Genomic DNA, 865984 nt, shown 5'->3' on the forward strand with positions numbered 1-865984 from the left:
ACCTTCACGCCGGTGTAACCCTTGGCCGAACTGCCCTGGCCAACAAAGTCGGTCCAGGCGGGCATGATCAGAAGCGTTGAATCGGGCGCATCGCCCGGCCGTTCGATGGTGTGATGATGGCGCAGGGGTGCGATTGGCGGACGCCTGAACGTTTCGCGCAGCGTCTCCACCAGGTCACGAAAATCAGCGACTTCGGCGATATCAGCGGCTGTGATGATCCGCATGGTCTAGTCGCCCGTCAGTTCAAGGACGACGGGAGCGTTAGCGCAGGGATGCTGGGCTCGGTAAGGCACGGGCGCCGGAAAGCTTGTTCAGCTGTTCTTTCTGCACATCGCGTTCGCGGGCGAGTTTGGTGGCTTCCACCTTCTTCTGGCGGGCTTCTTTGCGGTAAGCGCCCTGGGTGAACCAGGTTGCGATGCCGCCGATCAGAACGCCGAGAATGAGCGCGGCAAACAGCGCCACGAACAAAGGCACATTGACGGCAAACCAAGGTGCGTCGGTTGCCACAGGATCGAGCGAAATTTGCACCGACTGACGGTTGGCAACGCTGAAGACAATCAGCACGACCGCGAGCGGCAGAACGATCAAGACAGTCCAGAGGCGACTGGCAAGCTTACCCAGCATCAAGCGCCCTCATCGCCGGGGTTGAGTCGCTGGCGCATTTCTTTTCCGGTCTTGAAAAACGGTACCGCCTTGGCATCCACCTGCACTTGTTCGCCGGTGCGTGGGTTGCGGCCAACACGCGCCGGGCGATGCTTCACCGAGAACGCGCCAAAGCCGCGCAGTTCGACCCGGTCGCCACGTGCAAGCGCATCGGACACCGTATCAAGAATAGCTCCGACGACGTTTTCAATATCGCGCTGGTAAAGATGGGGATTACGCTCAGTAATGCGCTGAATAAGCTCTGATTTGATCACACCATCATCCTCGTGCCGCCTCAAAAAGCCCGGTATGCCCGGAAATCTGCGTCATCGACCGTGCCAAAGCGACAGGATGCCGTCAAGCAGCATTGCATCGCGCATGGCATCGCGAATGCCTTCTGCATCGACGGTCACTGCGCCGCCTTGACCAAGCGCAATACGCGCCAAGGCCGTCGGTCCTGCAAAAGACATGGGCCGTTCAGGCGCCCGATCGAGCACATCCATCTCACTGTCGATGTCATGGTTGGCAGCCAGATAGGCAATGGCCTCATCTTCCCCGCCGACAGTATCGACAAGACCGACCTCGACGCCGCGCGCACCAGTGAAGGTCGTGCCTTCAAACCCACGGATGACCGCGCCATCAATGCCGCGTCGCTCTTCGATCTGGTCGACAAACCAATCGAAGTTGTCGGCGATCAGCCGCTCTAGTTCAGCGAGCGCTTCCTCGCTTGGCGGCGAAAAGATCGAGGGCTGCGCTTTCAGCTCGCCAGACCGCACCTCATACATGTTCACACCGACCGTATCGAGCAGTTGGGAGACATCAGGAAACTGCGCGACCACGCCTATCGATCCGACGATGGAACCGTTGCGGGCGACGATGTGTTCGCCGGCACTGGCCGCCAAGTAAGCAGCCGACGTGCCGATGCCTTCAATGACGGAAACCAGGGGCTTGGCTTGGCCAAGTTCACGCAGATGTGAATAAATGGTCTCGCCGGCGACCGCGATACCGCCGGGCGAGTTGATCTCTAGGATGACGGCTTTGACGTCGTCATCGTCTTCCAAATCTTCCAGGAGATCGACGAAAGCATCGTCAAAATCGATGAAGCCGTCGAGCTCAACGCGGGCAATGTGTTCGCCTCGTCCGTCAAGCCGCTCGAACAGCCCGGTGGTTTGACCGATGACCGCGAGCACCAAACCAACCAAAAACAGCACCGCCAAGACTCGCCAAAAGCTGCGCGAGCGGCGCAGGCGGCGACGTTCCACCAATGCTTCAGCGGTCAAGCTGTCCATGCTCATAGGTGATGAACTCCGTATGCGATGGCCGACAATTGGGATGGTGTGCGTTGGCTAGCAGCTTGCCATGGCCGCAACAAGACCGTGGCACTGCGCAAAAACCGCGCAAGAAAAAAGCCGGACCACACGGGCCCGGCCTTCAAATGCATTGTCAGACCAGCGAGGCTTAGTCGTTCTTGTCGTCGTCGCCTTTCAGCGCGGCACCGAGAATATCGCCGAGCGATGCACCGGAGTCCGAAGACCCGTACTGTGCCACGGCTTCTTTTTCCTCGGCGATTTCCAGCGCCTTGACCGACACCGATACGCGGTGGGTCTTGCGGTCGAACTGGGTCACACGCGCATCGAAGCGGTCGCCGACCGAGAAACGGTCCGGACGCTGATCGTCGCGATCGCGGGCCAAATCGGAACGACGAACGAAGGCGGTCAGATCGGTATCGACGATCTTCACTTCCACGCCATTGTCCTGAACCACGGTCACCTCACAGGTCACCACAGCGCCACGGCGCACCGTGTCGGACGCGGCGTCGAACGGATCATCGCCAAGCTGCTTGATGCCAAGCGAAATGCGCTCTTTATCGGTGTCGACATCAAGAACCTGGGCACGGATCATCTGACCGCGCTCATACTCTTCGATGACGTCTTCGCCCGGACGGTTCCAGTCGAGATCCGACAGGTGGACCATGCCGTCAATGTCGCCTTCCAGGCCAACGAACAGACCGAACTCGGTCTTGTTCTTCACTTCACCTTCAACGATCGAACCGGCGGGGAATTGCTCAGCGAACGAATCCCATGGGTTGGACAGGGTCTGTTTCAGACCAAGCGAAATGCGGCGCTTGTTGGGGTCGACTTCCAAGATCATGACATCCACTTCCTGGCTGGTGGAAACCAGCTTGGACGGGTGAACGTTCTTCTTGGTCCAGGACATTTCCGACACGTGGATCAGGCCTTCAATACCTGGCTCCAGCTCAACGAATGCACCGTAATCGGTGACGTTGGTCACGCGGCCTGTCATACGGGCGCCAGCTGGGTATTTGGCTTCGATGCCATCCCACGGATCGGCTTCAAGCTGCTTCATGCCTAGCGAGATGCGGTGCGTTTCGTGGTTGATACGCACGATCTGGACTTTGACGGTCTGACCGATGGAAAGAACTTCCGAAGGATGGTTCACGCGGCGCCATGCAATGTCGGTGACGTGCAAGAGACCATCGATGCCACCCAGATCGACGAACGCGCCGTACTCGGTGATGTTTTTCACGATACCATCGATCACCTGACCTTCGGCCAGATTCTGCACCAGCTCCTGGCGCTGTTCGGCACGGCTCTCTTCGAGCACCACGCGGCGGGAAACGACGATGTTGCCGCGACGCTTGTCCATTTTCAGGATTTGGAACGGCTGCGGCGTGTTCATCAGTGGCTGGATGTCACGCACGGGACGGATATCAACCTGGGAGCGGGGCAGGAAGGCCACGGCGCCATCGAGATCGACGGTGTAACCACCTTTGACCACATTGAAGATCTGACCGGTGACTTTCTCGTTGGCGTTGAACGCCACTTCCAGCTTGTCCCAGCTTTCTTCGCGGCGTGCTTTGTCGCGTGAGAGGACAGCTTCACCCATCGCGTTCTCGACGCGCTCCAGGTAAACTTCAACTTCATCGCCGACCGACAGGCCGCCATCTTTGGCGGTTGCGCCGAATTCTTTCAGCGGCACCCGGCCTTCGGTTTTCAGGCCGACATCGATGACGGCGAGATCTTTCTCAATGCCGATCACGGTGCCTTTGACAACGGAACCTTCAAGGACGTCGTTGCCGTCAAAGCTCTCTTCCAGGAGAGCTGCAAAATCTTCGTTCTCGAACGCGGCTGCGCTCGTGTCTGTCATAGCCATGTATGTCTTTTCTTTCCTGCGCCCGTTCGGCCCAAAAGCCGAAAATGGTTGGTGTTGGTTTCAGCCCATCCCGCAAGCCAGGACCCGACAATTTTCGGGCAACTGCACGATGCTAAGCGGTGGATGCGATGAAGCTCCAACCGGCTGGGGCGCGATAGGTGCAGGGCTTAACGGTGTAGGCCAGTGTATCGTTCGGTTAGCTTAGGCGTGTAGCTTGGTCGCCACAAAAGCCCGCGCGGCCTCGAACGCGGCGTCTATACCCAAGTTTGTGGTATCGAGCAACAGGGCATCGCTTGCCTGCGCCAAAGGCGCTTGTGCGCGGCCTGCATCGCGTGCGTCGCGCTTGGCGAGATCAACCTTGATCGCATCGAGTGTGACCGAGGGGTCTTTTTGCACGGCCTGGGCATGGCGGCGCTGCGCACGTGCTTCCAGGCTGGCGGTGATGAAAAGCTTGGCCGGCGCGTTGGGGCAAACCACGGTGCCGATGTCGCGGCCATCGAGCACGGCACCGGGATGGGTGCCAGCAAACGCGCGCTGGGCGTTGAGAAGCGCGGCGCGAACCGGTGGATGCACCGCCACCTTCGAGGCTGCCTCGCCAACATGGTGCTGCGCCAAAACGTTGGGATCGAGCTTTGTAAGGTCGAGCGATTTGGCGACCGTCTCGCAAGCCGCCCGATCGTCTAGGTCGCCACCGGATTCCAACATGGCAAGCCCGACCGCACGGTAGATCAGGCCGGTATCCAGGTGCTTCAGGCCGAAATGCTGCGCCAACTGTTTGGAAATCGTGCCCTTGCCGGACGCCGCCGGTCCGTCAACGGCGATGACGAGTGGGTCAGCCATGGTCAGTCGGCCGTGAGAAGGTTGCACCAAGGTCGCTCATCAATCCCTCAAAAGCTGGGAAGCTGGTGGCTATCACCCGTCCATCGTCAGCGGTGACGGGTTGTTGCGAGGCAAGGCCCATGACCAGGAAAGCCATGGCGATGCGATGATCGAGATGGGTCACAACCGTGCCGCCACCCGGCACGGCGCCTGCCATACCGGTCACCGTCAGCCAGTCTTCGCCATGCTCGGTCGCAACGCCATTCGCCCTCAGCCCGTCAACGACAGCGGCCAAACGGTCGGATTCCTTCACCCGCAGCTCGTGCAAGCCCGGCATATGCGTTTCGCCTTCGGCAAAGGAGGCGGCAACGGCAAGCACTGGGTATTCGTCGATCATGGACGGCGCGCGCTCAGCCGGCACGGTGATGCCTTTCAGCTTTGACATTCGGGCGGTGATGTCCGCCAGTTCTTCGCCGCCTTCGGTGCGGCGGTTGGTGATGGTGAGGTCGGCACCCATTTCCTGCAGCGTGGTGATCAGGCCGGTGCGCGTTGGATTGAGCATGACGTCTTGAATGACGACCTCGCTGTCCGGTGCAATCAGAGCGGCGACCAGGGGGAAGGCCGCCGAAGAGGGGTCAGCGGGTATGGTCACGTCTTGCGCTTGCAGCACCTTGCCGCCCTCAACCGTGATCGTCCGCGAACCGTCCGCATTCTCCTCAACGGTCAGATCACCGCCGAAGCCCTTGATCATCCGTTCGGAATGATCGCGGGTCGGGATCGGCTCGATAACGGTGGTCGTGCCTTCGGTGGAAAGCGCCGCCATTAGAACCGCCGACTTCACCTGCGCCGAGGGCATCGGCACAGTGTAAGTGATCGGCAAGGGCGTTTCGTTGCCACGGATGGTCAAAGGCAATAGCCCGCCATCGCGCGCCAGCACCTGGACCCCCATCTCCTGCAACGGATCGAGCACCCTTTTCATGGGCCGTTTGCGCAAGGATCCATCGCCGGTGAACGTGGACGCGAAGGGATAGGCAGCCGCCATGCCCATGATAAGGCGCACGCCCGTGCCGGCATTGCCGCAATCGATCACCTGTTCCGGTTCGAGCAAGGCTCCGACGCCAACGCCATCGACGGTCCAAACACCATCCTCGCCGCGGGCGATCTTTGCGCCGTACTGGCGCATCGCATCGGCGGTAGCGAGCACATCTTCGCCTTCCAGCAGACCGGAAATGCGCGTTGTGCCGCGCGCCAGCGTGCCAAGGATGAGGGCGCGATGTGACATCGACTTGTCGCCGGGCACGCGGACCGAACCGCGCAGGGCATTGGCGCGATGCGCGCGAAGGGGTTGCGGGCCGCCGGATGCGTCCATGAAAAAGCCTCGAAGGTTGGCAGATCAGAGTCTTGACTTGGCCTGCAATGGCAAAGCGCGAGGCCTTATGACAAGCCTGATCGGCCGGTGCAATTGTCTGGCAGAGATTGATCTTGCACTTTTCGGCTTTGACTTGGCGTGTAAACCATGTCTATCACGCCGTTCCATTCGGCGGGCGTACAGCCCAGCACACAATAACACTTAGCGACATACAATGAGGTTCTGGCGTGGCCAAACAACAGCTGGGCACAAAACGCATCTGCCCTGAGACCGGCAAGAAATTCTATGATCTCGGACGTGATCCGGTGGTCTCGCCCTATACGGGCACCTCTTATCCGCTTTCGGCCTTCGATCTGACGAAAAAGACGACCAAGCCGGCAGAAGAGGAAGAGAAGACCGAAAAAGAAGAAACTGAGACCGTCGACAGCGAAGATACCGGCGACGTTGAAGTTGTATCGCTGGAAGAAGCAGAGCCCAAAGGCACGCTTGATGACGACGATGATGACGATGATGATGACAATGCCGACGTCATTCCCGACATCGACACGACCGACATCGATGGCGATGATGCCGTCAGCGAAGACGATGACACGTTCCTGGAAGATGACGACGATGACGCCGATCCGGCTGTCGCCGTTATTCCCGGCCGGGACGATGACGACACCTAGGTCGGCTGCGCACTGTCCTTGACGAACGGACCAGGTTGGGGTGGCGAAAACTGTGCCTTGCGCTGTGCATTGGCCGGTTGACCACCCTTAAAGCCTGACGTAAAGACGCCAAATACGCCCGCGCCGGAATGCTGATTGGCAGTCACTGCGCGGACCCATATGGGGCCATAGCTCAGCTGGGAGAGCGCTTCGCTGGCAGCGAAGAGGTCAGGAGTTCGATCCTCCTTGGCTCCACCATTTTCCGTAGACCATTCGACTCTCCTGCCGTCCGCTCTTTGCGTGGTCAGCGCTCGCCGCGTCGGTAGGGTACCATCAGGGCTTCGGGGACTTGTGCGCGGCGGGCGACCAAGATGAGCGCGGCGATCGACAGCAGATAAGGTGCCATCAGGAACAGCTGGTAGGGCACGCCTTCGACCACGGTCTGCAAGCGCAATTGGAAGGCGTCAAAGAGCGCGAACAACAGCGCGCCGATCAGCGCTTTGCCAGGTCGCCAGGACGCGAAGACCACCAACGCGATGCAAATCCAGCCGCGACCCTGCACCATGTCAGGGAAGAAGCTGTTGAACGCTGCCATGGTCAAAAACGCGCCGCCGACCGCCATCAGCGCTGACCCGGCCATCACCGCGCCGATACGAATCATCAAGGGGTCCAGGCCCTGCGCATCGACGGCATGGGGGTTCTCGCCGGTCATGCGGATCGCCAGGCCGAGCGGCGTGCGTGCCAGGACATAGGCCATGATCGCCACGCAGGCGAGCGCCAGATAGGTCGGCGCGCTTTGCTGAAAAAGCACCGGGCCAACAAACGGCAGTTCTGAAAGCCCCGGAATAAAGATCGCTTGAAAAGGCTCAATGGTCGGTGGCAGGTCGCCGACCTCCACGATCAAGCGGTAGAGGAAATAAGAGAGCGAAGCCGCGAAGAGCGTGATCCCCAGACCCGAGACATGTTGGGAGAGACCAAGCGGCACCGTCAGCATGGCATGCAACAAGCCCATCAGCGTGCCCGACAGCGCGGCTACCAACAGGCCCGTCCAAAGGTCCGCGCCGAGAAAAACCGTCAACCACCCAACCATGGCTCCCATGGTCATGATGCCTTCAATGCCGAGATTGAGGACGCCGGCGCGTTCGCAGAGCAGCGCACCGAGCACGCCGAAGATCAATGGCGTGGCGATACGCAGAACTGCCGCCCAAAGGCTCGCGCTGGTGAGAATGTCGATGGCCTCGCCCATGCCGCCTACCTCCTGATCCGGTAACTGGCGAAAAGCAGCGCCACCAGCATGCACAAAAGGCTGACCGCCATGATGACGTCGGCGATGAAGCTCGGTACGCCGGTTGCCCGCGCCATGGCATCGGCGCCAACAAAGATGGTGGCGACGAAGACCGCTGCCGCCACCACGCCTATCGGATGCAACGCGGCTAGCATCGCGACAACGATACCGGAATAGCCAAAGCCGGGTGACAGGGTGGTAGTGACATTGCCGGTCACGCCGAGAACCTCAACGGTGCCGGCAAGCCCTGCCAAGCCACCTGACAGCAAGGCGGTGCCCATGATGGTGCGTGGCAGCGAAATGCCGGCGAAGGATGCAGCCCGGGCATTCAGGCCAGCAGCTTTGCTTTCCATGCCGAAAACCGTGCGCTCAAGGACAAGCCAGACAATGGCGGCCGCGGCGATAGCGATCAGCAGCCCGACGTGAAGGCGGGAACGGTCGACAAGATCGGGCAGTCGCAAGGATCGTTCGACTGGCACCGACTGCGGCCAACCGAAGGCAAGCGGGTCGCGCATCGGCCCCTCGATCATCAAGCCGACGAACAGCAGAACCACAAAGTTGAGGAGCAGCGTGGTGACGACCTCGTCGATACCGAAGCGCAGACGCAGAAAGGCTGGTCCGGCAAGTAGGGCCGAACCGGCCAGCATGCCAAAAAGGATGATAATGCCAAAAGCGAGCGGCGTTGGAAGGCCGACAACGATCGAATGTCCGAGCCAAGCGGTCATCAACGCGCCGAGATAGAATTGGCCCTCCCCGCCAATGTTCCAAAGCTTGGCGCGAAAGGCGACGGCTGCGGCCAGACCGGTCAGGATAAGCGGCGTGGCGCGGGTCAGCGTTTCAGTGATGGCAAGGCGCGACCCAAAGGCTCCATCCAGCATGTGACCATAGGCCGTCAGCGGATTGACCTCTGCCAAGGCGATCAGGCCGGAGCCAAGTATCAGGGCCACGAGTATCGCAGCCAATGGCGCCGTCAACACCAAGCCAAGCGGCACATCGGTGCGTCGTTCAAGCCGCATCGGCTTCGCCCCACATGCCCGCCATCATCAGACCAAGCCGCTCGGCACTGGCCTCCTCGGCGGTGATCGGCGCTGAAAGCCGGCCTTTCAGAATTGCCTGAATGCGATCCGACAGCGCGGTCGCCTCCTCCAATTCCTCGGAGATGAGAAGGATGGCCGCACCCTCCTTGCGGGCATTGAGCAGATGCTCGTGCACGGCGGCAATCGCACCTTCATCCAGCCCCCGCGTCGGTTGGTTGGCAATGATAAAACGCGGGCCTGCAGCCAGAACGCGTGCCAGGATCAGCTTTTGCATATTGCCGCCGGATAGAAGCCGTGTTCGCGTCTGCGGTCCGGCACCGCGCACATCGAACCGCTCGATGAGATCAGTGGCATGGGCTTGACCTGCCCCGCGTCGCACAAAGCCGCGCCTGGCGAAGCGGTCGGTCTTGATTTGCTCAAGCACCATATTTTCCCAAACAGCAAATTCGCCGACCATGCCTTCGGCGTGCCGATCTTCAGGAATGCGGCCAATGCCAGCCTCGACAAGCTGGCGCGGGGTAAGCGTTGCCATGTTGCGCGGCGCATCGCTATCACCGGCATAGAGCACCTCGCCGTCGCTCGGCGCGGTCAGGCCCGATAGGAGCGCCCCTAGCGCCGACTGGCCATTGCCGGAGACGCCGACAATGCCGAGAATCTCGCCCGCACGAACCTCGAAATTGATCGCGTCCAGCGTCCGCTCGCCCGGCGGCCCAAAGCTGACATTGCGGGCCGATATCACTGGCGCGCCAGCGGCCTGACTTTCGCGTTTTGGCCGTGCGACTTGGCGCCCGACCATCAGCGCGGCCAGTTCAGCAGGGTTGGTTTCAGCGGTCTTGCGCTCAGCGACAACCTTGCCGCCACGCAACACCGTCACCCGGTCGGAGCCCGCCATCACCTCGTGGAGTTTGTGCGAGATGAAGATAATCGAGAGTCCTTTGGAGGCCATGTCGCGCAGCGTGAAAAACAGGCGTTCGGCCTCAGGCCGGGCAAGCACCGCTGTCGGCTCGTCGAGAATGAGAATGCGCGCATCGCGATAGAGCGCTTTGAGAATCTCCACACGCTGGCGCTCACCCACGGACAGGTCGGCGATGCGAGCGTGGGGATGAACTGGAAGACCAAACCGATCGGCTAGATCTTGCAGCTTTTTCTCTGCCGCTTCACGCCCGCTGGTTAGCTTGGTCAGTGGCTGCGAGCCGAGCATGACGTTTTCAAGCACGGTCAAATTACCGGCCAGCGTGAAATGCTGGTGGACCATGCCGACACCAGCTTCGATGGCAGCGCGAGGCTTGCCGGGCGGCAGGGTTTCGCCCAACGCTTTCACAGAGCCTTCATCGGCGGTGTAGTGGCCGAAAAGGATGTTCATCAGCGTCGTTTTGCCGGCACCGTTTTCACCAAGCAGGGCGAGAATCTCACCCTCACCGAGCGTGATCGAAATCGCGTCATTGGCGACCAGCGGGCCGAAGCGCATGGTGATATCGGACAGCTCCAGGACCGGCGTGCCTTTGTGCAGGTTCATGACAGGCCCGCGATCGGATGGGGGAAGGCAAGCATCGGTGCCGCCGCCTCGAACGCGGCCGCAACGGCCAAAAGGTCTTCGTCTGACCCTTGCGGACCAAGAAGCTGCACGCCAAACGGCATTTCGTTAAGCATGCCGAACGGCAAAGCGATCGCTGGCAAACCACCGGCGTTTGCAAGGGCCACGTTGGGCGCGATTGCCTCCATCTGATCAAACCGCTCCTCTGGGTTCGTCTGATTGGGATCGAGCGCGCCAACTTTGGGCGGACCATCTGCGAGCACTGGGCAGAGGATGGCATCGACGTCGTCAAACAGCTGGTCGGCCAGATAAGTGAACCGCGCAATGTCCTTACTAAGCGTGTAGATATCTGTTGAGGCCAGCGCGCGACCTTCTTCGGCGATGGCGAAGGCGATGGGTGTCACGGCATCGCGTCCAAAGTCTTCAAGGGCAAACCAGTTGGCAAGACCCACCCGGAACACGGTGCGGGCCAGGCTATGCGCTTCAAGGCCGAGGCTATCAAGACTTGGGCTTACAGTGGTTTCATAGCCGAGCGACGTCAGAAGCCTGGCTGCGTCTTCGGTCTGCGCGTTGGTGGCGTCAGAGTAGCGCGAAGGTGTCGCTAACGCGATGCGTTTCACCGAACGCTCGCTGCGTCCGCGGTTGGTTTTGACCGCATTGAAGGCGGTGGTGACATCACGGACACTTCGGGCAAGCACAAGTTGCGAGGCAATACCCATCAGATGATTGAGGAACGATGGCCCGCCAGGACTGCGATCGCGCGAGGGTTTCAGGCCAATCAATCCGCAGCAGGCAGCGGGTACGCGAATGGAACCTGCCGCATCGGTGGCATGGGCGATGGCGACGATGCCGGCCGCTACGGCCGCCGCCGCGCCGCCCGACGAGCCGCCGGGTGAATAGTCCAGATTCCAAGGGTTGCGCGCCGGTACCGCCTCTGGTGGCTCGCTGGTCAGAGCCAATCCAAACTCGGGCACCGTCGTCAAGCCGAAGGGCGACAGCCCGGACGCACGAAACCGGACGAAAAGATCATCATCCTCGTCGGGATCGCAATTGCGTTCGCGCAGCACGGGATTGCCCGCTGCTGGCGCCAGGCCACGGGCATGGGCGCCGAGATCTTTGGCGAGAAACGGAACACCGTGAAAGGGGCCACGCCGCTCGGGAGGGCAAGCGTCGGCCAGGCGGGCAGCCTCTCGCCCAAATTCGGGTTCGATCCTTGCGACAGCGCCGAGCGCGGCGTGCGCCTGCGCAGCTTCCAGCGATGCTTCCATGCAGGCCGAGGCTGAGAGGGTCCCCGCCGCAATGTCTGCGGCGAGGGATGTCGCATCGTTCAAGACGAGAAACCTTAGGACGGTTCGTCTGCGTCAATCGGCACGTCGAAGTCACCGGCAACGATCATCGCCTGTTTCGCTTCCATCGGCGGGATGGCCTCGGCCGGCACCATATCAGCGACATAGATAAGCTCATTGCCGCCATGCTTCATGAACGAGAACTCGGTGTAATCCTTGCCGACAGGATTGCCAGCGATCACATCGGCGACGATCGCATCGATAGTCGGACCGTAGTTCCAGATGGCGTTAGCAAACACCGTCTCGGGGTAGCGCGGCGTGTAGTCGATCAAGGATCCGATGGCCTTGATGCCGCGCTCTTCGGCGGCGTCGGCGGTACCGATACGCTCGCCGAACAGAATGTCCGCGCCAGCGTCGATCTGTGCAATCGCCGCTTCCTTGGCGCGTGCTGGATCGAACCAGGCACCAATGAAGCCATTCAAGAACGTTGCGTCCGGGTTCACTTCGCTCACACCCATGCGGAAGGCGTTGATGAGCAGGTTGACCTCAGGAATCGGGAACCCACCAACAGATCCAAATGTGTTGGTTTCCGACATCGTGCCGGCCAGCATGCCGGCCAGGTACGCCGCCTCATGGTTTCGTGTGCCGAAGACGCCGAAATTGTCGCCAACTGGCCCGCCGGACGAGCCCATCAGGAAGGCGACGTCGGGATAATCGGCGGCCACTTCGCGCGCTTCGTTTTCCACTGCATAGCTCTCGCCCCAGATCAGCTGAACGCCGGACTCGGCATATTCGCGCATGGCGCGTGGGTAATCGCTGGGCGCGACAGATTCAGAAAACTCATACGTGATCTTGCCGGCTTCAGCCGCCTGCTGAAGCGCCAGATGGATGCGCGAGTTCCAGGCGTTCTCGACCGGGCTGTTGTGCACACCGGCAACCTTCACCGGGTCCATGGCGTAGGCGCCGCGCAAGATGGCGGGCATGGCAAGCGTCGACGCCGCACCAAGAAGCGCCGTGCGGCGGGTGATTTTGAAGGTCATGAGGTTTCCTTTCGTTGGGAGCAAGTCAGACAAATGGGGTCAGGACGGCGTGCCGTTTGCCGCTGGTGGGGCATAGGCGGCAGGGTCGAGGCTGGACGGACGACCAGCCAGATTAAGCGTGACCAGGCGTGGCGGCGTTTTGGAAATCACTTTGCCGTCGCGAATGACAACAAGCCGTGTCGGTTTCATGCGCACCGCCTCAATCGGATCGGTTGCTTGCAGCAGGACGCAGCTAGCCGTGCCGCCGACGCGCAATGTCGGGTCAGGCAGACCTATGGCAAGTGCGCCACCTCGGGTCACGCTGTCGAACGCCCACGCCATGCCTTCGCGCGATGTCATCGGAAGAGCATGCACGGCCATGTGAGCGACCTCCAGCATGTCGCCGGAACCGAGCGGATACCAAGGGTCCATGCAGCAATCCTGCCCAAAGGAGACATTCACGCCAGCAGCGCGCAGCTCAGGCACACGGGTAAGGCCACGGCGCTTGGGATAGGTGTCGGAGCGGCCTTGCAGGGTAATGTTGATCAGCGGATTGGGCACGATGTGCATGCCGCTTTCGGCGATCAGCGGAATGAGCTTGGAGACGTAGTAATTGTCCATCGAATGCATGGATGTGGTGTGCGAGCCAACGACGCGGTCGCCAAGCCCGAGACGCGTTGTCTCGGCTGCCAATGTCTCGATGTGGCGGGAGTTCGGATCATCGGTCTCATCGCAGTGGAGGTCGACGGGCAGTCCTCGCTCCGCGGCGATCTCGCAAAGCCTCGTCACCGAGGCGGCGCCATCGGCCATGGTGCGCTCGAAATGGGGAATGCCGCCGACAACATCGACGCCTTTGTCGAGTGCGCGCAGCAGATTTTGCTCGGCGTTCGCAGAGCGGAAGAGCCCGTCTTGCGGAAAGGCCACAAGCTGCAGATCGATGTAATGGGCAACCTCGCTGCGGACCTCAAGCAAAGCATCGACCGCGGTCAGGCTATCGTCGCAAACATCGACATGGGTACGGATAGCCAACAGCCCTTGCGAAACCGCCAAATCGCAGTAGCGCAGCGCGCGCTCCTTGACCGCTTCGACCGTCAGTTGCGGCTTCAGCTCGCCCCAAAGCGCGATGCCTTCCAACAGGGTACCGGAAACGTTGAGCCGCGGAATGCCGAGGCTAAGCGTCGCGTCCATATGGAAATGCGGGTCAACGAAAGGCGGTGCCAGGAGGTAACCGTTTCCGTCGATCTCGTTCTCCGCTTCGACCTTAAGGTCGGGCGCAATCTCGACGATGGTGCCGCTCTGGATCGCGACATCGACCAGTGTGTTTGGGCCTGCGTCATCACCAGCGATTGCGGAAAAGTCGGTCGGCTTGTGGAGCCGCGTGCGGCGCACGACAAGATCTAGCATTCAGCACCTTTACGGGTGGGTAACCGGCTAAGGGTCGCGCTTGGCGCGGGTGCTGTCAACTGCAGGACGCAGGGAAACGTGCCTAGTGCAAGAGCATGCACAGGGAATAAGCAGGGGCGCATGAATGGCCGTCAGACAACTGCTGACAGGGTACCGAACTGACTGCCTTCGAGAAAATGGGCAGCCAGGATCGGCTGGTAGGCCGCGCCCATCGCCGCCGCCGATCGACCGAGCTGACCGGCCTGGACCGCGATCGGCGATATTTCCTGCGTATCCAGCTCTTTGAGGGCGCTGCGCATGCGCGCGATCATCTCGTCCTTGATGGCCTGGGGAAAGCCACCATCGACCACGGCTTTGGCCACATCAACGACGGCGGCGGCCGAAACCGCCGCAGTGGCGAGTGCCCGCGCGGTGTGCGTGACCCAGGCATCGACACGCGGATTTGCCAAGCCCCACTCAGCGGAGTCGCTGCGCAGGCGTATGCCTTCACCGGCTTCAGCTGATAGGTCGCGCTCCAACATGTAGATCGAGGCGCTGTGGACTAGCTGGTTCGGCTGGGCATCGATATTGTCGACCATCAGCGTGCCGAATGCACCGGCATTGCCTGTCTTGCCAAAGAACACCTGCCCGCCAAGCACGACTCCACCGCCGACAAAGGCGCCGACATAAAAATACAAAAAGTCAGAAAGCGCCTGCGCCGCGCCGAACATCAATTCGCCGCTGCAGCCCATGCTCGCATCGTTGGCGAGCAGAACAGGCAGATCGGTGAAGGCCGCAAAGCTGGTTGCGAAATCATAAGCCCGCCACGCCGCCATCATCTCTTCGGGCGCACCGGCTGCATCGGCCTTTTTCCAAAGGCCAAACGGCGAGGCAACCCCGATGCCCACGATCCGGCTGCGCAAGTGGGCCGGCAGGGCCTTTCCAATGGACGCAATGCTTTCGTCCACGAAGGCGTCAATCATCTCCGGCAGGGGGTAGGCGTAGCGCGTGGCGCGGGTTGCGACGACCTCGCCAACCATGTTCATCAAGATGAGATCGGCGCCGCGCCGGCCAATGCGAAGCCCATAGGCGAGCGCACCTTCAGGGTTCAGCGACACCGGAATGGAAGGCTTTCCGACGCGTCCCTTTTGCGGGGTGCCGCGCAAAAGCATGCCGTCAGCTTGAAGCGATCGGGTGATGATCGAAGCGGTCTGCGCCGACAGTGACGTCAGGCGCGCGATCTGCGAACTGGCGACCTGCCCTTCGTTCTTCACCACCGAAAGAACCAGGCGCTCATTGTGGTTGCGCAACCGCGACGGGTTGGCCCCGTCGCCGCTGGCGGCGCTACGGCTCGGTGCTGTTCGCGGGCTTTGTTCCATTGCTTCCTCTGGACCCAGCCTAGGCAGTTTAATTATTAAATCAAGTTTACTTATTTATTGACGCGGGCCGGACCGTCTGCTTACCTTGGCGCTCATCTCGCGCCCAGACCGCCAGTTTGGTGCGGTGCGTGGTGGACCAAAAGGACCCAAGAAAAATGATCCTCGGGAGGAACCTATGAAGAACCTAATCGCAAGCACCGCCCTTGTTGCTGTCGCTGCCGCCGGTTTGGCTGGCACGGCGTCCATCGCATCGGCCGACAATCATGGCGATGTTTCGGCCTGCCTGATTACCAAGACCGATACCAACCCGTTCTTCGTGAAAATGCGTGAAGGTGCATCGGCGGCCGCTGAGGAGCTTGGCATTGAGCTGTCCTCCTTTGCTGGACGCATTGACGGTGACCATGAAACGCAGGTTGCTGCCATCGAGACGTGCATCGCCAACGGCGCGAGCGGGATCTTACTCACCGCGTCGGACACCTCAGCCATCGTGCCGGCCGTTCAGCAGGCGCGCGACGCGGGCATCTTGGTGATCGCGCTCGATACACCGCTGGAGCCGATTGACGCCGCCGACATGACGTTTGCAACCGACAATTTTCTCGCCGGTGAGTTGATCGGCCAGTGGGCGGCAGCCGCCTTAGGCGATGATGCTGCCGATGCGCGCATTGCCATGCTCGATCTTGCCGTTAGCCAGCCGACCGTTGGCGTGCTGCGCGATCAGGGCTTCCTGCAAGGCTTTGGAATCGACCTTGGCGATCCCAACCGGTGGGGTGATGAAAACGATCCCCGCATTGTTGGCAACGAGGTGACCGCCGGTAATGAGGAAGGTGGTCGCCGCGCGATGGAAAGCCTGCTGGCTGTCGATCCCACGATCAATGTTGTCTACACGATCAACGAGCCTGCTGCCGCTGGCGCCTTTGAGGCGCTGCGCGCCATTGGCCGCCAAGATGATGTGCTCATCGTTTCAGTCGATGGCGGTTGCCCAGGTGTCCAGAATGTCGCTGACGGCGTTATCGGTGCGACATCGCAGCAATATCCGCTACTGATGGCATCTCTCGGTATCGAAGCAATCGCCGAATGGGCGGCCAATGGCACGGCCCCGGCTGCGACCGAAGGCAAGGACTTCTTCGACACTGGCGTTGCACTGGTTACCGACAATCCTGTCGATGGTGTGGACAGCATCGACACCGCCGAGGGCATGGACCGCTGCTGGGGTTGATCTGACACCTGCCTTTGCAAGACACTTCGGCAAGAAGGCGGGCTTCGGTCCGCCTTTTTCAAACAAGCCAGGATCAACCTGGCATTGAAATTTAGGAAACGTGGGAGCTGGGATGTCACAGACCGACGACTACGAAGCCGCCGCCGGTGGCGCCGATGCGCAAGTTGCCGCCTTCACCGATGACCGCCGCGGGCTGCTGGGCACCATCCAGCACGCTCTGCACACCAACCCGGCTTTGGTGCCGCTGATCGTTCTGATCGCATCGATCATTATTTTTGGCATGCTGCTCGGGCAGCGGTTTTTCTCGCCCTTTGCTCTAACGCTCATTCTCCAGCAGGTGCAGATCGTCGGCATTGTTGCGGCGGCGCAGAGCCTTGTGATCCTGACCGCTGGCATCGATCTGAGCGTCGGTGCCATCGCGGTCATTTCCTCGGTGATCATGGGCCAGTTCGCTTTTCGCTATGGCCTGCCGCCGGAGATCGCAGTCGTCTGCGGCCTGGTGTTCGGCACGGCGATTGGCACCGTCAATGGCTGGCTTGTCGCGGTGATGAAATTGCCGCCCTTCATTGTCACGCTCGGCATGTGGCAGATCGTGCTTGCGGCCAACTTCCTTTACTCAGCCAACGAGACCATCCGCAGCCAAGACATCGCCGCTGACGCGCCCGTGCTGCAGTTGATGGGCAGCAGTTACAATGTTGGCGGTGCCATCTTCACGCTCGGCGTGATTTTCATGATCGTGCTTTTTTTGCTGCTGTCCTATGTGCTCAAACACACCGCCTGGGGACGGCATGTCTATGCCGTTGGCGACGACCCTGAGGCCGCACAACTGTCCGGCGTCAACGTCACCAAGACGCTGATCTCGGTCTATGCCGTCGCAGGCCTCATCTGCGCCTTTGCCGGATGGGCCATCATCGGCCGCATTGGCTCTGTCTCGCCCACATCGGGGCAATTGCTCAACATTGAAAGCATCACCGCCGTGGTGATCGGCGGCATCTCGCTCTTTGGCGGTCGCGGCTCGATCATGGGGGCATTTTTCGGCGCCTTGATCGTTGGCGTGTTCACGCTTGGATTGCGGCTCCTCGGCGCGGATGCGCAATGGACGTTCCTTCTCATCGGGGTGCTCATCATCGCCGCCGTGGCGGTCGATCAGTGGATCAGAAAGGTAGCCGCCTAATGGAACCGATCCTCAAAGCGCGCGGGCTGGTGAAGCGCTATGGCAAGGTCACCGCGCTCGACCATTGCGATTTCGATCTCTTGCCTGGCGAAATTTTGGCCGTCATTGGCGACAACGGCGCCGGCAAATCCTCGCTGATCAAAGTGATCTCCGGCGCCGTGGGACAGGACGCGGGCAAGGTGATGCTGGAAGGCAAAGAGGTGCGGTTTTCCTCGCCCATTCATGCGCGTGAGGCCGGCATCGAAACCGTCTACCAGACCCTTGCCATGTCACCGGCGCTCTCGATTGCCGATAACATGTTCATGGGCCGCGAGATCCGCAAGCCAGGAGTCATGGGCAGCCTGTTCCGTCAGCTTGATCGCAAGCAGATGGAAAAACTCGCCCGCGACAAGCTGTCGGAGCTCGGCTTGATGACCATTCAAAACATCAACCAAGCGGTAGAGACGCTGTCTGGTGGTCAACGCCAAGGCGTGGCCGTGGCGCGGGCTGCCGCTTTTGGGTCCAAGGTCATCATTCTGGATGAACCAACTGCGGCGCTCGGCGTGAAAGAAAGCCGCAAGGTGCTTGAACTTATCCAAGATGTGCGCAGCCGCGGTATCCCGATCATCCTGATCAGTCACAACATGCCCCACGTGTTCGAAGTGGCCGACCGCATCCATGTGCACCGGCTTGGCAAGAGATTATGCGTGGTGAAGCCGGATGACTTCACCATGTCGGACGCCGTGGCCTTCATGACGGGCGCCAAGAAACCACCTGAAGACGCCGTACCGCAGGCTGCCTGACTGGCCGCACCTGCTCGCTCAAGAAAGACCGGCTATGTCGGACGTGATCACCCGATTTGACGATTTGGTGGATGCCCTTGGCGATCCAGCGACCGACAAGCGGCGCCTTATCGCCATCGTCGGGGCGCCAGGCGGCGGGAAATCGACGTTGAGCGAGGCCCTGGCTGAGGCGCTTAATCAGCGCGACCCTGGTGCGGCGTCAATTCTACCCATGGACGGCTTTCATCTCGACGACGATGTGCTGCGCGCGCGAGGCCGCCTGGAACGCAAAGGCGCGCCTGACACCTTCGATGTTGGAGGCCTCGTTCATATGCAACGACGCTTGGCTACCAATGAGGAGGCCGAGATCGCCGTCCCGCTGTTCGACCGGACGCATGAGGTGTCACGTGCCGGCGCGCGGATCATTCCTAATTCGGTGAAGACCGTTCTGGTCGAAGGCAATTACTTGCTGTTGGCAGAACCCCCTTGGGATCAACTCGCCGCGTTCTACGATCTGACGGTACAAATCGATGTGTCGGAGGAAGTCTTACGTGCCCGTCTGGTTGAGCGTTGGCGCGAACACAAACTGCCAGAAGAGGTGGCGCGGCGGCGGATTGAAGACAATGATTTGCCGAACGCGCGCCTGGTGAAAGCAGCCTCTCGTCCGGCTGACATTGTTTTTCGGGAGGCTGCCACAGCCTTTGGAGCAACCGCCAGGTCGGTCGGTTGAGCGACAGAGCCGCTAGGCTGGACGACGTAAAAGAGCCGTCATCACCGCATCACGATGCTGCTTCTGTTGTTCTGTCGGATTGAGTTGGCGAAGCATACTCAAGGCTTCGATCCGTGATGCTTCCACAATCGCCTGCTCGGCACGCTCAGCCTTGCTGAAGAACCAGCCCTGGACGCCATGGCAACCAAGCTGGCGCACAAGTCTTAGCTCATCTTCAGTCTCGACGCCCTCGGCAATCACCCTCAAATCCAGTCCCTTACCAAGGCTGACAATGCCGCGAAGAAGCTTGCGTTTCTCAACGCTCTGGTGCGCCGAGGAGACGAAGGTACGGTCAATCTTCAACGCGTCGAATGGCAACTGATTGAGATAGCCGAGCGAGGAGTACCCCGTGCCGAAATCATCAAGCGCCAGTTGGATGCCGCGCTCTTTCAACCGCGTCAGTATTCCATTCAATCGGTCGATGCTTTCGGCCGCGAAGACGCTTTCCGTCAGCTCGATGCAGAGCAGTTTCGGATCGAGCTTGGAGCTTTCAAGAGCGCCGTCGATCACTTTTTCCAAGTCACCATGCCAGACCTGCGCGGCGGACACGTTGACGGCGATTGTGCGCGGCGGCAGTCCATCATCGATCCAGGCCTGCGCCTCGTTGCACGCGGTCTGCAGAACGAAGGCGCCGAGATCGGCGATGAGATGCGAGCTTTCGGCGATCGGCACGAACTGGCTGGGTGGAATAAAGCCACCGCCCCCCTTCGGCAACCGCAGCAAGGCTTCAAAGCCACCAACTCTGCCCTGTCGAATGTCAACCACGGGCTGGTAGTGCACCTCGAAACGCTCTTCATCGAGTGCTGATCGAACCTCGGTTGCCAGCGACAGCCGGGCACTCAGCGCCTCGCTGTAGCTGTCATCATAATAGGTTGTGCGCCCTCGGCCGCTTTCCTTCGAGGCGTAGAGTGCAAGGTCAGCGAACCTCAACAACTCATCGGGATCGTCGGAATGGACGGGCATGAGCGCAACGCCAACACTGGCGTTGGTGCGCACCGTGCCCAGCGACAAAGTTGCCGGATGACCCATGCTCTCAATGATGCGCGCGCACAGACAGTCGAGCGCCTGACGGCTGACATTGCCTTCCACAATGACCGCGAACTCATCACCGCCGAGGCGCGCGACGAAGTTCTCTTCGCGCACCACATTGGCAAGCCGGCGACCGACAATGCCAAGCAATTGATCACCGGCCTCGTGGCCAAGCGTGTCGTTGACCTCTTTGAAGTGGTCAAGATCGAGAAGGATCAATGCGGCGGTGTGATCGGCATTGCGCGCCGCATCGCTGATCCGCTTCAACTCGCGGGTAAACAGCGTGCGGTTGGCCAGCCCCGTCAAATTGTCGAAATAGGCGAGCTGCTCCAGTTCACGGGCCGCGGCGCGTTCTTTGGTGACATCCTGCATTGTGCCAAACAGCGCAAACGGTTCGCCCTTGGCGTCCCGCTCCAACGTGCATTGCAATTGCAGGTCGATTTGCGTGCCATCGCCTCGTTCCACGCGGAACGTATCGCTTTGGCGTGTACCGGTTTCGATCGCGCGATTGCGAAACTCTGCCAAGCGTTCACGGCTGCCGTCTATGTAACAGCGGCTGACATTCTCCACGGACATATCAAGTTTTTCGGGGTCAAAGCGCATTAGCTCGTAGCCACGTTCGTCCCACTCGACGGTCATGGTTTCGAGGCAAACACGCCAGCTGGCCAGCTTGCCAAGCCGTTGCGACTCCATCAAATCGCGCGACTTATGCTCGATGACGGCATAACTTTCTTTCAGGGCGCGATCAGCTTCTGCTTCGGCCGTGTCATCCTTGATGACGCCAACGACGCCAACAACTTCACCATCTGGCCCGAACTCAGCCTCCATGTGCACCAGCATGTCGATGATATCGCCGTTTGGCTTGCGGTATTGCGAGCGCGCTACCGTCGGCTCACCTTTCTGCCAAGTTCGCTTGAAAGCAGCGTGCTGCAGATTGTCTTCAATCGAAGTGCCCTCTGGCACGACGTCGCCTTCCTGGATCACCGACAAGGGTACGAACCCCTCTCTGCGATCCATGTCGTACATGTCGATGAGTTCCTGTGACATCCACAGGGGATCGGCCTCGGCATTAATCGCGCGCCAATGTCCCATCTTGGCGATCTTAAAAGACCTGGACAAAAGACCGGCGCGCTCATCCAGTTCCGCGCCAATACTGCCAACCGCCTTGGCCGCATCACGAGCCAGTGGACGAAAGATGAAGATCGCCACCAGAAGCACGAAGCTGAGCGCGATGAAGACCCAGATGCCGTGCACACGCATGGCCAAAGCCATCTCTTGTTCGGCGGTTTGGGTGTAGAGTTCAACGGCCTGATCGAGCCGAACAAGGAGCCCATTTTCTGCGTTCATACGCTGAAATTCAATGGCCTCACGGAACTCCTCCGGCGCGTTGGCAAACGCCTCATAGGTTCGAATGAAGCTCGCCACCATGTTTTCCAGCCCACGACCAGCGGGTGCGTAATGGTGGCGCAAAGCAGCGGTTGCTTGGGCAGGGGCCGGTTCGCCATCGCGGCCCTCCGTCAGATAGACGTGTGCCTCACGCATGCGCTCGACAGCCAGGCGAATATCGCGCAACGCGCGATTACGGCGATAGGCGTTCGTTTCAGAAAGAACGCGATCGGGAAGCAGTGCCAAGCGCTGCGATAACATGCGCTGCGAGGCAGCAACATTGATGATCTCACCTTGCTGGCGATTGACGTCGAGTATTTGATTGACTTGAAATGCGCCGATGATGATCGAGGCGGCGACCAAAGCCATGGCGGCAATGTATTGCCACGTATAGCGCCGGCGAAGCGCCACTTCATCATACGCAGAATCATCGTTCATGAAATAACGCCCTATTGTATCGCGCGGATACAATAACGTTATTTGTGTTGATCTAAGAAATGGTGAAGCGTCTCAACAATCAAAAATAAGGTTAGCTGATTTAGCGTTTAAGGTAAACAAATTCTTGTCTTTGAACTATCCAGAGTAGGTGCCGACGCTCTCGTCGAGAAAAGCATTGTTGGCCTTGCGGATTTCGGCCGCTGCGTCGTCGTAAAGGAACGGCAAGAACGCAAATCGCTGGCCACCCGTGATTGGTAAGGCCTCGTGTAACAATGAGCAGGAAAAGATCAGCGCGCCGCCGGTTGGTGGATTGTAGACCGTGTCGGAGTATTCAGGGAAGGTTACACCACCGCCTTCAAAGTCTTCAGCGTTGAGGTTGATCGAAACAGCGAAGCGACGATGGGCCGTCCCTTTGGTGGTGTTGTCGCGATGAGCCTTGAAATACCCGCCCGTGTCCGCGTCGTAGCAGCACACAATATACCGTTCCATGCGTGTCACTTTGAATTGGAACGCTTTTTCGATCTGCGGTGCAAGGCGCCAATAAATCCGATGCATCGCCGCCTCTCGCAGGCGCTCATCCTCAACTAGGCAGTCAAATCGCTTCTTGGCGGAGTTATCGAGTTCAACCAGCGTTTTACCGTCACGCTCGCGGGTAACGCCGGAGGCTTCTCCGCCATTGGCCCGGTAATAGTCCAAAAGCGAGTCACAAAAGTCCGGCTCAAACACCCGCGGCACCATCAAAACCGGAGCTGGCGTGGCAACACCGGCATGGTGCAGGGGGTCGCCGGTGGCCTCCAAGGTTGCCAGCGCCTGCTCGGTGTCGCTCGGAGCAAACGTTGCCATCACCCGCATAACCGGATCGACCAGAAACCACCCGGCCGGCATCACGCCGGCCTGTGGTTCTTGCGCTGCACCGGTGACGCCAAAAATGTCATGCAGGCCATTGGATTGATCGTGGAACACCAAAAGCGCCCCATCCAAAGCGATCAGAGCGCGCGTCTGCCGTGTCTCGGCGGCGTTGCTCGCCAGGGCGATGACGCGCTTCGCCGGATCGAACAGAGACTGCGCGCTTTCCATGGGAGCCAGCATGGCAGCGCAGTCTTTGGTGCCTTGTGGCGGCAGGAAGCCAACTAGGGTGTAGCGCCCTCCGAGCGACCCGAATGCAAACCGATCATTGGACCGGGTTGCCGAATAGCAAAGTGGCACGGCTTCTCCAAAGCGCAGCGTTCGCAGGCGCTTGGCTGGCTCGGTTTCAACGGATGGTTCGAGGGGACGGGCTGTCGCGGCGGCTGTCATTGGCGGGTCTTGGTCGCAAGGGTCAAAGGGATGGCCGAGGCCAAGCCTGACGCTAGCGAGTGGCGCCTAATGTATGGTTAACAAGCCATGAACAAACGCTTCGGGGAGGCGGAGCCCCAGACGTCGACGCCCTAGGCGGCGTCTGATTGCGCGCCGCCGGTCAATACCGCGTAGATGCCCGTGGCATGATCTGTGGATCGGATCTTCTCGGCCAGAACTTCATCGCGCAGTACGCGGGCAATGCGTGCCAAGGCCTTCAGATGATCGGCGCCAGAACCTTCTGGCGCTAAGAGCACGAAGAGCAGATCAACCGGCTGGTCGTCGAGCGCCTCAAAGTCGAGCGGGTTGTGGGCGCGGGCGAACAGGCCAACTACACCGTCCAGCCCGGGCAGTTTGCCATGTGGGATCGCCACACCATGCCCAACGCCTGTCGAGCCAAGCCGTTCGCGTTCCAACAGCGTGGTGAAGATGTCGCGCTCGGCAAGACCGGTCAGCGATGCGGCTTTGGCCGACAGCATCTGAAGGGCCTGTTTCTTCGACGTTGCTTTGAGCGAGGCGATCACACCGTCCGGCGCGACCAGATCGCTTAAGTCCATACCCATAATGGCTCCATCCGCGCCGCACCAAGCGATCGGGTGATCGCAGTTCAAGGTGACGAGGCGCGTGAGAAAAACGTTTCAGGGCGTCGCGTTACCCTACGCGGCGGGATCAATCCAGCCTATATTTCCATCATTGCGCCGGTAGACGACGTTGATTTGGCCAGTCGCGGCGTTCTTGAACATGACCAAGGGCGCGCCGGAAAAATCAAGATCAAGCACTGCGCTGGCGACCGTCAGCGTCTTCACTTCGGTCTCTGTTTCCGCAACGACTGTCGGGGCAAAGTCCTCCGAAGGCTCCTCGTCTTCATCAGGGCTGGCGAAGGTCACGTAGCTCGCTGCCGCCATCGCGGCGCGTTCTGATTTGTCCTGATGATGATCTTTTAGGCGGCGCTTGTAACGACGCAAACGTTTTTCCAATCGGGCCGAGGCTTGGTCAGCGCTTTGGTGTGGATCGACCGACAGACCGGTCGATTGCATGATCGCGCCCGAATCAAGGTGGATGGAACAATCGGTGCGAAAACCCGAGCCCTCGCGCTCCATGGTGACATGGCCTGAGTAACCGCCGGAGAAGTACTTTGCCACGGCGTCGGAGAGCTTGTCTTCCACATGCCCGCGCAGGGCGGTGCCGATATCCATGTTTTTCCCGGTGATTCGCAGGCTCATGGCCATCCTCCTTCTTCGAAAAACGCGCAATCAGCGCATTTTGCCGTGGGTTCTTGGAAAAGCAGGCTGACACGCGGTGCGCCCTTCGCCAAGCCCCCATAAGGTGTGTTGCCAGCGCACCCATCCACCAGTGATGGGTTGGCCATGATCGGCAATCGAGCGTTAGGCCGGCATGGCGGCGCGTTTTTCCCGGCGGCGCTGAACGGACGATGATATGCGCATCGACTCGCGATATTTCGCCACGGTGCGACGGGCGATATCAACGCCATCATCTTTCAGCGCTCTGACCAACTGATCATCGGAAAGCACCTTTTTGGGGTCTTCAGCGTCGATCAGTTTTTTGATCCGTTGACGCACGGCCTCAGCAGCATGCGCATCGCCTCCATCGGCGGACTGGATGGCGGCGGTGAAGAAGTATTTCAGCTCGAAAACGCCGCGCGGCGTGGCGATGTATTTGTTGGACGTCACCCGGCTGACGGTCGACTCGTGCATCTCAATCGCTTCGGCAACCTGACGCAGTGTCAGCGGCTTCAAATGATCGACGCCGCGCGCGAAAAAGCCATCCTGCTGACGCACAATCTCTTTGCCAACCTTGACCATGGTGCGGGCGCGTTGGTCCAAGCTTTTCACCAACCAGCTTGCCGATTGAAGCTGCTCAGACAGATAGCTCTTTTCGTCAACCGAGAGCGTCGCCCGGTCGATCTGCGCATAGTAGGTGCGGTTGACCAGGACCCTCGGCATGGTCTCCGGATTGAGTTCCACGCCCCAAGTGCCGCCTTGCTCTTCGCGCACAAAGATGTCCGGAATGACGGTCTCAACTGGGCTGCTGGAAAAGCCACGGCCTGGCTTGGGATCAAGGGCGCGAAGTTCCGACAGCATCTCGGTGATGTCGTCGACATCGACGCCGCATTTGCGCCTCAGGCCGGCGAAATCGCGTTTTGCCGCCAGCTCCAAATGGTCGAGCAGTGCCTTCATGGCGGGGTCGAAACGGTTCTTCTCGAGCAATTGCAGCGCCAAGCATTCGGCCAATGAGCGCGCGCCGACGCCCACCGGATCAAAGCCCTGAATGACGCCAAGCACCGCCTCGACCATTTGGACGCTCGCGCCAAGCCGCTCTGCGACCTCGTCAGGCGTTGCCTGCAGATAGCCGTTTTCGTCAATGGCATCGATCAGCATGCGGGCAATCAGGCGTTCCTCGGGCGCGGTGATCGCCATGGTCATTTGTTCACTCAGATGCTCATGCAAAGACGTCTCGCGCGTGACAAATGCGTCGATGTCGGGACGATCTTCCAGCGCCGCCCCATTGCCACCCGGAAGGGCGAGACTTGGCGTCAGCGGACCGACAGGCGCGTCTTCGGGAAAGACATTGTCAGCGGCAGTATCGAGATTGTCGGCAACCGTCTGGGCACTGGTTTCCAACTGATCGGACGTCCAATCGGGGCGCTCATCGTCCCGAGCCAAGTCAGGGCCATCGTCGCTTGGAATTGGATCTTGGACGTCCTCGCTGGCGTCATCGCGTTCCAACAAGGGGTTCTGCACAAGTTCGCGCTCAACAAATGCCGAAAGCTCCAGCGAAGAAAGCTGAAGCAGCTTGATCGCCTGCATCAACTGCGGCGTGATCTGCAGCGATTGGCTTTGGCGCAGGACGAGTTTCGGCGACATACCCATGCGCCGATGTAAACTGCTTCGCCATGGGCAAGCAAGCCTCATGCCAAGCAGGAGTTAGGAGAGGTTGACAGGCCTTAAATGTTGCCGGTTAAAGCGAGAAACTTTCGCCCAAATAGAGCCGGCGGGCTTCCGCGTTGGAGACGATCGCATCCGGTGTGCCTTCGGTGAGCACCGTGCCAGAATGGATGATCGTCGCACGGTCGATCAGGCTGAGCGTTTCGCGCACATTGTGATCTGTGATCAAAACACCGATGCCGCGCGTCGTCAGATGACGGACCAAGGCACGAATGTCGTTGACGGCGATCGGATCGACGCCGGCAAAGGGCTCGTCTAGCAAAATGAAGGCCGGGCGGGACGCTAGCGCCCGTGCGATCTCACAGCGTCGGCGCTCACCACCCGACAAGGCGATGGACGGCGTATTCCGCAGTGCTTTGATCTGAAATTCATCAAGCAGGGATTCCAGATCGGCCTGGCGCTTGTCGGCGTCCGCCTCAACCAGTTCGAGCACGGCCATGATGTTCTCTTCGACCGTCATGCCGCGGAAGATCGAGGCTTCCTGTGGCAGATAGCCAATGCCCAGGCGCGCCCGCTGATACATGGGCAGCTTGGTGATCTCATTTCCATCAAGATGGATCTGCCCCGCATCGGGCAGAACCAGACCGGTGATCATATAGAAGATCGTCGTCTTGCCGGCACCGTTCGGTCCAAGCAGACCAACGGCTTCGCCGCGCTTGACGGTCAGCCCGGCGTCACGCACCACAACGCGGCCCTTGTAAGCCTTTCTCAGGCCCTGAACGACCAAGGCATCGCCAATAACCGGGTGTTCGTAGACTTCGTAGGGCTCAAACGGCAAGGCATCCTCGTCGACCAAATCGGTCCCGTTCTTGCCCCCATTGGTACGTCCGTTGGCACTTCTATCGGCCACGGGATTGGCTGTTTGCCCAATCAGTCTGTCAAAGTCATGGCTGAGCCGGTCAAGCGGATCGCGTGGACGCAAAATTCCCCAGCGTACAAGCATCGCCGACGGGTCGGAAAACCCATCGAGCGTGCGCCCGAGTTTGGCAAGAGACTGATTGACCAAACGCATGGTGCGCCTATTGCCCCCCACCCGGCGAAAACACACCGGTGACGCGCCGTGAGCCGGAGTCCAAGCGGCTTTCCCGCGTCGTCAAATCGACCACCAATTCCTGCCCGCGCACCAAGTTCTCGCCTTGCTGCAGAACAACGCTTCCCGTCAGCGTGATGATCTCCGTGACAAAATCGAAACGCGCTTGATCGCCAGATGCGTACTGGTCTTCGGAGCGGATTTCGACAGCGCCTATCGCTTCGAGCAGACGCAGGCCTTGGTTGCTGGTCGGCCCAATCGCGCCATCTTCGCCAGACTGGTAATGCACGCGCAATTCGCGTGTCCGCAGAGTCGCCGTGCCCTGAACAACTTCAACGTTGCCGCGGAAGATTGCTACGTTTTGCGCGTCGAGCACTTCAAGATTGTCGGCCTCGATCTCGATGGGATCGTCGGATTCCTGGGAAAAGCCGCTCAAGCCGTCGGCGAGCGTTTGCGCATGGGCCAGGTTGGCGCCCAGTGCAATCGCAGCGAAAGCCATCAAGGCCAACCAAACTAAGCCAGCGATGCGCATACTCACGTCCCGTCCTGCGCCCCATCCGACGCACCGTCTTGCGCCGGTGTGAACACCATACGCACGCCATCGGTAAACAGGAGCCGTTCACCGCCGTCAAATCCTTGAACGCCGCCAGCATCGAGTGTGACTTCATTGTTGGCGATCCGCACCGGCTCTTGTGAGCGCAATGTGCCGTTTTCAAGATTGACTTCACTGACGCCCAAAAAGGCCTGGCCACCGGAGGAAAGGCGCAATTCCACGCCGCCTTCTTCAAACACCATAAGCTGCGTTTCGCTATCAAACCGTGCCTGAGGCGCGACGATGAAGGCTTGCTCATCGTCATCAAGGGTCATCTCGCCTTCGAGCTGGCGCATCGTGATCACCGGGTTCACCGATAGCGATTGAAACGCCTCGGCGGCGCGCAACTCATAAGGTCGGCCGTCATCATCCTCGCCGCGAAGCACCGGCGCGTCCATCGCGATGCCTTCATCAGTTACCGTCACATCGGTGATTGTAAGCTCTGGAATGGTCGCCGTGGAGTACCACCAGCCAGCAAGCACCACGACCACACTGACCACGCCGGCGGCAGGCACAAGTAGGCGCAAAGCGCGCACTCTGGCTGAGTGGCGCCGCGCGGCGGTGAAAGCATCGGCCCGGTTTTCGGGCGCGGTGACGCGTTCACGAGTGGGCGAAGATATCGCTGTCACCCCACCCCAACAGATCGAGTTTGGCGCGTGTCGGAAGGTAGGCGAACGATGCTTCGGCAAGCGCACGGCGCTCTTCCCGGTCGAGCAACTCGTCGAGTTTGGCCTTCAGCGCGTGCAGATGCAGCACATCGGAGGCTGCATAGGCTTGCTGGGCCTCGGTCAAGGTCTCCGCACCCCAGTCGCTTGATTGCTGTTGTTTGGACATGTCCACGCCCAAAAGCTCCTTGGAAATCGACTTCAGACCATGCTGATCGGTGTAGGTCCGGGTCAGTCGAGAGGCGATCTTGGTGCAGAAAACGGGCGTTGTCATGACGCCGAACGATTGAAACAGCAGCGCCACATCAAAGCGGGCGTAGTGGAAGATCTTGGTGCGCGCCGGATCGGCCAGCAGTGCCTCAAGATTGGGTGCCGATGTCTGGCCCTTGGCGATCTGAACCACGTCAGCGGACCCATCGCCGGGCGAAAGCTGCACCACACAGAGGCGATCGCGATGCGGATGCAGCCCCATCGCTTCGGTGTCGATGGCGATCTGGTGGCCATAGGCGTCCAGCGAGGGCAAATCGCCCTTGTGCAGTCGAATGCTTGTCATGAAATCGGCCCGGAAATTGGTGTGCGTGCCGGTGTGCATAGCAAGCCGGAGTTAACGGGTCCAATACGCGCAATGCCGCGTGCTCCCTTGATGCTCGGTTTGGCAGGCAACTGTCTTCAGAGGAAGTGGGATAGCAATGGTGCTGCCGGAGAGATTTGAACTCTCGACCTCTCCCTTACCAAGGGAGTGCTCTACCCCTGAGCTACGGCAGCATTTATCAAGGCGCGCGTGATGCCACAGCCCATACGGGCGTGCAAGGGGGCCGGTCAAGACACTTTCGCATCCGACTACGGGCTGTATCAGGGTTGCATTGGGCAAGCGATCTTGGCGAGGACTTCGGGCGTCCCTATACCTTGATGCCAAACCAACAGAACGGTTGGACGCGATGAAGGATACATCCCAAAAGCCAGCGAACGCCTCGGGCGAGTCCAAAGACGACGATGACCCGCGAGCGGCGGCGCTACGCGCCAATCTGGCCAAGCGCAAACAGCAGGCGGGCGCCCGGCGCGGTGGCAAGGCGGTCGGCAAAAAAGAGCCCTCGGTGTTTGATCGGTTGAAAGACGGGCAAAGCTAAACGCCCCAGCCATTTACTCTCGTTCCGGTCAGTCCGCCTTGTTGATGCCCGGTTTCTTGTGTCTTGCCCCGATTGGCCGTAAACGAGCGGCTTGCTTGTTAAAAGAGAGCTCACCATGGACAAGATCCGCATCGTCGGCGGCAACACGCTGAACGGCACCATCCCGATCTCCGGCGCAAAGAACGCCACATTGCCGTTGATGATCGCGAGCCTGGCCACAGCCGAAACCCTGACGCTGCACAATGTCCCGAATTTGCAAGATGTGGTGACGCTGTCGCGCATTCTCGGCAATCATGGCGTGGACTATGCCGTGGCCGGTCGTCGCCCTGGCGCCAAGCGGGCCTTCGGGTCGACGGTGAACCTCACCGCCAAAGAAATTGTCGATACGACGGCGCCTTATGATCTGGTGCGCCGGATGCGGGCGAGCTTCTGGGTGATCGGACCGGTCTTAGCCCGCATGGGCGAGGCGCGTGTGTCACTGCCTGGCGGTTGTGCCATAGGCACACGTCCCGTTGATTTCTTCCTCGACGCGTTGTCCTCGCTCGGCGCTGACATCGAGATCGAGCAGGGTTATGCCATCGCCGAAGCCCGCAAGGGGCTCATCGGCAACCGCATCGCCTTTCCAAGAGTCTCTGTCGGCGCCACCCATGTGGCTATGATGGCGGCGGCGCTGGCCAAAGGCGAAAGCGTGATTGAAAACGCCGCCCGCGAGCCCGAAGTCGTCGATGTCGCAACCTGCCTCAACGCCATGGGCGCCAAAATCGAAGGCGCCGGAACCTCGACCATCCACATACAGGGCGTTGATGTGCTGCACGGCGCGGAACATTCGGTGGTGCCCGACCGCATCGAAACGGGCACCTACGCCATGGCCGTGGCGATAACCGGCGGCAAGGTGACGCTCACTGGCACGCGCGCGGAACATCTGGGCGCAGCGCTCGACACACTGGAAGAGGCCGGCGTTTCGATAACCCGCGAGAAAGATAGTCTGACCATTTCACGCAATGGCAATGGCATCATGCCGGTCGACGTGACGACAGAGCCTTTTCCTGGCTTTCCGACCGATCTACAGGCGCAACTGATGGCGCTGATGACCATGGCGCAGGGCACGTCGACGATCAAAGAAACGATCTTTGAAAACCGTTTCATGCATGTGGCCGAACTGGCGCGGCTTGGCGCCAATATTCGCCTGGATGGCCAAAACGCCTATGTCGAAGGCCAACCGTTTTTGACCGGTGCTGAGGTGATGGCGACCGATTTGCGTGCATCGGTCTCGCTGGTGATCGCCGGGCTTGCGGCCCAAGGTGAAACCACAGTCGGCCGCGTCTATCATTTGGATCGGGGCTTCGACAATTTGGAAGAAAAGCTTTCCGCCTGCGGCGCAGAGATCGAACGTTTGGCGGCCTAACCACCGATGACTGACACCCCCCAGCTTCTGAAGCTTACCGCCTTCGACAACGAGGATTTGGCAGTTGTTTCAGCCGCCATGCAGGACGCGATCGTGAAGACCGGCGAAATGACGTATCTGCCAGGCGAGAAGCGTTTCGCGATGGTCGCCAACCGGTTCGCCTGGGAGGTGAATGCGGAGCGCGACAAGCCACCCTATGAACGCCGGCGCACTGGCTTACAGGTGACGCGGAGCTTGAAGGCAGAGCTGGCGGGCCTTGATCTCAGCCGTCCCGATGACGTGCTGGAGCTGCTTTCCATCGCCTTTGAAGCATCCGATGATCCGGCAGGCACGGTCACGTTTGCCTTTGCTGGCGGCGCCACGGTGCGACTTCATGTTGAGTGTTTGGAGCTTGCCATGGCTGATCTTGGCGGTGCATGGACGACAGACGCTCTGCCGCAGCATCCCGATAGCGACGCTTTGGCCGACGCTTAGGATCCGGCCTCCAGGCCAGAACCCTACCTGACCACTTGATTTGTGAGACTGCCTCATGGCCCAGCGCCTCGACACGCGCGATGACACGTTCGAATCCGACTTTGCTGCCCTTCTTGGTGCCAAGCGCGAAGAAGCGGCCGATGTGCGCGAAGCGGTTGATACAATTCTCGCCGATGTGCGCGCGCGCGGCGACGAGGCTGTTTGCGCGCTGACCGAGCAGTTTGATCGTCTTGCCCTCACGCCCGACACAATAAGGGTGAGCGAGGATGAGTTGGAAGCCGCTGCCGACGATGTGGCCGTCGATGTGCGCGCGGCGCTTGATCTGGCGGCGCAGCGTATCGAAGCGCACCACACACGGCAAATGCCGAAAGATGACAGTTACACGGATTCACTTGGCGTTTCGCTGGCCTCGCGTTGGACGCCAATCGATGCCGTCGGGCTATACGTGCCAGGCGGCACGGCGAGCTACCCATCCTCGGTGCTGATGAATGCCATCCCCGCCAAGGTGGCCGGTGTCGAACGCGTCGTCATGGTCGTGCCAATGCCAGACGGCGAAACCAACCCGGCGGTGCTTGCCGCAGCCAAACGCGCCGGCGTTGATGAAGTCTATCGGATCGGTGGCGCGCAGGCGATTGCCGCACTCGCCTATGGCACCGACACCATCGCCCCGGTGGCCAAGATTGTCGGGCCCGGCAACGCTTATGTAGCTGCCGCCAAACGCGCGGTGTTCGGCACGGTCGGCATCGATATGATCGCCGGCCCTTCAGAAGTGCTGGTGATCGCCGATGAAACCGCCAACCCGCAATGGGTGGCCGCGGATCTGTTGGCACAGGCCGAACATGATGAAGCGGCACAATCGATCGTCATCACGCTTGACGATGATCTTGGTGATGCGATTGCTTTGGCCGTCAGCGCGCAGGTCGTCGAGCTGCCACGGCGGCCCATTGCGAGCGTCAGCTGGCGTGACTATGGCGCCATCATTCGTGCCGATGACCGCGAGGAAGCGGTCGCGCTGGCCAATCGAATCGCCGCTGAACATTTGGAACTTGCGGTCGATGACCCTGAGGGCATGATGGACGGCATCCGCCACGCCGGTGCCATCTTCCTTGGCCACCACACGCCCGAAGCTATTGGCGATTATGTCGGTGGCTCCAACCATGTGTTGCCAACTGCGCGGTCAGCCCGGTTCTCCTCCGGCCTTTCGGTGATGGATTTCATCAAGCGCACCTCAGTGCTCTCCTGCACACCCGACGCGCTGGCCAAACTCGGTCCGGCGGCACAAACTCTGGCGCGGACGGAGGGGTTGACGGCGCATGCCCGTTCCGTTGCCATACGCTCCAACCAGGCCTAAGTCCGGCGAGCGAGCACCATCCTCGGCCGATCATCAATGACTGCGCACAAAGGCCGTTAAGAGGACGTCATGCTACCCGAATCCGGCCTCACCACACCCAAAAGCGATGCGTCTGAACAAGGCCCAAACCGGCTTGTTTCAGTGAACATTGATGAGGTGTCCATCGGCCGGTCGAGCCCAAGCATCGATCATGAACGACAGGTCGCGATCCACGATCTTATCGAGGAAAATTCCTTCGCGTTGCCAGGCCATGAACGCGGCCCCTACAGCCTGAACCTTGCGGTTGTGGAGCGTCGTTTGGTGTTTGATGTGCGCGAAGCTGCATCCGGCGAACCGGTGGCGGCGCACATGCTGGCGCTGTCGCCGTTGCGGCGCGCGGTGAAAGACTATCACCTTATCTGCGACAGCTATTATGAGGCGATCAAAACGGCCAGCCCCAGTCAGATTGAGGCCATCGATATGGGTCGGCGCGGGCTGCACAATGATGGTTCGACACTTTTGATGGAGCGCCTTGAGGGCAAGATCGAGATCGATTTTGAGACCGCGCGGAGGCTTTTTACGCTCGTCTGCGTGTTGCACTGGAAAGGCTGAGGCCGACCGGTGGTCGAGGATGCGCCCGGCGGTCCCTCTCCCGACCTGCCTCCAGGTTCGCCGGGCCAAACCATGCCGGGCCAAACCATGCCCGGCTCTGTTCTGTTCGCCTGTTCGATGAACGCTGTGCGCTCACCGGTTGCCGAATTGCTGGCCAAGCATTTGGTGCCGGGCAAGTTCTACATTCAATCGGCCGGGGTCCGGGCTGGCGAACCCGATCCGTTCACGGTCGCGATCATGGATGAGATGGGGCTCGATCTTGCCAAACACCGTCCACGGACATTTGAAGATATCGAAGACAGTTTTTTCGACCTCATCATCACACTGGCGCCAGAGGCCCATCACCGCGCCTTGGAGATGACGCGCGACCAGGCGGTCGAGGTTGAATATTGGCCAACGGTCGACCCAACCCTTGTTCAGGGCTCGCGCGAGCACATCTTAGAGGCTTATCGCGCCATGCGCGATGGTTTGGCCCTGCGCATCAAAAAACGGTTTGTGCAGGATTAGACGGCTGCCAGTCGGACGCCAATCGCAACCCAACGCAAAGCCAACCGCAAACCAGCCTGCAGCCTTGCAGGCGCAAAGCCTTCACTTGTTGCCGCTTTTCGGCTACATCGCCCCGCACCAACGCATGTTGACGGGCGTCGCGCCGTGCGCCCTGGCAGGGCACATGGCCCGGCTTGCCCACCTCACAAACAGGAACCGTATGACCAAAGAAGAAGTTTTGGAGTTTCCCGGTGTCGTCACCGAACTCCTGCCCAACGCGACGTTTCGCGTTAAGCTTGAAAACGACCATGAAATCGTCGCCCATACCGCTGGCCGTATGCGCAAGAACCGCATTCGCGTGCTTGCCGGCGACAAAGTGCTTGTCGAAATGACGCCCTATGACCTGACCAAGGGTCGCATCACCTATCGCTACAAATAGCTGGCTGCTGCGCCAAACGAACCAGGCCGCCACAACTGGGGTTTGGCCGTGACCACCCACACAGGATCGCCACCTCGTGCTGTCGCTTTCGCAAACCTCACGCCCCAAACTCGTGCTTGCCTCGGCCTCGCCACGCCGATTGTCGATGCTTGAACAGATCGGGCTGATCCCGGATCGGTTGGAGCCGGCTTATGTGGATGAGGCGCCGCAGCGGATGGAACTGCCGCGCAATCTGGCAGTACGGCTGGCGCGCACCAAGGCGCTGACCGCACAGCGGCGGATGGCGGTTGAGGATGATTTTCGTGGCGCGCTGGTGCTGGCCGCCGACACGGTTGTCGCGGTCGGACGGCGTATCCTGCCGAAAGCCGAAACACGCGAACAAGCGCAGCGCTGTCTTGAGCTTTTGTCCGGTCGCGCCCACCGGGTCTATACGGCAATTGCGCTGGTCGACACCAAAGAGAATTTGCACAGCCGCCTGGTGGAGACGCGGGTTCGGTTCAAGCGCCTCTCGCGTGCGGATGTTGCCGCGTATCTCACCACCATGGAATGGGACGGCAAAGCCGGCGGCTACGCCATCCAGGGCAGCGCCGGCGCCTTCGTCGTGCAGTTGGTCGGTTCCTATAGCGGCGTGGTAGGCCTTCCGCTTTATGAGACCGCGCAAATGCTCACCGGAAACGGATTGCCTGTAATCGATGCCTGGCAGGAGACCGCGCCTGAGGCACAATCGGCATGATGTATCGCGCAACGCTGGAAGGCGCGGCATGAGTACGGGCCCCGCAAGCAAGGACTGCCCGGTATGCGGCAAACCGATGGTCAAAGACCATGCGCCCTTCTGCTCAGCACGCTGCAAGGACGTTGACCTCAACCGATGGTTGAGCGACGGCTATTCCATCCCAGGGACGGTGGATGATGACAGCGAAGGTACTGAAAATCCGGACTTCGCGGAAAATGCGAACAATAATTTCCCAACTGGAACAACCCGCCATTGACGGGATTATACGTACGTAATTAACCAGTTCTTAGCCTTACTCCCCGCATGGTCGCCGTCACGACACGCATAGGTTGCGTTATTGACTGCTTATGCAATGGGGGATGATTGCAATGAACAAGGTTCTTTCGCTTAAACAGATGATCTTTGCCGGGTTTGGATTGGTCCTTGCCCTTTTGATCGTCTTGTCCTTGGTATCGCTACGCGGCACCAACACGATTGGTCACGACTTTACTGATTACCGACAGGCAGCCCGCGAAAGCCTGTTGGTCAACGAAGCTGCCCAAAATCTGCTCTCAATTCGGTTGGGCGTGATGCAATACCGCATCAACAACAGCCCAGAGTTTGCCGATCAGGTTCATCAGGGTGTCGCGGCGCTGGGCGTTCTCAAGAACGAATTGGCCGACTTCATGGTCGACGACACGCAGGCACAGCGGATTGTCAACCTATCGGGATTGCTGAACGCCTATGAGGCTGGTTTCGACCAAGTCGTGGCCGCTCAAGGACAGCGCAATGAACTGGTGCCGATGCTCAACGCAAGTGGTCGAGACGCACGTTCGGTCATGAGCGAACTGATGGGTGAGGCTTTCAATGGAAGCAACGCGGATGCGGCTTACATCGCAGGTGTCGTGCAACAGCATCTGATGCTCGCCCGATATTATGGCGAGAAGTACCTTCTGGAGAACCGGCCTTCAGATCAAGAACGCACGCTCGAAGAGCTTGCTCTTGCCGACGCCTCTGCGCAGTCGTTGGAGCGCTTTACGCGCGGTTCGTCGCTTGCCGATCTTCTAGAACAGTACCAGGCGCACGCCGATGAGTTTCAACGCCTGTTCGTTGCGATCACGGAGATCATCGTCCAGCGCAATAACATCCTTTCCGACCAGCTCGACACCATCGGGCCGCAATTGGCCGCGGGCTACACCGAAGCCCTACAAACTGTGGTTGACACGCAGAACACCGTTGGCCCTCGCGCAGCAGCCGAAGTTGCCAGTGTTGGTCGCACCACGATGATCATTGCGTTGGTAGCGGTGCTTCTGGGTGGTGCGGCAGCCTTCTTCATTGGTCGTCTGATCGCTCGGTCGATCGCCAATGTGGTGGCTAGCATGACCGATTTGGCTGATGGTCGCCTCGATATCACCATCGAAAGCGCAGATCGCAAGGACGAGTTGGGTGACATGGCCCGCGCGCTCCTCGTGTTCCAGGAGAATGGCCGGGAAAAAATCCGTCTCGAAGCTGATCAGGAAGAACAGATCCGCTTAGCAGCAGACGAAAAACGCCGGACGATGAATGAGATGGCCGACACGTTTGAAGCCAATGTCAATGGCGTGGTGTCGGCGGTTTCGAGCGCGGCTGAGCAGATGGTGAGCCTGTCGAACGCGCTTTCCGAAGCGGCAGGCCGTGCCGGCGAACGCTCAACCGCCGTGGCAGCCGCCTCCGAAGAAGCCTCCACCAACGTGGAAACTGTCGCTGCTGCATCCGAAGAGATGACCAACTCCTTGTCGGAAGTTTCCGAACGCATCGGCCAGTCAGCTTCGAAAACCGACGAGGCGGCGCGCGGCGCCGAGCACACCACGACAACAGTGGCCAAGCTCTCAACCAGTGCCCAGACGATCGGCGATGTCATCTCCATGATCTCCGACATTGCCGAACAGACCAACCTCCTGGCGCTTAACGCGACCATTGAGGCGGCGCGCGCTGGCGAAGCCGGCAAAGGCTTTGCCGTCGTGGCCAGTGAGGTGAAGAGCCTTGCCAACCAGACGGCCAAGGCGACCGAGGAGATTTCCGCCCAGATCACCGGTATGCAGAGCGACACCGACGCAGTTGTCGATGCCATCGACAAGATTGGCGGCATGATCCAGGACCTGAACAGCACCTCCTCCTCGATCGCGGCGGCGGTGGAAGAACAGCATTCAGCGACACAGGAAATCGCTCGCAACACACAGCAGGCGGCCGATGGAACGCGCGAGGTTTCTTCGAACATCACCGAGGTTTCGACCGCTGTTCAAGAAACAGGCCAGGCGGCCAGTGAAGTGCTCAGCGCCTCGTCGCAACTGGCCTCAGAAGCCGAACGGTTGCGCGAAAGCGTGGGGGACTTCCTACGCAATGTGCGCGCCGCCTAGGCGCATATCCAGACCAACATCACCACGCCGCCGCGCCCCCGGCGCGGCGGTTTTTTCTTGGCCGGAAATGTTGATCACAGGCGTCTTGCGCTGACCCGGGCCATTGCCTATAAGGCCGCTTCGTGATGCACCGCAGCGGCGCCTTAGCTCTGCCTCCATCGCGCGCCCAGGTAGCTCAGTTGGTAGAGCACGCGACTGAAAATCGCGGTGTCGGTGGTTCGAACCCGCCCCTGGGCACCATATCTTCCCCGCGCCGTTCTTTCAGAACAACCGCATGGTTGCCCCTGATCTGGTCCTTCGGACCAACCGCTTGGTTTCTCCTGCTCCGTTCGTTCCGCCCGCGCTTGCGCCAAAGGCACAGAGCAACAAGAGTTCTACCCAGCTCCGGATCACGTAATCGGATCATCCGACGTATCGACGATCACTGAGACAGGTCGATGGTCGCTGGTTTCGCCCTCACCGGGCTTGAACACACGGTTGGCGGCCACATGATGCTTGTGCTCAACGAAGCCAGCCTTGGACCGCACGCGCATCCCGGTGTTGTGAAACGCGTCGGCGCCGACCACCCCTTGGGTGAACATGATGTGGTCGAGCAATATGCGATCGGAGCGGTGCGGGTCCCAGACATCATCGAACTCGGCCGACCAGCGCATGTTCTGCTCGCCCGCCGGTGAATAATCAAACAGTGCATGGTTGAGGAACCGATTGGCGAAGAACACATCGCCCTGGAGGTTCGAAACAAGATCGTGCAGCAGATAGCGCCGCTCGAAATACTCCTTGCCGATCCCGTCGTTCAGGTCGCCGACCAGAAGGACCGCCGGGTTCGGCTCGTTGCGGAACCTATTGTCGATGAAGTAGCGAATGTTGGTCGCCTCGGTCGAGATCTTCATCCGGGCGTTGATCGCCAGAAGCTCGAAATCACGGATGCGGCGCCGGTCGCTTCGTGATTTCCTCGGCTTTTTCTTTAGTCGGGCAACGGCGCGCACAATCGAGTCCCGCGCGACATATTTCGATTTCAGATGGGCGCCGATGACGTCAAACTGATGACCATCGCGGGTGCAGGTGAGAACCTGCGGCCAGCGATAATGGGTGTGATCGCCGTCTGGAATGTCGAGACTGTCCTCTTCATCGTCAGCATCATCCTCGGCCTCAAGCTCAGCACGCAATTCCTCTTCGATGCGAGCTGTTTTTCGCCGTTCCATCCAAAGCGGATTGTCGATCGGCCAGGTGTCCTTGTGTTCGCCTGAATCGGTTGCGCCAACATCAACCCGGCTTTCCTGCTCGGTCGCCGCAATCCAGTTGTCGCGCGGCAGGATCGTCGGCTGAAGCTCGTCCCAGCGATCAGTCTTCACCATGAAACAGATCGATTGACTGCCACGCGCCTTATAGTCACCATCGTCAGCGCGTGGAACAAGGCGCCATGTGTCGCCAAGATCTTCCTCACAGAACGTGACAAGCTTATCGAGCGCCTTCACCGATGGTCCTTCCTGAATACACAGAATATCGGGATTCATGAGTTCGATTTGGCGGGCGATCTGCGCACGTTGCTTGGCGAGAATTTCTTTCTCTGTTGGCTCAGTGATCACCCGTCCAAGCATGGTTCGCTCCATGCCGTGCAGCATCTTGTGCATCCAGGCGATGTTCCAGGTAGTGATCTTGATCGACATCAGAACCTCCGCAAAAGGTCAGCCTAAGACCAAGATGATGACATCTCCAAGACAGCTCAACGCGCCAGACTTTCTATCCTGTTCTTTAGAGATCGTGAGATCACATCGTCGAACCACCGATGGTTCGCAGGGCGCAGCATGCCGGCTGAGTTAAGGACGTTGACAAAAGGCAACCGGTCTCGCCCCCGCCCAGCCATAAGAACAGGCTAATCGATTGCCGCATCCCCTTTGAACCGGCTAAGGTTCTCGGGTGTGGCCATTGCAGCAGGTTCGGGGGTGCTCGATGACTTGGCTCCGCTACTATTATCAGGCCGTTATCCAGGCGATAGCGATTGTGGCGCTCAGTTTGGGTGGCCTTGCTCTTTGGCTCGTCCCGACGATTGTGTTTGCGCTAAACGGCGTCGCTGACGAGGTCGTGCCCAATTACGACGGCGTTGAGCGCACAATGCCGTTTGAGGACGGACCGCTCTACCTGTCCTCGGCGTTGATCGTCGTGGTAATGGCCCTTTGGGTCGGCATGGTCGCCCTCACCTTTGGTACACTTTCCACCTCAGCCGGTTTTCTGGCCGGCTTGGTTGAGGCCCAACCTTACTGGGCGTTGATCGGCGGGGCCTTCGGCGTCGGCATGTTGATCGCTGCGGTTGCCAATGTGGCGCACGAATTCTGTCACCGGCTCGACCGCCCCGTTCATCGATTTCTCGGTCAGCTTTTCTTGGCGCTGGCGCTGCATCCCAGCCTGCCGATCGAGCATGTTTTTGGTCACCACCGCAATGTCGGGACTCACTGTGACCCGGCGACGGCCCGGCGCGGCGAAGGCTTCTGGCGCTATTTCGTGCGCTCGGTTTCAGGGACTTTCATCAACGCCCATCACTTTGAGCAACGACGGCTGCGCAAGGACGGGCCGATCGGTCGCTTCATCTACAACCGGACCTTTCAAGGCTATGGCGTTCTCACCGGCTGGATGCTGACAGCCTTTGCGCTCGGTGGCTTGCCGGGCCTACTCGCATTTCTGCTCGTGGCGGCCATCGGCTTGGTGATCGTGGAGCTGTTTCAATATATCAGCCATTACGGCTTGGTCCGGGTGCCGGGCACGCCGGTGCGCGCCGATCATTCTTGGGAGTGGTCACGGGTGGCGACCTCAAGCTTCATGCTCAATCTGCCACGCCACTGCGCCCATCATCTCAATGGTACCAAAAGCTATTGGGCGCTTAACGTCACGGCACAGGCGCCGACCTATCCGCTCGGACCGAACCTGATGGCCTTCGTGGCGCTTCTGCCGCCGCTCTTCCATCATCTGGCACGGCCATCTTTGGATGATTGGGACCGCCGATTTGCCACGGCGGCCGAAAGAGCCTACGCCACCGATGGCTTGCGACCGGCGCTTCCAACCAGGGGCCATGTTGAGAGCCGTTCCTGACGCCTCGCGCTGACCTGATCGATGCGATTTCTGCCTCTCCTGGCGCTCCAGCGCCCTCTGGCCGCGGCGCTGTGCGTGGCAGTTCTGGCATCCCTTGCGGTGGCCGGTCTGCTGCGCCTCGGATTCGACGACGGCATGGAAAGTGCATTCGCTGGGCAAACGCAGGCCTTCCTGGATTTCAGCCTCAATCGTGAGCGTTTCACCCCGGCAGAAGGCGATATTGCTGTCAACATTCGTGCCGACGCTGCACTCATGGGCACGCAGCTTGAAGCGGTGCGCGGCTTCACGCTGGATGCCGCCTTTGCACCGCATGTGGATTCCACGGTTTCGGTGTTTGCGCTGCGCTCCCCACCGGTTTCTGGGTCGCCGTCCCAGCCTTTGCTGCCGCTTGATTTGGCAGGCGCCGACGATCTTCCAGCGCTGCTTGCGAGCGCGCGCGACCATCCCCTTGGTGGTGACCGCCTGGTCTCCGAAGATCTGAGCCAGACGCTCGTCCTTGTGACCCTGCGGCCTGGCGAGGCCGATCTGGAAAGCGCGCGCGAAACGATCACTGAGCTTGAAGCGCTTACCGCCGACCTTTCCAACGCCGACCAAAACCTGGATGTCGCAATCACCGGTATGGTGCCGATCCGGCAGATCGTCATCGACGGCCTCTTGCGCGATCTCTTGGTGCTCAACGCCATTGGTATCGGCATCGGGTCGCTCATCTGCATCATCGCGCTGCGCTCGGTGCTGCTGTCGCTTTTGACTGGCCTGCCAGCGGCCTTGGCCCTGCTTTGGGTGCTCGGCGCGATGGGCTGGCTGGGGTTGGAGATCAACACTGTCACCAATGCCATTCCGGTGCTCATCCTGGTGCTCGCGCTCTGCGATAGCCTGCATCTGACCTATGAGGTTAGACGCCAGGCGCCGCTGCACGCAGACCTTGCCGACGCCATCAAGGAAGCTGCCGTCCGGGTTGCGCCGGCCTGCGCGCTTACGTCATTCACAACCGCCATTGCCTTTGCTGCCCTGCTGATCTCGCCCTCTGAACTGGTGCGCAGCCTTGGCTGGTCCGGTGTTGCAGCGACTCTAATCTCGCTTCTGGCCATACTGCTTGCCCACCCGTTGGTTTTCCTTGGCGCCAGCCGCACGCCCGTCCTCTCCATGCACCTTGAGGCGTTGCTTGCGCGCCCGCCTGTTCGCAGGTTCACAGCCTTTCAGGGCCACGGCATGTGGCGCTTCGCGATGCGCCGCCCGCGCCCTGTTGCGGCCGTTTCACTGGTGGTGCTCGTCGCGGCGCTTGGCCTCTTCAGTCAGGCGCGGCCGGAGTACACGTTCCTTGAAAATGTCTCGCCGCAGAACGAGGCCTTTCAGGCGCTGCGCCAAGTAGACGCCGCAATAACGCCGACGGCAGCTATCGATCTGCCCGTTCGACTGACCGGCGAGGGTGACCTTCAGCGGGTTGCAAGCGCTGTCGACGCAGCCCGGGTTGCCGTTCCCGATGGCAAAATCTCGTCCTTGTTGGATATCGCATCCTGGATTGGCGCGCCTGTCGCGAGCGCGACGCTTGAGGATCTTGAGACCGTCTTGGACCGGCTCAGCCCGACGCAGCGCCTGCGCTATGTCTCAAGCGATGGCGCCTGGGCTCTTGTCCGCCTTTATGTGCCCGACCAGGGCGCCCAGGCGACCCAGATTTTGCTTGATCGCTTGCAGGACCGTTTGGAAGATTTGGAGGTCCCCGCCGATGCGGTCGGGCGCCCAACCGGCCTGCTCACGATGTCATCAACGTCGAGCCTAACCATGATCGGTCACCTTAATATCAGCTTCACGGTCGCCGTTCTCGCTGCAGGGCTGTTCGTCGCGGTGTGGTTTCGCAGCCCGCTTTATGGGCTGGTGGCACTGGTGCCCAACATCCTGCCCATCGTCTGTGTCGGTGCCTGGCTGTTTCTCAGCGGAAACGGCCTACAGTTCTCAAGCGCCATCGCGCTCACCATCGCGTTCGGGATCGCGGTCGATGACACCGTTCATGTGCTCAACCGGCTTCATCTGGTCGCTCCTCGTGACAGGCCCTTCGATACGCAGAGTGTGCGACAGGTCTTTGACGACCTAGCACCCGTGTTGGTGACAACCACCGTGGTGCTCGCGTTCGGCATGCTCGGCAGCCAGTTCAGCGCGGTGCCGACGATTGCCTATTTCGGCATTCTTTGCATCGTTGTCTTTGCTTTGGCGCTGATTGCCGTGCTTGTCGTTTTGCCTGCGGTCATGCTCGCGCCAAACAAGTCGTCCGTTTCGGAGACGAGCGCTTGAATGTTTGCATCCGGCCCTCATGATTCACGTGTGCGCCTTAGGTTTAGGCGTGGGATCCTCTAGGTCGATCAATCTTGAACCGGTCCCCAGCATCGCCATATCGCGGTGATACGTTTCATCCACGACCCGCGATCCAGAGGAACCCCCATGCGTGATGCCAAAGCCCTTCTTGACCAATTTCTCGGCCAGGTGGACCTATCGAGCGTGACCGGCCAGGCCGGCGGCGGGCAGCAAGACGCGCCAGCCCAACAAGGTGTTGCCGCTGGTGGGCTTAATCTTGATAGCCTGCTTTCTGGCCGTGGCGGCTTGGCTACCAGCGCAGTAGCAGGCGGACTGGCCGGGCTGTTGCTAGGTGGGAAAAAGGGCCGAAAGATTGCTGGCGGTGCGCTAAAAGTTGGGGGCGCCGCGCTTGTTGGCGGCCTCGCCTACAAGGCGTGGAAAGACTATCAAGCCGGCCAGGCGCCAGGTGCCACTCCGCCGTCCAACCCTTCGGCAGGAACAGGTGGCGGATCAGCCGCGCCGCTTCCCATTGAAGACGCTTCCGGCACTGGCTTTATGCCGAACGATAGCGATGCGCAGGAAAGGCTTAGCCAGTCTTTGATCGCCGCGATGATCGGTGCTGCTAAAGCCGATGGCCACGTGACCGCCGAAGAGCGCGCGCGCATTAGTCAGGCACTTTCCAAGCTCACCATCGAAGGCGATCAGCGCGCCTTTATTGAAGAGGAACTCGCCAAGCCGCTGGACGTTGGTGCCATCGCCGCCACGGCATCGTCGGAAGAGCACAAGGTGGAGATTTATGCCGCCTCGCTCATCGCCGTCGATCCAGAAGGACCGGCCGAGAAAGGCTACCTTGCGATGCTTGCTGCGCGCCTTGGGCTCGACCCGAAGCTCGTGGAACATCTGCACGCCAACGCTGACCGGTTGCTCGCCGAAGCCTGATGGGTGCTTGTTAAATGGCCTTGCATGCCTTCAACGCCCGTGAAAACTACGGCGTGTTGATCCGCGTACAAGGCCGTTTTCATGGAACTTCTCACCCTCGTTGCCCAAACCGTTCTGGTTGGCCTGTTGGCCGGTTGGCTGGTGATCGGTGCTTATGAAAACATCCGCGCGCCGGAGGTGAATTTGGCGCTGGTGCGCGACGTGTTTTCCATGGATGCCATCGCCGAAGAGATGCCAGGCGTTTACGAACTGGTGAAACGCAATCGTGTGACGTCCGAGGCTTTGCAGACTGGGCTCTTTCGGCTCATCGTTGCCTTCGAGACCCTGGTCGCCGCCGGTCTGGTTTTTGGTACGGCCATGCTCGGATTGGCGGTGTTTGGGGCTGTCGATGTCGGCACTGCGCAGCTCTTTGCCGGCTGGGCGGTGCTCGGCTTCATTCTGATCTGGGGCCTGTTTCTGGTGGGCGGCAACTGGTTCCACTATTGGGTCTCGCACAAGAGCACCCAGCACACCCATTACTTCATGACATTTTGGGGCATTCTGACTTTGGGATGGCTGGTATGAAGTGGCTGTTAGCCCTGGTCATGAGCGTGTTCGCTGGGCCGGCCAGCGCCCAGGAATGGCAGATCACCTCGCTTGGCGCGACCTCCCCCACCGCCCTGGTTGAGCGGTGTCGGCGTGCCCCGGAAGGCTTACCCGATGGCTGCGTTGCCTCCGGTTCAGGAGACGTGCAAGCAGCGTGGTACACCCGACCAACCGGTCGTTATGCACATGCCATTCTTGGCGATGGCATCGAAGCGGGCGCATTTCGCGTGCGGCTGGCAAACGGAACGCAGAATGAGTTCATCTTGCCCGACAGCCTGGTGTTTGAAGACCGAACGCCGCGTCTAGCTGACCTGGATGGCGACGGGCGCACCGAAATCATCACCATTCGCGCCTCCACCCGCCAGGGCGGATCGATTGCGATCTATGGCGTGCGCGGCGAACAGATCGTCGAGCTTGGCGCCACACCGTTTATCGGGCGATCCAATCGCTGGCTGAACATTGCCGGCATTGCTGATTTTCTAGGGCGTGGCGATCTGCAGGTGGCGTTTGTCGAGACGCCACATATCGGCGGCACGCTGAAGCTCGCCACGTTTGACCCAAACGGCATGCGCGTTGTTGCCCGGCAAAGTGGCTTTTCCAACCATGAGATTCGAGCGCGCGAGCAACGCCTATCCGCCGTCGCTGATTTTGACGGTGACGGCGCGATGGACCTGCTGGTACCCGATGCGCGTCGGCAGCAGCTTTTGGCCATGAGTTTCGCGCCACAACTCACACGCCTAACAACACTCGATCCAGCCGGCGGTGTGCGGCGCATCGTGCGGTCGTCCAGCGCCATTCTAGTCGAGCGGACCGACGGAGCAGTCCTGCAAATCACCTGGTAGTGTCATCGCTCCTAGATTTTGCAACCGGTTGCAAAATCGTGTCAGGATGCGTAACAGAGCCCCTGTCGGGCCAGCTGGCTCAAAAGCGCGCCGCGCCGCTTCACAGCACCGGCACTGACGTGTACCAAATGGTCAAAAATCGCGACGAGCGTCGCCGAATGGAAACCGGGGAGAGAGGCATCATGGAAACGATTCAGCACTATATCGCAGGTTCGCTGACCGAGGGCTCAGCGGCTGGCCATCAGCCGGTCTTCAACCCAGCGACCGGTGAAACGCCAAGCCGGGTGGTGTTGGGCGGTGCTTCGGATGTGCAGGCGGCTGTCGATGCGGCCAAGGCCGCGCTTCCGGCCTGGGTGAAGACGCCAACGCTGCGCCGTTCGCGCATACTTGATCGATTCAAATCGATCCTTTGGGAGCGCACCGACGAACTGGCCCGTGCCATCTCCGCCGAGCACGGCAAGACTCACGATGATGCACTCGGCGAGGTGACCCGTGGCATCGAGGTCGTGGAATTTGCCGTTGGCGCGCCGCACCTGATGAAGGGCGAGTTTTCCGAGGCCGTGGGGACCGGAGTCGATAGCTATGGCATTCGCCAGCCGCTTGGCGTGGTGGCCGGCATCACGCCGTTCAATTTTCCCGCCATGGTGCCCATGTGGATGTTTCCGGTCGCCATCGTCGCCGGCAACACGTTTATCCTAAAACCCTCAGAACGGGATCCGTCTGCCTCACTTCTGCTGGCGAAATGGCTGAAAGAGGCAGGCCTGCCCGATGGCGTCTTCAACGTGGTGCATGGCGGCAAACCAGTTGTTGATGCGGTTCTTGAGCATCCCGACATCAAGGCGGTCTCGTTCGTAGGTTCCACGCCCATCGCGCAGTACATCTATTCGACCGGCACCGCGCACGGCAAACGCGTGCAGGCGCTTGGCGGGGCGAAAAACCATATGGTGATCATGCCCGATGCTGACCTGGACATGGCGGCTTCGGCGCTGATGGGCGCAGCCTTCGGGTCGGCAGGCGAGCGCTGCATGGCCATTTCCGTCGCTGTGCCGGTCACTGACGCCGTCGCCGATGCGCTGGTCGACAGACTGGCGCCGAAAATCGCCGAATTGAAGATCGGCCCGTCCACCGACAACACGGCCGAGATGGGCCCGGTCGTCACCAAAGAGCATCTGGCCAAGGTGAAGGGCTATGTGGACCAAGGCGAAGCCGAAGGCGCGAAAATCGTTGTCGACGGTCGCGGCTTCCAACAGTCCAAGCAAGGTTATGAGAACGGCTTCTACATGGGCGGCACGCTGATCGACCATGTGAAACCCGACATGACGATCTGGAAGGAAGAAATTTTCGGGCCGGTGCTTTCGGTCGTGCGCCGCAACTCATATCAGGATGCCGTCGACCTCATCCACAATCACACCTATGCCAACGGCGTTGCGGTGTTCACCCGCGATGGCGACGTGGCGCGCAGCTTTGCCCAAGACATTGAGGTGGGCATGGTCGGCGTCAATGTTCCGATCCCGGTGCCGATGGCGTTCCACTCCTTTGGCGGCTGGAAAGCCTCGGTGTTTGGCGACCATGGCATGTACGGGATGGAAGGTTTTCGCTTTTACACGCGGCTTAAAACGGTTACAGCGCGCTGGCCCACCGGCATGCGGACCGATCCTGAGTTCACCATGCCGACGCTGGGCTAGCCCGGTTTAAACCCGACAACAGTTCCAAGTATCTGCGTACCCATGACTTCGCCGACCGTGTCCGACCTGATCCTCACCATCTCCTGTCCGGACCGCAAAGGCATTGTCGGGGCCGTCGGCAATTCGATCACGGCACAAGACTGCAACATCGTGGAAAGCGCGCAGTTCTTTGACGACAAGTCCGGCGGGTTCTTCATGCGCATCCGCCTGACCCCGCCCAACGGTCACGGGACGGATGGGTTCAGCCGCGCGTTTGAGCCGGTCGCCACGGCCTATGACATGGCCTTCCAGGTGAGCGATGTTTCGGTCAAACCGCGCGTCATTGTCATGGTTTCCAAGACCGGCCATTGCCTCAACGATCTGCTCTACCGCTGGCAGGTCGGCCAGTTGCCCATGGAGCTGGTGGCCATCGTTTCCAACCACGAGACCTGGCGCAAGCGGGTGGAGAGCGAAGGAATTCCCTTTCTCCACATGCCGGTCGACAAGGACAACAAGCCCGCCCAAGAGGCTGAGCTGGAAGCCTTGATCGAGCGTGAGCAGGTCGATCTGGTGGTTCTGGCCCGCTACATGCAGATCCTGTCCGATGGGCTTTCCAGCCGGCTGGAAGGCCGGGTGATCAATATCCATCATTCGTTTCTGCCGAGCTTTAAAGGCGCCCGTCCCTATCACCGCGCCCATGATCGCGGCGTGAAGCTGATCGGCGCCACGGCGCATTATGTGACGCCGGAATTGGATGAAGGTCCGATCATTGAGCAGGATGTGATCCGTGTCGATCACGCCATGACGTCCGATGAACTGGTGGCCGCCGGCCGCGATGTGGAAAGCCAGGTACTGGCCCGCGCGGTGCGTTATCATCTGGAGCGGCGTATTCTGATCAATGGCATGAAGACCGTCGTCTTCAGCTAGCCCTTTGCCGAGCAGCGCCTGAGTTACAGCCGCGCGGCGCGATCCTTGCGCCTTTTGGATACATTAGATAGTCATTGTTGCGCCATTTGAGCAGATGTGCGCATCTGCGGTCGACAAATTGTGCAATGCAGCACAAATGCTGATCTAGATCATGTTTCTCATCGAAGTGGTGCGGCATGGAAGGGATCCGCGAACCGGTTTGTGTTCCGGCAAACCAAACGTCGAGAGAAAGACCCGTTCATGGATATCCGCAAGGTCACGGACAGTTTTGCTGTCAGTCCACAAATTCGACCCGAGGATCTCCAAACGCTGGCCGATGAGGGCTACACGACCATCATCTGCAACCGACCAGACGATGAAGAGTTTGGCCAGCCGCTTTTTGAGGCCGTCGCCGCGCAAGCAAACGCGCTCGGCTTGGCCATTCACCACCTGCCTATTGCGTCGGGCATGTTCGGGCCACAGCACATCTCGCAAATGGCCGAACTGGTTGAAAACAGCACCGGCAAGGTCTTTGCCTATTGTCGTTCAGGCACGCGCTCGATCATGCTCTGGGCGTTCCAGGAAGTGACCAAGCGCCCGCGCGATGAAGTCTTGGCCCTTGCCGACGCTGCGGGCTACGACCTGTCGCAACAGATTTAGCGGCGATCGGCACGCTCCAAGTCGCAATGCTGGCGAATCTTGGCGTTGTGCGCGGCAATGTCGCGCAAGAATCGATCATATCCCACCGGCACCTCGCCGGCGACAATCGGCATGCGTAGATACTCACGCACGGGCTCGTTGACGGTGATTGGTTGCAAGGAACAGAGCGGATCGTTTTGAAGATCGAAGGGCTCCACCCCTTGGCTCTGGCAACCGATAAGCGCGCTAGAGGCGATCAATAAGGGCATCAAGACTGCCTTCATCGGCAATATCCTTGTCGATCGCGCGATTGATCCGGTCCACCTCCAACCGGCGCTGAAGTCTGGCGAGATCGAGCCTGTTGGCATCACTCCGACGTGCCTTCTGCCAAGTGGCGATCCTGTCGAGAAGGACGCCAACGAGCGTCGCTAGAAGGCTGATCAGCAGTTCGCTCATTCTGGCTGTGGGGTGGCCGGGGCGGAGACCGCTGACGCATCCGCCCAGTGCAGTAAGTCAGGCCCGAGATAGGCGCGGATCAATCGGTCGAGCGCTTCGTCGGTCAGACCAAAATGGTTGAGCGCATCGGGCATGAGCCTTTCCAGATAGATCGCTGTTTCGGCAATCAGGCGGCTTTCGACATCGACCTTAGCCCGCTCCTTGGCTTCGCTGCGGACCAGTGAGACGGCATGGCGGACGCCACGGGCAATGGCCGCGTGCAAGGCTTCCGCGTGATCGCGTTCGATCTCAAGGCCGATCCAGCGGCCGAGGCGCGAGATGAGCCACCCAACCAACGCTGCGGCAAGGCCGATGACGCCGGTTTCGATGAAAGGGGCGACCAGATCGACGGTCCAACCGAGATCGATCGTCGCGGCATGGGCAGGTGTTCCGTAGCTGAGGCCAGCTGCGAAGACGGGAAGCGCGAGTAGCATTCTATCAGTCATGAGGCGGTCTTTCGGTTGGAGGATCAGGAAGCGGAAGGCCAGCGCAGGCCGAGCAGCTTGGATCGCGGGTAGCCGGCCTTCGTAACGGCGTTCGACTGGTTGCCGCCGAGCAGGATGATGTGCGTTGCGTCCGCCTCAAGCACAAAGCCCACATGGCCTTGCCAGGTGGATAGCCCACGCCGGAAAACAGCGATGGCACCGCGCTCGGCGCTGCTGATTGGTTTGCCCCAGTTTAAGAATGATCGCGCCGTCAGCTTGCCAGTCGTTGGAAGATGAATGTTCGCCAAGACGGCGTTGACGAAGGCCGCGCACCAAGGCGTTTCATCATCGCGAATGCCGGCAAATCCGGCCTTGGCAAAGAACGTCACAACCGAGGGATTATGCCGGCGACCCGGCCATTCGCGCGTTCCAAGATGACGTTCTGCTTCGCGCAACCAAACTGGATCGGCCATGCCGGTCTCCCGCATCGTTTCGCCAGACGCCAAAGCGGCGCTGGTCCATGCAGGTCAGTGTTGGGTTAGAAGGGAGTAGCGTGGATAAGCGGTTGTCTTATCCCCGTTGGAATATGTGACGGGAAGGTCATGCTCTGCGGTCAGTCGACGGCGGCGATGGCATCTAAATCGATCGCTCCGCCTGCAGCGGGTCCCGTCGATCCAACACCTTCAGCGGTAACGTCCAAATCCAACGGATCGCTTTCTTCAGGGTCGAGACGCGGCTTAGGGCCAAAGTAGTCGGGAGAGCGGATAAAGGGCCGAGGTTTCAGAACATTATCGGCGATACGCGCGTAGAGTGCCTGCGGCGAGAAGGGCTTGCAAAGCACATCGTTCACACCCAACGCCAGCGCTTCCTGGGTGCGCCGATAGGTTGAATGCCCGGTGATCATGATGATCGGCGCGTAGCAGAAAAGGTGATCGGGATTGCGAACCAGGCGCACAAAGTCGGCACCATCGAGAACCGGCATTTCCCAGTCCACAATGAGGATCTCAAACTGTCCCTGCTCCAACCGTTCCAAGGCTTCTGCGCCGTCGCTCGCGTCAGTCACATGCCGCATTCCAAACGCGCTGAGCATGGTGCGCACCAGGCGGCACATATGGACATTGTCATCGACAACGAGAACGCGCAGATCTGAGAAATCGAAACGTGACATACGCCTTCAGCGCCAACACCGCCGGTTGCAGGAACGTAGGCTTACGACCCTAACGTCAACCCTTGAACAAACGGTTATGGGCGCAAGCGGGCTAGCCCGCGTTGGATTTTGGTGCCGACAGATCGAACCAGCGGACAACAAAAGGGGCCGCGAGCGCGATGAGAAGAAAGCGGACCAGGTGGTGAGCCGCGACGAAGGCCGGATCGAGGTCCATGGCGAAGGCAAGTACCACCATCGCTTCCAACCCGCCCGGCGCAAAGGCGACGATCAGCTTCAGAACGGAGAAGTCCGTTAATGCAGCGCCAACCAGCGCCATGACGACAGCGATGGACGCGCCAATGACAAAGCTCACCAGGGAGACGCTGAGAACCTCAGCCAACTCCTTCCAGCGCGTCCCGGCGAACCGTGTGCCGATCAATGTGCCCAGGGAAACAAACCCAGCGATGGCCACCCATTCAGGCGGGCGACCTTCAACAAGACCCGAACCATGCAATACCGCGCTGACGAACAAGCCGCCGACGAGCAATCCAGCCGGTACGCGCACGAGATAGGCAAGGATCGCTCCGCCAACGCCCCCGACGAAGAGCAGGATGGCATCGTCCCATCCGCCAAGCGGTACAATGGCCGCCGGTGGAACGGGGTCGGACAACCAAAGGGCAACAAGCGGCAGAACCGCGACAAGAATGGCCACCCTTAGGGTCTGCAATATAGCGACGCGCGGCACATCAGCTTTCGTTTCCGGCGCCAAGGCCATCAGATAGCTTAGCGCTCCGGGCAACGAAGAGAGCAGCGCGGTCGCGCGGTTCCATCCGGCAACGCGCATCAGGAACCAGGTCAAGGTGCCCGCGATGAGCGGAATGGAGAGGATGACGAGTATCAGCGTAATGGGCCAACTGGAAAGGCGCGACAAAGCCTCTGGCGTCACGCCCGACCCCATGGAGATGCCAACGGCAAGGAAACCGAGATTTCGCAGCGCTGGTGTTAGATTGACCTGGACGCCCGACAGTGCGGCCATGGCCACGGCGAGCATGGAACCGGCAATCCAGCCGCCTGGGATTCCCGCCAGACCAAGCAAGGCGCCGCCGCCCGTGCCAAGAGCAAGGCTACGCCACGTGATGCGATCAAGGCTTTGAAGACGCGCCAAGGGGCGGGCTATTGGCGCAAAGGAAGGCGATTTGGCGAACGCATCTGATGTGTCTAGCCGAACACCCGACAGGCTGCCAAGCGGCCATCGATGACCCATCGATGACCCATCGATCTCGGTTCCATTGGCCTTGGACATCGGCAACAGCGAAATGGCCAATACTTGATTCCCATCAAGAACGGTTGCGCCGAAAGCTGAGACAAGAGTGACACGATGGCATCATCATTGGTGCGCAACAGAAGGCTGAGCCAGCCATGCCTGTCCACAATATCAGCCGCTATGCCACGGTGACCGTGCCGCGCTACACGTCTTATCCGACGGCACCGCACTTTTCGGACGATGTTGATCGCGCAACTTATGAAGACTGGCTTGCGCAGACCTCACCAAACGACAGCGCGTCGCTCTATTTCCACGTTCCCTATTGCCGGTCGATTTGTGCCTACTGCGGCTGCTTCACAAAGGCGAGCCGCAAAGACGGGCCGATCCTGTCCTATGGCAAAACGATGGCCAAGGAGATCGAACTGGTGGCCGATCGCTTGCCGGAGCGTATGGGGGTCACGCACATGCATTGGGGTGGGGGCACGCCCAGCCTCATGCCACGCGAGGGTTTGGCGGCGCTTTTAGAAACAGTCGACCGTCGCTTTGATCTAAGCGCCATCACCGAGCACGCGATCGAGCTTGACCCGCGTGTCGTCGACAGTGCGCTGGCCTTTGATCTGAAGACCTATGGCGTGACGCGCGTCAGTCTTGGCGTTCAGGATCTGAATGCGCGCGTGCAGCAGGCGATTGGGCGTGTGCAGCCGCTTGAGGTTGTCGAAGGCGCCGTCAATGCGTTGCGCAGCGCCAATCTCGACGCGATCAATATGGATGTGATGTACGGCCTGCCCCAGCAATCGCTGGAGGATGTGGTGCGTTCGGTCGCCGCTTGTGCCGCGATGGGCGCGGACCGGATCGCGCTGTTCGGCTACGCCCATGTGCCATGGATGAAAAAGAACCAAACGCTGATCGATGAAGCGCAGTTGCCGAGTGCTGGCGCGCGCCTTGAGCAAGTTCGTGCGGCGCACAAGGCGCTTGAACATCTGGGCTATGTGAGCATCGGCTTTGACCATTTTGCAAAGCCGGATGATTCCATGGCCAAGGCGATGCGCGGCGGAACGCTGCGGCGCAATTTCCAGGGATACACGACGGATACTGCGACAACCCTCATTGGGTTCGGCGCCTCCTCAATCGGCAAACTTCGCCAGGGCTATGTCCAAACGGCGGCTGATATCGGCGCTTGGACGCGCAGTGTTGAAGCCGGCGAACTGCCGGTGGCACGTGGCTACGCTTTAACGGCCGAAGATCGGTTGCGCGGCGCGATCATCGAAGCCTTGTTGACCGGTTTCAGTGTTGACCTTGCCGCGCCACGATTTGGCGTCGTGCCTGGCCAGACGTGGGTAAACGAGCAATTGATCGGCCTGGACGATTTGGTCGAAGACGGGCTGTGCGAAGTGATGGGCACGAAGGTTCACATTCCGCATGATGCTCGATTCCTGGCGCGGCTTGTCGCATCCCGCTTTGACGGGTTCATGGACCGCAACAAGGCCCGACACTCGGTCGCCGTTTAAGCTGTTAAGCCAAAGGGGCCATCACGGCCCCTTTTGTTTGCTTGCCTGTTGTGAATCTGTCGAAACCTAGTCGGCGTGGGCGCCGGTCAGTTGGCACAGCGAGCAGATACGGTTGATGATGACCTTGTCGTGCTTTTCCAGGCGAATGACGCCCTTGCGCTTCATGTCAGAAATCACACGACTGACCGTTTCGATGGTCAGACCAAGATAGTCGGCCATCTCTTGGCGAGTCATATTGAGTTGGACAGTGCCTTCGTCACGATCTTCGTCATCAGGCCCTTTGCAATGGGTTGTTCCGCGATCAGGCACGAAGCGCATAAGGAAACTGGCCACACGCTCATAGGCTGATTTACGACCGAGCAGCACAGCATGGTCATGCATGGCATAGACTTGCTGCATGGCGCAGCGCGTCAGATGGGATTGCGCAGCGGCGGACGCCTCCACGTCACGACGGCTGAACACAAGCGCGGTCGTCGCGACCAACGTCTCAGCCGAGCAGTCATGGTAGGTGTCCATGTCAAAACCGAACAAGTCGCCCGGCCCAAGAACCTCAACAACCTGGCGGCGGCCATCGGGAAGAAGCTTGTAGAGCATGGCGGCGCCAGAGACGATCTCGTAGAGATTCTTGGCGTCATCGCCTTCAAAGTAGATCACATCGTGGGCGGCATAGGTTTGGCGACGGGTGCCCTGAGCATTGCGCAGGCTTTCCCACGCTTCATCGCCACGTGGCGGCGTGGATGACGGGCGTTGATCGGCCATTGCCTGACGCCGGTGCGTGCGGTCATCGTCAAAATTGGTGTATGCCACGTCATTCCCTCCAACTCTAAGACGGTTGTGGTCCGCCTCTTCTGGTCACCCCGGCCTCAACCGTTGACCAGCTGCTGCCCGCTCCGCCGACGCCACACTGTAGCGCCCAATCGAATAAGGCGAGCCTAATGCCCGTTTTGACATAAATCACCTCCGCCTGTTTCCGCTCCGTTCAACCACTTAGGGATCATGCGGCAGATTGAAGCGGTCAACGATGCGCCGAGGTTTGAATAGGCGTAGGACGCCTATCACACGGCCTGTCACGACGGAACTTGGATCAAAGGTGGATGGCGAGTTCGGTCGCCGAGAGCGGCTTACGCAGGAGTTCAGTCGAGGGCATGCCCTCCAAGAAGTCGCGGATCATCGTGTGTGATTGGCCGGTAATCGCCAGGACACGAGGCGCATCGGCAAGGGCGTTCAGCCAGGCGATGACGCTGGTCCCATCGATGCCAGGCAGCCCAATGTCGATAATGACCGTGTCATCGCCGCTTGGCACGCCAACAGAGAAAAAGCTCTCCGCATCGTTGAAGCTGCGCACCACATGGCCAAGCTGTTCCACGAACAGGCAGAGCGCATCGCGGACGGCTGCATCGTCTTCGAGTATATAGACCGTCAAAAATCAGGTGCCTTTGCTTGGACTGCGCCACCATTCGGCGGCGCAAGACCTTGTCCTACGCTCTTTAGTATGGGGCAGATCACTTGTGGGCGGTATAAGCACGAGCGCGTAACAGCAACCGCTTACACGGCCGCCGAAAGCGGTTTTCCTGCCAATCTGCCACGCGTAGGCGCTAACGGGCGTCCATTTCTCCTGGTCCCGACAAAACGATCCGCACCAAGTCTGCGGCGTTTTTCGCGCCGAGCTTTTCCATGATGCGCGCCCGATGCACCTCGATCGTACGCGGTGAAATCCCGAGCGTGCGGCCTGCTTCCTTGTTCGATGCGCCTGCCGTGATCTGCTCAAGCACTTCGCGTTCACGCGGTGTGAGCAATTGAAGATCGGGATGTTCGGCCTGGCCTATGCCATCGCCGTCCAGACGGCGCTGCATCGTGGCTATGCCTTCGCGCACCCGTGCGACCACCGTTTCGGCGTCAAAAGGCTTCTCAATGAAGTCGAAGGCGCCTGCCTTGACGGCCGCAACCGCCATCGGGATGTCGCCTTGCCCCGAGATAATGAATACCGGCGCTGGGTAGCTCTCTGGATTAAGGGCTTTGAGCGTTTCCATGCCCGACCGCCCCGGCATGTGGACGTCGAGCAGCACACATGCCCGCGGCAGGTTGGGCAACGCCGCAACGAAATCATCGCCGTTTTGGAAGGTCTCTACGTCAAAACCCTCCAGTGAGAACACGACCGATAGCGCATCGCGCACGGCCGGATCGTCATCGACAATAAACAGAGCCTGATCGGGATTCATAGAACGGGCCATCATTGGCGGCCTCCTTCATCATAGTCGGGTGAGGGGTTGGTAGGCTGCGGCATGGTCTGCTTACCGGAACTGACAAGCTCGCCCACCGACAGGTGAGGCGTTGTCGGCAACGTGCCGCGCGGCAGGGTTAGTTTGAATGTTGCACCTTTGCCGTCGCCGCCCGGGTCAACACTCAGATCGCCGCCATGGTTCTGGGCAATGGAGCGACTGATCGACAGGCCAAGGCCCATGCCTGTGCGTTTGGACGTGGAAAAGGCCTTGAACAGGCGCTCATGCACTTCCTGAGGTATGCCGGGCCCTGAATCTTCGATGCTGATCGTGACGGATTCGGATGAATAGGCGGCGCGAACAACCACTTGCGGATCGGTGCTGCCGCGAACGGCTTCAAACGCGTTGCGCAGCAGATTGACCAGAATTTGCTGGACTTGCACCGGGTCGGCTTCAATCGATGGCAAGTCTTCAGGCAACTCAACCGATGTCGTGATGCCTTCAGAATTCGTGCCGACGCTGGTCAGTTCCAGCGTGTCATCCACCAAGGGCCCCAGGTCGATCGCCCGGCGATCGGGCTCGCGCTTTTCCACGAAATGCCGCATGCGCTGAATGATGTTGCCGGCGCGTTCGGCTTCCCGTTTGGCCTTGTCGATCGTGTCAATGATCATGTGGTCCTTGGGGCCGTCACCGTTCAACACGCTGATCCGACGAGTGACCGCCTGGAGATAAAGCATGACGGCGGTGAGTGGTTGGTTCAACTCGTGCGCAATGGCAGAGCCCATCTCGTCCATGGCTGAAACGCGCGCCAAGTGAACAAGTTCCGCCTGCAGTTGATTCAAACGGCGTTCAACGGCCTTGCGCGGCCTTAGGTCGCGAACAATGCCGACAAACTGGCGACCGGCAGGGGTCAGCGCCTCGCCGACCGAAAGCTCCAACGGAAAGTCGGACCCGTCACGATGCTTGCCGCGCACCTCACGGCCAATGCCGATGATCCGGCGCTCGCCGGTGTCCATATAGCGGTGCACGTAGCCATCATGCTCATGCGCATATTCGTGCGGCATGAGAATGGAAACGTTTTCGCCAATGACATCGTCGGCTTCATATCCGAACAGCTGCTCACAGGCGGAATTGAACACAAGGATCCGCATAGCGTCGTCAATGAGGATGATTCCATCGACCGCAGTATTGAGCAGGCTATCAAGCCGGACTTCTGAAACTGTTTTGGGCATTTATGCCCTTTCCACGCTAAATTACGTAGAAAATGACATATTCAAACCGGTTTGAAAACACGTTCCTAGGGAGAAACCGTTAGGCACTTGTGCTTATCCAACCGGCAATGCGGTCGGCAACATCTGCGATTTGCTTCGGATCTCGAGCAAAACACAGGCGCAAAAACTGCTCGCCACCAGCGCCGAAGGCGGTGCCTGGCGCAAGGCCGACGCCCACTTCATCCACCAGCCTGCGCGCCAGTTGCTTGGTGTCTGTTTCGCCAAGCACTTTGAAAAACAGATAGAAGGCGCCATCGGGCGAACTGACCTGCAAGCGATTGAGCGGCGCGAAGGTCTGTGCCAAAAGATCGCGGTTTTCCGTGGCGCGTTCGATCTGTTGATCAACGAACCAATCGCCCTCCTCAAGCGCCCTGATCGCCGCGCGCTGCATGAAGGCAGCAACGCCTGATGTTGAGTACTGAATCAGGTTTTCGATGATCTGCCCAAGCTCAACCGGCGCCTCAAGCCAACCAATCCGCCAGCCGGTCATCGCCCAGTTCTTGGACATGGTGTTCACATAGATGACGCGCGGCGACAGCGGATCGACATCCTTGAAGGACGGCGCGCGCTTGGGGTGCACACCAGGAAGCGCCGCCTGCCCATAAACAAAGCGCGCGTAGATCTCATCGGCGATGATCCAAAGATCGTGACGTTCGGCCAGATCGTGGACGGCTTTGAGCGTTTCAAGATCGGCGACCCAGCCGGTCGGGTTGGACGGTGAGTTAATGAAGATCGCCCGGGTTTTCGGGTCTTTGGCAGCCTCTTCGATCGCTTGCATGTCCAGCGTGAAACGACCGTCAACAAATGGCATGGCCACCTCATGCACGCTCGCCTGGCGTAGACCAGCGGCGGCGACGATGTTCGGCCAGGCCGGCGAGGGAACGATTATCCCATCGCCCGGGTCGAGCGCTATCTGCAGCGCAATCTGAATGCTCTGCATGCCAGACCCGGTGACGAAAAAGCGCTCAGGATCAAGCGACTGGCCGGTGAGCCTTTGCGTATAGGCAGCAAGGGCCTCGCGAAGCTCAGGCAGTCCACGTTGCCAGGTGTAAAAGGTCTCACCTTTGGCAAGGCTTGCACTGGCGGCCTCAGCGATAAAGGCCGGCGTTGGCAGATCGCCCTCACCCGCCCAGAGCGGCATGACATCGCCCTTGCGCCGACCATAATTCATGATGTCGACGATACCGCTTTCTGGGGAACGCAGGGCGATGTCGGACGGGGTGGGCGTTGACGCTGTCATGGCGCGGGACCTTGTTTGTTGGAACCTGCGCAGTCTCGGCGCCAGGTGCAAACAAGGCGAGACACCGTGCACCGTGACGTGGCTCGCCTTGCTGATGGGGATGGTCACCGCGCTGCGGCAACACTCCCTCTGTCTGGCAGTTCGATTATTTTTTCAAGAGGTCGCGAATTTCTTCCAGCAGGACTTGCTCGCGCGGCACCTCAGCGACTTCAGCCGGCTTCTCCTCTTCTTTTCGTTTCATCTGATTGACGCCTTTGACCACGAGGAAAAGGATAAACGCGATGATGGTGAAATTGACCACCGCCGTGATGAACGATCCATAGGCCAAAACCGCGCCCTGCTCGCGCGCGGCGTCGAGCGTGCCGGCATCAACGGAAGACGACAAGCCTAGGAAATAGTTGGAGAAATCCAGGCCGCCGAAAATCGCGCCGATGATCGGCATGATGACATCATCCACCATCGAGGAAATGATCGTACCGAAGGCACCGCCAATGATCACACCGATGGCAAGATCAAGCACGTTGCCCTTCATGGCAAATTCTTTGAATTCCTTAAACATTGTGAGCGCCCTCCTGCAGGCGTGAGCGAGCGCAAAATGGCGCTGGCAATAGGATTGGTCCTGGGGCGTTTTGCATACGCTCCCATCGCGAGAGGTAACCCAGGGTTGCAGGGATCGAAAGCCTATAGTGCAGGCAGCAATGCCCCTCCTTGCAGCAGCGCTGGCAAGTGTTGCTTTGGCCCAACAGATTATCGCTCCAAACCGACCTCCCAACCCCGGTTTGCACCAGCCACATTGCCCAGCTTGCAACACAGGCAGTCTCGGCGCTAGTGTTCGCCGCCCAGTCATCAAGCAAAGGCGTCAGAGCAGGAAGGTCGCGGTTTGGTTCCAAGTTGGCTCGCGCTCGGCGCAGCCCTCATCTACATCGCGGCTCTATTCTGGATTGCCAGTTACGGCGATCGCCGGGCCATGGCGACGCCTGTGCGCCAGCCGCGCCCGACGCTCTATGCGCTGGCGCTGGCCATCTACTGCACAAGCTGGACGTTTTTTGGCTCTGTCGGATTGGCCGCTGTCAGCGGGCTTGATTTTTTGACGATCTATATCGGACCGATCTTAATTCTGACGCTCGGCGCGCCGCTTCTACGGCACATAATTGCGCTCTCCAAAGCCGAGCGCATCACGTCGGTCGCTGACTTTCTATCGGCTCGCTATGGCAAGAACGAACGCGTGGCGGCACTTGCTGCACTGATCGCTGTGGTTGGCGTCGTACCGTACATAGCCCTGCAGTTGAAGGCGGTGTCAAGCTCAGTCGAACTGTTCGTTGAAGCACCAACTGTGCCGCTCAACCCGACCTTTGTTGCCGATATCGCGTTCCTTGTGGCCATGGCGATGGCGGCGTTTGCGGTGCTCTTTGGCACGCGGACCGTGGACACGAGCGAGCACCAGGACGGGCTGATGTTGGCTGTGGCGACTGAGTCCGTCGTCAAACTTGTGGCCTTCATCATCGTCGGCTGCTTCGTCACCTTCATAATGTTCGATGGGTTTGGCGACCTTTTCACCCAAGCAGCGCAGGTTGGCGCGCTCGACGCGATCACCGGGTCGATCAATGGTGGCACTTTCATCGCCATGACGCTGCTTTCAGCGTTCGCGATCATTCTGTTGCCGCGCCAGTTCCACATCCTTGTGGTTGAGAACAATCACCCAGGCGAACTCAGCCGGGCGCGTTGGCTGTTCCCGGCCTACCTTCTCGCCATCAATGTGTTCGTCGTACCGATTGCGCTTGCCGGCCAAGTCCTGCTGGGCGGTCAGGTCGAGCCTGACACCTATGTGCTGCAGCTACCGATGAGTGTCGATGCTGGCGCCATCACGCTGATCGGATTTGTTGGCGGTCTGTCGGCGGCCACAGCCATGGTGATCGTCGCAAGCGTTGCTCTCTCGATCATGGTCTCCAATGATCTCATCATGCCCTTCATCGTGCGCCGCCGCGCCGATGGCGCGCCGGAAGAACTCGGCCGGCTGGTGCTCTACATCCGCCGTGTCGCGATCTTTGTTATACTGCTGATGTCCTACCTCTATTATCGCGCTGCTGCGGGAACGGCAGCGCTGGCCGAGATCGGGTTGTTATCCTTTGCTGCGATTGCGCAAATGGCGCCAGCCTTCTTCATTGGACTGATCTGGAAACGAGGCACGGCTCGCGGTGCCGTGGCTGGCATGCTGGCAGGGCTTTGCGTGTGGGCCTTCACGCTGCTTGTCCCCAATCTGATCAAGGCTGGCGCACTGCCTGCCGATCTTTTGGCTGACGGGTTGTTTGGAATTGTGCTGCTGCATCCAGAGCGACTGTTTGGTCTAGATTTTGATCCGCTGACCCACGGCGTCTTCTGGAGCCTGGTTGCCAATGTCGCTGCTTATTTCATCGTTTCGATTGCGCGCCAGCCGGAAGCCATTGAACGGCTGCAGGCGCAAGTGTTCGTACCCTCCGACCTGACGCCGACACCGGCGCTGCGCATGTCGCGCACCCGCGTCACCTTCGCTGAACTGCAAGGGGTGGTCGCCCGTTATCTCGGCGAGCAGCGGACCGACCGGTCCTTCCAGCGCTTTGCGCGCGAGCGCGGCGAACCCATCAAAAGCCACGGCGAGGCGGACATTCACGCGCTACGCTTCGCCGAGCAACTTCTGGCCAGCGCCATCGGCGCGGCTTCCTCGCGCCTGGTGATGACGCTGATGCTGCGTCGTCACCAGACATCCTCGCGCGAAGCGATGAAGCTGCTCGACGAGGCATCCTCGGCGATCCAGTACAACCGCGATCTGCTGCAAACAGCGCTCGATCAGGTGCGGCAGGGGATCAGCGTGTTCGACCGCGATTTGAACCTCATCTGTTGGAACCGGCAGTTCCGCGACCTGCTGAATTTGCCCGCCGAGTTTGGGCAGGTGGGCACATCGCTCCACACGATCCTGCGTCATAACGCCGAGCGTGGCGCCTTCGGCAAAGGCAGCCCGTCCGGTCAGGTGGCGGAGCGTGTGGAGCGGATGGTGGTCGATATGTCCACGTTCACCGAAACGCTGCAGCCTTCCGGCCTCGTACTTGAGGTGCGCACCAACCCGATGCCGGACGGCGGCATCGTCACGACCTACACGGACATTACTGACCGGGAACGCGCTGCCGAAGAGCTTGCGCAGATCAACGAAGAGCTGGAACAGCGCGTGCGCGAGCGCACCGAAGAGCTAACGCGGGTGAACCAGGAACTGGAGCTGGCGCGCCAGGTGGCCGAGAACGCCAACATCTCCAAGACGCGGTTTCTGGCGGCCGCGAGCCACGATATTTTGCAGCCGCTGAACGCTGCGCGGCTCTATGCCTCAACGCTCAACGAGACGGAAATGCCGCCCGACGCCACGAAATTTGCCGGCAACATCGACCGCTCATTGGAGGCGGTGGAGGACATTCTCGGTGCGCTGCTGGATATCTCCCGCCTTGATGCCGGCGCGATGAAACCCGAACCATCGGTTTTCGCCCTGCAAGAGCTTTTTGAGCAGTTGCAAGTGGAGTTTGGACCGGCAGCCGCCGAGAAGAGCCTTTCGCTGCGCTTTGTGAAGACCAGTGTCACGGTGCGGTCCGATCGCAAACTCCTCAAACGGTTGCTGCAAAATCTTGTGTCGAATGCGGTCAAATACACACGCTCCGGCGGGGTCGTGATCGGCATGCGGCGTGATGGCAAGAGTTACCGGGTCGCGGTCTATGATACCGGCATCGGCATGGGTCGGCGCGAGCAGCGCCAGGTGTTCGATGAGTTCAAGCGCCTTGATGATGGCGCGCGCACCGCCGGCGGCCTTGGCCTCGGCCTATCGATCGTAGACCGGATCGCCGGCGTCCTTGGTCTTTCGGTCAGCATTGCATCGCAGCCAGGCTCGGGTTCCTGCTTCAGCGTGGCCGTTCCGCATGTGGCGCGTGCCAGCGTCGATGCCGCCATGGCGATCGAGAACGCTAAGGCTACCCGTCCGAGCCGGGCGCACCAAACCGATCTCACCGGCGTCATTGTCTGCTGCATCGACAATGAACCGACGATCCTGGAAGGAATGAGCGGGTTGTTGTCGCGCTGGGGTGCCGTTGCCGTAACCGGCGCAACGGCCGCCGAGGTGGGCAAGGCATTGCAAGTGCGAGGGGCGGCACCTGAGATGGTGCTGGCCGACTATCATCTGGATGACGGCACTGGCATTGAAGCGGTCAAAGAACTGCGTTGGAAGTTCGGTGCCAACCTGCCCGCTGTGCTGGTGACAGCCGATCGTTCGGTGGAGATGCAAGAGCGCGCCGAAGCCGCCGGTATTGCTATTCTCAACAAACCGGTGAAACCAGCCGCCCTGAGGGCGATGGTGGCGCAATTCCGCGCGGTGCCCGAGGCGGCGGAGTAAGACATCAAACCCGTCATAGCTATAGCCGGCCTTGATACGGCCATCGATTTCTCAAGGTTTGGTTATGCAAAAGGTGCGGCCATAGCCAGCAACAGAGCTGGATGGCCGGGTCAAGCCCGGCCATGACGACCTAATTTAGTGCGCCAGTTCGGCGACCGCTTCTTGCCAATTGCCCATTTCAATGCGCGAGGCGGCGATAACGGCCTGGGTGCGGCTTTCCACGTTGAGCTTCTGCAGGATCGCCGAAACATGCGCCTTCACTGTCGCTTCGGACACGCCAAGTTCATATGCGATCTGCTTGTTGAGCAAGCCTTGGCTCAGCATCATCAGCACACGGACTTGCTGCGGCGTTAGCGATGACAGACGCTTGGCAAGGGCGGCAGCTTCATCATCATCGGGCGCATTGGCCAAGTCCATATCGGCGGGGGTCCAGATGTCGCCATCCAGTATCGCTTCGATGCCCGCCGTGATGTCATCAACGGGCAGCGACTTCGGCATGAAACCAGCAGCGCCAAAGTCGAGCGCTCGGCGGATGATCGCCTGGTCTTCGGTCGCCGAAACGATGCAGACCGGAACGCCAGGATATTGCGCGCGCAAATACATCAGGCCGGAAAACCCACGCACGCCAGGCATGTTGAGATCAAGAAGGACCAGATCGACATCGGCGTCGGTCTGAAGCTGGGCCGTCACTTCGTCAATGTCGCCGGCCTCTGAGACACGAGCGTGTTCGAACCGGGACGCGACGATTGTCTTGAGAGCATCGCGAAAAAGCGGATGGTCATCTGCAATGATGAAATGATGCGTTGAAGCCATGGATGCACTGCCCTCTTTTTGTATCCCCTGCCCAAATGATGGGCGGCTGCAGGTTCCGCTCCCGAAACCGGTATGGGCATACTCAGGATTGTGACAGTTTTTTCAAGTCATATACGCCGTTGGTAGGTGTATCCCTTACGAAAAAGGCGCCCAAGAGTTTGGCTCTGCTATCAACAAAGCGCAAATTTCAGGCAGCCTTTCCGGACAAACGCTTCACCAAAACCGGCCAGCGCAGCACAAGCCAGATCACCGCCAAGACGTTGCCAAGAAACATCAAGGCAATCACCCAGGCGAAGCTTGCCGGGCGGGCGCCATCAACCAAGAACACAAAAACTGCGAAGATGAGAAAGCCGAGGTAAAGATCGGCAAGTGAGACGATGCCCCATGGGTCGGCCGCGATGGCGGTGAAGCTTTCGCCAAAATTGGCGTTCATCGACGCCCAGATGATGAGAGCTGCGAAACCGACGCCCAAGGCACCGAAGAGAACGCGCCACATTGAAGAGGATGAAGAGGGATTTTCCACGGAACGAGGCCTTTTGCCGGTTTTCGATGGGCGATGCATTGGCTACGAGTGAGCGGGCGATTGGTTTGCTTGGCAAACGCCCGCTCTGGTGCTGACCATTTGCTGCCTTCCGCCTTGGAGTATCGATGACGCCTTCCTTCTTTACACCCTACCACGCTGCCCATGGCGCCGAAGCGGCGATCAACCCCTTCGATCCGGCGCTGGTGCTGCCGGAAACCCAGGCCTTGAACGAAGATATTCTGGCGCGGTTTGCCAAGCTGCCCGACAGCTGGTCGGTGCCACCGCATGTGGTGCGTAAGGCCAGGGCTAAGGGCGAGGGTCCGTTCCCGCTGGGACCCAAGCTCGACTATGCCCGGTGGGAAGAGCATGAGGGTGTGCGGCTTCGCGTTTTGGAGCCGCAAACCCGGGACACGCGCGGGATCTTTCTGCACATCCATGGCGGCGGTTGGATTTATGGGCAGGCCGATTTCCAGGACCCGATGCTAGCCCGCCTCGCCGAGGCGACAGGCCTTGCCACTGTCAGCGTCGATTACCGATTGGCGCCGGAGCATCCCTTTCCCGCCGGTCCGAGCGATTGCCTTGCCGCAGCCAGTTTTGCTTATGCGCAGGGCGGACCGGTCGTCCTGGGTGGAGAATCGGCCGGCGCGCACCTCTCGCTGCTGACCGCTCTGTCGCTGCGTGATGCCGGGATTGAAACGGCAGGCCTTCTTCTGATTGCCGGGTGCTACGACCTGACGCTCACGCCATCGGTGCGCAGTTGGGGGTCGGAAAAACTGATCCTCAACACCCGCGACATCGCCAACTTCGTTGACCACTGCGTGCCTGGTTTCATGGACGCGCGCGCGCCGACCGTATCGCCGCTCTATGCCCATCTGGATGGGCTGCCGCCCTGCTTCCTCAGTGTGGGGACCAAAGACCCGCTGATCGATGACAGCCTGTTCCTGCACCAGCGCTTGCTGGCCGCCGGGGTGCACAGCGACCTGGCCATTGCCCCTGGCGGCTGTCATTTTTTCCAGGCGTTCGATACTCAGATTACCCGCGAGGCCGAAACTGCAACCCACACGTTTCTCAACCGCGTGCTCGATGGTGACCTATGATTGGCCCGATTGAATCCATCCGCGACACAGCCAACAGCTGGGAGTGCGATGAGAACGACCACATCAATGTCAAAGCCTATGCGGCGCGGTTCGACATCGCCGTGCGCAGTTTTCTCGTCGAGGCCGGATGGCAAGTGCCGCATCGGCTCGGTCGCCTGATCCGCTATCACGCCGAATTGCGTGGCGGCGAGCCGGTGCATGGGACGACCGGTATGGTTGCGTTGGAGAACGGCCATGTGGCGCTGGAACATCGGCTTTATGCGACCCAGCGGCCCAGATCGCCTTTAAGTGCAACGGCGCTTGATGTGCTGCCCGACGTTTCGCGGGAGGATTTGTCGGCTTTTGATCTGCCGGCGCCAGGTTCTGATGTTCTGCCAAAATCAGGACCCTTGTCGTTTGCGGCATCTGTCGATCTGGCCTCGCTTGAGGGTTTGGCGACCACCTATCGCGGCGTTATCCCACCGACGGCGTTTGCCGCGGACAATGAAAGCACCAACGGACCAATGCTGCGCGATGAACATCTGGTCGGCATGATTTCCGATGCGGCCACCCATGCCTGGGCGCTGGCCGGCGCCGATGATGCCTGGCTGCGGTCTCGCGGGTGGGGCCGGGCGGCGGTGCAGTTGAACCTGACCTATGGCAATAGGCCCGTCGCCGGCGACGTGGTGGTGATCAAGACGGGCTTGCGCGCACGCTCAGACAAAACGATCAGCTACCGCCACCATGTCGTGAATGTGATGCGCGAGGAACTGGTTGCCGTTGCCGACATCACATCCTTGATGCTCAATCTCGACACCCGGCGGGCCATGGCATGGCCGGAAGAGAAGCTCCCAGCGCTGGATGCTCAGATCAAGGCCTTTGAAAGCGCCTTGTGACGAAAGCTAAAGGTTGCGCTCGGCTTCGATGTCTTCGCGCAGCCCCTGAACCATGTCGAAGAACCGGCGCATCACCTCTTCGGCCGTGTCCATGACGGCGTCTAGTTCCTCGTCAGTTGGCAAGTCAAGACGTTCGCGCACTGATGGCTCGTTCACGCCATCTTCAGGAATCAAGGACAGATCCTGCTCGTCCGCCTGGAGTGCCTCACGCGCTGCCAGCAGTTCTTCTTCGAGCCGCTCAACCTCGGCGTCCAAGCGATTGATCTCTGCCTCATAGGCCAAGCGATCGTCAGCCGTCAGACGGCAAATCCACCCGTTCTGCGTTTCCTGGCATTCGCTGATGTCGCCGGATTGCCGATCAATCCGCAGAACGCCATCGTCGACTTCAACAATCAAATACTGATCACCGTCCAGCGGATCGGTGACGAGTTGGGCGGATGCGGAACCAACCGTCAAGCAGGCCGAAGTGAGAAGGGCGAGGGCAAGGCGCATGTCAGTATCCCTTGTGTTCACGCAGGGTGGTGCCTTTACTTTCATATCCGCACGGCAAAGGTATGACCATTCGACTTGCAAGGTACGGTACTGCTTGAACGTTCAACCCAGCTTCCCGGTTCCTGAGCTTCCACCAGCCTTTGCCACCTGGTTCAGCGGTAAGGGATGGCAGCCGCGCGCCCACCAGTTGGAACTGCTGGCGCGCGCCGAAGCACAGCGTGACGCATTGTTGATCGCGCCCACCGGCGCGGGCAAGACTTTGGCAGGGTTCCTGCCTTCGCTTGTCGATCTGGCTGGCAAGACCACATCGCGCCGATCAAATCGGCCTGGCGGGTTGCACACGCTCTACATCTCGCCGCTTAAGGCACTGGCGGTGGATGTGGCGCGCAATCTGACCACACCTGCCGAAGAGATGGATTTGCCGATCCGGATCGAAACACGCACCGGGGACACGCCGCCCTCGCGCCGTCAGCGGCAAAAGCGCAATCCGCCAGACATTCTGTTGACGACGCCCGAACAGTTGGCGCTGCTGCTCTCGCACGTTGACGCCAATCGCATGTTCGGCGGTGTGAAGCGCGTGATCTTCGATGAGTTGCATGCGCTGGTGACGTCTAAGCGTGGCGACCTTCTGGCCCTGGGACTGGCGAGGTTGCGCAAACATGCGCCCGACTTGGTGGCGACGGGGCTTTCGGCGACGGTTGCCGATCCGCAGGCACTGGCCGGCTGGCTCGCACCGCAGAATACTGACGCGCGCGACCAAGCCGACATCGTGACGGTTGCCGGCGGCGCGCGTCCGGACATCACGATCTTGGAAAGCGAAGAACGCCTGCCTTGGTCTGGTCACATGGCGCGCTACGCCTTCCCAGAGGTCTTGCAGGCCATCGCCAAGCACCAAACGACCTTGGTTTTTGTCAACACGCGGGCGCAAGCCGAACTGGTGTTTCGCGAGCTTTGGTCTATCAACGAGGACTCGTTGCCCATCGCTTTGCACCACGGCTCGCTGGATGTCGGTCAGCGTCGCAAAGTCGAAGAGGCGATGGCGAAAAACGCCCTTCGGGCCGTCGTGGCAACATCCACGCTCGATCTCGGGATCGACTGGGGCGATGTGGACCTTGTGGTCCATGTTGGTGCGCCGAAAGGCGCCAGCCGTCTGGCGCAACGGATTGGGCGCTCCAATCACCGCATGGATGAACCGTCCAAAGCCATTCTGGTTCCGGCCAATCGGTTCGAGGTGCTGGAGTGTCGGGCGGCACTGAAAGCTAATTATGACCGCGCCCAAGACACCGCAACCATCCGCGATGGGGCGCTCGATGTGCTTTCCCAACATGTCCTTGGCATGGCCTGCTCGGATGCCTTTGCCAGCGATGATCTTTTTGCCGAGATTCGTTCGGCCTACCCGTACCGTTTGCTGACGCGTGAAAGCTTCGGCCGCGTCGTGCAGTTCGTCGCCACTGGAGGCTATGCGCTCAAGAGCTATGAGCGGTACGCTCGCATTCGCCAGCGCAAGGACGGTTTGTGGCGCGTGGCCAATCCCGATGTCGCGCAGCAGTACCGGCTGAATGTCGGCACCATCATCGAAATGCCCGTTCTGACGGTACGGTTGGTTTCGGCCAAACAGGCGGCGCAGCGTTCATCCGGCGCGCTTCGTGGTGGACGCATTCTTGGCCAGGTCGAGGAGTATTTCCTGGAAACGTTGGTGCCAGGCGACAGCTTCTTGTTCGGCGGCGAGGTGGTGAAGTTCGAAGGCATTCGCGAGCAAGACGCGCTCGTCTCGCGCACCGAATCCGGTGAACCCAAAATCCCCTCCTATGCCGGCGGCAAGTTTCCTCTTTCGACCTATCTGGCCGATGGCGTGCGCGCGATGCTTGCCGATCCGGAGAGCTGGGGTGAACTGCCTGATCAGGTGAGCGATTGGCTGCGCATGCAGCGCGACAAGTCCGCCCTGCCAGGCCGCGATGGTTTGCTGGTCGAGACATTCCCGCGCGGCAATCGCCATTACATGATTTGCTACCCCTTCGAGGGCCGGCTTGCGCATCAAACCCTTGGCATGCTGCTGACCCGCCGCATGGAACGGGCGCGCGCTAAGCCGCTCGGCTTCGTCGCGACCGATTATGTTCTCGGCGTTTGGGGTCTGGCGGATTTCGGCCAGAAGATCACCGACGGCTCAATGCCGCTGGATGATCTCTTCGCGCAGTCCATGTTGGGTGATGATTTGGAAGAATGGATGGGCGAGAGCTATCTTCTCAAGCGCACGTTTCGCGCTTGCGCCCTCATTTCCGGGCTGATCGAACGGCGGCATCCTGGACAAGAAAAATCCGGACGGCAAATGACCGTTTCCTCAGACCTCATCTACGACGTCCTGCGTCAGCACGAGCCCGACCATATTCTGATGCAATCGACCTGGGCCGATGCGGCATCCGGGCTGCTCGACATCGCTCGCATCGGCTCTATGCTGGCGCGGATTGAAGGGCGAATCACCCATCAAAGGCTCGATCGCATTTCACCTCTCGCCGTGCCCATCATGTTGGAAGTCGGCAAGGAGCCAGTGTTCGGCGAGGCGCGCGATCAGGTTTTGGAAGATGCCGAAAGCCTGCTCGAAGAAGCGATGGGCGGTTCCTAAGCCCCGATCTGAGGACTGAAAACGAACCGTGTCTGCCTGGCTTAGCCAAACCGCCCCAGCGAACGAAGAAGCCACCAGCGCGACCATAACCTTGGCCGGCGAAACGCTGGTTGCTGACCGCTGCGGCGCGCTCTATTGGCCGGACGAAGCGACACTTGTTGTTGCCGACCTGCACCTTGAAAAAGGTTCGTCTTTCGCGCGTTTCCGCAATCATTTGCCGCCCTACGATACGGCCGCGACGCTGCGCCAACTGGCCGCGATGGTTGATGCCTATCGGCCGACGCGACTGATCGCGCTCGGCGACAGCGTGCATGATCGCAGCGCCTGGGAACGCCTATCGGACTCTGATCGCCACAGCCTCAGCGGCCTTTGTCATCGGGTTGAGGACTGGATTTGGATCGCAGGCAACCATGACCCCAAACCGCCAGTCGGCGTTCCCGGACGGAGCGCCCAAGAACTGGTGATTGGATCTTTGGTATTTCGCCATGAGCCGGGCGGCGAGGTCGGTGCAAAGCAGGCCGAGGTCGCAGGTCATCTGCACCCAGCCGCGCGAGTGATTGGCAAGGGTGGATCGGCGCGCCGTCCGGCCTTTGCCCATGATGGCAAACGGCTCATCTTGCCGGCCTTCGGCGCCTATGCCGGCGGGCTTTGTCTTTCCGCTGAGCCTTTTCGGCACTTGCTCATCAAAGCAAGCATGCGGGCGTCGGTCTGTGGACGCACACGCATGTTCACCGTGCCTAGTAGCCGTATCTTGGGCTGGCGCTGAATATCTGATTTAGACGATCGTCAGCACCGCCATGACGCTGAGCAGCGAGCAGACGAGTGCCGTCAGCATCGTGCGCAAATGGCCAAACCAAGGCGGGGCACCATCATCTTCAGCGTCGCCGACATCCCACGCGCCTTGCGCGGCGAATGACACAGCCAACATGACCAGTGCGGGAAACGCCGGCAGAAGGACTGCGATCCAGCCGATCAGCGACGGGATCACCGACAGCGTGAAACGTGCGTCGCGCGTTTCCGGGTTAGACAGCAGCAAGCCCATGCCCCACCGAACACCGCCAAGAAAGGACAGGATGACCGCGCCATAAACGACCGTCGAGCGCAGCGCCAAGTCGGCGCTCACAAGCCAGAGGCCACCAAGCGCGAAGATAATCACGCCGGCAACAAACGGTATGGCGCCGGTCAGACCGAGCCAGAGCGGCGCTTTGGGTACGGTTTGGAGGGCAGTGAAAACGCGCATTGGCCGTCCTTAATTTGTGGTCACGATCGGCGGAAGACCACGGATCCCAACCATCCGGTGAACAGGGCCAGGACCACAGCAAGACCGCCATACATCAGTTGATCACGCTGGGACATGCGGAAGATGAACTGTTCGAACCCCGTCTTGCGCACCAGAATGCCCACACGCTCCTCGGCGAGCAAGACGCCACCGGAAAACAGGTAGACATTCACGTCAAAAAGGCCAAGCGGCACGTCGGCGGGAAAGGTGGCGCGGGCACGGAACAGCGTGTTGTCGATGACGGCGACCGCGTTGGGATCTTCCTGATAGACGCGCGCTTCGCGTTGCAGCCGCAAAAACGCCCGCTCGAAAACCCGTGGATCGATCCCTTCGGTTTCCGGCGCGTCTGCCTGGCTGTCATTTTCGCCTTGGCTGTCATTATCGGTGGACACGGCATTGTCGTCCTCCTCTTCGGGCGACAAAACCTGCTCGATACCGATCTGAAACCGGCGGAGCAGCGAGGAATGCGCGATCTCCGAAACCGGCCGATTGGAAAGCACCGTGTAGGCGCTGGGCACGCCCTCAAAGGTGCGCGCGCGGGTGTTCACCCAAACACCCAAAACCCGTTCCTTCAGACGCGTCACACGATCTGATTGCGGGCCGGTGACCGTCACAACGACATCATAGTCGGACGCCCGGGGCACAGTCGCCGCGTCACGGCGCACCGCGCCAAACACGGTGATCGCTGAGCCGGTGAAGTTGGAGGTGATATCGACCGTGCGCTCCGACAGCGTCACGATGAGCGATTCTGCCCGCACTGGTAGAGCGACCAGAAATGTCAGCAGGAGGATCAGAGCTATCCGCATCATCCGCCGATCTCCGTCACGGAGAAGAGTTCTGCCGGTTCGATGGCCAGATCAAACAGGAACCTCGCGCCGACTGACAGGATCAGCAGCGCCAGCAGCAAACGCAATTGTTCGCCTTTCAGCTTTTGCCCCGCCGAGGCACCGAACTGCGCGCCAAGCACCCCACCAACCATCAAGATCAATCCCAGGATGATATCGACGGACCCGGTGGTCAATGCGTGCAGCACGGTGGCGACTGCCATCGTCACCAGAATCTGCACCAGCGAGGTGCCGATCACCACATTGCCAGGAACCCGCAGGAGATAAATCAGCGCTGGCACCATGATAAAGCCACCGCCAATGCCAAGAATGGCGCCCGCGAAACCAATCAGCAGCCCCAGCGTGACAACTGGAATGACAGAGATATAGAGACGAGATTTCTTGAAAGCCGTCTTCAGCGGCAGCCCGTGCACCCAGGTATGCTGACCGGGTTTGCGGTTCGACACCGCCCGACCGCGTGCGCCGCGCCAGACCGAGCGCGCGCTTTCGAAAAACATCATGCCGCCAATCGTGCCCAAAAACAGCATGTAGGAGACGGAAATAATGAGATCGAGCTGGCCGAGGGCGCGCAAAATCGAAAACAGCCAAACGCCGAGTGAAGAGCCGATGACGCCGCCGCATAAGAGGACGCCGGCCAATTTGAAATCGACGCCGCCTTTGCGCCAATAGCTCAACACACCGGAGGTTGAGGAGGCAACAACCTGGCTGGTCACTGTGGCCACAGCAACGGACGGCGGAATGCCGGAAAAAATGAGAAGCGGCGTCAGCAAGAACCCGCCGCCCACTCCAAAAAGACCCGAGACGAAACCCACCGCGCCGCCCATGCCCAGAATGAGGAACACGTTGACGGCCAATTCGGCAATGGGCAGATAAATCTGCATGGGGTGGGCTGACTTTCGGGCAGGCTACAAAATGCCGGACGGCGCGAACAAACACGGTCTGGCTGATCGTGTATGACCCCGGCATTGGTCGGGGGTCAATCAACGCAGGGCGTGTTGTCGCCTGCCTACGACTAAAGGTGTGTGCGTTCGCGCCCTACCGGCGAGTTTCGCCGTCAATGACTAAAGGCTACGGCCCTGTCGCAGGGCATCCAAGAGCGCCTGGTCGATGGTATCAGAGTCACCAAGCCCGACCGATTGGCGGAAGGCACGCACCGCTTCGTTGGTTCTCGGACCGAGCAAACCGTCTGCTGGACCTGGATTATAGCCGCGTTCAGCCAGCAGCGCCTGTGCTTCTGCGATGAGGCGCTGCGTCGGTGTCGCGCTGGCGCTTTCGGCTGAATCATCCCAGCCACCGGCTGGACCTTGAACGGCAACTGCCGCGGTTTCCACCGGAACGGGCCGCCAATTATCGACCCGGGCACGCGCGAGCGCCAATGCTTGCTCGCCCAACACGCCGGCAACCTCATCACGGCGCGCGACGGCTTCATTGTCGCCGGCGTTGGCGGCAAGGGCGAACCATTTGTAGGACTCCATCAGATCGCGTTCGACCCCCATGCCGCGCGCATAAAGAACGGCAAGGTTGAACTGGCTATCAGCTAGGCCGCGATTGGCGGCGGGAATGAACCAACCGGCGGCGCGGGCGAAGTCAGGCGCTTGTCCGCCACCTTCGGCGGCCATGACCGCCAGATTGTGCATCGCGCGAGGATTACCGCCAAGTGCCGCGCGCTCGTACCAAGCGATGGCGCCGTTGCGATCTCGATCGACGCCGCGACCCTATTCGTAGAAGCTTCCTAGACGATAAGCCGCCGGGATGACGCCCTGGTCTGCAGCGCGGCCATACCAATGGGCGGCAGCGCCTAGATCCTGCGACACGAAGCGGCCTTCCATGAACCGCGTAGCTATTTCGAACGCAGCGGTAGGGTCACCGCTGGCAGCAGCGACACGCAGTCGAGGCGAGCCAATCGCTTCAGGCAATGCATCAGCGGTTGCCGCCGGTAGCGATGGCGTCGGGAGGTTGAGTAGAGGCCCGAGATCGTTGGCTGGTGGGGGTAGCGCTGACTCCTGCGACGCGATTTGCGGCGCCGTTGGCTCCGGACCATCTTGAATGGCGGCGAGCTCGTCTGTTGCAGCTTCGGCCAATTGGGGTGTTTCGGCCATAACAGGGCCACGATCGCGCTCAAAGCCGCTGCCGACGACGCCGTCGCGCGCCAGGCTGTCTTCTGAGACACGTGGTGAATCGGCAGCCAGTTCAGACCCGGCTAGCGTGCTTGCGTCCGCAGCGCTATCGGCGTCTTCAGTTTGTGACGGCTCTGCCGGCAGGACATCATCGCTGGTCGCTAAGCTTGCGCCCTCACCCACGGCGCGCACTGATTCTTCCGGCGCGGCGCTCACATCAGCGTCCGAGCCATCGGAGACGGGTGCTTCAGCGGGTGCGATCGGCGCGATCACCGTGTCGGCAGCGCGGTCGCCCGGCATGATCAGATTGACGACAAAAAGACCAAGGCCAAGGGTGAAGAGCACCAGGGCAAACAGCATAGCGCGGGAAAGCACGCGCTGGCGTTTCTCATCCTTTGCCTTGCGCTCGGTTTGCTGCTTGCGCGCGGTTTTAGCTGCACCACCCAGGGCGTTCATCGGATTGTCTGTTGGGTCGGCGGCGGGGGTGGTCGGTGAGGATGCCGGCTCGTTCAACGCTGGTTTGTCTAGCCCAGGCTCAATCCGAGCGTCGTCCTGCTGACGACCTCTCGAGCCTGCCAGGTTGGGGCCCGACATGGTGTCTGCGCCGCCGGATCCCTGCGGTGCAGCACCCACTGATGATCCGCCGCCAGCTTGCAGGGCTGCAGCCTGCGCAGCGCGGCGCGCGGCGGCGATGAAGCTTGCACGCTGATTGGCGGTGTCACCTTGGGCGTTGGCGTCCTGGGATCCCGTAGCTGCCGACTTGGCGCGACGCGACGTGCGGGCCGGACGTTGCGGGGCCGCATTGATGGCGCCTGAAAGCTGACGCAGCAGCGTTTGCGCATCGCCGGGCGCCGGGATCACGTCGGGCGCGTCAGCCTCTTCAGCCTTGTCGTCTGCGAACTCATCGTTCGACGCGTCGCTGCTCGCGGCCATCGAGGATAGGTCAAGCGGCGGAAGCTCATCTTTTTCCGGAAGGCTTCCCTTTGGCAGGAGATCATCAAGTGGCGAAACTGTCTGAGCGGGTCGCGCGTCAGCTTCAGTCTCTACCGGTTGCGGCTCTTGTGCCGACTCCGACGGCCGGTCGAAGGCATGCGCCATCTCTTCCAATGATGGCTGAGGCTTGGGTGCTGGCGTTTCAACCGTCGCCTTTTCGGCAAGGTGGCGCGCGGCCAGATCGTCCGTCTCCAACGCATCGATACGGCCGATGACCGTTTCCAACGCGCCTTGAACGCTTTCCAGCGTGTCCAGCATGCGCTGGTCCTGGTCGCTGGCGTGTTCGCGCAGGGCAACCAGTTCGCCTTGCAGCGCCTGCATACCCAACGCGTCTTGCGTTTCAGCCTGCGGGTCGAACAAGCCCAACGACTGAACGCGGTTGGCAAGATCGTTTATCTCGCTCTCGATCTCTGGCAGGATCCCGGCATCGCCGGTGGACCGCGCGGTGTCGAAGCGGGCCGCCAGATGCCGGACCTGATCAACAATGGCGCGCTGCAAATCGCGATTGGAGCCCAGTTCGACGCTGGCGCGGGCGCGGGCAAGTTCTGCGTGCAAACGGTTCACATCATCGCGGGAGATGATGCCGGCCTCTGAATGGCGCTTGTTAAGCTCAACCAACTGGCTTTCCAGCGAGGCCAGAGCAACATCAGCCAGCGGCGTTGGCATTGCCTGGATAAGACCTTCCAGGCGGTTGGACATATGATCGATCAACGGTGCATCGGCGGCTGAAATCGCACGCTGAATGCCGTCCAAGCGCTCATCAACGGTATCAAGACGGGAAGCCAGGGGGTCGATGGTGCTCGACAGACGGCTGTCGATCTTCGCTTCGACCGCCTCGATAATCGCCTCGGTCTTGGGAATGGATTTCAGGCAGGACTCGACCCGCTCGCCAAGCTCGCGCACGGCCATGCCAAGCCGCGCTGTGCCATCATCTTCCTGCAAGGCGGTGACGCGGCCGGTCAAGTCGAGCAAGGCATGCTCAATCTCGCGCACCGGCATCGTCGAGCTGAAGCTATCCATCTGGCGCGAGAGCGCAGCAACCTCACGCGCCATATCCGATTGATTGGCAAGACGATCATCGAGCGCGTTCAGCCGTTCCGACAGGCCAGCAACCTGCGCGGCATAGCTCCCGGTCATCTCTTCAATGCGATCGAGCGCGGAGAAGCGTTGATCGATGCCGGCTATATCAATGGCAGGTGCGGCGTTGCGCATCTCTTCGCGGATCGTATCCAGCGCGCTCGTCAAACCACGGGCTTCGTCCTGGAAGGTGGAAAGACGCGCCATCTCCGTTTGGATGGCATCCAGACGCTGGGTGACCGCGCTGTCGTCGGCGCCGCTCGCCAAGGCTTCGATGCGCGCTTCGAGCGCGACCAGGCGCTCAACAACCGCACCGATCGCTTCGTTGACGACGTTCGGCTCCTGCGCCGCGTTTGCTGCCATCGCCTTGACGCTTTCCAGCGCCTCGGTGATGCGATCGGCACCATTGTGGGGGTCGTTTTCCAATTGCGCGATCATTGAGCGCATTTCGCCGACCAACGCGCCGGTGTTGTTCTCGCTAAGGTTGTCCAGCACCTCACGCAAGCTGGTGACCTCGCCATAAAGCGCGTCGATTTTTTCATCATGCGCGCCGACATCTTTCAACGTGTCGAGGCGGGAGAGAACGTGGCGATAGCCGTCTTCCAGAGACTGGATCGCCTCGGGTTTCGGCATTGCCGCAATTGTATCCTGAACAGCGCGGATCTGATCGCTGAGCTGCGCCAGATCGGGTCCAGTGACCACTTGCGGTGTGTCAGTGGCGGTTGCGGACGATGAACCATTGTCAACGCGCGCCTGGAGTGCGGCCACCTGTTGATGGAGCCCGGCTTGTTCGGCAGCGCTCGATTCGGCGATGGATCGAACGTCAACGACTGCGTCGGTCAAACGGGAAAACTGTTCATCCAGTCGGCTGATGAGTTGGTCCAATCCCGACGACTCGGCAGGTGGGGCAGGTTCTGGCGACGTCGCGCTGGGCTCTGGAACATGGACCGGATGCTCTGGCACTGCAGGCGGGGCGGCGGGTTCGGGCGCAGCCTGCGGGGGTGCGGCGGGGGGTTCCATCGGTGCAGGAGCCGCATCGGGCACATGCCCGTGCTCGAGCTCATGTTTGCGGCGGCGCAAAGCCTCCAATGGATCAAAGGCCCGCTGCGGGCTTGGCACTGAGGCTTGTTTAGCGGTCGTAGCCGCCACGGGTGCAGGCGCAGCCGATCCACCCGAAACTTTAGATTCAAGCGTCTCGATATTCTTGGCGATGGCGGCAAGGCGCGACTGGAGATCGTGAGCGGGCTCGGCTGCTCGCGCTCGGCTCTGCGGTTGCTGGGGCGATGCGGCGGCGGGCGCCAGCGATGCCTGGGGATCTGGTGCCTGCTGTCCAAGCACGTTTTGCATCCATTCACCGACAGTTGGCTGTGCGGCGTGAACTGCTGCGCCATGCGAGGTCGTCTGACCTGTGCCATGGTCGGTTCGATGAGTGGGTTGTTGCCACGTGTTTTGGGACTGTTGAGCCATCCCGACCCCGATTACTCTATGGTGCGTACGCTCAAGGCACGGCGCACCCCGGCCCTTTTCGCTTTGCGCTACAGTGAACCCAACATGGTAAACGAGCCGTAAAGATAACCGGTTTGTAAATGCCCCGACTTGGCATCGCCTGGATCTGAGACAGCAGCCGGAGGCCTTGACGAACCGGTGAACAAGACACGTTTTGGATAGCGCCTGACGTTAATACAACCATAAGTTGCTAAGCGCTTGCACTTGCGATAGATTTGTTGGCAATCGTGATGGAAAAACGATTCGTCATACAGTGTAATGGCGCGGCGCTAACCGGCAGAGGTACTGATGGATACTGCAACTCGAGAGACCGAATACAGCATTGGCGAACTGGCCCGCGAGTATGGTTTGACGTTGCGAACACTGCGTTTTTACGAAGACCGAGGGCTGTTGCGGCCGCGCCGGGTGGGCATGCAGCGCATCTATTCGCGCCGCGACAAAGCGCGGCTCAAACTCATCGTGATGGGCAAACGGGTTGGTTTCTCACTGCAAGAAATCGGCGAGATGCTCGACCTTTACGATTTAAAAGACGGTCAGGCCGGTCAGTTGAAGGTCGCCCGCAGCCGGTTTTTGGAGCAGATTGCGGTGCTCAATCAGCAAAAAACCGACATTGAGCAGGCCATCGTCGAGCTTGAGCGGACGGTGGAAGTTGTCACCGGCATGCTGAAGGAAAAGCAGCAGGACTTGGACGGTGGCGGCGAGGCCGAAACGCCACCTTTGGCCGCCACCGGTAGCGATTGAACGGCGCCTCGAGCGTCTCACGCCCACTCACGAACACGCGATAGACCGTGTCCAGCGCTTGCGCGGCACGGCCTAGCAGCCTAGATCGGGTTCCTTTGATGCCTTGGGCAGTCGTGCCCACACGCAAAGGATGCTGCCGATGGCGCCGACGATCGATTATTACTTCACTCTGATTTCGCCTTTCTCCTACCTGGGTCACAAGGCGTTCTTGGATGTTGCCGCCAAGCATGGGGCGGCGGTTCGCTACAAGCCGATGAACCTTGCCGGCGTCTTTGCGACTTCCGGTGCGGTGCCCATTCCCGAGCGACCGGTGTCGCGCCAGAACTACCGATTGATCGAACTTCAGCGTATCGCCGACATCCGCCAACTGCCGCTAACCCTGCGGCCGGCGCATTTCCCAACCAACCCTGCTCTTGCCAATGGTGCGGTCGCGGCGATTGCGGCCTCAGGCGGCTACCCCGCGACCTTCATGTTTGCCGCGTTCCAGGCCTGCTGGACGGAGGACCGCGACATCAGCCAACCCGAAACGGTGCGTGAACTGCTGGAAGCGACAGGACACGATGCAGCGGCCATCATGGTTGCAGCAACCTCCGATGAAATCATTGCCGCAATGGCACAGAACACCGAAGCAGCCATCGCTGCAGGCGCGGTTGGCGCTCCGGTTTACGTTTTGAACGGCGAGCCATTCTGGGGCCAGGACCGCGTGGACTATTTGGACCATGCGCTCACCTCAGGCCGCGGCCCGTACACACCCGACTAGGCCCTCGCCCCGCCCAATTGGGCAGGTTTTACGCGCAACCGGTTTTTGAGCCACCGAACGGAAGCCCCCCATGTTCCATTCATTCTTTCCCAAACCGAAGCTGTTTTTCCTGTCCTTTGCGATCTACGCCATCGTGATGGTAGTGCTTTGGCAGGTCGCCGGCGACAGGCTGCAATTCCTGTCACTTGGACCGGTCTTTGGCGTGGAAAACGCGGCTACGGTTGAACCTGGTATTGCGCCGGACGTCGAACTGCCCGGCAGCGAAGCGGTCGCCACGCAAGAGGCGGACGCAGGGTGGGCCGACCCACAGACCTTCTGGTTCTACCAGTATATGCTCACATCCATCGCGCTGTTTGTCGGCTTTTGGATGTGGTACGCGCCGCATCCCTGGCAGCTGTGGTCGGTCGCCGGCTCGGCGCTCATCTTCTTCACCAACTGGTTCCTGGTGCAACTGGATGTGATGATCAATGAGTGGTTCGGGGGATTTTACGACCTGATCCAGCAGGCCTTGGCCGAACCCGGATCGATTGACGGGCGCGACTATTATCTCGGCATCGCCACCTTCCTTCAAATCGCACTGGTCTACGTTTTTGTGGCGGTGATGTTCCGCTTTTTCGTCAGCCACTATGTGTTCCGCTGGCGCACAGCGATGAACAATTACTACACCAGCATGTGGAAGCGGGTGCGCAAGATCGAAGGTGCATCGCAACGGGTGCAGGAAGACACGATGCGCTTTGCGTCGATCACCGAGAGCCTTGGTGTCGCGCTGCTTGACTCGGTGATGACGTTGATCGCCTTCCTGCCGTTGCTGTGGGGTCTCTCAGCGGCGGTGACCGAACTGCCACTCATTGGCGAAGTGAGCCAAGGGCTGGTGTTTGTGGCGATCGTCTGGTCGATCTTGGGAACGGCTCTGCTGGCGGTGGTGGGCATCAGACTGCCCGGCCTGGAGTTCAACAATCAGAAGGTGGAAGCCGCCTACCGAAAAGAACTCGTCATGGGCGAGGATTTTGTTGAACGTGCGCAGCCGCAGTCGCTGACTGAGTTGTTTTCCGATGTGCGGCGCAATTATTTCCGGCTCTATTTCAACTACATGTACTTCAATGTGGTGCGGATTTTCTATCTCCAGATCGGCAATCTGGTGCCATTCATTGCGCTGGGTCCGACCATCATTGCGGGCACCATCACTCTTGGCACCATGCAGCAGATCATGCGCGCATTTAACCGGGTTGAAGGCTCGTTCCAGTACCTGGTGAACTCCTGGACCACGATTGTGGAACTGATGTCGGTCTACAAGCGCCTCAACGCCTTTGAGAAGGCCGCGCTGGCTACACCAGAATCCGGCCCAGAGACAGGAAGCGGCACCAAGGTTCCCTCGCCCGCCGAGTAGGCGCTTGGAATAGGCCAATCTTGACCCACATTGTGGGCATGATCACCCGCGCTGACCAGTTCATGACCATTCGCCCGGAAGGCCTCTATTGCATTCCGGGCGATTTCTATGTCGATCCAGTGCGCCCCGTGCACCGCGCCGTTATCACCCACGGACATGCCGACCATGCACGCCCTGGCCATGGGTCGGTATTGGCAACAGCCGAAACCCTGATGATCATGGCGGTGCGCTATGGCGCCGATTTCGCCGGACGAACGCAAAGCGCAGACCTTGGTGACGTGATCACGCTTGGCGATACACGGGTGAGCCTTCATCCGGCCGGCCATGTGCTTGGTTCAGCGCAGATACTGGTAGAGCATGGTGGCCATAGGCTGGTGGCCTCGGGTGACTACAAACGTCATGCCGACCCCACTGTGATGCCGTTTGAAGTGGTGCCTTGCGACACCTTCATCACAGAAGCGACGTTTGGGCTGCCGGTGTTCCGCCATCCGCCCGGCGCGGATGAAGTGGCAAAGCTTCTCACCTCGCTCGCGACGTTTCCGGACACGCCGCATCTGGTTGGCGCCTATTCACTGGGCAAAGCCCAACGGGTGATCGCCGAGGTCCGCGCGGCGGGCTATGATGCACCGATCTACCTGCACGGCGCGATGGAAAAGCTCTGCGCATTTTACCAAAGCCAAGGCATCGACCTTGGCGACCTGACGCCTGTTGCGGGCTTGAAGGCGAAAGATATGGCCGGGAAGATCGTGCTTTGCCCACCCGGCTCCATGGCCGATCGCTGGTCGCAAAAATTCGGCGAGACAATCACCTGTTTCGCTTCGGGTTGGATGCGGGTGCGTGCCCGTGCCCGGCAACGCGGCGTGGAACTTCCACTCGTGATGTCGGACCATGCCGACTGGGATGATCTCTGCGCGACAATCCTCGACACCGGAGCGTCGGAAATCTGGGTGACGCACGGCCAAGAAGACGGACTGGTGCATTGGTGCGGAACGCAAGGCATCGACGCCCGCCCGCTCAACATGATCGGCTATGGCGACGAAGGCGATGAGGCCGCTGTGCAGGAGAGCGCGGCGTGAAAGCCTTCGCCGAGCTTCTCGACCGCCTGGCCTATGAGCCGCGCCGCAATGGCAAACTGCGGATGTTGGTGCAGTATTTCAGCGCAACGCCCGATCCCGAACGCGGCCTTGCGCTTGCGGCCATCACCGGTGGACTTGACTTCAAGAACGCCAAACCAGCGCTCATTCGCGGGCTGGTGGAAGCGCGCACCGACCCGGTGCTCTTCCGACTTTCCTACGATTATGTGGGCGATATGTCGGAGACCGTGGCTCTCCTCTGGCCTGCTGATCACGGGATAAACAGCCCGCCTCCAACTCTAGAAGATGTCGTTGATGCGCTGGCAACAACGGGCAAAGCAGAGATGCCGGCGCTGATCACTCGCTGGCTCGACACGCTGGACGAAACGGGCCGCTGGGCGCTGTTGAAGCTGATCACCGGCGGTCTTCGCATCGGGGTGTCGGCTCGCCTGGCCAAGACGGCCGTCGCTGGCCTCGGCGACCTGAAACCCAATGACGTTGAAGAAGTCTGGCACGGCCTGTTGCCGCCCTACCAAAGCTTGTTTGCTTGGGCGGAAGGCAAGGGCGAGCGCCCAGAGAATGACGACCCTGCGCCGTTTGCACCCGCAATGCTTGCGCATCCTATTGAGGATGGTGATTTCGAAAAGCTGGAAGCCAGCGAGTTTCTGGCCGAATGGAAATGGGATGGCATCCGTGTGCAGGCAGCCAGCGGGATGGGCAAAGATGGCCAGCTGGTCCGACGGCTTTATTCGCGCACTGGTGATGATATCTCGCGTGCCTTTCCCGATCTCGTGGAGGCTCTACCCGAGAACGCGACTCTGGATGGTGAGTTGCTGGTGCTGATCGATGGCCGCGTTCAGACCTTCAACACGCTGCAACAACGCCTCAACCGCAAGACCGTGTCAAAGAAGCTATTAGAGAGTCATCCGGCCCATATGCGGGTCTATGACGTGCTGAGACTTGGTGGCCAAGACCTTCGGCCTCTGCCATTTGTTGAAAGGCGCTCGCGCCTTCAGGCGCTTGTTGATGAGCATGATCATCCGCGCCTCGATCTCTCTCCGATGGTAGCATTCGAGGATTGGCACACCCTTGAGGACGCGCGCGCTGACCCTGCCAGTCATGGGGCAGAGGGCGATGCCGATGCTGTCGAAGGGGTGATGATCAAACGCATCGACAGCGCCTATGTGCCCGGACGTCCGAAGGGCCCTTGGTGGAAATGGAAACGCGATCCGATGTTGATCGACGCTGTGCTGATGTACGCGCAGCGCGGTCACGGCAAGCGCTCAAGCCTTTATTCCGACTACACGTTCGGTGTCTGGAAACCTGGCGAGGATGGCAGGATGCTCGTGCCGGTCGGCAAAGCTTATTTTGGCTTCACCGATGAGGAGTTGAAGAAGATCGACAGTTTCGTGCGCAAGTACACCGTCAACCGGTTCGGGCCGGTGCGTGAGGTGATCCATGGCGAGGATGCCGGCATGGTGTTCGAGGTCGCCTTTGAAGGGCTGCAACGCTCCACCCGGCACAAGAGCGGTGTGGCCATGCGCTTCCCGCGCATCTCTCGGCTTCGCTGGGACAAGCCACCGCGCGAAGCCGACACGCTGGAAACGGTGATGGCGCTGCTGCCGGAAAGCGAACGGAGCTGAATGTAGGTGTTGTCAGCCTAAACTGGTCGCGTATCACAGCCTCGCCTCCCGCCACATTCAAACCCAGCCATTGTCTATGCCCATCATCACCCGACCTGCCCGCCGAACCGATGCACCCGGTATGTGCGACCTTCTCAACGCTATCATTCGTGAAGGCGGAACGACCGCGCATCGTGAACCGTTCTCCGGAGACAAGATGATTTCCCTCTACGTTGAAGCGCCGCTTGGCATCGCCTGTGCCGTGGCTGCGGAGGGTGAGAGCATATTGGGGTTTCAGTCGCTGGAATGGTGCGATCCGAACTGGACCGGTGATCATGCCCTGCCCGCCGACTGGACGGTTATTGCCACCTATGTGGCACAAGCTGCCCATGGCCGGGGCATCGGTCGACTGCTATTTGGCGAAACAATCAAGGCCGCCAAAGCTGCGGGTGTGAAAACGATCGATGCCACTATTCGCCACGAGAACACAGGCGGCCTCGCCTACTACAGCCGCATGGGATTTGTGGACTACCGGCAGTACGATGAAGCGTGTGCGAAGCGGTTTGATCTGACTTGATGCAAGGTCCGTTTTAACCTCGGCGACGTTGCACCAAGATGGTTCCAACGACAGCCAGCAAGACCGCCGCTAGCCCGTACCATGTGAGCATGTATTCAAAGTGCCGGTTGGAGAAGGTGAACTTTGTTTCGCCAGCCTGGGGCAAACCACCCGCGGCACTCGCTGGCATATCGACGGTGATGGGCAGGGCGTCGCTCACACCAGCGGCTTGCATCAATTGGTCCACGCTGCGTCGATAGAGAATGCCTTCCTCGAGATCGGGATCCGGCGTGAAATAGTCCGGCGGATCATCGGGCCGGACTAGCCCTTCAAAGCGCACGGTGCCGCTAGGCGCCGGACGCACAATGGCGTCTGGCAACAGGTCGAAGGGAATAAACCCACGATTGATGAAGACGGTTATATTATCCGCCGCGAGCACAAAGGGCTGCATCAGCCAATAGCCAGGCCCTTCATAGGGACCATTGGGGTCAGAAAGCGTGGTGAACACACGCACCGGCTCTCCGATGAACCGACCGACCAAAAGCGCACGGCGATAGGCAAGATCCTCGGTTCCCTGATCGACAAGCTCCGGCAAGGGTACCGCTGGGAGGGAGGGCCGGGTCTCCGCCTCGGCGATCAAGCCTTCTTTCCAGGCCAGGCGCTGCATCTGCCACGTTCCAAGGCCCAGCAGCGTGATGAAGGCGCCAAAGATAAGGGCAATCGCAAAGATGCGCTTCATCACAGTTTACTCTTGGTAGCCGCCGGAGACATCATCGTTGCGCACTTCGGTAGCATCCATCTGAAACTGCCGGGCGATCAACCACCCCTTCAGCGGGCGCAGCGGCACCAGGCAGGTGACCAGGATGATGGGTAGCGAAACCAGCCCATGGATCCAGAAGGACGGCTGGTAGGCGATCTCCAGCCACAGGGCCGCACCCACTGCGATGAAGCCAGCAAAGAAGGTGATGAAGACCGCTGGGCCGTCTCCGGAATCAGCAAAACCATAGTCCAGATCGCAGACGTCGCAGGACTCGCGCAGCGTGATCCAACCGTTGAACAGCTTGCCCTGACCGCAGCGTGGGCAGCGTCCATGAAAGCCGGCGTGCAAGGGTTCGGAGGTTTGGGGAACGACGCTCATGGCGATGGCTTTCTTAAAAAGAGAAACGGGCGATCCTACCGGACCGCCCGCTGATGGCATTGCGGCAAGGCAGCCGGCTTAGAAATTGCCGCCGCCGCCATAACCCCAGACATAGATGGCGGCGAACAGGAACAGCCAAACCACGTCAACAAAGTGCCAGTACCAAGCGGCGGCTTCGAAGCCGAAATGCTTCTCCTTGGTGAACTGCCCTTGCAAGGCGCGGAACAGGCAGACAGCGAGGAACACGGTTCCAACGAACACATGGAAACCATGGAAGCCGGTCGCCATGAAGAAGGTCGCGCCGTAAATGTGGCCGGAGAAGTCAAAGTGCGCGTGGCTGTACTCGTAAATCTGGAAGCCGGTGAACAGGATGCCCAGGAGGACGGTCAGAATGAGGCCGTTCTTAAAGCCTTCCCGGTCGCCATGGATGATCGCATGGTGCGCCCAGGTGACCGTCGTGCCCGACGTCAGCAGGATCAGCGTGTTGATCAGCGGCAGGTGCCAAGGGTCGAAAGTCTCGATGCCCTGCGGTGGCCAGACGCCGCCCAGAAGCTCGGCGCGCATCGGCTGCTCGGCTGGACCTGGGAAAAAACCGGCGTCGAAATAGGCCCAGAACCAGGCAACGAAGAACATAACCTCCGAAGCGATGAACAAGATCATGCCATATCGCAGGTGCAGAGAGACCACTGGCGTGTGATCACCGGCGATGCTCTCGCGGATGACATCGCGCCACCACATGACCATGGTGTAGAGCACCCCAAGAAGGCCGAGGCCGAACCAAACCCAAGCGCCTCCGTGAAACCAAGTGACGGCGCCAATTGCCATAACCAAAGCCGAGATCGAGCCGATCAGCGGCCACGGGCTTGGCGGGATAATATGATAATCGTGATCTGTTGCGTGACCTGAGGCCATCGTTGATCTCCTGAAATGCGATGCACCAGCGTCTGCCGATGCGTCCCCCTAAAGTCTAGTTCGTAGTGTTTGCCGCAACTTCTGCCTCGGCGGGCGCGTCAGCAGCAAACATGGTGTAGCTCAGCGTAATCGTACCGATGCGTGCACTGTCGGGATCGTCGAGAATGTCCGGATCGACAAAAAAGACGACACCCATATCGACGCCCTGGTTCGGTTCCAGGTGCTGCATCTCAAAACAGAAGCAGTGCATCTTATGGAAATAGATGCCGGCCTGTGGCGGTGAGACATTGAACGTCGCCGTGCCATAGGTATCAGCGTCGGTCAGATTGTCAGCGCGATAGAAGACTTCGGTGACCTGGCCAATCGCCACTTCGATCTCGTTGACACCTGGCTCAAGGTCCCAGCCAAGACCGGCAGCAACATTGCCATCGAACCGCACTTTGATCGTCTGGTCGGAGACTGTGTCCGGCGCCACATCGGCGACCTGTGTCGTGCCGCCAAAACCGGTGACGCGGCAGAAGAGTTCATAAAGCGGCACGGCAGCGTAGGCGACGCCAACCATGCAGCCGACGAAGACGCCCAGCGCCATCGCGGTCTTCACAGGCCTTGAGAAGGTGCGTGTCTTTTGCGCGTCGTGCTGCATCAGTAGGGCCTTGAGAGGATGCCGGGGCCTTGGATAAGGCTGACCACATAAAACACGACTACGACTGCTCCGAGAGCCAGCGCCAGCGCGATGGAACGTGACCGACGCTGTTTGGAATAGAAGTCGCGATCTTCAGCCGACATCTTCACCTCTTCGGTGTTGGTCGGGACGGGCTTGGGCGCTTCCGGCGCGGATCGAGCCATCGCTAGCCTCCAACCGCAAATGTCAGAGCCTGCGGCATCGCGAGGGCAAGGCCGGTCGAGCGCTCGACGATGTCCTCGCCAAGCATCACCGCGAAGACGGCAAACAGGTAGAGGATGGAAAAGCCGAACAGTTTGCCAGCAGCTTTGTTGCGGGCCGGCAAGTCGCCAGCGCGCGACAAGCGCAACGCATTCTGGATGAAGCCGAGGCCACCGACGATGGAGACCAGCGCGTAGAGCACACCAGCATAGCCAAGGAAAGCTGGCAGCACGGCGAGCGGCGCGAGCAGGACTGAATAGAGCAAGATCTGCTGGCGGGTGGTTTTGTCGCCGGCCACATTGGGCAGCATCGGCACACCGGCGCGGCCATAATCTTCTTCTTTGAGGATTGCCAGAGCCCAGAAATGCGGCGGCGTCCACATGAAGATAATAAGAACCATCAGAATCGGTTCAAGCGTCAGCGAGCCCGTCACCGCGAGCCAGCCGATGGCCGGTGGGAAGGCGCCCGCAAGGCCACCAATGACGATGTTTTGCGGCGTCGAGCGCTTCAGCCACATCGTATAGATGACGGCGTAGAAGAAGATCGTGAAGGCGAGCAGCGAGGCCGATTGCCAGTTGACCAAAAGCCCGAGCGCGCCGACTGAACCAACCGACAAAAGGATGCCGAAACCAAGCGCTTCACGCGGGGTGACCGCACCGGAGGGAATCGGACGCAGCGCCGTGCGACCCATGACGGCGTCGATATCGGCGTCGTACCACATGTTGAGTGCGCCTGAGGCACCAGCCCCGATGGCGATGCAGAGCACGGCGGTGAGCGCCACGAACGGATGGATGGCACCGGGCGCGGCGATGAGGCCGGCTAGCGCCGTGAACACCACCAACGACATGACCCGCGGTTTCAGCAGGTTGATGTAGTCGCGCGCCGACGCGGTCGACAGTCCAGCCTCGCGCAGGGAAGCGCTTGGGTTGGTTACGTCGGTCGTGGCGTCGCTAAGGCTCATCAGATGTCCGTTGGCAAGTTGAAGGGCGCGGCGAACATCCGCCGCGCCTTATCTGTTAGTGCTTGTCGAAGGTGACGCGCGGCAGTTTTTCAAACTGGTGGAACGGCGGCGGCGAGGACAGCGTCCACTCCAGCGTCGTTGCGCCTTCACCCCAGGGGTTGTCGCCAGCTTTGCGCTTGGCGGCGAAGGCATGCGCCACACCCACCAGGAAGATGATCACACCGACAGCCGAAATGTAGGAGCCGATCGAGGAGATGTAGTTCCAGCCGGCATAAGCATCGGGATAGTCTGCATAGCGGCGCGGCATGCCGTTGAGCCCAAGGAAGTGCTGCGGGAAGAACAGCAGGTTCACACCAATGAACGTGACCCAGAAATGCAGCTTGCCGAGGAACTCAGAGTACATGTAGCCGAACATTTTCGGGAACCAGTAGTACCAGGCCGCAAAGATGCCGAAGACGGCACCGAGCGAGAGCACGTAATGGAAGTGAGCGACCACGTAGTAAGTGTCGTGGAAAGCACGATCCAAGCCAGCATTGGCGAGTTGCACGCCGGTGACACCGCCGACGGTGAAGAGGAAGATGAAGCCCAGCGACCAGATCATCGGCGTGGTAAAGCGGATCGAGCCGCCCCACATCGTCGCGATCCAGGAGAAAATCTTCACGCCCGTCGGCACCGCGATCACCATGGTGGCGAACACGAAGTAGGCTTGTGTCTCAACCGACAGGCCGACGGTGTACATGTGGTGTGCCCAGACGATGAAGCCGACCACACCGATGGCCACCATGGCGTAGGCCATGCCGAGATAACCGAAGATTGGCTTCTTGGAGAAGGTGGAGATGATGTGGCTGACAATGCCGAAGGCCGGCAAAATCATGATGTAAACTTCAGGGTGACCGAAGAACCAGAACAGGTGCTGGAAAAGGATCGGATCGCCGCCGCCAGCCGGATCGAAGAACGTCGTGCCGAAGTTACGGTCGGTCAGCAGCATGGTAATGGCGCCAGCCAGAACCGGCAGAGCCAGCAGAAGCAGGAAGCCAGTGACCAGGATTGCCCAAGCGAACAGCGGCATTTTGTGCAGCGTCATGCCAGGCGCACGCATGTTGAAGATCGTCGTGATGAAGTTGATAGCGCCCAAAATCGACGAGGCACCTGCGATGTGCAGCGAAAGGATCGCAAGATCGACGGCAGGCCCAGGATGGCCGGACGTTGAGAGCGGCGGATAAATTGTCCAACCGCCTCCAACGCCGAGGCCACCTGGAGGGCCCTCGACGAACATCGAGATAACCAGAAGGATCAGCGCCGGCGGCAGCAGCCAGAACGAAATGTTGTTCATGCGCGGGAACGCCATATCCGGCGCTCCGATCATGATAGGCACCATATAATTGGCAAAGCCACCGATCAGCGCTGGCATGACCACGAAGAAAACCATGATCAGGCCGTGGCCGGTCACGAAGACGTTGTAGGCGTGACCGTCGGCGAAGATCTGCATGCCCGGCTCTTGCAGCTCCAGGCGGATACCGATCGAAAGCGCACCACCGATGATGCCGGCAATGATCGCGAAGATCAGGTAGAGGACGCCAATGTCCTTATGGTTGGTCGAATAGAACCAGCGAGCCCAAAAACCGGGGACATCGTCATGCGCTGTGGCATCTGCGTAGCTTGCCATGGTGCGTCAATTCCTCACGTGAAAATCACCAATGGCCGCGGCGCACCGCGACCGAAATCTGTCTTAGTTCTGCGCCAATTCGGTGCTGCCCGCATCGTCGCGGATCATCTGTGCCAGCATGTCATTGGCAGCGCCAAGATCGTTGGCGGCCATTTCCACCCAGGCATCGAACTGGTCCTGACTGACAACGCGAATGGCGATCGGCATGAATGCATGGTCGGTGCCGCAAAGCTCCGAACACTGGCCGTAGAAGATGCCTTCACGCTCGGCGCGGAACCAAGTTTCGTTGAGGCGACCGGGAACGGCATCCATTTTTACGCCAAAGGCTGGCATTGCGAACGCGTGCAACACGTCAGCGGCCGTGACTTGCAGGCGGACCGTGGCGTTAATCGGCACAACCAAATCATTGTCGACGGCCAGAAGGCGCGGGAAGTCCTCTTCGCCACCACCTGTCGCCTCCATCCGTTCAAGACGCTCGTCGTCCTGAAGCATGATCTGAAGAATGTCGAAATTGCCATGGTCTGGGTACTCATAGCCCCAATACCACTGATAGCCGGTGGCTTTGATGGTGATGTCGGAGGGCGGAACCACGGCCTCTTCGTAGAGGAGGCGGAAGGACGGCACCGCAATCACGACCAAAATGATGATTGGTACGACCGTCCAGGCCACTTCGAGCATTGCGTGGTGGGTCGTCTTTGACGGTGTCGGATTGTTCTTTTCCGAAAAACGCCAGCAGACATAGACCATCAGCGCCAGCACAAAAATCACGATGGCCGTGATAATGATCAAAGTAAAAGTTTCAAACCACTGTATGTGCTCCATCACCACCGTGGCGGCGTCCTGGAAGCCTACAGCCCAAGGGGTCGGCTGAGCGGCCGACGCAGGGGTCACGAACGCGACCAATGCGGCTGCCATCGCGGTGAAAAGTGCGGCGATGCGTGGTGCTATCGTCATGCTAAGTCTGGTCTCCGAGCGATCAGGGCATGATGTGTGCGGGCGCGCTTTAAAGCAGCGGTGGCGCGACCGGGTTCCGGCCGAGCGCGGGCGCACGTATGCCCTCCTCCTAATCGAAGCTCTACCTATCCGACTGGCCTTGGGATGGGAAGAGCACAGTCTTGCCTGAAATGCGTCATATTAGCGCCGCCGATCTTATCCCTTTGTCTAGGGCGAGCGCTTTGCCCGCCGGTGACGCTAGGACACAGGCAGTGTTTTGGTTTTTCGCACGCGACTTAGCACACACGGTCTATGCGCCCAGACTCAGCCTCGTCATACCGCCGCCCCATTGCTAGAGTTTGGCCATCGCACCCCGCGAATCACCGAACCGCTCGTGCCCATGATCCAGTTTCTGCGCTTTTCTCCGCTTTTCCTCCTGCTGGCGGCTGCCTTCATTCTGCCAACCAGTACCTCCGCCCAGCCTGTGGTGCGCGAGAGCTTTCAGGCCTGGCAGATCCAATGCGAAACGCCGACCGGCTCGCCAACCGAGCTTTGCGCCCTGGTGCAGAACGTTGCCGCCGTTGATCGACCGAACGTCGAATTGCGGGTGACCATCGTCAAAACGCTGGATGGCGGTGCACACATTTTGCGCGTCGCCGTTCCACTCGGCGTGTTGCTTGATGGCGGTCTTGGCTTGCGCATTGACGATACGGACATCGGCACCGCTGATTTTGCACGCTGCCTGCCATCGGGCTGTTATGTGGAAATGATCATGGATCAAGACCTGGTGAACACCTTGTCGAGCGGGCAAACGGCTTGGTTCGTGATCTTTCAGACGCCGGACGAAGGCATTGGCATTCCCATCGAATTGCCCGGCTTTGCCGAAGGCTTTGCTGAGCTGAACTGATCCTCGATTAATGGTGCAAACCCCGCAAGCACTGTTCCGCAGTTGACGGACAGGCAGTGAAGGTCCACTTGCGCGGGCATGGACGACATGCCCGCCTCGCTTGAATCCCTCGCCGACAGCGTCGCTTACGCCTCCGATCCGATTGTTCTGGTGCTTGTGCTGTTGGCCGCCGGGATCGTCGCGGTGCCGATCTTTCAGCGCTTCAAACTGGGCGCTGTGCTTGGTTATTTGGCTGCCGGCGTTGCCATCGGCCCGGCAACCGGCCTGGTATCGGATATCGACTCCGTCGCCACCGTCGCTGAATTTGGCGTGGTCCTCTTCCTCTTCATCATCGGTCTAGAACTTAAACCGACCACGCTTTGGAGCCTGCGCCGCTCAATCTTCGGGTCGGGCAGTGGCCAAATGCTTGGCTCGACGCTGCTCCTATCCGGCGCTGCCATGCTGATGGGCTTTTCCTGGCAAAGCGCGCTCATCATCGGCTGGGCTTTGGCGCTTTCCTCGACCGCCATCGCGCTGGCCATTCTTGATGAGCGCCGCGAACGCGAGACGCCGCACGGCAAGGCGACCTTCGGCATTCTGCTCTTCCAAGACCTCACGGTTGTCCCGCTGCTTGCTCTGGCATCGATCCTTGCGCCACGCGGCGGTGGCGGGATGGGGCTGGTGGAAGTTGGTATAGCGCTGGGCGCCGTCGCAGCCTTGGTGGTTATCGGACGGTTCGCGCTCAATCCGCTGTTTCACTTCCTTGCCAAAACAGGTGTGCGCGAAGTGATGACGGCCGGCGCCCTAATGATTGTGCTCGGATCAGCCTTTGTGATGGAGCAAGCCAACCTTTCCACAGCGCTAGGCGCGTTGATCGCTGGCGTGATGCTGTCGGAGAGCGATTTTCGCCATCAGCTGGAAGCCGATATCGAGCCGTTTCGCGGCCTTCTCATGGGTCTCTTCTTCCTAGCGGTTGGGCTTTCCATCGATCTCGGTGTGCTCACCGATCAATTCGTCCTGATCGTCGCGATCACCGTCATTGGCCTCATCATCAAGCTTGCTGTGACCTATGGTGTGGCGCGGATGATGGGTGAAGATCATCCGGCCAGCATCAAGACGACGGCCTATGTTTGCCAGTTCGGCGAGTTTGGATTTGTCGTGTTCGGCGTGGCGTTGGCCGGCGGGCTCTTGGATGGCCCCACGCAAAGTGTGCTCGCCTGTGCCGTGGCGCTTTCCATGGCCATGACGCCGGTTCTGATCAACGTCGCCTACGCGCTGACCAGCGGCAAGAAGGCCGAAACGATGGACGAAGACTATTCGTCTGCTCAGGCTCGGGTCTTAATCATCGGGTTCGGCCGATTCGGCCAGTTTGTCTCACAGACCATGCAGGCTGGCGGTGAACGCGTCACGGTGATCGACACCGATGCGGATCGTATCCGCGACGCTAAACGGTTCAAGGCACGCATTTATTATGGGGACGGGACGCGGCTCGACATTCTGGCTGCCGCGGGTCTCGCCCGTGCCGATGTTCTGGCCGTTTGCACCGACGGTCGCGCGACGACGACCCGCATCGTGGAAGCCGTGCGCGAGGCGTATCCCAATCTGCCGATCTACGCCCGCGCCTATGATCGTGGCCATGCGCTGGAGCTGCTCAAGATCGGCGCCACGCAAGCGATGCGTGAAACGTTTCATTCCTCGATCGAGATGGGCCGGCAGATGTTGATGGAAATCGGCATTCCCGAAGAAGAGGCCGATTTCCGCGTTGCCGACGTGCGGGCGCGCGATGAACGGCGGTTCGCCATGCAGGCCGAGGATGGCATTCTGGCAGGCGTTGACCTGGTCTACCCGACTGGCCAGGCGGTACCCAAGCCTAAGCCGATGTTCGAGCCGATTCCCGAGCCGCTGACCGAGACCGAAGGTGAGGCCGAACCCCTGTCTCCGGAAACCGAAGCTATCACCAAGGACGAAAACTGATGGCGACCGCCAAGCAAGAGGACGACACGACACCGCGGTTCGTCACTGGCCCGACCATGCGCCACACCGTCGTCATGACGGCGACCGGCTCCATCGGTCTGGTCGCGATCTTCATCGTTGATTTCGCCAACCTATTTTACATCGCCCAGCTCGGAGAAACCGAACTGGCTGCCGCCATCGGTTATGCCGGGACGCTGATGTTCTTCATCACCTCAGCTGCCATCGGCACAACGATCGGAATCACGGCCTTGGTTTCACGCGCGCTTGGCGCGGGCGACAAGGAGCGCGCCAAGCAGGTGGCAGGGACCGGGCTGGTGTTCATTTTTGCCCTGATCAGTCTGCTTTCGATTCTCAGCCTTGTCTTCCTGGACGGCCTGCTGACCGGTCTTGGCGCCACCGGTCTGACGCTTGATGTCGCTATTGGCTTCCTACAGATCGTGTTGCCGTCCATGCCTCTGCTGGCGCTTGGCATGGCGATGTCTGGCCTGCTGCGCGCGGTCGGCGATGCCAAACGGGCCATGTATGTGACGCTCGGCGCGGGAATCGCCGCGGCAATCATGGACCCGATTTTCATCTTTGCGCTCGACATGGGCGTCAACGGCGCTGCGGTCTCCACAACCCTGTCGCGCTTCGCCCTGCTTGCCATGGGAATCTATGGCGCGATGAAGGTGCACGACCTTGTCTCGCTTCCAAGCCGCGAGGCGATGCGTACGCACTTTTCGGCGCTGGTCGCCATCGCCATTCCAGCGATCCTCACCAATGTCGCGACGCCTGTCGGCAACGCCATCGTCACCCGCGCCATTGCGCCTTATGGCGATGATGCGGTGGCCGGGTGGGCGATTGTCGGGCGGATCATCCCCGTGGCGTTCGGAGCGATATTCGCGTTGTCAGGTGCCGTCGGTCCGATCCTCGGCCAAAATTATGGGGCGGGGCGGATCGACCGTGTGCAGCGCGCCTTCATGGACGCCCTGATCCTGATCCTTGGCTACACGACGTTGGTCTGGGCGATCCTGTTCGTTGCCCGTGACCCGATCGTCGCCCTGTTCGATGCGGACGGCGATGCGGCCGGCTTGGTGATCCTGTTCTGCACCTATGTCGCGGCAAGCTTCATCTTCAATGGCGCGCTGTTCGTCGCCAATGCATCGTTCAACAATCTCGGCTTTGCGACCTATTCCACAGTGTTCAACTGGGGCAAGGCGACCATTGGCACGCTGCCGTTCGTTTGGATTGGGGCGCAAATGGAATGGGGTGGCGGCGGCGCGCAAGGTGTTCTGATCGGACAGGCGCTTGGCTCAGTCGTCTTCGGACTTGCAGCCGGTGTCACTGCTTATCTCGTCATGCAAAAGCTCGAACCGCCGGACGCTGACACGCATGTCGTCCCACACCGCCCCGAGCCTGCTCCTTTTGCCTCAGGTAAGGCCGCGACTTAGGCGCGGGCTTCAGGCGCCCTTGTTGACCGGCTGGCGTTTGCCGCCGCCGAGCACCAGGACATTGCCGCAAAGCGCGAAGACCACACCGATGGCGGCAAAAACCGTCCACTGGTAGCCCTCAAACAGTGTCGAGGAGGCCAGCGCAATCAGCGGGAAGATGACGGTCGCATAAGATGCACGCGCGCCACCGATCCGGCCTAGCAGTGTCAGATAACTCCAAAAGGCGATCACCGAGGAAAAAACAGCAAGCCAGACGAGCGAGCCGATATAACCAGCGGTTGGCTCAATGGCGAAGGTGTGGCCTTGCGCCATAGCCAGAACGAGCAACCAGATCACACCGTAGAGCATGCCCCAGGCATTTGTTGCCAAGATGGGTAGCCCGCGCTTTTGCGCCCGTGCCGACAACACATTTCCGGTGCAGAAGAAGAGCGTGCCGCAAATGCACAGCGCCAAACCGATCAGGACGTCGCGGTTGAGCGTTGTGCCGGCGATCTCCGGCCAAAACAGAAAGCCGATACCCAGCGCGCCGAGACCAGCACCGGCCAAGCGCCGCGGCTCAGCTTTTTGGCCCATAAAGGTGATGCCGATCAGAAAGTTGATGATCGAGGCGAGCGAGAACACGACCGCCAGGAGGCCAGCGGTGATCTCGATGCCGCCATAGTAGAAGAACAGAAAATTGGTGGAGAAAATGAAGAACCCCATTGCCGCAAACAGCGCGTGATCGCGCAGCTCAAAGCGCATCCTTTGGCGCGCCCACCAAGCCCATGCAAACACCAAAACGCCGGCAAGCGCGAAGCGCCAAACCAAGGACACTTCCGGCGCGATCGTGCCCAATTGCATGCGCAGGGCCAACCAACTTGTGCCCCAAACGAAGCAAGTGATCGCGTACAGGCTGTAGTCGTAGCGCTCCATAGCCGCGTCGCCAGGCGCGATGGCGGGCGTGGCCGTTGGTGAAGCAGACGAGGTGGATTGCGTTGTCACAAAAAGAGACCACATTGAGGGAGAATTGGCCCTCCTTCTCATGAAAGCGCCAGCATGACCACCCGATCCTCAACCTCCGACCTTCCCCAAATTGGCCTGGCCTTGGGCGGAGGTGGCGCGCGCGGTTTGGCGCATATCACGGTACTCGAAGTGATAGAGGAACTCGGCCTGCCCATCGCCTGCCTTGCCGGCACGTCGATCGGCGCGATCATGGGTTGGGGCGTGGCGTCGGGACTGTCGGGTCGGCAGATGCGAGAGATCGCGCTGGAAACGTTTCTCGACACTCGCGAGGTTGCCGCGCGTGTATGGAAGATGCGGCCGAAGAATTGGCGCAACTGGCGAAGCTTCGGCGTTCAACTGGACTCGCAGGCGGTTCTAGCCGCCTTCATGCCCGACGGGCTTGCGCGCACCTTCGATGCGGTCACGGTCCCGCTGACGGTCGTGACGACGGACTATTATGGCTGGCGCTCGCATGCCGTCCGCAAAGGGCTGATCCAGCCGGCCGTCGCGGCGAGCATTGCCATTCCCTTTGTGTTCAAACCGGTGCTGTTTGACGGCCGCGTCCATGTCGATGGCGGCGTGGTCAATCCCTTGCCGACAGGGGCCCTTGGCGACTGCGATTTGGTGATCGGCGTGGACGTCATGGGAGGGCCGGAACCAGAAAACAGAGAACAAACCGCACAAGCGCCAGCGCAGATGGAAAGCATTCTTGGCGCGACTCAGCTTTGTATGCAGACCATCACCAAGGCGCATCTGGCGCAACATCCGCCAGACGTTCTTATCCGACCACCCATCGCCAATTTCCAAGCGCTCAATTTCTTGAAAGCGCGAGAGGTTCTGTCGGCGACCGATGGCGAGCGTGACGCGATCAAGCGCCAGCTGTCAGAGGGTGTCGAGGCATTCCTGCGTCGCTAGCTGTGGCGACTAGCGCACACGAACTTTGCGAACGCTTACTTTTGAAGCGACTTTTCCCCAATCGGCGTTAAGCTATAGACGCCGCGCTCAACCCGTTCGAACCAACCATAGTAATCGTCAGCCATCATCCGCGTTGCTCGCGCAACACCGGTTGCTTTGGCAACGTCGGTGCCACGGCATGGGCCATGGGCCTGCAAATGTTGAGCGCAGCGTATCGCATCCTGCCGATAAGCCGTGACGAGCGTGGTCCGTGTCGATCCGCCGGTATTAGGATCACCTTTGCGGCGCGCAAACTCGCGCAAAAGCTGATCCCGGCGCGTCTTGGATTGCCTTGGCTTGTAGGGCGCCGGGTCGAGATGCGGCTCGACGAAACCATCCGAAAGCCGAACCGTCAGCAGACCCAGACCAAGCCGTCGGGCGAGCGCGATATTGCTCTTCAAGGTCAGCAAAAACCGACGGCCCGATCCACGCGGCACGGAGATGTAAACAGCATCCGTGATCGATTGTCGTGCAATCGCCTGGTGAAAAAGGGTCAGCGAGAACGCCGCTTTGAGTTCGACAATGACGGGCTCTTCATCGCCGCGACAGGCGACGATATCGGCTGCGCCCACCTCCGCCTTAACCTCATAGCCCTGGGCAACGAGAAACTCTTTGACTGGCTCATAGAGTTCGGTTTCCAGGACCCGCGTCACGGCCGGCTACACTGCCAGGATCACTTCGTCCCGAACATGCGGTCGCCGGCATCGCCGAGACCCGGAACGATGTAGCCATGATCGTTGAGGCGCTCATCGATGGCGGCAGTCACGACTGGCACATCGGGATGGTTTTTCGTGAAACGTTCAACGCCTTCTGGCGCGGCGAGCAGGCACACAAAACGAATGTTGTGCGCACCGCGTTCTTTCAGTTTCGTCACCGCCGCTGACACAGAATTGGATGTGGCGAGCATGGGGTCGAGGACGATCACCAAACGGTCTGATAGGTCTTCCGGTGCCTTGAAGTAGTATTCAACCGGCTGAAGCGTTTCCGGGTCGCGATAAAGGCCTATATGGGCAACGCGGGCTGCCGGCACCAAATCGAGCATGCCTTCCAGAAGCCCGTCACCCGCACGAAGAACAGACGCAAACACCAGTTTCTTGCCGGAAAGCTTAGGTGCCATCATCGGCTGGATAGGCGTTTCGATCTCGACCTCTTCGGTCTCCAGATCGCGTGTCGTCTCGTAGCAAAGTAGGTGGGAGATTTCGAACAACAACCGGCGGAAGGAGGCGGTGGAGGTGTTCTTGTCCCGCATCAAAGTGAGCTTGTGCTGGATCAGCGGGTGATCGACAACGGTGACGCCTTGCATGCGGGGCTCCTTTCGCTCTGCGCGGCCCTGTTCATGCCCAACCGGTCAGGCGCTGGCAAGCGCGCTATCAAGTTTGCCCAAGAGTTTTTGCCGCGTCGGTTCATCGACGAAGGCCGCCTCCAACGCGTTGCGTGTCAGCATGGCGCGCATCTGGCGTTCATCGCCGCCAAGCAACTCGACCATGACGTCCGTGTCCTTGGCGAGGTTGGTGTGGAAATGCGGCGGATCATCGGAACTGGCGGTCAGTTTGATACCGGCATCATAGAGCGTCTTGGCTGGGTGCGCGGCCTGGCTTTTCACCGCCTGCAAGACGATGTTGGACACCGGACACACTTCCAACGTGATGCCTTTCTGAGCCAACTCTGCCATCAGCGGCTCATCCTCAGCGGCACGGATACCATGGCCGACGCGGGTGACACCCAATTTCAAGGCGTCGCGGATGGTTGGCGGGCCGGTCCATTCGCCGGCATGGGCGGTGAGACCCAGACCTGCATCCCCGCAGCGTTCGAACGCGGCTTTGGCATCAAGAAGCGAACCTGCCACTTCGCTGCCTGCAATCCCAAAGCCTGTGATGAACGAGTTGTCCCTGGCAGCCTCAATCGCGATGACAGCGGCGCGGTTGATCGCCTCCGTACCGAAATGTCGAACACCGGTCGGGATGAGGCGGCTGATGATGCCATGGTCCGCTTCGGCTCGCTTGATGCCATCGGTGAGCGCAGCCAGATAGGCCATCGGATCGACGCCAGCGCGTTCGGCATGGTCCGTCGATGCGAAGGTTTCTGAATAGATCGCGCCCTTAGACGCCAAATAGGCCGCGTAGGTGTAAGCGAGCGCGCTGTAATCCTCAGGGCGCGTGAAGACGCTGGCTGCCTTGTCGTACGCGCTCAAAAAATCGTCAAAATCCGTCCAGACGTAACCGCCATCCTCATCGATCAAGCCGGTGATGTCCTGATCGTTGCGGTGGGCCAGTTCGCGGACAAGCTCCGGTAGAGCGGCTCCTTCGATATGGCAGTGCAGTTCGGCGAGTGGGATTGCGGTCACAAGATCGACGTTCCGTGTTTGCCCGATGGCAAGCCGAGCCATTTGGCGGCTGTTTCGCCGATATCGGCGAAGGTGGTGCGCACGCCGGCCGAGCCCGCTTCCAAGCCTTTCGCCGTCATCAGCACCGGCACCCGCTCGCGGGTGTGGTCCGTGCCGATCCAGCTTGGATCATTGCCGTGGTCGGCTGTGAGGATCAGGAGATCACCTTCCTTCATTGCGTCTGTGAAACGAGGAAGTTGGCGGTCGAACCGTTCCAGCGCATCGGCATAGCCTGGGATGTTGCGACGGTGACCAAACTCGGAGTCAAATTCCACGAAGTTGGCAAATACAAGATCGCCATCCTGTGCGGCCTTATCGCCCTCCAACGTGCCCATCAGCACATCGAACAAGGCCTCGATGCCCGGCACTTTGCGCACCTCATCGATGCCATGCATGGCAAAGATATCGCCCAGTTTGCCGAGCGCGATGACGCGGTTCCCTGCATCCTGCACGCGATTGAGTACCGTCGGCTCAGGCGGCGGAACGGCATAGTCCTTGCGGTTGGCCGTGCGCTTGAAGGTCTCGACCGTTTCGCCAACAAAGGGGCGTGCAATCACGCGGCCAATGTTCAGCGGATCGATCAGTTTTCGGGCGACCTTACAGATCTCATAGAGCCGTTCGAGACCAAAATGTTCCTCATGCGCAGCGATCTGAAACACCGAATCCGCCGAGGTGTAGACGATCGGTTTGCCGCTCGCGATATGCTCAAGACCATACTCAGCGATGACCACCGTGCCCGATCCGTGTTCGTTGCACAGCGTGCCGGGCAGACTCGCTTGGCTGATGAAGGCCTTCATCAAATCGTCAGGAAAGGCCGGCTTGGAGTCGGGGAAATAACCCCAATCAAAAGGCACGGGAACACCGGCGATCTCCCAATGGCCCGACGGTGTGTCCTTGCCGTTGGAGACTTCGGTCGCCGCTGCGTAGCGCCCGGTTATGGTGTCTGATTCTAGATTTGGCAGTACGGCGTCAGATGCCAGTTCGACCGCCTTGCCAAGACCCAAACGTGCAAGGTTTGGCAAGTGGAGCGGGCCAGAGCGCAGGCCGTCTTGATCGCCATCGCCACGCGCGCAGGCTTCGGCGATGTGGCCAACCGTGTTGGCTCCGGTGTCTGGCGTGTCATGGTTGAAAAACAGATGCGCGTCGGGTGCGCCGCCAATGCCGACGCTATCAAGCACCACAAGAAACACGCGGGGCATCAGGCGTCTCCAGCAGACAGGGCAAGCGTGGGCGCCAGCCGCCGGTAGATGTTAGCGCGCGGTTCTGGTGCGTCACCCAAGGTGATGGCAGCGGTGACCCTTCGGGAGGCCTCCTGGGCGGTGGCTTCGTCGCGAGCGCGCACGCGCGCCAAAGGATCGCCCTTGGAAAGCGTGGTGCCGACATCGATGATATGCGTGAGGCCAACCGCGTGGTCGATTGGGTCCGCCGGGTTGGTGCGTCCACCACCCAGAGCGACGACGGCGTTACCGATGGCGCGTGTGTCCATAGCGTTCACCGTTCCGCTGGCGGGTGCTGGGACATCGATGGTGATGGGCGCATCAGGCAGATGGTCCTGATAGCGCTCAACGAAATCAGATGGCCCACCGAGCAGCGTCACCATCTCGCTAAACTTGTCCGCCGCTTTTCCGGAATCGAGCGCATTAGCAACCTTTGCCAAGCTCTCGTTTTCGCTTGCCAAACCACCGAGCACCAGCATGTCGGCGCACAGAGCCAGTGTGATCTCACGGACCCTGGGGTCTTGAGCTGCCCCGGTTAGGAACTCCACCGCCGTTGCGACTTCCACGGCATTGCCCGCAGCGTGGCCGAGCACTTCGTTCATGTCGGTTAGCAGGGCCGATGTCTTGGTGCCTGCGCCATTGGCAACCGCAACCAGGCTTTCGGCCAATGCTTCAGATTGCTCGTGGCTAGGCATGAACGCGCCGGAGCCAGATTTTACGTCGAGAACCAGGCCATCAAGACCGGCGGCCAGCTTTTTGGACAAGATCGATGCGGTGATGAGGTCAATGCTCTCCACCGTCGCGGTGACATCGCGGATGCCATAAAAGCGCTTGTCGGCAGGCGCCAGCGATGCCGTCTGGCCGATGATCGCGCAGCCACAGGCTTCGGTTACCTTGCGAAAGGTCTCATTGTCCGGTTGCGTCGTGTAGCCAGGAATGGAATCCATCTTGTCCAGCGTGCCGCCGGTATGGCCGAGACCCCGTCCAGAGATCATCGGCACATAGCCTCCGCAGGCGGCGACAATAGGTGCCAGCATCAGCGAGAGATTGTCGCCAACACCGCCGGTGGAGTGTTTGTCGAGTGCCGGACCGTCCAGATGCGACCAATCAAGCACGTCGCCAGAGTCGCGCATGGCAAGCGTCAACGCTACACGCTCATCCATCTCCATGCCTTTGAAAAAGACCGCCATAGCAAACGACGAAATCTGCGCGTCGGTAACGTCGCCGGTCGTCATGCCGTCAACAAGGAAGGCGATTTCTTCGGCTGTCAGTGTGCCGCCATCGCGTTTCTTGGCGATGAGTTCCTGCGGAAGAAAGGCCATGCCTAAGCCTCGGCCAAATCGGCGACGAGCGCACGCAGAAGCGTTGTTAATTTGGGCACGATGGTCGCGCCGACATCCTTGGTCTCGTGATGTGACAAGGCCTCGCCGGTCATACCGGCGCCGAGATTGGTAATCGAAGAGATCGCCAGCACCTTCATGCCGTGGAAGCGGGCCAAGATGGTCTCCGGCACCGTCGACATGCCGACGGCGTCCATGCCAAGCGTGCGCGCCATGCGGATTTCGGCCGGGGTTTCGAAACTTGGTCCCAGGAACCAGCCGTAAACACCTTCGTGCAGTTCCACGCCTTCCCGATCGGCGAGCGATTTGGCCCGAGTGCGCAACGCTGGATCGTAGGCATCAACCATATTGGCAAATCGCGCATCGCCATCGACGCCAATTAGAGGATTGCGACCGGACAAATTGATGTGGTCGGTGATCAACATCAGAGCGCCAGGTGCCATCTCCTCGTGCAGACTGCCGGCAGCGTTGGTGAGGATCAAGCTTTCCACGCCAAGGCCTTTGAGCGTCGCGACCGGTACTGACATGGCATCGGCTTCGCCGGTCTCATAGGCGTGCACCCGCCCGGCGAGCACCGCGACCTCAACGCCCGCCAGCTTTCCGATCACCAAATCGGCGGCATGGCTGGACACCGTGGAATGCGGGAAGTGCGGCAGGTCGGTATAGGAAATCCGCACGGCATCTTCGATTTCGTCCACCAGCCCGCCCAGACCGGACCCCAAAACCAAACCGAGTTTGGGCGCAGCGTTTGGCAAGCGTGCACGAATGACGGAAACGGCGTCGGACATGCTAATCGTCTTTCAGATTGAAGGCGTGCGGCAGGAGATCGCCAATGGTCGTTTCCAGCATGACGTCGTGCGGCGTCGCGATGATAACCGGCACAGCTGCGTTGGCCGCAAACTCGGCAAGGCGCTGGCGACAGCCGCCGCAAGGGGATGCCAGTCCCCAGGGTTCGCTCTCGGCCTGCTTGTCAGTCTTGCCGCCAACCACAGCAACCGCCTTGATGGTTCTTCCGCCAGCAAGAGCCATGGCGGAAACGGCGCCCGCTTCGGCGCAACTGCCCAGCGGGTAAGCCGCGTTCTCGACGTTGCAGCCGGGATAGATCGCCCCTTCCTCGGTCAGTACCGCTGCACCAACACGATAGTTGGAATAGGTGGCATAGGCGGTTTCGCGCGCTTGGCGTGCCGCCTCGATGAGCGCTGATTTTTGACTAACATCCATAACTAGCGCTCTTTCACATAGGGCACGCCGCCTGCCTTGGGCGGATCAGCGCGGCCGATGAACCCGGCGAGCAAAACCACGGTCAGGATGTACGGCAGCGCCTGAACAATCTGTACGGGCACTTCCCCGATGAGCGGCAGGTCGCGGCCTTGCAGCACAATGCCCAAGGCTTCCAGGAAGCCGAAGAGCAAGCAGGCATATAGCACCGGTATTGGCTTCCACTTGGCAAAGATCAACGCGGCCAGCGCAATGAAGCCTTTACCGGCCGACATGTTGGGCACAAAGCTTGCGGACTGTGCGGTGGAGAGATAGGCGCCCGCCAAGCCGCAAAGCAGCCCGCAAATGATCACCGCCTGGTAGCGCATCAAGGTGACGGAGATGCCTGCGGTATCGACAGCGGCGGGGTTTTCTCCAACCGCGCGCAGCCGCAAGCCGAACCGTGTGCGGAAGACGACGAACCATGTGACCGCAACGGCCAGAAACCCGACATAGACCAGAAGATTGTGACCTGAGACCAGATCGAAATAGATCGGCCCGATGATCGGTACATCCTGCAGCGCTTCCGCCGCCGGCCAGACGATCGGTGTGAAACGCGCTTCATCATCCAGCCCAGGTGTGCGCCCGCCGCGCTGGAAATAAGCGTGGCCAATAAGGGCCGTGAGACCAGCGGCGAGAAAGTTAATGGCCACGCCCGACACGATTTGATTGCCGCGCGCCGTGATGCAGGCAAAGCCATGCACCAGCGCCAAGAGGATCGACACGGCAATCGCCGACATTAGGCCCAACCAGACATTTCCGGTTACGGCTCCGATGGCTGCGGCAGCGAAGGCGGCGGCGAGCATCTTGCCCTCAAGGCCGATGTCAAAAATGCCGGAGCGCTCCGAGTAGAGGCCAGCCAGTGCCGCAAACAGCAATGGCATGGACAGTCGCACCGTGGAGTCGAGGAGCAAGATGAAGCTCTGAAAACTCTCCATGTCCCTACTCCGCCGCCTGCATGCGCTCACGCGCCTTGCGGCGATCGTAAAGCGCGTTGAAAAAGCCGACGATGGCGGGGCGGAACAGCCCTTCCAACGCTCCCGCAAACAAGATCACCAGACCTTGGATCGCGATGATCATGTCGCGGGTGATGGATGGCATAGAGAAAGCAAGCTCGGCGCCGCCCTGATAGAGTGCTCCGAAGAGAAGCGCCGCCAACACAATGCCGATTGGATGGGCCCGGCCCATCAGCGCTACGGCAATGCCGACAAAGCCTGCACCACCGGCAAACTCCAAAATCAGGCGGCCATGCACGCCCATGATCTCATTGACCGCCATCATGCCGGCCAGACCGCCGGAGATGGCCATGGCGATCATGATGAGGCGCGGCGGGCGCATGCCAGCATAAACGGCGGCGGTCGGGTTCTGCCCAAGCGTGCGCATACGGTAGCCAAGGCGCGTACGCCAGATGAGCATCCAGACCAGAAAGGCCATGATGAGCGCCAGGAACAGCGAGATGTTGGTCTGCGCACCGCCGAGATTCATGCCGAACCAATCGAACAGCCAGTCGATGCGCGGAATGCGGCCACCTTCTTCAAAAGTGCGCGATTCCGGCGCCATCGAGCCGGGCTGGCGGAAGACGTTGACCAGCATGTAGGTCATCAGCGCGGCGGCGATGAAGTTGAACATGATCGTGGTGATAACGATATGGCTGCCGCGCTTGGCCTGCAGATAACCCGGAACAAAGGCCCAAAAGGCTCCAAACGCTGCGCCTGCCATCACGGCAAAAGGCGCGGTTATCCACCAGGGCACCAGGCGGTCGAGCGTCAGGCAGACAAGTGCGACGCCAAGGCCAGCGACATAGGCCTGCCCCTCGCCACCGATGTTGAACAAGCCAGCGTGGAAAGCGACGGCGACGGCAAGGCCGGTGAAGATGAAATTGGTGGCGTAGTAGAGCGTGAAGCCGAGGCCCTCGCCGTACCCAAACGCGCCGAAGAGCATAAGTTCAACGGCTTCCAGCGGGTTCTCGCCAACCGCGATCACAACCAATCCGGCGACCAAAAAGGCGGCCGCCAGATTCAACAACGGGATCAACCCATACTCGACCCAGCGTGGAAGTTCGCCGCGCGACAGGCTCATCCTTTGCCTCCGCCGTTGGTGGTTTCAGGCAAATAGCCTTGGCGGACAAGGTGACTGCGCAGGAATGCCACAAATCCGACCTCGCGTTTGTCGGCGTCGGCGCATTCCCAGACCGAGCCACCGTCGGTGCAGATCTCATAAAGTGAGTCGCTGGCGGCGTTCATCTGCTCCAGTGTGGCCAGCGCTTCCTCGCCGCGCCCCAGGCGCGCCTCGATCCCAGCCCATCCAGCGAGGCGCCCCGGCTCGTCGATCATTGCCGAGGGGCTATCAAAGCGCTGAAGTTGGCTTTGATAGGTGGGGTAGAGGTCGGGATTGTCGGAGATGTCCACAGGCTCCCCGTCGCGCAGCGTGAAAAACCGTGGCGGCGGGGCGGAGCATGCATAGCAATCGAAGGTGTAAAGGAAGCTTTGATCGGCGACCTCGATCTCTCCAAAACCATCCTCATCGGCATCCCAAAGCGTGTAGCCACCATCAAACAGGCCAAGTTCTTGCACCTGCCAGGTGCCATCCGGCGAAAGCGCTGCGATCTGTATCCGATCGCAGCAGTGCGCGCCGCCGGTGTAGCTGGAGGCAATCAACTCCGGCTCCGGTGTGGAGCGGTCTATGTTTGCCAATCGCATCGATGCAGGAAGAAACGAATAGAAACTCGGCTCGCCTTCAAAGCGGAGCACTTCCCCGCTCGCGTCTTCGATCACAAAGACAGGCGTTGTTGTGTCGTCATTGTTGGCCTGCGCTTCGATGCGGGCGGTGACGCCGCCAAGGGTCAGTGTGTTGGGGCCGGCTTCGCTGAACTCATCAAGCGTGACGCCGCGCACGGGATCAGGCCCGCTGTTAGGGTCTGCGCTCGGCCATTTTTGCGCAAGCGCCGGTGTTGCGATCACACAGACAGCGCCAGCAAGCAGAAACGCACGGATCATTGTGCAGCCTCCACGGCGACTTGATCCTGATTGGCGGCGCCATCGATACCGGCCATCATCAAGCCAATCTCGTTTTCATCGGTCTCATGCGGCAGGCGCTCACCGACGATTTCACCACCGCACATGACCAAGATACGGTCAGAAAGCCCAAAAATTTCGTCCAACTCCACCGACACCAGAAGCACGGCTTTGCCAGCATCGCGCATGGCGATCAGCTGTTTGTGGATGAACTCGATCGCGCCAATGTCCACACCGCGCGTTGGTTGTCCGACAAGCAACACGTCGGGGTCCTGCTCCATCTCGCGGGCAATCACGATTTTTTGCTGATTGCCGCCGGAAAAGTTGGCCGTCTTCAACCGGCAATTGGGCGGGCGAATATCGTACTTTTCAATCTGCGCTTTGGCGTGATTACGAACCGCATCGACATCGAGAACGACCTTGCCGCCAATATCATCATGATCATGGTAGCCAAGAACGGAGTTCTCGTTTTCCTCAAAGCTTTTCACCAGCCCCATGCGCAAACGGTCTTCGGGTACATGGCCCATGCCGAGATGGCGCGCTTCGGCTGGGTCGCCGGTGTGAGAAAGCGTGGTGCCATTGATCACCACCGAACCGGAAGCCGGCGGCACGATGCCTGAAACAGCCTCCAGCAATTCCGACTGACCGTTGCCGGAGACGCCGGCGATGCCGACGATCTCACCGCGCCGCACAATGAAGGAGACGTTTTTCACACGGTCGACGCCGAACTTGTCGGTGACGGTGAGGTCCTTCACCTCCAGCGCCGCGTCGCTGGGCTTGGGCTCGCCCTTATCGACTTCCAGCAAAACACGGCGGCCGACCATCTGCTCGGCGATTTCCGCCGGACTGGTGTTCGCGGTTTGCAATGTCGCGACCATCGCGCCGCGTCGCATTACGGAGACCTCATCGGTGACGGCCATGATCTCGCGCAGCTTGTGGGTGATGAGCAGGATGGTTTTGCCTTGATCGCGCAGCTGGCGCAGGATCCGGAACAAATTGTCGGCCTCTTCGGGCGTCAGCACGCCGGTCGGCTCATCCAGGATCAGAATATCGGCGCCACGATAGAGCGCTTTCAGGATCTCCACGCGCTGCTGCAGCCCAACGGAAAGCTCGGAGACGATGGCGTCCGGATCAACGGTCAAGCCGTACGTCTCGCTGAGATGCTTCAGGTCCTTGCGAACCTTCTCGCGGCCCGCTTGCAGGAGGGCTGCGCCCTCCGCGCCGAGCATGACATTCTCGATGACGGTGAAGTTATCAACCAGCATGAAATGCTGGTGGACCATGCCGATGCCGTGGGCGATGGCATCGTTGGACGAGCGGATGGAGACTTTCTTGCCGCCAACGAAAATGTCGCCCTCATCGGCTTCGTAGAAGCCATAAAGGATGGACATCAACGTCGATTTTCCAGCGCCGTTTTCACCGACGATCCCGTGGATCGATTGGCGGGCGACCTTCAGATCGATGTGCTTGTTGGCGTGGACAGCGCCAAAGCGTTTGTCGATGCCGCGCAACTCGATGGCGAGCGCATCTGCCCTGGCCGGCGACGCATGGTCGGTCGGCGTTTCGTCGTGCGCAGCAGTTACTGTTTCCGTCACGGCTTATTACCCTGCCGATTACAAAAATAATGGCCGGCCCCGGATGCGGGACCGGCCTTGATTTCTAGACCTTAGTTGTCGGTCGCTGGGCAGGTGTTGTCGGCCATATAGTCATGGACAACAACTTCGCCGGAGATGATGGCCTGTTTGGCTTCTTCAACGATGGCGCGCATCTCGTCGGTGATGAGGCCTTCATTGTTTTCATCCAAAGCCCAATCAACGCCGCCTTCGGCAAGACCGAGGACTTCAAAGCCATTGGTCCATTCATCATTCTGTGCGTCGGTGAACGCATCAGCGACGGCAACATCCACACGCTTGAGCATGGAGGTCAGGACGGAGCCCGGCTGCAAGCCGTTCTGGTTGGAGTCCACGCCGATGCCCAAAATGCCAGCGTCGGCAGCTGCTTGGAGCACACCGATGCCGGTGCCGCCGGCGGCATGGAAGACGACGTCAGCGCCAGCCGACACATGGCTTTGGGTGATTTCGCCGCCACGCACGGGATCATTCCAAGCCGCGCCGGTGGTGCCTGTCATCGCGGTCAAAACTTCCGCGTCCGGCTCGACCGACAGCACGCCTTCGGCATAACCACAGGCAAAGCGGCGAATGAGCGGAATGTCCATGCCACCCACGAAGCCAACGGTGTCGGATTCTGAGGCCATCGCAGCCAGCACGCCAACCAAGTAGGAGCCTTCATGCTCCTTGAAAACGATGGAGCGCACGTTCGGCTGATCAACAACCATGTCGACGATGGCAAAACGCGTGTCAGGGAATTCCTGGCTTACCGCTTCAACAGCCGACCCATGAGAAAAACCGATGGCAATGATCGGATCATGTCCGCGGCGGGCAAAGTTGCGCAGCGCCTGTTCGCGCTGGCTGTCGTTCTGGATTTCGAAATCGACGAACTCGATGCCGGTTTCTTCCTGAAACGCCTGAGCGCCGGTGTACGCGGCTTGGTTGAAGCTTTCATCGAACCGGCCACCCAAATCGTAGACGACAGCTGGGTTGATGTCGTCGGCAAAGGCAGTGCCGGTCAGAAGAGCGCCAAGCGCAGCTGTGGCGAGCAGTTGTTTGATCATGTATTCACCTCCGTTGAGACCCGTATGGGCCTGCCCTTGCCGGTGGTTTTGTTGATTTTTGCAACACCGGCCGAGCGTTAAGCTGATTAGCTTTGAAAGCCGCCCTTCAGGCTGACTTCCAAGAAGCTGGCAGCGACCCTAAGCCATTGGGCGAAGAGAGCAAGAGTTTCCGACATGTGACGCGAGGTGATGGCGCCGACAATCTGCGGGCTAAGTATGGGTCCCGACCCTCGGTTTCAGTGGCGGGGATGAAGGCTGGCGCCAGACTCAGCTGCCAGGGTCAAAGCACCGCGGGTCGAATGGCAGATCGCCCAACTGCCGCTGATCCATGGCCCGGAGCGCGGGATGGGAGAGCGGATCAGCACGATAGTCTTGCGACTCTGAACGGTTATGTTGGCAAGGCTTCTGTTCGGAGGGCGTCGATGCCGACGTTGTGGCGTGCCCCAAGATGTTTTGAATGAGTTTTAGCATAGCTATAAAGCTACGCTCTTTTTCTCCTATTCCAATGGATTTCTTCAGGCCATTGTTTTAGATTTTCTATATGAAAATCCTGAACACGATCCACCTGAACGGCCTGCGCGCAGTTGAAGCGGTCGGACGACACGGCAACCTTTCCGCCGCTGCCGAGGAGCTTGGTGTCACGCCGGGTGCGGTCAGTCAGCAGATTCTCAAGGTTGAGAAACAGTTGGGCCGTCCGTTCTTCGACCGCAACGCTCGTGGCCTGGAACCCACAATTTTGGGTGCGAGGGCGTTGCCGCATCTAACCTCTGGGCTGCGCGACCTTGCCGCAGGCGCGGCGATGATGCGCGAGGCAGACGATGACCGGCTCATCCTCTCCGTACCACCGGTCTTTGCGGCCAAATGGCTGGTCTGGCGGTTGGGACGGTTTCACGACGCCCACCCCGACATCACCGTGCGCGTGGACGCGACCATGAAACTGGTGGATATGCCCACCTCCGATGTCGATCTTTGTATCCGGGTCAGCAACCGCAGATGGCCGCGATTGAAGGCGACACATCTGCTGCGACAGCGGGTTTTTCCGGTCTGCAGCCCCGCAATGGCGCAGCACTTGAAAAGCCCGCAGGACATCACGCGCTTTTCCGTGGTGCGCGACCGGCTTTCCATGTTCGATTGGGATCTCTGGTTCAGAGACGGAGAGCCGCGCGATGCCGACTTACACGATGGACCGACTTTCTCCGATGCCTCGCTTTGCCTGGATGCGACGATAGCAGGCCAGGGTGTTTTCTTGGCCTGGGACACGGTGGCCTCCGACGCCTTGGCCGCAGGCTCATTGGTAGCGCCCTTTGACCGCAAAGTTGCGACGGAGTTCACCTACACTTTGCTGGAACGCCCTGGTGCGTCGAAAGGCAGAGCGATTCAACAGTTCAAGGCTTGGTTGGTGGATGAGCTGCGGCAATCGCTCGGCGATCCCTTGCCCTAGCGATCTACACCCAAAAACTACTTCTGCGCTTTGGTCCTTGCCCGGAACCTGCTAAGGCGCGGCGATGAAAAGCCCGTCCGACCCCGTCCTCACCCTCGCATTTGTGGCGCATGACGCCAAAAAAGAGCAGATGGTGGATTTTGCCAAACGCCATGCCGAGCGGCTGCGCGGCCACAGGATCGTCGCCACCGGCACCACAGGTGGGCGCGTCAAGGACGCGGCGCCACATTTACCGGTTCAACTTCTCAAAAGTGGCCCGCTGGGTGGGGATCAGCAGATTGGCGCACTGATCGCTGAAAGCGGAATTGATGCGCTTTTCTTCTTCGTTGATCCCTTGTCCCCCATGCCGCACGATGTGGATGTCAAAGCCTTGATGCGATTGGCGCTTGTCTACAATGTCCCCATGGCGCTCAACCTGGCGACGGCGGAAGCGCTTTTGACGGACCTTGTCGCCACTGTCCCTGACCGTTAAAGCGGTTTCAAATGCGGCGCTCTGCCGCCCTCTTCGCTGCTTCCTGCTGGTATTCTTTTCAAGGCCCATGCCATGGCTGAACGTCGTCGCCCAGAACTCGTTACCCCTTTCCCCGTCTTGATTGCGGACCTTGGGGGCACTCATGCCCGCTTTGCGCTGGTCAGCGATGCTCATGCCAAGGAACAGGGCTTCGCGCAGGTTCGCACGCGCGAGTTCAGCGATGTGGAGTCGGCCATTCAGGCTGGCGTTCTCGATCAGACGTCGCTGATCCCAAGGTCGGCGATCCTGGCCGTGGCCGGCCCGACCATTGGCGATACGTTCAAGTTGACGAATGCCGATTGGGAAATCGATCCCAAGCGTATCATTGATCGACTTGGCTTCGACTGCGTGATTGCGATCAATGATTTCGAAGCCCAGGCGTTAGCCCTGCCCGACCTGCAGCCTGATGATTGGCATGTGATTGGCACCAAAACACCGTCGCGGCGCGGCACCAAACTGGTACTCGGTCCTGGCACGGGTCTTGGCGCATCGACCTTGGTCGACTCCATGGGGATGTGGATCACGGTCCCAGGAGAAGGCGGTCATGTCGCGATCACGCCAGAAAACGAAGAAGATGACCGCCTCTTTGCGCATCTGACACAGGGTGGCCAGCGCCGTCTTGGTGGTGAGCAACTGGTTTCCGGCGAAGGTTTGGAACGGCTTTACCATGGCCTTGGCGCCATTGATGGTGTGGATGCGCCGCTCGTGAAAGCCGCAGATATCACCGAAGCCGCCAATGCCGGTGATAAACTGGCCACCAAAGCGGTCGAGCATTTCGTTGTTTATCTGGCCCGCGTTGCCCGCGAGCTGGCGCTTGCAGTCATGCCAACCGGCGGCGTATTCATCGCTGGCGGCATACCGCCACGCATCCTGCCGTTTATCGACCGCTCCGATTTCCGCGCGGTTTTCGAGGCGGGTTATCCACACGAGAAAAACCTGCACGAGTTTGCCACCGTGGTCGTAACCCATGAGCGCCCGGCGTTGGCGGGTCTTGGCAGTTTCGCCCGAACACCGACCCGCTTCATGGTGGATGTCGGTGACCGCATGTGGGTTCGTGAGGGCGCCGAGGTCTAACTGCCTCTGTTTTTGGATTGCTTTGTCGGTCCCTTCCAGGGTTCTTCCGGCCAATCGTGTTTGGGATGGCGGGCGCGCATATCCTTGCGCACATCTTTCCAACCCTTGCGCCAGAAGGCTGGCAGATCGGCAGTCAGCGCGATCGGACGTTGCGCGGGTGAAAGCAATTCAATGAGCACCGGCTGTTGGTCGGCGCCGAGCGTTGGATGATCATCGCGGCCGTAAAGCATCTGCGGGCGCACGGATATCGTCGGGCCAGCGGGATGATCGTAGGCAATGCGCGCGCGCTGATCACTGCCAAGCGCAACAGATGCCGGCCATTGCTTGTCGAACGCCTGCGCTTCCTCCCAATCGAGTGCCGCGCGCCAGGCCTTTTCCAAAACGTTGTCGGGAAAGGGCGGCGCTTCGCCACTTTCCAGCAGGGTCGGCAACCAGGCTTCGAGCCGCGTAAGCAGCGCGTCGGACTCACCGCGCGATGCATGAAAGGCTTGGTGGCGGGATAGGAGCGCGCCAGCAGCCTTGTCCCGTGCGGTGAGGCTTTCCAAGTCCTTGCTCCGTAGATGGCTTGCGATCTCAGACAAAGCGTTGAGCCCGGTGCGCCTTGGCCGTGCATCCGCCGCAAGCATCAGAGCACCGATCCGGGTTTCGTCACGCACGCGCACCGACCAGGTAGCATGATCGAACGTCCTGGTTTCAACCCTTGTGATCAGATGGCCGAGCCCGTCGCGCAGTTGGTCTTCGGACAAGGGCAACGCCAGACGGATGTCTGGCACGCGGGCGGCCCCGCTCTTTCGCCCGCCACCCAGATCCAGGACCAACAAGAATGGTTCGCTGGCCAAAGGATGATGGGTTTCCATCCCAGCCTGCATGCCTTGCGCCAGTTTGTAGATGGCGCGTTGGCCGTCATCCTTATCGCGTTTGGCGATGAGGTCGGGATAGGCGTGCAGCAGATGGTGGACCAGCACCGCATCATTGGGCGGTGGCTTCGCTTCAGAGCGACCAAGAAGCCGCGTATGCAGTGTTTTCAGCGCCTTGGCTTGTCGCCGGTCTTGTAGGGCCGCCCGCAATCGTTCCGCACCATCCAATGGTCCACGCTCATTGAGCTCCCCGGCAAGCAACGCCGCCCAGGCCGCATCGCTTTTCCCACCTGCGTTCGCCCGCTCCAGCAGCGCGGCCAGGCGTGGATGTGTCGGAAGCTTGGCCATCCGCGCACCGAACGCTGTTGCCGCCCCTTTGGCATCCAAGGCACCCAAGCTTTTGAGCAATGCTCCGGCTTGCTCCCAGGCGCTTTCCGGCGGTGGATCGAGAAAAGGAAGGCTGGTTCGCTCAAGCGCGCCCCATAGCGCCATATCAAGGCGCAGCTTTGCCAAATCGGCATCGAGAATTTCCGGCCGATCCTCGGCAGGCCGACCGCCCTCTTCCTCGCGCCGCCAGAGCCGGATGCAATCGCCAGGCGCCGTGCGTCCAGCCCGCCCGCGTCGTTGATCGATTGATGCGCGGCTGGCCGGTTTGGTTTCCAGCCGCGTGATGCCACGTACTGGATCGTAGATCGGGCGTCGAGCAAGGCCGGAGTCTACCACGAACTGCACACCAGGAATGGTGATGCTGGTCTCCGCAATCGCACTGGCGACAACGAGCTTGCGGCGGCCGCTTGGGTCAGGCCGCAGCGCCTCATCCTGGGCGCTGCGCGTAACCGCGCCGTAAAGCGCATGGATAGCGACTTGGTTCCCTAACGCCTCACGCAACAGACCGCAGGCGGTCTCAATCTCGCGCTGGCCGGGCAAGAAGATGAGGCCATCGCCGTCAAACCGACGCAGCGCATCCAATGCGACTTCGGTGACAGCCTGAGGCGCAGGCAGGCCGGAGGGTTCGTGGTGCGTTGCGACAGGAAACATCGAACCGTCGCTCTCGATTCTCTGGCACCCGCCGTGCGGCTCGAGCAACACTTGAAATTTTGCGCCATCTACCGTCGCCGACATCGCCGTCAGCCGCAGGTCGGGTCGCAATGCGCTCTGCGCTTCGAGCGCAAACGCCAATCCAAGATCGGCAGCCAGCGCGCGTTCATGCACCTCATCGAACATCACACAGCCAATGCCAGCGAGTTCCGGGTCATCGGCAATCATCCTGGTGAACACCCCGTCGGTGACCACTTCGAGCCGGGTTGCCTGGCCCACCTTGGTGTCGAAACGAACCCGGTGGCCGACAGTCTCGCCAACGCCCTCACCCAGTTCGTTTGCCATCCGACGTGCCGCACCAAGCGCGGCGAGGCGCCGGGGTAAAACCAACACGATCTTTTTCCCTGCAAGCCAAGGCTCATCGACCAACGCCAGCGGCAAGCGCGTGGACTTGCCGGCGCCCGGTGGCGCGATCAGCACCACATGGCCGCCTGCCGCCAGCGCTTTGCGAACAGCCTGGATACTGGCGTCGATGGGCAAGGGAGAATGAGGCGGTGTCGTCATACGTAGCGTGCCATTCGCGCCAGATCAGGCTTTGTCAACCTTAACCCAGCGTTAAACGGCAAGCGCTAAACCGGTCCGACCCATGCGTTCAGTTGGGTGTGTTGCTTTGAGTAAGTTTTCTTGTGGGAGTTGAAGCTATGGCCCGTCGCGATGAAACGCTTTCCATGCGCGCGCGCCTGCTACTCGCTCGCCCCATGCTCCTGCGTGCAGGGTTGCTTGGCCTGTGTATTGGGCTGGTCGTTATCGGCTTGATGGAGAACGTTACGCGTTTTGGATCGCCGGAGGCCTTGCGCTCTGATGCGCGCGTCTCCCCCACAGATCCCAGCGAACTTAGCGATTCGCAACCCTTGCGCGAAGACCGGCTCGACGTGGCCATTCGCATCGATGACGCCAACTACATTACGCTACGGTAGACAAATCCCGTCGGCCGCTAGCGGTCTGGAAACGCACCGTAGTACCCCTATTGGGCAATAATATTGTAGTTTATTTCCAAAAATGCGCTAAGTTGGGGCTAGGAGCTCCATCATGTCGCGCATTCTAGACCAACCGACACCGCCTTTGCCCAATCGCCGAAACGCTTCCAGCAACGCCAGCGAACCTGGATCGCACGCGGTTGATTTGAAAGCGCTTGCGCAGCATTTGGGCCTGTCAAAGGGCACCATCTCGCGGGCGCTCAATGGCTATCCCGAGATCGCCGACCGCACCCGTGCCCGCGTTTTGCAGGCTGCCGCCGAGCTTGGCTACAAGCCGAACCGGGCCGCAAGACGATTGGCGACCGGGCGCAATGATATGGTCTCCTACATTGGAGTTGGCTCCGATTGGATGACGGTCGAGCGGACTTTTCTTGGCGCATTGTCGACCACGCTCGCCTCGCGTGGCTATGGATTGATGGTGTCGCTCGCCGACCGGATGGATCACGCCGAAGACACGATGCGCCAACTCATCGAAGACCGGCGTACTGATGGCTTCGTTTTGAGCGCCGCCTTTCCAGCCGATGCCAGGATATCGTTGGCGCTGGAGCATGGCGTTCCCGCAGCCGTGATTGGGGGAACGTCTGTGCGATCCTCCCACACCGGCGCGCTGCCGACCATTGGGATCAATGACAGCGCGGTGCTCGACGGCCTGGTCGATTATCTCAATTCGCTCGGCCATATGAGCTTTGCCTATTTCGGTTGCGATGCACCTCAGGCGATCCAAGCGCTGCACAGCGAAACGCTGGCAGCGTCCTGTGGTAACCGCAACGCGCACTTCATCAGTAGCACGCGCATAGGATCGGAAACCGATTCCGTGGGAGGGCTACCCCTCTATGACACGGAGACGGCAATCTCGTTGACCGAGCGTGCAACGCGCATTCTCGATAGCAAGCCCCAAGGCCCGACCGCTGTCTTCTGCGGCTGTGAGCGGACTGTCGTCGCGCTCTACATGGCTGCGCGCGATCGCGGGCTTTCTGTGCCGGAAGAACTATCGATCATCGGCATTGGCTCAAGCCAACTCGCCTCGTGGCTTTCCGGCGGGCTATCAACCGTCAGTTGGTCGCTGAGCGAAGCCGGACGTCTTGCCGCTGACTGCGTTCTTGCGCAGGTCGAAGGCACGGACTCGCCGGACCTCAATGCCGGGATCGAGGCAGAATTTGTGGCTCGTTCAAGCCATGGCCCAGCACCGCGGCCAGTGCTCTAACCCGACACGCACGTGGCAGCCTTTGCGCCGCGCCAACCTCTCCTATCTATCTCAACCATTTGTGATGTGCATGTGTGCGTGTCGCCGGGCATGAGTGCGTTCTCGCCCGCCCCGTCTTACGGCTCACCGTTCAATGAAGGCCCAATGTCATGACCGGATCAACCGCTCTTCGCTCTCTTGTTCTCTCCGCCGCACTTCTCGGCGCTGCACCGGCATCTGCCGACAGTCTGGCCGATTTTGACGCCTTGGCAGATGCCGCACGCGGCGAGACCGTGTTCTTCCATGCCTGGTCGGGCGACCCGACGATCAACGCCTATATCGAATGGGCGGGCGATGAGATTGAGGCCCGCTTCGGCATAGAGGTTGAGCATGTGCGGGTGACCGATACGGCCGACGTGGTCGGCATCGTGCTCGCGGAAACCGCAGCAGGCCGCGACAGTGGCGGTTCGGTCGATCTGGTGTGGATCAACGGGGAAAACTTCATTGCGCTCAAAGATGCGGGCCTGCTCTACGCCCCGGATGACGAAGGCTGGGCGCATCGCCTGCCGAACTGGGAGCTTGTTGATGTGGCCGGCAACCCGTCGCTGACCACCGATTTCACCGTTCCGGTCGAGGGCTTTCAAGCACCCTGGGGCACAGTTCAGTTCTCCTTTTATTATGATAGCGAAGCGATCGACGAAACGCCGTCGAACCTGGACGAGTTGCTCACCTGGGCAGAGGCCAATCCAGGCCGTTTCACCTATCCGCAACCGCCAAACTTTCTCGGCTCGACCTTCTTAAAACTTCTGCTTGCCTACACCATCGACGACCGTGATCGTCTTGGTGCGCCTCTACCTGAGCAGGAAGCCGAAGAAGCGTTGGCGCCGCTTTTCGCTTATCTCGATGAGTTGCACCCGCACCTCTGGCGCTCCGGGCGAACCTTTCCTGCGAACCAGGCCGCGCTGCGCCAGCTCTTCGGCGACGGTGAGATCGTCATCGGCTTTGCCAACAATCCAGCCGAGGCTTCCGGCGCGATTGCTCGCGATGAGTTTCCAGCCTCGACGCGATCCTTCGTCCTGGATGATGGCATGATCGCCAATTCCCATTTCGTGGCGATCCCGTCCAATGCCAACGCGCCGCAAGCGGCTTTGGTGGTTGCCAACTTCCTGATGTCGCCGATTGCCCAGTTGCGCAAACAGGATCCGGCGGTCTGGGGCGATTTCACCGTCCTCGACATTGCAGCGCTTGATCAAAACATCCAAGACGGTTTCGCCGCGCTTGATCTAGGTCCGGCGACACTAACGCCTAGCGAGCTTGGCCCAGCAATTTCCGAGCCACACACCAGCTGGTTGACAGCCATCGAAGCCATGTGGGCGGCTCGTTACCAGGGCGGTTAGGCGTCTAGGCTGAGGCTGACTGGGTGCCGAACTGGCTACGCCTTGCGCCGGGCCTGACGATTGCTCTGTTGATCGTGCCGGTGGCCGCCGGGCTGATAGCAGCCCTCCTGCCAGCCTTCGGTTACTTTCCTCCGCTGGGCGGTATGGGCCTGTCGCTCGACCCGCTACGCGACGTGCTGTCGGCGCCTGGCATCTGGCGGTCGATCGGCCTTGCCGCGCTAGTTGGCCTGCTTTCTCCGCTGATCGCCCTAGCTCTTACTTTTCTGCTGCTTGCCTGCGTGTGGGATACCAAAGGCCTGTCGGCCGTCCGCCGTATGGTCGCGCCGCTTTTGTCCGTGCCGCACGCCGCAGCTGCCGTCGGCCTTGCCTTTCTCATCGCCCCCTCGGGTTTTCTATTCCGGCTGATCTCGCCAGAGTTCACCGGCTGGGAGCGACCACCCGATCTCTTGATCGTCAACGATCTTTGGGGCCTCTCCATGGTCGCGGGGCTGGTCGCTAAGGAGATGCCGTTTCTCCTGCTCATGGCGCTCGCGGCCTTGCCAGCGCTGGACGGTTCGCGGCGACGCATGGTGATGGCTTCCCTCGGTTATGGTCGCGGCACCGGCTTTTTTATCGCCATTGCGCCGCAGCTTTACCAACTGATCCGACTGCCGCTGTTCGCTGTGATCGCTTACGCTTCCTCTGTTGCCGACGTGGCCATCGTGCTCGGACCGACAACGCCGGCGCCCTTGCCGGTGCGCATTTTGGAATGGGCGTCCGACCCTGAGCTTGCTACCCGCTTCACAGCTGCCGCGGCCGCGCTGATCCAAATCCTTTTGACCTTGTCCTTGCTCGGCTTTTGGATGCTCGGCGAGCGGGTAGCGGCCCGATTATGGATGCGGGTCACGGCGTCTGGCATTCGCTCCGGTGGTGGCGCAGTGCCAAGGGCCGTCGGCTTGGTGGTTTCCTTGCTGCCGATGCTCGCTATCGCGCTTGGCCTGGTACTTCTCATCCTCTGGTCCTTCGCCGGCCGGTGGCGCTTCCCCGACACCTTTCCCGCATCATGGACATTGCGCGTCTGGGATCAGCTCGGCGGCGGCGCTATGGAGCTCGCTACCACGTCGCTGGTCGTTGCCGTGGTGCCGACTCTGATCGCGGCCATCCTGATCGTCGGCTGCTTGGAAGTAGAGCACGCGACCGGGCGCACCGGCGGCAACCGCTCGCTTCTAATCCTCTATGTGCCCCTGCTGGTGCCGCAGGTGACTTTTCTATTTGGCTTGCAGTTTCTTGGCGTCGTGCTTCGCGCTGATGGGTTGATGGTCTCGGTGATGTTCGCCCATTTGGTCTTCATCCTGCCCTACATGTTTCTCTCGCTCGCCGATCCCTATCGCCGATTCGATCGGCGCATGCTGCAGGTGGCGGCGGGACTTGGCATGGGATACTGGCGGCGCCTGTTTCAGGTTCGGCTGCCCATGATGGTCGGGCCTTTGCTAACGGCGCTGGCGATCGGCATCGCAGTTTCCATCGGTCAGTATCTGCCGACCCTGCTGATCGGTGCGGGACGTGTGCCGACGCTGACAACCGAGGCCGTTGCTCTCTCCGCGGGGGGTGATCGGCGGGCCTTGGCTGTGGCGGCTAGTCTGCAAGCGCTGCTGCCGTTCGTTGCGTTCTGGATCGCGCTTGCCGTGCCGGCCTTCCTTGCGCGCAGCCGCCGCGGCATGCAAACCCGATGAGAATGAAAACGCCGACCACCGACACACTGCGCCTAGATGCAGTGACCATCACGCTTGAGGGTCACACGCTGATCGAAATCAGCGCCGAGGTCGCGCCCGGCGATGTGCTGACCGTGATGGGGCCGTCCGGCTCCGGCAAATCGACGCTCTTGCACGCCTTGGCAGGCTCGTTGTCACCGGTGTTCGAGCTTTCCGGCTCGGTCTTCCTTGGCGACATTGATGTGCTCGCCCTGCCCGCCGAGACGCGGCGCATGGGGCTATTGTTCCAGGACCCGCTGCTCTTTCCGCACCTTTCGGTTTGCGGCAACGTTATGATCGCCATTCCGCGTGCGGTCTCCAAGGCGCGTGGCGAGCGTCAAAACCTTGCCGAGGAGGCGCTGACAGCGATCGGGCTGGAAGGCTATGGCCCGCGCGACCCGGCGACCTTGTCGGGCGGGCAAGCGGCGCGGGTGGCTCTGCAACGCACGCTGCTCTCACAGCCGCGCGCACTGCTGCTCGACGAACCTTTCTCCAAGCTCGACGCGGCGCTGCGCCAAGAGATGCGCCAACTGGTTTTCGATCACGCAAAGGCGCGCAACTTGCCAGTGGTTTTGGTCACCCATGATCCGGCGGACGCTGAGGCGGCTGGTGGCGAAGTCTTCGTCCTAAAGTAAGGCCCCGCGCGCCTGGCTCGGCAGCGCATCGAGCACACGGACAAGTGTGGCCAAGTCCTCATCGCGCGACAGCCTGTGATCGCCATCCTTGATCAGTGTCATCACCACATCCTCGCCGGCCAACACATCCATCAGTTTTAGCGCGTGGGTGTGCGGGACATCGGGATCGGCAACGCCTTGCAGGATGCGCACCGGACAGGCCGTTTCGATCATGCCGTCGAGAATCAGATGGTTCTTGCCGTCCTCGATCAGGGCGCGCGTGATGATGGTGGGTTCAGGGTCATAAGGGCTGGGCTCGACCAGTTGCCCTTCATTCATAATGATCTGCTGCTGGGTTTCTGAAAATTTCGGCCACATTAGCTTTTGCGTGAAATCAGGCGCAGGCGCGATCAGGACGAGCGCCTTGATGCGGCTAGCACGCCCTTCGGCTTTGGCTTTTTTGGCTTCCTCAATGGCCAGCAACAGCGCGATCCATCCACCCATGGAGGAACCGACCAGAATCGTTTCGTCGGACGCTTCGGCCTCGATCATGGCTGCCGCATCCTCGCGCCAGGATCCGATTGTCCCGTCGGTGAACGCACCGGAAGATTGGCCGTGCCCGCCATAGTCGAACCGCAGGCAGGCCTGGCCGCGCTCCTTGGCGTACTCTTCAACCTTCATGGCTTTGGAGCCCGTCATGTCGGAGCGGAAACCGCCGAGCCAAACAAGTGTTGGCGCGTTACCATCGGTTTTCTCAAAGGCAAGCCTGTGCGAGCCACGGTCGAAGAAGGAAGGGGACATGGGATTGGACGCTCCGCGTTTGCATTTTGCGTTTCGTTAATCGGCGGTATAGCAAGCGCCCATCGCTTCGCCAGCCCTGCTGGCCGTTAGAAAGCTCTATGCCTTGCGTGTCCTGCAAATTGTTCCAGAACTTGAAACCGGCGGAGCGGAGCTGACCACCGTCGATATTGCCCATGCACTGGTCGATGCAGGACATGAGGCGTTTGTTGTGAGTGAAGGTGGGCGCATGGTCGCCGACCTGCCAGGCGCCGCTCGGCACATCACTTTACCCGTCGCGTCCAAAAACCCACTGACGATTGTCGCCAACGCCCGGCGGGTTGGTGCGCTCTGCAAACGCGAGAAGATCGATCTCATCCACGTTCGCAGTCGCGCGCCGGCCTGGTCAGGTTTAATGGCGGCGCGCTCTGCCAAAATCCCGTTTGTCACGACATACCACGGGGCCTACCAGGCCTCGAACGGTCTCAAGCGTTGGTACAACTCGGTAATGGCACGCGGTGATGTGGTAATCGCCAATTCGCAGTTCACCGCCGACAGCATTGCCGCGCGCTATCCATTTGCGAAGGATGAACTGACAGTCATCCATCGCGGCACCGATCTGACCCTCTATGACGGTTCTGCTGAACCCTATGATTGGAGCCTGCCCCAAAACGCTCACGTAGTGGTGCAGATCGCCCGCCTCACCGAATGGAAAGGGCAAAGCGTTGCCATTGGCGCGCTGGCTGGTCTGCCGGAAGACGTGCATTTGGTTCTGGCCGGTGATGATCAGGGCCGCACCGACTATCGTGACAGTCTGATCCGCCTCGCCGATCGGGCCGAAGTCGCCCACCGCGTTCACCTGGTAGGCCATGTCGATGCGCCACGCGCGCTCGCCTCGGCCGATGTCTGCATTGTACCGTCAACACAGCCGGAAGCCTTTGGGCGCGCCGCGGTCGAAGCGCAAGCTGCTGCGGTGCCGGTGGTCGTGTCAAAACTCGGCGCTGTGCCTGAAACCGTGCTCGCGCCACCACTTGTCGCCGACGAGGCGCGCACCGGTTGGCATGTGAAGCCGGGCGACCCGATGGCGCTCTGCAACGGTATTCGTGAAGCCCTTGCCCTTGAAGGGGCAGCGCGCGATGCCCATGTCGGGCGGGCAAGAGAGCATGTTCATGCTCGCTTTTCGCTGGACGCCATGTGCCAGGCAACCCTTGCCGTTTACCGCCGATTGGTGCCTTGAGCATCCGATCAGCGGTAAAAAGCGTCCATTCACCCGGAAACCACGATCAAACCCGCTAACTTTGCCCTGTGCAATCTTGCCACAGGCGCGCGCTTGCGGCACAACTCCTCACCCCAAAAGATCAACGTCCTAGGAGACATCACCATTCGCCGTCCACACCGTTCACAAGCCGTTGTCAAAGAAGGCCCGCGCATCAATGACAAAATCCGCTCATCATCCGTTCAGCTGATCGACGCTGAAGGAGACAATCGCGGAGAAACCGATACCCGCGAGGCTCTGGAACTTGCCCAATCCGCCGGGCTCGACCTGGTGGAAATTTCGCCCAACGCCAATCCTCCGGTCTGCAAGATCATGGATTATGGGCGCTTCAAGTATCAGCAGCAAAAGAAGGCCGCTGAAGCGAAGAAGAAGCAGAAGACGGTTGAGGTGAAAGAGGTCAAGATGCGGCCGAACATCGACACGCATGATTACGACGTGAAGATGCGCAACGCCCGCCGCTTTTTTAACTCCGGCGACAAGGTGAAGTTCACGCTGCGCTTCCGTGGCCGCGAAATGGCGCACCAAAACCTCGGCATGGATGTCTTGATGAAGGTGAAGGCGGAAACCGAGGAGTACGCTAAGGTCGAAGCCCATCCGAAGATGGAAGGCCGCCAGATGATGATGGTTTTGGCCCCGATACCGGCCATGGTCGGCAAGATCGACGTCAAAGGCGAACACGAGCCTGAAAATGACGGGCCGGATGACGGCGAGGATTAGAGATTGGAAAAGCCCCGCTTCGGCGGGGTTTTTTGATGACCAGTCGATGAAGGCATGATCAACACCGACCGACTTGTCCTACGCCGTGCGCGTCTTGAGGATGCGCCCGCGCTTTTCGAGGTCTTCGGCGATCCACAAGCCATGGCTTATTGGGACACGCTTCCGCATGCGGACATCACGATTACGGAACGTTTTGTACGGTGGATGGCGACCTCGGACGGCGTCACGAGTGATGATTTCGTCGTCGAACTTGAAGGCACGGTCATCGGTAAGGCCGGCTTTTGGCGCAAACCGGAAATTGGCTACATCCTGCACCGCAATCACTGGGGTAAGGGTCTGGCGAAAGAGGCTTTGACCGTGCTGATCGCCCGCGCTTTCCAACATCATGGCTGGGACCACATCACGGCGGAAATTGATCCACGCAACGAACGCTCACGCAGACTTTTGTTAGGCCTTGGGTTTGCCGAAACGGGTTTTGCGGAAAAGACAATAAAGGTGGGTGATCAGTGGGTCGATAGCGCCGATTTTCACCTCGATCGGCCTTAAGAACCGTAACGCGCCATTCTGCTGCCCAACCCCTTGCCCCCTTGGTTCTTTGGCGGTATAGCACCGCCTTCATCAGCGGGCCGGCCAGTGTTGGGCTGCCGTGTTTGCTGAACCGCTCACGCCAGATTTTATCAGGCTGCGTAACCTTCGCCCGCGCATCTCTTTCGCTCGGGCCAACATGAGACGAGCAAAATGCCCAAGATGAAGACCAATTCGGGCGCGAAGAAGCGCTTCAAACTGACTGCCTCCGGCAAGGTCAAAGTTGCCCAGGCCGGCAAGCAACACGGCATGATCAAGCGGAGTAACAAGTTCATCCGCCAAGCCCGTGGCACCATGGTGATGGCCGAACCCGATGCACGGGTTGTGCGCAAGCACTTCCTGCCGAACGGCTGATCGCCCTTTCTTTCAAAATTCAGTTTGGAGCCTGACCCATGTCACGCGTTTCTCGCGGCGTCACAAACCACGCCCGCCACAAAAAAGTAATCAAGCAAGCCAAAGGCTATTATGGCCGCCGGAAGAACACGATCCGCGTTGCGATGCAGGCCGTGGAAAAGGCGAACCAGTACGCCTACCGCGACCGCCGCAACAAAAAGCGCGCCTTCCGCTCGCTCTGGATCCAGCGCATCAACGCTGCGGTTCGTGAGCAGGGCATGACCTACGGCACGTTCATCAACGGCCTGACCAAGGCTGGTGTTGAAGTGGACCGCAAAGTGTTGTCGGACCTTGCCGTACATGAGCCGGCAGCATTTACAGCGCTGGTCGACCAGGCCAAAGGTGCGCTGGCTTAGGGGCAGGTGGGCTTAAGGGCATTTGGGCCTAAGCCAACCTGGCATTCGATCAAAAGCCCCGCCAGCGCATCGTTGGTGGGGCTTTTTCGTCTCGTCGTGCATCTTGCCAATTTCCACCCCAGCGCTACAACGCCCGCAACCTCCAATCCGTCGGACATCTGACCCATGAGCGAAGCCGCCACCCTTTCCGCCATCGACACGTTGGAAGCCGACGTCATGGGCGCGATCCAATCGGCCGAAGATGAAGCCGCGCTCGAAGCCGTGCGTGTCGGCGCTTTGGGTAAAAAGGGCTCGGTGTCCGAGCAAATGAAAACCCTCGGCAAAATGACGCCGGACGAACGCCAGGTGATGGGCCCTGCGCTCAACGGGCTGAAGGTGAAGCTGACCGACGCGATCAATGCCCGTAAGGCTGCGCTGGAAGACGCCGCGCTTGATGCCCGTCTTGCCGCTGAGACGCTGGATGTCACCAAGCCGGTTCTGGTCGGCCCAACAGCGGAAGGCCGCATTCATCCGGTGACCCAAGTGATTGATGAGATCACGGCGATTTTCGGAGATATGGGTTTTGCGGTGGCCGAAGGGCCAGACATTGAAACCGATGAGCTCAACTTCACCGCGCTCAATTTCCCCGAAGGCCATCCGGCTCGGGACATGCACGACACGTTCTTCTTCAATCCAAAGGAAGACGGCGAACGGCTGCTACTGCGCACGCACACCTCACCGGTGCAAATCCGCACCATGCGCAGCCAAGAACCACCGATCCGCGTGATCATTCCCGGGCGCACCTATCGCCAAGACAGCGATCAAACCCATACGCCTATGTTCCATCAGGTCGAAGGCCTGGTGATCGACAAGGAAAGCCATATCGGCCACCTGAAATGGATTCTCGAAGAGTTCTGCAAGAGCTTTTTCGAACTTCCCTCGGTCACCATGCGCTTTCGCCCGTCCTACTTTCCGTTCACCGAACCGTCGATGGAAGTTGACATCGGCTGCGACCGGTCCGGCAATGAAGTCAAGCTCGGAGAGGGCGACGACTGGCTGGAGATTTTGGGCTGCGGCATGGTGCACCCCAATGTGCTGCGCAATTGCGGGCTCGACCCCGATGTCTATCAAGGCTTTGCCTGGGGCATGGGCATCGACCGCCTTGCCATGCTGAAATACGGCATGCCGGATCTCCGCGCCTTCTTTGAGGCCGATGTGCGCTGGCTAAAACATTACGGCTTTCGCCCGCTCGACATGCCGAGTCTGGTCGGCGGCCTGAGCCGGTAGAGACGGTTGACGAAACCTTTCTGTCCTGTGGCGCATTGTTCAGGGCAGATTGGCAGAGGTTCAAGCCCTTCGCATTAAACTTCCCCTTCAGTTTTCTCGGAGGGACGGGCATGCATTTGGTGATCATGGTGGTTGTGGCGTTTGTCACCGGATACGGTGTAGCGCTCTTCAATGTATCCGAGCACGACCAACGCACTGAACACCTGGTCAGCGAGTTGGCACAGCCGGCGCCGCAAGCAACCCAGGATACGACACGATTTGCGCCCGATGAAGTGCTCCGGCTAGACCACAATGGCCATGCCTTCGCCGACGTCGAAATCAATGGACGGACTATGTCGGTTCTCGTCGACACCGGTGCCACGACCGTGGCCATTCGCGAAAGCGATGCGCGCCGGGCCGGCTATCGGCTGCAAGAGTCTGACTTCACCGTCGCCGTGCGCACCGCCAATGGCATCAAGTACGCTGCGCCGATCATCCTGAGAGACGTGGAACTCGGCTCCATTCGCGTGCGCGATGTTCCGGCACTCGTCAGCCGCGACGACGCGCTTGGCACAAATCTTCTTGGCATGACGTTCCTGAGCCGTGTTGACGGTGTTCGACTGGAAGAAGGCCGTTTGATCCTGGAAAACTGATACACACCGGATCAACCATAACCGCGCTTGGAACCGTCATGCTCGCGGGCTATTGAGTAAACGTTCCGTTTCCTCCCAATCGCGAGTGCCTATGCTTTTCCCAACGCCAGTGCCCGACCTTGAGCCGAACACCGACGCGTTCGAAACCACGCCTTTGGTGAAGCCGACCGGGTTTCGCGAGTACGACGCGCGCTGGTGGTTCGGCCATTCCGCATCCGACGTTCCCGCTGAGCTGAATTTGATGGGCGTGCAGGCGCTTGGCGCTGGGCTCGGCACGTTGATGCACGAGCAGGGCACGCGGCCTGAGATCGTGGTCGGCCATGATTTTCGAAGCTACTCCGCGTCGATCAAGTACGCGCTCATTACCGGCCTGATGGCCTCCGGTATCAAGGTTCACGACATCGGCATGGCTCTGTCGCCAATGGCCTATTTCGCCCAGTTTGAACTGGATGTGCCGGCGGTCGCGATGGTCACCGCCTCGCATAACGACAATGGCTGGACCGGCGTGAAAATGGGCACCAATCCGCCCGTCACCTTTGGACCGGACGAAATGGGGCGTCTGCGCGACATCGTGCTCGGCAACCTCTCTCAAGGGCGGGACGGTGGCGGTTACACGTTCGTGCCGCAGTTCGCCGAGGTCTATCTGGACGACCTGTCACGCGGGGTGATGCTGCAGCGGAAGCTGAAGGTTGTTTGCGCCTGCGGCAACGGCACGGCTGGCGCCTTTGCGCCGCATCTTTTGAGGCGGATCGGCTGCGAGGTTATCCCGCTTGACGTTGAGCTCGACCACACCTTCCCGCGTTACAATCCCAATCCGGAAGACATGGAAATGCTGCACGCCATGGCTGATGCGGTGAAAGAGCATGGCGCCGACGTTGCGCTGGGCTTCGACGGCGATGGTGACCGCTGCGGTGTGGTGGACAATGGAGGCAATGAGATTTTTGCCGACAAGATCGGCGTGATGCTCGCCCGCGACCTTTCCACGCAGCACCCGAACGCGACCTTCGTGGCTGACGTTAAATCCACCGGCCTTTTCCTCACCGACCCTGTGCTTCAGGCCAATGGCGCGCGCGCCGATTATTGGAAGACCGGGCACAGCTATATCAAGCGCCGCGTTGCCGAGACCGGTGCGCTTGCCGGATTTGAAAAGTCGGGCCATTTCTTTTTCAACGAGCCGATCGGGCGCGGTTATGACGATGGCCTGGTGACGGCAATCGCTGTCTGCCGGATGTTGGAGAACAACCCTGAGCGCTCGATGGCCGAGCTCTATCGCGATCTGCCCAAAACCTGGGGCTCGCCGACGATGAGCCCTAAATGCCCCGACGAGACCAAATATGGTGTCGTCGAAAAGGTGGTGGCACGCTTTAAAGCAATGGACGCCAATAGCGAGCAGGTTGCCGGACAAGCGATCCGCGAACTCATAACTGTGAACGGCGTGCGTGTCGTTAGCGAAGATGGCACCTGGGGTCTGATCCGCGCATCCTCCAACAAGCCGGAACTGGTCGTGGTGGTCGAAAGCCCGGTTTCAGAAGCGCGCATGCGCGACATGTTCAAGGCGATGGATGACGTCCTGCGGGAGAATCCCGAGGTCGGCGCGTACAACCAGACCATCTAGGCGGAGCAGGCACAATGCTGACTGTCTTCTCGCCCGATCATGCGCGTCACGACCCGCAAAAGGAGATGGCCGATGGCAAGCTCGTACCCGCGGTGGAAATTCCGCGACGCGCTGAGATGGTGCACTTTGCCGTCACTGAAGCTGAGCTTGGCGAGATCATTGCGCCAGACCCGCTCGACCGGGCGCTCGTCGAGCGCGTCCATGACCCGGCCTATGTGCAGTTCCTTGAGAGCTTTTGGCAGCGCTGGCTTGATGATGGGCGCGACTCGGAGACGACCGATGCTTTTCCCTTCATCTGGCCTGTGCCCGGCCTTCGAAAACTGGAGACCCGGCATCTGGATGGCCTGATGGGTCACTATTCTTTCGATGCCGGCACGCCGATGGGTCCAGGCACTTGGGCAGCGGCCTCCGCCAGCGCAGCCACGGCCCAGACAGCTGCGTCCCGCGTCTCAGGCGGTCTATCCCATGCGTTCGCGCTTTGCCGACCCCCCGGCCATCACGCGATGCCTAATGCCTATGGCGGCTATTGCTTTTTGAACAATGCGGCCATCGCGGCCGAAGTTCTGCGCAAAGGCGGAGCCGGCAAGGTCGCCGTACTCGATGTCGACTATCATCATGGGAATGGTACGCAGGCGATCTTCTACGGCCACCCCGATGTGTTCTTCGCCTCCATCCACGCCGATCCGATGGACGAGTACCCCTACTTTCTCGGTCACGCCGACGAGATCGGCCAGGGCGAGGGGGAAGGGGCAAACCTCAACATGCCGCTGCCCATCGGCACCTTGTGGCCGGACTACGCCAATGTGCTATCCCATGTCTTGGCGCAAATCGAAGCGTTCAGGCCCGACGCTGTGGTCATTTCGCTCGGTCTCGATACGTTCGAGCGCGACCCGATTTCGCAGTTCCGCCTGCGCAACGAAGACTTCTTCACGCTTGGTGCCGCCCTGGGTGGCGTGACCGTTCCAACGGTGATTGTGTTTGAAGGCGGCTATGCCGTAGAGGATCTGGCCGTTAATGCCATCAACACGCTGACGGGCTTTTTAGACCGTCACACCACCGGGTAGGGCAAAGCCCCTCAGCGCCTCGCGCAAGTCCGACGGGGTGGTGAAAAGGATGGCATGCATGCCGACGGCACGCGCACCCTCCACATTCTTTGGACTGTCATCAATGAAGACCGTGCGATCGGCGGGCAGTCCAGCGCGCTCCAAAAGCAGGTGATAGATGGCAGGATCGGGTTTAATGATCCTCTCTTCACCAGAGACCACCGTCACGCCGAACTGGTTGAGAAACGCAAAGCGCTCGCGCTCCCCTGAAAACTTCTCGGCGGAGAAATTCGTGATCGCGTGAACAGGCACGTTCTCGTCCACCAGGCGCTGAAGGATTCCGACCGAGCCATTGATCGGACCTGAAATAGAATCGATCCAGTGGGTGTGATACCGCTCGATCAGTGCGCGATCGTCCGGGAATTGCTTGGCCAGTGCCTCAACGCCTTCCGCAAAAGGGCGCCCGCGGTCCTGCTCCAAATTCCAGGCGTCGAAATCTACGCGCTCAAAAAACGCCGCAATCTCATCGTCACTCATGCCCAAAGGGCGGTAGACCCGGCGCGCATCCCAATCGAGGAGAACGTTGCCGATGTCGAAAACGACAGCATCTATCTGAGGTTCGGCCATGGAAATCTCTCTCCCTTTTGCTAGGCTGGCGCATGTGTTGCGGTGCAGGTTGAACCCGGCGTCTTGCCCGCGACAGATGGGTAGACCAAACCGGATGGCAGTTTCGTGACGATGGCTCAGAAGCCTTTGAAAAATCTGGCCTTTGGCGTTGTCTTGGTGGCTTTTGTATCTTTCTTGGGATCGGAACTTGCTGTTGCGCAGAGCGCGGACAACAGCGTGACCACCCGTCCGCTCGGCCCACCACCGGCCAGTATCACCTTAGACGTTGACCGACCCTCGGCGCCAGGGGGCGAGGTGTTTCGCGCGGGCTTTTTGGCCGATGCGGCTCCCGGCCATCAACGACAGCTTTATCGTCCGTTTCGCGATCATATGGAGGCGGTTCTGCAGCGCCCGGTCGAATTGGTTCCCTTCCGCGATGCGCGCTCATTGATGATGGCCATGCAGCGCGAAGACATTGGTTATGCGATGGCACCGGCCAGCATCTTCGTCGCCACGCATCGCTTGTGCGGCTGCGTGAGGCCGCTTGGCAGCCAACCCAATCGCGATGGGTCCGATGGTGTTTTTGCAGTCATACTCGTTGCTGAAAATGCGGAAGTTGGCGATCTCGGCGACCTTGCCAACAAACGCCTCACACTTGTTGGCGACGGCAGTGTGGTCGCGCATCGCGTGGGGCTCGCGGAGCTTGACCGCGCCGAGCTTGGCTTCGAACCCGATCAGATCACCTTTGCGGCGACATTGGTGGAGGCTGTCGGACGTCTTGAAACGGGTGACGCCGACGCGATCCTGAGCTGGACGCGCCAAGCCGATGGCGCGATCCTCTTCGACCGCGAGCCAGCCAGTGCGCTTTCCGATGAAGCCCGTGCGGACCTACGGATTCTCTGGCGCTCGCGGCCGATGCCAGGGTCAACGCACTTCATCCACACCGGTCTACAGGAGCCAGTGGCCGAAACGCTTCAAGCGATGCTGATCGGGCTGACAGGCACCGATGGCGACGCCTTCGACGCCATCGACCAGGGCAGCGGCCGAGGTTTTGTCGCGCGCCAGATGGTGGACTATGCACCGCTTCTCGACGCGTTCGACTATTGGGATCGCCTGGAGCAAGCCGCCAGATAAGTCTTTTCGGTCAGGCTGAGTGCGCCAGTTTGAAATCGGCCTCAGTCATGCCGATCGGCTTGGCACCTTTGAGGGAAAAGGTCACCTTCACCGCGCCATCGCTTGTTTCCATACCGACGAATGCACCGCCGGCCTTCTTCAAAGCACTCTGCAGGGCTGCACGCGGTAGGGTTGGATCAACGTTCTTTGGACGTTTGGTGACACCTACATTGTCACGCTCCGCCGACACATCGCTAATCGTGAAGCGGACGGACCCGTCGGACGGCTTGCCGGCATCGACTTTCAAGACTGGTTTTTCAGCCTCGGTCTGCGAATAGGCGAGCAGCATCGCCTGCCGCAAGACATTGCGAATGGCCATGCGGTCGCCAGACAGAGGCGGCAAAAACCCGTGCTCAAGATTGCCGGCCACCAACTCGTCGTTCGAGGCTTCCTGGTACCAGCCATTGAGAATGCGATCCGGCAGAAAGCTGAACTCGAACGTGTCGTCGCCGCCCGATGGCGGCTCCATGAGGCAAAGGCAGGATTCCAGCAGGCGGCGCATTTCCTGCGCTTCGACCTTGGCCAGACGCAGGGCATTTTTCGCCTTTTGCGTATCGGTTATCGCGCGCCGCGATTTGTCCAAAATGTCGTCCATCGGCATGATCGCAACAAACCGGTGATAGACTGTCCCATCAGGTCGTTTGACGTTGGCACAGTAGGACATGGAGGTGAAAAAACCGGTGTCAGTGTGTAGCGTGAGCAGCATCGGTTCTCGGGTTTCACCCAGCAGATCGACAATCGGCTGCGGGCGCTGACCGCGCGTGCCAAGTGCCTGGGCGCAGTTGCGGTTCATCCGGCGAAGGCCATCAAAATCATCCTGTTTGAACAGCTCAATGGCCATCGCGTTTGCTGCGATTAACCGGTCCTCGTGGTCATATTGCAAGATGCCGAAACCGAAGTCGGCGATAGCCTTCTTCAGCGAAGAGAGTTCGTCCTGAAAAACCACGGAAACGGAGGTCAGGAGCATGTTCAGCGAACCTGAAATCTGGCCGATTTCATCACGGCGCATCATGTGCAGTTGGTAGGCGTCGGCCCGGTCGGGGTTTTCCACCGCCTGCCGCAGTGCCTTGTTGATCGCGCGAAGTGGTCGGATCACCAGCAGCATCGACGCAAAGATGAAAAGAACCGCCGTCAGACCGGCGATGAACAAAACGCTGAGCCCGAAATTGCGCAACTGGTTGAAGGTCGCCGCTTCGATCGGTTCGGTCGGCAGCCGAACAATCATGTGATGGGCAAGGCCGGTGTCTTCCGGCGAGAGATGCACATCGATCGCTGGCGCATTGGGGCTGGCTTGCACGCCAACGCCAGACAATCGAGCGATGTTAAGATCGAGCGCCGGTCGCTCACCAAAAACCGAGAGCGGCCCCCCGGCGCTGTCGTAAACCACACCGCCCAACAGCAGACCGTCACGGATCATGCGTTCGCCAAGCCGTGTCTTGTGTTCAGCGGTCAGAAAGGCGGCAGGATCCGATGCGTGATACCAGGCCATCCGCACGGTTTCGACGGCACGACCTTCGTTGGCTTTGTGCCAGAAATAGGCGGCAGGGATGAGGAAGATGATCTCGGTGATAAGTACGGCTGTGCAGACAGCGACACCGAACCCCAGCGTCAACCGTTTTGGCCACAATCTTGCAAGCCAGGAGACTTTGCTACGCTTGGCAGCAGTCACAGGCGTCCTCACGAACCATTATCACGCCGTACTCTTACGCGCGATTGGTTAAGGAACGCTTGTAGGCATTCGTCGTGACGACCTAAACACCATGAAATTCAGATGCTTAGGGATGCAACACAAAGACAATGATGATCAACCCAGGTGCCGCTTGACTAGGGCGTGTAGGTGATGGTTTCAGAGCGACGCGGGCGCAGGTAAAAATCATCACTGAGTTCGATGGTTCCGGTGATGGTGTGAGAAGTTGCCGGCCTATGGCTGTAAGTGAGATTGGCCACCACGAGGAAGCTGTCTGGGATCAAGAGAGGCCCGGGAATGGTGTAGGAACCACCAACTGATGGCGCTGCGCCGTTGCGCGATTCTGACCACATGACCTCGGTCGCACCCTGATCGTCGATCTGAACGCCAGCCACCTGAATGGACAGGTTGGCCACATCAAACGGCGCCAGAATCGCTTGTGTGGCATCCATGATGTCATCCATCTCAGCGCCGGTCAGGTTGGTCTGTTGGGTCACAAGATCGGCCAGGGCACTGGCTGCATGCGAAACCTTACGATCAGCGCTCACGCCTTGGCTCAACTCCAACGACCCCAACCATAGCGCGATCATGAAAGGCGCAATCATCGCAAATTCGATGGCCGCCACGCCGCGTTTTTCGCGGCGAAATGATCGGATCCGCCTTGCTACCTTTAAAAGACCAAAGCGGTCGGCTTGGCGCGATTGACTGTCTTGCTCATGCATGGTGATCAAACTCGCTAAAATGGCTCGTTTCGGAAGGCGGTGGTTGCGATAAGAAGCCGCTGCCGTCCGGCAATGTCGGCAGCGTCGAGGCCCATAAAGTTGAAAAGCAACGGCCAGCGATAGAATGCCCGCACAATCACGGTCTCGCCGCCAACGCCTGGCTCGAAACCAAAAGCACCGTTGAAATTACCGGCGCCATCGACGGGTGGCCGCGCAAGATCAGCGGCATCAAAACGTACAACGCGTTGCACGTCGATCGCCAAGCGTTCGTCGCAATCAAACAGGACGCCGATCTCATTGCACATCAGGGCACGGAAACCGGCTTCGTCGATGCCTTGAGACTGGACCTGGCCGGTGCGGATTTGCCGACCGGCCTCCGAGACGCCAGATTCCAAAAGTTGACCGGCCCAAAATACCATCGCCGTTTCGATGATAGCCATCTTCAAAAAGAAGAATGGCACGGCGATAATGCCGAACTCGACCGCCGTCGCACCGGACGGTTGGCGGATAAAACGCTGCGTCAGCGCTCCTATGCCGCGCACCTTGTTGCCAAGTGCCTGAATCATGTTGCCAGCCTCATACAGTCGCTCCGCGACAGCGCACCGAAAGGCACGCAAAGCATCGCGTTGCCATGAGAGTAGGCATGGAAAAGTAAAGCCTTACCTCAGCGAGACGGTAAACAGATGCTCTGCGTCGGCATGAAAAAAGGCTTAAGCGGCGTTAACCAAACGCGGTTGTCATTAAAGTCACGCGCGCGCGCGTGCGGGACAGCATCTCATAGATTGGTCTATTCGCCGCCGCGAACTGCTTCGAGCGCCGCCCGGTTTCGCGCTTGGAACGCGTTCAGGCCGGCTTCGACCATTTCCGGTGCATCGCCCGGTGTTGGTCGAATTTCACAGGTCGGAGCACAAGAAAGCGTTGTGCGTTGAACGCCGCGATAGACCGATACCAGGCTTTGACCACGCACCGTCACCCGCAACGTTTCCTCAGCCAGGACCGCGCCTTCTTCGTCCAACATGACCAAATTGGTTTCGCCGTAGCTTTTGCCGGTCAGAATGATCGTTCCGGGGTCCGGCATCGACGCATCGGCAATAGCGGGATTGCCAATAACAATCGTGGACACGTCACCGACAACGCGCATCACGCGCGCATGATCAAGTGCGAGCACAATTCCACCGAAACTGGATGCCTCGCCTGACATGGACTGGGTCAATCCGCCATCCTGAAAATCGTCCAGGGAGGCTGCAGCGATTTCTGTTTCGATCGGTGTGTCGACCAACCCCTGGACAACGATAGAATCGGCATCAGCGCCAAGCGTAGGCTCTTCCATAGAAGAATCGTGAACAGCAGTTGACGCCGCGCCCTCTGGGGAATGGGGTAGAATCTGGCGAGGAGTGTCGGTGGTACTTGCTGCCAGCTCGGAGGGAAGGTCGGTCCGCGTCGGCTCGCTAGTGTCCACCTTGCTGGTCGACTGCGTAATGATGGGGTCCACGCCATTTCGCGTTACGTCGGTGGCAATGGACGGCAAGGCCGCCGCAATGCCGAGCCCAGCAAGCGAAACGCTCGCCAAAACAACGCGAAATGGAACCGAACGGGAGCCGAAACGCACGATAATTCCTCCAAGAACAACTGGTTTGGAGGATGCAGGGTTTTGGTGAACAGCGCGTTAAGCCCTTCGCGAGAACCCGTTGGCAATCGAAAAGCAGCGCCTTTTCAAGATTTTAGATGACTAATGAACCGTTGCTGACCTTACGACCACAACGCGTTTGGGAAAGTATGAACGGAAATACACACAATGTGCGGCTTTTCGAAAACCCTGCCTTAAGGGGTCGCGCCTATTGTCGAGATCGTTCCGAGCAACAACGCATCGGAGCACATAAAACACAGTGTGTATGGAGTCTGGACATGAAAAAGTTTCTCTCGCGCTTCGTCAAAGACGAATCTGGCGCCACAGCCATTGAATACGGCCTGATCGCTGCTGGTATCGCAGTTGTTATCATTGGTGCCGTTCAGTTGGCAGGTGATAACCTCAACATCACTTGGGGTCTGATCGCCGCTGCAATGCTCTAAAGGCATTGCTGCTAAATTCAGCTTTCAAGAAGGGTGGCGCGTCACAACCGACGCGCCGCCTTTTTTCTTAGGTCGAGGGGAGATTCTGGGGATGGTGTTACAGTTCTTGGTGTTCGGTGTTTTTCCCGGGCTCGTCCTCTTGGCTGCGACGATGGACATGTTCACCATGACCATCCCGAACAAGCTTTGCCTTGCTTTGGTTGCAGCGTTCTTCGCCGCGGCGCCGTTTATTGATCTTTCTTTATCAATCGTCGGTTGGCATGTGTGTGCCGCACTTATCGCGCTTGCGATCACGTTCCTGTTGTTCGCCTCTGGTGTCTTTGGGGGTGGGGATGCGAAGCTGACCGCCGCCGTCGTTCTATGGCTCGGACCGAGCTTGGCGCTTGATTTTGCACTATTGGCCGCCCTGTTTGGCGGCATCCTGACCGCTGGCTTGATGGTGCTTCGCGCCTTCCCATCCTACACAGTGAGTGTCGAAAGTCCTTGGGCGGCGCGTTTGCTTTCCACCGAAGTCGGCATTCCCTATGGGATTGCACTCTCCACTGCGGCAATGATCGTCTTCGTTCAAAGCCCCTGGTTTGCTGCAGCGATCACCCACTAAAGAAAGCAGTGTTTGAGGCCCGGACAACCAATCGCTCAATTCGCTCACCTTCGGTTAACCTTACCTATACCTTTACGGCGCACTCTACGCTCGAGTTTTGCGTGCCATTGGTCGGAGTCTGACCCCATCAGCTGATGCGTGGCGCGCCCTTGCGTTGAAGGGATAGCGTTATGAAGTCCTCGCGAGTGATCGTGTTTGGCGTTGCTGCGGTGGCAGGCGGTCTAGCCTGGCTTGTGGCGGGAAACATTGCCGCACCGCCACCACCTGAAGTCATCGCTGAAGAGCCGTCGATTCCTTCTACCCGCGTGTTGGTTGCGCGTTACGATCTGACAATCGGCGAGCGGCTCAGCCCGTCAGCCATGGAATGGCAGGAATGGCCTGCCGCCAACGTTGCCCAAGCCTTTATCTCTGAGGACACCGACCCAGACGCCTTGCGCGAGTACGACCAAGGCATCGTCACGGCGCCAATCTATGCGGGCGAACCTATTCGCTCACCGGTGATCGCTACGTCAGGCCGCGGGTTCATGTCGGCTATTCTTCCATCAGGTCGGCGCGCCGTGTCGGTGCGCGTTGAAACGGAATCGCGCGCGGCCGGTTTCATCCTGCCCAACGATCGGATCGATGTGATCCTGACGCGCGTGCAGCGCGGAACTTCAAGCGATGGTGGCGATCTCTTCTCCTCTGAGACAATTTTGGAAAATGTCCGCGTGCTCGCCATTGATCAAACGTTCGAAGAGCGGGACGGCGAGAAGTTCGTTTCCGGTGAGATCGCAACGCTCGAGCTATCGCCTGGTGATGCGGAACTGATCGCGCTCGCTGATGAGATGGGCACGCTTTCTTTATCGCTGCGCTCGATCGCTGATTTGGAAGAGGGCGACGGCACAATTGACGAGGATGTCGCCCGCCGCTTGCGCGGTGGTGGTGGTCAAGGCGGCTCGATCCGCATGATCCGCTTCGGCATTCAGGGGGGTTGAGGACAATGACCACACGAACTGAAGGCCCCTACTCAACCGTTTACAAGGACCGCGCCATGCGCGCGATGCTTATGGTTGCGCTCGCTCTCGGTCTGACGATGGCCATCCTTCCGGCCACCACAGCGCGCGCGACCGGCATGGATGCGCTGACGATTACAAGCTTTGGCGAGACCCGCACGCTTTCACTTGGGATCAACAAGTCGATGGTCATCGAGTTGCCCGCTGACGTTCGTGATGTGCTGGTTTCCAATCCAGCGGTCGCCGATGCCGTGGTGCGCACCGCGCGCCGGGTGTTTGTGATCGGGATGGCAGCTGGCGACACCAACATCTTCTTGTTCGACGGCGCTGACCGTCAGATTGCTGTTCTCAATCTCACGATTCAACGCGACGTAACTGGCATCCAAGCGACGCTGGCAGACTTGATGCCGGGCGCTCGAATTGGCGTGGAACCGGTCAATGACGGCGTCATCTTGCGTGGTGTGGTGGAAAGCGCGGCGCAGGCGCAGACCGCCGTTGATGTCGCAACGCGCTTTGTCGGCGAAGCGAGCCGCGTGGTGAATGCCCTCCAGATCGCTGGTGGGGAACAGGTTCAATTGCGCGTCACCATCGCCGAGGTTCAGCGCACTGCACTACGCCAGCTTGGGGTCAATATTGGTGATTTCACCGGCGCAACAGCGCAGCCAGTGACCGCCGGCATCGGCGCTGCGACGCTGTCGGCACTGACATCTAACCCCTTCTCTTTGTCGGGTCAGGCGATTTCCAACTCCGTTCTAAACATCACCAGCAATGGCATATCTGCCCAAATTCGTGCGCTTGAACAGGATGGGATTGTGCGCACTCTGGCCGAGCCAAATCTGACAGCGGTGTCCGGCGAAGCGGCGAGCTTTTTGGCTGGCGGTGAGTTTCCGGTGCCCATCAGCCGGGACAGCCAAGGCAATGTGATCGTTGAATATAAGCCCTTTGGTGTTGGCCTCGGCTTTACGCCGATCGTGCTTGCCGGTGATCGTATCTCACTACAGATCGAAACCGAAGTGTCCGAGCTGACGGCTGAAGGTGCCTTCACCCTGCGCAGCGACAACGGCAATGATCTTTCGATCCCTGGCCTACGGGTCCGACGTGCATCGACCATGGTCGAGCTGCCGTCCGGCGGGTCGATCGTTATGGCCGGACTTATCGATCAACGACTTGCCCAAAACATCGACGGTATCCCAGGGCTCATGAGCCTGCCAATTATTGGTCAGCTGTTCCGATCATCAGATTTCCAACGCTCGCAAACCGAACTTGCCATCTTCATCACCCCCTACCTGACTCAGGCCGTCGCGCGTGATGATCTGGTGCGTCCGGATGAAAATCTGCGACCTGCAAGCGACCTTTCCACTTTGTTTTTCAACCAGCTGATCGAGCAGTACGGCGTGCAGGGTCAAGCGCCTTCAGGCCGGTACCACGGTCATGCTGGGTTCATTGTCCCCTAATGGGCGACATCGTGTGAGGATGTATGCGTATGACCGACAAATCCCTTAACAAAGCCGGACAGAACAAGGTTCTGCGCCTTGGCCTGTTGGGTGCCGCGGTGTTGGCACTAGGAGCGTGCAGCAACATTCACAGCAGCACGGGCACCTATGATCCACGCTTCATGAATTACGATCAGCGCCATGCGCTTAGCCTTCGTCAGCAAGAAGCGACACTGCCTCTGCTCGTCGGCGCCAACGCGACCGGGCTGACGAGCGGAGACCGAACCGCGCTGTCGGGGTTCATGCAGTCTTATTCGGCACAAGGTGAAGGCGCGCTTCGTATCCGCGTCCCGCAAGGCTCGGCGAACGCCCATGCGGCCAGAACTGCTCTTGGCGACATTCACGATGTCGTTTCGCGGTCCGGTGGCAACCCTAGCGCGATCCGCGTCGAGCACTACCAGGCGGGCAACGTGGATGCCCATGCACCTATCATTGTGATTTACGATCGGCTCGAAGCTGTCACGAACCCTTGCGGAACCTGGGCTGATCCGTTCAATCCGGCGCTCGAGCAATCGGACTTCTACAACTTCGGTTGCGCCAGCCAGGCTAATCTCGGCGCGTCCCTTGCTGACCCCCGCGATTTGGTCCGTCCACGCGGCATTGGAAGCCCCGATGCCGGCCGACGTGCCGAGGTCTTGGCCGCGTATCGCCGTGGCGAGCCGACGGCCACCCAACGTTCCTCCGAAGCTGAAGCTGCCGTCGCGCAGGTAGGTGAGTAATGCAGGACGACTATCCAGGCCAATTCCCTTCTGGACCGCCAGCGTTGCCTGAAGGGGCCGACGCCGATGGGTCTCTGGTCGACACCAGCGATATTGCGCCGGTGCCACGGATCACCATTCAAGCCTTCTGCGAAAGCCAGGCCTTGAGCGAAGCTGTCCAAGAGGCTTCCCGTGATCGGCGTATGGCCAAAGCTCATGTTCGCGCCTACCCAGGCGGCATCGCTGCGGCACTGGAATTCTACGCGTCGTCGCCGACGCCGAACCTGTTGATCTTGGAAAACCAAGCGCCAGCGGACCGGCTTCTCGATCAGCTGGGAAAACTGGCCGACGTCTGCGACCCTGGCACGGAGGTCGTCATTGTCGGGCACGTCAATGACGTGCTGCTCTATCGCGAGCTGATCCGTTGTGGCGTGCGTGATTACGTTGTCGCTCCGCTTGGGCCAATGGACGTTGTTCGCCTGATCTCAGAGCTCTACGCGTCGCAATCAGAGAAGGTCATCGGGAAGACTTATGCCTTCATCGGTGCGCGTGGCGGGTGCGGCGCATCAACCATCGCCCACAATGTGGCGTGGACGTTGTCGACCTCTCTGGAAACCAACACGGTAATCGTCGATTTCGATTTGCCGTTTGGCACCGCCAATTTGGATTTCAATCAGGATCCGCCCACGGGCATTGGCGATGTGGTCAACGCACCCGACCGCGTGGACGAGACTTTTGTCGACCGCCTGCTTGCGAAATGTTCAGATCGGCTGAGCCTGCTGGCAGCGCCTTCAACGCTCGACAAGGTGACGGATTTCCCGGAGCATCAGTTCGAACAGGTCACAGACTTCCTGCGCGCATCGGTTCCCGCATCCGTATTCGATCTGCCCCACCATTGGTCCGGTTGGGTGCGCAAGTCACTGATTGATGCCGACGAGTTGGTGATCGTTGCCGCGCCGGACCTTGCGAGCTTGCGCAACGCGAAAAACCTAATCGATGCGGTTAAACAGGCTCGTCCCAATGACGGTCCACCGCGTTTGGTTCTCAATATGGCGGGCATTCCCAAGCGCCCGGAAATTGAGGCGAAAGACTTTGCCGATGCCTTGTGCATTGAGCCGCTGGCCGTGGTCGAATTTGACGCTGAGGTCTTCGGCAATGCCGCCAATTCCGGCCATATGATCGCTGAAGTCGCGCCCAAGCACGAGGCGGTCGCCGCGTTTGAGGCCATAGCCTCAGCCATCACCGGCAAGGATTCGGGCCGGCGGAGCAAGAAATCGGCGTTGCCTTCCATCATGCAGAAGTTTCTGCAGCGCAAAAAGGCGTCCTAAGTCATGTTCGGCCGTCGCGGCACATCGGGTCCAACTTCCACACCTGGCTCCGTCGGGGGCAGCACTTTGCCGCCCGATCCCAGCCCGGCGCCAAGCCCTGCTCAGGCGCCGCGACCTTCCGATTCAACGTCGGCGGCGCCCACAGGTCAAACCGCTGCGGCCACTCCTGATCCGGTGATGCCAAAGCCGGAGCCTGTCCAGGCGACAGCTCCACAGGCGGAACCAGCCCCTAAAGCCCGTCGAGCCGACTACTACGACATCAAGACCGACGTTTTCTCAGCGATGATCGACACGATCGATCTGGCTCAGCTGACGCGGATGGACAACGACTCCGCACGCGAGGAAATTCGCGACGTCGTCACGGAAATCATCGCGCTGAAGAACCTCGCAATGTCGATTGCGGACCAGGAGATGATCCTGGAGGATATCTGCAACGACGTGATGGGTTTTGGCCCATTGGAGCCTTTGCTGGCGCGTGATGACATTGCCGACATCATGGTCAATGGCGCCGACAACACGTTCATCGAAGTCGATGGCAAGGTGCAGCAAACCTCGGTCAAGTTTCGCGACAACCAGCAACTGATGAACATCTGCCAGCGGATCGTGAGCCAGGTCGGCCGCCGGGTGGATGAAAGCTCGCCGATATGTGACGCGCGCCTGCTCGATGGGTCTCGTGTCAATGTGATTGCACCGCCACTGGCGATCGATGGGCCGACGCTGACCATTCGTAAGTTCAAAAAGGACAAGCTAACCCTCAAGCAGCTGGTCAATTTCGGTTCGATTACGCCTGAGGGCGCACAGGTTCTTGAAATCATCGGCAAGGTCCGCTGCAACGTAGTCATCTCAGGCGGCACAGGCTCGGGTAAAACGACCCTGCTGAACTGCCTGACCGCGTTTATCGAACAGGATGAACGCATCATCACCTGCGAAGATGCCGCCGAACTTCAGCTGCAACAGCCGCATGTGGTGCGCCTGGAGACACGCCCGCCCAATCTGGAGGGTGAGGGCACTGTGACGATGCGTGACCTGGTCAAAAACTGTCTGCGCATGCGCCCGGAACGGATTATCGTCGGTGAGGTTCGTGGACCAGAGGCTTTCGATCTTTTGCAAGCCATGAACACTGGCCATGACGGTTCCATGGGTACGCTGCACGCCAACTCGCCGCGTGAAGCCCTCAGTCGCATGGAATCGATGATCACAATGGGTGGCTTCTCGCTGCCCTCGCGCACCATCCGCGACATGATCACATCGTCGGTCGACGTAATCATTCAGGCTTCGCGTCTGCGCGATGGTTCGCGCCGCATCACGCACATCACCGAGGTGTTGGGCATGGAAGGCGACATCATCACGACTCAGGATCTCTTCGTTTATGAAATCCTGGGGGAGGACGCGAACGGCAAAATCATCGGCCGGCATAAATCCACCGGCGTTGGCCGCCCCAACTTCTGGGATCGTGCGCGTTATTACAACGAAGAGAACCGTCTTGCTGCCGCACTTGATGCGTCGGCTATTGATGATGAGCGTTTGTCCGCATGATGATGGGTGCGCGCCATGTTTGATCCTCAAACTGTGACGATGGCAGTCGGTATTTTGGCGGCGCTTTCGATCAGCGGCCTGGCCTATGCCTTGCTCTCGCCGCTGATGGATCGACAGGACAAAAAAGACCGGATCAACAAAGTCGCGGTCGTCGATCGCCGAGCCGTCCATGCCCGCCAAGCATCGGCCGAAGACGCGGCCAACCGGCGTAAAAACATCGCCTCCAAGCTGAAACAGCAGCAGCAACTTATAGACGAGAAAACAAAGAACGCTGGCTCGAGCAAAGCAACCTTAGAAATGCGCTTAAAGCGGGCTGGCCTCACCTGGAACAAGCGGTCCTTCTTGATGATCAGCGCGACCTGCGGTCTCGTAATCGTTGGTGCATTGATGAGTGTTGGCGCTCCGCTTTATGCCTCCATTGCCGGCGGCATTGCAGGCGCCTTTGGCCTGCCGAACTGGTATGTGAACTTCAAAGGCAAGAGCCGCATGAAAAAGTTCTTGCTCGAATTTCCCAACGCCATCGACGTGATCGTGCGCGGCATGAAGGCTGGCCTGCCGCTCAATGATTGTATGCTGATCATTTCGCGCGAAGCTGCCGAGCCGGTGCGCGGAGAGTTCAAACAGCTTGTCGAACAGCAGCAAATGGGCGTTCAGCTCAATGATGCGGTCGCCAAAATGTACGAGCGTGTCCCACTGCCGGAAGTGAATTTCCTTTCGATCATGATGGCCATTCAAGGTCAGTCAGGCGGCAACCTGTCTGAGCCCCTTGGCAACCTGTCTCGCGTGGTGCGCGATCGTAAAAAGATGAAAGCCAAAATCGACGCGATGTCGATGGAAGCCAAATCGTCCGCCGCCATCATCGCCTGTCTGCCGGTCGCAGTGATCACACTGATCTACCTTTCGACGCCCGACTACATCACGCTTCTATTCACCGAACGGCTCGGCAATCTGTTGCTGGGCGCGTGCGGCATCTTGATGCTCACTGGCGTGTTGGTGATGCGCAAGATGATCAACTTCGACATTTAGGCGTGAGACGGACCGGCCGCCATGGATGAGTTGCTCTACACGCTGACGAACCCGCAATTTCTGTTTGCGATGCTCAGTGCAATCGCTGTCGCCGCCACGGTTTTCACCATTGCGGTGCCGCTCCTGGCGAAAAACGATCTGGACGCGCGCAAGAAGCGCATGGCGGTGGAACGGTCGGCCATTCGTGCACGCGAACGCGCTGCGCTTGCGCGTGAAAGCCAGCGCGGTCCGCGGCCGACGCTGCGGCAGCAACCCAAGCAATACATGCAGAACATCGTCGATCAGTTCGACCTCAAACAGCGCCTGCTGGCCGATGGGACGCGGGACAAACTGGCCCAGGCAGGCGAACGCGGTGAAAGCGCCGTCGTGCGCTACATCTTCCTGCGGCTTGTTATCCCGGTCATTCTCTTCCTATTTGCCCTGGTCTACTTGTTTGGCATTGGCAACTTTGAGCAGCCGCCGCTCATTCGCATTCTCATTGCAATGGTGATCGGCGGCATTGGCACCTACGTGCCCAATGTCATGCTGAAGAACAAAATTCAGAAGCGACAGATCTCTATCCGCCGAGCTTGGCCCGATGCCCTCGATCTCATGCTGATCTGCGTGGAATCGGGCATGTCAATCGAGCAGGCCTTCAAGAAAGTAGCTGACGAGGTTGCGGTCCAATCCATTCCACTAGCCGAAGAGCTGGCGCTGGTGAATGCTGAGCTCGCCTATCTCAACGACCGGCGCAAAGCCTATGAAAATCTCGGCAAACGCACCGGCCTTGAGCAGGTCAAAGCGGTGATGACGTCGCTCATCCAGGCAGACAGCTACGGTACCCCGGTCGGACAAGCGCTCCGTGTGCTGGCGCAAGAGAGCCGTGATATGCGCATGGCGGAAGCGGAAAAGAAAGCTGCCGGTCTGCCGCCAAAACTGACCGTACCGATGATTGTGTTCTTCCTGCCCTGTCTTTTCCTGGTCATCATCGGCCCGGCGATTATCCAGGTGATGGCCCTGGATTAATCTCGCCGCACTCAACGGCGCGGAATATCTGAGACAAAAAAGGCCCGCCGGTTTGGGCGGGCCTTTTCTACGTGGCGTCGAAGTTGCGTTGATCGCCTGGCATCGCCTTTGTGTATTTTACTGATCCACCGCAGCCACTTGGCCCCAGCGGTCGGCCTCTGACAGCATTTGGCGCAGATAGGCGATGTTGGCCTCTGCCTGTTGCGGCGGCAAATCTTGCTGAGCGATTTGCATCGCCTCATCGAACCGACCTTGTAGGCCAACGACCAACGCAAGATTGCCGCGCACGCGTGGATCGACCTGTCGACCTCCTGCGAGCGCTTGGCGAAGCGTGCGCTCAGCCTCAGTCAAGTTTCCTTCGAGCACATAGGACATGCCTAGATTGCTAAGGATCGTCGGCTCGTCTGGCACAATGCGCAGCGCGCTGGCATAGGACTGACGTGCTTCGGCGTGACGGCCAAGCTGATCAAGGATCGTGCCTTGCGCGGACAACAGGCGCCAGTCAGGACGCGCTTGCGTGTGAGCCTGACCTATGACTTGCAAAGCCTCTTCGAAGCGACCTGCAGACGTGAGCGCCTTGGCATAAGCGGCCTGAACTTCGCGGTCACCTTCATTGGCGATCACCGCTCGGCGCAGAACCGCCACCGCCTGCTCGTGCCGCCCAAGCCCTCGCAAAGCGGCTGCATAGTTGAGGGCGGCCGTGCGATCGTTGGGATCGCGGTCATAGCGCTGCTCCCACTGGTTGGCGGCACGGCGCAACTGATCATCGGAAAACAATTCGGCGCGCCCTTCCACGGCAGTGCCATGGGTCGAAACAGCAGATGTGCTGCACCCGGCGACCACCAGCGCCGTGCCCACAAGAGCAAGGCTTGCCAGTTTGCGCCATTGGCGGGAGGGTGATCTGTGGGAAAACGGAACGTTGTTCATGACCAACTGCGCACAAAAAGCGTGGCGGTAGGCGAGCAATACGCGCATCATCCCTTGCCACATGGTTGTCTGCAGCAATACTCCGTTAACCCTAATGAACCCTTAAATCCGCTCGAAATCAGCGCCTTACCTTTGCTACAGCCGCTCCCCCTAAACCAACTCGACTGAGGCTCTTTTGACCGTATCCCTGCCCGATCGCACGGCGCTCGCCGCCCGTCTCCCACTGCCCGACAGCCTTGATGATGGCGCCCCCACCATGCCGCTCTTCTGCGTCACGTCGATGGACCAGGCGCGCGAAGCTCTGGGCGACAAGGACGCGGCGCTGCACAATTGGGCCAAAGCACAAGGATTCGAGGCCAAACCTGGGCAGGTGCTTGTATTGCCGGACGGTGACGGGGCAATCGTCGCGGTGCTGGTTGGTTGCAAAGCCAATGCGGCCGGTCTTGCCGATCCAGGTTTTGCGCTCGGCGCGCTTCCTGGGCAGCTGCCGGCGGGGACCTACACGCTCGAAACACCCATCGCCAATGCCGACATGGCGCTCACGGCATTTTTGCTTGGCACCTACAGTTTCACAACCTTCAAGCCGGCCAAACGCGGCGAGGTGCGCCTTGCCACCGCCGACGCCGCTCGCGAACGCGCCATCACCCAAGCACGCGGCGTCATCTTTGGGCGCGATCTCATCAACACACCGGCCAATCTGCTTGGCCCTGCCGCTTTGGCGGACAGCGCGCTTGGCATGGCCAAAGAGTTCGGTGCGGAGACCATTGTGATTGTGGGCGAGGACCTCCTTGATCCCAACAACCCCTTTCCAATGATCCACACTGTGGGGGCAGCCGCCAACAACGCACCGCGACTGTTCGATATGCGTTGGAACGGCGGCGCAGACGATGCGCCACGCCTGACACTGGTCGGCAAGGGCGTGTGCTTCGACAGTGGTGGGCTCAACATCAAGCCAGGCAATTCCATGGCGCTGATGAAGAAGGATATGGGCGGGGCCGCCGCCGTGCTCGGGCTTGCCCTGATGATTATGGAAGCCAAACTACCGGTGCGGCTGCGCGTGCTTATCCCTTGCGTTGAAAACGCGATCGCCTCGCAGGCCTTCCGGCCAAGCGATGTGCTCACGAGCCGCAAGGGCTTGACGGTGGAGATCGGCAACACCGATGCGGAAGGCCGTTTGGTGTTGGGCGATGCACTGGCGTTGGGCGATGAAGAGGCGCCCGACCTGATGATCGATATGGCGACCCTGACAGGTGCAGCACGCGTAGCACTTGGCCCCGATTTGCCTCCCTTCTTTACCGATCACGATGCCCTGGCAGATGCGATCATGGAAGCAAGTGAAGCGCAGGACGACCCAGTGTGGCGGATGCCGCTATGGGACCGCTACGACAGCGCCATAGCTGGCAAGGTCGGTGACATCTCCAACACGGGCAACATGCCTTTTGCCGGTGCCATTACCGCGGCTCTCTTCCTGCGGAGGTTCGTTGAAAAGGCAAAAAGCTGGGTGCATGTGGACATTTACGGCTGGACACCCTCGTCCCGGCCCGGTCGCCCAGAAGGTGGCGAGGCGCAGGCCATTCGCGCACTGTTTAACCTTGTCGCCAAGCGCTACGCCAAAACCGATTGATTCCAAGGCCCAAAAGGCGGTATCAATTGCGCTTCCGAAACAATTGTCGTGCGGAGCGCGTGTTGCGTTGAGTGGGTTCGCATCAACAGGGTATTCGCCAAGCCGAGGCGTTGGCTTGTCGCCGCAAAAAGCGTTGCGGCTCTGGCATGATGTCGCGCTGACGCGGGTCCGCGGCAATGTCGGTGACCTTACCGAACGGCAGATGTTGATCCTGCTGACAATCTATCTTGAGAACCCACCGCACACGGTGCGCGGCCTAGCCGCCAAACTCGGGGTCACCAAACCGGTTATCACGCGCGCCCTCGATACCATGGGTGCGATGGGCCTTGTCAGCCGCAAACGCGATGAAGCCGACAAGCGTAATGTTATCATCCAGCGCACGGTTGATGGAGCGCTATATGTCGAAGCGCTGGCCGAAACTATTGTTGGTCACGCCGAGGAATTGCGCTGATGCCTGATCGAGCGGCTCCGGCACTTGATCCGCGCATACATCCCTACAAACACGACATCGCCGCCGCCCATCTGAAAGGCGAGGTGGAGGCAGACATCTTTGTTGAGGGCAAACCGCACCGTGTCACCGAACCGCTCACAGACGTTTTGAGCGATCAAATGGGTGAGGCACGAACGAGCCAAGCGCTCTATGGTGAGACCTTCATGGTCTACCAGACCGAGGGCTATTGGGCCTGGGGTCAGTTGATGACCGATGGTTATGTCGGGTGGCTGAGCGCGCTTAGCCTGATTGCCAGCGACGGAACCGATCCAACGCACGTGGTTAGTGCGCCGCTCACCCGCGCGACCGACAAAAGCATCAAGGTGCTTGGCAATGGACCGATGCCCATGGGCGCGCAGCTTCGGGTATCTGATCCGTCAATTGAGATTGGCGGATCATCCGCCAGATTTGCCCAAAGCGATGCCGGCGCGCTGCCCGCCGACCATCTTCGCTCGCTTTCCACACCGGTCCACGATTGGGTCGCTGTGGCCGCACTTTTCACCAACACGCCCTATGTCTGGGGCGGACGATCAGCGCTTGGCATCGACTGTTCGGCATTGGTTCAACTGGCCATCCAGCAGGCGGGCATCGCCTGCCCACGCGACAGCGATATGCAAGAGGCACGGCTTGGCCATCAGGTCGAACGGTCAGATGGTCTGCAGCGTGGCGATCTTGCGTTTTGGCCCGGCCATGTCGGCATCATGTTGGATGATGCCACGCTGTTTCACGCCAACGCCTTTGCCATGGCCACCGTCGCGGAACCGCTCATCGATGTTGAACACCGCATCGGCGAAGCTCGGACAATCAAGCGGCTCGATCAATAACCGGCCTGTCGATCCACCAGATTGTCGAGCGTTTGACCTGATGCGTAGGCGATCAGATTTTCCACCATGCGACCAAGCAAGGATTCTGGCGCACTCATACCGGCCGTATGCGGCGTGATCAGAATGTTCGGCGCCGTCCACAGCGGGTGATCGCATGGCAAAGGCTCTTGATGGAACACGTCGATGGACGCTCCCTTCAGGACGCCATCTTGGAGCGCTTTGAGCAAATCATCTTCGTTTTGATGGCCACCGCGCCCGCCATTGATCAGAAACGGTCCGCCGGTCACGCCATCTTGCGGCAGCTTGGCAAAAAGATCAGCGTTCAAAATCTCGCGGGTTGCCTCAGTGAGCGGCAGCAAACAGATCAGAATATCGCTGCGCGCCAGAAACGCGTCGATCTCATCCAGCCCTGCAAAAACGGGGATTGACGTGTCCGGCTTCGGGTTGCGCGCCCACCCAGCTAGGTCGTAGCCCAACAGGTCGAGCACCGCCGCAACGGATTGGCCGAGCTCGCCAAATCCCATGATCCCAACACGCACATCGGGCGCTGACGTCTGCGGTAGCGGTTTCCATTCTGACCGCCTTTGCGCATCCAAATAGGCAAGCGCCTGGCGGTGGTGGGCGATGACGTTCATCACTGTCCACGCGGTCACGCGGCCCGTCAAATCTGGGTCGATGACACGGATGATGGCGACATCCTCGGCCAAGTCCTGGCGGCGCACCAAATGGTCAACGCCGGCGCCGGTTGAGAGAATGGCCTTCAGATTGGGAAAGTTGGAAAAGAAGCCGTCCGGTGTGTGCCAAGCAACAGCATACTTCACCTGCTCGCAAATCTCGGGCGCTGGCGGCGTCATGCCGTCTGAAAAGATCACATCCTCGCGCGGCACATGATGTTCCAGATGCGCGATCCAGCCATCCGGCGACCAATCGCCGACGGTCAGAACGATCTTTCCGAGGTCAGGCTTGCCCATGTTCTACACTCCCGGCGAGGGGCGCAGCGCCCGGTTTTCTTCTGGCTCCAAAATGTAGGCCCGGTAAGGGTGCGCGGCGAAGGTGCCGAGAATGCGCAGCTCCGCAGAGAAGAACTCCAATTCCTCCATCGCCAGGGCCACATGCTTGTCGTCCGGGTGCCCGTCAATCTCAGCGTAAAACTGAGAGGCAAAAAACTGTCCGCCCGTTTGATAGCTTTCCAGCTTGGTCATGTTGACCGAATTTGTGGCGAAACCCGACAGCGCCTTGAATAGGGCCGCCGACACGTTGCGCACACGGAAAATGAAAGCCGTAACGACCGGACCGTTACCTGCCGGAACACTGATCGGCTCGCGGGCGAGCGTGATGAACCGCGTGGTGTTGTGGTCCTCGTCTTCGATGTCCTCGGCGAGGACATCAAGGCCATAGACCTCGGCGGCCAAAGACGAGGCAATGGCTGCCTGGGTCGGATCATTGCGCTCAGCAATCTGGCGCGCCGAGCCTGCCGTGTCGGCGCCGATAACGGCTTCCAGCCGGTGCTCACGGAGGAATTTGCGGCACTGGCCGAGCGCCATCACATGGCTTTGCGCACTTTTCACTTGGTCGAGCCTGGTTCCTTTGATTGCCACTAGCTGGTGGTGAATCGGAAGAAAATGCTCTCCGGTGATATGAAGCGGCGATGTCGGCAGCAGATGATGAATATCGGCGACACGCCCGGCCACCGAGTTTTCGATCGGGATCATGCCAAGATCAGCCGAACCGTCCTCGATCAGCTGGAACGCGTCTTCAAACGTTGCGCAGGGCACAGGCTCAGCGTCGGGATAGGCTTCTTTGCAGGCGATGTGCGAGTTGGCGCCAGGCTCGCCCTGGAAAACGATCTTCATTTTTGTTTTGCGCAAGGCGCTCTGGTCTTTCAGACCAACCGCTTTGTTGCGCTGTTCCTTACATGTTGCTTGGGGACAGTTGCCGTCTGGCTTCGTCCAGATGCTCCGGCGTATCGACGCCCAGCGGTACACCATCAACGATAGCAACATCAATGCGCATTCCCGCTTCCAGCGCGCGCAGTTGCTCAAGCTTCTCACGAGTTTCCAGCGTCGATGGCGGCAAGCCGACAAAGCGCTCCAGCGCGGACCGCCGATACACGTAGAGACCGATATGGTGAAACAGCGGGCCATCGCCGTGCGGCGCGGTAGCGCGTGTGAAGTACAGGGCGCGCAAATGCCTGTCGCTGAGCGGCGTGCCAACGACCTTGACGACGTTTGGGTCGGTGCGCTCATGGTCGACTGTGATCGGGGTGGTGAGCGTCGCGATATCAACCGCCGGATCTTCCATCAGCATGGCTGCCTTTTGGATGATCGCGGGATCGAGCGTCGGCAAATCTCCCTGGACATTGACGATCAGGTCCATCTGTCTATCGGGATCGAGCGTTTGCAGCGCTTCAAAAATCCGGTCGGAACCCGAGGGATGGTCGGCCCGTGTCATCACCGCCTTGCCGCCATGCGCCTCGACCGCACGCAAGACATCGGCGTCATCGGTGGCCACGACCGGCTCACCCAATCCGGCCTCTCGGGCACGATCGACGACATGGACGATCATCGGTTTCTCGCCGATCATCGCCAATGGCTTGCCCGGTAGCCGAGTGGAGGCCATCCGGGCCGGAATCAACACCAGGGAACGGGGCAATTTTTCGCTCATAGGGGCAGGCCTTTGGATGCGTTCTTGCCATTTACCCCCAGCGGATCGGGCAAATGGTCGCAAGACCCCCCTGTCATCCCTTTGAACTTATTGCAAGGCGGCGGCTTATAGGGTTATCACCGCGACCAATTGCGGGCGCGCACGCGCCTGATCTTTCCGTCGACCACAGCATAGATTGGGATTTTTCGACATGGACGGCTTTGAGCTCAACAAGATTGTGGGCGCGCTTCTGGGATCGGTTCTTGTGGTGATGCTTGTCGGCTTCATCGCTGAGCTCCTCTACCATGTCGATGAACCGGAAGTTGCCGGCTACTCGATCGAGGTGCCTGAAGAGGAAGTCGCCGACGCCTCCGCCGAGGAAGAAGAGATGGTCTCGGTGCTTGATCTGCTGGCGACCGCCGACGTGGCTGCTGGCGAAAGCGCCGTGCGTCGCTGTGCTTCCTGCCACACGTTTGAAGAAGGTGGCGCCGATGGCGTTGGTCCGCACATGTGGGGCGTGGTCAACCGTCCCAAGGGCTCCGTTGACGGCTTCAACTATTCTGATGCCATGGCCGCTGTTGGCGAAGCCGGTGAGGTTTGGGGTTTTGAAGAGTTGGACGGCTTCATCGCCAACCCGCGTGGCTACCTTGAAGGCACGACGATGGGCTTTGCCGGCATTCGCGACGTGGAAGATCGCGCCGACATCCTGGCCTATCTGAACACACTGCAAGCCGAGCCGATCGACCTTTCCACGGTTGCGGCAACGCAGTAGCGCGCCATTCTGGCTGCTCGACATTCGACACGATACGCAAAGCGCCGGCAACAACCGGCGCTTTTTTGCGTTCCTGCGCCAAAAACTCCCTGATCAACGGCGCGTGATCAAACACCCGCCCTCGCCGCCATGCCGCAACTGCGCCATATTCCCCATCACGTTTGGTTTCGAATCATGATCCCAGGTCAGTGGCTGGCACCCTCTTTGCTTTGCCGAGCCTTTGAAGTGGGTCAGGAGCCAATGGAACAACGCGAGAAGGTAGTGCCTCGTGATTTTTGCTAACCGCGGTGGCCTGACGGCCGCTGTCACCAAGTTCGGGCTGGTCGTTGGCGTCGTCGGCAGCCTTGCTTTGATTGCTGCCATTGGCGCGACGGCGCAAGGCGCATCAACCGACAACACTGTTTCAGAGACGCCTGATCCAACTGTTACTGAGCAAACGCTCGAATTGCCTCCGGCGACGTTCGATGATTGGCGCCACGCGGCAACGCTCAATGAGACAGCGCCGAAATACCCCGAGGGTTTTGCGCATTTCGATTATGTCAATCCGCAAGCGCCGAAGGGTGGTGCGGTTCGGATGGCCGATCTTGGCTCCTTCGACAGCCTCAATTTCCTGCCGGCGCGCGGCGAAATCCCGCTCGGGCTTGGTCTTGTCTATGACACGTTGATGACGCCCTCGCTCGACGAGCGCTCGACCGCCTATGGATTGCTTGCCGAAGCGATGCGCTACCCGGACGACTATTCTTACGTCACCTACCGCTTGCGCGAAGAAGCAAGGTGGCATGACGGGGTTCCCGTCACGCCGGCGGATGTGGTGTTTTCGTTCAACGCCCTGGTTGAACACAACCCGCAGCAGGCGGCCTACTATTCCCATGTAACCAGCGCGGTCATCAGCGGTGAGCGCGAAGTGACCTTCACCTTTGACCAGACTGGCAATCGCGAACTCCCGCATATTGTTGGCCAGTTGATTGTCATGCCCGCCCATTGGTGGACGGAGAGCGATGGCGACGACAATATCCGCGACATCACCCGTGGTACGCTCGAGGCGCCGCTTGGCTCAGGGCCCTATCGGATCGCCGAGGTCAATGCCGGTCGCAGCATCACCTATGAGCGGGTGGAGGACTATTGGGCCGCTGATCTCAACGTGAATGTCGGCCACTATAATTTCGACCGGATCACCTATCTCTATTTCCGCGACAGCGACGTGGCGTTTGAGGCGTTTAAAGCCGACGCTTTCGATTTCCGGGTCGAAAACCGGGCGCGCAACTGGGCCACTGGCTACGATATCTCTGCCGTCGAGGACGGTAGGATCGTGATGGAGGAGTTCGAGCAACCCTATCGCAGCCGTGGGCTGATGGTCGGCTTCATCATGAACGCCCAGCGGCCGCTGTTTGCCGACAGGAACATCCGCAGGGCGATGAACTATGTGTTCGACTTTCAGGCGATCAATCGTGGCCTCTTCTTCGACAGCTACCGGCAATATGACAGCTACTTCACTGGCCTCGACGAGTTGGCAAGCTCCGGCGTACCGGAAGGCGCGGAGCTTGCCCTGCTGGAAGAGCTGCGCGAGGACGGTAAGGCGATCCCCGATGAGGTGTTCACCACCCCTTATTTCAATCCGGAAAACGCTAGCCCAGAAGATCGGCGTGAAAACATCCGTACCGCCTTGGAGCTTTTCGAGGCTGGCGGCTGGACGGTGCGCGAAGAGGTCGATCCGGAACAGGCGGGCACCGGCTTCATCCACCGCATTCTGGTTGCCATCGGCTTGCGCTCAGACCCGACGCGACGGGTGATGCGCGATGCGTCCGGCGCGCCGGTGGTGATTGAGCTGCTACTCAACGGCCCAACCCAAGAACCAGCGGCCAATCAACTGGCGCAATCGCTGGAACTTGTGGGCATTGAGCTGGTCGTGCGCATCGCCGACTCCTCGCAATACACCAACCGCGAGCGTTCGCGCGACTATGACATGATCTATTCCGGCTGGGTGCAGTCGACCTCGCCAGGTAACGAGCAGCGCGACTTTTTTAGTTCACGTGCCGCGTCGGTTGAGGGGTCGCGCAACACAGCAGGCGTTGCTGATGACGCCGTCGATGCATTGATCGAGCGGATCATCTTTGCTGAAGATCGTGAGGCACTGGAAGTCGCAACACGGGCGATGGATCGTGTGCTGCTTTGGAACCACCACGTGATTCCAGGATGGGGCGTGCCGGCCGCGCGCATCGCACGCTGGGACCGGTTTGATCATCCTGACGAACTGCCCACCTACGCAATCGGCTTTCCGACGATCTGGTGGTACGATGAGGAACGCGCGGCGATCACTGGGGAGGCCGACGAATGAGCCTTAAAACGCCCACTCTCATTTCGCGCTCGGTGACGCGCCGAACCGTGCTGAAGACGTCCGGCGGCTTGGTGGCAGCAAGCGCGATGCCTCTATCGGCCTTCGGGCAAGGCTCGATGACACGCAGCCACGGCCTTTCCTCCTTTGGGCAGTTGGCGTTACCTGTCGATTACACACATTTTCCGCATGTGAATGTCGACGCACCCAAGGGTGGCACGCTGAGCTTTCAGCCCGGCACGCGGCTCATGAATCAGAATTTCAATACCTTCAACACGCTCAACGGCTTTGTGAACCGAGGCGATGGCGCGTTGCGCATCGAGCTGACGTTCGACGGCCTGATGACCGTGACAGGCGATGAAGTGGATTCCTACTATGGGGTGCTCGCCGAGTGGGTTGAGTTCACCGATGACGGCCTGATCTACGATTTCAAAATCAGGCCCGAGGCCCGCTTTCACGATGGCAGCCGCGTGATGGCGTCGGATATCGCTTGGTCAATGCAGACACTCGCCGAGCAAGGTCATGAAACCCTGAAACCGGCGCTTGCACCGATTGAAAGTGCACAGGCGCTGGAAGAGGATTTGCTGCGCGTCACCTTTGCCGAAGGACGTCCGCGTACCGCGCATCTGGCGATCTTGGGCCTACCCACGTTCTCGCAGCGATTCTGGGACGGCAAAGACTTCGAAGCCTCCACCCTTGAGCCCATCCTTGGCTCCGGTCCCTATCGCGTGGGAGATTTCGAGGTCGGGCGGTACATCGAATACGATCGCGTGGACGACTATTGGGCGGCTGACATGCCCTTTACCCGTGGCACCAACAACTTCGGCACCATCCGGATCAATTTTTTCCGCGACCGTGATGTGGCATTTGAAGCCTTCAAGGCCGGTGAGATGAATGTGCGGCGCGAGTCCGTGTCTCGCCTTTGGGCGACGGCGTATGATTTCCCACGCGTCGAAAGCGGCGAGGTTATTCAATCGACCATCGAAAATGAACAACCCGGCGGGGCGCAAGGGGCTTACTTCAACACCCGTCGCGAGAAGTTTTCTGACCGACGCTTGCGCCAAGCAATCGGGCTCCTATTCGATTTTGAGTGGACGAACGAACGGATTTTCTTCGGGCTCTACAAGCGCACGCAGTCCATGTTCCAGAATGCGCCTTATATGGCTGAAGGACTGCCCAGCGAAGCAGAGCTGGCCATCCTTGAACCCTTCCGCGCCGATCTGCTTCCTGAGACGTTTGAAGAGCCTTATATCCCGCCGACCTCTGACGGATCGGGTTCTGACCGGCAGTTGCTTGGCGAGGCCAACCGTCTGATGCGCGAGGCAGGTTGGAGCCTTGATGGCGGACGACGCGTCAATGCCGATGGCGAGCAGCTTGCCGTGGAGTTTCTGCTCGCTTCGCAGGCCTTTGAACGCATCTATTCGCCCATGGTTCAGAACATGCAGCGGCTTGGCATCGACGCTTCATTACGCATTGTCGACCCAACCCAGTATCAGTCCCGCATCAACAGTTTCGACTTCGACGTCGTCGGGCTCAACCTCGCACCCAATCTCACACCCGGCAGCAGCATGCGCGCCATCTATGGGTCTTGGTCAGCCAACCAACCAGGCGCCTGGAATGTTGCCGGCATCGCCGTGCCAGCCATTGATGCGCTGATCGAGATGGCCGAGGCCGCCGAAACACTCGACGAGCTCTACACAATCATGAGCGCAATGGACCGTGTCTTGCGGCCCTTCCACTTCTGGATTCCGCAATGGCATTCCGGCGCGCATTGGATCGCGCACGAGTCGCGCATTCAACGCCCAGCGACGGTGCCGCGCTTCACGCTGCCTATTGAAACCCATTGGTGGATGGAGAGCTAACGCCGCATGCTCGCCTATATCGTCCGCCGCGTGCTTTTGATGGTGCCCACGATTTTGGGCATCATGGCGCTGTCGTTCGCGGTGGTGCAGTTTGCCCCCGGAGGACCCATCGAGCGGGTGATCGCTCAGCTCCAGGGCACAGACGTCAGCGCGACCGAACGCTTCACCGGCGGCAGCGGCGACTTTTCCGGACAAGAGCAGGATTTCAGCGGCGAGGATGGCAGCGTCTATCGCGGCGCGCAGGGCCTCGATCCGGAGTTCATCGCCGAGCTTGAGCGCCAGTTTGGTTTCGACAAACCTCCACTGGAACGCTTCGCATTGATGATCTGGAACTATGCGCGGTTCGATTTCGGCGAGAGCTATTTCCGAGACGTCGAGGTGATCGATCTCATTGTCGAGAAGCTGCCGGTCTCGATCTCGCTCGGGCTTTGGATGACGCTGCTTTCCTACGGCATCTCTATTCCGCTGGGCATCGCCAAGGCGGTCAAAGACGGCACACGCTTTGATATTTGGACCAGCGCGGTGGTGATCGTCGGCTACGCGATACCCGGGTTCCTGTTCGCGATTCTGCTCATCGTTTTGTTCGCCGGCGGATCGTTTTGGGACCTTTTCCCGCTCACAGGCCTCACCTCAGAAAACTGGGATGAACTGTCCTGGTGGCAGAAAATCCTCGACTATTTCTGGCATCTTACCCTGCCCTTGATCGCCATGGCGGTCGGCGCCTTTGCCACAACGACGCTGCTCACCAAAAACTCGTTCCTGGATGAAATCCGCAAGCAATATGTGACGACAGCGCGCGCCAAGGGCCTGGATGAGCGCACCGTGCTTTACGGCCACGTTTTTCGCAACGCGATGCTGATCATCATTGCCGGTTTCCCGGGAGCTTTCATATCCGCCTTTTTCACCGGCGCGCTGCTGATCGAGACGATCTTCTCGCTCGATGGGCTCGGTCTGCTTGGCTTTGAGAGCATTTTTGGTCGAGACTACCCTGTGGTGTTCGGCACGCTCTATATCTTCTCGCTGATGGGGCTCATCGTCGCGCTGCTGTCTGACCTTGTCTATATGTGGGTTGATCCGCGCATCGACTTTGAGGCGCGGCGAACCTGATGGACGCGCGCAACCCCGCCATTGACGTAGACGTAGAGCCTGCGACGAGCGATGCGCCGGTGCAGATGAAGCGCAAAGGCTTGTCGCCGCTCAATGTGCGCCGCCTTAACAATTTCAAAGCCAACCGGCGCGGCTGGTGGTCGCTTTGGATTTTCCTGGCGCTCTTTCTGCTCACCTTGTTTGCTGAACTGGTGGCCAATGAGCGGCCGCTGATCGTCTCCTACAAAGGCGAGCTGCTTTTTCCGGTGATTGTCGACTACCCGGAGGAAAAATTTGGCGGCTTCTACGCCATCACCCGCTATTACGACCCGTTCATCCGCGAAGAAATCGAGGCCAATGGTTGGATGATCCATGCGCCGATCCGCTACGATCACACCACCCGCTCCTATGCTTCACAGATGCCTTACCCCATCGCTCCGACCTGGATGCTGGAGAGGGAAGAGGCCTGTTCCAATCTTCCCGACGGGCCTGAGGACGCCTATTGCGGGCCAGGCGGTTGGCATTGGCTGGGCACGGATGATCAAGGGCGCGATGTGCTCGCCCGGCTTATCTACGGTTTCCGGCTATCGGTGCTCTTTGGCCTGACGCTGACCATCATCTCATCGGTCATCGGCATCGCAGCGGGAGCTGTCCAAGGTTATTTCGGCGGCTGGACGGACCTGTTGTTCCAGCGCTTCATTGAAATCTGGACATCGATCCCCTCGCTCTATCTTCTGCTGATCTTTTCGGCTTTCTTCGTGCCTGGCTTCTGGACCCTACTTTTCATTCTGCTGCTCTTCAGTTGGGTGGCGCTGGTGGGGCTGGTGCGCGCGGAGTTTTTGCGTGGGCGCAACCTTGAATATGTGCGCGCCGCGCGCGCTCTGGGGCTTTCGGACGTGCGGATCATGTTCCGCCACATCCTGCCCAACGCGATGGTCGCGACCGTCACTTTCCTGCCGTTCATCTTGTCCGGCTCGATCACCACGCTGACCGCGCTTGATTTTCTAGGCCTCGGCCTGCAAGGCGATGCGCCCTCGCTGGGCGAGTTGCTAGCGCAGGGCAAGGAAAACCGAAACGCGCCGTGGCTTGGGCTCACCGGCTTCATGACCATCTCGATCATGCTCTCGCTGCTCATCTTTATCGGCGAGGCGGTGCGCGATGCCTTCGATCCGCGAAAGGTTGAGGGATGAGCGCCCCGTTGCTTCAGGTGAACGATCTCTCGGTGGCCTTTCGCTCCGGAGAGGAAGTCAACACGGTCGTTGATCGCGTCTCCTTCGATGTTGCCATGGGCGAGACCGTCGCCCTGGTCGGCGAGTCCGGGTCCGGCAAATCGGTGTCCGCACTCTCGGTCCTGCAACTGCTGCCTTACCCCGCCGCCTCACACCCCTCCGGCTCCATTCAGTTCGATGGGCAAGAGCTTCTCGGCGCTGACGACAAGCAGTTGCGGTCCGTACGTGGCAATGACATCTCGATGATCTTTCAGGAGCCGATGTCCTCGCTCAACCCGCTGCACAGTGTGGAGCGGCAGGTGGGCGAGGTGCTGAAAGTCCATCAAGGCATGCGTGATGAAGCCGCCCGGGTGCGCACGCTGGAACTGCTTGACCGCGTCGGTATTCGCGATCCGGAAAGCCGCCTGCGCAGCTATCCACACCAGCTCTCCGGCGGCCAACGTCAGCGCGTGATGATCGCCATGGCGCTGGCCAACACGCCCAAACTGCTGATCGCTGATGAGCCGACCACGGCACTTGATGTCACCGTTCAGGCGCAGATCCTGCGGCTGCTGGTGGAGCTCCAGCAGGAGCTTGGCATGGCAATGCTGTTCATCACCCATGATCTTGGAATCGTGCGGCGTTTGGCGAAAACCGTGAACGTGATGCAAGGCGGCCAGATCGTTGAAACAGGGTCCGTCGCCGAGGTGTTTTCCAACCCGCAGCACGATTACACGCAGATGCTGCTTTCCACCGAACCCTCTGGTGCGCCGCTCGGCAAACCGGACGAGGGCATCACGTTGGCCGCCGATGATCTCAAAGTCTGGTTCCCGATCAAGAAAGGCGTGTTGCGCCGCACCGTCGATCACATCAAGGCGGTCGATGGCGTCGACCTTACGATCCGCCAAGGCGAGACGTTGGGTATTGTCGGCGAGTCCGGCTCGGGCAAGACGACGCTGGGTCTAGCGCTCCTGCGATTGACGGAGTCCAAAGGCGCGATCCGCTTCAAGGACATAGACATCACCAGCCATGGCACCAAGCAGATGCGCCCGCTGCGCAGCGAGCTTCAGGTGGTGTTTCAAGATCCCTTTGGCTCGCTATCACCGCGCATGTCGGTCTCCGATATCATCGAAGAGGGGCTGCTGATCCATCATCCGAAGATGGGCTATTTGGAGCGCGACCAAGAGATTATCGCAGCGCTGGAAGAGGTGGGTCTCGACCCTGAAACCCGCTTCCGCTACCCGCACGAGTTTTCCGGTGGCCAACGTCAACGCATCTCGATCGCCCGCGCGCTTGTGCTGAAACCGCGCGTGATCCTGCTGGATGAGCCGACATCAGCCCTTGATATGAGCGTGCAGGCGCAGGTGGTCGATCTACTGCGCGATATCCAGAAAAAGCACAATCTGGCCTATCTCTTCATCAGTCACGACCTCAAAGTCGTGCGCGCCCTCTCGCACCGGATTCTCGTGATGAAGGATGGTAAGGTGGTGGAATCGGGCACACGCGAGGAAATCTTCGACAACCCCAAAGAGCCCTACACCCGCGAACTGATTGCTGCGGCGTTCGACGAGACGATGCTGGCGGCAGAGTAAGCGCAGCTCCAGGCGCAACGGCGGCGTTACGGTCACATCGACCGCTCTGCATCACCGACCCAAAGCTGGCTCTGACCCTAACCGCTCGCGGTCGATGACAGTGCGCTCAATATGATGACCCCAGCGATGATCAGACCAATGCCCAGATAGGCAAAGCCGTCTAGCGACTGACCAAAGGCCAACAGGCCGACCACCGTTACCCCAGCGATACCGCCGCCTGCCCAAACCGAATAGGCAATCCCAACTGGCATGGTACGCACGACAAGCGACATGACATAAAAGGCCAGCCCGAAGCAGACCAGAGTCAGGCCAGCAAAACCGAGTTTGGTGAAACCGTCCGACAGCTTTAGCGACGTCGTTGCTAGAATTTCAATCGCGACTCCAGTCGCGAGTAGGGCCCAGTGCACGGCACGTTCCTTTGTCTTATCGCAGCTTCTGGAAAACGCGCGGATCAACGGCAGCTGCGCCAAACATGCCACCTGCAAGCGCACCGGAAATTCCTGGGCACATCACGTCTTGACCCGACAGGAACAATCCCGGGATGGGCGTTCGCACATTGAATGCCTCCGACAACATGCGGCGCGGCGTGGTTTCGATGCCATAGAACCCGCCATTGTTATGCCCGGTGTACAATGCCGTCGCGAGAGGCGTGCCAAGTTCCTGATAGGTAATTAGAGGCGCAAGCGCTGGAAACTTGTTGGTAAAGAACGCCAGCATTTGGGCTTCAACGCGCTGCTTCAAAGCGGTCCAATCCTCAGGTCGATCCGCCGCACCGCCATCGGCAAACTCGGCAACGGCTGACCAATCTGCCAAGACCATGATGTCGCCGGTATGCTTCTCGCTCGGGCCAGGTTCATGGTCGGGGTCCTTAAGCGAAGGGAATGAGACAAACATGGTGTGGATCGGATCACCCTCGGCACCTGACCAAATGCCATTGCCGTTGTCCCAGGTCTCGAAAAACCAATGGTTGGAGCGTGTCGCGCCATGTTTGGAGATATCGCCCTCAAAACCGAGATAGAGCTCAAAGTGGCAGATCGAAGGCTTGAAGGCAGAAACCTCTTTGGCCCAATCGCTTTGCGCCAGGTCTTCCGGCAGCAAATGCTTCACCGTCTCCCCGGCACCGATCGCTGAAACAATGGTGGGCGCCCTGAACTCCTCGCCCGTGCTTGTCTGAACACCGACCGCTTTGCCATCGTCAACAATCAGCTCGCTGACAGGCGTTGCGGCCCTGGCGCTTCCACCAGCTGCTTCAATAACGGGAACAAGACCCTGTGCGATCGCCCCAGCGCCACCCACCGGATAGGAAGCCCCCTCAAGGTAGTGGCCCATGACAACGCCATGAATGGCAAAACTTGCCTCCTCAGGGCGACCACCATAGGTGCCCCACTGCGCTGACAGGACAGCGGCCAGCTGCGGATTGGTGACCAGGCTGTCGATGACTTGGCTGGTGGTGCGACCGCACCAGCGCTCGAGTTTTCTTCGGTTCCACCAATGGTGCGCAGAACGGAACTGATCGGGCATAGCCCGTTCGGCCCCGACCATCTGCCCGGCCTCCTCGGCGGCCAACAGCGCCTCGAAATAGGCGTCAATCTCCGCTGCATTGTCCGGAAACCGTTCTTCGAGTTCCATCTTGTACGCGTCGGCGGGACGACCAACAGCGATCTCGACATCGTCAGGGAAATGAAGCGTGTCATAGACCGTTCCGACAGAGCGAAACTCGATGGTCCCGCCGCTCAGCCAGTCAAGAATGCCACCGGCAAACTGATCGGGTCCAAACGTGCCGCAATAATGCAGGCCAACATCCCAGGTGAAACCATTCCGGCTGAATGAATGGGTTAGCCCACCGATCGCCTGGGCCTGCTCCAAAAGCAGCACCTTGTGGTCGAAACGGGCTAAAGCCGTAGCGGTTGTCATGCCGCCCATGCCTGAGCCGATGACAATGACGTCGAAGTCGGCTGTTGATTGTGCGTTTTCCATAGAAAACGCGGTAGGCGGTTTTGCGACCCCAACTGTTGACCATTGTCAATGGACCAGGAGCGTAGCGGCAAGATTGGCCACGTGGGCCGTCAGGCCGATACAGCGGTGAGTTGCTCCTGATCAGCCAGGATCTCGAAGGTTAGCCCAGCATGCTCCCTGATCCGTTCGCGCAACAGCTCACCCATGGCAGCAGCTGGTGTCCAAAAACCGCCACCAACAGCGATTTTGCCTCCATCCTCGGCCAGGCAAAGCGCTGCTTCGGTGAGCATCAGCGTTGTTGAGCGTACGCCAGGATCGCCTTGCCCTGTGATGCGCGCCATCAAGACTGTTTCATCTGGCAACTCTCCCACCAGCACCAACTCATATGAGCCGCCCTCGCGGACCTCTTTGCTCGGTCCCTCGCCGGGTTTCGGCAGCACATGGCGTTGAAGCAACTTGCGCGTCGCAGGGATGGCCATGGCGGTCAGAAACAGGCGGCCAAAAACCGTATCGCGCGCCGCCGCCGCCCAGCCGCCGATGCCAGCGCGGGTTAGTCCAGTCTCCTCGTAGCGGAAGTCGCGGCCATACGGGTAACCCAAAATCGCGTTGGTGCGGCGTACCACCTTGGCGTTCATCGGCCCCATGAAATAGGGCTTGGTCCACGCGTTCAGATGGGCATCCCAGGTCACCTCAATCGGCATCATAAGGTCGGGACCGTCCGGTCCCTGGCGCTGGCTTTCGGGGCAGAGAGCGTAAGGGTCTTGGGATAGTCGACCGAACTCAGGGTCGGTTTCACGCACCCGCATCGCGTTGAGAAAACTGGCAGCCGTTCCGCCGCTGAAGCCGCCCTTCATCCGCGTTACACGCGTTGCAACGCGCTTGCAGGGCTGGCCATGCCTCGCCAGAGCCGACTCTTGAAGGAACTGCACGCCGAGATCGGACGGGATCGAGTCATGCCCACACGCATGCACGATACGGGCGCCAGTTTTTCTAGCGGCCAGCTGATGCGTATCGATCATCGCACGCATCCATTGGGGTTCTGCCGTCAAATCGCAGTAGTGCGTGCCGTTTGCCACACAGGCGGCCACCAACGCGCTTCCGTAAAGCGCAAAAGGGCCGACCGTCGACGCAACCACCCGCGTCTGTTTTGCCAGGGCATCCATAAACGCAGCATCGTGGCTGTCGCCAAGCAGCACTTCGATACCGCGACCGGCATCGGGCAAGTCGTTGCGCACTGCTTCGAGTTTGACCGGGTTTCGACCCCCGATGGCCAGCCTCAGGCCGCTTTCCTTGCAGCGCCTTGCCAGATGGTGCGCAGCGCGGCGCCCTGTAGCGCCCGTGGCACCCCACAGAACGATGTCATGCTGGCGCTTGGCCATCACTCCAGCGTCTTCAGGTACCGGTTTTCATCGGTTCCGCCTGCTGCCAAGTGGCGCAACTCGCGCTCGGTCATAGCGTCGACGATGTCGCTTCTATCGGCCAGCACGAAGACCCGTAATCCGTGCAGTACAACTGCGAAGCCCCAACCGATCAATGGCCAGATGAACCAGATGAAACCCGGATCGGTCACCACGTTGATGACAACCAACAACACCATCACTGCGGCATAAACGGCCGCGTGAACAAAGAAACTGTATTTGGCCTCAGCACGCCTTCTGGCCTTGGCGTGGTCCATGGTCTGCGTCATCCTTTTGCCCTCCCGTGGCAATCACATGCGATCGCAGGCGACCAAGCAGTCCTTAGCGGTCTGCATGATGACTTTGGTCAATTGGCGAGCCGGTCGGAAGGTGCGGACTCGCAAATCGGTCGCGTGGGTGCAGCGTGGGTGAAGGCAATGACCAGAGTGAGTCTGCCTCCACCCTGCAGTCTACCCTAAGCTGGTACGGCCTCGGCAGCATATTGCGCCAAGAACTCCGGCGATGGCGGGATCGGCTTGATCACATCGATCAGCACGCCATTGGGGTCTTTGGTGATGAAGTGGCGCTGGCCGAAGGGTTCGTCGCGCAGGGTTTTTAAGATCGGCAGCTCGGCCTTCTGCGCGCGCTCATAGACGGCGTCCGGATCTTCAACTTCGAAGTTCAAGATCAGACCAGTGATGGTGCCGCGACCCTCTTCAGGGATCGTCTCATGGTCGCCGCGCAGCACGGCGATGTTGACCTTCTCATCCTCGCTGGACTGCAAGTGAACGTACCAGTCGCTCTCAAACGTCGGTTTGAAGTCAAGATTCTCGACATAGAAGGCGGTCGTCCCGGCCACATCCATGGTTTGGATGACGGGATAGTACTGAGTGCTTTTCATGGCTTGTCTCCTTTCGCTTTAAAACATACAGTCTGCATGTATCTTTCCTATAAACATACAGGCTGTATGTATGCAAGAGAAAAATGTACGCCGCTCCCGTCCTGTCCGCTCTAACGCCGCCCGCACCAAGGCCACGCGCGAAGCGCTAATCAGTGCTGGGCGGGCGCTCTTCGTGGAGAAGGGCTATGCCGACACCGCAACGCCCGAGATCGTGAAGGCGGCCGGTGTCACGCGCGGCGCGCTCTACCACCACTTCGACGACAAGACCGCCCTGTTCCTGGCGGTGGTGCGGGCCGAGTACGAAGCGGTGGAAGCGGAGATCACCGTGCGGGCAACCAGCGAACCGAAGGACACGATCGATGCGCTGATGCTCGGAAGTGAAGCCTACATGGAGGCGATGCGTGCGCCCGGTCGGGTGCGCCTCTTGCTGCTCGATGGCCCGGCGGTGTTGGGTCGATTGACACTCGACACAATCGATAAGGAAACGTCCGCCGACTCGCTTCGGCTCGGCCTGAAGGCAGCCATGGAGGCTGGCGAGATCAAGCCCCTGCCTTTAGGACCGCTGACAGCGCAGCTCTCGGCCATGTTCGAGCGGGCGGCGCTCGGCGTTGCCAATGGTGATGACGAATCGGAGCACCTTGCAGTTCTAGAGGCGCTACTGACCAGTTTGAAACCTTAGTTTTCCGGCTCAGTTTCGCCGGCAACAATGGAGGCTCGCCGTTAACCTTAACAATTCATCAACACCTGCTATTCTCTTTGTCCTATACCGGCGTAGGGAATAGGGTGGGGACATGAGCGAGCACACGACAGACAATCCATCCTGCATTCACCCAGGCATCCTCCTGTTGGAGGAATTCCTGAAACCGCTTGGCATCAGCCAGAACCGCCTGGCGCGCGATATCGACGTGCCGGTGAGCCGCATTGCGGCGATCGTGGCCGGCCAACGGGCGATCACGGCGGACACGGCGATGCGCCTGTCGGCCTATTTCGATACCAAGCCTGAACTGTGGATGAAGCTGCAGGCGGCCTACGAAATCGCAGTGCTACGCACCGGCGACTGGCCGCGCATCGAAGCGCGCATTCGCCCCTATGAACCAGTGGACGAGCCGCAGCCAGCGCGCCGAGAGGGCGAAGCACAGATGCCACAGGTCGATGATTTCCGCGTGACGGCAGTCAGCTAGAATCTGAGCTAAGCAAGCCTGCGCCGGTTTTAACCAGCGGCAGCGGCTGCCTTTTCGCGTAGCCGCGCAGCCTTCTTGAATTTGGTCATCACGCGCGAGCGCTTCAGCGTCGACAGATAGTCGATGAACAGCTTGCCATCGAGATGATCCACCTCATGCTGGATGCAGGTGGAAAGCAGTCCATCGACCTCCATCTCCTGCGTCTTGCCGTCCAGATCCATGAAGCGCACCCGAGCGTTGGCAGGCCGCAAAACCTCATCATAGTAATCCGGGATCGACAGGCAGCCCTCCTCATAGGGCACGTCTTCGCCTGACAGTTCCAGAATTTCCGGGTTGATCAGCGTCAGCGGTTCGGCCTCGTCTTCGCGCGGCGAGCAATCCGTCGTCACCACGCGCAGTGGTACGCCGACCTGGATCGCAGCCAGCCCGATCCCTGGCGCATCATACATCGTCTCGTACATATCTTTGACGAGCGCGCGCACCTCATCGGTGATCTCGGTGACGGGTTTCGACACCTCGCGCAGCCGTTTGTCAGGGATCACCAAAATCTCGCGAATAGCCATGCAGGGCACTTAAGGGCGAGGCGGCGGCTGGTCAAGCCGGGCACGGGTCAAGCCCTTTGCAAGGCCCGCCCTCACCTCACACCATGGCGTTTGTTCGCGCTTTGATCTAGGGTCGTAACGGACCCGATTCGACCAAAGATTCTTGTTTTGGACCTCACTTTCGAGACCATTCTGTTCACTGTTCAAGGCACGCCCGTCACGCTCGCCATGTTGCTATGGGGCGTTGGCGCGGTGGTGGCGCTGCTCGTGCTGTGGGCGTGGACGGCAACGGCCCGTTTGAAACGGCGCACAGCTGAGATTGAAGCCAAAGCCGAGGCGGAAAAAGCAGACCTCACCCGGCAACTCTCCACCATGGCTGGCGCACAGGCGGAACTGACGGGACGCGTTCAGTCCATGACCGAGATGCTCGGCAACCGGCAGGCGGAGCTTGCCCGTGTCATGTCGGAGCGGATGGACGGGCTCGGTCACCGTCTTGGCCAGTCGATGAGCCAGCAGACCAACCAGACCCACGAAACGCTGCGCAGCCTGCACGAGCGGCTGGCCGCCATCGACACGGCGCAGAAAAACATCACCGAGCTTTCGCAGGGCGTCGTCGCGCTGCAATCCATCTTGGCCGACAAGCAAACGCGCGGCGCCTTCGGTCAGGGGCGCATGGAAGCCATCGTGCAGGATGCCCTCCCGCGTGGCGCCTATTCGTTTCAGCACACGCTCACCAACGGCAAACGGCCCGACTGCGTGATCTATCTGCCCAATGGCGCGCCGAGCCTGGTCATTGATGCCAAATTCCCGATGGAAGGCTGGAACGCGTTTCGCGATGCCCCGGAAGATCGTATCGCCAACCAGGCCGCACAGCGCTTCCGCCAGGATGTTGGCAAGCATGTACAGGATATTGCCGCGAAATACTTTCTGCCCGGCGAGACCCACGAGACGGCTTTCATGTTCGTGCCGTCAGAAAGCATTTTTGCCGATCTGCACGAGAAGTTTGAAGACGTGGTGCAAAAGGCCGCCCGCCAACGCGTGGTGATTGTCTCGCCCTCGCTGCTCACGCTTTCGATTCAGGTGGTGCAGGCTGTTTTGCGTGACGCCCGCCTGCGCGAACAGGCCCATCTCATTCAAGATGAAGTTGGGCGCCTGGTGGACGACATCACCCGGCTGGATGATCGCGTCGCCAAGCTTGCAACGCACTTTGGCCAGGCCCAGCGTGACATTGAGCAGATCCAAACCTCAACCGGCAAGATCACCAAACGCGGCGACCGCATTGGCAACCTCGACGTCGGTCCCGGCGACGCGCCGGAGCGGGAAGTTGGAGAGGTGGAAGCACCGGAGCCAAGACTGCCATTGGCGGGGGAATGAATGAGCGAAACGTTTGCTGATCTGGTCCGGTGCCACGGCATCATCCTGTTCACGGAGCGTTTCGATGCGTGTGTCGCCTTCTATCGCGACACGCTTGGCTTGCCCGTCTGGTTTGAAAAACCTGGATTGGTCTGCCTGCGCTTTGGCGACGGCTATTTGATGGTCGAGACCGAAGGTGTTGCAAACCAAGACATCCCAACACAGGCCAAGCCGGTCAGCCAAAATCCAACGAAGCTGCGGTTTAATGTGAAAGACGTTGAAGGCGCCGCCCGCCTCTTAGAAAGCAAGGGCGTGAGTGTTGAAATCAACACATTTGATTGGGGGACCACAGGCACGTTCCTCGACCCTGATGGAAACATCTGCGCGCTCAAAGATGCTGATGATCCGTTTTTTGCGTGAGATGGTGGTGATGCGAGGGAAGAGCTTATGAAGCAGATAGGCGCCTTGATCTTTCCATGCTTTGAGCTGCTCGATCTCTACGGCCCCTTGCAAATGTTCGGGATGCTCAGGGATGATTTCGAGCTTCACCTGGTGGCCGAGAAGCAGGGCGCTGTGGTGAGCAATCAGGGGCCGTTGTCGATGGCCACCGAAGCGTTCGACGGCAGGCCAGGCTACGACATCATCCTTGTTCCCGGTGGGGCTGGCACGCGGCAAGAGGTGCATAATCAAACCCTGCTCGCATGGCTGGCAGGTCAGGCTGATAAGGCCGAGTACGTGCTGAGCGTCTGTACAGGCAGCGCATTACTCGCCAAGGCAGGCCTCTTGGATGGGCGGCGCGCGACCACCAATAAGTCAGCCTTTGCGTGGGTAACTGACCAAGGTCCAAATGTGGATTGGCAACAAAAGGCGCGCTGGGTGGAAGACGGCAAGTTTATCACAGCATCAGGCGTTTCAGCCGGCATGGATATGACGTTGGGCGCGCTTTCCAAAATGCTGGGTGAACCTGTGGCCCGCGATATCGAACGGTGGTGCGAATACACCTGGAACGACGATCCAAATGAAGGCCGGTTCGCGGCGCATTACGGGTTGGGCTAACCCTCCACCTGCGTGCGCGCCTTCATCGCTGCCGCGAGCGTTCCCTCATCCAAATAGTCCAACTCGCCACCCACCGGCACGCCATGCGCAAGGCGGGTGACCGAGACGTCGCATTGGATCAACCGGTCGGTGAGATAGTAGGCCGTGCTCTGGCCCTCAACGGTGGCATTGATGGCCAAGATTACTTCGTGCACATCGGGCGCGGCAGCACGCTCGACAAGCTGCTCGATCGAGAGGTCATCCGGCCCGACGCCATCCAGCGGGGAGAGAACACCGCCTAGAACATGGTAGCGACCCCGGCTCGCTTTGGCGCGTTCCAGCGCCCAGAGATCAGCGACATCCTCTACGACCACCAGCACAGAATTCTCGCGGCGCGGATCGGTGCACACCGTGCAAGGGCTGACCGTATCGATATTGCCGCAGCGCGAGCATTCCATGACATTGTCGCGCGCAACCGCCATCGCCTCGGCCAGAGGGCCGAGCAACTGGTCTTTGCGTTTGACAAGATGCAGCGCAGCGCGGCGGGCGGAACGCGGGCCTAGGCCCGGCAGTTTGGCGAGCAGCTGAATCAGCCGCTCGATTTCCGGACCGACGGTATGATCGCTCATGCCTGCAAGATCACATCCCCGGCAGCTTCATGCCCGGTGGCAGACCAAGGCCAGACATCATGCTTTGAGTCTTCTCCGCCATCATCTGGTCGGCCTTCATTTTCGCGTCATTGTGCGCGGCGATCAGCAGATCTTCCAAAATCTCAACATCGTCGGGCACCAGCAGCGACGGGTCGATCTTCATGGCCTTTAGCTCGCCCTTGCCGGTCAGTGTGACCGTGACCATGCCGCCGCCTGCCGTGCCGTCGATGGCCTCGTCGGCCATCTCAGCCTGCATGGTCTGCATTTTGTCCTGCATGTCCTTGGCTTGTTTCATCATTTTCATGATGTCCATGGCGGGTCTTCCTCGTCATCTGTGTCGCTGCGTGTGTCGTCGATATCGGGTCCGTCGGTGGTGTCTTCAAGCGCGTCTTCAACCGGCGCGGCGTCCGCGTCCTCCTGGTTGATGCTGCGCACACCGGTGATGGTTGCGCCAGGAAACGCCTGCAAAATCGCTTGAACGGTCGGGTGTTGGCTGGCATCGGCCTTTTTGGCCACCTCACGTTCAGCAGCCAACTCGTTGAGCGTCTGCGCGTCAGCCTGGCTGTTCACAGAAATCATCCAACGCGCGCCAGTCCAGCTTTTCAGCGCTTCGGCCAGATCACCGACAAAGGCCTGCGGCGCACCGGCGGCAAGGCCGATCTCCAACTGGTTATCGCCGAAAGAGACCGGGCGGATGTAGGCGCGGATCAGCGGTGGCAAGGCGCGATTGCCGTTCTTCTCGGCCAGCGCGATCAGGGCGTCCAGATCGCGAAGCGCCACTGGTTGTGGTTTCGCCTCGGCTTTGGGAGCCTGTGTTGGTGCGGGTGCCGGTGACTCGCTTTGCGGTGCCAGAGCCAGTGATGCACGCGCGCCACCGCCATTCGATGGTGAAGAGGAAGGCGGCTGCGGTGTGCTTGTGGCGGTCCTGGAAGGTGCGCCCTCGCCCAGTGCCTTGATGGCCTCATCGGGCGTTGGCAGGTCAGCGACATAGCATAGCCGCACCAGGATCATCTCTGCCGCGATTAGCGGCTTAGGCGCACGGGAAAGTTCGTCGAGGCCCTTCAGGAGCATCTGCCAAGTGCGCGAGAGAACCTTCACCGAAAGGTCTTTGGCCATCTCGGAAAGGCGCGCTTGATTATCGCCGGTCAGAGCGTCGGAGGGATGGTCGGGCATCACTTTGGCGCGGGTCGCCGCGTGGACGATCTCGGCGAGATCAGCGATCAAGCCCGCCGGGTCTGTGCCGCGGCCATAGGCTTCTGCCAGTTGGCCGAGCGCAGCCTCGCTGTCGCCCTTCATGACGGCTTCAAACAGCGAGAGCGTTGCGGCCTGGTCGGCTAGATTGAGGAGATCATGCAGGGACTCCGCCGTGATCGGCGTGTCTTCGCTAGCACCGGTGTGGGCAATCGCCTGATCAAGCAGCGACAGCCCATCGCGCACCGAGCCCTCCGATGCCCGAGCAATCAGGCGAATGGCATCCTCTTCGGCTGACGCCCCTTCGGCTTCGGTAATTTTGGCCAGATGCGCCATCATCAATGGCACTTCCACGCGCCGCAGATCGAAGCGCTGACAGCGCGATAGAATGGTCACCGGCACTTTGCCGATCTCGGTGGTGGCGAAGATAAATTTCACATGGTCGGGCGGCTCTTCCAGGGTTTTGAGCAGCGCGTTGAACGCCGCCGTGGAAAGCATGTGCACCTCGTCGAGCAGGTACACTTTAAACCGCGCGGACACTGGCGAATAGCGCGCCGCATCGGTGATTTCGCGAATGTCGCCGACGCCATTGTGACTGGCGGCATCCATCTCGATCACATCGACATGGCGGCCTTCCATGATCGCTTCGCAGTGGATGCCCATCTGATCGCCCAGCTTGGGAAGGTCGACAGTGGGCGCGCCGTCGCCAGCCTCGGTTTGGAAATTGAGGCCGCGGGCAAGAATGCGCGCCGTCGTCGTTTTGCCGACGCCGCGCACGCCCGTCAGGATGTAAGCCTGGGCGATGCGGCCGATTTCAAACGCGTTGCGCAGCGTCTGCACCATCGGCTCTTGGCCGATCAGATCATCGAACGTCGCGGGGCGGTATTTGCGGGCGAGGACGCGGTAGCCGCTCTCATGCGTGTCAGCGGTGGTGGTGCTGTCGGCCATGCGCGCGCGGTGGTCCTGATCCTGCAAGGAATAAGGGTGGGAGACTGGAACGGCAACCCGAACCGGAAAACTCGTTGGGGCTGCTTCCTTCCGGACCTGACCCGGTTGGCGAGCGGCTCGTCCGCCGCCAGCCTCCCGTCTTCTATATCGTCATCCTGATGGGCTTTGTCCAGTAATCCATGGTGGACGACGGGCATGAACCTGTTAGAGAGCGCCAATGAATGATTTCTACCTCGACGAGCGGCTTGCCGCCGATAGCCTCCCCCTTTGCCAAACCGAGATGAGCCTCTTGCGCGTATCCTGCGATGCGCGCTTCCCATGGCTAATCCTTATCCCGCAGCGCGCGGGTCTGGCCGATCTGGTGGATCTTGTATCCGACGATGAGACCCGCGTGATGGCAGATGTGCGCGCCGCCTCGCTAGCGCTTCGCCAGACAACCGGGTGCGACAAGCTCAACGTCGCCTCGCTTGGCAACATGGTGCGGCAGTTGCACGTCCATATTATCGCGCGCTTTGAGAGTGATGCCGCGTGGCCGGGCCCGATCTGGGGTGCGGGTGAGGCGCAGCCGCTTACCGACCTGCCAGACTGGGCGCTGGACGTGCGCTCGCAGCTTGGGTGGTCGGCATGAGCAGTGTCGCCGCCCTTTTTGCCAGCCTGCCGCGCTTAGAACTTGCCGCCAAAACCGGCTTTTCCGGCGGACGCACCGATCGCCATGGCGACCGGCGTGACGACGCGACGTTCCTGGCCGCCCAAGAGGCCAAGGCCCGCTTCATCCTGTTCGATGGCGCGGCTCTGGTGGAGGGCGATCACGGCCCGAACGGCATGTATCACGCGGCTCTGTCTGATAAGGTTGACCCAGAAACCCGCGTCTATTGCGGTGAGGATGTTGGCGGTCCGGTCTATGCCTACACACTGATGGCCAGTGAGGGCACCGACGATGTCGGCGGCCTGGCCACGACGCCGCCCGCCCAACAACCGTTGCGCCCGTTTGCCGAAACGTTCGACATTTTGGACCATCATCTTGGGCTGCTCGCGGAGGCGGCCTCGCTGACCGGCTGGCATCTGCGCCACCAGTTCTGCGCCAAATGCGGCGGTAGCACGCGCAACGAGCAGGCCGGCTGGCGTAGGCGCTGCGGCAGTTGCGATACGATGCATTTTCCGCGCACCGATCCGGTGGTGATCATGAATGTCGTCGATCCGAAAACCGGCGACGTTTTGATGGGCCGACAAGAGAAATTTGCCGCGGGTATGTTCTCGTGTCTGGCGGGGTTCGTGGAGCCTGGTGAAACACTAGAAGATGCGGTGCGGCGCGAGGTGCTGGAGGAGGCGGGCATTCCGCTTGGCCGCATCACCTATAAAGCCTCGCAGCCCTGGCCCTTTCCCTCGACGTTGATGATGGGCTTTGAAGGCGAGGCGCTGGCGCGCGAGATCACGCTGGATGAAGCCGAATTGGTTGAAGCGCGCTGGTTTTCACAAGAGGAATTGCGGGCGATCGCGCCGAACCCGCGCGATACCGGGCTGATTTCCATTCCGCCGAAACTCGCCATCGCCCGCGCGCTTCTGGATGACTATTTGGGGGTGTAGTTGGCCCTTGTAGAGTCGCAATGCTTCGGACGCGAAGTTTCGGTTGAACCTGTCGAGTGCGTGCTCTGATCCCGGATCGGAAACCTTATTGGCGTCAATGATCGCCTAGCCTCAATCGATTGAAGCAGATCTGATGCTTTGTCTTTTGAAAAAGGTTTTGATGTTGTTTCTGATCAAAACATTCCAAATGAGGACGGGCAGGCTGTTGAAAAAGTCAGCCTTTGAACCTGTTCCGGCGCGATTGACGGTGCTCAATACGATCTTGGGTTTTGCTGGTTTAAAGTAGCTTTTGAAGTTCGCCGGCCTTCCAGCCAATACAGCATCGAGCGCCTTGCGTGTTGTGGCGGAGTTGTTCCATGGCGCCTTGAATCGAACGATGCCTTCCTTGTCGATGATGTAGATGGCGTTGGGCATGCTGCCATAGGCCAAGTGGGCTTCCCCTTCGAGGCCATCGACAAATATCTCGCGCGGGTCATTCAACTCGCTGCTTAGTCGACCGGCGACGGCTTTTTTCTCATCCATTTCAGTATGGGCAGGAATTTTTGCACCGGGGTGAGCTTCTCGTACATAGAGTACGGCATGGGGTAGCCCTTAGCGATGTCCTTCATGCTCTCATGCCGGGTTAGAAACAGTGGGCACGTGATGCTTCCAAGCTCCAAAACAAGGCATTCGCCTTCGAAGTCCAGGAGATTTCGTCTCTTGCCCTCATATGTTTCCAAACTAAAATTTGGAGCCTTTTCTCCGACCTCCGGGCCGTCGGCACTTTGAAGATTGTAATTGTCGGGAGAAAAGGAATCGTAGTTATAGTCAGACATTGTGATGGCTTCCTCGCACGTTGCAATGACCTATTGAGCCACGAATGAACCGTGGGTCATTAAATGACCGGACGGTCATTCAGTGTCAAGCCTCCTGCAGCAGAACAGAACCTAAAGCAACCATCGGACGACAAACTTGAAACAAACGGAAGCGGAGAAGGCACTATCTCGTTCCCAGCAAAGGCGGCGAGACGACATCATTCAAGCAGCGTTGAAAGTCTTTGAAGAACGGGGCTTCCAGGCCGCAAAAATGGCGGAAATTGCCGAGCAGGCTGATGTCGCCAAAGGCACATTGTATCTTTATTTCGACAACAAAGCTTCGCTTATGGAGGGTGTCATTGAAGCCTCTATCGCTCCAAGTCTACATCAGATTGCAGTGGTAGCCGATGAACACGATGGCAGTGCAAGCGAACTGCTCAAACAGCAAATCAAGATTGCCGCTCGTCGTATGGCATCTCGAGAAATGAAGATACTCCTTCGGCATATGATTTCGAACGGCTCTCAAAGCAGCGAAATCATCTCAGCGTATCATGACAATGTCCTGAAGAAAGGTGTCGAGCTCTTTCGGCAAACGTTGAAGCTTGGTGTGGAAACGGGGGAGTTTCGCAAGGAAATGGCGAACGTCGATCCTTTGGTTCTAGTGGGAGGCCACGTGTATATGGCGGTTTGGAAGTTATTGTTTGAAGACATCTCTCCAATCGATGTGGATGCTCTGGTCGAAGATCATTTGGAGATAATTCTCAATGGGCTTCTGAGCCCAAAGTGAACCACGGCGGATGACCATTTCGTCCGCATGCGAACAATCATTCGGCAAGTTTCAACCAAGAAAGACTTTCCTGCTTGGGCAGTGGGTCATCTGTCGCCCTACCAAAAACCACATCCGGCAAAAAATTGGGCCGCCAGAAAAAATGTAGTGTTGGCCTTACCTGGGTGAGAGCCGGCGTGGTCGCGTTTCTACAGGGGAGGCCGGCGGCTCAAGGCGATCCAATCTCGTAGAACAGACGGGGCGCGTGCGGGTCGTCGGACTTCACGCCTAGGGCTATCGTTCCAGCACCGCTGAGGACGACGGTACGACGCAACACAGCCAGTTGCTCGCCAGATTGGCTTACCACCAGGCTTCCCGACGAACTGTGGTCTTCGAACTCCACAAGGCCGTTTGCCAGTCGGATCGTGGCATGCTGTCGAGAGACAGTTTGAACAAGCACCTGAAGGGCGTTCTCAGGCAGACGCCCAACACTCAGAGGCTCGCTTTCGCTGATCTCCCAATGCCGTCCTTGATAGTCGATCACGGCTTTGGGCGCCGCATTTTCCGTGTGATCCTGATCGAGAATCTGGGTTCGATCCCCATCGCCTACAATCTGCAACGAGTAGACGCGCGATGCCTCACGTCGTCCCTTCAGACGAAAAGGCGAGATGCTGACATAGTATCGCTTGCTCGCCAGAGCCAGATTCTTGAAAGCGGCCTCGCCAACCAGCAACTCACGGGGATTGGATAGTGCGCACAACCTGGCTGCTGCGTTTACGCAGTCACCAAAAATGTCGTTGTCGAGGCAAACAAACGTACCCGACTCCAAGCCCGCATGCACTTTTAGGCCGCCCTCGCCTGTGGCCTGGATCATCTCATAGGCGGCCAGATGAGCGTCATTGGGTAGGGCAAACCAACACAATAGGTCATCGCCGGCTGACTTCACAAAGGTGCCCCCATGGCGCGCAACGATGGCCTTAAGGTGCTCCTGAAAGGCGCCGATGATGTTGGCCGCCTGTTGATTGCCCATCTCTTCGTAAAGCGGCGTGCTTCCCGATACATCGGCGAAAAGAACAGCGCCGTTCTTGCTGTCAGGGGTATTGGGCCCAGCGTTCGCCAAGGTCTCGCAGTCCTCGTCCGTCTTCTCCATCAAGCTTGAAAAGGCTTTGCAGGTTTGATCGAGAATGGAAAGAGCCGGGCAAGGTGCCCAATCACCTGTCTGTGATTGGAAAAGGTTCGCCGGTATGGACGCCACGCCCGCCATCACTGAAATAGTGGCTGATGAAATCATGACTGGACCAACCCGCGCCGTTGTTGGTCACACCCTTCAAGACGACGTTGATGTGCTCCGCGATCTCTAGCTAGTTGGGCTCTGTCGTACATCTACAGCCTGGCGCATCTCTGGGATGCCCGGTTGGTGGCGGGTTGTCCCAGGCAAACAGTTTGCCATCGTTCTCGGCATGAGAGGGGCGCACGCGTCCGTCGCGACGAGTCCGCCAATCATAATGTGTTGTTGGGCGCGCCTGCTTGAAGTCGAGCGTCGTCGGCGCGCTCGGGTGGATGAGCCCATAGCGTAGATAGTTGTCAAAGGCTGTTTTGGTCAGGAAGCTGCTGCTGCGCACAGCGATCTCACGGGCTGAGGGACAAAGCCCGATGGGACCACGACCTGCGAGAACGGGGAAAAACGACTGGAGCGTTCCATCGCCATTGCGCTCTCTGAACGGACCGAGGGCATGCTCTGGAGAAAGGCGCAGCCCTTTGCCTCCAACAACCACTTCCTTGGGATGCTCCCTGCTCACCTAGCTGACCCCGGTGAGCAAAGGTGGCTATTGATGGTAGCGCGCGGTAACGCTTTGCCCATGGCGTTTGGTGCAGCGCGGTCAAAACTACGCTGAAGCGCCGGGCAAAAGGCGTAGTGGGGAGATATCAGGCGTGGATGTTACCGTTTGGATAGAGGCCATTGGGTGGATGGCCTCGGCGATCACAATAGCGACCTATGCCATGAACACGATGGTCCCGTTGCGTGTTCTGGCCATGGTCTCATCGGTGCTGTTTATCGCCTACGCAATGATGCTCCAGCTTTGGCCACTCCTGGTCATGGAAGCCATCCTGCTGCCGATCAACGGATTTAGACTTTGGCAAATCCTTTCGCTTCGCGGTCGTCTGGAAGCGATGTCCGAGGATGACCAACCAGACTTTTCCGTTGTCAGACGCTACGGCAAGAAACGCCGGTTCCAGGCTGGCACGCAAGTGTTCGAGAAGGGCGATGCCGTCGACAAATTCTACTTGCTGGAAACGGGACGCGTTCTGATCGAAGAGCTTGAAACTGAGTTGTCCGAAGGCTCCATTTTCGGCGAAATTGCCTTTTTCACGGTCGGGTCAAGACGAACCGCGTCGGCGCGATGTCTTGAAGACGTGCTCGTTTATGAACTGGACAAAGAACGATTTATGCGGCTCCAGTTTGAGGATCCAAGTTTTGGACTAGCCGTCATGCGCATCGTGACCAGTCGTCTGATTTCCAACGGGGCGGCACCTCAAGCGCACGCGATCTGACGTAGCGCTCGACCTCTCCGTTCGGTTCAATCAAACAGGTTTTCCTGCTTGGGCGTTCGGCGGGCATCAACGACACGTTTGGGTTTGGCCAATTTGGGCTTAGCGGCCTTGGGTGATGAGCCATCTGTTCCGCCACCAACAACCGCATCGCGGGTGCCATCGGCCAGTTCGATTTGAACCGCACCGGCCGCATCAAGCGCTGCGACTTGGCGCAAAGGGGTACCAGCGGTATCGCGGATAACGGCAAAGCCGCGATCCAATACCCGGCGGTAGTTGAACGCATCAAGAAGCTTGGCGCGCTGAGCAACCTGATTCTTCCGTGCATCAAAGTGCTGGCCAATAGCCCGCAGCAAACGGGCATCCAATTGGCCAAGGCTGCGCCTGCCATCGCCCACCAGCCGTTGAACAGCACGCGGTGAAACGCGGCTACCAAGGTTAGCCAGGCGGTCCAGCTGCCGCTGACGCCGTTGATCCAGGGCGCGGGTGAGCTTGTCACCTTGGACATACACAGCTTGGCGTCGCTCAGAGAGTCCTTGGGTGATGAGGCGTGGGGTGAGCCGGCCTGCCACACGATCCAGCCTGCCGCGCTGGGTCATGGTTCCGCGTGTGAGAGCCTGAGCCAGGCGCAAACTTGCCTGGTCGAGCCGCTGGCGCGGCGTGGTCAGCAAGGCATCAGGTTGTGGCAGGGCGCGGGTCAAAGCGCGCAGGTCGCGGCGGCGGGTTTCGACCCCTCTCAGGGCTGAGGCGGTAAGGCGGCGCGCGAAATCATCCACGGTGAGCACCAGATCGGCCTTCACCGGCACCACCATTTCCGCCGCGCCTGTCGGCGTTGGTGCTCGCACATCGGCGGCGTAATCGATCAGCGTCCAGTCCGTCTCATGACCGACCGCAGAAACTAGCGGGATCAGGCTTTCCGCCGCTGCGCGCGCGACAATCTCCTCGTTGAACGACCAAAGATCCTCCAAGCTTCCGCCGCCACGCGCGACGATCACCACATCCGGCTGGGGGATCGGTCCGCCCGGCTCCAGTGCGTTGAAGCCGTGGATGGCGTTGGCGACTTCCTTGGCGCTGGTCTCGCCCTGCACCCGCACCGGCCAGACCAGCACATGCGCCGGCGTGCGGTCGGACAGGCGATGCAGAATATCGCGGATCACGGCGCCCGATGGTGAGGTCACCACGCCGATGACCTTCGGCAAAAAGGGCAAAAGCTGCTTCCGCTCTTCGGCAAATAGCCCTTCTGCGGCTAGCTTTTTCCGGCGCTCATCCAGCAGCTTCATCAGCGCGCCGACGCCCGCCGGTTCGATCCGGTCGATCACCAATTGGTAGCGCGACTGGCCTGGGAAGGTGGTCATGCGCCCGGTGGCGATGACCTCCAAACCCTCTTCAGGCTTGAACGTCAGCTTCTGCGCCGTGCCCTTCCACATGACCGAAGAGAGCACCGCGCGGTCGTCCTTCAGATCGGTGTAGATATGCCCCGATGCCGGTCTGCTGACCCGTCCCAACTCGCCACGCACCCGCACATAGCCAAAGGCATCCTCCACGGTGCGCTTGACGGCTGAAGAAATCTCGCTGACGGAGTATTCGGGCGTGTTGGACGGGGTTTCGCTCATGGGATCACCCTGCCGCGCGCAAGGATTCGGAGCAAGGGTCGCGCGACAATGCCCCCCAGGATTGATTTCAAAAGCCAGCGGCTGTTCGTAGCGCATGACCTGCAAGAGGGCGCGGACAATGCTCTGTCGGAGGCGCATGCGCACTACCTGCTGACGGTCCTGCGCATGGAAACAGGCACTAAGCTGCTGGCGTTCAACGGAAAAGATGGTGAGTGGCGGGTTGAGGTGACCCGAGAGAATAAGCGGGCGGGATCGCTGAAAGTGCTTGTCCAAACCCGCCCGCAAACACCGCTCAACGATCTCTGGTTTCTCTTCGCACCGATCAAAAAGGAGCGGATGGATTGGATGGTCCAGAAAGCCGTGGAGATGGGCGCGGGCGCACTTCAGCCGGTGATCACCGAGCACACGCAGAGCCCAAAACTGCGGACCGACAAGCTGGAAGCAAACATCATTGAGGCGGCGGAACAGTGCGGCGTACTGGCGGTCCCCTGCCTAAAACCTCTGCAGAATTTGGCCGAGTTAGTCGCGACTTGGGACCAGAATAGGGTGGTATTCTGGTGCGACGAGCAGGCCGAAGTCGCGACTCCGACCAGAATACTGGAACTTAGTCGCGATAAACCGAAAGCCGTTCTGGTCGGTCCGGAGGGCGGCTTCTCGCCAGCCGAGCGCGAACTGCTTCTCGCCGCGCCCTTCGCCAAACCGATCGCGCTCGGGCCGCGCATCTTGCGTGCCGACACGGCGGCGGTGGCTGCATTGACCGCGGTCCAAATGACCGTTGGGGACTGGCGTTAGGCGGGGCCGAAGGTAGCGTCCATCCGCCTGGGCAAAATCATCCCGAGGGTGATGCCGCGAATGCCGAGGAACAGCAAAAAACTTAGCCAGAGGCCGGTGTTGCCCATCGCCGGGGTCAGCGTATAGGCGGCCAGCAGATAGAGCGCCAGCGAAGCGAGCATCATGTTGCGCATGTCGCGCGACCAGGTGGCGCCGATATAGACCCCATCCATCAGGAACGCGCCGACCCCGACCACCGGCGTCAGCGCGGCAAAGATCAGAAACTCACGACCCAGCGCACGCACATCCTCGGCCGGCGTCATGAAGTCGAGGATCGGCCCGCCAGCGACCAAAAAGAACAACGTGGCGAGCCCGGCAAGCACCGCCGACCAGAGCGCGCAGAGCTTGACCGCCCGGGCGAAAGGCGCGCGGCGTTTGGCGCCGACGGCGCGGCCCGCCAACTGTTCAGCGGCGGTGGCGATGCCATCCAGAAAGTAACCGGCGAGCAAAAAATATTTTTCGAGGATCGCGTTGGCCGCCAGCATCACCTCGCCCTGTTGGGCGGACAGCCGGGTGAAGGTCGCAAACGCGAAGAGCAGCGCAAACGAGCGGATCATGATGTCGCGATTGACGCCCATCATGCGGACCAGTTCGGCGCGGTCGAGCACCTCAGCGCGGGTCGGCCAGGGTGAATTTCTCAGGCGCAGCCAAACCAGGAACAGCCCGAGCAGCACCGCCACCAGTTCACCGAGCACGCTGGCGAAGGCGACGCCGGCGACGCCCCAATCGAAGACCAGGACGAACAGAATGTTGAGAGCGATGTTGGTGAGGTTGAGCACCGTTTGCAGCGCGAGGCCTGTCATCGCCTCGCCGCGGCCCAAGAAGTAGCCGAGAATGGAATAATTGGAGAGCGTGAGCGGCGCGGCGAGAATGCGCACCAAAAAGTAGACGATCACCGCCTCCTGCACGCGTTCCGTGCCGCCGATGAACCAGAGGCTCGCCTGCAAGACAGGGGTTTGGAGGAGGATGGCCATAACCCCGATGCCGACGGCCAAGATCAGTGCGCGGGCGAGGATGGCTGCTTCCTCGCGCTTGCGCCCCGCGCCGAAGGCCTGTGCCACGAGGCCGGTCGTGCCGGAGCGCAGAAAGTTCATGGTGGTGAACAGGATGTCGAAAATGATCCCGCCGACGGCGATCGCGCCGATCAGCGCGGCATCGCCCAGCTGGCCGATGGTCCAAGTGTCGGCAAGGCCCACCAGCGGCGTTGAGATGAAAGCGAGCGTCATCGGCGCAGCGATGGCAAACACCGAACGGTGGGTGACGGGAAAGTCAGGGGTCATAATGGCCTGTGGCTCGGACCGTTCAGCCATGTGGAGCGGTGCCGACGCTTAGGTTTTCTTCTGCGGCAACATACGCATCAAAAGCCCGTCTTTGAGAAAAAGCTGATGGCGCAGCACAAGACCGACATGGCCGATAATGGCCGCCAGAAGGACATAGCCTGAGATGATGTGGACCCATTTGGCGATGAAGGCCAGTTCTTCCCATTTGCCGATGGGGTTTGGCAGACGCCAGACGCCGAAAAGGTGCACGCCAAAATCGCCCGCCATCACGTAGAGATAGCCGGAGATGGGCATCACAAACATCGCGGCATAAAGCACCTGCTCGGCGCGATGGATGAACCGCTGCTCGCCTTTTGATAGGGTCGGCGCCCAATCGGGCAACTGCCCGACCCTGCGGTTGATGAGCCGCGGTATGGCAATGACCAAGGCCAGGAGACCCAAGGATTTGTGCCAGTTGTAATAGACGGCCTGGGTCAGTCCAAGAACGAGTTCCCCGCGCGCCATATCGGTCATGATGTTGCCGCCCACATATTGGAGCGCGAACAAGATGACGATCAGCCAGTGGAAGAGCTTGGTGAGGGCGCCATAGCGCTCCTGTGTGTTGCTAAGACCCACCTTCTCACCCCTTCACTCAGATACACGGCCAACCAAAACCCGGACGCTATATCGGAATGGGAAGGAAGGGAAAGGGGCTTTGGGGCTATCTGGCTTACTCGTGAACGGCCGCCGCTCGTTGAAAGACTTGGCGGGGGACAGCACCACCGAGCCTAGCCGGATCTAAGGCTTGCGAAATGGCCTTGTGCATGCTCGGCGATCAGACAGCGACAGAAATTGTCGCTGCAAGCGGCAATCAATCAAGCCGCAGCCATTCTCCGGCACACATGCGCCGTGACACCATTCTCAAGTGCTTCCACCGCAACGGATTTAAGCACCATTGGCGGATGCCCTCCTTCAAACAAACGCTTGCCGCTACCCACCATCACAGGGAAGGTCCATATGCGAAACTCGTCGATCAGGTCATGCGCCAGCAATGTCTGGATCAGTTGTGCGCTGCCGTGCACCTGCAACAGCAAACCATCCTGCGCTTTGAGCCTGCGCACCGCATCCACGGCGTTGCCCTCCAAAGCTTGGGTGTTGTTCCAAAGCAGCCCTGCCGAATCGTGCGTCACCACATATTTGCGGGCACGGTTGAGACGCTCTGACGCGCCAGAGGGTGGGGCATCCGGCCAGTGCCCCGCGAAGCTATCATAAGTCTTGCGCCCCAGCAGAATGTCGTAAGGCTCCTCCATTGCCGTTTGCAGCACATGCGCCATCACGCCCTCCCAAAAGGGTGTGGCCCAGCCACCTTGATCGAAGTCGCCTGAACGGTCTTCATCTGGGCTGCCAGGCGCCTGCATGACGCCATCGAGCGTGACGAAAGCTAAAACAGCCAGATCACGCACGTCAGGCACCCGCCTTGGCCAAGGAACGGCTAAGGTCAGCCAATTTGTCAAACGCTTGGTTCCAGCCACCGGCGCCCGCGGTTCCTTCGGCCACACCGACATGGACCATGACCATCTGCGTTTTGTCGTCAACCTCGCTCAGCTCAACGATCACCTCGGTGATGTCAGGAAAATCATCCGGCATTCCCATGCTTTGCGGCGGAATGATCGTGCCGGCCTCGTTGCACATGCTTTCGGTGTAGACGAGACGGTTGGGGGCCTTGATCTCTTTGTAGACGCCAGTGAACCACATCGTCATGGATCGCTGTGGGGTTTCCATGGCCATTGAGATCTTGCGCACACCGCCAACGGTCACATCCATCTGCGCCGTAGGGACGGACATGCCCTTGGGGCCGTACCACTGCTTAAAGAGCTCCGGATCGGTCCACATTTGCCAAACCAAGTCGATTGGAGCGTCGAATTCCCGTTCAATGCGGACCCACTCTTGCTGGTCGCTCATTGTTGTCTGTCCTTCTTAGCGTTCAACAGTGTTTCCATCACATCGAAGCGCGCCTCCCAGATTGGGCGGTACTGCTCCGTCCAGTTGGACACGGCCTCCAGGGCCTCCGGTTGCAGGGTGCAAGGTCGAAACTGCGCATCTTTTTCGCGCTTGATGAGGCCTGCCGCCTCAAGCACGTGAATGTGTTTTGAGACAGCGGGCAGCGACATTTGAAAGGGTTCAGCCAGCGTGTTCACCGTGGCTGTTCCCTCTGCCAACCGCGCCAGAATGGCTCTGCGTGTCGGATGCGCGAGGGCCGAGAAGAGCGCATCAAGTTTGGCGTCATCGATCATGCGCCATGTAATAAACTATATTGTTAATTAGTCAATACGTTAAATACAAAGCGGCGATGCCCTCTGATTATGCAGCCCGTCGGCATCGCTTTCCGATGCGCAAGTTCGGGGCGTTGGGACAACTCAGCGCTTCGCGGCACAAAAAGCCCGCGCTGACGTCCGTTAGCGCGGGCTTTTTCGTTTGACGATATCGTCGGATGGTTTCGATGGCGTCGCCTACTGCCCGATCAGACCGGCGGCGTAGGCAATGGCGCGCTGATAATTGCCGCTATCGTTCCACGCCGACAAAACACGGAAATTGGCCGATCCTTCCGCGAAGGAACCGCCAGCCTGCCAACCATTGCGGCGCAGCATGTTGGCTGCGGTGGCGAGTGCGTCGGACGCATTGTTGGGGTCAGCGCGGCCATCGCCATTGCCATCCACGGCAAAGCGGACCCAATTGCCGGCCAAAAACTGCATGTGCCCCAGTTCACCCGAGGGACCGCCGCGGCTGCTGCCAGAAATGAGCCCGCGATCGACAAGTTGCAGGGCCGCGATCGCATCATCTTCAAAGCGAGGATGACGACGGCAGTAGGATGCCAAGGTAACGGCACCGCCGACGATCGGCGTGTCGCCAGTATAGCCGCCCCAATTGGTCTCATAACCCCAGATCGCCACCAGGATCGAACCGGGCACGCCGTAGCTTTGCTCAATGGCCTGGAAAAACCCGGCGCTTTGCCGCAGCCTTTGTTGGGCGCCTGAGACAAAGGAACTCACACTGGAAAACCGGCTCGTCAGAAACTGTTCTGGGCTGCGATGGCGCGTACCAGATTGCGAGGCTGGGTTTGATTCAAACCGCCAGGTGATGCCTGAAAGCCGCGCCTGCTGAAGCGCCTGCAGACCGCTCTGCCCGACGCCGGACGTGGCCGCCTGTTGCGCCAGCTGCTGTTTGTAGGCTTCAAACTGCCCCTGGTTGGTGATGCAGGACGCCGCCAGAGCAGGTGTGGCTAACAAGGCCCCGGCAGCCAACGCCACAGCAGCGAGTGTGGTCCGTTTCGGTGTCATTCCCATCTCCATCAATCCGGATGATCCACGATCAAACTGACCACCACCTGTACTTCAAATCCAACGGTTCATCGATACCCTATTTGAACCCCGTCGCAGCGCACCAGCCCTTCGCTTTCCGGCGACCTCCGCCTATATCGGCGGGAATGTCTTCTCCCCTCCCCATCGTCCATCATCCCGGCTATGTCGCTGAGCTGCCAGACGGCCATCGCTTTCCGATGCGCAAGTTCGGAGCGTTGGCGGAACATCTGCGCGCGGAGGGCCTCGTCCCCGATGGCTTTCACGAGCCGCGCGAGGCGCCCGATGGCTGGCTGCGGCTGGCGCACAGCGCGGCCTATGTGGATGGGGTCAACAACGGCTCGGTGCCGCGCCAGATCGAGAAAGATATCGGTCTGCCGATCACGCCGGAGGTCGGGCGGCGCGGACGGCTCGCCACGGCAGGTACGGTGCTCGCTGGGAAACTCGCGCTGGAATATGGCATGGCGGCCAACACCGCCGGCGGCTCGCACCACGCCCGCTATGAGCAGGGGGCGGGGTTCTGCGTCTTCAATGATGTGGCCGTTGCCGTGCGCGTGCTTCAGGCTGATGGCGATATCAGTAAAGCGCTGATTATCGATCTGGATGTGCATCAGGGCGATGGCACGGCGCGCATCTTTGCCGAGGACCCAAGCGTGATGACGCTGTCGGTGCATGGCGCGCGCAACTATCCCGAGGCCAAGGCGCAGAGTGATGTGGACATCGCATTGGAGGACGGCACCGGCGATGGCGCCTATCTGGATGTGATCGGCGCGGCGATCCCACGCGCGCTGGATGGGTTTCATCCCGACATAGTGTTTTACAATGCCGGCGTCGATCCGCACCGTGAGGATAAGCTCGGGCGGCTCAGCCTCTCCTCAGACGGGCTGATGACGCGTGATCGTTTCGTGATTGCGGAGGTGCGGCAGCGCGGCCTGCCGCTGGCCGCCGTGATCGGTGGCGGCTACGGGCCCGACCATGACGCGGTCGGTGAGCGCCACGCCACCATCCACAAGGCGATGGCGGGGTATCTGATGGATGGCTAGCGGTTGCTACGATCCATGAGCCGCATGATGAACCAAACGGGGATCACCAGCGTTGCGCCAAGAAGGATCCAATCGCCGAACTGGCCGAGCGCCTCGAAGCCGAGGTTCCAAATGCGCTGGAAGAAATCGACAACGAACTCCACCAGACTGAGCGGCGTCAGGCCAAGCGCGGAAAGAACAACGCCAACCAAAAGCGAGATCAGGAGCAGCTTGACGAACACGCCGAGCGGCGACCCTCCAAGGAAACGGTTGACGGCGTTGGACATGTTTGGTCTCCCAATCGGGACAAAGTGCGCTTTTGCATGTGGCAAGCGCCGCACCAACTTGCAAGTCGGGCAAACGATGGCGGGTACATGGTGGCGGCAAACGATGGCAGGTCGATGATGCGGATATTGGTGATTGGCAGCGGCGGGCGCGAACACGCCCTGGTCTGGGCGCTGCAGCGATCGCCAAGCTGCGAGGAGGTCTGGTGCGCGCCGGGCAATGGCGGCATCGACTGTTCGGTGGATCTGGACATCGACGATTTTGAGGCGGTGACCGATTTTTGCGCCATCGAGGCGATCGATCTGGTCGTCGTCGGCCCCGAGGCGCCACTGGTGGCCGGGCTCGTCGATGATCTGGAAGGCAGTGGCACGGCGGCCTTTGGACCGAGCCAGGCGGCTGCACAGTTGGAAGGTTCGAAAGCCTTCACCAAGGCGCTGTGCGACGAGATGGGCATCCCGACGGCGGCCTATGCACACTTCACTGACGAGGCGTCGGCCTTGGTCTATATCGGCAACCGGTCGGCGCCGATCGTGGTGAAGGCCGATGGGCTTGCCGCCGGCAAAGGCGTGACGGTTGCGCAGGACATGGATGAAGCCCGCGAGGCGGTCATGGCCTGTTTTGAGGGCTCATTTGGCGAGGCCGGGGCGAGCGTCGTGATCGAGGACTGTCTGGTAGGCGAGGAAGCAAGCCTCTTTGCGCTCTGCGACGGCGAGCGGGCGGTTTTGTTCGGCGCTGCGCAAGACCATAAGCGCGTCGGCGACGGCGATACCGGTCCTAACACCGGCGGCATGGGCGCCTACGCGCCCGCGCCGGTGATGAGCGAGGCGATGACCGCGCGGGCGATGAAGGAGATCATCGAACCCGCCATGGCCGGCATGAAGGCACGCGGCACCCCGTTCAAGGGCGTGCTCTTCGCCGGACTGATGATCACCGCAGACGGGCCGCAACTTATCGAGTTCAACACACGGTTCGGCGATCCGGAATGCCAGGTTCTGATGATGCGCTTCGCCGGTGATCTTGCTCAGGTTCTGATGGCATGCGCGCAGGGTGACGCCTCGGCGGCGAACTTTCTGTGGCACGATGATCCGGTGATGTCGGTCGTGATGGCGACCAAAGGCTATCCGGGCAGCTACAAAAAGGGGTCGTTCATCGGCCTGCCTGACCAGATGGATGAGGATGTCATGGTGTTTCACGCCGGCACCAAGCGCGATGAAGACGGCACGTTGCGTGCCAATGGCGGACGCGTGCTCAATGTGACCGCGCGCGGTACGACGTTGCAGCAGGCACGCGACAAAGCCTACGCCACGGTCGATGCCATCAATTGGCCGGACGGATTCTGCCGGCGCGACATCGGCTGGCGGGCGCTATCCGACTGATCGTTATCCCGGAGCCGACGGTGATCCGGGACCTGAGAGTGACGTGACGGTTGCAGATCCCGGACAGCGCGCGGCCTTGCTCTGTTCCTTCGGAGCAATCGCCAGCGCGCTTCCGGGATGACATGCTGAATGCAACGTCTAGTACGCGAACTCTTTGAACACGCGATCCAGGTCGCCCTTCCAGCTACCGTGATAGCGCTCCAGCAGGACATCGGCCGGCGTGCGGCCGGTCTCGACCACCTCTTCCAGGGTTGAGAGAAAGATCGTCTCATCATTGCCGGACGGGTTGAGGCGGCTGCGTGCCGTTAGGCCCTTTTTGGCAAGCGCCACCATCTGGTGAGCCAAATCCTGCACGGTGCCATCGCGGAACGGCGCCTTCAGCCCGTGCACCGGCACCTGCTCGCGGATCGATTGTCGTTCCTCGGTCGTCATGTCCATGGCCAGCGCTTCGGCCTCGGCCAACACTGCCTCATCGTAAAGCAGCCCAACCCAAAGCGCTGGAAGCGCGCAGATGCGCGCCCAAGGCCCTCCATCGGCGCCACGCATTTCGATGTAACGTTTCAGCCGCACATCTGGGAATAGGGTCGAAAGATGGTTGGTCCAATCCGACAGCGTTGCTTTCTCGCCAGGCACCGCCGCGTGGGTGCCTGCCATCAGGTCACGGAAGCTTGAGCCGGTCACATCATGATAGGTGCTGCCGCGCTTGATAAAATACATCGGCACGTCCAGCGCCCAATCGACATAGGCCTCGTAGCCGAAACCTTCGTCGAACGCCTGCGGCAAGGCGCCGGCGCGGTTGTTGTCGGTATCGAGCCAGATGTCGGCGCGCGCTGATTGCATGCCGTTCACCTTGCCGTCCGTGAAGGGCGAGTTGGCAAAGAGCGCCGTTGCGACAGGCTGCAAGGCAAGCCCGACACGCATCTTGCGCACCATGTCGGCCTCGTCCTTGAAATCCAGATTGACCTGGATGGTGCAGGTGCGGAACATCATGTCGAGCCCGCGCGTGCCAACCTTGGGCATATAGTTCGCCATAATCGCATAGCGCGATTTGGGCATTTGCGGCGTCTCCGCCAGGGTCCAGGTCGGCGCATGGCCGAGACCCAAAAAACCGATGCCCAGCGGCGTTGCGATCTCGCGCATTTGGGCAAGGTGGGCGTGCACCTCCGAGCAGGTCTGGTGGAGATTTTCCAGCGGGGCGCCGGAGAGTTCAAACTGGCCGCCAGGCTCCAGGCTGATGGCTCCGCCGCCGGTTGGGTCGGCAAGGCCAATGATCCGGCCCTCATCGAGAATCGGCTCCCAGCCAAGCAGACCTTCCATGCCACGCAGCAATTGCTCGATGCTACCATAGCCGCCCTCCGGCGCTTCATAGGGCACCGGGCGATGGCCATTCAATGTAAAGGGGAATTTCTCGTGTTCGGTACCAATGCGGAAAGCGGAGGGAGGTTTCTCGCCGCCTGCCAGATACGCCACGAGCGCATCGCGTCCGCCCAGCGGAGTCGCGTCGTCGCTATCACGTGCCAATGCAAAAAGCCTTTTGGGCTGTGTCTATCGTTGACCGACGATTAAGCCGCTTCGCTGGCTCTGTCGAGACCGTCCATAATTTCGCCGATGAGACCGGGGCCTTTGAACACATAGCCGGTGTAAAGCTGAATCAGATCGGCGCCTGCCTCCAGCTTGGCGCGCGCCGAGGCCGCACTGTCAACGCCGCCGACACCGATCAACGCTTTGCTATCCCCAAGCGCGGCCTTCACCTTGGCCAGCATCGCCGTGGACGGATTGAAAAGCGGTTTTCCGGACAGGCCGCCGGTCTCGCTTTTCTTGGCTGAGCGCAGAGACGCAGGCCGGGCGTTCGTGGTGTTGGACACGATCATGCCCTCAATTGCGCTGTCGCTGATCACCTCAAGCGTATCGGCGAGACCTTCCTCGTCCAGATCGGGGGCGATTTTCACAAAGATCGGGGATATCTCGCCACCGCTAAGCACTGTCTCCCGCGCGTCCAAGGCCTCGGAAAGCAGGCGCGTCAACGTCTCTTTGCCCTGTAAATCGCGCAAACCAGGTGTGTTAGGCGAGGATATGTTGATCGTGATGTAGTCGCCAAGGCGGGCGAACCTGCGAACACCGGTCACATAATCGGCGATGCGGTCCTCGGCGTCCTTATTGGCCCCGATATTGACGCCGATGACACCCGGTCGCCCTCCTTTGGCCGGTAGCGCCTCGAGTCGCCGGGCCATGGCATCATGGCCCTCATTGTTGAAGCCTAAGCGATTGATCAGTGCTTCATCTTCGACCAACCGGAAGACACGCGGTTTGGGATTGCCGGACTGCGGGCGGGGCGTCGTGGTGCCAACCTCAGTGAAGCCGCAGCCCTGCGCCAGCATCTGCATCGGGACCTCGCCGTTCTTGTCGAACCCGGCGGCGATACCGATCGGGTTCTTGAAGGAGAGGCCTGCGAACTTGGTCGCCAAGCCAGGTCGATCTTGCGTGGCCTTTGCGGAAGGGCGCACGAGACCGGCGCGCAGACCCTTCAGCGCCAGCGTATGCGCTTCCTCCGGCGGGCGGGTGAAGACAAGGCGGCGGGCCAGCGGCCAGGGGTCAAAGCTCAAATCTCGATCCCCCAATCGGCAAAGCCGACCAGATCATGCGAATCCGGAATGGGGCGCAGGCCGATCGCCAGGTCGGGCTTCAGATCGGCATAGAGATGAGGGAACAAGGCGCCGGCGCGCGAAACCTCCCAATGCAGATCAGAGCCAAGGGCGTCAGCGTCAAAGGCGATCAGAACCAGGCCGGTGCGTCCGGCGAAATGCTTCTCCAACGTCCCGGCGATCTGATCGCCCGCGGAGAAGTGGATAAAGCCATCGGCCTTATCAACGGGAGCCCCGGTGTAGACGCCGGCGGCTTCAGCGGCGCGCCAGACATCGGCCGATTCAATCTTGAAAATCAGCGTTGTCACGCCGCACCTCGCCTCATTTGGTTCGGCCACGGCGTAGGCTCCACGTCGAAACCGGTCAATCCCAAGCCGGAATTCGGTGATGCGGTTTTGCATAGGTGCGAGGAAAAGTGGAACGTTTCAGGAACAAAGAGGTGCACGCGCAGCCATGATCCCGTTAAGGTTGTATTCCTAAATCGTGCAATTTTACCGACGTGGACAGGAACACATGCCCAGAATACGAAAAAATAGGTCTTCTTTCCTATTCAAGGACCCCATCACCATGTCGCACAATCAGATCTGGTCGGCCATTGATGCGTTGGCGAACCGCCATGCGCTTTCGGTTTCGGCGCTGGCCCGTCAGGCCGGCCTTGATGCCACCGCGTTCAATCGCTCCAAACGGTTTGCACAGGACGGGCGGCCGCGCTGGCCATCAACGGAGTCCTTGTTCAAGGTGCTCGACGCGACCGGAGAGGATTTCGACAGCTTTGCCCAACTGTTTGGCGGCAGTGCGCTGGAAACCAAAGGCCGATCGAGCCGCCGAATCAGCGAAGTTGTGCCGGTGATCGGTTTTGCCGAGGCTGGCGATGGTGGCTTCTTTGATGATGCCGGTTTTCCAGCCGGGCATGGGTGGGACGCCATCCCGGTTCCTGATTTGGAAGATGATCAGTCTTACGCCTTGGAGGTTTCCGGCGATTCCATGCTGCCGCTTTATCGCGACGGGGACATCATCGTTGTGTCGCCGGGGGCGCTGGTGCGCCGTCATGACCGGGTTGTGGTGCGCACCAAATCCGGCGAGGTTCTGGCGAAGATCCTCCAGCGCAAGACCAACAGCCATGTGGAGTTGCACTCGCTCAACAATCAGCATCCCGATCGCAAGATTGCCTTGTCGGATATCGACTGGATGGCGCGTATTGTGTGGGCAAGCCAGTAGGCGTGTGATCGTTCGACGCTGGTTGATTGCCAGTGCACTGCTTGTGCTCGCGGCCTGCTCGCCAGAGGGTGAGGATGCCGCTGATGGTGCGTTAGAAACCACGCCTGTTCCCACGCCGCCTGCGCCAGTTGTTGCTACCGAAACGCTCCCAGAGGTGCGCCAAGTGATCCCTGGCGCTGCCATTCATGCGCCCGAGGCGGGGGCCACGCTGGAACGCCTGCCAGCGCCGGTTGTCGCCCCGCCACCACCGCGTCCGGTGAACCTTGGTATTGTCGTGGTGGAAGAGGCCAATCGATTGCGCACGCGGCGCGGCATGGTGACCTTGGCCGGAACCGAGGCGGTTGCGCCGGATGCTATCTGCCGGTTGGAAGACGGTCGCACGCCAAGCTGTTCGGTCCTCGCCCGCACCGCAGTGCGGCGTCTGGTCGGCAGGCTATCAGTGTCCTGCACGCTGACCCTGCGCGAGGATGCAGGCGAGGATCACCAGGCGTCCTGCACTTTGGGGGAGCGAGATCTTGCCTTGTTGATCGTGGCGCAGGGGTGGGCCTATGCCAATGCTTCAGCCACGGCGAACCTGCGCGCGGCAGAATCAACAGCACGCACCGAAGGGCGCGGCCTTTGGGCCTTTGCGGAGAGCCGGTGATGGCAGAGATCCCGATCACACGATCCATCGCGCTCTATGATGATGAGTTGCACGAAAGCTTTGTGCGGTCGAGCGGGCCGGGTGGGCAGAATGTCAACAAGGTCGCCACCGCGGTGCAGCTGCGATTTGATGTGCGCCAGTCACCCAATCTGCCTGAACGGGTGCGCGAGAAAATCCTGACCTCAGGCGATAGTCGTCTGACAAAGGACGGCGTTTTGGTGATCTTGGCCGAGCGTCACCGCACGCAGGAGATGAACCGCAAGGATGCGCGCGACCGGCTCTTCGACCTCATTCGCAAGGCGGCCCATGTGCCCAAGCGGCGCATCGCGACCAAACCCACACTTGGTTCGAAAAAGCGGCGGCTGGAAAGCAAGACCAAACGCGGCGCTGTGAAGAAAGCGCGCAGCGGCAAGATCAGTTTGGACTGAGAATTTCTGCGACGCCAAAGCGCAGCGAATAAGGCAAGAATCTCAGGCGATCAAAGGTGCTTTGATTTACTCTGGCAGCCACCCCTTCACCTGCACACTTTGGACCCCCATGCTCTACCAAACCGCCTTCACGCTGCTCAATCTGGCCGTTGTCCCGGCTTGGCTGATGCTCCTGCTCGCACCGCGCTGGCAGGTCACGCGGACGCTGGTCCATGGTGGCACCTATCCGGTCCTTTATTGCGTACTGTACGCGGGGTTTCTGTTTGGTCACCTCTTTCTGGGCGCTGCATCAGCTGATGCGAGCTTCACCTCTCTGGAAGGTGTGATGGGTTTGTTCGATCATCCCAATGGTATCTTGCTCGGGTGGACTCACTATCTGGCGTTTGACCTGTTCGTTGGTGCTTGGATTGGCCGCGATGCGCTGCGCCGTGGCATCACGCACTGGTTGGCGGCCCCGGCCATGTTGCTGACCTTCCTGCTCGGACCCTTCGGCTTGCTAATCTATCTGGCGATCCGCTTTTTCCAGGGGAAAGAGCGCTTGAGCTTGGTTGAGTAAGGGCCAGTGGCGCGCTGCTTACGAGCGCTATTGAAACAGCACCTCAAAGAGCAGCTTCACCGAGACCAGCCCCAAGGCGATCTCGATCAGGAGAAAGAAGATCTTTTCGGGCAACAAACGGCTGATCTGGGCGCCGCTCCAGGCGCCCAAAAGCGCAAATGGGGCGAGCCATAGTGCCTGTTGAATGCTCTGCCAATTCATCTGCCCGACATAAATGTAGGCTGGCACTTTCATCCAATTCAGGCAGGCAAAAACGATGGCGGTTGTGCCCAGATAGCTCATCTTCTCCAACTTTTGCGGCAGCACATAGGCTTGGTAGGGCGGGCCGCCGGAATGGGCGATGTAACTGGTGATACCGGCGAGCGTGCCCCAAAAAAGACCACGCGGCACATCGGCTGGCTTCGGCTCGACCTCGCGCTGTGCCAAGCGTTTGCGAATGGTGTTGAAGAGGTAGGAAAAGCCAATAAGGGCCAGCAACAGCTTCACCCCGTCAGCGGGAACCGATGACACCGCAAAGGTTGCGATCAAGACACCAACACCCACGGCAGGGATGAGGATTTTGAGGTTGCGGACGGAAAATGCCTTCCGAAAGAGATAAAGAGCGTAGCAGTCAGCGATGAGATAGAGCGGCAACAACAGGCCTGCCGCCAGAGCTGGATCCATCAAAAGTGACAAAAGAGGGACCGAAAGGATCGCCACAACCGGCATGCCGCCCTTGGACAAGCCCAAAATAAAAGCCGCCAATCCAGCGACAATCCAAAAGGTCATGTCAGGGCTTACCAGGCACAGCTTGCGCGCCGTTGTCGGAGGTGCTGGTGCATTGGACTTCGTTCGAAAGCGGAAAACGCAGGTTGGGATACAGTCCAAGGCAGTGACAGCTTTGGCAGGCGATATCAAATGGTGCGTGGTCAGCAATGCCCCGGTAAGGCTCGGTTAACCACTGTTCGTCTTAGCGGCCGCTAATGCAAGGTCGTTAATCCAGCCCATACGTAGAGTTGCTAAGCCCTCGGCCCGGAACAACCAGAGGGTGCAGGTCCATGAAGGGTATCGTGTTCACTGAGTTTCTCGACCACGTCGAAGCGACGTTCGACGCGGATATGGTGGACGCCATCATCGACGCCAGCGATTTGCCTAGCGGCGGTGTTTACACCGCGGTCGGAACCTATGATCATGCCGAGATCGTCGCGCTTGCCTCTGCGCTTTGCCAGAGAACCGACCAGGCAATGGCCGACGTCATCCACAATTTTGGCGTTTACCTCGGCGGGCGGTTCACGGAGAAGTTTCGCCCGTTTTTTGAGGAGCAAGGTACGTTCTTCGATTTTCTTGGAACTGTCGAAAACTATATTCACGTCGAAGTTCGTAAGCTCTACCCCGATGCTCAGCTGCCGAGCATCGTTCTTCTGGAACATGACGGCACGCGCGGCAAAGTTCTGTATCGCAGCCCGCGCGGCATGGATGATCTTGCGGCAGGGCTGATCAATGCGTCGGCAAGCTATTATGGCGATGACCTGGTCGTTGAGCGGGAGCATGGCGTCGATGACCAAGGTCCGTTCACCCTATTCAGCGTTGTTCGCCTAGCCAAGGACCAAACTTCAGTCGATTTGCTGGCCGGTGACCTGACAGAACGCGACGCGGCCTAACTTCTTCCCTTCGACTCCCTTGGCCAAACCTCTAAAGGCAAGCAAACGGTCACTCTGCATGACAACGCAATTGGACAATGCTAAAAGCTTTGATGACGGTATGCAGGAACCATGCGATCGCTGCGCGCCACAGTTGGAAGCGCTCGAGCGTCGCGCTAGGCGGCAGAAACTGGCGCGCCTGGCAGCCGAAAACCTGCTTGAGGAAAAAAGCCTTGAGTTGTTTCAAGCCAATCGACGTCTGGAACAGCTCAACGATGTGCTTGAAACGCGTGTCTTGGAGCGCACACATGAATTGGAGGCAGAGCGCGAACGTGCTGTTGAGCTTTCTCGGCAGGATCATCTGACGAAACTCGCCAATCGTGCCGTGCTTGCCGAAGAAATGGCCGTTCTTGCGGAATCCGAGCAAGCCTTCACACTCATGCTGATCGATCTGGATGGCTTCAAACAAATCAATGATACCCACGGACATGCCGCTGGCGACACGGTCTTGTGCGCCGTGGCACGGCGACTGCGCGAGACCGCCCCTGACTCGGCTCTGGTGGCGCGGCTAGGCGGCGATGAATTCGCGGTTCTGCTGCCAGACTTGAAAGGTTTCGACGCCGCACAAGGCCTGATGGAGAGACTGCTTTCTGCGATCGGCGCACCGATCAGATTTGCCGAATCTAGCCTGATCTGCGGCTCCTCAATTGGGAGCGCTTCCTTTCCCGATCAGGCTGACACCGTCCGGGACCTACAGATCCATGCCGACTTGGCTCTTTACCAGGCCAAATCGGACTTCGGGCCAAAGGCCGTTTTGTTCTTTCCCGAGCTCGCCCGAATACACCATGAACGCAAGATGCTTGCCCGTGATCTTGGCCAGGCGCTCAACGACAGATCGCTCGCCACGTTCTACCAGCCGATCATCACCTACGCCCACCGCAGCGAAGTGGCCTGTGAGGTTCTCTTGCGCTGGCACCATCCTGACAAAGGCTGGATCAGCCCGACCGAAATTGTCAGCATCGGTGAGCAAACGGGACAGGCGGGACGCCTCACCCGGTTCGTCATTCAGCAAAGCTTTGAAGAGCTTTCGCCGCTTATGCAAACCGACGTCCTTCGCACAGTGACAATCAACCTTACCGCCCGCGACCTGCGCGATGAAAGCCTGGCAGACTTCATTCTGGAGCAGTGCGCTTTCTGCAAGATATCGCCGCAGCGGGTGAAATTTGAGATCACCGAGCATTCGCTTGTTACTGACACCGAGGCAGCACGTGAGAGGATGACCATGCTCGTCGATCACGGTTTCTCTTTTGCGATTGACGATTTCGGAACGGGTTACTCCAACCTTGAGACGCTCCATCGCCTGCCGTTTCGCGTCATGAAGATCGACCGAAGCTTCGTCTCCGGCCTGTTTAGCGACGCGGACAGCCGGACGATCGTCAAGGCGATGATCGATCTTGCACACGCTCTGCGGCTACGTGTGGTTGCCGAGGGGGTGGAAACGCTACAGGAAAGCGAGACCTTGCGGGCCATGGGCTGCGATTATGGCCAGGGCTATCTGTTTGGCCGCCCGCAGCCTTTGGACGCTTTCCTAGCTTTTGTTTCAGGCTATCAAGGCAGCGAACCAACCCTTCCCAACCACGAGGCCGAACAGGGCTCGTTCAGATTGGCCGGTTAAGCAGGGCCGTCTAGCAGCCTAAGCAACCGCGTCAGTGTCGCGCGCCGCACGACGGGCCTCTTGATCCATCTGCTGCTGGCGCTGGCGGAATCGGGCGCGATCCTTCTCTGTGTATTCATCAACGCAATGTTGGCACTGCACGCCCTTCTCATAGGCAGGGTGGTTGCGCTCCTCTTCATTGAGCGGGCGACCACAGGCGCGGCAGAGTATGTGCGCGCCTTCGACCAGTCCATGCCCGACCGAGACGCGCTCATCGAACACGAAACAATCACCGCGCCAGAGGCTTTCTTCGGCAGGCACAGTTTCCAGGTATTTCAGAATGCCGCCCTTGAGGTGATAGACCTCTTCGATGCCCTGGCCGATGAGATAGCCGGTGGATTTCTCGCAGCGAATGCCGCCGGTGCAGAACATAGCGATCTTTTTGTTGTGGAAGCGCTGGGCGTTCTCCTCCCACCAGGCGGGGAATTGCCCAAAGGTGCGCGTGCCAGGATCGACGGCGCCTTCAAAGGTGCCAATCGACACTTCGTAATTGTTGCGCGTGTCGATGACGGCAACGTCGGGCGAGGAAATAAAATCGTTCCAGTCTTCCGGTTCGACATAGCGCCCCACCGCACAGGTCGGGTCGACGTCCGGCTGACCCATTGTGACGATCTCGCGTTTCAACCGTACCTTCATGCGTTTGAATGGCATGTCACCGGCTGTGCTTTCCTTCCACTCCAGATTGGCGAAACCGGGGAGTGCGCGAATATGGGCAAGCACGGCGTCAACGCCAGCGCGGGGACCTGCAATGGTGCCGTTGATGCCCTCCGGGGCCAACAGCAGAATTCCTTTTACTCCCGCCTCATCGCATCGCTGTTTCAGCGGGCCTTGTAGCGCGGCTGGATCCGGCACTTTGGCGAAATGATAGAGGGCGGCGACAGTATGCATGGGCAAGTTCCGTCACGTACGCAGTGTGATGTTGGCGATCTTGTCATCGCGAAACTGAAACTCCGCTGCCGCCGGCAGCGTTAAAGCTTGACCCTCCGTCCAACCATTGGACAGGTCTTTGGCCACGACAGCGTCAAACTGGGTGGTCAGCACGGTGCTGCCCAGCATGGTCACGGATGTTTTCACCAACTGGGTGCGCTGCTTGAAGGCGCTTAAGTCGTCGTGCAGGGCTGCTTCAAATTCGCCCTTGTCTCCGGCTTTGAAGAGCACGCCCGCATCGCAATAGTGCCGATACACAACATCATCGGTGACGTCAGCCATCATCCCCTCAACGTCTCGGGCGTTGTAGGCCTCGATGAAGTCCACCACCATGGGCGGCAGTTTGGGGCCTTTGCGCAGTTTGGGCAGTTTTATCAGCGGCATGGCTAGCCCACCAACTCACCAGCGAGCGCTTTGGCGATCAAAGCGCGGGTTTCCCGCACACCGTAAAGCTCCACGAAGGAACCGAAGCGCGGGCCCTTTTCTTCGCCCAGCAAGATCTGATAGAGCGCGGCGAACCAGGCAATCGTGACGCCGGGGGTGCCATCCTTGTTGGGCTTGTCGTGGTCTGGGAAGTGCGCGCGACCGACATCGTAGACCGCACTTTGCAACGTCTGAGCGTCGGCACCGTCCAGCCCGGCGAGCTTTGCATCAAGGTCTTGCAAGGCCAGACGCTCTTCCTCGCTCGGCGCGCGGTAGCGTTTGTTCGGCGCGACACGATCTTCAAAATAGCGCACCGCCGAGGCGACCAGCGCATCAAAGGTCGGGCTGTCGCCCTTATTGAGCCCATGCGTGTAGCGCGAGATGAAACCCCACAGCACATCCGCGTCATGGGCATTGGCCGCGCTGGCAAGGTTCAGCAGCATCGAGAAGTTGACCGGCAGTTCCACCGGCTGCGGATCGCCTGCATGGATATGGTAGGCCGGGTTGCCAAGCTTCTGGTTCACATCCTGGCGCGGATAGGCGTTCAGATGCTGAAAATACTCGTCCACCGCTCGCGGGATCACATCGAAATAGAGCCGCTTGGCCGTGCGCGGTTTTTGAAACATGAACAGGGCCAAACTTTCAGGCGAAGCGTAGTTCAGCCACTCGTCAATGGAGATGCCGTTGCCCTTGGTTTTTGAGATCTTCTCGCCTTTATCGTCCAAGAATAGCTCAAACACGTAGTGCTCAGGCGGCGTGCCACCGAGCGCCTTGCAGATGCGATCATAGACCACCGCGTTGGTCTGGTGATCTTTACCGAACATCTCAAAATCGACATCCAGTGCTGCCCAGCGCATGCCGAAATCCGGCTTCCATTGCAGTTTGACGTTGCCGCCACGCACATCTAGCGTGACGTCGCGGCCATCCTCGTCCTCGAAAGTCACGGTCGCGTCGGCGGCGTTCACCTCCTTCATCGGCACGTAGAGCACTCGGCCTGTGGTCGGCGAGATCGGCAGGATCGGCGAGTAGGTCGCCTGACGCTCCGCGCCGAGCGTCGGCAGCATGATGTCCATGATCTTCTGGTAGCGCTCCAGCGTGCGCACTAGCATGTCATCGAACTTGCCGGACCGGTAATAGTCGGTGGCCGAGGCGAACTCATAGTCAAATCCAAAGCCATCAAGAAACGCGCGCAGCTTGGCGTTGTTGTGATGGGCGAAGCTCGGTTCACTGCCCTCAAAGGGGTTCGGCACCACCGTCAACGGTTTGCCCAGATGTTCCTCCAGCATGGCTTGGTTGGGCACATTGCCGGGCACCTTGCGCATGCCATCCATATCATCGGAGAAGGCAATCAGCCGCGTTTCCACTTTGCCGCCGGTCAGCACGTGAAAGGCGTGACGCACCATGGTCGTGCGTGCGACTTCGCCAAAGGTGCCGATATGCGGCAGACCCGAGGGGCCATAGCCAGTTTGAAACAGCACCGGATCGGTCTTGCCGGACTTTTCGATCCGCTTGACCAGTTTGCGCGCTTCTTCAAACGGCCAGGCTTTAGCGCGCGCGGCAGCGTCCAGCAGGTCAGGATCAAGATCGTGGGCGGAAAGAAGCGGCGGCATGGGCGGGCCTTTGGCCAAAGGTTGAGGGAAACGCGCGCGACAAACACCTTGTAGGCGCGCGTCGGCGTTCCTAGCTTGGCACCTGACGAAACACAATTGGCAGATCGGGAAACGTTCCCGTCCCCGCTGCGACGCTTGAAGGATCGACGATGTCGGACATTACCGCCCAAGATGCCCTTGTTATGCTGATGGTGCTGGTTTCAGCATCCGATCGGGCGATGAAGGACGAAGAGCTGGCAAAGATCGGTCAGATCGTTTCCTCGTTCCCAGTCTTTGATGGCTACTCGCACGATCGGCTGGTGGCGACATCGGAAACAGCGAGCCTTGCATTGTCCGAGGAAGGTGGGCTGGACTCGGTCGTCAAAGCGATCGCAGAGGCAATCCCACAACGCTTGCGCGACACGGCCTATGCCTGCGGCGTCGAAGTGGCCGCCGCCGATCTGTCGCTGCGCCAGGAAGAATTGCGGGTGCTGCAAATGCTGCGCGACGCTTTGGAGCTCGACAAGCTCACCGTGGCTGCGCTGGAGCGCAGCGCCATGGCCCGCTACCGAGGCCTATAGGCGGGCGGTCAAAGACCTTCGCTCAACCCACCAACTGTGCATCGCCTCGAAGGCAGGCTTGAGCGCCAGCGCGTCATCGCTTGCGCTGTATTCAACGCGTGGTGGCACCTCGGCATAGATGCGGCGCACCACCAATCCATCCTCCTCCAAGGCCCGCAACTGCTTGGTCAGCATGGTTTGCGTAATGCCGTCGATTTCGCGGCGAAGCTCCCCAAACCTCTTTGTCCCATGAAAGATGAGAATCTGAAGGATCGAGAGCTTCCACTTACCGCCTATCATCGAAAAGACGAGAGGGGCTGGGCAGAGGTCGATTGGGCTTCTTTGGTCCATGAAAACCTACAATAGTATCTTTTCGATACTTTAGTACAAAAAAACTGCCTACTTTTCAAACATCATGCATTGGGTAGTCTGCCGGCGCACAAGGAGAACTTTCGCCATGCAGACCAAACGGGACACCAGCCCACTCAACTACGCCGCCGCAATTGATGTTGCTGCTTCGCCGACTCGCAGTTTCGACGCCGTCGCCAAGCAAATGAGCCAGTGGTGGACACGGACCACCGAGGGGCAGATCGAGACTGTTGGCGATCGGGTGAAAGTGATCTTCCCTCCGCATTTCGGCTTCTGGACCTTTGAAGCGGTCACCATCGAACCGCCGCACCTGATTTCCATGCGCTGTGTTGACGCCCGACACAGTGTTGAAGGCCAACCTGAGACGATTGAACAGGAATGGCTGGGCACGTTGGTCCATTGGCAGTTCGATGCTCTGGACAGCGGCACGCGTATCTGCCTCACCCACGACGGTCTGACACCACAGCTGGATTGCTGGGAGATTTGCCAGGACGGCTGGGATCAGTTTTTCAAAGGCAGTTTGAAAGCGCTCTTAGACCGTGGAGAACCTAGCCCACACAGAGCCCCATAGCGCAAACATGCAGCATTCGGTCCCACCTTAGAGGATATTGTGGTGGATGTTCAGTGAGCCAACAGCTTCAACGCGCTGAGCAACAGGCCGAGAGCACCGGTGACCGCCGCGCCCACCAGAACGGCTACAACTGTGCCACGAACGCGCCAACCTATATGGCCGCCGAAATAGACCAGCAGCGCAAGGGCGAGCCATTGGGCAAGCAGCAAAGCGGTCTGGGCGCTGTAGAGCCCCAGCCAGGCTAGAAAAAAAGCGGCGGCGGGCGCATTGGCCGCAAGCAAGACCGTGCGGCTGTGGTGCCAGGTCTTCACCGCATCAGTGAGGCTTAGTTCCTGGCCAGTCCTCAGCATCTGCTCGCAAAGCTCGGCGAAGGCTTTTGCGAATGCCACAGCAACGACGGTTGCGACAAGAACAAGCCCCACGCGACCCGCGTTCTCCACCGGGGGATGCAAAGCCATCAACACGGCCATCACCGAAATCGATCCATACACGACGCCAAACGCCGCCTCATCGATGGCACTAGCCGCTTTGATCGCTATCGGTGTCGGTCCATTTGGCGTCATAATGGGACCCGTCGCAGAATGGTTTGTTCTTCGACAATCCACATCGGCAGAGCGAGTATTTTGCCTTGCTTGCGCCAACACCGTTGAATTCGGCTTCAAGAGCAACATTGGTCACATGGTAGGGGCCGTTCGGCTCAATTCTGATCGATACATCGCCGGTGGTCAGATGCTGTTCAGGCCTGTTGCCAACCGACACGCGCAGCGCACCTGATGGACAAGCGGCTATTACATCGAGGATCTCATCAAGCTTGCCGCCATCGGGTTGAACCCAGGGCTTCTTGCGCGGATTGAAGACGGATGCAGCGCGGGCCTGGCATTGGGCGGCGTGCGTGCACAAAACCGGTGTGTAGCTGATGGTGACATCAACGCCATCAGCTAAACCAGAATAGGTGACCGCGTTGTTGCGCAGTTTGCTGTGATCGGGTGCGCTGGTGAAACCGCCTTTGCTGTGGCTGCCATCGCAAAAAGGTTTGTTGGCCGATAGACCACAGCGACAGAGCGCCATCATCGGCTTTGGTTCAGATACCTGACCCTGCGCGTCAGTCAAACCTGGTCCGTTGGCAACCAGAAGCGGGCCATCCTCTTTCATGGATATGGTTGGGGTGTCGGCCATCGCGCTTCTCCGCTGCTGATTGCTTTATCCGGCCGTCTTGGGCCGGTTGATCCACCAGAGCGGCACACTGAGAAGTATGGTTGAGGCCGAGACAAGTGTCATGACGGTGCCAGGGAAAAAGTTCACGAAACCGCCCAGATCCATAAAAATGAAGTAGCCGACATCGGTAACGCCACCAACAATGGCGGCCGTCCAGATAGCGGTCAGGTTGGCCCGCCAAATGAAGATGGCGGCGATCAGCGTGTACGTCCCAATCCAGAGCAGATTGAACCCGTGCTGGTTAAGGACGGCGCCGACGGCGGGTTGGTAGTCACCCGCCAAGAGCGCTGGGTCCACCGCATCCGCGATGCCAGCCACTGACCCGGCGGTATCCTGCGAAATCGTCATCACGCCAGCGAACATATGCACCAGACCCCACACCACCCACAGAACGGCGGCGATCTTTAATGCTAGCGTCTGGTTCTTTGTCATGATCAAAAACCTCTGAAGTGATGCCCAACCACCGTGTGGCGGGGCTCGAGATGGCGTTAGTTGATATCATCAACTATCATTAAGTGGATTATGTCAACTAAATAGATCATGCCAGATATTGAAACCGCACAGCTGACCGACCGTTTCATGCGCCGCATTCATGCCCAGCTGGGTGCGCGTGCTGGGCAGTTTGACAACCACAAGGTTGGTCCATCAGGCGGCATCTTGTTGTTGACGTTAGCCGACATGGCGCCAGTGAAGATGCATGCCCTTGTGAACGCCATGCAACGCGATAAATCGCAGATGACGCGGGCTGTTCAGGGGTTAGAAGCCAAAGGTCTGATTGAGCGGCGGGACGACCCCGACGATGCACGGGTGAGCGTGCTGGACCTCACGCCACTGGGGCAGAAGGCGGTGTTGTGCATACAGGAAGCGGTTGCGCAGGTGCTGGCAGAAATTCTTACGCCACTATCGGCCGACGAGCAGGAAACGTTGCGAGCGCTGCTGCGGCGCTTGTAGTGCGTTCTTTACGGGATCACTGCGACATCCTCGCCGCTCACAGACCTTTGAGGCGACGGTGAAGGCGCGCTAGCCTATAGCGGTGTGAAACCACACCAGCACGAGGGCCGTGTGCCAGAGTTTTCAGAAGCCACCATCCGCCTTACCGCTTTCATTGGCATCTTCACCGCCATGGCGGTGTTTGAGCAGTTCTTGCCGCGCCGCGAACGATTTCCGGCGCGTGGCCGTCGCTGGCTGACCAATTGGGGCATGCTGATCGTCGACTCCATTGTTCTGCGCATCCTCTTCCCGGCGGCGGCGGTCGGTGTCGCACTATGGGCCGAAGAAGCCGGGTTCGGCCTGTTCAATATCATCGATGTTTCACTGATCTTCGTGGTGATCTTCGTGATCGTGTTTCTCGATTTCGCGGTTTGGCTGGAGCACGTTGTCTCCCACCATTGGCCGCTGCTTTGGCGCATTCACAAGGTGCACCATGCAGACGTCGATCTGGATGTCACGAGCGCCCTGCGCTTTCACCCGCTGGAGATCATCGTCTCCATGCTTTGGAAGGGCGCCTTGGTCGCGCTGCTCGGCGCACCGGCGATCGCCGTTCTGATCTTTGAGATCATCTTGAACGGCATGGCGATGTTCAACCATTCCAACGTCAAGCTGCCGCTCTGGCTAGATCGGCTATTGCGGCCTGCCGTGGTGACGCCGGACATGCATCGCATTCATCACTCGATCATCGAACGGGAGACGAACACGAATTACGGCTTCAACTTGTCGATCTGGGATCGCCTTTTTGGCGTCTACACGCAGGATCCCGTGATGGGTCAACAAGGCATGACGATTGGGCTGGCTGAGCATCAAAACCGGGAGCCGACCGGCCTGGTGTGGAGCCTGGTGTTGCCGTTTCGGACCTATCAGAAGGTCCATGCGCCAGATCCCTTGATGGATGGCGAGGCCGCTAAAGCCCCAGTGGGTCGAGTGGAAACGCCGTCAGCATAATTGTTTCCAAATCGCCTGAGGATTCCAGGCGAATGAGCGCGGCGTTGAGCGCCTGAACGAGTTGTGATTGGCCGCGCGGCACCGCAAAGGCCAAACCCTCGCCAAAATAGGTGACAGAGAAGATCGGCGGACCGACAAACGCGCAGCAATCGCCGGACTGGTCGCTGGCGAGCCAGAACGCCAGGTCGATCCCGTCGCCAAAAGCGTGGCTGATATCTTCGTTTCGCAAGGCGCGGAACAGGTCGGCGGCGGCGGGAAAGGTTGCAATCTCTGCATCGGCATACGCATCGCGCAGGAAGGCCGCGTGGGCCGTGTTCTCAACGACGCCGATGCGTGCGCCATTGACCCAATCAGGGTTCCCAGCGTCGGCGCTGGCGCCGACAAACCGGGCCGCGAAACGGTAATAGGGCAAGGAAAAGGTGAAGCGGTCGGCGGTGTCACGGTCGACCGCCAAGCCCGCCGCCAGCACCAAATTGTTCGGGTCGTCCTGAACGGCTGCGGCAACCTGATCGAAACGGCGCGCCTGTAAGGTGCAGGGCAAATCCAACGTATCGCAGATGGCGCGGATCAGATCGATATGCACACCGGCAAGACGGCCCGTTCCATCCAGAAAGGCGAAGGGCGGGAAATCGTCGGCAACCACGAACCGCAGCACCGGCCCAGGCATCGGCTCGGGCAGCGCGATGCGCGCGCGCGGGTTTATGAAACGCAGATTCGAGAGGCCCATCGGTGCGTTCTCGTCCTGAACGACATCACCCTCTGACGCTGTTTCGACCTGCTGCGCCATCGCAGCCTGGGGAAGCAGGGTCAGCGTGAGGAAGGCTGGAACGAGGAGGCGTAAAAAGTTGCGCACGCGTGCCTGCTTGACTTGTGTGATGGAAGATCAGCCCCCTATAGCGCCCCGCCTCAGAAGCTCCAAGGGCGAATTGAGACCAGAATCTAGGTCGACCTATTAACATCTCTAGGCACTGCCACCGATGCGCAGGTCAGCCAAAGCCGTCAGTGTAGCTTTGGACACGTTTGGTGAGCCTCGCCGCTTGGCAACTTTTTGCGGCTGAGTTTGTGGCGTAGGGGGTTGAGTATGCGGGGGCTTTCGGGCGCTAGCGAAGCAAAGGGGTCGCGTGTATGGCCGTCTAGAGGCTTGGCGCCGGCAAGCTTGGCATCGGCTAGCTTAGCGTCGAAAGGAGCGGCACAAAGCCAGGCGCTCAAAGCCAAGCTCGTCATGCCAGGCAAACCCAAATCCTTTGCCGGCAAGCATCGCGCGCCGCCAAAGCCGCAGGTCAAAAGTGCCATCCCGCCAGGTTGGTCATCGGCTCTTTTGGACCCTGATGCCAGCTTGCGGGCGCTCGCCAACAAAGCGCGCTACATGCCGCTGCGGCGAGCCGATGGGGCGCGCGGCGCTGTCTATGAGGATACGCCAAATGCGCGAGCGACCGTCACGCGGCTGATCGAAAGTCATCCCAAGGCCGCGGAGCTTCTGTTTCTTGCGCCACGCGGCCATGTCCATGCGCTTTGGGCCGATCATCTCGCGCCGGACCTGACCCAATTTTCGCAAACTCATCTCGCCACGACCCAGCCTGAAATGAGTGCGCGCGAAACGCTGGCGCGCCGCCAGACCCTGGCCCTCGTCGCCATCTCGCTCTGCCTGGCGTTTTGGGCACTGCTCGCCGCTCCCAGCTTGGTTGTGGTGCTCAACCTCCTGTTTGGCTGCCTCTATTTTACGGTCGGGGCGGCGCGCATCCTCGCCGCTCTCAGCCCGGTCCCAAGACGTGTGCGTTACAGTCCGTTGGCCCACCGGATGGCAAAAGCGGACCTGCCAATCTATTCGGTGCTCGTTCCGATCTACGATGAAGCGGCGATGGTGCCGCAATTGATTGCGTCGCTTCGCGCGCTGGATTATCCGCCTGATAAACTTGAGATTTTTCTGCTTGCCGAGGCCGATGATCAAGCAACCCTCCAAGCGCTATCGCGCCAAAATTTGCCCGGACACATGGCCGTCATACGCGTGCCGCCCAGCGAACCGCGCACGAAACCCAAGGCGCTCAATTACGCTCTACCGCTAACACGCGGTGCATTCCTCACCATCTATGATGCCGAGGACCGGCCTGAGCCGGACCAGCTGCGCAAAGCGGTGGCGGCGTTTTCCAAAGACAGAGGCGGAGGCGGGGCAAAACTCGGCTGCGTCCAGGCCGCACTCAACGTTACCAACGGACGCAAGACCTTCCTCTCGCGACACTTCGCATTGGAATACATGGCGCTGTTCGATGTGTTTTTGCCGGCCCTGTCACGCCTTGATTTACCGATCCCGCTGGGCGGAACATCGAACCATTTCCGTCGTACGGCTCTGATCAAGGCCGGCGGTTGGGACCCCTACAATGTGACCGAAGATGCCGATCTCGGCATCCGATTGGCGCGGCTTGGCTACACCACACAAATGATCAACTCGACGACCTATGAGGAGGCGCCGACGCGGTTTGGCCCGTGGATCAAACAAAGGGCACGCTGGTTCAAGGGCTGGTGGCAGACCTGGCTGGTGCATATGCGCCACCCGTTGCGCTTAATGCGCGAGCTTGGCGCTCCCGGGTTCTTCACCTTTCAAACCATCATGCTCGGTGTCCTGATCTCGGTGCTGATCCATCCGTTCTTCTTGCTCATGACGCTGTGGGCGATGAGCGGGGTTGGCGGGCCGCTCTACGCGGCGGCCAGCGGTACTGGGCAGGTTCTGATCACGTTCAATCTCGGCAATTTCATTATCGGCTATCTGGCAACCGCCATGCTCAGCGGCGCTGGCGCGGATCGGCGCGGCGTCAAACACATTCTGCCTGTGCTGCTCACCATCCCACTCTATTGGGTTTGCCTATCGGCGGCCGGGTTCCTGGCACTCTGGGAATTGATCCGCCGCCCACACCATTGGAACAAGACGCCGCATGGGGTGGGGTGACAGGATTGGTGTCGGCGCTCTCGGTACTTGCTGCGCAAACGCCTGTCGCTTGTTCCGCCATTCGCTTCGCGATTGGCATGATGGCGGTTGTGCCGAAGGCACAGAGCCAATGCACTGAGGACTTAACTGAATCGACGTCTTTCAATGCGGGCGCTCTCGGCATTTGCTGCGCAAACGCCTGTCGCTTGTTCCGCCAATCGCTGCGCGGTTGGCTATGGAGCGGGTGAAGGGAATCGAACCCTCGTCGTCAGCTTGGGAAGCTGCTGCTCTACCATTGAGCTACACCCGCACGCGATCGCTATGTGACAGAGCCTGATGGTTGGCGCAAGAACGCCGTGTTGGCCTTTTCGTGGACCACCTGATTTGTTCATTATATGACGACAGTCAGTCGAATATTGGCGATCTTATTGATCACAAAAACCAGAACTATATCTGCGCTCAACACGAACCTATGCTGGTAGAGGAGCCGGATATGATCAAAGAGATCAAAGGTCTGCATCACGTCACATCGATGGCCACCGATGCGAACACCAACAATCAGTTTTTCACGCACACGCTCGGCCTGCGCCGGGTCAAGAAGACGGTCAACTTCGACGCGCCTGAGGTGTATCATCTTTATTACGGCGACGAGATCGGAACACCGGGCTCGGTGATGACCTATTTTCCTTTCGGCCGGATGCCACGCGGTGAACGAGGCGCCGGCGAAGTGGGCGTAACAGAGTTTGCGGTGCCGACCGGATCGCTCGCCTATTGGAAAGAGCGGCTAGGCAAGCATGACGTTGTCGACCTGACCGAAGAAACCGCCTTTGGCGAACAACGGCTTGCCTTTGAGGGCCCTGATGGCGACAGCTTCGCGTTGGTGGAAAGTGATCCGCAAGGGCGCACGCCTTGGACTGGCACCGATGTGCCGGAGGATGCCGGCATTTTGGGCTTTCGCGGCGCGCGTTTTCAACTGCGCGATGCGGATGCCACGGGCGAGCTTCTCTCATTCATGGGCTACCAGACAGCTGAATCGGACGGCGACCTCACCCGATACGTGGTCGAAGGTGGCAATGCCGCCGATACAATCGACCTACACGCCGTCGCTGGCGCGCCGTTGGCAGACCAGGGTGCGGGATCGGTGCATCACATCGCCTTTGCCGTTGAGAACCGCGCCGCGCAGCTTGAGGTGCGCAAGGCGCTGTTGGACACCGGCAATCAGGTGACGCCCGTCATCGACCGCGATTACTTCTGGGCGATCTATTTCCGCACGCCGGGAGGGATCCTGTTCGAGGTGGCGACCAACGAGCCAGGCTTCGACCGCGATGAAGACACCGCTCACCTCGGCGAGGCATTGAAGCTGCCGACCCGTTACGAAGACCATCGGGCAAAGATCGAAACGTTCTTACCGCCAATCGAAGACTAGGAGCGCTCACGATGTCAAAAGATTCCTATCACGCGCTCACCACGACGCCGCAGGATGGCAAACCGCTACTGTTTGCCTTTCACGGCACCGGCGGCGATGAGCATCAGTTCTTTGACCTGGCTAAATCGTTGGTGCCGGGCGCTGGCGTCGTCTCGCCGCGCGGCGATGTGTCGGAGATGGGCGCCAACCGCTTCTTCCGGCGGACCGGCGAAGGCGTCTACGACCTGGACGATCTGGCAAAACGCACCGCGCAGATGGCCGCCTATGTCGAATCCTTCAAGGCCGAGCATCCGGAAAGCCCGGTCTATGGATTTGGCTATTCCAACGGGGCCAACATCCTCGCCTCGGTCGTGCTGACCCGCCCTGATCTATTTGACCGCATCGGTCTGCTGCATCCCTTGATCCCTTGGGATCCGGACCCGGTCGAGGGTTTGCGAGGCCGCAAGGTGCTGATTTCGGCCGGTCGTCAGGATCCAATCACGCTGTGGCCAGCCAGCGAGCGTCTGATCACCTGGTTCCAAGATCAGGGCGCAGAGGTCAGTACTGCTGTCCATGAAGGCGGCCATGAACTGCGCGAAACGGAAATCGAGGCGTTAGCCCAACTCCTAACGGGCTAGAAAGCCAACGCTGGCGCGGGTTGATCCCGCGCCGGTCATCCTAAGATGGCACTTCGGTTTTTAGAGCCCACGATCCATGAGCTGCCGGATGTCGGTGGCTGAGGTTCCCGCTACTATGCGGCCAAGCTCCTGATTGCCGCGCAGGACAAGTAAGGTCGAGCGGCGCGGAATTGAGCGACGAACCGCCACCTCGTGCGTCCGATAGGTGTCCCAATCCACACGCACAAAGGTCATCGCCTGATCGTAGGCTGGGTTGGTGGCACGCAAATTGTTGACCACGCGCTCTTGGCGACGGCAGGTCCCACACCAGGTGGCAGAATAGTCGACAAACACCGTCTTGCCTTCATCCAAGGCGCTCTCAATCACGCCAGGCGTATACTCGACGAAATCGGACGCCGAAGCGGCGTTAGGGCCAACGGTTGGGGCCAGCACCAGGGCCATCGCAGACGTGAGAAACAGGCGGCGGTTCATGGCAAATCTCCTCGCATCAAAGGGAAACGGACAGGTCTTGAAGCCAGATCGGCATCACATCCAGCGCCCAGCTTTCGACATAGTGGTGGACGCCAAGCAGCAACATCAGGCCGACGGCAAAGAAGGTTGCGCCAATCGCCGGTTTCGCGCGTTCGGCCAAGGTCCTCAGGCTGTCAGCGCGGGCGCGTATGGTTTCGCGCGCGCCATAACCGATGGCGAGGATCAGCGTCGAAACGCCAAGGGCAAAAAACGTCATGATCAGCGTGACGTAGACAAGGTTCTCGCCCTGCGAGGCGAGCGCGATCGCGCCACCGAGTGTCGGGCCAATGCAGGGCGACCAAACCATGCCGAGCAGCGCGCCCCCCAGGAACTGACCCCGCAAATCGGACGTGTCCATGTCGGCCATGCGGTTGCCGGCGCCAGCGGCCGCGCCAGCCGTCGCCAGTTGGAACCGACGCGAAAAGGCCGGCACCAGCATGACCAACCCGAACGCCATCATGAGGACCGCGCCGATCTGCGCCAGCGATTCCTGGGTCAGCCCAATGGCGCTGCCAAAGGCGGTCACCGTGACACCGAACAGTACGAAGGACAGGCTCATCCCAGCAGCAAGTGCCAGCGGCCCGAAGCGGCTGGCGTTGAGTGCGCCGACCAGCACGATCGGCAGCACTGGAAGCACGCAAGGGTTGATCAGCGTCAGCAAGCCGGCAGCGTAAGCGAAAATCAGGTCCATCATGCTGCATTGCAAGCCAAACGCCGGTCGATCAAGCGTTTGCCGGTCACGATTGGTTTACTGCCACTTGGTGCGGCGGGTGGACAGGCGGCAGGCGAGGCTTGGCAAAACCGCGCGAAAGGAACGCCTGCGAGGCCTTGAAGCGACCGGCGTGCTTACCCATAAGGCTTCAGACAGATCCCGTGCCGGCAAGGACCCAAATGCGCGAACAGGTTGAAGCCTTCATCACCAGCCGCCGCTTTGAGGTGGCGATCACCGCCCTCATCATCGTGAATGCCATTACGCTTGGACTGGAGACGTCCGAAGCGGTCATGGCGCGATTCGGACCGGTGCTTTTGTTCATCGACCGGGCTGTGCTTTGGGTGTTCGTGGTGGAGCTTGCGCTGCGGTTCTACGTTTACCGAACGAAATTTTTTCACGATCCTTGGCGCATCTTCGATTTCGTCATTGTCGGCATCGCGCTTATGCCAACCACCGGCAGCCTGTCAGTGTTGCGGGCGCTGCGCATTCTGCGCGTGCTGCGCCTTGTTTCCATGGTGCCGTCACTGCGTCGCGTCGTCGGTGGGCTCATCGCCGCTTTACCGGGCATGGGTTCGATCACCGTGCTTTTGACGCTGATCTTTTACGTTTTCTCGGTGATTGCGACCAAGCTTTACGGCACCGGCCAGGGCGCCTGCGAGGCGGTAGAAGGTCGGTGCGCGGAGCTTGTTGAATGGTTTGGCACCCTGCCCGCCTCGGCCTATTCGCTGTTCCAGGTCATGACGTTAGAAAGCTGGTCGATGGGCATCGTGCGCCCAGTGATGGAGGTCCACCCTTATGCCTGGACGTTCTTCATCCCGTTCATTCTCTGCACGACCTTTACCGTGCTTAATCTGTTTATCGGTATCATCGTCTCGGCCATGCAGGCCGAGCATGAGGCAACCGCCGAACAGGAACGCGCCGATCTGCACGAAGAGCAGAAGGTGATCTTGACCGAGCTGCGCGCGTTGCGGTCAGACGTGGCGGAGTTGAAGAAGGGATAGGCGCCACTCCCATGGGGCGTCACTCTCGGCCTTGTGCCGGGGGTCCATTTCAATGAGCGCTGGGCACCCGAGTAGCTGCAGACCGATCTAAGGAATGGATCCCTGTGACAAGCACAGGGATGACCCCCGCGAAATTGCTATCGAAAATGCTTCGAAAGCTTCAGACCCTGCGCCTGGTAGTTGGAAACGCCGCCCGCGCCATAGAGCGTTGTTGGGCGCTCGCGCATCGTCTCGAACACCAGCCGGCCGATCATTTGGCCGTGCTCGACCAGAAACGGCACTTCGCGCGAGCGCACTTCAAGCACCGCGCGGGCGCCTTTGCCATCGGCTTCCGGCGCGCCGAAGCCAGGATCGAAGAACCCGGCATAGTGCACACGAAATTCTCCGACGAGCGGATCGAAGGGCACCATCTCCGCGGCGTAGTCCGCTGGAACATGCACCGCCTCGCGGGACACCAAGATGTAGAACGCGGTCGGATCAAAAATCAGGGATTGGGATGCGTCGGCAAAAAGCGGCTCCCAATAGGCCTCGCGATCTAGACCAGCCTTGTCATCGACCTTCACCAGGCCGCCTGGGCGTTTGGCGCGGTAACCGATCAAGCCGTCCTCGCCGCCTTTCAGGTCGATCGAGACCGCCAGACCATTCTGGAATTGCGCTCGCGCGCCTTCAACCAAACCAAGGCGCTGGTCGAGGCTTTTCAGCTCCTTGTCCGAAAGCAGCGTGTTGCCGCAGCGAAAGCGGATTTGCGACAACCGTGAACCCGGCTTCACCAGGATCGGGAAGCTCTGCGGCGCGACTTCCAAATAAAGTTTTCCGGCATAACCCGCGGGGATCTGATCGAACACCGCCCCACCATCGGTGATCACACGGGTGAAGATATCAAGGCGCCCAGTGGAACTTTTCGGATTGGTCGCGGCGCTCACTTCCGGCGGCAGCGCCAGCGCTTCATTCAGCTCCACAAGGTAGATGCAGCCGGTTTCAAGCACCGCACCTTTCTCGAGCGGCATCTGGTGCAAAGCGATCTCGTCAAGTCGTTCAGCGACGGTTCGACCTGCGCCCGGCAGGAAACTCGCCTTGATGCGATAGGCCGTCTGACCGAGGCGCAGATCAAGACTGGCCGGTTGAACCTGATCGTCGTCCAGCGGCGTGGCATGGGAGATCGCACCCGCCGCGACCATCGCGTGGATGTCGTGGTCAGGCAGGATGCCATCGTGGGGGCCAAAGGAGGGAAGTGTGGCGCTCATCGTGCCTGACTGTTTTCGCAAAGCGCCGCGTGAGTCCATCGCGCGAGGGCCACCATACACAGCTGGTTTGTGCTCTCGGGCTCCGGTTTGTTCGATAAAACGGACAAACGTTCGTCTTGACGAACGATATGGCTGTGATAGTCGGTCAGGCAGCCCATGAGGAAGCACCCGATGACCGATCCATCACGCCCTGCACACGCTCTGCGCCCGGAAACCAACCTTGTCCATGGTGGCACCCTGCGTTCGGGATTTGGCGAAACGTCCGAAGCGCTCTTCCTGACCCAAAGCTTTGTCTATCACAGCGCCGAGCAGGCCGAAGCACGGTTTCAGGGCGACGAACCGGGGTTCATCTATTCGCGGTTTTCCAATCCGACGGTGAAGATGCTGGAGGACCGGCTCTGCCTGCTTGAAGGCGCCGAGGCCTGCCGTGTGACGGCCTCGGGTATGGCGGCGGTGACGGCGGCAATGCTCTGTTCGCTGTCCGCTGGCGATCACGTGGTAGCCGCTCGGGCGCTTTTTGGTTCTTGCCGCTATGTGGTCGAAGAGTTGTTGCCGCGCTTTGGCGTCGAAACCACACTCATAGACGGACGCAATCTGGAGGCCTGGAAAGCCGCGCGGCAACCGAACACCAAAGCATTTTTTCTCGAAACGCCCTCCAACCCGACGCTGGAAGTGATCGATTTGCAAGCCGTGGCCGACATCGCCCATGACGGCGGCGCCAAGCTCTATGTGGACAATGTCTTTGCCACGCCGCTCTACCAGCGTCCGATGCAGTTTGGCGCCGATGTCGTGATCTACTCGGCCACCAAGCACATGGATGGCCAGGGCCGCTGTCTTGGCGGCGCCGTGCTTGCCTCGCAAGACTGGATCGACGAGCATCTGCATACATTTTTGCGCCAGACGGGGCCGAGCCTTTCGCCGTTCAATGCCTGGGTGATCCTGAAAAGCCTGGAAACCTTTGCGCTGCGAGTGAACCGACAGACCGATAATGCGTCTGCCTTGGCGGATCGGTTGGCAGAGCATCAAAAGGTGACGCGGGTGTTCTTTCCGCACCGCGAGGACCATCCTGATTACGCCATCGCCTCAAAACAGATGGCACGCGGCGGCACACTCATCGCGTTTGAAGTAGCCGGCGACAAGGCCGAGGCCTTTGCCGTCCTCAACCGGCTGAACATCATCAAGATTTCCAACAATCTGGGTGATGCGAAAAGCCTGATCACCCATCCCTCAACGACGACGCATCAGCGTTTGGATGAGGCCGACCGATTGGATCTCGGCATCCACCAGAACCTGCTCAGGCTCTCGGTTGGCCTTGAGCATGCGGATGATCTTTGGGACGATTTGAGCGCAGCGCTCGGCTAAGGCTTGAACGTCTGCCAAGCCATCAAGATGCGAGCGATGGCCGTCAGCATCACCAAGACGGTGAAGCCATAGGCAAGCCAGGGAAACCAGGCCGGCGCGAGGCAAGCGACAACAAAAACGGCAATGGTCTCGGTGCCCTCGGCCAAACCGCCGGTGAAATAGAGCGATTTGGAGCCACGCCGATCGGTGCTCAGGCCATGCTTTTCCGCCAAGATCGCGTAGCCCAAGAACGATCCACCGTTGATGTAAAAGCTGAAGAGCATCGCGCAGGCGGCAACAGCGTTGGCGGAGGGATCGGCGATCGCAAAGCCCAGCGGGATCGCAGCGTAGAACGCATAGTCACACACGATATCCAGGTAGCCACCGCGATCCGTCTTTTGGGTGGCGCGGGCGACGGCACCGTCCAGTCCGTCGGCAAGTCGACTGGCCAAGACCAAGCCGAGACCGATCCAATAGGCCTGGAATGCGATGGCCAGACCGGCGGCCAAGCCAAGCACCAAACCTATCAGTGTGATGTGGTCAGCCGTCAGTCCCGAGCGGGCAAGACCACGGCCCAGCGCGTTGAGTGGCGGATCGATAAGGGTGCGCATTTGGCCATCAAGCATGGTGGCGAGCTTTCGGTGGTGGCGATGGCTCTCGGTTAGGCGGTCACTGGGCTTGGCGCAAGCAACGCCAGACGCGGCTCCTTGGCTTGTGAACAGGCGTGACAGGCCCTGCCCCGTGTGGGAGACTGACACCTAGCAGACGTGTGAGCCGAGAGGCAGAGAAAGGCCCGGTTGGGTTGGCGCAATGTACCAGGCGGTAACGAAGAACATCCAGGTGACGGTGGAGCCGCAGTTTTTGCCGGATGAGTCCGACGTGGATGCGAGCCGCTTTTTCTTCGCCTATGGCGTGGAGATCGCCAATCTCGGCCGCTCGATCATCCAGGTGCGCACACGCTACTGGCACATCACCGACGGTCTTGGCCGGGTGCAGGAAATCAGCGGTGCCGGTGTGGTTGGCGAGGAGCCCATCCTGCATCCGGGGGAAAGCTATCGCTACACATCCGGCTGCCCACTCGACACGCCGACCGGTATTATGGTTGGTCATTACGGCGTTGAGACGTTGGAAGGCACACGCTTCAAGGTAGAGATTCCGGCCTTCTCGCTCGATGCGCCGTTCTTCGAGCGCACGCTGAACTAGGTCTCCCCAGCTCTCCATGTTCAATCCCGGACCGATCTTTTTGATCATCGGCGCATTGTTGGCGACGCTAGGCGTTGCGATGATGATCCCGGCGCTGGTCGATTTAGCACAGGCCAACAATGATTGGGTGGTGTTTGCGGCGAGTTCACTGGTCACAACGCTGGTGGGTCTTGGCCTGGCACAGACGGGGCGCGGCAGGCCTGCGATCCTATCCTCACGTCAGGCGGTATTGATGACCGTCGGCGCCTGGACTGTCTTGCCGGCCTTCGCCGCCTTGCCTTTGCTCTGGTCGGGCGCCACCCCCACCTACACCGATGCATTTTTCGAGGCGATGAGCGGGATCACCACGACCGGTGCGACCGTTGTGTCTGGCCTCGATGCTCAACCACCAGGCGTCTTGGTGTGGCGGTCCATGCTGCAATGGCTCGGGGGCCTCGGCGTCGTCGTGATGGCGGTGTCGATCCTGCCGATGCTACGCGTTGGCGGGATGCAGCTGTTTAAGACTGAAGCCTTTGATACCCCGGACAAAATTCTCCCGCGCGCGACCCAGATTTCCGGTTCGCTGATTGCCGTCTTTTCGGTTTTCACGCTGCTTTGCGCGATGGCCTACACGGCCGCCGGCATGACCTTTTTTGATGCCATCAACCACGCCATGACAACGGTTGCCACCGGCGGTTACTCCACCCGCGATGCCTCGATAGGGTATTTTCAGTCCGGCGCCGTTGAGTTGACGGGGATCATTTTCATGATCCTCGGCTCGCTGCCCTTTTTGCTTTACGTGCAGGCGCTTCAAGGACGGCCCATGGGCTTAGTGCGCGACAGCCAAGTGCATGTGTTCCTTGTCTTGTTGATCGCCTTTTCCCTGCTCGTCGCGCTGGCGCTCGATCCGCTAACGGCTGAGCGCGGCGTTCTGGCCGATCTGCGTGTTGCGACCTTCAACGTCGTCTCAATCATGACTGGCACCGGCTACGCCTCGGAGAACTACGGCCAGTGGGGGGCCATGCCGGTGATGGTGTTTCTGGTGCTGACGCTAATTGGCGGATGCGCTGGCTCGACCGCCTGCGGCATGAAGATTTTCCGCGTTCAGGTCGCGCTGAAGACCGTTTCTCAGCACGTGCGCCGCCTTGCCTATCCGCACGGCGTGTTCGTCATGCGATACAATGGACGACCGGTGGATGGCTCGGTTGTCTCCGCTGTGATGAGCTTCATCTTCCTCTATTTTTTGCTCATCGGTGTATTGGCCGTCGCGCTGATGGCCATGGACCTTGATCCGCTCACCGCGTTCTCTGGTGCGGCCACTGCCATCGCCAATGTCGGGCCGGGCCTTGGTGACGTTATCGGGCCGGACGGCAATTTCTCGACTTTGCCGGATATTGCCAAATGGCTGTTGGCGCTCGCGATGTTGGTTGGTCGCCTGGAGCTCTTCACTGTTTTGGTGCTTATCCTGCCACGCTTCTGGCAACGCTGACCGCCAGCGGCAGTCGGCTGGAGTTTGGTTTTGTCGTGACTGGATAGATTGGCTGTTTATTCGGCTGGCGTGAGCGCCTGGCTGTTGCTTTCGCCATCATCGGCTAATCGCCGGCCAAAGAATGTGCGCAGCACAATCCCAATATCATCGCCGACCTTGAGCAGCGAGGGCACCAGCACCATGACAAACAGGGTCGCGGTGGCGAGGCCAAAGGTGATGGTGATCGCCATTGGCAGCAAGAACTGCGCCTGAAGCGATGTCTCAAAAAGCAGCGGCGAGAGCCCGCCCACGGTGGTCAGCGACGTTAGAAGGATTGCGCGGAAACGATCTTGCGTCGCCTGTACGGCAGCTTCGGCAACGCCCATCCCTTCCTTCAACCGGTCGTCAAACCGGGAGACTAAGATGATGGAGTTGTTGACCAGGATGCCCGCCAGCCCGAGCAAACCGATCATAGATAGAATGGTGAGCTGGAAGCCCATCACCCAGTGGCCCATGATCGCGCCAACAATGCCAAAGGGGATGATCATCATCACCGCGATGGGGCGCCAATAGCTGGCAAACACCCAAGCCAGAATGATGTACATGATGCCAAGGGCCAACATGCCGCCAAGGCCGAGATCAGCAAAGGCTTCCTGACGCTCTTCGGCACGACCGGAAAAAGTGAAGTCAACGCCATAGGTGTCGGCAACGCGCTGCAAGTCTCCAGCGCGCAATGCAGCCTCAATCTCACTGTTGGTGGTCACTTCGATGTCGACGTCGGCGGTGACGGAAACCGTCGTGCGGCCATCTCGGCGCTGGATGACCGAGAAGCCCTGCCGATCCTCCAGGTTCACCACTTCGGTCAGCGGGACATAAAGGCCAGTTGGTGAGCGCAGTTCCAAGGTTCGCAGCGTCCCGGTTCCGCCCTCGCCTAGGTTTTGGCGCACGACGATGGCGATTTCCTCGTCGGGGAACGGCAGATTGCGTGCCGTGCGACCGCCAACGGCATCACGAATCTGCGCACCGACACCATCGAGAGTGAAGCCCAGCGCCTCGCCACGTTCGGTAAGCGTCAAGATGATCTCCGGTTTGCCGTAGGGCAGATCATCATCGACGCCGGACACCCCGGGAAACTGGGTGAGTGCCTCTTGCAGGTCGGCTGCGGCGGTTTTCAGCGTGGCGGCATCGTCGCCAAGCAGACGGATATCCAGATCGCGTCCTGGCGGACCGCCGCGGCGTTCAAAGATCGAAATGCGTTCCACTCCTGGCAAATCGGGCACGGCGCGTCGCCAAGCACGGACGACTTCGGGTGTGCGGATCGATCGGGCCTCGGACGATGTGAGTTCCACATCGATGGACGCAAAATTGTCGCCGCGATTGCGTCCCGACGAGCCGTAGGTTGCATAGGATGACAGCACCAATGTGTCTTCGTCGGCAAGGTTTGCCGTCAACTGTTCATCGGTTGCGCGCAGCGCTTGATCGACACGCGCCAGTGTTTCCAGAGCCGCCGCTTCGGAAACGCCCGGCGTGAACGTGATCGTGGCGGTGATGTTCTCCGCTTCCGGCGAGGGGAAGAACACAAAACCCACATGGTTGCCGCGAATGACGCCGACGACCAGGATCAGCGCCGAGACGCACAAAGCAAGAGTCACATAGCGCCAGGCTACAGCGGTCTTAACGATTAAGCGGAACGGGTTGTCGCGGACCCAGCCAAAGCCGGTATCGAAACCGCGACGGAACCAGCTCTTGGCATTCACATCGTGGGTAGGACTGGTGCGGTCGCGCTGGCGTTCACCGCGCAGACGCCACAGCTCAATCAACCCGGCCAGCGCAAAGGCGGCCAGGGCAATCGCGACGGCAAGCGCTGGTGTTTGGGCGAGCGGGTGGGCGTTGATGATGGCGGCGATCGCACCCAGACCTACTGCACCGGCCAGCGGCGCTTGGTAGAGCACCAAAACCATAGGAGCCGCGAGGATTAGCGCCGTCAGGATCAGGCGCGTCCAGTTGGTGCCGCGTTTCGGCGTCGCGCCAAGCGAATGCGCCAGATGACCTGGCAGAACGAAGAACACTTCAATGAGGCTTGCGATCAGAACCGCGACCACGACCACCGGCAGCACGCCCATGATCTGCCCGATGGTGGACCCAACCAGCAAGATCGGGCCGAAGGCAGCCGTTGTGGTGAGCATGGCGGCAATCACCGGCATCATCATGCGTGTCGCGCCGTTTTCGGCTGCCTCATAGGGTCCATCACCCATATCGAGGCGCGTGGCGGTGTGTTCGCCGACCACAATGGCATCGTCGACGATGATCCCCAGCGTCATGATCAGCGCGAACAGGGAGATCATGTTGATCGACTCGCCGAACACAAACATTAGGCCAAGCGTTGCCATGACGGCGGTCGGAATGCCGACCGCCACCCAGAAAGCGATACGCATATTGAGGAAAACAAATAGAATGGTGACGACCACCAACAGGCCTGTCAAGCCGTTGGTGACGAGCAGTTGAATGCGCTGCTCAACGGCGGTTGAACGCAGATCGTAAATCGCGAGGTTCAGCGACTGGGGGTACTCCAATTGAGCCTGCTCAACCGTGGCCACCATCGCGTCGGCGACGGCCAAAACATCTTGCGAAGCCGAGCGCGACACATCCATGCGGATAGCCCGTTCGCCCTCAACAAACCCTTGGCTCTGACTGCTGTCGTAGGTCTGGCGGATATCGGCAATGTCGCGCAGTTCGATGCGCTCGCCGCTGGCCTCGCCGCGCACCACGATGTGGCCGAGCGACTCGATGCTGTCGGCCTGACTGAGCGCGCGGATTTGGCGCTCTAGATCGCCATCAAGATTGCCCGATGGCAGATCGCGGCTGTTTTGTCCGATACGACCAGCCACATCGCCGATGGTCAGATCAAGCCGGCGCAGCGTTTCTGGGTCGATGGTCACCTCATATTCGGTGTCGCGCATCCCAGAGAAGCTGACCAAGTCGATATCATTGGCGATCAGGCGGTCGCGCAGATCGCGGGCGAAGCTTTTCAGCGCGTCTTCGGAAAAAGGACCGGATATCGCGATACGGCCGACGCGATCAGCGAAATTGCTGGTGGTGATGACAGGCGTTTCGGATCCATCGGGGAGCAAGGTGATGCCGGCAACAGCCTGCTCGACATCGGCGCGAGCCTCGATCATGTCGGTGTCGTCGGTGAAATCGAGCCGCACCGAGCCAGAGCCTTCGCGGGCGTAAGACACGATCTCATCCACCCCGTCGATGAAGCGCACTTCTGGCTCAACAATGGTCAGGATGTTGCTCTCCACATCCTCCGCGCTGGCGCCCGACCACGAGATGGAAATCGTGATGTTCTTCGTTTCGATATCGGGGAAGAACTGGGTGTTGAGATTGGCCAGCCCATAGATGCCAAAAAGCACCATCAGCGCCATGACGAGGTTGGCGGCGTTGGGATGACGGACGAACAGGCTGATCACACCACGCGCGCCAGTTGGGCCTTCATTGAGGCGATTGGCTGCTGTGATGCGCGTTTGTCGCAGGCGCGAGAGGGGCTGTTTGCTCATCTTCGCGCCCTCTAAGAGGCCGGCTGGACGCGGCGGACCGCAACGCCATCACCGGCATCGGTCAGCCGCGAGATCACGATCTCAGCGCCGTTCAGGCTGTTCTCCCCGACCGAGCGCACCAGGGCATGGGCACCATCCCAGGCGACCAATTCTACATCCCGCCGCTGCAAACGGTCCTCAACCACAATGAAGACATGGTCGGTGTTGTAGAGCGCGGTTTCTGGAATGCGCACCGTGCTGTCAAAGGCCTGATCAGCCAACGACACCGAAACGAAGGCGCCAGGGCGGAGGTTGGCCGTCGTCTGCTCGATTTCCAAGCGCCCGAAGAGGGCCACGCCACCCGACGCCGCTGAAATGTCCGCGTCCAGGCGGTCGATTGTGCCGGAAATCTGGACATCCTCACCGCCCGTCGACCAGGTGACGGCTATCGGCCGGCCGATCAGCGGCTCGGCCTCGCCGGCCAAGCGGCCAAACTGGCTATCGGATAGCGTGAAACGGACGTTGAGCGCGCTGTCATCGTAGATTGTGGCGACGACGTCATTGACCGACACCAGGCGACCGATCTCAACGCTTTCGGAGCGAATGACGCCGGTGAAAGGGGCGAGCAAGGTTGTGCGTTCCAAATCCCGCTCAGCTTGCTGCAAGCGCCACTCCAGCCGAGCGATCTGGGCACGCTGTTGTTCCAGTCGCGCTTCTTCGATGCGCAGATTGGCCTGGCGCTGATCCACTGCCTGCTGGCGTTGCGACAGGGTCAGTTGGCGGGTTTCGAGGTCACGCTCCGTCAGCTGTCCGCGCTCGGCAAGCTGGCTGGCGCGTTCCAGATCGCGCTCGGCCAAATCGACCTGTTCGGCAGCGCGCGTCAGCTGATCGCGCTCCAGCGCGGAGCGGGCTTCGGATTCTGCAGCGCGGGCGCGCGCTTCGGCAAGGTTGGCCTGCGCTTCCACAACCGCGCCTTCATAGGAAAAACGATCAATCTCAACCAGCGGCGCGCCAGCATCGATCCTGCGCCCGGCTTCAAGATTGGGATGAACGGCCGTGATCTCGCCAGCGACGAGGGCGCGTAAGTCAACCAGGCGACCTGCTACCACTTCGCCGAACACCTGAATGGTCGGGCTGTGGGTTGCGACCTGGGCGGTCTGCGTCAGGACCGGCACTTGGCGCTCAACCGCCGGTCGTTGAGGCACCTCTGGTCGACTGTCGATCAACCGCTGCATGGCCATGACAGCGCCAGCGATGATGGCAACAGCCAGGAGCGCGGAGATCAGGGTCTTGCCGGCCACCCACCAGGAGGACGGGCGTCGCCGTATTTCCGCATCCTCCAAGGTGACAAGATCAGTCTCGTTATCACGGGTCGGATTGGGATCCGGGTTCAGCATCGCTATAGCTCATGGCGTATCGGGTGGGGGGATACCCTTTTACGCGCCACACCCTGTCATAGATGCGGCAATGGTTTGAGTTAAAGATTGGTCATGTTGTCGGAACAAAAAAGGGGCCGACCATCTGGCCGACCCCATTATTCAGGTTTCTAGAGCGATTCGTAGGTCTTCGGGTCGAAGCGATACTGCTTGGAACAGAAGTCGCACGTCACCTCGATGGCGCCGTTTTTGATCATTCCTTCATCGGGATCCTCGCCAAAGGTTTTCACCGTCGCGTGCACCCGCTCGGTCGTGCAGGTGCAGCGCTCTTGCACCGGCAGGGCCTCGAAGACGCGCACGCCGCGCTCGTGGAACAGCCGGAAGAGCAATTGATCGGATCCGGTTTGTGGATCAACCAGCTCTGCGTCTTCGATCGTGCCAATCAGGGCTTCTGCCTCGCGCCAATGATCGTGCTGATCGACGTCGCCCGTGCCGGTGCCGTCCGCATTGGGATCATCGCCCGGATGCAGATCGCGCACAGGAATACGGCTGGTGTCGCGCGGCAGATATTGCGCGAGGAAACCACCGGCCCGCCATTTGGCCCTGCCGCCATCACCGCGATCCACGCTCTGGGCAACGGCAAGCCGCACCAGGGTCGGGATCTGCTCCGATTGCAGGAAGTAGGCCTGCGCCATTTCCTCAAGGCTTTTGCCCTGCATGGCCACCACGCCCTGATAGCGGTTCATGTGGGCGCCTTGATCGACGGTGAGCGCCAAATGGCCTTCACCAAGAAGCTGCGCCGGATCGGTTTCTCCAGCAGCGACAGCTTCATCCAGGCGTGCATCATCGAACCGGGCCATGGCGCGCACGCTGTCCGGCGTTTGAAAATCGACCACCAAAAGCGAGACCGGGCCGTTGCCCTGGGCCTGGACGATAAAACGGCCATCAAATTTCAAGGAGGTGCCAAGCAACAGAGTCAGCGCGACCATCTCCGCCAAGAGCCGGGCAACGGGCTCTGGATAGTCGTGGCGATCCAAGAGATCGTCGATGGCGCCGCCAAGGCGGATCACACGGCCGCGGACGTCCAAGTCTTCTACCGCAAACGGCATGACGTGATCATCGTCGCCGCCATGAAAGCTTGCCGGCGCGCGCGAAGTCGCTACCGTCGGTGTTCCAGAAAGCCGGGCGGGATCGGTCCCGCCGTATGAAGGGGGGTTCGGTGTCATGGGATGTCTCATCGCTTAGGAGGGAAGGCGCGTTGGAGTACTACGCGCTGTTGCTCCATAAGATAGTATGGCGTGCCTGGAATCCAAGCCGCATCGTCCATGCTGTCGGCCAGCGACGCTAACCCACCAGTCCAAAGCACCAGGCGAGCACGCCTTTTTGTGCATGTAGCCGGTTTTCGGCCTCATCAAACACCACCGATTGCGGTCCGTCGATGACGCTTGCCGACACCTCTTCCTCGCGGTGAGCCGGCAGGCAGTGCATGAACAGCGCATCCGGGTTGGCGCGGGCCATCAGGCGGTCGTTCACCTGGTAGGGTCCGAGCAGATTATGACGACGCTGCGCCTGATCATCGCCCATGGAAACCCAGGTATCGGTGATGATGAGATCAGCGCCTTCGGCAGCCTGATCAGGATCGGTGGTCACCTCAAGTTTCGCGCCAGCGGCCTTCGCATTGGCAACAGTATCCGCATCGAGCGCCATCTCCGGCGGCGCGGCCACCGCGATGGTCATGTCGATATGGGTTGCCGCGTCGATCCAGCTCTTGAGGACATTGTTGGTGTCGCCCGACCACATGATACGCTTACCGGCCAGCGAGCCACGATGTTCCTCATAGGTCATGATGTCCGCCATCACCTGGCAGGGGTGTGAAACCTTGGTCAGGCCGTTGATCACCGGGACCGTGGCGTGTTCAGCAAGACCCTCTAAAAGGTCATGATCGAGCGTGCGGATCATGATGCCGTCGACCATGCGCGAGAGAACTTTGGCCGTGTCGTGAACGCTTTCGCGCTTGCCAAGCTCAATTTCCGCGCCGGTGACCATCAGTGTTTGGCCACCAAGCTGACGCATACCAACGTCAAAAGAGACGCGGGTGCGCAGCGAGGGTTGCTCGAACACAAGGGCCAGCACCTTGCCGTCCAGCGGCTTGTCGGCGTTGCCCGCCTTTTGTGCCTTCTTGCGCGTGTGCCCGTCGGCCAGGATCGCCTGAAACGTGTCGGTGGACAGGGTATCAATATCAAGAAAATGGCGGGTCATGTCGGTCAGCCCGAATAGTAAGAAGCAGGATTGGTGAATCGGTTTGGGCGCGGGCCCTAGTCGCCACGTCGATCGTCGAGGTCGCGCGCGGCCTCTTCCAGCGCGTCCATCGCAAAAGCGATGTCCTCGCGGGTGACGATCAGCGGTGGCAGAAGGCGCACCACATTGTCGCCAGCGGCCACCAAGAGAAGACCTTTATCGCGCGCCGTAGCCACGACCTCGCCAATCGGGATGGCGCATTTCAGCCCCATCAACAGACCCTCACCGCGCACCTCGGTGAAAATGTCGGGGTAAAGATCGATCAGCGCGCCCAAACTCTGCGTCAGGTCGCGGGCGCGGGCCTGAACGGTGTCGAGGAAACCTTCTTCCAGAACAACATCGAGAACCGCATTGCCGGCGGCCATGGCCATGGGATTGCCGCCATAAGTCGTACCATGGGTGCCGGGCACCATGGCAGCTGCGACATCGGCCTTGGCAAGGCAGGCCCCGAGCGGGAAACCGCCTCCAATGCCTTTGGCCACAGCCATAATGTCAGGCTCAAAGCCGAGCCGCTGGTGAACGAACAGATGGCCGGACCGGCCCATGCCGGTTTGAACCTCATCGAGGATCAACAGCACGCCATGCTTGTCGCAGGCCTCGCGCAATCCACGCAGGCACTGGTTGGGCACTGGACGCACGCCGCCCTCACCCTGAATGGGCTCGATGAGCACGGCGGCGCAGTCCTCCCGGGCTATGGCCTCGTTCAACGCGTCATGATCGCCGAAAGCGAGGTTCTCAAAACCCGGCGCCGCTGGGCCGAAACCTTCCAGATAGGATGGATTTCCGCCAGCAGCGATCGTTGCCAGGGTGCGACCATGAAAAGCACCTTGAAAAGTGATGATACTCACCCGTTCCGGTTGGCCCTGATCATAGTGGTAGCGCCGCGCCGTCTTGATCGCGCACTCCAGCGCTTCGGCGCCCGAGTTGGTGAAGAATACCTTGTCGGCAAAGGTCGCATCGCACAGCCGCTGGGCGAGTTTTTTGCCACCGTCAATCTGAAACAGGTTGGAGGTGTGCATCAGCTTGTCGGCCTGGGCCTTGATGGCCTCCACCAGATGCGGATGGGCATGGCCAAGCGCGTTGACCGCAATGCCGGAGACAAAATCCATGTAGCGTCGCCCATCCTCATCAAACAGCCAAACGCCTTCGCCGCGCACAAAGGTCTGCGGCGTGCGGTTGTACGTCCCGTAGAGCGGATTGCTCTCCGGGTCGGTTGATGATGCGCTTGGCTGCGCGAGCATGGATTGCGCCATGGCGGGATGCCCCCTTTGCGGGCTGTAGGCGGATCGGCCTGCCCAGATGGCAGCGCCGATGCCGCGACGGTGGTAAATGCGGGGCCGAGCCCAAAACGGCTTAACTCTAGGGCAGGCTCGGCAATGGCCCAAAAATAAACGGCCCGCAGCGGGCCGAGAGCTTTTCGTCTAACATTTTTTTTGCCCGGACTGTCAATTTCTAAGTCCTTCAAACGACTCAGGAAACCTGAGCTTTTCCCCGGAACGGCTGGAACTTGTTCACTTTTTTTTAACCCCTGACTCTTGTCACCGATTCAACCGCTAGTGTAGCTCTACTGGCGAGGGCCACCAGATATGGTGGCTGGCATTCACCGATCCGGCAAATCGTGGGCTCTGCCCGCAACGGCTCAGCGCACCCTGGCGTGCGCGTGGACAGGCTTTGCCTTCAGGCAATTTGGTGATGCGGAATTGAATTTGAGGCTGGGGCAGGTCGGCGAGCGCTCGGATTGAGCGCCGCTTCGTGTGTGGAGGATGCAACCGATGGCATGGACTGACGAACGCGTTGAAGTACTGAAGACGATGTGGCTGGGCGGCTCAAGCGCCAGCCAGATTGCTGCCGCCCTAGGCGATGTCACACGCAACGCGGTGATCGGCAAAGTGCACCGTCTTGGCCTTTCCGGTCGCGGCAAACCGACCGCGACCGCGACACCTCGCGCCCGCAAACCACGCACGCCGTCGTCAGGCGCGTCACGACCAAGGCGCAGCACCACGTCGACGCGGGTCAGCGGCGGGTCCATGTCGGTGGGCGCTACCGCGCTGAAGACCGATGAGATGGCGGTTGCCGAACTCGATCAAGCGCCGGTTGCGCGCGGCCGCGTCGATCTGGTGCTTGTCGGCGAGAGCCCAAAGCTCTCCATTCAGGAGCTTAACGAAGACACCTGCCGCTGGCCGGTGGGCGATCCTCTGAACGATGATTTCCACTTTTGCGGACGGTCCGCTCTCGAGAACCAGCCCTATTGCGAATATCATTGCGGCGTGGCGTTTCAGGCGCCTAACGAACGTCGCCGGGATCGCAACCGGTAGGTTATCAGCCCACTGGTTCAGGCGGACTGGCGGGCCTGGTTATCCTGAAAACGATCATCGAACGCATAGCCCGCGCCACGCACGGTCCGGATGGGATCGCGGGCGCGGCCCTTGTTGATCGCCTTGCGCAGCCGGCCGATGTGAACATCGACAGTGCGGTCATCGACATAGACGTCGTGCCCCCAAACACCGTTGAGCAGCTGCTCGCGGGAGTAGACGCGCCCCGGGGTGCGCATCAAAAACTCCAAGAGCCGGAACTCGGTCGGTCCGAGGTGGATTTCACGGTTCTGCCGCTGAACACGGTGGGTCTCGCGATCAAGTTCAATGTCACCAACGACAAGCGAATTTGTGATCAATTCCGGGCTAGACCGGCGCAGCAGCGCCTTGATGCGAGCGGATAGCTCCGGGATCGAGAACGGTTTGACGACATAGTCATCGGCGCCCGTCGTCAGCCCCCGAACCCGCTCACCCTCTTCGCCACGGGCTGTCAGCATGATAATGGGCGTTGTGCTGGTTTCGGCGCGCGAGCGAATGCGACGGCAAAGCTCGATGCCCGAGAGGCCGGGGAGCATCCAATCGAGAAGGATTAGATCGAAGGTGCGCTCGCGAAGCCGTGTCTCGGCATCGTCTCCGCGCATGGCGACATCGACATCAAAACCAAGCGCCTCGACATTGTACTTCAAGAGCTCGACGAGCGGCGCTTCGTCCTCAACGATCAGAATGCTCGGCTGCACGGCTTACCTCACCTGACGCTAATTCGGTCGCGGCGTTGTTTCCGGCGTCGCATCGCCCAACTCATCCTGTTTAGGACGGTTGGTCGCCACCATCTCGCCAGTGCGCGTGTAGATCGCGCGCTCGGCAATGTTGGTGGCGTGATCGCCAATGCGCTCAAGATTCTTGGCACAGAAAAGCAGATGCGTGCAGGAAGAAATGTTGCGCGGATCTTCCATCATATAGGTCAGCAACTCGCGGAACAGCGAGGTGTAGAGCGCATCGACTTCGGCATCGTGGCGCCAAACATCTTCAGCTTTGGTGGTGTCGCGCTCAACGAAGGCTTCGATGGACCGCTTGAGCTGGCCAAGCACCAAACGCGACAAGCTATCGACACCGTGGGCCAGCGTGCGTTGATGGATTGAACCATCGATTATGAGAGCCCGTTTGGCGATGTTCTTGGCCAAATCGCCGACCCGCTCCAAATCCTGGCTGACGCGCATGGACGAGACGATGACGCGCAGATCGTCGCCCATCGGCTGACGACGGGCGATCAGAAGCACGGCGTCGCTCTCTACCTTACGGTCGGCGTCATCGATGCGGTCGTCGTTGGAGATGACGCTTTCTGCTTCGTCCGTGGCGCCAGTCATCAGCGCATCCACGGCATCTTCGACAGCCCGCTCGACCCAGCCTGCCATTTGCGCCAGTTCGAGCAGAAGGTCGCGGAGATCGGTGTCGAAGGCGGTGACGATATGCTTTGTCATCGAGGTAGTCCTCTAACGATGCGTGCGTCGCATCCTTTGTATCACGAGCGCCAAAGCGCGATCAGCCAAAGCGGCCGGTGATGTAATCACGGGTGCGACTATCGGTAGGATTGGTGAAGATATGATCTGTGGCGCCGACCTCGACCAAGATGCCGAGGTGGAAGAAGGCGGTGCGCTGCGAGACACGAGCAGCCTGCTGCATGGAGTGGGTGACGATCACGACGGTGAAATTCTCGCGCAGTTCATCAATCAACTCTTCCACCTTGGCAGTGGCAATGGGATCAAGCGCCGAGCATGGCTCATCCATCAGCAACACTTCGGGCGAGGTCGCAATGGCGCGCGCAATGCAAAGCCGTTGCTGCTGACCGCCGGAAAGGCCGGTGCCTGGCGCATCAAGACGGTCTTTGACCTCTTCGAAAAGGCCCGCCTTTCGCAGCGAGGTGACAACGATCTCTTCCAGATCGGTCTTGTTATCGGCGAGCCCATGAATGCGCGGGCCGTAAGCGATGTTTTCAAAGATCGATTTGGGGAATGGGTTCGGCTTTTGGAAGATCATGCCGACCCGCGCGCGCAGTTCAACCACATCAATCGATGGGTCATAGATGTCCTGCTCACCGATGGTGATCTTGCCTTCCATCCGGGCGATATCGATGGTGTCGTTCATCCGGTTGAGACAGCGCAGGAATGTCGACTTGCCGCAGCCCGAGGGGCCGATCAGTGATGTGACCTGGCGCTCACCAATATCGAGATTGATGTCGAACAGAGCCTGTTTGTCAGCATAGAAGACGTTGACATCAACGCCCTTCATCTTGACGTTTTCCGGTGGCGCGTCGGTGATGGTCGTTCCTCCAGGCGTTATGCTTGAGCCCTCTGACGGCGCCGCTGGGGCCACGGGAATGGCGGTGTTGCGTTCCATGGTCTGCGTGGTCGACATATGCATGTCTCCTTGGTGCCGTTTACTCGATACGAGGCGCGCTTACCAGCGGCGCTCAAAGCGCTTGCGCAGGATCACGGCAAGAGCGTTCATAGTGATAAGGAAGGCCAGCAGGACCAAGATGGCTGCTGAAGTCTTCTGGCGGAAGAGGACTTCCGGGAAATCGGCCCACATGAAGATCTGGACCGGCATCACGGTGGACGGATCGAGCGGGGTGGAGGGCACATCGACGATGAAGGCCACCATGCCGATCATCAAGAGCGGCGCGGTTTCACCCAGCGCTTGCGCCATGCCGATGATGGTGCCGGTCAGAATGCCAGGCATCGCCAGCGGCAACACATGGTGCAGAACGGTTTGCAGCTTTGACGCACCGACGCCAAGCGCGCCCTCGCGGATCGACGGAGGGACAGCCCGCAGCGCGGCGCGCGACGCAATGATGATGGTCGGAAGAGTCATGAGCGCCAGCACCATCCCGCCGACCACCGGCGCTGAACGCGGCATGCCGAAAACGTTCAAGAACACCGCCAGACCGAGCAACCCAAAAACGATGGACGGCACAGCAGCGAGGTTGTTGATGTTGACCTCGATGATCTGCGTCAGGCGGTTCTTCGGGGCGAACTCTTCCAGATAGATCGCCGCGGCCACGCCCAGCGGAAACGCCAGGGCCAACGTGACGACCATGGTGAAAAACGAGCCGACGACTGCGCCCCAGATACCGGCCAGTTCGGCCTCGCGGCTCGCACCAGAGGTGAAGAACACGGTGTTGAAAGTGCGTTCAACGCGATCCTGATCGGCGAGCAGATCGAGATAGACGAGCGAGCGGTCATCGAGCTGGCGATTGCGCTCTGGCAATATGATCTCACGGATCGACCACTCATCACCCACCGCATCGGCAGTGCTTTGCAAGGGAATGATCACGTCGCCCTCGATCCCGCTTGCGCTCAATCGATTGGCTTTGACGACGCCACCATTGATCTCCACGAGGATGGAAGGCAGTTCCCGGGAGAGTTCCTCTTCGGCGCCTGGTGCCTCTGACCTGGCGCGCAGATCGGCCAGCTCCGCCGTCAGGTTTTCGATATCGCGACCCAGCGAAACAATGCCGCGTTCAAGAATATTGATCTGCGATTGGAAGAAATCGGTACGGCCTTCCGGCGCGTTCGGCAGGCGCGTACGGTAGGAATCCAAATCCAGGATGGCCCGCTCCAGCGAGCGCTCCTTGGCAGCGAGTTCGCGCGCAACGCCATCGGCCTCCTCAGAGAGAAACTCTTTTACGTCAGCCAGCAATTCACGAAAATCATTGGCTGTGGAGAGAACCTGGATCGTGCCTTCGGTGCCGGTCGGTGATGCGATGCCAGTTGGAACAAAGCGTTGCTCGTCGGAGATCAGGTCCTTGAAATAGAGATCGGCAACATCGTCCAGCGGCACGGTGAAGCTGGTTTGGCCCATCATCGCTTCAGGGTCATCCAGCACAGCTTCACGGACCCGAACCGCCGACCCGGACGAAATCAGCGAGGAGACAGTCCGCTGATCATCGCGGCTTTCGGCAAAGGGATAGAGGCTGCGGATGCCATTGCGCACCACCGCATCATAATTGGCGCGGCGCAGGACGCTCTCGCCCTCATTGTTCGGATCCAGCGTTTCCTGGCTAAGGTCGACCGGGATCGTCACCTGATGCGACACGAAGGCGGGCAACGCCTGGCCGACAATGGTGGACAGCAGCAGCACCAAAAAGAGACCGGCTGTGACAACGGCTGCGATTCCACAGAGCTTGAAACGGAACTCAGAGGCGTAACGCGCCTTCAGCCGGCGGCGTGCCGCCTCGGAGGTGTGCAAGTCGGTGTCGGCAGACCCGCCTGAGGGATCAGAAGCAATATCAGTCATATTGTTCCCTGTACTTTTGCACCACACGCAGAGCGATGAAGTTGAGCGTGAGCGTGACGCAGAAAAGGAGCAGGCCGAGGGCGAACGCGGCGAGCGTCTTGGCGGTGTCGAACTCTTGGTCGCCGACCAGCAATGTGACGATTTGAACCGTGACGGTGGTCACCGCTTCCAGGGGATTGATGGTGAGATTGGCAGCAAGGCCAGCGGCCATTACCACGATCATGGTTTCACCAATGGCGCGCGAGATGGCGAGGATCATGGCCGAGACGATACCGGGCAGCGCCGCCGGCAGAACGACGCGGCGAACGGTTTCGGATTTGGTCGATCCAAGCGCCAACGACCCGTCGCGCAGCGATTGCGGCACGGCGGTTATTACGTCATCGGAGAGAGACGACACGAAGGGGATGATCATGATGCCCATGACAACGCCTGCGGCCAGCGCCGACTCGGAGGACACATCAAGGCCGAACCCCTCGCCGGTATCACGGATAAAGGGCGCCACCGTCAGCGCGGCGAAAAAGCCGTAAACCACCGTTGGCACACCGGCGAGGATTTCCAGAACCGGCTTGGCAACCGCACGCACCGATTTCGAGGCGTAATCGGACAGGTAAATGGCGGCGAAGAGGCCGATCGGCCCAGCGACCAGCATGGCGATGAAGGTGATGAAGAGCGTGCCGACGATCAGCGGGATCGCGCCAAAAACTTCTGGATTGGCATCCACAACCTCACCAGCGCCAGCAAAGGCCGATTGCGGCGACCAGTGCAGACCGAACAGGAAGTCGTGGATCGGGATCATCGTGAAGAAGCGGATACTCTCGAAGATCAGCGAGAGAACGATGCCAATGGTGGTGAAGATCGCAACCACTGAACAGGCGATCAGCAGGATCATTACCGCCCGCTCGACGAAATGACGGGTGCGGCGCTGCGGCTCGATGTTGCGATATCCGGAACGGAACCCAAGGAAAGCGAGCGTCGCCATTACCGCGACCATGGCTATCAATGAGATTGTGTGAAGGTTGCCGTAGACTTCGGCGGCGGCCTCTTTCACCTCATCGGTGAAGCCGACAATGCCGCCAAAGGCGATTGCGCGGGCATCGCGCAAGAACGCTTCACGTGCGGGCAGTGACAGTTCAGCGACCTCATCGGCAAACTGTCCAAGGACGATCGAGTCGAGGATTGGGCCTTGCGCGATCGACCAGATGATCAACACACCCAGCGCCGGAACTGTCGACATGATGGCGAGGTAGCCGCCGTGATAGCTTGGCCGCGAATGCAGCACGCTCGTGCTGGCGCCAGCCACTCGGCGAGACCGCATTGCGCCGATGTAGAGCGACCCGACAAACAGGGCCATCAGCGCCAGAAGAAGCAACCAAAACACGAAAACGCACCACCCGGTTGGAGACCACGCGCGGGCGCGGCAGGTAAGGCATGGGCCTTGGGACCAAGACCGCGGCGCATCTTCAAGGACATGGTCCAGACACGCCAAAAACATTGGAAAGCAGCACGCACCGAGGTGATGCGCGCTGCTGCATTGGATGTGTGGATTACATGGCCGTGAACGGCGTCATCGACTGGACTTCGGCAGCCGCTTCGGCACGGGCATCAGCAGGAAGCGGGATCAGACCACGCTCAGCCAGATAGCCTTCATCGCCCCAAGCGGCCTCAGACGTGTACTCGGCAACGAACTCTTCCATGCCTGGGATCACGCCAACATGCTCAGCCTTCACATAGACGTAGAGCGACCGCGACACTGGATAGTCGCCAGAGGCGATGTTTTCAAACGTTGGGTCAACGCCATCGATGCGAGCACCTTTCACCACGTCGCCATTCTCGGCGAGGAAGGAGTAGCCGAAGATGCCGACGGCATCCGGGTTGGCCTGCAGACGCTGGACGATCAAATTATCGTTTTCGCCTGCGTCAACATAGGCGCCGTCTTCGCGCAGTTCTTCGAAGATGGCTTCGCACGTGTCGCCTTCAAAACCGGCCTCTTCGCAGCCTGGTTCCATCACGAGTTCAAGGAAGGCATCACGGGTACCTGAGGTCGGGGGAGGGCCGAGAACTTCGATGTCTGCTGATGGCAGACCTGGGTCAACGTCAGCCCATGAGACGTTCGGGTTGTCCATCAGAGCGCCATCGTCACCAGGGATCTGTTTGGCCAGCGCGAGGAACAGCTGAGCGCGGGTGAGGTCGAGGGTCGGACCATCGATGGAGTCAGCGACCACGATTCCGTCAAAGCCGACGCGCATTTCAACCGGCGTCACGCCGTTGGCGGTGCAGGATTCCAGCTCCGACGCCTTCATGCCGCGCGATGCGTTGGTGAAGTCAGGCGTGTCGGCGCCAACACCGGAGCAGAACAGGCGCATGCCACCACCGGTGCCGGTGGATTCAACGACTGGCGTTGCAAAATCCGTCTGCTGGCCAAAGCGCTCGGCGACAGCCGTGGTGAAAGGGAACACGGTGGACGAGCCAACAACTTGGATCTGGTCACGAGCATGGGCCGGTGCAGCAACCATGGCGCCGGCCATGGCAAGTGCAGCAACACTGGTGAGGGTTGCAGTTTTCACGATTCAATCTCCCTGATTGATGCTGAGGGCCGGATCGACGCGTGGATTTCTGCATGAAACCCATCAATAAGCGCGCCGCGCGACCGCAGGTGCAAAGCTTGAATGCGGGCGGACCGTAGCCCCTGCGCATGAGGGTTCTATGACAGTTATGTATCAGTCTTGTGACAGTTTAACCGGCTGTTTTTTCTCGTCTTTTATAGATTCGATCGAATCTTTGTGACGCTCGGCCATGTAAGGAAGACGCACGCTAAAGCTCGCACCTTCGCCAGGCTCGCTTTCAACCAGCAGGCGCCCACGATGACGCGCCACAATGTGTTTGACGATGGCAAGTCCAAGGCCCGTGCCACTGGCCAGCGGGTTGCTGTCCTCATGCGCGCGGTAGAAGCGCTCGGTCAGGCGCGGCAGATGTTCCGGCGCTATGCCCGGGCCGTGGTCGCGCACCTGCATCTCCACCATCCGGACGCCGCCTTCGACGGCATCGCGCAGCGCGATATCGACGCTGCCACCGCTGCCGCCATATTTGATAGCGTTCTGCAACAGGTTGATGGCGATCTGGCGCAGCTCACTGGCATCACCGCGCACCGTAGCTGGCGAAGTTGAGGGTTCAACCGCGATGGACACATTTGCGGCTTCGGCGTTTGGGCGAGCCAGATCGACAGCCTCGCGCACCGTGGTTTCGAGATTGACGCAATCGGTTGGCGTGCGGTGGGCGCGCATCTCAATACGGTTGAGCGACAGCAAATCGTCGATAAGAGCTGTCATGCGATCAGCTTGCTGGCTCATGATCGTCAGGAACCGCTCCTGACCAACCGGATCGTTTTTCGCCGGGCCTTGCAGCGTCTCAATGCAGCCACTGATCGAGGCAAGCGGCGTGCGCAGTTCGTGGCTGGCATTGGCGACGAAATCTGAGCGCATGCGTTCGGAGCGATAGGTCGCGGTGTCGTCTTCAATCACGATGACAACAAAGCGCGCCGTCTTGCCTTCGCGCCTGTCGCCAAGATCCGGCAATCCCGAGGTGCCGGTATAGGAAAAGGGGCGGATATGCAGTTGCAGCATCCGCTCCGACGGCACTTTTTCAAGAATCGGCTGGGTGCTGGCCCGACCCTCGTCGAGCGCGGCCTGAACGGCGGCCAAAACATCCGGCTCGCGCAGGCGGAACGAGAGCGGATCGCCTGGCTTGCGGATTTCCATCAACTCAGACGCCGGCGCATTGATGGTGCGGATGATGAGCCGTTGGTCGACCAGGATGACTGGTTGAGGCCAGGCGCGGATCAATTGCTCATAGCTTGGGCGCTTGGAGGTCTTAGGTTGTTTGACCGTGCGGGCCAGGGGCGAGCGCTGAGCGGCCACGGTCCCGGTCACAATCGCCGTCAGGGCCAGAAAGCCGAAGGTGAAGGCTGCTTCAGCACCATCGATCCGGCCGGACACGAGCAACACACAGACAACAACGCCGATCGCGACAATCATCCAGCGCACACGGCGCATCTGCGCCATGAACCGCTCGACCATGCTGATCGGCAGGTCGAGCGACGCCGAATCCGGCGCGTCGCTAGATGTCTGCCAAGATTGATTGTCGGGCGTAGCGGCCATTATCTTGCGTGCACTTGTCACTGTCGCCGCCCATCAACGGGCGAATCAGACCATCGGGTTCTGCTTGAATTTACTTAGCTTCTAGTCGGTGACAGGCACGTGACGCAAATGCGGCGTTTCTGGCGCCGGCGCTTGTCATGGCTGTCGCGCGCGGGCAGTCTGGCACTTTCCCGTTTCTCGCGGTGCGTCTGCGCTGCCCTTTCTGGATCACGATCATGGACTATCCCAGCGATGTGAAAGCCGCGCTTTCCGCCTTCGACCTCGACGACCCAAGCTTTCCTGAAGCGTTGGCCGACTATCAGATGCAGGATGGCGGTTACCCCTATCAAAAAAAACTGAAACGCTCCAAATACGAGGCGCGGCTGGAAGACTTGCAGATCGAGCTGGTCAAACTCCAGCGGCACATGCGCGAAACTGGGCAACGCTTGGTCTCGGTGTTCGAGGGGCGCGATGCCGCTGGCAAGGGCGGATCGATCTTCAACTTCCGCCGCTATCTCAACCCACGCCACACACATGTGGCCGCACTTTCCAAACCAACCGAAACTGAGCGCGGTCAGTGGTATTTCCAACGCTATGTTTCGCACCTGCCGACAGAGGGCAATATGACGCTCTTTGATCGCTCCTGGTACAATCGTGCCGGTGTCGAACCGGTGATGGGGTTTTGCACGCCTGAGCAGCATGCTCAGTTTTTAACAGAAGCCCCAGCCTTTGAGCGCGCCTTGGTGCGCGACGGCATGGTGTTCGTGAAATTCTGGCTGAACATTGGCCGCACAACGCAGATCAAACGCTTCCATGATCGTCGCCATGATCCGCTGAAGGTTTGGAAACTGTCCCCTATCGATCTCAAAGCGCTGTCGAAGTGGGAGGACTACACCAAGGCGCGCGATGAAATGCTGGCCCGCACCGACACAGAGCACGCACCCTGGACGATTGTGCGGATGAACGACAAACGTCGTGGACGGCTGGAGATCATTCGCCACGTTCTCACGCAGTTCGACTATGAAGGTCGCGATGATGGCGTGCTCGGCGCGCCGGATCCTGCCATTATCGGTCTGGAACCCTCCGATCTCACTGACGCCTAAGGTAATTCCATGAGTTTTAAAGCAGGTCTGGTCGGCTATGGCGCTGGCGGGCGCATCTTTCACGCGCCACTCCTTCAGGCGGCAGGTATCGATCTTGCCGCCATTGCCTCCAGCCGAGGCGACGAGATCGCGCGCGACTATCCTGGCGCAACAGCCTATCCGACTGCGCAAGACTTGTTCGGCGATACATCGCTCGACCTTGTGATCATCACAACGCCGTCACCAACGCACGCCTCGCTGGCCATCGAGGCTCTGCAGGCCGGACACAATGTGGTGGTCGACAAGCCCTTTGCCGGGTCGGTGGACGAGGCCAATCAGGTGATCGAGGCGGCCAAGACAGCCGGCAAACTGGTCAGCTGTTTCCAGAATCGGCGCTGGGACAGCGACTTCCTAACGCTGAAGGACCTGATCGCACGCGGCGTTCTTGGCGATGTGCACCACGTGCATTCCAGTTTTTCGTTCTACAAACCCGAACCGCCGGCCAGCTGGCACAATCAAGCCCTCAACGCTGTCGGCATTCACTTCGATCTGGGCACGCATTTGCTTGATCAACTGGTGCAGCTCTTCGGTATGCCCGACTGGGTCGAAGGTGAGGTGCTGACCCGACGGCCCAAAAGTGGTGTGCCTGACCGGTTGCATGCGCGGCTCGGCTATCCGGGCGTTCGGGCCATTGCTGAAGCCGATATGTTCTCGCCGGAGCACGCGCCACGCTTTGTCGTGCAAGGCACCAAGGCCGGTTGGCGCAAGGACTTTATGGATGGCCAGGAAGCGCAGTTAAAAGCTGGCATGAAAGCGCATGAGCCTGGGTTTGGCGTTGAAGCGCCGGAGAATTATGGCATGCTGACGACCTACCCCGATGGGGTCAAAACCGCAGAACGCGTGTCGCTTCTCAATGGCGAGCATCACACCTTCTATCGTTTGGTGCGTGAGGCCATCCAAAACGACACGCCGCCACCGGTGACGGGCGAAGAGGTGCGCGACGTCTTGAAGGTCATCGAGGCCGTGGTTCAATCGGGCGTAACGGGTCAGCGGGTGACGCTGTAGCTTGCGCCTGCGCCCATATGCGCTAAACGAGCGGCATGACCAAAACCACGTCCCCTTATGCCGACCAGATCGAGCAGCGGCGCACCTTCGCCATCATCTCGCACCCCGATGCCGGTAAGACCACGCTGACCGAAAAAATGCTGTTCTTCGGTGGCGCCATTCAGCTTGCCGGCGAGGTGAAAGCCAAGGGTGACCGTCGACGCACCCGTTCGGACTGGATGGATATTGAGCGCCAGCGCGGCATCTCGGTTATGACCTCGGTGATGACGTTCCGCTACGAAGGCAACATCTACAATCTGCTTGATACGCCGGGCCACGAAGACTTTTCCGAAGACACTTACCGCACGCTGTCGGCCGTTGATAGCGCCATCATGGTGATCGACGCCGCCAAAGGCATTGAGGCGCGCACGCGCAAGCTTTTTGAAGTCTGCCGCCTACGCGACATCCCGATCATCACCTTCATCAACAAGATGGATCGGGAGAGCCTGCACCCGTTCGAACTTCTGGAAGACATTGAAAACACGCTGGCGCTCGACCTGACGCCGTTCAACTGGCCCATCGGGCAGGGCAAGACCTTCGCCGGGCTTTACGACATGCGTCAAAGCGCGATCCGGCGGATCGACAATCCTGCCGGCGAACTGGAGAAGGTGAACGGTCCGGAAGACCCCAAGGTCGCCGAGCTTTTCAACGAGCATGAGCGCGAGACAGGCGTTGAAGATCTCATGCTCGCTTTAGAAGCCTCCAAACCCTTTGACGCCGACGCTTTTAATGAGGGCCATTTGTCACCAGTGCTATTTGGCTCGGCACTGCGCGAGTTCGGCGTCAAAGACCTGATCGATACGCTGGGCGCCATCGCGCCACCACCGCAAGGCCTGGAAGCTGACCTGCGGGAAGTCGCGCCAAGCGAACCGGCCATGACCGGCTTCGTCTTCAAAATTCAGGCGAATATGGACCCCAATCACCGGGATCGAATCGCGTTCATGCGCGTGTGCTCCGGAAAGCTGTCACGCGGCATGAAGGCGCGTTTGGCGCGAACCGGCAAGATGATCGGTTTGCACACACCGCAGTTCTTCTTCGCACAAGACCGAGCATTGGCTGAAGAGGCCTATGCCGGCGATGTGGTGGGGATTCCGAACCATGGCACGCTGCGCATTGGGGACACGCTGACCGAAGGTGAAGTGCTGGCGTTTCGCGGGGTCCCAAGTTTTGCGCCGGAGATTTTGCGCCGTGTGCGGTTGGAAGATCCGATGAAGGCGAAGAAACTGAAAGAAGCGCTGCAACAATTGGCCGAAGAAGGCGTCACGCAAGTGTTCACGCCTGTCGATGGATCGCCGGCGCTGGTCGGGGTTGTTGGGGCGCTTCAACTTGACGTGCTCAAAGACAGGCTGATGGCTGAATACAAACTGCCGGTCGATTTCGAGATGGCACGCTTTTCGCTGGCCCGCTGGGTGGTTTGCCAAGACAAAGCCGAATTGGCCAAGTTCGAGAACCGCCACCGCGCCTCGCTCGCCACCGATCTCGATGGCGCGTTGGTGTTCCTTGCGGCCTCGGAGTTCGACCTCACCTATGAGGGTGATCGATTTCCCGGGGTTTCGTTTGTCGATGTGAAGGATTACCAGCGCGAAGGTATCGCCGCCTAACGGTCCGCAGTTACGCGTAATTGTACCGACACATTTAACGCTTTTGGAACCACCTTCAATTACCAGTTGCACACCGTGATTACTTGGTGTGCGCCAATTGTCGATGAGCCCAAACGGCCCAAATCTTTCCAGCCTCGTGTCGAGCCATGCGCTTGCCGATGCCCATCGGCGAGCCTTGGAGTCGCATTCCATCGTTTCGATGAGCGACACCAAAGGCGTCATCACCTACGTCAATGACCGGTTTTGCGAGGTTCTGGGCTTTGCCCGCGAAGACCTGATTGGCCAGAGTTATTCGGTCATCAACAGTCGTCGCCAATCGCCAGAGTTCTTTGCAGAGCTTTGGTCGACGGTGAACTCCGGCGAGAGCTGGGAGGGCGAGGTCTGCAACCAGACCAAGGACGGTCGCTTCATCTGGTTCGACAATATTGTGGTGCCGCTTTACGACGATCACGGAAACGTTACCGGTCACTTCAGTGTTCGCAGGGACATCACCAAACGCAAAGACGCCGAGGCGGAACTGCAGCGCAATGAGCAGTTCCTGTTGGATGTGTCTGAGATTGCGCAGGTCGGCGGATGGTCACTCGATCTGCAGTCGGGATCACTCTATTGGTCCGATCAAACCAAGCGCCTGCATGATGTTCCACTGGATTACCAGCCGAAGATCGCGACGGCCATCGAGTTCTACGCCCCTGAAGCCCGGGCTGCGATCACCAATGCAGTGGAAGCCGGCATAGGCTCTGGCGAAAGCTGGGACCTTGAGCTGCCGATGATCACGGCGACAAAGCGCTCGATCTGGGTACGCGCCGTTGGCCATGCGGTGTTCGAAGACGGCCAAGCCGTGCGCCTCCTTGGTGCATTCCAGGACATCACCAAACGGAAATTGGCCGAGGATGTTCTGCGTGATGAGGTCACGCAGCGCCATTCAGCCGAACAGCTTTTGCGCGATGTGTTGGAAACACTGCCTGACGCCGTGGCCGCCTATGACGATGATGATCGGTTGATCGTCTGCAACTCGGCTTACTTGGAAACCTATGCGGCGTCCGCCGAGGCCATCGAGCCAGGCGCCACATTTGAGAGCATTTTACGGTTCGGCCTGGCGCGCGGGCAATACAGCGATGCCGGTCGTACGGCAGAAAGCCAGGAAGCCTGGCTGAAAAAGCGTTTGGAGAACCATCGCAATCCCCCCGACCAGCTCACCCAAAGACTGCATGACGGAACGTGGTTGCAGGTGCGCGAGCATATTTCCTCGGCTGGAACCACCGTTGGCGTTCGCACCGACATCACTGGCTTGAAGCGCGCCGAAACCGAGCTACGTCGGTACGCGGAAACCGACCAACTGACTGGACTTTTGAACCGCCGCAGTTTCAGCCTGCGCTTGGACGCGCTGCTTGATGAGATGATGCAAGGCGGGCGGACCAGCGGCTGCGTGGCGCTGTTCGACATCGACCATTTCAAGCCGATCAACGATGCCTATGGCCACGATGTGGGCGATGAAGTGCTTGTCGAGCTCGGCCGACGCCTGCGTGCGGTGCTTGGGCCGGACGATTTCGCGGCGCGCCTTGGTGGCGATGAGTTCATCTTCGTGCTCGCCGACCGACCAGACCGCGCTTCGTTTGAGGATGTGGTCATCCGCTTTTTTGAACGTTTGGGCGCACCGATCATGACCTTGGCCGGCAAGGTATCGGCGAGCGTTTCGCTTGGTCTGGTGGAGCTCAACGACGCGGATCTGACCAGCCGCAGCCTGATGAAATATGCTGACCTTGCCCAGTACCGCGCCAAGCAGGAAGGCCGTGGGCAATGGTATTGGTTCTCCGGCGATGATGCCGCCGACCATCGCCAGGAAGTTGAGCTGGCCAAAGCGCTTGGCGCTAACCTGCGCGAGATCGCATTCAATCTGATGCCGATCGCGGGCGCTGATGACGGCGCGGCGCTTGGTTTCTCTGTCGATCCATCCTGGTCGCATGAGGGCAAAGTATACGACGCCGATGCTCTGTTCCGCTTGGCGCAGAAATCAGGCCAGGTCGCAAACCTCTTCACCCAAGCCATGGAAACGGCGATGGCGGCCATTGGCGATGCCCAGGCGCGTGGCGCCGAAACCGGCCAGTTGTGGATCAGTTCAAGCGCCGACCATATGAAACTGGAGCCGTTCGTCTCCACCGTAGAACGATTCCGCACGCAAAACGGTCTCGATGCGCCCTCGCTCACGTTTGCCGTCGATGAGGCTGCGCTGACCGACCGGTCGGCTACAGCTATCGAGAAGACCTTCCTTACCCTCGGCGAGCATGGTTACCGCGTGGCGATCGACCACTTCGGCTCGCATGCCTCATCCTTGGCGACCATGGAACGCCTTGGTGTGCACGCTGTTCGGTTTGATCCAACGCTTACCGATGCGCTTGCCGATCCTGAGGCCGATGATCGTTTGGTGCGCGGGTTGGTGGCCATGGCGTCCGCGCTCGACATCGATATTTTGGCCTGCCACGTTGCCGATCCGCGCCACGCTGCGCGCCTTGCCGATCTCGGATTTGCCGCCCTTCAGGGCCCGCTCATCGGTGACCCTGTCGGAACCAATGATCTTGCGATGCATCTTGTCGAGACGGCGCGCCGTCGTCTCTCGTCGGTGCTAGGCGATCGCACCATGGGATCGGACAAAAGCGCTGCCTAGCGGGCGCTGCTTCTCGCCCTCGCTTCGGCGGCCTTCAGCGTGTTGGCCATCAGCATGGCAATGGTCATCGGGCCAACGCCGCCAGGAACCGGCGTCAGAGCGCCGGCAACAGGTTGAACCGCATCGAAATCAACGTCGCCAACCAGTTGGCTGGTTCCAAGGTTTTGATCTTCGATGCGGTTGATCCCAACATCGATGACCGTCGCGCCAGGCTTCACCCAATCGGCGCCAACCATTTGCGGGCGCCCGACAGCCGCCACCAAAATGTCGGCACTGCGTGCCAAACCGGCGATATCCTTGGTGCGGCTGTGGGCGACGGTGACGGTGGCGTTCGCGGCCAAGAGCAGATGGCTGATCGGTCGACCAACGATGGTGGAACGACCGAGCACGACGGCCGATAGTCCTGACAGATCCTTGCCATGGACAGTGCGGATCATGTGCATGATACCCGCCGGGGTGCAGGGGATCAGTGGGTTGTCGATATCGCCGGAGGCCAAGCGGCCGGCATTGACCGGATGGAAGCCGTCAACGTCCTTGGCTGGATCGATGGCGTTCAGCACTGCATCAGCGCTGATATGGTCCGGCAAGGGAAGCTGAACCAAGATGCCGTCAACGTTGTCGTCGGCGTTGAGCTGATCGACGGTCGCCAATAGTTCCTCTTGCGACAGTTCGGCAGACTTGCGGATGGTGACTGAATGGAAGCCGCATTTGGCCGCCATTTTGCCTTTCGAGCGCACATAAACCTGGCTCGCGGCGTCCTCGCCGACCAACACCACGGCCAGGCCCGGTTGGCGCTTATGCTCCTGCGTGAAGCGCGCCGCAACGTCGGCGACGGCATCGGTCACGCCACGGGCAAGCGCCTTTCCGTCAATGAGATTTGCTCGATCGGCCAAGATGTTAGTCCTTATCCAACAGGGCTTCGATCAGGCCTCGCGTTGAGGGGTCGAAGGCGGCTGCGAGGCGGCGATCGGAAAGCGCCGGCGTGATTTGTTTCGCCAACTGCTTACCAAGTTCCACACCCCATTGGTCAAAAGCGTTGATGCCCCACAGCACGCTCTCGACGAACACTTTGTGCTCGTAAAGCGCGATCAGTTTGCCAAGCGTCTCTGGGTCCAGGTGGTCATATACAATCGTCGTGGAGGGCCGATCGCCTGGGAAGGTGCGGTGCGGTGCCAAACGATCGATCTCATTCGGTGCAATGCCGTCTTCGACCATTTCCGCACGGGTTTCTTCTAGCGTTCGCCCAAGCGCCAGGGCACGGGTCTGCGCCAATGCGTTGGCGAGCAGGTGCGTGTGGTGGACGTCGGCGCGACCTGGCACGGCCTCACCAACGACCGACGTGCCGACCAGAACGTCAAGCCCGACGACATCGTGGCCCTGATGGAACAGTTGGAAGAAAGAGTGTTGGGCGTTGGTGCCTGGCTCGCCAAAAACCAGCATACCAGTCGCATCCACTGTGGCAGTGCCATCGATCCGCACGCGCTTGCCATTGGACTCCATGTCCATCTGCTGAAGGTAGGCCGGAAAGCGCGCCAGACGCTCCTCATAGGGAATGACGGCATGGCCAACCAGCCCTTGGCCGTTGCGGCGCCAAACGCCGATCAAGGCGAGAATCGCCGGCAGATTGTCGGCAAGCGGCGCCTCGGCGAAATGCAGGTCCATCGCATGGGCGCCGGCCAGAAAGGCCTCGAAACGGTCGGCGCCGATTGCGATGGCCAGCGGCAGCCCGATGGCCGACCACAGCGAATAGCGTCCGCCAACATAGTCCCAAAAGCCGAAGACTCGCGCCTCGTCGATGCCAAAGGCTTTGGTTGCCTTGGCATTGGTGGACAGCGCGGCCAGATGCCCTCCAACGCCCTCCTCTCCTACCGCTTCAACCAGCCAGGCGCGCACGGTTTCCGCGTTCGTCAGCGTTTCCAGCGTGGTGAAGGTTTTTGAGGCGACCAGAACCAACGTGCGCTGGGGATCGAGGCCCTTCAGAACGTCCGTCGCGTGTGCGCCATCGACATTGGAAAGAAAATGCACCTGAGGCCCATCGCAAAATGGCGCCAGCGCTCGAACCGCCATGGCCGGTCCAAGGTCCGACCCGCCGATCCCGATATTGATTACATGGGTGAACGGTTCGCCATCCGATGCTGTAATGGCGCCAGATCGCACACCCTCGGCGAACAGTAAAAAGCGAGACTTTTCAGCGGCGATTTCATGCCGAACGTCTGACGGCGCTGCTTCGCCGCCGCGCAAAGCTGTGTGCCGCACCGCGCGGTTCTCGGTGGCGTTGATCGGGTCGCCACGCAGCATGGCATCGCGCATGCCTGTAACGTCGCGATCTTGGGCAAGTGTCAGCAGTTGATGCCAGGCCTCCTCGTCGAGCTTCTCCTTCGACCAATCGATCAAAACGCCGCAAGCAGTTCGGCTGAAACGGGAAAAGCGGTCCAAATCGTCCTGCAGAAGGCTGCGAAGATGCGTTGCGGCCATCCGCTCGGCATGCGGAGCCAGCAGGTCAGACAAGGATGTTTGCTCAGACATCGGAGGTCCGTTTTTTCGGAATTTGGAAGTGCTCCGGGCGTGTTTGCATGGCCGGTTCCTGAGGGCAAGCGACAACACGATTGGCTCAACGACAGACCGCGGAAATGGCAGCCGGCTCACTAGAGAACATGCCGCTGCGTAAACCTATGAAATCGCCGCCTTTTTCATCCGCCGTTCACCAGTCCCTAAGACTTGTGTGGAAAAGCTGGTGAGCTGATGGAGGACACTTGACCGATACGCTCGTCTCGCTGGTGCGGCAACTGGGGCCACGCGACCATCTCCGATTCCCGGAGCTGGCACGGATCAGTGCGTGCATTGACGGGTACGCGGACGGCGCTCCGCCCTCCTTGGAAACCTTCATCGCGGCCCTTGGTGATCAAGCTGAACAAGTAACGATCGCCTATGAACGCGATGATGGTAGCTACCAGTATCGGCACTTTGGCGAGCATTTGGCGAGCGATGCCGGGTTCGACATGACCGGTAAGTCGACCGCCGATTTCGACACCATTACACGCCATCACATCGAAGCCAGCTTCCAAGCGACCAAAGAGAGCGGTGTCGCTTTAAGCACCATCATGGAGGCGGCCCCCGGTTCGCTGGTGAACAGTTGGCAGCGCGTCGTTTTCCCCGTCGAACTCGACAGCGGTCAGCACATGCTCACTATGGTCAAGCCGCTCTTCAAAGCACTGGACGCTATCCATGCGCGCCGCGATGACGTGGCGGTGTGCGTGGTGCCGCTGCGCGCATCGGCCGACGAACGCGCCTACTCGTTGGCGACCACTGAGCCACTTGAACGCTATCTCGGCGCCATCGACCTCTCGCCGATCGAGGCCTTTGTCACAGGCGTCGACATGCCGGCAGAAACGCCTGCTGTCGGCACACTGATTGCCACTCAGTCGCTTGAACTGACCGATGCAAAGAGTCATCCGCTGGCGCTCGTGCTCGACATGGTGCACGGGTTTACGACACCGTTCCTGGTGGTTCTGAACGCGACGGGGGCGACGCAGACCAACGATCAGCTTCGCTCCACCACCCATCTGCTGAAGGCCAGTTTCGAGCTCGGCCGGCTTGGTTCGTGGATCAACTCTGGGCGCGAAGACGGCCGGTTCCGGATCGCCCAGGAACTGGCAACCATGATGGGCGTGACCATCGATCGTGATGGGCTTGTCGACCTGGAAGAGTTGCGCGCGCTCTACGACGATGATTTGCGCGAGGCGACACAGAAAGCGGTCGAAGATTGCTGGGAGAACGGCACCAGCTATGTGCTTGAAGGCGGGATGACCCGCACAGATGGCGAGAAGATCCAGGTGCGCATCTCCGGCAGCCCGATGCGCGACGAGGCCGGTCGCATCATCAGCCTGTTCGGCTTGGTTCAGGACATCACAGCCGAACAGGCGGCGCGTGACCAGTTGCGCGAAAGCGAGGAACGTTTTCGCGATTTTGCTGCATCGGCCGGCGACTGGTGCTGGGAAACCGACGAGAAACATCGGTTTGTAGATTTCACCCAAAGCATTGATCCGGCGAGCCGTGAACTACAGGCGAAATATGTCGGCAAGACGCGTCTTGATTTCCGCGTCGTCGAAGAAGACCGGCACATCATCGAGGCCCATTTCGAGGATCTGGAAGCGCGCCGCGAGTTTAGCGACTTGGTCTATCGGATTCACTCCGAAGCCAATGACGACCAGATCTATACGCTGCAAATCTCCGGCAAGCCCCGCTTCGACGATGACGGCACCTTCCTTGGCTATCGCGGTACGGCCCGCAACATCACCGACAAGGTCGAGGTCGAGCACGAAAACCGAGAAAACCAGCTGGCGCTGAAAACCGCGCAGTCGATCGCCAAGCTTGGGCACTGGATCACCGACATGAACAGTCGGACGACACGTTGGTCGGACGGGCTGATCGCCCTACTCGGGTTTCACACCGATCCAGCCAAGGCTGAGCAGGAGGCATCAGTCAACGCAGACATTGACCCTAACCAGTTTCAGATGCCGTCCTGGCGTGAGCTCCTGTCGCGCATTCACCGCGACGACCGCACCGCCTTTAACGCCTGCCTACGTCGCGCCGCCGATGGCGAACGGGTCGAGCCGCTTGATATTCGCTACTTCCTGCCGGAAGCCCGTTCAGCCCGCCATTTTCGCATCATGATGCGCTTGAAAGAGGCGACCTCCAGCCACGGACCGCAATTGATGGGCGTGGCGCAGGACATCAGCACGCTCAAGCGCGCCCAGGAGGAACTGGAAAAGCGCAGTGCCACCCTCTCCGAAGCCCAAGAGATGGGCGGCATCGGCGATTGGCAGTTTGAGCTCGCAACCGGAAAGGTGACTTGGTCGAAGCACCTCTACACTATATTAGGTCTTGATCCGGAACAGTTCATTCCGACGCCAAAAGCCATTTTCTCGCTGTGTGGACCGGAGGACTGCGAGGCTATACGCGCTGAACACAGCGCTGCCTTGGAAGGCAAACCGTCCTCCAGCATCGATGTGCAAGCGCGACGCGGTGACGGCACGTTCGGCTACTATACGATGATGTCCAAACCGCTTTTCGACGAACATGGCGCGATCAGCGGCCTGTTCGGCACGGTGCAGGACATCACCGACCGCAAGCATTCTGAAAAACAGCTGCGTAACCTTGCCTTTTTCGATCCGCTCACCGGCCTTGCCAATCGCGCGCTGTTCTCGCGCGAGTTGCGCGATGTGATGTTCGGTGTGCAGGCCAAAGGCGGGTCTGCGGCGCTGTTTTTGCTCGACCTTGATCACTTCAAAGAGGTCAACGACACGCTCGGCCATGCCGCCGGCGATGAGCTTTTGCGCACCGTTGCCCGCATCTTGAAAGAGCATGTCGACGATCGTGGTTTTGTTGCCCGCTTGGGTGGCGATGAGTTTGCCGTCATCATTCGCAATTATCGCAGCTATGATTGCCTCAATCGCTTTGCCAACAGCATCGTCGACCGGTTGATGGGCGTTCTGAAGCTGGAGCGTGGCGAGGTGCTGACCGGCACGAGCCTTGGCATCGCGCTGATCCCCCAGGATGGTGGCGATGCGGAAGCTGCCCTGCGCAATGCCGATTTGGCGCTCTACATGGCCAAGGATGAGGGCCGGGGCAAAGCGCTGTTCTTCACACCCAATATGAGCCATTCGGTTCAGGCGCGCCTCAACCTTGCTCGCGATCTGCGTTTGGCGATCGAGAATGATGATCTGGAAACGCGTTACCAAGGGCAAATTCATCTGACGACCGGCAAGGTGGTTGGGTTTGAGACCTTGGTGCGTTGGAAACATCCGGTGCGCGGCTACATCTCACCAGCCGAATTCATTCCTGTGGCCGAAAGTTCGAGCCTCATTTGCGATATCGGGCTTTGGGTGCTGCGCGATGCCTGCCGCACCGGCAAGGCATGGCTCGACGCCGGGGAGCCCGAGCGGATGATTTCGGTGAACGTTTCAGCCGCCCAAATCTGGCAGTCGGACTTTGAAGATGACGTCATCGCAATCATCGAAGAGACCGGTTACCCGCCACGGCTGCTTTGCCTGGAGCTGACCGAAAGTGTGTTCGCCGACCATGGCGAAGGACGGGTGCGCAAAGCCCTGGCCCGCTTTAAAGAAGCTGGCATTCGACTTGCCGTTGATGACTTTGGCACCGGTTATTCCTCGCTGGGCTATCTCAACGACCTACCCTTTGATGAGCTGAAAATCGATCGCTGCTTCGTTGCCGGCGTGCATCAAGCGCCGGAAAAAGCACGGCTCCTGCAAGGCATCATCGCGCTTGGTCGCGGCCTTGGCATGAGCGTAATCGGCGAAGGCGCTGAGGAGGATGGCGAGATCGCGATGCTGCGCGCCTATGGCTGCGACCTGGTGCAGGGCTTTGCCTATATGCGCCCTGAAACCGCCGAGGAAGCGTTGGGCTGTGCCGAGCAGTTGGAGTTCCGCCTCGCCGAAGCTGCCAACCAGCTAACGGTTGTGGGCGAACCGCTCAAACAAACGGGTTGAGATCGCTGCTTCAAGATCGCCGGCCGCTGGAATAACCGGCCCTCGCTGGGCACAAATGCGTGCGGCAACCGCGACGGCAGCTTCAGCGATATCCACCAGAGCCTCGAAGGCTGCTGTGCGCGCTCGCAACGCTTTTGCGTTTTCCGGTCGCGATGCCCAAGCGATCAGCGTCGCCTGGAAGGAGTCACCGGCGCCCACCGTGTCGACGACCTCGACCTGCGGCGCGACGATTGTCTGCCGCCTATCGCCGCGAATGACCGTCACGCCTTGATGGCCCAGCGTCAGGTATACCGGCGCACCGGTGAGAGTGGACAGGTCGCGAGCATAAGCCTCCGGATCAGCGCCTGGCGCCAGAAACGCGATGTCTTCATCGGACAGTTTGATGATATCGGCGCGCCGATAGAGCGGATCGAGACGCCGACGCCAGACCTCGACATCGGGATCGACCATCGGGCGCACATTGGGATCGAGCGTCAGCAGGCTGTCGGCGGGCAAACGTTCCACCAGAGTTGCCAACGTATCGGCCAATGGCGGCGTCACCAGGCTGTAAGACCCTAGGTGCAGCAGGCTCGGCAGTTGCGGCAGAACGGCCAGATCCTCCAGCGTGATGTCCACATCCGCCGTCGATTGGCCGTAATAGCTGTAGGTCGGCTGACCATCCTCAGCGAGCGCGATCAGCATCAAGGGCACGAGGTTTGGCTTACGGACGATGGCGTCAGCGCGCACGCCAGCGGCGGTTAGGATTTCCGCTTGGCGATCGCCCATTTGACCTTCGGCGATCCCACCAAAAAAACGAGGTGCGAATCCTAAACGCCCAAGCCCGCACGCGACGTTGAAGGGTGATCCGCCGGTGACCGCATCGAGCCCAATCTGCGAGGCTTCTGCTGCGCCCATCTTGGGGAACACATCGTAGAGTGCCTCGCCAGCAATCGTAATCAAGGGAACGCCTCCTTTAGCCGACCATGCGGGCAGGTGGCAGACCTTCTAAACGTCGCACCACCGAGCGCAAGGCCCTGGCGCGCGGGATTGACGACTGACTGGGCTTTTGGCTGCCAGGTCGCTAGGGTCGCGTCAAAGATTCCCCAGGAGCCAAACTTTGACATCCTCCACGCACACGCTTTCGATCGTCTCCGATTTCGTCTGCCCATGGTGCTACATCGGCAAGGCGCGCCTTGACGCGGCGCTCGACAAGATTCCCGCTGAGCAACGGCCGCAGTTGCGCTATCTGCCGTTCAAGCTGAATCCGGCTATGCCCGATGAAGGCATGGCGCGGGCGGACTATCGTGAGCAGAAATTTGGCTCGCTTGAGCGATCCGAAGAGCTGGACGCGCAGGTCCGTCAGGCCGCCGAGGAAAGCGGCGTCGCCATTCATCACGACAAGATGGAACGTACGCCCAACACGGTCAAAGCGCACATGCTGATGGCGATGGCATCGAGCCTAAAGGGCGAGAAGGGTGATGCTTCGATTGCCCTGGCCGACCTGCTCTTCAACGCCTATTTCACCGAGGGCGAAGATATTGGCGAGGATGAGGTTCTCTTGCGCCTTGGCGAAGAGGCCGGCCTGCCGCGCGAGGTTGCCTCGGCAGCCCTAAACGATCAGGAACTGCGCTCAGCCACCGACAATCTTGCAGATGGGCTCGCCGGCCAAGGCGTAAACGGCGTGCCGACGTTGCTACTTGATCAACATTTTTTGATTTCCGGCGCGGTGCCGAGCGATGATCTTGTGCGGATCATTCCCGAAGCGATTGGGATCTTGGAAAAAGCCGGCACGTAGTTCTTGCCGCAACTGTTTTACCACCCACATCCGCCAAACATGCAACGCGCCACGAGGCCTTTATGACCAGCAATCCGTTTCTTCAAGACTGGCAGACCCCGTTTGAGGTTCCGCCCTTTGCCGACATCACGGCGGAGCATTATGGCCCAGCACTGGACAAGGCCTTTGAAGACCATCTGGCCGAGGTCGAGGCCATCGCCAGCACCACCGATCCGGTGACCTTTCAGAACACCATCGATGCCCTGGAACTGGCCGGTGAGCTGCTGCGCAAAACCTCGGCTGTCTTCTACAATCTGGCGGGATCGCACACCAACGATGCGCTGCAAGCCCTGGAACGCGAGCTTGCCCCCAAAATGGCCAAACACAGCCAGGCGGTCAGCCTGCACGAAGGCCTGTTTGCGCGCATCGAACAATTGTGGGCGACCAAGGACACGCTTGACCTGTCCGGCGAACAGGCGCGGGTTCTTGACCTGACGCGCAAAGGCTTTGTGCGCGCTGGCGCTCTCTTGGAGGGCGCGGAGCGAGAACGGATCAAAGAGATCGGCCAGCGGCTTGCGGTGCTTGCCACCCAGTTCTCCCAGAACGTACTCGCCGATGAGCAGGTTGAGGCCCTCCACCTCACCGACAAGGTCGATCTGGCTGGCCTCGCGCCGTCGCTCGTGGCTGCAGCGGCTGAAGCGGCCAAGGAGCGCGGCAAGGAGGGGTGGGTGATCACCCTCTCACGATCCTTGATTGAACCATTCCTCATTCAATCGACGCGGCGCGATCTGCGCGAAGCAGCTTTCGCGCAATGGACGTCGCGCGGCGAGCGCGGCGGCGAGACCGACAACCGAGCGATTGCCCAGGAGACGCTGGCCCTACGCCAAGAGCGGGCAAAACTTCTGGGGTATGAGACTTACGCGCACTACAAGCTTGAAAACGAGATGGCCAAGGATCCGTCGGCTGTGCGCAGGCTGCTCGATAATGTCTGGGAACCGGCGCGCGAGATGGCGCTTGCCGACCAAGCCAAGCTCGAAGAACTCGCCGCTAGCGAAGGCGCCAACATTCAGTTAGAGGCCTGGGATTGGCGTCACTTCAGCGAGAAACGCCGGCAGGCGGAGTTTGCGATTTCCGACGATGAGGTGAAGCCCTATTTCACGCTCGATGCGATGGTCGAGGCTGCTTTTGCGACGGCCAATCGTCTGTTTGGTCTCTCCTTTAAGCAGCGTCATGACATCCCGACCTATCATGAGGACGTGCGAACCTATGAGGTTCTTGGACCGTCCGGCGAGCATGTGGCGGTGTTTTTGGGAGACTATTATGGACGCATGTCCAAGCGCTCGGGCGCCTGGATGAGCGCCTTTCGCGGCCAGCGAAAACTGGGGGAAGACGTCCGCCCGATCATCGTCAATGTGATGAACTTCGCCAAGCCGCCGGCAGGCGAGAACGCGCTGCTGACGCTCGATGATGTGCGCACCTTGTTCCACGAGTTCGGCCACGCGCTTCACGGCATGCTGTCGAATGTGACTTACCCCTCGGTGGCCGGGACATCCGTCGCGCGGGACTTCGTCGAACTGCCCTCTCAGCTTTACGAGCATTGGTTGATGGTCCCCGACATTTTGCGCGAACACGCGCGCCACGCGCAAACTGGCGAGGTCATTCCCAACGATCTGATCGAGCGTCTGACGGCGGCGTCTAAATATGATCAAGGGTTTGTCACGGTGGAATATGTCGCTTCGGCCATGGTCGATCTCGACATGCATGATGGAACGACTAACGGGGCGACAGATCTTCTGGCCGCTGAGGCGCAAACGTTGGAGCGCATCGGCATGCCGCGCGCCATCACCATGCGGCATCGCAGTCCGCATTTTCAGCACATCTTTTCCGGTGGCAGCTATGCGTCAGGCTATTACAGCTACCTCTGGTCGGAGGTGATGGATGCCGATGCGTTCGCTGCCTTCAAGGAGGCCGGATCGCCGTTCGACGCCAATGTGGCCGACAAGCTCAAAACCTACATCTTCGCTGCCGGCGGTGCGACTGACCCTGCCGACCTTTACACCGCGTTCAGAGGGCGGATGCCGACGGTGGATGCGTTGCTGGCAAAGCGCGGGCTCGACAAAGCCGCTTAGCCTGCTCGGCTAATAAAGGTGCGGCCAAAGAAAGAACCATCCGGTGACGGTGGCCGCCGATAGTACGGTGCCGACCGTCACGCTTTGCGCCATCAAAGGCGCGTTGCCGCCAAGCTGTCGAGCAAGGATGTAGGACGATGTCGCGCCCGGCACGATCGTGGCGAGAAGCCCCAGCGCGGTCAGTTCACGCGGCAAGCTGACAGCGAAAGCAAATGACAAGAAGAGCGCCGGCATCAGCAGAAGCTTAATCACGCTCGACGTGGCGATGGCGAACACCGATCCTTTGCCGGAGATGGGGCGCAGCCCCGCACCAACGGCAAACAAGCCCATGGCGATCGCGGCGGTGCTGAACCAACCAAAAGCGGTGTCCACAGGCCCCGGCCAATCGATCTGCAACGGGTTGATCGCCAGGCCAGCAGCGCAGGCCAGGATCAGCGGATTTGTCGCCAGCGCCTTAACCAAGGACGGCGCCTCGACGCCCTCTTCCGGAGCCCCATAGCGCGCAAGAATCGACACACAAAGAATGTTGATGGTGATGATCATCAGCGCCATCGGCACGGTGATGTTCTGCACGCCTTCAGCGCCATAGACCGCAAAAGCGAGCGCCAGGACGATGTAGCTGTTGAAGCGCACCGCGCCTTGAAACCCGCTGGTCGCCGACGGACCATCCAGACGCGAGCGCGTGTAGAAGATCCAGGCCAGGATCCCAACGGTCAGGTGCGTGCCGGCGAGCAGCAGCGCCAGTGTCCAAACCGAGGGATTATCGAAGCTCGCGGTTGAAAGGTTAGAGAACAGGAGTGTCGGGAAGAACACCACATAGGTGACGCGCTCAACGCCCGCGACATGAGCGTCGCTCACCAATCCAACCCGCCGAATGAGGAAGGCGAGGGCGATGACCAAGATGACAGGAAGGAGGGCCGAACCGACCACGGCAGGTGACATGGCTTCGCCCTAACCGATGCGCCCGGTGGGCGCAATTGCATGACCGTTAGGGCCACCTTTACTCCGCCTGCCTACCGTCACGTCATCACGCACTTCACCACGGGGACTGGCGATGCTTGGCACGCGCACACCTTTTCAATGGGTCATGCTGGCCTTAGCCCTATTGCTCGGGCTGGCGCTGGTCGCGGTTCTTGGCTTTCGCACGCTCACCGAGGCAAGCGGCACCAACTCCTATGCTCTGATCGCTGAAAGCTTTCTGACCGGCACACCCTGGGCCTCGGCCTGTTTCGACATTGACTGCGCCCAGTTCAAAGGCCGCACCTATATCGTCTTCCCACCCTTTCCGGGTGTCATGGCGATGCCGCTGGTGGCGCTCAATGGGATTGAAACGACCGGCTTTATGCTGATCGGACTGGCAGGGCTTATCCTCTCATTGTTCTTATGGAAGCGCATCTTCGATGCCTTCGAGATGGAAGGTGAGGTGCAAATCTGGCTGTTGATCGCGCTCGCCTTTGCCAGCCCGCTTTTCTATGTCGGCCTGCGTGCCGACGGCGTGTGGTTTTTCGCACAGATTGTCGGGTTTCCGCTGCTAACGCTGGCGCTGCACGAGGCGATCTATGGCCGGCTAGTGACCGCTGGAATCGCGCTCGGATGCGCCCTGCTTTGCCGGCAGATGTCGGTGTTTTACGCCCCGCTCCTGCTTTTGATCGCAATTGGGCCGTCGGCGCCTCTCTTTCGCATGGACTGGTACGATGTGCGCGAGCGGTTCGGCTGGGTTCTGCAGATTGGGATTCCTGTTGCCATCGGCCTCGCCGGCTACTTTGCCTACAATTATTGGCGGTTCGGCGATCCGTTGGAGACCGGCTACAGTTTCATCTTTTACGATTTTGCGCCCGATCCGGAGACCGGCGAGACGCCTGTGTTGACAGCGCGCGTGCGCGACCATGGGGTCTGGTCGTCGGCCTATGTGCTTTACAATGCGGCCTATCTGCTGGTGCAGGGCTTCGACATCACCTTCGACGCCGCCAAGAAGCTCAACATCACCGGGCTCGACAATGGCGGGACAAGCGTTTTTGCCGCCAGCCCTTGGCTGTTGTTCCTGGCCTTCACGCCATGGCGGCGACTGGCCCTGTTCTGCCTGCTGATTATCGCCGGGTTTGCGACGATGCTGCTCTTCTACCACTCCAACGGGTTCACCCAGTACAACACGCAGCGTTACATCTTGGATTGGCTGCCAGCGGCGTTGCTGATGCTGGCGTTGGCAAAAGACAAGCTTGCCGAACACAAGGATGTTCTGGCGCTGTTGGTGCTCTGGGGTATGGCGCTCAATGTGGTGACCGTTACCGTACTCGCGCTGACCGTCGGCGCCTAACCAATCAGCCTTTACGTGCGCTGCGCTTTGGCGAATGTGATGCGGCTGTGGCCAAGATAGTTGGCGACGGCGCCGACCGCGATGGCAGTGCCATGGGCAAATGCTTCCACATAGGCTGAAGGGCCAAAAATCCCGGCGCCAAGGCGTTCAAGGCCCATCGCCGTGCCCAAAACAACGCCTGCGCCTACAGCATTGACCAGCAGGAACGCAGGCACCTGCGCCTTCCAGTCCATGTGCTGACCCGGCCAAACTAGATGACGGTAGAGCAGGAAGCCTGCGGTCATGCCGATGGCGTACGCAACGATGATTGCCGGCTCAAAAGGCATGACGAACGACAGCCCAATACGCGCGAACCAATTGATGGCGGCGGCCGTGCCGCCGCAGAGCAGAAACCGGACAATGGCAGACGACTGGATGAGATGCGTCAGGCGATCCACGGCAGCGCCTCCAGTGCGAACCCGCCAAAGATCGCGCCGCCAAAGGCGAGGCCGAGCATCAGGCCAAGGGCGAGGCTTGCCTTGTCGTTGAGGGCAAAAGCGACAGGATCGTCGTCCAGCTCGCCGCGCTGGGACACCAACCAGATGCGCCCGAGCCAGAGAAAGAGCAGGATCGGCGTTGCCCACAAAAAGCCCGGCGCGGTGTACATGGCCGCGTGGAAGGCTTCTGCGGTGAGGTAAAGCGAGAAAAGCACGACGGCCGACATGGCCGCCGCCAGACCGAGCGCGAGAAGCATAGGCTCGTCGCGGGCAATGTAACCACGACCAGCCGTTTTGGTCTTACCGTGCAGCGCCATGCGCACCACTTCGGTATGACGCTTGGCGGTGGACAGTGATAAAAAGAGTGCCATGGAAAACACAAACAGCCAGGGCGAAATGACCGCGCCGATGGCAACAACGCCGAGAAACAGGCGAAGCGTGAACAGGGTCGCAAGGACCGCGACATCGAGGATCGGCACGCGTTTGACATGGAATGAGTAGGCCAGTGTGATCGCCGTATAGAGCGTGACCGTGGCGAAGACTGCCCAGCCCGCGGCAGCGGCAAGCGCGAACCCGGCTAGGGCAAGGACCGGCACAAGCATCAATCCTTCCCCAATGGGCAGAGCGCCTGAGGCAAGCGGACGGTTTCTTTTGGTCCAGTGACGTCGGTCGTCAGCCAGATCGAACAGATCGTTGAGCAGATAGGTCGCTGAGGCCACAAAGCCGAGGCCGAAAAAAGCAAACAGAGCGTCACGCCATGCCGCCAAATCGGTAGCCATGCCAGCTAAGAAAAGCGGAATGAAGATAAGGGCATTTTTCGCCCACTGCTTCACGCGCGCGGCCTTGATGAGCACACGGGCGGGATGCTTGGCGTCGTTGAGGAGCAACATGGGCTTGCCAAGCTGTGCTAAGGCCTTTGCGGTCTTCGGCTGCAAATTGACGCCTACGGCGCTTTGCGCGCGCGCCCAGACGACAAGATCGGCCTTGCTGTCGCCAGCATAGATGAAGCCTTGCGGGAACCGTTCGGCGAGGCGTTCAGCTTTTGAGGCACCCTTCAGGTTCTTGGTTCCATCGGAGGCGAAGACCTCGCCAATGAAGGCGAAGCGTTTGGCGACGCGTCGCGCCATCAACTCGTCCGACGCCGTCGCCAACACCACGCGGCGGCCACGGCGCGCCTCGCGTTCGGCCAACTCGACCACGCCATCGTGGGCCGGAATGGCATCCAGATCGTCGGGCGCATAGGGCGCAAGCTTTTGCTTCAGATAGGCTTTGCCGCGCGCCAGCCAGAGAATGGCTTGGAACAGGATAAACGGGTTACGGCGCAGCGCCGCCACAAAACACTCCACCAAGAGGTCGGAGCGCAAGAGCGTCTGGTCAAGATCAAGCACAAGCGGCTGATCGAGCGGCGCATTGTGCACCGAGCGACCATCATGCAGCGGGTCGTTGGCGGCCGCAGGGCGCAAAGATACGCTTTCAAGGGTGACCATTGTGATCCTGTCCCGGTCAGAAAAACCTAGCGGCACCCTGCCACGCGACACCCCAGCATTTGCCTGACAGGCAGCGTTAAGATCGCCCTAATCCGAGCTAGGGTTTCCGGTCGGTTTCCAGCTTCCTTCAAATGCGAGAGATCGGACTCAATCAGGTTCGACGAAAGACGTAGGTTAAGTTTCCGGAAGCGCTACCGAAACTCTTTGACAGTCGTACCTGCTTGCCGCAGGTTCGCCTTCTGCGCCGGGCTGGCATGACCTTTCAGCCCGCACGACTTGCTTCTCTTCGGATTGGAATCGCCGATGTTCGTTTCACCCCTTTCCTCCAGCGTGCACACCCGTCGCCAGCTTGGCGGCGACCCGGATTGGTGGCGCGGCGGCGTGATCTATCAGATCTATCCGCGCTCGTATTTGGACGTGAACGCGGACGGCATTGGCGATCTGTCCGGCATCACCTCACGGCTCGACTACATCAAGAGCCTGAACGTCGATGCGATCTGGATTTCGCCGTTCTTCGTCTCGCCAATGGATGATTACGGCTACGATGTTGCCGACTACAAGAATGTCGATCCAATGTTCGGCTCGCTTGAGGATTTCGACGCTCTTCTGCAAGCTGCACATGACCGCGACATTCGCGTGCTCATCGATCTGGTGATTTCGCACACCTCCGATCGTCATCCCTGGTTCCGCGAAAGCCGGGTGGATCGCAGCAACGCCAAAGCCGATTGGTATGTCTGGGCCGACCCGAAACCGGACGGCACACCGCCGAACAATTGGCTGTCGATTTTTGGCGGCTCGGCCTGGGAGTGGGACTCACGGCGCCGGCAATATTACTTGCACAATTTCCTGACCTCGCAGCCAGACCTCAACTTCCACAATCCCATCGTCCAGGAAGCGGTGCTCGACGCGGCCCGCTTCTGGCTGGAGCGTGGCGTGGACGGCTTCCGTCTCGACACGGTGAACATGTACTTCCATGACGCGGAGCTGCGCGACAATCCGCCCGTCGAAGAGGGGATGAAGGTCAACGGCATCCCGGAGCAGAACCCCTACGGTTTGCAGCAACCGATCTACAACATCACCCGGCCGGACAATCTGGTTTTCCTGGAAAAGATGCGCACGCTGCTGGACGAGTATCCAGCGACGACGACCGTCGGTGAAGTGGGCGCCGTGCTCGACATGTACGACACGCTGGCCGACTACACCGAGCAGGGCAAGCGCCTGCACATGGCCTACTCGTTCGATTTTCTGGATCGCCAGTTCTCAGCGGATTTCATCCGCCAGGTTGCCCAGCGCATGGAGAGCAACCGCAACAGCTGGCCGAGCTGGGCCTTCTCCAACCATGACGTCGAACGGGTGCTTAGTCGTTGGCAGCTTGGCCATGAGCAGGATCGGGCCGCGCCGCTGCTGATCGCGCTGCTGACCTCGCTTAAAGGCACGCCCTGCATCTATCAGGGTGAGGAGCTTGGTCTGACCGAGGCGATCGTGCCGTTCGAGAAACTGCAGGACCCCTACGGCATCCGCTTCTGGCCGGAGTTCAAGGGCCGCGACGGCTGCCGCACGCCGATGCCATGGAACCCCGCCGCGTCGAATGGCGGCTTTACAGAAGGCACGCCGTGGCTGCCGGTGCCGCCGGAGCATGTCGCGCGCGCCGTTTCAGTGCAGGAGGCCGATGATCGGATGCCGCTGCGCCATGTGCGCCGGTTCCTGGGCTGGCGCCGCGAACAGATGGCGCTGCTGCGCGGTTCGATGACGTTCCATGACACGCAAGGCGACGTCCTGGCCTTTACCCGCGACTATGAGGGCGAGCGCATCTTGTGCGTGTTCAATCTCGGCACGGCGCCTGGCAGCTTTGCCACCGGCGGCTTCGGCCCGATCAGCCCGATTGGCGGGCACGGCTTTGGCGGAAAGCTCGACGGCATGGGCATCTCGCTTGATCCGCTGGACGCGTTCTTCGCCACCTACACCTAATTGGTACTGGTTCGGCTGGCTAAGCCGTCAGCCGGCTGGTGCCGAACTGAAGATCGTGCAGCGCGGCGTAATGACCGCCATGGGCCATGAGCTCGTCATGGGTACCCTGCTCGACGGCGCGGCCCTGTTCCATCGCGATGATCTGATCAGCGCCGCGCACGGTGGAGAGCCGATGGGCGATGACCAGCGTCGTGCGGCCTTCGGAAAGCCGGGCCAGCGTCGCCTGGATTGCGTCTTCAGAATGCGCATCGAGTGCCGAGGTCGGTTCGTCGAGCAACAGGATCGGCGCGTCGCGCAAGAAAGCCCGGGCGATGGCGATCCGCTGGCGCTGACCGCCTGACAGCAAGGAGCCAAGTTCGCCCACCGGCGTCTCATAGCCGTGCGGCAGCGCAGTAATGAAGGTGTGGGCTTCTGCCCGGCGCGCGGCTTCTTCGATAGTGGATTGGTCGATATCCGGCAGACCAGCACGAATATTGTCGGCCACCGTACCATCGAACAGATACGCATCCTGCCCGACATAGGCCATGGACGCGCGCAAGGAAGACGACGAGAGGGTTTTCAGGTCCTGCCCATCGATGGTGATTTGCCCACCGTCTGGATCCCAGAACCTTAGCACCATCGCCATGACAGTGGATTTGCCGGCGCCCGACGCACCGACCAGCGCCGTGGTCTTGCCGGCAGGTGCGGTGAAGATCAGCCCCTGCAGGACAGCGTCCCCGCCAGGATGGTAGCCGAAGCTCACCTGATCGAAGGTGATCTGCCCTTTCTCAAGCGCAAAGGGCTTGCCAGTGCCGGCCTCACGCTTCGATGGCGGACGGTCGAGGAAGCCATACATCATACGCACGCCGACTAGGCCGGCTTCCAGCGGAACGCGCAGATTGGCGAGCTTGCGAGCTGGCTCGTAGGCGAGCAGCAAGGCCGTGACGAAGGAGAAGAACTCGCCCGGAGACTGGCCCTGTTCGATAACCCGGTAACCGCCATAAAAAATGACGATGGCGACCGCGATGCCGCCCATGGTTTCAACCAGCGGCACCGGCCGGGCCTGATAGATGGCGATCTTGTCGGCAGTCTTGCGCAAATCATCGATGGTGCCGCCGATGCGTCCGCCGAGTTCGTCTTCCATGCGGAAGGCTTTGACGATCCGGAAACCTTGGGCGGTTTCGCGTACATAGTTGCCTATCTCGGCGGTTAGCGAGACCTGGCGCTTGGCAATGCGGCGCACGCGACCCATCATTTTCTCGATCAGGAAGGCCATGATCGGCAGGGCCACGATCATCGAGAGCGACATGATCGGGTCTTGGATGATCATGACGATCAACAAGCCAATCAGCGACAGCACATCGCGTCCGGCGCCGGTGACAATGAGATTGAGGACTTGGCGGGCGGCGTTGGCATTGTTGGCGAAGACGGCGGCAATTTCCGCCGAAGGCTGACCCTGAACGAAGCCGACATCCTCTTCCAGGAGCCGCTTGAACATGCGGTTCTGTACATCGGCGACAATCGAATTGCCGATGCGGGCCATGATGACCATCTGGAAATACATCGACGCGCCCTTGGCGAGGTAAATCACCACCACCGCCGTGCCGATAAAGATCAGCCATTCGCGCGAACGGTTGATGAAGACCTCATTGATGAGGTCGCGCATCATGTAGGCGGTGAGAGCCGTGGCCGCCGCCGCGACGGCCATGAAGAAGAACGCTAACGCATAGCGCCCGACATAGCGTTTGCCGGTGTCGAGCAGCAGACGCTGCAAGACCTTCTGGCCGTCATCGCTGGCGACGGATATGCGCGTCGGCGCAGACGCTGTGCCAGGCATAGTGCCAGACTTGGTACCAGACATGGGGTCGGATGCGGTCATCACGCCCGCCTTAGGCCCCTGCGCGGCTCAGCGCAAGTTGGGGCAGGCCTTATCACGGTCACATGATGTATCAGAGCGTGGCGTCTAGCTGCTCATCGCCGGGCAACGCCACGCGCCACGTTCGCGCTTATTTGTAGAGGAAGCTGTGACCGTCCGCGTCGAACAGGTGCATCTTGTCGAACGCGCCAGTGAGGTTCAGCGTTTCTCCCTTTTTCACATGGGCAATGCCAGGGATCTTGGCGATGATGGAAGCTTCGCCTTGCGCGGCAGGCTTAAGGTACACAACCGTCACCTCGCCCAAGCGTTCGGAGTAAAGCGCTTCGCCGGAATAGATGACCGGGTCGCCTTCCTGGGCCACGACAAAATCTTCCGGGCGGATGCCGAAGGACACGGTTTCGCCGGCTGACGCATCGGTCTTGATCGGCACCACAACTTCCTCGCCATGGTCGAGCTTGATGGTCGTGCTGTCGCCACCGCTGATCACCTTGGCGCTCATCAGGTTCATTTTCGGCGAGCCGATGAACTGGGCAACGAAGGTGTTGCGGGGTTTCTCATAAAGCTCCAGCGGCGTGCCAACCTGACCGATGGTGTGCGTGACGTTGTTGAGCACAACGATGCGTGTAGCCAGCGTCATGGCCTCGACCTGATCGTGGGTCACGTAGATCATGGTCGAATTTGGCATGTCCTCTTTGAGCTGCGCGATCTCAATGCGGGTGTCGACACGCAGGGCCGCGTCGAGGTTGGAGAGCGGCTCATCGAAGAGATAGACCTTCGGGTCCCGGACGATGGAGCGACCGATGGCAACGCGCTGGCGCTGACCACCAGACAAGGCCTTGGGCAAGCGTTCCAGATACTCGCCAAGTTGAAGGATGTTGGCAGCCTTTTGGACGCGCTGGTCGATCTCATCCTTGGGCATTTTGGCAAGGGTCAACGCGAACGCCATGTTGTCGTAGACCGTCATGTGCGGATAGAGCGCGTAGGACTGGAAAACCATCGCAATGCCGCGCTTGGATGGCGGCACTTCGTTCATGCGCTCGTCGTCAATGTAGAAATCACCGCCGGTGATGCTTTCCAGCCCAGCGATCATCCGCAGCAGCGTGGACTTGCCGCAGCCCGATGGACCAACGAACACGATGAGTTCGCCGGTCTTGATATCGAGGTCGATATTCTTGAGGACTTCAACCTTGCCGTAGGATTTGGCGACGTCCTTTAAGAGTAGCGATGCCATGGTACTCTTCCCCCTGAAACTTTCTTATCGTTTGTTACGCAAACGCTCAGTGAGCGCGCTTGGGACTTATTGCCGGCGGCTTCCTCGCCGCCGGCTATTATTTGACCGAACCGGCGAGTAGCCCGCGGACGAGATATTTCTGCATCGCAAAGAACACCACGAGCGGAACGGCGATACTGACAAAGGCAGCCGTCGCGAGAATTTCCCAATTGCCGCCACGTGTGCCCAAGAGCTCCACGATCTGGTTGGTCATCACCGTGGTTTCACCCGTTGCGTCGATCAGGAACACCTTGGCGACGAGCAGGTCATTCCAGGTCCAGAGGAACTGGAAGATGGCGAAACTGGCGAGCGCCGGGAAGGACAGCGGCAGAATGATCTTGGTGAAGATCTGGAAATCCGTCGCGCCATCCACTTTGGCGTTCTCAATGATGTCCTTGGGCAGACCCACCATGTAGTTGCGTAAGAGATAGATCGCCAAGGGCAGCCCGAAGCCGGTATGGGCAAGCCAGGTGCCGAGATACCCCTTGCCAATACCGATCTCCAAATGCAGGCGGAGCAGCGGGATCAGCGCCAGTTGCAACGGCACCACGAGCAGCGCCACGACCATGGCGATCAGCAGCGCACGGCCGGGAAAATCCATCCAGGCCAGCGCATAGGCGGCAAAGGCTGCAACGACGATCGGGATGATCGTTGCCGGAATGGTGACGGTCAGCGTGTTGAAGAACGCTTTGGCCATGGAGTCGGTGCTGTCGCCTGACAGGAGAACCTGCTCATAATTGTCCAGCGTGAAGTCAGGTGGCGCGGTAATGGTCGCGAAGATGCGTTGACCGCGACCAGAGATTTGCTCGTCATTGCCGCTCCAGGCATAGTTGCCTTCAGCGTCGACGGTGATGGTTTCACCATCGCCGAGGTCGGCGGTGTCGCCCGCCTGGTACGTGTCGATCGCACGGGACGACACGCCCCATGCGCCAATGGTGGCTCCTGATGCTTCGTCATCAAAAACATTGCCAGCAACCAAAAATGTAGTGCCATCAGCGCCGCCGGCGACCCGGTTCTCATCGGGATCAGCGGTGCGGAAAACCACGTTTTGCTCAGCGGCGGTGAGCGAGGCCCACCAGCCGGACGAGTTGATCTGGTCGACCGTGCGGAAGGATGAAACAAGCAGGCCGACGGTTGGGAAAATCCACAAGAGCACGAGTGCAAGGGTGGAGAGTTGAACGGCCCAGGTAAGGCTCGATTTGGTTCCGGCAATAGCGGCCATCAGCGCATCTCCTTACGGGCGTTGTAGACGTTCCAAATGAGGATCGGACTGACGAGCAACATAATGATGATGGCACTCGCCGATCCAACGCCCCAATCATTGGCGCGGAACAGCTTGTCGAACATGTAGTTGGCAAGAACCTGCGTTTCCCATTGACCGTTGGTCATGGCGAAAACGATGTCGAAGATCTTCAAGACGACCAGCGTGATCGTCGTCCAGACCACCACGATGGTGCCCATGATCTGCGGCACCTTGATTTTGAAGAAAACCTCAAACGGGTTGGCGCCATCGACGATAGCCGCCTCAACGGTCTCCTCAGGAATACCGCGCAAGGCCGCCGACAAGATGACCATCGCAAAGCCGGTCTGGATCCAGATCAGAACAATCATCAAGAAGAAGTTGTTGTAGAACGGGATGGTGAGCCATTGCTGCGGTTCGCCATAGGGCAGTTCAGCGCCGAACAGGTTCAGCGTGGCGCCCAAGGCCTGAAACGCCAAAAACGCGCCGCCGACCACGAAGATGAGCCGGAGCAGCTGCATGAGGATGCCGCCGGTCTTGCCACCGGTGAAATAGGGTTTCACCAACAGATAGGCGACGTAAAGGCAGAGTCCGGCGAAACAGAGCAGGATGATCGCGGGCAGAAGCTTCAACATGATGAAGCTGCCCGAGCCGCCGTCAAACTGTAGCCAGACCGCGTTGAGCACACCGATCTGCGCCTGTTCTTCAGGCCGGGCGACGTAAATCAGTCGGAAGATCACTGCGGCACCAACGAAAGAGATCGCCATCGGCATGAAGATCAGCGATTTGGCAATGTTCCCCCAGGCGAGGCGATCGGTCAGCTGTGCGGCGAGCAGCCCAAAGGCCGTCGAAAAAGCCGGCACGACCAAGAGCCAGAGGAAGTTGTTGGTCAGCGCTTCCCAGAATTTCGGCTCGCTGAACATCTGATTATAGTTGGCAAGGCCGACGAAAGCGCCGCCGGCGTCGCGATCCGTCAGAGAGAGCCGCAGCGTCTCCACGACCGGATAGGCGAGATAAAGCCCCAGCGCGAAAATCGCCGGAAACAGAAACAACCAAGGCCGGACCATATTGGCGCGCGATATATTGCGCCCAGCATTCTTGCCCGTCGCCGGGAAGATGACTTTGTCCAGAAATTGGTTGGAGAAATAGAAGTAAGCGACGCAGCCGCCTACCCCGACAATGATCGTGATCAGACCCTGAATGGCCGGATTCATGGCTCCCCCTCCCCTTTTGATTTTTGGTTCTTATGGGGGCTGCCCAGCGGCGGATTGATGCCGCCGGGCAGTCCAAATGCGTCAGGCGTTAGCGAGCCTTAGGCTCGGCGCGCTGTCTTATTGCAGCGCTTCCCAGGAAGCCTGGATTTCAGCAGCAACCGCCGCCGCGTCGTCGCCGCCGGCATAGTCAACCATGCCGGTCCAGAACGAACCAGCGCCGACACCACCTGGCATCAGGTCCGATCCGTCGAAGCGGAAGGTGGTCGCCGAGAGAAGAATGTCGTTCATCTTGGCAACGGTCGGGTCGACGAACACATCGGTGTTCACGCCGGTGTGCGGTGTGAGGAAGCCGCCTTGGGCCATCCATACTTCGTGCGCGATCGGCGTCTGCATGAATTCGATCAGACCGTGGGCAGCAGGCGAGTCGTTGGTGATCGCCCACAGCGTGCCTGCGCCGAGAACCGGCGAACCGAGATCGGCTTCTTCATACGCTGGGAAGTAGAAGAAATCGACGTCTTCACCCACTTCGGTGCCATCAGGGAAGAAGGCCGGGATGAACGAAGCCTGGCGATGCATGTAGCACTGCGGCGGGGAGTCGAAGAGACCCTGCGGGCTGTCGCGGAAGTCGGTGGAGGCAACGGCGCCAGCACCACCAGCAACATAATCATCGTTGCGGGCGAAGTAGCCGAACTCTTCAATGGCAGCGACGATGCGCTCATCATCGAACGGAATTTCGTTGCTCACCCACTGGTCGTAGACGTCCGGTGTCTGGGTGCGCAGAAGCATGTCTTCCACCCAGTCGGTTGCCGGCCAGCCGGTTGCGCCGCCTGAACCCAGACCGATGCACCAAGGAGTCTCACCATCGGCGACCATCTGGTCGGTCAGCTCTTTGAGCTCTTCCATGGTTTCGGGCACTTCGTAGCCGGCATCTTCGAAGTTTTCCGGCGAGTACCAAACCAACGATTTCACATCGACTTTGTAGAAGAAGCCGAAGAGATTATCCTCGCCGCTGGCGTCGGCATAGGTGCCCAGATCAACCCAGGACTGACCGGCGGCATAGTTCTCGCGGATCCATTCGCCGGTGCCATCAGCCAAAGGTGTCAAGAAACCACGCGAGGCCATGTCGGAAGCAAGGCCGGGCTGCGGGAACACAGCAACGTTCGGGGCAGAGCCGGCTTCGGCGTCCACCATGATCTGCTGCTCAAAACTGTCGGAACCGACATAACGCACATCAGCACCGGTCGCTGCCGCGAAGTAAGCCAGAACGCTCTCTACAACAGCTTGGTCAGGACCAAGCCATGGGCCGAAGACGGTGAGCTGTTCGCCGGAAAAGTCGGCAGACGCTGAGAATTCTTCGTAACCGCCCCAGCTGAAGTCGCCGGAACCCGGTGCAAAGGTCAGGTCTTGTGCCGATGCTGATGTTGCGCCCATCACGGACAGGGCCACACCTGCAAGAAGCAGTTTTTTCATTGGTCTCTCCCTTTGTGCCGGGTCTAATGTCCGGCTTTAAATCCCGCCCATTCAGGCGCACTGAAAGCGCTTCCGGAATAGGTTAGCTCACCATCACCGTTCCTTCCTCATTCTGTCAAGCGATTTGCGCGAAACAAAAGCTGCGCCCTCTTCCCTTTGGGAAAGAAACGCCGCCAAGCGCCAAAGCGGTTTCAACTGTTGATCGCCTAGCGGCGCCCGGTTTTGTTTGCGTTTGGACCTTGGGCGCCCTATGGGCAGCGTGGTTTTGCCCACCCGACGCGCAAGGACGCTTCACCCATGACCTTTCCGCACGCCCGCGCTGATTTTCCCGACGGTTTTGTATTTGGCACCGCCACATCGGCTTATCAGATCGAAGGTCACCGCTTTGGCGGCGCCGGCCAAACACATTGGGACACGTTCGCCGCAACGCCGGGCAATGTGGTGCGCGGCGAGAACGGTGCGGTTGCGTGCGACCACTATCACCGATGGGCCGATGATCTTGACTTGGTGGCCGGTGCCAATCTCGACGCCTATCGGTTCTCCACCAGTTGGGCGCGGGTGATGCCTGATGGCGTGACGCCTAACCCTGAAGGCCTGGACTTTTATGACCGGTTGGTGGACGGGATGCTGGAACGCGGCATCAAGCCGATGGCCACGCTCTACCATTGGGAACTTCCCTCGCCGCTCGCCGACCAAGGGGGGTGGCGCAATCGCGACATCGCCGACCGGTTTGCCAATTTTGCCACCTGCATCATGGGTCGCATCGGTGACCGTATGCATAGGACCGCGCCGATCAACGAGCCCTGGTGTGTGGCTTGGCTTTCGCACTTCATGGGCCATCACGCGCCTGGCCTGCGCGACATCCGCGCCGCGGCCCGCGCGATGCATCACGTGCTGCTCGCCCATGGCAAGGCGACACAGGCGATGCGCGCTCTGGGGATGTCCGGGCTCGGCGCGGTGATGAACCATGAATATGCCCAGCCGGTCGACGAGAGCGAGCGCGCGCAAGAGCTCGCACAGCTTTATGACGGTTTCTACAATCGCTGGTTTCTCGGCGGCATCTTCAAAAAGGCCTATCCGGACGATGTGCTGGCCCATCTGGGCCCGCATATGCCCGAGGGCTGGCAGGATGATTTTGAGACGATTGCCCAGCCGCTCGATTGGGTCGGCATCAATTACTACACGCGCAAGCTGATCGGCCCGGACGGGTCCGACCAGTTTCCGTTTCTGGAAGAGCGCGATGGGCCGCTGGAAAAAACGGCGATGGACTGGGAAATTTATCCCGACGGCCTGCTGCACTTCCTGCGACACACGGCAAGCTACACCGATCTGCCGATCTACGTGACCGAGAACGGTTTGGCGTCCTACGATGTACTCAAAGATGGCGCAGATGGGGAGAAGGTGGTGCAGGACGATCAGCGCATCAGATACCTATCAGATCATCTCGACCGCGTAATACAGGCACTCGCCGAAGGAATCGATGTGCGCGGTTACACGATCTGGTCGCTGCTCGACAATTACGAATGGGCGCTTGGCTACGAAAAACGGTTTGGCCTGGTGCATGTCGATTTCGAGACCCTCGACCGCACGCCCAAAGCCAGCTGGCACACGCTGAAAGAGGCTTTGGCTTAGGCTCAGCAGCTAATAGCGATAAGACAGTCGTGCGCGCACCACGTCTTGGCTGTGCTCGCTTTGAAACGACGCGCCGAGAGTTAGGTTTTCCTTGGAAAAGTCGTAGCGCAGAAGCTCTCCGCCCAGGGCAATGTTGCGCGTTAGGCCCCACTCCACGCCAGCACCGATCACGTGGCCGTAGCGCGTGTCCGATGAGCTCGCCGTCGCCGAGGTCGTTTCGACACCGGCCACCGCGAGGCCGCCGGTTCCGTAGATCAGAAGATGCCCGAAAGCGTAGCCGACTCGGCCGCGTACCGAAGCGGACCAGGGAATGGAAATTTCCAGCGATGTTACGCCGACCCGCGGGCGGGTGAAGTTGGTCAGCGACGCATCACCCTCGATGCCCAGCACGACGTTGCTCACCTGCAGCGATCCGCCGGCGTGGACACCGCCCAAGAAGCTTTGTTTGTCTTCCAGCAAACCGTCGACATTGTCCCAGCTGTCAACAAAGCCAAGTCCGGCATGCACCCCGGAGTAGAACCCCGTCCAGCGTGGCGGTCCATCGCGCACGATTGTCGGCTGGGGTGCGGCCTGTTGGTAGGCGAGCTGGTCAGCAGCGAGCGCTGGCGTCGACAGGCAGGCTGAAGCAGCCAGCGCAAGCGAAAAAAGTGAACGATGCACGGTTGATGGCCCCCACGGCTTCGCTGCGCTCAGCGCGCAGCAAGTGCCCGTGATAAAGCCTCGTTCACCTTGATGGACCGTTCAGACCGTCAACAGCGCCCGTGCCGTAACGGAACAGGACGCTCCTACAACCCTTCTACCACCTGCTGCATGGCCGCGCTGAAGCCCGTTGTGGTGGGTGATCCACCCTCGGTGCCGCGTCCGCCGCCAAGGCCATGCCGCTGCAGCGCGTCGGACACTTCATTGAACCCACGTCCAGCATAGTCGCGCACCTGCCCAGCGACGTGGTTACGCCCGCTCTCAGCCAGCTGCTCAGCGTATTGCCGAACCGTCGAATCAGAGATCCAGTCGGTCAAATTGTTGCCGCCAAGCTGATCGCTGATCCAGGCTGGTACATCCGGCGGACCGCCAAGGCCTGCGGGGTGATCTCCACATCGCGGCTGCCCTTGGCCATTAGCCCATCAATGTGGAGATACCAAAAGAGACTGGCGGCTTGCGGGTCGTGGCGCCGCGAGTGACCATCGCCGGCGATACTGGTGAGTCGAAGTTCTGTACCGTCCTGTTCGGTCCTATTCGCGCCCTGGGCAAACGCTGACGTGAGGTTGAGCCGATCGCGGAGCAAGCATACTTCGGCGCCATCGAGAGCCAATCCCTTGCGCGCCACATCTTCGTGGATTGCCAGTCCACCTAGGAAGGTCAATCGAGCCTGGACATTCAGCGTGGTGGCAAGGCTCATTTCGCCGTCGGTCTGATCAACCAAATCTGAAAGCAGAAGTGCCGATTGATGGCCGCTATGGCCCTAAGGTCAAGGGCACGCTAGTCGGTAGATCGACACCACTCTGTGATGACCGTCACGGTTGCGCGGCACAAGCGAAGACAAGGGCGCCAGGTGCTAGGCTTGGGACTGGCCAGCCATATCGTTGAGGATTGGACAATCGGGACGATCGTCGCCCGCGCAGGTCTCTGCCAAGGTCGCAAGCGTGGCGCGCAAGGCCTGCATCTCGGCGAGCTTGGTGTCGATCTCGCTGATCTTTTCCAAGGTCAGCGCTTTGACGTCGCAGCTCGCCCGGTGGGTGTCGTCGTAGAGGGAAAGAAGCTGGCGACACTCATCGATCGTGAACCCCAGACCGCGCGCCCGCTGCAAAAAGGCCAGGCGATGCACGTCCTTTTCGGCGTAGTCGCGATAGCCATTGTCGGCGCGACCTGGACGAACAAGGCCGATTTCCTCGTAATAACGGATGGTTTTTGGCGGCAGCTGCGTGCGCTCTGCCGCTTCGCCAATGTTCATGGTGCAGTCTCCGGTTCGGCCGCAATCATGTCAAAGCCATCGTGCGGGAACAAGGCGCCGCGATCGCAAGCGATGGTGCACGCGCTGGGAAAGGTCCGACTTTTACAGTTGTCGCTCTCGGCGATCGCTTCGCAATCACCTGTCGCTTGTTCCGCCAATCTCAGGCGATTGGCTATGGCGCACCCGAGAGGATTCGAACCTCTGACCTCTGCCTTCGGAGGAATTAATAGCACCTATCCGAAACATGCGATAGAGCACGTCTTTATGCGATAATGCGTTGAAAGACGTTGTTTTTCTGAAGCGCTCCGCCGAAGTCTCTATCCGAATACAGGTCGCGATTTCCGCCCTACTGCTTACGCAGTGCTTACGCGGGACCGGCCGGAAAGGTGCGACTTCTCATGCCAAAACTCACCAAGCGCGTCGTGGACGCCGCCGAAGTCCGAGAAATGGATTACGTCATCTGGGATGACGAACTGCCCGGCTTCGGGCTGCGTGTCTTCAAGTCAGGAAAGCGCAGCTATGTTCTCCAATACCGGGCTGCCGGTCGATCGCGCCGCTATAGTATCGGCCTTCATGGCATCTGGACGCCGGATACGGCGCGGAAGGAAGCAAAAGTCCAACTTGGCAAAATCGCACAAGGCGAGAATCCGGCGGAGGCCAGGCAGGCAGATCGCAACGCGATTACTGTCAGTGAACTTGCCGAACGCTACATCGAAGCGATGGACGCGGGCCTTATCATGGGCAAAGGCGGTCGCCCTAAGCGACCATCGACGATCTACGTGAACAAAGGCCAGCTGCGTGGCCACATAATACCCCTCATAGGACAGCGCCGCGTTCAGGATCTGACCAAGGCCGATGTGACGAAAATGATGAACGACGTCATCGCCGGGAAGACTAAGGCGGTTAAGAAAACGAAGAAGCGTGGCAAATCCGTCCTGCGCGGCGGCCGAGGCACGGCCAGCAAATGCGTAGGTCTCACCGGCTCGATGCTCACTTATGCGATCAGCATGGGGATCATCGAACACAATGTTGCTCACGGGATAAGGAAGCCCAAGGATCAAGTGAGAGATCGCAGGTTGAGCAAGGACGAGTATCACAAACTTGGACGAATGTTGAAAGAAGCGGAGGAAAACGCCGACCTTGCTTGGACTGTCGGGATCACCCGCCTCCTAGCTCTAACTGGTTGCCGCCGCGGTGAGGTCATCGCCCTGAAATGGAGCGAAGTGGATTTTGAGAACAGCTGTTTGCGCTTGGAAGACTCGAAAGAAGGCGCTTCCGTCCGACCAATTGGTTTGCCGGCAATCGAGTTGCTGGAAGCCCGTCGCAAGACAGCGACGAGCGATTTCGTCTTTCCGGGCAAACGTGGGGCGGATACCTATGGCGGCCTGCCAAGGCAATGGCGGAAGATGTTCGGCGATTCCGAACTGTCAGACCTCACAGCTCACGTCTTGAGACACAGCTTTGCTAGCATCGCGAACGATCTCGGGTTTACCGAGAGCACAATCGCCACGCTTCTTGGCCATGCGACCCACTCAATCACGAGCAAGTATATCCACTCCCTCGATAGCGTACTCATCATGGCGGCCGACACAATCGCCGGTTACATAAATGGATTGCTCGAGGGAAACGAGTTCAAGCAAACCGCCTATGCGTTGGATCGAACATCCAGAACACAGGCCTTGGATCGTTTCTTGGCGCAAGCAGAGAGGCGTGAACCCAACGACGAGGCAGTTGCGATTTAAGACTTGGCCTTAATTCGCGCGCGGTGTTGCGCCAGTCTCGATCGGTGGTCATCTGTAAGCGGAATTTGCGAATGCCATCGCAGTTCATCACGTCCACGCTCGCTAAGGTTGGGAGAAAACTCCGGCGTTCCATCGTCTCCAAACGTTACAAGCCCTCGGTCAAATGCGGCATCCCAGAGGGCCGACAGCAACAAGCCGTTGTGGACGTCAAGTCGATCTGCATCGCTTTCGCATTCGCTCCAGGGAACGATGTGTGAAGCGCGAAGCAGTGCGGGGTCTGTTATTCCCGTCAAAGGACAACGGCCTTGCCAGTAGTCCATTAGGCTCTCTCTAAAGATGTTCTGTCCGATGCGCTGAACGACCAGGCGCTCCGCCTCTGTCGAGCGTGGAAGGTCCCTGACTTTTGTCTGAAAGGTGCGCAGCGGCCTATCCGGCAAACTCGCCGCCAGCCCGTAAACCTGCGGAAGAACCTCGTATAGCTCGCGAAGATCCTCAAATTGGAAACGAGCGAGGCCCGGACCGTCGACCGGCACTAGATTCAGGCGGATCTCCTCGATCACACCGCCATGGTCAAGCGCCAGGAACCAAGGACCTGACGCCCCTCTTGAGGCTAGCCAAATTGTTCCCTGCGCTGTCGTCGACTGAAATGCCGTCCATCCGTTGTCCTCTTCAAGCCGACGCCGAAAGCCGTGCCGCTCGGCCGCCTTCTGGCATTCGGTTGAGACGATGAAGGATTGTGGGCTTTCGATCATTTTCTCACAATGTCACAGGTCGCGCCGCAGAAGGCGGGCCGAACCGGGTGCGCCCCGCAGCACCACCCGACGCCAGGGATCACAATTGACTTCTTGCGGCGGTTTCGTCGTGGTCGTCACGACGTACTGAAAAACAGCACCCGCAAGCTCTTCCTCAAGCTGTTTCAGAAGCTGGAAATACTCATCGTAGATTGTTTGACCCAAGTCGGCTTCACGCGGACTGTCGTGGATCAGAAACGCAGGAATGCGCGTTCGCCCCTCAATACTCAAACACAGGCAGGAAAGATCGAAGGCGAGCACCTTCAATGACTCGATAGCCGCAGTCCGTCGGTCTCCTCCTGCCTCGACGCTGATTTCAAGACCCTTGCCAGTTAAACGGATTGTGCCTTTGACATCACCACCAAGAAGACGGCGAACAATTGCTGAGAACTTCTGCGAAATCGCACCAATGGTCTGCGCCTGCTTGTCCTCGAAGCCGCGCACCTGCTCCCGCACACGCTGCAGCTCACTATCAGCGGAGCTAATCGTCGTCTTCGCGGCAGCAAGCTCATCGAAAAGTTCTGCGCAACGTTGTGCGTCTTCGACACTGCGGGTCGCGGTTCGCCAAGTCGTATTGCGGGCGTCTGCCGCCTCTTCTAGCCTGCGCACGCGTTCTTCTGCTTGCTGAACATTTTGGACGGCGAGCGCTATCTCAGGTTTTGTGCTTTCGATCTCTGTTCGCACACCGGAGACAACTTGCGCTTGAGCCTCAACCTCTTGCCGCTTCGCATTCCACCGCGCTCGACATTGCGCAGCGTCAGGAAGCCGATGGGACAGCTTACAGCCTTCAGCCAAGGCTGCATCGAGCGGAACTTCGCAGATCGGACAGATTGGACTTGCGGCTGTTTGTGCGGCCGCAGACAGCCCTGGAATTTCGCTGTTCAGTTGACTGAGAATCTTTTCTTCCAGCGGCAGTTTTACCTCAAGACCTGCTACTTTGAGTTCTGCCTCGCGCAGCGTCGCTCTTGCCGCCTTAAGTGAGTTCCGTGCCTCCGATAGTTCGGAAGGATTGCCGGCAGGCAACTTGGCGGCGGCCGCGAGTCGCTGCCTCGCGGCTGACTTCAGGGAGTCGAGACGAAGAGGCATCTCCGGGAGTGACGTATCGCTCAGGCCAAGATCGCTCACGAGCCGATCAACGCGGCGGGTCTGATCCCACTCAAGAAATGAGCGCTGCCGTTTCGCCTCTTCCAATTGTCCTGAGATCTCCTGCTCCCGGCGTCGAGCGGCTTGCTCGTCCTCGGTGATCGCCATCAGAAAGGCGCGCATCGCAAGAAGGCGCGGTCCCTTCGCATCCCCACTCGCCGGCTGCGGCGCGTCGGACCCCGATGCGGGCGAGCGCCAATCCAGCACGTCGTCGAAGCGGCATTCCTGATCGCGAGACGCCCAAGCGAGCGCGATAGGCCAAGCGTGTTGGCCTGAGGGCAACCTCGCTAACTGTGCCGTGCCTTCACCAAGTACTGCGGCGTCTATGGCTTCGATAAGCGGCTCAATGCCGGTTGCCGCATCTTCCATCGTCGCGACGGCATTAAGATCGCCGTCCTTGATTGCGAAGTGTTTGCGTTGGGCGCCTAGCGGCCGCACGACCGCCCAACAAGCCCCGTCTAGGATCACTTCGGCGCCGACGACTCCATTCAATAACGTCGTCGAGATCGCATCCCGCTGCACCTCGTCAGCAAAACGGACTTCGCCAAGACAATACCTCAGTAGGCGGCAGAACAGCGTCTTACCGCTGCCGTGCCCAATAGCGCGCACGTCGCTGTTTGGATCATCGGCTCCGTCCGGAGACCAAACGATGTTAAGGCCCGGCCGAAGCTCAATGTCGCGGATAACCTCACCACCCGGTGCCTCCCATATCTTCAGCCGACGCACCCAGAGTCGAGGCTCATTGAGGCCTTGCGGTACCTCTACGCTCAAAGGCGGAACCGGGAAGAGGTCATCCTGTTGCAACATTGCCGATCCAGTCCCGAATTTCGTCGGGTGCTGCCTCTATGGTCGTATCGATGTCGAGATTTCGTAATACAGTGAGCGCGAATTTGGCCCGTCCCTCTGGCCAGCCGGCTGTGTCGAAAGCCTCAAGGCCTGTTCCGGGAGCCCAGGTTCCTTGAGCCAGATCTTCGATCAGCCGGCCATTCCCGCGATGGTTCGTGATCGCGGCATTCCATCCTGGCGTCGTGCGCGCTTCAAAGCCGACGACATTGCCAGTATGAGGTTCAGCCTCCTGGCCCACCAGCCGCCGCCAGTCTTGCTGATCCTGACCGGTAAGTAGCGACGTCAGTAAATGCGGCTCAAGCATCATCACGGCCGCGAGACGGATAGTCCGGATCTCTGTTGGCTCATCCAGCGATTTCAGAATAGCCGCAAGCGCAGCTGTCGGATCATGCTGCGATGACGGCGCTGCCCGAGCCCAGATCGCATCGGGCAGCTGTTCGAGCGACGGGAGTTGGATGGGTTGTTCGGCCCAAGGTTTTCGGGATTCATCCGCGCCATGACAAAGGCTGATATCGGCAGGGGGCGGCGATAGCGGCGTCTGGTAAGCTACCCCTTCGGCTTTGGCTTTTGCCATCGCGTCGTAGGCTTCAAGCACGAGCCGTTTTGTACGGAACTCGCCGTGATCGCGTTCCTCGTACTTTCGAAGAACGGTGAAGGAATCGAGGAGCCACTCTGCTTGTTCACGGTTTAAGGAGTACAGGTGCAAAACAGCGGCATCAATTTCAGCCTGCAAAACTGTACGGCGGTAAGCGTCCCACTTATAGGGAGGCGTTTTAGTGCTTATGCTGTCCGACAGGCCCTTGAGTTCCCAACTTGTATAAAAAAGTTCGAGCGCTCTGCGGTTTATCCAATCTCTAGTGGGCTCTCCCAACCAGGCCATTGTGAGATCAAGCGTCGCCTTGGACAGCATAGGAAGTTGTTCGACGTTGAAAAACGACATCCTGTTCGACTTCTGTCTCAAGGCGTAATCGACAACTAAAGTCGAAAGAAACGTAGAAAGAGCAAGTTCATCAGCTGGTGGCAAGCTGGAAACTAGAAAAGGTGACGTGTCACCTAACCCCACTTTTGGTGCAATCGTGCCTACGAAGCTCCGTTCAGTAGGACCAACATCTCGCCACGTGTAAAACCACTCGCGATCTGAATCCTTTTCAAGTAATTCTTCGCACAAACGAGCATCGACCCAATAGCGAGGCTGCACGCAATACTCTGCTAACTCGTGAAGGCTGTCAGGCACTCTTGGCAAGACGCCTTTATTGGCCTGTTTTTGAGATTGGTTCTCGTAGGTGCCGTATCGATGATCGAAGTGCCAGTACATTTTGCCTTCGTAAAGGGGATATACCTTCCTTCCATCTGTAAGCACTGCCAGCGCGCCGCGACGCTCTTCAATTATTGGCGCAACGTCCTGATGGTCGATGAACTGCCCAGAATCAGTCGCCATATTGAAAAGCGTTTTGAACGTGAGCTGCCAGTCATTACGTACTACCGTGTTTCCGTCCTTTTCGATCAGGATTGGCGCGGCAGTGTGGATTGCCGCAGTAACCTTGGCGTCTCTGGCCCAACGAAACGCTGGCAAGTTCAAAGTGTTCGGGTTGATCGCTCGAATTTCATCGACGGTTAGCGAATAGCGCTTTTCGGGATCAGCGATTTCAGCGGGTTGCCGAATATGGGCAGTGAACCAGGGTTGCTCGACTTTTGCTGCAGACCCACCGAGTGTTAGTAACCCGAATTTTGTTTCGTTGTGGACCGCTCTGAATATTTTCTCTTCATTTTCAAATCCATAGAAAGACACTAGAGATTTTTCAGATAGTATGTGCCCGAGAAATTCTCTGTAAGTGAAGCCAACGACCAATCCATTTGGAATGATTAGGCCGGCTCGTCCAAACGGGTGAATAGCTTGCCGAGCTAGATCGACAAACACTGCGTACGTGTTTACCTTCCCCGGGCTACCGAATGGAAACCTGCCGCTGCTCTTGTAGAAGTTTACTTCGGCTGCGGTGCTTCGAAGAGCGTCCTGCCACATTTCATATGCTTCCGGCTCCTCCAGCTGCAGTCTATTGATTTTCTTCTTTCGTTCCGAAGCGTTCTTCGCGGTCGCAATTTCTGGGTGCGACAACGCGAAAAGCTCCTGCTCCTGGACCTCAACCCGTTCCCAAGGTGGATTGCCCAGCACCACGTCGAAGCCACCGCGTTGCATGATGTCGGGAAACTCCAGCGGCCAATGAAAGGCGCGGGCTTTGCGGGCGGCGTCGATACTGTTTGCGAAAAGCGGGCCGAAGAGTTGCACACCCCGCAGCCATTCCCAGACCGCACCAGAAGTCGGCACGGTCTCTGCACCCCGGCGCGGCAGGCCGTCCGGCCCGGCATGTGGGTCGTCTTTCGTCTTCGGCAGGAGGAAGGCTGAGACGTAGAGATCGCAGGCGGTCTCCAGCGTCCAGGCAGTCGCACCTTCCGCCGTCAGGGCATGCAGCTTCTCAGCTTTTGCCTCGATCTGCCGGACCGTGTTTTCCGGCATGGCGCGCAGGCGCGCAAACTCGCGCATAAAATCCTGCTGGCGGTTGAACCCGAAGCCGCTGTCGATCTTTTCGCGCTCTTTGACTTCGCGCTTGTTCTTGTCGCGATAGTATTTGGCGATCGTCTTGTCATCGCCCGTCAGCGGTTTGTAGGCGGCATCCGGAATGCCACCTTCCAGAACGGTGAGATCAAACACGCCTAGCAGTGCATCACCACAGCGGATTTGCGCATCGAAGAACCCAAGCGGCAGGCCGGGATCGACGGTTTCGATCCAGAGCGCGACCTTGGTCAACTCCACCGCCATCGGGTTGCGGTCCACCCCATGAATGCAGGACCGCGCGACATCCCGCAGCGCATGGCGAAAATCCTCCTGCGCCGGTGTGCCGTCGGCGCGAATGCGGGCGACGCGCGATGCGATCCGGCGAGCGGCCGCGAGGAGGAAGTGTCCTGACCCGCAGGCTGGGTCGATGACAGCGAGGTTCAGCAGCGCGGCTTCTGGATCTTCCGCCTCTGCCTCAGTCTTGTCGAGAACAGGGTCGAGCGCGGTGTCGAGCAGCGCCTGAACGAGGCTGTCGGGCGTGTAGTAGGAACCGGTGGTCTTGCGCTGATTGCCCTTCTGCTCGGCGGCGTCGGACGCAAAGACCAGCGACTTGCCATCATCACCCAGCTGGGGCTGGAGTTCGAGCAGGGATTCATAGACCGACCCCAATTCCTCCGTCTCCATGGCACGCCAGTTGACGGGCGACATGCCGGTTCTTCCCTGAAGCCAGGACAGGCGATAGAGCGCCTCCATGAAGGCGCGGTTGCGCAGCTTCGCCGTTTCAAGGCTTGGCAGCATGTTCGATCCAAAAAGCCCGCCTAGCGCAGGCAGCGCCAGCGCCTCCTGTCCGCCCGCCAGTGAGCCGAAAATGATCTTCACCCCCTCATAGCGGTCATGGTGGCGGTCCCATGTCGCCCCGCGAAAACACTGAGCGCGAAGATGGGCCAGGCTGTAGCCGTCCGCATAAAGCTTGCGGGCCTCAGTGCGAGAAACCTTCGGATGCAGAAGGTTTCGGTCTTCCGCCACCATCAGGAAGATCAGCCGGTAGACGAGACGCAGCAGCTCGTTGAACCACTCGGTGAGGTTTTGCTCGCCTGACTGAAGCTTGGCCGCGAGCGCCGGATTGGCCTCAAGGAAGCCCGAGCCAAGTATGTTGAGGGCGAGTTTGACCTGCACCGCAAGCCGATCGCGCGCTACCTCTCCCTCTTTCGTGCCCGTTTCCCGCCAGCGCTCCAGCGCACAGTCGGTGGCGGGGGCACCCGCATTCCCAAAACGGCTGCGGCAGATGAGGAGCCAGAGCAGACCGAACGACGCAGCATCCTCGTTAGAGAACATCTGGGCAAGGTCCGCTTCTATGAATGCGGGGCGCGTCAGAGAGGCGTTGTCCCGCATCAGACGGATGACGACGCCATTGGTTGCAAGTCCCCAAAGGGCATCATCCTCTTCGTTGAGATAGTCCTGCAACGCAAAGGCGGGCGAGCGGGAGCGCTCGACCGAGAGTGTGGGGCTGCGTCGGTCAAGCCGGTCTTCATCCGGCGGCACGACGATGACAGGAATCCGATGACCGCCAGCGGAGAGCGCGATCAGCCCTGCGCCATCCTCAATGTCATCAAACCCAAACGTCTCCTTGAGGAAGGCCTTCACGAAACGGCACGTTGCGTCGGCAGAGGGATTGCTCAGCTTGCTGAAGGCATCAAAATGCGACTGGCCGACCCGGAAGGCGGTGGAAATTTCCTCTCGAAGCGTCAGACCCTTGCGGACGCCATAGTCTTCCGGGCTCTGTTCGGGCGCAGCGCGCTCATCAATCCGCGCCAGCATGGCAGGCGCGATCAGATTGCCTTCGAGGCTGATCGACGGCCAGGCGGAAAGGTCGGTGACAGGACGACGGGCCATGCTCAGGCCTCGTCCGGGATCAGAACGAAGAGCCCGATCACATCCGGCGGCAGCACCGCTTCAACGCTGACCCTGGAGGCGGAACCCGCTGCGGCGCGCAGGCGTGCATGGTCTTCGACGAGTTCCTCTGCTCGTTGCCTGATAAAGTCCGCAAGTGGACCTTCAAGCATCGCAGGAAGCTCAGCTTTGGCTGCGTCAGAGAGGCGTCTACGCGCGATGTCTGCGAGGTCAGCAGTCGCCGGCGTGCCGAGCCTGTCGCGGACCTCGTTTCCGGACGCAATGATGGTCTGGCCCTGTAGCGCGACAAGCGCAGCTTCCTCCGCAAGGAGAAGCCTTTCCTTCCGCGCATGAATAGTCAGCTTGTAACGGATCCGCAGCAAAGCAATGCGCGTCATGACGGACACCGCTGGCGTCGGCCAGGCGCCAACGCGGCCGATCCCAAGATCGGGCAACGATTCAGGTTCGAGAGAGGCTTCGAGGAGGCTTTCCGCCAGAGAGGACGTCAAGGGATGGGTCCGCGTCAGAAGACTGGTTCCCGAAGGCGCAGGTTCAGCGGTGGCAAGCCTCACCGAGTCCCTCAGTCCGCGCTGATCCAGTTTTTCTTTCAGGCTCGGCTGCAATGCGTGGACATGGGCGAGATGGACGGCGCCCTTCTTCTCGAGCGGTACACCGAATTTCCTCAGGGCCCGGTCAACAAATACCCTTGCGTCATCAGGCGAGCCGAGCAGGTCTTTCACCTTATTCCATTCCGGTGCGACTTCACCCGGCTTCATGGCGTTCTGGGCAAATCGCGCGCGTGATTTCTTTTCATTCTCGCTGGCATCGCGCCACCGCGCCTCAATGGCGCGCGTGCCGTCATCGAGCCTTAAATCGAGAGCGAGTTGTTGTTGCCCGCTGCGACGCAGCATCATCGACGCCATCAATGCGTCTGTGACCGCTCCCCGTTCTTCCGGTAGTGGAACGGTGACCCCGGTTGCTTTCCTGATCTCTTCTGCTTTTCGCAAGATGACGTCCAGAACCGCGCCGTCGATTGCGCTGTCGGGCGAAAACATCATGATTGACCGAACCAGTTCAGCAGGCTGACCAAAACGGTCAACGCGGCCCTCTCGCTGCTGGTGGCGCGTCGGGTTCCACGAAAGATCGTAGTGAACCACGGTGTCGAAAAGTTGCTGGAGGTTGATGCCTTCAGACAGGCAATCGGTGGCCACGAGAATTCGCTGCGTTTGCTTTTGTGAGTCTTCGGACGCCATTTCGGCAACCCGGTCACGGCGCTCATCAGGTGTCAGTTCACCAGTCACCGCTTCAACTGTGAGTTTGCCAAACGCCTTGCGTAGCCGTTCCTTCACGTATTCCGCGGTTGCCAGGTATCGGCAAAACACGACCGGGTTTACCCCATCTTTGATTAGAGGTTTCAAGGCGCTAACGAGCGCATCAATTTTTGGGTCTGGCTCGGCTGTAAGCCCTTCTGCTCTATCAAGCAGCGCAAGCAGTTCAGGGTCTGACGTGAAGACCGTACCCGGCTCGAGGTCAACGGCATCTTCGTCATCGCCGTCTTCATCGTATATCTGGGGTTCGAGGCGCTCAGTCTCATTGCTGGCGCGGTTCCTCAGGGCACTGAGCGCAGCAGCCGGTGACGACCCAACGCAGCGCATAAGCGCGAGCGTTCCCCAGAACGCCAACCTTTGATCGCGTCGCTGACTCCCCGCGCGTGACACCACGCCAAGGCAGTAGTCGATGACCGCCTCCTGAAAGTCCAGGTGCGGTCCCGTCAGCCGATAGGAAAACTCCGTGGTCTCATGTTTTGGAAAGGAACGCGTCTCATCCCAGTCACCTTCAATCAGGTCCACACGTCTGCGCTGAACAAAATGCCGCGCGAGGCGCTCCCGATAACGCACGTTGTCAAAGTCTGCGCCGGCGAACTCACCATCGATTAGTGATAGGAGCCTCGCGAAAGCCTCTTCATCGCCCGAATGCGGCGTTGCAGTCAGCATGATCAGGCGACGATTGACGTCTTTTGCAAGCCCCTGAAGGAGATCGAAGCGCTGCTGTTTGCCCTTGTGGGTGCCGACGCAGGCGTGAGCCTCATCCACAATAACGAAATCGGGGCAAGCCCTTGCAAATCCGTCCCGCCGTTTCTCTGCTTTAATGTAGTCAAGACTGACGACCGTGAAGGGAAATGCGTCAAACAGCGTCTGGGCCAGGGGCAAATTGCGTTCAAGACGGGCCGCTGTTCCCGAGGTCACCGGGACCGCATCAATCCCAAACCGGTCCTTGAGCTCAACGAGCCATTGATCCACGAGGTGCGGCGGGCAAAGTACAGAAAAGGAGTCCACCTCGCCCCGGTCCATGAACTCTCGCAGGATCAGTCCGGCTTCGATGGTTTTTCCAATCCCCACATCGTCAGCAATTAGAAGTCTCGGAACCTGAAGCCTCAGAGCCATTAGCAAGGGGACAAGTTGATAAGTACGAGGCTCGAAAGCCAGATGAGCGGCCGACCTGAACGGGCCGGCGCCCCGACGCAGTGTAAGTCGAAGCGCGTCGCTGAGCAGGGCCGCCTTCGATTGAACGGTTGGCACCGCATCAGTCGGCAGGTCGAAACGAGCAGGTTCCACTGCCGTCAGTTCGAGTTCAGGGTTGAGCAGAACGATGTCGTTTTCGTTCCCAGAAAGCGGACGCAATGCCAGTACGTCACTATCAGGTGCAGGAAGTGCTACCCACTCCCGTCCTCTTGCCCGGACAAGATCTCCCGGTGACACGTTGAAACTCATGCGTCACCCCCCAACAGTGTCACCAGCTTAGATGGCAGACCATCGTCAGGACTTGAGGGCAGTGAGACGATCTCCCAACCCTTTTCCAGGGCCTCGCCTGCCACCTCATTGGTCACCGGTTGCAGAGTTGCCGCAACACGATGTGTTTTCCAGCCGAACTCGATCTTTGAGTCACCGAGTTCGAGATGCAACGTATCTGGTTCTGGCAGATTGGCTGCAGCAAAGGCATTGAGCCATAAATGAGCCTCCGCGTCCGGCTTTGTCCTTTGCAGAACAATTGTTTCGCCACGGGCGAGGTCAATCAGAAATTGCTTCACTTCATCGCTCGCGCGATCAATCTGCTCGTGATCGGGCTGATTGAAATATGAGAGCAGGCACCGATAGCAGCCCCTAACGCAGGCCTCATGGTCTGCATTAGTGAGCAACGTGGCATCACCTGCGCCAATCGCCTTGTCGATATTTTGAAAGTGCATCAGCTCAAGCGCCGTCTTGGCCACCAGCGCGATTGCCTTAGGGTCATCGATGAGACGCGTCAGAACGCCCGCGCCGCCTTCGGTCGCCTCATAAGCAAGCATCGCCCGGCGATTGTCCCGTGCAGGCAAGGGCTCGCCCAATACTTCGCCTTCTTCTAGCTGGTAGACGACCTCGATCCCCCTGAGCAGGGCATGCTGCAGGGTGGTGATCGTTTGAGGAGCATAGGCTTGCGGATCTGTAATCCGGAACAAAAGCGCGTTCTTGTGGTCCCTGACGATCGGAACAATCCGCACAGGCCTCACAACGTCCGGCGCCGCGTCAGTCTCCGTGTCTTCGTCCTCGGACTTGGCCCAATATCCTGTTCTTGGGTCAATATAGAAGCCGAAGACGGTTTGATCCCGTCGGCGCTTGAGCCCTTTGTTCAAACGACTGATCTCGGCGCTGTTGGCATACTGCAGCGCCAACAGACTTTTCTCACCACACCGGAAATCAGCATCGGTGACCTGAATCTGTCCTTCCTTGCGAGGCCAAGAGAAGACCGTCTGAATGTCAAAACCCTGGCGCACCCGCTCTTCATCATTTGCCGAAATGCGCTCGGTCGGCATGGCCTCGACATTGTCGATCCGCAGTGTCTTCTTGATCGGCACTTCCCCGGCCATATGCGCGTTGCAGCCATGGCAACGTTCCACCTCATTTTCATGGCAAGCGCCACAATCCTGGCAGATAAAGATATCCTTTGTTGCGAGCTCCGAACCGTCACCACCTCGTGCTTCCGGGGGCAGCTTCGCTTTCATGACGCGATAGGCGCGGCCCTCGTGATAAATCAGACTCCGTGGGCCAAACTCGGAAATCGCCAGGAACCGAGCCCGCGACAAAAACGATCCGGTTTTGTCTTCACCCGGAATAAAAGCGTAAAGTGGCAGTCGCGGAAAATTATAGCCCGGCAAAAAGCCCTCAGTTGCTAGATACCGGTAAGAGTAGAAATCCGAACCATTCGATGCCTTGCCTTGCTCAAGGATGGCGATCTGATCACTCGCCTGAATTTGCGCCGACTTGATCTTCCGTCGATCAGCTCCTGAGAGTCCTGCAATCTCTGATCGAGCATTGGCTTCTGACAGTTGACTGCGCGCTGACTTATAGAGGTCCCGCCATCGACCAAACGCCTGGTCAAACGACTTCGGCGCCTCCATGGCCACCCTGAGGACGAAGTCATCGGCATCATCCATCCATGTTGGGAGTGCTCCGCCATCAGCCGCCAGAATGGCATGCAATACGCGCTTCATGGGTACCATTGCGGACGAAACGAGCGATGGTTTGCTTATGGCGCTCAGGATGTCGCCTTTGAGCCGGAATTTCTCCGCTTGCAGATCGAGTATCTCCGGGATGTCCGGAGACAGGGCCAGCTTAGATTCTGCAAGCCAGACGGCATGAAGATGAGAGCGAACGAGTTCCTCATTTGTGATGTCGAGAGCTGGGGGCCTCACAACGCCGGCAACCATATCGTTGCGGCGATCAAAGAAATACTGATCGTGCGGCGATCCTGAAGCACAATACGCGACCACCACCGCAGCCTGACCAGAGCGCCCGGCACGTCCTGCGCGCTGCGCATAGTTGGCCGGCGTTGGCGGCACGTTTCGTAGGTAAACGGCGTTCAGTGCTGAGATATCAACACCGAGTTCCATTGTCGGGGAGCAAAAGAGCGCCGGAAGGAATTGGTCTGACTCACCTGTCGCCTTTATCTCGGTTCTGTATTCAGAACCCTGCAGATTGCTCTGGTCGTCGTTTTCGAACCGGAAGCGCCATTCGCGCCACTCGCGCTGTTTTTGAGCTACCTGTGCGGTGTGCTCCCGGCCTTCCAGCCCCCAATATGCGCTCCGCCCCAGGGCGAGATCGCTCGCAATGGAGAGATATAGGTTATGGAAATACTCATTTCCCCGCGCAGCCACGTCTCGTAGCGCATCCCCTGGCACGAGCCTGACAGCCGACGGCGTAAGCCGCCAGCCCATGACATTTGTGTCAATTTCGACGGGAACAACGAGACCTTCATCGGAAAGAAGTTCGAGAAGGCGTCCGAGAAAATCCAGGTAGTCATTTTTGCCCAGTTTTGTTCCGATGACGCTATTCTTGTTGATCAGTCTGGCGATACGAGAATTATGGCCCGCGCGTAGGAGCGTTTGTTCTTCGCGCAGGCTGACCACGCCCTTGCCGGGTGCGCGCTGAACCAGCGCAGACCTCCCGCGAGGCTTTTCCTTACTGTCGATGGCCCAGGGCGAACGGAGCAGCGATCTGGATTTCTGCGCCACGCCGTCGAGCACCGCGAGATCCAGAGCCTCTGTGTTGACTGCAAGACCGGCGAGCATTGCGCTGAGCAGTTCTTTGAGGAGTTTTTGCCGTTGGTCGGCGGAGACTTCTCCCAACTCCGGCAGCACAGCCATCATTCGTTCGCGGTCGTTGGCAATTTCCTCGAGACCAACAAATCGCACATCAATCAGATTGAGAACTGAGAGGCTGGGATTCGTGTAACGCCACCCGCGACGGAGATCTGTCCAGACTCGATGGGCAAGCACTTTGGCGAGCGCGCGCTGTGCATCCTCACGAATAACCGCACCTGCAGATGGATCCAGCATCCAATGAACCCGCGCCCCTGCATTGGATGAGATGAAGCCAAGCGCCTTGACGACCCTGAGGCCGAATTCATCCTCGCTCAGGCCGTCATGGCCATCGTCAAGTATCGCCCGCAATATGGCACCGCGTAAAAGGCTGACAAAAAGAAAGTCATTGAAATGACCGGACTGAAGCGCCGCGTCCTGCCGATTATCCGTAAATCCGAGAAGCTTTCGCTTCGTATCCGGAACCCCACTCTCGGCCGAATTCATCCATTCTAGGGCGCTCGACACCAACAGAGTCGTCGCCGAGCTACGGCCTTCACCCGATAAGCCAGCAAGTTTGCTGCGTTCCCGCATGCCCTGATTCGGTTCATCCTGACAGCAAAGGCAAAACGCGAATTTGCCCGGCACAAAGAAGAACTCCCGGCCGCCTGAACTGTGACGTCCATCGGTTTCAACAAAAAAGGAAATAGGAGCACGCGCTCTGCGATAGGACCGCAACCGCTCCACGCCATTGCGTTCCTCAAGCCAGCTTTCGGGAAACGTGCTCAGGTCTCCGTCGAATACAAAATCGGCGTCGCCTTCTGGCACGGGGCAGAGATAACCAGCGACCTCAGAACCGTCTTCTGACTCAAGCGGAGTATCGTCGATGCCTCGCGGCAGAAATCTCGTATGGCCGTCATCGTCAGTCTTCGTAACGACATGATATTCGTGACCGCAGTTTCTGCAGAAGCGTGTTGGATACAGTCGGTTGCCGGGCGCGTTTGGATCCTCCAGCTGCCCTTCAAATAGGATGGTTCTCGGATGTTTTGTAAGCGTCGCGAAGACCTCACCAGCGCCGGAGATAAAGCGGTGAAGTTTGAACGCGAGAAATGCCCGTTCTCCGCTTCCTCCTCTCTCACACTCCGGGAGGCTGACCTTGGTCAGGAAATCCTGGAGAACACCTTTACATACCTCAGAGCTTGAGCCGCTGTCTGCGACGAGGCGATCAACCGCACTTTGGAAAGGTACCGGCTTTTGTCGTTTGAGCTCGAGCCCATCATCAAGACCAAGAGCAAGCTCGGTCCAGACCGCCAATGGATGCGTTCTGAGTGTCTGATCATCCAAAACATCGGGAACGCCGTCAGCAAGAGCCGATGGCAAAGCAGAAACAGCTTCTGCCAAACTGATATTATCACTCGTAGCACGCTGAAGGGACTCATCAATAACGGCATCGGGACCGATATCCGCGCCGAACAAACGGGAGGCGACTTTTGCCACAGCAACAGCTCGGCTTTCATCTGATCCCTCGGATGCCATCGTGGCCGAAGTACCGATGCAGACAGGCGCCCTGTCGGGTGCGCATCTGTCTCGAAGTCGCCTGACAAGAACGGCAACGTCTGCACCTTGTCGTCCCCGGTAGGTATGCAGCTCATCCAGAATAATGAATTCCAAGCCGCTCGCATTCTCGACCACTTGTGCGTCAAGCTTATCCTGACGCGTCAGAAGGAGCTCAGCCATCATATAGTTTGTTAGAAGTATATCCGGTGGATTGTCCGCAATCTTCTGGCGCTCTTCCTGACTTTCCTGCCCGGTATATCGCTTGATCACTGGGCGCATTTTGTCCGGAAGGCCCGACTGGCTGATGAATTTGTCGATCTCCTTCAACTGGCTATTTGCCAGCGCGTTCATCGGATAAACGATGATCGCCCTTGTTCTTCTTGGTTTTCCTGCGCGCAAGGCCCGGATAATCGCGTCCACCACCGGCACAAAAAAGCACATGGACTTTCCCGATCCTGTGCCGGTCGTCACGACATAACTCTTGCCCGCTTTCGCCTTTGCGATTGCTTCGGCTTGATGCCGATAGAACGTCATGGGAGCATCGCCGAAACGAAACACTTTGCCCGTGGCCTCATCCAGATCGCCCGACTCTACAAGTTCATCGATATTCTTGTCCGACCGATAACGGGGATTGAGTGACAACAGTGCCTCGGGCCAGAAACGCCCTTCGTTATACTGGCGATCAATTTCAGACCTCAGATCTTCCGATCGAATTGAGGTGAAGGAGCGTGAGAACTGCTCATAGGTTGTTATAAGGTGCTGATCGAATTCAAAGGCTTTCATTTACTACTGCGCCCCCATGAGAAAAATTTCTTTTTGATACTTCCCTTTCTTTTGGCGGAGAATGGCCATGATTTTTAATACGGTCCGTTCTGACCTGTTCGCACGGTACATTCATTTTGACGACCATAAGCACGAGAGTGGAACCGCACGCATATTTTCTGCGAATGGAACGACTTGATCATGGTCATAGAGGACGATCCCCTGAACGAACCGATCTCCACATGCCTCTGCGAGTCTGCGAATTCCTGAAAAATCGCCTGCTGACACTGTAGCCGATGACTTCACTTCGACACCGACAACTTCTCCGCGCCTGTTTTCGATAACAACGTCGACTTCATTCTTATCCTTGTCTCTAAAGTGGGAGAATGAACATCTCTGTTCGCTCCAGGTGGCTATCTTCTGCAATTCGCTGAAGACAAATGTTTCCAAGATTGCGCCGAATGACGTTTTGTCCTTGTGGACAACATCTGGAGAAATATCGCGCAGTGCAGCAAGTAAGCCAGCATCCAAGAAATGAAGCTTCGGTGATTTAGTCAGGCGTTTCAGCTTATTGGTAAACCACGGTTGCAGGGTTTGAATGATAAACAGGCTCTCGAAGACGCGGACATATTTCTGGGTCGTCACATGATTGAGATTTATTGCGCTACCAATGCCGGAATAGTTCACGAGTTGTCCGGAATGCTCGGCCAAAATGCCGAGTAGCTTTGGCATGATCGCGAGTTGTTCGATCTGTGCGATATCACGAACGTCGCGTTGAACGATTGCGTCCACATAACCATGATACCAGTCCTGCCTACGAGCCCATTTTTGGCGATCAAGTGCCTCGGGATAACCGCCCGCTAGAACCATCTCGATGAGATCGTCACCAATTATTGTGGTCTCGACCGTTGGCGCAGCGCCATTGAATGCGTTGTCCAGAAACGTCGACTTCGCACCCTGAATCTCTGAACGAGAAAGTGGAAGGAGCTTCACCACCTCCATTCTGCCGGCAAGAGAATCGGCTACCTTGGGAACTGTCATAAGGTTGGCAGAGCCAGTGAGAAGGAACCGGCCTGGGCTCTTGTCTTTGTCTACCTCTGTCTTGATAGACAACAGTAGCTCCGGGGCACGTTGGATCTCGTCTATGACCGCCCGTTCAAGGCCGCGCAGAAATCCCACAGGATCCTCGGTTGCGGCCGTCATGACAGTCGCATCGTCTAGGGTGAAGAATGGGATATCTTCAGCAGCTATGTCGGTGGCCAACGTCGTTTTACCGGACTGTCTGGGCCCTGAGATCAGTACAACGCGTGTATCAGTCAGCGCCTCCTGAATTCTATCCTTCACAAAACGATCGTACATTCACGGCCCTTTACTTTCGACCAGATGAAAGTACGCACGCGACCATCTGAAAGTCAACGACTGACTGATTGAAAGTGGTAAGCCGACCATCTGAAAGTCGGACGCAAGATCGCTCTTGGTTCCTTGAGGGGAAAGCCTTCCCCTGAGACCGAGCCTGTCGTCTCGTCCGACCCCTTCTGCGGGGAGACCCCGCAACGCCCCCTAAGAGTGAGAGGCCTGCGGCTGTCGCCGTGACGGGTTTGGAGGTCGAGAGAGAGGCTCTCGGACCGCCCGTCATGGAGAACAGCCATGACAGCGATTGAGATCATGAACGGCCGCCCCGAGAGCGGCGGCTACAAGGTGGATGTGTCCCGCGGTGGGCACAACGGGCGGGTGTCGTCCGGATGGTTTTCCCGGCCCGACGACGAGAAGTATCTTTCGCTTTCGGACCTCTACGCCTCAGTGAAAGGCCGCGCCGAACAGAGCAAGACCCGAACGGTCGAGAGCGCCGCGATCCGCGTCGAAGCCCATCGCGACGATCCGGAAAAGCTGGCGCTCGTCCTTCCGGACGCCGAAGCCCCAGTCGCGCCGACCCATTGGAGCTTCGGCCAACTCGCGAGCCTAGTCGGCGCCCCGGCCGCCTATCTGCGCCAGCTTCCCGCGCCGCTCGCGGGCATCAACCTCCAATACGGCCTCACCAACCATCGCGCCGAGCAGGTGAAGACGATGGAGGTCGCAAACGGCCGCACCGAACTGCGCGCCGTCACCGGCCCGGACTATGGCCGCATCTACGACCACGAGCTCGTGTCGGCCGTCCAGCGGATCGCGGGCGACGGCGTCGGCGACACACGCTGGAAGGTGCCGGGCATGCTCGACTGGTCGACGGGTGTCTACAACCCGATGGTCGACGTCACCAAGGAAACGACCACGCTCTACGCCTCGGACCGCGACGTCTTCCTCTTCTTGGTCGACGATATGAATCCGATCGAGGCGGGCACGCTGCCCGACGGATCGCCTGATCTCTTCTTCCGGGGATTCTATTGCTGGAACTCGGAGGTCGGCGCGAAAACGCTCGGCATCGCGAGCTTCTATCTCCGCGCGATCTGCCAGAACCGCAATCTCTGGGGCGTCGAGGACTTCCAGGAGATCAGCATCCGGCATTCGAAGTACGCCGCCAACCGCTTCGCGCACGAGGCGGCTCCGGCGCTGGCAAACTTCGCGGATTCCTCGCCGCAGCCCTTCATCCAAGGTATCCGCTCCGCGCGCGAGCGGATCGTCGCGCGCAGCGACGAGGACCGCACCGACTTCCTGCACAAGCGCGGCTTCTCGAAGGCGGAGACCGGCAAGATCGTCGAGACGGTGCTGGCGGAAGAAGGCCGCCCACCCGAGAGCGTCTTCGACTTCGTCCAGGGCATCACAGCGGTTGCCCGTTCCAAGCCGCAGCAGGATGTGCGGCTCACCATGGAGACCCGCGCAAAGAAGCTTCTGGAGGCCGCCGCCTAAGTCCGGCGTACCGCTTCTTCTCGACCCGCCGTCCACGGTCCATCGCTTCCGAAGAGGAAGAGGTGGGCCGTGGTTTTCGTGACGGGTCTGGAGGTCAGAGAGAGTCTCGTGACCGCCCGTCGCGGAGACATCCCATGACGAAGTCCAAGAAGATCACCCTCAGCGCCTCGCGCGACATCCCCTTCAACAAGCTGGTGCTCAGCCAGTCCAACGTCCGGAAAGTCAAGGCCGGCGTCTCGATCGAAGAACTGGCCGAGGACATCGCCCGGCGCACGCTCCTGTCGTCCATCACGGTCCGGCCCGTGCTCGACGATGACGGCGCAGAAACCGGCATGTTCGAGATCCCGGCCGGTGGGCGTCGCTACCGCGCGCTCGAACTGCTCGTCAAGCAGCGCCGGCTCAACAAGACCGCACCCGTGCCCTGCATCGTGCGGACGGATGGTCTGGCGGAAGAGGACAGCCTCGCGGAGAACATCCAGCGGGCGCCGCTGCATCCGCTCGATCAGTTTCGCGCCTTCCAGGCTATGCGCGAGAAGGGCAAGTCGGAGGAGGAGATCGCCGCAGCCTTCTTCGTCTCGGTCAATGTGGTCAAGCAGCGCCTCAAGCTGGCCGCCGTCTCGGCGACACTGCTGGACGCCTATGCCGAGGAGGAGATGACGCTCGACCAACTCATGGCCTTCACGGTCAATCCCGATCATGAGCGCCAGGAACAGGTCTGGGACGCGCTCAAGCAGCATTACAACAAGCAGCCCTACGAAATCCGCCGTATGCTGACCGAAGGCGCCGTTCGTGCCTCCGACCGGCGGGCGCAATTCGTCGGCCTCGACGACTATATCGAAGCGGGCGGTGAAGTGCTGCGCGATCTCTTCCAGACCGACGATGGCGGCTGGCTACAGGATGCGGCTTTGCTCGAGACGATGGTCACCGAGAAGCTGAAGGAGGACGCGGAAGCCATCCGTGCGGAAGGCTGGCACTGGATCGAGGTCGGCACCGACTTTCCCTACGGCCACACCTACGACCTGCGGCGCATTCGCGGTGAAGCCGAGCCGATGAGCGAGGAGGAAGAGAAGACCTACGAGGCGCTCAAGACTGAGTACCACAAGCTCGAAGACGACTACGCCGAGGTGGATGAACTCCCCGAGGAAATCGACGAGCGGCTCGGCGAAATCGAGACGGCGATGGAGGCGCTCCAGAACCGCCCGATCCGGTTCGAGGCCGAGGACTATGCCATCGCGGGCGCCTTCGTCAGCATCGACAGCTCCGGTGGTCTGCGCGTCGAGCGCGGCTATGTCCGGCCCGAGGACGAACCGGCCGTCGAAGCCGAGGACAATCCCGACGGCGAATATGTCGATCCCGATGCGGACGATGCAGTCGCTGACACTTCCGATGCGGTGACAGATCAGGATGAGGAAGACGATGACGACAGCACTAAGCCGCTGTCGGACCGGCTCGTTTGCGAACTGACCGTCCATCGCACCATGGCGTTGCGTGATGCGCTGGCGAATGATCCGCAGCTGGCGATGCTCGCCTGTCTGCACACGATGGTCCTGCAGCTCTTCTACCAATACGGCCAGGACAGCTGCATCGAGATCAGCCCGCGCTCCACGCAGTTTGGATCGCAAGCGCCGAACCTCGGCGAGGCGAAATATGTCCAGTCACTCGATCTCGCGATCGAGACCTGGGCGGGCAATCTCCCGAAGCAACCGGAAGATCTGTGGGAGGTGCTGACCGAGTGGGACAGCGACAGCCGCGATGCGCTCTTCGCCCATTGCGTGGCCATGACCGTCAACGCGGTGCAGGAACCGCATCACCGCAAGCCGCGCCAGATCGCCCATGCCGACATCCTGGCTTCCACTCTGGGCCTCGACATGGTGAAGGCGGGCTGGACGCCGACGGCGGACAGCTATCTCGGTCGCGTGACCAAGGCGCAGATCCTCGCCGCGGTGCGCGAGGCGAAGGGCGACAAGGACGCCGACCGCATCGCCGGACTCAAGAAGCCCGACATGGCCGAAGCGGCCGAAGAACTGCTGGCCGGCACGGACTGGCTCCCGCAACCGCTGCGTACGGTTCCGCTTGCGGATGACGCCGACGAACCGGAATTCGAGATCGTCGATGATGGCGATGTCGCGTCGGAGGAACCCGCCGTCGAGGACGACGAAGAGGCGCTCGCACTCCAAGCCGCCGAGTGAGGGCACAAAAACAGGCGTTCGGCGGCTCTCGGTCGATGGTTCGAACCAGCCGATTGGGTGATGATCAACCTGTCGCCGAAGCCGCCTTCGCCCAATTCTTCGAGCAATAGGCGACCGCCAACCGAGGGAGACCTTCCCCCAACTCCCTCGACCCGGGGCCTGTCGGACGCGGCAGGCCCTTTTTTCTGCGCATCATTCAGGAGACCGACATGGACAGCACCGCCGCAGACCTCTCGCAGAAGCTTAGCCGCGAGGCGGAAGCTGTGTGCCGCCAATATCTCTCCAATGGTCGAAAGCATGGCAACTACTGGATCGTCGGCGACGTCGACAATTCGCCCGGCCGCAGTCTCTATGTACGGCTTGCCGGACCGACCCGCGGCAAGGGCGCGGCGGGCAAATGGACCGATGCTGCCACCGGCGAACATGGCGATCTGCTCGATCTCATCGCCGCCAATCTCAACCTCTCGACGCTGCGTGACACGCTCGAAGAGGCACGACGCTTTCTCAGTCTCCCAAGACCGGAGCCACCGGCAAGAGAGAGGCAGTCACCGGCTCCGCCCGGCTCGCCCGAAGCGGCACGGCGACTCTGGGCGATGGGCCAGCCGATCGCGGGGACGTTGGCGGAGCGCTATCTCTCTGCACGCGGATTGAAAGACCTTCGACGCGTGAGCGCGCTTCGGTTCCATCCGAACTGCTACTATTGGCGGGAGGACGCGAATGCGAATGACCCACCCGAAGCCTGGCCAGCCTTACTCGCGAAAGTCACTGACACTGCCGGAACGCTGACTGGTGTGCATCGGACGTGGTTCGATCCGCAGACGGCGGACAAGGCTCCGCTCGATCCCAACCGCAAGGCGATGGGCAACCTGCTCGGTCACGCCGTCAGGATCGGATCACCGACAGACGTCCTCGCTGTCGGCGAAGGCTTGGAGACGATGCTCTCGTTGAGACAGGCACTTGCCGGTCTGCCGATTGCTGCGGCGCTGTCCAGCAATCATCTCGCAGCGTTCGATCCGCCAACCGATCTTCGCCGACTCTATGTCGCCATCGACAATGACGCGGCGGGACGGGCGGCGTTCGGCACGCTGACCGATCGCTTCGAGGACAGTGGCCTGCACCTCTTGCCGCTGCGACCCATGCTGGACGATTTCAACGGCGATCTCCGGAAACACGGCATCGACGAGATGCGCAGTCATTTGCGTCCCCAGCTCTTGCCGGTCGATGTTCCGACCTTACTCGCGGTCGAGACCGACTGACGCAGAGAACCGATCGCGTCAGTTGGACAGGCGATAGAGCCCTCGCCACGGAGCCGCGCCTGACGGCCTTCCCGAGAGGGGCGAGCCAGAGCGGAACCCGCCCGTTCCGGCAATGGCTGCGGCGACACCGTTTTCCGCCGCCGAGGACAAGCCTCGGCTTTGCATCGCGATCCAAAACGGCGCCGCCTCCGCCATCCTCCGCTGGCGCTCCGGTCCCGCTGCCGCGGGATGCAGGCCCGGTCGCGCCCCGCTTTCCGTCGCCCATGAAGGCCGCGCGAGGCGCGGTCAGCTACAAGGAGGCCTACTCGCCCATGACCCAGCACGAACCCGAAACCCGCTCCGCCACAGCCCTCGTCCTCGACGAACTGCAATTGTTCGGACATCGACCGTTTGCCGACGAACCCGATCCGCGGCCACTCCCAGACGCCGGAACCGTCGAAGGTGCGATCGCCGGCATCTTCGACGCACTCGTTGTCGCCCTTGGCGACACACGGCTCGAACCCGACCTCGAAGACCTGCTCTGGTCCACGACCAATGTCTTCCACCGCATGGCGATCCGGATCGACCGCAAGCTCGACGACAACGAACAGGCGCAGCGGCGCGCGCAGCGCAGCCAGGACGGGTCAGAAGTCCGCTCGGTCGAACTGGAACGCCTGATCGCCGAAGGACTGACGCTCACCGAACAACGCAACGCCTATGAGGGCATGCGTGATCTCGCTGCCGAGCATTTCGAAGCGCATCTCGGCCAGACCTGGCATCCGCGCTCGGGCAGCCACGTCAATCGCAAGCACATGACCGCCGCGATGATCGACAGCCGCGACTATCTCGATGCCAAGCGCAAGACTGAACTCGAACCGCTGATCCCGACAGGCACCAAGATCGCCTTCACCGGCGGGCAGGACGTCGCCGACACCGCAGCCATCTGGGCCGCACTCGACAAGGTCCGCGCCAAGCATGACGATATGGTGCTCTTTCATGGCGGCTCGCCCAAGGGCGCCGAACGCATCGCGGCCTGCTGGGCCGACAATCGTAGATGCCAACAGATCGTGTTCAAGCCGGACTGGACCCGCCACGGCAAGGCCGCGCCGTTTAAGCGCAACGATCTACTCCTTGAGACGCTACCGATCGGTCTGATCGTCTTCCCGGGCTCGGGCATCACCGACAATCTCGCCGACAAGGCCAAGGTGCTCGGCATCCCGCTTTACGATTTCCGCGCAGCGAAAGGCGGGCGTCATGATCCGTGATGCGCATATCGCATCGCGATGCGCTGCACGGGAATATTCCGTGAACACCGCCAATGTGTTATGCTCAACCAGTGCCGTCGCGGTGGTGGAGGCGCAGCCCATGAGAGGAGGCCGCCCATGTTCATATCCGCATTTCTGAGCGTCATCGGCCTCGGTTTCCTCGTCTGGGTGCTGTTCGCACTGGCCGTCTACGCGCTGCCCGCCTTCGTCGGCGTAAGCGTCGGCATGTATGTCTACGACACCGAAGCGGGCGTGATCGCGGCATTGGTGGCTGGCATGTTTGCCGCCGTCTTCACCTATCTCATCGGCCAGATCATCTTCGCCAAGGTTCAGTCTGTCCCCATCCGCCTCACCATTGGCGCGCTCTTCGCTGCGCCCGCAGGCGTCGCCGGATTCTCGGCGATCAAGGGCCTGTCGCAGATCGGCGGCGCTTCCGAAGGCTGGACACTGGCCTTCGCGATCATCGGCGGAATCGTGACCGCTGGCACCGCTTGGGTGCGGATCGCCAGCCTCGTCGGTCCCATCGGCGAGGACGATGTGCAGCACACAGACGCCATTCAGGCGAGCCCGTTCGCGAACGATCACTGAAACCCCGCCGCCAACGACGATGCGGCGTCACCGTATGGGGCGAGACGGTTTGACGCTCGACCAAGAACTTTTGGCATGACGGGTCTAATCTCGTTCGAGAGCCTGGACCCAGCTCAGCACATCTCACATGCAGCCGAAACGCGGTGGGAACGAGCATTCTCGGATTGCGATGAATGTCCAGCGACGACCCCGCTCTGCGCCGTTCTGCACGCCAGAGCCCGTCTTTCTCCGATCGACATTGCCGATGGATTGCCCGGTCCGACGGTGGCGGTCATTTCTCATCCCATGCCCTCGTCACCCGCGTCCGTCACGGCCTCTCATTGGGCTGATCTGACCGGGATCGGCTGACGCCTCGACCGTCTCAGCCGCAACGCCGGGTTCGGACTTTCTTCCCCTGGGCTTTGCCCATTCCTCGCGGGACGACCCTGATGGGTCCAAGAAAGACCGCCCCCGGCGTCCTCCGCTGGCGCTGCGGGCCAAGGGCTGCGTCGACGGATCGTCCCGGTCCTGACGATCGCCATCGAGACCGCGACGGGCTCGGGATCGAAAGCCAAAGGAGAAATGACATGGCCACCATCGGAACCTTCAAGAAGACCGGCAACGAATACGTCGGAGAAATCGTCACCCTCAACGTGCAGGCGCAGAACGTCCGCATCGTCCCCGAGGACAGCACCTCCGGCGAGAACGCTCCCTCCCACCGGGTCTTCGTCGGCCGCGCCGAGATCGGCGCAGCCTGGTCGAAGCGCTCGAACGAGAGCCGCGACTATCTGAGCCTCAAGCTAGACGATCCGAGCTTCACCCAGCCGATCTACGCGAACCTCTTCGATGACACGGTCGTCGAAGGCGGCGACGAGACCTTCAGCCTCATCTGGTCGCGGGCGCGCCGCAAGAACGGCGACTGACCACAGCGACTTCAGCCTCGCCTGGGAGACCGGGCGGGGCTTACGTCTGTTCAGCGCCCTCCGAGGCGCTTTCCTTCAACAAAAGATCCGGTCGCACATCCAGTGCCAATGCGGCGTGCCAGAGGGTAATGATTGTAACGTTCTGCTGGCCGCGCTCCATCGAGCTCACGTGCGCGCGATCCACGCCCATCTTCACGGCAAGCGCTGCCTGGCTCATGTCAGCTAAGGTTCTGTAGTGCTTGAGATTGTTCCCAAAAATCTGCCGGATATCCATCCGACGACAAAAGACCTATCGCGTATTTTAGTGCGACGTACTATAATACGCGCTCGATACGGCACCGTTCAACAAACCGACGCGGAGATCCAGCTCTTCAATTGTGGCACCGTTGGCGGAACCGCAAAAATGAGGCATTAATCATATGGGCGCAGGCTAGCCCGCTGGGGGACTAAATGAACGATAAGAACAGTATTCGGTTTGCCGACGCGCCTCCCGACAGCGACCACCTGACCGACTATGACCGTGCCCAGTTCAAGCTCTACGCACGCCTGCTCGACGCTGAAGCCGACGGAGCCACACTCTCGGAGATCGCGCACTACCTGTTCGGGATCGATGCCGAAGACGAACCCGAGCGTGCGAGACATGTACACGACAGCCATCTCGTGCGCGCTCATTGGGTCGCAGAGCAAGGCTACCGTGAGCTTCTGACCAACGCCTGAAGTCGCAATAAGCGAGCATGCGCGCGATGCCTTACGCGCATCGCCCTATGCCATCCGTCTCCCTACGCTTTCCCGTTTAACGCGAGCATATTGCTGAGTCCAAAGCGTCTGACGCTCGGCGCGTAACAGTTGGAGAGCGGATATGCCGACGAACTGGCGAGACGAAACCGACTACGATTACATCGAAAAACTCGATGCCTCCGGCCTGGCCTGGGAATGCCTTAGGCGCAATCCGGACTATCGGGCCGCGTTTCTGAACATGACCGAGAACGAGGCGGCTGCTTGGGGGTTACGATTTCCCGGTCGATCCTGAGCTAAAGGCAACGGATGCGAAACTCTACTGGCGACCTTCTGTTGCACCAGCCGTGACGTCTTTGATGACGGCCAAAAATCTCTGTGAGGCCGAACACGCTGTCTTCGATCATATCATCCTTGAAACGAGACGCGGCACCCATGGTCGCTACTGGTCGTGCATTCGTACCGGATTGATCGTCGTTTCGGACGACGCCTTGACCGAAGATCGCCCCCGCGCCGTGATCATCCCTTTGACGCCTGACTGGTCCATCAGAATCGCCACGGCAGAGCGTCTAAGGCGTCTCTGGCGCGGTCAAACCTCGCGCGCTCTGTTCACCCTTCAACGGCGTAAACGCATCGGTCATGCGCTGCGCACGAACGATGCGCGGCAATCGGGGACGCGTCTGCGCGACATTGCGGTGACTTATTTCGGCGCACGACGGGTCGCTGCCGAACCTTGGAAGACGAGCGCTCTGAAAGCACAGGTTGCGCGCCTCGCAAACTACGGTCGAGCACTTGTCGGTGATGGCTATCGCCAATTGCTGCGTGGCAAATCAACGGCCCGTTCGCATCGCAAATAGCCGGCATCTGCGTCCCAACGGACATCTTCCAAAGCAAAATCCAGGCTACAGGAGCGCACCCAAGAGGGGGTGACGATTTTTCTTCTGAATCTTCGTCATCCCTCCCAGGCGCTCTTCTCCGCTTCTCTGGCCGCGAGCCGTCCCTTGCATCCCGCGACGGACCCACGATGACCAGAGGAGACCCCGATGCCCGATCCCAATGCCGGCCTGCCACCGCGCTACCTCAGAACCCCCGAAGCCGCCCGATTTCTCGGTCTGTCCGGCCGGACGCTCGAAAAGCACCGCACCTACGGAACAGGCCCGAAGTATTCCAAGATCGGAGGCCGTGTCGTTTACGCGGTCGAAGATCTGCAAGCCTGGGTCAGCCGCGGCGAGAAACGCTCGACCTCGGACGATACGGGCGACACCGTCCTTCCGGCCAAACGGCATGCCGCGATCTCGCCAGCCTATAGCGGCGAGAAGCGCTCATGAGAGTGCGCACGACCATCGAACTCACATGGATCGAAGGCCGCATCGAACGCTGGCTGCGCTTTGGTCGGATCGTTCAAGAGGTGATCAAAAGCCGCTCAGTTCGCGTCGTCGGCGTCGATCCCGGCAGCGTCTTCGCCTTCGTCCGCTGGGCCGCGAACGACTACGGCACGATCGAGAGCCGGATCGACATCCTGCAAGCCGCACGTCCGGGCGAGCGCTATTCGACAGTGCCGTTCGTGACGCCCGGCGGGTTGTCTCTGTTGCGGCTTTCCGGATGGCCCAAGGTCGAAGCTGTGCTGCTCACAATCGACCAAATCCAGGCTGAAGAGATCGCGCCAGAAGACGTCTGCCCGGACCATTGGCGGCACGTTCATAACCGCCTCAGCTGCAATCTCGAGCCGCGCCGCTACACGCCTTTCCGGCATGACGCCTGGCTCAAGAGACGGGCGTTGGCGGCATGAAACGCGCACGCCCATGGCTCATCATCGGCAGCGCCGGTATCGCCCTGATCGCATTCTCCGCGGTCGTCCGCGCCAACCCGATCCTCGTGTGGAACGCCTCGGCCAGCGTGCCCATCGGCTTCTATGCCGTGCAGCCGCTCGACAGGCCAACTGTCGGCGATTTGGTCGTCCTGGAGCCGCCTTCGCCGCTCGGCGACTGGCTCCTGGAGCACGGCTATCTCGGCGCCGATGTCCCGCTCGTCAAGCATGTCGCGGCACTTCCCGGACAGCGTGTCTGCCGCACTGGCGTCACGGTCAGCATCGACGGCACGACCGTTGCGACCGCGAAGGAGCGCGACCGCTTCGACCGTCCGCTGCCCGTCTGGCAGGGCTGCCAACGGCTCACCGACGATCAGATCTTCTTCCTCAATCCCGACACCGAGGCGAGCCTCGACGGACGGTATTTCGGGCCGCTTCCACGCGACACGATCATCGGCCGCGCCGTCCCGATCTGGACGCGGGAGGGCTGACGCGATGGCTCTTCTTCTTCCTTCTGGCCGTCGGCTTTTCGCCGCTTCCGCGATCCTGATCGCGCTTTCCGGTTGCGCCAATCCACCCGCGGCTGACGCGCGGGATACGGTTTCCCGCTCCGCTCAAGCCGTTACCCCAAGCTCCGATATCGACGCTTTCATTGCAGAAGCGGCGCAACGCTTCCGCATCCCCGAGCGCTGGATACGGGCTGTCATGCAGGCCGAGAGTGCGGGCAATGCACGCGCCGTCAGCAGCGCCGGTGCGATGGGCCTGATGCAGATCATGCCCGGAACCTGGGCCGAGCTTCGCACAGCCCATGGTTTCGGCTCGGACCCGTTCGACCGTCGCGAGAACATCCTCGCGGGCACGGCCTATCTGCGCCAGATGTACGACCAGTTCGGCGCGCCTGGGTTTCTCGCGGCCTACAATGCCGGCCCCGGTCGGTATGCCGAGCATCTGCGCACCGGGCGCACCTTGCCGCGAGAAACGCGCCGCTATGTTGCAGCGCTTTCTCAGGAACTCGGCTTTTCGAATGCAGCGCCATTGCAACCAGTGCGCACTGTTTCTGCTGACCGATGGCAAGCTGCCCCGCTCTTTGCGCCCGTCTCAGCGTCGAGTGAAATCCAGGGCAGTGCAGAGCCGGACCGCGCATCATTCGATATGCGGACCGCCGACGAACTGCGCCCCTCGCGTTCACAGACTACCCAATCGAACCCGCTTTTCGTCTCCAGAACCGAGGAGCCAGAGCGATGATCGCACCGATCTCGCTCCGCCTTGTTCCGTCGTGCTGCCTCGTATGGAATGCGGCAGACGGAGGGTTGCAGCCGACATCAACGACGGGAGGGCAAGATAAAAGGCCGGACGCGCGGTGGCGCTACGGCGTTGTTGTTGTTGGGCTTTTTGCGTGCTGCGCACTTGGCCACAGTGCTGCACATAGAGTTATCTCACTGATTCTGCGTCCTTTTCACCGTGCCATGCCTGATTTTGTGGAAGTCGCCGCATGAAACAGCGCGATAACGACATCCGCATCAGGCCGGGGCGCATCCGCGACAAAGGCCCGTCAGCCAAACGCGCCAAGAGCTTCGTCGGACAGGTCATGCGCGCCGCGAAGAAGGCGGGGCATACCGGCAGTCATTTCAGGACGACCGGCGGTCGCGCCGGTCGGTCGACCTTCGGGCGCGGGCGCTTCGTAAGAGTCTCACGCGGCCTCGCACGGACGCAGCGCCGGGTCGTGGTGAATGCGCGGATCGTTAGACATCGCGGTCAGACGTTTCGCTCCGCACCGCTCGCCAAGCATCTCGACTATCTGAAACGCGAGGGCGTCACCAAGGACGGTCGCGATGCAGCCATGTTCGACAAGGAGTACGAGCAGATAGACGACCGCGCCTTCGCTGCCAGCACCGAAGGCGACCGGCATCATTTCCGTTTCATCGTCTCGCCCGAGGACGCCGGGCAGATGGAAGACTTGCGCGCCTTTACCCGCGATCTCATGGCCCAGGCCGAACGCGATCTCGGCACTGAGCTCGATTGGGTCGCGGTCGATCATTGGAACACCCACAATCCGCATGTCCATGTGCTCGTGCGCGGCAAGGCCGATGACGGGAAAGACCTCGTCATCTCGCGCGATTATATCAGCCGCGGTTTGCGCGGGCGGGCGGAAGAACTCGTCGAATTAGAACTCGGACCGCGCAGCGAGAAGGAGATCGGCGCCGGTCTCGACGCGGAGGTGAAGGCCGAGCGTTGGACCGGCCTCGATCGTGCGCTGCGGTCCTATGCGGATGACACGCTCGGCGTGGCTGACCTGCGCCCCGGCGCGCCCGATCTCGACGACAAAGAGCTCAAGCGCCGGATGATCGGGCGCGCTCAGACGTTGGAGAAGTTTGGCCTTGCCGAAAAGCTGGCGCCGTCCGTCTGGCAGTTGAAGCCAGGCATGGAAGACACATTGCGCGAGATGGCTGTGCGCGGCGACATCATCAAGACGATGCATCGGGCAATTGGCGGTCGGACGCGCGCGCAATCCGACTTCGCCATCGAAGGTCAGCCCGACGATCCGATCCTCGGAAAGCTGGTCGATCGCGGTTTGCACAACGAACTCTCCGGCGAAGCCTATGCGATCATCGACGGCGTCGATGGACGCCTCCATCACCTGCGATTCCGCGATCTCGAACTCACCGGCGACACGCCTCTCGGCGGGATCGTCGAGACGCGGAGCTGGACCGGGAAAGATAGAGGGGCGCGACGCCTGGCTTTGGTCGGGCGATCAGACATTGTGCTGGAAAAGCAGGTCGGCGCGGACGGCGCGACCTGGGTGGACCGACTGGCGCTCGCCAAGACCCGCGCGCCACTCGCGCACAGCAGGTTCGGCGCCGAGGTCCGCGACGCTTTGGAGAAACGCGCTGAGCACCTGATCGGCCAGGGCCTCGCGACGCGACAAGGTCAGCGCATCACCTTCGCGCGCGATCTTTTGAAGACACTACGCCACCGCGATCTCGATAGAACTGCGAGCCAAATCGCCGACGAGACCGGCCTGCCATTCCGGAAGTCTGGCGACGGCGAGTCCGTGGCTGGCACTTATCGCCAGCGCCTCGATCTCGCGTCAGGCCGCTTCGCCATGATCGACGACGGGATGGGCTTCGAATTCGTCCCCTGGAAGCCCCAGCTCGAAAAACATCTTGGCCAGACCGTCTCGGGCACCGTCACGGCGGGCGGCGGCATCGATTGGTCGCTTGGCCGCAAGCGCGGCCTGTCGATCTGACCCTGGAGATCCCTATGACCTCGAAGAAACACGCATCGCCGGCCACCGCCATTCTCTGGGGTCAGATCCTCATCGTCTCGACCGTCGCGCTGCTCTTCGTCTGGGCGGCGACGCAATGGGTGGCGTTCCGGCTCGGCTTCCAATCTGAGTTGGGCGAGCCGATGACGACGATCTTCGGCCTGCCGATCTACGCGCCGTGGAACTTCTTCGCCTGGTGGTACTGGTACGACGCCTATGCGCCGCGCGTTTTCATGGAAGGCGCGATAATCGCCGGTGCGGGCGGCATCGCTTCTGTCGGGGTCGCGATCTTTCTTTCCGTATTGCGCGCCCGCGAAGCAAGCAACGTGACGACCTATGGCTCCGCGCGCTGGGGCACCGAGAAGGATATGCGCGCGGCGGGATTGTTCGTCGACGATGGCGTGGTCCTCGGACGCCACAAGTCTCGATATCTTCGACATGACGGACCCGAACATGTGCTCTGCTTCGCGCCGACGCGCTCCGGGAAAGGCGTTGGGCTGGTCGTGCCATCGCTTCTAACCTGGCCGGGCTCGGCCATCGTCCACGACATCAAGGGGGAAAACTGGCAGCTCACGGCGAACTATCGTTCCCGCTTCAGCCGCGTACTGCTCTTCGATCCAACCGATCCAAGTTCGGCGGCCTACAATCCGCTGCTCGAAGTGCGGCGCGGCGATAGCGAAGTGCGCGACGTCCAGAACGTCGCTGATATCCTAGTCGATCCCGAAGGTCTGCTCGAACGGCGGAACCATTGGGAGAAGACGAGCCATTCACTTCTCGTCGGCGCGATCCTCCATGTGCTCTATGCCGAAGCGGACAAGACGCTCGCCGGCGTCGCAGCGTTCCTGTCCGATCCCAAGAGACCGATCGAGTCGACGCTCGCCGCCATGATGCGTACGCCGCATCTCGGAAATCACCCGCATCCGGTCGTCGCGCAGGCCGCGCGGGAACTTCTGAACAAATCCGAGAACGAGCGCTCCGGTGTTCTCTCGACGGCCATGAGTTTCCTCGGGCTCTATCGCGATCCGGTCGTCGCCAAGGTTACGCGCCGCTGTGACTGGCAGATCGACGATCTGGTGACCGGAGGCAAGCCAGTGACGCTCTATCTGGTCGTGCCGCCTTCGGACATCTCGCGGACCAAGCCGCTAATCCGACTCGTGCTCAATCAGATCGGCAGACGGCTCACCGAAGATCTGCCTGCGAAGCGCAGCCACCGCATGCTGCTGATGCTCGATGAGTTCCCGGCGCTCGGGCGGCTCGACTTCTTCGAGAGCCAACTGGCTTTCATGGCAGGGTACGGGATCAAGGCGTTCCTGATTGCGCAATCGCTCAACCAGATCGAGAAGGCCTACGGGCAGAACAATGCGATCCTAGACAATTGCCATGTCCGCGTCGCTTTCGCGACGAATGACGAGCGCACGGCCAAGCGGGTGTCCGACGCGCTCGGCACTGCGACCGAGATGCGGGCGATGAAGAACTATGCCGGGCACCGGCTCTCTCCCTGGCTCGGACACCTCATGGTCTCGCGGCAGGAGACCGCAAGACCGCTACTCACGCCCGGGGAGATGATGCAGCTCCCGCCGACGGACGAGATCGTCCTTGTCTCCGGTGCGCCGCCGGTCCGCGCTGAAAAGGCGCGCTATTATGCCGATCCGCAATTCAAGGCGCGGATAGCGCCGCCACCGGATCGCGACGCGCGAGCTGAGAGCAAAAGGCTAGCGGCAGACGATTGGAGCGACCGCGAACCGATTGTCGCGCCGCCACCGAAGAAACGGAAATCAACAACCGACGACACGGATGGCGGCATCCGTCGGCAACCCGACCTGCCGGAACACGAAGACATCGCCCCCGAACCAGCGTCTGCCCGCAGCGAGTTCGCCGACCTCGACGACGAGCCCGAGGACGATGCGCAACGAGCGAAAGCCATGCGCGACCGGTTCGGTACGGTCGCGCGCCAGGCCTCGCTCGACCCCGATGACGGGATTGAGCTCTAGGAGGTGGCCGTGAAGAAGGAGCGCCTGAACGTGTATTTCGATCCGGCTCTATCGGGTGAGTTGGACGCGTTGGCTGCACGTCGGAAGGTCTCGAAATCGCAGATCGTGGAAGCGGCGCTTGCCGCGTTCCTTTCGCCCGACGGTGCCGATCAGCGCGAGGCCGCAATCGTGCGACGTCTGGATCGACTTACCCGCGCGGTTGAGCGACTGGAGCGCGACCAGTCGATCGGAAACGAAGCGATGGCGCTCTTCGTGAAGTTTTGGCTGACGACCACGCCGCCATTGCCGGACGAGATGCGCGAGGCCACACAGGCCTCGGGCAAGGAGCGTTATGACGGGTTCGTAGAAGCGCTCGGGCGGCGACTCGCAAAGGGCAAAACGCTCAACAAGGAAGTCTCGGAGGACATCCGCGAGCGGCCATCCACTGTCTGACGCCATCGCGACTTCACACAAATTGCGCTTGTCCCTGCCTCTCCACGCCGCAGCACTACTACGCCCTCAAACCTGTTGCGAATGATGCTTTGGCGGTCTTCTTGATCGACCCCGTAACCAGATGCGGGGCCGCGAATGACCGTCCACACTCTCAAGTCAGCAGCGATCGAGCGCGGCTCCCGCATGCTCCGCACGGCGCTCGGAGCCGACATCGCGGCCTGGCTCGACGAAGCCGCCGTCGTCGAAGTGATGCTCAATCCCTGCGGTCGTCTTTGGGTCGACCGGCTCGGCGAAGGGCTCTGCGATACGGGCGCGACGCTTACTGCCGACGATGGCGAGCGGATCGTTCGCCTCGTCGCCCATCATGTCGGCGCGGAAGTCCATGCCGATGCGCCGCGCGTTTCCGCTGAGTTGCCTGGGACAGGCGAACGCTTCGAGGGATTGCTGCCGCCTGTCGTCGCGGCCCCGACCTTCGCGATCCGCAAGCCCGCCGTCGCCGTCTTCACGCTCGACGATTATGTCCACGCCGGGATTATGGATGAGGTCGCAGCCAACGCGCTGCGCGAAGCCGTCGCATCGCGGGCCAACATCCTCGTCGCGGGCGGCACATCGACCGGCAAGACAACGCTCACCAACGCGCTCCTCGCCGAAGTCGCCAAGACCTCCGACCGCGTGGTCCTGATCGAAGATACCCGAGAGCTTCAATGCACGACGCCTAATCTGGTTGCGCTGCGCACCAAGGATGGTGTCGCAACCCTGTCTGACCTCGTGCGCTCATCGCTCCGCTTGCGCCCGGATCGTATTCCCATCGGTGAGGTGCGCGGGTCAGAAGCCCTCGATCTGCTCAAAGCCTGGGGCACGGGTCATCCCGGCGGGATCGGGACCATCCACGCGGGCTCAGCCATCGGTGCCCTGCGTCGCCTCGAACAGCTCATCCAGGAAGCCGTCGTCACCGTCCCGCGGGCGCTCATCGCGGAGACCATAGACGTGCTCGCCGTCCTCCAGGGGCGCGGCAGCGATCGCCGCCTCGCGGACCTCGCCCGCGTCACGGGGCTCACCGCCGAGGGCGATTACGCGCTCCACTCCCTCCTCACCCACCCGAAAGGAACCGCCCCATGACCACCCGCCTCAATCTCCTCTATCCCCGCTGGCCTATCTATGTCAGCGCAGTCGCGATCGGCTTCCTGCTCGCCGCAGGACAGGCCGAGGCGGCAGGGTCCGGCATGCCTTGGGAAGCCCCGCTTCAAGCGATCCTCGAGTCGATCGAAGGCCCAGTCGCCAAGATCGTCGCGGTCATGATCATCATTATCACTGGGCTGACGCTTGCGTTCGGAGACACATCGGGCGGCGCGCGCCGGCTCGTGCAGATCGTGTTTGGTCTGTCGATCGCCTTCGCCGCATCGAGCTTCTTCCTCAGCTTCTTCTCCTTCGGTGGCGGTGCTCTCGTATGAGCGACGCGACCGATATCCCGGGCTTCACCGCGCCGGTCCATCGCGCGTTGACAGAGCCTATCCTTCTGGGCGGCGCGCCGCGAGCCATCGCGATCGCCAACGGCACCATTGCGGCCGCCGTGGGTCTCGGGCTGCGGCTCTGGCTGGTCGGGCTCGCTCTCTGGGCGATCGGTCACATGCTTGCGGTCTATGCTGCCAAGCGGGACGCTCAAATCGCCGATGTCGCGCGCCGTCACCTCCGTTACCCGACCTGGATGGGGGTGTGAGGAGATGATGCGTCTCGCCGAATATCGCTCCAAAGCCGCGCTGCTCGCCGATTTCCTGCCCTGGGCCGCGCTCATCGGCGAAGGCGTGATCCTCAACAAGGATGCCAGTTTTCAGCGGACGGCGCGGTTCCGCGGTCCCGACCTTGACTCCGCGACACCCGCCGAGCTTGTCGCCACCGCTGCACAGCTCAACAGCGCCTTGCGCCGTCTCGGTTCGGGCTGGGCGGTCTTCGTCGAAGCGCAGCGCATCCCGGCGCGCGACTATCCGCTCTCGGAGTTCCCCGATCCGATCTCGGCGCTGGTCGATGCCGAGCGCCGCGCGCAGTTCGAGGAAGCATCCAGTCATTATGAGAGCCGGTATTTCCTGACCCTGACCTGGATGCCGCCCGCGGACGATACGAGCCGGGCGAGTGGCTGGCTGTTCCAGGATGCACCGACCAAGGGCGCCAACCCGCAAGAACACCTCGCGGCGTTCCGCTCGCGCTCGGACCGGTTGCTCGATCTCTTCGAGGGTTTCATGCCCGAGGCAGTCTGGCTCGATGATGAGGAAACGCTCTCCTATCTGCATTCAACGATATCGAGCCGTCGGCAGAATGTTCGCGTTCCCGAGACCCCGATGCATCTCGACGCCTATCTGGCGGACGAACCGCTCGTCGCCGGACTGGCACCGAAGCTCGGCGACGCCTATCTGCGCACGCTCTCGATCGTCGGTTTTCCGACATCAACCTGGCCTGGCCTGCTCGACGAGCTTAACGCGCAGGCCTTCGAGTATCGCTGGGCGACACGCGCCATCTGTCTCGACAAGACCGACGCGACCAAGCTCTTCACCCGCATCCGCCGCCAATGGTTCGCCAAGCGCAAATCGATCGCCGCGATCCTCAAGGAGGTGATGACCAACGAGGCCTCGACACTCCTCGACTCGGACGCCGACAACAAGGCGCTCGATGCCGATGAAGCCTTGCAGGAACTCGGCTCCGACATCGTGGGTGCAGCCTATGTCACCGCGACGATCACGGTCTGGGACGCGGACGAACGCGCGGCGGACGCCAAGATCAAGCTGGCCGAGAAAGTCGTCCAAGGCCGCGACTTCACTTGCATCCCTGAAACGCTGAACGCCATAGAAGCCTGGCTCGGATCGCTGCCTGGCCATCTCTACGCCAATGTGCGCCAACCGCCGATCTCGACGCTCAATCTCGCCCATATGATCCCGATGTCGGCGGTCTGGGCCGGGCCGCAGCGGAACGACCATCTGGACGGTCCGCCGCTCTTCTACGCCGAGACGCAAGGGGCGACACCGTTTCGCTTCTCGACCCATGTCGGCGATGTCGGCCACACGCTCATGGTCGGTCCGACCGGCGCGGGCAAATCGGTGCTGCTGGCGCTCATGGCTTTACAGTTTCGCCGCTATGAGAACGCGCAGATCTTCGCCTTCGATTTCGGCGGCTCGATCCGCTGCGCGACGATGGCTTGTGGCGGGGACTGGGAAGACCTCGGACTTGCGCTGTCGGATGAAGACGACGCGGTCCAACTGCAACCACTCGCGCGGATCGATGATGCGGCCGAACGCAGCTGGGCGCAGGACTGGCTCGCCGGGCTACTGGCCCGCGAAGGTGTGACGATTGATCCGGTCGCGCGCGATCATCTCTGGTCGGCGCTCACCTCGCTTGCCTCGGCACCAGTCGAAGAACGCACGTTGACGGGTCTGTCGGTCCTCCTGCAATCGAACGATCTCAAACGCGCCCTGGCGCCGTACTGCCTCGGCGGTCCTTTCGGCCGCTTGCTCGACGCCGAAAGCGAAGCCCTCGGCAGTGCCGACTTCCAGGCCTTCGAGACGGAAGGTCTGATCGGCTCCGCTGCCGCGCCCGCCGTCCTCGCCTATCTCTTCCACCGGATCGAAGCCCGCCTCGATGGGCGGCCGAGCCTGATCATCGTCGACGAAGGCTGGCTCGCGCTCGACGACGCGACCTTCGGCTCGCAGCTGCGCGAATGGCTGAAGACGCTGCGCAAGAAGAACGCTTCCGTCACCTTCGCCACCCAATCGCTCGCGGATATCGACGGCTCCGACATCGCGCCTGCCATCGTCGAGAGCTGCCCGACCCGCATCTTCCTGCCGAACGAGCGGGCGTTCGAGCCGCAGATCGCGGCGACCTATCGCAGCTTCGGGCTCAACGACCGGCAGATCGAGATCATCGCAAGAGCGACGCCCAAACGCGACTATTACTGCCAGTCGCGCCGCGGCAATCGGCTCTTCGCGCTCGGTCTGGGCGAAATCGCACTCGCCTTCACCGCCGCGTCTTCCAAATCCGATCACGCCGCCATCGATGCGATCCTCGATGAACACGGGCGTGACGGCTTCGCCGCCGCCTGGCTCGCCCGCCGCGATCTCGGCTGGGCCACCGACCTGCTCGGCCCGTCCAATGACGTGATCGCGCCCGCCCCATCCACCACCCCAGAAGCCAATGACGACAAGGAGAAGACTGATGTTCAAAACAAAAACACGTAAACTCGCCGGCCGCGCCGCCGCAGCCCTGTTGCTGTCGAGCGCGGTGGCGATGACCCCCGCGACCGCGCCGCCCGCCCACGCCTTCTTTGGCGGCGGTTTCGGCGGGATCGTCTACGACCCGACCAACCATGCCGAGAACCTGCTGACCGCCGCGCGGACGCTGGAGCAGATCAACAACCAGATCGCCCAGCTCCAGAACGAGGCGCAAATGCTGGTCAACCAGGCGCGCAATCTCGCCAGCCTACCATATTCTTCGCTCTCGCGCCTGCAATCCTCGGTCCAGCAGACGCAGCAACTTCTGGGCGAGGCGCAGCGGATCGCTCATGACGTGGCGACGATCGACGAGGCGTTTACCCAGGACTATGGCGCGGCTGCCGCGCGCGGCGATTTCGACGAGATGATCGCGGGCGCACAGGACCGCTGGCGGACCTCGGTCGCCGGGTACGAGGACGCGCTGAAAGTGCAGGCCGGTGTCGTCGGCAATATCGAGACCGCCCGCACCGAGATGCAGGCGCTCGTCGGCCGCAGTCAGGCCGCAACCGGCGCCTTGCAGGCGACCCAGGCCGGCAACCAGCTCCTCGCGCTACAGAGCCAGCAGATCTCCGACCTGACGGCCGCGATCGCTGCTCAGAACCGCGCCCAATCGCTGGAAGCCGCGCGCGTCGCGACGGCCGAAGCGCAGGCGCGCGAGAACCTCGACCGCTTCCTCGACTACGGCTCCGGCTACGAGCCGACCACCGTGCGGATGTTCCGGTAGGCCGCGATGAAGCTGACAGCCGAGACCACGCTGAAAGGCATCGCCATCGCCATGGGTGCCATTGCCGCGCTCATGGCTGCGATCGAACTCCAGCGCGCCCTTGAAGAGGAGCGTGCGCCCGAACCGGCAGCCGTGGTCTCGGACGATCCGCTCCGGGAGACCCTCCAGCGCTGCCGCTCGCTGACTCCGGAAGCGCTCGGAGCCGACACCGAGTGTCAGGCCGCCTGGGAGGAGAACCGGCGGCGCTTCTTCGGTCTTACCTCCGACAATCAGGACAGGGAGTGAGCCATGGGCGATGTCGGCGTCATCGATCGGTTTCTGGAGGTCTTCACCACCTATATCGACAGTGGGTTCGGGCTGCTCGGCGGCGACGTCGCCTTCCTCGCGACCACGCTGATCGTCATCGACGTCACGCTCGCGGCGCTCTTCTGGGCCTGGGGCGCCGATGACGACATCATCGGCCGTCTCGTCAAGAAGACTCTCTTCGTCGGCATCTTCGCCTACATCATCAGCAACTGGAACACGCTCGCCCGCATCGTCTTCGAGAGCTTCGCCGGTCTGGGCCTCGTGGCGACCGGCGGTGCGTTGGGTGCAGGTGAGTTGCTGCAACCCGGACGCATTGCAGCCGTCGGCCTTGAAGCAGGTCAGCCGATTCTGGAATCCGTCGCCGACCTGATGGGGTTTGTCTCGTTCTTCGAGAACTTCATCCAGATCTCGATCCTGCTCTTCGCCTGGATCGTGGTCCTGCTCTCCTTCTTCATCCTCGCGATCCAGCTCTTCGTGACCCTGATCGAGTTCAAGCTCGCGACGCTCGCGGGCTTCATCCTCGTACCCTTCGGGCTCTTCAACAAGACGGCCTTCATGGCCGAGCGCGTGCTCGGGCTCGTCATATCGTCTGGCGTCAAGGTGCTCGTGCTCGCCGTCATCGTCGGCATCGGCTCGACCATCTTCGGTGAGTTCACCGCCGGGTTCACCGGCGAACCGACCATCAACGACGCCATGGCCGTGGTCCTCGCAGCACTGTCGCTGTTGGCCCTCGGCATCTTCGGCCCCGGCATCGCCAACGGCATCGTTTCGGGAGGTCCGCAACTCGGCGCAGGTGCTGCCGTCGGAGCGGGCCTCGCAGCAGGCGGCGTTGTCGCAGGCGGCCTCGCAGGAGCGAAGATTGCCGGGGCCGCTGGTGGCGCAGCATTACGCGGCGGCACCGCTGTCGCAGGTGGGGCCTCGACCGCTTTCAAGATCGGCGCGGCTTCTGGAACCTCGACAGCCGGGAAAGCCGCGAGCGGCATGGCCGCGGTCGGTCAGGCCGGAGTAAGTACCGCTGTCAGCCCGCTCAAGCGCGCGGTCGGCGACAGTTATCGCACGGGCTCGCGAGCCGCCTTCGAAGCCACTGGCGGCAAGTTCAGCAATTCCCCGTCGTCCATGCCGACACCCGCAAATGACGGGCCGCCCGCCTGGGCGCGCCGCATAAAGCGCCAGCAGAGCCTGCAACACGGCACCGCCGTTGCCGCCCACGCCATCCGCTCCGGCGATGGCGGCGGCGCGGGCACAGCCATCAGTCTTACGGAGAGATCATGAGATTCAAACGACCCAGCGTGCGATACGCCAAGACCCCCAAACCCGTTACTCCCTACCAGAAGGCCGCCCAGGTCTGGGACGAGCGCATGGGCTCCGCCCGCGTCCAGGCCCGCAACTGGCGGCTCATGGCCATCGGCTGCCTCGCCACAACAGCTACTTTCGGGCTCGCGCTAGTCTGGCAGTCTACACAAGGCACGATCGTACCCTATGTGGTCGAGGTCGATCGCTTGGGAGCCGCCCAGGCCGTCGCGCCCGCCACCGCCAATTACCGCCCGACCGATCCGCAGATCGCCTTCCACCTCGCGCGCTTCATTGAGAATGTCCGCCAGGTTCCCGCCGACCCGATCGTGCTCCGGCAGAATTGGCTGCGCGCCTACAACTTCACCACCGACCGAGGCTCCGTCGCGCTCAACGACTTCGCCCGCGAGAACGACCCATTCGCCCGCGTCGGCGAGGTCCAGGTCACCGCCGAGATCTCGAGCGTCATACGGGCCTCTGACAACAGCTTCCGCGTCGCCTGGACCGAGCGTCGCTACGTGAACGGTCAGCTCGCGGGCACCGAGCGTTGGACTGGCATCCTCAGCGTTGTCGTCCAACCGCCCCGCGATGCCGACCGCCTCCGCAAGAACCCCCTCGGCGTCTTCGTCCACGCCATCAACTGGTCAAGGGAGAACGCCCAATGACAAACTTCGTTTGTTCGAAAAGACTTTTGGCAGCAGCCGCGACAGCGGCACTGCTCAGCGGCTGCGCCACCTTCAAGCCGCCCGAGATCAGCTATGATGATCCGGTCGCCGCAACGCTGGTCGCGGAACCGGCGCGCCCCGTCCGGATCGTCGAGACACCCGAGCCTTTACCGCTGCCGGGCCAGCTCATGCGGGTCGATGCAGACGATCGTCCGGCGGAAGCGTCGGAACCGACCGAGCGGGTGAACAACGCCAACGCCGCCGCCCGGATCGAACCGGTCCGCGATGGCTTCATCAACGCCGTGCAGCTCTACCCCTACAGCTCGGGTGCGCTCTATCAGGTCTACACCTCTCCGGGCCAGGTCACAGACATCGCGCTTCAACCAGGTGAAAGCCTCGTCGGGTCCGGCCCAATCGCGGCGGGCGATACCGCACGTTGGATCATCGGCGATACCGAGAGCGGGTCCGGCGATAGCCGCCGCATCCATGTGTTGGTGAAGCCGACGCGACCCGATCTCGTGACCAATCTCGTCATCAACACAGATCGACGGACGTACCATCTCGAGCTGCGTGCGACGCCACAGGCCTATATGGCCTCGGTCTCATGGCAATATCCCGAAGACGAACTGATCGCGCTCCGCCGTCAGAACGATCGCGCCGAAGCGAGCCTCCCGATCGGGCGCAATGTCGATCTCGACGACCTCAACTTCCGCTACCGCGTCAGCGGCGACCGCGCGCCTTGGCGGCCCCGCCGCGCCTTCGATGACGGACGGCAAGTGTTTATCGAGTTCCCTCGCGGGATAGGCCAAGGCGAGATGCCGCCGCTCTTCGTAATCGGCCCGGAAGGGGACGGACAGCTCGTCAATTACCGCATCCGCCGCAACTACATGATCGTCGACCGGCTCTTCGCCGCCGCCGAACTGCGTCTCGGAGACCGCCAGCGCGTGGTTCGGATCGTGCGGACCGATGGGGTCCGGCGTTCTGACCAGCGCGAGGAGCGGGTGGTTTCCGCCTGGCGTCCGGATGAGGGCCGCTGAGCCATGACCGGGACCGAAGACCAGCAAGCGAACGAACGCCCCGAAGAGCCGCCCCGCACCGAACAGGCCATCGCCAAGGAACTGCGCTTGCGGCCCGATCCGCCACGGGTCATGCGGCTCTCGCGCAAAGCCGTAACCGTCCTGACCGTCGCAGCCGGGCTCGGCATCGGTGCGATCCTAATCGTCGCCCTGCAAGGTTCCGATCCAGGCGATGGGCCGTCAGAACTCTTCTCGACCGAACGGGTCCAGGAGGCCGAGGGGCTTTTGGGTCTGCCGCGCGACTACGCGTCGGTTCCACAGCTCGGGCCACCGCTTCCGGGAGAACTCGGGCGGCCGGTCCTGTCCGCGCAGCGGCGGGGTGAGCCCGTGCCCGTCGTCCCCGCGACCGGTCCCACCGTCGATCCGGAGGAACAACTTCGCATGCAGGAAGCAGAGGCGGCGCGGCTCGCGACGCTGTTTGCCGATGCGAGATCGACCGGCGCGGGAGCGGCGCGCCCACAGGAAGTAGCCGGAATATCCCCGCCGCCCGGGCTACAAGGTCTCTTCCCGGCATCTGCGGGACAGGCACGGCAACCTGACACGACGGAACGACAGGAAGCTTTCCTGAATCGCGAGGTGGACCGACGAACGACTGCGGCGGATCGGCTGCAAAGTCCACCGAGCCCCTACGTCCTGCAAGCGGGATCGGTCATCGAAGCAGCGCTCCTGACCGGGCTGCGCTCCGACCTTCCCGGGCAGATCACGGCTCAGGTTACCGCCAATGTCTATGACAGTCCGACCGGGCAATTCCTGCTCATCCCGCAGGGCGCGCGGCTACTCGGCGAGTATGACAGCCGCGTCGAGACTGGCCAGCGTCGGCTGCTACTCGCATGGACGCGGCTCATCTTGCCCAGTGGAAGCTCCATCGTTCTCGAACGCCAGCCCGGCACAGATCAAGCTGGATATGCGGGGCTTGAGGATGGGGTCGACAATCACTGGGGGCAATTGTTCCGCGCGGCTGGCCTCGCGACGATCCTCAATATCGGCCTCGAAAGCGGCCAGGACGATGACGGCGATATTGCGCGTGCCATCCGGGAGGGCACACAGGATACGGTTGGCCGTGCGGGCGAAGCGATCGTTCAGCGTCAGCTTGGCATCCCGCCGACGCTCACGATACGGTCGGGTTTCCCGGTGCGCGTGATGGTCAGGCGCGATCTGATCCTCGAACCGCAAGGATATACCCGATGAGCAAGCTAAAGCTGGGCGATATCCGTGACGACAAGCCGGTCAAGCTAACTGTGGAACTGCCCGCTCAGGTGCATCGGGATCTGACCGCCTATGCGGAGATATTAGGTGCCGAGAACGGGCAGACGCTCGAACCCGCCAAGCTGATCGCGCCAATGCTGGAGCGGTTCATGAAGACCGATCGGGGATTTGCAAAGCTCAGGAAAGAACGCCGTTCCGCTTCGCCTCAATCCTTGCAAGGCTGATGAAGCGGCGGAGCGCAGGGTTGTCATTTTCGGGGCGCCATCCAAGTGAGAACGGTACGGGTTCACAATCACTTATGGGAACGAAAGCCATGTCTGGATAGCGGGCAGCTTCAATCTCTTCTGTGAGAATCGAAATACCGAGCCCTAGTCCAACAAGGCCCAATATCCCCTCCTTTGAAAGATGTTGGCGAACAATTCTCGCCGTACGCCCGACGGTGGACACACCACGAATGATTAGGTCATGTATATCTGGACCAGCTTTGCTTGAGCTGACAAGAAATGCCTCGTTCGCGATTTCACACCAACTGACGTTTGTTGCAGATGCGAGAGGATGCTGACCCGATAACGATACGTGAACTTCACTGATCCATACTGGAAAACAATCACCGTTCAGGGCCAAAGGTTTCCCGATCGACAGGACAGCGTCTAGACTTCGATGGCTCAGCATCGAAATCAGGCGTTGCCGCTCTGCTTCAACAAAGTGAAGTCTGATGTCCGGATGTTCTGACAGGAGGCTATCAATCAGACGGCGTTGAGGCCCACATGAAAGCGGGGCCATGGTGCCAATCCTCAGTACTCCGTTTTCGGCGGCACCATGTGCCTGTGCACGATTAACGGCGTTCTTCAAATCCTCCATTATCTCGTGCGAGCAAGCCACGAACTCGGAGCCGGCATGCGTTAATCTGGCACCCGTGGTTCGGCGCTCGAACAAAGATACCCCGAGAAGATCCTCGAGCTTCCGAACTCTGCGCGAGACTGCAGATTGCCCTAAGCGGAGTTGAGCGGCGGCGCGATGAAAGCTGCCGGTTTCAGCGACTGCCAAAAGCACTTCCAGATCACGTCCATCTACACCTTGTAGAATGGTCGATATTGGGCCGCCGTTCCGTCCCCAGAGGCTGGAGCCGTTCACAGTGCTTACTCTCCTGGCTTTGCTTGGCGCAGGTTGATCACCAGCGGCACGCTGTCACCGCTTAAGTTCAGGACGTAGTCGATCGTGCGGGTCATATCCCCCATTGGGATCGGCGCCTGATCGCCCATGTCGCCCGCTGCGATTTCCTCGACGACTTCTGGCGTCGCAACGTAGTCAGGGTTAATCAGCGTCGTCGCGATCCCGAGTTTTCGGAGCGAAAGGTTGAGCGCTTCGCCGGCGCCTTGGAGCCCAAATTTTGCGGCGGTATTTGCGACTTCCGGAGAGGCGGTGTTTTGAACCCCCGACATCGACCCCATCAGGATGATCCGTGGATTCGGAGTCTCGCTGAGATTCTTCGCGAGGCCCTGGGCCAGCAGAATCGGCGCAGTCAGGTTGACAGCGATCATGTTCAGGGTCTCTTCCACAGGGCTGTCGAGGAAGCTGTATTCGTCAGTGAACGCGCCCTTTTCCCAGACGCCTCCGAGGAACAGAAGACCATCGAGCGGCCTGTTTCCGACCGCGGCCTTGACGGTTTCGATCCCTTTGACCGAACCAACATCTGCCTCGATCCACGTCCCGACGCTTGAAGGGGAGCGCGAGACAGAAAGCACTTCCGCACCTGTCTCCGCGAGGTGGGCGGCCGTGCCGCCGCCGATACCGCGGCTGGCTCCGATGATAAGATAGGTTGGCATGTCAAAGATCCTTTTCAGTTTGGTGGGTGGATAAGAGGCTCATGGTGAGCACGAGAACGGGCAGCACGATGAGCGCAGCGCAGAGTGCAAGCGTTCCCGCAGTGTCGATGATCAGGCCAGCGGCGAACGGACCCAATGCAGCGCCGAGTGTGTAGGCAGCCACAGCGATTGAGGTGAGTGTCGCGACGGGCAGGCGCTCACGTGACCCTGCAACCTGGATCATGGCGAGCGTGTAAAGCGCACCCCCTCCCGCACCGATGAGGACGGCAGCGCTCCACATCAGGATCGGGGCATAGGTGGCGGCGCCCAAGGCCCCCACACCGAGAATGATGGACAGGAGGCAGAGGATGGTCGCCGACTTGAAGTGGCCGCGATCCGCCATCCAGCCCAATGGCAGCTGTGCTGCAAGGGCTCCGATCGCAACAGTGCCAACCAATGCGATGGCAGCTGCGGATGGAAGTCCTGTCTGAATCGCAATGTATGGAAAGACGCTGTTGAGGCCGACCTCGAACACACCGCCGACAAACGCCGCGGCAAGTATTGCGCCGTAAAGGCCGAACGCCCTCAAATCGAATTTGACCGCATCAGGCGACGCCGAGGCCCGATGTTCCTCGTTTGGCGCGAGAAGCCTGATCACGAGCGCCGCCGCCACCAAGGCGACGGTCATGACTATGACCGGCTCCGAGTCTGACGACAGCACGACCGGCAAAAAGGGACCGGCGGCGAAAGCGAGGCCAAGTCCCGTCTGATAGAGCGCCGTTACAGTCCCCAGCCGATCATCCGGCGTGCGCGACGCAATCAGCGCTTCGGTCGAAGTCCACGTGAGCGCCGATGCGCCGCCGAGAAGAAAAGCCAGGATGAGGTAGACGATTAGGCCTTCAGAACCGACCGCCAGAAGGCCGGCGGTGGCCAACAGTCCGATCCCGGCAAACGAGAGTCCAAGAAGGTGCGCGCCTCGAAGCCCAAATTTTGAGAGGAGTCGGGGCGTGATAGGCGAGATTGCGAGGATCGCGATAAACGGCGCCATTCCATAGGCCGCGACCATCGTCGCAATTGCACCGCTTTCGCTCAAGCGGACGACGACGAGAGGCGTCAGCATGGCGAACGGCACGACATTAACGATCGTCGCAAGCCCCGGAAGCCATATATCTCGTTGGATGTCATGCATTGCGATTTTCAAACTCCTTGGGAACACATTTGGGTTTGGTCCGGAGTTTGAGTAGACGCGACACACTCGACAGCTTGTCGAGTCTTGCTTTACAATAGAGAGATGATGGAACTCGACAGGCTTGATGGATTGACTGTCTTCATGGCGGTGGCAGACCGAGGCAGCTTTGCTTCGGCGGGAGCGCAATTGGACTTGTCACGGTCGGCCATCAGCTTGGCGGTGCGGCGGCTTGAAGACCGACTGGGCGTCACGCTCTTTACACGCACTACTCGTAGCGTCGGCCTGACCGAGGCAGGGCGTCAACTTTACGAGCGCGCACGACCTTTGCTCACGGAACTCGACGCGAGCCTTTCGGACGCCGCTGATCTCGGTTCGGGGCCATCGGGCACGTTGAGGATCACCGTCCCTCGGATCAGCGTACCTCTAGTGATCGAACCGATCCTAGCCGAGTTCGCCCGAGAGGCTCCCAATGTGACGCTTGAAATCGTCGCGCAGGACGGGCTGGCGGACATCGTCCAGGATGGGTTCGACGCAGGCATCAGGTTGGGCGATCAGATCGAGGCAGACATGGTCGGCCTCAATCTGACTGGCCCGCTCCCGTGGCAGATCGTGGCATCGCCCGACTATCTTGCGGAACATGGCGCGCCGGAAAATCCCGAAGATCTCGCCCATCACGCCTGTATCGGCTATCGTTACACATCCTCGCCCAGCATCTATCGGTGGGAACTGCTTCATAATGGACGACTGACGCCGTTTGCCGTGCGAGGGCCGGTAATTGTCAACGACTTCGCGACAAAGCCTGCCGTGGCCCGGCAAGGTCTTGGTCTCGCCTATGACCTGGCATCCACCTTCGAAGAGGACGTGCAGGCCGGTCGACTTGTGCCTGTGCTCGAAGCCTATGTTCAGACGTCGGAAGGCTTCTTTCTCTACTATCCGCATCGGCATCAGGTGCTGCCGAAACTCCGTGCGTTTATCGACGTGTGCAAGAAACACCGCCGCGCCTTGACGAGTGCTTGATCAGGCAGTTCTAACCGGAAAAAACTCCTTCCTTCAGGAATTCGAGCTCCTCCGGCGTGCTTTCACGACCCAAAATCGCATTGCGATGCGGAAAGCGTCCGAACCGCAAAATAATGTCTCGGTGCCCTATGGCGGATTTCAGATCCTCAACACCCTGCGTTCTCTCGGTTTCGGCGACGGATAGGTTCTGATCGCCGAGATTCTCGGAGTGCATCAACGGCATGATGATAAACTCGCTCACGTCGCTCCGCATACGCCGATCATCGCCGCGCGCGATGACGCGATGGACGATCACTACTGCCTTGGCGTCGCAGGCATACGCCTCTGGCGAACCACGGTGGATATGCCGCGAGAACTGATCGAGCACGATGACAAGGGCGAGTGCGGCGTCGGGGTGCTCCGTTTCCCAATGATCGAACTTCCCAGCGGTGGCCTGTTTATGCAGTTCGCCAAATCGCTCCGAGATCTCGGCATCGAAGGCAGGGTCCTTTTTCCACCATCGACGAGGGCCAGCTTCCGCCCAGAAATTCAGAACACCATCTGCAGTCAAACCCAAATCGCACCTCGGAACAATATCGGTTTTCATTATAGGACAACGTGTAAGTTAATGATGTGTCAAAGAAAAACCAATGATCCTGCGGACTTCACAATTGGTCCCGGCGAAACCGCTTAAGATGCTCATTTCGTTTCCGCTGAAGCCCAATCTACGCAAAAGATATTCGCATGTAGGAATACGCATGAAAGCATCATTTGCTTACGCAGAATTCCCGCGTAAGCACCGCGTAAGCAATAAGGCTCAACAAGTGAAAAATGCTATATATTTGATTTTGTTAAAAAAATTGGCGCACCCGAGAGGATTCGAACCTCTGGCCTCTGCCTTCGGAGGGCAGCGCTCTATCCAGCTGAGCTACGGGTGCATACCGTTCGCGAGATGCTTACGCCATGCTTACGCGAGATTTTCGGCTCGTTGAAGAGCGAACCCGATATCCGCTCAAGCCGTTGTTTAGTCACTTCTTTCTTCCAGCACCTCTCGCCATCGCCAGACTTGACATCCGCCTTCGGAGGGCAGCGCTCTATCCAGCTGAGCTACGGGTGCGAGCGCTGCGTGTGTAGCTGATTGCTTCTGGCCATTCAACTGGTCAGACCGCAAAGGAACTGTGGGCTGGGCCACTCCTCCTGGGAAACGATTGAGGGGGATCTTGATCGCAACCTCAGCCCTTATGCCCTAACGTCAACACCAATATCAAAGCGCGGAAGGCGCGCGCAGATGTGAAGGATTGTCACCGCATGGGCGCTCGCGACTTGGCGTGCTAGGGCCTAGGATGCTTTCCCGTAAAGGGCCAGCAAAACGGCTCGCTCTGCGCTGCGTTCCGTGTTTGTTCGCCCGCAATCCGCGATTCTGCATGCCGCACTGTCTAACCCCTGCCGTCCACTCTGTTCCAGGCGTCCTGTCGTGTCGCTAGACCCACGTCCTCGCCGCCGTCTTTTCGTGCTGGCGCTTTACGCCAGTCTGATCGCCCTCGGATGGTGGATCAGCATGCAGTGGGACCGCCTTGAAGGCACACAAATCCAAGCCATGGATCCGGCGATGATGTTTCAGATCGTTGCCGTCGCACTCATCGTTTTTGTCATCACGTCCGCCATGCCCTTCATTCCAGGCGCTGAGATCGGCTTCGGATTGATGGTCATCTTTGGCAGCGAGGTCGCGCTGCTTGTCTATGCGGCGATGATCAGCGCGCTAACCTTGTCCTATTTGATTGGCGCGCTGGTTCCTGCTGAGTGGATCGTGAGGTTCTTCCGGTATCTTGGGTTCAGCCGGGCAACGCAGCTAGCCGAAGAGCTGGCGGCGCGCGAACGCCACATGCGGATCGACTATTTGATGGCCAATGCGCCGCCGCGCTGGGTGCCGATGCTGCTGCGCCATCGGTATCTGGCGATGATCGTGCTTTTGAACATTCCCGGCAATTCATTGGTCGGCGGCGGTGGTGGGCTTGCGTTGGCGGCGGGCATGAGCGGGCTGTTCCGCTTTCATCGGTTCTTTTTGACGCTCCTGGTTGCAGTGGCCCCGGTGCCCTTGTTCTTTCTTTTGGCCATGTAGCGCGATCGCTGGTTCGGCGACCGGCATGATGCTTACCACTTCGTTAACCGGCAACATGGGATGGTGAGCACCAGCCAGATTAACGAGGTTGCCATGGCTCAAAAGGCCCAAAACGCCCGCGCCAGAAGACAAGATGCGCCGCCCTCATCGCGCGAAATCACGCCAACTTCAGGCCTTCAAGGATGCCCCGCCCATCGCGGCGCAAAGGCCGTGGACGTTCCCCAAGAACCGGACGCCAAAACGTCGACTTGCGGTCTGACGCTGTACCAAATCCACGAGCGCGCCCCAGAGATTCGGCCAGCGCGCAGCCAGCGCCCCTGGATGGATGCAACGCCCGACCGCTTCGCCTATCGGTGCCTGCCGCTTTCCATCGCCAATGCCACCGGCTGGGAGATGGTGTTGGACGTTGATCTGCGCGCCTATTGGACAGGCGGTGATCAAATCGCCGATCTCAAGGTCGAGGCGGTGCACCCGCAAGATGCAGACCATGTGGAGCAAGTGGCCGGCTCCCATTTCGGGTCAGGCATTCTCACCTTTCACACCGGCTACATCATGCGGACCTCGCCCGGCTGGGGACTTTGGGCGCGTGGCGCGCCCAACAGCATCAAGGACGGGATCACGCCCTTGGACGGGTTGATCGAAACCGATTGGCTGCCCTTTCCTTTCACCATGAACTGGGTTTTCACGCGGCCAGGCATGGTGGAATTTAAACGTGGTGAGGCTTTTTGTTTTGTCACACCGACGCCGCATCACAGCCTGGAAGACATTCAGCCGAACATCGTGCCTTTGGCGATGAACCAACCGTTGAATGCCGACTATCAAGGCTGGTCGGAGGCCCGGACCCGGTTCAATGAAGGCCTTGCAAAAGGCGATCCGGAAATGGTGAAACAAGGCTGGCAGCGCACCTACATGCACGGCAAGACGCTCGATGGCGAAAAAGTCGCGCTGAAGCACGCCTCAAAACGCAAGATGAAAGCGCCCCAGAGCCTTTGACCTTCACGACAAAAGCCCGCTGAACCTGAAGCACAGCGGGCATTGTTAGGCATGATGATCGCGCTCTACTGCGTCAGGCGGAGCCTGCGAATGTCCGCCGCGATATCGTTGAACGCCGAGACCAGGTCAGCTGAGTCCGAAGCCTGGAAGAACATGTCGGCCTCGGTCGCGCAGTCCCGGTAGAGATTGCGCAAGCTCGGCGGCAATCCGCCCTGCGGGTCGAACATCACGGTGTAGACCATGATCTCGCGACCGGTGCGTTGCACTTCGTTGCAGACTTCGCGCAGTTTCCGGTCAAGACGAGCCTGCGCCTGGTTGCGATTGTTGCCGAGCCTGCCACGGCGCAGATAGCCATAAGCGCCATAGTCTGCCCTGTTATAGCCGTTGCGTTGCTCGGTCACATCGTTGATGCCATCGGTCATCAAGATGATGATTTTACGCGTGTTATCAGGGTCATAGGGTAGCCCCTGGGTGAAGGGTGCGCCTGGCGAGAGAACCCGCCAACCCCAAACCATGCCAAAGGCAGAGTTGGTGCCTGAGGCGCCCACCGAGCGCAGATTGTCGATGGCCGTGTCCAGTTCATTACGCGAGCCAGTCAGGGGCACAATCGGCTCCGGACAAGCGGCATTGGGGCCCTGCTCGATAAAGCTTGTGTAGTCGGAATCCGGGGCATTGCCCGTATCGTCCTCATTGTATTTCCACACGAAGAACTGACGATCCCAATGGCCCCAGCTACGTAACCAACCGGGCCGCAAATTGTTGGTACGAAGATAGTCGTTGCGTGAATGCGCCCCTGGGTTGGAACCGTTCACGCCATCACGTTCGTCTGGCCACAGGTAGGGTACCCAGCGGGAGTCTGGGTTGCCACCTGGTGGCGTATCAGCTGTGTCAAAGGGCTCCGGTCGAGCTTCAACGCAACCCGCCCAAGGCTCTTCCATGGCGTCGAACAGATGAAAATGGTTCACTTCCGCCGGGCCACGATGTGCGCATCCATCGGCCTCATCGGCGACCGGATACGAGTTATCGGGCAAGTCGCCATAGGCCCATGGACCAGCCCCATAGCCGAAATTGCCGCTGGCCTCAGCCTCACGCACACCAATCAGTTCGTCCGCAACGTTGGCAACGACCACGCCGGCACGATCAATGAATGCGAAGCTGCGATCGACAACCATGTCGAGCATGACCGCATCCGCGCCGGCATCTTGCAGGTCGGTGGAGGCATATGCGTAGTCAAGCACCTCGCCATCAACGGCACCCCAGTCTGAGCCCCCAGCCGGCGGGGGCGGAGGAGGTGGAGGAGGTGGCGGTGGCGGTGGCGGCCCCGGAGGCGGGGGCGGCGGAGGTGGAGAGGGCGGCCCCGGGGGCGGGGGCGGAGACGGCGAACGCGGAGGCGGGGGTGGCGGTGAACAGCGACGATCGCGCATGCGCCGATTTTCGAAGTTCACGCCATGAAACCGAGCGTCGCCTGCCACATCCATCCAACCAAGCTGTGTCGGGCCATTGCCGATGTTCACGGTGTAGCGATAGGGCACGAGCGCGATGCGCGCCTCGTTGGTGGTGGCCTGTCCGTCAAAGATGATGTCGACAAAATCGCTGGCCGCCGTGCGTAGCGCCGGCATGTGTGAGCGCATGGACCCGGTGACGTCGAGAACGAGAGCGATCTCGGTGAAGATGGAGTTGTTGACCGCCTCGGAGGTGACCGCCCAATCCACATGTTGAATGCCGACAACCTCCAGCAGAGTTGTGTCGGTGCGACCGGTCACGTCAACGCGAATGCCGGTGCGCTCGGGGTTGACGACATAGGTGAAGGGAATGCCGACAAGGTGAGACGGCAGGTTGGCATCCAGATAATCGCGAATGGTTTGTTCGACCTGCGCGTCGCTGCCGCGCAAGGCGCGCACGCCGGCGAGGGCGGCGCTGTCTGCGGCGGCAAGCGTGTGCGTTCGATCCTGCGAGGCTCGCGAATAGTCCAGCGAGGCGCCAGCGATCCCGATGACCGGAATCATGACCAGGCCGAAAATAATCGCCACGGCACCAGAATTGTCGGAGCGGAAGGTTTTCAGCTGGCTTGTGCCACGAAGCCAGGCGGCCTGCGTAAAAGCGGTCGTGGTTTTCAGAATCGAGCGAAGAGCGGTCATGGTTTTTGAAGCCTCAAAGTGCCTTGTGACGGCACGTTTTTCTGGCTTCAGTGAACCAAAAGACTTCTAAAATCTTACCAATAGCGCCAACGGCTTGGTGATTGCGTTAGCGGACCGTTACCGCATTCAACCACCAAACCGAATTGCTGTGACCCATGCAACGCTTGGCGGGCGAGCCGCTTTGATGCGGCACAAGAAAATGCCGCGCGGAACAGATCCCGCGCGGCGAAAAAGGATGTCTCGACGGTCAGTTGCGAGTGCTAGACCGCGCTGGCGATCCAGTTCGAAAGATCGGTTTTGGAACCAGCACCGACCTTTTGCGCAACGGGCTGTCCGTCCTTGAAGGCGACCAGCGTCGGCATCGACATGATGCGCAGCGCCTGGGCGGTTTGCTGGTTGTTGTCGACATCGACCTTGGCGATTTTCACCTTGCCGTCCATCTCCTGCGAGATGGCATCAAGGTGCGGTGCGATCATCTTACAGGGACCGCACCATTCGGCCCAAAAGTCGACGATGACAGGGATATCGGACTGCAAAACTTCGCTTTCGAAGGTTGCATCGGTAACAGTTACGGTGGCCATAGGCACATACTCCGGTTGGACCCGCGCCCGGTTTGGCGGCGCGGAATCAGATAGGGTTCATGGAGCGAAGGTAGGAATGCCGCTGTTGGGCGTCAACAGCGCGCGCCATCACGGTTTGCTGAAGTCGCCGGTCAGCGATCGCGATTGATACCAAGACGTTGCGCGGTTGCGTTGATGGTCTCCGGCGCGATCCAGTCAAGGCGCGGCTCCCCTGTCCACAGCAAACCACAGCGCACCAGACGGGCGGGAAACAGTCGCGACAAAAGACCAGAATAGAGCGCGATTTGGGCCAGATAGTCCGGAACAACTTCATTTAGTCGCGACAAAGGCGGTGTGGTCGCATTGGTCTTAAAGTCGACCGCCCAGACCTCGTCTTCGTTTACCACAAGCCGGTCGATCGTGCCGGTAATTTGGCGCATGTCGCCGCTGGTGTCGCGCAACGATCCGCGCAGCGGCACTTCAGCGCGTGATGTCGGACCGAACAGCGTGGGCGCCTCGGCCATGGCATGAACGGCAGCGGCTTGGTCGCGGGCCTTTGTCACAAATTGCGGATCGTTCGCCGAGTCGAGCGCGCGAGCCATCGCCTCGGCCTCATCTTGTGTCGGCAGGCGCGGGCTTTCCAACAGGCGGTGGACAAGCGTGCCGAAGAGAAGCGCCTCGGCCTGACCATCCTCCTTAAGGCTTTCAACGGTCCTCAAATGGCGGTCGGCGGCGGCTAACTCCGACCAGTCGGTTGCCGATGAGGCCAGATCCTTTCGCGCCTGCGATGGTCGCAGTGGCGCAACGGGCACGGGCGGCGGGGTCGGCTCCGCCAAAAGACGATTCAGCGCAGTTGTATCGGGCGCCTGTTTGCTGCCTGAACCTCCGGTTTGATCGAGTTCTTCACCGCCATCCGGCCAAGGATCGGCCCGCCAGACGCGCACAGGCGCGCCCTCGGGCAAGCCCTCCAGATCGCCGACTTCACGCGCCTCCGGGCCAAGGGCTTGGTCGATCAAATCGTACCAACAGCCGGTTGGCGGATCGGTCTCGCTGGTCATGTGACCTGTGACAATAAGCTGGTCACGGGCGCGGGTCATGGCGACATAAAGCAGGCGGCGATACTCCTCCAACTGGCGCTGTTTGCCAGTTTCTTGAATGGCCGCATAGGCGCTCGCACGCGTGTCACCGGCCAGCAGAACCAACGGCGGTTTGGCCTGGTTGGTGGACCCTTCCTCTTCCACCGTTTCCACCACGCCCGACGGCGCGCGCGGCAGGCGGCAGGTGTCGACCAGAAAGACCGTGCCGGCCTCCAACCCCTTGGCGCCGTGCACGGTCATGATCCGCACCTTGTCGGCGCGCGCTTCCATGTCGCGTTTGATATCGAGTTTCAGCCGCCGCAGCGTGTCAAGGAAGGCTTCCAGATTGGCGAGACCGGAACCCGGCCGGGTTTCTTCGGACCGTGCCAGACGTAGCAGTTCATCCAACGGATCGCGAGCATCCTCGCCAAGACGGGCAAGCATCTTCTTGCGACCGCCATCGCGGCCAAGCACAGTGGAAAGGAAGCTGAAAGGCGAAGCAAAATCGGCCATGGCCCGCCACCCGGCAACATCCAGCGCGGCCTGGCGAATGGCCGGATCATCGGTCGGTGCATAGAGTGCATCGATCAGAAGGCCCTGCCGATTGGCGCACAAAGCCTCAAGCCTTTCATCGGACAGACCGACAAGCGGCGAGGTCAGCAGGCAGGCGAGCGAGAGATCGTCTTCGGGCAACAGCACCGTCTGCATCAGCGCCATCATGTCTTCGACCGCGATGTGCTCGGTGAGCAGCAAACGATCGGTGCCGGCAACGGCGATGGCGCGCTGTTTCAACGCGCGGTTGATCGCGTCGGCCATCGCGCCGCGTGTGCGCAGCAAGATCAAAACGTCGCCGGGGTTCTGCCCGCCATCAACCAGGCTGCGCACGCGTTCGCCGATGGCTTCGGCCAGTTGCAGATGCGGCGCGGGCAGCGCATCGATCGGCGCGGTCCAATCCTCTGGTTCGGGTTCCTTCTTACCCTTGATCACCGGCCAAAGCTCGACCCGGCCTCGGGCCTGGCGAAAATGCTGGTGGTCGAGGCCGATATCCTGCGTCACGCCCTGCAACGCCTCGGCGCGCGCAAACACCGTATCAACGGCGGACAAGACATCACGGGTGGAGCGGAAGGAAAGCAGCAGAGACAGCCGCCCTTCAAAGCTGCTGCCGCCCTGCAACGCCTTGGTTTCCAACGCCCGGCGCGTGCCATCGAACTGGCGCGGATCGGCGCCCTGGAAGGAATAGATCGACTGTTTGTCGTCGCCGACGGCAAAAAAGGTCGGCGTCACACCATCCTCCCGCCGGCCCTCACCATCGAAGAAATCATCGGTCAACGCGCGAATGATCGCCCATTGCTGGGCGGAGGTATCCTGCGCCTCATCCACCAGCACATGGTCAATACGCTGATCGATCTTGAACCGCACCCAGGCTTGCGCCTGCGACCGCGTGAGCAGGGCGGCGGTGCGGGCGATCAGATCGCCGAAATCCAGCGTTCCGCGCGCGGTTTTCAGCGCTTCGAAACGGTCAAGCACGGCAAGCGCCACGCGCATGAGATCAGCGAAATCGACATGGGCCTTGAGGGCCAAAACGCGATCTTGCTCGGTCTTCAGCCAAAGCCCGACATCGGGAAACTGGTCTCGGACCTTGCCAGCAAAGTAGCTGCCCTCGACTTTGCGCGGCTTGCCGTCGCCGGTCAGAAACGCCTCGCGCCAGAGCGCCTGACCTTCTTGCGCGTCGGCGGTCGACCAGGCCCGCAGCAAGGCTTCGGCCCGTATGGCATCGCGCGCGGTTCCAACATCACGGGCCGTCTGCACCAAGGCCTCAACGCGCGCCTTGGTCAGGCTGGCAGACGATTTGATCGGATCGCCCAGCATCTGACGCGCCGGTTCAACGCGACCATTCTCCAGGCCAAGCATGGCCGCATGCAGGTCGATGAGGTGAGCCAGGCGGGCCTCGAACCCTTCTTTCCCGGCTGCATCGAAGGCGCGGATCAGCGCGTGGCGCGCCCGCAGCACCGCGTCCAGATGGTCGCTCACCGTGCTATCGGCAAAGCGCGCGGCCATGCCTTCAAACGCCTCGGTCAACGCCGGATCGCGGCCTCGTGCGGCCTTGGCGATAACATCGGCCCGGGCGGCCTGCATCAGCGCGTCAGCGTCGCGATCATCCAGCACGGTGAAGGATGCGGCGACACCGGCTTCGAGCGGAAACTGATGCAGCAGCGACTCGCAGAACGCGTGGATGGTCTGAATTTTCAGGCCGCCAGGCGTTTCCAGGGCACGGGCGAAAAGCCCCCGTGCGCGCTGCAAGTCGCGCGTGGTCGCTTGGCCCTGAAGGTCTTGCAAGACGTCGCCCAAGTCCTGGTCGGGCAGACGGGTCCAGCGCGCGAGTTCGCTGAACACCCGGCTCGCCATTTCCGCGGCGGCGGCCTTGGTGAAGGTCAGGCAAAGCAGGCTTGCCGGGTCCTGCCCGTCCAGCAGGAGGCGTAAGACCCGGCGGGTCAGCACAAAGGTTTTTCCGGCGCCGGCGTTAGCGCTCACCCAGGCCGACCCTTGCGGATTGGACGCCTTGGTTTGAGCCAGGCGCGTTGCTTCGGGCACCGTCGGAGTGAGGCTCATGGACCGTCGCCTGCGGATTCATCGGCGGCGCGCCATTCCTTCACGCGCGCCAACTGATGGTAGGGGGCCTGGTCGCGGGCGCGCTCCGGTCGAAGGAGCGGCGTAAACGGTGCACCGAGAAGAAAGGTCGCCCATAGGGCTTCCAGCTTGGCCATCGCTTCGGCGGCCAGCTCACGAAGTTCTTCAGCATCGTCGAGGGACGTCACCTTGAACGGGTCGCGGTTGCCGCCGGTTTGGACGTAGCGGGCAGCGCGCGCCGGGTGCGGCGAAACGTCCCTGAAGCCGCCTGCGCCAAGCATCGCGACGCTCAAAGGCAGTTGCGGAGCAAAGGTTTTGACCTGGGCAAGGCTTGGCGGATTGCCGGTTTTGAAATCCAAGATGGTGGCCGTGCCGTCGGCGTAAAGGTCGATCCGGTCGGCGCGACCCGTTAGGCGGCACACCTGCCCGGTGATCTCAAGATCGAGAGCACCGGAACGCTCCGGGATGCGCCTTTCTAGGCCGGCCGACCAGTCACGCTCAGCCTTAAGGTAGGGCGGCAGGACCCGCGCAATGCGCTGGGCCCAGAGCGCTTGGATGTCCGGAAACGGCTCAAGCGCTTGCAACTGACGCTCCGCCTCGGCCTGCATGGCGGCAGGCCAAGCCTCTGGTGGCGTTTCGTTGAGGGTCGGTGCCAGCGCCTCGAACAGGGCATGGAACAGCGTGCCGCGCTCTGCCGGGCCAGGCGGAAGGCCTAATCCCGGTGCCTCCTCCAGCTTCAGCACACGGCGCGCATAGACGGTGTAGGGGTCGCGGATGAGGGTTTCTACCTCGGTGATCGACAATCTGGTTGGCGGCACCTTGGGTTTGGGTTCGGGTCGCGGTCGGGGTGACATGCGGGCTGGGGCATCCCAGGCGCTCGCGGCTGCCAGCAGCGGAGCGGCGCGAGCCCGCATTTGTTGGCCGGTTTCTTCGGGAAGAAACGCGAGCAGACGCTGCAGCCAACGCGACGGCACGGTCGGCGTGCCATCGACCTTCAGCGCGCGGGTGAGCGTGACCTTGGGCTGGCCGAGCGCCTGTTCCACATCGTGCGCGGATAGGCCGATACGGCGCTCGGGGATCGCCAAATCCATGCCGGCCATCATGGCGCGCGATAGGAAGGGGCTGGCGGTCGGCAGGTTCGGCCAGACCTTCTCGTTGAGGCCGCCAAGAATGGCGTGATCGACGGCCTGCAAGCGCGCTTCCAGCGGTCCCCAGATGTGCAAGCGCGGATCGGCCGGTCGTTCCGGACGCACCACGGCTTCCGTCAGCAAAGCCTCCAACAATGTGGGCGCCTCATGGCTTGCCGTCGACAGCCCGACGGTTTCGGCGTCGCGCAAACCAAGGCGCAGCGCGGCCAGCGCTTCTCCCGCCGGCCCCGAGTAGAGCGGACTGGGCGCGGTCTGATCATCGGTGGTCGTGAGCGTTTCGCAAGCGGCAAAGAGGGCTTCGGTGTAAGCGGCGAACGGCGTTTCGGCCGCGTCCAGAAAGGCCAATGCGGCGAAGGCTGTTTCCAAACGGTCGATGAGCGCCAGGGCGCGGGCGTCGTCGTCCGGTCCCAACTGACCTCGGATGGCGGGCACACGGATGGTTTCGTCATCGCGTTCAGCGGCGCGTTGCCGGATTACATCGCGCAGCGGATCGAGACCAGGCGCCAGTGCCAATCCGCGCAGCGCCAACCTCTCCAAAAGACGAGCTTCGGTTCTGGTGGAGGCGGGACTCTGTCCAAGAGTGCAGAGCGGATGCTTCAGGAGCGCGAGGAGCGGGATTGCTGCAAAGCCGGATTTCCAGGCATCGGCAGCCAACATCATCAGTCGGGCCGGTGGAGTTTCACGCAATGGCGTGCCGGCGCTATCGTCACTTGAAAGGCCGAACCGCTCCAGTTCCAACTGCACCCGGCGGGCGATATTACGATCAGGCGTTACCAAGGCGACGGTTTCTTGCTCGGCCAGCGAGGCTTTCATCGCCATCGCGATGGCAAGACTCTCGTCGCCTTCGCTTGCCGCTTCAAGGACGGTGATTGGGTCAAAAGCGCTTGTCGCGTCAGGACGCAGCGTTGGCCAGGCGGATGTGCTTGTGGCGGGCAGGAAAACGGCCGAGACCAGCGTCTGCCGTTCCGGCGATCTGCCCGCCAGTTCGGTTACATCGGTCCGAGTGGCCTGTATGGTGGCGAGCAAGTTGTAGAGGCCGTGCTGCGGATGGCTGGCGCTTTCAGGCGTTTCTTCGCCAAGGCTGTCGAACGCGGCATCAGGCATTGTCTGGTCGAGACCTGGCAGCACGACCGCGCCATTGGAGGCCCGAGCAATGGCCGTGAGCAATCGCGCGGTGGCGGGGATCGAACCGGTCGAACCGGCAGCGATAACAGGCCCAGCATGGTCGCCAGCAAGAATGCGGGCGGTGCGCGCATCAAGGAGCAGACGGCGGCGCGTGGCAGTATCAACCATGCCTTCCTCGGCCAGGATGGATGGCCAATTCTGTGTCACCAGGGTGAGCAGAGTGAGCGTCAGTTGCCAATAGGCGGCGTGATCGTCGGGCACCAGATCGAACAGCGCCTGCCAGTCGCTCTCTTCGGTCGCGACCTGATCGATCAGATCGGCCAACGCTTTGGCCAGGTGCGCACTTTCGGCCACGGACTGGGGAAAGATCGGTTGTTGCGCGACGTTCGTGTCGGTCATCGCGCGGCGCATAGCTTCGCCGGCCGTGCCGATGAGGCGGGTTAGGATCAGGCGACGTTTGAGCGTGGGCATGGTGGCAAGGTTGGGCGGCTCCAAGGCCTCGCGGTCAATTGCGATCTGGTCCGGATCGCTGCCCTGCGGGATCAGAAACTCATCCTCGTCGGCGTCAGCCAGCGTTCGGATGGTTGGCAGAAGCGCGGTGCCGCCCAGTTCGTCGGTCAGAACCTCGGCGAAAGCACGGGCGGCGCGGCGCGTTGGCAAGTAGAAGGTGGTGTCGATGCGCGCCAGCGGATCATCGACAGGACCGACGTTCAGCGCGCCGCCAAGCCAGCCTTGCGCGAGCTGGGTCAGAAAGGGCCTGTGCGATCCAATGGTGTAGAGATTGAGTCTCGCGGACATGTCGCCCATCTGGCGCGAGGCGCCTAGAGCTGTCCAGCCTGTTTCAAGGCTGTTTCAGCGGTCGCGATAGCATCCGGTGTGCCGACCGTGAGCCAGAGACCGTCCAGCACGTGGCCGTAAAGGCGGCCGGAGGCGATGGCGCGGTCGAAAAGCAGGTTCAGCGAGAAGGGGCCATTCGGCAGATCGGTGAAGATCGCAGCGCTCATGATCGCGGTGCCGGTGTAGGTGTAAGGCACCGGCTCCGCGCCGCGGCGGATCAGCTGGCCGGAGGCGTCCCGGGCGAAATCGCCCGGATGGGCTTCAAGGCCGACACTCCGCTCGCGCCGCACCAACAGCAGAAGCATGTCCATCTGCTCCGGGTCGAACCGGGTTGCCATGTTGGTGAGCGCTTGATCATCGCCGATCCAGAAACTGTCGGCATTGGTGGCAAAGAAGGTTGGTCCGAGCAGCCGCAGGGCGCGGGCGATACCACCGCCCGTCTCCAGAAGCTGATCGGTCTCAGGGGACAGGGTGATGGCCGGAACGCCTTCTCGCGCCGCGCAATGGGCTTCAATCTGGTCGGCCAAATGGTGGGTGTTGACGACGGCCTGGGTGACGCCAGCGGCAGCAAAGGTGTCGAGCACGCGGTCAAGCATGGTCGCGCCGCCGACATTGACGAGCGGCTTGGGCAAGGTCTCCGTAATCGGACGCATGCGGGTGCCGAGCCCTGCGGCGAGCACCATGACCGGATGCATCACGCTTCCTCCGGCAGAAGCTGGTCGTAGAACGGTTTGAGCGTCGCCAGCGCAGGGTGTTTCAGGCATTGGCGCATATAAGCTTCGACGCGCGGCAAATGCTTCAAATAGCCGGGCTTGCCATCGCGGGCATTAAGGCGGGCGAAGATGCCCAAAATCTTGGAGTTACGCTGGGCACCCATCAACGCGACGCGGGCCCGCAACCAGTCTTCATCAGCACCGGACTTGGCCAAATAGACGTCGATGAGTTGATCCTGCAGGTCAGTCGGGACCGTGACCCGGGCATCGAAAACCAGCGAGGCGATGTCATAGGCCGGTGGTCCGAGCAGCGCGTCCTGAAAATCGATGAGGCCGATGCGATCGTTGCCCGATGCCTCCGGCTGCCAAATAATGTTCGGCGAGTGATAGTCGCGGATGGTGAGCGTGCGCGGTTCCTCGTCGAGCGGCGCCAAGAGGTTCTGCCAAGCAGCGAAAAAGCCAGCCCGGTCGAAGTCGTCGGCTTCAACACCGCGATGCGGTACATACCAATCGGGGCAAAGCGAGATCTCGGTAAGAAAAACCGGCAAATCGTAACGATGAAGCCTGTGTACGCCATCGCCAGGAACCAGCAGTCTCTCTGACCATGACGATCCATGGACGGCGGCCAGCAATTCCACCGCTGCTTGGTAGCGAACACGGATTGGGTTGCCCCCCGCATCAACAACCGTAGCGTCGCCAAGATCGTCGAGCAGCACGAGGCCTGCGTCGAGGTCAGCAGCATGGATCGAGGGGGCGGCAAAACCGTTGTCCCGAAGTGCCGATCCGACCGCCACAAAAGCGTGGACACTTTCGGCCAGATGGACCAGTTGGCTGTAGGGCTTCGCAGCCTGTTTCACCTCGCCTGTGTCAGGCTGCACGGCCGGGCCATCGGGCTGCCGGGCGGCATCCATCACGATCAGCGGCTCATTCGCCAAGCGCTCATACCGGCGGGTGGAGGCATCGCCCAACAAGCGTTGCCGCGTTGCCTCTGTCCGGTTTGCGGTGCCCAGAAATGCCCGGATGGCAAGGCTGCGGTCGATCCGCTTCAATAAGGCGTCAGGGCCTTTGAAACGCAGGCCCCGCGCCCGCTCGCCCTCCATCGCGAAATAGAGCGTTATGGCATCGGCAAAAGTTCCAGCGCCGGCTTGACCTGGCCATTCGACCAGGCGGATGGCCGGATCATCCTCGTCATCCAGGCCAAGCTCGACGATCTCAGACGGGTCAGAGAGACGATAAAGGTCGGCATGCAGGACCGGCGGGTCGGCCTCATCGTACCGCTGCACCAAGGTATAGGTGGGCGAGGGCACCTCAAGGGCGGGGTCCTTGGCAAGTGCGCGAATGAAGGCGCGGGCGAAGGTGGTTTTGCCGGCGCCCAGATCACCATCGAGACGGATCACCCAGCCGGGCGCCGCGACCATGGCGATGTCCTCGGCCAGCTGCTCGGTCGCGGCATCGCCAACAAGCTTTAAAGGGTCGCTCATGCGGGCTTATTCGGCGGCCTGGTCAAGCGGCGCGGACTCTTCAGGGTTGAGCGGCAACACACAGCGCACAACCGTGCCAAGGCCCTCGCGCGACCAAAGCTGCATCGTGCCTCCATGAAGCTCGACCAGCGCGCGCGACAGGGTCAAGCCGAGCCCGGCTCCATTGCCGACCGTGTTCTGGCCGGTTTCAAAGGGCTCGAACGCCGCCTTGGCCTGCGCCGTGTTCATGCCACGGCCCTGATCAATCACGGACACCACGACGCGCCCACCGTTGGCGCCTTGTTCACGGCGGGTTTTGACCCGCACTTTTGAGCCAGGACGGGATGAGGCGACAGCATTCGATAGGAGATTATAGAGCACCTGCCGCATGCGCGTCTCATCGACGACCAGTTCGGGCACGGCCGGGTCGAGCACATGATCGATCGTGATGCCGGCGTCGAGCAAGCGATCTTTCAGGCCGAGTTCGGCATCCTCCACCAATTTCAGCGGTGCAATCGTATCGAGTGATAGCGTCAAGATGCCGGCGTCGACGGTGGCAAGGTCAAGAATGGAGTCGACCAACGCCACCAGCGACTGGGTGGAGGAGAGGACGAAGTTCAGATAATCGCGCTGACGCTCGTTGAGCGGGCCGGTTTCTTCGTCATCCAGAAGCTGGGCGAAGCCGATGATCGAGGTGAGCGGCGATCTCAGCTCGTAGGAGACGTGCTTGATGAAGGTGGTTTTGATCCGCGCGGCTTCTTCCAGCGCGGCATTGCTCTCACGCAACGTGTCCTCAATGCCGACAGAGGCGGTGACATCGTTGGCCGTCAGCATGGTCGCGCCACCTGGCAAAGGCGTTGCGATGAGATCGATGACGCGCTCATCGGTAAGGCTCATGCGGCTGATGATGCCTTCACGGCGCTGGCCGAGCGAGCCGACTAAGCCCACCAACTGATCGATCACCCGGCGATCACGGGCGAGATCACGGATCGGCGCGGTGATGTCTTTAACGTGCGCGCCGATCTTCACCTCGTCAGGCGACAGCTGCCAAAGCTGGCCAAAGGCCGGGTTCACCAGCTGCAATCGCCCGTTGGAGCCGAACACCGCCACCCCTTCGCGCAAGGCATCGAGCGTCGCGGCGCGCACCTGCGTAAGAGCAGTGAAGCGGGACTTCAGCTCAACCTTTTCGGTTTCGTTTTCAAACAGCCAAATGGCACCGCCATCGGCGTTCGGCGCGGTGATCACGCGCAGGAAGCGGCCATCATGCAGTTCCCAATCATCGGTGATCGGTTCGCTGGCCGTGTAGGCAGAGGTGAACTGCTCGCGCCAGCCGCGATGGTTGCCACTTTCAGGCATCTGGCGGGTGGACTTGATGTAGGTGAGCACGGTCGATTCATGCGGATGCTCGTCAAGCACACGACGCTGGAAGCCGAAAAGCTCCGCAAAAGCAGCATTGTAAAAGGTAACGTGGCGTTCGGCGTTGAAGACGCACACCGCCGTGTTGAGCGCGTTGAGCATGCGTCCTTGGATTGCGTGCACGTCCTGCAGAACTTGCTCGAAACGGGTCTGATCGCTGACCGGCACGGCGTAGCCGGCGGTAACAACGGTCCCGGCCTTGGTGGTCGAGCGCAGATGCACCAAGCGATCACCATCGCCACTCTGGCCGGCATCGGCCGGCTGGCTGTTGGCGATACGCCCGCCATCGGCATGGATCGCGTCGATCTCGCCCCACTGCGTCTTGTTGCCGACGACGCTGCGCGCCGAGACGATTCCATCGGCTGCTGATTTCACGCCGCGCTGTTTGAAAGCATCATTCGACCAGGAAACCAATCCGGCAGTGTCAGCCGTCCAAACCGGGAAGTCGACGGCGTTCAGAAGCTGTTTCAGATGGTCGCTTTCGGCTTCCAAATTGGCGCAAAGGTGCAGGGCGTCGGCAAAATCGCGCTGCAAACGTGACAGGTCGCGCAGGCGGATCACAAGCTTGGCGCCAATCGGACGGCCATGGATGTTGATCAGCGTACCGCCCTTGGTGCGCACATCAAGGTCGATGCGTTTTCCGGTCTGGCGCAACTGCTCAATCGCGTGGCTCAGTTCAGCGACATCGTCGGCCTCGATCCAGCGCGCGAAATGCGGCAAGTCTTGCGGATCGTCGGGCATCGCGGCCTGTTCAGCCGGGCAATAAAGAACCGTCGGCTCGCCGGACTCAGTCAGCATCATCAGCCCGTCGCCGGACGTGTCGAGAAGACTTTGAGTGAGATCCAATTCGGCCCGCAAGCGGGTCTCACTTACCGCGCTTTTCAACGCCCGACGCTTGGCGCGGCGCAGCGCAACATAGCTCGACACAGCGAAAACACCGGTAAAAAGCGACAGGCCGATCAAAGCTGCGCTGCCCATGGCGAGCATCGGACCGCTCATCATGCCATCGAGAATATGGGTGTGGGGGGCTGCGAGGGGATCAGGCGCGGTTTGGGCTCGTGACCCGGCTGGCAGGGCAGCGAACAGAGCCGTCGTTGCAAACAGAGTTGCCGAGCGCACAGTCGCAGTGCTTGTGTAGTGACCCGCCATGCCTGTCCTGTCTTGCCAGCCTCTTGCCAGCCCTTTGCCAACCCAAAGGACAGACTTCAGCCCTCGCGATCCGAGCCGCGCGGTATCGAATCACTGACAAGGTATAGGCAGGTGGACTCCTCTGGGGAGTGAACAAAGCGCAAACATAGAAATCCGCCACCACAAAAGTGATGGCGGATTCATGTGCGTTGCCGAAGGTTAAGCCGGCTAACGAGCATTTTGGCTGGGACGCGCTCCGTTCCTCGCTGGACGCTCGGAACAACCGGCATTCCTCTGGCTCTGTTCCTCGCTGGACGCTCGGAACAACCGGCATTCCTCTGGCTCTGTTCCTCGCTAGACGCTCGGAACAACTGCGGGTCTAGTACCGGTAGGCGTCGCCTTTGAATGGGCCTTCGGGCTTCACGCCGATATATTCGGCCTGCTCGTCCGAGAGTTTGGTTAGCTCGGCGTTCAGCTTGCCAAGGTGCAGCATGGCAACCTTCTCATCCAAGTGCTTGGGCAGAACATAGACTTTGTTTTCGTACTGGTCGCCGCGCGTCCAAAGCTCGATCTGGGCAAGCGTCTGGTTGGCAAACGATGCTGACATCACAAAGCTCGGGTGACCGGTGGCGTTGCCGAGGTTCACCAAACGGCCTTCGGACAGCAGGATCATGCGTTTTTGGTCGGGGAACTCGATGAGATCGACCTGCGGCTTGACGTTCTTCCATTTGAAGTTTTTCAGGCCGGCGACCTGAATCTCATTGTCGAAGTGACCGATGTTGCAGACGATGGCCATGTCTTTGAGATCACGCATGTGATCGACGGTCAGTACATCCTTATTGCCGGTCGCCGTCACGACGACGTCGGCGCGCGGGGCCGCCTCTTCCATGGTCACGACTTCAAAGCCGTCCATGGCGGCCTGCAGGGCACAGATCGGGTCGACTTCGGTGACCAGAACACGAGCACCAGCGCCAGCCAAAGACTGGGCGGAGCCTTTGCCGACATCGCCATAGCCGCAGACGATGGCGACCTTGCCGGCGAGCATCACGTCGGTGCCGCGGCGGATGGCGTCCACCAGGCTCTCGCGGCAGCCATATTTGTTGTCGAACTTCGACTTGGTGACACTGTCGTTGACGTTGATGGCTGGGAACGGCAGCTCGCCACGCTCTTGCAACTGATAGAGGCGCATCACACCGGTCGTGGTTTCTTCGGACACGCCCTGAATGTTCGCTTTGACCTTGGAATAGAAGCCTGGCTCTTTGGCGAGGCGCTTTTTGATCTGCGCGAAGAGATACTCCTCTTCCTCGCTCTTAGGATTATCGAGCACCGACGGGTCGGTCTCGGCTTTGGAGCCCAAGAGCACCAGCATGGTGGCGTCGCCGCCATCATCGAGGATCATGTTGGCTGTTTCGCCATTGCCCCAATCGAGGATGCGGTCGGCATAGTCCCAATATTCTTCCAGCGTTTCGCCTTTGGTGGCGAAGACCGGGATACCGGCAGCCGCGATGGCGGCGGCGGCGTGGTCCTGGGTGGAGAAGATGTTGCAGGAGGCCCAGCGTACTTCGGCGCCGAGCGCGACCAGCGTTTCGATCAGAACCGCCGTCTGGATCGTCATGTGCAAGGAGCCAGCGATGCGGGCGCCTTTGAGCGGCTGCGCATCGGCATATTCCTCGCGGCAGGCCATCAGGCCCGGCATTTCGGTTTCGGCAATGTCGAGCTCAGTGCGGCCCCAGTCGGCAAGGGCGATGTCTTTGACGATGTAGTCGTTCATGGAAAATCCTGCAGGTGGGAGGTGGGCATGGCCCGCATTCCGGACCGGTTGCAGGGGCGTTTATCACCAAGCCTCAATAGATGCAATGCAGATATAAAGATGTCTTTATATTGTTACGTGAGAGTCAACGTACCCTTAAAAAACCCGCGCTCCGTTTCCGGAGCGCGGGTCGTGGTGTCTTGAGGTTTCAGGTCCGCCGCGAAAATCGCTGGCCGTTAAGCTAGGCCTTCAAACAGCGCCGTCGAGAGGTAACGCTCGGCAAAACTTGGAATGATCACCACAATGTTCTTGCCAGCATTTTCAGGCTTCTGACCCTGGCGGATCGCCGCGACCAAAGCTGCGCCGGAGGAAATGCCGACCGGCACGCCTTCCAGGCGGGCAACATGACGCGCGGTTTCCAGCGCCTCCTCGTTGGAGACGGTGACGACCTCATCATAAACGCTGGTGTTGAGCACGCCCGGCACGAAGCCCGCGCCAATGCCCTGGATCTTGTGCGGGCCGGGATTGCCGCCGGACAAGACCGGTGAATCTTCCGGTTCTACAGCCACCACATGCAGGTTCGGTAGGCGTGGTTTCAACACTTCTGACACACCGGTAATGGTGCCGCCGGTACCGATGCCGGAGACCAGAATGTCGATCTCGCCCTTCGTGTCGTTCCAGATTTCCTCCGCCGTCGTGTCGCGGTGAATCTGTGGGTTGGCCGGGTTCTCAAACTGTTGTGGGATAACGGTGCCAGGAATTTCGGCAGCCAGTTCGTCGGCGCGAGCGATGGCGCCCTTCATGCCTTTGGCCGCTTCGGTGAGTTCCAGTTCGGCGCCAAGCAAGGCCAGCATCTTGCGGCGCTCGATGGACATGCTCTCCGGCATCACCAGGATCAGCCGCACACCACGCTGAGCGGCAGCGAAGGCAAGCGCGATGCCGGTGTTGCCAGACGTCGGCTCGACCAGAACGGTGCCCTCTTTAAGCTTGCCTTGCTCGGCAAGGCTATCGAGCATGGCGACCCCGATCCGATCCTTGACCGAGGCAATGGGATTGAAGAACTCAAGCTTGGCCAGGATGTTGGCGGTGACGCCCTTGTCTTTGGCGAGCTTGTCGAGACGGACCAACGGCGTGTCGCCAATGGTGTCGGTAATGGAATTGTAGATGCGGCCACGGCCAGGCGCCGGCGCCTCGGCTTCAGTGGTTTTCAATGCTGTCACGCCCATGACGGTTCTCCTTGAATGAACTTGCCCGCAATCTAACCCCGCCAGCTGCCACTCACGAGCGATGGACGTGCAGAAATCAGTCCTATCAAGGATATTTCATTCCTCCAAAAATCAGTTTGGAAAAATGCCATTCTGTTTTGGCGTCAAATTGTGGCGCCTCATGCGATTTTCATCCGGTTCCTGTTGAGCCGAAACCGCCCGTCCCGCGCGTCGTTCCGTAGAGCTCATCGACTTCACGGAAGCTGGCTTGAACCACAGGCGCAACGACCATCTGGGCAATGCGCATGCCGCGCTCGACGGTGAAAGGTTTTGCGCCCAAATTCATCAGGATGACGTGAATCTCACCGCGGTAATCAGCGTCGATCGTGCCAGGCGCGTTGACCACCGTCAGCGCATGCTTGGCGGCAAGACCTGACCGAGGGCGCACTTGCGCCTCATGCCCATCTGGCAAGGCTATCTTCAGTCCCGTTGGAATGAGGGCGTGGGTACCGGGTTCTAGAACCGTGTCCGCCTCGACCGCGGCGCGCAGGTCGGCACCGGCAGACCCCGGCGTCGCGTAGGATGGAAGGGGCAAGTCTTCAGCGTGCGGCAAACGCTGGATCAGAATGTCAGCCATGCGCGCCTTTGGTCAGATCGTCGGCTAACCGTGCAATAAGTTTTTTGGCCACATCCTGCTTGCTCATTGTCGGCCAGGGTTCTGCGCCTTCGCGGGTGAGCAGTGTAACGGTGTTGGCATCACCGCCCATCACGCCACCCAGCGCCTTGCCCTCTGGCGGGGCGACGTTGTTGGCAACAATGTAGTTGGCGTTCTTACGCACCAGCTTATCCTTGCCATGCACTTCCATGTCGGCGGTTTCGGCGGCAAAGCCCATCACAAGACGCGGTCGGTTCGCACCCATAGCAATGGTTTTCAAAATATCCGGATTCTCAACCAGCTGGAGTGTCGGCGGGCCAGACCCGTCTTTCTTGATCTTACCCGCCGCCGGGTCGGCAGCGCCCCAGTCGGCAACGGCTGCAGCGAAAATGCCAATGTCGGCCGGCAAGGCTTCCTGCGTCGCAGCCAACATCTCCTTGGCCGTCTGGACCTGGACCCGGTCTACGCCAGCGGGTGCATTGAGCTTGGTCGGGCCGGAGATCAGCGTCACGCGTGCGCCGGCGTCATAGGCGGCCTTGGCGAGCGCATAACCCTGTTTGCCGGAGGAGCGATTGGCGAGATAACGCACAGGGTCAATAGGCTCGTGGGTCGGGCCAGCGGTGATCAGTACATGTTTGCCAGCAAGCGGTCCTTGCGTCCGGTCGGGCACGAAATGGGCTTCGACAGCCATGGCAATGTCCATCGGCTCGGCCATCCGGCCAACGCCGCTTTCGCCGGTCTCGGCCATCTCGCCGGCCTCAGGGCCGATGAAGGCGATGCCGTCGCCTTGGAGTGTTTCTGCATTACGCTTGGTCGCTGGATGATCCCACATTTTCGGGTTCATCGCCGGGGCAATCAGCACATCAGCGGTGGTCGCGAGCAGAACCGTGCTTGCCAGATCATCGGCCAAACCATGGGCCATCTTGGCCATGAAGTCTGCCGTGGCCGGTGCAACGACCACCAGGTCAGCCTCGCGTGCCAGGCGAATATGGCCGATATCCTGTTCAGCATCGCGGTCCCAAAGCTCGGTGAACACCAGCTCGCCGGAAACCGCGCCCAGCGTCATCGGGGAGATAAAGCTGGTGGCGCCTTTGGTCATCACCACGCGCACACGCGCACCACGTTCGCGCAACCGGCGCACAAGGTCCGGCGTCTTGTAGGCGGCGATACCACCGGTGATGACCAACAGAATGGTCCGGCCAGACAGAGTTTGATCGATCAACATGGGTTGAGGTGTAGCCAGATCGTTCGGTGTTGTCATCCCGGCCACCACGCACCGCGTGTGAGCCGGGATGACAGGGACGATTTGGATCAGTCCAGTATCGCGACCAATGCAAAGGCGATGATGCCGAGGCCGAACAGAATGGGCCACACGTCGAACTTGGTTTTGGCGTTTGTCGCGACCGTTGTTGGATCGGCGGGGTCCAGCGCCTTCAGGACCCTTTCGAACCGATGCAAGACATCCGGTGCGTCGGTGGCAAGGCGGGCCAGCGTCGAGACGGCTTTGGCCGCGTTTTCCGCCTGGCGAACCGGAGACAAATTGCTGCGAATCCAGCCGGACACAACGGGATCGGCAGTTTTCCAGATGTCGAGATTGGGGTCGAGCGTGCGCGCGACGCCTTCCACCACAACCATGGTCTTTTGCAGTAGGATAAGCTGCGGCTGGGTGCGCATGTCGAACAGGTCAGTGACTTCAAAGAGCTGTGTCAGCAGCCGGCCCATAGATATTTGCGAAGCGTTGCGGCCATGGATCGGTTCACCAATCGCCCGCAGCGCCTGGGCAAAACTGTCAACATCATGGTGCGGCGGCACATAACCCGCTTCAAAATGAACCTCCGCCGTGCGGCGATAATTTCGGGTGATGAAGCCAAACAGGATTTCCGCCAGGAATCGGCGCTCAGCCTGACCGAGACGCCCAGTAATGCCAAGATCCACGGCGACCAGCGTGCCGTCTGGCTCGATGAACAGATTACCTGGATGCATATCAGCGTGGAAAAACCCATCGCGCATGGCATGGCGGAGGAACGACTGCATCACCAGTGCGCCGAGCTTTTCCAGATTATGACCGTCAGCGCGGATGCCTTCCACATCGGACAGTTTGCGGCCTTCGATCCACTCGATCGTCATCACCTGTGAACTGGAATGATCCCAATCGACGGAGGGCACACGAAAACCTTCGTCCTCGGCGGTGTTCTCGGCCATCTCGGCGAGCGCCGCAGCCTCCATGCGTAAATCCATCTCAAGGCGAACGGATTCGGCCAGCGTATCGACCACGGCGACCGGGCGCAGACGGCGCAAGGCCGGCGTGGTGCGCTCCAGAAGGCGGGCGGCGATGTAGAACGTGGAAAGATCACGGGCGAACCGAACCGCCACGCCAGGGCGCAGGACCTTTACAGCGACAGGCTTCACAATGCCGGTTTCAGAATCGCGCAGCGTTGCCTTGTGCACCTGGGCGATGGAAGCGGCGGCGAGCGCCGGTTCGATGGTCTCAAACACCGTGTCAGCCGACCGGCCAAGCGCGTCGGTGATCCGTGCTTTGGCCTCTTCAAGCGGGATGGAGGGCAGGCGATCCTGCAGCGTTTCCAGATCGCGGGCCACCGCCATGCCGACCAGATCGGGCCGGGTGGCCAGAAACTGACCAAGCTTGATGTAAGACGGGCCAAGGCGTGCCAGCGCGGTGGAAATGCGATCAGCACGGGTGGCGGCCTTGTTGCGCCGGGCGAGCATGTTGGCAATGCGAAGCGGCACATGCGCCGGAGGCGGCGTGAGCTCGATCTCCATGCCAGAGAACACACCTTCGCGCGCCATGACGAAACCGGCGCGGGCAAGGCGAAATAGGGCGGCAACGGTGGTGAACATACCTTCGTGACCGGACCTTACAGTTTCACGCCCGTGTGCAGCACGGCGATGCCGCCAGAATAGGGTGTCGCTTCAACACGGTCGAAGCCTGCATCCTTGATCATGCGGGCGAAGCGAACCTTGTTGGGGAACTTGCGGATCGATTCCACCAGATATTGATAGCTTTCTTCATCGCCTCCGACGAGGCCGCCGAGTTTGGGGATCACGTTGAAGGAATAGGCATCGTAGACCGCATCGAGACCAGGCACATCGACGTGACTGAATTCCAGGCAGGCGAACTTCCCGCCAGGCTTGAGCACTCGGTAGGCTTCGGCCAAGGCCTTATCGATGCGCGGTACGTTGCGAATGCCAAACGCGATCGTATAAGCGTCGTAAACGCCGGTCTCTTGCGCTAGGTCTTCGGCATTGCCCTCGATAAAGGTCACGTTGCCAGCCAGGCCGCGTTTTAGCGCGCGCTCGCGCCCAACCTCAAGCATGGAGGCATTGATATCGACCACATCCACATGGGCATGGTTGTGCGAGGCCTTGACCAAGCGAAAGGCGATGTCGCCCGTACCGCCGGCAACATCGATGCTGCGCCAGGCCCGACCTGATTTTCGCGGGCGCATGCGGGCGACCATGGCGTCTTTCCAAGCGCGGTGAAGAAAGCCCGACATCAAGTCGTTCATCAGGTCGTAGCGGCCAGCGACCTTGTGGAACACCTCATCGACCAACGGCTGTTTTTCGTCCACGTCGATGTGGCGGTGACCGAAGCTTGAGCCTATATCGCTCATCTGTTGTGTCCTGCCTGTGTGCGTTGTGCGAGCTATAGCGAAGGCGGGCGCGGCAGGCTATGGCGATGACAGGCTCAATTGCCGCATGATGAATCTGCCCTTGTGAAGCGGTGATGGATGCCCGAACTGCCCGAAGTCGAAACGGTGCGCCGTGGTCTGGCCCCCGCCTTGGAGGGCGCGAGGATCATCCGCGCTGATGTCCGCCGGCCGGATCTTCGCTTCCCGTTTCCCGATGGACTGCAAACCCTCCTTGAAGGCGCCCGGATTACCGCGCTGACGCGGCGGGCGAAATATCTACTGATTGAGCTCGACAAGGGCACGACGCTGATCGCGCATTTGGGGATGTCAGGTAGCTACCGGGTGGAGACACACTCAGATCACACGCTCCGTTCCCAAGAGGAACGACCGCTAAGTGATCAACAACCTTTCACCCCAGGCCAGTTCCATTTTTCCCGCTCGGCGCTTGGGGCGCATGACCATCTGGTGCTTGACGTTGAGGGCGGCGCGGCTGGTCCAGCGCAGGTGATCTACAATGATCCGCGGCGCTTTGGTTTTGTGCTCGCGGCCCTGACGGCACAGCTGCACGAACACCCTTTTCTGGCCGATCTCGGGCCGGAACCGCTGGGCAATGCGCTCACCCCAGAGCATCTGGCGGCGCGATTTGCCGGTAAGCGGGCGCCGTTAAAGGCAGCGCTGCTCGACCAGAAGAACATTGCTGGGCTTGGCAACATCTATGTTTGCGAGGCGCTGTCGCGCGCGCGGCTCTCGCCAAAGAGGCTTGCCGGAACTTTGGTCACCAAAAAGGGTTTACCGACGCAAAGGCTGGTCACGCTGACGGGTGTTATCCGTGATGTCATCGGCGAAGCGATCGAGGCGGGAGGGTCGAGTTTGCGCGATCACAAACAAACCGACGGCTCTTTGGGCTATTTCCAACACCGGTTCTCGGTTTATGACCGCGAGCACGCCGCCTGCCCGACCGAAGGCTGCCGCGGCACCGTCAAACGCATTGTTCAATCCGGGCGCTCCACTTTCTACTGTCCCACCTGCCAACGCTGAAAATCGTCTCTTCCTTATCACGCAAGGACCCATCCATGGCCTATGACACGATCCTCGTCGACAAACGCGACCATGTGCTCCTGATCACGCTGAATCGCACCTCGGCACTCAATGCCCTGAACGCGCAAATGATGAGTGAGATTGCCGCAGCGCTTGGCGAGGCCGACCAGGACCCGCGCATCGGAGCGAGCGTGATCACGGGGACCGAGCGGGCCTTTGCCGCCGGCGCAGACATCAAGGAGATGGCTGAGCTTACATTTCCGCAGAGCTTCGTGGATGACTATGCGGCAAGTTATGAGGCGATTGCCCGGACCCGCAAGCCGATCATCGCCGCGGTGGCAGGCTACGCGCTGGGCGGTGGCTGCGAACTTGCTATGATGTGTGACATCATCATTGCCGCTGACACAGCCAAGTTCGGCCAACCGGAAATCACACTCGGCATCATTCCAGGCATTGGCGGCACGCAGCGGCTGGTGCATGCGGTCGGCAAAGCCAAGGCGATGGATTTGGTACTGACCGGGCGAATGATGGAAGCTGAAGAAGCTGAAAGCGCCGGCCTGGTGGCGCGCGTCGTGCCGGTTGACGATCTGCTCGACACGACACTTGAAGCTGCCGATAAGATCGGCGAGATGTCGCACGCCGCCACCATGATGGCAAAGGAAGCGGTGAACCGGGCCTTCGAAGTGCCGCTGGCTGAGGGCCTGCGCTTTGAGCGCCGCGCCTTCCAGAGCCTTTTTGCGACCGACGACCAAAAAGAAGGCATGCAGGCCTTCATCGAAAAGCGTTCAGCGCAGTTTAAGCAAAGCTAGGCGCTAGCCACACACACTCAGCGCCGCCCCCCATGCGGTTGGGCCGCAGGCCCAGAACACCCATGAGCGGAACGACCGGTTTTCTTTGGCTCTGTTCCTGCGGAACGACCGCTGTTGTCTTGACTTCGGCGCGCCAAGGCCGTACGTGCCCGCATCCCCTGGCAGACCCGCCACGGGGTCGCTGGATGCGCGCCCATCGAGGCCCGCGTCCCCCGCAATGGACAGCAAGAGCCAGCCGGGATTTTCAGCGCAACACCGTGCCAAACACGAGGACAGTATGGCCAACACCGTTTCCGCCAAAAAGGCGGTGCGCAAGATCGCGCGCAAAACTGCGATCAATCGAGACCGTAAAGGCGCCATGCGCACCCAGATCCGCCGCGTTGACGAAGCCGTCGCCGCCGGAGATCAGGCTGCCGCCGAAGAAGCTTTGAAGGCTGCCCAGCCGCTGATCATGCGCGCGGCCAATCGCGGCATCGTGCACAGAAATGCTGCATCGCGCAAAGTTTCGCGCCTTGCCAGCAAAGTAAAAGCGATGGGTGCTGCAGAGGCTTAATTGGCCCCACAACGGAAAGGCGAAACGCTTTTTCGTCGCACTTTTAACGCGAATTAGAGGCCGCTAACCGATAGCGGCCTTTTTTGTTGCGAGATTGCAACACGCTAGACATGTAATGCTATTCTAATGTTACGCACGGGCAATGGGGGCAAACCGGTTCGATGGGCCTGGTTTTGATTATTCGGCTTAATAAGCGCTTGTTCATATAAGGGATGTTTGAAGATCAAACTTTCTTGTTTTTTGTATAAAATTCAATGATTTGAGTCATAGACCCTTTCATAACACTTCCATGAAACCTTCGATATCCGACTGATTCGACGCCAAAAAAGCAAAAAATCGGGCGTCTGACTTTCGCTCGCGCCACGGTCGTTCAGGCCGGGTTTGGGAAAAAAGAACGTAGAGTCAAAGCGATTCCAAAAAGCGGGGTTTCCGGCATCGGCCTGGAACGCTGGCAAGGCGATGAGTCAAGTGAAAAGAGTCTGAAAAAGCGCCTTTACGGGGCCATTGGCCGGGGCTAAAAAAGCCCCATCGACGGCGCTCGCCGAAGACCATCCGCAGATCGAAGCAATCGAATGCTACGTTCGACCAGTATAAGTCGGCGAAGTTACCCGTTTGCCTGCGGAAATACTGACTAACCTGCGCGAAAGCGCTGTGATATTTGGGCTGTAATCTTTGCTTGTTACGCTGGTGCGGACCGAAAGGCCTGCGCTGCGAGACCAAGACAAAAACCACAGGTCAGTTCATGGCCGAGCGCGGCACCTGCTGCGAGCCGATACCGCCGCTGGGCGTGATCGGTGCCAAATGGCCGACCGCCATTTGCGTGCAAGTCGGCCGGTGCCAAAGGGCACTGTCAGAAGTGGTTGTTGAGGCGTTCACCGTCGGTTCGGTCCGTTGCTCTTCGTAGGGGCACGAGTGCGACAGGAAGTCGAACCGGTAGGGTCTGGGGCTACAAGCGGTGCGGTCCGCGATGCTTTGCAGACAATGGGTGCGGCTTTGACCGGGAGGAGCTGGCTTGGCCTTGAGGCTGCCGGTCGGTGTGTGCGTGAGGTTGGGTACGCGGCTTTTTGGCCAGTACGCTTTCAGGCGTTCCATTGATGGCAGTGCAAGGCCAGCCGTGAAGACAACGGCGATGGCGGCCGATGGGCCGTGGCGGCTGATGGAGGGACTTTGAGATGGCGTGCTTCGCTTTGGACATGTTCACGCTGAACATGGGTATGCAACGGATGTGGTCAAAGAGCGGGAACGCTGACCAGATTTATGCCAGTGGCGGCCAAGGCAGTTATCGTGGTCTTACGTCTCTGGGCAGCGCAGCGCTTTCTATAAACTCGGCGCCAGGTATTCCTCCAAGTTTCAGTCCAGTGGCAGGGTCCTGCCACCCGCGGGCAAGGTTGGCGCTCTAACCGCCTGCCCAAGGCTTGTGCGGTCGCCTTTTTCCGCACGCTCTTTCACTTCTTTTTCGACTGTTGCGAGCGCGGCTCTTGCCGTTCGCTGCGACCTGTTCATGACCCCTTTTTGCGCTGGACCCCTCTTCTCAATGACCTTGCCATCCTCACGCCTTGCGTCACCGCCTGACGCGCCTCTTTCCAAGCCACATGCCCAGTCTGCTGCCGCCTCAGGCGCTACGTCCGCTGCGGCCAAATCTGCCACGACCGGAATGACTGGCCGTGGCACAAACGGTGATCCTGCCCTTCCCGCCTCGTCCCCCCGACCACTAGAGACAAAGGAACCCAACTCAATGGCCTCTTCGCCTGACTCCTCGAACGACCGTGACCGGACAGAACGTGGCAAGCGGAGTTGGCAACGTGTTCAGGCGCGCCTTCGGGCCGAGTTGGGCGAGGACGTTTATTCCTCCTGGTTTTCCAGCGCCATGTTTGAAACCAGCCGGGACGGCCATGTGGAACTGTCGGTCGCAACTCGGTTCCTGAAGCATTGGATCGAGCACAATTTTGGCCCGCGCCTTTTGGAGCTTTGGACGATCGAAGACGAAGCGGTTGAGCGCTACACCATTCATGTGCGCACAAACGGCGCGCGGCGGATTGCCAAGTTTGGATCGACTGCCGAGACCCAGGCGGCGCGCGGCAACCCTGCCAACACGAACCATTCCGGCGATGGATTGAACGCCTCATCCCATGGCGCGCTGACCAGCAAGAGCGTCCAATCTGATGGAGGCTCGGCCGGCAGAGCGAGCTTGCGCTCCTCCAGACCCGCACCGACGCGCAGTGTGAGTGGTGGCGACTCTGGCGAGGCAACCGGTGAAGAAAGCTCGATCGGCACTCCGCTCGACCCACGTTACACTTTCAACGCTTTTGCGGTTGGCGAAAGCAACCAGTTTGCTTTTCGTGCCGCCCGTGAATTGGCCCGTGAAGGCTCGGTGCTTGGCTGCAAAGTTCTGTTCGTGCGTGGCGGGGTTGGCCTCGGCAAAACCCACCTTTGCCAGGCGGCAGCCGCTGAATTGCATCAGGCCGGCAAGCGAACGCTCTATCTGACGGCCGAGCAGTTCATGCGCGATTTCGTGATCTCGCTGAAGTCGCGTTCTGCCGTCGATTACAAAGAGGCTTTGGCGGCCATCGATGTTCTGGCCGTTGACGATATCCAGTTTCTGTCCGGGCCAGTGATCCAAGGCGAGTTCTGCCATGTGATCAACACGCTGATCGATGCCGGCAAAACCCTTGTGGTGGCCGCCGACCGTGCGCCAGCGGCGCTCGACAGCATTGATGTACGCATGCAGTCGCGGCTTTCCTCCGGGCTGGTCGTTGAGATCGCGTCCATGGACCGGACCGTGCGCCGGGCGCTGCTGGACCGACGACGCACCGCCTATCAGGCCGAGGGTGGTCAGGCCGACGTCACCGATGCGGTGCTCGACAAAGTCGCCGATCTCATCACAACCAATGGCCGCGATCTGGAAGGCGCGTTCAACCGGATCATCGCTGAAATTGGGCTCAACAATGCGCCGGTGACCGAGCAAAGCGTGGCCTCCTGCATCGGCTTTCTTCTTTCCAACGCCGAAACCCCGCGAGTGAAGATCGAAGACATTCAGCGCGCCACCGCACTTCAGTTCGGTCTGACCAAGACTGACCTTCTCTCCCACCGCCGCACCAAGCAGATCGTCGGGCCGCGCCAAATCGCGATGTATCTTGCCAAGGTGATGACCGTGCGCTCACTTCCCGACATCGGGCGCCGGTTTGGCGGGCGCGACCACACAACTGTGTTGCATGCGGTGCGCAAGATCGAAAAAGAGCTGCAAACCGATGCCAGCCTACAGAAGGTGGTTGAGGCTCTAAAAAGTGCGATCCTGTCGCAAAGCTAGGCGGCGGCGATTGCGCGCGGGTTAGAAGGCCCTGCGACTGGTGCGCACTGTGTGCGCTTGGATTGCCCTAAGACCTGCCAGCATCTGTGCAAGACTGCACCGGGCCGGGCGCCACGCGCTCGGTTCGGCTTGCAAAGTGCCGTCAAGCCCTCCCATATAGATGCCAAAGGCCCTTCGCATGATTTGGGACGGATATGGTTTGTATCCTCTCGGGCACGCGAGGGCTTTGGTGTCTGGTAGACAGAGCATTTGATGCTCGCGCCGGACACGCTTTGTTTGCTTTTGTTGGTATGATGGGTCCGGGCTATGAAATTCTCACTTGATCGCACGCCTTTTCTACGCGCCTTGGCGCGCGTCCACCGGGTGGTGGAACGCCGCAACACGATCCCCATCCTTGCCAATGTTCTTCTTGATGCCGCCGACGGTGCGCTGCGCCTGAAAGCCACCGACCTCGATCTGGAGGCCTCGGAAAGCCTGCCGGCCATGGTGAGCCAGGCCGGTGCGACGACGGTTCCGGCGCACATGCTCTACGATATTGTGCGCAAACTGCCCGATGGAGCTGAAGTCGAAGTCGATATGCGCGGGGAAACCACGCTGTTGGTCCAGGCCGGGCGCGCGCGCTTTGAGCTTCAGGCGCTGCCGAAATCCGATTTTCCCGATCTCACCGCCGGTCAGTTCACCCATGTGTTCCAGATCGCCTCAGGTGATCTGCGCCGCCTGATTGAGCGCACGCAGTTTGCGATCTCCACCGAAGAAACTCGGTATTATCTCAATGGCATATTCCTCCACACGATGGATGTGGATGGCGCGATGAAGCTGCGCGCGGTAGCCACCGATGGTCACCGGTTGGCCAAGACCGAGACCCAGGCGCCATCGGGTTCTGAAGGCATGCCGGGCATCATCGTGCCGCGCAAAACGGTTGGCGAGCTGTTGAAGCTGCTGGAAGGTCATGATGGCGAAGCTTCGGTTGAGCTATCGGACACCAAAATTCGAGTGACGATCGATGCGGTCGTGCTGACCTCCAAGCTCATCGACGGGACCTTCCCTGATTATGCCCGTGTCATCCCGCAGGCCAATGACAAGGCGCTCGACGTCGATCGTCCGGCCTTTTCAGCGGCGGTGGATCGCGTCTCGACCGTGGCATCCGAACGTGGTCGCGCAGTCAAACTTGCCATGGGTGATGGCAAGCTGACCCTCACCGTGACCAACCCAGATTCCGGCTCGGCAACCGAAGAGCTGATGGTCGACTATGCCGGTGATCCTTTGGAGATCGGTTTCAACGCGCGATATCTGATGGATATTGCCGGCCAGCTTGAAACCGACAATGCCCGCTTCATGCTCGCCGATGCCGGGGCACCGACCTTGGTGCAGGACGCTGACGGCTCAGACACGCTTTACGTTCTGATGCCCATGCGGGTCTAAGTGAGCATTGCCGGGCCGCGCCTGACGCGGCTCTCGCTGACTGGCTTTCGCAATCACGCCCAGACCGATCTGCGTTTTGACGGCCAGTTGATCGCCTTCGCCGGACCCAATGGCGCCGGCAAAACCAACATTCTTGAAGCGATCAGCCTACTCTCACCAGGGCGGGGCCTTCGACGCGCGACCTACTCAGACATGGCCGGTGCGAGCGGCGATGGGGGCTTTGCGGTCTCCGCGCAGATTACGTCCATGGACCATGAGCCCGGCGACGATCCGATCACTATTGGAACTGGCCTTTCTGGTCCGTTGGCGACGAGCCGTGACGTGCGCATCGACAAGGTGTCGGTGAAATCGGCGGATGCGCTGTTGGAGCATGTGTCACTGCTCTGGCTGACACCCGCCATGGACGGGCTTTTTCTCGGTGGAGCGAGCGACCGGCGGCGGTTCTACGACCGGATGGTGATGGCGCTGCATCCAACCCATGGCCGCACGGCCAAGCGGTTCGAACAGGCGATGCGTGCGCGCAACAAGATGTTCGATGAGGGCGTCACTGATCTGGTCTGGTTTGAGGGCGTGGAAGCGCAGATGGCCGAAGCCGGTGCCACGCTTCAATCGACGCGGCTTGCAACCTTGGCGCTTCTGAAAACCGCGATTGAGGACGCTCGCGACGCGGTCTCAGCCTTTCCCCACGCTCTGTTGGACTTGGCCGGTTTTGAGGGCGTCACTACAGAGGCGGATTATCGCGCCCTGCTCGCAGAAGGGCGCGCGCGCGACCGCGCCGCCGGACGCGCGCTCCAAGGCCCACACCGGGTGGATCTTCTGGTGCGCCATGGCCCAAAGGATGTGGAGGCCAAACTCGCTTCCACCGGCGAGCAGAAGGCGCTGCTGATCGGGCTGATCCTGGCCCAGGCGCGGCTGGTGAGTCAGGAAACAGGGCGGGCCGCCATTTTGCTCCTTGATGAGATTGCAGCGCATCTCGACGAGCGCCGACGGGCCGCCCTCTACGATCTCTGCACGGACCTTGGCGGGCAGACCTTTATGACGGGCACCGACCGCTCCCTGTTCGATGCTTTACCGGACGGTTCGAACCATTTTGCCGTTGACGAGGGCAAGGTCGAGCCGACAGGGTAGGACTATCCCCCTTCTCAAAGGCAGATAACGATGACTTTGACCGCACTAGCTCTGTTCGCTGGTATCTATCTGGCGGCCGTGGCCTCGCCTGGCCCGGCTGTTCTGGCGCTGACCGCTCGTGTTTTGGCACGCGGCAAACAAGGCATTGCCGGTTTCATCGCCGGATGCGCCATCGGCGATCTCATTTGGTTTATGCTTGCCGCTGCCGGCCTCGCTGTCATCGCGCAAACGATGCATGAGGTGTTTCTGGTCATCAAATATGCCGGCGTCGCCTACCTGCTCTACCTTGCCTACAAACTATGGACCGCTCCTGCCGATCCCAGCGCCAAGGCGCCGAAATTGACCGCAGACACCAATATGTCGATGCTCTTTGCCGGGCTGGCACTGACGCTCTCAAACCCAAAGACCATGGTGTTCTTCCTCGCTATCCTGCCGACGGTGGTGGATCTGGCAACGCTGAACACCCTAGGCTTTGTGGAGATCGGCCTCGTCATTGCCGTCTGCCTGCCGGCGGTGATGATGGTCTATGCGCTGGTGTTTGATCGCGCACGTGGCGCGCTGCTCGGGCGTTTTGGTATGGCGCGGATCAACAAGGCTTGCGCGGTTGGCCTTGCAGGTGCTGCCGGTCTGGTTGCCACGCGATGAGCCAACTCTTGAAGGGCCGGTGTCTCTGCGGATCGGTGACCTACACAGTCACAGGAGCGCCTGAAAAAGCCTCGGCCTGCCATTGCAGCCAATGCCGTCGCCAGTCCGGCCATATCTGGGCTTCAGCGCAAGTCGACGATGCCGCCATCGCCATCGCCGGCGATACGCTTGTCTGGTACCGTTCGTCTGACACAGCAAAGCGCGGCTTTTGCTCCGCTTGTGGCTCCTACCTTTTTTGGATCCTCGACGGCGCAGGCAAAACGTCGTTTTCGCTTGGTTCGCTCGACCAGCCGACCAGATTGTCGCTGGAGAAACATATCTTTGTCGCAGACAAGGGCGATTACTACGCCATCACCGATGATCTACCGCAGAAGGACTGAGCGATGAGCGCCGACGACCTTTATCCGCCGCTGCCGTATGGCGATTGGGTTGAGACCCGTGACACGCTGCACCTGTTTCTGCAAATCATCGGCAAAGTGCGGATGAAGGCCCATCCGAAGCTGAATCATTGGTGGCACGTTACGCTCTACCCGGACACGCGCGGACTGACGACGGGGCGCATTCCCTACAAGAGGCGTAGCTTTCAGATCAACTATGACATGGTCGATCATGTGGTGCAGGTCACCACCAATGACGGCGGCAACAAGGGCTTTGCCGTGCCCGGCAAGACCGTGGCGCAGTTCTATGCAGCCTTGTTCGATGCGCTGACGACACTTGGGATCGACGTGACAATCATCGCCAAGCCCTATGACAACAAGTCAAAAACGCCCTTTCCCGACGATCATGCCGAACGGACCTATGACGGCAAGGCGGTCACTCAGTTCTGGCGGGCGCTCTGTTCCATCGCGTCGGCGTTCGAGGCCTTTCGCGCACGTTTTGTCGGCAAGCAGACACCGGTTCAGCTTTATTGGCATTCGTTCGACTTAGTGACGACGCGCTTTTCCGGCAAAGCCGCGCCGCTGGAAAGTGGCACCCAATCGGACCGGGAAGCCTACTCCCATGAGGTGATTTCGGTTGGTTTTTGGCCGGGCGACGACACGTTTCCGCACGCGGCCTTCTACGGGTATGCCTATCCGGAACCTGACGGATTGAACACGGTGGCCCTTCAGCCAACATCTGCGCAGTGGGTCGACCGCAACGGCGCGCTCGCCGTCCTTACCTATGACGCGATGCGCGAGGCGGCCGCGGCTGCCGAAGATTCACAAGAGCCAATTCTGACCTTCCTGCAAAGCGTCTATGACGCAGCCGCAGAAAAAGCAGGTTGGGACAAGCACGCTTTCGCCCACCACTTTCTAACTGACTAAGGATTCCCATGAACCGACTGGCCGACAAAACCTGCATCGTCACTGGCGCCGCCAAAGGCATCGGCGCGGCTATTGCCCGCGCTTATGCGGCTGAAAATGGCACGGTGGTCGTCACCGACGTCAACGATGAGGTGGGCAAGGCTTTCGCCAGTGAAATTGGGGCCGACTATTTCCACCTTGATGTCGCGGACGAGGAAGACTGGCGGGCTCTGGAAGAGCGCTATCCCGCCATTGATGTTCTGGTGAACAATGCCGGCATCACCGGCCATGAGCGCGGCGATGAAAGACACGATCCCGAGCACACTCATCTGGTCGATTGGCGACGGGTCCACGCTGTGAACCTTGATGGCACATTCCTCGGTTGCCGGTATGCGATCCGGGCCATGCGCGCCAATGGCGGCAAGGGTTCGATCATCAACATGTCCTCGCGCTCAGGCATTGTCGGTGTCCCTGGCGCTGCTGCCTATGCCTCTTCCAAGGCCGCGATCCGCAATCACACCAAGACGGTGGCGCTGCATTGCGCGCAGGAAGGCCTGCAGATCCGCTGTAATTCGGTGCACCCGGCAGCAGTCTGGACGGATATTTGGGACACGATGATCGGCAATGGCGAGGAAGCCGAAGAGAAGAAAAAGAAGGTGGCGCAAGGCACACCTTTGCACCGCTTTGGGCGGCCGGAAGAAGTAGCGGCGCTCTGCGTCCTGCTCGCCTCTGATGAAGCGACCTTCATGACCGGCACCGAACTCACGATTGATGGCGGGATCCTTGCCGGGTCTTCAGCCTCGCCGGGGCAGTAAAGGACGCAAGAAGAAGGCACGAAGCATGGGCGTTTCGGAGACCGCCAAAGCACTTTTCGACAAGCTTGTTCATCAGCAAGGCGACAAACTTGGCGTGGATGTCGGCAAGATGCTGCATGCCGATGCCCTGCGCGTTGCCGGAAAAGGCTTTGCGTTCGCCACCGGCGACAGGATCGTGATGAAACTGCCGAAGGAGCGTATTGATGAGCTGGAAGGCGAAGGGGTCGGCGAACGCATGACGATGGGCTCAGGGCTGAAACAGCGCACCATGCGTGAGTGGATCGCCATCCCGTGCGATGAAGATGAGGCCTGCCTTGAGCTTGCAGACGAGGCGCGCCGTTTCGTGCAGAGCCTTTAGGCCGCGGCCTTTCTTTCGTCGCGTTTTCCCGTGCAAAGGCGACGTTTCGCCCGGACCCATTCGATGGTCCAGCTCCACCCAGACGACATAGACAGATGCATCCCAACCGCTCCTTTCGTAAGCCTGATGCGGCGCGCAACATTGCGTTCGCACGCTCACGGGCGTTCGGCACGCTTGCCGTCAGCGCTGACAATGGGTCGCAGCCTGGCCCCTTGGTGAGCCATATTCCGTTTCTTCTCAGCGACGATGGTTCGTCCATTGAGCTGCATCTGGTGCGCTCCAACCCGATCGTGCGGGCTCTGCAGGATGACTTGCCCGCGGTCATCGCGGTGACCGGCGGTGATGCTTACGTCTCTCCGGATTGGTACGAGGTCGAGGATCAGGTCCCGACATGGAACTATGTGGCGGTTCATCTGCGCGGGACGCTGATGCGCCTCGCCGATGATCAACTGCACGGCATCCTGCAACGGCTGTCGGCGCATCAGGAAGAGCAGTTGCGACCGAAAAGGCCTTGGACGAGCGACAAGATGGACCAAACCGTCTACACCAAGATGCAGCGTCAGATCGTGCCGATCCGCATGGCCGTCAGCGACATTCAGGGCACGTGGAAACTGTCGCAGAACAAGCCTGATGATGTGCGTCTACGGGCTGCCAATGGCGTTGAACAGGCGCGATTGGGCCTCGCGACCGAGACCATACACCCGCTGATGCGCGATCCCGATGGCGACTGATCGGAAGACCGTTGCCGTTATTGGCTCCGGCCCGGCGGGCCTCATGGCGGCGGACGTTCTGTCTGACGCTAACGTTAAGGTCATTATTTGCGAAGCCAAGCCGTCGGTTGGGCGCAAGTTCCTGATGGCCGGAAAATCCGGTCTCAACCTCACCAAAGACGAACCGGACGCAGCCTTTTTGCGCGGTTTCTACGAGGCCGCGCCGCAAATGACGCCGATGCTGGCCGGCATGGGTCCGGGCGCCGTGAAACGGTTTGCCGAGGGCTTGGGGGAGGAGGTGTTCACCGGGTCCTCCGGACGCGTGTTCCCCAAGGCGATGAAAGCCTCGCCTATGCTGCGCGCTTGGCTTGGCCGACTGGCTGACAAGGACGTTGAGGTCCGCACCCGCTGGCGATGGACGGGTTTCGAGCCAAGTGGTCGCGCTGAGAAGCACAGAACGGGCGAGCACCAACACGATCTGCGATTTGAAACACCCGATGGCCCGCAGACGATTGCGCCCGATGCCACGATCCTGGCCCTTGGTGGGGCCAGCTGGTCGCGGCTTGGCTCAGATGGCGCGTGGACCGACCTGATGGATGAAAAGGGTGTTGCTGTCAGGCCTTTCAAGCCTGCCAATATGGGCCTGTCGGTCGCCTGGTCGGCGCTAATGGCCGCGCATTTTGGTGCGCCAGTGAAGGGCGTGCGCCTCAAGGCTGGCGAGGACTCCCATCTTGGCGAGTTCGTCATTTCCAGCTACGGCCTGGAAGGCAGCGGGATTTACGCTGTCTCAAGGGCGGTGCGCGAGGGCGCAGCGCTGGTGATCGATCTTTTGCCATCTCTTTCTCTGTTTCAAGCGACCGAAAGGCTCAGCAAACCGCGTGGCAAGGACTCAATGGCCAACCATTTGCGCAAGGCGCTCAAACTCAGCCCGGTTAAGCGCGCCCTGCTGATGGAGTTTGGGCGCCCTCTACCAGCCGATCCAGGCGATATAGCCCGCCTTATCAAGGGCTTGCCTGTCACCCATCAGGGACCGCGCCCCTTGGATGAGGCGATCTCCGTGGCGGGCGGCGTTGCGTGGGATGCCGTGGATGAGGGCCTCATGTTGCGCGATCTGCCGGGCGTATTCTGCGCAGGGGAAATGCTTGACTGGGAAGCGCCCACGGGCGGCTATCTGATCACTGGGTGCCTCGCCACCGGCAAGTGGGCGGGCGAACACACGCTGAAGCAGTTGTCGCTCGCGACAGAGCGCAGCGCTTAAAAACGACCAGGCTGAAGCGGTTGTCCGCATAGCGGTTGCTCTGGGCCGGAGCCTCCAGCTCTGGGCCTGCCGCCCAACCAGCATTCACTCTTGCTCTGGGCCTGCTGACAACCCAACACCTATTCTTGCTCTGGGCCTGCGGCCCAACCGCAGGGAACTGGATTTCTGCCCGATTATCCCCATATGAAGCTGTGCATGAGGACAGCGCACCGGTTCGCTATTGCGCGACCTTTGGTGGTATAAAAACCAAAGTGATTCTCCGGGCTTAGCGCTCTTTTCCACGACGATCTCTCGCCCACGACCGAAGGACTTCACCTTGACCGATACGCCCGCCGGTGAACCGACCCCAACCGAAAACCTTGAAGCTGAAAACGGCGCCGACTATGGCGCTGATTCCATCAAAGTTCTCAAAGGCTTGGACGCCGTGCGCAAACGGCCGGGCATGTATATCGGCGACACCGACGACGGCTCCGGCCTGCACCATATGGTCTATGAGGTGGTCGACAACGCCATCGACGAGGCGCTTGCCGGCCACGCCAGCGAGGTCACCGTGGCGCTGAACGCCGACGGATCGGTGACAGTGCGCGATGACGGGCGAGGGATTCCGACCGATATTCACACCGAAGAAGGCATTTCCGCCGCCGAGGTCATCATGACCCAACTGCACGCCGGCGGTAAGTTCGACCAAAATTCCTACAAAGTGTCCGGCGGCCTGCATGGCGTCGGCGTCTCGGTGGTGAACGCCCTATCGACCACGCTTGAGCTGCGCATTTGGCGCGCCGGCCAGGAGCATTGGATGTCATTCTCCCACGGGGTGTCTGATGGGCCGCTGAAAGTGGTCGGCGATGCCGGTGGTCAGACGGGTACCGAGGTGACCTTCACGCCCTCGCCCGACACGTTCACGAACATTGAGTTTTCCTTCGACACGCTGGAGCATCGCCTGCGCGAGTTGGCGTTCCTCAATTCCGGGGTGAAGATCACCCTGTCGGACAAGCGCGGCGTCGATGACAAAGTGGTGACGCTGGAATATGAGGGTGGCCTGAAAGAGTTCGTCGCCTTCCTCGATCGCAAAAAGAAACCGGTGCTCGAAGCGCCGATCTTCGTCACAGCGGAGAAAGACGGCATCACGGTGGAAGTCGCCATGTGGTGGAACGACAGCTACCACGAGAACGTGCTTTGCTTCACCAACAACATCCCTCAGCGCGACGGCGGCACCCATTTGGCGGGCTTCCGCGCCGCGCTCACGCGCCAGGTAACCGGCTATGCGGACTCCTCCGGCCTCACCAAAAAAGAGAAGGTGAACCCCACCGGTGATGATTGCCGCGAGGGCTTGACGGCAGTCCTGTCGGTCAAGGTGCCAGACCCGAAATTCTCCTCGCAGACCAAAGACAAGCTTGTTTCCTCCGAAGTCCGCCCGGTGGTGGAAAACGTGCTCAATTCCTCGCTTTCGACTTGGTTTGAGGAAAACCCGGCACACGCCAAGAGCATTGTCTCGAAGGTAATCGAGGCAGCTGCGGCGCGCGAAGCGGCCCGCAAGGCGCGCGAACTCACCCGTCGCAAGGGTGCGCTCGATGTCGCCTCCCTGCCGGGCAAACTTGCCGACTGCCAAGAGCGCGATCCGGCCAAATCAGAACTCTTCCTGGTTGAGGGTGACAGTGCTGGCGGGTCGGCCAAACAGGGCCGGGTGCGTGAAACCCAGGCTGTGCTACCGCTGCGCGGTAAGATTTTGAATGTGGAACGCGCCCGCTTTGATAAAATGCTTTCCTCCAATGAGATCGGCACGCTGATCACAGCGTTGGGGACAGGCATTGGGGCGGAGGAGTTCAATCCGGACAAACTGCGCTACCACAAGATCATCATCATGACCGATGCGGACGTGGATGGCTCGCACATCCGCACACTGCTTTTGACGTTTTTCTTCCGCCAGATGCGCGAGATCATCGAGCGTGGGCATCTCTACATCGCCCAGCCGCCGCTCTACAAAATGAAGCGGGGCAACTCTGAGCAATATCTAAAGGATGAGGCGGCGCTGCAGGATTACCTACTCGATGGCGGGCTGGAAGGCGCGAGCCTTACGCTAGCGTCAGGGGAAGTTCTTTCCGGCCAAGATTTACTGGCCACCGTCAACGAGGCACGAAAGATTTCTTCGGTCCTCGACGGATTGCATCATCGCTACAACCGCGATGTGGTCGAACAGGCTGCCATTGCCGGCGCGCTCAACGCCGCCCTGCTCTCTAAAGTGGACCAAGCCGAAGAGGCCGCCGCCTATGTGGCACGGCGCATCGATATTCTGGCCGACGAATTCGAAAAAGGTTGGGAAGGCAAACGGCTGGAGTCTGGCGATCTGCGCTTCACGCGCACGCTACGCGGTGTGACCGACGTGGTGACGATCGACACCGCCCTTCTCGACAGTGCCGACGCGCTTCGGCTCGATGGTTTTGCCTCCCATCTGCAAGAGATCTACGGCAAGGCGGCCGTCTTGCGCCGCAAGGACGCTGAACTGCAGATCCGCGGGCCGAGGGCCTTGGTGTCGGCGCTCATGGAGATGGGCCGCAAGGGCGTATCGCTGCAGCGCTACAAAGGCCTTGGCGAAATGAACCCCGATCAGCTCTGGGAAACGACGCTCGATCCGAACGTTCGGACTTTGCTGCAAGTGAAGATCAAGGAAGCCGACGAGGCCGATGGCATCTTCTCCGATCTGATGGGCGATGATGTCGATCCGCGTCGGGCCTTTATTCAGGACAACGCGCTGACCGTTGGCAATTTGGACATCTAATCTGCCGGCCTGACCTTCCCCCAGCCAAACAAATCGCGATTGGCTTGGAGTAGGGATTCCAAACGTCGGAGCACGGTGCGGATGGGGCGTTGGTGGCGCGTTTCATGGTGCATGACCAGCCATTGGCGGTGTGTTAGCGCTTCGATGGTGGCCGTGGCGCGCTCCAATCGCGGATTGGCATCACCGATGAAACAGGGCAGCACGGCCAGACCGACGCCGGCCTCGCACAAATCCATGACAAGCCGTGGTGTGTTCGCTTCCAGCGCGATGTGTGCGCCATGGTGGCTCGCGACCCAGCGGGCAGACGGTGTGTTGGCGGCGCTTTGGATCCACACGTCCGGTGTCGCGCCTAGCGCGCGGTAGGCGGCAAACGCCACCTCGCCCAGTGCCTTTCCGGCAAGACCCGACTCGACCGGCCTTCCATTGCGCAGGCCGATATCGGCTTCGCGGCGGGCGATATCAAGGCGTGCTTCGCCGCTGACAAAGGCCAGGCGAAATGGGTCGTTTGGACCGACCAATGCATCGATGTGTTCGGCGAAAAAACGGCTTGTCCAGCTGCCGGCCGATAGGCGCACCGTTTGAGCTTCGGTCAAGCCGGCGCGCCACCGATCAACACCGAGCGCTGCCTTCTCCATCGCCTCGGCCTTGTCGATCAGCGCCTCGCCGTCATCGGTCACCGTGTAGCCTTTGCCGGAGCGCGAAAACAGCCGAACGCCCAGAGCCTGCTCCAACCGGTCGATGCGGCGCCCGAGCGTCGCCGGGCTGGTTTTCAGCGCCCGCGCAGCGCCAGAGAGCCCGCCATGGCGGGCCACCATCAGAAAAGCGGCCAGATCATCCCAATTCATGGGTGCTCCTTATCTTTTCAAAATTGAAAAGGCTATCTCATTCTTCTGACTATATTTTCTTCAACTTGATCTGGATACTCCGCTGTATCGAAAGAGCAAGAGGGGCGAGTCATAGGCCATGCAGCACAGACAGCTGGGGCGATCGGGCCTCAAAATCACGCCGGTTACGCTCGGGACAATGGAAGTTGGCGGCAAAGTCGATGAGAGCACTGCTGCCGATCTGGTTGCCATGGCGGTGGAGCGCGGGATCAACCTTGTCGATACGGCCAATGTATATGCTGGAGGGCGCAGCGAAGAGATCCTTGGTCGGCTCATCAAACCGCATCGTGGCAAGCTGCTGGTCTCAACCAAGTTTTCCGTACCGCTGTCTGATGATCCCAAAAGCGGTGGAACCAGCCGCCATGCGGTGATCGCAAACTGTGAGGCGAGCCTGAAACGGCTCGGCACAGACCATATTGATCTCTACTTCATCCACCGGCCATTTCCGCAAACGCCGATTGAGGAAACGTTGCGGGCACTGGAAGATCTAATGCGCGCCGGCAAGGTGCGGGCAATCGGATCTTCAAGCTTCGCCAGCTGGCAGGTCCTGGAAGCGCTATGGTGCGCCGATGTGCGTCATCTGGTTCGGCTCACCGCCGAGCAGACGCCTTACCACCTGCTAGACCGGCGTGTGGAACGGGAGTTGGTCCCGGCCGCGCGTAGCCATGGCCTGGGCTTGATGATCTGGTCGCCGCTCGCTGGGGGCTTGTTGACGGGCAAATATGTGGGACGGGACGCGGAGAACGCTCGGCTGCAAAAAGCTGATACGGCCTGGGGCGCGAAGCACTTTGCCATTGGCGTCACCGAAACGGTCAGCAAGTTGAAATCCATTGCCGAAGAGGCCGGTCAGAGCCTGACGGCGATGTCGCTTGCCTGGACGTTGGCGCAACCGGGCGTCACGTCACTTGTGCTCGGCCCGCGCGATCGCCAGCAATTTGGCGAACAGTTGGACGCGCTTGAGGTGAACCTCAGCACCGATCAGTTGCATGCAATCGACAAGGTCGTGCCCTTCGGTGGTGTGACCGTGCCTTATTATCTGGACGATGCATTCGCCGATTTCAGCCCCAATCGACACAGCTGGTAGTGTCGGCCAATCGATCGTTCTGTTGGAACGGAGCCAGCGAAAAGGAACTGGAAAGATGCAAATCTCCCCATCTTCTCGGCTTGGCATGGGATGCTGGGCGATTGGCGGACCGTTTTATGCTGGCGACGATCCGCTGGGCTACGCCAATGCTGATGACGCTCAGTCATTGGCCGCCATCGAAGCGAGTTATGAGACCGGCATTCGGCTGTTTGACACCGCCGATGTCTATGGCGCCGGGCATTCGGAACGCCTTTTGGGACGGGCGCTGAAGGGTCGCGACGAGGTACTGATCTCAACGAAGTTCGGACTGGGCTTTGATGAAGTAAGCAAGCAGGTGACCGGCGAACGGGCTGACACCGCTTATGTGCGTCAGGCGCTCGACGCCTCGCGCAAGCGGCTCGATCGCGATGTCCTCGACATCGTCTTCCTGCACCTCAACAGCCTGCCACCGCACCAGGCCGCGCCACTTTTTGACGCTCTGGAGACCGCTCGTTCGGACGGCGTCATCAATGCCTATGGCTGGTCAACGGATTTTCCAGCAAGCGCGGAAGCCATGGCAGACCGTGAGCGGTTCGTCGCCGTTCAACACGCGATGAACGTCTTCTTCGATGCGCCGTCGATGATGGCTGTTGTCGATCAACACAGCCTTTTGAGCTTCAATCGCTCGCCGCTTGCTATGGGGCTCTTGACCGGCAAGTTCGTCGCTGGCCAGGCGATGGCGAGCGATGATATCCGGCAAAACAGTTTTGAATGGATGGACTATTTCAAAGATGGACGGGTCGCGCCCGAATTCATCGCGATGTTGGATACCGTGCGCGAGCTTTTGACGGTTGGCGGCCGGTCGCTGGCCCAAGGAGCGCTTGGTTGGCTGCTGGCGAAGTCACCGAACACCGTTCCCATTCCCGGCGCCCGAACGGCCGAACAGGCGACACATAATGCGCAGGCGCTGGCGTTGGGCCCGCTGCCTGGGCCTGTGATGGACGAGATTGAACAGGTGCTGACACGTCCACCGGAAGGTCCGCCGCGTGAGCGCTAGAGAAGGTTCGGCCAAAACACCGGAATGAGCGTGGCCAAAAGGAGGGTCGCAGCAACCGTGTTGAACACCCTCAGACGCACCGGGTCGGCAAAGAACAGCCGCAGGCGATCGCCGAGCGCGGTCCAGCTGGTAGCGGTGAACGTCCCGGCGAAGGCAAAGACAGCAGCAACCGCAAAGGCGTTGGCCGTATTCGAGAGCGGCAGCGCATAGACGGTGAGCGCGGTGGTGGCCATCACCCAAGCTTTCGGGTTCACCCACTGAAAGGCAGCGGCCTGTGTGAAGGTCAACGGCCGACCGGAGACGGTCATTGCCCCATCTTCGGTGATCTTGGGACGCGCGGTGGCGATTTTGTAGGCCAGGTACACCAGATAGGCAGCGCAGACATATTTCAGCGCGATTTCAAGCGTCGGGACCAAGGCAAAGAGTTGCGTCAACCCGAGACCAACCGCGACAATCATCAGAGGAAAGCCATAAGCGACACCGGTGATGTGGCCGAGCGAACGGCGAAAGCCATAGTTCATGCCCGAGGTCATGAGCATGAGGTTGTTGGGGCCGGGCGTGCCTGCCGACAGGAACGCGAAGGCGACAAGTGTGAGGATCAAATCGGTCATAGCCACACAAGGCTATTGACTTATGGTCGCAAGAAGTTTGCTTTTGTTGTGCATTGGTTCACGAATGAGCAAGGTTCTTCGATGTTGGACGAAATGGATCAGACAATCTTGCGCGCACTTGAGCTGGACGGCCGGCTCTCCAACACCGCGCTGGCAGACAAGGTTGGGCTGTCGCAATCGGCCTGTCTTCGCCGTGTGCAGGCGCTGGAAGAAGCAGGTGTGATCAAAGGCTATCGCGCTGTGCTTGATCGCAGCAAGCTGGGTCGCGGCTTGAAAGTCTATGTCGCCGTCGGTTTGTCGCGTCACCTAAAAGCCGATCAGGAAGCCTTTGAACGGGCGATGAAGGCCGCCCGCGAGGTGCGCGAGTGCCACAATGTGTCGGGCACCATCGAATATCTCTTGCATGTCGAGGTGGCCGACCTTGCCGCCTACAAATTTTTTCATACCGAGGTGCTCGGCACGGTGGAACAGGTGGCGTCCATCACCAGCTATTTCGTGATGGGTAGTCCTAAGGACGAGCGCGGCTAGGTGGTTGCTCGCGAGGTTCGCTACCCCTCGACCAAAATCCCTGCATCAAAAGCCAATTGCTTAAGCGACGTCTGCGGACGCGGACCCATCTGCTCGATCACGTGCGACGCAGCCAGGTGGCCAAGTTCAGCGCAAGTCCTCAACGGCATATCGTTGGCCAAACCGAACAGATAGCCGCCGGCAAACACGTCACCGGCACCGGTCAGATCGACAATGTCATCCACCTTGGGCGTGCCCACAGCGATGCGTTCGTCGCCGGTGACCGTGATCGAACCTTTTTCGCCGAGCGTGACGACGCCGAGCTGCGCGTCCTTGGCCAAGGCATCGAGCGCGGTGTTGAGATCGGCCGTTTCATAGAGCGAGCGCAGCTCATGGTCGTTGGCGAACAGCGTATCGACCTGGCCTGTGCGCACCAGATCGAGGAACTCGCTGCGATAGCGGTCAACGCAAAAGGCATCCGACAGGGTGAGCGATACCTTGCGGCCTGCCTCTTTGGCGACCTGCGCTGCCAAGCGAAAGGCTTCCTTGGCTTTGGCCGGATCCCATAAATAGCCTTCCATATAGGTGATGGCGGAGTCGCGAATGAGGTCGACGTCGATATCGTCCTTGGTCAGCTCCTGGCAGGCGGCGAGAGAGGTATTCATCGTGCGCTCGCCATCGGGGGTGACCAAGATGATCGACGTGGCGGTGCGGATGTCCTGCGATTTGGGCAGCGGCGCCACATCGAAGAAGACTCCAATGCCACGCATGTCATGGGCATAGGCGCGGCCGTTGTCATCATCGGAGACCTTGCCGACATAGGCGGCCTTGCCGCCAAAGGATGCAACGGCGGCTGCCGTGTTGCCAGCGGATCCACCCGACATGCGCGTTGCCTGCCCGATGCGGTTGTAAAGGCGCGCCGACTCGGTGATGTCCACCAGCCGCATCGACCCCTTGGCGAGCTTCTCGCGGACCAGGAAGTCATCTTCGACATGGGCAAGAATGTCGAAAATCGCGTTGCCGATGGCAACGACGTCATAACGCGGCGAAGTGGAGGGTGTGTCAGTCATGGAGAGCTTTCAAGACAGGCGGTGCCAGGAGCCAGGGATGAGGAGCCAAGTATGGCGGCAGGAACATAGGCATAGATGGCGTGAAACCCTCTTGGACCATTGTGATGAGCCCATCAACTGCCTATCTGACCGATGTTCCTGACAATTTTTGACCGGAAAACCCCTGCTTATGTTTGCCCTTGTGCGCCAAGCTGCCCGCGATGTCCTTTCTCCGCCGTTCCGCGGGGTGCTGTTCAAATCGCTCGGCCTGACCATTTTGGCACTGATCGCGGCCTGGTTTGGCCTTGGCTGGCTGATCGACACGTTTGTTGCGCTGGAACGCGGTTGGCTCGACAATCTGGTGCAGGTGATCTCCGGGTTGGCGCTGCTTGTCGGCGCCGTGTTCCTGGTGGTTCCGGTCACCGCGCTGGTCGCCAGCCTCTTCCTGGACGACATCGCGGAGGTCGTTGAAGCGACCCACTATCCCGGCGAACCGACGGGCCAGCCATTGCCGACGCTGATGGCGTTGAAGGAGGCGATCGGCTTTACGCTGGTGGTCATCGTGGTGAACCTTGGCGCGCTGATGCTGTTGCTGGTGCCTGGCATCAACGCCATCATCTTCCTTCTCGCCAACGGATACTTGCTGGGCCGGGAATATTTTGAGCTTGCCGCCCTGCGATTCCGGCCCAAGTCGGAGGTGAAGGCCCTGCGCCGCGCCCATGGCGGTAAGGTGTTTTTGGCTGGTTTGGTGATCGCAGGGCTGGTCGCGATCCCCATTGTCAACCTGCTAACGCCGCTTTTCGCGACAGCGCTGATGGTGCACTTGCATAAAAGCCTGTCACGCGGCGAAAGTTTAGCCCATGCTTGACGCTGGTTGGTTCGCCAAAGGACTTTGACGGCGCCGCTTCGGAGGAAAAGGAAAATGTTGCGAGTTTTCAGTGTGATGGTGGGTGCGTCCTTGTTGGTGAGCACAGCGCTTGCTCATTCCTCAAAAGAAGGAACGATGCCGGAAGACGGCGCCGTGCTTGAGGTGGCGCCGGCCGAAATCTCGATCCTCTTTGATGAGGCCGCGACGCTTACCCGCGTCGCGCTCACCCACAGCCATGGCGATGTAAGCGATGAAACCCGCCTGGATGCGCCGCGCGATGCCACCGACGCCGCGACCCTTGAGGCGCCGGACCTTGGGCCTGGGACCTACACTGTGGATTGGCGAGCGCTCAGCTCCGACGGGCACCCGGTCAATGGCAGTTTTTCCTACACCGTCACCGGCGACTAGCCACCAATGGATTTCGGCGTCTGGGGCCTTCTCGCCATATGTGCGAAAGCTGTGGCTTATGGCGGCAGTTTGGCCGCTGCGGGATCAGCGCTGTTTTTGGTGGCCCTGAAGCCTGGCCCTGTTATTACCGCGACAACCCACCGGTTTGGTATTTGGGCCTCCCTTCTCGGCGCGCTCGCCACGGCGTTCTTCGTCTTAGTCCAGGCCGGCTATCTGCTTGATGATGGTCTGGTGGGAATGGTCGATACCTTCATGCTCGGCCTGGTTTTGGATGGACCGCTTGGCCTAGCCGCCCTTTCCCGCATCGCCGGCTTGGCGCTTATCGCCCTGGCCTTGTTCATCCCGGCGCTTCTGGTCATCGGTGGAGGGTTTGGCGCATTGTTGGTTGCGGCATCCTTTGCGTTGGCTGGTCACGCGACCGCCGAGCCGCGCTTGGTTCTCTCGATCCTCATCATGACCCATGTGCTTGGCCTTAGTTGCTGGATCGGCGCGCTCTGGCCGCTCTCCCGCGCGGTCGATCACCTATCCAATGACGAAGCCGCGAACGTCGCCCACCGATTTGGCAATCAAGCGATAATCGTCGTGCCACTGCTAATCGCGGCCGGCGCGCTCTTCACCTTCTTGCGGGTCGATCCGTTGTCCGCGCTTGCGGTAAGCACTTACGGCTGGACATTGGCGGGAAAGCTGATCCTTGTGGGTGGTCTATTGGCGTTGGCGCTGAAAAACCGTCGCTCTCTCGTCCCCGCGATGCAGGCTGGCGATCAGGAAGCCGGCGCAGCCTTGAAACGTTCCATTCGATGGGAAGCGGTCGCGTTTGCGGTCATCCTGATGACGACAGCCGTTCTGACCACGATCACGCCCATTCCTGGGACGATGCACTAACTGGCTAGGATGCTTTGTTCGCCCGCGATTTTTTCGGCGCATCGGCAGGGTTGGGCACTTTGTCCTTGAACTTACAGATGTCGATGACCGGACACCGCCAACACTCAGGCGTGCGAGCCTTGCAGAGGTAACGCCCGTGCAGGATCAGCCAGTGATGCGCATGCAGGCCATAAGGTTCAGGCACCACACGATCCAAGATCGCTTCCACCGCTTCAACGGTCTTGCCTGGCGCAAGGCCGGTGCGGTTGGAAACCCGGAAAACATGCGTGTCCACGGCATTGGTGTGATGGCCGAACGCCATGTTCATCACGACATTGGCCGTCTTGCGCCCAACGCCGGGCAGGCTTTCCAGATAGTCGCGATCCTCCGGCACATGACCGGGCGCAACGTCCGGATGTTCCTCCAACAAACGCTGAGACAGGGCCATCACATTCTTGGCCTTGCCTTTATAAAGCCCGATCGTCTTCACATGCTCACGGACTGTGTCTTCGCCAAGCGCCAACATTTTGTCCGGCGTGTCGGCGATAGCGAACAGTCCCCGTGTAGCCTTGTTGACGCCGGCATCGGTGGCTTGCGCTGACAGTACGACGGCGACCAGCAGCGTGTAGGCGTTGACATGCTCCAACTCGCCCTTCGGCTCCGGCTCGATGGCTTGAAGGGCGGCGAAGAGCCGGTCTATTTCTTCGCGTTTCAAGCGCGAACGGCCGACACGCTTCTTCGTGGCGGGCTTATTAACGGCAGGTTTGGTGGACGTGCGGGACGGTTTTTGGGGCATGAAAACTCAAATGCAGCGGTGCTTTGTCACATTCAATTGGCGCCAAAACCGGTCATCCAATTGCCGGTTTCAGTCCTATAGAGAGCCATGAGCGACAACAACCCGATCCCGGACCCGATGGCAGAGCGGCCGCTGTTTGCCGCGCGGCTCACGCCGCATCGCTCGCTGCCAAAGAACGGTTTCGTCCTTCTGATGCTGCTTATCGGCGGGTTGGCGCTGTCGTCCGGCATCATGTTCTTGGCCATCGGCGCCTGGCCGATCCTCGCTTTTCTGGTGCTTGATGTGGTGATCGTGTTTTTGGCCTTTTATTTCTCCTATCGCTCCGGCCGCGCCTATGAAGAGGTGACCGTGACGCCCGATCTACTCACGATAAAGCGGGTCAGTGCCTGGGGCCGCGAGTCGATTGACCAGTTGCACCCGGTTTGGACGCAGTTGAAGACGGCCTATGATGAGGAAGAGGAGCGGGTTCTGGCGATCAAGCTGGAAAGCAAGGGACAACAAGTGCCGGTGGGCGCCTTCATGAACCCCGACGACAAGGAAAGCTTTGCCAATGCACTTGGCGACGTGCTCTCCCGCTTGAAACGCGGAGCGCCTGCTTAGCGGCAAAGCGCCTGCCTCCAGTCCGGTTTCGGGTGTCGCCGGTTCCCGGTTTGCGGCAGAGTGGCTCCCATGATGAACCAGACAGCTCTTCTCAACCCAACCGCAACGACTGTTTCGCCGATCCCCTATCAGGAACGGTGCGATGCCTACGACAGCGTGCGTGCAGCGATTGCCTACATTTCCGAACGCTATCTCGAGCAGCCGGATATCGACACGATTGCCCGTGCGGTCGGCGAACATCCGGCGATTTTGACGCGCAAATTTCGGGCCTTTGCCGGGCTGACACCCAAAGCCTTCTTGCAGGCGGTCACGCTCGATAAAGCGAAGATGCTTTTGGAGGAGGGCGAGCCGGTTTTGGACGCCGCTTTGGACACGGGATTGTCTGGACCGGGCCGTTTGCACGACCTTTTCGTCACCCATCACGCCATGCCACCGGGGGCCTATCGCGCCAAAGGGGCGGGCCTTCAGATCGATTATGGGTTCCATCCGTCGCCCTTTGGTACGGCTTTGGTGATGGAAACAGAGCATGGATTGGTGGGTCTAGCCTTTGCTGACCCTGGCCAAGAGACTGAAACCTTTGAAGATATGGCCGGCCGCTGGCCGAATGCTTATTATGTGGACGCGCCTGAAAAAACGGCATTGACCGCGCGGCGCATCTTCGACCCGGCGCACTGGCAGGCAGATACCCCGCTGCGTATTACGCTGATCGGGACAGACTTCGAGGTACAGGTGTGGGAGACACTTTTGTCGATCCCGCTGGGTGGCATCACCACCTATGGAAAGCTCGCTGATTCGATCGGGCGCCGCAAGGCCTCACGGGCCGTCGGGGCGGCTGTCGGCAAAAATCCGATCTCGTTCGTTGTGCCCTGTCATCGCGCGGTGGGCTCGACCGGCGCCCTAACCGGCTATCATTGGGGGCTGACCCGCAAACGCGCCATGCTTGGCTGGGAAGCCGCCAGTACTGGCAAGGTCAAGCCGGATGTACAGGCTGAGCTTTTCGGCTAGGGCGGTTGCTCACACGTGTGATCCCGGCCTTGAGCCGGGATCTGGTCATTCACTGTGCTCGGTGTGTTCGGCAGATGCCGGATCGGCCATGCCGTCCGGGATGATAAACCCGTCCGGCGTTACTCCGCCAAATCGATTTTTTCGGCGATACCGCCCTCTTCGTCGAGGCGGTAGATGATCGGCGTGCCGGTGCCGAGTTCGCGCTTGAGGATTTCTTCCGGCGTCAGGCTTTCCAGCTGCATGATCAGCGCGCGCAGTGAGTTGCCGTGGGCCGAAACCAAGATGCGCTTGCCAGCCAAAACGCGTGGCAGGATTTCTTTGTCGAAGTAAGGAAGTACACGTTCTGCCGTCATTTTCAGGCTCTCACCACCAGGAGGCGGCACATCGTAGGACCGGCGCCAGATGTGCACCTGTTCCTCGCCAAACTGCTTGCGGGCCTCATCCTTGTTCATGCCGGTGATGTCGCCGTAATCACGCTCATTGAGTGCCTGATCGCGCGTGATCGGCAGATCGGTGCCCATTTCTTCCTGCATCAGGTCGAGTGTGCGCTGCGCGCGCAAAAGATCGGAGGTGAACGCCTCATCAAACTCAAGTTTCATCTCTTTAAGCGTCTGACCGGCAGTGCGGGCTTCTTTGATGCCCTGTTCGGTCAGGTCCGGGTTCTTCCAGCCGGTGAAGAGGTTCTTCAAATTCCATTCACTTTGCCCGTGGCGGACGAGGACGAGAAGGCGTTCCATATGGCGTTTCCTTTGCCGGGTAATTAGATCGATTCTGATAGGCCGAGCACATCACGCATGGTGTAGCGGCCGGGTTTCTTGCTGTAGGCCCAAAGCGCCGCTTTGACGGCACCACGGGCGAAAAGGCTGCGGTCTTCGGCGTGATGCGACAGGGTGATGCGTTCGGCAGGTCCAGCGAAAACAACCGAGTGATCACCAACCACCGAACCGCCACGAAGAGTGGCAAACCCGATCGCACCTTCCGGGCGCGGACCCGTGATACCTTGCCGGGTAAACACACCAACGTCCTCAAGGTTCAACCCACGACCTTCTGCCGCTGCCTCGCCGAGCAGGAGCGCCGTACCCGATGGCGCGTCGACCTTGGATTTATGATGCATTTCAACGACTTCGACATCAAAATCGGCGCTGAGCGCCTTGGCGGCCTGCTCCACCAACACGGCGAGCAGATTGACCCCCAGGCTCATATTGCCTGATTTCACGATCCGCGCATGTCGGGCGGCAGCGTCGAGCTTGGTTTCGTCCTCGGCGCTCATGCCTGTGGTGCCGATGACATGAACGATCCGGGCCTGAGCAGCGAGCTCCGCATAGTGCAACGTGGCGGCCGGCGCGGTGAAATCGAGCACGGCATCGCTCGCGGCAAAAACCGGCAAAGGATCGGCGGTCACGTCGATCCCGGAATCGGCCATGCCGACCAGGGCGCCCGCGTCCGCCCCAAGCGTGTCAGCGCCCTGGCGTTCAACCGCACCGGCCAGCGCCGCGCCATCAGTTTCCAATATCGCCGCGATGAGGGCCCTGCCCATCCGGCCGGATGCTCCGACCACCGCGATCCGCACGTCTGTCACCTGATTGCCTCCCGAGTGTTGCAGGCATCTAGCCCAGCGCTGCTTGCCCGTGCAACAGCGTGAACCGGCTTAGAGCCTGCGCATCAGAACTTTCCGACCATTGGCGGCCGCATGAAGGCCGGACGTCAGGCGGTCCGGGTCGATGCCGACGAAACCCCGGGCCAACAAGGTGTCGGCATTTGCTGGCGCACACAGAGTGAGCGCCGGCGCGTAGCTCCAGCGAGCGTAAGCAAGCGCATGATCAATGAGCTGGAGTTGGGCAGGCTCACTGCCAAGCAGTCGATCAAGAAATACCGTGCCATCGGTGAGATAAGCCGTGGCGGCGCCGAAAATCTCATCGCCATTGCCCAACACCCAGCCCATGTCCTGCGCTTGGGCACGCATGGCAATTGTTTGGTCGAGACCCATCGCAGCAAGCGGTCCAAAATCCGCAGCGGTGATCGCGCGGATGCTAGCCTCTGGCGGCAAGCCCAGCCTCGATCTCCTCAACGGCGCGCCGCGCGGCGGCCTTCGGATCGTCCGCCGCCGTGATCGGGCGGCCGATGACCAAGATGTCGGCGCCGTCGGCGATCGCCTTTTCCGGCGTCACAACCCGTTTTTGGTCGCCAGCATCGCCACCAGCAAAGCGAATACCGGGCGTCACCAGAAGCATTTTATGGCCAAGCGCGGATCGCAGGGATTCTGCCTCGAGCGCCGAACAGATAAGGCCCGGCATACCCGCCTGCTGCGCTTGCCGTGCGCGCGCCATCACCAGTTGGTCGGCCGGGACGGCGTAGCCTGCCTCTTGCAAGTCTTCATCATCCATCGACGTCAGGACCGTCACACCCAGCAGTTTTAAGGACGCATCGGGCCCAAGTGCTTCGACACCGGCGCGCATGGCCTTCGGATAAGCATGCACCGTCAGATAGGCCGCGCCAGTGGCGGCGACACTGCGCACGCCTTCGGCAACGGTCTGATCGATGTCGAGCAATTTGAGGTCGGCAAACACAGGCTTTCCAGCGCGCGACAGCTCCTCGATGAGGCCGAAACCGCCGGAATAGGCCAAGCGATGACCGATTTTGACGATGCCGACCTCATCGATGATTTCATCGAGCATACGGCGCGCGGCATCTGGGCCCGTGACATCCAGCGCGACGGCAAGGCGGTCTTTTGGCGAGAGCATCGACATTAGGAGCGCAGCTTTCCGGCGACATCGATTAGTCGCTCCAATTGTGCGGTGGCTAAACTCACCGTGCGCTCATTGGCGAAACTGCCATCCTCGTTGAAGGCTGAGGCGGCGCCACCAACGGTCAATTGTTCAGGCATCACGATGGCACTGAGTCCGACCAGCGTCGTGCGCAACGAAAAAAGGCCGCGAATGCCACCGAGCATGCCCGGCGAAGCGCCCCCAAGCGAAAAGACCGTCTCTTTGATCGGATGCGGCTTCAAACGACTCAGCCAATCGATGGTGTTCTTCAACAGAGGTGTGACCCCGGAATTGTATTCTGGTGAGGCGATAAAGGCAGCGTCGGATTCGGTCATCAGCGCGCCAAGATCGGCAACCGTTTGCGGCACGCCGTTTGCTCGCTCCCAATCCTGATGGAAAAGCGGCGCTTCATAGTCCGCCAAGGAGATCTGTTGGACGTCGGCGCCAAGATTACCGGCCATCGTCGCGACGGCGGTCGCGAGCTTGGTATTGTGCGAGCCCTGGCGCGTAGAGCCGGACAAAACGAGCAATTTCACAGCTGACATGGGAAACCTTGTTGGATGAGGGGATGCGGCGCGCCGCTAGGCTTAGGTCTTTGCGGCCTCGCGCTTGCGATACACCCAAACGCGCGCCGGCGGCATGTTGTTCCAGATCCAGCCGCTCTTGCTAAGCGAGAAAAGCGCGCGCTCCTCGCGCACTGGGGGGACGAATGCGTAGGAAAACTGGATAAACGGCGCCCCAGGGGCGAGCCTCTCCAGGGCGCTCAGGATCAGCGCGCGGCGGGCTTGGCTGGGCCGCGAAAACAGCGGAAGGCTCGACACGATGCCGGCCAGCGGCGGATGCTCGCCTAGACTGCCAGCGAGATCATAGGCATCGCCCTGGACGATGGTAACTTCGGGAAACCGGCTTCGGAGCAGTTTTGCGAAGTCGCCGCAATATTCGATGGACGTCAATTTGCTCGGCGCGATGCCGCGCTCAAGGATTGCCTGGGTGACAACACCCGTTCCTGGACCAAGTTCTACCACCGGCCCTGACCGCAACGGATCAAGGTAGCGCGCCATGGTTCGCGCAAGCTCGGGGCCAGAGGGCGTGATGGCGCCAACCGACAGCGGATTTCCGGCCCATTGGCGTAGGAACCGGCCTTCATCCATCACCTTGGAAAAAAGGGACTGCGGCGTGCGACGCGTCGCGTTGAGGTTTCGGCGAAAATGGGGGGAAGGCGTCAAGAAACTGGCATCCTCTGCTGGCTCGGCAAGCATCGTGGTGGATGCCATGCGCAATTCCCTACGTTTCAGCGTGACAGGGAGATGACAGCAAAGAGCCGTTGCGGCAACGCGGTGCGTGCGCTTTTTGCTTAAGGACAATGTCAGAACTGGTTTCAGATGCAGCAGGAGCGGGCAATCAAGGGCGCGTCGCCGTGACGTCGAAGGCAATATCGACCTGGTAGAGCAGCCAAGCCTCATTAGCCGCGCCGACGGCGCCGATGCCGAAATCCAACCGATTGACGCTTGTGCTGCCCACGACCGTCGCAACGCCATCGGTCTCCTCGAAGGTGAAGCCGAGAGGGACATCAAGGCTCACGCCGCGCAGAGTGAGCGTCCCATCAGCCTGGTAACTACCATCGTCGGCGCGCGTGAACTGGTTGGCCTGGTAGGTCGCCGTGGCATGATTGGCCAAATCAAACCCATCGCCACCCGAAGCCTGAGCCTGCAAGGTCGCATCGCCGAGCGACACGCTGGTCATGTCGATGGTGATGGTTGCCCGGGCATTCTCTAGGTCATTCGGATCGAACAGAATGTCGCCGGTCCAGTTGCCAATCGTGCCAGCGACGTCGTTGCCAGTGTAGGTGATCGTGAAACCTAGCGAGGAGGCAGCGTGGTCGATGACCCAAGCATTCGGCGCTGAACCCGTGTCGTCTTGGCCTGCGCCGTTTGCAACGGTGGCGGACTGATAGGTCATGGATTGCCCAATGCCCCAGGCAATGCCGCCGACCAGGAACATCAGTGCTGCCGCCGCCGCGATGCCGCCGACGCTGGCCTTGGCGACGGAATTGGGCGCCGATCGCGCCGATATGATCATGCGGGCGATCAAGTTGTCCTTGGCGATGAACTGATGCTTCAGCGCAGCCGCGATGTGCAACACGATCAGCAGGCCCATGGTGAGCGCCAGATAGTAGTGGACGCTTTTCAGGAACGCTTCGGCGGTGTGGCGTTCGGTCAGCCCAGCATCACCAAGCAAGGGCAGGTGCGCGAAGGGCAGGCTGTCCAAAAGCAGGAAGAAGGTGGGCACGCCGGTCGGCGAGACCGACGCCATCGCCCAACCGGAAAGCGGCACGGCGATGAGAAAAGCATAGAACCCGAGATGCGTGATGCTAGCGGCGAAACGCTCAAAACGGCTCATGCCGTGAGGCAGTGCGGGCGCCGGATTGGCAAGCCGCCATATGATACGCGCCAAGGTCAGCGCCAGGATTGTCAGGCCGACGGTCTTGTGAATCTGAAAAACCGTGAAAACAGAACCGGTTGCAGCTGCTCCGGCGGACACCATCCACTTGCCTCCGACAAGCTGGAACAGGATCGCCGCAGCGATCGTCCAATGGAGGACGATCGCCACAGTGGTGTAACGCCGGGCCGAAGACGTATCGAGGCTATCGACAGGGAGGGTCGTCATGGTTCGTGGCCCGGCGCGAGGGAGTGGTTAGGACGGGTTGGCGGTGGATGCGTCGCCGATGAATTCAGCGTTGATCTCGATCGTCACGTCGGCCCCAACGTTGGGCGCAAAGGTCGAGAAGCCGAATTCTGTCCGGTCGAACGTACCAACGGCTTGGATGCCGAAGGCGGCGCCGTCAGCGAACGGGTGCTTGCCCATGGTGCCGATCAGCGTCGTGTCGAGGGTGACGGGCAGCGTCACGCCGAGGAATGTCAACTCGCCTTCGATCTCGGCGGTGTTGTCGCCGGTCTGGGTGATCGCTGTCGATACAAAGGTCGCCTGCGGGAAGGCGTCGGTGTTCAGCCAGTTTTCACCGCGCAGTTCGGCATTGAAATCATGCGCGTCCGGATTGGGGAAATCGGTGTCGACGCTCGCCATATCGATGGTGGCGGTCATCGAGGACTGGGTGATATCGTCGGCATCAAGTTCGATTGTGGCATCGAAGCTGTTGATGCGGGCGGTGTACTCGGACAGACCGAAATGGTTCACCGACCAGAACAACGAGCCGTGCGTCGGGTCCAGCTGGTAGGTGCCTGAACCGATGTTGAGGTCGGCAGCCGAGGCCGAACCGATGAGGGCGGTCGATAGGGCAAGGCCTGCAAGAACTTTGGTGATGGTCATGGCTTTTCTCCGGGGGAAGATGTGGTGCGTTGAAAGGGTGTCCGAAGAGATAGGCAAGTTGACGGTGGTTGAGAGGCCCTTTTGTGCCAAACATATCGTTCGACAATTGTGATCAATAATTTGATGAGTGTGCATGATTGACCGTTCTGCGTTGAACGCGGTGCCAACACGCCAAGAAGGCGCGCTGCTTTTCCCCCAGGTGCTGAATGCGGACGCACAACAGGATCTGGTTGTTGCACTGCGTGCGGTGTTGGCAGCAGCGCCGCTGTTCCAGCCGGTGATGCCCCGGACCGGCAAACCCCTGTCGGTGCGCATGTCCAATTGCGGCAAGCTCGGTTGGGTGGCGGACCGATCCGGCTATCGCTATCAAGCCGAACACCCTGTGACGGGTGAACCCTGGCCGCCGATCCCTGCCCTCTTGATGGATCTTTGGAGTGCTGTCGCTCCCGATGCAGCCGAGCCACAGGCCTGCCTCATCAACTGGTATCAGCCGGACGCCAAAATGGGTCTGCATCAGGATCGCGACGAGCAGACGTTCGATGCGCCCGTGGTCTCCGTGTCGCTGGGCGATGATGCACTGTTTCGCCTAGGCGGCACGGAGCGCGGCGGGAAAACTGAGGGCATTCGCCTCAAATCCGGCGATGTCTTTGTGCTCGGTGGCCCGGCGCGGCTCGCTTTTCACGGCGTCTCGCGGGTTTATTCCGGCACTTCCACACTCTTGGAGGCGCCGGGGCGCATCAATCTCACCTTGCGACGGGTACATCCATGATCACAGGCCTCAGCCACATGACTTTCATCGTCTCCGATCTGGATGCGATGGAGGCAATCCTCACCGAGGTGCTCGGCGCGAAGCGGATTTACGACAGCGGCGAAGAAACGTTTTCGCTGTCACGCGAAAGGTTTTTCGATGTGGCTGGCCTTTGGATCGCAACGATGGAAGGCAAACCACTGCCAAGCAGGACCTACAACCACATCGCGTTCAAGATCGACGAAAGCGCCTATGATGCCTGCCTGTCACGCATCAGGGCGCTAGGGCTCGACGTGCGCGAAAGCCGCCCGCGCGTCGAGGGCGAAGGCCGCTCGATCTATTTCCACGACCACGATAATCATCTGTTCGAGTTGCACACCGGCACGCTACAAGAGCGCCTGGCGCGGTATGGGCGCGCTCAGGCGGCCATTGGCTCGTAAGAGGGTGTCATCCAGCCGACCATTGCGCCGTCGGGTTGCTGCACCATGGCGATGCGACCGACACCTTGAACGTCAAACGGTTCACCCATGACGATTGCGCCTGCAGCTTTGGCTTTCTCCAGTGCCGCATCGACATCATCGATCGCGACATAGGACATCCATTGCGTGGGCATGCCCTCAAAACTGTCGCTTTTGGAAATGTCGAACATGCCGCCGACCGGCTCGCCGCCCGCGTTGCAGACAATGTAGATCGTGCCGTCCGGCATCGGCATTTCTTCAAAGGTCCAACCGACCGAGTCGGCATAGAGTTTCTTGGCGGCTGCAAGATCGCGTGTTTGCAGCTCGTTCCAGTGAAAATGGCCGTGTGGTGTCATGATCTTTCTCCCGATACCGCGTTTCCCCCGACACGCGTAGCGGCAAGATCATGCCCTTGACCGAAAATTCTGTCCAGATGAACCGGCCCTAAGCCGACTTATCGACGCTTTCACCCGGCTCGCCGGTGCCGGGCTGGCTGGCTGCGGTATCATTGGCCGGTGTTGGTTCTTCGGCCTTAGACTCCGTCGATGCAGTTGGCTTCGGACCACCTTTGGTCACGCCGACCATCGCCGGGCGCAGAACGCGCTCGCCGATCATGAAACCCGGCGCAACGACCTGCGTCACCAGGCCAGACGGCTGGCTCGGGTCGGGCACTTCGAACATTGCCTGATGCTGGTTGGGATCGAATCGCTCGCCTTCCGGGTTGATCTTCTTCACGCCGTTTTTGTCGAAAACCGACAGAAGCTCCCGCTCGGTCATCTCAACGCCTTCCAGCAGGTTTTTCCAAACCTCGCCGGCGGCGGCCTTTTCCTCATCCGCCACCACGGTCAGCGCGCGAGTCAGATTGTCGGACACCGAAAGCAGGTCGCGGGCAAACGACGAAACAGCGAATTTCTTCGCATCCGCCACTTCGCGCGCCGTGCGACGGCGCAGATTTTCCATTTCGGCCGCGGCGCGAATGCGCTGGTCGCGGGCCTGTTCCAGTTCGTCCTGAAGGGCGCCGATCACCGCCTCGTAATTGGGTTCATCGCCACCTTCAGGCGGATTTTCCCAAGCACTGGAGGCCTCGCCGTCCGCGTCGGAACCGGAATCCACGCCAGCTTCGGCAGCCTCGGCTTCCTCTTCAGCGCGCATCTCACGTTCCATGGCTGCCGCTGCATCTTCTGCGGCCATTTCTTCAGCACTCTTGCCAGCACCGGACATGGGTCAAACCTCTTGGGAATATGGGGGGACAGTATCGTGGAGCGCATATCAGGGCGTTCGTGCAAAAAATCAAGACTGGCGGGTGCAAGGGTGGGCGCTAGGACCGACCCGGTGAGACGAGCTTGCTGACCAGGCTGGCGGTGTAATCGACGACCGGCACGATGCGCTGATAGTTAAGCCGCGTTGGACCGATCACACCGACCGCGCCGACAATCGTCCCAGCCTCATCGTGATAGGGCGCGACGATCATCGACGAACCGGACAAGGAAAAGAGCTTGTTTTCCGAGCCGATAAAGATGCGCACACCATCGGCAGTCTCGGCGGCTGAAAGGAGGCGGGCCAGCTCTTTTTTGGAGTCCAGATCCTCAAAGAGCAGTCGGATTCGCTCCAAATCCTCCACCGCTGAGACATCTTCAAGCAGATTGGCGCGGCCGCGGATGATCAATTGGCGCGGTTTACCTTCCTCGGCACCGGCCCAACTGGCGATACCGGCATCGACCACCTGGCGTGTCAGCTTGTCGAGTTCGGCGGCAACGGCGCGTTCGCGTTCAGCCAGCGCGCGCTGCGCTTCGCCCAGCGTTTTGCCGCGCAGATGGGCGTTGAGGAAGTTGGCCGCCTCGGTGAGCGCGGAAGCCGGAAGGCCTTCGGGCAGATCGATCAACCGGTTTTCAATGTTTCCGTCTTCGCCGACCAGAACCACCAGGCCCTTGGTTGGCTCAAGCCGGATGAATTCAATATGTTTCAGACGGGTGTCGCTCTTGGATGCCAGCACAAGGCCCGCGCCGGCTGTCAGGCCGGAAAGCAGGGACGACGTCTCCGTCAGCGCGTCTTCGACCGAGCCCTTCGGCCTTCCCGTGCCGATATTGTCGTCCAGCGCGGCACGCGCCTCGGGCGGGATCGCACCGACTTCCATGAAAGCATCGACGAAAAACCGCAGGCCAAGCTCGGTTGGCAACCGCCCGGCGGAGACGTGCGGAGCAAACACCAGGCCAAGCGCTTCCAAATCGCTCATGACGTTGCGGATCGTTGCCGGCGACAATGTTGGCATCGCGTTGGATTTGGTGAGATCGCGCGACAGCGTGCGTGAGCCCAGCGGCTCGCCCAGCGTCAGGTAATGATCGACGACACGGCGAAAGATGTCGCGCGAGCGCTCGTCCAGATCATCAAGGCGTGGTGCTGGGCCGGTCATGCGGGCTATCTAAAATCAGTTGCCAGTAGATTCCAGCCCCATCGGCGTTGATGGTCTCGGCGACTGGGTCCATCCACGCGCCAAAGAGCGGCTCTTGCATGCCGGCAGGCGCCAGCGTAACCAGAGCCAAAATTTCTCTTGTTAGGAAAGCTTAGCCCTTATGCGCCCATCCAATCGCGCCAATGATCAACTGCGTCCCGTCACCCTGGAACGGGGTTTTGCACGCCACGCTGAAGGCTCCTGCCTGGTTTCCTTCGGCAACACCAAAGTGCTGTGCGCGGCCAGTGTCGAGGACCGTGTGCCGGGCTGGATGCGCGGTAAGGGTTCGGGCTGGGTGACGGCGGAATATGCCATGCTGCCGCGCTCGACCCATGAACGCATGCGCCGGGAGGTCACACAGGGCAAGCAGTCCGGCCGGACACTGGAGATCCAACGGCTGATCGCCCGTTCGCTGCGCGCTGTGGTGGATCTAAAAGCCATCGGCGAGGTAATGATCACCGTCGATTGCGATGTCATCCAGGCCGATGGTGGCACCCGCACCGCCTCCATCACCGGCGCCTGGGTGGCGCTTTACGACGCGCTGAAATGGATGGAAGGCCGATCGATGCTGAAGGGCTCAGCCTTGAAAGACCAGGTCGCGGCCGTTTCCTGCGGCATCTACAAAGGCGAGCCTGTGCTTGATCTGGACTATTTAGAAGACTCAGCGGCAGAAACCGATGCCAATTTCGTGCTGACCGGCGCTGGCGGCATGGTAGAAATCCAGGGCACGGCGGAAGGCGCACCGTTCAGCGAAGCCGAACTGGCCTCGATGATGTCCCTTGCCAAAAAGGGCATTGGCGAACTTCTGGCGCTGCAGGACCAAACGGTGGGCGCCTGATTATGCAGCTGAAAGGCTTTGGCGAACGGCTGCTGATCGCAAGCCACAATCGCGGCAAGATCGACGAATTGCGGGCCCTGCTGGAGCCGATCGGCCTACCGGTTACGTCCTCGGCGGACCTTGAGCTCACCGACCCGGAAGAAACGGGAACGACGTTCGAGGAGAACGCGCTGCTTAAGGCGCGTGCCGGGCATGAAGCGACCGGTCTTGCCAGCCTGTCGGATGATTCCGGCCTTTGCATCGACGCGCTGGGCGGTGACCCTGGTATCTACACCGCGCGGTGGGCCGGGCCGGAGAAAGACTTCTCCATGGCCATGCGCACGGTCGAGGAAAAGCTCCAAGCCGCCGGCGCGACCTCTTCTGATCAGAGACGGGCAAAGTTCGTTGCCGTGCTTGGCCTCATCCGCACCGATAGCTCCGAAGAAACATTTCGTGGCGAGGTAGAGGGCACGCTGGTCTGGCCGCCAAGAGGCGACCAGGGCTTTGGCTATGACCCGATTTTTCAGCCGGATGGTTTCGACATCACGTTTGGTGAGATGGACGCCGATACCAAGCACGGCTGGGTTCCCGGGGAGCAATCCGGGCTGTCGCACCGAGCGCGGGCGTTTGAGAAACTGTTCAATGCCATCGTCAGCGCGGGTCCGGCGTGACAGCCGATCTTCGCGACCACGACTTTTCGCCTGCCGCGAGTGATGCGGATGCCGGATTCGGCATATACGTCCATTGGCCGTTCTGCGCCTCGAAGTGCCCCTATTGCGACTTCAACTCTCATGTGCGCAAGGCAGCCATCGATCAACCGCGCTTTGTGAAGGCCTTTCAAGCCGAACTTGTAACCATGGCGGCGCGTACGCCGGGGCGGACGGTTTCCAGTATCTTTTTTGGCGGCGGCACGCCCAGCCTGATGGAACCAGCGACGGTTAGCGCGATACTGGCCTCAATCCGCGATCTTTGGCAGGTTGCGCCGGACGCGGAGATCACGCTGGAGGCCAATCCAACCAGCGTGGAAGCGGATCGCTTCCAAGGTTTTCGCAAAGCCGGGATTAATAGGGTGTCGCTTGGTGTGCAGGCGATGAACGACGATGATCTTCAGGCACTCGGGCGAACGCACTCTTTCGCCGATGCCCTACGCGCGGTGGACATTGCGCGTGATGCTTTTGAGCGCATTTCCTTCGACCTAATCTATGCCCGTCCCGGCCAGAGCGTCTCGGCCTGGCAGGATGAGCTCGGCCAAGCGCTTGATTTCGCCGCTGATCATCTTTCGCTCTATCAACTGACCATCGAGCCGGGCACTCAGTTTGAAATCCTGCACAAGGCCGGGCGTTTGCAGGTTCCCGATCCGGAAATCGCCTCGGACATGTTTCTTACCACCCAAGCTATGACGACCGAGCGTGGATTATCGGCCTACGAGATTTCCAATCACGCCGCGCAGGACGCGGTCTGCCAACACAATTTGGTTTACTGGCGCTATGGCGAATATGTCGGGATTGGGCCAGGCGCCCATGGCCGTTTGATCGACCAAGCGAGCCGCTACGCCCAGCGTGTCGCGACCTCGACCGAGCGGTATCCGGAAAAGTGGCTGGAGCGTGTGGAAGCCAATGGACATGGGCTGGTCGCCGATGATCCACTGACCTTGGAAGAAATGGGTGATGAATATCTGGTGATGGGCTTGCGGCTGCGCGAAGGTATTTCCCGCGCTCGCTATGAGGCCCTGTCGGGACGCAGCTTTGCTGACAAGCAGATCGACCTGATGGTGGATCAGGGGTTCATTGAGACGGGTGATGACAGGGCAAGCCTGCGCGCGACACGCGAAGGTTCGTTTTTGCTCGATGCAGTCGTCGCCGATCTGGCGGCGTGATTTATTCCCAGGTCAAGGTTCCGGGCGGAAAACCGGTTCCCACCCCCGATCGAGCCGAGGGCATGCTTTTCCAGAACCTTGCCTAGAAAATGCCCTGGAACGAACGTGGTGCCGCGGACGCCACTTCAGTGCCTGAACCGGTGACGCGGTAGACGGCAAGGCCGCGCTGCGAGACGCCGTTCGACAAGAAGCGGAAAATCCCATCGATGCCGGAGAAGCCGGACGAAGCGGCCAGCATTTGCGGATCGATGCGACCGCTGCCGGCACGCGCCAAGGCTGCTGCCAGCGTGACAGCGTCGTAGCCGAGCGAGGAAATGCGCACCGGCTCGCCGCCATAACGGGCTCGGTAGCGGCTGACATAATCCTGGTACTGCGCCCGTGGTGGTGCCGGATAAACCGAGTCACGCAGCTCAGGCGCATTTTGCACGCGCGCATCTTCCCACTGACCGGAGCCGAGGAAGAGCGTGTTTTGTGGGGTCAGACCACCAGCAGCCAAGCCCTGTGCAATGGACACCATCACATCACCGGCTTCGGGCACGAAGAGCGCGTTGAACTGCGCCCGCTGCGTTGCCAGTTGGCTGGCCGCTTCTTGGATCGCGATGGTTGTTAGGTCATAACGCTGGACCGTGGCGACCTGCAGACCGGATGTCGCGGCTGCCTGGCGCATCTCCGCTTCCATGATCTGGCCATAGGCATTGTTGGGTAGCAACGCGCCGAGCGTCGTGCGGTTTTGCTGGCCAGCATAGCTGATGATCCGGCGGGCATCCGAAGATGGCAGGAAGGACAGCAGATAAACACCACCGCCGCCAACGCTGGCATCGGATGAAAACGCGATGACCGGCACACCGACCGAACGCGTCACGGCGGCCACCGAGCGCACCTCAGCGGCAAAGATCGGGCCCAGGATCATCTGCGCGCCTTCGGCAAGTGCCTGGCTCGCGGCAGCAGCAGCGCCTTCGGGCGTGCCGCGCGTATCCTTGATGATGACCGTGATGTCGGATCCGCCAAGGGCAGCGACGGCCAAATCAGCCGCGTTGCGAAAGCTCGGTCCGGCTTGACCAGCATTGCCGGTGGCCGTCAACGGCAACAACATCGCCACGCGGGCCGAGCCAGTGCCAAGCACCTCGCCCTGAGGCTGAACGCTCGGTGTATTGACCGTCAGCGATGGGCCGCCAAGCGTTGAAAAGCCTTGCGGGCCACAGGCCGATAGGCCCAAAAGCCCGGTCAGACCCAGGCCTTGAACAACCTTGCGGCGTCCGAATTCTTTTGAGGTCGAAGGCGTGTTGCTCGTCTGAGATTCCAGCTTGGAGCCCACCTTGGATTCTGTCCCCGTGATCGCTTTCATAACCGGCGATCCTCCTCACTTACGCGTCCGCACATATGCTGTTTGCCCATCCCATCTGGTCTTTAGCGGGAAACGCGGCAAAAAAACAGTCAGGCCGTGGGCATCGCCCATAAAACATCGTTAAGTCGTCATGATGAGGGGCGAGGGCTAAAAACATGGTTAACAAAAGCTTGCCTAACCCGATTTCAGACAAAGACTTTGCGATCGACGGTCAAAACTTCGCCGCGCCACCCTTGGCGCCCGGTCTTTACGTCGTGGCAACGCCGATCGGGAATCTCGCCGATATCACGCTGCGCGCCTTGCAAACGCTTGCTGCGGCGGACGTGATCGCCTGCGAAGACACGCGAAACTCCCGCGTTTTGCTCGATCGCTACGGTATCACGACCCGCCTTATGGCCTATCATGATCATAACGGCCCGCAGGCGCGTCCAATCATCCTGGAACAATTGGCCGGTGGTGGCACGGTGGCGTTGATTTCGGACGCTGGCACGCCGCTGATCGCCGATCCAGGCTACAAGCTGGTCGTGGCGGCGCGGGAGGCTGGCCATGACGTTGTCAGTATTCCTGGCCCAAGCGCGGTCATCGCCGCGCTCTCGATTGCCGGCCACCCCACTGATCAATTCACCTTTGCCGGTTTCTTGCCCAACAAGGCCAAAGCCCGTGACGCGGCAATTTCTGAGCTTGGCCGATTGCCAGGCACGGTTTGCCTTTACGAAGCACCATCGCGGCTAGCGAGCACCTTGGAAGCGCTGGCTGCTGGACTTGGCGGTGACCGCGCGGCGAGCGTTTGCCGCGAGCTCACCAAGCGGTTCGAAACCGTTCAACCGGGTTCGCTGGTGGAACTGGTGGAGCACTATCGCGCTACCGAAGCGCCGCGTGGCGAGATCGTTATCGTGTTGGCACCGGCGCAAGCGGAAGAAACGACCCAGGCGAGCGTCGATGACGCCCTTCGTGCTGCGCTGAAGACCGAACGTGTGAAAGATGCCGCGGGTTTGGTCGCCGAGGCCTATGGCTTGCCGCGCCGCGAACTGTACCAACGCGCGCTTGAGCTTTCCAAAGATGGCTGATCGCCAAAAAGCCTACCGAACCGGTCTTCAGGCTGAGGAGATCGCCGCACGTTTCCTGCGATCGCTTGGGTTGGAGGAGATCGATCGGCGCGCGCGGATGGCTGGCGGTGAGATCGATCTCGTCGTTGAGGATGCTGAAACGCTTGTCTTTGTCGAAGTGAAAGCGCGCGCACGCCTTTCCGACGGGGTCGAGGCGGTCAGCGCCCGCCAGCAGAGCCGCATCCGCGCGGGGTTACGTGCTTGGCTCGCGGCACACGATGAAGACGGCGCACGAATGGCCAGCCAAAACGTGCGCTGCGATGTGGTCGTGGTTGCGCCTGGACACGATCCGCTCCATATCCCAAACGCCTTTTCCGCCGCCGAGGATGGCGGCTTCTAGCTTCGGAAGACCCCAATGACGTTCAGCGCCAAACCCTTGCGCGTCGCAGTCCAAATGGACCCAATTCAGTCGATCAACATCAAGGGCGATTCCACCTTTGCCATGATGCTGGAAGCGCAGGCGCGCAGCATGGCGCTGTTCGTCTACACGCCGCAAACCATGGCGTTGGAAAGCGGACACGTCACGGCGCTGGTGCAAAACGCGTCGGTCCGTGACGTCGAAGGCGATCATGTGACGCTCGGCGACTTATCCCGCCAGGACCTTGGCACGTTCGATGTCATCCTGCTGCGCCAAGACCCGCCATTTGACATGGCTTACATCACCTCGACCCACATGTTGGAGCAGATCGAAGGGCCTTTGGTCGTCAATGATCCCAGGGGCGTGCGCGATGCGCCCGAAAAGCTGCTGGTTATGCGGTTTCCGGAATTGATGGCGCCAACGCTGATCAGCCAGGACCGAGATGCGATCGCCGCGTTCCGCGATGAGCACAAGGACATTGTCCTGAAGCCGCTTTACGGCAATGGCGGCAAGGGCGTGATGCGGTTGCGGGAGGATGATCAGAACTTCGGCTCTTTGATCGGGCTTTTCCGCGATCTTTTCCCCGAGCCTTGGGTGGCGCAGGCTTTTCTGCCTGACATCGAAAAGGGCGATAAGCGCATCTTGCTCATCGAAGGCGAGCCTTTTGGCGTGATCAACCGGGTCCCGTCCGAAGGGGATTTGCGCTCTAACATGGTTGTTGGCGGACGGGCCGAGGCCATCGCGCTTTCGGACCGGGATCGCGAGATCTGTGCCGCCATCGGACCGACACTGCGCGAAATGGGCCTATTGTTCGCCGGAATCGACGTCATTGGGCCCTACATCACCGAAATCAACGTCACCTCACCCACCGGAATTCGAGCCCTTGAGCGGCTCGGCGGCGGCAACGCAGCAGCGGCGATGTGGGACGCAATTGAGACCAAGTTGAGCTAACCACGTGCAGGCAAGTGGATGACCACGCCACCGGATCTCCCTCAGCATTCAACGCCGAAGCCGAAGGCCAAGCGGTCCCTAGGACTCGTTGTGCTTGGTTGGCTTCTGCTTCCCTTCCGCCTCATCGGCTACCTTGCTCTTTTGATCGTGGTCGTTGGATTCACAGCGACGTTCGGATTGCCGGCGCTTGACCTCTGCCAATCGAACGGGCCGGGCATCGCCTGCGAGAGCGAACGCCTTCAACCCATCGCCGATTTCGGTCTGAGCGTCGTCTATGTGAGTGTCTTTACCGGAATCCCATTGATCATCGCTTTTGTTGGCTTGATATTCTTGGGACTGGACGTCGGACGCTGGTTACATAGACGGCTTAACTAAATGTTCTTTTTTTGTTCTAGCATTTAATCTGAAAATATGCTTGCCTCTCCTTGACGGAAGAGAGGGCGTAGCATGGTTTCGCGTGTCACGACGGTGGCCTTTCAAGGCGTGGATGCGCGGCCCGTGGACGTGCAGGTTCACATCACGCCGGGTCTTGTCGGCTTCTCGATTGTCGGGTTGCCCGACAAAGCGGTCGCTGAGAGCCGCGAGCGCGTGCGTTCGGCGCTCGTAGCCTCCGGCATGGCGATGCCGGCCAAACGCATCACCGTGAACCTTGCCCCCGCCGATCTGCCCAAGGAAGGCAGCCATTTTGATTTGCCAATTGCGCTTGGGGTGATGGCGGCAATGGGCGCCGTCAGCGGCGATAGTGTTGCCGGGCACGTGGTCCTCGGCGAATTGTCGCTGGATGGCCAACTTGCCGCCGTGTCCGGTGTTCTGCCGGCGGCCATGATGGCGGTTGAGCGAGATGAGGGGATGATCTGTCCCAAGGCCTGCGGCCCGGAGGCAGCCTGGGCAGGCGAAGCTCTGTCGGTTCTTGCGCCAGGTTCGCTCTTGGAGCTGACGAACCATTTCGCCGGTCGGCAAATGCTCTCCCAACCACGTCCTGGCGTGGAGCTTGAACAAGGTCCGGGCCTGCCCGATCTTGTTGATGTGCGCGGTCAGGAAAGCGCCAAGCGGGCGTTGGAGATCGCGGCTGCAGGCGGTCACAATCTGCTGATGGTCGGCCCACCGGGATCAGGCAAGTCGATGCTGGCGGCCCGTCTGCCCTCGCTTTTCCCTCCTCTCAGCCCACGCGAGATGCTCGACCTATCGGTAGTCTGCTCGCTGGCCGGAGAGTTGGAAGCCGGGGCCTTATCCGACAAGCGCCCGTTCCGCGCGCCGCATCACTCAGCATCCATGGCCGCGCTGGTCGGCGGCGGCATGCGGGCGCGGCCGGGCGAAATATCCTTGGCGCACAATGGCGTTCTGTTTCTGGATGAATTGCCCGAGTTCTCACCGCAGGTTCTCGACAGCTTACGCCAACCTTTGGAAACCGGACAATGCCACATCGCCCGCGCCAATCATCACGTGACCTATCCGGCAGCGTTTCAGATGATCGCGGCGATGAACCCCTGCCGCTGCGGTCATGCCGGCGAACCCGGCCACGCCTGTCGTCGAGGCCCGCGCTGCGCCGCCGATTATCAAGGCCGCGTGTCCGGCCCACTGATGGACCGGATTGATCTGCGCATCGATGTTCCGGCGGTCACCGCGCGTGATCTCTCCAACACCGCACCGCGTGAGACCAGCGCCATCGTCGCCAAGCGCGTCGCTGCGGCCCGCGCCCGCCAGTGGGCTCGTTACGAAGGCACTAATGGTGCATCGGGTGGTCGCGCGGCATTGCAACCAGCAGCCTTGAATGCCCGTACCGAGCAGAGCGCGATTGAGAAACATGTGGCGCTCGACCGAGGGGCGCTGGATCTTCTGTCGCAGGCGGCAGACACTGCGAATTTATCTGCCCGCGGATACTACCGGGTGCTACGTGTAGCGCGGACCGTCGCCGATTTAGCGGCGTCGGACAGTGTCGAGCGGGCGCATCTTGCTGAAGCGCTGACCTATCGCGGCATGGATGCAGCAACCTTGCTGGCAGCTTGATGGTCCCGCCGGGTTACTGATCTTCGGTTTCCGGGGCAGGGGTGCGGGACGACAAAAGTGTGCCGCAGTGCATTGGCGGTGAGCGCTTGTTAACGGCCAGCGGCTAAGATCGTCGCATGGCAAACCCCAAGCGCTATCGACCAGTTGAATCGTCCACCACCCGGCAATCCTCACGCCAGGCCGACGGCGTCCCGACCTCGCAAGCCACATCTTCGGCCACCCAACCGCACGAGAATGGCTCGGCGATGAAGCTCATCGGCGCTGTCAGCCATGAAATGCGCAATCCGCTGAACGGCATTTTGGGCATGGCCCACCTCCTCAATGAAACACAGCTTGACAGCGCGCAGCGCAACTATCTTGAGGGTATCGCGACCAGCGGCGAGGTGCTTTTGGCGCTGGTCAACGATCTGCTCGACCTGACGGCCCTGCAAAACGGCGCCATCGAGCCGAGCCCGACACCTACTGACCTTGGCCATCTTGTCAATCAATGCATCGAACTTGCCGCGCCGCGTGCCCATGCCAAGGCGTTGGCCATTGGCAGCACGATCGATCCGGCCCTCAGCTCCTGGCAGGATGATCCTTTTCTCGTAGGCATTGATGGTGGGCGGGTGCGCCAGGTGTTGACCAATCTGCTGTCCAACGCGATCAAATTCACCGAATCCGGCGGCGTCGGGCTGTCGCTGAAGGCGGTGTCTGCCAGTGAGTTGGGTGGCCTTGACGCCTATGCGCCGACAGCAACCCTAGCTGATCTCACGCATCTTGTTTTTGATGTGCGCGACACTGGCCACGGCATTGCGCCTGATGATCATATGCGTGTCTTTGAGCCCTTTGGACGCACCAAATCAGCCCAGATCGGTGCCATTGAGGGCACTGGCCTTGGGCTACCGCTTTCGCGCGGCCTGGCGCGCGCCATGGGCGGCGATCTGACGCTTCTGAAAAGCGCTCGTGGCGCAGGCACAACGATGCGGTTGACGCTGCCCCTTGCTGAACCTTTCACACCAGCAAGGCCCAAAAGTGCCCTCCGGCTAGCCGATCAGCGCGTGCTTTTGGTTGTGGAGCCCTCGATCGCCGGCTCGCCGGAATCCGACCTGTTGGCGGTGACCCTTGAAAGCCTCGGCGCCGACGTTCGCACCCTAAGCGCGGCTGATGCGCTCAACGGTGCACCCGAAAATGTCGACCATGTACTGGTCGATGCTGCGTTCGATCATGCGATGCTTTGGTCACGGCTTTGCTTGCCGCAGGTCGGCTTGCGTCCAGTGATCCTGCTACGCCCCGATGATCGGAATATGCTGCCAGACCTGCGTGATGCCGGTTTCTCCGGCTATCTCATTCGTCCGGTGCGGCAAGCCTCGCTGGTTGCCATGCTGACCCATCGCTTTGACGCCGATGGCGCAGAACACTTCTTGGCTGATCCGGCCGATATCCAGGTGCCAGACACGAGTTCAGCACGAAAGCGCATTCTGATCGGCGAGGACAATCCGGTGAATGCGCGCCTTGCCAAGGCGGCGCTTGAGCGCGCTGGCCATGCCGTCACGCTTGTTGGCGATGGTGCTCGCGTCATCGCCCTTGCCGCCGAGCAGCACAAGGATACCGAACCTTTCGATCTGGTCTTGCTTGATCTGGCGATGCCGGTCCTTGATGGTTTCGCGGCGGCGCGCCAATTGCGTGAAGCTGGGTTCGCTGGCCGCGTGATTGCCTATTCCGGCAACACAGACCCGGAACTCCCCAACCAACTGAAAAAGGCCGGTTTTGACGGCTTTGCCCAGAAACCGTTGGCGCCAAGCGCGCTTCAAGCCCTGGTTTCCGGCGAACAGGCCAACTGAACCCAGGGCCACCAACCCTTGCGGGGCGGCAGGCGGCATGCCATCTGCAAACAGGCTGAGGCTTGAGAAAGAGCATGGCAGGCTGCGTAAAGGCGGCTAAGCATGATCGATGCAGGGCTCGACACAAATGGGCTGCGGTGGCTGCCCCCGCGTCGCAGGGTTGTCATGGAAGCGTCGCGATACTGTGATCGATGCGACCTGATCGGATCGTCACATCCGACGCATGTGGCGGCCCATGAATGCGGTGCATGGTAGAGGGCGGAAAGAGGGTTGAATGGCTGACCAGGACATGTCCGACAAACGCTTGGCTGATGCCGCCGGGCGACGCGCCGGTCGCCTGACCACCGTGCCCCATGCCGCCAGGCGGATGATGGCCACGGTTTTCCCGTTTGCGCGTGGTGGCACGGCAGCGCCGTTACCAGGCACGCCGCTTTATTTGCCGGACGCCGACCAACCGGAATCTGGCGATACGCCGGTTCTCGGTGCGATTGGATCGCTGGAGGTGCGCCTGGCGTCCAGCAGGCAAGACATTCATCGCGCGCAGCGTCTGCGCTACCAGGTTTTCTATCAGGAAATGTCCGCTAAGCCCGGCCTCAAACACAGACTGCTTGGGCGCGACATCGACGGTTACGATGCGATTTGCGACCATCTTCTCGTGCTCGACCATGATGCGCCGCCTGATCCTCGAACTGGCGGGCCAGCGATTGTTGGGACTTATCGGCTGCTCAGCCAGGATGTCGCCGATGCCCATGGCGGGTTCTACACCGCCGGTGAGTACCAGATCGGCACGTTGATCGCTGCGCGGCCTGATCTTCGCTTTTTGGAGCTTGGTCGGTCCTGCGTTCTGAAACCCTACCGCACCAAACGCACCGTCGAGCTGCTCTGGCATGGCATTTGGAGCTATGTCGTGCAGCGCAAGATCGATGTGCTCTTTGGCTGCGCTAGCCTTGACGGCACTGATCCGGAAGCGCTCGCTCTGCCCCTATCGTTTCTGCACCATTTTGCCGCTGCTGATCCCAGCTGGACCGTGCGCGCCGTGGATGCCCGCTACGAACCGATGGATCGCCTCGCCAAAGAGGAGATCGACCAAAAGCAGGCGCTGCGATCGCTGCCGCCGCTTATCAAAGGCTATCTGCGCCTTGGCGGCATGATCGGTGACGGCGCCGTTGTCGATCATCAATTCGGCACCACGGATGTCTTGATCCTGTTGCCGGTGGAAAAAATCTCCAAGCGCTACATTAGCTATTACGGCGCCGACGCTTCGCGCCGCGCCAACTGATCTCAAGCCCAGATTCAGGACTCAGAATTGAGACCGTCGCGCGCTGCCTCACGTATGGCATTGGTAAGCGGTGATAGCGGCTTGGCCACCAAGCGGCTCACCTGCCAGTAAAGCGGTGTCGCAAACGGGCGCGGTGAAAGCGCCACCAAGCTTCCATCGGCGATTAAGCCATCGACAAGCCGTTTCGGATTAAGCCCCCAGCCAAGGCCAAGCCGGGTGGCCTCGACGAAGCTTTGCGTGCTGGCGATCCGGTGCACCGGCAAGGCCACGCGCCTGCCGATCTCCCGTTCCACGAACTGCGCCTGGAGCTTGTCCTTGGCGTTGAAGGCAAGCGAGGGCGCGGTGCGCAACGCCTCCTCGGTCAAGCCGTTTGGAAAGTACGTTGCGGCAAAAGCCGGGCTCGCCGTGGCGATGTAGATCAGCGCACCGAGAGGGAAGACGTCACAACCTTGGACGGGTTCGGCGCGGCTGGAAATCGCGGCGGCCACCTGCCCCGTGCGCAGCCAGCCGGCGGCGTGGTCCTGGTCATCTATGACAATGTCAAAAAGCACATCCGGAATTCCTGTAAGGGCCGGCATGACCCATGTGGCGAGGCTATCGGCGTTAAGCGCAATGCGCACTGTCGGCCGTCCGACAGTCTCATTTTCATGACCAATCTCGCGCAGCGTCGCCTGTTCGATCAGTGCAACATCTTGCCCATGTCGCACCAACCGCGCCCCGATATCGGTGGCCACACAGGGCTGGCCCCGGACAACCACCGCGGCGCCCAGTTGATCCTCCAGCGCCTTGATGCGCTGCGAAACTGCCGATTGGGTGAGGCTCAACCGAGCCGCAGCGCCTTCAAACGAGCCGGCTTCAACAACGGCTTCCAAAGCTTTCAACTGCAAGCGCTCAAGCATTAGCTGTTCTTATTTTAATTGAAATTCTTTCATTGGGCTAATGAGGCGGCAATCGCTAGTCAACCGGGATGGTCATCGCGCTCATCGCCGGGTTTAGCCTCGGCAGCTCCCTCATCATTGCCATTGGTGCACAGAACGCTTTTGTTCTGCGCCAAGGCTTGCGGCACGAACATGTGCTGCCGATCGTGCTCATTTGTTCGATCTCCGATGCGATTCTGATCGCCGCAGGCGTCGGCGGCTTTGCGGCTATGACGGCTCGTGCTCCGTGGCTTGCACCGGCGTTCACCTATGGCGGTGCGGCCTTCCTGCTTTGGTATGGCGGACGTAGTTTCTGGGCGGCGTTTAAGGGCGGTGAGGCGCTTCAACCTTCGACTGACCGGCCGGTTTCGTTGCGCTCGGCGGTGCTCACCTGCCTTGCGCTGACCTGGCTCAACCCGCACGTCTATTTGGATACGCTTGTCGTTGTCGGCAGTGTCAGCGCGCAATACATCGACAAAGTTGCGTTTGCCATTGGCGTGACTGCATCGAGCTTCGTGTTCTTTTTTGCGCTCGGCTATGGCGCGCGCCTGCTCGCACCGGTGTTCGCCAACCCAAGAAGCTGGCAAGTGCTTGACGGTCTGGTTGGAACGGTGATGTGGGCCATCGCGTTGAAACTACTCCTGGCCTGACGCCGCTCCAGCCCCATGAAAATCGGTCACGTGCCGCGCCTTGCACCACCCCTAGGGCCTCCTTATATACGCGTCGATCCTCAGGTCCGGGGCGACCGGCCTGCCAAAGAGATTTCACTTCCAACCCCCCAAGGGGATCGCAGCGCGGCTTCAGATTTGCTATAAGCCCGCGCTTCGCCGGAACGCCGATACGATTCGGGTCCGGGCGATCTGCCGATAACTGTATGAGGTATCGTCCATGGCGAAAGTCATTGGTATTGATTTGGGAACCACCAATTCCTGCGTAGCCGTCATGGACGGCTCAACCCCCAAAGTGATTGAAAACGCCGAAGGTGCGCGCACTACGCCGTCTATGGTTGCGTTTTCCGACGATGGCGAGCGGCTCGTTGGCCAGCCTGCCAAGCGTCAGGCTGTTACCAACCCTGAAGGCACCTTGTTCGCCGTGAAACGGTTGATCGGTCGTCGTTACGACGATCCGACGGTCGCCAAAGACAAGAAGATGGTGCCGTTTGAAATCGTCAAAGCCGAAAGCGGCGACGCCTGGGTGAAGGTCGGCGAAACCGATTACTCTCCCTCGCAGATTTCAGCCTTCATTCTGCAAAAGATGAAGGAAACCGCCGAAGCGTTCCTCGGTGAAACGGTCGAGCAAGCCGTCATCACGGTTCCAGCCTATTTCAACGACGCCCAGCGCCAGGCAACCAAAGATGCCGGTAAGATCGCCGGTCTTGAAGTGCTGCGCATCATCAACGAGCCGACGGCCGCTGCTTTGGCCTATGGGCTGGAGAAAAATGACGGCCAGACCATCGCGGTCTATGACCTGGGTGGCGGTACCTTCGACGTTTCGGTTCTGGAAATCGGCGATGGCGTGTTTGAGGTGAAGTCGACCAATGGCGACACGTTCCTTGGCGGTGAAGACTTCGACATGCGCTTGGTTGGCTATCTGGCTGACGAGTTCAAGAAAGAGCAAGGTATCGACCTTAAGGGCGACAAGCTTGCGCTTCAGCGCCTGAAAGAAGCTGCCGAAAAAGCCAAAATCGAGCTCTCTTCGGCTACGCAGACAGAGATCAACCTGCCCTTCATCACCGCTGATGCGTCCGGTCCAAAACACCTGACGATGAAGCTGACGCGCGCCAAGTTCGAAAGCCTGGTTGAAGATCTGGTTAAGCGCACCGTCGATCCGATGAAAGCGGCTCTGAAAGACGCTGGTCTGAAAGCCGGTGACATTGACGAGGTGGTTTTGGTTGGCGGCATGACCCGCATGCCGAGGGTCCAAGAAACCGTCAAAGAGTTCTTCGGCAAAGAACCGCACAAGGGTGTGAACCCGGATGAGGTTGTGGCCATCGGTGCTGCTGTTCAGGCCGGCGTTTTGCAGGGCGATGTCAAAGACGTTCTTCTGCTTGACGTGACCCCGTTGTCGCTGGGCATTGAAACACTTGGTGGCGTGTTCACCCGTCTGATCGACCGCAACACGACGATCCCGACCAAGAAGAGCCAGGTGTTCTCGACCGCTGATGACAATCAGTCGGCTGTGACCATCCGGGTGTTCCAGGGCGAGCGCGAGATGGCGGCGGACAACAAGATCCTCGGCCAGTTCGATCTGGTGGGTATCCCTCCGGCGCCGCGCGGCATGCCGCAAATTGAAGTGACCTTCGACATCGACGCCAACGGCATCGTAAATGTCTCGGCGAAGGACAAAGGCACCAACAAAGAGCAGCAAATCCGCATTCAAGCGTCCGGTGGTCTTTCCGACGATGACATCGAACAGATGGTCAAAGACGCCGAGAGCCATGCCGACGAGGACAAGAAGCGCCGCGAAGTTGTCGAGGCGAAGAACCAGGGTGAAGCTCTGGTCCACTCCTCGGAGAAAGCTCTGGCTGATTATGGCGACAAGGTCGGCGATGACGACAAGGCCGCCATCGAAGGCGCGATCGCTGATCTGAAGACGGCGCTGGAAGGCGACGACAAGGCTGCCATCGAAGAGAAGGCGCAGGCGCTTGCCACCGCGTCCATGAAGCTTGGCGAAGCTATGTACGCTGACGCTCAGGCGGAAGGCGACGAGGCACCTGACATGGATGACCAGGCCGAACCGGTCCAAGACGATGATGTGGTCGATGCCGACTTTGAAGACGTCGACGATGAAGATCAGAAGAAAGCGTCCTAAACCTTTCCTCTGACACAGCACTTCAGGAAGCCCGGCACCTTTTGGTGTCGGGCTTTTTGCTGCGGGTGGACGTCGGTAGGGCTGTCATCAAGCCGCAATGTTTGATCGCAATAGCGTGCCACCCATGGCTGATCTTTTGCTCCATGATTCGCTGTCACGCCCGGCCGGGGGCCATGCACCGTTTGGCGCCCATCGCCTGCCCGCCTGGCGGGAAGCCATCCGCTCGTTGGGGGCGGGCCTGGTGCCACGGGCCTATCCGCGGCTGGCATCGATTGTGTCCTGGCCGATCTGGCGATTGTCGCTCATCGGGCGACCAAGTCCGGTTGATCTTGAGCCCTATCCCGGGTTCAGACTAAGGCTCTATCCGCGCGAAAACCACGCCGACACCAAGTGCTATGCCCGGCCCGGTTTGGTTGATTTGGCCGAAGAAGCAGCAATGGCGCGCTGTGCGGCAACCAGCCCTGATGATCAGTTCATCTTAGTTGATGCCGGCGCAAACACCGGCACCTACACAGTTCTGGCCGCCTGCCTGGCGCGGCAAGTAGGTCGAACGGGCCGGTTCGTGTGCATCGAAGCCAATCCGAAAACCCAAAGACGGCTCGCCGCCAACCTGCGCTTCAGCGGACTGGATGCGCAGGCTGATCTGGTTCCATGCGCCGTCAGCGACACGGGGGGTGCGGTTCTGCTTGCCCGTTCAGCCTGGAACTTAGGCAGTGTGTCGGTCAGCGATGGGTCCGGCAAAAAACGCGGGGGGCTCACCCAAGTTCGCGCCCGCACGCTCTTGTCGATTGTCGAAGAAAGCCGCCTGCCCCGCATCGACCTGCTCAAGATCGATATTGAGGGTCATGAGGTGCAGGCGCTTGGACCGTTCCTGCGCACAGCCCCGGCGCATCTCCTGCCACGAATGATCCTGGCTGAGACCAAACACGACAGGGATTCAACGCTCGCTTCGCTGATAATCCAAGCGGGCTACCGCATCACCCATCATGGGCGCTCGGACACCGTATTTGAACGGTAGCGTGGTTGGTCTCAAACGTCGGCCAACATTCTTTCGCTCATTTCCCACAAACGCTCAGCGGCCTCGTCATCGCAGGCATAGGCGTGAACGCCGGAATAGCGCGTTGCTGGATTGCCTGTGTCGGTCGGCGAGGCGATGTCGCAATCCTCGCAATAGACCCCGGCCTTGCCAACAAGATCGGGCGAGGATGCAGCCCATAACGTAGTTGAGCATCCCTGTTCAGGCGTTTTGAACCCGGCTTTGGCCATTTCAGATGGCTCGCCGTCCTCGCCTAGCCATCCGAGCGCGATCATTTCTTCTTTCGGCAAATGCCGCTGAAGCGGTGTGAAGATACCGCCAGGATGAAGCGAGAACGCCAGACCCCCAGTCTCTTGCAACCGCCGCGAGACGGCGTTGGCAAACAGCGCGTTGGCGGTCTTGGCCTGACCGTAGGCCTGCCATTTGTCATAAGCCGTCGTTTGGAAGTGTACATCGTCCCACAGGATGTCGGACCTTTTGTGCGCAGCCGACGACAAAGCAACTACCCTCGCACCGGGGGTACTCGCAAGCAGCGGTGCAAGCGTCTTGTACAATGCGAAATGCCCCATGTGACAAATGCCGAATTGCGATTCCCAACCAGGACCGACGCGCGATAGGGGCGAGGCCATAACGCCCGCATTGTTGATCAGCAGATCAAGGCTTTGGAGCTGTTCGACCATCGTGGCTGCAAAGCGCTTGACCGACGCAAGATCGGCCAGGTCCATCGGCGCCGTTTGAACGGCATCTCCGAGTGGCGCCAGGCTTTCGCGAGCCTTTTCCTCCCAACGCACCGGCACAATGACCGACGCTCCTTTTTCCGTCAGGCAGCGCACCGTTTCCAACCCGATGCCACTGTAGCCGCCCGTGACGATGGCTGTTTTGCCGGTCAGACCGATATCGGCGAGCACCTCGCTGCCGGTACCACGCGCACCGAAGTCCGATCCAACTGGGACTTGATCTGCGATAGCCATGACTGTTCCTTCCCAAGGCGTCTGATGAATTCAGGGTTCTGGGAATGAATTTAGGTCGTAGGATTGAAATCGCAGAGTGGCATTTGTCGGATAGACTTGCCCAATCGTCCGAAATTCCAACTGCCCACGTTAGCCAAGCTTGGCTTGCAAAGCTCTCTCATCATCGGTGATGTAATCACGGATGAGCGGCACGGCATCGCGCTCTTTGGAGAGGAGCAATTGGAAGACCATGTTCGAGCCATCGACAAAACCAAGCTCGGCCGCCGACAGATAAAACTCCCACATTCGGCAGAAGCGCTCGTCATAGAGCTCTTTGGCTTGCTCGCGATTGTCCTGAAACCGGAGCCGCCAGTCGCGCAATGTGTAAGCATAATGGAGCCGCAGCACTTCCATATCGCAGACCCACAGGCCGCAACGCTCCAGGGATTCAAACGTCTCTGAGAGAGCCGGAACATAACCGCCGGGGAAGATGTATTTGCGAAAGAAGGGCCCGGTGGTGCCCGGCGGGGTCATGCGACCGATCGAATGGATCATCGCGAATCCATCATCGGTCAGACGGTCGCGCACCACGTTGAAATAGTCATCAAAGTTGAAGACGCCGACATGCTCCATCATGCCGACTGACACGATGCGGTCATAGGTGCCCTGATGCTCGCGATAATCCTCAATGATGAACTCAACCTTGTCGTCGAGTCCTGCGGCGCTCACCCGCTCACGGGCGATTTTCACCTGTTCAGGCGAGACATTCAGCGACGTGACCTGCGCTCCCGCGCGCGCCAGCATGATCGCCAAAGAACCCCAGCCACCGCCGATCTCCAGGACCCGCATGCCGGGCTCAAGTTTCAGCTTGGCAACGATGTGGATGAGCTTGTTGATCTGCGCCTGTTCCAGGCTTTCATGCTCATCGGTGTAAAGCGCGCAGGAATAGTTCATGCCGTCATCGAGAAAAAGCCGGTAAAGCTCGGTCGACAGATCGTAATGGCTGCGCGCCTGTTTCTTGGCGTTTGCCACGTCATTGGCCTGCTGGCGGCGCCGCATCATCTTCCAGCCACGCCGAAGCAACCCCTGCACGCGGTATTGCGCCAGTGGCGCCCGGTTGACGGAAAAGAGCGTCAAAAACTGATGGATGTCCGAGCCGTCTTCAAAGCTCAGCTTGCCATCCATATAGGCCTCAGCGGCAGCAAGCTCGGGATTGAAAAAGATTGCCCGCTCGGCTTTGGCGTCGTGAAACCGCAGCGCAACCTCCGGACCGGGCTCGACACCGCCATAGGTGATTGTCTGCCCGTTGGCATGGGTCACGTGAAGTGCGCCTTTGCGGACGAATTTCTGCAAAAGGTTCGATAGGATGGGCATGAGGTCGTTGTCTCGCTTACCAGGCTCTTGCGGTCCATTGTGCGCCTTAGCGCAGCGCTTCTCTATCGAAGGTTGGCAAAGAACGCCACGTCAAGGTTCGCCCGCCCTGGCAAAGCGCGGGCGGCCTCCCTACATGCGGGCCTTGGTTGCTTGGCCGACTGTTGGTTGACAGCGCGCGGCCAAGCTGCCAACGCACTCGACCACAGCGCCTGGCACCCTTGCCAGCAGGCAAACTGGGCGGGCGCGACCCCCAATGACGCCCCTTGCAACGCAGTTCGCATCCCAAAGAAGTCCGTGATTTATGGCCAAGCCCGACTTTTATGAGCTTCTCGGTGTTTCGCGTGATGCAGACGAGAAAACGCTGAAGAGCGCCTTCCGCAAGAAGGCCATGCAATACCACCCCGACCGCAACCCAGGCGATGCTGAGGCCGAGCAGAGCTTCAAGGCCGTCAACGAAGCCTATGAGGTGTTGCGCGATGAGCAAAAGCGCGCTGCCTACGATCGGTTCGGGCACCAGGCCTTCGAACAAGGTGGCATGGGCGGTGGTGGCTTCGGCGGCGCGGGCATGGGTGGCGCCGGCATGGGCGACATCTTCGAAGAAATTTTTGGCGAGTTTATGGGTGGCGGTCGGCGTCGCTCATCCGGTGGCGCGGCGCGTGGCTCCGACATGCGCTACAATTTGGAGATCTCGCTGGAAGAAGCGTTTGAAGGCAAGACCGTTGATCTGGTGCTGCCGACATCGGTCTCCTGCGGCACGTGTTCCGGTTCAGGCGCCAAGCCGGGGACCAGCCCTTCGACCTGCTCGACCTGCGGCGGCATGGGCAAAGTGCGCATGAGCCAGGGCTTTTTTGCCATGGAACGCACCTGCCCAACCTGTGGCGGACGCGGCGAAGTCATCAAGGACCCGTGCGACACCTGTTCGGGCGCTGGGCGCGTCACGCAGGAACGCAATTTGTCGGTGAACATCCCTGCTGGGATCGACGATGGCAACCGCATCCGTGTGGCCGGGGAAGGCGAGGCTGGCGTGCGCGGTGCGCCTGCTGGCGATCTTTACATCTTCGTCTCGATCAAGCCGCACGATCTGTTTCAGCGCGATGGCGCGGACCTTTTCTGCCGCGCGCCGATCTCGGTCGTGACCGCGGCGCTTGGTGGCTCCTTTGAAGTGCCGACGCTTGATGGCGCGCGCACGCGGGTAAAAGTTCCCGAAGGCACACAGACCGGGAAGCAGTTCCGCCTGCGCGGCAAGGGCATGCCCATCCTGCGCCAACGTGATTTCGGTGACATGTATGTTCAGGTTCAGGTCGAAACGCCGCAAAAGCTGACCAAACGTCAGCGCGAACTGCTCGAAGAGTTCGAGGCCGAAGGCGGTGACCATAATCACCCCGAGATGAGCGGCTTTTTCACCAAGGTGAAGGACTTTTTCGGCGGGTAAGCGCGATCGCGCGGGGTGCTCCATCTTGGTTTGCGCGTCCTCGCGCACCCGATGGGTACCGCGCTGTTCAGCGGCCGGTGCCACCTTTTGACCATGAAGGTGGGGCACCTCGCCGGAATCTCTCCGACAGGCTTTTTTCCGTGCGCCGCTTTGCTTCTAGACCGACCAGCAATCTGATCCGCTGCCTTGCCGTCTGTCTCGGCATCGCAGCGCCTGCATCAACGCTTGCCGAAGACGCCAGCGACATAGTCTTGCCGCCCAATCCAACGGCGCGGCCTGAAACTGTCAGCACCCCACCTATTGGCACGCCCCCGGCCGAAACGCCGGGCGATGAGAGTTCCGTCGTCCTGCCGCCCAACCCGACGGCTCGCCCGACCGATACGGTCGAACCTGAGGCTGAACCGGTAATCACCGACCGCGCCTGTTTCAACGCTTTGCGCGCGGCGGGTGCCACGTTCGAAATCCGAGGGCGCCATGAAGGCGCCGGTCAATGCGGCATTGATGACGCAGTGGCTGTGTCAGCGATCAATGGCGTGACCTTGCAACCCGCCGCCTTGCTGACCTGTGAAGCAGCGCTCACCTACACCAACCTTTGGACAGACATCAAAGCGCCGCAGGCGCGCTCCATCTTCCAATCGGAACCGCAGACCGTGTTCGTTGCGGCATCCTATGCCTGTCGCGGTCGCAACAATGTCGCCGGTGCACGGATCAGCGAACATGGCTTTGGCCGGGCAATCGATGTTCGTGGTATCGCGTTCGAAGACGGGCAGGTCTGGTCGGTGCAACCGCATCCAGAAGGATCAGATGATCCTGCGGCGCGCTTTCAAGCGGCCATCCGGCAGGATGCTTGTGGGCCGTTTACGACGATCTTAGGGCCGGGGTCAGACGGCCACCATCAGGACCACATCCATTTCGATATTGCTCGCCGCTCCAGCACTTACTGTCGCTAGGACAAATCATTAAACGGCGAACGATCGCGTTAACACTCTGACAAGGCTGCCGTTTGTTCGAATTTTAAAGAAGTGCGCCTAGGCTGACGTAACGTTTTTCTTCCGCTGCACGAAGGCGCCCCGATGAGCACCCCTGCCGATATTCCCTTTGCCGGGACGGCCACCGCACCGCGTGTCCTTACGCGATCTCGCGCCGAAACCCCCACCGCCTCCACCCGTTATGCCTCGGTCGAAGTCACGACGCGCGACGCCGTTATGGATCTCAAAGACGAGTGGCAACGTCTGGAACAGATCTCCGAAGGTTCGGCGGTCTTTCAATCGTTTGATCTCTGCCTGCCCTGGCTTGATGCCTATGTGTTCGGCGATGCGCCGACTCACCAAGCCCATGTATTGGCCATCTACAACCAAGCCGGAACCATGGTCGCGTTGGCGCCCTTCGCCCAAAAGATTTCTGGGTTGGTCAATATGGCCGAGTGGATCGGCGACCCGCTGGTTCAGTATGGCGACATTCTGATGGACCCGGCAGCCGACCGCATGGCGCTGCGGGCGGTTCTGTCCGACGCGCTTGGCTCATGGCGTGTTGGCGGCTTGCATCTGCGCAATGTGCGTGAGGATTCGCGGATTGCTCAGGTCCTGGACCTATCGACGACTGCTGTCGGCGAAGCGCGTGTGGCCGCCCTCGCTGATTTCACCCAATTTGACGATGTTGAGGGCTATTTCGCAACCTTCTCCAAGCGCTCGAAGAAGAACCGCAAAACCAAACGTCGCAAGCTGGCAGAACAAGGTGAGCTGTCGTTCGACGTTGTCAAAGCCGGGGCAGAAGGCGCTGACTATTGCGCCCTTGCGCTGAAATGGAAGATCGCCTGGCTCGCCGAACGCGGCCTGTCGAGCCGCGCTTTCATGGATGCGCGCGCGCTTGGAGCGCTCCAGGAAGCGTGCAGTCGACAAAGTGATCACAACCCGATCCGTCTGTTTGTCCAACGTGTGGACGATGAGCCGGTCGCCATCGAAATCGGTCTGCTGGGACCGCTTGGGAATGCTGCGTTTATGGGCACCTACGACCCGGCCTATGAGAATCTGAGCGCCGGTAAGGTGCAGATGGAATCATCGGTGATGCACGGGTTCGACGATGGCTGGGCGGGGTATGACATGCTCGCGCCGATGAGTGATTACAAGCAAAGCTGGTCGAACCGCACAGTTAGTGTGGCCGATCACATCGTGCCCACCGGCATGCTCGGCCTGATCTATCGCGACGGCTATCTGCGCGGCGCCCGACCCCTGATGAAGATGCTCTGGAACGCACTGCCATCCTCGGTGCGCGCGCTGGTCCTGCGCAAAGGCGGCGGCCTCGCTGCGCTTTAGCGAGGGATACTCGGTTTCCCCGCACGGTCTTTGCCTGCGGCACACCTGCTTTGACCCCTAAACGCTCACATTGTAGGCCGATAGCACCGCCATATTGACGATCTCGGTATCGCGTGCGCCAAGACGTGCAATCTGGATCGGTTTGTCGAGACCCACCAGCAGCGGGCCAATCACGGTCGAGCCACCGAGCTCCTCAAGCATCTTCGTAGCGATGGACGCGGAATGGAAAGCCGGCATCACCAGCACATTGGCCGGCGCGGTCAGGCGGCAGAACGGATATTGCTCCATCACATCCATGTTGAGCGCCACATCGGCGTTCATCTCACCATCGTACTCGAAATCGACGCGGCGTTTGTCGAGAATGCGCACGGCCTCCTGCACACGCTCAGAACGTTCGCCGGGAGGATGCCCAAACGTGGAGTAGGCGAGCATCGCAACGCGCGGCTCATAACCTAGGCGGCGCGCCACGCCTGCTGCCTCTTCGGCGATATCGGCTAGTTCTTCAGATGTCGGCATGTCGTGGACGGCGGTGTCGGCGATCAGCACCGTGCGCCCGCGGCACAAGCAAAGCGACGCGCCGATGACGCGATGTCCGGGCTTGGCATCAACGACACGGCGGACCGCTTGAAGCGCAACCGAATAGTTGCGCGTCGTGCCGGTGATCATGGAATCGGCCTCGCCCATCGCCACCATCGCCGCGCCAAAATAGTTGCGATCGGTGTTCACCATGCGTTGGCAATCGCGATAGAGGAAGCCTTTGCGCTGCAGCCGCTGATAGAGGAATTCCGCATAGTCTTCCTGGCGCCGCGATACTCGGGCGTTGGCGATGGTCAGCCCGCCGATGTCGATGCCTGCTTCCTCGGCCACGCGTCTGATTTCGTCTTCCCGACCGACAAGAATGCCCTGCCCCAGCCCTTGGCTGGTGAAGGACACGGCGGCGCGCATCACCTGTTCCTCTTCGCCTTCGGCAAACACCACGCGTTTCTGCAAGCGTTTCACGCGCTCATAGATGCGGTTGAGCACGCCTGCGACAGGGTCGCGGCGTGCGGAAAGCTGGGCGCGGTATTGGTTGTCGTCGATGATCGGACGGCGGGCGACGCCGCTATCGACGGCAGCCTTGGCCACCGCGGCCGGGATGGAGGAAATCAATCTCGGATCGAAGGGCACAGGGATGATGTAATTTGGCCCAAAGCGCGGGCGCGTGCCCTGATAGGCGGAGGCAACCTCATCGGGAACATCTTCACGTGCCAACTCCGCAAGCGCGTTGGCCGCGGCGATCTTCATGTCGTCGTTGATCGTCGTTGCCCGTACGTCAAGCGCACCACGGAAGATGTAGGGGAAGCCAAGGACATTGTTGACCTGGTTCGGGTAGTCGGAACGGCCCGTGGCGACAATTGCATCCTCGCGGACTTCTGCCACCTGCTCCGGCGTGATCTCAGGATCCGGGTTTGCCATGGCGAAGATGATCGGATTGTCGGCCATCGAGGCGACCATGTCCTTGGTCAGCGCGCCTTTGACCGACAGGCCAAAGAAGACATCGGCATTCCTTACGGCCTCTTCCAAGGTTCGATCCTTGGTCTTGACCGCATGGGCAGCTTTCCACTGGTTCATGCCAGCTTCGCGGCCCTGATAGATCACGCCCTTGGTATCGCAGAGCGTGATGTTTTCGGCAGGCATGCCATAAGCCTTGATGAGCTCGATGCAGGCGATCGCCGCCGAGCCAGCGCCGTTGCACACCAGTTTGGTGTCCTTGATGTCGCGATTGGTCAGGTCAAGCGCATTGATGAGCCCAGCCATGGCGATAATCGCCGTGCCATGCTGGTCGTCGTGAAAGACGGGGATATCCATCTCTTCGCGCAGGCGGCTTTCGATGATGAAGCAGTCCGGTGCCTTGATGTCCTCCAGATTGATGCCGCCAAAAGATGGCCCAAGATGTTTCACCGCGTTGATGAAGGTGTCGACATCATCGGTATCGACTTCCAGATCGATGGAATCGACGTCAGCAAAACGCTTGAAGAGCACCGCCTTGCCCTCCATCACCGGCTTTGATGCTAGGGCGCCCAGATTGCCAAGTCCGAGAATGGCTGTGCCGTTGGAAATGACGGCCACCATGTTGCCGCGTGCGGTGTAATCGAAGGCTGTGTCAGGATCGGCGGCGATGGCTTCCACCGGAACCGCAACACCTGGTGAATAGGCCAGCGAGAGATCGCGCTGCGTCGCCATCGGCTTGGTCGGTACAACTTCCAGCTTGCCGGGTCGGCCTTGGCTGTGAAAATCGAGCGCATCCTGGTCTGTGATCGCCGGGCGTTTGCTGCCGAACGTGCTGCGGGACCTGTGCGGATCTTTGATTGGTTCTTTGCCCATCTGCGCGCGTTCCTGCCTTACATCATGATTGTTCTTGTTGATTGGTGGGGGCGGACCTTAGGGGCCGTTGGCCATAAGAGGAAGTGCGCTGCAACAAAAAACCGGAGGCGTTCGCCCAAAGCGCTATACACCGCTTTCAAGGCCGCTGGTTCTGGCGTTTGCACCGGTGTTTGCTAGATAGGGTGGATGGATGCCGCCCCCGCCCCGACACGCGCCGACGCAAAAGGGTCGTCCCTGCCTGATACGGTGGGCGCAACGCCTGTCATGGCGCAGTATCTGGAGATCAAGGCCGCCAATGCCGACAGCCTGCTTTTCTTCCGAATGGGCGACTTTTATGAGCTGTTCTTCAACGACGCCGCCATAGCCGCGCAGACGCTCGGCATCGCGCTTACCAACCGTGGCAAGCATCAGGGTGCGGACATCCCGATGGCCGGCGTGCCGGTTCATGCAGCGGACGACTATCTGCAACGGCTGATAGCTGCCGGTCACAAGGTGGCCGTCTGCGAGCAGATCGAAGACCCAGCGGAAGCCAAAAAACGCGGCTCCAAAGCCGTGGTGAAGCGTGATGTGGTGCGCCTTGTCACGCCCGGCACGCTGACCGAGGACACGCTTTTGCCGGCGCGCGCCTCCAACTGGCTGGTTGCGCTGGCGCCGGACGCCAATGGCGAAACCGTCGGCCTTGCGTGGTTGGACCTTTCCACCGGTGCCTTTCGGCTCAGCGAGATATCAAGCGAGCGTGTCGAGGCAGAGCTGGCGAGGCTAGCACCGGCCGAATCGCTGTATCCCGACACGATTGATCCGGACAGCCCGATCCAAGTGGCGCTTGGTCGGTTGGGTGGCGCGCTCTCGCCGCAGCCCGGCGCGGTGTTCCATGGCGGACAGGCGGGCGAAAAAGTGGCGCAGGCGTTTGGTGTTGCCTCCACCGATGCGTTCGGTGAACTCTCCCGGTGCGAGTTACGCGCAGCCTCGGCCCTGATCGGCTATGTGGAGCGCACGCAAAAACAGGCCTTTGCAAGCTTGCAACCGCCGCAGCGCGAACGTGCAGACGGCACGATGGCTATCGATGAAGCGACGCGTTCTAGCCTTGACTTGGTGCGGGCTCGGTCGGGTGAAAATGCCACGACACTGCTTGCCGCGGTGGATGCGTGCGTGACCTCGGCTGGGACGCGGCGGTTGGCCGACCAGCTTTCTGCACCGCTTACCGATTTGGGCGCAATCGGCGCCCGCCACGATGCCATTGGTTGGTTCGTGGATGATCCAGCCGTCCGTGCCGATGTCCGCGCCAGGCTAAAAGGTGCGCCGGATATTTCTCGCTCGTTGTCGCGTGTGATGCTTGGGCGCGCCGGTCCACGCGACCTGGTGGCGATGGGTGCGGCGCTTGATCAGGCGGGCATGGTTCATGACCTGCTGCAAGGCGATCTCCCATCGCTCGTTGGCCAGGCGAAGGAGGGACTTGCTGAACGCCCTATGGCGCTGGCTGGTCGTTTGGTGGATGAGCTCTCCGACAGCCCGCCGCTGCTTGCCCGTGATGGCGGGTTTGTCGCCAAGGGTGTGGATGCCGACCTCGATGCGGCACGGTCCTTGCGCGATGATGCGCGCAAAGTGATTGCGGGCTTGCAGGCCACCTATAGCGCGCAGACGCAGGCCAAGTCGCTCAAAATCAAGCACAATGGCGTGCTTGGTTACTTCATCGAAGTGCCCACGCTACAAGCTGCTCCGCTGCAAGAGCAAGCGGAGATGTTCTTCCATCGCCAGACCATGGCCAATGCCATGCGCTTTTCCACCAAGGAACTGGCCGAACTGGAAGCGAAGATTGCCAGTGCCGGCGCGCGCGCCACGGCACTGGAAGTGGCGCGGTTCGAAGAGCTTTGCGAGGCAATCAAAGAGAAGCGACACAGTATTCAGGGCGTTGCCGATGCGCTTTCACAACTCGATGTGGCCGCAGGCCTTGCTGAAACAGCCGTCCGGGAGAGCCTGGTTCGCCCGCAGATGCGCGATGATTTGTCCTTCCAGATCGAAGCTGGGCGCCACCCGGTGGTTGAAAAAGTCATGCGTCAGGACGGCAAAGAGCACTTCGTCGCCAATGACTGCGCGCTAGGAGCCGAGGGCGATGATGCCGGTACGGTCCATCTGGTAACCGGTCCGAACATGGGCGGCAAATCAACATTTTTGCGACAAAACGCGCTGATTGCGATCCTCGCCCAAGCCGGATGCTATGTGCCCGCCAGATCAGCAACCCTTGGTCTTGTCGATGCGCTGTTCAGCCGTGTCGGCGCCGCCGACGATCTGGCACGCGGGCGATCAACCTTCATGGTCGAGATGGTGGAAACCGCTGCGATCCTTCATCAAGCAAGCCCCCGCTCGCTGGTAATCCTGGACGAGATCGGTCGCGGCACGGCCACCTATGACGGGCTCTCCATCGCCTGGGCCTGCGTTGAACATCTGCATGATGAAAGTCGCTGCCGGGCACTTTTTGCCACCCACTACCACGAGCTGACCGTGCTTTCCGAACGCTTGGAGCGTGTCGACAACCGCACGCTCAAGGTCAAGGAGTGGGAAGGCGATGTCATCTTTCTGCACGAAGTCGTGCCAGGAGCGGCCGATCGCTCCTACGGCCTTCAGGTGGCCAAGCTCGCCGGCCTTCCCGCGCCGGTGGTTGCGCGGGCACGCTCGGTTCTCGATCATCTTGAAACGCGCCAGGATAGCGGTGAAAAAGCCAATGGAGACGGCGGTCTGTTTGAAGGCCTTCCACTTTTTTCAGCCGCCAAGCCGGTAGCCGCGACGACAGCGCCAACCCAGGAGCAGATTGGTGCGGCGGCTCACGCCAAGCTTTCGGCACTTTTGGCAGGCCATGACCCTGACCAAATGACGCCACGCCAAGCGCTCGATTTCGTTTATGATCTGGCCAAACAGCTGAAAGATCCTGCCTAACATGCCCGCCAGACGCCCCCGCACGATGCCCAAGCTCGTCCAACGTGACGACGCCCCACCGCTTCTTGATGGCGAGGCGCTTTACATTGAGATGCGCGATGCGATCGAAAGCGCTGGCTCGTATGATGATGCCCATGCCGACCTGATCCCGATCGTCAAAGCGGCGGTGGTCAACATCCTGCAAACCGCCGAGGCACTTTTGCTGGAGGACCGCGGCGGCCTGGCCTGCGCCCAGCGCCTGTCGCTTGCCGAAGACATTCTGATCCAGACGCTCTATCGCGTTGTCACCGAGTATCGCTATCCGCTGGTGAACCCCTCGCAGGGCGAGCGCATCGCGGTTTGCGCCGTCGGCGGCTATGGCCGGGGAACGCTTGGCCCGCAATCGGACATCGATCTTCTTTTTCTGCGCCCCGCCAAACAGACCCCGTGGGGCGAACAGGTTGTCGAAAGCCTGCTCTATTTTCTCTGGGATTGCGGCTTCAAGGTGGGTCACGCCACGCGCACCGTGGATGAGTGCGTGAAGCTTGCCAAAACCGACATGACAATCCGCACCGCGCTTTTGGAAACGCGGTACATTCTTGGCGATGCGCCGCTGTTTCAAACATTCCAGAGCGCGTTTCAGGATCAGGTCGTCAAAGGCTCAGCGGCCGAATTCGTCTCGGCCAAGCTTGGCGAACGCGATGCCCGGCATAAAAAACAGGGGTCCTCACGCTATGTGGTCGAACCCAATGTGAAGGAATCCAAGGGCGGCCTGCGCGATCTCAACACGCTTTTTTGGATCGGCAAATATGTCTACCAGGTCGATACTGAGGCGGAGCTGGTCACCAAGGGTGTGTTCACGCGGCGCGAATACAACGCGTTCGTGAAGGGCAGCGACTTCCTGTGGGCAACACGCTGCCACATCCATTTTCTGATGCGTCGGCCCGACGACCGTTTGTCGTTCGACCTGCAAGGCGATATTTCCCAACGCCTTGGCTACACCGACCATCCCGGCATGCAGCCGGTCGAGCGATTCATGAAGCACTATTTTCTGGTTGCCAAGGATGTCGGCGATCTGACCCGCATTCTGTGCGCGCGTTTGGAGGAGAACGAAGCCAAACCGACGCCGATCCTAGATCGCATGCTCGGGCCGCTGCGCCGTCGCAATGTCAAAACGCTGCCGGGCAACACCGATTTTCTGGTCGATAACTTCCGCCTCAACGTGGCGCGCGAAACGGTGTTCTCCGAGGATCCGGCGAACCTGCTTCGTTTCTTTCAACTGGCCGACAAATATGGGTTGGCGCTTCATCCCGACGCCACGCGGCTGGTCACCCTGTCGCTGAAACTCGTCACACCGGCGATGAAGAATGATCCCGATGCGAACGCCATTTTCCTGGAGATTCTTTGTTCGAAGAACCGACCGGAGGCCACGCTTCGCCGCATGAACGAGACGGGCTTTTTGGGCAGATTTGTGCCGGATTTCGGCAAAGTCGTCGCGATGATGCAGTTCAATATGTACCACCATTACACGGTGGACGAGCATCTGCTGCGGACGGTCGGCGTGCTCGCTCAGATCGAGAGCGGGCACTTGAAAGAAGAGCACCCGCTATCGGTCGTGTTGCTCCCGACCATTCAGAACCGACGCGCCTTGTACGTCGCACTATTCCTGCACGATATCGCCAAGGGTCGGCCGCAGGATCATTCCATCGAGGGCGCCAAGATCGCCCGACGCCTCTGCCCACGTTTTGGCCTGTCAGCCAGTGAAACGGAGCTGGTCGCCTGGTTGATCGAAGATCACTTGGTGATGTCGATGACCGCCCAGTCGCGCGATCTGTCTGATCCAACCACCATCGAAACGTTCGCCGCGCGTGTGCAGACGTTGGAGCGACTCAAGCTGCTTCTTATCCTGACGGTTTGCGACATTCGCGCCGTCGGGCCAGGCGTTTGGAACGGTTGGAAGGGCCAGCTCCTGCGCACGCTTTACTATGAAACCGAGATCATTCTCACCGGCGGGCACTCCGAGGCCGCCCGCGAACAGCGTGTGACGGCGGCGCAGGCGATGCTGTTCGAAGCTCTGCCGGATTGGAGCGAGGAAGAGCGCGAGGCTTATGCTGCCATGCACTACCCGCCCTATTGGCTGCGCACTGATCTCGACCGCAAGATCGCCCACGCGCACCTGATCAAGAACGCCGATGAGGCCGGCGAGGCCTTTGCGACGCTGACGGCAGTGCACAGCTTCGAAGGCGTGACGGAAATCGTGCTTTATACGCCCGACCACCCAAGGCTGCTTTCCACGATTGCGGCGGCGTGTGTCGCGGCCAAATCCGACATTGTCGGCGCGCAAATCCACACAACCGCCACCGGTAAGGCGCTCGATACGATCCTGATCCGCCAAGAGTTCGAGCAGGAGGCCGATGAGCGCCGCCGCGCTGATCGTATCGCCGCGACGCTGGAAAGTGCGCTGAAAGGCGATGTGCATCTGCCGCCGATGATGGCTGAAAAAGGCAAGGTCAAAGGCCGCGTCAAAGCCTTCAAGGTGCCGCCGGAGGTAATGATCGACAATCAGGGCTCGGAGCGTTTCACCGTGATCGAGGCAGCTGGCCGCGATCGCCCGGGCCTGCTTCACGATCTAGCAAGTGCGCTGGCCGACCTCTCGCTCGACACGCATTCAGCCCATGTCGCAACCTTCGGGGAGCGCGTGGTCGACGTGTTCTATGTGACCGATCTCATGGGCCAAAAAGTAACGCGGCGGGCCAAATTGAACGCCATCAAAGCCAAGCTGGAAGACGTGCTTGGTGGAACGCCTGCCAAACCGCGGCCTGCGGCCCTTGCGCGTCGTGGTCGCGGCAATGCCGCTGTGCCGGACCCGTCTGAGCCAGCACCATCGACGCCTGCGCCGCGCCCGGCCCGGCGTTCGAAATCCAAAGCGCGCTCCTAACCTATGGAGTTGGCGGTGTGAGCCTGCTGCGCAACTTCGCAACCGTCGGCGGTGCGACGCTGTCGAGCCGCGTGCTTGGGTTTGTCCGTGATATACTGATGGCAGCCGCGTTGGGCACAGGGCCCGTGGCTGATGCCTTCGTGGTCGCGTTTCGGTTTCCCAACCTATTTCGCCGCCTGTTTGCCGAAGGCGCCTTCAACTCCGCCTTCGTGCCGCTGTTCGCGCGAACGCTTGAGGGCGAGGGGCGCGAGGACGCCAAAGCCTTTGCACAGGAGGCGATGGCCGGACTGTTGACCGTTCTCGCCCTGGTTACCGCGGTTGCGATGATCGCCATGCCGCTGCTGATGCTGGTCCTGGCGCCAGGTTTCATTGGCGACCCGGACAAGTTCGACCTAACGGTGTTTCTGACCCGGATCACTTTCCCCTATCTCACGCTGGTTTCGATCCTGGCGTTGATATCGGGCGTGTTGAACGGGCTTGGACGGTTCGCAGCGGCGGCTTTCGCGCCGACACTGCTCAATGTCGTTCTGATCGGCGTGCTCTGGGCGTTGCTGGAAGCCGATCTGGCAGGCGAGGCTGAGGCGGGTATGTGGCTGGCCATCGGCGTGGTCATTGGCGGCTTTGCCCAGCTGGCATTGGTTGTCGGCGATCTGCACCGCGCCGGATTTCTGCTCAAGCTGGTGCGGCCGCGCTGGTCAGAGCGGATGAAGCGGCTGGTTTCCTTAGGGGTGCCGGGGGTCATTGCCGGCGGCATCACGCAGATCAACATCGTTGTCGGCACCATGATCGCCTCGCTCCAAGCGGGCGCGGTTTCGCTGCTCTACTATGCCGACCGGCTCTATCAATTGCCGCTTGGCGTGGTCGGCATCGCCATCGGCGTCGTGCTACTGCCGGAACTGTCACGTCGATTGAAAGCCGGCGATGAAGCGGGTGTCAAAGTCGCAAGTGCCCGGTCGCTGGAGTTCGCCATGCTGCTGACGCTTCCGGCGGCTGTGGCGTTGGCCGCCATCCCGGTGCCGCTGGTGTCGGTGCTGTTCGAGCGTGGCGCCTTCGGCGAAGAGGCACGCATCGGCACGGCGGCGGCTTTGCAAGCTTTTGCCATTGGCCTGCCAAGCTTTGTCTTGATCAAGGTCTTCTCGCCGGCCTTTTTTGCCCGCGAAGACACCAAAACGCCAATGCTGGTCGGCGGCCTTTCGGTGGCGGTGAACGTTGCCTGTTCCCTGGCGCTGTTTCCGTTCATCGGCCATGTCGGCATCGCGTTGGCGACCAGCCTGGCCGGCTGGGTCAATGCGCTGGTGCTTTATTATCTCATTGTCAAACGCGGCTATTGGCACATCGAACGCGCCTTGATGGTCAAAGTCGCAATCCTGCTTGGGTGTGCGATCGCCATGGGCGCGCTGCTCATCGGACTTGCCGGGCTGCTTGAGACGCAGCTTGCCATCACCTCACCACTGCTGATGCGGGTTAGCGCGCTTGCTGGCTTGGTGCTTGCTGGGGTGCTCACCTTTTTTGGCCTCGCGCACGTTACAGGCGCGGCGAAACTAGGCGAAATGAAGCGTATGCTGACCCGCAAGCCCATGCCCGATCAGGGCGCATCTTGATAAGGCGAGGAAGACCCGCGATAAGGCGGACCGCTTTTCAATCCTTCAGGACACATCGTCATGAGTGAACCATCTGGGACCCCAGCTGGCACGACCTTCGAACCGCGCGTCTTTTCCGGTGTTCAACCCTCCGGCCAGCTGACGCTCGGTAATTATCTAGGCGCGATCCGCAATTTCGTGCCGCTGCAAGACACGCATACCTGCCTGTATTGCATGGTCGATCTTCACGCGATCACCGTTTGGCAAGACCCTGAAGAACTGGCGCGGGCAACACGGCATGTGGCGGCGGCTTTCATCGCCTCGGGGCTCGATCCGGTGAAATCAGCGCTGTTCAATCAGAGCCAGGTTGCCGAGCACACGCAGCTGGCCTGGGTTTTCAACTGCGTGGCACGCCTGGGCTGGCTTAACCGCATGACCCAGTTCAAGGAAAAGGCTGGTAAGGATCGCGAAAAGGCGAGCGTTGGCCTCTACGCTTATCCAACGCTCATGGCCGCCGACATCCTGCTTTACAAGGCAACCGCCGTGCCGGTTGGCGAAGACCAAAAGCAGCATCTGGAACTGACGCGCGACATTGCCCAGAAATTCAACAATGACTGGGGCAAAGAGGTCTTCCCGCTGACCGATCCGCTTATCCTGGGCGATGCAACGCGCGTGATGAGCCTGCGTGATGGCACCAAGAAGATGTCGAAGTCTGACCCATCCGATCTATCGCGGATCAACATGTCGGATGATCGCGACACGATCGCTAGAAAGTTCAAAAAAGCGAAGACCGATCCAGAGCCTTTGCCGGAAACCTTGGAAGGCTTGGAAGGCCGCCCGGAAGCCGACAATCTGGTCGGCATCTATGGCGCCCTGGCGGGCATCAGCAAGGCGGATGTGATCGCGCAGTTTGGCGGTCAGGGCTTCGGTGCGTTCAAACCTGCCCTTGCCGAGGTCGCGGTGGAAAGGCTTGGACCTATTCGCGATGAGATGGTGCGGATCGAGAGCGATCAAGCGGCGCTGGACGCTGTGCTGCGCGATGGCGCAGAGCGGGCGCGCGAAATCGCAATACCCGTGCTGGATGAAGTCTATGACGTGCTAGGATTGGTGCGGTAGGCTACGCGCCACTCGATAGGACGGGCGGAGAAAACCATGCTCAAAGCACGCCGAGCCTTTGACGAAGGCCATCAGCGCAAGTTTCTGGTGGTTCTCGACGATACGCCTGAGTGCGAGCGTGCGGTGATCTATGCTGCCCGCCGTGCGGAACGGACCGGCGGTGGGCTCTCCATGCTTTACCTTGTGCCTCCATCTGAGTTTCAGCATTGGCTTGGTGTGGAAGAGATCATGCGCGCCGAGGCCCAGGCCGAGGCTGATGCGACGGTCGATCGCTATACCGGTCTGCTGCGTGCGCGCGGGCTGTCGCTGACGCCGGAACGGTTGGTGCGCGAAGGCACAGCGCTGGAAGAAATCACCCAATTGATCCACGACGATGAAGACATCGCCATTCTGGTGCTGGGCGCCGGTCTCGGCAAAGACGGCCCAGGACCGCTGGTCACCGCGATTGCCGCGCGCGGCGGCGGCTTCCCCGTGCCGGTGACCATCGTGCCTGGCGATATGGACGATGCGACCATCGAAGCCATCGCATGACCAAGCTAAACCTGTCGCCGGAGCGCCGCGCCGAACTTGTCACGGCCCTCCAAGCCTATTTCAGCGATGAGTTCGACGAGACCTTGAGTGCCTTTCGCGCCGAAGAACTGCTGACTTTCATGATCGGACAGCTCGGTCCGTCGCTCTACAATGCCGGCATTCAGGATGCGCGGGCATATCTTGCGGAAAAGCTCGACGATCTGGATATCGAACTCACCCTGGACGAGACGAGCTGATGCGCTTTGCCGCCGTCGCCGACATTCATGGCAACGCGCTTGCACTCGAGGCTGTGATCGAGGACTTGCAACGCGAAGGAATCGACCAGATCGTCAATCTCGGCGACGTGCTGTCGGGACCGATCGACCCTGCTGGCGTGGCCGAGCGGATCATTCCGCTCGGCTGGCCGACGGTCCGCGGCAATCATGATCGCTATCTAATCGAGCAAGACCCCGACGCCATGGGTCCGACCGATGCGGTAACGCATGCAGCGCTGTCTCCAACGCATCTTGATTGGCTGCGGACCTTGCCAACCAGCCTCACTCCGTTTCCGAGCGTTTACGCCTGTCATGCGACGCCGCGCGCCGATGATACCTATTGGATGGAACGGGTTTTGCCCGACGGTACGATCCGCCAGGCAACCCGGGATGAACTGGAAGAGCAGATCGATGAACATGCTGCGGGTGCTAATCTCCTGCTGTGCGGTCATACGCACATTCCGCGCATTGCGCGGCTTTCATCCGGTCACGTGCTGGTGAACCCCGGATCGGTCGGCTGCCCGGCCTATACCGACGAACTGCCTGTTCCACATAGAATGCAGGCCGGAACGCCGAACGCGAGCTACGCGATCCTGACGCAGCGGGATGAGCGATGGGACGTGACGTTCCGTTCGGTGCCCTATGATCACGATACAGCAGCAGCTCAGGCCCGCGCCTATGATCGCGAAGATTGGGCACGGGGGCTGGAATCCGGCTGGCTGACCTGATTTGCCACATACACAACCGAAGCGACGCGATATAGCCGGCCCAATTTGACCGGCAAAGTGTTCATTAGAACCTTTCCAAACTAGCACTTTTGCGTCATAACCAATCTCAAAGAACGCCAGCAACGTAGACGGTTCAGACAACCGCCGCGCGCGGCGTGACAAAGCGGCCGGTCGCCCCCTCATGCGGCAACGCGGCCCCGTTTGGAGGTTTTTATGTTCATTCAAATCGAGTCGACGCCAAACCCGTCCACCCTGAAATTCCTGCCCGGCAAAAACGTGTTGGAAGAAGGCACGCTCGACTTTCGCTCGGCCACTGGCGCGGAAAAATCGCCGCTGGCGCAGCGTCTTTTTGCGATTCCCGGCGTGACCGGCGTGTTTTTCGGCCAGGATTTCGTCACCGTGACCGCTGATGTGGAAGATTGGTCGCACATCAAGCCGGCAATCCTTGGCGGAATCATGGAGCATTTCGTGACCGGCATGCCAATCCTCATCGAGGATGCCGATGAAACGCCAGACAGCGATGGCGCGGAGTTTTTTGCCGAAGATGATCGCGCGATGGTCGATACGATCAAAGAGCTACTGGAAACGCGCGTGCGCCCAGCCGTGGCTCAGGATGGCGGCGACATCACCTTCAAGGGCTTCCAGGATGGCGTTGTCTATTTGAATATGCGCGGCGCCTGCGCTGGGTGCCCGTCCTCGACGGCGACCTTGAAGAACGGCATCGAAAACCTACTTCGCCACTTTGTGCCGGGTGTCGAGGAAGTGCGAGCAAGCTGACTGTCCCATAGGATTGGCGCGCTGATTGTTTCTTTCGCGGAATAGATGGCGCGTCAGACTTTTGCAGGCGCGACCCATCTCTACAGGTTTCCCCGACTGCCTGTTCCGCACAGCGCTCGCTTAGGTTGATGGCATGACCCCTGGTTCCCTAGCGCCGGTTGATAAGACCGGGCTCATCCTAAGCATCGACACCGCTGGGCCGGCCTGCCAAGCGGTGGTGTCAGATGGCGCGCGTGTTGTTAGTTCGCGTTCAATGACCATGTTGCGCGGCCATGGCGAAGCCTTGATCCCGATGGTGGAAGATGGGCTCGGCGAGGCCGTCATCACCTATGAAGACCTTGATCGCGTCGCCGTCACGGTTGGTCCGGGCTCGTTCACCGGCATGCGCGTTGGCCTAGCCGCGGCACGCGGATTCTCGGCGACTTTGAATATCCCCATTGTTGGGATTGGTACGCTGGAAGCCATGGCGGTGACCGATCGCCTGGCGAGTGACGTGGCCGCGGTTCGATGTGTCGCCATCGATGCCCGCAATGGCTTGGTTTACGGCCAGCGATTCGAGATCGATGGAACGGCGATGGAGCAGCCGAGCGTCATGGCTGACCTGGTTTTTGCCGCTTCGGTTCCCCAAGGTGGCCGTCTTGTCGGGCCAGCAACGCCCATCATTGCCGCGCTTGCACGCTCGGCCGGCAAACAGGTCACGCTTGGAGACAGCGCGCAGGTGCCCTCCATTGAAGCGCTGGCCGAGCTAGCGGCGGCCAGCGATGCTGGTGAAAAACCGCGGCCGCTTTACCTAAAACCGGCCGATGCCATTGCTGCCAAGCCTGCCGGATTACGCGTTGGATCGAGCATCGGCAGCGTGTAGACTCGCTGCATGTCGACCTCTTCTGCATTTGATGATTGGTACCATTGGGCCGTTGATCCCTTGCGTGCGGGCGTCACGCGGATGCGAATCGTCGAAAACGCCACGGTGGAGGAGGCCGGCGAACTAGCGGCGTTGCATGACGCTGCCTTCCCAATCGGTTGGAACGCTGAAGACCTTGCCGGTCTGATCGATGATCCAGCGGTGACGACGTGCATGATCCGGCCGTTGAGCTGGTTCGGTCGCGGTCCGGTCGAGGGGTTCATCATGGTGCGCCAGGCCGGCGACGAAGGCGAGGTGCTGACCTTTGCGGTTGCGGGGCATTGCCGCGGTCGTGGCTATGGGACACGGTTGCTCGATGATGCCTTGATGGCGCTGCGCCAAAAAGGTGTACGCGCCGTGTTCCTTGAAGTTGCTGACGGCAATGAGAGCGCGATCACGCTTTACCGGCGCCGGGGATTCACCCAAGTTGGTGAGCGTCCGGCCTATGCTACGCAAGCCGATGGATCGAAAGTCCGCGCGCTTGTCATGCGCCGAGAATACGGGTAGCCACCCGGGCACCTAGCCAAATGGGGAAGGGGTCCTGACCTTGATGCCGCAGAACGCCCGCCAGACCGATATTCCGCTTGAAGATCTGTGCGCCCAACGCGGCATGCGCATGACCGACCAGCGGCGGGTCATTGCGCGGGTGATCGACCAGGCGGACGATCATCCAGATGTGGAAGAGCTCTACGCCCGCGCCTCGGCAATTGACGGCAACATATCCATGTCGACGGTCTACCGAACGGTGAAACTGTTTGAGGAATCCGGCATTGTTGCGCGCCTTGATTTTGGCGATGGACGCGCGCGCTACGAACAAACGCCCGACGAGCATCACGACCACCTTATCGACGTGACGACGGGCAAAGTGATTGAATTTTCCGATCCGGAGATAGAAGCGCTGCAAGAAAAGATCGCCGAACGGCTGGGCTTCAAACTGGTGGACCATCGGCTCGAGCTTTTCGGGCGTCCCTTGAAGCGAGAAGGCTCATGATGGCCGATCTGCATCCCGGTGAGCGCCCACGCACCTGGGACATCGTGCGAGCAACGTTCAAGATGATCCCCCTGATCATCGCACTCATCGTGCTGGCGCCGATCCAATGGCTCGCCAATCTGTTGCGGCTCAAAGCCGTGTCCTCGCGACTTCCCATCGCTTTCCATGCCATCGCCCTTTGGTGCATGGGTGTGCGCGTGCGGTTCGAGGGCTCGAAACTGGCCAAGGGGCCGGTGGTGCTCGCTGGCAACCATGTCTCGTGGCTCGACATTGTGATGATCGGGGCGCGAGGGCGGTTTCGGTTCATCTCCAAAGACGATGTTGCCGACTGGCCAGTGTTCGGCACCCTGGCCCGGCTGCAAAACACGCTTTTTGTCAGCCGCACCCGCAAGACCGACACCGGCAAGATGGCGGATACGATGCGTCAAGCGCTCGCCGATGGTGATCGCTTGGTGCTGTTTGCCGAAGGCACGACCAGTGATGGCGGGCAAGTCCTGCCGTTTCGTCCCGCACTTCTGGGTGCGCTGGTGGAAGACGCCAAAGATGTGATGGTGCAACCCTTCACGATCGCCTATCTGCGCCGCGATGGCCTGCCAATTTCTCGCGGGCAACGGGCAACACTTGGCTGGTACGGCGATCTTGATCTGCTGCCGAGCTTGCTCGACACCATCCATGGTGGACCGCTTGATGTGGTGATGGTGCTTGGCGAGCCGATGAACGTTGCCGAACTGGGCGGACGCAAACGCGCCGCCAAGGCGATGGAACAGGAAGTGCGGCAGACGCTGGCGATGAAGTTGCGTGGTCGCGACAGCTAAGCGCCGCTGAGGCCGCTTGGCCCTAGGCGGACCGGCGTTTATTCGCTAAACACCGCCGATCATTCTCCGACAGGTCTTCTCTCCAAAAGGTTTCGGCCGACGTATGAGTTCGCACAACGCACCCGCTGCCAAGAAGGTCTTCATCAAGACCTATGGCTGCCAGATGAACGTCTATGATTCCGACCGTATGGCAGACGCCTTGGCGCCTGCCGGCTTCACGCCGACGCAGGACCAGACTGATGCCGACCTGATCCTGCTCAACACCTGCCACATACGCGAGAAGGCTGCCGAGAAGGTCTATTCGGAGCTTGGCCGCCTGCGCAAAGTGAAGGGTGAACGCGCCGCGCTTGGCAAAGAGACGATGATCGGCGTTGCCGGTTGCGTCGCGCAGGCCGAGGGCGAAGAGATCGCCAAGCGCGCCGGCGTGGTCGATCTGGTGGTCGGTCCGCAAAGCTATTCCGCGCTGCCGGACATGGTTGCGCGCGCTGGCCAAGGCGAACGGGTCGTGCTCACCGAGTTTCCCGATGAGGACAAATTCGACGTCATCGGCATGACGCCAAAGAAGGTGCTCGCCAGCCGCGGGCCAACCGCGTTCCTGACCGTTCAAGAAGGTTGCGACAAGTTCTGCACCTTCTGTGTGGTGCCCTACACTCGCGGCGCGGAAGTATCGCGAGACGTGGCGAAAATCCTCGCTGAAGCCCACGCCATGGTCGATGCCGGGGTGCGCGAGATCACTTTGCTCGGGCAGAACGTCAATGCCTATCACGGCGAAGGACCAGACGGGCAGGCTTGGTCGCTAGCCAAGCTCTTGTACGCGCTGGCCGAGATTGATGGGCTTTGGCGCCTGCGTTACACGACCAGTCACCCGCGCGACATGGATGATGATCTGATCGTTGCGCATCGCGATCTACCCGAAGTGATGCCCTATTTGCATCTGCCGGTGCAGTCGGGTTCCGACCGCATCTTAAAGGCGATGAACCGGCGGCACACAGCTGATGAGTATCGCCGCTTGATTGACCGCATTCGGGCGGTTCAGCCTGATCTTGCCCTGTCCGGCGATTTCATCGTCGGATTTCCCGGTGAGACCGATCAGGATTTTGACGACACGATGCAGCTCATCCGCGATGTGGAGTACGCCGCTGCGTTCTCGTTCAAATACTCCCCGCGCCCAGGAACACCAGGCGCGTTGATGGATGACCATGTGCCGGACGATGTGATGACGCAGCGCTTGCACGCGCTTCAGGCGCTGATCACCAGCCAACAGCAGGCGTTTCAGCAAAGCCGCGTCGGCCGCAGCTTCCCAGTTCTGTTTGAGAAAATAGGGCGCAATGAAGGCCAATTGGTTGGCCGCTCGCCCTGGCTACAGCCGGTCAATGTGCAGGCGCCGAAAAGCATGCTGCGAAGCTTGCAAACCGTCACAATTACGCACACCGGGACCAATAGTCTGTTTGCAGATCTTGCCGAATCAGGTCCCATCTCGACCGTTGAACCCATGCTGGAGGCCGCCTCTTGAACGATCTCACCGAGACCCAACCCTCTGTGGAAGGTCACGCGTCCGATTTGGCGCACATCGTGGTGGAGTTCGATGACAACCGGCTGGTGGGCGACCTTTACGGTCAATTTGACCAAAACCTCGCGATCATCGAGCACAAGCTTGGTGTTGATGCTGCTGCGCGCGGCAACAAGGTTTCCATCAAGGGCACGCCGGATGCTTGCGCGCTCGCCCGTCAGGTTCTCGACAGTTTGTACAAGCGTTTGGAGCAGGGGCACACGCTCCACCCCGGCGATGTCGATGGCGCAGTACGCATGGCCGAAACGGCCTCAGCCCAGCTGAACCTACCGGCCATTGAACCACGTGGCGGCAAGCTTGCTTTGGCGACCATCGGCACGCGCAAGAAAACCATTACGGCCCGTAATCCTGCGCAGGATGCCTATATTCGCGCGCTCGACCGTGCGCAGATGGTGTTCGGCACTGGCCCTGCCGGCACCGGCAAGACCTATCTGGCCGTGGCGTATGCTGCCGCGCTTTTGGAGCGCGGCGATGTGGAACGGATGATTCTCTCACGCCCAGCGGTCGAAGCTGGTGAGCGGCTCGGCTTTTTGCCGGGCGATATGAAAGAGAAGATCGACCCTTATCTGCGCCCGCTTTACGACGCGCTCTATGACATGATGCCGGCCGACAAAGTTGAGAAAGGCTTGCAGAACCAGGTCATCGAAATCGCGCCGCTTGCCTTTATGCGCGGGCGCACGCTGGCCAACGCCGTGGTGATCCTTGATGAGGCGCAGAACACCACCTCAATGCAGATGAAGATGTTCCTGACCCGCCTCGGCGAGGGGTCAAAGATGATCATCACCGGCGATCCGAGCCAGGTCGATTTGCCGCCTGGCCAAGTTTCAGGCCTTGCCGAGGCTTACCGGATGCTGCGCGAGATCGATGGGATCGTGCACCTAAAATTCCGGGCCGAAGATGTGGTCCGCCATCCGCTGGTTAGCGAAATCGTCTCAGCCTATGACGAGGCGGCGCGCCGAAGGGTCCGTGCCGCCGCTGAACGTCAAGCGCCACTTCTGGGCGGGGACCGGTGAGGCCAAACATCGACCTCGTCATAGAGGCTGGAGACTGGCCAGAGGAAGACACCCTTTCGACCTGGTTCGAAGCCGCCATTGGCGCGGCGACATCGGCCACAGACTTCAACCTTGCCCTTGGCGAGATCAGCGTCGTTCTGACCGATGATCCAGCGATGCAAACGATCAATTGGGAGCATCGCGGCAAGGACAAGCCGACCAACGTGCTTTCCTTCCCCGCCCTTGCGTCAGATGCTCTTGCTGAGCTGAATGGAAAGCGCCCGTTTTTGCTCGGTGACCTTGTTTTCGCCTTGCAGACGATAGAGAGGGAAGCGGAGGCTGGCCAAATCAGCCTGCATGCCCATATGAGCCATCTGATCGTTCATGGTTTTTTGCACCTTCTGGGCTATGATCATGAAGAAGACCTGCAAGCAGAGGCCATGGAAGCGCTCGAAACGCGCATTCTGGCGACGCTTGACATAGCCGATCCCTATCGGGGCGGCGCAATGACGACCGTGTAACAAGGATCGCAGCTGGCAAAATCGGCTGCACGCTGATGACCGACGACGCTTCGAGCTTAGAGCCCTCCAGTACGGGCCGTCAGATGACGGCCCCTTCCAACCCACAATCGCAAACTGCACGCGCAGCATCTTCGGACGCCCCCTGGGTGAACCGATTGTTTGGCTGGCTGAAACCGGCCACGAACGGCACGGATCTGCGCACCGACCTTGAAGACGCGCTGGAGGAAGACCAAGGCATTGGTCATGATTTCTCTCCCGAAGAACGGTTGATGCTGCGCAACATTTTGCGCCTGCGCGAAACGCGCACCGAAGACGTGATGGTGCCGCGCGCTGATATCGTCGCCATCGATCAATTGGTTCCGCTTGGTCAGGTGCTGGAAAACCTGCGCAGTTCCGGCCATTCGCGCATGCCGGTTTTTGATGGTTCGCTCGATCACCCGGTCGGCATGGTCCACATCAAAGACGTCGTGTCCTATCTGATTGACCGGGCGCGCAACGAGGACACCTCGCCGCGCAATCGCGCGCGGGCGCGCAAAGCCGCGGTCGAGCAGGGCAGTGGCAAGGCGACAGAGACCGCGCAGGCTGCGGGTTTTGATCTGCGCAAGATCGATCTTGATACCAATTTGAAAGATGCCGGAATCGCTCGCCCGCTCTTGTTCGTGCCGGCCTCTATGTCGGCGACCGATCTGATGGCGCAGATGCAGGCGAACCGCGTCCAGATGGCGCTGGTGATCGATGAATATGGCGGCACCGATGGCCTCATCAGCCTGGAAGATCTGATTGAAACCGTCGTGGGCGATATCGAGGACGAGCACGATGATGAGGTCGCGCCGCATTTCGATGCGATCGGCGATGGCGGTTATGTGGCCGATGCGCGTGTTCCCATCGAAGACGTTCAGAAGGTTTTCGGCGATCTTTTCGAGATCGACGAGGATGATGCTGATGAGATCGATACGTTGGGTGGTCTGGTGTTTACGGCGCTCGGTCGCATTCCGGTGCGTGGCGAGTTGATCGATACGGTCGAAGGGCTCGACATCGAGGTGACGGATGCCGATCCGCGCCGCATCAAACGCCTAAAGGTCTATCCGGCAGGCCTGCGCCGCCGCGACCCACGCGCACCGCGACGCGCCAGCCGTCCAGCGACGCAGCTTGATGGTGACCAGGCCGATCGTGCAGCGAGTGGCCAAGACAACGAGCCGTTCGATCAAGCAACAGGGACCTAACCGGACGCCATGCTGAGCGGTGTGCACGCCATCGCGGACGGCCTGGTTCTGATGCATGGATGGCGCAGGCTGGCCGCGGCGTTTTTTGCCGGTGCCGTGAGCGTGCTGGCGATGCCACCGCTGTTTATTGCCCCGGTCCTTTGGCTCACGCTGCCCGCTCTTGTGCTGTTGCTTGATGGCGCCGATGCAGATCCAGCGCCCGCGAAAAACAGCCGCTGGATATCCCGCCTCATCGGGCCCTCGTTTGCCGTCGGCTGGTGGTTCGGCTTCGGGTTTTTTCTGGCAGGGCTTTATTGGATTGGCGAAGCGCTTCTGGTGGATGCTGCTGCCCATGGCTGGCTCATCCCCTTCGCACTGACATTGATCCCCGGCGGCCTGGCGCTTTTTATCGCGCTGCCTTGCGCGATCGCCGGGCGGTTTTGGAGCACCGGCTTTTCCCGAGTCGGCATGCTCGCCTGCCTACTGGCAGTCTTTGAAGCCTTGCGCGGCGTGCTATTCACCGGGTTCCCCTGGAATGGCTTCCACAGCGCGCTCGGCCTGCACGACGGTTTGCTGCAAGGCCTGTCTTTGACCGGCCCGCTGGCGGCGAGCCTCCTGGTGTTGCTCGTAGCAATGGTGCCAACAGGACTTTGGCCACGCGACGTGGTCGGACGTGGCTCGCGTGTCGCAGCGCTCGCTTGCGTCTTCGCCTTGATCGTGTGGGCAAGTTACGGCGCGCTGCGGCTAGCTGGAACATCACCAGAGATGGTTCCCGATGTTGCGATGCGGATCGTCCAGCCCAACATTGCCCAAGACGAGAAATGGGACCCCACCCTTCGCGAGGCCCATGTCGCGACGCTGCTTGAGCTGACCACGCGACAGACGGGCGCTGAACAATTGGGTGTTTTGGGTGTCAGCCATGTTGTTTGGCCGGAATCCGCGTTCCCTTTCCTGCTGACGCAACGCCCTGACGTGTTGGCGGCCATCGGCCAGACCTTACCTCTCGGGGTCAATCTGCTGTCAGGCGCCATCCGCGCCGAGCCGCGGGGAAGCGATGCTCGGGTTTTCTACAATTCGGTCTACGCGCTCAACGATCGCGGCGAGATCGTCGATGCCTATGACAAGGTGCGCTTGGTGCCGTTTGGTGAGCAGCTTCCGTTCGCCGATCTCATCGACCGAATCGGGCTGCGCCCATTGGTGTCAGCTCCCGCCGGTTTTGTGGCCGGTTCTGGCGCGGACACATTGCGGTCGACTAATGGTTTAGCTGGCTTAGCGCTCGTTTGTTACGAAGCGATCTTCACCGGATTTGTGCGTGAGGGCGTGCAAACGAATCAGCCCGACTATCTGCTCAACGTCACAAATGATGCCTGGTTCGGGTCTAGCGCCGGTCCGCACCAACATTTTTTTCAGGCGCGTCTGCGATCAGTGGAAACCGGCTTACCACTTGTACGCGCGGCCAACACCGGCATCAGCGCAATGGTTGATCCTTACGGTCGTGTCACTAATGCACTGGGTATCAACGAACAGGGCGTCATTGACGTTGCGCTCCCAGAAGCTTTGCCGACAACTTTTTTTGTCCGCTTGGGAAATACGCCGTTTTGGCTTATACTCGCTATGATTTTAGCATCTTCTTATTACTACCAGGGGAAGCAAAAACCGGTTTTAGCTTGAGTCAAAGCCTCTTGCTTTATACACCTATAGTGTCATTCATGAACTAAAGTACCCATTCACTTGTGCACGAAAGGACCTGCACGTTCCGTAAGGGCATGCGGGGTATGGTCAAAGTCTACCCTATGGCTAACAAACGAGCGCCTAACCCAGTTGATGTCCATGTTGGTACCCGACTGCGCATGCGTCGCATGATGCTTTCGGTGAGCCAGGAAAAACTTGGCGAGGCGCTCGGCGTTTCGTTCCAACAAATCCAGAAATACGAAAAAGGAACGAATCGTATTGGCGCCGGTCGCCTGCGCGACATCGCCAACGAGCTGAAAGTTCCGATCTCTTATTTCTATGACGATCTGCCCGGTGAACAACCGGCCCTCGGCTTTGCCGAAGGCGGCGTCAGCTATGTTTCGGAACTGCTGACATCATCAGATGGTGTGGAGCTGACCCGGGCTTTTCTCCGCGTGAAGGACCCAGCCATTCGCCGCCGTATCGTTGAACTTGTGAAATCGATCGCCGGCCAGGATGAGTCCAACGGAGCGCCTGTCCAAAAGCCGGCATCCAACGGCTAACGCCAGCGATTCGTCGGCGGCCGTTCTTTGGCTGGCCGTCGACGCGACCCGGCAACTCTTGATTTCGAACCATCGCGATGGCATGACACCGCCCATCCGTTTTGACGAACGAGCGTTTGTTTTAACGAACGCCGTTTGATCGGATGATCGCGCGTGGGTTTCCCCACGCACCCTCTACCCCAGTTCCGGGATGCTCTTTCATGGCGCGCTCCTCCTATCTCTTCACCAGCGAATCGGTTTCTGAAGGCCATCCCGACAAGGTTTGTGACCGGATTTCCGACGAAATCGTCGATCTCTATTTCCGTACCGCGCTGACTGAGGGCATGGACCCCTGGCAGGTTCGCGTGGCTGCCGAGACGCTGACCACAACCAACCGCGTTGTGATTGCTGGTGAAACGCGTGGTCCGGCCTCGATCGGCCGGGAGCTGGTTGAAGAGGTTGCGCGCGCAGCGATCAAAGACATTGGCTATGAGCAGGATGGGTTCCACTGGAACATGGCCAATGTCGAAGTGCTGTTGCACGGCCAATCTGCCCATATCGCGCAGGGTGTCGATGCGGCGGGCAATAAGGATGAGGGCGCCGGCGACCAAGGCATCATGTTCGGTTATGCCTGCCGCGAGACGCCCGATTTGATGCCGGCGCCGATTTATTACGCCCACAAGATCTTGGAGCGGCTGGCGCAGGCGCGCAAATCCGGCGAGGCTGCCGTGCTTGGTCCAGATTCCAAGAGCCAGGTCACGCTCGCCTATGAAAACGGCATGCCGGTGCGGGCAACATCGATTGTTGTCTCCACCCAGCATTTGGACGCGGCCATGACGTCGGCCGATGTGCAGGCCGTGGTCGAGCCCTATGTGCGCGAAGTCCTGCCAGACGGATGGGTTACCGACGAAACAGTGTGGCACGTGAACCCGACCGGTGCGTTCGTGATCGGTGGGCCGGACGGCGATTGCGGCCTGACGGGTCGAAAGATCATTGTTGATACCTACGGCGGCGCGGCGGCCCATGGCGGCGGAGCGTTTTCGGGCAAGGATCCCACCAAAGTTGACCGCTCGGCAGCCTATGCGGCGCGCTATCTGGCGAAAAACGTGGTGGCTGCCGATTTGGCCGAATGGGCGCAGATCCAGCTTTCCTATGCGATTGGTGTAGCCCAACCTTTGTCGATCTACATCGACACCGGCGGCACAGCGAACGTCGATGAAGCCAAGCTCGAAGCCGCGCTCGGCGAGGTGATGGACCTCTCCCCACGCGGTATCCGCGCCCATCTTGATCTCAACAAGCCGATTTTCGCGCGCACCGCCGCTTATGGCCACTTTGGCCGCGATACCGACGCCGATGGTGGTTTCTCCTGGGAAAAACTCGATCTTGTCGATGATCTCAAGGCGGCCGTTGCCGGTTAAGGACGATCCTTCCAAGGAACGCTCGCGCGGTCTTCTCTACGGCCGGCGCAAGGGCAAGACGCTGCGTGATGCCAGGGCCAAAGCCTATGAGGAGGGCCTGGCGCGTCACGCGCTCGACCTTTCCAAGCCCTGCACCGCCTGGGAGAGCCTGTTTGACGCGCCGGTCAGCAGACTGGCGCTTGAGATCGGCTTTGGCGGCGGCGAGCATCTGCTGCACCAGTTGGACCAACAACCAGTGACGGGCTTCATTGGCTGCGAGCCCTTCGTCAATGGCATGGCGCGGCTGCTCGATGACGCGCAACGCCATGAGGGGCGCGACCGCCTGCGCGTCCATGAAGGCGATGCGCGTGAGGTGATCGCCTGGCTTCCCGATGCCTGCCTTGATCTTGTTTACCTGCTCTATCCCGATCCCTGGCCGAAACTGAAACACGAAAAGCGCCGCTTCATGGGCCTTGATACGCTCGATCTTCTACACCCGAAGATGAAGCCTGGCGCAGAGCTGCGCGTCGCCAGCGATATCGATGTCTATAAAGCGACGACGATCAAGGCCGGAAATGCGCATCCCGGGTTTGAGCGGTCGGACCGGAATACAGCTGAGCCCTGGGAGGATTGGACGCGCACGCGGTATGAGGCCAAGGCCATTCGGGAAGGGCGAACCCCGGCTTACTTCTCATTTTTTGCCAAAGTGTTGCCGCAATAACACAAAGCTCTTGCACCCTTGGCACTTTTGACCTATCTTTCCTCCAACACCTTCATCGTCAGACATCTGATTAGGGTGGGTCCCGCGCGGACCCGCCCTTTTCGTTTGGCACAAGCCTTTCCACCAGGACCTATATGACCGCACCGGAAATCGACACCAGCAACGATGCCAACACCGCGCGTGTTGTACGTGAGACTGGTCTTGCTGCGCGCGTTGCCGCGATTGTCGAGCCGGCGATTGAAGGGCTGGGCTACCGCTTGGTGCGCGTGAAGATCTCCGGACAAAACGGCTGCACGGTTCAGATCATGGCGGAGCGACCCGACGGCACCTTCACGATCGAGGATTGTGAAGCGGTGAGCCGCGATGTTTCACCGGTGCTCGACGTCGATGATCCGGTGAAGACCGCCTATCATCTAGAAGTGTCCTCGCCCGGTATAGACCGGCCCCTGGTTCGGCCGATCGATTTTGTGCGTGCGGTCGGTCACGATGCGAAAATTGAACTTTCACGACCCATCGACACCGGAACCGGCGAGAACCGCCGGCGCTATCGCGGCCTTATCCATGCCGCTCTCGATGAGACCGTAGAAATCACCATCGATGCAACCGGCGGCGCACTGACCGTTGCGCTGCCCTATGACGCCATCGAAGACGCCCGTTTGGTGATGACCGATGCTTTGATCGAGGCTGCTCAGAAGGCGCAAGACGCTGCGGCCGCCGACACCAATGACAATGACAGCAACAATGACGAGAACAACACCGGCAACCACGCCTAAACGCGTACCGGTGATCTAAGGAGAAGGCCCATGGCCGTCAGTGCTAACCGACTGGAATTGTTGCAGATCGCCGATGCGGTCGCGCGCGAAAAGTCGATTGACCGTGAGATCGTGATTTCCGCCATGGAAGACGCGATGGCGAAGGCCGCCCGCGCCCGCTATGGCTCGGAAACAGATATCCGCGCGACGATCAACCCGAAAACCGGTGAGTTGAAGCTGCAGCGCCTCATCCATGTGGTCGAAGAGGTGGAAAATCCCGACGCTCAGATGACCGTTGCCGATGCTAAGCACACGCTGCCCGACGCCGAAGTCGGATCGGTGATCTCCGAAGTGCTGCCACCGCTCGATTTTGGCCGCATCGCCGCGCAGTCGGCCAAGCAGGTTATTGTGCAGAAAGTGCGCGAAGCTGAACGCGATCGTCAGTTCGAAGAGTTCAAGGATCGCATCGGCGAGATCGTCAACGGAACGGTCAAGCGCGTTGAATATGGTAATGTGATTGTCGATCTTGGTCGTGGTGAAGCGATGCTGCGCCGCGATGAGCTGATCCCGCGTGAAATCTTCAAATATGGCGACCGCGTGCGGGCCTATGTGCTCGATGTGCGTCGCGAACAGCGCGGCCCGCAAATTTTCCTCTCACGCACGCACCCCATGTTCATGGTGAAGCTGTTCACCATGGAAGTGCCGGAAATCTACGACGGCGTCATCGAAATCAAACGCGTTGCCCGCGATCCGGGTTCGCGCGCCAAGATTGGCGTGATTTCAAACGACAGCTCCATTGATCCAGTGGGCGCCTGTGTTGGTATGCGCGGTTCGCGCGTCCAGGCCGTGGTGCAGGAACTTCAGGGCGAGCGCATCGACATCATTCCTTGGTCACCCGATGAGGCGACCTTCCTCGTCAATGCGTTGCAGCCGGCCGAAGTTGCTAAAGTTGTGCTCGATGAAGACACGCGGCGTATTGAAGTTGTGGTGCCGGAGGACCAACTGTCCCTTGCGATCGGTCGCCGCGGACAGAATGTGCGCTTGGCCTCTCAGCTGACCGGTTGGGATATCGACATCATGACCGAGGATGAAGAATCCAACCGTCGCCAGAAAGAGTTCGCCGAACGGTCCGATCTGTTCGTCAACGCACTCAATGTCGATGAAGTGGTTGGCCAGCTGTTGGCGTCCGAAGGCTTCGCGACCATGGAAGAGATTGCCTATGTGGAACGCGATGAAATCGCGACCATTGAAGGTTTTGACGATGAAACCGCCGACGAACTTCAAGCCCGCGCACGCGAGTATCTTGACGAGTTGGAAGCCAAAGCCGATGCGGAGCGTCGCGAACTTGGCGTGGAAGACACGCTGCGTCAGATCGACGGACTGACGACGCCGATGCTAGTGGCCCTTGGCAAGGATGAGGTGAAGACCATCGAGGACTTTGCCGGCTGTGCAACGGACGACCTGGTTGGTTGGAACGAGCGCAAGGATGGCGAAGTGGTTCGCTTCCCCGGCGCTCTTTCGGATTTCGACGTTTCGAAGACCGATGCCGAAGCGATGATCATGCAGGCGCGCGTTGCTGCCGGTTGGATCACAGCTGAAGAACTGATGGCGCAAAACGCCGAAGACGTCGAAGGCGAAACGGCCAACGAAGCCACGGAAGAAGAAGGAGCTCCCGCGTAAGCGGGGCTCTTTCGGTGATGAGCACAAGGGTTCAGATCAGAGTATGGCAAACGCCAAGGCGAGCAAGACAGGCGAGGCTGCGCGCGAGCGCATGTGCATCGTCACGCGCCAACGCGCCGATGACGTTGATCTGATCCGCTTTGTGCTCGACCCCAATGGGGTCGTTGTTCCCGATGTCAAAGCCGTGTTACCGGGCCGTGGCGCCTGGGTGACGGCACGGCGCGATGTGTTGGCGCAGGCGGTCAAACGCAAAGCGTTTTCGCGTGCGCTGAAATCGGACGTGGCGCCCGGCGGACTTGATGATATTATTGAGCGGACGAACCATGTGCTGCATCAGCAAGCGCGTGGGTCCTTGGCGCTGGCGCGCAAGGCGGGGCTCGTCGTCAATGGCTTTGCGAAAGTCGAAAGCGCGCTGAAAAGCGGCAAGGCCCATGCTTTGCTGCACGCAACCGACGCGGGCGCCGATGGCGTGATGAAATTGGACCGGCTTGCAGGCCATGTGGGCGTGCCGGTTTTACGTGTTTTACCACACGGCGAAATGGGTTTGGCATTAGGGCTGGAACATGTGATACATGCGGCCCTTCTAGACGGTCCGGGTGCTGCGCGGTTTCTCGCCCCCTTACGGCGGCTTGAAGCCTATGGCTATGGCAGCGATGTGCCAGGCAACAGCATTGATGGATCAACGCAGCGGGCGGAAGGCTCGGTGCTGGGAGACAAGACGGCAGTATGAGTGATCAAGACACAACCGACGAAAAAGGCGCACGCGAACCGGCAAGCGGGAAGCGTACCCTGTCGCTGAAACCCTCAACGGGTACCGTGCGGCAGAGCTTTTCCCATGGCCGATCCAATTCGGTCGTGGTCGAGAAGCGCAAACGCCGGATCGTTATGCCAGGCGATAGCCCGGCACCCAGCGAATCCACGGCCGAGGCAGCCAAGCCAACGCCGAAGGTGGTGACGCAGACCAAACGCCGGGTGATCAAGCCCGGCGCGGCAAGTGGCACGTCCAAGCCTGCAGCAGAGACCGCGCGTAGCGCGACCAATGCTGAGCAGGAAGCACGCCTCAATGCCCTGAAGCAGGCACAGCAGCGCGAGATCGAAGAGGCCAAGGCTGCAGCCGAAGAGGCCAAGCGCCGCGCTGAAGAAGACGCGCGCCTGAAGAAGGAAGCTGAGGAAGAGGCGGCGCGCCTTGCCGAGGAAGCCAAATTGGCTGCCGAGGCTGAGGCCCGCAAGCCGAAGGTGAAAGAAAAGCCGGTCGTTGAAGACGAGCCGGTTGCTGTCGCTGCGCCCAAGCGCGGCGCGCCCGACGAGGCTGCGCCCTCTCGCGGTCGCGGCGGCGATTCGCGCAAACGCGCCGAAACACCGACGCCGGCCAGACCGACACCGCGAACTGATGAACGTCGTCGTTCGAAGCTCACAATCACGCGTGCGCTCAATGATGATGGCAATCAGCGCGGTCGTTCGATGGCCGCCATGCGCCGTCGTCAGGAGAAAGCCCGTCGTGGCCAGCAGCCGACCGGTCCGCGCGAAAAAGTGTTGCGTGAGGTCACCATTCCGGACGCGATCACCATTCAGGAGCTGGCCAACCGTATGGCTGAGCGCTCCGTGGACGTGATCAAGGTTTTGATGACGCAGGGCCAGATGCTGACGGTGAACGATGTCATCGACGCTGACACCGCCCAGCTGATCGCCGAGGAACTTGGTCATACCGTCAAACGCGTCTCCGAGGCTGACGTGGAAGAAGGTCTCTTCTCCACCGAAACCACGGACGATGACGAAGGCGCATCGCCGCGTCCGCCGGTCGTGACCATTATGGGTCACGTCGATCACGGTAAGACGTCGCTGCTTGATGCGATCCGTAACGCCAATGTCGTGCAAGGCGAGGCCGGTGGTATCACCCAGCATATTGGTGCCTATCAGGTGGAAAAGAACGGCCAGCAGATTTCGTTCATCGATACGCCCGGCCACGAAGCCTTCACTTCGATGCGCGCGCGCGGAGCCAAGGCCACTGACATCGTGATCCTCGTGGTCGCAGCCGACGATAGCGTCATGCCGACAACGGTTGAGGCGATCAATCATACCCGCGCCGGTGAGGTGCCGATGATTGTGGCCATCAACAAGATGGATAAGCCTGAAGCCGATCCAAACCGCGTGCGTACAGATTTGCTTCGTTACGAAGTTCAGGTTGAAGGCATGGGCGGTGAGGTCCAGGACGTGGAAGTGTCCGCGACCACCGGCCAGGGTCTCGACAGTCTGCTCGATGCCATCCTCCTTCAGGCAGAAATCATGGAGCTGAAGGCGAACCCGGATCGGGCCGCCGAAGGCGTGGTAATCGAAGCGCAGCTCGACAAGGGGCGTGGCCCAGTTGCCACCGTGCTTGTGCAGCGCGGAACCCTGCGAAAAGGCGACATTCTGGTCGCCGGTGGCGCTTGGGCGCGTGTGCGCGCCCTAATCAACGATCATGGCGAGCAGGTTGATGAAGCTGGTCCATCCGCGCCAGTTGAGGTGCTCGGCTTCCAGGACACACCATCAGCGGGCGATCCCTTTGCCGTTGTGGAAACCGAGGCTCGCGCGCGTGAAATCACCGAATACCGTCAGCGTCAGATCCGCGAGAAGACCGCCACCAACCTTGGTATGGCGCGTGGCTCGCTTGAGCAGATGATGACGCGCTTGCAGGAATCGAACCTTAAAGAGTTCCCGATTCTGGTCAAAGGCGATGTCCAGGGCTCGGTTGAGGCCATCGCGCAAGCCGTTGAAAAGATTGGTAATGAAGAGGTTGCCGCTCGTGTTATCCACGCTGCCCCCGGTGGCGTGACCGAGAGCGATATCGCGCTCGCTGCGGCCTCCGAGGCGCCGATCATCGCGTTCAACGTGCGTGCCAACAAGCAGGCCCGTGACACCGCGCAGGCCGAAGGCATCGAGATTCGCTACTACAACATCATCTACGATCTGGTGGATGACATCAAAGCCGCCATGGAAGGTTTGCTTTCGCCAGAACGCCGCGAGACGATGCTTGGCAATGCCGAGATTTTGGAGGTGTTCAACATCACCAAGGTCGGCAAGGTGGCCGGTTGTACGGTGACCGATGGCAAGGTGGAGCGCGGCTCCGGCGTGCGCCTGATCCGCGATTCGGTGGTGATCCACGAAGGCAAGCTGAAAACGCTCAAGCGCTTCAAGGACGAAGTGCCGGAAGTCAGCGCTGGCCAGGAATGCGGTATGGCGTTTGAGAACTACGAAGACATTCGCAAAGGCGATGTGATCGAGTGCTTCCGTGTCGAAGAGGTCGCACGCAAGCTCTAAGCGCGCGCCCTCTCCCGGCGTTTCTTCACGAAGGTTTTTCGATGAACCCTCCCTCTCAACGGCAATTGCGGGTTGGTGAGCTGGTCCGGCACGCGCTGTCGGATGTGCTGACGCGCGGCGATGTGCACGGGCTCGATCTTGGCGGCACGCTGGTTTCAGTGTCCGAGGTTCGCATGTCGCCGGACCTCAAGATCGCGACATGCTTCGTTACGCCCATCGGGCCAGGCGATCCGAAGGACCTGACCAAGAAGCTCGCCGGCGGCGCGCGCGACATGCGCATGCAGATCGGTCGCCAGCTCAATTTGCGCTTCACGCCGACCTTGAGGTTCAAGCCCGACACGTCGTTCGACAGCTATGGGAAGATTGACGCTATCCTACGCTCGCCTGAGGTTGCCCGCGACACCGATCCTCACCGGGGACGGGATGAGGACGAGAGTTAAGTGGGCAGACGGAAGAAAGGCCGGAAGGTTTCCGGTTGGATCATCCTCGATAAGCCGGTTGGCGTGACCTCAACCCATGCTGTGAGCCGGGTGAGGCGCCTGTTTGATGCGCAGAAGGCTGGTCATGCCGGCACCCTTGATCCTCTGGCCTCCGGTGTCCTTCCTCTTGCGTTAGGGGAAGCGACTAAAACGGTTCCTTATGTCATGGATGGCAAAAAGCGGTATCTCTTTACCGTGCGCTGGGGCATTGAAACCTCCACCGACGACACAGAGGGTGAGCCGGTCGCGACCAGCGATGTTCGACCTGACGAAGAGGCCATTCTGTCTGTGCTTCGGCAGTTCGTCGGCACAATTGAACAAGTTCCGCCGGCTTTTTCAGCCAAGAAGGTGGATGGTGAGCGCGCCTATGATCTGGCGCGCGATGGCGAGGTGGTTGAGCTGGAACCGAGTACGGTTACCATTCACGATCTGGCTTATCTTGGATCGCCGGACGAGGACCGCGCGCTTTTTGAAGCCCATTGCGGCAAAGGCACCTATGTGCGCGCCATCGCCCGCGACCTTGGCCGGGTGCTCGGGACACGCGGACATGTGACGAGCTTGCGGCGTACCCAGGTCGGGCCGTTCGATGAGCATGGCACGGTGACGCTCGACCAGCTTGAAGCGATGGAAGCCCCCGAAGACCGCGATGCGTTCCTCACACCCATGGCCAACGCCCTGGGCGATCTGCATGAAATTCAGGTGGTTTCAGGCGATGCGGCCAAACTACGCCGCGGGATGAGCCTGCTTGTCCGCGGTCCAACGGCCCCTGCCCATGGCGAGGAAGCCTATGCCATGGATGGTGATGAGCTGATCGCCATCGGCGTCATCGACTATGGCAAGTTCCTGCCCAAACGGGTGATCGTGCCAGCCGAAGGATAAAACCCTATCCCTTGGCGAGGTGGGGAAACCGCTCGGCTAGCCTAGCGCGAAGATCAGCCTGAGGATCGACCGGTCTATCCGGTTTGGAACTGGTCCTGTTTCCCTCGGCAAAACCGATCACTTTGATACCCAATGCGTTTTGGGACCGCCGCACCACCACACAGCGATACTCACCCGGTTCGCCGGGGAGTCGCAGTGAAAACTCATTGGGAATCAACGCCGTATTTTCAGCTTTGAGCAGAAAACCCGCGCGCGATCGATTGCGCACCACCACGTCAAAAGTGGACATGCGATTGTCGAGGATAACGGTACCGCTGGCGAACGTGCGGCGACGCTGATCGACGCGCCGGTCAGTCGCCTGATCCATGGGTGCGTCGTCGGTAGTTGGCGCGTTGGCCGCAGCAGCAGCGTGCATCTCTGATGGCCCGGTGGCGGTTGAACAAGGGCATATGATTAGCTCGACAATCTTTATCGGGACTTAAACGACCGCCTGTTGCCCCTACTTGGCACCAAGAATCGCTATCACGTCGCCAGGCACATCATAACTGCGGAACACCGCGTGCTGGTCGCGCAGACCGCATAGCTCGCGCTGGATCAGATAGGCGTAGACGGCCTCGGCAGCCGCGCGGCGAGCGTTTTCACGATCCTCGCCGGTGCTTTGACGCAGGGCTGCCAGCGTCTCTTCAACCCGCGTGCCCGCACGACCCAGCGCAGCAGCCTTTTCCTCAAGTATTTCAACGTTGAGGGCTGTGTCGACGTTCGCCTGTTCTAACTGGCGAGCATAGGCGCGGGGCGGTTGGAGGGACATCGATAATCCTGATTGATCTGTCCTCTTCAATATGGACAAACCAATCGCCGATGGAAGGCCCCAAACATCGGCCACCCGTTGGTTAGCGCAACTGATCTCACCTGGAGCCACATTTGGATCGCCAACGCACATGGTCGTGGTTGCCCAAATACCCGACTTTCCCGGCCACGATTAGCTTTGGGCTGGCCGCCAAAGCGGGCCAATCAAGAGGATCAAAAAAGCAATGTTGAAGACGGCGTTCGGCGTCGTACCGGAGAGAACTGAGCCGAGACTGTCCAAGACGAACCAGCCGAGAAGGCTGAACACAACCGACTTGCGGACGCCTTCTGGCGCGACATCATAAACCCAGGCGCGTAGAGCCCAAATCATCACGCCCCAGCCGAACAAGACGCCGCCCGTAATCGCGGACAAAAACCGCATCTCCTGTGGCTGATAGGTGATGGACCCATCCAGTGGCCAGCTCAGAAGATCCAACGCCCAGCGTGCCGGTTCAGACATTTCGGGCCGTGATGCCAGTGCCGCGAACGGCCCAAAGGCTGCGATACCGATCGCCGTCACCAAGAGCCAGTTTTTGTGAAAGGATTGTGTTGCAAGACGCGATGCCATCGAAACCTCCTATACGTGGATGGAGGCTCCTAGGCCTGGAGAGGTCATCGCAGCAATTACCTTGCAGGTAACTGACACCCTTCGATCCCGGCTCTAAAGTGGGCCATGGACATCAATCCAACCTCCTTTCCTGAAACACTGAAAGCCTGGCGCAAGACCAAACGGTTCAGCCAGCTTGATTTGGCCATGGAGGCGGATGTCTCATCACGACATATTTCCTTTCTGGAGACGGGCCGCGCCAAGCCGAGCCGCGAGATGATTGGGCGCCTTGGCGAAGCGATGCAACTGCCGCTGTCTGCGCGCAATCAAATGCTGGCACATGCTGGTTTTGCGCCGCGTTATTCGGCCCGGCAATGGGACGATGCAGCGCTGGAACCGATGCGGGCTGCCGTCGATTACATGTTGGCGCGCCACGCTCCCTATCCCGCACTTACTATTGACGGCCTTTGGCGCGTGCTAAAAATGAACGAACCCGCGCGTACACTGTTTGGCATCATCAATGTGCAGGAAGGCGACAGCTTGCTTGATTTGATGCTGGGTGACGTGCTCCCGGCGATGATCGATAACTGGTCAGAAGTGGCCTACCACAGCGCGCAGCGATTGCGGACGGAGAGCGTCGCACAGGGCGGTGTGTCAGAACTGGATCGCGCTGCCAACCTCTTGGCGCTCGTCCCACAGCCAGACGAACTGCCCATGCAGCCTGTTGTACCCACCAGGTTTCGTATCGGCGATCGGAGGCTTAGCCTCTTTACGACTCTGGCGCAGTTCGGCACACCTGAAGATCTGACGCTGGATGACCTAAAGATCGAGTTTTACTTCCCGGCCGATGGGGAGACAGCAGAGGCTCTGAAAGCCATGTCCGGGGTTTGACCGGCTGCCTCTTCCAATTGCAGCCAAAACGCTCTATAGCCCCGTCAACTCTAGCAAAAGGCTAGGTGTTGATGACCTGCACTGGACGACATCCCGGGCAGGCCGGATTTTTCCCCTCAGTTTAAGGAGTAACCCGATGTCGATTACGCTTGAGCGCAAAGCTGAGCTCATCAAAGAGTATGGCACCAAAGACGGCGACACCGGTTCGCCCGAAGTCCAGGTCGCCATTCTGACCGAACGGATCAACAATCTGACCGGTCACTTCAAAACCCACGGCAAAGACAATCACTCCCGCCGCGGCCTTCTGAAAATGGTTAGCCAGCGCCGTAAACTGCTGGACTATGTCAAAAGTGGCGATGACGCCCGCTACCGCTCGCTGATCGAGCGCCTGGGCATCCGTCGCTAAGTACGCATAAAGCGCGCCTGGAGCTTCTCGGCGCGCTTTTGTTCTTCGCCGGTATAGGAACCGCGAAGGCCACCTTAACCCGCCAAACCCTGTATCTCGTTCGGTCACTGGCAGGATTGCCGAGCATTGGACCCAACCTTGGGAAACCTTTTGTGGGAAGCCCCTTTTGGGCGTTGCCAATGGTCCGTCGTCTTGCTGATGGCTCAAGAGCAACAGATTGGCGCAGACGGTATTCACACGCCCTGCGAGGCACCTGCCGGTGCTCGCCGTGCGTGCGGCCTTCGCATTCTTGTCGCCGGTTCTACCCGGGTCGGATCCATGGGGGATCAGACCGTTAGACCGGGGCGCGCTCCAAAGGGATCCGCGCCCGACATAAGGAACGAGAATGTTCAATCATCATAAAATCAGCCTCGACTGGGGCGGGCGCGAACTGACGCTGGAATCGGGCAAGGTTGCCCGCCAGGCCGACGGCGCCGTTATCGCCACCTATGGCGAAACCACCGTGATCGCCACTGTCGTGTCGGCGCACGCACCCAAGCCGGGCCTGGATTTCTTCCCGCTGACGGTGAACTACCAAGAAAAATTCTACGCGTCGGGCCGCATTCCAGGTGGCTTCTTCAAGCGTGAAGGTCGTCCGACCGAAAAAGAGACCCTCACCTCACGCCTCATCGACCGTCCGATCCGCCCGCTGTTCGTCGATGGCTACAAGCACGACACCCAGGTGATCTGTACCTGCATGTCCTACGACATGGAAAATGACCCCGATATGGTGGCGATGGTCGCTGCTTCGGCTGCCCTGACGCTGTCGGGTGTGCCGTTCATGGGCCCGATCGGTGGCGCCCGTGTTGGTCGTATCGATGGTGAGTATGTGCTCAACCCGCTGGTCGACCAGATGGAAGATTCTGAGCTCGATCTCGTCGTCGCCGGCACCAATGATGCCGTGCTGATGGTGGAATCCGAAGCCAAGGAATTGCCTGAAGACGTGATGCTCGGTGCGGTGATGTTCGGCCACAGAGGCTTCCAGCCGGTGATCGATGCGATCATCCAGCTGGCCGAAAAATGCGCCAAAGAACCCCGCGACTTCCAGCCGGAAGACCTGTCAGAGCTCTATGATGCGGTCAACGGTATGGTCGGCGACGATCTGGCCGAGGCCTACAAGATCACGACCAAGATGGAACGCCAGGACGCGGTCGGCAAAGCGCGCGACAAAGTCATGGCCACCTTCTTTCCAGAAGGCGCGGACAATCCAGCCTGGACCGAAACACAGGTCAAAACCGTCTTCAAAAAGGTTGAAGCTGCCACGGTGCGCGGCAACATCTTGAAGACCAAGAGCCGCATCGATGGTCGCGACCTCGTCACCGTACGTCAGATCGAAAGCGAAGTCGGCGTGCTGCCCCGCACGCACGGCTCAGCGCTGTTCACCCGCGGTGAAACGCAGGCGATCGTTGTTGCCACGCTCGGCACGGGCGATGATGAGCAGATGATCGACGGGCTGGAAGGTCTCTCCTTCGAGAACTTCATGCTGCACTACAATTTCCCGCCCTTCTCGGTTGGTGAAACTGGCCGCACCGGCTCGCCTGGCCGCCGCGAAGTGGGCCACGGTAAGCTTGCCTGGCGCGCGGTTCATCCGATGCTGCCAGCCAAGACGGAATTTCCGTACACGCTGCGTGTTGTCTCCGAGATTACCGAATCCAACGGCTCCTCCTCAATGGCCACCGTCTGCGGCACTTCACTTGCGCTGATGGATGCTGGTGTTCCATTGAAGGCGCCGGTTGCCGGCATTGCCATGGGCCTCATCAAGGAGGGCGATGAGTTCGCTGTTCTTTCCGATATTCTTGGTGATGAGGATCACCTCGGCGACATGGACTTCAAGGTCGCCGGTTCGGAAAACGGCATCACGTCCCTGCAGATGGACATCAAGATCACTGGCATCAACGAAGAGATCATGCAGATCGCTTTGGATCAGGCCAAAGGTGGCCGTCTGCACATTCTTGGCGAGATGGCCAAAGCTCTGGGTGAAGCGCGCGCTGAGCTGGGCGAATTTGCCCCGCGCATCGAGCAGCTTTCGATCCCGACCGACAAGATCCGTGATGTGATCGGTTCCGGCGGTAAGGTGATCCGTGAGATCGTCGAAAAGACTGGTGCGAAGATCAACATCGAAGATGATGGCACCGTGAAAGTCGCCTCCGCAGACGGCAAGTCGATTGAGGCTGCGATCAAATGGATCAAGTCGATCACCGATGATCCTGAAGAAGGTGCGATCTATCAGGGCACCGTTGTGAAGACCGTGGACTTTGGCGCGTTCGTCAATTTCTTCGGCCCGAAAGACGGCCTGGTGCACATTTCGCAGTTGGCGCCTGAGCGCGTGAAGCAGACCACCGATATCGTCAAAGAAGGCGACAAGGTGTGGGTGAAGCTTCTCGGCTTCGACGATCGCGGCAAGGTGCGCCTTGGCATGAAGATGGTCGATCAGGAAACCGGTGAGGAAATCACCGAGGAAGCTGCTGAGTAGGCTGCTGTTCCATTCCCGATAAACCAAAGGGCGCCGAGACATTGTCTCCGGCGCCCTTTTTTGTTGCCATATGCCGCATCGCGCTGGGCCATAGGCCCGACCGCTGCAGCGCGAGTGGCAAATATCGCTCTGTGCCTTCAGCACAAGCGCTAAACCTTCCTTAGGTCCACGCGTTCGATCATGTGGTCCTCGCCCTTGGTCAGCACGAGGTCGGCGCGGGCGCGGGTGGGGCGGACATTGTCGCGCAGGTTCGGCAAGTTGATGCCGTTCCAAATGTGGGTCGCGGTGGCGACCGCCTCATCATCTTTCAGCTTCGAGTAGCGATGGAAGTAGCTTTGTGGGTCAGCAAAGGCCGTCTCGCGCAAGCGCATGAAACGGCGGATGTACCAGGTGCGCAACGTGTCTTCTGCAGCGTCGATATAGACCGAAAAATCAAAGAAATCAGAAACGAACGGCACCGCGCGGTCAGCTTCGGACGGTGATGGCTGACGCGCCTGAAGAACGTTCAGGCCCTCGACAATCAAGATATCCGGTTGGTCAACCGACACGGTCTCACCCTGCAGAACGTCATAGGTGAGATGCGAATAGACTGGGGCCTCAACATGCTCGTGCCCAGCCTTTACCTCGCTCAAGAAACTGAGCAACGCCTTGACGTCATAGCTTTCAGGGAAGCCCTTGCGGTTCATCAGGCCCTCGGATTCCAGCACCGCGTTGGGAAGCAGAAACCCGTCGGTCGTGATGAGATCGACCTTCGGCGTGTTCGGCCAGCGGCTGAGCAGCGCCTGCAGCACGCGGCTGGTGGTTGATTTGCCGACAGCAACGGAGCCCGCAACGCCGATCACGAACGGAACTTTGTTGCCGTTGGACCCCAAGAACCGTTTGGTCGCTTTGAAGAGCTGCTGCGTTGCCGCGACATACATGGCGAGCAGACGCGACAGCGGCAGGTAGATCGCCTCGACCTCTTCGATCGAGAGGCGATCGTTCAGCGAGCGCAGCCGGTCGATCTCTTCGGCGCCGAGCACCATCGGCTCGCCTTCGCGTAGCGCGGCCCATTCCTCGCGGGTGAAACTGCGATAGGGAGAAAGATCGGAACGGTTCAATTGATCCATGGCGACCCGCCTTTTCGATGCGCGGCTCGGCACACGTGGGCGCACTATGCGCCGCGCGCGGCCTTTTCCGCCAGACCGGACTGTCCCGTACGGCGGGCCAGCTCGGCGAGCACGGTGTTGAGCGGAATATCGGCCAGATGCAAGACCACAAGCAAATGGTAGAGGACGTCGGCGGCCTCCTTGGTAAGCTCCTCGGTATCGCCTTCCAATGCGGCGACGATGGATTCCACCGCCTCTTCGCCCAGCTTGCGAGCGGCCTTGGGCATGCCTGCCTGAACCAGCGAGGCTGTGTAGCTCTCATCGGCGGGTGCCTTGGCACGTTCGGCCAAGATCGCTTCCAGGTCGGATAGGGTGAACTCAGCCATCGATCACGCCGGACGCATTGGTATGCCGGCCTGCACCATGTGGTCCTTGACCTCACCGATGGAGTAGGTGCCGAAGTGAAACACCGAGGCGGCCAGCACTGCGGTTGCGTGACCCTCGCGCACGCCCTCAACAAAATGATCCAGGGTGCCTACGCCGCCCGAGGCGATCACCGGAACCGTCACGGCATCGGCGATGGCGCGAGTAAGTGGCAGGTCGAAGCCAGCCTTGGTGCCGTCGCGGTCCATGGATGTGAGCAGGATTTCGCCGGCGCCGAGCGCCACGACCTCCTTAGCGTATTCAACCGCATCGATGCCCGTCGGCTTGCGCCCGCCATGGGTGAAGATTTCAAACCAGGTTGATCCGTCCTCGCGCACCGACTGTTTGGCGTCGATGGCCACCACGATGCATTGCGCGCCGAACTTTTCCGCCGCCCGGCGCACGAAATCGCGGTCGTGCACAGCCGCGGTGTTGATCGACACCTTGTCGGCACCGGCCACCAGCAGATTGCGAATATCATCCAGCGTGCGCACGCCGCCGCCGACCGTGACAGGCATGAAGCAATGCTCGGCGGTTTCACGGACCACATCGAGGATGATGCCGCGGTTTTCGTGGCTAGCGGTGATGTCGAGGAAGCAGAGCTCGTCCGCACCTGCTTCATCGTATGCCTTTGCGGCTTCCACTGGATCGCCAGCATCGACCAGATCGACGAAGTTCACGCCCTTGACGACGCGACCGTCCTTGACGTCGAGGCATGGGATGACGCGGGGTTTGAGCGACATTTGACGTTACTCAGCGGCCTGAGCGGCGGTGGCGCCCGGCAGTGACCCGGTGATTACATAGGCCAAAGTCTCAGCCACCTGGCGCGGCTCGCGGGCGACCGCCAGCGCCGCTGCGTCCACTTCCTTCAGTGCGTGGTCATGTTCTGGGCGCTGTAAAACAATCATCGGCTTGCCGAGCGCTGCGGCGTAGCCGGCGTCGAACGCGGCGTTCCATTGCCGGTATTTTTCGCCAAACCGAACGACGACAATGTCCGCATCGCCAATCAAGGTGCGGGTGCGAATGCCGTTCATCATCGCGCCCTTGTGGTCGTGCCAGTATTTGTCGGATTCAGCGCCGAGGATTTCCACGCCGCAATCATCGCTCGCCTCATGATTGGTCACCGGCGCGGAAAAGCGCACCGGAAGACCAGCGGCGGTCGTCGCCCGCTCGATCTCTTCGCGCCAATCAGTGTGAATCTCGCCGGAAAGATAAACGTTCCAGATTTTCTCATCAGATTTCATGAACTTACCCTTTTATTACGGCGCGGGTTCAAGCGTTCTCGCTGCGCTTTTTGGTGATCACATAGGTGATGGCCAACCCGACCAGTGTGACGATGGCCATGGGCACCGATATCAGCGCCCAACGGATCATGCCCATGAGCGATTGGGCGAAGCTTTCCAGAAAAGCGTTGGGTCGCGCACAGGCTCCGAGTTGCGGGAAGTCGATCACGCACCCGAGGGCGCGGGCGATCAGCTCTCCGAAAAAGGCGCCGACCAGGGGAAACAGGCCGATGATCAGCACCAGCCCGATCGACCAGCGCCACGCCCATTTTTTGGCGTCTTGTTCACTAACGCGCTCTTTGGAGCGCATACGCATGCTCATCGTGCAGCCTCCAGGATATTTAGCGCCTCAACGGCGTCGATCCTGCCATCATAGAGCGCTCGGCCGGAAATAGCACCTTCCAGAATGGCCGCATCGGGCGCCGTCATGCGCCTAATGTCATCCAGCGAGGCCAGACCGCCCGACGCGATCACCGGGATGGAGACCGCCTTTGCGAGATCGATCGTGGAATCCCAGTTGATGCCCGTCAGCACCCCATCACGATCAATGTCGGTGTAAACGATGGCCGCGACGCCGGCATCTTCGAAGGCTTTGGCCAGATCAACAGCGAGCATGTCGGAGGTTTCTGCCCAGCCCTCGACGGCGACTTTGCCGCCGCGAGCATCAATGCCGACGACAATCTTACCAGGATGGCGTTTTGCCGCTTCTCGGACCAAATCTGGATCGCGCACAGCGATGGTACCAAGGATAACCCGCGCGATACCCTTGTCCAGCCAACCATCAATGGCCGTGTGATCGCGAATGCCACCGCCAAGCTGAACCGGCATGCGTACATTTTTCAGGATGCTCTCGACGGCAGAGCTGTTTTGGCTCTGGCCGGCAAAGGCGCCGTTGAGATCAACAACGTGCAGGTAGGAAAAGCCCATGCGCTCAAAGTCAGCCGCCTGGGCGCCTGGATCGGTGTTGTAGACGGTGGCATCGTCCATTTCGCCTTTTTTCAAGCGAACGCAGACACCGTCTTTCAGGTCGATGGCGGGGAAGAGGATCACGGCGTCCACCTCAAAAAGTTGCCGATGAGCGCAAGGCCGAGGGTCTGGCTTTTTTCGGGGTGAAACTGTGTGCCAACCAGATTGTCGCGGCCAACGATGGCCGTCACCGGACCACCATAATCGGTGCGGGCAATCACGTTGGCTTCGTTCTTAGCTTGCAGGTGGTAGGAATGAACGAAGTAGGCGTGCAGGCCATCATCGCCGGTCGCAATACCCTCTAGGATCGGATGCTTGCTGACCGCCGCCAAAACATTCCATCCCATGTGCGGGATTTTGAGGTTTGGGTTGTTCGGCTTGATGGCAACGACGTCCCCGGCGATCCAATCGAAGCCGGGCGTCACGCCGTGCTCCAAGCCGCGTGAGGCCATCAGCTGCATGCCAACGCAAATGCCAAGAAAAGGCGCACCGCGCTTCGTGACCGCGTGAAAAAGGGCATCGCGCATGCCTTCAACCGCGCTCAAACCGGCTGCGCAGTCGGCAAACGCGCCAACGCCCGGCAGCACCACACGATCGGCGGACCGCACCAGCTCCGGGTCGGAGGTGACATGCACCGTCGCCGCAAGACCTTGCTCGCGCACGACGCGCTCAAAGGCTTTGCTGGCCGAGCGCAGATTGCCCGAGCCATAGTCGATGATGGCAATCGATTCGGTCATGAAACTGTTCGTTAGCTGGAAAGACCGGGAAGGGCGGGTGGCGTCGCGCTGGTCGGTCGATGGAGCGGTCCACGGGTGGCTTGCGCTGGCGACGAGGTTGGTCTTGCCGGTGCGCGACCATGATCGGCGACCCAGGTGCGAAAGAAAATGCGCTCGGCCTCTTTTTGGTTCGGCGCTTCGATGACGGCGATCTCGCGATAGCCCTTGGCCGCCATGCTTTCCAGACGCAGCTGCCCGGCCTCGATCATGATGATGAGCGCGAGCGCTACGGACACCCCGACGGTCACCCAGACCGGCACAGAAAAACTGGCAAGCTGGATCGCGATGCAAAGGATCACATAACCGAGCAAAACCCACCAGAGTCGCCGCACGATCATCCAGATGAGCGGCACGAACAGAGCGGCGAGCGACCAGCCATGGCGAACAAAAACCAGGCTTTGAGCGTCATCCTCCAGCGTGCCGGGCATCACCGGCGGTGCAAAAACCGAATAGGTGCGCATCTAAAGCGCTCCTTTCGTCGTCGGCAGATCGTCTGCGACCCGTGGATCGATGGCTAGCGCGTCGCGCAATGCGCGCGCCACAGCTTTGAAAATGCTCTCGGCGATATGGTGACTGTTGGCCCCATGAACACTTTCAACATGCAGCGTGATGCCGGCATTCATTGCAAACGCCTGAAAAAACTCGCGCACCAGTTCGGTGTCAAACGTGCCGATTGTGTCCGCGGTGAACTCCACCCGCCAAACCAAAAACGGCCGGCCCGACACGTCAACAGCAGCGCGCGACAGGGCCTCGTCCATCGGCAGATCGGCGGAGGCGTAACGGCGAATGCCGCGCTTGTCGCCAAGCGCCTCTTTGACCGCCTGGCCAAGCGTGATGCCGACATCTTCTACCAAATGGTGATCGTCGATGTGCGTGTCGCCGATTGCCTCCACGCTTATGTCCATCAGCGAGTGTTTGCCCAGCTGATCGAGCATGTGCGCAAAAAACCCAGCCCCATTCAGCGTGATGGTCGACGCGCCTTTGCCATCGAGATCGACCGTCGCTTTGACGGACGTCTCGTTGGTGGTGCGCTCAAGCGTGGCTGTGCGAGGCATGGCAATCGAGTCTCGTTCTTAGAAGATGCTTCCCTCTAGCAGGGCAAGTGCCGCGATCCAAGCGCCGAACCACCCTCTGGTGAACGCGCGACGACGAAACCGTTGCTTTGCAATCGCCGCCAGCACGCCTACATGCGATGCAACGGAACTCTTAATGGAAAGCACATCCATGCATTCTCCTGAAAACGCCCTGCCGACCATGCACGCGACAACCATTGTGACCGTCCGTAAGGACGGCAAAGTTGTCGTTGCAGGCGATGGACAGGTCTCGCTTGGCCAAACCGTGATCAAAGGCAACGCCCGCAAAGTCCGTCGTCTGGCCAGCGGTGACGTTATCGGCGGCTTTGCCGGCGCAACCGCCGATGCATTCACCTTGTTCGAGCGGCTTGAAGCGAAACTTGAACAATATCCCGGGCAGCTAAAGCGCGCCTCGGTCGAACTTGCCAAAGACTGGCGGACAGATCGCTATCTGCGACGGTTGGAAGCGATGATGATCGTCGCCGACAAAGATGAAAGCCTGATTCTGACCGGCACTGGCGACGTGCTCGAACCAGAAGACGGGATTATGGCCATCGGTTCTGGCGGCAATTATGCCCTGGCTGCCGCGCGGGCCTTGGCCGACAGCGCCCATGATGCAGAAGAAGTAGCGCGGCGCGCTCTCACAATCGCAGGCGATATCTGCGTTTACACCAACCATAATCTGGTGGTGGAAAGCATCGACGAGGCAAGCTAGTGGCAACACCCCCACCTGTTCCGGAGGTTAGAGACCGTATCAGCGCTGGTGTTGCGGCGGGTATCATTACGCCCGACCAAGCAATGGCGTTGCGGAAGCTTCCGCTCGATTCGATGCCGGAACAGTTTGCCACCACACGCACCGGCGATGAGCCCTTTGCACTGTTTCGCGGGTTTCGCGACGTGTTTTTGGCGATCGGCATCGTGATTCTGGCGGTTGGTTTGACCAGCGTTGCTGGCCAGCTGTTGGGCATGCGCTTTGATCTTCAGGCCGGTTGGACCGACGCCCTGTTCGGCCTCATCTTGGCCGTCTTTGCCTGGGTCGTGGCCGAATGGGTAACCGGACGGCTTCGGATGCCGCTGGCGAGCCTCGTCACCGCGTTGGCCTTCAGTGCGGCCTTTGCAGCGACGTTGGCCAGCCTCAGCGAAATGGCCGGTTTAAGCGCTGGGTCCGGGTTGGGCATTGACCTGCTTGCCCCGGTGTTTGGCGCACTGGGCGCTTTGCTCTTTTACATCCGCTTCCGGCTGCCCGCGGCCATGTTGCTCATCGCCGGGGGGTTGTCGGCGACGATTCTTCGCTTGATCGATCCAACCTGGTTCGACTCGCCTGGTGCCACGTTTCAAATCGCGGCGTTTGTCGTTGGTCTGGTCATCTTCGCCGTCGCGATCAGCTATGAGCTGCGCGATCCAAGGCGGGTTCAGCGTCAGTCTGAGAATGCCTTTTGGCTACATCTGTTGGCTGCGCCGCTGATCGTCTTTGCCCTGACCGGCGGCGCCACATCGCTTGATGTCAGCTCCACGGGCGAGGCCTTACGCATGTTTGCGGTTGTCTTTGCGCTTGGCTTGCTCGCCCTCCTCATCGATCGGCGCGCCTTCATCGTCTCGGCGCTGCTCTATCTGGCAGGTGCGATCGCCTACACCGTCAATCAATCAGGCGTAGCGCCCGACACGCAGTTTGCCATCACGGCCCTGGCGCTTGGCCTGTTCGTCGTGGGGCTGGCGCTTGGCTGGCAACCGCTCCGTCAGGTTTTTCTTGGGTTGTTGCCAGACCGCTGGTCCGCGCACCTGCCCAATCCAGCGGGCCCAGATGCTCTGGGCGGATAGGTCATGCGCTTTCGCTTCGAACCCGTAACGGACAACGACAAACCGATGCTGCGCGACTGGCTTTCAACGCCGGATGCGCAGACCTGGTGGGGCGATCCAGACCATGAGATCAAGCTGATCTACGATGGGGAGGTGACCGGCGAGTCATCGGGCTACATCGTTCATGGCGAGGATGGGCCGTTCGCCTACATCCAATCCTGGCCGAGCGAGAAGCAACCGCCGGAAGCGATTAAGGACGAACCATGGGTCGCCGAGCAGCCTGCCGGCACGTTGGGGGTTGATATCACCATCGGGCGACCCGATCTGCTGGGAAAGGGCCTTGGGACCGAGGTGATGCGGCAATTTTGCCAGAAGCTCTTCAACGAAGGGGCGCCGCGTCTGATCATCGATCCCGATGCCAGCAACGCTCGCGCTGTGCGCGCCTACGAAAAGGCGGGCTTCTCCCGTTTTGACCAGTATACCAATGCGGATGGCTCCATCACGCTGCTGATGGAAATGTTTCCGCCTGAAGGACACACCACTTTATGAGCAACCTTGCTGCCACCTTCTCCCCCCGTGAGATCGTTTCTGAACTCGACCGCTTCATCATCGGCCAGCATGACGCCAAACGCGCCGTGGCCATCGCCCTGCGCAACCGCTGGCGCCGTCAGCAGCTCGATGAGACCTTGCGCGAAGAGGTGATGCCGAAGAACATTTTGATGATCGGACCAACGGGCGTCGGCAAAACCGAGATTTCCCGGCGGCTTGCCAAACTTGCCAACGCGCCTTTCATCAAAATCGAAGCCACGAAATTCACCGAGGTCGGCTATGTCGGTCGCGATGTGGAACAGATCGTTCGCGACCTCGTTGAAGCGGCCATTGGTTTGGTGCGCGAGCAACGCCGCAAGAAAGTTGAAGCCAAGGCGCATATCGCCGCCGAAGACCGCGTCTTGGACGCGCTGGTCGGCGAAAACGCCTCACCGGCCACCCGCGACAGCTTCCGCAAGAAGCTGCGCGAGGGTGATCTCAACGATAAGGAAATCGAGATCGATGTCCGTGACGTTGGTGGCGCGCCGATGTTCGAGATCCCAGGCATGCCCGGCGCCAATATGGGCATGATCAATATGAGCGACATGCTCGGCAAAGCTTTTGGCGGCGCGCGTACCAAAAAGCGCCGGGTAACAGTCGCCGACAGTCACGATCTGCTTCTGGCCGAAGAATCCGACAAGCTTCTGGACGATGAAGAGATCACCCATGAAGCCATCCAGCTAACCGAAAATCATGGCATCGTGTTTCTCGATGAGATCGACAAGATTGCGTCTAGCTCCGGGCGCGGTGGCGATGTGTCTCGCGAAGGCGTGCAGCGCGATCTGTTGCCGCTGGTCGAAGGGACGACGGTTTCAACCAAATATGGCCCGGTGAAATCCGACCATATTCTGTTCATCGCCTCCGGCGCGTTCCATGTGGCCAAACCCTCGGACCTGCTTCCGGAACTTCAGGGCCGTTTGCCCATTCGCGTTGAGCTGAAGGCGCTGACCCGCGATGATTTCCGCCAGATCCTGCGCGATACCGAAGCCAGCCTCATCAAGCAATATGTCGCGCTGATGGGCACAGAGGATGTGACGATCACCTTCACCGATGATGCGATCGATGCGATTGCCGACGTGGCGGTTGATCTCAACGGCTCGGTTGAAAACATCGGTGCTCGCCGTCTGCAAACGGTGATGGAGCGAATCTTGGATGAAATCTCCTTCACAGCACCGGATCGTGCGGGCGAAGAAATCGTGATCGACGCCGATCATGTGCAGGACAATATCGGTGAGCTGGCAAAGAACACCGATTTGTCTAAGTTCATCCTGTAGTTAGCCAGATTCACCCTGCTCATCGGCCCGCCGACGTTTGCCCTGGACAGGTTCCAGGGCAGGCGCGACGCCCTCAATCAGCATCTCAATGACGTTTTCCAGATAGATGCAGTCGTTCGCCGACAGGTGGTCGATGCGCTGCGCGAACACATTGGCAAGCCGCGTCGCGTTGGGGCTGAGGTCTACCGTGTCGACCACAACTCGCGGGTGCGAGAGAAAGGCCAGCGTTTCAAGCTCGTCGGCATCGTCCCAGATGAGATTGAAATAGCCGACGATCTGCTGGACGAAGGCCCAGTTGGGCAGGCCGCGCTTGCCATGTTCCAGGGCCGACAGATAGGCGCTCGATACGTTAAGCGCCTCGGCCATCTCGGCCTGGGTGACGCTGCGCGCTTCGCGCAACTGACGCAGCTTGACCCCAAGCGGGGTCAACGTCGCAGATTTCTGGGCCTGGGCTTTCATCGCCCCAACACTAGCGTTGGGGTTTCTTGGCGCGCAAGCGCACATAAAGCGCGCCATCCCCACCATGGCTTGCATGCGCCGGTTCGACCCCCAAGACAGCCGCGCGCATGTCCGGTGCCGAAAGCCAGCCGGGAACCGCCTTGCGCAGAATGCCCGACCCAACGGCCCAAGGCGGCGCATCGGGATGCGGGTCGCGAACACGTGACCCCTTACCGGTGATCACCAGCACCGTGCGATGTCCGTTGGCGTGTGATCGCCAGATAAAGGATCGCAATACGTCATGCGCTTCGTGCTGGCGCAGCCCATGCAAATCGAGGCGCGCATCGATGGGCGTGCGTCCACGGGCAATGCGACTGCGTGATTTGCGATCCAACTCCACCAGCGGCGGTTGCGTCGTGCCGGTGGCAGGTCTTTTTGACGGTGGCGCTGACTGGCTTCGCGTGTTTCGCGCTTCTGAATGACCCGGCTGATGATGTTTCAACGCTCCTTTGGCCGGATGCATCGGATGCGGTTGCGAGGCCGTGGTTTTCACTTGGTCGCTTTCCAGAAACTCAGCCAGGGCTTGTGAGTAGCGCGCCCGTTGTTTGGCATCAAGCGGATCGACCGTCCGCTTCACCCGTTCCCAGAGGCCGGCCTCGCTGTCACCAGATTTGGGAGCAGGTTTTGGCTTCTTGCCGCTCATGAGGGATCTTTGTCGATCGGATTCGGCATGAGGAGCGTGAAGGTCACGGGTTGGTTCACGGCGCCAGCAACCTGTCCTGCTTCACTGCCCGAGCCGATGAAAATGTCGCCACGCGCCGGTCCGACAATCGCCGAACCTGTGTCTTGAGCGACCATAAGTCGCCTAAGCAAATGGTCCTCGCCGGGCAGCGGCTCGCCGGACTGTACAAAGACGGGCGTGCCAAATGTGTGCAAATGGCGATCGACTGCAAGACTTCGACCGGGTGTCAATGGCACGCCTGCTGCGGCGACCGGCCCTGCAGTCGGATCAAAATCCTCCGCCATGGCGAAAAAGATGAAAGATCGATTCGTAGCCAGAACGATATCGCGATCCTCAGGCGTCGCGTCCGCAAGCCAGGCGCGCAAGCTGTCCATGGTCACATCTTCCAGCGCCATGTCGCCACGCTCGACAAGCGTACGCCCGATTGGGGTGTAGGCATGACCTGACTTGCCGGCAAAGTTTACACGCTGGACCGATCCATCGGTCATGGCCAGGCGCGCTGAGCCTTGAATGTGGATGAAGAAAGCATCCACCGGGTCTTCCAGGTAGACCAGCTCAAGGCCTTGCCCTTGCAGGGCGCCTGCCATGATGGCCGCTCGGTCTGGAAAGGCTTGAAAGCCTTCCGCGGTGGCGCGGCCCCAGGTCACGTTCTGATCAATACCCAAGCTTTCTGCGGTTGCAGGCAGTTCGACCAGATCGGCAGGACGGGCATAGAGCGGATACTGAAACGTCCCGGTGCGCTCAAACGAAGCGCGCAGCTGCGGCTCGTAATAGCCGGTGAGTAGCCCCGACGCCTTCACCGTATGGGGTGTGAAGTTCTGCTCGAAGAAGGCTCGGGCGTCCTGGTCGGGATCGTCCCGAAGCAGAGCACAAACCGCCTGAAGGGCTTCCCCGTCCACGCCGCTTGGTCGTGTTCTAGGCGGATGATCGCGCGTGCGCTCGCAGGTTCGCGCAAAGGCTGCCAGCGCCGCAGCATGATCGTCCGACGCCCAACCATCCAAGGCGTCATAACTGGTTGAAACCAGAGGCGCTGGAAAGCTATCGGCCATGACGGGCCCTGATATCAGACAGATGGCCGCCAATCTGAGCGCGCCGTGCAACCATGTCTGGTGCCGCGCCACCCATGCCATTGCAAACCTTAGACCGCTTAGGTCGCTTCGGTAGCGACGAGCTTCCAGTTGGGATCGCCGCTGCCGGTGTCGCGCGCAAACGTCCAGATATCGGTCATCTCGGTCACTTCGGTTGGATCGCCGTCAATGACCCGGCCATCGGAGTCTTTGGTCACCGAAATCAGCTGGCTTTTGAAGCGCATGGTGATCTGGGCGATCGATCCAGCGAGCTCAGCTTCCACGATGTCAGACTTATCCAGGCCAATGAACGTGAAGTCGACGGTTTCGCCGGCGGCGTTGCGATCATCGATCGCCTGGACAAAGCCCTGATAGACCTCGTCGTCCAACAGTGGTTGCAGCGTGGACTTATCGCCGGCGGCAAAGGCCGTAACGATCATCTCATAGGCGAGGCGCGCACCATCGACGAATTCGCGGGCGTGGAACGTCGGATCGGCGGACAGCAGAGTCTTCAGCGCGTCTTCAACGGCTGAGCCTGGCTTCACCACGCCACCGATCTGATCATCGGAGTCAGTGGTCGGCCGAGCGCGCGCTGTCGGCAAAGTGACGACCTTGTCGCCGCCAGTCTCGGCCTCTTCACGAGCCGTGTAGGGATCAAACGGCGGACGTTCTTCACCGGTGCGTTTGCCCAAGACCGAGCGCAAACGGAAAAAGATGACCACAGCAATGGCCAGGAAGAACAGGGTATAAATATCCACCGGCGTCCACGTTTCGGCCCTTGGGACTAGCGCGGATGATCGCGCGGGCCGAACCTTCTTGTTGGGTTGGGTTAATTGGAACTCATATGTAGGTGCGTTTCAAGCAGCATCCAGGGGTCGGCGCAAGCACGATAGCGTTACTTGGCCTGCTCGCATCGTCGCATTTGGTGTCGAGCCTGCACCAATTGGCGCTTGTAACCACCCTAACGTGGCCCCATGTTGGCGATCATGCCTTTTGCTCTGATTTTTTTGCTGTTCATTTTCCTGGAAATAGCCGGTTTCGTCGCGATGGCGAACGCAATCGGCCTTTTGGGCGTTTTTGCATTGATCGTGCTCGGCATCCTTGCCGGCGGTCTGGTCATCAGGACCATTGGCCTAGCCAGTGTTCAGCGTATGCAACAGCGCGCGCAGGCTGGGGAAACCGTTGGCCAAGAGCTTGGTGGCTTGGTGCTCGGGTTTCTTGGTGGTGTTTTGCTGATCGTTCCGGGCTTTTTGACCGATCTGATTGGTCTGGCGCTGCTGATCAAGCCGATTCAGACTCTGGTTTGGCCGCGGTATGGGCGGCAAATGGCCGGTCGCATGCCTGACGTCACCCAGGGCGGACGGCAGAGCGCTGACTGGCAAACGCCGAACAGCAGCCATCGGCCTGCCAATGATGCGGTGGTGATCGATGCGGACCCAGAGCCCTCGGACGGCTCGCCCAATCGCTCGCAGAAAGAGCGTAATCCCTGGGGCTCTTGAACTGGATTCACCAAACAGGGCGCTGACCAGGCCGCTATTGTCGGCCAATCGCTTGCCGCCCGGCAGTCAAAATGGTAGCCACCGCCCACGTTTATGCGCCTGACCTTCAAGCGCGCATGACACCAGCTTCCCCAAACTCAAGGAATGATGAGCCCCATGGCACGTAAGAAGGCATCTGAGACACCGGCAGACGACGAGAAAAAGGCAGACGACAAGGCTGAAGAAACCAAAGCGGACGCGACGCCGACCAATGGCGGTGGTGCCGCAGCAGCGGCAGCCGCCGCAGCGGCTGCCAAGCCCGCCGGCGCGGCGCCTCGGTTCCAAGCTCTTGCCCAGTACATCAAAGATTTGTCGGTCGAGAACCCAAACTCACCAGAGTCCATGCGCGGCGGAAAACAGCCGAAGATCGACATCAATGTCTCGGTTGGCGTCAATCCGAAGGCGGAAGGCACCAATGAAGTGGTGCTGAAACTGGACGCCAAAGCTGGCTCCGGCAAAGATATGCTGTTTGCCGTTGAGCTTGCCTATGCCGGCCTCTTCCGCGCGGAAAACATGACCCAGGAGCAGACGCAGGTTGCCCTGATGATCGAAGGTCCGCGGCTCTTGTTCCCGTTTGCCCGCGAGATTCTGGCCAATGCGACGCGTCAAGCCGGGTTCCCGCCGCTGATGCTTGACCCAGTGGACTTCTTGGCGCTCTACCGCCAGCGCGCAGCACAAGCACAGGCTGCCCAGGCCGCTGCCAGCTAAATTGCTCGAACAAACTCTCGGGTTTAAGGCCGCGCTCTCTTCGGAGCGCGGCCTTTTTTATGATTTGTCTGTCACAGGCAGAAGGTCTTGGTAGCGGGACCAAACGGCATCCTCGCCAAGCGTTGCCACAAACGCAGCATGCGCTGCCCGATCGTCGTCGGTTAGGCGGCTTGGAAGCGGTGAAGGGCGCGGGGGTACGCTTGTCGCAGCGATGGTCTGGCGGCGTTCGCTATCGCCGAAACTCATAGCCTTCTGACGAGCACCAATAAGCTCCACATAGACCTCGGCCAGGAGCTGGGTATCGAGCAGAGCATTGTGTTTTTCACGCGCTGAGAGATCGATCCCAAATCGCTTGCAAAGCGCATCCAGGGAATTGTCAGAGCCTGGGAATTTCCGGCGGGCGATCGCGACTGTGTCGATCATGCGCTCAAATGACATTGTCGCCAGGCCACACCGCTCCAGCTCGGCATTAACGAAGCCGAAATCGAACATCGCGTTGTGGGCAACCAGGCGCGCATCCCCAATGAAATCGACCCATTTGTCTGCGACGGCGTCAAACAAAGGCTTGTCGGCGAGGAAAGCGTCGGAAAGCCCGTGAACTTCCTCGGCCTTTGCTGGCATCGGGATCGTTGGGTTCACATATTCGTGGAACTCGACGCCAGTCGGCACGAAGTCGATCATCTCGATTCCGGCGATCTCGCAGACCCGGTCGCCGTCTTTGGCGCGCAGGCCGGTGGTCTCAACGTCGAAAATGATGTCGCGCATGCTTGGGTCCCTTGGTGGAGAAGAATCATGGCGCGATTCGCCGCGCAAGGGAATCGGAAGGTCGGCCGTTATGCACGCAATTCGGCAAGGATTGTACGAACTTCGTCGCGCGCGGCCTCTACGCCGTGGTCGGTGGAGACAAGAAAATCCGCGCGGGCGATCTTGTTGACCTGGGGCATCTGTCGGTCGATCAGCATGGAGGCAGTCGCCTCATCCATGCCCGGGCGAGCGAGCAAGCGGGCGCGCTGCGTCTGCGGATCGCAATGGACAACCACGACCTTGTCCATGCGGCTCTCACTGCCGGTTTCGAAGAGAAGTGGGATATCGAAGACCATCACATCGTGCCCGTCGGCCAGCGCGTCAGCAGCGGCGCGGCGTTCGCGCGCTTGAACCAGCGGGTGGACGATGGCCTCCAGCTTGGGAAAAAGCGAAGGATCATCCGCCAGCGCTTTCTTCAAAGCGGCACGGTCCACTGCACTGCCAATGATGGCACCTGGGATCAAAGCGCCGACCGGTGCGACGCCTTCCTGCCGATAGATTTCATGCACGGCGGCATCGGCATCATGGACCGGAACGCCCTCATCGGCGAAAAGTTGGGCTGTGGTGGATTTGCCAGTGGCAATGGAACCAGTGAGACCAACACTTATCATCTTAAGTCTTTGTTTTTGCTTGAATATCATCCAGAACGCGCTGGCGTAGCGCTGGCGTGACTGTCGGCCGAATGCCAAACCAACGCTCAAACCCCGGCACGGCCTGATGCAACAACATGCCCAGCCCATCGACCGTCGGATGACCGCGTTCGTGCGCCGAGATCAACAAGGGCGTATCGAGCGGCGTGTAGACGATGTCAGTTACAGTTGCGCCATCGGCCAGGTGATTCAGCGCGATCGCTAGTGGCGGCTGGCCCTCCATGCCGAGCGCCGTGGTGTTGACGAGCAATCCGGCAGCACTTGCGTGTTCATTGAAGGCCTCAAGGCCGCCGGCAACAACGCGACCCTGCCCAAAATGGCGGGCAAAGTGGGCAGCGAGAGCATCAGCGCGGTCTAACGATCGATTGAGCAATAGGACGCGGTCTACGCCTGATATCAGAAGCGCATCGACAATGGCGCGGGCGGCGCCACCTGCTCCGAGAATCAGCGCAGTATTGGCCTTGGGGTGTTTTGCCCAGTCTGGCGCTCGATCGGCGAGGTTGGCCAAAAACCCCTCCCCGTCCGTGCTGGTTCCATGGAGTGCGCCGTCCTCCAGCCACAGCGTGTTGACGGCGCCGAGCCGTGCAGCGTGCTCGGCGACATGGTCACAGGCAGCCAGTGCGGTTTCCTTGTGGGGGATGGTGACATTGGCGCCGACCAGACCTTGCCCGGCGAAATCGGCAAACCAGGCCGCGGCACTTTCCGGATTGACGGCGATTGCCGTGTACGTCGCGTCCAAGCCATGCTCGGCAATCCAGGTGCCGTGAATGAGGGGTGACCGAGAATGGCTGATCGGCCAGCCGAGAACGGCAGCGTGTTTGGTCATGCGGAAGATGGTTCCAGAAGCGGGTCGATGCCGTGCTCGCGCAGCGCCGCCAAGAGCGGCAAAAGCGGCAGGCCGAGGATGGTGAAATAGTCGCCTTCGATCCGTTCAAACAGTGCGGCGCCCAATTCCTCAAGGCGGTACGCGCCAACGCTTTGCGTCGCAGCCTCGCCGGCGCGATCGAGGTAGGCGGATCGTTCGGCTTCTGAAAGCGGGCGCATCGTCAGGCTCGCGCGATCATGGCCGGTCCAGAGCGTTTGACCGTTTCTTACAAGCGCGACAGCTGCAATGAGGTGATGGGTCGACCCCTGAAGCCTGGCGAGCTTGTCGTCGGCCTCGGCGCGCGATTGTGCTTTGTGGAGCAGCTTTCCCTCGTGCTCAAGCACCTGATCGGCACCGATGATCAGTGCTCCTTGATTCGATAGCGAAACGGTCTCACTGACGGCTTGCGCTTTGGCTGTTGCCAAGGCGACCGCCAACTCCTCCGGCGCCAATTCACCAAGCTGATCTTCGAGCGAGCGTTCGTCGATGGCGGCAGTCTGAACGGTGAAGTGAACGCCCGCGCCTTCCAGCATGGCCCTGCGTATCGATGAACCCGAGGCGAGGACAAGGTTCCTGATCATCGGGCATCCGTCCCTGTGTCGGCGGGCGAGCTGGCCCTTGCTTGTTCGCCCTGCTCCTGGTCTTCGCGGTGCTGACGATAAAGAGAGAGGATGGCGGCCGCCGTTTCCTCGATGGACCGGCGGGTGACGTCGATGGTTGGCCATCCCTGGCGAGCGCAAAGACGGCGCGACTCAGCGATTTCTCCGGCCACCAGGCCTTTGTCGGTGTAGTCGGTATCGGCGGCCTCATTGTAATCGCTGAGCACCCGATTGAGCCGGATCTGAACGATCCGGTCGGTACTGGCAATAAGGCCGACGACAAAGGCACGGGTTGGGCGGGTCAGGACCTTTGGAATCGGCACGCCGGGGACCAGCGGATAGTTGGCCGTGCGATAGCCGCGATGGGCGAGATAGATGCTGGTCGGTGTCTTGGAAGTCCGTGAGATGCCGACGATTACAATGTCGGCTTGATCAAGGTTCGTCGGCAAGACGCCATCATCATGGGCCAAGGTGAAATTGAGCGCTTCGATCCGCTGAAAATAGTCCGCGTCAAGCACATGTTGCGCGCCGATGGTCTGCGCGGCGGAATCGCCGAGATAGGACTGGAAGACATTGATAACCGGGTCGAGGACGGAAATCGCTGGTACGCCATGGTCACGGCAACGCTCGGCGAGGCGGGCGGCAAGGTCTGGATCCACAATCGTGTAAAGCACAATGCCCGGGGCCTGCTCGATGGCGGCCGCGATGCGTTCGATCTGGGCCTGGTTGCGAACCATCACATAGCTGTGCTCGATCGCGCGGGCACTCGGATAGCGCGAGGCGACGGCGCGAGCGACGGTCGACAAGGTCTCGCCAGTGGAGTCAGACACAAGATGTAGGTGGAAGAAGCGCGAGGCAGCGGTTGTCAACGGGCTGTGTCCTTCGGTGCGGGCAAGTGTGGACAAGGCTGGGGTCTGGCGCTCGATCGATGGGGTGGTGCCGGTCTTATGAGGGGTTTTTCGAAAACTGTCCAAGGCAGCAGCAGCGAGACAAGCTGTTGATGGGATGTGGACGGTTTTGAACAAGGCGCGGATCTGCGATTTGCCGGATAAGGGGGCCGAGATTCGATCGCTGCGTTAACGCTTTGTTAAGGTTTATAAATGGTGAACGCCGTGAGTGATTGATGCGGTGGCTCTTCGTGGCGTTCCTGATGGCAAGGTCCGTGGATGAGGTTATGCAGGGTTTGGGCAGCCTGAATTATGAGTCTTTTCCACGGACAAGAAAAAGAAGGAAAGCTCTCTTGTAGAGAGACTCTTTTTTCCTTCCGCGCTTTCCCCAAAGCCCATCGGGTGTCAAAAGGCGCTGACGAGTAGCGATAATCTAAGGGATGTGCGCGTGAGCAATCGGCTGTTGTTGGATGTCTTGAACGGTCATGTTGGCGATCGAATGCCGATATGGATGATGCGCCAGGCTGGTCGGTACCTTCCGGAATATCGCGCGACACGGGCTGAGGCCGGTAGCTTTCTGGATCTCTGCTACAATCCAGAGCTTGCCTGCGAGGTAACGCTGCAGCCGATTCGCCGGTTTGGCTTTGATGGGTCGATCCTCTTCTCCGATATTCTGGTCGTGCCACATGCGCTGGGGCAAGATGTGCGGTTTGAGGAAGGCATCGGTCCTGTCCTTCCGCCACTAGACGCTGATGATATTACGGCTCTGATCGATCGCTTTGAATCGGAGCCGGAACAGTTCGATGCGCATCTTGATCCGGTAATCGAGACCGTTCAACGATTGCGTGCGAGCCTGCCGGATGAGGTGACCTTGCTCGGCTTCTGTGGTGCGCCATGGACGGTGGCGACATACATGGTGGGCGGCCGGGGCAGTCCTGATCAAGCAGCAGCGCGAAAATTCGCGCTGAAAGAACCCCAGGTCTTTGATCGTTTGCTTTCCTGTTTGGCCGATGCCTCGGTGCGGTATCTCTCGCGGCAGATCGATGCCGGTGCCGATGCCGTCCAGGTTTTCGACAGCTGGGCCGGATCGCTTAGCCCGTCCGGGTTTGAACGCTTTAGCGTTGGTCCGATCGCCCAGATTGTCCGCGGGCTACGGGCCAACCATGTCGATACCCCGATCATCGGTTTCGCCAAAGGGGCGATGCATGCGCTTGGTCCTTTCTCGCAGGAGACGGGCATCAACGCGGTAGGGCTTGATTGGACGATCGATGTGGCGGCGGCGCGGGCGCAGGTGCCGGATACGTTGGTGACTCAAGGCAATATTGATCCGTTGCTGATGACGGCCGGACCTGAGGCTTTGGACGCTGCCGTCGATCTGATGTTGGATGGAGCGCAAGGCGTACCGCATGTGGCCAATCTTGGTCACGGGATTACCCCGGACGGTCAGATTGACCAGGTGCATCGGTTCATTGAGCGTGTGCGTTCTGGACGCAAGTCGTGACAACACTGGACGAGCCATCTCCGGTGAAACAATGGGGCGGTCATGCGGTGGCCGTCGTGCTGCTGGCAGCCATGACCGCAGGGATGGTGTTTCTCATCCCTGCTGGTGCCTATCTCTGGATGAAAGCGTTGCATGTGATCGCGGTGATCGCCTGGATGGCGGGGCTCCTCTATCTGCCGCGCCTCTTCGTCTACCATGTCGATGCCGAGGTTGGATCGGTTCAATCCGAAATGTTCAAGACGATGGAGCGACGGCTTCTGAAAGCAATCATGACACCGGCAATGATCGTCTCTGCTCTGACGGGCTTCTGGTTGGCGATCGTCGTTCATGGGTTTCAAGGTGGTTGGCTGCACGCCAAACTTGTTTTCATTCTCATCCTGTTTGCGATGCACGGACATCTTGCGGCCTCGGTGCGTCGATTCGCTGGCGACAGGAACGAAAAATCGAGTCGCTACTGGCGGTTTATGAACGAGGTTCCGACATTGGCGATGATCATCATCGTCGTTTTAGTGATCGTTCAACCGTTCTGATCACTTTGGTTTTGACCAAACGATAAGCGCCTTTTGTCGCGATGGGAGCGAACCTTTGCGTTCCTGTCTTGTCAAAGACATAAAGGTGTCTTACATCCCGCCTTGTAGGCAAGCGCTGCAGCGCACCATTGGCCATCCGGCTGGGGTAGTGCATCGGACATGATGTTCAGCAGCGCACGAGCAGGTTTCCGATCACCTCGCGTTTTGGCGTTACCTACAGTCTCTCGATCACCTCTGATCCCTTCCCCTTTTTCTGCTTCACCCGACCAGCAGACCCCCACAGGCAAATTATCATCTCCATGGAAGAAATCCGGCTTCAGGCCCTAAAAGCAAAATCTCCGACCGACATTCTGGTGCTCGCCGAAGAGTTGGAAGTGGAGGGCGCGAGCGCCTTGCGCACGCAAGAGCTTATGTTTGCGATCCTCAAACGCTATGCGGAGCGCGACGTTGAGATCGTCGGAGAGGGTGTCCTGGAGGTTCTTCAGGATGGGTTCGGGTTCCTGCGCTCGCCAGAGGCGAACTATCTGCCGGGCCCTGATGATATCTATGTCTCGCCGACACAGATTCGCAAATTCTCCTTGCGGACCGGTGACACGGTTGAAGGCATTATTCGCAGCCCTAAAGAGGGTGAACGCTATTTCGCGCTTGTGAAGCTGATCACCATCAATTTCGAAGAACCGGAGAAAGCGCGCCACAAGGTTCACTTCGACAATCTGACGCCGCTCTACCCGGATGAACGGTTCAAAATGGAAGTCGATGATCCGACGTTGAAGGATCGTTCAGCCCGCGTGATCGATCTGGTTGCGCCGATCGGCAAGGGCCAGCGTGCGCTGATTGTTGCGCCGCCGCGTACCGGTAAAACGACGCTGATGCAGAACATCGCGCACTCAATCACGACGAATCACCCGGAATGCTTTCTTCTTGTTCTCCTTATCGATGAGCGACCCGAAGAGGTGACGGATATGCAGCGCTCCGTGCGTGGCGAAGTCGTGTCGTCGACGTTCGATGAACCGGCGCAGCGGCACGTTCAGGTCGCTGAGATGGTGATTGAAAAGGCCAAGCGCCTGGTCGAGCATGGCCGCGATGTGGTCATTTTGCTCGATAACATCACGCGCCTCGGTCGGGCTTACAACACCGTGGTTCCCTCGTCCGGCAAAGTCTTGACCGGTGGTGTCGATGCCAATGCGTTGCAGCGGCCCAAGCGCTTTTTCGGTGCGGCGCGTAACATCGAAGAAGGCGGCTCGCTGACTATTATTTCAACGGCGTTGGTTGATACCGGCAGCCGGATGGATGAAGTGATCTTCGAGGAGTTCAAGGGCACCGGCAACTGCGAGATTGTGCTCGACCGAAAAGTTTCCGACAAACGCGTCTTCCCAGCGATTGATATTCTGAAATCGGGTACGCGCAAGGAAGAGCTCCTTGTTCCCAAGGGCGATCTTGCCAAGATGTTTGTTCTGCGGCGTATTCTCTCTTCGATGGGGACCGTGGATGCGGTCGAATTCCTGCTTGATAAGCTGAAGGCGACGAAGACGAACTCGGACTTCTTCGACACGATGAACACGTAAGGTCGCGTTGCGCAGCCAGAATGTTTCACGTGAATCGATTCGGATAGGAAACAATGGCCGAAACCGTTGCGGCCCTCTCCTCAGGACTTGTTCCAAGTGGAGTCGCGGTCATTCGCGTTTCCGGGCCTCAAGTTCGATTCACCCTCGAAAAGATCGCCGGAATCCGCCCATCGCCGCGGAAAGCGAGTCTGCGGACCTTCAGTGATCCGCAAACCGGTCAGCGAATCGATAAGGGACTGGCTCTTTTCTTCCCCGCTCCCAACAGTTTCACCGGCGAGGATGTCGCTGAGTTCCATTGCCATGGTGGACGTGCAGTCGTCGATGCGATGCTTCGCGCGCTGTGGTCGCTCGACGGCGTGCGTGCCGCCGATGCTGGTGACTTCACGCGGCAGGCGTTCGTCAACGGCAAGCTCGATCTCACGCAAGTTGAAGCTGTCGGTGATCTCATTCACGCATCAACGTCGTTGCAACTGGATCAGGCTTTGGCGCAATTGGATGGAGCTGCGACCCGCAAATTATCGGCGTGGAAAGAGGCTCTTGCTGACTGTCGTGCGCAGATCGAGGCCGACCTAGATTTCTCTGACGAAGACGATGTCCCGGGATCGGTGGTGGATTCGCTGCCGGAACAATTGGGTATTCTCAAATCTGCGATTGAGGACGAGCTTTCATCGCATGTTGCCGAACGTGTCCGGGATGGGTTCCAGGTGGTCTTGGCCGGGGCGCCCAACAGCGGGAAATCAACGCTATTGAACGCGCTCTTGGAGCGGGACGCCGTGCTGGTTTCACCGATTGCTGGCACCACCCGCGATCAAATCGACGTGCCGATCGACCTAGATGGCTTGCCGGTCATATTGACGGACACCGCGGGTCTGCGAGAGACGCAATATAGCGTGGACCCGATCGAGCGGATGGGAATGGATCGTGCGAGGCTTGCTGCTGCGCAGGCGGACTGCATGGTCTGGCTGGTGGGCGGCGATGAGGATCCCGAATCCTCGTCAGAGGAACTTTTAGTTCCGCGGGAGAAAACGATTCGTGTCCGTTCCAAACTCGATATCGCAGGTGATAGAGATTCCGTTGATAAGGTGGACCTATGCGTTTCCGGCAAGACGCGTGAAGGGCTTTTCGCTCTGAAGTCCGCAATTGTAACGCTGTTGCGCGATCAGCATGGTTTGATCGACCGTGCGTTTACTGTTGGTGACGGCATTGCGTTGGACGCCCGTCGCAGGACGGCGTTGCGTTCGTCGTTAAGGTATATTGACGAGGCGGTCGTATTGTTGGACCAGGGCTCGTCGTCACTCGATCACGCGGCGGAGGCATTGCGGTTGGCGCAGCGGGCTCTTGGCGAAATTTCAGGCGATGTCGATGCCGAACAATTGCTTGATCGGGTCTTTTCGCGGTTCTGCATTGGAAAATAGCCATCCCGCCTAACAAGCCGACGGTTTCACGTGAAACGAGGGTGGTTGGTCTGGCTGTTCTAGATTTACCGATCTGACGATTGCTTTTGTGCTGCGAGTCTTGAACTGGCTGATGTTTCGAGTCACGAGACATGCTCCATCAAATGAAATGATCTTTTGGCTTTGTGATGCTTCGACCCGACTCTTCAAAAACAAGCTTTGATGTGGTGGTCGTCGGCGGCGGTCATGCCGGCTGTGAGGCTGCGGCCGCCGCGGCTCGGCTTGGTGCCGACACGACGTTGGTGACGCTGAAAGCAGATGCCACTGGTGTTATGAGCTGCAACCCAGCTATTGGCGGGTTGGGCAAGGGTCACCTGGTTCGAGAGGTCGATGCACTCGATGGGTTGATGGGCAGGGCGGCTGACGCGGCCGGCATCCAGTTTCGACTGCTCAATCGCCGTAAGGGGCCGGCGGTGCAAGGGCCACGAGCTCAAGCCGATCGCAAACTTTACCGCGTGGCTATTCAAGACATGTTGGGTGCGTTTGACACCCTCACTGTGATTGAAGGCGAAGTTGCTGACTTGCAGATGTCGCCTGAAGGACGGGTTGCAGGGGTCGTTCTCGCGGATGGTCGCGTGATCTCGGCTGGCGCGACCGTACTAACAACGGGAACGTTTCTGGGTGGTCTCATTCACCTCGGTGAAAGATCCTGGCCTGCAGGCCGTCATGGTGAAGCCCCTGCACAAAAACTTGCTGATCGCCTGCGGGCTATGAACCTGCCGATGGGCCGCCTTAAGACCGGGACGCCGCCGCGCCTGGACGGCCGCACAGTCGCGTGGGACCGGTTGGAGGAACAACCGGGTGACGACGTGCCGGTGCCATTCTCCGCATTGACGGAGTCGATAACAACGCCGCAAGTGTCGTGCTTCATCACGCGAACGACCGCTGACACGCACCGTATCATCGAGCAGAACATTCATCGATCGGCGATGTATTCCGGCCGCATTGACAGCCGTGGTCCGCGCTATTGTCCGTCGATTGAAGACAAGATTGTTCGCTTCAAGGACAGGTCAAGCCATCAGATTTTTCTCGAGCCCGAGGGCCTTGATGACCACACGGTCTACCCCAATGGAATTTCAACAAGCCTGCCCGAAGATGTTCAGCGTGAAGTCCTCCGATCGATTCCGGGCCTTGAAGCAGCGACTATCCTGCAGCCGGGATATGCCATCGAGTATGATCATATTGACCCGCGGGCGCTGGATTCGAGCCTCAACTGTCTTGCTCTGCCTGGTCTTTTTATGGCCGGGCAGATCAATGGCACGACGGGTTATGAAGAGGCAGCGGCGCAAGGTCTTGTCGCAGGTCTGAATGCCGCGCGCGACGTTGATGGGAAGGATCCAATCCGATTCGGCCGCGAAACAAGCTATCTTGGCGTTATGATCGACGATCTCACGACCCGCGGTGTGACCGAGCCGTATCGCATGTTCACATCACGCGCCGAGTATCGACTTCGGCTGCGTGCGGACAATGCCGATCAACGCCTGACACCACTCGGGATCGACGTTGGACTTGTCAACGTGCATCGACGTGAGGCTTTTCAAACGAAGGCACGAAATCTTTCTGAAGCCCGTGCTGCGTTTGAGGCGGTTTCTGCTTCACCCCATGAGTTGCAGGGGCGTGGCCTCCGCGTGAAACAGGACGGGCGGGCCCGTACCGCCTTTGATATCCTTGGATTCCCAACGGTGTCTTTGGATGAAGTGCTGTCGATATGGCCACAATTGGCGGATCACGCCAGACCGATCCTTGAACAGGTCGCTGTCGACGCGAGCTATGCCGTCTATGTGGACCGACAGGATGCCGAAGTGGCTCTGCTTAATCGGGAGTCCGATTTGGTGTTGCCAACCGATTTGGCTTTCGAGGCCATGCCGGGGCTGTCAAACGAATTGGTGCAAAGGTTAAAGACCGCCAGGCCGAGGACCCTTGCGGAAGCGCGACGGCTGGAAGGCATGACACCGAGCGCGCTTGCGCTTTTGTTGGTGCATGCTCGGAAACATGCTGCTTAGGATCGCCGACAAATTGGCCAATCTTCGATTCCCTTCAGCGCTCCGCGCCAACCACTGATGGACGATCGATTCGGACTCGAAACAGCTGAGCGGCTTACGGGCGTAGTTCTGGGCGTCGATGGCAAATCGAACCTGCTTCGTTTCGTCGATCTGTTGCGAAGCTGGCAGCAGGCCAAGAACCTCGTTTCCCGTGAAACACTCGACCAGGTCTGGGAACGCCATATCGCTGATGGACTTCAGCTGTTTCCTTTGATCGAGAGATGGGCAGAGAGCAACAGCGATGATTTGGCCGCTTCAAGAAGGGGTCCAATCCAAGTTATGGACCTTGGTTCTGGTGCGGGTCTGCCCGGATTGGTTTTTGCGCTTGCCCGACCAGACAATCCATCCGGCAACGGTGCAAGCGACAATAAGGGAGCGGGATCGAGCCATTGTTTCGATGTATCGCTGGTCGAGGCAAATGGCCGAAAAGCATCCTTCTTGAGAACGGTTTCACGTGAAACAGGTGTTCCCGTTACCGTGATCAACACCCGCATCGACGCGGTGCATGGTGATCCCTCCCTTTCGCCCGATATCATCACGGCGAGAGCCCTTGCGCCGTTGCCAAAGCTCATGGGGCTGGCTGACCCCTGGATGGCTAAAGGCGCGACTGCGTTTTTTCACAAAGGTGGGGAGTATGCACGTGAGCTTGCGGAATGGACTGACGCCTCACGCCATGACGTGGTAGAGCATGTGAGCGTTGTTGATCCCAGCAGCCGCATCCTTCAGGTGACCCGAAAAGATGCGCAGAGACCAAGGCAAACACCATGATGCACACCTCGCCCATCCCCCCGGTCCATCCCCACCCGCGTGTGATCACGGTTGCCAACCAGAAAGGTGGCGTTGGAAAAACCACCACGGCCATCAATCTGGGAACGGCTTTGGCGGCGATCGGCGAAAAAGTCGCGATCCTTGATTTGGACTCGCAGGGCAATGCATCGACGGGCCTTGGGATTGGAGCATCGGACCGTACGATTACAAGTTACGATGTGATGACGGGCGAAGCTGGCCTGGCAGACGCTGTCCTGCAGACAGCCGTGCCCAATCTTTCCATTGTGCCATCGACGGTTGATCTGTCGAGCTTGGAAATGGAGATAGCGTCCGACCCGCAGCGCGCCATGCGGTTGCGATCTGCATTACACACTTACCAAGCTAAACAGATGGAAATGCCGAGTGCCAAACGGCTTTCCTACATTCTCATCGACTGTCCGCCCTCGTTGAGTCTTCTCACCGTCAATGCCATGGCTGCCTCGCATGCGGTTCTCGTGCCGTTGCAATGTGAGTTCTTCGCACTTGAGGGTTTGTCCCAGCTGCTGCGCACGGTTGAACAGGTGCGTGGCGCGCTGAACCCAGAGCTCATCATTCACGGTATTGCACTGACCATGTACGATGCCCGCAACAATCTCTCCTCGCAGGTCGTGGAAGATGTGCGCGAGGTTATGGGCGACAAAGTCTACTCGACCATGATTCCGCGCAATGTGCGGCTCTCTGAAGCGCCGAGCTATGGTCGTCCAGCCATCCTGTACGATTTTAAATGTGCCGGCAGCCAGGCTTACATCAAGCTGGCGCAGGAGATCATCGAACGTGAGCGCGCCTTGCGCGCCGTCGCCGCCTAAGGAAGGACGTTACTATGGCGGAGGATGCATCTAAGCGCCGATTGGGTCGCGGACTTGCCGCCCTCATGGGCGATGCGGTCCCAGAGAACGTCGCCGTTGATCAGTCGCGTAACACCCGCCGGCTTCCGATCGAACAGATCGCGCCCAATCCGCGCAATCCTCGCGGCATGTTTGCCGAAGAGGCTTTGGAAGATCTAACCCAGTCGATCCGCGAGAAAGGCGTTGTTCAGCCGCTGCTGGTGCGACCGATGGCCGAGGGTGCCTTTGAGTTGATCGCCGGCGAGCGACGGTGGCGGGCAGCGCAGCGTGCGGGCCTGGACATGGTGCCTGTGGTCGTCCGTGAGGTCGATGACAAGGAATCTTTGGAGCTTGCGATCATCGAGAACGTTCAACGTTCTGATCTCAATCCTTTAGAAGAAGCCCAAGGATATCAAAGCCTTATCGACAGTTTTGGCTATACGCAGCAGGACTTGGCCACTGTCATTGGGAAAAGTCGCAGCCACATTGCCAATACGCTTCGTCTGCTGCGCTTGCCTGAAGGTGTTCAACTGTTCGTCTCCACCGGTGCACTGTCTGCCGGTCATGCCCGACAATTGGTGGGACGCGAGGATGCAGCCGAATTGGCGCGCAAAATCATCGACGATGGTTTGTCGGTACGCGATGTCGAGCGTCTGGTGCAAGACAAGCCGGCGTCTGAGGGTCAACTGCCGCATGCTTCGAAGCCCGATGAGCGGGCCGGGTTGGCGGATGCAGACACCCAAGCCATCGAAGCGAAACTGTCCGAGCATCTTGGATTGGACGTTCGCTTGAAGGCCAAGGCCAACGGTTCGGGAACCTTGAGCGTGTCTTATAAAACGCTTGAGCAGCTTGATGATCTGCTCCGCCGAATCGGTGCGGCCTGAGCAAAACGCTCCGCGCTAACGGCTGCTGCGCGCGGCCTCCGATGCTACGCGCAGAACCTGACGTTCCAGACGCGTGCGTTTGAGGGCTTGATCAAGCCGCGTCGTGACTAGCTCCTCGTCAAGATAGGCAACACACCGGCGCAGCGCATGAAGCGTCCAGCGCCGCAGCGCTTGTTCCATTGCCGGTCGCCGTTTGAAGAAGATCGGTGGCCGCGCCGCAGCCAGGGCGCGATCGGCCGACGAACCGCGATCGATGTCGATTCGCAGCCGTTCCAAAGTCTGGCCATGGCGCAGCAACATCTGAGTCACCACCGAGGGCTCCAAGCCCTCGGCCAAAGCGCGAGCGAGCGCGTCCAAAGCAGCATCGCGACGGCCGGCGAACGCGGCGTCGCTAACGTCGCTCATCGCATGGGCCGATCCTTCGACAAGGCTCGCCTGGACATGATCGGAGGTTATCGCGCCGTCTTTCAGGGCGAAAAGGCACAGTTTTTCGATTTCTGCCTGAGACATGGCGTGGTCGGCGCCGAGCATCGCCAGCACATCGTCCTGCGCCTCGCGTTCTATGGTTAGGCCAAAGTCAGAAACAGTCTGGTTCAACAGCGCAGCAATGTCACGCCGGTCGGCGGCATATGAAGCGATCGCAGCGCCTGCCCGTGATTTTTCGATTCGGCTACGCAACGGATGCGACTTCTTAAGGTCTCCAGCCACGATAATGATCGTCGCCTCATGTGGCGGCGCCGAAAGAAGCGCCTCGACCGGCTTCACAAGACCTTTGGGGTCATCCATGCGGGCTACAACCGTTTTGCGGCCGCCGAACATGGCGATGCTGTCGGCCTCCTCAGCCAGGCGCGCCGGATCAGAATCAAGGATCGATGCATCCAAGTCGATTACATTCATTGGATCGGCATCATCGCCGGCAACGGCCTTCACAAGCGCCTTCGCGCGCATGGAGACGCGGCCGCGATCGGGTCCATGAATGAGAATGACGGGTTGGTCTGGCGCTGGGTTCTCAAGGAAGCGATCGATCGCCTGCCCCTTGATCTCGGCCATCAGAGCCCTTGCGCGAAAACGGCCGCCAGCTGTGCTTCGATGACCCGTGCAACATCACGGGCGGCGCGTGCTTCGGCATCAATAGCGGCGCGCTGATTGGCGAAACGCTGTTCGACAGAATCATAAGAAGCTGTTGAAATCACCGTGTTTTCCGCCAAGGGTGTGGGTGCACCCAACGCAAACAGTTGATAGGTCGCGGTGACCCGCACAGTCCGGGCGAAGGCCGCGCCCGTCCCGCCAACACCTAATGTCTGCGTTGCGCTCGCTGCGCGCAACGCTAATCGATATTGCGGTGCGACTGTGCCGCTGCCTAGACCGAAGAAAAGCTCATTGCGCACCAACTGGGTGGTGCGATTGGCTGGCTCATCGATCACGATCGCGCTTAGCGCGGTGGCTGTCGCTGATTGTCCGCCCGTTGCTGGGGATCGATCCGCATAGAGCGGACTGATCTGGCATCCGCTCAGTGCAAGGGCACCCACGCCCAAAGCGCTGAGCAAAACCGCACGGCGAGACAGTGGATAGCGCGAAGGATGACGGGCGTTAGACAACGATGTTCACAATCCTTTGGGGGACAACGATCACCCGCTTGGGCGTTCTGCCATCCAACAGTTTTTGCACAGCGTCGTCGGCCAGGACGGCGGCTTCGACGGCCGCTTTGTCGGCATCTTTGGCCACGCTGATGTCACCACGCTTCTTCCCGTTCACCTGAATGGGCAAAGTCAGTGTGTCATCGTCCAACAGCGATCTGTCAACCTCGCTCCAAGGTTTGGTTGCGAGCATCGTCTCGTGGCCAAGGGCGGCCCAGCAGGCTTCGGCGAGATGCGGGGTCATGGGTTGCATGGCTTCAACCAGCATGGAGACAGCCTCGCGCAAGGCCCAGACCATGTCGCTGGCCCGGTTCATTGCGGCCTTGTCGCGGGCGGCGAGTGCTTTGCTGATCGCGTTGGTCGCATCATAGATACGCGCCACTGAGCGATTGAAGGCGAGCTTTTCAACGTCGTCGGCGACGGCGGCAAGCATACGATGCATCACTTTGCGCAGGGCCAGGGCATCCTGCGAAAACGCATTGGGCGTTGCGTCGGAGAACCCCTCGGGCGTCACCGCAACCACGTCATTCACCAGGCGCCAGACCCTCTGAATGTGGCGATGCGCGCCCTCAACGCCGGCATCTGACCAGATGACGTCCCGTTCAGGTGGGGAATCCGACAGCATGAACCATCGCGCTGTATCCGCGCCAAACGTCGCGATGATGTCGTCGGTATCGACAACGTTTTTCTTCGACTTCGACATCTTCTCGATCGAGCCGATTTCCAGCACCTCGCCCGTGTCGATGTGTTTGGCCGTGCGGGCATCGTCCTCGCCCTCGATCAAGACCTTTGCCGGTTCGATCCAGCCATCGGCACCCTTATAGGTCTCGTGCACGACCATGCCTTGGGTGAAGAGGCCTTTAAACGGTTCGCGAATGTTCATGTGGCCGGTGGCCTTCATGGCGCGAGCGAAAAAGCGCGAATAAAGCAGGTGCAGGATCGCGTGCTCAATGCCGCCGATATATTGATCCACCGGCAGCCAATCGCTCGCCATATCGGGCGTCGTCGGGGCCTTGGCCTTGGGGTCGGTAAAGCGCGCGAAATACCACGATGAATCGACGAATGTGTCCATCGTATCGGTCTCGCGCACGGCCGCTTTGCCGCAACTCGGGCAATTGGTGTGCTTCCAGGTCGGGTGGTGATCAAGCGGGTTACCGGGCTTATCGAACGAGACGTCATCGGGCAGCTTCACTGGCAAGTCATCGTGAGGCACCGGAACCGCGCCGCAATCCTCGCAATGAATCACCGGGATAGGACAGCCCCAATAGCGCTGGCGGGAAACGCCCCAATCGCGCAATCGGAACTGCTCCTGACCGGTGCCAAGCCCTCGATCTTCCGCCCAGCTGATGGTCGCGTCAACGCCTTCCTCACCCGTTGCGACCTCAACGCCAGCCGGTTGGTTCACATAGCGGACCGTCTGGGTTTTTGGCGGTACGAAAGCCTCGTTTTCGACAGGCCTGTCATCATCGAGCGCGAAATAGGTGTCGGTGACCGAGAGATCGTATGTGCGAGCAAAATCAAGGTCGCGCTGGTCATGCGCCGGGCAGCCGAAGACAGCGCCGGTGCCGTAATCCATCAAAATGAAGTTGGCGACCCAAACCGGCAGCGTCTTGTCTGGGTAAATCGGATGCTTGACCGTAAGACCGGTATCGAAGCCGCGTTTCTCAGCTTTTTCCAGCGCCTCCTCGGAGGTTCCGGCACGGCGCACATCGGCGTTGAACGCAGCCAGCTCGGCATTGTCGCCTGCCAGGGCCTGCGCCAAAGGATGTTCCGGCGCGATGGCGATGAAGCTGGCGCCGGCCAAGGTGTCAGGCCGGGTGGTGAATACCTCAATTGCCTCATGGCCATGCGTCGGTTCGCTCAGCACAAAGCCCATATGCAGGCCGCGCGACTTGCCGATCCAGTTGCGCTGCATGGTGCGCACCTTGTCTGGCCAATTGTCGAGTTCATCAAGACCATCGAGCAGGTCTTGGGCGAAATCGGTGATCTTGAACACCCATTGCGCCAGCTCGCGTTGCTCGACCAAGGCGCCGGAACGCCAGCCGCGCCCATCGATCACCTGCTCATTGGCCAGAACCGTATGGTCCACCGGATCCCAGTTGACCCGACTGGTCTTGCGAGCGACCAGGCCGGCCTTCAGAAAGTCGGTGAACAGGATCTGCTGTCGGTGGTAATAATCGACGTCGCAGGTGGCAAACTCGCGTGTCCAATCGAGGGATAAGCCCATCACTTTGAGCTGACCGCGCATCGTGTCGATGTTCTGATAGGTCCAGTCCCGGGGATGCACCTTGTTCTGCATGGCGGCGTTTTCTGCCGGCATGCCAAAGGCATCCCACCCCATTGGGTGCAGCACGTTGAACCCGCGGGCTCGTTTGTAACGCGCTACCACGTCACCCATCGTGTAGTTGCGCACATGGCCGATATGGATCCGGCCGGATGGGTAGGGGAACATTTCCAAGACATAGTATTTTGGCCGCGGATCGTCGTTCTTGGTTTCAAAAACGGCCGCCTCGCTCCATTTGGCTTGCCAATAGGGCTCGACAGCTTGCGGGTTGTAGCGTTCGGGCGCGTTCTGGCGAGATGAACCGGTCATTGAGGCAATCGTTGTTCTCGAAAAGAGTGATGAGGCGTCGCGCTGTTTCGGGCTTTTGGGGTGCCCAAACCAGCTGAGAAAATGGGTGGGGGACCTTCACCAGAAAGCGCGGATATGGTCAACCGTTCTGGATTGCAGGAGGAGCGGGCGTTTGAGTGAAGCCGTATCACGTTGGGAAAAGGTTTGTGCCGCCATCAAGGAAGCCGAGCACGCGGCATCGCGGCCATCGGGCGGTGTTACCCTTGTTGCCGTCTCGAAAACCTATGATGCAGACGCCATTTGGCCGGTTATCAAGGCCGGGCAGCGCGTATTCGGTGAAAACCGTGTCCGGGAAGCGATGGGCAAGTGGCCGGCGCTTCGCGAACGGCTTGCTGCGCACCACAAAGAGACACTGGAACTTCATCTGATCGGCCCATTGCAATCGAACAAAGCCAAAGAGGCGGTCGCGACCTTCGATGTCATCGAAAGCGTGGATCGCGACAAGATCGCCGGCGCCTTGGCCAAGGAGATGGCCAAACAGGATCGTCATCTGCCCTGCACCGTTCAGGTAAACACCGGGTTGGAACCGCAAAAAGCGGGCATCGCGCCTGCCGACACAGCTGGCTTCGTGGCACGCTGCCGCGAGGTGCATGGGCTCATCGTTCAAGGTCTGATGTGCATCCCACCGGTGGAGGATGATCCAGCGAAGCATTTTGCGTTGCTGGCCAAATTGGCTGAGGAATCCAATCTGCCGATCCGATCGATGGGTATGAGCGGGGATTATGAGATCGCAATTGCCCATGGCGCGACCCATGTGCGTGTCGGCAGCGCGATCTTTGGTCCGCGCGGTACCTGATTACAGCACGATGAGGGCGTCCAGCGCGGCAAGGCGCGGCGCAAGCCTTGCAAAGGTGACCGCATCCAGCGCGATGCACCCTTCCGTGCCGTGCATCCCGCCACGCTCTATGCATGCTTGATGCAGGAAAATGGCCGACCCGCGCCCCTGCGATCGGCACGACATGTTCCAATCAAGAACGATCAGGCGATCATAAAGATGATCCTCGCGGGTCATGACTTCGTGTGACTGCGGGTGTGGCAACGCCACCGGGCAATTGTAAGCCGGCGTAAAAGGAGCGTCGCACCAACCATCCCTTGTCTTGATTCGCTGCCAGAACGATTCGTTCTCCAAAGGCTTCTGAACGCGGTCGGCGCGAAACCGTCCAGTCAAAATGGCCAGAAAGCCGCGTGGTGTCGCACCATCGCCCTCGCGTTTGCGTGCTGTGATGCCGGTCTTGCCCAAAGCGCAGGGATAGGCTTTGCCGTCGAGCAGCAACCGGCCCAGATGCCGCGTCGCCGGGCCTTGCGGCGCTCGCACCGCGATTGCCAGACGGCCGAGTGAACGCGGCACCGTCCTCCGATACCGCTTTGTCCAACCTTTTCTATACCTTGGCCTGTTTAGCATACGCACGACTGTGCTTTGCCGCGTGCTTGCGTGCAAGCGCGGCCTTGCCGTAAAGCACGTGTGGGGGTCTGACGCGCATCCGTGGATGTCAGCCAAATTGAGGTAGGGATATGAGCCGACGTATGTTGCTCATCGTGGACGATGATACCGAGCTTGCAGGCGCTCTCCAGGAGCAGTTTGCACTCTATGACGAGTTCGCCACACATCATTGCGATAGCGCACAAGCGGGCATCACCTATGCTCGTGCCAACGACATTGATCTGGTGATCATGGATGTCGGCCTGCCGGATCTTGATGGCCGCGAGGCGGTGCGGCTCTTGCGCAAGAACGATTTCAAAGCCCCGGTGATCATGCTGACCGGTCATGACACCGATTCGGACACGATTTTGGGGCTGGAAGCCGGCGCCAACGACTATGTCACCAAGCCGTTCCGGTTTGCGGTCCTCCTAGCGCGTATTCGCGCTCAGCTGCGCCAGTTCGAGCAAAGCGAAGACGCTGTTTTCCAACTCGGCCGCTATACGTTCAAACCGGCGGCCAAGCTGCTGCAGGACGGCGACGGCAAGAAAGTTCGCCTCACCGAAAAAGAAACGTCGATCCTGAAGTTTCTCCACCGCGCCGGCGGCAAGCCGGTCGCCCGCGATGTATTGCTCTCCGAAGTATGGGGTTACAACGCGGCCGTCACCACCCACACGCTGGAAACCCATATCTATCGCCTGCGGCAGAAGATCGAGAGTGATCCGAGCCGCGCTGACCTCCTTGTGACTGAAGCGGGCGGCTACAAGCTGGTCTCATAAGACCATGCGTGCTGTCCGATCACCCCTGCTTGGGATGCTGAATGAGTCTCGCCTCCGACATTGCCGTCTTACGGCGCGTCCCGTTCTTTGAACGGTTTGGCGATGAGCATTTGCGTCTGCTCGCCTTTGGTGGCGAGAATCAGCATCACGACGCAGAAACCACGCTTTTTCGGGTTGGCGACCCGACCGAAGGTGGCTTGGTGATCCTATCGGGGCAGGTTCGCCTCACCGATGGCAGCCATGAGGATGAGGGTGAGCGCTTTAAGGTTGGCACGCTGCTTGGCCAACGGGCCTTGCTGGCGCAGACCAAGCGGCGTCACACGGCGATTGCGGTTTCACGGGTTGAAGTGCTGTTGATCCGGCGCTCGCTGTTCGTGCGCATGCTCTCGGAGTTTCCCGACCTTGCCGCCCAACTCTATGCCGATATGTCCGACGAATTGCGCACGCTTACCGGGCGCGCATCGGTCGTCATGAGCGGTCGTCGTCAGCTCTGAAGGTTTCAGATCAAGCGTAGTCGACGATCACGGGGGCGTGGTCGGAGGCTTTCGTCCAACCGCGCGCGTCAGTATAGACCGAAACGCCGGTCGAGCGGTCGGCCCATTTCGGGCAGGTCCAGACATGATCGAGCCGTCGCCCGCGATTGGAGGCAGCCCAATCTTTGGCGCGGTAGCTCCACCAGGTGTAGAGCTTTTCCTCCATTGCCACGTGTCGGCGCATGGTGTCGGTGTAGCCCAGCGTTTCGCGTGTCTTTTCAAACAGGTCGGTCTCCACTGGCGTGTGCGACACGACTTTCAAAAGCTGCTTGTGCGACCAGACGTCTTCCTCATAGGGCGCGATGTTGAGATCGCCGGCGATCAGCGTGGGCACTTGGCTATCGGCTTGTAATCGTTGCTGCATTTCTGAAACAAAGCGCAGCTTGTGATCGAATTTCGGATTGATTTCTGGGTCGGGCTCGTCGCCACCGGCGGGCACATAGAGCGAGTGGACGCGAACCTTGTCGGCACCACTGATTGTTCCCGGTAGTTCGACCGTCGCAGCAACATGGCGGGCATCACCGACAGCGCAGAAATCTATGCGTTCAACCGCGTTCATCGGCAGTCGGGAGAGGATCGCCGATCCGTGATAGGCCTTCTGACCGTGGATACCCAGGTGCTCGTAACCCGCAGCACGGATCGCCTTGGCCGGGAACTCTTCTTCGCGACATTTGGTTTCCTGTAAGCAGAGCACGTCGGGCTGGTGCTCATCGAGGAACCTTACCACCTGATCGATGCGCAGCCGCACCGAATTGATGTTCCAAGTTGCGAGACGAAACGTGTTTTGAGTCATGGTGCATGCTTACGCGCACCGCTCAACGGCGGCAACTGCTAGGCTTCTGCCATCCCCGGCAATCGCGTTCACTCGCCGCGATTGATATGGTCGATGAAAAACCAATTGGGATCGGTTGGGCGGCCATACTCAACTTCAAATAGCGCGACGGTGGTTTCAAAGCCTTGCGGATCGGTCACCGTCCATTGCTGAATGGCGAGCGGTTCCTGGGTTGCCGTGATGGCGATGCGACCGCGCCCAATCGGGGTTTCGTCCTGCATCATCACGGTGACGGTTTCTTCCGATGTTGAAACATCGAGCACATTACCGTCGCCGACGAGATCGACACGCTCTTCAAGCAAGAAGCGCAGTGGCGTCTGTGAGATCGGGTAAAGGTCGTGGGTGCCGACGGAGGCGTCGCGAACAACAAGTCCGGAACCGTCGGAGACAATTTCCAAGCGCGATGGCGGCAAATAGCGGAACAACAGGCGACCGGGTCGGTGCAGCACGAAATAGCCTTCGGTGCGCTCGCCGGTCGGCCCGACCTGTATGAACCGGCCCTGCATGGTCTCCAGGCTGTTGATGTGGTTAGACAGCCGCTCAACTTCACCCAAATCTTCTTCGGTCAGCGCGCCAGGAAACGTGTTCACCGCGCTGGCTGTGGTGATGGCGCCGAGCGCTAGGGCAGCCGATGTCATAAGAACGATGAGGCCGGTTTTCAGGTTAGGCAAAGAGGCGGGCACGGGCATATCCTTAGAAGGGTCGTCAGGGCGGTTGGAGCCGAAAAAGCGAATCACTGCGACCGGAGTATGGCGAGAGCTACCTTAACCCTAGCTGACTGGTTCGTTAATCCGGGCATAGCAGCGCACTAGCCGTCGAACCCATCCTCTTCGCCAAGCTGCATCAAGACTTCGCGCTTGCCGGCATGGTTGGCCGGGCCGATTAGACCCTCTTTCTCCATGCGTTCGATAATGGAGGCTGCGCGGTTGTAGCCGATGCCGAGGCGGCGCTGGATGTAACTGGTCGAGGCTTTCTTGTCGCGCATAACAATGGCGATCGCCTGCTCATAGGGATCATCGGACTTTTCCAGACGCGCAATTGATTTTTCCGTCGGATCGGCATTCGGGTCCTCGTCCTCATCCACCTCTTCTGTGATGGTGTGGAGATATTCTGGGGCGCCTTGCGTCTTCAGATGATCCACAACCAGTTCAACCTCTTCATCCGACACGAATGGCCCATGGACGCGCTGGATACGGCCACCGCCGGCCATGAACAGCATATCGCCTTGGCCGAGCAGCTGTTCGCCGCCCTGCTCGCCGAGAATCGTGCGTGAATCGATCTTCGAGGTCACCTGGAACGAACAACGCGTTGGGAAATTGGCTTTGATCGTACCCGTGATCACATCCACTGACGGACGTTGCGTGGCCATCACGATATGGATGCCGGCGGCACGAGCCATCTGTGCCAAGCGTTGAATGGCGCCTTCGATCTCCTTGCCAGCGACCATCATGAGGTCGGCCATTTCATCAACGACGATAACGAGCATGGGCATTGGTTCGTAGGAAAGCTCCTCGCGCTCATACACCGCCTCACCGGAATGCTCGTCGAACCCGGTCTGAACGGTCCGGCTGATCACCTCGCCCTTTTTCTCCGCTTCTTTCACCCGGGCGTTGAAGCCATCGATGTTGCGCACACCGAGCTTGGACATTTTCCGGTAGCGATCTTCCATCTCCTTGACGGCCCATTTCAGCGCGACCACGGCCTTGCCGGGATCGGTCACAACGGGCGTCAGCAAATGCGGGATGCCGTCATAGACCGAGAGCTCCAGCATTTTTGGATCGATCAGGATCAAGCGGCATTCTTCGGGCGTCCAACGGTAGAGGATCGACAGGATCATGGTGTTGATCGCCACCGATTTACCCGAGCCCGTGGTGCCGGCGACCAGCAAGTGCGGCATACGGGCCAGATCGGCAATCACTGGCTCACCGCCGATGGTTTTGCCCATGGCCAGCGGCAGATTGCCCTTGGCCTTTTCGAAGTTCTGCGAGGCGAGTATCTCCGACAAATAGACCGTTTCGCGGGTGTTATTGGGTAATTCGATGCCGATGGCATTGCGGCCCGGAATAACCGCCACGCGGGCGGAAATCGCGCTCATGGAACGGGCGATATCATCCGCCAGACCAATGACGCGCGCCGATTTCACGCCCGGCGCCGGTTCGAACTCATAAAGCGTGACGACAGGGCCAGGGCAGACATTGATGACCTCGCCGGTGACGCGGAAATCTTCCAACACGCCTTCCAAAAGCCCAGCATTGCGCTCCAGGGCTTGTGGCGACAGCGCTTTTTGGCCAGTGGCCGGCGCATCGGATAGCAAGTGCAGCGGCGGCAATTCAAAGCCCACGCCATCGTTGATGAGCGAGGGTTGGGCTTCGCGGGCCGCGCGCTTGCCAGGTTTCGTCTTGGCGACTTCGGCAACGCGCGCGTGACCACGGGAGCCTGGGCCACGAGATGCCGGGCCGCGCGACGGCGCCGGCTGCGGTGCATAAGATTGGTCTGCCGCTTGTGGCTGATCAGCCCAGGCAGCCGGATTTTCGCTGTCGAGCGGCGGCATGTCGAGCGGGACGGCCGCTTCATGCGGTGGCGCGGGCTCGAATTGGGCCCAGTCATCCTGCGAAACTGGCGCTGCATGCGCTGGTTGTGGCGCATAGGACATCTGCGGATCGGCTGCGATTGGCGCAAGCTCCGGTTGATCCCACGCGGTATCCTGCGCAGGTTCATGGGCATAGGCGGGCTCTTGGCGCGTGAACTCTGGGTCTTCAGATGCGCGTAAGCGCGCGTTCAAGGTTCCCAGGTCCGGGCGCACCGGTGGATAGGCACGACGGCTGCCAGGCAGCAAGCGTTTGGCGGCCGCCAGGCCAGAATAGCCAAGATGGGCGGCATACCCCATGGCCAGGTGGACGCGACCGGGGCGGTCCTCGTCGTCAAAGCCGCCCTCGTCTTCATCATCCCAATACTCTTCCTCAACACCATCGGCGCGGTGCACGCGGCGCGGTTCGATGCGCATATCGGCTGGCGAGGGTGGGGTCGGCAGAACGGGAACCGACGTGGTGCGGCGAAAACAGACATAGGCTGCTGGCAGCGCCAAAGCTGCAACGATAAGCGCCGGAACGATAGAAACGGGGATCAGGCCGTTCGGCAGGGCGATCAGCGCGTCGCCAACCAATCCGCCAAGGCCGATGGGAAGCGGCCAGGCGCCCGACAGAGGCATCAGCGCCAGAAGCGCGCAGCAGGCGGCGTTGAACCCGAGCGCATAGGCTGTGCGACGCGCTTTTGCTTCCAAGCCGCCATAGGTCATCAGATGCCAGCCCCAGACCACGATTGGTACCAGCAGGAACACTGCGCCAAGGCCGAGCACCTGCATGATGAGATCGGCAAAGATCGCGCCTGGCGCGCCCAGCATGTTGGTGACCGGTGCAGCGGTTGCGTGGCTGAGGCTGGGGTCGGCGACGGACCAGGTTGCTAACGCAAGAACGGCCAGGGCAGCGACTGCAATCAACGCCAGGCCCGACAGCGTGGCCGCCTGACGACGCATCATCGTCTTCAGCAGGTTGGTGTCGAGCAGGGGCGTGTCAAAGGTCCGTGTGGCACGCATGTTTCTGGTCCGCATGGTCGTGTCCGTTCTTACGCAAACAAAGTGGCAAGGCGGGTGAGCGCCTCAGTTGTTGTGGGTTCATCGTCGACCAAAGCCAGCCGCAGGCGGTCTACGCCTGGAGAGGCTGCCGCTGGCGTGTGATCATCGGCATAGGTCATGTAGGAGCCGGGAATGGTGCGCAGTGCCTGGTCGCGCCACAGGCGGGTGGCCGCGTCGATGTCCGACACGCCTTCGGGCAGTTTCAGCCACAAAAAGAAGCCTGCCTGCGGGGTGGGTTCGCTAAGATGGCGCCCAAGGATGTCTTCCACGAGGGTCCATTTTCTGGCGTAGAGCGCGCGGCTATGGGTGACATGGGTCTCGTCGGCCCAGGCGCACGCGGCGGCTGCCTGAATGGGAATGGCGGTTTGAGGTCCGCCCATGAGGCGCAGGCGCGTGAAGGCGGCGAGGAATGCCTTATCGCCGGCGGCGAAACCGGCGCGCAGGCCCGGCAGGTTGGAGCGCTTGGAAAGCGAATTGAAGCTGACGATTTGGCGGAACCCGCCGGCACTGCGCGCAGCCACTTCTAGGACGCCTGGAGGCGGCGTGCGCCGGTAAATTTCCGAGTAGCACTCGTCAGCAAAAAGAAAGAAGTCATGCAAACGGGCAAGTTCGATCCAAGAATGCCAATCGGAATGCGATAGAACTTGGCCTTGCGGATTGGTTGGCGAGGCGATGTAGGCGGCGACCGTGCGCTTCCAGATTTCTTCTGGAAGCGCTTCTCCGCGCGTGTCGGCTTCATCCAATAGAACCACATCGCAGTCCGCCATCAGCGCCCCGGCGGAATAGGCTTGGTAAAATGGGTTCTGCATCACAATGACAGGACGCTCGATGGTCGGACGCACGTCGCGGGCTGTGCGCGCCGCGAAAACCAACCCTTCGCGCGAGCCATTGAGCGGCAGAATGTGGGCGCCTGGATCAACGCTCTCAGGCGTCAGATCGTAACGGCGGATCAGCCAATCGGCGATCGCGCGGCGATGGTCTGGCGTACCGTTTATGGCTGGGTATTTGGCAAAACCCGCTTCGGCAGCGGTGAGCGCCTGGATGATGCCAGCAGGTGGTGCGTGACGCGGTTCCCCAACCGTCATGGTGATCGGTTCAAGATCGGGGTTCGGGCGCACGCCGGCAAGCAGGGCTTCGAGCCGTTTGAACGGCGAGCCCGTTTCATAGACAAAGCGCCGGATGTCGGCATGTATAATCACAACACAGACCCCCAGCGCTCGGCGGATGATGGAACGCAATACATGTCGCCCCACCTTGCACCGGCGGTGGTTAAGCCTCGCTTAAGGTTACCAAGGAGGTGGCTGGAGACGCGGGCAATGGCTTGGGTTGGGCGATCGTGTTTCTCATGGACGCTACAAAAAGGGCCCGCAGTCGCCTGCGGGCCCAGTGTGTGCGGCGGATGCGCCGCCGTGGGAGATCTATGCGATCACATGGTGCTTAGGCTTGGCCTGCACCGAACTCGGGGTAGGCTTCGACGCCGATCTCGGCTTTGTCGAGACCCATCATCTCGTCTTCCTCAGACACCCGGATACCCATGGTGGCTTTGAGGATGAACCAGACAAGGCTCGAGGTGACGACCACGAAGGCGCCAACGATGATGATCGGCACAACCTGACCAACCAGCGTTGCATCGGAGTTGGTGAGCAACACGGCCAGCGTGCCCCAGATACCTGCAAAGAGGTGAACCGGGATGGCGCCGACAACATCGTCGATCTTCAGCTTGTCGAGCAGTGGCACAGTGATCACGACGATCACGCCACCGACGGCACCGATCAGGGTTGCTGCACCCAGACCTGGGGTCAGCGGTTCAGCAGTGATCGAGACCAGACCGGCAAGCGCGCCGTTCAAGACCATTGTCAGATCGACCTTCTTATAGAGGATTTGGGTTAGGATCAGTGCGGCGATGGCACCACCGGCAGCGGCTGTGTTGGTGTTGGAGAAGATGCGTGAAACATCAGCGGCATCACCGACCGAGCCCAGCGCGAGCTGCGAACCGCCGTTGAAGCCGAACCAGCCGAGCCACAGGATGAACGTGCCGAGGGTTGCCAGTGGCATGGACGAGCCAGGCATCGGGTGGATTTCGCCACCAGCGCCGAACTTGCCTTTGCGGGCGCCAAGGATGATCGCACCGGTGAGAGCGGCCCAGCCGCCGACCGAGTGCACAACCGTTGAACCAGCGAAGTCGAGGAAGCCGAACTGGCTGTCCAAGAAACCACCACCCCATTTCCAGGAAGCCTGGATTGGGTAGATCAGCGCGGTCAGGACGAGCACGAAGATCAGGAATGGCCAGAGCTTGATGCGCTCAGCCAGCGTGCCCGAAACGATCGAGGCTGTGGTGGCGCAAAACATCAGCTGGAAGAAGAAATCCGAACCCGTGGAGGCGTAGCCGATATCGTCAGCCGCATCGGCGGAGACGCCAACGGCTTCAAGCGCTGCTAAGGCGAATGCGCCGAGGTAACCGCCAGTTTCGTCGGTTCCGATGGACCAGGAGCCGAGCGGATACATCAAATTGTAGCCGATCAAATAGTAGGCAACAGCGGCGATGGAGAACAGGCCGATGTTCTTGGTGCACTGCATGGAAACGTTCTTGGAACGCACCAGGCCGGCTTCGAGCATGGAGAAGCCAGCGGCCATCCACATGACGAGGAAGCCACCGATTAGGAAGAGTGTCGTGTTGAAGACGAACACCGAGTATTCAGGCACCTCAGAGGAGGCCATCGCTTCGGTGGCGTCTTGCGCCAGGGCAGGCGCTGCAAGGGCGAGAAGCGCAGCGGAGGCTGCCATCCCGACCTGAAGATAACGCTTGGACATGGAAAAACCCTTTGCTTGGGGAGAGACTTACAGCGCGGCCGCGTCGGATTCGCCGGTGCGGATGCGGATGGCTTGGTCGAGGCCGTAAACGAAGATCTTGCCGTCGCCGATCTGGCCGGTTTTGGCAGCCGAGGAGATGGCTTCCACCACCTTGTCGATGAGGTCTGCCGAAACGGCGACTTCAATCTTCAGCTTGGGCAGGAATGAAACGGCATATTCTGTGCCGCGATAGATTTCTGTGTGGCCTTTTTGCCGGCCATAGCCTTTGACTTCGGTAACGGTCAGACCCTGCACACCGATGGCGGTGAGGGCATCACGAACTTCGTCGAGCTTGAACGGCTTGATAATGGCCATGACGATTTTCATACGCGTGTCGTCCTATTCTTCTTCAAGTTGGCCTTGCACGAACGATGTGCGCTGCTGTGATGAGCACCCGCCGCCCGCAAGCTAAAACCGGATGACACCGTGGGGGGACGATCCGGGCCGCAAGGGCCTGGCTGACGTGCCTTTGCCTTGCGAACGCCACATTTCATCCAAGTTTCGTGCCAGATTCAGATTCTGGCCGCAAAGCACTAAGAAATAAGGAGAAATTGAATCGGCCTTGGTGACCGACTGGCCGACCTCTGCCCAATCGTTAAGAATCGCTAAGACATGCCTGTTTTTTGTGCAGGTTGCGGTGCAACATATTGCCTAATAGTTATGCAGAGCAAATAATCGCCGAGCTTAAGGCCGTGAAATGCTCAACGCTTAGGCTTGTTCCGGCGGATCAGGCCCTCTTGCGCGGTCGAGGCGACCAATTCTCCAGCACGATTGTAGATCGCGCCACGGGTGAAACCGCGTGCGCCGTGCGCCGAGGGGGCGTCCTGGGCGTAAAGCAGCCAGTCTTCGATCCTAAAAGGTCTATGGAACCACATGGCGTGGTCCAGGCTCGCCGCTTGGATGGCGCGGGAGAAGATTGACAGGCCGTGGGGAAAGAGCGCCGTGTCGAGCAGGGTCATATCGGAGGCGTAGGCGAGGATCGCGGCATGGACACGCGGATCATCGTCAAACGGCTCGGGCACCGGCGCCGTTGAGCGAAGCCAGACAAATTGCTCCGCCGGTTGCGGTTCGTCAGACGTGTAGTGCTCAAAACTTGTCGGCCGCAGTTCCAACGGGCGCTCGCGCTCCCAATATCTGCGGATCGGCTCCGGCGCGACCTGCATGAAGGTCGCCTTCATATCGGACTCGTCCGCCAACGCCTCCGGCGGCGGGACGTCAGGCATGGTGCTTTGATGGTCGAACACATCATCCTCGGCCACATGAAATGAGCAGGACATGGAGAAAATCGCCTGGCCATGTTGAATTGCGACGATACGGCGGGTGGTGAAGGAACGCCCATCTCTGATCCTATCGACTTCATAGATGATGGGGATCGATGGATCGCCGGGCCGCATGAAATAACCATGCAGTGAATGTGGATGCCGGTCGGCATCGACCGTTTTGCAGGCAGCCATCAGGGCTTGGCCAATGACCTGACCGCCGAAAACGCGTTGCCAGCCGGCATCTGGGGAGATGCCGCGAAAGAGATTGTGTTCCAGCACTTCCAAATCGAGCACGCGCATCAATGCTTGCATGGAGGCCTGGCCTTTGGATGGTGGCATGGAAACTCTTCCTTTTCCCCGCCCTGCTTGGGCACGGGTGAGACAGTGTGCGTGCTTGTGTTTTGATGCCGTTGGATCATGTTGGCGGCACCACAACAAGCTTGAGACCGTTCTGATGGCCCGCGCCTCCCTTTCCACCGTTCCTGAAACCGTCGATGTGCTGATTGCTGGCGGTGGCTATGTCGGCTTGTCGCTGGCTTTGGCGCTAAAGGTTGGTGCCAAGGACCTGACAGTGGCGGTGGTGGACCTGCGTGAACCTGCGCAGGCTGACAAGGATGGCCGTGCTTCGGCAATCGCCAGCGCGGCCCGCACCATGTTGACGACGCTGGGCGCCTGGCAGGGCTTTGCCGAGGAGGCTCAGCCGATCAATCAGATGATCATCACCGACTCGGAAACGCGCGATCCGGTTCGCCCGGTCTTTTTGACCTTTGATGGCGAGACCAAGGATGGTGAGCCATTTGCCCACATGGTGCCGAACGGGGCGATGACGAAGAGCCTGCGCGCGCGGTGTTTGGATGAAGGCGTTATCATCGAAGCGCCCCAGACGGTTGATGACTTTGATGCCGATACCGGCCATGTGGACATCACGCTTGGAGACAAACGCCAGGTGACCGCGCGTCTGCTGGTGGCCTGCGATGGGGTGCGTTCACGGCTGCGCGATCTGGCGGGGATCGACACCGTTGGCTGGATGTATGGCCAGTCAGGCATTGTCTGCACTGTCAGCCATAAGCGCGATCATGAAGGCATCGCCTACGAACACTTTCTACCGGCTGGCCCGTTCGCCTCACTGCCCTTGCCGGGCAAGCGCTCTTCCATCGTCTGGACGGAAAAAACCGCGACCGCCGACGCTTTGGTCAATGGCGATGAGTTCACCTTCATGCTGGAATTGGAACGTCGGTTTGGCGCGCAGTTCGGCGAGTTGAAACTGGAAAGCCGCCGTATTGCCTTTCCGCTTGGCTTGAAGCTTGCGCGGTCCTTCATTGCGCCGCGCCTGGCCCTTGCCGGTGATTCCGCGCATGGCATGCATCCGATTGCCGGTCAGGGCCTCAATATGGGGCTGCGTGATGTTGCCGCGCTCGCCGAAGCGGTGGTCGATGCGGCTCGGCTTGGGCTCGATATCGGCGCGGACGACGTCTTGGAGCGCTATCAGCGCTGGCGCCGGTTCGATACTGCGCAGATGGGCGTGGTGACGGACGTACTCAACCGGCTTTTTTCCAACGATATGGCGCCGGTGCGCACGCTGCGCTCTTTCGGTCTCGGGGTGGTCGACCGGCTTCCGGCGCTGAAACGCTATTTCATCGATGAGGCTGCCGGGATCAGCAAGGACCGGCCAAGACTAATGAGTGGCGAGGCGATTTAGCAGTTTACCGCAGCGATGCTCGTTGAGTGTAGGAAACATGCCAGCTACACTCCATAATTAGTTCTGTGAGAACATCCAAAATATCAAAAGAAGGCCGAAAAAGGCGAATACCATGAATGCCGGATAGAAGAGTGTAAGATCGTATCCGTGTAAAAAACAGGTTGTATCTCTCCTGTATGGCCCGCCTTCCTCACAGTATAATCCAGTGTAGTTACCATATCCAAATATGGCGATTAGTGTTCCAGTTGTCACGAGGCCCACATTAGAATTCAAAGAGGGCCGATTTGGTGGTCTAGAAGATCCATATCGGATCAAATTGAAAATCCATGAAAACAATTGTGCTACTATTAATGAAAATAGCAAAGCACCAAACATGCTAAATATGACAAATAACACTATGTCTATGCGAAGACTAAGAGGCATTTTATCAACCAATAGCTTGAAGTGAGATTGCTAAAACGAAATTGTCAATAGAACTCAGAGCTTCCCGGTTTTGATTTTCGCCAATTCCGCATCATCCAACTCGCGCGCTTCCTCGATCAACATGATCGGGATGGAATCGCGGATCGGATAGGCAACCTTGGCGGCGTAAGAGATCAATTCCTGCTTGTCGTGATCATAGTGCAGGACCGATTTCGTCACCGGACACACCAGGATGTCGAGCAGCTTGCGATCAATGGTCAGGCGCTTGGGTGCGGCGGGGGTCGGTTCGGCCATGGGCGCATTTTCTCCGGCCAAAACATCTACTGCAAGGCCGAGCGGTCGCCGTCACTGTCGCGGGCGAGCGACAGTTCGGTGATGGCGATCAGTGTGTCGGCGCGGGCGCCCAGATCATCAGCTTCCAAAAGAGCCTGTTTTTCCGGCGGGCCATAAGGGCTCATCATGCAAAGCGCGTTCACCAGCGCCTCATTGGAGGCCTTTTCAACGCCCGACCAATCGGCTTCCAGATCATTGGCTTCCAAATAGGCTTTGAAGGTCGTCAGCAGCGTGTCGCGATCGACGAGTTTCTCGCCTGCGCCCTGTTCGAAATCCTGCGCATATTGGTCGGTGGTCACGCGGCACATGCGAAACGGCGTGATGGCGGTTTCTTCTTCTTCGATTTTGAAGCGGCAGACACCGGTCAGCGTCATCAAATAGCGGCCGTCGTCAGTTTCCTGAAACGCAGAAATCCTGCCAAGGCAGCCGACCTCGCAAAGCGGCGGTGTGTCCGGATCAAGACCCATCACCGGCGACCCATCGCGCTCAAACTTCGGCTGCACCATGCCGATAAGCCGCTCATGGCCGAGCGCATAATCCACCATCGCCAAATAGCGCGGCTCGAAGATGTTCAGCGGCATCTGTCCGCGCGGCAGCAGCAGAGCTGACGATAACGGAAACACCGGAACAACGGCCGGTATGCGTTGCGCAAGATTGCTGTGCAAAGATGCCATGGTGTCCTGCAGGGCCTTTTGGCCAGTTAAGGCCGAATATGGCGCGTGTGGCCGCGCTTCTTACGAGAACAGGACCCGGGACAATTTCTTTCGACCGGCAATGCTGGCCGGGTCGGAGGGGCCCCAGGCTTCAAACAGGCGCAACAATTCTTTGCGGGCGCCGTCATCTTCCCATGACCTATCGCGCTGAACGATCTCGACAAGGGCTGCGGCGGCCGCTTCGCGATGGTTTTTGGCATTGTGAATTAGGGCAAGGTCAAACCGCGCCCGATGATCGTCGGGATTGACCTCCAGCCGGGCCGCCAATTCCTCAGCGTCCCCAAGGGCTGCTGCCTTCTCCGCCAGATCGAGCGATGTCTGCGCGGCTTGGATCGCCGGATCGGCCTTCATCTCATCGGTGAGACTTGCAAGGGCCTGGCGCGCCGTCTCCAGTTCGCCGGCAGCGACATAGACCTTCAGCATGCCGGCCATGGCCGTGACGTTTTCCGGTTCGGCTTGCAGAATTTGCGCGAACAAGGTGGCCGCGCCTTGCAGATCATTGGCCGCTAAGGCTTCGTCGGCTTTTTCGAGCATCTGTTCGGTCGGGCTCGGGCCTTGCGGACCAATCAGCTTGTCGATGAAGGCTTGAACTTGGGCTTCCGGCTGGGCGCCTTGAAAGCCATCGGCTGGACGGCCATCGACAAAGGCGAACACCGCAGGGATCGATTGCACGCCCATCTGACCGGCCACTTCGGGGTGTTCATCAATGTTCATTTTGGCCAGGCGAACCTTGCCGCCAGCCTTGGCGATCACCTTTTCCAACGTCGGGGTGAGTTGTTTGCAGGGACCGCACCATGGCGCCCAGAAATCCACCAGAACAGGCCGGGTTTTGGATTCTTCGATGACCTCTTTCATGAAGTCAGCGGTTGTTATGTCGATGACATCGCCGGTGGTCGGCTGGGAGTTTGATGGCGGCGTTCCGCCGGTTCCGATCAACATGAGATATCCTTACGCGAAACGGTTTCTTGCCATTTCAGATGGGCCTTATTCGGCCTTCTACAAGGCGGCTCAGGCGCTGTCGACCAGATCGCTTTCAAGGTCGACGATCTGAACCTCGTGGCCGGTCTTTTCAACGAAGGCGAGCAAATCATCGCGGGCAATCGACGTGGTGGCCGTGTTCTCCAACGGATGGACGTTGATGATGGCAGCATTCATCAGATTGGCGTCAAGCACGAACGTGACTGTGTGATCGACATCGTTGATGACGGCGAGTGCGGTAACCGACCCCGGCGTCACGCCAAGATGAGCTTCCATGAGTTGGGCGTTGCCGAAGGAAAGCCTGCCGCAGCCGAGCTTTTTGTGCAGGTTCTTCAAGTTCACTTGCGTGGCGTGTTCGGCCGTCACCAGGAAAAGCGCACCCTTTTTGTCTTTCAGGAAGAGGTTTTTGGTATGCGCGCCGTCGACTTCGCGATGCACCTTGGTGGACTGTTCAACGGTAAACAGCGGTTCGTGATCGACTGTTTTGGTCTTGATCCCCCAGGCATCAAGCTGGGAGAGCAGGCTTTGGCGGGTGTGATGTGCAGCGGTCATGGCACGTTTCTTGTCGAATTTCCGGCGTGAAAGACCAGCTTCCCTAACCAGCACGGCTCGGTGCGACAACCCTCATCGCGCAGGCCGGCAATCCGCGCTTCAATGGGTGTAACAACATGGTTGCAAAAGCCGATCCGTTGATGCATAGAAGCGCCTCGCAGACGGCAATGCCCTCCTCGAGGGATACCCCTTGGCCGTCTCATGAGCGGGTGTAGCTCAGGGGTAGAGCACAACCTTGCCAAGGTTGGGGTCGTGGGTTCAAATCCCATCGCCCGCTCCATTTTCCCTCTTCTGATCGTCAACGCCTAAGCGCCGACGTATTGCGTCGCGTTGTTTGATGCGTCATCGGCTTTAACCGGTCTTTTAGCATCCTCTAAGGATAGCCTCCTGTTTCCGGCATCATTTTTCCGTTCTTTAAGGTGCGTTGGATAGAAGGCAGGCTCCCAAAAGGAGCCGATCATGACCAAGGCGCATGCCACTCAGCCAATCTTTATCAAACTGACAGTGCTCGGCGTTGTCGCCGTTGGCATGATCTTATGGTCGCTGTTCTGGTTGACCGGGCGGATCAATGAGATTGAGCGCGAGGCGACCCGCGACTTGGTTGAGCTGATGGTCACGGAAACGGTCGATCAGGTGCAGGCATCGACCAATGATTACGCGTTTTGGTCGCTTGCCTACGAGGTTGTCGAGGCGGGTGACGCGGCGGCGATCTATGAGCATATGGGTTCTGGCGCCATTGAAAGTGAGCTGTTCGATCAGCTTGTTATTCTTTCCCACGATCAAGCGGTTCTGCATCTCTTTGATGCGACCGAACAGATCGCCTCGCGATCGCAGTTCGATGTCGCTGGCCTGGCACCCTTCCTGTCGGAACTGGCGAACCACGACCCCTCATCCTATGTGTCCATCGCTGGTGTTGGTGCGGTGAACGGTGTCCACGGTGCCATTACAACGGCATGGATCACGCCAGATTATGTTGATCCCGCGATCGCCGAAAACCTTCCGATCCTGGTTGGGATCGTCCAGTTCAATGATGATGAGCTGCGGGCCATCGAACGGATGACGCAAGGCAGCGGCTATGCCATTCGCCCAACCGCCGAGCCCGTCGATCCACCATCGCTTTCCCTGCCTGGCCCCAGTGGCGCGCCGGTCGCTCAATTGGTTTGGACGCCGCACGAGCTTGGCACCATGCTGCGCACCGATGTTTTGCCATTCATCCTGCTGGTGTGCGCCGGCATCTTTGCAATCTGCCTGTCGGCGGCGCGCTATTTTCACGAGCAGGCAAAGATGCTGGAACGGGCCCACCATGTGGCGACGACAGACCAGCTCACCGGGCTGCTCAACCGGTCGGGTCTCGATGGTGTCTTGGCCAAATCCGGCATTCGCTCGGCCATCGCGGCAGGACATGTTGCCGTGCTCTATCTCGATCTGAATGACTTCAAAGCGCTCAACGATACGCATGGACACAAGGATGGTGATCGGGCGCTGAAAGTGACAGCACAACGCCTGCAGGGCGCCGTGCGATCCAGCGATCATGTCGTGCGCATTGGCGGTGATGAATTTGTCTGCCTGGTGGTGGACGAGAACGCCCAAGCCGCCGCTAACCTGGTCGCCGAGCGCATTCGCGAAACGTGCAATCGCCCGATCCGCTTCGCCAATCATGAAGCCTTGCTGCAACCGTCCATCGGGGTATCGGTAGGCAAGCCCGGCATCGATTGGGAAACGCTGCTAAGCCAGTCCGATGCTGCGATGTATTTTGCTAAACGAACCAAATTCGATGGCCCGATGCTGTTCTCCAAAGAGGTGATGGAGGCGCTCCGCAGCCAGGACAACAAAGTCGACCAGGCTGAGGAGAATGTGGCCGCAGCGGCCTAATTCAAACCTTGTCAGGCAAGCAGCGCTTTGGCTTCATCGGCGCTAAGCGGTGCCGGTCGCTCGCAACGCGTTGATGGCGTGATGAAGGTTCCTGTTTCACCCGAATTCAGGATTGACCCCATCACATCGACCGCGTGAAGCGCCAGGTCGAAGGCGCAGCGATGCGGGCGATTTTCCTGGATGGCCGCGACCATATCGGCCAATCCTGCCGCGCGGTAGTTGGCTTGCGGTTGCCCCCCATGCACTTCCTGTTCGACACCGAAGGGATGATCACTGTCTGAAAGAACGGTGGTGCCGCCTGACGGATCGACCTTCTGGACAGCACCACCGAAAAAGTTCGGATCAGGGACATAGAGCGAGCCATCGGTGCCGTAGAGTTCCATCGGCTTGTGGCGATGACCCCAGACATCCCAACTTGCCGAGAGCGTGATCGATGCGCCCTGCTCAAACGCCAAAAGCGCATGGATCGTGGTCGGCGTGTCGACGGGAATGGTCTCGCCCGCGCGCGGCTGCGAACTAATGGTACGATGGGTACTGGCGGCTGTGGTGAGCGCCGCCACCTGTCTCACCGGCCCCAAGAGCTGCAGCAGGTTGGTGATGTAATAGGGTCCAAGGTCGAGGACCGGCCCGGCCCCCGGCTGGTAGAAGAAATCCGGATTGGGATGCCAATGCTCCATCCCGTGGCTCATCACATGGCAGGTGCCCGACGCGATGCGGCCGACGGCGCCCTCATCAATGGCTTGGCGTGCGGTCTGATGGGCGCCGCCGAGAAACGTGTCCGGCGCTGACCCGATGCGCAGGCCAGTCGATTCGCATAGCGCGCGCAGCTCCTCGCCCTCGGCCAGGGTGAGCACGAAGGGCTTTTCGGAATAGGCGTGTTTGCCAGCTTCCAAAATGCTGCGGGTGACGCTGGCATGAGCGGTCGGGATGGTAAGGTTGACGATGATCGCGATGGATGGGTCGGCCAGGAGCTGGTCGACGCTCATAGCTGGCACACCGAATTCGTTGGCGCGTGCTTCGGCAGCCGCAGGATTGATGTCGGCAACGCCGCGTACGTCTATGGTGCGGAACAGGGGTGCGAGCCGCAAATATGTCGAGGCAATGCTTCCGCAGCCAATGATACCAACGCCAAGGCGTTCAAGGTTGCGCGTTGTCATCGAACAGTCCTTGGTGGTTCAGGTGGCGTCGAAAGCGCGCAGCGCCGCCAAAGATGTGCTGGCAAAGCGGCGATCATCGGCGGGGTTGTCATGTTCGACAACCAGTGCCGGCACGCCGAGCGCCTTCAGCTTGGAGTAGATACCGGGCCAATCCATGATGCCTTGACCGACATCGGCCCAGCCGTCCTCATCCATCTTTTGGCCGGTCGGCGCGATGTCTTTGATGTGGGCGGCGGCGACACGCGACCCGTAGCGGTCGAGCCATGCGGCGGGGTCCTGGCCCGCGATATGGGCCCAGGCCATATCGAACTCCAACATAACATGATCGCTGGCCTCCAGGATCAACGCCATGGGGAATTCGCCGGTAGGCTGCTGGTGAAACTCAAAAGCGTGATTGTGCCAGCCAAAGGTCAGTCCAGAATCGGTGATCGGTTTGCCGATCTCGGCGAGCTTTTGGCCAAAGCCTCGCCACCCGTCCGCATCATTAGGCCGGTCTTCCGGTGCCAAAAAGGGCGCAAACACCGACGTCATGGCAAAGCGTTTTGCGATCGCGATGACGGCGCTCGGATCGGCCTCAATCAGAGCCAGATCGAAATGCCCGGTGGGCATGGCAAGCCCCGTGGCGTCCAGGCCGGCTTCCAGGTCGCTGAGGGCTTCACCGTCAGTGAACAGCGCGCCATAACCTTCAACGGCGCTGTAGCCGATTTCGGCGAGCATGCTGAGCGTGGCGCTGAGTGGGCCAAACTGGCGCGAGCTGTAGAGTTGATAGGCGAATTGGGTCATGCGCTTCTTTGCCGATTGTGTGTGGTGATCGGCGCGCAGATGATATTCGCGGGCCCGCCTGCAGGGTGGCCTGTCAGCGGGCAAGAGGCAAGGGCAACAGAAAAGGGGGATCGTCGTGCAACGATCCCCCTGTTTTTGGTTCTAGGCGGCTTCGCGAATCTTGGTGAGGAACTCGCCCATCGCGTCGCGCATTGACTGTGAGCGCCCGTGCAGATCCTGAATGGATGCGCTCATCGTCGTACTCATCTGACCCGTGTTGGCGGCAGCCTCACTCATCTCACCCATGGCATTGGTCACGGTTGAGGTGCCGTTGGCAGCCTCGGAGACGTTGCGGGCGATTTCAGCGGTGGCCGCGTTCTGCTGCTCGGTGGCGGCAGCCATCGCCGATGTGCGCTCGGCAATGTCTTTGACCATGTCAGCGACCGATGCCGTGGCGTCGATGGAATCATCGGCTGCCAATTTCATCTCCGAAATTTGAGCGTCGATTTCTTCGGTCGCTTTGCCGGTCTGTTCGGCCAAAGCCTTCACTTCGGAGGCCACAACGGCAAAGCCTTTGCCGGCTTCGCCGGCACGTGCCGCCTCGATGGTGGCATTCAGCGCCAGAAGGTTGGTCTGCTCGGCAATGTCCGTGATCAGCTTGGTGACGTCACCGATGCGCGCGACCACCTCTTGCAGACGGCTCACTGACTGGTTGGAGCGATCGACGCCGCCGGCGGCATCGCCGGCTGCTGATGACACGCCGTTCACCTGTTGGTTGAGCTCGGCGATCGATGCCGTCAGTTCCTCGGTGGCGCTGGCAACGGTATTGACGTTGTTGGTGGCGTCGGCCGAGGCGTTGGCAACGCTTTGCGAACGTTCGGCGGTCGATTCGGCCAGACCGGACATTTCCGTGGCTGAACCATTGAGACGGTCAAACTCCTCGATCATCGATTCAGTGACAGTCAGCACGGTGGATTCAAAGCGCTCCGCCATGTCGTTCAAAACGGCGCGGCGCTCCTCATTGGCCTTTTCGCGCTCGCCGTTTGCTTCTTCTTCCAATGCGGCCGTGCGCAAAAGGTTGTCGCGGAAGATACGCAGCGCGTCGGCCATGATGCCGATCTCATCGCCATGGTCGCGGAAGCCGATTTCATGTTCCGTCTCACCGTTGGCCAGTCGCTCGGTAGTCTCGCTCAGGCGACGGATGGGCCGTGAGATCATCACATAGTGCAGAGCGCCAAACAGGGCAGCAAGCAGCGTAATGAGTGCGCTGCCGACAATCGTCACAAGCGAAGCGCGGGAGAGCGCCGCCTTCTTGTCGGCAAGCAGTTCGCCGTTGCGAACCTCAACGTCGGATGCCAGCGCACCAAAGGCGTTGAACATCGGGTCAAGCAGTGCTTCACCTTGGCCGGTTGTTTCCATTGCGCGGGCAAGATCGACGGTCATCGGATCACGCATCAGGGCAAACTGGACCTCAGCATGATCGGCAAACCAGGTTTGCCATGCCGCGCGAATTTCCTGAACGCGGGCGGTGAAACGGGTGTCCACATCGGCGGACTCTGCCTCCAAACCGTTGAAGATGGCCGCGATGTCGCCATTCAACGTTTGGCTGCGATCATCGAGGCTCTGGTCGCCGGTCATCACGAAGGTGCGTGCGGCGAGAACCTGATCGAGAATGTCGTTGCGCAGGTCCTCCATGTCACGAGCAAACGTGTTGACCTCCATAAATTGCTCGGCGGTCCGTTGGGATTCTTGGATGCTGAGAATTGAAACAGTGCCAGCTATGGCGGCGATCAAAGCCAGACCGACAAAGGCAAAACCGGCTTTTTTAGAAATGGAAAAATTGGAAATCATGATCAGGCGTCCTGTCGGTTAGCTGCCGGCGCTACGGCGCTGGAGTTCGGTCAGGTTCACTTCGACGGTGGCCGCGCCGATGGCACGCGTGCCGTCCTCGCTTGGGATGCTAAGGTTGAGCTGCGCACGCCAGATGCGCCGATCCTCATCCCACTCGGCTTCGTCGATGAAAACGGCATCGGGACCGTTTGGAAACGTGTTCTGAAACTTGGCTTCGTCGCCTTGCCAATAGTCGCCCGTAATGGCGCTTTGGCCGACATTCAAACCGTTGGCGTCAACGACAAAAATCTCGGTGAACAGGCCCAGTGCGCCGGCTTGGACGCGCGTGAGATAAGTCGATAGCGGGCTCGACATCGTCGAGGCGATCAGCGGTTTGTCGTCTTGCTCGCGCTCGGCGCGCCATTGCTGATCAAGGGTCTCAATGGCGGCGACATCAAGTGAGCCGCGTGCCGCGTTCTGCGCTTCCACCGACATGCTGACGACGGGACTGGCCAGCCACTCACGCGTCTCGGCAACAAAGGCCGCATTGATCAATCGTTCGGGGTTTGGCGCCGCGCCCGGGTTGTTGGCGAAGGCGGTGCCGCTTGTCTGTGTCAAGCCGGCTACCAGAAGCGCTGATGCCAGCGCCATTGAGTGTCGTTTCATTGAAATGTCCCTACCCATAAGTGCCCATGTTGTAGGCAGTTATCCTGTAGGGAATATTACGAACGCGTTAAGTGCAGAAATTCTAATGCTTTCCATTTAAGGTTGTAACATCAACGGTTTACCTTGCATGGGATGTAACTCGAACGAGCCTGCCAGCCGATCGGCTAGGACCGATTTGCGGCCAGTTCTTCGACGGCCCTAGCGTCACCTACGCCCGCAAGTGCCGCGACATCGAGTGTCGCTGCACGATTGAAATGGCGGGGTGTTTTGCCGTCTAAGACCAGCTGTAAGTCCCTCAAAAGCAGGTCGCCGATCAGCTGGCGGCCGCCTTCAACGGCTGCTGCTCTATGCGGTGAAAAGACGGTATTGGGGCATCTGCGCATTGGGTGGTTAGCGGGAACGGGCTCGTCGGGGAAGACGTCGATCGCCGCTTTTATGTGGCCTGCTTCAGCAGCAGCGAGAAGCGCGTCGAAGTCCACCAGATGCGCGCGGCTAATGAGCACCACGGTGGCATTCTGCGGCAGTTTTGCCAGCAAAGGTCCGTCGATCAGGTGGAGATTGTCACGCGTCGGCGCCGCCGCAATGAACAAGCAGCGCGATTGCGTCATCAGGTCATCGAGGCCCATCAAAGTCACGCCCGCTTCCCGTGCGCGATCTTCCGGCAGCCAAGGATCGTAGACGCTCACTTTCGGGTCAAAGGGCGCGAGCAACCGATGGACTTCACGTGCGATTGAGCCGTAGCCAACAAAACCAATGGGCGCGCCAAACAATGTCATGTCCTCGCCGGCGCAATCATCGAGCCAGCGTTCATCACCACGGCGAAAGGCTTCGTGCTCGCGGATCAGCCCACGACCGAGTGAAAGCGCCATCGCCACGCCCATCTCGGCAACGCTCTGACGAAATCCAGGCGCGCAGGAAAGGACCTCAATGTCTCGTGCCTGGCAGGCGGCATAGTCGATGGTGTCGGGAAAGTGGCCTGACACTTCGGCGACCAGTTTGAGATTGGGAGCTTTAGCAAGTGTTTCGGCGCTCACCTGCGGCTCGGCGGCGACATAGGCGAAGGCCTTTGGCAAAGCATCGGCCAACAGGTCAGCTGGGATTGGCGCATCTTTGCCCCAAACGACATCAAACTGATCATGCAGCGCTTCTAGAGTTTGCCGGGAAAAGAGTTCATCGATCTGGCGCCAATGAGCATCCAGGATCAGGGTCGTTTTGCTCACGCCGCCTTTTCCGCTTCCAGTGTCTTCACCGCATCCTTGGCGTCTTCATCCTGCGGGAAAAGGTGCGTCATGTCAGGCGGAAAGGTGAAGTCGAGCCGTTCGCCGGTTCTATAGATCTTATCTTCTCCAAGGGTTGCGATCAGTTTGCTGCCATCGGCGAGTTTCACATCGACCACCGTTTCGCTGCCTAAGCGTTCGGTCAGCATGACGGTGCCGTGCAACATCGCGCTCGAAGGGTCGGCGGGCGCGAGATATTGAGGACGTACGCCCAAAATCGCGGTGTCGCCAACGCCAAAAGAGCGCCCGCGTGACGGCACGGAGACCAGATCAAGGGAGGCATTGCGCACGGTGATCTGGTCATCCGAAACGGCGTCGACGGTCACCGTCAGGAAGTTCATGGAAGGGGCGCCGAGGAACCCGGCAACAAAAAGGTTTGCCGGCTCATGGTAGAGCTTCATCGGTGAGCCGATCTGCATCACCTTGCCGTCCTTGAGCACCACAATCTTGTCGGCCAAGGTCATCGCCTCGACCTGATCATGGGTGACGTAAATCATCGATGCTTTGAGGTCCTGGTGCAGCTTGCCGATCTCCATGCGCATATCCATGCGCAGCGCAGCGTCGAGATTGGAAAGCGGCTCGTCGAAGAGAAAAACCTTCGGATCGCGGACGATCGCCCGCCCAATGGCGACGCGCTGACGTTGGCCACCGGAAAGCTGGCTGGGGCGACGATCAAGCAGATGCTCCATTTGCAGGATGCGCGCGGCCTCGGCGACTTTGGCATCCTTTTCGGCCTTGCTCGCCTTGTTGATCGTCAGGCCAAAGGCAACGTTCTCGCGCACCGTCATGTGCGGAAAGATCGCGTAGGACTGGAAAACCATGGCGATGCCGCGACGCTTGGGCTCGTAGTCGTTGACCACCTCGCCGTCGATTTCCAGCGTACCGGAGGTGATATCCTCCAGGCCTGCAATCATGCGCAGAAGCGTTGATTTACCGCAGCCGGACGGCCCGACGAAAACGACGAACTCGCCGTCGTCAATGTCGATATCCACGCCCTTAATGACCTCGATGCGGCCATAGCTTTTGCGCACATTGGTGAGTTTCAACGATGCCATTGCCAGTCTCTCCGTCTTACTCGGCTGCCTGATCCTGATAGCGAATGAACAGATGCCCATCCGCGTCGAGGCTCACCGGTTCGGGGTTCATCACATAGCCTTTGAAATGTTCGCGTCCGCCATCGGCAAAGCCCATGATCATCAGGCCGCTGGGTGTATCGGCGATCCGCCCCGCATAGCGACGGGCGGGCAGCGCACCATCCAGGAATCCTGGTGCAATGCGCCAGGGACCGCGTGGGCTGTCGCCAACAAGGTAGTGGCTGCCCGACACCGGGCCGCCGGGTGTTCGATTGGCCTGATCGGCGGAAAAATGGTCGGCATGGGTGCAGAACAGGCAGTACCAGCGGCCTTGGTGCTCAAACACTTGCGGCACCTCCAATTGGCCAAAACCGCCATCGAATACCGGCGGCTGAAGTGTCCAATCGGTGAGGTTGGGCGAGGTGGCAAAGCCAATGGCGCCAGCTGAGTTGGCTTCATCGCGGCCTGGAACGCGGGCGGTGAAATACATCAACCAGCCCTCGCCCTCCGGATCGCGCATCACCCACGGGTCGCGCATCGCGCGGTCATGCCAATAGCCTTTGACCCAATCGGCTTCGTAGTGGCTGGCGTTGGGGCCTTGCAGATCAAGGCAGAGCCCGTCGCCAACCCGCTGCCAGTTGTGCAGATCGGTTGAAGTGGCGTGGCCAATGCGTTGGTACATGCCGTCTTCTTCGCGGCAGGAGCCGGTGTAGAAGAGGTGCCAAAGGCCTTGATCGTCCTGCACCACGCTGCCGGTCCAAGTAGTGTAGTCATCCCAGGCAATGTGATCGGTCGGCTTCAGGCAGGTGCCCATATGCTCCCAGTTGATGAGATCATCGCTGACCGCATGGCCCTGGCTGACATTGAAATGGCGCAGCTCCGGATCGCCGAGCGATTTGTCGGCCTGCAAAAAGAAGACGTGCCAGCGCTGCCCGTCGTGAGCGTACCAACTGTCCCAGATCCATTTGTCGGGTAGGCTTAGTGTCATGAAGAAAATCCGTTAGCCTTTGACGCCGGTCGAAGCGATCGAGGCGATGAAGGCGCGTTGCAAAACAAGATAAAAGGCAAGAACCGGCACGGTGATGAGCGTGAGATAGGCCATCACCTCGCCCCAGGGCACGTTGAGCTGGTCGGTGAAGTATCCAAGCCCCACCATGACCGGGCGGATCGCCTCTTCCTGCACGACCATCAGCGGCCAGAGATATTGGTTGTACATGAAGAGGAATTTCAGGATCGCGGCGGTGGCGAGCACGGGCCCGGACAGGGGCATGACGATCTTGCGGTAGATTGTCCACCAGCTAGCGCCTTCAACGCGGCTCGCCTCGATCAGTTCGCGTGGCAAATCGCGGAAATATTGCACGAACAGGAAGATAGTCAGGCCATCGGCAATGAACGGGATGATCTGGACGCGGTAGCTGTTAAGCCAGCCAATCTCAAAACCCTCAATACCAATCCAAGGCAGCTGTGAGGCCATCAGCAATAGCGGAATGAAGATCGTTTCATAGGGAATGATGAGCGTTGCCAGCAGGATTGAGAAGAGGATGCTGCGGCCCTTCCACTCCAGGAACACGAAGGAAAAAGCCGCCAGCGAACAGACGAACAGCGTCAGCACCACTGTCGTGCCCGTGACCAGCACGGAGTTCATCACAAACACGCCGATGGGCGCGCGCTCAAACGCATCCCAATAGTTTTGCAACGATAGATCGCCGACCGGCAGGAAGGCCCGCAAGCTGTTGGTGTCGTTGAGCAATTGCTGGTCCGGCTTCAGCGACGACATCGCCATGAACAGCAGGGGGAAGACGAAGACGATTGCCACGAGCACAAGCACTGCATAACGCGTTGCCAGGCGCAGTCCGTGATTATCCTGGGAGATGCCAGCCATTACCGCTTCTCCCGTGTCAGGTAGCGTTGGACGAGCGAGATGCTGAGCACGATTAGGAACAGAAGAACCGAAATCGTCGAGCCACCGGAAATATCCTGGCGCTGATAGCCACGTTCGACCGCCTGGAAAACCAGGACCTGTGTGGAGTCGAGCGGTCCACCGCCGGTCATCACATCGATCTGAGCAAATAGGGCAAATGCCTGCATGGTGATGACGATAAGGATGAGAACCGCCGTGTTCCGCAGGCCTGGCCAGGTAACATAGCGGAAGCTCTGCCATTTGGAGGCGCCTTCGATGTCGGCGGCCTCGTAGAGGGTTGGCGAGATGGTCTGAAGTCCGGACAGCCAGATCACCATGTGAAAGCCGACGCCTTGCCAGATCGACATGGCCATGATCGACGGTAATGCTGTGGAGGTGTTGCCGAGCCAGTCTCGCGGCTCGAAAAGGCCGAAACTCAGCCAGCTCAAGATGTTGTTCAACAGTCCGTCGCCGGGGGAATAGATGAACTGCCAGAGCAGAGACACGACGACGATCGAGACGACAACGGGCATGAAGTAGATGGTGCGGAAAAAGTTGATGCCGCGCAGACGTTGGTTGATCAAAAGCGCCAAAACCAGTGCCAGGCCGGCCTGAACCGGTGCAACGACGACCACGAAGTAGAACGTGTTTACCAGCGCCTTCATGAAGACCACGTCGGAGGCCAGAACAACCACGCGGTTCTCGCCCGACTGCCAACCGAACCATTCGCGTTTTCCCTGGAGGTTGGGGTAATCGGGGTTGTTGCGGGTGAAGTTTCTGAGGCGCGGATAGGCGATGGCTCCGTCATCGTCGCGCACCACCGCGCCTGCTTCATCGCGCTCCGGCTCCAGCGTGAAGACCGCCAGGCCTAACAGTTCGCGGTAGTTTTCAAAGCCGACATATTCAGTCGGGTTGGGCGAGGCGAGGCGTTGGTTGGTCAGCGAGAAGGCGAAGGCCAGGAAGAAGGGTAGGATGATGAACGTGGCGATCAGCGCCACGCCTGGCGTTGCCATCAGCCAGCCGGCGCGGTTCGATTGAGTGAGTTTGGATGCCATGATGCGCGCCTTGCCGCCTGGCCCGGAGCCGATAAGGCTCCGGGCTGGTTAGCGTGAGGAAACCATGCGCCCTAACGGGCTCTAGTGGCCGTAGCCATTGTTGGCTTCGATGTCGGATTCGATCTCATCGACGGCTGCATCAAGTGCATCGACCACGTCAGCGCCATTGGCGATGTCGGCCAGAGCGCCCTCAAAGATCCGAGCTTGGACGATGTAGCCAGGTGTGACCGGACGTACGAGCGCCTGGGCTTCCGACAGGCCGTAGAACACCTCCAGCGGAGCGCCTGGGGCATAGAACTCGCTGTCGGCCGCGGCTGAAGCGGTCGGCGGGATCAGGCCCGTGCCATCGGAAAAGGCTGAAAACCAGCGGTCCTGAAGCGCGAACTCAATGAAAGCAAGGGCGCCCTCGGGGTGTTCAGATGTTGCGGACACGCCAAACTGCCAGGATGCGGCGCCGATAGTGGAACCATTTCCAAAGTCGGGGGCGGGCAGGAAGAGTGCATCCTCGCCGAACTCTTCGACCACCGGGCGCGCAGCCCAGTTGCCGTTCCAGGAGATGGCGTAGGTGCCGTTCAGAAGCCCGGCATCGCGGTCAGCGGCGTCCTGGCTGGTGCCTGGCGCCAGGTTTTCCTCAAACAGCATCTGCCACCATTCGCCAAACGCGACGGCTTCATCGCCGTTCAGCACGCCTTCGGCGGACTGATAGGTCTCGCGGTCGATGATGTCGCCACCGAAGCTCTGAAGCAGCGGCGAGAAAGCATAGGGGTACCATTCCCCGCGCCAGGCCATGCCGAGATCAAGGGGGTATTCGAAGTCGCCGGAGTCGCGGATGGTCATCAGCGCGGCGGTGAATTCATCACCCGTCCAAGGCTGCTCAAGGGTCGGAACGCGGATGCCATAGCGCTCCAAAGTCGAGCGCCGTGTGGTCATGGCGACAGCAGCGTCCCAAAGGCCGACCGAATAGATCTCTCCGTTCCAACGGCCAATCGGACCGGGCAAAAAGCCTTCCAGAACGCTTTCATCGATCCCAAGCGGTTGCATGTATCCGGCCCAAGCCCAGTTGGGCATCACTGGACCATCGACATCAAGAATATCGGGCAGTTCACCGGCCAAGGCGGCGGCGCCAACAGCGTCGTTGTAGGCGAGCTGCGGGAAGGTTTCGATCACCACCGTCCAGTCGCTCTGGCTGGCGTTGAATTCATCCACCAATTCATTGACCAGCCGTTCCTCAGCATTGGCGCTGCCAGCACCATGATACCAGAGGCTGAGTTCGGTCTGAGCCTGGGCGAGGCTTGTGCTTGCCGCCAATAGCGCAACCACGCTGAGGGCTTTGGTGAGATGATTCTTGGACGTTTTCATTGTTGTGTCCTCCCTATGGATGTGATGTCGGCGATGTTGGTGACGGTGGCTGGGCGCGGCAGGACGCTGTCGCGCCAGCACACTGGGCCGCTGACCAGCTGCGGCTCGGCGGGTGCATCCTCGCCTTTGATGAGCGAGAGCAGCATGTGCGCTGCCCTCACGCCCATGGCGGCGTAAGGCAGCTCGACGGTGGTGAGCTGCGGGTAGAGCGTCTCAGCGATGAGGCGATGATTGTCGAAACCGGCGACGGAAATGTCCTCGGGCACCTGGAGACCGCGTGAGCGCAGGATTCCGTAGGCACGCAAGGCGATGCGGTCATTACCAAAGCAGATGGCGGTCGGGGGCGTTGCGTCGGTCATCACCCGCTCGATGGCATCCCAAAGCAGCTGCGCTTCGGCCTGCGGATCGTTCATGCGGGTGTCGGCCGGAATCACTAGGTTTGGATCAAAGGCGATGCCGGCCTGTTCCAAGGCATCGCAGTACCCTGCCGTGCGCAGGCGGGTGGCATCGATGTCATTAGACAGCGAAAGATAGGCGATCCGGCGGTGACCCTTGGAGATCAACGCGTCGACCAGCATCTTTTGGCCCAAACGATCGTGCGGCAGAACGCAAGGGGTGCCGGCATCGTCATAGCAGTTGGCCAGGACCAGTTTGGTCCCGTCGGGCACCGGGGGCAGCGCAACTTGCTTGTGATAGTCGCCGACAAAAAGCATGCCTTCCACGCGGTGCTCGGTGAAGGTGCGCATCAGGTCGGCGATCCGCTCCTGCTTGCCGCCCGTGTCGGAGATGAGCAGCGACATGCCATTGTCTTCCAAGACCCGCTGGACCCGCTGGACGATGATCAAATCGGGTAGGCCACCAAACTCGCTGCTGTCGGGCGCGAGCGAAATAGCGCCGGTGATGAGGCCGATGAGCCCTGAGCGGTTGGAGCGCATGGTGCGGGCGGCGAGCGAGGGCACGTAGCCCATCTGCGTGATTGCAGCTTCCACCTTGGCGCGCGTTTTCACCCCCACCGGGGCATCGCCATTGATGACGCGGCTCACGGTCTTGGGCGAAACGCCAGCGGCTTTCGCCACATCGTAGATGGTTGCCAACTCGTCCTCCCAGACGTTTTGCTACACGCTTGGCGCGCGTTTTTTGCTGTATGCACCGTTTATGACATCGGTGTCATTTTGCTGACGATGCCGGAAAGTTGCACTCTCGTCAACCGGCTTGCTCGCGGTCATGGACAGCTGGAGGCTGATGGCGCAGTTTGGGACGAGGCATCCGACGCAACTTATTTTGCGGCTTGGCAAGGGAGTAGATATGGCGGTTAGCGGCAAGGTTGAGGCATGGCGGGGCACAGCTGATGGACATCAGCGCGTGGTCCTTGATGTGCCCGAAGAACTGCCGCTTGAGCTGCGCTACAACGGCACTGCCTACGCCACCATGATGGTTTCGCCAGACGGTCTGAACGACTTCGTGCTCGGGTTCTCACTGACCGAAGCGATTATCGAAGATGCCAATGCTATCAAAGGCTTGACGGTGAGCGAGGAAGAGGGCGGCCTGGTCGCGCATGTGACGCTCCACGGTACGGATTACGCCGCGTTTTTGCGCAGTGAACAGCAAAAAGGCCAGCGTTCGGTTCCGGGGCGATCTGGCTGTGGGATTTGCGGCGTGCGCACGCTGGACGAGGCGCGGCGCGTCTTGCCGTTGGCGCCGGCGGGCGCAGTTCCTTCTCTCGATGCCATCGGCAAAGCGCTGGGGGTTCTGCAGCAGGCGGACACTGCCAGGGGTGCCCATGCTGCGGCTTATTGCACAAGGGATGGTGCCATCGCGGTGCTGCGCGAAGATGTCGGGCGGCATAACGCGCTTGATAAGCTGATCGGCGCGCTTATGCGTCTGCCGAAAACACCCGATCTGGCCAACGGGTTTTGCCTGCTCACCAGTCGCTGTTCCTATGAAATGGTGCAAAAGGCCGTACGCGGCGGAATCTCCACGCTCGTGGCGATGGCCTCGCCGACCGCTCTGGCGCTGCGGGTGGCCGAAGAGGCAGGCCTCACTGTGATCGCGCTCGCCAAACAGGATGGCATGGTGCAGTTCACGCACACCCATCCGAGCCCGCAGGAGATTGCCGTATGAGCGAGGATAAACCGGACGGTGGGCCACCGGATGGTGTCCGGCCGTATGATGCGCCCGCTGGCGGTTGGGGGGCACTGCGCTCAGTGGCCAAATCGCTGCGCAAGGAGCAGCGGATCGCCGAAGGCGCGGCTACGCTCTTGAAGACCAATCAGCCGGACGGGTTCGATTGTCCTGGCTGCGCGTGGCCGGACCCCAAGCACACCTCCAGCTTTGAGTTCTGCGAGAACGGTGCCAAGGCGGTCGTTTGGGAAGCAACAGCCAAGCGCGTGGACCCGGAGTTCTTCGCCGCGCACACCGTGTCGGAGCTTTGGACGAAATCCGATCATTGGTTGGAAGCGCAAGGCCGGGTCACCCATCCGATGCGCTTTGATCAGTCCAGCGACCGCTACGTGCCGGTGGCCTGGGAGGTAGCGTTTGATGCCATTGGTGAGGGGCTAAAGGCGCTCCCCGATCCCAACATGGCCGAATTCTATGCCTCGGGCCGCACATCGAACGAGGCGGCGTTTCTCTACCAACTCTTCGTGCGGCTCTTCGGGACGAATAATTTCCCCGATTGCTCCAACCTCTGCCATGAGCCGACCTCGGTTGGCCTGCCGCATTCCATCGGCGTCGGCAAAGGCACGGTGAGCCTGGACGATTTTGAGCACACCGATCTCATTCTTTCCATAGGCCATAATCCGGGCACCAATCACCCGCGGATGTTGGGCACGCTGCGCGACGCGGTGAAGCGTGGCGCGACGATCCTGGTGTTTAACCCAATGAAGGAGCGGGGTTTGGAAAAATTCCAATCGCCGCAGCACATCAGTGAGATGGCGACGGGTCAGTCCACCGATCTGGCGCAGACCTTTTATCAGGTGAAGATCGGCGGCGATGCGGCGGCCATCAAAGGCATCATCAAGGCATTGATTGCTTTGGATGAGGCCGGTGCGGATGCACTGGACCACGCCTTCATCGCCGAACACACCGAAGGGTTTGATGCGCTGGCTGCCGATGCGCAGGCGGCACGTTGGGAGGAGATCGAGACAGCGTCCGGTCTCACCCGCGAGGCGATGGAAGAGGTGGCCGCGATTTATGCCAAGGCCAAGGCAACGATCATCTGTTACGGCATGGGTGTTACCCAGCACCGGTCTGGCTCTAAGAATGTGCAACAGATCGCCAACTTGCTGCTTTTGAAGGGCAATATGGGCAAGCCCGGCGCGGGTATCTGTCCGCTGCGCGGCCATTCCAACGTGCAGGGCGACCGAACGGTTGGGATCAACGAGAAACCGCCCGAGGCGCTGCTCGACAGCATGGAGGGGGTGTTTGGTTTCGCGCCGCCGCGCGAGCATGGTCATTCGGTGGTGGAAAGCATTGAGGCGATGGTCGATGGCCGGGCCAAGGCGGCTATTTGCCTGGGCGGGAACCTCGCCATCGCATCGCCCAGCCCGCAAGATTGTATCGAGGGGTTTCGCAAGCTTGATCTGGCGGTGCACATCACCACCAAGCTCAACAGGTCGCACCTTTTGATCGGCGGCGAGAGTTATTTGCTACCCTGTCTTGGGCGGACCGAAAAAGACATTCAGGCGAGCGGCGAGCAGAGCGTGACAGTGGAAGATTCCATGTCGATGGTGCACGCCTCGAAGGGTTTTCTAGACCCGGCCTCGCCGCATCTGCGCTCTGAGCCTGCCATTGTTGCCGGCATTGCCAAGGCGACGGTCGGGAACGCACATGTCGATTGGGAAGCGATGGTCGGGGACTACAGTTTGATCCGCGAAAAGATCGAAGCGGTCTTTCCGATCTTTGAGGATTTCAACCGCCGCATCCAGGATCCCGGCGGCTTTCTGCTGCCCAACCCTGCCGCTTCACGGGTTTGGAATACACCGTCGGGCAAGGCGCAGTTTTTGCCGTTTCCAGGGCTGGAAGAGGATGTGGTGCTCGATGATCCAGACGTGCTTAAACTCACCACGGTGCGCAGCCACGATCAGTACAATACCACGATTTACGGGCTTGATGATCGCTATCGCGGGATCTTCGGGCGCCGCGATGTGCTCTTCATGAACGATCGCGACATCAAACGCCTCGGCTTTTCAGAGGGTGACCGCGTGGACCTGGTCAACGCCATGGACGACGCGCGGGGCGTCTATGCGCTAACCATCGTCGCATACGATCTGCCAAAAGGTTGCTGCGCTTCGTACTATCCGGAAACCCAGCCACTGATTGCGCTCGATCATCGCGATGAGCCGAGCCGCACGCCCTCGTTCAAATCGATCCCGATCCGTGTGCGTTCGGTGTCGAACGGCGCACCAAAGCACATGAGCGTTGGCCGAGATGGCTTGGTGGGGATGTCCGAGTAACGCGGACTAAAAGCTCACCTTCAGTGAGGCGTTGAGGCCAAACACCCAATCATTGCCGTAGGTCGCGGTGTAGCCCAACGGGTTGGCCGCGCCGCTGTGTCGGGTTTGCGTCGAGACGGAGCCTGACGTCATGAGGCCAGCCGATCCGCCCACGACGATTTGGGCCTGTTCGGTGGGATTGTAGACAGCATTGAAGGCACCGACCCAGGTATCGGTCTGCGACGTGAACCCGTTGGTTGCTCCCTGATCCCAGGTAAGACTCCCGGTGAGGGATAGCTGATCGTTGAGCTGGTGCACGCCGCCAGCCGTTGCCGTCCAGCTGTCATTCCATTGGAGCTGAAGCCCGCTCAGCTGCGCCGTGCCCGGTGCCAGCGTTCCACCGACACCGAGAAAAGCGCCGGGTATGGTTTGCGCGTTCACCAGGGGCATCGCGGTCGCCACGCTCCAGTCTGTCCAGCGGATTGAACCGAACGCTAACCAGCTCGGTGCGACACCCGACTGGACCTCCAACTCGAGCGATTGCGGCATGGAAATCGAGCCTTGGATGACGGCGGTACCAGGCACGGAGGAAAAGGTTCCCTTCATGTCGAAGTCGACTTGGGAGTTGTAGATCAGGCTCGCCCGCAAGGCATAGGCGGGGATCTCGTAAGCTAGGCCGACCCGCCACGCCCAACTCCAGTCGTCCACATCGGTTGTGGCCACGCCAATTACAGGAAAGGGTGGCGCGACGCCGGTGTTCAAAACCGATTGGGTGAGTTCATAGCGCGCATGTTGGTACGATACACCGCCAACAAGGCTCACTTGACCGGTATCCAGGTGGTGGGTGCCTGCGCAAGTCAATCCATAGTCCTGTGAGGAGAAATGCTGGTCAATCGCGGCAGCCGACGCAATGAAGCCCGTGCCGTAGTTCGCATGACCTTCCCAGGGCTGCCGGAAGGAGGCCATGCAGCGCAGATGTTCGCCGGCACGACCGATGGCGCTGGCGCGAAAGATAGTGAAAGCTTCTGCTTCAGGGGCAGTCGTGGTTCCTGTCGTTGACGCAAGAAGGTTACCTGAAATGGCCGTATCGCTGGCGGCGACATTGCTGAGATCGCGATCTGGCACGAGGTGGCGGACTTGGGTTTCCACGGCAACAGTCTGGCTGGTGATGAACAGTGCATCCCAGTCGCGTTCGCCCGAGTCGTAACCTCCGGCCATGGCAGGTGACTGAGCAAAGGCAAGCCCCACGGCCAAACCCCACGCTTTTGCTGCAACGCTTTTCGCCCTCGTCATTGTTTTCCGCCCCCAAAACATTCCCTGAGTCTTCTCGATGGGAACCATGGGTATTTGCCTTACCCCGGACCCATCGGTCCTGAGCGTGCGTGAGCAAGACGGGCGAACCGTTGAGATTCGTCAACCAGACCGTGCAATGGGCGACAACGGCAACGGACGACCAGCCTTTGCCATGAAGGTGATGGCCCTGTGGGGATGCCCGAGTAGGCGGATCTAGCTAGGCGTGGCTGACCATCAGCCCTTCGCGGATGAGGCGTTTGACCAGCACCAGCTTGCCATCGTCGTCCAAATCGCTGGGCAGGTCACGGATTTTGAACCGCTGGTTTGTCAGGCAGGTTTCAAGTGCTGATTTGGTGTGCGCCGGCAGAAACATTTCCGCGCCCTGGCAACTCACCTGAACCACCGGATTGCCTTCCGGATCGGTGCGATCCTGAAGCTGGAAGATAAGCTGCGGCTGGGCGCCGACCTCTGAATCGGCTGACAGTTCGGCCAGACGGGCAAGCTGGCGCATCTGACCAGGTACGCGCGGCACGCGATTGCCGATAAATTCGGAACGGATATCGCTCACCAGGTCGGGCAAGCTTGCGCTGTCTTGCAAGCGCTTGAGCAGATCGGCGAAGGTCGCCTCCATCGCGCCCATATCGAAATCCCCGCGTGCGTGGCCAGGTGGCAGCGAGGCGCGAAACGCTGGGTCTTTATGCGCAACGGCGATAACCGCCTCGGTGACAAGGTCCGCCCAGGTGCGGGTCATCAGGCCGGTGGTGATGTGCAGCGAGGTCTGATCCGTCGCCACGGCGTCATGGGTCAGGCCGCGTGGCACGTAGCACATGTCGCCGGGCTCGAGCACGAAGCTGTCAGTCTGCTCACCGATCGGCACGTCGTGGGGGTTGAACGCCTGCGTGTTCAGCGGCAGCTCGACCGGATGGTCGTAGATACGCCATTCCTTCGTGCCTTCCACCTGCAGAACCAATACATCGTGATTGTCATAGTGGGCGCGAAAGCCCTGGGAATGGGCTGGAGTCAGATAAATGTTGGTCTGGATGCGCGAGGAAAACACGTTCTCCAGCGCCCGGCAGAAGCGGGCTAGCGTTGGCAAGCGTTCCTGCAGGTTCGACATGATGATCGTGGCACCATCGGCGAACAGCTGGTTGACACGTACCGCGTCGATGAAACCTGATTCATAGGCAAAGTCTGCGGGCGTGATGGTGGCGTCGGCGCGCACCACATTCACTTCTGGAACGCTAAGGCCCATCGTGGTGACGACCCGGTCGATATCATCCACGGAGACCAGGTCGCGATAGTAGTCCGGCGTGTTGCGATGCACGACGAGATGTTTTTTCTCAAAGCTTTCGCCGAAAAATGCCTCGCGTGTGACTGGCGCGATCGACCAATCAAAATCCAGCGCTGCGTGTTGCATCGCATCCCCCGATTTTTATCGTTCTTGTTGTCCGGCCAGCAGGCGTAACGCCTTGGCAGAGCCGATGCAACGCCACGCTGTGCAAACACGTCATTGACGCTTGGAGGTTGCCGGGACTAGTCTGCGGCACGGGGGCATGCGCGTCTGCGCCAATTGGGGGATCCAGTCGATGGCTGATACACCGAAAAAACGATCAAAAACGCTGAGCGAATCAGACATCACGACCAAACGTGGCGTTGGACGGCGGACCTTTATGGGCATCATGGCAGCTGGGTCTGTCGGAGCGGCATTGGCTCCGACAACGGTTGCTGCGGCTGATGTCGATAATGGCACCTGGACCGATTCGGGCAGCTGCCCGCGCCTTCTGCCAGCTGGTCTGACGGATTCTGATGGTGGCGCGTATGCTGATCCCGCAGGCGCTGGGACCTATACCGGCTATACCGACCAGGACAATGGCAACATCACCGACGATGGTGGCCGTGGCCGTGGTGCGCCTTACTGTTAAGACGCTGGCCTAGCAGCTTTTTTACGACTTTGCGATGAGATGGACCGTGGCGTCGTATGACGCCGCCGGTTGCCCATTCATGTCCTTGCGTGCGAGATTGTGATGGGCCAAAACACTTTGGCTTTATCAGACGCACTAGGATTTCCAATGAACGATACGCCCAAAAAACCAGCCAGAACTCTGGGTGAAGACGACATCACGACCAAGCGCCATCTCGGACGGCGGGCCTTTTTGGGGATCATGGCCGCTGGATCCGTTGGTGCCGTTCTAACGCCAACCCAAGCTGCAGCAGCCGATGTCGACAATGGCACCTGGACGGACTCAGGTAGCTGTCCGCGCGGCGGTGGCGGGGCCTACACCAATCTGACCGATTCCGATAATGGCAACATCACCGATGCGGCGGGTTATGGACGTGGCGCGCCCTACTGCTAGGGCCTACCGCCTTTTGGTTTTGACACAGGGCGCGGGCAACCGCGCCTTTTTCATTCCCGGTGCAGGACCGTGTCGCCGAAGAAGGATGACAGCATCTTCGGCTTGAAGGCGGCCGCGATGGCTTGCGGGTCGTAACCGTCGCGCACCCATTGCATGAAGGTCTGCCCCTGGGGCACGCCATCGCGCACATAGGTCTCGACCATGGCGTCCAAAACCCCGGTCTTTGAGCCTTTGATATGGCCATATCTCAGCGTCATCTGGCTGAGCGCGCGCTCATAATCATTGTGCAGGATGAGGAAATAGAGCGCGCTGCCGAGGCTCGCTCGGTCCGCGCCCGCTTTGCAGTGAATCACCGCCGGATAGGCGATGGATTTCAGCAGCGTTTCAAGCTTTTCCAACTGGGCAACATCCGGCAAAGCGCGTGACCGCAATTGCAGGCCCTCAAAGGCGATGCCGGCCTGTTCGGCAGCTTCAACCTCCAGTGGGTAGGAGCCATATTGCATGCCGCCGCGCAGATTGATGATGGTTTTCACCCCCATGCGCTGCCATTTGCGCACCTGATGCGGCAGCGGCTGCGATGAGCGGTAGAGCTTGTCATCGACCTTGTGGAAATTGGTGTAGACGTAGCGGATGAAGCCATGATCCATCGCCAGCATGTCGAACCAGGCGTGCAGACGCCGTCGCCAGCCGATAAGGGGCGGCTTGAAATAGGCCGAGCGCTCTTCAACCCGTGAGGGGAAGGCGCGGCGGTAAAGGCGTTTGAGGGTTGGTGGCACGCGGGCCCGTTACTCGTCGATGAAAGACGGCCCGTTCCTATCCATGTCGGTCGCCGAAGGCAATTGCTGCGGAACGATGCGGATCAGGAGCCGAAGAGCGGAGTGTTCTTGCCCGCCGCGAATCGCGTGATTCTGAGTCGAATCAAGAGGATGGAACGAATCGCGACTCCAAAGGTGGTTGCGGCTTTGTTCGCATTTTGATTCATACTTGGACTCATCGTCATTCCGTTTGGCGGTATGATTCCTCCTTTTGTTCTTGGTGCTTAGCAAGATTGAACGCCGGTTAACGAACCGCTTCTCGTTTGTGCGCTGACGTTTACACTATGGTCAGATCGTCTGGCTGTTCTTCGGGCATTGTTGCATCGCCGTTATGATTGCGGGGCGACGTCGCGATGGTTTGCTGACCCATATTGGGACAGGAACGCACTTGCATCTCGCTGGAGTCGGCGCGTAAGGGTAGAAGGCCACTTCGAGTACAATCGGGCGAGGGGCGTTGTCGGCGAAGCTACTGTTGCTCGTTGGGCGTTAACCTTTTGCAGCGCCAACTGTCGCGCGCGTTAGGCCCGTGTTTCAGCTTTGTTCTTCCAAAAGCGCGACTCAGAACGTTTTCAGAGTCAACGCCCCCAGCCAAAAAAATCGTTTCCTCAAAGCGTCCCGAACTGATCTTGCAGCAGGCCGCGGCTATCCCCACCTCGAAAGCCGGCTGTCGTATGGGATTCACACAGGATCTGCAGGGTTCGCGGCAGCACCAGCCATTGATTTGGGTCGGCTGGGCTATCATCATGGGATGAGGTTGAGGGAAAGACGATGCCGCGCTTGTTCACCGGTTTGGAGTTGCCGCGTGTGGTCGCCGATCAACTCGCCCTGCTTCAGGGCGGCCTACATGGTGCGCGGTGGATCGACCGGGACAATTTTCACATCACGCTGCGATTCATCGGCGATGTCGATCACGCGATCGCCCGCGAGGTCGTGTCGGCGCTGGATCGCGTGCGCCACGGCCCCATAACGCTGACGCTCGATGGCTTGGGTTCGTTTGGTGGCAACAAACCGCATTCGGTATTCGTGCGCATCGCGCCAACGCAGGAGCTGGCGGATTTGCAAGGCGAGCAGGAGCGCATCATGCAGCGCCTCGGCCTTAAGCCCGAGCGACGCAGCTTTATCCCTCACATTACGTTGGCCCGGTGTCGCGGCTTGCAACCCGGCGCGGTGGCGCATTGGCTGTCGCTGCGTGGGGGGATCATGAACCTTTCTTTCGAGGTTGATCGCTTCGTTCTCTATTCATCGCGAGACTCGGTGGGTGGTGGGCCCTATGTGGTGGAAGAAGACTATCCTCTTGTTGCCTGAAGGAGTGCCCATGCCCCGCTTGTCTGACGCTGATCGATCCACCGCCCTTGCCGCCCTGGAGGGCTGGAGCCTGGTTGAAGGCCGCGAGGCCATCGAGAAGCGCTTTGTGTTCAAAAACTTCGTCGAAGCCTTTGGATTCATGACCAAAGCGGCGCTTGAGGCGGAAAAGGCAGACCATCATCCTGAATGGTCCAATGTCTACAAAACCGTCAATGTCACGCTCACCACCCATGATGCGGGCGGTATCACGGACAAGGATATCGCGCTTGCCAAGGCATTCGATGCTTGCGCCTAAGCGTTGCGAATGCGGTTAAGCGTCCCCACATATCGCCTCAACACAAAATCCAAGAGGACCTTTTGATGAGCGTCGAGACCGCCTCCACCACCGCAAATGATGACCCGAGCAGCGCCGGTATCGATGGCGATGTGCTGGGCGAGGACGAGCGCACGCGGTTCGACAAGGACGAGGCGCGGGTGCGGCGCGACTTCTGGGTGACCGTGCGCAAGGCCGCTGGCAGCATCCCGTTTATGGATGAACTTGTGGCCGCCTATTACTGCGCTCTGGACAGGGAAACGCCGACACGGGTGCGCGCCACGCTGCTAGGCGCTCTGGGCTATTTTGTGCTGCCGCTGGACGGTATTCCGGACTTCATCCTGGGTCTCGGTTTCACCGATGATGCGGCGGTGATCATGGGCGTTTTGGCGCTGATGCGCGTCCATATCACCGACGAGCATCGCGAAGCGGCCCGTAAAGCGCTGTTGAAGGATCAGGGTTAGCGCGCAACCCTTCCTTTTTGCCGTCCTCACGCCTGCTGCTGCTGCGGGCGAGCCTTTGTCATCATTGTCATCCCGGCCTCGAGCCGAGATCTGCCACACCCTCTGATTGGGATCGATCCCGGATAGCCTCCGGCTTTCGGGATGACAGCGACGGCGCAGGTGCTTTTTTGCTCTTGGATTGCGGTCCAATCGCGCAACAAGAAAGGGGCTGACCAATGTGGTCAGCCCCCCGCGTTTTTTGTCCAGGATCGAACCTGTTTCGACGGCCTACCCAACCGGGCGCGCCGCCAATGGTGTGGATTAGCGCGCTCTCAGAGGCTGCTCTGACCCGCTCGCTTCACCACCAGTTCTAACCTGGCCATAAAAATCGCTCGACATCAGTCACCTCCTTTCGGTTGTTGAAAACAGGTTGAAGGTGATGCCGAATCAAGGCGTTGGCAAGAGCGAATTTGGGCAAGGGAGAAAATGCAGTGGAACTGATGCAAGATGAATCACCAGACCGCTTGGTTTGTGTGCAGGTGACCTATGCTGACGCCAAACTTGCGCGTGCGGTCGCCAAAGAGATCGTCGAAAAACGCTTAGCAGCCTGCGTTCACCAGGTGCGCATCTCATCCACCTATGTCTGGGAGGGCAAAGTGGAGGAAGAGGCCGAGCACCTGCTTACCGCCAAAACCACCATGCTGCGCGCCCGCGACCTGGAAACCTTCATCCGCGCCAACCACCCCTATGACGAGCCGGAGTTTCTCGTTCTGCCGGCCGACGCGGCAAGCGAAGGCTATGCGAAATGGGTGCGCGAAAGTGTGGCGTAAGCGCTAACGTTGACCGTTCCCGTCGCGTGGTTTGGGCAGGCCTGATCCAGCTTCGAGCCTATCGGTCGGGATTGTGAGCAGTGCGACAAACACCGAAAAGACAAACAGATTGGTCGCCCATTGGAGGGTCGAGCCGCCGCCGATGAACACCAGCATCATGATCCCCAGCATGCAGGTGGCCAATCCCCCAGGCAGGCCCATGTCGCGAATGCGCTTGGCCATGACATTGCCGCATGCCGCTACCGACATGCCAAGCAACGTAACCGATAACCAAAGGCTAGCGCTGTCCCAGGGCAGGGCGTCGTAGGTGCGCCCAGCGCTTGATGCATAGCTTGATTCCAACGCGGCAGCGCTGCCGATGGTGGCAAGAAAGACGAAGCTGAAGAGATAGGTCGCCGTCATCGCAACTGTGAACAAGAGGGCAAAGGGCAGGGGTTTCAGTCGGCCCTTGTTCCACTGCGTGAACAGGCCGGTCAGCGCAGCGTTGGTCATGGGATGCATGGGCGGTGCCCCCTGCTGATCATGATTGGCAGCGGTGCCAATGCACCCATAAAGGTATGGCGCAACTATGGTCGGTCAACTCGTTGCTTGCGGCGGACCATATCGGGTCGCCATGCCAGCGGCGTCGTCATCGCTGATGAAAGATCGATTTCCCATGTATTGCGCCTGATCTGCATAGGCAGGTTGAGCCACGATGGTTGGACTGATGCCGTCCTTGGAGGCATCGCGAGGTCCGTAGTGCATGAGCGACTTGAAGTCATAGTCGGAGTAGCTCACGACGTTTCGAATCTTGAAGTTTATCTCGTAGCCGGGAGCGATATTGCCGTCGATGATATCGACATAGGTGTCTCGATCTTTGCGGCAATGCTCATGGTCCAGCCCGAAGGAATGGCCGATCTCATGGACGATCACGAACTTCTTATGCCATTCGGCGATGCGTAGATTCTGTTTTTTGCCCCGGTATCCAACAGTAGCGCTGTTTCCGGCTCCGTTTTGAACCAAAACATAGCCGACCTCATTCGTTCTCCGGCGAAACGACACGTTGGCGACCTTGGTCCACTCTTCCGCCGCATCTAGGAAGTTTTGCTGGTTGGCAGCGCTGACATCATTGGCAAAATCGTAAATCAAAATGCCAGACGGCCATCGATTTCCACTGAAGCCACGCGTGCGAATATCGTCGAGGAAAAACTCCATGCAATCGAGGAACAAGACATCTTCTTCATCTTCGGTCTCTGTCGTTGCTTGTGGGCGCGATGCGGTGAGGAACTCTGCCAGCAACTCTTCGTCGGGTGGTTGCAAGCTTTGACGCTCGCTTTCATCGTTCGCATCAGGAAAAAACGTGGCCATAGACTACTCCCTTTCGAGCAGTTTTGATGAACTCACTGTCGTTTCATATCGGCGATAGATGTATACTGTATCTTGACCGAATAAAAAAGGCGGGCACTGGGCCCGCCTTCGAAATCTCTTGATTAGAACTTTCAATCAACTCTTGTTCTGCCGATTGTCGATCAGATCGGTGACAACCCCCGGATCGGCCAGCGTTGAAGTGTCGCCCAAATTGTCGAACGAGTCCTCGGCGATCTTGCGTAGAATCCGGCGCATGATCTTGCCTGAACGGGTTTTTGGCAGGCCCGGTGCGAACTGGATCAGGTCAGGCGAAGCAATCGGCCCGATCTCCTGGCGCACCCATTTGACCAGCTCTTTGCGCAGATCATCGGATGGCTCTTGGCCCTCCATCAGCGTGACATAGACATAGATGCCCTGGCCTTTGAGGTCGTGCGGATAACCGACGACGGCGGCCTCGGAGACTTTTGGATGCGCCACCAGCGCTGACTCCACTTCCGCCGTGCCCATACGGTGGCCGGACACGTTGATCACATCGTCCACACGGCCTGTGATCCAATAGTAGCCGTCCTCATCGCGGCGACAGCCATCACCGGTGAAGTACATGCCCTTGTAGGTGGAGAAATAGGTCTGCACGAAGCGCTCATGGTCGCCATAGACCGTGCGCATCTGGCCCGGCCATGAGTCGGTGATGACGAGGTTGCCCTCGGTAGCGCCTTCCAGGATTTGGCCTTCGGCATCCACCAGCGCCGGTTGCACGCCGAAGAACGGACGTGTCGCTGAGCCTGGCTTCAGTGCTGTGGCGCCCGGTAACGGTGTGATCAAAATGCCGCCGGTTTCCGTCTGCCACCAGGTATCGACGATGGGGCAGCGTTTGTCGCCGACCACATCATAGTACCAGTTCCAGGCTTCGGGATTGATCGGCTCGCCCACGGACCCGAGGATGCGCAGCGTGGAGCGGTCGGTCTTTTTCACATGCTCTTCACCAGCGCCCATCAATGAGCGGATGGCGGTCGGCGCGGTGTAGAAGATCGACACCTTGTGCTTGTCCACCACGTCCCAGAAGCGCGAGGGCGAGGGATAGGTCGGCACGCCCTCAAACATCAGCGTGGTCGCGCCGTTCGCCAGCGGGCCGTAGACAATGTAGCTGTGACCGGTCACCCAACCGACATCGGCGGTGCACCAGTAAACGTCGCCGTCCTGATAATCGAAGACATATTGATGCGTCATCGCGGCGTAGGTCAGGTAGCCGCCGGTCGTGTGCAGCACGCCTTTGGGCTGGCCGGTGGAACCGGAGGTGTAGAGAATGAACAGCGGATCTTCGGCGTTCATCTCTTCGGGCTCAACGAAGTCCGGCGCGTCCGTAGCCGCCTCGTGGTACCAGATGTCGCGACCGTCCTGCATGGCGATGTCACCGCCGGTGCGCTTGACCACGACGATGGCGTCGACAGGCGCTGATTCAGCGGCCCTATCGACATTGGCCTTCAGCGGCACCTTGCGGCCGCCACGCAAACCTTCGTCCGCCGTCACGACAACTTTGGAGGAACAGCCTTCAATGCGCTGGGCCAAGGAGTCCGGCGAAAAGCCACCGAAAACGATGGAATGCACCGCGCCCAGACGGGCGCAGGCGAGCATCGCGTAGGCCGCTTCGGGGATCATCGGCAGATAAAGCGTGACGCGGTCGCCCTTTTTGACGCCAGCGTTTCTCAGCACGCCGGCCATTTTGTTCACATGCTCGCCGAGCTCACGGTAGGTGATCTCAAGGTGCTCGCCCGGATCATCGCCCTCCCAAATGATGGCCACCTGGTCACCGCGCGTTTCAATGTGGCGATCCACGCAGTTGGCGGCAACGTTCAGCGTGCCGTCCTCGAACCATTTGATCGAGACATTGTGCGGATCGTAGCTGGTGTTTTTCACCTTGCTGTAGGGCTTGATCCAATCGAGCCGTTTGCCGTGCTCGCCCCAGAACCCTTCGGGGTCCTTCACCGACTGCTCGTACATCTCCAGATATTTGTCATTGTCGATCAAGGCGGCCGATGCGACGGCATCGGGCACGGGATAAACTTCACTCATGTTGATGGTCCCTTTGTGCGTTCCCCTCAGACGAGCCATCTCGATGTGTCGATCGGCCCGCTGAAAACTGGTGTCTACTGACCTGCGCTGCCCCTCTTGGTGAGGGCTTGGCGGCATCACTGCCGTGTTTTCTAAGCCCAAGCACCGCAGTGCAGCAAGGCAAGGCGCCTTGCCCTTTGGTTGAGTGAAAAGGCGCAGAATGCGGTTTTGCGGCGTTGATGCGCGTCAAAGCGCGACCATGGTCTAAGGCGGTTTGGCCCTCCAAGTGGGTCGGTGGTTCGTCTATCCGACCAGCGCGATATAGAAACGCAGACCGCCACCCTTGCCGCCATAGGCGCGCACGAAGAGGAAGCCCTGCAGTCGACCGCGCAGGATTTGACCGGCCAAATCGTCAAGTTGGTCGGGGCAAACCAGCGAAAAATCGCCTTGCGAGATCTGTTGGCGTCTGTCGCGGGTGGTGAAATAGGCCTCGCCCTGGAACGGCCGAAACGAGCCATCGTCCAGGTGGGAGCCATCAATGACGCCGCGCTCATGATGGTTGAACCGGTCCTGCTGGAGGATCGCGCGATAATCGGTCAGTTGCACGCCACGGGAGTTGGTGAGGTCTTCGGCGGTGATGTCGGTGACATACTCGGTGACGATGCCGGTGGTGGGCAGGTCCTCTGACCATCGCACGCAGTCTTCTGCCAGAGCCGGCCCCGTTGTCGTCAAAACCAGACTCGCAAGCGCGGCGAAAACCGCCGTCAGATGGTGCCACATAACCCCTCCCCCATTTTTGCCCCAAAGGTCTGGCCCCTTGGGTTCGCGCAGAGTGTGGGGTTTGCCAGGTCTTCAGGCCATACGTGGCCTTCCGGAGGCCGCTGTCCGATCGCGAGGGACCTGGATATGGACATCTATGTCGATCCCGCCACCGGCACCGATGATGATGCCGATTTTCGCGGGCAGGCCGCCTCCCCTTATCGCAGTCTGGCGCGTGCCGCCGAGCGCGCGGCCGTGGTCGAGCTGGCGTCCGGTCTGCCGCCCGGCAGTTTTCTCGGCACCATCTTCGCGGCGGCTGGCACCTATGCGCCGCCCGTCGAAGGGTTTCCGATCATTGTGCCGCCCAGTTACGATCTGGTCGGTGCGGGCAGCGATCGCAGCATCATCGAATTTACCGGCGAGACACGCACGACAACCGATCCGACGCCGATCACCTATTGGGGCGGCGAAGCGGTCTATGTGGGCCGGGCCATGCGCGGCTTGACCGTGCGTGCACGCCCGGCACCGTCTTACACCTGTCGCGGCATGATGGGCGTACTGGTGCAAAATGATCGCAGCACGGTTGAAGACGTGACCGTTGATTTCGACCGCACCATGAGCGCCCCGCCGGACGAGCGCGGGCGCTACGATCTCAGCTGGATGCTGAACCTGTTCGCGACGAGCATCGACCTGGTTTTGCTTTCAAGCACCTTCCGCGATGGGCGCGGCACCAATTTTGGCGTCGCGCTGCGCGGCTGCACCGGCATGGTGACCCGCTGCACCTTCGAGACCGCTGGGCCAAGCTTTGATGGCGATCCTGGCGGCCTTCTGGTTCGGGACATCACGGTGCGGGGCGCCGGCAGTTGTGAAGTGCGCCGTAATTCAAGGCTTGAAGCCTCGCAGATCGGCGACCTCGCCTTCAGCATGTTCACGAACCTATGGGTGTCGCGCGAGGGGGCGGTGGTCGGACCGGGCAACATGGTCGAAGCGATCAACATTTTTGCCTATGGCGATGCCGAAATTGTCGGCAACACGCTGTCCCACGGCTTCACCTTTCAGGTCACGGGCGGTGTGCGCGTGGCTGACAATGACATTGCACCCTGGGCCGCGCATCGCCTGCTCGAGATCGAGTACAATCCGTTCTTCAGCGGCATTCCTGTCGTCGAACGCAATCGGTTCGTCGCGCCTGAGCGGATTGGTGGCCATTACGTCAATCCGATTGTGGTGCGGGCATCGGCGGATTTTGGCGGCGGTACAAGTGCTGGCGGCAATGATTTCGGCGCGCTTTTTCAATCATCAAGCGGGGTTGCCAGGAGCACACCAGATGGCATTGAGCGCTGGGGTGTGATTGCGATCGACCCCGATGAGGCGCCCATATCGGTCATCCGGTTCGACGATAATCTGTGGGACGATCTCTATCCGCTCGACCGGATTGAAAGCAGCCGCTTTCAGATCATCACGCCGCCCACGTTTTTGAGTGTCGCGAACCCGATGCCGGCGCCGTGAGGAGGTTCTGATGGACGCACCAAGCCCGCACTATACGGTTCCGATCATCGCCCAGCGACTGTTCGGCCAGCGCTATCGCGGCTTTTCGATCGAACCCGGCTTCCCCGATGACGACAACCCGTTTCCGCGCCACGATCGCGGACCAGGGTTCATCGTTCGCGGCACGCTGGATGCTGACGGCCCGCCAGACATCGACCGCAACTATGGCACCAAGCGTAGTTGGCAGGAGATCGATGCGATGTTTGTCGCCGACCCATCTGTCGAAGCCAGCGATGGCACGACGGTGAACGATCTGTGGGCATCGAGCGGCATTCGCTTTGAACTTGTCGAGCGCATCGACGCCCAAACATCTTCAGGCTTCGCACGGATGCTGCCAGCGGATGCGCGCCTGCGCGACGCGACCATCAATCCGCTTCGCCGACCGGGCGCGATCAACCTCTTCCTGGTGCATGAGATCGATGGGTCCTGGGGGTATGCGCGGCGATCCTTTCCAGCGCGCCCCGATGTCATCCCCCTTGCGGTCGTTGCCGACATGCGCACCCGCACGTCCGATCCGGCCTATCGCTGGCGTCTGAGTTTGATCACGTTCGCCCACGAACTTGGCCATGTGCTTGGCCTGGGGCATGTGGCGTTCAGAGATAATGTGATGCGCGGTCAAGGCACGCTGTCGACCTCGATTGGCCTTCATTTGCCGCAGATCGCGGTTTGCCGCTCACGCGCCGCGTTTCTTTCCGCCGCCGCCGCGCCACCGGCAGGACCCTAATCAGGTGGTGGGAAAGGAGATGCAGTCATGACCCCAGATACGCCGAAGAAGGGCGGCAAAGGCCAGCCCTTTGACCCATCGGGCGATGGGATCGCCACCCTGTTGGACGCGCCGGAGACCGATGAGGGCGTGATTGCTGAAGCAGCGTTTTATGGCGCGGATGGGTGCGACGCTTTGCTGGAACTGGTAGGCCCGTCGTCCAATCTCGATCCGGAACGCCGGGCGCGTGGCGTTCACCTGCTTGGACGCCTGCGATGCGAGGATCTTTTCAAGCTTGCGCCCGATTTGATGCAGGAGGGCGTTCTCAGCGTCCAGATCAGCCTTTTCTACGCGCTGGTGCAGATCGATCGTGAGCAGGGCGAAAAGCTTCTGCTGCCCGTTATCAAGAATGACAAAGCCGACACGCTGCTGCGCGAACACGCCTTTTACGCGGTGTTGGCCGGCGCGAACCGTAATTTCAGGGAAACTCTGGCGGAAACTGTTGGTGGCTCGGACGACCGGCGCTTAGCTCGTGAACTGACGCGTTGGCTCGCCGTTGATGTGCCGCTTGGTGACCTGGCGGCTGACAGGGATGATCCGGACCGGCTGGACTGACCGGCATGCCGGTGACTGGAGGTAACCCTCCATAGGTGCTCTCCCGGAGGCCCTTGACCTTCCAGCAACTGGAAGCCCTATCTAGGGCTTATGGAACGTTCAGATAACTCCCCAGACCTCGCCGTGCCGGCGATGGAAAAGGCTGCCTCCTGCTGCGGTGGCGCAGACGCAAGCGCGCCCGTGCCGGCTGCGGACAAGGCGTCAGGCTGCTGTGGCAGCGCTGCGACCGCCGATGACACCAAGCCTGCCAAGCGCAAGCTCGACCTTTTGCTTTGGGGCTCGGGCCTGACGATCGTGGTGGCCTATCTGGCCTCTTTAATGCTTGACCATGGCGACCTGTGGGGTCTTGGCCATTTCACCCATTCGGTTCGCGACATGATGAACCTGATGTGGTGGGGCATTCTGGTGGGCATGGTGGCCGTTGGCCTTATCGACCGTGTGCCGCGGGAATTCGTGATCGGTGTTATCGGTCGCGATCAAGGCGCCAAAAGCCTAGGCCGTGCAGTGCTTGCCGGCTTTTTCCTCGACCTCTGCAATCACGGCGTCCTGATGGTGGGCGCGAAGCTCTATGAGCGCGGCGCCAGCCTCGGTCAGGTGTTTGCCTTCCTTATCGCCTCGCCCTGGAACTCGCTGTCGCTCACTATCATCATCGGTTTAATGATGGGGTGGGGTTGGATGGTCGTGTTTATCCTCGCCTCGCTGGTAATCGCCTTCGCGACGGGCCTCATCGTCGAAGCGCTGGAGCGGGCTGGCAAGGTGAAACCCAACGCCAACCGCATCGATCTTCCGGATGATTTTCATGTTTGGCGCGAGGCGAAGACCGGGATCAAAGCCACGCGCTACGATTGGGCTTTTGTGAAAGACGTGGCCCGCCGCTCGGTCACGGCAAGCCGTATGGTGCTGCGTTGGCTGTTCTTCGGTGTTGTGCTTGCTGCGCTCATTCAGGTGACGGTGCCAACGGAGATTTTCGCCACCTGGTTTGGGGCGACGTTCCTGGGTCTGCTGACGACGCTTGTCGCCGCAACCATCATCGAGGTATGTTCGGAAGGCTCTGTGCCCATCGCCGCTGACCTGATGACCCGCGCCCAGGCGCCGGGGAATGCCTTCACCTTCCTTATGGCGGGTGCGGCGACCGACTACACCGAAATCTTGGTGCTCAAAGAGGTGACGGGGCGCCTGAAGGCCGCGCTGCTTTTGCCCTTACTCACTGTCCCGCAGGTGGTGGCGATTGGGTGGATGCTGAACGGGGTTTAGCCAGACTGGTTGAGCTCATTCCAGACGGATATTGGTGATGGCCGAGGAGTCGGCGCCAGCGCCATATTCGGCGCGGATCCTAAACCGGGTGACATTGCGCAGCACATCGGAAAGCTGCTGCGCGCCGCCTGAGAGCTGCCATCCCGCCCCATCACGCAACGGGATCCTGAAGGTCCGCCAGCCTTGGTCGTGATGTTCCTCGATGTCGAAATAGGCGAGCATGTCGCCATTGTAGAGTTCAACGTCACCATGACCGCCCGGATAGTCGCGCGGCCCGCTGTAATCGCCACCTGAACTTTGCTTATCGAAGACCAGAAAGCGCGCGCTGCGCCAGTCGCCGTCGAACCGGGGCGGTGCTTGGTAATAATCGATACGGCCGTCGCTGGGCGGCGTGAAGCGGAGCACCCGACCATCAACGTGTGCGCCCTCTGCGGTGGCGCCCCAGTCATCAACGGCGTTATCGCCGCCCGGAAGGCCGGATTGCCCGCCTTCTGTCGCTGCCGATAGCCGCCTTTCGATCGCCGCGATGTTGGCATCAAGGCTATTCATCACCTGGCTGCGCACCTCGGCGGAGCGACGCGTTAACGCGTTGGCGATCATTCCATCGATGATAAAGGTGTCGCCGCTCATCAGATCCCAGATCACTTGCTCGGGCGGGACCTCGCTGCGCATCCAGCTGGGAATGCTGTCTTGGATGATCCTTTGATCGCCCGACATCGCCCACATCAGATAAGCGAACTTGATCGACTCAAAGACAGCATCACGGTCGGTGATCGAGACAATCCCGTCGGCCATCATCCAGACCGGATCAGGTTGGGCCGCCTCGGTATCAACAAGGTACTGGCGCCGGTCGTTGGCATAGCGCTGGAGCCAGCGCAAATTGTCGGCCTGCCCGCTGACATCGGGTGTTTGAACCGGGGTGGCTGGACCCTTTTGTGCGGCGGCGGGCGCGGCGAGGGCCAACATCAGGGCAAGAACAAGCAGGCGGATCATCAGCTTTCTCCGTGTCATGGGAGCCAGAGCCCGAACCATCGAAGACCGCGTTTGGCTGCGACCTCCGGCGCTGAGGCGTTTCACGGAGTTTGGATGATCGGCCTGCCGCCCCGTTGACGAAAGTCAGCCTGCTCACGGTGATCGATTTTGCAGCAGCATTGCCCTGTAAATCGGCTTGCATGGTCAAGTATTTGCAGGCAGTGCGGAAGCATAGCCTCGCGACCGGTATCGGAAGGACTTTTGTTATGATCAATCCACTTGATGTTTGGGCGCCAATATTTCGTGCGCCGTTCTCAGGCGATGTGACACAGGCCATCTCGCCGCGTTTGTTTTCTCCTGAAATCAAGGGCAACCGCGAGATCGAGTTCAAGATCGAGACCGAGGTTGCAAGCTTCGGCAAGCAGCTTGGAAAGATCATCGAAGCGCTGCGCGAGCTTTCCGACGAGACCGGGCGACCGCTGCCCGCGATCGAGGAAATCTATAACGAAGTTGAGGCGTTGAAAGCCGAGCACAAGGGCCGGCTGCGCGAAGAGGCCAAAGACGCTCTCGACAAGCTGAAAGAGGCGGACAAGCAAGCCTGGCAGGAGGTGGTCAGGACAGGCTGGTCGGAAGTCAGCAGTAAGGACACAGATTGATCGTCAATCGGCAAGGCCGGCGCTGTCGGTGATCCCAAGCTGGCGGGCTCTGGCATAGGGCCAGAAGACCAGCGCTGCGACGACCGCGGCGAGCACAAAGGGTGCGCCGGGCAGGTAGATCGGGGCGTTCTCCAGCGTGAACCAGGCAAATAGCGCCGTCATCACTGGTGGAGCGATGATCTGGACAATCGATGCCGCGCTCATCACCGCGCCGTTCAACTCGCCCTGCACATCTTCGCCGACATGATTGGACGCCAGCCCCTGAATGCCGGAGCTGGCAAAGCCCGAAAAGGCCGAGATGATCATTACCACATAGGCAAGCGCGCCATTGCTGACGACGGCGAAGGCGGCAAAACAGGCCACCGCCAGGATCGTCGAGCCGATGATGACCCGATGCTCGCCATAGCGCGCCAAAACAACACGCAGCACGAACCCCTCGCCGATGCCGATCATCAGGCCAAACACGGCCAAGGATAGCCCGACGTCAGCCGTCGACCAACCGTACTGCACCGGGGTGAAATAGGCCCACATGACCGGATAGACGTGGCTAGCGAACTCAAACAGCGTGCCGGCGATGATCAGCATCAGCACCGGTTTGATGCCGATGAACTGTTTCAACGCGCCGACCGGATTGGCGCGCTTGATCTCGAATCTGCGGCGCTTTTCTTTAGCCAAGCTCTCCGGCAGGGCAAAATAGCCGAAGGCGAGGTTGGCAAAGCAGAGCGCTGCTGCCGCCCAAAAGGGAAAGCGCGGATCGAGCGCGCCAAGCAGGCCGCCGATCGCCGGGCCGATGACGAACCCAATACCGAACGCCATGCCGATGAGGCCGAAATTCGCCGCGCGTTTGTCCTTGGGCGAGATGTCGGCGATGTAGCTGAAGGCGGTCACGTAGCTTGCGCCCGCCATGCCAGCCAAAATGCGCCCGATAAACAGCCAGAGCATCGTCGGCGCCAAGGCCATGATCACATAGTCAATGCCGAGCCAAAACAAGCCCCAAAGCAGGATAGGGCGGCGGCCGAACCGGTCGGAAAGATTGCCAAGGATCGGCGAGAACAGAAACTGCATCAGCGCGTAGGCGAACATCAGCCAGCCGCCAATTATCGCCGCGTCGCCCATCAAAGACGAGCCACCTGTGTTGACCGAAATCTCGCGGATCAGCTCCGGCAGGACCGGAATGATGATGCCAAGGCCGATCACATCCACCGCGACGGTGATCAGGATGAACACCATCGCCCTTTTGGACGTTGCCGGACCGGCAGGCGGACTGCCGTCCGCGGCGGGGGACGCGTTGGCGTGAGGGGTTGGTTCGACGTCGGTCATGACCGCGGTGTATCAGCTTTTCTGCGGCGCGTTATTGCGCTCCGTCGGCCACTTTCTGGCCGGTTGGGCATAAAGGGCGCCGGACTTCAAAAAGGTTTCAGTGTGACGAGCAAAACGATCAGCGTCACCAAGGCCAAGCCCAAGGGGAGAAAGAGGTTGGCGCGGCCGTCGCCGTCTGCGCTTTCGGCGTTGATTGAACGGCGAAGCCGACCTGTCAATGCTCCGTGCAGGCCGGACAGCACCAGCACTAGAAGAATTTTCGCCATCATCCAGAGGTCGGTGAACCAATTGCCTTGCACCGCCAGCAGGATACCGAACGCCCAGGCCAGGACCATGGCAGGCGTCGTAACCGCCCGATCATAGGATTTCAGTGGTCTCAAGTAAGCGACCGGCGCGTGGCGCAGAGCCAATGCGACCGCCACCATGCCGCCCATCCAGACGAACAGCGACACAAGGTGCGCGGCTTTCAGCAGTTGATAGAGCATCAGTGTGCAATCGTAGATGCTTGGCGGCGCAGCCATCGCTCGTTGATGAAGCCGCCAAAGGGGATCATCGCGCCGACAAAAAGGCGGATCGCCGCTTTCCAACCGATCAGGCCTTCCGACCATGAGCGGACGGTGAACCAGGAAAACATCAGGAACGTCAGCCCATGGATAGGGCCGACAATTCTAGTGGCGAGGTCATAGCCGGCGGCATGTTTTAATGGGACGGCGACAAAAAGCAGGGCGAGAAGCGTCACCGCCTCGGCTTGTGCCGCACGGCGTAGCCCCCCGCTCATTCGACGTCTTTCAGCATCGCCTCAAGATGCGCAACGCGGCGATCCAGTGTGTCGGTCGTCTTCTCAACTGAGGCGAGACGCGCATCGGTCTGGGTCGCCATTGCAGCTTGCGTTCGCGCCTTGAGGGCCTGGACCGCATATTTCATCGTGAAAACAGCCAGGATGAGCGCGAGGATCAGGATCGTGAGCGTCATGATGTTGCTGCTACCGTCCATTGTTGTCATCTCCATTGCTACCGCTGACCATGCTGGTCGGTGCCGGGTTGGTCAGGGCTATCGTTTCTGGGGTGAGGTTGAGATCGAAGGGTTTGGCCCGGAAGAAGTTGGCTGACTTTCCGTTGTCCGCCGTGCCGATTTCGCTGGTGACAAGCGCCGCCTCTTCCAGCTTCTTCAGATGCATCTTCAGCAAAGGGCGGCTGATACCGGCCGCGCGGGCCAACTCGCTGACATATTGCGCACCCTCTTTGTGCAGTCGCGCGACAAGCCACAACCTCACCGGGTTGGCGAGGGCCTGAAGCTGGCGAACAAGAAGCGTTGGGTCTGTCATGGCGAGATCATATTGCGTTAGAAATTTGTTACATGAAAGAAAAATATTACGCAATATGGCTGAAAGTGTTTTCCTGAGTCTGTCTCTCGGCCACCCCGACAGGGCCAGATAATCGGCATCGCTTTGGAACGGTTGCCTGGTTCACCCGTTGATCGGTCACCCCACCCAACGCCAACAAACGGAGACGGACATGAAAACCCTTCAAGACGTCTATTACCTGCAGCTCCAGGACGCCCATTCGGCTTGTAAACAGTCGCTGGCCGCGACGACCGAGCTGGGCCGCGCTGCCGAAGACAAAGGCTTGAGCGAGGCGCTGATCGCCGGTGCCAATGGGATTTCCGACGGCATGGACAAGCTGAAAAGCTTGTGCGCCGAGCATGACCTCAACCCCAATGGTCACCATTGCGGCGGCATGGAAGGTCTTGTGAAAGAGGCCCGCGAACATGCGATAGAAGACGAGTTCGGCAACCCAGATGCGCGCGACGCCATGATCATCGCGCAGTATCAGCGCATGGCGCACTATGCGATTGCTGCCTATGGCACCCTGCGCGCCTATGCCAATCGCCTGGAACTGGATGGCGACGCTGCGACTCTCACCGAAATGCTGGACAGCGCCTATGATGGTGATCGCACGATGACCGAAATCGCGACCGGCAAGGATGGCGTCAACGCCGACGCCAAAGCCGCCTAGCGTTCGCTTTGAGCAATCAGAAAGGCCCCGCATCGCGCGGGGCCTTTTGGCATGTTTGGGCACGCGACACAGGTGCCAACATCTCGGAACGACGCGCAGGGGGACCAAGCGCGACCTGCAAAGGAGTTTGCCAATGAGCGTTTCAACCAGGAAAGAAGAAAGCCGCTCCAAAGGCCTGCTGCACGCGATTTTCCTCGGCTTGGAGCGGGTGTGGGACCGTTTGCGCCCGCGCGATGCAACGCCCGAACCGGTTATCGACGCCTATCTTGGCTATGCGACGCCGGACGGGTGCCAGCTGCGCGGCCGTGTGCTCGACGGTCATCGCTATTCAACCCAGATCGAAGCCCGCTCGCGTTGGAACGCGTTTCGCAACATGGCACGCAACTTCTTCACCGCCGAGATGCCTGGCGTGCGGGTGGCTTCAGGCGATGTTGAGACGCTGAGCGATGAGGAAGGCTATTTCCAGCTGACCGTTCCGGCCTTGCCGCCGGGTGCGCACCATGTCGCGCTGCGCTTGCCGGACTATGACACGCAGACTGAAACTACCATTCTTGTTCCCGAGGCCGACGCCAAGCTTGGGATCGTATCCGATATAGACGACACCGTGATGCGCACGGGCGCGTTCTCGTTGGCGCGCAATCTATGGACGACGGCGACGACGTTCATCACGGATCGCGAAGTGTTTGCTGACACCGTGGCGCTGCTCAAAAAGCTGCAGGGCGATGCCAACCCGGTCTTCTATGTCAGCTCCTCGCCCTGGAACCTTCACAGCTATCTGAACCAGGTCTTTGAGGCCAATGGCGTGCCAAGCGGTCCGATGTTTCTGCGCGACCTCGGCGTCTCAGAGAGCAAATTCATCAAATCGACCCACGGCTCGCACAAGGGCAATGCCATCGACACGATCTTGGCGGCCAATCCGGGATTGGAGTTCGTGCTGATTGGCGATTCCGGTCAGCACGATGCGCTGGTCTATCACGACGCCATCATCCGCTATCCTGGGCGTATCAAACAGGTCGTGCTGCGCCATGCCGGCCCAATCGATCAAGCTGACCGGGTTGCGGCCGACGCCATCCGCCGTTCGAACGTCGATCTGGTGATGGCCGAAGAGCTTGACCTGGCAGCGGACGCCGAAGCGCCCGCTTCAGCGGATGCTTAGCCCAGCTCGTCCACGGATGTGATGACCTTGCCGAGCAGGCCATAATCTTTGGCCTCCTCTGTGTTGAGCCAGAAATCGCGCTCCATGTCCTTTTGAACTCGCTCGACAGATTGGCCCGTCGCGCCAGCAAAAATCTCGTAGAACCGTTCGCGCATTTTACGGATCTCGTTGGCCTGGATTTCAACGTCGGACGCTTGACCACCGACACCGCCGCGCGGCTCGTGCAGCAAAAACCGGGTTTTGGGTAGGCAGAACCGGCGCTCGATCGGCACAGCAACGTAAATGAGGGCGCCCGCCGAGGCGACCCATCCCGATCCGATGGCGTTCACCTTCGGGCGGATGAAACGAATGACGTCATGGATCATGTCACCTGATTCCACATGGCCGCCGGGGGAGGAGATGATCACATTGATCGGATCATCGCTCATCTGCGCCAGCGCGAGCAGGTGGCTGGTCGCCGTGCGGGCAACCTTATCGTTGATCTCGCCGGTGATCAGAACGTAGCGCGACTCGCTCAAGGCATCTTCCAGCCGGCGGCCAAGAGCCTGGGGCTTGGCGTTGTCGTCGTCTTTGTCGTCGGCCATGGATGGGATTCCTTTTTGCGTGTCGTTGGCCGAATGGCCATTGCCTCAGGCCTAGCGAGTGCAGTCCGATTCGGTCAACTGCCGCCGGCCCTGTCGGTTAAGGCCGTGTGCATGTGAGCGAGGTGGCGGGTGTGGTGGCTAGACAGGCTTCAGCGTGTCCGGATCAATGCCGCCCATGCCGCAGACGATTGCCCATTCCTCATCCGTTACCGGCTGCACCGACAGGCGCATGGACGTCACTAGGCTCATCTTGGCCAGGCTCTCGGTGGCTTTGACCTGTTTCAGCGAAACGGGGTTGGGCATATCGGCAAGCGCGCGAATGTCCACGCATTCCCAACGTTCATCGTCAGTGGTGGAGTCCGGGTGGATTTCGGCGCTGACCTCGGCGATGCCGACGATCTCTAGACCCTCATTGGAGTGGTAGAAGAAGGCGCGATCACCTAGCTTCATCTCGCGCATGAAATTGCGGGCTTGATAGTTGCGGATACCGTCCCATTCCTCGCCGGCCCCGCCCTTGGCTTTTTGTTGCTCCCAGGACCATTTGAAAGGTTCGGATTTAAACAGCCAATAGCGCATCAGGCAGCCTCGGGGTCGGTGTCGGGGTTCTTCAGGAGCCAGGCCCAGGGTCGAATGTCGACGCTCGCAAACAGGCCTGCCTTGGCATAGGGGTCATTGGCGGCAATAGCCTCAATGGCTGATTTGTCGTCCGCCTCGATTAACACCAGCGATCCGGTGGGCTTACCGTCCTCACCCAGAAACGGACCGGCGCCTTTCAGCGCGTCGCCGAGACCTTGCAAATAGGCGACATGGTCGGGTCGGTTGTCGAGCCTGACCTGAAGATGATCGGGCTTGTCGGTACAAATGAGGGCGTAAAGCATGGCAGGGTCCTGTTTGTCGCGACTATCGCGCGGTTCGTCTGGAACGATTAGGCTTATTCTGGGTCTATTCTGGTGTTTGTCGCGACTAAATCGGCATCCTATTCGCGCTTCAGGGGCCGCGCCATCAAGCTATCGATGGCATCATCAACGGACATGTGGTTCTCCACAACCTGCGCCACCGTCTGTGTAATCGGCATGTCAATCCCGGCAGCCTGACCAAGAGCAAGCGCGGCGGACGCGGTTTTGGCGCCCTCGGCAAGTGGTTGTCCTTTCGCCATAAGCTTAGCCGTCTTAACACCACGACCAATTTCGTAGCCGAAACGAAAGTTACGCGAGCCTGCGGTCGAACAGGTGAGAATGAGGTCGCCGAGCCCGGAGAGACCTGCGAGGGTTTCGGGGCGTGCGCTTTGTGAAATAGATAGACGGCTAAGTTCCGCAAAGCCTCGGGTGATAAGTGCGGCCTTGGCGCTTTCCCCAAGACCCTTGCCTTCGACAACACCGGCGGCGATCGCCAGCACGTTTTTCAGCGCGCCACCAAGCTGGACGCCGATAAGATCGTCGCTGGCATAGGGCCGGAAGTTCGGACCTTGTAGCAGGCCGCAGAGGCGATCAGCCTGTTCCAAAGTGGGCGCCGCCAGCGTCACAGCGGTTGGCAGGCCGTGCGCAACGTCATGGGCAAAACTTGGGCCCGATAGCACGGCGATGGTTGGTTCAGCGGCTTCTTCTTGCACAACGGTTGTCAGGCGTTTTTGGGTGCCGCGCTCGAGCCCTTTGGCCGTAATCACCAGATCGTGGTCGGGACGTAGAAAGGGGCTGATGGACCGGACCATTTCGCGCGTGGCTTGTGCGGGAACGGCCACCACGATCACGGCCTGCGGTGACCGCGATAGCGAGTCTCGCCATGTGGAGTCCCGCATAAAGGAATGCGCGCTGAGACTCTCGGGCAAACGGATAGAAGGAAGCGCCGCCTCGTTCATTCGAAGTGATTGTATTGTATCAGCTTTTTCATCCGATCCGGTGATCAGACTGACGGTGCGGCCAGTGCGCGCCAACATGATTGCCAAAGCCGTGCCCCAGGCACCGGCGCCGATGACCGTGTAATTGGTCGGCTGACTTTCGGAAGCGGCCGTCATGCCCGGGCGCCCTTCTTGCCGGAACCAAGCTTCGGTGCGGCGTTGGTATCCAGCGGCCAGCGAGGGCGCGCTGTTGCTTCAAAACGTGGCAAACCGGCCGCTTCGCGCTCCAAAGCCGCCCAGGCGATCATCGCCGCATTATCGGTGCAATGGTGCGCTGGCGGGATCACAAGCCGCCCTTGGCGTTGATCGATCAAGTTGGTCAAAATAGCGCGGATGTGGGCGTTGGCGGCCACACCCCCCGCGGCAACCAGAACCGGCGGTTGCCGATAGATCTCAGTGAAGCCTGTCAGCGCCGCCGAGAGGCGATCAGAAATCGTTTCGCCTACGGAACGCTGAAAACTTGCGCACAGATCAGCGACCGTCTGTTCGTCGAGCGGGGCGTTCTTTTCGGCTGTCAAACGCAGCGCGGTCTTGAGCCCGGCAAAGGAAAAATCGCAGCCTGCTTTGCCCTTCAACGGCAGCGGTAAGGCAAAGCGATCCGTGTCTCCGGTTTTGGCCATCCGCTCAACGGCAGGGCCACCGGGAAAGCCAAGTTCCAATAATTTAGCCGTCTTATCAAATGCCTCGCCGAGGGCGTCATCCAATGTCGTGCCCCAACGTTCATAGACGCCGACATCGTGGACGCAGAGGATTTGGGTGTGCCCGCCAGAGACCAAAAACAGCAGGTAGGGGAACGGCAAATCCTCGCCAAGGCGCGGCGAGAGCGCATGGCCTTCCAGATGGTTGACCGCAATGAACGGCTTGCCGATGGCGCTTGCCATCGCCCGTCCCGTTACCAATCCAACCAGCACGCCACCAATGAGCCCTGGCCCGGCGGTGGCGGCGACGCAATCCAAGTCTTTTGCAGCAACGCCGGCCTGCTTCAGCGTCTCGGCGATCAGCGTGTCGAGATGATCGACATGGGCGCGGGCGGCGATCTCCGGCACGACACCACCAAACGGCGCGTGATCCTCGATCTGGCTGAGCACGGTCTCGGCCTCGATCACCGCGCGGCCGTTCGGGTCGCGGCGTACGATCGCCACGGCGGTTTCATCACAGCTGGTTTCGATACCAAGGGCGCGCATTAGGGCTCGTTACGTGGCACGTATAGGGAGTTGATCGGTCTGGCGAGCGGTTGCCGCTTCGTCTATTGGCAGGCTTGTTGTCGCCGCGCGTCAGCCCATAGCATCGCGCGCGCCCCTTTTGACACCCCTTGTCGGAGCATCCCTTTTGCCTCTCTTGACCCTTGGAACCCGTGGCAGCGCGCTGGCGTTGGCGCAAGCGGCTGAAACGCGCGCCCGTCTGGTGGCGGCGCATGGATGTGATCCCGAAGAGATTGTGGTCGAGGTGTTTTCCACAAAGGGCGATGAAATTCTCGATCAGCCGCTGGCCGAAATCGGCGGCAAGGGGCTTTTCACCGAAGAGATCGAAGCGGCGCTGTCCGATGGGCGTATCGACATTGCGGTGCATTCTTCCAAGGACATGCCCACCGAGCTGCCCAACGGCTTGGCGTTGGACGTCTTTTTGCCGCGCGAAGACCCGCGCGATGTATTCATCTCTCGCGATGGCGCAACGCTGGAAACGCTGCCCGCCGGTTCGGTGGTGGGCACCGCCAGCCTGCGGCGCGCAGCGCTTGTCAAGCGCCTGCGTCCGGACCTCAAAACTGAATCGATCCGCGGCAATGTTCAAACGCGGCTTCAAAAGCTTGCCGATGGCGTGGTCGATGCGACGCTTCTGGCGTTGGCTGGCCTGTCGAGGCTTGAGCTGGAGCCAAATCATATGAGCATCTTGCCGCCCGGCGACTTTCCCCCGGCGCTGGCGCAGGGGGCGATCGGCATTGAGACCCGCGCCGATGACGCTCGTGTGCTCGATTTTCTGGCGCCGATCCATGATCGTGACACCGGCGATGCGGTGGCCTGCGAGCGGGCGTTTTTGAAGGCCCTTGACGGCTCTTGCAAGACGCCGATTGCTGGCCACGCCACCGTGCATGGTGAGGACATCATGCTTTCAGGCCTCGTGCTGACCGAAGACGGCACGCGCCATCATTCGACGCAGGCGAAAGGTAAGCGAAGCAATGGTGTTCAGCTTGGCGCGGAAACCGGCGCTGCGCTGAAAGCCAAGGCGGGGCCGGGGTTTCTGCCCCATTGGACCTGACGGTATGTGCATAGCTGTGCAATGGAATCTGAGTGCATGGCCCGGGTTCTGATCACGCGCGCCGAGCCGGAAGCCAGCGCCACCGCTGCCCTGATGGCCAGCATGGGTCACGATCCGGTTGTGTTGCCGCTAACGCAAACGGAAGCTTTGCAGGAAGGGTTGAGTGACATTCAAGGTTTGAGCGGTTCTGACGCTGACCTGTTTATCGTGACCAGTGTCCGCGCCATCCAGGTCTTGGCGGCGGCAGGCCTGAGTGCTTGGGCGGTCAAGCAGCGCTGGGCGGTGGTTGGCGAGCGCGCCGCATCACTGCTGGGTGATTTCGGCGCTGATTTGATTGCGCCACCTACTGCCAATGTCGCCAAGCTGATCGATCTGCTGTCGGATCGCGGCGAGCCAATGATTTACCTGGCCGCTTTCGACCGCAAACCAGTCCTCGAAGAGCGTTTTCCGAGGATGCGTGTCATCCCGATCTACCGCGCTAAGGCGCTTGGCGGGTTTGATCCGGCTGCGATCAATATTCTGCGCACGGACCCGCCGAGCCATGCGTTAGTATATTCCGCCCGTGGCGCGGGCCTTCTGGCCGAAGCGATCAGCAAAGCCCTGCTTTCTGAGGATCTGCGTGCCATGCGATGGCTCTGCCTCTCACCGCATGTTGCAGCCCATTGTCCGGAGGCGGCCAGGGGCGCCGACAGGGTCAAGGTCGCCGACGAACCCACACAAGCCGCCTTGCTATCCCTGCTTCCGAGTCCAAGCTGACCATCTGGCGCGGCTCGGTCATATTTGCGACATTTGACCGGCGCAGATTCGCTGTCGAGGGCAAAGTTTACCCGCCATTCATCTTGTGCGCCGCCTTAAGGCGGTCTGCGGCCATTTGCGCCCAATGGATAGCGCAAAAGGTGAGACGCGCGGTGGGCAGCGTGTATATGATCAAGGATGGCAAGTGATTGATGCAGTTAAAGGCAGCAATCACGATGGTCAGCAAATGCGGAGCGAAGCGTGGCAACAGGTTCAGGGCCGAAATCAGGGACGACACGTAAACGCACAGCGTCAAGCGGGCGTGCGAGCACACGCAAGCGCAGGACGTCCAAGCCTTTGATCATTGATGTGGAGGCTGAAGCGTCCGCCGATACCAAATCGGGGCCATCGACGGCCAAAACGACATCTGCTGACGCTTCTTCAACGAAGGCCTCGACCACCAAAGCGTCTGCCGGCAGAACGAAAGCATCGGTATCACAGACGGCGTCGCCGACTGCCTCAACCGGTGCTCCTGCAAGCGGCCTGGATGAGGCTACCGCTGAGGCGGCCGGGCTATCCGCCAAGCCTGACACGGCGTCGGCCGACATCAAAATGCCGAGGTCGGAAAAACACACGTCTGAAACGGGAACGCCGAATGCGACTTCGGATGGCAAGTCCAAGCAGGACACGTCCGATGATGCTGCCGCCGGCACGCCACCCGCCCCACCCGCTGGCAAAAGCGAGCCAAGCCCGTTTTATCTGTTTGCCGCCGGTTTGATCGGCGCGCTTCTGGCGCTGGTCTTGATGTTCCTCGCAAGCGTTGTCGGGCTTTTCAGCCTGTCCGATGGCCGGGTTGAGGAGCAGGCCAGAACGCTTGCAGCCTTGGAGGCACGTGTGCAAGCGGTAGAGGCACAAAGCGCTGATGAAACGGGCTTCGATACAGCTGTTTTGGCGCCATTGGAAAGCGACATCGCTGCCCTGCACGCCGAGTTGGAAAGCGTTCTGTCGATGCCAGCTGGCGACGGTGCGTTGGCCGACGATGCATTTGACGTTGAGGCGGCACTTGCCGAGGCGCTGGCGCCGTTGGAGGCCCGCCTTGGCGAGGTGGAAGCTCAGTTGCAGTCGACAGTTGCGTCCTTTGCGGCTCTGGGGGGTGGCGAGGCCGTGTCATCTGATGGCGCGGCTCCCGTCGTCGTGCCCGATCCGGCTTTGGCCAATTCGGTCGAGGCGCTGAACGATGCGCTTGGCGGCGTGCGTGCCGATCTTGACGGGGTTCAGGCCGCGCTTGCCGATCTTTCCGCCCGCCAGGATGCTGTGCCGCCGGAAACCGGGGCGCGCCTGGAGGCGCTGGAAGGGCTTCTTGCCGATGCCGGTATGCGCATCGATGGCCTTGGCGCGGAACTCGCCAGTCTTTCCTCCTCGCTGACCTCGGCGATGGAAACCGTGGATGTGCGCCTGGGCGCGATGACGACCGACATCACGACGCTTGCCGAAGCGCCTGTCGCCCAGGCGCCCGACCGGCTTGCCCGCCTGGGCGTCGCGCTCGATGCTGTCGTGGCGGCGCGCGATGCCGGCCAGGACGTTGCGATGGCGCTGGGTGCTGCAGAAGCAGCGGCCTCATTCGATGGCGCGCTTTCTGCATCACTTGCCCCTGTGGTCGGCGACCAGGTGAGCGGCGCGCTCAGCACAGCCAGTCTTCGGTCGGCTTATGATGACACATACGATGCCATGCGGGCAGCGGCGCCGCCGAGCGAAGGCGGTGGCCTGCTCGGGGCGCTGGAAGATCGCGCCCGTCAAATGGTCACCATTCGTGCGCCGGAGGGTGGGGCTGTTCTTGGTGGTGGCAACGAACCCTTGGCGCAGCTTGACGCGCTTGGCAGCTTGATAGCCAGCGAACGGTTTGCCGACGCGCTTGCAGTCGCCACACGTCTGCCGGCGGCCATGCAGCAGGCTGGCAATGGTTTGATTGATAGCCTGCATGCCCGTGTCGCTCTGGACGACGCGCTTGCCAATGCCCGTCTAGCGCTGGTTGCAGCGCTAAGTCAGTCCGACAACCAAGCCGATCAAGAGCCTGCCGGTTCATCGGGCAGTGGCGCTGACGGCGCCGTTAGCCAGTAACGAGGAGACCCACACGTGTTGCGCGTTATCTTCTTTCTCGCCCTCGTCCTGGCCTTCGCCTTCGGCTTTGCCTGGCTGGCCGACCGCCCCGGCACGGTGGCGATCGATTGGATGGGCTACCAGATCGAGCTCTCGGCGATGCTCGCCATGGTCGCTCTTCTGGTGCTCATCGTTGTCATCATGGCCGCCTGGTGGGTGCTCAAGGTCATCGTTCGCTCGCCGCAGATCATGGGCGGCTACTTTTCGGCCCGGCGCCGCGACAAAGGCTATGAAGCGCTGTCGAGCGGCTTGATCGCTGCCGGTTCCGGCGATAGCCGCGCAGCACAACGGTACGCGCAACAAGCGCGCAAACTTGCCCCAGATGCGCCGCTCACCAACGTGTTGAGCGCCTCCAGCGCGGATCTGTCCGGCGATGCGGGGGCCAAGCGCCATGCCTATCGACAGATGCTGGACGATCCGAAAACTCAGTTGCTCGGCCTGCGTGGTCTCTATGTCGATGCAGTGGCCGCCGACGATGAAGAGGCTGCGCGCCACTTTGCAAGTCAGGCGGCCGCTCTGGCACCGGCTTTGCCCTGGGCCGGCCAGGCGCAGTTTGAAGATCAGGTGCAGCGTGGCGATTGGCCAGCAGCGCGATCAGCGCTTGAGCGCAATCTGCAGTCCCGCATTGTGACCAAAGCCGAGCGCAACCGCCTGCGCGCGGTGCTTTTGACGGCTGAAGCGCTTGACCGCGAAGAAGGTGAGCCGGAAGAAGCGCGACCCTTGGCGCAAGAGGCCCACAAGCTGGCGCCGGATCTGGTGCCGGCGGCCGCTGTCGCTGGGCGTTTGTTGATCCGCGCCGGGAAGATGACCCAGGCAAGCAAGGCCATCGAATCCACCTGGCGCAAGGTCCAACACCCGGAACTGGCAGAGGTTTATCTTTATGTGCGCCCTGGCGATGCGGTCGCCGACCGCGTGAAACGCGCCCGCAAGCTGGTGCAACTGTGTGCCCATCAGTTGGAAGGTGAGCTGGCGCTGGCCCGCGCCTTGATGGAGGCGGGCAAGCTGGACGAGGCGCGCGAGACACTGGACCCCTATACCGGCCCTGAAGCGACGCAGCGCGCTTGCCTGCTGATGGCGGAAATTGAAGAAAAACAAGGCGGCGACACGGCGGCCGTGCGCGGTTGGATGGCCCGTGCCTTACGCGCCAAGCGCGATCCCGCCTGGGTGGCCGACGGCTACATCTCCTCGACCTGGGAACCGGTTTCGCCACTTTCTGGCCGCGTGGACGCGTTTGAGTGGAAAGTCCCGGTGGAGCGGTTCTCCGGCCATGATCCGGTCGCCATTCCCGATGATGCGATGAGCGATGATGGGCAGGTGATGCTGCCGGCGCGCCTGCCGGGCGTCGCCGCAGCCATCGCCACGAGCGCCGACGCGGCACACGATGAGGCGGACAGCCAGAACGCTGATGATGCTGTGGAGGATGCCGATCTGGTCGTTGAGGCTGCGACGGTAGAAATCGCCGAGGACGAGCCTGCCGAACCAATGGTGACCGAGGAGAGCGAAAAAGTGCCGCCCGCGCCGGTCGGCCAGCCGGACATGTCGGTTGTCGAGGATAAGGCTTCGGACAAGGACCAGCCCGAGGGAGCTGACGTGGCTGAACCGGACGAGACACCAAAAAGCGATGCGACGGCCGAACCTGTGACCGTTATTGCCGCCCCGATTGTGGCCAATGATGACGGACCGGTGAAGGCGACAGAGAAAACTGAGGCTGACGAGAAGCCAGAGGACCAAGCCGCGGCATCGGATGACGCAAAGTCAGCCACCGTCACGCCTTTGCCGATCGCCGCTGATGATCCGGAGGCCGAGGAAAAGGCCGACTATTCTGGTCTGCCCGGTGGCCATGCGCCTGATGATCCGGGGCCAGACGGGAACGATGAAGAAAATGGCAGCCAGACGTCCGGCGAGCGACGACGGTTCCGCCTGTTCTAATCGCTTGCACGACGTCCGCCTCTGCTTGCCAGGGTATCTTGCCAAACCTGGGCGATTGGGCTACCCGTCCGCTCCATTCGCGCGGGTGAACGACCCGGCGCCAATGCCGCTTTAGCTCAGTTGGTAGAGCACATCATTCGTAATGATGGGGTCACGTGTTCGAGTCACGTAAGCGGCACCATTTTTCTCTACTCGCGACCGTTGTAAGGGCTTCGTTGAAGCGAGCTTACGGCAGGGCGCTGACTTGCTCGCCGACGCCGATTAAGCCGGGCTCAATAACGCTGGCGGTTACGCCGCCATGGCCGCGAACGGCTGAGTAACCGCCACTGAAACCCTCCTGGCCGAACGCCTCTTCCATGCGGCTGCACGGCGCGCAGGGGCCAGTGATGTGCAAGGTCGCAGTGCCGATTTGAACGGTGCGGCCCTTGAGGGCGAGCAGATTGATCCCAGAGACGACCAGATTGCGGCGCAGCAGGGCCGGATCGACTGGCGGGCGCCCAAGAAACGCCCCAATGACCGCCAGATGTTCCTGCTGGATCAACGTCACAGCACGTTTGCCGGGGCGGCCATGATCGCCAACCAACCCGTTCTCTGTGACCTCGACCTGCTCAACCGCTTGCATCGCCTCGCGGCGCGCGGGACGCAGACCGATCCAGTCCAACCGCCCAGGTTTGGCGATGGTGCTGATCAGCTCTTTGAGGGATTCAGCCATTCAAGGTGATCGATTGTGGCGCAAACCGACCTGAGGCGGTTTGCAGGCTGACGGTGACAGGTTCATCGCCAAAAACCCGCACCCAGAACCCGCCGACACCGCCGATAATCGAGGTCGTGGCAGGACCCTGAAGGATCGCCGGACCGTCAACGGCCAGGCTTAGCTGATCCATGAAATAGGGCAAGCGATTGCCCACTTGATCGCGCACCGTCACCTGAACTGGCCTGTCATGATAGGCGTCCTGCGGACGGATGAGCGGTTTCACCTGAACGTCGAGCGTCGTCGGCAGCGGATTGGCGACAAAGTAGCGCTCGATCACGGTGTCCTCGCCGATGAGACCGGCAAAAAGCCCGTCGCGCCAGCGCTGGCCCCAGACGATGCGTTCGTCTTCGGGAATATCCGTCGCCTCGATGATCACCGGCGGATGGCGCAGATGCGGAAACCGGCTGAAGGCCGGCAGGAACATGAGCGGCTCGTCATGGCCATAGTGAAAGGTGACGGCGTCGCAATTGGTCAGAATCACCAGCGGAAAAACGCCGCCAACCTTGCGGTCGCCGAACGACCAATGGGTGGCCGGTTCCAGAATAGGCCGTTCATTGGCGCTGAACCCTTGGCTGGCATAGGCGTAGGCGGCGAATTTCGGCGCCCGCGTCATGGTCATCACGCCATGGTAGCAGATGCGGTCGCCTGACCCGAAATCGGCATGTGTGTTGTAGTCGGCCATGCACCAGCCGATGGAGCCGGAGATATGCGGGTCGGCCTGCGCCGCGTCGAGCACTTCTAGATGTCGGATCACATGCTCTTCCTGGCGTTCCTCGCCGTCGAAGATTTTGGTCGGGTACATGTGACCGTTGTACTCGGTGACCAGATAGGGCACGGGCGCGGCCAGGCCGGTCACCTCGCGCTGATCGCGCAGGGCGGTGCGCGGTCGATTGATGCGCGATTGCAGAAACTCCGGCAGATGTTCCTCGCCAAGCACGAAATCGTTCATCGTGTAGACGTCTTCGAGCAGGTTGGAATCGGTGATGTAGCGCACGCCGCCGGTCTGCCGCGTTGGATCGAGGGCACGGGCGCGGGCGTTGGTCTGCTCATAAAAGGCATCATCATCGTGCGATTCATTGATCCGCACGCCCCAGAGAATGATGGAGGGGTGGTTCCAGTCGCGGCGGATCATCGCCTCAACGTTCTTCACGCTTTGCGCCTTGAAGGCCTCGCCTCCAATGTGCTGCCAGCCGGGGATTTCCTCAAACACCATCAGGCCGATCTCATCGCAGCGATCGAGGAACGCCTTCGACTGGGGATAATGCGAGGTGCGCACCAGATTGCAGCCGAGCTCATATTTCAGCGTGTCGGCGTCCTGCGCTTGCGCTTCGGGGCCGAGTGCGTAGCCGACATTGGGGAAGCTCTGGTGGCGATTGAGCCCCATGATCTTCAGCGGTTGGTCGTTGAGGAAAAACCCGTCGGGGCGGAACTCAGCTTTGCGCACGCCGAGCCGCAGGATGAAGCTGTCTTCACTATCCTCCGCTTTGTAGGTGATGCGGTAGGAATGCAGCACCGGGTTGTTAGGAGACCAACGCTGAAACCCTGACCCAAGCACCAGCTCGGCCTCGCCCTCATCGGTGATCAGCGGGAATCCGACCGGATCGCCAATCGGGTCGCCGTGCTGGTCGAGTCGGTCGAACAGGATGGCCCCTGCAACGGGCTTGTTTTGCGGGTTGGAAAGCCAAACCTTGACCTTGGCCGAGATCGTTTCGGCCATCGGATCGAGGATCTCAACCTTGACGTTATCAAGCGTGATGGCAGGGCGAACATCCAGCCAGACGTCTCGATAGATGCCGGCATAGGTGAGGTAGTCGATCCGGCCGCCAAAGGGCGGGATGTCGCCGTTCTCTGTGCCATCGATGGCGATGGTGATGAGGTTCTCGCCCTCTTCCAGATGGTCGGTGAGGCAGGCTTCAAAGGGCGTGTAGCCATCGGGATGGTCGGCGACCTGATGGCCATTCACCCAGACTTTGGTGGCGGCCATCGCGCCTTCAAAGCACAGCACCACTTCTTGACCGGCAAAGCGGTCTTCCCAGTGGAAAATCCGCTGGTAGGTGAAGGGCTGTTGGTAGGTTTTCTCGTCACCATAGTTCCAAGGCAGATCGGCGGCGTTGTGCGGCAGGCGCACCGTTCCGCCCGGCAATGGCAGCGTGATCCAAGCGGGATCGAAACCGGCGCGGAATATCCAACCGGTGTTCAGCAAAGTGGCCCGGTCGGAGGACAAAGGGGGGGATGTCATCGCAGCCTATCCTGAATGGCGTTAGCGCTCCACAAGCGCCAGGCGGACGCCAAGCATACAGAAGATGCTGCCAACCACTTTGCCCTGCCAGCGCAGCACCAAAGGATGGGCGCGCAGGAAACCACCGATCCGACCGGCGGCCAGCGCGAAGACCAAGGTGCTGAAAAGGCCAAGCCCCACCAGAATAACGCCCAAAACAGCCAGTTGCACCATGACGAAGCCGTTCGCTGGGTTCACGAATTGCGGCAGGAAGGCGAGGAAAAAGAGCGCGGTCTTCGGGTTCAAGACTTCCGCCACGATCGCTTGACGGAAGGCCGTCGGCGCCGAAAGGGCCAAAGGTTTTTGGACCGTTGGGTTCGGCGCTTTTTCCAGGATCGCGCGCAGTCCGAGATAGATCAGATAGGCCGCGCCAAGATATTTGACGATGCTGAAGAGGAATGCCGAGGCGAGGATGATCGCCGACAGGCCGATGACGGCCAGCGCGGTGTGAATAAGATCGCCCACCGCGATGCCAAGCCCCGTCGCAACGCCGACCTTGGTGCCGGACGAGGTGGCGCGCGCCACGGTCAAAACGGTCGCCGGGCCGGGAATGAACACAAAGCCCAGCACGATCAGAACGTAGGTGATCAGCGTTGATTGTTCGATCATTCCGCAGGCCTTTTCCCAGGCGCCGTGCTAGAGCAGTTTTCGTGATCTACGATTCACTTGCTCTGCTCTAAGTCCCTGTTTGTCGTGTTTCCGGACGAAAAACCGGGGTCCACTTTTGCTGGAAACACTCTACCGCACGCGCAAACCATCTGTACTGAATAGAAACGCCTTTTCTGGCGGAATGCCAATCTGAAACTCCGTGCCGTGGCGCGCATTGCGCCCCTCGTTGGTCTCTATCGTCAGAGATTCGCCTGTGCCGGAGTGGGCGTAGATATAGCTGTCGGAGCCAAGATGTTCGGCAACATCGACTTTCAGCGTCAGCATCGTGCCCTCGCTGACCGACATATGTTCAGGACGAATGCCCAGCTGGCAGGCATCCCCGACGCTGACCGTATCGCCATTGATGTTCAGTGTGATGGTCTGATCGGCTTGCTTGGTGAGCTTGACGGTGACCGTTCCAGTGTCCTTTGCCGTCACTTCGCCGTCCAGGAAGTTCATCCGCGGCGAGCCGATGAAGCCAGCCACAAAGGCATTGTCGGGATTGTCATAAAGATCGAGCGGTGCCCCGACCTGCTCGATCACCCCGGCGCGCAGCACAACGATTTTATCGGCCAATGTCATGGCCTCGGTCTGATCGTGGGTCACATAGATCATGGTCGCGCCGGACAATTCATTGTGCAGGCGCGAGATCTCCACCCGCATCGCCACGCGCAGTTCTGCGTCGAGGTTGGAGAGCGGCTCGTCGAACAGGAAGACATCCGGGTTGCGGACAATCGCGCGGCCAATGGCCACTCGCTGCCTTTGGCCACCAGAAAGGGCGGCCGGTTTGCGCTTGAGCAGCGCATCGAGTTGAAGAATGTCCGCCGCACCTTTCACGGCCTTGTCGATTTCTGTTTTGGGATGACCGTTCATGCGCAGGCCAAAGGACATGTTTTCTTCGACCGTCATGTGCGGGTAGAGGGCGTAGGTCTGAAACACCATGGCAACCCCGCGCTCAGCTGGGTCGATTTGATTGACCACCCGTTGGCCGATGGAAACCGCGCCGCCGGTGATCTCCTCCAGCCCGGCAATCATGCGCAGAAGCGTGGATTTCCCACAGCCGGACGGGCCGACAAAAACGACGAATTCGCCGTCTTCGATGTCCAAATCAACGCCGTGGATCACGTCCACCGGACCGTAGCTCTTTTTCACGTCACGCAGGGTTAGGCCAGCCATGAGAGTCTTCCTTAAGTTAGCGTCGGGGCCATGCGCATGGTGGCGTCTGCGGCGATGATGCGCGCAGCCTCCTTCAGCGTTGGGGCCAGGTCTTCCAGTGAATCAATGTCTTTGACGGTGCCGGGGCTGGTGGCGGAAAGGCCGCCAAACAAGGCGCCGTCATTGGATAGGATCGGGACGGCAATGCAGATGATGCCAGGCTCATGTTCCTCGCGGTCATAGGCGTAGCCGCGTTGGCGAATGGCTTCCAGCTCAGCGAGCAACGCGGTGCGCGAGGTCAGCGTGGTCGCGGTGAAACGGGCGAGCGTTTGACGGTGTAAGCAGTCTTCCAGCGCGTCGTCTGGCAGATAGGCCATCATGGCTTTGCCGACGCCGGTGCAATAGGCCGGGCCAACCTTGCCGGGGCGGGAAAACATGGCCAATCCGCGATTGCCGATGCGCTTGTCAAGGTAGAGCACCTGGCCATTGTCGAGCTGCGCAAGATGGATGGTTTTGCCAAGTTCGGCATGCAGCTTGTCGAGGATGGGCCGCGCCGCATCCGATAGCGAGCCATGGGCCCAGGCCGCATGCGCCAGCCTGATAAGCCGGGGACCGAGCTGGTAGCTGCCTGTGGTTTCATTGTGGGTGAGCATGCGCTCATCGACCAGGCTTTTCAGCATGCGGTGCAGTGTTGCTTTGGGAAAGGGCAGCCGGCCTTTCAAATCGGAAAAACGCAAGGGCTGTTCGGCTTCGGCAAACGCATCGAGCAGCATAAGGGATTTGGTCACGGGTCCGTCGCCGGGAATACGGCCAGGAACGCGCGGGTGTTCCAGTTCGGCCTCGTCTTTGGACACAGCGGCAGACGAAGACGCGACAGCGTGCGCCGGTTGGCCAGACGGCCGACCGGGTGCAGAATCGGACACTGTGCTGGAATAGCCCAGACGCGGCATCGTGTTTCGCTCCCCTGCCAGGCCGGAGGACCGGCCCTTGGCACCCTGACCTCGTTACTCGGGTCACGCATGTTTGCGTTCTGGCGCCTTGACAGACGGTAGGCAAAGATGCGTAACATTTCAACCACCAAAACAAAGTTCCACTCAGTGAGACTCAAAAGAAGTGCTGAGCGGGTTTGTGACGGTGCAACCAATCGCGTTCGCGCCAGACGGAAAAACCGTCAGGCGACAAGCCGAAAAGGCGTGAGCGTCGGGAAAAACAGCGGACGGGGCATTGAGCGAAGGCCTCACCCGGTTCCGCATGGGAGGACCTTCTATGAACCGTACCCTCAAAGCATCCGTGCTTGGGTTGGCTGGCCTTGGCCTGCTGACTTCGACAGCGCTTGCCGAATTGTCCGGCGATCTGCGCATCATTTCCGATATGTCCAACCCCGCGCCGCGCGCGGTGATGGAGAGCCTTGCCGCTGAGTTCGGTGAGATGCATCCCGATCTCAACATTGAGCTGGAAATCGTCGACCGCGAAGCCTGGAAAACCCAGATCCGCAACGCGCTTTCTGCCAATCCGCCCGATGTCATTAACTGGTATGCCGCCAACCGCATGCTGCCTTACGTCGATGCCGGTCTGTTCATGGACATCACCGATTGGTGGGACGCTGGCGACTATGATGGTCTGGAATCGGTGCGCGGTGCACTGACGATCAATGATCGCCAATGGGGCATCCCGTACACCTACTATCAGTGGGGCATCTATTACCGCGAAGATATCTTCAACGAGCTGGGTCTTTCCGAGCCGGCAACATTTGAAGAAGAAATCGCCAACTGCCAGGTGATCCTGGATTCCGGTCGCAAATGCTACACGATCGGCACCAAGTTCCTTTGGACCGCCGGCGGCTGGTTCGACTATCTGAACATGCGCACCAACGGTTTCGATCATCATATGGCGCTTGCCCGCGGTGAGCTGTCCTGGACCGAAGACCCTGGTGTCCGCCAGACCTTTGAGAATTGGCGCACGCTGATCGACATGGGCGCGTTCATCGACGACCACCAGTCCTACAGCTGGCAGGAAGCGCTGCCGTTCTTCGCCGACGGTGAAGCAACCGCCTATCTGATGGGTAACTTCGCCGTCGCCGCCATGCGCGACTCCGGCCTTTCCGACGATCAGATCGACTTCTATCAGTTCCCGCTGATCGACGCCTCGCAGCCGCAGGGCGAAGATGCGCCGACCGATACATTCCACGTGCCATCCGGCGCGCAGAATGTGGAAGCGGCCCGCGCCTTCTTGGCCTTCGTTGCTTCGCCTGATGTGCAGACGCGCATCAACAATGGCGACAATCTCGGTCAGCTGCCGGTGAACGCCAATTCCAGCGTGGATGCTGACGAGTTCCTGGAGCAGGGCTTCGACATGCTGGCCAACAATGCCCAGGGCGGTGTGGCGCAGTTCTTTGACCGCGATTTCCCGGCTGAGATGGCCTCCATCGGCATGGAAGGTCTTCAGGAGTTCATGGTGTTCCCGGACAATCTGGACGACATCCTTGAGCGAATGGAAGACGCGCGCGAGCGCATCTACGAATAAGTCTCAATGATCACCCCGCCCCGGAAATCTGGGGCGGGGTTTTTTACGGGATCGGGGAATTCCAGGGGGAGGTCATGTGATGGCGAATGCAACGGTGCCTGCCGCGCCACCAACCGGCGTCAGCCGGAGAGGGTGGTACAAGCGCAACGAAATTGCCGCAACGCCCTGGCTTTTCCTCATTCCAGGCATTCTGTTTTTCGCCGTCTACGTGATCATTCCGATCTTCCAGTCGGTGTGGATCAGTTTCCATGAGTGGGACGGTCTGGGCGAAATGACCTGGGTCGGCACGGACAATTATGAGCGTCTGCTGACCGATGATCGCAAGTTCGACGTGTCCTTCTGGAACAATGTGCGCTGGCTGTTTCTCTACCTGCTGGCGATCCCGGCAGGCCTGTTCATCGCGCTGTTTCTCAATCAGACCGTACGCGGTATCCGCATCTACAAATCACTGTTTTTCTTTCCCTTTGTGCTCAGCCAAGTTGTGGTTGGCCTGGTATTTTCCTGGTTCTACCTTCCACGCGAAGGGCTGTTGAATGCGGTGCTTAGCTTGGTCGGCATGGGTCCGGTCAACATTCTGGGCGATCCAACATTGGCAACCTATGGCATCATCGCCGCTGGGCTCTGGCCGCAAACCGCCTATTGCATGATCCTCTATCTGACCGGCCTCAACGCCGTTGACCCTGAACAGATCGAGGCCGGACGGCTGGATGGTGCCAAGGGCTGGAAGATGCTCTGGTTCATCATTCTGCCGCAGCTGAAACCAGCCACTTTCATCGCCTTCGTGGTAACGATCATTGGCGCGCTGCGCTCGTTCGATCTCATCTCGGTGATGACCAATGGCGGGCCGTTCGGTTCAACCCGGGTGCTTAGTTTCTACATGTTTGAAGAATCGCTGTCGGAATTCGGTTTCCGCATGGGATACGGCGCGGCGATTGCCGTGGTGCTGTTCTTCCTGATGCTCTTCTTCATCGTCTACTTCCTCTATTCCATGTGGCGCGAAGAGAAGGGGGCTAGGTAAGTCCGATGTTTCCCAAACCGATAGAAAAATCCTCCCGCGCCGCACAAATTGGCTATCAGGCGATGCTGCCTTTTGTGCTGATCTTGTGGCTGCTTCCCTTGATCGCCGTTGCCGTCTTTTCGGTGAAACCCGATGCCGATTTTACCAACGGCAACTATTGGGGCGTGCCGTCGAGCTTTGAGTTCTTCACCAATTATGGCCGCGTGTTCCTGGAATCGGACATGCCGCGCTACATGCTGAACTCGTTCCTGATCACGGTGCCGACTGTGATCGGCGCCATTGCGCTTTCCTCGCTGACCGGATTTGCGCTTGGCATCTACAAATTCAACGGCAACCTTCTGATCTTCTTCATGTTCATTGCCGGCAATTTTGTGCCGTTCCAGATTTTGATGGTGCCGGTGCGCGATTTGACCGTGTCGATGAATCTCTATGACACCAAGACTGGCCTGGTACTCTTTCACATCGCCTTCCAGACCGGGTTTTGCACCCTCTTCATGCGAAACTTCATCCGTCAGCTGCCCTATGAGCTGATTGAAGCCGCGCGTGTGGAAGGGGTCGCGGAGTGGCGCATCTTCTGGTACGTCGTGCTGCCGTTGATGAAACCGGCGCTGGCGGCCTTGGCGGTGCTGATTTTCACCTTCATCTGGAACGATTATTTCTGGGCGGTGGTTCTCACCCAAGGGCCGGATGCGCAGCCCGTGACGGCGGGTATCACCAGCTTTAACTCGCAGTTCCGCGCCGCGTATCATTTGATGAGTGCCGGTTCGATTGTGGCCGCACTGCCGCCGGTTCTCATGTTCTTTCTGATGCAGAAACACTTCATTGCCGGGCTGACGCTGGGCGCTGTGAAGTAAACTAGGATTTCCCATACGTGATACGCAGTTGGCGTTTGGATGATGGGCGCCAGACCCTGGTTCTGGCAGCCGATAATGATCGGCTGCCGGAAGTGGTCTATTGGGGCGCCCCTCTGCCCCAGGACGAAGATCTCGATCTTTTGCGCCGGGCGCACGCGCTCGACGTGACAGGTGGCATGCTCGATGCCAATCCTGATCTTTCGATCTGTCCTGAAGCGACACGCAGTTTCCCCGGCCAGCCCGGCTTGATCCTGCGTGATAGTGGCGGCACGCCCTTGCTGCCGAAGTTTTGTTTCCAAAAGGATGAGCAGAGCGAAGACGGCCTGGTGCTCACCTATGAGGATACCACGAGTCTGCTGACCTATACGGCGCGTTTTTCCATCAATCCGCGCACGCATATCATCACAACATCGGCCCGCTTGGAGGCCGCCAAACCCATTCATTTGCACTGGTTTGCTGCGCCGGTTTTGCCTGCGTCGCAGCAGAGCGATGCGATGATCGATTTTGCCGGTCGCTGGTGCGGGGAGTTTCAGCCGAACACGACGGCCTGGTCGCCAGGCATGCGCTACCGGGAAAACCGCACCGGTCGAACCGGCCACGAGCATTTTCCTGGTCTTATTCTGCCCGAACGCGGGGCGACCAACACCCAAGGCCACGCCTATGCATTTCACTATGGTTGGTCGGGTGGGCACCGGATGGTGGCGGAGGAACTGCCCGATGGGCGGCGGCAGGTGCAGTTCGGTCATGCCGCGCGCATGGAGCATGACCCGCACACGGTCTTCCAAACAGCACCGCTCTACATCACCTATTCGCGGGATGGGCTAAACGGCTGTGCGGTGGCCTTCCAGCGGCATCTGCGTGATGAAGTCGTCACCTGGCCTGACAGCAGCCGACCACGACCGGTGCATTACAATTGCTGGGAAGCGGTCTATTTCGACCACAAGCTGCCAGTTATGAAGGAGCTTGCCGACCGGGCTGCGGCGCTCGGCGCAGAGCGGTTCGTGCTCGATGATGGCTGGTTCGGCCAGCGCGATGATGACACGCAGTCGCTGTCGGATTGGGAGGTCGATCCGCGAAAGTATCCCGACGGTTTAGGCCCGCTGATCGAGCATGTTCATTCGCTCGACATGACGTTCGGCATCTGGTTCGAGCCGGAGATGATCAATCCGGAAAGCGACCTTCACCGCGCCCATCCTGAATGGGCGCTCGGCTCGGAAGATCAGACGCTTGGCCGTCAGCAAAAAGCACTCAATATGGCGCTGCCGGACGTGCGCGATTTCATCTATGAACGGATGGCGGCAATCCTTGCCAAGTACCCGATCGATTACATCAAGTGGGATCATAACCGCGTGCTGCCCATGCCTGACGCGGCGCAGACGCGCGGGTCCTATGCGCTGATCGATCGCTTGCGGGAGGCTTTTCCGCAGGTTGAGATCGAGAGCTGTGCGTCTGGCGGCGGGCGCATTGATTTTGGTATTTTGAGCCGCACACAGCGGGTTTGGCTGTCGGACAGCAATGACGCGCTGGAACGGCTGAAGATGCAGCACAATGCCGCGCTCTTCCTGCCGTTGGTCGTGACCGGTTCGCATGTCGGGCCCCGGCGCTGCCACACATCAGGGCGTGTGCTCGACATCAGTTTTCGGGCCTGGGTCGCGGCACAGCGGCATATGGGTTTTGAAATGGACCCGCGCGAGCTCACCGAGACCGAGATCGCGGTTCTCAAAGAGGTTACCAGTTGGTGGAAAGCCAACAGAGCCTGGATGAGCCGGGCCGACATATTGCGCCTTGATAGTCCCGATCCGGCGGTGATCGCCGAGCAGCAACTGGCCGAAGATGGCAGCCGGTTTGTGGCTTTCATCGGCAAGGCCGGCACCAGTGCGCAAATCGCGCCGCGGCCATTGCGCTTCACCCGTCTTGACCCCGACGCCCGTTATGCGGTGAACCTCATCAATCGGCACACAGCACCGGCCCTGTCGCGTGGCACACCGGCGCTGAAAGGCGGACCGATGGAGGTTTCCGGCAGCTATCTCCTTCACCAAGGTTTGACGATGCCTTGGTCCTATCCAGAATCGATGTGGGTGATAGAGGGCCGAAGACTGTGATAGACCAAGTAGCTCGTCGCCCGGATACCAATCCGGCCCTCTTTCTTGTTGCGCGGGAGGCGCATTGATGGACCCTATTGCACGCTATTCTGACCTGAAGGACGCGAGCGTCTTCATCACCGGAGGCGGGTCCGGCATCGGCGCGTCTCTGACCGAAGGTTTTTTGCAGCAAGGCGCCAAGGTCGCCTTTGTGCAGCGCTCTGACGCGACCGCTTTCGCCGATGAGATGGGCGAGAAATACGCCAACAAACCGCACTACATGCAGTGCGATATTACCGATCTTGATCGGCTGAAGGCCTGCATCGATGAGGCGGCCGACCGCCATGGTGGGCTGAACGTGCTAGTGAACAACGCCGCCAACGATCAGCGTCACAAGACCCTTGAGATCGATGAATCCTATTGGGACTGGGCAACCTCGATCAACATGAAGGCCTACTTCTTTGCCTGTCAGGCGGCGATTGCGCGGATGCGTGAAACCGGTGGCGGCACGATCGTCAATTTTTCCTCTATCAGCTACATGATGGGCAATGGCGGTATGCCCGCTTACACGAGCTCAAACGCAGCCATCACCTCGCTAACCGCCACCTTGGCGCGCGAATTCGGGCCGGAGAAAATCCGTCTCAACGCGCTGGCGCCCGGCTGGGTGCTGACCGACAAGCAGATGGACAAATGGGCGACCGATGAGGCCCTAGCTGAGCATATGGCCCGTCAATGCCTGAAAGAACATCTGGTGCCGGAGGACATTGTTGGCGGCACACTGTTTTTGGCCTCCAATGCAAGCCGCATGATGACCGGTCAGTGCCTGGTGATTGATGGCGGCGTGGTGGTGCCTGGCTGATGCAAGCGGTGCCAGCCCCCGAATGGATCGCCGTTGATTGGGGCACCACCCATCTGCGTGCCTATGCGATGGACGGTGCCGGCCAGGTGATCGCGCGCGGGCATGGCCTTGGTATGGGCGCGTTGGCGGCCGGTGAAGACCGAGGTGATTTCGAGGACGCTCTGCTCGGTGTGATCGATCCTTGGCTCAGTGAGGGTCCGATGAGCGTCGTTATGTGCGGCATGGTCGGGTCACGCCAGGGCTGGCACGAGGCGGGCTATCTTCCTGTTCCGCAAGCGCTTTCTGGCCTCGGCGATGCCTTGGCGCAGGTGCCGACGAAGGATGCGCGGCTGGCCCCTTTCATCGTGCCGGGCCTCAGCCAAACCGATCCGTATGACGTGATGCGGGGCGAAGAGACCCAGCTTGCGGGTTACGTCGGTCAAGCTCCCGGCGCCAACAACACCGTGTCCGGTCGGGTTTGCCTGCCCGGCACGCACGCCAAATGGGCGCGCCTTGAGGGCGGGGCGGTGACGCATTTTTCCACCGCGATGACCGGCGAACTGTTCGATTTGCTCACCGAACACTCCATTTTGGTGCACTCTGTGAGTGATGATGCGCTGGATGCTGAAGCCTTTCGCGACTCGGTTCTTGCCGCCTATCATGATCCGGCCTGCCTGACCGAGGCGCTGTTTTCGGTCCGCGCCGAAGGTTTGCTTGCCGGCGAGGACGGCGTGCGGGCCCGTGGCCGCGTGTCGGGCCTTCTGGTTGGGGCGGAATTGGCTGGCGCAAAGCTTGAACCGGGTGAGCCGGTGACCTTGATCGGTGCGCCCAAGCTTTGTGTTGCTTACACTGAGGCGCTGGCGGCGCTTGGCCTCGACGCCGGTGTGCTTGATGGCGAAGCGATGGTGCTGCGCGGTTTGGCCGACATTCATGGGCAACTTGTCGAGCGACGCACTGTCCCGGCATGATGAGCGCTGCAGAACGAGGAGGTTTGAAGTGAGTGTTGGAGCGCGGCCTTTGGTGGCCATTTTGCGCGGCGTGACGCCCGATATGGTCAGTGAAATCGGCGAGGCCTTGTTCGCAGCAGGGATTACCTGGATCGAGGTGCCGCTCAACTCGCCTGACCCGCTCCAATCCATCATCCGCCTGGTGGCCAAGCTTGGTGACCGGGCTGTTATCGGCGCAGGCACGGTTCTTCAAGTCGAGCAGGTTGAGGAGGTCGCTGCCACCGGCGCCCGCCTGATCGTGTCGCCGAACATGAACCCGGAGATCATTCGGCTGACCAAGGCCAAGGGAATGATCTCGCTACCCGGTGTATTCACCGCTACGGAATGTTTTGCGGCGCTTGATGCTGGCGCGGATGGGCTGAAATTCTTCCCTGGCGATTTGCTTGGACCTGCAGGCCTGAAAGCGCTGAATGCAGTCCTCCCTTCCACCGCAACCACCTATGCGGTGGGCGGCGTCGATGCGACGAACATCCCCTATTGGCTGGCCGCTGGCGCTAACGGCTTCGGCCTTGGCTCCTCGCTCTATAAGCCAGGCGACAGCGCGCAGGATGTGGCCGAGAAGGCCCGAGCGATCGTTGCGGCCTATGATGCGGTAAAATGATGACGTTAACGTCAAAGGAAGCCCACCTCTTCGATGCCACCCGGTGCGAATTGGGTGAAGGTCCGCTCTGGCACCCTGAGCTCAACGCTCTGTTCTGGTTCGATGTTCTTGGTCAGAAACTGTTCATGCGCTCGACGACGCAGTTCCGCCAATGGCTGTTCCCGGAGATCGTCTCGGCGGCCGGTTGGGTGGACCGTGACACGCTGCTCGTCGCCGGCGAGACGACTTTCTGGCAGTTCGATATTGCGACCGGCGCCCATGAAAAGCATGTGCCACTTGATGCCCATGACGCCAGCACCCGCTCCAATGATGGCCGTGTTGACCCGTGGGGCGGGTTCTGGATTGGCACCATGGGAAAGGGCGCGGAAAAAGGCGCCGGGGGCATCCACCGCTACTATCGCGGCGCGGTCACAACACTGTTCTCTTCGATCACCATCCCCAATGCCATCGCTTTTGCTCCGGACAAATCCCATGCGACGTTCGCCGATACCGTGACGGGCCAAGTCATGCGCATTGAACTCGACAAAACTGACGGATCGCCCATCGGCTCACCGGAGGTTTACCTCGATCTCACGATCGAAGGCCGGAACCCTGATGGCGCAGTGTTCGATGCCGATGGCCGCCTGTGGCTTGCCGAATGGGGCTCTTCGCGGGTCGCTTGCTATGCCCCCGATGGCTCGGTGCTTGCCGAGGTCACGGCGCCAACGCCGCACACATCCTGCCCAGCCTTTGGCGGCGACGATCGGCGGACCTTGTTCATCACCACGGCCCAGGAGCATCTGAGCCCAACCGATCCCGGGTTTGAGAAGGCCGGTCAGACCTTCTGCGCGCAGGTCGATGCCACCGGCCAGCGCGAGCATCAGGTTACACTTTAGCCATGTTCCTTGTTTCGCGCGGCGATCCATCTATTTTCTAGCCATCTGTTCTGTTGAAGGCCTCGTTTATGCTTGATCGTCTCAAAGCGCTGTTCGCCGACCCCGAGCCCGCCGCCGAAGCCGGTGGAGCCTTTGCGCCCGACGATGCGCGTGTGGCCGTCGCCGCCTTGCTCGTGCACATGATCCGCATCGACGGGGTCGTGACCGAAGATGAAACATCCGCCATTCGCGCCGCGCTGGACACCCAGTTTGGGCTTTCCGGCGGCGATCTGGACGAGGTGATGGAAGAGGCCCAGCGGCGCGATGATGAAGCGGTCGATCTCTACGGGTTCACCTCGATCTTGAAAGCAAAGCTCTCCGAAGAGGAGCGCATCGAGGTGATCGAACTACTTTGGCGGGCGGTCTTTGCCGATGGCGTCGTCAACGAGTTGGAAGACAATATGGTTTGGCGCACGGCGGAGCTTCTGGGCGTCTCCAGCCGTGACCGGATGATCCTGCGCAAACGCGTGGCCGGCGAGGCTCAGAGTTAAATCCTTTTAACCGGCAAGCACTTCGATCAATAAGCATTTGTTGATCATTTTCCCAAAGCGCTGATCGGTTTTAACAAAATTTGGTGAGTTGGCTTGGCATTTTGGCGCCGCTTCAAATGAACGGTGCCAGCATGTTTCTCAAAAAGTCGCCTCTTTTCACCGCCCTCGCCCACCATGCGCGGGCCTTTGGTCAAGATACCAACGGCGTTGTTGCGGTGATTATCGGCCTAGCTGCAGTCCCGATGATCGGCATCACCGGCGCCTCCCTGGATTATAGCCGTGCGCAAGATGTGCGCTCCGCGTACCAGGACGCAGCTGATGCGGCTGCCTTGGCGGCGGCGACGAGCAGCCATCCGAGTTTTGAGAGCCGACAGGCTTACGCTCGCGCGACTTTTGACGCCAACGTCCCCGATGGTGGCCACGCCATCAGCAGCTTTGCGCTGTTGGATCATGATCTGGGCTATGAGGTGCGCGCCACGGGCAATGTCGATACCACCTTGCTCGGCATTATCGGGATCGACGATATCGGTGTTGGCGTCAGTGCCATTGCGGCGGCTGGATCGCAGCCGTTGGAAATCTCCTTTGTGATTGATGCGACGCGTTCGATGACGTTTGGATCACGGTGGCGCACAGCCTATGACAGCTTGGATGCGGTCTTGTCGGCGTTGGATGAATCCATCGACCAGCGCGATGATTTCACGGTGACCGTGGTGCCCATGGGAGACCGCGTGAACATCGGCACGCACCGATTTGAATGGGTTGAGGGCTTTGCCGAAGACCAAGGCAATGATCGCGGGCGACGCGGCCACTGGAACGATGAAGAGCGCGAGCGCGCAGGCGACCAGGGGCGCCGCGGGTGGCGTGATGAGTCTGCTGAAGCGTTACCGATGGCCGAATGGCGAGGCTGCGTGCAGCCGCGTGAAGAGGATGACCGCGATAATCCCTATCTGTTGACCGACGCCACACCAGCGGAGCTTCCCTTCGAGCCCTTCGATCATCGCGGACCCAGCGCCATCCATACTGACCGGCAGTATCAATGCCCGCTCAGCATCATTGGGCCGAGCAATGACGTCCACTATGTGATGCGCGAGTTGGACGGGATTGAAGGTGCCGGCACGGGCCGTTTCGATGAAGGGCTCGCCTGGGGCTGGCGGACGGTATCGTCCAACTGGTCCGGTGAATGGGGTATCGCCAACTACCCCAGCATGGGCGATGAAGCGCGCAAGGTCGTTGTGTTCATCTCCGACGGCAACTCGACTATGGAAGACCATGAGTTCGATGGGCACTCGGAGTGGGGCTACAACAATTCTGGTGCAGCGATGTTCGACAATTTCGCCACGGTTTGCGACGACATGAAGGATCAGGGCATCACGATCTACACGTTCTACATTGAGGGCAATCCTTATGCGGATGAGTACTTGATGGCCTGCGCGTCTTCGCCTGCGCACTATTTTGACGTGACGCGCAACGAGGACATGATGGCCGCCTTCGATGCGATGGGTGCCAGCCTGATGGAAGCGCGCCTGGTGCGCTGATCACCGGTTCTCGCGAAGAATTGCGCCGCGTGTCGCTGGACATTGGCGGGCGGCGGGGGTTTTGTGCGACAGAACACCGTGTTCGCGTTATCGAACGCGAAACCCGCTCTTTCGCCAAAGACTCTTCATGTCCGCTGACCAGCCGATCCTCATCATCTTGCATCAGGAGCATTCCACGCCCGGACGGGTTGGGATGAAGCTGCGCGAGCGCGGTTACCGCCTGGACATTCGCCGGCCGCCGCTCGGCTGCGCGTTACCGGAAACGCTGGACGAGCATGCCGGGGCGGTGATGTTTGGCGGGCCGATGTCGGCCTATGATGATGAGCCGTTCCTCAAGACCGAGACCGATTGGATCGGCGTGCCGCTGCGCGAGGAGAAGCCGTTTCTTGGCCTCTGCCTCGGTGCGCAGATCATGGCCAAGCATTTGGGCGCCGACGTCAAGCCGCATCCTGATGGGCTGGTGGAGGTTGGCTACTACCCCATCGCGCCAACGCCCGAGGGTGAGGCGCTGATCCATTGGCCCGATATGGTCTATCAATGGCATCAGGATGGGTTTGATTTGCCCGCAGGTGCCGTGCGGCTTGCCAAGGCCCATGGGCCGTTTCCTGAGCAAGCCTTTCAGGTCGGTCCGTCGGCGTTTGGCCTGCAGTTCCACCCTGAGCTCACCTTCGCCATGACCTATCGCTGGACGGTTAAGGGTGCCCACCGCATGGCGGCGCCCGGTGCGCAGCCGCGCAAGGCGCATATTGAAGGCCGCCTGCGCTATGACGCGGCGGTTGATGCCTGGCTCGACCAGTTTCTGGACCTTTGGCTTGCGTCGAAAAGTGACGTACAGGCACAAAAAAACCCGGCGGTTTTGGCCGCCGAGTGATTCAGGTCATCTGAGGATTGTCACGCTGGATAGCGCTTGGCGCCTGCGGGACGACATTTTTACTAAGCGCCACGCTCCGTCGCAAGCGACGACCGCTTTGGCTTTTGATGGGCCACGCTCTGTTCCTGCGGAACAACCGCTTTGGCGCAGGCCTTTTACTCGGCCGAGTCAGCCGAGCTGGCGTTCAACAGGCCGTAGCGCTCTTCGCCGATCGTTTCGAGAAGCTGCAGCTGCGTTTCCAGGAAGTCGATATGGCCTTCCTCGTCTTGCAGAAGGTCCTCAAACAGTTTCTTCGAAACGTAGTCGCCCTCTTCTTCACAAATGTCATAGGACTTCGAATAAGCAGCGCGTGCTTCGTACTCGCCGGCCAGATCAGCTTCCAACACTTCCTTGATCGTCTGACCGATGCGCAGCGGCGCGACGGTCTGCATGTTGGGATGGCCTTCCAGGAACAGGATGCGCTCGACCAGCTTGTCGGCGTGCTCCATCTCTTCGATGGATTCCGCGCGTTCCTTGGCCGCCAATTTCGCATAGCCCCAGTCATCGAGCAGGCGATAGTGCAACCAATATTGGTTGATCGCGCCAAGCTCCAAAAACAGCGCTTCGTTGAGGCGTTCGATGACTTTTTCTGAGCCCTTCATGGCGGGACCTACTCCTTGGTGTTGAGCCCGCCGCCAGGATGGTGGTGCGGGTGGCTAATCGCGTTGCAAGGCCAGGCGCACGCCGGTCGCGCGCAGCGCAGCCGTGGCAGCACCTGCCAAACTACGTTCCAGAACATAGCTTGGATTGCTAGTTTGGAACTCTTCTAATCTTTGCACGATCAGGTCAACCACCTGAGGGAAACAACCGCAACATTTTCCGCGTTTGCCGAGCTGGCGATAGACAAGCCCGGGTGTGATCAGCTGATAGGGATCCTCATCGATGAGGTCCTCGATGGCCTCACTGATGGTGGCTTTGGTCAGAACGTTGCAGTGGCAAACGATCATGGAAGGTCCCGAGACTGGATCACGCGGCACTTACATGATGTTCATGCCATGCAAGTGACAGCTATTTGCAGCTAGGATCAAAACCTACCCCGGTTGCCGCTGGTTTCTTTGACCCTTCGCAACCATACCATCATTGTTGGAATTCAATGGCAAGTTATAAACTGTCGCAGGTCAGGATCCGGTTATTCGGCGGTTTTGCAGCCCAGCTGGCGTGCATCCTAGCCCTATTTCTGTTGCTAACGCCTTTACCGGGCGTCGCTTTCGCGGGGCAAGGTAAACATCATGCCTTGGTGATTGGCGTGGAGCAGTTTGAGCGCGCCCGCGATTTGCGCAATCCGGCCCGTGATGCGCGGGCCGTAGCGGCGCGCTTGTCTGAGCTCGGGTATGCGCTTCATGGCGATGGCGCGCATTTCAATCCGACCCGACTAGAGATGCTGGCAATGATGCGCGATTTCGCCGCCCACTTGCCCGAAGGCGCGACGGCGGTGGTCTATATCGCCGGGCATGGCTTGTCGGAGGGCGGCGACACCTATCTCATTCCAGCCGATGATGCGGACCTTCGCACACGCGACAATCTTGGCGACCATGCCGTGGCGCTGCGCTCGCTGACGGGACGGCTGGCGGCTCGGCCTGGCATCAATGCCATCGTCCTGGTGGATGCCTGCAGCGCCAATGGGTTGCGCGGTGAGGGCGCCGGCTCGGGCAGTGCTGGCGATCTGGTGACCGGCTCCACCGGCTCGATGAGCCTTATCTATGCCGCCGCTCCTGGCCAGATCGCGGCTGATGGCAACGGCACCAACAGCCCGTTCACCACCGCGCTGTTACACGCGCTTGAAACCCCGCGTGCGCCGCTCGATCAGCTGTTCCGTCGCCTCACCGACCATATCGGCACGGCCACCGCAGGGGCGCAGACACCCTGGATCATGCGCAGCTATGGCGATGTCGGCCCGGTGTACCTGACCGACCGATAGCCCACTTTTGCGGGCGCAAGCGCTGTGCCATGGTGCTTGGCGTGACAGACGATTCAGGACAGCACACATGCCAGCAGTTTCATCGCGCGCGCTCCTTTCCGGCGCGCTGACCACCAGCTTTTTTGCCACCGGGCTGGCGCTCGGCGTCGGCGCCATGGCAACACCCGCCGCGGCCTTTTGCGATGATGGCCGGGTCATGGGCGGCTGCGTGACCAGCATCGATGAGTTCCCCTGGCAGGTCTCATTGTTCCGCACAGGCGGTGGCACGCAGCTCGGATCGCATTTTTGCGGCGGGTCGGTGGTCGCCGAGCGTTGGGTTTTAACCGCGGCGCACTGCATTGAGGATTTTCTGCCCACCGACCCAAGCCCGATGGCGGTGTATTTTGGCTCCACCAGTCTGGAGCAAGGCGGGCAAATCGCCGACGTGCAGACCATCTATGCCCATCCGGACTATCGCGGTGTTGGGTCAGACGACATTGCGCTGCTTGAGCTGCGTAACCCGATCTCGGTGCCACCGGTGACGCTCTCGATGGATGTTGAGGCGCGCGGTATTGAGCGCGTTGGCACCGACGCCATCGTGATTGGGTGGGGCAACACCCCAGGACAGCGCGATCTGTCCGGCACCGTTGGCATGAAGGGCGGCGAGACGGTGGTGCAAACCGTGGATGTGTTTGAAACCTCGCCGCTGCTTTTGGGCGCCGAAGTGCCGGTGGTGGACAATGCCAGGTGCGATGAGCGCGGCGATCCCGAAGCGATCTGCGCTGGGTTTCGCAGCCGGCCGATCGATGCTTGTGCGGGCGATAGTGGCGGTCCGCTGATGGTGCGCACCCGCCAAGGCTATGTGCAGGTGGGCTTGGTCTCAGGCGGCACGCTGTGCGTGGATGAAGGCGAGCGTTTTTCGACGTACACGCGCGTCTCGGCCTATGAGGACTGGATACGCGCCACCATGGCCGGTGAAACCGAGGTAGCCGATTTGCGCGTCTACCCCGACTTCTCGCTGGCTGCGACCTTCGCCGATGAACAGATCGTGACGGGTTTCACGCCTGACCCTATCGAATACCCGCTTCAGGCCGGTGGGTATCTTTGGGCTGGTGATGTGGACAGCAGCTGTGTCGGATTTGTCGCCGAGGCGCCTGACGTACGGATCACCTATGAGGCGGGTGACCAATACCCGCTGCGGTTCTTTGTCGAGGGCAGCGCCGACACGACGCTGCTCATCAACTGGCCCGATGGGTCTTGGTTTTGCAATGATGACCGTGTGGAGGGCGACCTCAACCCGGAAATTTACTTCGCCCAGCCGCTCGCCGGCCAGTACGATATCTGGGTGGGAACATATGAAGACCCCGACACGCTAGGTGGGTTCCCGGATGTGACACTAAGGGTGAGTGAGCTGGAGCGGTAGGAAGCGGCCTAGCTCAACTTGCTTTCGTTGGCGATCTCCACTTAGCGCTCCATTGCGCCTTTTCCGGCGATGATCTTGTCGCGGAACTTCTTGATCCGGGTCACTCGGGTCTCGGACTTCTTCGCTCCGTTGAGGTTTATGACATAGCTTTTCTGACGTCCTGGCGTCAGGGCGTGGAACGCCTCCGACAGCTCCGGGTCGGCATCGAGCGCATCGACAAGCTCAATCGGTAGATCGATGTCGCTTTCGTCTTGGGGTGGTTTCGTTCCGGCTTCCGCATAGCCCTTCGCTTCATTCAGATAGGCGAGGATTATGCCTTCCTTCTCTGCCGGACCGACGTTGGACGTGAACCGAATCATGTCGGCGTGCTGCGTGTTTGGACCCTGCCGCTCCAACACGCCCTCTGGGTCTTTCATGAGTGCAGCGTTGAAGAAGCTGAGACGGAAATTGTCCTGAAAGGCACCGAAGATCGCGATATTACGCTCGGCGTGCATATAGCAGGGATGGCCCCACTTCACCGTCTCCTGGAGACCAGCCGAAAGGCAGATGGCCCGCAATTTGGCGAGCCCGTCGCCCCACGCCTTCGTCGAACAGCGGTCGGTGTCGAAGCGTGGACATCGCCCGCAGCCTTTCGAGAAATAGTCTTCAATGTCGGTGATCATCATGCCTGAAGATTTTTCACCTAGCACTTCACGCTCTGGGCCAGTTCTGCCTTGTGGCTAGACGAGCCGTTCCAGCTTGCCCTTTCGTTTGGTGATGTTTTTGTAGTCCCACTGGATGCTCCGCCCCTTGAGCAGCCATCGACGGAGATCGTCCTCATCGATCTGATCTGCATCGGAGTAATGGATCGAGGCGTCTTTGAACTTGCCCGTGCCCGGCTTCAACTTCGGCTCTTCGAAATCAGCGCCGCTCCAAAACATTAGCCGCACACCGGCTTTCAGTTTGCTGTATCCGACGATTGGATTGCCGTTGAGGAACCAGACCGGATGGCCATGCCAGATCTTGCTTTCAGCCTCCGGCAAGCCGCGTTCGACGATTGATCGCAGGGTGACGCAAATCGCCTGATCTTCTGGAGTTTGGGCAGCATGGAACTGGTCAATCGTGGTCGGCTTCATACCGCCAAATTAGCACGAACAAGCGGCCACCTGAATGCGCCTTCAGGGCATAGCCAAGAGGCTTACCCCAACGCCTGCATGATCCCGCGTAGCTCAGCCAACCCCCGCATCCGACCAATCAGCGGATAGCCGGGCATGGAGTTGCGGGAAAGATCATCCAGCATCGCTTGGCCGTGATCAAGGTCGCATGGGAATGTGCGAGTCGGCGCGAACCCCTGCCCAACGCAGCGAAAGCGCCGAATTCGTTCCATCGTTCCTCCGATCAAGAAAGACGCGATGGCGGTATACGTTGGTTTGAGGCGGGTCTTGGCGTTCCGGCGCTCATCTGTTTGCGAAACGCGCCGGGTGTCAGCCGAGTTTCCCTGCGGAAGAATTTGACGAAGTTCGTCGGCTCGCTGAAGCCCAGTTCATAGCCGATGTTTGCCACCGGCAGCAGTGAATGGGCGAGCAGGCGCTTGGCTTCCAAGACAACACGGTCGGTTAGGATCGCTTTGGCGCTCCGATCGGCCATTGTGCGCGCGGCTCGCGACAAGCTCTTTTCCGAGCACCCCAATTCCGCGGCGTAGAGCGCCACCGTGTGCCATCTGGTAAATTCGCGCTCGACGAGGGTCCGGTATTGCCTGAAACGCTGCAACTGGGCCGGCTCAGCGATAGCATCGTTTGGGATCGTGCTGTCGATGTGCAGGCGAATGACGAGCGCTTCCAGTTGGCTACGCAACAGAGCGTTGACGGCCCGTGAGGCCGGCCGGCCGGCATCGCGCGCCATGCGCTCGAAGGCTTCCGTCGCGGCCAATTGAGCGCCTGCCCGAAGCGCCAGCTTGCTTGGAAGTCCTTCCAACTGCTTCATCGCCTCGATGTCGCTCACCTTCGCGGCGTTGGCTGCGCGCGCTGGCAGGACCTCGGAGCGCAGTATCAATGCCCAGCCGTCACATTCCGACAGATCGCCGAAATGATGCACTTGTCCCGGCTGCAGAACGATGAGCGATCCGCGCTGGCAGTCGTGCAGTTCGAAATCAACGATGTGTGCGTATCTGCCGGCCGTCACATAGAACAGGCAGTGAAAGTCGGCCCGCTCGAAGCCGCGCTGCTCGACATCCCCTGCTCTGCGCCGCAGTTCGGCGACGCGGTAGACCTCAATGTCGAGGGCATAGCCATCCGGGGGCTTGTAGCCCACGGGCGTCACGGGGCGCCAGGAGTGCGGCTGTGAAGAGAGCCTGCTCGCCATGCTGTCCAGTTTATACCATTGAAAAGCGCCTATCTACCTCGATGCCGGCGTCTCGGTAGCGCAATTCTATCAGCCTTAACGAGGCCAGAATTGGTCAACCCAAAAGGAGACAAACATGTCGGCAGAGAACGAAGTCGTCGGTGCATCCGAGAGGTTCTATTCAGCCCTGAACCGAATGGCGAACGGCGAACGCGGCACGATGAACGCGGTCTGGTCCCATGGTGAAAGCGCCACGGCCCTGCACCCCATTGGAGGCCGGGACATCGGCTGGGCAGGAATCGCGGACAGCTTCGACAAGGTTGCGCAGATCGCCTCCGGCGGTGAGATCCGGTTGGAAGACCAACTCATACGCGTGGCCGGGGATATCGCCTACGAGGTTGGCGTCGAGGCAGGCACGCTCACGCTTGGCGGGCTCAAGGCCACTGTCGAGCACCGCGTCACGAACATCTATCGCCGGGAGCGTGGCGGTTGGAAGATCGTCCACCACCATGCCGATACGTCGCCCGCGATGATGGATGTGCTGGCCCGCCTTCAAAGCAAGACCTAGAGCCATTGAGGTGAACGGGTGTTCACCGAAAAAAGTTCGAGCTGGCGCCAGGGCCGATCGATGGCCCATTTGGGCTCACGGCCGACGCAGCTATCCCAAAGCCTGCATGATCCCGCGCAGCTCGGCCAGGCCGCGCATGCGGCCGATGAGCGGGTAGCCGGGCATGGAGTTGCGCGACAAATCATCCAGCATCGCCTGGCCATGATCGGGACGCATGGGGATTTGCCAGTCGGCGCGGCCCTCGGCTTTGCGGCGTTTTTGCTCGTCGAGCAGTGCTCCGATGGTGGCGACCATATCGGTGTCGCCGCCCAGATGCTCGCTCTCGTAGAAGCTGGATTTGAGGCCAGCTGACGGTTCGGTGCGCCGTGTGTTGCGCAGATGGACAAAATGGATTTTTGACCCGAGGCGTTCCACAAAATCGGCCGGATCGAAATCCTCGCGCACGCCAAGGGACCCCGTGCAGAGCGTCGCGCCATTGGCCGGACTGTCGACGGCATTGAGCACCGTCGCGTAGTCGTCCGTCGTCGACATGACGCGCGGCAGACCGAGCAGCGAAAAAGGCGGATCATCGGGGTGACAGCAGAGCCGGATGCCGACTTCTTCGGCGGTGGGCACGACTTCGGACAAGAAATCGATCAGGTTTTGGCGCAAACGTTCGGCGGTAATGTCGGCATCGGTGGCAAGTTGCGCGCGGACATCGTCCAGCGTCCAGCTATCATTGGCGCCCGGTAGCCCCGCGACGATGTTGTTCACCAGGCCCTGTTTGTCTGCGTCGCTCATGTTCGCATGCTTTGCGCGCGCTTCGTCCAGCATTGCCTCGGGATAGTCGCCTTCGGCTCCCCGACGCGCCAGCAGCAGCGCATCGAAAATACAGAACTCGAGCAAGTCGAAGCGCATGGCTGTTGCGCCGTCGGACATCCGCGCGGCCAGATCGGTGCGCGTCCAATCCAGAATCGGCATGAAATTGTAGCAGACGGTTTGTAGGCCCTGATCGGCCAGGTTGCGCAGCGATTGCCGATAGGCTTCGTAATGCTCGGCAACCGGTCCAGTTTTCGTCTTGATGGTCTCCGACACCGGCACGCTTTCCACCACGTCCCAGCTCAGTCCGGAAGGCTCTTTTTTCTCGCCGCTCCGTGCCTGCGACACGACCGCTTGCTCGATTTCGCGTTTCCGCTTGGTGATCTCTTCTGCCGTCCACACATCGCCAGGTGCGATGTGGTGCAGCGCCGAGACGATGCCTTCAGCTCCCGTCTGGCGGATTTCGGGAATCGAAATGGTGTCCGCTGGACCGAACCAGCGCCAGGTTTGTCTCAACATGTTTGTCGCATCATGGGGCGATTAGGCTTCGCGCAGCGTCAAAGTAGACGCGGTGTCGAACAGATGGAAATCGGATGGGTCGGCGCCCAGGCTGACAGTTTCGCCGGCCTCTACCTTGGTCTGGCCAGGATTGTGGACAGTCAGCTTGGTGCCGTCTTTCAACGCACCGTAAAGATAGCTGTCGCTGCCGAGCTGTTCCACGGCGGCGACCTGCATATCGATCACACCGATGGGGTCGGGTCGCAGCTCGTTGGGGCGTACGCCAAGCGTCACCTTCTGACCGACCTGCTGGCGGAAGCCCGTGGACGGCAGGTGGATTTTCTCGCCGGTATCCAGCGTCAGTAATGTCCGGTTGGAGGTGTCGATCTCACCGGTCAGGAAGTTCATCTTTGGTGAGCCGATAAAGCCGGCGACGAACAGATTGGCGGGCGAATTGTAGAGGTCGAGCGGGCGGCCAAACTGCTCCAGCACGCCTAGGCGGAGTACTGCGATCTTGTCGGCCATGGTCATGGCCTCGACCTGATCATGGGTCACGTAAATCATGGTGTTGCCGAGGCGCTTATGGAGCGAGGAAATCTCGCCGCGCATATCCACGCGCAGTTCGGCATCAAGGTTCGACAGAGGCTCGTCGAACAGAAAAACCTTTGGTTCGCGCACCACGGCCCGACCTATGGCGACGCGTTGGCGTTGCCCGCCGGACAGGTCTTTCGGGCGACGATCGAGCAGCATGTCGATCTGCAACATGGTCGCTACCGCATGGATTTTCTCGGCGATCTCGGCCTTCGGCGTGTTGATGTTTTCCAACCCGAAGGAAAGGTTCTGGCGCACCGTCATATGCGGGTAGAGCGCGTAAGACTGGAACACCATCGCCAGTCCGCGGTCGGCGGCGGGGATCTTATTGACCACCGATCCTTCGATCTCGATGTCGCCGGAGGTGATTGGCTCCAGCCCGGAAATCATTCGCAGAAGCGTCGATTTTCCGCAGCCGGATGGGCCGACAAACACGCAGAACTCGCCATATTGGATCTGCATGTCGATGCCGCGGATCACCTCGACATCGCCATAGGCCTTTTTCAGGTTTTTCAGCTCAACGCTGGCCATGTGTTCCCCCTGTGATCGGTTGGCCGATCATTCTTGTTTTTCGTGCCGCCCCACTTGGCGTCACCCCTGTGCTTGTCACAGGGGTCCATGCCCAAAGAAGTGCATGCCTGTGTGGTAATCGCCCACGCGTCCATTGGAATGGATCCCCGCCACAAGGGCGAGGATGACGACGATGCGAGATGCTGGTGGCGAGCCAAGTCTATTTGCCCCCAGTCGAGGCAATCCCCGTCGCGATGTATTTCTGCAGGAACATGAACACCAGCGCGATCGGCAGCAGCGTCAGCACCGTCATGGCGAGCAGGCTCGACCACTCGGTTTGAAGCTCACCCTGGAAGGAGTTCAGCGCCAATTGCAGCGTGAAGTTCTGGCTCTCCGTCAGCACGATCAGTGGCCAGAGGAAATCGTTCCAGCGCCACATGATGGCAAGGATCGCCAGCACGGCGATGGCGGGTGCCGAAAGCGGAATGATGATGCGCCAGAAAATCTTCCATTCCGACGCCTTATCCATGCGCGCGGCGTCCAAGATTTCGTCCGGTATGGTGATCATGTATTGCCGCAGCAAAAACACGCCGGTGGGCGTGGCCGCGCCGGGTATGATCACGCCCCAGAGCGAGTTCAGCATCCCCATCTCGGTGACGATCAGGAACAGCGGCACCAGCACCACCGTCTGCGGGATCATCAGCGTACCGATGACGAGCAAGAGCACCGCCGTTCGCCCTCGGAATTGGTACTTTGAGAGCGCAAAGGCCGCCATCGCGTTGACCAACAGCATGATCAGCGTCGCCGTCACCGTAATGAAGGTGGAGTTGAAGAAGAAGCGCATGAAATTGAAGCGCTCGAAAAGCCCGGTGTAGTTCTCCACCGCAAGGCGCACTTCCTGCACCGGTTGGCGGTCGGAGATATCGACACGCAGGCGCTCGTCAGGGTTAGCCGGGTCGACCATCTGCGCGACCAGACCGACGCGGCGCAATTGTGCCAGCGTTCGACCCTCATGCTCGCCGCCGGTGATCTCGAACAGCGGAAACTGGCCGTCCATGCCTGGCAGTTCAACGGTCGTTTGTTGATAGGGCAAGAAGGTTGGCGGGTAACGCTGCAAATCGCCTTCGGTTTTGAAGGACGACATCAGCAGCCAGACCACTGGGAAGAACATCAAAAAGACGCCAAGGAACAGGTAGCCATAGGAGACCCAATCGGTCCAATGCAGCTTACCGTTCTTGCCGCGCGTTGCGGTCAGCATCTGCCACAGTGTTGTGGTTCCGGAGGTAGAGTTACCCATCGACGTTCCTCCGGTTGAGCCACAATTGGACCAGCGTCAGCAGCACCAGGACGCCAGCCACCATCAGCGACGCGGCGGCGGCCAGACCGAACAGGCGCGGTGCCCCGGCAAAGCCTTCCTCATAAATGTACTGGATGATGAAGGTGGTCGCCGTGCCGGGTCCACCGCCGGTGAACGCGAAAACCTCGTCGAACGTCTGCACGCCTTTGATTAGCGCCAGCACCAGCACCACCAGCAAGGTGGGCGAGAGTAGCGGCAGTGTGATCTTGGTGAAGGTGCGCCAGGCCGAGGCGCGATCCATGGTGGCGGCCTCGTAGACATCACGCGGGATGGCCTGCAGGCCGGCGAGCAGGATAAGGGTGTAAAAGCCCATATTGGCCCAAACCGACAGGAAGACAGTCCAGGTAAAGGCCCATTGCGCATCGATCAGCCAGTTGGTGCCGCCAATGCCGGTCCAATCCAGGAAGGCATTGAGCAAGCCTTCGCGCTGCAAGATCCATTTCCAGATCAGCGCGACGACAACCGGCGACAAAAGCACGGGGAAGAAGAAAACGGAGCGAAAAAAGCCGCGGGCGCGGATATCGCGGTTCAAGATGATTGCAGTCAGCAGCGAGAAGCCAACCATGATTCCGACCTGAAGCGTGACGAACCAGGTGGTGTTCCAGACGGCGCGCCAAAACTTGTCCTGCAGGCAGGAATTGGGATCAAGAAAATTGGAACAATCCGTCAGCGTGCCGAAATTCTGACCGCCGACAAAGGGCCGGTTTTCCAGCAGCACATTGTCGCCGCCGGTCATGGCGTAAAAGACGTTCAAAATGATCGGCAGAAAGGCGAAGAAGCCGAACAGAAGCAGGTTCGGCAGCAGGAAGACCCAGGCAAGCCGGTTGACGCCAAGCATCCTTTGCAGCGCCAAAAAGGGTATCTCGATCACCCGCATAATGGGCGTGAGAAGAGTAAGGGCGATCCCGTCTCCCTTCACCGGCGCAGCCTTGGCGGGCTGCTGTGGGGAAGGTTCGGGTGAGGCGGGCGATGTGTTATCGCCCACCTCTGTGTTGGTGACCATTGGTCCGGACCGGCCTAGTTGGTCTCGGCCATGGCTTCGGCGAGGTCGGATGCCGCGCGTTCCATGGCTTCCTCAACTGTCAGCTCGCCGACGATGGCCTGGCTGACGCGCTCAACCGTGATGCCGAACATGGCACGGTTGCCCGCATAACCTTGATAGGCGAAGGCAGCTGGATGGATGTCGGGCAGCGAGCCGGCAAAACCGTTCAGCGCTGCTTTGGCGCCATCCGAAGCGTCTTGGAACTCAACACCGCTGGCTGCCACGCCAAGGTGCGCTGGGATGTTGCGGGTGCGCGCAGCGACTTCACCGTACACATCTTCCTGCGCCAGGAAGTCGATCAAAGCCGCCACTTCTTCGGGGTGGTCGGTTTCAGCGAAACCAACAATGCCCGCGCCACCTGGCATGCCGGAACATGCGCCAGCTGGGCCACAAGGCGAACCGACGACCTGCCAGTCGAAGAAGTCACCGACCTGCTCGTCCATGCGACCAACCTGCCAGCTACCGGAATAGTAGAAGACCAGATCGCCATTGATGAACTCTTGGGCGGCATCCTGGTAGGTCTGGCCGCCTTGGCCGGCCCATACATCGCGGGCGATGGTGCCGTCTTCGTGCCAATCGACGAACTGCTGCACGAACGCCGTGAAGCCGTCGTCGACCAGGATGGCATCGCCATTTTCATCGAACAGCGCGGCCCCGTAAGAGATCGCCGGACCGGCGACGCGGTGACCGGAACGGTCAATCGCCATCGGGAATGGTGCACCGGTTGCTTCAGCCACTTGGCGTGAGGCCTCGGCCCAGTCTTCCCAGGTTGCACCTTCGCCTGGAAGGTCTACGCCGGCCTGCTCGAAGAGGGTCGCGTTGACGAACGCGCCGGTGACGGTCAGCTGCGAATGCATGCCGTAGATGCCCTGGCGATCCGGGCCGCCGCGATACCAATCGAGCGTGCCGCCAAAGCTTTCTTCCCAGTATCCAGCGTCCACATAGGGCTCCAGATCGAGATAATACTCGTTGAGGCCGCCAAGGTCAGTGACTTTGGCAAGGTCGGGGCCTTCGCCAGCAGCCAGCTGAACCGGAAGGTTCTCAAGGATCGCTTGGTAGGGGACGACATCGACAGCGACGGTGACGCCAGGATTGGCTTCTTCGAAGCGGTCGATCACATCATCATAGACTTCGCATTCATTGCCATCGGAATAGCACATGAAACGGATTTCCTGCGCCGAGGCCGTGGCGGGAACCAGGGCGGTGCCTGCCATCATGGCCGCGAGCGCGGAGGTTGCCAGAAGGGTCTTTTTCATTTGTTTCTCTCCCAAGACGTTTGGCTCTGATTGGTTGTTCAGTGAGCCAGATTTTTCGTTGTTTGCGTGTTGGTTGGATGTTGCCTTTCAGGCTGCCATCCGGCGTAGAGCGCGTTCTCCTTTCCGAGCGGTAGGGCCACGCGCTTTCCTGTCCGTGCAGCCTGATAGACCGCCGTGACAAGTTCGATTGACCGGCGTCCATCAGCCAATGTGACGTCACGACCGGGGTGCCCGTCAAGTGCCGATGCGATTGCCTGGAAGAATCCGGCATATCCAGCGGGAACGGGGTTCAAATTGGCCAAAACGGCGTCGATTTGCGCCTGTTTGGTGGGGTTGCGTGCGGTGAAGGTCCAGGTGCCGTCGCCCGGTGCATAAGGCTCGGTGCCGCTGGTGGCTGTGAAGCCTTCGAAGAGGAAGCGCAAGCGTGAGGTGTCGTCGCCCGCGCCGAGCGAAATGGAGGAGGTGGCAAGTGCGCCGGATTCCATCTCAAAACTGATGGCGGCACAGTCTTCGACTTCAATCGGGTTCACCCGCGTGGTGGTGATCGCCGACAGCGATCGGATCGGCCCCATCACATAGGTCAACAGATCATGATTGTGGATGGCGTGGCCGAGCACGGCGCCTCCGGATTCGCCGGTCCATGTGCCGCGCCAGGCGACGGCGTAATAGTCTGAATCGCGGTTCCAATGGGTCTCAAGGCTTGCTGCATACGGCTTGCCGGCAAGGCCCGCATGGATCAGCGCTTGGAGCTGATGCAGGCCGTGGCCATAGCGATACTGGAACACCGGGAAAACCTGACGCTGCGCCTCTGTCGCCGCATCAATCAACACATCTACCTCACGCACCGAACGCACCAGCGGCTTTTCGCAGATCACGTGTTTGCCGGCTTTCAGGCCTGCGAGCGTAACATCGAAATGCAGATGCGGTGGCAAGCAGACATCGATGATGTCGATGCTGTCATCGTCCAGTACCGCCTGGCTGTCGGCGTGGATGGCAATGCTGTTGTCGCCGCTCGCGACCACCCGCGCGCGTTCTCGGTTGAGGTCGCACAGGGCTTTGACGGCAAACAGGTCGGGCAGCTCTCGGTAGCCCGCCAAATGCTGTTCGCCGATACCAGCGCCGATGATGGCCACATTGCGCATGCTACGACTGCCCTTCCGCCATCATCTGGGCCTTGATCCCAAGCTCCATCACCTTGAACGCATGGGGCTGGGGCATTGCCGTTTCAGTCCGGTTTGCAATGTCGTTGGCGAGATTCTGGAAGTACGGCAGGCCCGCATCGGCGCACTGGATCTTCTGGCACTTATCGCCATTGACCAGCACCAGGAAGTCTGTGCCCTCCGGCCCACCGACATCGACATATTTGCGCAGCTCAATGTAGCCCTCGGTGCCGAGGATCGTCAGGCGTCCATCACCCCAATTGGGCAACGCGTCGGGGGTGTACCAATCAACGCGAATGTAGCCGTGGCCCTGGTCGCTTTTCAGCGCGATCTCACCGAAGTCCTGCAGGCCCGGATCGTTCGGGTTGGCGAAATTGCCGACCTCTGCCAGCGTTATCTCCGCGTCGGTCGAGCCGGTGAAAAACAAGAACTGATCGATCTGGTGGCTCGCAATATCCACCAAAATGCCACCATAGGCGTCGCGCTCAAAAAACCAGTCAGGCCGGGTGGCATGATTCAAGCGATGCGGGCCTTGACCCAGCGTCTGGACCACTTTGCCGATAGCACCGGCCTGCACAAGTTCGGTGGCCTTGGTGACAGAGGGAACCTCGAAGCGCTCGGAGAAATCCACCGACCAGATGCGACCGGTGCGCGCCTGGCAGTCCTTGATGGCGTCCAGTTGTTCCAGCGTTGTGCAGCCGGGCTTGTCGACCATCACGTCTTTGCCGGCTTCCATGGCCGCGATGGCAAGCGCTGCCCTATCGCGCGGGATGGCGGAGATCAGGATGAGATCGATCTCAGGGTCAGCCAGGATCGCTTCTTTGCTGGTTTTGGGCACATCGGGAAAGCGCTTTTCAAAGCCTTCCTGCGTGTTTGGTGAACCCTCCGTCCACCAGTTTTTGAAGGTAGCGCCGACATCCTGCATGTTGCCCGCCATGCCAAAAATGTGGCGGTGATCGATCCCGAGGGCGGCGAAGGTCGGGCTCATGATGTCACCATGACGGCACGCGCGTCGTTGGAGCTTTGAGTGATTGCGCCGATCAGCGCGTGCGAGGCGAGTGCTGAACGACCTGTGACAACAGGATCGCGACCATCGGTGATGGCATCACAGAAGTCTTCGATGATGCCCTGGTGCCATTCGTGGGTGAAGGCCATGGGGTCTGCGCCGCCGCCGGTGGTGGCTGAGGCTCCAAACGTTTCTGTTTCGCCCTTGCGCCATGACACGGTGAGCACGCCGGAGCCGAGGTGCAGGCTGGCCTTGTCGAAATGCAGCGTGATGGTCTCCGCATCGCCCGGGAAACTTGCCGAGGACGCCACCAGCGATCCAATGGCGCCGTTCGTAAAGCGCAGACCTGCCGTCGCGAAGTCTTCGGCTTCCATGGTGTGGAAGCGGCTCGTTGCCGTCATGGCTTGCACGCTTGCCACCGGGCCGGTGAGGGACAGCGCCAAATCCAGAGTGTGGATCGCTTGGCTTATCAGCACACCGCCGCCATCGCGGGCGTAGGTTCCGCGCCCTGGCTCATCATAATAGGCTTGCTCGCGCCACCAGGGCACGTTGATTTCCACCACGCCCAGCACCCCCAGCGCGCCGGACGCAATCAGCTCGGTGGCTTTCTTAGAGGCTTCGCGCATGCGGTGCTGGAACACGATGCCAAGTTTGACGCCAGCATCCTCGCAAAGCGTGACCACCTGCTCAGCTTCTTTGTAATCGCGCGCGACGGGCTTCTCCAAAAGGATCGGCTTGCCGGCTTTGGCGAGCGGTTCAATCAGCTCGATTCGCGCGTTCGGTGGCGTGACGATGATGGCAAAGTCGATGGCCGGGTCAGCGGCTATTGCGGCGACATCGGCATAGGTCTCGACACCGTGCTCAGACGCAAAGGATTGTGCGCTTTCAGGCGTGCGGGCGGTGACCCCTTGCAAAGTAACCTTGTCCGACGCCTTGATGGCTGCCGCATGGGTGCTTGCCACCATGCCGGTTCCGATGAGAGCGCAGTTTAATGACACAGATGAGCCTCCAGAAAGTCGAGCGAGGCCTGCCGCATGGCGGGCGTTTCGACATGGCCCATGTCCGGTTCAATGTGAAAGTGCAAGGCCTCCGGCGTGTCGGAATACGCAGCGTCAAGTTCTTTGCGCGCTTTCTCAAAACAACGCTCTGGCGTTGACCAATCCTGCAGGCCAACGCCTATCATCAGCGCACGCGGGGCTGCGAGACCTGCGATCTGCCCGGTGGAGAAGTGGTTCAGGAGGCAGGGAACGGTCATGTAGATGCCATGGCCATCATGATCAGGCGTTTGGGTCAGGCAACCCAAATCAGCGAAGGAGCAAAGCGCGACGGTAGCTTTCACCCGTTCGTTGAGTGCCGCCATCCACCAGGCATGGGTCGAACCCATGGAAAAGCCGAGCGCACCGATGCAAGTTTCATTGATGTCGGCGTGGTCCGCTAAGAAACTGATGCCGGCCGCCAGTTCTTCGAGCATTTGGCCGAACAGGGTGGTGCCGTTCCAAAGATGCTTTTTGGCGCGCTCGCTTTCCGTGCGCTCTTGCCGTGCGCCAAAGGCAGGCATTTCTAGACAAAGGCTTGCAATGCCAAGCGCTCGTAGCGCTGGACCGTAAGCCCCTTGAAGGCTGCCGCGGCCCTCCATCAGCTCGGCCATGCCAAAATCGAAGCGATTGCCATGGGCGTGGCAGTAAAGCACGGCCGGTATCGGCATATCGGGATCGGCAGGATGCAGAAAAAGCGCTGGGATTGTTTCCTCCTCAGCGCCTTCAAACTGCAGCGTATCAAGGTGCCAGCCCTCATGGCTCTGCCGGTCCACCAGATGTGTGGATGCGAACGCGGCCTCGCTGAGGCGGCTCCCGAGCAGATTATCAAGTTCCTGAATGACCTCTTGGCGGGTCTTGGGAGGCATCATGATGGCGTATCAGTCACCCAAACCGCTAAACTGACCTTGAAAGAAAACCAGCGGATCACTGGCCTGTTCGCCGGTCTGCATGGTGGCGTGCATCACCTGATCAACCAAAATGGTGTGATCACCCGCATCGTGCTTGCCATAGCGGCGACACTCAAAGCGCGCCAGGCATCCATCTATCAAAGGCACACCGTTTGGCCCTTGGTGCCAGACGGTCTGATTGAACGCGTCGGGTTTTTTGGCGAAGGCAAGACACAGCGCTTCTTGATCGTGGGAGAGCACGTGGATCGCCGTGTCCCAGGCACCCGCGAACGCATCGTAGCGGCTTGACTTGCGGTCGATGGACCAAAGCGTCAGCGGCGGCTCCAGCGAAACCGAAGAAAAGCTGTTAACCGTCATGCCGATAGGGCCGGTTTCGGTCATGGCCGTCACCACAGTGACGCCCGTGGCAAAGCGCGAAAAGGCGCTGCGCAACTCTTTGGAGTTGTCCGCTGCCGGCACAAAACTGGAAATTGGGGCATGCATGTTCATGGAACCTCTCCTAGTACCACTTAAGGTACTTCGTGGCCTTGGGCAGCGGTTAAAATTTCAAACCAGTCCTGGCGATCCATTTTCACGCCGGTTGCCTGGTCAAATGATTGTATGCGGTCGAGTGTGTTGGTGCCCATCACCGGCAAAATGCCAACGGGGTGCGCGAGAAGCCAAGCGACGGCGACAGCGGCCACATCGACGTTTTGTGCGCTCGCCATGCGTTGTAGAACGGCCCGTACGGCTTCGCCTTCAGCGCCAAACAGACCGCCGCCACCCAGTGGTGACCAGGCCATCGGGTTAATGCCGAACTCCTGCATCCATTGCACCTCGCCTTCGATAAAGGGGGCATGGTTGAGCACCGACAGCTCCACCTGATTGGTGCAGAGCTTGGTGGACATGGCCGACTGAAGCAGCGTCCAGTCGTTCAGCTTGAAATTGGAGACGCCAACCGCGCGCACTTTGCCAGAGGTCACCAGTTCATCCAGCGCCTTGCCGGTTTCATGATGGTCCATGAAGGGGTCGGGCCGGTGGATGAGCAGAAGATCGATCCTGTCGGTCTTCATGTCCAGAAGCGAGTGCTCGACCGATGCCAGAATGTGCGTGCGCGAGGTGTTGTAGTGCTTCACACGGGCCGATTGGTAGCGGCCCATCGGGGCGACGATGTCGCATTTGGTGACCAGCTCAACCTTGTCGCGTAGACCCGGCGAAGCCTGGAACGCCGCGCCAAGAATGGCTTCGGCTGTGTAACCGCCATAGATGTCGGCCTGATCCATGGTCGTGATGCCCTGCGCCAGGCAGGCGTCGATCTTTGCCTGCACGTGAGCGGGCGAGGTGTCACTTTCGTCGCCGATCCGCCACATACCGTAGACGATGCGGCTGAGTTCAAGCGTGTCATTCAGTTTGACGCGTTCCATGCCCATTAGGTGCGAACTCCAGCGGCCAGTGGCGTTGCGGGAAGCTCAGCCGGGACTCGGCCATACGCGTGGGGCAGGGATGCGGTTTTCATCTGCGGCAGAACGCGCTGACCAAAGCTCTTGCACTCATCAATGTGCGGATAGCCGGACAGGATGAAGGCGCGCATGCCCATCTTCTGGTAGCTCTCAAGCTCGGAGAGCACCTGATCGGTGGAGCCGACCAGCGCGGCGCCACAGCCGGAACGCGCGCGGCCCACGCCGGTCCAGAGATGCGGCTCAACATAGCCGAACTTGTCGGCGAGTTCCCGCGCTTTGGCCTGGTGGGCAACCCCCAGTGAAATAGAGTCGTGGGCGCGATCGCGGATCAACTTGCCGTACTCATCATCAAGCTTTGAGACCAGGTGGTCGGCATACTCGCGGGCTTCTTGTTCCGTGTCACGGACAATCACATGGACGCGCAGGCCATAATCCAGCGTACGATTGTGCTGCTCGGCCACGGCGTTCACCGCCTTCATGCGCTCCGCCAGTTGGTCCTTGGGCTCCGGCCACATGAGGTAGACGTCGCAGTGCTTGCCGCAGAGTTCCAGCGCCGGTGGGGAGTAGCCGCCGAAATAGAGCAGCGGTCCGCCGGTCTGATAGGGTTTGGCGGGGCCGGTGGGCACCTTGTCGAACTGGTAGATTTCGCCGTGATAGGTGATCTCATCCTGCGTCCAGGCTTGTTTGAGGATTTCCACCACCTCATGGCTGCGCTGGTAGCGATAAGCGCTATCCTCGCGTTGGCCGGGGAAATCGGAGGAAATGACGTTCAGCGTCAGGCGGCCGCGCAACATATGGTCGAGCGTTGCGACCGTGCGCGCCAACATGATCGGCTGCATCTCGCCGCAGCGGATGGCGGCCAGGAAGTTGATGTCTTTCGTGATCGGCGCGCCGCCTGCCACGAAGCTCAGCGTGTCTTGGCCGACCTGATAGGAGGAGGGGCAGAGGATGTTGCGAAAGCCCTGGGCTTCAGCCTCTTTCAAAATGTCCGAGCAGTGCTCCCAGCTGGACCGCAGCTTGCCGTCCGGCACGCCGAGAAACTCGTAATCATCGGAGCACAGAGCGGAGAACCACGAGACTTCGGCGGCATCGAGATCAGCGGAGGTTACAGGTACAATCGTCATTGAAGCGGCGTTTCCATTCTTTGCGATGCGCGGATTGAGCGCACCTCATTTTTCTCTTGCATAGCATTGCAGTTGATGTAGATCAATGCTGTATCAATTTTGATTTTGACCGCCGTTTTGGACTCCCTTTTGCCGCGTAACAACTCCTCTGGATCTCTGCCCGTCTATTTGCAGATCAGCGAAATGCTGATCCGCGATATCGGCTCGGGCCGTCTGCGCGACGGGGAGCGTCTTCCGCCGGAGCGCGAGATGGCCGCCTCCCTGTCGATTTCGGTGGGCACGCTACGCAAATCCCTCGGTGAGCTGGAAAAGCAGAGCCTTTTAGAGCGAGTGCACGGCTCGGGCAATTATGTGCGCGCCAGCGGCAATCCGAGCGGTGTCTACGCTTTCTTTCGCCTGGAGCTGATGGAAGGTGGGGGCCTTCCGACGGCCGAAGTGCTCGATATTGAGCGGCTGCCCAAGCCCGACGATCTGCCCGCCTTTGGTGTGTCACCGGAGGGTCACCGCATTCGTCGCCTGCGCTCTTTGGGCGGACAACCGGCGGCGGTGGAAGAAATCTGGCTGGACGGCAGCTACGTGGAGCGTCTCAACCGCGATGCGATCTCTGAATCGCTCTACCTCTATTACCGCCAAGCGCTGAATCTTTGGATCACCCGCGTCGAAGATCGCGTCGGCGTTGGCCGCGTGCCGGACTGGGCACCGGAGGCGTTCGGTCAGCCGGTGGGCGCACCCGCCGGATTGGTGGAGCGCCTCAGCTTCGCCAAGGACGGCAAGGTCGCCGAATACTCCCGCAACTGGTTCGACCCCGACAAGGCGCGCTACGTCACCCGCATGAAATGAGAACAAGACACATGGACAACATGAGCGATCCCACCAGCGAGGCGGCGGCCGAAGCGTTGACCGAGACCAAGCCGTTTCATCCCAATCCCAGCGATGAGCCGCCGACGCGCTACGGCATCGTCGGCACGGGCATGATGGGGCAGGAGCATATCCGCAACATTGCGTTTTTGGAAAACGCCGAGGTGGTTGCCATCGCCGAGCCGGACGAGGGGATGCGCAAAGAGGCGAGTTTTCTCGCGCCCGATGCCACCGCCGTCGATAGCCTGGATGCGCTTCTGCATCTGGATGGGATCGACGCGCTCGTGATCGCCTCGCCCAACCATCTGCATGTTGGTCAGATGCAGGAGATTGCCGGTCGCCGTGCGCTTCCCTTGCTGGTGGAAAAGCCGGTTTACACCGATCCGTCGCATACGGCCCAATTGGCCGAGTTCGCTGCGCGCTATCCGGCGCTGGTCTGGGTGGCGATGGAATATCGCTATATGCCGCCCATCGCCTCGTTCTTAAGCCGGGTGCATGAAGAGACCGGCGGCATCAAGATGCTGTCGATCAAAGAGCATCGCTTTCCGTTTCTGGAAAAAGTCGGCGATTGGAACCGTTTCTCGTGCAACACCGGCGGGACAATGGTCGAAAAATGCTGCCACTTCTTCGATCTGATGCGCCTTGCGGTGCAGAGCGAGCCGGTGCGCGTGATGGCGACTGCCGGTCAGGCCGTGAACCATCTCGACGAGACCTATGATGGGCAGGTACCCGACATTTGGGACCATGGCTATGTGATCGTGGATTTTGAGAACGGCGCGCGCGGCATGCTGGAGCTTTGCATGTTCGCCGATGGCAGCCGCTATCAGGAAGAGATTTGCGCTGTCGGGTCCAAGGGCAAGATCGAGGCCTTTGTGCCGGGTCCGACCCGGTTTTGGCCGGCGCAGCTTGGCGTGCCGCCGGTGGCCAAAGTGATCGTCTCACCGCGCGACCCGAAAGGGCCGATGGAACTGGACATTCCGGTGGACGAAGACCTGCTGGAAGCCGGCGACCACAATGGCGCGACCTTCTATCAGCATCAGCTATTCCTGGAGGCGATCCGCCAGGGCCGTCAGCCAGCGGTATCGCTGGCCGATGGCGCCATGGCGGTGCAGATGGGCATGGCCGCGCAGGAGTCCGCCCATACCGGCCAGGCCGTTCTTTTGTCGAGCTAGGCGGCCTGTTCCACGTCTGCTGGGGCGGACGCGGCCTCCCATTTCAGATCGCCGACATAGCGCATGGCCATCTTGCCTTCCGCGTCGAGGGCAAAGAGGTGCAACCATTTGTTGTCGAACAGATCGCGCACGCCTTCATGCCGTGAGAGAATGTCGCTCATCGCCTCGGTCGGCGCTTCGATGCAGACCGACAGCCGTAGCGGATCATGGGCGAATTTCTCGCCATCATGCACTGACTGCCAAGGCAGGCCGGGGCAAAGGCTGCCGCCATTGCCTTCGACCACGCCGATACCGCCGACCACATTGTGGATGAGCTTGTTGCCGCCGCCAAAAGCTTCTGGTGCCACGGATGAGCCGTAATATTGCAGCGAGATCCAGCTGGCGACGACCACTGGCGCGGTCATGATGAGCTCCAGGACGCCAAAGCCGTTCGGCTCGTCTTTCTTCCAGTCGTAGGTATGCAGGAACGCCCGACCTTCCAGCGATTTGCCGGCGGTGCGTGAGCGTGGTGCGGCAATGAAGGCCTTACAACCTGCCAGCGCCCATTCGGGCCGGGTTTCTGCCCAGTCCTGGCTTCTTGGCGCGATCTGGTTCTCGCCGTCCGCCCGTGGCAGGCGTAGCGCCCGCTCGGCGCGGGTCACTTTGCCAGCCGCCTCGAACCAGCTCTTGATGGTTTTCAGCTCGGCCGTGTGGCCTGTCACCGACTGATCGTCTTCATAGAGCGTGATCGCATCGGTGGTGGTGTCGTGCAGGCCCGCAAGGAACAGTGTGTCCTCTGGGATCGTGATACCTTTTTCCACCAAGCCGTTGCGAACGTCTGCGTTGTTGAGCACAGCTGCCAGCAGCCGTGCATTCACTTCACCGGAGTACCCGCCGCAGGCACCGCAATGCAGCGCGCTTTTGTGCGGGTTGTTGGTGACGTTCGCGCCATGACCGGCGAGGACCACGATCTTGGCGAAGTCGCCTGTCAGCGACATGGCGCGCAGCACCGTGTTGGCTGCCTCGATCTGATCTTCTAGCGACAGTGATGGGTCGAGCCTTGGTGCTGGTTCATTTGGTGCATCGTTCTTGGTCATGCCCAGCGCATCGCGGACAAGCTTGCCGACATAGACCGGCCCGGTGGCTTCCACGAACGCGAAGGACGACACAGCGGCCAGTTTGAACCGGCCCCAGGCGCGGCTTGCCCGCTTGGAAAAGCGTGTTGCCTGATCCTTTTTCTCATCGTCCGCATCACCCGACACCGAGTGGAGGCCGGCGTTCAGAAGCACCGGCAGCCGATGCTCGGGAACATCGGAGGCAAAGCCCTTATGCGAGGTGATAATGCCGAAGAATCCGGCAAAACCAAGCGTCTCGATGGCCGGGTCAACTGCTTCCAGCGCCCGCCGGAAAACTTCTGAGCGCACATCAATGCAGAAGGCGGCTTGTAGCGTTTTGCGCTTGTCGGATGCCTGCGGGGCAGGTGCGGCGAACATGTCGGCCAAACCACGCTGGGCGGCCCGTTCGGCGGCTTCCTGCAACACCTGATCTAGGACCAAATCGGCGGTCGGCTCGACGGGTTCGGCATACTTGGCGGCCGCTTCGCGCCAGCTTTTTTCAATCGTGCCCTTGGCGTGCAGATAAAGGGCTTCGGCCCATACCAGGCGGATGGCAAGGAACTCGATGCCGGTTGTATCGGTTTCGCCGGCAAGTTCGGCCTGCCACAGCTTGTAGCGGGCGACCTGGCTCCACCCGCCCAAGGAGGTCAGCTGGCCATGGAAGAAGGTCGGCCAGGCCGCCTCTGGCAGATCAAGGGTTTTGACGGCCCGCAGAATGGCGTCCGGCGCGTTGTCAGGTGCGTCCACGACATGCTGCGCAAAGCCTTTCAGCCCCGCAATCTCAGGCGTCAAATCGTGGGTGGCGGTTTCGCGCCAAGCGGCATAGGCGTTGCGGCCCTTTGGTGCGGCCCAAAGCGCTTGACCTTGGTCGAAATAGCCAGCAGCCCAGACCCCAATCCGATAGGAAATAATGCTTGGCCAGTCGATGCCGGTGACGTTGGCGGCAAGGCTTGCCACGGTCGGCAGGCGCTGGGCCTCGGCTTCGGTGATCGTTTGCGGCTTGGCGACAGCGGCGCGCACTGCTTCTGCATTGGCAGGCCGCAGCGCTTGCGGCGCGCTGGCGATGGCGGCGGTGATGTCGGCGTCGGTGATTTCGCCCTTGGCGATTTTCTCGCCGTACCATTCGCGCGGCATGGTCATGACGACCCCGGACACGCGGGCCAGCAACGCGCCGGTTTCAGCGAGCGACATGTGAGACTGGCCGAGATAGGGGTTGACGGCAACCGAAGAGGCCAGCGGCCAGACCGGCGGAACGGCCCGAACGGCTTGGTCGGCAGCTTGGAGGTGAGACTGGGTCATTGGATGCGCTCCCGAACCTTAGGATGAAGATTTGATGGCAGTGTTTTTGATCGAATGGCCTTTGATCAGACGATCAAAGACGGCGTTGGCGTAAAGCCCGTTGGCGAGGTGAACCCGCAGGCCCGCCGCGGCCGGGTGGTAGGCCCAGAGCGGGAAGAGTGCCTGCGCGACCGCGACTAGGCCGAAGCTGACGATGGAGAGCACGATGAGCGCCCATTCCAGCGGTCCAGGCGCCAGGGTGGCGGGTAGAGTGCCAACCATGATCCAGTCCGCGCCGGTCTGCAGGGCGAAATAGGCAAGCGCGGTGGCAAGCGCATATTGTGAGGTGCGCAAGGTGAGCACCCAAGGCGCTTTATCGGCAAGACCTTGAGCCAGCAAATACGCCACACCGAAGATCAGGATCGCGCCAAGCGCGAGGGCCTGCGGCGACTTGCTGTCGAAGCCGAAGGAGAACGCAAAGAGCGTTGCGACCACGGCGTAGATAGCGATGGCGATCAAAAACGCTTTGCCGACGGCGCCGGGGCTTGGCACGGCAACAGGGCCAGGGCGGCGGATGGACGCCACCAGATCAACAGTGCCGCCGGAGGCGAGAAACGCGTGTGCCTTGTAAAGCGAGTGGGCGACGATGTGGAGCAGGGCCAGCGGGAAGAGCGCAAGGCCGCATTGCAGGATCATGAAGCCCATCTGCGCCACGGTGGACCAGGCGAGCGAGGTTTTCACTGCGGATTGGGTGAGCATGACCAGGCCGCCGAACAGGGCTGTGAAGCCGCCGATCATCACCAGCACGGCGAGAACGCCAGGGGCAAGCAGCATAACGTCTGCAAAGCGGATAAGGAGGAAACCGCCGGCATTGATGACACCAGCATGCAGCAGGGCGGAGACCGGCGTTGGGGTTTCCATCACCTCGGTCAGCCAGCCATGGGTGGGGAACTGGGCTGATTTCAAGAGCGCGGCGAGCGCGAGAAGGCCTGCAACCCAGAGGGTGCTGGCCGTCGCTTGGCCATCGGATGCTTGCGCGAGAATGGCGGCGATGTCGCCCGTGCCGTAGTTCACCATGAGGATGAGCGCGGCGGCGAGCAGTGCGACATCACCGGCGCGCGAGACGATCCATTTTTTCTTGGCGGCGCGCTGGGCTTCCACACGCTCTGGATAGAAGAGAAGAAGCTGATGCAGGAAGAGGCTGGTGCCGATCCAGGCGAGCACAAGCTGCACCAGCGTGCCGGATTGGACGAGCAGCAGCACCGAGGCGAGGGTGAGCAGCATCCAGCCGGTGAACGGGCCTTGCTTGGCTTCACCGTCGAGATAGGTGCCGGAGAACCGCAGCACCACCCAGCCGACGAATGACACGAGCATCATCATGATGACCGACAGCGCATCGACGCGCGTGCTCAAACCAAAGCTGGAAATGCCCAGCGTTGGCGACGTCGCCGCGCCATTCACCAGCAACAGCGCGCCCACCAAAGCAGAGACGGCAAAGGCGGCAAGCGCTGCAATCTCAGCCAGTTTCACCGTTGCGGTGGGGCGAAACGACGGCCCGCGAAAAGCAAAGATGGCAGCGGCGATCAGCGCCAAAGGCGCGAGGAAGGCAAGAAGTGCGTACACGGAGAGTCTCCAGCCGGTGTTCGATGCGTAGTCGGTGGGGATTAACGCGTAGGATTCTCCAATAAAAATACATTGTTTAGCGAAAAACGTTCACTTAAAACGAACGAATGGCTCCACTCAATTACAATCATCTGCGCTATTTTCGTGCCGTTGCCCACACCGGTAACCTCACACGCACCGCCGAACAGCTGAATATCTCGCAGTCGGCGCTGTCGGTTCAGATCAAACGGCTGGAAGAACAGCTCGGGCATCAGCTGTTCGAGCGGAGGGGTCGTGCGTTGCATCTGACTGAGGCTGGGCGCCTCACGCTGGACCATGCCGATACGATTTTTGCGACTGGCGATGAGCTGCTTTCGACCTTGCGTCAGGAGGGCCAGACCCGGCGTGCGGTGCGCGTTGGATCGCTGGCGACGCTGTCGCGCAACTTTCAGCTTAGTTTTTTGAAACCGTTGCTTGGACGCGCTGACGTCGATCTCATTCTGCGCTCCGGTGGGGCGGAAGACCTTTTACGGGGTCTTGAGACGTTGAACCTTGACGTGGTGTTGATGAATCAACCACCGCCACGCGATGCGCTCTCCAGTTTCGTGGCGCACCGGCTGGACGAACAGATTGTCAGTCTGGTCGGCACTCGTGAGCGGATTTCAGGTGAGACGATCGAAGCGCTGCTTGCGGCCCATCCGGTTGTTCTGCCAACGCCGGAAAGCAGCGTGCGCCTGGGATTTGACGCTTGGATGGAGCGGCTTGATCTGCGCCCGCAAATCGCGGCCGAGGTCGATGATATGGCGATGATGCGTCTGCTCGCCCGCGAGGGCGTCGGACTGGCCGTGCTGCCGCCCATCGTGGTGCAGGATGAGCTGGCTTCAGGCCTGCTCGTCGAAGCCGCGCCTTTGCCGGATTTGGCCGAAACCTTCTACGCCGTCACCATGGAGCGCACTTTCCCCAATCCGCTGGTGCGCGAGCTGTTGACGACCAAGGAGAATGATCCGCCCGTTGACCAAAAATCTTGATGGTCGACTTCGATCATCACGTCGGGATGCCGACGAAATTCCGGCATCGCTATCAACCGTACAATTTCACTTGCAGTTGTCTCAGAGGTGGTGCCACGGCGCATGGAATAATGGCGTGCAATTGCTGAAACCGGGGCTTTTGCGTTGGATACGAAGCCAGAGACCGGTGCACATTAGCTGGCAATCCGCTGGGATTCATCGGCAGCTTACTTGGAAAGCGGCGATCGCATACCCGGCGATCTGGGGTCGTATCCGGATGAAGAACTGCAGGATGTGGCTTGGGCGTTCACTGGCCAGGACTGAGCGTTTTGATCGTTCCCAACTGTGCTGTCAGGTGTGGCGATTCGGTCGCACAATCTCAAAATTCGTAAACAAACCGTAAAGGAAGTTCGCTTTTTTCCCGTCTGGAATGAAGCACTATGTTGACTCGGTAATTGGAGAAACGCTTCCTTTCCATCGAAATTGCCAATTGCTGTTTGGGGGAAAGCTTCATGGATAGGATAGCAACTCTTAGATTGGTCGCTGGGCTCGGTCTAGCTGTAGGAATCGCCTTTTATGCTGCCGGGCCGGCCAATGCGCAAATGTCGGCCAATGATCCAACCATTCCGTCCGGTTACAATTATGGTAGCGCGGCGATCGGTGCCGAGATCCGCTTCTTCAGCTCTCAAGTAAACGTGACGTCTGACTTCAACGGCAACGTTTACAGTTCGCAGGTTGACGTTGACAGCATTGATCCAGGCGTCGACGCCTACATCACTATCCTCGCTTCACCGGAAACTGGAACCTCTGTCTTTGCCGGCGCTTGGGCAGCGCCTACAGCGTCTATTGACGTTGATACGCAGAATTTTCGAAGCGCTGCTGATTTCATTCGGACGCAGTTTCAGTTCAATCCCAACATTGTGTCGGGCTTTCTTGGACTTGAACAGGTGCTGTGGGCGCTGGACTCAACCCGTGTAGCTGGACGCGCCTACGCTGGTGGTCGTTTGTCGACCTGGGACTTTACTGCGACTGGCGCCGGCGCCGGCGCTATCAATTTCTCCGACTCGGGAACGGCCGTCGTCCCCGCCGGTGGTTTTGATCTCAGCATCGAGTATGACAAGCCCCACGACAGTCCTTTGTATGGATTCACTGTTGGCGCCTATGCCGGCCTGCAAGTGCAGGGTGGGTATGACATCAACAACACCTACAACACCATTGTTGATCACAGGATTGATGTTGAAACAGGAGTTACCGCGTATGGCGGTCTCCGCATTCGACGGACGTTCTAGGGATCAGCAATTCCGCGGCGTCGACCAAACTGGTCGGCGCGGCCTTGATCAGTTTTTCATCGACCGTGGCTCCAATTCGGAGAAACGCGGATTCGAACCCTAGTTTCGCAAAGCGCACATTGGTTTCCCAATAGTTCCGTTTTGTTGCTCCAGTATCTGACCCTAGGCCGCCCCGGAGGCTGGTGGCTGGTGGGTGCTGGTCAGTCAAGCCGCGGTCGCGCCTGTTCGGGTGGTTGATGCTGGCGTTGATGGCGGTGATCTTGGACCGAGACGTGCCGAAGATCGTTGGGCGCATGGAATCCCAAGCGCTGAATCGACCGCTCGACATGCTCCGGTCAGACCTCCGCCTGGCCTATTGCTGAGCCGTCGGCAGCCGCTGTGTTGACCTCTCAGACCTATGGGTAAGGGTCTTTTCCGCTCAGTTCTTCTATTATGTCAGTAATACTGACCTATTTAAGGAAGCCGGAGGAAGCCCATGACACGCTCACCATCTGCCTTTGCGGTGATGGCCAACGAGGTCGCGCCACGCAGCAAGCCGTCCAACTATCCAGAGCCCTTTGCGGCGCGCGTTGCTGGGCGCGTCAAACGGCAGCTGGGTGACGTGTTCGGGCTGTCGAACTTTGGTGTGAACTTGACCGAACTTGCGCCTGGGGCCGAGTCCGCGTTGTTGCACCGGCACAGTAAGCAGGATGAGATGATCTACATTCTGCAAGGCTATCCAACACTGCGCACAGAGACGGGCGAACAGGTTCTGACACCGGGGATGTGCGCCGGGTTTCGCGCAGGCGGCGCGGCGCACCAGTTGATCAATCGCACCGGTGCGCCGGTGATCTATCTGGAGATTGGCGATCGCACACCGGGCGATGAAGGCTCCTATCCGGAGGACGATCTGAAAGCGGTAATGATCGATGGCGCTTGGGTGTTCACCCGCAAGGACGGCACGCGCTATGACTGATCCTAAGCGCCGCAGCGCAATGACTTTAAGCTCCACCGTGATCGCCGAAGCCGAGGCGGCGGTGCTCTGCTGGCTAGCAACAGTCGGTCCAGATGGCGCCCCGTCGGTGAGCCCCAAGGAGATTTTTGCGCCGCTTGGCAACAGCCGCCTGGTGATCGCCGACGTCGCCTCCACGGGCAGCGTTGCCAATGTTCGTGCGCACCCATCCGTCTGCGTGAGCTTCATCGATATTTTTCGGCAGAAAGGCTTCAAACTGCGCGGGCGCGCCGACATCGTGTCGCCGGATGATGCGCGGTTTGCTGGTGAGAGTGCGCCCTTGCGCCCAATAGCCGGAGAGGCCTTTCCTATCCGGAACATCATCTCGGTCGCGGTAGAGCGTATTGAGCGCATCTGGGCGCCCAGCTATGCGGTTTTTCCAGAGCGCACCGACCAGGAACGAATGGCGCCGATCTATGCGCGCTATGGTGTGACGCCGGTCGGTAAGGACCACCCGGTTTAACGCACTTGAGCTTTAGCTGGCGACGGGTTTGGCGTCCGCTGTCACTTTCTCACGTCGTGATGCCGAGTGAGGTACTTGGCCGTTGATGCGCAAGGTGACGTGTTGCTCAGCAAGCCGGATAAGCGCCAGCAAAAAGAGCGTCAAACCGGTAATCTCAAGCGTTTCTTCCACGATGATCGAAAGGCTGTAGATCGTCTCCATGCGAAGGCCGGAATAGTCGAGCCACCCGCCGAAAAGTTCCATGCCCAGAGCGCCCGACACATAGATCAAACCAGCCAGGGCGAAGGCGAACTGAATGTTGCCTGGCAAGCGCAAGAAGGAGCGCAGGATCAACAAGCCAAAGACCGCAAGGCACAGAAACGCGGGAACGACCCAAGCATAATAAAAGATGCCGCCGGCGTCGAGCACCGTGCGCAGCGGGTTCATCAGGGCCTCGTGGAAGCTTGCTGACTCATCGATCGAGAGCAGCAGAAAAACCGTGGCCAAAGGCAGCCAGACCTTGGAATGGAACAACCCGCGATTGTCATCGGCCTTGGCAAACAGAAACATGACCATTGCCGAGGCCAGCATCAGCGAGGATGACCACCAGCTTGGCACATTGTTTTCGGCGTCGAGATCGAACTGGCGCAGTTCTTGGAGCGGGGTTTCCAGCCCATTGGACAGCACGAACACCTCGCGAAAGATGCCCAGCGCAACGACAGTTATCGACCCAAGGAGGATGAACCGCTTCAAGTTTTCCATTCTTAAAGCATACAGGAATCCGGGCGATTTTCGAGACAAATCAAGGCGGTTGGTTAAGCGTTTGATCCACCCCAGCAGTCGGCGTCGGCCGCCCTGGATGTTAGGCTGCTTACCGAATCGTGCCCCTCACCCACCGAGTTGAGCCTTTGTTGCAGTGCATCAGTTGGAACATTCACCGTTGCCGCGGCAATGACGGCGTCGTTGACCCGGCGCGGACGGTGTCAGTCTTGCGTGACGAGGTCTGGCGTCCCGATTGCGACACTTTGATCTTCCAGGAAGCGGACGAAGAAGTGCCGCCCCATCATGGGCTTCTCGACCTGCAGCAGATCGAACACGTGACGGGACTTCGCCACGTCCATGGTGCACCCGATTACCGATGGGGCGAGGGCAGCCATGGGTTTCTTGGCGTCATCGTGTTTCTCCACCCGTCCTTTCAAGTTGACGATATCGCGCTACTTGATCTGCCGGGGCATTGTCATCGCGGCGCGGTAATCGTTGATGCGCAGCGCGATGGGCAGGCTTTCCGGCTCATCGGGACGCATCTCTCGCTCTGGCAAGGTCTGCGGATCGCGCAGATGCGCACCATCGGGCAGCATCTCTTCCGGCGACAACAGCGTCCGACGGCGCTGATCGGCGACCTCAATGAGTGGCGGCCCTGGGGCGGGCTCGCTCTGTCGCCAAAGGTGCTTGGCGCCAATTTCGGTGGGCCGGTGCCTGCGACGTTTCCCATCCGCCGACCCCTGTTGCCGCTGGACAGGGTACTTGTGAGTGAGCCTGGAAAGGTGGTGTCGACTGAGGTGTTGGACGGGCCGGGCATCCGCATGGCCTCCGACCATCGGCCTCTGGCCGCGCGGATCACATGGGGTGGTTAGACGCCGCCGTCGCGCGCGCGGGTCCACCGATGGAGCCAGGTCGGACTGAGGGGTGTGCCGTCCGGCGCGCGCAGGCTGAGGCGGACCTCTGTGGCGTCCAACGCGCCGGGATCCAGCAAAAAGGTCACGCGTGTTCCCAGATCGTCGGATAGGGGGAACGCACTCGCGCCCGACAGTGTCGCGCCAGCGCTTGCCGACAAGACCGGCGCGGCGCCTGGAACATGGGTGCCAACATCAACGACAAAGCGCCGAACGCCCGGCTGGTCGTGCTCGCGGCCGCTGCGGCTTTGCAGGATCGGCGCGAGGTTCCCGGTCACAGGCGGTGTGCGTGTCCAGGTCAGGCTGTAGGCGAAGCGGTGTTCCTCGCCCGGAGACAGCGTTTCTTCCGGACGCCAAAAGGCGACGATGTTGTCCATAAACTCATCGCCGGTTGGAATCTCCACCAGCATAACCGCGCCGCGTCCCCAATGACCGGTGGGTCGCACGATGGCCGAGGGCCGGTCGTGGTATCGCGCTTCGGTGTCTTCAAAATCTTCAAACTCGCGCCTGGTCTGGAACAGGCCGAAGCTCGCAGGCGCTTCATCGACGAAGGCCGAGGTTTCCAGGCGCGTGGGGTTGGCGATGGGCCGCCAGAGCTTTTCGCCAGCGCCATTCTCGATGAACAGAACATCGCTGTCATGGACGCGCGGGCGGAAATCATCGGACACCGACGCGCGCATCGGACCTTTCAGATACATCGAGGTCAGCGGTGCCACGCCAATGTCGGGGATCGGCACGCGCGGCAGCAGTGTCGTGATGACGTCCATCTGCGTGTCGTCGCCGGGCCGTACGGTCATGTCGATATGAGCGGCCAGCGAGGGGCTGTCGATGAGACCCTCGATCCGCACCGATCCATCGTCGGCTGGGTGTAGGCGCAAATGGGTGAAGCGTGGAAACTCTTCCGGACCTGCACCGCCTGTGCCGATGGCAACGGCGCGGGCGGACAGCCCATAGACCATCGCTTGGCCGATGGCGCGAAAATAGCTCGCGCCTTGGATTACCAGGACCTCGTCCATCCGCTCAGAATCGTTCAGCGGGTAGCGCAGGCGCATGCCGGAGAACCCGGCGCCGGGGCTGTTTTCAGGAATAGAATCGAAGTAGCGCGGCTCGAAGCTGAACAGGCTGGGGCGAAAATCGATCTCGCTGAGACCATCGGCCGTCACGCGATCGATCTTGACCGGATCGGGAAAGTAGAGCCCCGGAGGCAGCAGATCGACAGCAAAATCGGACCCGTGTGGCAGCATGCCGGCAAGACCGGGAAGCGGCCGGATGCCGCGATAGGCGTTGTAATCAAGATCAGCAAAGGGTGGCGAGAGTTGCAATGTGCTCGGCGCGTAAGGTCGCCGGCTCATCGCCCTGGCGTCATCCAAAAGCGAGGTGGATGCCAGCGGATTGGCCGAGACGCGCACGGCGGGACTTGCCAACAGGGCCGCACCGGCCGCCAAGACATCGCGCCGTCGCATCATGGAAGCGGTCTCCTCACGCTCCGGCGTCGATGGCGCGCACGATGAGCGGCGCTCCAATGAGCGGCAGGATCATGGGCGCGAGCCACAAGGTTGCGCCGAGGCCTGATGTCGCCGCCAGGGCGAGCAGAGCGACGCCAACGGCCATCTCGCCTGCTCCTGTCGGCAAGGATAAGCGGTGGTTGCGACCAGACTTCCAGCCGCAATCAATGCCGATGAGAACCGAGGCAACCGAAGCTGATTGACGCACCATGACCAGCGGCGCCAGGATCGTGGAGAGCCCCAATTCGGCCGCCGATGCTCGCAAAATGATGCGCTTGCGCCAGCGGGTTTGCGCCCGCGACAGCGCTTCGGCCATGGCACAGAATTTGGGTAGCAGGAGCGTCGCGGCCACCAATCCCAGCGGAATCGCATGGGTGACGGAGACGGCACCGAGGCCAATCAGAACGACCAGGATCAGCCAAATGGGCGCAGCGATGTAGCTGAAGATGCCTGAGAGCAGGTTGAAGCGGCTCACGGGGTGCAGGCCAGGTTCGGCCAGCAGGCGCAAATGCTGCAGATTGCCCTGGCACCAACGCCGGTCGCGGCGGTGAAACGCCTCCAATGTCTGCGGCGCATCTTCCGCGCTGCCGGCAAGATCAGGGTCGAGCACCACGTCCCAACCGGCGCGCCGTATCCAGGCCGCTTCAACGAAATCATGGCTGAGCAGGGCACCACCCAAGGGCGCTGATCCGGACAGCTCGGGAAGCTTGGCTGCGGCTCGGAATGCGGCGATCCGCATGATTGCGTTGTGACCCCAATAATTGCCCGTGGTGCCAGACCAGGCGGCCAGCCCTTTGCCGAAATTGCGCGACAAGAGGCGCGAGGTGTTGCGTTGATGGCGGCCAAAGAGGCTGCGCCCAGGTACCAGCGCGATGCCTGCTTGAAGGAGGCCAATTTTCGGCCGGCTTTCCAGCTGCCAGATCATGTGGCGCATGCGTGCTGCGGTCATGCGGCTGTCAGCATCAAGCACCATCATGGCGTCAAAGGCATTGCCGTGCCCGGCAAGCCAATCGGCGATGTTCCCAGGCTTGCGGCCTGTGTTTTCGGCCCGTCGACGGTAGGTGATGCGCCCGCTGTCGATGAGCGGGCGTAGCGCTCCTTCTTCGGCACTGATCTTGGCGGTGCCCGATGTGTCGGACAGCACGGTGATGCGCGTTGAGGCTTTAGGGCCGCGTCTTTCCAGATCGGAGGCGAGCTGCGTCAGGTATTCGGCCAAGGGGCGGGGATCTTCACCGCAAAGCGTGACCAAAATCGCGGTCCGGCCGCTGGGCAGCCAGGTCGTTGGCGGGACTTGAGGTTTTCTATCCGGCTGCGCCAGGCCGACCAGGGCCGTTGCTGCGCCGCCTGCGATCCACAACGCGTTGATGAACACCAGGGGCAAGGCCGCCCACGCAAACGGCGTCCAGCTTTCAACCGCATGGGCAAACGCGACCACAATCGCCAGCGAGAGCAGCGTGGTCACCCCAAAAAAAGCCGAGCGCGGGCCCAGATGGGCGAGCCTATCGCCCGAGGCGGCGTCGGCTAAAGGACGGGCGCTTTCAACAACGGACAAGGACGGGGGGACTCCAAGATGCAGCGGTTGAATTGACTACTTGGGCAAGTATCGCCGATCGGGCAATCGGCAAGGTTAGGTTTGGTCGGCGCGTCCGGCGACGGGCGGCCACATGCGCGAGAAGATGCCGTCTCGGCGCACCAGCCCGTGAAAGGCCGCTGCTCCGATATGCATCGCTACCAGACCTGCAATGGCAAAAGCGCCAAAATAATGGACGCTTTTGGCGAATGCGGCCAATTCGTCCGAACGCGGCACAAAAGCTGGGACACCGGCAGCGTCGAGCGCCTCGATCGGAAATCCCCCGGCGCGGACCCGCACGTAACCGGCGATGGGCATAATGATCAAAAGCGCGTAGAGCGCGACATGGGTGAGTTTGGCGATGGACTCCTGCCAGGCCGGCATTGGCGCAGGCTCTAGAACCGGTGGATTGCGCCAGCGATAGAAAAGCCGAGCAATTACCAGAAGCATCACCAAAACGCCGATATTCTTGTGAAAGATGAAAAGCGTGTTCTGCGTCGAGCGAGCCAAACCCTCCTGAATCATCAGGAATCCGGCAGCGATCATCAGGAGAATGAGAATGGCCATCACCCAATGCAACAGGCGCGCTGGCGTTCGGTATCCAAAGGACGGCGTGGTCATGCTCCAAGTCTCCTGTCGTCTGCTGGAGGACAAAATGGCGCTGATTCAACCCCAACGAGCGGGCTTGACTTCGCGCAAGCGCTATTAATCTCTAGGACATGCGTTTCGTGGAACCAAGTCAAAGTCCGCATTTGCAGCAGGCGTTGCCCAACCCTCGCTTGCGCCCCCCGCTTTCCGGGTTCGTACTGACGGCGATTGCCGGGGCGGTCTGCGTTGCGGTGTTGAGCGTCGGCCTGTTCGGCTTAGAGCGCGAGGGCATCCTTGGCCTGGCGGTCGGCCTCGGCCTTTTCCTGGTTGCGTCCATCACGTTCGGCATTGCCTTGATGCGCACCTACCCGCATGCGGTTCTCGGTCTCTGCAATGTCGTTACGCTTGTGCGGCTGGTGATCGTCGCCACGCTCGCCGGCGCTTTGATCTCAACAACCAGTCCCGCCTGGGCAATCTTTGTCATCGCCACGTTTGCCCTAACGCTGGACGGCGTGGACGGCTGGCTTGCTCGCCGACAAGACTTGGCCTCGAGCTTCGGTGCGCGGTTCGACATGGAGGTGGATGCCGCATTCGCCTTGGTGTTGGCGCTGCACGCTGCGTTTGGCGAGATCGCTGGTTTCTGGGTCGTGCTTCTTGGATTGCCGCACTATCTGTTCGTGGCCGCCAACAGAGTGTTTCCCTGGCTTGGAGGGGCGCTGCCGGAGCGCTTCAGCCGCAAAACCGTCTGCGTCTTGCAGATCGGCACGTTGGTCGCGCTTCAGGCCCCCGTGCTCGATGCGAGCATTGCCGCTCCACTGATCGTTATTGCCAGTTTGGCGCTGGTCTGGTCGTTTGCTCTTGATATCCTCTGGCTTTGGCGGTCGCGCCCTTGAACCCTTCTGCCTTGACACCCGCGCTGCGCCTCGTCCTCGCGGCCCTAGTTTTTCATCTCGTGCTGATCCAACCCAATCATCCGGCGGCCATGAGCTGGGGCGCCTTGTTGGTCCTGCCGCTGGAGCTTCCTGTTGTCTTGTTGGCCCTGCTGGCGCTTGGCGATGGTCGTGCGGGCGCCTGGGTGCGAGGCTTGCTGGTGGCGGTTTTGACGCTGCTGATGGTGCTGAAAACCGCAGACTACATTATGTTCACCGCGCTCAACCGAGGGTTCAACCCGGTCGCTGATTTGCCCTTGGTCGTCTCGTTTGCACAGTTGATCGCCGGAACCTTCGGCATGTTGGCGGCCGTGCTCGCGGTGGTTGGTGCTGTGCTTTTGACTGCGCTGGTGGCGGCGTTTTTGTGGTGGGCGTCGGGCGTTTGGGCAAGTGTGACCATTAAACCCGCGGCTGTGCGGCTGGCGTCTGTTGGGGCGGTTCTGTTCGCCGGTGTTGCCGCAGCGGAAATCGGCCACGCCATGGGCCGGTGGAACTTGCCCGCCGAGCCGCCGGGTGCCGCGTTCACCGCTCGTGTCGGCGTGGAACGCATCGGCATGACGCGCGAGACGCTCGCTGATCTGCGGGCCTTTCGTTCGGCAGCCCTTGCCGATCCTTACCGGGACGAGGATGGCCTGCTTGATCTCATCGACCGCGACGTCGTGGTTCTGTTCGTGGAAAGCTATGGGCGGACGAGTTTCGACACGCCGTTATACGCCGATCTGCATCGCCAGACGCTGGAAGCTGCAGAGGCCGAGCTAGGTGATTTGGGGTTTGCCATGGCCTCAAGCTTTCTGTCCTCGCCAACACGTGGCGGTCAGAGCTGGCTTGCCCACGCCACCTTTGCCAACGGGCTTTGGATTGACGACCAGGCAAGCTATGGCGCGGCGCTCGCGAGCGGCCGGCAAACGCTTTTTCACATTGCCGCGCGCTCGGGGTTTCGCACTGCTGCGGTGATGCCGCAGATCACCCTTGAATGGCCTGAATCCCAATTTATGGGCTTCGACACTGTGCTTGCTGCAGCCGATCTTGGTTACCAGGGCGAGCCGTTCAATTGGGTCACGATGCCGGATCAGTTCACCTTGGCCGCTCTCAACCGGCACCTGCGCGAGGAACGCGCGGACGATCAAAACCTGTTCGTTCAGGTCGCGCTGGGATCCTCGCACGCGCCTTGGGTGCCTGTGCCGACCCTTGTCGATTGGGAGACCATTGGCGACGGTCAGATTTTCAACGCGATGGCTGCTTCTGGCGATGCGCCCGATATTGTCTGGCGTGATCGCGATCGCGTTCGTGCGCAATACCGGCTGGCCGTTGATTACGCCTTGCAGACCGTCTTCGCCTATGCTGCCCGCCAGGGCGATGAACCACCCCTTCTGGTCGTGATTGGCGATCATCAGGCAGCAAGTTTCGTTGCGCTGGACGAGCGCCCCGATGTGCCCATTCACGTTATCGGCGTTCCCGCGCTGGTTGATCGTTTGGCCGATCACGGCTTTGTCCAGGGCCTTATTCCACCCGATGATACGCCAGTGCGTTCGATGGCAGGCATGCGTGGCCTGATCTTGGACGCGTTCTCCTCCAATCCGATCGAGGCGGCGGCGCGATGACCACGGGTGTGCTCTCCCTCTCGCCAGGTCTGATGCGCTTTGGCCAATTGGCGGCAACCATCGGGCTGCTCGCGCTGCTTTGGCGGATTGCCGATGGACCGGAAACAGCACGCATTCTTTCCACCGCGGAGCCGATCTGGCTGGTGGCGGCTATCGGTGCGCTGACCGTGCAAACAGTGCTGTCGGCGGCGCGATGGCGGCTGACGGCGGGCCAGTTGGGCATCAAGCTGCCGGCCATGCATGCACTGCACGAATACTACCTTGCGCAAATGGTGAACCAGGCCGTGCCGGGCGGGGTAGTTGGCGATGCCGGACGCGCGGTGCGCTCGCGCGGCCAAGCCGGACTGCTCGCCGCCGGTCAGGCCGTCATTTTTGAACGTCTCGCCGGTCAGATCGCGATGTTCCTGGCGATGGCTTCAGCCTTTTTGGCAACGTTGCTTATACCCGGCGGGTTTGACTGGCCGGCTTGGCTGGTGCCACCCGTGCTCCTGATGATCGCGGTTGGATTCGCTCTGCCCGCCGCACTTTTCGCCGGTGCGAACTTGCCTGGGCGGATCGGCGCCAAAGTGATGGGGCTATGGAAGGACATGGGCCATGCGCTCGCCGCGCCAAATGTTCTGCCGATGCAAATTGTGCTGAGCGCCGGCACCACGCTCTGCAATCTGGCCGCCTTTGCGTTCTGCGCGCGGGCGGTCGGCGTAGTTCTGCCACCTGTGGTCATCTTGGCGCTGGTTCCGCTGATCCTTTTCACCATGCTCATCCCGCTGACGATCAGCGGTTGGGGCGTGCGCGAAGGCGCGGCAGCAGCGCTTTTTCCCCTGGCGGGCGCCACGGCAAGCGAAGGCTTTGCCGCCAGCGTTGCCTTCGGCTTGGTGTTGCTGGTGGCCGTTCTGCCCGGGCTTCTGACGCTTTGGCTTCGCTCACAGGAGGACGGGTAGCCCAATGACGTCTGCCGTCGATCACTGTTTCTTTATCGCAAGGTACGGGCTTTCGCGTGTTGCCATTGCAACCTTCCCCTCTAGCCTTTGGTCCAAATGGAGGATCCCATGACTGACCGCTTTCCCCTCACACGCCGAACGTTGCTTGCCGGTGCAGGCCTTGGATTAGGTGCAGCCGCCTCTGGCTGGCCCCTTCGCGGCGCTCATGCACAGACGCCGGTGGGCTTTCAACTGTCCTGGCTGCATTCGGCCCAATTTGCTGGCAGCTACATCGCCCTTGACCGGGGATGGTGGTCGCAGGCCGGCTTGGATGTCTCGCTGTTGCCCGGCGGCCCCAATGCCCCTGTCGAGCCACCGGTGGTTTCCGGCACGGCCCTGATGGGTATCTCGGCGGCTGATTACACGGCAGCGGCTGTGGAGCAGGGCGCTGAGTTTAAAATCCTTGGCGTTGCCATGCAGAAAAACCCCTTTGTCATCGCCTCTTTGCCCGTCAACCCGGTCAACGTGCCGGGCGATCTGGAAGGCAAGCGCATTGGTATGGCGCTCGCCAACACGCCCGTGCTTCAGGCGCTGTGCACGCTGAACAATGTCGACATCAACGCCATTGACATCATCCCCACCCAATATTCGGCGCAGCCTTTGCTCGCCGACGAGGTGGATTGCCTGCTCTGTTGGGAAACTGATCTGCCGGTGGCGATGGCCATGCAGGGCGTTGAGAGCCTCACCATGCTGATGGCCGATTATGGCTATGCGGTGCATTCGCAGACCTACATCGCGACCGACGAAAGCTTGGCTGAGCGCCGCTCGGAGCTGGTTGCCTTGATGGCTGGCGAGGTACGCGGCTGGGCGGCCTATCAGACCGACACCGATGCGGCCGCTGAGCTGACGCTCGCGATGTTCCCCGATGCTGGGCTCGATCTGGAAACGCAGAAGCTGCAGGCCGCGCGGCAGGTGCCGCTCATGTTCTCCGACCAGACGGCGGCCAACGGGTTTGGCTGGTGGACCGATGAGGCCGTGGCAGAGAACATTGAAACTTTGGCCTTGCTCGGCCGCACAGTTACGCCTGATCTTTGGGACCGCTCGATTCTTGAAGAGGTCTATGGCGCCTGATCATCCTCCACCGCCGGGGATCGTCTGCGCTGGACTTTCCAAGACATACCCCGGCGGGTTGACGGCGGTCTGCCCGCTCGACCTTTCCTTTGCCGCCGGGCGGACGACAGCCATTGTCGGACCGTCCGGCTGCGGGAAATCCACCCTTTTGCGCATGATCGCGGGGCTGGAAGAGCCCAGCAGCGGGACCATCGATATCGGTGGATCGCCGCCCGCTGAAACGCTGCGTCGCGCCGAGCTGTCCGTCGCCTTTCAGGACCCGTCTTTGCTGCCTTGGCGGACGGTGCGCGGCAATATTGAGCTTGCGCTGACACTCGCACGACGGCCAATCAAAGACGGCGATGTGGATCAGCTGATCGCACTTGTCGGTTTGGACGGGTTTGCCGATGTGCGACCGGCAGAGCTTTCGGGCGGTATGCGCCAGCGCGCTGCAATTGCTCGGGCTTTGGCAACTGAGCCTCGTTTGCTTCTGCTCGACGAACCTTTTGGCGCGGTGGACGAACTCACACGTCGGCAACTAGCGCAGGATTTGCCGCGTCTCTGGGAGGCGCGGGGCACCACCACACTCTTGGTGACGCACTCGGTGAATGAGGCGGTCATGCTGGCCGATCGCATCATAGCCCTATCGCCGCGACCGGCGGAGATCGTCGCCGATATCGCCGTCGATCTTCCTCGCCCGCGCCGTCATGATGACGCGCGACGGCCGGCGTTCGGCGCCATTGCCGATCAGGTTTTTGCCGCCCTCGCCGACGGGATGGCCAAAAGCGACGGGACGTTGGCGGCGCAATGACCGGGTCAGCCGTGCTTGCCAAACCGCTGGCGCTTTCCTCAGCGGGGATCGGTCAGCCATCCTCCTCGCGGGCGACGATCCTTGGTCTCGTCTTTGTGCTTGTTGCCTGGGAGTTCGGTGCACGGTGGCTCGCCGACAGTTTTGTCCTCGCCGCACCATCCGACATTCTTCTTTATCTGGTCGACAATAGCGGCCTGATGGCCCGGGCGCTCGGCGTGACGTTGAGCAATGCCGCTGCCGGATTCGCGCTTGGAAATCTGGCTGCCATCCTGCTGGCGGCCATCGCGCTTGCCTGGCCGCGCAGCCAGACGCTGGTCACCGGCGTTGCGCTTGTCGTGTTCTGCCTGCCCTTGGTCGCAACGGGGCCGATCCTGCGCGTGCTTTTCGGGCCGGGTCCAGGTCCGCAGATCATGCTGGCTGCGCTGGCGGTCTATTACACGACGTTGATCCCGTTGCTTGTCGGGCTGAAGGCTGTGCCTGCCACCTGGTTTGACTTGGTGCGCAGCTATGGCCGTTCGGGTCTGTCGGAACTGTTTCACGTGCGTCTGCAGGCTTCGCTGCCTTATCTTTTCGCCGGGTTGCAGATCGCCGCGCCGGCAGCCTTTCTAGGTGCGATGGTGGGCGAGTTTACCGGGGCTGAACGCGGCATGGGCGTACTGACCGTTCGGGCGATGCGCGCCCTTGACGTCGACATGACCTGGGCGCTGGCGACCGTTGCGACAGCGGTTGCGATCCTTGCCTATCTTGCCATCGGTTGGATCGCGCGACGGGTTCTGCGCGATGCGCCGCCAGTGATTTTGGCGCCAGCGCGTTCAGGCGGTCGCGACCAAACCAGTTGGCTGAGTCGTGCCAGCGACGCGCTCCAGGTCGTGGTGTTTGTGCTCGTTGCCTGGTGGGGTTTGATCGCCCTCTTCGACCTCAACCCGTTCTTCGCCAAGGGGCCGTGGGATGTTGTGAGCGCGCTTTTTCTCGATCCGGACTCGGCCCTGACGAGAGCGAAGCTCGGCAAGGCGCTCGCCGAGACGGCGGTTTTTTTGGTGCCCGGCTATTTGGCTGGTCTCGCAGCGGGAGCGGGCCTCGCCATGCTCTTTGTTCTGGTTCCTGCCGTGGCCGGAACCGCTATGCCGTTGGCGATTGCGCTTCGCTCGGTGCCGATTGTCACGACCGCTCCGCTCATCGTGCTTTTGTTGGGCCGTGGCGCGACCGGAACGATCGTCCTTGTCGCGGTGATGGTCTTTTTTCCGACGCTGGTTGCCTGTTTGCACGGTCTACGCCAGGCGCCAGGCCAAGTGATCGACGTGCTCGACAGTTACGCCGCCGGACCGTGGCAGCGCCTCGTTCATGTTCGGATACCCGCCATGCTGCCCGCCCTGTTTGCGGCCGCGCGGATGAGCGTGCCGGCAGCCGTGCTTGCCGTCACTGTTGTCGAGTGGCTGGCGACCGGCAATGGCACCGGCAGCCTGATGGCGCTGTCGGCCTCGCTGTCCGACTACGACATGCTCTGGAGCGCGGTGGTAATGGTGGCGGGGCTGTCGGCGCTGGGCTACGCGCTTGTCGGGCTCGTTGAAGGGCGCGTTTTGCGCATCTATGCGCCGGAGCAGTTGGCATGAAAGCCAAAACACTCACCCGGGCCGCTTTCGCCATCCCTGGCGATATCACAACGCTGACCGGTGGCTACATCTATGAACGCCGCCTGCTTGAGGGCCTGCGCGCGCTCGGTCACGATGTGCTGCATCTGCAATTGGCGCCGACCTTTCCCGATCCAAGCGCTGCCGACATGGCCGACGCTGTTGCCCAGCTTGTTGACCTACCCCCGGACCGGCCACTGATCCTTGACGGGCTGGTCTTTGGCTCGATCGAAACCGTTGGCCTGGCGCGCGTGCAGGTGCCGATCATTGCCATGATCCACCATCCCTTGGCCTTGGAGAGCGGTCTCACCGAGGACCGCCGCGCCCACCTCTTTGCGACCGAGCGGGACAATCTGGCCTTGGCCTCTCATGTCCTTGTGCCAAGCCCGCATACTGCCAAGATCCTGGCGCGCGATTATGCCGTGCCTGAAAGCCGCATCACCATTGCCAGGCCCGGCACCGACCGGCCGACCGGGCCTGCCGAACCCGTCGATCCGCCACTGATCCTCTCAGTGGGTATTCAACACCCGCGCAAGGGGCACGATGTTCTATTGCGTGCCCTGGCAAAGCTCAAAGATCTGGCCTGGCAGGCGACCATCGTTGGGTCGGCCTATGATGCGCAGCATGCGGAGGACCTTGGTGGCTTGCTCGATGCGTTGGGCTTGACTGACCGCGTGAAGATGGCCGGCAAAGTGTCGTCAGATGAACTGACAGCGCTCTATCGACAGGCTTCAATCTTCGCGCTCGCCACCCGCTATGAAGGCTACGGCATCGTGTTCGACGAGGCTTTGTCCTATGGCCTGCCCATCGTTACCTGCCGCACTGGTGCCGTACCGGACACGGTGCCCGTCGATGCCGGCTTGCTGGTCCCCCCTAAGGATCCGGATCAATTTGCAGAGGCCTTGCGCCTGCTGCTCTTCGATACCGAGCAAAGAAGGGGCCTTGCGCGTGCCAGCCATGCTGCCGGGCTCTCTTTGCCCACTTGGGAGGACACGGCGCGTGTCGCCTCTCAGGTTTTGAGGTCGGTGGTGTTGCTCGAACAGGCTTCGGGCTGAATGCGATGCCAAGAATAGGCACCGCGCGGTCGGTGATCGCTCGCTCGCTCGACATTTACTATCGCGATACAGCACGGACGGCGCGCATGGATGCGCTTCATGCGCAGTTTCTTCCGGGCGGTGGGCTTGCCTTTGATATCGGCGCGCATGTTGGGGACAGAACCGGCAGTTTTTTGCGTCTCGGCGCGTCCGTGGTGGCGGCAGAACCGCAGCCTCGTGTCTATCGGGCGTTGCGCCTTCTTTATGGGCGCCATCCGAAAGTGTCGCTGACCGCTGCAGCGGTTGGCGCGAAGATTGGTCAGCTTGCGCTGCATGTGAACCAGGCCAATCCCATGGTGGCCACGGCTTCGCCAGCTTTCCTCGCCGCCGCCTCTGGTGCCGAAACCTGGCGTGGTCAGGTCTGGGATTCAGAAATCGAAGTGCCGGTGACGACACTCGACGCTCTGATCGATGAACACGGGGTTCCGGACTTTGTGAAGATCGATGTCGAGGGGCATGAACTGGCGGTTTTGAGTGGCCTCAGCACGGCGCTACCCGCGCTGTCATTTGAGTTCACCACGATCCAGCGCGACGTTGCCCAGGCTTGTATCGACCGGCTGCAGGCGCTTGGCACTTACGAATTCAACGTGAGCTTCGGCGAGGAGCACCGGCTGCAGCACGATCCGTGGATCGACGCGTCAGGGCTCAGCGAGCAGATCGGAAGCCTTCCGACGGAGGCCAACTCCGGTGACATCTTCGCACGGCGGTTGGTTTAGGTCTCACCCAGGCTAAGGCCCGATTTGGTTGGCGTTATCAGTGGTGATCACACAGTTCGTGCAAGCAAAACGTGTAGTATCTGACTTGCTATAGTTAACACATTAACCATCAAGGGCGATGATTTAAGGTTTATATTTACTTAATCTGAAATTCGAAAATAGTGGACCTGCGGCGTTTTACATGAGTGGGTCTATGTCAGGGTCAATTTTCATTGAGTCCGCGTCGTACAGCGTTCGCGAACAAGACGGCGTTGTGTCGGTCACCTTCAAGCGCACCGGCGACACGACCAATCCGGTCAACATCACCTATGACATCAACCCGCTGACGGCCTCATCTGGCGAGGACTACACCGCCGATGGTGGCATCGTCACGATGCCAGCTGGCGAGACGACGCTGCGCATCGATGTCCCGATCGTCAATGACAACCTTTCCGAGCCAACCGAGATTTTCAACGTATCCATCGTGTCGGTCGATAGCGGCGCTTTGCTGTTCCCGCGCACCACGAATGTCAGCATCCTGGACGATGAAAATCCGGTGGTTGATCCCGACAATCCGCCGCTGGAGTCGGCCTATGACGTCGATATTGTCGATGTCGTTCGCGGCTTGGATGGGCCGATTGCGATTGAATGGATTCCTGGTGCCGGATCGCAGGCCATCGTGGTTGAAAAGAGCGGGCGGTTGGTGGTCGTCGATACCGAAACCGGAACGCGAGAGTCCACGCTTCTGGACATTCGCGATGACGTCAACGCCAATGCCGATCGTGGCCTTTTGGACATTGCGATCCATCCCGATTTTGATGCCAATCCCTATCTCTACGCGTTTTACACGGTTGATCCTGAGGGCGCGGAGAATGGCGTTGATGGTCAGGTGCGCGATTCCTCCGGCAACCGCTTTGCCCATGTGGTGCGCTATGAGCTGAATATGGACGGCGCCACACCGACGATTGTGCCTGATTCCAAGATCATTCTGCTTGGCGGTGCTGGCCAGACCTTTGCCGATATCTCCGGTGAAGGACGGCTGAACTACACCGATCCGGTCTATGCCGACCGCACCGCCTCCGACATCGATCCAACGACGGGCGAGTTCAAGACCGACTACATCAAGGTCGACTCCCAGTCGCATGCGGGCGGCGCGCTTACATTCGGGCCGGATGGCAATTTGTACATCTCGACCGGTGATGGCACCTCGTTCAACTTCGCCGACCCACGCTCGGTCGATGTGCAGAACATCAATTCGCTCTCAGGCAAGATCTTGCGGGTCGATCCGCTGACTGGGCTTGGTCTGCCCGATAACCCCTTCGTGGAGCCAGGAGATGATCTGGGCGCCAACAGTTCAAAGGTCTATCAGCTCGGCCTGCGCAATCCCTACACGATGACCTTCACCGAAGATGGCGACCTCTTTCTGTCGGAGACCGGCTGGTTCTCCTATGAAGAGATCAATTCTGGACCGGCTGGCGCGAATTTCGGTTGGCCGTTCTATGAGGGCGGTGACAATGGTGAACTGGTGCGCACGCCGAGTTATGAGAACTTACCCGCGGCGCAGGCGTTTTACGATGCCGTCGAGGCCGGGGACATCATCCTGACGCAGCCCTACAGGGCCTTTTCGCGGGTCGATTCTGAACCCGGCTTCCAGTTCAACGCCATTGTCGGGTCCAGCTCGGTCTATACCGGCGACAAATACCCCGATGAATTCCTCAACGACTATTTCTTCACCGACATCCCTCAAGGCGAGATCTTTTCGATCGACACCAATGATCGGACCGAGATCAAGTATGTGACCAATCTCGATCCGTTCGGGCCGACCAACTTCGTTCAGGGGCCGGATGGCTTCATCTATCTGGTCGATATTGGCAGTCCTGAAGGCCGCATCGCGCGGCTGGAAATCACTGATCCCAACGCGCCAACCAACGAGGCGCCGGTTCTTGATCAACCGATCGACGAGCAGACGGCAACCGTCGGCGCCGGCTTTGCCTTCGACATTCCGGCGGGCACCTTCGCCGACCCTGATGGCGATGAGCTGATCCTGTCGGCGCAAGCTGAAGATGGTGGAACGCTTCCCAACTGGCTGACCTTCAACGCCGCAACTGGACAATTTTCTGGCACGCCCGGCACCGCCGATGTTGGATCGGTTACGATCCGGGTCACAGCCGTCGACCCTGATGGCGAGAGCAGCAGCGATGTGTTCTCGATTTCCGTCGATGGGCCGAATGTGCGCCCAATCGTTGTCAACGCCCTGGCCTCACAAACCGTGACGGCCGGCACGGCACTTACCTTCGCAATTCCAGAGGATGCGTTCGCAGATGCCAATGGCGACACGCTTACCTTTGCAGCCACGCGCTCCGATGGTCAGCCATTGCCTTCCTGGTTGAGCTTCGACCCAGAGACGCGCACTTTCGCCGGCACGCCCGATGATGGTGATGTCAGCCGGATCGCCGTGACTGTAACCGCGAGCGACCCGGACGGCGCCTCGACGACCGACAGTTTCCTTCTGGAAGTGGAAGCCGGGGACGTGGACAACACGGCACCGATCGTCCAGACGCCGCTGGCCGACCAAACCGTGGCCGAAGAGGACGCGTTTGATTTCACGGTACCGGCGGATACCTTTTTCGATGCGGATGGCGAGCCGCTGACCTTGTCGGCGACGCGAAGCGATGGCTCGGCACTTCCTGATTGGTTGTCGTTCAGCTCGCAGACCGGCCGCTTCACCGGTACGCCGGATGATCCCGATGTCGGCGTGATTGCCGTCGCGGTCAGCGCCCGTGACGCAGCCGGCGAAACGGCTCGTGATGTGTTCAACCTCACTGTGAGCCCGGTGAACGATGCGCCAACGCTTGAAGCGCCGCTTGCCGATCAATCGGTGAATGTTGGCGGCGACTTCTCGTTCTTCGTCTCATCCTCGACCTTTGCCGACGTGGATGATGCGCTGCTCACCTTGAGCGCCAGTGGGCCGAACAACGCGCCGCTGCCTTCCTGGCTTTCCTTCGATCCAGAAACCGGAACGTTTTCTGGGACGCCCTCGGCAGGCGATGAAGGCGTTGTCGAGGTCGTCGTGACGGCCAGCGATCTTGGTGGGTTGTCGGTCTCCGATCAGTTTTCGGTAACTGTGGCGCCGGTCGACCCGGATAACACCGCCCCGATCGTTCAAAGCCCCGTTGGCGACCAGGTGGTCCTTGAAGAAGAGGTCGTCGATTTCACCTTGCCGCCTGATACGTTTTTTGATGCCGACGGGGATGTGTTGACGCTTTCGGCTACCAGGGCTGACGGATCGCCGCTACCGGATTGGCTGTCCTTTGATCCGGCAACGGGACGTTTCACCGGAACCCCCGATGATGCCGATGTTGGCGCGTTTGATGTCGCCGTCATCGCGCGCGATCCTTCTGGGGAAACGGCGCGTGATGTCGCGACCGTCAAGGTGTTGCCAGTCAATGATGCGCCGACACTTGAAACGCCTGTCGCTGACCAATCGGCTACAACAGGCGCGGCGCTGTCGTTTACTGTTCCGGGAAACACCTTTGCCGATGTTGACGACGCGACGCTCACGCTCAGCGCCACGCTTTTGGGCGGTGGTGCACTGCCGACTTGGCTGTCCTTCGACCCTCAGACCGGCCGGTTCAGCGGCACGCCTGGAGTCGACGATGCCGGTTCGATCGAGATCGTCCTGACGGCGCGAGATGCCGGCGGCTTGACCGCGAGTGATCAGTTCACGCTTTCGATTGCCGGCGGCAGTGACGAGACGATTGTCAACGATATCGCCAGCGAGAGCCAGTTCGAGACCGGCACGACGGACAATGACGTCTTTGCCTATGCCCGCGCGTCGACAGACTACAATTTCGCCAGGACCGATGATGGGCAAGGCGTTGTGGTTTGGACGGTCGACAGCAATGACGACACGTTCGACATTCTTTTCGGGTTTGAGACCCTGCGTTTTGCCGATCGCGATATCTCCGTTGAATCGATCATCAACCCGGGTCCGGATGTCTTCGATGATCCGCAGATCACGCAATATGTTCGCGGCGAGGGCGATGCCGATCGCTTCATCATCGATGGCGATGAGGCTGATTACGAGTACAGCGCGACGGCAAGCCGGGACGGCGTGATCGTCTACACCAGCGACCCGGACGATGACGGTTTTGACATCCTTTATGGCTTTGAAGAGATCGTCTTCAACGACGTGACCGTTGATATCAGTGCGTTGCCGTCAGGTGGAGATGCCATCATTGTGGCCAGCGCCGCGCGCGCCGCCAGCGCGCAAACCGTGGGCCAAACAGTCACCGTCAATGAAGATGTGCTTGGCCCGGCGGCCAATGACCTCATCCGCGACTTCTCCGATGCCGACGGTGACCAGCTGGACCTTGGTGGCCTGCTGGACGCCAATTTCGGTGAAGCGACGAAGGACGACTATGTCGTTGCGCGAAGCGATGGCCGGGATACATCGATCCAGGTGGATTCCGATGGCGCGGCGAACGGCGCCAATTTTGAAGAGGTCGCAACGCTGGAAGGTGTCACTGGTGGCTCTGTCGCCATCGTCGATGAGACCACGCGCGTCGAGATCGCCATCCAAACGACCTAAAAGAGCTCGGAGCGCTGAGACCGATCAGCGCTCCGGTCTTTCCAATGTTTCCATGGTGTGTGGTGCTGCCAACCGCGATCACGGACTGGAGTTCGCAATTGGCCAGGTAGGCGCTGATCAGCGCTCGCGGAGCGCTTCGTTGCGGGCGCGGGTCACAGGGTTGAGCAGATAATCCAGAACCGTCTTGCTGCCGGTGAGGATATCGGCGGTCACGACCATGCCTGGGATGATCGGCAGAACTTCGGCACCATCGCGCAGCCGGTTGTCTTCCAGTCCGATGATCACGCGATAGAAGGTGTTGCCCTGTTCGTCCTCGAACGTGTCGGCGCTGATCCGCTCAACCACGCCGGAAAGGTCGCCATAGACAGTGTAATCATAGGCCGTGAGCTTCACCGATGCGTCCTGACCGGCGCTGATAAAAGCGATGTCCTGCGGACGCACTTCGGCCTCAACAAGCAACTGGTCATCCAAGGGAACGATCTCCACCACGCTTTCGCCGGGGCGGATGACCGCACCAAGCGTCGTCACCGGCAGGGCGTTGACGATGCCGCGCACCGGCGCGCGCATGCGCGTGCGCTCCACGCGTTCGAGCGCTGAGCGCAGGGACTGATCGATCACCGCCAGATCGGCGATGACCGCCGTCAGCTCCTGGCGGGCTTCGGCACGGAACTGGATGTCGATATTGGCAAGTTGCCGCCGGCTTTCCTCGATCGCGGCCTCCGTCCGTGGCACCCCGGCGCGCAGCACGGCCATGGCACGCTGTTCATTGGCGGCCGCCCGCTCGCGTCGCAAGAACTCGACCTCTCCGATCGCACCTCGATCATAGAGACGCCGGTTAAGCTCCAATTCGCGCTCCAAAAACCCGATCGATGCTTCGGTTTCCTCAATTTGCAACAGCAGCTCATCGCGCTCGAAGGTGCGTTGTTGCAGCTGTTCGCTGACGACGCCGATTTGCTGCGCCAGCGCCAGCTGGCGGGCCTCATAGAGCTGGAGTTCGCCTTCAACGATGTCCGGTGCGCTATCGGCTGGAAAGACCGGTTGTTGACCACGCGCCTCAGCCAGCAGGCGGATCTGTTGCATAGCAAGCGCCTGTTGGCGTTCCTGCAATTCACCAAGGGTGGAACGCGCGTCGGTATCGTCGATCACCAACAAGACATCGCCAGCCTCGACGACATCACCCTCGGCCACCGCAATGTCACGCACGATGCCCGCTTCGAAGGGCTGGACCAATTGCATCTGGCTGGTCGGCATGACCTGACCCATGCCCGTGGTCACTTCTTCCAGCTCCGCAGTTGCCGCCCAGGCCAGAAATGCACCGATTAGCAAGACCACCACGCCAATCAGCGGCGCCAAGCTGGTCTGGCGCCGTGCGTCCAGAGCGCCGCGGATATCGTTGGCAAAGGCCTCATCGAGCGCAGGGCTGTGAAAGGTCATGACGCGATTGCCTGCTGTTCGAGTACTTTGAGAACCTCATCGCGCGGGCCAAAGGCCGCCAATTGACCGCGTTCCAGCACCAACAGCTTGGAGACAGCCTTCAAGGTGGAATTGCGATGCGTGGCCATCAGCAGGGTCACACCGTCGTCCTTGCTCAGCCTTTCCAGCGACGTCAGCAGATGGCGTTCTGCGGACAGGTCGAGCGCGGCGGTCGGTTCATCGAGAAAAAGGAGCTTGGGCCGGCGGATCAGGGCCTGCGCCAAGGCGATCGACTGGCGTTGTCCGCCTGACAGATTGCGCCCGCGTTCCGCGATCGGCATGGAAAGGCCCAGCGGATGAGTGCGCGCCAGTTCCGACAGGCCAGCAAGCTCAATTGCTCGGTCGATATCATCGGTTGTGGCCATCGACGCGCCGAGCGTGATGTTCTCACGCAGCGTGCCTGACAGAAGCTCCGGTTCTTGGCAGACATAGCCGACAAAGCCGCGCAGCTCGGTGGGCGGGATCTGTTTGAGGTCCACCTGATCGATCAGGATACGGCCCTGGCTCGGCTGGGACAGGCCACACAGCAATCGGCCAAGCGTGCTTTTGCCCGACCCAATCCGCCCGATGATCCCCAGCCGATCGCCGGGTTCCAGTTGGAAGGTAACGTCGCTGAGGGCTGGCGGCAGGTCCGGTTTGTACTGGAAGGAGAGGCCCTCGATCGTCAGCGTTGGCGCCTTCAAGGGACGTGTGGCTTCCGCGCTTGTCCATTCCGATGGCAAGGCCATGATCTGATCCACGGCCTTGAACGAAAAGCGGGCGTTCTGCACCCTTTGCAGCGTTCCGGCGACGGAGGCCAAAGGTGCCAGGACCCGCCCCGACAGAATATTGGCGGCGATCAATGCGCCGACGCTGATCTGCGCATCGAGCACCAGAAACACGCCCCAGACGATGATGATCACCGAGACGATCTGGCTAACGGTTTGAAGCACAGTGGTTGTCAACATCGACCAGAACCGCGCGGCGGTGGCCGAGCGGCTGGATTCGGCCACCGAGTGATCGAACCGTTGGCGCAGCGGTGAACCACCGCCCAGCGCCTTCACCCTATCGAGCGACAACAGTGTTTCGACCAAGATGCCGTGGCGTTTCGAGGCGTCAGACTGCGCCCGCCGCATGGCGCGCGCCATCGGCCATTGGCTGACATAGGTGAATGTAAGCACCAGCACCGCCGCAGCCGCCGGCACCGCCGCCAACGGGCCGACGATCCAATAGAGCGCGGCCAGGAAGATGAAGATGAACAGCGCGTCTGTCAGCGCCACCACGGTCGAGCTTGTCAGCACGTCGCGGACATTGTCGAAATCACGAATATGGCTCGCCAACACGCCTGTGGCGTTGGGCCGTGCGTCGGAGCGTACTTCAAGCAAGCGGTCGAACATGCGCCCGGAAACGGTCATGTCGATCCGCCGCCCGGTTTCATCAACCACGCGGGCACGCACCAGTTTCAGCAAGAAATCGAAGACGATCGCGATCCCGATGCCTGCCGCCAACGCCCAAAGGGTTGGGATGGTGAGGTTCGGGATGACCCGGTCGTAGACGTTCATGACGAACAAAGGGGCCGCCAAGGCAAGAAGATTGACCAGGAACCCTGCGACGATCACCTGGGTGTAGCTGACGCCAAACCGGCTCGCCGCCGACCAGAACCAGTGCTGGCGCCGGTCCGGTTGCAGATCAGAGGCCTCATCCAGATCGTTCTGGCGGGCCAGATAGATCACGGTGGGGTTTGAGGCTTCGCTGAGCGCGCGCAGGCTCTGACGGTGCTCGACCGGTTGGCCCTGTACAAAGGCAAGGGTGTGCACGACGTCGTTCTTGGCGTCGTATTTTGTCACGACATAAGCATCGCCTTGCGATGTGAAGGCAACAAATGGCGGGGCTAGAGGCGAGGCTTGCGCGAGTGGCGTTTCGACGAGTTTGGCCGCCAGGCCAAGTTTTTCAGCGGCCTCGTCGAGACGGGAAAGCGGCAACTCGCCCGCGACCATCGGCAGCGTGTGTGCAAACCGGTCGCGCGTGGACGCCGTGCCCAACATTCGCGCCACCTGTTGTAGCGCATCCGCCAGCCCGAAAACTGCAGGTCCCGTTGGAGCCTCACGTTCGGACCCCAACGCGGCAGTTAACGGATTGGGGCAAGGTTCGTTCTGCGGTCTGGGGGCAAAGCCGTTTTGGCCTTGGATTTTGGTGCCAATGCCAGACGAGCTGGCGGGGTTGTCGTCCGGCTGGTCGTCCGAATGTGGCTGCAGATCAGAGGTTTTGAGCACTATGGTTTGCGCCGCCCGCGTGTCGTGAAACGAAGATTGTCACTGCACACAGATCATAGAGCCAAGCGGCACCTGCTGGGCGAAGTTCCGCACGACATGGTTACGGGCTAGGGTAAATTGAGAGCGTTGGATCGCATCCGCGTCCAGCCGTCGGTTGCCGAGCGTCCTAAATCGCGATGGCTGAGAGGGATGTGACGACTTCGAACCCGATAAGGTTGCAGTCACCTGATGCTCGTTCCGCCAGTCGGAGGTAATTGGCTATGGCGGACCTCCGAGGAGAGAGTCCGAACCTTGCTGACCTTGATGTTTTCAAAGAACTGGAACGATGGGAAGCAATTTTACAAACCATGCCAGAATTATATGGGGATGATGCAGAGGACTGCGATGAGGATATCGCGCCCCCCGATCTGACGCCTGATCTTTAGCGTTTCACCTGTCCATTCTTTGCCGCGCTTTCACCCAATCCGGTGAGCGCGCCTTTTTAGTTTTCAACATCTTCAATTTTACCCCAAAGCGGATCGCAATACGCGGTCCGCACTCCTCGACCTATGCCGCAATCAAACCGCCCAACAACCAAGCCGTTTTCGGTTCGCTTCACCGAAGCCGAGCGCGCGGCGATTGAGCAGGCGGCAGGCCATAAATCTCTGAGCGCATTCGTGCGCGAGTGCGCGTTGGAACGTGCCGGACAGAAATCCCGTAAAAGCCGCGCAACCTATGCGCCGAGCGAAACCAGAACAGAGCTTGCAAGAATTCTTGCGCTTCTTGGTCAATCCGGCGCAGCGCAAGCCCTCTCTGAATTGCAGGCGCTTGCAAGGCATGGCGCACTTCCCCTCTCACCAGAAACGGAGCAGCAAATCGCTCTTGCGTGCGATGACATTCGTACAATCAAAAATATCCTACTCGCGGCGCTTGGCCTGAAGAAAGGCTGAGCCTGTGATTATTGTCGGATCAGAACGCGGCAGTGCAAAGGAGCTTGCCACGCACCTTTTGAATGACCGAGATGGGAACGAGCACATTTCAGTTCATGAGTTGCGCGGCTTTCTATCAGATGACCTCGAAGGTGCGTTCGAAGAGTCGTATGCAATCTCGCGCGGAACAAAATGCAGAAAGCACCTGTTCTCCGTGTCGTTGAACCCGCCATCGCATGAAGAGGTGGACATACAAGGCTTTGAAGACGCCATAGAGCGCGTTGAGCAGGTCAACGGTCTGACGGGACAACCGCGCGCTATCGTGTTTCATGAGAAAGATGGACGCCGTCATGCGCATGCGGTTTGGTCCCGTATTGACGCCGAAACAATGACAGCCAAGAACCTGTCCCACTACAAGCTCAAGCTACAGAGCGTCAGTCGTGAGCTATACCATGAACATGAGTGGCGCATGCCGGACGGTCTCGCCCGCAAAGGTGCAGGTGACCCGCGCAGTTTCAGCTTAGCTGAGTACCAGCAGGCAAAACGCATGGAAATCGACCCGCGCGATTTGAAGGGTGCTATTCAAGATGCCTATGCGACCAGCGACAGCGCCGCTGCCTTTGCGCATGCATTGTCAGAGCGCGGTTATATGCTTGCCAAGGGTGACAGGCGTGGTCATGTCGCCGTCACGCCCGAAGGCGAGGTGCTGAGCATCTCTCGTTACGTTGGCAAGAAGGCAAAGGATGTTCGTGCCAAGCTGGGCGAGCCGGATGAAACACTACCGGGCGTGGATGAAGCCAAGCGGGATATGGCCAAGGATATGCGCAAGGCCTTTATCCGGCATGCCAAGGAATCCAAATTGCAACGCGATGATGCGATGGATGCACTTCGCGAGCGCCAGAATGCGATGATCGCGCAACAACAGGCCGACAGAAAAGCGCTTGATGAGCAGCACCGCACGCGATGGATGACAGAAACCAAAGCCCGCTCAGAGCGCCTGAATTCAGGCCTCAGAGGGCTTTGGCAATGGGTGACAGGCCAGCGCTCAAAAATCCAACAACAGAACCAGATGGAGGGCCTAAAGGCGCAAGAGCGGGACAGGCAGGAGACCGATAGGATTGTTGCCAAACAACTTGCCGAGCGCCGCGAATTGGAAGCAAGACGTCAGCTTGCGCGTGAGACACACAACAAAACACTCAAAGACTTGCGGGACGACCAGAAACGCGCCCGAGAACAATTCAGGGCACGACAAGGTCATCAGGGACGCTCGCCACCACGAGATGTCCCCGAACTTGATCGTTAGTGGGGAACGAAGTGGAAGCGATTTCAAATTCTATGTTGTAGCTCTGCATACAATTCATTGCAGTTTGCGAGCGGTGTTAGGTATATTGACTGCTCATGGATGACCTCATTAGCAACGCCTTCGATCATTTAGCCCATAGTCTTAGAATTCTTCTCGAGGCCGATTTGAGAGCAAATCGCGGCGGCTTGCTGATGCTTGATCGCGATGAAGCTATCGGGAACATCGAAGGCGGATACGCTGCCGTACTCAATGCCTTCCACCGCCTGCACGACGCTGCGTCGAAATCGGACACCTCTCCAAATTTCGATTGGTACGGGAACGCGGCAACCGCAGCGATGTTAGTCCTGCGCAACGCAAGACATCACAATCACTGCTATGGCATCAGAACGCTTTACAACATTCAGGCGAACCTAGGACGACCGGGTGCATTGGAGAGCTATGTCCTTGTAGACTTCGAGCCGGCAGAAGAGGGTGCAAGCACGTTTGATCTGTATTTGTCTGCTCAGGACCTACAGAACCTTTTGGCTCTTCCCCAGCAAACCACACGTATCCGGCCTAGGGTAAGGGTCAGCATAGAGGGCTTATTGGGCTTGGAACGTTTCCAAACCTATACTGAAGACTACGGATTGAGCGCGGACAAGGCGTTCTTCAACGCGGTGCCGTTGATTGTAGCAGCGGCCTCTGTTGTATCGAAGTCTTTGCATCAGCTCATCAGACCGCGTTCGCTTGAAGGCGAGACTTACCTCTCCCTTTTTTCGACTATGCCAGACCAAGTGGTGCTCATTCACGACGTCAATTGCGGCCCATTTGCCCTGCCTTAGTTGCACTTGCTGGCTCAGCGGCTTCGTTCGAAGCGCGCTTTTGCTTTGCCTTTGGCCCATGTCTTGGCGCGTCCTTCGTTGAGGCGGTGGCGAGCATTTTCGAGACGCGAAGCAGTTTGAGAGATATCGCGCTCAAGCGATCTGTTCACCGCCTGCTTTGATTGAATTTCTAGGTCACCTCCGGGCGTCAGATGGCGCTCAACGGTTGGCTTGGGACGCGCTGCTTTGAGCGCGTCCAACCTTGCTTGTGTTGCTATCGGAGTTGAAGCGTGACCGAAGCTCTTTGAAGCTTTTTTGTCGGTCATCGCTCGATCTCGAGCTCCTGCTGATTGCTGTTTTCGGCCTTGCCCTGCTTGGCAGTCTGTAAGCGTTCTTTTGCAGTCCGCAGCGTGACCCTTCCGTCAACGGGCATGGCATCAAGAAAGATGTTGAAGCCTTCGCCATCCTTGTGCGGAAAGGCAGAACCGACACGGTTGAAATATGCCTTGTCTTCGCCGTTTTGGCGCACGTGATACGCGATATGGCTAGGACGGGCTGTCTCTTTCTCGGTTCTTGATGCCTTTCCAGATTGCGCCTGATCTTGGTTGGTGGCGTTATCGTCCATGTTGGTCTCCGTCATCTAGAGTTTGGGTTTGTAACCCTTCACGTATGACCAAGTGCCGTCGGCATGTTGGGGGAAATCGCGGAGAATTCGGGGCGCATCTTCAGTAACAATTGATACCCACCGCGCACCGAACCGTCCTTGCACACGCACTTTGTCCGCAGGCGGGTGATACGGATTGTTGAGATAACGCCCGGCCATTTCCCGGCGTGTGAAGTACGGGTATTTTTGTGCCAAGATGGGCATTAGGTTTTTGCCGGAGACGAACAGCACTTGGTGATCTTCAGGGAGCCGTAACACCTCATCGGCACTTATCAGTCTTCGCGATTGCTTGCTGCGATGATTAGCGGCCCTCTCGGCATGGGTGATGTGGTGGGCCAGTTCGAACAGATCAGAGCCACCCAAAAGCACGGATTGCAATTGATCACGCTTAACTCTTTGGGCCTGTTGCTGTGCTAGCTGATCATCGAAGGTCAGTGTTTCGTTTCCGACCATGTTTGATATTGGTAGGGCAGTTTCGTAATCACGCGCTCCGAAGAATTGGCGCATTTGGGCGGAACCCAGAAAACCTGGCAAAGCAGCTTGACCAAAGTTGCGGATAATTTGCCCGATGTCTTGGAATATCGCCCATGCGCGCACGCCAGCGCCACGCCCATAGGTAAACGCCTTCAGCAAAGCTTCAAAGCGACCTAGCTGGGCTGCCTCGTCGCAGATCAGCGTCAATCGCGGCGCAGATGGCGCGCGTGATTTAGTTTGCATCGCTACAGTGAAAATCAAGCGAATAGCTGGTGACCACAGGGATAGAAATTCGGCCGGGCAATTGACGAATAGCTTGATCCCGTGGAGCGGGGATGTCTCGGCAAAGCGACGTAGGTCGATATCCGAGCGAGACAAAGCGTCAGCCAGCTTTGGATCATCCAGAAAGCTCAGATGCGTATAAATCTCTCCCATGATCGAGCCGAACTCCTTCGGCGCATCTTGCTGCTTAGCCAGCATTTCACCAGCCACCCGGCGCACTTCCATGAACTGAGAGGCAAGCATGGTTTCAAGGATTGCGGCCCACGCCTGTCCATCGCTCTCAATGACATTGATAATGCGGTAAAGCGCAGGCAACGACATTGCCCCATGATGCTCAATGCCATGCTTCAAGATGGCTGCCAGCCAAACCCGGGCCGCAATCTCAAAATACTGCCCGTTCGATGAACCAGACAGCGGAATCAGGCTTTCCGCGACCGCTTTGCAATCCGAGTGGAAGTACGGCAATGATGGATCAAGAACATCAAGCGGGTTGCAGGCGTGACAGGGAAGACTTGCAATCCCCATTGGGTTGAAGCTGTAGGCATAGTCTCCGTTAGGGCCGTGAATGCCCCGCGAGACGGCATTAGCTTCTCCCCGAGGATCAAGAACGATCATGTTCTCCCCGGGAGAATTGCAAACGACATAGCCAAGCAAGTCACGGAACTTTCCAGACCCGGCTCCACCGATGGTAATCATCGGTGCATCCCCATCTAAGAATATTGGGTGGCCATCAAAGTAGCCAATCGGCAGCCCCTTGCGCTCGAACAAACGCGCACGGCGTATCTGGTGCCGGTTGGCCCAACGGCTTGAGCCGAAACGATGTTCTTCATTGAAGGCTCCCATTGTCCGCTCCGAACTCTAGTCAACAAAACGCATAAAAAGCTTGAGCCCCAAGCCGATCAGCACGAGCGAAAGACTTGCAAGAGAGGCGAAAAAGACAAGCCCGGCTACTATTAGAAGCCAAGCAATCTCAACGGCTGCTAGCAGGTCGCGCGAGTAGTGGTTCACCGTGAATTGACCGACAAACAAGTGGGACCAGTTCGTTAGTATCGGTGTCGCGAAAAACGTGATGACAAGCGCGGAAACGCTAGAGAATCCTTCAACCGCTCGAACGAACAGGGAGCGCAAGCGGTCTTTGTTTTTGCTGTCGAGAAACATTGAGAACCTCTCATGGACATGGCCAAATGGTCGATGGTCGTAGTCCAACCTTGAGAGGTGAAGCGGTCCTGCTTGGGAGAAAACGAGGGGAAACGATCGCGGTATTCATGCGCAAATTTCCGCCAAACCAATGCAGAAAAGCCCACTGTGCAGCGGGCTTTTCGTCTTCGATTTTATGGCAAGTCCTACGCGCTACGTACTGCGTGCGAGATGAATGTCACGGGCAAAGTACATCGCCATCACCCGGTTTACGCATTTTTCCTGCAGGCGATTGGACTGCGGTGATGAGGCCCGTTGTTTGAATGCGTTGATCCAACGACGAGCCTCTTCGCCAAACTCGTCTTCGACAAACCATTTTGCCTTGTCGATCCGATGTCCGTTGTAGTCGATGAGTTCACCATCATGACCATGATAAATTTGGTCCAAAATCCAATCCACCGTGTCGTCGCCGGACAGATTGAGATCGACATAGAAATGCGCAAGCTCGGCAAGCCATTCGGGGTTCTTGATGAATCGCTTGCTAGGAGAGCGGATAGTCTCCCGGCAAACAGGCGTTCGAGTGGTTGGCGTTGTGAGATAGAAATTTTGGTTCCCTTTCATGGGGTGCTCCACAGAATGTGGAGAGCTCTCCGGGTTGAGGCCTATGGACTGTCTAGACCTCGAAAACCTGCCCGATCACAGGCATGGAGCGAGAGGGTAGAAAGGGGGTAATCTCTATAACACTCTGAAAATTTTACTTATTTTCCTGAATCGATGAGATCGAGCGCCTGAATTTCGAGAGCAACGATCTCGGCATCGTCCGTGTTTCCAACGGCGCGAAGTTGCTCCAAGTGGAACTCCAGCGCCTTCCGCAGAACCCGTTCAGCCTTTGGAACACCTTCAAGTCTCAACTCTCGAAGTCTTTGCACCGTGGGTCCAGAGACCGAGACCGATTTGTCGTTCTGGCCATGTTCGGCAAAAGACACCGATAGGACCATCAGGGCGTTTATGTATGTAAACTGCAAGTCCGGGTGCTCATTGGCGACTTCTAGGACAGCCACTGCTTCCAACGCAGCATCTACCGCCTTTGCAGCTTGGGAGAGTTCACCCCAGCAGTGTGAGATGAGCAACCAGCTCTCAGCAAGTTCTGCCGTTGTTTCAGGCTTTGCCTGCCAATCAGTAGACTTGTAGAGACGCACGGCTTCGCAACCGGACTTATAGGCGTCTTGCAGACCGCCAAGTTCAAAGCACGCTTCACCGAACAACACATGCGCCTTTGCAAGCGACAGCTTGTGAAGCTCCGGCTGCGCTCTATCCAATGCTTCGAAGATGAGCAGTGCCTCGTGGGCCGCACTTTTCGAGAGCTCAAAATCTTTCGCGCTTCTGGCCAGTGTTGAGAGGTTGACGAGCGCGTCACTAAAATCTCTGCCATGTCCGTGCGGATCATCCGCATAGAGCTTCCGGCGCATGGACACAGTTCTTTGTATGTTCGACAGCGCCTCTTGCGTCTCGCCGCTCAAAGCCTGCGCTTTGCCCAAATTATGCAGTGCACGTGCGAGGTCAGACTTAACCATTGCCACGCTCCTTTTTCTGTATCTCTTCAAGAATGGCGACCGCTTCGGCGGCCAATTGAGTAGCTTCTTCAGATTGCCCCTCTGCCATCTTGAGATCAGCAGCGTTCGTCAAGGAAATCGCGAGCCCACGACGCTCCTCGTCCGGCGCGTTCTTAGCGATACGCCGTCGCAACTTCAGGGCTTGTCGGCTAATCTCGGCTGCTTTCTCAGTCTGACCGACCATACCCAAGCAATTCGCATAGTTGCCAAGGGAAATAGCCAACGCGCGTTTGTCTGCGTTGTCTGACCAAGGCCAAAAAGCTGCTCTGCGTCTTAATATTATGCAACGCTGGTGAGCATTGAGAGCTTCTTCATTTCGTCCAATACTCTGAAGGTTGTTTGCAAGACTGTGCAGCAAGCTCGCTTTCTCTTTTGAGGTTTCGGCGTGCTCGATAATCGAAGAGATCAGCTTGATGGCAAATGGAGCAGAAAGGCTTGTGTGCTCGCGGTAAGCGGCACCCTGAAAAGCTTTCGTGCCCCCATGCTCAGCGTCGAGCATCTTCAGCATCAACTGGTCTAAGGCCCGACGATAACGCTCACCGTGAATTGAAACATCGAACAACAATCGGCCCACAACAGCGCCGACATCCGCACCATGCGGGGTCATGACGAAAACCAACCATTCGGGCAAACGAGATATTTTTGCGTTCAAGAGGGTGAGCGCCAGAAACGCGACCGCAATACGATCGGGAGAGAGCTTCTCAAGAACGCCGTCCTGCGCATTGTTCTCGGCAACCCACCACGGTGTTTTGGCCAGAGCATCAATGAGCGCCTGACCGTGAAGGTCGAGAGGCAGTCCATTGTCGCGGAGTGTCTCAATAGCTGACTGACTCAGACCCTCTTGTGAGACTGTGGCCAAAGCCAGAAGCCGTTCAAGGCCGTAATCTCCTAGACCGACGCTCTTTGAGTACGCACGAACCCGATCAATCTCGATTTGCGCTAGCGCTTCCAAAACCGCAGCACCGTTCAGGCCGAAGGCGTCATCTGGAACCAAAAACGCGTGGACAGCGGCAGCAGTCGCAAACAGCGGCAGACAATGCTGCTCATCCATTTCCAGCCAATCTCGCACATGATCTGGCAGTTGCCGTTCGGAATTGGTCATGCCGACGAGCTTGCTGAACGCTTGGCTCACGAGAGCATGAGCGTCTTCGGTGCCCAGCGCGCTCGTTGCGTTTGCGGGCTGAACCGAAAAACGGTGTCCCAACGCAGTTGATGCATGTCTCCAATGCGCTTCATCCAAACGAGAAAGCAGCAATATGCGGACACTAACATGGGCCTCTGATCTGTCGCGCAGGCCATCAACTAAGGCCTGCACAAACCCCATGCGTTCTTCAGGGTCGTCGATGACAAGCAGCACGCCGTCCATTGGCGTGAAGAACGCCGTGACCCCATCGCTGTCTTTACCCAAAAATCCGGCGTTCCACTTTTGGCCTTTCGCGCTCAACCGAGAGACCAGCTTAGAGGCAAGACGCGTCTTTCCAGAACCGCCAACCCCGCTGAGGAGCCGGATCGAAAGCTCTCCCGGTGAATCTTCAGCCCACTTAACCAGAGCGTCCACATCCGCATGGCGCCCCACCAGTTTGGTCAGCCTGTACCGCCAAGACAGCGCCTTTGCAGGGCTGGGTTGCCCAGCATCGAGAATAGAGCCCAGTGGTTCAGAGAGTTCCGGTAGGCTTGCCGCCTCTGCATCACAGCTGAACAGCAAAGGACCAATGTTGAAATCCCGCTCGTCTCGGATCAGCGGGGTGTATTCGTCACGCGTAAGGTTGAAACGCACATGGAGTGGTTGCCCAAAAACGGCTTGGTCAATTTGTGCAGCAAAGGGTACTCGAGCCTCGTCGAGGTGAAACCAATAATAGATCGCGGTGGTGAAGTCCCAATCGCCTTTACCATTACCTTTTGGAAGCTGCTCGTATCTATTGAGAGAGTTTCCGACCGGGTCTCTTTCGCTTTCTCTCTGCGTCTTCGTTTTTGGTCTTAGACCGGTTTCGGCGGCTACCATTGAGAAAACATGGTGAACCTGTTCGGCCGTCCCTTCGATCTCTGAGCCGTCGGGATGTCTAAAAGTGTTGCGATTCTTGTAGTTTTGAACCTGCTTATAGATCGCCTTGAAAAGAGTGAGACGGTTTTCAGTTTCGTGCTGACTAATGTTTTTGTCGATATGCTCTATGAGCGAAGCAAAATCTTGATACCCCAAACGAAGCAATTAGAACCCCATAAGCAGCGATAGGCAGGCTGTTTGAACGATAGCTTATTTATTCTGGCGGTGTAATGCCCAACTCTTCATAGGTATCCAAGTCCGGGCTTCCGTTTCTGTAGTACTCGACATGATAGACCTCTCCGGTCTCTGCATCACGGTGGATTACGGCAGGCCCGTTCTCCCGGTGAAGATGGTCCTCGAACCAATATTCTTCCTCCACCACAACGCCTGTTTGCGGGTCCATCACTAACCAGGCCGGTCGATCCCCATCGCGGTGCATTCGCTCATTTGCATCCCAAATCTGCAGCGTTGCGGTGCCAGACTTTGCGTTACGTGCAATGGTCGAAGGGGCCTCTGGGTCGCCATTGGCTCCGTTTTTCCATTTTTCATAAGTTACAATGCCGGATTGCGAGTCGATCGACATTGAAGATAGGCCGTCTTCCCGGCAACTGGTTGAGTCATCCTTGTAATACGTTAGCCCAATCAGCTCGCCGCTCTCTGCATTAAATTGTTGAACAGCCGGGCCGCCGACTCGATGCAGTTGTCCACCCTCATTGAACCATCGTTCGGCAATGACGTTCCCGGTTTTTGAATCGCGCTCGATCTCGACTTGATATTTCTCTTTATTCGTAAATTCCATATACGAATAACATAGTAAAACATGATTAATATTTTGTTAAATCGATGTTTAAATGAAATTTGTATTTCATAATACATTTCTGTAAAATAGTATAAGTCAAATATATGAGGGTGTATGCGCAGCTATTTAGCTGATTTTAATGACAGATCACGCGATCTTTCTGGCGAACGTCAGGCGATTGAGCTTGATGGTCTAAACGCTGCGCGATCCGGTTTCGACAATGGCAGGAATGCAAGCCAACTTGCTGCTCTCGGCTCCGATGCGCTTCCAATCAACAAGCGCGGCAAGGATGCGGGCAGTGATGCGCTGGACATCATTCTCACGACGATCTCCTACGATGAACTACTTTCTCGCACCTATGGACGTTTGGGAGAAGCAGAGACCGCTGTCGACGTATTGATCACACTGGCGACCGAGCGCTTTGAAGCCGAACAAGCCAGACTGGACGATCTCGAAGCGCAGGCGGCGCAATTGCCGGACGGCACATTGGTTGCTCGCTCAGAAGAGGGGCATATTGTTGCTATCGAAAGCGGCCGACGCCTCACCGATGAAGAGGCCGCCACAATTATCTGGCGCGGCGATGAACCTGACCTTGAAACGATCCGAGCGCAGCAAGAGCGAACCGTTGCCGCTCGTGATGTATTGGATCGCGCACGCAGCAATGAAATCCGGTTAGGCGATATCCGCGAAGAGCTCTCCGAGCAGCCGAGCCGCGAGCGCTTGCACGAGTTGGAAGACGAGATTGAGGGTATCGTGCAGGATACGAGGTCCGATCTTCAACTCATATCTGGCCCGCCAAGTGCCGCGCCTACCGTGTCAGATCAACGCGATCTTTCCAGCCAAGCTATGCCGGAAATGTAGTCAGTTCGGCCTCGGCAATTGCCCGCAAGCTTTCTCGACATAAGCAAGGATGACGCTTTCCGGTGTGAACTGCCGAAAATCGTCCATGATGTTTCTGATTTCTTGTTTGCGCGCATCAGGCTGGCTTCCATACCAATCATTGATGCAGCGCGCGGTGTTTGGCGAAACCTGCGTTGCCACAACCGCGATCATCACGACTCCATTTGCGATGAAGGCATCCTGCGCACTTTCCTCCCACCCCATAAACGTTGCCATCTCCGGAGAGATTTCGGGCTGGCTTTGTGCATACCCTTGTGTGGCGGAAAGGGCGATTAGGCTTGATAGTGCAAGTGCTTTTGCGTGTAACATAAGCGATTGATTTTGTTACAAGAAAGGCAAAGCGCTATGAATCTATCAAAACAGGCATATTGTGACTCATTTCCGCCCTTTTGGCGGATTTGGGTGAAGTTCGAACGCCCAAAACCCATGTCATCAAAAAGGATCGATATCGGGACATCTGAAATCGCAAATTTCAGAGGCCGCCGATGTTGACGAAACACTTGAAAGACCGGACAGGGCGTATCTATGGCTATGCGCGGGTGTCTACTAAAGACCAGCGCTTGCGGGCGCAGCGAGACGCACTCAAAGCCGCTAAAGTAGACCGCATCTTTGAAGACAAAGTGAGCGGGGCGAAATCCAGCCGCAAGGGTCTTGATGACCTCATGTCCCATCTAAAGCCCGGGGATTGCCTGATCACGTGGCGGCTCGATCGCCTTGGACGATCAACTCAGCATTTATCTGAGCTGCTAGTATACTTCCGGACACATGATATCGGGTTCGTATCGCTGTCGGAAGGGATCGACACGACCACGCCGGGCGGCAAGCTGATCTATCATGTCTTCGCCGCGTTTGCTGAGTTCCAGCGCGATATCATCATCGAAAACACCATGTGCGGGTTGGATTCTGCCCGTAAAGCAGGCAAGCCGCTCGGAAGGCCTCGGGTGCTTGCTGCGCACCAAATTATCGAAGCACGTCAGATGATCGAGTCGGGTAAGCATTCAAAGGCGCAAATCGCAGACTATTTAGGCGTTTCACGGATGACGCTCTATCGGGCGGTGGCTTGAACAGGAATTGGGCGACCTTGCAGGCTATCGTGCGGCAAGATCGCATGTTTCATCACTTGAGTAACCGAACCTTCGGCATAAGGCCTTCGGGTACATAACATGTTGGATCGAAGGCCACGATCTCAGCGATGATCGCCCTAAACTCGTTGGCGTCATTCAGGCTCGTTTCTGGTGGCTCACCATAAACCTCGCAGTACGCTTCGTAGACATTGAAGATCGAGTGCATGGCTTTGCGCCGTTCGCCTACATCATGCCGACCAAACATTTTCGGCAGGGGATAGTCTTCGGTGGCTGCTTCGAAGAAATGCTCCGCCAATCGCCACAGCACCGGGAAATGCTTGTCTCGGCATCGGGTGTTGTAGCTCGGGTTCATAAGATAGGCGACATGCCTATCCAGCTCTGAGGCCCAATAGGTGTACAGCAAACCTCGCGATAAGCTGTCTGCGCGTTTTTGAAATGTGTTTTGGTGGATAAGTAGGCGTAGCCAAGTAGGTGTTTTGATCCGCATGTCGTTCTCCTCTGATCAAGAGCTGAGAGGTCTCAGCGAAAACAGAGAACGCTTTTGATGATCTGGTGTTGGGCGGTCTTCTGGGAGAAACCGTAGGCGATTTTTTAGCGTGGTCAGATTGGGGTCAGTGAACCGGGTCAGCTAGGTGTCATCGGTGATTAAGATTCAGGCTGTTTTGCATTTTTAAGGAAGGCAAGATGTGGGTTGTCATACAACCCTTCTTGTACTGCGGGCGGCTGCGCCGTCCTCGGCAAGGGAGACGCTGCGCTCTCCCGTTGCATCCCTCTGGCTTTGTGGCATGCTCCGGCATTGAGCCTTGAACGCCATAGTCTGTTTTCTTTGATATATTGGAATCAATCGGCGCGAAACAAAGCATATGGTTGGCTTGTGCCAGTTAGCTTGTGATATGGTAGGGTAAATTTACATCTCTTCGAAGTAAGGATAGCGCGTTTTTATATGAAGGTTTCACATGTAAGCATAAAAAATTTCCGTGGCATTCGAAGTGCCAACATTACGCTCAGAGATTCGCAAATATTTCTAGGCGACAACAATACTGGGAAAACCACTGTTCTCGAAGCGCTCGATCTCGCGCTAGGACCGGATCGACTGAGACGTTCACCTCCAATCGACGAGCACGATTTTTTCAAGGGAGATTATTTACCTTCAAACGAACAAATACCTATTGGTCAACAGATAGCAGAAGGTGACTTCTCGAACTGTGACAAAATATTCAACGATGAAAACACCAATACGATTGCAGTCTTGGTGCAGTTAGTTGACCTCACCGACGAGCAAAAAGCTGCATTTGGCGGACGTTGTGAATATTTTTCTAAAGCACAGAATAGATTTTTAGGCGTTGGTGAGATCGCGAATGTTGATGCTGACGATGTGACCGAGTGTCTACGCGTCATATTCCTAGGTCATTACGACATTGAAATAGATGATTTCGTTGGGCAGACATATTACTTTAAAGAGCTCTTTTCCGAGCAAGCCGATGAAGTCCGTAAGAAGCAAAAGCAGCTAATTGGATTTTTATATCTGCGTTCGTTGCGCACAGGCTCGAGAGCGTTGAGCCTAGAAAAGGGGAGCCTTCTAGACATCGTGCTTCGCGCGCGAGAAGTTAAACCCAAAATGTGGGAAGACGTACTCGACCGCCTTGATAAAGCTAAAATCCCAATAGACGCTGAGGACGAAATTGGAACTGTCCTAAAGGATGTACAGACCGCCATCAATCGATATGTGCCGAAGGAGTGGGGTTCGGCGCCTACGCTAAAGGTGTCTCGCATGACGCGTGATGATTTGCGTCGTACGATCGTGGCGTTCATAGAAACGACAGGAGACCACAACGCGCCGTATTTTCGCCAAGGGACGGGCACTTCAAATATGCTCGTTCTGGCACTCTTGTCTATAATTCGAGACAACAAGCAGAATGTAATTTTTGCGATGGAAGAGCCCGAGACCGCAATTCCCCCTAATGTTCAAAAACAGGTTGTGAACGAGATCATTGAGAACTCTGATCAGGCTATTTTCACTTCGCACTCACCCTACGTTATTGAAGAGTTTAGCCTTAGCCAAATAGCGGTCCTTGCAAATAATGGCAGCGGCGGCGTTGCGCAGCATACTATCTCAATTGCAGACCCCAGTACCTATAACTATCATCAATACTTTCGAAGCCAGCTCTGTGAAGGTCTTCTTGCTCGAAAAGTGGTTATATGTGAGGGCGCGACGGAAGTCTCAATTCTTATCGGACTTTCTCGCCAACTCGCGAAATTGAAACCCACAAAATACGCCGACTTGTCTGCATTGGGCTACTGCCTGATAAATTCTCAAACCGATTCACAAATACTAAATCACGCGGGCGCGCTTTCCGGATTAGGCAAGCACATATCAGTTTTTTGCGATGCGCAAGAGCAAGGTGAAGAAGCGGCAATTAGGGCTGCAACGAGTGAGGCTTTCATTCACAGTTATCAACGGGTCGAAGATTTGTTGATAGATAATATTGCGGCAACGGCTAAGGCTCGATTGGCGGCGGATTTCAATTGGCCGGATTTTGTAATTGACACGATCCCATCCCCACAGAGTGATATCGACGGTGCATTGAGGCGCTACCTCAAAAAGACAAAGGGCACGGGCGGTGCAGTGTCAGTCCTTTCGCATTGCCATGAAAACGAAATTCCGCAGTTCCTACGCGACATGATCGAGAGGCTCACTTCGCTTGCTCGACCGCCTACCAACGATTCAAATGATACCGAAAATGGCGTTTGAACTAAGCGATCGTCAGAAGGATTTTCTAGATGCCAACGGAAACACGTTAGTTACTGGTGGAGCCGGTTCAGGTAAGACAACGATCGCAATTCTGAAAGCTGCTGCGCTCTCGCATACACTTAATTATGAAAGCCAAAAAATTCTATTTCTAAGTTTCGCGCGCCCGACAATTGCGCGTGTAGAAGAGGCGATTCAGAAAAACGCAGACATAACCAAGCGGGAAAAATCTTGTATCGAGGTCGATACATATCACTCTTTTTTTTGGCGACTTATCAAGTCGCACGGTTACCTTCTCGGTCTACCGCATACAATTGAAATTCTAGAAGGCTATAACGAGGCTGAATTACTTTTACCGCTGCGGGAGAAATTTGGCGGCAAGCCGAAACAGAACGATACATTGAATTATGAGTCATACATCAAAGAATTGAATGAAACTCGTTGGAATGTTGCAACTCAAAATGGAAAAATCGCTTTCGATCTTTTTGCACCGACGGCTGCAAAGCTGCTCAGCGATTGTTCCCGCATTCGGAATCTGACAGCCCTCAAATATCCATACATAATACTGGATGAGTTTCAGGATACCGATGGTGCTCAGTGGAATGCTGTCACAGAGCTAGGGAAATCCATCACCCTTGTCGCGCTAGCGGATCCCGAGCAGCAAATATATCGTTGGAAAGGTGCGGATCCGCAGCGACTAGCGCAGTACGTGTCGAACTTCTCACCTACAGTAGTTGATTTTCAACAAGCGAACTTCAGGAGCGCAGGGACGGACATCGCGAACTTCGGAAACGAAATACTGACACAGTCATTCTCCAAGACGTCAACAGGCTACAACGGTATCGAAATACGGAAGTACGGGGGTGCGAGCTTCTGCAACAAACAACAGTCTTATATGCAGCTTAACCTTGCCATCATTGAGGCCCGAAAGAGGTTGGTTCAAAGTGGGAAACAAGATTGGTCACTCGCGATCTTGACCGGAAGCAAGGATACCACAAAGAAAGTCTCGGAACTGATGAGCGCCCCGCCCAGCGGCTGCGCTAAACACACTCATCGGCCTATTTTTGACCTAGATGCCGCCATTCTTGGGGCCGCTATCGTCAGTGCTTTGTTGGAACAAAACGATACCACCGATGGGCAAAGGCGCTTCATCGACGCAGTTTTGAGATTTTTGCGAGGACGAAACGGGGACAGCAGGCCGAAGGCAGACTACATTAGGAAAGCGGCGGATATCGAGGCAGATTTTTCCAAGTATCTCCTAAATTCAACGTCGTTATCAGCGCAGAAAGTCTGCTCGAAGCTGCTGCGGGTTCATGGAGAAATCTGTAAGCAGCCTTTGACCGGTGATCCGGCCCAAGACTGGATAACAGTTCGTCAGATTTTGGAAAATTCTAATGACGCTAGGCTTCGGGACGCGAGCACTTCAACGCGATTTCTTCGACTAATCGAACGGAACACCGACCTTAGGAGCCTTTTAAAGAATGACTGGCAAGAAAATGGCGCTTATGAAAATGCATTCAGATTGGTTAGTGACGCATTCGTACAGGAGCATTTTTCATTAGGGAAAAAACCAGAGAACGGCCTTCTTGTTATGAATATACACAAATCCAAAGGAAAAGAATTTGATGAGGTGATCCTTTTCGACGGATTTAATAATCACAATCCGAGAACTGGGGAAATATTTCCGAGCGAATTTTCCCGAATTTGTTTTAGCAATGCAGTGAACGACGATACAAAGCAAAATTTCCGAGTCGCGGTTACGCGGGCGCGAAATAAAACCACTATACTGACGCCACGTTTCCTTCCCTGTGCTTTGCTCGATAATCTTGCCGATTAATCTAAAAATATTGAGATTTTTAGCGCTTATCTAACCTCACTTTCAAGCTTACATCAAATCCGTGGACGCGCTGCTGTCGGTCAATCATCTTGCCGCCGCTGCTCTTCGTTTGCGGTCTCCCGAGAAGATGATGGACCGATCCCCGGCCTTTGATCGAGCCGTCCTGTTTGTGACGCCACTGCTATGCAGTTGGCGGCTCTTTCTTTTCGCTGCGCTATAGGTTTCGGACGCTCGCCGCTTGGCAGAGGTTCATGCGCGGGGAAGTTTCTTTTTTGATCAGCTTCGCTGCGCTTAGTGGGGAGCGCCGTATGATAGTATTGAATTATCTTGCTTTTTATCAAAATAGAGAACATTATAGGAACAAATACCTAGAAGTGCGCCCGCATTTTGGTGTCTTGGTTGATCCGCGTTTCGCCGTGAATGATCCCAAAGCCAGAATGACGGGCGTTTTTTATGCCATTGCCTTTGAACCCAAGATCAAGGCGTGGTTTCCCGCTCATCTTGATTGCACGTCAGTGCAGCTTTCCAGCGCGAGACCGCGCCGGAAAGAATTTGCCATGAAACATCATTACCACCCGCAGCCAGCCGTTTTGGATTGCGATGAATACCGCGCCTATATCGCGCCGCTCGGATTGAGTCGCGAGCAGGAAGACGAACTCCTGCGCGACCTTTGGGCGATCACGGAAACACTCGTCGATCAGTGTTTCACATCTCCGACTTATCCGCAGCAATTCACTATCGCTGCGCATGCCTTTCGTGCGCTCGATGACGCCGTTGCGATAAAATCGAAGGAGCAACACGAGACGGACACCGTAAGAGAAACCAAAAGACACAAGGAGGAGCTATGAGCATTGCCGTTATTTACACGCGCGTATCCAGCAAGGCGCAATTAAAGAAGGGCGATGGTCTGGCCTCACAGGAACGACGCTGCCGGGAGTTTGCCGCCTATAAGGATTATGAGGTTGCCGAGGTCTTTGCCGATGAGGGGGTGTCGGGTGGTCTAGCAGATCGCCCCGGTATGAAGGCCATGCTGAGCTGGCTGCAAAAGCACCGCAGCGCCGAGCCTGTCGTGCTGATCGATGATGTCTCACGGTTGGCCCGGGATACCGAAGTACACCGCAAGCTGCGCAATGCCTTTGGCGCGATTGGAGCACGGCTTGAATGCCCGTCCATCGAGTTCGCCGACGACGCGCACAGCCTGTTGCTGGAGAACATGGTGGCTAGCATGGCGCAGTTTCATCGCCAGCATAACGGCGAGCAAGTTGAAAACCGTATGAAAGCACGGCTGCTAAATGGCTATTTCACTTTCTGGGTACCGACTGGCTATCGCTATGAACGCATCAAAGGCCATAGCGGTAAGTGCATCGTCCGCAGTGAGCCAGAGGCGTCGTTGTTACAGGAAGCGCTTGAGGGCTTCGCCACTGGACGGTTCCAGACACAGGCCGATGTGAGACGCTTCCTTGAGCCGCATCCGATTTTCGCGCGGGATAAGAAAGGCGAGATACATCCGCAGCGCATCACAAACCTGCTCACCAACAAAATCTATGCAGGCTATTACGAATATCGTCCGTGGAACGTGCCACTGACCAAAGGCAAGCATGAGCCATTGATTTCATGGGAGACGTTCCAGCGCATTCAGGCGCGTTTGAACGAAGGTGCCGTCATTCGCTCAAAGCCGGATACAGAGAACGATTTCCCGCTCAAGGGCTTTGTGACATGCGGGTGCTGCGAACGGCCTCTCACGGCTTACTATGCCAAGGGACGCAGCAAGCGCTATCCATACTATGAGTGCTTCAACAAAGCGTGCGATTTTCACCGTAGATCCATTCGGAAAGAGGTCATTGAAGGGGAGTTTGAAACTCTCATCCAATCCATGCGCCCACATGCGAGCCTCATGTCCACTGTCTCAGCAATGTTCCGCACGATCTGGAACGCGCAGTTAAGCGGCTTCGAAACCAAACGCACCGAGCAGAAGCTGGCCTTGAAGGGTATTGCCGCCAAAATCAGCAGGCTTACGGATCGCCTCATCGAGACAACCAATGAAAGTCTCATCAGGAATTACGAAGATAAGCTGGAGAAGCTCGAAACCGAGCGCGCGACGATTTCTGAGAATCTGGCCCAAAAGCCTGATCTGACACATGACTTCGATACAGGTTTTCGAACCGCGATGAATTTTCTCGCAAACCCTTGGAAACTATGGGTTTCTGATGACCCGACCCATCGCAAGAGCCTTATCAAAATGGTGTTTGCGGCCCCATTACCGTACCACCGAAATCAAGGGTTTCGAACCGCGAAAACCACTAGCCCTTTCAAGGTGTTAGCGGGCATTTCAGACGGTGAAAAAGAAATGGCGGAGAGACAGGGATTCGAACCCTGGGTACGCAAAGCGCACAACGGTTTTCGAGACCGCCCCGTTCGACCACTCCGGCATCTCTCCGCATCACTTCAGCTGGTGGTCACGCCGAAGCGGGGCTACCGATAGAGCAAACCCATTGACAAACGCAAGCGCCGATTGGCTGATTTGAGCGCCAGTTTGCTTGACAAGGATCGCGGTTTTGCGCTTATAGCGCTGCAGATGAAAGCGCGGGCCGGTTCCCGCGCCTTTTTTCGTCTGGATCAAGCCTCCCCCCCATTTGGCCTGAGCCAGACGCACACGACCACCCCCGTGGGACTGAACAAGAAGCTTTGGGCGGGTTCGCAACGTTTTCGCGCGCCTGACACCATCGCACCGAACACAAAGGAAAAGACGATGTTCGCAGTCATCAAAACGGGCGGCAAACAATACAAGGTTGCCGCCGATGACGTTATTCAAATTGAAAAGCTCGGGCTTGAGCCGAGCGATCAGGTTGTTTTCGACAACGTGCTGATGGTCGGCAACGATGCCGATGTAACCGTCGGTGCGCCGCTGGTTGAAGGCGCAAGCGTTGTTGGCGAGCTGGTTGAGAACAAGCGCGGCAAGAAGATCATCATCTTCAAGAAGCGCCGTCGCCAGAACTCCCGCCGCAAGAACGGCCATCGCCAGGAGTTTTCGGTGGTCAAGATCACCGACATTCTGACCGGTGGTGCGAAACCGAAAGCTACCAAGAAAGCGGCGCCGAAAAAGGCTGAGGCCAAAAAAGCCGATGAGGCGCCCGCCAAACCGGCTGCTGAAAAGCCTGCTGCGAAAAAAGCTGCACCTAAGAAAGAGGCGCCCGCCGCTTCGACCGGTGATCTGCCCGAGGGTGCGCTGTTCGCCGCACCGGAAGGTCCAGCCGATGATCTGAAGAAGATCTCCGGCGTTGGCCCTGTGCTTGAGAAAAAACTGAACGCGCTGGGCATCACCACCTTCGCGCAGGTTGCAGCCTTTACACCGGACGACATCGCCAAGGTTGACGATGCGCTGTCCTTCAAAGGTCGCATTGAACGTGATAACTGGCTGGAACAGGCCGCTGAATTCGCCAAAGGCGAATAAGACACACTAGCAACGCGATTTCGCGAGCGCAAAAGTCGGACAACTTTTGCTGAAATCGCTTAGAAGGACCCCGATCCATGGCACATAAAAAAGCAGGCGGTTCATCCCGCAATGGTCGCGATACCGCTGGTCGCCGTCTTGGCGTGAAAAAGTTCGGTGGCGAAGTCGTCGTCGCCGGCAACATCGTCATCCGCCAGCGCGGCACCAAATGGCATCCGGGCGAGAACATGGGGATGGGCAAAGACCACACCCTGTTTGCGCTGACCGATGGTACGGTGTCGTTCGCCAAGAAGCGCGACGGCAATACCTATGTTTCCGTCCTCCCGATGGCCGAAGCTGCCGAATAGGCTGCCTCGACACGGGTGCGGCCTCCCCTTGAGGATGCCGCAAGCAGGTTCAAAGGGAGGCGCAAGCCTCCCTTTTTTGTTTAGAGTTGTCCTATGACCTCGAAATCCGCCGTTTCGCTTCGACCCTATCAGCTCAATGACGCTGATCGGCTTGCTGTGCTTCTGAACGATCCTGATGTGACAGCGATGACGGCGTCCATTCCCTACCCGTATGCCCGCTCGGACGCTGAGGCGTTTTTGTCCAATGCGCGCAATGAAGAGGGCCGCCTTGTTGGCCGGGCTATTGTGCTCAATGGCGAGTTGGTCGGCGGCGTCGGCCTCGGTCCGCGTCCGAATGGCCGCGAGGAGCTCGGCTATTGGGTTGGTAAGGCCTATTGGGGACAAGGCATTGCCACACGCGCGGTGGCGCTGTTTCTTGATGTGCTGCGTGAGAATGGCATCGAAGGCCCGATCCATGCGGCGACGGTGCGCAGCAATGAAGCCTCGCAAAAGGTTTTGCTCTCCAATGGCTTCGTCTTCACCGGCGAGGGTGAATGCATCACGCCGGCGCGCGACACGCCCAAACAGCCCTCCAACGACTATATGCTGGAGGCGCTTTAGATGAAGTTTCTCGACCAAGCGAAAATCTACGTCAAAGCCGGAGACGGCGGGGCGGGCTGCGTGTCATTCCGGCGCGAAAAATACATTGAGTATGGCGGGCCCAATGGCGGTGACGGCGGGCGTGGCGGTGATGTGTGGGCGGAGTGCGTTGCCGGTCTCAACACGCTGATCGACTATCGCTACCAACAGCATTTCAAGGCCAAGAAGGGCATGCACGGCATGGGCCGCGATCGCAACGGCGCCAAGGGCGATGATGTGGTGCTGCGCGTTCCAGCGGGCACGCAGATCATCCATGCCGAGACCGATGAAGTGCTGGCCGATATGACGGAAATCGGTGAGCGGGTGCTGCTCTTCAAAGGCGGCAATGGCGGTTTTGGCAACGCGCATTTCAAGTCGTCCACCAATCAGGCGCCGCGCAATGCCAATCCAGGCTTGGAAGGCGAAGAAGCCTGGCTCTGGCTGAAACTGAAACTGATCGCCGATGCCGGGCTGATCGGCCAACCCAATGCCGGCAAGTCGACTTTCCTGGCGGCCACCAGCGCGGCCAAGCCGAAGATCGCCGATTACCCCTTCACCACGCTGCACCCTAACCTGGGCGTGGTTGGCGTGGATGAGCGTGAGTTTGTGCTCGCCGATATTCCCGGCCTCATTGAAGGCGCCTCGGAAGGCGTCGGGCTGGGTGACCGGTTTTTGAGCCATGTGGAGCGCTGCAAGGTGCTGTTGCACCTGGTTGATGGCACGCAAGAGGATGTCGCCGATTCCTACACGGTGATCCGTGGTGAGCTCGACACCTATGGCCATGGGCTGGAAGACAAGCCGGAACTGGTGGCACTGTCGAAAGCCGATGCGCTGAGCGAAGAGGAGCGCGCCGAGAAGCTGGCGGCCTTGGGTAAAGCCTGCGGCCAGCGTCCAATGCTGGTCTCGGCGGCCAGCCGCGAGGGCGTGCCGCAGGTTTTGCGGGCCCTGATGCGGATGATTGACGGAAACTTCGGGGAAGACCTCGATGAGGCCGCGGAGTATCCTTCGCAAGAGGATGCGCCATGGGCTCCGTAAATACGTTCACGCCGCTTGCGAAGCACAAGCGCATCGTCATCAAGATCGGCTCCTCGCTGCTCGTGGACACCGACACCGGCGCCTTGAAAGAAGCCTGGTTGTCGTCCCTGGCTGATGATCTGGCGGCGCTTGCGGGGCACGGCGCGGAGATCGTGCTTGTGTCCTCCGGTGCGATTGCCATGGGCCGGGTGATGCTCGGTATGGAAGCCCGCCCCGATAGACTTGAAGATGCGCAGGCCGCGGCTGCCGTCGGCCAGATTGCACTCGGTCGGGCGTATGCAGAGGCGCTGGGTGCGCGCGATCTTGTGGCCGGTCAGGTGCTTTTGACTCTGGGCGATACCGAAGCGCGGCGGCGCTATCTCAATGCGCGGGCGACGATCCAAACGCTGCTCGCGCGCGGGGCGATACCGGTGGTCAATGAAAACGACACGGTGGCGACGAACGAAATTCGCTATGGCGACAATGACCGGTTGGCGGCCCGTGTTGCCTCGATGATCGGCGCCGATGCGTTGGTGCTGCTCAGCGATATTGACGGGCTCTACACCGCGCCGCCGAACACCAACCCAGACGCGCAGCATATTCCGCTGGTGGAAGCACTGACACCTGAGATTGAAGCGATGGCAGGTGGGGAAGGCTCCAACCTCTCGCGCGGCGGGATGAAGACCAAGGTGGATGCGGCCAAGATGGCGGTGGGCGCCGGCGCGGCGATGGTGATTGCATCCGGCAAGGTGATGAATCCACTGAAAGCCATCGACGAAGGCGCGAACGACGCGAGTATCCGTTGCACTTGGTTTGCGCCTGATGGAAACCCTGCCACGGCCCGCAAACGCTGGATCGCCGGGTCGCTCGACCCGCATGGCGATTTGATCATCGACGATGGTGCTGCACGTGCTCTGGCGCAGGGCAAGTCGCTGTTGCCGGCCGGTATCCGTGCGGTGTCGGGGGCGTTTGAGCGCGGCGATGCGGTGCGCATTGTAACGCTGGACGGTGTTGAGGTTGCGCGCGGCCTTGTCGCCTATGACAGCGAGGATGCGCAAAAGATCGCTGGGTGCAAAAGCGCTGATATCGAAGAGATTTTGGGTTATGCCGGGCGCAACGCTATGGTGCATCGGGATGACCTCGCCCTGACAGGGCGAAACACCGCTGAAGCGGTCGGTCACGCGTCAGCGAAGACCGGAGCGACAGCGGACAAAAAAGAGAATGTGGGGGCGTAGTCATGGCACTACTGGATAGCGATGCATCCGTCGATGTTGCTGATCTCATGCAGGACATGGGCGAGCGTGCCCGCGCAGCTTCGCGGGCGATTGCGCTGGCCTCAATCGAGACCAAGAACGCGGCCCTTCATGCGATCGCTGCCGGCATCCGTGCGCGGGTCGATGATGTGCTATCCGCAAACGCCCGCGATCTGGCCGGTATGCGTCAGCGGGATGTCACGGTCGCCTATCAGGAGCGTGCGACGCTGAACCCTGATCGCGTCGAAGCCATTGCGCAGGTGGTGGAAGCCATTGCTGCTTTGCCTGACCCCGTGGGCGACGAGATGGCCGCGTGGGAACGTCCCAATGGTCTGAAAATCTCGCGGGTGCGCACGCCGCTCGGTGTCATCGGGATCATCTTTGAATCCCGCCCCAATGTGACGGTGGATGCAGCGGCGCTTGCGATGAAGTCGGGCAATGCTTCGATCCTGCGCGGTGGGTCCGACACAATCGAAACCAATCAGACGCTTTACGGTGCGATCGCTGAGGGCTTGGAATCGGCCGGTCTGCCCGCCGATGTTGTGCAGCTTGTACCGATCACGGACCGTGCCGCTGTGGGCGCGCTTTTGACCGGCCTCAATGGCACCGTGGATGTGATCGTGCCGCGTGGCGGCAAGTCGCTGGTGGGTCGCGTGCAGAACGAGGCGCGGGTGCCGGTGTTTTCGCACCTGGAAGGCATTTGCCACATCTATGTCGATAAGGCTGCCGATTTGGCGATGGCAACCGAGATCGTTGTGAACGCCAAGATGCGCCGCACGTCGATCTGTGGAGCCGCGGAGACGTTGCTGATTGATCGCGCGGCAGCAGAAGCCTTCACCGCACCCCTGGTCAAAGCCTTGCAGGACGCAGGGTGTGAGGTGCGTGGCGATGAAGCTGTGCGTGCTTTGGCAGAAGGTGCGAAGCCGGCCTCAACGGAGGATTGGTCCACCGAATATGGCGATGCGATCATCACGGTCGGGATCGTCGATGGCGTGGATGGTGCTCTCGATCACATCGCGACCTATGGCTCCTCGCACACCGAAAGCATCGTCACCGAGAATGAAGCGGTCGCGGCCAAATTCTTGAACGAGTGCGATTCAGCCATCGTTATGCACAACGCCTCGACGCAATTTGCTGATGGCGGCGAGTTCGGCATGGGCGCGGAAATCGGCATAGCAACAGGCCGTATGCATGCGCGTGGGCCTGTGGGCCTCGAACAGCTGACCAGTTTCCACTATGTGGTGCGCGGCCAAGGCCAGGTTAGGCCCGCCTAGCTTGCCCGCTCCCGTCTATCCCCATGCCCGCGTGCGGCTGCCCTATGTCGCGCCCGGGCAATCGGTTGGCCTTTATGGCGGCTCGTTCGATCCGGTCCATGATGGCCATCTGTTGGTGGCTGAGCAGGCGCTGAAAGTGCTGAAGCTCGATTGGGTCTGGTGGCTGGTAACGCCTGGCAATCCGCTGAAAAACCATGATCCGGCGCACTCCTTGGAGGCACGCATGGCCGCCGTGCGCAGCCAGGCACGCCATCCGCGTCGCAAGGTGCTCAGCGTCGAGGACCAGCTTGGCGTGCGCTACACCGCTGACACGGTGGCGATGCTGACCACGATGCGTCCCGATGTGCGCTTTGTCTGGTTGATGGGCGCGGACAATCTGGCGGGCTTTCACCGCTGGTACCAATGGCGTTCCATCGCCGCGCGGGTGCCCATTGCGGTGATCGACAGGCCGGGTTCGCGCCATGCCTCACTCTCGGCGCCGGCGGCGCAGGCGATGGCGAAAAACCGGCTCGATGGCGAGGATGCCTGCCTGCTTTCCCACCTTCAGCCGCCGGTCTGGACATTCATCCGTGGCCCGCTTTCGCCGCTCTCCTCCAGCGCGATCCGGGCAGCAAACGCCTCGCAAACGGTTTGAATGTCTTGAAACGTTAAGAAATCAGCCCCACACTGTGAGTCGTGCGGTGTTCGGTTCGCCCGCACAAGGTATGCAGGTTCGGCCTGTTTCAACCGGCTGACCCTGTGGTTCCTTCTCCCAGAACCCTTGTGAAAGGACTTTTGCCGGTTTGACTCCGCAAAACACTGCCGTTGATCCCCAAGCTACGGCGCCGCTTGCCACCCGTGCGAACGCATCGGGCGCGAGCATCCTCTCTACGGTCCAAGCTGTTTTGGAAGACTCCAAAGCCGAGGACATCATTACCATCGATCTGGACGGAAAGTCTGCGCTCGCCGACACGATGATCATCGCGTCGGGGCGTTCGCACCGCCATGTCTCGGCCTTGGCCGATCATGTGCAGCGGGCGTTGAAGGACGCCGGTCACGGATCGCCGCGTACCGAAGGTCTGCCCCATGCCGATTGGGTGCTGATCGACACCGGCGATGTGATCTTGCACCTGTTCCGCCCTGAAGTGCGCAGCTTCTACAATATGGAAAAGCTGTGGGACGACAGCTTCGCAGAAAAGCCCAACGCCTAACCGGCAAAGGCTTGATCGATGGTGCGTTTGCTGACTGTGGGCCGCATGAAGGCGGGTCCAGAGCGGGAGTTGTTTGAGCGCTATTGGACGCGCGCCACGCCGATGGCCAAACAGCTTGGATTCGGCGCTTTGGATGTCGTGGAGCTGCGCGAAAGCCAGCAAGGGTTCGCTGATGCGCGCAAGGCCGATGAGGCCGCGCAGTTGCTGGCCAAAGTGTCCGATGGCGCGGCGCTGATCGCGCTGGACGAACGCGGCAAAGCGATCACCACGCCGCAGTTTTCTTTAAAACTTGAAACTTTCAAAGATGCTGGCAAGCCGGTAGCACTGATCATCGGTGGGCCGGATGGACTGGACGGGTCCATTCGCCGGCGCGCCGATCTTGTGATCAGCTTTGGCGCCATGACCATGCCGCACCAGTTGGTGCGTGTGCTTGCCGCCGAACAGCTTTACCGCGCCATGACGGTGCTGAGCGGGCATCCGTATCATCGCGTGTGAATGCGCTTGGATGTGGTTAACGAAAGGTTTAGCGGCTAGACGCTAGGCTCTGCGTTTGAAATTGCGAAACCTTGGTCTATGCGCGCCTTTCGCTTCCCTTTTGTCAGTCTGCTCCTTGCCAGTCTGCTTGTGATCGCCACGCCTTTCGGCGCGAGCGCACAGGATCGGTTGCAGCCAGGGGAGCCAGACAGCGACGGGCTTGATCGCTTTGTGTTGCGCGGTTTGGAGCAGCCGGTCGAGGCTGGCGACGACGACCTCGCCCAGCAGGAGCTGGAACAGGAACGCGATGTGGCCGCCGATGCGTTGGAGCGGCTGCGTGCCGATCTCAATGCCGCTGAAGCCCGCCAGGAGATGCTGGCGGCCGAGCTGGCGGACATTGATGCGGATGTGGAAGATCTCACCCAGCTCCTGATCCGTACGACCGAGCAAGCCCAAACCATTGCGGCGCGCGTTGATGTCCAGCGCCAACGGATCGGCGTTCTGGATGAAAATGCGCAGGCTCTGGAGGTGTCGCTGCAAGCGCAGCGCGAACGTATCGCCGTGCTCTTGTCGGCGATGGTCCGAGTTGGCCGCGCACCGCCACCGGCACTGTTCGTCTCGCCAGGTGACGCCTTACGGTCGGTGCGCTCGGCAATTCTCTTGGGCGTGGCGTTTCCCGAGCTTGAGGCCGAATCACGGGTGCTCGCCGACGATTTGGCGGCGCTGGAAGAGGCGCGAACCGAGCTTGATGAGGCGCTCAATTTGCTGCTCGCCGATGCTGAAGCGCTTGCCCAAGAGGAAGAGCGCATCGAGTTGGTGCTCTTTGAGCGATCACGTCTGCGTGAGGAAAACCAGAGCGTTTTGGAACGTGAGCGCGAGCGCGCCGCCCTGTTGGCGGGCGAAGCGACCAGCCTTGAAGCGCTGCTCAACGACCTGGAAGGCGAGCTTGATAGCGTGCGCCAGGCGATGGCCGATGCCCAGCGGGCTCAGGAGGAAGGGCCGCCCGACGCCGATGAGCGAGAGGCCATTGCAAGCCTGCAGGATACCGGCCGTATGAGCCCGGCTTTTGCCTTCGGATCGGCGCAAGGCATGATCCGTTCCCCCGTTCGCGGGCAAGAAATCATGGCCTTTGGTGACCAAGATCGGTTTGGCGAAACCAGCCAAGGGCTCCATATAGCCACCAGAGCTGATGCTCGCGTGGTGGCGCCCGCCGATGGCTGGGTGCTTTATGCCGGTCCTTTCCGCGCCTATGGCCAGGTGGTCATCTTGGATGTCGGTGACGGCTACCGGATGATCCTGGCGGGTATGAGCCGCATTAATGTCGCATTGGGGCAGTTTGTCCTGATGGGAGAACCTATCGCCACAATGGGCGAGCGTGGCTCCGTCGTGCTTGCCGATGGTTCAACTCAAACGCCGCAACCTGTGTTGTTCGTTGAGTTGCGCGAGGATGGACGTCCCATTGATTCTTCGTCATGGTGGGCGAACAGCGATGGGGCAACGCAACGGGACAGTCAAAGGACTGACGGATGATGAAAAAGATACCGGTTTTCGTGCTGGGGTTGGCACTGGGGGTCGCGGTGACCTTCGGCGTAACTCACTATCGGCTGGGACCGATTGGTGCGCAGGCGCAGGCCGGAGCGGAAACCTTCAACCAGCTGAAACTGTTCGGTGATGTGTTTGAGCGTGTGCTCAACGATTACGTCGAGCCGCAAGAAGAGTCTGAGCTCATTGAGAATGCACTCAATGGCATGCTCACGTCGCTCGACCCACACTCGGCTTATCTCGGCCCGGACGCTTTTGAAGACATTCAGGAGCAGACCAGCGGGGAATTCGGTGGCCTGGGTATTCAGGTGACGATGGAAGACGGGTTCGTGAAAGTCGTCTCGCCGATTGACGACACGCCAGCCGCCCGCGCCGGCATTCTTGCCAACGATTTGATTGTCGGCCTGGATGGCGAAGACGTGCAGGGGATGGATCTGAGCGACGCGGTCGATCGGATGCGTGGCATTGTCGGCACGCCGATCACGGTGACCATCCGCCGCGAAGGCGCCGAGGATTTTGACGTCACCTTGCAGCGCGACACCATCCGGATCGCTTCGGTGCGCAGTCGCTTGGAAGGCGAAATTGGCTATTTGCGCGTCACCCAGTTCTCCGGGCAGACCGGCGAAGGTTTGGAGCGTGAAATCCTCGCGCTCAACGAGGAGGCTGAAGAAGCAGGCGTTGAGATTTCTGGCTATGTGCTAGATCTACGCAACAATCCTGGCGGCCTGGTCAACCAGGCGCTGGAGGTTTCCGACGCGTTTCTTGATCGCGGCGAGATCGTTTCGATCCGTGGCCGCACCGAAGCCGACACGCGCCGCTACAATGCCCGGTCGGGCGATCTGATCGGTGGCTTGCCGGTTGTGGTGCTGATCAATGGCGGTTCGGCCTCGGCCTCGGAAATTGTGGCCGGAGCGCTTCAGGATCACCGTCGTGGCACCCTTGTTGGCTCTCTTTCCTTCGGCAAGGGCTCGGTGCAAACCGTGATCCCGATGTCGGCGACGAGCGCGGTGCGCTTGACGACGGCGCGCTACTACACGCCAGCGGGTCGTTCGATCCAGGCGCGTGGTATCGATCCGGATATCGAAGTGCTGCAGGAAAACCTGCCGGAGGAACTTCAGGGCTTGGATAGCCCAGGTGGCGAGGCTTCACTGGACGGTCACCTGTCGAATGAAGATGAAGTGGAACGCTCAGGGTCGTCGGTTTATGTGCCGCAGGACGCTGAACTCGACACCCAGCTTCAGTACGCGCTCAGCCTGTTGCGCGGTGAAGAAGTGCATGCTGCGTTTCCGCCTGATCCGGATGCGCCGCTTCCTAACTAACGCTCACTGAGGCGTTACCAGGGCCTTTAAGTCCTTGGTTAACTGACGCTTAAAGCCCTCGCTCTACAAAGAGCGAGGGCTTTTTCTGTTGGACCTCAGATTGTCAGGTAGGCGTCGCGTTTATGACCACAGATGTAGAAAATGATCTGCATACGCCGTTGATGCCGCGGGCGCGTTTCGGCGAGAACTGGCCGGTTTGGCGCGCCAAGATCATCTGGGCGGCCGGATGGTTCACGCGTGTGGGTGGCGCGGTGCTCGGTCTTGTGCTGCTTCTGCTCACCGGATGGATTTTTCTGACCGACACGCCGTTGGGTGGCGAGCCGCAAACCCAAAGTCAAATCCAAATAGCCGGCAGTCCCAATGCACCGGCAAGCCAGCGTGCCGGGGACCAGACACCGGGCATGGGAGAAACAGGCGAGGGGCTGGCGCAGCCGTTGCCAAGCCAGCCGGAACCCATTGCCGGTGGCCCACGCGTTCTGCAGGTGCCGCAGGCCGATGGTTTGGACACCAGCGCGCAGGACGCGTCTGAGTTGCCGCCGATCAATTCGGCGGCCAATGCGCCGCGCTTCGACGCCCGTGGTGGACTGCCAGCCGTTGCCAATCCAAGCCTGGTGGAGCGGTTCGACTCCAGCAGCTTCGTGCCCTCGCTCGGCAGCAATGGCGAACGGGCGTTGGATGCCTATGCCCGCCCGCTTGAAGCCGGCACAATCATGCCAGGCCAGCCGCGCATCGCGCTGATTGTCGGTGGACTTGGCATTTCGCAGACGTCCACCCAGGAAGTGCTCAACAGCCTGCCAGGCGCCACCACCCTGTCTTTTGCGCCCTATGGTAGTTCGCTGACCCGCTGGGCGAGCCGTGCCCGTCAGGACGGCCATGAATACCTGATCGAAGTGCCGATGGAGCCGTTCGATTATCCCAACAATGATCCTGGTCCGCACACGCTTCAGGTCGGTTTGACCGAGCAGGCCAATCTTGAACGCTTGCACTGGGCGCTGTCGCGCCTGCCGACGCCGATTGGTTTCATGAACTATATGGGCGGGCGGTTTGCCTCCGAGGAAGCAGCTCTTGCACCGATCATCGATGATGCGGTCGGCCGCGGGCTGATGGTGATCGATGATGGCCGTTCGGCGCGCAGCCGCGTGACGGCGGTTGCCGGTGAAAACACACCGGTTTTGCGGGCCGATGTTGTGATCGATGCGCGCGCCGATCAGCAATCGATCAACAACCGGCTGGCGCAACTGGAAGCGATTGCCCGCGAGCGCGGGTCTGCGGTTGGTGTCGCAACCGCGTTACCTTTGACCATTACCACGCTGGAGGAATGGACCGCGAGCCTTGCCTCCAAGGGCATTGCGCTTGTACCGGTGTCCAGCATCGTTCGTTTCTAGAGCGTTTCCAGCAAAAGTGGACACCGGTTTTGCGTCCGGAAACGTGACAAAAGCAGAACTTAGAGCAGTGCGAGTGAATCGGAGATCACGAAAACTGCTCTAAGACCGTACCGGTCAGGACTCATTCATGAGCAAAAAACGCCCCGATCTGACGCCCGAGCAGAAGGCGGCCCTGCCCTATCGGCCATGCGTGGGCGCGATCGTCGTCAACAGGGACGGGCTGGTCTGGGTCGGGCGGCGGTTGCCGAACGAGGAATACACCGGCGATGCCCGCCTTTGGCAGTTTCCGCAGGGCGGGATCGATGAAGGAGAGGACGCGGAAAAAGCCGCGCGTCGTGAGCTCTATGAGGAAACGTCGATCCGCTCGGTTTCGCTGATCACCGCCGTGGATGGTTGGCTGACTTACGACTTGCCGGAGCATTTGGTTGGGGTTGCGTTGAAGGGCAAATATCGCGGCCAGAAGCAGCGATGGTTTCTTTATGGCTTTGAGGGCGAAGAAACGGAAATCAATGTCGCCGCGCCGCCGGACGGTCACGATGCGGAGTTCGATGAGTGGGCCTGGATGGCCATTGAGGACGTTCCGGCCAAGGCGGTCGCTTTCAAGGTCGACCTTTATCGGACCCTGATTGCGCATCTGCGCGGCGAAACAGCGATCCGCTTTTCCTGACTTTTGTCGCGCGGTTTGTCGCGACTTTTGGCAGAATTCGATCAGGTATTCTGGTTTTTGTTCCAGACGAACGGGCCGTTTGTCGCGACTGACTTAACTTTGTTCTGGTTGATTTTTAGGTCGTGCGGTCGCGCAGGCTGGTCGCCAGAAAGCTCAAATGCGATGCGCGTTCGCCATAGGGCGCCAAGGTCGCCAGTGCGTCGTTGAGCGTGGCATCGAGGGTGGCTTTGGCTTTCTCCGCCCCGAGCAGGCCTGGCCAGGTCGTCTTGCCGGCGTCTTCGTCCTTACCGGTGCGTTTGCCCGCCTCATCTGAGGTGGCGGTGATGTCGAGCAGATCATCAGAGATCTGGAACGCCAGACCCAGCGATTGACCGAACTGGGAGACGCGCTGACGCTCCTCTTCGGGGGCCAGGGCAAGGTGCGCGCCGAGGGTACAGGCGACCTCTATTAGGGCGCCGGTTTTCATCGCTTGCATGGCGGCCAGAGCAAATGTGTCTTTGATTTCGGTGGCTTGGCCAAACCGACCTTCGGCGGCCAGGTCCAGCATCTGACCGCCCACCATGCCATCGGCGCCGCAGGCGCGGGCGAGATCGCGGAGCATCATCGGCGTTTTGGGATGACCGCTGGTGGCCACCAGTTCAAACGCCAGGGCCTGCAACGCATCGCCGGCCAGAATGGCCGTTGCCTCGTCAAAAGCCTTGTGGACGGTGGGTTTGCCGCGCCGCAGATCATCATCATCCATGGGGGGTAGGTCGTCATGGATGAGCGAATAGGTGTGGATGCATTCAATGGCCATCGCGACCTGTGGCGCGCCTGGCGGAAGCTGTGTTTTGGCGTGCGTGCCGGCGGCCAAAAGGTGCGTGGTTTCAAGCACCAAGACCGGTCGCAGGCGCTTGCCGCCAGCCAGGACGGCGTGACGCATGGCGGCGACCAATCGGTCTGGCGCCTTGAGCTCGGCCAGAAGCTGGTCCATATCGCGCGTGATGCTGGCGGCAAGGTTGGCCAGATGCGCTTTCGGGTCTGACATGGTTCGGGCCGCTTTCTTTTCACGCTCTTGGAACAGGGTTGGGCGTAGCCAATGGGGCGGTCGGAAACAAGGGCTGGCAAGACGCCAAAGCGCAAACGGCGCTCACCCGGTAAGTGGTGGCGGATGCCGCGATTGCGCTCGGTTGTCCTCAGGTGTCTGGCACTGTTTGCGATCCTTGCCGTTGGCCTGCCCATCCATTTGACGCTGCTCTACACCGTGCTGCCGCCGGTCTCGACGCTGATGGTGCGGGACGTTGTTCTGCTGCGCGGTTATGAGCGCGATTGGATCGCGATGGACGATGTGGCGGCGGTGCTTGAAAACTCCATCATCGCATCCGAAGACCAGACGTTCTGCGCCCACAATGGCGTTGCCTGGCGCGATCTGCGCGACCAGTTCGACCGCTGGCGGGCCGGCGAAGAGGCGCGCGGTGCCTCGACACTCTCCATGCAGGTGGCACGTAATCTGTTCCTCTGGCAGGGGCGGTCGGCCTTCCGCAAAGGGCTGGAAGTGCCGCTGGCCTTGCTGCTCGACACGGTCTGGTCGAAGCGGCGGATGATGGAGGTCTACATCAACATCGCCGAACTTGGCCCGCAGCTTTATGGCTTTGAAGCCGCCGCACAGCGCGCCTTTGACCGGTCAGCTGCCGATCTAACACGTCGTCAAGCGGCGCTCCTGGTCGCAACTTTGCCGTTGCCGTCGCAACGCGATGCCGCCAACCCAACCAGTCGCCAGCTCTGGTTGGCCGATGTGATTGCATCACGGGCGCAGCGTATAGGTGGCTATATCGGATGCCTGGCACCGCCGGAGGTCGGTTAAACCTACCAAAAACCGCGCAAAATCGCGCTCAAGGGGCTTTGCAGAATGGCCATGTGTCTGTATAGAGCAGCCTTCCGAATTTGACGGGTCGCGACGCCCGCGCCTATCGGCGCGCCGCAATCACTCGTATCCGTTGACCGACACGCCAGCCATTTTGGAGTTACGACAATGGCCGTTCCAAAGAGAAAAGTCAGCCGCATGAAGCGCGGTTTCCGCCGCTCGGCCGATGGCCTGGCAGCACCGACATATGTTGAAGACAAGGATTCCGGCGAGCTGCGTCGCCCGCATCATGTGGATTTGAAGTCCGGCATGTATCGCGGTCGCCAGGTGTTGGAGCCGAAAGACGAGTAGTCGTCTTTTCGACATGTCTTTTATGTTCTTGAAAAAGGCCGGTCTGATGATCGGCCTTTTCTTTTTAACGTTCTGATTTTGATGAGCCTGTCATGCGCTACCTCTTCGCCCTTCCGCTGACCATCATCCCTCTTGGCCTCTACATCGTGTTGGCGATGGGGCCGAGCGGCGTTTTCGTTTTCGACCGCGAGCTGTTCAGCCAGGCGATGATCTCCGGTGGGACGGTCTCGCTGACCCAGGGAGACGGCCTTATGGCGTTTGGTGTCGCGATCCTGTTTTTGGAGGTTGTCAAAGCCACGCGCATTGGCTTTGCGCCGGTGCTCGACCATGTGCTCTCGGTGCTGATCGTGATGGTCTATGTGATCATTTTCATCGTCTGGGCACCGGCCTCGACGGCGTTGTTCGCGCTGCTCACGCTGATCGCGCTTGTTGATGTCCTGGCAGGGCTATGGATCAGCCTCAACGTCGCCCGCCGCGATGTGGCAATCTCGCCAGGCGGGTCGTTCTAGGGTCTTGTTAGAAGGACCGATTTGCGGACTCGTCGACCGACGTACGATTTGTCACCAACGTCTGAAATGTGCGGAAAGCGGTCCTTCGCTACGACGTTTGCCAAGGTCGGCAGTGCATATTTTTCGACAAGGGAAAGATTGGCCGTCAACTTCTCAAAAGGCCAGGGAGTGCGCGTCCTCTATCTCAGCCATATGAACCAGGCAAATCCGCAGTTCAGAAGTTGAGGGACTGTTTCAAACGCCACGCCGAGCGCGGGACCGAGACGCTTTCCCAACCTTAGATCATAGGGGTAGAACCAGCCAGAGTGTTGCAAAGCTAAAACAGTGCGCGTGCACAATGGTTGTGCATTGGAAGCGGGGTATTGACTCGGGGGATGCCAACATATTGATAACTCTTAATATCTGGTAAATCGTTGTGATCATATGTTCAGAAAAATTTCGCTCGTCGTATGTATCTTCTTTGCCGCGCTAACTTGGCCAGCGTTGCATGCCTATTCGAATGATGAATTGAGCGATTGGGACCCTGCAGCCTGGCTGGCCAGGACAAGCGGCGAGATTAATTTCGATAATGGCGAGTTCAGCGGCACACTTAACACCATTCAGCCGTTGTTCTTATCAGCTGACGGTCGCCACACCGGGTTTGTGCAAGGGCGGATTAACTATGATAACGGCCGCCAGGATTGGACGGCTAATGGCGGCATCGGCTACCGTTTCCTTTTCCCGGGTGATCAATGGATGCTTGGCGCCAATGCCTGGCTAGACCATACTTTTGAGCATGACCACTGGCGTCTGGGCATTGGCGGGGAACTCTTCGGCCCGCATCTCACGGCCCGCGCCAACTACTATCAGGGCCTGACCGGCTGGCAAACTGTATCCGCCACGACCACAACTCGTGTTGAGCAGAAAGTCGTTGATGGCTTTGATGGTAGCCTGGAGGCGCCGTTGCCTCATCTGCCTTGGGCGCGGCTGTCTTTGGGCGGCTATTATTGGGATTTCGAATCTATCGACGAAGAGGCGGGTGTGCGCGCTCAGCTGCAGATGAACCTAACGCCAAGCCTTACTGTTCGCGGGGGCATGGACCTTAGCGACGACGACGAACGCTATTTTGTCCAGGCACGCCTGTTTCTTGGTCAGCCAGCCCATGTGGCGTTCAATGCATTGGATGATGGTATCTCTGATGTAGCGTTTGTTCCACGGCCCGTTATCAGTCAACGTCTGGCCCCTGTCGAACGTACCCAAACTGTCGTGGTTGAGCAGCGTACAATTTCGACGACAGGAATAAGCGGCGGTGTCCGTATTGGGGGGTCCATCTAATGTATAGCGCCTGCAAACGAAATGCAGTTGCCCTTGCCGCGGGCCTTGTTTCTTCCACGACCCTGATTGGGCCAGCCTTCGGAGGAGCAATCACTGATGGTTCTGGGGTCGTGACTCCGACCGTCTTTGAAGTGGAGGTTCAACGCGTGCAGATTTGCGGTGGCGGAAGCTGCGTTTCGCTTGGAGATGATGAGAAAACGTTCGATATTGCTGCCTTTGCTGGAAGCTCCGACGAATTCGCACCAGCTAATGCCGCAACAATACCATCAGGGACATATGATGAGGTGAGTGTTGAGATCAACAATGTAATCACCTTGGAGGCACAGAGAGACGGGGTGACTTTTTCTTGCCGGACTTCAAATACACTAGGCGGCGGTCGAGGTCCGCTCGAAATATCTGGTCAGTCGGTGTATGAGGTTGAAGAATTGCAAAACCTTGAGCCTATCCATTTAGCAGCTGGTGTGATCGGTCAGGTGATCAACCCGACGAATCCTCGTATCGTAGTGGATAGCGATAGTTTTAATGTCGTCATCACGCAAAGCATCGCCCCAATCGTAGTGGTAGATGGCGGAACAACCCCACAAATCACCATACTCTTCAGCCTCAACGGCGCTGTTCACGTGGAGTATGATGGCTCGAATTGCATTTTCAGTGTGCAGCCTTTCGGCATTACGATTGTCCAAGGCTAAATTCTCATGGGCCATTAGCGTCGCAGTTTTGCTTTTGATACCTGCTGCTCAGATTTAGAAAGTCTATCGCAGTATCAGTATTGAACCGTTTGGTGCGATGAAAAAACTCCGCTTGGATCAACTCGGCGCTTAATGGAACGCAGTCGATCCAAATTGTGACTCCAATAGGCGTCTTCGAAATTGGCGATGCTGCGATCACGATAATTGGTGTAACCGCGCGAAATGCCATATTGCCATAACCGTTCACCCAGGCGGTAAAAGTCTGAATTGTCGGGGTCTAGGTGGCGTTCTTCCAGTGAGCTGCTACTGCATGACATGACAAAAGCACCTCGTCTGTAGGGAAAGGCTGTTTCGGTTTCGGATAAATCGGCAATGGCACCCCCCATTGCTTCCAGGGACAGGACAGGATCTCCGTAGGGGCCTTGCACAGCAAACGCTGTGTCCAGGATGTCGGTCAATTCGGAGATGCTCAGACTGGCGTCAAGCACCGTGCTGTGGGACGTCAAGTAGCGGTGAAGGCCACGCGTTAGCACGGTAGCGACCATCACATATTCAAACGTTCCTGATGTGATCATTTCATCGGTCACCTCAAACGAGATATCTGCGACTGTCTTCAAATCTTTCAAAAGCACGTCGCGTGGTTCGCTCGACAGGCCCGTTATGGTCACCGCTACCTGATGTTGGTCCCTTATCGTCAAGAACAGCTGGCTAGAGGTTGAGCGGCTTGCTTGGCTACTCCATTGCATCCACCGTTCGGTGAGCGCTGCCGCATTATCTGGCGAGGCAACCGTTTGAAGACGCATAGAATGCGTGGTGCCAACCGGTTGAAGCTCAATCTCGAAACTAGTGAGTACGCCCAGCCCCCCTCCGCCACCTCGACATGCCCAGAAGACGTCGGGGTTTTCAACTGCAGAACACGTTAGAAGCGACCCATCTGCCGTCACCATCGTCGCCGATTTCAGGTGGTCGCAGAGCAACCCGTTGGCGCGCGCCAGATAGCCCAATCCACCGCCAAGAATGTGACCGCCTAGGCCCACATCTCCACACCAACCAGCTGACGGTGCCAAACTGTGGGCAAAGCCGGCCCTATAAAGAGAGGCAAGCCAGGCACCCGGTTGAGCAGTTAGGCGACGGGAAGTCGGATCCAACGAAACGCCGTACAATTCTCGTAGGTCGATTACCAAGTCCGGGTGACTGCTCGTTGCACCAAAGCAATGCCCACCGCTACGTATGGCAAAACGCACATCTTTCTCGCGGGCCCAGCGCACGGTTTCGACCACACCTTGTGTTGTTGAGCACATCGCCCGCAAATGTGGCTCGACCGCATAGGATAAATTGTACTGGTAAGAAAGTTGCTCCGCCTCCTCTGTGCCGGCTTCTACAAAGCGGACGCCATTGCTAGGCAGGGCTATGGCCGATCGCATGAAGCCGGGTATACTCAGTGTTGAGGACATGGACGCAAGTCCGCCGACGACGGCACGGCGCGTTGGCTGGCGCTTTTTCAAATTGTCTCTCCTCTGATCCTTTGGTTGTGCCGCAAACAACGTTCAATTGAACCTTTGGTACTGAAAGGAAATTCTGATTGATCATTGGCATAGACGTCGGCTTTGGGCCGAAAGCGCCATTTCGGACAACTGGATCAAAGGTCATCGTTGGGCTCAAAGCCAACTTAGATTGTGGTTGTCGTGGCCCCCGGGGCGCAACCCTTTCAGTCCACTCTTCTGGACGTCGCACTGGACCAGCGGCCCAACCGCCTCAGTCGATGACTCCCACTTTTCCGATGGCTGCGATGCCAGCCAAGGCTGCAATTTCGTCATTGTCGGACGTGTCGCCGGTGACGCCGACCGCGCCGAGCAGCGTGCCATCCTCTTGCCTGATCAAAACGCCGCCGGGCACCGGCACGATCTTGCCGCCGGAAACATTCGATAGGCCTTCCAAAAAGTGCGGACGGCCTTCAGCCTGAGCGTTCAACCAACGCGATCCTTTGCCGACGGCCAGCGCGCCATAAGCTTTGCCCTTGGCGATCTCAAAGCGCATCATCGAGGCGCCGTCGGCACGCTGAAACGCTTGCACATGTCCACCGGCATCAAGAACGCAGACGGCAAGGGGTTGAAAACCTTGGGTCGCGCCCTCCGCCATAGCGGCGGCGATAAGCGTGTTGGCTTGGTCCAGGGTCAGCGGCATTGCGAATTCTCTCTTAAGGGGTTTTCCGGAGGGCGATGTGTGCTAGGCGCGTAGCGCGCGTTTTGCTGACGCGCAAGCACATGCGTTTTAATGGGCCGTTCCGCGCGGTCCGCCGACCTCAAGGACCTGCCATGCCCTCAATGACCCGCGATTTTCAAGCCCCTGGACGGTCTCCGGCTCGCGGCATGCGGATGATGGCGGCGACCTCGCACCCGGCGGCCACGACAACGGCGCTCAACGTCATGGACAAGGGCGGCAACGCGGTTGATGCCGCGCTGGCGGCAGCGGCGGTGCTGTCGGTGGTCGAGCCGCAGATGACGGGGATCGGCGGGGACTGCTTTGCCATCATCGCCCAGCCCGATGGCTCCCTGCATGGAGTCAATGGCTCGGGCCGGGCGCCGGCCATGCTGTCAGCGGACATGCTGCGCGCCGAAGGGCACACCTTTGTGCCGCCAACCAGCGCGCACGCCATCACCGTGCCCGGTGCGCTGCGTGGTTTTGAATATATGGCCAGCCATTTTGGCACCAAGCGGTTTCGCGAGCTGCTGGAGCCGGCGATCAAACTGGCACGCGATGGTTGGATTGTCGCCGATCGCGTGGCGCACGACATGGCGCACCCCAAAGACCCGCGCGATGTCGATCAGGACCCTGTGCTAACCCGTGTTTTTCGTCCGCAAGGCCGGGTGCCGGTGGCAGGCGATCGGCTTGTCTGGCCGCAACTTGCCAAGACGTTGGAGGAAATACAGCGCGGTGGTGTGGATGCGTTTTACACCGGCGAGATTGCCCGCGATATCGTTGCGCATGTGCGCGAGCGTGGTGGGGTGATGACTTTGTCGGATCTGGCCAATTGCAAGGCCGATGCGGTGACGCCGATCCAAGCCGATTATCGCGGGCTCACCATTGCTGAACTGCCGCCGAACGGGCAGGGCGTGACGGCGCTGATCACGCTGAAAATCCTGGAGCGCTTCGACATCAAGGCGATGGACGCCAATGGTGTTGATCGCATGCATCTGGAGCTGGAAGCCGCACGCGCCGCCTATAGCTTGCGCGATGCATTGGTTGGCGATCCGGACACGACCGTCGATCCCTATCGCCTCATCGATGAGGCCGTGATCGATCACTTGGTGGAGCAAATCGATCTCAGTCAGCGCGCTGAAGGTCTGACGCTGCCGGACATTCCCAATTCCGATACGGTCTATCTCTGCGTTGCCGACGAAGAAGGGCGCATGGTGTCGCTCATTTATTCGATCTACGATGATTTCGGTGCGCTGACCGCGACCGAAGCAACGGGCATCGTCTTGCAAAATCGCGGGGCATGTTTCTCGCTGGAAGAGGGCCACCCCAACGAGCTGGCCGGCGGCAAACGTCCGATGCACACGATCATCCCGGCGATGGCGCTGAAAGATGGCGTGCCGGTGATGGCGTTCGGGGTGATGGGCGGTGCCTATCAACCCTTGGGCCACGCGCATGTGATCTCCAACATGGTCGATTATGGCATGGACGTTCAAACAGCGTTGGATGCGCCGCGGACTTTCTGGGATGTCGGAACCAAGCAGCCGATCGTCGAGCATCCCTTGGGCGATGCAATGGTCGATGCACTTAATGCGCGCGGCCACCAGGCAGGCTTTGCCAAGCGAGCTATCGGCGGCGGTCAGGCAATCTGGCGCGACCCGGGCATGGGGGCTTTCACCGGTGGGTCCGACCCGCGCAAAGATGGCTGCGCAGCTGGGATTTAGCGGTCGCTGATCTGTCTCCAACCCTTTGCGTCATCCCGGCCTTGTGCCGGGACCCATGGCAAAAGAGTGCAGTAGCGCGCCTAGGATTGGATTCCGGTCACAAGCACAGGAATGACGGCAGTCTGCACTTTAGGCTGTGCGGGAGAAGCCGAGGGTCGCGGTTGGCGCCAGGCCTTCGGCTGTCGAGGCGTAATGCGCGGCTGACCGCATGGCTGGGTGCGTTGGCAGCACCAGAACGCCGTCGTCCATGCCTTCGTGCGAGGCGAGCATCTGCGCGGCGATACCAAGGCGCAGGGCCGCGGCGTTGGCCATGGATTCTGATGAGCGGCGTTCGGTGCGCGGCGCAGCGCGGCGAACCCGCTCCACGCGAAAAGTCTGCGTTCCATCCTCGCGGCGCGCATCATGAGCATCAGCGGCGCTATGGCGCTGCGTGCTTTGAATGCCGATCTGCCGGGCGGTTGGAACGATCACCGTTTTGCCTCTGATTGGCCCGCCTGGCGCTTGTTTCACTCTGAAACCTGGCTCGGTTGGGGCCGTTAACGTTTTGTTAAACTATCAGATGGGGACGGCGCGCAAAAGTGCAATCACGCCGCACGGTTAAGCGGCGTGATGAAGCAGAATGGTGAAGGCAAGTGGTAAACGGCTGGCCGTCATAGCAGACGACTTCGGTGCGCTACTTGTCGCTGATTTCGTCGAGCTTGGACTGCATTGCGGTCAGCTGGGCGCGCAACTCATCAATCGAGCTGTCACTTTGCTTTGGGGCTTGGTCTTCCTCAGATGCGGTGCTGGCACCGGAGAACGGTACGAACATGGTCATCGCTGTCGACATGGCGTTCTGAAACAGCTCCATGTTGCGGCGGGTCTGTTCCTGCATGGCGCCGCTCATCGCGCCGACGGCACCCAGCGGGCTGGCGCCGAAATTGTTGGCCATCTTTTCGCGGATCGAATCCTGGTCGGCGACAAAGGCGTTGATGGAGTGTTCCAGATAGCTCGGCACCACGGCCTGCATGCTGTCATCGTAAAAGCGGATCAGCTGACGCAGCACCGTGATCGGCAGCAGGTTGGTGCCTTTGTTTTCCTGCTCGAAAATGATTTGCGTCAGCACCGAGCGCGTCAAATCCTCGCCGGACTTGGCGTCCTGGACCAGAAAATCCTCGCCGCCTTTGACCATCTCGGCCAGATCATCCAGCGTGACGTAGGTGGACGTGCCGGTGTTGTAGAGGCGGCGGTTGGCGTATTTCTTGATGATGGTGGCGGGTTCACCCGCATCCGTATCGGAAGGCATGGCCATCGATCGCTCTCCTATAGCTGGCGTCCTTTACGCCGCCGGGCGTTTGGCGCCGGCTTTGTGCATTGCACAGTGCACAATGCCCTAAGATATGACGCACTCTTTTGCAAAGCACAACCGGAGGCGATCGCCCATTCGCCTTGCGTCGCAATGCTTGACGCGGATCAAGGATGACCAGTGCCTTTTGAACAATTGAACCGGCCTAGGTCCTTGTGTTTCATTGGGTCTATCGATTTGGCCATTTTCGGCTTTTCGCCTTCATCATCATGGCCCGCACGCAGGTGCAGCAAGGGTCTACCGGGAGAGACTTCATGACTTCAGTGGTTATTGCATCGGCGGCACGGACTGCCGTTGGATCCTTCAATGGTGCCTTCGGAACCGTGCCAGCGCATCAGCTTGGCGCAACCGCCATCTCCGGCGCGCTGGAGCGCGCGGGTGTCGATCCGGGTGACGTCGATGAAGTGATCATGGGCCAGATCCTCTCCGCCGGCGAAGGGCAGAACCCCGCCCGCCAGGCAGCGATGGCCGCGGGCATTCCGCAGGAGGCGACAGCCTGGGGTCTCAACCAGCTCTGCGGCTCGGGCCTACGCGCCGTGGCGCTGGGCATGCAGCAGATCATGTCCGGCGATGCCGACATCATCGTGGCCGGTGGTCAGGAGTCGATGTCGATGGCCCCGCACGCCATGCATCTGCGCGGTGGCGTGAAGATGGGCGACGGCAAGATGGTCGATACCATGATGTACGACGCGCTGACCGATGCGTTTCACAAATATCTGATGGGCACGACGGCCGAGAACGTTGCCAAGCAATGGCAGTTGACGCGCGATGAGCAGGACGAATTTGCCGTCAACTCGCAGAACAAGGCCGAAGCGGCGCAGAAGGCTGGCAAGTTCAAGGACGAAATCGTCGCGCACACCATCAAAGGTCGTAAGGGCGACACGGTGGTGGACGAGGATGAGTACATCAAGCACGGCGTGACAGTGGAAGGCATTTCCAAGCTGCGCCCGGCCTTCGACAAAGAAGGCACGGTGACGGCCGCCAATGCGTCGGGCATCAATGATGGCGGCGCGGCAACCGTGCTGATGAGTGAAGCCGAAGCGGAAAAACGCGGCATCACGCCGATGGCGCGGATCGCTTCTTGGGCAACGGCAGGTGTCGATCCGGCGATCATGGGCACCGGTCCAATCCCGGCCTCGCGCAAAGCGTTGGAGAAAGCCGGATGGAAGGTTGAGGACCTTGATCTGGTCGAAGCCAATGAGGCTTTCGCTGCCCAAGCTTGCGCCGTGAACAAGGACATGGGCTGGGATTCCTCCATCGTGAACGTCAATGGCGGCGCGATTGCCATCGGTCACCCGGTGGGTGCATCTGGCGCGCGCGTGCTCAACACGCTGCTCTTTGAGATGCAGAAGCGTGACGCCAAAAAGGGCCTCGCCACACTGTGCATCGGCGGCGGCATGGGCGTTGCCCTGTGTGTGGAACGCTAAGACGGTCTCTCCCCATCACATCTAAAGGCCGGGCGTCCACGCGCCGCGAAGAGCGCTCGTCCGGCCCTTCTTTTTCCATTCAATCTTGAGGAAACATCCATGGCCAGAGTGGCACTTGTTACAGGCGGTTCGCGCGGTATCGGCGAAGCGATTTCAAAGGCATTGAAGGCAGAGGGCTGCACCGTCGCCGCCACCTATGCCGGCAATGACGAAAAGGCAGCGGCCTTCACTGAAGAAACCGGCATTAAAACCTACAAATGGAACGTTGCCGATTATGACGCTTCCGCCGCTGGTATTGCCAAGGTGGAAGAAGAAAACGGCCCGATCGACATCGTCGTTGCCAATGCCGGCATCACCCGCGACGCGCCTTTTCATCGGATGACGCCTGACCAGTGGAACGAAGTGATTGGCACCAATTTGACCGGCGTGTTCAACACCATCCATCCGGTGTGGCCAGGCATGCGCGAGCGCAAATTTGGCCGCGTGATCGTGATTTCGTCGATCAACGGACAAAAGGGTCAGTTCGGCCAGGTGAACTATGCCGCCACGAAGGCTGGTGACCTTGGCATTATCAAATCGCTGGCCCAGGAAGGCGCGCGCGCGGGCATCACCGCCAATGCCGTTTGCCCTGGCTACATCGGCACGGAAATGGTGCGGGCGATCCCGGAGAACGTGCTGAACGAAAAGATCATTCCGCAGATCCCGGTTGGTCGCCTTGGCGAACCAGAAGAGATTGCGCGCTGCGTGACGTTCCTGGCGTCAGACGATGCGGGCTTCATCTCCGGCTCGACGATCTCGGCCAACGGCGCGCAGTTCTTCGTTTAGAGCGATCGCTCTACAAACCATCGCGCGTCATCCCGGCTTTGAGCCGGGGTGACGTACGAAGTGTGTTGCGTGCTGTTCTCCACGTGTCACTTGGTTGACGGGCGTTAACGACTTGCCGCCCTCTGCGGTGTCATCCTTTTAACGTGCACCTGCTAAACCATGCGCAGACACCCACCGCGCATGAGGGCCGTTTTGGCCGACCTTTCCACGTCTGATAGGGCTTTGAATCCCGTTTCCTTCCTGCGGGCCCGCGCTGCGGGCTGGCGTTGGCGCGATGAGGCGGTGGGCGTGGTCATGGTTGGATTTGCCGGCCTAGTGATGGTCGCCGCGCTGCCGCATCTTCTGCCCGGCACACCTTTGGTCCATCTCGATCAAGGGCGGCTGCATGCGGGCGTTGGCTTCATCGCCTGTGCGCTGGTTTTGTTCCTGCTTCAGGCGCCGGTGCGAGCTTTGGTGAGCGCCGTGACGGGGTCGGTGATGCTGGCAAGTATCGCACTTTTTGCCATAAGCAGCTTGGCACCGATGGCGCCCGATCGACGCCCCGACCTTTCGATGATCTCTTTCAACGTTCTTGGCTTCAATCCGCGCGGCGCCGATCTGGCGGTTTTTCTCGCGAGCGAGGCCCCTGATGTTGCCGTGATCCTCGAGGCGCCCGCGCTGCACGATGATCTCGACACCATGAACGCGGCCTTTCCTTACAATGCTGGATGTGGACTGGGTTCGCGGTGCGACCTTGCGGTGTTTTCTCAACATCCGCTCCGCGAGGTGGAAATCATTCCGTTTTTCACCATCCATGGCCGGTTGCTTCGCGCCGTCATCGACATGGATGGCCAAGATGTCACGCTGCTCGCGGCGCACCTCACCAAGCCCTATCACGGCAACTGGCACGATCAGCAGATGGACCGGTTGGTGGAGGTTTTGGACGGCGTCGAGGGGCCGGTGGTGCTCGCTGGTGATTTCAACAGCCAAGCCTTTGTGCGGGCCTTTCGTACCCACCTGATCGGTGAGGCCGATATGCGTTTGGCGTCGCGATTGCAACCGACCTGGCCGGCGCTCGACGCGCTGCCGTTATCGATGGCAGGCTTTGCGATCGACCATGTGCTTGTACGTGGGGAGATTGCACCCGTCGCGGTCGAGCTGATCGAAGACCCGATCGGCTCCAACCATCGCGGGCTCCTGTCGACCTTCGATCTGGATGGGCGCTAGAGCGATTGGGCCAGAGGCTCAGGGCGACAGGCAAAGACCAGTTGGTTCGCTCATATTGGCTGAACGCACGCTCTGGTCCTTCGACCAACCGCTTAGCGCCTTATTTTCCGCACGCTCTGGTCCTTCGGACCAACCGCTTAACGTTCGGGGACCACGTCCAATTCAGCTTTTTTCGGTTCGGCATCGTCGCCGGCCAAATCGTCCGACATAAGCCGCGATAATAGCTGATCCACATCCGCGTCGGCTTCGACGTCTGCCATCAGCGGCACATCAATCGGCGCGGCCGTGACAGCCGGATCAACAGCGGTGACGTCGGCTTCCTTGGTCTCGGCATCATTGTCGCCGTCTTTGGCCTCATCACCTCCTGTAAGATCAGCGAACAGCGCATCGATGGAGCTGTCCTCTTCGACGGGAACGGCGGCACCGTTGGACTTAGGCGTTGTGTCGTCTGTGCTCTCCGGTGCATCGGCGACCAGTTCTGCGGCGAGTTCCGCCTCAAGCTCCGCATCGAGATCGGTGCCGAGATCTTCGGAAAGACTGACGGCCAGATCATCACTCAGCGAAGCCGCGATGGCATCTTCCAGACCAACATCAATGGCCGGCGCGTCGGTGCTGTCCACCTTGCTATCGTCGGCCTTGTCAGCAGAGGCTTCGGCTTTTTCGTCGGTTTCTGGTTTTGTGTCGGCTTCGGCCTCTGTTTCATCGGAGGCAATCAGCGCAGCGGCTCCAGCACCGGCAGTAGCGCCCGCGACCAGGATCGGGCCGGTTTTCGGATCAGGCCAGGCATCGCCCTCTTTGCGGTCGCTGTCGGGTTTATGTTGCTCGGGATGATCCACATGCGGCTTGTCGTCTTCGGATTTCGTGTCCGATTTGGCATCAACAGGCTTTTCGTCGGTTTTGTCGTCAACCTTGTCCTGAGCCTTCTCGGTGCGGCTGACAAAGGGAGCGCGCGGGGCGAGCGGCTCGAGCGGTTTGCGCTCGCGCGGCGTGTAGCTCGGCGCTGGAGCGATGCTCGCACTGCGGTCGATCTCAAAATCGTCCAGATCGATGAGACCGTCAGCCAGCGCCTCAAGCGCAGAGGAAATCGTCGAATGGTCTACCACCGACACCATCATCAGCCGTTCGCGCGCCAGACGCGCAAGCGCGGTATAATCGGTGGAGCCGCCAAGCAGGATCGCTTCTTCATAGGTCGCGTCGCTCGCAGAAAATTCATAGAGATCGAAGCTCATGCGGATCAGCGTCTCGTCGGGTCCATTGGTCTCGACGATCTCAAAACCGGCCTCGCGATAGGCGGTGCGGCGGTAGCTCGATACGCGGTTGGAGCAATAGGCGCGCATAACCGCGATCTGGCGGGTCAGCCCATGCATGGTGTGAGACAGTTCGCCGATCAGAGCGGCGGGATTGGCCTGACCTTTGGCCAGCGCTTCAAAGCCTTGGACGTCGACAAGCAACAAGCTGGTCATCATGGTGGTCGGCCCTCTTCAAGATTGGTGCAATGACGTGGTGCCTGCGGAGGTATGGCACAGCCGTGCCGGCGACAAGCACAACCCGATCAGGCAGTTAACTCGTGATTTCGATGGTATCGCCCCACCATCTGAGTCTAGGAGGGGCACAGAAGACGGCAAAAATGAGATTGGTAAGATTTGACGTTGGGTGAATTTGACGGTGGCAAGGCGCGGCGACGGGCGACGCTGATCGGTTTTGGCGCGGTGGCGATGTGGGCGACGCTCGGCCTCTTCACCGCGATGACCGGGGAAAACGCGGCGTCCGATGGGGCGTCGGTGCCACCTTTTCTGCTGAATGCCTTGTGTTTTGGGCTCGCTGGCGTGCTCGCGCTGATCGTCTTGTGGCGTCAAGGTCGGTTACGCGATGTGACCGCGACGACGCCGGCTGCGCTGTCGCTGACGGTTGCCGGGCTGTTTGGCTATCACGCGCTTTACTTCACTGCCCTACGCAATGCGCCGGCGGTGGAGGCCAACCTTATCAACTATCTCTGGCCGCTACTGATTGTGCTTTTCTCCGGTCTGCTGCCCGGCGAGCGGCTGCGCTGGTTCCACGGTCTTGGCGCCGTGATCGGTTTTGCCGGCGCTGGTCTGCTCATTTGGGCGCAGGGCGTCAGTTTCGATGCCCGCTTCGCGCTTGGCTACGGCGCAGCTATCGGTTCAGCGCTCGCCTGGTCGAGCTATTCGGTGCTTTCGCGGCTCTTCCCAGATGTGCCGACCGGCGCGGTTGCCGGGGCGTGCATCCTAACCTCGCTTCTCTCAGTCATGTGCCACTTGTTCTTTGAGACAACGGTCTGGCCGGCGACATTGACCAACTGGGTCGGTGTGGTCGCGCTTGGCCTGTTCCCGGTCGGCGCTGCGTTCTTCGTCTGGGACATCGGCATGAAGCGCGGCGACATTCAGGTGCTTGGCGCGGCGGCTTACGCGACCCCGATCCTTTCCACGCTGCTTTTGATCGCCTTCGGGTTCGGCGCACTGACCTGGCCCGTCGTCATCGCCTGCCTGCTGGTGACGCTCGGCGCGATGATCGCTGCCAAAGACATGCTGTTACGATGACGGCGAGCGCGGGGTTGGGCGCCAATCGGGTGATGCCATTTCAAATCCATCGAAGGTGAAGCCCGGCGCTACGGTGCAGCCGACAAGCGTCCATTCGCCAAGGCTTTCGGCCGTCTGCCACCAATCGGCGGGCACTACGATCTGAGGGCGTTCGCCCAGCGCCAGGTTTGGGCCAAGCCGGTGAGCCTCGGCATCGTGAGCGTTGGGGGATAGTGTCAGCGCCAGCGGGCTGCCAGCGTACCAGTGCCAGATCTCGGCAGCATCCACCTTATGCCACGCGGAGCAGTCGCCGATGCCCAGCGCGTAGTAGATCGCCGTGCCAACCGAGCGTCCGTCTTCTTCGCGCGGGTCGCGAAAGGTTTCCTTGTAGTAGCCGCCTTCGGGATGCGGCTGCAGATCAAGCGCCGCGACAATCTCCTCGAATGTCATCGTTCGGCCAGCGCCAAGCGCAAGCCAAGCAGCCCGAAGGTTGCGGCAAAGGATCGGCGTAACCACACCATGACCGATGGCTTGGAAACGACGTAGTCGCGCGCAAGAGCCGCGCAGGCGCCGTAACCGACGAAAACGATGAAGGTGAGCGCCATGAAGGTAAGGCCAAGCATCACCATGGTGAGCGTTGTGTTGGCGGCAGCTGCCGGCACAAATTGCGGCAAGAACGCCAGGAAGAACAGCGAAAGCTTGGGGTTGAGCACATTGAGAAACACGCCATCGCGCGCCGTTTGAAACGCACTTAATGGTCGGCGATCTTCCGACACGTCCAAAGCGCCACCTTCCCTCAGAATGTTCCATGCCATGTAGAACAGGTAAGCGACACCGGCATATTTGATCACTTGAAAAGCGAGCGCGGAGGTGTGGAACAGAGCGGCCAAACCGACAATGCTGGCAATCATGGCCGGGACGATGCCCAGCGTACAGCCGACCGCCGCCGCAATACTGGCGCGGAACCCGCGACCGAGGCCAATGGCCAACGTGTAGAGCACGCCTGTGCCCGGCAGGAGCACGACGACGAGGGATGTGATCAGAAACTCGATGCTCAAAATTTGGTTTCCTTAGAAGCTATCTTTGGCGGCACGCAGCCGTGCAAAATCGGCGGCGTCCTTGGCGCGCAGAAACGGGTTGAAGGCCAGTTCGGTTTTCAGTTTGGTGGGCACGGTTGGCATGCCAGCGGCGCGCAAGCCTTCGATCTGGCGGGCATGGTCTGCAAGGGTGGAGCTGTCGGGGTCCATCGCGACGGCAAATCGGGCGTTGGTCAGTGTGTACTCATGGCCGCAATAGATCTGCGTTTCCGGATCAAGCGCGGCCAGCTTTTGCAGGCTGGTGTGGAACTGCTCGGGCGTGCCTTCGGACATCCGCCCACAGCCCATCGCGAACAGGGTGTCGGCGACGAAGGCCACCTTCTCCTCGCGTGACACATAGGCGATATGGCCAACCGTATGGCCAGGCGTATCGATGATCTCGAATGCTGTTTCGCCCAACATCACCGTGTCGCCTGGGTTCACTTGCCGGTCGAGACGCGGCAGGCGATGCGCATCGGCGGCATTGCCGATCACCTCGACATCGAAGCTAGAGCGGATGCCGCCGACCCCATCAATATGGTCGTAATGATGGTGGGTGATGAAGATATGGGTCGGTATCCAACCGGTCTCTTCAATCGCCTCGCGCGTTGCCATCTCTTCCGGGACATCGATCAGCGCGACCTTGCCGGACGCCTCATCGCGCACCAAAACGCCGTAATTGTCGGCGCGGCAGGCGTAAAGGTGGCAACTGACGGGCATGCGTTAAGCTCGTTGGTTATGGTCGCCTTAGCAGGTTCGCGGTAGAACGGCGCACATGCAAGTTGATATTATCGATCTGCGCGATTTTTACACCAGCCCACTCGGTCTGCGCACGCGTGGTTTTTTGCGCGTCGCGCTGCGCCGCCACCTTCCCGACGCCAAGGGGCTGGACGTGGCCGGTATCGGTTTTTCCAATCCCTATCTTGGCCAGTTTCGCGGCGAGGCCGAACGGTTGATGAGCTTTATGCCGGGCGTTCAGGGCTGTGTGAATTGGCCATCGAGCGGGCCGAATGCTTCGGTCTTGGTTGACGAGGATGCACTGCCGCTGGCCAATGCCACGCTTGATCGCGTGTTTCTGATCCATGCGCTGGAGTTCTCGCCCCACCCGCGCCAATTGATGGAAGAAGTTTGGCGGGTGCTTGCGCCGGGCGGGCGGATGATCGCCGTGGTGCCCAATCGGCGTGGGCTGCTGGCGCGGGTGGATTCTACGCCCTTTGGCCATGGCCGTCCCTTTTCCAAGGGTCAGATGATCCGATTGTGCCGCGATACGCAGTTTTCGCCGACGGCCTGGTCCGAAGCCCTGCACTTCTTTCCGTTTCAAAACCGACTGGCGCTGCGCACGGCAAGCTTCTTTGAACGCATGGGCAAAAGCGTTGTCTCACCGCTGGGCGGGGTCATCATCTTGGAGGCGACCAAGCACATGTTCCGCGGTTTGCCGGTGACCGAAGGCGCGAAAGTGCGCGCCAAACCTGTGCTCGTACCGGTGGGCGCCGTGCCGAACTGAGGCGGTTTGCGCCAATTCGATGGCATTTTAAACAACCTCTCAATGGTTCGGCATTGATAGGTCTAAGAAGATGCTTCGTGTTTGATCGTTTTAATCAGTTCGAGATTGAACGAAATTACGATCACCCTTCTGTTCCTTTTCTCTTTGTCGGAGGAATGATGTATGAAGGGCATTGTTTTTACTGAATTTCTTGAGATGGTGGATGACAGTTTTGGTTACGAAACCACCGAGGCGATCATCAAAAAAGCCGACCTGCCATCCGGCGGCGTTTACACCGGTATCGGGACCTATTCTCATTCGGAGATGATCGCGCTGGTCAAAGGGCTGAGTGCGGAAACGCACGTCAAAGTCCAAGTGCTGGTCCAGACGTTCGGTGAACATATGCTCGGCCGGTTTGTCGACTTGTTTCCCGACTTCTTTTCAACGGTGCCGGATGTTCTCTCGTTCCTGGAGAATGTCGACGGCTACATCCACGGCGAAGTGCGCAAGCTTTATCCCAACGCAACGCTTCCCGAGATCGCGACGCGCCGTTTGGACGATGGCCAGTTTGAACTCATCTACAAGTCTCCCCGGCACCTGGGCGACTTCGCCGAAGGGTTGATCGCTGGAGCGATCCGTCATTTCGGCGAGCCGTTCGCCGTGCAGCGCACCGATCTTCCCAATGAAGGCCAGCGGCAATGCGTGAAGTTCATGCTCGCTCCACGACCCTAGAGGCCGAACCGGACCCTCGTATCGCCGCGCTGGAACGCCGCGTCGAACGCGAACGGGCCGCGCGCAAGGCTGCCGAGGCGGTGATCGAGGAAAAGAGCCGCGAGCTTTTCGACCTTGCCAAGGAACTCGAGCTTCAGCTGTCAGGTAGCGTCAAGGTTCTGGCGGATGTGCTTGCCATGGCGCGGCCGGAGCTCTTTCAGCAGGCCGGCAAAGTCCAGCGCTGGGCGCGCCGCATTGCGCCGCATCTGGAGATAAAACGCGTTTGGGAGCTTGATCTGGCGGCTATGCTTTATCCGCTTGGTATGCTGTCGCTGCCGGATAATCTGACCAGCAAGAAGGTTCTCGGCGAGCCGCTGACCCAAGACGAGCATGACATGATCGCCGAAAGCGTTCAGGTCGCGCATGGGCTCATTAATACTATTCCAAAGATGCAGGCCGTGGCCGAAACGGTGCTCTACTGCAATCGCGGGTTTGATGGCAGCGGCTATCCGCCCGATGGACCCAAGGGCAAGGACATCCCCAAAAGCGCCCGTATCCTGAAGGTGCTGATCGATTTGGCTGATGTTGCAACGGGCACGGACAAAAAGCGGGATTTCCAGCCGCTTCTCGACAAGCGCTATCTGTACGATGTCGACATATTGAAGGTGGCGTACAAGAGCCTCAACATCAGCCCGCAGCAACAGGCGTTTGAAGGCCAGTATATGAGCGTCCAACCGGGGCAATTGATCCCTGGCGACATCATTCGCGCCGATATTGTTGATGCCAACAATCAGCTGCTTCTGGCGGCGGGAAGCGTCCTGTCCGACATCACCATTCGCAGGCTCTTTGCGCTTTACGCATCACGGCGGATCGATGGCGCGGTCAACATCGCGCGTGTCACGTCTGACAAGTAGAGCGCTTTGCTGGTTGCCGGTGTGATGCGACCGGCGCGCTGATCCTGGAAGAATTTGGAGGAACATCCTTACCCAGTCGGCAAGAATTGTCGTTTGGGTTATTTGCTGGTGCGGCTACTATCAATTCTGACCCAAGAAGTCGTAAAGTAAATTCATTCTGCCGACTAGTTTGTTGTCGTCGGGGAGTGAATGTGTGTCCGATGAATCCCGCCCAAGACTGACGCTACGTGAGCGTGAAATCATGGCGCTCATCGCGACCGGTTTGAACAGCCGCGCCATCGCGCGCCATCTGGGCATTGCCTATTTCACGGTGCGCAAACACCGCTCGAACATCTTGCCCAAGCTTGATCTGCACGATGCGGCAGAGCTGCAGGCCTTTGCGGCGCGGCATTTTCTAGAAGACGCGCCATCCGTCCCAAAGTCGGCGTTGCTTTGGGTGGTTTGACCGACCGGCAGCACGTGATCGCTCGGCTGGTCGCGCAGGGCAAGACCTCCAAACATATCGCCCGTGACCTTGGGATCAGTCCGCTGACGGTGCGGACGCATCGGCGCAACCTGTTCAAGGTGCTTGGCGTCCATTCGGTGGCTGAGTTGGTTCAGGTGGTGGAGAGCATTGAGCGCCAGCGGCCACGGCCCGATACCCTAACCGAGTAATATCGGCAAAGGTTACACTAATACATCCTTAGGTTGTGATTGTCTTATCACACAAACCATAGGAGGCCGATCATGGCTAGCGAACAAATCATCGTCTACATCGACACCAATCAGTTGGCTGCGCAGAAAGCCAACAATTACAGCTTGTATTTGGCCAAGAAGGTCAACGGCAACTACACCGTTGTCTGGCAGTCCAAAGGACCGCTGGCGACGGTCACCAACCCTGCTGTCTACGAGTACAAGAACACCTTCAACATCACCATTCCCTCCTATCAGGTGAACTACGGCACGGTGACCGACCAGCAGGGCGCCATCTCGTTTTCCGCCGGCGGCAAGGCGGTCAACATTGACGAGGGGCAGACTGTGGAACTGAACAGTCAGGGCATTTTTGCCTCGCCGACCAACACCGGCACGACCGGTGTGATCACCATCAACAACCAGTTGCAGGGTAACCCCAACGCGATCCTCAACGACAATGAAGGCAACACGATTTACGTCAATGATTACAGTGGGATGGATGTTGGCCAATCCACGTTGACGCCAATCGACGAGTATCAGATCTGGTTTGACTCCTATCAGAATACCGGCACGATCATTGCCCACAATGTCTCCAATGCTGGGACTGTCACCTTCTCCGGCGGCGTTGCCAGCCAGACCATCAGCTACACCAGCGAAGGCCAATGGGTGGCCGGCGATCTGCCCAGCAGTTCTGATGTCGACCTTTCGGCAGTGGGGGCGGCGACGAACACACTTGCTGTGCAAGTTGTGGCGTTGTTCAGCAAAGCGCTGACCGCCGGCGCGGTGACGTTCCTGCTCAGCAAGTTGATCGATAAGTTCGCCGACAATCTGCGGCCGACCACCATCACCGCAGGGGCTGGCAATGCGACGCTTAAGTTCGAGTTTGCGAACGGGCCGGACGGTGATGCGCAGGTTACGTCGATGGACTCGTACGAAGACGCGGTCAACGATGCACTCAAAGCGCTCCGCAATGAGAAAAACTCACCCATCGCCAACGAAAAGTGGGGGATCAGCGAGCCGGACGTCGCCGTGTTTTACGGCAACTGATGTGATGCCTCAGGCATGAGAACGCCGCCCTGTGTTTTAGCCAATGATTGGCTGAAGCCTGGGGCGGTTTTTCGATGGATCGAAGTGTGGTGCTGCGGTTTGAAGACATCAATAGCGGTTCGGAGCGCTAGTTCGACTTTCAAAACGTGCACGGCCAATAACCAGTCGGAGCGCCGGGTGGACCTTTCCAGTTGTCACGGACACATGCTGGAAGAGCTTATGTGAACTATTTGGTATCGCCGACCAGCAATGCGAGCTAGCTTACCGCTAGGGCAACCAGGGGTAATGACATGCTAGAAGCAGGCGCAAAGGTGACCAATCAGCGGTCTGGAACACAGTTCGAACTACTTCAGATCGACCCTGCTGGTTTCGTCATGCGGTACACCATGAACGATAAAACGCTGGTTCCAGATTTTGCCGAGCACTTTCATGTTGGCTGGCATGAGGACTTCAAAGTGCTTTCCGGTGAAGGCACTTATGTTTTGGGTGGAGAAGAGGGCCGCGTTAAAGCCGGTGAGACTGTCTCAATGCCGGAGCAGGTGAAACACATTCACCCGATGAACGCGCTTGCTGAACCGATGATTATGGAGCAGCACACCAAGGTTACCGGTCATGGCCCCAATGCGGTTCAAGATACGCTTGGATTCCTGTTCACGATGTTTGAGTGGGAAGCTGAGGGCAAGATTGCGCTTGATAGGCTGGGGCTGCCAAAAAACCCAATGAAGTTCGCCGCAGCTGGGCGCATCTTGGGCAACGCGGGCAGCTATGACGCGCGGCTTCCCAAGGGCGCAGCAGATTTCGCTGGCGCTACGTTTGGACGGCTGGCTGAAATGATGGGGATCTCTGTCATTGACCCAAAGTGGCGTTGAAGCGATTCATGCTGGCGTGACCTAGAGCTACGCTTTTCGAGTGGTTTCAACGAGAGCTTTTCCGCTAAGCCATTACCCCCAATGCACCCGCTAAATGCTCTTCACCACGCGTAGTTTCCGTTCACGATAGAGCGTGAAGAGGCCGGCGCCGATGACCAGTGTCGCGCCGAGGATCATCCAGATGTCGGGTACTTCGCCAAAGAAGACATAAGCCAGGATCAGCGCCGCCACCAAACGCGTGTAGCGATAGGGCGCGACGACGGACAGTTCGCCCATGCGGGTCGAAAGCGTGATGGCGTAATAGGCTGCCATGCCGAAAAACCCACCGCCGATGATGTAGGCCCAAGCGGCAGGCGCGATCTGCGTGAACAGCGGCTCGCCCTCCATGATTGCGTGCATGGCAAGTCCGGTGGGGATCAGCAGCGCGGCCACCATGGTGACAATCGAGAAGGTGGAAAAGCGCGCCTGCATCCGTCGGGCGGCCAGATCACGGATCGCAAGGCCAGCCACGGCGAGCAGCGCCCAGATCGTGTTGATATCATAGCCGGCGGTGCCCGGGCGGATGATGATCATGACGCCGGCAAAGCCAACCAGAATCGCGCTCCAGCGCCGCCAACCGACCGCCTCGCCCAGCACCAAAGCCGCGCCCAGCGTGACCACCAATGGCAGCACCTGCAGGATCGCCGCCACATTGGAGAGCGGCATCAGGGTGAGCGCCGTCACGATGGCGCCGGCTGCCAGCAAGTCGCCAAAGGTGCGCCAGACGATGGCTTTGTCGCCTGCCATGCCGCGCAGGAGCGTTGGTGTCATGCGGTTGCCTTCGCGCCACATCAGCGCGCCATAGACGAGGACGCCAAGCACGCCCTTGATGATCAAGATTTCGCCTGGCGAGGCAGAGCTTGCGCCTAGATTTCCGGCTGCTTTGATGGCCGCGTCGTCAAAGGCGAACAAAACCATGGAGAACGCCATCAAGATGATGGCTTTGATGTTGTCGCCGGATTGATCGGGTTGGGTCGGATTGGGGGTGTTGGTCACCCTCAAGGCGCTTTCTGATCGGCGGTCAGAACGAAGATGCCCTGCGCGCCGATCAGATTCCACACCGCCCAAGGGGCGTTTAAGGTGAGCCTCTGGCCCTGTGTATTCAGCGCTGCGGAGTCTTCGATGGTCGCGTTCACTTCATCGGCCAGATTGAGAAAGTCGCGCAGCGTGCAGAAATGGATGTTCGGCGTGTCGTACCAGGAGTAGGGCAGCGATTTCGTGACTGGCATGCGGCCCTGCACAAGCAGATGCAGACGGGCGCGCCAATTGCCGAAATTGGGGATGGTCACGATCACCCGTTTGCCGATACGCAGCAGTTCTTCCAGCACCTTTTTGGGCGCCTGGGTGGCCTGCAAGGTCTGGGATAGGATGACCACATCAAAGGAGCGGTCCGGATAGGTCGCAAGGTCAGTGTCGGCATCGCCTTGCACAACTGACAGTCCGCGCGCCACGGCCTCGTTCACCCCATCCTGGGAGAGTTCCAGACCACGGCCATCGACTTGCTTTTTCTCTTCCAGAAGCGCGAGCAGCGTGCCGTCGCCGCAGCCAACGTCGAGCACCCGCGCGCCCTGCGGCACGAAGTCGGCGATGATGGCATAGTCAACGCGGCTGTCAGGCACACTCATGATTGACGCTCTGGGCCTCCATGCGCTCGTTCCGCAGGAACGGAGCATTCTAAAACGGCCCAACCAGACTTTGATCTTGGCTCTGGGCCTTTGGCCCAACCAGATTTTGATCTTGGCTCTGAGCCTCCGGCCCAACCGCGCTTGGCGCTCATGTTGGCAGCCCTCTCTGTTTGGCCACACTGGATAGAAACGCCCGCACGGTGGCGAACAGCTCCGGTTCCTCAAGAAGAAACGCGTCATGGCCGCGGTCGGTCTCGATCTCGACGAACGAAACCTTGGCCGTGGTGGCGTTGAGCGCGTGCACGATGGCGCGGCTTTCTGTGGTTGGAAACAGCCAATCGGAGGTGAAGGAGATCACGCAGAACCGCGTGTGGGCGCCAGCAAACGCGTTGGCGAGCACGCCTTCATGGTCGGCGGCCAGATCGAAATAGTCCATCGCGCGCGTGACATAGAGGTAGGAGTTGGCGTCAAACCGGTCGACGAAGGTCATGCCCTGGTGGCGCAGATAGCTTTCGATCTGAAAGTCAGCATCGAAACCAAAGGAGATGTTCGAGCGATCTTGCAGCGCGCGACCGAATTTGCCGTGCAACGCTTCGTCCGACATGTAGGTGATGTGGGCGCCCATGCGCGCGACAGCCAGGCCCTTGGTCGGACGCGTGCCAAGGCTTGCATATTTGCCGCCATGCCAATCCGGATCGGCCATCACGGCCTGCCTGCCAACCTCATGGAAAGCGATGTTCTGGCTGGAATGTTTGGCCGCGGTGGCAATCGGAATGGCGCTGACGACGCGGTCGGGGTAGCGCGCTGCCCATTGCAGCACCTGCATGCCACCCATGGAGCCACCGACAACGGAAAGAAGCTTGTCGATGCCCAGATGATCGATGAGCTTGGCCTGCGCATCGACCATGTCGGTGATCGTGACCAGCGGGAAGGAGAGCCCATAAATCTCGCCGGTGTCTGGGTGGGGCGAGCCGGGACCGGTGGACCCCATGCAGCCGCCGAGTACATTGGCGCAGATCAGGAAATAGCGATCGGTATCGAGCGGTTTGCCGGGGCCGGCCAACGTTTCCCACCAGCCGCCCTTGCCGGTCACCGGGTGGGTGCCGAGCATGTACTGATCACCGGTCAGCGCGTGGCAGACGAGGATGGCGTTGGATTTGTCGGCGTTCAGCGTGCCGTAGGTCGTGTAGGCGATCTGGCAGCGCTCCAACCTCTCGCCGGAAGCCAGCACAAAGGGTTCGGCAACCTCAAACAAGGTGCCGGACGGGTTGGCGCTGACAGGGGCGGTCGGTGAGGCAGTCATCTCATGCTGTGTTGGTGGAGAAAGCTGGAGCGCTGTTCCCTAAACCCTTTGCTCGTCGCAGAAAAGGGCGGCAGACGCGATCCTGATCCGCGTTTGACGCACGCCATCGGTTGGCGATTCACGCGTGGCACAGTAAAGGGGAGGCGATGCAGGACCCTTCCGCCCAAAAACGCAATGATGCGCGCCCGACCTCGCTTGCCGAGGTGCGCGAAGAAATCGACCGGATCGATGCGGCGATGCACGCTTTGCTGATCGAGCGCAGCGCGGTGATTTCCGATCTGATTGCCATCAAGAAAGTGCAGCCGGTGCAGGCGGGCGATGATCCCGCGCGGCGAACCTCGGCGTTTCGCCCGGCGCGCGAAGCGTCCATGATGCGCGAGATTGTGGAGCGTCACAGTGGTTTGTTGCCGCTCGACACCGTGGAAAGCATCTGGCGGGTGATCATCTCCACCTTCACCTACGTCCAAGCGCCTTATGATGTGATTTACGCCCGGTCGGGCGATGGGCTTTCGATGCGCGACGTTGCCCGTTTTCATTTTGGCTACACGGTGCCCGTCGTGGCCGTAGATGAGCCAGCTGAAGTGCTCGGCTCCGTCGGTACGCGCGGCGATGCGCTGGGGGTGATCCCGCTGGCAAGCAATGGTGCCTGGTGGCAGGCGCTGGAAGCGTCCGATGCGCCCAATGTGATTGCCCGTCTGCCCTTTGTGGAGCGACCCGATCATCCCGCCGGCATGCCATGTCTGGTTGTGGCCAACGCGCCGATTGACCGCGAAGTGATGGCGGCGACCGTGTTGTCGGTGACTTTCGAGGCGGACACCGACTTGCCGCCTGGCGTCGACGTGCTTGCCCAATCGCACGACCGTGCCTTGGTCAGTGCAGCGACCAGCGAGGCCTTGTCGGCGGTTCAAGAACTTGACGCTACGGCGGTCATTGTTGGCAGCCATGCACCGGTGTTTCGCCCTTAGGGGTTGCAGGCTGCCATGGACAAGGCGCGCGTTCCGGGGCAAAAGCGCGGCTTCCGATTTTACCGTTTGTCTGGTGCGTAATGTCCACTGAAAGCCCGAACCGGGCCACGCCTTCTTTTCCCCAGCCCCGCAAGGGCGTTCTTGATATCGCAGCTTATGTTCCCGGCCGTGCCAAAGCGGTGCCAGGCGTCAAGCTCTACAAGCTTTCCTCCAACGAGACGCCACTCGGGCCGAGCCCGAAGGCGGTCGAGGCCTTTCACGGCGTGGCCGATGATTTGGCAAGCTATCCCGACGGGTCGGCCTTGGAGCTGCGCGAGGCCATTGCCAAACGCCACGGCATTGCCGCTGACCGCATCGTCTGTGGCAATGGATCGGACGAACTGCTCGCGCTGCTGGCCCAGACCTATCTTTCGCCGGGCGATGAGGCGGTGTTTTCCGAGCACGGTTTTCTGGTCTACCCGATTGCCACCAAGGCAACAGGCGCGACACCGGTGGACGTCAAAGACACCGATCTGACTGCCGATGTGGACGCGTTTCTGGCAGCCGTCACCGAGCGCACGAAAATCGTCTTTCTGGCGAACCCGAACAATCCGACCGGCACTTATGTGCCGTTCTCCGAGGTTCGGCGCTTGCATGCGGGTCTGCCTGCCCATGTGCTGTTGGTCCTGGATGCGGCCTATGCGGAGTATGTGCGCCGCAATGATTATGAGAGCGGCATGGAGCTTGCCGCGACCGCGCCGAACGTGGTGATGACGCGCACGTTTTCGAAGATCTATGGTCTCGCCAAGCTGCGCATTGGCTGGATGTACGGCCCGGCCCATGTGATCGATGCCGTGAACCGTGTGCGTGGGCCGTTCAACATGACCGGCCCAGCTATTGCCGCTGGAGCAGCGGCGATGGGCGATATCGGTTTCATCGAGAAGGCCGTGGCGCACAATGATCGCTGGTTGCCGGAGCTGACCGAAGCGTTGGAGAAAATCGGGCTTGAGGTGACGCCGAGCGTCGGTAATTTCCTGTTGGTGCATTTCCCCCAAGCACCCGGCAAGACCGCGGATGATGCCGATGCGTTTCTGGTCAAGCGCGGCTTGGTGGCCCGCAAAGTGGGCGCCTACAAATTGCCAAACGCGCTGCGGATCACCATCGGATCGGACGAGGCCAATACGCTTCTGATTGAGACAATGACGCAGTTTATGGCCCAAGCGTCGTGACCGTGACATCGCCCACCAGGTTGCCTTACGCGCGCGTGGCGATCCTTGGCGCAGGCCTTATCGGCACGTCGCTGGCGCACGCGATCCGCGCGCGGGACCCAGAATGCCTGATCAGTTTCGCCGACAGCAATCCTGACACCATCACCGCGCTTGGCGAGCTTTTTCCCGACTGCGTGGCAAGCACTGATCCTGCCAAGGCGGTGCGCGATGCCGACCTGGTGATGCTCTGCGTGCCCGTTGGCGCGGTCGGCATTGTCAGCGGTCAGATTGCGGCGCATGTGAAACCCGGTGTCACGGTCAGCGATGTCGGTTCGGTCAAGCGCAGCGTCATGGAAGCGATGCGCGAGGCGTTCGGACCCGACGTTCACGTGATTGCCGGCCATCCGGTGGCCGGTAGCGAGCAATCAGGACCGCGGGCCGGTTTCGCTGAGCTGTTTGAGAACCGCTATGTGATCCTGACGCCCGGCGAAGAGTTCGACATTGAAGCGCTACAGAACCTGACGCGGTTCTGGCGGCGGCTTGGCGCGATGGTCGAAGTGATGGACGCCGAGCATCATGATCTGGTTCTGGCAATCACCTCGCACCTGCCGCACCTCATCGCCTACACGATTGTCGGCACCGCTGATGATCTGGAAAGCGTCACTAAGCAGGAAGTGATGAAATATTCCGCCGGTGGCTTTCGGGATTTCACGCGCATCGCGGCCTCTGACCCGGTGATGTGGCGAGACGTGTTCCTCAACAACAAGCAGGCGGTGCTCGAAGTTCTTGGGCGGTTTTCTGAGGATTTGTCGGCGCTTCAGCGTGCCATCCGCTGGGAAGATGGCGAAAAGCTTGAAGCCTGGTTCGATCGAACGCGCGCCATCCGCCAAGGGATTGTCGAACTTGGTCAGGACACCGATGAGGTTGATTTCGGCCGCCGTTCGCGCGCCGAGCCGATGCCCAAGCCCTATGGCGGCGATTAGGCCGGTCTAGAACTGTAGCGGCGGCAGCACGCCGAGCGGCACGGGACCGATGCTGACGGCGTTGCGGCTGACGCGCAGCGGCAGCTCCGTCATGGTCATATCGGCGTGTTGCACCCGGCGACCGAACAGCGTCGCGCCGGCGGTGATGGCGGCGGCGCCATTGGAACTGTCGATCCCGATCAGATCGACCAACGCTGCGACATCATTTGTGGCGATGGTTCCATCAAAATCGATCAATCCATCAATGCCGAGTGTCGCATTGCCGTCCAGATTGATGCCATGCTCGTCAAGACGCACACGCCAGGCCAGGGGCGTGACCGCGCCCGACCGTGCCACCCAGTTGCGGATGCCGTCCTGCAAGGAGCGCGCGCGCACATTGGCAAGTTCCTCAAGGGTCGCGGTGAATGAGGTGTCGATGCGGTCCACGCCGCCTAGAAACAGGCTTTCCAGACCGAACAACACCAGGGCGACTTCCAGATCGGCATCGCCATTTGCTTGCGAGGCGTTTTCTGGTTGGCGCACATGCATTTCGGCCTGCTCGCCTGAGGCGATGGCCTGTGGCGCGCCTTGCAGCGAGATAGCGAAGGGGTCGAGAACGGCGGACAAACGTTCCAGCTCTAGCGATGTGGTCATGCGGATGCTGGCGCGCAAAAGGTCGGAGGAAATGTCGGCATCGAACCCGTTGGCGGACACGCTGCGGAACGGTCCGGTCCATTCGGCAATGGCGAACAGCGGGTTCCAGATCGGCGAAAGGGTGTTGAAGGCACCGCCTGAGATCTCCGCCCCGTTGGCAAGGGTGACCGACAGGCTGGAACAACGCCATTCGAACCGGGCGGGAAAGCCGGCCAGTTCCTCCTCTGCGCAGGCCAAGGTCACGCCGTCGCGCGCAAGCGCGGCACGACCTTCATTGATGGCACCGCGATAGATGTGCGCACCGATAAACCAAGCTGCGACGATCAGAACGATAACGGTGACGACCACAAGGGCCAGCCATTTGATCTTGCGACCGAAGGAACCTGCGCTGGCGGACGAAGAGGCGCTCATGGAGCTATCCTTGGTTGAAGCGATGGTTGGTCCTTCCACCACGGCCAGCGCTTGGTTACAAGCGCCTGATCAATAGGGCGCATGACGAGGTAGCGGTGAACGATCTTTGGGTTTTTGGATATGGATCGCTGATCTGGCGGCCGGGCTTTACGCACCGTGCGGCCTATCCGGCCCGCTTGTTCGGATTTCACCGCTCGCTGTGTGTCTACAGCCATGTTCATCGCGGCACGCCGGAACGGCCCGGCTTGGTGATGGGGCTCGATCGCGGTGGATCGTGTCAGGGCGTCGCCTACCATGTCGATGCGGCCCATGCCGATGAGGTCCTGCGCTATTTGCGCGAGCGCGAGCAGGCGACGATGGTTTATCAGGAGCGTGTTCAACCGGTGCATCTGCTTGAGCGCTCCAAGGATGCGCCGCAGCGTGTGTTGGCGCTGACCTATTGTGTCGACCGGCTGCATCAACAATATGCCGGAGCTCTGTCGCGCGAGGATCAGCTTTCCATCGTGCGCGGTGGTGTCGGTCAGTCGGGCAAAAACCCGGAATATGTCATTGAGACGTCGGCGGCGTTGGAGCGGCTGGGTGTCCATGATGCGACCCTGCACTGGCTGGCAACGCGGCTTGCCGACGAAGCCTGAGTTAGCTCGGCAGCGCGGGATTGGATCGGCGTTCCTCGGAAACCAGCTTGTCTGACTCCGATTCGATCACCTCTTGAAGCTCTGCGCGCATGGCTTTGGTATCGCCTCCGGCAGGGATTGCCGACAGCAGCGAGATCACCAGCGTACCGGGAAACCGCTTGCCTTGTCGGCGTGGCCAGAAGAGCCCTGAGTTGAGGCCAGCGGGCACCATCGGCACCTCCAACTGCTTGTACATATGGGCGACGCCGGACTTGTAGTCGGGCTCGGCACCAACCGCCTGACGTGTGCCTTCGGGGAAGATGATCAGCTGGCGGTTCTGCTCAACGGCCTTTTTGGCATCCTTGGTCATGGTGCGCAGCGCCTGTGCACTCTTGGAGCGTTCCACCGAAATCATCCCGGCTTTTGCGCAGTACCAGCCAAACAGGGGAATGCGCATCAGTTCCTGTTTCAAAATGTAAGCCGGGTCATCCAGGTAGGGCAGCAGGCCGAAGGTCTCCCAGGTCGACTGGTGCTTGCAGGCGATAATGCAGCCTTGCATGGAGCCATCATCGTTGCGCGGAACATTCTCCAACCCGCGGATCTCCCATTTGATGCCTGCCGTCAGGCGCGTCAGCCACATGGTCGATTTCGCCCAGCCTTTCATGGCGCTGATCGTCCAGTTACGCGGGCCAAGCAGGATCGGTGAGCAGATCACCATCCAGAGGATCACATTGAGGTAGAAGGCGGCATTGGCCGCGATGGCGCGAAGCTTCGGCATGACGGGTCCGGCAAACCAGGTGGGCGATTGGCCCGCCTTATCGGCCTATCCGGTGGTTCCCACAAGGTGGCGCACGCGCGACAATTGCAGTTTCATGAACTCGCGTGCCAACAGCCCCACCGGCCAGGACATGTCGGACTCGGCAACGGCTGTGCGTTCATCGCCTTCCGGAACGATCGGGAAGGGGATCAGCTCGACGCCCGGCAACAAGCGTGCGATCTCGCTGGTCGTGCGCGGGATATGATAGGCGCTGGTGACGACGAGCAACGAGGAAAACCCCTGCTCCTGCGCCCAGCGCGCTGTTTCACGGGCATTGCCTGCGGTGTCGAGCGCATCGTGATCAAGATCGACGCAGCAATCGAACAAGGCCGGATCGGCCTGCGTGCGGGTGACGAGCGAGCGAGCGGTCGTGCGATCATGAACGCCGGAGATCAGCAGTCGTTGGGCGGCGCCGTCGCTCAAGAGTTGCAACGCGACCTCGATCCTGTCGGCGCCACCGGTGACGACCACAATGCCATCGGCGGCAGCGGGGTTTGGCGCCGAAAGCGCGTCGACCTGGCTGACGAAATCGGCGAACGCCACAAAGGCGAAAACCGCCAATCCACCGAGCAGTGCAGTCGCGCCGAGACGTGATGCGATGGTCCGTTTTCGACGCCGAGGTTCAGGCGTGGCAAGGCCGGAGCCATCGATGGCTTGCTCTTTCGGCTGCTTTGGTGCCTGCGTCGACATGGTTGCGGAATCAACGTTCACGGGAGATGTCCAATTTCACCCTGCATCATCGGTGCGTCAAATGCGGCAGATCAACTAACCATACGTTGCGGTCAAACTATGGTGCCGACGTGACACGTGTTTGGCGTGTTCTTGGCATGCGTCTGCCGTGAAGCGGTTCAGCGCGTGGGCGATGGTGGCCCGCCTATCTCTCACGCAGAAACCGGCTAACCGTGATGCGCGAGGTGGCGGCGGTGAGAAAGGCGATAAGGAACACCACCAGCGCGCAGCCGGCATAACCATAAAGCCCAAGCGCCGGTGAACCGATCAGCGCTTCGACCTGCGCCGCGTCGGCCGCGCCGCGCCGCGCCATGACCCAGACTTGGAAAAACAGAAAGAGGAGGATCGCGCTGACGCCGCCGATCAGCCCGCCGCGCATACCGAGCATCAGGAAGTGGCGCTGAAACTGACCGGCGATGAAGGTGTGGCTCGCGCCGACAAAATGCAGAACTTCGACCACATCCTTGTTGCCGGCCATGGCCGCGCGGGTGGCGAAAATCACGCAGAGAATCGTGGCCGACAGAACAAGCACCAGAACCCCAAGACCGCCAAGCACCATGGCGCCAGCCATACGGGCGAGTTGATCGGTCCAGACGCGGTGATCATCGACGGTCGCGCCCGGCACTTCTTGATCAAGTGCAGCTTGGAGAGTGGTGAGGTTGAGCGCGCTGGCATCCGTGACGCGCATCGCGACGAGGCGCGGAATGGGAAGCTCTTCCAAGGCCGCTTCTGACCCAAGAACGCCAAGCCAGGGTTCAAGCAGCGCTTGCGTCTCGGCCTCGCTGATAACGGACACAGTGCCGATGCCAGGTGATACGCGGGCAAGGTCGGCGGCGCGTTCCAGGCGCTCTTCCATCGTCGCCGGATCGATTGCGGAAACTTCGATGGTCAGTTCGCGGCCAATGTCGGCGCTCCACTCGCTGGCGGCGCGATCAACCAGGGTGACAGCCCCGACAGACAGGCAGGCAAGGCACCCCATGATCGCGATCACCAGCATGAGCGCGGAGCCGGCAATGGAGCGCTCGGGCACAATGGGTTCAGGCTTAGACGTGTCGCGCAGCGGCTTGTCCGCCCCGGCGCTATCGCGGTTTGAGCCCTTGGCGCTCGCCCTTTCCGGTCTCAGCATGATTGGCCACCCTCAATCATAGATCTGTACCTGACCATCATGGAGGACAAGGCGCCGCGCCTGGTGCTGCTGCATCAGCAGAACATCGTGGGTGGCAATCACAATCGAGGTGCCGAGCTTGTTGAGTTCCACAAACAGGCGCAGCAGTCGGCGGCCAAGCTGCGGATCGACATTACCGGTCGGCTCATCGGCAAGCAGCAGGTCGGGCTGGCCGATAACGGCGCGGGCGATGGCCGCGCGCTGTTTTTCCCCGCCCGAGAGCACCGGCGGCATGGCGTACATGCGCTCGCCCAAACCGACCCAGCCAAGAAGCTCGCGCACATCGGCGCCATAGCTTGATTCCTCCTTGCCCTGAACGCGCAAGGGCAGGGCGACATTTTCAAACGTCGTCAAATGATCGAGCAGGCGGAAATCCTGAAACACCACACCGATGCGTTGGCGCAGCGCAGGGATGTCACGGGCGCTAGCACGTGCGGTGTTCTTGCCAAAAGCAGAAACCACGCCGCGAGTTGGGCGCATGGCCAGCGACATCAGTTTTAACATGCTGGTTTTGCCAGCACCCGACGGGCCGGTCAGGTATTGGAAACTGCGCGGCTCAATGCCGAAGGAGAGATCGGAGAGAACCTCCGGGCCTCCATCGTAGCGTAGGCCTACATTTTCCATCGTCAGCACGGTTGATTGCTCCTGCTCACACGGCGTTTTGACTGGACGCGTGCGCGACTTTTTGTGTGATACCACTCGCACGCTTCATGGTTAACAGCCCTTTAACGCTCGCGCGTTACCTGTTGTGGACCGGCCGTTGCACGGCTGTTGGCTGGATAGAGATGGTCCGCGCGTGAAAATTGTCTGCCCCAACTGTTCGTCGGACTACACCGTTGCCGACGATATGCTTGGCCCCAATGGGCGCAAGGTGAAGTGCGCCTCGTGCCAAAAGGTGTGGCTGGCCACGCCGGTCGAAGACGCACCTGTGGCCACCAACGATGCCTTTGTCGAGGCTGATGATGTCGATAAAGCGATGGCGGACACCGAGGATGTGTTTGCCAATGCCGACGCGTCAGATGCGGATGACGCCTCTGGTTTCGACGGGGACATGGAAGGCTGGGGCGATGCGGTTGTTTCCGGCGATGATGGTGACCTTTCCTCCGGACCGGTCGATGCGGGCGTTGCCGCGCCGCGCGCAGGTAGGTTTCGCAAGGTTCGGCTGAAAGGCCAGCGCATTGGGCCCTCAGCGATTGAACGCATTCTGCGTCAAGCCGCCAAGGTCGCGGCGCCGATTGGTGTTGCCTTTGGTCTGTCCGGTTTGATCATCGCCGTGCCGCAGCGCGATGCGGTGGTTCGCCTGGTCCCCGATCTTGCGCCGCTTTATGAGATGGTCGGGCTTGATGTGAATGTGCGCGGCATCGAGTTCTCACCGTTTACCGCCGAGCGGGCTCTGGTCGCCGGGCTGACGGTGTTGCGCATTGAAGGCACGATGACGAACGCTGATGATGAGACGCGCGCGGTTGCGCCGCTGCGGCTGGCATTGCTGGCTGAAACCGGCGCTGAGCTTTTCGTCTGGCGTATCGATCCACCAACCACCGACCTGCTGCCAGAACAGAGCGTGCCGGTCTTCAGCGAGCTGACTGCGCCGCCGGAAACGGTCGCCAGTGTGTCGGTGCGCTTCCTGCAGGATGGCGAGCGATTGCCCGGGCAGGTATTCTGATCTCCCGAATTTCGGCGCCGCGCCTGTGGACCAATGGGCCTATCTAGCCGTCCGTTCACCCCGTGTTAAACTGAACAGAATCACGTTTTGGGTTTCCCGACGAAACACAGGATGGCGTCGCGATGGCACGGCTGTTGGTTGCAGAAGACGATGAAGCGGTTCGCGCCTTCCTGGAGAAGGCGTTCGAGCTGGATGGCCATGAGGTTTCGACGGCCGAAGATGGCGCCATGGCGCTGGAGGTTCTGGCTGCCGAAGAGGGCGCCTTCGACCTGCTTCTCACCGATATTCAGATGCCAGTGATGGATGGGATCGCGCTGGCGCTATCGACCGTGCGCGATTATCCCGGTGTGCCGATCCTCTTGATGACCGGCTATGCCAATCAGCGCGAGCGCGCGCACGGGCTGGAATCGCTGGTCGAAGACGTGATCATGAAGCCGTTTTCGTTAGCCGATATCCGTGATGCGGTTGGCGGCGTTTTGGACAAACGCGCGGCTTAATCGCACTGCATTGTCATCTCTGCGCCTGTCACAGAGATCCATGCCGCTTTCTGAACGGGCCAACGTCCCGCCTATCGAACCTTCATAGGAATGGATCCCCGCCATGGAAGCGAGACCCGCGGCTCGCGGACCGGCGAGGCTGACGGGCGGAGATGCGGCCTTAAAACCGGTCGATCAGCCGGTCGAGATAGTCGCGTTCGACCTGCGGGCGGACTTGCTCGCCAAGGCGGCGTTGGATTTCGTTCAAGATGTCACGGGCGCGCTGGATATCGCTTTCTTCAGGAATGCGGACGGTGCCATCGGCGCGTTGCCCACCGGTTTCCCGCTGTGGACGGCCGAGCGGATCGGTGCCGCGCTGGCCATCGCCGCCTGGTCCAAACGTGATCCGTGGCAAACCTTGGCCAGGACCTGGGCTCTGGCCTGGCCCTTGCGCTTGTCCTTCGCCGCCTTGGCCTTGACCTTCAGCCAGCTGCTCCATCATGTCCTGCGCGCCTTGACGAAGAGCTTCCAGGGCGCGCCCTTGGTCGCCGAGTGCGGTGGTCGCATCGCCCTCACCGAGCCGCTCGCCGGCGCCTTCCATGGCATCGCCCGCTTCGCCAAACTGCTCCGGATCAAGTCCAAGATCACGCAGCTCGTCCATCAGGGCACGTAGCCGCTCTTCCAGTGCCTGCTGCTCCTGCGAAAGACCTTGAAGCGGATCGTTGTCTGGCGTGCTGTTCTGATTGCCGTCGGGCCGCTCGGCCTGATCATTTTCGCTGCCGGGTGGCGTGAACTCGCGTGGTGGACGCACCTGCTGGCGGTCGGCCTCTGAGGAAAAGGGAAAGGTTTCATCCAGCAAGCGTTGCTGCTCGCGGGTAATCGCCTGGAGCTCTTGAACGGATTCGCGCAGTTGCTGCTCCTGCGGCGTTGGCTCGCGCTGTTCCATCGCCTGGGCGCCACGCAACTGGTCGAGTTGTTCGCGCAACTGTTCCAGCAACTCGCGGGCGGCTTCCGACGCACCGAGTTCAGCCAAGTTTTGGATCTGGTCCATCATGTCCTGCATGGCCAGCGGATTAAGATTGGCCATCGGCATGTCTTGCGGCATCTGCGCCATGTCCTGGTTCTGCAAGCGCTCGGCCAGCGCCTGCATATACTCCTGGAAGGCTTGGCGCAGCTCATCCATCAGCGTGGCGATTTCTTCATCGCTGGCGCCATTCTCCAGAGCGTCGGCCAGATTCTCCTCGGCCTCGCGCAGCCGTTCGGCGGCAAGCGACAGGTCGCCATCTTCGACTTGCAGGGCCAATTGCCAGAGCATATCAACCACGGCGAGCAGACCGTCTTCGGTATCGGCCAAGCGCAGGCGTTGCGTTGTGACGGTTAGGGCCAGAAAGGTCGAAAGCTCGCCTTCCATGAAATCTTCCGGCGCCAGTGCCAGACCCTCCAGCGCGGTCAGGACAGCTGGGCGCGTGCGGGTATCGACGGCAAGCAGGCGCCGTTGCTCGACCAAGGCGCGCGCCAGGGGTTCGCGGAACGGGCGCTCGGGCACGCGCACGGTGATCGTGTCGCTGGTAGCTTCTTGACTAGCGCCATCGGTGGCGACCAGCGTCATATCGACCTCAAGCCCGGCCCAGGGATGGGCGGAGAGGTCACGGGTTGTTTCGACCGTGTCGCTGGAGCCTGATGGCGGCAGGATCAGATCGATGCGCGGGGCGGTGATCAACGGCGTGGCGTCGGCGAAGCGCTCATCGGCCGGTTCGACATCGGCATGGGCGCTTTCGACCGCATAATCATCTTCGGCCTGATAGAAAATCTCGATGGCCCCAACCGCTGTGGCCTGCGGTTCGCCGGCGAAACGGATCGTCGGCGGTGTATCGGGCGTGATGAGTATCGGCAGTTCGATCACACCTTGGCGTGAGGCCAGCCCTAGCGTCACATCGTCGGTCAGATTAGCCTCAAGACCACCAGCATCTTCCGTTGACGTTAGCGTAATATCTCCTGAACCTGTCATCGGCGTCAGTGTTGCGGTGATCGCTTCGGGTTCGCTGAGCAGGATGGTCAAACGGCTGCCCGTCGGCAACATGGCACCGGCAGGGCGTTCCTGATCCTCCTGGAATGTGGCGGCCGCTAGCAATGTACGTGGCGGCAGACCGGTATAGGCCGGAGGGGTCGCCCATACGTCGATGCGCACGGGGATGGTCGGCGCCGATTGCGGTGGCGCGAAAGCCTGGACAATGCGATCGGTGCGCTGAGGCCCGGCGACAAAGAACGCAACCACCAGCACCAGAAGAACCGGTGCGCGGAGCGCCCAACGGTCGAGCAATTCGGTGCGTGGCGCGGGCAACCCAGCGGCTAGGCGTTTAACCCTGTCTGCCATGTGCGCTTGGTGGGCTCTCCAAAGCGCCCGGCCCTGCGGGCTTCGCGTATCAAACGGCGTATCTTCCAGCGCCGATAGCGGGCGGCCTTGGAGGCCGGAGGCCGCTTCGACGCGCGCGACACCTTGCTCACGCGGGACCCTTGGCGTGCGCCCCGCCCAAACAAGACTGGCAAGGAAGGCTACGGCAAGGATGCCAAGCAGGGCGAACCGGATGATGTCGGGCATCACCGGCCAAAGGCCAAGCCAGGACAGGCTAAGAAAGATGCCGAGCACCGATCCGGCCACCACCAGACGTGGCCAAAGACGCTCGATGAACGCGAAAAACATCGCCCGCCGGGTGGCGCGGGTGATGCGTTTGGAGAGCGGTGACAGGGGTTCGGTGTCTGGCACGGAATCCGGTTCTTAAGCGGTCGATCTCAATGGAGTGTGGCGCGCAGGTGTGGTGAAGGCAAGGCAGCCACAGCGTGATGACAAAGATGTCATCCCGGGGGCCAAAGGTTATCCGGGAACGGCCGAATTCCCGTCCCCTGCAGATCCCGGGTCAAGACCGGGATGACAGCATCTGTGAGCGCCTATTGCCCAAACCAACTGGGGCGGGAATCAAGGCCGATGAGTTCGTCCATTGAGGTGCGTGGGCGGACGACGTGGAACTGATCGCCATTGACCATCACTTCGGGCACCAAAAGGCGCGAATTGTAGGTGCCGGCCTGCACCGCGCCATAAGCGCCGGCGGAGAAAACCGCGATCAAATCATCCTCTTTGACCGGTGGAAAGGAGCGATCCTTGGCGATGTAATCGCCGGTCTCGCACACCGGTCCAACGAGATCGACAACCGGCCATAGCTCGTCCGTGGTCGGTTCCACCACCGGGCGGATCGTGTGGTGGGCATCGTAGAGCGTTGGGCGGATGAGATCGTTCATCGCCGCATCGATGATCACAAATGTCTTACCCTCAGCGGGCTTCACATACTCCACCTTGGTGACCAGAATGCCTGCATTGCCGGCAATCAGGCGACCCGGCTCGAAGATGATCTCGCAGTCGAGCTGATCGACGTGCTTTTTTACCACCGTCGCATAATCGTCCGGGTGCGGTGGCGGGTCATTGTCGTCAGTGTAGGGAATGCCGAGACCACCACCCAGATCAACATGGTGGATTGTGTGGCCATCGCCGCGCAGCGTTTCGATTAAGCCGCCGAGCTTGGCGAACGCCTGGTCGAACGGTTCCAGCTGCGTGATCTGCGAGCCGATATGCATATCGATGCCGATCACCTGGATGCCGGGCAGGCTGGCGGCGCGGGCATAGGCGTCGCGGGCGCGCGCCCAAGGGATGCCGAACTTGTTTTCCGACAGGCCGGTGGTGATTTTGGCGTGTGTCTTGGCATCCACATCGGGGTTGATGCGCAAGCTCACCGGGGCGTCTTTGCCCATAGCGGTGGCGACGGCGGACAGGCGTTCTAGCTCCGGCTCGCTTTCCACGTTGAAGCAGAGGATGCCGGCGGCCAGCGCCTCTTCCATCTCAGCGCGGGTTTTGCCGACGCCGGAAAACATGATCTTGTTTGACGGTACGCCAGCACGCATCGCCCGTTGCAGTTCACCGCCGGAGACAACGTCGGCGCCGGATCCTAGGCGCGCAAGCGTTTCCATCACCGCCTGGTTGGAGTTGGCCTTCAGCGCGTAGCATACCAGTACGGGTAGGTCGCCGAATGCGTCCGTGAACACTTGGTAGTGCCGTACTAAGGTGGCCGTCGAATAGACATAAAACGGCGTGCCCACCTCTCGGGCGAGCGTTTCAACCGGCACGTCCTCGGCAAAGAGGCGGCCATTGCGGTAGCTGAAATGGTGCATCGTTTAGAGCAGTAGCCCGTCGAGAATGAACGGACGATCCTCGACCGGTGCCGGCTCAATGGCCTCCGCACCTTCCGGTGCATTGGCGGCAGAGGGCGGCTCCAAGGGCCCGCGCACGCCACAGCCAGCCACGGTCAGGGCGAGCAAACTGGTCAGGATCAAAGTGCAAAGGCGCATGGTGCCAACCTCAATTGCAGTTCGTTCTACCTACGCGGACTTATCCAAGTGTTTCAACCAGCGTCTTGCTTGTTTGCGCACATTCTGCGGGGCGGTCCCGCCATAGCTGAGGCGTGAACGCACGGATTTATCGACCGAGAGCACCGAATAGACATCCTGGTTGATGCGCGGCTCAACGCTCTGCATCTCCTCAAGCGAGAGTTTGTGCAGGTCCACTTTGCGCTCGGCCGCCATGCCGACCAGCGTGCCGGTCACATGGTGGGCATCGCGGAAGGGCATGTTGAGCACCCGCACCAACCAATCGGCCAGGTCCGTGGCGGTGGCATAGCCGGAGCCGGCGGCCTTTTTCAGCGCTTTGGCGTTGGGCACCATGTCGGCCACCATGCCGGTGGTTGCCGCAATGGTAAGCTCCAGCGTTTCCAGCGCATCGAAGATCGGCTCTTTGTCTTCCTGCATGTCTTTTGCATAGGCCATGGGCAGGCCCTTCATCACCGTCATCAGCGCTGTGAAGGCGCCCATCACGCGACCGATCTTTGCGCGCACCAATTCAGCGGCATCGGGGTTCTTCTTCTGCGGCATGATGGATGAGCCGGTGGTCAGTGCATCGGAGAGGGTGATGAACTGAAACTGGGCGGAGGACCAGATGACGATCTCTTCGGCAAAGCGCGAGAGATGCATCGACAGGATCGAGGCAGCGGCGAGGGTTTCCAGCGCGTAGTCGCGGTCAGAAACTGAATCCAGCGAGTTGGCGGTGGGCCGGTCAAAGCCAAGCGCCTCTGCCGTCATCCTCCGGTCGATCGGAAAGCTGGTGCCGGCCAGCGCTGCCGCACCAAGCGGGGACTCGTTCAAGCGTTTGCGCGCATCCTGGAACCGGCCCCGGTCGCGGGCGACCATCTCCACATAGGCAAGCAGATGGTGGCCGAACGTCACCGGCTGGGCCGACTGCAGATGGGTGAAGCCTGGCATCACTGTGCCCGCATACTCCAATGCTTTCTCAGCCAGCGCTTTTTGCAGGTCAGCCAGGGCCGCATCGATGCCATCAATGGCGGCGCGCACATAGAGTTTGGTGTCGGTCGCCACTTGGTCGTTGCGGGAGCGGGCCGTGTGCAAGCGCCCAGCGGCCTCGCCGATCAGTTCGCGCAGTCGGGCCTCGATGTTCATATGAATGTCTTCAAGACCACGCGAAAACGTGAAGTGACCGTGTTCGATCTCTTCGCCAATCTGGGAGAGCCCGTTGATGATCGCGTCGCGATCCTCGGTGGTTAGAATGCCGACCTCTGCGAGCATTGCGGCGTGCGCTTTGGAGCCTTGAATGTCCTGGGCGTAGAGCTTCTGGTCAAAGCCGATGGAGGCGTTGATGTCTTCCATGATGACGGCAGGGCCTGCGGCAAAGCGTCCGCCCCACATGGTGTTTTTGCCCGTGTCTTTGGCGTTGTCTTTGCCTGTATCACTCATGTGGCCCGTGTCGCCCGATCTGTTCTGCTGTCGCCCTAAAGGAAGCTGTTATGTCGTCACCGCAAGACCCAAACACTGCGTCCCCCAAGCGGGATGGGGGCAAGATCAGGCTCACGGTTTTGCTGTTGGTCGCCGCCGTGCTTGGCGTCGCGTCCGGTGGGATTGCGGTCTATATCAACAATGATGCGCCTGCAAATGATGAAACGGCGGCTTCCTGCACGATCAGCGAGGAACGGCGCGCCGCTCTCGATGCCGCCGCGCGCGGCGAAGTCGCGGCCTTTGCGGTGGTCGATGATGCCCGCCCATCGCCGATGATGGCATTCCATGATGCTGAAGGCACGCCGCGGTCGATCGACGAGTGGCGTGGCGAAACGGTGCTCTTCAACCTCTGGGCAACATGGTGTGCGCCCTGCCGCGAAGAAATGCCAGCGTTGGACCGTTTACAGGCCAACCTTGGCCGCGAGGATTTTGAGGTCGTGGCGGTCAGCATCGACACCAATGAAAGCGCTGATCCGCAAGGATTCTTGGAAGAGATCGAAGTCGGCGCCTTGGATTTTTACCAGGACGACACGGCCGATCTTTTTCAGAATCTGCGCGCTGAAGGGTTGGCGTTCGGCATGCCGACAACGCTTCTGATTGATGATGAAGGATGCTTGCTTGGGTTTATGGCCGGCCCCGCCCACTGGGACAGCGCCGATGCGGTGGCGCTGATCGACGCCGCGCGGGTGCCCTAAACGGCTTCGGCCGACGCTTTTTGCTGACGCTCGGCTTCGGCCTTCTTGCGGGCCGCACGTGAGGCATGAATGGCCTTGGTGGCGGCCTCCATGTCTTCTTCCATTTTCCGCTTTAGCCTGAGCTGCGCCTCGACGCGTTGCTCATAGGCCTTTTGCTCCATCTCTTTTTGATAGGGCGATTTCATGTTGGCGCGGGCGATGACATCGCGCAGGACCGAAAGAAGCGCGACCATGATAAAGGCGATGACGATGTGGGAAACGACTACGATCACCGTGTCGCCGGCATGGGCCAGCGTCGTGGAGACGAGCGCGCGCATGGGCGTGCAGGTCTCGGTGTTGAAGTTACTGGCGAAGAAACAGTGGCCGATGAGCGCATCACGCCACATGAACAGGAACACCAGCGGCGCCAGGATGACAGGCGCCAGGATGATGGCGCTCGCATAGGGGCGCACCATCGTCGCCAAGGCGCCGAAGATCATGCCGGACAGAATGCCAACAAGGATGATGCCGCTCATGGGGTTGCCTCAGGCCTGACGATCAACGCGCGTGCCGACGCCTGCAGCGGTCGGCGAGCTCACAGCCTGAGCATCGGCCAAGGCGGCCGAATTGGCCGTTGCCTGATCGATCATGGCGACCAGTTGCTGCGCGGCTTCCTGGTTCATTTTCATGACCTTCTGCGCAGCGGCGGCGCCGATCTGCGCCTGATTGTTGGCCATCGCCGAAGAGGCAATTGCGACTGGTTCCACGAGGGTAATCTCCTAAGCTTGGCGGGAGCTTAGGGGCAAATGCTTTCGGATCGGTTGATGGAAAGGGCGGTGTTGGACGTGTTCACAGCGTCAGGCCGGGTCAAGTCCGGCCACGATTGCTCATAACTTACCGCGTCGGCACCGGCGTTTCGCCGCGATAGTCGTAAAAGCCGCGGCCGGCCTTGCGGCCCACCCAGCCGGCTTCGACATACTTCACCAGCAGCGGGCAGGGACGGTATTTGGTATCGGCCAAGCCGTCATAGAGCACCTGCATGACCGACAAACAGGTGTCCAGACCGATGAAATCGGCCAGCTGCAATGGGCCCATTGGGTGGTTGGCGCCGAGCTTCATGGCGGTGTCGATCGATTCCACCGAGCCAACACCCTCATAGAGCGTGTAGATCGCCTCATTGATCATCGGCAGAAGGATGCGGTTGACGATGAAGGCCGGGAAATCTTCGGCCACCGTGATCTGCTTGCCGATATTGGCAACGAACCCGCGCGAGGCTTCATAGGTCTCGTCGTCGGTGGCGATGCCGCGCACCACTTCGACCAACTCCATCAGCGGCACCGGGTTCATGAAGTGAATGCCGATGAATTTTTCCGGCCGGTCGGTGGAGGCGGCCAGGCGGGTGATGGAAATGGAGGATGTGTTGGTGGCGAGGATGGAGTCCGATTTCACCACTGGCGCCAGTTGCGACAGAATTTTGCGCTTGATGGTTTCGTCTTCGGTGGCGGACTCAATCACCAGATCGCAGTCGGCCATGTTCTCATAACTGTCGGAGGCCTGGATGCGGGCGAGCGCCGGTTTGATTTCGGCTTCCTTGATGATGTCCTTGGAGGCCTGGCGGTTCATGTTGCCGGAGATGGTGGCGAGGCCCTCTTCGACCTTGTCCATTGAAAGGTCCTGCAGAACCACATCCATGCCGGACAGCGCGCAGACATGGGCGATACCCGATCCCATCTGTCCGGCGCCTACAATGCCAACCTTTTGAATGCCACTCATTGTTCGTTTGTTCTTTCTATCCGCAGCGCCAAGCTCAAAGAGCGTGCGCTACCTTTCTAGGATTCAACGGCTGATTTCAACTCTGGCAGGACGTCAAACAGGTCGGCGACCAGACCGTAATCGGCGACGTCGAAGATGGGGGCATCCTCATCCTTGTTGATGGCGACGATAACGCGGCTGTCTTTCATGCCCGCCAAATGCTGGATCGCGCCGGAAATGCCGGCGGCGATGTAAAGGTCCGGGGCGACCACTTTGCCGGTCTGGCCAACCTGCCAATCATTGGGCGCGTAGCCGGCATCGACCGCCGCGCGTGAAGCGCCAACGGCGGCACCTAAGGCATCGGCAAGGGGCAGGATGACGCGCTCGAACTCTTCCTTCGAGCCAAGCGCCCGTCCGCCGGACAGGATGACTTTCGCGCTGGTGAGTTCCGGACGCTCGCTTTCGGCCATGTCGGCGGAAACAAAGCTGGAGACTGCCGGCAAATCTGGGATCGCGATGGCTTCAACCGAGGCTGACCCACCGCCGCTCGCCGCATCAAAGGCGGTGCCGCGCACAGTGATCACTTTCTTGGCGTCGCTGGATTTGACCGTCTGGATGGCATTGCCTGCATAGATCGGACGCTGGAACGTGTCGGCGCTTTCCACCTTAATGATGTCGGAGAGTTGCATCACGTCGAGCAGCGCCGCCACCCGCGGCATGATGTTTTTGCCGGTGGTTGTGGCCGGTGCGACAAAGGCGTTGTAACCGTCAGCAAGCGAGAGAATGAGCGCGGCCATCGGTTCGGCGAGCGCATGTTCCAACGCCGGATCATCGGCGTGCAGCACTTTTTGGACGCCTTCCAGGGCGGCTGCCTCCGTTGCGACGGCCTCTGAACCGGAACCGGCCACCAGCACATCGACCGGCGCACCCAGCTCTTTGGCGGCGGCGAGTGCCTTGGCCGTTTCGGCGGAAAGGGCGGCGTTGCCGTGATCGGCGATCAGGAGTGTGGTCATCGTCATGTCTTCCTAAAGAACGCCGGCTTCGGATTTGAGTTTTTCCACCAGTTCACCCACATCGGCGACCTTCACGCCTGCCTCGCGTTTGGCCGGGGCGGCGGTGGCGAGTACTTCCAAGTGTGGGGAAAAATCAACGCCGATGTCGTCTGGTGTTTTGGTATCAAGCGGTTTTTTCTTGGCCTTCATGATGTTGGGCAAGGACGCATAGCGCGGCTCATTGAGGCGCAAATCGGTGGTGATAATGGCGGGCAGCGCCAGCTTCACGGTTTCCAGGCCGCCATCAACCTCGCGAGTGACGGCGACGCTGTCACCGTCCAGCTCCACTTTGGAGGCGAAGGTGCCCTGGCCCCAGCCAAGAAGCGCGGCCAGCATCTGGCCGGTTTGGTTGCAATCATCATCGATCGCCTGTTTGCCCATGATCACGAGATTGGGGTCTTCCTCAGCGATGATCGCTTTGAGTGCCTTGGCAACGGCCAGTGGCTCGGTGGTGTCGTCGGTTTTGACCAAGATCGCCCGGTCTGCACCCATGGCGAGCGCCGTGCGCAAGGTTTCCTGCGCCTTCTCAGGGCCTATGGAAACGGCGACGATCTCTTCGGCCTTGCCGGCCTCCTTCAGGCGCAGCGCCTCTTCGACGGCAATCTCGTCGAAGGGGTTCATCGACATTTTCACGTTGGCGAGGTTCACCCCCGACCCGTCTTCCTTCACCGTGATGGTCACATTGTAGTCGACCACACGTTTGACCGGCACCAAGATCTTCACGCAGACTTCCTATCGTTGCGGTTGGGCTGTAGCGGCGCTGGCGCGCATGGCCTGGGGTCAAGGCAGGTTGTGCATCGCAGCAAAGCGCTGGCGGCAAGCTAGGGCTGGGCCATCATGCTGTCAACGATCCCAAAGTCGGCCTTTGAGTGGGCCTCGGGATCGACGCCGGTCATCGTTTCGCAGCGGCTGCTGGATCGGGCAGATCCTGATCGAACAGTTTGACGTCGCGATGCTTGAACAGCGGCGTTAGCGCCGCGCCGGCGACCAGGCCGCCAATATGGGCCCACCAGGCGGTGTTTGAGCCGTTCTCGCCGGACAGCACCATCAGAACGTTCCAGACCACATAGGCACCAAGCACGATCCAGGCCGGAAACTGGAAGGGGAACTTGATGAGTAGTGTCACCAGCACCCAGACCTTCACCCTCGGATGCAGCATCAAATAAGCGGCCACCACGCCTGATGTGGCGCCGGATGCACCGACCAGCGGGGCGCTCGGTTCAGGTGTCATCACGGCGTAGGCGAGGCCGCCGGCAATGCCGCAGAGAATAAAGAAGATCAGAAACTTGATGTGGCCCATCGCGTCTTCGACATTGTCGCCAAAGACCCAGAGGAACAGCATGTTGCCGGCAAGGTGCAGCCAGGAGCCGTGCAGAAAGGCGTAGCTGAGAAGCGTTGTCTCTTCTGGAATGAGAATGAGATCAGCCGGTCGGGCCTGCTCGGCAAACAGGGTCACCGGGATCAGCGCCAACCGGTAATCGGGATAATCGACAACCGCGCCCTGGAAGACCAGAAACATCGCGACGTTCAGGACAATCAGCCCGACGGTCACCGCTTGAACGGTGATGCGTTTTTTCGGGTTGGAATCGAAGAACGGCAAAAACATAAGCGATGGCCCTGGTTTCCTGCCGCAACGGCATGAGCACCCTGGCTCTTAGCGGTTTTTGCCCGGCACCCACAAGACGTCGGCGGCGCCCTTGTCGTTTGTCCAGCGCGCAGCGACGAAGAGAAAATCCGACAGGCGGTTGAGATACCGTCGCACGGCATCGCTCACCATGCCCGGTTCCTGATCGGCGAGCTCCACCGACAGCCGCTCGGCGCGGCGCGACACGGTGCGGGCCACATGCAGAGCAGCGGCGGCGGGCGTGCCGCCCGGCAAGACGAAAGAATTGAGTGGCGAGAGGTCGGCGTTCAGCGTGTCGATTTCGCTTTCGAGCCGTTCCACTTGCGATGGAACAACGCGCAGTGGTTCGTAGCCAAGGTCTTCCTCGGTCGGTGGGGTAGAGAGATCCGCGCCCAGATCGAACAGATCGTTTTGAATGCGCATCAGCATGGCATCGAGATCGGCGAGGGCAGGGTCGGCACCTGTGGATAGCCGTGCCATGCCGATGGCGGCATTGGTTTCGTCCACCGTGCCATAGGCTTCAACGCGCAGATCGAACTTTTTGCGCCGCTCGCCCGAGCCGAGGCCTGTCGTGCCATCGTCGCCGGTTTTCGTGTAGATTTTTGTCAGAACGACCATGCGTGCCGCCGAATCGGTTTAAAAGTTGAAACCGACTCTAGCGCCAAAATTGGTCATGCCGCGATTGAAATCGCACAGACCCGAATTTGAAGAATGGCTGACCGTCGCCATGACGCTGACCTGTTCGGTCACCCGGTAGCCAAGTGTTCCGGACTCACGGAAAAGCAAATTGCAGCCAAGGTTCAACCGGTTGGGATCGGTGCCATCGGTATCGCCGTTATGAACCGTGCCGCCGAAGGCACCTTCAATGAAAAGCCGCTCTGTGACGTCGACGGTCAAAGCAAGCTGGGCATAGCCGAAATGTGTGTAACCTTCGGTGCTTATGGACGCCCCGACCAGGGGACGTACTGCGGCCAGGCGGTCAAAGATGGAGAACGTCCAGCCAACATTCGCAAGGGCCTCGACGTCCACATCAAACCCCGTCTCGGGTCCGTCCGGCTCGCGGTACATGACGCCGACGCGCACTTCGTGCGACGCGGCGGTGGCGAAGCGTGTGTCGAAAGAGTCAGCATTGGCCGAGCCAAGCGTTGCCAAAAGGAAAGGCAACGCCAAAGCGGCAGCAGATAGATGGCGGAAGTGAATCATAACGAGGCGCCCAGCAATTCGTTACCATTGCGTTAAAGCTGACCGGCGCCGAACTCAACGTTGATCAGCGGTTTTGGGGCGTATCGATCGCTGGGTGTGACATTTCTGCACAGGTGTTTACGGTCGCGGGATTGTTCCTAACCGCGTGCGGCCAACCAGGCGACGACCATGATCAGGACGATGGCCAGAGCCTGTAGGATGACCCGCCAGCGCATCAATTGCTGTGAGCGGTTAGCGCTGCCGCCCTTCATCATATTGGCAAGGCCGAGCAGGAGGACCACGGCCACCGCGCCCAAGGCGAGAAATGAGATTATCTGGAAAAACGTGTTCATGAGGCGTCTTACGGTTCAGGGCAGCGGCTGGGTCACTCAATGGCTGGCATTCTTTGCCGCTCAGTTGAGCAGCACATACGATCCGTTGAGCAAAGTGGCAAACGCGACCCAGGCGACGTAGGGCGCAAACAACCAAAACGAAAGGCGGTCGACCTGGCGCGCGAGCGCCATCCAGGTCAGGATGGCTGCTAACAGCCCAAGGATGACGACAAATCCGCCGATGATTGATTGCAACGCGAAAAAGACAATGGTCCAGCCGGCGTTGAAGAGCAGTTGCACACCATAGGCGACGCGCAATCGGCGTGTTTGATCTGGCTTTGCTGCCGCGTCGGCGCGCCAACCGGCATAAGCCATCATCAGGTAAAGGATCGGCCAGACAACACCGAACGCCCAGGATGGTGGTTGGAAAGACGGCTGATTGAGCGCTTGGTACCAGGCGCTGGTATCTGGGTCGCTGGCAAGGCTGCCGGTGAGCGATGCAGTGGCGGTGACTGCGACATAGAGCGCAAGGAGGATCCAACTTGCGCCGGAGGTCGGCAGCGCCGATGGCGATACGGTTGATGGTGTGGCCATGAATCTTCCTTCAAGCGAGAGCAACTTCAGCAGACCGACGCGCAACTTGGCTTAGCGTTGCGCCGGCTATTTGTCGCGGGCGCGGGCGAGCATCGTCGCCTGCCAACGCGTCGGGGCCAGCCGTTTGACCAGTGCCATCAGATGCGTGGGTGTCGTGACCCGGTAGGTCGGTTTGGGGTTGGCGCTTTCCAGCGCCTTGATCAGCACCCGCGTCACTGCTTGCGGGCCCAACTCGAAGGCAGCTTTGTCGCGCGATGTCAGGCGTTTCAGCTGGGCCGCATAATCATCAGCATAAGCGGAAGTATCCGCATCAACGGTGCGCTGAAAAACCGCCAGCGCATTGGCGCGGAAGCGGCTGGTGATCGGGCCGGGTTGGATGGAGATCACCTTGATGCCGAAGCGGCTGACTTCGGAGCGCAGCGAGTCGGAGTAGCCTTCCAACGCAAATTTCGAGGCAACATACGGTCCGCGATACGGCGCAGCGATGAAACCCAGAACGCTGGAGCATTGGACAATGCGGCCTGATCCTTGAGCGCGCATCACCGGAAGCGCCAATTGGGTGAGCCGGTGGATGCCAAAAAAGTTAGCCTCGAACTGCGCGCGCATGTGCTCCGTCGATATGTCCTCAAGCGCGCCAACCTGGCCATAGGCGCCATTGTTGAACAGGGCATCGAGCCCGCCGCCGGTTTGCTCCAGCGTGGCTTCGAATGCGGCGGGGATGCTTGCCTCATCGGCATAGTCGAGCTGGACAGCATTGAGACCCTCGTCGCGCAGGCGGCTCACATCGCCCTCTTTACGCGCGGCGGCGATCACCTGCCAGCCGCGTTTGTGCAAGGCATGGGCGGCATGGTGGCCAATGCCGGACGAGGCACCTGTGATGAGAATGGAGCGTTGACTCATGCGCTCGCCTTAGCCTGCTGGTGGCAAGCAGGCTAGGCGGCGAGCGTTTTGTCGCGGCGGTTGGAGCTGTCGAGCTTGGCACAGACCAGCGCGATCTGCTCGATCAGGTCCCCCAGCGCGTGCGGCGCCAACTGGTACGGGCAGAACTTGGGGCGCACTTTGTATTTGGAGAACACCGGGTTTGTCTCGCTGGCGATATCGAACGCGGCCAGCGAGGGCGAGGTGAATTGCCGGGTTACCAAAGGGCCTGCATGGACAAGGTTCACCTCATGATGACGCTGATCCTGAGCGATGCGATTGTAGGTATCACTCAACGGGCCGCGCGGTCCCTCCATCACCTGAATGAAGAAATCGTCGACATGGATGAGGCAGCCGGAGACGCCGTGCGGCCGGTTGTTCTTATCAGCCTGCTTGACGAGACTGCTGAGAAAGATGCGACGCTGCTCTCCGCGCATTTCTGGCGCGCGACTGATGTAAGTGATGGTGTAGAGCGGCATGCTACCAACTTTCTGACAGATGGTGGCAGTTTCTCTACCTCAAGTTGCATTTGTGTTAAATACAATCCAATTTGACGCAACTGGATGTTTGCTTGGATTTACGCTTCCAGCAAACACTTGATCTTTTTGCCCATGGCTCCGGGCGAAAAACCGGTTCCCACTTTTGCTGAGCCATGGGGTATCGCTCACGCCTCTAAGAGGCGTTTCGCGATCAACACTGTTTATGGCGTGATCGCCGGATCGCGTTTGTTGTCGCTTACGCTTCCAGCAAACGCTTGGCGATCACTTGTGCCTGTATTTCTGCGGCACCCTCAAAGATGTTGAGGATGCGGGCATCGCAGAGCACACGGGAAATCGCATACTCAAGCGCGAAACCATTGCCGCCATGGATCTGTAGCGCATTGTCGGCATTCGCCCAGGCGATGCGGGCGCAGAGTAGCTTAGCCATCCCGGCTTCCACGTCGCAGCGGCGGCCTTCATCTTTCTCACGCGCGGAGAAATAGGTGAGCTGACGGCCGATCATGGTCTCAACGGCCATCATGGCTAGCTTGTCGGCGACGCGCGGGAAGTGGATCAGCGCTTTGCCGAACTGCACCCGCTCCTTGGCGTAACGCAGGCCAAGATCGAGCGCCGACTGAGCAACGCCAACGGCGCGGGCGGCGGTTTGAATGCGTGCCGACTCGAAGGTTTCCATCAGCTGTTTGAAACCATTGCCTTCGGTCTCACCGAGCAGATTGGCGGCGGGCACCTCGAAACCATCGAAGGCGATCTCATACTCTTTCATGCCGCGATAGCCGAGCACTTCAATCTCGCCGCCGGATAGGTTCGGATGCGGAAAGGGGTCTTCATCGCTGCCGCGCGGTTTCTCCGCGATGAACATCGACAAGCCCTTGTAGCTCGGCTCATCAGGGTTGGTGCGGGCAAGCACAGTCATGATGTCGGCGCGCACCGGATGGGTGATCCAGGTTTTGTTGCCGTTGATCGTGTAGGTGTCGCCGTCCAGCGTGGCACGGGTCTTCAGGGACGCAAGGTCTGACCCTGTGTTGGGTTCTGTGAAGACGGCGGTGGGGAGGATCTCGCCGGACGCGATCTGCGGCAGCCATTTTTCCTTCTGGGCATCCGTGCCACCGCAAAGGATAAGCTCGGCTGCGATTTCCGAGCGCGTGCCCAGCGAACCGACACCGATATAGGCGCGCGATAGCTCTTCGGAGACCACGCACATCGCTTCCTTGCCGAGACCCAGGCCGCCATACTCTTCCGGGATTGTCAGGCCGAAGACGCCGAGCTCGGACATCTGTTCGATGATCTCCATCGGGATGTAGTCATTGGCCAGATGCCATTCATGGGCGTGCGGCTCGACGGCATCGGCGGCGAAGCGGCGCATTTCGGAGCGGAACGCTTCCATCGTTTCGTCCAAGCCATCGGCGCCGACGGTCGCCGCGCCGCCATCATCCATCATGGTGGCGACCAAGGCCGCGCGCTTGTCGGTGCCGGAACCAAGAGCGATGAGGGCGCGCACCGATGGATTGTCGGAAAAGGCGCGCGCCGTTTCCGGGGCCACGCCAAGGGCGGCAAGACGAACAATCTCGCCTTGGTTCATCGGAATGCCGCCCTCGATCTGGGCAAGATATTCGGCAAAGCCGATTTCGATGATTAGTGTTTCGGTTTCACCAAAAAGACCGTCGCCTTGCAGGCGCTGGGCGTAGGCGATGAGTTCACGCAGCGCTTCGCGATAGGTGGCCAGCCACGCAAGACCGTGTGCGGCGTGCTGATGCTGTTCGAGCAGCGCGCCTTTGACGCGGCCACCGTCCATGGTCAGAGAAGAGACCGATTGCTTGGCGGCCTCATAGACCGCGTTCACCGCTTGAAGGGCCTCGGCTGCCAGGTCGAGACTGTTGGCATCGTCCAGCGTCAAATCTTCGGCCAAGCTCATGGTGATGTCCTCGCTTCTTGCCCGGATTGGCTTGCGTCAGGGTATTTGTGCGGCGCAAAATGATCAACAGTTTGCACTGCAACAACCCCGCCGATGGGCCTAGTTGATTGACTGCGCAGGCGCGCTAGCAGCGCTCAGGACGGTTTTTTGTTGACCAGATAGACGCCAAACACGGTGATCACCATGCCAAGGATCGCAATCGGCGCGAGGTTTTCGCCGAAGAGCAGCCAGGCTTCAATCGCGACCAGAGGTGGGATCAAATAGATCAACGTTGCCGCGCGCGAAACCGCACCGTGACGGATCAACAGCAACAACAGGCCGATGGCTGCCAGCGACAGGCCAATCACCGACCAGGCCATGATCAACAGGCTCTGCCCATTGATGGTGATGTGCATCTCTTCCATCAGAAAGGCGAAGGGCAGGGTGGCGAGCGTTGCCCCGATATATTGCAGAAACGAGATGGCGCGCAGATCGCCGCCTTGCAAAAAGCGCTTCTGGTAAAGCGTGCCGAGGGTCACCGAAATCATCGCCACCACATTGATGACGATGAGCCAGGACGCGGCGGCGAATGATTCACCTTCAAGCGCGAAAAGGCGCGGCAGCAGCGCAACAACCAGGCCAGCAAAGCCAAGTACCAAGCCAAGCCATTGTTTTTTCGTAAGATGTTCGGCGAGCCAGGTGACGGCCAAAACGGCCGTCAGCAGCGGTTGCAGCGCGGCAATCAGGCCTGAGAGCGGCGTCGCCAGCCCCTCATCGATCACATACCAAACGCCGCCGAGATAGATCGCGTGCAAGAGAACGCCGGACGCCAGGCCGTGAGCCCAGAGATGTCGGTCGCTCGGCAGTTTCACATTGAAGGCGAGCATGATGAGGAAGAGCGCCAGAGCCGCCAGCGCATAGCGCGCCGCCAGGAAGGTGAGCGGATCGGCCAAGGGTGCCGCAGCGCGCGCGGTGATCCAACCCGTGGACCAGATGAGCACGAAAAGAACGGGCGCAAGGCGCAGCAGCATGGAAGGCTTTCGGGGAAAGGGCGACGATGCTGCGGCTTACGCGCTCAGCGTTCCTTTGTCATCCCGGTCAAGCAGTCACCTTTGTTTGCGCGCGCCGGGATCGCCATTGCCAGAAACCGTTGGTTACGATCCCGGATAGCCCTTGTGGGCTTCCGGGATGACACTGTTTTTAACCCGCCGCGTCGAGCACATCCTCAAAGGTGCGCAGGCCGGGTTTTGGCGATCCTACCAAGCAAGCCATGTTGCCCGGCGCGTGCTGGTTTTTGTACATTTTGGTGTGCGCCTTGGGGATGTCGCGCCAGGCGAACACTTCCGACATGCAAGGGTCGATGCGGCGCTCAATCACCAGTTTATTGGCAGCTGCCGCCTGTTTCAGATGGGCGAAGTGAGAACCCTGCACACGCTTCTGGTGCATCCAAACATAACGCGCATCCATGGTGAGGTTGAAGCCGGTGGTGCCAGCGCAAATGACGATCATGCCGCCGCGTTTGCAAACAAAGGTGGACACAGGGAAGGTGCTCTCGCCGGGGTGTTCGAAGACGAAATCGACGTTCACGCCTTTGCCGGTGATGTCCCAGATCGCTTTGCCGAACTTGCGGACCTCAGAGAACCACGTGTCGTACTCGTCCGAGCCAACCTTCGGCAGTTGACCCCAACAGTTGAAGTCTTTGCGGTTGAGCACGCCCTTGGCGCCGAGCGACATGACGAAGTCGCGCTTGTCTTCATCGGAGATCACGCCGATGGCGTTGGCCCCAGCGGCAGCGCAAATCTGCGTGGCGAACACGCCAAGGCCGCCTGAAGCACCCCAGACCAAAACATTGTCGCCCGGTCGCAGCACGTGCGGGCGGTGGCCGTAGAGCATGCGGTACGCGGTGGCGAGCGTCAGCGTGTAGCAGGAGGCTTCTTCCCAGGTCAGATGCTTGGGCCGCGCCATCAGCTGGCGAGCCTGCACGCGGGTGAACTGGGCGAAGGAGCCATCCATCGTCTCATAGCCCCAGATGCGCTGGGAGGGGGAGAACATGGGGTCGCCGCCATTGCACTCTTCGTCGTCGCCATCATCCTGATTGCAGTGGATGACGACTTCATCGCCGACTTTCCAACGCTTCACCTTGGAACCGACGGCCCACACGATGCCGGATGCATCCGATCCGTTGACGACATAGTCGTTCTTGATGAAATCGAAGGGCGAAATCGGCTCGCCAAGGCCGGCCCAGATGGCGTTGTAATTGACGCCGGCGGCCATGACGAAGACCAGCACTTCATCATCGCCAATCTCCCAAACCGGCACCACTTCCTGCTGCATGGCGACTTCCGGTTCGCCATGGCGTTCGCGGCGCACGGCCCAGGCATACATGTTAGCGGGGACGTGACCAAGCGGCGGGATTTCGCCGATTTCGTACAAGTCTTTGATGTCACCGGAGGTTTCGGCAAGAGCCATGGCAGGGGCCTCTCAAGATCAGCTTTTGTGCAGCGAACTATGCATTGCTGCGCTGCAAAAAACCATACGACCAATGTCCGTCAGGGATCGCAACCGACCTTTTACAAAGACAATCCCGGCTCGCTCAGAGACAGGTGTCCGCTTGGTTGGGATGAGGGCATTCTTGCGCTTTCAATTGGTAAACGCCGGTTAACCCTCTGCTCCGGCAAGGATAAACGGCCTGTTCATTGGCGGTTGGTATAACCATTGCCGTAAGGGAACGTCTGGCGACGGAAGCGGACGGTTTCCCACACAGACAAGGATTTGGTGCTATGGCCGCGATACTGCCGCCGTTTGTAATGGACAATTTGTGGTTCATTTTTCTTATCGCCTCGGTTCTCACCTGGCCGATGGCCTGGCTTGCCGATGGCGCGTTCAGGGACAACGCCTTCGGGCTGATGGGCAATTACATCCTGCTGATGATCGGATCGCTGGTCGGCGCGACATGGCTGATGCTCTATATCGGCTCGGCCACTCAGGTCATGAGCCAGCCGCATCTGCCGTTCTTCGCCGCCGTTGCTGGCGCGACGACACTGATCCTGGGTGCGTGCTTCTTGAAGCGTTTGGTGACGCGCTAGCGTTGTGCGCCCAAAGGTGAGGTGACGCCGGTCCCTCTGCGCCCTATTGTGCCTTATGTTGCAGCGCACACTTTGTATGGGGCGTTGCGAAACAAGAGGGCGCACCCTGATGAGCGAGACCCCGACCGGCGATAAGCCCAAAGATCGGCCATGGATCTTCCGCACCTATGCCGGGCACTCCACGGCCAAAGACTCCAACGCGCTTTATAAGACCAATCTCGCCAAAGGGCAGACCGGCCTGTCGGTCGCCTTCGATCTGCCGACACAAACGGGCTACGACCCTGATCACGTGCTGGCTCGTGGCGAGGTGGGCAAGGTCGGTGTGCCGGTTGCCCATTTGGGCGATATGCGCACGCTGTTCGATGGCATTCCGCTCGATGCGATGAACACCTCGATGACGATCAATGCCACTGCGCCTTGGTTGCTCGCACTCTATGTGGCGGTCGCCGATGAGCAAGGGGCTGACCGGGCCAAGCTCGCCGGCACGACGCAGAACGACATCATCAAAGAATACCTTTCCCGCGGCACCTATGTGTTCCCCCCCGAACCCTCGATGCGGCTCACTACCGATATGATCGGCTGGACGTACAAAAACACACCCAAATGGAACCCAATGAATGTCTGCTCCTACCATTTGCAGGAGGCAGGGGCGACGCCGGTGCAGGAGCTTTCCTTCGCGCTCGCCACGGCCATTGCGGTGCTCGACACCGTGAAAGCGCGCGGGATCATTCCGGAAGAAGATTTTCCGAAAGCCGTTGGTCGCATTTCGTTCTTTGTGAATGCCGGCATGCGGTTCGTCACCGAGATGTGCAAAATGCGCGCGTTCGTCGATCTCTGGGACGAAATCTGCGAGCAGCGCTACGGTGTGGACGATCCAAGGTACCGCCGGTTCCGCTATGGCGTGCAGGTGAACTCGCTTGGGCTGACCGAGCCGCAGGCGGAAAACAACGTCTACCGTATCCTCATCCAGATGTTGGCCGTGGTGCTATCCAAAAAGGCTCGCGCCCGCGCTGTGCAGTTGCCGGCCTGGAATGAAGCGCTGGGCCTGCCGCGCCCTTGGGACCAGCAATGGTCGCTGCGCATGCAGCAGGTGATGGCGTTTGAGACCGATCTGCTGGAATTCGGTGATCTCTTCGATGGTTCCAAAGAAGTGGATGCCAAGGTCGAGGCTCTGAAAGAGGAAGCGCGCGCCGAGCTGGCCCAGATCGAAGCAATGGGCGGGGCGATCGCCGCCATCGAGACAAGCTACATGAAGCAGCAGCTTGTATCCTCCAATACGGCCCGCCTGGAAGGTATCGAGAAGGGCGAGCAGACCGTAGTCGGCGTCAATCGGTATGAGGAGAGCGAGGAATCGCCCCTCGGCACCGGCGAAGGCGCGATCATGGTTGTGCCCGATGGTGTGGAAGAAGACACCGTCGCCACGCTCAAGGCCTGGCGATCACAGCGTGATGACGCAGCGGTCGAAGCGGCCATCGCTGGCCTGAAGAATGCTGCTGAAGGCAATGCCAACATCATGGATGCGTCAGTGGAAGCTGCCAAAGCATGCGTCACCACAGGTGAATGGGGCGCGGCTTTGCGCTCGGTCTATGGCGAATACCGCGCGCCAACGGGTGTTGGCAAAGCCGCGCGCGCTGACGTCGATGATCTCGCCGAAGTGCGCGCTGATGTTGATGCGGTGTCGGCCAAAATGGGTCGGCGCCTCAAAATGCTGGTCGGAAAGCCGGGCCTGGACGGCCATTCCAATGGCGCGGAACAGATCGCCGTGCGGGCCCGCGATTGCGGTATGGAAGTGGTCTATGAAGGCATTCGTCTGACGCCAGCGGAGATTGTCAACGCGGCGATTGAGGAGGACGTGCACATTGTCGGCCTCTCGATCCTCTCCGGCAGCCATGTGGCGCTCTTGAAAGATGTGATGGACCGGCTGCGCAAAGAAGGGGCCGATGATATTCCTGTGGTCGTGGGTGGCATCATCCCGCCGGAGGATGAAACGGCGCTCAAAGCCATGGGCGTTGCTGCGGTCTACACGCCCAAAGACTTCAAAGTGAACACGATCATGGCCGATATTGTACGCATCGTCGCCGAAACGGCAGATAAGGCTGCCTAAGTCTTCAGCAAAATCTGCAGACCGTTCAAATTGTCATAACCGCGATAACCGCGCCTTAGCGGAGCCGATGGCATGGCTAATCCAGATCGAAATGGCCAGATTTGGATGAGGTTTGCCGATGGTTCGACCAGAGTATCTCATGGCAGGGGCCGCTCTAGCTGCCGCGCTGGCGATGGGCACTGCCCAGGCCGCACACGCGTCCCAATCAGCCGCCGACAGCCCAGCCTATGAGGCGGCCATCAACGAGCTGCGTGTCATGCACCAATCCTGCGCCGCAATGGGCGGTACAATGGTCTATGATGATGGCCATCTGGTTGAGGTAACCTTCACCGATGATGGCATCGCCGACTATGTCCTGATCGCTGAAAAGGCCTATTGCGATGGCGCGGCGAGTCTGTTCTGCGGCTCCGGCGGCTGCGCTGTCACGGCCTTTGCCAGCAACAAGGGCGGCGTGGTCGTTGGCCCTTACACCTTGCATAATCCAGCGCCCGAAGCGGCAGCGCTTACCCACACCTGCCGCAGCGGTGGCCAAGGAGCGCTGACCTTTGCCGATGGCGATTTCCGATTGACTGGCTGCTAACGCGCGCCGGTCTTCTCCAGCACGACCACGCGACAGGTCTGGCCGATGCGGCCAAAATGGGTCGCCTTGGAGTGCATACACACTGTGATGAGGCCGTCGGCCACCATTTGGTCGATGGCCTCCTCGAAGTTCAGCTTTTCCCACGCCGCGTCATAGACATTTAGCGCGAAGAGCCCGCCCGGCTTGATCACATCGAGCACGGGTCGTAGCGCCTCCGGTCCCACATGGCCAAGCGTGTAAAGACCGCTTGAAACAGCCGCATCATAGTGACCGGCCAGAAAGGGCAATGGTTTGGTGGCGTCTGCGGTTTGCAGCGTCTGGTAGAGCCGGGTCTTACCCGCCTCGGCCAACATCTTTGCCGAAAGATCGAACCCGTCGAGCTTCGCCTTTGGCAGCCGTGTGAGCACCGCTTTAGCGGTCAGACCGGTGCCGCATCCCGCATCCAGCAGAGTTGGGCTTTCCAGCTTCAAATGGTTGCACAGCGCATCAGCGACCAGCTCCGGCGCACGGTAACCGAGCGCGCCGACCAACCCGTTATAGGTGCCAGGCAGGCGATTGTAGAGCAGCGCGAAGGCCTGAACGACCGCGTCAAAGGGTTTCGCCTTGCGCGGCGAGGTCGATGGGGAGGAGGGACCTGGCATGGCCCATCCTTTCCCATTCTTCCGCTTAGGTCAAAACGCTCGTCGCGCTTTGCGCGATAGGCCGCACCTGCTTACGTTGGCGTCATCACATGGAATAGAAGAACTCTTCACGGACGATCTTCCCATCCTTGACCGTGTAGATAGCCACCTCGTCCATGGGGAAGCTCTCGCCGGATTCTTTCACGATGGCCTCGCCCTTGAACAACAGCGCGAACTTGTCCGGCTGGTGCGGGTAGGGGCCAAGCACCTCCATGGATTTCACCTCCATGGTGTTGTTCCAATAATCGTGCTTGCCGCGAATGGCCTCCAAGCCCTCGAAAACCTGCGGACCGCCGCCTGGCTGGGCCAGCGCTTCGACCGAAACGGCGTCCTCGGCATAAAGCGTGCTGAGGCCTTCTTCGTCGGTCCCGTTGCGGCAATGGCCGGCCAGAGCGTCGGCGATCTCTTGCAATGTCATGGTTTCTCTCCCCGATGGATGCAGATAGCGGCCGCAGCATGCCACAGGCAGGCGCGTTGTCACTGCACAGACGCGTGAGCGCTTGCGCCTCCTGACAGGTGGTGCCACAGGAAGGCCATGTCGCTTCTTGCCATTGTTCTCCCCGTTTTCGGCCTGATTGCCATCGGTTTTACCGCCGCACGCACCGGGCTCATCAAGGACCATGTCGGCGACGGGCTTTCTGACTTTGTTTTCACCGTCGCCGTCCCCTGTCTTCTGTTCAAGACGCTGGCGAGGGCCGACGTTCCTGAAGCCTCGCCTTGGGCCTATTGGGCGGTCTATTTCGCGGCCGTGATCGTTGTTTGGGCGAGCGCCCATCTTGTAGTGACGCGCGGGTTCGGACGCGACAAACCAACCGGCACGGTGGCCGGCTTCTCCGCCGCGCAGGCGAACACCGTTCTCATCGGCATCCCGCTGATTCTCACCACCTATGGCGATGCCGGGCGGGTGCCGATCTTCTTGCTGATCGCGATCCATCTGCCGATCATGATGAGTGCGGCCACTTTGTCGATTGAACTAGGCGGGTCCGAGCGCGGTAATTTTGGTGAGACCGTTCGCAAGCTTGCTATCTCCATCTTCACCCATCCGATCATCATCGGCATTCTGCTGGGGTTGGCGTGGCGCTTCACCGGCTGGACCATTCCGCCGATACCGTTCCAGATCTTGGATATGCTGGGGTCAACCGCCGTGCCCTGCGCGCTGTTCTCCGCTGGGATGGCACTCAAACGTTATGGATTGGCCGGTGATCTGCGCATCACGCTGACGGTGAGTTTCCTGAAGCTCATCGTTCAGCCGGGCCTGGTGTTCCTGTTTGGCGCTTTTGTGTTGCAGTTGCCGCAGATTTGGCTCGGCGCGGCAGTGCTCTTTGCGGCCTGCCCGTCAGGGATCAACGCCTATCTGCTCGCCAATCGCTACGGCACGGGCGTGCGCATCGCGTCCTCGTCCATTGCATTATCGACGGCGCTTGCCATCGTTTCGGTGACCGGTTGGCTCTGGGTGCTGACCAGTTTTGCGCCGGTTTGATAGGTTCCGGTCGCGCAGTCGTGATTGGTCGCTTTGACTGCGCGCTCTATCTCCTTTCCTCCAAGAAGAACGGGAGGAAAGACCATGCACATGAAACATGCCTTGCGAATGGGTGCCCTGGCTGGTGCGCTTGCCTGCACATCGATTGCAGCGAGTGCGATGGATCATTTGACGCCTGCGCCGGACGGGGCTGAGGTTTATTTTATCGCGCCAGAGGGCGGTGCGACCGTGTCCAATCCAGTGAGGGTTCAGTTCGGTCTGCGCGGCATGGGCGTTGCGCCAGCAGGCGTTGAGCAGATGAACACCGGCCACCATCACCTGCTGATCAATATGCCGCTCGACCAGGTGGATTTGGAAGCAGCGCTGCCGAACGATGATAATCATCGTCACTTTGGCGGCGGTCAGACAGAAGTAACGCTGGAGCTGCCTACAGGCACGCACACCATGCAGTTGCTGGTCGGCGACCACAACCACATCCCGCACGATCCGCCGATCGTGTCCGACGTGATCACTGTGACGGTGGAGTAGCCAGCAATTGGGCGATCAGCGCGTTGCGTTCGATGCCGGTACGCCTGACCGACCGCAAGCTTTTCGCGCCTTCGGATTTGGAAAGCTTGCGGCCATCCTCGCCCAGGATCAGCCGGTGATGATGGTAGATCGGCGCTGGTAGGCCGAGTAGCTCCTGAAGCAGGCGCTGCACGGACGTCGAGGGCTCAAGATCGAGGCCGCGCACCACATGGGTAACGCCCTGATCAGCATCATCGACGACAACGGCCAGGTGGTAGGTCGCCGGTCGGTCGCGCCCGCGCAGAAGGATATCGCCCCAAACCGACGGATCGGTCATGGTGGTGACCGGCGCGGAGGTCGGCGATGCAATGCGCTTTTCGGCGACTTTGCTGACACCGAGCTTCTCCAAAGCCGCCTGCATATCCAGGCGGATGGGCACGTCCCCGGGCATTTCATCGGGACGGTCGGCGCGGTCACGGTCGCCGAAGGGGTAGTGCGGGCTGCCGTCCGGATCGCTGCCCCAAGCAATGCCTTCGGCCTTCAGCCCATCAAGCGCGCGGGCGATCTGTGTGCGTGAGGCCGGCGCTGGATAAGCAAGGCCTTCATCGTAAAGCGCGCCAAGGGCTGCTTCATAGGTGTCCAGATGCTCCGATTGCACCCGCACCGGCTCTTCCCAGGTGAGCCCGAGCCATTTCAGATCGTCCAAAATGGCCTCGACATACTGCGGACGGGCGCGCGAAAGATCCGTGTCTTCGATGCGAAGCAGTAGCCGTCCACCAACCGCTTGCGCCCAACGCTGGCATTCAAGCGCACTTAACGCGTGCCCCAAATGCAGATAGCCATTGGGCGATGGCGCGAATCTCAAGACCGGCTGGCTCATGTATCGATGCATAGAATGTGACGCGGATGTGGTCGAGGGCCTCATTTCCCTTAGGGCTGCCGACCCTGCACTTCATCTGGCCATGGACGCTGTCGAGCATGTGCCGCTGCGGCGCTCGACGCCAGATTTTGAAGGGTTGGCGCGGATCGTCATCGCGCAGCAGGTCTCGGTGGCAAGCGCCAAAGCGATCACCGCACGCACCATCGATACGCTGGGTGCCCTGGAGGCGCGGCGGTTCTCTGAAGCCGATGACGAGGCGCTGAAAACATGCGGCCTTTCCCGGCCGAAACAACGCACCTTGCGCGCCATTGCCGAGGCTTTGCCTGACGACCAGGCCTTCTCCCGGCTCAACGCGCTGGATGTGGCGGCGATTGAAGCGGAATTGGTGACCATCAAAGGGGTGGGTCCCTGGACCGCACAGATCTATGTGCTCTTCTGCGTCGGCCATGCCGACACCATGCCGGTGGGCGATCTGGCGCTGCAAAAAGCGGCCGCTTGGGCGCTGGGGCATGAGGAAAGATTGAGTGCCGAAGCTTTGGCGGAGCGCGCGGAGATTTGGTCGCCGTGGCGTGGCGTGGCGGCGCGGCTTTTGTGGTCGTATCACAGCGTTGTGCAGGACGGCCGCTCGGGAATCGCCATCTAAAACAACTGCATCGGCTGCCCACAACCAGTTCTCGCATGCGGCCAAGTGTGGCTTCACAAGCCTGTCACACGCGCTATACATACAGCGTGCGTAACAATTGTGTTGTGCGAATCGGACCGGGAGCCAAGCTTGACCGTCGCCGTTTCACCGGAAGAGTTTAAGGCCACCGGACGCCCGGTGGTTTCACCTGCTTCCCGGATCATGAAGCCCGAGGCTTGCCCGGCCTTGGTGCTCAATGCCGACTTCCGGCCGCTTTCCTATTACCCGCTGTCGCTTTGGCCTTGGCAGGAAGCCGTTAAGGCGGTGTTCCTCGACCGCGTCAACATTCTGTCCGAATACGACACCTGCGTGCACAGCCCAACGACCGAGTTTCGGCTGCCAAGCGTCGTGTCGCTGAAGACTTATGTGAAGCCGCAACGCAATCCGGCCTTTACTCGGTTCAACGTGTTTCTGCGCGACCGGTTTGAATGCCAATATTGCGGTTCGCCGGACGATCTGACGTTCGATCACGTAATCCCACGCTCGCGCGGCGGGCAGACGACTTGGAAGAACATCGTGACCGCTTGCAGCCCGTGTAATCTGCGCAAGGGCGGCAAGATGCCCAAGGTGGCGCAAATGTTCCCGCGCCAGGCACCCTATCCACCGACCGTGCACGATCTGCAGGCCAATGGCCGGCAATTCCCGCCCAACTATCTGCACGAAAGCTGGATGGACTTTCTCTATTGGGACACCGAGCTCGATCCTTAAGTTGCGCTCGTTGATTTCAATCCGACACGACTTCGCAGCCTATCGGACCCGATAGGACGAGGCTCGGTTGTTCAATGCGCCGCCTAGCTGGCGAACATCGTTCAAAAATGTGTTGCAGAAGCCGCCAAAGCCGTTGTTTTGGCACAGTCTGATGCGGGCGCCGCCAAACACCCTCAGCGAGGTGACGCGATCATTCCACGTTGCGCCGAGCGCGTTGTCGCTGGCTCCTGGACGTACACAGACGCTGTCGCCGCGAAAATTGGCCAGGTCATAGACGCACACGCGTGCTGGTTCAGGCGGCATGACGTCATAGGATGATGCGTTGTTGTTGAGTGCTGATCCGAGGCGCGCTCTATCGCTGAGGAATACGTTGCACACACCACCATAGTTCGGCCGTCGGCACAGGCGAATGGAGGCTCCACCGAATACCTGCAGCGATGTGACCCGATTGTTCCATGGTCCCGAAATCGAAGCGTCACTGCGACCTGGCCGCACGCAAATGCTGTCGCCAGCAAAGTTCGGCAGATCGTAGACGCAGACTCGCGCCTCTTCGACCGCTGGGGTCGGATCGACACCGCCAGCTGGCGGTGTGTAACCTGGCGTTCCAAAGGTGATCGACCCACCGCCCGGCAAGGGGATGGTGAAACCGAACTGCACCGGCGCGCCTGGTGTGCCGGCACCGGTCGGCGCGGTCAAATAGGTGCGCGACACCCAGCCGTCGGGACCTGCGTGTTCGATACGGCACCAGGTGCCAGCTGCCGTGCATTCAACAACATTCACGACCTCGCCGCGATAAAGCGTGTCAACGATCACGAAGCTTGTGCCGGGCCCTGATCGTACATTCAGCCCTGTTGTTGCAGCCGCTTCGACCGCGAATGCTGACCCGGCTGAAAAAGCAAGCGCCAGGAAGGCGGTTGCCATGCCCAGTATGTGTTTGCCGATACCCATGATGTCACTCACCCAATAAATGGTTGTGTTGAAGCTTGTTGCTCTGCCGATCAGGGGCTGACCCCTGACACGCAGCAATCATTGATGTGGGCCTGCGGAACCTCGTCCTTTAGCCAGCACTGCGGCAGCACGCCGACGCGCGGATAAACGAAGGTCCAGGCCTGGCAGCGTCCATCGCCTTCGCAGCGAGACTGGCAAGCCTGCCAGTTGCCGCCAGGAAGATCGAAGTTTTCGTAATCCTGGCCCGGACGATCGGTCCCGAGTTCGACGCGTTGTGCGCCGCATTCCAAGCGCACGTCGCGGGCAATCTCCTGGTTCCACATGTTGTTTTCGCCGGTGCAACCGGTGTCGCCGGTGTATAAGACGCGTACGTTGACATCGATCAGCGGGCGGTTGGGATTGAGCTCGCAGACAGCCTCGGTCATCTCGGTCATCAGATCGTTGAACGGATAGCCGAACACCCGGCTGTTTTCGTCGCAGAAAATCGATCGCGACGATGATTCACGCTCTCGCCAATGGTCGTTGACGCATTGCCTGATGACACGGTGCGCGTGGCGGCGCGCGCGGTTCGGGCCAAAGGGATGGACCCCTTCGCCGCGGAAGCTGCGGCGAAGGGTGTTTCCATCAAAAGAGCTGGTGGTGATCACATATTCAGCGTTGCACCCGCGCGTGTAGAACGCGTTGGCGGGCTGAGCCAGGGCGATAAGCAGGACCGTGATGACCAGCTTGAAAAGCCAGCGGACTCGACCCGTTGACCAGATTGAAGCCGACATGATTGTTCCCCTCGATCTAACAAACGAGAAAACGCTCGGTAGGCTGTTAGGCTAGTTGGATGCGTGGCGTGCCGGTTGACGAAGGTCAACGAGCCTTTGGCGGCCAGAGCGCAGCTGCAAAGCAGGCTTTCATCAGCGCGGCGGCGGCGATCACATTCCAGCCGGCAAAGGATAGGCCGAGCACGCGTAAGGCTGCCTCATCGCAGAAGATGATGGTGGTCTCGTTGATTTCATCGAGCAGGCTTCCGCCCGACACTGTCGGCAGGCCGCCGGAGCCGCAATCATTGGGTCCGGCCCAAAAATTCCATTCCGCGCCGGCCTGGTAGATGCCGGTGACCATGGACATAGCGAAGAGAATGCCAGCAATCGCGAGCAAACCTCGCGGGATACAGGCTGGCCACTTCAGCACTATTGCGAGCGCGACCAGACCAAGAATTGGGATCGCCGTGTAGTAGCCTTCGCGCTGTTCCAGGCAGAGTTTGCAAGGCGTGAAACCGCCGACGATCTGAAACGCCCAGGCGATGGCCAGAATGAGGATCGCCGCGGCGATGACGCCAAGCGCGACCCATGTCTGGCGACCGTCGACTGGGTAGAAATCATCAGATCGAGATGCTGCACTCATGGCAGCGAAACCACCCTCAAGCGGTGAAGAAGTCAACCGCCCACATCGCAAGAAGCGGGGCGGAAATCAGCAAAAACGCCACCCAAAGAAGGCCGATGAACAGGCCAAGCAATATCATCAGTCCATCGCGTTCAATAAGGCCGATGGAGGTGATCGCCACACCGATGCCAGGGACCGTGTTGGTTGACGGCAGCGGCACCAGGATCGATGCGGCGGGGATCATCATCAGCGCACCGACTATGCGCGTCGCACGGGGGCCGGACAGAGCCAGCAGGCGGGGACGGGAGATGTGCTCGGTCCAGCCGAACCATTTTTTGCCCCGCGCGACCACCGAGCGCATCGCTTCAACATCAAAGTCGCGGGTTTTCAGCTTTTCCGGCAGCCACGGCACATGGCGACCGGAGGCCATCTGGCCAGTGAGCACCAGGATGGGCAAAGCAACGATCTGCGGGATCAGATAGACAAAGGGCAAGCAGCAGGGCAGGGCCAGCGCCAGCACCATTAGCCCAAAAGCGCGCTCTTTCAGCGCCCCGGCCAACGATCCAAGGCTAAGGCGCATCGCGCCGTTTTCCTGCGCATCGGCAAGCACCGCATCGATGCGATCGAAGGCGGTTGCGGAATCTCCAAGCGGTGAAGAAGACGTATCGGCGGTCGAAATGGCGGTCATCCTGAACTGTGGCCCTTTGGTGCTTAGCGTAGCGATCAGATTAGCAAAAAGAAGCTGCCGCCGGGTTACCAGCTATGGTTACGGCGCAATGATGACCGCCGATGCCAAAACCGCTGCAAAAGAGGATTGACGGTGAAGCGGATCGCAGTATGGTCCGCGCCATCTACCGCACGTGATGCTTTAGGTTTGCCCCTGTGGCGGAATTGGTAGACGCGCTCGATTCAAAATCGAGTTCCCAAAAGGAGTGCCAGTTCGAGTCTGGCCAGGGGCACCATTTTTCTTTGCTCTGTGCCTGCGGCACAACCGCACCAGCGCCAATCGCCAAGCGATTGGCGGAATACGCGGCATGCGTTTGCGCATCAAATGCCGAGAGCGCTGGCTCTAAGGTTCGACGGCCCAACCGTTTGCCGCAGGGGCTCGTGACCAAGCGCCTATGAGGCCTGCTCGAGCTTTGGCGCGTTGTCTTGCGTCTCGATGCCGGCACGACCGGCCTCATGCTCGGCGACCCAATCAGCAAACAAATCTGCCTTCATCGGTTTGCCGCCGTAGTAGCCCTGGTAGTACTTGCACCCGGCCTCGCGCAGAAACGCCAGCTGGTCGGCTGTCTCGATGCCCTCAACAACCACATCGGCCTGAATGGCTTTGGCCATATCGAAGATCGTGTACAGCAAGCTTTCCGATGCTGGGTCTTCGCCAATGCCAAGAACCAGGCTGCGATCAATCTTCAAGGTTTCGAAGGCCAGCGCCTTCAACCGACCCAGGTTGGAATAGCCCATGCCGAAATCGTCGATGGCAAATCGCAAGCCGAGGGCGCGCAATTCGGCCACCTGGCGCTCGACAAGTGCGCTTTTTTCCATCGCCGTGCTTTCGGTGATTTCGATCTCAAGCGTCTCGGGCGCCGCATCGTAGCGATCGAGCAAGTGCTTGACGGTATCGGCAAAGCTTTCATCGTTGAGTTCTTCGATGGCGACGTTGACGGCGACCGTTAGCGGCCGCTCGCGTCCCTTGTTGATTTCGGCAGCCGCCTTGATCGCCTTAGCCATCATGAGGTTGCCGATCCGCGGCAGAAGGCCAATGCTGGCTGCTACGGGAAGAAAGACGTCTGGCGGCACGAAACCGCGATTGGGATGCTCCCAACGGACCAGCGCTTCGGCGCCCACAACCTGGCCGGACTGGACGATGAACTGGGGCTGCAGAGCCATTTGGAACGCGTCAGTCTCAACCGCTGCTTCCAGATCGCGCTCCAACGCTGAACGCTCCATCATTTTGGTGTGGCTGGAATGGTCGTAGTACCGGTGGCTGTTTCGTGCGCTGCGCTTGGCTTGGTACATCGCAACATCGGCGCACTTTAGAAGATGCTCGCGACTGGTGGCATGTTGCGGGAAGAGGGCAATGCCGATGCTGGTGGAGTTGGTTAGATGACAGCCTTCCAACCGGAAGGCTTTGCCCATGGCGGCCGTTATGCGCGAGGCCAGCGCGTCCGCCTTGTCGACAGGAACCAGGAGCGTGAACTCGTCGCCGCCAAGGCGCGCGAGGGCGCCTTCGTTTTGATTGAGAGCAATCATATGATCGCTCGGGCCGACGCCCTCTATCGTCAAGCCTTCCTCGCGCATGCACCTGGCAAGGCGGCGGGAAAAAGCGCGCAAAAGCAAGTCGCCAACATGATGTCCGTGCGTGTCGTTGACGGCCTTAAACTTGTCGAGGTCCAAGAACATCAAGGCAAAGCCAGTCTCGCTCTCAGCATGATCGCGCGCCAAATGCTCAAGTTGATGATTGAGCCAGCTGCGGTTTGGCACGCCGGTAAGTTTGTCCTCGTAGGCGACACGGTTAACCTCGCGCATGGAACTGCGCACGGTTTCCAACATCGTGCTGAGACCGTCGGCGAGCACACCGATCTCCCCGTCGGCGCGAACATCGATGGTCTGGTCGAGATCCCCAGCGGCCACCTCTTGCGTAACGGCGGTCAAGCGCGAGAGCGGCTCAGTCAATCGACGGGCAAGAGCGCCGCACATGATCATTGCGACGAAGAAAAAGAGGATACCGAGCGCAAGGTTGGTGACGAAAACCGTTTGGATGTCCCTGCGCAACGCCTTGTTGCAAAGACTGACACGTAGCACCCCGATCAGCTGGTCTCCCACGATGATCGGGCCTGCTACTTCCTGTGAAAGATCGCCTTCACTGAGAGCGGCTTGGCGAATGCCGGTTTCCAACGCGTTCTGGATCAAGGGGTCGTCTGTTGTGGAAAGAAAGGGCGTTTCTTCATAAGACCCAGCCACAACCACCAAGCCGTCTGCGTCAACCAGCAAAGCACTAAGGATGTCGTCGCGCGCCAACAGCTCCTCAAAGAATATTTCCAAGGCCGCTGTATCGCCGGTCAAGAGATGTGGAGTGGAAACCTCTTTGGTCAGGTTCAAGAGATGGTCGACATTGAGTGTTTCTCGTTCGGCGAGCAGCAGGCGCTGTGTTTGAACGTTGATTGCTAAAACCGCGACGACGAAAAGCGCGATAACCGTGCCGAACGTGATCGCCAGGCGACGTGCCAACCCATCTCGTGGGCTCATTTTATGCAATCGACCAAGCGACATGTTGTTTGCCCCACTGCCGCGTTACATCGATGAACCAGAGCTGATCTGGGCAAGGATGGATTGAATGGGCGCAAACGTCGCCTCGACCCCATCGGGGAAGTCATCAAAGTGTGTGGTGTCGTGGAACGAGGCCATAACTTGCACGCCTTCGGCGCTTTCTTCCATCGAACGCAGCGTGTCGGCGATAACGGAAGCAAGTGTCTCATCCAGCGCCCCGCTGCGAACCACGACTTGCCGTGGGACTTCGATGCTGCGTGCCAATGCTCGGAAGCGATCGGGCTGCGCGGTCTGCAGCGACTCAAAACCCTGATTGTCCGTTGCGCCAGCGTCGAGCGTTCCACGAACGAGGCCCAATGCCGTGTTGCGGTCGTCACCAGTGAACAAGTAGCCAACGGCATGCTCGGCCGGCTGTTCGTGATCCTGATGGAGGTGTTGAAGCAACAGGTCGGCGTCCAACAGCATGGCGAGCGGGAGAAGATATCCTGAGGTGGAGTCGGGCTCCTGGAAACCGATGACCGATCCGCGAAGATCGTCGATGGTTTGCATGTCGCTGTCAGCTGGTACGACTATCACCGAGTGGTACGTCGCCTCACCGTTTTTCCAGCGGCGCAAGAACGGTACAGCATCGGCCATCTGGGCGACGCGCGTGGCAACCAAAGGGCTGTCGAAGTAGAGGTCGACGTCACCTTGGCGCAAAGCCTCGGCCATGGCTTCGGAATCTGGGAGCACCGAAATCTCGACCGCTGTGATACCGGCATCCGCCAGTTCTCTTTCGAGGTACTGGGCCAATGGTGTGAAGCGTTCGATATGCTTGCGTATGTTGTCGTTAACGGACCCAAGCGTCAGTGTTTCAGCGTGGCCTGCTGTTGCCGATGCCATGGCCAATGCAATGGCTGCGCATATAGAAAGACAACGCATAGAGGTCCCCCAACTTCGGTGTGCGTGTTTTGCCTAGTCCTACAACCCATGGTTTCAAGCGCGGGTTAACGTGAGATGGAGCCGGGCACAAAAAACGCACAGGCTTAACCAATCCTCACCAAGGTGCGCCTTAGCCGGATAACTATCCCTGGTTGTGGCAGGTGGCGTCAGTTGGTCGCGAGGGTGGTGCGGGACTTTTCTGGGGCGACGGGTGGACAGTCCCCGCTGACGCCTTATGCTGCTCTTCATGGAAGCGCGTGGAGGTGCTGTGCCAATGAGGGCCAAGCACTTCCCACCCACGCGCACTGCCACTTAAGTGCCGATGGGCACGGGAGATCAGTTCATGAAAATCCTCACCGCCGCAGGCCTTGGCCTTGCAACCCTTACGGCTGTCTCAGCTTTCGCCATCGCGCCTGCAAGCGCGCAGGAATGCCCGCTCGACCGGCCCGTGAATATGGCCGGCCTTGGTTATGAATCCCACGCATTCCACACCGAAGTGGTCGCGACCATCATGCGCGAAGGTTTCGGGTGCGAGGTCGAAATCATTCCGGTTGAAACGCTGGCCGGCTTTACTGGCCTGGCGCGTGGCGATCTGGACGCCAACATGGAAATCTGGACGGCCAACCCGCCACCGGCCTGGCAGGAAGGCCTGGATGACGGCACTTTGGTCGATTTGGGCCCGAACTTCCCAGCCGCCTTGGAGGGCTGGTTTGTGCCGCGTTATCTGGTCGAAGGCCCGGATGCACCGGCGCCCGATCTGCGCACGCCTGCAGACCTTGCCCGTTATGCTGAGCTGTTTGCTGATCCAGAAGACCCCGACAAGGGCCGTTTCTACAACTGCGTGGCCGGCTGGGTGTGCGAAGAGATCAACACCAAGAAACTGGAAGTTTATGGTCTGACAGACCTTTACACCAACTTCCGCCCCGGCTCGGGGGGCGCGATGGCCGCTGACATCGTTTCGCGCGTGCGCCGCGAACGCCCCGTTGTGTTCTACTATTGGGCGCCGACGGGCCTCTTCGGTCAGATCGGTGATGAGCTGATCCAGTTGGAAGAAGAGCCATTTGACCAGGAAATCTGGGATGCCATGCGCGAAAGCGATGAGCCGACCGCAACGACGGCCTACCCGTCCTCACCTGTCCATGTTGGCGCCAACGCGGAATTTGTTGAGGCTGCGCCGGAACTTGCTGAGCTGTTGGAGCGTTATGAAACAACGACTCTCTCCACTTCGCAGGCGGTCGCCTACATGCAGGACAATGATGCTGACGCCGATGATGCGGCCGCCAACTATCTTGAGACCACGAGTGAGTGGGAAAGCTGGGTGCCGGCCGATGTCGTGAGCCGCGTGCGCGCAGCCCTCTAAGTATGCAACACTGGAACGTGCGGCGCCGGTGAGCGATCACCGCGTCGCACGTTTCTTCTTGCGACGAACAATTTCCCGGCCAAAGGCAGGACAATCGAGCGATGTTTGACGAGTTGGAATGGAACGGCATTTTTGTCGATGTCGGTCGGATGGTGCGCCGCGCGACCAACGATTTCGTGGAGTTTCTGGTCATCACCTATGGGGATCAGTTCGAAACGTTCTCCAACTCCATTCTCGGTATTCTGGTCTGGATTGAGCGGCTGCTTTTGGGCCGTTCCGAACCAGAGATCATCCTTCTCATCGTCTTTGGCGGCCTGATCAGCCTGTTCGTCTACCTGATTTCCAAAAACAGCATCCTGGCTGGGGCCGTCTTCGCCGTGGAGGCGGCGCTGTTTTTCATCTCGCGCTACACCACGACCGTTGGCGAGGAGACGATCCAGCCGATGGAATGGCTTTGGGTGCAGGAATTGCAGATTATCGCGCTGATCATGCTGATCGCCTATTCGGCAAGCCGCAAGATCGGTCTGGTGATCGCCATGGGCGTTGCGATGTACGTCATCGGCGCGTTTGATCTCTGGGACCAAGCGATGCAGACCATCGCCATCATGCTGGTCTCGATCCTGATTTCGGTGGTGATCGGCGTACCGGTTGGCGTGATTATCGCCCGGTCCAACCGCACGCGCTCGGTGGTCAATCCGGTGCTCGATTTGATGCAGACGATCCCGAGCTTTGTTTATCTGATCCCGGCGGTGATGCTGTTCGGTCTGGGCAAGGTCCCCGCCATTATAGCCACCGTGATCTATGCCGTGCCGCCGCTTATTCGCCTGACCGATCTTGGCATTCGCCAGGTCGATGGTGAGGTCACCGAGGCCGGTCGCGCCTTTGGTGCAACGCGTTTCCAGATCTTGAAAGACGTGCAACTGCCGCTGGCGATGCCCTCCATCATGCAAGGCATCAACCAGACGACCATGATGGCGCTCGCCATGGTGGTGATCGCGTCCATGATCGGTGCGCGCGGCGTTGGCGAGACCGTGCTGCTCGGCCTGCAACGCAACGATCCGGGCCGCGGCCTTTTGGGTGGTCTGGCGATCGTTGTGCTTGCCATCGTGTTCGATCGCATCACCCAGGCCTATGGCGCGCGGATGCAAAGCTACCGCACCGCCGGGCATTGATGGGTCCAGACCCTAGGTACAAAGAGAGTAGAGGCCACCCGTGGCGCTAATTGACGTTCAAAATGTAACCAAGATTTTTGGTCCGACACCCAAGGTTGCCTTGCGCAAGGTGAAGGCTGGTATGGGCAAGACCGAGCTGCTGGCCGAAACAGGCCACACGCTGGGTATTCACGACGTGTCGCTGTCCATCGAACAGGGCGAGATTTTCGTCATCATGGGTCTGTCCGGTTCCGGCAAGTCCACGCTGATCCGGCATTTCAACCGGCTGATCGACCCGACAGACGGGAAGATCGTCATTGATGGCGAAGACGTTCTGAGGCTCAGCAACAAGGGCCTGGAGCATTTCCGCCGCAAGCGCATGTCGATGGTGTTCCAGCGCTTTGGGCTCTTCCCGCATCGTACGGTGCTGGAAAATGTTGGCTACGGGCTGGAAGTGCAGGGCGTTGCGCTGGACGAGCGCAAGAAAGCCGCGCGCGAATGGATCATCCAAGTTGGCCTTGAAGGCTATGAGGACCAGTTTCCCAGCCAACTATCCGGCGGTATGCAGCAACGCGTTGGTCTGGCCCGTGCGCTGGCGACCGATGCCGACATCTTGCTGATGGACGAAGCGTTTTCCGCGCTCGATCCGCTGATCCGCTCGCAGATGCAGGACCAGTTGGTGGAGCTTCAGGATCAGTTCCACAAAACCATCGTCTTCATCACCCATGATTTGGACGAAGCGCTGAAGATCGGCGACAAGATCGCGATCTTGAAGGATGGCGTATTGAGCCAGGTCGGCACGCCGGCTGACATCCTGATGCACCCGGCCGATGATTACGTGGCGCAGTTTGTGCGTGACGTGAACCGCGCCCGCGTGCTCACCGTTGATGTGGTGGCCAAACCGCCAAAACTGCGTTTGACCAATGAAAACCTGGAAAACGCGCTGTCGACGATGCGCACGAGCGGCACCGATGTTGGTTATGTCGTTGAGGATGGCGGCAATTATGTCGGCTTTGTCACCGAAGATAGTTTGGAAGAGGCGATTGCCGCGCCGGGCTCGCCAAGCCTGAGCGATGTGGCCGATGACGGCCAGCAGCTTGAGTATTCAAGCTCCATCGAAGACGCGCTGCCGACCGTGCTCGACACCAACCACCCGGTCCCCGTCGTTGGCCAAGATGGTGGTCTGGCCGGCGTGCTCTATCCCGATCATGTGGGCGAGGTTTTGTCTCCGTCCGCCGTTCAAGCTGTTAACGACGATACGCCTCCGGACGAGGTGGCGGAGGTTGCTGAGGCCAAGAACGACGCTGTCAAACCGGCCGACGCGGAACAAGACGCATCCGATGTTTCTGCCAATGACGCGGTCGAGAGAGCGGAAACATCGGACACCGAAAACACGGTTGAAACCGCCTCTGGTGAAGCCGATGACGCTGACAAGATCAGGGATGAGACCAGCGACCAGACGGAGTCCGGCCCAAAGGACGAAGTGAAGTCCGAAGCGGTGACCCAATCGGCAGCTGAGACGGACGAGCGCAAGGCCAGCGCCTAACCCCTTTGTGCGAGCCTTTGGGCCGTTTGTTGCGCCGCATGACGAACGCTTCTAAGACACGCCCATGAGCGATGATCCGAAGTTCCATATGGTCGCCGGTGCGGCCCAGCCTGTGGCCCCTTTTTCTCATGCGGTTGAGGCCGATGGTTGGGTGATCCTCACCGGCCAGATGCCGACTGATCCCGATGATCCGGGCGCGCCGCTTCCTGATGGCATCGTGGCGCAGACCCATGCGGTGATGAACAATCTTCAGATCGTGCTACGCGGGCTGATGCTGGACCTGTCGCACGTGATGCAGTGCCGCTGTTTCCTGACCCAGTTCGAGCGCGACTATGCGGCGTTCAACGCAACCTATCAGACCTATTTCCCAGCCGACCGTCGCCCGGCGAGGACCACGGTTGGCGTCACCGGCCTTGCGGTTGGCGCATTGGTCGAGATCGATATGATCGCCAAGCGTCCCAACGCCACAACAAATGGTCCAGTGCTGCCGAAGGTCGGCTATTGGTCGGAGCCCGGCGCGTGAGCATGGCGATTATGATCCGCACATTCATAATTGCTGCATTGCTGATGCTCGCCGGACCGGCGCTGGCGCAAAACGATATTGAAACGCCCAGCAATCCCGATGTCTTTGCCGACATAGCGCAAGGCGAAATTGGGCCGGATGCTGAGAACCAGGCTCTCGCTGAGGGACCGGTTCAGCAGCTTGCCGAATGGTCTGAAGAACTCGACACACTGCGCCAGGAGCTCTCGCGCGACAGTCTGACGCTCGATGCGCTGGCCACCCTGCGTGACGAGGTCACGTCGGTGCGCAATGACATCCAGGTTCTGGTCGATGAGGTTGCCCCGCGCCTTGCTGAACAGCGCGCTCTTCTGGAGGGCCTTGCGCCCGCCGATGGCGAACTGGCCGAAACGCCAGAAATTCAAGCGCAGCAGGAACGGATTGCCGAGCTGGAGCGCGAATTGCAGCCCGCCGAACTGCTGCTCGGCCGTGCCAACACGTTGCGCGATGACGTCATCTCGCGACGCGCGGTTGAGTTCACCGGCCGCCTGTTCGAGCGCTCCTCGTCCATCCTGACGCCGCAGCTTTGGGCCGATGGTCTGGGCGACATGCCGCGCCTCACCCAGCGACTTGTCGAACTGACGGAGAACTCCTGGAACTCCGTGAGAGCACGGGCGACACCGGCCTCCTTTGCCGGCCTGGGCGTGCTGGTTCTGATTCTCCTGATTTTGGCCATTCCGCTTCGCCGGTTTGCCCTGCGTAAGGCGGCACGCGCCGAAACGGTCGATCCGACCAGTTTCGACAAGACGTTGGGCGCCTTGCGCATTGTTCTGGTCAGCACGCTGATCCCAGCCATCGGGTTTTTGATGTTGCTGTTCGGCTTGGAAAGCGTTGGTGGTTTATCGCTGCGCGCCAAGGCGGTTTTGAACGCGGTCGCCTCCAACACCATCTTGTTTTTCCTGATCAGTGGGATCGTGCGGGCCTTCCTCGCTCCAGGTCTTCCTGCTTGGCGTTTGGTGCCGGTGGGCAACGGTTATGCGCGCACGGCTGAAGGGTTCTTCCGGCTCGCTGCCTTTGCCTATCTGGTCGGCGAACTGCTTCGCGCCATCGCGGCGGTTTTTGTCTCACCGTTGGTGGTGGTGCAGCTTCTGGAAGCTCTGCCATCGCTGGTCGCCGCGCTGTCGATCTTGATTGCGCTGCGCGCGCTTCTGCGTGGTCTAGCACCGAGTGATGCCAAGGAAACTCCGCCCATATCCCACATGCTCTGGCGGTGGACACTGCCGATCACCGGGCTCGCTGCGTTGGCGGTCATCGTCGCCCAGTTGTTCGGCTTTTTGGCGCTCAGTGCCTTTATCGTTGATCGGTTGGTTTGGTCGTCGGTTGTTCTCGCCGGCCTGCATCTGGCCGCTGCGCTCGTGGAAGGGCTGACATCGGCGACACTGCAGGAAGAAACCCGCACGTCGGCCTGGTTGCACGACAATATCGGCCTGTCGAGTAATGGGCTTGGTCAGTTCGGTGTCCTGCTTTCAGGTATCGTCAAGCTGGTTTTGATCGTGGCGGCGGCGTCACTGATCATCGCACCGTTCGGCGTTGAGACCGGGCAGTTCACCGATATTTTCCGGCGGGTTTTCACCGGCATTGAGATCGGTGGATTCTCCTTCTCGCTCACCTCGGTTCTGATTGCGCTGGCGCTGGTCTTCATTGGTGTCGTGGTCACGCGCGGCATCCAAGGTTGGCTGGAGAACCGCTATCTGCCGCGCACCTCGCTCGACACCGGCCTGAAAGCCTCGATCCGCACCGGCATCGGCTATATCGGGGTCATCGTTGCCGCCTCAATTGGGCTATCCTCGCTCGGTCTTAATTTGGAGAATATCGCGCTGGTCGCCGGTGCGCTGTCTGTCGGCATTGGTTTTGGCCTGCAGTCGATTGTCTCGAACTTTGTCTCTGGCCTGATCCTGCTTGCCGAGCGGCCCTTTAAGCAGGGCGACTGGATCGTCGTCGGCGAGGAACAGGGGATCGTCAAGCGCATCAATGTGCGCGCCACGGAGCTGCAGACTTTCGACCGGGCGACCGTGCTTATTCCCAACCAGGATTTCATCGCTGGTACGGTGAAAAACCGGGTGCACCGCGACACGCTGGGCCGCATCGATGTGCCGGTTGGCGTTGGCTATGACAGTGACCCGCAAAAGGTCAAAGAGATCCTGCTGGAAGTCGCCAACGCGCATCCGATGACGCTGAGCTACCCCGAACCGGCGGCCTTCTTCATCGAGTTTGGCGCCAGTTCGCTCGATTTCATGCTGTTCGCTTACCTGGCCGATGTCGGAAACGGTTATGGCGTACGCTCCGATCTGCGCTTTGAAATCTTCCGCCGCTTCCAGGAGGAAGGCATCGAGATTCCGTTCGCCCAGTCCGATGTCACGATCCGCAATCTGGACAATATTCTGGACGTCTTATCGAAGGCCGGGGCAACGCTGCCCGAAGGTCTCGGCGCCGGTGGATTGTCGGGCGATGAAGCGATCAAACAGACGGGGGTCAGCACCGTCCCAGCGCCCGAGCCGCAGGTCAGCACCGCCGCCGAACTGCGGTCGAGCCGGATGATCGATCCAGAAGAAGACGGGACACCCTCCGATGACACCGGTCCCGAAGACGGCCCTGCTGGCCGGGGTTGATGGCAATGCTGGCACCCGCAACCACCTATGACGAAGCGCGCTCGACCTTTGCCTGGGACGTGCCCGAGGCGCTGAATATGGGCGTGCAAATTCTTGATGCGCCGGCAGCCCTCAACCCAACCGCACCGGCGATCATCGATGGTGTCACTGGCGAGGTGGCGACATTCGGTGAACTTGCAGACGAGGCCGCCCGGCTCTGTGGCGCGCTGCAGGCTCTCGGTGCCCAAAATGGCGATCGCGTGGCGGTGATCGCGCCGCAGGGCGCACGGACGCTTGTCGTGCAGGCGGCGATCCTGCGCGCCGGATTGATCAGCGTGCCGCTGTCAGAACGCTATGGTCGCGAGGCACTAGCGCACCGCATGCAGGATAGTGGCGCGCGGTTTGCCCTCGTGTCGGCGGCTGGCGCTGCAAGCCTTGCCAGTATTGATGGTAACTTGCCGGATCTAGCGCACACGATCGCGCTGGAACCGGTCGATGGCGCGCTTTCCTATGATCAGTTGCTGGCTGACAAAGGCGCGGCCGTGCCACCGGCCGACACCGGCCCCGATGACCCCTGTCTGATGATCTACACCTCCGGCACGACAGGGCCGGCCAAAGGTGCGCTCCATGGCCATCGTGTACTCGCCGGACATATGCCGGGCTTTCTGTTTGCCCATGGCGGATCGGTGTCGGATCACGATGTGTTTTACACGCCGGCCGATTGGGCCTGGGCCGGCGGATTGCTCAACCTGCTTTTCCCGGCGTTGTCACTTGGCGCACCGGTGGTTTCCTTTTCCGATGCCAAAGGGTTTGATCCGGCACGGGTCGCGGCGATGATGGCCGATCGCGGGGTCACCCACGCGTTTTTACCGCCGACGGCGTTGAAGCTGATGCGGGCCAGCGTTTCTGATGAGGCCATGCGTGGTATCGGCCTGCGTTCGGTGATGTCGGCTGGCGAGGCGCTCGGTCGCGCGACCTATGAATGGGCTGAGCGGGCTTTCGGGTTTGCGATCAGCGAGGCTTATGGCCAGACCGAATGCAATCTCATCATTGGGTCCTCAGCGACCTATGGCGCGACCCGCGCCGGCGCCACCGGCAAGGCGGTGCCAGGTCATAAAGTGTTTGTGGTGCGCGAAGATGGCACCGAGGCCGAGCCCGGCGAGTTGGGTGAGATCGCCGTGCGTTCGCCGGACCCGGTGATGTTTCTTGGGTACTGGAAAGCCGAGCAAGCAACCGAACGCAAATATCTCACCTCCACCACGCTCGGCACCCTGCTGATGACCGGCGACATGGCGATGCGCGATGTCGACGGGTTCATCTGGTTTATGGGCCGGGACGATGATGTGATCACCTCCTCGGGCCATCGCATTGGCCCTGGCGAGATCGAAGACTGTCTGACCGGTCATCCTGCCGTAGCAATGGCTGCCGTTGTCGGGGTTCCCGATGATCTGCGCACAGAGATCGTGCGGGCCTTTGTGGTGCTGCGCGATGTCCATGAACCAGGCGAAGCGATGGCCGATGAATTGCGCGCGCATGTACGAGCCAATCTTGCTGCTCATGAATATCCACGCGACATCCGCTTTGTGGACACGCTGCCGACGACGACCACCGGTAAGATCATCCGCCGGATGCTCAAGCACCAGGATTGATCGACATGATCAGCGCTTAAGCGCGGCCTGCGCTTGTTTGGCGGCGCGTTTGATGGCGCCGCGCGCCGCTTTGCCCGCCACAAAGGCGGACTTGCGCGCCTTTTCTGCCAGCAAAATGGGCCCGAAGGCGCCGCTGCCGCCGGGTTTTAGATCAATCACCACGTCCACCAGCGTCAAGTGGTCGCGCCACAGTTTTGGCGCCAGTTGGCTGTCCGGCGACGCTAGGCTGTCGATGAGAAGGGGCTGGTCCGCCTTTTGACAATCGCCGAGCAGGCTTTCGGTCAGATTAGCCAGGGTGAGCACGCCAGGCCCGGCGCGAACGAACTGCTCGTCATAGGCGACCTTCCAAGGCATCCAGATCGGCGCATCTTGCGTTCCGGCCTTGATTGATAGGGCACCGCCCAGCGGCCGATCCGGCCCGTTGGCGCCTTCCAGGCAGCTGAGATCGATGCGAACGCGCCCATCGTTGGAGAGGTTTTCCGCGACGGATCGCGCGTAGCTGTCGTGGCCGCGCGAGGATAGTGCAGTGCCCATGCGGCCTTTCCAGCCGCTCGCCTCAAGGGCGAGGAACCGGGAGAGCGCGTCGCGCAGGTCTTCGCCGGACGTGGCAATGCGGTGCACCAGCTCGCCTTCAGTCTTCAGTTTGCGGCGGCTGGCCTTGACCGATTGCAGGCGTTTGCCTCCCAGGATCGTGCGCAGCGTGGCGGCGTGCGTGGCCTCCGCGTCCAGACGAAGGCCTGCGCGCGGCGTGGACTCCAGAACATGCAGGCGGCGGCAGCTCTTTTCGACGACGCTTTGTATCAGCGGCCAGGCCGGCCCATCGGCCAGCACCATTTGCATCAACAGAACTGGCGGGCCGTCCTGACGGCGGGCGGCTTTGGCGAAAAGGGCGTCCAGCGCCTTTTCCGGCTCTTCGGGCGAGATCAGCGGCGTGCCAACCATGGAGTAGGGGTGATGCCAAACCATAAGTGGTGACGGCGTTGGAACCGGTCCGTAGCGTCCACGGGCGCGAACAACCGGCATGGCGGCGCGGGGAATAGCGAATTCCGGGTCGGTTGCAACGCAAAGCTCAACGCCATCCGATGCCAGGTGGCGCAAGGCCGGCTCGATCATCGCCGGTTCGAAGAATAGGTTGCGCTCGACCGCGTTGGCCGCCAGCCAGTCATAGCCATGGGGCAGATCAGGCTTTCCCGCGCTGGCCATCGCCACGCTCATTCGGCTGGGCCCGGTGCCGGTAGCGGTTCGGCAGGCCCCTTCAGTCGACCGACGACGCCGATGAACGAGACGATGCCGAGCGTGCGACGCACGGCAATCACCAGGAGCAGGGTTTCAACGACCATGGAAAGGGCCGTCGCGACGGCGGCGCCGACCAGCCCAAATAGTGGGATAAGCGCGAAGTTGAGCGCCAGATTGACCACGAACACGCCGGCATAAAGCCAGGCGGCCAGCTTTTGCGCGTTGGCCATGGTGAGGATCGCTTCGGCCGGGCCGATGGAGGCGCGGATCACCACGCCTGCCAGCAGGATGGCAAGGAACAGCATGCCCTCTTCAGCGTAGCCTTCGCCAAACAGGCCAAGGATAAAGCCGCCAAAGACCAAAAGCGCCAGCGCCAAGCCCAAGGAGGGCCAAAAGGTCCAACGGATCGCATCGCGCAAGGTCGAGCGCAGCGCGGCGTCATTGCCGAGCGCGTGGTACTCGGCGATCTTGTGGGCGGTCGCGACGCGGATCGCGAAGTAGACGAAGTGCACAAGGGCTAGGGTCTTGGCGGCGGCGTAATAGACCGCGACCTCTTCCGGCGCAACGAACAGGCCGGCGACCATGATGTCGGTGTTGATGATGAGGTAGAAGATACCTTCCACCGCCAACATGGGCAGGGCGGCGCGCACATAGGGCGAGATCGTGCCGCCTTCGCTGTCGGGCGCATCGTCGGCGGTGGCGCCCAGCAGTTTGGTGAGCCTGTGGCGCAGCACGAAGAACTGTCCCACGATCACCAACCAGACGCCGACGAGGCTGGCGAGCATCGCGGTCGCGGCGTTGGCCTCGATGCCGACCAGAACGAACAGCACGAACAGCACAAGCACAAAGGTTGGGCGCGCCACAAAACTTGGAATGTTGACGAGGTCCGGCCAATCGAAGGCTTGCGCAATGGCGTCCTGATTGTCGAGCAGGGTGAGCATCGGCACGCAGATGGCTGCAAAGATCAGCGGCCAGACGAACGCCTGTTCGAAAAGACCCGGCATCAAGAGCACGATCGCGATGCCTGTGGCGCCGAGCAGGCTGGCGAAGCCGACATTCACCAGGCTGCCGCGGATCATCACCATCCGCAACTCACGGTAGCGACCGGTTTTGTGAAGTTCCGGCAGGAAACGCAAAAGGCCGGTTGGGTAGCCGAGCGCACAGAAGGTCGCCAGTACCATGACCCAAACCCAGATGATGGCGAACACGCCATACTCATATTGCCCCATCAGGCGGGCGAGGATGATCTGGGAAATGTAGGCCAGGCCGGCATTGAAGACGCGCACCGCAAAGGTGAGTAGCGCGGCCCGCGCTGCCTTGGAGCGCGGCCCGTCGTCTGAGAAGGCCAGATCCAGTTTCGCGCTAATGGGCGCGATTTTTTCGCTCAAATGGCCCGGCAGTTTTGCCGAAAGGTCCGAAAACAGGTTCACGCCGCTGAAATCCCTTGTGGTTTAGGGGCTTTCCTACCGCACCAGCGCTTAAGGGCGCGTTCGCGGCGATGGTGAGCAGAGCGTTAAGCTAGGCGATTTAACTCTTCGTCAATTTGCGTAGGCGATGGGTATCTAAGATTGTACTGGGGGTTGTAATGTCTTTGTCGTCTTTGTCTATCAAGCAGCGCATCTTATTATGCTGCACTCTACCTTTGGTGGCGCTTGCCGCGCTGTCCACCTTCACGCTCTATTCAACCTGGACCGAAGCCTCGGCGTCGCAGGATATGAACCGTCTGCTGCACAAGGCAGAGATTCTTGGCACCGTTGTGCATGAGCTGCAGCGGGAACGCGGTCAAAGTGCAGGCTTTATCGCTTCTTCTGGTGCGAACTTCGCCGACCGTTTGCCGCAGCAACGCGTGGCGTCGGATGCGGCCTATGGTGAGGTCGAGGCGATGCTCGCCAACATGTCGCCGGTTATCGCGGAAGCGTTTGCCGACGATGTTGCCACGATCCTTCAGGACGAGGACCGCATTTTGGAGATGCGGGCAGAGATTGATGCTGGACGCGCCACTGTCGCCGACATGGCGGGTGTCTACACATCGACGATCCACCACCTGATTGTGGCGCTGGAAGGCATCGAAGATTTCGCCCATAGCGGGATGATGGCCGAACGAGTGGAATCCTACATTGCGCTGGTTGAAGCCAAGGAAGCAGCCGGTTTGGAGCGGGCCATGGGGGCGGCCGGCTTCGGATCAGGAACCTTCACTGAGACTGTGTATGCCCGGATGCTGACCCTTCAGGGCACGCAGCAAACAGACCTCGCCATTTTCCGGCGCTTGGGCTCCGACTCTATTGTTGCTCGGTTTGATGCTGAAATGTCCGACGCTGTCACCGGCCCCGTCGAAGCCTATCGCCTGGTTGCGCAATCCAGCCCGTTCGGCGGCGACATTTCGTCCGTTTCCGGTCCGGAATGGTTTGCGGCCAGCACTGCGCGTATCGACGCGTTGCGTGAAGTTGAAGTGGCTGCGATCCATGAGCTGGAAGATCTAGCGCAGGCCGAATCCTCATCGGCCATGAACCTTCTCTATATCGAGCTGGCGCTTGTTCTGGCCGTTCTTGTCGGGACGACCCTGTTTAGCTTGCGTGTTGCCGGCCAGATCACGGGTGGGATTACTCGTGTAGCCAAAACCATGGATCAGTTCGCTGAGCAGAACTACGATGTCGAGATCGCCGATGCTGACGCCAAAGACGAGATCGGCACCATGGCTCGTGGGCTGGTGAGCTTCCGTGATTCCGCCTTGGAACGCATTCGCATGCGCGAAGAATCCGATGCCGAGCAGGCGGCGCGCCTTGAACGCCAGGCCCGCGTGGACGAGCTGGTTGCTGCCTTCCGCGCGGAGTCGTCGGCCATGCTCGACGCAGTGATGGAAAACACCCAGTCCATGGAAGGTTCGGTGACGGCGCTTAACGGCGTGGCCGATACCTCACGCGATCAGGTGATGACCACCAGCGCCGCGTCGGAAGAAGCCTCGGCCAATGTGCAGACCGTGGCGGCGGCGACCGAAGAGCTGTCGTCTTCGGTTGAGGAAATCTCCCGCCAGGTTGTGCAGACCAACGAGATCGTCGATCAGGCGACCCGTTCGGCCGTCGATTCCAGCGAGAAGGTGACCCAGCTTGCTGCCGCAGCGCAGCAGATCGGCGACGTGGTCTCCCTCATTCAGGACATTGCCGAGCAGACCAATCTGTTGGCGCTCAATGCCACCATCGAAGCGGCGCGCGCCGGTGAGATGGGCAAGGGCTTTGCGGTCGTGGCAAGCGAAGTGAAGTCGCTGGCCAACCAGACGGCCAAGGCAACTGAAGAGATCGCCAGCCAGATTTCTGGCATCCAGGGTTCGACCACGGATTCGGCGCAGGCCATCGAGGCGATCGCGCAGACCATGCGTGACGTGCAGACTTACACCAACGCGATTGCCGCTGCGGTGGAAGAGCAGGGGTCGGCCACATCGGAAATCTCGCGCAACATCAACGAAGCCGCGCAGGGCACCGGTCAGGTGGCCGAAGCCATGGCCACCATGAGCCAGGCTGTGGACGAGACCTCACAGTCGGCCGGGCAGGTGCAGCAGGCCTCCAGCGAGGTCAGCGACCGTTCGCAACAGCTGCGTGCCAAGGTCGACCAGTTCCTGTCGGATGTAGCGGCGGCCTAAGCCGAAAATCCACCGGTTTTCATATACACTTCTTCCTCGGGCGTGGTGACGCGCCCGAGGATTTTGTTTCGGTGCGGGAAACGGCCAAAGCGGCGGATCGCATCCATATGCACCAGCGCGTAGTAGTAGCCGTTCTGATTGCCGATCTGACGGAAGATGTCGCAGCAGGTGTTCTGCGCCTCCAAATCTTCGCAATGCATGTAGGGCATGTAGAAAAAGCCGCGCGCCACGCCGTGATAGGCCTTGTCGAAGTTTTTTGCGCGTGCGGCATCGGCAACTGTCATCGCCTGCGCGTCCGATGAAAAAGCTTCTGGCGTGCCGCGGAAAATGTTGCGCGGCAGTTGATCGAGTAGCAGCAAAAGGGCGAGCGTCGTATGCGGTGCGTCCTGCCAATGATCGAGTTTGCCGGCGCGGGCCGCCTCGACCATGTCACCGAACCGCTCTTTCAGCATGGCATCGGTCTCATCGGACTGGCTGTACCAACCCTCTTCGCCGATCTCCCACCAGGCGTCCAAAAGCTCCAGCGCGCGATCATTCATCATGGCATCCTTGTGTGGCGTTTGTCGGCAGACGGTGACACAAAACGGCATGACTGACGACTCAGGCGTTGAAGACACTGTGTTCACCGAACCGGTGGCCATGCTGGTGGATTGCATCGGGCTGAAATGCCCGCTGCCAGTGCTGCGTGCGCGCAAGGCGCTGCTTGGTCTGGCGCCGGGCAAGGTGGTTCAGGTGGAGAGTTCCGATCCGATGGCCATTCTCGACCTGCCGCACATGGCGCGCGAAGAAGGCCATGACGTTGTTGGTCAGCAGGTCAACGGCGAGCGCGCGACGTTCTGGATCAGGCGGGGGTAACGGGCGCGCGGTTCTGCTTCAGGCAGGCAGCGAAAAGCTCCTTGATCCGCTGCGTCTGGTCAGTCCGGGTGATCACCACGATCTGTGTCGCGCCGCGTTGAAGCTTTTTGACAATCGGTCCGGTGATCGGGCGGGCGGGATGCTGGAGCGGCCCAGCAGCGTGCACAGCCCAGGGCTCTGATTTTGCCTCGCCTTGCACCCAGGCAATGCCTTTCACGCGCAGTAGGTCACCTGGCAGGTTCATGGCGAGCAGGTCCATGAACATGGTCAGTACGCGGCTTTCCAAGGGTGCGTCGGTTTCAAGGACAACCGAATAAGCGTGCTGGTGATCATGGTCGTGATGATGGCTGTGCGGGTTGTCGGTTGCCGGCAGGATGGGGCTTGGCGTGATGGGGCTCGCTTGGGCCAAAAGGCGTTCCAGCCATGCGGTGTCAGCTGCCAGCTCGGTGGTGGCGCGGCGCTTGGCATGCGGGTTGCGGGCGCTAAGCGCGGCGTCAAGCGTCTGACGGGTCTTGTCGTCAACCAAATCGGTCTTGGAGATCGCCAATACATCGGCCACCGCAATCTGTGCCGTTGCTTCGGGCGTCGCGTCCATCTGCTCCGGCTCCTGCGCGGCGTCCACCACGGTGATGATGCCGCCCACCAGATAGCGCAGCGACAGATAGGGGTGTTTGGCAAAGGCACCGAGGATCGGGGCCGGGTCGGCGAGGCCGGTGGTCTCGATGATCAGCTGTTTGAAGGGCTTGATGCGGCCATTGTCGCGGGCGCGCAGCAGGTCCTCCAGCGTCGTGACCAGCGGGCCCTGCAAAGTGCAGCAGAGGCAGCCTGAGGTCAGCTCCTCGATCATCAGACCAGAGCCTTGCGCCTCACTCTCGGCCTCAAGAAACAGGCCGTCGAGGCCGGCATCGCCGAACTCGTTGACGATGACCATCGAGTCAGCCAGCGCGTCTGAATTCAGCAACTGGTTGAGAAAGGTCGTCTTGCCGGCGCCCAGAAAGCCCGAGACGACGAGCACCGGCATGCGGTCCGGAAGTTTGGGGTCCATGGGGTGCGGCTTAGTTTGGACGCGGCAACGGGGAGGGCACAGGGATCGGCACGGCTTGGCCCACCGTGCCCAAAATCGCACCAGGGTTGGCGGTCGCCGCTGGTGGCGTCAGCTGCACGGCCGGGCCACCGGTGGCCGGTGCGATTTGACCAGGAAGCGCCGTTGAGGTCGCCGCTGCTGGTGCGGCGGCCGGTACCAGGGCAAGTTGACCCGACGGGGGACGGGCGATCGGATTGGGTACGAGCCAGCGCCCCGCTGGAGCGACGGCAGGGCCGGTCGCGCCGCCTAAGGCTAGGCGGATCGGCTGCGGTTCGCGGATCACCGGACCAAGCAGCGTATCGAGAACGTCGATCTCGTTTGCCCCGTCGTTCTCGCCACTGGCGGCGCCGGAATTGGGCAAAACCACAGCGCTGGCATCGCCGGAAAAAGCGCTGGCGACAGATGTCGGATTGAAGCCTGGACCGGAGGTGCCGAACTGACCTGCGATCTCTTCAAAGGTTGGGCGAACCCGTGGGCTTTGGCAGACAATCGGGCGCATGCGGGTGGCGGTGGTTTGGAACGATCCGCTGGGGCGGAACTCAGCGAGCGGCGTGCCGGCAACATCGCCAAACAGACCGCCGCCGCGCCGGAATCCTTCATCGAGCTGATGGGCCGAGGCCGCTGCGCGTTCCAGGCCCGAACGGGCGCCAAGCGTGACGGTGATCAATGTACGACCGCCGCGTCGGGCGCCGGCCACCAGGTTGAACCCGCTGTCGCAAATGTAGCCAGTCTTGAAGCCGAAGGCACCGCGATAGCGCTGCAAGAGCAGATTGTGATTGACCCAGCGGGCCTCGCCCAGACGGACCGCGCCCATGGAGTAAAAGTCGTTGCGCTCGGGATAATCGCGCATCAAAGCGAGCGTCAGCAGCGCCAGATCATAGGCCGTCGTCACCTGGCCGCGATCGGGCAGACCATGCGGGTTGGTGAAGGTCGAGCGGCTCATGCCAAGCGCGCGGGCGGCACTGTTCATCTGGTCGATAAAGGCCGGCTCAGACCCGGCGACGCTTTCAGCCAGAGCAACGGCGATATCGTTGGCGCTTTTCACCATCAGCACACGCAGCGCATTTTCCACCGTTAGCACCTGCCCGACGGCAAGGCCGGCCTTGGAGGGCGGCTGGGCGGCCGCGTTGGCGGAAATGGTCACCGGCGATTGCATGGTCACCCGACCCTGGCGGACAGCCTCAAACACCACATAGGCTGTCATCAGTTTGGTCGTGGATGCCGGATACCAAGCATCGAACGCCCGGTTGGAGGAGAGCACCCGCATCGATCCGACATCGATGGTGATGTTCGGCCCGTCATAAGGGCCAAGGCCGGAGGAGGTCTGCGCCTGGGCGAACCCGGACGACAGCAGCCCAAGGGCCAACACCATGCAGGCCAAAAACGCATAGCGGTAGGCGAAGAGCGGAAAGCGGATAGATGGCACGGTTCTTCAGCCCATTTTGGCGTTCAGGATGATGATGACATGCTTGGCGCCGATTGCTGAGCGTTTGCGCGACTCACACCGGCAGTCATCTCGTTTCTAACCGATGTGGCACGAGCAAGGCAAAAGGGAAGGTTGATCGCCGCCTTGCGGGGATTTCCAGCAAGCGATGCGTCATGGTGACTGCCTACCAGTTGGGCTTTACCTGCGTGTCCGGGCCGTACTAAGAACTACGGATAAGCGCTGGCGCCCTCCGGACACCGAGATGAGGCTAAACAATCAGCGCCCATGCGAGGGAGACTTGAATGACCAATTCCACACAATCCGCAACCAAACCGACCCGCCGTTCGGTGCTCGGTGCTGGCGCGCTTGCCGCCGCTCTGACGCTCGGCGTGGTGGGTGCTCCAGCCGGTGCACAGGCGCAGGACGCGCAGGATTATCTGCTTGCGACCGCGTCCACCGGCGGCACCTATTATCCAGTTGGCGTTGCGCTTTCCACGCTGATCAAGGTGCGTTTGCAGCCCTCCATGGGCATCAATGTCTCGGCGATCAACTCAGCAGGTTCGGGCGAAAACGTCGCGCTTCTGCGTGACAACGAAGCCCAGTTCGCCATCGTTCAAGGCCTGTTCGGCGCTTATGCCGCCACCGGCACAGGTCCGCTGGCCGATGCGGGTCCGCAGGAAAGCCTGCGCTCGATCACGATGCTGTGGCCGAATGTGGAGCATTTCATTATTCGCTCTGAACATGTCGACACCGGCACTGTGTCCGACATCGAAGCGCTTGCTGGTGAATCCATGTCCATGGGTCGCCAGAACTCCGGCACCATCGGCTCCAACCGCACGATCTTGGCCGGTCTCGGCATCGACATGGAAGAGACCTATGAACTGGTCTTTGCCGGTTATGGCCCGTCGGCGGATGCCCTGCAAAACGGTCAGATCGCCGGCATGTCAACGCCTGCCGGTGCGCCAGTTGGCGCGGTCTCTCGAGCTTTCGCCTCAATGGGCGACGACATCACGCTGCTTGAGTTCACCGATGAGCAGATGGCCGCAGCCAATGGCGATTTCGACGCGCTTTGGACGCGCTACACCATCGAAGCGGGCACCTATCCAGGTGTCGATGAGGACGTGCAGACGATCGCGCAGCCGAACTTCCTGATGGTGCGTGACGATATCGACGAGGAAACGATCTACCAGATCACCAAGACGATCTATGAGAATTTGGCGTTTCTCGGCGGTATCCACCCGGCAACGCAGGCAATGAGCCTTGACGCGGCGATTGCCGGTCTGCCGCTGCCGCTGCACCCTGGCGCGATCCGCTACTATGAAGAAGCCGGGGTCGAGATCCCCGATCGCCTTCGCCCGGATATGTAAGGGGTTGGCAGAGCATTTGACCTGCTGAACATGTCTGCCCCGCGCCACACCCATGGCGCGGGGCTTTTGCTTTGCAAAGGTGCGAGGACCATATGGCCAATCCGGACGTAAACATCGACGAAGACCACGTCGAAGATGAAACCCGCCCGCTTGATGCCGGGTTCATCGGCCTGGTGTTTTCCGGCCTGGCGCTCGCCGTTTCAATCTTCCACCTCTACGCCAACTTCATTGGCACCATGTCGACCTTCTGGCTAACCGGCATCCATTTTGCCGGGTTCGCCATGCTGGCGTCCATGCGCTACCCGATGATCCGCACCCGATCGGAAGGCGCGCGCAAGGCGGTGCTCGCCTTCGATTTGGCGTTTGGCGTCATCGTGTCGGTGGCGACGCTTTTGCTGATCGCCTCGGAAAACGCGATCTATGCGCGTGGCGTGTCGCTGGCACCGCAGGAATGGGTCTATGCGATTGTTGTTATCATCGGCGCGATTGAGCTGACCCGCCGGGCAACCGGTGTCATCATCCCGATTTTGATCATTCTTGCGCTGACCTATCCGGCCTTTTGGGGCCAGCATCTGGATGGTGTGTTCCGGTTTGCAGGACTTTCGGTTGAGACCATCGTCTTCCGCACCATCTTCACCGACGAGGGCATGTTCGGCACGATTGCCAACATCTCGGCGACTTTCGTGTTCCTGTTTATTCTGTTCGGCGCGTTTCTTGTCCGCTCTGGCGCTGGAGAGTTCATCATCGATCTGGCGCGTGCGGTTGCCGGCAAATTCATTGGCGGGCCGGGCTATGTGGCCGTCTTCTCCTCCGGCCTCACGGGCACGATCTCCGGCTCGGCGGTGGCCAACACCGTCTCCACCGGCGTCATCACAATCCCATTGATGAAGCGCTCAGGCTTCCCGCCAAGGTTTGCAGCGGGTGTCGAGGCAGCGTCGTCGACCGGCGGGCAATTGATGCCGCCGATCATGGGCGCCGGTGCGTTCGTGATGGCGAGCTACACCCAGATTCCCTATTTGGATATCGTCGCGGTGAGCTTCCTGCCAGCGATGGTCTATTTCCTCTCCGTCGGCTTCTTCGTGCGCATTGAGGCCAAGAAGCTCAACATGCAGGTGGCCGCTGACGATGCGCCCTCTGCCATGGACGTATTGAAACGGGGTGGCCCGTCGTTCCTGATCCCGGTCGTCACGCTGATCAGCCTGTTGATTTATGGTTTTACGCCGGTGTTCGCGGCCATTTGGGCGATCCTTTCGGTGATCGTTGCGAGCTGGCTCACCCCTAACAAGATGGGTCCGAAGGCTATCATCGAAGCGCTCATTTTGGGCGCGAAGAACATGATCATGACAGGCGTGCTGCTGGTCGCCGTCGGTGCGATGGTCAACGTCATCGCCATGACGGGCATCGGCAACACGTTCAGCTTGATGATCGCCGATTGGGCGGGCGGGAACCTGATGATCGCCATCGCACTCATCGCGCTCGCCTCTCTGGTTCTCGGCATGGGTTTGCCGGTGACGGCGGCCTACATCGTGCTTGCCACGCTGTCTGCGCCCGCCTTGCACGCGCTCATCCAGAATGCCCATCTGGTTTCGGCTTTGGTGGACGGCACGATCCCCGAGGTGGCGCGCATGTCGTTTATGCTCGCCGATCCATCGGTGATGCCGCTGCTGGCTGAGCCCATGGCGCCGGACGCCGCACGCGCGCTGGTGGCGTCCATGCCGCAGGAACTGCTATCGGTGGTTTATCCGCAGGTGCTCGATCCGGTGTTGATCACTACGGCGCTGCTTTCCGCCCACATGATCATCTTCTGGCTCTCTCAGGATTCCAACGTCACGCCGCCCGTTTGCCTGACCGCCTTTGCGGCGGCGGCCATCGCCAAGACGCGGCCCATGGCTACCGGCGTTATGAGCTGGAAGCTTGCTAAAGGCATCTATTTGATGCCGGTGCTCTTTGCTTACACCAACTTCTTGGGTGGCGACTTTCTGGAGTCGGTCTTCATCTTCATGGCGGCAACGCTCGGCGTCTACGCGCTCGGCGCCGCCATTGAAGGCCATATGGAATATCCGCTCAACTGGCCGCTGCGCATCCTGACGGCGGTTTCCGGCGTCGCGCTGATGTGGCCCAACACGCCGCTGCTCGAAACCGCAGGCGCGCTTGTCGTGCTCGGGATACTGGCGTGGACGATCAAGAAGGACAGAGAACGGCAAAACCTGACGCAGGTTTAGCCGATCAGTTTTTCGGTTTTTGGACTAGTCCGTCCGGTGGTTCATCCGGACTAAGTAGCGACGCCCATAACTCTCTGTCGTATGGCTTGTCCTCATTGTGCTTAATCAGGTCAATGAACAGGCTTGCCGATCGAACGGCTTCGGTCGATATCTTCTTCGGTATGATCGTATCTGAACGTTCTCGCGCGTAGTCGTACAAGCTGTCTGTCAGTGCTCGAAGCCGAGCAAGATCTAACATTCTTTGCGTTCTTTCATGCTGGTACTCAGGTTGTCCGCTTGAAAGACGTGCCTGATGGACCTGATAAAAACTAACTAGCTCGAACACTCTCGCTGATGCCTCATCGTCTATGAACTCGATGACACCTTTCAGCGTTTGAATCGCGATGTCTGGTGAAGTCACGGTTTCTTTGCTGCCAACCAAAAATTCAGCCACTTCGTGCTGGTAACTCGTCAGCTCGCTCAGCGCATCCGGCATTCTCGCGCGTGCGGCTTTACGTTTGCGAGCCACCTCAGCCATGTGGCGTCTTTGGTCTTGTCGCGCTTGGTCACGCATCACTCGAATGGTCAAAATCGCAGCACCCAGGGCGATCAATGCGCCAATGAGGGTTTGGTAGCGATGAACGAACCAATCAACGTTGCACCAGAATTCATCCATCAATACACTCTTTTAGCCTTGTGGCTGTGGATGCTAACCGCATCGCAATGGCTGCGACTACTCCTTTTCAAGAATCGCTGAGACCCCCATGCCCGTGAACAACCGCCTTGCTGCTCGCGCTGACGCCATCAAAGAGTGGCGGCGCCATCTGCATCAGAACCCTGAGATCATGTACGAAGTTCAGGAGACGGCAGCCTTTGTTGCGGAAAAACTGCGGGCTTTTGGTTGCGATGACGTCGTGGAAGGCCTGGGGCAAACCGGCGTTGTCGGCATCATCAAAGGGAATAAAGGCGATGGGCCGACCGTGGGTCTTCGCTCCGACATGGACGCGCTTCCTATTGAAGAAGAAACCGGCGTGCCGCACGCTTCCACCAAGCCTGGCATGATGCATGCCTGCGGCCATGATGGACACACGGCGATGCTGCTTGGTGCTGCTGAGCATCTCTGCGAAACGCGTGGCTTTGCCGGATCGGTGGCGGTGATTTTCCAGCCTGCCGAAGAGGGTGGCGCCGGTGCCAAGGCCATGATGGATGACGGGCTCTTTGAGCGTTTCGGCATCGAAGAAGTCTATGGCATGCACAATTATCCGGGCATCCCGGTGGGGCAGTTTGCCATGCGCGTTGGCCCCACCATGGCGGCCACGGACATTTTTCAGATTGTGGTCACCGGCGTTGGTGGCCATGCCGCCCGCCCGCACACTGGCATTGATCCGGTGGTGACGTCGGCCCAGATCATCACCATGCTGCAGACCATCGCGTCGCGGAATGCCGACCCGCTGGAAAGCATCGTCGTGTCGGTCACCACCATTCACGCTGGTGATGCAGACAATGTGATCCCTGAGCGCGTGAAGATGACCGGTACGGTGCGTACGCTGATTCCGGAGATGCGCGACCTGGCGGAAAAGCGCATCGGCGAGATCGTAGAAAGCGTCTCAGCCGCGATGGGTTGCACGGCCGTGCTTGATTATGAGCGCAATTATCCGGTGGTCGTGAACCATGAGCGCGAGACCCAGTTCGCGGCGACCATCGCTTCGAAAGTCGTTGGCGCTGATAAGGTTGATACCGCCATGGCACCGGTGATGGGCGGGGAAGATTTCGCGTTTATGCTGGAAGGGCGACCCGGTGCCTTTATCTTCACCGGCAATGGCGAGGACTCGGCCAATCTGCATTCCCCGCACTATGATTTCAACGACGACATCATCCCGCTCGGCACCAGCTATTGGGTGGAACTGGTCGAGACGCGGCTCGCCGGATAAAGAGCCGCCCGAGATGTCATCCCGGGCGAGGAACGAGACCCGGGATCGTTTTGCGACGGAGAATTGACGGTCCCGAACAGCCCTGACGGGCTTCCGGGATGACAGAGGTATGTCTAAAAGCTGAAACCGCGCGTGACCCCGAACATCACCGAGAACTGATTGGCGCTACCTGGCCCATCGACAATGGGGCTGTCGGCAGCATCGCCAAGCAACCGCTCATAGCTCAAGCGCGTGTTGGCGGCCCAGTTTTCGTTGATCGCGTAGATCGCATTGACGTTCGCGCCGACGCTCTTGAGGCCAGCCTCCGCGTTGTAGGCGCCATAGGCGCTGGTCGCGGCTTGCGCGGCGGTGATGCCAAAATAGGACTGCATATAGTCGTCATCCGCCCAGCTGGCGGTGATGCCCGGCATCAGCGTGATCTGCTGCGTTACGGGCACGAATGTGCTGAGGCCAAGATCGACGACCGCGCCGTCATGACCATCAGCGACATCCTGGCCAAAGGACGCGGTGGCAAGCGCCGGGCCCAAGCGCAGATTGACAAAACCGCCTGGCAGAATGCTGGAATCCACATCGCCGAGGCCGGCGAGCGCGACATTGTCGTCCTGATCGCGACCGAAATCGAAAGCGACGCGTGGACCGAAGCCAACGCTCCAAGCGCCGCCGGCGCTGTTGTATTGCGCAAGATTGTAGCTGAGCGCAAAGGGCGTGAAATTGAAGCCAAACACGTTGCGCGCGGTGATCACTGGCAGTGCCATCACGCGATACTCGTCCGAACCCTGATAGTCAGGCGTGAAGCCCGCACCAAGTCCCAGCCGCACTTCGGCGGGCTGGCCACCTTGGCCGAAAAAGTGCCAACCCTGCTCGACGCGGTCAAAGGGCGATTGCGCGAGGGCGGGCGTGCCCGCGAGGCTTGCCAGTGCAACGCTGGCAATCAAGGCGGGGCTCAAAGTCTTGGTCATTGGGGGGAACTCCAAGGGGTTAAGGCGATGACAGATGGCCGGCCACATCCGAGTTGCGAGGGCCCGAATCTGGCCGGTCAACTGAAACTGATTTCGTCGTTTAATACGTAGTCGTGTGGCGCTTAGTTCAGCGTTAATGTTTGGTCATCTTTTCCTGTCAAAGGCCAACGATTGGCCGGACCACATCGCTGCGCGTCTGCGCGAATGCATGACCAACATTCTGAAATAATTGCGCTTTTCAAGAAACGCCGAAGGGCGGGCTTGCGCTTGCTGCACCATCCTGTCAGAGCGCATTCCGTTCAGAATGGTCAACGCCAGGTTAACGATGGAAGCCCTCGCCGGTCTTGAAAGTCTGCTGCCCGACGGCTTGTCGCTTGGCTTTGCGGCGCTCCTTATCGTGACGGCGTTTTTTACCGCTACGCTGACGGCGGCCTTTGGCATAGGCGGCGGTGTGGCGCTGCTTGCGGTGATGGCGTCAATCGTTCCGGTGACCGTGCTGATCCCCGTCCATGGGGTGGTTCAGCTTGGCGCCAACACAGGGCGGGCGCTGGTTCAGCTGCGCCAGGTCGTCTGGCCGATGCTCGGCATTTTCACCGTTGGCGCGCTGATCGGTGCTTTGATCGGCGGGCAGCTCGTGGTCACGCTGCCCGAAACGTTGCTCAAAACCTTTGTCGGCCTGTTCGTGCTCTTCACGCTTTGGGCACCGAAGGTGAAAGGCTCCAAGGGTGGGCCGTTGGGACTGGCGATTGGCGGCGTTTTCGCCACGATCCTCACCATGTTCGTCGGCGCGACCGGACCATTCGTTGCCGCGCTGCTCGCGCCGCGGCTCGATGATCGCAAACATTACGCTGGAACCCACGCGGCTGCCATGGTCATGCAGCACGGACTGAAAGTCGTGGTGTTCGGCTTTTTGGGATTTGCCTTCGGCGCCTGGGTGCCGGTGATGGTCGCCATGGTCGCGGCCGGCTTCTTGGGCACCTTGCTTGGGACCAGGCTGCTGCACGCGCTGCCGGAAGCAGTGTTCCGCACCGCCTTCAAATGGGTGCTGACGCTGCTTGCAATCCAGTTGATCGCATCGGCAGCCTGGGCTTGGCTCGGCCAGGCGTCGTGACAACGAGAATTGGCAGAAGCCTGCCAGGGAACAGGTTTCTGCCATCGAGTGCCGATCCAAGGTGCGTGGGGCTGGTGAGGGCGGATCGGCAGAAAGAGATTTCAGGTGCCAGACGCGCGATAGCGTGCATCCTCTTGCTTGGCCCGATCGGAAACATCGATCAGCTTGTCGGCCAATCGCGGGTTCGGCCGATGGGTATCCAGGTCAAAGGCAAGATCGGCAGGGCCGGCTTGTGCATGACGGGTTCCAGGCTTGGACGCGGTGCCTTGCTCAGTAGCCAGAGACATTGTCGAAAAGGATAGCAAGCCGGCAAGAGCCGCGCTTGCGGCCAAGAGTGGTTTGGAAATCATGGGTTTCGTCCTTCCGCTATCATCGGTCGGACACACGCCTGGCGGGGAGGGAGGAGGCCCCGCCAGGCGCAGTCGTTTGTCGCGTTAGTTGAGGACGCGAACGGCTTTCAACGTGTTGTCCTGGCCGATGTCGATGCGAACTTTGTCGCCAACCGATGCGCGTGCTGGGAAGGCGAAGTACTCAACCGACTGGTCAAGCGTCTGACCGGTGGAGAGGTTGATCGTGCCAGCGTTGCGGTCGAGCGAAACGATGTTGGCGTCGAAGTCGTACAGGCCATCGTTCTCATTGCTTCCAGCAAAGGCCGGAGAAGCAACGCCAAAAGCAACGGCGAGAGCGGCAGTGGTAAGAGCAAACTTTTTCATGTTTTATTCCTTAGTTTTAGTGAAGAGACCTACGTCTTTTCTTGGTTTTGATGAAGAGACGCTGTGTCTCGTTCGATGAGTTGAAGTTATTCAGAGTTGGAAAATTCACAACAGGGGTGGCTGTCACATGGCGTCACGCGGGCGTGAGGTGACTGCGACCGGCTGGTGAAGGGCGCGTTATTACGCCGTCGCCTGCCGGATTGAAAGCCAGCGTTTTCAGGCTTCCAGTCACTGGCAGGTTCACACGACGTGCGTGATCAGCTGCGTGTGAGGCAGCTTCTTGCCGATGCATTTTTCTGCAAAAGACGGATGTTTTCTTGGTTAGACCGGCACCCGAGCCATGCTCCGGGCCGCCGAGGTCGCGCGCCCGTGAACGGTTTGACGCACTGGGTGCGCTTTCTACGGGAATCGATCGTTCTTAGGCTGCCTGAAGGCCGCCAGTCTCGGTCAGAAAATCGACGATCTCCGTGACGCCCTGTCCTGATTTCAAGTCGGTGAACACGAAAGGACGTCCAGCGCGAGCCTTTTCCGCGTCGGATTGCATGGTGTCGAGATTGGCGCCGACATAGGGCGCAAGGTCGGCCTTGTTGATGATCAGCATATCGGAGCGCGTGATCGCAGGCCCGCCTTTGCGCGGAATGTCCTCTCCTTGGCAGACCGAGATGACATAGAGCGACAGATCGGCAAGGTCCGGCGAGAAGGTGGCGGCGAGATTGTCGCCGCCGGACTCGATCAGCACCACGTCCAGATCCGGGTGACGGTCTGTGAGCCGCTCGATGGCGCGCAGATTGATGGACGCGTCCTCGCGGATGGCTGTATGCGGGCAACCGCCGGTTTCCACCCCCATGATCCGGTCGGACGTCAGCGCCTGCATACGCACAAGCGCATCGGCGTCCTCCTTAGTGTAGATGTCGTTGGTCACGACGCCGACCGAATGGGTATCGCGCAGCGCCAAACAAAGCGCTGCTGTGAGCGTGGTCTTGCCGGAGCCGACGGGACCACCGATGCCGATGCGCAAGGGTCCGTTGGAAAGGGTCATGAAAGGAACAGCCTTGGTTCTAGGGTTTCGTGGCGGGCACTGACAATGTCGGCGAGGAACGCCGACCCGCCCAAATCATCCAGCGATGCCCTTTCAGCCTCGGCCGCCACATTGAGCACCACCGGTTCCAAGCTGGCCAGTAGACGCGCGGCGCTCGTTTGCCCAATCAGGGAAAGCCGGATGGCCGCTTGCAGCTGATTGGAGACAAGCGTCTGCAACGTGGCGGTGAGCGTCTCGCTCAAGGGGATGCTCGCCTGGGCGCAGACGGTTCCAAGCGCGACGGGCAGGGGTGTCTCACGATCCATCTGGTGGGGTGCCCAGGCGCTGGCGGCGTCTAGAAAAGCCGCGCCTTGATCGAGGGTCTCGCGATGGCGCTCGGCGGATGGCGCGAGCGACGCTGCCAACGCGCTGAGCGCCTCGATGCCTTCGTGCTGCCGATGGGCTACAGCAATCAGCACGGCCTCGTTCCAGAAGCTGCCGCGAGCGAGCAGAGTCTCCAACCAGCTTTGCAAGCCTGTCTCATCGCGCACCAGGTCGTCGGCGACCGCCTGCTCCAACCCTGCGGAATAGGCAAAGCCGCCGGTGGGGAAAACCGGCGAGAGCCACGCCATCAGGCGGACAAGATGAGTGCTGACGCTCATGGGAGCTCTTCAAGCTCGGCTGTTATGGCACCGGTCGCCTGATTGAGCGTCACGAGCAAGACCATAGGCAAGGTGCCGCCGGTCTTGGGGTCATAGGCACCCGATTGAATGGCGAAGCTTAGGCCGATGGCCGGATCATAATCAGAGATCATCGCCTCCAAAGTGAGACCGGTGAAACCAAGGTTGCCGTCCGCCGAGATGACGCGGCACTGGCGCCCGCCCAGCTCATCGAAGGGTGGGGAAAAGATGATGAGATGATAGGCGCCAGCGGCGGGCTCGATGACATCGGTCACGGCAAGGCGCACATCGCCATTGGCGAAGGTGCGCGTGTTCTGCGGCGCATCCCATGGCTCGACCAGGGCTTGGGCCGAGGCGCGCCAGTCGCATTCTTCCACCGTTTGGGCCGACGCCGGCGAGGCGAGACACGCAAGCGCCGATAGCGCAAGAAGCGTGGTTCTAATCATGGGCGTCCTCGTGATGGTGGTGATGGCCTTGATGCGCGCCGCCATAGGCCCCGCCCTCCGGATCGAAGGGGGCTTCGATTTCGGTGACGGTCGCTCCCAAGCCTTCCAACATTTCTTTGATGACGTGGTCGGCGCGGATGCGGATGCGGCTGTCCGTTACATCGGCGGCCAGATGGCGGTTGCCGATCTGCCAAGCCAGCGTCAGCAGGTGGCGCGTGTTGCGGCCGGTGACCTCGTAAAGCGCTTCGGGGACGGCGCGCACTTCGATTACGCGTCCGTCGGAGAGTCTCAGCCCCTCGCCATGTTTCAGAAGCCGCGCTTCGGGCAGGTCGAGTAGAAATTCGACGCCGCCATCCGACACCATCTTCATGCGCCTGCGATGGCGGTCAGTCTCATCCAGCGTGATCGTGTCAGCTGGGTGATGGGTGTGATTGAGTATGGTGGAACAGGTTGGGACAGACATGGGGAGAGGACCAGCGATGCGTGTTTGATGCACCGTCACCCAATCATGATCCCGTGTCTATCCGTTGGTCGCCTGAGTTTTAGGCAATTGGGTTTCTAGGCTGCCTCCGCCTGGGCGGCGGATTTGTACGCCTCTTCAAACACACCAACCCAGCCATTGTTGTAGCTTTCGCGCGCATCCGCAGCGCCGTCACCCATGCGTTCCCAATGGGTGTGGGTGAGTTTCACCTCTGTCCCGGAACCGGCGGGTGTGAAATGGACATCAACCAGGGTGGAATTCTCTTCCGGTGTGCCGATGTGCCATGCCAGTTGCAGATGTTCGCCGGGCTGGAACACTTTCACTGAGCCCCAATTGTGCACGGTGCCGTCGTGCCCGATTTCGGTGAGGCTACCGCCTTCTTTCAGTTCCAGTCTGATGGCCTGGGCGGGCTTGCCATCCATGGCGGAGACGGAGTTGACGCCAAGCGGCCACCATTTGGTGATGTCGCGGGTGAAGATGGCAAAGGCGGTATCCGGCGAGCAGGGCACGCTGATGGTTTTTTCGATGGGGGCGATCTGAGGTTCGCTCATGATGGTTCGTCCTGGTTGGATGGGTCGGTTTGCTTCTCGACTTCGGCTGCAAAGGCAGCCAGGACATCGCCCCAGACGCTGTCGAGATAGGCGCGCAGCGGCGCGAGCCCTTGCGGATCGACGGCGTAGAGGCGGCTTGTGCCCTTCGGCGTGGCCGTCACAAGGCCCGCATCGGCGAGCACTTTGAGGTGTTGGGAAACCGCGGGCCGCGAAATCGGGCGACCGCTGGCAATGGTGGTGACGGTTTTCGGTCCGGTGCGCAGCGCTTCAAAGATGTCGCGGCGGGTGTCATCCGCCAGCGCGGCAAAGACCTGGGACGGAGGCAGGGCAGATTGATCAGTTGCGAGATTTGTTTCGTAAGTCATAACTTACGGTAAGCGTATGCTTACGGAAAGTCAAGGCGTGTTAGGAATCTGGGTTAGCTAGGAAGCCGATACCGCTGTTGAACGTCATCTTCTTCTGTCGGCGGTATCGACCCTCTTCATCCAGCCTGATCGTGTCAGCGGGGTGATGGGTCGTACGATCGAGAATGGTAGAAACGGCGGCCAGCAAGTGTCGGTTTGAAAATCATGTCTCGAATTTGTCGATGGTTCCGAAGACGATTTTGCTGCGTTCATTGCTCATTGGCATATCAATCATCGTGTCTCGCGACTTTTTTGCCTCCGTGCGCATCTGGTTCATGAACTCACGCCGGTCTTCGTAAACAAATGCTTCGCCGTGCATCTTCCCAACACGACGCAGGGTTCGCTTGAAGTTTGGCGCATAGTAGCCAAGGCTTGCGTTTACGTAGGGTCCGAGCTCGACAACGGTTCTTGTAAGGGTTGCAACACCTTCATCGGGAATAACTTGCTGGATGTCACTCAACCACTCGACATAGTTATCCTCTTGCATGCCCTCCAGAACTTTGAGCACGGGGTCCGTCAGCGTACCTATCACTATTTCGCCGGTGGAACGCGACAGCCCAAAGACGGAAGACAATACGGCATTGTAGCGGGCGCTTGCGTCCAGCAAAGCGTCATGCGTTGCCTGGTTGGCTTCGTTGAAATAGGCGTCCCTCGCATTCAAAAACTCGATCCGGGCATCATGCTCTTCGCGACCGGGAGTCAGGAAAGGTCTGGCCACGGCGTTGCCGTCTGACAGATCGATTTTCATTGTGTTCCAAGGCATCGCTGGCATGTCCAGGGGGCCTTGTTCAGCAATAAATTTCTCGGATGCTGTGTTTGTCGGTAGGTTGCGATTAAGCGCCCATAAGAACAGTGCGTTGAGCCGCGTGTTGACATGGACGGACGCTTGCTCATGCATCGAAAGAATGCCTGCAAAATTGAAGTGATAAACTTCGTTGGCAAAGTTCATCGATTCTAGGTGAGCAATCTCGCGATCATCTGGATCATTGATTGCTCCACACACTTCTTGGCTAACGTCTTCCCATTGTGTCCTTGCGGCAGTCGGATTCGCCTCAAAAAGTGTAATGAAACCGTTGCAAATCCTCTTAAACAGTTCGTGTGGTAAGGCATCGAACCAATACAGGTGTTCAGGGGCTTTTCTCACCAAAAGGACCAACCGGTAAAAGCCCTGGCTAACGTCGTAAGGCGGCCATTTGTGGAAGTTGTTGTTGCGGTCCAAACGCTGTGACAGGGCTTCCAAATCGCGAATGGTGTTCGGATCGTTTGCCAAACTGGCGTGACTTTTGACACCGCCATTGGCCATTGCTTTCGGCATTTCTGAAGGACGCGTTCTGCACAGCACTTTGACGTGCTCAAACTCGATCAGTGTTTCCAAAAGAGAGTCTGTGCCGGGGCGGCGAATTCCCTCAAGTGCTTGGCGGCTCTGAACAATGTAGCCGTCGTTGATGTAGGCCGGCTGGCCGAAGAGCAAATTGTCAAGCAGGGTCTGATTGAAATCCAGCGCACCGCGGCGCCCCGTCCATGGGTAGCGCGTCACGACATCGTCAAGATTGCCTAGGTAGAGCACGGCCTTTCCTCAAAACATAAAGTACCTTTGCGCCATGGGTAGCACATCTGCTGGCTCGCAGGTGAGCAGTTCGCCGTCGGCGCGGACCTCATAGGTTTCCGGGTCCACCTCCACATCCGGCGTGGCGCTGTTGTGCACCATACTCGCTTTGCTGATGCCGCCGCGGGTGTTCTGGCAGGCGACCATGCTTTTTTCGACGCCGAGCGACTCTTGCAGGCCCGCATCCAACGCTGCCTGGCTGACAAAGGTCACCGATGCATTGGTGATCGCCTTGCCGAACGCGCCGAACATCGGGCGCATGTGCACCGGCTGGGGTGTCGGGATGGACGCATTGGGGTCGCCCATCGGTGCGGCAGCAATCGATCCGCCGACCAGCACCATGTCAGGCTTCACGCCAAAGAACGCCGTGTTCCACAGCACAAGATCGGCGCGTTTGCCCACTTCAACGGAGCCGATTTCCTTCGACAGACCATGCGCGATGGCCGGGTTGATCGTGTATTTGGCGATGTAGCGGCGCACACGCACATTATCGTTGTCGCCGGTTTCATCGGGCAGCGCGCCGCGCTGGCGCTTCATCTTGTCGGCGGTCTGCCAGGTGCGGATCAGCACCTCGCCCACACGGCCCATCGCCTGTGAATCCGAGGCAATGATCGAGAACGCGCCCATATCGTGCAGAATGTCTTCGGCAGCAATCGTCTCTTTGCGGATGCGCGACTCGGCAAAGGCGATATCCTCGGGGATGCGCGAATCTAGGTGATGGCAGACCATCAGCATATCCAGGTGCTCGGCCACCGTGTTCACGGTGTAGGGACGCGTCGGGTTGGTGGAGGAGGGCAAGATATTGTCCAGCCCGCAGACCTTGATGATGTCCGGCGCGTGGCCACCGCCGGCCCCCTCGGTGTGGAAGGCGTGGATGGTTCGGCCTGCGATGGCGTCGATGGTCGATTCCACAAAGCCTGACTCGTTCAGCGTGTCGGTGTGGATCATTACCTGCACGTCATATTCATCGGCGACCGACAGGCAACAATCGATAGCCGCAGGCGTCGTGCCCCAGTCCTCGTGCAGTTTCAGCGCGCAGGCTCCGCCCAAAATCATCTCTTCCAGCGCGGCAGGCTGGGATGCGTTGCCTTTGCCCGAAAGCCCGATGTTCATCGGAAACGCATCAAAGCTTTGGATCATGCGGCCGATGTGCCATGGCCCCGGCGTGCAGGTGGTGGCCAGCGTGCCATGGGCCGGACCCGTGCCGCCGCCAAGCATCGTGGTGAGGCCCGACATCAGGGCTTCGTCGATCTGCTGCGGGCAGATGAAGTGGATGTGCGCGTCGAACCCGCCGGCGGTCAGGATTTTGCCTTCACCGGCGATCGCTTCGGTGCCAGGGCCTATGACGATGTCCACATTTGGCTGCGTGTCCGGGTTGCCCGCCTTGCCGATGGAATGAATGCGCCCGTCTTTCAGGCCAACATCGGCTTTGTAGATGCCGGTGTGATCGACGATCAGTGCGTTGGTGATCACCGTGTCCACCGCACCGCCCGCGCGCGTCACCTGGCTCTGGCCCATACCGTCGCGGATGACTTTGCCGCCGCCGAATTTCACCTCCTCGCCATAGGTGGTGAGGTCACGTTCCACCTCGATGAACAGCTCAGTGTCAGCCAGGCGCACCTTGTCGCCAGTGGTCGGGCCGTACATGCCGGCATAGTCGGCGCGGGAAAGGGTGGCGGGCATGGGGGGCTCCTTGGGACGGAATCGAAACTCTACGGCTGCATCAACAGGTCGCGCAGCTGCGCGGTGCGTTGGCGGGTCGTGTGGGCAAGGCAGGAAAAGCGGATCAGCGGTTGGATTGAACCGCCTTCGTATAAGGCAGCTTCGGCGTTGCAATGGGCATCGCGGAACGGAATCCAAAGGCGCTGGGCGTCCAGAATGGCCTGCCACGTACTGCTGTCGCGGCGCGCATCGCGCAGATCGGACCAGACGGCGTTCAGCTCTTCGTCTGCGGCCTGGTAATCTTCACCAGCGCAGACATTCATCGCCATCTGGGTCTGTGGCGCCTTGCAGTCAAAATCGGCCTGCGCTTTTGCCGGGCGCGTCGGTGCGCCCAGGAAAAGCGGAACCAACAAAAGCGGTGTTATGAGCCGGGCGATTTTGCGCATCATTACCCCACCAGGCCGGGAATGCGCGGGCCGCGTTTGGTGAGGCGGCGGGCGTTGGCGCCGGTCTTTTTCTGCATCGGCTTCACCGCTTCGAGCATGATCGACGCTGGGCTCTCGCCGCGCATCAACGCGCGCGCCGCGCCAGCCGTGCCTTTGGCCAGCGCCACCTGTTTTTCGCGCACCATCATTTGGTTTTCCAGGTCCGAATGATTCCAGAAACCGGCTGCGCCCATGGTGCGCATGGCGATGACCGATTGGGCCTCGAAGCCCATGCGCCAGAGCGCGAAATTGAGGTCCATCACGGCGCTGGCGCTGGCTTTTTTCATGCTGTCTTGATGCCTTTGTTGGTCTTGTTCTTGGACTTGGTTTTGGAAGGCGCGCATCGGCGCGTTGCCAGGCCTGCGGCCTTGGCGGGTTCTGCGCCTGAAAAGGGCAAGTGAGGGGATCAAAGCGCCCCCATAACGTCTTTGCGGAAGCCATAGACTTGGCGCTTGCCCGACAGCGGCACGAGCGTCACGTCACGCGCTTGTCCGGGTTCAAAGCGCACGGCTGTCCCGGCAGCAATGTCCAGGCGCATGCCGCGCGCGGCGTCGCGATCAAATGAAAGTGCCGGATTGGTCTCAAAGAAATGATAGTGCGAACCGACCTGCACCGGGCGGTCGCCCGTGTTGGCCACTTTGAGTGTGACGGCGTCGGCGCCCTGGTTGAGGGTGATGTCGCCTGTGGCTGTGATCACTTCACCGGGGATCATGGTCGCCGCCCTTTCTCTTGGCTTTGGCAGCGCGCAGCGCGACAAGGGTGAGCCCACCCATAACCACCAGAACCGCCAATGCGATCAGCGCTGTCCAATCGGTATGCGGATGATGGTGCGGCGCGCCCGTATCATGGGCGAAACTTGTGGCCGGCAGCGCCAAAGCGACGGCGGAAAAAAGAAGCTGTTTCATCAGTCACGGTCCTTGTTGAGCAATGGGGGTGTCGCGCGCGGGCGTGTCGTGCTGGTGGAGGAGAACGAGTCTGCGTCGATCTCATCGGGCGGCAGGGTTCGCCGCCAAGGCCGACCGGTCAGAACTTTGAAGCCGATCACGCTCATCACAACCACCAGCGCAACGCCGATGGCCAGCAAATCGAAACTCGCCAGAGGGTGGAAGTTGGAAAGGTTCATTGGCTAGCGGATCGGCTCGTGTACGGTGACGAGCTTGGTGCCGTCGGGGAACGTTGCTTCGACCTGCACATCGTGGATCATTTCGGCGATGCCCTCCATCACCTGATCGCGGGTGATGACATGGGCGCCAGCCTCCATAAGATCGGCTACGGCGCGGCCATCGCGGGCGCCTTCGACAACGAAATCGGTGATCAGCGCGATGGCCTCGGGGTGATTGAGTTTGACGCCGCGCTCCAGCCGTTTGCGCGCAACCATGGCGGCCATCGACACCAGAAGTTTGTCTTTTTCGCGGGGGGTGAGCTGCATGCAGAAGTCCTTAAGCGTTTAAAGCGACCAAATCTTGGGAACGGCCACTGGCCGAGCGTCGGCCGCAGGGCTCTCGCCTTCCAAGGCCAGATGGTTGATCAGTGGGATCAGCGCCTGGCGCAGCGTGTAGCCATCGGGTGCGGCGAGCCGCACGATCAGCTTGCTTGCTTCTGCCACCGTCCAACAGGAGGCTCCTCCAACGCTGCCGGATGCGTCATCGATCAAAGCGCGCGTACGATCCAGCTTTCCTTCGGCATGGTTGCCGACCAACGCCAGGGTGGCAAGCGCGGTGTGGCCGTGAAGACTGGCGTTCCTGTCTAAAATTTGGGCAATTTCACCTGAAAGTCGTACGTTTTCAGCGTGGATGAGGCGACCGTCCTGGTGAATGCGCCACGTATCGTGCCAGAGGCCGGAGCGCACCGTCTCGTTCATGGCCCGGCGTCCAAATATCACCGGCTCGACCAAGAGCAACGATGCATCGCCTTGAAGATCGGCCTCAATGGTGCGGGACAGGCTGGCCTTATCGAAGAGGATGGTCTCTTGCGGCAGCCAGTTGAGCGTGGCGCCAGCTGCAACGTCCAGCCTTACGTCTACGTTCGCGGTATCTTGATCGGCTTTGTAGACTTTTTCACAGGCTTGGGTGGTAACGGTTAGGTGCGTGTCAGCACCAGCAGAAGCCTCCCAGGTTAGATCATCGCCGCCTGTGACGCCGCCGGCTGTGTTGATGATCACCGCTTCCAGGTCGTTGCGTCCCGGATGATCGGGGACACGGATGCGCGCCGCACCTTGCTGGTAAAGCCGGTCGATGCGGGTGCGGCCGCCCGCGCGTTTGGTGCTGATGCGCCCGCTGCCTTGTGTCCTTTGAAACGCAGGCGGCGTGATGTGTTTATTCACGCGCAGCCATCTCGTCCTCGCCCGCTTGGGCACGCACGCCTTGGCGCCCGGCGCGATACCAAGCGACGATCAGCGCGCGTTCTTCATCGGTGATGCCGGAGACATTCTGCGGGGGCATGGCATGGGTGTAGCCGGCCTGCATGACGATGGTGTGGGCGTGCTGTGCAACCTGCCATTCGGTTTCCAACCGCACGCCCTTGGGGGCCCAATAGGTGTCGAACCAGGTTGGTTCCTGCGCATGACACATGGAACAGCGGCCCAGCACGATGGCTGACACCTCTTCAAAGCCCGGCGCGGCCGCGAAGCGTTCCTGGCGTGGGCTCATGGAAGTTTCGTCCTCCCACGGATCGTGGCCATTCCACATGGGCGCCATGGAAAGCACGGCGATCACCAGCATGGTGGCGGCAGCGGCGAACCAGGGCCAGACAAGCTTTTCTTTGGTTGCGTGCATGTTGTTGAAGAAGTGGCGCACGAACACGCCGACCAAAAACACCAAGGCCGCGATGATCCAATTGTATTCGCTGGCAAATGCCAGCGGATAATGGATCGACAGCATCAGAAACAGAACAGGCAGGGTGAGGTAGTTGTTGTGGGTGGAGCGCAGCTTGGCGATCTTGCCGTATTTCGCGTCCGGCACCCGGCCAGCCTTCATGTCGGTGACGACGATCTTTTGATTGGGGATGATCACCATGGCGACATTGGCGACCATGATCGTTGCCGTGAATGCGCCGAGATGGAGTAGCGCCGCGCGACCGGAGAACACCTGCGCGTAGAAAAAGCTGAACGCCACGATGATGAGAAACAGAACGCCCATCATCACCGGCGGATTATCGCCGAGCTTGGAGTTGCAAAGGCTGGAATAAAGCACCCAACCGGCGACCAGTGAGACCACCGAGATGCCGATGGCCTGCCAGGCGGCAAGGTCCATCACATGCGGGTCGATGAGAAACAGATCAGAGCCGAAATAATAGACCAGAACGAGCAAGGCGAAGCCCGAAATCCAGGTCCAATAGGCTTCCCATTTGAACCAGACCAGATGCTCGGGCAGGTTGGATGGCGCCACCATGTATTTGTTGATGTGGTAGAACCCTCCGCCATGCACTTGCCATTCTTCGCCGGAAACGCCCTCTGGCAGTGGCACATCGCGGCGCAGCCCAAGATCAAGCGCGATGAAGTAAAAGCTTGATCCGATCCAGGCGATGGCGGTGATGACATGCAGCCAGCGGACGACAAATTCCAGCCAGTCGCCGAGGACGAAGAGATCGAACATTCAAGGGGCCTTTTACGCGAAACCAAGTGGGTCGATCCTTGCAAGGATCACGCCAGAGGGAAAGGGCATTCAAAGGCTACCAAGTATGAGGTCACCATACCCAGATTGGATTGTGCCTAAGCAGACCAGCCCAAGCTCGATCACGCGTTTCCTTCGCCCCAAAACCCGGCGAGCAATGGTGATTAACTCTTCTTGCTCCTGAGCTTCTTCTTTGCTCAATCGCTCAACCTCATCCAGGTCGGATGCGGCTGCCTCCAAGGATTCGCAGACACGGTCAACCAAGTCATTCTGAGGAGTCTTGCCGTCTTTCAGTTCACGATAAATGGTGGCGTGTAGACGACACAGCCTTGAAAGATATCCAAACTGGAGACCCTGCTCGTCCAAACGAATCTTGAAGTCACTGCGATCTGGCAAGCCTCCGCTTAGGGCAAGAGCGAGTACACCAAATACCAAGATTATGAACCCGTGACGTTGGAAAAGTTCAGGGTCGCCAGTCACTATCGCCACGATCGACAACGTTCCCCATAGCAAAATGACCCAAATCATCGCACGGTCGATCAGACCTACTGTCTTCAGCTTTTCCGTAATCGACACGTCCTCAACTCCCCCGGTAGGTTGAATAGCCATAGGGCGAGAGGAGGAGTGGCACATGGTAGTGGTCGTCCTCGCTCATGCCGAAGCGGATGGGTACGTGATCGAGAAACAGCGGTTCTTCTTTCACCAATCCATTGGCGCGCAGATAGTCGCCGGCAAAGAAGATCAGCTCATACTGACCAGTTTCAAAGGCTTCTTTGGGCAGGATCGGTTCATTGGTGCGGCCATCGGCGTTGGTTACCGCTTCGGCGATCTTATGTTGGCCCTCGGCGGTCACCTTATAGAGCCAGATGCGAATGCCCTCGGCTGGCACGCCGCGTGCCGTATCGAGCACGTGTGTTGTCAGAAATCCCGCATTCCCTGTTGTCTGTTGGCTTGCCATCTTGGCCGGTCTCCTGCTTCAGTTCGATAAGGTTCATATCCGCTGATTGGGTGTGAACCTTTCGGCGAGGACTGCACGGGTTTACCGCGTTTGGCAAACCCGTTGGTCTCGCTGTCTGCCCAAAGTGTATGCAGGTGCAAGCTGCTTGCCTTGCGCCCCGGAGTACCGCCTGATGACACCCCCACGCTATCCCCGCGACATGATCGGTTACGGCGCTAATCCGCCTGATCCGCAATGGCCGAACCCGAGGGGTGATGGACCGGCGAAGATCGCTGTTCAGATCGTGCTCAATTACGAAGAGGGCGGGGAGAACGCGACCATCCATGGCGATGCGGGTTCGGAGGCGTTTCTATCGGAAATCGTTGGGGCGGCGTCCTGGGAAGGCCAGCGCCACTGGAACATGGAGTCGATCTACGAATATGGCGCGCGCGCCGGGTTCTGGCGGCTGCATCGTCTGTTCACCGGCATGGACATTCCGCTGACCGTCTATGGCGTGGCGACCGCGCTAGCCCGCTCGCCCGAACAGGTCGAGGCGATGAAGACCGCCGATTGGGAGATTGCCAGCCACGGCCTGAAATGGATCGAGTACAAGGATTTTTCGCGCAAGGACGAGCGCAAGCATATGGAAGAGGCGATTGCGCTCCATACCGAGGTCGTCGGTGAGCGCCCGCGCGGCTGGTACACCGGGCGCACGAGCATGCAGACGGTCGAGCTGGCAGCCGAAGAGGGCGGTTTTGATTATGTCGCCGACAGCTATGCCGACGATCTTCCCTATTGGGTTGAAGTTGGCGGGCACGACCAGCTGGTTGTGCCTTATGCGCTGGATGCCAACGATATGCGCTTTGCCACGCCGCAGGGGTTCAATTCCGGCGACCAGTTCTTTGCCTATCTAACCGACAGCTTCGATGCGCTTTATGCCGAGGGTGAGGCGGGCGCGCCCAAGATGATGTCCATCGGGCTGCACTGTCGTTTGGCCGGACGCCCAGGGCGGATCATGGCGCTGAAACGGTTCCTGGAGCATGCCATGGGACATGACGGGGTGTGGTTTGCCAAGAGGATTGAGATCGCCGAGCATTGGGCTTCTCTTTTCCCGCCGTCGCTCCGTTCCTCCGGAACGACCGCTCAGGCGCGGGAGCCCTCAAAAATGAAAAAAGACGAGTTCATCGACACGTTTGGTGGCGTTTTCGAGCATTCGTCCTGGGTCGCCAAGCGCGCCTACAAGCTGGAGCTTGGTCCGGCGCATGACAGTGCTGCCGGGGTGCACAGCGCCCTTTGCCGCGCGTTTCGGGCGGCCAGTAAGGAAGAGCGGCTGGGCGTGCTGACCGCCCACCCTGACTTGGCCGGCAAACTGGCGCAGGCCGAACGGCTGACCGAAGCCTCCACCGCTGAGCAGGCATCGGCGGGCCTTGATGCGCTGACGGATGACGAGCGTCGCACGTTCGAGCGCCTCAATGAAAGCTACACCGGGCGCTTCGGCTTTCCCTTCATCATCGCGGTGAAGGACAACACCAAAGCGTCGATCCTTTCGGCCTTTGAGCGCCGCCTCGACAATGATCGCGACACCGAGTTCGCCGAGGCCTGCGCCCAAGTGGAGCGCATTGCGCGGCTGCGACTCGATGCCATGTTCGCGGAGGCCTTATGAGCTATCCGACGGATCTGGGTGGGCTGCCGCCCCAAAGCGCGCTGATGACCGGCCGGGCGGTCTTCACCGAGGCTTATGCGGTGATCCCCAAGGGCGTCATGCGCGACATCGTCACCAGCCCGCTGCCCAATTGGGAAAAGACCCGCAATTGGACCATCGCCAGGCCACTCTCGGGCTTTGCTGAAACCTTCGCGCATCTCATTATGGAAGTCGCGCCGGGTGGCGGTTCGCAAAAGCCCGAACCCGATCCGATGGCCGAAGGCGTTGTGTTCGTGGTTGGTGGCGCGGTGCGGCTTACGGTCGAGGCTGGCGCCGCCAAAGCCAATCTCGGGTTCACGGCCACTCAAGCGTCCGGGTTTGACGGCATTGATCAGGTGCTTGAGCCGGGCGGCTATGCCTATCTGCCGGCGGGTTGTGCCTGGTCGCTGGCCAACGAAAGCGAAGCTCCGGCGACCTTCCACTGGATCCGCAAGGCCTATGAGGCGGTGGATGGGATCGACGCGCCGAAGCCGTTTGTCACGTCCGATCAGGAGCAACCGATCAACTGGATGCCGGAGACGCAGGAGCGCTGGGGCACGACGCGTTTCGTCGACCCAGACGATCTGGCGCACGACATGCACGTCAACATCGTGACGTTCGAGCCCGGCGGCAGTATCCCGTTTGAAGAGACCCACGTCATGGAGCACGGTCTTTATGTGCTGGAGGGCAAGGCCGTTTATAAGCTCAACCAAGACTGGGTGGAGGTGGAGGCCGGCGACTTTATGTGGCTGCGCGCCTTCTGTCCGCAGGCCTGTTATGCTGGTGGCCCAGGGCGGTTTCGCTACCTGCTCTACAAGGACATGAACCGGCTTCCGCGTCTTGGACGACCGGGCGCCTTCCTGCGATGAGCCGTATCATTGCCCGTCCGCTAACCGCTGAGGCGTTTGAACCGTTTGGCGATGTGCTCTCGGTCGAGGGCGATCCGGACAAACTGATCAATCAGGGCCTGTGCGGGCGCTATCATGACCGGGCCAAATTGGACTTTGGCAAGGACGGCCGGCCGGGTATCAGCCTGTTCAAAGCAGAGCTTCGTACGCTGCCGTACACGCTCGACATGATGGAGCGGCACCCGGAGGGATCACAGGCCTTTTTGCCGATGGATGTGCACCCTTTTTTGGTGATCGTTGCCGAAGATGCGGATGGCAAGCCAGGCACGCCGCACGCCTTTTTGACTCACACCGGTGAGGGCATCAATTTCCATCGTGGCACCTGGCACGGCGTGCTGACGCCGCTGGCGGGCAATGGGCTCTTTGCTGTCGTGGACCGGGTTGGTGACACGCCAAACCTGGAAGAGCATTGGTTCGACACGCCCTATGAGGTGGTGGGCCAGAGTTTCTAGGATCGCCATCGGTCATCTCTGTGCTTGTCACAGAGATCCATTCCAATGCAGGTTCGGCAATTGAAGCGGTGACGGTGAAGCCTCAGGCATGGATTCCTGTGACGAGCACAGGAATGACGGCAGGGGCGAAAGTCTGTCGCCAACCCAAGCCAAGGGGATAGGACATGTCCGAAAAAATCGCTGTCGAAAACGTCAACGTGCCCGGCCATGTCACCAATGTGGACGCCGCCAAATATCACGCGATGAAGGAGGCGCTGCTGGCCGTTCTGCCTGCTGAGGAACCTGGCATGGTGGTGAAGGATGCACTGACCGCGCTTAAACCCAACTTGCCGCAAGACCTGTTTCCGGAAGGCAAGACGTCGGGCTGGTGGCAGAAATGCGTGCAGCTCGATCTGGAAGCCAAGGGCTTGGTGCGGCGCCTGCCAACCAAGCCGATGCGGCTTATAAAACTTCGACCGTGAAGACGGCGACTGGCGACGTCGTGCTGGCTAGATCGAGATGACATTTCCCGAACCCCGGGGCGCCTGAGTCTGCGACTTTTGGTTGTTTGGGCGCTTTAGTGCCCGCGAAAGCTTTACACGCAACTACCGCGTCGGTAACCTTCGACAGGACCTGTTTCACCCTGGGGGGCGTGAACAGGCGTCTGCTGGGTTTCCCACTTTGACGACCTCATATTTGTTCTCTGGTCAGGTTTGCCAGCCTGCCGTCGAATTGGGCGCCCTCTCTCATCAAACCATCTGCACTAAGGCTGTCATCGATGTGGACCTGTTGTCCATGGGGATTGCACACGGCTGTCGTTCTTTGACGACAGGCGCGAGCCTGACCGTCGAGGTCATAGTTGCCAGGCCACTGTGGGTGATCGGCGACGTCGCTTTTGGTGCGTTGGATCGGCAGGCTACCAAGTTCTGGAATCTGGCTGGGCTGACCTTTGACACTTCCCTGGAAGGGGTTTGTCGAGCCAGTAAACTGACCTGCGCCTCTCTGGAGATGCAGGTCTTTTTTTAAGTGCACAGCAAGGCTGTTGGGTGGCGCCTGGTGTCCTGATCCTGGCGCTAGGCTTCTTTGGCCTTGGCAAAAACCGCGTCGATCATCGCCTGCGTGCCGCGCGCGTCTTCCAGGGTCCAGGGATAGTCGGCCCCCTCGCGCACCGTGCGGCAGAAAGCCTCGACCTGATCGACATAATGGTTGGCGGCGGCGAACCGTTCGGTTGTGATCGAGGCGCCATGACCATTGTTCACATTGTGGTGCAGCTCCAGGACTGCCGGGCCATAGAGGTTGGCGTTGAAGGGCGCGGTGAGCTTGAGCACGCCGTCGTCGCCCATGAAGATCATCTCTTGAAACGGATGCATCCGCATGGAGTTGATCCAGTGGGCCGAGAACCCTTCAAATCGGGCCGAGACGCGCGCCAGAACATCGACGCCGTTCTCATACTCCACATCGGCGTGGGTGATGGCGGTCGGTTCCTGGCCGGTCATCCAGCGTGTCGCGCCATAGGTGTAGACGCCGATGTCGGGAATGCCGCCGCCGCCGGTTTCCGGGCGGTTGCGGACATTGTCCGGATCGGCGGCATTGTCATAGCTGAACAGCCCCTCGACATGAATCAGTTTGCCGATGGCGCCACCCTGATAAAGCTCCCGTGCCCGCTGCCACTGGGCGTGGTGCACGATCATATAGGCTTCGGTGGCAAACAGGCCCGCGGCGTCGCGCGCCGCGATCAGCTCGTCGATTTCCGACGCTTGCATGGCAATCGGCTTTTCGGTCAGCACATGCTTGCCGGCGGCCAGTGCTTTCTTGGTCCACTCCACATGCAGATGGTTGGGCAGAGGTATGTAGACCGCTTCGATGTCCGGGTCGGCCAGGAGCGCATTATAGCTGGAATGAACGCGCAGGTTTGGGTTGAAGGCCGTGAAGCCTGCGGCCTTTTCGGCGCTGGAGGTGGCTAGCGCTGCAAAGTCTGCGCCCTCGGCGGCATGGATCGCGCGCGCCATCTGATCGCGAGCAAAATTGGCCGCGCCCAGCACGCCCCAACGGACAGGTTCACTCATCCCACACACTCCCAGCAGTTTTTCGTTGTTGTGTTTTTCATGGTCTTGGGTGTAGCGGAATGCGGGCAGTTGCCGATAGCCCTTGGCGAGATGGTCGCGCGTTCAGCGCTTGAACTGATTGGCGCGATCGTTGGTTTCGGCAAGCCGGGCGGTTTCCTCGATCCGCTTGGCACGGGTTTCGAGCTTCTTGGCCTGCTTGATCCACTCCAGGATGCCGCGTTTGGGCGAGCGAGGAAAGGCGTCGAAATGGGCCTTGGCGCTGGGGTAACGCTCCAGCGCTTCGACCAGGCCAGGCGGTGCAATCAGCGCTTCGACATCGTCTAGGAACTCCCACATGCCGTTCGCTTTTGCCGCTTCGATCTTGGCAAGCCCCGGCGGTTCCATCAGGCCGGCGGCGAGCAGTTTCTCAACGCGGCGCTTGTTACTGGCCGACCAGGCGCTCTTTTCCTTGCGCGGGGCAAGCAGCAGCATGGAGCGCTGCTCGTCCTTGGCGCGGGTGAGGGAATCCACCCAGCCGAAACATAGGCACTCTTCGACCACAGCATCATAATCGACATACCAATCGGCAACGGCCTTCTTGTAGGTGACCAGCCAAATGCTTTCAGATTGCTGGTGATGGGTGGCGAGCCAAGCGCGCAGCTCGACCCGGCTTTTCACCTCAACCTGTTGCAGGTGGTCGGCCGGACGCTTGGTCATCGTGCGTCTAAAGCGCGGATTTCATCGGCAGCCCGGCGACGTAGGTCTCCGCGATCATGCGGTTGTCGGCGAGCGTTTGAAGCAAGAACAGCTCTTCTTCCAACGTTTCCACGCGCTCCATTTTGAGCGCCGAAGTCGGCATCGCCGACGCGTTGAGCACCACCAGATCGGCATCGGTGCCCGGATCGAGGGTTCCGATCTGACGCTCCATGCTGAGCGCCTCGGCGTTGCCGCGCGTCATGGCGTAGAAGGTCTGGAGCGGGTGCATCCGGTCGCCTTGAAGCTGGGCAACCTTGTAGCCGACATCCATGGTGCGCAGCATGGAATAGCTGGTGCCGCCGCCAATGTCGGTGGCGTATGCGATGCGGATGCCGTCTTCTTGCAGGACCTTGTGGCGGAACAGCCCTGATCCGAGAAAAAGGTTCGATGTCGGGCAGGACACGGCCACCGCCCCGGCCTCAGCCATGGCGGCGCGTTCGCGCGGTTTCAAATGGATGCAGTGGCCATAAAGCGCGCGGTCATTGAGCAGGCCGAAGCGCTCGTAAACAGCCGTGTAATCCTCATCGTCCGGGTAAAGCTCGGCGACGCGCGCGATCTCACCGTCATTTTCCGACAGATGCGACTGGATCAGGCAACTTGGGTGCTCGCGGGCGAGCGTGCCGGCCGCTTCCAACTGCTCCGGCGTGGACGTGATCGCAAAGCGTGGTGTGATCGCGTAGGTGGCACGACCCTTGCCGTGCCAGCGTTCGATCAGCGCCTTCGTGTCATCATAGGAGGACTGCGCGGTATCGGTGAGCGCGTCCGGCGCCTCGCGATCCATCATCACCTTGCCACCGGCCATCGCCATGTTGCGCTTGGCGGCAGCGGCAAAGAAGGCTTCGGCGCTGCCCGGATGCACCGAGCAAAAGGCGACAGCGGTCGTCGTGCCATAGCGGATCAGCTCGTCCATGAAGAGGTCGGCGATACGTTCGGCATGGGCCTGATCGGCAAAGCGCTGTTCTTCAATGAAGGTGTAGCGGTTCAGCCATTCCAACAGGCTGCCGGCGTATGACCCGACGACCTGCATTTGCGGGTAATGAATGTGCGGATCGATGAACCCCGGCAGGATCAGATGCGGGCGGTGATCGATGACCTCGACCTCCGGATGCGCCGTTTTCAGCGCAGCGAAGGGGCCATTGGCGATGATCCTGCCGTCTTCGATCAACACCGACCCATCACCATCATAGGTGTAGGCTTGGCGATCGTCGCCATTGGCGGGACGGCGATGGAAGGTCAGCGTGCGACCGCGAAGCAGCGACCTCATGCCGACACCGGCTGTGCATCGTGGCGCACGGCTTGGAAAGTGCCGACAGCTTCAATCAATTCAGCGGCGACCATGGCGGCAATCACGGCTGGGCGTTTGTCGTTCAGTTTGGACGCGCCGATGGGCATGGTGAGGCGATCCATACCATCGAGGCTGCCGGTTTCCTGCTCCAACCAGCGCGCAAAGGTGGCGCGTTTGGTCTTGGAACCAATCATGCCGACGTAGGCCACATCTTGGGCGGATTGTTCGCGGGCGAGCGCCTCGCGCGTCAGAAGAAAATCAAGGGCATGGTCATGGGTCAGCATGACGAAGGCGCTGCCAGGGGCGGCGGCGCGAATGTGCGTTTCCGGCAAGGGGGTCAGATCCTGATCAATGGCTGGATCGGCCAACGCAAGCTCATCCTCGCGGCTGTCGATCAGCAGACTGTTCACAGGCAGGGGCACAAGCGCGTGGGCCAATGCTCTGCCCACATGACCTGCACCGAAGATGTAAACGGAAGGTTGCTTTTCCTTAGCCACCTTAACATTTGACGTTAGGTCTTCCGCCGTCTGGGCGTCGCACTTAGACAAAAGGAGCATAACCCGGCCGCCGCAACACTGGCCGATTTCCGGTCCGAGCGGAATGGTCAGGCGTCGTGACGGTTCACCGGATTTGAGCATCGCGCGCGCGGCGTCGATGGCCATGTATTCCAGCTGACCGCCGCCGATTGTGCCGAGCACGGCTGTCGCCGAGACCAGCATCTGCGTGCCTTGAATGCGAGGGGTCGAGCCCTTGGCGTCATCGACTGTGACAAGAATGGCGGGCGCAGCCTGCACGAAACGCCCGATGGCATGCGGATCTGAGGTATCAAGCATAGACGTGCTCCGGAGGAACGGGCTATGCCCCCGCGTTCAACCGTTCCACCGCCATCAGAATACGTTCAGGCGTACAGGGCGTGTCAAGGCGCGGGCACTCGGCATAGTTACCCACCGATGCCACTGCCATGGACAGCGCCTCGACAACGCTGGCGGCGAGCATAAAGGGCGGCTCGCCCACAGCTTTGGAGCGACGAATGGTGCGCTCCTTGTTGGTCGACCAACTGACCAGCTTGGTGTTGAAGATCGCCGGGCGATCCGAGGCCAACGGGATCTTGTAGGTCGATGGTGCGTGGGTGCGAAGCTGGCCCTTATCGTCCCACCAAAGCTCTTCGGTGGTCAGCCACCCCATGCCCTGGATGAACGCGCCTTCGACCTGACCGATATCGATGGCGGGGTTCAGCGACTTGCCGACATCGTGCAGAAGATCGGTGCGATCGACGTGGTACTCGCCGGTCAACGTGTCGATGGAGACCTCCGACACCGCGGCGCCATAGGCAAAGTAGAAGAACGGGTTGCCCTGGCCGGTATCCCGATTCCAGTGAATGCCCGGCGTTTTATAAAAGCCAGCCGCCGACAGGTGGATGCGGTTCATATAGGCCTGATCGACCAGATCGGGGAACGGAATACGCTGGTTGCCGACCCTTACCACGTTGGCCTCAAACACCACCTGCTCGCGGCTGACCTGATACTCCTCGCAGGCAAAATCGATCAGCCGGTCTTTGATTTGGTTGGCAGCGTTGTCAGCCGCCATGCCGTTGAGATCCGAGCCGGACGAGGCGGCTGTCGCCGACGTGTTGGGCACTTTTTCGGTGGTGGTCGCGGTGATCTTCACCTTGTCCACATCGATCTGAAACGTGTCGGCGACGACTTGGGCGACTTTTGTGTTGAGCCCCTGGCCCATCTCCGTGCCGCCATGGTTGAGATGCACCGAACCGTCGCGATACACATGCACCAGCGCGCCTGCCTGATTGTACCAGGTGGCGGTAAAGGAGATACCGAACTTCACGGGCGTCAGCGCGATGCCCATTTTGATGATCGGGCTGGTTTCGTTGAACGCCAGGATCGATTCACGCCGGGCTTGATAGGCGCACGCCTCTTCCAACTCATCAACGACGCGGTGGATGATGTTGTCGGTCACCTTCTGGTGGTAGGGCGTCACCGTGCGGGCGTTTTCCTCGCCTTCACGGTCGTAGAAATTGATCCGCCGCACCTCCAGCGGGTCCTTGCCGAGCTTGTAGGCGATCTCTTCCATAATCCGTTCAGCAACGATCAGCCCCTGTGGGCCGCCAAAACCGCGAAAAGCCGTGTTGGAGACGGTGTTGGTCTTGATCGGCTGCGACTGCAACAGGACGTGCGGGTAGTAGTAGGCGTTGTCGGCGTGAAAAAGCGCGCGGTCAGTGACCGGGCCGGACAGATCCGCCGAAAACCCGCAGCGCGCGGCAAAGGTACCGGAGACCGCTTCGATGCGGCCGTCATCGTCATAGCCAACATCGTAATCGACCACGAAATCATGCCGTTTGCCGGTGGTGATCATGTCATCGTCGCGGTCGGGACGGATTTTCACCGGTTTACCGAACTTTTTGGCCGCGACAGCCGCCACCACCGCGAACTGGTTGGACTGGGTTTCCTTGCCGCCGAAGCCGCCGCCCATACGCCGCACATTGACGGTGACCGCCGCCGAGGGCACGCCGAGCACATGGCCGACCATATGCTGCACTTCGCTAGGGTGCTGGGTGGAGGAAAAGACGGTCATGTCATCGTCCTCACCGGGAATGGCGAGCGCGATATGCCCTTCCAGATACATATGGTCCTGGCCACCGATCTCATAGCGTCCTTGCAGGCGGTTGGTGGCCGATTCCAGCGCGCTTGCCGCATCGCCGCGCTTCAAGGTCAGCGGTTTGGTGACATTGGGGTAGTTCGCTTCGCGCGCTTCCTCGACGGTGCGGGCGAAGGGACGCTCCCCATACTCCACCTTTGCCTTTTGGGCGGCGGCGCGGGCGAACTCACGGCTGGTCGCGACAACGGCGAACATGGCCTGGCCATAGAAGTGGACCTCGCCATCGGCCAAGACTGGTTCGTCGTGCAGATGGGTTGGCGAAATGTCGTTGGAGGCCGGCATATCGCGGCTCGTTAGCACCCCGACCACGCCCGGGCTGGAGCGCACGGCAGAGAGGTCCATCGCCTCGATGGTGCCATTGGCGCAGGTGGAGAGGCCGAGATAGGCGTGCAGCGTGCTTGCGGGCGTTTCGATATCGTCGGTGTAGATCGCTTGGCCGGTGACGTGCTTGTGGCCGGAATCATGCTTGATCGGTTGGTGGACGCCGCCTTTGATGGGTAGAGGCGTCGCGTCGGTGCGGACAGGGTCATCCTGTTTGGCGCGCACGCGCGGAGGAACGGCGTCGGGTCCGGTCTCCGATGGGACGCTGTGCTCGTTCATGCCGCGACCTCACGGTTCAAACGCACCGGATGGTCCTGTTTGGCGTGCTCCAGATAGAAGCGGGTGAGAAGATTTTCAGCGGCTTTCAGGCGATAGTCTGCCGTGGCGCGCCAATCGGTAAGTGGCTGATAATCTTTGGAAAACTCGGCCTTCGCGGCGTCGATTGTGGCCCTGTTCCAGAGTTTGCCGACAAGCGCCAGCTCCACATGTTTGGCCCGCGCTGGGGTCCCTGCCATTCCGCCAAACGCAACGCGCGCTGAGGATACCGTGCCGTTGGCCACGGTGAGCGAGAACGCGCCGCAGAGCGCAGAAATATCTTCATCGCGGCGCTTGGAAATCTTGTAGACGGCGTTGAGCGAGCTTTCCGGCGGCTTTGGCAGCGTCAGGCTTTCGACAAATTCATCCGGACGGCGATCCTGCTTGCCGTAGGTCAAGAAAAAATCCTCCAACGGCAGCGTCCGCGTGCCGGATTTGGAGCGTAGCGTTAGCGTCGCGCCGAGCGCGATGAAGGCTGGTGGCGTATCCCCGATGGGCGAGCCGTTGGCGATGTTGCCGCCGAGCGTGCCCATGTTCCGTACCTGCTCGCCGCCAATACGCCACCAGAGCTCTTCCATGTGCGGGAAATGGTCCTGCAGCACAGGCACAAAGGCGGAGTAGCTCACGCCCGCGCCGATGGTCACTGCGTCATCGACTACTGTGATGCTTTGCAACGCGTTCAGGCCGCCGACAAAGATCACCGGTGAAATGGCGCGGTGATCCTTGTTCACCCAAAGCCCGACATCGGTCGCGCCAGCCACGATGGTCGCATCAGGGTGTTCAGCCAAAAGGTCAGCAAGGTGCTCCGGCGTTTGCGGGATAAAAAACCGTTCTGAGCCAGCTTCGCTCGTCGCGCTGATATCGACCAGATGATCGTCGGCCCAGGCGGTCAGCTGTTCGGTGATGCGTTCACGCTGGGTTGTCAGCACGTCCTCGGCGACTGACCCGTAAGTGGAGATCGCCTTGGCGGCTTTGATGATCGGCTCATAGCCCGTGCAACGGCAGAGGTTGCCTTGAATCGCGGTTTCGATTTGCGCTTCGGAGGGCGTTGGATTGGCCATCCAGAGCGCGTAAAGGCTCATCACGATGCCCGGCGTGCAGAAACCGCATTGCGATCCGTGAAAATCGACCATGGCCTGCTGCACGGGATGCAGCGCCCCGCCTTGCGCCAGGCTTTCCACCGTCACCACATGGCAACCATCCAGTGAGCCTAGAAAACGGATGCAGGCATTGAGGCTTTGATACGCCAGGCCGTCTGGTCCAAGCCGTCCCACTAGCACCGTGCAGGCGCCGCAATCGCCTTCGTTGCAGCCCTCTTTGGTGCCGGTCAGTCTGCGCTCCAACCGCAGAAAGTCAAGCAGCGTTGTCGTTGCGCGCACATCATCGCGCTTGACCAGCTGATCGTTGAGCAGAAAGCGGATGGATTTGCGAATTGCCATGAAACCTCAAGGGGATGCGTCGAACCGGCTGACATATAAGGCTATCGGCATGCAAACGCGCAATCCATAGGCGTGCGAAAAGTTTGGGCGTTGCTGCCTGTTTGGCCATCGTCTTGTGGCGCTATGGCTGGATCGAGTCCGAGGGTGATCGGCTCGATACGCATTGCATTCGCCCACTTTGTGATGTCATCCCGGCCGAGCTTTGCGAGAGCCGGGATCGCCGGTACACGGACGGTTGCGATCCCGGATAGCCCTCTGGGCTTCCGGGATGACATTGAAGAATACGGGTGGCCAGCAGGTTTGATGCTCTCATCGCTTCTCACGAAACGACTGCCGCACCTTCCGCGTTTGGCTTTCGCCAAACCTTGGCACTCTCGGCGATTGCTGCGCATTCGCCTGCCATGCCGACGGCTTTGCATCGCAAAGCCTTGGTGACCCCGACTGGATTCGAACCAGTGGCCCCCAGATTAGGAATCTGGTGCTCTATCCAACTGAGCTACGGGGCCCACCATGACTGTCCTTATCGGCTAAGTCTTATCAGCTTTTCAAGCGATAGCCGGTTTTGAAGATCCACCAGATGATGGTGATGCACACCGCAGTGAACAGCGCGATGGCCGCCAGCGAGACACCGATCGCCACATCGGCGGTTCCGAAGAAGCTCCAGCGGAACGCCGAGATCAGATACACCACCGGGTTGAACAGCGAGACCGTCTGCCAGAACGGCGGCAGCATGGTGATCGAGTAGAAACTGCCGCCCAAAAACACCAACGGCGTGATGATCAGCAGCGGCACCAGTTGCAACTGCTCAAAGCTCTGCGCCCAGATGCCGATGATGAAACCGAACAGAGAGAAGGCAAAGCAGATCGTCACCAGGAGAAACACCATGGCGATGGGATGCGCGATCTGGATGTCGATGAAGAAGGCCGCTGTGATCATGATGATCACGCCGATGATCAGCGATTTGGTCGCGGCTGCGCCGACATAGCCAGCCACCACTTCGACCACGCCGACCGGGGCCGACAGCACCTCGTAGATCGAGCCGATGAATTTGGGGAAATAGATGCCGAAGGCAGCGTTGGTGATGCCCTGGGTCATGACGGTGAGCATGATGAGACCAGGCACGATAAAGGCGCCATAGCTGACGCCCTCTACCGATTCGATGCGGCTGCCGATGGCGGCGCCGAACACCACGAAATAGAGCGAGGTGGAGATCACCGGAGAGATGATCGACTGCAATGCGGTGCGAAAAGCGCGTGCCATTTCATATTTGAAGATGGCGACAATGGCGAAGAAATTGATCATGCCGCTTCTCCCGCATCTGTCGCTTGCTGGCCGTTCACATCGTCCTCGACGAGGCTGACGAAAATTTCTTCGAGCGAGCTTTGGGCGGTATGAATGTCCCGCACGGCAAGGCCGGCGGCATTCACGTCGCGCAGCAAGGCTCCAATACCGGTGCGATCGGCACGGGTGTCATAGGTGTAGGTGGCGCTCATGCCATCTTCGCTCAGCACCAGATCGTAAGGTGCGAGCCCGTCCGGCACCGGATCGAGTTTTTTGTCGAAATCGATCGTCAGGCTGCGCTTGCCCATCCGCTCGATCAACGCGCTTTTCTCATCAACCAGCAGAATGCGACCTTTGGAGATGATCGCCACACGATCGGCGATCGCCTCGGCTTCCTCAATGTAATGGGTGGTCAGAATGATGGTGACACCGGCCTCTTTGAGGTCGCTGACCACTGACCACATGTCCTTGCGCAGTTCGACATCGACGCCAGCGGTCGGTTCATCGAGAAACAGCACCTGCGGCTCGTGTGCCATTGCCTTAGCGATCAGCACGCGGCGCTTCATGCCGCCGGATAGTTCTTTGATCTGCGTGTCTTTTTTGTCCCAGAGGCTGAGCTTTTTCAGCGTCTCTTCCATCAGCGCCGGATTGGCGCCAAGGCCGAACAGACCGCGCGAAAACCGCATCGTGTTGAGCACAGTCTCGAAGGGTTCCAGCGTGATTTCTTGCGGCACAAGACCAATCAGGCGCCGGGTTTTGCCGGGCTCGGCGAGAATGTCATGGCCACCGACGGTGATCGATCCGCCGGTTGGCACGGTGATCCCGCAAATGGCAGAAATCAGTGTGGTTTTGCCGGCCCCGTTCGGTCCGAGAAGCGCAAGAATCTCGCCCTTCTCGATCGTCAGATCGACGTTCTTTAGGGCTTCGAAGCCGCTGCCATAGGTTTTTTGCAGGCCGTCGATGGAGATCATCGGTCCTGCGGAAGTCGCTTGGGTCATGGAAATCACGATTCTTTGGTTGGCCTGTGGATGTAGGACGAAGTGCGTGGCTTGGAAACAGGTGGTGGTCAGAATGCTGACAGGCGGCGCGGTCTGTTGGGCGCAGGACGATGGTTGCGCAGATGGGTTTCGGCAACGCTGAGATTGATCGCCCAGCCAAGCGTGATCATCAGCGTCACCATGCTGGGGGTCAGTTCGCCAAGAGCCAGAAAGGTTAGGAAGAGGAGGATCGCCTGCGTGCTTTCGCTCAACCCAATCGCATAGGCGCGGGTCATCCAGGTGCGGTGGGCGTGCACGCGGCGCGACGCGATGGCAAACAGCGCGATCAGGATGGAGGCAAGCATGGTCGAGCCGACAACCATGCGCATGCCGGTGCGAGCCGGTACAGAGGGGTCCGCGGCGTGGAGTGATAGTGTCAGCCATAGTCCCGACAAAGCAGCGACCAGGCCGCTGATCGCGACCGCCTTGCCGATCAGGCGGTGCAAATCCGGCCGCTTGGCGAGCAGCGGGGATGAGAACAACAGTGCACCCAGGCCGCTGAACAGCGGCGCGGACGTCACATGCAACACCAGCGGCAAGGGCTCGGCGATGAACGTGCGGGTCTTGGCATCAAGCGACGACGTCAGGGGTGTTTCCGCCAACCAGGTGAGGCGAAAGAAGGCAAAGGCCAGTGGGATCACGGCCAGGGTCGAAAGCCCTAACGTTGTGCGGTGCTTGATGAGCCAGGACAGGCGGTCTGACGGGATGCTGCTGGAAAACGAGCGGTGGGCGGTTGGGCTGGTGAGCTGATGGGGGGTGATGAGGCAGGGCATTCTGGTCTCCTGTGGAGCGCCTGCCTACATATTGAAAAAAGTCAGAACCATTGCCGAAATTGCCATTCATTATATGCAAAAATGCATGCTTGAGCGCACTGCCACCTGCCTTACAGTGTTGAAGACGTGCGCTGTGTGTGATCGGCGAGGCGTCCGGTGGGCCGGTATCGGTCAAGAATGCAGACGGAGAGATTGAGAGTTTGAGCCAGGGCCATCGACATCTGCTGACACGGCGAAAGCTGTTGGCGGCTGCGCTGCCTCTGACCTCAGGGTTTGTTGGTGGGCTTGCCTTTGCGCCGCAAACTGGGTCTGGTGTCTGGCGCGTGCCATTCGCCGCCGCTTCGTCTTCGCCAACCCAAGCCTTTATGTCCGACACGCTCCCCCATCCCGACTGGTCCACCTTGGAAGTCGGCCCGCAGGTTCGCATCAAAGCCATTGTCGATGGTGATACGGTGGAGTTGGAACGTGGGCCCGATGTGCGCATGGTCGGCACGCAGGCGCCCAAGCTGCCGTTAGGACGTGATCATGTGGCCGAGTGGCCTTTGGCCCGGGCCGCCAAACGCTTGCTGGAAGAGTTGGTGGATGTCGGCGGGGCTGACGCGCAGCTCTTCTTTGGTGGTCGGCGAGGCGATCGCCACGGGCGGCATCTGGCACACATCGTTCTCAACAATGGCCCCGATGGTCCGATCTGGCTGCAAGGGTCGATGGTGTTGGCCGGGCTCGCCCGTGTCTACACGTTTGCCGACAATCGATCGCTGATCCCAGACCTGTTGCTGCGCGAACATGTCGCGCGCGAACAGCAGCGCGCTGTCTGGGATCATCCCTATTATGCGGTGCGTGATGCCCGCGATGCTGAGGCACTGTTGGAGCGCACCAACCATTTTGAGCTTGTGGAAGGCATTGTTCTCAACGTCGCCGCGCATCGCGCGCGTTGGTACCTTAATTTTGGCGAAACTTGGCGCGAAGACTTCACCGTTACCATTGATCGAGAGCATGATCCGGTGTTTGAGGACAGCAGAGTAGATCTCAATGCCCTGCAGGGCGCGCCGGTTCGGGTGCGCGGTTGGGTGATGGACGATGGCGGGCCGATGATCCGCGTGGATCACCCCGAGGCCATTGAGCGGCTGACGACGGACAACCGCTGAGGCCGAAACGCCCAATTCTGAGGACCAGAAAACCTTTGCGCCTTCCTTTGATTGCACGTCTGGCAAGCACCGCGCTGGCGGCCCTTGTGGTCGCCGCGTGCCTGTCCGTGGATGGCGATGGCCCGCTGATCCCGCTGACGATGGACGGCACCGAACCGGGGCCGACCGCGACGCTCGCCGCCGAGGAAGCGATTGGCGCGCGTGAACATCCGCGCATTCTCGATGCGTTTGGTGGCGTCTACGAAGACCCGGAGCTGGAAACCCGCTTGGTTGCCATGCTGCGCCAGGTGATCGCGGCTTCCGATGAGCCGGGGCGGGTCTATCGTCTGACATTGCTCGATTCGGCGAGCGTCAACGCCTTCGCCCTGCCGGGCGGTTATCTTTATGTAACGCGCGGTCTTTTGGCGCTGGCCAACGACGAGTCCGAGGTTGCGGCTGTCGTGGCGCATGAGATCGGCCATGTGACGCGGCGCCATGCCATCGCCCGCGAACAGGAGGTGCGCACAGCCGCCCTGATCGACCGCGTGTTGACCGATGTCTTGTCGGACCCGTCGGCGGCGCAGATGGCGGTGCTTGCCAACGGTGTGTCCTTGGCGCAATTCTCGCAAAATCAAGAGCTTGAGGCTGACGAACTTGGTGTGCGCACGATTGGCCGGGCGGGTTATGACCCCTATGCGGCGGCGCGGTTTCTGGAAACCATGGCGCGGTTCAGTGCGTTGGATGCGTTGCCGGGCGATGGCGGTGTGCCGAGCTTCTTGTCCAGCCATCCCTCGACGCCAGCGCGTATCGATGCGGCCGTTCGTCTTGCCCGCCAGTTCGGCGCGCCGGGCATCGGGACGACCGAGCGCGAGCGCTATCTGGACGCGATCGATGGGATGGTGTTTGGCGAGCCGACCGATGAAGGCGTGGTGCGTGGTCGCCGGTTCTTGCACCCCGGGCTTGGCATTGCCTTTGAAGCTCCGGCGGGATTCCGGCTCGACAACACGCCGCAGGCGGTGCTCGGAGCCCATGAGGATGGCCGGGCTCTGCGCTTTGATGGCGTGGAACTGCGGCGTGGCCAGAGCCTGGAAGAGTATCTTCAGGCTGGCTGGATCGACGGTCTTGATGCCAGCAGCATCGCGCTGACTACGACCAACGGGCTGCGCGTTGCGACTGCCAACGCGGCGGCCGGCGGCTGGGTGTTCAAGGTGGCTGTGATCGAGGTCGGTGACCGGGTCTACCGGTTCATCTTTGCCAATGACCGGCGCACAGACGCCTTCGCGCAGGCGGTGGCAAGCGTGGTGGCTTCGTTCCGGCAAATGTCGGCGGATGAGCGAGGCGGCATCGAACCATTGCGCATTGATGTGGTCACGGTAGCGCGCGGCGACAGCGTGGCTTCCTTGGCGCGGCGCATGGACACGGGCGGGGATGCCGAAGCGCTGTTTCGCATTCTCAATGCGCTGGGACCAGGCGATCGTGTGCGCGCCGGTGACCGCGTGAAGCTGGTCAGAGAATAGAGCGTCGAGTGCCGGCCATTTGTCGCGACTAGGGCGGAGTTTGTCGCGACCAATTATCGATTAGTCTGGAACAATTGGGCCTTTGCCGCGACTGTTTTGCCGGCTTAAGGACTCAGACGTAAGACCCAGCATTTTGCTGGTCGAGCAGGGCCATTTTCAGCTTTTCCAAAGCCCGGCTTTCCAACTGACGCACACGCTCTTTGGAGATGCCAAGGGTTTGGCCAAGCGCTTCCAGGGTGGCGCCATCCTCGGCCAGCCGTCGCTCGCGGACGATCTTCAACTCGCGCTCATTGAGCACTTCCAGCGCTTTGGCGAGCCAATTGTTGCGGCGTTCGGAGTCGATCACGTCACCAACCATCTCGTCCTGCAGCGGGCTGTTGTCCGGCAGAAAGTCCTGCCGGTCAGCGCTGCCACCGTCCTCGCCGTCGGAGATCGGTGCGTTCAGCGACGCATCGGAACCGGACAAGCGGACATCCATGGTGGCGACATCGTTGACCGAGACACCGATGGCCGAGGCGACCTGGCGGTGCATCTCGGAGGGGGAGACGGTGCCATCTTGTGTGATACGAGCGCGTAAGCGCCTCAAATTAAAGAACAAAGCTTTTTGGGCAGATGATGTCCCGCCGCGCACGATTGACCAGTTGCGCAGGATGAAGTCTTGGATCGAGGCTCTGATCCACCAGGTTGCATAGGTGGAGAAGCGCACTTCACGGGCCGGCTCAAACCGGGCGGCGGCTTCGAGCAGGCCGACATGGCCTTCCTGGATGAGGTCGCTCATCGGCAGGCCGAAATGGCGGAAGCGGGCGGAAATGGCGATCACCAAGCGCATATGGGCCTGGGTCAGTTGGTGCAGCGCATCCTGGTCTTGCCGTTCCTTCCAGGAGACGGCCAAAGCATGCTCTTCGTCGCGTTCAAGATAGGGGGCCTGCATCGCCTTCTTGACGAAGTCCCGCCGTGGGCCTGATCCATCATTCATCGCACACTCCCTCGCTGCGTGATTGAACGCAGTCGTCGAATTTTTTCGATTTGGATCAAATCAATTCGACTTGTGCCTTGTTGGCACCTTAAGGAAATTTACGATGCGTTAAAGGCCCTAGATCACTTCAACCCTTGATTTGGCCGTGCACTGCACCACGGCCGTTTTTATTGGACCGGCCTAAGTGACTGGAACTTTGACTAAATTTACGCGCGCAAAGAAAAACCCGGCCATCCAGGCCGGGTTCAATTTATTTTTCGATTATGTGTATCTTTGGACTAAGCGGCCGCGCTTTGGTCCTCAGCATCACCTTCTTCGGCCTCTTCAACCGCTTTCACACGACTCGGGCTTTTGGCCAAAGTCTGTTCGATCAGGCGCACGGCTTCGGTCTCGGTCATGCTGTTGACCGCAGCAATCTCGCGGGCCATCCGGTCAAGAGCCGCTTCATAAAGCTGGCGCTCGGAGTAAGACTGCTCGGGCTGGCTTTCAGCGCGATACAAGTCGCGAACCACTTCAGCGATCTGAATCAGGTCGCCGGAATTGATCTTGGCTTCATATTCCTGCGCGCGACGCGACCACATGGCGCGCTTCACGCGGGCGCGGCCTTTGATCGTCTTCAGGGATTTTTCCACCAAACCGTCTTCGGCAAGCTTGCGCATACCAACGCTTTCAACTTTGGCCACAGGCACACGCAGGGTCATCTTGTCCTTGTCGAAGGTGATGACAAAAAGCTCCAGTGTCAGGCCGGCAATCTCTTGCTTTTCGATGGCCACGATGCGGCCAACGCCATGAGACGGATACACGATCTGCTCATTGACTTTGAAACCCTGTTTCTGCGTCGTTTTTTTTGCGGTCGCCATACGCTGACAAACTCCTGTTGGGTCGGGCAAAGGGGGGAACACCCCGACCATGTGCATGCGCGCGGCGCATGCGATTTCGATGTGGCGCTTCGCGACAAACTCGCCCTCGACCGCCCCGGCCCGCAGGATTGGGCATCGGAACAGGTGCGATCAGACACAAGCGACCGCCATCAGCGGCGGGCCTTTTACAGCCGCGCTGGGCGGTGTGATGTCAGATCGAACTAACGAGAAAGAGGCGGCAAAAGGGTCCGGCCTGGTCGAGTTGTCTCAGAAACGAAGGTAGACCATACCTCAAAAAGCGGCAAAAATCAAACTCTTGCCACCAAATGGTTAATCCGTGGTCATTTTCGTTAACCGGTCAATCGGTCATCAGATGTTGCCGCTGCGTCAAAGCTTAGGCGGCAAAGGCCGATCAATCACCTTCGCCCGGCTCGGCGGAGAACAGCTCTAGCTTACCGGATTTGCCGTCAAAAGCTTCCGCATCGGGCAACTGTTCTTTCTTCATGGTGATGTTGGGCCATTCAGACGCGTATTTGGTGTTTAGCGTCAGCCAAGATTCCAGGCCCGGTTCGGTGTCGGGTTTGATCGCGTCAGCCGGGCATTCGGGCTCGCACACGCCGCAGTCGATGCACTCGTCGGGATGAATGACGAGCATGTTCTCGCCCTCATAGAAGCAATCAACCGGACAGACCTCCACACAATCGGTGTACTTACATTTGATGCAGTTTTCCGTGACGATGTAGGTCATGCGAGAGGGGCTCCAGTCGGGGATGGGGTCGGCGCGCCTGACCGATGCGCCTGTCTTTCCAAATCGTTATCGACCCCTGCTTGTCAAGGCCGTGAAGGGTCGTACGTAGCGCTGCGTTCATGGGCTGTCGGGCAGGCCGCGTTTCAGCCTCTGCAGCCGGTCGCGCTCATGTTTTGTCGGGCGCCGCCCTGGGCTTGGTGCGCGCCGCGCTGCAGCCATGTCGCGGTCATCCTTGGGCGGTGGCGGCGGCGTCAAATCCTCGTAGAGCGCCTGCGCTTCGGCGGCGGGACCACGTCGCGTTCCGCAGGCGAGAAGCTTGATGATCTTGACCGCATCGGCCCCGGTGCGCGGCAAAGCGACGGTGAGCACATCGCCTGGACCGACAGCGCGTTTGGCCTGGTGGGTCTTTTCGCCATTCACCCGTACTTGGCCGTTCTCGATCATCTTGGCGGCCAGAGACCGGCTTTTCACCAGCCGGGAGAAAAACAGCCAGCGATCGAGCCGCAGCTTGTCGGCTGACGTTTCGTCGGTAGCGTTAGGAGTCGCCATCTTTTGGGCTGGTGTCTTGGCCATCGAGCAGGCCGGCCAGCGCCGCGAATGGCGAATCCGGATCGGCTTTGCGCTCCTTTTTCGGCGGGGCAGCGGTGTAGGTGCGTGGGCCGGACGGCTTGCCGCCCTCGCGTCCATCCTTGCGCCTTGGACCCTTGCCGCGCTTGTCACCGCGACCATCGCCACGGTCGGCACGTTTGCCTTTGCCGGTTCTTTGGCGCGGCGGGCGCTCCTGGCCGTTGCCGGCCTCAGAACCCTTGCCAGCCTCGTGGCCTTGTCCGGCATTTTGGCGACGACCACCTGGCCGTCCCTGGTTGCGCGGACGATTGGGTGCTGGGCGCCAGATCTCGATCACCTGTTCAGTGGGTTCGTCTTCCGATTCGGCCGGGGTCTCGGTCGTTTCGGCAACGGCAGCCTCAGCCGGGGCATCAGCAGGTTCGGCAACCGGTGCCGCAGGCGTTTCACTGGCAGGGGCCTCAGCGCTGGTCTCTTCTACGGTGGCAGGTTCGGGCGTCTCCAGCGCTGGCGCGGGCTCTGCCATTGCGGTTACGGTTTCAGTTTCGGTTGGTGCTGGGCCGTCTGCCGCAGGGTCGCTCGCAGGTGAACCGGCCAAGGGTGCATCGGTCACCGGTGAGTCCGTCGCGGCCCCCGTGGATGCGGATTCCTCCGCTGCAGGCTTGGCAGCATCTTCGGTCGCAAGGGCCGGTGGCTCGATGGGAACGGTCTTGCGCTCCATCTTGTAGCCGAGCGATTTCAGCACTTCGGAAAAATCATCACCGGCGCAGCCAAGCAGCGATGTCATTTCCACGGTCACCGTGAACCCTGCGCCCTCTGCGGCGCCTTCAGGTGCTTCGCCCTCTGTTTGGCCGACGCGGAACGACACCAAGGGGCGGATGAGATCGGCAAGACGCTCCAGGATATCGAAACGCACGGCGCGACGTCCGCAGACACGGAAACCGGCAATCGGATAGAGACGCTGGTCGAAGCTCTCATCGACCGGAATGGACGTGCGGCCCGAGGCATTGAGCTGTGGCAGCTCGCGCAGACCCGGCTGATCCATGCCGCCATTTTGCAGAGCCCAGAGCGTTGCGAGCAAACCGGCAGGGGCTGGCTTCAACAGTTGCGGAACGAACAGCGCGTAGGCGCCAAAACGCACGCCATGTTTACGCAGTGTGGCGCGCGCTTCCTGTTCCAGCGCTTTCACATCGCCGGCGATTTCGCGGCGGTCGATGGCGCCGAGTTCCTCGGCCAAGCGGAAGCCGATGCCGCGGGCTATGCCTTCCAGGCCGTCGCCGTTGCGCAGGGCGAGCAGACTTCCAAGATGCTTTTCGATCTGATCGGTCAGCCATTTGGTGAGCCGTGTTTCGACGATCTCGCGCGCGCCGCCGGTTAGTTGCTCGTCGGCCAACAGAATGATCTTCGGCTTCAAAATATCGTCGGAGGCCGACAGCTTGGCGACGACTTCACCGGTCCAACGGATGGCGCCTTCCGCATCAAGGACAAAGGCGGCATCGTCGGCGAGTGACAGTTTTTCAGCGCGGCGCTGGATTTCGGCGGCCAGAGCTTTCTGCGCTGCGGCGCGGACCGCTTTGCCGTCCAAGTCCTCAGCCGTTGAATCCGGCGTAAATCGGAAGCCCGCGAGCCAGCCCACATGCTGGCCCTCGACTTGAACATCGCCATCGCTTGCGATCATCGCCTCAAGCATCACCTTCTCCCTCAAGCGTCGCATAAGCACGCTGGTGCGTCGGTCCACAAACCGTTGTGTCAGCTTTTCATGAAGCGCATCCGACAGGCGGTCCTCTAGCGCGCGCGTGCGCTCCTGCCAATGCGTGGGATCATCGAGCCACGCATTTCGGTTTGCGACAAAGGTCCAAGTGCGGACCTGGGCAATGCGCGCTGACAGCGCATCAATGTCTCCGTCAACGCGGTCGGAGTTCTTCAGTTGCGCGTCCATCCAGTCGTCCGGCACCGTGCCGCGATCGGCGATATGGGCGAACAGCTGGCCAACGATCTCGATGTGTTGGGCAGGCGCGATCTTGCGGTAATCGGGAAGCTGGCAGGCATCCCAAAGCATTTCGACGCGTTCGCGGCTAGTGGCGCGTTCGCGCAAAGCCTTGTCGCGCAGAACGCCATCAAGCGTGTCGGCGTCTTCTTGCGGCAGGGCGCGCGTCAGCAGATCGTGACCAGGGATGTCGTCCATGCTGTCGCGCAGGGCTTCGATGGATGAAAAATCAAGGTTGGCGTTGCGCCATTGCAGGCGTTTGACCGGCTCAAAACTGTGGGTTTCCAGTTTCTCGACCAGATAATCGTCCAACGGTTCGGTGCGGCCAGTCACGCCAAAGGTGCCGTCGCGGGTGTGCCGCCCTGCGCGGCCAGAGATCTGGCCCATCTCGCCGGCGGTCAGCTCGCGATAGTCAAAGCCGTCAAATTTGTGCCGTCCGGCGAAGGCGACGTGATCGACATCGAGGTTCAGCCCCATGCCGATGGCGTCGGTGGCGACCAGAAAATCCACGTCGCCATTCTGGTAGAGATCGACCTGTGCGTTACGGGTGCGTGGCGAGAGAGCTCCGAGCACGACCGCTGCGCCGCCACGCTGGCGACGGATCAGTTCGGCGACGGAGTACACATCGTTGGCGGAAAACGCGACAATGGCCGTGCGGCGTGGCTGGCGGGTGATCTTCTTTGAACCCGCATAGGTGATCAGTGACATGCGCGGGCGCTGAATGATGGTGATGCCCGGCAACAGATTGGCCAGCAGACCGCGAATGGTCGCCGCGCCTAAGAGCATGGTTTCCAGCTTGCCGCGCACGTTCAAAATGCGGTCGGTGAAGACGTGGCCGCGTTCCAGGTTGGCAGCCATCTGCACTTCGTCGACGGCGACGAAATCCACATCCAGATCGCGCGGCATGGCCTCCACCGTGGAGACCCAATAGCGCGGCTCCATCGGGATGATTTTTTCCTCGCCCGTCACCAGCGCGACCTTGTCCTCTCCTGCCCTGGCGCAAAGCTTCAGGTAGACCTCGCGCGCGAGCAGGCGCAGCGGTAGCCCGATGACGCCCGTCTGATGGGTCATCATGCGCTCGATCGCCATGTAGGTCTTGCCGGTGTTGGTGGGGCCAAGAATGGCCGTCACACCAGCACCGGGCGCCTTGGAGCGGGAGGTGTAGGGCATGGAGGGGGAAGGGCCTTAAGCGCGAATGGGAGTGCGTCGGTGTTAACCTAAGGAACGTGCCCAGAACAAGGCGTGTCCGAATCAGCGGTTCTGCCGATTTTCAGGGTTCGTTCACGCTGGATATGGGGTGTTTGGGTCTTTGCTGCCACAAGGGACCCATTGTTTTCCTACTGCATAACCGCTCGGCGTTAACGGTTCTGTCCCAAAACGGGCCATTGGCTGAGGATCAGCGCCACGCCCGATGCAACGAGTGGTAGGACAAGCGCGGCCAGCAGCAAAAGGTTCTCCCAGGCGTTGAAATAGACCAGCGCACCGATGCCAGCAGCGATGATGAGTGTCCCACCGACAACAGGCCACCGCAACGACACCAGCAGCACGGCGAGCAGTGCGACCCAGGGCAAGGTGTTGGGAAGGTTTGCCCAGAACCCGGCAAGCCCATTTTCGGCGCCGGAAAGCGCAGCGAAAGTGAACCAGAAGAGCGCCAAGACTAGGACAGTCAGTTGGGCGCCCCTGCGCAACGTTTGATGCCGATGGTGCTCGCGCATTGCGGCCTCCGCAGCTCGTTCTCCAAGGAAAAGATGCTTTGGAGTCTAGGCGTGGACGAAGTGCGTTGGTTGATCGGTATCAGCGGGCGGCGATGCAAGCTGAAGGCGACGAACCGACTTAGGGTTTCTTGGCGTAAGCAAGAAGCCCTACGCATTAGCATCGTCTTGTGAAATTTGAGGGCGTGAAGCAGGCTGAGTATATGGATCACGGGCATCCCGCAAACGGTCCATCGAACAGACAGGTGCACTATGGATTCTCGACGACCATGGACGCCGGCCAGTCAACGCGACGCCATCGAAGTGGTGGTCCAATCGGAAGTATTGCCGGAACTGATTGAAAGGCTTGCACGCAAACAGAGGGCGCGCGAGGCGGCACAACGCGAGGCCGCCAGCAAGGCGAGTTCGCTCCGACGATTACGCGCGCTGTTCAATCTCCCAGAACCTTCCGAAGGTCTCCCCACGCATTGGCAACGCGAGGACAACGTCACACACCCGCGGACGACCATGGGGACGATGCTCTAGTCCTGTTTGAGTTCGTAGATCGACACCTCGATCGAGCCCCGTGGCGTTTTTGCTGCCGTGACAACACGCCTGTAGGCCTCGCCTTCAAAGGCATCCACGTGCGGCCAATGACCAGGCAGGTCGGCGGACTCGAAGATGAAGACTTCAACCAGACCGGCGTGCGGGTCGAGCACAAACCCTGGATAACCTGCCCATCGTCCTGACGGATTGACAGTGGCACGACCGCGCACTGTGCCTTCGACCCATGTCCCTTGCAGATCGGCCACTTGCGCGTGATTTTCCCGGCCTGGCGCCAAAGTTCCATAGCTGGCAAGGCGCATTTCGGCTGACATGGACATGGCCCACTCCCTTTGCTGAATGCCTAACGGCTTAGTGCCAAGCGCAGACCGGCGGCCAAAAAGAGCGAACCAAGAACCCCCTCAATGATGCGACGAAACCGCCCGTAAAGGCTGCGGATCGGTGGTGAGGACAAGAGCATCGCGTAGGCGCCATGGCCGAGGAACGAGTTCAAGAACGCCACACTGATGAACAGCAGGATGACTGACAGGGGCGCTTCACCGATACCGCCAACGGCGGCGATGGCGAGCCAGAACCCGATGGCTTTGGGGTTGGAGATTTGCAGGCCAAATCCGGTGAGGCCTGTGCGCAAGGGGCTGACGGTTGTTGCCTGCGCTTTTGGCAAGGGCGGGTTACGCCAGGCCGTTTTCAGCGACTTGTAGGCAAGCCAAAACAGATAGGCGGCGCCGAGCCAGCGCAGCACAGTCATGGCATCGGCCATTTGCGCAAGGATGGCGGTGACGCCAAGGACGGTGGCCGTTGCCAGAACCACGGATCCGCTTGCAATGCCAAAGGAGGTGACGAGCGAGGCGGCGCGGCCTCGGCTGGTGGCAACGCCGAGGATAAGCATTACACCCGGGCCCGGCGAGACGATCCCCATCAACTGAATGGACCAGGCCAGGATAAGGTGCGGCAGGTATTCGCTCAGCATGGCTGGCCTTTCTCATGATCGTTCGACCTTGAGAATGGGACAGCAAGGGCTCGCCGCGTCAACCCGTTTTGCGACGTGTCATTTTGCGAGCTGGCCTATTGTGCGGCGAAGTCGAGCGCCTGGATCGACAAGGTGCCGAAGTCCAGACCGATTTCCATGCGCACCGGTGCAACAAGCGCCTGATCGCCCACTTGCGACAGCCAAACATACATGTTCGGGTTCTGCGCTAGATCCTGGTTTACGCGGCGGTTGGAGCGGTGGCCCGCGATCGGGCGATAGCGCAAGCGGCAGACAGCGGCCTGACCATTGCCGAACTGGACCTGTTCCATGCGCACAAACGTCATAGCGATATCGTAGCGCTGACGACCGTCGAAGAGCGGCAGCGTGCGCTCGCAAGCGGCGGGGCCGCGGGCGCTTTCCACGTTCGGTACCGGCATCAGAAGCGCCGAAACCGGATCAACCACATCGCGGCGATGCTGCGCGCGTACGGCGACGCGGTTTGGATGTTCCGACAAAGGCGGTTCGGCGGAAAGCTCGGCAATATCACCGCGTGACAGACGCATGCGCACGATGTTGGTGAGATCTTCTTCGGACGCCGACAGGTCATAGCTCACGGGAACAGCGACGGTGTTGCCAAAGACCCCGCGCGAAACCGCTTCGCCCTGGCCTTGGCTGACCAACCGACCGACGGAGCTTGTCTGGGCGGAGATGGTGGCGGTGTAGCGGCCGCTGTCGATGTTGGCGGATAGAACGCCGGTGCCGATACGAATGCCGGCAAGGCGCGCGGCATAGGTGACGCGAAGGCTGGACACCGACGCTTGGGCGGGCTGCGGTCCGGCGACCGGGCTCACCTGCGCGACGTGGTCGATGGTCTGCACCGAGCCAAGAAAGGTTGCCGTTCCAAGCGCCAAGGCTGCGCTGGCTTTGAAAAGACGCGATAAAATGCGGTGGTTGGTCCGGGTCACGGTTTTGGTCCTCATCCGGGTACCCGCCATAGCCGAACAGCCACAACAAGCCCCATGCATTCAGTGCCATCACCCGCTTGGCGGGCGTCAGAATTGGCAAAACGCTAAGTCAAAGCCGTTGACCAGCCGTTAACCATGCGCGATTCGTGCCCCACGCATCGGTCGTTGCCCTCCAATGTGGCATTTTTGGCGCGTTTCTACGCCGGTTCACATATGCTCAAGCGCCCAGCGACGCTTGACGAGAATGGGCAGTGGTGCCTATAGACACGCCTCGTTTCCAAAAGCGGCAAAAGTCCCGCGGGAAGAGCGCTGTTTGCGCCTTGTCCGACAGGCTCTCTTGTTCGCGTGCAAAGCAGCGCCAATCCGGGCCACGCTTTGCAGCAAACCAACGTTTAAGGATGACCGACCATGGCGCGTCGTTGTGAATTGACCGGCAAGGGTGTGCAGACTGGCAACAATGTCAGCCATGCCAACAACAAAACCCGTCGCCGCTGGCTGCCGAACCTGAACACCGTTTCGCTCGTTTCCGATTCGCTTGGCCGTACGGTGCGCCTGCGCATTTCTGCCAGTGCACTGCGCTCGGTGGAGCATCGCGGTGGTCTTGACGCCTTTCTGTTGAAGGCACGCGACACCGAGCTTTCGGCCAATGCGCTGAAAGTGAAGAAAGAAGTGCTGAAAGCCCAGTCCGCTTAAGCACTGCCTTTTAAGGCTTACCTGATGACCAAGACAGCTTTCTTTATCGCCGCTATGCTGGGCATGGCGGCGGTTATCGTTGTGTCCAACGTGCTGGTGCAGTACCCGCTGGCCGGCTCATTAGGGCCATTGGCTTTGGGCGATCTGCTCACCTGGGGTGCATTCACTTTCCCGCTTGCCTTTTTGGTCACGGATTTCGCCAACCGCGCCTTCGGCGCTGCCAAAGCCCGTCAGGTGGTGCTGGTCGGTTTTGCGGTCGCCGTGGTCTTGTCGTTCGTGTTTGCAACGCCGCGCATCGCGCTGGCTTCGGGCCTGTCGTTCCTGGTGGCGCAGATGTTGGATGTGCAGCTGTTCGCCCACCTCAATCGCGGTGAAAAGAAAGCCGCCTGGTGGCAGCCGCCCGCTGTTTCGTCGTTCTTCGGCTCGATGGTCGATACGGCCCTCTTCTTCACGCTGGCCTTTGCCGCGTTCCTGACGCCGTTGGTCGGGTTTGGCGATGGGTTTGCTACCGAGATGGCAACGTTGTTCGGCCTGCTGGCTGTGGACGCGCCGCGCTGGGTAAGCTGGGCGCTGGGTGATCTCTCGATCAAGCTGCTCGCAATCCCGGTTTTGCTCTTTCCCTATCGTCTGCTGCTGCTGTCTACAGGTCTGGACGCGCGACCGGTGCAGGCGGCGTAAGCGCTGGCAAGTCGCTCAGATCGCCGGTGATCTGAAAGCGCAGCAAAACGGTGCGCTGGAAAAAATTGCCATTGTCATCGGAAATCAACGTCAGTATCGGCCCGTCCGGGTGATCGGTCACGGCGATCCCTTCCATGTTGTCAATGATCGTGCTCCCATCGGCATCGAGAAGCAGGCGTGGGCGGACGGCGCCTGCGAGAATTTCCTCTGCCGGCAGCAGTTTCAGCCGCATGAAGATACCGTCATCCCAGGAGAAGCGGCGTTCCACGATCACCACATCGCCGCTCGGCAGTGCGGCTGCGCCGGTGACGGCGTAGCGGTCTTGGCGCTGGACAGCGAAGGGTATGACCTCGCTTGATGCGGCGAGCCTGGCGGCCGTCGGTTCTGACGCGCGTCGCGGTGGTTCTTCCAGAAACACCAGTGTTTCGCCGGCAAGCGGTCCATTCAGCATGTGAACCATGGCTTCCAAGCCAGCATTGCGGCTTCCGGTAAGAGGAGCAGCATCGCCGAAGGGCAGGCGAGCGGCCCCGCTCGGCGCACCGGCATTGGCTTCATAGGCGCGGATCGGCTGGTTACGCTCAAACGTCACCCAAAGCTCGTCGCCGATCAGCATAACGGCTTCGGCGTCGGCCAAGCGCTTGGACTGCATGGGTGTGCCATCGGTGTTGCGCAGTGGACCGATGCGCGCATCGGTGAGCCCGGTTGGTGTGCCATCGGGCTCGGTTTCCAGAGTGGCCGTTACCCAATCGCCTTCATCGGTCACCATGATCAGGCGCTCGTCTTGCATAGTGAGGCCGGAGAGGGCCTCAAAATCGCGATGGCGGCTGGAAAGCGCCAAACCCCCTAAATAAGTCAGTGGGCCGAAGCGGTTATCTGGCGCTGACCTGTCGAAGACGGGCAGCGATGTGGCGGTGATGGTGATGGGTTCATCGGCGATGGCAGGCGATAGCGTCGCCGCCAATGCAAGCGCAGCAATTCTACGACGCAAGTTTCCGGCTCATTTGGCGACCGGCTGCTGCGCTCTCTTCCTCGAACAAGGAGGCGAGCTGATCAGTCATGGCGCCGGCCAGTTCTTCGGCATCAACAATGGTCACAGCCCGGCGATAGTAGCGCGTCACATCATGGCCGATACCAATGGCGATGAGGTCTACTGGTGAGCGGGTTTCGATCTGGTCGATCACGTGGCGCAGATGGCGTTCCAGATAGTTGCCGGTGTTGACCGACAAGGTGCTGTCGTCCACCGGCGCACCGTCGGAAATCACCATCAGGATGCGGCGTTGCTCGGGGCGACCGAGCAGGCGGGCGTGGGCCCATTCCAGCGCTTCGCCGTCTATGTTTTCCTTCAGCAACCCTTCGCGCATCATCAGACCAAGATTGCGCTTGGCGCGCCGCCAGGGCTCATCGGCGGACTTGTAGATGATGTGGCGCAGATCATTGAGGCGTCCGGGCATGGCGGGTTTGCCGGCGTTGAGCCAGGATTCACGGGACTGCCCGCCCTTCCAGGCGCGCGTGGTGAAGCCGAGCACTTCGACCTTTACGCCACAGCGTTCCAGCGTGCGGGCGAGAATATCTGCGCAGGTGGCGGCCACCGTGATAGGGCGGCCGCGCATGGAGCCGGAATTGTCGATCAGGAGTGTGACGACCGTGTCGCGGAACTCGGTGTCCTGCTCCATCTTAAAGGCGAGCGGTTGCATCGGATCGGTGACGACGCGGGTGAGGCGGGCTGAATCCAGCATGCCTTCTTCCAGATCGAAGTCCCAGCCCCGATTTTGCTGTGCCATCAGGCGGCGCTGTAATCGGTTGGCAAGGCGGGCGACGGCACCGGCAAGGTTTTGCAGCTGTTTGTCCAGAAAGGCGCGCAGGCGTTCCAGCTCCTGCGCATCGCACAGGTCCTCGACCTTCACCTCTTCATCGAATTTCGTCGTGTAGGCTTTGTAGTCGGTCAGCGGTTCCAGATAGCCCTGGTTTTGGCGCTGGTTCTGCGGGCTTCCGGCGTCCTCGCCCTGATCGGGTTCCTCGCCCTCGGACATCTCCGCGACGGATTCTTCAGACGCCTCGCTTTCGCCGGCCTCATCATCTTCGCCGGCTTCGGCGGCTTCGGCTTCCACCGAGCCGGTCATTTCATCGCCGGTGGCCTCATCATCATTCTGGCTGTCGGACTCGCCATCATCATTGACGTCGGAATCTTCATCATCCTCGTCATTGTCGGTGGCCTCGGGTGCCAGTTCAACGGCCATGTCGAGTGAGACCAGGAGATCGCGCAAGGCGCGGGCGAAGCCCTCCTGATCATCGACGGCGTCGGCGAGAGACTTCAGATCCTTGCCGGCCTTGGCTTCCACATCCTTGCGCCAGATGTCGACGATCTTTTCAGCGCTTTTCGGAACGGGCATATCGGCGAGTTTTTCGCGTACCATCAAAGCGACCGCATCTTCCAGCGGGGCGTCGGCCTTGTCGGTGATCTCTTCAAAATTGCCGCGATGGTACTTGTCTTCCAGCATCGCTGAGAGATTGCCGCGCACGCCCTTCATGCGACCGGCGCCGATGGCCTCGACGCGCGCCTGTTCCACGGCATCGTAAATCGCGCGGGCGGCCTGGCCGTCTGGAGCCATGCTCTTGTGCAGTTTGGTGTCGTGGCAGGCCAGCCGCAGCGCCATGGCATCGGACAGACCGCGCAGGATTGCCCCATCCTCGGCGCTCATGCGGCGGGGCGGCTCGGGCAGGCGCGCACTGTTGCCAGTGAGCACAGGGCGGTCGGCCGCGAAAGTGATTTCCACGTCCTCGCGCCCGGCAATGGCCTTCAGACAGCCAGAAACGGCCTTCTTCAGCGGCTCATTGTGCGCTGCTGATCGGCTGGAGGTTCGCTGATTCGAGCCGGGGCGGGCGCGTGGGTCCGCCATGGCTAACTCAGGGCGACGTTGAGCGCGGAATCTGGGATCTCGTCACCAAAGCAGCGCTGATAGAACTCAGCCACCAGCGGACGCTCGGTCTCATCGCACTTGTTGAGGAACGAGACGCGGAAGGCAAAGCCGATCCCGCCGAAGATTTCAGCGTTCTGCGCCCAGGTGATCACGGTGCGCGGGCTCATCACGGTGGACAGATCGCCGTTGATGAACGCGTTGCGGGTGAGGTCCGCCAAGCGCACCATGTTGGCGACCTGCTCGCGGCCTTCACCGGTTTTGTAAGCAGGCGCTTTAGCCAAAACGATATCGACCTCGGTGTCGTGCGGCAGATAGTTCAGCACGGTGACCACCGACCAGCGGTCCATCTGACCTTGGTTGATCTGCTGCGTGCCGTGATAGAGACCGGAGGTATCGCCCAAGCCAATCGTGTTGGCGGTGGCGAACAGGCGGAAGCTCGGATGCGGGCGGATCACCCGGTTCTGATCGAGCAGCGTCAGGCGGCCGGAAACCTCCAGCACGCGTTGAATCACGAACATCACGTCTGGCCGGCCGGCATCATACTCATCGAACACCAAAGCGGTGTTGGTCTGCAGCGCCCAAGGCAGGATGCCGTCCTTAAACTCGGTGACCTGCATACCGTCACGGATGACGATGGAGTCCTTGCCGACCAAATCGATACGGGAAATATGGCTGTCGAGGTTCACGCGCACGGTCGGCCAGTTGAGGCGGGCAGCGACCTGCTCGATATGGGTCGACTTGCCGGTGCCGTGATAGCCTTGAACCATCACCCGGCGGTTGTGAACGAAGCCAGCAAGGATCGCCAGGGTCGTGTCGCGGTCGAAAATATAATCGGGGTCGAAGTCCGGCACATGCGCGTCGGCCTCGGCGAACCCCTTGACCTGCATATCGGTATCGATGCCGAAGACCTTGCGCACATCGATGATTTCGGTTGGCGCGGCGTTTTCGTCGGCGGAAGCAACGCTCCCAAAGGGGGTCGGGGCAGCAAGGGTCATGCGTTCGGTGTCCTGATCGCAGAGATTGGGGGTGGGCAAGCTTTTGGCCGCTTGCCCCGTTTGTCTAGCAGAAGCCGGCGGCTTTCAAGGTGTTGTAGGCTTGAATAACGTCGCGCAGGCGTTCCTCGGAGCGGCGGTCGCCCTTGTTGAGGTCCGGGTGCAGCCGTTTGGCAAGGTCCTTAAAGCGCGCCTTGACGGTCTCTGGGTCGGCATCGGTATCAAGCCCGAGTGCGGCGAAACTCTTACGAGCGGCGTTGCCGACTGTTCGTGTTTGCCGCTTGGCTTTTTGGGCCGCTGCATCACCGCCGTCGCCGAACAAAGCAAACGGATCCGCGCCGACATCATCGGCCCAGGGCTTGCGTGGTTTGCCCGACGCGGTCGGCTTAGGACCGCGGCGTTTTTTCACGGCTTCGGCCTTGCCGTTTTTGCCCCACTCCCAGGTTGGGCGATGGCCGGTCATGGAGGCTTTCTGATACTTTGTCAGATCCTCATCGTTCATGCCGGAAAAATAGTTGTAGGATTTGTTGTAGGCCTGCACGTGCTCCAGGCAGAACCAATGGAACTCGCCCTCCTGGTCGCGACCCTTGGGCGCACGGTGCTCGCCTTTTTTCTCGCATCCTTCCCAGCCGCAGGGCGGTGCTTCGGCCTTTGGCTTGGCAGCTTTGGCCTTGCCGCGCGGCTTGATGCGGATGGAATCAAAAAGGGGGGAGTCAGACGTCATGGATAACCATTATGGGAAGGCTTGCACGGCGAACAAGGGCACGACCAAAGACTTGGGAGCGCATGCCTGCCGCGCACGGATCACGGGGAAAACAGCGGAGCGCTGGTTTAGCCTGTCTTTGGCTCCGGGTACAGAGGCAGGACGCAAGCGATCACCGTGATAGTAATCAACTTTAAGTTGTAGAATATTAGATATTCATCTTTAAGTATTATAGCTTTGAATCACTGTTTTTGCGTTGTGAATGACATATAATTCACGCCTAAACAATCAATGCCCTTACGAAAATACCGGTTTCACAATCAGTGTATAGAATTTAGCCATTTAAAGTTGCACAAAAAATAATCGATTGTGATCGCGTGATTCTGATTAATACATCGTGATAACACAATATTAACCTTGATCATGTGTTTGTTACCCATCCGGGGGCCTTCAATTCACCCCGAAACTTCAGTCGGAATTGGGTGCATGATGTTTTCTTTATCCTTGAAGGGTAAACTCTACGCAGGATTTGGCATTACTGTTCTCATTGTCGGTTTGATGGCTGGCTATGCCATTTGGAACGGGTTGAAAAACCAATCCGCCTTCGGGTCCTACAGAGCGGCTGCTCTTCTCTCCAACGGCAGCTCAGAGTTCTCTAAAGCCGTGACGACGATGCGACTTGACGTGATGCGCTTTCGCTCCGGCGTGCTGGACGATCCAAACGCAGCCATCGCCCAATCGGTCGATCGCATTCGCGACGCCTTTGGACTGATCGAGGCGCGTAATCCTGATTTAGCCAGTCAGTTTGAAAGCATGGTCGATGATGCCGAGCAATACCAGGCGGCTATGGATGTTGCCGCCGACCAGCAATTGGCCATCGACACCCTGCTGACCGAAACCTTACAGCCGACCGGGACCCGAGCCCGGCTTGCGCTGACGCAGATCATGCTCGGCGCCTATGAAGATCGCGATCCTGAGGCAGCCTATTATGCCGGTAGCGCGCTCCAGCATTTGTTGTTGGCGCGGGCCTATGGATCGCGTTTCATCATCGACAATCAAGATCGCCTTCAGGCCCGTGCAGTCGAAGAAATCACGTTCGCGCAGGATTTTATGCCACGGCTTTTGCGTGTGCTCGACAATCCCACGCGACGTGCAATCGCCGAGGATGTGGTTGCTGATTTTGCCCTCTATGAGTCCACGCTGGCCGATATCGTTGCCGCTATCTACGAGCGCAACGCCATCTATTCTGAGACGCTCGATGTTGTCGGTCCGCGCATCATGGCAGAGGCGGTTGAGATCAACACCAACCAAATCGCGATGCAGGATACGATTGGGCCGGCACTCAGCGCGAATTTTGAAACTCAACGGACTATGGCGATGATCGTCGGTGCCGTCGGCGTGATCCTTGCCAGCATATTCGGTTTTGTGCTTGCGACCAGTATCTCGCGACCTATCGTCGGTTTGACCGATGTGATGGGCCGGCTGCGTGAACGCGATTACGCGGTCACGATTCCCGCGCTCGACCGCAAAGATGAGTTGGGGTCGATGGCCACCGCGATCGACGTATTCAAATCGAGCATGATGGAAGGCGACCGGCTGCGCGAAGAGCAGGAGGCCGAACAGGCCAAGCGATTGGCGCGCGCTGAAACCATCGAAAAGGCAATCAACGCATTTGAGACGGCCAGTCAGGAAGCGCTTGGCGCCGTGCTGCAATCGGCGGAGTCGATGCAGAACTCATCGGAGTCCCTGTCGGCGACGGCCAACGAGACCAACGCCCAATCGCAGGCCGTAGCGTCGGCCTCCGAAGAGGTGAGCGCCAATGTCCAGACTGTGGCGGGTGCGGCCGAAGAGCTTTCCGCTTCCATTGCCGAGATCGGTCAGCAGGTGGCCAACTCCGCCGATATGTCGCGTGAGGCAGTCGGCTCGGCGCAATCGACCAGCGAGCAGGTGGAATCGCTTGCCCAGACGGCAGAAAAGATTGGCCAGGTCGTCAGCCTGATCATGGATATCGCTGAGCAGACCAACCTCTTGGCGCTCAACGCAACCATCGAGGCAGCGCGCGCCGGCGATGCTGGAAAGGGCTTTGCGGTCGTGGCTAGCGAAGTGAAGGCGCTTGCCGAGCAGACGGCCAAAGCGACCGAGCAGATTGGCGATCAAGTGACCGCGATCCAGACGGCAACGCAAAGCTCGGTGACCGCGATCCAGTCGATCACCGGCAAGATCGAAGCCATGGACGAGGCCGCCTCCGCCATTGCCGCAGCTGTCGAAGAGCAAGGCTCGGCAACGCAGGACATTGCCCGCAGCGTGCAGCAGGTCGCCGAGGGAACCAACGAGGTTTCGCGGAACATTCATGGCGTGCGTGAAGCTGCCGATGCCACCGGTCAGTCTTCCACCGACGTTCTGCAATCCTCTGTCGTTGTGAACGACAAAGCCGCCGACATGCGGCGCAACATCGACGCTTTCTTGGCGACGATCCGCGCCGCGTAAAAGCTTGTCCCGTCAGGGTAGACGGACCTCCCCCGGTCTACCCCCGCAGGCACTTACCGTGTCGATAGACTGCCCTGACGGGGCATTCCCATCAAAAAAGCAATCCCGGTCAGGCCGGCGGCGGACCGTCGGGTGCTGCCAGACAGATGATGTAGCCGTCGGGATCGCGCAGGTAGAGCTCAAGCATCCCGTACCATTGCTTGACCGGCCCTTTCACGATGATCGCGCTGACGTCTTTGTCGGCGATTTGATCGGGATGGTAGCCGCGCAGGAAGATCGTCCCGCTGGCCGTGGGCTTTGAGGTGTTGGTGAAAACCGGAAGGTCTTCAGCCAGGCTTTCGACCGTTTGCAGCATCAACTCAGCATCGCCCCACTTGAGTGAGGCAAACACGGTCGCTTTGCCCGCCGGATCGTCATGCATGCCGCGTTCGTCATCAAGGGCAAAAACCAGCGTGAATCCGAGCAAATCTCGGTAGAAGGCGATTGACGCCTGCATGTCGCTGACCATGAGATTGGGAACGATCATCGTCGGTCCTCGTTGAATGGAAGCTACGGGAAAGTGCTGATGCGCAAACTGCATCAAAGCGCCCGCAATTTGTACCCTGCGTCAGCTTGTTCCTGACACGGCGCTTCCTAGCTAACAGGCTTTGGCCGCGCGCGAGCGGTCGATTGCACTCCGGTTTGCTGTCAGCAGAAAGCTCTCAATGTCCGTTCAATCCATCCTTGAAGCCAAATTGAAGCTCGCCTTCCGTCCCAAAGCTTTGGATGTGCGCGATGAGTCGAGCCAGCATGAGGGGCATTCGGGCTGGAAGCCAGGCGGGGAAACGCATTTTCGCGTTTACATCATCGCCGAGGCGTTTGAGGGCAAGAGCCGCGTGGACATGCACCGGATGATCAATGAGGTCCTGGCCGACGAACTGGCTGGTCCCGTGCACGCGCTGGCCATTCACGCCTCCGCATCAGGCGAAGCTTAAGGCTCAGCCTCAGTGTTGGGCTGATTTGCCGGTTTGCTTTGAGAGCGGTTCGTCTTCGCGGTAATCGCCGGATTGCGACTTGATGACCGCTTGGGCGCAGATGACCTCACCGGAGTTGGGGTCGGTCGTCATGGCGGGGCTACCATAAAGCTCCCAGCCATCGTTCAAAGCGCGGGTCACCTTGCGGCAAAACTGGTCGTCGATGTCAGCGGCGGTCAGCAAGCGATAGAGTTTCATCGTTACGGCCCCTCTCAGTATTGATGAACTAGCCGGCGCGGGCGGCGATGGCGTTGGCCATGGCGACTGTCTTGGCCGCCATTTCAGCGTGGAGACGCTCCACCATCTTGCCATCGATGCGCAAGGCGCCTTTGTCGGCATTGTTGGGCTCGGCGAAGGCGTCGATGATCTTCTGGGCGAAGGCCACGTCTTCGGCGTCAGGCGCAAAGATGGTGTTGCACGGATCAAGCTGTTTGGGGTGGATCACCGTCTTGCCGTCCATGCCCAAATCGCGGCCCTGCTCGCATTCGGCCAGAAAACCCTCAGGATCATCGATCGCGTTGAACACGCCGTCGAGAATGGTCAGCCCGTAGGCGCGGGCGGCGGCAATGCAGGTGGAAAGCCAGGCAAGCATGGGCGCCCGTCCTGGAATGAGACGTGCACCGGTGTCCTTGGACAGATCATTGGTGCCCATGACGAAGCCCTGCAATCCGGCTGCGGCGATGCTTTGCGCGTTGAGCATGGCCAGTGGTGTTTCCATCATCGCCCAAAGCGGCGTGTCGGCAAGCTTGGCGCGGGCATCGTAAACATCCTGCTCGCGGTTGATTTTGGGGATCAGCACCGCATCGGCCTTCACGCTGGCAGCAAGTTTCATGTCCTCGGCGTGCCACGCTGTATCGGCGGCGTTGACGCGCAGGATCATGAAGCGATGGCCGAAACCGCCTTCGTTCAGCGCCTGGGTGACAAGAGAACGCGCTTCTTCCTTGGCCTCCGGTGCCACAGCATCTTCCAGATCGAGGATCACGCCATCGCAATCCAGTGAGCGGGCCTTCTCGATGGCGCGGGCGTTGGAGCCGGGCATGTAGAGGACGGTTCTAAGGGGCTGCTGTTCCATGATGCGCTCCAATCGTTTTGTTGCATCGCAATAGCGTTTTGATGCTGCGCTGCCGAGGTGGTCATTCGTCTGGACCTATGGCAAGAGCGCCGCCATGCACGATGCTTCTTCGCCCAAGGCGGTTCTCGCCCTTTCCTCCCACGTTGCCCGCGGCTCGGTGGGTTTGCGCGCGGCTGGCTTCGCCATCGAACGCCTCGGTCTGCCCCTGTGGAAGGTGCCAACGATCTGGCTGCCCTGGCATCCAGGGCATGCGCGCAGTTTTGGTATGCCGCAGCGCCATGCCATGCCCGATGACGCGTTCGAGGCCAGCCTTCAAGCGCTTGTCGGTCTGCCGGTCATCGATGAGGTGGGCGCAGTCCTTACCGGCTATTTCGCCAGCGCTGGCCAGGTTCACGCAACGTGCCGGGCCATTGATCAGGTCCGTGCCGTGTCGCCTGATTTGCTGGTGGTGTGCGACCCGGTGAGCGCAGACGCGCATGGGACATACGTGCCTGACGACGTGGTGGCAGCGATCCGTGAAGAGCTTCTGCCGCGCTGCGATGTGGCAACGCCCAATCGGTTCGAACTGACCGCGTTCGCTGGCGGGGGCGAGGCTGCGGACAATGCAGCGCTGGTTGAGAGCGCGCGTGCGCTTGAGATCAATCGGGTGGTTGTGACATCGGCGTTCGGCATGATGAAGAACGCCATCGGCACGCTTCTCGTTGAGGGGCGGACGGCAACGCTCGCTGAACATGCTCTCGTGCCCGGCGCACCACACGGCACTGGCGATCTTTTTTCCGCGCTGCTGACCGCCCATCTGCTGACGGGGCAGCCCATCGACAAGGCCGTTATGCAGGCGACCGCCTCGGTGTTCGAGATGGTTGCCCGCTCGGTGAAGGCCGGGAGCGATGAGTTGCTTGTGGCACGGGAACAGGCGAGCCTTATCTCGCCGATGACGATGGTGACGTCCCGCCACCTGGCTGCCGCCCGCGCCACATGACGGCGCGTCTCTGCGTTGGTGTGGACGGGTGCAAGCGCGGCTGGGTGGTCGTTGCGGGCGCAGCGCCAGAGCTGCGCGTCTATCGAGCCTTTCAAGACATTGCCGCCGATTGGCCGGATGCGCAGATCGCGGTCGATATGCCCATCGGCCTGCCGGAACGGATCAGCGGCGGCGGACGATCACCAGAAAAGCGCGTGCGTCCGATGTTGGGGCCGCGCCAGTCGAGCGTTTTTGCGATGCCCGCCCGTGCTGTCGTCGAGATGGGCAGGCGGATGACCGGCCGCACGGGCGATGACTACCTGTTGCACCAGGAGGCGAGCGCGCTCGCCAAGACGCTTTCTGATCCGCCCAAGGGGGTTTCCATCCAGGGGTTCTATCTGTTTCCAAAAATCCTGGAAATCGACGCGCTGCTGTGCGCCGATCCGGCTCTTCGTGATCGGGTCAAGGAGAGCCATCCGGAAGTGGCCTTCACGGTGCTCAATGGCGGTCAGGCCATGCGCCTGCCGAAGAAGATCAAGGGCCGCGTAAACATGGCAGGGATGGAGGAACGTAGGGCGCTTCTGGCGCGCCACGGGATGTCCTCGCCTTTCCTCACCCAGCCACCACCGCCGGGTGTTGGCGCCGATGACGTGCTGGATGCGGCTGTCTGTTGGTTGGTTGCTGGGCGGGTCGCGCGCAGGGAGGCGGTGAGCTTTCCCGATCCGACCGAGCGTGATGCGCACGGATTGGAAATCGCCATCTGGGCCTAACGTGATCGACCAGCGCTGCCTGACGCGGATGCTGCACGGGTCCCAAACCGCAGGCCAAACGGGCATCGGCTCGCGCCACTTCTCTTTGCGTCAAGTTTCTTGCAGGCTCCTGACAGAATGTTGTCAGGAGGGGTGTGTCATGGTCCTGCCATCGCAACCAAGAAGAAGGCCTTTCCCATGACCCTGCCTGACCATCAACTCGTCTGGGCTGAAATCCCCGTCACTGATCTTGAGAAGGGTCGCCAGTTCTACAGTGCCGTGCTGGGCCGCGAGCTTGTGGAGTCCGATGGTGGACCGAACAAGGTGGTCTTCTTGCCTGTCGCCGACGACAAGGGCGGCGTTTCGGCTCATCTTTACCCAGGAAAGCCTGCACCAGAAGGCATCGGGCCCACCGTCCATCTGCTGGCGCCTGTCAGTTTGGAAGAAACGGCCGACCGAGTCGTCGAAGCGGGTGGTAAGGTGCTGTCGCCGGCCATCGATATCCCGATGGGTGCCTTTATCTATACGCTCGACCCGGATGGAAACTCGGTCGGCTGGTTCCGGTTCAACGACAGCTGATGCAGACGGCGGACAAGATATGAGACGGGCTGACCGCCTCTTCCAGATCGTTCAACTTTTGCGCGGTGGCAGACTTGTCACCGCGCGGATGCTTGCTGACAAGTTGGAAGTGTCCGAGCGCACGATCTACCGCGATATCGTCGATCTTCAGGGGTCAGGCGTGCCGGTCGAGGGTGAGGCGGGCGTCGGCTACATCATGCGCGATGGCTACGATCTGCCGCCGCTGATGTTCACGCGCGATGAGATCGCCTCGCTGGTGGCCGGTGCCCGCATGGTGCGCGCTTGGGGCGGGCTGTCGATGGCGCGGGCTGCTGAAGAGGCGCTGGTGAAGATCGGAGCCGTTTTGCCCGATGCCAAGCGCCCGACCGTGGAGGCCACGGCGATCTTTGCGCCGAGCTTTGAGTTTGCCGAGAGCCAACGCGAGACGCTTGACCTTCTGGATCGGGCGATCGACCGATCTGAAAAGCTTTCGATGGACTACACCGACGCCAAGGGCGACGCGACGCAGCGCACCGTGCGCCCGCTCGGCCTCTATTTCTGGGGCAAGGTATGGACGCTGCTCGCCTGGTGCGAACTGCGCGAGGATTTTCGCGGCTTTCGCGTCGACCGGATCATCGAACCCATCATTGACGGCACGCGCTTCAAGGCCGAACGCGGCAAGCAGTTGGTGGACTTTTATCGCAAGATGGAAGCCGAGGGTTGGCCCCGGCACGAGCACTAGAACCAGCCTCATCGCCGTCCCTTTCTAACCCGCTTGCCGCCACAGTTCGCCGCTTAGCTGGTCTCCCAAAAAGGAGATTTGAGTATGCGATGGGTGGTGCGCTTTGTTCTGCTTGTTCTGGTGATTGGCGGCGCGCTTTGGATCGCCAACACGTCCCTGTTTTCAGATGGCGGTGAGACACAGCTCCTTGCCCACCGCGGTGTGCATCAAACCTTTCCAATGCACGAGGTTGGCAACGATACGTGCACCGCTGTGCTCATTCGCGAGCCGACACATGCGTATTTGGAAAACAGTATTCCCTCGATGAACGCTGCCTTCGAGGCGGGCGCAAGCGTTGTGGAACTGGATGTGCATCTGACGCCAGATGGCCATTTTGCGGTGTTCCACGATTGGACGCTGGATTGCCGCACGGACGGGACCGGCGTCACCCATGAGATCGATATGGCGACGTTGCGGGAACTTGATATCGGCTATGGCTATACCGCCGATGGTGGCGAGACCTTCCCGTTTCGCGGCGAGGGTATCGGCATGATGCCGACGCTGGTGGAAGTGTTTGATCTGTTCCCCAACCGGCAGTTTTTGATCAACTTCAAGTCGCGGCATGCCAGAGAAGGCGAGGCTCTGGCGGAACTGATCAATGGCAGCCTGGTGGCCCGCGCGGCGACCTTTGGCGTTTATGGGGGTAGGCCTCCCACTGAAACTGCGCTGGCCGATGTGGAGGGTCTGCGCGGTTACACGCGCCGATCATTGCTCGACTGCGGTAGGCCTTTGCTGGCCCTTGGGTGGAGCGGTTATGTGCCCGAACCCTGTCGCGACACGCTTCTGATTTTGCCGATCAACATTGCCCCGTTTGTTTGGGGTTATCCGCATAGGCTGACCGAACGGTTGGCGCGCCATGGCACGTCGGTCATTCTGATCGGCCCTTATAGCGGCGGTGGTTTTTCGTCCGGCGTTGATGATGAAGAGACGTTGGCGCAAGTGCCTGACAGCTTTGATGGCTATGTCTGGACCAATCGGATCGAGGTGATCGGGCCGTTGCTGGAGGCACGCTGAAGCGCTGACAACCGGGACGCCGGAGCGGCTTTCGCAACGCGCAGAGCATTGACCAAGCGCAGGTGAGCTAGCTTCATTAGGCGTTAGGTTTGCCAAGGCCTTTTATGCCGGGAGTACTTATCGTGTCGCTTTGGACCGGGCTTGCGCTCACTTTTTTGATTCTGGTCGTCCTTGTTGTCACCGGTCTTGCCGGGTGGCGGGCGCTCGACAAACGCGCCGAAGCGCGGGTGATGGCGGCCTTGCACGCGGTTCAGCCCGAAACGCCTCCGGTGTTCGACATGGCGATGGTGGAGGACCTGCCCGAACCGGCGCAGCGTTACTTTCGCTTCACCATCGCACCGGGCACCCCTCTCTACACTGTGGTCGACATCGAGATGGAGGGGCGGCTCAGCCTTGGCACGGCGGATGCGCCCAATTGGATGGAGATGACCGCTCGCCAAGTGCTCGGCGCGCCGGACGGCTTTTTGTGGCAGCCCAGCACCTCCTTCGGCGGTCTATCCATGAGCGGATCGGATGCGGCGCTGCGCGGCACGAGTTGGACCCGGTTCTGGCTGCTTGGGCTGTTTCCGGTCGTTCGGGCGGGCGGCAATGATGACCATGCCCGCGCAGCCTTCGGTCGCTACGTGGGCGAAGCTCTGTTCTGGACGCCGGCGGCGCTTTTGCCGAGGGACGGCATTGTTTGGGAATCGCTCGGCGAGAATAGCGCACGCATGGTGCTGACCGCCTATGGTATGGAGCAGCCGGTGGAAGTGCATGTTGATGCGCGTGGGGCACCAACGCGTATCGTGTTTCCGCGATGGTCGGATGCCAACCCGCAGAAACAGTTTCAGATTCAGCCGTTTGGCGGCGACCTGTCGGAGTATCGGACCTTTGAGGGTTTCACCCTGCCGACTGTCGTAAACGCCGGCAACTTTTACGGCACGGACGACTATTTCCCGTTTTTTCAGGTGCGGGTGACCTCGGTGTCGTTTCCACCGGCCAGCAGATCGTAGCGCATGTCGGGCAGCTTCTCGTCATTGCCGGAACCGTCGGTGCGGTCGGTCATGACAAAGCCTCTGCTCTCGTAAAGCGCGCGGGCGCGTGTATTGGCTTCGAACACCCAAAGGTGCAGCGGCGGACCGTAACGATTGATGGCATGATCCAGGAGCATTGCACCAACCCCTTGGCGCTGATGATCGGGATGCACGAAGAGATGGGTGATCTCGCCCATTGCCGCACCCGGCCTGCGTGTGAAGCTCAAGAAACCGGCCAAATGACCATCGCTCTCAGCGACCGTGATCGCGCAGCCTGCCGACAGGCCTGCGATGTAAGCGGTGTGCTCACCGGTGGTGTGGGGATCGTCAAACAGCTGCATCGAGGCGCGGGCTGTGCCAAACAGCCTGCCCAACGCGCCGATGTCGGCGTTGGTGAAGGGGCGCAGATTGATCTCTGCGCGCCCTTCAATTGTGGTCATTAGGCCGCCGCCTGTTTGGGTTCGATCAGCCCGCGGTTCACCAGGACCTCGGCGATCTGAACCGTGTTGAGCGCGGCGCCTTTGCGCAGATTGTCCGACACGCACCAGAATGTGAGGCCGTTTTCCACCGTCGCATCTTCGCGCACGCGGCTGATATAGGTCGCGTCCTCGCCGGCGGCCTCGTGCGGGGTGATGTAGCCGCCATCCTCATGCTTATCGATGAGCAGGCAGCCCGGCGCGTTGCGCAGGATGCCCTTGGCTTCCTCGGCGGTGATCGAGTTTTCGAACTCGACGTTCACAGCCTCGGAGTGCGACACGAAAACCGGGATGCGCACGCAGGTGGCGGTGAGCTTGATTTTCGGATCCAAGATCTTCTTGGTCTCGGCCATCATCTTCCACTCTTCCTTCGTGTAGCCGTCTTCCATGAACACATCGATGTGCGGAATGGCGTTGAAGGCGATGCGCTTGGGGAACTTCTCCGGCTTGATCTCGCCGACGGAAAAAACCGATTTGGTTTGCGCGAACAGCTCGTCCATCGCCTCTTTCCCGGCGCCGGATACGGACTGATAGGTCGAGACGACCACGCGCTTGATCGTGGCGGCATCATGCAGCGGCTTCAGCGCCACAACCAGCTGGGCCGTGGAGCAGTTGGGGTTGGCGATGATGTTCTTCTGCCGGAAGCCTTCAATCGCATCGGCGTTCACTTCGGGCACGATCAGCGGCACCTGGCTGTCCATGCGGAAGGCGGAGGAGTTGTCGATGACGACGCAACCGGCCGCACCGATCTTCGGCGCCCACTCGCGCGAGATATCACCGCCTGCCGACATGATCGCGATATCGATTTTGGAAAAATCGACACTGTCGAGAGCAACAACCTTCAGCCTGGTGTCGCCGAAATAGGCGTCTTGGCCTGCACTTTTACGCGAGGCGACGGCCAGAACGGTGTCAGCTGGAAAGCCGCGCTCGGCCAGAATGTCCAGCGCCTCGCGGCCCACATTGCCGGTCGCACCGACCACTGCAACGGTATATCCCATGGGAAAAATCCTTCTTTTGCTGCCCTGTATGTCTCTCAAAGCTACGCAGCGCGCAACATCACCCTTTGCCCCTCCCGAACTCCGGGTTGGGCAGTTGGCCGAACGCGCGGAAGGGACGGGCTGATTAGAGCTCGGTCGTCTTTGTGGTGGTGGTGGTTTTGGTAGCGCCCAACATCAACGCCGTTGTGAGCGACGTCACAACGAGATCGAATGCCTTGGTTAGGATGGTTTCCTGGCGCATGGTGCGCTTTACCGCCACAGACGGGCGGCGATGTCAATGTGGAGAGACCTAATGAGCGACGTTCGTTTGCTGGTTGTTGCTTTTTTGCTCGGCGGAACCTTTCCGGCAGCCGCTTCCGACGGTGCGGTGTCGATCCCCGACTATGGGACGCGGCTCACAGTGCCGGCCGATGGCTCCGGAAGCATTGAGTTCGCCCATCCGGCCTATGACGGTGCCCGTGCAACCGTGCGCATTGAGAACGGACGCGTTCTGGCGGGCACTGACAATGATGCGCTGACGCTTGCGACCTACGAGCCCGCAAGCCAGTGGAACGATGAAATGGCCGTTCTGCTGATGGACGTTGATTTCGACGGCTATTTGGATGTCGGGGTGCTCGATGGCGTTGGCTATGGCGGGGTGAATTTTTTCTGGACGTTCCACCGCGCCGACAGTGATCGCTTGTTCGTGCCGGTGGGGACCATCGCCAACCCTGAGCGCGACGACATTATGGGCACGATCCGAGAGCCCTCACGCTCCGGACCGTTCTGGACAACGGATGTGTACCGGCCAGAGGGCGAAGGGCTCGATCTCATTCTCAGTCGCACTCATTGGGGTGAGTTTGACGTGGTGACCTTTCCGGGCAGCCGCAAAGGTGGTGATATTCAACGCGGGATCATTCCGACCATCGCCCCAGACCCGTGGGACGCCGAAGCGCTGGAAGACCCCGGCTTCCATCAGTTTGCGGTGTCCACCAATCCCGGTCGGGCCTACTTTTATGGCGCCCCCGACGAGACGACGCGGCGCGGCGCTTATCTGGTCGAAGGGGATGAGGGCCGCGTGACCGATGTGAGCGAAACCGGCGACTGGTTTTTCATGGTGTTCACCCATCGAGAAACAGGCGTGACCACCACCGGCTGGATGCGTGCCGAGGATTTGGTGCTGCCGCAGGGGTAAAGCGGCACGTCATGGCCGCCCTTGAGGCGGCCATCCAGCTCTAACGCGGTCGATACTCGCCAGATGCTGGCCATTTGGGATGGATGGCCGGGTCAGGCCCGGCCATGACGTCTACGGCTAGCCTGCTGCCACCTTCTGCAACTCAGCCAACAGCGCATCGCCCATCTGCGACGTTGAAACTGGCGTGATGCCGTCACCAGCGATGTCACCAGTGCGGATGCCTGCATCGAGCACGTTGGCGATGGCCGTTTCCACTTGCGTCGCCAGGTCGACCATCCCAAGCGAATAGCGCAGCATCATGGCAAAGCTCGCGACCATGGCGATGGGGTTGGCCTTGCCCTGGCCGGCAATATCCGGCGCTGAACCGTGCACCGGCTCGTACATGGCCTTGCGCTTTTTGGTCACCGCGTCCTCGGCGCCCAGCGACGCTGACGGCAGCATGCCAAGCGATCCGGTCAGCATGGCGGCTACATCGGAGAGCATATCGCCGAAGAGGTTGTCGGTGACGATGACGTCGAACTGTTTGGGCGCGCGCACCAGCTGCATGCCGCCGGCATCGGCAAGCATGTGCGACAGCTCCACATCGGCGAAGGCGCCGGCATGGGTGGCGGTGACCACTTGGTTCCAGAGCACGCCGGAGCGCATGACATTGCGCTTTTCCATTGAGCAGACTTTGTTCGAGCGCGTGCGCGCCAGTTCAAACGCCACGGCGGCGATGCGTTCGATCTCGTGGGTGGTGTAGACCTGCGTGTCGACGGCGCGCTGCTCGCCATTCTCCAGGGTCACGACCTCTTTGGGCTCGCCGAAATAGACGCCGCCGGTCAGTTCGCGCACGATGAGGATATCCAGGCCCTCGACCAGCTCCGGCTTCAGTGAGGAGGCCGACGCCAGTGCCGGGTAGCAGATGGCCGGGCGCAGATTGGCAAACAGGGCCAGATCCTTGCGCAGGCTGAGCAGGCCGGCTTCCGGGCGGGCATCATACGGCACGTCATCCCATTTCGGCCCGCCAACGGCGCCGAAGAGAACCGCATCGGCGGCCAGCGCCTTGTCCATGGCCTCATCAGAGATGGCCGCGCCGTGATCGTCATAGGCGGCTCCGCCAACCAAATCGATGTCCGTCTCAATTGCGGTCAGGCCCTGCGCATTCGTCCAGGCGATGATTTTATCGACCTCGGCCATCGCTTCAGGGCCGATACCATCACCGGGCAGAACGAGAATGTTGGAGCGGGCGGGAGCCATCGACGGAGCCTCATATGTAGGGAAAAGAGGCCCCGTCCCTAGCGGTACGGTTCGCTCAGCGCAAGGGCGAGAGCATGCCGATCGCGATCATCAGCAGAGCAACGGTCGAGGCGCTGGCGCGTGCTGTGTTCCAAAAAGTCCAGCGCTCGCTGTAAGCACGCCAGATGGTTTCAGCGTTGCTGACCGCTGGGTCGACAGAGGCCAAGGCGTTGTTCATCGGTACGTTGATGAGAGCGGTGAGCAGCAACGCGCCGAGCAGATAGGTGAGGCCACCGCCCACCACCCAGAGCGCAGCCACGGTGTTGCCGTATCGCCAGAGAACCAAAGCGCTGATGGCGGCGGAGACTGGCGTCAGGAAGAAGGTGACGAAGAACACCGGATTTTGGACGGCCTGGTTGATCCCTTGCATCGCTTCAATGGCCGCGCTTGGCGCGATGCGATCAAGGCCCGGCATCACGCAGACTGAGAAGGCGTAGAAGAACCCGGCGATGAGCCCCATCAAGATGAGCGGCGGCAGGGAGATGAGCTGCGCGAGGGTCATGAGCCTGCCCGCCCAGACTCGCCCAGGTTCGGCTTGGCGACGGCCGCCAGCAGGATGAGAGAGGCGATTTGCCCAAGCAGGACCGCCGGCCAGATTTCGCCGATGGCCGGGTCGATCCATTTTTGCGGACCGTAGGAGATGAGTGCCGCGACAACGGCGAGGCCAGTGAGCGCTCTGGCGGTTTTACCCGACAAAGGCCCGAGGACCAGCGCCATCATTGCGATGGCCATTGAGGCCGCCAGGAAAGGCGCCATGGCGAACAGGGGGATCAACCGGGGCGGGTGCGGTGCAACGCCGGAAAAAAGGCTCGCCAACATCACCAGTTGCAAGATGATTAAGGTGCCAAGCGCAGCTTGGGGCAGACGGGACGGCATTCTCTTTCCTTTCGAACGGTGTGAATTTTCAAGTGTAAAGAACTTTACGCTTGCTGATTGTGTAAAAGAGTTTACGGTTAGGGGCAAATGAAATTTCGGTAAGGATTGGCGACGGGTCGGATGGACCAAGCGGCGGCACAGCAAGCTGGCTCGAAAGCGGACGGGCGCCGCCGGGCGATTGAAGAGGCGGCCTATCGCGTGCTGGTGCGTGATGGGTACAAGGCGGCGTCGATCCTCGCGATCGCCAAGGAAGCCAAAGCCTCCAACGAGACACTCTACCGTTGGTATGGCAACAAGCAGGGGCTTTTTGCCGCGCTCGTGGAACGCAACGCCGAAGCTGCGCGCGAGCTTTTGAGTGAGGCGCTTGCCGGCGATCTGGCACCTTTGGATGCCTTGGAAAAACTCGGACCGGTGCTGTTACGCATTGTGACCAGTGAACGGGCCGTGGCGCTCAACCGCGCGGCGGCTGGTGATGTCTATGACACCGGCACTTTGGGCGAAGCGCTTGCCAAAGGCGGGCGGGAAAGTCTGGTGCCGCTCATCGCAAAGCTTTTGGCGCAGGCTGACGCTGAAGGGGCGTTGTTGATCGTTGAGCCTGATACGGCGGCCGATGACTACATCAATCTGTTGATCGGCGATCTCCAAATCCGGCGGGCCATCGGAGCCGTTGATATGCCGACCGAGGCGGCCATTGTTGCCCGTTCGACACGGGCCCTGAATTTGATGCGTCAGCTTTACGCAGCGTCTTGATCCTGAACGCACCATCGCCTAGGTGAGCCGGGCGCGCCGCCAAATGGCGCCAACTTTGGAACGTCAATGTCTGAGATTGTCCGTATTCGCTAAGGTTCCGGCTTAGAAGCACGGCGCGAGCCGCCGTCGCTTAGGAACCGATCATAAGCACCTTGCCGCACCAATGCGTGCTGGCGAGCTGTGCTTTGCGTTTGCCGTTCCAAATTCAAGACAATCCCATGAACATTTCCAAACACGAACAGCGCGTGCTGCACGTGCTCGCTCAAGGTGGCTCGATCCATTTCAAGCGCGGGCCAGGTGGCAAAGTGCAGGAGATCATCTGCTTCACACGCGATGGTCACGTGCTCTCCGATTGCACGCTTCCCGTTTTCGACCGCCTGAAGAAGCGCAAGCTCATTCGCTCACATGGCGGGAAACCCTACCGCATCACCTACAAGGGCCGCGTCTTTGTGCGCCCCCAATTGGACAACCGCTAGAAAGACCAAAGGTATGAAAGACCGAACCCTAATCCGGCCCATTGTGCGGGCCGACCTGCCGGCGCTGAAACGGATCATTGCCAGCACCGACCTTTTCCCGCCGGACATGCTGGAAGGTATGATGGAGGGCCATTGGAATGGCTCTCCTGATCCGGCGTTGTGGCTCACCTATGGTGATCCGCATCCGCTGGCGATTGCTTATGCAGCGCCCGAACCGATGACCGATGGTTGTTGGAATCTTTACTTGATCGCCGTGCACGCCGATCACCACGGCCAAGGCATCGGGCGGTTGCTCATGGCCTATGTTGAGGACACGCTCGCCGTGGAAGGTGTGCGGGTATTGCTGGTCGAGACCTCAGGCGATGATGGCTTTGCCCGCACGCGCAACTTCTACCGGCAATCGCATTATGAAGAGGAAGCGTGTATCCGCGAGTTTTATGCGGCCGGCGAGGACAAAATCGTCTTTCGCAAGGCGCTTTAGTTTGCCCTTTTCCAGATCATCATGGCCGGGCTTGACCCGGCCATCACGCCGAGCGTGTGAGTCGGGATCTGCAACTGCCTCGTCACTATCAGATCCCGGATAGCTTTCGGCTTCCGGGATGACAGCTATGGCTGGGCTGGCGCCTCTTCCTCGCCGTCCTCTTCCGCATAGCGGTTCATCACCGGGATCTGGAACAGCGTGAAGGCGAAGGTGATGGGCATGACGCCCCACACCTTGAAGGCGACCCAGAAGTCGGTGCTTTGCGTGCGCCAGACAACTTCGTTGAGCACGGCCAGGAAGATGAAGAACAGGCCCCAGCGCAGCGTTAGGATGCGCCAGCCCTCTTCCTTCAGGTTGAAGGCATCATCGAACACGTAGGAGAGCAGAGAGAGTTTGAAAATCCAAAGCCCGCCAAGCAGCACTGTGGCGAACAGCATGTTCACGATGGTGGGCTTCAACTTAATGAAAAGATCATCCTGCAAAAACAGCGTCAGCGCGCCGAAGAACAGCACAACCACGCCGGACACCAGCGGCATGATTGGAAGCTTGCCGAGATAGATGCGCGAGGCAATCAGCGAGATCGTGATCGCCACCATGAACACGGCGGTCGCCAGAAAGATCGGTTCGCGGAACCCGGCGAGCGCCGGATAGCTTTCCATCAGCGACGCGCCGCGTGCGTTGACGAAGAAAAAGATCACCAGCGGCCCAAGCTCAAGCGCAAGCTTGATGAACGGGTTCTTGGTTTCTTTCTTCTCGGTGATGGTTGTTTCAGTCATGCGGGCTCGTTCTCTTGCGTGTCGTCGAGCCCGGCAATGGCACGGGCGAAACTTGTTGGGTCGAAGGCTTCCAGATCGTCGACGGCTTCGCCGACACCGATCAGGTGCACCGGTATCTGATGTTTCTTGGCGATGGCAACAAGGATACCGCCCTTGGCCGTGCCGTCCAGCTTGGTCATGACTAGGCCGGTGACGCCAGCGGTTTTGCCGAAAACATCCACTTGATTGAGGGCGTTCTGACCGGTCGTGGCGTCGAGCGTCAGCAGCACATCGTGCGGCGCGTCGGGATCGATCTTCTTGATCACCCGAATGACTTTTTCCAGCTCGGCCATCAACTCTGTGCGGTTCTGCAAACGACCGGCGGTGTCGATGAGGAGGACATCAATATCCTGCTCCTTGGCCTGCGTCAGTGCGTCAAAGGCGAGGCCTGCCGCGTCGGAGCCTTGCGGTCGGGTGATGACGGGCGCGCCGGTGCGTTCGCCCCAGACTTTGAGCTGTTCGATGGCAGCGGCGCGAAAGGTATCGCCGGCGGCAAGCATCGGTTTCATGCCAAATGCTGAAATTTTTGAAGCGAGCTTGCCGATGGTTGTCGTCTTGCCGGCGCCGTTCACGCCGACCATCAAGATGACATGCGGCTTGCGCGTCGGCGCGACGCGCAGGGGTTCGGCGACGGGTTCGAGCACCTTAGCGACCTCATCGGCGAGCACCTGTTTGATCTCCTCTTCGGAGACCTCTTTGCCGAAGCGCTCATCTTCCAGCCGGGTGGTGATCGCCATAGCGGTGTCCACGCCAAGATCGGCCTGGATCAGAATGTCTTCCAGCTCCTCCAGCGCCTCGCCGTCGAGCTTCTTCTTGGTGACCAGCGAGACCACGCCCTGGGTGATCGAGTTAGAAGATCGCTTCAACCCGTCGGTGAGGCGCGAGAGCCAGCCCTTCTTGGCCGGTTCATCGGATGGTGTTTCGACGCGTTTTTCCGGCGTGATGGCGATAAAGTGGAGATCGTCGTTCATGCTGCCTGGTCGGTCTCATTGGTTAGGCTGCCGGTCAGGCGCTGACCCTCATGGCCTGTGATGGCGACGGGCAGGATATCGCCTGCGGCCGGGCCGTTGCCCGTCACCGGGATAGCAACCTCCGTGTAGGCCGGGATTCGCCCGCGCGCCAGCCCGTCGGCGACACGCTCGATCAGCACCGGCTGGGTCGTGCCGGCCTGAGATGCCAGATGTTTGGCAAGCGCCTCGCGGCCTTTCTCGCGCAGGCGGTCGGCGCGGGCTTTGATGGTCGGACGATCGACTTGCGGCATTTTCGCTGCCGGTGTGCCTTGGCGCGGCGAAAACGGAAAGACGTGCAGGAAGGTGAGGCCGCATTCATCCACCAGTTTCAGCGAGTTTTCGAACATCGCCTCGGTCTCGGTGGGGAATCCGGCGATGATATCGGCGCCATAGACTATGTCAGGCCGCGCGGCCCGCATGTCTTGGCAAAAGGCAATCGCGTCATCGCGCAGATGGCGGCGCTTCATGCGTTTCAAAATCATATCGTCGCCCGCCTGAAGGGAGAGATGCAGGTGTGGCATCAGGCGTTCATCGCCTTTGATCGCATCCACCAAGGCTGGATCGGCCTCGATGCTGTCGATGGAGGAAAGCCGCAGCCTTTGCAGCTCCGGGACATGCCGCAGGATCTGCTGCACTAGGTCACCAAGCTTGGGCGATCCTGGCAGGTCCGGGCCGTAGCTGGTGAGATCAACGCCGGTGAGCACCGCCTCGGCATAGCCTTGATCGACCAGCCGTTTGATCTGGTCGACGGCGACGCCCATGGGCACGGAGCGGGCATTTCCGCGGCCATTGGGAATGATGCAGAAGGTGCAGCGATGATCGCAGCCATTCTGCACTTCGACAAACGCGCGGGTGCGCTCGCCAAACCCGTTGGTGAAGGCTGGGGACGTCTCCTTGACCCGCATGATGTCGGTGATGTGCAGCTTATCTGGTGTGGCCGCTGGCAGGGTTGCCCAGGTGGCTGGCGCGGTTTTGGCCTCGTTGCCGAGCACCAGATCAACCTCATCCATGTGGGCGAAGGTTTCCGGCTCAATTTGCGCGGCGCACCCCGTCACCACAACTCGGGCGGTTGGGTTATCGCGCTTGGCCTTACGGATAGTCTGGCGCGCCTGGCGCACCGCCTCGCTTGTCACCGCGCAGGTGTTCACGATGATCGTGTTGCTATGCCCGGCGGCTTCCGCCGATTGGCGCATCGCTTCGGATTCCACCGTGTTGAGGCGGCAACCAAGGGTGAGGACATCAACGGCCATGGTGCGCCTACTATGCCGCCGCGCTGGTAAAGATCGCGTCAGTGAGCACGACATCGCGTTCATGCTCGACAGGACCAGTCATCAGCACGTGCTCGTTGCTAGCCCATTCGATTTGCAGCGTGCCACCGGGCTGATGCACCGTGACCGCGCGCTCGGCGCGCCGCAGGCGGGCCGCCGAGACCGCTGCCGCACACGCGGCCGAACCGCAGGCGAGTGTGAGACCTGCTCCGCGCTCCCAAGTGCGCATAACCAGCGTTTCTCGATCCACGACCTGAACGATGGAAATGTTGGCGCGCTGCGGAAACAGCGGATGGTGTTCGAGCATCGGGCCGATCTTATCAAGGCCGATACTGGCCGTGTCATCGACCCAAAAGACCGCATGCGGGTTGCCCAAGTTCACCACAGCCGGCGAGGACAGGATCGGATCGCCAGCCGGACCCACATGCAGCTCAATGAAGCGCGTGTCCTGAAAGGGTTCGGACAGGGGAATCTCATCCCACGCAAAGCGCGGCGTGCCCATGTCCACCGTGTAGGTGAGCGGCGTTTCATCTTTGGTGATCGAGAGAAGCCCGCGCGCGGTTTCTACCAAGCGCGTCTCTTGCGTGCCCCGGGTTTCATCCAGATGCCAGGCGACACAGCGCGTGCCGTTGCCGCAAGCTTCGGCGAGCGACCCGTCGGTGTTGTAGATACGGATCAAGGCAGCCGTGCCATCTGTGGCGGGTGCGTGCAGAACCATCAGCTGGTCGAAGGTGGTCTCAGCCTGGTGCGCGATCGCCTGCGCTTCGCCCTCTGACACGATGTGATCGCTGTCGGTGAGGTCGAGAACCGTGATCTTGTTGCCGGCGCCATTCATGACCCGCGCAAGGCGGCCAGCAAGAGCATTAGACTGTTGCATTTGGTGCGTTACATCCATGGGGCGCGATCTATGCCCGAAGGTTGATTTGATGGCCAGTTTTTCTGCAGGTGTGCAGTGCACACCTTGCTAAAAATCGGTTTTATGCTACATTTGTTCAACGTGCGGCGGCATTTTTTTTGAAGAGCCTAACCTGCTTTTAGCAGTTGGAACGCAAAAGATCGCCGGTTCAGAACAAGCGGCTTCTCGCACGTGAGGCTGCTTTTTATGCCACGGCAGGAGACGTTTCATGGCTACAGGTACGGTTAAGTGGTTCGATGCCACGAAGGGTTTCGGGTTCATCGTTCCCGATGAAGGCGGCAAGGATGTGTTCGTGCACATTTCAGCTGTTGAGCGTGCTGGTCTTCAAACCCTGAAAGACAATCAGAAGATCACCTACGAACTGGAAGAAGGCCGCAACGGTCGCATGGCTGCAGCGCAGCTTCAGGTTCAAGACGATTGATCACCGTCAGATAACGTTCCAGCCAAGCTGGAGCGCTGAGGAAAGCCGGGCCTAGCGTCCGGCTTTTTGTTTTTGCAAGGTTTCATGGGGCGTTGGCTCGGCGTCACTTCTCCCACATGTGGTAAGCTGACGAATCGAACGAGCTCTGCTGACCTTGCAGCAAAGATGAACCGGGATCGGGCATGCCACAACAGCGACTGGCCGACGTCATCACGCTCTCTGACAAGTTGGATCTTGCGATCTTCATTCTTGAGGTGGGCGAGGATGAGACCTTCATCTTCCGCAAACTCAACTCCTCCCACGAGAAGATATCAGGCCTGAAGAGCGCCGACTTGGAGGGCAAGACGCCGTTCGATGTTCTGCCGCCGCGCATGGCCGAAAACGTTCAGGCCAAATATCTGACATGTCTGCGATCGCGGGCCCCGCTCACCTATGAAGAGGTGCTGCAGTTTCCCACTGGTGAAACCTGGTGGCAGACCACTCTTTCGCCGATGGTCTTCGATGATGGTCGCGTGATCGGCATTGTCGGGACAGCGGTCGATATAACGGTGCGCAAGCAGCAGGAGTTTCGCGATGCCAAAGCGCTGGCCGACCTGCGCAAGCTGAACGAAGAGATCAACACCTACACGTCGATGGCGGCGCACGACGTGCGCGGCCCGCTTCGCAAGATCAAGGTGATCACTGAACTTCTTTTCGCTGATATGGCCGATGGGTCAGAGTCCGACGCGCCTCTAACGCTTGGAGCGGAACAGAAAGTTTTGGCGTCGTCGATCGGGCAGATCGCCGACTCCACCCTCAAACATGTCGACAGCATCTTGAGTTATGCACGCGCTTTGGAGCTGCCGAGCGACGCGACGCTTGAGCCGGTAGACCTTGGTATGCTGTTTGCTGATCTCACCGGCCTGGTCGATGCCACGGGTTCTTTTGACTTTGATTATCCCGCTGGGACCGTCATTGCCGAGCGGATCATTCTCCAAATCGCCTTGCGCAATCTGCTTGAAAATGCGGTGAAGTTCGGCAAAGCGCGATGCAGGGTTTCGCTGACTGTGAGTGACCAGGCGCCGGAGTTCTTGCAGTTCGTGGCCTCTGATGACGGGCCTGGATTTGCCCAAGGGGCAATCCTCAGCGACCAGTCGGCACAGTCTCGCCTGCAATCGCCGACCAGCGGGTTTGGGTTGGCCAGCGCGCAGAGGATGATCGAGTCTCGTGGCGGCAAAATGTGGCTCGCCGATCCGGCGCTGATGCCAGACGATGCGCGGCTTGGCGGCGCGCATGTCGCCTTCACGACACGTGGGTCAATCTCGAAAGGCAGCGCGCAGGAGGCCTGAGCCCAGGCTCCTGATCTTGCGTTCAATGGCCGTGATAGTTGTCGTTCGGCGTATTCGGCGCGGTAGCCGCCTGCGCAATTACGTCGGCAAAGACGCCGGTGCGGATGACGCCCAACAGTTCGGACTTGTCGAGAATGATCTCCTCGCCGTGGCGCTGTTCCGGCTTGAACTCCTCGCCGGAAACATCGGCTGAAACCACCAGGGTGCACCCGCAAAAGCCGGTCGCTTCCTTCAGCGTTTGATAAGCTTGGTGATAATTGGCGTGTGGGGGGACGCGGTTATCAAGTATAAGCGCATCATACTCCTGTTGAGCGAGCGCCTCGCGCGCCTCTTCCAGAGTAGTGCACGTTGTCATGTCATAGGAATGCTTGTCGTCCAGGCTTAAATAGGCCTGCATAAGCCGATGATCGATATCGCAATCGTCGAGATAGAGTAGTCGAATTGAAACGGTCATTGCCGTCTGCGCTCCCAGCTTTATTGGCGGACGAGAACGCTGTCCGGTACCTCACTCATTTCAATTCTGTCGCGCATGTTTGTGTGGTAACGACCTCAATGGGCGACCGTGAGACTCCAACCTTAGTTCGGTAGATAGGCCTCACGGATATCTTCGGCAAGCCTAATATAATCATTCAGTGTTGAAGGCTTGGTGCGATACTCAGTTGCGCCCAACGCAAAGGCCTTCTCGCGGTCGTCCTGCTGGGAGGAACTTGACAACATCATCACCGGGCATGGCTCGGCGGGGTCTTTGCGGTGCTTCTTGCGTAGAGCGGTCAGCACATCGAAGCCATTCATGTTTGGCATTTGGATATCGAGCAGCGTGACGTCGGGTTCGTGCCGATCAATGGCATCGACTGCTTGGCGGGAGTCGGCAATTTCGATCAGCTCTACGGGCATACCAAGAGCGTTGAAACTGCGGCGGATGACGAACCTGTCCAGTTCATCATCATCCACCACCAAGACACGCAGAGGCAGTGAAGGCGCTTCGGAAACAAATTCCTGCATAATCACGACCTTTTCGAATGGAGACTTAACGAATTGTTAAAAACTCTCATCTGTGTACGGAATAATACGAGCATGCGCTTCGCGTTGGCCTTTGTATGTAGCGTTTCCGGCATAAGTGACAACTAATTAACGACAGATGCAATTATGCATCACCCCTTACGCCGTCGGCAGGTGACGGGCGTTTTCTGTCACTTTCCCATGGATCCGTAGCGGCATAGTCCGTGTTTAAGCGATCGCTAATGGCTGATCCACTTAGCCTATTGGACATCGGCATTTGCCCGTAGAAAGCGGATATTCTCGCGCTCTATGGTTGAAATTAACGAATATCTTTGACCGCAACCGCATAAATCACGCCGAATCATCCCGTTTGATCGCAAGCTTTGGTGTTGCTGCAGGTCAACTCGTGCCGGTTTTCAATGATCCGGCACGATGGCTGAGTCCAACGGCAACGCCTTCCATTTCATGGGAAGATGCCGACACTGAACGACCGGTCTCCAGGCTCTGGTCGGCCTGCTGGCGCAGATCTTTGACCGCCTCTTCGGCCGTGCCGGCGTGGGAGGCGGCGTGGTTGATAACGCGTTCAACAGCTCTGGTCTCGTCCTCAAAGGCGCTTACCCCATCAGAAAGCGCTGCGATGCGGTTTGCAGCATCACTGACACCATCGGAAATCGCGGTAACCGTCGTGCGTTCGCGCTCGGCGGTGGCGTGAATGTCGGCCACGGCGCCGGCGATTGATTCCAAGATGGTGCCGACCTCGCCGATCATGTCGCGTGAACCCAGCGAGCTGTCGCGCACCTTCATGATGGCATTGCGAATGTCTTCGGTCGCTCCGGCGGTGCGCTCCGACAGGGCTTTGATCTCATTGGCGACCACGGCAAAGCCCTTGCCATGATCGCCGGCGCGCGCCGCTTCGATCGTGGCGTTGAGTGCGAGCAAATTGGTCTGATTTTGGATGCCAATGATCAGATCGATGACCGCTTCGATGTCGTCGGCGGCAGAGCCCAGTTGCGAAACCGTCGCGCTGGCGTTCTGCGACAAAGCCACCGCCTTGCCGGAGACATTGCGGGCTTCATTGGCGCCCGCGGCAACGCTGGTGACGGCGTTCGATAGATTTTCGACAAAAGCTGCGATCTGGCGGATGTCGCCCGATACCGCACCCGCGGACTCGGCAAGACCGGCGGTTTTTCGGCGCAGCGCCTTTACATCATCGACGGCGAGATGCGCGCTCTCGGCGACGGTTTTTGTTGAGGATTGAACCTCGCCGGTGCGGACATGCACCACCCTGGCGGACTTGCTGACGTCGTGGGCGACCGCATTCAACTCGGCAGCCAGGCGGCCGGACGTCTCAGAAATGTCGCCGACCAGTGTTTGAACTTTGTCGAGAAAAGGGTTGATGATGATCGCCAAGTCAGCGGCCTCATCGCCTGTCGTCTCATCAAGACGGGTGGCGAGGTCGGCCCGTCCCTCGGCGATGGCTTGCAGGCTTTGCTGCAACGCAAGTGTTCCCAGGGACGCGCCATGCTCGGCGGCATTGAGGCCCATGGCCTCTTCGGATTCGGTGACGCGTAGGCCAACGATTTTGTCGATCAGCCACATGCCGGGAACCGCAATGGCCGTGACCCAGGCGATGTTGACGGCAACGCCAAGGAGTTGAACCCCAAATTGGGCCAGGCGGGTATCCGCGGCCAGTTTGGCTTCCAGGGCAAAAAAGGCGACCGCCAGAGTGCCGTAGATACCGGCCACACCATGGACAGAGACGGCGCCGACGACATCGTCGAGCTTCAACCGTCTTTCGATGAAATCCTCAGACAGAACCACCAAGAGGCCAGCGCTGAAGCCGATCGCGGCGGCACCAAGGACGGTGACGGCGTCAGCGCCTGCCGTTATCGCAACCAGACCGCCAAGCAATCCATTCACCGAGCGGCGTGGTTGGAACAGGCCGTTATCTCGTTCTTTGCCCAGCAGGAGTGCCGCAGTTCCGCCGGCTGCCCCGGCCAGAACTGTGTTGATGATGATGTGGCCGAGGTTGGCGGTGACGCCGCCGGCTGAACCGCCATTGAACCCGATCCAGCCGACGAACAATAGGATTGCGCCGGATGTGGAGAGTACCATGGAACAACCATGGATCGTTCGTGGATTGCCCTCTGCATCGTATTTGTCACGCCGCGGCCCGACCAACCAAATGGCCACAAGTGCCACCCCGGCCCCAGTGGCGTGCACCACAGTTGAGCCGGCAAAATCGATAAAACCGAGATTGGCCAGCCAGGCGGTGTTGGCTGCGTTTTGCAAATCGCCCCAAACCCAATGGCCATAAACCGGATAGATGAGGGCGGCGATGAGCAAGGTGATCAGGGCATAGGTCTTGAACTTCATGCGCTCAGCGACGGCGCCGGACACAATGGTTGCCGCCGTGCTGACGAACATCGCATGGAAGGCGAAGAACGCGTAGGTCCACTCGTCTTGGAAACCTGAAATCAGGTGTTGTTTGTCCCATCCGATCACGCCGAATTGGCTTGACCCAAACATGAAGGAAAATCCCACGATCGCGAATGCGCAGATGGAGATCAGCAGATCGCAGAGGTTTTTCTGGGCAACATTGATGGAGTTTTTCGACCGGGCCGATCCAGCTTCGAGCATCAAGAAGCCAATCTGCATCATCAGCACCAAGCCCGCGCAGGTCAGCATCCAGGCGAAATCGGCGCGCAATTGTTGATCGAGCCGCAGCGCTTCGACCGTCGCGTCCAGCAGAAGTGGCGAGACCTCAGCGGTGGCCGGCAATGCGGGCAGGCTCATCACCAGCGCAAGCGCGAGCAGGAAGAAGCGTTGCAGAGTTCGGCGCATCATTGTCTCCTACCGACAGTGCGGTTCGGTGGCGGGGTGGCTTTGCATCTTCTCGCAAGCAGACGCGTCTATGTGCGTAGCATTATGCTCGTATAAGTTGCATCTTTCTTAACAGCATCTTTTGCGTGTTTTTCTAGTGTTCGGATTTCTGGCCTGATCTCGGCCCTTTCCTTGACTTTTCTTGGCTGAGGCCGTAGCGGGTCGCTCTCTTGCTGATGCACTTGTTTTGCATGAGCCGACCGGGACCCTATCTTCTGAGCGAAGACGTGATCCCGGAGGTGACCTCCCGCCAGCGCGTTGCGCCCGCGGGAGCGTTTTGGCGTTCTCTGCTCCGCAGTGCCGCCAGAGCGTTGCGCCCCTTTGGGCGCTTGCCGCTTGGCTCACTGTTTTCGCGCGACTCAGCAACCAGACTGGACCGAAACCATGTTCGATACGCTTTCTGATCGCCTTTCCGGCATTTTCGATGGGCTCACCAAACGCGGTGCGCTGTCGGAGAAAGATGTCAACGAAGCTCTGCGCGAGGTTCGCCGTGCGCTTTTGGAAGCTGATGTCGCGCTGGAAGTGGTGCGTGCGTTTGTCGAGCAGGTGCGGGCACGCGCGGTTGGTGTTGAGGTTCTAAAAAGCGTTTCGCCGGGCCAGCAGGTCATCAAGATCGTCCATGACGAGTTGGTGGCGGTTCTTGGCTCCGAAGCGCAGACCATTGACCTTGCCTCCGTGCCGCCGGTGCCGATCCTGATGGTCGGTCTGCAGGGCTCGGGTAAGACGACGACGACGGCCAAGATCGCCAAACGTCTTGTCGAGCGCGAGAAAAAGAAGGTCTTGATGGCCTCGCTCGATACGCGCCGTCCGGCTGCCATGGAGCAGTTGCGTGTGCTCGGCGAGCAGTTGGAGGTGCCGACGCTTCCTATCGTCGAAGGCCAAAGCGCGGTGCAGATCGCCAAGCGGGCGATGGATGCAGCACGTCTCGGCGGTCACGATGTGGTGCTGCTTGATACCGCTGGCCGCACCACGGTCGATGAAGCCTTGATGGCTGAAACCGCCGAGATCGAGCAGGTCGCCAAGCCGCATGAAGTGCTGCTCGTCGTCGATGCGCTGACCGGCCAGGACGCGGTGAACACCGCACGCGCCTTTGATCAGCGGCTTGATGTCACCGGCATCGTGCTCACCCGCGTCGATGGCGACGGGCGTGGTGGTGCGGCGCTGGCGATGCGCGCGGTCACCGGCAAGCCGATCAAGTTGATCGGCACTGGCGAGAAGGTCGATGCGCTGGAAGAATTCCACCCGCAGCGCATCGCCGGGCGCATTCTGGGTCAGGGCGACATCGTCTCGCTGGTCGAAAAAGCCGCCCAGGACATCGATCAGGAAAAAGCGGCCAAGATGGCCAAGCGCCTGCAAAAGGGCGCGTTCGATCTCAATGACCTCAAAGAGCAGATGCAACAAATGCAGAAGCTCGGCGGCATGGGCGGCCTGATGGGCATGATGCCCGGCATCGGCAAAATGAAAAAGCAGATCGATCAGGCCGGCATCGACGACAAAGCGATCACCCGCCAGATCGCGATCATTCAATCGATGACGCCAAAGGAACGGGCGAAGCCCGATGTTCTTAAAGCCAGCCGCAAAAAGCGCATCGCGGCCGGTTCCGGCATGCAGGTGGCAGACGTCAATAAGCTTTTGAAAATGCATCGTCAGATGGCCGACATGATGAAGGCCATGGGCAAGAAAAAAGGCGGCATGCTTGGCGGTCTTTTCGGCGGCGGCATGCCAAGCCCCGAAGAGATTGCAGCAGCCCAGGCGGCGCAAGGCGGTGCTGGCGGCGATGCTGGAGCAGCTCCTAGCCTTGATCCGGATGCGTTGGCGAAAATGGCGCAGCAGGCCGGTGGCGGTCTTCCAGGGCTCGGGGCACCCGGTGGCTTGCCCGGACTTGGTGGCGGCATGCCGGGCATGCCTGGGCTTCCAGGCCTGGGCGTTCCTCAGCGCGGCGGCAAAAAGAAGAAGCGCAAATGAGCGACGAATCACCCATCTTTGCGCCGACCCTGGAAACCGAACGGCTTATCCTGCGCGGTTGGAATCTCGACGATTTCTCAACCTTGGCGACGTTTCTAGCCGACGATGAGGCGAACCGGTTTCGCGGCGGCGCGGTCGATCGCAATGCGGCCTGGGCCTATCTTGAAGGTCTCGCCGGGCAATGGGCGTTGCGCGGTTACGGTACGTTTGCAGTCGAGGACAAGGAAACTGAGGACCTGGTCGGTTGGGCCGGGCTTTGGCATCCGGCGCGCCTGGAAGAGCCGGAGCTCTGCTGGAGCATTTTCCCGGCATTCACCGGGCAGGGTTACGCCCATGAAGCAGCCGGTGCGGCGCTCGTTTGGTGGACACAGATTGAAGACCAGCCAGCGCCGTTCTCCATGACCCATCCGGACAACATTGCTTCCCAGCGTGTGGCGGAAAAGCTTGGGGCGGTGCGCGGCGAGGATTTCGTTTTCGATGGCCGCCCCTCTTTCTTTTACCGCCACCAGATCGGTACGCGCGAGGAGATGGTCCATTGATCACCAACTACGCGCTGACCATTCCAACCATCGAGACCGAGCGGCTTGTCCTGCGTGGCTGGAAAGAGGCCGATGCGGCTGGCTACGCTGAGCTCTATGGCGATGAAGACAACGCCAAGTTCATCGGCGGCGTCATGGCGCCCTGGGACGCCTGGCGCATGGTGGCGCAGCGTATCGGCCAATGGCATCTGCGCGGGTTTGCGATGTTTGCGGTAGAAGAAAAAGAGTCAGGCCAGTTCATCGGCCATGCCGGCCCCAACTTTCCCGAAGGCTGGCCGGAGCGCGAGATCGGCTGGGGCCTCATCAAGCGCTTCCAAGGCAAGGGCTACGCTCTAGAGGCGGCGCGCGCCTCACTGCGCTTTGCCTATGATGCGCTTGGCTGGCGAACCGCCATCAGCCTCATCGATAGAGACAACATCCCCTCTCGCAGGCTCGCCGAGCGCCTCGGCGCCAGCTTTGAGCGCACCGAGACGGTTGCCAGCTTTACCGCCGATATCTATCGGCACCTTCCGCCTTCCCAATTCTTGAAATAGCTGAACAAAAGGACATTCAACTATGGCTATCAAACTGCGTCTCGCCCGTGGCGGGTCAAAAAAGCGCCCCTATTATTCCATCGTTGCTGCCGATGCGCGTGCGCCGCGCGACGGTCGCTATGTGGAGAAAGTGGGCAGCTACAATCCGCTGCTGCCGAAAGACTCCGAAGATCGCGTGAAGCTGAACGTTGAGCGCATTCAGCATTGGTTGTCCGTTGGCGCCCAGCCGACCGACCGTGTCCTGCGCTTCCTGGATGAAGCTGGTCTTGCCAAGCGCGAAGCGCGCAACAACCCCAACAAAGCTGTTCCTGGCGAAAAAGCCAAAGAGCGCGAGCAGGAAAAAGCTGACAAGGCGGCCGCTCTGGCCGAAGCCGAAGCTGAAGCTGCCGCCGCACCGGCTGAAGAGGCGCCCGCTGAAGAGGCGCCGGCTGAAGAAGCCCCTGCCGAAGAGGCTGCTGCCGAAGACGCCAGCGCCGAGGAAGAGAAAGCCAGCTAGGGTTTCGACCCACGGCTTATCTGGCCATGCCGGGTTCATCCGACGATCCGTTCATCATTCTTGCCCGCATCGGTGCGCCCAATGGGGTGCGCGGTGCGGCGCGGGTGAAGCTGTTCGGCGATGATACGGCAGGGCTGGCCGAGTATGGTCCGTTGCGACGGGCCGACGGCATGGGAGCGATTGTTTTGACCGGTCTGCGACCGGGCAAAACGCCTGATATGGTGGTGGCGACCTTTGAGGGCATCACCAGCCGTGAGCAAGTGGCGGAGCTCAACGGTGTTGAGCTTGGTTTGCCGCGCTCGGCGCTGCCAACTCCGGACGATGAGGATGATTTTTACCACGCCGATCTCATTGGCCTGGAAACGCGCCTCATCGACGGAAGTCGGTTCGGAGACATCATTCAGGTGGCCAATTACGGCGCCGACGATCTGCTTGATGTGAAGCCTGATCGTGGCGGCCCGTCGGTCTTGGTGCCGTTCACCAAAGCCATCGTGCCGACCGTGAAGATCGCTGATGGCTATGTCGTGCTCGATCCACCTGAGGGTTTGCTCGATCCGCCAAAGAAGAAACCGGCTGAGGCGGATGGATGAGCTTTCGGGCCGAAATCTTCACGCTCTATCCGGACATGTTCCCCGGCACGCTTGGTGCGGCGCTGGCTGGCAAGGCGCTGGCCGATGGCCTTTGGTCGCTCGAAACCCACAACATCCGCGACGCGGCCACGGATAAACATCGCTCTGTGGACGACACCCCGGCCGGTGGCGGTGCGGGCATGGTGTTGCGGGCCGACATTTTGGCCAAGGCGCTTGATGCCCATGTGTCCTCGGATGACCCACGCCCGAGACTTCTCATGTCGCCGCGTGGTGTGCCTCTGACGCAAGGCATGGTGCGTGACCTCGCCCAAGGGCCGGGCGCGGTGATTGTCTGCGGCCGCTTTGAAGGCGTGGATGAGCGCGTGATCGAAGCGCGTGGCCTGCAAGAGGTCTCGATCGGCGACTATGTGCTGTCGGGCGGGGAAGTTGCCGCTCAGGTGCTCTTGGATGCTGTGGTGCGGCTTTTGCCCGGTGTGATGGGCAATGACGTGTCTGGCATGCATGAAAGCTTTGAAGATGGGCTTCTGGAACATCCACACTACACACGCCCTGTGGAATGGGAGGGGCGCAGCATTCCGGACGTTTTGCGTTCCGGTGACCATAAAAAGATCGATCAGTGGCGACGGGAGCAGGCCGAGGCCCTGACTCGCGCGCGCCGTCCTGATTTGCTGGGCTAGCACCCTCGACAAGCGCTAGGGCGTGGTGTATGCGAACCGCTCACCCGGTAGGCGACTGCCGGGTTTTTGGATTGACAAAACAGCCTGTGCACCTTGCGTTTCCAACGCTTGGTAGATCGTAATGATCATCACCGACGGGCTTTGTTCGAACACGCACGCATCCCGCGGCCTTTCTTCCAGCGCACCCTTGCGCAGGGCCCTTGTGATGCCTCTGGACCGAGACAGATGGAGATCAGCCGATGAACCTCATCGCTGAACTGGAAAAAGAACACGCTGCCGAGCTTGAAGCCAAGCGTCCGATCCCGACCTTTTCACCGGGCGACACCTTGAAGGTGAACGTGCGCGTGACCGAGGGCACCCGCACCCGTGTGCAGGCCTATGAAGGTGTGTGCATTGCGCGCTCCGGCGGTGGCCTCAACGAAAGCTTCACGGTGCGCAAGATTTCCTACGGCGAAGGCGTGGAACGTGTTTTCCCGCTATACTCGCCGCTGCTGGACAGCATCGAAGTGATCCGCCGCGGTAAAGTCCGTCGCGCGAAGCTTTATTATCTGCGTGACCGTCGCGGTAAATCGGCGCGTATCGCCGAGGCAACCAACGTGCGTGCCCGTGCACTCAACGATGAAGTGCGTGCTGGTATCGCTGCTGACAAAGCCGCCGCTCAGGCTGCCAAGGAAGAAGCCAAAGCTGCGGCTGCCGCTGCTGCCGAAGCTGAAGCTGCCGCCGCAGAGGCCGCTGCTGCTGAAGCCGAGGCACCGGCTGAAGACAAAGCCGAATAGGCTTTCAGCTCTCGCATTTCTCTGAGTTTCAAAAGGCGGCCAACTGGCCGCCTTTTTTGTGTCTGGTGGCAGGATCGCTCAGAGCAAGTCGCGGTTCAGCGCAAGTTGCTGCAGCAACATGATCGTCTTGGCGTCGGCGATCTTGCCGGATGCGATCATGGCCAGTGCTTCGTCGAGCCGGATGTGGAGAACTTCAATGTCTTCGCCCTCGTCGGGATGGCCGCCACCCTCCGACACCTGGTCCTTGGCCGCGTAGGCGCCGATGAAACAGGCCAGTTTCTCTGTTACCGAGCCAGGGCTCATAAAGGCGTCGAACACCAAGGTGAGCTTGGAGACGCTGTAGCCGGTTTCTTCTTCAAGTTCGGCGCGCATGCGCTCGGCGGGGTCAAGGCCTTCCAAGAGGCCGGCTGGCGTTTCGATCAAAAAGCCATCATGGCCGTTGAGCATCGCCGGTAGGCGAAACTGTTTGACCAGCAACACCGTGTCCTGATCGCGGTTGTAGAGCAGGCAGGCCGCGCCATTGCCGCGATCATAGGCCTCGCGGGTCTGGTTCTGCCACGTGCCGTCGCGTCGTTTCAACGCAAAGGTGTGTTTGGTCAGCGTGCCCCAATTGTCGGAGAGTACTAATTGCTCGATAGGGCGGAAGAATTCTGTTTCTTTCACGGGTCAGGGCCTTGGCAGTTCACACAAAAAACCCGGCTCACATTGCATGAGCCGGGTTGGCGATTGAAACTATCTCTCCGCTTCTAGCAGCGAACGATGCGGTAGGTCCCGTCACCGTTTGAGACAGCGCATTCGTTGGTCGTTGTGTTGCGGGCGTAGATGGCACCTGCTGCTGCGCCGGCGGCGCCAGCAACGACGACCCATCCAGCGCTTGCACCAAAGGCGGCTGCGGTCAGCGCGCCAAGACCACCGCCGATAACGCCACCTGCCAGCGTGTTTTGCTCAACGCGGCTCATCGATTGGCAGCCTGTCATGGCTAGAGCGCCTGCCAAAACGATGCTGGCAATAATGCGCTTGGAACCACGCTTGGCGGCTGGGCTGAGGGTTTGAGTGTGTGACATCACGATCATCTCCTAAGTGCGGTGGACGCGCCATCCCGTCAGCGCGCGGCGCCGCTAGGATGCATGGCGAAGGCACGTCTGTCGATTGATCGCCGTCAATGCCTTGATCACGAAACGCTACAGGAGCGGTTTGGTTGCCGCCTCGGTGAGCGCTTTCTAAAGAAAACGGCGAAACTCTTCAGCGCCGCCGCTTTCGGTCTGTTTTGCGGCGAGAAGCCTACTTTTTGCCCTCGCCGGGCACGTTCGGTGCGGTGCCTGTGCCAGCGTTGATGTCGCGGATCGACAGGGTCGCTGGCGCATTGCCGACTGCAGAGAAGGTGCCGAGCCAGACCTCATAGGGTCCATTGGCGGCTCGATCGACGAGCACCAGCGGGTTGAAGTCGCCCCCGGAATCATCGTCGCAATACACCGTACCATCCGGTCCACGCACGACGATCGTGGTGTCTTCAGCCGAGCGCGCGGTGAATTCCACATCGACGCCACCACCATCGACGAAGGCGACAAAATCGGGATTGGATGCGACGAAGCCATTGCAGGTGTCGCCGAAGGTGTCGAAGGCTTCAAAGGACCCGCCCGCGAGCAGTTCGAAATCCTGACGTGTCATTCCAGCGAACACGGATGTTTCCGTCACCGCGCCATCGGGCAGGATCTTCTCATCCAGGATTTCGCTGATGGCCAGAGTCGCGTTGGGGTTTCCGGCGGTGGGGTCGTAGGTGCCGATGAAGATTTCATATTGGCCGGACACTGGCGTGGTCAGGGATAGCGACGGGTTGAGACCATCAGTGTCATCATTGCAGAGCACCTCGCCGATTGGCGTGCGCATCAGCAGTGTCGTGTCGGCATCGGAGTTGACGAATACGCGCAGCGGCCAGTCACCAGCGGTGTAGTTGAGCACAAAATCAGGGGTGCTGGCGATGTTGCCCCAGCAGGATGGATCGACCGTGCTGGCATCGATAATGCCACCGGCGGCAAGCGTCGTGGTGAACGGATCGGGGGTGAAGCCGGCCGTCAGCGACATGGAGTTGATGGCGCCGGAGGGGTGGGTTTTGGTGGTAGACACCTCCTCGATCAGCAGATTGGCGGCCGGGAACACATCGCCTTCAATCGGGTTGAAGGTGCCGATCCAAATCGCGTAGTCGCCGGTCAAGCCTTCCGGGCCGATCAGGCCGGGGTTGAGGCCAGCAAAGTCGTCATTGCACCGGACCTCACCATTGGGCAGCGCCACCGCCATCGTCGTATCATCATCGGATGTTGCCGTGATGCGCAGCGCCAAATTGCCGGAATAGCCGACGACATAGTCCGGGGCTTCGGCAACGAAGCCGTTGCAGAACTGGCCGAGCGTTGCACCTTCCAGCGCGCCGCCGGCTTGCAGGTCGACCGCATGCCCGCCAAAGCCTGAGTTCAGCTGCACGGAGCCGAATGTGGGCGTCTGGCGCAGGCGATCGCCCAGGCTGCCGGGGGCGACCGAACCGCGATCATTGCTTGGACCGGCTGTGACCGTCAGCGTTGCGTCAGGGTAAAAGTCGTTCTGGATCGGATTGAAGGTGCCGACCCAGACGCCGTAATTACCGATCGCCGGTGACGCGATGCTGAGCGCCGGGTTGAGGTCGAGATCGTCATCATTGCAGAAGACCTGGCCGTTGGGATCGACGACCACGAGCGTTGTGTCTTCGTCTGATTCAACGCCTAGATCGAGCGGGCCGCGGCTGCCGCCTTGATAGTTGATCACATAGTCGGGTACGTCGGCGATGAAGCCTGCGCAGGCATTGTTGATGCCAAAAGCGTCCATGTCGCCGCCAGCTTGAAGCGTGAAGGTCTGGCTGCCGAAACCGGTCGTGACCGCAATCTCACCGAAGGTGGGCGCTTGATTGGGATTGAAGCCGCTGCCGGTCGGTCCGGGTGTCGGTGTCGGCGTTGTCGGTTGTGCGGATGCGCCTGAGGTCGAGATGGTCAGCTGCGCACCGGGGAAGAAATCGTTCTCGATCGGCGAGTAGGTGCCAACCCAGACGGCATAGCTACCAGCAGATGGGCTGCTGATCTGCAGCCCGGGATTGAGATCGACGGCATCATCATTGCAGAGCACCGAACCGTTGGGCGTCACCACGACCAGCGTCGTATCGACGTCCGAGGTTATTGCCAGATCGATGGTGCCGGTACCGGGCGCGACGGTCAGCTGGTAGTCTGGGACATCGGCGACGAACCCGGCGCAGCTTGAGTTGGTGTCAAAAGCATTGATCTGGCCGCCGGCCTGCAGCGTGAATTCTTGCGTCCCAAAGCCTGCGCCAATCTCCACTTCGCCAAAGGTCGGCGGCTGGTTGGCATTGAAGCCGGTGGCGGAAGGGTTGGGTGTGGGTGTGACCGGTGGGGCAACGTCGGCCAGTTCAGACAAAATGATGTCGGCATCGGGGAACGTGTTGTTCTGAATGGGCTCAAACGTGCCGATCCAGATGGCATAGCGACCGCGCTCTCCGAAGGAGGTCTCAATGCCAGGGTTCAGGCCGTTGAAATCGTCGTTGCAGAGGATTTGTCCGTCCGGCGCCTCGATGACCATGGTCGTGTCGGCGTCCGACGACCCCTCGATCAGAACCGAGGCATCGCCGCTATAGTCGAAAATCAAGTCCGGCGCGTCGGCGATGAAGCCGTTGCAGCCTGGCGCGAAGCCGCTGGCGTCGATGTCCCCACCGGCCTGAATCGTTTGCGACACGGACCCGAAGCCCTGCCCCTCGCTGACCGTGCCGAAGGTTGGATCAAGCTGGCTGTTTTGCGCCGATGCTGAAGCGACGAGTCCAAGAGAAAGCGCGGTGGTGGCGACCCCTGCGAGCAGTTTGATGGCGGGTTTTGTGGAGCTTTGGAAAGCCATGCGTGCGGGATCCCCTTGTTGGTTTGCAAGCAGCGGCGAAAGGCTGCCCTTGGTGTTTGCCCGGTCGTTTCGACGCGCGCGAGGTTACGCCTCGCTTTGGCCGCTTGTCCACCGAGTGGTGACCATGCGCAAAGAGCGGGGCAAACCTCAGTTAACAGAGCGATGCATCTGCGCCGTGACAGACATCACACTAACGCAAGCACAGTAGAGGCAGCACGCCTGAACCGACGCTGAACGGCTTAAAGGGAAGCGGTCAGCGCCGGTTCGAAAGGCCGCTATTTCACCAGTACCGGACGACCACCGCCGGGCCCAGCGGCGACGGTGAGCGTTGCATTGGGATAATCGCTGGTTTCGGAGTAGGTGCCGACCCAAACCGCGTAATCGCCGGCCATAGGGCCTTGGATGCTGATCGCCGGGTTGAGGCCGTTGGCATCGTCGTTGCAGTAAACAGCACCATCGGGCGCGACCACGACCAGGGTCGTGTCAATGTGCGACTGGACACGCACCTCCAAAGGCACGCGGCCCAAGCCTTGGAAGTCGACGGTGTAGTCCGGCACATCGGCGATCCAGCCGGAACAATTGCCGTTGACCGAGGATGCGCGCAGGGCGCCGCCAGCGAGCAGATCAAAGTCTTGCGTTCCAAATCCACGCTGGGCGGTGATGTAACCATAAGTGGGTTCGGCCTGGGCGTTGAAAGCGACCGGCGGGCGTGGTGTTGGCCGTCCGCCGCCTGGGCCAGCGGTGATCGTCAACGTTGCGTTGGGGTAGGTGTCGGTTCGCGAAAAAGTACCGACCCACACTGTATAGGCTCCAGCGCGTGGGCTGGCGATGCTCAGCGCGGGATTAAGATCGTTGCTGTCGTCGTTGCAATAGATGTCACCGTCCGGTCCAACCACAACCAGCGTGGTGTCGGTGCTTGATTGCACGGCAAGATCGAGCGGCACACGACCCAAACCTTGGAAGTCGATGGTGTAATCAGGTGCATCGGCAATGTAGCCGGAACAATTGTTGTTGATCGCGTTGGCGCTGATCGTGCCGCCGGCCTGGAGATCGAAGTGCTGGCTGCCAAACCCGCGTGCGACCTCGATGATGCCGTAGGTTGGGGCGGCCTGGGCGTTGAATCCAACTGGTTGACGAACACCGCCCGAACGCGCCGAGACGATGAGCGTCGCGTCGGGATAGGTATCGCCATCGGAATAGGTGCCGACCCAAACCGCATAATTGCCGGCTCTAGGATGGCCGATGCTGAGCGCGGGGTTGAGACCATCACTGTCATCGTTGCAATAAACCGATCCGTCTGGGCCCATCACCACCAGCGTGGTGTCGGTGCTGGAGTTGACGCTGATATCCAGCGGCACCCGACCAGCGCCTTGGAAATCGATGGTGTAGTCGGGAGCATTGGCGATGTAGCCGGAGCAATTGCTACCGACATCTGACGCCCTGATTTGACCGCCGGCCTGCAAGGAGAAACTCTGGCTGCCGAACCCGCGCGCCACGCTGATGTAACCATAGGTCGGGTCGAAATGGGCGCTTTGCGCATGCGCTGATTGGATGCCGGCACCGGCGGAAAGTCCCAGAAGCAAGGCGAGACTCGCTGCTTGGAATGTGTGCGGATGTGGGGTGCGGTGTGTCGCCATGATGAGCGCCTCTCCTTTTGTCGCGTGGAAATTTGGCCTAGCAAGTGGCAGCGCGTCGGGGCTGATCATAATCAATTGCTAATGTATGGCGGGGCGCGGCATGGTGCCCGCGGTAGGATCGGCTGAACGCTAGCGTCGCGGACGGCGATGCGTCCCGTTTCGCCAGGCGTTGCAACAGCGAAGCGGAGCGGCTATCTGAGACGCCAGAAACTCTTCCAAACCGCAGGATTTCATCATGGCCGACGCTTCGGGCAAGCAGACGACCCTTCCCCGCACGATGTACGACAAGATCTGGGACGATCATCTGGTTCACATGCAGGATGATGGAACTGGGCTGCTCTACATTGACCGGCATCTTGTGCACGAAGTGACCAGCCCGCAGGCCTTTGAAGGCCTGCGCATGACGAACCGCAAGGTCCGCGCCCCGCAGCGCACGCTCGCCGTGGTGGACCACAACGTGCCGACCACCGACCGCTCCAAGGGTATCGATGATCCGGAAAGCGCATTGCAAGTCGATACGCTGGCCAAGAACGCCGCTGAGTTCGGCATCGACTATTATAATGAGGTCGATATCCGCCAGGGTATCGTCCACATTGTCGGGCCGGAGCAGGGCTTTACGCTGCCCGGCATGACCATTGTGTGCGGCGACAGCCACACCTCCACCCATGGCGCGTTCGGGGCGCTCGCCCATGGCATCGGGACGTCGGAGGTCGAGCATGTTCTGGCGACCCAGACGCTGATCCAGAAAAAAGCAAAAAACATGCGCGTCACCGTCAACGGTGCGCTGCCTGAAGGCGTGACCGCCAAGGACATCATCTTGGCCATCATCGGCGAGATCGGCACGGCTGGCGGTACCGGATCGGTGATCGAATATGCCGGCGAAGCCATCCAGGCGCTGTCCATGGAAGGGCGGATGACCGTCTGCAACATGTCGATCGAGGGCGGCGCACGCGCTGGTCTAATCGCGCCAGACGAGAAGACTTACGCCTACATTGAAGGCCGCCCGCGTGCGCCCAAGGGCACCGCCTGGGACATGGCCAAGGCCTATTGGGAAACGCTGCCGAGCGACGAAGGCGCGCATTTCGACCGGGAAGTGGTGCTTGATGCCGCCAATTTGCCGCCGATCGTCACGTGGGGCACCAGCCCGGAAGATGTTGTTTCGGTTACCGGCGCTGTGCCTGATCCTGCCAAGATCGAAGACCCCAACACCCGTGCCTCCAAAGAGCGCGCGCTGGCCTATATGGGCCTTGAGGCTGGCACCAAGATGACCGACATCAAGCTTGATCGTGTGTTCATTGGCTCCTGCACCAATGGCCGGATCGAGGATCTGCGCGAAGTCGCCAAAGTCGTGAAGGATCGCAAGGTCTCCGACACACTGTCGGCGATGATCGTGCCAGGGTCTGGCCTTGTGAAGCAGCAAGCCGAGCAGGAGGGACTCGACAAGATCTTCGTCGACGCTGGGTTCGACTGGCGCGAACCAGGTTGCTCCATGTGTCTGGCGATGAACGCTGATAAACTGTCGCCGGAAGAGCGCTGCGCTTCGACGTCCAACCGTAACTTTGAGGGTCGTCAGGGCTTTAAGGGCCGCACGCACCTCGTTTCGCCGGCCATGGCTGCGGCGGCTGCGATCCACGGACATTTCGTGGACATTCGAGAACTCTAAGCAGATCTCGGTCGGTCGTTCGGGAACCGGCCGCCAGACACGGCGTTTTCTCTTCATCGCACTCTGCAATGGAGGCTTAGATGCAAGAGAAAACGAAAACAGTTTGGTCGATGGCGGCCTTGGCGTTTCTGCCGGTCGCCGCCGTCACCTTCGGCGTGCTCTGGGTGGCGGTGATTGCCATTGGTGAGCCGATTTTCGCAACACCCATCTTCCAGTTCGACAGTGGCGCACTTCCCCTCTTTGCCGGGATCGCGCTAAGCTTTTTGGTCGCGGTGCCCATCGCCTATCTCATCGCCAGAGCGATGATGACCCGCGACGAAAAGCGCCGGTACGACAATTCGGCCGCTACAAGGCTTGATCCAAGCCAGTAATCGAGATGCCAGAAAAGAAAACGCCGGGGACGAACCCCGGCGTTTTTTGTGTCTGTGTTGGCATGTGCCTGCGCGTTCGTCACAGGCGACGACTGCTTACATGTCGGCCAGTGCGCCACGGACCCGGTCAGCAACATCAGCGCTGACCCAAGCTGTCCAGAGATCTTCGCGGGTACGCAGGAACTCTTCAGCGGCCTCATCGGCTTCCACATCGTTTTCCTGCATGAAAAGCAGGGCGGAAGACACGTCGGCGCCGGTCATGCCGTACTCTCCCAGGAAGGTGATGATTTCAGGCGCTTCGGTGGCGAACTCTGAGTTGACGCCAATTTCCACCGGGATCACCGGGTAGGCGGTTGCAACCTCAGCGGAATCCGCCGGATCAGCCGCCATCATTTCAGCCCAAGTGTCAGCGTCGTAGGCCGGCTCTTCCAGTTGGATCACGTCATCGCCGATCTTACCCATGACCCAGGTCGGGCCCCAGTAGTAGAAGACAATCGGCTGTTCGCGCAGGATCGAGGACTCGATGGCCGCAGCCAGTGCGCCGCCGGTGCCAGGACGGAAATTGGTGAAGGTTTCATCCAACCCATAGGCCGACAGTTTGCGGGTGTTGGCGTCTTCGCAACCCCAACCGGCAATGCAGTTGTAGAAGCGGCCCATATCGGGGTCTTCAGGATCCTGGAAGACTTCGGCATACTCGCCCAACTGGCTGACCGATGTCAGGCCGGCGGCCGGTGCGTCGTCGCCTTCGACAAGATAACGCGGCACAAACCAGCCCTGAACAGCGTCGGGATAGGCCAGGCCAACGGCTTCGACGGTGCCCTTGCCGGTTTCCTCATCCCACCATTCCTGGACGTTCGGCACCCAGATTTCCATGGTGATATCGACATCGCCGCGCGCCATGCCGTTGTAGATCGGCAGCGTGGAACCCGGAATCACGTCGGTTGAGCAGCCAAAGCCTTCTTCCAGGATGAACTGGGCAACCCGATTGTGGAACTGGGCGGAGGCCCAATCGAGATCGCCGAAGACGATATCGCGGTCGAGGTCGCAGGCGTGTGCTTGTGATGGTGCGAGCGCGGCGGCACCGGTCGTGGCAACAAGAGCGACGCCCGCTCCCAAGAATACATTCTTGATAGACAAAATATTCTCCCTGATTTGTCAGTCCATCGGCGTTGCCCCAAAGTCTCGTAAGAACAAAAGTAAAGAATACTTAAGCGTGCGAGACTTCAGCGCGTCTCGCGCATAGGGTGGCAAAACTCCGATGGAGAAGCCGGAAACTACCGTGGGACAACGATATGTCAACAGCATGGCAGGAATTACTCTTGAGTCCGAGGCGAATGCCCGCGCGCCGCAACGTCAAGTGATTAACAAGCCGCTAACGCGCGATGTGGTATGATCGGGCCATGACAGATGAAGCGGATCTTGTGGCCGTACCCTCGGTCGCGCCCCCACCTGCCAGCCGGTTTGCCGATTGGCAGACGCATTTGCGGTCCGAGCGGCGTTTGGCCGAGGCGACGCTTCACGCCTACGCCACCGATGTGCAGGCGTTTTTGACCTTCCTCGATGATGTGTCGGACGATCTGATGATGGCGCTTGCCAATTTGCGCCCGGCCATGATCCGGCGATTTTTGGCGCGGCGTGTGGAAGCTGGAGCCAGCCCGCGGACGCGGGCGCGCAATCTGGCGGCGATCCGGTCTTATCTGACATTTTTGGAGCGCGAGGGATTGGCCGAAGCTGCGCCGGCACGCGCCGTCAAAACCCCTAAATTGCCCGATCGTTTACCGCGGCCTGTTGATGCCGATGCCGCGTTGAAGATGGCGCGTGGCAAGGCCGATGATTTGGAAGCAGAACCTTGGATCGTTGCACGCAATGCAGCTGTCTTTGCGCTGATGTACGGCGCGGGGCTTCGCGTTTCCGAGGCACTGTCGATCACCAAAGGCGAGGCACCCTCTGCGACACACAACACGCGCTCGCTGCGTATCACCGGTAAGGGCGGCAAGACGCGGATCGTGCCGGTGTTGCCGATGATTGGCGAGGCCTGCGATGCCTATGCGCGCATGGTGCCTTATTCTCTGGAAACCGATGAAGCTTTTTTTCGTGGCGCGCGCGGTGGCCCGCTCGACCAGCGGATCGTGCGCCGTGTTACCGAGGCCGCGCGGGGGCGGCTAGGACTGCCCTCGACTGCGACGCCACACGCGCTGCGCCATGCCTTTGCCACGCACTTGCTGGCGGCCGGCGGTGATCTGCGCACGATCCAGGACCTGCTGGGCCATGCCAGCCTGTCGACGACGCAGGTTTACACCCGCGTTGACAGCTCGGCCCTGCTTGCCAGCTACGCCCAAGCCCATCCGAGGGCGCGGGTGCAGGAGTAAGGCGAGATGCGGATCATTTTGGTGCTTTGTCTCTCACTGCTCACGCACTCAGCGCCGTCGCTTGCCCAGACATCGTTGACCGCGCCGGCGCCCGACTGGTGTCGCTACCAGGGCCAAACAATTTGGGAGGCGCGGCGTCCGGCGCAAAATGAGCTGGCGCGTATCACGGTCGACCTGCGCTGTATCGATGATGTCGTCAGCGGCGTGCGGGTGAAGGCTGAAACGCGCTGCGGGCGCGCGCTCTGCACCTGGAGTTTTGCCGAGGAAGCCGAAGCCGAAGGGCCATCGCTGCGCGCAGTGTTCTTCACCTTCACGGCAACGCGGTTCATGCGCCTTGAGCTGACAGGTCATCAAATCAATGTCGAAGTCACCAATGACTACAATCAAGCTGGGCGCGAGACTGAAACGATGCTTGCGCAGTTCACATTGGTGGATTGAAGCGGCGGCGCTGTCATGCCGGATGGCCAAGTCGATCTAGAACTTGCTGCCGCCCAAGGCGACTCAGATCCCGTCTAACGGCCGGGACGACGCGGAACCTAAAGTCCAGGCCTTGGGTTCACGGTCAGCGGCGCAATTTTTAGGCTCGTCACCCTGTTGCCCTGACGGCGGAGGACGTTGAAACGAAAACCATGGAAGGTGAAAGCCTGGCCGCGTTCAGGGATCAGCCGCGCCTCATGGATGACCAGCCCGGCGATGGTCGTCGCCTCATCATCGGGCAGGTTCCAGTCCATCACGCGGTTCAGGTCACGAATCGGCACGCCGCCATCGACAACCACCGATCCGTCGGGCATGGGGCGCACGCCTTCAGCGGACACGTCGTGCTCATCGGTGATGTCGCCGACGATCTCTTCAAGAATGTCTTCCAGAGTGATGAGGCCCTGCACCTCGCCATACTCATCAACCACCAGCGCGATGTGGGCTTTGCGTTTCAAAAACGCGTTGAGCTGGGCTTGCAGCGTGTTGGTGTCGGGCACGAACCAGGGTGTCTGCGCGATCTCGGTCACATCGACTTCGGCCGGATCGCCCTTGGCCCGCAGCGCGCGCAGCACATCCTTGGCATGGATCACGCCGATGATGTTGTCGGAGCGCTCTTTCCATAGAGGGATGCGTGTGTAGGGACTTTTCAGTATTTCATCGACGATCTCTTCATTGGGCAGATCGATGTCGATCGACTGCATTTTCGTGCGGTGGATCATCACGTCTGAAACTTCCAGATCGTGTAGATCGAGCACGCCGCCGAGCCGATAGCGGTCGTCTTTGACCACAGCGCCTTCCTGATGAAGATAGTCGAGCTGGCCACGGATTTCTTCATGGGCCGAAAGCACGTCCATGTTCTCCACATCGATGCCGAAAATCTTCAACAAGCTGCGAATGAACCACTGGACCGCTGCTGTGATCGGCGCAAACAGAAACACCACCACACGCACGATCGGCGCGACGATCATCGCAAACTTGTCGGTGTTGGAGATGGCGAGCGTCTTCGGCAGGACCTCGGCAAACACCAGCACCAGGGCCGTCATCGCCAGGGTCGCGTAGGCAACGCCGCTGTCGCCAAACAGCCCGGTGAACAACACCGTGGTCAGCGCGGAGGCGAAGATGTTGACCAGATTGTTGCCGAGCAGCAGCGCGCCGATCAGCCGTTCGCGCGCTTCGGTCAGCTTGCCGACGAGGCCGGCGCGTTTGTTGCCTGCCTTCTCGCGCTGCATCATGCGCGCGCGCGACACCGCCGTCAGCGCCGTTTCGGAGCCGGAGAAAAAGGCGGAAAGAACCAAAAGGCCGAGGACCGCGAGGCCAGTGAGCCAAATTTCGGTGGTGATCATCAGAGGATCTTAGAACCTACGACAGGGTGAGGGTGGTTGAGAGAAAATCGCGCAACTGGTTTTCGGGCACGTCCTTGGCGATGAAGCTTTGACCGATACCGCGCGTTAAGATGAAGGTCAGGGCGCCGCGTGAGACTTTCTTGTCCTGCTTCATCGCATCGACCAGTTGATCCAGCGTTGGGCGAAACCCTTCGATGGCGTCGATATCGGTCGGCAGGCCAACCGCTTCAAGGTGGGCGACAACGCGCTGCACATCCTGGCCGGGGCAATGGCCAAGATGATGGGAGAACCGGTGGGCGAGCACCATGCCGATGGCAACGCCTTCGCCGTGCACAAGTTTGGCCGGATCGTAGCCGCAGAGCACTTCCAGGGCGTGGCCAAACGTGTGGCCAAGATTGAGCAGAGCCCGGCGCCCGCCTTCGCGCTCATCCTGCGCGACAACACGGGCTTTGGCCGCGCAAGAGCGGGCAATGGCTTCGCTGCGCAAGGCATCGTCGCCCGCCAGCAAATCGGCAGCCTTGCCTTCCAGCCACTCAAAAAAGTCGCGGTCGTCGATAAGGCCATATTTCACGACCTCGGCATAGCCGGCCTTCATTTCACGGTCGGGCAGCGTATCGAGCGTATCGGTATCGGCGAGTACAAGGATCGGCTGATGAAAAGCGCCAACCAGGTTCTTGCCGTGTTCGGTATTGATGCCGGTTTTACCGCCAACCGAGCTATCGACCTGCGCTAGCAAGGTGGTCGGCACCTGGACAAAGCGCATGCCACGGCGCGCGATGGCTGCGGCAAAGCCTGCAAGATCGCCGATAACGCCGCCACCTAAGGCAATGACCAAGTCGCCGCGTTCCAAGCGCCCACCCAGAATGGCATCGGTCACGGTCTGCACGCCATGCCAGCTTTTGGACGTTTCGCCGGGAGGAACAATGGCCGCAAAGCTGTCGATGCCAGCTGCATTGAGACTTGCTTCAAGCGCGTCGAGATGCAGGCGTGCAACACGACCATCGGTGATGATCACGGCGCGGGCGCCTGGGACCAGCGCCGCGATGCGTTCGCCAGCCTCATTCAACGCTCCTTTGCCGATGAGGATGTCGTAGCCGCGTTCGCCGAGTTCAACGCGGACTGTCTTAAGCGGTGTGCTCACGAGTTGGTGCTCACAAGGGTTTGGTCACGCCGGTTCACTGTCAGCTTTGGGATCGGCGGTAAGAAAGTCGCCCAGCGCGCGCAAACAGGCTTGAACAACATCGCCGTGGGCTCCATCGCGTGACGGCACCGTGAGATCGGCCAGAGCGTAGTTCGGAGACCGGGCTTCGAGAAGCCGCGTCATTGTGCCTTCCGGATCAGGATTGCGCAGCAGTGGCCGGTGCGAGCGGCGGCGCACGCGCGCCATCAGGGTCTCGAAATCTGCCTTTAGCCAGATCGACAGGCCGCGCTCGGCAATGTCTTCACGGGTTTGCGGATTTTCGAACGCACCGCCGCCGACCGCGATCACTTTGGGTCCATCGGAAAGCAGACGGGCAATGACCTTGCGTTCGCCATCGCGAAAATGCGCCTCGCCATAGGTTTCGAAAATCTCGGGAATGGTCAGGTTGGCCGCTTTTTCGATTTCGTCATCGGAATCGACAAACTCGATGTGCAACGCTTGCGCGAGCCGGCGGCCAATGGATGATTTTCCCGCGCCCATCATTCCGATAATCACGATGGCGCGCGCGCCTAACCCATCGCGAATGCGCGCGATATCTGCAGCATTGGCGCGTGGCGGCGCGGGCTCGTCCACAAGGGCGGCGGCATTTGAAGAAGCGTGTGACGTCATGTAGATTTGCTTAAGCGTTTTCCGCCAGAGTGAAAAGGCGATTGCGCGCAAAAGGTTTCCAGCGCTTAACGCACCTGAGATGTGACGCGATAGGGCCGCCCGTCGGCCAGCAAGGTTCGATGCCCACCACTTTTCGCTTTTTGACTCGGCTTGCCATCCTTGGCGCGATTTTCGCTGGCGTGATTTATGCGCTGGCGACCTATATCGAACCAACGCCCGAGCCGGTGTCTGTGCGTATCTCGCCGGAACGGTTTGCGGAGTAATTTGGCCATGGGCAGCGCTGGCGATATCGGATTGTTTCTGGACATGTTGGCGGTTGAGCGTAACGCCTCGCCTAACACGTTGGATGCCTATCGGCGCGACCTAACCGACTTTGCCGATGATCTGTCCGGTGACTTGAATGCCGCGAAAACCGATGATGTGCGGGCCTATCTGGCGCGGCTGGAAGCCCATGGCGCCAAAGCCTCGACCGCCGCGCGTCGATTGTCGGCACTGAAGCAGTATTTTCAGTTTCTCTACGCAGAAGGCATGCGTTCCGATGATCCATGCGAGCCGTTGCGTGGGCCGAAAAAGCCCAAGCCGCTGCCAAAGGTGATGAACGAGGACGCCGTCGATCGTCTGCTCAATGAGGCTAAGCGGGTGTGTGAGCAAACGGACCTCACACCCTCCAAACGGCTGAAAGCGTTGCGCATGCGGGCGTTGTTGGAACTGCTCTATGCAACGGGTTTACGCGTTTCTGAGCTTGTCAGCCTGCCGCGCTCAGTGGCCAGCGGCGGCGAAGCGTTTGTGGTGCGCGGTAAAGGTGGACGTGAACGCCTTGTGCCTCTGACACCCATCGCGCGAAGCGCAATGACGGCCTATCTAGAGGCGCTCGATGCCGACAAGCGTCAGGTTCGCTCGGCATTTCTCTTCCCGGCTGACAGTGCGGACGGTCATCTGACGCGCCAGGCTTTTGCCCGCGATCTCAAAACGTTGGGCGCGGCGGCTGGTCTCTCGCCCAAGCAGCTTTCACCGCATGTCTTGCGGCATGCATTTGCCAGCCATTTGCTCGCCCATGGCGCGGATTTGCGCACGGTTCAGTCGTTGCTTGGTCACAAGGATATTGCCACCACGCAAATCTATACCCATGTGCTGGACGAACGGCTGCACGGGCTGGTGACCAGTTGCCATCCGCTCAGTGACGCCTCTTAAGCCTATCGCGATTGCAACAGGTGCAATCCCTTGACTTCCAAGGCCGAAGAGACTTCAAGTCCGGCCACGTTTTGGCGGGGTTTGATTGTCCCTTTGCCAGCCAGTTTTGAGGCGTGATGCACACCTATCTCGATTTTGAAAAGCCGGTTGCCGACCTAGAAGGCAAGGTGGCCGAGTTGAAGGCTTTGCAGGCCGAAGATGCCGCCGTCGATGTTGCCGACGAGATCGCCCGGCTGGAAGCCAAGGCCCAAAAGGCACTCACCGACCTCTACACCAAGCTGACGCCCTGGCAGAAAACGCAGATTGCGCGACATCCTGACCGGCCGCACTTCAAGGCCTATGCGCAGGCGCTTTTCACTGATTTTACGCCGCTGGCGGGCGACCGCGCCTATGCCGATGATCATGCGATCCAGATGGGGATGGCGCGTTTCGATGGTCGCGCGGTGATGGTGATCGGGCACGAAAAGGGCGACGATACCGCCTCGCGCCTAAAACACAATTTCGGCATGGCGCGCCCGGAAGGCTATCGCAAAGCGGTGCGTGCGATGAAACTTGCCGACCGGTTTAATCTGCCGATCATCACCTTTGTCGACACCGCAGGTGCTTATCCAGGCATTGGCGCGGAGGAACGCGGCCAGGCCGAGGCGATTGCTCGCTCCACCGAGCAGTGCCTCAGTGTCAAAGTGCCTACGGTCAGCGTGATCATCGGCGAGGGCGGATCGGGTGGTGCGATTGCCCTGGCCACCGCCAACACTGTTTTTATGCTGGAGCATGCGATTTACTCGGTCATTTCGCCGGAAGGCGCGGCCAGCATTCTTTGGCGCGATTCAGCGCGCGCGCCTGATGCGGCTTCGGCCCTGAAGGTCACGGCTGAGGATCTTACGCAGCTGAAAGTGGTCGATGGGGTGATCGAGGAGCCGCTTGGTGGTGCTCACCGCGATCCGGCCCAGGCGATCGCGAATGTGCGCACGCAGTTGGAAGCAAGCTTTGCGAGCTTCGATCAGGCGCCCGACACGGACTGGCGGGCTAACCGTCAGGACAAGTTTTTGGCGATCGGCCGCACGCTCGGCGTTTAGCCGACCCGACCCATGATTGGGTCAGCTCGCCACAAGCCATTCTGACGCCATAATCGCGCGTAAGGTGGCGCAATCTGACGTGATGACGATTGCGTGAGGCCTCATGCCCTCGCCTTCCTTCCCAGGGCCGGCGGTGCTAGGTTTGGTAAACCTTTCGTAAGCTCAAAAGGGCAAATTGTATGGTGAGTGTACCGTCTGTTTGTTTTGCGTCGTGAAGGTATTGCGTACGATGTCGCCTGTTTCCCAGAAATTTGCGTTGAACCGCCGTACCGTGGTCAAAGGCTTGCTGCTTGCCAGCGCCGCACCCGTTTTGGCCGCCTGCCAGTCTGAGTACGGCGCCAAACATTTGCGGCCGCTACCTGCCTCATTGCAGCTGAAGATGGAACGCCTTGCCATGAGCGAGGGCGACCCGATCTTCATGCGCATCTTCAAGGAAGAGGGCGATCTTGAAGTTTGGAAGCGAGGCCCGAGTGGTCGGTATATGCTTCTGGAAACCTACGAGATTTGCACCTGGTCAGGTGAGCTTGGCCCGAAATTCCAGGAGGGGGATCGCCAGGCGCCGGAGGGGTTCTATACGATCACGCCGGCGCAGATGAATCCCAATTCCTCTTTTTATCTGTCGTTCAATCTCGGCTTTCCCAACGCCTATGACCGCTCGCATGGCCGCACCGGTTCGCACCTGATGGTGCATGGCGCCTGCTCCTCGGCAGGTTGCTACGCGATGACCGACGATCAGATCGCCGAGATTTACGCCCTGGCGCGCGAAGCGTTCGAAGGCGGACAGCGCGCGTTCCATGTTCACGCCTTCCCGTTCCGCATGACGCCGGAGAACATGGCCCGCCATGCTGGCCATCAGCACTTTGCCTTCTGGGAAATGCTGCAGGAAGGCTATCAGCATTTTGAAGTAACGCAGCTTCCTCCACAGGTCGATGTGTGCGACCGGCGCTACATCTTTAATGCCGTTGCCGCCGAGCAGTTCTCTGCCGCTGAGCAATGCCCGGACTACCAGATGCCTGAACCCATCGCCTCATCGTTTCAGGCCGCGCAGGCGGAACATCGCGCGGCGTTCGAAGTGGCTTTGGCAGAGTATCACCCCAATGGGGTGATCGCGCCTGCGGTTGGTGAGCCGCCAGTTGCGGCCAATCAGGTTTTGGTCGCAACAACACCGCAGCCTGTCGCACCACCACCCATCGCGCCGCTGGGCACCGAGACAGTTGCTGCCGCGCCGGCCGCACCAACGCCGCCGCCGCCGCTGGTTGAAACGACGACCGCTCCTGGAGCCGCGGCAACACCTGCGCCGACACCGCCACCGGGCGTAGAAGTTGCGGCTGCTGAGGCGGCGCCTGCTGAAAACTCGTTCATGTCGCGGGCCGGTAATCTGTTTGATGGCCTCTTCTCAGGCAACTGATCGGCCTTCTTCAAGGAATTTCCATGCCTTTTGCCACGCTTGACGGTCGGCGCGTCCATTACACCGATACCGGTGGTGCGGACGGCCAACCGGCGCTTCTCTTCGTGCACGCTTATACCTGCAATTTGACGCTTTGGGATGGGATGATCGCCCGTTTTGCGCCGGACTATCGGTGCCTGGCGCTTGATCTGCCTGGCCACGGCCAGTCGGAGCCCAATGACAACGCTTCCGACATGGGTTTTTTGGCAAAGAGCATCGTGGCCGTGCTCGACGCTGCCGGCGTTGAATACGCCCATGTCTGTGGGCTGTCCATTGGCGGCATGATCGGTCAGCATCTCGGTCTCTCCCATGGCGACAGGCTTCAATCGCTTGTTCTGGCCTGCACAACCGGGCGGTTGCCGTCTGAAGCCGTTGCGCTCTGGGATGGCCGACTTGAAAAGATCACCACCAAGGGCCTTTGGGCGCAGATCCAGGAAAGCATCGAGCGTTGGTACGGCGATGGCGTAATGGACGGGTTTGGCCCCGCCGATCTTGACCCGGTGGCGCGCATGATCGCCGGAACGTCAGTGGCCGGCGCCGTGTCCTGTGGTCTGGCGGTGAAGGGCCATGATGTGCTCGACCGCTTGGGCGCTGTTTCGACGCCGACGCTGGTTATCGGTGCGGACCGTGATTTGTCGTTCCCGCCGGAGCACCCCAAGGCCCTTGCTGATGCAATCCTAGGCGCGCAACTGGCCATGCTGGACAATGCGGGTCACTTGGCACCTGTTCAGGTTCCCGACGCCTTCGAGGCGGCGATGCGCGGGTTTTACGCCTCACTTTGACCACACGACATCGTGCCGAGAGGCCAATTGCTCAGGCGCCTGACGCGCGCTAGGGCAGGGACGTGAAAACGCGTTCGATCCTCCTCCTGATGATTGCCGAAGTGTGCGGCATGAGCCTCTGGTTCGTGTCGGCGGCCGTGTTGCCAGGTATGGTGGCGGAGTTCCCGATGTCTGCAGGCCAGCAGGCAGCGCTTTCCAGCGCCGTTCAGGGCGGGTTCGTGCTTGGCGCGTTGGCTTTGGCGATTTCCGGTCTGCCGGATCGCCTTGATCCCCGTTTTGTGTTTGCTGGCTGCGCGGTGTTGGCCGGTCTTGCCAATGCCGCCCTGCTAGTGGTGCCGCCTGACACGCTGGGCGCCGTGCTGTTGCGCGTTGCCACCGGAGCCTTGCTAGCAGGGGTCTATCCAGTGGGCATGAAGATCGCTGTTGGCTGGGGCTCGACGGACCGTGGGCTGCTGGTCGGCGCTTTGGTTGGGGCTGTTGCACTTGGCTCGGCCTCACCACATTTTCTGGCCCTCACAGGCGGAGCCGACTGGCGCACCACGGTGATGCTGGCCTCCGTACTTGCGATCGTTGGCGGATTGTTGGCTTTGGGCGCCAAGCTTGGCCCGCATCACGTGACGGCTGCAGCGTTCAACCCCAAGGCGATCGGCACGGCCTGGACGAACAAGGGCGTGCGCCTGGCGATCCTCGGTTATCTCGGTCACATGTGGGAGCTTTACGCCATGTGGGCCTGGATCGGGCTTATCGCGGCGGCGTCCTTCGCGTTGGTGATGCCGCAGGATGAAGCGCTGCGCTTGGCAACACTCACCGCGTTTCTGGTGATCGCGCTTGGTGCGGTTGTCTGCGTGCCGACCGGTTGGCTTGCCGATCGGATGGGCAAAGCCCAGGTCGCTGCCGGTGCGATGGTGGTGAGCGGCGGCTCGGCGCTGCTGGCGGCGCTCACATTTAGCGGACCGCTCTGGCTGGTTTTACCCGTGCTTTTGTTGTGGGGCGCGAGCGTGATCCCGGATTCACCACAGCTCTCGGCCTTGGTGGCCGATCATGCGCCAGCCGATCAAACCGGCAGCCTACTGACCTTTCAAACAGCCCTTGGGTTCGCGCTCACCATGGTGACCGTGCAGGTCACACCGGTGCTCGCTGACCTTTGGGGATGGCAGCCGGTGCTGGTGGTGATGGCGCTTGGACCGGTGGCTGGTGTTTGGGCCATGCGGGCGCTTATCGGCGGGCGCTGACCTTCACCTACACGGCGCCGTGGCAGTGCTTGTACTTTTTGCCTGAGCCGCACGGGCAGGGCTCGTTGCGGCCGACCTTGCCCCAGGTTTCCGGACGCTCTGGATCGCGCGCTTCTGGCGCCACTTGGGCGGGCACCGCTTCGCCGCGCAGTGATGCCATACCGGCAGCGGCCTTGGCCATAGCGGGGGACATGGCCGGGGCAGCCATCTCATCTTCGCCGGTTTGCGGGTTGGCGTGGTGGCCTTCGCCTGGCAAGGCGCCTTCTCGTGGCAATTGCGGCGGGGCCTCGGTGCGCACCTCAACGACCATCAGATGCTTGGTGACCGTTTCGCGCAAGTTTGCGAGCAGCGCCTCGAACAGTTGGAAGGCTTCTGTGCGGTATTCCTGCAGCGGGTCGCGCTGGCCGTAGCCGCGGAAACCGACCACCGAACGCAGATTGTCCAGCGTTGCCAAATGTTCGCGCCAGAGACCATCGAGTGTTTGAAGTAGAACCGCGCGCTCGACCTGACGCATGACATCGGGCCCGAAACGGGCAACGCGAGAGGCATAAGCCTCATCGGCAGCGCGCTTCAGGCGTTCCATCACATCGTCTTCGGCAATGCCTTCCTCGTCGGCCCAGTCGACAACCGGCAGATCGAGGTTGAGCACGGCCTTCACTTGCTCTTGCAAACCTTCGGTATCCCATTGTTCAGGATAGGCTTTTTCCGGAATGTGAGCGGCAACCATGTCTTCGATGACGTCGTGGCGCATGTCCTTGACCGGTTCGGCCAGATCGTCCTCTTCCATCAGCTCAAGGCGTTGATCGAAGACCACGCGGCGCTGATCGTTCATGACGTCATCATATTTCAGCAGGTTTTTACGAATGTCGAAGTTGCGCGCCTCGACCTTCTGCTGGGCTTTCTCAAGCGCCTTGTTGATCCAGTTGTGGATGATCGCTTCGCCTTCTTTCAGGCCAAGCTTTTGCAGCATGCCATCCATCCGGTCGGACCCGAAGATGCGCATCAAATCATCTTGCAGGGACAGGAAGAATTTCGAGTGGCCGGGGTCGCCTTGACGGCCTGAGCGGCCGCGCAACTGGTTGTCGATGCGCCGACTTTCGTGGCGCTCGGTGCCGACGACGTAAAGCCCGCCTGCGTCCAGCGCTTTTTGTTTCAGGTCTGCCACTTCTTCGCGGATGGCCTGCGCCTTGGCCTCTTTTTCTGGACCGTCTTCCATCTCGCCAAGTTCGGTGACGATGCGCATATCGGCGTTGCCGCCGAGCTGAATGTCGGTGCCACGACCGGCCATGTTGGTGGCGATGGTGACACCGCCGGGCACACCGGCTTGCGCGACAATCAGCGCTTCTTGTTCGTGGAAACGGGCGTTCAAAACCTGGTGGGCGATGGCGGGTTTTTTGCCCTTTACGCCTTTGGCGGTTTCTTTCAGATATTCCCCGGCCCGGCGCAGATAGTCGGCAAATTCGGCTTCGCCCTTGTCGGTGTTGTCAGCCTGCTCGATCAGCTTGTCGGCGATAGCCATGACGGCCTTTTTGTCCGACAGCATCTGCGAGAGCAGTTCGGATTTCTCAATGCTGGTCGTGCCGACAAGGATGGGCTGCCCACGGCGCGAGCAATCGGCGATCAGGGCGACGATGGCGCGGTATTTGTCGTCGAAGGTGCGGTAGACCTCGTCATCATCATCAATACGCGCGACCGGAACATTGGTTGGGATTTCAACAACTTCCAGGCCGTAAATGTTGCCGAATTCCTCAGCCTCGGTGGAGGCCGTACCGGTCATGCCGCCAAGCTTGTCGTAGAGACGGAAATAGTTCTGGAAGGTGACCGACGCGAGCGTCTGGTTTTCCGGATTGATGGCAACGTTTTCTTTGGCTTCCAGCGCCTGATGGAGGCCATCGGAGAAGCGGCGGCCGGGCATCATGCGGCCGGTGAACTCATCAATGATCACCACTTCGCCGTTGCGCACGATGTAGTCCTTGTCGCGCTGGAACAGCTGATGGGCGCGCAGCGCCTGGTTCATGTGGTGAACAACTTGGATGTTTTCGGTGTCGTAGAGGCTGGTGCCCTCGGCGATCAGGCCGGCTTCTGCAAGGATTGTTTCCAGCGATTCCGAACCCTGTTCGGAGAAGTTGGCGGTGCGCTGCTTCTCGTCGATCTCGTAATCGTCTTCATTGAGCTGCGGAACCAGCTTGTCGATGGCAGTGTAGAGCTCGGATTTGTCGGCCAGTGGGCCGGATATGATCAGTGGTGTGCGCGCCTCATCAACGAGGATTGAATCCACCTCATCGACGATGGCAAAGTTGTGCGCGCGCTGGGCCATTTCGGCGCGGCGATATTTCATGTTGTCGCGCAGATAATCGAAGCCGAGCTCGTTGTTGGTGGCGTAGGTCACGTCGCAGCGATAGGCGGCGCGGCGTTCTTCATCCGTCAGGCCATGGACAATCGTGCCGGTGGTGAGGCCCAGGAACCCATAAACCTGCCCCATCCAGGCGGCATCGCGGCGGGCGAGATAATCGTTCACGGTGACAACGTGGACGCCCTTGCCCTCAAGGGCATTGAGGTAAACGGCAAGGGTCGCGACAAGCGTCTTACCTTCACCGGTCTTCATCTCAGCGATCTTGCCCTCATGGAGCACCATGCCGCCGATCAGCTGGACATCGTAGTGGCGCTGGCCGAGCGCACGCTTGCCGCCTTCACGCACGACGGCGAAGGCTTCGGGCAACAGGCTGTCGAGCTTCTCGCCATCGGCCAGGCGCTGGCGGAACTCCACCGTCTTGCCGCGCAGTTCGTCGTCGGAAAGGGCTTCCATGTCCGGTTCGAGGGCGTTGATGGCGTCAACGCGGGCTTGGAAACCTTTGACGACGCGGTCGTTGGATGAGCCGAACAGTTTGGACGCGATGGAACCGAGGCCGAGCATGGCGGGAAATATCTCCGCGCACCCTTATGGGCCACATCAAGGGCAGGGTGCGATGACAAGAAAAGCAAAGCTTGCTGCTCGGCGGATGAGCCCAGGGCAGCGGGTGAGAAAGCGCCACACAGATAAGAATGGCCCTTTTGCTTGTCAACGTGGTGAAACATCGCCATGGTCCGGCCCGATTTAACGGGACAGGGTCGCGTTCCCTCCCCATGACCCATTCAAGGAATGTCCGCATGTCGCACTTTTTCACTCGCCTGGCCGTCGCCGGGTTTGCTGCCTTCGCCGTGTCAGGCGCGCTATCGGGCACTGCCATCGCGCAGGAAGAGCTTGATCCGTCCACGGTGCTGGCAACCGTCAATGGCTACGAGATCACCGAAGACGAAGCGTTGATGGCAAGCCAGGATTTTGCCGAGCAGTTGCAGCGGGTGCCCAATGAGCAGCGCCGCGCGGTGATTGTCGATGCGCTGATCGATCTGCATTTGCTCGCTGGTGCCGGCGAAGAGGCAGGGCTTGCCGATTCCGAAGCGTTCCAACGTCGCTTGGCCTATCAGCGGGCGCGCACGCTGCGTACCAATTATCTGGTCGAGGTTCTGGCCGCAGAGGTCGATGAAGAAGCGTTGCAAAGTGCCTATGACGAAGCAGTTGCTGGTTTTGAGCCGGAAGAAGAGCGCAAGGCGCGCCACATCCTGGTGGAAACCGAAGAGGATGCACGTGCCGTGATCGAAGAGCTTGATGGCGGCGCAGACTTTGCGACCCTTGCCACCGAGCGCTCTACCGGTCCGAGTGCGGCCAATGGCGGCGATCTTGGGTTCTTTGGCCGCGGTCGCATGGTGCCGGTGTTTGAGGACGCTGCGTTCGCGCTGGACGTTGGCGGCTACACGCCCGATCCGGTGGAAAGCCAATTTGGCTGGCATGTGATTTACCTGGAAGATGTGCGCGAGAGCGCGGCGCCCTCTTTCGCTGAATTGGCCCCGCAGATTCAGCAGGGCCTGCTGCAGCAAGCCTTCATTGAAGCCATCGGCGGTCTGCGTGAAGAGGCGTCGATCACCTATGAGGTCGAGGGCCTGGAGCCACCAGCAGCGCCAGAATAGGCCGCAAGGACCGATTGGTATGGGCGGGATCGACTATCCCTCGCCGTTCACGCCGGACGGCGACCCAGCCGTTCTGCCGGTCGCGGGCGTTCGTCTGGCGACGGCGGCTGCCGGTATCAAATATGCGGGGCGCACCGACGTCTTGTTGATGGCGTTGGATGAGGGCACGAGCGTTGCCGGCACCTTCACGCAATCGGCGTGTGCCTCAGCGCCAGTCGATTGGTGCAAGGCGCAGCTCTCTGGCGGTGCGGCGCAGGCGCTGTTGGTGAACTCCGGCAATGCCAACGCCTTCACTGGCATGAAAGGCCGCCAATCGGTTGAGCGCTCGGCGGGTATCGTGGCCGAGGCGCTTACGATCTCCGCTGACCAAGTTTTTCTTGCCTCCACCGGTGTCATCGGTGAGCCACTGACAGCGGAGAAATTCGCTGGCGTGATGACCGAACTCGTTGCGGACCTAGACGGCGGCCCGGACCGCTGGGTCGATGCGGCGCGCGCCATCATGACGACCGACACCTTCCCCAAGGCCGCGTCGCGTCAGGTGGTGATCGGTGGCGAGACGGTCACGATCAGTGGGATATCCAAAGGTGCCGGGATGATCGCGCCCGACATGGCGACGATGCTCTCTTTTATCGCCACCGATGCTTCCATCGCGCCTGATGTCCTGCAGGACATGGTGGGCCAGGCGGTGGGCAGAAGCTTCAACCGCATCACCATCGATAGCGACACGTCAACTTCCGACACCGTGTTGTTGTTCGCCACTGGCAAACGGTTGACCGACGCGCCGATCACGCGGACGGACGATCCCCGGCTTTCTGCGCTGCAGGAGGCGTTGGATGATCTGTCGTTGGAGCTTGCCCATGCCATCGTGAAAGACGGCGAGGGGCTTACAAAGTTCGTCACTGTTCAGGTTGAAGGCGCCGTTTCTGACAAAAGCGCTGATATCATTGCCCGCGCGATCGGCAACTCGCCCCTGGTGAAGACGGCCTTTGCTGGCGAAGACGCCAATTGGGGACGGGTGGTTATGGCTGTCGGTAAGGCCGGCGAACCGGCGGACCGGGACCGGCTGGCGATCTGGTTTGGCGCCAGTGGCACCGAAATTCGCGTTGCCGTGGAAGGCGCCCGTGACGCGTCCTACAGCGAAGAGGCTGCTGCTGCGGTGATGAAGCATGCCGAAATCACGCTACGGGTGGGCCTCGGGCTTGGCGATGGCAAGGCAACGATCTGGACCTGCGATCTCACCAAGGCCTATGTCGCGATCAATGGCGACTATCGCACATGACGCTTAACCTCGTTTTGGTTGCAGCTGCCGCGCTGGTGGATGCCGATCATCGTGTGCTGATCGCCAAGCGCCCCGAGGGCAAGGCCATGGCAGGGCTTTGGGAATTTCCCGGCGGCAAGGTCGAGGTCGGCGAGCGACCCGAGGACGCATTGTTGCGCGAGCTGCGCGAGGAGTTGGGTGTCGAAACTCAGACAGCCTGTTTGGCGCCTCTAACCTTTGCCAGCCATGGCTATGACGGGTTTCACCTGTTGATGCCGCTCTATGTCATTCGCCGCTGGCAGGGCACGCCGACCGCGCAGGAGGGACAAGAGTTGGCCTGGGTGCGGCCCAACCAATTACGGCAATACCCGATGCCCGAAGCCGATGGTCCGTTGATCGCGCCTTTGATCGACCTGCTCTAGCCCTATGCGGGATTTTACCCAGCCGCTTAACCTCGCGTGAACTCAATTCCCTTACCTCCATAGGTTGTCTGAGGTGGGGGGAAACCGGTGAGACGTAATCAGGGCACGCTTCGGCCGATCGCTCCGCTCGATCTCCAGCGGTCGCCTGATCTGAAACCGATCGTCGATGCTTGGTATCAAGAGCCGATCGAGCGGCTAACCGATCTGGAAAATGGCCCCTTGGCTTCTGTCGCCGGTGATCTAGTCATCGTCGAATCCGACGGTTGCGGCGAGTTCTTCTACCGTCACTATGGTAAGCGTGTGTCGCAGGCCTCTGGTCTGGATATGCGAGGCAAAACAACCACCGACTTTGACTCCAGTGTCGGGGGGTTCTTTTCCTACTGCTACCGCGAAACGCTGTTGCAAAAGACGCCGATCTACGCCGTCCACAAAGCCAACAAGACCCACCACACCCATAGTTGGGAACGGCTTCTGCTGCCCCTTCCGCCAGGCAATGGTTTCAAGCAACCGCGTGTTCTAGCGTTCGTGCGTCCGGTCGCACTGGTGGCCGATGTCTTGGCCGATTTCTCGCGGGATATCGGGTTTTTAGGCGGAACCCTGGAACCTATTCTCGACGATGGTATTCTTGTCGATTTCGCGCTCCTTTCGCTTTCCGACCCGGTTGATGTTTTTGGTTTGCAGCGAATGGACCGGCTCACGCATCTTTTTGGCCGATCTCTGACGATGGAAGAAATCCGCGCGATCCAGGATACGTCTGACGGCATCACTGCGTTGAGCTGCGAAATTCCCAATTCCATGGACCGGTTTGGCCGGACCTTCCAATTGAAGGTGATCGGCGATGCAAACCAGCCAGTCTTTTCGCTGACCGACGCGACCGAGTTCATCGTCGCACGTGAAACCGCGGACGCCCACAAGGAGGCGATGGCCGATTTTGCACGCACGGCATCCGATTGGTTGTGGGAGTCCGATGCAGAGCACAGGATGACCATGCTCACCGAGGCGGTTGAGCTCGCAACCGGCCATCCATCGTCACACTATGTCGGCAAGAGCCGCTTCGCTTTTGCTAACGATCCGGCGAACGCAACGGTATTCGAAGCCCATCGCAAACAGGTCGATGCGCACGAGCCATTCCGCGACTTGGTCTATAAGATCAAGGGAGCTGATGGCAAAGATCGTTGGTTACGTATCAACGGTGTTCCGCGCTTCGATCAAGATGGAGCCTTTCTTGGTTATCGTGGCACGGGCAGCAATATCACCGCCGAGTTCGAGGCCAAACGCGCGCTCGAAGAGCGCAAGGCCGCCATGGAAGACTTTGCCAATATGGCGTCCGACTGGATGTGGGAGACCGATGTCGACAATCGGTTTACAAAGATCAGCGGGGCCATCCTGCTGAAGTCCGGTTTTTCTCCGGAGCATTTCATCGGCACGGACCCTCGTGATCTGGACCAACTTCCCGAAAACGCGGGTCGGTTTGTTGAGCACCGAAAGGATGTTGAAGCACGCAGGCCGTTTCGCGATTTTGTCTGCTGTGCCTATTCCCATGATGGATCGCTGCGTTGGTCCCGCATCAACGGCGTCCCCCGTTACGACCGGGAGGGATTGTTTCTCGGTTACCGCGGCACCGGCAGCGACATCACAGCTGAGGTTGTGGCGCGGAAAGCCGCTGAAGAGCGCAAGGCAGCCATGGAGGATTTCGCCAATGTTGCCTCCGATTGGATGTGGGAAACCGACGCCAATCACGCATTCACCTTCATGAGCAATGCGATTGGCGATCAGACTGGCGCGGACCCAGATCGCTACATCGGCGTGAACTGGTTCGAGCTGGAAAGTGAGCCGGAGAATGCCACGGTTTTCTCCAAGATGCGCCGCGCGTTCGATGCGCACGAGCCCTTCGCCAACCAAGTTTACAAAAGCTTTCGTGAAGACGGCGAGACGATGTGGGTGCGCGCGAGTGGCAAGCCGCGCTTTTCCGACACTGGTGATTTTCTTGGCTACCGTGGCACCAGTTCCAACATCACAGCTGAAATCGAAGCGCGACAGGCGGCCGACGAGCAGAAGGCGGCCATGGAGGATTTCGCCAACACAGCATCGGACTGGCTGTGGGAGGTGGATGCCGATCACATCATCACAATGATGAGCCCGGCGATCGAGAGTTTCACAGGCAAGCCGCCTTCTGCCTACATCGGTATGTCACGGTTTGATCTTTTTGGAGCGCCGGACAATGCGGAGATATTGGAGGACCACAAGGCCGATATTGCAGCGCGCAAACCGTTCTCCAATTTTGTTTACCAACTGCATCTGGACGATGGTCGTGTCATGTGGGCGCGAGCCAATGGAAAGCCGCGTTTCAGCGACGATGGAACCTTTTTGGGTTATCGTGGCACCGGCACCAACATCACCGAAGAGATCGAAGCGCGCGAGCAGGCTGCGCGGCGCGCGCAGGAACTGGCCGATGCGCACCGCGTTGGTCGCCTTGGCGCCTGGTCATTCAGCCACCGCACAAAGATGGTGACCTTCAGTCCAGAATATCTGGAGTTGGTTGGACTGGCTGCTGATCATGTAACCATGCCGCTTGATCAGGCCATGGGGTTTTTCGCGCCTGAGTCACGCGTTGCGGTAAGCCGATCCTTCCGCAAAGTCCTGCGCACATGTGTCGAGGACAACATTGATGTCGTTTGGACCTCGCCCTGTTGTTCCATGGATTTGAACGTGATTGCGCGGGCGCGGACCGATGCGAAGGGCCGGGTCTATGAGGTCTACGGCACGGTTCAGGACATCTCCGAGCGCAAACAGGCGGAACGTGCCCTGGAAGCCTTGGCCTTCCACGATCCGCTGACTGGCCTTGGCAATCGCTCTTACTTTGCGCGCGAGCTGAACGCCGCGATGGAGCATGCTGCGAATACCGGTCAAAACGCCGGGTTGTTGTTGCTGGACCTTGATCATTTCAAAGAGGTCAATGACTCGCTGGGCCATGCCGCTGGCGACGAGTTGCTGCGCCGTGTTGCTGAGCGTCTTGCCATGACGGTCACCGGAAGCGGGACCGTCTTTCGACTTGGTGGCGATGAGTTCGCAGCCATTGTGCCCAATACGCGCTCAGCGGCCGAACTTGCGTCGCTGGCGTCGTCGATTATCTCGGCTTTTGCTGGCACCGTGAAACTGAACGACGGCGCTGTCCACATTTCGACCAGCATTGGCATGGTGATGGTGCCGGAGCAGACAGGCGATCCGGACGAGGGCATGCGCTATGCCGATCTGGCGCTCTATGAAGCCAAAAACGCCGGTCGCAACCGAGCGCTCTTATTCCATGCGGCCCTCGACAAGGATGTGCAAGACCGTGTGAGCCTCGCACGTGATCTGCGCGAAGCGATCGATGATGATGGGTTGGATGCGCATTATCAGCTTCAGATCGATGTTGCTGACGGAAAGGTTCAGGGCTTTGAAGCACTGGCCCGTTGGAACCACCCGACCCGTGGTCCCATCCCACCTTCAACCTTTATCCCGATCGCGGAGAGCTCGCGATTGATTGCCGATCTGGGCGCCTGGATGGTGCGCAATGTCTGTCGGCAAGGTCGAGCTTGGCTAGACGCTGGCGGAGCGCCTTTGGAAATGGCCGTCAATCTGTCAGTTGCGCAGCTGTGGCACCGCGATGTGGAGAGCGACATCACCAGCGCCCTGGAAGAAACAGGATTTCCGCCGGAGCTGCTGTGCGTGGAATTGACCGAGACCGTCTTTGGCGATGAAGCAATGCCGCGTATCCAGCGCTTGTTCGCTGCCCTGAAGAGCCTTGGCGTCAAGATTGCCTTGGATGATTTCGGAACCGGCTATTCCTCGCTGCAATATCTCAATGATCTCTCGTTCGACAAAGTGAAGATCGACCGCTCGTTTATCAGCAATTGCGATCAGCACCCGGACAAGATGCGTCTGTTACAGGGCATCATTGGGCTCGGCAAAGGGCTTGGGCTTGGCATCATCGTGGAAGGCGTTGAGAACGAGCGCGAGTTGCAGATCATTTCGGATCTCGGCTGCGAGGTTGTGCAAGGGTTCTTCTTTGCCAAGCCGAAACCTTTTCACGAAGCGTGCCTTGATGCGGCGCAAATCGAGGCAGACTACGGGTTCAATCCCGTGTTCTGGAAGGACCGGCAGCAGCAACTGACCGAAAGGCTAACAACCAAGCGCCGGGCGTGAACCGCCAAGACCCGTTCTCAAACGCCGATAGCTAAAATTTGAGTGGAATCGTTGCACGAATGTTGAGCTGAGCTCGGTAGGTCGTAGGTTCGAAAGTCTGGGGTGATGCGATGCGTAAGCTGATCGAGTTTGCAAGAAATGACGATGGCGCAACTGCCGTCGAATACGGCATCATCGCATTGGCCATCGCATTGGTGATCGTGGTGGCAGTTGATCAGGCCGGGACGAACATGGCCGACGGCGTCTACACCGACATCGGAAACCTGTTTTAGGCGGTCGGTAATCGCGAACATATTCTCGCGTTTACGACTTCGGGGTTTCGCTTGTTGGGAATTCTTCCGTTCCCAACGCATCGGCAAGCCGTGTGGTTGCCGAACCCGGTCGCAACGGCTTTTGCTGCACATCCGACGGCGCCCATCCGGAAAACGATAGAATCTGAAACGTTGCACGAATGCGCCCATCCGGGTCGGCGTGGCGCTCAGCATAGATCTGCGCGGCGCGAACGGCGCGTGTCTTGGTCCAGGGACGACGGCTGCGATGGACAAGCGGATTGGTCGCCCCCATGGCGCGCAGGTCAGCCATCAACACAAACAGGTTGCCATAGCGCACCGTCAGCGTATCGACGTCCGTCACCGGCAAGGCAAATCCCGCGCGTTGAAGCAGGCTGCCAAAATCGCGCACATCGACAAACGGAATGACCCGCGGGCTGGCCCCGCCGGTCGCTTCATCCTCCTCGGCGGCAAGAACATCGCGCAGCTCGTGCAAGGAGTTGCCACCGATCAGGGCGCCGAGGAACAGGCCGTCGGGTTTCAAGGCGCGCCGGATCTGAACAAGCGAACCGGGCAGATCGTTGACCCATTGCAGAGCGAGCACGGACGTCACCAGGTTGAGGCTTTCACGCGCAGCTGGGAGATGATCCAGCGTCCCTATCATCGTATCAATCGCGTCATCAGCGATGAGGGACCGGTCGCTTACGAGCCGCGCCATCGACTGCACCCGTTCACTGGCGGCAAGAAGACTGGCTGTTGTTCCATCGTCGTCTGACAGGTCGAGAGCCTGATCGAAATGACGTTCGACGGTATCAAGCCGTTCGCGCACATCAGACGCCGCCATATCACGCAAAAACCCGCCATCGCGGGCGCCAGTCTTTTTGGACTCCTGCATCGCCCTGCGCTTTCGCAGGCGCAATAAGTCCGTGTCGAAAATGAGTGGTGCGCCGGACTCAGACGAGGAAGACGGTGTGGGCATTTTCGATCACGTTCGGTCGGTATCAGCGAGGGCTTGGTTCGTTCTACCGGGCGCGCCCAGCTTTGGAAGCCATGTAGACGTGGCGGGTCCATCCGACAACAGTCGGCTCTTTTTGCAGTGCACCCTAATGGGGAATCTGCGCATGACAGGGCCCTTTTCATGCCCTACGACTAATGGTGTATGACCTTGGCGGCATCCAGCCTAGGTAGTGGGCAAATGCCGCGATTTTGGTCATGCGCGAGGTCTATTTCTGGGGGGAAAATGACGAAGCGCATATCGGCAATTGGCGGGTCTTCAGTCTCTGCTGCGTCGCACACATCCTTGATGTCGCATCCCTCTTCGCCCTCTATTCACGCGGCCGGTGAAGGCACGCCAATCGCGGCGCCAGGCGCTCTTGCTCGGCTCGGTCATCAGGCCGTTGCCGCCGCACGGGCAACGTTCACCAACACGCTCGATTTTGTGGTCCCGCCGAGCTGTCCAATTTGTCGTCAGTTGGTTCAGATGGATGGTGGTCTGTGCGGTACGTGTTGGCGCCAGGTGCCTTGGATCGACGGTCCGGTGTGCAACCGGCTCGGCCTGCCACTAGCTTATGATCTCGGGCCTGGCGCCGTTTCGGCGGAGGCACTGGCCAATCCGCCTGAGTTTGACCGCATGCGGGCGGTATGCACCCATGAGGGTGTCGCGCCGCAACTGGTGCACGCCCTAAAATTTGCCAACCAGCGCCATTTGGCCGACGCCTTGGGCGCGATGATGGCCCGAGCGGGACGCGCGCTTTTAGGCGAGCCGAACACTGTCCTTGTGCCGGTGCCCTTGCACCCCTGGCGGCAGTTGCAGCGGCGTTACAATCAGTCGGCGCTGCTTGCTCGCGCTATCAGCACTATCACCGGGGCGCCTGTGGTGCACAATGGTGTGCGGCGCATCAAGCGCACCCGGCAGCAATTGGCGCTTTCGCGTGGTGATCGACTGCGCAATGTACGCGGTGCTTTCAAGCTGACCGGTAAAGGCGAGGTGGCACTGGCCGACAAGCATGTGGTGCTCATCGACGATGTACACACCACGGGAGCCACACTCGATGCTCTCACGCAAACGCTGACATCGCAGAACGCTGTGGCGCGACCAAAACAGGTTGATGCGCTGGTCTTTTCGACCACCGTTGTGCAGGACGGCAACAGCACCATATAACGGCGTTCAACCGGGCTCGGACAGGTGGGCCCGCCCCGTTTATGGAGAGCCTGATGGCCAACGTTACAATCTACACCCGCGCAATGTGCGGGTTTTGCTCGCGCGCCAAAGCATTGCTTAAGCAGAAAGGCGTGGCGTTCGTCGAGCATGACGCGACCATGAAACCTGCCGTGAAAGCGGAAATGGTTGCCAAGTCGGGCGGCGCGGCGACGTTCCCACAGATTTTCATCGGCGACAGTCATGTTGGCGGCTGTGATGATCTTTTCGCTTTGGAGCGTGCCGGCAAGCTCGACCCATTGCTCGCCGCCTAAGGAGCGTACTGATGAAGATCGCCCTCGTGCAGATGCGCTCCAAGCGCGCCATGGCTGCCAATGTTGATGATGCTTGCGCGTTGATCGAAGAGGCTGCCGCTCAAGGTGCGACCTACGTGCAGACGCCAGAAATGACGACCTTGGTCGAACGCGATCGCGCCCGCATGACGGCTGAGGTGACTGAAGAGGCCGCCAACCGAGCAGCGGACCGGTTTGGCGATCTTGCTGCATCGCTGGGCATCACTTTGCACATTGGGTCCATGGCCGTGCCGTTGGCTGATGGTCGGTTCGCCAACCGCGCGCATCTGTTCGGGCCGGATGGTGCGCTGGTCACGAGCTACGACAAGATTCACATGTTCGACGTTGACCTGGCTGGTGGCGAGAGCTGGCGCGAAAGCGCGATTTACGCGCCCGGCGACCGCTGCGTGGTTGTGGACTTGGGTGACGCGCGTGTAGCCTTGGGCATTTGCTATGATTTGCGCTTTGCTGGCCTGTTTCGCGCGCAGGCAAAAGCAGGGGCCGATGTCCTAACCGTGCCAGCGGCTTTTACACGTCAGACGGGCGAGGCGCATTGGCATGTGCTCTTGCGGGCTCGCGCTATCGAGACCGGTTCTTTTGTGCTGGCTGCTGCGCAAGGCGGAACCCATGAGGATGGCCGCGAAACCTTTGGTCATTCGATCGTCATCGATCCGTGGGGCCAGGTGATTGCGGAAAAAGCGGATGACGAGCCCGGTGTTCTTCTCGCGGACCTCGACGTGACCAAGGTTGCTGATGCCCGTGATAAGATACCGGCGCTGAAACACGATCGCGATTTTGCGCTTGATCTCGTTTCGGCGACCCAGACAAAGGCTGTGGCATGATTTCCTATGCGCTTCGGTGCGCCAACAACCATGCCTTTGATGGTTGGTTCCGCGGCAGCGAGGATTTCGACAGACAGGTCCAAAATGGGCTTCTTGAATGCCCGGTGTGCGGGGATGGCGCTATTACAAAAGCCTTGATGGCGCCCAATGTTTCGACCGCGCGCACGAAGGAAAAGGTTGCGCGTGAAGTGCATACGGCGATGGTGCAGGCCAAAGCGGCAATTGATGCCGAGGCGGCCAGCAAACCAGTCGATGGTGAGGTTCTGCCTGCAGAGGCTGCACCGTCCGGCCCGACACCTGTGGCAGCGATGCCTTCGCTGAAAGACGCTCCGGCTCCGGTAAAGGCCTATGTGGAAACGGTGCGCAAGTTACGCGCCGAAGTGGAAGCCAACTCCGAAGATGTCGGCAAACGCTTTGCCGATGAGGCGCGCAAGATGCACCATGGCGAGGTCGAAGAACGCCCTATTCGTGGTGAAGCCAGCTTGGAAGATGCCGCCGCGTTGGATGAGGAAGGGATCGATGTTTTTGTTATCCCGCCCTTGCCGGAAGACGGGCACTGACAGAGCTGAGGGTGAGCTGACAGGGGCGGTATTGGCGGCGTTTCGCGCGATCCGAAATCAGACGACCTTTGCCTAAGCCTTTGGTCGTGCCGCCAGCACAATGTAATTGACGTCCAGGTCGTTGGGCACGCGTTTCCAGCGATCTTCCAGCGGGTTGAACGTCACGCCGGCCTTGTCGATGATCGCCATCCCGGTCGGCGCGAGGGCACTGGCGAGTTCTTCCGGTTTGACCAGTTTTTCATACTGGTGCGTGCCGACCGGCAACCAGCGTAGCAGTCGCTCGGCGCCGATGATCGCCATGAAGAAGGCTTTGGCCGTGCGATTGATCGTGGCGATCACCATCAGCCCGCCGGGTTTCACCATAGCTGCGCAATCTGCAACAAAGCTGTCCACGTCGGCGACATGCTCGACCACTTCCATGTTGAGCACGACATCGAAAGTTTCGCCCTCGGCGAGCAGCGCCTCGGCGGTCGTCGCCCGGTAATCGATTGTCAGGCCTTGTTCCTGTGCGTGAACCGATGCGGTGTTGATGTTCTTTTCGGACGCATCGACGCCGACGATCGTTGCGCCAAGGCGCGCCATGGGCTCGCAGATCAAGCCGCCGCCGCAGCCAATATCGAGAATGCGCAGTCCTTGAAAAGGATGGGCCAGCTTCTCGTCGAGGCCAAAATGCGCGCACAGCTTCTCGCGAATATAGGCAAGACGCACCGGGTTGAACTTGTGCAGCACGCCGAACTTGCCCTTCGGGTCCCACCACTCGGCCGCCAGAGCGGAAAAGCGCGCAACCTCATCCGGGTCGATGGAGCTGACTGGTGTGGCGGTGCTGGATGCGCTGTCCGTCATGTAGAGGAATGCCTGGTGCGTGTCTCGGTTGCCTTATCTATCCGATGCGGGCTGGCAAGCGCCAGTGGCCACATGTCGCGCCTCTGCGATCCGCGAATAGGTGTCCAACGAAAAAGGCGCGCCGTGCGGGACGACGCGCCTTCAAGCGGTTTGTTCTGATCCGTTCTAAGCGGCCGAGACTTCGCTAAGGAACGTGTCGATCTCGCGACGCAGATTGTCGGCTTTGTCGGAGACATCCTTGGCCGCCGCGCGGACCGACCCGGCAGAGTTGGATGTTTCGCCGGCGGATTGTTTCAAGACGCCAACATTCTCCGCCACGTTGGATGTACCCTGTACCACTTCCATCACCGAAGACGAAATTTCCGCGGTGGCGGCGCCCTGTTGCTGCGTAGCCTGAGCAATCATGTCGATCGTGCCGTTGATGTTCTCGATCACGGTTCCAATGTCGCGGATTGCGACCACAGTTTCGCCGGTTGCGTCCTGGATCGAACCGATTTGCTCAGAGATGTCCTCGGTCGCCTTGGCTGTTTGTGAGGCGAGCGTTTTGACCTCGCTGGCAACGACAGCAAAGCCTTTGCCCGCTTCGCCAGCGCGTGCGGCTTCGATGGTGGCGTTCAAGGCGAGAAGGTTGGTCTGCTCGGCGATGTCGGAAATCAGCTTGACCACATCGCCAATGCGCTGGGCTGCTTCTGACAAGCTTTCGACTTTGTCGTTGGTTGTGCGCACACTTGTCGTGGCCTGGCCAACCGTTGTGGTGGTCTCGTCCAACTGGCGGGAGATTTCTGAAATCGATGCCGTCAGTTCCTCCGTAGCGCTGGCCACGGTTTGAACGTTGGAAGACGCATCTTCAGCCGCGTGGGCCGCTGTTGAGGCGCGCTGAGCGGTGTCTTCGGCAACACCGGCAACACCGGTTGCCACTTCTTCCATTTCAGCGACGCGTTCAGCGACGCTGTCCAAGACCTCGGAAACCGACGAGCGGAAGCCGGCAATCAACTCCTCGATGCGAGCCTGGCGCTCCATCTGCTGATTGGCATTGCCCTTCACCACGCCCGCCATCTCGGCCTGTTTGACTGCGTTCTCGCGGAACACCTCCACGGCGTTGGCCATAGCGCCGATCTCATGGGCTTCCTCGCGAGCCGGTACAGTGAGATCGGTGTTGCCGTCGGCAAGCTCCTGCATGGTTGAGGTGATGGCGCGAACGGGACGTGAGATCGAGCGACCGATCCACCAGCCGGCAGCGGCGCCAAACAGGATGATGAGGCCACCGATAACGGCAAACTTGCCCGCTTTCGCCATCAATGATGCCGTCAGATCGTCGGTATAGAGGCCTGTGCCGATGGCCCAACCCCATGGTTCGAACTGGGCGACATAGGACAGCTTGTGGACCGGCTCATCTGATCCGGCGCGCGGCCAATAATAGTCAACGAAGCCGGAGCGCTCCGGCGAAGAAGCGGCAACGATCAATTCGCGGAACAGATACTTACCGTTGGGGTCCTGAAGATCGCTGAGATTTTGGCCATCCAGATCAGGACGGACGGCATGCATGATCATGTTGCCGTCTAGATCATGGATAAAGAAGTACTCGATGTCGCGGTAACGGACGTCGCGGATGATATCCATCGCGGTCGTCTGTGCCTGCTCCATCGTGATCTCGCCGGCCTCGGCGCGTGCGTGCTGCGCAGCAACCTGCGACAGTGCACTATCGGTCAAGCTGATTAGTTCGCCCTGGCGCTGCTCGTTGAGCATTTGATTGGACAGATAAAGAAACGCAGCCGCAAGCGCGAAAACGCCCACCATGAACACAGCGGATAGTGCGCCCAAGCGCATACCGATCGACAACTTCTTCACGTGGAACCCCCACTAAACGTTTGTTCGGCACGCAATTAGAGCGCCGAGCAAGCCTGATTTTGAGAACCTTGGACGTGACGAGCACGTAAAGCCCTCTCCCAAACAGTGCTTATCGGTAAAACTTCTTAAAAAAGTGCGATGGGCTGGGGCATCACAGGGTGACGTTGGGTTACCTAACCACTGCCATCAAAGATTGCGGCCAAAGCGGCAATGGACTTCAGCATGCTTTGCGGCTAACACGCGCCCGTTCGATTGGGGCGCGTCGGCCCCACCCTTCCTGCGCTGGAAAGATCAGTTCAACGCCCATGGCTCGTTTGGTCCTGAAATTTGGCGGTACGTCGGTCGCCGATCTGGAGCGTATTCGCACCGTCGCGCGTCATGTGAAGCGTGAGGTTGAGGCCGGGCACGAAGTGGCGGTCGTGGTGTCGGCGATGTCGGGCAAGACCAACGAACTGGTCGGCTGGGTGCAGGATATGCCGCGCGTAGCCGGAGCCAACGCACCCATTTATGACGCCCGCGAGTATGATGCTGTGGTTGCCTCCGGTGAGCAGGTCACGTCCGGCCTCCTAGCGATCGCTTTGCAGGCCATGGGGGTGGATGCACGCTCCTGGCAAGGTTGGCAAATTCCACTCAAAACCGATGCCAGCCATGGCGCGGCACGGATTGATTCCATCGATGCGCATACGCTCGTCGGCCGGATGTCGGGTCGTGAAACCGGCAGCCCGCAGGTGGCCGTGATCGCCGGTTTTCAGGGCATTTCGCCCGATGGACGGATTGCAACGCTTGGGCGAGGTGGGTCGGATACCTCTGCGGTGGCTATTGCGGCGGCCGTTGGTGCCGATCGCTGCGATATCTACACCGATGTGGATGGCGTCTACACAACGGATCCGCGCGTTGCATCCAAAGCGCAGCGGATGGACAAGATCGCCTTTGAAGAGATGCTGGAAATGGCATCGCTTGGGGCCAAAGTTTTGCAAGTGCGCTCGGTTGAACTGGCCATGGTGCATGGCGTGCGGGTGTTCGTGCGTTCGTCTTTCGATGATCCGGATGCACCTGACCTTGCGACCGATACGCCGGTCGGCACGCTGATTTGCGATGAGGAAGAGATAATGGAAGAGCAAGTCGTCACCGGCATCGCCTTTTCGCGCGATGAAGCTCAAATTTCGCTGCGCCGGGTGAAGGATCGACCGGGGGTGGCCGCCGGTGTATTCGGTCCGCTGGCCGACGCCGGCATTAATGTGGATATGATCGTGCAGATCATCTCCGCCGATGGCGCGACCACCGACATCACCTTTACGCTTCCTGAAGGCGATTACGACCGCGCGGTTGGCATTTTGGAGCATCCCGATAGCGGGATTGAGTTTGATGCACTTAACGGTTCGAAAGACGTTGTGAAAGTGTCGGTAATCGGTATTGGCATGCGCAGCCATGCCGGCGTTGCAGCCGACGCTTTCAAGGCGTTGTCGGAGAAAAACATCAATATCCGCGCCATCACGACCTCGGAGATCAAGATCTCCGTCCTTATCGATGCGGCTTATACTGAGCTTGCCGTGCGCACGCTGCATTCGCTATACGGACTCGACGCGGCATAAACGGACAGATCCGGTTGCCGCAACGGTGCGGCGGCGCTGACCTCTCCATCCGAGTTGATGGCGCCATAGACCACCTGACAGGCGAGGCCACCTATGCCCACGCGCAGTTCTCTGGCGGGGCCGCGTGTCCTGTTGCGGCGCTTGCGCGAGGTTATGGCCGAGCGCATTAGCGGGCAGGAGCGGCTGGATAAGATCACGGTGCTCATCGCGGCCAATATGGTGGCCGAGGTGTGCTCGGTTTACCTGTTGCGCGCCGACGGAGTGCTGGAGCTTTCCTCCACCGAGGGCCTGAACAAGGATGCGGTGCACCAGACAGGGCTGAAAGTTGGCGAGGGTCTGGTCGGCGTGATCGCGGCAAGCGCCGAACCGCTTAATCTCGCTGACGCGCAAAAGCACCCAAGCTTCGCCTATTTGCCGGAAACCGGCGAGGAGGATTACCACTCTTTCCTCGGCGTGCCAGTGATGCGGGTTGGCCGCGTCCTCGGTGTTCTGACCGTGCAGAACCAGGCGCGGCGCAGCTACTCCGAAGAAGAAGTCGAAGCGCTGCAGACTGTTGCCATGGTCATCGCCGAGATGATGGCCGCTGGTGAGTTGCAAGGGGTTTCGCGCGCGGGTCTCGATCTGGAAGCGAACCGGCAGCTGCACTTGGAAGGGTCGGGCTTCGCCGAGGGTGTTGGTCTTGGCCATGTGGTGCTGCATGAGCCGCGCCTCATCGTCACCGATATGATCGCCGAAAACGTGGATGAGGAGATCGATCGGCTCGATCAGGCGATCGCCCGGCTGCGGCTCTCCATCGACAGCATTGTGGAGTCCGGCGATGTGGCCCATCACGGTGAGCACCGCGACATCCTCGAAGCCTATCGGATGTTCGCCTATGATCGCGGTTGGGCGCGGCGGATGCGCGAAGCGATTCAATCCGGTCTGACCGCTGAGGCAGCGGTGGAGCGCGTCCAGTCCGACACGCGCGCGAAACTAATGCGCCAAAAGGATCCTTTGATCCGCGAGCGGCTGAACGATTTTGACGATCTAGCCTATCGGCTGTTCCGCGAACTTTCCGGCGAGAATGGACGTCATCAGGACCAGATGCCAGACGATGCGGTGATTGTTGCCCGCATGATGGGCGCTGCCGAATTGCTTGATTATGAGCGCGCGAAAATTCGTGGTCTGGTGCTCGAAGAGGGCGGTCCGACCAGCCACGTGGCCGTCGTTGCGCGTGCCATGGGTGTGCCGGTCGTTGGCCGCGTTGCCGGCGTGGTGGCGCTGGTTGAAGATGGCGATCCGATCATTCTCGATGGCGATGAGGGTGCGGTCCATGTGCGCCCACAGGTCGATGTCGAGCGGGCCTATGTGGAAAAGGTCAAATTTCGCGCCCGGCGCCAGGCGCAATACCGCGCGCTGAAGGACCGGGACTCGGTGACCGCCTGCGGCGTGCCGATCATGCTGCAGCACAATGCCGGTCTTCTGATCGACTTGCCGAGCCTAGAAGAAACCGGGGCGGAAGGCATCGGGCTCTTCCGTACCGAGCTTCAGTTCATGGTGGCGCGCTCCCTGCCGCGCACCAAGGAGCAGGAGCACCTTTATGCGCGCGTGCTTGATGCAGCGGGCGACCGGACCGTCACGTTCCGCACGCTCGATATCGGTGGCGACAAGGTGCTTCCCTATATGCGTACCTTCGCCGAAGAGAACCCGGCGCTTGGCTGGCGCGCGGTGCGCCTCGGTCTCGATCGTCCGGGATTGATGCGCCTGCAAATCCGCGCACTGCTTATGGCGGCCGCTGGACGGTCTTTGCGGCTGATGTTCCCGATGGTGACCGATGTTGCCGAACTGGATGCCGCCAAGGGTCTCGTACGGCGGGAAATCTCGCACCTGTTGAAGCATGGCTACAAAGTGCCGACAGACCTCAAGGTTGGGTCGATGATCGAGGTTCCGGCCTTGCTCTATGAGCTTGATGCGCTGATGAGCCGGTGCGACTTCGTTTCGGTTGGCTCCAATGATCTGTTTCAGTTCATGACGGCGACCGATCGCGGCAACACGCGGCTTTCTGGACGCTTCGACATACTGTCACCGAGCTTCCTACGGCCGCTGAAAGCCATTGCCGAGGCCAGTGAGCGCAATCGCTGCCCGGTCACGGTGTGCGGTGAGATGGCTGGTCGTCCGGTTGAGGCGCTGGCGCTGCTTGGGCTTGGATTCCGCCGCCTTTCCATGTCGCCAGCCTCGGTCGGACCAGTGAAGGCGATGGTGATTGATGTGCGCATGGAGCCGCTTACCGACGCGATGGATGCCATGCTCGCCGATCCGCTGGCGACCGTCTCGGTGCGCGAGGCTCTGGTTGCCTATGCGAACGAACATAGCATATGCCTCTAGTCATGATTTCAGACCAAAAAATTGATGCGCTGATCGCGCGCTTTGAAGGCATTTCGGCCAAGATGGCGTCTGGCGCGCAGTCCGATGAGTTTGTGCAGCTGTCGCGCGATTATGCCGAGCTGGAGCCCGTGGCCGAGCAGGCCAAGGAATTGCAGAAGACCCGCGATGAGCTCGAAGAAGCCCGCGAGATGCTCGCCGATCCTGATCTCGACAATGAGATGAAGGCGCTGACCGAAGCGGAAATTGCGGATCTTGAAGCGCGTTTCGACGAGCTTCAAGCGGCGTTGCAAGTGGCGCTTCTACCCAAAGACAAAGCCGATGCCGGTGGCGTTATTTTGGAAGTGCGTGCCGGCACTGGCGGTGACGAAGCAGCGCTTTTTGCTGGCGATCTGTTTCGCATGTATCAGCGCTACGCGCAGACCAAAGGCTTCAAAGTCGAGGTTCTGTCGACGTCGGAAGGCGAAGTTGGCGGCTTCAAGGAAATCGTCGCAGAGGTGCGTGGTCAGGGTGCCTACGGTCTACTCAAATTTGAGTCAGGCGTGCACCGCGTCCAACGTGTTCCGGAGACGGAATCCGGCGGGCGTATCCATACCTCAGCGGCCACAGTCGCCGTGCTGCCGGAAGCCAAGGACATCGATATCGAGGTGCGCAACGAGGATATTCGCATCGACACGATGAGGGCCTCTGGCGCCGGAGGTCAGCACGTGAACACCACCGATTCCGCCGTGCGCATCACCCATTTGCCGACCGGTATCGTTGTCCTGCAAAGTGAGAAATCACAGCACCAAAACCGCGCGCGGGCGATGGAAGTGCTGAAAGCTCGGCTCTACGACATGGAGCGGCAGAAAGCCGCCGAAGAGCGCGCCGACGCGCGCAAGGGGCAGGTGGGGTCCGGTGATCGCTCCGAGCGCATTCGCACCTACAACTTCCCGCAAGGCCGCGTTACCGATCACCGGATTGGCCTGACGCTTTACTCGCTCGATCAGGTTTTGGCAGGCGAAGGGCTGGATGCGGTGATCGAGCCGTTGATCGCACAGCACCAGATGGAGTTGCTCGCCGAAAGCGAAGCCAATTGAACCAAAGATTCAATGCGCTTGTGCGGGACCTTGCCACGCGCATTGACGCACGACCTCATGCCAATGGTCTGCGCGAAGCGCGCCTGCTCGTGGAGCATGTCACCGGCCATTCGACCGCCGCGCAAATCGTGGTTGGTGACCATAGGGTTCCGCAAAACGACCAGGAAACATTGTTGGCGTTGGTTGCGCGGCGGGAGGCCGGTGAACCGCTGGCGCGCATTCTGGGGCGCGCGGCCTTTTGGGATTTCGAAGTCGGGCTCAATGCCGCGACACTCATTCCGCGCGATGATACCGCGACGCTGGTTGAGGCGGCGCTGGCGCGTCTGCCGGAGGACAGTTCAGCCCATGTCGTCGATGTGGGCACCGGCAGCGGCATCATTCTGCTTGCATTGGCGCGCGAGCGTCCCCACATCTCTGCAACCGGGTTGGATGTGGCGGCCGATGCTGTCACCCAAGCCCGTGCAAACGCCGTCGATCTAGGCCTGGCCGATCGGTTGAGTTTTGCCCAAAGCGATTGGCTCGATGCGGTCGATGGCCCTCTCGACATGATCGTCTCCAACCCGCCGTATATCCCGCAAGGTGCAATGACCGCGCTGGACGAGGAAGTTCGGTTGCACGATCCGCAGCGCGCCCTGGTCGCTGGCGATGATGGCTTGGATGCCTACCGCGCGATCTTTCCGCAAGCGGCGAACAAGCTGAAACATGGCGGCTATTTGCTGGTCGAGATCGGTCATGACCAAGCTGAGGCGGTTCAAGCGCTCGGACAGGCGAGTGGATTCCAGCTCCAGGAAACCCGGCAAGACCTTTCCGGTCATGACCGGGTGGTGGTTTTTCAGCACTGAATGCTAGGCAATGAAGGGCCGCGTGATCGGCCTTGCCCAAAAAAAGCTTGGAAAAGCGCGGCGAAGCAGCTAGGGGTGTTGGTGCTGCAGGGCACCTGGAAACGACAGCCAAGACACCACCCGATGATGGCAGGTGGGCCAGGTAGGGCGCAGCAAGCGAACCTCACAGTTGAACGGGTTTGGTCTCGATCGCTCGCGATCAAGATCGCAGGCTTGATGCAATGTGACGCGTTGGCACAACACTGGATGGGTCCGGCCTCGGCCGTTGATCGCTTTGGGGTGTGGAGCTTGGAGCTTTGCGGGGTTTGGCAACGGACCGGTGGCGCGTGGCGCTGCGGTTGAACGCCATCAACCCTTTTGGATTTTTAGAGAAAAAGAGAACAAGACATTGGCAATGAGACCTGGTCAATCGAACAAGCGTGGTCGCGGTCGCGGCGGACGTAAGGGGCCAAGCCCGCTATCACGCAGCTATGAGTCAAACGGGCCGGACGTGAAAATTCGCGGCACCGCTCAGCATATTGCCGACAAATACATCAACCTTGCCCGTGACGCGCAATCGTCCGGCGATACGGTGTTGTCGGAAGCCTATTTTCAACATGCCGAGCATTTTTATCGGATCGTGGCCGCCGCTCAGCAGCAGATGAACCAGGCGGTCAATGTGAAGCGTGCCGACGATCCAATCGATACCGATGACAGCGACGATCGCGATGGCAAGGATGGCTTTGATCCGTCCGATCCGGATGCGCCGCAGCCAGAAGCCGGCGCCAACGGGTCTGGCCAAAACCGCAACGAAAACCGCCGCGATCGTAACCGCGATGATGATGATGACGGCGACCGGCGCTCGCGCCGCAACCGTGGCCGCCAGCGTCGTGGCCGAGGTGATGATGATCGTGGCGACGAGACGCGGGCCGATGCACGCTCCGAAGGTAGTCGTCGTGACGACACCGGGCGTGACGACAATGGTCTTGGCGGAGACCGCGATACGGGCCGCGACGGCAATGGGTCCGATCGCCCGCGCGAAGATGCCAATGCGCAGGCTGAACCTGCAACAGTGCCGGCAGATGAAAGCGGCGCCAGCGACAGTTCATCCAGTGACGGCGACGAGCGGCCACGCCGCGCGCCGCGCCAGCGCAAGGCCCGTGTGGAAGTCGCCGATCGTTTCGACGGTGAGGAAACGCAGGCCAGTAGCCCGTCTGAGGCTGAAAGCAAGCCTGCTCCTGAGGCGCCTAAGCCGGTATCTTTAGGCGATGATGTGCCGCCGGTTCAGGCCGCCTCTGACGACACCTGACGCTCTTCTCTAGAGCACGACCACCTGATCGCCGGGCGCCATGCGCCCGGCTTTTTTGACGGTCGCATAAAGCCCAAGGCTTGGTTTGCCGCGATGGCCTTGAAGGGCGCGGACCAAATCCTGGTCCCGGGTTGCACTGTCTGGGTTCACATCGATGGCGCGGCAGCGATTGATCGGCACTTCGACAAAAATCTCTGCCGTTCCGAACACGATGGTCTTGCCGACCAGGTCCTCTTCTTCAAAGGCGTTCCATCCCTCCACTAGCACATTGGCGCGTAGCCGCCGCGGATCGAGGTCGGCGCCAACCTTCTGTCCGAGCCAGTCGATGGATGCTTGGTTCTGCAGCGATATCCACCGCCCCGGCACATCGGTGAAACCGTGACCTGAGGCCAGGTCATCGGCTTTCTTTAACCGCAAGGGCCCACGCACGCCTTGTTCGACCAGCTCCTCGGCCAGTGCCTCAAGATCGGATGAAGCTTCGGGGTCGATGGAGAAGGCGCGGCCATCAAGGGTAGTAATGGCGAGCGTTCCTGCGGCTTCATCATAGCGTGCGCTCATACGTCCCGTGCTTGGCTGATGGACCATGCAAACAAACTGCAGCTTGGCGACATGTTTGGGATTGGCCGGATCAAACTCCGATGGGCCGTTTTCCAGCGCAAAAGCCCGGTCGAACGGGAACAGTCCGCCAGTTTCAACGTCCACCGCATCCATGCTTTCCCCGCCCAGGCCTTTGACCGGCCAACGCCAAAGGTGGGTGATGGAGGCGGTGTCTGTCATCGAATCGATCCTTTTAATGCTCGCTGCTCTTAGCGTTGCCCAGGACAAATGGCGAGATCACCGAAACGCGTGGATCGTCTGATCCGATCCGCTTGGCCAAGCCTCAATAGGGGCGTAAGGTCTTCGCCAGCGCGCCGTTTGTCATCCTACAGTGTTGGCGCGTTTTGGAGTTTCCGTGTCCTCATCAGACGTTCCCAACCAGGCGGCGGCCTCGGCGCCCCGTGCGGCGACGCTATGGGCCTTGTTGCTGGCGTCCTCGCTCACCGTGATGGCGGGCGCCACCATCGCCCCGGCGCTGCCGCAGATCGAAGCGACGTTCGCCGGTACACCGCAAGTGGAGTTGCTGACGCGGCTGGTGCTGACGGTAACAGCGATCTTCACCGTGATCGGGTCGCCGCTTGCCGGCCTGTTTGTCGATCGTTTCGGGCGCAAACCACTTCTGATGGTCGGCCTGGTTCTTTACGCGGTGGCCGGCACCAGCGGACTTTACGTTGACAGTCTTATGGGCTTGCTGGTCGGGCGTGCCGCGCTTGGGCTGGCGGTCGCCTGCAACATGACGGCGGCCACTACGCTGTTCGCTGATCTCTACAGCGGATCGGAACGCGCCAAGGCGCTTGGCCGTCAGTCGGCGTTTATGGGCATTGGCGGCGTTGCGTTCTTATTGCTCGGTGGATGGCTGGCCGAGATGGGCTGGCGGGCACCGTTTGGCATCTATGTAGCATCGTTCGTCGTCTTGGCGTTGGTGTGGGCGTTTGTCGACGAACCCCGACGCCCCGCGCAGCGTTCACCAGATGAGCCTGATGTGCCGTGGCCATTGGCGAGCGTCGCGATGATCATGCTGTTCGTGCTCATCGCGCAGGTCGCCTTTTACCTCTGGCCAGTTCAACTGCCCTTTTTCCTTGGTGAGCGTTTTGGTCTGAGCGGCGCCGCTGTCGGTCTGGCTATCGGGTGTGCTTCGGGCACCACAGCGGTGACGGGGCTACTCTATGGCCGGGCCCGTACTTTTTTTGGCGATCTCGGGCTGGTCGCCGTCGTCTATGCCCTGCTCGGAGTCACCAACATCCTCCTTGCCAACGCGACCAGCTACCCGATGGTGCTGGCCACTCTGGTGCTTGGCGGAGCTTCCATCGGCTTGATGTTTCCCCATGGTGCCAACTGGATGACGAGTATCGTTCCAGATGCGCTGCGAGGACGGGCAGTGGGGTTGGCCTCGGCGGCCCTGTTTTCTGGCCACTTTTTGTCGCCGGTTTTTAGCCAACCGGTCATGCAGGCCGTCGGCTATGGGCCGGGCTATCAGATCTTTGGACAAATTCTGATTGGCCTCGGCGTCGTGGTCGGAGGTGCAACCTTGATTCACCGTTGGCGTCGTAGCGCAACTGCCTAAGAAAAACGTCGGGATGAGATGTTGAGGTCACCCCAATCGACCTGGTGGATTGGCGTATCCGGGTTGAGAGCGTCGGTCAGCCTCCAGCCATCGTCTGCCAAGGTCAAAGCGAGAGGATGAACTTTGCGCGGATTGGCAGAGCGGGCCTGCAGAGTAACGATCTGCTTGTCGCGCACGGCCTGCGCCAGCGCCATCACATAAAGATCGGAGTCGGCGTTCGGCGGGTCGGGCAGGGCGAACCGCCTGTCTGTCGCTTCAAAGACCGTGCGGGTCCGATCGGGCAGGCTTTCAAGGAATTTTGCGCGTGCCGTCTCATAAATGCCGCGCAGACCGAGAGCGTCGATAGCCGAGTTGGGCGCCGCCAATTGCAGCGCCATCGCCTCGCCTTCCTGTGTGGTAAGACCGGTGAGGCGGGTGCGGTAATTGAATCCAAGCTCGATGCCGCCGCCCTGGCCCTGAAACACCACAATCGGCAAACCGGCTTCGCTCATCGCGTCGACGTCGCGCAAAATGGTGCGCGGCGCGACTTCCAACTCAGTTGCCAGCTGTTGACTGGTTTGTCGGCCACGGTTCTGCAGGATCAATAGAATGCGCAGGAGTCGCGATGCGCGCATGGTGGCCTCGCCGAGGGTTTCTTCAACTATGACACAATTTGTCATATTTAGGGGTCTAGAGCCGGTCGCAGGCGAAGGCAATCGCGACACAAAGGACAGTCCATGGGTTTTTCTTACACGGCGCAATGCAGCATCGCCGCGCCGCCCTCGACCGTTTGGCAGGTGCTCACCGACCGGCAGGCATTGATCGATGGCGATTTCGGAATCACGCAGCTTGATGGCAATCTGGCGCCTGGCGGCAAGCTGGTGTTGCGGGCCGCGATCGCACCAAAGCAGGCCTTTAAGCTGAAGGTCACGGCTTTTGACGTGGACAGGCGCATGGTCTGGACCGGTGGCATGCCGTTTGGTCTCTTTAGTGGCACACGCACCTTCACGCTGGCGCCGGCGGGCGAGGGAACCCAATTCACGGTCGAAGAAGTCTTCTCCGGTCCGTTGGCCGGCCTAATCGGCAGGTCCATGCCGGATCTTCAACCGAGCTTCGAGCAGTTTGCCGATGCGTTGAAACAAACCGCCGAAGAGCGCGCGAAAGGAGACGCGGCATGATCACCTACGGCGCGGGCACGGCGGACGATCCATGGAAACTGAAAACGCCACCAGGATCGTCGGAATATGAAGCGTGGCGGGATGAGTCAGCTGACCCGCCAGCCTTGGTGGTGCAGGTCGGCAAAACCCGGCTATCCTACCAGTTGCGGGCTTTGGAGGATGCAGCGACCATGTTGGCAGAGAACGGCGACTGGATCGAGCTTGGCAATGCGGATGAGGGCAAGCCGGTGAAGGTTGGATCGCTGGAGGCGTGGGCACGCGATGCGGCCAATCCGGTGGGCGGGTATTATGGCCTACGCAAAGGCTATCGTGGGCGGTTCGCCAACTACGTTTCGCCAGTGCTTGAGTTGCTGGGGCTTGCCGAGTTGGAACACAAGCCACGCGGCAATCGCATCCGAGCGCGCGCAAGGTTGGCAGATGGCGACTGATGCTCTGGCAGCGCTTTACGCCTTTGATGGCAAGCGGGTTGCCGGCCTCAAAGCGCTGGTGAAGGCCGATATCGCCGATGCCGATCTGCTGGCGTTGCTTCCTGGGTCGCACGAGATCGCGGCGACCTGGGTTTTGAAGGCGCGGCTTGAAGCGGGCCTGCTGGGTGACGCAGCGCAGAGGCAGGTTTTTGAGCCATTGCCGCAGCTCACTGAGCCGGACGCCATCCTGCATCTTTTACAGATGGTGCAGCTTGCGCCTTTTGCATCGGCGGACGATGTCCGCCCATTCCTCACCCATAAACGCACCCTGGTCCGGGTCTGGGCCTTGGATGCGCTGGCTCGTCTGGCGCCCGACGAGGCGGCACCCCTGATCGAGGCGGCGCTGGATGATCCGTCCGCGGCGATGCGCGCGCGTGCGCGCGCCTTAGCGACCGGATCGTAGGACGGCTGCCCAACACCGATTGCGCGCTCGATTTTCACCGCGCTTGTCGTTAGAATCGCCTGCATGATTGGTGTTTCGATCCGACGGCTCACGCCTGAACTTGCCTCCTCCTTCCCATCGGTGGCGGACGAGGTTTTCGATGCCGAGCCGACCAGCGAGCATCTGGAGAAGCTCGCCTTGATGCCGGGCCACGCCTTGTTCGTCGGCATCGGCGGCGAGGTCGTTGTGGGTCAGCTCCTGGCGATGATCCAGTTCCAAGCTGACCGCCCGCCACAGCTTTACATCGATAATCTCGGTGTCGCGCCGCCTTTCAAGCGGCAGGGTGTGGCGCGCGGCCTGTTTGATGCGGCCATGGCTTGGGGCCGGGATAGCGGCTGCGACAGTGTTTGGCTCGCCACCGATGTCGGGAACTCCGAAGCGCGCGGGTTTTATGCTTCGCTCGGTTTCACGCGCGAACCGGCGGACGTTTACTCGGGGTCTTTGTAGCCTCTCTTGTCATTCCGGAAGCGCAACGCGCTGTCCGGGATCACCTCGTCCTGTCCGCTTCGATCCCGGCTCAAGGCCGGGATGACACATGCAACGCTGACCCCCTTCAAACCGCTTTCTCGATCCCCATATCCAGTTCAACGCTGAACGCTGCCTTGCGGGTTCGGCTTGAACTGACCGGAGCGCCTTAGGGGTTCCGGCCTTGTGTGAGACCTGCCCGATGACCTGAAGGGGTGTCGGTGGGTGCATGGAGGATGCGTTATGAATCTTGAGAACTACACCGAACGGGCGCGCGGCTTTCTGCAGGCCGCCCAGACGAGTGCGCTGGCCAAGGGCCATCAGCGCCTGTTGCCCGACCATTTGCTCAAAGCTCTAATTGACGACAGCGAAGGCTTTGCTGCGCGCCTGATCGAGGCCGCAGGTGGCAAACCCGACGTCGTCAAAACCCAAGTTGAGCAGAGCCTCGCCAAGCAGCCTGCCGTCGAAGGCGGTGGCGGTCAGCTTTACATGGACCCGGCCATGGCGCGGGTGTTCACCACCGCTGATGAAGCCGCGAAAAAAGCTGGCGACAGCTATGTGACGGTGGAGCGTCTGCTGCTCGCGCTGGCGCTGGATGCCAAATCGGACGCTGGCAAAGCGTTGAAGGCCGGCGGCGTGACGCCGCAGAGCCTCAACAGCGCTATCGAAGAAATCCGCCAGGGCCGCACGGCCAACACCGCCTCGGCTGAAGAAGGCTATGACGCGCTGAAAAAATATGCCCGCGACCTCACCGAAGCAGCCCGAGAGGGCAAGCTTGATCCGGTAATCGGGCGCGATGAAGAAATCCGCCGGGCGATCCAGGTGCTATCGCGCCGGACGAAGAACAATCCCGTGCTCATCGGTGAACCCGGCGTCGGTAAGACCGCTATTGCCGAAGGTTTGGCGCTGCGCATCGTCAATGGCGATGTGCCGGAAAGCTTGCGCGATAAGCAGTTGATGGCGCTCGACATGGGCTCCTTGATCGCGGGCGCAAAGTTCCGCGGTGAGTTCGAGGAGCGGCTGAAAGCCGTGCTTTCGGAAATCGAAACGGCAGCTGGCGGCATCATTTTGTTCATCGACGAAATGCACACGCTCGTTGGCGCCGGTAAGGCCGATGGCGCGATGGACGCCTCCAACCTTTTGAAGCCTGCCTTGGCGCGTGGCGAGCTGCACTGTGTTGGCGCGACGACGCTCGATGAATACCGCAAGCACGTGGAAAAGGACGCGGCTTTGGCTCGCCGGTTCCAGCCGGTGATGGTGAGCGAGCCGACGGTGGAAGACACCGTTTCGATCCTGCGCGGGCTGAAGGAAAAGTACGAGCTGCACCATGGTGTGCGCATTCTGGATGCCGCTTTGGTGTCGGCGGCCTCGCTCTCCAACCGCTACATCACGGATCGGTTTCTGCCGGACAAAGCCATCGATTTGATGGACGAAGCGTCATCCCGGTTGAGGATGCAGGTGGACAGCAAGCCGGAAGAGCTGGACGAGCTCGATCGACGTGTGATCCAGCTGAAAATTGAGCGCGAAGCGTTGAAGAAAGAGACCGATACTGCTTCCAAGGACCGCCTTGAGAAGCTGGAAGCCGAGCTCTCAGAACTTGAGCAGAAGTCCGCGGAAATGACGGCGCGCTGGCAGGCGGAAAAGGACAAGCTTGCCGACGCCAATACGCTCAAAGAGCAGCTTGATGAGGCCCGCACACAGCTTGAGCAGGCACAGCGGCAAGGTGACCTCGCCAAGGCCGGGGAGCTTGCCTATGGCGCGATCCCGGACCTTGAGAAGAAGCTGACCGAAGCCGAAGAGGCCGGTGAACGTGACGACATGGTCGAAGAGGCGGTAACGCCCGACATGATCGCCCATGTGGTCTCGCGCTGGACCGGTGTGCCTGTCGATAAGATGCTCGAAGGCGAGCGCGAGAAACTGCTGCGCATGGAAGACGAGCTGGCGACCCGCGTGGTTGGCCAGGCCGAAGCCGTGCACGCCGTTTCCACCGCCGTGCGCCGTTCGCGCGCTGGCTTGCAGGATCCGAACAGGCCACTTGGCTCGTTCCTGTTCCTTGGGCCGACGGGCGTCGGTAAAACCGAGCTCACCAAAGCGCTGGCGACCTTCCTGTTCGATGATGAGCACGCCATGGTGCGGCTCGACATGTCGGAGTTCATGGAAAAGCACGCGGTGGCCCGTCTCATCGGCGCGCCTCCGGGCTATGTCGGCTACGACGAGGGCGGTGCGCTCACCGAAGCTGTTCGCCGCCGACCCTATCAGGTGTTGTTGTTCGACGAGGTGGAGAAAGCCCACCCGGACGTCTTCAACGTCCTCTTGCAGGTGCTTGATGATGGTCGCCTGACCGATGGTCAGGGCCGCACGGTCGACTTCAAGAACACGCTCATCATCATGACCTCCAACCTTGGCGCGGAATATCTGGTTGCTGCTAAGGACGACGAGGACATGTCGGGCGTGCGCGACAATGTGATGGAGATGGTGCGCGGGCACTTCCGGCCCGAGTTCCTCAACCGTCTGGATGAAATCGTGCTCTTTGAGCGGCTCAAACGCAGCGAAATGGGCGCGATTGTCGATATCCAGATGGGGCGCCTGCATGCCCTGTTGGAGGATCGCAAGATCACTGTTGATCTGGATGATACCGCCCGTGAATGGTTGGCCGACAAGGGCTACGACCCAGCCTATGGCGCACGGCCTTTGAAAAGGGTCATCCAGCGCGACCTTCAGGACCCGCTTGCGGAGAAAATCCTCGAAGGATCCGTCAAGGATGGCGATCTGGTGAAAGTGTCCGCCGGTAAGTTCGACAACGGTGCCGACCGCCTCATCTTCGAAGTCGTCGGGACGCCCGACAGCGATGAGTCGGGCTCAGAGCAAGTGGCGGCTTAGGTTGTCGACATACGCAAGCCCCGGAACGCAGCAGCGTATCCGGGGCTAGCTAGAAGGCTAAGCCTTGTTGTTCGGGTTCATCCACCCGCAATATACCTAGAAGCTGCCAAGTCTGTGGGCGGCTCATCATATTGCCCAGACAGAAAACCATTCCCTTTTGCGGGTAGTCTTCATTGAACGTGTGATCCATCCAGCTCAGTGTTTTCTCGTCTGAGCCTAAACGTTGGCGGCCGTTGAAGAACATGGCATGCGCTTCCCAATCGCCGTTGGTGAAGTTGTGGCTCCCATCTGCATCGTCGAATCGAAACTTGAACTCGTAAGGCGAGGGTTCGATAGCTGCCAATTCTTTATCAAAGATTCCAAGTTGCGATGCAGCATCTTTATACCTTTGGCGTTCTGCTTGAACATCGCTCATTGATTTGGATTTCCAAGAAAACCGCGCGTTCTTCGGGCGGATGATCGCCAACGATCTGCCGGCAGTGATCGCTTCGCTTATAGACTCAGCTAGAAATGGCTCGAGAAATGTCGCCCTTTCCGCTTTGGGCATCTGACCGTCGATGCTGATGCTGTCTTCCATCACGTGACAGCTTTCCGACCGACTGTCGCGGGTCGGCTTCCGGAATTTGAAATAGACGGAATCCCAGCGCTTAAATGATTTCTCACCTGATAGATGTCGAAACCTGATGGGGAACAGCCGCTTCAGTTCGCCATAGCTGGTTATTCCAGCGCAACACACCGTCTCGCCGTGGGTTTGGCTACGCTGCGGCAGCGCTTTCACTAGGATGAAAACTCGGCATTCTTGAAGCGTTACGGACATAGCAATCCGGATCATCGCCGTAGAGGTTGAAGCGCTGCAAATCAGCAGCCTCAATCAATCGGTCTGCCACTATTGATCTGTGACAGTATCGAGCTTCGCGCTCAAAGCACAAGAGGCAGGTTGGCTGAATTAAGACGACGCGCAGAAGTTTATCGAGTTCTACCTGTGCTTCATCCGTTTCTATATGCGTGTTGTAAATCTTCTCGAACAACCCATAGTCGCCACGCCTCGCAGCTTCTCGGCCTGGCTTAGGGTCCCCAAGTTTTGGGAAATGGAGGTACTCAATTCCCTCCTTATCGAGGCGCTCGCGAAGTTTGTTCTTTGAAAAGCCCTTTTTTCGCGAGATGGGCACGGCCCTCACATCTGCCAACCGCTTTATGCCGATCAGCTTCAATGAACGAATAAATCGTTCAATATCAGTGCCTTCGTAGCCAATCGTGTATACGATGCTCATGAGTAGCCTTTGATTGTGAAGCGCGCTTCTCCTGCGTCTTGGTTAACAATATGTCAAGCAAACGTTAAGGGGGCCTTAAGCTACCTCCTACCTCCTACCTCCTACCTCCTACCTCCTACCTCCTTCATCGTCTCGGTGCGCATTTCAGCCGTTTTCCCAAGCGTCGTCCGTCTGCGCGGTGTGCAGGTCATAATCGGCTTGCAGGCTGAGCCACATATCCAGCCTTTGACAGTCGGGTCTGGTGAATAGGCCCAACGTGCTCTGAACTTTACTGAGCGGGTTACTACGACTTCAAACAGTGTGGGCGCTTCTTTATCGCTCTGATGACATTAGATTTGTCTGATCAATCAGTTTGTTTGGATAACGTCATGCGCTGCGGTACCCCCCGAACCAAAGATACACCTGCAACGATTTTTGGAGCCAGAGAGCAGCCCGCTAGCGCTACACCTGCGCCATGACGGCAGCGATTGAAGGCTATCTGTTTTACGAAATTGCTGCGCTTCTGGTCCTCGCTGCCGGGGTCGGATTTATCGGCCTGTTGCTGCGCCAGCCATTGATCGTCAGCTTCATTGCGGTCGGCATTCTTGCTGGCCCCTCTTTCCTCAACATTGCCAGGTCCGACCAGCAGATCGATTTACTCGCCGAGCTTGGCATTGCGGTGCTTTTGTTCCTGGTTGGGCTGAAACTGGACTTCAATCTGGTGCGCACGCTCGGCCCTGTCGCGCTGGTCACCGGTCTTGGCCAGGTGGTCTTCACCACCGTCTTTGGTTTCCTCATCGCGCTGGCGCTGGGGCTTGATGCGATGACCGCGTTTTACGTCGCCATCGCGCTCACCTTTTCCTCGACCATCATCATTGTGAAGCTGCTGTCCGACAAGCGCGAGATCGACGCGTTGCACGGGCGGATCGCGCTGGGATTTTTAATTGTGCAGGACGTGGTCGTGGTCGTCGCTATGATCGCGCTCTCGGCGATCGGCGTCAGCAACGCGGCTGGTGAGAGCGGCGCGGTCACCGACGTTCTTTGGGTGCTTGGCTATGGGCTGGCGATGCTGGGCGCGGTCGTTGTGTTTATCCGCTATGTGGCCAATCCTTTGGTGGAGCAGCTGTCGCGCGCGCCAGAGCTTCTGGTCTCGTTCGCCATCGGCTGGGCGGCGCTGCTGGCGGCGGTCGGACACTATCTGGGATTTGGCAAAGAACTGGGCGGCCTTCTCGCGGGCGTCTCGCTCGCCTCGACGCCATTCCGTGAGGCCATTGCGGCGCGGCTTGCCTCGCTGCGCGATTTTCTGCTGCTCTTTTTCTTCATCGCATTGGGAGCCTCTTTGGACCTTTCTGTTCTGGGCGCAAGCGTTGGTCCGGCGATTGTGCTGTCGCTGTTCGTGTTGATCGGCAATCCCCTGATCGTGCTGATCATCATGAGCGCCATGGGCTATCGAAAACGAACCGGCTTGCTGGCGGGGTTGACGGTGGCGCAGATCAGCGAGTTCTCGCTCATCTTCATGGCCATGGGCGTTGCCATTGGGCACGTTGCTGACGATGCGCTGGGTCTTGTTACGCTGGTCGGGCTCATCACCATTGCAGCCTCAACCTACATGATCACCTATTCGCACGAGCTCTACGACAAGCTGGAGCCGTTCCTTGGAATCTTCGAACGGAAACGTCGCAACATCGCGGTTGATGAGGGCGCAGCGCAGGCGCAACGCCATGATGTGATCCTGTTCGGACTGGGGCGGTATGGCCTGGCCATCGCCCGCGCCCTTGAGATGGAGGGCAAGACGGTTCTTGGTGTCGATTTCAGCCCGGAGGCCGTGCGCTTTGCGCAGGCGCGTGGCCTGAAGGCCGTCTATGGCGATGCGTCCGATCCTGAGTTTCTCTCGCACCTGTCGATTGAGAATGCCGATTGGTTGGTCTTGGCCGTGCCGGAACATGCGACGGGGCTGACGCATTACGATCCCCGGCTGACGCTGCTGCGAACCGCGCGTGATCTTGGCTACAAGGGTCGGGTGGCCGTCGCCGCCCATCACGACCAAGACAACCAAGCTCTGCAGGCGTTGCACGCTGACCTTGTGCTCATGCCATTTCGCGATGCGGCCTCAGCGGCGGCTACTATGATTTTGGACGGCGATGCGCCTGCCGCCACTGGTGCCGACGATCCAACCCAGCAGCGCGAACTGGTTCCCTGAGCGCTCCGCCCCGCTGGCCCGGCCTGCGAGATTGATCTCGGGTTGATGTCCGTCAACGGGCGCCGCCCATGCCTTTTCTATGTCTCCTCCCACAGCAGATGGTCGGCAATTGGCGAGCGGAAGCGATGAGCATGGAGGCAAAAATGGTGCGTGTGATCGCGGTTATGGTAGCGTTTTTAAGCTCGGTGCAGCTGGCGCAGGCGTGCCTTAGTCCGGGCGAAGAGATCTACGACCCCGGCGAGTACGTCGCTCGCTTTTACGAGTGTCCGAGCCTGTCCGATGTCGGGCAACTCGCTCTGGCAGAGGACTTACTCGCCCGCTGGAACCGAGCGGTGGCTAACGACCTAATCGATCAGCCCTTTGTCATCATGGGCAATGACTATGAGATCACCGATCTCAGCGTGCTGGAACATGCGGTGCGCACGCCGAACCCGCGCTCGATCGAGATCGTGATCCGGGCGCGTTTCAAGAATTTCGGCGAACCGCAAACCATTGATTGGCTGTTCTTCGACGACCTTTCCGATGAGGCCCCCTTTGTGATCGTCGATATCCAGGGCGTATCGCCCTTCACCTACAGTCTGGCGGATACGCTGCGGTCGTTCGGTAAGTAGGTGTGCTCCGGATCGAAGCTTGGCTCTGCAGGGCGTGGCACACCCACCCCTTTGTCCTCAGTCCCTGTGGCAAAGCCGCGAGCCAATAAAAAACGGCGCAGCCTAGGCCACGCCGTTTCTATCTTTGTTTCCTGCCAAGCGCCGAAAGGCGCAGGTGGAAATCAGTCAGCCAGCTGGATCGTGCTGACAGCGGTTTTGCCGCTGCGCTGATCGACTTCAGTTTCATAAGAAACCTTTTGGCCGTCAGACAGGGTGCTGATGCCAGCGCGCTCGAGCGCTGTGGCGTGGACGAAAACATCCGTCTGGCCATCATCAGGTTGAATGAAGCCGAAACCTTTTTGGCTGTTGTAGAATTTGACTGTTCCGTTTGTCATAGAATGTCCTTTCATCAATGACGTATGCGGCGCGTCAAGCGCGCGTCATTGCGTGCCTGCTGCCTTTTCGAACAATGTAGAGATGCTTGAAAAGTGCGCTGCCATCGATGATGGGCGAAAAAGACAAGACCAGTATCACGTGTCGACACCCGTCAGTAGGGACTAACTGTGTGGAAAGCAAGGCGGGTCTTGCTTTCAGCGCTGCTGCCACACCATCCTTGCGTTGACTTCCGTCAATTTGGCCGCCCGAGTGCGAACTAACGTCCATCACCTAACTCTAATGAATGTGAGGGAGGATGATGATGAAGATTGGATCGCTTGCACTGGCCATTTGCTGCACCGTGGCGCTTCCGGCTGCCGCCAATGCGCAGAGTATTGGGCAGCAGGAGTATATGGATAGCTGCGCCCAATGCCATGGCGGCTCGGGCATGGGTGACGGGCCTTTGGCGGGATATCTGAACGCCACGCTTCCCGATCTGACGATGATTCAAGCCAACAATGGTGGCGTCTTTCCCGTCACTGATGTGTTCCGGCTGATCGATGGATCGGGCACGAGCGGGGTGCACGGCACCAGCGACATGCCCGCCTGGGGTAGTCGTTTTCAGACCCGTGGTGCGTTGGTGGCCAATCCTGACTTTCAGGAAGAAGAGGCCAAGACCTATGCGCAGTTCAGGATCCTGGCGCTGGTTGAGTATCTGGCGAGTATCCAGCAGCAGGAGTGACCGGGACCCGGGCTTACCCGTCCTCGGTCGTGATCATGGCAGCCTGACGCTGGGGATCAGTGCATGTCATGATCGAACAGGAAGGCCCCTGCTGCAATCCTTTGGACAAAGCCGCAGGGGTCTTCTTGTTGTGAGAAATGCAGCCAGGCTTTCTGCATGAAAAGGTCAGGCGCCATCTGGGCGATGATCGGATTGATCTCCTCGTCCGTGATGGTCCGATCGAGCGATGGCCGCGTGAGCAATGCGGACCGCGCGTTTGGTGGAAGGCTGCGCATCTGCATCGCATAGGCCACATATTCCTGGCTCGCCACGCAGCTGATGAAGGGGCAGGGCATGCTCTCCAACGCGGCGTGAACCAGCTCATGGACAAGAACGCTCGCGAGATAGGTTTCCGGATCGATCTGGCGCAGGGGATGATGATCATCACCCAGTTCGTTGCGCACGGCCTGCGGCGACAGCAAGGTGATGCGGTCTTGGTCGCAATGGTATTCGCCGATGCAGCCGGTCGGAAGATCTTCAACCATCTCGATCTGAAGCGGGCGATCAAGTTCGATACCGCAGGTTAAAAGGCCTTCCCGCGCATCGGACGCGATGGCGCACATTTGCGGCGCGAGCTCAGGCTCGGCCGCGATGGAAAAAACGCCGTCGGGACAGGTGATTTGAGCAACGCCTGGCGTTGCCAGAAGTCCCAGGCCGCACAATGCGCCAGCGGCACTTAGTCCTACCTTCCGACGTCTCCGGTTCATTGGCGTGGTCGTGCCCATCAAGGCATTCTTGGTGCTGATCGCCAGTGAGCTTTTGATCGCGGTCAACTGGATCTGCACTGTCGTTCTGGCGCCGCACCGCCCACGAACAGCTAACCAGAATGTGATGCATCGCCATTTGACCGTGTGAGAACTGCGCCCCTAGCCTTTGGATCAGTCAAAGCAAGGAGTGTGCGATGCGATGGATTGGCAAACTGGCGGCGTCCGGCGTGATGGCAGCTGCGATGGCGGTCGCCCCTGTGACGTTGGTACCCGCGCAAGAGATCGGCGCCGGACCCACGATTGTTGAGGCAGAGCTGCCGCTGACCGCCTTGGCCATCCTTTATCGAACGCGCAATGCCGAACGCCTGGAGCAAGTGTTTGCGGTGCTCGAAGAAAACTGGAGCGACGGCTATTACGCGCCGCTCATCGAGACCACTGCCTTCACCAGCAATTGGGTGGCGCGGCTTGCCACGTTCGACTTTCTTGAGCGCATGAGCGGCCAATCGTTGGGCGCTGATTCCCAAGCCTGGTTTCAATGGCTGTGGAACCAGCCGGAGGCGATCACCGCCGACTATGCCGACTTCAAATCGCTGATCTATCGGTTGGTGGACCCGCGCTTTGAGACCTATTTCGCCGGACGGACCGACAGCGCCCGCATTCGCTTGGACGAAATCCGCTGGGGCGGGGTGGTGCAGGACGGCATTCCACCGCTGCGTCAGCCTGAGATGCTGGCTGCCGACGAGGCCGACTATCTGGACGACAGCAACACCGTTTTCGGACTGGAGATCAACGGCGACGCGCGGGCCTATCCGCAGCGCATTCTTGCCTGGCACGAGATGTTCGTCGACACGATCGGCGGGGTCGAGATTGCTGGCGTTTATTGCACCCTGTGCGGCACGGTGATCCCGTATCGCACGACCGTCGATGGCACCAACCATGTTATGGGCACGTCGGGGTTTCTCTATCGATCGAACAAGCTGATGTACGATCAGGCGACCCAGAGCCTGTGGAGCACGATGCGCGGTGAACCCGTCGTCGGGCCGCTGGTCGATCAAGGCATCGTCATGGAGTCCGAGCCCATTGTGACCACCACCTGGGGCGCGTGGCGCCAACGCCATCCCGACACCACAGTGCTTTCGCTCAACACGGGGCACACGCGCGACTATGGCGAGGGCGTTGCCTATCAGCAGTACTTCGCCACCGATGAGCTGATGTTCAACACGCCGTTTAACAATGACGATCTCGACAACAAGCAGGAGGTTCTGGGCTTGCGCTTTCCCGGCGCTCCTGGCGATCAGTTGGCCGTAGATACCGCGTTCCTCGCTGACAACCCGATCTACACCGCCGATGTCGGCTTCCAGCAGATCGTCATCTTCACTGATTCAAGTGGCGCCAACCGCGTCTATGATCCGCAAGGGGTGAGATTTGCCAGCTATGATGGTGATGCCGGGATCGTTGATGATGAGGGCGCCCGATGGACGCTTACCGAAGACGCGCTGACCGCCGAAGATGGTCGCTCCTTGCCGCGGCTTCCCGCGCACCGCGCCTTCTGGTTCGGCTGGCATGCAGCGTTTCCTGAAACGCGCTTGGTGATGTGATCCAGCCCTAGCTCTCAAGAACGTCGCGCCAGCTGTGCTTGGGCTGGTATCCCACCAGCTTTTTGGCCTTGGCGTTGGAATAGAAAGTTTCAAACTCGCCCATGTCGCCGACCGGCACGCCCTGGTAAAAGCGATCGATCAACTCGTGCGTTGTCGCGCCGACTGAATGATCGTCATTGGAGACGTTGAAGACCTCATAGCCTAGGCCGTCAGTCTTCAAGCAGCGATCGACCATGTGGCCAAGATCGCGGGCATCGATGTAGGCGAAGAAGTTGCGGCGGCGTAATGCGGGATCGGCGAGATAGGCCGGGAAGTGTTCGGCATATTCATGCGGCTCAATCACATTGTTGATGCGTAGGCCATAGATGTCGACGCCAGAGCGTTTCTGAAAGCTGCGCGCGGTTGCCTCGTTGACGACCTTGGACATGGCGTAGCTGTCTTCCGGTACGGTTGGATGATCCTCATCCAGCGGCAAATAGTCGGGCTTACGTTCCCCATCGGCAAAGCAGACGCCATAGGTTGTTTCGGACGAGGCAAAGATGATCTTCTTGATGCCGTATTTCACGGCAGCGTCGATGACGTTGTACGTGCCCAGCGTGTTCACCCGGTAGCACTCATTGTCCGAGGTCAGCATCAGACGCGGGATGGCCGCGAAATGGACCACGGCGTTGAACCTTGGGACGCCGGTACCGGGTTCCAACTCGTCGAACCCGGCATAGCTTGCCATTACATCGAACACCTGGCCTGCATCGGTGATGTCGGCGATGCGGTTGTCTACCTTGGGATGATCGAGCGGCAGAAGATCGAGATTGAGAACCCGGTGGCCCTGGTCAATGAGATGGGCGACGGCGTGACGCCCGGCTTTGCCTGAACCGCCGGTGAAGAGAATGCGCATGGAAGGCCTCGAAGACAGTGATCACTGCTCGGCAGCATAGCGGCTTGCAAGCGCTGCTGTCTGATCAAAAACAACGGGCGCAGAAAGGAAGCGTGCCAGCGTGTCGCCGCCACGCTTCCTTGGCTTTCAGTTTCTGGTTGGAGGGTCAGGCAGCAACTGCCTTGCGCAGGCTGGCGAAATGCTCGTCCCAGCCAGCGTCGAGGGCAAGCAGCATCCGGCCGGTAATCTCGCCAGCGGCTTCTCTCACCCCTTCATGAGTCAGGTGCAGGCGCGTTCCGCCTGCGGCCTCTTCAAGTACCCAGGTCACGGTCGTCGACTTGTCGCCGAAGGGTTCGATGCAGAAGGTGGTGACCAACCGGTTGGGCGCATCCATCTCCAGGACCTCGCCATAGATCTGCGGAACTTTGTTCCCTGCATCATCGATCCGGTAGAGCGTGTAGTTTTCGCCCAGAGCCAGATCGGCGTCGGACAGGTGGAACCACGTCCCGAGCTTGGACTTGTCGGTCAGGAACGACCAAACCGTCTCTCGCGAGGCGGCAAAGAAAACTGTCTTGGTGATGATGCTTGTGTCGGTACCATCGTTCATGGGTTTCATAAGCATGGGTTTTTCTCACTTCTTGGTTGGTTTGTCCTGGTTCTTGGCGGCTTCTTCGGCTTCGACCACGTGCTGCAACTGCGCCAAGCGCTCGTCCCAGAAGCGGTTGAAGTGATTGAGCCAGTCGGCGACGGATTTAAGCGCCAGCGGCTCAAGCCGATTGATCCGCTCTCGGCCCTTGGGATGCACCGAGATCAAGTCGCCCTCGGAAAGAATGGTCAGGTGCTTTTTTACAGCCGCGCGGGTCATGTCGAACTGGGCGGCGACCTCAGCGATGGTCATGTCCTGCTCACCGAGATGAAGCAGGATTTTCCGCCGCGTCGGATCAGCGAGCGCGCGGAACGCGCCTTGCACGATCTCCGGTGGCGGCGGGGCCGCGGCCAAGGTGTCGGATTGGATCATAGGCCTGCCTTTTATAATACCAAACGGTATCATTAAATATGACACTAAAAGGTATCATGTCAAGCTCAGGGCCAGATCCTGGCTGTAACTCACAGTGAGCAACACAGCGTGTTCGCCTGCCGCGACCTCGCCGCAAAACGGTGCAGATCGAGCCACATTCAGACGCCAGTTTGCATCCCGTGCTCGGCGCGGTGGCAGCGGATAGCCGCAGCGGGCACGGGCACCGGGATGGCCAGATTGGTGGTTTGCGCACCCTCACAACCAAAGGCCTTGCCCGGTGCCCATCCTCCCAAATGATCCGCGACCATCCGCGTCTTACCTAAAGGAGACACACGATGATCAAACGTACTTATGGATTTCTTCGCACCTGGAAAATGGCCCTGCTTTCGGGCGGGCTAACGCTCGGTGTGGCCCTCTCGCCCTATATGGCGCAAGCACAGGACGCACCCGGCTTTTCCGACGTCGACCAAAATGTCGATGGCGTGGTGAGCGAGGATGAATTCCTCATGGCCATGCCGGAAGCCACAGCCGAAACCTTCGCGTCGGCGGATGTGAATGGAGACACCGTTCTCACCCAGGACGAGTATGAGGCTATGGCGGCCATGATGGAATAACCCATCTTGGGCTGGCCCGACCGTCAGGTCGGGCCAGCTTTCAAAACAGTGGATTTGTATCCCCCCGAGCCCCATGAGCCGAAAAACGGTTGCGGGGGCTGCACCCTGGATGGCCGCCCCGCCATCTGGGGTGTTTTTGCATTGCGTTTCGGCGTGCCGTCTTTATCGGCTAGCAATTGCGGGACAATCGACGTAAAGGAGCGCAACCTCCGAGATTTGAAAAGTGAACCCGTATGGCCAATCCTTCGGCTCCGGCGTCTGAAGCGCTGCGCAATATTGCCATTATCGCCCATGTCGATCATGGCAAAACCACCCTAATTGACGTGCTTCTGCGCGAGTCCGGCCTGTTTCGTGACAACGAGCAAGTGGCCGAACGCGCGATGGATTCCAATGATTTGGAACGCGAGCGCGGCATCACCATTCTTGCCAAGGTCACCTCGCTGACCTGGCAGGAAAACCGCATCAACATTGTCGACACACCTGGCCACGCCGATTTTGGCGGCGAGGTGGAGCGCATTTTGCACATGGTCGACGGTGTGATCCTGCTGGTGGATGCCGCCGAGGGGCCGATGCCGCAGACCAAGTTCGTCCTCTCCAAAGCGCTGAAACTTGGCCTCAAACCCATTGTTGCGATCAACAAGATCGATAAGCCTGAAAGCCGGCCCGATGCTGTGCTTGATGAAGTGTTTGATCTGTTCGCAGCGCTGGATGCCACCGACGAGCAGCTCGATTTCCCCGTCCTATACGGTTCTGCGAAACAAGGCTGGATGGCGCGCGATGCCGAAGGCCCCAAAGACGACATGACGCCATTGTTTGAGCTGGTGATGGATCATGTTCCAGCACCTGCCACCGAGGAAGGTCCGTTCCGTCTGCTGGCCACCACGCTCTCGGCAAACCCCTATCTCGGGCGCATTCTCACCGGTCGCATCGCCTCTGGCACGTTGAAGGCCAATATGCCGATCAAGGCATTGCGCCGCGACGGTACGCAGATCGAAGCCGGGCGCGCCTCGAAGGTCATGACGTTCAAGGGCCTCGACATGGTGCCGGTGGACGAGGCTCATGCCGGTGACATTGTTGCGTTGGCCGGTCTTGCCGAAGCGACTGTTGCCGACACCATTTGCGATCCGCAGGTAAAACAGCCGATCGAAGCCCAGCCGATCGATCCGCCGACGCTTTCCATGACTTTCATGGTCAATGATAGCCCGCTTGCCGGCCGCGAAGGCGACAAGCTGCAAAGCCGTGTGATCCGTGCCCGCCTGATGGCTGAGGCCGAAGGCAACGTCGCCCTGCACATCGAAGAGGGTGAAAACAAAGACGCGTTTATCGTTTCCGGACGTGGCGAGCTGCAACTGGCCGTGTTGATCGAAACGATGCGTCGCGAAGGGTTTGAGTTGGGCGTGTCGCGCCCTCAAGTCGTGTTCCAGAAGGATGAAAACGGCACGCTCTTGGAGCCCATCGAAGAAGTGACCGTCGATGTGGACGAGGAGTTCTCCGGCACCGTGGTGCAGAAGATCGCCGAACGACGCGGCGATCTCGTCGAGATGACACCGTCGGGCGGTGGCAAGCAACGGCTGGTGCTGCACGTGCCGACGCGCGGGTTGATCGGCTATCACGGCGAGTTTCTGACTGACACGCGTGGCACCGGCATCATGAACCGAGCCTTCCTTGAGTATGCGCCGCACAAGGGCACCATCAAAGACCGCCACACCGGTGTGCTCATCTCCATGAGCCAAGGCGATGCGGTGGCCTATGCGCTGTGGAATCTGGAAGATCGCGGACCGATGATGATCCAGCCGGGCACGCCGGTTTATGAGGGCATGATCATTGGCGAGCACACGCGCGGCAATGATCTGGAAGTCAACGTCTTGAAGGGTAAGCAGCTCACCAATATGCGTGCTTCGGGCAAAGACGAAGCGGTGCGGCTGACGACGCCGATCCAGATGACGCTGGAAAAAGCGCTGGCCTACATCAGCGATGATGAGCTGGTGGAGGTGACGCCGAACGCGGTGCGCCTGCGCAAGCGCTTCCTTGATCCGCACGAGCGTAAGCGCGCGGCGAAGGCGAAAGCCGCCGCCTAAAAAACGGCGGAAGAGACGGGCGCTTGCCCGTCTCACTTTTGATCTAAGGGCGAAAAGCGCCTTGCGTTTTCGTCAATTGCTCCTAGGCTCTCCTTATGAGCCTTGACCAGATCACGATCAGGCCTGCCGAAACCCGCGATGCGACCGCCGTGGCGGACGTGCATGATCGAGCTTGGCGCGGCGCGTATCGCGGCATTATTCCCGGTGTGGCGCTAGAACGCATGGTCGAACGGCGCGGGCCGCTCTGGTGGGCGCGCCTGATCCGCCATCAACGCAGCGTTTTGGTTTTGGAAGTGCAAGGCACGATTGCCGGGTACGCGACGCTTGGCGCCAACCGGTCGAAAACGCTGCGTGTGCATGGCGAGATCTATGAGCTTTACATCGACCCGGCCTATCAGGGGCTGGGCTTCGGAGCCCGCCTGTTCAATGCGGCACGCGACCGGTTGAAAGCCGCAAGGCTCGGACACTTCGTCGTCTGGGCGCTTGAGGACAACGCCTCGGCGATTGGCTTTTATCAGGCAATGGGCGGCGAGCCGGTGGCCCATGGTGTTGAAACCTTCGGCCCAACCCAACCATCCGTCCGCGACAGCGTCGGTGATGGCGGCACGCAGGCCGCGGTGCACCTTGCCGGGCAGTGTCGCAAGCTAGCCTTCATCTGGGGAACCGGCGAGACGCGCTGACGCTCGCTGGCATGTGCTTTTCGACCTTTGGCCGTTAGCCCTCTTGCTTAAGGCATCGACGCGCCGGCGCTGATAGGGTCGCGGCCACGACACCATCCCCTTAGCGGAGCTGCGAGACCCCTATGCGCATAGAAGCCATTCCCATCGGAAAGAACCCGCCGCACGATGTGAACGTGATCATTGAAGTGCCGATCGGCGGCGAGCCGATCAAATATGAGATTGAGAAGGATTCCGGCGCGCTCTTCGTTGACCGGTTCCTCTACACGCCGATGCGCTATCCAGGCAATTACGGGTTTGTGCCGCACACGCTGTCTGCAGACGGCGACCCAATTGACGTGGTGGTCTGCAACACGCGTCCCATCGTGCCGGGCGCGGTGATGAACTGCCGAGTGGTCGGTGCGCTGGTGATGGAAGATGATGGTGGTGGCGATGAGAAGCTGGTGGCGGTGCCAACTGAAAAGCTGACCAGCCGTTATGACGGCGTGCAGAACTACACCGACCTACCTACCATCCTGACCAGCCAGATCGAGCATTTCTTCTCCCACTATAAGGACCTTGAGCCCAACAAATGGGTGAAGATTGAACGGTGGGCCGGTGTCGATGAAGCCAAGGACATGGTGCGCGAGGCCATTGAGCGGGCAAAATCCGGCGGTTGATCGATGTAGTCTGAGGTTTCCTTAGGGCGCTTTCGGGCGCCCTTTGTCATCTCTGCCCGGTGGCGACGGCCCGTCCGATTGATGCTGCGCAACCCGGACATGACAGATTTGTGACACTCTGGGCTAAGGTGGTCCAATTGGGAGGTGACCATGATTAGCCTAGAAGACATGGTGGGCATGAGCGGGTTGAGCGAGGAAGAAATTCTCGCCATCGCCGAGCATGAACACGTACCGCCAAGCGTCGCGACAAACCTCGGTTCCTATCTGTCAGGCAACCATGAAGGGTTGTCGCGGGTGCGCGATATGATCATCGACGATATTCGCATCGCGCAGGCTCAAGGCAATACCGCGCATGAGCGCGAGCTGTTGCATGTGCTGCATCATTTTCTGCGTGAGAACCCAGACGAGCGCCCGAACGTGCATCCGTGGAGCGCGGTGTTTTAGCGCCAGCGCTAGAAAACGTTCGGGTAGGCGTAGCGCACGATCAGCTGCTGCAAGAAGAAGATGCCAAGCAGCAGGACGATCGGTGAAATGTCGATACCGCCAAGGTTCGGCAAAAACCGACGAATGGGTCGCAGCGCGGGTTCGGTGAGCCCGTAAACGACGCGGCCGATTGTGCCGACAATCTCATTGCGCGGGTTGATGACATTGAACGCTACGAGCCAGCTGAGGATCGCCGAGATGATGATGATCCACCAGTAAAGGTTCAGTGCCAACATGATGACATCAAGGACCGCTCGCATGTTTGGCTCCACTTACCGCAAAAAGGGCCACGCAACGGCGCGGCGCATCTGATCGCTCATGTAGACAGTGGAATGCGCGCTGACAAGTGAAGCGCCGCTGATGGCGGCGCGCCACAGGTCTGTTCAATCGCGTGGGCTAGACGCCTTTGAGCAGGACGCCTGCCAACAGCACGACATAGGCAATCGTCATAATCCATACCGATGGCATCGGAATGATGGATAAAATGCCAAGCGCTGCCAGGATGCCAAGCGCGGCGATGACGAGCGAAATGATGAAGACGATCATCGTGGGAGCACTGAGATTCATGTGACTGTCCTTTGGTTCTGCGATCGGACACCCCGCGGTCCGATCAACGCCGACCTCCATGAGACGCAACACATGATGGTCGTGCGACAGTGTACTTAAGGAACCGCTTATTGGACAGGGCGCGCCCGTGTTCCGTAAGGTTAGCCGAGCGCCAGAACACCGATGTCCACAAGCAAAGGGGGCTGACTGGCAAGCGAGTGCCGTGACAGCGCCCCCGGGTCCTTATGGGTTGCGATCGACCGTATCTAATTGGCCGAGCCGATCAGCGGCGTGATGTTGCGGATGGTCACACGGCGGTTTTGTTCTTCGGCGGCCTGCGTTTCGATCTTCAGGAACCGCTCGCCATAGCCCTGAATCACCAAGTTTTCGGGCGGGACATCGTAGAAGTTGACCAAGATGCGCGCGACCGTCTCCGCGCGGCGGTCTGACAAGGCCAAGTTGGCGATGTCCGATCCGATCGCGTCGGTGTGCCCTTCGACGAGGAGCAGGGTGCTTGGATCGCGGTCAATCAAAGCAAGCGTTGCAAGCGCAATGCCTTCAAGCAACGGAACCTGGCTGCGGCGGACCGTCGCCTGGCCGGTTTCGAAGGTGATCGAATCAAGATCGACACGGCGCACGAGATCACGCACGGCGACATTCTCGCGCACTTGGCGCAGGGTGAATGCTTCGTCTAGTTCCACCACGGTTGGTGCGGCGAAGGTCTCAAAGAAGACATCGAAGTCTGCCCGTTGGGCCGGCACGACGTAGCGGTCGCGCGGGATGGTCAGCTGCAGGGGTGGTAGGTCGCGCACATCGACAAAGGCGCGATCATCGATGTTGCGGTTGTCGATGAGCACGATCTCGCGTCCATTGGGGCGAATGCGTGAGCGATATAGAATGTAGCCGCCCTCGTCGCGAATGGTGATGATCTGCGCGCCGTTGCGCCGCGTGATTGTTTCCTGGGTCAGTCCGCCACGCAGACGTTCGAAACGAACCTCCGCATCGCCATTGCGGAGCAGGCTGCTTTCGTCTCCGCGAACAAAAAATTCGCCATCCCGCTCAACGATGAGGCGGTCACCCTGATCTTCCACCACGCGTCCGCCAAGCGCGGGAATCAGGGCGCCGACAACAGCACCGACCGCGGCTGCGCCGAGAAGCTCTGCGCGGCGATCACGAGCGTCTTCGCGGCGCTGTGCTTCTTGTGCCTGAATGGTGGCGGCCTGTTCTTCGGTCGCATCGTCTGGAATGACGGAAGCGGGGCTTTCGTCGGCAACAGTTGTCGGCTCACTCGGAGTTTCCGGCGCTGGCTCGCCTGACGCGGCTTCACTCGGCGCTGGTTCGGGCGTTGGAGGCGTTTCAGCCAGATTGCCCTCCGGTGCTGGCGCTTCTGTGGGTTGTTCGTCGCTCGCAGTTGTTGTTTCAGCCGCTGGCGCGACGTCTGAATCGGCCGGCGCCTCTGTGACCGCTTCTTCGACAGTTGCTTCGACGGCCTGTTCGCCCTCAAGAGGTGTTTCTGCGAGCGGCTCCTCGACAACCAATTCTTCCGTCACCAGCTCTTGCGGCGCTTCTTCGTCCTCCGGTGCGGCTTCGGCGACCGGTTCATCCACGATAACGTCTTCGCTCACAGGCTCTTGCGAGACCAATTCCTCGGGCGCGTCAACTGGCTCGGTTGTCGCTTCGGCAGCCGGCATTTCCAGCGGCAATTCCTCAACGACCGTCTCTTCGACCGCCGTTTCATCAACAATGGGCTCGTCGATCACGCTTTCCTCGACAGGCGTTTCAGGAAGCGCTTCCAATTCGACCGGCGAATCGACATCGCACGCTGGGTCCGTTGGATTGACCGCACAGTCGATCGCCAGCGTGCCAGGGTCGATATCGACGGTTTGCGCAATGGCGAGACTTGAAGGGCCGGTAATCGGGCTCGCCATGGCCAAAGCCAGAACGATGGCGGTGGACCCACGAAAGGCTTTCGATGTCAGGGATAGGATCATCATGATTGGTTCCTCGCTGCAGCTGCGCAGAATGCCCTCCTGTGCATTGCTCTAACGCCTGATCGACACGCTTGTTCCATTGATCGTGGGGCGCCAGGTCCGCGAAGATGCAGCGCAGACATGGCAAGACCATGATCGTTTTGGGGCGCCGTGTTGCCTGCGAGCTAGCGCGGCGTTGTCTTGATCCTCTCCAAAATGGCGGAGAAATCACGGCCAGCGCCGCCCTCTTTGGCGAAGGCTTGGTAGAGCTGCCTTGCCTGTTCGCCGAGTGCGGTATCGACGTCGCTTGCCTGCGCGGCCTGTTGGCTGAGGGTGAGGTCCTTCAGCATAAGATCGGTTGCGAAGCCCGGTTTATAGTCGTTGTCGGCGGGCGTTTGCGGGCCAACTCCAGGGGCTGGACAATAGGTCGTCATCGACCAGCTCTGACCTGACGAGGCGGACACCACATCAAAGAGCGCCTGGCGGTCGAGGCCGAGGCCATCGGCCAGGGCAAAGGCCTCGCAGGTCGCAATCATCGAGATGCCCAGAATCATGTTGTTGCAGATCTTGGCGGCCTGGC

Annotated in this window: 845 protein-coding genes, 10 tRNA genes, 1 other RNA gene and 3 pseudogenes (2 of these 859 only partly in view); 424 read left to right on the forward strand and 435 right to left on the reverse strand. The window is 60.0% G+C overall.

Features of this window, described 5'->3' with window-relative positions:
• The 7 genes from JJ917_09610 to aroA all read right to left on the reverse strand — a co-directional run.
• On the reverse strand, positions 1-224 hold the 5' end (the start) of the coding sequence (locus JJ917_09610) for an ornithine cyclodeaminase family protein (GenBank protein ID MBO6699076.1). 739 nt of this gene lie to the left of the window's left edge; the window shows 224 of its 963 coding nt (coding positions 1-224); its start codon is at positions 222-224; its stop codon lies beyond the left edge, outside the window.
• Positions 225-261: 37 nt separating this feature from the next.
• On the reverse strand, positions 262-624 hold the full coding sequence (locus tag JJ917_09615) for a LapA family protein (GenBank protein ID MBO6699077.1): 363 nt from the start codon (positions 622-624) through the stop codon (positions 262-264).
• Positions 624-917: an integration host factor subunit beta gene (locus tag JJ917_09620; protein MBO6699078.1), complete on the reverse strand. Its 294-nt coding sequence runs from the start codon at positions 915-917 to the stop codon at positions 624-626. The genes JJ917_09615 and JJ917_09620 overlap by 1 nt, the downstream gene beginning before the upstream one ends.
• 51 nt (positions 918-968) lie before the next feature.
• The gene (sppA, locus tag JJ917_09625; GenBank protein ID MBO6699079.1) at positions 969-1937 is read right to left on the reverse strand and encodes a signal peptide peptidase SppA; all 969 of its coding nucleotides are present in this window, start codon (positions 1935-1937) and stop codon (positions 969-971) included.
• Between the two features lie 163 nt (positions 1938-2100).
• Entirely contained in the window at positions 2101-3810 is a 1710-nt protein-coding gene (rpsA, locus tag JJ917_09630) for a 30S ribosomal protein S1 (protein ID MBO6699080.1), read from the reverse strand.
• Positions 3811-4017: 207 nt separating this feature from the next.
• Positions 4018-4656, reverse strand: a complete 639-nt coding sequence (locus JJ917_09635; GenBank protein MBO6699081.1) for a (d)CMP kinase — start codon at positions 4654-4656, stop codon at positions 4018-4020.
• The gene (gene aroA / locus JJ917_09640; GenBank protein MBO6699082.1) at positions 4649-6004 is read right to left on the reverse strand and encodes a 3-phosphoshikimate 1-carboxyvinyltransferase; all 1356 of its coding nucleotides are present in this window, start codon (positions 6002-6004) and stop codon (positions 4649-4651) included. The genes JJ917_09635 and aroA overlap by 8 nt, the downstream gene beginning before the upstream one ends.
• 227 nt (positions 6005-6231) lie before the next feature.
• On the opposite strand from aroA, the gene JJ917_09645 reads away from it, so the two are divergent.
• The gene (locus JJ917_09645; protein ID MBO6699083.1) at positions 6232-6672 is read left to right on the forward strand and encodes a TIGR02300 family protein; all 441 of its coding nucleotides are present in this window, start codon (positions 6232-6234) and stop codon (positions 6670-6672) included.
• A gap of 161 nt (positions 6673-6833) precedes the next feature.
• Positions 6834-6909, forward strand: a tRNA-Ala gene (locus JJ917_09650).
• Between the two features lie 46 nt (positions 6910-6955).
• Here the strand turns inward: JJ917_09650 and JJ917_09655 are convergent.
• The 7 genes from JJ917_09655 to JJ917_09685 all read right to left on the reverse strand — a co-directional run bounded on the left by JJ917_09655 (position 6956) and on the right by JJ917_09685 (position 15574).
• Positions 6956-7897, reverse strand: coding sequence for an ABC transporter permease (locus JJ917_09655; protein ID MBO6699084.1), 942 nt, complete (start codon positions 7895-7897; stop codon positions 6956-6958).
• Positions 7898-7902: 5 nt separating this feature from the next.
• The gene (locus JJ917_09660; GenBank protein ID MBO6699085.1) at positions 7903-8952 is read right to left on the reverse strand and encodes an ABC transporter permease; all 1050 of its coding nucleotides are present in this window, start codon (positions 8950-8952) and stop codon (positions 7903-7905) included.
• Positions 8942-10489 carry an ABC transporter ATP-binding protein gene (locus JJ917_09665; GenBank protein ID MBO6699086.1) on the reverse strand — a complete coding sequence of 516 codons (1548 nt, stop codon included), beginning with the start codon at positions 10487-10489 and terminating at the stop codon, positions 8942-8944. The genes JJ917_09660 and JJ917_09665 overlap by 11 nt, the downstream gene beginning before the upstream one ends.
• Positions 10486-11838 carry an amidase gene (locus JJ917_09670; protein ID MBO6699087.1) on the reverse strand — a complete coding sequence of 451 codons (1353 nt, stop codon included), beginning with the start codon at positions 11836-11838 and terminating at the stop codon, positions 10486-10488. The genes JJ917_09665 and JJ917_09670 overlap by 4 nt, the downstream gene beginning before the upstream one ends.
• Positions 11839-11849: 11 nt before the next feature.
• The gene (locus JJ917_09675) at positions 11850-12833 is read right to left on the reverse strand and encodes a BMP family protein (protein ID MBO6699088.1); all 984 of its coding nucleotides are present in this window, start codon (positions 12831-12833) and stop codon (positions 11850-11852) included.
• A 39-nt stretch (positions 12834-12872) separates the two neighbouring features.
• Positions 12873-14216 (reverse strand): amidohydrolase family protein, encoded by a 1344-nt coding sequence (locus tag JJ917_09680; protein MBO6699089.1) that lies wholly within the window; start codon positions 14214-14216, stop codon positions 12873-12875.
• A gap of 131 nt (positions 14217-14347) precedes the next feature.
• The gene (locus JJ917_09685; GenBank protein MBO6699090.1) at positions 14348-15574 is read right to left on the reverse strand and encodes an ROK family protein; all 1227 of its coding nucleotides are present in this window, start codon (positions 15572-15574) and stop codon (positions 14348-14350) included.
• A gap of 175 nt (positions 15575-15749) precedes the next feature.
• Between JJ917_09685 and JJ917_09690 the strand changes: the two genes are divergently transcribed.
• The 4 genes from JJ917_09690 (at position 15750) to JJ917_09705 (ending at position 19455) form a co-directional block, all read left to right on the forward strand.
• Positions 15750-16790, forward strand: a complete 1041-nt coding sequence (locus tag JJ917_09690) for a sugar ABC transporter substrate-binding protein (protein MBO6699091.1) — start codon at positions 15750-15752, stop codon at positions 16788-16790.
• Between the two features lie 112 nt (positions 16791-16902).
• Complete coding sequence (locus JJ917_09695) at positions 16903-17964, forward strand: ABC transporter permease (GenBank protein ID MBO6699092.1); 1062 nt, start codon at positions 16903-16905, stop codon at positions 17962-17964.
• Positions 17886-18746 carry a sugar ABC transporter ATP-binding protein gene (locus JJ917_09700; protein ID MBO6699093.1) on the forward strand — a complete coding sequence of 287 codons (861 nt, stop codon included), beginning with the start codon at positions 17886-17888 and terminating at the stop codon, positions 18744-18746. Before JJ917_09695 ends, JJ917_09700 begins: the two co-directional genes overlap by 79 nt.
• Positions 18747-18780: 34 nt before the next feature.
• Positions 18781-19455, forward strand: coding sequence for a nucleoside/nucleotide kinase family protein (locus JJ917_09705; GenBank protein MBO6699094.1), 675 nt, complete (start codon positions 18781-18783; stop codon positions 19453-19455).
• Between the two features lie 12 nt (positions 19456-19467).
• Here the strand turns inward: JJ917_09705 and JJ917_09710 are convergent, their stop codons facing one another.
• From JJ917_09710 to JJ917_09755, 10 genes are all read right to left on the reverse strand, one after another.
• Entirely contained in the window at positions 19468-22347 is a 2880-nt protein-coding gene (locus tag JJ917_09710; protein ID MBO6699095.1) for an EAL domain-containing protein, read from the reverse strand.
• Positions 22348-22482: 135 nt separating this feature from the next.
• Positions 22483-23643, reverse strand: coding sequence for a 2OG-Fe(II) oxygenase (locus JJ917_09715; protein MBO6699096.1), 1161 nt, complete (start codon positions 23641-23643; stop codon positions 22483-22485).
• A gap of 131 nt (positions 23644-23774) precedes the next feature.
• Positions 23775-24239, reverse strand: coding sequence for a PTS IIA-like nitrogen regulatory protein PtsN (ptsN, locus tag JJ917_09720; protein ID MBO6699097.1), 465 nt, complete (start codon positions 24237-24239; stop codon positions 23775-23777).
• Between the two features lie 99 nt (positions 24240-24338).
• Positions 24339-24905 (reverse strand): ribosome-associated translation inhibitor RaiA, encoded by a 567-nt coding sequence (gene raiA / locus JJ917_09725; GenBank protein ID MBO6699098.1) that lies wholly within the window; start codon positions 24903-24905, stop codon positions 24339-24341.
• A 162-nt stretch (positions 24906-25067) separates the two neighbouring features.
• Positions 25068-26573: an RNA polymerase factor sigma-54 gene (rpoN, locus tag JJ917_09730; GenBank protein MBO6699099.1), complete on the reverse strand. Its 1506-nt coding sequence runs from the start codon at positions 26571-26573 to the stop codon at positions 25068-25070.
• Between the two features lie 88 nt (positions 26574-26661).
• Positions 26662-27591 carry an LPS export ABC transporter ATP-binding protein gene (lptB, locus tag JJ917_09735; GenBank protein MBO6699100.1) on the reverse strand — a complete coding sequence of 310 codons (930 nt, stop codon included), beginning with the start codon at positions 27589-27591 and terminating at the stop codon, positions 26662-26664.
• 76 nt (positions 27592-27667) lie between these two features.
• Positions 27668-28216 carry an LPS ABC transporter substrate-binding protein LptA gene (locus JJ917_09740; GenBank protein ID MBO6699101.1) on the reverse strand — a complete coding sequence of 183 codons (549 nt, stop codon included), beginning with the start codon at positions 28214-28216 and terminating at the stop codon, positions 27668-27670.
• Positions 28213-28899: a hypothetical protein gene (locus JJ917_09745; protein MBO6699102.1), complete on the reverse strand. Its 687-nt coding sequence runs from the start codon at positions 28897-28899 to the stop codon at positions 28213-28215. The genes JJ917_09740 and JJ917_09745 overlap by 4 nt, the downstream gene beginning before the upstream one ends.
• Positions 28871-29488, reverse strand: coding sequence for a ribonuclease D (locus JJ917_09750; GenBank protein MBO6699103.1), 618 nt, complete (start codon positions 29486-29488; stop codon positions 28871-28873). Before JJ917_09750 ends, JJ917_09745 begins: the two co-directional genes overlap by 29 nt.
• Positions 29489-29625: 137 nt before the next feature.
• A tRNA-Thr gene (locus JJ917_09755) sits at positions 29626-29700 on the reverse strand.
• A gap of 173 nt (positions 29701-29873) precedes the next feature.
• On the opposite strand from JJ917_09755, the gene JJ917_09760 reads away from it, so the two are divergent.
• From JJ917_09760 to JJ917_09810, 11 genes are all read left to right on the forward strand, one after another.
• A complete protein-coding gene (locus JJ917_09760) occupies positions 29874-30062 on the forward strand; it encodes a hypothetical protein (GenBank protein ID MBO6699104.1) in 189 nt (62 codons plus the stop codon).
• Positions 30063-30177: 115 nt separating this feature from the next.
• Positions 30178-31467 carry a UDP-N-acetylglucosamine 1-carboxyvinyltransferase gene (gene murA, locus JJ917_09765; protein MBO6699105.1) on the forward strand — a complete coding sequence of 430 codons (1290 nt, stop codon included), beginning with the start codon at positions 30178-30180 and terminating at the stop codon, positions 31465-31467.
• A gap of 6 nt (positions 31468-31473) precedes the next feature.
• Positions 31474-31941, forward strand: coding sequence for a DUF2948 family protein (locus JJ917_09770; GenBank protein MBO6699106.1), 468 nt, complete (start codon positions 31474-31476; stop codon positions 31939-31941).
• 55 nt (positions 31942-31996) lie between these two features.
• Positions 31997-33292, forward strand: a complete 1296-nt coding sequence (gene hisD / locus JJ917_09775) for a histidinol dehydrogenase (GenBank protein ID MBO6699107.1) — start codon at positions 31997-31999, stop codon at positions 33290-33292.
• 69 nt (positions 33293-33361) lie between these two features.
• Positions 33362-33883, forward strand: a complete 522-nt coding sequence (locus JJ917_09780; GenBank protein ID MBO6699108.1) for a UPF0262 family protein — start codon at positions 33362-33364, stop codon at positions 33881-33883.
• Between the two features lie 72 nt (positions 33884-33955).
• Positions 33956-34390: a low molecular weight phosphatase family protein gene (locus JJ917_09785; GenBank protein MBO6699109.1), complete on the forward strand. Its 435-nt coding sequence runs from the start codon at positions 33956-33958 to the stop codon at positions 34388-34390.
• A gap of 199 nt (positions 34391-34589) precedes the next feature.
• Positions 34590-34808, forward strand: coding sequence for a translation initiation factor IF-1 (infA, locus tag JJ917_09790; protein MBO6699110.1), 219 nt, complete (start codon positions 34590-34592; stop codon positions 34806-34808).
• Between the two features lie 145 nt (positions 34809-34953).
• Positions 34954-35541 carry a septum formation protein Maf gene (maf, locus tag JJ917_09795; protein MBO6699111.1) on the forward strand — a complete coding sequence of 196 codons (588 nt, stop codon included), beginning with the start codon at positions 34954-34956 and terminating at the stop codon, positions 35539-35541.
• A 28-nt stretch (positions 35542-35569) separates the two neighbouring features.
• On the forward strand, positions 35570-35797 hold the full coding sequence (gene yacG / locus JJ917_09800) for a DNA gyrase inhibitor YacG (protein MBO6699112.1): 228 nt from the start codon (positions 35570-35572) through the stop codon (positions 35795-35797).
• 112 nt (positions 35798-35909) lie between these two features.
• Complete coding sequence (locus tag JJ917_09805) at positions 35910-37916, forward strand: HAMP domain-containing protein (protein MBO6699113.1); 2007 nt, start codon at positions 35910-35912, stop codon at positions 37914-37916.
• 164 nt (positions 37917-38080) lie between these two features.
• Positions 38081-38156 (forward strand) — tRNA-Phe (locus tag JJ917_09810).
• Between the two features lie 149 nt (positions 38157-38305).
• On the opposite strand, the gene JJ917_09815 is transcribed toward JJ917_09810, so the two are convergent.
• Entirely contained in the window at positions 38306-39583 is a 1278-nt protein-coding gene (locus JJ917_09815; GenBank protein MBO6699114.1) for a hypothetical protein, read from the reverse strand.
• A gap of 283 nt (positions 39584-39866) precedes the next feature.
• On the opposite strand from JJ917_09815, the gene JJ917_09820 reads away from it, so the two are divergent.
• From JJ917_09820 to JJ917_09855, 8 genes are all read left to right on the forward strand, one after another.
• Positions 39867-41000, forward strand: coding sequence for a fatty acid desaturase (locus JJ917_09820; protein MBO6699115.1), 1134 nt, complete (start codon positions 39867-39869; stop codon positions 40998-41000).
• Positions 41001-41021: 21 nt separating this feature from the next.
• Positions 41022-43286 (forward strand): MMPL family transporter, encoded by a 2265-nt coding sequence (locus JJ917_09825; protein MBO6699116.1) that lies wholly within the window; start codon positions 41022-41024, stop codon positions 43284-43286.
• 147 nt (positions 43287-43433) lie between these two features.
• Positions 43434-44225: a DUF533 domain-containing protein gene (locus JJ917_09830; GenBank protein MBO6699117.1), complete on the forward strand. Its 792-nt coding sequence runs from the start codon at positions 43434-43436 to the stop codon at positions 44223-44225.
• Positions 44226-44306: 81 nt separating this feature from the next.
• The gene (locus JJ917_09835) at positions 44307-44789 is read left to right on the forward strand and encodes a DUF2165 family protein (GenBank protein MBO6699118.1); all 483 of its coding nucleotides are present in this window, start codon (positions 44307-44309) and stop codon (positions 44787-44789) included.
• Positions 44786-45652: a hypothetical protein gene (locus tag JJ917_09840; protein MBO6699119.1), complete on the forward strand. Its 867-nt coding sequence runs from the start codon at positions 44786-44788 to the stop codon at positions 45650-45652. The genes JJ917_09835 and JJ917_09840 overlap by 4 nt, the downstream gene beginning before the upstream one ends.
• A 182-nt stretch (positions 45653-45834) precedes the next feature.
• On the forward strand, positions 45835-47337 hold the full coding sequence (locus tag JJ917_09845) for a CoA-acylating methylmalonate-semialdehyde dehydrogenase (protein MBO6699120.1): 1503 nt from the start codon (positions 45835-45837) through the stop codon (positions 47335-47337).
• 57 nt (positions 47338-47394) lie between these two features.
• A complete protein-coding gene (gene purU / locus JJ917_09850) occupies positions 47395-48243 on the forward strand; it encodes a formyltetrahydrofolate deformylase (GenBank protein MBO6699121.1) in 849 nt (282 codons plus the stop codon).
• Positions 48244-48483: 240 nt separating this feature from the next.
• Positions 48484-48882 carry a TIGR01244 family phosphatase gene (locus JJ917_09855; protein MBO6699122.1) on the forward strand — a complete coding sequence of 133 codons (399 nt, stop codon included), beginning with the start codon at positions 48484-48486 and terminating at the stop codon, positions 48880-48882.
• Here JJ917_09855 and JJ917_09860 read toward each other — a convergent pair.
• The 6 genes from JJ917_09860 to JJ917_09885 all read right to left on the reverse strand — a co-directional run bounded on the left by JJ917_09860 (position 48879) and on the right by JJ917_09885 (position 52252).
• Entirely contained in the window at positions 48879-49130 is a 252-nt protein-coding gene (locus tag JJ917_09860; protein MBO6699123.1) for a hypothetical protein, read from the reverse strand. The two genes, JJ917_09855 and JJ917_09860, sit on opposite strands and share 4 nt — an antisense overlap.
• Positions 49108-49317: a hypothetical protein gene (locus JJ917_09865; protein MBO6699124.1), complete on the reverse strand. Its 210-nt coding sequence runs from the start codon at positions 49315-49317 to the stop codon at positions 49108-49110. Before JJ917_09865 ends, JJ917_09860 begins: the two co-directional genes overlap by 23 nt.
• Positions 49314-49802, reverse strand: coding sequence for a hypothetical protein (locus tag JJ917_09870; protein MBO6699125.1), 489 nt, complete (start codon positions 49800-49802; stop codon positions 49314-49316). The genes JJ917_09865 and JJ917_09870 overlap by 4 nt, the downstream gene beginning before the upstream one ends.
• Positions 49803-49825: 23 nt before the next feature.
• Complete coding sequence (locus JJ917_09875) at positions 49826-50254, reverse strand: TIGR02594 family protein (GenBank protein ID MBO6699126.1); 429 nt, start codon at positions 50252-50254, stop codon at positions 49826-49828.
• A 140-nt stretch (positions 50255-50394) separates the two neighbouring features.
• Entirely contained in the window at positions 50395-50949 is a 555-nt protein-coding gene (locus JJ917_09880) for a response regulator (protein MBO6699127.1), read from the reverse strand.
• Positions 50950-51040: 91 nt separating this feature from the next.
• A complete protein-coding gene (locus JJ917_09885; protein MBO6699128.1) occupies positions 51041-52252 on the reverse strand; it encodes an AbrB family transcriptional regulator in 1212 nt (403 codons plus the stop codon).
• Between the two features lie 95 nt (positions 52253-52347).
• Here JJ917_09885 and hemN point away from each other — a divergent pair, with 95 nt between their 5' ends.
• The gene (gene hemN / locus JJ917_09890; GenBank protein ID MBO6699129.1) at positions 52348-53700 is read left to right on the forward strand and encodes an oxygen-independent coproporphyrinogen III oxidase; all 1353 of its coding nucleotides are present in this window, start codon (positions 52348-52350) and stop codon (positions 53698-53700) included.
• 66 nt (positions 53701-53766) lie between these two features.
• Here hemN and JJ917_09895 read toward each other — a convergent pair whose 3' ends face one another.
• The 6 genes from JJ917_09895 to mscL all read right to left on the reverse strand — a co-directional run bounded on the left by JJ917_09895 (position 53767) and on the right by mscL (position 58989).
• The gene (locus JJ917_09895) at positions 53767-54507 is read right to left on the reverse strand and encodes a helix-turn-helix domain-containing protein (protein MBO6699130.1); all 741 of its coding nucleotides are present in this window, start codon (positions 54505-54507) and stop codon (positions 53767-53769) included.
• 277 nt (positions 54508-54784) lie between these two features.
• Entirely contained in the window at positions 54785-55123 is a 339-nt protein-coding gene (locus JJ917_09900) for a response regulator (GenBank protein ID MBO6699131.1), read from the reverse strand.
• 172 nt (positions 55124-55295) lie between these two features.
• Positions 55296-55931 carry a response regulator transcription factor gene (locus JJ917_09905; GenBank protein ID MBO6699132.1) on the reverse strand — a complete coding sequence of 212 codons (636 nt, stop codon included), beginning with the start codon at positions 55929-55931 and terminating at the stop codon, positions 55296-55298.
• Positions 55931-57151: a PAS domain S-box protein gene (locus JJ917_09910; protein ID MBO6699133.1), complete on the reverse strand. Its 1221-nt coding sequence runs from the start codon at positions 57149-57151 to the stop codon at positions 55931-55933. The genes JJ917_09905 and JJ917_09910 overlap by 1 nt, the downstream gene beginning before the upstream one ends.
• Positions 57152-57230: 79 nt before the next feature.
• Positions 57231-58430, reverse strand: a complete 1200-nt coding sequence (locus JJ917_09915) for a pyridoxal phosphate-dependent aminotransferase (GenBank protein MBO6699134.1) — start codon at positions 58428-58430, stop codon at positions 57231-57233.
• Positions 58431-58575: 145 nt separating this feature from the next.
• Positions 58576-58989 (reverse strand): large conductance mechanosensitive channel protein MscL, encoded by a 414-nt coding sequence (mscL, locus tag JJ917_09920; GenBank protein ID MBO6699135.1) that lies wholly within the window; start codon positions 58987-58989, stop codon positions 58576-58578.
• 321 nt (positions 58990-59310) lie between these two features.
• Between mscL and JJ917_09925 the strand changes: the two genes are divergently transcribed.
• Complete coding sequence (locus JJ917_09925; GenBank protein MBO6699136.1) at positions 59311-62832, forward strand: PAS-domain containing protein; 3522 nt, start codon at positions 59311-59313, stop codon at positions 62830-62832.
• A gap of 135 nt (positions 62833-62967) precedes the next feature.
• Here the strand turns inward: JJ917_09925 and JJ917_09930 are convergent, their stop codons facing one another.
• Both JJ917_09930 and JJ917_09935 read right to left on the reverse strand, forming a co-directional pair.
• Entirely contained in the window at positions 62968-63645 is a 678-nt protein-coding gene (locus tag JJ917_09930; protein MBO6699137.1) for a response regulator transcription factor, read from the reverse strand.
• A 187-nt stretch (positions 63646-63832) separates the two neighbouring features.
• Positions 63833-64168 carry a hypothetical protein gene (locus JJ917_09935; protein ID MBO6699138.1) on the reverse strand — a complete coding sequence of 112 codons (336 nt, stop codon included), beginning with the start codon at positions 64166-64168 and terminating at the stop codon, positions 63833-63835.
• Between the two features lie 125 nt (positions 64169-64293).
• Here JJ917_09935 and JJ917_09940 point away from each other — a divergent pair, with 125 nt between their 5' ends.
• Positions 64294-65265, forward strand: coding sequence for an alpha/beta hydrolase (locus JJ917_09940; GenBank protein MBO6699139.1), 972 nt, complete (start codon positions 64294-64296; stop codon positions 65263-65265).
• A complete protein-coding gene (locus tag JJ917_09945) occupies positions 65262-66140 on the forward strand; it encodes a hypothetical protein (protein MBO6699140.1) in 879 nt (292 codons plus the stop codon). The genes JJ917_09940 and JJ917_09945 overlap by 4 nt, the downstream gene beginning before the upstream one ends.
• A gap of 6 nt (positions 66141-66146) precedes the next feature.
• Here the strand turns inward: JJ917_09945 and JJ917_09950 are convergent, their stop codons facing one another.
• Positions 66147-66632: a hypothetical protein gene (locus tag JJ917_09950; protein MBO6699141.1), complete on the reverse strand. Its 486-nt coding sequence runs from the start codon at positions 66630-66632 to the stop codon at positions 66147-66149.
• Here JJ917_09950 and JJ917_09955 point away from each other — a divergent pair.
• Positions 66631-69252: a ligase-associated DNA damage response DEXH box helicase gene (locus JJ917_09955; GenBank protein ID MBO6699142.1), complete on the forward strand. Its 2622-nt coding sequence runs from the start codon at positions 66631-66633 to the stop codon at positions 69250-69252. The two genes, JJ917_09950 and JJ917_09955, sit on opposite strands and share 2 nt — an antisense overlap.
• Positions 69253-69337: 85 nt before the next feature.
• Entirely contained in the window at positions 69338-70018 is a 681-nt protein-coding gene (gene pdeM / locus JJ917_09960) for a ligase-associated DNA damage response endonuclease PdeM (GenBank protein MBO6699143.1), read from the forward strand.
• A gap of 9 nt (positions 70019-70027) precedes the next feature.
• Here the strand turns inward: pdeM and JJ917_09965 are convergent, their stop codons facing one another.
• The 6 genes and pseudogenes from JJ917_09965 to JJ917_09990 all read right to left on the reverse strand — a co-directional run bounded on the left by JJ917_09965 (position 70028) and on the right by JJ917_09990 (position 76901).
• Positions 70028-70492 carry a DUF3429 domain-containing protein gene (locus JJ917_09965; protein MBO6699144.1) on the reverse strand — a complete coding sequence of 155 codons (465 nt, stop codon included), beginning with the start codon at positions 70490-70492 and terminating at the stop codon, positions 70028-70030.
• Between the two features lie 20 nt (positions 70493-70512).
• Positions 70513-71340: a TIGR02186 family protein gene (locus JJ917_09970; protein ID MBO6699145.1), complete on the reverse strand. Its 828-nt coding sequence runs from the start codon at positions 71338-71340 to the stop codon at positions 70513-70515.
• A complete protein-coding gene (locus JJ917_09975; protein ID MBO6699146.1) occupies positions 71337-72257 on the reverse strand; it encodes a sulfite exporter TauE/SafE family protein in 921 nt (306 codons plus the stop codon). The genes JJ917_09970 and JJ917_09975 overlap by 4 nt, the downstream gene beginning before the upstream one ends.
• 180 nt (positions 72258-72437) lie before the next feature.
• Entirely contained in the window at positions 72438-73013 is a 576-nt protein-coding gene (locus tag JJ917_09980) for an SEL1-like repeat protein (GenBank protein MBO6699147.1), read from the reverse strand.
• 9 nt (positions 73014-73022) lie between these two features.
• Positions 73023-73085, reverse strand: a pseudogene (locus JJ917_09985) (hypothetical protein).
• Positions 73086-73091: 6 nt separating this feature from the next.
• Positions 73092-76901, reverse strand: a complete 3810-nt coding sequence (locus JJ917_09990; GenBank protein MBO6699148.1) for a hypothetical protein — start codon at positions 76899-76901, stop codon at positions 73092-73094.
• Between the two features lie 456 nt (positions 76902-77357).
• Here JJ917_09990 and JJ917_09995 point away from each other — a divergent pair, with 456 nt between their 5' ends.
• From JJ917_09995 to JJ917_10020, 6 genes are all read left to right on the forward strand, one after another.
• Complete coding sequence (locus tag JJ917_09995) at positions 77358-77810, forward strand: MerR family DNA-binding transcriptional regulator (GenBank protein MBO6699149.1); 453 nt, start codon at positions 77358-77360, stop codon at positions 77808-77810.
• Positions 77811-77949: 139 nt separating this feature from the next.
• Positions 77950-78570, forward strand: coding sequence for a 2-hydroxychromene-2-carboxylate isomerase (locus JJ917_10000; GenBank protein ID MBO6699150.1), 621 nt, complete (start codon positions 77950-77952; stop codon positions 78568-78570).
• Between the two features lie 70 nt (positions 78571-78640).
• The gene (gene sbmA / locus JJ917_10005; GenBank protein MBO6699151.1) at positions 78641-79957 is read left to right on the forward strand and encodes a peptide antibiotic transporter SbmA; all 1317 of its coding nucleotides are present in this window, start codon (positions 78641-78643) and stop codon (positions 79955-79957) included.
• Positions 79958-79995: 38 nt separating this feature from the next.
• Entirely contained in the window at positions 79996-81033 is a 1038-nt protein-coding gene (locus JJ917_10010; GenBank protein MBO6699152.1) for a ligase-associated DNA damage response exonuclease, read from the forward strand.
• Positions 81030-82673 (forward strand): cisplatin damage response ATP-dependent DNA ligase, encoded by a 1644-nt coding sequence (locus tag JJ917_10015; GenBank protein MBO6699153.1) that lies wholly within the window; start codon positions 81030-81032, stop codon positions 82671-82673. Before JJ917_10010 ends, JJ917_10015 begins: the two co-directional genes overlap by 4 nt.
• Before the next feature lie 76 nt (positions 82674-82749).
• Positions 82750-83229, forward strand: a complete 480-nt coding sequence (locus JJ917_10020) for a GNAT family N-acetyltransferase (protein ID MBO6699154.1) — start codon at positions 82750-82752, stop codon at positions 83227-83229.
• 13 nt (positions 83230-83242) lie between these two features.
• Here the strand turns inward: JJ917_10020 and JJ917_10025 are convergent, their stop codons facing one another.
• The 8 genes from JJ917_10025 to coxB all read right to left on the reverse strand — a co-directional run bounded on the left by JJ917_10025 (position 83243) and on the right by coxB (position 89683).
• Positions 83243-83947, reverse strand: coding sequence for an SURF1 family protein (locus JJ917_10025; GenBank protein MBO6699155.1), 705 nt, complete (start codon positions 83945-83947; stop codon positions 83243-83245).
• A 6-nt stretch (positions 83948-83953) separates the two neighbouring features.
• Positions 83954-84346: a DUF983 domain-containing protein gene (locus JJ917_10030; GenBank protein MBO6699156.1), complete on the reverse strand. Its 393-nt coding sequence runs from the start codon at positions 84344-84346 to the stop codon at positions 83954-83956.
• Between the two features lie 78 nt (positions 84347-84424).
• A complete protein-coding gene (locus tag JJ917_10035; protein MBO6699157.1) occupies positions 84425-85258 on the reverse strand; it encodes a cytochrome c oxidase subunit 3 in 834 nt (277 codons plus the stop codon).
• A 55-nt stretch (positions 85259-85313) separates the two neighbouring features.
• Positions 85314-85901, reverse strand: coding sequence for a cytochrome c oxidase assembly protein (locus JJ917_10040; GenBank protein MBO6699158.1), 588 nt, complete (start codon positions 85899-85901; stop codon positions 85314-85316).
• A complete protein-coding gene (locus JJ917_10045) occupies positions 85901-86044 on the reverse strand; it encodes a CoxF protein (protein MBO6699159.1) in 144 nt (47 codons plus the stop codon). Before JJ917_10045 ends, JJ917_10040 begins: the two co-directional genes overlap by 1 nt.
• A gap of 62 nt (positions 86045-86106) precedes the next feature.
• Positions 86107-87102, reverse strand: coding sequence for a protoheme IX farnesyltransferase (locus JJ917_10050; protein ID MBO6699160.1), 996 nt, complete (start codon positions 87100-87102; stop codon positions 86107-86109).
• A 55-nt stretch (positions 87103-87157) separates the two neighbouring features.
• Positions 87158-88768 (reverse strand): cytochrome c oxidase subunit I, encoded by a 1611-nt coding sequence (gene ctaD, locus JJ917_10055; protein MBO6699161.1) that lies wholly within the window; start codon positions 88766-88768, stop codon positions 87158-87160.
• Between the two features lie 63 nt (positions 88769-88831).
• On the reverse strand, positions 88832-89683 hold the full coding sequence (gene coxB, locus JJ917_10060; protein MBO6699162.1) for a cytochrome c oxidase subunit II: 852 nt from the start codon (positions 89681-89683) through the stop codon (positions 88832-88834).
• A 418-nt stretch (positions 89684-90101) separates the two neighbouring features.
• On the opposite strand from coxB, the gene JJ917_10065 reads away from it, so the two are divergent.
• The 3 genes from JJ917_10065 (at position 90102) to JJ917_10075 (ending at position 93991) form a co-directional block, all read left to right on the forward strand.
• On the forward strand, positions 90102-90608 hold the full coding sequence (locus JJ917_10065) for an invasion associated locus B family protein (GenBank protein ID MBO6699163.1): 507 nt from the start codon (positions 90102-90104) through the stop codon (positions 90606-90608).
• 78 nt (positions 90609-90686) lie between these two features.
• Positions 90687-92561: a cation:proton antiporter gene (locus JJ917_10070; GenBank protein ID MBO6699164.1), complete on the forward strand. Its 1875-nt coding sequence runs from the start codon at positions 90687-90689 to the stop codon at positions 92559-92561.
• A gap of 56 nt (positions 92562-92617) precedes the next feature.
• Positions 92618-93991, forward strand: a complete 1374-nt coding sequence (locus JJ917_10075) for an MATE family efflux transporter (protein ID MBO6699165.1) — start codon at positions 92618-92620, stop codon at positions 93989-93991.
• 9 nt (positions 93992-94000) lie between these two features.
• On the opposite strand, the gene JJ917_10080 is transcribed toward JJ917_10075, so the two are convergent.
• The gene (locus tag JJ917_10080) at positions 94001-94903 is read right to left on the reverse strand and encodes a DMT family transporter (protein ID MBO6699166.1); all 903 of its coding nucleotides are present in this window, start codon (positions 94901-94903) and stop codon (positions 94001-94003) included.
• 123 nt (positions 94904-95026) lie between these two features.
• On the opposite strand from JJ917_10080, the gene JJ917_10085 reads away from it, so the two are divergent.
• Positions 95027-95887 carry a patatin-like phospholipase family protein gene (locus JJ917_10085; GenBank protein ID MBO6699167.1) on the forward strand — a complete coding sequence of 287 codons (861 nt, stop codon included), beginning with the start codon at positions 95027-95029 and terminating at the stop codon, positions 95885-95887.
• A 35-nt stretch (positions 95888-95922) separates the two neighbouring features.
• On the opposite strand, the gene JJ917_10090 is transcribed toward JJ917_10085, so the two are convergent.
• The 12 genes from JJ917_10090 to JJ917_10145 all read right to left on the reverse strand — a co-directional run bounded on the left by JJ917_10090 (position 95923) and on the right by JJ917_10145 (position 107808).
• On the reverse strand, positions 95923-96579 hold the full coding sequence (locus JJ917_10090) for a DUF2161 domain-containing phosphodiesterase (GenBank protein ID MBO6699168.1): 657 nt from the start codon (positions 96577-96579) through the stop codon (positions 95923-95925).
• Between the two features lie 20 nt (positions 96580-96599).
• A complete protein-coding gene (upp, locus tag JJ917_10095; protein MBO6699169.1) occupies positions 96600-97229 on the reverse strand; it encodes a uracil phosphoribosyltransferase in 630 nt (209 codons plus the stop codon).
• A 45-nt stretch (positions 97230-97274) separates the two neighbouring features.
• Entirely contained in the window at positions 97275-98261 is a 987-nt protein-coding gene (add, locus tag JJ917_10100; protein ID MBO6699170.1) for an adenosine deaminase, read from the reverse strand.
• Between the two features lie 5 nt (positions 98262-98266).
• A complete protein-coding gene (locus tag JJ917_10105; protein MBO6699171.1) occupies positions 98267-99508 on the reverse strand; it encodes a phosphopentomutase in 1242 nt (413 codons plus the stop codon).
• Positions 99508-100848, reverse strand: a complete 1341-nt coding sequence (gene deoA, locus JJ917_10110) for a thymidine phosphorylase (GenBank protein ID MBO6699172.1) — start codon at positions 100846-100848, stop codon at positions 99508-99510. Before deoA ends, JJ917_10105 begins: the two co-directional genes overlap by 1 nt.
• A gap of 2 nt (positions 100849-100850) precedes the next feature.
• The gene (locus JJ917_10115) at positions 100851-101654 is read right to left on the reverse strand and encodes a purine-nucleoside phosphorylase (GenBank protein ID MBO6699173.1); all 804 of its coding nucleotides are present in this window, start codon (positions 101652-101654) and stop codon (positions 100851-100853) included.
• Between the two features lies 1 nt (position 101655).
• Positions 101656-102087, reverse strand: coding sequence for a cytidine deaminase (locus JJ917_10120; protein MBO6699174.1), 432 nt, complete (start codon positions 102085-102087; stop codon positions 101656-101658).
• Between the two features lie 2 nt (positions 102088-102089).
• Positions 102090-103061: an ABC transporter permease gene (locus JJ917_10125; protein ID MBO6699175.1), complete on the reverse strand. Its 972-nt coding sequence runs from the start codon at positions 103059-103061 to the stop codon at positions 102090-102092.
• A 4-nt stretch (positions 103062-103065) separates the two neighbouring features.
• Complete coding sequence (locus tag JJ917_10130; protein ID MBO6699176.1) at positions 103066-104202, reverse strand: ABC transporter permease; 1137 nt, start codon at positions 104200-104202, stop codon at positions 103066-103068.
• The gene (locus JJ917_10135; protein MBO6699177.1) at positions 104199-105119 is read right to left on the reverse strand and encodes a hypothetical protein; all 921 of its coding nucleotides are present in this window, start codon (positions 105117-105119) and stop codon (positions 104199-104201) included. Before JJ917_10135 ends, JJ917_10130 begins: the two co-directional genes overlap by 4 nt.
• Positions 105116-106732: an ABC transporter ATP-binding protein gene (locus tag JJ917_10140; protein ID MBO6699178.1), complete on the reverse strand. Its 1617-nt coding sequence runs from the start codon at positions 106730-106732 to the stop codon at positions 105116-105118. The genes JJ917_10135 and JJ917_10140 overlap by 4 nt, the downstream gene beginning before the upstream one ends.
• 71 nt (positions 106733-106803) lie before the next feature.
• Positions 106804-107808, reverse strand: coding sequence for a BMP family ABC transporter substrate-binding protein (locus JJ917_10145; GenBank protein ID MBO6699179.1), 1005 nt, complete (start codon positions 107806-107808; stop codon positions 106804-106806).
• Between the two features lie 541 nt (positions 107809-108349).
• Between JJ917_10145 and JJ917_10150 the strand changes: the two genes are divergently transcribed.
• From JJ917_10150 to JJ917_10160, 3 genes are all read left to right on the forward strand, one after another.
• Positions 108350-109249 (forward strand): LysR family transcriptional regulator, encoded by a 900-nt coding sequence (locus JJ917_10150; GenBank protein ID MBO6699180.1) that lies wholly within the window; start codon positions 108350-108352, stop codon positions 109247-109249.
• Between the two features lie 64 nt (positions 109250-109313).
• On the forward strand, positions 109314-109721 hold the full coding sequence (locus JJ917_10155; protein ID MBO6699181.1) for a methylglyoxal synthase: 408 nt from the start codon (positions 109314-109316) through the stop codon (positions 109719-109721).
• A gap of 72 nt (positions 109722-109793) precedes the next feature.
• Positions 109794-110834 (forward strand): ROK family protein, encoded by a 1041-nt coding sequence (locus tag JJ917_10160; protein ID MBO6699182.1) that lies wholly within the window; start codon positions 109794-109796, stop codon positions 110832-110834.
• Here JJ917_10160 and hrpB read toward each other — a convergent pair.
• Complete coding sequence (hrpB, locus tag JJ917_10165) at positions 110831-113293, reverse strand: ATP-dependent helicase HrpB (protein MBO6699183.1); 2463 nt, start codon at positions 113291-113293, stop codon at positions 110831-110833. The two genes, JJ917_10160 and hrpB, sit on opposite strands and share 4 nt — an antisense overlap.
• Before the next feature lie 137 nt (positions 113294-113430).
• Between hrpB and JJ917_10170 the strand changes: the two genes are divergently transcribed.
• The 5 genes from JJ917_10170 (at position 113431) to JJ917_10190 (ending at position 118711) form a co-directional block, all read left to right on the forward strand.
• The gene (locus tag JJ917_10170; GenBank protein ID MBO6699184.1) at positions 113431-113706 is read left to right on the forward strand and encodes a hypothetical protein; all 276 of its coding nucleotides are present in this window, start codon (positions 113431-113433) and stop codon (positions 113704-113706) included.
• A gap of 112 nt (positions 113707-113818) precedes the next feature.
• Positions 113819-114970: a LacI family DNA-binding transcriptional regulator gene (locus tag JJ917_10175; GenBank protein MBO6699185.1), complete on the forward strand. Its 1152-nt coding sequence runs from the start codon at positions 113819-113821 to the stop codon at positions 114968-114970.
• Positions 114971-115119: 149 nt separating this feature from the next.
• Positions 115120-116346: an ABC transporter substrate-binding protein gene (locus JJ917_10180; GenBank protein MBO6699186.1), complete on the forward strand. Its 1227-nt coding sequence runs from the start codon at positions 115120-115122 to the stop codon at positions 116344-116346.
• A 23-nt stretch (positions 116347-116369) separates the two neighbouring features.
• The gene (locus JJ917_10185) at positions 116370-118058 is read left to right on the forward strand and encodes an ABC transporter permease subunit (protein ID MBO6699187.1); all 1689 of its coding nucleotides are present in this window, start codon (positions 116370-116372) and stop codon (positions 118056-118058) included.
• Positions 118059-118060: 2 nt separating this feature from the next.
• A complete protein-coding gene (locus JJ917_10190) occupies positions 118061-118711 on the forward strand; it encodes an ATP-binding cassette domain-containing protein (GenBank protein MBO6699188.1) in 651 nt (216 codons plus the stop codon).
• Here JJ917_10190 and JJ917_10195 read toward each other — a convergent pair.
• Positions 118703-119491, reverse strand: coding sequence for an alpha/beta hydrolase (locus JJ917_10195; protein MBO6699189.1), 789 nt, complete (start codon positions 119489-119491; stop codon positions 118703-118705). The two genes, JJ917_10190 and JJ917_10195, sit on opposite strands and share 9 nt — an antisense overlap.
• 103 nt (positions 119492-119594) lie before the next feature.
• Between JJ917_10195 and JJ917_10200 the strand changes: the two genes are divergently transcribed.
• The 9 genes from JJ917_10200 to JJ917_10240 all read left to right on the forward strand — a co-directional run bounded on the left by JJ917_10200 (position 119595) and on the right by JJ917_10240 (position 127371).
• Positions 119595-120704, forward strand: coding sequence for a glycosyltransferase family 4 protein (locus JJ917_10200; GenBank protein MBO6699190.1), 1110 nt, complete (start codon positions 119595-119597; stop codon positions 120702-120704).
• Positions 120705-120848: 144 nt separating this feature from the next.
• The gene (locus JJ917_10205; protein MBO6699191.1) at positions 120849-121460 is read left to right on the forward strand and encodes a translation initiation factor IF-3; all 612 of its coding nucleotides are present in this window, start codon (positions 120849-120851) and stop codon (positions 121458-121460) included.
• Positions 121461-121514: 54 nt separating this feature from the next.
• A complete protein-coding gene (locus JJ917_10210; protein ID MBO6699192.1) occupies positions 121515-122006 on the forward strand; it encodes a GNAT family N-acetyltransferase in 492 nt (163 codons plus the stop codon).
• Between the two features lie 192 nt (positions 122007-122198).
• Positions 122199-122399 carry a 50S ribosomal protein L35 gene (rpmI, locus tag JJ917_10215; GenBank protein MBO6699193.1) on the forward strand — a complete coding sequence of 67 codons (201 nt, stop codon included), beginning with the start codon at positions 122199-122201 and terminating at the stop codon, positions 122397-122399.
• A gap of 38 nt (positions 122400-122437) precedes the next feature.
• Positions 122438-122794: a 50S ribosomal protein L20 gene (rplT, locus tag JJ917_10220; GenBank protein ID MBO6699194.1), complete on the forward strand. Its 357-nt coding sequence runs from the start codon at positions 122438-122440 to the stop codon at positions 122792-122794.
• 165 nt (positions 122795-122959) lie between these two features.
• Positions 122960-124060 carry a phenylalanine--tRNA ligase subunit alpha gene (gene pheS, locus JJ917_10225; protein MBO6699195.1) on the forward strand — a complete coding sequence of 367 codons (1101 nt, stop codon included), beginning with the start codon at positions 122960-122962 and terminating at the stop codon, positions 124058-124060.
• 110 nt (positions 124061-124170) lie between these two features.
• A complete protein-coding gene (locus JJ917_10230; GenBank protein ID MBO6699196.1) occupies positions 124171-124692 on the forward strand; it encodes a TIGR02281 family clan AA aspartic protease in 522 nt (173 codons plus the stop codon).
• 91 nt (positions 124693-124783) lie between these two features.
• Positions 124784-126307 carry a phosphomannomutase/phosphoglucomutase gene (locus JJ917_10235; protein ID MBO6699197.1) on the forward strand — a complete coding sequence of 508 codons (1524 nt, stop codon included), beginning with the start codon at positions 124784-124786 and terminating at the stop codon, positions 126305-126307.
• Positions 126308-126321: 14 nt separating this feature from the next.
• Positions 126322-127371 (forward strand): histone deacetylase family protein, encoded by a 1050-nt coding sequence (locus JJ917_10240; protein ID MBO6699198.1) that lies wholly within the window; start codon positions 126322-126324, stop codon positions 127369-127371.
• Here JJ917_10240 and JJ917_10245 read toward each other — a convergent pair.
• A complete protein-coding gene (locus JJ917_10245) occupies positions 127348-127977 on the reverse strand; it encodes an HAD family phosphatase (GenBank protein ID MBO6699199.1) in 630 nt (209 codons plus the stop codon). The two genes, JJ917_10240 and JJ917_10245, sit on opposite strands and share 24 nt — an antisense overlap.
• Positions 127978-128133: 156 nt before the next feature.
• On the opposite strand from JJ917_10245, the gene JJ917_10250 reads away from it, so the two are divergent.
• Complete coding sequence (locus tag JJ917_10250) at positions 128134-129090, forward strand: PhnD/SsuA/transferrin family substrate-binding protein (GenBank protein ID MBO6699200.1); 957 nt, start codon at positions 128134-128136, stop codon at positions 129088-129090.
• Between the two features lie 10 nt (positions 129091-129100).
• Here JJ917_10250 and JJ917_10255 read toward each other — a convergent pair whose 3' ends face one another.
• The 4 genes from JJ917_10255 to JJ917_10270 all read right to left on the reverse strand — a co-directional run bounded on the left by JJ917_10255 (position 129101) and on the right by JJ917_10270 (position 133147).
• The gene (locus JJ917_10255; GenBank protein ID MBO6699201.1) at positions 129101-130741 is read right to left on the reverse strand and encodes a hypothetical protein; all 1641 of its coding nucleotides are present in this window, start codon (positions 130739-130741) and stop codon (positions 129101-129103) included.
• Between the two features lie 212 nt (positions 130742-130953).
• On the reverse strand, positions 130954-131406 hold the full coding sequence (locus JJ917_10260; protein ID MBO6699202.1) for a pilus assembly protein: 453 nt from the start codon (positions 131404-131406) through the stop codon (positions 130954-130956).
• A 146-nt stretch (positions 131407-131552) separates the two neighbouring features.
• The gene (locus JJ917_10265; GenBank protein ID MBO6699203.1) at positions 131553-132104 is read right to left on the reverse strand and encodes a pilus assembly protein; all 552 of its coding nucleotides are present in this window, start codon (positions 132102-132104) and stop codon (positions 131553-131555) included.
• Between the two features lie 221 nt (positions 132105-132325).
• Entirely contained in the window at positions 132326-133147 is an 822-nt protein-coding gene (locus JJ917_10270) for a pilus assembly protein N-terminal domain-containing protein (GenBank protein ID MBO6699204.1), read from the reverse strand.
• Between the two features lie 296 nt (positions 133148-133443).
• Between JJ917_10270 and JJ917_10275 the strand changes: the two genes are divergently transcribed.
• The 9 genes from JJ917_10275 to JJ917_10315 all read left to right on the forward strand — a co-directional run bounded on the left by JJ917_10275 (position 133444) and on the right by JJ917_10315 (position 142287).
• Positions 133444-133608 carry a Flp family type IVb pilin gene (locus tag JJ917_10275; GenBank protein MBO6699205.1) on the forward strand — a complete coding sequence of 55 codons (165 nt, stop codon included), beginning with the start codon at positions 133444-133446 and terminating at the stop codon, positions 133606-133608.
• Between the two features lie 91 nt (positions 133609-133699).
• Complete coding sequence (locus tag JJ917_10280) at positions 133700-134209, forward strand: prepilin peptidase (GenBank protein MBO6699206.1); 510 nt, start codon at positions 133700-133702, stop codon at positions 134207-134209.
• 170 nt (positions 134210-134379) lie between these two features.
• Complete coding sequence (cpaB, locus tag JJ917_10285; protein MBO6699207.1) at positions 134380-135183, forward strand: Flp pilus assembly protein CpaB; 804 nt, start codon at positions 134380-134382, stop codon at positions 135181-135183.
• A gap of 56 nt (positions 135184-135239) precedes the next feature.
• Entirely contained in the window at positions 135240-136655 is a 1416-nt protein-coding gene (locus tag JJ917_10290) for a type II and III secretion system protein family protein (protein MBO6699208.1), read from the forward strand.
• Between the two features lie 29 nt (positions 136656-136684).
• A complete protein-coding gene (locus tag JJ917_10295; protein MBO6699209.1) occupies positions 136685-137413 on the forward strand; it encodes a CpaD family pilus assembly protein in 729 nt (242 codons plus the stop codon).
• 44 nt (positions 137414-137457) lie between these two features.
• The gene (locus tag JJ917_10300; GenBank protein MBO6699210.1) at positions 137458-138720 is read left to right on the forward strand and encodes a CtpF protein; all 1263 of its coding nucleotides are present in this window, start codon (positions 137458-137460) and stop codon (positions 138718-138720) included.
• A 3-nt stretch (positions 138721-138723) separates the two neighbouring features.
• The gene (tadA, locus tag JJ917_10305) at positions 138724-140256 is read left to right on the forward strand and encodes a Flp pilus assembly complex ATPase component TadA (GenBank protein MBO6699211.1); all 1533 of its coding nucleotides are present in this window, start codon (positions 138724-138726) and stop codon (positions 140254-140256) included.
• Positions 140257-140271: 15 nt separating this feature from the next.
• Positions 140272-141282: a type II secretion system F family protein gene (locus tag JJ917_10310; protein ID MBO6699212.1), complete on the forward strand. Its 1011-nt coding sequence runs from the start codon at positions 140272-140274 to the stop codon at positions 141280-141282.
• Positions 141283-141303: 21 nt separating this feature from the next.
• A complete protein-coding gene (locus JJ917_10315) occupies positions 141304-142287 on the forward strand; it encodes a type II secretion system F family protein (protein MBO6699213.1) in 984 nt (327 codons plus the stop codon).
• A 117-nt stretch (positions 142288-142404) separates the two neighbouring features.
• On the opposite strand, the gene JJ917_10320 is transcribed toward JJ917_10315, so the two are convergent.
• Positions 142405-143214: a tetratricopeptide repeat protein gene (locus JJ917_10320; GenBank protein MBO6699214.1), complete on the reverse strand. Its 810-nt coding sequence runs from the start codon at positions 143212-143214 to the stop codon at positions 142405-142407.
• A 256-nt stretch (positions 143215-143470) separates the two neighbouring features.
• On the opposite strand from JJ917_10320, the gene JJ917_10325 reads away from it, so the two are divergent.
• Genes JJ917_10325 through JJ917_10335 form a run of 3 tightly spaced genes read left to right on the forward strand, consistent with a single transcriptional unit; the run spans position 143471 to position 146152 of the window.
• Positions 143471-144838 carry a leucyl aminopeptidase family protein gene (locus JJ917_10325; protein ID MBO6699215.1) on the forward strand — a complete coding sequence of 456 codons (1368 nt, stop codon included), beginning with the start codon at positions 143471-143473 and terminating at the stop codon, positions 144836-144838.
• Positions 144720-145289 (forward strand): winged helix-turn-helix transcriptional regulator, encoded by a 570-nt coding sequence (locus tag JJ917_10330; protein MBO6699216.1) that lies wholly within the window; start codon positions 144720-144722, stop codon positions 145287-145289. Before JJ917_10325 ends, JJ917_10330 begins: the two co-directional genes overlap by 119 nt.
• Positions 145289-146152, forward strand: a complete 864-nt coding sequence (locus tag JJ917_10335) for a C40 family peptidase (protein MBO6699217.1) — start codon at positions 145289-145291, stop codon at positions 146150-146152. Before JJ917_10330 ends, JJ917_10335 begins: the two co-directional genes overlap by 1 nt.
• Here the strand turns inward: JJ917_10335 and JJ917_10340 are convergent.
• The 3 genes from JJ917_10340 to JJ917_10350 are packed head-to-tail and all read right to left on the reverse strand — an operon-like array spanning position 146146 to position 148816.
• Positions 146146-147123 carry a glyoxylate/hydroxypyruvate reductase A gene (locus JJ917_10340; GenBank protein ID MBO6699218.1) on the reverse strand — a complete coding sequence of 326 codons (978 nt, stop codon included), beginning with the start codon at positions 147121-147123 and terminating at the stop codon, positions 146146-146148. The two genes, JJ917_10335 and JJ917_10340, sit on opposite strands and share 7 nt — an antisense overlap.
• A 3-nt stretch (positions 147124-147126) precedes the next feature.
• On the reverse strand, positions 147127-148005 hold the full coding sequence (locus JJ917_10345) for a prephenate dehydratase (GenBank protein MBO6699219.1): 879 nt from the start codon (positions 148003-148005) through the stop codon (positions 147127-147129).
• A gap of 58 nt (positions 148006-148063) precedes the next feature.
• Positions 148064-148816: a 3-deoxy-manno-octulosonate cytidylyltransferase gene (locus JJ917_10350; GenBank protein ID MBO6699220.1), complete on the reverse strand. Its 753-nt coding sequence runs from the start codon at positions 148814-148816 to the stop codon at positions 148064-148066.
• Positions 148817-149006: 190 nt separating this feature from the next.
• On the opposite strand from JJ917_10350, the gene JJ917_10355 reads away from it, so the two are divergent.
• The 6 genes from JJ917_10355 to JJ917_10380 all read left to right on the forward strand — a co-directional run bounded on the left by JJ917_10355 (position 149007) and on the right by JJ917_10380 (position 157647).
• Positions 149007-149567, forward strand: coding sequence for a cytochrome c family protein (locus JJ917_10355; GenBank protein ID MBO6699221.1), 561 nt, complete (start codon positions 149007-149009; stop codon positions 149565-149567).
• A 268-nt stretch (positions 149568-149835) separates the two neighbouring features.
• A complete protein-coding gene (locus tag JJ917_10360; protein ID MBO6699222.1) occupies positions 149836-151902 on the forward strand; it encodes an ABC transporter substrate-binding protein in 2067 nt (688 codons plus the stop codon).
• The gene (locus tag JJ917_10365; protein ID MBO6699223.1) at positions 151899-153761 is read left to right on the forward strand and encodes an ABC transporter substrate-binding protein; all 1863 of its coding nucleotides are present in this window, start codon (positions 151899-151901) and stop codon (positions 153759-153761) included. Before JJ917_10360 ends, JJ917_10365 begins: the two co-directional genes overlap by 4 nt.
• Positions 153762-153767: 6 nt before the next feature.
• A complete protein-coding gene (locus JJ917_10370) occupies positions 153768-154868 on the forward strand; it encodes a microcin C ABC transporter permease YejB (protein ID MBO6699224.1) in 1101 nt (366 codons plus the stop codon).
• Complete coding sequence (locus JJ917_10375; protein MBO6699225.1) at positions 154868-156037, forward strand: ABC transporter permease; 1170 nt, start codon at positions 154868-154870, stop codon at positions 156035-156037. The genes JJ917_10370 and JJ917_10375 overlap by 1 nt, the downstream gene beginning before the upstream one ends.
• A complete protein-coding gene (locus JJ917_10380) occupies positions 156034-157647 on the forward strand; it encodes an ABC transporter ATP-binding protein (protein MBO6699226.1) in 1614 nt (537 codons plus the stop codon). The genes JJ917_10375 and JJ917_10380 overlap by 4 nt, the downstream gene beginning before the upstream one ends.
• 77 nt (positions 157648-157724) lie before the next feature.
• Here the strand turns inward: JJ917_10380 and JJ917_10385 are convergent, their stop codons facing one another.
• The 5 genes from JJ917_10385 to JJ917_10405 form a co-directional block, all read right to left on the reverse strand.
• The gene (locus JJ917_10385) at positions 157725-158054 is read right to left on the reverse strand and encodes a multidrug efflux SMR transporter (protein ID MBO6699227.1); all 330 of its coding nucleotides are present in this window, start codon (positions 158052-158054) and stop codon (positions 157725-157727) included.
• 16 nt (positions 158055-158070) lie between these two features.
• The gene (locus JJ917_10390) at positions 158071-159624 is read right to left on the reverse strand and encodes an NAD(P)/FAD-dependent oxidoreductase (GenBank protein MBO6699228.1); all 1554 of its coding nucleotides are present in this window, start codon (positions 159622-159624) and stop codon (positions 158071-158073) included.
• A gap of 89 nt (positions 159625-159713) precedes the next feature.
• The gene (locus JJ917_10395; protein ID MBO6699229.1) at positions 159714-160982 is read right to left on the reverse strand and encodes a saccharopine dehydrogenase NADP-binding domain-containing protein; all 1269 of its coding nucleotides are present in this window, start codon (positions 160980-160982) and stop codon (positions 159714-159716) included.
• Positions 160982-161278 carry a 2TM domain-containing protein gene (locus JJ917_10400; protein MBO6699230.1) on the reverse strand — a complete coding sequence of 99 codons (297 nt, stop codon included), beginning with the start codon at positions 161276-161278 and terminating at the stop codon, positions 160982-160984. The genes JJ917_10395 and JJ917_10400 overlap by 1 nt, the downstream gene beginning before the upstream one ends.
• Before the next feature lie 197 nt (positions 161279-161475).
• Positions 161476-161901: a VOC family protein gene (locus JJ917_10405; protein MBO6699231.1), complete on the reverse strand. Its 426-nt coding sequence runs from the start codon at positions 161899-161901 to the stop codon at positions 161476-161478.
• A gap of 70 nt (positions 161902-161971) precedes the next feature.
• Between JJ917_10405 and JJ917_10410 the strand changes: the two genes are divergently transcribed.
• Both JJ917_10410 and JJ917_10415 read left to right on the forward strand, forming a co-directional pair.
• Positions 161972-162580 (forward strand): TetR/AcrR family transcriptional regulator, encoded by a 609-nt coding sequence (locus JJ917_10410; GenBank protein ID MBO6699232.1) that lies wholly within the window; start codon positions 161972-161974, stop codon positions 162578-162580.
• A 112-nt stretch (positions 162581-162692) separates the two neighbouring features.
• Positions 162693-163082 (forward strand): HigA family addiction module antidote protein, encoded by a 390-nt coding sequence (locus tag JJ917_10415; protein ID MBO6699233.1) that lies wholly within the window; start codon positions 162693-162695, stop codon positions 163080-163082.
• A gap of 29 nt (positions 163083-163111) precedes the next feature.
• On the opposite strand, the gene JJ917_10420 is transcribed toward JJ917_10415, so the two are convergent.
• Positions 163112-163645 carry a peptide deformylase gene (locus JJ917_10420; GenBank protein ID MBO6699234.1) on the reverse strand — a complete coding sequence of 178 codons (534 nt, stop codon included), beginning with the start codon at positions 163643-163645 and terminating at the stop codon, positions 163112-163114.
• A gap of 207 nt (positions 163646-163852) precedes the next feature.
• On the opposite strand from JJ917_10420, the gene rmuC reads away from it, so the two are divergent.
• The 3 genes from rmuC to JJ917_10435 are packed head-to-tail and all read left to right on the forward strand — an operon-like array spanning position 163853 to position 166033.
• Positions 163853-164998, forward strand: a complete 1146-nt coding sequence (gene rmuC / locus JJ917_10425; GenBank protein ID MBO6699235.1) for a DNA recombination protein RmuC — start codon at positions 163853-163855, stop codon at positions 164996-164998.
• The gene (locus tag JJ917_10430) at positions 164999-165397 is read left to right on the forward strand and encodes a hypothetical protein (GenBank protein MBO6699236.1); all 399 of its coding nucleotides are present in this window, start codon (positions 164999-165001) and stop codon (positions 165395-165397) included.
• Between the two features lie 27 nt (positions 165398-165424).
• Positions 165425-166033, forward strand: a complete 609-nt coding sequence (locus JJ917_10435) for a DJ-1/PfpI family protein (protein ID MBO6699237.1) — start codon at positions 165425-165427, stop codon at positions 166031-166033.
• On the opposite strand, the gene recR is transcribed toward JJ917_10435, so the two are convergent.
• The 4 genes from recR to ffs all read right to left on the reverse strand — a co-directional run bounded on the left by recR (position 166030) and on the right by ffs (position 168937).
• Positions 166030-166641, reverse strand: coding sequence for a recombination protein RecR (recR, locus tag JJ917_10440; protein MBO6699238.1), 612 nt, complete (start codon positions 166639-166641; stop codon positions 166030-166032). The genes JJ917_10435 and recR overlap by 4 nt on opposite strands.
• A gap of 10 nt (positions 166642-166651) precedes the next feature.
• Positions 166652-166975 carry a YbaB/EbfC family nucleoid-associated protein gene (locus JJ917_10445; protein ID MBO6699239.1) on the reverse strand — a complete coding sequence of 108 codons (324 nt, stop codon included), beginning with the start codon at positions 166973-166975 and terminating at the stop codon, positions 166652-166654.
• Positions 166963-168801, reverse strand: coding sequence for a DNA polymerase III subunit gamma/tau (locus JJ917_10450; GenBank protein MBO6699240.1), 1839 nt, complete (start codon positions 168799-168801; stop codon positions 166963-166965). Before JJ917_10450 ends, JJ917_10445 begins: the two co-directional genes overlap by 13 nt.
• Positions 168802-168840: 39 nt before the next feature.
• An RNA gene (gene ffs / locus JJ917_10455) (signal recognition particle sRNA small type) lies at positions 168841-168937 on the reverse strand.
• An 81-nt stretch (positions 168938-169018) separates the two neighbouring features.
• Here ffs and JJ917_10460 point away from each other — a divergent pair.
• Positions 169019-169429: an HIT domain-containing protein gene (locus tag JJ917_10460; protein ID MBO6699241.1), complete on the forward strand. Its 411-nt coding sequence runs from the start codon at positions 169019-169021 to the stop codon at positions 169427-169429.
• A 194-nt stretch (positions 169430-169623) separates the two neighbouring features.
• Positions 169624-170385, forward strand: coding sequence for an NAD(+) diphosphatase (nudC, locus tag JJ917_10465; GenBank protein ID MBO6699242.1), 762 nt, complete (start codon positions 169624-169626; stop codon positions 170383-170385).
• Between the two features lie 111 nt (positions 170386-170496).
• Here the strand turns inward: nudC and JJ917_10470 are convergent, their stop codons facing one another.
• Both JJ917_10470 and JJ917_10475 read right to left on the reverse strand, forming a co-directional pair.
• Positions 170497-170907, reverse strand: a complete 411-nt coding sequence (locus JJ917_10470; GenBank protein ID MBO6699243.1) for a hypothetical protein — start codon at positions 170905-170907, stop codon at positions 170497-170499.
• Positions 170874-171200 (reverse strand): hypothetical protein, encoded by a 327-nt coding sequence (locus JJ917_10475; protein MBO6699244.1) that lies wholly within the window; start codon positions 171198-171200, stop codon positions 170874-170876. Before JJ917_10475 ends, JJ917_10470 begins: the two co-directional genes overlap by 34 nt.
• A 136-nt stretch (positions 171201-171336) precedes the next feature.
• Between JJ917_10475 and JJ917_10480 the strand changes: the two genes are divergently transcribed.
• On the forward strand, positions 171337-171966 hold the full coding sequence (locus tag JJ917_10480; protein MBO6699245.1) for a TetR/AcrR family transcriptional regulator: 630 nt from the start codon (positions 171337-171339) through the stop codon (positions 171964-171966).
• Positions 171967-172174: 208 nt separating this feature from the next.
• Here JJ917_10480 and JJ917_10485 read toward each other — a convergent pair whose 3' ends face one another.
• The gene (locus JJ917_10485) at positions 172175-173236 is read right to left on the reverse strand and encodes an adenylate/guanylate cyclase domain-containing protein (GenBank protein MBO6699246.1); all 1062 of its coding nucleotides are present in this window, start codon (positions 173234-173236) and stop codon (positions 172175-172177) included.
• Positions 173237-173306: 70 nt separating this feature from the next.
• Positions 173307-173744 (reverse strand): hypothetical protein, encoded by a 438-nt coding sequence (locus JJ917_10490; protein ID MBO6699247.1) that lies wholly within the window; start codon positions 173742-173744, stop codon positions 173307-173309.
• A 133-nt stretch (positions 173745-173877) separates the two neighbouring features.
• Here JJ917_10490 and JJ917_10495 point away from each other — a divergent pair, with 133 nt between their 5' ends.
• The gene (locus tag JJ917_10495) at positions 173878-174498 is read left to right on the forward strand and encodes a cyclic nucleotide-binding domain-containing protein (protein ID MBO6699248.1); all 621 of its coding nucleotides are present in this window, start codon (positions 173878-173880) and stop codon (positions 174496-174498) included.
• Positions 174499-174524: 26 nt separating this feature from the next.
• Here the strand turns inward: JJ917_10495 and JJ917_10500 are convergent, their stop codons facing one another.
• Positions 174525-176108 (reverse strand): exodeoxyribonuclease VII large subunit, encoded by a 1584-nt coding sequence (locus JJ917_10500; GenBank protein ID MBO6699249.1) that lies wholly within the window; start codon positions 176106-176108, stop codon positions 174525-174527.
• A gap of 48 nt (positions 176109-176156) precedes the next feature.
• On the opposite strand from JJ917_10500, the gene JJ917_10505 reads away from it, so the two are divergent.
• Positions 176157-176900 (forward strand): 16S rRNA (uracil(1498)-N(3))-methyltransferase, encoded by a 744-nt coding sequence (locus JJ917_10505; GenBank protein ID MBO6699250.1) that lies wholly within the window; start codon positions 176157-176159, stop codon positions 176898-176900.
• On the opposite strand, the gene JJ917_10510 is transcribed toward JJ917_10505, so the two are convergent.
• The 6 genes from JJ917_10510 to JJ917_10535 all read right to left on the reverse strand — a co-directional run bounded on the left by JJ917_10510 (position 176897) and on the right by JJ917_10535 (position 181536).
• Complete coding sequence (locus JJ917_10510; GenBank protein MBO6699251.1) at positions 176897-178249, reverse strand: MATE family efflux transporter; 1353 nt, start codon at positions 178247-178249, stop codon at positions 176897-176899. The two genes, JJ917_10505 and JJ917_10510, sit on opposite strands and share 4 nt — an antisense overlap.
• Positions 178250-178267: 18 nt before the next feature.
• Positions 178268-178834, reverse strand: coding sequence for a cytochrome b (locus JJ917_10515; GenBank protein MBO6699252.1), 567 nt, complete (start codon positions 178832-178834; stop codon positions 178268-178270).
• Between the two features lie 239 nt (positions 178835-179073).
• Positions 179074-179661, reverse strand: coding sequence for a dihydrofolate reductase (locus JJ917_10520; protein ID MBO6699253.1), 588 nt, complete (start codon positions 179659-179661; stop codon positions 179074-179076).
• A 1-nt stretch (position 179662) separates the two neighbouring features.
• Positions 179663-180160, reverse strand: coding sequence for an SRPBCC domain-containing protein (locus JJ917_10525; protein ID MBO6699254.1), 498 nt, complete (start codon positions 180158-180160; stop codon positions 179663-179665).
• Positions 180157-180492, reverse strand: coding sequence for a winged helix-turn-helix transcriptional regulator (locus JJ917_10530; GenBank protein ID MBO6699255.1), 336 nt, complete (start codon positions 180490-180492; stop codon positions 180157-180159). The genes JJ917_10525 and JJ917_10530 overlap by 4 nt, the downstream gene beginning before the upstream one ends.
• 216 nt (positions 180493-180708) lie before the next feature.
• The gene (locus JJ917_10535) at positions 180709-181536 is read right to left on the reverse strand and encodes a lytic murein transglycosylase (protein MBO6699256.1); all 828 of its coding nucleotides are present in this window, start codon (positions 181534-181536) and stop codon (positions 180709-180711) included.
• A gap of 146 nt (positions 181537-181682) precedes the next feature.
• On the opposite strand from JJ917_10535, the gene JJ917_10540 reads away from it, so the two are divergent.
• Positions 181683-182597: a histone deacetylase gene (locus JJ917_10540; GenBank protein ID MBO6699257.1), complete on the forward strand. Its 915-nt coding sequence runs from the start codon at positions 181683-181685 to the stop codon at positions 182595-182597.
• Here the strand turns inward: JJ917_10540 and JJ917_10545 are convergent.
• Positions 182594-182863 carry a hypothetical protein gene (locus JJ917_10545; GenBank protein MBO6699258.1) on the reverse strand — a complete coding sequence of 90 codons (270 nt, stop codon included), beginning with the start codon at positions 182861-182863 and terminating at the stop codon, positions 182594-182596. The genes JJ917_10540 and JJ917_10545 overlap by 4 nt on opposite strands.
• Before the next feature lie 117 nt (positions 182864-182980).
• Here JJ917_10545 and purD point away from each other — a divergent pair, with 117 nt between their 5' ends.
• Positions 182981-184237: a phosphoribosylamine--glycine ligase gene (purD, locus tag JJ917_10550; protein ID MBO6699259.1), complete on the forward strand. Its 1257-nt coding sequence runs from the start codon at positions 182981-182983 to the stop codon at positions 184235-184237.
• A gap of 138 nt (positions 184238-184375) precedes the next feature.
• On the opposite strand, the gene JJ917_10555 is transcribed toward purD, so the two are convergent.
• From JJ917_10555 to JJ917_10565, 3 genes are read right to left on the reverse strand one after another with little or no spacing between them, the layout of a single operon-like run.
• Positions 184376-185758: a glutamate--cysteine ligase gene (locus JJ917_10555; protein MBO6699260.1), complete on the reverse strand. Its 1383-nt coding sequence runs from the start codon at positions 185756-185758 to the stop codon at positions 184376-184378.
• A gap of 41 nt (positions 185759-185799) precedes the next feature.
• On the reverse strand, positions 185800-186840 hold the full coding sequence (locus JJ917_10560) for a quinone-dependent dihydroorotate dehydrogenase (GenBank protein ID MBO6699261.1): 1041 nt from the start codon (positions 186838-186840) through the stop codon (positions 185800-185802).
• A complete protein-coding gene (locus JJ917_10565; GenBank protein ID MBO6699262.1) occupies positions 186837-187280 on the reverse strand; it encodes a DUF952 domain-containing protein in 444 nt (147 codons plus the stop codon). The genes JJ917_10560 and JJ917_10565 overlap by 4 nt, the downstream gene beginning before the upstream one ends.
• 166 nt (positions 187281-187446) lie before the next feature.
• On the opposite strand from JJ917_10565, the gene JJ917_10570 reads away from it, so the two are divergent.
• The 4 genes from JJ917_10570 (at position 187447) to JJ917_10585 (ending at position 189724) form a co-directional block, all read left to right on the forward strand.
• Positions 187447-188097, forward strand: coding sequence for a helix-turn-helix transcriptional regulator (locus JJ917_10570; protein ID MBO6699263.1), 651 nt, complete (start codon positions 187447-187449; stop codon positions 188095-188097).
• A 4-nt stretch (positions 188098-188101) separates the two neighbouring features.
• Positions 188102-188740, forward strand: a complete 639-nt coding sequence (locus JJ917_10575; protein ID MBO6699264.1) for a hypothetical protein — start codon at positions 188102-188104, stop codon at positions 188738-188740.
• The gene (arfB, locus tag JJ917_10580) at positions 188740-189168 is read left to right on the forward strand and encodes an aminoacyl-tRNA hydrolase (GenBank protein MBO6699265.1); all 429 of its coding nucleotides are present in this window, start codon (positions 188740-188742) and stop codon (positions 189166-189168) included. The genes JJ917_10575 and arfB overlap by 1 nt, the downstream gene beginning before the upstream one ends.
• A gap of 109 nt (positions 189169-189277) precedes the next feature.
• A complete protein-coding gene (locus tag JJ917_10585) occupies positions 189278-189724 on the forward strand; it encodes a DUF4281 domain-containing protein (protein ID MBO6699266.1) in 447 nt (148 codons plus the stop codon).
• A gap of 27 nt (positions 189725-189751) precedes the next feature.
• Here JJ917_10585 and JJ917_10590 read toward each other — a convergent pair whose 3' ends face one another.
• Positions 189752-190492 carry a sulfite exporter TauE/SafE family protein gene (locus JJ917_10590; GenBank protein MBO6699267.1) on the reverse strand — a complete coding sequence of 247 codons (741 nt, stop codon included), beginning with the start codon at positions 190490-190492 and terminating at the stop codon, positions 189752-189754.
• Positions 190493-190761: 269 nt separating this feature from the next.
• On the opposite strand from JJ917_10590, the gene JJ917_10595 reads away from it, so the two are divergent.
• Positions 190762-191364, forward strand: coding sequence for a heme NO-binding domain-containing protein (locus tag JJ917_10595; protein ID MBO6699268.1), 603 nt, complete (start codon positions 190762-190764; stop codon positions 191362-191364).
• A 58-nt stretch (positions 191365-191422) separates the two neighbouring features.
• The gene (locus tag JJ917_10600) at positions 191423-193018 is read left to right on the forward strand and encodes an EAL domain-containing protein (GenBank protein ID MBO6699269.1); all 1596 of its coding nucleotides are present in this window, start codon (positions 191423-191425) and stop codon (positions 193016-193018) included.
• Positions 193019-193036: 18 nt separating this feature from the next.
• Here the strand turns inward: JJ917_10600 and JJ917_10605 are convergent, their stop codons facing one another.
• The 3 genes from JJ917_10605 to JJ917_10615 are packed head-to-tail and all read right to left on the reverse strand — an operon-like array spanning position 193037 to position 196017.
• Positions 193037-193945, reverse strand: coding sequence for a rhodanese-related sulfurtransferase (locus JJ917_10605; GenBank protein ID MBO6699270.1), 909 nt, complete (start codon positions 193943-193945; stop codon positions 193037-193039).
• A gap of 12 nt (positions 193946-193957) precedes the next feature.
• Positions 193958-194368 carry a nuclear transport factor 2 family protein gene (locus JJ917_10610; GenBank protein ID MBO6699271.1) on the reverse strand — a complete coding sequence of 137 codons (411 nt, stop codon included), beginning with the start codon at positions 194366-194368 and terminating at the stop codon, positions 193958-193960.
• A 2-nt stretch (positions 194369-194370) separates the two neighbouring features.
• Positions 194371-196017 (reverse strand): lysine--tRNA ligase, encoded by a 1647-nt coding sequence (locus JJ917_10615; GenBank protein MBO6699272.1) that lies wholly within the window; start codon positions 196015-196017, stop codon positions 194371-194373.
• A gap of 149 nt (positions 196018-196166) precedes the next feature.
• Between JJ917_10615 and JJ917_10620 the strand changes: the two genes are divergently transcribed.
• Positions 196167-196577 carry a tellurite resistance TerB family protein gene (locus JJ917_10620; GenBank protein ID MBO6699273.1) on the forward strand — a complete coding sequence of 137 codons (411 nt, stop codon included), beginning with the start codon at positions 196167-196169 and terminating at the stop codon, positions 196575-196577.
• On the opposite strand, the gene JJ917_10625 is transcribed toward JJ917_10620, so the two are convergent.
• A complete protein-coding gene (locus tag JJ917_10625; protein MBO6699274.1) occupies positions 196572-196907 on the reverse strand; it encodes a helix-turn-helix transcriptional regulator in 336 nt (111 codons plus the stop codon). The genes JJ917_10620 and JJ917_10625 overlap by 6 nt on opposite strands.
• Before the next feature lie 106 nt (positions 196908-197013).
• Between JJ917_10625 and JJ917_10630 the strand changes: the two genes are divergently transcribed.
• On the forward strand, positions 197014-197496 hold the full coding sequence (locus JJ917_10630; protein MBO6699275.1) for an SRPBCC domain-containing protein: 483 nt from the start codon (positions 197014-197016) through the stop codon (positions 197494-197496).
• Positions 197497-197546: 50 nt separating this feature from the next.
• On the opposite strand, the gene JJ917_10635 is transcribed toward JJ917_10630, so the two are convergent.
• From JJ917_10635 to JJ917_10645, 3 genes are read right to left on the reverse strand one after another with little or no spacing between them, the layout of a single operon-like run.
• On the reverse strand, positions 197547-198059 hold the full coding sequence (locus JJ917_10635) for a hypothetical protein (protein MBO6699276.1): 513 nt from the start codon (positions 198057-198059) through the stop codon (positions 197547-197549).
• Positions 198016-198672, reverse strand: coding sequence for a CDGSH iron-sulfur domain-containing protein (locus tag JJ917_10640; GenBank protein ID MBO6699277.1), 657 nt, complete (start codon positions 198670-198672; stop codon positions 198016-198018). Before JJ917_10640 ends, JJ917_10635 begins: the two co-directional genes overlap by 44 nt.
• Before the next feature lie 24 nt (positions 198673-198696).
• Positions 198697-199143: a hypothetical protein gene (locus JJ917_10645; protein ID MBO6699278.1), complete on the reverse strand. Its 447-nt coding sequence runs from the start codon at positions 199141-199143 to the stop codon at positions 198697-198699.
• Positions 199144-199251: 108 nt separating this feature from the next.
• Here JJ917_10645 and JJ917_10650 point away from each other — a divergent pair, with 108 nt between their 5' ends.
• Complete coding sequence (locus tag JJ917_10650) at positions 199252-199662, forward strand: winged helix-turn-helix transcriptional regulator (GenBank protein ID MBO6699279.1); 411 nt, start codon at positions 199252-199254, stop codon at positions 199660-199662.
• A gap of 171 nt (positions 199663-199833) precedes the next feature.
• Positions 199834-200649, forward strand: a complete 816-nt coding sequence (locus JJ917_10655; protein MBO6699280.1) for a sterol desaturase family protein — start codon at positions 199834-199836, stop codon at positions 200647-200649.
• Here JJ917_10655 and JJ917_10660 read toward each other — a convergent pair.
• Positions 200609-201502 (reverse strand): transporter substrate-binding domain-containing protein, encoded by an 894-nt coding sequence (locus tag JJ917_10660; protein MBO6699281.1) that lies wholly within the window; start codon positions 201500-201502, stop codon positions 200609-200611. The genes JJ917_10655 and JJ917_10660 overlap by 41 nt on opposite strands.
• 369 nt (positions 201503-201871) lie before the next feature.
• Between JJ917_10660 and JJ917_10665 the strand changes: the two genes are divergently transcribed.
• Positions 201872-203590, forward strand: a complete 1719-nt coding sequence (locus tag JJ917_10665) for a glycosyltransferase (GenBank protein ID MBO6699282.1) — start codon at positions 201872-201874, stop codon at positions 203588-203590.
• A gap of 215 nt (positions 203591-203805) precedes the next feature.
• Here JJ917_10665 and JJ917_10670 read toward each other — a convergent pair.
• Positions 203806-203879: transfer RNA gene (locus JJ917_10670), tRNA-Gly, on the reverse strand.
• A 183-nt stretch (positions 203880-204062) separates the two neighbouring features.
• On the opposite strand from JJ917_10670, the gene JJ917_10675 reads away from it, so the two are divergent.
• Both JJ917_10675 and JJ917_10680 read left to right on the forward strand, forming a co-directional pair.
• Positions 204063-204995 (forward strand): VOC family protein, encoded by a 933-nt coding sequence (locus JJ917_10675; protein MBO6699283.1) that lies wholly within the window; start codon positions 204063-204065, stop codon positions 204993-204995.
• A gap of 11 nt (positions 204996-205006) precedes the next feature.
• Positions 205007-205612, forward strand: a complete 606-nt coding sequence (locus JJ917_10680) for an alpha/beta hydrolase (GenBank protein MBO6699284.1) — start codon at positions 205007-205009, stop codon at positions 205610-205612.
• Between the two features lie 60 nt (positions 205613-205672).
• Here JJ917_10680 and JJ917_10685 read toward each other — a convergent pair whose 3' ends face one another.
• Both JJ917_10685 and JJ917_10690 read right to left on the reverse strand, forming a co-directional pair.
• A complete protein-coding gene (locus JJ917_10685; GenBank protein ID MBO6699285.1) occupies positions 205673-206083 on the reverse strand; it encodes a thioredoxin family protein in 411 nt (136 codons plus the stop codon).
• A 16-nt stretch (positions 206084-206099) separates the two neighbouring features.
• On the reverse strand, positions 206100-206816 hold the full coding sequence (locus JJ917_10690) for a cytochrome c biogenesis protein CcdA (GenBank protein MBO6699286.1): 717 nt from the start codon (positions 206814-206816) through the stop codon (positions 206100-206102).
• 197 nt (positions 206817-207013) lie between these two features.
• Here JJ917_10690 and JJ917_10695 point away from each other — a divergent pair, with 197 nt between their 5' ends.
• Positions 207014-207835: an ion transporter gene (locus JJ917_10695; protein ID MBO6699287.1), complete on the forward strand. Its 822-nt coding sequence runs from the start codon at positions 207014-207016 to the stop codon at positions 207833-207835.
• A gap of 137 nt (positions 207836-207972) precedes the next feature.
• Here the strand turns inward: JJ917_10695 and JJ917_10700 are convergent, their stop codons facing one another.
• Positions 207973-209079, reverse strand: a complete 1107-nt coding sequence (locus JJ917_10700; protein ID MBO6699288.1) for a 2'-deoxycytidine 5'-triphosphate deaminase — start codon at positions 209077-209079, stop codon at positions 207973-207975.
• 171 nt (positions 209080-209250) lie between these two features.
• Here JJ917_10700 and metZ point away from each other — a divergent pair, with 171 nt between their 5' ends.
• Positions 209251-210441: an O-succinylhomoserine sulfhydrylase gene (gene metZ / locus JJ917_10705; protein ID MBO6699289.1), complete on the forward strand. Its 1191-nt coding sequence runs from the start codon at positions 209251-209253 to the stop codon at positions 210439-210441.
• On the opposite strand, the gene JJ917_10710 is transcribed toward metZ, so the two are convergent.
• Positions 210438-211046 carry a CDP-alcohol phosphatidyltransferase family protein gene (locus JJ917_10710; protein MBO6699290.1) on the reverse strand — a complete coding sequence of 203 codons (609 nt, stop codon included), beginning with the start codon at positions 211044-211046 and terminating at the stop codon, positions 210438-210440. The two genes, metZ and JJ917_10710, sit on opposite strands and share 4 nt — an antisense overlap.
• A 184-nt stretch (positions 211047-211230) precedes the next feature.
• Here JJ917_10710 and apaG point away from each other — a divergent pair, with 184 nt between their 5' ends.
• Positions 211231-211623: a Co2+/Mg2+ efflux protein ApaG gene (gene apaG / locus JJ917_10715; GenBank protein ID MBO6699291.1), complete on the forward strand. Its 393-nt coding sequence runs from the start codon at positions 211231-211233 to the stop codon at positions 211621-211623.
• 16 nt (positions 211624-211639) lie between these two features.
• Entirely contained in the window at positions 211640-213091 is a 1452-nt protein-coding gene (locus tag JJ917_10720; protein MBO6699292.1) for a TrkH family potassium uptake protein, read from the forward strand.
• Between the two features lie 56 nt (positions 213092-213147).
• Here the strand turns inward: JJ917_10720 and JJ917_10725 are convergent, their stop codons facing one another.
• The 5 genes from JJ917_10725 to JJ917_10745 all read right to left on the reverse strand — a co-directional run bounded on the left by JJ917_10725 (position 213148) and on the right by JJ917_10745 (position 221524).
• Positions 213148-216630 (reverse strand): efflux RND transporter permease subunit, encoded by a 3483-nt coding sequence (locus JJ917_10725; GenBank protein ID MBO6699293.1) that lies wholly within the window; start codon positions 216628-216630, stop codon positions 213148-213150.
• An 11-nt stretch (positions 216631-216641) separates the two neighbouring features.
• Positions 216642-218006: an efflux RND transporter periplasmic adaptor subunit gene (locus JJ917_10730; GenBank protein MBO6699294.1), complete on the reverse strand. Its 1365-nt coding sequence runs from the start codon at positions 218004-218006 to the stop codon at positions 216642-216644.
• A 149-nt stretch (positions 218007-218155) separates the two neighbouring features.
• Positions 218156-219211 (reverse strand): Hsp33 family molecular chaperone, encoded by a 1056-nt coding sequence (locus tag JJ917_10735; protein MBO6699295.1) that lies wholly within the window; start codon positions 219209-219211, stop codon positions 218156-218158.
• 118 nt (positions 219212-219329) lie between these two features.
• Positions 219330-220244 (reverse strand): ornithine carbamoyltransferase, encoded by a 915-nt coding sequence (gene argF / locus JJ917_10740; GenBank protein MBO6699296.1) that lies wholly within the window; start codon positions 220242-220244, stop codon positions 219330-219332.
• Between the two features lie 56 nt (positions 220245-220300).
• The gene (locus tag JJ917_10745; protein ID MBO6699297.1) at positions 220301-221524 is read right to left on the reverse strand and encodes an aspartate aminotransferase family protein; all 1224 of its coding nucleotides are present in this window, start codon (positions 221522-221524) and stop codon (positions 220301-220303) included.
• Between the two features lie 531 nt (positions 221525-222055).
• Between JJ917_10745 and JJ917_10750 the strand changes: the two genes are divergently transcribed.
• Positions 222056-222598: a GcrA cell cycle regulator gene (locus JJ917_10750; protein MBO6699298.1), complete on the forward strand. Its 543-nt coding sequence runs from the start codon at positions 222056-222058 to the stop codon at positions 222596-222598.
• Between the two features lie 17 nt (positions 222599-222615).
• Here the strand turns inward: JJ917_10750 and phoB are convergent, their stop codons facing one another.
• From phoB to JJ917_10785, 7 genes are all read right to left on the reverse strand, one after another.
• Positions 222616-223332 carry a phosphate regulon transcriptional regulator PhoB gene (gene phoB / locus JJ917_10755; protein ID MBO6699299.1) on the reverse strand — a complete coding sequence of 239 codons (717 nt, stop codon included), beginning with the start codon at positions 223330-223332 and terminating at the stop codon, positions 222616-222618.
• Between the two features lie 18 nt (positions 223333-223350).
• Complete coding sequence (gene phoU, locus JJ917_10760) at positions 223351-224073, reverse strand: phosphate signaling complex protein PhoU (protein ID MBO6699300.1); 723 nt, start codon at positions 224071-224073, stop codon at positions 223351-223353.
• Between the two features lie 61 nt (positions 224074-224134).
• Positions 224135-224989 carry a phosphate ABC transporter ATP-binding protein gene (locus JJ917_10765; protein MBO6699301.1) on the reverse strand — a complete coding sequence of 285 codons (855 nt, stop codon included), beginning with the start codon at positions 224987-224989 and terminating at the stop codon, positions 224135-224137.
• A gap of 60 nt (positions 224990-225049) precedes the next feature.
• Positions 225050-226888 carry a phosphate ABC transporter permease PstA gene (pstA, locus tag JJ917_10770; protein ID MBO6699302.1) on the reverse strand — a complete coding sequence of 613 codons (1839 nt, stop codon included), beginning with the start codon at positions 226886-226888 and terminating at the stop codon, positions 225050-225052.
• Complete coding sequence (pstC, locus tag JJ917_10775) at positions 226881-228266, reverse strand: phosphate ABC transporter permease subunit PstC (protein ID MBO6699303.1); 1386 nt, start codon at positions 228264-228266, stop codon at positions 226881-226883. Before pstC ends, pstA begins: the two co-directional genes overlap by 8 nt.
• A 166-nt stretch (positions 228267-228432) precedes the next feature.
• Positions 228433-229452: a substrate-binding domain-containing protein gene (locus tag JJ917_10780; protein ID MBO6699304.1), complete on the reverse strand. Its 1020-nt coding sequence runs from the start codon at positions 229450-229452 to the stop codon at positions 228433-228435.
• A gap of 153 nt (positions 229453-229605) precedes the next feature.
• Positions 229606-231042 (reverse strand): hypothetical protein, encoded by a 1437-nt coding sequence (locus JJ917_10785; GenBank protein ID MBO6699305.1) that lies wholly within the window; start codon positions 231040-231042, stop codon positions 229606-229608.
• A 215-nt stretch (positions 231043-231257) separates the two neighbouring features.
• On the opposite strand from JJ917_10785, the gene ppk2 reads away from it, so the two are divergent.
• The 4 genes from ppk2 (at position 231258) to JJ917_10805 (ending at position 237470) form a co-directional block, all read left to right on the forward strand.
• A complete protein-coding gene (gene ppk2, locus JJ917_10790; GenBank protein MBO6699306.1) occupies positions 231258-232124 on the forward strand; it encodes a polyphosphate kinase 2 in 867 nt (288 codons plus the stop codon).
• A gap of 9 nt (positions 232125-232133) precedes the next feature.
• On the forward strand, positions 232134-233168 hold the full coding sequence (locus JJ917_10795) for a Gfo/Idh/MocA family oxidoreductase (protein ID MBO6699307.1): 1035 nt from the start codon (positions 232134-232136) through the stop codon (positions 233166-233168).
• A 35-nt stretch (positions 233169-233203) separates the two neighbouring features.
• Entirely contained in the window at positions 233204-234808 is a 1605-nt protein-coding gene (locus JJ917_10800; GenBank protein ID MBO6699308.1) for a peptide chain release factor 3, read from the forward strand.
• A gap of 103 nt (positions 234809-234911) precedes the next feature.
• Positions 234912-237470, forward strand: coding sequence for a diguanylate cyclase (locus JJ917_10805; protein MBO6699309.1), 2559 nt, complete (start codon positions 234912-234914; stop codon positions 237468-237470).
• On the opposite strand, the gene folD is transcribed toward JJ917_10805, so the two are convergent.
• Both folD and pgi read right to left on the reverse strand, forming a co-directional pair.
• Positions 237467-238342, reverse strand: a complete 876-nt coding sequence (folD, locus tag JJ917_10810) for a bifunctional methylenetetrahydrofolate dehydrogenase/methenyltetrahydrofolate cyclohydrolase FolD (GenBank protein MBO6699310.1) — start codon at positions 238340-238342, stop codon at positions 237467-237469. The two genes, JJ917_10805 and folD, sit on opposite strands and share 4 nt — an antisense overlap.
• Before the next feature lie 25 nt (positions 238343-238367).
• Complete coding sequence (gene pgi / locus JJ917_10815) at positions 238368-239996, reverse strand: glucose-6-phosphate isomerase (GenBank protein ID MBO6699311.1); 1629 nt, start codon at positions 239994-239996, stop codon at positions 238368-238370.
• Between the two features lie 227 nt (positions 239997-240223).
• On the opposite strand from pgi, the gene JJ917_10820 reads away from it, so the two are divergent.
• Positions 240224-243979, forward strand: a complete 3756-nt coding sequence (locus JJ917_10820) for an EAL domain-containing protein (GenBank protein ID MBO6699312.1) — start codon at positions 240224-240226, stop codon at positions 243977-243979.
• Here the strand turns inward: JJ917_10820 and JJ917_10825 are convergent.
• The gene (locus JJ917_10825; protein ID MBO6699313.1) at positions 243941-244918 is read right to left on the reverse strand and encodes a carbohydrate kinase; all 978 of its coding nucleotides are present in this window, start codon (positions 244916-244918) and stop codon (positions 243941-243943) included. The genes JJ917_10820 and JJ917_10825 overlap by 39 nt on opposite strands.
• Before the next feature lie 157 nt (positions 244919-245075).
• On the opposite strand from JJ917_10825, the gene JJ917_10830 reads away from it, so the two are divergent.
• Together JJ917_10830 and JJ917_10835 are read left to right on the forward strand one after the other, a co-directional pair.
• Complete coding sequence (locus JJ917_10830) at positions 245076-245753, forward strand: DsbA family oxidoreductase (protein MBO6699314.1); 678 nt, start codon at positions 245076-245078, stop codon at positions 245751-245753.
• Between the two features lie 62 nt (positions 245754-245815).
• A complete protein-coding gene (locus JJ917_10835) occupies positions 245816-247861 on the forward strand; it encodes a M3 family metallopeptidase (GenBank protein ID MBO6699315.1) in 2046 nt (681 codons plus the stop codon).
• A 9-nt stretch (positions 247862-247870) separates the two neighbouring features.
• Here JJ917_10835 and JJ917_10840 read toward each other — a convergent pair whose 3' ends face one another.
• Positions 247871-248803 carry an AEC family transporter gene (locus JJ917_10840; GenBank protein ID MBO6699316.1) on the reverse strand — a complete coding sequence of 311 codons (933 nt, stop codon included), beginning with the start codon at positions 248801-248803 and terminating at the stop codon, positions 247871-247873.
• A 112-nt stretch (positions 248804-248915) separates the two neighbouring features.
• Between JJ917_10840 and JJ917_10845 the strand changes: the two genes are divergently transcribed.
• A complete protein-coding gene (locus tag JJ917_10845) occupies positions 248916-250175 on the forward strand; it encodes a hypothetical protein (GenBank protein MBO6699317.1) in 1260 nt (419 codons plus the stop codon).
• 11 nt (positions 250176-250186) lie between these two features.
• On the opposite strand, the gene JJ917_10850 is transcribed toward JJ917_10845, so the two are convergent.
• The gene (locus tag JJ917_10850) at positions 250187-250591 is read right to left on the reverse strand and encodes a GtrA family protein (protein ID MBO6699318.1); all 405 of its coding nucleotides are present in this window, start codon (positions 250589-250591) and stop codon (positions 250187-250189) included.
• 8 nt (positions 250592-250599) lie between these two features.
• A complete protein-coding gene (locus JJ917_10855) occupies positions 250600-252138 on the reverse strand; it encodes a UbiA family prenyltransferase (GenBank protein ID MBO6699319.1) in 1539 nt (512 codons plus the stop codon).
• Positions 252139-252441: 303 nt separating this feature from the next.
• Here JJ917_10855 and JJ917_10860 point away from each other — a divergent pair, with 303 nt between their 5' ends.
• Entirely contained in the window at positions 252442-254106 is a 1665-nt protein-coding gene (locus tag JJ917_10860; protein ID MBO6699320.1) for an alpha glucosidase, read from the forward strand.
• Positions 254107-254125: 19 nt separating this feature from the next.
• On the opposite strand, the gene JJ917_10865 is transcribed toward JJ917_10860, so the two are convergent.
• From JJ917_10865 to JJ917_10885, 5 genes are all read right to left on the reverse strand, one after another.
• Positions 254126-255964 carry an ABC transporter ATP-binding protein gene (locus JJ917_10865; GenBank protein MBO6699321.1) on the reverse strand — a complete coding sequence of 613 codons (1839 nt, stop codon included), beginning with the start codon at positions 255962-255964 and terminating at the stop codon, positions 254126-254128.
• 127 nt (positions 255965-256091) lie between these two features.
• Positions 256092-257192 (reverse strand): sn-glycerol-3-phosphate ABC transporter ATP-binding protein UgpC, encoded by a 1101-nt coding sequence (ugpC, locus tag JJ917_10870; GenBank protein MBO6699322.1) that lies wholly within the window; start codon positions 257190-257192, stop codon positions 256092-256094.
• A gap of 97 nt (positions 257193-257289) precedes the next feature.
• Entirely contained in the window at positions 257290-258453 is a 1164-nt protein-coding gene (locus JJ917_10875) for a carbohydrate ABC transporter permease (GenBank protein MBO6699323.1), read from the reverse strand.
• Positions 258453-259685, reverse strand: coding sequence for an ABC transporter permease subunit (locus JJ917_10880; GenBank protein MBO6699324.1), 1233 nt, complete (start codon positions 259683-259685; stop codon positions 258453-258455). Before JJ917_10880 ends, JJ917_10875 begins: the two co-directional genes overlap by 1 nt.
• A 117-nt stretch (positions 259686-259802) precedes the next feature.
• On the reverse strand, positions 259803-261155 hold the full coding sequence (locus tag JJ917_10885) for a carbohydrate ABC transporter substrate-binding protein (protein ID MBO6699325.1): 1353 nt from the start codon (positions 261153-261155) through the stop codon (positions 259803-259805).
• 297 nt (positions 261156-261452) lie between these two features.
• Here JJ917_10885 and JJ917_10890 point away from each other — a divergent pair, with 297 nt between their 5' ends.
• Positions 261453-262787 carry a beta-glucosidase gene (locus JJ917_10890; protein MBO6699326.1) on the forward strand — a complete coding sequence of 445 codons (1335 nt, stop codon included), beginning with the start codon at positions 261453-261455 and terminating at the stop codon, positions 262785-262787.
• Positions 262788-262796: 9 nt separating this feature from the next.
• Here JJ917_10890 and JJ917_10895 read toward each other — a convergent pair whose 3' ends face one another.
• The 4 genes from JJ917_10895 to cueR all read right to left on the reverse strand — a co-directional run bounded on the left by JJ917_10895 (position 262797) and on the right by cueR (position 264735).
• Positions 262797-263447: a porin family protein gene (locus JJ917_10895; GenBank protein MBO6699327.1), complete on the reverse strand. Its 651-nt coding sequence runs from the start codon at positions 263445-263447 to the stop codon at positions 262797-262799.
• Positions 263448-263572: 125 nt separating this feature from the next.
• Positions 263573-263803 carry a hypothetical protein gene (locus JJ917_10900; GenBank protein ID MBO6699328.1) on the reverse strand — a complete coding sequence of 77 codons (231 nt, stop codon included), beginning with the start codon at positions 263801-263803 and terminating at the stop codon, positions 263573-263575.
• Positions 263800-264183 (reverse strand): hypothetical protein, encoded by a 384-nt coding sequence (locus JJ917_10905; GenBank protein ID MBO6699329.1) that lies wholly within the window; start codon positions 264181-264183, stop codon positions 263800-263802. The genes JJ917_10900 and JJ917_10905 overlap by 4 nt, the downstream gene beginning before the upstream one ends.
• A gap of 156 nt (positions 264184-264339) precedes the next feature.
• Positions 264340-264735, reverse strand: a complete 396-nt coding sequence (cueR, locus tag JJ917_10910; GenBank protein ID MBO6699330.1) for a Cu(I)-responsive transcriptional regulator — start codon at positions 264733-264735, stop codon at positions 264340-264342.
• A gap of 398 nt (positions 264736-265133) precedes the next feature.
• Here cueR and JJ917_10915 point away from each other — a divergent pair, with 398 nt between their 5' ends.
• Positions 265134-266477, forward strand: a complete 1344-nt coding sequence (locus JJ917_10915) for a tyrosine-type recombinase/integrase (protein ID MBO6699331.1) — start codon at positions 265134-265136, stop codon at positions 266475-266477.
• On the opposite strand, the gene JJ917_10920 is transcribed toward JJ917_10915, so the two are convergent.
• The 6 genes from JJ917_10920 to JJ917_10945 form a co-directional block, all read right to left on the reverse strand.
• The gene (locus JJ917_10920) at positions 266474-267229 is read right to left on the reverse strand and encodes an HNH endonuclease (protein MBO6699332.1); all 756 of its coding nucleotides are present in this window, start codon (positions 267227-267229) and stop codon (positions 266474-266476) included. The two genes, JJ917_10915 and JJ917_10920, sit on opposite strands and share 4 nt — an antisense overlap.
• Before the next feature lie 12 nt (positions 267230-267241).
• Complete coding sequence (locus JJ917_10925; protein MBO6699333.1) at positions 267242-269218, reverse strand: chromosome segregation protein SMC; 1977 nt, start codon at positions 269216-269218, stop codon at positions 267242-267244.
• Positions 269202-273701, reverse strand: a complete 4500-nt coding sequence (locus JJ917_10930) for an N-6 DNA methylase (GenBank protein MBO6699334.1) — start codon at positions 273699-273701, stop codon at positions 269202-269204. The genes JJ917_10925 and JJ917_10930 overlap by 17 nt, the downstream gene beginning before the upstream one ends.
• 2 nt (positions 273702-273703) lie before the next feature.
• On the reverse strand, positions 273704-276469 hold the full coding sequence (locus tag JJ917_10935) for a DEAD/DEAH box helicase (GenBank protein ID MBO6699335.1): 2766 nt from the start codon (positions 276467-276469) through the stop codon (positions 273704-273706).
• Complete coding sequence (locus JJ917_10940) at positions 276466-281652, reverse strand: DEAD/DEAH box helicase (protein MBO6699336.1); 5187 nt, start codon at positions 281650-281652, stop codon at positions 276466-276468. The genes JJ917_10935 and JJ917_10940 overlap by 4 nt, the downstream gene beginning before the upstream one ends.
• A gap of 111 nt (positions 281653-281763) precedes the next feature.
• On the reverse strand, positions 281764-282990 hold the full coding sequence (locus tag JJ917_10945) for an ATP-binding protein (GenBank protein MBO6699337.1): 1227 nt from the start codon (positions 282988-282990) through the stop codon (positions 281764-281766).
• Between the two features lie 288 nt (positions 282991-283278).
• Here JJ917_10945 and JJ917_10950 point away from each other — a divergent pair, with 288 nt between their 5' ends.
• The 7 genes from JJ917_10950 to JJ917_10980 all read left to right on the forward strand — a co-directional run bounded on the left by JJ917_10950 (position 283279) and on the right by JJ917_10980 (position 290651).
• Positions 283279-284472 (forward strand): DUF932 domain-containing protein, encoded by a 1194-nt coding sequence (locus tag JJ917_10950; protein MBO6699338.1) that lies wholly within the window; start codon positions 283279-283281, stop codon positions 284470-284472.
• Positions 284473-284606: 134 nt separating this feature from the next.
• On the forward strand, positions 284607-286661 hold the full coding sequence (locus tag JJ917_10955) for a ParB/RepB/Spo0J family partition protein (protein MBO6699339.1): 2055 nt from the start codon (positions 284607-284609) through the stop codon (positions 286659-286661).
• 209 nt (positions 286662-286870) lie between these two features.
• On the forward strand, positions 286871-287917 hold the full coding sequence (locus tag JJ917_10960; protein ID MBO6699340.1) for a toprim domain-containing protein: 1047 nt from the start codon (positions 286871-286873) through the stop codon (positions 287915-287917).
• A 263-nt stretch (positions 287918-288180) separates the two neighbouring features.
• Positions 288181-289161, forward strand: a complete 981-nt coding sequence (locus JJ917_10965; GenBank protein MBO6699341.1) for a DUF2493 domain-containing protein — start codon at positions 288181-288183, stop codon at positions 289159-289161.
• Positions 289162-289278: 117 nt separating this feature from the next.
• Complete coding sequence (locus JJ917_10970; GenBank protein MBO6699342.1) at positions 289279-289749, forward strand: hypothetical protein; 471 nt, start codon at positions 289279-289281, stop codon at positions 289747-289749.
• A 75-nt stretch (positions 289750-289824) separates the two neighbouring features.
• Positions 289825-290097 carry a hypothetical protein gene (locus tag JJ917_10975; protein MBO6699343.1) on the forward strand — a complete coding sequence of 91 codons (273 nt, stop codon included), beginning with the start codon at positions 289825-289827 and terminating at the stop codon, positions 290095-290097.
• Between the two features lie 218 nt (positions 290098-290315).
• Entirely contained in the window at positions 290316-290651 is a 336-nt protein-coding gene (locus tag JJ917_10980; protein MBO6699344.1) for a DUF736 domain-containing protein, read from the forward strand.
• A gap of 40 nt (positions 290652-290691) precedes the next feature.
• Here JJ917_10980 and JJ917_10985 read toward each other — a convergent pair whose 3' ends face one another.
• Entirely contained in the window at positions 290692-290925 is a 234-nt protein-coding gene (locus JJ917_10985) for a helix-turn-helix transcriptional regulator (GenBank protein ID MBO6699345.1), read from the reverse strand.
• Positions 290926-291101: 176 nt separating this feature from the next.
• Between JJ917_10985 and JJ917_10990 the strand changes: the two genes are divergently transcribed.
• From JJ917_10990 to JJ917_11090, 21 genes are all read left to right on the forward strand, one after another.
• Positions 291102-291368, forward strand: coding sequence for a DUF2285 domain-containing protein (locus JJ917_10990; GenBank protein MBO6699346.1), 267 nt, complete (start codon positions 291102-291104; stop codon positions 291366-291368).
• Positions 291369-291510: 142 nt separating this feature from the next.
• On the forward strand, positions 291511-291681 hold the full coding sequence (locus JJ917_10995) for a hypothetical protein (protein ID MBO6699347.1): 171 nt from the start codon (positions 291511-291513) through the stop codon (positions 291679-291681).
• A gap of 64 nt (positions 291682-291745) precedes the next feature.
• On the forward strand, positions 291746-292243 hold the full coding sequence (locus JJ917_11000; GenBank protein MBO6699348.1) for a DUF2285 domain-containing protein: 498 nt from the start codon (positions 291746-291748) through the stop codon (positions 292241-292243).
• 186 nt (positions 292244-292429) lie between these two features.
• Complete coding sequence (locus tag JJ917_11005; GenBank protein MBO6699349.1) at positions 292430-292714, forward strand: helix-turn-helix domain-containing protein; 285 nt, start codon at positions 292430-292432, stop codon at positions 292712-292714.
• A complete protein-coding gene (locus JJ917_11010) occupies positions 292711-293175 on the forward strand; it encodes a DUF2840 domain-containing protein (GenBank protein MBO6699350.1) in 465 nt (154 codons plus the stop codon). Before JJ917_11005 ends, JJ917_11010 begins: the two co-directional genes overlap by 4 nt.
• The gene (locus JJ917_11015; protein ID MBO6699351.1) at positions 293172-293684 is read left to right on the forward strand and encodes a S26 family signal peptidase; all 513 of its coding nucleotides are present in this window, start codon (positions 293172-293174) and stop codon (positions 293682-293684) included. Before JJ917_11010 ends, JJ917_11015 begins: the two co-directional genes overlap by 4 nt.
• A gap of 4 nt (positions 293685-293688) precedes the next feature.
• Positions 293689-294438, forward strand: a complete 750-nt coding sequence (locus tag JJ917_11020) for a lytic transglycosylase domain-containing protein (GenBank protein ID MBO6699352.1) — start codon at positions 293689-293691, stop codon at positions 294436-294438.
• Positions 294439-294685: 247 nt separating this feature from the next.
• Entirely contained in the window at positions 294686-296440 is a 1755-nt protein-coding gene (locus JJ917_11025) for a DUF3363 domain-containing protein (GenBank protein ID MBO6699353.1), read from the forward strand.
• 14 nt (positions 296441-296454) lie between these two features.
• Positions 296455-298449, forward strand: a complete 1995-nt coding sequence (locus JJ917_11030; GenBank protein MBO6699354.1) for a conjugal transfer protein TraG — start codon at positions 296455-296457, stop codon at positions 298447-298449.
• A gap of 9 nt (positions 298450-298458) precedes the next feature.
• Positions 298459-298881 carry a ribbon-helix-helix protein, CopG family gene (locus JJ917_11035; GenBank protein MBO6699355.1) on the forward strand — a complete coding sequence of 141 codons (423 nt, stop codon included), beginning with the start codon at positions 298459-298461 and terminating at the stop codon, positions 298879-298881.
• 135 nt (positions 298882-299016) lie between these two features.
• Positions 299017-300000: a P-type conjugative transfer ATPase TrbB gene (trbB, locus tag JJ917_11040; protein ID MBO6699356.1), complete on the forward strand. Its 984-nt coding sequence runs from the start codon at positions 299017-299019 to the stop codon at positions 299998-300000.
• Positions 299997-300332 (forward strand): TrbC/VirB2 family protein, encoded by a 336-nt coding sequence (locus tag JJ917_11045; GenBank protein MBO6699357.1) that lies wholly within the window; start codon positions 299997-299999, stop codon positions 300330-300332. The genes trbB and JJ917_11045 overlap by 4 nt, the downstream gene beginning before the upstream one ends.
• The gene (locus tag JJ917_11050) at positions 300329-300598 is read left to right on the forward strand and encodes a VirB3 family type IV secretion system protein (protein MBO6699358.1); all 270 of its coding nucleotides are present in this window, start codon (positions 300329-300331) and stop codon (positions 300596-300598) included. The genes JJ917_11045 and JJ917_11050 overlap by 4 nt, the downstream gene beginning before the upstream one ends.
• A 4-nt stretch (positions 300599-300602) precedes the next feature.
• Positions 300603-303101: a conjugal transfer protein TrbE gene (locus tag JJ917_11055; protein ID MBO6699359.1), complete on the forward strand. Its 2499-nt coding sequence runs from the start codon at positions 300603-300605 to the stop codon at positions 303099-303101.
• Positions 303079-303858: a P-type conjugative transfer protein TrbJ gene (trbJ, locus tag JJ917_11060; protein MBO6699360.1), complete on the forward strand. Its 780-nt coding sequence runs from the start codon at positions 303079-303081 to the stop codon at positions 303856-303858. Before JJ917_11055 ends, trbJ begins: the two co-directional genes overlap by 23 nt.
• A gap of 6 nt (positions 303859-303864) precedes the next feature.
• The gene (gene trbK-alt / locus JJ917_11065; GenBank protein MBO6699361.1) at positions 303865-304143 is read left to right on the forward strand and encodes a putative entry exclusion protein TrbK-alt; all 279 of its coding nucleotides are present in this window, start codon (positions 303865-303867) and stop codon (positions 304141-304143) included.
• Between the two features lie 3 nt (positions 304144-304146).
• Positions 304147-305436 (forward strand): P-type conjugative transfer protein TrbL, encoded by a 1290-nt coding sequence (gene trbL, locus JJ917_11070; GenBank protein ID MBO6699362.1) that lies wholly within the window; start codon positions 304147-304149, stop codon positions 305434-305436.
• Complete coding sequence (locus JJ917_11075; protein MBO6699363.1) at positions 305430-306119, forward strand: conjugal transfer protein TrbF; 690 nt, start codon at positions 305430-305432, stop codon at positions 306117-306119. Before trbL ends, JJ917_11075 begins: the two co-directional genes overlap by 7 nt.
• On the forward strand, positions 306116-307156 hold the full coding sequence (gene trbG, locus JJ917_11080) for a P-type conjugative transfer protein TrbG (protein ID MBO6699364.1): 1041 nt from the start codon (positions 306116-306118) through the stop codon (positions 307154-307156). The genes JJ917_11075 and trbG overlap by 4 nt, the downstream gene beginning before the upstream one ends.
• A 3-nt stretch (positions 307157-307159) precedes the next feature.
• Positions 307160-308383 (forward strand): TrbI/VirB10 family protein, encoded by a 1224-nt coding sequence (locus JJ917_11085; protein ID MBO6699365.1) that lies wholly within the window; start codon positions 307160-307162, stop codon positions 308381-308383.
• Complete coding sequence (locus JJ917_11090; GenBank protein ID MBO6699366.1) at positions 308380-308625, forward strand: DUF2274 domain-containing protein; 246 nt, start codon at positions 308380-308382, stop codon at positions 308623-308625. The genes JJ917_11085 and JJ917_11090 overlap by 4 nt, the downstream gene beginning before the upstream one ends.
• Here JJ917_11090 and JJ917_11095 read toward each other — a convergent pair.
• The 3 genes from JJ917_11095 to JJ917_11105 are packed head-to-tail and all read right to left on the reverse strand — an operon-like array spanning position 308579 to position 311395.
• Positions 308579-309535: a LysR family transcriptional regulator gene (locus JJ917_11095; protein MBO6699367.1), complete on the reverse strand. Its 957-nt coding sequence runs from the start codon at positions 309533-309535 to the stop codon at positions 308579-308581. The two genes, JJ917_11090 and JJ917_11095, sit on opposite strands and share 47 nt — an antisense overlap.
• A 5-nt stretch (positions 309536-309540) precedes the next feature.
• The gene (locus JJ917_11100) at positions 309541-310227 is read right to left on the reverse strand and encodes an SDR family oxidoreductase (protein ID MBO6699368.1); all 687 of its coding nucleotides are present in this window, start codon (positions 310225-310227) and stop codon (positions 309541-309543) included.
• Position 310228: 1 nt separating this feature from the next.
• Positions 310229-311395 (reverse strand): MFS transporter, encoded by a 1167-nt coding sequence (locus JJ917_11105; GenBank protein ID MBO6699369.1) that lies wholly within the window; start codon positions 311393-311395, stop codon positions 310229-310231.
• Positions 311396-311500: 105 nt separating this feature from the next.
• Between JJ917_11105 and JJ917_11110 the strand changes: the two genes are divergently transcribed.
• Positions 311501-312412 carry a LysR family transcriptional regulator gene (locus tag JJ917_11110; GenBank protein ID MBO6699370.1) on the forward strand — a complete coding sequence of 304 codons (912 nt, stop codon included), beginning with the start codon at positions 311501-311503 and terminating at the stop codon, positions 312410-312412.
• A gap of 10 nt (positions 312413-312422) precedes the next feature.
• Here JJ917_11110 and JJ917_11115 read toward each other — a convergent pair whose 3' ends face one another.
• A complete protein-coding gene (locus JJ917_11115) occupies positions 312423-312998 on the reverse strand; it encodes a DUF924 domain-containing protein (GenBank protein MBO6699371.1) in 576 nt (191 codons plus the stop codon).
• 254 nt (positions 312999-313252) lie between these two features.
• Positions 313253-313329, reverse strand: a tRNA-Arg gene (locus JJ917_11120).
• A 536-nt stretch (positions 313330-313865) separates the two neighbouring features.
• On the opposite strand from JJ917_11120, the gene JJ917_11125 reads away from it, so the two are divergent.
• Positions 313866-314510, forward strand: coding sequence for a hypothetical protein (locus tag JJ917_11125; GenBank protein ID MBO6699372.1), 645 nt, complete (start codon positions 313866-313868; stop codon positions 314508-314510).
• A gap of 210 nt (positions 314511-314720) precedes the next feature.
• On the forward strand, positions 314721-315503 hold the full coding sequence (locus JJ917_11130) for a hypothetical protein (protein MBO6699373.1): 783 nt from the start codon (positions 314721-314723) through the stop codon (positions 315501-315503).
• A gap of 65 nt (positions 315504-315568) precedes the next feature.
• On the opposite strand, the gene JJ917_11135 is transcribed toward JJ917_11130, so the two are convergent.
• From JJ917_11135 to ubiE, 13 genes are all read right to left on the reverse strand, one after another.
• On the reverse strand, positions 315569-317641 hold the full coding sequence (locus JJ917_11135; protein ID MBO6699374.1) for a hypothetical protein: 2073 nt from the start codon (positions 317639-317641) through the stop codon (positions 315569-315571).
• Positions 317642-317901: 260 nt separating this feature from the next.
• The gene (trxA, locus tag JJ917_11140) at positions 317902-318222 is read right to left on the reverse strand and encodes a thioredoxin (protein ID MBO6699375.1); all 321 of its coding nucleotides are present in this window, start codon (positions 318220-318222) and stop codon (positions 317902-317904) included.
• A 131-nt stretch (positions 318223-318353) separates the two neighbouring features.
• Complete coding sequence (gene addA, locus JJ917_11145) at positions 318354-321887, reverse strand: double-strand break repair helicase AddA (protein MBO6699376.1); 3534 nt, start codon at positions 321885-321887, stop codon at positions 318354-318356.
• The gene (gene addB, locus JJ917_11150; protein ID MBO6699377.1) at positions 321884-324985 is read right to left on the reverse strand and encodes a double-strand break repair protein AddB; all 3102 of its coding nucleotides are present in this window, start codon (positions 324983-324985) and stop codon (positions 321884-321886) included. Before addB ends, addA begins: the two co-directional genes overlap by 4 nt.
• 14 nt (positions 324986-324999) lie before the next feature.
• Positions 325000-325710 carry a nucleotidyltransferase family protein gene (locus JJ917_11155; GenBank protein MBO6699378.1) on the reverse strand — a complete coding sequence of 237 codons (711 nt, stop codon included), beginning with the start codon at positions 325708-325710 and terminating at the stop codon, positions 325000-325002.
• Positions 325710-327209, reverse strand: coding sequence for a tRNA (adenosine(37)-N6)-threonylcarbamoyltransferase complex ATPase subunit type 1 TsaE (gene tsaE / locus JJ917_11160; protein MBO6699379.1), 1500 nt, complete (start codon positions 327207-327209; stop codon positions 325710-325712). Before tsaE ends, JJ917_11155 begins: the two co-directional genes overlap by 1 nt.
• A 6-nt stretch (positions 327210-327215) precedes the next feature.
• Positions 327216-329753 carry a PAS-domain containing protein gene (locus tag JJ917_11165; GenBank protein MBO6699380.1) on the reverse strand — a complete coding sequence of 846 codons (2538 nt, stop codon included), beginning with the start codon at positions 329751-329753 and terminating at the stop codon, positions 327216-327218.
• A gap of 358 nt (positions 329754-330111) precedes the next feature.
• Positions 330112-331503, reverse strand: coding sequence for an adenosylhomocysteinase (locus tag JJ917_11170; GenBank protein ID MBO6699381.1), 1392 nt, complete (start codon positions 331501-331503; stop codon positions 330112-330114).
• A gap of 215 nt (positions 331504-331718) precedes the next feature.
• A complete protein-coding gene (gene cysK / locus JJ917_11175; protein MBO6699382.1) occupies positions 331719-332708 on the reverse strand; it encodes a cysteine synthase A in 990 nt (329 codons plus the stop codon).
• A gap of 169 nt (positions 332709-332877) precedes the next feature.
• Complete coding sequence (gene dut / locus JJ917_11180; GenBank protein MBO6699383.1) at positions 332878-333324, reverse strand: dUTP diphosphatase; 447 nt, start codon at positions 333322-333324, stop codon at positions 332878-332880.
• Positions 333317-334567 (reverse strand): bifunctional phosphopantothenoylcysteine decarboxylase/phosphopantothenate--cysteine ligase CoaBC, encoded by a 1251-nt coding sequence (gene coaBC, locus JJ917_11185; protein ID MBO6699384.1) that lies wholly within the window; start codon positions 334565-334567, stop codon positions 333317-333319. Before coaBC ends, dut begins: the two co-directional genes overlap by 8 nt.
• Positions 334568-334653: 86 nt before the next feature.
• Entirely contained in the window at positions 334654-336201 is a 1548-nt protein-coding gene (gene ubiB / locus JJ917_11190; GenBank protein ID MBO6699385.1) for a 2-polyprenylphenol 6-hydroxylase, read from the reverse strand.
• Between the two features lie 17 nt (positions 336202-336218).
• On the reverse strand, positions 336219-336974 hold the full coding sequence (ubiE, locus tag JJ917_11195) for a bifunctional demethylmenaquinone methyltransferase/2-methoxy-6-polyprenyl-1,4-benzoquinol methylase UbiE (GenBank protein MBO6699386.1): 756 nt from the start codon (positions 336972-336974) through the stop codon (positions 336219-336221).
• Positions 336975-337091: 117 nt separating this feature from the next.
• Between ubiE and mutM the strand changes: the two genes are divergently transcribed.
• The 3 genes from mutM (at position 337092) to rpsT (ending at position 339392) form a co-directional block, all read left to right on the forward strand.
• Entirely contained in the window at positions 337092-338030 is a 939-nt protein-coding gene (mutM, locus tag JJ917_11200; GenBank protein ID MBO6699387.1) for a bifunctional DNA-formamidopyrimidine glycosylase/DNA-(apurinic or apyrimidinic site) lyase, read from the forward strand.
• Positions 338031-338065: 35 nt separating this feature from the next.
• The gene (locus JJ917_11205; GenBank protein MBO6699388.1) at positions 338066-338839 is read left to right on the forward strand and encodes an enoyl-CoA hydratase; all 774 of its coding nucleotides are present in this window, start codon (positions 338066-338068) and stop codon (positions 338837-338839) included.
• Positions 338840-339116: 277 nt separating this feature from the next.
• Positions 339117-339392, forward strand: coding sequence for a 30S ribosomal protein S20 (gene rpsT / locus JJ917_11210; GenBank protein MBO6699389.1), 276 nt, complete (start codon positions 339117-339119; stop codon positions 339390-339392).
• Between the two features lie 735 nt (positions 339393-340127).
• Here rpsT and JJ917_11215 read toward each other — a convergent pair.
• Positions 340128-340484, reverse strand: coding sequence for a hypothetical protein (locus tag JJ917_11215; GenBank protein ID MBO6699390.1), 357 nt, complete (start codon positions 340482-340484; stop codon positions 340128-340130).
• 643 nt (positions 340485-341127) lie between these two features.
• Between JJ917_11215 and dnaA the strand changes: the two genes are divergently transcribed.
• From dnaA to gyrB, 11 genes are all read left to right on the forward strand, one after another.
• A complete protein-coding gene (dnaA, locus tag JJ917_11220; GenBank protein MBO6699391.1) occupies positions 341128-342699 on the forward strand; it encodes a chromosomal replication initiator protein DnaA in 1572 nt (523 codons plus the stop codon).
• A 306-nt stretch (positions 342700-343005) separates the two neighbouring features.
• Positions 343006-344121, forward strand: coding sequence for a DNA polymerase III subunit beta (locus JJ917_11225; GenBank protein ID MBO6699392.1), 1116 nt, complete (start codon positions 343006-343008; stop codon positions 344119-344121).
• A gap of 6 nt (positions 344122-344127) precedes the next feature.
• Positions 344128-345249: a DNA replication/repair protein RecF gene (gene recF / locus JJ917_11230; protein MBO6699393.1), complete on the forward strand. Its 1122-nt coding sequence runs from the start codon at positions 344128-344130 to the stop codon at positions 345247-345249.
• Positions 345250-345279: 30 nt separating this feature from the next.
• The gene (locus JJ917_11235) at positions 345280-345894 is read left to right on the forward strand and encodes a LysE family translocator (protein ID MBO6699394.1); all 615 of its coding nucleotides are present in this window, start codon (positions 345280-345282) and stop codon (positions 345892-345894) included.
• Positions 345891-346274: a GFA family protein gene (locus JJ917_11240; GenBank protein ID MBO6699395.1), complete on the forward strand. Its 384-nt coding sequence runs from the start codon at positions 345891-345893 to the stop codon at positions 346272-346274. Before JJ917_11235 ends, JJ917_11240 begins: the two co-directional genes overlap by 4 nt.
• Before the next feature lie 3 nt (positions 346275-346277).
• Entirely contained in the window at positions 346278-347198 is a 921-nt protein-coding gene (locus JJ917_11245) for a hypothetical protein (protein ID MBO6699396.1), read from the forward strand.
• Between the two features lie 8 nt (positions 347199-347206).
• A complete protein-coding gene (locus JJ917_11250) occupies positions 347207-347992 on the forward strand; it encodes an SDR family oxidoreductase (protein MBO6699397.1) in 786 nt (261 codons plus the stop codon).
• Positions 347993-348017: 25 nt separating this feature from the next.
• Positions 348018-348350 carry a hypothetical protein gene (locus JJ917_11255; GenBank protein ID MBO6699398.1) on the forward strand — a complete coding sequence of 111 codons (333 nt, stop codon included), beginning with the start codon at positions 348018-348020 and terminating at the stop codon, positions 348348-348350.
• 95 nt (positions 348351-348445) lie between these two features.
• Positions 348446-349081, forward strand: coding sequence for an FMN-binding negative transcriptional regulator (locus JJ917_11260; protein MBO6699399.1), 636 nt, complete (start codon positions 348446-348448; stop codon positions 349079-349081).
• Positions 349071-350318: a TIGR03862 family flavoprotein gene (locus tag JJ917_11265; protein ID MBO6699400.1), complete on the forward strand. Its 1248-nt coding sequence runs from the start codon at positions 349071-349073 to the stop codon at positions 350316-350318. The genes JJ917_11260 and JJ917_11265 overlap by 11 nt, the downstream gene beginning before the upstream one ends.
• A 316-nt stretch (positions 350319-350634) precedes the next feature.
• A complete protein-coding gene (gene gyrB, locus JJ917_11270) occupies positions 350635-353094 on the forward strand; it encodes a DNA topoisomerase (ATP-hydrolyzing) subunit B (GenBank protein MBO6699401.1) in 2460 nt (819 codons plus the stop codon).
• Here the strand turns inward: gyrB and JJ917_11275 are convergent.
• The gene (locus JJ917_11275) at positions 353091-353939 is read right to left on the reverse strand and encodes a LysR family transcriptional regulator (GenBank protein MBO6699402.1); all 849 of its coding nucleotides are present in this window, start codon (positions 353937-353939) and stop codon (positions 353091-353093) included. The genes gyrB and JJ917_11275 overlap by 4 nt on opposite strands.
• A 118-nt stretch (positions 353940-354057) precedes the next feature.
• On the opposite strand from JJ917_11275, the gene JJ917_11280 reads away from it, so the two are divergent.
• Both JJ917_11280 and JJ917_11285 read left to right on the forward strand, forming a co-directional pair.
• The gene (locus JJ917_11280; GenBank protein MBO6699403.1) at positions 354058-355062 is read left to right on the forward strand and encodes an aldo/keto reductase; all 1005 of its coding nucleotides are present in this window, start codon (positions 354058-354060) and stop codon (positions 355060-355062) included.
• An 85-nt stretch (positions 355063-355147) separates the two neighbouring features.
• A complete protein-coding gene (locus JJ917_11285) occupies positions 355148-356098 on the forward strand; it encodes an aldo/keto reductase (GenBank protein MBO6699404.1) in 951 nt (316 codons plus the stop codon).
• Here JJ917_11285 and JJ917_11290 read toward each other — a convergent pair.
• Entirely contained in the window at positions 356095-356709 is a 615-nt protein-coding gene (locus JJ917_11290) for a LysE family translocator (GenBank protein MBO6699405.1), read from the reverse strand. The genes JJ917_11285 and JJ917_11290 overlap by 4 nt on opposite strands.
• A gap of 93 nt (positions 356710-356802) precedes the next feature.
• Here JJ917_11290 and JJ917_11295 point away from each other — a divergent pair, with 93 nt between their 5' ends.
• A complete protein-coding gene (locus tag JJ917_11295; protein ID MBO6699406.1) occupies positions 356803-357237 on the forward strand; it encodes an Lrp/AsnC family transcriptional regulator in 435 nt (144 codons plus the stop codon).
• A gap of 20 nt (positions 357238-357257) precedes the next feature.
• Here the strand turns inward: JJ917_11295 and JJ917_11300 are convergent, their stop codons facing one another.
• Positions 357258-358286, reverse strand: coding sequence for an adenosine kinase (locus JJ917_11300; GenBank protein MBO6699407.1), 1029 nt, complete (start codon positions 358284-358286; stop codon positions 357258-357260).
• A gap of 169 nt (positions 358287-358455) precedes the next feature.
• Here JJ917_11300 and JJ917_11305 point away from each other — a divergent pair, with 169 nt between their 5' ends.
• Genes JJ917_11305 through JJ917_11315 form a run of 3 tightly spaced genes read left to right on the forward strand, consistent with a single transcriptional unit; the run spans position 358456 to position 360423 of the window.
• Entirely contained in the window at positions 358456-359133 is a 678-nt protein-coding gene (locus JJ917_11305) for a sulfate transporter family protein (protein MBO6699408.1), read from the forward strand.
• 54 nt (positions 359134-359187) lie between these two features.
• On the forward strand, positions 359188-359541 hold the full coding sequence (locus JJ917_11310) for a copper resistance protein CopC (GenBank protein MBO6699409.1): 354 nt from the start codon (positions 359188-359190) through the stop codon (positions 359539-359541).
• 6 nt (positions 359542-359547) lie between these two features.
• Positions 359548-360423 carry a CopD family protein gene (locus tag JJ917_11315; GenBank protein ID MBO6699410.1) on the forward strand — a complete coding sequence of 292 codons (876 nt, stop codon included), beginning with the start codon at positions 359548-359550 and terminating at the stop codon, positions 360421-360423.
• Positions 360424-360427: 4 nt separating this feature from the next.
• Here JJ917_11315 and nth read toward each other — a convergent pair whose 3' ends face one another.
• Entirely contained in the window at positions 360428-361198 is a 771-nt protein-coding gene (gene nth / locus JJ917_11320; protein MBO6699411.1) for an endonuclease III, read from the reverse strand.
• A gap of 87 nt (positions 361199-361285) precedes the next feature.
• On the opposite strand from nth, the gene JJ917_11325 reads away from it, so the two are divergent.
• Positions 361286-361798, forward strand: coding sequence for a DUF2244 domain-containing protein (locus JJ917_11325; GenBank protein ID MBO6699412.1), 513 nt, complete (start codon positions 361286-361288; stop codon positions 361796-361798).
• 72 nt (positions 361799-361870) lie between these two features.
• The gene (locus tag JJ917_11330) at positions 361871-362803 is read left to right on the forward strand and encodes a bifunctional helix-turn-helix domain-containing protein/methylated-DNA--[protein]-cysteine S-methyltransferase (GenBank protein ID MBO6699413.1); all 933 of its coding nucleotides are present in this window, start codon (positions 361871-361873) and stop codon (positions 362801-362803) included.
• A gap of 119 nt (positions 362804-362922) precedes the next feature.
• Here the strand turns inward: JJ917_11330 and JJ917_11335 are convergent, their stop codons facing one another.
• The 8 genes from JJ917_11335 to JJ917_11370 form a co-directional block, all read right to left on the reverse strand.
• A complete protein-coding gene (locus tag JJ917_11335) occupies positions 362923-363540 on the reverse strand; it encodes a 2,3-bisphosphoglycerate-dependent phosphoglycerate mutase (GenBank protein MBO6699414.1) in 618 nt (205 codons plus the stop codon).
• Between the two features lie 23 nt (positions 363541-363563).
• Positions 363564-364340 carry a 4-hydroxy-tetrahydrodipicolinate reductase gene (locus tag JJ917_11340; GenBank protein MBO6699415.1) on the reverse strand — a complete coding sequence of 259 codons (777 nt, stop codon included), beginning with the start codon at positions 364338-364340 and terminating at the stop codon, positions 363564-363566.
• Positions 364341-364451: 111 nt separating this feature from the next.
• Complete coding sequence (locus JJ917_11345) at positions 364452-364850, reverse strand: hypothetical protein (protein MBO6699416.1); 399 nt, start codon at positions 364848-364850, stop codon at positions 364452-364454.
• On the reverse strand, positions 364834-365550 hold the full coding sequence (pyrF, locus tag JJ917_11350) for an orotidine-5'-phosphate decarboxylase (protein MBO6699417.1): 717 nt from the start codon (positions 365548-365550) through the stop codon (positions 364834-364836). Before pyrF ends, JJ917_11345 begins: the two co-directional genes overlap by 17 nt.
• Complete coding sequence (locus JJ917_11355) at positions 365550-366113, reverse strand: NAD(P)H-dependent oxidoreductase (GenBank protein MBO6699418.1); 564 nt, start codon at positions 366111-366113, stop codon at positions 365550-365552. Before JJ917_11355 ends, pyrF begins: the two co-directional genes overlap by 1 nt.
• Before the next feature lie 42 nt (positions 366114-366155).
• Positions 366156-366719, reverse strand: coding sequence for a phospholipid methyltransferase (locus JJ917_11360; protein MBO6699419.1), 564 nt, complete (start codon positions 366717-366719; stop codon positions 366156-366158).
• 250 nt (positions 366720-366969) lie between these two features.
• Entirely contained in the window at positions 366970-368235 is a 1266-nt protein-coding gene (locus tag JJ917_11365; GenBank protein MBO6699420.1) for a cytochrome b/b6 domain-containing protein, read from the reverse strand.
• A gap of 27 nt (positions 368236-368262) precedes the next feature.
• Positions 368263-368895, reverse strand: a complete 633-nt coding sequence (locus tag JJ917_11370) for a YceI family protein (protein MBO6699421.1) — start codon at positions 368893-368895, stop codon at positions 368263-368265.
• 133 nt (positions 368896-369028) lie between these two features.
• Here JJ917_11370 and JJ917_11375 point away from each other — a divergent pair, with 133 nt between their 5' ends.
• Complete coding sequence (locus JJ917_11375; protein MBO6699422.1) at positions 369029-369664, forward strand: alpha-ketoglutarate-dependent dioxygenase AlkB; 636 nt, start codon at positions 369029-369031, stop codon at positions 369662-369664.
• Positions 369664-370083, forward strand: a complete 420-nt coding sequence (fosX, locus tag JJ917_11380; protein ID MBO6699423.1) for a FosX/FosE/FosI family fosfomycin resistance thiol transferase — start codon at positions 369664-369666, stop codon at positions 370081-370083. The genes JJ917_11375 and fosX overlap by 1 nt, the downstream gene beginning before the upstream one ends.
• On the opposite strand, the gene JJ917_11385 is transcribed toward fosX, so the two are convergent.
• From JJ917_11385 to hrcA, 3 genes are all read right to left on the reverse strand, one after another.
• Positions 370062-370457, reverse strand: coding sequence for a VOC family protein (locus tag JJ917_11385; protein MBO6699424.1), 396 nt, complete (start codon positions 370455-370457; stop codon positions 370062-370064). The two genes, fosX and JJ917_11385, sit on opposite strands and share 22 nt — an antisense overlap.
• A gap of 88 nt (positions 370458-370545) precedes the next feature.
• Positions 370546-371265 carry a nucleotide exchange factor GrpE gene (gene grpE / locus JJ917_11390; protein ID MBO6699425.1) on the reverse strand — a complete coding sequence of 240 codons (720 nt, stop codon included), beginning with the start codon at positions 371263-371265 and terminating at the stop codon, positions 370546-370548.
• Positions 371266-371419: 154 nt separating this feature from the next.
• Positions 371420-372511, reverse strand: a complete 1092-nt coding sequence (hrcA, locus tag JJ917_11395) for a heat-inducible transcriptional repressor HrcA (GenBank protein MBO6699426.1) — start codon at positions 372509-372511, stop codon at positions 371420-371422.
• A gap of 160 nt (positions 372512-372671) precedes the next feature.
• Here hrcA and rph point away from each other — a divergent pair, with 160 nt between their 5' ends.
• Genes rph through JJ917_11410 form a run of 3 tightly spaced genes read left to right on the forward strand, consistent with a single transcriptional unit; the run spans position 372672 to position 375243 of the window.
• Entirely contained in the window at positions 372672-373388 is a 717-nt protein-coding gene (rph, locus tag JJ917_11400; GenBank protein ID MBO6699427.1) for a ribonuclease PH, read from the forward strand.
• A 2-nt stretch (positions 373389-373390) separates the two neighbouring features.
• Entirely contained in the window at positions 373391-374038 is a 648-nt protein-coding gene (gene rdgB, locus JJ917_11405; GenBank protein ID MBO6699428.1) for an RdgB/HAM1 family non-canonical purine NTP pyrophosphatase, read from the forward strand.
• Positions 374035-375243 carry a coproporphyrinogen III oxidase gene (locus tag JJ917_11410; protein ID MBO6699429.1) on the forward strand — a complete coding sequence of 403 codons (1209 nt, stop codon included), beginning with the start codon at positions 374035-374037 and terminating at the stop codon, positions 375241-375243. The genes rdgB and JJ917_11410 overlap by 4 nt, the downstream gene beginning before the upstream one ends.
• A gap of 82 nt (positions 375244-375325) precedes the next feature.
• Here the strand turns inward: JJ917_11410 and JJ917_11415 are convergent, their stop codons facing one another.
• Positions 375326-376588 (reverse strand): penicillin-binding protein activator, encoded by a 1263-nt coding sequence (locus JJ917_11415; protein ID MBO6699430.1) that lies wholly within the window; start codon positions 376586-376588, stop codon positions 375326-375328.
• Positions 376589-376743: 155 nt separating this feature from the next.
• On the opposite strand from JJ917_11415, the gene rsmI reads away from it, so the two are divergent.
• The 7 genes from rsmI (at position 376744) to JJ917_11450 (ending at position 384112) form a co-directional block, all read left to right on the forward strand.
• Positions 376744-377655, forward strand: coding sequence for a 16S rRNA (cytidine(1402)-2'-O)-methyltransferase (gene rsmI, locus JJ917_11420; protein MBO6699431.1), 912 nt, complete (start codon positions 376744-376746; stop codon positions 377653-377655).
• The gene (locus JJ917_11425) at positions 377648-378034 is read left to right on the forward strand and encodes a YraN family protein (GenBank protein ID MBO6699432.1); all 387 of its coding nucleotides are present in this window, start codon (positions 377648-377650) and stop codon (positions 378032-378034) included. Before rsmI ends, JJ917_11425 begins: the two co-directional genes overlap by 8 nt.
• Positions 378035-378049: 15 nt before the next feature.
• Positions 378050-379003, forward strand: coding sequence for a glutathione synthase (gene gshB, locus JJ917_11430; protein MBO6699433.1), 954 nt, complete (start codon positions 378050-378052; stop codon positions 379001-379003).
• A 90-nt stretch (positions 379004-379093) separates the two neighbouring features.
• Entirely contained in the window at positions 379094-379378 is a 285-nt protein-coding gene (locus tag JJ917_11435) for a hypothetical protein (protein MBO6699434.1), read from the forward strand.
• Positions 379379-379450: 72 nt separating this feature from the next.
• A complete protein-coding gene (locus JJ917_11440) occupies positions 379451-381010 on the forward strand; it encodes a YifB family Mg chelatase-like AAA ATPase (protein MBO6699435.1) in 1560 nt (519 codons plus the stop codon).
• Positions 381011-381126: 116 nt separating this feature from the next.
• Entirely contained in the window at positions 381127-382833 is a 1707-nt protein-coding gene (locus JJ917_11445) for a response regulator (protein ID MBO6699436.1), read from the forward strand.
• A 289-nt stretch (positions 382834-383122) separates the two neighbouring features.
• On the forward strand, positions 383123-384112 hold the full coding sequence (locus JJ917_11450; protein MBO6699437.1) for a GNAT family N-acetyltransferase: 990 nt from the start codon (positions 383123-383125) through the stop codon (positions 384110-384112).
• Positions 384113-384126: 14 nt separating this feature from the next.
• Here the strand turns inward: JJ917_11450 and JJ917_11455 are convergent, their stop codons facing one another.
• Complete coding sequence (locus tag JJ917_11455; protein MBO6699438.1) at positions 384127-385011, reverse strand: LysR family transcriptional regulator ArgP; 885 nt, start codon at positions 385009-385011, stop codon at positions 384127-384129.
• A 68-nt stretch (positions 385012-385079) separates the two neighbouring features.
• On the opposite strand from JJ917_11455, the gene JJ917_11460 reads away from it, so the two are divergent.
• The 3 genes from JJ917_11460 to JJ917_11470 all read left to right on the forward strand — a co-directional run bounded on the left by JJ917_11460 (position 385080) and on the right by JJ917_11470 (position 388858).
• Entirely contained in the window at positions 385080-385679 is a 600-nt protein-coding gene (locus tag JJ917_11460; GenBank protein ID MBO6699439.1) for an amino acid transporter, read from the forward strand.
• A gap of 238 nt (positions 385680-385917) precedes the next feature.
• Positions 385918-387840 carry a molecular chaperone DnaK gene (gene dnaK / locus JJ917_11465; GenBank protein MBO6699440.1) on the forward strand — a complete coding sequence of 641 codons (1923 nt, stop codon included), beginning with the start codon at positions 385918-385920 and terminating at the stop codon, positions 387838-387840.
• Between the two features lie 124 nt (positions 387841-387964).
• The gene (locus tag JJ917_11470) at positions 387965-388858 is read left to right on the forward strand and encodes an FkbM family methyltransferase (GenBank protein MBO6699441.1); all 894 of its coding nucleotides are present in this window, start codon (positions 387965-387967) and stop codon (positions 388856-388858) included.
• Positions 388859-388869: 11 nt separating this feature from the next.
• On the opposite strand, the gene JJ917_11475 is transcribed toward JJ917_11470, so the two are convergent.
• On the reverse strand, positions 388870-389841 hold the full coding sequence (locus JJ917_11475; protein MBO6699442.1) for an SDR family NAD(P)-dependent oxidoreductase: 972 nt from the start codon (positions 389839-389841) through the stop codon (positions 388870-388872).
• Positions 389842-389976: 135 nt separating this feature from the next.
• The gene (locus JJ917_11480; GenBank protein MBO6699443.1) at positions 389977-391200 is read right to left on the reverse strand and encodes a class I SAM-dependent methyltransferase; all 1224 of its coding nucleotides are present in this window, start codon (positions 391198-391200) and stop codon (positions 389977-389979) included.
• A 301-nt stretch (positions 391201-391501) separates the two neighbouring features.
• Here JJ917_11480 and dnaJ point away from each other — a divergent pair, with 301 nt between their 5' ends.
• The 3 genes from dnaJ (at position 391502) to JJ917_11495 (ending at position 394944) form a co-directional block, all read left to right on the forward strand.
• Positions 391502-392632, forward strand: coding sequence for a molecular chaperone DnaJ (gene dnaJ, locus JJ917_11485; GenBank protein ID MBO6699444.1), 1131 nt, complete (start codon positions 391502-391504; stop codon positions 392630-392632).
• 140 nt (positions 392633-392772) lie between these two features.
• Entirely contained in the window at positions 392773-393582 is an 810-nt protein-coding gene (locus tag JJ917_11490) for an extensin family protein (GenBank protein MBO6699445.1), read from the forward strand.
• 123 nt (positions 393583-393705) lie between these two features.
• Positions 393706-394944: a GNAT family N-acetyltransferase gene (locus tag JJ917_11495; GenBank protein MBO6699446.1), complete on the forward strand. Its 1239-nt coding sequence runs from the start codon at positions 393706-393708 to the stop codon at positions 394942-394944.
• Positions 394945-395001: 57 nt separating this feature from the next.
• On the opposite strand, the gene JJ917_11500 is transcribed toward JJ917_11495, so the two are convergent.
• Complete coding sequence (locus JJ917_11500) at positions 395002-397308, reverse strand: NADP-dependent malic enzyme (GenBank protein MBO6699447.1); 2307 nt, start codon at positions 397306-397308, stop codon at positions 395002-395004.
• A gap of 186 nt (positions 397309-397494) precedes the next feature.
• Between JJ917_11500 and mutS the strand changes: the two genes are divergently transcribed.
• The 26 genes from mutS (at position 397495) to truB (ending at position 426552) form a co-directional block, all read left to right on the forward strand.
• Positions 397495-400239 (forward strand): DNA mismatch repair protein MutS, encoded by a 2745-nt coding sequence (mutS, locus tag JJ917_11505; GenBank protein MBO6699448.1) that lies wholly within the window; start codon positions 397495-397497, stop codon positions 400237-400239.
• 25 nt (positions 400240-400264) lie between these two features.
• Entirely contained in the window at positions 400265-403156 is a 2892-nt protein-coding gene (locus tag JJ917_11510; GenBank protein ID MBO6699449.1) for a [protein-PII] uridylyltransferase, read from the forward strand.
• Positions 403157-403173: 17 nt separating this feature from the next.
• The gene (gene murJ, locus JJ917_11515; protein ID MBO6699450.1) at positions 403174-404757 is read left to right on the forward strand and encodes a murein biosynthesis integral membrane protein MurJ; all 1584 of its coding nucleotides are present in this window, start codon (positions 403174-403176) and stop codon (positions 404755-404757) included.
• A 60-nt stretch (positions 404758-404817) separates the two neighbouring features.
• Entirely contained in the window at positions 404818-405852 is a 1035-nt protein-coding gene (trpS, locus tag JJ917_11520) for a tryptophan--tRNA ligase (GenBank protein ID MBO6699451.1), read from the forward strand.
• Positions 405853-405888: 36 nt separating this feature from the next.
• Complete coding sequence (locus JJ917_11525) at positions 405889-406383, forward strand: universal stress protein (GenBank protein ID MBO6699452.1); 495 nt, start codon at positions 405889-405891, stop codon at positions 406381-406383.
• Positions 406380-406619, forward strand: a complete 240-nt coding sequence (locus JJ917_11530) for a DUF2164 domain-containing protein (protein MBO6699453.1) — start codon at positions 406380-406382, stop codon at positions 406617-406619. Before JJ917_11525 ends, JJ917_11530 begins: the two co-directional genes overlap by 4 nt.
• Positions 406619-407365, forward strand: a complete 747-nt coding sequence (locus JJ917_11535) for a metallophosphoesterase family protein (protein ID MBO6699454.1) — start codon at positions 406619-406621, stop codon at positions 407363-407365. The genes JJ917_11530 and JJ917_11535 overlap by 1 nt, the downstream gene beginning before the upstream one ends.
• A gap of 213 nt (positions 407366-407578) precedes the next feature.
• The gene (locus JJ917_11540; protein ID MBO6699455.1) at positions 407579-408142 is read left to right on the forward strand and encodes a NifU family protein; all 564 of its coding nucleotides are present in this window, start codon (positions 407579-407581) and stop codon (positions 408140-408142) included.
• Positions 408143-408275: 133 nt separating this feature from the next.
• A complete protein-coding gene (tsaB, locus tag JJ917_11545; protein ID MBO6699456.1) occupies positions 408276-409004 on the forward strand; it encodes a tRNA (adenosine(37)-N6)-threonylcarbamoyltransferase complex dimerization subunit type 1 TsaB in 729 nt (242 codons plus the stop codon).
• A gap of 9 nt (positions 409005-409013) precedes the next feature.
• Positions 409014-409550, forward strand: coding sequence for a GNAT family N-acetyltransferase (locus tag JJ917_11550; protein ID MBO6699457.1), 537 nt, complete (start codon positions 409014-409016; stop codon positions 409548-409550).
• A gap of 43 nt (positions 409551-409593) precedes the next feature.
• The gene (locus JJ917_11555) at positions 409594-410034 is read left to right on the forward strand and encodes a transcriptional repressor (GenBank protein ID MBO6699458.1); all 441 of its coding nucleotides are present in this window, start codon (positions 409594-409596) and stop codon (positions 410032-410034) included.
• A complete protein-coding gene (locus JJ917_11560; GenBank protein MBO6699459.1) occupies positions 410031-410849 on the forward strand; it encodes a 1-acyl-sn-glycerol-3-phosphate acyltransferase in 819 nt (272 codons plus the stop codon). The genes JJ917_11555 and JJ917_11560 overlap by 4 nt, the downstream gene beginning before the upstream one ends.
• A 103-nt stretch (positions 410850-410952) precedes the next feature.
• Positions 410953-412362 (forward strand): tRNA (N6-isopentenyl adenosine(37)-C2)-methylthiotransferase MiaB, encoded by a 1410-nt coding sequence (gene miaB, locus JJ917_11565; protein MBO6699460.1) that lies wholly within the window; start codon positions 410953-410955, stop codon positions 412360-412362.
• 47 nt (positions 412363-412409) lie between these two features.
• Positions 412410-413432: a PhoH family protein gene (locus tag JJ917_11570; protein MBO6699461.1), complete on the forward strand. Its 1023-nt coding sequence runs from the start codon at positions 412410-412412 to the stop codon at positions 413430-413432.
• Positions 413429-413932 (forward strand): rRNA maturation RNase YbeY, encoded by a 504-nt coding sequence (ybeY, locus tag JJ917_11575; protein ID MBO6699462.1) that lies wholly within the window; start codon positions 413429-413431, stop codon positions 413930-413932. The genes JJ917_11570 and ybeY overlap by 4 nt, the downstream gene beginning before the upstream one ends.
• 83 nt (positions 413933-414015) lie before the next feature.
• Positions 414016-415155 carry an HlyC/CorC family transporter gene (locus JJ917_11580; protein ID MBO6699463.1) on the forward strand — a complete coding sequence of 380 codons (1140 nt, stop codon included), beginning with the start codon at positions 414016-414018 and terminating at the stop codon, positions 415153-415155.
• 9 nt (positions 415156-415164) lie between these two features.
• Complete coding sequence (lnt, locus tag JJ917_11585; GenBank protein MBO6699464.1) at positions 415165-416805, forward strand: apolipoprotein N-acyltransferase; 1641 nt, start codon at positions 415165-415167, stop codon at positions 416803-416805.
• Between the two features lie 122 nt (positions 416806-416927).
• Positions 416928-417368 (forward strand): helix-turn-helix domain-containing protein, encoded by a 441-nt coding sequence (locus tag JJ917_11590; GenBank protein MBO6699465.1) that lies wholly within the window; start codon positions 416928-416930, stop codon positions 417366-417368.
• 200 nt (positions 417369-417568) lie between these two features.
• Positions 417569-418765 (forward strand): methionine adenosyltransferase, encoded by a 1197-nt coding sequence (locus tag JJ917_11595; protein ID MBO6699466.1) that lies wholly within the window; start codon positions 417569-417571, stop codon positions 418763-418765.
• On the forward strand, positions 418737-419465 hold the full coding sequence (trmB, locus tag JJ917_11600) for a tRNA (guanosine(46)-N7)-methyltransferase TrmB (GenBank protein MBO6699467.1): 729 nt from the start codon (positions 418737-418739) through the stop codon (positions 419463-419465). Before JJ917_11595 ends, trmB begins: the two co-directional genes overlap by 29 nt.
• A gap of 134 nt (positions 419466-419599) precedes the next feature.
• Positions 419600-420238 (forward strand): ribosome maturation factor RimP, encoded by a 639-nt coding sequence (rimP, locus tag JJ917_11605; GenBank protein ID MBO6699468.1) that lies wholly within the window; start codon positions 419600-419602, stop codon positions 420236-420238.
• A 30-nt stretch (positions 420239-420268) separates the two neighbouring features.
• On the forward strand, positions 420269-421897 hold the full coding sequence (nusA, locus tag JJ917_11610; GenBank protein ID MBO6699469.1) for a transcription termination/antitermination protein NusA: 1629 nt from the start codon (positions 420269-420271) through the stop codon (positions 421895-421897).
• A 43-nt stretch (positions 421898-421940) separates the two neighbouring features.
• Complete coding sequence (locus JJ917_11615) at positions 421941-422627, forward strand: RNA-binding protein (GenBank protein MBO6699470.1); 687 nt, start codon at positions 421941-421943, stop codon at positions 422625-422627.
• The gene (gene infB, locus JJ917_11620) at positions 422624-425194 is read left to right on the forward strand and encodes a translation initiation factor IF-2 (GenBank protein ID MBO6699471.1); all 2571 of its coding nucleotides are present in this window, start codon (positions 422624-422626) and stop codon (positions 425192-425194) included. Before JJ917_11615 ends, infB begins: the two co-directional genes overlap by 4 nt.
• Before the next feature lie 41 nt (positions 425195-425235).
• On the forward strand, positions 425236-425634 hold the full coding sequence (gene rbfA / locus JJ917_11625; GenBank protein MBO6699472.1) for a 30S ribosome-binding factor RbfA: 399 nt from the start codon (positions 425236-425238) through the stop codon (positions 425632-425634).
• Positions 425635-426552: a tRNA pseudouridine(55) synthase TruB gene (gene truB / locus JJ917_11630; protein MBO6699473.1), complete on the forward strand. Its 918-nt coding sequence runs from the start codon at positions 425635-425637 to the stop codon at positions 426550-426552.
• A gap of 4 nt (positions 426553-426556) precedes the next feature.
• Here the strand turns inward: truB and JJ917_11635 are convergent, their stop codons facing one another.
• The 3 genes from JJ917_11635 to JJ917_11645 form a co-directional block, all read right to left on the reverse strand.
• Positions 426557-426967 carry a hypothetical protein gene (locus JJ917_11635; GenBank protein ID MBO6699474.1) on the reverse strand — a complete coding sequence of 137 codons (411 nt, stop codon included), beginning with the start codon at positions 426965-426967 and terminating at the stop codon, positions 426557-426559.
• 84 nt (positions 426968-427051) lie between these two features.
• The gene (locus tag JJ917_11640) at positions 427052-427360 is read right to left on the reverse strand and encodes a hypothetical protein (protein MBO6699475.1); all 309 of its coding nucleotides are present in this window, start codon (positions 427358-427360) and stop codon (positions 427052-427054) included.
• A 171-nt stretch (positions 427361-427531) separates the two neighbouring features.
• Complete coding sequence (locus JJ917_11645; GenBank protein MBO6699476.1) at positions 427532-427966, reverse strand: hypothetical protein; 435 nt, start codon at positions 427964-427966, stop codon at positions 427532-427534.
• A gap of 105 nt (positions 427967-428071) precedes the next feature.
• On the opposite strand from JJ917_11645, the gene JJ917_11650 reads away from it, so the two are divergent.
• From JJ917_11650 to pnp, 3 genes are all read left to right on the forward strand, one after another.
• Entirely contained in the window at positions 428072-428836 is a 765-nt protein-coding gene (locus JJ917_11650) for a helix-turn-helix transcriptional regulator (protein MBO6699477.1), read from the forward strand.
• A gap of 136 nt (positions 428837-428972) precedes the next feature.
• Positions 428973-429242, forward strand: coding sequence for a 30S ribosomal protein S15 (gene rpsO, locus JJ917_11655; GenBank protein MBO6699478.1), 270 nt, complete (start codon positions 428973-428975; stop codon positions 429240-429242).
• 385 nt (positions 429243-429627) lie between these two features.
• Positions 429628-431754 carry a polyribonucleotide nucleotidyltransferase gene (gene pnp / locus JJ917_11660; protein MBO6699479.1) on the forward strand — a complete coding sequence of 709 codons (2127 nt, stop codon included), beginning with the start codon at positions 429628-429630 and terminating at the stop codon, positions 431752-431754.
• 149 nt (positions 431755-431903) lie between these two features.
• Here pnp and JJ917_11665 read toward each other — a convergent pair whose 3' ends face one another.
• From JJ917_11665 to JJ917_11710, 10 genes are read right to left on the reverse strand one after another with little or no spacing between them, the layout of a single operon-like run.
• Positions 431904-432863 (reverse strand): type I pantothenate kinase, encoded by a 960-nt coding sequence (locus JJ917_11665; GenBank protein MBO6699480.1) that lies wholly within the window; start codon positions 432861-432863, stop codon positions 431904-431906.
• Between the two features lie 44 nt (positions 432864-432907).
• Positions 432908-433228 carry a phosphoribosyl-ATP diphosphatase gene (locus JJ917_11670; protein ID MBO6699481.1) on the reverse strand — a complete coding sequence of 107 codons (321 nt, stop codon included), beginning with the start codon at positions 433226-433228 and terminating at the stop codon, positions 432908-432910.
• A gap of 3 nt (positions 433229-433231) precedes the next feature.
• Entirely contained in the window at positions 433232-434008 is a 777-nt protein-coding gene (gene hisF, locus JJ917_11675) for an imidazole glycerol phosphate synthase subunit HisF (GenBank protein MBO6699482.1), read from the reverse strand.
• Positions 434009-434014: 6 nt separating this feature from the next.
• Positions 434015-434509, reverse strand: a complete 495-nt coding sequence (locus tag JJ917_11680; GenBank protein ID MBO6699483.1) for a YtoQ family protein — start codon at positions 434507-434509, stop codon at positions 434015-434017.
• A gap of 28 nt (positions 434510-434537) precedes the next feature.
• Positions 434538-434870 (reverse strand): hypothetical protein, encoded by a 333-nt coding sequence (locus JJ917_11685; GenBank protein ID MBO6699484.1) that lies wholly within the window; start codon positions 434868-434870, stop codon positions 434538-434540.
• Entirely contained in the window at positions 434867-435598 is a 732-nt protein-coding gene (gene hisA, locus JJ917_11690; GenBank protein ID MBO6699485.1) for a 1-(5-phosphoribosyl)-5-[(5-phosphoribosylamino)methylideneamino]imidazole-4-carboxamide isomerase, read from the reverse strand. Before hisA ends, JJ917_11685 begins: the two co-directional genes overlap by 4 nt.
• On the reverse strand, positions 435595-436251 hold the full coding sequence (gene hisH, locus JJ917_11695) for an imidazole glycerol phosphate synthase subunit HisH (protein MBO6699486.1): 657 nt from the start codon (positions 436249-436251) through the stop codon (positions 435595-435597). The genes hisA and hisH overlap by 4 nt, the downstream gene beginning before the upstream one ends.
• An 11-nt stretch (positions 436252-436262) precedes the next feature.
• Positions 436263-436751 carry a DUF2628 domain-containing protein gene (locus JJ917_11700; GenBank protein ID MBO6699487.1) on the reverse strand — a complete coding sequence of 163 codons (489 nt, stop codon included), beginning with the start codon at positions 436749-436751 and terminating at the stop codon, positions 436263-436265.
• Positions 436752-437345 (reverse strand): imidazoleglycerol-phosphate dehydratase HisB, encoded by a 594-nt coding sequence (gene hisB, locus JJ917_11705; protein MBO6699488.1) that lies wholly within the window; start codon positions 437343-437345, stop codon positions 436752-436754.
• An 18-nt stretch (positions 437346-437363) separates the two neighbouring features.
• Positions 437364-437516, reverse strand: coding sequence for a hypothetical protein (locus tag JJ917_11710; protein MBO6699489.1), 153 nt, complete (start codon positions 437514-437516; stop codon positions 437364-437366).
• A gap of 19 nt (positions 437517-437535) precedes the next feature.
• On the opposite strand from JJ917_11710, the gene hslV reads away from it, so the two are divergent.
• The 4 genes from hslV (at position 437536) to hslU (ending at position 441022) form a co-directional block, all read left to right on the forward strand.
• Positions 437536-438078, forward strand: a complete 543-nt coding sequence (gene hslV / locus JJ917_11715; GenBank protein MBO6699490.1) for an ATP-dependent protease subunit HslV — start codon at positions 437536-437538, stop codon at positions 438076-438078.
• Between the two features lie 89 nt (positions 438079-438167).
• Positions 438168-439181 carry a hypothetical protein gene (locus tag JJ917_11720; protein MBO6699491.1) on the forward strand — a complete coding sequence of 338 codons (1014 nt, stop codon included), beginning with the start codon at positions 438168-438170 and terminating at the stop codon, positions 439179-439181.
• A 3-nt stretch (positions 439182-439184) separates the two neighbouring features.
• Positions 439185-439709 carry a GNAT family N-acetyltransferase gene (locus JJ917_11725; GenBank protein ID MBO6699492.1) on the forward strand — a complete coding sequence of 175 codons (525 nt, stop codon included), beginning with the start codon at positions 439185-439187 and terminating at the stop codon, positions 439707-439709.
• Positions 439706-441022 carry an ATP-dependent protease ATPase subunit HslU gene (gene hslU / locus JJ917_11730; GenBank protein ID MBO6699493.1) on the forward strand — a complete coding sequence of 439 codons (1317 nt, stop codon included), beginning with the start codon at positions 439706-439708 and terminating at the stop codon, positions 441020-441022. The genes JJ917_11725 and hslU overlap by 4 nt, the downstream gene beginning before the upstream one ends.
• Here hslU and JJ917_11735 read toward each other — a convergent pair whose 3' ends face one another.
• The 4 genes from JJ917_11735 to JJ917_11750 form a co-directional block, all read right to left on the reverse strand.
• On the reverse strand, positions 441023-441451 hold the full coding sequence (locus tag JJ917_11735; protein MBO6699494.1) for a helix-turn-helix domain-containing protein: 429 nt from the start codon (positions 441449-441451) through the stop codon (positions 441023-441025).
• Between the two features lie 40 nt (positions 441452-441491).
• Positions 441492-442163: a Smr/MutS family protein gene (locus JJ917_11740; protein MBO6699495.1), complete on the reverse strand. Its 672-nt coding sequence runs from the start codon at positions 442161-442163 to the stop codon at positions 441492-441494.
• Positions 442160-443251 (reverse strand): MltA domain-containing protein, encoded by a 1092-nt coding sequence (locus tag JJ917_11745; GenBank protein ID MBO6699496.1) that lies wholly within the window; start codon positions 443249-443251, stop codon positions 442160-442162. Before JJ917_11745 ends, JJ917_11740 begins: the two co-directional genes overlap by 4 nt.
• Positions 443252-443349: 98 nt before the next feature.
• The gene (locus JJ917_11750; protein ID MBO6699497.1) at positions 443350-444027 is read right to left on the reverse strand and encodes a Tim44 domain-containing protein; all 678 of its coding nucleotides are present in this window, start codon (positions 444025-444027) and stop codon (positions 443350-443352) included.
• Between the two features lie 228 nt (positions 444028-444255).
• On the opposite strand from JJ917_11750, the gene JJ917_11755 reads away from it, so the two are divergent.
• Together JJ917_11755 and secB are read left to right on the forward strand one after the other, a co-directional pair.
• Positions 444256-444768, forward strand: a complete 513-nt coding sequence (locus JJ917_11755; protein MBO6699498.1) for an FxsA family protein — start codon at positions 444256-444258, stop codon at positions 444766-444768.
• A gap of 156 nt (positions 444769-444924) precedes the next feature.
• Positions 444925-445515, forward strand: coding sequence for a protein-export chaperone SecB (gene secB, locus JJ917_11760; protein ID MBO6699499.1), 591 nt, complete (start codon positions 444925-444927; stop codon positions 445513-445515).
• Between the two features lie 57 nt (positions 445516-445572).
• Here the strand turns inward: secB and dnaQ are convergent, their stop codons facing one another.
• The 5 genes from dnaQ to JJ917_11785 form a co-directional block, all read right to left on the reverse strand.
• Positions 445573-446280 (reverse strand): DNA polymerase III subunit epsilon, encoded by a 708-nt coding sequence (gene dnaQ, locus JJ917_11765; GenBank protein ID MBO6699500.1) that lies wholly within the window; start codon positions 446278-446280, stop codon positions 445573-445575.
• A gap of 68 nt (positions 446281-446348) precedes the next feature.
• The gene (gene coaE / locus JJ917_11770; GenBank protein ID MBO6699501.1) at positions 446349-446930 is read right to left on the reverse strand and encodes a dephospho-CoA kinase; all 582 of its coding nucleotides are present in this window, start codon (positions 446928-446930) and stop codon (positions 446349-446351) included.
• Between the two features lies 1 nt (position 446931).
• Positions 446932-447795: a shikimate dehydrogenase gene (locus JJ917_11775; GenBank protein MBO6699502.1), complete on the reverse strand. Its 864-nt coding sequence runs from the start codon at positions 447793-447795 to the stop codon at positions 446932-446934.
• On the reverse strand, positions 447792-448415 hold the full coding sequence (gene maf, locus JJ917_11780) for a septum formation protein Maf (protein MBO6699503.1): 624 nt from the start codon (positions 448413-448415) through the stop codon (positions 447792-447794). Before maf (JJ917_11780) ends, JJ917_11775 begins: the two co-directional genes overlap by 4 nt.
• The gene (locus JJ917_11785) at positions 448412-449302 is read right to left on the reverse strand and encodes a kinase/pyrophosphorylase (GenBank protein ID MBO6699504.1); all 891 of its coding nucleotides are present in this window, start codon (positions 449300-449302) and stop codon (positions 448412-448414) included. Before JJ917_11785 ends, maf (JJ917_11780) begins: the two co-directional genes overlap by 4 nt.
• 466 nt (positions 449303-449768) lie before the next feature.
• Between JJ917_11785 and JJ917_11790 the strand changes: the two genes are divergently transcribed.
• The 8 genes from JJ917_11790 (at position 449769) to JJ917_11825 (ending at position 458927) form a co-directional block, all read left to right on the forward strand.
• Entirely contained in the window at positions 449769-450821 is a 1053-nt protein-coding gene (locus JJ917_11790) for a uroporphyrinogen decarboxylase (GenBank protein MBO6699505.1), read from the forward strand.
• A 71-nt stretch (positions 450822-450892) separates the two neighbouring features.
• Positions 450893-451351 (forward strand): protoporphyrinogen oxidase HemJ, encoded by a 459-nt coding sequence (hemJ, locus tag JJ917_11795; protein ID MBO6699506.1) that lies wholly within the window; start codon positions 450893-450895, stop codon positions 451349-451351.
• Between the two features lie 299 nt (positions 451352-451650).
• Positions 451651-452916, forward strand: a complete 1266-nt coding sequence (gene rho, locus JJ917_11800) for a transcription termination factor Rho (protein ID MBO6699507.1) — start codon at positions 451651-451653, stop codon at positions 452914-452916.
• Positions 452917-452969: 53 nt separating this feature from the next.
• Complete coding sequence (mnmE, locus tag JJ917_11805) at positions 452970-454331, forward strand: tRNA uridine-5-carboxymethylaminomethyl(34) synthesis GTPase MnmE (GenBank protein MBO6699508.1); 1362 nt, start codon at positions 452970-452972, stop codon at positions 454329-454331.
• A 167-nt stretch (positions 454332-454498) separates the two neighbouring features.
• A complete protein-coding gene (gene mnmG / locus JJ917_11810) occupies positions 454499-456373 on the forward strand; it encodes a tRNA uridine-5-carboxymethylaminomethyl(34) synthesis enzyme MnmG (GenBank protein MBO6699509.1) in 1875 nt (624 codons plus the stop codon).
• A 57-nt stretch (positions 456374-456430) separates the two neighbouring features.
• A complete protein-coding gene (locus JJ917_11815; GenBank protein MBO6699510.1) occupies positions 456431-457180 on the forward strand; it encodes a 16S rRNA (guanine(527)-N(7))-methyltransferase RsmG in 750 nt (249 codons plus the stop codon).
• Positions 457180-458025, forward strand: a complete 846-nt coding sequence (locus JJ917_11820) for a ParA family protein (protein ID MBO6699511.1) — start codon at positions 457180-457182, stop codon at positions 458023-458025. The genes JJ917_11815 and JJ917_11820 overlap by 1 nt, the downstream gene beginning before the upstream one ends.
• A gap of 14 nt (positions 458026-458039) precedes the next feature.
• Positions 458040-458927: a ParB/RepB/Spo0J family partition protein gene (locus tag JJ917_11825; GenBank protein ID MBO6699512.1), complete on the forward strand. Its 888-nt coding sequence runs from the start codon at positions 458040-458042 to the stop codon at positions 458925-458927.
• Between the two features lie 15 nt (positions 458928-458942).
• On the opposite strand, the gene holA is transcribed toward JJ917_11825, so the two are convergent.
• From holA to JJ917_11840, 3 genes are read right to left on the reverse strand one after another with little or no spacing between them, the layout of a single operon-like run.
• Positions 458943-459977, reverse strand: coding sequence for a DNA polymerase III subunit delta (holA, locus tag JJ917_11830; protein ID MBO6699513.1), 1035 nt, complete (start codon positions 459975-459977; stop codon positions 458943-458945).
• Positions 459977-460525, reverse strand: coding sequence for a hypothetical protein (locus JJ917_11835; protein ID MBO6699514.1), 549 nt, complete (start codon positions 460523-460525; stop codon positions 459977-459979). The genes holA and JJ917_11835 overlap by 1 nt, the downstream gene beginning before the upstream one ends.
• Positions 460518-463157, reverse strand: coding sequence for a leucine--tRNA ligase (locus JJ917_11840; GenBank protein ID MBO6699515.1), 2640 nt, complete (start codon positions 463155-463157; stop codon positions 460518-460520). The genes JJ917_11835 and JJ917_11840 overlap by 8 nt, the downstream gene beginning before the upstream one ends.
• A 151-nt stretch (positions 463158-463308) precedes the next feature.
• Between JJ917_11840 and JJ917_11845 the strand changes: the two genes are divergently transcribed.
• A complete protein-coding gene (locus tag JJ917_11845) occupies positions 463309-463992 on the forward strand; it encodes a YggS family pyridoxal phosphate-dependent enzyme (protein ID MBO6699516.1) in 684 nt (227 codons plus the stop codon).
• Here the strand turns inward: JJ917_11845 and JJ917_11850 are convergent, their stop codons facing one another.
• Positions 463993-464478 (reverse strand): L,D-transpeptidase family protein, encoded by a 486-nt coding sequence (locus JJ917_11850; protein ID MBO6699517.1) that lies wholly within the window; start codon positions 464476-464478, stop codon positions 463993-463995. It lies immediately after the preceding gene.
• A 230-nt stretch (positions 464479-464708) separates the two neighbouring features.
• Here JJ917_11850 and JJ917_11855 point away from each other — a divergent pair, with 230 nt between their 5' ends.
• Both JJ917_11855 and JJ917_11860 read left to right on the forward strand, forming a co-directional pair.
• Positions 464709-465392 carry a response regulator transcription factor gene (locus JJ917_11855; GenBank protein ID MBO6699518.1) on the forward strand — a complete coding sequence of 228 codons (684 nt, stop codon included), beginning with the start codon at positions 464709-464711 and terminating at the stop codon, positions 465390-465392.
• Positions 465393-465433: 41 nt separating this feature from the next.
• A complete protein-coding gene (locus tag JJ917_11860; GenBank protein MBO6699519.1) occupies positions 465434-465886 on the forward strand; it encodes a Crp/Fnr family transcriptional regulator in 453 nt (150 codons plus the stop codon).
• 10 nt (positions 465887-465896) lie between these two features.
• Here JJ917_11860 and JJ917_11865 read toward each other — a convergent pair whose 3' ends face one another.
• From JJ917_11865 to tesB, 7 genes are all read right to left on the reverse strand, one after another.
• The gene (locus tag JJ917_11865; GenBank protein MBO6699520.1) at positions 465897-466718 is read right to left on the reverse strand and encodes an exodeoxyribonuclease III; all 822 of its coding nucleotides are present in this window, start codon (positions 466716-466718) and stop codon (positions 465897-465899) included.
• A 68-nt stretch (positions 466719-466786) separates the two neighbouring features.
• Positions 466787-467440 (reverse strand): outer-membrane lipoprotein carrier protein LolA, encoded by a 654-nt coding sequence (locus JJ917_11870; protein ID MBO6699521.1) that lies wholly within the window; start codon positions 467438-467440, stop codon positions 466787-466789.
• Positions 467441-467565: 125 nt separating this feature from the next.
• On the reverse strand, positions 467566-470289 hold the full coding sequence (locus tag JJ917_11875; GenBank protein MBO6699522.1) for a DNA translocase FtsK: 2724 nt from the start codon (positions 470287-470289) through the stop codon (positions 467566-467568).
• An 89-nt stretch (positions 470290-470378) separates the two neighbouring features.
• Entirely contained in the window at positions 470379-471587 is a 1209-nt protein-coding gene (locus JJ917_11880; GenBank protein MBO6699523.1) for an aminotransferase class I/II-fold pyridoxal phosphate-dependent enzyme, read from the reverse strand.
• A gap of 238 nt (positions 471588-471825) precedes the next feature.
• Positions 471826-473199, reverse strand: coding sequence for an ammonium transporter (locus tag JJ917_11885; protein MBO6699524.1), 1374 nt, complete (start codon positions 473197-473199; stop codon positions 471826-471828).
• A gap of 27 nt (positions 473200-473226) precedes the next feature.
• Positions 473227-473565, reverse strand: a complete 339-nt coding sequence (locus JJ917_11890) for a P-II family nitrogen regulator (GenBank protein ID MBO6699525.1) — start codon at positions 473563-473565, stop codon at positions 473227-473229.
• A 374-nt stretch (positions 473566-473939) separates the two neighbouring features.
• The gene (gene tesB / locus JJ917_11895) at positions 473940-474839 is read right to left on the reverse strand and encodes an acyl-CoA thioesterase II (protein ID MBO6699526.1); all 900 of its coding nucleotides are present in this window, start codon (positions 474837-474839) and stop codon (positions 473940-473942) included.
• A 115-nt stretch (positions 474840-474954) separates the two neighbouring features.
• Here tesB and JJ917_11900 point away from each other — a divergent pair, with 115 nt between their 5' ends.
• Complete coding sequence (locus tag JJ917_11900) at positions 474955-476199, forward strand: ubiquinone biosynthesis hydroxylase (GenBank protein MBO6699527.1); 1245 nt, start codon at positions 474955-474957, stop codon at positions 476197-476199.
• Positions 476200-476676: 477 nt separating this feature from the next.
• On the opposite strand, the gene JJ917_11905 is transcribed toward JJ917_11900, so the two are convergent.
• From JJ917_11905 to JJ917_11920, 4 genes are all read right to left on the reverse strand, one after another.
• Entirely contained in the window at positions 476677-476916 is a 240-nt protein-coding gene (locus JJ917_11905) for a Trm112 family protein (protein MBO6699528.1), read from the reverse strand.
• Between the two features lie 26 nt (positions 476917-476942).
• Entirely contained in the window at positions 476943-477629 is a 687-nt protein-coding gene (locus JJ917_11910) for an LON peptidase substrate-binding domain-containing protein (protein MBO6699529.1), read from the reverse strand.
• A gap of 60 nt (positions 477630-477689) precedes the next feature.
• Positions 477690-478607, reverse strand: a complete 918-nt coding sequence (gene trxA / locus JJ917_11915; protein MBO6699530.1) for a thioredoxin — start codon at positions 478605-478607, stop codon at positions 477690-477692.
• 69 nt (positions 478608-478676) lie between these two features.
• A complete protein-coding gene (locus JJ917_11920) occupies positions 478677-479198 on the reverse strand; it encodes a prolyl-tRNA synthetase associated domain-containing protein (GenBank protein ID MBO6699531.1) in 522 nt (173 codons plus the stop codon).
• Between the two features lie 205 nt (positions 479199-479403).
• Between JJ917_11920 and JJ917_11925 the strand changes: the two genes are divergently transcribed.
• Positions 479404-479478: transfer RNA gene (locus JJ917_11925), tRNA-Gly, on the forward strand.
• Positions 479479-479657: 179 nt separating this feature from the next.
• On the forward strand, positions 479658-481070 hold the full coding sequence (locus JJ917_11930) for a GGDEF domain-containing protein (protein MBO6699532.1): 1413 nt from the start codon (positions 479658-479660) through the stop codon (positions 481068-481070).
• A gap of 11 nt (positions 481071-481081) precedes the next feature.
• Here the strand turns inward: JJ917_11930 and JJ917_11935 are convergent, their stop codons facing one another.
• The 11 genes from JJ917_11935 to JJ917_11985 all read right to left on the reverse strand — a co-directional run bounded on the left by JJ917_11935 (position 481082) and on the right by JJ917_11985 (position 493243).
• On the reverse strand, positions 481082-482227 hold the full coding sequence (locus JJ917_11935; protein ID MBO6699533.1) for a Gfo/Idh/MocA family oxidoreductase: 1146 nt from the start codon (positions 482225-482227) through the stop codon (positions 481082-481084).
• 18 nt (positions 482228-482245) lie between these two features.
• Entirely contained in the window at positions 482246-483010 is a 765-nt protein-coding gene (locus tag JJ917_11940; GenBank protein MBO6699534.1) for a sugar phosphate isomerase/epimerase, read from the reverse strand.
• Positions 483011-483151: 141 nt separating this feature from the next.
• Positions 483152-484840 carry a HAMP domain-containing protein gene (locus tag JJ917_11945; GenBank protein ID MBO6699535.1) on the reverse strand — a complete coding sequence of 563 codons (1689 nt, stop codon included), beginning with the start codon at positions 484838-484840 and terminating at the stop codon, positions 483152-483154.
• Between the two features lie 18 nt (positions 484841-484858).
• Positions 484859-485485 carry a hypothetical protein gene (locus JJ917_11950; protein ID MBO6699536.1) on the reverse strand — a complete coding sequence of 209 codons (627 nt, stop codon included), beginning with the start codon at positions 485483-485485 and terminating at the stop codon, positions 484859-484861.
• 164 nt (positions 485486-485649) lie between these two features.
• Positions 485650-486705, reverse strand: a complete 1056-nt coding sequence (locus JJ917_11955) for a hydroxyacid dehydrogenase (GenBank protein ID MBO6699537.1) — start codon at positions 486703-486705, stop codon at positions 485650-485652.
• Positions 486702-487817, reverse strand: coding sequence for a sn-glycerol-3-phosphate ABC transporter ATP-binding protein UgpC (gene ugpC / locus JJ917_11960; GenBank protein MBO6699538.1), 1116 nt, complete (start codon positions 487815-487817; stop codon positions 486702-486704). Before ugpC (JJ917_11960) ends, JJ917_11955 begins: the two co-directional genes overlap by 4 nt.
• A gap of 16 nt (positions 487818-487833) precedes the next feature.
• Entirely contained in the window at positions 487834-488823 is a 990-nt protein-coding gene (locus JJ917_11965; protein MBO6699539.1) for a hypothetical protein, read from the reverse strand.
• 12 nt (positions 488824-488835) lie between these two features.
• Positions 488836-489717 (reverse strand): carbohydrate ABC transporter permease, encoded by an 882-nt coding sequence (locus JJ917_11970; protein MBO6699540.1) that lies wholly within the window; start codon positions 489715-489717, stop codon positions 488836-488838.
• Positions 489717-490790 carry a sugar ABC transporter permease gene (locus tag JJ917_11975; protein ID MBO6699541.1) on the reverse strand — a complete coding sequence of 358 codons (1074 nt, stop codon included), beginning with the start codon at positions 490788-490790 and terminating at the stop codon, positions 489717-489719. Before JJ917_11975 ends, JJ917_11970 begins: the two co-directional genes overlap by 1 nt.
• Positions 490791-490871: 81 nt before the next feature.
• Complete coding sequence (locus JJ917_11980) at positions 490872-492149, reverse strand: extracellular solute-binding protein (protein MBO6699542.1); 1278 nt, start codon at positions 492147-492149, stop codon at positions 490872-490874.
• The gene (locus tag JJ917_11985) at positions 492146-493243 is read right to left on the reverse strand and encodes a LacI family DNA-binding transcriptional regulator (GenBank protein MBO6699543.1); all 1098 of its coding nucleotides are present in this window, start codon (positions 493241-493243) and stop codon (positions 492146-492148) included. The genes JJ917_11980 and JJ917_11985 overlap by 4 nt, the downstream gene beginning before the upstream one ends.
• 211 nt (positions 493244-493454) lie before the next feature.
• On the opposite strand from JJ917_11985, the gene fdhD reads away from it, so the two are divergent.
• Together fdhD and JJ917_11995 are read left to right on the forward strand one after the other, a co-directional pair.
• On the forward strand, positions 493455-494270 hold the full coding sequence (gene fdhD / locus JJ917_11990) for a formate dehydrogenase accessory sulfurtransferase FdhD (GenBank protein MBO6699544.1): 816 nt from the start codon (positions 493455-493457) through the stop codon (positions 494268-494270).
• Complete coding sequence (locus JJ917_11995; GenBank protein ID MBO6699545.1) at positions 494267-496603, forward strand: FdhF/YdeP family oxidoreductase; 2337 nt, start codon at positions 494267-494269, stop codon at positions 496601-496603. Before fdhD ends, JJ917_11995 begins: the two co-directional genes overlap by 4 nt.
• Positions 496604-496609: 6 nt before the next feature.
• Here JJ917_11995 and JJ917_12000 read toward each other — a convergent pair whose 3' ends face one another.
• Together JJ917_12000 and JJ917_12005 are read right to left on the reverse strand one after the other, a co-directional pair.
• Positions 496610-497836, reverse strand: a complete 1227-nt coding sequence (locus JJ917_12000; protein MBO6699546.1) for an outer membrane protein transport protein — start codon at positions 497834-497836, stop codon at positions 496610-496612.
• Positions 497837-498092: 256 nt separating this feature from the next.
• Positions 498093-499292 carry a hypothetical protein gene (locus JJ917_12005; GenBank protein ID MBO6699547.1) on the reverse strand — a complete coding sequence of 400 codons (1200 nt, stop codon included), beginning with the start codon at positions 499290-499292 and terminating at the stop codon, positions 498093-498095.
• Positions 499293-499461: 169 nt separating this feature from the next.
• Between JJ917_12005 and JJ917_12010 the strand changes: the two genes are divergently transcribed.
• Both JJ917_12010 and JJ917_12015 read left to right on the forward strand, forming a co-directional pair.
• Positions 499462-499797, forward strand: a complete 336-nt coding sequence (locus JJ917_12010) for a hypothetical protein (GenBank protein ID MBO6699548.1) — start codon at positions 499462-499464, stop codon at positions 499795-499797.
• Between the two features lie 147 nt (positions 499798-499944).
• Positions 499945-500229 (forward strand): hypothetical protein, encoded by a 285-nt coding sequence (locus JJ917_12015; GenBank protein MBO6699549.1) that lies wholly within the window; start codon positions 499945-499947, stop codon positions 500227-500229.
• A 50-nt stretch (positions 500230-500279) separates the two neighbouring features.
• On the opposite strand, the gene JJ917_12020 is transcribed toward JJ917_12015, so the two are convergent.
• A complete protein-coding gene (locus JJ917_12020) occupies positions 500280-501005 on the reverse strand; it encodes a tyrosine-protein phosphatase (protein ID MBO6699550.1) in 726 nt (241 codons plus the stop codon).
• An 807-nt stretch (positions 501006-501812) separates the two neighbouring features.
• Between JJ917_12020 and thpR the strand changes: the two genes are divergently transcribed.
• The 4 genes from thpR to JJ917_12040 all read left to right on the forward strand — a co-directional run bounded on the left by thpR (position 501813) and on the right by JJ917_12040 (position 503935).
• Entirely contained in the window at positions 501813-502349 is a 537-nt protein-coding gene (gene thpR, locus JJ917_12025) for an RNA 2',3'-cyclic phosphodiesterase (GenBank protein MBO6699551.1), read from the forward strand.
• A gap of 10 nt (positions 502350-502359) precedes the next feature.
• The gene (locus JJ917_12030) at positions 502360-502644 is read left to right on the forward strand and encodes a 4a-hydroxytetrahydrobiopterin dehydratase (protein ID MBO6699552.1); all 285 of its coding nucleotides are present in this window, start codon (positions 502360-502362) and stop codon (positions 502642-502644) included.
• Between the two features lie 65 nt (positions 502645-502709).
• Positions 502710-503126, forward strand: coding sequence for a DUF1232 domain-containing protein (locus JJ917_12035; protein MBO6699553.1), 417 nt, complete (start codon positions 502710-502712; stop codon positions 503124-503126).
• A gap of 470 nt (positions 503127-503596) precedes the next feature.
• Entirely contained in the window at positions 503597-503935 is a 339-nt protein-coding gene (locus JJ917_12040; GenBank protein MBO6699554.1) for a divalent-cation tolerance protein CutA, read from the forward strand.
• A 3-nt stretch (positions 503936-503938) separates the two neighbouring features.
• On the opposite strand, the gene JJ917_12045 is transcribed toward JJ917_12040, so the two are convergent.
• From JJ917_12045 to JJ917_12060, 4 genes are all read right to left on the reverse strand, one after another.
• On the reverse strand, positions 503939-504436 hold the full coding sequence (locus tag JJ917_12045) for a hypothetical protein (protein MBO6699555.1): 498 nt from the start codon (positions 504434-504436) through the stop codon (positions 503939-503941).
• Positions 504437-504511: 75 nt separating this feature from the next.
• On the reverse strand, positions 504512-505282 hold the full coding sequence (locus JJ917_12050; GenBank protein MBO6699556.1) for a hypothetical protein: 771 nt from the start codon (positions 505280-505282) through the stop codon (positions 504512-504514).
• 135 nt (positions 505283-505417) lie between these two features.
• Positions 505418-507352, reverse strand: coding sequence for an acetate--CoA ligase (acs, locus tag JJ917_12055; protein MBO6699557.1), 1935 nt, complete (start codon positions 507350-507352; stop codon positions 505418-505420).
• A gap of 282 nt (positions 507353-507634) precedes the next feature.
• Positions 507635-508111 (reverse strand): hypothetical protein, encoded by a 477-nt coding sequence (locus tag JJ917_12060; GenBank protein ID MBO6699558.1) that lies wholly within the window; start codon positions 508109-508111, stop codon positions 507635-507637.
• Positions 508112-508237: 126 nt separating this feature from the next.
• On the opposite strand from JJ917_12060, the gene JJ917_12065 reads away from it, so the two are divergent.
• The 4 genes from JJ917_12065 to JJ917_12080 all read left to right on the forward strand — a co-directional run bounded on the left by JJ917_12065 (position 508238) and on the right by JJ917_12080 (position 512207).
• Entirely contained in the window at positions 508238-509596 is a 1359-nt protein-coding gene (locus tag JJ917_12065; GenBank protein ID MBO6699559.1) for a hypothetical protein, read from the forward strand.
• A 10-nt stretch (positions 509597-509606) separates the two neighbouring features.
• The gene (locus JJ917_12070) at positions 509607-510359 is read left to right on the forward strand and encodes a hypothetical protein (protein ID MBO6699560.1); all 753 of its coding nucleotides are present in this window, start codon (positions 509607-509609) and stop codon (positions 510357-510359) included.
• 27 nt (positions 510360-510386) lie between these two features.
• Positions 510387-510953, forward strand: a complete 567-nt coding sequence (locus tag JJ917_12075; protein ID MBO6699561.1) for a hypothetical protein — start codon at positions 510387-510389, stop codon at positions 510951-510953.
• Between the two features lie 90 nt (positions 510954-511043).
• Positions 511044-512207 (forward strand): permease, encoded by a 1164-nt coding sequence (locus JJ917_12080; protein ID MBO6699562.1) that lies wholly within the window; start codon positions 511044-511046, stop codon positions 512205-512207.
• Between the two features lie 15 nt (positions 512208-512222).
• Here the strand turns inward: JJ917_12080 and JJ917_12085 are convergent, their stop codons facing one another.
• Entirely contained in the window at positions 512223-513200 is a 978-nt protein-coding gene (locus JJ917_12085) for a hypothetical protein (GenBank protein MBO6699563.1), read from the reverse strand.
• 89 nt (positions 513201-513289) lie between these two features.
• Between JJ917_12085 and JJ917_12090 the strand changes: the two genes are divergently transcribed.
• On the forward strand, positions 513290-513835 hold the full coding sequence (locus tag JJ917_12090) for a hypothetical protein (GenBank protein ID MBO6699564.1): 546 nt from the start codon (positions 513290-513292) through the stop codon (positions 513833-513835).
• A gap of 3 nt (positions 513836-513838) precedes the next feature.
• Here JJ917_12090 and JJ917_12095 read toward each other — a convergent pair whose 3' ends face one another.
• The 5 genes from JJ917_12095 to JJ917_12115 all read right to left on the reverse strand — a co-directional run bounded on the left by JJ917_12095 (position 513839) and on the right by JJ917_12115 (position 516479).
• On the reverse strand, positions 513839-515155 hold the full coding sequence (locus tag JJ917_12095; GenBank protein ID MBO6699565.1) for a TCR/Tet family MFS transporter: 1317 nt from the start codon (positions 515153-515155) through the stop codon (positions 513839-513841).
• Positions 515156-515241: 86 nt separating this feature from the next.
• Positions 515242-515676 (reverse strand): CopD family protein, encoded by a 435-nt coding sequence (locus JJ917_12100; GenBank protein ID MBO6699566.1) that lies wholly within the window; start codon positions 515674-515676, stop codon positions 515242-515244.
• Positions 515640-515933 (reverse strand): DUF3817 domain-containing protein, encoded by a 294-nt coding sequence (locus tag JJ917_12105; GenBank protein MBO6699567.1) that lies wholly within the window; start codon positions 515931-515933, stop codon positions 515640-515642. The genes JJ917_12100 and JJ917_12105 overlap by 37 nt, the downstream gene beginning before the upstream one ends.
• On the reverse strand, positions 515930-516148 hold the full coding sequence (locus tag JJ917_12110) for a hypothetical protein (GenBank protein ID MBO6699568.1): 219 nt from the start codon (positions 516146-516148) through the stop codon (positions 515930-515932). Before JJ917_12110 ends, JJ917_12105 begins: the two co-directional genes overlap by 4 nt.
• Entirely contained in the window at positions 516138-516479 is a 342-nt protein-coding gene (locus JJ917_12115; GenBank protein MBO6699569.1) for a helix-turn-helix transcriptional regulator, read from the reverse strand. Before JJ917_12115 ends, JJ917_12110 begins: the two co-directional genes overlap by 11 nt.
• A 190-nt stretch (positions 516480-516669) precedes the next feature.
• On the opposite strand from JJ917_12115, the gene JJ917_12120 reads away from it, so the two are divergent.
• Positions 516670-517170 (forward strand): DUF892 family protein, encoded by a 501-nt coding sequence (locus tag JJ917_12120; protein MBO6699570.1) that lies wholly within the window; start codon positions 516670-516672, stop codon positions 517168-517170.
• A gap of 133 nt (positions 517171-517303) precedes the next feature.
• Positions 517304-518326: a DUF2183 domain-containing protein gene (locus JJ917_12125; protein MBO6699571.1), complete on the forward strand. Its 1023-nt coding sequence runs from the start codon at positions 517304-517306 to the stop codon at positions 518324-518326.
• Here the strand turns inward: JJ917_12125 and JJ917_12130 are convergent.
• The 5 genes from JJ917_12130 to tsaD form a co-directional block, all read right to left on the reverse strand.
• Positions 518323-518910 carry an ATP-dependent Clp protease proteolytic subunit gene (locus JJ917_12130; protein MBO6699572.1) on the reverse strand — a complete coding sequence of 196 codons (588 nt, stop codon included), beginning with the start codon at positions 518908-518910 and terminating at the stop codon, positions 518323-518325. The genes JJ917_12125 and JJ917_12130 overlap by 4 nt on opposite strands.
• Before the next feature lie 138 nt (positions 518911-519048).
• The gene (locus JJ917_12135) at positions 519049-519486 is read right to left on the reverse strand and encodes an EVE domain-containing protein (GenBank protein MBO6699573.1); all 438 of its coding nucleotides are present in this window, start codon (positions 519484-519486) and stop codon (positions 519049-519051) included.
• Positions 519486-519788, reverse strand: coding sequence for a hypothetical protein (locus tag JJ917_12140; GenBank protein ID MBO6699574.1), 303 nt, complete (start codon positions 519786-519788; stop codon positions 519486-519488). The genes JJ917_12135 and JJ917_12140 overlap by 1 nt, the downstream gene beginning before the upstream one ends.
• A 98-nt stretch (positions 519789-519886) precedes the next feature.
• Positions 519887-520921: an NAD(P)-dependent glycerol-3-phosphate dehydrogenase gene (locus tag JJ917_12145; GenBank protein ID MBO6699575.1), complete on the reverse strand. Its 1035-nt coding sequence runs from the start codon at positions 520919-520921 to the stop codon at positions 519887-519889.
• Complete coding sequence (tsaD, locus tag JJ917_12150; GenBank protein MBO6699576.1) at positions 520918-521988, reverse strand: tRNA (adenosine(37)-N6)-threonylcarbamoyltransferase complex transferase subunit TsaD; 1071 nt, start codon at positions 521986-521988, stop codon at positions 520918-520920. The genes JJ917_12145 and tsaD overlap by 4 nt, the downstream gene beginning before the upstream one ends.
• Positions 521989-522133: 145 nt before the next feature.
• Here tsaD and hemC point away from each other — a divergent pair, with 145 nt between their 5' ends.
• From hemC to JJ917_12175, 5 genes are all read left to right on the forward strand, one after another.
• Positions 522134-523057, forward strand: coding sequence for a hydroxymethylbilane synthase (gene hemC, locus JJ917_12155; protein ID MBO6699577.1), 924 nt, complete (start codon positions 522134-522136; stop codon positions 523055-523057).
• A 36-nt stretch (positions 523058-523093) separates the two neighbouring features.
• On the forward strand, positions 523094-523813 hold the full coding sequence (locus tag JJ917_12160; GenBank protein MBO6699578.1) for a uroporphyrinogen-III synthase: 720 nt from the start codon (positions 523094-523096) through the stop codon (positions 523811-523813).
• Between the two features lie 336 nt (positions 523814-524149).
• Entirely contained in the window at positions 524150-525910 is a 1761-nt protein-coding gene (locus JJ917_12165) for a hypothetical protein (protein MBO6699579.1), read from the forward strand.
• 15 nt (positions 525911-525925) lie between these two features.
• The gene (locus tag JJ917_12170) at positions 525926-527878 is read left to right on the forward strand and encodes a heme biosynthesis protein HemY (GenBank protein ID MBO6699580.1); all 1953 of its coding nucleotides are present in this window, start codon (positions 525926-525928) and stop codon (positions 527876-527878) included.
• A 105-nt stretch (positions 527879-527983) separates the two neighbouring features.
• A tRNA-Thr gene (locus JJ917_12175) sits at positions 527984-528059 on the forward strand.
• A gap of 45 nt (positions 528060-528104) precedes the next feature.
• On the opposite strand, the gene JJ917_12180 is transcribed toward JJ917_12175, so the two are convergent.
• The 5 genes from JJ917_12180 to JJ917_12200 all read right to left on the reverse strand — a co-directional run bounded on the left by JJ917_12180 (position 528105) and on the right by JJ917_12200 (position 533663).
• Complete coding sequence (locus JJ917_12180) at positions 528105-528590, reverse strand: MOSC domain-containing protein (GenBank protein ID MBO6699581.1); 486 nt, start codon at positions 528588-528590, stop codon at positions 528105-528107.
• Complete coding sequence (locus tag JJ917_12185) at positions 528583-530871, reverse strand: glycoside hydrolase family 2 protein (protein MBO6699582.1); 2289 nt, start codon at positions 530869-530871, stop codon at positions 528583-528585. Before JJ917_12185 ends, JJ917_12180 begins: the two co-directional genes overlap by 8 nt.
• 21 nt (positions 530872-530892) lie before the next feature.
• Positions 530893-531519, reverse strand: coding sequence for a LysE family translocator (locus JJ917_12190; protein ID MBO6699583.1), 627 nt, complete (start codon positions 531517-531519; stop codon positions 530893-530895).
• A gap of 129 nt (positions 531520-531648) precedes the next feature.
• Positions 531649-532734, reverse strand: a complete 1086-nt coding sequence (gene ugpC, locus JJ917_12195; protein MBO6699584.1) for a sn-glycerol-3-phosphate ABC transporter ATP-binding protein UgpC — start codon at positions 532732-532734, stop codon at positions 531649-531651.
• 11 nt (positions 532735-532745) lie between these two features.
• Positions 532746-533663: an IclR family transcriptional regulator gene (locus JJ917_12200; protein MBO6699585.1), complete on the reverse strand. Its 918-nt coding sequence runs from the start codon at positions 533661-533663 to the stop codon at positions 532746-532748.
• A gap of 316 nt (positions 533664-533979) precedes the next feature.
• Here JJ917_12200 and JJ917_12205 point away from each other — a divergent pair, with 316 nt between their 5' ends.
• The 11 genes from JJ917_12205 to JJ917_12255 all read left to right on the forward strand — a co-directional run bounded on the left by JJ917_12205 (position 533980) and on the right by JJ917_12255 (position 545446).
• A complete protein-coding gene (locus JJ917_12205; protein ID MBO6699586.1) occupies positions 533980-535236 on the forward strand; it encodes a carbohydrate ABC transporter substrate-binding protein in 1257 nt (418 codons plus the stop codon).
• Between the two features lie 79 nt (positions 535237-535315).
• The gene (locus tag JJ917_12210; protein ID MBO6699587.1) at positions 535316-536254 is read left to right on the forward strand and encodes a sugar ABC transporter permease; all 939 of its coding nucleotides are present in this window, start codon (positions 535316-535318) and stop codon (positions 536252-536254) included.
• A 5-nt stretch (positions 536255-536259) separates the two neighbouring features.
• Entirely contained in the window at positions 536260-537108 is an 849-nt protein-coding gene (locus tag JJ917_12215) for a carbohydrate ABC transporter permease (protein MBO6699588.1), read from the forward strand.
• A 17-nt stretch (positions 537109-537125) separates the two neighbouring features.
• Positions 537126-539210: an alpha-galactosidase gene (locus JJ917_12220; GenBank protein MBO6699589.1), complete on the forward strand. Its 2085-nt coding sequence runs from the start codon at positions 537126-537128 to the stop codon at positions 539208-539210.
• Positions 539211-539277: 67 nt separating this feature from the next.
• On the forward strand, positions 539278-540048 hold the full coding sequence (locus JJ917_12225; protein MBO6699590.1) for an SDR family oxidoreductase: 771 nt from the start codon (positions 539278-539280) through the stop codon (positions 540046-540048).
• Entirely contained in the window at positions 540048-540995 is a 948-nt protein-coding gene (locus JJ917_12230) for a 2-dehydro-3-deoxygalactonokinase (GenBank protein ID MBO6699591.1), read from the forward strand. The genes JJ917_12225 and JJ917_12230 overlap by 1 nt, the downstream gene beginning before the upstream one ends.
• Complete coding sequence (locus JJ917_12235; protein MBO6699592.1) at positions 540958-541635, forward strand: 2-dehydro-3-deoxy-6-phosphogalactonate aldolase; 678 nt, start codon at positions 540958-540960, stop codon at positions 541633-541635. Before JJ917_12230 ends, JJ917_12235 begins: the two co-directional genes overlap by 38 nt.
• Positions 541632-542510: an SMP-30/gluconolactonase/LRE family protein gene (locus JJ917_12240; GenBank protein ID MBO6699593.1), complete on the forward strand. Its 879-nt coding sequence runs from the start codon at positions 541632-541634 to the stop codon at positions 542508-542510. The genes JJ917_12235 and JJ917_12240 overlap by 4 nt, the downstream gene beginning before the upstream one ends.
• A gap of 68 nt (positions 542511-542578) precedes the next feature.
• Entirely contained in the window at positions 542579-543040 is a 462-nt protein-coding gene (locus JJ917_12245; GenBank protein MBO6699594.1) for a TerB family tellurite resistance protein, read from the forward strand.
• 131 nt (positions 543041-543171) lie between these two features.
• On the forward strand, positions 543172-544575 hold the full coding sequence (locus JJ917_12250) for a VWA domain-containing protein (protein ID MBO6699595.1): 1404 nt from the start codon (positions 543172-543174) through the stop codon (positions 544573-544575).
• A 127-nt stretch (positions 544576-544702) separates the two neighbouring features.
• A complete protein-coding gene (locus JJ917_12255) occupies positions 544703-545446 on the forward strand; it encodes a glutamine amidotransferase (GenBank protein MBO6699596.1) in 744 nt (247 codons plus the stop codon).
• A 155-nt stretch (positions 545447-545601) separates the two neighbouring features.
• On the opposite strand, the gene bfr is transcribed toward JJ917_12255, so the two are convergent.
• Positions 545602-546087: a bacterioferritin gene (gene bfr, locus JJ917_12260; GenBank protein ID MBO6699597.1), complete on the reverse strand. Its 486-nt coding sequence runs from the start codon at positions 546085-546087 to the stop codon at positions 545602-545604.
• Positions 546088-546141: 54 nt separating this feature from the next.
• Positions 546142-546432 (reverse strand): (2Fe-2S)-binding protein, encoded by a 291-nt coding sequence (locus tag JJ917_12265; protein ID MBO6699598.1) that lies wholly within the window; start codon positions 546430-546432, stop codon positions 546142-546144.
• 299 nt (positions 546433-546731) lie between these two features.
• On the opposite strand from JJ917_12265, the gene JJ917_12270 reads away from it, so the two are divergent.
• Positions 546732-547403 carry a caspase family protein gene (locus JJ917_12270; GenBank protein MBO6699599.1) on the forward strand — a complete coding sequence of 224 codons (672 nt, stop codon included), beginning with the start codon at positions 546732-546734 and terminating at the stop codon, positions 547401-547403.
• A gap of 67 nt (positions 547404-547470) precedes the next feature.
• A complete protein-coding gene (locus JJ917_12275) occupies positions 547471-548805 on the forward strand; it encodes a serine protease (protein MBO6699600.1) in 1335 nt (444 codons plus the stop codon).
• Positions 548806-548846: 41 nt separating this feature from the next.
• Here JJ917_12275 and JJ917_12280 read toward each other — a convergent pair whose 3' ends face one another.
• The 4 genes from JJ917_12280 to JJ917_12295 all read right to left on the reverse strand — a co-directional run bounded on the left by JJ917_12280 (position 548847) and on the right by JJ917_12295 (position 551094).
• Positions 548847-549467: a YdeI/OmpD-associated family protein gene (locus tag JJ917_12280; protein MBO6699601.1), complete on the reverse strand. Its 621-nt coding sequence runs from the start codon at positions 549465-549467 to the stop codon at positions 548847-548849.
• 57 nt (positions 549468-549524) lie between these two features.
• Positions 549525-549920, reverse strand: coding sequence for a DUF1801 domain-containing protein (locus JJ917_12285; GenBank protein ID MBO6699602.1), 396 nt, complete (start codon positions 549918-549920; stop codon positions 549525-549527).
• 62 nt (positions 549921-549982) lie between these two features.
• Entirely contained in the window at positions 549983-550084 is a 102-nt protein-coding gene (locus JJ917_12290) for a hypothetical protein (protein MBO6699603.1), read from the reverse strand.
• Positions 550085-550182: 98 nt separating this feature from the next.
• Positions 550183-551094 (reverse strand): helix-turn-helix domain-containing protein, encoded by a 912-nt coding sequence (locus tag JJ917_12295; protein ID MBO6699604.1) that lies wholly within the window; start codon positions 551092-551094, stop codon positions 550183-550185.
• A gap of 166 nt (positions 551095-551260) precedes the next feature.
• Here JJ917_12295 and JJ917_12300 point away from each other — a divergent pair, with 166 nt between their 5' ends.
• Entirely contained in the window at positions 551261-551692 is a 432-nt protein-coding gene (locus JJ917_12300) for a nuclear transport factor 2 family protein (GenBank protein ID MBO6699605.1), read from the forward strand.
• Positions 551693-551782: 90 nt separating this feature from the next.
• Here JJ917_12300 and uxuA read toward each other — a convergent pair whose 3' ends face one another.
• The 12 genes from uxuA to JJ917_12360 form a co-directional block, all read right to left on the reverse strand.
• Positions 551783-553006 carry a mannonate dehydratase gene (uxuA, locus tag JJ917_12305; GenBank protein ID MBO6699606.1) on the reverse strand — a complete coding sequence of 408 codons (1224 nt, stop codon included), beginning with the start codon at positions 553004-553006 and terminating at the stop codon, positions 551783-551785.
• 24 nt (positions 553007-553030) lie between these two features.
• Entirely contained in the window at positions 553031-554110 is a 1080-nt protein-coding gene (gene ugpC / locus JJ917_12310; GenBank protein ID MBO6699607.1) for a sn-glycerol-3-phosphate ABC transporter ATP-binding protein UgpC, read from the reverse strand.
• A 199-nt stretch (positions 554111-554309) separates the two neighbouring features.
• Positions 554310-555347, reverse strand: a complete 1038-nt coding sequence (locus JJ917_12315) for a carbohydrate ABC transporter permease (GenBank protein MBO6699608.1) — start codon at positions 555345-555347, stop codon at positions 554310-554312.
• A gap of 31 nt (positions 555348-555378) precedes the next feature.
• Entirely contained in the window at positions 555379-556449 is a 1071-nt protein-coding gene (locus JJ917_12320) for a sugar ABC transporter permease (GenBank protein ID MBO6699609.1), read from the reverse strand.
• A gap of 14 nt (positions 556450-556463) precedes the next feature.
• On the reverse strand, positions 556464-557705 hold the full coding sequence (locus tag JJ917_12325; protein MBO6699610.1) for a carbohydrate ABC transporter substrate-binding protein: 1242 nt from the start codon (positions 557703-557705) through the stop codon (positions 556464-556466).
• Between the two features lie 77 nt (positions 557706-557782).
• Positions 557783-558886, reverse strand: coding sequence for a Gfo/Idh/MocA family oxidoreductase (locus JJ917_12330; GenBank protein ID MBO6699611.1), 1104 nt, complete (start codon positions 558884-558886; stop codon positions 557783-557785).
• Between the two features lies 1 nt (position 558887).
• Positions 558888-559892 carry a Gfo/Idh/MocA family oxidoreductase gene (locus JJ917_12335; GenBank protein ID MBO6699612.1) on the reverse strand — a complete coding sequence of 335 codons (1005 nt, stop codon included), beginning with the start codon at positions 559890-559892 and terminating at the stop codon, positions 558888-558890.
• Entirely contained in the window at positions 559889-560875 is a 987-nt protein-coding gene (locus JJ917_12340) for a Gfo/Idh/MocA family oxidoreductase (GenBank protein ID MBO6699613.1), read from the reverse strand. Before JJ917_12340 ends, JJ917_12335 begins: the two co-directional genes overlap by 4 nt.
• Positions 560876-560898: 23 nt before the next feature.
• Positions 560899-561816 (reverse strand): dienelactone hydrolase family protein, encoded by a 918-nt coding sequence (locus JJ917_12345; protein ID MBO6699614.1) that lies wholly within the window; start codon positions 561814-561816, stop codon positions 560899-560901.
• Positions 561817-561825: 9 nt separating this feature from the next.
• Complete coding sequence (locus JJ917_12350) at positions 561826-562344, reverse strand: flavin reductase family protein (GenBank protein MBO6699615.1); 519 nt, start codon at positions 562342-562344, stop codon at positions 561826-561828.
• 20 nt (positions 562345-562364) lie between these two features.
• Complete coding sequence (locus tag JJ917_12355; protein MBO6699616.1) at positions 562365-563258, reverse strand: aldo/keto reductase; 894 nt, start codon at positions 563256-563258, stop codon at positions 562365-562367.
• Positions 563259-563263: 5 nt separating this feature from the next.
• Positions 563264-564418 carry an LLM class flavin-dependent oxidoreductase gene (locus JJ917_12360; GenBank protein MBO6699617.1) on the reverse strand — a complete coding sequence of 385 codons (1155 nt, stop codon included), beginning with the start codon at positions 564416-564418 and terminating at the stop codon, positions 563264-563266.
• 183 nt (positions 564419-564601) lie between these two features.
• On the opposite strand from JJ917_12360, the gene JJ917_12365 reads away from it, so the two are divergent.
• Both JJ917_12365 and JJ917_12370 read left to right on the forward strand, forming a co-directional pair.
• A complete protein-coding gene (locus tag JJ917_12365) occupies positions 564602-565258 on the forward strand; it encodes a GntR family transcriptional regulator (GenBank protein ID MBO6699618.1) in 657 nt (218 codons plus the stop codon).
• A gap of 20 nt (positions 565259-565278) precedes the next feature.
• Entirely contained in the window at positions 565279-566448 is a 1170-nt protein-coding gene (locus tag JJ917_12370; protein MBO6699619.1) for a Gfo/Idh/MocA family oxidoreductase, read from the forward strand.
• Here JJ917_12370 and JJ917_12375 read toward each other — a convergent pair.
• Both JJ917_12375 and JJ917_12380 read right to left on the reverse strand, forming a co-directional pair.
• Positions 566445-568841: a DUF2309 domain-containing protein gene (locus JJ917_12375; GenBank protein ID MBO6699620.1), complete on the reverse strand. Its 2397-nt coding sequence runs from the start codon at positions 568839-568841 to the stop codon at positions 566445-566447. The genes JJ917_12370 and JJ917_12375 overlap by 4 nt on opposite strands.
• Before the next feature lie 18 nt (positions 568842-568859).
• Positions 568860-570443 carry an oxidoreductase gene (locus JJ917_12380; GenBank protein MBO6699621.1) on the reverse strand — a complete coding sequence of 528 codons (1584 nt, stop codon included), beginning with the start codon at positions 570441-570443 and terminating at the stop codon, positions 568860-568862.
• 107 nt (positions 570444-570550) lie between these two features.
• Here JJ917_12380 and JJ917_12385 point away from each other — a divergent pair, with 107 nt between their 5' ends.
• The 4 genes from JJ917_12385 to JJ917_12400 all read left to right on the forward strand — a co-directional run bounded on the left by JJ917_12385 (position 570551) and on the right by JJ917_12400 (position 574172).
• Entirely contained in the window at positions 570551-571450 is a 900-nt protein-coding gene (locus JJ917_12385) for a LysR family transcriptional regulator (protein MBO6699622.1), read from the forward strand.
• A gap of 581 nt (positions 571451-572031) precedes the next feature.
• A complete protein-coding gene (locus tag JJ917_12390) occupies positions 572032-572718 on the forward strand; it encodes a hypothetical protein (GenBank protein MBO6699623.1) in 687 nt (228 codons plus the stop codon).
• A gap of 475 nt (positions 572719-573193) precedes the next feature.
• The gene (locus JJ917_12395; protein ID MBO6699624.1) at positions 573194-573673 is read left to right on the forward strand and encodes a cupin domain-containing protein; all 480 of its coding nucleotides are present in this window, start codon (positions 573194-573196) and stop codon (positions 573671-573673) included.
• The gene (locus JJ917_12400; protein ID MBO6699625.1) at positions 573666-574172 is read left to right on the forward strand and encodes a pyridoxamine 5'-phosphate oxidase family protein; all 507 of its coding nucleotides are present in this window, start codon (positions 573666-573668) and stop codon (positions 574170-574172) included. Before JJ917_12395 ends, JJ917_12400 begins: the two co-directional genes overlap by 8 nt.
• Positions 574173-574184: 12 nt before the next feature.
• On the opposite strand, the gene JJ917_12405 is transcribed toward JJ917_12400, so the two are convergent.
• Positions 574185-574913 (reverse strand): hypothetical protein, encoded by a 729-nt coding sequence (locus JJ917_12405; protein MBO6699626.1) that lies wholly within the window; start codon positions 574911-574913, stop codon positions 574185-574187.
• A 227-nt stretch (positions 574914-575140) separates the two neighbouring features.
• Here JJ917_12405 and JJ917_12410 point away from each other — a divergent pair, with 227 nt between their 5' ends.
• Positions 575141-575785, forward strand: a complete 645-nt coding sequence (locus tag JJ917_12410) for a hypothetical protein (protein MBO6699627.1) — start codon at positions 575141-575143, stop codon at positions 575783-575785.
• On the opposite strand, the gene JJ917_12415 is transcribed toward JJ917_12410, so the two are convergent.
• The 3 genes from JJ917_12415 to JJ917_12425 form a co-directional block, all read right to left on the reverse strand.
• Entirely contained in the window at positions 575782-577290 is a 1509-nt protein-coding gene (locus tag JJ917_12415; protein ID MBO6699628.1) for a glucan biosynthesis protein, read from the reverse strand. The two genes, JJ917_12410 and JJ917_12415, sit on opposite strands and share 4 nt — an antisense overlap.
• 13 nt (positions 577291-577303) lie before the next feature.
• Positions 577304-578881 (reverse strand): glucans biosynthesis glucosyltransferase MdoH, encoded by a 1578-nt coding sequence (mdoH, locus tag JJ917_12420; protein MBO6699629.1) that lies wholly within the window; start codon positions 578879-578881, stop codon positions 577304-577306.
• A gap of 75 nt (positions 578882-578956) precedes the next feature.
• Positions 578957-579520 (reverse strand): cytochrome b, encoded by a 564-nt coding sequence (locus JJ917_12425; GenBank protein ID MBO6699630.1) that lies wholly within the window; start codon positions 579518-579520, stop codon positions 578957-578959.
• Positions 579521-579627: 107 nt separating this feature from the next.
• On the opposite strand from JJ917_12425, the gene JJ917_12430 reads away from it, so the two are divergent.
• The 9 genes from JJ917_12430 (at position 579628) to JJ917_12470 (ending at position 592863) form a co-directional block, all read left to right on the forward strand.
• A complete protein-coding gene (locus JJ917_12430) occupies positions 579628-580380 on the forward strand; it encodes a CDP-alcohol phosphatidyltransferase family protein (GenBank protein MBO6699631.1) in 753 nt (250 codons plus the stop codon).
• Positions 580377-582017, forward strand: a complete 1641-nt coding sequence (locus tag JJ917_12435; protein ID MBO6699632.1) for a sulfatase-like hydrolase/transferase — start codon at positions 580377-580379, stop codon at positions 582015-582017. Before JJ917_12430 ends, JJ917_12435 begins: the two co-directional genes overlap by 4 nt.
• On the forward strand, positions 582014-582955 hold the full coding sequence (locus JJ917_12440) for a flippase-like domain-containing protein (GenBank protein MBO6699633.1): 942 nt from the start codon (positions 582014-582016) through the stop codon (positions 582953-582955). Before JJ917_12435 ends, JJ917_12440 begins: the two co-directional genes overlap by 4 nt.
• Positions 582956-583063: 108 nt before the next feature.
• Positions 583064-584065 carry an ABC transporter substrate-binding protein gene (locus JJ917_12445; protein MBO6699634.1) on the forward strand — a complete coding sequence of 334 codons (1002 nt, stop codon included), beginning with the start codon at positions 583064-583066 and terminating at the stop codon, positions 584063-584065.
• Positions 584055-584855 (forward strand): ABC transporter ATP-binding protein, encoded by an 801-nt coding sequence (locus JJ917_12450; protein ID MBO6699635.1) that lies wholly within the window; start codon positions 584055-584057, stop codon positions 584853-584855. The genes JJ917_12445 and JJ917_12450 overlap by 11 nt, the downstream gene beginning before the upstream one ends.
• Positions 584852-586465, forward strand: coding sequence for an ABC transporter permease subunit (locus JJ917_12455; protein MBO6699636.1), 1614 nt, complete (start codon positions 584852-584854; stop codon positions 586463-586465). The genes JJ917_12450 and JJ917_12455 overlap by 4 nt, the downstream gene beginning before the upstream one ends.
• Positions 586462-587538, forward strand: a complete 1077-nt coding sequence (locus JJ917_12460; protein MBO6699637.1) for a glycosyltransferase family 4 protein — start codon at positions 586462-586464, stop codon at positions 587536-587538. The genes JJ917_12455 and JJ917_12460 overlap by 4 nt, the downstream gene beginning before the upstream one ends.
• A 5-nt stretch (positions 587539-587543) precedes the next feature.
• Positions 587544-588293 (forward strand): FkbM family methyltransferase, encoded by a 750-nt coding sequence (locus JJ917_12465; GenBank protein ID MBO6699638.1) that lies wholly within the window; start codon positions 587544-587546, stop codon positions 588291-588293.
• A 193-nt stretch (positions 588294-588486) separates the two neighbouring features.
• Positions 588487-592863, forward strand: a complete 4377-nt coding sequence (locus JJ917_12470) for a putative Ig domain-containing protein (GenBank protein ID MBO6699639.1) — start codon at positions 588487-588489, stop codon at positions 592861-592863.
• Between the two features lie 117 nt (positions 592864-592980).
• On the opposite strand, the gene JJ917_12475 is transcribed toward JJ917_12470, so the two are convergent.
• Both JJ917_12475 and JJ917_12480 read right to left on the reverse strand, forming a co-directional pair.
• The gene (locus JJ917_12475; GenBank protein MBO6699640.1) at positions 592981-594297 is read right to left on the reverse strand and encodes an HlyD family type I secretion periplasmic adaptor subunit; all 1317 of its coding nucleotides are present in this window, start codon (positions 594295-594297) and stop codon (positions 592981-592983) included.
• Complete coding sequence (locus JJ917_12480) at positions 594294-596360, reverse strand: type I secretion system permease/ATPase (GenBank protein ID MBO6699641.1); 2067 nt, start codon at positions 596358-596360, stop codon at positions 594294-594296. Before JJ917_12480 ends, JJ917_12475 begins: the two co-directional genes overlap by 4 nt.
• 899 nt (positions 596361-597259) lie before the next feature.
• On the opposite strand from JJ917_12480, the gene JJ917_12485 reads away from it, so the two are divergent.
• The 3 genes from JJ917_12485 to JJ917_12495 all read left to right on the forward strand — a co-directional run bounded on the left by JJ917_12485 (position 597260) and on the right by JJ917_12495 (position 599620).
• Positions 597260-597517, forward strand: coding sequence for a hypothetical protein (locus tag JJ917_12485; GenBank protein ID MBO6699642.1), 258 nt, complete (start codon positions 597260-597262; stop codon positions 597515-597517).
• 4 nt (positions 597518-597521) lie between these two features.
• Positions 597522-598799 carry a relaxase gene (locus tag JJ917_12490; protein ID MBO6699643.1) on the forward strand — a complete coding sequence of 426 codons (1278 nt, stop codon included), beginning with the start codon at positions 597522-597524 and terminating at the stop codon, positions 598797-598799.
• A gap of 95 nt (positions 598800-598894) precedes the next feature.
• Positions 598895-599620 carry a hypothetical protein gene (locus tag JJ917_12495; protein ID MBO6699644.1) on the forward strand — a complete coding sequence of 242 codons (726 nt, stop codon included), beginning with the start codon at positions 598895-598897 and terminating at the stop codon, positions 599618-599620.
• A 14-nt stretch (positions 599621-599634) separates the two neighbouring features.
• Here JJ917_12495 and JJ917_12500 read toward each other — a convergent pair whose 3' ends face one another.
• From JJ917_12500 to JJ917_12535, 8 genes are all read right to left on the reverse strand, one after another.
• Positions 599635-599925, reverse strand: coding sequence for a hypothetical protein (locus tag JJ917_12500; GenBank protein ID MBO6699645.1), 291 nt, complete (start codon positions 599923-599925; stop codon positions 599635-599637).
• Entirely contained in the window at positions 599922-600224 is a 303-nt protein-coding gene (locus JJ917_12505; protein MBO6699646.1) for a hypothetical protein, read from the reverse strand. The genes JJ917_12500 and JJ917_12505 overlap by 4 nt, the downstream gene beginning before the upstream one ends.
• Before the next feature lie 15 nt (positions 600225-600239).
• Positions 600240-601862: a type IV secretory system conjugative DNA transfer family protein gene (locus JJ917_12510; protein ID MBO6699647.1), complete on the reverse strand. Its 1623-nt coding sequence runs from the start codon at positions 601860-601862 to the stop codon at positions 600240-600242.
• Positions 601863-601877: 15 nt separating this feature from the next.
• Complete coding sequence (locus tag JJ917_12515; GenBank protein ID MBO6699648.1) at positions 601878-602177, reverse strand: hypothetical protein; 300 nt, start codon at positions 602175-602177, stop codon at positions 601878-601880.
• Between the two features lie 192 nt (positions 602178-602369).
• On the reverse strand, positions 602370-602777 hold the full coding sequence (locus JJ917_12520) for a hypothetical protein (GenBank protein MBO6699649.1): 408 nt from the start codon (positions 602775-602777) through the stop codon (positions 602370-602372).
• A gap of 137 nt (positions 602778-602914) precedes the next feature.
• Positions 602915-603730, reverse strand: a complete 816-nt coding sequence (locus JJ917_12525) for a hypothetical protein (GenBank protein ID MBO6699650.1) — start codon at positions 603728-603730, stop codon at positions 602915-602917.
• On the reverse strand, positions 603723-605975 hold the full coding sequence (locus tag JJ917_12530) for a hypothetical protein (protein MBO6699651.1): 2253 nt from the start codon (positions 605973-605975) through the stop codon (positions 603723-603725). Before JJ917_12530 ends, JJ917_12525 begins: the two co-directional genes overlap by 8 nt.
• Before the next feature lie 49 nt (positions 605976-606024).
• Positions 606025-606609: a hypothetical protein gene (locus JJ917_12535; GenBank protein ID MBO6699652.1), complete on the reverse strand. Its 585-nt coding sequence runs from the start codon at positions 606607-606609 to the stop codon at positions 606025-606027.
• 114 nt (positions 606610-606723) lie between these two features.
• Here JJ917_12535 and JJ917_12540 point away from each other — a divergent pair, with 114 nt between their 5' ends.
• Positions 606724-607470 carry a hypothetical protein gene (locus JJ917_12540; protein MBO6699653.1) on the forward strand — a complete coding sequence of 249 codons (747 nt, stop codon included), beginning with the start codon at positions 606724-606726 and terminating at the stop codon, positions 607468-607470.
• On the opposite strand, the gene JJ917_12545 is transcribed toward JJ917_12540, so the two are convergent.
• The gene (locus JJ917_12545; GenBank protein ID MBO6699654.1) at positions 607471-607818 is read right to left on the reverse strand and encodes a hypothetical protein; all 348 of its coding nucleotides are present in this window, start codon (positions 607816-607818) and stop codon (positions 607471-607473) included.
• 176 nt (positions 607819-607994) lie between these two features.
• On the opposite strand from JJ917_12545, the gene JJ917_12550 reads away from it, so the two are divergent.
• On the forward strand, positions 607995-608573 hold the full coding sequence (locus tag JJ917_12550) for a recombinase family protein (protein MBO6699655.1): 579 nt from the start codon (positions 607995-607997) through the stop codon (positions 608571-608573).
• 52 nt (positions 608574-608625) lie between these two features.
• Here the strand turns inward: JJ917_12550 and JJ917_12555 are convergent, their stop codons facing one another.
• Entirely contained in the window at positions 608626-609081 is a 456-nt protein-coding gene (locus tag JJ917_12555; GenBank protein MBO6699656.1) for a hypothetical protein, read from the reverse strand.
• A gap of 456 nt (positions 609082-609537) precedes the next feature.
• Between JJ917_12555 and JJ917_12560 the strand changes: the two genes are divergently transcribed.
• From JJ917_12560 to JJ917_12575, 4 genes and pseudogenes are all read left to right on the forward strand, one after another.
• Complete coding sequence (locus tag JJ917_12560; protein ID MBO6699657.1) at positions 609538-611346, forward strand: AAA family ATPase; 1809 nt, start codon at positions 609538-609540, stop codon at positions 611344-611346.
• Positions 611336-613180 (forward strand): ATP-dependent helicase, encoded by a 1845-nt coding sequence (locus JJ917_12565; protein ID MBO6699658.1) that lies wholly within the window; start codon positions 611336-611338, stop codon positions 613178-613180. Before JJ917_12560 ends, JJ917_12565 begins: the two co-directional genes overlap by 11 nt.
• A 251-nt stretch (positions 613181-613431) precedes the next feature.
• Positions 613432-614028 (forward strand): hypothetical protein, encoded by a 597-nt coding sequence (locus JJ917_12570; GenBank protein MBO6699659.1) that lies wholly within the window; start codon positions 613432-613434, stop codon positions 614026-614028.
• Positions 614025-614468, forward strand: a pseudogene (locus JJ917_12575) (recombinase family protein). Before JJ917_12570 ends, JJ917_12575 begins: the two are co-directional and overlap by 4 nt.
• Before the next feature lie 105 nt (positions 614469-614573).
• Here the strand turns inward: JJ917_12575 and JJ917_12580 are convergent.
• Entirely contained in the window at positions 614574-614780 is a 207-nt protein-coding gene (locus JJ917_12580; protein ID MBO6699660.1) for a hypothetical protein, read from the reverse strand.
• On the opposite strand from JJ917_12580, the pseudogene JJ917_12585 reads away from it, so the two are divergent.
• Positions 614721-615047: pseudogene (locus JJ917_12585) on the forward strand (recombinase zinc beta ribbon domain-containing protein). The gene JJ917_12580 and the pseudogene JJ917_12585 overlap by 60 nt on opposite strands.
• Positions 615048-615119: 72 nt before the next feature.
• Here JJ917_12585 and JJ917_12590 read toward each other — a convergent pair.
• Positions 615120-615302, reverse strand: a complete 183-nt coding sequence (locus tag JJ917_12590) for a hypothetical protein (protein MBO6699661.1) — start codon at positions 615300-615302, stop codon at positions 615120-615122.
• Positions 615303-615528: 226 nt separating this feature from the next.
• Positions 615529-615617: transfer RNA gene (locus JJ917_12595), tRNA-Ser, on the reverse strand.
• A 312-nt stretch (positions 615618-615929) separates the two neighbouring features.
• Between JJ917_12595 and JJ917_12600 the strand changes: the two genes are divergently transcribed.
• From JJ917_12600 to JJ917_12660, 13 genes are all read left to right on the forward strand, one after another.
• Positions 615930-616631 carry a 50S ribosomal protein L21 gene (locus JJ917_12600; GenBank protein ID MBO6699662.1) on the forward strand — a complete coding sequence of 234 codons (702 nt, stop codon included), beginning with the start codon at positions 615930-615932 and terminating at the stop codon, positions 616629-616631.
• A 77-nt stretch (positions 616632-616708) separates the two neighbouring features.
• The gene (gene rpmA / locus JJ917_12605; GenBank protein ID MBO6699663.1) at positions 616709-616978 is read left to right on the forward strand and encodes a 50S ribosomal protein L27; all 270 of its coding nucleotides are present in this window, start codon (positions 616709-616711) and stop codon (positions 616976-616978) included.
• 93 nt (positions 616979-617071) lie between these two features.
• Complete coding sequence (locus JJ917_12610) at positions 617072-617578, forward strand: GNAT family N-acetyltransferase (protein MBO6699664.1); 507 nt, start codon at positions 617072-617074, stop codon at positions 617576-617578.
• On the forward strand, positions 617579-618631 hold the full coding sequence (obgE, locus tag JJ917_12615) for a GTPase ObgE (GenBank protein ID MBO6699665.1): 1053 nt from the start codon (positions 617579-617581) through the stop codon (positions 618629-618631). It begins immediately after the preceding gene.
• Positions 618619-619845 carry a glutamate 5-kinase gene (locus JJ917_12620; GenBank protein MBO6699666.1) on the forward strand — a complete coding sequence of 409 codons (1227 nt, stop codon included), beginning with the start codon at positions 618619-618621 and terminating at the stop codon, positions 619843-619845. Before obgE ends, JJ917_12620 begins: the two co-directional genes overlap by 13 nt.
• Before the next feature lie 47 nt (positions 619846-619892).
• The gene (locus tag JJ917_12625; GenBank protein MBO6699667.1) at positions 619893-621137 is read left to right on the forward strand and encodes a glutamate-5-semialdehyde dehydrogenase; all 1245 of its coding nucleotides are present in this window, start codon (positions 619893-619895) and stop codon (positions 621135-621137) included.
• Entirely contained in the window at positions 621100-621771 is a 672-nt protein-coding gene (locus JJ917_12630; protein MBO6699668.1) for a nicotinate-nucleotide adenylyltransferase, read from the forward strand. The genes JJ917_12625 and JJ917_12630 overlap by 38 nt, the downstream gene beginning before the upstream one ends.
• Positions 621772-621919: 148 nt before the next feature.
• Entirely contained in the window at positions 621920-622327 is a 408-nt protein-coding gene (gene rsfS, locus JJ917_12635; protein ID MBO6699669.1) for a ribosome silencing factor, read from the forward strand.
• 18 nt (positions 622328-622345) lie between these two features.
• Entirely contained in the window at positions 622346-622822 is a 477-nt protein-coding gene (gene rlmH / locus JJ917_12640; GenBank protein ID MBO6699670.1) for a 23S rRNA (pseudouridine(1915)-N(3))-methyltransferase RlmH, read from the forward strand.
• A gap of 78 nt (positions 622823-622900) precedes the next feature.
• A complete protein-coding gene (locus JJ917_12645; GenBank protein MBO6699671.1) occupies positions 622901-624331 on the forward strand; it encodes a peptidoglycan DD-metalloendopeptidase family protein in 1431 nt (476 codons plus the stop codon).
• Positions 624328-625662: a S41 family peptidase gene (locus JJ917_12650; GenBank protein MBO6699672.1), complete on the forward strand. Its 1335-nt coding sequence runs from the start codon at positions 624328-624330 to the stop codon at positions 625660-625662. Before JJ917_12645 ends, JJ917_12650 begins: the two co-directional genes overlap by 4 nt.
• Before the next feature lie 122 nt (positions 625663-625784).
• Positions 625785-627047, forward strand: coding sequence for a divergent polysaccharide deacetylase family protein (locus tag JJ917_12655; GenBank protein MBO6699673.1), 1263 nt, complete (start codon positions 625785-625787; stop codon positions 627045-627047).
• A 127-nt stretch (positions 627048-627174) separates the two neighbouring features.
• Entirely contained in the window at positions 627175-627714 is a 540-nt protein-coding gene (locus JJ917_12660; protein ID MBO6699674.1) for an RNA pyrophosphohydrolase, read from the forward strand.
• 115 nt (positions 627715-627829) lie between these two features.
• On the opposite strand, the gene JJ917_12665 is transcribed toward JJ917_12660, so the two are convergent.
• Entirely contained in the window at positions 627830-628741 is a 912-nt protein-coding gene (locus JJ917_12665) for a polyprenyl synthetase family protein (GenBank protein MBO6699675.1), read from the reverse strand.
• A 123-nt stretch (positions 628742-628864) separates the two neighbouring features.
• On the opposite strand from JJ917_12665, the gene mtgA reads away from it, so the two are divergent.
• The 5 genes from mtgA to JJ917_12690 all read left to right on the forward strand — a co-directional run bounded on the left by mtgA (position 628865) and on the right by JJ917_12690 (position 632420).
• On the forward strand, positions 628865-629557 hold the full coding sequence (gene mtgA / locus JJ917_12670; protein ID MBO6699676.1) for a monofunctional biosynthetic peptidoglycan transglycosylase: 693 nt from the start codon (positions 628865-628867) through the stop codon (positions 629555-629557).
• 168 nt (positions 629558-629725) lie between these two features.
• Positions 629726-629908, forward strand: coding sequence for a 50S ribosomal protein L32 (locus tag JJ917_12675; GenBank protein MBO6699677.1), 183 nt, complete (start codon positions 629726-629728; stop codon positions 629906-629908).
• A gap of 92 nt (positions 629909-630000) precedes the next feature.
• Complete coding sequence (locus JJ917_12680; protein ID MBO6699678.1) at positions 630001-630417, forward strand: hypothetical protein; 417 nt, start codon at positions 630001-630003, stop codon at positions 630415-630417.
• 423 nt (positions 630418-630840) lie between these two features.
• Positions 630841-631731: an inverse autotransporter beta domain-containing protein gene (locus JJ917_12685; GenBank protein MBO6699679.1), complete on the forward strand. Its 891-nt coding sequence runs from the start codon at positions 630841-630843 to the stop codon at positions 631729-631731.
• Between the two features lie 110 nt (positions 631732-631841).
• Positions 631842-632420, forward strand: coding sequence for a hypothetical protein (locus tag JJ917_12690; protein ID MBO6699680.1), 579 nt, complete (start codon positions 631842-631844; stop codon positions 632418-632420).
• A 74-nt stretch (positions 632421-632494) separates the two neighbouring features.
• Here JJ917_12690 and JJ917_12695 read toward each other — a convergent pair whose 3' ends face one another.
• Positions 632495-633925, reverse strand: a complete 1431-nt coding sequence (locus JJ917_12695) for an FAD-binding oxidoreductase (protein ID MBO6699681.1) — start codon at positions 633923-633925, stop codon at positions 632495-632497.
• Positions 633926-634175: 250 nt separating this feature from the next.
• On the reverse strand, positions 634176-634604 hold the full coding sequence (locus JJ917_12700) for a heme-binding protein (protein MBO6699682.1): 429 nt from the start codon (positions 634602-634604) through the stop codon (positions 634176-634178).
• Positions 634605-634789: 185 nt separating this feature from the next.
• Here JJ917_12700 and ggt point away from each other — a divergent pair, with 185 nt between their 5' ends.
• Positions 634790-636340, forward strand: a complete 1551-nt coding sequence (gene ggt, locus JJ917_12705; protein ID MBO6699683.1) for a gamma-glutamyltransferase — start codon at positions 634790-634792, stop codon at positions 636338-636340.
• A gap of 129 nt (positions 636341-636469) precedes the next feature.
• On the opposite strand, the gene JJ917_12710 is transcribed toward ggt, so the two are convergent.
• Positions 636470-636811 carry a hypothetical protein gene (locus tag JJ917_12710; GenBank protein ID MBO6699684.1) on the reverse strand — a complete coding sequence of 114 codons (342 nt, stop codon included), beginning with the start codon at positions 636809-636811 and terminating at the stop codon, positions 636470-636472.
• Between the two features lie 202 nt (positions 636812-637013).
• Positions 637014-637625 carry a polyhydroxyalkanoate synthesis repressor PhaR gene (gene phaR / locus JJ917_12715; protein ID MBO6699685.1) on the reverse strand — a complete coding sequence of 204 codons (612 nt, stop codon included), beginning with the start codon at positions 637623-637625 and terminating at the stop codon, positions 637014-637016.
• Positions 637626-637939: 314 nt separating this feature from the next.
• On the opposite strand from phaR, the gene JJ917_12720 reads away from it, so the two are divergent.
• The 3 genes from JJ917_12720 (at position 637940) to JJ917_12730 (ending at position 641143) form a co-directional block, all read left to right on the forward strand.
• The gene (locus JJ917_12720) at positions 637940-639112 is read left to right on the forward strand and encodes an acetyl-CoA C-acetyltransferase (protein ID MBO6699686.1); all 1173 of its coding nucleotides are present in this window, start codon (positions 637940-637942) and stop codon (positions 639110-639112) included.
• A 99-nt stretch (positions 639113-639211) separates the two neighbouring features.
• Positions 639212-639937 (forward strand): acetoacetyl-CoA reductase, encoded by a 726-nt coding sequence (gene phbB, locus JJ917_12725; protein MBO6699687.1) that lies wholly within the window; start codon positions 639212-639214, stop codon positions 639935-639937.
• Positions 639938-640129: 192 nt separating this feature from the next.
• The gene (locus JJ917_12730; protein MBO6699688.1) at positions 640130-641143 is read left to right on the forward strand and encodes an endonuclease/exonuclease/phosphatase family protein; all 1014 of its coding nucleotides are present in this window, start codon (positions 640130-640132) and stop codon (positions 641141-641143) included.
• A 137-nt stretch (positions 641144-641280) separates the two neighbouring features.
• Here JJ917_12730 and JJ917_12735 read toward each other — a convergent pair whose 3' ends face one another.
• A complete protein-coding gene (locus JJ917_12735; protein ID MBO6699689.1) occupies positions 641281-642609 on the reverse strand; it encodes an NYN domain-containing protein in 1329 nt (442 codons plus the stop codon).
• A 249-nt stretch (positions 642610-642858) separates the two neighbouring features.
• Here JJ917_12735 and JJ917_12740 point away from each other — a divergent pair, with 249 nt between their 5' ends.
• Positions 642859-643701: an EamA family transporter gene (locus tag JJ917_12740; protein MBO6699690.1), complete on the forward strand. Its 843-nt coding sequence runs from the start codon at positions 642859-642861 to the stop codon at positions 643699-643701.
• Here the strand turns inward: JJ917_12740 and JJ917_12745 are convergent.
• The 3 genes from JJ917_12745 to gloB are packed head-to-tail and all read right to left on the reverse strand — an operon-like array spanning position 643693 to position 645476.
• Positions 643693-644130 carry a cupin domain-containing protein gene (locus JJ917_12745; protein MBO6699691.1) on the reverse strand — a complete coding sequence of 146 codons (438 nt, stop codon included), beginning with the start codon at positions 644128-644130 and terminating at the stop codon, positions 643693-643695. The genes JJ917_12740 and JJ917_12745 overlap by 9 nt on opposite strands.
• Positions 644127-644738 carry a LysE family translocator gene (locus JJ917_12750; GenBank protein ID MBO6699692.1) on the reverse strand — a complete coding sequence of 204 codons (612 nt, stop codon included), beginning with the start codon at positions 644736-644738 and terminating at the stop codon, positions 644127-644129. The genes JJ917_12745 and JJ917_12750 overlap by 4 nt, the downstream gene beginning before the upstream one ends.
• Before the next feature lie 12 nt (positions 644739-644750).
• The gene (gene gloB / locus JJ917_12755; GenBank protein ID MBO6699693.1) at positions 644751-645476 is read right to left on the reverse strand and encodes a hydroxyacylglutathione hydrolase; all 726 of its coding nucleotides are present in this window, start codon (positions 645474-645476) and stop codon (positions 644751-644753) included.
• Positions 645477-645531: 55 nt separating this feature from the next.
• Between gloB and JJ917_12760 the strand changes: the two genes are divergently transcribed.
• The 7 genes from JJ917_12760 (at position 645532) to JJ917_12790 (ending at position 650452) form a co-directional block, all read left to right on the forward strand.
• Positions 645532-646260, forward strand: coding sequence for a methyltransferase domain-containing protein (locus JJ917_12760; protein ID MBO6699694.1), 729 nt, complete (start codon positions 645532-645534; stop codon positions 646258-646260).
• A gap of 162 nt (positions 646261-646422) precedes the next feature.
• Entirely contained in the window at positions 646423-646971 is a 549-nt protein-coding gene (locus JJ917_12765) for a heme NO-binding domain-containing protein (protein MBO6699695.1), read from the forward strand.
• Entirely contained in the window at positions 646938-647864 is a 927-nt protein-coding gene (locus JJ917_12770) for a hypothetical protein (protein ID MBO6699696.1), read from the forward strand. Before JJ917_12765 ends, JJ917_12770 begins: the two co-directional genes overlap by 34 nt.
• A gap of 193 nt (positions 647865-648057) precedes the next feature.
• Positions 648058-648309: a helix-turn-helix transcriptional regulator gene (locus JJ917_12775; protein ID MBO6699697.1), complete on the forward strand. Its 252-nt coding sequence runs from the start codon at positions 648058-648060 to the stop codon at positions 648307-648309.
• Positions 648273-648518, forward strand: coding sequence for a helix-turn-helix transcriptional regulator (locus JJ917_12780; protein MBO6699698.1), 246 nt, complete (start codon positions 648273-648275; stop codon positions 648516-648518). Before JJ917_12775 ends, JJ917_12780 begins: the two co-directional genes overlap by 37 nt.
• 72 nt (positions 648519-648590) lie before the next feature.
• Complete coding sequence (locus tag JJ917_12785; protein ID MBO6699699.1) at positions 648591-649583, forward strand: hypothetical protein; 993 nt, start codon at positions 648591-648593, stop codon at positions 649581-649583.
• 290 nt (positions 649584-649873) lie between these two features.
• Entirely contained in the window at positions 649874-650452 is a 579-nt protein-coding gene (locus tag JJ917_12790) for a cupin domain-containing protein (protein MBO6699700.1), read from the forward strand.
• A 90-nt stretch (positions 650453-650542) separates the two neighbouring features.
• Here the strand turns inward: JJ917_12790 and JJ917_12795 are convergent, their stop codons facing one another.
• The 3 genes from JJ917_12795 to JJ917_12805 form a co-directional block, all read right to left on the reverse strand.
• Entirely contained in the window at positions 650543-651487 is a 945-nt protein-coding gene (locus tag JJ917_12795) for a DMT family transporter (GenBank protein ID MBO6699701.1), read from the reverse strand.
• 2 nt (positions 651488-651489) lie between these two features.
• Positions 651490-652116 carry a methionine biosynthesis protein MetW gene (gene metW / locus JJ917_12800; protein MBO6699702.1) on the reverse strand — a complete coding sequence of 209 codons (627 nt, stop codon included), beginning with the start codon at positions 652114-652116 and terminating at the stop codon, positions 651490-651492.
• Positions 652117-652264: 148 nt separating this feature from the next.
• Positions 652265-653419 (reverse strand): homoserine O-acetyltransferase, encoded by a 1155-nt coding sequence (locus JJ917_12805; protein MBO6699703.1) that lies wholly within the window; start codon positions 653417-653419, stop codon positions 652265-652267.
• 146 nt (positions 653420-653565) lie between these two features.
• Here JJ917_12805 and JJ917_12810 point away from each other — a divergent pair, with 146 nt between their 5' ends.
• The 3 genes from JJ917_12810 (at position 653566) to JJ917_12820 (ending at position 656554) form a co-directional block, all read left to right on the forward strand.
• Complete coding sequence (locus JJ917_12810) at positions 653566-654384, forward strand: chorismate mutase (protein ID MBO6699704.1); 819 nt, start codon at positions 653566-653568, stop codon at positions 654382-654384.
• Positions 654385-654464: 80 nt separating this feature from the next.
• Positions 654465-655592: a histidinol-phosphate transaminase gene (locus JJ917_12815; protein MBO6699705.1), complete on the forward strand. Its 1128-nt coding sequence runs from the start codon at positions 654465-654467 to the stop codon at positions 655590-655592.
• Between the two features lie 20 nt (positions 655593-655612).
• A complete protein-coding gene (locus JJ917_12820; GenBank protein ID MBO6699706.1) occupies positions 655613-656554 on the forward strand; it encodes a prephenate/arogenate dehydrogenase family protein in 942 nt (313 codons plus the stop codon).
• A gap of 6 nt (positions 656555-656560) precedes the next feature.
• Here JJ917_12820 and JJ917_12825 read toward each other — a convergent pair whose 3' ends face one another.
• Complete coding sequence (locus tag JJ917_12825; protein MBO6699707.1) at positions 656561-657598, reverse strand: DUF2125 domain-containing protein; 1038 nt, start codon at positions 657596-657598, stop codon at positions 656561-656563.
• Positions 657599-657666: 68 nt separating this feature from the next.
• Between JJ917_12825 and JJ917_12830 the strand changes: the two genes are divergently transcribed.
• A complete protein-coding gene (locus JJ917_12830) occupies positions 657667-658233 on the forward strand; it encodes a gamma-glutamylcyclotransferase (protein ID MBO6699708.1) in 567 nt (188 codons plus the stop codon).
• Between the two features lies 1 nt (position 658234).
• Here the strand turns inward: JJ917_12830 and JJ917_12835 are convergent, their stop codons facing one another.
• The 4 genes from JJ917_12835 to ftsE form a co-directional block, all read right to left on the reverse strand.
• Positions 658235-658990, reverse strand: a complete 756-nt coding sequence (locus JJ917_12835; protein MBO6699709.1) for a 1-acyl-sn-glycerol-3-phosphate acyltransferase — start codon at positions 658988-658990, stop codon at positions 658235-658237.
• Between the two features lie 45 nt (positions 658991-659035).
• Positions 659036-659719 carry a YdcF family protein gene (locus JJ917_12840; GenBank protein ID MBO6699710.1) on the reverse strand — a complete coding sequence of 228 codons (684 nt, stop codon included), beginning with the start codon at positions 659717-659719 and terminating at the stop codon, positions 659036-659038.
• Between the two features lie 184 nt (positions 659720-659903).
• Positions 659904-660884: an ABC transporter permease gene (locus tag JJ917_12845; GenBank protein ID MBO6699711.1), complete on the reverse strand. Its 981-nt coding sequence runs from the start codon at positions 660882-660884 to the stop codon at positions 659904-659906.
• A gap of 12 nt (positions 660885-660896) precedes the next feature.
• Complete coding sequence (ftsE, locus tag JJ917_12850) at positions 660897-661556, reverse strand: cell division ATP-binding protein FtsE (protein MBO6699712.1); 660 nt, start codon at positions 661554-661556, stop codon at positions 660897-660899.
• Positions 661557-661719: 163 nt separating this feature from the next.
• On the opposite strand from ftsE, the gene JJ917_12855 reads away from it, so the two are divergent.
• Together JJ917_12855 and JJ917_12860 are read left to right on the forward strand one after the other, a co-directional pair.
• A complete protein-coding gene (locus tag JJ917_12855; protein MBO6699713.1) occupies positions 661720-662586 on the forward strand; it encodes a zinc-ribbon domain-containing protein in 867 nt (288 codons plus the stop codon).
• A gap of 122 nt (positions 662587-662708) precedes the next feature.
• The gene (locus tag JJ917_12860; GenBank protein ID MBO6699714.1) at positions 662709-663083 is read left to right on the forward strand and encodes a response regulator; all 375 of its coding nucleotides are present in this window, start codon (positions 662709-662711) and stop codon (positions 663081-663083) included.
• Positions 663084-663243: 160 nt separating this feature from the next.
• Here JJ917_12860 and JJ917_12865 read toward each other — a convergent pair whose 3' ends face one another.
• The 4 genes from JJ917_12865 to argH form a co-directional block, all read right to left on the reverse strand.
• Positions 663244-665826, reverse strand: coding sequence for a TIGR02302 family protein (locus tag JJ917_12865; GenBank protein MBO6699715.1), 2583 nt, complete (start codon positions 665824-665826; stop codon positions 663244-663246).
• Positions 665827-666008: 182 nt separating this feature from the next.
• A complete protein-coding gene (gene lysA / locus JJ917_12870; protein ID MBO6699716.1) occupies positions 666009-667280 on the reverse strand; it encodes a diaminopimelate decarboxylase in 1272 nt (423 codons plus the stop codon).
• A 3-nt stretch (positions 667281-667283) separates the two neighbouring features.
• The gene (locus JJ917_12875; GenBank protein ID MBO6699717.1) at positions 667284-667457 is read right to left on the reverse strand and encodes a hypothetical protein; all 174 of its coding nucleotides are present in this window, start codon (positions 667455-667457) and stop codon (positions 667284-667286) included.
• Between the two features lie 30 nt (positions 667458-667487).
• Positions 667488-668864 (reverse strand): argininosuccinate lyase, encoded by a 1377-nt coding sequence (argH, locus tag JJ917_12880; GenBank protein ID MBO6699718.1) that lies wholly within the window; start codon positions 668862-668864, stop codon positions 667488-667490.
• Positions 668865-668962: 98 nt separating this feature from the next.
• Between argH and JJ917_12885 the strand changes: the two genes are divergently transcribed.
• Complete coding sequence (locus JJ917_12885; GenBank protein ID MBO6699719.1) at positions 668963-669646, forward strand: TlpA family protein disulfide reductase; 684 nt, start codon at positions 668963-668965, stop codon at positions 669644-669646.
• Here the strand turns inward: JJ917_12885 and JJ917_12890 are convergent.
• The 15 genes from JJ917_12890 to ccrA all read right to left on the reverse strand — a co-directional run bounded on the left by JJ917_12890 (position 669643) and on the right by ccrA (position 681939).
• A complete protein-coding gene (locus JJ917_12890) occupies positions 669643-670161 on the reverse strand; it encodes a hypothetical protein (GenBank protein ID MBO6699720.1) in 519 nt (172 codons plus the stop codon). The two genes, JJ917_12885 and JJ917_12890, sit on opposite strands and share 4 nt — an antisense overlap.
• Before the next feature lie 9 nt (positions 670162-670170).
• On the reverse strand, positions 670171-670392 hold the full coding sequence (locus tag JJ917_12895; protein ID MBO6699721.1) for a hypothetical protein: 222 nt from the start codon (positions 670390-670392) through the stop codon (positions 670171-670173).
• A 127-nt stretch (positions 670393-670519) separates the two neighbouring features.
• Positions 670520-671398, reverse strand: coding sequence for a 3-hydroxybutyryl-CoA dehydrogenase (locus JJ917_12900; GenBank protein ID MBO6699722.1), 879 nt, complete (start codon positions 671396-671398; stop codon positions 670520-670522).
• 56 nt (positions 671399-671454) lie between these two features.
• Positions 671455-672390 carry an FAD-binding protein gene (locus tag JJ917_12905; protein ID MBO6699723.1) on the reverse strand — a complete coding sequence of 312 codons (936 nt, stop codon included), beginning with the start codon at positions 672388-672390 and terminating at the stop codon, positions 671455-671457.
• 12 nt (positions 672391-672402) lie between these two features.
• Positions 672403-673152: an electron transfer flavoprotein subunit beta/FixA family protein gene (locus tag JJ917_12910; GenBank protein ID MBO6699724.1), complete on the reverse strand. Its 750-nt coding sequence runs from the start codon at positions 673150-673152 to the stop codon at positions 672403-672405.
• A 169-nt stretch (positions 673153-673321) separates the two neighbouring features.
• Positions 673322-674035 (reverse strand): rhomboid family intramembrane serine protease, encoded by a 714-nt coding sequence (locus JJ917_12915; GenBank protein MBO6699725.1) that lies wholly within the window; start codon positions 674033-674035, stop codon positions 673322-673324.
• 48 nt (positions 674036-674083) lie between these two features.
• The gene (locus tag JJ917_12920; protein ID MBO6699726.1) at positions 674084-674671 is read right to left on the reverse strand and encodes a cob(I)yrinic acid a,c-diamide adenosyltransferase; all 588 of its coding nucleotides are present in this window, start codon (positions 674669-674671) and stop codon (positions 674084-674086) included.
• 18 nt (positions 674672-674689) lie between these two features.
• Positions 674690-675256 carry an acyloxyacyl hydrolase gene (locus JJ917_12925; protein ID MBO6699727.1) on the reverse strand — a complete coding sequence of 189 codons (567 nt, stop codon included), beginning with the start codon at positions 675254-675256 and terminating at the stop codon, positions 674690-674692.
• A 137-nt stretch (positions 675257-675393) separates the two neighbouring features.
• On the reverse strand, positions 675394-675588 hold the full coding sequence (locus tag JJ917_12930) for a twin transmembrane helix small protein (protein ID MBO6699728.1): 195 nt from the start codon (positions 675586-675588) through the stop codon (positions 675394-675396).
• A gap of 60 nt (positions 675589-675648) precedes the next feature.
• Positions 675649-676161: a tryptophan-rich sensory protein gene (locus JJ917_12935; GenBank protein ID MBO6699729.1), complete on the reverse strand. Its 513-nt coding sequence runs from the start codon at positions 676159-676161 to the stop codon at positions 675649-675651.
• Positions 676162-676227: 66 nt separating this feature from the next.
• On the reverse strand, positions 676228-677061 hold the full coding sequence (locus JJ917_12940; GenBank protein MBO6699730.1) for an SDR family NAD(P)-dependent oxidoreductase: 834 nt from the start codon (positions 677059-677061) through the stop codon (positions 676228-676230).
• A gap of 32 nt (positions 677062-677093) precedes the next feature.
• The gene (locus JJ917_12945; protein MBO6699731.1) at positions 677094-677558 is read right to left on the reverse strand and encodes a BLUF domain-containing protein; all 465 of its coding nucleotides are present in this window, start codon (positions 677556-677558) and stop codon (positions 677094-677096) included.
• Between the two features lie 256 nt (positions 677559-677814).
• A complete protein-coding gene (locus JJ917_12950; GenBank protein ID MBO6699732.1) occupies positions 677815-679491 on the reverse strand; it encodes an acyl-CoA/acyl-ACP dehydrogenase in 1677 nt (558 codons plus the stop codon).
• Between the two features lie 134 nt (positions 679492-679625).
• Positions 679626-680501: a DMT family transporter gene (locus JJ917_12955; GenBank protein ID MBO6699733.1), complete on the reverse strand. Its 876-nt coding sequence runs from the start codon at positions 680499-680501 to the stop codon at positions 679626-679628.
• Positions 680502-680670: 169 nt separating this feature from the next.
• Positions 680671-681939 (reverse strand): crotonyl-CoA carboxylase/reductase, encoded by a 1269-nt coding sequence (gene ccrA, locus JJ917_12960; GenBank protein MBO6699734.1) that lies wholly within the window; start codon positions 681937-681939, stop codon positions 680671-680673.
• 311 nt (positions 681940-682250) lie between these two features.
• Here ccrA and JJ917_12965 point away from each other — a divergent pair, with 311 nt between their 5' ends.
• From JJ917_12965 to JJ917_12975, 3 genes are all read left to right on the forward strand, one after another.
• The gene (locus JJ917_12965) at positions 682251-682556 is read left to right on the forward strand and encodes a hypothetical protein (protein MBO6699735.1); all 306 of its coding nucleotides are present in this window, start codon (positions 682251-682253) and stop codon (positions 682554-682556) included.
• Positions 682557-682665: 109 nt separating this feature from the next.
• A complete protein-coding gene (locus JJ917_12970; GenBank protein MBO6699736.1) occupies positions 682666-684660 on the forward strand; it encodes a protein meaA in 1995 nt (664 codons plus the stop codon).
• Between the two features lie 118 nt (positions 684661-684778).
• Positions 684779-685240, forward strand: a complete 462-nt coding sequence (locus tag JJ917_12975; protein ID MBO6699737.1) for a hypothetical protein — start codon at positions 684779-684781, stop codon at positions 685238-685240.
• Here the strand turns inward: JJ917_12975 and JJ917_12980 are convergent.
• Positions 685237-685881 (reverse strand): class I SAM-dependent methyltransferase, encoded by a 645-nt coding sequence (locus JJ917_12980; protein MBO6699738.1) that lies wholly within the window; start codon positions 685879-685881, stop codon positions 685237-685239. The two genes, JJ917_12975 and JJ917_12980, sit on opposite strands and share 4 nt — an antisense overlap.
• 85 nt (positions 685882-685966) lie before the next feature.
• Positions 685967-686338: a nuclear transport factor 2 family protein gene (locus tag JJ917_12985; GenBank protein MBO6699739.1), complete on the reverse strand. Its 372-nt coding sequence runs from the start codon at positions 686336-686338 to the stop codon at positions 685967-685969.
• A gap of 117 nt (positions 686339-686455) precedes the next feature.
• Between JJ917_12985 and JJ917_12990 the strand changes: the two genes are divergently transcribed.
• Complete coding sequence (locus JJ917_12990) at positions 686456-687400, forward strand: AEC family transporter (protein MBO6699740.1); 945 nt, start codon at positions 686456-686458, stop codon at positions 687398-687400.
• A 90-nt stretch (positions 687401-687490) separates the two neighbouring features.
• The gene (locus tag JJ917_12995; protein MBO6699741.1) at positions 687491-687928 is read left to right on the forward strand and encodes a DUF4399 domain-containing protein; all 438 of its coding nucleotides are present in this window, start codon (positions 687491-687493) and stop codon (positions 687926-687928) included.
• On the opposite strand, the gene gluQRS is transcribed toward JJ917_12995, so the two are convergent.
• Positions 687909-688799 carry a tRNA glutamyl-Q(34) synthetase GluQRS gene (gene gluQRS / locus JJ917_13000; protein ID MBO6699742.1) on the reverse strand — a complete coding sequence of 297 codons (891 nt, stop codon included), beginning with the start codon at positions 688797-688799 and terminating at the stop codon, positions 687909-687911. The genes JJ917_12995 and gluQRS overlap by 20 nt on opposite strands.
• Between gluQRS and JJ917_13005 the strand changes: the two genes are divergently transcribed.
• Positions 688786-689430 (forward strand): DNA-3-methyladenine glycosylase 2 family protein, encoded by a 645-nt coding sequence (locus JJ917_13005; GenBank protein ID MBO6699743.1) that lies wholly within the window; start codon positions 688786-688788, stop codon positions 689428-689430. The two genes, gluQRS and JJ917_13005, sit on opposite strands and share 14 nt — an antisense overlap.
• A 201-nt stretch (positions 689431-689631) precedes the next feature.
• Positions 689632-690177, forward strand: coding sequence for an HNH endonuclease (locus JJ917_13010; GenBank protein MBO6699744.1), 546 nt, complete (start codon positions 689632-689634; stop codon positions 690175-690177).
• Between the two features lie 39 nt (positions 690178-690216).
• On the opposite strand, the gene JJ917_13015 is transcribed toward JJ917_13010, so the two are convergent.
• The 4 genes from JJ917_13015 to JJ917_13030 form a co-directional block, all read right to left on the reverse strand.
• On the reverse strand, positions 690217-691125 hold the full coding sequence (locus JJ917_13015) for an SH3 domain-containing protein (protein MBO6699745.1): 909 nt from the start codon (positions 691123-691125) through the stop codon (positions 690217-690219).
• A 50-nt stretch (positions 691126-691175) separates the two neighbouring features.
• The gene (locus JJ917_13020; protein MBO6699746.1) at positions 691176-691448 is read right to left on the reverse strand and encodes a PAN domain-containing protein; all 273 of its coding nucleotides are present in this window, start codon (positions 691446-691448) and stop codon (positions 691176-691178) included.
• Positions 691449-691983: 535 nt separating this feature from the next.
• A complete protein-coding gene (locus JJ917_13025) occupies positions 691984-692520 on the reverse strand; it encodes a disulfide bond formation protein B (GenBank protein ID MBO6699747.1) in 537 nt (178 codons plus the stop codon).
• Positions 692521-692536: 16 nt separating this feature from the next.
• Positions 692537-693187 carry an exopolysaccharide biosynthesis protein gene (locus JJ917_13030; GenBank protein ID MBO6699748.1) on the reverse strand — a complete coding sequence of 217 codons (651 nt, stop codon included), beginning with the start codon at positions 693185-693187 and terminating at the stop codon, positions 692537-692539.
• Between the two features lie 188 nt (positions 693188-693375).
• Between JJ917_13030 and JJ917_13035 the strand changes: the two genes are divergently transcribed.
• Positions 693376-693461: transfer RNA gene (locus tag JJ917_13035), tRNA-Leu, on the forward strand.
• Positions 693462-693618: 157 nt separating this feature from the next.
• Here JJ917_13035 and JJ917_13040 read toward each other — a convergent pair.
• Positions 693619-695748, reverse strand: coding sequence for an EAL domain-containing protein (locus JJ917_13040; protein ID MBO6699749.1), 2130 nt, complete (start codon positions 695746-695748; stop codon positions 693619-693621).
• A gap of 45 nt (positions 695749-695793) precedes the next feature.
• A complete protein-coding gene (locus tag JJ917_13045) occupies positions 695794-696651 on the reverse strand; it encodes a phosphate/phosphite/phosphonate ABC transporter substrate-binding protein (protein ID MBO6699750.1) in 858 nt (285 codons plus the stop codon).
• A 382-nt stretch (positions 696652-697033) separates the two neighbouring features.
• Between JJ917_13045 and JJ917_13050 the strand changes: the two genes are divergently transcribed.
• The 6 genes from JJ917_13050 to JJ917_13075 all read left to right on the forward strand — a co-directional run bounded on the left by JJ917_13050 (position 697034) and on the right by JJ917_13075 (position 705543).
• Positions 697034-698050 carry an ABC transporter substrate-binding protein gene (locus tag JJ917_13050; protein ID MBO6699751.1) on the forward strand — a complete coding sequence of 339 codons (1017 nt, stop codon included), beginning with the start codon at positions 697034-697036 and terminating at the stop codon, positions 698048-698050.
• 443 nt (positions 698051-698493) lie between these two features.
• Entirely contained in the window at positions 698494-699222 is a 729-nt protein-coding gene (locus JJ917_13055) for an ABC transporter permease subunit (GenBank protein MBO6699752.1), read from the forward strand.
• A gap of 40 nt (positions 699223-699262) precedes the next feature.
• The gene (locus JJ917_13060) at positions 699263-700747 is read left to right on the forward strand and encodes a betaine/proline/choline family ABC transporter ATP-binding protein (protein MBO6699753.1); all 1485 of its coding nucleotides are present in this window, start codon (positions 699263-699265) and stop codon (positions 700745-700747) included.
• 88 nt (positions 700748-700835) lie between these two features.
• Positions 700836-701270 (forward strand): RidA family protein, encoded by a 435-nt coding sequence (locus tag JJ917_13065; protein MBO6699754.1) that lies wholly within the window; start codon positions 700836-700838, stop codon positions 701268-701270.
• Entirely contained in the window at positions 701267-703915 is a 2649-nt protein-coding gene (locus JJ917_13070; GenBank protein ID MBO6699755.1) for a mechanosensitive ion channel family protein, read from the forward strand. The genes JJ917_13065 and JJ917_13070 overlap by 4 nt, the downstream gene beginning before the upstream one ends.
• A 5-nt stretch (positions 703916-703920) precedes the next feature.
• The gene (locus JJ917_13075) at positions 703921-705543 is read left to right on the forward strand and encodes an AMP-binding protein (GenBank protein ID MBO6699756.1); all 1623 of its coding nucleotides are present in this window, start codon (positions 703921-703923) and stop codon (positions 705541-705543) included.
• A 9-nt stretch (positions 705544-705552) separates the two neighbouring features.
• Here JJ917_13075 and JJ917_13080 read toward each other — a convergent pair whose 3' ends face one another.
• Together JJ917_13080 and JJ917_13085 are read right to left on the reverse strand one after the other, a co-directional pair.
• Positions 705553-706746: a GNAT family N-acetyltransferase gene (locus tag JJ917_13080; GenBank protein ID MBO6699757.1), complete on the reverse strand. Its 1194-nt coding sequence runs from the start codon at positions 706744-706746 to the stop codon at positions 705553-705555.
• A gap of 8 nt (positions 706747-706754) precedes the next feature.
• A complete protein-coding gene (locus JJ917_13085; protein MBO6699758.1) occupies positions 706755-708209 on the reverse strand; it encodes a lipopolysaccharide biosynthesis protein in 1455 nt (484 codons plus the stop codon).
• 155 nt (positions 708210-708364) lie between these two features.
• On the opposite strand from JJ917_13085, the gene JJ917_13090 reads away from it, so the two are divergent.
• Entirely contained in the window at positions 708365-710413 is a 2049-nt protein-coding gene (locus JJ917_13090; protein MBO6699759.1) for a nitrate- and nitrite sensing domain-containing protein, read from the forward strand.
• Here JJ917_13090 and JJ917_13095 read toward each other — a convergent pair.
• The gene (locus JJ917_13095) at positions 710410-710955 is read right to left on the reverse strand and encodes a DUF924 domain-containing protein (GenBank protein ID MBO6699760.1); all 546 of its coding nucleotides are present in this window, start codon (positions 710953-710955) and stop codon (positions 710410-710412) included. The two genes, JJ917_13090 and JJ917_13095, sit on opposite strands and share 4 nt — an antisense overlap.
• A gap of 97 nt (positions 710956-711052) precedes the next feature.
• On the opposite strand from JJ917_13095, the gene JJ917_13100 reads away from it, so the two are divergent.
• Positions 711053-711268: a sulfurtransferase TusA family protein gene (locus tag JJ917_13100; protein MBO6699761.1), complete on the forward strand. Its 216-nt coding sequence runs from the start codon at positions 711053-711055 to the stop codon at positions 711266-711268.
• Here the strand turns inward: JJ917_13100 and JJ917_13105 are convergent.
• Positions 711255-712313 carry a GTP-binding protein gene (locus JJ917_13105; protein MBO6699762.1) on the reverse strand — a complete coding sequence of 353 codons (1059 nt, stop codon included), beginning with the start codon at positions 712311-712313 and terminating at the stop codon, positions 711255-711257. The two genes, JJ917_13100 and JJ917_13105, sit on opposite strands and share 14 nt — an antisense overlap.
• A 10-nt stretch (positions 712314-712323) precedes the next feature.
• Positions 712324-713778, reverse strand: coding sequence for a D-alanyl-D-alanine carboxypeptidase (locus JJ917_13110; GenBank protein ID MBO6699763.1), 1455 nt, complete (start codon positions 713776-713778; stop codon positions 712324-712326).
• A 302-nt stretch (positions 713779-714080) separates the two neighbouring features.
• On the opposite strand from JJ917_13110, the gene JJ917_13115 reads away from it, so the two are divergent.
• Together JJ917_13115 and JJ917_13120 are read left to right on the forward strand one after the other, a co-directional pair.
• Positions 714081-715145: a TAXI family TRAP transporter solute-binding subunit gene (locus tag JJ917_13115; protein MBO6699764.1), complete on the forward strand. Its 1065-nt coding sequence runs from the start codon at positions 714081-714083 to the stop codon at positions 715143-715145.
• Positions 715146-715237: 92 nt separating this feature from the next.
• Complete coding sequence (locus JJ917_13120) at positions 715238-717367, forward strand: TRAP transporter fused permease subunit (protein ID MBO6699765.1); 2130 nt, start codon at positions 715238-715240, stop codon at positions 717365-717367.
• A 4-nt stretch (positions 717368-717371) separates the two neighbouring features.
• On the opposite strand, the gene JJ917_13125 is transcribed toward JJ917_13120, so the two are convergent.
• Positions 717372-718022 (reverse strand): hypothetical protein, encoded by a 651-nt coding sequence (locus tag JJ917_13125; GenBank protein ID MBO6699766.1) that lies wholly within the window; start codon positions 718020-718022, stop codon positions 717372-717374.
• 88 nt (positions 718023-718110) lie between these two features.
• Between JJ917_13125 and JJ917_13130 the strand changes: the two genes are divergently transcribed.
• On the forward strand, positions 718111-719277 hold the full coding sequence (locus tag JJ917_13130; GenBank protein ID MBO6699767.1) for an amidohydrolase: 1167 nt from the start codon (positions 718111-718113) through the stop codon (positions 719275-719277).
• A gap of 113 nt (positions 719278-719390) precedes the next feature.
• Here JJ917_13130 and JJ917_13135 read toward each other — a convergent pair whose 3' ends face one another.
• The gene (locus tag JJ917_13135) at positions 719391-720236 is read right to left on the reverse strand and encodes a MipA/OmpV family protein (protein MBO6699768.1); all 846 of its coding nucleotides are present in this window, start codon (positions 720234-720236) and stop codon (positions 719391-719393) included.
• Positions 720237-720561: 325 nt separating this feature from the next.
• Between JJ917_13135 and JJ917_13140 the strand changes: the two genes are divergently transcribed.
• Entirely contained in the window at positions 720562-721347 is a 786-nt protein-coding gene (locus JJ917_13140; protein ID MBO6699769.1) for a sulfite exporter TauE/SafE family protein, read from the forward strand.
• Between the two features lie 101 nt (positions 721348-721448).
• On the opposite strand, the gene JJ917_13145 is transcribed toward JJ917_13140, so the two are convergent.
• The 20 genes from JJ917_13145 to uraH all read right to left on the reverse strand — a co-directional run bounded on the left by JJ917_13145 (position 721449) and on the right by uraH (position 733962).
• Entirely contained in the window at positions 721449-721697 is a 249-nt protein-coding gene (locus tag JJ917_13145) for a hypothetical protein (protein MBO6699770.1), read from the reverse strand.
• Between the two features lie 84 nt (positions 721698-721781).
• Positions 721782-722060, reverse strand: a complete 279-nt coding sequence (locus JJ917_13150; protein MBO6699771.1) for a hypothetical protein — start codon at positions 722058-722060, stop codon at positions 721782-721784.
• A gap of 418 nt (positions 722061-722478) precedes the next feature.
• Positions 722479-723099 carry an urease accessory protein UreG gene (gene ureG, locus JJ917_13155; protein ID MBO6699772.1) on the reverse strand — a complete coding sequence of 207 codons (621 nt, stop codon included), beginning with the start codon at positions 723097-723099 and terminating at the stop codon, positions 722479-722481.
• Complete coding sequence (locus JJ917_13160) at positions 723096-723740, reverse strand: urease accessory protein UreF (protein ID MBO6699773.1); 645 nt, start codon at positions 723738-723740, stop codon at positions 723096-723098. Before JJ917_13160 ends, ureG begins: the two co-directional genes overlap by 4 nt.
• Entirely contained in the window at positions 723737-724204 is a 468-nt protein-coding gene (locus JJ917_13165; GenBank protein ID MBO6699774.1) for a hypothetical protein, read from the reverse strand. Before JJ917_13165 ends, JJ917_13160 begins: the two co-directional genes overlap by 4 nt.
• Positions 724197-724667, reverse strand: coding sequence for an urease accessory protein UreE (locus JJ917_13170; GenBank protein MBO6699775.1), 471 nt, complete (start codon positions 724665-724667; stop codon positions 724197-724199). The genes JJ917_13165 and JJ917_13170 overlap by 8 nt, the downstream gene beginning before the upstream one ends.
• Positions 724668-724762: 95 nt before the next feature.
• Complete coding sequence (locus JJ917_13175) at positions 724763-725236, reverse strand: SRPBCC domain-containing protein (protein ID MBO6699776.1); 474 nt, start codon at positions 725234-725236, stop codon at positions 724763-724765.
• Complete coding sequence (locus tag JJ917_13180; GenBank protein MBO6699777.1) at positions 725233-725601, reverse strand: winged helix-turn-helix transcriptional regulator; 369 nt, start codon at positions 725599-725601, stop codon at positions 725233-725235. Before JJ917_13180 ends, JJ917_13175 begins: the two co-directional genes overlap by 4 nt.
• 202 nt (positions 725602-725803) lie before the next feature.
• Positions 725804-727207, reverse strand: coding sequence for a hypothetical protein (locus JJ917_13185; GenBank protein ID MBO6699778.1), 1404 nt, complete (start codon positions 727205-727207; stop codon positions 725804-725806).
• Positions 727208-727216: 9 nt separating this feature from the next.
• Entirely contained in the window at positions 727217-728929 is a 1713-nt protein-coding gene (ureC, locus tag JJ917_13190) for an urease subunit alpha (protein ID MBO6699779.1), read from the reverse strand.
• Positions 728930-728958: 29 nt separating this feature from the next.
• Positions 728959-729354, reverse strand: a complete 396-nt coding sequence (locus tag JJ917_13195; protein ID MBO6699780.1) for a DUF1311 domain-containing protein — start codon at positions 729352-729354, stop codon at positions 728959-728961.
• Positions 729355-729356: 2 nt separating this feature from the next.
• On the reverse strand, positions 729357-729680 hold the full coding sequence (locus JJ917_13200; protein MBO6699781.1) for a hypothetical protein: 324 nt from the start codon (positions 729678-729680) through the stop codon (positions 729357-729359).
• A gap of 119 nt (positions 729681-729799) precedes the next feature.
• Complete coding sequence (locus JJ917_13205) at positions 729800-730105, reverse strand: urease subunit beta (GenBank protein MBO6699782.1); 306 nt, start codon at positions 730103-730105, stop codon at positions 729800-729802.
• A complete protein-coding gene (locus tag JJ917_13210; protein ID MBO6699783.1) occupies positions 730092-730298 on the reverse strand; it encodes a hypothetical protein in 207 nt (68 codons plus the stop codon). Before JJ917_13210 ends, JJ917_13205 begins: the two co-directional genes overlap by 14 nt.
• Entirely contained in the window at positions 730298-730516 is a 219-nt protein-coding gene (locus JJ917_13215) for a hypothetical protein (GenBank protein MBO6699784.1), read from the reverse strand. Before JJ917_13215 ends, JJ917_13210 begins: the two co-directional genes overlap by 1 nt.
• A 3-nt stretch (positions 730517-730519) precedes the next feature.
• The gene (locus JJ917_13220; GenBank protein MBO6699785.1) at positions 730520-730822 is read right to left on the reverse strand and encodes an urease subunit gamma; all 303 of its coding nucleotides are present in this window, start codon (positions 730820-730822) and stop codon (positions 730520-730522) included.
• An 18-nt stretch (positions 730823-730840) separates the two neighbouring features.
• Positions 730841-731704, reverse strand: a complete 864-nt coding sequence (locus tag JJ917_13225) for an urease accessory protein UreD (protein MBO6699786.1) — start codon at positions 731702-731704, stop codon at positions 730841-730843.
• Between the two features lie 4 nt (positions 731705-731708).
• Positions 731709-732986: a urate hydroxylase PuuD gene (locus JJ917_13230; protein ID MBO6699787.1), complete on the reverse strand. Its 1278-nt coding sequence runs from the start codon at positions 732984-732986 to the stop codon at positions 731709-731711.
• Positions 732987-733055: 69 nt separating this feature from the next.
• Positions 733056-733580: a hypothetical protein gene (locus JJ917_13235; protein MBO6699788.1), complete on the reverse strand. Its 525-nt coding sequence runs from the start codon at positions 733578-733580 to the stop codon at positions 733056-733058.
• 4 nt (positions 733581-733584) lie between these two features.
• Positions 733585-733962: a hydroxyisourate hydrolase gene (uraH, locus tag JJ917_13240; protein ID MBO6699789.1), complete on the reverse strand. Its 378-nt coding sequence runs from the start codon at positions 733960-733962 to the stop codon at positions 733585-733587.
• Between the two features lie 199 nt (positions 733963-734161).
• Here uraH and puuE point away from each other — a divergent pair, with 199 nt between their 5' ends.
• The 5 genes from puuE (at position 734162) to JJ917_13265 (ending at position 737987) form a co-directional block, all read left to right on the forward strand.
• Complete coding sequence (gene puuE / locus JJ917_13245) at positions 734162-735604, forward strand: allantoinase PuuE (protein MBO6699790.1); 1443 nt, start codon at positions 734162-734164, stop codon at positions 735602-735604.
• Entirely contained in the window at positions 735601-736491 is an 891-nt protein-coding gene (locus tag JJ917_13250) for a (S)-ureidoglycine aminohydrolase (GenBank protein ID MBO6699791.1), read from the forward strand. Before puuE ends, JJ917_13250 begins: the two co-directional genes overlap by 4 nt.
• On the forward strand, positions 736488-736982 hold the full coding sequence (locus tag JJ917_13255) for an ureidoglycolate lyase (GenBank protein MBO6699792.1): 495 nt from the start codon (positions 736488-736490) through the stop codon (positions 736980-736982). The genes JJ917_13250 and JJ917_13255 overlap by 4 nt, the downstream gene beginning before the upstream one ends.
• Before the next feature lie 164 nt (positions 736983-737146).
• Positions 737147-737443 carry a hypothetical protein gene (locus tag JJ917_13260; GenBank protein ID MBO6699793.1) on the forward strand — a complete coding sequence of 99 codons (297 nt, stop codon included), beginning with the start codon at positions 737147-737149 and terminating at the stop codon, positions 737441-737443.
• A gap of 199 nt (positions 737444-737642) precedes the next feature.
• Positions 737643-737987 (forward strand): hypothetical protein, encoded by a 345-nt coding sequence (locus JJ917_13265; GenBank protein ID MBO6699794.1) that lies wholly within the window; start codon positions 737643-737645, stop codon positions 737985-737987.
• A 47-nt stretch (positions 737988-738034) separates the two neighbouring features.
• Here the strand turns inward: JJ917_13265 and JJ917_13270 are convergent, their stop codons facing one another.
• The 10 genes from JJ917_13270 to JJ917_13315 form a co-directional block, all read right to left on the reverse strand.
• A complete protein-coding gene (locus JJ917_13270; GenBank protein ID MBO6699795.1) occupies positions 738035-739027 on the reverse strand; it encodes a Gfo/Idh/MocA family oxidoreductase in 993 nt (330 codons plus the stop codon).
• A gap of 102 nt (positions 739028-739129) precedes the next feature.
• Positions 739130-739723 carry a YdeI/OmpD-associated family protein gene (locus JJ917_13275; protein ID MBO6699796.1) on the reverse strand — a complete coding sequence of 198 codons (594 nt, stop codon included), beginning with the start codon at positions 739721-739723 and terminating at the stop codon, positions 739130-739132.
• A gap of 7 nt (positions 739724-739730) precedes the next feature.
• Positions 739731-741026, reverse strand: a complete 1296-nt coding sequence (gene guaD / locus JJ917_13280; protein ID MBO6699797.1) for a guanine deaminase — start codon at positions 741024-741026, stop codon at positions 739731-739733.
• On the reverse strand, positions 741023-741880 hold the full coding sequence (gene xdhC, locus JJ917_13285) for a xanthine dehydrogenase accessory protein XdhC (protein ID MBO6699798.1): 858 nt from the start codon (positions 741878-741880) through the stop codon (positions 741023-741025). Before xdhC ends, guaD begins: the two co-directional genes overlap by 4 nt.
• 22 nt (positions 741881-741902) lie before the next feature.
• A complete protein-coding gene (gene xdhB / locus JJ917_13290; GenBank protein ID MBO6699799.1) occupies positions 741903-744320 on the reverse strand; it encodes a xanthine dehydrogenase molybdopterin binding subunit in 2418 nt (805 codons plus the stop codon).
• Positions 744317-745789, reverse strand: a complete 1473-nt coding sequence (xdhA, locus tag JJ917_13295) for a xanthine dehydrogenase small subunit (protein ID MBO6699800.1) — start codon at positions 745787-745789, stop codon at positions 744317-744319. Before xdhA ends, xdhB begins: the two co-directional genes overlap by 4 nt.
• A 435-nt stretch (positions 745790-746224) precedes the next feature.
• Positions 746225-746301 (reverse strand) — tRNA-Arg (locus JJ917_13300).
• A gap of 31 nt (positions 746302-746332) precedes the next feature.
• The gene (locus JJ917_13305; protein MBO6699801.1) at positions 746333-747094 is read right to left on the reverse strand and encodes an ABC transporter permease; all 762 of its coding nucleotides are present in this window, start codon (positions 747092-747094) and stop codon (positions 746333-746335) included.
• Complete coding sequence (locus tag JJ917_13310; protein ID MBO6699802.1) at positions 747094-748074, reverse strand: ABC transporter ATP-binding protein; 981 nt, start codon at positions 748072-748074, stop codon at positions 747094-747096. Before JJ917_13310 ends, JJ917_13305 begins: the two co-directional genes overlap by 1 nt.
• 68 nt (positions 748075-748142) lie before the next feature.
• On the reverse strand, positions 748143-748886 hold the full coding sequence (locus JJ917_13315) for a DUF2306 domain-containing protein (protein ID MBO6699803.1): 744 nt from the start codon (positions 748884-748886) through the stop codon (positions 748143-748145).
• A 200-nt stretch (positions 748887-749086) separates the two neighbouring features.
• Between JJ917_13315 and JJ917_13320 the strand changes: the two genes are divergently transcribed.
• Both JJ917_13320 and JJ917_13325 read left to right on the forward strand, forming a co-directional pair.
• The gene (locus tag JJ917_13320; protein MBO6699804.1) at positions 749087-750031 is read left to right on the forward strand and encodes a thermonuclease family protein; all 945 of its coding nucleotides are present in this window, start codon (positions 749087-749089) and stop codon (positions 750029-750031) included.
• A 35-nt stretch (positions 750032-750066) separates the two neighbouring features.
• Positions 750067-751527: a M48 family metalloprotease gene (locus JJ917_13325; GenBank protein ID MBO6699805.1), complete on the forward strand. Its 1461-nt coding sequence runs from the start codon at positions 750067-750069 to the stop codon at positions 751525-751527.
• A gap of 112 nt (positions 751528-751639) precedes the next feature.
• On the opposite strand, the gene JJ917_13330 is transcribed toward JJ917_13325, so the two are convergent.
• The 9 genes from JJ917_13330 to JJ917_13370 all read right to left on the reverse strand — a co-directional run bounded on the left by JJ917_13330 (position 751640) and on the right by JJ917_13370 (position 760852).
• Positions 751640-752503 carry an RNA polymerase factor sigma-32 gene (locus JJ917_13330; protein ID MBO6699806.1) on the reverse strand — a complete coding sequence of 288 codons (864 nt, stop codon included), beginning with the start codon at positions 752501-752503 and terminating at the stop codon, positions 751640-751642.
• Positions 752504-752781: 278 nt separating this feature from the next.
• Complete coding sequence (locus tag JJ917_13335; protein ID MBO6699807.1) at positions 752782-753363, reverse strand: CarD family transcriptional regulator; 582 nt, start codon at positions 753361-753363, stop codon at positions 752782-752784.
• Between the two features lie 412 nt (positions 753364-753775).
• Complete coding sequence (locus tag JJ917_13340) at positions 753776-754111, reverse strand: ferredoxin family protein (GenBank protein MBO6699808.1); 336 nt, start codon at positions 754109-754111, stop codon at positions 753776-753778.
• Positions 754112-754228: 117 nt separating this feature from the next.
• The gene (locus tag JJ917_13345; GenBank protein ID MBO6699809.1) at positions 754229-754660 is read right to left on the reverse strand and encodes an RNA-binding S4 domain-containing protein; all 432 of its coding nucleotides are present in this window, start codon (positions 754658-754660) and stop codon (positions 754229-754231) included.
• On the reverse strand, positions 754647-757832 hold the full coding sequence (locus JJ917_13350; GenBank protein MBO6699810.1) for a helicase: 3186 nt from the start codon (positions 757830-757832) through the stop codon (positions 754647-754649). Before JJ917_13350 ends, JJ917_13345 begins: the two co-directional genes overlap by 14 nt.
• A gap of 188 nt (positions 757833-758020) precedes the next feature.
• The gene (locus tag JJ917_13355; GenBank protein MBO6699811.1) at positions 758021-758377 is read right to left on the reverse strand and encodes a hypothetical protein; all 357 of its coding nucleotides are present in this window, start codon (positions 758375-758377) and stop codon (positions 758021-758023) included.
• A 518-nt stretch (positions 758378-758895) separates the two neighbouring features.
• Positions 758896-759237 carry a gamma-glutamylcyclotransferase gene (locus tag JJ917_13360; GenBank protein MBO6699812.1) on the reverse strand — a complete coding sequence of 114 codons (342 nt, stop codon included), beginning with the start codon at positions 759235-759237 and terminating at the stop codon, positions 758896-758898.
• A 23-nt stretch (positions 759238-759260) separates the two neighbouring features.
• Positions 759261-759887, reverse strand: a complete 627-nt coding sequence (locus tag JJ917_13365; protein MBO6699813.1) for a LysE family translocator — start codon at positions 759885-759887, stop codon at positions 759261-759263.
• Positions 759888-759982: 95 nt separating this feature from the next.
• Complete coding sequence (locus tag JJ917_13370) at positions 759983-760852, reverse strand: DUF3108 domain-containing protein (protein ID MBO6699814.1); 870 nt, start codon at positions 760850-760852, stop codon at positions 759983-759985.
• Between the two features lie 408 nt (positions 760853-761260).
• On the opposite strand from JJ917_13370, the gene rpmB reads away from it, so the two are divergent.
• Positions 761261-761545: a 50S ribosomal protein L28 gene (gene rpmB, locus JJ917_13375; GenBank protein MBO6699815.1), complete on the forward strand. Its 285-nt coding sequence runs from the start codon at positions 761261-761263 to the stop codon at positions 761543-761545.
• 24 nt (positions 761546-761569) lie between these two features.
• A complete protein-coding gene (locus tag JJ917_13380) occupies positions 761570-762223 on the forward strand; it encodes a VUT family protein (protein MBO6699816.1) in 654 nt (217 codons plus the stop codon).
• On the opposite strand, the gene JJ917_13385 is transcribed toward JJ917_13380, so the two are convergent.
• The 4 genes from JJ917_13385 to JJ917_13400 form a co-directional block, all read right to left on the reverse strand.
• Entirely contained in the window at positions 762186-763211 is a 1026-nt protein-coding gene (locus JJ917_13385; GenBank protein MBO6699817.1) for an esterase-like activity of phytase family protein, read from the reverse strand. The genes JJ917_13380 and JJ917_13385 overlap by 38 nt on opposite strands.
• Positions 763201-765120 (reverse strand): cobaltochelatase subunit CobT, encoded by a 1920-nt coding sequence (gene cobT / locus JJ917_13390; protein MBO6699818.1) that lies wholly within the window; start codon positions 765118-765120, stop codon positions 763201-763203. Before cobT ends, JJ917_13385 begins: the two co-directional genes overlap by 11 nt.
• 2 nt (positions 765121-765122) lie before the next feature.
• Entirely contained in the window at positions 765123-766136 is a 1014-nt protein-coding gene (gene cobS, locus JJ917_13395) for a cobaltochelatase subunit CobS (GenBank protein ID MBO6699819.1), read from the reverse strand.
• A gap of 64 nt (positions 766137-766200) precedes the next feature.
• A complete protein-coding gene (locus JJ917_13400; protein ID MBO6699820.1) occupies positions 766201-766857 on the reverse strand; it encodes a DnaJ domain-containing protein in 657 nt (218 codons plus the stop codon).
• A gap of 465 nt (positions 766858-767322) precedes the next feature.
• Here JJ917_13400 and JJ917_13405 point away from each other — a divergent pair, with 465 nt between their 5' ends.
• Complete coding sequence (locus JJ917_13405; protein MBO6699821.1) at positions 767323-769323, forward strand: HAMP domain-containing protein; 2001 nt, start codon at positions 767323-767325, stop codon at positions 769321-769323.
• A 109-nt stretch (positions 769324-769432) separates the two neighbouring features.
• Here JJ917_13405 and JJ917_13410 read toward each other — a convergent pair whose 3' ends face one another.
• Positions 769433-769849, reverse strand: coding sequence for a VOC family protein (locus JJ917_13410; GenBank protein MBO6699822.1), 417 nt, complete (start codon positions 769847-769849; stop codon positions 769433-769435).
• A 178-nt stretch (positions 769850-770027) separates the two neighbouring features.
• Here JJ917_13410 and JJ917_13415 point away from each other — a divergent pair, with 178 nt between their 5' ends.
• A complete protein-coding gene (locus JJ917_13415) occupies positions 770028-770297 on the forward strand; it encodes a BolA family transcriptional regulator (GenBank protein MBO6699823.1) in 270 nt (89 codons plus the stop codon).
• A 9-nt stretch (positions 770298-770306) separates the two neighbouring features.
• Here the strand turns inward: JJ917_13415 and JJ917_13420 are convergent, their stop codons facing one another.
• The gene (locus JJ917_13420) at positions 770307-770534 is read right to left on the reverse strand and encodes a DUF1737 domain-containing protein (protein MBO6699824.1); all 228 of its coding nucleotides are present in this window, start codon (positions 770532-770534) and stop codon (positions 770307-770309) included.
• Positions 770535-770562: 28 nt separating this feature from the next.
• A complete protein-coding gene (locus tag JJ917_13425) occupies positions 770563-771408 on the reverse strand; it encodes a CoA ester lyase (protein ID MBO6699825.1) in 846 nt (281 codons plus the stop codon).
• 94 nt (positions 771409-771502) lie between these two features.
• On the opposite strand from JJ917_13425, the gene JJ917_13430 reads away from it, so the two are divergent.
• The 6 genes from JJ917_13430 to JJ917_13455 all read left to right on the forward strand — a co-directional run bounded on the left by JJ917_13430 (position 771503) and on the right by JJ917_13455 (position 776460).
• On the forward strand, positions 771503-772387 hold the full coding sequence (locus JJ917_13430) for a bifunctional hydroxymethylpyrimidine kinase/phosphomethylpyrimidine kinase (protein ID MBO6699826.1): 885 nt from the start codon (positions 771503-771505) through the stop codon (positions 772385-772387).
• Positions 772384-773136, forward strand: coding sequence for a DUF429 domain-containing protein (locus tag JJ917_13435; GenBank protein MBO6699827.1), 753 nt, complete (start codon positions 772384-772386; stop codon positions 773134-773136). Before JJ917_13430 ends, JJ917_13435 begins: the two co-directional genes overlap by 4 nt.
• Before the next feature lie 177 nt (positions 773137-773313).
• The gene (locus JJ917_13440; GenBank protein MBO6699828.1) at positions 773314-773694 is read left to right on the forward strand and encodes a VOC family protein; all 381 of its coding nucleotides are present in this window, start codon (positions 773314-773316) and stop codon (positions 773692-773694) included.
• Positions 773695-773713: 19 nt separating this feature from the next.
• Positions 773714-774415: a YafY family transcriptional regulator gene (locus tag JJ917_13445; GenBank protein ID MBO6699829.1), complete on the forward strand. Its 702-nt coding sequence runs from the start codon at positions 773714-773716 to the stop codon at positions 774413-774415.
• A gap of 84 nt (positions 774416-774499) precedes the next feature.
• On the forward strand, positions 774500-775468 hold the full coding sequence (locus JJ917_13450; GenBank protein MBO6699830.1) for a glycerophosphodiester phosphodiesterase: 969 nt from the start codon (positions 774500-774502) through the stop codon (positions 775466-775468).
• A 104-nt stretch (positions 775469-775572) separates the two neighbouring features.
• Positions 775573-776460, forward strand: coding sequence for a hypothetical protein (locus JJ917_13455; protein ID MBO6699831.1), 888 nt, complete (start codon positions 775573-775575; stop codon positions 776458-776460).
• Here JJ917_13455 and JJ917_13460 read toward each other — a convergent pair.
• Positions 776412-776921: a GNAT family N-acetyltransferase gene (locus tag JJ917_13460; protein ID MBO6699832.1), complete on the reverse strand. Its 510-nt coding sequence runs from the start codon at positions 776919-776921 to the stop codon at positions 776412-776414. The two genes, JJ917_13455 and JJ917_13460, sit on opposite strands and share 49 nt — an antisense overlap.
• Positions 776921-777955, reverse strand: a complete 1035-nt coding sequence (locus JJ917_13465) for an aspartate-semialdehyde dehydrogenase (protein ID MBO6699833.1) — start codon at positions 777953-777955, stop codon at positions 776921-776923. Before JJ917_13465 ends, JJ917_13460 begins: the two co-directional genes overlap by 1 nt.
• A 292-nt stretch (positions 777956-778247) precedes the next feature.
• Between JJ917_13465 and JJ917_13470 the strand changes: the two genes are divergently transcribed.
• Positions 778248-779129 carry a hypothetical protein gene (locus tag JJ917_13470; protein ID MBO6699834.1) on the forward strand — a complete coding sequence of 294 codons (882 nt, stop codon included), beginning with the start codon at positions 778248-778250 and terminating at the stop codon, positions 779127-779129.
• Positions 779130-779246: 117 nt separating this feature from the next.
• Here the strand turns inward: JJ917_13470 and leuB are convergent, their stop codons facing one another.
• From leuB to JJ917_13485, 3 genes are read right to left on the reverse strand one after another with little or no spacing between them, the layout of a single operon-like run.
• A complete protein-coding gene (gene leuB / locus JJ917_13475; protein ID MBO6699835.1) occupies positions 779247-780368 on the reverse strand; it encodes a 3-isopropylmalate dehydrogenase in 1122 nt (373 codons plus the stop codon).
• Between the two features lie 55 nt (positions 780369-780423).
• On the reverse strand, positions 780424-780909 hold the full coding sequence (locus JJ917_13480; protein ID MBO6699836.1) for a DUF1772 domain-containing protein: 486 nt from the start codon (positions 780907-780909) through the stop codon (positions 780424-780426).
• Positions 780906-781283, reverse strand: coding sequence for a hypothetical protein (locus JJ917_13485; GenBank protein MBO6699837.1), 378 nt, complete (start codon positions 781281-781283; stop codon positions 780906-780908). Before JJ917_13485 ends, JJ917_13480 begins: the two co-directional genes overlap by 4 nt.
• A gap of 120 nt (positions 781284-781403) precedes the next feature.
• On the opposite strand from JJ917_13485, the gene JJ917_13490 reads away from it, so the two are divergent.
• The 3 genes from JJ917_13490 (at position 781404) to JJ917_13500 (ending at position 782990) form a co-directional block, all read left to right on the forward strand.
• On the forward strand, positions 781404-782033 hold the full coding sequence (locus JJ917_13490; GenBank protein ID MBO6699838.1) for a TetR/AcrR family transcriptional regulator: 630 nt from the start codon (positions 781404-781406) through the stop codon (positions 782031-782033).
• A 218-nt stretch (positions 782034-782251) separates the two neighbouring features.
• Positions 782252-782509 carry a YjhX family toxin gene (locus JJ917_13495; protein MBO6699839.1) on the forward strand — a complete coding sequence of 86 codons (258 nt, stop codon included), beginning with the start codon at positions 782252-782254 and terminating at the stop codon, positions 782507-782509.
• A gap of 13 nt (positions 782510-782522) precedes the next feature.
• Positions 782523-782990: a GNAT family N-acetyltransferase gene (locus JJ917_13500; GenBank protein MBO6699840.1), complete on the forward strand. Its 468-nt coding sequence runs from the start codon at positions 782523-782525 to the stop codon at positions 782988-782990.
• Between the two features lie 125 nt (positions 782991-783115).
• Here the strand turns inward: JJ917_13500 and JJ917_13505 are convergent, their stop codons facing one another.
• Genes JJ917_13505 through JJ917_13520 form a run of 4 tightly spaced genes read right to left on the reverse strand, consistent with a single transcriptional unit; the run spans position 783116 to position 786918 of the window.
• The gene (locus JJ917_13505; GenBank protein ID MBO6699841.1) at positions 783116-783766 is read right to left on the reverse strand and encodes a septation protein A; all 651 of its coding nucleotides are present in this window, start codon (positions 783764-783766) and stop codon (positions 783116-783118) included.
• Positions 783763-784776, reverse strand: coding sequence for a signal recognition particle-docking protein FtsY (gene ftsY / locus JJ917_13510; GenBank protein MBO6699842.1), 1014 nt, complete (start codon positions 784774-784776; stop codon positions 783763-783765). The genes JJ917_13505 and ftsY overlap by 4 nt, the downstream gene beginning before the upstream one ends.
• Positions 784773-786065 carry a tRNA (N(6)-L-threonylcarbamoyladenosine(37)-C(2))-methylthiotransferase MtaB gene (gene mtaB, locus JJ917_13515; protein ID MBO6699843.1) on the reverse strand — a complete coding sequence of 431 codons (1293 nt, stop codon included), beginning with the start codon at positions 786063-786065 and terminating at the stop codon, positions 784773-784775. Before mtaB ends, ftsY begins: the two co-directional genes overlap by 4 nt.
• Positions 786066-786075: 10 nt before the next feature.
• Positions 786076-786918, reverse strand: coding sequence for a diaminopimelate epimerase (locus JJ917_13520; GenBank protein MBO6699844.1), 843 nt, complete (start codon positions 786916-786918; stop codon positions 786076-786078).
• Positions 786919-787207: 289 nt separating this feature from the next.
• Between JJ917_13520 and JJ917_13525 the strand changes: the two genes are divergently transcribed.
• Together JJ917_13525 and JJ917_13530 are read left to right on the forward strand one after the other, a co-directional pair.
• Positions 787208-787420: a cold-shock protein gene (locus JJ917_13525; protein ID MBO6699845.1), complete on the forward strand. Its 213-nt coding sequence runs from the start codon at positions 787208-787210 to the stop codon at positions 787418-787420.
• Positions 787421-787602: 182 nt separating this feature from the next.
• The gene (locus JJ917_13530) at positions 787603-788748 is read left to right on the forward strand and encodes a PAS domain-containing sensor histidine kinase (protein ID MBO6699846.1); all 1146 of its coding nucleotides are present in this window, start codon (positions 787603-787605) and stop codon (positions 788746-788748) included.
• 22 nt (positions 788749-788770) lie between these two features.
• Here JJ917_13530 and JJ917_13535 read toward each other — a convergent pair whose 3' ends face one another.
• The 3 genes from JJ917_13535 to amt form a co-directional block, all read right to left on the reverse strand.
• Positions 788771-789202 (reverse strand): hypothetical protein, encoded by a 432-nt coding sequence (locus JJ917_13535; GenBank protein MBO6699847.1) that lies wholly within the window; start codon positions 789200-789202, stop codon positions 788771-788773.
• Positions 789203-789324: 122 nt separating this feature from the next.
• A complete protein-coding gene (locus JJ917_13540) occupies positions 789325-789750 on the reverse strand; it encodes a response regulator (GenBank protein MBO6699848.1) in 426 nt (141 codons plus the stop codon).
• 396 nt (positions 789751-790146) lie between these two features.
• Entirely contained in the window at positions 790147-792594 is a 2448-nt protein-coding gene (gene amt / locus JJ917_13545; GenBank protein ID MBO6699849.1) for an ammonium transporter, read from the reverse strand.
• A gap of 420 nt (positions 792595-793014) precedes the next feature.
• Between amt and ffh the strand changes: the two genes are divergently transcribed.
• From ffh to rplS, 7 genes are all read left to right on the forward strand, one after another.
• The gene (ffh, locus tag JJ917_13550; GenBank protein MBO6699850.1) at positions 793015-794595 is read left to right on the forward strand and encodes a signal recognition particle protein; all 1581 of its coding nucleotides are present in this window, start codon (positions 793015-793017) and stop codon (positions 794593-794595) included.
• Positions 794592-795134: a GNAT family N-acetyltransferase gene (locus JJ917_13555; protein MBO6699851.1), complete on the forward strand. Its 543-nt coding sequence runs from the start codon at positions 794592-794594 to the stop codon at positions 795132-795134. The genes ffh and JJ917_13555 overlap by 4 nt, the downstream gene beginning before the upstream one ends.
• Positions 795131-795667, forward strand: a complete 537-nt coding sequence (locus JJ917_13560; GenBank protein MBO6699852.1) for a GNAT family N-acetyltransferase — start codon at positions 795131-795133, stop codon at positions 795665-795667. The genes JJ917_13555 and JJ917_13560 overlap by 4 nt, the downstream gene beginning before the upstream one ends.
• 22 nt (positions 795668-795689) lie before the next feature.
• Positions 795690-796163, forward strand: a complete 474-nt coding sequence (gene rpsP / locus JJ917_13565; GenBank protein ID MBO6699853.1) for a 30S ribosomal protein S16 — start codon at positions 795690-795692, stop codon at positions 796161-796163.
• Between the two features lie 26 nt (positions 796164-796189).
• The gene (gene rimM / locus JJ917_13570; GenBank protein ID MBO6699854.1) at positions 796190-796753 is read left to right on the forward strand and encodes a 16S rRNA processing protein RimM; all 564 of its coding nucleotides are present in this window, start codon (positions 796190-796192) and stop codon (positions 796751-796753) included.
• The gene (trmD, locus tag JJ917_13575) at positions 796750-797430 is read left to right on the forward strand and encodes a tRNA (guanosine(37)-N1)-methyltransferase TrmD (GenBank protein ID MBO6699855.1); all 681 of its coding nucleotides are present in this window, start codon (positions 796750-796752) and stop codon (positions 797428-797430) included. Before rimM ends, trmD begins: the two co-directional genes overlap by 4 nt.
• A gap of 239 nt (positions 797431-797669) precedes the next feature.
• Positions 797670-798206, forward strand: a complete 537-nt coding sequence (gene rplS, locus JJ917_13580) for a 50S ribosomal protein L19 (protein MBO6699856.1) — start codon at positions 797670-797672, stop codon at positions 798204-798206.
• Positions 798207-798284: 78 nt separating this feature from the next.
• Here the strand turns inward: rplS and JJ917_13585 are convergent, their stop codons facing one another.
• The 4 genes from JJ917_13585 to JJ917_13600 form a co-directional block, all read right to left on the reverse strand.
• Positions 798285-798869, reverse strand: a complete 585-nt coding sequence (locus JJ917_13585) for an NUDIX domain-containing protein (protein ID MBO6699857.1) — start codon at positions 798867-798869, stop codon at positions 798285-798287.
• A gap of 83 nt (positions 798870-798952) precedes the next feature.
• Positions 798953-799270 carry a bacteriocin gene (locus JJ917_13590; GenBank protein ID MBO6699858.1) on the reverse strand — a complete coding sequence of 106 codons (318 nt, stop codon included), beginning with the start codon at positions 799268-799270 and terminating at the stop codon, positions 798953-798955.
• 217 nt (positions 799271-799487) lie between these two features.
• Positions 799488-802130 carry a hypothetical protein gene (locus tag JJ917_13595; protein ID MBO6699859.1) on the reverse strand — a complete coding sequence of 881 codons (2643 nt, stop codon included), beginning with the start codon at positions 802128-802130 and terminating at the stop codon, positions 799488-799490.
• Positions 802131-802405: 275 nt separating this feature from the next.
• Positions 802406-803767 (reverse strand): hypothetical protein, encoded by a 1362-nt coding sequence (locus tag JJ917_13600; protein ID MBO6699860.1) that lies wholly within the window; start codon positions 803765-803767, stop codon positions 802406-802408.
• 235 nt (positions 803768-804002) lie between these two features.
• Here JJ917_13600 and leuC point away from each other — a divergent pair, with 235 nt between their 5' ends.
• Together leuC and JJ917_13610 are read left to right on the forward strand one after the other, a co-directional pair.
• A complete protein-coding gene (gene leuC, locus JJ917_13605; GenBank protein ID MBO6699861.1) occupies positions 804003-805430 on the forward strand; it encodes a 3-isopropylmalate dehydratase large subunit in 1428 nt (475 codons plus the stop codon).
• A gap of 80 nt (positions 805431-805510) precedes the next feature.
• A complete protein-coding gene (locus JJ917_13610) occupies positions 805511-805801 on the forward strand; it encodes a hypothetical protein (protein ID MBO6699862.1) in 291 nt (96 codons plus the stop codon).
• 96 nt (positions 805802-805897) lie between these two features.
• Here JJ917_13610 and JJ917_13615 read toward each other — a convergent pair whose 3' ends face one another.
• Positions 805898-806932, reverse strand: a complete 1035-nt coding sequence (locus JJ917_13615; GenBank protein ID MBO6699863.1) for an ABC transporter substrate-binding protein — start codon at positions 806930-806932, stop codon at positions 805898-805900.
• A gap of 269 nt (positions 806933-807201) precedes the next feature.
• Here JJ917_13615 and JJ917_13620 point away from each other — a divergent pair, with 269 nt between their 5' ends.
• Positions 807202-808170, forward strand: coding sequence for a tyrosine recombinase XerC (locus JJ917_13620; GenBank protein MBO6699864.1), 969 nt, complete (start codon positions 807202-807204; stop codon positions 808168-808170).
• Positions 808171-808176: 6 nt separating this feature from the next.
• Positions 808177-808608, forward strand: coding sequence for a hypothetical protein (locus JJ917_13625; GenBank protein ID MBO6699865.1), 432 nt, complete (start codon positions 808177-808179; stop codon positions 808606-808608).
• 98 nt (positions 808609-808706) lie between these two features.
• Here JJ917_13625 and JJ917_13630 read toward each other — a convergent pair whose 3' ends face one another.
• The 3 genes from JJ917_13630 to JJ917_13640 are packed head-to-tail and all read right to left on the reverse strand — an operon-like array spanning position 808707 to position 811800.
• Complete coding sequence (locus JJ917_13630) at positions 808707-809990, reverse strand: HlyC/CorC family transporter (GenBank protein MBO6699866.1); 1284 nt, start codon at positions 809988-809990, stop codon at positions 808707-808709.
• A gap of 16 nt (positions 809991-810006) precedes the next feature.
• Positions 810007-811131: a 3-dehydroquinate synthase gene (locus JJ917_13635; GenBank protein ID MBO6699867.1), complete on the reverse strand. Its 1125-nt coding sequence runs from the start codon at positions 811129-811131 to the stop codon at positions 810007-810009.
• Positions 811132-811155: 24 nt separating this feature from the next.
• On the reverse strand, positions 811156-811800 hold the full coding sequence (locus JJ917_13640; GenBank protein ID MBO6699868.1) for a shikimate kinase: 645 nt from the start codon (positions 811798-811800) through the stop codon (positions 811156-811158).
• Between the two features lie 119 nt (positions 811801-811919).
• Here JJ917_13640 and JJ917_13645 point away from each other — a divergent pair, with 119 nt between their 5' ends.
• The 6 genes from JJ917_13645 (at position 811920) to JJ917_13670 (ending at position 817528) form a co-directional block, all read left to right on the forward strand.
• Positions 811920-812063: a histidine kinase gene (locus JJ917_13645; protein ID MBO6699869.1), complete on the forward strand. Its 144-nt coding sequence runs from the start codon at positions 811920-811922 to the stop codon at positions 812061-812063.
• Positions 812064-812070: 7 nt separating this feature from the next.
• Positions 812071-812991 (forward strand): tyrosine recombinase, encoded by a 921-nt coding sequence (locus JJ917_13650; protein MBO6699870.1) that lies wholly within the window; start codon positions 812071-812073, stop codon positions 812989-812991.
• Positions 812992-813107: 116 nt separating this feature from the next.
• A complete protein-coding gene (locus JJ917_13655; GenBank protein MBO6699871.1) occupies positions 813108-814067 on the forward strand; it encodes an acetyl-CoA carboxylase carboxyltransferase subunit alpha in 960 nt (319 codons plus the stop codon).
• A gap of 229 nt (positions 814068-814296) precedes the next feature.
• On the forward strand, positions 814297-815475 hold the full coding sequence (locus JJ917_13660; GenBank protein MBO6699872.1) for a murein L,D-transpeptidase: 1179 nt from the start codon (positions 814297-814299) through the stop codon (positions 815473-815475).
• A gap of 23 nt (positions 815476-815498) precedes the next feature.
• Entirely contained in the window at positions 815499-816296 is a 798-nt protein-coding gene (locus JJ917_13665; protein MBO6699873.1) for an alpha/beta fold hydrolase, read from the forward strand.
• 62 nt (positions 816297-816358) lie between these two features.
• Positions 816359-817528 carry an MFS transporter gene (locus JJ917_13670; protein ID MBO6699874.1) on the forward strand — a complete coding sequence of 390 codons (1170 nt, stop codon included), beginning with the start codon at positions 816359-816361 and terminating at the stop codon, positions 817526-817528.
• Between the two features lie 7 nt (positions 817529-817535).
• Here the strand turns inward: JJ917_13670 and secA are convergent, their stop codons facing one another.
• The gene (gene secA, locus JJ917_13675; protein MBO6699875.1) at positions 817536-820442 is read right to left on the reverse strand and encodes a preprotein translocase subunit SecA; all 2907 of its coding nucleotides are present in this window, start codon (positions 820440-820442) and stop codon (positions 817536-817538) included.
• A 233-nt stretch (positions 820443-820675) separates the two neighbouring features.
• Between secA and JJ917_13680 the strand changes: the two genes are divergently transcribed.
• The 5 genes from JJ917_13680 (at position 820676) to JJ917_13700 (ending at position 827670) form a co-directional block, all read left to right on the forward strand.
• Entirely contained in the window at positions 820676-821533 is an 858-nt protein-coding gene (locus JJ917_13680; GenBank protein MBO6699876.1) for a peptidylprolyl isomerase, read from the forward strand.
• Between the two features lie 19 nt (positions 821534-821552).
• On the forward strand, positions 821553-822812 hold the full coding sequence (gene argJ / locus JJ917_13685) for a bifunctional glutamate N-acetyltransferase/amino-acid acetyltransferase ArgJ (GenBank protein MBO6699877.1): 1260 nt from the start codon (positions 821553-821555) through the stop codon (positions 822810-822812).
• A complete protein-coding gene (locus JJ917_13690; protein MBO6699878.1) occupies positions 822809-823213 on the forward strand; it encodes a (deoxy)nucleoside triphosphate pyrophosphohydrolase in 405 nt (134 codons plus the stop codon). The genes argJ and JJ917_13690 overlap by 4 nt, the downstream gene beginning before the upstream one ends.
• 87 nt (positions 823214-823300) lie before the next feature.
• Positions 823301-827398: an EAL domain-containing protein gene (locus JJ917_13695; GenBank protein ID MBO6699879.1), complete on the forward strand. Its 4098-nt coding sequence runs from the start codon at positions 823301-823303 to the stop codon at positions 827396-827398.
• A gap of 110 nt (positions 827399-827508) precedes the next feature.
• Positions 827509-827670 (forward strand): Flp family type IVb pilin, encoded by a 162-nt coding sequence (locus JJ917_13700; GenBank protein ID MBO6699880.1) that lies wholly within the window; start codon positions 827509-827511, stop codon positions 827668-827670.
• Positions 827671-827701: 31 nt separating this feature from the next.
• On the opposite strand, the gene JJ917_13705 is transcribed toward JJ917_13700, so the two are convergent.
• On the reverse strand, positions 827702-828646 hold the full coding sequence (locus JJ917_13705) for a methyltransferase domain-containing protein (protein ID MBO6699881.1): 945 nt from the start codon (positions 828644-828646) through the stop codon (positions 827702-827704).
• 324 nt (positions 828647-828970) lie between these two features.
• Between JJ917_13705 and JJ917_13710 the strand changes: the two genes are divergently transcribed.
• Genes JJ917_13710 through JJ917_13725 form a run of 4 tightly spaced genes read left to right on the forward strand, consistent with a single transcriptional unit; the run spans position 828971 to position 831559 of the window.
• The gene (locus JJ917_13710) at positions 828971-829828 is read left to right on the forward strand and encodes a ComF family protein (GenBank protein ID MBO6699882.1); all 858 of its coding nucleotides are present in this window, start codon (positions 828971-828973) and stop codon (positions 829826-829828) included.
• Positions 829829-829881: 53 nt separating this feature from the next.
• On the forward strand, positions 829882-830139 hold the full coding sequence (grxC, locus tag JJ917_13715) for a glutaredoxin 3 (GenBank protein MBO6699883.1): 258 nt from the start codon (positions 829882-829884) through the stop codon (positions 830137-830139).
• A gap of 11 nt (positions 830140-830150) precedes the next feature.
• The gene (locus JJ917_13720) at positions 830151-830999 is read left to right on the forward strand and encodes a carbon-nitrogen hydrolase family protein (GenBank protein MBO6699884.1); all 849 of its coding nucleotides are present in this window, start codon (positions 830151-830153) and stop codon (positions 830997-830999) included.
• Complete coding sequence (locus JJ917_13725) at positions 830996-831559, forward strand: DUF1178 family protein (GenBank protein MBO6699885.1); 564 nt, start codon at positions 830996-830998, stop codon at positions 831557-831559. Before JJ917_13720 ends, JJ917_13725 begins: the two co-directional genes overlap by 4 nt.
• Positions 831560-831631: 72 nt before the next feature.
• Here the strand turns inward: JJ917_13725 and ubiG are convergent, their stop codons facing one another.
• On the reverse strand, positions 831632-832402 hold the full coding sequence (gene ubiG, locus JJ917_13730) for a bifunctional 2-polyprenyl-6-hydroxyphenol methylase/3-demethylubiquinol 3-O-methyltransferase UbiG (protein ID MBO6699886.1): 771 nt from the start codon (positions 832400-832402) through the stop codon (positions 831632-831634).
• 165 nt (positions 832403-832567) lie between these two features.
• Positions 832568-834250: a cache domain-containing protein gene (locus JJ917_13735; protein MBO6699887.1), complete on the reverse strand. Its 1683-nt coding sequence runs from the start codon at positions 834248-834250 to the stop codon at positions 832568-832570.
• 305 nt (positions 834251-834555) lie between these two features.
• Between JJ917_13735 and JJ917_13740 the strand changes: the two genes are divergently transcribed.
• The 5 genes from JJ917_13740 to JJ917_13760 all read left to right on the forward strand — a co-directional run bounded on the left by JJ917_13740 (position 834556) and on the right by JJ917_13760 (position 841412).
• The gene (locus JJ917_13740; protein ID MBO6699888.1) at positions 834556-835842 is read left to right on the forward strand and encodes an aspartate kinase; all 1287 of its coding nucleotides are present in this window, start codon (positions 834556-834558) and stop codon (positions 835840-835842) included.
• A 93-nt stretch (positions 835843-835935) separates the two neighbouring features.
• Complete coding sequence (ptsP, locus tag JJ917_13745; protein MBO6699889.1) at positions 835936-838206, forward strand: phosphoenolpyruvate--protein phosphotransferase; 2271 nt, start codon at positions 835936-835938, stop codon at positions 838204-838206.
• Between the two features lie 2 nt (positions 838207-838208).
• Entirely contained in the window at positions 838209-839282 is a 1074-nt protein-coding gene (gene prfA / locus JJ917_13750) for a peptide chain release factor 1 (protein MBO6699890.1), read from the forward strand.
• Positions 839279-840124 carry a peptide chain release factor N(5)-glutamine methyltransferase gene (prmC, locus tag JJ917_13755; GenBank protein MBO6699891.1) on the forward strand — a complete coding sequence of 282 codons (846 nt, stop codon included), beginning with the start codon at positions 839279-839281 and terminating at the stop codon, positions 840122-840124. The genes prfA and prmC overlap by 4 nt, the downstream gene beginning before the upstream one ends.
• A 394-nt stretch (positions 840125-840518) precedes the next feature.
• Positions 840519-841412, forward strand: coding sequence for a DUF4167 domain-containing protein (locus tag JJ917_13760; protein ID MBO6699892.1), 894 nt, complete (start codon positions 840519-840521; stop codon positions 841410-841412).
• Between the two features lie 9 nt (positions 841413-841421).
• On the opposite strand, the gene JJ917_13765 is transcribed toward JJ917_13760, so the two are convergent.
• Positions 841422-842189: an MOSC domain-containing protein gene (locus tag JJ917_13765; GenBank protein ID MBO6699893.1), complete on the reverse strand. Its 768-nt coding sequence runs from the start codon at positions 842187-842189 to the stop codon at positions 841422-841424.
• 175 nt (positions 842190-842364) lie between these two features.
• Between JJ917_13765 and JJ917_13770 the strand changes: the two genes are divergently transcribed.
• Positions 842365-843573 (forward strand): MFS transporter, encoded by a 1209-nt coding sequence (locus JJ917_13770; protein ID MBO6699894.1) that lies wholly within the window; start codon positions 842365-842367, stop codon positions 843571-843573.
• Here the strand turns inward: JJ917_13770 and JJ917_13775 are convergent.
• On the reverse strand, positions 843570-844232 hold the full coding sequence (locus JJ917_13775; protein ID MBO6699895.1) for an HTH domain-containing protein: 663 nt from the start codon (positions 844230-844232) through the stop codon (positions 843570-843572). The two genes, JJ917_13770 and JJ917_13775, sit on opposite strands and share 4 nt — an antisense overlap.
• Before the next feature lie 57 nt (positions 844233-844289).
• On the opposite strand from JJ917_13775, the gene JJ917_13780 reads away from it, so the two are divergent.
• The 5 genes from JJ917_13780 (at position 844290) to clpB (ending at position 848984) form a co-directional block, all read left to right on the forward strand.
• Positions 844290-844730, forward strand: coding sequence for an SRPBCC domain-containing protein (locus JJ917_13780; GenBank protein MBO6699896.1), 441 nt, complete (start codon positions 844290-844292; stop codon positions 844728-844730).
• Positions 844727-845158 carry a hypothetical protein gene (locus JJ917_13785; GenBank protein ID MBO6699897.1) on the forward strand — a complete coding sequence of 144 codons (432 nt, stop codon included), beginning with the start codon at positions 844727-844729 and terminating at the stop codon, positions 845156-845158. Before JJ917_13780 ends, JJ917_13785 begins: the two co-directional genes overlap by 4 nt.
• Positions 845148-845600: a hypothetical protein gene (locus JJ917_13790; protein ID MBO6699898.1), complete on the forward strand. Its 453-nt coding sequence runs from the start codon at positions 845148-845150 to the stop codon at positions 845598-845600. The genes JJ917_13785 and JJ917_13790 overlap by 11 nt, the downstream gene beginning before the upstream one ends.
• Before the next feature lie 63 nt (positions 845601-845663).
• Positions 845664-846086, forward strand: a complete 423-nt coding sequence (locus tag JJ917_13795) for a GNAT family N-acetyltransferase (protein MBO6699899.1) — start codon at positions 845664-845666, stop codon at positions 846084-846086.
• A gap of 261 nt (positions 846087-846347) precedes the next feature.
• Positions 846348-848984: an ATP-dependent chaperone ClpB gene (gene clpB, locus JJ917_13800; protein ID MBO6699900.1), complete on the forward strand. Its 2637-nt coding sequence runs from the start codon at positions 846348-846350 to the stop codon at positions 848982-848984.
• Between the two features lie 49 nt (positions 848985-849033).
• Here clpB and JJ917_13805 read toward each other — a convergent pair whose 3' ends face one another.
• Both JJ917_13805 and JJ917_13810 read right to left on the reverse strand, forming a co-directional pair.
• Positions 849034-849705, reverse strand: coding sequence for a hypothetical protein (locus JJ917_13805; protein MBO6699901.1), 672 nt, complete (start codon positions 849703-849705; stop codon positions 849034-849036).
• 34 nt (positions 849706-849739) lie between these two features.
• The gene (locus JJ917_13810) at positions 849740-850255 is read right to left on the reverse strand and encodes a DUF488 domain-containing protein (GenBank protein MBO6699902.1); all 516 of its coding nucleotides are present in this window, start codon (positions 850253-850255) and stop codon (positions 849740-849742) included.
• Positions 850256-850709: 454 nt separating this feature from the next.
• Here JJ917_13810 and JJ917_13815 point away from each other — a divergent pair, with 454 nt between their 5' ends.
• Together JJ917_13815 and JJ917_13820 are read left to right on the forward strand one after the other, a co-directional pair.
• Positions 850710-852434, forward strand: a complete 1725-nt coding sequence (locus JJ917_13815) for a cation:proton antiporter (GenBank protein MBO6699903.1) — start codon at positions 850710-850712, stop codon at positions 852432-852434.
• Positions 852435-852577: 143 nt separating this feature from the next.
• The gene (locus tag JJ917_13820) at positions 852578-853045 is read left to right on the forward strand and encodes a hypothetical protein (protein MBO6699904.1); all 468 of its coding nucleotides are present in this window, start codon (positions 852578-852580) and stop codon (positions 853043-853045) included.
• A 161-nt stretch (positions 853046-853206) separates the two neighbouring features.
• Here JJ917_13820 and JJ917_13825 read toward each other — a convergent pair whose 3' ends face one another.
• Positions 853207-853419 carry a cold-shock protein gene (locus JJ917_13825; protein MBO6699905.1) on the reverse strand — a complete coding sequence of 71 codons (213 nt, stop codon included), beginning with the start codon at positions 853417-853419 and terminating at the stop codon, positions 853207-853209.
• A gap of 296 nt (positions 853420-853715) precedes the next feature.
• On the opposite strand from JJ917_13825, the gene JJ917_13830 reads away from it, so the two are divergent.
• The gene (locus JJ917_13830) at positions 853716-854141 is read left to right on the forward strand and encodes a c-type cytochrome (protein ID MBO6699906.1); all 426 of its coding nucleotides are present in this window, start codon (positions 853716-853718) and stop codon (positions 854139-854141) included.
• A 56-nt stretch (positions 854142-854197) separates the two neighbouring features.
• Here JJ917_13830 and JJ917_13835 read toward each other — a convergent pair whose 3' ends face one another.
• Positions 854198-854953 (reverse strand): hypothetical protein, encoded by a 756-nt coding sequence (locus JJ917_13835; GenBank protein ID MBO6699907.1) that lies wholly within the window; start codon positions 854951-854953, stop codon positions 854198-854200.
• Between the two features lie 128 nt (positions 854954-855081).
• Here JJ917_13835 and JJ917_13840 point away from each other — a divergent pair, with 128 nt between their 5' ends.
• Positions 855082-856485, forward strand: coding sequence for a DUF3179 domain-containing protein (locus JJ917_13840; protein MBO6699908.1), 1404 nt, complete (start codon positions 855082-855084; stop codon positions 856483-856485).
• A gap of 7 nt (positions 856486-856492) precedes the next feature.
• Here JJ917_13840 and JJ917_13845 read toward each other — a convergent pair whose 3' ends face one another.
• From JJ917_13845 to JJ917_13855, 3 genes are all read right to left on the reverse strand, one after another.
• Positions 856493-857380: an NAD(P)-dependent oxidoreductase gene (locus tag JJ917_13845; protein MBO6699909.1), complete on the reverse strand. Its 888-nt coding sequence runs from the start codon at positions 857378-857380 to the stop codon at positions 856493-856495.
• Positions 857381-857525: 145 nt separating this feature from the next.
• Entirely contained in the window at positions 857526-857981 is a 456-nt protein-coding gene (locus tag JJ917_13850; GenBank protein ID MBO6699910.1) for an SRPBCC domain-containing protein, read from the reverse strand.
• A gap of 9 nt (positions 857982-857990) precedes the next feature.
• Complete coding sequence (locus JJ917_13855) at positions 857991-858377, reverse strand: helix-turn-helix transcriptional regulator (GenBank protein ID MBO6699911.1); 387 nt, start codon at positions 858375-858377, stop codon at positions 857991-857993.
• Between the two features lie 335 nt (positions 858378-858712).
• On the opposite strand from JJ917_13855, the gene JJ917_13860 reads away from it, so the two are divergent.
• From JJ917_13860 to JJ917_13880, 5 genes are all read left to right on the forward strand, one after another.
• Positions 858713-858991 carry a hypothetical protein gene (locus JJ917_13860; GenBank protein MBO6699912.1) on the forward strand — a complete coding sequence of 93 codons (279 nt, stop codon included), beginning with the start codon at positions 858713-858715 and terminating at the stop codon, positions 858989-858991.
• Between the two features lie 233 nt (positions 858992-859224).
• Complete coding sequence (typA, locus tag JJ917_13865; GenBank protein ID MBO6699913.1) at positions 859225-861069, forward strand: translational GTPase TypA; 1845 nt, start codon at positions 859225-859227, stop codon at positions 861067-861069.
• A 95-nt stretch (positions 861070-861164) separates the two neighbouring features.
• The gene (locus JJ917_13870) at positions 861165-861749 is read left to right on the forward strand and encodes a GNAT family N-acetyltransferase (protein ID MBO6699914.1); all 585 of its coding nucleotides are present in this window, start codon (positions 861165-861167) and stop codon (positions 861747-861749) included.
• A gap of 122 nt (positions 861750-861871) precedes the next feature.
• Positions 861872-862405, forward strand: a complete 534-nt coding sequence (ppa, locus tag JJ917_13875) for an inorganic diphosphatase (protein ID MBO6699915.1) — start codon at positions 861872-861874, stop codon at positions 862403-862405.
• 150 nt (positions 862406-862555) lie between these two features.
• Positions 862556-862849, forward strand: a complete 294-nt coding sequence (locus JJ917_13880) for a hypothetical protein (GenBank protein MBO6699916.1) — start codon at positions 862556-862558, stop codon at positions 862847-862849.
• An 8-nt stretch (positions 862850-862857) separates the two neighbouring features.
• Here the strand turns inward: JJ917_13880 and JJ917_13885 are convergent, their stop codons facing one another.
• The 4 genes from JJ917_13885 to mmsB form a co-directional block, all read right to left on the reverse strand.
• Positions 862858-863148, reverse strand: a complete 291-nt coding sequence (locus JJ917_13885) for a YggT family protein (GenBank protein MBO6699917.1) — start codon at positions 863146-863148, stop codon at positions 862858-862860.
• A 136-nt stretch (positions 863149-863284) separates the two neighbouring features.
• Positions 863285-863455 carry a hypothetical protein gene (locus JJ917_13890; protein ID MBO6699918.1) on the reverse strand — a complete coding sequence of 57 codons (171 nt, stop codon included), beginning with the start codon at positions 863453-863455 and terminating at the stop codon, positions 863285-863287.
• Between the two features lie 245 nt (positions 863456-863700).
• Positions 863701-865428, reverse strand: coding sequence for an OmpA family protein (locus JJ917_13895; protein MBO6699919.1), 1728 nt, complete (start codon positions 865426-865428; stop codon positions 863701-863703).
• Between the two features lie 161 nt (positions 865429-865589).
• Positions 865590-865984, reverse strand: the final stretch of a protein-coding gene (gene mmsB / locus JJ917_13900; GenBank protein MBO6699920.1) for a 3-hydroxyisobutyrate dehydrogenase. It continues 472 nt past the right edge of the window; 395 of the gene's 867 nt are visible here — the last part of the coding sequence; its start codon lies beyond the right edge, outside the window; its stop codon occupies positions 865590-865592.

This window comes from Hyphomicrobiales bacterium (genome assembly GCA_017642935.1).
Taxonomy (GTDB): domain Bacteria; phylum Pseudomonadota; class Alphaproteobacteria; order Rhizobiales; family MH13; genus MH13.

Coding starts and splice junctions, on each gene's coding strand:
- JJ917_10930 (MBO6699334.1), bottom strand. CDS start 273,701: ATGGCCCGTCGTCCTGTCACCGACCTTTCCGCCTGGCCGTCGATCAGC.
- JJ917_13830 (MBO6699906.1), top strand. CDS start 853,716: ATGATGATGAAGATTGGATCGCTTGCACTGGCCATTTGCTGCACCGTG.
- JJ917_09715 (MBO6699096.1), bottom strand. CDS start 23,643: ATGACAGCCGCCGCGACAGCCCGTCCCCTCGAACCATCCGTTGAAACC.
- phoU (MBO6699300.1), bottom strand. CDS start 224,073: ATGACAAAGCATATCGTCACCGCCTTCGACACCGATCTCCGCGACCTT.
- JJ917_11500 (MBO6699447.1), bottom strand. CDS start 397,308: ATGGGCAAAGAACCAATCAAAGATCCGCACAGGTCCCGCAGCACGTTC.
- JJ917_10180 (MBO6699186.1), top strand. CDS start 115,120: ATGACCGGATCAACCGCTCTTCGCTCTCTTGTTCTCTCCGCCGCACTT.
- JJ917_10640 (MBO6699277.1), bottom strand. CDS start 198,672: ATGGCCGACACCCCAACCATATCCATGAAAGAGGATGGCCCGCTTCTG.
- JJ917_12245 (MBO6699594.1), top strand. CDS start 542,579: ATGCTTGATCGTCTCAAAGCGCTGTTCGCCGACCCCGAGCCCGCCGCC.
- JJ917_11615 (MBO6699470.1), top strand. CDS start 421,941: ATGGCAAACGCCAAGGCGAGCAAGACAGGCGAGGCTGCGCGCGAGCGC.
- JJ917_12610 (MBO6699664.1), top strand. CDS start 617,072: ATGACCTCGAAATCCGCCGTTTCGCTTCGACCCTATCAGCTCAATGAC.
- JJ917_11825 (MBO6699512.1), top strand. CDS start 458,040: ATGGCGGAGGATGCATCTAAGCGCCGATTGGGTCGCGGACTTGCCGCC.
- JJ917_13040 (MBO6699749.1), bottom strand. CDS start 695,748: ATGAGCCCACGAGATGGGTTGGCACGTCGCCTGGCGATCACGTTCGGC.
- JJ917_12345 (MBO6699614.1), bottom strand. CDS start 561,816: ATGATGCCTCCCAAGACCCGCCAAGAGGTCATTCAGGAACTTGATAAT.
- JJ917_13350 (MBO6699810.1), bottom strand. CDS start 757,832: ATGCCCTACACCTCCCGCTCCAAGGCGCCCGGTGCTGGTGTGACGGCC.
- JJ917_10745 (MBO6699297.1), bottom strand. CDS start 221,524: ATGCTCGCGCAGCCAAGCGCATCATCAACCGACCCGGAGAGCAATCCG.
- JJ917_12030 (MBO6699552.1), top strand. CDS start 502,360: ATGCCCCGCTTGTCTGACGCTGATCGATCCACCGCCCTTGCCGCCCTG.
- JJ917_10325 (MBO6699215.1), top strand. CDS start 143,471: ATGCCGCTCTTCTGCGTCACGTCGATGGACCAGGCGCGCGAAGCTCTG.
- JJ917_11335 (MBO6699414.1), bottom strand. CDS start 363,540: ATGGAACGCCTTCTCGTCCTCGTCCGCCACGGGCAAAGTGAATGGAAT.
- JJ917_11645 (MBO6699476.1), bottom strand. CDS start 427,966: ATGGCATCGCGTCTTGCAACACAATCCTTTCACAAAAACTGGCTCTTG.
- mscL (MBO6699135.1), bottom strand. CDS start 58,989: ATGTTTAAGGAATTCAAAGAATTTGCCATGAAGGGCAACGTGCTTGAT.
- trmB (MBO6699467.1), top strand. CDS start 418,737: ATGATCTCAAGGCGGCCGTTGCCGGTTAAGGACGATCCTTCCAAGGAA.
- JJ917_13455 (MBO6699831.1), top strand. CDS start 775,573: ATGCCGGGAGTACTTATCGTGTCGCTTTGGACCGGGCTTGCGCTCACT.
- JJ917_10595 (MBO6699268.1), top strand. CDS start 190,762: ATGAAGGGTATCGTGTTCACTGAGTTTCTCGACCACGTCGAAGCGACG.
- JJ917_10175 (MBO6699185.1), top strand. CDS start 113,819: ATGTCGCGCATTCTAGACCAACCGACACCGCCTTTGCCCAATCGCCGA.
- typA (MBO6699913.1), top strand. CDS start 859,225: ATGGCCAATCCTTCGGCTCCGGCGTCTGAAGCGCTGCGCAATATTGCC.
- JJ917_09705 (MBO6699094.1), top strand. CDS start 18,781: ATGTCGGACGTGATCACCCGATTTGACGATTTGGTGGATGCCCTTGGC.
- metW (MBO6699702.1), bottom strand. CDS start 652,116: ATGAGTGTGCCTGACAGCCGCGTTGACTATGCCATCATCGCCGACTTC.
- JJ917_13815 (MBO6699903.1), top strand. CDS start 850,710: ATGACGGCAGCGATTGAAGGCTATCTGTTTTACGAAATTGCTGCGCTT.
- JJ917_12560 (MBO6699657.1), top strand. CDS start 609,538: ATGAAGGTTTCACATGTAAGCATAAAAAATTTCCGTGGCATTCGAAGT.
- JJ917_13135 (MBO6699768.1), bottom strand. CDS start 720,236: ATGACCAAGACTTTGAGCCCCGCCTTGATTGCCAGCGTTGCACTGGCA.
- addA (MBO6699376.1), bottom strand. CDS start 321,887: ATGAGCCTCACTCCGACGGTGCCCGAAGCAACGCGCCTGGCTCAAACC.
- sbmA (MBO6699151.1), top strand. CDS start 78,641: ATGTTCCATTCATTCTTTCCCAAACCGAAGCTGTTTTTCCTGTCCTTT.
- JJ917_13690 (MBO6699878.1), top strand. CDS start 822,809: ATGACGCTTAACCTCGTTTTGGTTGCAGCTGCCGCGCTGGTGGATGCC.
- pheS (MBO6699195.1), top strand. CDS start 122,960: ATGAGCGAAGCCGCCACCCTTTCCGCCATCGACACGTTGGAAGCCGAC.
- JJ917_13005 (MBO6699743.1), top strand. CDS start 688,786: ATGTATCGATGCATAGAATGTGACGCGGATGTGGTCGAGGGCCTCATT.
- JJ917_11425 (MBO6699432.1), top strand. CDS start 377,648: ATGGCTGATCGCCAAAAAGCCTACCGAACCGGTCTTCAGGCTGAGGAG.
- amt (MBO6699849.1), bottom strand. CDS start 792,594: ATGATGCGCCGAACTCTGCAACGCTTCTTCCTGCTCGCGCTTGCGCTG.
- dut (MBO6699383.1), bottom strand. CDS start 333,324: ATGGCTGACATTCTGATCCAGCGTTTGCCGCACGCTGAAGACTTGCCC.
- JJ917_12600 (MBO6699662.1), top strand. CDS start 615,930: ATGTTCGCAGTCATCAAAACGGGCGGCAAACAATACAAGGTTGCCGCC.
- rpmA (MBO6699663.1), top strand. CDS start 616,709: ATGGCACATAAAAAAGCAGGCGGTTCATCCCGCAATGGTCGCGATACC.
- hemN (MBO6699129.1), top strand. CDS start 52,348: ATGCCTGTCCACAATATCAGCCGCTATGCCACGGTGACCGTGCCGCGC.
- JJ917_12080 (MBO6699562.1), top strand. CDS start 511,044: ATGGAACGTTCAGATAACTCCCCAGACCTCGCCGTGCCGGCGATGGAA.
- JJ917_11820 (MBO6699511.1), top strand. CDS start 457,180: ATGCACACCTCGCCCATCCCCCCGGTCCATCCCCACCCGCGTGTGATC.
- JJ917_13160 (MBO6699773.1), bottom strand. CDS start 723,740: ATGAGCGTCAGCACTCATCTTGTCCGCCTGATGGCGTGGCTCTCGCCG.
- JJ917_11525 (MBO6699452.1), top strand. CDS start 405,889: ATGCTCAAAGCACGCCGAGCCTTTGACGAAGGCCATCAGCGCAAGTTT.
- JJ917_13655 (MBO6699871.1), top strand. CDS start 813,108: ATGCACACCTATCTCGATTTTGAAAAGCCGGTTGCCGACCTAGAAGGC.
- JJ917_10070 (MBO6699164.1), top strand. CDS start 90,687: ATGGACGACATGCCCGCCTCGCTTGAATCCCTCGCCGACAGCGTCGCT.
- JJ917_13210 (MBO6699783.1), bottom strand. CDS start 730,298: ATGAAACAGCTTCTTTTTTCCGCCGTCGCTTTGGCGCTGCCGGCCACA.
- JJ917_10835 (MBO6699315.1), top strand. CDS start 245,816: ATGACCAGCAATCCGTTTCTTCAAGACTGGCAGACCCCGTTTGAGGTT.
- JJ917_10880 (MBO6699324.1), bottom strand. CDS start 259,685: ATGAATCCGGCCATTCAGGGTCTGATCACGATCATTGTCGGGGTAGGC.
- hisB (MBO6699488.1), bottom strand. CDS start 437,345: ATGCCTCGCACAGCCACGCTTGAGCGCACCACCAACGAGACGTCCGTC.
- JJ917_13335 (MBO6699807.1), bottom strand. CDS start 753,363: ATGGCGACCGCAAAAAAAACGACGCAGAAACAGGGTTTCAAAGTCAAT.
- JJ917_09685 (MBO6699090.1), bottom strand. CDS start 15,574: ATGGAACAAAGCCCGCGAACAGCACCGAGCCGTAGCGCCGCCAGCGGC.
- JJ917_10655 (MBO6699280.1), top strand. CDS start 199,834: ATGGCGGTGTTTGAGCAGTTCTTGCCGCGCCGCGAACGATTTCCGGCG.
- JJ917_10510 (MBO6699251.1), bottom strand. CDS start 178,249: ATGGCTGAACGGTCCGAGCCACAGGCCATTATGACCCCTGACTTTCCC.
- ppa (MBO6699915.1), top strand. CDS start 861,872: ATGCGCATAGAAGCCATTCCCATCGGAAAGAACCCGCCGCACGATGTG.
- JJ917_11910 (MBO6699529.1), bottom strand. CDS start 477,629: ATGGCATCTTTGCACAGCAATCTTGCGCAACGCATACCGGCCGTTGTT.
- JJ917_11635 (MBO6699474.1), bottom strand. CDS start 426,967: ATGCACGCTGCTGCTGCGGCCAACGCGCCAACTACCGACGACGCACCC.
- dnaJ (MBO6699444.1), top strand. CDS start 391,502: ATGGCCAAGCCCGACTTTTATGAGCTTCTCGGTGTTTCGCGTGATGCA.
- JJ917_12475 (MBO6699640.1), bottom strand. CDS start 594,297: ATGACCTTTCACAGCCCTGCGCTCGATGAGGCCTTTGCCAACGATATC.
- JJ917_11680 (MBO6699483.1), bottom strand. CDS start 434,509: ATGAAATCTGATGAGAAAATCTGGAACGTTTATCTTTCCGGCGAGATT.
- JJ917_09690 (MBO6699091.1), top strand. CDS start 15,750: ATGAAGAACCTAATCGCAAGCACCGCCCTTGTTGCTGTCGCTGCCGCC.
- clpB (MBO6699900.1), top strand. CDS start 846,348: ATGAATCTTGAGAACTACACCGAACGGGCGCGCGGCTTTCTGCAGGCC.
- JJ917_13380 (MBO6699816.1), top strand. CDS start 761,570: ATGACCAAGACAGCTTTCTTTATCGCCGCTATGCTGGGCATGGCGGCG.
- JJ917_12075 (MBO6699561.1), top strand. CDS start 510,387: ATGACCCCAGATACGCCGAAGAAGGGCGGCAAAGGCCAGCCCTTTGAC.
- tsaD (MBO6699576.1), bottom strand. CDS start 521,988: ATGCGCGCCCTTGGTATCGAAACCAGCTGTGATGAAACCGCCGTGGCG.
- JJ917_12900 (MBO6699722.1), bottom strand. CDS start 671,398: ATGAGTGGCATTCAAAAGGTTGGCATTGTAGGCGCCGGACAGATGGGA.
- JJ917_10840 (MBO6699316.1), bottom strand. CDS start 248,803: ATGTCACCTGCCGTGGTCGGTTCGGCCCTCCTTCCTGTCATCTTGGTC.
- JJ917_10345 (MBO6699219.1), bottom strand. CDS start 148,005: ATGAAGATCGTTTTCCAGGGCGAGCCTGGCGCCAACTCGCACATCGCC.
- JJ917_13740 (MBO6699888.1), top strand. CDS start 834,556: ATGGCTCGTTTGGTCCTGAAATTTGGCGGTACGTCGGTCGCCGATCTG.
- trxA (MBO6699530.1), bottom strand. CDS start 478,607: ATGTTGATCGGAACCGGCGGAACGCCGCCATCAAACTCCCAGCCGACC.
- hisD (MBO6699107.1), top strand. CDS start 31,997: ATGGCCCAGCGCCTCGACACGCGCGATGACACGTTCGAATCCGACTTT.
- JJ917_10365 (MBO6699223.1), top strand. CDS start 151,899: ATGAGCCTTAAAACGCCCACTCTCATTTCGCGCTCGGTGACGCGCCGA.
- JJ917_13400 (MBO6699820.1), bottom strand. CDS start 766,857: ATGACGTCTGACTCCCCCCTTTTTGATTCCATCCGCATCAAGCCGCGC.
- JJ917_10665 (MBO6699282.1), top strand. CDS start 201,872: ATGCCAGGCAAACCCAAATCCTTTGCCGGCAAGCATCGCGCGCCGCCA.
- JJ917_12890 (MBO6699720.1), bottom strand. CDS start 670,161: ATGAGCGGCATCATCCTTGTTGGCATTCTGTCCGGCATGATCTTCGGC.
- JJ917_09910 (MBO6699133.1), bottom strand. CDS start 57,151: ATGCCCAAAACAGTTTCAGAAGTCCGGCTTGATAGCCTGCTCAATACT.
- JJ917_11975 (MBO6699541.1), bottom strand. CDS start 490,790: ATGGCATCCAAACTCACTCAATCGAACCGCGCCGGCTGGCTGATGGCA.
- JJ917_11225 (MBO6699392.1), top strand. CDS start 343,006: ATGAAATTCTCACTTGATCGCACGCCTTTTCTACGCGCCTTGGCGCGC.
- JJ917_09815 (MBO6699114.1), bottom strand. CDS start 39,583: ATGTCGATCAAGATCACTACCTGGAACATCGCCTGGATGCACAAGATG.
- JJ917_13170 (MBO6699775.1), bottom strand. CDS start 724,667: ATGTCTGTCCCAACCTGTTCCACCATACTCAATCACACCCATCACCCA.
- nusA (MBO6699469.1), top strand. CDS start 420,269: ATGGCCGTCAGTGCTAACCGACTGGAATTGTTGCAGATCGCCGATGCG.
- JJ917_12200 (MBO6699585.1), bottom strand. CDS start 533,663: ATGCCGCGTCTGGGCTATTCCAGCACAGTGTCCGATTCTGCACCCGGT.
- JJ917_10135 (MBO6699177.1), bottom strand. CDS start 105,119: ATGATCCGTGCGTTTCTGCTTGCTGGCGCTGTCTGTGTGATCGCAACA.
- maf (MBO6699503.1), bottom strand. CDS start 448,415: ATGATCAGGAACCTTGTCCTCGCCTCGGGTTCATCGATACGCAGGGCC.
- JJ917_10030 (MBO6699156.1), bottom strand. CDS start 84,346: ATGAGCGTCGTTCCCCAAACCTCCGAACCCTTGCACGCCGGCTTTCAT.
- JJ917_11205 (MBO6699388.1), top strand. CDS start 338,066: ATGGCCTATGACACGATCCTCGTCGACAAACGCGACCATGTGCTCCTG.
- JJ917_11135 (MBO6699374.1), bottom strand. CDS start 317,641: ATGACCGCTCTTCGCTCGATTCTGAAAACCACGACCGCTTTTACGCAG.
- JJ917_12505 (MBO6699646.1), bottom strand. CDS start 600,224: ATGGACGATAACGCCACCAACCAAGATCAGGCGCAATCTGGAAAGGCA.
- JJ917_12135 (MBO6699573.1), bottom strand. CDS start 519,486: ATGCGCTATTGGCTGTTTAAATCCGAACCTTTCAAATGGTCCTGGGAG.
- JJ917_11580 (MBO6699463.1), top strand. CDS start 414,016: ATGACGGCCCCTTCCAACCCACAATCGCAAACTGCACGCGCAGCATCT.
- JJ917_11115 (MBO6699371.1), bottom strand. CDS start 312,998: ATGAAAACCGATATTGTTCCGAGGTGCGATTTGGGTTTGACTGCAGAT.
- JJ917_13450 (MBO6699830.1), top strand. CDS start 774,500: ATGCGATGGGTGGTGCGCTTTGTTCTGCTTGTTCTGGTGATTGGCGGC.
- hisH (MBO6699486.1), bottom strand. CDS start 436,251: ATGACCGAATCGATTGCCATCATCGACTATGGCTCGGGCAATCTGCGC.
- JJ917_11005 (MBO6699349.1), top strand. CDS start 292,430: ATGCCCGATCCCAATGCCGGCCTGCCACCGCGCTACCTCAGAACCCCC.
- JJ917_13460 (MBO6699832.1), bottom strand. CDS start 776,921: ATGACCACAATTGAAGGGCGCGCAGAGATCAATCTGCGCCCCTTCACC.
- secB (MBO6699499.1), top strand. CDS start 444,925: ATGGCACGTAAGAAGGCATCTGAGACACCGGCAGACGACGAGAAAAAG.
- JJ917_10105 (MBO6699171.1), bottom strand. CDS start 99,508: ATGCCCCGCGTGTTTCTTGTGGTGCTTGATAGCGTCGGCATTGGCGGC.
- aroA (MBO6699082.1), bottom strand. CDS start 6,004: ATGGACGCATCCGGCGGCCCGCAACCCCTTCGCGCGCATCGCGCCAAT.
- JJ917_13720 (MBO6699884.1), top strand. CDS start 830,151: ATGAAGATCGCCCTCGTGCAGATGCGCTCCAAGCGCGCCATGGCTGCC.
- JJ917_10585 (MBO6699266.1), top strand. CDS start 189,278: ATGCTCTACCAAACCGCCTTCACGCTGCTCAATCTGGCCGTTGTCCCG.
- JJ917_12975 (MBO6699737.1), top strand. CDS start 684,779: ATGGTTCGACCAGAGTATCTCATGGCAGGGGCCGCTCTAGCTGCCGCG.
- JJ917_10685 (MBO6699285.1), bottom strand. CDS start 206,083: ATGAACCGCCGCCTGTTTCTCACGTCTGCGATGGCCCTGGTGCTGGCC.
- JJ917_10335 (MBO6699217.1), top strand. CDS start 145,289: ATGCCTGATCGAGCGGCTCCGGCACTTGATCCGCGCATACATCCCTAC.
- pstA (MBO6699302.1), bottom strand. CDS start 226,888: ATGACTGATATTGCTTCTGATCCCTCAGGCGGGTCTGCCGACACCGAC.
- JJ917_12940 (MBO6699730.1), bottom strand. CDS start 677,061: ATGAGTCAACGCTCCATTCTCATCACAGGTGCCTCGTCCGGCATTGGC.
- JJ917_12460 (MBO6699637.1), top strand. CDS start 586,462: ATGAAAGCCAAAACACTCACCCGGGCCGCTTTCGCCATCCCTGGCGAT.
- JJ917_12860 (MBO6699714.1), top strand. CDS start 662,709: ATGGCACGGCTGTTGGTTGCAGAAGACGATGAAGCGGTTCGCGCCTTC.
- JJ917_11970 (MBO6699540.1), bottom strand. CDS start 489,717: ATGGCTGGCATCTCCCAGGATAATCACGGACTGCGCCTGGCAACGCGT.
- JJ917_10340 (MBO6699218.1), bottom strand. CDS start 147,123: ATGGGCAAGCCTGACCTCGGAAAGATCGTTCTGACCGTCGGCGATTGG.
- JJ917_12920 (MBO6699726.1), bottom strand. CDS start 674,671: ATGGTCGTTCTGACAAAAATCTACACGAAAACCGGCGACGATGGCACG.
- JJ917_12515 (MBO6699648.1), bottom strand. CDS start 602,177: ATGTTTCTCGACAGCAAAAACAAAGACCGCTTGCGCTCCCTGTTCGTT.
- JJ917_11415 (MBO6699430.1), bottom strand. CDS start 376,588: ATGAAAGCGATCACGGGGACAGAATCCAAGGTGGGCTCCAAGCTGGAA.
- rimM (MBO6699854.1), top strand. CDS start 796,190: ATGCCGGGTTCATCCGACGATCCGTTCATCATTCTTGCCCGCATCGGT.
- JJ917_10085 (MBO6699167.1), top strand. CDS start 95,027: ATGACCACCCGATCCTCAACCTCCGACCTTCCCCAAATTGGCCTGGCC.
- JJ917_12965 (MBO6699735.1), top strand. CDS start 682,251: ATGGCCGCGATACTGCCGCCGTTTGTAATGGACAATTTGTGGTTCATT.
- JJ917_09915 (MBO6699134.1), bottom strand. CDS start 58,430: ATGACAGCGTCAACGCCCACCCCGTCCGACATCGCCCTGCGTTCCCCA.
- JJ917_09830 (MBO6699117.1), top strand. CDS start 43,434: ATGCGTGATGCCAAAGCCCTTCTTGACCAATTTCTCGGCCAGGTGGAC.
- JJ917_13660 (MBO6699872.1), top strand. CDS start 814,297: ATGTCGCCTGTTTCCCAGAAATTTGCGTTGAACCGCCGTACCGTGGTC.
- JJ917_13470 (MBO6699834.1), top strand. CDS start 778,248: ATGAGCGACGTTCGTTTGCTGGTTGTTGCTTTTTTGCTCGGCGGAACC.
- JJ917_12290 (MBO6699603.1), bottom strand. CDS start 550,084: ATGCTGGATGATCTTTCCCGCAACTCCATGCCCGGCTATCCGCTGATT.
- JJ917_11235 (MBO6699394.1), top strand. CDS start 345,280: ATGACTTTGACCGCACTAGCTCTGTTCGCTGGTATCTATCTGGCGGCC.
- JJ917_13530 (MBO6699846.1), top strand. CDS start 787,603: ATGCCACAACAGCGACTGGCCGACGTCATCACGCTCTCTGACAAGTTG.
- JJ917_09855 (MBO6699122.1), top strand. CDS start 48,484: ATGGATATCCGCAAGGTCACGGACAGTTTTGCTGTCAGTCCACAAATT.
- JJ917_09980 (MBO6699147.1), bottom strand. CDS start 73,013: ATGCACAATCTGGCGGTCATGGCCGCCGAAGGTGGCGGACAAGCGCCT.
- JJ917_10630 (MBO6699275.1), top strand. CDS start 197,014: ATGCAGACCAAACGGGACACCAGCCCACTCAACTACGCCGCCGCAATT.
- JJ917_13250 (MBO6699791.1), top strand. CDS start 735,601: ATGAGCTATCCGACGGATCTGGGTGGGCTGCCGCCCCAAAGCGCGCTG.
- JJ917_10615 (MBO6699272.1), bottom strand. CDS start 196,017: ATGCCGCCGCTTCTTTCCGCCCACGATCTTGATCCTGACCTGCTGGAC.
- JJ917_10260 (MBO6699202.1), bottom strand. CDS start 131,406: ATGATCGCGCTATGGTTGGGGTCGTTGGAGTTGAGCCAAGGCGTGAGC.
- ffh (MBO6699850.1), top strand. CDS start 793,015: ATGTTCGATACGCTTTCTGATCGCCTTTCCGGCATTTTCGATGGGCTC.
- JJ917_13130 (MBO6699767.1), top strand. CDS start 718,111: ATGCCCGTGAACAACCGCCTTGCTGCTCGCGCTGACGCCATCAAAGAG.
- JJ917_13150 (MBO6699771.1), bottom strand. CDS start 722,060: ATGAAAAAGTTTGCTCTTACCACTGCCGCTCTCGCCGTTGCTTTTGGC.
- JJ917_11650 (MBO6699477.1), top strand. CDS start 428,072: ATGGACATCAATCCAACCTCCTTTCCTGAAACACTGAAAGCCTGGCGC.
- JJ917_09710 (MBO6699095.1), bottom strand. CDS start 22,347: ATGAACGATGATTCTGCGTATGATGAAGTGGCGCTTCGCCGGCGCTAT.
- JJ917_13820 (MBO6699904.1), top strand. CDS start 852,578: ATGGTGCGTGTGATCGCGGTTATGGTAGCGTTTTTAAGCTCGGTGCAG.
- JJ917_11255 (MBO6699398.1), top strand. CDS start 348,018: ATGGGCGTTTCGGAGACCGCCAAAGCACTTTTCGACAAGCTTGTTCAT.
- rimP (MBO6699468.1), top strand. CDS start 419,600: ATGACCGCACCGGAAATCGACACCAGCAACGATGCCAACACCGCGCGT.
- JJ917_11055 (MBO6699359.1), top strand. CDS start 300,603: ATGATGCGTCTCGCCGAATATCGCTCCAAAGCCGCGCTGCTCGCCGAT.
- JJ917_10545 (MBO6699258.1), bottom strand. CDS start 182,863: ATGTCCAACGCCGTCAACCGTTTCCTTGGAGGGTCGCCGCTCGGCGTG.
- JJ917_10920 (MBO6699332.1), bottom strand. CDS start 267,229: ATGATCGAAAGCCCACAATCCTTCATCGTCTCAACCGAATGCCAGAAG.
- JJ917_11530 (MBO6699453.1), top strand. CDS start 406,380: ATGACCAAGCTAAACCTGTCGCCGGAGCGCCGCGCCGAACTTGTCACG.
- JJ917_13405 (MBO6699821.1), top strand. CDS start 767,323: ATGATGTTTTCTTTATCCTTGAAGGGTAAACTCTACGCAGGATTTGGC.
- JJ917_11920 (MBO6699531.1), bottom strand. CDS start 479,198: ATGACCGCTGCACATCACACCCGCCAAAGCCTGCTCTCCCAGCTTGAT.
- JJ917_11965 (MBO6699539.1), bottom strand. CDS start 488,823: ATGACACTAAGCCTACCCGACAAATGGATCTGGGACAGTTGGTACGCT.
- hisF (MBO6699482.1), bottom strand. CDS start 434,008: ATGTCGCTCAAACCCCGCGTCATCCCATGCCTCGACGTCAAGGACGGT.
- JJ917_10590 (MBO6699267.1), bottom strand. CDS start 190,492: ATGACCTTTTGGATTGTCGCTGGATTGGCGGCTTTTATTTTGGGCTTG.
- JJ917_11290 (MBO6699405.1), bottom strand. CDS start 356,709: ATGACCGATTTGATCCTCACACTTGTCGCCTTCGCGTTCCTGTCGGCA.
- JJ917_12355 (MBO6699616.1), bottom strand. CDS start 563,258: ATGGAACGCGTCAAACTGAATGACACGCTTGAACTCAGCCGCATCGTC.
- uraH (MBO6699789.1), bottom strand. CDS start 733,962: ATGGCAAGCCAACAGACAACAGGGAATGCGGGATTTCTGACAACACAC.
- tsaE (MBO6699379.1), bottom strand. CDS start 327,209: ATGAGCGACCCTTTAAAGCTTGTTGGCGATGCCGCGACCGAGCAGCTG.
- JJ917_10875 (MBO6699323.1), bottom strand. CDS start 258,453: ATGGCCGCTATTGCCGGAACCAAATCGAGCCTTACCTGGGCCGTTCAA.
- JJ917_12275 (MBO6699600.1), top strand. CDS start 547,471: ATGCCAGCAGTTTCATCGCGCGCGCTCCTTTCCGGCGCGCTGACCACC.
- JJ917_11265 (MBO6699400.1), top strand. CDS start 349,071: ATGGCGACTGATCGGAAGACCGTTGCCGTTATTGGCTCCGGCCCGGCG.
- JJ917_12525 (MBO6699650.1), bottom strand. CDS start 603,730: ATGGTTAAGTCTGACCTCGCACGTGCACTGCATAATTTGGGCAAAGCG.
- JJ917_12445 (MBO6699634.1), top strand. CDS start 583,064: ATGACTGACCGCTTTCCCCTCACACGCCGAACGTTGCTTGCCGGTGCA.
- JJ917_11000 (MBO6699348.1), top strand. CDS start 291,746: ATGACGGCCAAAAATCTCTGTGAGGCCGAACACGCTGTCTTCGATCAT.
- JJ917_09680 (MBO6699089.1), bottom strand. CDS start 14,216: ATGCTAGATCTTGTCGTGCGCCGCACGCGGCTCCACAAGCCGACCGAC.
- JJ917_12990 (MBO6699740.1), top strand. CDS start 686,456: ATGTCGCTTCTTGCCATTGTTCTCCCCGTTTTCGGCCTGATTGCCATC.
- JJ917_13255 (MBO6699792.1), top strand. CDS start 736,488: ATGAGCCGTATCATTGCCCGTCCGCTAACCGCTGAGGCGTTTGAACCG.
- ptsP (MBO6699889.1), top strand. CDS start 835,936: ATGCCCACGCGCAGTTCTCTGGCGGGGCCGCGTGTCCTGTTGCGGCGC.
- JJ917_13775 (MBO6699895.1), bottom strand. CDS start 844,232: ATGACAAATTGTGTCATAGTTGAAGAAACCCTCGGCGAGGCCACCATG.
- JJ917_13840 (MBO6699908.1), top strand. CDS start 855,082: ATGCGATGGATTGGCAAACTGGCGGCGTCCGGCGTGATGGCAGCTGCG.
- JJ917_13200 (MBO6699781.1), bottom strand. CDS start 729,680: ATGAAAAAAGCCAGCGCCAGCGCCGTGATGGACCTCAATTTCGCGCTC.
- JJ917_13595 (MBO6699859.1), bottom strand. CDS start 802,130: ATGGCTTTCCAAAGCTCCACAAAACCCGCCATCAAACTGCTCGCAGGG.
- gshB (MBO6699433.1), top strand. CDS start 378,050: ATGACGTTCAGCGCCAAACCCTTGCGCGTCGCAGTCCAAATGGACCCA.
- JJ917_13360 (MBO6699812.1), bottom strand. CDS start 759,237: ATGTCCATGTCAGCCGAAATGCGCCTTGCCAGCTATGGAACTTTGGCG.
- trbJ (MBO6699360.1), top strand. CDS start 303,079: ATGTTCAAAACAAAAACACGTAAACTCGCCGGCCGCGCCGCCGCAGCC.
- JJ917_12455 (MBO6699636.1), top strand. CDS start 584,852: ATGACCGGGTCAGCCGTGCTTGCCAAACCGCTGGCGCTTTCCTCAGCG.
- JJ917_12250 (MBO6699595.1), top strand. CDS start 543,172: ATGTTTCTCAAAAAGTCGCCTCTTTTCACCGCCCTCGCCCACCATGCG.
- JJ917_13630 (MBO6699866.1), bottom strand. CDS start 809,990: ATGATCACCACCGAAATTTGGCTCACTGGCCTCGCGGTCCTCGGCCTT.
- JJ917_12620 (MBO6699666.1), top strand. CDS start 618,619: ATGGGCTCCGTAAATACGTTCACGCCGCTTGCGAAGCACAAGCGCATC.
- JJ917_10120 (MBO6699174.1), bottom strand. CDS start 102,087: ATGGATGTTAGTCAAAAATCAGCGCTCATCGAGGCGGCACGCCAAGCG.
- JJ917_13215 (MBO6699784.1), bottom strand. CDS start 730,516: ATGAACCTTTCCAACTTCCACCCTCTGGCGAGTTTCGATTTGCTGGCC.
- JJ917_10450 (MBO6699240.1), bottom strand. CDS start 168,801: ATGGCCGACAGCACCACCACCGCTGACACGCATGAGAGCGGCTACCGC.
- JJ917_11315 (MBO6699410.1), top strand. CDS start 359,548: ATGGATTTCGGCGTCTGGGGCCTTCTCGCCATATGTGCGAAAGCTGTG.
- JJ917_10975 (MBO6699343.1), top strand. CDS start 289,825: ATGACGGGTCTAATCTCGTTCGAGAGCCTGGACCCAGCTCAGCACATC.
- ftsY (MBO6699842.1), bottom strand. CDS start 784,776: ATGAACGACGATCTCCACTTTATCGCCATCACGCCGGAAAAACGCGTC.
- JJ917_12985 (MBO6699739.1), bottom strand. CDS start 686,338: ATGACATTGCAAGAGATCGCCGACGCTCTGGCCGGCCATTGCCGCAAC.
- sppA (MBO6699079.1), bottom strand. CDS start 1,937: ATGAGCATGGACAGCTTGACCGCTGAAGCATTGGTGGAACGTCGCCGC.
- ugpC (MBO6699584.1), bottom strand. CDS start 532,734: ATGGCTGGCCTAACCCTGCGTGACGTGAAAAAGAGCTACGGTCCGGTG.
- JJ917_11285 (MBO6699404.1), top strand. CDS start 355,148: ATGGGATGCTGGGCGATTGGCGGACCGTTTTATGCTGGCGACGATCCG.
- ugpC (MBO6699607.1), bottom strand. CDS start 554,110: ATGGCCAGCGTTGAGCTGAAAAACCTGAAAAAGGCCTATGGCGATGTC.
- JJ917_13625 (MBO6699865.1), top strand. CDS start 808,177: ATGCGGATCATTTTGGTGCTTTGTCTCTCACTGCTCACGCACTCAGCG.
- JJ917_13420 (MBO6699824.1), bottom strand. CDS start 770,534: ATGAAACTCTATCGCTTGCTGACCGCCGCTGACATCGACGACCAGTTT.
- JJ917_12240 (MBO6699593.1), top strand. CDS start 541,632: ATGATGACGTTAACGTCAAAGGAAGCCCACCTCTTCGATGCCACCCGG.
- rsmI (MBO6699431.1), top strand. CDS start 376,744: ATGGTTAACAAAAGCTTGCCTAACCCGATTTCAGACAAAGACTTTGCG.
- JJ917_10430 (MBO6699236.1), top strand. CDS start 164,999: ATGAGCGAAACGTTTGCTGATCTGGTCCGGTGCCACGGCATCATCCTG.
- JJ917_11740 (MBO6699495.1), bottom strand. CDS start 442,163: ATGAGCGGCAAGAAGCCAAAACCTGCTCCCAAATCTGGTGACAGCGAG.
- JJ917_13100 (MBO6699761.1), top strand. CDS start 711,053: ATGCTGGTGGATTGCATCGGGCTGAAATGCCCGCTGCCAGTGCTGCGT.
- JJ917_10680 (MBO6699284.1), top strand. CDS start 205,007: ATGTCAAAAGATTCCTATCACGCGCTCACCACGACGCCGCAGGATGGC.
- JJ917_12350 (MBO6699615.1), bottom strand. CDS start 562,344: ATGAACATGCATGCCCCAATTTCCAGTTTTGTGCCGGCAGCGGACAAC.
- JJ917_10350 (MBO6699220.1), bottom strand. CDS start 148,816: ATGAGCGAAAAATTGCCCCGTTCCCTGGTGTTGATTCCGGCCCGGATG.
- JJ917_09945 (MBO6699140.1), top strand. CDS start 65,262: ATGATTGGCCCGATTGAATCCATCCGCGACACAGCCAACAGCTGGGAG.
- JJ917_12225 (MBO6699590.1), top strand. CDS start 539,278: ATGGACCCTATTGCACGCTATTCTGACCTGAAGGACGCGAGCGTCTTC.
- JJ917_12145 (MBO6699575.1), bottom strand. CDS start 520,921: ATGACGGCCGCTTCCGAAAGTCAGCCGACCAATTACACGGTCATCGGC.
- JJ917_12230 (MBO6699591.1), top strand. CDS start 540,048: ATGCAAGCGGTGCCAGCCCCCGAATGGATCGCCGTTGATTGGGGCACC.
- JJ917_10700 (MBO6699288.1), bottom strand. CDS start 209,079: ATGAGCGCCACACTTCCCTCCTTTGGCCCCCACGATGGCATCCTGCCT.
- JJ917_13540 (MBO6699848.1), bottom strand. CDS start 789,750: ATGCAGGAATTTGTTTCCGAAGCGCCTTCACTGCCTCTGCGTGTCTTG.
- JJ917_10160 (MBO6699182.1), top strand. CDS start 109,794: ATGGCTGAACGTCGTCGCCCAGAACTCGTTACCCCTTTCCCCGTCTTG.
- JJ917_13270 (MBO6699795.1), bottom strand. CDS start 739,027: ATGAGTGAACCTGTCCGTTGGGGCGTGCTGGGCGCGGCCAATTTTGCT.
- JJ917_12335 (MBO6699612.1), bottom strand. CDS start 559,892: ATGAGCCCGACCTTCGCCGCCCTCGGGATCGATCACCGCCACATTTTT.
- JJ917_13885 (MBO6699917.1), bottom strand. CDS start 863,148: ATGCGAGCGGTCCTTGATGTCATCATGTTGGCACTGAACCTTTACTGG.
- JJ917_10735 (MBO6699295.1), bottom strand. CDS start 219,211: ATGACACCGAACCCCCCTTCATACGGCGGGACCGATCCCGCCCGGCTT.
- ugpC (MBO6699322.1), bottom strand. CDS start 257,192: ATGGCATCGCTACTCTTAAAGGACGTCGCCAAATCCTACGGCAAGGTT.
- JJ917_13795 (MBO6699899.1), top strand. CDS start 845,664: ATGATTGGTGTTTCGATCCGACGGCTCACGCCTGAACTTGCCTCCTCC.
- JJ917_11745 (MBO6699496.1), bottom strand. CDS start 443,251: ATGGCCGATAGCTTTCCAGCGCCTCTGGTTTCAACCAGTTATGACGCC.
- coaE (MBO6699501.1), bottom strand. CDS start 446,930: ATGATAAGTGTTGGTCTCACTGGTTCCATTGCCACTGGCAAATCCACC.
- JJ917_12105 (MBO6699567.1), bottom strand. CDS start 515,933: ATGAGCGGGGGGCTACGCCGTGCGGCACAAGCCGAGGCGGTGACGCTT.
- JJ917_13045 (MBO6699750.1), bottom strand. CDS start 696,651: ATGGCATCGGCAACAGCAGGCCACGCTGAAACACTGACGCTTGGGTCC.
- JJ917_12300 (MBO6699605.1), top strand. CDS start 551,261: ATGTCGGCAGAGAACGAAGTCGTCGGTGCATCCGAGAGGTTCTATTCA.
- JJ917_12115 (MBO6699569.1), bottom strand. CDS start 516,479: ATGACAGACCCAACGCTTCTTGTTCGCCAGCTTCAGGCCCTCGCCAAC.
- JJ917_12470 (MBO6699639.1), top strand. CDS start 588,487: ATGTCAGGGTCAATTTTCATTGAGTCCGCGTCGTACAGCGTTCGCGAA.
- JJ917_09840 (MBO6699119.1), top strand. CDS start 44,786: ATGAAGTGGCTGTTAGCCCTGGTCATGAGCGTGTTCGCTGGGCCGGCC.
- JJ917_12255 (MBO6699596.1), top strand. CDS start 544,703: ATGTCCGCTGACCAGCCGATCCTCATCATCTTGCATCAGGAGCATTCC.
- JJ917_13435 (MBO6699827.1), top strand. CDS start 772,384: ATGACGGCGCGTCTCTGCGTTGGTGTGGACGGGTGCAAGCGCGGCTGG.
- JJ917_10980 (MBO6699344.1), top strand. CDS start 290,316: ATGGCCACCATCGGAACCTTCAAGAAGACCGGCAACGAATACGTCGGA.
- JJ917_13105 (MBO6699762.1), bottom strand. CDS start 712,313: ATGGACCCCAAACTTCCGGACCGCATGCCGGTGCTCGTCGTCTCGGGC.
- JJ917_10695 (MBO6699287.1), top strand. CDS start 207,014: ATGCGCGAACAGGTTGAAGCCTTCATCACCAGCCGCCGCTTTGAGGTG.
- JJ917_13785 (MBO6699897.1), top strand. CDS start 844,727: ATGATCACCTACGGCGCGGGCACGGCGGACGATCCATGGAAACTGAAA.
- prfA (MBO6699890.1), top strand. CDS start 838,209: ATGATTTCAGACCAAAAAATTGATGCGCTGATCGCGCGCTTTGAAGGC.
- JJ917_11900 (MBO6699527.1), top strand. CDS start 474,955: ATGGCCCGCGCCTCCCTTTCCACCGTTCCTGAAACCGTCGATGTGCTG.
- mtaB (MBO6699843.1), bottom strand. CDS start 786,065: ATGGCCGTTGATGTCCTCACCCTTGGTTGCCGCCTCAACACGGTGGAA.
- JJ917_10620 (MBO6699273.1), top strand. CDS start 196,167: ATGTCGGACATTACCGCCCAAGATGCCCTTGTTATGCTGATGGTGCTG.
- JJ917_12845 (MBO6699711.1), bottom strand. CDS start 660,884: ATGCTGAGACCGGAAAGGGCGAGCGCCAAGGGCTCAAACCGCGATAGC.
- tadA (MBO6699211.1), top strand. CDS start 138,724: ATGTTCGGCCGTCGCGGCACATCGGGTCCAACTTCCACACCTGGCTCC.
- ppk2 (MBO6699306.1), top strand. CDS start 231,258: ATGGACTATCCCAGCGATGTGAAAGCCGCGCTTTCCGCCTTCGACCTC.
- JJ917_12945 (MBO6699731.1), bottom strand. CDS start 677,558: ATGCCGCTCTACACCATCACTTACATCAGTCGCGCGCCAGAAATGCGC.
- JJ917_10170 (MBO6699184.1), top strand. CDS start 113,431: ATGGCCCGTCGCGATGAAACGCTTTCCATGCGCGCGCGCCTGCTACTC.
- trpS (MBO6699451.1), top strand. CDS start 404,818: ATGAGTGAACCATCTGGGACCCCAGCTGGCACGACCTTCGAACCGCGC.
- metZ (MBO6699289.1), top strand. CDS start 209,251: ATGACCGATCCATCACGCCCTGCACACGCTCTGCGCCCGGAAACCAAC.
- JJ917_12015 (MBO6699549.1), top strand. CDS start 499,945: ATGAACGATACGCCCAAAAAACCAGCCAGAACTCTGGGTGAAGACGAC.
- JJ917_12500 (MBO6699645.1), bottom strand. CDS start 599,925: ATGACCGACAAAAAAGCTTCAAAGAGCTTCGGTCACGCTTCAACTCCG.
- JJ917_11355 (MBO6699418.1), bottom strand. CDS start 366,113: ATGTCAGCTGTGAAATTGCTCGTTTTGTCCGGCTCTACGCGCCAGGGC.
- JJ917_13850 (MBO6699910.1), bottom strand. CDS start 857,981: ATGCTTATGAAACCCATGAACGATGGTACCGACACAAGCATCATCACC.
- lptB (MBO6699100.1), bottom strand. CDS start 27,591: ATGCTTGTACGCTGGGGAATTTTGCGTCCACGCGATCCGCTTGACCGG.
- JJ917_10915 (MBO6699331.1), top strand. CDS start 265,134: ATGCCAAAACTCACCAAGCGCGTCGTGGACGCCGCCGAAGTCCGAGAA.
- JJ917_11025 (MBO6699353.1), top strand. CDS start 294,686: ATGAAACAGCGCGATAACGACATCCGCATCAGGCCGGGGCGCATCCGC.
- JJ917_12160 (MBO6699578.1), top strand. CDS start 523,094: ATGGCCCGGGTTCTGATCACGCGCGCCGAGCCGGAAGCCAGCGCCACC.
- JJ917_10535 (MBO6699256.1), bottom strand. CDS start 181,536: ATGACACCGAAACGGACCACACTCGCTGCTGTGGCGTTGGCTGCCGGG.
- JJ917_13430 (MBO6699826.1), top strand. CDS start 771,503: ATGCACGATGCTTCTTCGCCCAAGGCGGTTCTCGCCCTTTCCTCCCAC.
- JJ917_11685 (MBO6699484.1), bottom strand. CDS start 434,870: ATGAGCATGCGTATGCGCTCCAAAGAGCGCGTTAGTGAACAAGACGCC.
- JJ917_10905 (MBO6699329.1), bottom strand. CDS start 264,183: ATGAGCCTTGCCACCACGCTGAATGTCCAGGCTCGATTGACCTTCCTA.
- gluQRS (MBO6699742.1), bottom strand. CDS start 688,799: ATGCATCGATACATGAGCCAGCCGGTCTTGAGATTCGCGCCATCGCCC.
- JJ917_12810 (MBO6699704.1), top strand. CDS start 653,566: ATGCAGGACCCTTCCGCCCAAAAACGCAATGATGCGCGCCCGACCTCG.
- JJ917_10525 (MBO6699254.1), bottom strand. CDS start 180,160: ATGAGCGACCAGCAAGAGTGGGTCCGCATTGAACGGGAATTCGACGCT.
- JJ917_11550 (MBO6699457.1), top strand. CDS start 409,014: ATGTCGACCTCTTCTGCATTTGATGATTGGTACCATTGGGCCGTTGAT.
- JJ917_13640 (MBO6699868.1), bottom strand. CDS start 811,800: ATGACGTCACACGCTTCTTCAAATGCCGCCGCCCTTGTGGACGAGCCC.
- infB (MBO6699471.1), top strand. CDS start 422,624: ATGAGTGATCAAGACACAACCGACGAAAAAGGCGCACGCGAACCGGCA.
- JJ917_13590 (MBO6699858.1), bottom strand. CDS start 799,270: ATGTCACACACTCAAACCCTCAGCCCAGCCGCCAAGCGTGGTTCCAAG.
- JJ917_10650 (MBO6699279.1), top strand. CDS start 199,252: ATGCCAGATATTGAAACCGCACAGCTGACCGACCGTTTCATGCGCCGC.
- JJ917_10080 (MBO6699166.1), bottom strand. CDS start 94,903: ATGGAGCGCTACGACTACAGCCTGTACGCGATCACTTGCTTCGTTTGG.
- JJ917_11860 (MBO6699519.1), top strand. CDS start 465,434: ATGAGTCTCGCCTCCGACATTGCCGTCTTACGGCGCGTCCCGTTCTTT.
- JJ917_10375 (MBO6699225.1), top strand. CDS start 154,868: ATGGACGCGCGCAACCCCGCCATTGACGTAGACGTAGAGCCTGCGACG.
- trbK-alt (MBO6699361.1), top strand. CDS start 303,865: ATGAAGCTGACAGCCGAGACCACGCTGAAAGGCATCGCCATCGCCATG.
- JJ917_10940 (MBO6699336.1), bottom strand. CDS start 281,652: ATGAAAGCCTTTGAATTCGATCAGCACCTTATAACAACCTATGAGCAG.
- JJ917_10035 (MBO6699157.1), bottom strand. CDS start 85,258: ATGGCCTCAGGTCACGCAACAGATCACGATTATCATATTATCCCGCCA.
- JJ917_10800 (MBO6699308.1), top strand. CDS start 233,204: ATGACCAAAACCACGTCCCCTTATGCCGACCAGATCGAGCAGCGGCGC.
- JJ917_11280 (MBO6699403.1), top strand. CDS start 354,058: ATGCAGCACAGACAGCTGGGGCGATCGGGCCTCAAAATCACGCCGGTT.
- JJ917_11480 (MBO6699443.1), bottom strand. CDS start 391,200: ATGCCCATCCTATCGAACCTTTTGCAGAAATTCGTCCGCAAAGGCGCA.
- JJ917_12235 (MBO6699592.1), top strand. CDS start 540,958: ATGGGCAACTTGTCGAGCGACGCACTGTCCCGGCATGATGAGCGCTGC.
- JJ917_11980 (MBO6699542.1), bottom strand. CDS start 492,149: ATGAAAACGTCCAAGAATCATCTCACCAAAGCCCTCAGCGTGGTTGCG.
- JJ917_13365 (MBO6699813.1), bottom strand. CDS start 759,887: ATGCTGAGCGAATACCTGCCGCACCTTATCCTGGCCTGGTCCATTCAG.
- JJ917_12645 (MBO6699671.1), top strand. CDS start 622,901: ATGCGCGCCTTTCGCTTCCCTTTTGTCAGTCTGCTCCTTGCCAGTCTG.
- JJ917_11775 (MBO6699502.1), bottom strand. CDS start 447,795: ATGACCAAACACGCTGCCGTTCTCGGCTGGCCGATCAGCCATTCTCGG.
- JJ917_09695 (MBO6699092.1), top strand. CDS start 16,903: ATGTCACAGACCGACGACTACGAAGCCGCCGCCGGTGGCGCCGATGCG.
- JJ917_13115 (MBO6699764.1), top strand. CDS start 714,081: ATGACCAATTCCACACAATCCGCAACCAAACCGACCCGCCGTTCGGTG.
- JJ917_12205 (MBO6699586.1), top strand. CDS start 533,980: ATGAACCGTACCCTCAAAGCATCCGTGCTTGGGTTGGCTGGCCTTGGC.
- JJ917_12100 (MBO6699566.1), bottom strand. CDS start 515,676: ATGGCTGCGCCGCCAAGCATCTACGATTGCACACTGATGCTCTATCAA.
- miaB (MBO6699460.1), top strand. CDS start 410,953: ATGAGTTCGCACAACGCACCCGCTGCCAAGAAGGTCTTCATCAAGACC.
- JJ917_11815 (MBO6699510.1), top strand. CDS start 456,431: ATGGACGATCGATTCGGACTCGAAACAGCTGAGCGGCTTACGGGCGTA.
- JJ917_12760 (MBO6699694.1), top strand. CDS start 645,532: ATGCAAGTTGATATTATCGATCTGCGCGATTTTTACACCAGCCCACTC.
- JJ917_11875 (MBO6699522.1), bottom strand. CDS start 470,289: ATGCGTCGTCAGGCGGCCACGCTGTCGGGCCTGGCGTTGATTGCAGTC.
- JJ917_10605 (MBO6699270.1), bottom strand. CDS start 193,945: ATGCATACTGTCGCCGCCCTCTATCATTTCGCCAAAGTGCCGGATCCA.
- JJ917_11215 (MBO6699390.1), bottom strand. CDS start 340,484: ATGGAACGCCTGAAAGCGTACTGGCCAAAAAGCCGCGTACCCAACCTC.
- JJ917_09820 (MBO6699115.1), top strand. CDS start 39,867: ATGACTTGGCTCCGCTACTATTATCAGGCCGTTATCCAGGCGATAGCG.
- JJ917_13440 (MBO6699828.1), top strand. CDS start 773,314: ATGACCCTGCCTGACCATCAACTCGTCTGGGCTGAAATCCCCGTCACT.
- JJ917_13090 (MBO6699759.1), top strand. CDS start 708,365: ATGTCTTTGTCGTCTTTGTCTATCAAGCAGCGCATCTTATTATGCTGC.
- JJ917_12970 (MBO6699736.1), top strand. CDS start 682,666: ATGAGCGAGACCCCGACCGGCGATAAGCCCAAAGATCGGCCATGGATC.
- JJ917_11310 (MBO6699409.1), top strand. CDS start 359,188: ATGTTGCGAGTTTTCAGTGTGATGGTGGGTGCGTCCTTGTTGGTGAGC.
- mutS (MBO6699448.1), top strand. CDS start 397,495: ATGGATGCCGCCCCCGCCCCGACACGCGCCGACGCAAAAGGGTCGTCC.
- JJ917_13495 (MBO6699839.1), top strand. CDS start 782,252: ATGAACATTTCCAAACACGAACAGCGCGTGCTGCACGTGCTCGCTCAA.
- JJ917_13145 (MBO6699770.1), bottom strand. CDS start 721,697: ATGATTTCCAAACCACTCTTGGCCGCAAGCGCGGCTCTTGCCGGCTTG.
- JJ917_11670 (MBO6699481.1), bottom strand. CDS start 433,228: ATGGCTGAGTTCACCCTATCCGACCTGGAAGCGATCTTGGCCGAACGT.
- JJ917_13180 (MBO6699777.1), bottom strand. CDS start 725,601: ATGACTTACGAAACAAATCTCGCAACTGATCAATCTGCCCTGCCTCCG.
- JJ917_10985 (MBO6699345.1), bottom strand. CDS start 290,925: ATGGATATCCGGCAGATTTTTGGGAACAATCTCAAGCACTACAGAACC.
- JJ917_10405 (MBO6699231.1), bottom strand. CDS start 161,901: ATGAAAAGCACTCAGTACTATCCCGTCATCCAAACCATGGATGTGGCC.
- cobT (MBO6699818.1), bottom strand. CDS start 765,120: ATGGCGGACCCACGCGCCCGCCCCGGCTCGAATCAGCGAACCTCCAGC.
- JJ917_10725 (MBO6699293.1), bottom strand. CDS start 216,630: ATGAGCAAACAGCCCCTCTCGCGCCTGCGACAAACGCGCATCACAGCA.
- JJ917_11930 (MBO6699532.1), top strand. CDS start 479,658: ATGACCAAGGCGCATGCCACTCAGCCAATCTTTATCAAACTGACAGTG.
- JJ917_12395 (MBO6699624.1), top strand. CDS start 573,194: ATGACACGCTCACCATCTGCCTTTGCGGTGATGGCCAACGAGGTCGCG.
- JJ917_10045 (MBO6699159.1), bottom strand. CDS start 86,044: ATGTCGGCTGAAGATCGCGACTTCTATTCCAAACAGCGTCGGTCACGT.
- xdhC (MBO6699798.1), bottom strand. CDS start 741,880: ATGCTTGATACCTCAGATCCGCATGCCATCGGGCGTTTCGTGCAGGCT.
- JJ917_12785 (MBO6699699.1), top strand. CDS start 648,591: ATGGCTAGCGAACAAATCATCGTCTACATCGACACCAATCAGTTGGCT.
- JJ917_10730 (MBO6699294.1), bottom strand. CDS start 218,006: ATGCTGAACCCGGATCCCAATCCGACCCGTGATAACGAGACTGATCTT.
- JJ917_11170 (MBO6699381.1), bottom strand. CDS start 331,503: ATGAACGACTACATCGTCAAAGACATCGCCCTTGCCGACTGGGGCCGC.
- JJ917_09785 (MBO6699109.1), top strand. CDS start 33,956: ATGCCGGGCCAAACCATGCCCGGCTCTGTTCTGTTCGCCTGTTCGATG.
- JJ917_12130 (MBO6699572.1), bottom strand. CDS start 518,910: ATGGCCGACGACAAAGACGACGACAACGCCAAGCCCCAGGCTCTTGGC.
- JJ917_09615 (MBO6699077.1), bottom strand. CDS start 624: ATGCTGGGTAAGCTTGCCAGTCGCCTCTGGACTGTCTTGATCGTTCTG.
- phbB (MBO6699687.1), top strand. CDS start 639,212: ATGGCCAGAGTGGCACTTGTTACAGGCGGTTCGCGCGGTATCGGCGAA.
- JJ917_13870 (MBO6699914.1), top strand. CDS start 861,165: ATGAGCCTTGACCAGATCACGATCAGGCCTGCCGAAACCCGCGATGCG.
- JJ917_11935 (MBO6699533.1), bottom strand. CDS start 482,227: ATGACAACGCGCAACCTTGAACGCCTTGGCGTTGGTATCATTGGCTGC.
- JJ917_11710 (MBO6699489.1), bottom strand. CDS start 437,516: ATGGATGTGCTTTCCATTAAGAGTTCCGTTGCATCGCATGTAGGCGTG.
- JJ917_10310 (MBO6699212.1), top strand. CDS start 140,272: ATGTTTGATCCTCAAACTGTGACGATGGCAGTCGGTATTTTGGCGGCG.
- JJ917_11090 (MBO6699366.1), top strand. CDS start 308,380: ATGAGCAAGCTAAAGCTGGGCGATATCCGTGACGACAAGCCGGTCAAG.
- JJ917_13535 (MBO6699847.1), bottom strand. CDS start 789,202: ATGACCGTTTCAATTCGACTACTCTATCTCGACGATTGCGATATCGAT.
- hslU (MBO6699493.1), top strand. CDS start 439,706: ATGAGCAACCTTGCTGCCACCTTCTCCCCCCGTGAGATCGTTTCTGAA.
- pnp (MBO6699479.1), top strand. CDS start 429,628: ATGTTCAATCATCATAAAATCAGCCTCGACTGGGGCGGGCGCGAACTG.
- JJ917_12110 (MBO6699568.1), bottom strand. CDS start 516,148: ATGGACGGTAGCAGCAACATCATGACGCTCACGATCCTGATCCTCGCG.
- JJ917_13505 (MBO6699841.1), bottom strand. CDS start 783,766: ATGACTGAAACAACCATCACCGAGAAGAAAGAAACCAAGAACCCGTTC.
- ubiE (MBO6699386.1), bottom strand. CDS start 336,974: ATGAGCGATATAGGCTCAAGCTTCGGTCACCGCCACATCGACGTGGAC.
- trxA (MBO6699375.1), bottom strand. CDS start 318,222: ATGGCCACCGTAACTGTTACCGATGCAACCTTCGAAAGCGAAGTTTTG.
- JJ917_12655 (MBO6699673.1), top strand. CDS start 625,785: ATGACCACAGATGTAGAAAATGATCTGCATACGCCGTTGATGCCGCGG.
- JJ917_09950 (MBO6699141.1), bottom strand. CDS start 66,632: ATGCGCCTTGCCCTCGCCCTTCTCACTTCGGCCTGCTTGACGGTTGGT.
- JJ917_10460 (MBO6699241.1), top strand. CDS start 169,019: ATGAATGATTTCTACCTCGACGAGCGGCTTGCCGCCGATAGCCTCCCC.
- JJ917_12580 (MBO6699660.1), bottom strand. CDS start 614,780: ATGCTTGCCTTTGGTCAGTGGCACGTTCCACGGACGATATTCGTAATA.
- JJ917_09770 (MBO6699106.1), top strand. CDS start 31,474: ATGACTGACACCCCCCAGCTTCTGAAGCTTACCGCCTTCGACAACGAG.
- JJ917_10010 (MBO6699152.1), top strand. CDS start 79,996: ATGATCACCCGCGCTGACCAGTTCATGACCATTCGCCCGGAAGGCCTC.
- JJ917_12930 (MBO6699728.1), bottom strand. CDS start 675,588: ATGAACACGTTTTTCCAGATAATCTCATTTCTCGCCTTGGGCGCGGTG.
- JJ917_11110 (MBO6699370.1), top strand. CDS start 311,501: ATGGAACTCGACAGGCTTGATGGATTGACTGTCTTCATGGCGGTGGCA.
- JJ917_09835 (MBO6699118.1), top strand. CDS start 44,307: ATGGAACTTCTCACCCTCGTTGCCCAAACCGTTCTGGTTGGCCTGTTG.
- pyrF (MBO6699417.1), bottom strand. CDS start 365,550: ATGTCGATGCTCTCGCCAAAAGACCGCCTTGCCGTCGCGCTGGATGTC.
- JJ917_10245 (MBO6699199.1), bottom strand. CDS start 127,977: ATGGCCGAACCTCAGATAGATGCTGTCGTTTTCGACATCGGCAACGTT.
- JJ917_11385 (MBO6699424.1), bottom strand. CDS start 370,457: ATGACACCACACGGCCATTTTCACTGGAACGAGCTGCAAACACGCGAT.
- JJ917_12385 (MBO6699622.1), top strand. CDS start 570,551: ATGGCTCCACTCAATTACAATCATCTGCGCTATTTTCGTGCCGTTGCC.
- JJ917_11445 (MBO6699436.1), top strand. CDS start 381,127: ATGGCAAACCCCAAGCGCTATCGACCAGTTGAATCGTCCACCACCCGG.
- JJ917_12980 (MBO6699738.1), bottom strand. CDS start 685,881: ATGCCAGGTCCCTCCTCCCCATCGACCTCGCCGCGCAAGGCGAAACCC.
- JJ917_13520 (MBO6699844.1), bottom strand. CDS start 786,918: ATGAATGGCGCCGGCAACAAGATCACGGTTCTCGACCTCACCGACAGC.
- JJ917_10765 (MBO6699301.1), bottom strand. CDS start 224,989: ATGGAACGCAACACCGCCATTCCCGTGGCCCCAGCGGCGCCGTCAGAG.
- JJ917_12950 (MBO6699732.1), bottom strand. CDS start 679,491: ATGAGCTTGGCCGAAGATTTGACGCTGGACGATGCCAACAGTCTCGAC.
- JJ917_12390 (MBO6699623.1), top strand. CDS start 572,032: ATGTCGGCCAATGATCCAACCATTCCGTCCGGTTACAATTATGGTAGC.
- JJ917_11300 (MBO6699407.1), bottom strand. CDS start 358,286: ATGACTGACACACCCTCCACTTCGCCGCGTTATGACGTCGTTGCCATC.
- hrpB (MBO6699183.1), bottom strand. CDS start 113,293: ATGACGACACCGCCTCATTCTCCCTTGCCCATCGACGCCAGTATCCAG.
- JJ917_13075 (MBO6699756.1), top strand. CDS start 703,921: ATGCTGGCACCCGCAACCACCTATGACGAAGCGCGCTCGACCTTTGCC.
- murA (MBO6699105.1), top strand. CDS start 30,178: ATGGACAAGATCCGCATCGTCGGCGGCAACACGCTGAACGGCACCATC.
- JJ917_10400 (MBO6699230.1), bottom strand. CDS start 161,278: ATGGACCACGCCAAGGCCAGAAGGCGTGCTGAGGCCAAATACAGTTTC.
- rpsA (MBO6699080.1), bottom strand. CDS start 3,810: ATGACAGACACGAGCGCAGCCGCGTTCGAGAACGAAGATTTTGCAGCT.
- JJ917_11275 (MBO6699402.1), bottom strand. CDS start 353,939: ATGAATTGGGATGATCTGGCCGCTTTTCTGATGGTGGCCCGCCATGGC.
- JJ917_10885 (MBO6699325.1), bottom strand. CDS start 261,155: ATGAAAAAACTGCTTCTTGCAGGTGTGGCCCTGTCCGTGATGGGCGCA.
- JJ917_09845 (MBO6699120.1), top strand. CDS start 45,835: ATGGAAACGATTCAGCACTATATCGCAGGTTCGCTGACCGAGGGCTCA.
- JJ917_12875 (MBO6699717.1), bottom strand. CDS start 667,457: ATGCGCCTTTGCACTTTGATCCTGACCAGTTTGCTCGCCCTGACCGTG.
- JJ917_11590 (MBO6699465.1), top strand. CDS start 416,928: ATGGCTAACAAACGAGCGCCTAACCCAGTTGATGTCCATGTTGGTACC.
- JJ917_13020 (MBO6699746.1), bottom strand. CDS start 691,448: ATGTGGAACCAGGAGATTGCCCGCGACGTGCGCTTGGAATGCGGCGCA.
- JJ917_11725 (MBO6699492.1), top strand. CDS start 439,185: ATGCGCTTTCGCTTCGAACCCGTAACGGACAACGACAAACCGATGCTG.
- JJ917_12885 (MBO6699719.1), top strand. CDS start 668,963: ATGTCGTCACCGCAAGACCCAAACACTGCGTCCCCCAAGCGGGATGGG.
- JJ917_13445 (MBO6699829.1), top strand. CDS start 773,714: ATGAGACGGGCTGACCGCCTCTTCCAGATCGTTCAACTTTTGCGCGGT.
- JJ917_13120 (MBO6699765.1), top strand. CDS start 715,238: ATGGCCAATCCGGACGTAAACATCGACGAAGACCACGTCGAAGATGAA.
- JJ917_10795 (MBO6699307.1), top strand. CDS start 232,134: ATGAGTTTTAAAGCAGGTCTGGTCGGCTATGGCGCTGGCGGGCGCATC.
- rdgB (MBO6699428.1), top strand. CDS start 373,391: ATGCAGCTGAAAGGCTTTGGCGAACGGCTGCTGATCGCAAGCCACAAT.
- JJ917_09965 (MBO6699144.1), bottom strand. CDS start 70,492: ATGCGCGTTTTCACTGCCCTCCAAACCGTACCCAAAGCGCCGCTCTGG.
- JJ917_12665 (MBO6699675.1), bottom strand. CDS start 628,741: ATGTCAGACCCGAAAGCGCATCTGGCCAACCTTGCCGCCAGCATCACG.
- JJ917_10565 (MBO6699262.1), bottom strand. CDS start 187,280: ATGCAAAACCGCATCACCGAATTCCGGCTTGGGATTGACCGGTTTCGA.
- JJ917_11100 (MBO6699368.1), bottom strand. CDS start 310,227: ATGCCAACCTATCTTATCATCGGAGCCAGCCGCGGTATCGGCGGCGGC.
- JJ917_12625 (MBO6699667.1), top strand. CDS start 619,893: ATGCAGGACATGGGCGAGCGTGCCCGCGCAGCTTCGCGGGCGATTGCG.
- JJ917_10320 (MBO6699214.1), bottom strand. CDS start 143,214: ATGAACAACGTTCCGTTTTCCCACAGATCACCCTCCCGCCAATGGCGC.
- JJ917_12550 (MBO6699655.1), top strand. CDS start 607,995: ATGTTGACGAAACACTTGAAAGACCGGACAGGGCGTATCTATGGCTAT.
- JJ917_13710 (MBO6699882.1), top strand. CDS start 828,971: ATGTCGCATCCCTCTTCGCCCTCTATTCACGCGGCCGGTGAAGGCACG.
- JJ917_12185 (MBO6699582.1), bottom strand. CDS start 530,871: ATGACATCCCCCCCTTTGTCCTCCGACCGGGCCACTTTGCTGAACACC.
- JJ917_10050 (MBO6699160.1), bottom strand. CDS start 87,102: ATGAGCCTTAGCGACGCCACGACCGACGTAACCAACCCAAGCGCTTCC.
- JJ917_12035 (MBO6699553.1), top strand. CDS start 502,710: ATGAGCGTCGAGACCGCCTCCACCACCGCAAATGATGACCCGAGCAGC.
- JJ917_11050 (MBO6699358.1), top strand. CDS start 300,329: ATGAGCGACGCGACCGATATCCCGGGCTTCACCGCGCCGGTCCATCGC.
- lysA (MBO6699716.1), bottom strand. CDS start 667,280: ATGCACCATTTCAGCTACCGCAATGGCCGCCTCTTTGCCGAGGACGTG.
- JJ917_12330 (MBO6699611.1), bottom strand. CDS start 558,886: ATGCGCAATGTGGCCATCATCGGCGCTGGTATCGGCGAACAGCATTTG.
- JJ917_11455 (MBO6699438.1), bottom strand. CDS start 385,011: ATGCTTGAGCGCTTGCAGTTGAAAGCTTTGGAAGCCGTTGTTGAAGCC.
- JJ917_10960 (MBO6699340.1), top strand. CDS start 286,871: ATGGACAGCACCGCCGCAGACCTCTCGCAGAAGCTTAGCCGCGAGGCG.
- rph (MBO6699427.1), top strand. CDS start 372,672: ATGCGCCCATCCAATCGCGCCAATGATCAACTGCGTCCCGTCACCCTG.
- JJ917_11450 (MBO6699437.1), top strand. CDS start 383,123: ATGTCCGACAAACGCTTGGCTGATGCCGCCGGGCGACGCGCCGGTCGC.
- JJ917_11030 (MBO6699354.1), top strand. CDS start 296,455: ATGACCTCGAAGAAACACGCATCGCCGGCCACCGCCATTCTCTGGGGT.
- rpmB (MBO6699815.1), top strand. CDS start 761,261: ATGGCGCGTCGTTGTGAATTGACCGGCAAGGGTGTGCAGACTGGCAAC.
- guaD (MBO6699797.1), bottom strand. CDS start 741,026: ATGAGGTCGCTGCTTCGCGGTCGCACGCTGACCTTCCATCGCCGTCCC.
- JJ917_12405 (MBO6699626.1), bottom strand. CDS start 574,913: ATGGAAAACTTGAAGCGGTTCATCCTCCTTGGGTCGATAACTGTCGTT.
- mnmG (MBO6699509.1), top strand. CDS start 454,499: ATGCTTCGACCCGACTCTTCAAAAACAAGCTTTGATGTGGTGGTCGTC.
- JJ917_11855 (MBO6699518.1), top strand. CDS start 464,709: ATGAGCCGACGTATGTTGCTCATCGTGGACGATGATACCGAGCTTGCA.
- JJ917_11260 (MBO6699399.1), top strand. CDS start 348,446: ATGCATCCCAACCGCTCCTTTCGTAAGCCTGATGCGGCGCGCAACATT.
- JJ917_12740 (MBO6699690.1), top strand. CDS start 642,859: ATGTGGGCGACGCTCGGCCTCTTCACCGCGATGACCGGGGAAAACGCG.
- cysK (MBO6699382.1), bottom strand. CDS start 332,708: ATGGGCGTGACAGCATTGAAAACCACTGAAGCCGAGGCGCCGGCGCCT.
- JJ917_11375 (MBO6699422.1), top strand. CDS start 369,029: ATGATTGACCGTTCTGCGTTGAACGCGGTGCCAACACGCCAAGAAGGC.
- JJ917_12825 (MBO6699707.1), bottom strand. CDS start 657,598: ATGAGCGCCTCTTCGTCCGCCAGCGCAGGTTCCTTCGGTCGCAAGATC.
- JJ917_12360 (MBO6699617.1), bottom strand. CDS start 564,418: ATGACGATTGTACCTGTAACCTCCGCTGATCTCGATGCCGCCGAAGTC.
- JJ917_12285 (MBO6699602.1), bottom strand. CDS start 549,920: ATGAAGCCGACCACGATTGACCAGTTCCATGCTGCCCAAACTCCAGAA.
- JJ917_13195 (MBO6699780.1), bottom strand. CDS start 729,354: ATGCGCAAAATCGCCCGGCTCATAACACCGCTTTTGTTGGTTCCGCTT.
- JJ917_12065 (MBO6699559.1), top strand. CDS start 508,238: ATGGACATCTATGTCGATCCCGCCACCGGCACCGATGATGATGCCGAT.
- JJ917_09880 (MBO6699127.1), bottom strand. CDS start 50,949: ATGTCACGTTTCGATTTCTCAGATCTGCGCGTTCTCGTTGTCGATGAC.
- JJ917_10970 (MBO6699342.1), top strand. CDS start 289,279: ATGTTCATATCCGCATTTCTGAGCGTCATCGGCCTCGGTTTCCTCGTC.
- JJ917_13725 (MBO6699885.1), top strand. CDS start 830,996: ATGATTTCCTATGCGCTTCGGTGCGCCAACAACCATGCCTTTGATGGT.
- trbL (MBO6699362.1), top strand. CDS start 304,147: ATGGGCGATGTCGGCGTCATCGATCGGTTTCTGGAGGTCTTCACCACC.
- JJ917_13175 (MBO6699776.1), bottom strand. CDS start 725,236: ATGAGCGAACCTCAGATCGCCCCCATCGAAAAAACCATCAGCGTGCCC.
- JJ917_10115 (MBO6699173.1), bottom strand. CDS start 101,654: ATGTCCGACGCCGTTTCCGTCATTCGTGCACGCTTGCCAAACGCTGCG.
- JJ917_13810 (MBO6699902.1), bottom strand. CDS start 850,255: ATGAGCATCGTATACACGATTGGCTACGAAGGCACTGATATTGAACGA.
- mnmE (MBO6699508.1), top strand. CDS start 452,970: ATGGCCGAAACCGTTGCGGCCCTCTCCTCAGGACTTGTTCCAAGTGGA.
- JJ917_10130 (MBO6699176.1), bottom strand. CDS start 104,202: ATGAGCCTGTCGCGCGGCGAACTTCCACGCTGGGTCGAGTATGGGTTG.
- JJ917_12010 (MBO6699548.1), top strand. CDS start 499,462: ATGGCTGATACACCGAAAAAACGATCAAAAACGCTGAGCGAATCAGAC.
- JJ917_13600 (MBO6699860.1), bottom strand. CDS start 803,767: ATGGCGACACACCGCACCCCACATCCGCACACATTCCAAGCAGCGAGT.
- JJ917_10195 (MBO6699189.1), bottom strand. CDS start 119,491: ATGTCCCCTTCCTTCTTCGACCGTGGCTCGCACAGGCTTGCCTTTGAG.
- JJ917_11105 (MBO6699369.1), bottom strand. CDS start 311,395: ATGCATGACATCCAACGAGATATATGGCTTCCGGGGCTTGCGACGATC.
- JJ917_12365 (MBO6699618.1), top strand. CDS start 564,602: ATGCTGATCCGCGATATCGGCTCGGGCCGTCTGCGCGACGGGGAGCGT.
- JJ917_13860 (MBO6699912.1), top strand. CDS start 858,713: ATGATCAAACGTACTTATGGATTTCTTCGCACCTGGAAAATGGCCCTG.
- JJ917_10710 (MBO6699290.1), bottom strand. CDS start 211,046: ATGCTTGATGGCCAAATGCGCACCCTTATCGATCCGCCACTCAACGCG.
- JJ917_11755 (MBO6699498.1), top strand. CDS start 444,256: ATGCCTTTTGCTCTGATTTTTTTGCTGTTCATTTTCCTGGAAATAGCC.
- JJ917_11365 (MBO6699420.1), bottom strand. CDS start 368,235: ATGACGACCCTCCCTGTCGATAGCCTCGATACGTCTTCGGCCCGGCGT.
- JJ917_09675 (MBO6699088.1), bottom strand. CDS start 12,833: ATGACCTTCAAAATCACCCGCCGCACGGCGCTTCTTGGTGCGGCGTCG.
- puuE (MBO6699790.1), top strand. CDS start 734,162: ATGATCGGTTACGGCGCTAATCCGCCTGATCCGCAATGGCCGAACCCG.
- rmuC (MBO6699235.1), top strand. CDS start 163,853: ATGTTGCTATGGGGCGTTGGCGCGGTGGTGGCGCTGCTCGTGCTGTGG.
- trmD (MBO6699855.1), top strand. CDS start 796,750: ATGAGCTTTCGGGCCGAAATCTTCACGCTCTATCCGGACATGTTCCCC.
- JJ917_10395 (MBO6699229.1), bottom strand. CDS start 160,982: ATGGCCAAGCGCCAGCATGACATCGTTCTGTGGGGTGCCACGGGCGCT.
- secA (MBO6699875.1), bottom strand. CDS start 820,442: ATGCTCGGCCTCGGTTCCATCGCGTCCAAACTGTTCGGCTCATCCAAC.
- JJ917_11460 (MBO6699439.1), top strand. CDS start 385,080: ATGGTCATCGCGCTCATCGCCGGGTTTAGCCTCGGCAGCTCCCTCATC.
- rho (MBO6699507.1), top strand. CDS start 451,651: ATGGAAGAAATCCGGCTTCAGGCCCTAAAAGCAAAATCTCCGACCGAC.
- JJ917_13260 (MBO6699793.1), top strand. CDS start 737,147: ATGTCCGAAAAAATCGCTGTCGAAAACGTCAACGTGCCCGGCCATGTC.
- JJ917_10990 (MBO6699346.1), top strand. CDS start 291,102: ATGAACGATAAGAACAGTATTCGGTTTGCCGACGCGCCTCCCGACAGC.
- JJ917_13855 (MBO6699911.1), bottom strand. CDS start 858,377: ATGATCCAATCCGACACCTTGGCCGCGGCCCCGCCGCCACCGGAGATC.
- JJ917_11155 (MBO6699378.1), bottom strand. CDS start 325,710: ATGCATCCGGTCATGGTGCTCGCCGCAGGGCTCGGCACCCGCATGCGT.
- JJ917_10785 (MBO6699305.1), bottom strand. CDS start 231,042: ATGGCCGCTACGCCCGACAATCAATCTTGGCAGACATCTAGCGACGCG.
- JJ917_13310 (MBO6699802.1), bottom strand. CDS start 748,074: ATGACCCAAGCGACTTCCGCAGGACCGATGATCTCCATCGACGGCCTG.
- JJ917_12540 (MBO6699653.1), top strand. CDS start 606,724: ATGCGCAGCTATTTAGCTGATTTTAATGACAGATCACGCGATCTTTCT.
- JJ917_09865 (MBO6699124.1), bottom strand. CDS start 49,317: ATGAGCGAACTGCTGATCAGCCTTCTAGCGACGCTCGTTGGCGTCCTT.
- nudC (MBO6699242.1), top strand. CDS start 169,624: ATGTATCACGCGGCTCTGTCTGATAAGGTTGACCCAGAAACCCGCGTC.
- JJ917_12280 (MBO6699601.1), bottom strand. CDS start 549,467: ATGATCACCGACATTGAAGACTATTTCTCGAAAGGCTGCGGGCGATGT.
- JJ917_11995 (MBO6699545.1), top strand. CDS start 494,267: ATGAGCGAGGATAAACCGGACGGTGGGCCACCGGATGGTGTCCGGCCG.
- JJ917_11295 (MBO6699406.1), top strand. CDS start 356,803: ATGGATCAGACAATCTTGCGCGCACTTGAGCTGGACGGCCGGCTCTCC.
- JJ917_12925 (MBO6699727.1), bottom strand. CDS start 675,256: ATGATTCACTTCCGCCATCTATCTGCTGCCGCTTTGGCGTTGCCTTTC.
- JJ917_10075 (MBO6699165.1), top strand. CDS start 92,618: ATGCGCCACACCGTCGTCATGACGGCGACCGGCTCCATCGGTCTGGTC.
- JJ917_10505 (MBO6699250.1), top strand. CDS start 176,157: ATGCCCCCCAGGATTGATTTCAAAAGCCAGCGGCTGTTCGTAGCGCAT.
- JJ917_13080 (MBO6699757.1), bottom strand. CDS start 706,746: ATGGCCAGCGCGGGAAAGCCTGATCTGCCCCATGGCTATGACTGGCTG.
- apaG (MBO6699291.1), top strand. CDS start 211,231: ATGTACCAGGCGGTAACGAAGAACATCCAGGTGACGGTGGAGCCGCAG.
- JJ917_09870 (MBO6699125.1), bottom strand. CDS start 49,802: ATGACTGATAGAATGCTACTCGCGCTTCCCGTCTTCGCAGCTGGCCTC.
- coaBC (MBO6699384.1), bottom strand. CDS start 334,567: ATGTTGATCGATCAAACTCTGTCTGGCCGGACCATTCTGTTGGTCATC.
- JJ917_10295 (MBO6699209.1), top strand. CDS start 136,685: ATGACCGACAAATCCCTTAACAAAGCCGGACAGAACAAGGTTCTGCGC.
- JJ917_11595 (MBO6699466.1), top strand. CDS start 417,569: ATGGCGCGCTCCTCCTATCTCTTCACCAGCGAATCGGTTTCTGAAGGC.
- JJ917_11560 (MBO6699459.1), top strand. CDS start 410,031: ATGATGGCCGATCTGCATCCCGGTGAGCGCCCACGCACCTGGGACATC.
- acs (MBO6699557.1), bottom strand. CDS start 507,352: ATGAGTGAAGTTTATCCCGTGCCCGATGCCGTCGCATCGGCCGCCTTG.
- JJ917_10000 (MBO6699150.1), top strand. CDS start 77,950: ATGGCGCCGACGATCGATTATTACTTCACTCTGATTTCGCCTTTCTCC.
- trbG (MBO6699364.1), top strand. CDS start 306,116: ATGACAAACTTCGTTTGTTCGAAAAGACTTTTGGCAGCAGCCGCGACA.
- hemJ (MBO6699506.1), top strand. CDS start 450,893: ATGACCGCAGGGATGGTGTTTCTCATCCCTGCTGGTGCCTATCTCTGG.
- JJ917_10410 (MBO6699232.1), top strand. CDS start 161,972: ATGCAAGAGAAAAATGTACGCCGCTCCCGTCCTGTCCGCTCTAACGCC.
- ggt (MBO6699683.1), top strand. CDS start 634,790: ATGCGGATGATGGCGGCGACCTCGCACCCGGCGGCCACGACAACGGCG.
- JJ917_10950 (MBO6699338.1), top strand. CDS start 283,279: ATGACAGCGATTGAGATCATGAACGGCCGCCCCGAGAGCGGCGGCTAC.
- JJ917_13680 (MBO6699876.1), top strand. CDS start 820,676: ATGTCGCACTTTTTCACTCGCCTGGCCGTCGCCGGGTTTGCTGCCTTC.
- JJ917_13330 (MBO6699806.1), bottom strand. CDS start 752,503: ATGAATGATGGATCAGGCCCACGGCGGGACTTCGTCAAGAAGGCGATG.
- JJ917_12535 (MBO6699652.1), bottom strand. CDS start 606,609: ATGGAATTTACGAATAAAGAGAAATATCAAGTCGAGATCGAGCGCGAT.
- JJ917_12700 (MBO6699682.1), bottom strand. CDS start 634,604: ATGCCGCTGACCCTGGACCAAGCCAACACGCTTATCGCCGCCGCTATG.
- JJ917_10155 (MBO6699181.1), top strand. CDS start 109,314: ATGAAAAGCCCGTCCGACCCCGTCCTCACCCTCGCATTTGTGGCGCAT.
- JJ917_10445 (MBO6699239.1), bottom strand. CDS start 166,975: ATGGACATCATGAAAATGATGAAACAAGCCAAGGACATGCAGGACAAA.
- ptsN (MBO6699097.1), bottom strand. CDS start 24,239: ATGGACTTAAGCGATCTGGTCGCGCCGGACGGTGTGATCGCCTCGCTC.
- grxC (MBO6699883.1), top strand. CDS start 829,882: ATGGCCAACGTTACAATCTACACCCGCGCAATGTGCGGGTTTTGCTCG.
- JJ917_12955 (MBO6699733.1), bottom strand. CDS start 680,501: ATGCTGCTGCGCCTTGCGCCCGTTCTTTTCGTGCTCATCTGGTCCACG.
- JJ917_09905 (MBO6699132.1), bottom strand. CDS start 55,931: ATGGCCCGTTCTATGAATCCCGATCAGGCTCTGTTTATTGTCGATGAC.
- ubiG (MBO6699886.1), bottom strand. CDS start 832,402: ATGACGGACAGCGCATCCAGCACCGCCACACCAGTCAGCTCCATCGAC.
- JJ917_09970 (MBO6699145.1), bottom strand. CDS start 71,340: ATGATGCGGATAGCTCTGATCCTCCTGCTGACATTTCTGGTCGCTCTA.
- JJ917_09825 (MBO6699116.1), top strand. CDS start 41,022: ATGCGATTTCTGCCTCTCCTGGCGCTCCAGCGCCCTCTGGCCGCGGCG.
- argF (MBO6699296.1), bottom strand. CDS start 220,244: ATGACCCGCCATTTTCTTGATATTGATACCCTGTCCACCGACACGTTT.
- JJ917_09700 (MBO6699093.1), top strand. CDS start 17,886: ATGGACGTTCCTTCTCATCGGGGTGCTCATCATCGCCGCCGTGGCGGT.
- JJ917_11340 (MBO6699415.1), bottom strand. CDS start 364,340: ATGGGCAGGGCCCTCATCGCGGCGATATTGGAAACTGATGGCGCGGCG.
- JJ917_12315 (MBO6699608.1), bottom strand. CDS start 555,347: ATGCTGACCGCAACGCGCGGCAAGAACGGTAAGCTGCATTGGACCGAT.
- JJ917_10925 (MBO6699333.1), bottom strand. CDS start 269,218: ATGTTGCAACAGGATGACCTCTTCCCGGTTCCGCCTTTGAGCGTAGAG.
- JJ917_12770 (MBO6699696.1), top strand. CDS start 646,938: ATGCGTGAAGTTCATGCTCGCTCCACGACCCTAGAGGCCGAACCGGAC.
- JJ917_10995 (MBO6699347.1), top strand. CDS start 291,511: ATGCCGACGAACTGGCGAGACGAAACCGACTACGATTACATCGAAAAA.
- JJ917_09875 (MBO6699126.1), bottom strand. CDS start 50,254: ATGGCCGATCCAGTTTGGTTGCGCGAAGCAGAACGTCATCTTGGAACG.
- JJ917_11950 (MBO6699536.1), bottom strand. CDS start 485,485: ATGAAACGACACTCAATGGCGCTGGCATCAGCGCTTCTGGTAGCCGGC.
- JJ917_10600 (MBO6699269.1), top strand. CDS start 191,423: ATGACAACGCAATTGGACAATGCTAAAAGCTTTGATGACGGTATGCAG.
- JJ917_12660 (MBO6699674.1), top strand. CDS start 627,175: ATGAGCAAAAAACGCCCCGATCTGACGCCCGAGCAGAAGGCGGCCCTG.
- JJ917_10435 (MBO6699237.1), top strand. CDS start 165,425: ATGAAGCAGATAGGCGCCTTGATCTTTCCATGCTTTGAGCTGCTCGAT.
- JJ917_09665 (MBO6699086.1), bottom strand. CDS start 10,489: ATGAACCTGCACAAAGGCACGCCGGTCCTGGAGCTGTCCGATATCACC.
- JJ917_12370 (MBO6699619.1), top strand. CDS start 565,279: ATGAGCGATCCCACCAGCGAGGCGGCGGCCGAAGCGTTGACCGAGACC.
- holA (MBO6699513.1), bottom strand. CDS start 459,977: ATGGCCGAGATCAAGGGGCAGGCGATCGATCGCTTCCTTGAGAACCCA.
- lnt (MBO6699464.1), top strand. CDS start 415,165: ATGCTGAGCGGTGTGCACGCCATCGCGGACGGCCTGGTTCTGATGCAT.
- JJ917_13355 (MBO6699811.1), bottom strand. CDS start 758,377: ATGCGCGAGCACCATCGGCATCAAACGTTGCGCAGGGGCGCCCAACTG.
- JJ917_11945 (MBO6699535.1), bottom strand. CDS start 484,840: ATGATTTCCAATTTTTCCATTTCTAAAAAAGCCGGTTTTGCCTTTGTC.
- JJ917_10230 (MBO6699196.1), top strand. CDS start 124,171: ATGCATTTGGTGATCATGGTGGTTGTGGCGTTTGTCACCGGATACGGT.
- JJ917_09635 (MBO6699081.1), bottom strand. CDS start 4,656: ATGGCTGACCCACTCGTCATCGCCGTTGACGGACCGGCGGCGTCCGGC.
- JJ917_12555 (MBO6699656.1), bottom strand. CDS start 609,081: ATGCGGATCAAAACACCTACTTGGCTACGCCTACTTATCCACCAAAAC.
- JJ917_12675 (MBO6699677.1), top strand. CDS start 629,726: ATGGCCGTTCCAAAGAGAAAAGTCAGCCGCATGAAGCGCGGTTTCCGC.
- rlmH (MBO6699670.1), top strand. CDS start 622,346: ATGGTGCGTTTGCTGACTGTGGGCCGCATGAAGGCGGGTCCAGAGCGG.
- JJ917_11700 (MBO6699487.1), bottom strand. CDS start 436,751: ATGCGCACCTATTCGGTTTTTGCACCGCCGGTGATGCCCGGCACGCTG.
- JJ917_13555 (MBO6699851.1), top strand. CDS start 794,592: ATGAGCGACGAATCACCCATCTTTGCGCCGACCCTGGAAACCGAACGG.
- JJ917_12520 (MBO6699649.1), bottom strand. CDS start 602,777: ATGAAAGGGAACCAAAATTTCTATCTCACAACGCCAACCACTCGAACG.
- JJ917_09805 (MBO6699113.1), top strand. CDS start 35,910: ATGAACAAGGTTCTTTCGCTTAAACAGATGATCTTTGCCGGGTTTGGA.
- JJ917_10355 (MBO6699221.1), top strand. CDS start 149,007: ATGGACGGCTTTGAGCTCAACAAGATTGTGGGCGCGCTTCTGGGATCG.
- JJ917_11245 (MBO6699396.1), top strand. CDS start 346,278: ATGAGCGCCGACGACCTTTATCCGCCGCTGCCGTATGGCGATTGGGTT.
- JJ917_10635 (MBO6699276.1), bottom strand. CDS start 198,059: ATGACGCCAAATGGACCGACACCGATAGCGATCAAAGCGGCTAGTGCC.
- JJ917_11240 (MBO6699395.1), top strand. CDS start 345,891: ATGAGCCAACTCTTGAAGGGCCGGTGTCTCTGCGGATCGGTGACCTAC.
- JJ917_12095 (MBO6699565.1), bottom strand. CDS start 515,155: ATGACCGACGTCGAACCAACCCCTCACGCCAACGCGTCCCCCGCCGCG.
- JJ917_11535 (MBO6699454.1), top strand. CDS start 406,619: ATGCGCTTTGCCGCCGTCGCCGACATTCATGGCAACGCGCTTGCACTC.
- JJ917_10150 (MBO6699180.1), top strand. CDS start 108,350: ATGAAAATCCTGAACACGATCCACCTGAACGGCCTGCGCGCAGTTGAA.
- mutM (MBO6699387.1), top strand. CDS start 337,092: ATGCCCGAACTGCCCGAAGTCGAAACGGTGCGCCGTGGTCTGGCCCCC.
- JJ917_10610 (MBO6699271.1), bottom strand. CDS start 194,368: ATGCCGCTGATAAAACTGCCCAAACTGCGCAAAGGCCCCAAACTGCCG.
- JJ917_13220 (MBO6699785.1), bottom strand. CDS start 730,822: ATGCAGCTCACCCCCCGCGAAAAAGACAAACTTCTGGTGTCGATGGCC.
- JJ917_12215 (MBO6699588.1), top strand. CDS start 536,260: ATGTTTCCCAAACCGATAGAAAAATCCTCCCGCGCCGCACAAATTGGC.
- JJ917_11085 (MBO6699365.1), top strand. CDS start 307,160: ATGACCGGGACCGAAGACCAGCAAGCGAACGAACGCCCCGAAGAGCCG.
- JJ917_10645 (MBO6699278.1), bottom strand. CDS start 199,143: ATGACAAAGAACCAGACGCTAGCATTAAAGATCGCCGCCGTTCTGTGG.
- JJ917_10845 (MBO6699317.1), top strand. CDS start 248,916: ATGCTTGGCACGCGCACACCTTTTCAATGGGTCATGCTGGCCTTAGCC.
- ureG (MBO6699772.1), bottom strand. CDS start 723,099: ATGACCCTTTCCAACGGACCCTTGCGCATCGGCATCGGTGGTCCCGTC.
- tesB (MBO6699526.1), bottom strand. CDS start 474,839: ATGCCACCATCCAAAGGCCAGGCCTCCATGCAAGCATTGATGCGCGTG.
- JJ917_13485 (MBO6699837.1), bottom strand. CDS start 781,283: ATGCCGTCCCGTCTGCCCCAAGCTGCGCTTGGCACCTTAATCATCTTG.
- JJ917_11940 (MBO6699534.1), bottom strand. CDS start 483,010: ATGACCCAATTCGCCTATCAACTCTACAGCTCGCGCCAGTTTGGCCCA.
- JJ917_09780 (MBO6699108.1), top strand. CDS start 33,362: ATGCTACCCGAATCCGGCCTCACCACACCCAAAAGCGATGCGTCTGAA.
- trbB (MBO6699356.1), top strand. CDS start 299,017: ATGACCGTCCACACTCTCAAGTCAGCAGCGATCGAGCGCGGCTCCCGC.
- JJ917_12060 (MBO6699558.1), bottom strand. CDS start 508,111: ATGTGGCACCATCTGACGGCGGTTTTCGCCGCGCTTGCGAGTCTGGTT.
- JJ917_12400 (MBO6699625.1), top strand. CDS start 573,666: ATGACTGATCCTAAGCGCCGCAGCGCAATGACTTTAAGCTCCACCGTG.
- JJ917_10190 (MBO6699188.1), top strand. CDS start 118,061: ATGAAAACGCCGACCACCGACACACTGCGCCTAGATGCAGTGACCATC.
- hrcA (MBO6699426.1), bottom strand. CDS start 372,511: ATGACCGGCCCAGCACCACGCCTTGATGATCTGGACGAGCGCTCGCGC.
- JJ917_13125 (MBO6699766.1), bottom strand. CDS start 718,022: ATGGATGAATTCTGGTGCAACGTTGATTGGTTCGTTCATCGCTACCAA.
- JJ917_13415 (MBO6699823.1), top strand. CDS start 770,028: ATGTCCGTTCAATCCATCCTTGAAGCCAAATTGAAGCTCGCCTTCCGT.
- JJ917_13620 (MBO6699864.1), top strand. CDS start 807,202: ATGACAGATGAAGCGGATCTTGTGGCCGTACCCTCGGTCGCGCCCCCA.
- JJ917_11555 (MBO6699458.1), top strand. CDS start 409,594: ATGCCGCAGAACGCCCGCCAGACCGATATTCCGCTTGAAGATCTGTGC.
- argJ (MBO6699877.1), top strand. CDS start 821,553: ATGGGCGGGATCGACTATCCCTCGCCGTTCACGCCGGACGGCGACCCA.
- JJ917_12805 (MBO6699703.1), bottom strand. CDS start 653,419: ATGACTGCCTCACCGACCGCCCCTGTCAGCGCCAACCCGTCCGGCACC.
- JJ917_12570 (MBO6699659.1), top strand. CDS start 613,432: ATGCGCGGGGAAGTTTCTTTTTTGATCAGCTTCGCTGCGCTTAGTGGG.
- JJ917_13050 (MBO6699751.1), top strand. CDS start 697,034: ATGAAAATCCTCACCGCCGCAGGCCTTGGCCTTGCAACCCTTACGGCT.
- JJ917_10290 (MBO6699208.1), top strand. CDS start 135,240: ATGCGCGCGATGCTTATGGTTGCGCTCGCTCTCGGTCTGACGATGGCC.
- JJ917_13095 (MBO6699760.1), bottom strand. CDS start 710,955: ATGATGAATGATCGCGCGCTGGAGCTTTTGGACGCCTGGTGGGAGATC.
- obgE (MBO6699665.1), top strand. CDS start 617,579: ATGAAGTTTCTCGACCAAGCGAAAATCTACGTCAAAGCCGGAGACGGC.
- JJ917_10500 (MBO6699249.1), bottom strand. CDS start 176,108: ATGAGCGAAACCCCGTCCAACACGCCCGAATACTCCGTCAGCGAGATT.
- rpmI (MBO6699193.1), top strand. CDS start 122,199: ATGCCCAAGATGAAGACCAATTCGGGCGCGAAGAAGCGCTTCAAACTG.
- JJ917_10370 (MBO6699224.1), top strand. CDS start 153,768: ATGCTCGCCTATATCGTCCGCCGCGTGCTTTTGATGGTGCCCACGATT.
- phaR (MBO6699685.1), bottom strand. CDS start 637,625: ATGCCTTCCGATACGGATGCGGGTGAACCCGCCACCATCATCAAGAAA.
- JJ917_10280 (MBO6699206.1), top strand. CDS start 133,700: ATGGTGTTACAGTTCTTGGTGTTCGGTGTTTTTCCCGGGCTCGTCCTC.
- JJ917_10675 (MBO6699283.1), top strand. CDS start 204,063: ATGATCAAAGAGATCAAAGGTCTGCATCACGTCACATCGATGGCCACC.
- JJ917_13480 (MBO6699836.1), bottom strand. CDS start 780,909: ATGACCCTCGCGCAGCTCATCTCCCTGCCGCCGCTCATCTTGATGGGG.
- JJ917_12085 (MBO6699563.1), bottom strand. CDS start 513,200: ATGATCCGCCTGCTTGTTCTTGCCCTGATGTTGGCCCTCGCCGCGCCC.
- JJ917_10965 (MBO6699341.1), top strand. CDS start 288,181: ATGAAGGCCGCGCGAGGCGCGGTCAGCTACAAGGAGGCCTACTCGCCC.
- ubiB (MBO6699385.1), bottom strand. CDS start 336,201: ATGTTCACCACCGTTGCCGCCCTATTTCGCCTTGCCCGCGCCGGTTTC.
- rpsP (MBO6699853.1), top strand. CDS start 795,690: ATGGCTATCAAACTGCGTCTCGCCCGTGGCGGGTCAAAAAAGCGCCCC.
- arfB (MBO6699265.1), top strand. CDS start 188,740: ATGGCAGAGATCCCGATCACACGATCCATCGCGCTCTATGATGATGAG.
- leuB (MBO6699835.1), bottom strand. CDS start 780,368: ATGGCTCCCGCCCGCTCCAACATTCTCGTTCTGCCCGGTGATGGTATC.
- JJ917_10935 (MBO6699335.1), bottom strand. CDS start 276,469: ATGAGTTTCAACGTGTCACCGGGAGATCTTGTCCGGGCAAGAGGACGG.
- JJ917_13230 (MBO6699787.1), bottom strand. CDS start 732,986: ATGTTCGATCTCTTCGTCCTCGGCGACTGGCTGGAATTTGTCGTCCGC.
- JJ917_10235 (MBO6699197.1), top strand. CDS start 124,784: ATGCTTTTCCCAACGCCAGTGCCCGACCTTGAGCCGAACACCGACGCG.
- JJ917_12045 (MBO6699555.1), bottom strand. CDS start 504,436: ATGCATCCCATGACCAACGCTGCGCTGACCGGCCTGTTCACGCAGTGG.
- JJ917_13140 (MBO6699769.1), top strand. CDS start 720,562: ATGGAAGCCCTCGCCGGTCTTGAAAGTCTGCTGCCCGACGGCTTGTCG.
- JJ917_13055 (MBO6699752.1), top strand. CDS start 698,494: ATGGAATGGCTTTGGGTGCAGGAATTGCAGATTATCGCGCTGATCATG.
- JJ917_12425 (MBO6699630.1), bottom strand. CDS start 579,520: ATGACCACGCCGTCCTTTGGATACCGAACGCCAGCGCGCCTGTTGCAT.
- JJ917_12465 (MBO6699638.1), top strand. CDS start 587,544: ATGCCAAGAATAGGCACCGCGCGGTCGGTGATCGCTCGCTCGCTCGAC.
- coxB (MBO6699162.1), bottom strand. CDS start 89,683: ATGGCAGCCGCATTGGTCGCGTTCGTGACCCCTGCGTCGGCCGCTCAG.
- JJ917_10470 (MBO6699243.1), bottom strand. CDS start 170,907: ATGGATGAGAAAAAAGCCGTCGCCGGTCGACTAAGCAGCGAGTTGAAT.
- JJ917_10380 (MBO6699226.1), top strand. CDS start 156,034: ATGAGCGCCCCGTTGCTTCAGGTGAACGATCTCTCGGTGGCCTTTCGC.
- JJ917_10145 (MBO6699179.1), bottom strand. CDS start 107,808: ATGATCAAACAACTGCTCGCCACAGCTGCGCTTGGCGCTCTTCTGACC.
- JJ917_11640 (MBO6699475.1), bottom strand. CDS start 427,360: ATGTCCCTCCAACCGCCCCGCGCCTATGCTCGCCAGTTAGAACAGGCG.
- JJ917_12440 (MBO6699633.1), top strand. CDS start 582,014: ATGACCACGGGTGTGCTCTCCCTCTCGCCAGGTCTGATGCGCTTTGGC.
- JJ917_12120 (MBO6699570.1), top strand. CDS start 516,670: ATGAAAACCCTTCAAGACGTCTATTACCTGCAGCTCCAGGACGCCCAT.
- rplT (MBO6699194.1), top strand. CDS start 122,438: ATGTCACGCGTTTCTCGCGGCGTCACAAACCACGCCCGCCACAAAAAA.
- JJ917_10530 (MBO6699255.1), bottom strand. CDS start 180,492: ATGATCGATGACGCCAAACTTGATGCGCTCTTCTCGGCCCTCGCGCAT.
- JJ917_13760 (MBO6699892.1), top strand. CDS start 840,519: ATGAGACCTGGTCAATCGAACAAGCGTGGTCGCGGTCGCGGCGGACGT.
- JJ917_13665 (MBO6699873.1), top strand. CDS start 815,499: ATGCCTTTTGCCACGCTTGACGGTCGGCGCGTCCATTACACCGATACC.
- JJ917_12495 (MBO6699644.1), top strand. CDS start 598,895: ATGGATGACCTCATTAGCAACGCCTTCGATCATTTAGCCCATAGTCTT.
- upp (MBO6699169.1), bottom strand. CDS start 97,229: ATGCAAGGCGTCACCGTTGTCGATCACCCGCTGATCCAGCACAAGCTC.
- JJ917_12685 (MBO6699679.1), top strand. CDS start 630,841: ATGTTCAGAAAAATTTCGCTCGTCGTATGTATCTTCTTTGCCGCGCTA.
- fdhD (MBO6699544.1), top strand. CDS start 493,455: ATGGCGGTTAGCGGCAAGGTTGAGGCATGGCGGGGCACAGCTGATGGA.
- JJ917_12325 (MBO6699610.1), bottom strand. CDS start 557,705: ATGATGGCAGGCACCGCCCTGGTTCCCGCCACGGCCTCGGCGCAGGAA.
- JJ917_11165 (MBO6699380.1), bottom strand. CDS start 329,753: ATGGCGGGTCACTACACAAGCACTGCGACTGTGCGCTCGGCAACTCTG.
- JJ917_12815 (MBO6699705.1), top strand. CDS start 654,465: ATGTCCACTGAAAGCCCGAACCGGGCCACGCCTTCTTTTCCCCAGCCC.
- JJ917_13825 (MBO6699905.1), bottom strand. CDS start 853,419: ATGACAAACGGAACAGTCAAATTCTACAACAGCCAAAAAGGTTTCGGC.
- JJ917_10570 (MBO6699263.1), top strand. CDS start 187,447: ATGTCGCACAATCAGATCTGGTCGGCCATTGATGCGTTGGCGAACCGC.
- bfr (MBO6699597.1), bottom strand. CDS start 546,087: ATGAAGGGCTCAGAAAAAGTCATCGAACGCCTCAACGAAGCGCTGTTT.
- pgi (MBO6699311.1), bottom strand. CDS start 239,996: ATGTCTGAGCAAACATCCTTGTCTGACCTGCTGGCTCCGCATGCCGAG.
- JJ917_13165 (MBO6699774.1), bottom strand. CDS start 724,204: ATGATTAGAACCACGCTTCTTGCGCTATCGGCGCTTGCGTGTCTCGCC.
- JJ917_13645 (MBO6699869.1), top strand. CDS start 811,920: ATGCCCACCACTTTTCGCTTTTTGACTCGGCTTGCCATCCTTGGCGCG.
- JJ917_10240 (MBO6699198.1), top strand. CDS start 126,322: ATGCTGACTGTCTTCTCGCCCGATCATGCGCGTCACGACCCGCAAAAG.
- JJ917_11045 (MBO6699357.1), top strand. CDS start 299,997: ATGACCACCCGCCTCAATCTCCTCTATCCCCGCTGGCCTATCTATGTC.
- JJ917_10330 (MBO6699216.1), top strand. CDS start 144,720: ATGTGGACATTTACGGCTGGACACCCTCGTCCCGGCCCGGTCGCCCAG.
- JJ917_12745 (MBO6699691.1), bottom strand. CDS start 644,130: ATGACATTCGAGGAGATTGTCGCGGCGCTTGATCTGCAGCCGCATCCC.
- JJ917_10860 (MBO6699320.1), top strand. CDS start 252,442: ATGTTCGTTTCACCCCTTTCCTCCAGCGTGCACACCCGTCGCCAGCTT.
- JJ917_11510 (MBO6699449.1), top strand. CDS start 400,265: ATGCCCAAGCTCGTCCAACGTGACGACGCCCCACCGCTTCTTGATGGC.
- JJ917_11015 (MBO6699351.1), top strand. CDS start 293,172: ATGAAACGCGCACGCCCATGGCTCATCATCGGCAGCGCCGGTATCGCC.
- JJ917_12480 (MBO6699641.1), bottom strand. CDS start 596,360: ATGTTGGGCACGGCGTCCACGCGCGACCGGTTTGCACACACGCTGCCG.
- JJ917_12680 (MBO6699678.1), top strand. CDS start 630,001: ATGCGCTACCTCTTCGCCCTTCCGCTGACCATCATCCCTCTTGGCCTC.
- JJ917_10690 (MBO6699286.1), bottom strand. CDS start 206,816: ATGATGGACCTGATTTTCGCTTACGCTGCCGGCTTGCTGACGCTGATC.
- JJ917_09655 (MBO6699084.1), bottom strand. CDS start 7,897: ATGGGCGAGGCCATCGACATTCTCACCAGCGCGAGCCTTTGGGCGGCA.
- JJ917_09940 (MBO6699139.1), top strand. CDS start 64,294: ATGACGCCTTCCTTCTTTACACCCTACCACGCTGCCCATGGCGCCGAA.
- JJ917_12995 (MBO6699741.1), top strand. CDS start 687,491: ATGAAACATGCCTTGCGAATGGGTGCCCTGGCTGGTGCGCTTGCCTGC.
- JJ917_12790 (MBO6699700.1), top strand. CDS start 649,874: ATGCTAGAAGCAGGCGCAAAGGTGACCAATCAGCGGTCTGGAACACAG.
- argH (MBO6699718.1), bottom strand. CDS start 668,864: ATGTGGGGCGGACGCTTTGCCGCAGGCCCTGCCGTCATCATGGAAGAC.
- deoA (MBO6699172.1), bottom strand. CDS start 100,848: ATGGCCTTTCTTCCGCAGGAACTCATCGCCAAGAAACGCGATGGCGGC.
- JJ917_10125 (MBO6699175.1), bottom strand. CDS start 103,061: ATGGAGAGTTTTCAGAGCTTCATCTTGCTCCTCGACTCCACGGTGCGA.
- JJ917_13700 (MBO6699880.1), top strand. CDS start 827,509: ATGCGTAAGCTGATCGAGTTTGCAAGAAATGACGATGGCGCAACTGCC.
- JJ917_11370 (MBO6699421.1), bottom strand. CDS start 368,895: ATGACCATCACCAAAGTTCTTGCAGGCCTTGCCCTATCGACCGCCCTC.
- JJ917_12050 (MBO6699556.1), bottom strand. CDS start 505,282: ATGGCCACGTTTTTTCCTGATGCGAACGATGAAAGCGAGCGTCAAAGC.
- JJ917_10415 (MBO6699233.1), top strand. CDS start 162,693: ATGAGCGAGCACACGACAGACAATCCATCCTGCATTCACCCAGGCATC.
- JJ917_10625 (MBO6699274.1), bottom strand. CDS start 196,907: ATGGACCAAAGAAGCCCAATCGACCTCTGCCCAGCCCCTCTCGTCTTT.
- JJ917_10720 (MBO6699292.1), top strand. CDS start 211,640: ATGTTCAATCCCGGACCGATCTTTTTGATCATCGGCGCATTGTTGGCG.
- JJ917_13025 (MBO6699747.1), bottom strand. CDS start 692,520: ATGAGTGCAGCATCTCGATCTGATGATTTCTACCCAGTCGACGGTCGC.
- JJ917_09930 (MBO6699137.1), bottom strand. CDS start 63,645: ATGGCTTCAACGCATCATTTCATCATTGCAGATGACCATCCGCTTTTT.
- cueR (MBO6699330.1), bottom strand. CDS start 264,735: ATGAACATTGGCGAAGCGGCAGAGCGCACGCAGCTGCCGCCAAAAACC.
- JJ917_10420 (MBO6699234.1), bottom strand. CDS start 163,645: ATGGCTATTCGCGAGATTTTGGTGATCCCTGACAAACGGCTGCGCGAG.
- JJ917_11470 (MBO6699441.1), top strand. CDS start 387,965: ATGGCTGATCTTTTGCTCCATGATTCGCTGTCACGCCCGGCCGGGGGC.
- JJ917_12650 (MBO6699672.1), top strand. CDS start 624,328: ATGATGAAAAAGATACCGGTTTTCGTGCTGGGGTTGGCACTGGGGGTC.
- JJ917_10805 (MBO6699309.1), top strand. CDS start 234,912: ATGAGCCCAAACGGCCCAAATCTTTCCAGCCTCGTGTCGAGCCATGCG.
- JJ917_12320 (MBO6699609.1), bottom strand. CDS start 556,449: ATGGTCACCAACACAGAGGTGGGCGATAACACATCGCCCGCCTCACCC.
- gloB (MBO6699693.1), bottom strand. CDS start 645,476: ATGCCCGTCAGTTGCCACCTTTACGCCTGCCGCGCCGACAATTACGGC.
- JJ917_13895 (MBO6699919.1), bottom strand. CDS start 865,428: ATGATGATCCTATCCCTGACATCGAAAGCCTTTCGTGGGTCCACCGCC.
- JJ917_13610 (MBO6699862.1), top strand. CDS start 805,511: ATGCAAGAGAAAACGAAAACAGTTTGGTCGATGGCGGCCTTGGCGTTT.
- addB (MBO6699377.1), bottom strand. CDS start 324,985: ATGGGCGACATGTCCGCGAGACTCAATCTCTACACCATTGGATCGCAC.
- JJ917_12735 (MBO6699689.1), bottom strand. CDS start 642,609: ATGATGACCAGCTTGTTGCTTGTCGACGTCCAAGGCTTTGAAGCGCTG.
- JJ917_13705 (MBO6699881.1), bottom strand. CDS start 828,646: ATGCCCACACCGTCTTCCTCGTCTGAGTCCGGCGCACCACTCATTTTC.
- JJ917_12415 (MBO6699628.1), bottom strand. CDS start 577,290: ATGATGCGACGGCGCGATGTCTTGGCGGCCGGTGCGGCCCTGTTGGCA.
- JJ917_13315 (MBO6699803.1), bottom strand. CDS start 748,886: ATGCCCTGCCTCATCACCCCCCATCAGCTCACCAGCCCAACCGCCCAC.
- JJ917_12005 (MBO6699547.1), bottom strand. CDS start 499,292: ATGCAACACGCAGCGCTGGATTTTGATTGGTCGATCGCGCCAGTCACA.
- JJ917_11890 (MBO6699525.1), bottom strand. CDS start 473,565: ATGAAAATCGTCATGGCCATTATCAAGCCGTTCAAGCTCGACGAAGTT.
- JJ917_13880 (MBO6699916.1), top strand. CDS start 862,556: ATGATTAGCCTAGAAGACATGGTGGGCATGAGCGGGTTGAGCGAGGAA.
- JJ917_10020 (MBO6699154.1), top strand. CDS start 82,750: ATGCCCATCATCACCCGACCTGCCCGCCGAACCGATGCACCCGGTATG.
- JJ917_12140 (MBO6699574.1), bottom strand. CDS start 519,788: ATGCTTTACGCCCTCATTTGTACCGACAAGCCCGATCATCTTCAGGTC.
- ugpC (MBO6699538.1), bottom strand. CDS start 487,817: ATGGCATCGTTGAAACTCACCAATGTGCGCAAAAGCTATGGCCGCATC.
- JJ917_09660 (MBO6699085.1), bottom strand. CDS start 8,952: ATGCGGCTTGAACGACGCACCGATGTGCCGCTTGGCTTGGTGTTGACG.
- infA (MBO6699110.1), top strand. CDS start 34,590: ATGACCAAAGAAGAAGTTTTGGAGTTTCCCGGTGTCGTCACCGAACTC.
- JJ917_10065 (MBO6699163.1), top strand. CDS start 90,102: ATGATCCAGTTTCTGCGCTTTTCTCCGCTTTTCCTCCTGCTGGCGGCT.
- JJ917_13790 (MBO6699898.1), top strand. CDS start 845,148: ATGGCGACTGATGCTCTGGCAGCGCTTTACGCCTTTGATGGCAAGCGG.
- JJ917_12210 (MBO6699587.1), top strand. CDS start 535,316: ATGGCGAATGCAACGGTGCCTGCCGCGCCACCAACCGGCGTCAGCCGG.
- JJ917_11495 (MBO6699446.1), top strand. CDS start 393,706: ATGAGCACCCCTGCCGATATTCCCTTTGCCGGGACGGCCACCGCACCG.
- JJ917_10855 (MBO6699319.1), bottom strand. CDS start 252,138: ATGGTCACCCTTGAAAGCGTATCTTTGCGCCCTGCGGCCGCCAACGAC.
- JJ917_10040 (MBO6699158.1), bottom strand. CDS start 85,901: ATGCAGCACGACGCGCAAAAGACACGCACCTTCTCAAGGCCTGTGAAG.
- JJ917_11885 (MBO6699524.1), bottom strand. CDS start 473,199: ATGTCCAAGCGTTATCTTCAGGTCGGGATGGCAGCCTCCGCTGCGCTT.
- JJ917_09975 (MBO6699146.1), bottom strand. CDS start 72,257: ATGCAGATTTATCTGCCCATTGCCGAATTGGCCGTCAACGTGTTCCTC.
- JJ917_13345 (MBO6699809.1), bottom strand. CDS start 754,660: ATGGCGACTCCTAACGCTACCGACGAAACGTCAGCCGACAAGCTGCGG.
- cpaB (MBO6699207.1), top strand. CDS start 134,380: ATGAAGTCCTCGCGAGTGATCGTGTTTGGCGTTGCTGCGGTGGCAGGC.
- yacG (MBO6699112.1), top strand. CDS start 35,570: ATGAGTACGGGCCCCGCAAGCAAGGACTGCCCGGTATGCGGCAAACCG.
- JJ917_12935 (MBO6699729.1), bottom strand. CDS start 676,161: ATGGCCACACCATCAACCGTATCGCCATCGGCGCTGCCGACCTCCGGC.
- JJ917_11440 (MBO6699435.1), top strand. CDS start 379,451: ATGGTTTCGCGTGTCACGACGGTGGCCTTTCAAGGCGTGGATGCGCGG.
- JJ917_13490 (MBO6699838.1), top strand. CDS start 781,404: ATGGACCAAGCGGCGGCACAGCAAGCTGGCTCGAAAGCGGACGGGCGC.
- JJ917_12545 (MBO6699654.1), bottom strand. CDS start 607,818: ATGTTACACGCAAAAGCACTTGCACTATCAAGCCTAATCGCCCTTTCC.
- maf (MBO6699111.1), top strand. CDS start 34,954: ATGCTTGAACAGATCGGGCTGATCCCGGATCGGTTGGAGCCGGCTTAT.
- rpsT (MBO6699389.1), top strand. CDS start 339,117: ATGGCCAACACCGTTTCCGCCAAAAAGGCGGTGCGCAAGATCGCGCGC.
- JJ917_10945 (MBO6699337.1), bottom strand. CDS start 282,990: ATGTACGATCGTTTTGTGAAGGATAGAATTCAGGAGGCGCTGACTGAT.
- recR (MBO6699238.1), bottom strand. CDS start 166,641: ATGAGCGATCATACCGTCGGTCCGGAAATCGAGCGGCTGATTCAGCTG.
- JJ917_13275 (MBO6699796.1), bottom strand. CDS start 739,723: ATGACCAAGCGTCCGGCCGACCACCTGCAACAGGTTGAGGTGAAAAGC.
- JJ917_09760 (MBO6699104.1), top strand. CDS start 29,874: ATGAAGGATACATCCCAAAAGCCAGCGAACGCCTCGGGCGAGTCCAAA.
- JJ917_10750 (MBO6699298.1), top strand. CDS start 222,056: ATGGCATGGACTGACGAACGCGTTGAAGTACTGAAGACGATGTGGCTG.
- dnaA (MBO6699391.1), top strand. CDS start 341,128: ATGGCCTCTTCGCCTGACTCCTCGAACGACCGTGACCGGACAGAACGT.
- JJ917_13650 (MBO6699870.1), top strand. CDS start 812,071: ATGGGCAGCGCTGGCGATATCGGATTGTTTCTGGACATGTTGGCGGTT.
- JJ917_10865 (MBO6699321.1), bottom strand. CDS start 255,964: ATGACCGCATCCGACCCCATGTCTGGTACCAAGTCTGGCACTATGCCT.
- JJ917_11360 (MBO6699419.1), bottom strand. CDS start 366,719: ATGGATGAAGGCCGGTTCCTACGCCAATGGGCCGGAAATCCGCTGTCG.
- JJ917_11665 (MBO6699480.1), bottom strand. CDS start 432,863: ATGGATCAATTGAACCGTTCCGATCTTTCTCCCTATCGCAGTTTCACC.
- JJ917_09955 (MBO6699142.1), top strand. CDS start 66,631: ATGTCAGTATCCCTTGTGTTCACGCAGGGTGGTGCCTTTACTTTCATA.
- JJ917_12720 (MBO6699686.1), top strand. CDS start 637,940: ATGACTTCAGTGGTTATTGCATCGGCGGCACGGACTGCCGTTGGATCC.
- grpE (MBO6699425.1), bottom strand. CDS start 371,265: ATGGAACGTGAGATGCGCGCTGAAGAGGAAGCCGAGGCTGCCGAAGCT.
- JJ917_10485 (MBO6699246.1), bottom strand. CDS start 173,236: ATGATTTCATCAGCCACTATTTCAGTGATGGCGGGCGTGGCGTCCATA.
- raiA (MBO6699098.1), bottom strand. CDS start 24,905: ATGAGCCTGCGAATCACCGGGAAAAACATGGATATCGGCACCGCCCTG.
- rpsO (MBO6699478.1), top strand. CDS start 428,973: ATGTCGATTACGCTTGAGCGCAAAGCTGAGCTCATCAAAGAGTATGGC.
- JJ917_11840 (MBO6699515.1), bottom strand. CDS start 463,157: ATGACCGGTTCATCTCGCCAGAACGCGCCCGAACGCTACAACCCGCAA.
- JJ917_10210 (MBO6699192.1), top strand. CDS start 121,515: ATGATCAACACCGACCGACTTGTCCTACGCCGTGCGCGTCTTGAGGAT.
- JJ917_11305 (MBO6699408.1), top strand. CDS start 358,456: ATGTTTGCCCTTGTGCGCCAAGCTGCCCGCGATGTCCTTTCTCCGCCG.
- JJ917_09860 (MBO6699123.1), bottom strand. CDS start 49,130: ATGCCCTTATTGATCGCCTCTAGCGCGCTTATCGGTTGCCAGAGCCAA.
- JJ917_10890 (MBO6699326.1), top strand. CDS start 261,453: ATGACCTTTCCGCACGCCCGCGCTGATTTTCCCGACGGTTTTGTATTT.
- JJ917_11540 (MBO6699455.1), top strand. CDS start 407,579: ATGTTCATTCAAATCGAGTCGACGCCAAACCCGTCCACCCTGAAATTC.
- rpoN (MBO6699099.1), bottom strand. CDS start 26,573: ATGGGTATGTCGCCGAAACTCGTCCTGCGCCAAAGCCAATCGCTGCAG.
- JJ917_12450 (MBO6699635.1), top strand. CDS start 584,055: ATGGCGCCTGATCATCCTCCACCGCCGGGGATCGTCTGCGCTGGACTT.
- JJ917_10540 (MBO6699257.1), top strand. CDS start 181,683: ATGTCTTCTCCCCTCCCCATCGTCCATCATCCCGGCTATGTCGCTGAG.
- JJ917_13765 (MBO6699893.1), bottom strand. CDS start 842,189: ATGACAGACACCGCCTCCATCACCCACCTTTGGCGTTGGCCGGTCAAA.
- JJ917_12265 (MBO6699598.1), bottom strand. CDS start 546,432: ATGATCGTTTGCCACTGCAACGTTCTGACCAAAGCCACCATCAGTGAG.
- JJ917_12835 (MBO6699709.1), bottom strand. CDS start 658,990: ATGCCGAAGCTTCGCGCCATCGCGGCCAATGCCGCCTTCTACCTCAAT.
- JJ917_12070 (MBO6699560.1), top strand. CDS start 509,607: ATGGACGCACCAAGCCCGCACTATACGGTTCCGATCATCGCCCAGCGA.
- ccrA (MBO6699734.1), bottom strand. CDS start 681,939: ATGGCTCTTGCCGAAACCTCCGGTGACATCAAAGACTTGTACGAAATC.
- JJ917_11250 (MBO6699397.1), top strand. CDS start 347,207: ATGAACCGACTGGCCGACAAAACCTGCATCGTCACTGGCGCCGCCAAA.
- JJ917_13525 (MBO6699845.1), top strand. CDS start 787,208: ATGGCTACAGGTACGGTTAAGTGGTTCGATGCCACGAAGGGTTTCGGG.
- JJ917_12180 (MBO6699581.1), bottom strand. CDS start 528,590: ATGGCTGAATCCCTCAAAGAGCTGATCAGCACCATCGCCAAACCTGGG.
- ureC (MBO6699779.1), bottom strand. CDS start 728,929: ATGCCCGCCACCCTTTCCCGCGCCGACTATGCCGGCATGTACGGCCCG.
- JJ917_13780 (MBO6699896.1), top strand. CDS start 844,290: ATGGGTTTTTCTTACACGGCGCAATGCAGCATCGCCGCGCCGCCCTCG.
- JJ917_12630 (MBO6699668.1), top strand. CDS start 621,100: ATGTGGTGCGCGGCCAAGGCCAGGTTAGGCCCGCCTAGCTTGCCCGCT.
- JJ917_11010 (MBO6699350.1), top strand. CDS start 292,711: ATGAGAGTGCGCACGACCATCGAACTCACATGGATCGAAGGCCGCATC.
- JJ917_11905 (MBO6699528.1), bottom strand. CDS start 476,916: ATGGCCGAACCGACCCCCGCCGCACCCAAGCGCCTGACCATTGATCGC.
- JJ917_13015 (MBO6699745.1), bottom strand. CDS start 691,125: ATGGGTATCGGCAAACACATACTGGGCATGGCAACCGCCTTCCTGGCG.
- JJ917_10390 (MBO6699228.1), bottom strand. CDS start 159,624: ATGGAAAACGCACAATCAACAGCCGACTTCGACGTCATTGTCATCGGC.
- JJ917_12510 (MBO6699647.1), bottom strand. CDS start 601,862: ATGGGAGCCTTCAATGAAGAACATCGTTTCGGCTCAAGCCGTTGGGCC.
- JJ917_13410 (MBO6699822.1), bottom strand. CDS start 769,849: ATGATCGTTCCCAATCTCATGGTCAGCGACATGCAGGCGTCAATCGCC.
- JJ917_10955 (MBO6699339.1), top strand. CDS start 284,607: ATGACGAAGTCCAAGAAGATCACCCTCAGCGCCTCGCGCGACATCCCC.
- JJ917_12765 (MBO6699695.1), top strand. CDS start 646,423: ATGAAGGGCATTGTTTTTACTGAATTTCTTGAGATGGTGGATGACAGT.
- JJ917_12375 (MBO6699620.1), bottom strand. CDS start 568,841: ATGACCCAGTCTCACCTCCAAGCTGCCGACCAAGCCGTTCGGGCCGTT.
- JJ917_13340 (MBO6699808.1), bottom strand. CDS start 754,111: ATGACCTACATCGTCACGGAAAACTGCATCAAATGTAAGTACACCGAT.
- JJ917_11330 (MBO6699413.1), top strand. CDS start 361,871: ATGAACCAGACAGCTCTTCTCAACCCAACCGCAACGACTGTTTCGCCG.
- JJ917_09750 (MBO6699103.1), bottom strand. CDS start 29,488: ATGACAAGCATTCGACTGCACAAGGGCGATTTGCCCTCGCTGGACGCC.
- JJ917_13065 (MBO6699754.1), top strand. CDS start 700,836: ATGGTCGCCGGTGCGGCCCAGCCTGTGGCCCCTTTTTCTCATGCGGTT.
- JJ917_12915 (MBO6699725.1), bottom strand. CDS start 674,035: ATGTTTTTGCCGTTCTTCGATTCCAACCCGAAAAAACGCATCACCGTT.
- nth (MBO6699411.1), bottom strand. CDS start 361,198: ATGCCCCAAAAACCGTCCCGCACGTCCACCAAACCTGCCGTTAATAAG.
- rbfA (MBO6699472.1), top strand. CDS start 425,236: ATGAACCCTCCCTCTCAACGGCAATTGCGGGTTGGTGAGCTGGTCCGG.
- xdhB (MBO6699799.1), bottom strand. CDS start 744,320: ATGAACGAGCACAGCGTCCCATCGGAGACCGGACCCGACGCCGTTCCT.
- dnaK (MBO6699440.1), top strand. CDS start 385,918: ATGGCGAAAGTCATTGGTATTGATTTGGGAACCACCAATTCCTGCGTA.
- purD (MBO6699259.1), top strand. CDS start 182,981: ATGCGGATATTGGTGATTGGCAGCGGCGGGCGCGAACACGCCCTGGTC.
- JJ917_13845 (MBO6699909.1), bottom strand. CDS start 857,380: ATGCGCATTCTCTTCACCGGCGGTTCAGGCAAAGCCGGGCGTCACGCC.
- JJ917_11020 (MBO6699352.1), top strand. CDS start 293,689: ATGGCTCTTCTTCTTCCTTCTGGCCGTCGGCTTTTCGCCGCTTCCGCG.
- JJ917_13205 (MBO6699782.1), bottom strand. CDS start 730,105: ATGATCCCCGGTGAAGTGATCACAGCCACAGGCGACATCACCCTCAAC.
- tsaB (MBO6699456.1), top strand. CDS start 408,276: ATGACCCCTGGTTCCCTAGCGCCGGTTGATAAGACCGGGCTCATCCTA.
- JJ917_13465 (MBO6699833.1), bottom strand. CDS start 777,955: ATGGGATATACCGTTGCAGTGGTCGGTGCGACCGGCAATGTGGGCCGC.
- JJ917_12905 (MBO6699723.1), bottom strand. CDS start 672,390: ATGACCACACTCCTGATCGCCGATCACGGCAACGCCGCCCTTTCCGCC.
- JJ917_10265 (MBO6699203.1), bottom strand. CDS start 132,104: ATGATTCAGGCACTTGGCAACAAGGTGCGCGGCATAGGAGCGCTGACG.
- JJ917_13030 (MBO6699748.1), bottom strand. CDS start 693,187: ATGACCGCCATTTCGACCGCCGATACGTCTTCTTCACCGCTTGGAGAT.
- ctaD (MBO6699161.1), bottom strand. CDS start 88,768: ATGGCAAGCTACGCAGATGCCACAGCGCATGACGATGTCCCCGGTTTT.
- cobS (MBO6699819.1), bottom strand. CDS start 766,136: ATGACCCTTGCTGCCCCGACCCCCTTTGGGAGCGTTGCTTCCGCCGAC.
- JJ917_12340 (MBO6699613.1), bottom strand. CDS start 560,875: ATGGTGGCAAGCACCCATGCGGCAGCCATCAAGGCGTCGGACAAGGTT.
- JJ917_13890 (MBO6699918.1), bottom strand. CDS start 863,455: ATGAATCTCAGTGCTCCCACGATGATCGTCTTCATCATTTCGCTCGTC.
- JJ917_13010 (MBO6699744.1), top strand. CDS start 689,632: ATGAAGCCCGAGGCTTGCCCGGCCTTGGTGCTCAATGCCGACTTCCGG.
- JJ917_10275 (MBO6699205.1), top strand. CDS start 133,444: ATGAAAAAGTTTCTCTCGCGCTTCGTCAAAGACGAATCTGGCGCCACA.
- thpR (MBO6699551.1), top strand. CDS start 501,813: ATGCCGCGCTTGTTCACCGGTTTGGAGTTGCCGCGTGTGGTCGCCGAT.
- JJ917_13500 (MBO6699840.1), top strand. CDS start 782,523: ATGAAAGACCGAACCCTAATCCGGCCCATTGTGCGGGCCGACCTGCCG.
- leuC (MBO6699861.1), top strand. CDS start 804,003: ATGGCCGACGCTTCGGGCAAGCAGACGACCCTTCCCCGCACGATGTAC.
- JJ917_11865 (MBO6699520.1), bottom strand. CDS start 466,718: ATGACTCAAAACACGTTTCGTCTCGCAACTTGGAACATCAATTCGGTG.
- JJ917_10315 (MBO6699213.1), top strand. CDS start 141,304: ATGGATGAGTTGCTCTACACGCTGACGAACCCGCAATTTCTGTTTGCG.
- rplS (MBO6699856.1), top strand. CDS start 797,670: ATGAACCTCATCGCTGAACTGGAAAAAGAACACGCTGCCGAGCTTGAA.
- JJ917_10025 (MBO6699155.1), bottom strand. CDS start 83,947: ATGAAGCGCATCTTTGCGATTGCCCTTATCTTTGGCGCCTTCATCACG.
- dnaQ (MBO6699500.1), bottom strand. CDS start 446,280: ATGCGCGACATCATTTTCGACGTTGAGACCACCGGCCTGCGCGCCAAA.
- mtgA (MBO6699676.1), top strand. CDS start 628,865: ATGCCGCGATTGCGCTCGGTTGTCCTCAGGTGTCTGGCACTGTTTGCG.
- JJ917_10475 (MBO6699244.1), bottom strand. CDS start 171,200: ATGTCTGACTATAACTACGATTCCTTTTCTCCCGACAATTACAATCTT.
- JJ917_11325 (MBO6699412.1), top strand. CDS start 361,286: ATGAGCGACAACAACCCGATCCCGGACCCGATGGCAGAGCGGCCGCTG.
- JJ917_12565 (MBO6699658.1), top strand. CDS start 611,336: ATGGCGTTTGAACTAAGCGATCGTCAGAAGGATTTTCTAGATGCCAAC.
- JJ917_13425 (MBO6699825.1), bottom strand. CDS start 771,408: ATGGAACAGCAGCCCCTTAGAACCGTCCTCTACATGCCCGGCTCCAAC.
- JJ917_12125 (MBO6699571.1), top strand. CDS start 517,304: ATGAGCGTTTCAACCAGGAAAGAAGAAAGCCGCTCCAAAGGCCTGCTG.
- JJ917_12840 (MBO6699710.1), bottom strand. CDS start 659,719: ATGTCGACGCAGGCACCAAAGCAGCCGAAAGAGCAAGCCATCGATGGC.
- JJ917_09995 (MBO6699149.1), top strand. CDS start 77,358: ATGGATACTGCAACTCGAGAGACCGAATACAGCATTGGCGAACTGGCC.
- JJ917_12190 (MBO6699583.1), bottom strand. CDS start 531,519: ATGATCGAACAATCAACGCTGATCACCTACGTTCTGATCGTGCTGGGC.